Source organism: Bacteroidia bacterium (assembly GCA_037045145.1).
Lineage (GTDB): Bacteria > Bacteroidota > Bacteroidia > AKYH767-A > OLB10 > OLB10.
Genome location: JBAOIA010000011.1, coordinates 865073 through 1787818 on the forward strand (window position 1 = coordinate 865073; position 922746 = coordinate 1787818).

Below are 922746 nucleotides of genomic sequence, written 5' to 3' on the forward strand. Positions count from 1 at the left end.
TCAACCAATTGATTGATGTAGGTCTCATCTATTGCTGTGTATGAAATGGTATAACCTTGGGCTTCCACTTCTCTATAAAACTCATCAATTGAATCGTAACTTTGTGTATCCGAAAATTCAAAACCAAATAATTTCCATTCCGGATGTTTGTCAATTGAAGCTTTGAAAAAATCAATCATCTTTCTACAATCACTCAAGCTGAAATCCCTTTTCTCATAACCTTTTTGAGGCTCTCCACCTTTGGTATGTGTACCGTAATTTCTAATCGTTTCAATTTCTTCTGATGGATTATAAAAGCCGATATTTCTTGCACTAAAAAATACTTTAGGTAACATTTTACTTGCACCAGGAAGCAGTTTGTAATTGATTTTTGAATAAGTATTATCTGTATTTGCTTTGGGAGGATTTTTAAAAATTCTATTGTGATTTTTATCCATGATACCCAAGTAATACAAATTACCTTTTTTGAATAATACGGAAGTATTATCCGATTCTTTGTTTACATCCCAACCTGCCAACAAAGTGCTGTTCTCAAAATTCAACTTAATTTTTTCAGTATTATAAGCTTTTTGTGTAGCAAAATTTCTCACTTTATTGTAAAGCGGAATAAGATGTTGCAGTTCTTTATAATATGGTTCTAAAGTGTTATAAAAGTTTTGGTCTTTTTCTAATGTGCTGTCGTTAGGCAACATTAAGGGTTTTACAAAATGTAAAATCAGCATTAAGCTATCTAAAAACAATTTGATATTGTCAATATCTGTTTGCTCTTGGTTCAGTTTTTTATCTTCTGGATAGTTTTCTAAAATTCCTTTTACACAAAGGTATTTTGCATCAACATTTGACACTAAATCATATTCCTTATCATTTACTTTGGTTTTGAAATTATTTTTAAAATAATCTGAAATGGTATTGGATTTTAAATCTTTCAAAGCATCGTTTTCATCTTTGTATTGCTGCAAAGCATTTTCAATTTCAGCTATGGAAAAATAATTTTGCTTTAAGTACCTCTCCAAACTTTCTTCTTGTTTTTTACTCAATCCCTTCTTAGTAATTTCCAATCCTTTTAAAAAAGAAAACCTCATTGCCTCTTTTATAATGCTAAAATCTCCAAAAACTGCTTGTGAAATATCTGTTATGGAGCGGTCATTTCGGATATAGACTTGGGAAAGATTATAGGTAGTCAAGTCTGCCAAAAGCTCTTTTATTCGCTCTAGAACATTCTCGGTTTCGTCTTTTTCAGAGGATTGATAAGAAATTAAATTGGCGTGGTAATAATCGTTGATGGCTTTGAGAACTTCTTGACTATTATCAAATTTTTCTTGTAAAAAAGAGATACTTTCGCTATCGCTCAAAATCATTTTATAGAGCGGTTTTAATTTAGGTAGGCGGTATTTTTTATCCTTCTGCTTTTGGTTGTATAGGTTGATGTATTCGTTTAAACCTTGGATTTTTATTTCATTTTCTTGAGATGTTCTTCCTCCGATAATGAGGTTATAAACATCAATTTGTTTTTGAGTTAAAACCATATTGTAATAGTCTAGCTCAAAAACTTCATCAATGGAAATTATATTTAGATATTCCTCAATTTCTTTGTAAAGTTTCTTGCAATTTTCTTGAAGTTCAGGCACCTCTTTCAGTTTGTCAAACACCTTCATATTATCCAGAAACTTGGGTAAATTCTCATGTATCAAACGATAAGCAATGGCGGTACTTTGCTCTTTATCGGAATACATGTTTTTTCGGTTTTCATGAAACCCTGTGAAGTAGGTAGTAAAGGTTTTAAATTCTTCTACTTCGTCTTTTTTCACTTTTTCACTGAGCCAATTGGGTAATAGCTCGGTGATTAATTCCTTTTTATCTAAAGCAGAAAAAATTTCTTTGGCATTTCCGGTTTTAAATCCATTTACAATTTCTTTCCTAAGCTCGGTTTGTATTTTTTCTAATTCTTTTTTAAAACTTTCTTCTTTTTTCCGTTCAGCAGAGGCATTAAATAAAGCTTGATAATCTTCTAATTTGCTTAACCGAACTTTATCCATCGCCAATTCGATAAAATATTTGTGGTATTCATCAATGATTTTTTTGACGACTTTGTAGCTACTAGCTCTTTTTTCATCTTGCGTTAATAAGCCTTTTGTTTTGATGTGGTCTTTGGTTTTGCCAATGGGTTTGAGTTCAAAACGGAGTGTTTTACTTAAAGCGTATTTGTTGTTGAATTGTTGCATAGAGGTTTTATAAAATAGTGAAGGTTAAAAATAGAAATTTCGTACTGTATCATTGCAATGTGTTTCTTTCAAAGCAATCATAAAATGTGTATTGTATTGAGGTTGTTTAAATTAAGTTTAATTATAAGATTCTTTTTAATCGAATTAGAATAAGGGAAGAAATTTAGACCTCACTAATAATATTAGACAAATTGATTTTCCCTAATATGGCAAGAGCAATCAAGTAGGGACATGTGCCATTGCATTAACTAAAGTTGTAAGTTGTTTATTAAAATTATGTGGTTAAATTCGCTATGGAGTTACTTGTTGTAGTTTTATTATTGGTAAACATCTTTTGAAAGCCGTACTTTTTTTGCAGATCAATCTCATTTAAAATAGGCATAAAAAATCTTCTTCACTCATTTGTATAAGTTGAAATTTTGTATTTTCGCAGCCTCGTTTTTTGAATAGAATATACCCGGATGGCGGAATTGGTAGACGCGCTGGTCTCAAACACCAGTGAGCTAAACCTCATGCCGGTTCGATCCCGGCTCCGGGTACCAGTAAGCCCTCACAATGAGGGCTTTGCTTTTTAATCTTTTATAGCTATGGCAGCACCCGGTTTTGATGATATATACATGGATCTGGCAAAAACACTTGCCTTAAAATCGCATTGTGTTAAAATGCAAGTAGGTGCAGTATTAACAAAAGATACACGAATTATCTCTCTGGGATATAATGGTCCACCTTCCGGCACGCACAATTGCGATACAGAATGGCCTGATGAAGGGTGCCCGCGCGACAGCAAAGGCGGTTGCTCTTTAGCCATTCATGCAGAACAAAATGCTGTTCTCTATGCTGCAAAAAATAAAGTGTCGGTAGAGGGGGCAACGCTATATGTAACGCTTTCGCCTTGCCTGGCTTGTGCAAAGGTGGTGTTTACAGCAGGTATAAAAAAAGTGATTTTCTTAAATTCTTATGCCCGGTATAAAGGCATACAGTCGGATGAAGGAGTGGACTTTTTAAGAAAATTTAGTGTAGAAGTGCAACAATATCGTCCTGAGGCTGTTTTGCCTTCAAAGTAATTTCAATGGATTCAAAAAGCAACAAAAATTTTCAGCCTATTGTTTATGCTTTGCTCATTACAGTAGGCATCGTCTTAGGAATGTCGTTCAATAATTCATTTAAAGGAGGTCAGAATATTCTTTTTAGCCGTGGCTCTTCTGCCGGGTTCAATAAAATAAACGATGTAGTCAACTATATCCGTCAGGAATATGTGGACACTATTAATCAGCGGGAGTTAGTTAACAGCAGCATAACACAAATACTGCAAAACCTTGACCCACACTCCTCCTATATTCCTGCAGACGAACTGAAGTCAGTTAACGAACCCCTTGAAGGAAATTTTGAAGGTATAGGCATAGAGTTTCACATACAGTACGATACCATCATGGTGGTGTCAACCATTGCAGGTGGCCCATCAGAAACTATCGGGCTGCGTCCCGGTGACCGCATTGTCGAAGTAGATAAAAAGAAAATTGCCGGTATAGGCATAAAAAACGAAGACGTGTTTAAATACCTGCGCGGCCCCGAAGGAACCAAGGTTGCCTTGAAGGTTAAACGCAGTGGTATAGAAAAATTGCTCGACTTTACCATTATAAGAGGTAAAATTCCTATCCGCAGTCTGGAAACATCTTTTATGGCTGATGCAAAAACCGGTTACATAAAAATTTCGAGATTCTCTGCCACAACCTACGATGAATTTATGGAGGCTGTAGCAGCATTGAAAAAACAAGGCATGGAAAATCTTATTCTTGACTTAAGAGGAAATCCGGGAGGTTATTTAGATGCAGCTACCATGCTTGCAGATGAGTTTTTGCCCGATAAAAAATTAATCGTTTATACAGAAGGAAAAGCACGTCCGCGAAAAAATTATTATGCCACGGAGAAAGGTGATTTTGAAAAAGGAAAAGTTTTTGTTCTGATTGATGAAGGCTCTGCTTCGGCATCAGAGATACTGGCAGGTGCCTTGCAGGATTGGGACAGAGCAGAAATTATTGGTCGCAGATCATTCGGTAAAGGATTGGTTCAGGAGCAAACATTGTTTCCTGATGGCTCTGCTATGCGCCTGACCGTAGCACGTTATTATACGCCTACCGGACGTAGCATACAGAAGCCTTACAAGAATGGCTACATGGCCTACGAAGAAGAAGTGTTTGATAGGTTTAAGCATGGCGAAATGGTGAATGCAGACAGTACACACTTTAACGACTCATTAAAATATACAACACCCGGAGGTAAAGTAGTTTATGGCGGAGGCGGCATTATGCCTGATTTGTTTATTCCTATTGATACGACTGCCGACAATGAATTTGCCCGTTCTGTTTTTGGGTTGGGGTTGGTAAGCCGCTTTTCGTATGATTATACCGATAAGAACAGAAACAAACTTAATGCCTATAAAAGCATTGACGATTACATAAAAAATTTTGCTGCCGACCAGCGGCTGCTAAGCGATTTCTTTGTTTACGCCATTGACAATAAAGTGAAACCGGATGAAAAAAGTATTCATGCATCGAAGCAGCTAATTGCCAATCAGCTTAAAGCAAACATCGGAAGGTTGTTATTTGGCAATGATGCTTTTTATCGTGTTGTATTGTCTGATGACAAAGCGTTTAATGCAGCATTACAGCAATCGGAAAGCACAGAACAGGTTATGGTTAAAGAGGCAAAAGAGAAATAATTTTTACACCTTATTCTGAAAAGTATTAATTTTTTCCAGCACAATCTTTTTTATCTCCAGCACATCCTCTTTATAAAAACCCGTAGCTACAATAGCACCTTCGCCTGTTGTGTTGATGGTGATAGACGAAAAGCCAACTAAAGGCGTGTTGACTTCAACAGAAGATATTCGCGAAAAAGGAATAGTTTTTTCTTCTCCGCTGAATACACCCGGTATTCTGAAAGTTATTCCATCATTGTCTATTCTTATTTTGTTAGGCAATACTTTATTCCCTTTCGACATTCGTGATGCTTTATACTCTTTCATTGTTATTTGAATAAGGTCAAAGTTATGTAACATTCATAGATCTTTCACAAAAAATAAAATAGTGGCATCTGATTTGCGTTAATGTCATTACCGTAACACAGAAAATAAGGAGTTTTTCAGGTTAGTTTTAGGTTAGGTAAAAGGGCTGTCTGCATCAGACGGCCTTTTTATTTTTCCATCAACAATTCGTGAATTTTTAATACCTGCGGCAATAAAGGCGCTGTGCCATCATTTTTTATCAGATAGTTACAAAGCTTATTGCGATCTTCTTCATTAAGCTGTCTGGTAATAATTGCTTTTATTTTTTCTTCCGTGGTGTTATCGCGTTTAATGGCACGTTCAATTCTTAGTATTTCGGGTGCAGTGACACAGATTACAGCATCTAAATCTTTATTTGCTCCCGATTCAAACATAATAGCTGCTTCTTTTAGAATATAATCAGCATGTTGCTTAATGCACCATTCATTGAAGTGCTTGGCAACTTCAGGATGTACTAAGGCATTGACTGTTGCTAACTTTTTTTCATCGTTAAAAATAAACGAAGCTAAAACGGAGCGATTGAGTTCATCATGCTCGTTGTAAATACTGCTGCCAAAAAGTTGTTTGAGTTTACTGCGTAGTGGTTCATGATTCATTAATTGCTTTGCTGCTGTGTCTGCATCATAAACCGGTATGCCTAATGTTTTAAAGATATTAGCTACAAATGTTTTTCCTGAACCTATGCCCCCTGTTATGCCAATTTTTTTCATCAGCGCTCTATAAAATAATTGACTGTTGACGGAACAATAGATGTTACATTTATACCTTGTGGTTTACGGACTAATTCAACGGCCAGCTGACCTTCTTTTAAGTATCGTTTTGCAGAAACCATTACCTGAAATGAATCTGCATTTAGTTGCTCATAACGTTTTAACGGTACCTGAACAATAAGTTCTGCATTTTCAGGAATGAGTATTACCTTACCGCTTCCGGCAACAGAATAATTTAAGGTAACAGGAATTTTTTTCTCGATAAACTCTTCAACAGGTATAAAAATCTTTATTTCTTTCTGTGATAAATTAACTTTACCGGCAGGTGAAATTAATGAAAGGGTCGCTTTTAAATCACGGTCAAGGTTTTCGTAGGTTGCTTCAATAGTTTTTACTTCCTGAACACCGTCAAGCTGACTTTTCTCTCCCGAAATGGTAATGCTGTCAGGTATCATGCTGACTTTTCCTGACAACCCAAAGTTTTTCTTTATAGAATACGTGAATTGCATAACTACAGGAACCGTTTTCAGGTACTTGGATGAAAGATATAGCCATACAGAATCCGGTAAAGTGGATACAACATCCATTTCTTTAAGCCTGTTTTGATTCTGATTTCTGAATTCGCTTTGTAAACTAATGCCTAACTTTTCATTGTTTACTGCGTATTTTTTCAGATCAACAGTTAAGTCTCTTTCACGGTTTCTGATTAAAAACCAAAACAACTCAAATCCTCTTGAACGAAGTGTTACGTTTACCTGTTGGGGTATTTCGCTGATGACTTGCTTTCTGAAAGGCGTATTCTGAAGGGTAATGTTATAAGTTACGGGATAAACATAGTTCTTGTTTAATGAATATAAAATCCAGAAAACTAGTGACACGAAAACACAAATAAAAAATACGGGCAATGATGCATTGCCTCTTAACCTGATATTTTTAAAAATATTCAAGTGTAAGGCTTTTTATTTTTTATCTTCAGTTTTTTTATACTGCTTGGAAGCTTCTGCAGAAACTGCGCTTTTGTCAATTTTAACTCTTACGTTGTTGTCAATCTCTAGGATAAAAAATGTTTCGCCAACTTCAGTAATTTTTCCATGAACACCACCAATGGTAACCACTTTATCACCTTTGTTAATACTTTCTTTGAATTGTTTTTCAACTTTCATTTTTTTCATCTGTGGCCGCAGCATAAAAAAATACATGATTACAATAATTAATCCCAACATGAGAAATTGCTGCATGGCCATGTTGCCTTGCGATTGAAGTAGAATGGTTAAATACATTATTTGTCTTTTTTAGAAATGTCTGCACTAATGGTTAAAACTTTTGTGTTTGGAACTGTGTTGGCAAGTAATGTTACTGTCTTACTGGTCATGCCATGTTTGCCTTCACTGTTAAAAGTAACTTTGATAAATCCTTCCTGCCCCGGTGCAATAGGATCTTTTGAGTATTCGGGAACGGTACAACCACAGCTGGCACTTGCTTGAGTAATAATTAATGGTGCCTTGCCCGAATTTTTAAATTTAAAATTGTATGATACGATTTCGCCTTCGGTAATAGGGCCGAATTCGTGATTATCACTTTCAAAGTCGAATTTAGGTAAAAGAGAAGTGTCTGCATCTGCAGGCTCTGCACTTGCAGGGTTGTTTATCATTTCAGGTTCTATGGTTTTCTTTTGCTGGTCGGACGTGCATGATACAAATGCAAAGCCGATAATACATAAAACTAAAAAAAGGTGTTTCATACTGTAACTCAATTTTGCTGCGAAAGTAAGGCTAAGTTACTTAAGCAGCAAACTGTATTTTCGACAATTGCTATATTATCAGATTTTTTTCAGGCTGCTTAAAAAGTCTTCTTTCTTGCGTTGCGATACAGTAATTGTGCTTCCATCGCTCATCACCACATAACCACCACGGCCGCTTTGGTACTTTTTTATACAGTCAAGGTTCACTAAATGTGAGTGGTGAATTCTGAAAAAATTATATTCGGTAAGTAAGTCTTCAAACTCTTTAAGGTTTTTGCTTACCAACAGTTTCTTGCCGTCAGTAAGAAAAACAGAAGTGTATTTTCCGTCAGCTTCGCAACGTAAAATATTTTTTATTTCAATAAACTCAAGTCCTTCACCAGAAGTCAGTCCAATTTTCTGATGATTGCTGCTTTTCTGAACGTTTGCAATAAGCGTGTTTACTTTTTCTTTATTGTTCTTGCGGTTGCGGTTTTCTTCCGCACGTTTAATGGCTTTAATTAACTCTTCTTCGTCAACAGGTTTAAGAATATAATCCATTGCCGAAAATTTTATAGCTTTAATGGCATATTGGTCAAAAGCAGTAATAAAAATCACATCAAAATTTACCTCATCAAATTTAGAAAGCAAGTCGAAGCCTGTGCCACCGGGCATTTCAATATCCAACAGAACCAAATCGGGTTCACTCTGAAGAATCATTTGATAGGCTTCTTTAGTATTTGATGCTTCGCCAATTACTTTAACCTCGGGGCAGTTGGTGGCAAGAATCATTTTAAGCAGCTCTCGGCCACGTTTTTCATCATCTACTATTAATGTTTGTAACATCTTGTTTGGTTTTAAATCGGTATGGTAACAATTACACGTGTTCCTGCTGCATTATGCTGTTCATCTTCTTTGTCTATAATCTGAATGTCAATATGCTGTTCTCGTATGCTGTTTAATGTTTTAATTCTGTCGTCAATTAACTGTGTTCCTCTTGATATATGTTGTGATGTTGATTGGTTTTTTAATCGTGCGGCCTCTGCTCTTCCTATTCCGTCATCATCAATAATGCCAACAATACATCCGTTTTTTTGTTCAAAGATAAGTGTTAAATTGCCTTGTCGGCTTAAATTTACCAATCCGTGGTTTATGGCATTCTCAACAAAAGGTTGAAGCAGGGTAGCCGGAATCTCAGTGTTTTTAAAATCAATTTTATCATCAACCTGTAAATGGAAGTTAAACCCTTCATCAAAACGCATTTGTTCAAGTTCAATATAAAGTCTGAGCATGTTTATTTCTTCCTCAAGTGTGATGCTCTCGGAAGTTGAATGGTCGAGAAACATACGTAGCAGCTTCGAAAATTTTGTAAGGTATTTATTGGCAGCAGCATGATTGTTGGTTGTTATAAAAAATTTGATGGTGTTGAGGCAGTTGAACAAAAAATGCGGATTCATTTGTGCCTGAAGCGCTTTTAATTCAAACTCAGCAAATCGTTTGTTCAACGCAGTTTTCTTTTTTTCCTGATTGCGTATATGTTTAATTCTGAAATAGGCTACCAGGCCAAGCAGTGCAATGCCTGTCATATAAATAATTACCAAGAAAAGATTGCTCTTATAAAATGGTGCAGGCACATAGAAACGCAATGATTTTTCTGTACCAAAAATGCCGTACAACCGAACTTTAAATACATAATTCCCGGGATTCAGGTTAAAATAACGTGCTGTACGCCCTGTAGTTGCAGTGCTCCAGTCTGCATCAACACCCTCCAGCTTATATTGAAAAAAGACCTTTTGAGGGTTATTGAATTTTGGAGCAGTATAATTTATTTCAAGTGTTTTTATTTTTTGGAACAGATTTATATTACCTGCCGGTGTAAGTTCTTTATCATCAGCTTTAATGTTTTCAATAATTATTTGAGGTATGTACTCGTTCTTAAGAATTCTTCTGGTATTGAGAATTGCAACACCTTTTATTGTAGGGAACCAAAAATGTGTATGGTCTTCTTTCAGGAAATTAGGTTGAAATCCTGAATTAAATTCAGTTGTTTTTAGCCCATCTTTTCTGTCGTAATAATTAAAAGAAAGCGTGGCGGATTTCTGATCGGCAAAATTGTTGAGGTCGTACTTTTTTACATTGTAAATTCCTTTGTTTGCAGTAAACCAAAGGTTTTGTTGATTATCTTCTGCTATACAAAACACATCTAATGTTGATAGTTCGGGTATATTGTTGTAGCTTATAAATTTCCCTGCTTTCAACCTTGAAAAACCACCTCTTATGGTACCTATCCATAAAGTCTTTTCTTCATCGAAGTATAAAGAGCGTATAGCGTTGGATGGCAACCCATGGTAGGTAGTAAACAAATCAATTTTCTGTGCATTTATTTTATATAAACCATTGTTGCTTGCTGCCCAAATACTTCCTATTGAATCTTCAGTAAAATAAGTAACCTTGGTTTTTATAATATCTTTAGCAAAGTGACTTATGGTGTCATGCCGAATGGTGAATATACTTTTATCGGTACCAATCCAAATGGTTCCTTTACTGTCCTGATATAGGGCAAAAACAACATCATCAGTAAGTCCGTTTGTTTTATTGTAATGAAAAATTTCTTTGTCGTTTTTAAACTTAAATAGACCTCCGCCATAGGTTCCCACCCAAAGGTTTTCGTCTTTATCTTCAAGCATAGACCAAATGCATGTGTTTTCTTTAGGTTCAGCAATTTTAATGATTTTACCTTCAATAATTTTATTGATACCACCACAATTGTTGCCAACATAAACTGCACCATTGGCTGACTTTACAATAGGAGCAACGCCATCAGCAATTAATCCATCTTCTACAGAAAAAGTTTTAAAAATTTTGTAAGTAAGTTTGTTTACCCCGGCATTGTTTGTTCCAACCCAAATATTGTCTTCCAAATCCTGATAAACAGTTTTGACGTTGTTGGATGACAATCCAGACTCCTCAGTAATCTGTGTAAAGTCGTTTGTGCCTAAAAGGTAGATGCCCTCAAGACCATCAAAAATCCATTTCCTATTCTGTCTGTCCACAAAGATTCTAAAAAAACCTTCTGATTCATCAGGAAGACTAATTGTTTCAGTTTTTGCCGCACTTACTTTAAAAATTCCCTCTTTTGTGCCAACCCATAAAAAATTATCTCGGTCGTAACACAGGCTTAAAATTTCTGTTTTAGGAATGCTTTCAATCTGTTGAATATTGCCATTTTTCAACTCAAATAAACCACCTGTTGTAGCTATTAATAAACTGTTGTTTTTGCCTTCAGTAATTAATCGAATGTTGTACTGATTGATGCGCGTACTGAAATCCAATATGTTGCCGACAACGGTATAAATTTCATTATTTGTTGTAGAAACATAAAGCGTTCCATCTTCAGAAAAACAGAAATTAGAAATGTTTATGTTACCAAATGATTTTTCGAACCCGGTAAATGTTACTCCATCAAATTTCACCAAATGTCCTTCATCGTCAAGCAGCCAAAGATTTTTATTTTTGTCTTCCTTTATAGATAAGACGGTATTGGACAATAAGCCTTTTGTTTCATTGATTCCAAAGACTGTAAAAGTGATACCATCATATCTCACCAATCCACTGAAAGTAGAAAACCACAAGTAACCGTTTGATGTTTGAAGTATATCAATTATCGAGTTTTGCGGAAAACCGCTTTCGGTATTAAATACTTCAATAGAGAAATCATTTTCAATACCAAGGCTTTTCTCTGATAAATACGATTGTGACCTGACAGAAAAAGTTATGGTCAGGACAAAAAATAAGATTAGCAGATAAGCCCGTTTATGCATGTTGTTTATGCTGCCAAATTAAGCATTAAACGGTTTAATTTGATAAGGAAAGTAATAGGTGCAACAACAATAAATCCGCAAAGAGATTTGGAATTATTAGCAATAAAACAACTATCTCAATTTTCAACTTAATCTTATCATAAATATGCTCAATTGTTACTTTCCGGCTTTTGTTTATCGCAAACTAACATTACATTCGTAAAAGATTTCAGCAGTAGATTATGACTATCAAGAAAGGCGATAAAGTTTCATTTAACCTCCCGGGAACAGGGAATCGTCAGGTAGCAGAAGTTACTGATGTACTTGAGAAATGTGTTCAGGTAAAATATAATAACGAATCGTACAGCAATCTGCTGACATTAGATAAAGATAAAATTCTGGAAACATTACCAGAGGCTCCAAAGATGGAGTAAAGATGCGGTTTATTTTCTGTTTTTAGGTTAAGGGCTGGGAGAAATCCCGGCCTTTTGCATTTTTAACAGCAAGTTTTAAATCGCTTAAAACATTCAATTATCTGATTATCTTTGCAAAAAAATCAAATTCTTTATGATTAAAAAATTACTAGCAGTTTTATTGTTAATTTCAGGTGCTGCTCAGGCACAAATTTTTAGATTGACCTATAACACAACTGTTTGTCCAAGTCAGCTAAATGCTACTACCGGTGTATATCTTTATGCCGGAGCAAACATTACCTCTCCAGGTGCTGCACCGGGTTATTTTATGGGTAGTATTAACCCAACTGCTTATCCTTTATATCAGACACAAACCGGAGTATGGGAGATATGCTTCAATCCTTTTCAGACATTTCGTGATGGTGCAGGAAGCTTAATTCCGGCCGGATCAACTATATATAGTATTGATGTGAATTTTACCGATGCTGATACTATTTTTACCGGCAATTGTCAGCATAGTTTTATTCGAATAACAACACCTATGAGCAACTCTTCTTCCAACTTCCCTGCTATTGCATCAGGATTGGTTGTAGCTACTTGTAACGTAGGTTTGCAGGAAATGCCAAATGCACAAGCAGTAATCACACAATCTGCTAATCCATTAACATCTACTACAACCTTTCGTCTGTTACTTAAAGACCCTTCAAAAGTAAATCTCGACATCTATAATGTACTTGGTAAAAAGGTTTGTACAATTGTTGATGGCAAAAAACTCAACGGTTATTCAGAATTTAACTGGGACGGAACAGCAGAGAACGGTAGCTTACTGGCAAATGGCTGTTATTATTATTCACTTAAACTGAACGATAAAATTTATACAAGTAACAAACTGATTATAGCCCGCTAAAGAGTAGAAAACTCAGGAAGGAACGTATGTTTTGTGGGTTTTAACTTATTTCAAACATATTGTTTTATCTTTTCTGACGATTGTTTTTGATATGAAGGAAATTATTTTTTTCTTTGCCTCTGATAAGCCTAACTGAATATTATCACCATAAAAATTATTATGAAGAAGTTATCATTACTATTATTATCAATTGCCTGCATCTTTTCAGTAACCACTATGGATGCGGCAAAAGCCAAGAAAAGCAAAACTGCAAAGGCAGACAAGGCGTTTAATGCGGGTAAATATGCACCTGCAGCAGATCTTTACAAGAAGGCCTATGGTAAACAAAAATCTAAATTGGTAAAGGCAGAAATTGCCTACAAAGCTGCTGAATGTTACAGCAAAATGAGCAATAGCAAAGAAGCCTTGAACTGGTATGAAAAATCTGCTAAAGACAATGGTAAAAACCCTGATGCAGTATTGAAATATGCACAGGCTTTAAAAACCAATGGCCGTTATGATGAAGCTGTTGCACAATTTAATGCATTTAAAGCACTTGAACCCGGAGATAACCGTGGTCAGGATGGTGCAACATCGTCAGAAACTTCGCAGCAGTGGAAAGATAAACCAACTAAATATAAGGTTGAAAACGTTGCAGCATTAAATACAAAATATTTTGACTTTGCTGTTGCCACATCAAACTTAGAAAAAAACACACTTTATTTTACATCTTCAAGAGCAGAAGCTTCAGGAAATAAAAATGATGCATGGTATGGAGAGAAGTTTTACGATATTTTCAAATCTACACAAGATAATAACGGAAAATGGAGTATTCCAACACCAATCAGCGAAGCGATAAATACTGTTGCCTCTGAAGGTGCTATGACTTTTGATGCAAAAGGCAATGTAATGTATTTTACACGTTGCCAGAAGAGCGATGAAAAGGGTAAAGAAGGACAGTGCAAAATTTACAAGAGCGTTTATGATGGCGCAAAATGGGGAGCACCTGAATTATTACCTTTCAACAGCGATAATTATACTTGTGGGCAACCTTCACTTTCTGAAGATGGAACTACACTTTATTTTGCATCAGATATGCCGGGTGGTGCAGGTGGAAAAGACATCTGGATGACTAAAAATGAAAATAATGCATGGAGTACACCTGTTAATATTTCTTCAATAAACACAGCAGGAGATGAAATGTTCCCATATATTGCAGCAAACGGAAAATTATATTTCTCATCAAATGGCCACATGGGCATGGGTGGACTTGACATTTTCTCTGCAACATTAGAAAATGGAGCATGGGCAAATGTTACCAACTTAAAATATCCGGTTAACTCTTCATGGGATGATTTTGGATTTATGTTCAATTCAGCAACTACAGGATATTTAACTTCAAACCGCGATGGCGGACAAGGACAAGATGATATCTACTCTTTTGTAGTTCCTCCTGCAAATTTTGCAGTTTATGGTCGTGTGTATGACACAGACACCAAAGACGCAATTGCAGGTGCAACAGTTGAACTTTTTGGCAGTGATGGTACACAGCTTTCTGTTAAAACACAAGATGCAGGAACATACCGCTATGAGTTAAAACCTGATGTTGACTATAAGGTTTCAGCATCATTTACAGGCTATCTGACACAATTTAAAGAACTTACTACCAAAGGCCTTGATGAGTCAAAAGATTTTGAACAGAACTTCGACTTCCCATTGAAATCAACATCAAAACCTATTGCATTACCTGAAATTTTCTATGACCTGGACAAATATTCATTACGTCCTGAGTCAAAAGCTGCACTTGATGGCTTAATTAAAGTATTGGATGATAACCCAACCATTACCATTAAACTTACTGCACACACCGACTTCCGTGCTGATGACAATTACAACTTAGCACTTTCTAAAAAACGTGCCTTAGCTGCTTACAACTATCTTGTTTCTAAAAAAGTTGACAAAGATCGTTTGAGCTGGGAAGGTAGAGGAGAGAAAGATGCCAAAGAAGTTGAAAATGACGAGCAGTATCTGCCATTTAAACGTGGCGATAAACTTACAGAAGAGTTTATCAAAGGATTGTCTTCTGATGAACTGAAGGAAAAAGCACATCAGTACAATCGTAGAACTGAGTTTACCGTGCTGAGTACAGACTATACGCCCAAAAAGGCAAAATAATTTGATGTATAAGAATTGCACTAAAAAAGCAACCCGGTCATGGGTTGCTTTTTTAGTTTTGCAAAGGTTTACTGATAGCGGAAAATGAAACAGCAAAACAAATACAGCTTACGTGGTGTGTCGGCTGATAAAGAAGATGTACATGCTGCCATAAAAAATGTTGACAAAGGCATTTTTCCAAAAGCATTTTGTAAAATAGTACCCGATTATCTTACTAATAATGAGGAATATTGTTTGCTGATGCATGCTGATGGTGCAGGAACTAAATCATCATTAGCCTATGCCTATTGGAAAGAAACCGGAGATATTTCCGTATGGAAGGGCATAGCACAAGATGCTCTGATAATGAACATTGATGATTTGTTGTGTGCCGGAGCAACAGAAAATATTTTGTTAAGCTCTACCATTGGCCGTAACAAACAATTGATATCAGGAGAAGTGATTGCTGCTATTATCAACGGTACGGAACAATTGGTGAACGAATTAAAAACTCATGGCATCAGCATACAAACTACGGGTGGCGAAACGGCAGATGTAGGCGATTTGGTACGTACCATTATTGTTGACAGCACTGTTATGTGCCGTATGAAAAGGAGTGAAGTAATTGATAATGCAAATATTGTTGCCGGTGATGTTATTGTTGGTTTTGCATCTTTCGGCATGGCCACCTATGAAACTGAGTACAACAGCGGCATGGGCAGCAACGGACTCACATCGGCACGACACGATATGTTTAATAAAAGTGTAGCAGCCAGATTCCCGGAAACATTTGACAACACCTTACCAGAAGAGGTTGTTTATAATGGAAACTTTACCCTCACTGACACCATAACTCTTGACGATGGCTACGGACAAGTTTCCATGCACGCTGCAAAAGCAGTATTATCACCTACACGAACCTATGCACCATTGGTGAAAAGAATATTTGAGAAGCATAGAAAGAAAATTCATGGTATGATACATTGCAGCGGAGGCGGGCAGACTAAAATATTGCATTTTGTGGAAGGGCTCCATATTGTTAAAGACAACCTGTTTGAGACGCCAACATTATTCCGGTTAATACAACAAGCAGCCAAAACACCATGGCAGGAGATGTACAAAGTGTTTAACATGGGACATCGCTTAGAGATTTTTTGCCCCGAAGAAATAGCTGCACCCTTGATTGCTTTAGCAAATGAATTTAATATTGCAGCAAAGGTTGTGGGCAGGGTAGAAGCCAGTCCAACAAAAAAACTTACCATACAATCACCGTATGGAGAATTTGTTTACTGATCTTTTTGCTGATAACGGGCATGGCGTTTACTCAGTTCGTCTAAAATGCCATTGTAAACAGTGTTTAATAATTCAGGATTACTCAGGTAAAAATTCATGCTGCGGTTAAACATAGCAGTATCTAACTTGTGATTGTTAAAGATATATTTGTAGTAGGCAGGAAGATTGATGATGCCTGAAGAATCGCTGTATGGATGTAAGGTGGCCTCTGCTTCTGCCAGATGAATATCTGACAATACCTGTACCATAGAATCAGGAGAAAGTACATCTGCCGGTACTGTTACGGATGATTTTTGCTGATTGCACGACAATACAGTTAAGAGAAGCAGTATCGAAATTATTATATTTTTCACCTGACGAAATTAAGGAAGAGTAAACAATAACCGCTGCCCGCTGCCCTGATGTTGAAGTTGCCCATCCTGATATACAGCAACACCATTCACAAAAGTGTATTTTATCTTTGAATTAAAAGTTGTTTCTTCAAAGGGCGACCAGCCACATTTGTATAAAATGTTTGAACGGTTCACTGTCCATTTTGATTGCAGGTCGGCAAGTACAATGTCGGCTGCAAAACCTTCGCGGATGAAGCCACGGTTTTTTATTCTGAAACAGATGGCAGGAGAATGACACATTTTATTGACAATCTGTTCAAGAGAAATTTTTTTCTGATGATAAAATTCCAACATTGCTACTAAAGCATGTTGTACCAAAGGACCTCCAGAGGGAGCTTCTGAATAAGGCCGTTGTTTTTCTTCCAACGTATGTGGTGCATGGTCTGTGGCAATAACATCAATTTTATTATCCAGCAAAGCCTTTAAAATAGATTCTTTGTCGGCTTGTGTTTTAATTGCAGGATTCCATTTAATAAAATTCCCCTTTGCAGCATAGTCGTTATCATCAAACCACAGATGGTGAATACATGCCTCAGAGGTTATTCTTTTATCTTTAAGTGGAATATTGTTGTTGAATAATTCGGTCTCTCGAGCCGTAGAAATATGGAGAATATGTAAACGGGTATTGTGTGTTTTTGCAAGATTTACGGCAAAAGAGCTTGACAGGTAGCAAGCTTCTTCACTGCGGATAAGAGGATGATGCGATGCATTAAGTTTATCACCGTAGAGAGATTTATATTTCTCTGTATTTTGTCTGACAGTCTTTTCATCTTCGCAATGTGTGGCAATGAGCATTGGCGATTGCGAGAAAATATCTTCTAATGTAATAGGATTATCCACCAGCATATCACCGGTTGAAGAGCCCATAAAAATTTTTACGCCACAAACATTTTCAGGATTGGTTTTTAAAACTTCGTTCAGGTTATTGTTTCCTGCACCCATGTAGAAAGAATAATTAGCCCACGATTTTTTTTGTGCGAGCAAGTATTTTTCTTCAAGCAGTTGTTGTGTCAGCGTATTAGGTATAGTGTTTGGCATTTCCATGAAAGAAGTTATGCCGCCTGCAACTGCTGCTGCAGATTCTGATGCAATGTTACCTTTATGGGTAAGCCCGGGTTCTCGAAAATGAACCTGATCGTCAATGACACCGGGCATTAAAATTAAACCATCACCCTTTATTTCATCTACCTTGTGTTTTACATTTATTGAAGGGTCAATTCTTTCAATGATGCCATTGCGCAGAAGAATGTCTGAAACAAATTGTCTGCCTTCGTTAACAAGGGTTGCATTATGGATGATAGTTTGCATTAGTGTTATTATAACACAAAATTAAGAAACCTGATACTAATGAAAGTATAAAGGGAAATAAAAAACTACCGCTAATCAAGCAGGCGGCTACCACAGAATTTCCCCTCCTGCGGTGCTGTTTAGCGTTCCTGCGGTGCTGTTTAGCGTTCCTGCGGTGCTGTTTAGCGTTCCTTCGGTGCTGTTTAGCGTTCCTTCGGTGCTGTTTAGCGTTCCTTCGGTGCTGTTTAGCGTTCCTGCGGTGCTGTTTAGCGTTCCTGCGGTGCTGTTTAGCGTTCATTCGGTGCTGTTTAGCGTTCCTTCGGTGCTGTTTAGCGTTCCTTCGGTGCTGTTTAGCGTTCCTTCGGTGCTGTTTAGCGTTCCTTCGGTGCTGTTTAGCGTTCCTGCGGTGCTGTTTAGCGTTCCTTCGGTGCTGTTTAGCGTTCCTGCGGTGCCGATTAGCGTTCCTTCGGTGCTGTTTAGCGTTCCTTCGGTGCTGTTTAGCGTTCCTTCGGTGCTGTTTAGCGTTCCTGCGGTGCTGATTAGCGTTCCTGCGGTGCTGTTTAGCGTTCCTGCGGTGCTGTTTAGCGTTCCTGCGGTGCTGAGTACGAGTCCTTTGGTTTTTTTTGGTTTTTGTTGATGCCTGAGTGTTAAAATTTGGGCGCAGATACGGTAAAATTTTTACATTACCAAATATCAATTTTGTAAGGATTTTACTGAAAGGAGTAAGAAATTGCGTCCTGTTATTTTGTTTTACCTTTTAAATCTTCGCGAAAGCGAAATTAGTTACAGAGAAATTTAGTGTAAGTTTTTGGATGTTTTTCAAAAAACCAAAGCGGTTTTCATGCGATAAACATGTTACAAATAATTTAAATCTATATAAATATGTTATTATCTGAAATTAACAGAATGCGAATGATGAAGGCGGTTCTCGCATATCTTAAAAACACGCCTGGTTCTATCTTGTTGTTGCTTCCAATATTGACGAATTTGACTTCGGCAATGGAGGCACTTGTAAACGCTATGCTTGCCGCTGAGCAAACCCAAGGCACTGTTGCAAATGGTGCCGGGGCTACTAAAGCTGCAAGAAAGTTAGTGTTGTTTAATGCTGCTACGTCAGTTGGGCGAGCGTTGTTATCGTTTGCTAACAGTACAAACGATACTGACTTTGCCAAACTGATGACAGATATGTTGAGCGAACTTGTACGAAAAGCAGATGCTACTTTTATTATGCGCTGTAAGACGATTCAGGAAAAAGGTGTTGCACATGTTGGTTCGCTTGCACCTTATGGCATTAGTAATGCTGTGTTGACTGCTCTGGATTTGACCATTACAAATTACGAAGGGCAGGAACAAAGTGTTAGAAACCGTATTGTGCAAAGGACAAATGCAACATCTGCGATTGCAACTTTGCAAAGAGAAATTACAGCATTGTTGAAGCAACAAATTGACCCTGCTGTGGAATCTATTCCTACTACAACGGAGAGTTATGCCTATAAGTTTGAGTATAAGAAAAACCGGATGATAATAAATTTAGGTCATAAGTTTACTCAGTTTAAAGGTGTGAGTGTGAATAAAGAAACTGATATGCCATTGAGCGGTGTTGAGCTTGAGTTTAAAAATGTTGAGCGCAGTGTTAAGATTAAAACTGACAATGAAGGTAGGTACAGAGAGGTTTTGAATCCTGATATTTATGACATTATTGCAACGCATCCTGACTTTGAACCGTTTGTTATTGAAGGTGTGAAAATACAGGCAGGTGAAATTAAAGTTGAGAATTTTGTGATGGTGCCGAGAGCAAATTAATAATCATGTTGTTTTGTCCGTACCAACCGGATAAGTACAGGTGATTGATACGAAGTAAGAAAAGCCCTGACGATGTTGTCAGGGTTTTTTGTTTTGAAACCGCATCCAACCCGCCCCAAAAGGGAGTGCGGGTTTTATTTTTGTGCCAGACGGTAGTAGCGGTTCTTTGCCGCCTTTTAGCAGCAAGGAAAAGAATGCCCTAAAAATTATTTTTCAACAAATGTTCTTTTTGTGCTAAATTTTTATTTCTTTTGGTGAACAAATAAAAACAAGGACTATGGAAAACACCAGCTATTCCCGATGTTTCATGGCTGTATTCCATAAGCGGCTTGTTTCTTGTTTTAGTAGCTAAGCATTTTTACGAATTGCAAAAATGCTGGAGATAAAAAAATATTTATCAATGTTTAGAACCAAACTATCATGGAACCAACCAAATTAAAAAGCGGCACAGTATGCGGGAGCTTGCTTGCTGCGCTACTGTTGTTTTCAACAAGCAGCATAGCCCAACCATCTGATGCTTACGTAAGCATGAAGGCTACTGCTGTTGCAGGTACTGTACACGGAGTGTATTACATTGAACTGGCCGACACCAACAGTGTGAATCAAATTGAAATCAAACTCGGCACCGACTGGACATCTGCCGACATGGTAAATGCAGTGTTTACTTATGATACACCCGGCAGCCTGCCGCAGGGTTACCGTTACACTCGCAACGGAAACATCATTGCCATTGACATGGGCAATTTTCCCGAACAGTCTTCTTACTACGGAAACGTAAGAGTAAAAAATGGTGCAACATGGAGCAATAATTACACCTTTGTTTCAAACTGATTGTATTATAAAATCAAATTATGTTTAATGTTTAACATTTAAAAATCAAATACCATGAAAAGAATATATTCACTCCTCATCTATATTGTGTTTATAAATACATTTCCTGCACTGGCAACCACTTATACATGGACAGGAAACACAAGCACTGCATGGAACACTACGTCTAACTGGTCGCCATCAGGAACACCTACAACAGGCGATTTTGTACACATTTATAGTGCTACATACAATCCGCAACTTCCGGGAAATCTAACCTTAAACGGAATTTATATGCACAGCGGCACGCTTAATTTGAATGGCGACACCCTATTGCTTAACTCCGGTACAAGCACTTTTGGCGGTGGTACTGTTACCAATGGATTGCTGCAACTGCGCGGCACGGAAATGACTTTTAACAGCACCACTTTTAATGCTCCCATTGATGCAGTAGTTGACCGTATTAACCTGAACGGATGCACGTTTAACAATTACTGTTATTTTGAAACCGTAACCAATGTTCCAGGAACAGGAAGCGGTGGAGCAGTGTTTAACGACAGTGTTTACCTGTATCATAATTACACGGGGTCGGGAATTTGGGTAATGAACAACAACACCGGACACCGCTTTAACGGTAAAGTAACCATACATAACAAAGGAACAAAAGAAATCACCTTTGCAGGGGCGGGCATTAATGTGTTCAATGGCGATATAGTTTTAATAAACACCGGAGCGGGAGGAATTCTGCAGGTGCCGGTGCAGGCGTTTTCCTTGACGGTCTGGGTATGACCAATGGCGCGAAAGCTTTCATCGGGCTTTATGATCCCGGCATGGGTTGGACAAATAATTTGTTTAAAGAAAACTTATACGGAGTGCTTGCCACAGGCAATTCTAACTTAAACTTTACTTATACAGATTTTGAGTCAACCAATAATTACGGAACGGGAATTTGGTATGCAAGAGCTACAAATGCTACTTTAAATGTTACAGATGATGTATTTTATTCCGGACTTCCCAATACCTTTACGGGTTTAAAAACAGGAGTAATTGTGATAAACTGCAGGAACAGCAGCATCAACATTAAGAAAAATATATTTTCAAACTCCTCTGTTTCAAACACAGGTTACAGCGCCATCAGGCTGCGGAATGTTGCCATTCCTTTTCAGAACATGCCCAATGTTACCACAGTTTCAGGTAATCAAATTGATCTTGACTACGGCACAGGAATAGAGCTTACGCGCTATAACAATGCACTAATTGGCGGCACTGACCCGAATATAATTAATATAAACAGCACCCCTTCCGGTGCAGCTTCTTACGGTATTCGCATAGCCAACTCTGCCGCTAATGATTTGTGGGGCAACCATATTGAGGGTCCTAATACTTTGCCTTTGGCATCTGTTGACAAACTACTCTTTGGTGTGCTGGTGCAAACACCCTCTGCTGCTGCAAGCGGCAACTCTGCCAACATTATTACCGAAAATAATATTATAAAAACGGGCACAGGCATTGGCTTTTTGACTACCAACATTCCGCAAACGGTTAAATGCAATTTGCTGGATGCTAACTGGAGCGGGGTGCGCCTGATGGGCAGCAGCATTGGCGACCAATATGTTTCTATCAGCAATAACCATGTCGACCAGAACAATACCTGGTACCAGCAGGCATTTCCGGTCCGTCTGTTGCACGGGCTATTGTTAGCACTCCTATGATATCTCCGGCTCCTGTTTGGTATTATCAAACTGTTCCAGCTTTATTGATTGGTGAAATGACACCGCCTGCCTGTATGGATTTTCAACCGGCAACAGTTGGCTATGACTGCGACCCTTCGGCACTGCGCGCGCAGCAGCAGTTGCTTACCGATGTGGCTGCCCAAGTGGGATATTATGACAGCCTCGATGCCGACATGCAGTACTGGGCGCAGAGGCAGGTGTATGAGCTGCTGCTGAGCGATGACAGCCTTATGCTGCAAGGAACCGCTGCCGACACCCTGCTTGCGCTGTGGAAAGACAGCGTGGCTGCGGGCAACATTGGCACATTCAGAACCGTTGCCGATTCGGCTATAGCCAATGCCGCTTATGCTGCTGAGCTGAACTACAACATAACTCCTCTTAACCATGCCGAAGAAAACGAGCAGGCAGTGTATGCGCTGTATTTTGCATTAGCCGGTGAGCAGCCCGACTCGGCACAGTACGAAGCACTGAGCGCCATAGCTGCCGAAAATGCCATAAGCGGTGGGGGTGGAGTTTACATGGCGCGAGCTATGATTGATACTAATGCCGATGATGTTACCGGAATAGCAAGCCTGCGCATGATTGCGCCTAAGCAAGCTGTTATCAGCCATTCAGGAAAATTATATCCAAATCCCGCCACAAAGGTTGTTTACTTTGAAAACAATCTTTCTGAAAAAGAAAACGGAACATTGCAGCTTATGGATATAACAGGCAGAGAAATGATAAGCTATAAACTTAATAAAGGAAATTTGCTTACCATACCAACGCCTTATTCAAGAGGTGTATATTTGATTAAAATTAACATAACAGGCAAACCTGCTGAAACCATTAAATTGATATTGGAGTAATCATATTATCATTTAATTTTGCAAGGAGGCTGAACCATCAGCCTCCTTTTTAACATGAGAAAAATATTTATTGTCATATTTTTATTTCTTGTATCAAAAACAAATGCACAAAACTTAGTTTTAAATCCAAGTTTTGAAGATACCATAGCCTGCACAGGCACCTATGCCATGCAATGTAAATATTGGTATTGGGCAACTTATGGCAGCCCTGATTATTTTAGTGAGCAGCCTGATATATTCTGCGGAACATCACCGGTACCGTTAAGCAATGTTGGCTTTCAATATGCCCGAACAGGTATTGCTTATGTAGGGTTAGCTCCTTTTTTTACAACAATATTTCCTTCTTATGTTAATAGACGAGAATACATAGGGGGAATTTTGTCGGATACATTAAAGCAGGGACATGAGTATTGTATCAGTTTTTATGTATCAGTTGCTGATGGAATGAAATATGTTATTGATGGCATGGGGTTATACTTGTCGGTGGATAGTGCTGTTGATTATACCATCAACACCAACCTTTCGTTTATTCCTCAAATTTCAAACCCTTCAGGCAACATAATTTATGATACGCTTAACTGGGTGCAGATTTCGGGAACGTACATAGCTAATGGTGGTGAAAAATATTTGACCATTGGCAACTTTAAAGATGATGCTAATACCATGATTGATTCTACCTCATCAACGGCAAATAGTGCATACTATTTCATAGATGATGTAAGTGTAATAGACTGTACGGTTGGTATTAACGAAGTAAATGATAATAAAGATGTAGGCAGGCTTTATCCTAATCCTGCTAATACGGTTGTTTATTATGAAAATGAGTTAGCAGCAGACGAAAGCGGGAAAATAAAATTAATGGATATGTTAGGTAAAGAAATAAAAGAGTACAACCTTACAAAAGGCAGTAATTTAATTTCAATACCTGTATCTGATTTATCAAAAGGCATATACATGGTAAAGGTGGAAATTACAGGTCGTAATAATGAAATAGTTAAATTGATAGTTAATTAAATAATATCTTTGTGAGGAGGCTTTAGGCTTCCTCACATTTTTTAAATTATGAAAAAATTTATTATTTATTTATGCTTGTTTTCTGCTATTAAAGCAGATTCACAAAATCTTGTTTTGAACCCTTCGTTTGAAGACACAATTTTGTGCCCAACAACTATATTCCCAATGCAATGCAAATATTGGTATAGGGCTACAATGGGCAGTCCTGATTATTTCAGTGAACAGCCTAATATATTTTGCGGAACATCTTACGTTCCGCAAAGTGGAGTTGGATACCAATATGCACGAACAGGTATTGCTTATGTAGGATTGGCTACACTTATGCAGCCTTTAAATCCAAATTATCTAAACAGGCGAGAATATATTGGAGGAGAACTTTCAGACACATTAAAGCAGGGGCATGAGTATTGTGTCAGCTTTTATGTTTCGGTTGCCGAAGAATTAAAGTATGTTACAGACGGCATAGGTTTATACCTTTCTGTTGACAGTGCTGTTGATTATACCATCAATATCAACCTGTCGTTTATTCCTCAAATAGAAAACCCTTCAGGCAATATTATTTATGATACGCTTAACTGGGTGCAAATTTCGGGAACGTACATAGCTAATGGTGGTGAAAAATATTTGACTATTGGTAATTTTAAAGATAATGCTAATACCATGATTGATTCTATTAATAATTCAGTTCCTCAAAGCCAATATGAATCTTACTTATTTATTGATGATGTAAGTGTAATAGACTGCACGGTGGGTATTAGCGAAGTAAATGATAATTTAAGTATAGGAAAATTATATCCCAATCCTGCTAATACTGTGGTGTATTATGAAAATGTGTTAGGAGAGGATGAAAACGGGAAGATAAAATTAATGGATATGTTAGGAAAAGAAATAAAAGAATACAAACTAACAAAAGGCAGTAATTTAATTTCAATACCTGTATCTGAGTTGTCAAAAGGCATATACATGGTAAAGGTGGAAATTACGGAGCGTAACAGTGAAATAATTAAATTGGTAGTTAATTAAATAATTATTTTTGTGAGGAGGCTTTGTGCCTCCTCACAATTTTAAATTATGAAAAAATTTATTATTTATTTATGCTTGTTTTCTGCTATTAAAGCAGATTCACAAAATCTTGTTTTGAACCCTTCGTTTGAGGATACAATAGCATGCCCAACAACAACAGCAATTCCAATGCAATGCGAATATTGGTACACTGCTAATATAGGCAGTCCTGATTATTTTAGTGAGCAGCCTGATATATTTTGCGGAACATCACCGGTACCGTTAAGCAATGCTGGTTATCAATATGCCAGAACGGGAATTGCTTATGTAGGGTTAGGCACATTTGTTTCTTCAATTTTCCCAAATGGAATTAACAGACGAGAATATATTGGCGGAGAACTTTCTGACACATTAAAACAGGGGCATGAGTATTGTGTCAGCTTTTATATATCGGTTGCAGAGGAATTAAAATATGTTACAGACGGCATAGGATTATACTTATCTATTGACAGCGCGGTTGATTATACCATCAACACCAACCTTCCGTTTGTACCGCAAATTTCAAACCCTTCAGGCAACATAATTTATGATACGCTTAATTGGGTGCAAATTTCGGGGACGTACATTGCCAATGGAGGAGAAAAGTATTTTACCATTGGTAACTTTAAAGATGATGCTAATACCTTGATTGATTCTATAAATAACAATGTTCCTCAAAGCCGATATGTATCTTACTTATTTATTGATGATGTAAGTGTAATAGATTGTACGGTGGGTATTAGCGAAGTAAATAATAATAAAGATATAGGCAGGCTTTATCCAAATCCTGCACGTACAACAGTGTACTATGAAAGTGAGTTGAATGATAATGAAAATGGCTTACTGGAATTATATGATATGCTCGGCAATAAATTATCGGCATATACATTAAATCATGGTAAAAATAAAATTACCATAGGAACATCAGGTTATGCACGTGGAGTATATATGGTTAAAGTAAATATAACTGACAGGCAACCTGAATTTATAAAACTGATATTGCAGTAAATAACCTTAAATTTGCAGGGAGGTTTAAAGCCTCTCTGCAAATTTTTTTAAAATATGAAAAAGTTAACTATTTATTTATGCTTGTTTTTATCATTAAAGGTAAGTGCACAAAACTTGGTATTAAACCCAAGTTTTGAAGATACCATAGCCTGCACAGGCACCTATGCTATGCCATGCAATTATTGGTATTGGGCAACTTATGGTAGTCCAGATTATTTCAGCGAACAACCAGATATCAATTGTGTGGTACCTGCCCCACAAAGTACTGCAGGTTTTCAGTATGCAAGAACTGGAATTGCTTATGTAGGATTGGGCGTATTTACTGAACATACAATCTCTGCTTTTATTAATAAAAGGGAATATGTGGGTGGAATATTGTCGGACACATTAAAGCAGGGGCATGAGTATTGTGTCAGCTTTTATGTATCGGTTGCAGAGGAGTTTAAGTATGTTACAGATGGTATAGGTTTATACCTTTCTGTTGACAGCGCTGTTGATTATACCATAAACACCAACCTTTCGTTTGTTCCGCAAATTTCAAACCCTTCCGGAAATATAATTTATGATACGCTTAACTGGGTGCAGATTTCGGGAACGTACATAGCTAATGGTGGTGAAAAATATTTAACCATTGGCAACTTTAAAGATGATGCTAATACCATGATTGATTCTGCCTCATCAACAGCAAATAGTGCATACTATTTCATAGATGATGTAAGTGTAATAGATTGTACGGTGGGTATAAACGAAGTAAATGGTAATAAAGATATAGGCAGGCTTTATCCTAATCCTGCACGTACTGTAGTTTATTATGAAAATGAGTTAGCAGCGGACGAAAGCGGGAAGGTAAAATTAATGGATATGTTAGGTAAAGAAATAAAAGAATACAAACTAACAAAAGGCAGTAATTTAATTTCAATACCTGTATCTGAGTTATCAAAAGGCGTATATATGGTAAAGGTGGAAATTACGGAGCGTAACAGTGAAATGATTAAATTAGTAGTTAATTAAATAATTATTTTTGTGAGGAGGCACAAAGCCTTCTCACAATTTTAAATTATGAAAAAATTTATTGTTTGTTTATGCTTGTTTTTTTTGAGTAAAGCAGATGCTCAAAATCTTGTTTTGAACCCTTCTTTTGAAGATACAATAGCATGTCCAACAACAACAGCAATTCCAATGCAATGCGAATATTGGTACACTGCTAATATAGGCAGTCCTGATTATTTTAGTGAGCAGCCTGATATATTCTGCGGAACATCACCGGTACCGTTAAGCAATGTTGGCTTTCAATATGCCCGAACAGGTGTTGCTTATGTAGGGTTGGCACCATTTGTTTCGACTACATTTCCTTCTTTTGCTAACAGACGCGAATACATAGGAGGGATTTTGTCGGATACATTAAAGCAAGGGCATGAGTATTGCGTCAGCTTTTATGTTTCGGTTGCAGAGAAATTAAAATATGTTGTGGATGGCATAGGGTTGTTCCTGTCAACAGACAGTGCTGTTGATTATACTATCAACACCAACCTTTCATTTGTACCGCAAATTTCAAACCCCTCAGGCAATATAATTTATGATACGCTTAACTGGATGCAGATTTCAGGAACGTACATTGCCAATGGAGGAGAGAAATATTTTACCATTGGTAATTTTAACGATGACACAAATACATTAGTTGACTCCACGTCAGGAACAATAATGGGTGCATATTTTTTCATAGACGATGTAAGTGTAATTGACTGCACAGTTGGTATTAACGAAGTAAATGATAATTTAAGTTCAGGAAAATTATATCCCAATCCTGCACGTACAGCAGTGTACTATGAAAGTGAGTTGAATGACAATGAAAATGGTTTGCTGGAATTATATGATATGCTCGGAAATAAATTATCGGCATATACATTAAATCATGGTAAAAATAAAATTACCATAGAAACATCAGGTTATGCACGTGGAGTGTATATGGTTAAAGTAAATATAACCGACAGGCAACCTGAATTTATAAAACTGATATTGCAGTAAATAACCTTAAATATGAAAAAGTCAACTATTTGTTTATGCTTATTTTTATCATTAAAGGTAAGTGCACAAAACTTGGTATTAAACCCAAGTTTTGAAGATACGATAACCTGTCCAATTGGAACATGGGCTATGCAGTGTCGTTACTGGTATTCAGCATCAGTTGGCAGTCCTGATTATTTCAGCGAGCAGCCTGATATATTTTGTTCAACATCTTATGTTCCCCTAATGGAAGAGGTGTTTTATAAACTGATGCGGAGCGATACCTCATGGCTTCACCTGCACGTGCCTTCCGATTCGGTTTATATTGACCGATACAATGCAGGCAAATCAGGCAATGCTGGAAACTTTGCAACGGTTCAGGATTCCATAGCCTCACAAAATTATTCTTCGGCTTCCGGAATCCTTACCGGAATCACCTCTTCTTTAGAACAGGATCTTGACAAAAAGTTTGTGCTTGACTGCTATTTAAAATACATTGCCGACACGCTTACGCTTGATTCCGCTACGTTTGAAAACTTGAACAAAGTGGCGGTTCAGCATCCGCTTTATGGTGGTGAGAGCGTTTATTTTGCACGGGCAATGCTTAATTTAGATATAATAGACATACTGCCTGGCGAAGAAGAAAGACGTATGGCAAATACCGCATCACCGCCAGAGAATAAATTAATAGATCAGCAGGATGGAAAACTGTATCCAAGTCCCACCAAAGGCAGGGTTATTTTTGAAATGAGTTCCGCATTTGGAGCAAGTGCTAAACTGGATATTTATAACAGTTATGGCAGCCTTGCAACATCTTATCCGCTTAATCCCAATGACCGTTCTGCCGAATTTAATTTATCCGAATTAAAGCCGGGTATTTACTCGTGCAGGTTATACAACAGCACTAATCTTAAAATGATTAAAAAGTTAGTTATTATTCGTTAGTATTTTGATTATATTTGCAATATGAAAATCAAGTTCATTTTTTCGTTTTTAATTTTTATATTATTAGTAACGGATGCATTAAAAGCACAAAACAAAAATAGTATTTGGTGCTTTGGCGACAGCGCAGGAATTGATTTTAGTAACATAAATAACCCTGTTCCTTTTACCTCATCTGTTGAAGGCAGAGGCTCATGTGTTAGCATAGCAGACAACAATGGTAATCTTTTATTTTATAGTAATACATACACGTATTTAACTTTAGTTTGGAATGCCTTGAATGATACCATGACTAACTCATATCCCATGGGGGGGGGGGGGGATGGTATAATGAGTTACAAATAGTACCTTTTCCTGACGGGCAGAATAAATATTATTTATTTTATCAAAATATTGCTGGATTTATTGACGGTATTTATTATGCCATTATTGACATGAATACCGTATGGGGAACGCCCGGCTTAGGTGAGGTTATTATCAAAGGGCAGCAGATTACTAACCACCGTATAGCCGATTGCTTGCAGGCTGTTAAGCATGGCAATGGAAGGGACTGGTGGTTAATTACTAAATTTGCTGATACTAATCTTACTACGTTAAATCGCTTTATTGTTTTTTTAGTTACGCCTAATGGCATTTCTAATCCGGTGTTTTATGATTTTAATGATGCTACGGATATGGATTTCCAGAAAATAATTTTTAATACTGCTTACACAAAAATAATGTGCCTAAACATATTAGGCTATATGTGCGAATTTGATTTTGACCGTTGCAGCGGTGTCATCAGCAATCCTCATGTTATTTATCCCGAAATAACCACTTTTCCTTATAACAGAGTTTTTTGGGAGGGCGCGTATTCTCCTGATGACAGTGTTTTTTATGCTACTACAAGCAGAGCCTCCGGTAATAATTATGGTTATCTTCTGCAATATGACTTAACTGCTACAGATATTTCGGCAAGCTGCGATACGTTAGATTCGGCAACAGTACCCATAGGTACAGGAGCAGTGCGTTTAGCCCCTGATGGGAAAATTTATTACAGCCGTGCTTACGAAAGTCCAGGGGTAAACAGTTATCCTTATGCAGATAGCATGTATAATTACATAAACATGAACCTGGGTGTAATTAACGAGCCTGATAATATTGGCGCAGCATGTAATTATCAACCGTTCAGTTTCTACTTAGGCGGCAAACGTACATATTACGGCTTGCCCAATAATCCCAATTATGATTTGGGTGCGTTAACGGGAAGCATTTGCGATACATTAACGGGCATAGCACCTCTTGCAACATCAGCAAAGGGAGCGGAGTTGTTTGTTACCTACATAGCATCATGGCAAAAGCTGTTTGTAAATGCGCAGCATTTAAAAGGAAAAAGTATAACGCTAACCATATACGATGTTACAGGCAAGCTAATTTATAACACTGCGCGTGCGCTCTCCCCTTCAGGGGTTGGGGGTAGCGCAGGCGGTTATTTTACACAGGATATTAATTGCAGCGCACTTGCAAAAGGCATGTACATTGTTTCGTTGCAAACGGAAAAAGAAAGATTGGCAAATAAATTTGTTGTTGAATAACTTTTGTTTTAAATGAAATCACTCCGATACCCCCGTACCCTCTGGCGCAAGTCTTCAGACTTGTGCCTCCCTGTCATTAAAAATTGCACATTTGCAACCATGAGTAGAGATAAAGAATTTATTTTGATTTAATGCTGCTTGAATTATAGTATGGCACAAGTCTGAAGACTTGCGCCAGTAGGACATTTCCATGAAAGAAGTTATGCCGCCTGCAACTGCTGCTGCAGATTCTGATGCAATGTTACCTTTATGGGTAAGCCCGGGTTCTCGAAAATGAACCTGATCGTCAATGACACCGGGCATTAAAATTAAACCATCACCCTTTATTTCATCTACCTTGTGTTTTACATTTATTGAAGGGTCAATTCTTTCAATGATGCCATTGCGCAGAAAAATGTCTGAAACAAATTGTCTGCCTTCGTTAACAAGGGTTGCATTATGGATGATAGTTTGCATTAGTGTTATTATAACACAAAATTAAGAAACCTGAGACTAATGAAAGCATAAAGCGAAATAAAAAACTACCGCCAATCAAGCAGGCGGCTCCCACAGAGTTTCCCCACTGGCGCATGAGGCTATTAATAATTTGTCCACTTTTTTCTTGGAACTCCATTTAATCACCTCTCTGTTTTTTTATACTTTTGTCATCCCAATTATTTACACCGTTCGGGGTGTAGCGCAGCCCGGTAGCGTATCAGCATGGGGTGCTGGTGGTCGCTGGTTCGAATCCAGTCACCCCGACAACAGTAATTAAAAGCGTTCTGCCCGGAGCGCTTTTTTTATTTCACACATAATCGTGTGAATATTATTCAATCCGGCAAGGATTATTGCAGGCAACAGTCGTTTATTTTTCAGTCCGAAATTTAATACATGGCATTAAGCAGAATTTGGTCTTACATGATTTTGTTTGCTGTTGCAGTAGCTGGCTATCGCTATCTGCAAGGCGACAAGAATATTTTTAATGACATGGTGGTTGAAAAGAAACTAACTGCTGGAGAAACCTTCAGTAAAGTTTCTTATTACGTCATAGGTCAGGGCATTGACAGTGTTCTCAAAGACATTAAATTAAAAAATGCCAATTGGGTAAAGACAGATAAATTCTCAGAGGCTCAGGTTATCATTACCACCTCAGGTTTAAAAATTACGTTACGTGAGCAACTAAATAATCAGCTTGCAAAAATTAGTTTTACAAATATTAACGCTCAAAACAGATTTGCAGCTGACAAATTGATTTACACAGAAGAGTTTGCCGACAGCACATTAAAGACAACTGATAATTTGTTGCAGGCTAATGTGGTTCTTACCGCAGAAGTAAATACAGACTCGCTTCGTGCTGCCTGGATTGCCGCCAGCAACAGACAGAAAATTATTGGTAGCAATGAGGTGAATCTGTGGCTTCCTAAAAACATTGACGGTATTTTTGAAACAGGAAAATTTGCTGTGACTATTGCCATAGGGCTTATAGGTACGCTGGCATTGTTTATGGGCTTACTCAACATTGCTGAGCGTGCAGGTGGCATCAACATTATAAGCCGACTCATCAGTCCATTTTTGTCTAAACTTTTTCCTTCACTCCCAAAAGATCATCCATCCTTCGGACACATGGTGATGAATTTTTCTGCCAACATGCTGGGGCTTGACAATGCTGCTACACCTTTTGGACTTAAAGCCATGCAGAGTTTGCAGGAGATTAATACCAACAAAGACAGAGCAAGCGATGCGCAAATTATGTTTTTGGCATTACATGCATCAGGGTTAACACTGATTCCCGTTTCAATCATTGCAGTTCGTTCTGCAAATGGATCGCACAATCCCAATGAGATTTTTATTCCACTCATGCTGACAACTTTTGTATGTACACTCACTGCTATGGTTGTAACTTCATTGAAACAGAAAATTAATTTGTTTCAACGCAAATTGCTACTGCCTGTTGCCGGACTAAGTTTAACTTTAAGTTTGTTTGTTTGGTTCCTTAGCAGCCTGCAACCATTTGCATTAGATCAGTTTTCTGATGCATTCAGCAATGGCGCTATCTTACTGGTGTTTTTTGGAATTATTGCCGGAGGCTTGTATAAAAAAATTAATTTGTTTGATGCTTTTGTTGATGGCGCAAAAGGGGGCTTTGAAACAGCTGTTAGAATTATTCCTTACATGGTGGGCATGCTGGTGGCGGTGAGTATGCTCAGAACCAGTGGTGCTTTTGATTTAATTATAGATCCGGTAAAACATCTTATTGCAATTTCGGGCATGGATACCCGTTGGGCCGAAGGCTTACCTACTGCTTTGCTACGTCCATTCAGTGCCGGTGGTGCCAGAGGTTTTATGATTGATGCCATGCGCACTTTCGGGCCAGATTCTTTTATTGGTAAATTAGTCAGCGTTTTGCAAGGCTCGAGCGAGACAACCTTTTATGTGGTTGCATTGTATTTTGGTTCTGTATCGGTAAAAGATACACGCTATGCTATTCCCGTAATGCTTCTTGCTGATTTGGCAGGCGTTATATTCTCAATTGCAATTTGTTACTTATTGTGGGCTTAATCTAATAGATTAGTTGTTAGTGGATTACAGAAATAAAATGGAGGTTTTATTTAAGTTGATTTTAAGGCCGGAAATAGAGGTATAGTAATCAAGTTTTTTTATACTTTCGCAGCCTCAAAAATTTTAACCGTAGTATTTTATGAGTCAGATAGTTTATGTAGTTCCGGTGTTGGGTTTGTTGGCCCTTGTTTATATGTTTATAAAAGCCTCGTGGGTAGGCAAGCAGGATGCCGGTGAGCAGAATATGCAAGAACTTGCCAGTCACATTGCCAATGGTGCTATGGCATTTCTAAAGGCAGAATGGAAAATATTGTCCTATTTTGTTGTAATAGCAGGATTGCTTTTAGCATATTCAGGAACACTGCATGGCACTGAAGAATATCCTGTTCATTCAAGTCCTATTATAGCAGTTGCATTTGTGATAGGCGCAGTTTTTTCTGCAGTAGCAGGCTATATTGGAATGAACATAGCCACAAAAGCCAACGTTCGTACTGCACAGGCAGCGCGAAGCAGTCTTTCAAAAGCATTAAAGGTATCTTTTACCGGTGGTGCAGTGATGGGTCTTGGTGTAGCAGGATTGGCCGTGCTTGGATTGGGGTCTTTATTTATTGTTTTTTATCAGTTGTTTGTTCCTGCAGGTGCAGCTATCACCGGAGTAGAAATGAAAAAAGCTATTGAAGTATTAGCAGGATTTTCTTTAGGTGCAGAGAGTATTGCATTGTTTGCCCGCGTGGGTGGCGGTATTTACACCAAAGCTGCCGATGTAGGTGCTGACTTGGTTGGAAAAGTTGAAGCCGGTATTCCTGAGGATGATCCACGTAACCCGGCTACCATTGCAGATAATGTGGGTGACAACGTAGGTGATGTTGCAGGCATGGGTGCTGATTTATTTGGCTCTTATGTTGCAACTATTCTTGCTACCATGGTATTAGGCCAGGAGATTGATGCTTCTGCTGATAAATTTGGCGGGCTTTCACCAATTTTATTACCCATGCTCATTGCCGGAATGGGAATTGTTTTTTCAATTGTAGGAACTTGGTTTGTAAGAATTAAAAGCGAAAACGACAATGTACAGAATGCCTTAAACATGGGTAACTGGTCTTCAATTGTACTTACAGCCATTGCCAGTTATTTTGCTGTGACTTATTTGCTGCCTGAAAAATTAGTTATTCGTGGATTTGAGTTCACACCCATGAATGTTTATTTAGCCATATTAGTTGGACTGGTAGTGGGTGCATTAATGAGTATCATTACAGAGTATTATACAGCTATTGGAAAACGTCCGGTATTATCAATCGTTAAACAAAGCTCAACAGGTCATGCCACCAACATTATTGGCGGATTGGCAGTAGGCATGGAGTCAACTGCAGTGCCTATGATTGTTCTTGCAGGAGGTATTTTTCTTTCTTATTCTTTAGCCGGTTTATATGGTGTAGCCATAGCAGCAGCAGGTATGATGGCAACAACAGCTATGCAATTAGCCATTGATGCCTTTGGACCTATAGCCGACAACGCAGGCGGTATTGCCGAAATGAGTCAGCTTCCTAAAGAAGTTCGTCAGCGAACAGATAATCTTGACGCTGTTGGAAATACTACTGCGGCAACAGGCAAGGGGTTTGCAATTGCATCAGCAGCATTAACATCTTTAGCATTATTTGCAGCCTTTGTGGGCGTTGCCGGCATTTCGCATATTGACATTTATAAAGCAAACGTACTTGCAGGATTATTTGTAGGAGCCATGATACCTTTTATATTTTCTTCTTTAGCAATTGCAGCAGTAGGTCGTGCTGCAATGAGCATGGTTGAAGAAGTTCGGAGACAGTTTCGCGAAATACCGGGCATCATGGAGTACAAAGCCAAACCAGAATACGAAAAATGTGTTGCTATCTCTACTGAAGCTTCTATCAGAGAAATGATTGCTCCTGGTGCCTTAGCATTAATAGTACCTGTAGTTGTTGGATTTATTTTTGGTCCGGAAGTGCTTGGTGGTGTATTGGCAGGGGTAACAGTATCAGGTGTATTGATGGGAATGTTTCAGAGCAATGCCGGTGGTGCATGGGATAATGCAAAAAAATCTTTTGAAAAAGGGGTGGACATTAATGGCCAGACTTATTACAAAGGCTCAGAACCCCACAAAGCATCTGTCACCGGTGACACGGTTGGTGACCCATTTAAGGATACTTCAGGCCCTTCAATGAATATTTTAATTAAGCTGATGAGTATTGTTTCGTTGATTATTGCACCACATATTGCATCAATTGGTACAGAAGATTCATTTACTAACAAGAGCGAAGCTAAAGTTGTGGCTCCTGCAGCAACATCTAATGTAATTAATAGCACACCGGAAATTGATATTGCTGCAATGTCAGGAACAATAGGTCTTGATGTAAGCCATTCTTGGATGCAGTTTGGTATCTCTCATTTTCTGACTACTGCAAATGGAACTTTAGCTGTTGATACAGGTTATATTAACATCACCAATGACTTAACAACAAGTTCAATTTTTGTTCAGCTGAATGTAAAATCTATTGACACAAAAAATACAAAGCGAAACAATCATCTTTTAAGTTCAGACTTTTTTGATGCTGAAAAATTTCCTGTAATAGTTTTTAAATCAAACAAAATTGAAAAAGCTGCTGAAGGTTCGGCATTCCGTTATATTGCCAAAGGTGAGTTAACTATTAAAAGTATTACCAAACCAATTGAACTCAGATTTAACTACATGGGGGCATTGCCAAATGAGTATGCAGCAAAAGATGCACATACTTTTGTTGGTGAAGCAGATCTTGATAGAATTGATTTTGGTGTAGGAGAATCCGGGGCTACTGTAGGAAATAAAGTAAAAGCTACTTTCTCTGTGGAGGGTTATAAAATTTAATTAAAGAGTTAATGTGAATTCGCAAAGGCTGTCTCAAAAGGATAGCCTTTTTTTTGCACTAAAAAATTGCTTTTAAGTTACCATCCGCTTGCAAGCACATCGGCAATATGCATAAACTGCAATGATGAGCCTTCATTGTCTGCAATACTTTTTAAATGCATCAAACAGGTATAGTCAGTAGAGATAACCGTACTAGCCCCTGTTTGCAACAACTCCTGAATTTTTCTTTTACCAATATCAACAGAAATAGCTTCATACTTATCAGTAAAAGATGGAGAATATCCGCAGCAACTATCTGTGCTTTCAACCCATTCAAGTCCTTTTATTTTATTAAGCAGGGTACGAACAGAATCTTTTACTGTTGGTAGTTCGTTAATGGCTTTACAACTGTCGAGGATAACAGCTTTTCCGTTAAATCGTGCACCAACATCTGTTGCATTCAACACATTGACTAAAAAATCTGTAAACTCATAAATGTTTTTCTGCACACTTTTATATTCATTGTGTAATGCTGAGTTGTGAAACATCTGAGGATAAATATTTTTTATCATTCCCGAACAGTAAGCACCGGGACAAACAATGTATCGCTCATTCTGAAATTCTTTAATCAACTTCTCACCAACAACTTTACATTCTTTCTGGTAACCCTCTTCAAATGCTGTTCTGCCACAGCAAGTCTGCTCCACATTATAGTTAACACCACATCCAAGTTTCTCAATAATTTTTACAACATTATTGGCAGTTTCAGGAAAAACCTGATCCATATAGCAGGGAATAAGTAAATCAACTATCATTCTTTATTTGCAAATATCCGATAAAAAAATCAGGTGCTTTGTGTTTTAAAATTTCTGATGCTAAGTAATGAAAAAAGTCCCACTACAAAAAAAATCATCAAGACTAAAATTGAATTTCGCATTGAACCGGTAAGCTCTTCAATAAATCCGTAAGCAACTGTGCCCAATACCAAACCAATTTTATCGCAAATATCATAAAAGCTGAAATAAGATGCATTATCTTGTGTTACCGGTAGCATTTTACTATAAGTAGATCGCGATAATGACTGAATGCCACCCATAATCATACCAACAGCAAAGGCCAACGCAAAAAATTGCAGCGATGTAGTAACAAAATAAGCAGCCCAGCAAATGCCAACCCAAATGGTAACGCCAATAAGCAAAGCTTTAATATTTCCGACTTTTGATGAAAGAAATGAAAACAAGTATGCACCGGCAATAGCAACAAACTGAATAATAAGTACGGTAATGATTAATTCATCATCACGCATGTGAAGCTCCTTGGTGCCAAACAAACTGGCAACATACATAACCGTTTGCACCCCCATATTGTAGAAAAAAAATGAAATCAAAAATCGTTTTAGCATGGGCAATGACTGAAGTTGTTTCAGCACTTTAATTAATTCATTAAAACCTTTTGTGAGAAGTTGATTGTTGGATTTTTGTGTGCTTGTTTTTTCCGGCAGATATTTAAATGTAAAAAGTGCAAATCCAAACCACCATAATCCTGTCATTAAAAAAGATATTCGTGATGCCATGCCTGAATTGGTGATTCCAAACCAAGATGGGTATAGTATCATTGCCAAATTAAAAATCAGAAGGAGTGAGCTGCCAATATAACCTAATGCAAAACCTCTGGCACTCACTTTATCTTGCATGTCTGTTGTTGCAATTTCGGGTAGAAAAGCATTGTAAAATACAATACTTCCGGCCCATCCTATACTGGCAAGTATGAATGAAAAGATTCCCATGTCGAGTTGCGGCAGGTCTTTAAAGAAATAAAGAGAAGCACAAGCAGACGAGCCAAGAAAACAAAACAGGCGCATAAAAAACTTTTTATTCCCTTTATAATCTGCAATACCACTAAGCAACGGTGAAAGAAATGCTATAACTAAAAAAGAAAAAGACAGGGCATAAGAATAAAGTGCTGTGTTGGTAAAAGTCCGCCCGAGAAATGTCACCTGATCACTGCCGTTTGCAGTGGTAATACTGTTATAATATATTGGAAAAATAGCTGTAGTAATACTCAGTGAATATACAGAGTTAGCCCAGTCATAAAATGTCCAGGCACGCAAAACTTTAGGGTTATTTTTTTCCATTAAAATCAATGTTGATTTATTGCCATATAAAATTTAAAGTGCCATTGGTTTGGCCTCCACTAAACGATTGTTGAACAGCATATGGAAGCTGATTTGTCATAAGTGGAGTAAGGTTTTTTTCAATCACAACGGTTTCCATTAAATCATCAGTTTCGGGACTCAGGTTGTAGTTGAACACTTTAATAATAATTGACTTGTCGAACATGGTAATAGCAAAGGGTGAAATAAAATTGAAAAGGATTGCTGTACCTTGTGGTGCATTGTTGCTGACTGTTGTGCTGACATAATTATTTCCATTCCAAATCTGGCAGTAAATATCGGCTGCAGAGCCATCACTATCCCATGCTGTTCCATCTGATTTATAAACAGGCCAGCTATTTAAACTAAAGCTAATAACATTGGCTTTTGTATAGGGTGATGCGTTGATGCCTTTTATGGTTGTTGCAGATTTGCCCTCAGAAGTTTCCCCTTTTAACACTACATCAAAAAATCCGTAATCAAAAATATGCATCACACTATCACCTGAAATTTCCATGCTGCCATCGTTAAAATTCCATTTATAGTTACATGGAATAGTTGATTCAGCTTTAAAAATGAAAGTGTCGGGATGTGTTTTAAAGTCATTATAAACAGTGATGCCCAAAAAAGGATTTGGGCCATCGTCTGACTTTTTTTTACAACCTGTAATTAACACATTGATGGCAAACAAGGATAACAAAATTTGTGTAAGGGGGAAAAGCCGATTTTGTTTTTTGATTCCTGTACAGCACCTATGCCTTAGCTGAAACATTATTATTTTTTTAAGAAAAGTTTTTTCCATTCTTCAGGGATATTTTCACTTACAGCAAGACGATAATTATAACAAACCAGAACTGTAAGTCCATCGGCAAGAATAATTTTATTGTTATCAATAGTTTTAAAAACCTCAAAGCAAAGGTCAAAACTTTTTGTCCCTACGCGAGTACACCACGTTCTGACAAATAAATTATCATTCAATAGTGCAGGATGTCTATAATTAATTTGTGTCTGTGCAAGAATAAATCCTGTTTCGCGCCAGTTGATGTTTAATGGCAGATGGTCAGTAAAATCAATTCTTGCTTTTTCAATATAGTTCAGATATACGGCATTGTTAACATGTCCCATCCAGTCAATGTCTGAAAAGCGGATTTGAATTGGGGTAATTGTTTCCTGCATATTATTTTATAATGACACGTTTAGAAATTAACTGTCTGTCTGTAATAATATTGAGTAGATAAGTTCCTTTAGCAACACCTTCTGTATTTAAAACGATGTAGTCATGCTGCAGAGGTGTTGAAGGAATAATATTTCTTCCTTGAATATCAAACATGCTGCAAGAAAAAGTTTTTCCGGGAATGCTGATATTAATTTGCCCTCTTGCAGGGTTGGGATAAACATGAATGACAGGCTTATCAACAGTGTTGGTGCTTAATATATTTTCACAAAGAATATCACTTAAAAAGCGTGCAACAAGTGTATCAACCAGTACATCATCATGAATGCCATGGACATTTCCGTTATAGAGCAATGCCTGATAGTGCTGACTTGAAAAGCCGAGGTTATTTATTCTGTCGTTTATCACACAAGAACCAAAAAGATGAGGATAGTTTTGTGATACATTCATAGGTTGATTCCAAAGACCGGGCAGATAGCCGCAACCAACAGTTCCATCACCTGTCTGATGATATGAGAAAAGTGCAGGGTCTGTGTTAGATTCAATAAAAGATGTATCTAACAATGCCCCAAAGAGGTTTACTGTTGCAAGTACATTGCTGTTTTGCCCATTAAGATTCAACCTTCCAAATATAGAACCTAAATCTTTCCTTTGAACATTGCCAAAGAGTGTAGTTACATCACTTATGGCTCCACCATTTATCGGTGCCTCGCTTTGTTTGTCAACATAGGTAAAATGCATGGCTGTGATAGAGCCTGCACTTGCACCGCCAACAAATGCCTGATTTATATTACTTGAATCAATTGCTGCACGTGCTTTGAGAAATCGCATAGCACCATGTGCATCTTGTACAGCACGGTATGCAGCTCTGATAACTTCGCTTGAGTCGTATGTAAATGGCGCACCGAAAAATAGGTTCCCATAGAACCCTAGTCTGTATGACATGGTTGCAGAAACATATCCTCTTTCTGCATAAGCCTGAGCAATGGCATCCATATCATTTTTGTTTCCGGTAAAAAAACCTCCGCCATGAATCCATAAAATTATTGGGCGAGCGGTGTTGTTGTCGCCAATGGGTTTCCAGATATTCATTTGAAGATTAGCCACTGTATTATTATAAGCAGTATCGCTTCCGTAGCTTATGTCTTTTTCAACATAAGTTTGATAAATTCTCGGATAATAAGGGTCTAAACATTGAGCCAAACTTTGTCCGTTAGAAATTAGAACAAGAACAAAAAATAAAATTCTATTCAACATGATTTAAGCTTATTAAAATATGTTGACCAAAGTAATGCTAATTTATAAAATTTGCAAAGTAATTTTTAGGTGATAAAATCCTGTATAGGTTGAGCGAATTTGGTGCTGTGTTTTGTGATAAATAGAACATTTTTGTTCAACAAAAAAACCACCTTAAAAATTAGTTTTAAGGTGGCCTTCTGAACCAAAAATCAAATGTTTTACTTCTTTACTAACTGAATATCTGCGGCAATCTGAACTTCTTCGCTAACCAAAACACCTCCGGTTTCTAATGCTGTGTTCCAATTCAGTCCCCAGTCTTTGCGGTTAATTTTTCCTGATAATGTGAATCCTGCTTTTTCCTGTCCCCAAGGGTCTTTCATCATGCCACCAAACGCTGCAACCAATTTTACAGGTTTAGAAACACCTTTCATGGTAAGTTGCCCATTAAGTGCGTAAGTGTCATCACCGGTTTTTGAAAAAGTTTCTGACTTAAATGAAATAGAAGGATGTTTTTCTGCATCAAAAAAGTCGCCACTCTTTAAATGTGTGTCACGCTGTGCGTCACCGGTGGTGATGCTTGATGCATCCATACTGAAATTGATATTGGCATTATTAAAATTACTTTCGTCTGATTGAAGAGTGCCTTCAAATTTTGCAAAGTTTCCTTTTACATTCGATATCATCAAATGTTTTACCTTGAATGTAATTTCAGAGTGTGCCTGGTCTATTCCCCATGTTGTTTTTGTGAGTGTTGTCATAATATTATTTTTTATAAGTTTTGTTTAATTAAGTTGCATTGGAATGTCCATCAGTAATATTTCAGCGCCTTCGCTTTTAGCGATCAAATTTATTTCAGAGGTGTTCCACATACCAATAGCATCACGCTCATGCAACACATTGTTGTTGATTTCAAATTCGCCTTTAACTATCATGGCATAAATACCATTACCTTCTTTTTTTACTTTATATGTAGTGTTTTTATCTTTATCGAAGTTGCCCATGCTAAGCCATGCTTGTTGATGTATCCACAATCCGTTTTTTTCTGTTTCTGGCGATACAATAGTTTGCAATTTATTTTTTCTGTCACTAACTTTAAGTGAAAGTTGATCATATCGTGGCTTAACATTTTCTTTGTCGGGATAGAGCCATATCTGAAACAACTTTACTGCTTCTGTTTTACTGGCATTAAACTCGCTGTGAGTAACACCTGAGCCTGCGCTCATCACCTGTACATCGCCATATTTTATAATGCCGTGATTATTCATGTTGTCTTTGTGTTCCAATGCACCTTCTAACGGTATAGTAATAATTTCCATGTTGTCATGTGGGTGCGTACCGAAACCCATTCCGGGTTCAACATAATCGTCATTGAGTACGCGCAATACACCAAAATGCATTTGATTGGGATTGTAGTAGTTTGCAAAACTGAATGAATGTTTAGCTTTTAGCCAGCCATGGTCGGCATGACCTCTGTTTTCTGCTCTGTGAATTACTTTATTTTCCATATCTATAAAATTTATGGTACAAAAGTAGAATGACCTTAAGCAATCAACAATAACCTGAATTAATAAAGCAACTTAATGTAGATTAAGATAATTTGTAGTAATAGTTTTAATGTCAGTTTTTAGCCATGCGAGCACGCATCTTACTGAAAAATTCTGGAGTGACACCAATATATGAAGCAATATATTTCTGTGGCAAACAGGAAACCAATGCAGGATATTTAAAACAAAATTTTTCGAATCTATCTTCTGCACTCAATGAAAGTTTATCGAGAATCCTCTCCTGCTGACTTGCCATACTGTTCTCAATCAATATTCTGAAAAAACGTTCAAACTTGGGAATTTTATCAAACAATAAATTTCTGTTCTCTTTGGTGAGTATAACAATTTCACTTTCATCAATGGCATCAATAAATAAAATACCCGGCCTGCCTGTTATGCTGCTATAGAAATCACCAATCCACCAGCCTGGTGGTGCAAATTGTAAAATATGTTCTGTTCCGTTTTTATCAATATTGTATGCACGCAGGCAGCCTGAATTTACAAAGCATGATGCAGTATAAACTTCACCTGCCTGCATAATAAATTGCTTGCGTCTGATTAGCCGTGTGCTCAGCAGTGATGTAAATATTGTTTCTTCCTTTTCGGAAAGTGTGATTAACCTTGAAATGTTTTTTAGAATATGATTAAAAGGTTTGTTGCTATCTGTTTTTGCCATGCTGTTCAATATAATCAATCAGGGCATGAATAATTTTTATATGAATTTCCTGTGTTCTATCTGCATAGCCTGAATGTGGAACCCGGATTTCAACATCACAATGATTTTTTAATGCTCCACCATCTTTACCTGTCAATGCAATAACTATCATATTTTTTAATTGTGCCACTTTAGCTGCTTCCAAAACATTGGCAGAGTTGCCACTTGTGCTTATGGCTAAAAGAACATCGCCTTTATTGCCAACACCTTCAACAAATCTTGAGAAAACATAATTGAAACCATAGTCATTCCCAACACAACTCAAATAAGATGGATCAGAAATGCTGATTGCAGCAATAGGTTTTCTGTCATTACGATAACGTCCTGTCAGTTCTTCGGCAAAGTGCATAGCATCGCACATGCTGCCACCATTGCCACACGATATGATTTTGCCTCCGGCTGTTAGCGCAGTAGTCATCAGTTCACCGGCTTTAGTTACAGCTGCAATATTTTTTTCGTCCGACAAAAATGTCTCAAGTACTTTTTTTGCTTCTTCAAAATGCTGACGAATTATTTCTGACATAATTAAGTTTCTATAGCACAAAGATAAAAGATATTTTATGTTTATCTTTTTACTAGAATTTCTTATAAATGTATGAACTAATACAGACAATAACAGCCGATTGTGCTCATGTTGTTGATTGAAAATATGTTTGTGAAAGAAATTGTTTTTTATTTGCACTAATTCCATGGTTATGCAGGTAAAGAACAAAATATTTTTATCGTTACTAGCGGCAGTATTGCTTTCGCTAAGCTGGCCCGAGCGTGGACTAACACTGCTTATTTTTATTGCATGGGTGCCATTGTTTCTTTTGGAGGAGTATTGTCATCAGAATAAAGAACAGAAAAAGTTCCGACTGTTTGGCTGGACTTATTTTGCCATACTCGGGTGGAATGCATTAACCACATGGTGGGTTTGCAATGCCAGTTTTGGTGGAGGCTTGTTTGCTATTTTCTGCAATTCATTATTTATGACAGGTGTGTTTTATGCTTTTCATATAGTTAAAAAGAAAAAAGGACATGTATGGGGCTATGCAGCATTAATAATTTTTTGGGTTGCTTTTGAATACCTGCATCTGAACTGGGAGTTAAGCTGGCCATGGCTTACAATAGGAAATGTATTTGCCACAAAACCACAATGGATACAATGGTATGAATGGACAGGAGTGCTGGGAGGCTCGGTTTGGGTTTTATTGGTGAATATTTTAATTACAAGAATATTTTTTGCAACAGCAGAAAAATTAAAACGCAGTGTTATCTATGCGACAATTGCAATCATTTTTCCAGTTCTGATTTCCTTGCTGCGTTACAATACCTATAACGAAGAAGAGAATCCTGTTAATGTAATTGCTACACAACCAAACATTGACCCTTATGGCGAGAAATTTTCAGGGATGAGTAATGTGGATCAGTTAATTCAGGTATTACGTTTAGCCAACCTCGAACTCTACGATTCATCAGATGTTATTCTTGCTCCTGAAACTGCCATTGCCAATTCTATCTGGGAAGACGAGATAGAACTTTATCCGGAAATTAAACTCATCAGAAACTATTTGCAAGCAAATCCCGGAACAAGCATCATTATTGGTGCATCAACAAACCGTGCCTATCTGAATGGACAAAAGCCATCGTCAACAGCAAGAAAGTTTAAAGACCAGGATGGTTATTATGATTCATATAACACAGCTTTGCTTTTTGAAAATGGAAGACCTGCACAAATTTTTCATAAGTCGAAATTAGTTCCCGGGGTTGAAAAAATGCCTTATCCAAAAATTTTCGGGTTTCTTGAAAAACTTTCAATAGACATGGGTGGCACTGCAGGTAGTTTGGGTGTTCAGGATGAGCCAACAGTATTTACCACAAAAAACGGGATGGTTGTTGCTCCTGTAATTTGTTATGAATCTATTTATGGAGGCTATCTTGCAAAGTATGTCCGCAAAGGTGCACAGTGGATTTCAATCATTACCAATGATGGTTGGTGGGGCGACACTCCGGGCTACCGTCAGCATTTTAACTATGCGCGATTGCAGGCAGTTTCTCTGCGAAGAAGTATTGGCAGATCAGCAAATACCGGTATCAGCGGTTTTATCAATCAGCGTGGTGATACATTTCAACAAACGCCTTACTGGAAAGATGCAGTAGTGCGGCAGGCCATCAACAAGAACAATAAATTAACATTTTTTGCACAACATGGCGACTATCCGGGATTAATAGCTTCGTTTTTGGTATTACCCATTATTGTTATTACGTTTTTCGGAAAAAGAAAAAATCAGTAGGTTTTTTTCGGAATTTTGTGCAGTAAAATTTAATAGTGATGGAAAATTTTGATGTGGCAGTAATTGGCTCCGGCCCCGGTGGCTACGTAGCTGCAATTCGTTGTGCTCAACTAGGCTTTAAAACAGTGCTGATAGAAAAGTATAATACACTTGGTGGTACTTGTCTGAATGTTGGATGTATTCCTTCAAAAGCATTACTCGATTCGTCCGAGCATTATTTTAATGCTGTAAATAAATTCAGTGAGCATGGTATAAAAATCAAGGATATTAAAGCCGATTTTGAGCAGATGATTAAGCGCAAAGCGCAGGTTGTTAAACAAACTTGTGATGGCATTAGCTTTCTGATGAAAAAAAACAAAGTTACGGTTATGACCGGTCATGCCACTTTTGTTGATACAAAACAATTGAGTGTTGTTGATACTAATGGAAAGTCAAATGAAATTGGAGCAACTAATATTATAATTGCAACAGGTTCAAAACCATCATCACTACCGGGTATTGAAGTTGATAAGAAGCGTATCATCACCTCAACAGAAGCCTTGGAACTGAAAAATATTCCCAATCATTTAGTTGTGATAGGTGGTGGAGTTATTGGTCTGGAGCTGGGATCTGTTTATGCACGATTGGGCGCTAAGGTTACGGTTATAGAATATATGAATACTCTTATTCCGACAATGGATCGTGCCTTAGGAAAAGAATTGCAAAAAGTGTTGAGTAAGGAAGGGTTTACTTTCTTGCTTGGACATAAAGTGCAAACGGTAAAAACATCAGCAAAGCAAGTTGACGTTGTTGCAGAAAGTAGTGATGGTAAAACAGTTACCATCTCAGGAGATTATTGTTTGGTAGCTGTAGGCCGAAAGCCTTATACAGAGAATTTAGGTTTAGACAAAGCAGGGGTTGCAGTTGATGACAGAGGCAGAATTATTACAGATGAGAAGTTACAAACCAACGTACCTGGAATTTACGCCATTGGTGATGTGATAAAAGGAGCTATGTTAGCTCATAAAGCTGAAGAAGAAGGTGTGTTTGTTGCAGAACAGCTTGCCGGTCAGCAGCCGCACATCAATTACAGACTTATTCCAGGAGTTGTTTACACATGGCCGGAGGTTGCATCTGTTGGCTACACAGAAGAAGAACTTAAAGAATCAGGAATAAAATACAAGACAGGTAACTTTCCGTTCAAAGCCAGTGGCAGGGCAAGAGCCAGTATGGACACTGATGGTTTTGTGAAAGTATTGGCAGATATTACTACTGATGAAATACTGGGTGTACATATTATAGGCCCTCGTGCGGCAGATATGATTGCCGAGGCTGTTGTTGCAATGGAATATCGTGCATCGGCAGAAGATATTTCACGGATTTGTCATGCGCACCCAACTTTTACAGAGAGTTTTAAAGAAGCCTGTCTTGCAGCTACTGCAAACAGAGCTATACACATCTGATTAACGAAATACCCCTAACATAAAATTTATGAATATTCAGATAAGAGAAATTATTACCGTATCTATGATATTGTTTTCGGTAATAGACATCATTGGCTCCGTACCTGTAATAATAGGTATCAGAAAAAGTGTTGGCACCATTCACCCCGAGAAAACATCGTTGGTAGCATTGATGATTATGATAATTTTTCTCTTTGTAGGAGAAAATATTCTTTCATTAATTGGACTTGATGTTTCTTCTTTTGCCATTGCAGGCTCATTCATTCTTTTTTTTCTTGCCTTAGAAATGATTCTGGGTGTAAAACTTTATAAAGATGAAATGCCGGCATCGGCAAGTATTGTTCCAATTGCATTTCCACTCATTGCAGGTAGTGGCACAATGACTACTTTACTATCCTTACGCAGTCAATATGATATGTTTACAATTATTATTGGCGTACTGTTAAATATGATTTGGGTTTACCTCTGTCTGAAAAATCTTGGATTTATAGAAAGATTGCTTGGTCCAACAGGAATTGCTATTGTCAGAAAAGTTTTCGGATTTATTTTATTAGCTATTGCAGTAAAACTTTTCAGAAGTAATCTTGGAATATAAACTCATGGCTAAAAAAAAATTCTATGTTGTTTGGAAAGGCGTAATGCCTGGAGTTTATCGTTCATGGGATGATTGTAAAAGACAGATAGATGGTTTTGCCGGAGCTTTGTATAAGAGTTTTGAAACAGAAAATGCAGCGCTTGCCGCTTTCCAAAAAGGGTTGTCGGGTTTTCAGAAAAAGGGTGAATCACAACCGTTGCTTCAAGTAGAAAAAACATCATCAAAACCAATCAAAGAAAGCATTGCAGTTGACGGTGCATGGAATACGAAAACATTGGAAAGCGAATACAGAGGAGTGGATGTAAAGACAGGTAAACAACTTTTTCTTAAAGGCCCTTATGCTGATGGCACTAACAACATTATGGAGTTTTTAGCAATTGTTCATGCATTGGCTTACTGTAAACGACATCAGATAAATAGGCCCATTTATTCTGATAGTATGACAGCTTTGAAATGGGTAAGTACAAAGAAGGCAAATACTAAATTAGTTTCAACAGGTAGAAATGACGAATTATTTGAATTAATTGACCGTGCCGAAGAATGGCTTAAGTCAAATACTTATGTCAACAAACTGCTTAAGTGGGAAACACAAATCTGGGGTGAAAATCCTGCAGACTTCGGACGCAAGTAATAGAAAGTTGATGTTTTTATTATCAATTCTTTTAAATTTACATTACCAAAGCACATTTTTTTCTAAAACAAAAAAGCAAGAACGGCAATCCAGCGTATTCAAAAACAATAGGTTGTAAGTGAAAACTGATTTATATCATATCAATACTTAATTGCCGTCATATAATTACTATTTTAGTCGAAGTAGGTTTGTGACCGTTTTTTATGAGTGTACTTATTATACTTATTGGTGCTAGCCTGGTGGTGGCAGCAGGCTTCTTGGTTTCTTTTTTTTGGGCCGTTCGCAGCGGGCAGTATGATGATGATTACTCGCCTTCAGTGCGTATTCTTTTTGAAAATGAAACAACTTTAACATCAGATAAATCAAACACAAATAATACAGATAACTTGAACTTATGACACTAGAAAAGTTTCGCTACGACAACAAGATTGTTGCCATGTTTGCATGGGCTACTGTAATATGGGGTATTGTGGGCATGCTTGTCGGCCTGTTAGCCGCCTTCCAGCTCCCTTTTCCTGCATTAAATTTTGATGCACATACAACCTTTGGTCGCATCAGACCACTACATACCAATGCAATCATTTTTGCTTTTGTGGGTAATGGAATGTTTATGGGAATTTATTATTCGCTGCAACGATTGCTCAAAGCAAGAATGTATAGCGACATATTAAGTCATATCCACTTTTGGGGCTGGCAATTAATCATTGTTGGCGCAGCAATTACACTTCCTTTGGGAATTACTGCCAGTAAAGAATATGCAGAATTAGAATGGCCACTTGATATTGCCATCACCATAGTTTGGGTAATATTTGGTATCAACATGTTTGGTACGCTTATTCGCAGACGTGAAAGACATCTTTATGTTGCCATTTGGTTTTATATTGCAACTGTTGTAACTGTTGCTGTGCTACATATTGTAAACTCACTTGCAATTCCGGTTACTTTATTTAAAAGCTATTCTCTTTATGCAGGTGTACAGGATGCATTGGTGCAATGGTGGTATGGACATAATGCAGTTGCATTTTTTCTAACAACACCTTATCTGGGATTGATGTATTACTTTCTGCCAAAAGCGGCCAACCGCCCTGTCTATTCCTATCGTCTTTCAATCATTCACTTCTGGTCATTAATATTTCTATATATCTGGGCAGGACCACACCACTTGCTTTATACTGCATTGCCGGATTGGGCACAATCATTAGGTGTTGTGTTTTCAATAATGTTGCTTGCGCCATCATGGGGCGGTATGATAAATGGTTTGCTGACCTTGCGTGGTGCATGGGATAGAGTACGTGATAATGTTGAATTGAAGTTTTATGTGGTTGCCGTTACTGCTTATGGGATGGCAACATTCGAAGGCCCTATGCTTTCGCTAAAATCGGTTAATGCCATCAGTCACTTTACCGATTGGACAATTGCCCACGTACATATTGGCGCACTTGGATGGAATGGATTTTTAACTTTTGGAATTCTTTACTGGCTCATCCCAAAATTATTTAATACCAACTTATTTTCTAAAAAATTAGCAGGCATACATTTTTGGCTTGGAACACTTGGCATTGTATTCTATGCAATTCCACTTTACTGGGCAGGCATAACACAACATTTTATGTGGAAAGAATTTACTGAAGATGGTGTGTTGCGTTATCCCAATTTCCTTGAAACAGTAGTTCAGGTTGTCCCTATGTATAAATTGCGTGCATTAGGTGGATCGCTTTATTTACTTGGCTCATTGGTGATGGTTTACAACCTGATAAAAACTGCAAGGGCAGGCAAAATGATTGCTAATGAAGAGGCAGAAGCACCGGCATTAGAAAAAAATTATGTTGCTCATGACGACCATTGGCATCGTTGGATAGAACGCAAACCTGCTCAAATGCTTATTGGAAGTCTTATTGTAATTCTCATAGGAGGAATGGTTGAAATCATACCAACATTTATGGTGAAGTCAAACGTGCCAACTATAGCAAGCGTTAAACCATACACCCCTCTCGAATTGCAGGGTCGTGATATCTATGTACGAGAAGGTTGTTACACATGCCACTCACAAATGGTACGACCGTTCCGTTATGAAACTGAGCGCTATGGTGAATATTCCAAGCCTGGTGAATTTGTATATGATCATCCGTTTCAATGGGGTAGTAAGAGAACCGGTCCGGATTTGCATCGCGAAGGAGGAAAATATCCAAACTCATGGCACTATAATCACATGCTTGATCCGCAAACAATGTCGCCCGGAAGTATTATGCCTTCTTATGCATTTATGATTGATGATGATTTGGACACCAACACTACTGCTGCAAAAATTCGCGCCATGCAGAAATTAGGTGTGCCTTATCCTGACGGATATGATGCACAAGCCAACAAAGACCTGATGAAGCAGGCAAACAGTATTGCATCTAATCTTGAAAAAGATGGTATTAAGGTTATGGGTAATAAAGAGATTGTAGCTTTAATTGCATACTTGCAAAGACTAGGTGTTGATATTAAAGCTGAAAAGAGTACTGCATCTGTAAATTAAACGGGAGGGATATTATGTATAAAGAAGTAATGTCAACAATACAAGATATCAGCATTTATCCTGTAATATCATTTGTCATATTCTTTGTGTTTTTTACCCTTGTTGGAGTATGGGTTTTAAAATCAAAGAAAGAAGACTTTGAGTCAATAAGTAAATTACCTTTAGAAGAAACAAACGATTAAAATCTTAAGTAATGAAAAAGATAATTAATTTGATATGTTTGATAATGTTAATCTCATTATCTGCACTGGCCGGTGATAATACACAGGCATCAGAAACAGCAAAAGTTACAGCTGCTCAACCTCCGGATTGGGCAATGAATGGCAATACCTACCTCATTGCATTTGTAGTAATTGTTTTGCTTGCTACTATTTTTGCATTGTACAAAAGCAGTCTGAAGCTGATTAGAAAAATAACTTCGTTTTGTTTTGTTATGTTTATATCTGCTTCTGCATTTGCAGCAGATGCTACTGAATCAAAAGAAGCACCAAAGGTAACACCAATACAACCCCCTGATTGGGCATTACATCCCAATACTTATCTCATTGCATTTATAGTTCTTATTTTGCTTGCAACAATTGTGGTGTTGTATAAGACAAATATGAAACTCATCAAATTGATTGCGCCACATGCATTTGATGATATGAGGCAAACTACAGAAGAGGGTGCCGTTTCAGGTGTAAAAAATCGTGAAACATTTATGCGTAAAGTATATTTACGCCTAGTGGATAGCGTTCCTATTACCAAAGAACAGGATATTCTTTTAGATCATGACTATGACGGTATTCAGGAACTTGACAACAACCTGCCTCCGTGGTGGAAATGGGGATTTTATATTACAATTATTGCTGCTGTGATTTATATGCTGGCTTATCATGTTACAGGAACAGGAAAATTACAGGCCGAAGAATATGCTGATGAACTTGCTGTTGCAGCAAAACAAAAAGAAGAACGCATGAAAAATTCAGCAGAAAATATTACAGAAGAGAATGTGACAGCTTTGGTTGACGCAGCAGAAATAGCAAAAGGGAAAGATATTTATGATAAAAATTGTTCTGCTTGTCACATGGCTGATGGTGGTGGAATGGTTGGACCAAACCTTACCGACAATTACTGGCTGCATGGTGGCGGTGTAAAAAATATTTTTAAAACAATTACTTATGGTGTTCCTGCTAAAGGAATGATTAGTTGGCAGGCACAGCTTTCACCAAAACAAATTCAGGAAGTAACTTCATTTATTCTGACACTTCATGGAACAAAACCTGCTGCGCCTAAAGAGGCACAAGGTGATGAGTGGAAAGATGATGCTACTGCAGCTGCAAAAGATACCACTGCCGTAGCAACAGCAGAAGCAACAGTTAGGTAATTTAATCTCTTTTTTATGGTGGAGAATAAAATGGAGCATATTGATGAATCGTTCAGAGATAGTATTGCAACTGTTACTGAAGATGGTAAACGTGCATGGATATATCCAAAGAAACCCAAAGGCAGATATTACAATGCCCGAACTTGGGTAAGCGTGGTGTTTCTGATAATATTCTTTGCCTTGCCATTAATTAAGATTAACGGACATCCTTTTTTTCTGCTCAATGTTGTAGAACTAAAGTTTGTATTGTTTGGTATTGCATTTTTTCCGCAAGACTTTTATCTGTTTGTATTGGCCATGCTCACTTTTGTAGTTTTTATTGCATTGTTTACAGCGCTATTCGGAAGACTTTGGTGTGGCTGGACATGTCCGCAAACCGTTTTCATGGAAATGGTGTTTCGCAAAATCGAATACTTGATTGAAGGTGATTTTATGAAACAAAAAGCCCTCAATAAACGCGCATGGGATGCTGAAAAGATTAGAATCAAAACCACAAAGCATATTGTGTTTTTTTTCATAGCTTTTCTAATTTCCAATACTTTTCTGATGTATATAATAGGATTTGATGAATGGGAAAAGATTATTACCGATAATCCGGCAGATCATATAGGCGGGTTATTTGCTACTGTAATTTTTGCAGGAGTATTTTATGGTGTTTATGCACGTTTTCGCGAACAGGTTTGTATAGTGGTTTGTCCTTATGGCCGCTTACAGGGTGTCATGCTCGACCCTAATACTGTGGTTATTGCATATGACTATAAAAGAGGTGAACCAAGAGGAAAACTTAGTAAAGACAACAATGAACATGGCGATTGTATAGACTGCAATCAATGTGTTCAGGTTTGTCCTACAGGTATTGATATTCGAAATGGAACACAACTTGAATGTGTAAATTGCACAGCTTGTATGGATGCCTGTGATGACATTATGGATAAAATCCAGAAGCCACGTGGACTCATCAGATATACAAGTGAGAATGCCATTAAGAATAATGCTAAATTTAAAATTAATTCGCGCATTATTGGATATTGCATAGTCTTAACGATATTGTTTTCTACGTTCGTAGTTTTATTAGCAAGACGTAGTAATATTGAAACCACTATTTTGCGATCGTCCGGACTGTTATACCAGAAGCCTGATGAAGCACATATCAGCAACCTGTATAACATTGCTCTAGTAAACAAAACTTTTGGTGATATGCCAATTGAATTAAAAATTGTTGAACCAAAAGGGCAAATTAAGTGGGTAGGTAATGGCATTACGCATCTTAAAGAACAATCAGTAGCACAGAGTACTTTTTTTCTGATACTACCCAAAACGGAAATTAAAAAAACAAAAACAAAAGTGGTTTTTGAAATCTGGTCAGAAGGAGAAAAAATAGATCGTTATGAAACTTCTTTCTTAGGGCCCAATAATTAATTAGAAATGAAATTCAACTGGGGACATGGTATAGCATTGGTATTGATAATATTTGCTGCTTCAATATTAGTCTTTGTTTTTGTGGCATCCAAACAGAAGAACGAATTGGTGACAGAAAAATACTATGAGAAAGCAGTAGCTTATCAGCAAAGAATTGATGCAGAAAAAAATGCATTAAACCAAAACGCTGATGTTAAATACAATATTAGTTCAGGGCAGCTAATGCTGACGTTAGGCAAAAGTATGTCAAACGCAAATGGCACTTTTCAATTTTATAAACCGGATAATGCAGGTAAAGATTTTAATACCTTATTTCAAGTTAATGATACCGGATTTTATAGCGCTACAATTCCGCAATTAACTCATGGACAATGGAAGGTTAATGTAAGTTGGAATATTGACAGTTTAGAATATTTTTACGAGAAAAAAATTTTTATTCCATAATGAACGAATACGCATTCTATTATGCAGCTTTGCTACTGGGTTTCCTTGGTAGCTTTCACTGTGTAGGAATGTGCGGTCCTATTGCACTCATGCTTCCGGCAAATAAATTAGATAACCGCAGCGCGGCATTTTTTAGCAGACTGGCTTACAACATTGGTAGAATGATAACCTATATGTTCATTGGAATGTTATTTGGATTGCTGGGTGCCGCTTTTGTTCTGAATGGATTTCAGAAACAATTGAGTATTATTTCCGGAGTAATTTTGTTGTTAGTTGCAATATTTACTTTAATTCCTTCCACCAGAAAAAAAGTACTAGGTGTTTCATCAAAAATAAATATTCCGTTCAGAGGTATTTTAAAAAAACTATTTTCCGGAAAAACAACCTTGCATCATTTTGGTATAGGTGTCATTAATGGGTTTCTTCCATGTGGATTTGTGTATGTGGCAACAGCGGGAGCTATTAATTCAGGCAGTATTCTAAATAGTGTTCTGTATATGGCCTTTTTCGGATTAGGTACTTTTCCTGTTATGTTACTTGTTTCCTATGCAGCATCGTGGTGTAATTTTCCGTTTTCAAATTATGTAACAAAAGCAACGCCTTGGATATCTGCTGCATTAGCGATATTTCTTATTTACAGAGGGGCTTTTATGAATATTAACTCCGATTGTCATAAACATTCACATCCGCCTGTAATGATTGAATGTAGTAAGCCAGAGGCTCTTTAAAATTTGTTTTAAAGGATTTCGATTACCGCTGTTTGGTGGCTGAATGATATTTGTATATTCGCAACGCTACATTAAATCGGAAAAGGTAAATGAGTCATAAATTATTGGACGCCTTGATGCACCTTTTTGCCATTCTGGCAAATGCCGAAAAATTTTCTCTCGAAGGTAGAAGCATAGTTGAATCTTTTTTACGTCAGCAAATCAGCCGAGCTTATGTTTTGAAATACCTTGATTTGTTTGATGAGTATCTTGAAAGTATTAGAGGTAAGGCAACAGAAGGAAAATCAAAAAAGCGACTTTCTGTAAACTCCGTAAAAGTACTGCGTATCTGTACAGACATCAATGCAGAACTTGATACCCGGCAAAAGCATATTGTCTTAATGCGACTGATAGAATTCGTTTATACCTCTGAAAAAGTTATTGACAGTCAGGAGCGCGAATTTCTTTATACAGTTGCAGAGGTTTTTCATATTTCAACTGATGATGTACAGTTGTGTATTGAATTGGCTTGTAATAGTACAGAAGATAAATATTCTGATACCCCTAAATATTTGGTGTTGACTTCGCAAGATGATAGCAACGGTTTGACTACAAAGATCCAGAATATTTCAGGACTAAGTGGTGTTTTCCGTTTCTTATATCTTAGAAAAGCAGGATTGCTTTTTATACGATTTCATGGTTCTGAATCTTTTACATTGAATGGATTGCCACTCAATGACGATTTGTGTTATGTTTTTTCCGCAGGGTCAGTTATAAGAGGCTCAAAAGTAAACACGATATATTACACTGACATTATTAGATTGTTTTCGAATTTTAAGCAGCAAAGTTTATTGCATTTTGATGTGCAACATGTGTATTACGAGTTTTCAAATGGTAAACGTGGCCTGAATGATGTTACCTTTAGTGCAACATCAGGAAATCTTGTTGGTATTATGGGTGGTAGTGGTGCCGGAAAATCCACATTACTTAATATTTTAAATGGAAACAATAAGCCTACACAAGGTAAAGTTACGATTAATGGAATAGATCTGCATAGGGAGTCGCATCTGCTTGAAGGTATGATAGGATATGTGCCGCAAGACGATTTGCTGATAGAAGATTTGTCAGTCTATCAAAACTTGTTTTATAATGCAAAACTTTGTTTTGGTAATTTGTCTGATGGAGAAATTGATGAACGTGTAAAAATTCTATTACAAAATGTAGGCTTAATTGAAGCAAGTCATCTGCGTGTTGGAAACGCACTCAGTACATCTATCAGTGGAGGACAACGTAAACGACTCAACATTGCTTTGGAATTAATCAGGGCACCGGAAGTGCTTTTTGTAGATGAGCCAACTTCCGGATTGTCTTCTCTCGACTCGGAGAACGTTATGGATATGCTCAAACAGCTTGCCAATCAGGGTAAACTTGTTTTTGTTGTAATACATCAGCCATCGAGCGATATATTTAAAATGTTTGATAAACTTTTTGTACTCGATATTGGTGGCTATCCTGTATATTTTGGTAATCCCGTTGATTCAATATTATATTTTAAGCAACGTGCTTCTTTTGCTGATGCCGATTATAGTGAATGCGGCACCTGTGGCAATATAAACCCTGAACAGGTTTTTTCTATTCTTGAATCGAAAGTGATGGATGAGTTTGGATATCCAACACAGCAACGAAAGCTAACTCCCGCAGATTGGTATCAGTTGTTTAAGGAACATAACAACAGTTATAGTAAAGCAAATCAGAGAGAACCTATTCAGCGTAGTACAAATCAGAAACCCGGCTGGATACAACAGTTAAAAGTGTATATCACGCGTGATATTCTTGCCAAGCTTAAAAACAAACAGTATATGCTCATTACATTTCTTGAAGCACCTGTGCTGGCAGTTATTCTTGCTTGGTTTCTCAGATATTTTCATCCGGGAGGTAGTTATATTTTTAGTGAGAATAAAAATCTTGTCGCGTATCTTTTTATGGCAGTTATTGTTGCCATTTTTATGGGACTCACTGTAAGTGCTGAAGAAATAATCCGCGATAGAAAGATGCTTAAACGCGAACAGTTTCTCAACCTCAGCAGAGGCAGTTACCTATCATCAAAAATTCTGGTGCAGTTTTTAATATCGGCCATACAGACATTTTCGTTTGTTATTATTGGAAATTTTATTTTCGGAATTCAAAGCATGAATTTAGATTATTGGCTGATGCTTTTCTCTGTTTCCTGTTTTGCTAATATGCTTGGACTAAATGTTTCATCCATGTTCGACAGTGCCGTAACTATTTATATTCTTATTCCTTTTCTGATAATACCACAAATAATTTTAAGTGGTGTGATGGTAAAATTTGAAGATTTGAATCCGCATCTTACCTCACAAAGGCACGTGCCATTGATTGGAGAGATGATGGTTTCGCGCTGGGCATTTGAAGCACTTGCAGTGAATCAGTTTGGCGACAACCCTTATCAAAAGAATTTCTTTAATGTGGACAGGCAAATGAGTGAAGCTACATATAAGAAAGATTTCTGGCTGCAGAAATTGAATGATATTGCTGTTGGCGTTTCTAAAAATAAATCTAAAAACCCGAAAGAAGATGTTGAACTTATTACAAATGAATTGCACAAAGAGGCTTTAATTAATAAAAATTTCAAACATGCACTTGACGTGGAAAAGTTTGATGCCTCAAAGATTGCAGTTGAAATGAAATATCTGGCTGATACACTTCGTAATTACTACATCGAAATGTATAATAGTGCATCTGCTGCAAAGGATAGTTTTGTAAATAAAGAATTGAGGCATTCAACAGTAGCGGTATTAAATAAGCAAAAAGAGAAATACACCAACAATGCCTTGAATGACCTTGTCTTAAACAAGAATGATTTTACTTTTCTTGTGCAAGATGAAAATAGTATTGTGCAAAGATTTCAGCCTGTTTATATGCAGCCAAGTCCATCAGCGATTTTCAGAGCGCCTTTGTATGTTTATGAGAAAAATTTCTTTGGAATGAAAACGCAGACATGGTATGTGAACCTTTTTGTGATTTGGCTAATGAGCTTTATGATGATGGTTGCACTTTATTATAACATTTTCAGAAAGTTTATTGCTTGGATAGGGCAGAGTAGAAAGTGATAACAAGCATTTTAAAATTCTTCAATAAAAAACTGCTATTAAATCATTTTTTATTTGAATGATTTAATAGCAGTGAAGTTTTATTTTGCTATTTTATTAAAAAAGAACTGTTAGCCACATTTACTGTGTCCGCAACTTTTGCATTTAATACAACCCTCTTCAAAATACAATCCTTCCTTGTCGCCACATTCTGCACAAACTTTATCATTTACTTTTGTGCCGTCAGGAATAAATTGTTTCAAGGCACGCATGACACCGTTTTTCCAGGTGTTGATACTGTCAGAATAAAGATGTAGGTTTTCTACCAGATTAACAACCTGCGGTATAGGCATTCCATGTCGCAATACACCACTAATCAGTTTGGCGTAGTTCCAAAACTCCTTATCGAACGAACGCGATAGTCCTTCAATAGTTACTTTGAATCCTTCTTTATCATTAAACTGAAAATCGTATCTCGATTTTCCATGTCCGTTTTTACTCTTGATAATCCACCCGGAAGAAACCCATGCAGGAATACTGAATGCATCCTCTGCCTTACCGGTAAAAATTTCGTAAGGTTTATTATCTAATATGCCAATGTATGCAATCCATTTTTCATCTGCATTCATAAAACGGATAACTTTTGCAGCAAGTATTTCCGGGCGCTTGGGAGCACTCGATTCTGTTAATACAGGTTGTGCTTTTTTCTCTTCTTTTTTTACCAACACACCACTGCGTGAACCTTCTCTGTAAACGGTAATACCTTTTAGTCCGGCACTCCATGCCTGCATATAAATTTCTCCAACGGTTTCTGCCGAAACATTTTCCGGAAGATTAATAGTGGAACTGATAGAATGTGTAGTATATTTCTGTACTACTGCCTGCATTTTTATTCTTTTTTTCCAGTCAATTTCATTGGCGGTACTACCTGCATAAGGACTTTTGCTGTAGTCGGTATTATTGTTTGCAGTCATCCATTTTTTTAATCCATGATGATAAACTTCAAATTCCTGCCATGCATCGCCAGACTGATCAACAAAACTTGTTTTAGCCTTACTGTCTTCTGCATTAACTTTTCTTCTTCGTTTATAGCTGAGCATGAACACTGGCTCAATACCTGATGATGTTTGTGATAGTAAACTTAGGGTTCCTGTTGGAGCAACTGTACTTATGGAAATATTTCTTCTTCCATATTTCATCATTCTGTTGTAAATGTCAGGCAACTCAGCTTTCATCATATTGACAAACTCAGACTGGTCTTCAATTGCAGTATCGAAGCCTTCAAAAGTTCCACGTTCTATGGCCATATCAATACTTGAATCAAATTCTGCACGACATTTTTCTTTCATCATCATTTCTACCATGCTAAGTGCATTGTCAGAGTCAAATGCTATGTTCATAGCAGCAAGTGCATCGGCTAGTGCTGTAAATCCAAGCCCTGTGCGTCTTCCTTTCTTTCCTGCTTCATACAATGTTATCCATGTACGCATTTCTACTTCTTTAATATAATCCGGCTCGGGATCTGATTCTATTTTTTGCAGTATTCTTTCAATAGCTTCCAATTCCAAATCAACTAGTCCATCCATGAGTCGTTGCGATTCATAAGTAACTTCATAAAAACGTGTGAAGTTAAATTTAGCCTTTTGTGTAAATGGATGATCAACAAAACTTAATAGGTTGATGGCAATTAATCTGCAACTGTCGCCTCCCTGCATTGCAATTTCAGAGCAAGGGTTTGTTGACACATTTTTAAATCCGGGATAAACGGAAGATGTAGAATAATGATGTTGTCTGTCCCAGAAAATAATTCCAGGTTCTGCAGTACGATGTGCACAGGCAATGATGGTTGTCCATAATTCGCGTGCATTAACTTTTTTCTGTATATATGGCTCCGGTGAATCAACAGGGAATCTCAGATTAAAGTCAGTATTTTCATTAACGGCAACCATAAACTCATCTGATAGTTTCACGGAAATGTTAGCACCGGTAACTTTACTCAGGTCTTGTTTTATGGTGATAAATTTTTCTACGTCAGGATGAGCAATATCTAATGTAAGCATCAATGCACCTCTGCGTCCGAGTTGAGCAACTTCTCGTGTGGTATTCGAAAAACGCTCCATAAAAGATACAGCACCGGTAGTGCTACCTGCAGCATTAGAAACACGCATACCTTCAGGTCTGATAGTAGAAAGGTCTAAGCCCGCACCACATCTGCGCTTATATAATTGTGCAAGCTGCTGGTCTGCAAAAAATATTCCACCGTATGAGTCATGTAATTCAGGCAGTACAATACAATTAGATAATGATGCAATCATAAATGGATTGCCCAGTGCAGACATGACACTGCCTTGAGGAATAACATATCGGAAACGATTGAATAGTTCTGTGATTTTTTCTGTAGAAAGCTGTTCGCGTTTTTTTCCATAATCCGATAGATGCGAAGTTCTGCTGCCATCGTTCAACAAATTGTATTTTGCTTCAACTCTGGCAAATTCACGTGCCATACGTAAATGCATGTCCTGTGGTGTTCGCTCTACAAATTTTCCTTCTTTGTTTTTCATGGCGTATTTATTCATCCATGTAGTAGCTGCAAGTTCATCGCCTTCAAAATATTCGAGGCTTGCTTTCAATACGCTGTCATATTCGTAGGTTGTCATCTGATTCTCGATGGTAATGGTTTCTATCAACATATTTTATAATTCTTATTTGTTTTAGTCAAGCAATAATATAGACAAAAAAAATTCTTTCATAAGGTTTTGACTAATATTTATCAGACGTTTTTAACAACCCTTGTTCACTTTTTTATTATCAACAAAGTGTATTTGACAAAACGTTTGAATAATAGGCGATTGGTATATTTGCTAACACGGAATTAAAAACAAATGATTATTATCATTAGCAAAATATAATCAAATCATTAAGCAATAGAAAATCTATTTGCTTCTTCGTACCTTTTAAAATAAATATGAAATTCAAGACAATTATCGAGCCTTTCAGAATTAAAATGGTAGAACCTATTCACCTCAGTACAGAGGAGCAAAGGATAGGTTATCTGAAGCAGGCACATTACAATCCATTTCTTCTAAACAGCAATCAGGTACTTATTGATTTTCTGACCGATAGTGGTACTTCTGCAATGAGTTCCGATCAATGGTCGGCCATGATGAATGGTGATGAGTCGTATGCCGGTGCCAGCAGCTGGCTGCGTTTTGAAAAAGAAGTACAAAGCCTTACGGGAATGCCATTTGTGTTGCCCACACATCAGGGACGGGCGGCAGAAAGAATTCTTTATGGCAAACTCGGTGGCAAGGGTAAAACCTTTATCAGTAATACCCACTTTGACACTACAAGGGCAAATATTGAGTTTAGTGGTGCCGAGGCAATAGATATTCCGGTGAAGGAAGGACTTGATTTTATGTCTGATTTTCCTTTTAAAGGAAATATGGATATAGCTATGCTCGAAAAAACTATTGCTGAAAAAGGTGCAGCCAATATAGGAGCAGTAATACTAACCGTTACCAATAATAGTGGAGGTGGGCAACCTGTGAGCATGGAAAATGCCAAGGCTGTTGCTGATGTATGTCGCAAAAACAAAGTGTTGTTTGTTATTGACTGTTGTCGTGTTGCAGAGAACAGTTATTATATTCACCACAATGAAGCAGGGTATGGAAATAAAACGTATAGACAAATTGCAGAAGAAATGATGTGTTTGGGCGATGCTGCTGTTATGAGTGCTAAGAAAGATGCATTAGTCAATATGGGTGGATTTCTTGCCATAAAGGATGCAGATCTTGCAGAATCGTGTAAACAATTGCTGATTATAACTGAAGGTTTTGCCACTTACGGAGGGCTGTCCGGACGTGATATGGAAGCAATAGCAGTTGGCTTGCAGGAAGTGTTTGATCCGGGCTATTTGAATTATCGTATTGTAAGCACCAGATATTTGGGCGAGAATATAAAATCCAAAGGAGTGAATATTATTTATCCTGTAGGTGGACATGCTGTTTATGTTGATGCAAAGAGTTTGTATCCGCAAATACCCTCACATGAATATCCCGGACAGGCTCTGGTGTGTGAGTTGTACCGTATTGGGGGTTTACGCAGTGTTGAAATAGGATCTGTAATGTTTGGAAAGTATGATTCAAATGGTAAACTAATTCCTGCTCCTATGGAATTGGTACGACTTGCTGTTCCAAGAAGGGTTTATACACAGAGCCACATTGACTATGTGATTGAAATTTTTGATGAAATAGTACGTACAAAAGATAAAGTTAAAGGATTAAAGATTGTAAAAGAGCCACAGTTTCTGCGACATTTTACAGCGCATTTTGAGCCACTGTAGGTTTTATTGTGATTAACAATTGAACAATATTTAATGTAGATAAGCTTATGTAAAACCTGAAGTTGTTAGCAGCACTTACCAGCCACCGGTAGCCCCACCGCCTCCTGTGCTTCCACCACCGAAGCCTCCAAATCCGCCTCCGCTGCCACCACCCCAACTGCTGCCACCGCCTCCCCAAACACCACCACCTCCGGAGGAGTTACGTCTGTTGTTGGCTGCATTTAAAAGCGTCCATGCTGTCCAGAAACTTAAATTGTTGAGATGTGCATAGCGCCTTACTGAAAAAACTTTCAGAAGCATAATCACACCGAAAATAAAAAATACAAAAAGTATAGGTGCCCATGCTGGTGAATTGTTTTTTGCATTTTCACCATCAGATACGTATTCGCCTTTTGTTCGCTGCATAATTTCTGTTACTGCAGCATCTAGTCCGTTGTAATATTGTTGCGATTTGAATGCAGGCTTTAGTGTCAGCTCAATTATTCTTTTACAAATGGCATCAGGCAAGGCACCTTCAACACCATAACCCGTAATGATGGTCATGCGTCTGTCTTCCATAGCAGCTAAAATCAACACACCATTATCTTTATTCTTTTGACCAATACCCCAATCTCTGAAAAGTGTAATTGCATAATCGTCCACAGGATACTCTCCGGTGCTGCGAATCAGTACAATAGCAATTTGTGTAGAAGTGCTGTCATTGAATTTTACAAGCTTTTGTTCTAAAAGATTTTCATCAGCATCATTTAATACTCCGGCAAAGTCGTTGACTAGACGTGGTGGATTGTTTTGGGGAGGAATTTGTTGTGCATAACCTACTGTTGCAATCTGAAGCAACAATAGCATCCAGAATAAAAGTGGACGCACCTGTTTTTTAATCACCAAAAACCATTTCATTGGAAAGCTCGTCTGAATCATTCTTTGCAACAGGGAAATGTTTTTTTAGTTTCTGTCCTGTTTCTTCAATAGCATGTAAAAGGCCACCGGTATAATCTTTTCTCTTAAAGAATGGAATCATTTCTTCTTTTACCTTGTCCCAAAAAACCTGACTTACAAACTCATGAATTCCACTATCTCCAATAATGGCGAATTGTCTGTTTTCAATAGCTACATAAATCAAAACTCCATTGTGAAGTTTGGTTTCATGCATCTTGAGGTTTTCAAAAACTTCGGCTGCGCGGTCAATAATTTCACTCTTTATTTTGCTGTCAATAAAAATTCTGATTTCTCCGGAGGTATGTTTTTCTGCTCGCGCTATTGCATTCTTCAACAACAGTTGTTGTTCATCAGTAAAGTAATCGGCAGCATTGCCCATAATTAAAATTTAACCTCAGGAGCTTTATCAGCACCTTTATCAGATTGAAAATAACCTTTTGATGAAAACCCAAACATGCCGGCAAGTAATGTTTGAGGAAATTTGCGTATGTAGGTATTAAACTGTTGTGCAGCCTCGTTAAAATCTTTACGTGCCACCGCAATTCTTCTTTCTGTTCCTTCAAGCGTTGCTTGCAATTCAAGAAAATTCTGATTGGCTTTCAGTACCGGGTAGTTTTCAGTCACCATTAGCAAGCGGCCTAATGCAGTGCTTAATTGCCCTTGTGCTTCCTGAAACTTTTGAATATTTTCTGGCGTAAGTTTATCCGGATCAACTTTTACTTGTGTTGCCGATGCACGTGCTTCAACAACTGCTGTTAATGTGCCTTTTTCAAATTCTGCAGCACCTTTAACGGTATTTACTAAGTTTGGAATAAGGTCCATTCGTTGTTGGTATTGATTTTCAACTTGTGCCCATTTTCCTTTAACATTTTCATCGGCAGTTACCATGCTGTTGTAGGTACCTGCAAACAATCGGTATATTATAAATACTACAACAAGTACAATACCAATGATTACTACTGAACGTTTCATACTATATGATTTATGGTTTATAAGTTAACGTGCCAAAACTAAGTGCTTTCATAATTCCCATTTCTGTAAATAGGTAAAAGTTTAAAAATTATAGGTGAATAGTATTTTTTTTACGGATAAGGTAAATTTTTTCAGCTGTCAAATTTATTAACATTGCATTTCATAGTTTAATAACGGTATGTTAAAGACTGTAGCAATTGAAATTACCGGAAAAGTTCAGGGTGTGTTTTTTAGAAAATATACACTGCAAACCGGACGTAGGTTGAATCTTTGTGGCTTTGTACGAAACCTCACTGATGGTTCGGTTTATGTTGAGGCAACAGGAAGCGAGTTGCAGTTGAAAGAATTGGTTGCATGGTGCCACAAGGGCTCACCCCTGGCAGTAGTGAAGCAGGTTCTTGTCCGAGAAATTTCTGTCATTCACAAGGAGCCATTTCAAATTCTTTAGTAGGTGTAAGTAAAATATAAAACGGCTACTTTAGCCGACTCATGAGTGGAATAAAAAAGTTAGCCGGTCAAACAGTTCTTTATGGTCTGAGTAGCATTGTTGGGCGTATGCTAAATTACTTGCTCGTTCCTATATATACCCGCATTTTTTCTCCAACAGAATATGGTGTTGTTTCTGAACTTTATTCCTATTCAGCATTTCTTTTGATACTGTTTACTTACGGCATGGAAACAGCTTTTTTTAATTTCATGCAGAAAGAAGAAAATAAAAATAAAGTTTATGAAAACTGTATTTCACTAGTTTCTTACACAACAGCATTTCTGGTGTTGCTGATGATATTATTCTCATCACCATTGGCAGCAACCATTGAATATCCCGGAAAAGGAAACTACATCATCTGGTTGGCAATGATTATTGGTTTTGATGCTATCACGGCCATTCCATTTGCAAGACTGCGGCAACAAGGTAAAGCATTACAGTTTGCTTTATTAAAGATTGCAGGAATCGTAATTAATATAGGCTTGAATTTATTTTTTCTTATTGGCTGTCCAATATGGATTAAAGGAAATGATGGTTTGTTATCACAACTTGCAGTAACTTTTTATTCACCAACAGTTGGTGTAGGGTATGTGTTTATCTCAAACGTCATAGCCAGTGGATTTACCATGCTTTTACTCTACCGTCAATTCAGCAATCTAACATGGCACCTCGACACTACTTTAATAAAAAGAATGATTTATTATGCATTTCCATTACTTATTGCAGGATTTGCAGGTATGGTAAACGAAACTTTCGACCGTGCTGTTTATAAGTATTTAGCTCCCGATGCCAATCATGCCTTGCGCGATTTGGGAATTTACAGTGCCTGTTACAAACTTAGTATCATCATGACATTGTTTGTCCAGACATTTCGATATGCTGCCGAGCCATTTTTCTTTGCTCAGCACGATAAAGAAGATAAAAAAGAGACTTACTCTAAAATTATGACATGGTTTGTAATTACCTGTTCTTTTATTTTCTTAGGTGTCATGTTATTTATTGATGTCATTAAACTTTTTATTGGTGAACAATTCAGGTCGGGCATAGATGTAGTACCTGTGCTATTGCTTGCAAATCTTTGCCTTGGTGTGTTTTACAATTTAAGTATGTGGTATAAACTCACAGAAAAAACCCGCTTTGGAGCATATTTTTCAATTTTCGGAGCAGTGCTTACCATAATTCTGCTGTTTGTGCTTATCCCTTCATTTGGATATATGGGTGCTGCGTGGGCAACCTTTATAACTTATTTTGCTATGATGGTTGTGTCATTCGTCACAGGACAAAAACATTATCCTATTCCCTATAAAGTTAAGAATGATGTGTTTTATGTCTTATTATCACTAATGCTGTTTTCGCTCTCTGTCTATCTGCAACAACAACTTGATTTACCGAATTCTGTTAAATGGATTGTTAATATAATTTTACTCTTTATTTTTCCGTTTGTAGTTTTTAGAATGAATAGAGCAGTGTTTGTTAAGAAGCAAAATGTAGAATCGCGGAAGAATACAATAGGAAGAAGGGATTGAGTTTATATTTGATAAGATTCAATATTTTTGCAAATAGTGTAATATTAAGAAATGCATAACAAAACAGAAGTAAAGATTATAAATAAGTCAGCGCATCCGCTTCCTGCTTATGAAAGCAGCAGTGCTGCAGGGATGGATTTAAGAGCTGATGTAAAAGAAGCAGTAACGCTTAATCCTTTAGAACGTGCGCTTGTACCAACAGGAATTTATATTGAGTTGCCCCATGGATTTGAGGCACAAATCAGACCCAGAAGCGGACTTGCAGCCAAGCATGGAGTTACTGTACTTAACACTCCCGGAACAATTGATGCCGACTACCGTGGTGAGATAAAAGTTATTTTGGTGAATTTGTCATCTGTACCATTCACAATAAATAATGGCGAAAGAATAGCGCAAATGGTTGTGGCAGCACATCAACAAGTAGAGTGGAAAGAAGCAATAGAATTGTCAGAAACTAACCGTGGCGTAGGCGGGTTTGGCAGTACAGGTAAATAATTGATGAATAGTTTTATCAATTAACATTTTGTTATAATTACTCATTTCATAGAATAATAGTTTTGAACTCAAATAAAATTGTGTGGTTGAATCATTAGTTATCATACCAACTTACAACGAAAAGGAAAATATTCAGAAGATTATTAAAGCTGTTTTTAATCTGCTGAACACTTTTCATGTATTGGTTATTGATGACAATTCATCAGATGGTACTGCCGATTTGGTGAAACAACTTTTACCTCAGTTTCCGGAGTCATTACATTTGGTTCAGCGAAAGGGGAAAATGGGTTTAGGCACTGCTTATATACATGGATTCAAATGGGCACTGGAACGCAACTATCAGTATATTTTTGAAATGGATGCGGATTTCTCTCACAATCCTGCCGACTTACAGCGTTTGCTCGATGCTTGTAAAAATGGAGGTGCCGATGTAGCTATAGGGTCTAGATATATCAATGGTGTGAATGTTGTAAACTGGCCAATTGGAAGAGTCATTATGTCTTATTACGCCAGTGTATATGTACGTCTTATTACACGCATGCCCGTTCGTGATGCCACAGCAGGATTTAAATGTTACAGGCGTAAAGTACTTGAAACATTGGACTTGTCAAAGATTAAGTTTATGGGATATGCTTTTCAGATAGAAATGAAATTTGCTGCCTGGTGCAGTGGCTTTCGAATTATTGAAGTTCCTATAATTTTTACGGATCGTACCGAAGGTAAATCAAAAATGAGCAGCGGTATCTTCAAAGAAGCTTTCTTTGGAGTTATTCAAATGAAAATAAAAAGCTGGTTCAGCAAATACACACTATAATATCAATTGCCTTTTAATTGGCTACCTTGCTTTGATAAAATAATCATTAGTTATATTAATGCACTAGCAGCAAGTAAAATCAACTATACGAATTTTTCGCCTTTATCTGTTTTTACATCATTCACAAACTGACGAATTTGTTGTTCGTCCTGCTTTCTACAAACCAATAAAATGTTTTCCGCTTCAACAACTATATAATCGGTAAGGCCTTGCAAAACCACCAACTTATCATGAGGCATATTGACAATACAATTTTTAGTATCGTACAGCATAACATTTTTTCCAACCACTGCATTTTTGTTTGCATCGTGTGTTATGTGCTCATAAAGTGAACCGTATGTGCCTAAGTCACTCCAACCAAATTCAGCACTCATCACAAACACATTTTTTGCTTTTTCCATCACACCAAAGTCTATACTGATGTTTGTACATTGTGAGTAAGCAGTTTTGATAAATGCACTTTCATCTTTGCTGTTGTAAACAGAATTGCCTTCTTCAAAAAGATGATACATTTCAGGAAGATGTTCTTTCAATGCCTTTAAGATTGATTTCAGGTTCCATAAAAATATCCCTGCATTCCAGACAAACTCTCCGGATTGGAGAAAAAATCGAGCCATTTCAAGGTTCGGCTTTTCAGTAAAAGTTTTAACTTTAAAAATCTTATTTGTTTCATTGTGTTTTTCATCCACAAACTGAATATAACCATAGCCGGTATCAGGTCTGCTTGGTGTAATCCCTAAGGTTAGCAAACAGTCATTCTGTGCAGTGAAAGAGAGACCTTTGTTGATTGCTTCAACAAAAGCATTCTCTTTGGTGATGATATGGTCTGAAGGAGCAACAACAATGTTGGCATCAGGATTTTTTGCAGCAATTTTAAATGCTGCATACGAAACACATGGTGCGGTATTTCGTCTGAGTGGCTCACCCAGAATATTTTCTATCGGTAGTTGTGGTAGGTTTTTCTTAACCAAATCAACATACGATTCGTTGGTTACAATATAGATATTTTCTTTAGGACAAATTTTAGTGAAACGATTAAAGGTTTGTTGTAAAAGAGTTTGTCCTGTTCCTAAGATGTCAAGAAATTGTTTTGGAAAAGCATTTCTGCTCATTGGCCAGAAACGACTTCCTATACCTCCGGCCATGATTACGCAGTAATTGTTTTTGTTCATTATTTTAAAAAGATTGTCTTAAATTTTACTCGATAGATTCTAAACACAAAAAAAATGAAATTAAAGGCTGAAAGAATTATTTATTGTTTTTTTTATTAACGAATAGATTTGATAATTATTTGTATTTCATTTTTTCAGCGCAACTCAGAGTTAAATAAAAAACCGGCTGAAATTATCAACTGGTTTCGTGCCTTTAAAATTTATTTTTATCTGGAAATTACTTTTAAACGTTGTATTGAATTTTGTCCTTCAACTTTTATGAAATAAACTCCTTTGGCAAAATTACTGATGTCAACAGCATGACTTCTGTTATTTGTCGGGAAGATATCTTCTGTTATAACTTTTCCATTGATATCGTAAACAGTCAGTATATACGATTCATGAGAGGTCTGATTGCTGTAAAGAATAAATTTCCCATCAGATGGATTTGGAGAAATACTCAATGTTCCAGCACTGTTGTTCAATTGATTTAACCCTGTAGTAACATCAATATTTACATTGTCTATGTACAATGAGTTGCCAAAATCGTTGATGTTTACAAATTTTATAGAGACATCCTGACCAAGGTATGCATTCAATGAAACAGAATCATTTCGCCATTGATTTGCAGCATTTGGTGCAAAGTTGCTGGTTGTAGTTCCGGTTGTAGCAAGAGTTGCCCCACTTTTTAAGTAACCGGAGGCTACCCATGTATTTCCGCAGTCAGTCGAAATATCAACTCGCAGACCATCGGTGTATGTACTTGAATATTGTGCATAAGCTACATCAAAAGTCAGTAGTGCTGCAACTGCATTGGATAAACTCACTTCATAACTAATCAAATCGTCTTCTGCACCGGTGTTGTTATAGGAAAAATTGTTAAAGCGTGCAGCATAAGTAGAAGAACCTGATGACCCGGTTATTAGAGCTGATTTTTGCCAGGAATAATTAATATTTGATTGTTCAATAGACCAGTTGGCAGGAGGGAAAGCTGCTGCCTGAAAATCCTCCGTCATTGGTGGCAATGAAGGAGAAAGAATATTAATCATTGCAGTTTGTGTTGAACTTGATGTTCCAATTCCATTGGTAGCATCTAATGTTACATCGTAAGTGCCAGAGGCATTAAACTGCACTTGTGGATTTTGTGACGTTGCTGATGTTCCGTTTACGAATGTCACAGTATTTGGACTAAAAGTCCAGTTCCAGCTGAAAGGTGCATTAGAACTCTGATCTGTAAAGGTGAATGTTTTGCTGGTGCAACCAACATTGAAGTTGGCATTAAACTGAACTACTGGAGGGATATTTGGACAATTAAAAACACCGGGTAGTTTTTCAATAGCAATTGCCCTTCGTCCTTTATTGCCATTAGCCATCACAGCTCTCACACTAAACCAATAAGTGTTAGCAGTTAGAAGATTGGTAAATATATAACTGTTGTTTGTTGTTGTTGCAACAGAATCCATATACATTGTGCCTAACATACTCACTTCGTACCAAGCAGCATTGCTAACTGCAGTCCAACCAATTTTAGTAGAGTCGGGGCAGGAGTAAATAACATTTAAGTTTTGTGGAACCCCAATGATGGTAAATGTTGTGTCAGACATTCCGGAAACACTTCCTCTTGTAACACGAACGCGGGCATCACCTGTTGCAATACCAGTAGGCACATTCCATGTATATTGTAATGTATTCTGATTTACATTGGTAATATTATTCCATGTTGTGCCATTGTCTGTAGTATATTCTACATCAAATGAGCCAAGACCTTTCAGGGCATCCCAGCGAATAATTTCAGGGCGACCCGGAACAAAGCCTTCTCCTCCCATAGGGTAGGTTACAGTGATGTCATCATTTCGGAACTCATAAACCAAATAATAAGTCTGCGCTCCTTGTGGGATAGCAAATCCTTTGAGCGAAACAATGTAGTTGCCTGCTGCTGGATTGTCTAGTGTAACTTGCTCCATATTGTTTAAATGGTCAATACCTCTTGTTGCAGGTGCATTCAGATTGGTAGCATTCGGAGTCGGGTCAAGAATCCATGGATTCCATACAGTGCTGGAAGGATCTGTAACCTTCATATCAATATCGTTAACCAAATAAGTAGAAGATGCTGGAGATCCTCCTACATCATGCCAGTAAACCATGACACGCATTTGAGAAGTACCTGCAGGAACATTAATGGAATAAGTTAAAGAGTCGCCTTGATTAATACTGTCGGTAAAATAGCGGGCGTCTTCAATGGTAGTAACAGCACGAAGCGCATTTACTCTACCCCAACCATATTTGTAGTCAGGACCCGGGTTCCCGATATCTTCGGCTCCATTAAGTAAGCAAGCTTTAATTAAAGCTGTTGGTGCATCAGAAGCAGAATTAATTTCTTTATATGCCTGAATTAACTGAGTACATATACCAGCAATCCCAGGACAGGCAGCAGAAGTACCACCACCAACCTGATAGGTATTGTTTTCGTCTGTTGACATTTGGTCGCGACCATTGGCAGCAATATCAGGTTTTACTCTACCGTCAGAGGCAGGACCAATACTACTAGAAGGATCAATTACTTCCAATGCATCAAGATTGGCTACAGCAATTACATTTTTACCCTGCTTATAGCCTCCGGTAATATTTCCCCAGTTACTACCAGCGCCATAGCCACAGTTGGCACCATTGTTATTTCCTGCGGAAAACACAAATTCAAGTTGCCCATTGTCATGAATAGTTTGATCACCAAACTGTGTGTCTGTGGTGTATTCATTACATCCCTGCGAATAGCTGGTTGACGCAACCACTGTTCCAAGATTGTTATAGTTGGTAACAGCATCAATTATTTGAGGATAATTTCCAATATCGAAAACATGAAGCTGAACACCATTAGCCATTCCCGGATATGCAGGATTTAAATTGCCTGCACCGGCAAGAATTCCACCTGTCATATCACCATGGTCAGGGCCGGTAGTAGTAGAATAATTGGTGATTCTACCTGTAAAATCAATGTGTGGACCCACAAATCCGTCATCGGCAAGTGCAGCAGCCACACCACTTCCATTGTATTTTCGACCCATAAGCAAGTCGTTGTTTATGCTATTGCTGCGGTGCAGGCTACGTCCTTCCAAATCATCTTTAACAGATGGTGGAGAGGTTAGGTCAATAAAAAACAACCAGGGTTGTTGTGTTACGGTGGCAACTGCTTGCTGTTGCATGCGCACTTCAACCATATTATTTATATCCGTTGAACTTAAAACTTTACCATAAGAAGCAGCAATAAGCTGGGCATCCTGCATCAAAATATTTTTCTGAAACTGAAGTCGCACATCAATCATTCCTGCAGAAGGAACAGCAAAAGCAGGATAATCACCCAACATGCCAATAGAAAGTTTCTGTTCTGCAGATTGATGTGTTACACTCCTGACATTAAATCCGGAGAGTAATTGTTTGTTAAAACCAATTGGAATTGCAGCATTAAAAGCATACTTAGGCAAGTACTCTAACAGTTTAATTCCTGTTGCTTCTATTGCAGCTTTTTCTGCTGCAGTAGGTATATTATAAAATTGAATGATGCGATAATAATAACCATTGTAAATATCGTTTTCGGATATTTTTTCCCGGATAAAAGAGTTTAAGTTTTCTGCCGGCAAAACAGCCTTTCCTAAAAACATCAGGCGATAGTCTGTTTGCGCCATGGTCATAGTAGTTACACACAGTAACACAATAGAGAGAAGTCGCTTTAACATAGTTTAATTTGATTTTTATGAATTTTAAATAAAGGGTCTAAATTATAGAAAACATTCATTCCATGAAAAAATGTTTAATTATTGATTATCAGTTAAAAGGGTTTCAGAAAAACAAGGCATTATTTCAGCGATTTGGTTACTTTTGCACGCTTATGAAAAATCGGATATCGGTTTATTTCCTTTTAATAGCTATGCTGCTGACCTTTGGTTCATGCAGTAAGTTTAATCGCATTCGTAAAAGTGGCGATATGAATTTGAAGTATGACGCTGCCGTAAAATATTTCGAAAACAAAAAATATTATAATGCACTTCAGCTTTTTGAGGAGTTAATCGTTGTGCTTAAAGGTACTGACAAGGCTGAAAGCTCTTACTACTATTATTGTTTAAGTTATTTCTACACCGGTGATTATACTAGTGCAGCTTATCACTTTAATAATTTTGCTCAGACATTTCCAATGAGCGCCAAAGCCGAAGATGCTTTGTTTTATAATGCATATTGTTATTACCTAGACTCTCCACCTTCCAGCCTTGATCAGCAAAGCAGCCTCGATGCCATCAGGCAGTTTCAGTTATTTATTAATAAATATCCTACAAGTCAGCGTGTTGCAGAGTGCAACAAGTATATTGATGAATTAAGAGGTAAACTCGAAGTAAAAGCATGGGATAATGCAATGCTTTACTATAAAATGGAAGAGTATAAATCGGCTATTGTCGCCTTTGAGAATGTGGTAAAGGACTTTCCCACTACCAAATATCAGGAAGAATGTTTATTTTTGTCGCTAAAATCGGCTTATCTCTATGCTCAAAACAGCATAGAATCGAAAAAAGAGGAACGTTACAAGAGTACATTAGATCATTACAATAAGCTGATAGAAATATTTCCTGAAACGGAATATAAAAAAGAAGCTGGCCGGATAATGTCGGCAGCCGAAGAAAAATTAAAGGATTATCATACTGTAAATTGATTAAAACAATGAATAGCAGAAACGTAGCACAAACAACAGTAACCCGCGATGTGGTTGACTTCGAAAAAAAGACAGAGAATATCTATGAAAGTCTTGCCATTATTGCAAAACGTGCCAATCATATTGCTGCAGAAACCCGTGAAGAACTACACGATAAACTTAGCGAGTTTGCCTCTTCAACAGATACTTTGGATGAGGTTTTTGAAAACCGCGAGCAGATAGAGATTTCTAAATATTACGAGCGTCTGCCTAAACCAACTTTGGTTGCCATTCAGGACTTTTTAGATGATAAAATCTACTTCCGCAGTCCTGCAAAAGAAGAAAATAAAGACAGCGCAGAAAATTAAAGCCATGTTGCAGGGGAAAAAAATCCTGCTGGGTGTTACAGGAAGTATTGCAGCTTACAAAACACCTGAACTAGTGCGACAATTGGTGCAGCAAGGAGCAATTGTTAAAGTAATTGTTACTGCCGCTGCTAAAGATTTTGTTTCACCGCTTGTACTTTCTACTGTTTCAAAAAACGAAATACTTCAGACATTTACTTCAGAAGATAATGCTACCTGGAATAACCATGTTGAATTGGGATTGTGGTGCGACATTTTTCTGGTAGCTCCATTATCAGCCAACACACTGGCAAAGTTTGCCAACGGCATTTGCAACAATTTATTGACTGCGGTTTTTCTGTCATGTCGCAATACAGTTATGGTGGCACCTGCTATGGATGTAGATATGTTTAAACATGCATCTACCCAAAAAAATCTTGAGGTTATTGCCAAAAACAACATTAAAATTATTGGGCCTGAGAGTGGTGAATTAGCCAGTGGGCTTACCGGAAAGGGTCGCATGACAGAGCCTGAAGATATTGTGCAGGAAGTAATCAATTACTTTAATCCATCATTACCTTTACAGCATAAAGTTGCTGTTGTGACTACAGGCCCAACACAGGAAGCCTTGGATCCGGTTCGGTTTATTGGCAATCATTCTTCCGGAAAAATGGGGATTGCAATTGCAAATTGTTTAGCCACCAAAGGTGCATCAGTAACTCTTATTTCAGGCCCGTCAGTTAGTTTGGCAAATTTGAATAAGTCAATTAAAGTGATTCATGTAACCTCTGCAGCAGATATGCTCAAAGCATGTAAACAAACACAACCGGATGCCAGCATTATAGTTATGGCTGCCGCTGTTGCAGACTTTAAACCGGAAGGTGTTTCTGAACAAAAAATCAAAAAGAATAATAATGAAGTATTAAATGTTCAGTTGGTGCCTACAGATGACATTGCAGCAGAAATGGGTAAGCTTAAAAAAGAAGGTCAATTGTTAGTGGGGTTTGCCTTAGAAACAAATGATGAAATTCAGAGTGCCGAACGAAAACTTAAAAATAAAAACCTCGATTTTATCGTTCTCAATAAATTGGAGGCGTCAAATCAGGTTTTCGGTTCAGACTTTAACCGTATTACCATCATTGATAAAAACCTTGTGACAACACCATTTGAAAAAAAATCAAAAGATGCAGTTGCATCAGACATTGTTGAGAAAATAATTACTTTAGTGCAATGAAGAAATTTTTCGGTTTTATAATATTGATGATGAGCCTGAATACTGTTCAGGCACAAGAACTCAACTGCCAGATAAATGTAATGGCTCCACAAATTCAGAACGTAGATAAAAAGGTTTTTGAAACATTGCAGCAATCTATATTTGAATTTATGAATAACACCAAGTGGACTACAGATAAATATCTGAACCAGGAAAGAATAGAATGCTCTGTTACAATAACCATTAACGAACGAGTTTCAAATGATGAGTATAAAGGAAGCATTCAGGTAACTTCAAGACGACCTGTTTTTCAGACATCATACAACTCGCCAACTTTAAATTTTAATGACGATAATTTTCAGTTTAAATATATCGAATACCAACCTCTCGAATTCAGTGAGAATGGAAGCAACCCTAATCTGACTGCAGTTCTTGCTTATTATGCTTACATTATTCTTGGAGTAGATTACGACAGTTTTTCTTTGTATGGGGGAGCACCTTATTTTGCCAGAGCACAAACAATAGTAAACAATATGCAAAATGCACGTGAAGCCGGATGGCGTGCTTTTGAAAGTACCAAAAATCGTTATTGGCTCTCTGAAAATATGACCAATCCTGTTTTTAAGCCTTACCATGAAATGTTTTATCAGTATCATTTGAAAGGGCTTGACATGATGGCAAAAAAGAAAGATGATGGATTATCACAAATTTCTGAAAGCCTTGATTTGTTAATGTCTGTACATAAAGAAAAGCCGGGTTCATTGTTGTTACAATCTTTGTTTTATGCCAAAGCAGATGAAATTGTAAATATTTATTCTGGTGCCTACCCCGATCAAAAGGTAAAAGTCAGCAATCTGCTGAATGAAATTGATCCTGCAAACGGAACCAAGTATTCTAAGATAATGGGGAATTGATTTTTGTAAAATCAAAAAATCAAAAAAAATTATTCCGGATTACTGCTATCAATTACCTCGTCAGAAGGTAAATCAATAGAATTGTCTTTGTATTGTTTTACGTAGTAAAGATATTTCCCTACTGGGGTGCAGGCGTAGCCTGATATAGTGTCTCCGGGCAATAACTGTGTGCGTGTAAAAGTTCGCCAGTGTTTTGATTTTTCCTGAACGGCCAATTTAACGGCAAGTGTATCGCTGCATGTATTTACAAACCAAACTTTATAGGGCTTTGTTGATGCTGGACATGATAATGTTTCAGCGCCAAATTTTTTATTAACTTTTTGTAAACATTGTCCGAAATCTTTATTGTCCTGCTCTATTTTGAAAGCAGATAAAAGTACCGCTGTACCAATTAGTATTGTAAAAACAAACTCACGCATTCTGCTCATTTACAGTAATTGTTTTTAAGTATGATTTTAGCTTCTTCGTTTCCTAATTTTTTTGATTTGTTCCAATCCTCACAAGCGCCTTTAACATCGCCAAGCATTTTTTTGGCAAATCCTCTGTTGTTATATGCTTCAGCATCTTCAGGTTTTAGCTCTAATGCTTTATTAAAATCGGCAATGGCTTTATCGTATTTTTCGATTTTATTATAGGCACTGCCTCTTGAAACATAAGCCCATTCATGATTGGGTTCATAGAAAATAACATCAGTAAAGTTTCCAATAGCTTCAGAGTATTTTTTTAAAATAGTGTTACAAAATCCTTGTTGTAAAATGGCATTTACATTTGCTTCATCCATGTTTGCCGCGTAAGTATAGTCTAACAGTGCTTCCTGAAATTTACCATTGTTGAATTTTATTTTTCCCTGATTCATCAGTGAGTCAATACGCATTTTAAAGTCAGCAGAGTCAACCTGAGCATTTGCCTGAAAACAAATAACGGATAACAATACAATGAACAATGTTTTTACCTCATTCAAAAGGTTCTGAATTTTCATAATTTTTATCATTAATCAAACGTATTAAATGTTGAAATGCTTTTACCAACCCATCATTGGTTTTCTGTCCGTATGAAATGGGAAAACTTATACGACTGTAAAAAAGTCTTTTGCTTAAAAACTCACGTGTGACACATTTTTTTTGTGGGTTGGTGCAGTTAATGAGCAACATGCCTGCTTTTGAATTATAGTAAACCTTATTGGCATCGAGATCTTTTATTGGCGACTGGTCTTCCCTGTATTTGGTTTCTCCGTCAAAATAGCTTGCTATTAAGACACCATAGTTGATAGAAACCACATATTTGCCACCAAATTTCTGATTAATATAGTCGAGTGTTTGTTGTACTGTAATGTTTTCCTGAGCTCTGAGTGCTGGTGAAACAACAACAAACATCAGAAACATTAAAAAAAATATTCTTCTTTTGCTTAACTCTTTATTAATTCTATCGTAAACCAAACACATTCTTGATCAGAAATTAGGACTATCGTTTAAACTATTAACTAATTTTGTATCGGTATTAAAACTTTTTAACGGAATAAAATTACAAATGTTTGGCATTGGAAAAAGAATTCATTTAGTTCCGGTAGGGGTTTTTCTCACTATCTTCATGTTTATATGTGGGGTATCCACAGCTCAGACTAAGAAGACATTAACTATTAATGCTAAGTTTAAGATTGATGGAGGAGGTAGTCTTAGTGATGCCTACATGGTTTTGCAGCGTGACGGTCAGTCAATTGAAACCCTTCCCGGACAATCGGCATATACCTTAAATCTTGAAATTGGGGCTGACTATATTTTGTCTTTTAACAAGCCCGGATACATCACAAAAAAAATCAACATTAACACTACTGGTGCCGATGAAGAAAGGATAGATCAGGGCTTTGAATCCTACCCTTTTACAGTTGTGTTGATGAAGCAATATGATGGAGTAAATATTGTGATTTTTAATCAACCTGTTGCAAAAATCACCTATTCAAAAAAATATGATGAGTTTGATTACGATACGGATTACACCAAGTCAATTCAGTCGGCAATTCAAAAGGCCGAAGAAGATTTAAAAAAAGCAGAGAAAGAGTTTAAAAAGAATCCACCCAAACCTGCCGTTGACAGCACATTGGTTGCTAATAAAACAAAGACAGAAGAAAAGAAGGCACAGAAAGAAAAGCCCAAGACTGAATCCCAAGAAAAACCGGTTGCCGTAAAAGAAAAAAGCAAGGTCGAAGAAAAGAACAATGAGTCGAAAACTACCAACAAAAGTGCTACTGCCAACGGTGGACAAGACCAACCATTGAAGCCAACACAAGGAGGAGGAAGTGATGAGCCTGAAGGTAATCTCGATAGTGAAAAAGGAGCAGATAATAAGGCAGCTATTGAGCCAACAGCCGGAAATGATGCTATTAAAAATAAAATTGGTTTGACAAAAGGTGCTGATCAACCACCTGCAGAGGAGCCAACTAAATCGCAACCGGTGATTGTAAAAACTCCTGAAAAGCCAGTGCCGGAAAAACCAAAAGAAGTAGTAGTGCATACAGCACCTACACCTCCCGAAAATGTTTCAGTACGAAGAGAACAAATTGCAGAAGACAAAAAAACTGTTTACAATGTGTGGGTTACTAAAGGAAATAAAACTGTGCTCTATAGTAAGGTTGTTTATGCGTGGGGTGGCGTTTACTTTTTTCGCGACCTGAATACTTCTATTTCTGAAAACATGTACAGACAAGCCGATGCAGGATTAGTAAATTTTTAGAAGTTGTTTTCAGCCGGAAAATTGAAGTACTTTACCTGTAATTTTCAGACATTCACCCAACTTAGTAAATTTTCACACTCAGCGGTTTTTAAATTGCATGGAGAAAATAAACACAGCAATAAAATGTTGAATACATATTTCTGCATGAATCTGTTCAAACCGCAAAATGACAGTCAGGTTTCATTACTTGAAGATATTAAAACACTGCGTTCTATTAAAGGGAGCACATCACGGTTTACCATTCTTCGCTCTGTAGCCAAAACAAGAAAACACACACGTACAATCTATCCTGATGGATGGAGATTTGAATAGTCAGCAGTCGTAACTATTGTTTGACAAACAATCTGCTAATTTGAAAGTCTGTTGCTTTAATTTGTAGTGTATAAAGGCCTTTGGTTAAATGGCTGATATCAATTTTATGCTTAATGTTTTTGTTTATTGCCAATGATATTATGTTACGTCCATATATGTCAGAAATTTCAACTGTAGTATTGGTTAAAATATTGAGTTGTGTTAAGTCAACAACTATTTCATCGGTTGCCGGATTGGGATAAAGGTTCAAAGAATTTTGTAAATCGGCAAATCCAACCGTTCGGGTAATGGTGTCTGAAAAAGCCATACAACCATTGGTGTCTGTAAAACTTAAGAAGTAGAAGCCGTTGTTGGCAACAGGCATGTAGTTGAATGATGAAGGAATGTCGGAATAAGTTATTCCATCAACAGAGAAATGCCAGATGAAATTACTGCCATTTAAACTGGATAGAATAGTATCGTTTGATGCAGAAAAAGTAAGTTGTGCAATCTGTACAGGATAAACAGTTACAGATATAGGAGCGCTGCTTCTTGAACAACCTGACCAATTTGTAATTATAACAGAATAAATGCCACTGCTATCAATGGTAATACAATTAAGCGCAGACCCATTCGACCAGAGAAAAGTGCTTGTGAGAGAATTTCCATTGGAACATAGCTCAACACTGTCGCCATGGCAAAATGTTAAGCTTCCATTAATGTTGATAGTGGTATCAGGAAAGTCTGCAACAGCCAGGACAGTCCATATAATGGAGTTGGTAGATTCACAACCCAACTGATTAGTGATTATGCAATATGGGTAGTGATAATTCATTAATGCTTGAGCTCCATAGACACATTCGGTTGTGTCTCCGTTGTCCCATAGGTAACTTACAATTGTGCTGGTTGTTGAAGTATCTGTTGCACAAAAAATAATAGTATCGCCAGGACATGACCCCAATGCCTGCATACTTACACCAGCAAGAGGAATTTCATACGAGTCAACCAAAACACTATCAACAGCCACACATCCACTGCTGTCTGTTGCGGTTACAACATAATATCCATTGTTAGAAAGGTTTTTTGCAGAAATAAAGGAACCATTGCTTGCATTGTAGTTAAAATTTGGTGGGCAGTTGTTGTTTGGACATGTCCATAGATAGGTTGTAGTAAAATTATTGGGGTAGGCTTCCAGAATGACATCTTTTCCGGCACATCGCCCATGTGAACCTACAGAGTAGGTTACTGAAGCCTGTACTGTACATGTTGTTTGAGCTGTAGCGTTAAATAGCGCCATTAGCAGTAAAACTGCTATAGTTAGTTTTTTTTTCATTGCTTGATGTTTTATAATTAGCAATATTAATGCTAACAAGTCAGAACAACAAATTTTCAGCAATAAAAATTCGAAAACAAGAGTAAAGCAAACCTATTTTACTGCTGCCTTTACCGCAAACAATGCTTTAAGTTTATCCATACAGAAATCAACTTCAGCCTTTGTGTTATAGCGCGAAAAAGAAAAACGTACTGCCGGTCTTTCGGGGTCAGAATTGATTCCACGCAATACATGTGAACCAATCTCACTACCTGATGAACAGGCACTGCCGCCTGATGCTGCTATGCCGGAAATGTCTAAATTAAATAACAACATGTCTTTGCCATCAAAAGGTGGAAAAGAAACATTTAATACTGTAAACAAACTTCTTTCACTAACATCACCATTAAAACGCACTCCTGGAATTTCATCCAGTAGCTGTTGCTTCATATACTCTTTTAACCCTAAAATATGTTTACGGTCTTCGTCTAATTCTGCATAAGCCAACTCCAATGCTTTAGCCATACCAATAATACCATAAGCGTTTTCTGTTCCACCACGCATGTTACGTTCCTGTGCTCCACCGGTAATTAACGGATGTATTTTTAATTTGTGATTGATGTAAATAAATCCTACACCTTTTGGACCATGAAACTTATGTGCCGCACATGTAAAAAAGTCAATATTTTTTTGAGACATGTCATAAAGAAAATGCCCCATAGTTTGAACCGTATCGCAATGAAAAATAGCATTGTATTGTTTGCAGAGTGCACCTATACGGTCAATGTCGTTAACAGTGCCTAACTCGTTGTTTGCATGCATAAGCGAAACAAAAGAACGCGGATTGTTTTTAAGTAATTCTTCGAGATGGTCATAATCAACTTCACCTTTGTCATTCAGTTTTACCCAGCTAAGTTTAATGATACCCTCTTTTTCTAAATCTTCCAGTGTATGGGTTACAGCATGATGCTCTATGGGCGATGAAATGGCATGTGTAATTTTATGATCGTGTATGGTACAACGTATAGCCATATTGTTAGCCTCTGTTCCACCTGATGTAAAAAATATTTCTGACGGTGCTACTTTTAGCAAAGAAGCTACGGTTTTTCGTGCCTTTTCAATTGCCGATCGCATTTCCCTTCCGAAAGAATGGATGGATGATGGATTGCCATAAACTTTTTGCATAATAGGCAACATGGCTTCAATAACTTCCTGTCTTAGGGGTGTTGTTGCAGCGTTGTCAAAATAAACTTTCATTGTTTGTGTATTTGATTTAGTGTGATGTGGGTCAGACTTTTGCCGGGTGGCTTATTAACTCTTTGATATCTGAAATAATTTTTTCGGCAAGATTGTTAGCAGTTGTTATGCTGTCACTTTCTGCATAAATGCGGATGATGGGTTCGGTATTTGATTTACGCAGATGAACCCACTCTTTATCAAATTCTATTTTTACTCCGTCAATAGTGTTTATTTTATTTTTTTTATATTTCTCCTGAATTGACTCTAAAACACCATCAACATTTATTTCAGGAGTAAGTTCAATCTTGTTTTTAGAAATAAAGTAATCAGGATAGGACGAGCGAAGCATAGAAACAGTGTTTCCATATTTTGCAAGATGAGTAAGAAACAATGCTATACCGGCTAATGCATCTCGGCCATAGTGAATGTCAGGATAAATAACACCTCCATTTCCTTCACCGCCAATGACTGCATTTTTTGCTTTCATCATTTCCACCACATTAACTTCGCCAACGGCAGATGCAAAGTGATTTCCACCGGCTTTTTCAGTCACATCGCGCAGCGCACGTGTAGAAGATAGATTACTTACTGTATTACCTTTTTTGTTTTTCAGAACATAGTCGGCCACTGCTACCAAAGTATATTCTTCGCCAAACATTTCACCATCTTCGCAAACCAATGCAAGACGATCTACATCAGGGTCAACAGAAATTCCTAAATGTGCTTTAGATTTAATAACTGTTTTACTCAACTCAGTTAGATGCTCAGGTAATGGCTCCGGATTGTGTGGAAACTGTCCATCAGGTGTGCAGTAGAGTTCAATCACTTCTTCAACACCTAATGCTTTAAGTAATGGTGGTAATGCAATGCCGCCTGATGAATTAACACAGTCAATAACAACTTTAAATTTTTTAGCAGCAATAGCTTTTGTATCAACTAAAGGTAATGCAAGTATAGATTCAATGTGTTTGTCAATGGCATGTGCATCTGTTGTCACTGTTCCCAGCTGATTTACATTGGCAAACTCAAACGATTCCTTTTCTGCAATGTTCAGAAGTGTTTCGCCATCAGCAGCAGAAATAAATTCGCCTTTGTTGTTTAACAACTTCAAGGCATTCCACTGTTTTGGATTATGACTTGCAGTCAGAATAATTCCACCGTGTGCCTGATGAAATGTAACAGCCATCTCAACTGTGGGTGTGGTTGATAATCCTACATCTATCACATCAATGCCCATTGCAGTGAGTGTGCCACAAACTAAATTATGAATCATGGGTCCGCTGATGCGTGCATCACGACCTAAAACGACTTTGCATTTTGTTTTTACCGGAAACTGTGCTATCAGCCAAGTGGCATAGGCAGCCGAAAATTTTACTACATCAACAGGAGTGAGTGATTCTCCGGATTTGCCGCCAATTGTTCCTCTGATGCCTGAAATTGATTTTATTAATGTCACAATCTTTGCTTTTTTTATAGTGCAAATATATCAAATCAACAGGTAGTTTTATGAATTTAATAGATGGATTTTTTGAATATCAGTGTTTTATTCTTTTCCGCAACAGAAACTGTTTTCATGAAAACTGAGCAATCTTCTTAACCAATACTTCTGCAATTTTTTTATTCGATTCATGTGTCCACCCTGCAATGTGTGGTGTGAGAATGGTTTTATCAGAATTTATCAGATATTCAAAAGGCTCAGGAAGTGTTTCTAACTTTTCAAAAGAAGATGTTTCATACTCATGAACATCCAGACACGTACCTTTCACCTTTCCGGTTTTGAGATGTTTAACAAGGTCGGCAGTGTTCACACATTTTCCTCGTGCAGTATTGATGATGTAAATTTCTTTTTTACACAAATTGATAAATGTATCGTTAATCATGTATTTGGTTTCTGTTGTTAATGGTACATGCAGACTAATAATGTCTGCTTCCTTTTGCAGTTGTACAAGAGAAACTTGTTTTATATAGGGATATTCAACAGTATCAATGGTTTTGTATGGATCATAAGCAATAATGTTCACATCAAAACCTGAAAGTTTTTTTGCAAAAGCACTACCCATATTGCCAAAGCCAATGATGCCCACAGTTTTGCCCTGCAGTTCTATGCCACGGTTTTCTTCTCTAAGCCATATTCCTTTTCGCACTTCGGTGTCAGCTTTCATTAATTTATTCAGAAGTGTAAGTAACATCATTAAAGCATGTTCACCAACAGCATCACGATTGGCTTCGGGTGCATTCAAACATGTAATTTTTTTAGAAACAGCATAATCAACATCAATATTTTCCATGCCTGCACCACCGCGGGCAATGAATCTTAAATTAGTTGCATGTTGTAACAGGTCTTTGTTTATGGGTATGCGACTTCTAATGGCAATACCATAAAAGTTGCCAATGGTTTCCTGTATCTGCCGAAGATTCCATTCATATCCTTCCGTACAATGAAACTCCATCGCTGTAAGTTTTGGAATAAAAGATTCATGAAAAGTGTCTATTAATAAAATTTCTTTTGACATTGTTTTTAAAATTGACATGAAATAAAAATCCTCCGATTGTGTTGAAGGATGTTGTCTGATTTTTTAGGATGACTTTTTTTTAACTCTTAAAATAGTGTCCATTTTTGTGCTCTCCTTAAGACCTAATAGACAATTTGTCATCACTTTTTTTTCTCTCCTTTTCCCACTTTTTAATCTTGTTTGATGGACAAAGGTAATTTCTAAATTTTTTGATTCCAAATACAAGGCAGTTAAGTATTTTTTCATGTTTGGCAAAAAATTTCTGTTGACTTTGATGAAACAGTTTCTTAAATTGCGGCATCTGGAAAATTCTTTACCATTTTGCAATCAGAGCAGAGAACCGGGATTGCTGGTGGTAAGTCACAAATATTCTATCGGATATATTGCTAAAGTTAGAATAAGGTAAGATTTAAGGAAGATTCTTCAGGTTTTTGGGTAACTCTTATGCAAGTGTGTAAGTATAACCATCAACGATAAAGATATAAACCGTTATGCATGCATTAGACATATTACTTTTAGGAGGGGCGTTAGTCTGTTTTGTCTTGGCATATTTTATTGCCTCACGCCCAGCACGCGAGTCGCGCCAAAACAGTAAATCTAAGTCAAAGTGGAATCATGTAAAAATGGACTCGGCCTCAACCGTTCATTCACCCGAGATGATGAAATATGTTCACGATAAAACAGGCTAACTGACTTTGCTCCAGTTGGGTTGCTCTCGCAACTGATGTAATTGGCGATTCAATATTTTATTCTCTTCTGAATTCAACAACGGGTCATCTTTCAAAATATGGATGACTGCATTTCTTGCCAGTTCTAATATTGCACCATCTTTTGCCAGCTCAGCAATTTTCAGGTTCAATAATCCGCTTTGCTGAATACCTGTAATATCTCCCGGACCACGCAGCTTTAAATCCGTTTCTGCAATTTGAAAACCATCATTAGTCTGAACCATTGTTTTTAGCCTTTCGCGGCCATCGGCAGATAATTTATTGCCCGACATTAAAATGCAAAACGACTGCTCTGCACCGCGACCTACACGTCCTCTTAACTGATGCAACTGCGACAATCCAAATCGCTCTGCATTTTCAATAATCATAACGGTGGCATTAGGCACGTTAACACCAACTTCTATTACCGTAGTAGCAATCATGATGTGTGTTTTGCCGTTTGCAAAAAGTTCCATCTCCTGCTCTTTTTCTTTTGCTTTCATTTTGCCATGAACCATACTCACAAAATATTCGGGCAATGGAAAATCTTTGCGGATGTTATCATAGCCATCCATCAGGTTTTGAAGGTCTAATTTTTCTGATTCTTCAATTAAGGGAAACACAATATAAATCTGCCGTCCAAGTTTAATTTGCTCTTTCATAAATCCAATAACACGAAGGCGTGATGAATCAAAAAGATGCATTGTTTTTATGGGCTTTCTTCCGGCAGGAAGTTCATCAATAACAGAAACATCAAGGTCGCCATAAAGGGTCATAGCTAAAGTGCGTGGAATGGGTGTTGCAGTCATCACCAGTACATGAGGTGGTTGTTGCCGCATCCAGAGTTTGGCACGTTGCTCTACACCAAAGCGGTGTTGCTCATCAATAATAACCAAGCCAAGGTCTTTAAATTTTACCCTGTCTTCAATCAATGCATGAGTGCCAATGAGGAGATGTGTTTCGTTGGATGCAATTTTTTCTATAATGGCTTTCTTTTTGGATTCAGATAGAGAACCTGTAAGCAATTCAACATTAACAGGTAGTTTTCCGAGCAATGCTGTTATTGTTTGAAAATGCTGAGCAGCTAAAATCTCCGTTGGCGCCATCAGGCAAGCCTGCTGTTTGTTATCTAAAGCTAATAGCATGGCGAATAAAGCAATTACCGTCTTACCACTACCAACATCACCTTGCAACAAGCGGTTCATTTGTTTTCCGCTTACAGTATCTTTTCTGATTTCTTTGAGTACGCGCTTTTGTGCCAGTGTCAATTCAAAAGGAAGATGCTCGCTGAAGAATGTGTTGAACAGATAACCAACTTCAGTAAACATACGTCCACTTTGGGTAGCATTTCTGTTTTGTTTGTTAAACAGTAATTTTAATTGAATATAAAATAGCTCTTCAAATTTTAAACGGAAGCGGGCATTACGAAGTAGGTCCTCATTTTCCGGAAAGTGAATTTGAATCAATGCATCACGCAAAGGCATCAGATTAAAAGTCTTAATTAATTGAGGCGACAATGTTTCTTCAATCGAGGGTGGCAGGTCTTTAAGTGCCATACGCACAATCCGCATGATGCCCTTGCTGTCTAACCCTTTAACTTTAGATTTTTCTGTAGAGTAATAAAATGGTTGAAATCCTTTGAAAGGTTGTTCTTTAAATTTTTCCATCTCCTCAATTTCCGGATGGATGATACTCCATCTGCCATTAAATAAGACGGGTTTGCCGAACACAACATACGCTGTTCCGGCTTTCAGGGTGTCACGTATCCACGTTATTCCTTGAAACCAGACCAAATCCATTTGACCGCTTTCATCTTTAAAAACTGCCTGCAGACGGGTAGTGCGTTTTTGTCCAAAGGCAGTGAGCGAGGTAAGTACTCCTTTTAGCTGCACATAAGGCAAACTGTCGTTAAGCTGAGAGATAGTATAAAATTGCGACCTGTCAACGTAGCGAAAAGGAAAGTGATAAATAAGATCTGCAACGTTAAATATTTCCAGCTCTTTACGGAGAACAATAGCCCTTTGCGGACCCACTGTTTTAATAAACTCAATATCTTTTTGAAAGTATGACTGCACAGTTGCAAAGGTAGGTCAGAATGAAGCACAAAAAGATTAGAATCATTACCAGCATAAATGCAAAGAAAAATAAAGCATTAGATATCAAACCCCTGTGGACTAATATTTTCTTGCTATGCTATTTAAATTTGCAGGAACGAACTTACTGTGTTATAGGTATTACTTCAAAAGAATATAAAATCGGTTTTACTTTTAAACGTTAATCATTGTAAAGATAGTGATGAAATAAAGTGCAGGCTATTGTTGTGTAAATGTTTTACGAAAAAATATACATCAAAGTGTATCGTGTGGCTTGTGTATCAAGTTCAGATGGAACTCAAAATATGAACAGCTACAATACTGACACAATAACTTTAAGGGTAAACTAGCAGTTAAATTTTATTTCACCACTATTTTTCCTCTGTACGCTTTTCCTTCACCGTTAGGTGTAAGTTCGTAAATATATAATCCTGAGTTAAACTTATCTAACGAAATCAATACTTCACCATTGGCGGTTTTATTTTGGTGAATCATTTTACCGGCCAATGAATAAACTGTAAGGTTATATACAGTGCCTCTGAGGTTATTAAATTTCAGCAACACTTTTTCAGAGGCAGGATTTGGCATAACTATTATATCAGATTTGTCAGGAGTGAGTTCATTCAGTCCTACAGGTATGACATAAACCATTGTATTTAATGTGGTGTTGGTTATAACAGGTTCGTTTAGGTCAAAATATATATCAGCTGTATTGTTAATCATTGTTCCGGCAAAAAGTCCACTATCTGTCTCAATAGAATATATCACATAACCATGACTTGCAGGCTCATTTGTATTACTGTCGGGAAGTAAAATATTATTAAATGTAAATAGTAATGCGCCTGTTTTCATATTTAAAGTAGGAGTCATAGGGTGACTGTAATCTTCAACCCGGAAAGTTTGCCAATTTAATTCCGGGTCTAAAAGGTCTCTGATTTGAACCGTAAAAGCAGTGTCGTTTCCTGTATTCTGAAAACGAACAGTGTAGTACAATCGTTCGTTCATTAATGTAAAATTTTGACTTTGCACACCCGGTGGGCTCACTGCTTTGTCGTTAGGGTCAAATGAACAAATAACCATTTGTGAATTTGTGCGTGAATGATTGAATACAACATTACTTCCATTGGTAAGTCTGATAATTCCTGTAACTCCAATAGTGTTGCCTGCTCCCGGAATGTTGAGCATAAAATATTTACTAAACGTAGAAAATAAATTCAGATTGGTAATGTTCCAAAACAAAGTATCACCCACTGTAAAATCAGGAGTGGCACTGGCAACCGTGATGTTACCTGAACAAACTATTCCAAGCACTCCATTTACCACAGCATTGCTTTGGTTACGGAAAGTTACGTAATAAGATTGTTGTGTATTGCATCTTGGCATTCCGAAAATAGTCAGTAAACCATCGTAGTAAGGTGTTCCTGTCTGAAATCCGAAATCTTTATTACTTGCTATGGAGTTATTAACGCTGAAATTATATGTAGCTGGTGTTGATGTAAGTGTGTATGCAGCCGTTGGTACATAAGTTAATGTTTTATTACCGTTGCTGCATCCTATAGAATAGTCGCCATTGGCATCTGAGATGCCTGTAATACTATCAGGCATCAATGTTACATGATGATTTGGAATTGGAATGTCTCCCGCATCAAAAACGCCATTGCTATTAGAGTCAAAATAAATTTTTCCGTTTACAATAGACTGCGCAGGACTTATGGCATTAGAAAAGGGTAAAATATGTCTGCCACTAAAAGGGCTTCCGGTTTGAATGGATAAATCGTATAGTCCAGTTAAAGCATTGGTAGGAATATTAAGGGTGATTTTAGCGGTAACCTCATCCAATACCTGTACTTGTGTAAGCAGATTAGCACTATAATGACTGCCTGTTCCGTGTTTTACTATGGATGCCGATAAAATATTTCCATACACATTGGCACCCGTTTGAAACAGCGAGTCAGATACAATAGTAAGTATTACTGATTGACCTTGAACCAATACAGAAGGGGAAACAGAAATCAAGCCACTTCTTACACCGAAATCATTTCCTGAAGCATTGTTATTATTGATAGTTACACTGTGATTAGGCGAGGAAGTTGAAAAGAAAAATATGCTGTTAGGATTGTTTACCCATGAAACTGTGTAACTGCCATTGGTAACAGCAATTGAATAATTACCATTGGCATCAGTATTATATACATGGTTTTGGGGCATGATTTTAACGGATGATCCCGCTATTCCTGATTCTGATGCATCTTTTACACCATTATTATTGAGGTCTTCATAAACCTGTCCGGTTATGTAACCATCAGGCGAGCCTACTTTAACAGCAGAAGGTAATATGATGTCGTATGCAAATCCTTGCATAGGATCAAAATTCAAAACATACAAATCATAGAAACCTATTGGAATTCCTGTTGATGGAATTAGAAAAGCGCCTGTAAAATGTTCATCATCTATTACATTTATGTTGTACATAGGAATTGTCACACCGCCTAAGAATAAATGCCCTGTTGTAGAAGAATTTTGAAATAAGGTGTTTGCACCTGTAATGGTTGCACTGAGTGTTTGACCTAAAGCTACGGTGTCGGGAGTAATAGAAACTAATACCGGTTGTTGTGCTTGACTAAACGTAAAAGTGTTAATCAGGAGAAATAAAATGTAAAATCTTTTCATAGATTTAAATTTAAAATTGTAGATAAGCAAAACTATAGTAAAAATTTATGAAAAAGAATAGCTATAACTAATCTTTCTATAGGCATTATAATCAAGCGCATAGAGCATGTATTTTGTGTTATTGTTTTGCACAAACTAATGGTATGATGTCTCCAGAAAACCTAAGAGTATCGTAGGTGGCGGTATCGGTTTGTTTAATTTAAAAATGTGTTTTTTTCAACTGGTTGGTGGTGTTGAATGTTTATGGAACAGAACGTGTCCCGTGCAACGTTAGGTTGTTCGTGTCTTGATAAGTTAATGAAAGGCTAACGGCCTTTAGATCTTAAACCCCATAAAAATTAAAATCCCCGATTGCGTGAACAACCGGGGAATAACATTAAAAAATTACAAATAATCTATAGGATTATTACTGTTGCTTTTTAACATTTACGGCATTTAAGCCTTTTTTGCCTTGAACTACTTCATAGGTAACAAGGTCATTGTCCGCGATGCGGTCAATTAATCCTGTTTGATGAACAAATAGGTCACGACCACCTTCATCTTCAACGATAAATCCAAATCCTTTGGAGTTGTTGTAGAATTTTACTTTTCCGGTTTTCATTAAATAAAGAATTAAATTTGTGAATTAATGCTGCAAAAGTAAACTAAATTAGTTACCATCTCATAAAAATTTAAATTATTTATTTTCAAATCAGCCTATGGCTTCATTTAGCGGAAACATTATTGACATTTTTAACCGTAGGATTTATCCCGGGACAGTTCATTTTAACCATGGAAAAGTAACTGCAATTTCAGAGGAAGATGCTGTTTATAACCACTATCTGCTACCCGGGTTTACAGATGCGCATATCCACATTGAAAGCAGCATGCTGGTGCCTTATGAGTTTGCCCGCATTGCACTGTTGCATGGTACGGTTGCCACCGTTAGCGATCCGCATGAAATTGCCAATGTTTGTGGCATGAAGGGCGTGGAGTACATGATTGAGAATGCTAAAGATGCCAAATTGAAATTTAATTTTGGAGCACCTTCCTGTGTACCGGCTACGGCTTTTGAAACTGCCGGTGCCACCCTTAACTCCGAAGATGTGGCATTGCTGCTATCGAGACCTGATATTCGCTACCTGAGCGAAATGATGAACTACCCCGGTGTACTTTTTGGTGATAGCGAGGTGATGAAAAAAATTGAGGCTGCTCACAAACTACATAAAGTGGTTGATGGTCATGCTCCCGGATTAAGAGGTGACGATGCCAGAAAATATATAGCGGCAGGCATAACTACCGATCACGAATGTTTTTCTCTTGAAGAAGCGTTGGATAAGGTAAATGCAGGAATGAAAATTCTGATTCGAGAAGGCTCTGCTGCTCGAAATTTTGAAGCCTTGCATTCGCTCATCACCTCACATACGGCTATGACCATGCTGTGCAGCGATGACAAGCACCCTGATGAATTGCTTAATGGACACCTGAATCAATTAGTTGTGCGCGCACTCAAAAACGGACACAGCCTATTCGATGTATTGCAATGTGCCTGTGTTAATCCTGTGTTGCATTATGGTTTATCTGTAGGATTACTTCGGGTTGGCGATCCGGCTGATTTTATAGTCGTTAATAATACGGAACAATTCAAAGTGCTTCAGACATGGATTAATGGAGAATGTGTTGCTAAAGATGGACATACATCATTGACAAATCGTAGTCATGCTCCAATAAATAATTTTTATGCATGGCATGTTTCGGTTCAGGATGTTGAAGTGAAAAAAAATTCAGCTTCGGTTAAAGTAATAGAAGCATTGGATGGCCAGTTAATTACTAACTGTATTCGGGCAAAACCATTGGAAAAAGACGGACTGTGGGTGAGTAATCCGGAAAATGATATTCTTAAAATAGCAGTCGTTAACCGCTATAGTAAACAAAAACCTGTTGTAGGATTTGTTAAAAATTTTGGTTTAAAGTATGGCGCCATCGCTTCAACAGTTGCGCACGATTCGCATAATATAATTGTCACCGGTGTTAGTGATGCTGATATTGTTGAAGCTATAAATTTATTGATGCAATCGGGTGGAGGATTGAGTGCAGTTTCCGGAGGAGACAAAAAAGTTATTGCCCTGCCTGTTGCCGGGTTGATGAGTGACAGAAGTTGCGAAGAAATAGGTCACCATTATGCAAATATTGATAATATGGCTAAACAAATGGGTGCTACACTTAGAGCACCATTTATGACCCTCTCTTTTATGGCATTATTAGTTATTCCACATTTTAAAATTGGTGACAAAGGACTATTCGATGCCGAAAAGTTTGAGTTGACCACAATGGAGTGAAATTCTAAGTTATTTGCTGAATTGTTACTTTTACAAAAAAACGCAATGTGGCAAGAAGTAAATAATTCGTTGGAACGAAGTTTTATGTTTAATGATTTTAAACAGGCATTTGCATTTATGACACATGTAGCTTTTATAGCAGAAAAAATGAATCATCATCCGGATTGGAGTAATGTTTATAATAAAGTCGTTATTAGGTTAAACACACACGATGCAGGTAGTGTAGTTACTGAAAAAGATCATAAACTTGCAGCAGCAATTGATGTTGTTTTCAATCAAATAAATCAAAAAGTATGAGCCGATTAAAAAAGTTTTTTATCTGGGTTGTTGTTCTTGCCGTAATCGGAACAGTATTATATTTTCTTGCCGGAAGCTATACCTATTCCGAAGGAACACAAACGGGATATCTGGTAAAATTTTCACGTCAGGGATATGTTTTTAAAACTTATGAAGGTGAGCTGAACCTTGGCGGTATGAATGCTGAAAGCAATTCTGTTGTAAATAACCTCTGGCACTTTTCTGTAGATGCAGACGATCAGGCTGCCATTGACAGCTTAAGAGTAAGCGAAGGACGTGTCATTAAAGTTTATTACCGCGAAATTGTACGTAACTATGCCTGGCAGGGCGAAACACCTTATTTTGTTTATAAAGTAGAAAAAGTGAAGTAGCCTTCTAGCCTAAACGATGTGTGATAATTGAATTTATTTTTACCATCAGTTGCGAGGGTCGGTAAGTGCGCCAGTTAAGATTATCAAGTTCGCCACCAAATAGCAAGTAGTAATCAATATTGGCACGTTGCATTTCAGACAAAACATGATCTCTGAAATTGATAGCGGCAATCCATCCGGTTTCATTTACTTCTTCAAACCACTCCTGATAGTAACAATCGTCCGAACCGTGAAAATTGAGGATGTTTTCACCAATGAGAATAAAACGGCTTATTCCATGCTCCATCAAATTTTCAATTATATCTCTTTTTAAGGTCATGATATCATTGTTGATAGCATCATTCCATTCGCCCATCAATTCAATGATAGCAAAAGACTTTTCATAGTCGCAATAAATTATTTTAATATAAAGAGTTGGAGAGCCAAAGTCGTCCCACTGCGGATGAATAAAATAGTTGTATATGGTATTGCTATATTCAAATTCACTGTAAACCCTTCCATAAAATGGACTCAATTCATCTTCTGCCGATGAGTATAAATCTATCCAGTTATAAAAAGGCTGTATGTCCTGCATTGTATTATTTGAAAATGCAAAATTACAACAGACAATTTCAAACTACAACAGATTTTACTTTATGATTTTTTATTGCTGAGCGCACACTTCCATATTTTTTCAGCATAGAGGACGCTTTGTTTTCGGGTACGCCAAGTTCATCCATTATCATTCGGGTGCCGCGACTGACTAATTTATTGTTGGTAAGCTGCATGTCAACCATTTTATTGCCTTTAACACGACCTAGTTTTATCATCACTGCCGTACTAATCATGTTTAAGACTAACTTTTGTGCTGTACCGGCTTTCATTCGGGTACTGCCTGTTACAAATTCCGGCCCTGTAATTATTTCTATCGGAAAATCGGCATGCATTGCAACTGGCGAGCCGCTATTGCAAACAATACATCCTGTTATGATTTTTTTCTTGCGGCATTGTTCCAATGCACCTGTCACATAGGGTGTGGTTCCGGAAGCTGCAATACCTACCACAACATCCTTTTTGTTTATTTTATATTTCTTAAGATCATTCCAGCCGGCTGAATAGTCATCTTCGGCAAACTCAACAGCCTTACGAATAGCTGCATCACCACCGGCTATCAGTCCGATAACTTTTCCATGTTCAATGCCATAGGTTGGCGGACATTCCGAAGCATCTACAATCCCAAGCCTTCCACTGGTGCCGGCACCAAGATAAAATAAGCGCCCACCTTTTTTCATTCGTACAGTAATGGCCTTTGCCAACTTTGCAATGGCTGCAATATTTTTTTTAATCTGACGAGGTACTGTTTGGTCTTCCTTGTTAATGTTATTCATTAACGCTGTAAAACTCATCTTTTCGAGATGATTGTAATGCGAAGTTTTTTCTGTGGTTCGCAGGCTTTCTGTTTTCTTATGCATGGAAAATAGATTGTCGGTTATGTTTTAGCTCATAAACATGTTCCTTGATTTTTTCTGCGGTTTTTCCGTCATCATTTCCTGATAGGTTTTGTGGAAGAATAGGTTTTCCAAAAGTTATCGAAATTGTTCTGCCGCGTTGAAAGTACATTTCATCCATCAGATAAAGCATTTCAATGTTTGCTGCAATGCCTACACGTTTGCGAAAGTTTGCAAGATTGTAAAACCAGTTGGAGTTGCGGCCATCAATATAAACGGGCACAATAGGACTGTTGTATTTTTTTGCTTTTACTACAAAGCTTTTTTTCCATTGAAGGTCTTTTATTTCTTTTCCCTGCTTGCGCGATACCAATCCGGCAGGAAAAATTAGTGTTGCCATTTCCGAAGCATATAATGCATCAATATCTGTAATAGACTGTGCGCTGTTTTTTCCATGCTTGTTAACACCAATAAATAAATCTTTCAGATTGTTGAGCTGTAATAAAATGTCGTTTACAATAAATTTTATGTCGCGTCTGTGTTGTCCCAGCACCTGTAGTAATGCCATAGCATCAAGTCCGCCAATGGGATGATTGGATGCATAGACACAACGGCCGGTTTTTATAATGTTCTCCTGACCATAAACTTCAACTTTTACTCCGAAATTTTCAATTATGGCATCTACAAATTCAAACGATGTTTTGTGGCCATACTCATCAATAAAAGCATTAACTTCTGTTTCGTGCACTATTCGTTTGATGTAGCTGACAATAAACCCCGGCAGCAGACGATAGAGCTGTGGGTTCTTGCTTCGTATCACCTCACTTACATCAATAAACTTCTTTTTCTGCTCAGTCATAAATTTTTTCTCTGTTGCATGGCAACATTTATGGGTACAAAATTAAACAGTACTGAAAAAACTCTGTAGCCTATAAAATTCCAAATAAAGATGTTCAGGTGGGAGGAAAATAGCTGAAAAAAGAAAGTTTTCAACAAATTTGGTAAAAAGTGGGGATAGGTGGGGGAATTATTTTTACATTCGCACAAGAATTTTTTAGCACACCATTTAAAAATGATAAATCTGTTTGGAGTTTACGAAAGCACTGTTGATGCGAAAGGTCGTGTCATGTTGCCTTCTCCATACAGAAAAACATTGGAGAAAGTTTTAGAAGAAGGTTTTATCATCAAGCAGAATGTTTTCAGAAAATCACTGGAGTTTTTTCCGCTTCAGACATGGAATGAAATTTCACAGCATGTAGGTAAACTGAATACTTTTTTGAAAGCCAATCAGGAATTGATTACGCTGTTCTATTATGGTGTGCGGAGTGTTGAGTTGGATAGCAACGGAAGGTTTTTGATTGTAAAAGATCACCTGACTTATGCAGGAATTAAAAAAGACATTGTGCTGAGTGGGGCAAATGACAGAATTGAAATTTGGGATAAGCGTGCTTATCATAAATATATTAAAGATAACAGCGACAATTTAGAGCGGTTGATGGAAGAGCGGCTTGGCGGCAAATTGCCTGAAAATGGACAGTAAGGCATATCACATTCCGGTTTTGTTGCCTGAATGTATTGATGGGTTGAAGATTAAAGCAGATGGAATTTATGTTGATGTTACATACGGGGGCGGGGGGCATTCAAAGGCAATAGCCTCTTTATTAACAACAGGAAAAGTGATTGCATTCGATAGGGATGCTGATGCAATAAAAAATAGTAAAACCAACAATAATAATCTGATTGTGATTCACAGCAGTTTTTCAAATATAACTACCGAACTCAATGGTATAGGCATAACAGCAGTAGATGGTGTGCTTGCCGACCTTGGTGTGTCATCGCATCAGTTTGATGAGCCGCAGCGTGGTTTTGCTTTTCGTTTCGATAGTAAGCTTGATATGCGCATGGACGTTCGTCAGCATATAACAGCTGCAACAGTACTTAATACTTATTCTGCCAAAGAACTGCAACAAATATTTTCTCTCTATGGTGAAGTGCGTAATGCAGCTACTGTTGCACGCGAAATAGTTAACGCCCGTCAGCATGCCACCATAGCAACAACTGCTGATCTTAAAAAATGTGTTTCACACCTGGTGCCTAAGAATGATGAGAATGGTTTTTATGCAAGATTGTTTCAGGCATTACGAATTGAAGTTAATCAGGAACTGAAAGAGCTGGAAATGCTGCTACAACAATTGCCCGGATTGATAAAGGCAGATGGGCGGTTATGTGTGATGAGTTATCATTCTCTAGAAGACAGATTGGTTAAAAATTTTATTGCTTCAGGAAATGTACAAGGTGTGGTAAAACAAGATGTGTTTGGCAACATTACTTCAAAAACATTTTCGGCAATAAATAAAAAACCAATTGAAGCTAATGAAATAGAAAAAGCAAATAACCCACGCTCAAGAAGCGCAAGATTAAGAGTAGCCGAAAGGATAAAGTAGTATGAATACAATAAGAAATTCAGAGGAAAAAAAGGAAAAAGAAAACCGGGGAGGTAGCAAAATAAAAACTGCCCGTAAGTTCCTTTCTATGATTAATGTTATTGGGTTGATTGATAAAAACATGCTTCTGCGTATGCTGCCATTTGCATTTTTCTTAATGGGGCTGGCATTGGTTTATATTGCTAACAGTTATGTTGCAGAGAAAACAATTCGCGAAATTGACCGCACTTCACGTGATATTAAAGAGCTACGGTCAGAATATATTTCTGTAAAGTCGGAGTTGATGTTTAAAAGCCGTCAATCACAAGTGGCTAAAGAAGTGCTCCCTATGGGTATAAAACAACTCACGGTTCCGCCTAAGAAAATTGTACTTAAAACATCCAAAGAATAAGAGCTTATGATGGATATAAAGAAAGATATTTTACTTAGAGTATATTTTGTTTATGCCTTGATTTTTCTTTTTGCCATGGCTATTTTGGGTCGTGTTTTTCAGTTGCAATATGTCGAAGGAGATTATTGGAAACAACGCTCCGATAGTTTAACCCTGGCATATAAAACCATTGAACCATCAAGAGGAAATATTTTTAGTGCTGATGGAAGTTTGTTAGCCACATCAGTGCCTTTGTATGATTTGCGTATGGATATGAAGGCGGAAAGTATTACTGATAAAATATTTAATGCGGGTATTGATTCTCTTGCTTTGAATCTTGCAGCATTGTTTCAGGATAAATCAAAAGATCAGTACAAACGTCTCCTTCGTGAAGGAAGACGCGATGGTGAGCGCTATTTGCTTATTAAACGCAATGTGAGTTATGCAGAATTGAAAAAAGTAAAAACATTTCCGATTTTTAGCAGAGGTCGTTATAAAGGCGGACTCATTGTTGAACAAAAAAATATGCGTCAGAAACCATTCAAGGAACTAGCTTCCAGAACCATTGGTTTTAAGATTGGAAATGTTCAACCTGTTGGGCTTGAAGGAGCTTTCGACCAAAGTCTTAGAGGAGAAAGTGGTAAACGCCTGATGCAAAAAATATCCGGTAACGTATGGAAGCCACTCAATGCTGAGGATGAAGTTGAAGCAAAAGATGGCTGTGATATTTATACTTCAATTGATCTGAATATTCAGGATGTTGCACAACAATCTCTTTACAATCAGTTGGTGAAAAACAATGCTGATGCCGGATGTGCCATACTCATGGAAGTTGCCACCGGTGAGATTAAAGCAATCGTAAATCTGAAAAAGGCTGACTCCGGTTACTATCGTGAAGATTTTAATTATGCTATTGGCTATGCCACAGAACCCGGCTCCACTTTTAAATTGGTGAGCATGATGGCCGGAATAGAAGATGGCTATATTGACCTTGACGATACAGTAGATGCTACCAATGGAAGAACCAGTTATGCACCGGGTTTAATAATGCGTGACTCGCATGAAGGATTAAATAAGATAACTGCAAAACATGCATTTGAAGAATCATCAAATGTGGGTGTCTCTAAACTGATACAGAAGTATTATCGAAAAAATCAACAGGCATTTATTGACCGTGTACATAAAATGCATTTTGGAGATAAACTTAATATTCAGATTGCTGGAGAGGCTACACCGCTTATCAAATCAACTACGAATAAGGGATGGAGTAAAATTTCGTTGCCTTACATGTCTATTGGCTATGAAACAATGGTAACACCATTACACACACTTACATTCTACAATGCTGTTGCCAACAATGGTAGAATGGTAAAGCCTCTCTTTGTAAAAGAGACGCGTTATCGCGGACATACCGTTAAAGAATACAAAACACAGGTTATTGCCGATTCTATTTGCTCCAAGACCACGGTAGCTAAAGCAAGAGAACTCCTTGAAGGTGTAGTACAAAACGGTACAGGACGTAAGTTGAAAGACTGCGTATATGCCGTTGCCGGTAAAACAGGTACAGCTCAAATGGCAAGTAATAAAGAGGGTTATAAAAATGGAAGGATAAGATATCAGGCTTCGTTCTGTGGTTATTTTCCTGCTGACAAACCTGCATATTCATGTATTGTAGTGGTGTATAATCCTTCAACGGCAGGTTATTATGGCGGTGAAGTGGCATTGCCTGTATTTAAAGATATTGCAGATAAAGTTTATGCAACCAATCTTGATATGCACAAAGGACTTGATGTGCAAATGGCAGAATTACCTAAAGTAAAAGCAGGACTGACGAAAGCAACTATTGCTGCATGCAACAATGTTGGTGTTGATGTAAAAACTGTAGGAGTAGCGTCAAAATGGTCATCAGTACTTAACAGAGAAACTGTTGCAGCATTGAAGCCTGTTGCCATAAAAGACAATACAGTTCCGGACGTTTCAGGAATGGGTTTGCGCGATGCAATATATATGCTGGAATCAAATGGTTTGCAGGTTAAGGTAGTTGGCAAAGGTGCTGTGGTAAAACAATCGTTGCATGCAGGTACAAGAATCTATAAAGGTCAGGTAATAACAATAGAGTTAAGTTGATGCAGTTACTAAAAGAAGTTTTATATAAAGCGGGAACGGAGGAGGTTATTGGTAATACCAATGTGGCTGTTTATGGAATAAGCATTAACTCGCGCGAAGTTAAACCCGGAGAAATGTATGTTGCACTTCGCGGTACCAATGTTGATGGGCATACTTTTATTCTGGATGCAATAGAAAAAGGTGCAACTTCAATTTTGTGCGAAGTAATGCCCGACCTCATTCAGGCCGGTATCAATTATATAAAAGTAAAAAATACGTATTTGGCACTTTCCGAAGTATGTGCAAACTTTTATCATCATCCTTCTTCTTCTCTTAAGTTAGTTGGCATTACCGGAACCAATGGTAAAACAACTACAGCAACCCTACTCTATAAATTGTTCCGTCAGTTAAATATACGTTGCGGATTAATTTCTACGGTTGAAAACAGAGTTAACGATACGGTTATTCCTTCAACGCATACAACTCCCGATCCCATAAAACTTAATCAACTGTTAAGCATGATGGTACTCGAAGAGTGTGAGTATTGCTTTATGGAAGTAAGCTCACATGCTGTGGTGCAAAACAGAATCGGAGCATTGGAGTTTGCCGGTGGTGTATTTACAAATATTACGCATGATCACCTTGATTATCATAAAACATTTGATGAGTATCTGAAAGCAAAAAAGAAATTTTTTGATAACCTCCCCGAGAGTGCATTCGCATTAACCAATGCCGATGATAAAAACGGATCAGTAATGGTACAAAATACACATGCTGTCAGGAAAACTTATGGTCTGCATGGTGTTGCTGATTTCAGATGCAGAATAATTGAAAATAATTTTCACGGACTGCTACTTCAGATTGATAACACAGAAGTGTTGTGTAAACTTATTGGCTCATTCAATGCCTATAATCTTTTGGCAATTTATGCAACAGCAGTTTCATTGGGCTTAGACAAACAACGTGTACTCACGGCATTAAGTATGCTTGAATCTGTCAGTGGCAGATTTGATTATATTGTATCCGTTTCGGGTATTACAGGTATCGTTGATTATGCACATACACCCGATGCATTGAATAATGTGCTTTCTACCATCAACGAAATCAGAACAAGAAATGAGAAAGTAATTACAGTAGTAGGTTGTGGCGGAAATCGTGATACAACCAAACGCCCTGTTATGGCTCACATTGCTTGTGAAATGAGTGATAAAGTGATTCTTACTTCTGATAATCCACGAAACGAAGATCCACAAAAAATCATTGAACAGATGCGTGGCGGAGTACCTGCGCATTTATCAGCTAAAGTGATGGCAATAACCGATCGCAACGAAGCCATCCGTGTAGCGTGTAATCTGGCTGCTTCAGGAGATATTATCCTCATTGCAGGTAAAGGCCATGAAACCTATCAGGAAGTTAAAGGAGTAAAACACCCTTTTGACGATAAAAAAATATTGCAGGAAAACTTTAATAACCTACACGCCTGATGCTATACTATCTCTTTGAATATTTAGACCAACATACAGATTTGCCCGGAATGGGAGTGTTTAAGTACATCTCCTTCAGAGCAGCATTGGCAATCATGTTTTCACTATTGTTTTCTTTTATTCTCGGAAGAACGATAATTACTTATCTGCATAGAAAGCAAGTTGGAGAAACCATTCGTGATCTCGGCCTTGACGGACAAGTGCAAAAACAAGGCACACCAACAATGGGCGGTTTGATTATTCTTTCAGCGATACTTATTCCAACATTTTTATTAGCAAAGCTGCATAATGTTTACATCATTCTGATGTTGATTTCGACAGTATGGCTGGGCGCAATAGGTTTCCTTGACGACTATATTAAAGTATTTAAGAAAGATAAAAAAGGTCTTGCCGGAAAATTTAAAGTTCTCGGACAGATTGGACTTGGTCTCATCGTTGGCAGTGTTTTGTATTTTAATGACCATGTAGTTGTTCGCGAAAAAGCTACACGTTCTGCAGTTACCTGGCATCATGACAATACGTTGGTTGATGATCTTCAAAGTCAGGAAGGTGTCTTGTTTTCAACCACAAATATTAAATCAACAAAAACCACAATACCTTTTTTCAAGAACAATGAGTTTGACTATGCATCATTGTTGGGGTGGCTGGGTGATGGCTATAAAAATTTAGCATGGCTTATTTTTATTCCTGTGGTAATTATTATTGTTACTGCAGTTTCTAATGGCGCAAACATTACAGATGGTATTGACGGACTTGCCGCAGGAAGTTCAGGTATTATTGGTTTAGTATTAGCGGTTTTTGCTTACGTATCAGGTAATACCGTTTTCGCTAATTACCTCAACATAATGTATATTCCTAATACAGGCGAGTTGCTGATTTTTATGTCGGCATTCGTTGGTGCATGTGTTGGATTTTTATGGTTCAATGCCTATCCGGCACAGGTGTTTATGGGCGACACCGGAAGCCTTGCCTTGGGTGGCATTATCGCAGTATTTGCTATTGCCATCAGAAAAGAATTGATGATTCCTGTAATCTGCGGAATTTTTCTCATCGAAAATCTTTCTGTAATGATGCAGGTAAGTTATTTTAAATATACAAAGAAAAAATTTGGTGAGGGCAGACGCATTTTTAAAATGTCACCGTTGCATCACCACTACCAGAAACTTGGTTATCATGAGTCAAAAATTGTAACCCGTTTTTGGATTGTTGGAATTATGCTGGCTGTAATAAGTCTGGTAACATTAAAACTTCGATAGGTAAATGTCAAAAAACAAACGCATAGCTATACTGGGTGCTGCAGAAAGTGGCGTGGGCGCAGCCATTCTTGCACAGAAGCAGGGCTATGATGTTTTTGTGTCTGACCTTTCACGTATTTCCGATAAGTATAAAACACATCTTACAGAGAGAAATATTCAGTTTGAAGAAGGTCGCCACACCGACAACCTGATTCTTAATGCAGATGAGATAATTAAAAGCCCGGGTATTCCCGATAAGGCAGAAGTGATTAAGAAAATCAAGAGTGCAAACATCAATATCGTTTCAGAAATTGAATTTGCTTCAAGATTCACCAATGCCAAAATGATTGCAATCACAGGTACCAATGGCAAGTCAACTACAACTTTGCTTACTCATCATATCCTTGAAAACGCTGGAGTAAGTGTAGGTCTAGCCGGAAATATTGGAAAGAGTTTTGCCTGGCAGGTGGCAGAAGAAACTTTTGATCATTATGTGTTGGAGCTAAGCAGCTTTCAGCTTGATGATATGTACACTTTCAAAGCGGATATTGCTGTGTTGCTCAACATTACTCCCGATCATCTTGACCGCTATGAGTATTCAATACAAAATTATATTGACTCAAAATTCAGGATCATACAAAATCAAACGGCTGAAGATGCATTTATCTATTGCTTTGATGATGCTGTTGTAAAAACAGAAGTTCTGAAAAGAAATCCTTTAGCAACATGCTATCCTTTTTCAATCAAGCAGGATGAGGGCATGAGTGCTTATGTAAATGACAATAACTTATATCTGAACATACACAATAATCTATTTACTATGTCAATTTTCGAACTAGCCTTACAGGGCAAACACAACCTCTATAACAGTATGGCTGCCGGTGTTGCAGCACGCATACTCGACATTCGCAAAGAATCTATTCGCGAAAGTTTTGCCGATTTTCGCAATGCCGAACATCGGATGGAGTTCGTAAATACCGTACACGGTATTGATTTTATCAACGATTCAAAAGCAACCAATGTAAACAGTGCATGGTTTGCGTTGGAGAGTATGCAGAAACCTGTTGTTTGGATTCTGGGTGGTGTTGATAAAGGTAATGAATATGAAATGCTCAACGATCTTGTAAAAGAGAAAGTGAAAGCTATCGTTTGTCTTGGTAAAGACAATAAAAAAATACATGAAGCCTTCGGAGGTATTGTAAGCGATATTACCGATACCTTGTCTGCAAGTGAAGCCGTAAGTGTTGCTTATCAAAAAGGTAAAAAGGGTGATGTGGTTTTGTTGTCGCCATGCTGTGCAAGTTTCGATTTGTTTAAAAATTACGAAGACCGTGGCCGTCAGTTTAAAGCTGCTGTAAAAGCACTTTAAAATTTAATTCAAACAAAAATGAATTGGATAGAAACATATTTTAAAGGTGACCGCATCATTTGGATTGTTGTAATACTACTTTCCTTAATGTCGCTGATGGCTGTTTATAGTTCTACAGGAACTTTGGCATATAAGTATCAGGAAGGCAATACGGAGTATTATTTATTTAAACATGGTATTATAGTCTTTCTGGGTTTTGGTATCATGTATTTTACACATCTTGTAAAATATACTTTCTATGCAAAAATTTCACGAATAGCTATTTTTCTTGCCATCCCGCTTTTGTTACTTACACTGCTAACAGGTACTAATCTTAATGAAGCATCACGTTGGCTGACACTTCCTGTAATCAATCTTTCGTTTCAGACATCAGACTTAGCAAAGATTGCTTTGTTATTGTATGTTGCGCGATCGCTTTCTAAAAATCAGGATAACATCAAAGATTTTAAGTCTGCTTTTCTTCCTGTTATTTTACCTGTGTGTATTATCTGCGGATTAATTCTTCCGGCTAACTTTTCAACTGCGGCAGTATTGTTTACTACCTGTCTTGTGCTGATGTTTTTCGGTCGTATAAATTTCAAGTATATACTTTCTTTGATAGGCATTGGTTGTGTAGGATTGGGTTTGTTTTTACTGATTGCTTCATTTTCCGGATATGAAGGAAGAATTGGAACCTGGAAAAAACGTATTGAAAATTTCAGCAATGGAAATGATCAGGGAAATTATCAGACGCAACAGGCAAAAATTGCAATTGCATCGGGTGGTGTTTTTGGTAAAGGTCCCGGGCAGAGTACACAAAGAAACTTTCTTCCACACCCTTATTCCGATTTTATTTTTGCAATCATTATTGAAGAGTATGGCTTTGTGGGTGGTATGGCAATAGTGGTGCTTTATCTGTTGCTGTTTTATCGTGCAGTCGTCATTGTGCGAAAGAGCCCCTTTGCTTTTGCAACATTACTTGCCATAGGATGTGCATTCAGTCTGGTTTTTCAGGCTATGATAAATATGGCTGTTGCGGTAAATCTTTTTCCGGTAACGGGTCAGCCATTGCCGATGTTGAGTATGGGTGGAACTTCAATTTGGTTTACCAGTATTGCCGTTGGTATTATTCTTAGTGTCAGCCGGAATGTTGAACAGGAAGATTTAAAGACAGGAGTAGCACATGCAGCAGCCTGATATAAAAGTTATCATCAGTGGAGGAGGTACAGGAGGACATATTTTTCCTGCACTTGCTATTGCCAATGCAATTAAAAGTGCAAGACCTCAGGCTGAAATACTTTTTGTTGGTGCTAAAGGCCGCATGGAAATGGAAAAAGTTCCTGCTGCCGGTTATAAAATTGAAGGACTTTGGATAAGCGGAATAAAACGAGAGCTGACAATAGATAATCTGTCATTCCCGTTTAAGGTGTTGTCGAGCATCAGTAAGGCAATGCATATTATAAAGGAATTTAAACCAAATGCTGCTGTGGGTGTCGGTGGTTATGCCAGCGGACCTTTGCTTTATGCAGCATCATTAAAAAAAATTCCATGTCTCATTCAGGAGCAGAATTCATATCCCGGAATCACTAATAAAATCCTTGCCAAACGTGTTCAAAAAATTTGTGTTGCCTATGAAGGTATGGATAAATATTTTCCGGCATCAAAAATTATTCTCACTGGAAATCCTGTAAGAGAAAATGTGCTCATGCTGGAAGGAAAGTTTGATGAGGCAATGTCGTTTTTTAATTTTGATCCTTCTCAAAAAACTTTACTCATTGTCGGTGGCAGTCAGGGAGCACGATCTATTAATAGAAGTGTACTTGCCGGACTTGAAAAACTAAAAGCTGCAGGCGTTCAACTGATATGGCAAACAGGCAAACTGTTTTATGAAGAAGCGCAACAGGCTGTGACAAAAGCAGGCTTTGAAAAAGCACGTGTTTTTGACTTTATTGCAAGAATGGATTTTGCCTATGCTGCTGCAAATTTAGTTGTGTCGCGTGCAGGCGCAAGTACAGTTTCTGAACTCACCCTGACAGGTAAACCTTCTGTTATGGTTCCCTTACCAACAGCAGCAGAGGACCATCAGACAAAGAATATTGAAGCCATGGTAAAAAAAGATGCAGCAGTTTTGGTGAAAGATGCCGATGCACTGCAGCATTTAGTGGATACTGCTTTAAAAATTATTAATGATACGGATCGTTTAAAACAACTTTCAGTCAATACAGCAGCAATGGCTTTGCCTCATGCTGCACAAAAAATTGCAGATGAAGTTATTGCTATGGCTTCTCAACATGCTGTGCAAAACCTTAAACATGTAACTGCCGGAACATGAAATTCGATAACATAACACATGTTTATTTTGTCGGAATTGGCGGCATTGGAATGAGTGCGCTTGCGCGTTATTTTAAAGCTGTAGGAAAGAATGTTGCAGGCTATGACAGAACACAAACAGTTTTAACGGCTGAGTTAGTAGCCGAAAACATTGAGGTGCATTTTAGTGATGATGTGCAGGCAATTCCTGAAGCATTTAAAGATGTAAACAAACGAAGCAATATTCTCGTTGTTTACACACCTGCAATACCAAAAGACCATTCAGAACTTAATTTTTTCCGTCAGCAGGAGTTTGCTGTTGTAAAACGCTCTCAGGTTTTAGGGGTAATTACATCAATGCATAAAACACTTGCAGTGGCAGGCACACACGGTAAAACCACCACGTCAAGTATTTTAGCTCATATTCTGAAAACAGCTGACTTTAATGTTGCTGCTTTTCTGGGAGGAATAGCAAGAAATTATAACAGCAACATTATTCTTCCAACAAGTGAACATGATGTTATTAATGTGGTAGAAGCAGATGAGTTTGATCGCTCCTTTCTTACCTTGTTTCCTTTTGCTGCTGCCATTACAAGTATGGATGCCGACCATCTGGATATTTATGGAAGTGGCGAAGAGCTGATAAGAACCTATCAGCAATTTGCATCACAGGTTGAGGAGAAAGGGTTGCTTGCTTTGCGAAAAGGATTGAGAATGCAACCGGTTAAGGCATTAACGAAGTTCTATGCTGCCGGTACACAATCCGACTTCTATGCCGATAAGATTTCAATCCGCAATCATCGTTATTGGTTTAACTTTCATTCACAAGATGGAGTTATTGAAGATATTTCTCTGGGTCTTCCCGGTCGTCATAATGTTGAAAATGCCGTTGCAGCAATTGCACTTGCAATGCATGTTGGTGTTAAAGAAGATGCTATTCGTGCGGCACTGCAGGGTTATAAGGGTGTAAAACGCAGATTCGATATCAGATTCTCTGACACTCATTGTACTTTTATTGATGACTATGCCCATCATCCTCAGGAATTACGTGCAGCCATCATGTCGGTTCGTGAATTGTTTGAAGGGAAAAAAATTACTGGCATCTTTCAGCCTCATTTGTTTTCACGCACTCGTGATTTTGCAGAGGAGTTTGCCACAAGCCTGGCTTTGCTCGATGAAATAATTCTTCTTGATATTTATCCTGCCCGTGAGCTACCGCTGGAAGGTATCACTGCTTCGTGGCTGATGAATAAGATTAATCATGCCAATAAAATTTTATTGAACAAGGCCGATGTTTTGGATTATATCAATAAACATGAACCCGAAGTGCTCATTACCTTAGGGGCAGGTGATATTGACACCTTAGTAACACCCATTCAGCAGTTGCTCGAAAGAAAATATTCAGTACACGAGTTTAAAAACCATAAACAATGAAAATCAATTTTAAGATTAGCAACAAACTGCGTTCAGTTTTAACAATTACAGGCTATGTTTTGGTTGCTGCCACTGTGCTGACATTAATGAGTTTTGCAACTAAACGAAACCATGAACTCGTTTGTAAAGGTGTTGTTGTAAACATCGAAGATGAAAATGTAAAAGGGTTTATTGACCGCAGCGATATCATGGAAATTGTGCGCTCCAAGGGTAAAAAAATCATAGGAAATAAAGTGGCTGATATTAACACTTTTATGTTGGAAAAAATCATAGATGCAAATCCTCACGTTTTAAAAGCTGAGGTATATTCAACCATTGATGGATGGGTACATATTGACGTGCAACAGCGAACACCGATAGTACGGATAATCAATTCAAAAGGAGAAAATTTTTATATAGACAATCAAGGAAAATTTATGCCATTATCTGAAAAATATTCCGATCCTGTGATGGTTGCAAGCGGTCAGATTGCTGAAGGCTTGGTGCAACAGAGGCTTGGTTTGGACATAAATTCTTTGCCATTGCCTGATGATTCTGTAGGAAAACTCCCCATGCTGAGTCAGGTTTTTTTATTGGCTGAAAAGTTAAAACGTGATTCGTCATGGGACGCTATGTTTGAACAGATTTATGTTGATGAGAACGGAGAAATTGAATTGATTCCTCGACTGGGGAACAATTATATTTTACTTGGCAACATATCAAATCTTGATGAGAAGCTGAACCTTCTTCTCAATTTATACCGTCAGGGATTTCCGGCAACAGGCTGGGATCAGTATGAGTCCATCAATTTAAAATTTAATGGTCAGGTAGTGTGTAAAAAGAAAAATGTTAAACTATCATAAAACTAACAATAAGTGGCAGAGCAGGTAACAGGTAATGAAGTAATAGTAGGTCTTGATATAGGCACTACAAAAATTGCAGCCATTGTAGGTCGCAGAAACGAATTTGGAAAAATTGAAATTGTAGGTACAGGCAGGGCAGAATCTGTTGGCGTTACAAGAGGTGTTGTTGCCAATATCGAAAAGACTGTTGGCAGCATTAAGCAAGCTGTTGCCGAAGCCGAACATAAGTGTGGCGGCAATATAAAATCTGTACATGTTGGTATTGCAGGTCAGCATATCAAAAGCCTTCAGCACAGAGGCATGATAACACGTGGCAGCACCGATGATGAAATCAGCCAGCGTGATATTGATGCGCTGATTGATGATATGTATAAATTGGCCATGCCTCCTGGCGAAGAAATTATACACGTTATTCCACAAGAATTTATTGTTGACAATGAGCAAGGTATTAAAGATCCAATTGGTATGTCAGGTATCAGACTTGAAGCCAATTGTCATATCATTACAGGACTTGTAACAGCAGCAAACAATATTCATAAGTGTGTCATTAAAGCGGGACTCACACCTGCTGATTTAATTCTTGAACCTTTGGCCAGTGCAGAAGCAGTGTTAACCGAAGAAGAAAAAGAAGCAGGCATTGTGTTGGTAGATATTGGTGGTGGTACCACTGATGTTGCAATATTTCAGGACAATATTATTCGCCACACTGCAGTAATTCCATTTGGTGGTAATGTTATAACAGAAGATATAAAAGAAGGTTGCCACATTATCCGTAATCAGGCAGAATTATTGAAAATAAAATTCGGCTCTGCACTTGCAAGTCAGATGAAAGATAATGAAATTGTTTCAATACCGGGATTACGTGGTCGTGAGCCCAAAGAGATTTCTGTAAGAAATCTTGCAAGCATCATACAGGCTCGTGTTGAAGAAATTATAGAGCAGGTTTATTATGAAATCAAAACTTCGGGTTTTGAGAAAAAACTTATTGCAGGCATTGTAGTTACCGGTGGTGGTGCACAGTTGCGCCACATCACACAATTGATTGAATATATTACCGGCATGGATACCCGATTGGGCTATCCAAACGAACATCTGGCAAAGAGTGCAGAAGAAACCAAAAGTCCGATTTATGCAACCGGTGTAGGATTAGTGATTAAGGGTTTTCAGGACTTGGATAAACGCAAAGCTTCCGGAAAAACAACAGGTGCTGCTGAGAGCCATGTGCATCATAAAGGCTCCTGGTTTTCATCAATCCTTGGCTCAACAAAAAAAATATTTACTGACGATTCTGACGATAAAATAATTTAAAAAACATATTTCTTTAAACCAACAAAAATAAATTAACATGATGAACTTTGAATTTATGCCTAAAGAACTACCTTCCATTATCAAGGTGATAGGAGTAGGTGGGGGTGGAAGCAATGCAGTTAATCACATGTACAAACTCGGCATCAGAGGTGTTGATTTTGTAGTTTGTAACACCGATGCACAAGCTTTGGAGATGAGCCCTGTGCCACGCAAAATACAACTAGGACCAAGTCTCACAGAAGGTCGTGGTGCCGGATCTATTCCCGAAGTAGGCAAACAGTCGGCAATAGAAAATATAGATGAGCTAAAAGCAATTCTGAGTGATAATACCAAGATGGTTTTTATTACCGCAGGTATGGGTGGTGGAACCGGAACAGGTGCTGCTCCAATCATTGCAGGCGTTGCCCGCGAAATGGGTATTCTCACCGTTGGAATTGTTACTGTACCTTTCGCATTCGAAGGCCGAAAAAGAAAGCAACAGGCCGATGCCGGTATTGAAGAACTGAAAAACAGTGTTGATACATTGTTGATTATATGCAATGATAAATTGCGCGAAATTCATGGCAATTTAAAATTAAATACTGCCTTTGGTTATGCAGATAATGTGTTGGCTACCGCTGCAAAGAGTATTGCAGAGGTTATCAGTGTTACCCTACATATAAACGTTGACTTTGCCGATGTGCAGACTGTAATGCGCGACAGTGGCGTTGCCATTATGGGTGCTGCGCAATCTTCTGGCGAAGGTAGAGCCATTCGTGCTGCAGAGCTGGCACTCGACTCACCATTACTCAACGATAACAATATTGAAGGCGCACGTCATATTCTCCTGAACATCACTAGCGGTAAAGAAGAAATTACCATGGATGAAATGGGCGACATAACAGATTATATTCAGCAAAAAGCCGGACAGACAGCAGAGATAATTATGGGAGTTGGTGCCGATGATTCATTAGGCGATAAAATTTCTGTTACCATTATTGCCACAGGCTTTAATGCAGCTAAGGAAAAAAATAAGGAAGAAAAAATAAAACAACCGGAGAAAGTTATTTTAAATTTTTTTAGCGAAACACCATCAGCTGTTAGTACAGAAGCGAATGAAACTACTGTAGTGGAAGAGCCTGTGATTAATGAACCTGTTCTTATAACATTAGAGCAGGAGATTCCCGTTACATCAACAGAGTTTTTTGAAAAAGACAATACACCGGAGGAGATTGTTGCAGAAAACAATTCTCTTGAATTTGAGTTCACCGGATTTCCGAATGTAATTTCTTCGAATGAAGAGGTTAAAGAACCCGAAGCAACTTTAACTGATGATTCATCTGTTAACGAATTGCCTGAGCAATCGGAGATGTCGGTTCGCGAAGTACCATCACAGGAAAACCAAGCACCTGACAGCGATATCTACAAGCGCACTCGCGAAAGAATTGATGCTATGAAAAGCATGAATCACAGAATAACAAATCCACAGGTACTCAATGAAATTGAAAAAGAACCTGCTTATTTACGTAAGAACGTAAAATTGCAGAATGTTCTTTCTTCAGGCGATACAAACTATTCACGCTATTCACTCAATAATGATCAGGATAAAACACCTGGCCTTAGCAAAGGCAATAAATTCTTGCACGACAGACCTGATTAGTGTTTGATTACAACTTTTTTAAGCCGGAACAGGATTTTCCTGTTCCGGCTTTTTTTTGAAAAATATTTTAATACACGCTTCGAACATAACACCCAAAGCACTTTTAACCGCTCATCTCAATGTGAGTTTTTTAAGTACTACAACGTGCGCTTTTTACGCCAATGCTCACAAATTATGAGCTGATTGCCGCATTTCTAAATAGCCCCTTTCTTACTTTAAGCCCAATTTTTATACCCCACAACAAAAATTATTATGCAGATAATCAATATGATATAAAATATTTTAGTACTATGTGTTGCATGGTACTATTTAACATATATATCTTTGCATAATCATTTACTAAAAGAGTGAAGTCAAACAATAAAAAAACTAAAGAACGTGGGTAATCTCGAAAACACACAGTCGCAAATGCGCAAAGGAGTTTTGGAGTTCTGTATTTTATCCATCATATCAAAAGGAGAAGTTTATCCCAGCGATATTATCGAAAAAATGAAAGAAGCCAGACTCATTGTGGTGGAGGGAACACTATATCCATTGCTTACACGATTAAAAAATTCAGGCCTGTTATCTTATACCTGGATTGAAAGCAATGCAGGACCTCCCCGCAAATATTATAAACTAACACCTTTGGGAAAGGAACATTTAAAAGAATTAAAAAAAACATGGGATGAACTGGTTGACGCAGTTAGCCAGACCTATCAAAACTCAACTGAAGAATGAACAAGACAGTAACAGTAAACATCGGGGGCATAGTTTTCCATATAGAAGAAAACGCCTATGACATGCTTGGCAGTTATCTGCAGGCAATTCGCAACCATTTTATCATCAGCGATGGGCGCGATGAAATTATTCAGGACATAGAAAGCCGTATAGCTGAAATATTCCAACAAAACCTAGGCACGGCAAGGCAGGTGATTACTGCTGATGATGTGAATCAGGCAATCGGAATTATGGGACGTCCTGAAGATTTTGGTGCAACAGAAGAAGCATCAGCAAACAATGCATCAGCAAGTACTGAACAGAACAATCAGTCCGATCATTTTTTCAGACGCAGGTTGTATCGCGATACTGATGATAAAGTAATTGCAGGTGTCTGCTCCGGCATTGGTCACCGTTTGGGCATTGACGCAGTTTGGATGCGTTTGCTCTTTATCATTATTTTCTTTTTTGCAGGGAGCGGAATTTTAGTATATATCATTCTCGCCATTGTAATGCCTAAAGCCATTACACCAACTCAAAAGCTCGAAATGCGTGGCGACCCGGTAAATATTTCAAGCATCAGACGCGAAACAGAAGCACCGTCTTCTGTAAAACAACCTTCAGCAGTTTCAGGTGTATTTGATACACTTGGCGATTTGATTAAAGGAGTTTTCAAGTTTGTGGTATATGCCATCATGGCCATATTAGCTTTTGCAGGACTTATGATTTTGATTGGAATAGGCTTGTTTATTTTGGCAATGTTAGGCGTTAGCGGACTCACTATTCCAATTTATATTTCTGATCAGTTTCTGTCAAGCTCGCAACAGTGGTGGGTATCTTTATCCGTGTTGCTGCTCATCGGTGTTCCTGCCATCTGGTTAATGACCCTACTCATTAAATGGATTTTCAGAATCAAATATAACAGCCGTTTTTTAAATGTAACAGCAGGTATGTTGTTTATGCTTGGAATAGTCATTGCATTTTTCATCGGATTAAATATTGCACGCGATTTTGCTTTCGTTGGTAAGGTGCGCAATACCGTTGAATTGATAACACCTGCTTCATCAACAATGTATCTAAAGCTGATGGACGATCCTAAATATGATGAAGAAGATAACAGTAAAATTTTTCATCGCAGAGGCAGTAATTTTAGCATCACCACCGGAAGTAACTTTGAGTTTAATTCTGATGATGTATCGTTTACGGTTCAAAAATCGCCCTCAGATAAGTTTGAATTGATAAGAGTATATGCTGCCAATGGCGCAACAGAGAATCTTGCTGTTGAAAGTGCACGTGCTATCATTTACAACTTCGAGCAAAAAGATTCTTTACTCATGTTTAGCGACCGTTTTCCGATAGGTAAAGGAACCAAGTACCGCGCACAGCAGGTGAACCTCATTCTAAAAGTTCCTGTCGGAAGCAGCATCTTTCTGGATGAAAGTATGGAGGAAATTATTCATGATATTCCTAATGTAACCGACACCTGGGATGGCGACATGGGCGGACATAACTGGAAAATGACAGAAAACGGATTGGTATGTACAGATTTTGAGTTTCAGAAAGGTGACAGTACAGATATTCATAATCCTGAAAATGTGGACATCAGTATAGATAACAATGGTGTTCGCATAAAAGGCAAGGATGCAAAAAGCGGTGATAAAGATGTTAATATCAACATCGGAAAAGACGGTGTGCATATCAAGTCAACTGATAAATAAAATACACTATTACACTGTAACAATTCCGGTTAGTAATCGTCCTACTCATAAAGGTTAATCCCTTTATCAATCAATATCAATTAAATTTTAAATCAAATATTATGAAGCGAATTATGTTATTGGCAGGGCTATGCCTTGCACTTACTGCGACAATGCGCGCACAGGTGGTTCAGAAAAGAGAAACAAGCGATCAGGCACAACAGCAGTTGCTGCAACTTAATGATGATATGGCAGCGTCATTTCATCATACAGATTTACTAAAAGTGAGTGAATACTTTGATGACGATGCCACAATTTATATAGACGGAAATAAAGTGACAGGCCGAAAGGCATTGTCTGAATTCTGGAATAAAATTACAGCCAGAAAAAAAATGGAAATTAGTGTTGACGAAATGAATGGTAACGGCAAATTTATTTATGAAACAGGAACACTTACAATGCAAACAGAAAATAATACCGTAAACAAAAACTTTGTAATGGTTTGGAAACGCCTGCCCAACTTCGATTATAAAATTGTTGTAGCAGGGTTTAATTAAAAAAATTAGTTTGAGTAACTGATTATTTGTGTTTGTACAATCAGGGGTCTGCTTCTTATTAGCAGGCCTCTTGTTGTTTTAAGTCACTAATACCTGATTAAAATATTCTTTACATCTTTTTCCATAGTTCGATGAGTATTTAAACAGTTTAATAAGTACGTAAGGAGCAGACAAAAAAGCAGATGAGGTAACAAGATTATAAGCTTTGCGGAGTGTCCATTTATCATTAAAATGAAGATGTATAAATTTTCATAGCATCATCATGTTGGCAATTGAACATTTGACCCATCATTTCAAAACAAATAATAAAATGAAAAAAGTAATGATTGCCGCAGCTGCCCTTATAATTGGAGGCACTGCCTTTGCCAATGCGCAAACAAATGCAAAACCTGCAGCTACAACAACACATCAGGTTGCACCTGCCACAACACATGAAACTGCTGCTCAGAAAAAAGAGGTAAAAGAAGAGAAGATGGAGAAAAAAGAAGCTACTGCAACAAAGCATGAAGCCAAAAAACCGGCTGCTCATAAAAGCCATGCAAAAAAGACTGAGAAAAAAGAAGAGAGTAAAAAGTAAAAATTGATTTTGAAAGTACATTGCCCGGCAAACGAAAGTTTGCCGGGCATTTTTTTAGATATTTATGTGTAAAGTGCTCTTTTTGGCTTTTTCAAATAGTTAATCGCTTATTTTCATTGAATAAACAAAGTGTTTTAAAACAACTGCATGAATAGCCGGTGCAACTGCTTAAATAGAAGAAAATGTGCGTTTTGTTACCCATGCCAAAATATTTTTTTGAAAATTAACCCATAGATTATCAATGGTTTAATATTTACAACCAGCCTAAAATAATGAAGCGTGTTGCTTAATTGAATATTCATCTTATATTTGGAAACGAAATAAGCCTTGGTACTTATTCAGAAAAGTAAACGCAACAGAATAACCAAAACCGAATTGCATGAATCATCATGCTACATTAAGCAATCCCAATTATAACCGCAGGAAGTATTCCATTGGCGTAGTTTATAGGCTTTGCAATAACCTGCCTTTGCTTTTGGCAATTTTATTTTTGGTTAGCCGCATGGGCTTTTCTTTTTCACCCTCATTTATCAATAAGAAACGCCCCAACCGTTTTGCTTTACACAGCGAAGTGCAACTGCGCCTGAATAATGTATCTTTTATTGAAATGGTACAGCAGCAAACCATTGCAGAAACGCTTACGGCAGAAAAAGCCAATAAGTCTCAATACAAAACAATGGCCTCTGCGCGTGCACATGCCTTGCTCAATGTTTTTTACAAAGGCAGCTACATTGAGCCACCACAGTGGCTCACATAAAACCAAAACTATCTCATTAAATTAAAAAAAAACTATTAATCACTTAATTAAATACTTATGATAACTAAAAATCAAACAAAAAATCGAATGTCGCTGACAAGATTTTTTATCTGTCTGACGGCAATGGCGCTGTTGTTTATATCAGAAACACCGGCACAAGTAAGTTACTCAAACGATTTTAATGCCAATTCAACAGGATGGACGGGCAATATAACTCGTACAACATCTACTACAGCATGTGGAACTGCTTCTATGAGAAGAAACTTATATTCAAGTGCAACCACAGGCAATATGGTTACGCCTTCAATGGCTGGCAATAATGGTGGCACTGTTACTGTCACATATAAATATAAAGCGGCTAATTATAGTGCAAATACTGTTGGAACAAACCCATGGGGTTATTTCAATGTACAATATAGCACATCAAGTGCTACCGGTCCTTGGACAACATTTACTACCATTAACCAAGAGACACAGAATGGTAGTTGTATTTCAAAATCACATACATTTAACCCACCTGCAAGTACAAATCTATGGATAAAGTGGGATTGCTTTCGGACAGCCGGTGATTATTATATAAACTTTGATGATGTTGTTGTAAGTCAGGGAGCGCCTCCTGCATGTAGCAGTCCACTCAGTCCAATCGGTACAGCAACTACAGCAACTACAGCAAATATCAATTGGACAGCACCTAGTCCTGTACCATCAAACGGTTATGAATATGCAGTTACTACTAGTGCTACACCTCCGGGTTCTGGAACAGCTTTTGCCGGAACATCTACCAGTGTTAGTGGTTTAACAGCGAATACTACCTACTACTTGCATGTACGAAGCGATTGTGGAGGTAGTGGTTTTAGTACTTGGACAACTTCTAGTGCATTTACCACACCATGTAATGCTATTAACTCTTTTCCTTTTAATGAAGATTTTGAAGCTACCAGCCCTTCTTTAAGTTGCTGGTCAAATATTCAGGTTGCAGGTGCAGCTAACTGGACTTATGCAACCGGCTCAAGTGGTGGTACAGTTACTACAGCACATGGTGGCACTAGAAATGCAAGGTTTGTAAGTCAAAGTGGTACTGATAACCCTATTACAAAGCTTGTATCTCCAGTATTAGATTTATCGTCATTTTCCGGAGCAGATTTAAGCTTTTGGTATGCGCAGGAGACTTGGGCTGGAGATCAAAATACCATGACTGTTTACTATAGAATTAGTAGTTCCGATCCATGGGTTTCTTTAGCTACCTATACTACTAGTGTTGCTGCATGGACTCAGGTTACACTTTCATTACCCGGTCTTACATCAACCTACCAAATAGCTTTTGAAGGGCATAATAATTGGGGACGTGCCAATGTAGTTGATGATGTTACCATCAGCGGCTTAGCAAATTGTAGCGGCACACCTTCAGGTGGCACCTCATCTGCTTCTGCTAATCCTGTTTGCCAAAACAATCCAACTACGCTTTCTTTAACCGGTCACAGCACAGGCTTGGTCGGCTTAGGTTACCAATGGAAAACTTCTACCACTCCCGGTGGGCCTTATACAGACATATCCGGTGCCACAACAGAATCTTATGTTTATACACCATCAGCATCAGGCACAGAATATATTGTTTGTGAAGTTTCTTGTTCTATTAGTGGATTAAGTGCGCTTTCATCAGAAACAACATTGGTTGTAAATCCAGGCCCTACAGGCACTGCCACAGGTCCGGCTACCTTGTTAACCTATCAGAACGGAACATTTACTGTTACAGGCTATCCGTTAGGTACCACTTTTCAGTGGCAGGCATCATCAACCAATTGCAGCACAGGCTTCAGCGACATTCCTAGCGCAACTAGTGACAATGTGCTTTTAAATAGCAATGGTGGAGGTACCTACTACATCCGTTGTATGATGACCAATGCCGGCTGCAGCGCTCCCAGCAATTGCATTACTACAGTAATTACCGTTGCAGGCGATAACGTATGCTCTGCCAATACCCTTAATGTAGGTGTTAACGGTCCCTACACCAACGTGGGTGCTACTACCGAAGTAGGTGAGGTAGTTCCTCCGGGCACAGGTTTCACAACACAGACAGGCTGGGCAACAGGTCAAACCATAAGCAACTCTGTTTGGTTTACCTTCACACCTCCTGCCAGCGGACAATATTCTTTCCGCCTCGACCCATCGCGCGTTCTTTGGGATTGTCAGTTTGCTTTATGGAATGCTTCTGCCTGTTCTCCTTTTGCAGGCTTTACGCTGATAGCTGCCAATGATGATTCATCCAGTTTTCCGTACAACTCTTACATACAGCCTGTATGTTTAAATGCCGGTCAAACCTATTATTTTCAATTGGATGGTTATGGTACTACTACCAACAACAACTGGGGTATATTGGTTACACAGGTTAATACCGTTACAGCAGGCATCAGCGGTTCACAAACCGGATGCAGTGCAGTTAACCTAACAGCCACAGGCGGTGCTACCTATTTGTGGAGTGGTGGTTTAACACCTACAACAGCTGCCAACACTTTCACTGCATCAGGGCCTTATACCGTAACAGTAACATCAGCGCAGGGATGTACTTCGCAGGCAACAGCCAACGTAGTAATCAACGTTCCCTCAACAGACCCCGGCTCAGCTACCAGCAATGCACCATTTGATGCAATTTGCGCAGGTGGTAATGTGACACTAACAGTTGGTGGAGGTACATTAGGCACCGGTGCCGACTGGCAATGGTACAGTGGTTCTTGTGGAGGTACTCCTGTTGGTTCAGGTAGTAGCATAACAGTTTCTCCTGCAGCAACAACAAACTACCTTGTACGTGCAGAAGGCGTTTGCGGCAACACCATGTGTGTTTTTATTACCATTACAGTCTCTAATGGCATACCTCCTCAGTCGGTAGTAATGCCAATCACAGGATTGCCAAATTATGCATGTAACAGTACAGCAGCTACTGTTAGCATCCCTGCAGTGGCCAATGCAACGCAATATACATGGGATGGCCCTACAGGAACAACCTTTGACGGCCAGCCTTCACCTTATGTTACTTCAATGCCTTCTGTAAATATTGTTTTCGGCAATCCTAACGGATCGGGTTATCGTATAGGTGTTCAGGCAGGTAATGGCTGCGGTAGTTCTGCACGCAAAAGTGAGTGGGTACGTGGAATTGTGAGTACACCAGCTTCAGTGAGTGGTGCCACTACAACTTGTGCCAGCAGCAGTGGCAACTACAGCACAGGCGCTGTGGATGGAGCTACAGCTTACCTCTGGACAATTACAGGTGATGCTTCAGTGAGTGGTACAGGAACGAATGTAACTGTTAACTTCGGTCCAGCCTGGACAGGAGGTACACTTTGTGTACGTTCACAAACACCATGCTATACCTCACCTGCAAAATGTCTGGTAATAGGAACATCAGCATCACCATTGAATACCATTAGCGGACCATTGTCAGCATGTCCAAATGATGTGTTGACATTCAGTGTACCTGCATCGTCAGGAGCAGCCAGCTATGCATGGACAGTGCCTGCCAACAGCAGTATCACAGGTGGTCTAGGAACCAATTCTATACAAGTAACCTTTGCTCCAGGATACAATAACTTAGGCAACATTTGTGTAAACGTGACCAGTGTTTGTGGCGTTACTTCTGCCAATAAGTGTCGTACCGTAGCACCGGGAGTACCCTCAGTGCCTGCAAGCATAACAGGAGCTACCAACGGTTTGTGCGGACAGACAATCAGCTACAGCACACCATTTAAACCGGGCACCACCTATAACTGGACAGCACCCGGTAGTATTAGCGGTAATGGTACCAATGCAGTGAGCATTACTTATGGCTCATTCACCACCGGACAGGTATGCGTATCGGCCAGCACAGGTTGTGGCACAAGTGCAGCACGTTGCATCAGCATAAAAGGACAGCCAAACTCACCGGTTGCATTGACAGCAATGCCTGCAAGCTGGTGTGCAAATACTCAAGGTGTAGAATTTACAGCTGATGTTAGCAATACTGCAGGTTCATATACTTTATCATGGACATACCCATCGGCTCCGGTAGCAACATACACTGCAGGTGGCGGTAACACCAATTCATTAACATTGGATTGGGGTACCGGTAACGGAACTGTGATAGTTAGTGCCAGCAACAGTTGCGGAACAGGTTCTAAGTCTTATGTTGCAACCATCGGATGTAAAGAAGGTCAGTTGGCAACAGCTAACAAACTGAATGTATATCCAAACCCAACAGCAGGTGTGTTGAATGTAGAATACACAGCAGACAAAGGCAATGCACAGGTAACAGTGCTTGACCTGAGTGGCCGTGTAGTAATGACACAGTCACATACCAACGTAAGTGGTCAAAACACACTGCAACTTGACTTGAGCAAGGTAGCCAAAGGCGCGTACATGCTGAATGTGCAAACCAATGGTGATAACAATCAGGTGAGAGTGGTAGTGGAGTAAATTTTGTTTGATAGAGTTGTACTTTACAACTCTGTTTAAAAGCAGTGGGGTGGAGTTTACCTCCCCCCACTGCTTTTTTTATGCCATAATTTTTAAAATGATAATGGGTTGGATTTTATAAAAAAGACCGGCAGACGCTAAATGATTAGGCATTGAGGGAAAAATATTTTTTGTAAAAAATAAAAAATATTATCTAGCCTAAAAAATTTTTAATAGTTAATAATCAATAAGATAGGCGAAAGTGAATAATTAATTAAAAAATTTGGCATCAAAAAAAATTTGGATAATTAAAATAAGATGAATAATATTGAAACCGAAAACCTTATTTCCAAACAAAAATAAAGCGAAAATTATATATGCCTTTTAACCATTTACCTTCATTTTTTACGCTGATTTTACGCACATTTTTTTAACTGATTTAAGCGAAGGAAAAAAAGATATTTAACTCACTCAAATAATAAAAACCAAAAATCAAATTATCATGACAAAAACACAGTACAACAGTAAACCGAAATCGGCTTCTTTCTGGAGTTGGATTTTGTGTTTCATGTTCCTGGTAGGAATGTGGACAACGGGCGCACAGGCGCAAACTTATACTGTAGTACCTACAGGAGGTACGGCAGGCAACACCAATGGGACAGGCTCTGATCCTATAGATGATTTTTATAATTTTCTGCGTTATCAGGTTGTTTACACTGCTGCAGAGCTTTCGGCAGCCGGTCTAAGTAGTGGTATGACAATTACAGATATAGGCTGGAATGTGACAGAGGCACCGGGCACTTTATCTGCCTACACCATGCGCATGGGAACTACTACAGCATCTAATTCGGCTGCACATGATGCTTCGGCATTGACGACCGTTAAGAACGCATTTACCTATGTACCCACTGTTGGATGGAACATGATTACCTTGGATGTGCCATTTATTTGGGATGGTTCAAGCAACCTGTTGATTGATATTTGTACAGGCTCTAACCCATACAGCAGTCCTTATGGAGGCGTTCAGGCAAAAACTGGCGTAACCAGTGGCAGCCGTTTTAAACGTTGTGATGGTTGTGGCAGCCAGTGTTCGGTAGCAACCAATAGCACATTAACTACCAAACCCTATTTAGGTATTAATGCTACAGCAGGATCACCTTGCTCAGGCACTCCTGCACCGGGTAACACACTTTCCAGTGCAAGCCCTGTTTGTGCAACTACTTCTTTTAACTTATCACTTCAAAATATCGTTTCAGGTAGTGGTATCACCTATCAGTGGCAGTCATCACCTGATGGCAGCACATGGACTAACTTCGGTACCAGCGCTCCTTCTCAAAGTGTCACCCAATCCACAGCTACTTACTATCAATGTATAGTTACCTGTACCAACAGCGGACTAAGTGCTACTTCTGCACCTGTACAGGTATTACAAAATCTCCCTATTAATTGCTATTGTACACCTACTTCTACAAGCGCTACTTATGGTATTACCAATTTTACTACCACAGGTGGTGTAACTAATATTAATAATACGAGTACTGGTGGTCAGGGATATGTAAATAATACAGCTCAAGTGGTGTCGCAACTTCAAGGTAGTAGTGTGAATTTTAGTTATACAGTAGTACCTACAGAAGGTGTAGGAATCTGGATAGACTGGAATCAAAATGGAAGCTTCTTAGATGCAGGTGAGCAAGTATATAATGCTGGAAGCTATGTAAGTAGTGGTTCAGGAACTATCTCTGTGCTATTAAGCCAACCTGCGGGCAATTACAGAATGCGTATCGTGGGTAACTGGCTCTCAACTTCTCCTACGCCATGTGGTGACTTAGGTTCTGCGGGTTATGGTGAAGCAGAAGATTATACGTTTACGGTTATTCCTCTTAGCAACTGCTCAGGCACACCTGCACCCGGCAATACCTTGTCCAATCCAGCTACGGCTTGTATCGGACAAAATATTAATTTATCATTACAAAACAGTGTGGTAGGCGCAGGCATTACATTCGATTGGCAGTCATCACCGGATGGTGTAACCTGGACAAGTACAGGAGGTACATTACCTTCTTATACAACTACACAAAGTGCTGCTACATGGTATCAGTGCATTGTAACATGTACCTACAGTGGACAAAGTGCTACCTCAACACCGGTTCAGGTATTACAAAATTCATTCCTGACATGCTATTGTACATCAAGTGCCACCTCCACAGGTGATGAAGATATTCTTAATGTAACTTTTGGCGCATTAAATAACTCTTCTACCTGTGCTACAACAGGTGGAGGACCCGGCTCTACTTTAAACATGTATAGTAATTATACCAGTGGCCCCGGTGCCCCTGCAACACCTATTGTGGTGCAAGGCAATGCAGTGCCATTTTCTATTCAGGTGGGTACTTGCGGTAGCAACTACAATAACATGGTTAAAATTTTTATTGACTGGAATCAGAATGGTTTATTGACTGATGTTGGTGAAGAAGTATATGTTTCGCCAACTTATACCAGTGGCCCACATACAGAAACCGGAACAGTGATTGTTCCATTGACTGCCGCTACCGGTGTTACGCTTATGCGTGTGGTTAATGTTGAGACCACTTCAGCTTTAAGTATTAACCCTTGTGGTACCTATGGCTATGGTGAAACAGAAGATTATCTGATTAATGTAACTGTTGCGTCAGGTTGTACAGGTACTCCAGCAGCATCTGTAACAACATCTTCGTCAACAAATGTTTGTCCTAGTGGCAGCTTTACATTAAACACCAGTCCATATTATTCTGATGCAGGACTTACCTTCGACTGGCAAAGCTCTCCTGACGGAATTACTTATTCTTCTACAGGTATAATAACACAGAGCTATCCGGTATCAGGTTTTACTGCTACCACATGGTATCAGTGTGTGGTTACTTGTACCAATAGTGGGTTGTCAACTACCTCAACACCTGTGCAGGTTTCACTCAATCCATTTTACAATTGTTATTGTACAGCTAACTTACATACATTTAGTACACCATGTATTAATGAGATTGATTTAAATACCTTAAGTAACAATACAGCTGCTGCAGGTTGTGCATTACCCGCATATTCTTTCCAATCAGCAACAACAAATGTACTTAAAGGAAGTACTTATACGTTTACGAGAGTTGCATCAGGTACAGGAGCGTGGACAGGCTTGTGGATTGACTATGACCATAGCGGTACCTTTGATGCCAGTGAATATACTGAGGTGTCAAATACCTCAACAGGAGCCCTTACCAACAGTATTTCGCTTACCATTCCTATGTCTGCTTTAAGTGGTAACACGGGTATGCGTATCCGTCAACGTACTGTTGATATGACAGCTGCTGATGCATGTACACAAAACTTTGGCTCAGGAGAAACAGAAGATTATGTGATTAATCTTGTCAATCCAAACCCATGTAGTGGAACTCCAGCTCCTGGTGCAACAGTTTCTTCAGGTAATCCTGCATGTTTTATTGATGCGATTACACTAAGTACTCAAAATTTAATGACAGATTTGGGATTAACATTTAACTGGCTGACATCACCTGATGGAGTTACCTGGACATCAACCGGAGTAACAACTCCTACAATGACAGTGAATCAGTCTGCTGCCACTTACTATATGGTAGCTGTAACCTGTACAAATTCCGGTCTGTCAGGAAATTCTACTCCTCTTTTAGTGAATCAGACAGTGTGTTATTGCACCACACCTTATTATAGCTATAATTCAGGTTATGACATGTGTGTTTATTACAATTATATTGGCAATGTAACTTTTGCCGGTATTAATAATTCAACAGTCTGCGATAACACTCCTCCTTATTACAATTACTATTCATCACAAACTGCTACAGTGAACAGAACAGGCAGTTATCCGATTACCATTTCTGCTACAGCGGGTGGTGCTTCTTTCCAGTTGTATAAAGTTTATATAGACTTTAACGATAACGGAAGTTTTGATGATGCAGGTGAGATGGTTTATACTTCAGGTTTTATCAGTTCAGCTACCAACTATACTACCGGTACAATTGTTATTCCTAATACAGCACCTTTAGGTACCCACAGAATGAGAGTAAGATCAACAAATCCATTAAATACAAATATTGATGCGAATTCTTGTTCTGATGATGGTTATTTGGGAGAGGTTGAAGATTATAATATATTAATTAATCCTGCTCCACCATGCAGTGGAACACCAACCCCAGGTGCTACTTTATCTGATAAAGCACTTGTTTGTTCTTCAACAACAATCAACCTGAGTCTGCAAAACACTACTCCGGGATTAGGGGTAACTTATCAATGGCAATCATCAGCAGATGTTGCATTTACTACTCCGGTTAATTTGGGTACAGCTGCAACACAAACTGCAACGCAAACTACAACAACGTACTATCGTTGTCTGGTGACATGTAGTGGTAATACAGGAATTTCTACTCCTGTTTTGGTGAGTTCAACAACTGCCTGTTACTGCACCAACCCCACAACCGGTAGTAATGGATGCGCACTTGGATTGTACATTGACAATGTAACATTTGCAGGTATTAACAATACCAGTGGATGTTTCTCTCCAGTGCCTTATACGACACCATTCTATAGCTTCTTCCCATCACAGGTGGCTACTGCACAGCAAGGAAACACTTATGCGTTTTCTGCATCAGCACCTAATAATCCAGGATCATACTATCAATGGTATGGTGTGTGGATTGACTACAATGACAATGGCAGCTTTGATGATGCCGGTGAATTGGTGTTATCCAGTGTAGCAGGTGCAACAACATTAGCTAATGCACTGACCGGAAATATTACTATTCCTCTTACAGCAACAGTTGGACAACATCTGATGCGTGTTAGAACAGGTAATGTTCAAGTAGCAATTAATTCATGTTCTGACAACTCTGTTAGTGGTGAAGTAGAAGATTATCTGATTGATATCACTGCAGCACCCAATTGCAGCACTCCTGCTCCGGGCAACACCATTTCGTCTGTAACCAGCACTTGTCCAAGTGAAAACATAAACCTGAGTTTACAGAACAACTCTGTTGAAATTGGTTTAATTTATCAATGGCAGGTTTCTACAGCAGGTGCCGGTGGTCCCTGGACAAACGTAGGCACTAACGCAAATACCTTTACTGCAACACAAACTGTTGCTTCATGGTATCAGTGCGTAGTGACATGTACGTTTGGCGGAGCCACAGCAACTTCTACACCTGTACAGGTAACCATGAATCCAATAGCCAGTTGCTATTGTGTTGCAGGTGCAACTACTGCGGGTTGTTCAAGTGGCGATGAGTATATCGGTAATGTTACTCTCAACACTATCAATAATACAAGCACTTGCCAGCCTTCTGGCACGCAATACACTGATTTTACAGCGATTTCTACCAATTTGAAAATAGGTGATACGTATGTGGCATCAGTATTAACTCCAAATTATTTTAGCGGTGATCAGGCTGCAATATGGATTGACTTTAATCAGAATGGCACATTTGAAGTTCCTGCAGAGCAGTTTATCTTATCAGGTGGTGCCAGCGGTGTACCTTTCACAGGTAATATCACAATCCCCGGTAGTGCTTTAACAGGCAATACCCGCATGCGCGTGAGAATGGCGTATTCTGGAACTTTAGCACCATGCGGTATTGTTACTTATGGTGAAGTAGAAGATTATACAGTAAATATTTCTCCTCCTACATGTGTAATGGCACCTACCTATCCTGCCGATGCAGGCAGTGGTTGTGCCGATGCAGTTACAGGTAACATTACCCTTAGCTGGCCAGCCTTATTAGGCGCAACAGGTTACGATGTGTATTTCGGAACAGTCAATCCGCCAGTCACGATGGTTTCATTTAATCAGATAGGTCTGACCTATGATGCCAATGTAGTTAGTGGAAATACATATTACTGGATGATAGTACCTCAAATTTCAGGTGGCGGAAGCTCTTGTAACGTTTGGTCATTTAGCGTATCACCATCACCAGTTCCTGTAGCAGGCTCTGGAGGCGATGTTTGTTTGGGTAATGACATCTTCCTGTCAGCAGACAACGTAGATCCGGGTCAGTTAACTGGCAACACCTATTCCTGGACAGGACCAAATTCATTTACAAGTTCTCTTCAGTATCCATCAATCAGCAGTCCAAATGCTACATACAGCGGAACATATACAGTGATAGTAACGAATCAGTATGGTTGTACAGCAAGTGCAAGCACGAGCTTAAATGTAAATGACAATCCAACATTAACAATAGATTCTCTGGTGAATGTAAGTTGTGCAGGCGGTAGTGATGGAATATTATACACATCTGCTGCAGGAGGCTTGGCCCCATATGGCTATACCTCAGACTTTATAAACTTCAACTCAACAGGAGTGATGGGCAACCTGGCAACAGGAGCAACCACGGTTTATGTAAGTGACGGCAATGGCTGCCAGGCTCAAATAGTAGGCAACCTGACAGCAATAAGCACAGCACCTCCATCACAGTCGGTGGTAGTAACGCCAACGATAATAGGAATGCCAGCTTATGCATGTCCCGGAACAACAGCGAATCTGAGCATACCTGCAGTAGCAGGCGCAACGAAGTATATCTGGGATGGTCCATTCGGCACCTACTTTAATGGTAATCCAATGAACCAGTCGCCCTATACAACGACCACACCAAGTGTACAGATAACGTTCAGTTCATCAACCTCATCGTTTGTGAGTATAGGCGTTCAGGCAGCCAATGGTTGCGGAGCCTCACTTCGTAAAATCCAGAAGGTGAGATATCAGATAAGCACACCCAAGGAGATTACAGGAGCAACGACAATGTGTGCAAATACCAACGGCACCTATACGATAGCCCCGGTGACAGATGCCACAGGTTATCAGTGGATGATAACAGGTAATGCTACAGTAGTACCCAGTGGTACCTCAGTGGTAGTGTTCTTTGGACCTGGCTGGAATGGCGGTAACTTATGCGTAGCAGCAAAGACACCATGTTATACCACAGCGTATAAGTGTATGTACATAAGCAAGTCAGCATCAGCGTTGAATGCCATTACCGGGCCATTATCATCATGTCCAAACGAAGTACAGACCTTTAGTATAACACCATGTACAGGAGCAGCAAGCTACAACTGGACATTACCGGCAGGCGTTACCGGCAACTCAACAACGAACAGCATCACAGCCACTTTTGGGCCAACGTTTACGCATGGAGGCAACATCTGTGTAAGTGTGACAAGTATCTGCGGAGTAACCTCAGCGCCTAAGTGCAGAACGGTAGCTCAGGGTCTTCCTTCAGTACCGACAAGCATCAGTGGTATCACCAATGGATTGTGTAATCAGAGTGTTAACTACACGGTTCCATCAAGTCCGGGCGTTACCTATAACTGGACAGCGCCAGGCAGTATCAGTGGCAATGGCAACAGTTCGGTGAATGTTACCTATGGCGCATTGACCACAGGTCAGTTATGTGTAACAGCGAGCAACAGTTGTGGAACAAGTGCAGCACGTTGTATTCCATTGAAGGGCTCACCAAACTCACCAATAGGCTTGACGGCCATACCAGCGAGCTGGTGTGCCAATACGCAGGGTATAGAGTTTACAGCAGACATCGGTAACACCACAGGCTCGTACACATTGTCATGGGGCTATCCATCGTCACCAACAGCAACGTATGTAGCAGGTGGAGGAAATTCAAATGCACTGACCTTAGATTGGGGCACAGGCAATGGCTCAGTGGTAGTGAATGCAAGCAATGGCTGCGGAACAGGATCAAAAGCATTTGCGGTGACCATAGGATGTAAGGAAGGCGAGTTGGCATCAGCCAATAGGCTTAATGTATATCCAAACCCAACGGCAGGCGTGTTGAATGTAGAATACACAGCAGAGAAAGGCAATGCACAGGTAACAGTGCTTGATTTGAGTGGCCGTGTAGTAATGACACAGACACAAGCCAATGTAACAGGACAGAATACACTACAATTAGACCTGAGTAAGGTAGCTAAAGGCGCGTACATGCTGAATGTACAAACCAATGGCAGCAACAATCAGGTGAGAGTGGTAGTGGAGTAGTAGCAAGTTAATTTAAATTTAAAAAAGCGAGGTAGTCTTTATTCAAGACTACCTCGCTTTTTTTATTCGATTTTTTAAAAGCGTGTTTCGGGTTCTTAGATAATATTCTATAAGTATTTTATTATTTTTTAGATAATAATCTATTGATATTAAATATTCATTTAAAACACGAAAAAAACTGATTAAAAAACTTTTAAAATTAAATTTCTACAATTAAATTTGAAGTCGAATTACCAAAACCGAACAGAAATAAATGCATTTTAACGACTATTTTTTGCAGCTTTTTAGTGCTTATCTGCACACGGTTTTAGTATTTAATGTAGAGAATAAAAATCAATTAGTTTAACCAAAATCAAATATCATGTTAAAAACAAATTACAAAAACAGAGTACATTCTTTCTCTTGTTGGAGATGGATGATTTGTTTCATGTTCCTGGTGGGAATGTGGACAACGAGCGCACAGGCGCAAACAACTATTACTACTACGTTTGCTAACAACAACGGTTCATCAGTTGTGGTATTTAGTGTGCAGAACAACAATCCTTATGCTATCATAATGACTGATATCGGTAGTCATGCGGGAGTAACATCAACTTACACTTGCTATTTGTATGCCAAGGCGGCCACCTATAATGTAGCTCCAGGTGCAGCCGGAGCAATCACTGCTGCAAATGGTTGGAGTGTAGTAGCTTCGAACAGCAGTTTATCTCTTCCTGCAAATACTTCTGGAACCGGTAGTACGGCTTCGCCTTTTATAACAGGTATGAGTTATACGATTCCGGCAATGACACAAGTGCGACTTGCTTTACAATTAGCAACAGGAGCAGGGCTACCTCCATTTACAACTACTGCAGGAAGTCTTAGATACTCAACAGTGAGTGGTACTTGTTCATTTACCGGAGCAGGAGTTGATTTGAATTCTTGTGCAAGTTACGGTTATGGTGGAACATTATCTTCACCAACTAATACACCACGAGGCCTCGTAGGATATATTTCATTTATTCCAGCAGTACCATGTACTGGCACACCAACACCTGGAAATACAACGGCAAATGTTAATCCTGTATGTCCAAGTTCTTCTTTCACATTAGGGTTACAAAATCCATCAAATGGAAGTGGAGTAACCTATCAGTGGCAATCATCTCCTGATAATATTACTTATACAAATATTAGTGGTGCTACAAGCGCATCATATGCCTTAACTCAATCAGTGGACACCTGGTATCAATGTATAGTTACCTGTACCAACAGTGGACAGACTACTACATCTAACCCTTTACAGGTAACAACCAATCCGTTTTACAATTGCTATTGTACTTCCACTGCTACGAGTACAGCAGATGAAGATATATTAAACGTTACTTTCGGTTCGTTGAACAATACTTCTACCTGCTCTACTACTGGTACGGGTCCTGGCTCTGTGCTCAATATGTACAGCAACTATAGGAGTGGTGTAGGCGCACCTGCAGCACCTAGCGTAATGCAAGGCGATGTAGTACCGCTTTCTTTAGGTTTGGGTACTTGCGGAGGCAGCTACCCAAATACCGCTAAAGTATTTATAGACTGGAATCAGAACGGTTTGTTTACCGATGCCGGTGAAGAGGTTTATGTATCTACTTCTGGCTCGGGTGCACGCACCGTTACCGGCTCTGTTACTGTACCTTTGAGTGCCGTACCCGGCAATACCGCTATGCGTGTGGTTTTTGTTGAAACCAGTACACCATCTGTTGTTGTTCCTTGTGGTACTTATACATGGGGCGAAACCGAAGATTATTTAATCAATGTAGTAGCCACTTCAGCTTGTAGCGGTGCTCCGGTTGCCGGCACGGCATCTGGCCCTGCAAGTATATGTCCGAGTATTGCCTTTACGGTAAGCACTTCGGGTGCTACTGTAGGTACAGGCATCAGTGGTCAGTGGTATTCCTCTACTGATGGAGGAAGCACTTGGTCGCCTATCAGCGGTGCTACCAGCACAAGCTATAATGTAGCAGCCGGCATTTCGGTGCCTACTATGTATCAGTATGTGATTACTTGTAGTAATAGTGGCTTGAGTGCTACCAGTAACAATATAAGCATAGCTGTAAATCCTGTTAATGCGTGCTACTGTACACCTACTTCTACCAGCGCTACTTATGGTATTACTAATTTAACTACCACAAGTGGTATAGCTAATATCAATAATACGAGCCCTGGTGGTCAGGGATATGTAGATAATACAGCTCAAGTGGTGTCGCAACTTCAAGGTAGTAGTGTGAACTTTAGCTATACAGTAGTACCTACAGAAGGTGTAGGAATCTGGATAGACTGGAATCAAAATGGAAGCTTCTTAGATGCAGGTGAGCAAGTATATAGCTCAGGTGGATCTTATGTAAGTAGTGGTTCAGGAACTATCTCTGTGTCATTAAGCCAGCCTGCGGGCAATTACAGAATGCGTATCGTGGGTAACTGGCTCTCAACTTCTCCTACACCATGTGGTGACTTAGGTTCTGCAGGTTATGGTGAAGCAGAAGATTATACGTTTACGGTTATTCCTCTTAGCAACTGCTCAGGCACACCTGCACCCGGCAATACCTTGTCCAATCCAGCTACGGCTTGTATCGGACAAAATATTAATTTATCATTACAAAACAGTGTGGTAGGCGCAGGCATTACATTCGATTGGCAGTCATCACCGGATGGTGTAACTTGGACAAGTACCGGAGGTACATTACCTTCTTATACAACTACACAAAGTGCTGCTACATGGTATCAGTGCATTGTAACTTGTACCAACAGTGGACAAAGTGCTACCTCAACACCTGTTCAGGTTACTATGAGTCCATTCTACAATTGTTATTGTACAACAGGACTTGGTGGCAGTTGTGCAATCAACTCATTGAGTAGTGTTGCCATTGCAACTACTACCTTAAACAATGTTACAGGTGGATGTACAGGAACATATAATTCATTCCCTGCATCAGGAAGCACTACTGCAAGTTTGGTTCCGGGTGTACCCTATACTATGACTGCAGGATGTATTTCCGGCAGCAACACTCAGGTAGCTATTTGGATAGACTATAATCAAAACGGAATATTCGAAACAACAGAATATACCTTGATTAATGGAAATATTCCAAGCGGTGGCACAGGCAGTGGAACATTTACAATACCTATAACAGCCTTAAGTGGAAACACCGGAATGCGAGTAAGAAGCGACTGGCAGGGAACAACAGCCTGGACATCTGCCGATGCATGTACTAACCGTACCTGGGGCGAAACAGAAGATTATACCATTACTATATTGATTCCAAACTCTTGCTCCGGCACTCCTTCCTCGTCAGTTACCACAGCTTCAGTGGCCAGCGTTTGCCCCGGTGGTAACGTAAGTTTAGGTACCAACCCTTTCTATACAGACGGTGGTTTAACTTTCGACTGGCAGAGTTCGCCTGATGGAATAACTTATACTTCAACAGGTATTACAAGTCAGACCTATAACGTTACAGGTTTTTCAGCTACTACATGGTATCAATGTGTGGTTACTTGTACTAATGGTGGATTATCAACCACTTCAACACCAGTGCAGGTATTGTTAAACCCATTTTATAATTGCTACTGTACAACAAGTTTACATTCATCTAGTACACCTTGTATTAATGAGATTGATTTAAATACGCTTAAGTAACAATACAGCTGCTGCAGGTTGTGCATTACCCGCATATTCTTTCCAATCAGCAACAACAAATGTTCTTAAAGGAAGTACCTATACGTTTACAAGAGTAGCATCCGGTACCGGTGCATGGACAGGCTTGTGGATAGACTATGACCATAGCGGCACCTTTGATGTCAGTGAATATACTCAGATATCATCTACCACTACAGGAGTATTGACCAATAGCATATCATTACTTATTCCCGTTACTGCTTTAGATGGTAATACGGGAATGCGTATCCGCCAACGTACTGTTAATATGACAGCTGCTGATGCATGTACACAAAACTTTGGTTCGGGCGAAACAGAAGATTATACCATTAACATTCAATCACCGGCACCATGTAGCGGTACACCGGCAGCAGGTAATACAATATCTTCTGCACCATCAGCTTGTGTAGGTGTTCCGATTAACTTAACTATATCAACAACGTACGCTCTGTCAGGCATCACTTATCAGTGGCAGTCTTCTACAGATGGTGTTACTTATACCAACACCTCCGGAACCTTACCTACATACTCTGCAACACAGTCAGTCACTACCTGGTATCAATGTGTTGTAACATGTACCAATAGTGGGTTATCAATTACTACTACTCCAGTGCAGGTATTGCAAAATCTACCCAATAATTGCTATTGTACACCTACTTCTACAAGCGCGACTTATGGTATTACCAATTTTACTACCACAGGTGGTGTAACTAATATTAATAATACGAGTACAGGTGGCCAAGGATATGTAAATAATACAGCTCAAGTGGTGTCGCAACTTCAAGGTAGTAGTGTGAATTTTAGTTATACAGTAGTACCTACAGAAGGTGTAGGAATCTGGATAGACTGGAATCAAAATGGAAGCTTCTTAGATGCAGGTGAGCAAGTATATAATGCTGGAAGCTATGTAAGTAGTGGTTCAGGAACTATCTCTGTGCTATTAAGCCAACCTGCGGGCAATTACAGAATGCGTATCGTGGGTAACTGGCTCTCAACTTCTCCTACGCCATGTGGTGACTTAGGTTCTGCAGGTTATGGTGAAGCAGAGGATTATACAATAAACGTTATTCCTCTTACCAACTGTACAGGCACACCTTCCCCCGGAAATACCTTGTCCGATCAAGCTTCTGTTTGTTCAGGACAAAATTTTACACTTTCTCTACAAAACAATGTTGTAGCCACAGGCATTACATTCGATTGGCAATCATCACCCGATGGTGTAACCTGGACAAGTACCGGAGGAACATTACCTTCTTATACAACTACACAAAGTGCTACTACATGGTATCAGTGTATAGTAACCTGTACCCTTAGCGGACAAAGTGCTACCTCAACACCTGTACAGGTAACCATGAATCCAATAGCCAGTTGCTATTGTGTTGCAGGTGCAACTACTGCGGGTTGTTCAAGTGGCGATGAGTATATCGGTAATGTTACTCTCAACACTATCAATAATACAAGCACTTGCCAGCCTTCTGGAACGCAATACACTGACTTTACAGCGATTTCTACCAATTTGATTATAGGTGATACGTATGTGGCATCAGTATTAACTCCAAATTATTTTGGTGGTGATCAGGCTGCAATATGGATTGACTTTAATCAGAATGGCACATTTGAGGTTCCTGCTGAGCAGTTTATCTTATCAGGTGGTGCCAGTGGTGTACCTTTCACAGGTAATATCACAATCCCCGGTAGTGCTTTAACAGGCAATACCCGCATGCGCGTGAGAATGGCGTATACCGGAACTTTAGCACCATGCGGTATTGTTACTTATGGTGAAGTAGAAGATTATACAGTAAATATTTCTCCTTCTACATGTGTAATGGCACCTACCTATCCTGCCGATGCAGGCAGTGGTTGTGCCGATGCAGTTACAGGCAACATTACCCTTAGCTGGCCTGCATTATCCGGTGCAACAGGATATAATGTATTTTTTGGAACAACCAATCCTCCAACAACAATGGTTTCAACCAACCAGGTTGGATTAACATATAATGCAGACGTATCCGGTGGAGCACCTATTTATTATTGGATGGTAGTACCACAAATTTCAGGTGGCGGAAGCTCTTGTAATGTATGGTCATTTAGCGTATCACCATCACCAGTTCCTGTAGCAGGCTCTGGAGGCGATATTTGTTTGGGTAATGACATCTTCCTGTCAGCAGACAACGTAGATCCGGGTCAGTTAACTGGCAACACCTATTCCTGGACAGGACCAAATTCATTTACAAGTCCTCTTCAGTATCCATCAATCAGCAGTCCAAATGCTACATACAGCGGAACATATAATGTAATTGTCACCAATCAGTATGGTTGTACAGCAAGCGCAAGCACGAGCTTAAATGTAAATGACAATCCAACATTAACAATAGATTCTCTGGTGAATGTAAGTTGTGCAGGCGGTAGTGATGGAATATTATACACATCTGCTGCAGGAGGCTTGGCCCCCTATGGCTATACCTCAGACTTTATAAACTTCAATTCAACAGGAGTGATGGGTAACCTGGCAACAGGAGCAACCACGGTTTATGTAAGTGACGGCAATGGCTGCCAGGCTCAAATAGTAGGCAACCTGACAGCAATAAGCACAGCACCTCCATCACAGTCGGTGGTAGTAACGCCAACGATAATAGGAATGCCAGCTTATGCATGTCCCGGAACAACAGCGAATCTGAGCATACCTGCAGTAGCAGGCGCAACGAAGTATATCTGGGATGGTCCATTCGGCACCTTCTTTAATGGTAATCCAATGAACCAGTCGCCCTATACAACGACCACACCAAGTGTACAGATAACGTTCAGTTCATCAACCTCATCGTTTGTGAGTATAGGCGTTCAGGCAGCCAATGGTTGCGGAGCCTCACTTCGTAAAATCCAGAAGGTGAGATATCAGATAAGCACACCTAAGGAGATTACAGGAGCAACGACAATGTGTGCAAATACCAACGGCACCTATACGATAGCCCCGGTGACAGATGCCACAGGTTATCAGTGGATGATAACAGGCAATGCTACAGTAGTACCCAGTGGCACCTCAGTAGTAGTGTTCTTTGGACCGGGCTGGAATGGCGGTAACTTATGCGTAGCAGCAAAGACACCATGTTATACCACAGCGTATAAGTGTATGTACATAAGCAAGTCAGCATCAGCGTTGAATGCCATTACCGGGCCATTATCATCATGTCCAAACGAAGTACAGACCTTTAGTATAACACCATGTACAGGAGCAGCAAGCTACAACTGGACATTACCGGCAGGCGTTACCGGCAGCTCAACAACGAACAGCATCACAGCCACTTTTGGTCCAACGTTTACGCATGGAGGCAACATCTGTGTAAGTGTGACAAGTATCTGCGGAGTAACCTCAGCGCCTAAGTGCAGAACGGTAGCTCAGGGTCTTCCTTCAGTACCGACAAGCATCAGTGGTATCACCAATGGATTGTGTAATCAGAGTGTTAACTACACGGTTCCATCAAGTCCGGGCGTTACCTATAACTGGACAGCGCCAGGCAGTATCAGTGGCAATGGCAACAGTTCGGTGAATGTTACCTATGGCGCATTGACCACAGGTCAGTTATGTGTAACAGCGAGCAACAGTTGTGGAACAAGTGCAGCACGTTGTATTCCATTGAAGGGCTCACCAAACTCACCAATAGGCTTGACGGCCATACCAGCGAGCTGGTGTGCCAATACGCAGGGTATAGAGTTTACAGCAGACATCGGTAACACCACAGGCTCTTATACATTGTCATGGGGCTATCCATCGTCACCAACAGCAACGTATGTAGCAGGTGGAGGAAATTCAAATGCACTGACCTTAGATTGGGGCACAGGCAATGGCTCAGTGGTAGTGAATGCAAGCAATGGCTGCGGAACAGGATCAAAAGCATTTGCGGTGACCATAGGATGTAAGGAAGGCGAGTTGGCATCAGCCAATAGGCTTAATGTATATCCAAACCCAACGGCAGGCGTGTTGAATGTAGAATACACAGCAGAGAAAGGCAATGCACAGGTAACAGTGCTTGACCTGAGTGGTCGCGTAGTAATGACACAGACACATGCCAATGTAGCAGGACAGAATACACTACAATTAGACCTGAGTAAGGTAGCTAAAGGCGCGTACATGTTGAATGTACAAACCAATGGCAGCAACAATCAGGTGAGAGTGGTAGTGGAGTAAATTTTGGTTAAATAAATTAATAAGGGGCAGTGCGAAAGCACTGCCCCTTATTTTTGCCCTATAATTAAATGATGAATGATAGAATAAAAATAGTAGGGGCAACTATAGATGATTCAGCTGTACTGACTTTTATAGCTGCTACGACTTTTTATGATATTTATGGGATTTTTAATAAGCCGGAAACAATACAGCGAATATGGCTCAGTGATTCAGCACTTCGCAAATGCGCAAGGAGTTATTGAAAAAAATATGTTGTAATTGAATTGGTGTAATGTAAACATGGTTTATTTAAATAGACTGCTCCCATCAGACAGGAAGTGGTTTTTATATTTCCAACAATGCAAGTAAAATTTCTATTTCATCGGATTTCTCAGTCAGACCCGATTTGTTAAATGAGAAATTTAAGTTGTGTAAAATACGCCTTATGATATCTGTATTACTGCAGGGTGTTATAAACTTTTTATCAGGCTGAAGTTTCAGTTTTCGCAGATAAAGTTCAATTTCGTCCTTACCGAATACAGAACCTCTGCTGAAAGCATTGATAAAAAATAAAATATTTTCTTCCGGAAAAGCATATTCGGCAAATTTATCTTTATATAATGTTTGATAACATAATACAAAATGTTCAGGTAGATTTACACCATAAACAGGAACATCGAGATCCTGTGCAACGATTGAATAAATAGCACATAATAAAATTGGATTGCCTCTTTTGCTTTCAATAACTGTATTGATAAAAGAGTTTTGAGGTGAATGGAAATTGGCTGTATTGCCATTGAAACCAAATTCAACAAAAAGAACCTGATTCAGAATTCTGACTTGTTCTAAAGGGGTATCGGTAGGTTGAAGATTGTCCCAAACGCGTCTTCTTGCATCACTAAAAAATGTTCTGATAGAATCTTCGTCTAAGTCGGGATATTGATAACGCGCAACAGCTATTAAACCATCAAGTAAATTATTTTTATTGTGTGCTTTCCAGTTTGCTAGTTCTGATTTTACAGATTCAAACTGTATTTTATGTACAATGTTTTCAATTCGAGATTGTAACAAGGCATCGAGTGATTGACTCCACTTTTCTTCTAATAATGGAATGACAGGTTTGCCTATTTCCAAAAAATGACTCAGAAGTGATTCATAGATCGTTTCATCTTCATCATCAAGAAGACTAATCATGGCAAGCAACTCTTGATCGTTTGGTTTTTGATTTTCTGTCATCAGTGCAAAGTTAAGTCAGATCGAAGATAATATTACAACGCTGGAATGAAAATTTTAATATTGTAAACAGCATATTTTAGTATCATTTGTTAAACTTTTTCAATGATGATTATACTAAAACATACCTTTGTGGCAAATTAATTTTTCGATGAAGGGTCAGGAAACATTTTTTATCAGTTGTGCGCCACATGTTGTCCCATGGATAAAACAGGAATTGGATGACTTAGGGTACAAACCTTTTGATGAAAATTATACAGGTGTGTTTATTAAAGCAGCCTTCGAACGGTGCATGGAGCTAAACTTTCAACTCACTACAGCCAGCAGAGTACTTTGGTTAGTTGATAAATTTACTGCAACAGACCAGAAACAACTATATAATAAACTTAGCCGCATCCGGTGGTCTGATTTTTTTTCAGAAAAAAAGTACATTACCATTACCTCACAAACAAATCATCCATCTATTAACAACAGCATGTTTTTGAATCAGCTTTGTAAAGATGCTGTGGTTGATTTTTTTCAAAGTCATTATAATATACGACCCGATTCAGGCCCATTGCGTAGTGAAGTGGTAATTCATCTTCATTGGCAAGAGAATAAAGCATGGGTATATCTCGACACTTCCGGTGAACAGTTAAACAAGCATGGCTACCGTCAGAATCCTTTTAAGGCACCGGTACAGGAAAATCTGGCCGCAGCAATTATCAAAGCAACAGGATGGGATAAGAAAAGTACATTTATTAACCCTATGTGTGGTAGCGGCACCTTTGCAATTGAAGCAGCCTTGATGGCAGGAAATAGATTGCCTTTATTGGCAAGATCGAATTTTGGATACATGCACTTGTTCGATTTTAATAAGAAAAAATTTGAGTCACTTCGCAGTGAACTTATATTGAAAAGTAATTTTGACAACATGCCAGAAATCATAGCATCTGATAATAATGGTTATGCAATAAAGGCAACACGAGAAAATGCAGAACGTGCCGGTGTTGACGCTTTTATTGAAATGACAAAATGTGATTTTACTGAAACCAAAATTCCTGAAGGTAAAGGTGTTATTGTAATTAATCCGCCTTATGGCGAAAGGCTAGGGGAGAATATGGATCTTGCGGCATTGTATCAGTCAATTGGAGATTTTTTTAAACAGAAATGTAAGGGAAAAACAGGTTTTATCTTTACAGGTGATTTAACTCTGGCAAAGAAAGTAGGCCTACGAACTTCAGCGCGCATACCCTTCTACAATGGAACAATTGAGTGTCGCTTGCTGAAATATGATTTGTATTAAAATCAGGAGATAGCTTTTATCTTAACTTTAGCTTTCAGCAGATAATTTCCGGTTATTGCTTTTAAAAAATGGTCTGAAAAAGTTTTTTTTACTTTTACCAGTAACGTTAAAGTGTCTGCAGTAGATGTTTGATTGAATGTTGCTTTATGTTGTTTGACTATTTTCAGTACCTCTGCCATATCTTCAAAAGCCATTTGAAGCTCGAACTCTTCTTCAATTTCTTTTTCAATAATAGTGTTTTGTTCAATTGCTGCTTCTGCCGCACTTCTGTATGCTTGTATCAGGCCGGGAACACCAAGTAATGTACCGCCAAAATAACGCACCACAATAATCAGAATATTTGTTAAATCATTGGATTGAATAACTCCGTAAATAGGGCGACCTGCAGTGTTGGAAGGCTCTCTGTCGTCATTCCAGCGAAAAATGTTTTTATATGCGCCTAAACGATAAGCATAACAATGATGATTGGCTTTAGGATGTTCTTTTTTTGCTTGTTCTAGAATAGATTTACATTCATTTTCCTTCTCAACATAATAAGCAAAAGCCAAAAATCTGCTGCCTTTATCTCTGAAAATACCTTCGGAGTGACCAACAATAGTTTTATAACTTGTTTCAAACATTTAGTGCGACAAAATAATGATTGCTACTACTGCCAGTATAACACCAAACCAGCTTTGTTTATTTTTGTTTTCATGAAATAAAATAATGGAGAGTAAAAAGTTTAACAACACAACACCGGAGTTGATTAAAATAAATGCTTTACCACTGTCCGCATGAAACTCCTGAAGTGCTGCAATCATATAATAAAGAGAAATAAAATTAAAGATACCTAAAATAATTCCTGCAATGATATTGCTAAATTTGTTGCCTGCTGAAGATTTGTTTTTGCTGAATAAAAGAATGCAGCTTCCAATTACTGCTGCAGAGAAAAATACTAATGAGAAGTAGCTGCTTCTACCTTCATTGTCGGTAAAAACATTTTGTGTATATTTGATTGAAGCATCAACCAAGCCTGCACCTGCAAATACCAATAAAGGTAATGTCCATCCTGACACTGAAGATTTATTGTTGCTCCCTCTTGCTGACAGATAAACTGCAGCTAATGCCATTAACAGCCCTGTTGTTTTCTGTATAGAAAAAGTTTCATCATATAAGTAAACAGCCAGTAGTGTTGGAATTACTAATGACATTTTACTGGCTATGGTTGTTGATGCAACGCCATTTTTTTGTGAAGATAAAGCAGTGAGATAAAATACGCCAATAAATAAACTCCCACTCAGAAAAAAATATGGAAAATAACTTGCTGCAAATCCGGAAATTGAACTGAAGGTTTGTTTGGAATACACTGTATAACAAATACCTGCCGTAAAATAATTAAATGTTAGTCCATGAATGTTGCTGATTTTAAAGCGATCGAATAGTTTAAGTATGACAAAGAGTGATGAGGTAAACAGAACTGCCATGAAAACGGTAACTGTCATACGTTGTAAAATAGTTTTAAAGTATCGTCTTCAATAGTTGTGATTTTTGAATGTGAAATCGAAATTTCAGGTGCTTTAATTCCACGAATTAATGATTTGGCAGCACTAAACACTCTGGCTTCGTCCCATAAATTGCTTTGAATAAAATATTGTAGCGTTTGTGCTCCACCTTCAATTATTACGGATTGAATTTTAAATTGATATAATACTTTCAGAATTTGAGTTGCCGGATTTTCCTGAAAGTTGAGTTTTACATAATCAATGTTGTTTTCTATGGTTTCTTTTTTCTGATTTATTAAAATTGTTTTAACAGAACCATCAAGCAAATGATGTGATGTGGGAACATCTAAGTTTTTGTCAATGACAATTCTTATTGGATTCTTGCCTTTCCAAAGTCTGGCATTCAGTTGCGGATTATCAACGATAGCAGTTTTTGTCCCAACCAATATAGCTTGTTCTTCTGTCCGCCATTTATGAGATAGTGTTTTGCTAAATGTATTACTAATAGCGTATTGTTGTTGGGCATTTTCAGGTGCTATAAAGCCATCTGCACTTTGTGCCCATTTTAAAATGATATAAGGCCTATGTTTTTCGTGAAAGGTAAAGAAACGCCTGTTTAATGTACGACATGCATCATTTAACAATGGCGCAACAACTTCAACATTATTTTGTTGAAGAAAACTTATGCCTTTACCATTTACATCTGCATAGGTATCTATTGTGCCAACAACAACTTTCTTAATTCCTTCCTGAACAATTCGCTCACAACAAGGTGGTGTTTTGCCATAATGCGAACAGGGCTCTAATGAAACATAAAGTGTTGACAGTGGAATAAGATTTTTGTTTTCTACACTGTTTATAGCATTAATTTCTGCATGTGCTTCTCCTGCCTGTTGATGATAACCCTCGCCAATAATTTTATTTTCGAAAACAAGAACACAGCCCACCATTGGGTTGGGCGTAGTTTGCCCAAAAGCGTTGTTGGCTATTTCAAGACAACGATTCATTATTGTTTCGTGAAAGGTCATAATCATTTGTTGTTGCAAAATTATAATAAATGATACGTTTATTTAGTTTTGCAACAGTGTCACTAAAAGAAATCAGTAATGTTTTTCAGGCAGAGGTCGAACTAGTCTATGATAAAGGCGAAAGTTTGGCTATAACCAGATTGGTTATGGAACATGTTTTTGGTTTAGACTACAAAACACGCAAAAGTGAAAAAGTTAATGAGTCACAGAAAACCTTACTTCGTCAATGTCTGGAGCGGCTGCGTAATAACGAACCAATACAGTATATATTAGGCCAGGCATGGTTCTGTAATCACATTTATAAGGTTAACTCAAGTGTACTTATTCCACGTCCGGAAACAGAGGAGTTAGTTTTGCTTATCAAGCATCAGCTGAAATCAGCTTGTGTCGGTTCAATTATTGAAGTAGGTACAGGTTCCGGGTGTATAGCTATTGAGTTGTCATTATTATTTCCAAAAGCGCTGGTGAAAGCAACAGATATTTCGGCAGCGGCATTAAATGTTGCAAGGGAGAATGCTTCAGCGTTGGGGGCATCGGTTGTATTCATTAATGAATCGGTATTTGATTCGGGTACTGAGACATTGCAATCGAAAGTTGATTTAATTGTTTCTAATCCACCTTACATTACTCAGCAGGAAGCTGCTCAAATGCTTCCCCATGTTTTGAAGTGGGAGCCGCATACGGCTTTATTTGTAAATGAAAATCCACTTGAATTTTATATTGAAATAGCTTCACTGGCAAAGAAAATATTGAATAAGAATGGCTATATTTTTTTGGAGCTGAATCCAGCTTATGCCAGTCAGACAGCAAAGTGTTTTAAAGAAAAAGGTTTTACGAAAGTTGAAATTCTAAAAGATATTTCAGGTAAGGAGCGTTTTTTAAAAGTGCAGTGATTAGGTTAAAAGAAAAATCAGATTTCTGCACCAACTTTAAGATGCCATTCCATTTCTTTTTTCAGAAAAGTTCCTGTAATGCTGTTAGTATTTTTACTGATTTGAAGAGGTGTGCCTTCTGCAACAATATTTCCACCTTTCATGCCGCCTTCCGGACCAAGATCAATAATGTTATCGGCAGCTTTAATAATATCCATATTATGTTCTATTACCACAACCGTATTGCCTTTGTCAACTAACTGTTGCAAAACCAGAAGTAAAATTCTTACATCTTCAAAATGCAGGCCTGTTGTTGGTTCATCAAGAATATAAAAAGTGTTGCCTGTATCTTTTTTTGAAAGTTCCGATGCTAATTTCACCCTTTGTGCCTCACCACCGGACAGGGTAGTAGATGATTGTCCTAATGTTATGTAGCCCAATCCAACGTCCTGCAAGGTTTTGATTTTATGTAAAATGGCAGGAATGTTACTGAAAAAATCAACTGCTTCATGAATACTCAGGTTAAGTACATCACTGATAGATTTACCACGATAACGAACTTCAAGTATTTCGCGTTTGTAGCGTTTGCCATTACAAGTCTCGCAATGAACATGCACATCGGGCAAAAAGTTCATGTGAATAATTTTCAAGCCGGCTCCCAAACAAGTATCACATCGGCCACCACTAACATTGAAAGAAAAAACGCCCGGAGCATAGCCTCTGATTTTTGCTTCGGGTAATTGTGCAAATAAATTTCTTATATCAGTGAATACTCCTGTATAGGTAGCAGGATTGCTGCGTGGTGTCCTGCCAATTGGCGATTGGTCAATTTCTATAACTTTATCAATATAATTCAAACCATTTATCTTTTCATAAGGCAATGGTTTTTGTGTACTGTTATAAAAATGTTTGTTCAATGCAGGATAAATAGTTTCATTGACCAATGTTGATTTGCCACTTCCCGAAACACCTGTCACACAAATTAATGTTCCTAATGGAAAATGAGCAGTCACATTTTTAAGATTGTTTCCTTTAGCACCTGTGATAGTTAATTTTTTTCCGTTTCCTTTTCTGCTTTTTGAAGAAGGCATTTTAATGCCACCGCTCATATAATTCGCTGTAAGCGATTGCTGAAATTTTAATTCTTCGGGTTTGCCTACTGCGACAATTTCACCACCGTTAATACCCGCACCGGGACCAAGGTCAACCACATAATCTGCTGCTTCAATGGTTTCTCTGTCATGCTCAACAACAATGACTGTATTGCCTATGTCGCGAAGTTCTTTCAATGCTTTTATCAATCGTTCATTATCACGTTGATGCAGTCCTATAGAGGGCTCATCAAGAATATATAGCACACCCACCAACTGAGAACCAATTTGTGTTGCCAAACGAATACGTTGCGATTCTCCACCTGATAAACTTCTTGTGCTACGGTTTAAGGTAATGTAATCAAGTCCGACATCAAGCAGAAAACCTAAACGTTTAACAATTTCTTTAAGAACTTCTGTGGCAATGATATTTTGTTTTTCATTTAGTGAAGCAGGTAGTTGCTGAAACCATTGCTGCAATTCACCAAGGTCCATCAATGAAAGTTCGGCAATATTTTTATTGTTGAGTTTAAATGCAAGCGACTCTTTTTTAAGTCGTGCTCCTTCACATTCGGGGCATGTAATGGTTTGCATAAAATTCAACGCCCACTTTTTGATGGAATACGTTGCATTCTCTTCCATCTGATTGACGATAAAGTTTACAATGCCTTCAAACGTTATTCCATGACTGCTTCCCGGAGTTGCATTGAGAGAAACATCATCTGTACCGTATAAAATTATGTTCAGTGCTTCATGCGGAATTTCATGAATTGGTGTGTTCAGGTTGAAGCCAAACCTCCTGCCAATATATTCCAGTTCTCCGAATATCCAATTGTTTTTGTATTCACCCAAAGGTAAAATTCCTCCTTTGCGAATGGAAATTTTATTGTCGGGGATGATGGAGGACAAATCGGCTTCAGGTATTGTGCCAAGCCCATTACATCGCGGGCAGGCACCATAAGGAGAGTTAAAAGAAAATGTGTTTGGTGCAGGTTCATCGTATGAGATTCCTGATGTAGGACACATCAGATTACGACTGAAAAAACGAACTCTTTTTTGATCGTCAGCAATAATCATCAATGTGTTCTTGCCAAAACGCATGGCCGTTTTCACGGTGTCATAGATTCTTTTTGTTGCTGTTTCGTTAACTTCAATTTTATCCACTACAATTTCTATGTCATGAGTTTTGTAGCGGTCGGTTTGCATGCCTTTTTTTATTTCAGTTATCACACCATCAATTCGCACGCGAATAAAACCTGATACTCTGATTTGTTCAAACAGCTCGCGGTAATGACCTTTACGGGCTTTAACAACAGGAGCAAGCACAATAATATTTTTCTTATCAAAATCCCGAAGAATAATTTCTACAATCTGATCATCGCTAAGCCTTACCATTTTTTCACCTGTCATGTAGGAGAAGGCCTCACCGGCACGGGCAAAAAGCAAACGCATGAAATCATAAATTTCAGTAACTGTTCCTACTGTTGAGCGTGGATTTTGATTGGTGGTTTTTTGTTCAATGCTGATAACAGGAGAGAGGCCGTTTATTTTATCTACATCGGGTCGCTCCAGGCTGCCAAGGAATTGGCGTGCATAGGCACTGAAACTTTCCATATAGCGCCTTTGTCCTTCGGCATAAATGGTGTCGAATGCCAATGACGACTTACCACTGCCACTGAGTCCTGTAAAGACAATCAGCTTTTCACGTGGTAATACGAGGTCTATATTTTTGAGATTATGTTCCCGTGCTCCGTAAATTTCAATGCTCTCGTGCTCTGTTTGCATATAGTAATAACCTGCAAAGTTAACCTATTGCATGCTTTTATTTGGACTTGTTAATAAAAATGAAGGCGATGTTTTTTCTTGGTGCTAAATCGTCAGTATAAATTCATTGTCAGCAAATGCAACATTAAAAAAACTTGTTGAGTGATGAGCCTTGCTTAAAAAAATAAAATAACAGCAATGGCAGTCCTATATTCAGATTTATCAGATAAAGCAACTCGCTGTTATGTGTCAGCTTCCAGAACCTGGCAATGTATTGTGTCGGAAACCATTCTTCAACATGAAACACCGGGACATACCCTTCCTGCTGTGTAAAGCCAACCCGTTCTACATGACCAGACATAACAAAGTCGTATGAAAACATGAGTGCACTTTTTGATTTCTTAAATGGTGAACTGCCAACGATAAGAGCAACATCTTTTCGTAATTCAGGATACATTTTTTTTAAACTGTCAGGAATAATCAATTCCCCTCTTTTAATGATAATATCGGCACATTGTGGTTCGCAGAATTGCTGGGTAGCTAAAATTGTATTAGGCTCGCTGTCTTCGCGATAAGCTTTAGGTTTTTTTAATGGCAGCAACCAGTAGCCGGTAAATACTACCCATATTAAAACCAATAATTTCAAACCCCAAATCCTCATCATTGCAAAAATACTAAAACTGATACCTTACCTGTAACTTTATTTCACTTCTTTTATTATTATTTATTTCATCAAGCCCTGATCCAAATGTTTTTTGATTGGTATAAACAGTCTGTGCAAATCGGAACCATATATCCACACCTTTGGTTACTTTATAGCGAAGTGTTAAATAATAACGGAACCCGCGATTATAGAATGATGGAATAGAGTAAGAATAAAGAATGTCATTTTCAAAGGCATAAATTCTTGAATCATAGCTGTCGGTATCAAATAGTCCGTAACGTACAGAACCTGAAATAGGGGAGCTGAGTGGCTTAAATAAAATATCCTGATATATCATGAAGCCATTTTCATTGGTTTTTTCTTCATAATTAATCCTGACCCATTCAATACGATTTCTAATAGCAACAGATTTGGAAATTTTGTAGGTAAGGTTAAAGCGATAATTGTTCTGTTTTTTAAATACAAGATAATCTGCAATGGCTTCAGCACTGCTGTTTTCTTCTTTTTGTGTTTGTCTGTTTCGGAAATAAATTTCAAATTGCCTTGATGGATTCCATGATATTTGCCATAAATATTCATAACCTTTTGAAGGTGCATCGGCACCAAAACGCAGCCATGGAAATGTAAAACGATCTAAATATCCGTTAAAACTCCAATAACGATTTGGTTTGATTACAATACCTGCATACGTTCCTTTTTCATTTCTTGTTGTACTTGACTCACCAAATCCACTTGCATATAGATAATTAAAATCTCGAGGATAATTTCTGTTCACTACAGAAACACTAACAGTGGTCCCTAAGCTGATGATAGCACCATTGACATAAGCAATTGCACCATTATCACTTCTTGAAAATTCTCCAAAAAAATTGATGTTTCGAAACAGCCAGCTATAATCAATGCCCACTTTGGTAAATTGTTTTCCACCGAAGTCAAAACGGTTGTAAAGCTGAAGCGAACGTTGCAAGGGTCTGTCATAGCCTGCATGAACTGTGGTTATTCCTGCCGAAAAGTTGCGTGATGTGTATCCTGCATTAACACCATACAATTGTTCACGTATGGTATTTTTGTTTTCAAGTTCGCTTGTAGTACGATGATAACCCGACTCAATGAAGGAAGTAAAAATATCTTGTTGCTCAAATGTTGTATCTATGATAGAACTCAGGTTGGCATCTAATTTTCTGTTGCTGTAAAAAGCATCGGCATTCCAGTTTTGTTTCCCAACAGATACGGCAACTCCTCTTTTAAAACTGGATTCGTTTAGAGATGTATAAGGCCTAATACCTGTAGAAAATTTACGAACAGCAGCAACATCAGGCGATTTTCCGAACGACAGACCTGTACATAATGTCAATCCTTGGCCATAAAATAAATCATAGTCACCAATAACAGCACGCTTAATAATTCCGAAATCACGAATAGCTAAATGTGCAGAGTAAAAGTCAAAACCATTTTTTTGCGAGCCTTTAAAAAATTCTTCCCCCTGATCTTTTTCTGCTGTTAAGTTAAAACTAAATCTTTGCTTGTAGCGATACTGATATTGTGTATATAGTTTCCATGGGCTTCCGGGATAGGCAGGATGAACCTTGTCTGATGCAGTGCTGTCGCGAAATCCTTTTTGTTTTTCGAGATAACGTTGACCACGAACAATAAGCCTGCTGTTGCCATCAGTAAATATTTTTTTAAAAGTTGTTTTAATGTCCTCTGTGTTTCCAACCGTCACATAAGGTAAAATTTCTTCAATGTCTTCTAATGAAAGAAAGTCTATCGACTGAAGTTCGTATAAAGAAATAAATTTTCCTGAAATTTCACGGTGTTCAATGATAGCATCTGCCTGCACCTCGCTAAACAATCCTGTCTGTAACAAATCTTCACGAGTTGCTTTATTCAGATTTATTGGGTTGGCAGCTAATTGCTGAAGTTGCTCTGTCAGCTCAGTCAGGTCAGCAGACTCATCTGCTGTATTTGCAATATTCTCAACTTTCTCTTCAATCTTGCTGTCGTCTTGTGGCGGAACTACCTGAGCAACTGTAATGTTGAAGAATAATAGTGAAATAAAAAGCAGTTGAATTGTTTTCATGATTAAAAAGCATAACGCAAAGCCAATCCCGGACTGTAGCCTAATGGTTCAAAATAACCAGAGGTAAAGTCAGCATAAAATTGTGAAAACTTTAAACCGAAACCAAAGGTGAGCTGAACAGGTTCTGTGCTTACACCTCCACGAACATAAAGTGCTTTAACCGGATGATATTCGAGAGCAATTTTATAAGTTTCTTTTCTGTCAATAGATTTAAAAATTTCTACTGCTGCCAGAACTTTTTCAGAAAAAGAATAACTAATACCTGCCTTGATAATTACAGGAATTCGTTCATCATCATAATCGGTAAGTTTTACATGTAGCGGATTAAAAATGTGGATGCCTGCTTTTAGTTTGTTAAACTCAGCCAGCACACCACCCTCAATTGTAAATGACGATTTGTTTCCATAGCCTTCATCAATGTGTGTGTTCAGATAATCTGCCTGAATTCCGGCACTGAATACAGGACTAAGTCTTTTAGCATAAGCCAACCCAATTTTATTCTGATTAAAAAGTTTGTATCCATAACGGTTGACACTCAGCGCAAATACGCCTTTGTTTTCTGACAGAGGCAAGGCAAAAGCAGCAGAAAGTGTGTTGAGTTCTTTCATTCCAAAACGATTCTGAATAGCTAAACCAGTTTCAGGTTTTTCGAGCAGGGACAGGCAAGCCTGATTGTTGAACGCAGCAAAAACATCACTGATGGTAACAGCAGCATCGCTCATGGATGATGCCTTTGCACCTCCGGATGTAAGGTAGGATTGGGCAGGAGTGGTGTAGTAAAAAAATGTCAGTATTAGGAATGATAAAATTGACCTCATAAGCTTGAATTGACGAACTCAAACATAAGGCAAATAATGTAATTGTGCAACAAATTGTTTTTTATTCTGAAGAATCAATTTAATGATTCATTTTAAATATTTTAGATTTATAGTATGGAATAATATTTGTTTCTGAGGTTTAAATTGTACTTTTGAAAATAGAATTTGTAAACTATGAAAAAGGTTGTTTTGAACTTGATTTGTGCAATGCTTTTTTGCAACTTGAAGTCATTTTCACAGAATTGTGAACTGATATGTAATGGTGATTTTGAAAGCCCTTCGGTTATTTCGTCTCCTCATCTTGTAAGTAATTCTGCAATGAGTTGTTGGCAAACAACAGCGACAGATAGCATTTTGGAATTATGGTATTCAGGTTTTCAAGGTGTTGTGTCTTACAGCGGTAATCAGTTTTTGGAAATCAATGCTAATGAAATGGCTAGTGTTTATCAGGAGGTGTATTTTTCAGCAGGAGATTTTTTAACCATTAGTTTTGCACACAGAGCAAGAGTTGGTGTTGATACTATGAGCGTTTCTTTAGGAACTCAAAATAATCTTCCTGTAGTTTTAGGATATTTTGCCGATAGTACTTCCTCATGGGGGTATTATGTAATCAACTACACAGTGCCAGCATCAGGTTATTATAGGGTTAGTTTTAACTCGGTTTATTCAGGAGGAAATTTGGCAAGTTTGGGGAATTTTATTGATGATGTATCAGTTTGTGCCTCGGCTGTTGGGTTTAAAGAAGTTAATCAAGCCGGATTGTTATTTGTAAAACAAAATCATATAAAAGGAAGTGTAACTATCCATGTTAAAGCTAATCAAAATGGTTTTTTAATGCTTTATGATGCTTTGGGAAAGCAAGTGTATTCAATTCCCATAGACGAATCTAATATGATAATAGAGACAAATCCTTTACACTATGGAGTTTACATTGCTCAATTTGTTTCAAACAAGAATGTAATAACCAAGAAGTTTCTGGTTGATTAAACAGGTTTTTCTGCAACAATAATTACTGAGCCTGCAATTTCTTTTAACAGAGGTGTTTTCTCTACAATTTTTCCAATAGTATCAACAGTAGAAATCAGGAAGCCGGGCACAACAGGATGTAAAAAGTCATACGGAAAAATATTTATTTGGTTAAATCCTATGTGTGCAAGCAGTTTACTAAATTCCCAACGGTTGATAGCAGTTTCATCTGGAGAATCGCCAAGCCATTTTTTAATAAATGGAATATTCTTTTGAACAAAAATCTGAGGATTAATCATGTTAGGTTCAGCAAAAACCATACGCCCCCCTGGTTTTAAAACTCTGAGAATTTCATTAAGCGAGCGTTCGAATTCTAAATGATGTAAAACGGAACTTCCAAAAACAACATCAAATGTATTAGCATCAAATTGAAGTTTCATGGCATCTGCCAAAACAAACTCCACTTCGGGATATTTCTCTTTTGCAACGTTTAGTAATTCGGGCGAAAGGTCAGTTGCAATGACTTTTGCTCCTGTCCGTTGATAAAACTTACCAGAGAAAAGTCCTGTTCCACAACCAATTTCTAATACAGTGCTGCTTTTATCTGCATGTGCATATTTAGCTATTAAATCTGCGCGTTTGTCAGCTCTTACTTTTCCGGCTGGGCTGTCCCAATTCCATATTGCTTCTGCGCCACCTTCCAGAAGCTTTTTGCCATGCTCTAATTCGTTTGAAATTCTATCGCTCATCAATATTTTATTTCATAAAGGTAAGAAGGCTCACTTGTTCCAACTTGCTTCACTAATTTTAATTTATCAGGATATTTCTGACCTACAGGCCCCATCATTCTATGTAATGTGTTGATGACATAGCCATCATTCTTTTTCGGATTACGCCTTAAACTTGCAATCAACACATGTGTTACTTTATTCTCTTTTAACAATGCAAGTACAGAATCAGGGTCAGTGCTTGGTACAGTATAAATAGGGTAAAAAGATTTGCCGTTTGAATAAATAAATGACATTGGTGCTTTTCGTGAAACTACATAGGCCGTTTCGGGAAGACTGTCACCACAATAACGACTTAGTTTTAAAAAGTTTGTCCAATCTTCAGTATAACCGTAATATATATCACCACCCATATTCTTTTTTAAAATAGGTAAATTGGCTAAAGACTTATCAATTGTTTTTATCAGGCTGCTCATTATTATAATGATACTGACAATAAGAAAAACAAAGCTGCGCAGTGCAGGAGTGTTTTGAAAAGTATAGTAAAGTCCATAAAAAGTAATCATCAGTATAAATGGAACATAAACTAAGACCATACGCGGTTGATCCCATGAAGTTTGTAGAACAAAAAAAGTTAACCCTGCCATCAACATTACATACAAAAAGGTAAATTGCATGATTCTGTTTTTATTCTTGAAGATAAAATACAAACCAATTCCAACAAAAACAAATGTAATCAATACTAGACCTGCATTAGTTTTTGTATTGTCCGATGAAACAAATCCTAAAATCTGATAAAGTCTTTTGCCAATATAAATACTTGTATTCGAAAAAAGTCTGTCAACAAATCCCCCAAAATCATCTACTCCTTTTGATGCATTGTAAGGGTCTTTCTGAATTAGAATCTGATACTGATTACTGAACTGATTTTGTGAACCCCAGATAAAAGATTTTATTGTTTCGAATATTCCACGCACTACTACAAAAGAACCAAATGCATAAGCTAATTTTTTAAAATCGCGATTAAGAATAAAATATAGGGCTACTGCAGCAATTGCACCTACAGTGATATTTTTTGTTAAGGACAACAAGGTGAGAATTATCCCAAATATTAAATATTTAGCTAAAGGAATATTATCTTCTTTAGAGGCAATTAGAATGGGTCGTAGTGCGATAAATAACAAAGCTTGTAAAAAACAAAAGAATGCTTCTGAATAGGTTTGGCTTGCAAAGTATAAAAAGTAGCTGTTTATTCCGGTGAAAATTAATACAGCAAATAAGACAGAGTAAGGTATTAGTTTGCGAAATGCATAATATATTGCAGTTAAATTCAACAGACTAAATAAAATAGAAAGTGATTTAAGAATTGGCAGATTAATACCAAACAGACTAACCGGTAAGCTTAAAAATATCGGATAGAGTGGTGCTTTGGTACTGTAGTAACTTTTGAAGTCTTTGGTAAGTTTAAATGCACCTTCTATATAGTCAGAATCGTCATTGCCTTCACTCATCTTAATATCAAAGAGTAAAACTGAAAAAACCAATGATATAAGCAGTATTGAAAAAAATATTAAAGTCTCATTTTTTACAAAAAAATTCTCAGGTTTTATTAAGGTTGTTTCACCTGATGGTTTATTAAAAGTTTTGTTGTTGTTTTTTTTAGCAACAACTTCTTTGTTTTTTTTCATTTCATTGCATTGAAAATTTTACACAAACTTCTTAGCATCGGCCAGAAATTTTTCAAGCCCGATGTCTGTCAAAGGATGTTTTAATAAATCGGTAATGGCTGTCAACGGACAAGTAGCTACATCAGCACCCAACTTAGCACAGTTTATAATGTGCATGGCATGGCGGATGCTGGCCGCAAGAATTTGTGTGTGAAAACCATAGTTGTCATAAATCTGCCGGATTTCACTAATTAGTTGCAAGCCATCGGTACTCACATCATCCAGGCGGCCAATAAATGGCGAAACATAGGTGGCGCCTGCTTTGGCAGCAAGCAATGCCTGTCCTGCAGAAAAAACTAAAGTACAATTGGTCTTTATTCCTTTTGAAGTAAAATAGTGAATGGCTTTTATCCCATCTTTTATCATAGGCACTTTAACAACTATCTGCTCATGCAATTTGGCTAATTCTTCACCTTCTGCAACAATGCCGTCATAATTAGTGGCAATAACTTCAGCGCTGATGTCGCCTTTTACTATGTTACAGATGTCAACGTAATGTTTCATTACAGCTGCTTTTCCTTTTATTCCTTCTTTAGCCATCAATGATGGATTTGTTGTTACACCATCGAGTACGCCTAAATCATTTGCTTCTTTTATCTGTGCCAGATTGGCTGTGTCTATAAAAAATTTCATCTTTTTATTTGTTTGATATTCGAGTTATTTATCTATTGCTTTACACAAAAGATTAAAAATTTCATCAATACTTCCAATGCCATTAATACCGTAATATTTATTCTGCTTACGATAATAGTCTGCAACCGGAGCTGTTTTATTGTTGTATTCGTTAATACGCTTTTTAATAATTTCAGGATTTTGGTCATCCGGACGACCGGAATCTTTTCCACGTAACAATAAGCGCTTCGATAATTCAGTTTCTGTTACTTCTAATGCAAGCATCATTGAAATTGAAGTGTCTTTTTGCTCTAATAAATTATCGAGTGCCGATGCTTGCGCAGAAGTTCGTGGAAAACCATCGAAAATAAACCCTTTGGCTATCGGGTTGGCGTCAAGTTTTGATTCTATCATACCTATAACAACTTCATCAGGCACTAATATACCTTGGTCCATTAGCTTTTTAGCTTCAAGGCCTAATTTGGTTTGTGCTGCAATTTCATTTCGAAGCAAATCACCGGTTGATAAATGTATGAGGCCATATTGCTGAATAAGTTTTTCTGCCTGTGTTCCTTTGCCTGCACCCGGAGGACCAAATAATACAATGTTGAGCATGTTAATAATTTAAAGAGGTTTTGGTAATAAATTTCTCATTGTGTTTTATTCTTTTAGAACATATATGTCCTGAAGATTTCGTCCATAGCCATCATAGTCTAAGCCATAACCTACAACAAATGCAGGTGGAATTTCAAACCCTGCATAGTCAACTGCAACTTGCTTCTTTAATGCCTGTGGTTTAAAAAGTAGTGTTGCCAGTTTAACCGATGCAGGTTGATGTTTGGATATTTCCTGCATCAGATAGGAAACTGTCTCACCGGTATCAACAATATCTTCAACAATGATAACGTGTCTGTTGTTTATATTTCCCGAAAGACCAACTACATTTTTCATTTGCCCGGTAGATTCTGTTCCGCTGTAGGATGAAACACGGATAAAAGAAATTTCGCAGGGCGTCTCAATGTTGCGGAATAAATCTGCCATAAAAAGGAAAGCACCATTAAGCACACCAATAAACACCGGGTTTTTGTCTTTATATTCAGCATTCAAATCGCGTGCAATTTCCAGAATTCTGGTTTCTATCTGCTTTCGCGGAATCATGATTGTGAATGTTTTATCTAGTATGGTAACTTCGCTCATTGCCATTTTTTTGAGTGCCGCTAAAGTAAAAATAAATTCCCTATGGCAGATGGAGTTTCTATTCTTAACTTAATTTGTTTTCATTGCTATAGGTTCTTTATTTTTGTTAAATAAATAGCGTTAATTATGAATACGTTCAATCCCAATATTGTTATCGGTGTTTTAGGTGGTGGGCAACTTGGCAGAATGTTGTTGCAAAAAGCTGCCGATTACAATCTTTCTATTCATGTGCTTGACCCTGACGAGTCTGCACCTTGCCGCTATATGTGCAAAACATTTGAACATGGCGACTTTGGCGATTATCAGGCTGTCATGGCTTTTGGTAATGATTGTGATATTATTACCATTGAAATAGAACATGTAAACATTGAAGCTTTGTACGAACTGGAAAAACTGGGAAAAAAAGTATATCCTCAACCTCAAATCCTTGAAATGGTTCAGGATAAAGGCCTTCAGAAAGAGTTTTATCAGAAAAATAATTTACCTACAGCGCCATTTTATTTAGTAGAAAAACCTGAACAGATAAAGCATGAGTTTCCATTTGTTCAAAAACTTCGCAAGGGTGGTTATGATGGAAAAGGTGTGCTGGTTGTTAATGATGCAGCGGACATGAGTCGGATATTCGAGGCACCAAGTGTAATAGAAGATAAAGTAGCTATTGCCGCAGAAATAGCAGTAATTACAGCAAGAAATAATTCAGGAGAAATAAAATCATATCCTGTTGTAGAAATGCAGTTTAATACAGAAGCTAATTTAGTTGAATTACTTTTTTCTCCTGCAAAAACTTCAGCAAGTCTGCAGCAGAAGGCAATTTCAATAGCAGAAAATTTAATCAGTAAGCTGAATATGGTTGGGCTACTTGCTGTAGAGATGTTTGTTACAAAAGAAGGGCAAGTGCTGATTAATGAAATTGCACCACGACCACACAACAGCGGACATCATACCATTGAAGCCAATCATACTTCGCAATTCGAGCAACTTCTTAGGGCTATTCTCAATTTACCACTTGGAAACACAGCAACTGTTTTGCCTGCTGCAATGGTTAACCTTTTAGGAGATAAAGATTCTAATGGTAAGGCAATTTATTCCGGTGTGCAGGAGGTATTAAACATTGGTGATGTTCACATACATTTATATGGTAAGAAAATCACCAAGCCGTATCGTAAAATGGGGCATGTAACTGTAACGGCAGCTACTGTTGACGAGGCAATTTTAAAAGCCCAAAAAGTTCGTTCGCAGTTAAAAGTAATCAGTTAAAATAAAGTGTTCGGAAGCCAAGGTCGTTGCCTGTAATTTTTTTGTACTCTTTCAACAACTGCTTATGAATTGCAGAGTCTGCTTCTTGTCCTTCAATCAACAACATCTCGTTGCTGAGTTTGATTGCAGAAAGATTGTTTTTTATGAGGCCATTTTCTTTTAATGTCGAAAACATGTAATCAACAAATTTCTTGTTTGCTGCATTCTCTTTATTAATACCCATTGAGCTTTTTGCTGCCATGGCTTCGGCTACTTCATTTTGATATTTTGACCATTCAGACTTCTCTACCTCTTTACCATTAAGAACAATTCGTTCAACATCATCACTTATCGAGATTTTAAATGCTCCGGTTTCATTATTAATATTCACTGTTTGTGTTTCAACAATGTAATTATCATTTGCGCCTACAGCATGTGTCACTTTATTTTTTATCGGAGTAGGATTGGTGATTTCAGTTTTTGTTGAAGATGTTACTGCTTCAATGTTTTCGTCTTTTGACTGAGGTTGTTCAACGGTAGCAGCAGGTTGTGTTTCTGTTGCCTGCACGGCAGGTTGTTCTGTTTGCACTGTATTTTCCTGAGAGGGCTCTGCGTTTTGCTGACCTTGATTTTGAATTAAAAAATAAACTCCTCCTCCTACAACGGCAAGTGTTGCAACAGCAATAACAGGCTTTAGCCATTTCATGTAAATCGAAGTGGTTTCTTTCCCTTCAACTTCTTTGTTAAATTGTTCTATGCTTTCATCCAGCGAGACTACTGGTTCTGCATTTCTTGCTGCATCGAACAATTTATTCATTTTGTTATTTTCCATGGTAAAAAAAGTAATTTACAATTATACAATTTCTTCTTCTAATATTTTTTTAAGTGACTCACGTGCCCGGGCAATCCTGCTTTTCACAGCAGAAAGACTATCTCCCTGAATTTGTTGAATTTCTGATAATGATAGCCCGGAGATTTCAAACAACACTATGGCTTCTTTCTGTTTTAACGGCAATTGATCTAAGGCATTATACAATTCATTTAGCTGAACTTTACTGTCGGCACCGGTATGATCATCACTCACTTGCTCTGCTTGTTCCGGGTCAAAGGCTGTATAGATTTGCTTTTTTTTATCCTGAAGCTTATAAACCAACCTGCTTGAAACGGTAAACAAATAGCTCAATAATGCATCTTTATGGCGAATGGTTTCAAACTTTTCATAAGCTACCAACATTGTCTCTGCAACAATATCTTTTACATCCTCCCGGTTATATACCATAGACTGCACAAAGCGAACCAACTTATCATGTAATAGTTGATAGGCATCTGTGAAGGCTTTCTGCTTTCCCGAAATTTTCTCCTGACCGCTCATCCATTTAGTGTAATGTAAGTGCGTTTTTTCTTCAAAAAGTTGCACACTTGATAAAATAATTTTAATGGTCTAAAAATAAGAATAATTTTACGGCCACAAAATGTGCTGTATGCAGGCTTTATCATCAACAAACTTTAAATTTCAGGGACAAACGGCTTTTTATAAAGGCAAGGTCAGAGATGTCTATTCTATTGATAACAAATGGCTTGTAATGGTTGTTACAGATCGTGTTTCGGCATTTGATGTGGTTTTACCACGTGCTATTCCTTTTAAAGGGGCAGTTTTAAATCAGATAGCTGCTCATTTTATGCGGGCAACAGCCGATTTAGTACCCAATTGGATTGTTGATATCCCTGATGTTCAGGTATCTATAGGTATTCCTTGCAAACCTTTGAAAGTAGAGATGGTTATCAGAGGATATCTTTCAGGTCATGCCTGGCGTGAATACAAACAGGGAAAGAGAATTTTATGTGGTGTTAAATTACCCGATGGATTGAATGAAAGTGATGCCTTGCCTGAGCCAATAATAACTCCTACCACAAAAGCTGCTCATGGTCATGATCAGGACATCAGCAGAGAAGAAATAATTAAACAAGGTATTGTAGATGCTACGGTTTATGAGCAGGCAGAACTCTATACCAGAAAATTGTTTCAAAGAGGCTCGGAGATGGCTGCACAGCGTGGGTTGATTTTAGTAGATACAAAATATGAATTTGGAGTTCATCAGGACAAGGTTTATCTGATTGATGAAATCCATACACCCGATTCGTCACGATATTTTTATGCAGATGGTTATGCAGAAAGACAAAAACTCGGGCAACCTCAAAAACAATTGTCAAAAGAATTTTTGAGGCAATGGCTTATTGAAAATAATTTTCAGGGATTAGCAGGACAGACAGTTCCTGAAATGTCTGACGAAATTGTTCAGATGGTATCGGAGCGTTATATTGAGTTGTATGAAAATATTACAGGGGTGAAATTTATGAAGCCTTCACTGGAACAAATAGAAGATAGGATTTTTAATAACATCAATAAGGCATTGCATAAATTGGATTAGATTAGTTTTCTCTGAAGAAACAAGCGTTACTCTAAAAGTAATTACTAATAGTGAAAACATGGTTTAAAAAAAGTATTACTTTTACTATTGATTAAAAAAATGTATTTATGAAAAAGCAAATTGCATCATTATTATTTATTGCAGCTTTTACTGGAACTGCATCAGCACAAAAAATTAAAATCCTGGATGGCAGCTTGGCCGACCTGAAAGGACAGACTAAGTTGAATGTTGTTTATGACTATAGCAATATGGGTGTAGGCTCTTTTGCAAAAGAAGAAGAATATGTTGCTAAAAAAACCAAAGAGTATAATGCCAAAGAACCCGGACGTGGTGACAGCTGGGCAAAAAGTTGGGTGGCAGATCGTAAAAACAGATTTGAACCAAGTTTTGTGGAGTTGTTCAATAAAAAGTCACCAATGCTAATTGGCGATTTTACCGATGCCAAATATACCATGAAAGTAAGCACCACATTTACCGAGCCTGGTTTTAACGTTTATGTGACCAGAAAAAATGCATCTATCAATTTGGAGATTACGATTTATGAAACGGCCAATCCTGAAAAACCAATTTGTAAAATGCAGGGATTAAGATTTCCTGGTCGCACTTTTGGTGGCTATGATTATGATACAGGAACACGTGTTTCAGAAGCTTATGCCAAAGCCGGAAAGGATTTAGCTGCTTTTATGGGTAAAAACATGAAAAAATAAAAAGAGAAATTAGTCTTTTTAAGAGCGAGGCTGGTCAACATGACCAGCCTCGCTCTTTTTTTATTTAATTTATAATTACATTAAAGAAACTATTTCACTTCCTTCTCAATATAAACCGAAGTGCTTGGAAATGCAAAATCACTTTTATTATCAGCTACTATTTTCATTACCGCAAAATTGACTTCCTGCCTTGTGTTTTCAAAGTCGCTAAGCTCTTGTGTTTTTACAAAATAAATGACTTCAATCTCTAAAGCACTTGCCGCTAGGTTGGTAAAGTAAACATTTGGATTCTCATTAACTAAAGGATGTTCATTGAGCATATTCAATATTTGCTGAATGATATTCTGAATCTGATCAGCTGTTGTAGAATATACTAAGCCAATAACAAATCTATGCCGGTAAAATGTTCTTTCGGTTTGGTTTTCTAATTCTGCATCCATCATTTTTTTATTCGGAACAATTACTAAAGTTTTTTCGATGGTGCGAACTTTAGTTGAACGGAAACCGACTTCTTCAATATGGCCACGAAGACTGTCAGTCTTTACCAAATCACCTACCACAAAAGGTTTGTCCATAAAAATCAAGAATGACCCTAATAGATTTTCTAAGGTATCTTTTGATGCTAAAGCTATAGCTAATCCTCCAATACCTAAACCGGCAATAATACTTGCAACATTGAGCTTAAAAACAGCTCCCAAAATAAAAAGGATACTGATGATTACCGTTATTGCTTTAATTGAGGATGCAAAAAAAGGAACAAATAAATCATCCATTTTGGATGTGGTTTTATTCGCCCTTTCACGCATCACCAAACCAATATAGTCAATGATACGAATGATAGTCCAGGTAATAAAAAAAACAGTTACAACCTGAAAAAGTAATTTTATTGTCATTCTCAGACCAAACTCACTCTCTGAGGCAAGTTTCCATTCATCAGGAAAATGCACATAGCGACAGGCAATGTAAATGAATATCAGAAACAGCGTAGCAGAAAAAGGTTTTTGTGTCAGCTCTACAAATTTTTTTACACCAATAGTTTTAAAATATTTTTTCAAAACATTGAAAAGTAAAAAAGTCAGAATTCTGGAAATGAGATTCTTGAAAATAAGCCCTGCCAGAATAAGTCCTGCAAACCACAGATAATCCTCAACGGTGTTTCCTAATATCCTTTGTTGCAGAACATCTATCACCATTATAATAGTTTTTTAAGAGCTATTTCAAATGCAGCAGAAGCAATACCTTTTTTATCTTTATGTGTTGCAATTACGTCCTGTAATGCATTTTTAATGGTGTTTGCAGCATCATCAAAAATCAAACGGTCATCAATAACGGCATTCGCATTATGCAAATAAGCAAACACTCTTGCCATTCCACAATTAGCAATAAAATCCGGAATTACACTAATGTGCTTGTCGCAGTACATTCCAATGGGACCGAAGAAAATCTCTTTATCGGCAAAAGGTACGTTGGCACCACATGAAATGACTTCAAGTTTTTTGCTGATGAGCGATTGCATTTGTTCTTGCGTTACCAATCGCGAAGCGGCACCCGGAATAAAAATTTCTGCATCAAGATTCCATACTTTCTCAGCCATTTGTTGTGGCGATAGCATATTTTCTGCATGTAGTTTGTTCCCCTGACGATTGTTGAATAAAGTCTTTATCTCTTCAAAAGAATATCCTTTTTCGTTAATTAACCCGCCATCTCTGTCAATGATTCCTACAATTTTTACACCCATTTGTGCAAGATAAAATCCGGCAGCAGCAGCCACATTGCCCCATCCCTGAATGACGGCTCTTTTCTCAGAAATTTTTCCACCCCACAACTCATAGTAATATTTTACTGCATAAGCTACGCCATAGCCGGTAATCATATCAGCTACCCTGTATTTACTATTTAAATTAGGTGATAGTGAGGCATCTTTCAATTCGAGTGATACACCTTGCTGTAAATTACTGATGCGTTTTTTAATATTTTCTTCACCATCGTTAAAGTGACCAACAGCTGTGCCTTCCTGTGGATGTAATATTCCTAATTTATTGCAGATGGGTATGACATCATGAATTTCATCTATGTTCAAATCACCACCTGTTCCGTAATATGTTTTTAGCAATGGCTTTATAGCTTTAAACCATCGCTCCAGAACCTGATTTTTTCTTGGGTCAGCAGGGTCAAAATTAATTCCTGACTTAGCACCGCCAATTGGCGGGCCAGACACTGTAAACTTCACTTCCATGGTTTTGGCAAGCGATTCAACTTCTCTCTTATCACATCCTTTACGCATGCGTGTACCGCCACCGGCAGAGCCATTGCGAAGGCTGTTGATTACAAGCCACCCTTCAGCGCCTGTTTCAGCATCACTCCATTCAAATACTATTTCAGGGCGCTTTTCTTCAAATTTCTTTAGTAGATCCAGCATTATGTTTAAAAAATTTGCACGAAAATATTAAATTTTTCTGCTTAAAACCTTTGAAAAAACATCTGTTTCTGAAACCTCAACAACAGTTTTGCAGTAAAATAGTTTATTATTCTAATTATTATTTTCAATGACATGAGAAATCAAAGATTTGAGCAAAAAAAGTCCATTAAAGATCATTGGGAAACGGATGACCATCATGCAAAAAAGCATAAAATGACCAACCATCGTGAAGAAAAAAATTGGAAGAACAAAATCCTGAAAGAAGAGGATGACGATTTGGATGAAAACTTTTTCCAATTTGACGATGAGGAATAACCACAACAATTAATCTTCTTAATTAACATTTGTGACTTAGGCCATTAAATAAACGGCACCACCCACAGAATCGGATTTTGCTCCTGTGACAGAGGCAAGGGTGTTTTTATTGTTGTTTATTCTCAAAAAACCTAAAAGTGCAAATATCAATGCTTCTTTAAAATCAATTATTTTTTCGTCCGGAACAATAATTTGTACCGATGAACTTTCTTGAATTTTTTGCAATAGAAATTTATTTTTTGTTCCGCCACCGGTCACAAGTAAAGTAGCATTCAACTTATTGTCCGAAATGTTTAATGAATCAGCAATTTGTTTTGCAATATGATGTGTAATGGTGTTCATTTTATCATTTAATGCAGCATTAGATGAATCTAAAACAGGTTGAAAATATTCATGAAACCATTCAGCACCCAAAGAACGCGGATAGGGTTTACTGTAAAATTCTAATGCATTAAGTTTATCCAAGAGTGCTGTATTCAATTTTCCTGAAGCAGCAATTTTTCCATCAGAATCAAATTTGTGCCCGCAAGCAGTTGCTATATAATTTAAAGCCATATTAACTGGACAGATATCGAAAGCAATCCGCCTGTTGTTTTTCCTAAAGGAAATGTTTGCAATTCCGCCAAGGTTAAGACAAAAATCGTAAGCCCCAAAAAACAATTCATCACCTAAAGGTACCAATGGTGCACCCTGTCCTCCTAAGGCAACATCTAAACTTCTGAAATCACAAACGGTAGTTATTCCCGAAGTAGCAGCAATATCGGCACCGTGACCAATTTGTGTAGTAAAACCATTAGCAGGCTGATGAAAAACAGTGTGGCCATGCGAGGCAATCAAGTCGCATGTAAGCTGATGTTTTTTTAAAAAATTTAAAGCGCATTGCCCCAGTAAAACTCCAAATTTGTGATGTAACTCAAAAAGTTTTTCGCCCGAAAGTGTTTTGGCATTGGCTAATGCATCTCTTTGTTTTTGGTCATATTCAATGGTTTCTGCAGCAACAATTTTATACTTCAAGCCATCAATTGCATCTGTAATATTAACCAATGCAAGGTCTAATCCGTCTAAGGAAGTTCCCGACATTAAACCCAACACATTTTTACCTTCTGCCATGACGGCAAATGTAAGATTATGGCAAATTAGTATTGTGTATTTACAACAATTCAATCAACATTAAAAAAATCAATTTCAGGGTTAACCAAATACCTATTTTTGCGTATAAGAAACGATGCCTTCTATCGGAAATAAGCAGAATATAAACACAGTTAGCACTGAATCAGAAGTGCTGTATAACCGCATATTATTTGCGGTTATAGCAATATGTTATTTGATTTTCGGTATTTTCTTTAGTGAAAAAATTATTGATGTGCTACTGCCACTTACATGGATGGCACTTATACCTTTAGCATTGCTTGCTATCAGCTTTTTTGTTCCTGTTGCAAAAAAGTATTCGGGAGAACAGCTTTCAGGAATGTTTTTGTTGCTAACAATTCACCTGATGTTTTTTCTTTTTAAGAATAAATTTGCCGGTCATCCGGAGTTTTTATTAGTAACGGTTATTTTATTTTCCAATCTGCATATCCGCAATGTCATTTACCTTTTGCTGTACAATGTAATTGTTCTTGGCTCGTTGGAATATATTCTCATTTCGGGAACATCAGGAAGTTCCGATCCCGTAAAATTATTTTTTGTCATTGTTGTTGCAATGGTATTGAGTTTCCTCTACCAATGGTTTAGCCTTCGCAGGCAAGGCATGAATAGGGATGGCGAAAAATTGTTGGAAAACAATCTTGAAAAACTTCCATTTGCAGCAATGATTTTCAGTAGAGATAATTTGGCGTTATTGTATTGCAATCGCGAAGCACAGAATTTACTTGGAATAGATTCACACGCTGAAATGGATATTCGTACAGTTTTTAAGTTAGATGACTTTTCTGATACGGAACTTTTTGCAAAATCAAAAGCAGGAAACTTTAATAACATATTGGTAGAAACATTTCAGCAGCTGAAAGTTTTGTTAACCATCAGGCAAAATGAAAAGGAAGAGTTGTTGGCATTTGCTGAACTCGAAAAGAAAACAGAAAAAGAATCCGTTTCACTTCCAGGCCAATATTTTATAACTACAACTGATGGCAAAATTATTGACCTGAGTAAAGAAGCAGAAGATTTTATTACGGTGGACCTTGGTGTACTTCAACATTTGTTTCAGAATTTTATCATTGAAAACAAACCCTTGCACAATTTTTCGGTGCTGAAGATTAACGATCAGGATCCTTTTGCATTACAATTGCAGACTGGAACTTTGGACGATATTCAGGTGTACTATTGGACACCAATTAAAAACTTACAGCCTGTTGAATCTGCTAATGTTGAAGTTGTGTTGCCCGATGATGGATGGAGCCAATTGGTAATTGATTCTGGAAATGAGTTAATTTCTTTCAGTCCGTCATTTATCAATACAATTGGTTATGATGAGATGGAGCTTGGTCGCATTTCCGTTGTTCAGCTCATTCATCCTGCCGATACAATGCGTTGGCAACAGCTCATTTCAAATTGCCGTAAAGAGGAAAGAGCCAATGCCACAATAAGATTTATCCATAAAAATGGTAAAGTGCATTTTCTTAAATCGTTCTTCAGCAGTAGCGATAATAGCGAAGTGAGAATCTATGCAGAAGATGTTACAGATTCAATTCTGATGCAACAGGAACTAACTAATGCTCGCGCCAATGTTAATGCAGTTATTGAGAATACAAAAGACTTGATTCTGTCAACAGACATGAATCATCGTATTACCGTTATCAATCATTCATGCCAGTTGTTTTTAAATGCCGCAGTGGGAAAGATATTGAGTGTTGATGATGATTTTCGTGCTGCACTGAAAGAACAAGATCAAACGCTGTGGTCGCAGCGACATAGTGAGGTTATGAGGGGAAAAAGAGTTACCTATAATGACGAGGTAAGCAGAAACGGAACGGAAAACTATTTTGAATTTTCGTTACAACCTGTCGTTGACGAACATAATATTGTAACAGGAGTATCTTTATTTGGTCGTGATATAACACAAAGAGTTCATTTTGAAAATGAACTGGTAAAGGCAAAAGAAACTGCTGAAACAGCTACTGCTGCCAAATCTCAGTTTCTTGCCACAATGAGTCACGAAATCCGTACACCGCTTAATGGCATCGTTGGAATGCTTGAGTTACTTCGCATGACAACACTTAATGACAAACAAAGAGAGTATGTGAGTACATTGCAGTTGAGCAGTGAGAATATGCTTAGTATCATCAATGACGTTCTCGATTTTTCTAAGATTGAATCAGATAAGATGGAGCTCGAATATGAGCCATTTGAATTGAAAAAGGTTATTGAAGAAACATTTGATTTACTCTACTATCGTGCACTTGGTAAAAGACTTGAGCTGTTTTATAATATTGAAAGTACCATTCCAGCCTATGTGATGGGCGATAGCATGCGTCTGAAACAAGTCCTTGTAAACTTGGTAGGTAATGCCATAAAGTTTACAGAAAAAGGACATATTCTCATTACTGCACAGCTTGTTCCATCAGTGTCAGAAAAGCTTAACATCAAGTTTTCTGTGAAAGACACCGGTTCAGGCATTAGCGAAGAACAAAGACAAAGATTATTTCAGTCATTTCAGCAGGCAGATACTTCCACTTACAGAAAGTTTGGCGGCACCGGTCTTGGTCTCACCATCAGTGCCAAGCTTGTTACTTTAATGGGTGGCACCATTGAATTGATGAGTGAACCCGGAGCCGGTTCGGAATTTTATTTTACCGTAATAACACAACCCGCACCTATAGCTGCTGCAAGAAATGTCCGTTCAAATCTCAGAATTTTAAGAGGGAAAAGAATTTTAATTTTTTCAACCAACATTGATTTTGATTTGCATCTGAGCGATTTGTTTAATGACTGGCATATATTGCATCAATCAGTTACACAACTAGAGCAAGCAAAGAATGAACTTGCATCTGATGCAAATTACGATGCTCTGATTCTTGATGCTCAGATGCAGGATTATCTTCTTTTTGCAGAAGAATTAAAAGAACAGATACGTTCATCAAATATTCCTGTGTTTGCATTCAATGCAAGTTTTTCAGGTGGTGATATCATTTATGGTAATAAACTTTTTGAAGCCGTATTGCCGGCAGGTGTTGATGCAATAAAAATTTCGTCTGTATTAACAAAGTCATTTATTGACAGTGCTACATCTTTTGCCAGGGGTGATGATGCTGTGCCAGTGTTTGATAGTCAGGTGTCGTTGAAATACCCACTACAGATCCTGATAGCTGAAGATAATCCAATCAATCAAACGCTTGCAGTGACAGTGTTGGAAAAGTTAGGATACAAACCCGATGTGGTAGAGAATGGTAAATTGGCGATTGAAAAAGTTGTTGTAAAACAGTATGATCTAATTTTTATGGATGTTCAAATGCCTGAAATGGATGGGTTGGAAGCAACAGCAGCGCTACGCAAGTTAAACAACAACAGCATAATTATTGCCATGACAGCATTTGCATTGGAAGATGATAAAAAGCAGTGTCTTGATGCAGGAATGAATGACTATACGACCAAGCCAATCAGAATTGAAGTTGTGCAGTCATTACTCGAAAAATGGGGTGAGGTGATTTTAAAAAGCAAGGCTGCACAAAATGATGAACCTTTGATTGACAAGCAAACCATTGAAAGACTGAAGGCAATGGCTGTAGGAGATGATACATCTTTTGTAAAAAATATTTTTGAACTTTTTCTTAAACAGATGGATAACCTACATGCCGATATGAGTAATTTTTTCAATGAACATGATGCCAATGGTTTGTATAAAGCTTCACATAAATTAAAAGGAAGCGCTCTCAATATTGGTGCAAAGAGATTATCAGAAGTTTGCCGTATCATAGAAGAAAAAGGAAAACTTGGTGACCTTACCGGAATGAATGAATTGATTCAGCAATTGACAGAAGTTATTTCATTAACCAAGAATGAAGTCAGGAGCTTGAACTTAGCTTGATTATTGAACCTTATTGCTGATGTAACTTAGGATACAAAAGCCCTTATTTCATTTTCGTACCTTTGCGCACTATTAAATTAATTAAGGTATGACAAACGCAGTTTATAATATTCCTCCGGCCTATAATGAGCCGGTGTTGAATTATGCACATGGAAGTCCGGAGAAAGTAGCATTAAAAGCAGCACTTGCAGAAGCACGTTCCAGACAATTAGATATTCCCATGTATATTGATGGGCAAAAGGTACGGACAGGAAACACTTCAGCACTTCGTCCTCCACACGATCATCAGCATGTTTTGGGGATGTATCATAAAGGAGAAAAGAAACATGTGCTGTTAGCAATTGATGCTGCATTAAAAGCTAAGAAACAATGGGCAGAAATGCCTTGGGAACAACGGGCAGCCATTTTTCTGAAAGCGGCTGACTTACTTGCAGGTCCTTACCGCTATAAGATGAATGCTGCTACTATGCTTGGACAATCAAAAAATGCTTATCAGGCTGAAATTGATTCAGCATGCGAGATGATTGACTTCTTACGATTCAACGTACAATATATGCGTGAGATTTATACACAACAACCACCGGTTGTGGGTAAAGGTGTATGGAACCGCACCGAACAGCGTCCGCTTGAAGGATTTGTTTTTGCATTAACACCATTTAATTTTACCGCAATTTCCGGTAATTTGCCTACAGCACCTGCCATGATGGGCAACACTGTTGTTTGGAAACCCGCCAATACACAGATTTATGCAGCTAATGTGGTAATGCAATTGCTGATTGAAGCCGGGTTGCCTGCAGGAGTAATCAACCTTGTTTATGTTTCCGGCCCTGATGCAGGTGATGTTATTTTTAAACATGCTGACTTTGGTGGAATTCACTTTACAGGATCAACAGAAGTTTTTAAAGGTATCTGGAAAACTATCGGAGAAAATATGCCTATGTATAAATCGTATCCACGAATAGTGGGCGAAACAGGAGGAAAAGATTTTATTATCGCACACAAAAGTGCAGATATAGATGTGTTAGTGACTGCTTTGGCACGTGGAGCTTTTGAATATCAAGGTCAAAAATGCAGTGCTGCATCACGCTGTTATATTCCAAAATCTATTTCTGAAGAAGTGAAGAATAAACTGGTTAAAGAAGTGCAATCAATGAAGATAGGGCCTGTTGAAGATTTTCGCAACTTCGTAAATGCCGTTATAGACGAAAAGTCATTTGATAAAATCTCGGCTTACATTGAAAATGCAAAGAAGAGTAAAAATGTAACGATTATTGCTGGTGGAAATTTTGATAAGAGCAAAGGATATTTTATTGAGCCAACTATTATTCTCACAACAGATCCAAAATATACAACCATGTGTGAAGAAATTTTTGGACCGGTTTTGACCATGTATGTTTATGAGGATGATAAGTTTGAAGAGACCTTGCAATTAGTTGACAACACAAGCGAATATGCACTTACAGGTGCGGTTATCTCGCAGGACCGGTATGCAGTTGATATTGCAACTAAAGCATTGGTAAATTCTGCAGGTAACTTTTATATTAACGATAAATGTACCGGTGCTGTTGTTGGTCAGCAGCCTTTTGGCGGTGCCAGAGGATCAGGAACAAATGACAAAGCAGGTGCTATGGTAAATTTATTGCGTTGGGTATCTCCTCGAACAATAAAAGAAACATTTGTTCCGGCAAAAGATTACCGTTATCCTTTTATGGAATCTGAATAAGAATTTATTTAGAAACTGAAGTAGTAGATTCGTCAAGGGTAATTTTTCCTCCTTTGGCGAATCTTTTTTTATAGTAAGGTTGGTTAAGGTCACTTACAATTACACCACTTGATGTGCTCGAATGAACAAATTTGTCCTGGCCTAAATACATGCCTACATGTGAAATTCTTCGACCACGGGTTTTAAAAAACACCAAGTCACCCGGACTTAAATTTTTAAGTGAAACATGTGGAAGTTTGTTATACATGTCAGCGGAACTGCAGCCAAAAGAATTACCATAAACAGCCTTGATGATAACATTGACAAATCCGGAGCAATCAATTCCATTTTCGTTTTTGCCTGCATATTTATATGGCGTATTCAACCAGGTGTCTATAAGATCAAAAACTTTTGTGTTAAATACTTCTTTAACCTGATACCCTAAAATCTGACTGTAATAATTGCACAGGTTATCTTCAATAATATTTTCACATTGTTGCGCTTTGACATTTTGCCCAAAACACAATAAGGTAAAAATTATAAAGCTAAATATGCGAAATTTCATCGTGCAAAGATAACATTTTAATAAACGCATTCATTTGCCGGGTATTGTACAAAATGAAAAGAGCCGTCATCAATCTGATGACGGCTCTTAAAACTTATGATAATAAAAACAAACTATTCAAGAACAACTTTTTTCATTACAGTTTTTCCATCAAAAACTAATTGAATCATATAAACACCTCTTGCGTAATTGCTGACATCAATTTTACCGTTGTTAAGTCCTTCGTTAAATTGATAGTTTTCTTTTTTTAGTGTACGGCCTGACAAGTCTAAAAGTGTTAAAGATGCTGTGTTATTTTCAGATGCAGTTACATTAAACGTTACAAATGAAGTTGCAGGGTTTGGGAAGAAAGTAACACTTGCATCGTCTGATTCAAGACGAAGGGGTTGCTCTTCATTAAACTCTGATGGCATTTGCGTAGTTAATGGAGTAATATTTAAGCCTGCATTACTATTGCCTTCGCCCATTCTTGCCGAAGGAGTTGTAAAATAATTGTAAGCACTCCATGAAGAATATGTGCTGCCACACAATGCACGCACCGACCAACGATAAGGTGTAGAAGCTAATGCGCCAATGGTGATTGAGTTTACACCACTTGATAAAGCATTAGAATAATATACATATCCTGTATTCAGGTTTTCTATCTTAATGTAATAATTGTTGGCAGATACTAAATTCCAGTTTATCTCCACAGATGTTGGTCTGAGGTTCGTTACATGTAAATTTCCGGGAGTTGGGCAAGAAGAGCTGCAATTATTAACCACAACTGAAGTAGCTGATGATGATTTAGTACAGCCATTACTTCCGGTTACAGTCACTATATAGTTGCCTGCTGCAGATGCAGAAATTGATTGTGATGTAGCGCCATTACTCCAAAGATAATTAGCACCATTGCTTGATGTTAAAGTAACACTGGAGCCTTGACATATTGTGGTGCTTCCATTTGCTGTTATTGTTGCAGAAGGCGCAGGCATTACATTTACATTTACTGTTGAAGATGTTCCTACATATCCTGTTGTAAATTGTGTAACTGTTACAGCATAATTTCCAGATGTTGTTACTGTAATTTTTCTGGTTGTTGCACCTGTACTCCATTGATATGCTGATCCTTTTGTAGCAGTGAGAGTTACTTTGCCACCAGAGCAAAAACTCAAAGATCCACTAACTGTTATGTTAGGTTGAAAAGATGAATTTACAGTTACTGCTATTGGTGCAGATGTATTGCTGCATCCATTGCTGTTAGTTACCTTAACTGTATAATTTCCGGGAGCAGAAACAGTGATTGATTGTGTTGTTGCACCTGTACTCCATAAATAGCTGCCACCACTACCTGCACTTGAAGAAGTTAGCTGAACGCTGCCACCTTGCTGTAAGTTAGTTGAACCATTTGCTGTTATTGTCGCATTGGGCAATGAATATACAGTGACTGCTTTACTTGTTGTTGATTGACAACCATTGTTAGTTATAGTAACAGTGTATGTGCCGGGAGATGATGTTGTAATAGTGTTAGTAGTCGCACCTGTACTCCACAAGTAAGATGTTCCTGTACTTGCATTAAGTGTTACACTGCCTCCACTACAGAACGAAGTGCTTCCAGATGCTGTAATAGTTGCCTGAGTAGGTGTTGTTACAATAACATTTACTGCAGCAGCAGTTGCAGAACCACCTGCTGTTGTTGCAGTGCAAGTATAGCTGCCTGCTGTGGTAACGGTAATAGATTGTGTTGTTGCACCATTACTCCATAGATAGGAGTTGGCTGCACTACATGTCAATACTACGCTTCCACCTTGACAAAATGTTGTTGGGCCATTTGCAGTTATTTTTGGTGTTGGCGCTCCAGAGGTAACCGTAACAGATAGTGGTGCAGAAGTTGCTGAACATCCACTGTTATTTGTAACAGTTACAACATAATTTCCAGTTGTACTAACTGTAACCGCTTGTGTTGTCATTCCACCTGGTGACCATTTATAACTACCTCCGGTACCTGCCGAAGAAGAAGTTAGTGTAACACTGCCACCAGCAGCAAAAGTTGTTGGGCCACTAGGTGAAATAGTAGCTGAAGGAACCGGTTTAACAGTAACTGTAGTTGACGCTGACATTGCAGAACAACCATTTGAGTTTGTTACTATAACATTATAATTTCCACCTCCGATAGCTGTAATTGATTGTGTTGTTGCTCCACTGCTCCACAGATAAGTTGAGCCGCTGTTTGCAGTAAGAGTAACACTACCACCAACACAAAAAGAGGTTGAACCGCCTGCAGTGATTGTAGCATTTGGCGTAGGATAAACTGTAACTAAAACAGGTGCAGAAGCAGCAGAGCCTGCAGCAGTTGTAACAGTAACAACATAAGAACCAGCACTGGTTACATTAATGTAAGGATCTGTTGAACCATTGCTCCACAAATAGGAGAGACCCGTACTGGCAATAAGATTTACATTTCCTCCTGCACAAAATGCCGTAGGTCCACTTGCAGTAATTGTTGGCACTGCAACACCAGAACATGGAGCAGGGCTTGTATAAATAGCATTGCTGCTGGTTGATAAATGAATCTGATCAATCTCAAGATTGGTATTTGTTGGTGTAATTTTCAATACATGATCCTCCAATGATGCTACAGATGAGAATGAAATTACAGCACCAGAGTTTACATCATATTTATACCATTGCCAGTTAGCATCTGTAATACAACCTATTTGTTTGCTGTTGCTGCCATCTAAAGAGATAGTCATTCCTGTAGTTTGTGAGTTTTTAGAACGAGCTCTAACCCAAACATAATAGGTATAGTTTGTTGTTGATCGAGGCTGGAAGTTATAAGTTAAATCACTAACAGAATTAAAACCTACAGCAGTAGTGTAATCTGTAAAGTCGCCAGCCGTTGCTCCTGAAGGACGGGTGGTTTTCAGATACACATTATTGTTGCTGTTGTCATATAGCTCTGCTTCAAATTTAAAATCTTTTGACCAGTAATATGGATAGGTGTTTTCATGCCATCCATCTAACTGATAGAATATTGGAGCAGAAGTGTTGGTGTTGTCATAGATATATGTACTGCCTTGTCTTCTGATTTTAAACTTAATTCTACTGCCATCTAAATTGATTTGTGCAACAGCTTCATCAGGTGCAGCGCCTGCCATATTCGACATTGGTTGTGATGAACCTGTTATGGCATATTTATTCTGTGAATTGTGTTTACGTACAACAACTAATTTTCCAGGGTCACCTGTATTAAATGAGTACGCCATATAGGTTGGACTGGTAGTACTGTTAGGAACATCACCTGACATAAGATATCCATTCCTGAATAAGTCTTCATAACGGCTTGTGATTGCTTGTGCATAAGGTGGAATAACCAATTGCCAGATATAATTTTTTGGATTCTGATAAGGTTGCGATGTTACAAAATAGCCTGTAGTGAAAAATTCTGCACCTGTCATAGAAACAGCTTTGAGGAAACCTAACCATTGTGCAGGACGAACGTTTTGTGTTTCGTCATTGTCCCATCCCGGTGAAACCGCAGGTGAAAAATATTTGTCGCCAGCCAAAAGTTGTTCTCTTCTGGACTCAACTACCCATTGCCATCCTTTCCATGCGCCACTCCAATAACGCCAGTTTGAAGGCCAACGCATATAAATATCACCGGTTGCATAATTTGAGCCATTCATGGCACTGTTTACAGTACGAACTTCAGACCACTTTAAATTCCATGTTGGCTGACCATCTAACTGATAATACGCAAATTTTGTGTTTGATAAACCGCTTAATCCCATGAACTGATCACGGTAAGCTTTTATTTTAGTTGCAGCTCTGCGACCTTCATAGGTGAACCAATCAAGACCTGATGAATTTTTATCCGCCACCACACTCGGGTCAGATTGCATAACATTCGTATAATATAAGAAAGGTACAACTTCACCGTTGTCTAAAATATAATCAAGCGGTCTGCTCAATTTTTTTAGAAGTTGGTCGAAATAAAATTTCTGAGTAAGTCCATCTTTTACCAATGAATCAGGTGCACCGGCAGGGCTAAGGTATTTTGTTGAACCGGTACCTCCGTTTGGATTTAAATATTGCCCTGAACTGTTTTTAAGATAATACTTATCAGGTAAACATCCACATGTTGCATAAGCTGTATTGCTTTTATACCCGGCATCTGTAGGACGCAATTGTGGCCAATATGACAATGCAGAAGCTTTGTATTGTGGTAAGCTGTTTGCCAGATTAATCCATGCATAGGAAAAAGTCGAAGGATTGGTATAATCACTATAAGCACCGGTGTTTTCGGCAGCCATAATGGTATAGTTAAAGTTTTTTGCAAAATCAGTTTGTAATGTCACGCTGTTAGCCACCGCTTTTGAATAAACGGTTTCATAAGTCTGATATCCTGAAAGATAATAGTAACCTACAAAAGGATTATTTGGAAACAAGGTATGTCCTGGTTTGTATCGAGGGGTTGGGAAATTCTTTAGCTGTTCTATTGGTGTTAGAGATGGTGATGGATGTCCAGGTGCAAAATCATTGATATTGATTCCTGCTGTTACCGGACTTGGTGAAGGTGCAGTAACCGTTGGGTTTGCAAATGAATAATGCTTGCCTGCCATAAAATTTAAATAGTGTGCGTAGATGGAATTTCCTCCAAGGGAGTTATAGTAAACAGCAATTTCATCTATTGCACCCTGATATTTATAGTAGTCTGCCTGAGAGTTGAGCATATAGTCTCTATTACCACTTTGGGCGAAACTACCACTGGCTATAGTTTTTGAAAAACCTGCAGGCAATTGTCCGTCAACCCAAACTTCTTTAATACCGGCTTTTGCATTATATTTGAATACAATGTGATGCCAATTGTCATCCACATAGTAGCTATAAGATGCACGACCAATTCCATTAAGGTCTATTTCAAAATCATCATAAATAGGAGAGCCGTTAGCGGCTTTAACTTCTGTCATGAAGTTAATTGCCGGATAGGTCATGCGCAATTCAAGAGCGCCATCCATTCTTTTTGCAAATACGGTTGTGCCAAAGTTCATACCGGGTTTAAAAATAAATTCGAATGTTACGGCAGAGTCAATAGCCAACACACCACCTCTGATGATGGTACTGCTAGAGTCTAACTTCATGTACTTGCCAACACCACCGGAGGTGTTGGTTAGTATTTGATAGTTTGACTGGTAATAGTTTGGATCAAGATTAAAAGTTCCCATCGAATCTTTCATTGGCGATGAGCCTTCGAAAGTATAATACGATTTTGGCTGATAATTTTGAGCAACCAAACAAGTTGGAACTGCTAACAAGAACGCTGCAACAATGCTTCTTGTAATTGAGATTAAAGTTGATTTAATCATGTGAAATGGTAATTAGAAATTAAACATAATAAGCCCACTGCGATTAACCGAAGTTTTTTCGCATTAATAAATTTTGTCGTTAAACGGAATAGAATAATTGGTTAACGCGTCCAAAAATAAATTGAATTTTCACCCAAAAAAGGGGTGATTAGCAATTAGACTATAAGTTTATGATAGTCAACAACTAACGTTATTAACACCTGTTAATAACGTTACATTCACCATTAAAAAAATGACTTTCACCCAAAAAAATCAACCTTTCGCCCATTAAAATTTGGTAAAAATACCGGCTGAAAACTGAAAAACATCAACAGGTTGTGAGTATGCACCGGTGGACATTTTTTCTCCGGTTTCGGAATAAATTAAATACACATCATCATAGTTAAATTCTGTGCGGAAATAGTCGCCTGCAAACATTACTCCTATGTTTTTGTGAAAACAATATTTCACTTCAAAGCCCAGGTTGAGTGCTATATCTAAAACAGAAGAAGCATTTTCTGTAACTTGCAATGTTTTTACTCCATCAAAAGACTGATAAATCCGTTTTGAATATTTTCCATTTGCAAAACCAAGCATTCCTCTTAATGTGGCATCTGTTTGTTCGTTAAAATTTAAGGTTGTACCAAGTCCTAAAAGTAGGCTGTTTACTTTCCATGGATAAGTAGTGGTTTTGTAACGTGGTCCCGGAGGGTTTGTTTCAACAAGACTGTTTAGTAATTCAGTTGCATTAACCGGGTTATAGAACCACACATAATCGGCAGCAATATAGAGTTTGCTGTTTGGGTGGTAAGAAGCCCTCAGTCGAGAGGTAGCACCAAGTATGGCATAGCCGGATTTAAAGTTTTCGTCCAGTTTATCAGCAAAATCACTCAATGGAATGTTTATGCCTGCTGTTAAACCTATCTGCCAGCGCGATGTTTCTTCTTCAGTATCCTGTGCCGAGGCTGTTGACGATAAAAGAGGAATAAGATAAATAAGCCATAATAGTTTTGCGATGTGCTTCATGTAGCCAGAAAGTTTGCTCTAAAGTAGCAACTTTACAGGAATCACAAGCCAAGCATGGCAATTTTAGTTTTCAGCTTATGTATTTGCGAAACTACTATTCCCTTTTTATCGAAGTGCCTGATGAGATATTTTAGTAGTATGATTGACAATGTTCTTAGTTTTTAATGTGAAACATTATGATCTTCTTTTTCGCTTTTACATGATAAGGTTTACGGTACCTTTCTTGGTTAATATTCTGCCGTTGATAGCTTTTGCCTGTATTTTATATACATAACTTCCCTGTTGGGCTATCTGACCTTTATACATGCCATCCCAGCGTTTATTGATATCGCTTGATTCAAAAATCATTGCTCCCCAGCGGTCAAATACCTGCATGGTAAAGTCTTTAACTCCTTCGCTATAGGCGCCAAATGTTTCATTAATACCATCACCATTGGGTGTAAAGGAGTTGGGAACATATATGGCCATATTAGGTGTCACCGTAGTTTCGTTAGACATACTGGTGATTTCATTGGCTCCCTGCTTGTAAGCAATAACTCTGTACTTACGCTCTGTAATGTTGCTTTGTGCATTCACAAAGGTGGATTTACAAACCCCCAACACACACATAGACATTAAGGCAAATTCTGCAATTCTTTTCATATCATTTATATTTTGTACAGTGAATTGCAAATTGCTTTCCCGAATGGTGTCTATTAGTTAAAAAAGAAGCATTTAATCACAGTTGTAAGATTTGAGCATCCTGCAGCCACATTTTTTACGATGATTTTGTGATTTCTCCTCTGAGGAATTGAATCAGGTCTCTTTAAAAAGTTGTTTTCCGGCTGAAAGTTTTGAAACAATAGAAGGTGTTTTCAGAAAAAACCAAGTAGTCAGGCTGATGTAATTTCAGGTTTTTGACATTCTGATGTTTAGGGTCCGATGTGAATAACATGATAAAATGGTTCAAAATGGATAATAATGCCATAGTTTATGAACAAGTTATTTGCATATATAAATAAATGTATTACTTTTATGAAAAATTAAATCTGCTGTAGAATGAAGAGTTGTAGTTCCGGTAGTATTTTTTCAAAGAATAATGATCTCTTGCTTTTCAATCGAGGGGAATTATCTCAGTTCAAGAGTTTTATTCAAAAACCGCCATTGTATCGTTCACTCTAAATCTTAATAACATGCACACCATTGAACAACTTGAAGAGATGCTTGCCGAACACCATGAGTGGCAAGGTAAAATCAACTTCTATCGTGGAGAAATTGATCGCATGAAAGGCGACCTTGCTTCAGCTGTAATGGCTGATCAGAATCATTACAACATGCCTAATGTGGAGCACTATCAGAATCAGTTTATCCTGCAAAGAGATATTCTCGACATCATGCGACATGATTTTAAACAGCATGAAAATAAAATAGAAGCTCATTCAGCCAACCCGGTCACAAACCTTGCTGCCGTACATGCCGGTGAACGCGAAAAACTTCAATCATTCGAGCGTTACTTTAAAGAACTCCGAAACGAGTTTAAAGCATTTATTCATAAAGAAGCGTTTAGCTGATAGCTAACATACAGAACGAACTTTCTGCGTAAAGTATTGAATTTTTATTTAAGTACATACACAAATAAAAAGGAGGTTGTCAAATTATTTGAAACAACCTCCTTTTTGATGTTTTTTTCTAACGTTTAATATTTAGTTACTTGAAAGTATATTTAAATTTCGTTTAATTGATTTCAAGATTATGCAGTTCAAACATACTTTTTTACTAAGTAGGTTTTCAGTTGTTACAGAAATCTGATGCTTCAAAACAAATTTTATACAAACACCAGATAAACTAAGTACGCCAAAAACCCGAGTATTAAAACCTCTTCAGCAAAGAACAACAGCAAGGTGTTTTTCTTGCCAAACAAAGATTTTTTAAAATAGCGCGAGCGAAAGCTGCTTTCTTCCTGTGTGTGGTCGTAGGTGATAATGGGATCGTTGTTCATCATAGTCATAAGAATTTGCAGGCAATTTATATCTGCACTTTGCCGGAATGGGATAAAAAATGAATTTCTGTTTAAGATGTAAGAAATTCAGAAAAGTATTTAGTTTTAAATTGTCCTTTTTTTGTGCTGCGCTAATTTTTCAGAGGTAAAAACAATTTAACAAATAAAAAACCGTGCTTTAAATAGGTTGAAAGAATAAGTGCTACAATGGAGGTTTTGTGGTTCAGATTTTAAAATCTTCAACGGAAAGCCACTTATTGCACAAAAATAATTCGTCATCAATGTGGTTTGAACAGATAAAAATCAACCTGCCTTCTGAATGTGTTTTTAAAAATTGCTGATACCATGCAATGTTTTGCTTGTCGAGGTTGGTGCAGGGTTCATCTAATAATAAAAGTGGAGTGTCTGATGCAATGGCAAGCAGTAATTTGGTTCGCTGTTTCATGCCCGAAGAAAATTCACTCAGTAATTTATTTCTATGAGTTTCAAGACCAGATTCATTAATGATGGAGGATATATTAAATGAAGGCTTTAGGTTTTTAAACCGGAAATAATAACGTATCATTTCCTCTAAAGTAAAATCTTCAATGAGCATCAAGTAGGGTGAGGCTATTGAAAGATAGCGATAAACAGAATCTGCTTCTATTTTTTTATCATGCTCATTCCACTCAATTTTTCCCTCATTAGGTGAAACATAGCCTGAAATAACCTGAAGTAATGTTGATTTGCCTGAGCCGTTTTTGCCTGTTATACCAATAACGTCACCTGAAGAAAACGAAGCTGAGCATTTTCTGAAAATCCAGTGCTGTTTGAATTTTTTTCCGGCTTCAGTTAAGTTGACAGTAAACACGATGTGATTATTTATTGTTCAACTATTCATCATCGCTGTCTGATGGTGTAAAACCACGCATCAAACCTTTTGGCGAGTTATGAATGAATTCAACAATCTGACCTCGCAGTGTACTTTCAGGAATTTCTTTTTCAATTTCTGTAAGTGCTTTTTTAATATTGCTATTCTGAACAAAAAGTATGCGATAGATATCCTGAATTTGATTGATATCTTCGTTAGAGAAGCCTCTGCGTCTGAGTCCAATATTATTTATGCCGATATAAGAAAGTGGCTCGCGTGCTGCCTTGGTAAAGGGTGGAACATTTTTTCGCACTAATGATCCTCCTGCAATAAAACTATGTGAACCTATATGAACAAACTGCTGCACTGCAACCAAGCCTTCTAATATTGCCCAATCATCAATTAATACATGTCCTGCAAGGGTAACATTGTTTGCCATGATAATATTATTACCCAACTGACAATCGTGTGCAATATGTGCATAGGCCATCACCAAACAGTTGCTGCCTAAGGTGGTTTTCATTTTGTCTGTTGTTCCTTTATTCATGGTAACAAACTCACGAATGGTGGTGTTGTCACCAATTTCTGCTGTTGTCTGTTCGCCTTTATATTTTAAATCCTGCGGAATAGCAGAAATTACAGCACCCGGAAAAATGCGACAGTTGTTGCCGATTCTTGCTCCATCATAAATTGTTACATTAGATGCTATCCATGTGTTATCGCCAATAACAACATCATCATAAATCATTGTAAAAGGTTCAATGGTTACGTTGTTGCCGATTTTCGCTTTAGGACTGACTACTGCAAGTGGCGATATCATGATTTTTTTACAATTTGAGCCATCATTTCTGCTTCCATAACTACTTTGTCGCCAACAAATGCTTGTCCGCCCATGTGACAGAGACCACGTCTGATGGGTGAAATTAAATCGAGTTTAAAGACAACAGTATCGCCAGGTTTAACCATATTCTTAAAACGTGCCGATTCTATTTTTAAAAAGTAAGTCCAGTAATTTCCCGGATCAGGAACAGTATTGAGAACAAGAATACCCCCTGTTTGTGCCATAGCTTCAATAAGTAATACACCGGGCATTACAGGATTTCCAGGAAAGTGACCTTGAAAAAACCATTCATTGGCAGTAACATTCTTTACACCTACAACACCTGTTTCAGTCAGCTCAGTGATTTTATCAATCATCAAAAACGGGAAACGATGTGGCAGGAAAGATTCAATTCTGTTGATGTCGAATAGTGCCGGTTTATTTGGGTCAATGATTGGTGCTTTAAGGCGCGATTTGTCTTTGCGAATAATTTCTTTAAACTGCTTGGCAAAGGCTACGTTGGCTGCATGTCCGGGGCGTGCTGCCAGAATATGCCCTTTCAGATGAACACCCAGCAATGCAAAATCGCCAACAATATCTAACAGTTTGTGTCGGGCAGGCTCATTCTGAAAATGCAGTTCTATATTATTTAGAATTCCTTTGTGTTTAATCTCAACTTTTGGTTTCTTGAATAAGGTAGCTAGTTCGTCTAACTTGTCTTGTTTTATTTCGCGGTCAACAATTACGATGGCATTGTTAAGGTCGCCACCTTTTATTAAGTCATGCTTAAGCAGCATTTCAAGTTCATGTAAGAATACAAACGTTCTGCATTTTGAGATCTCATCTTTAAACTCGGTAATTTTATGCATTTGTGCATGTTGTGTTCCTAGCACCGGTGAATTGTAATCTACCATTACAGTAATCCGATAGTCGGGGCTTGGCACAGCAAGCATTTCAACATTGCGGGCAGGCTCTTCGTAGGTGAGGTTTTCTGTTATAACAAAATAGCTACGTGTAGCTTCTTGCTCACGTAATCCTGCTTTTTGAATAGCATCTACAAAAGGAAAGGCACTACCGTCAAGAATAGGTACTTCGGGACCGTCAATTTCAATAAGCACATTATCTATTTCCATGCCTACCAGTGCGGCTAAAACATGTTCAGTTGTGCTCACCTTTACACCGTTAGCACTCAGTGTTGTTCCGCGTGATGTATCCACAACATTGTCCACATCGGCATCAATAACAGGTTGTCCACTTACATCTGTACGTTTAAACTTATATCCATGATTTTCCGGTGCAGGTTTCAAGGTCAGCCTGGCATTTATACCGGTGTGCAACCCCGGCCCTTCTACAGTTATTTCTTCTTTTAAAGTAACTTGTTTTACACTCATGATTTGTTTTCAGCAGGGTTTAGACTACCTGTCTTTTTTTCTAACTCGTTAATTTTTCTTTCTATTTGAGGCAATTTTTTAAACACAACATAGGTTCGTTTATAGTCGCTGATGTTAAATGCCGGTGAACCTTGCACAATTTCGTTTGGCGAAGTGATGCTGGTTCCGATACCGGACTGTGCAGCAATTTTTACACCATCTGCAATAGTTAAATGTCCGATGATGCCTACCTGTCCGCCAATCATACAATTTTTTCCGATTTTGGTTGAGCCCGCTATTCCTGTTTGTGCAGCAATAACTGTGTTTTCACCAATTTCAACATTGTGTGCTATCTGTATCAGATTATCTAACTTAACACCTTTGTGTATGACAGTTGATCCTAAGGTAGCACGATCAATAGTTGTTCCTGCACCGATTTCTACATGGTCGTGAATAACTACATTACCTATCTGTGGAACTTTTTTATAGTTGTTGTTTTCGTTGGGTGCAAAACCAAAACCATCGGCACCAATAATTACACCTGAGTGGATATTGACATGCGAGCCTATCTGACAAAAAGAATAAACACTAACACCGGGAAATAAAGTTGTATTATCACCAATGATTACATGATCACCAATATAACAATGCGGATAAATTTTTACGTTTTTACCAATTACAGCATTCTTGCCAATATAGGCAAAAGCACCAATATAACCTTGTTCTCCAACAGTTGCCGAAGCGTCAATATAAGAAGGAGATTCAACACCTTGTTTATCGTTAACTATCTGATTGTAAATTTCAAGCAAAGACGCAAAACTTTTGTAGGCATCCTCAACTCTGATGAGGGTTGCACTAATTGCATTTTCAGCCACAAAGTCTTTATTTACAATAACAACAGATGCCTTGGTATCGTAAATATATGGTGCGTATTTTGGATTTGATAAAAAAGATAGCGTTCCAGGTTTGCCTTCTTCAATTTTAGACAAAGCATTAACTTCGGCATTGTGGTTCCCCTCTATAGTGCCTTTGAGGAGGTCTGCTATTTGTTTGGCGGTAAACTTCATTTGTTGCTCAATAAATTCCGGAATTGGTGCAATGTGTGCAAATGTACAAATGAGAAGGGGATATACAAACCCAACGTATAAATACTATTCAACTAAAAAACAATGCTAAAACAATGGTTGGCAGGAGTATGGCCAAGTTAAGGATTTGTAGGCGCTGAAATTTGATGCAGGTTAAGGATTTATTGCCTCTTGGCATTCTGGCTTTGTAAAACAGCGGTTAGTCCGGCAAACATCCAGGCATTGCTCCAGCGCATAAATGATGTCTTTTCTGTATGGTTTTTGTATTTTCTGAAATAAAAGTAGCCCTTTGGATGTTGCATGTTTTCAATCATATATTCTGCAACTTTAATAGAAAGGGTATGCTCATTAAATCGTGTTAATGTCAGAAGAGATTGCGCTGCTGCAGTACAATCAACCGGAAAAACATTGTTATTATAGAATTTTGGAATTCTACCTTCAAGAAAAAAGTTATTGGTGTAAAATTTTTTTCCGGCTTCAAGGTTTTTATCATAGGTTTTATCCTCACAGTGTAAAATATATTCATGTAAACAATCTAAAACATAGCCGGTGTGGTAATTGTCAATCCACGTTCCAGCATCACTTGTTGAATATATCCATGCACCATCTGCACGCTGATGTTTCATGACAAAAGCAACAGATTCTGCTGCTGCCATTTTTATTGTTTCATCTTTTGTTTCCGAATAAACCTGAGCCAACAAGCGAGTGCCTTTCATACTTGCATTAAATACTACCTGATTATCGAAAGGCGAATAAGAAAAACAAAAAAGACCATCTGCATCGGCTGTACGGTTTAAATCTTTCATCACAAAATCTGCTGCGCTTTTACAAAGTTGAAACGCTTTTTGATTTCCTGTTTGTTTATATGCGATAAAAAGTGCATTAGTAATTATTCCAGTTGCAACAACAGTTGGTTGATATGCAGGAATGTTAGCATATCGTGCTTCCCAGTCAAAATCATATCCCCAACATGCGCCATGAAATCCTTTCGGAATAAGTTTTTCAAGTTCGTCAATCAGTTTGGAAATATTTTGGTTGAGAATATTTTTTTCTTGTGGATTAATGTTGATTAGTTGCGCATAAGCCTGAATACAAAGACCAAGAGTTACAGGATTCAGCCCTTTTGGGACAAATAATATTGACCTCAGGTTAAAAGGCGATCGTTTAACAAGTTGTTGTGCTCCAAAACGCATTAGCTTGTTTTTGTTCAGCAATGGTAATTTAAACAGCGGAGATTTTAATGCATCGTAAGGGTCGTATCCTTTGTAGTGATGCGACTCAATATATTTTCGTAGCCGGGATGTTGCCGCTTCAATGGTTGTGGATGCATCCATTGAATTAAAGAATTATTCTTTCGCCATTGGAGGCAATGCTTTGTAATGCACGGAATGTTGCCAGCGTACTTAAAACCGTTTCTTCAAAAGGTATAGGTGCAGGTTTTCCCTGAAGAATACTTTCTACAAAAGCTTTCACTTCGTTCTGATGACCTTTGTCCTGATTGCCTGTATATTTTTTTTCTGACTTACCGGATACTGTCAGTGTTTTAAAGTCGTCAAGTACTGCGACAATGCCTGAACCGAATACTTCAAGATATTCTTTGTTTATACTCTTATTGCCATTGCTGAAATAACTTACAGAAGCGGTACTGCCATTTTCAAATTGAAGATTAAAGCAAACTGTATCGTTTAGTTTTTGTGCATCATTCAATGCAACAGCACTGATAGTTGTAAGTTTTGAACCGGCAAGAAACATACATAAATCAATAAAGTGACAGGCTTCACCAACAATACGCCCACCACCTACTTTTAAGTCGTGCACCCAATGATCAGCTGGGATTACACCTGCATTGATTCTGTAATTGATAGCAATTGGATTGGAGGAAGAGAAAGTTTTTTTAATAGTTTGAATCATTGGAGCAAACCTACGGTTAAAGCCAACCATTACCCTGCAGTTATGCTTGGTAAATTCATGTTGTATCTGCACCAATTCTTCCTCTGTTAAGCAAAGAGGTTTTTCAACAAACACATTTTTTCCTGATTGTAATGCCTGCATAACATATCCTGCATGCGTTTCGTGACGCGTAGCAATAAAAACAGTGTTAATGTCTTTGTTGCTGAAAATATCCTGAGCATTACCTGATGCAAAAGCAAATTGATTTTTATCGGCAATATTTCGTGCATTATTGGGACGGGCTGTAACAATGCCACTGAGTTTAGCAGGAGTATTTTTTAATGCCGGTAATAAAAAATTTTGTCCGAAAGAGCCAGCACCAATCATACCGGCAACCACATCACTCTGGGTATAAGAAGGATTGGAGAGATTTACTTTTTGTTGCAATGGTTTATTGATATCATACTTTAAAATCATTCCAACAAAAGGCTCAGTTTTGTTCATGATAAGGTCGTATGCTGCCGGGGCTTCTTTAAAATCAAATGTATGAGTAAGCAGATTGGTCAGATTGATTTTTCCTGTTGCAATTAAATCAACAAAAGCAGCCATATTCCGGTTCTCAGTCCAGCGAACATATCCGTAGGGATAATCTATACCCCCTTCTTCATATTCTGTATCATAACGTCCCGGACCATAGGAGCAACTCATGCGCAAGTCTAATTCTTTTTTAAAATAGTTAGGTCGTTTAAAACCTGTTGGCACTGCACCAACAATAACCACTTTTCCTTTTTTACGACATAAGGCTCCTGCCAGATCTACCGGATCAAGTGAATCTGTACCGGCAGTGATTATTACTGCGTCAGTGCCGTAGCCGTTAGTAATGTTATTAATAGAGCTTTCAAGGTCTTCACTGTTTCTGGTAAATGCTGCATCAATATCAGTATGCAAAGCAAGGTCAACCATGCGCTGGTCAATATCAATACCGATAGTTTTTATGCCACCGGCTTTCAGCATTTGAACCGTTAGTTGGCCTACCAAACCAAGTCCTATAACCACACAGTTTTCGCCCAAACGAAGATCAGCTTGTCTGATTCCCTGAAGTGCAATAGCCCCTAATGTTGTAAAGCATGCATGTTGAAGTGCAATTTTATCGTTTAGTTTAACACAAAGATTTACAGGCACGGCAATCACTTCTGCATGTACAGCACTATTGCCGCCACAAGCAACTAAATCACCAACTCTGAATTCAGTAACATCTGGTGCAACAGCAATAATTTCGCCTGCTGTACTGTAGCCTAATGATGATGGTGCATCTAATTTATTCATCACCATTTTATAGGTGTTTAATATGCCAAATGTTTTTGCCGCATCAATCACTTTTTTAACTTCTTCTTTTCTGGCTCTGGCTTTACCGATATAACTCAGACGAGCATCTTTTACGGTTTTGCCTTCTGTGCCAGCACTAATAAGTGAATAATGATTGCGTACCAAAACCTGTCCTGATGATAGTACAGGAAAAGGCACTTCAAGTAACTGCATTTTTCCATCTTTCAAATTTTGAGTTAACTGTTCCATTTTTTGCAGTTTAGATTGTTTATGAAGAATAATTTTGATCGAACCACTTTCTGAATGCTATCAATCCCTCTTCTAAAGTTGTAGCAGGACTGTAGTTGAGTAATTCTTTTGCTTTGGCAATATCGGCAAATGTATGAGGTACATCACCTGGTTGGTCAGGTAGTTTTTCGAGAATTGCTTTTTTGCCGGCTTCTTTCTCGATAGCTGTAATTAGCATATTCAGATTTATGGTTCTGTTATTACCAAGATTTATGATTTCATAATTGCTTTTATCGTAATGCATGGCTGCAATAATGCCATTCACAATGTCGCCTACAAAGGTGTAGTCGCGACTTGTTTCGCCATTCCCAAAGAATGGAATTGGTTTACTCTGACGAATCAACTTAAAAAATTTATGTATGGCTAAGTCAGGTCGTTGACGTGGGCCAAACACTGTGAAGAAACGGAGGGAGATAAACCTGATGCCGTATAAATGAGAGTAGGTATGCCCGGCAAGTTCACATGAAACTTTTGTTGATGCATAAGGAGAGATAGGTTTTAATACAAAATCGTTTTCACTCCATGGTGTGTTTGGGTTGATTCCATAAACACTACTGCTGCCGGCAAAAACAAATTGTTTGATATTTTTTTCTTTTGCCTTCTCTAAAAGGTTAACAGTTCCTTTGATATTTACATCCTCATAAAGCAAGGGGTTTTCAATACTTGGTCTCACTCCGGCTCGTGCTGCAAGATGCACTATAATATCAAATGGTTGTTGAAATATTTTATCAATAAAAGCAGTGTCACGAATATCACCTTCAAGTAAAAAAAAGTTTTTATTTTTTAAAGCTTCCGAAATATTGTTTCTTTTTATGGTAGGATCATAAAAATCGTCAAACACATCAAGGCAATGAACTTCGTAAAGGCCATTAGCCAATAGGGCATCGCATAAATTGCTGCCAATAAACCCTGCTCCTCCGGTTACTAATACTTTTTTCAATTTAATAAAATTTAATTCTCTATTACACTTCTGAATGCATGACCCATCCGTTCAACCATTTTTTCTTCTGTCAGATTTTCCAGGTAGATACGTCTGCTTTCTGCTCCCATTTTGTTTCTCAAATCTTTATCGTTTGCCAAAATAATTATTTTTTCGGCTAACTGATTAATATTTTTCTTTTCTACCAGATAACCATTCTTGCCGTCATGTACACTTTCGGAGATTGCTGCATGGTCTGTAGAAATTACAGGCAGTCCGGCAGCCATAGCTTCAACGGTAACCCATGGATGACCTTCGTTTCGATAGTATGTTGGAAAAACAAAAATATCAGCTTCGTTCAGAATGCTGAATTTCTTATCACCTTTCACAGGTCCATGATTTATAACAGGAAGTTCAGGATGCTGTTGTAAAAAATTTTCAAAATCGGTTTTTACATCTGCTTCACGCCATTCTCCGGCAAACACAAATTCTACATTTTTATTTTTTTCAAAAACTAATGGTGCTGCATACAATGCTTCTAAAACACCTTTGGTGCGCACATAGTTCCCTAAAAATAGTACTTTAACTTTACTGTTGTTTCGCTCATTGTAGTTAACCGGAAAATTACCACCATTGGGAATAACAAAAATTTTTTCATCCGGAACAATCCAGTTAAATAATTTACGAAGGTTATTGCCAAGCACAATCTGACCGTTTACTTTTTTGTGTACAAAACGAATAAAAGCTTTCATTGTTTTTCCACTTTCATTATACCAGTTCAGAAAATATCCACCACGAAGGTGTGTAAGCACTTTAATGCCAAAAAGCTTTGCGATGAGAATATAACCTGCATCGCGTGTGTAGCCTACGTTGGTTTGCCCTGCCGGAACATATACAAGATTTGGACGATAGCGAATACAATACCAGAACAATTGAAAATATTGTTTAAAGGCCAGATAAAAATTTGTAAAATCGAGTTTTGCTAATGTATTGATGTCGCGTTTATCTGAAAGGTCGAGATGAATTAAATTAAATTCATCTTTGAGTTTTGAGTTGAGAATAATTTCGCAGGCAACAGAAGGGCCAATGTAGGGTGGAGGTAGTTTTCCCAGAAAAACGACCGTATATTTTTTGTCGCTCATGATGATTTAAATTTAAGATAAAAGGATGGAAAAAAGCGTTGCATTAAGTAAGTGATGGTTATGCCACTACATAACATCAGGAAAAAATCAATAGGTATGCGTGCTCTGGTGAACCCAATAGCAATGGCATGTGCACCGGTGAAAGCAAGTAAGATAAGTAACAGCATAAATGCCTCAGGCGGATGTTTTTTAAATAATATTATCAATCCAAAGGGAAAGAGTAGTAACAATGGCAGGTATGAAATAAGATAAACGGATTTACGTCCTTCATTGCTTCCGAATTTCACACTTTTACTATCAGGGTTGCGATTCCAACTCCAAAGTTTTTCTGCTTTAAGCCAACCCATAGAAACAAATTCAGGGAAATTGTTTTTTATCCAATTTACAGCCTCTTGCTGATAGGCTGCAGCTGCTTTTACTGCCTCATCAGGTGTACGTGCGGCAAGTGGATACTGTGCATAAATGGGCACTGGCGGGCTTAATCTATAAATTTCGTCTAATGATTTATTTGCTTTAAGATATTCGAATGACAAAGGATTGTTGCCTTGCCACATGCCGAATGACCCATGAGTGCTGATTAATAATTTTCCTGTTAGTGCATAGTTTCTTACCAACCAAGGTGCCATTGCCAGAAGACTTCCTGCAACAATTAGTGAGCAACTGATAAATGCCGCTGTTATATTCTCGGATTTGAAGTAGCGATAGAATACATAGAGAAACAAACCTGGAAGAAAGGTAATGATAGTTGCTCTTGTTAAGAATGCCAGACCAATAATAATTCCGGCAAGTACAAGTTTTTTCGAAGAAAGTTTTTCTGTAAGCAATAAATCAATAATCAATACAAGAAGAAAAACAAAAAGTGTAGTGTCGTAAATAGAAAACGAATAGGTAAAGAGATAGGGATATAAAGCATGATAACATGCAGCAAAAAAACCTGCAATGGGATGAAAAAGCCTGGTGCCGATTTTAAATAACAAGAGAGAGGTAATGAGATGCAGAGTAGCCTGAAGAATGGTCAGACCTAGCCAATTATATCCTGTAACAGCATAGCTGATGCTCATTAAAGCCGGATACAATGGCTCATAGTCAACAGAAGGAATTCCCTGAACAAGACTATATTCACCATTAAGATACAAATTGCTTGCAAGCGCATTAAGATAGGTTTTTGAATTACCACGATTCAGAAAGGATTCTTTAAGGTGAAATCCAATGGCAATTTTTGCAACGAACCCCGCCAATAGAAAAATTATCAGCAGTTTTTTTAAATTTATTTTTGTGTTTGCAGTCAAGAATGTAGAGGAAATGGAAATATAAAATCTTACCCCTTTTGGGCGGCTGCAAAAGTACAACTTTACAAGGCACGATTAGTGCTGAAAAGCAGTAAGTTTAGTTGGTAAATCTATTGATAGAGTCTTTATCAAGAAAATGGAAAAAAGTATCACTTCTTAATCCTAAGCGCAGCGATTCAACCGCTATTACTTCGCTGGGTGCAATGTTGCCCAGGTTCACATTAGATCCAAATTGCTTAATAAAATAAACCTGCTGCGATTTTTGAGGCGTTTCCCATATAATTTTATCGGCAGGTACTCTGGAAATTATTTTATTAATAAGCATTACGTGTGCTTTTCCATTTGGACGGTAAATGCCTACTGTACCACTTTCGCGGGCTTCCGCAATTACTTTCCAAACACCGGCTTCTAATTCACGTTCCATCATTTGAATCCACACGTTTGGACGGATAATTATTCCTTCTTCTTTTGATCCTACTTCTGAAATTACTGTTACGTGTTTGGCAAGCTTTTTAATATAATCACATTTTATTTTATGTGGAATTACGATGGAGCCATCTGATATTTCGGCATATTCCATCTTGTATTTAGATAAAACTTTCAGGTACTTGTCAAACTCATCTCTTATAAGAAATGCTTCTAACAATGTTCCGCCAAAGTAGATCGGTATCCCGGCTTCTTTATATAGAGCGATTTTTTTATCCAGATTCGGGGTTATCAGACTACTTCCGAAACCTAATTTTACCAAATCGGTAAATTCGCCTGAGGAGGAAATAAAATCTTCTGTTTCACGAAGGCTGAGGCCTTTATCCATAACCATGGTTAAGCCATTCTCACGAGGTTTTATACTTCGTGAAGGCACTTGACTCAATTCAAAATTCATTGTCACTAATTGTTTTGTTCTAAAATTTTCTGAATGTTAGAGTCATTCAAAAGTTCAGGGTATATCTCTTCAATAATTTCCCTGATATTTTCTTCGTTGTTGATGGCAGCAGATAGCAAACTGTAGGCTGTTTTTATGTTACCATTTCTGTATTGTAAAATGATATATCGCAAATGTACTGCAATGTCATTTGGAAAATATTTTACTGCAAGATAAGCATATTGAAGTGCTTCATCTGTTCGGTTTTGTTCCATCAGAAATTCGGGATACTCATACCAGATATCTAAAAAATCCGGGTCCATTTCAATCACTTTTCTATAAGCTTCATCAGCCTCTTCAAAGTTACCTAATTCGCGTTCGCAGTCTCCAAGCAAAAACCAATAATCACTAATATCACTGTTCAGTTCAATTGCTTTTTTAAGATAGTGAATGGCTTCATACCACCGCTCTTCTTCCGACAAAGTCATTCCAATGCCATACCATGAGCTGTGAAATGAAGGATTACTTTTTACAGCCTTTTTAAAATAGCTCCGTGATTCTTCATGATTTCCCAATTCAAAATAGCACTGTGCTATATTATCATAAACAAATGCTTCAGGGGTGTTATATTCAAAACTTTGCTTAAATGCCTGAATAGCTTTTTCATAATTACCTGCCAACATGTGACACTGTCCGCTTTGTATATAGGCCTCGTCCATGTTTTCGTCAATCAGAATACAATAGTCGTATGCATTGATAGCTTTTTCATACTCTATGCAACACTGATACATTTGTCCTAAATGAAACCAGAACAATGCATTGTAAGGATCCTGATCAATTAATGCCTGAAAATAAGTGATGCCTTCTGATGCTCTTCCTGCACGGTCAAAGCATTCGCTCAACTCATCGGCAGCAACTTCGTTTTTTTTGTTTTCGAAGAGGCAGTTTTTAAAATAATGTATGGCTCCGTGATAGTCGAATGTTTGCAGATAGGTTTGTGCAATATGAAAGCAAACATCTTCTTTAAACTCTGTGAATGACAAAAGTTCTTTGAATGTTTTACGTCCTTCCGGAAACATTCCTAAAGAATTATAGATAAGACCTTTAATCAGATAAAGGTCTTCATTTTTTGGGTTTACGGTAAGAAGCTGATTTATCATTTCCAGAGCCTCTTCAGAGTTGCCCTGAAGGTGAGTGATGTAGGCTTCTTTTGCTTTAAAAGCAGTATTGTCCGGATGAAGATTCTGACCATATTTTATGACTTCCATAGCCTTATCATAGTCAAACTTCTCTAAATAAAAGTCGGTAATTTTTATCAGCGAATCGGCATCAAAAAAGTAGGTTTCATGATTGCGCAGCATTTCTTCAAAGCGCTGAACGTTGTTACCTAAATTTTCACCTTGATCATCAAGTCCATCATAGTCATCGTCATGCATCATAAGCTTATATTGGTTCTCTCAAATTGAGGTCAAAGGTAAAAAATATGAATAAACCTGCAGTGCCTGTCGGGCAGACAGTCAACAGCAGGTTGTTAAATACTTGACGGTAAGAAATTTAGTCCAATGAATGCAGTACGAGGCCACTACGAAGTTTTGGCTCAAACCAGGTTACCTTGGGTGGCATAATAAGATTATTGTCGGCAATATCAATAAGTTGCTGCATAGTTACTGCATAAAGTGCAAAAGCAACCTTCATTTCTCCGTTATCAACTCTTCTTTTTAATTCACCAAGACCACGAAGTCCGCCAACAAAATCAATTCTTTTGTCCTTGCGCAGGTCGGTGATGTTTAACAAAGGTGCCAGAACTTTATCTGATAAGATAGTGACATCAAGAACGCAAATAGGGTCTTTATCATTGAAAGTGCCCGGTTTGGCATTTAATTTATACCATTTGCCTTCCAGATACATGCTAAACTCGTGCAAAGCTGCAGGACGATATTCATCACTTCCTTTTTCTTCAACAACAAAATTTTCTTTCAGCTTGTCAATAAACTGTTTTGCATCCATTCCGTTCAGGTCTTTAATAACCCTGTTGTAATCCATTATTTTTAATTGATTGTCGGGGAAATGCACTGCCAGAAAAAAGTTGTACTCTTCTTTTCCTGTGTGTGAAGGATTTTTTTCGCGTCTTTCTTTGCCAACCAAAGCAGCAGCAGCTGTGCGGTGATGCCCATCTGCAACGTAGGTGTTTTTTAGTTTTGCAAACTCTTCTGTGATAATATTTATGTCAGAATCGTTGTTCACTATCCAGAACTGATGTCCAATGTGATCGTCAGTTACAAAATCATATTCGGGAGCAGCAGAGGTAATATGCTCAACCAACTCATCTAATTTTCTGACTTGTGGATAGGCAAAAAATACAGGCTCATAATTCAATCCGGAAACACGTACGTGGTTTTTACGGTCTTCTTCTTTATCCGGACGTGTAAGTTCATGTTTTTTGATAACATCATTCATGTAATCGTCAACAGCAGCACAGCCTACTATGCCATATTGTTTACGTCCGTCCATGCTTTGTGCATAAATATAGTAGCAGTCTTTGTTGTCTTGAAAAAACACTCCGTCTTTAAACATGGCTTCGAAATTTTCTTTGCCTTTTTTATAAATTTCAGGTGCATAGTGATCGAAATCGTCCGGAAAATCAATTTCAGGTTTTATAACATGATAGAATGATATTTTGTCGCCTTTAGTTTCTGCACGTGCTTCTTTTTCGTCAAGTACATCGTAAGGGCGACAAGCAATTCGCTTTACTAATTCTTTTTTGGGTCTTATTCCTTTGAATGGTTTTAATGTTGCCATACTTTTTGCTATATTTTAATTCTGATATTATTTTTTAGTAAAATATTCAACTACTTTTTCTGCAAGTTCAATCCCTATGCGCTCTTGTGCTTCTTTTGTTGAACCACCAATGTGTGGTGACAAGGTTACTTTAGGATGTGTGCAAAGTGTTTGGTTGATAATTGGTTCGCCTTCAAAAACATCAATGCCTGCAAATGATATTTTTCCTGAATTAAGTGCTTCAATCAAATCGGCTTCTGAAATTACTCCACCACGTGCTGTGTTAACAATGCCTGCACCATTTTTTATGAGGTCAAGTTCTTTCTTCCCGATAACCGGTGCGCTACCTTTTGGAAATGGCACATGTAGCGTAATAAAATCACTCTCAATAAGTAGTTTAGTGAAAGACACACATTTAAAAGTAATAGTGATTTTCTTCTGTCCTAATGCAGGGTGAAAATCCATATCTACTACAACATCTTCATTGTTGAGTCTATGAAATAAAACGTTCATTCCCAAACCAACTGCTATGGCAGCTACGCACTTACCAATTTGTCCGGCACCAATAATACCTATTGTTTTTCCCTTTAGTTCTATTCCTGCGGAGTATGATTTCTTCAGTTTTTCAAATGTTTCTTTGGAAGAGCAGGCTGGCATGTTGCGGTTGGCATCATACAGCATTCGCACTCCGGTGAACAAATGTGCAAACACCAATTCTGCAACTGATTGTGATGATGCAGCCGGAGTATTTATAACGGCAAGTCCTTTTTCGCGGGCATACTTTACATCAATATTATCCATACCTACACCGGCACGACCAATTACTTTAAGATTTGGACATGCATCAATAACATCAGTGCGTACAGTAGTAGCACTTCTTACTAATATAGCATCAAAATTCTTAAGTGCTTCAGCAAGTTTTTCCTGAGGTACTTTATCTGTAGAAACCGAAAATCCTGCTGCATCAAATATTTTTTTTCCAGCAGCATCAATGCCGTCATTGGCTAATATTTTAATCATAACTGAAATTTTTTTTAACCGTTTGTTTTTGCAAAATCTTTCATCACCTGTACCAATACTTTTACGCTTTCAACAGGAAGTGCATTGTACATGCTTGCACGAAAACCACCTACACTTCGATGACCTTTAATACCTACAATGCCGGCTTCTTTTGCTTTGCCTAAGAAGGCTTCGTCCATGGAGGCATCTTTTAAAAGGAAACAAGCATTCATGGGTGATCGGTCTTCGGGTGCTGCAGTTCCAGTAAATAATGGATTGGTGTCAACCTCATTATAAAACATATCAAACTTCTGTTGATTAATCTTTTGCATTGCTTCTACGCCACCAATTGATTTTAACCACTCTAATACATGCATACAAACAAGAATCGCAATTACAGGAGGTGTGTTGTATAGCGAATCGTTTTCAAGATGCGTTTTATAGTTGAGCATGGTTGGCATCACTCTTTCGGATTTACCAACAATGTCTTTTTTAATGATGACAAGTGTTACTCCTGAAGGGCCCATATTTTTTTGTGCACCTGCATATATCATGTCAAACTTTGAAACATCAACAGGACGTGAAAAAATATCGCTGCTCATATCGCATATTACAGGAATAGGGCTTGCCGGAAAATTTTTTACCTGAGTGCCGTGAATGGTTTCATTGCTACAGATATGCAGATAGTCGCAATCAGCAGGTATCGTATATCCTTTTGGTTGATAGGAATAGTTTTTGTCTTTACTTGATGCAATCACTTCAACTTCGCCAAAGAGTTTGGCTTCTTTAATAGCTTTGTTACTCCAAGCACCCTGATCAATGTATGCAGCTTTCTTTTTAAGAAAGTTCATTGGTACCATGGCAAACTGTGTGCTGGCACCACCTTGTAAGAAAAGTACTTCATGCGTATCAGGCACGTGAAGTAACTCCTTTACCAGCGACTTTGCTTTTTGAAGAACAGCATCAAAATCTTTGCTGCGATGCGAAATTTCCATCACGCCCATTCCGCTGTTGTTAAAATCTAAAAGAGATTCTTGTGTTTTCTTTATTGCAACTTCCGGTAATACACCAGGACCGGCACCAAAATTATGTTTACGCATAGTTAATATATTAAATTGTTTTTTAACTGATATTTCGGAAGGCAAAATTAGCTCTTTAAAGCCAATTAACTACTTCCGCAACTCAGAATCTTTTACAGGGGTAATTTTCTGGCCATCAGTGTTATGGCTATTTCTCATATCAATATCACTTTTGCCTTGCCATTTGCCTTTTTTCCAAATAAAAGCATCATAAGTAAAATCAGGTCCATAAGTTTCTTCAGCACCTTTTAAAGTAGCTTTTGGTGGACTTAAATGATCGAAAACAATTTTTTTTCCTTTTGAATAGTACTTTAAACTCATGACTGCCTGAGCATTGTATTGAAATATAACCCGGGTACATTTTTCAGCACTCATCACAGGTAGCATATTTGCAGGGGCTTTAAAAATCTTTTTACCAAAGACAGGTTTGTTTTTTTGAAAATGCAAAACATCAATTGTTTTGACAGTAGTCCTGTTGTCAACACCTCGCCAGCCAAGGAGCGTGTAGATGGTTTTTTTATTTTCTTTTACTGGGATGATGCTGTAATAAATAGCTGCAAAATAATTATCGGTATTTAAAATTTTGTCTGATGCAGTGTATTTATCCATAGCACCATCTGTTAACGTAAATATTTTTATTGCTTTAGATTTTTTGTCTTTTACCTGCATCATCCCATGAATGCTGTAAGTTTGAGTTTCCATATTCGGTTGTATCCACTGATAAAACCTGATTAGGTTATCGGCTGATGTAATCGTTGAAATAGAAGGTATTGTATCGAATGAAGTGTTGAATGATTGTTCGGTAGCAAGAAATTTTTGCATGGCATCAGTGAGTCGTAACTGATATTGCTGCCTTATTGAATCGCTACTGCCTTTAATGACACTGTCAGCAAACATTTGAAGTTGTGCAAATGTGTTGCCGGTAGTATAAAGTAAAATAATAAAAGTAAAAGCTATTCTGACCATGTTGTATTAAACGAAAAAATCTGCTACATATTTAAAAGCGTGCAGCAGATTTTAAACAATTTCAATCAATTATTATTGGTGCATGCGTGATTTCTTTTCAAGCAAAGCTTCTTTTGTTTCTCTAACGTTTTCATCGTCAACACAGCAATCAACCGGGCAAACCGAAGCGCACTGTGGTTCGTCATGAAAGCCAACACATTCTGTACATTTATCCGGAACTATATAGTAGTGGTCCAAATTAACAGGTGTTTGAGGGGTATCGGCATCAATGGCTGTACCATCCATTTTGTTAAACATGCCTTTTACAGTGGTACCATCAGAAAAACGCCATTCTGCACCACCTTCGTAAATAGCATTGTTGGGGCACTCGGGTTCGCAGGCTCCGCAGTTAATACATTCGTCAGTAATTATAATAGCCATAATTTTGTGTTTTTATTTGAAGTGTTGGTGCAAATATAAATTTATTTTACAAACAAGTTTTAATACCAAAAAGTTAGTACAAACCTGTTTTACTTTAATTTTAAAAAAAAGTTTTATGTCGCAGACAGAAAATATTGTAAATACCTTTATCCGTGTAGGGCAAAGAATTAAGGCATTTTGTGAGCAGTATCCAAATGGATCACTGGAGGGTATTGTTGATACCGCTAAGGTCAATAATCCCTGGTTTACCGCACATAACCAAATTAAGTCGTTGAAGGCTATAGCTTCTATGTTGCAACCTGAATCTTTACAACAGTGGATTAGCTGCTATAGTTTAACAGAGCAACTACCTAAAAGTATTGGTGTGGTGATGGCGGGAAATATTCCTGCTGTGGGCTTTCATGATTTGATGACAGTTTTAGTTTCAGGTAACAAAATTCAGATAAAACCCTCATCATCTGATAGAATATTAATGGAGTGGATAGCCGCTATCATAAAAAGTGAGAATGCAGAACTAGGTAATCGGATTTCTTTTGTGGACAAATTGCAAAGGCCCGATGCAGTTATTGCAACCGGCTCAGATAATACAGCACGATATTTCCATTATTATTTTAGTAAGGTGCCACATGTTATCAGGAAAAACAGAAACAGTGTAGCTGTCTTGAAGGGTAATGAAACAAGTGAAGAATTGTTTGCATTGGGAGATGATATATTCTCCTATTTTGGGTTAGGTTGCCGCAATGTATCAAAGCTAATGGTGCCGGTGGGTTATAATTTCGAGAACTTTTTTAAAGCAATTGAGCCTTATGGTAATGAATTGTTATTACATAATAAATATATCAACAACTACGATTATTACCGGGCAATATATTTAATGGAAAGCGTTCCTTTTCTTACCAATAATTTTGTGCATTTGTTAGAACAGCAAAGTATTGCCTCTCCGGTTTCAGTAATACACTATGAAACCTATGACAATCAAAGTTTACTGCAACAATTGCTAACCGATGAAGCTGATAAAATACAATGTATCATTTCGGCTGATAAGATTACAGGAAAAGAAATACCCTTTGGTAAAGGGCAAAAGCCATCGGCAAGTGATTATGCCGATGGTGTAGATACCCTGCATTTTTTAATTGAACAATTTTCTGAGCAAAATAACAGCAATGCTTAATTTCGGATAGGCAAGAAAGAAAATTCTTTTCCATACTCAAGCATTTGAGGAAGAAAATCATTGTTGTATTCAACTTTAACATCAGTGATACTATCGCCTTGCATTACCGGAACTAACCTGGGTTGAATAAATCCCATATAAGGTGCAATGTTTAATGCTTTATATCTTTCGTGAACTTCTTTTAATAAATCCTGATCTACTTTTACGCCAAAATTTTCTACTAAATTTTTCCCTGAAGTATAATCACCTTCGGATTTTATACGTTGAATCTCTTTTAGCAACTCTCCAAACAGTGTTCTTAGTTTGTCATAGTCGTTTATTTTGAAATAAGTTTTTCCATTTCTGGTAATGCGTTCAATTACATTATCCTGTTTGCCTTTTTCGTAAACCCATGATGCTACAAGCTGACGGTTGCGCATGTGCGACTCTTCAAGATTGTTACCGGGATTAATGCGGTTCAACTGTGTCATCAATCCATTAAGGATATAAGAATCAAACTCTGCTTTGCCTACTTCGATAGATGGCATCACACCAATGTCTATTAATTTTTTATCGGTTATGTAATATAGTGCTACCAGATCGGCACGTGCTTCTTCCAATGTGCTTGCATAGTTTTTTAAGGTTACATCTGTACCCGCAACACCTTCATTAATTTTTCCCGATGCATGACCAATTACTTCATGCATGTCGGTATGAAGATCACCGGCTAAGGCACCATATTTTTTAACCCGTTCAATCACCTGAGGATTTTCGCCAAACTCATCAATCATCGGGCTTTTGGCACGAGCATAATTATAAGAAGCAACTATGTTTCCTAATGAAACAGATTTAGAGCCCACTTTCTCGCGAATCCATTCCTGATTGGGTAGGTTAATACCGATAGGTGTTGATGGAGCAGCATCACCACACTCGTTAATTACTGTTATCACTTTTGCCGAAATTCCTTTTACATTTTTCTTTTTATGTTCAGGCAAAATAGGAGAGTGGTCTTCAAACCATTGTGCTTCTTTGCCGATTGCTGCAATACGTTTAGTAGCTTCCAGGTCTTTAAGACTAAGCACCGATTCGTAAGCCCCTTTTTTATGCATTGGGTCGAGATATACTTCAATAAATCCATTGGCAATATCAATGCGGCTTGCAGTATCTTTAACCCACAAAACACAGTAATCATCATAATCTTTTAAATTGCCGGTTTTATAAAACTTAACCAATGCTTCAAGGGTAGCTTTTTGGGCATCGTTTTCTGCAACGGTAACAGCCTTTTCGAGCCAATAAACAATTTTATCTATGGCAGCACCATACATGCCTCCCGATTTCCACACCTGTTCTTCAATTTTTCCATTTACCTTCATCACTTTGGAGTTTAATCCCCAAGATGGTTGCTCTTTTACACCGGGAAGAATTTTGTTTTTATAAAACTGCTCAACTTCTTTTTGTGTTACATTTTCGTAAAGATTACTTGACGAAGCCTTTACATTATCAACATCTGCTGCAAGCGAAACTCCTTTGGCATCAAGTTTCGGGTCAAATAATATTGGTTTTAAAAATGAAATAAACTCTTCAATTTTTTTCCCTTCATTAGGCATTTTGCTGTAATCGCTTTTTGAAATTAATGTGTCTAAAAAAGCCGGATCAAATTCAGGAATCATTTTATCAGTTGAGTAATGATGATGAATGCCATTACTGAAGAAAAAACGCTTGGCATAGACCATAAATTTTTTGTAGTTGTCTTCGTTTTTATCGCCCTGATATGTTTCAAGAATTGTTTCTAAAGTTTTTCTTATCTGAAGATTGTAACGGTTTTTCTGATCATAAAAAATATCACGCCCCGACATTCCTGCCATATAAAGATAGTAGGCTAATTGTTTTTGTGGGAGACTGAGTTCTTCAAAACCCGGAATAGTGTAACGGAGCATTTGAATATCGGCAAAGCGATCTGCTACAATTTCAATTTCAGGTGTTGTCTTGGCTGCAGTGTTTGCGTTTTCTTGTTTTGGTGCTTGTTTGCATGATGTTAGTGCTAATACACCTGATGTTGCTGTTAGGATTACAAGTAAAATTCTCATTTCTTATGGATTTAAAAATTAAAGCAGACAAAGTTGCCCAAAAAAGTTAACCATTATCAAAACAAAAAGTTAAGAAATGCTGAACAAAACAACAATGACTTTAATCTTCCTTAACAAAAAGTATATTAGAAAAAGGCAGAAAATAGTTTGGCAGACATTTAAAGTTTTCTCCGGTTTTTATGAGGTTAATTCCTTTAAAACTAACGTCTTCCAAAGATGGTTTGAGCCTTACTTCAAAGTAGGTATTGGCATTTAACTCATCTTTTATTGTGCTTGCTACATCAGGATATAACTCATGAACTAAAAATATTTTTTCGCAATTTTTTGTGTCAATGTTTATCACGCCATCTTCATTAGCTTCAAATTCTTTTGTCAGATTGCCGAAAGTAACAATTGCTTTTACCTTTTGTGTCAGATATTGGTTTTCGTCACGAACAACAACTTTATAAGTCTTACCACTGATACGCTGTTCTGTAATTTCAAAATCTGCACCTCCAATTTTATCACTGTTTAATTTAATGGTGTCGCCATCAAAGGTGTAAGTTCCTTTTGCTTTGCGGTCAACAGCGCCATAGGAATAAAAAAACTCGAATGTATTATCAGGAAGAAACTGAAAGGCAGCGGCCATATCCTGAATGTTATGTAGGCGGTAAATGCCGTTTAATGAACTTTGTGCATTCATGACACTGCTGTATGAAAGAAATAAAAATACAATAATGCGCTTATCCATGATTCAAAAGTAATGAAAAAGTGTGGAGCTTGTGACTTTTAAATTGAAATTTGACTCGCAAGCAATTCATAGTTCAAAATTTTAAAAAATCCCTGTAACTTTACCGGCATGAGTGCGTCTTATATTTAAACACGAAACTATTTGTGACGGCATTGGAGTACAATACCTGTGTAGATCAATACGCTGACGGCATATACCGTTTCATTCTGCATAATATAAAAGATGAGGATGATGCACGGGATGTGGTACAGGATACATTTGAAAAATGCTGGCGCAATCATGAAAATATTCAGTACGAAAAAGTGAAATCTTATTTGTTTACCACAGCACATCATACCATGATTGACAGAATCAGAAAGTCGAGCCGTCAGGAGTTGTTGAGTGAATATCATGAGGAGCCATCACATAATAAACACTATTCTGATTTGAAAAATGTATTGAAAATGGCTTTAGATAAACTACCTGCCATTCAAAAGTCAGTGATATTATTACGCGACTATGAGGGTTATGATTATAAAGAAATAGGAGAGATTACCGGCCTTAGTGAATCGCAGGTGAAGGTATATATTTATCGTGGCAGAATGGCGTTGAAAGAATTTATTGGCAGTTTGAGTAATGTAATTTAACAATGATTAACAGAAGCAACTACGAGGTTTGGTTTATTGATTATGCTGATGGCAAACTCAGTCATGAGCATATTGCAGAATTGTTGTTGTTTCTTGAGGAAAACCCTGACCTTAAGAATGAGTTTGGCTTTTTTGAACCTGTTGAGTTACCTGTTGATAAAGTGGAGTTTCCTTTTAAAGAGAATTTAAAAAAGACAAAACCTTCAAAGGCGGAATTTGATGACATAGCTGTGCGGTTTTTGGAGAACGATTTATCTGCGGAAGAAAAGATAAAGTATGAACTGTGGATAAAAGATTTTGCTGATCTTAAAATCTCACATAATCTGTTTGCACAGACAAAGCTTCATGCCGATAAGAATGTGATTTTTCAAAATAAGAGTAAGTTAAAGAAGAAAGCGGGCCGTGTGGTTTTTATGCCATGGATACCTTATGTAGCTGCTGCTGCATGTGTTGTTGCTTTTATGTTATTCTATGCTAACAGAAGTGAGCCTTTGAAACAGCAACAGGCAGAACATAAAACTAATAATGAGCCTGCACAACAGCATATTTCACCACCAATAAAGGTTGAAGAAACGAAGACGGATAATAAGAATACAATTGCTTTAACATCAAATAAAAATAATAGTAAATCGGCTGGGATTGTAAAACAGAGACAGCAGAAGTCAAATAGCAATGTAAGTCGGGAAAATACGTCAATAACAATTGCTCTGATAGAACCTAAGGTATCAATATTAGAAACAACTGTTAACCCTGAACCGCTACAAATTACCCATATAGAAAACTCCTATGCATTGGTGATGAAGAACACAGACAAACAACCCGACAACATACAAGGGGTTATTAAAGAAGTTGCCTTGAAAAAATTAAATGCCCTTGCTGACAATGTTGTGGGGATGCCGGTTGATAATAGTAAGCAAAAAACGCTTGCAATATTTGGAAAAATAGTTAACAGAATAACTTTTAAGAGAGTAAATATTCAAACAATTTATTCTGATGATGGCAGGCTTATGGCTTATGCTGTGAGTGCAGGTCATTTTAATTTCGAGCATGAAGTAGTTAAATAACTACTTTTAAGAAATGAACAGTTGTTGATTAGTTCGTTGCTGCTGATATTGATAACATTATGCCTTAAATTATCGCTATTATCTTTTCCTTAAAAAAATATTTGGCAAGTTCAGATAAAATAGTAGCTGCCTTTTCTTAGAGTAAAAATTAAAAAAGTTGATTCTGCAAATAAAATCAAACAAAAAAATTTTCAACGTGATTTTTGTTCAAAAGTGTGTTTGATTGTTTAAAAAATCAACCACAGTTCAATGATATTTTTAATTTGATTTGTAAACGGAATTGCAAGCGGTATCAGCACCCTTAGATTTCAGAAAAATAATTTATTTACTATACAAAACAAATAGCAGATTATAAGAGGATAATCTGAAGAGGAACTTTTTACCAATAAAAAATATAATGCAAGAAGAACTACTTTTAAGAGAAAACAAAGAACGCTTTGTACTGTTGCCAATCAACTACCCAAAGGTTTGGGAGATGTACAAAAAGCATGAACAAAGTTTTTGGACAGCAGAAGAGATTGACCTTCACCCTGATTTGGTTGACTGGGAAAATAAACTCAATGATGATGAGCGTCATTTTATAAAACATGTGCTGGCATTTTTTGCAGCAAGCGATGGAATTGTAAACGAAAACCTTGCAGTAAATTTTATGAGTGAGGTTCAGATTCCGGAAGCACGGTGCTTCTATGGATTTCAAATAATGATGGAGAATATTCACTCAGAAACCTATTCATTATTGATAGATGCCTATATAAAAGATCCTAAAGAGAAACATTATTTATTTAATGCCATAGAAACTGTGCCTTGCGTAAAGAAAAAAGCTGACTGGGCATTACGTTGGATTCAAAATGGAAGCTTTGCCGAAAGGTTAGTGGCATTTGCTGCTGTAGAAGGAATTTTCTTCTCTGGTAGTTTTTGTTCTATTTTCTGGTTGAAGAAAAGAGGATTAATGCCGGGGCTTACATTCTCCAATGAATTGATTTCGCGTGATGAAGGTCTGCATTGTGATTTTGCATGCTTATTATATAGTATGCTTCAAAACAAAATGACACAGGAGCAAGTGCACACTATAATTAAGGATGCGGTAAACTGCGAGCATGAGTTTGTTACTGATGCATTGCCTGTTTCACTTATTGGTATGAATGCCAAACTGATGTGTCAGTATATTGAATTTGTGGCTGACAGGCTGTTGGTGTCTTTAGGCTATTCAAAAATTTACAATGCTGCCAATCCTTTCGATTTTATGGAAATGATATCATTACAAGGTAAAACCAACTTTTTTGAGAAGCGTGTAGGCGAATATAAAAAGGCAGGAGTGGCTCAGTCACAGGAGTCTCAGAAAATCAGATTTGACGAAGACTTTTAACAACTAACTGTTGAAAGCCGGTAGAAAATATTTTTTTCTGCCGGCTTTTTTATCTGTTAATTTATACTGCCTGAAATAACATTAAACAACTAACATTTTAACGCAACCACCTAACAAGAAAAATCACATGTATGTAATTAAAAGAGATGGCAAGAAAGAGTCGGTAAAGTTCGACAAAATCACTGCACGAATTCAAAAACTTTGTTATGGACTTGATCCGCACCATGTAAGCTCACTCAACGTTGCACAACGTGTTATTGAAGGTGTTTATGATGGTGTTACAACTTCTGAACTTGACAATCTTGCTGCAGAGGTTGCTGCAACCATGACAGTGAAGCATCCGGACTACGCTTTGCTAGCATCGCGTATTGCTATTTCAAACCTGCATAAGAATACGAAGAAGTCTTTCAGCGAAACCATGAAAGATTTATACACCTACATTGATCCAAAAACAGGAAAACAAGCTCCATTACTTGCTGATGATGTTTGGGCTGTGATAGAAAAAAATGCAGAGTTACTAGATAGTACAATAATTTATGATCGTGACTTTGGATATGATTTTTTTGGTTTTAAAACATTGGAGAAATCTTATTTGCTGAAGCTCAATGGAAAAGTTGTTGAACGCCCCCAACACATGCTCATGCGTGTGAGTGTGGGTATTCATAAAGAAGACATTGAAAGTGCAATGGAAACCTACAACCTGATGAGTGAACGTTGGTTTACACATGCAACACCAACATTGTTTAATTCAGGTACACCAAAGCCACAACTTTCAAGCTGCTTTTTACTTACCATGAAAGGCGACAGTATAGATGGAATTTATGATACGCTAAAGCAAACTGCACTCATATCACAGAGTGCAGGAGGTATTGGTTTGAGCATACACAATGTGCGGGCAACAGGTTCTTACATCAGAGGTACAAACGGGACTTCAAATGGTATTGTTCCAATGCTGCGTGTTTTTAATGACACAGCACGTTATGTTGATCAGGGCGGTGGAAAAAGAAAAGGTTCTTTTGCAATTTACCTCGAGCCTTGGCATGCAGATATTTTTGAATTTCTTGATCTGAAAAAAAATCATGGTAAAGAAGAATTACGCGCACGTGATTTGTTCTACGCTATGTGGATACCTGATTTGTTTATGAAGCGTGTGGAGGCAGAAGGCGAGTGGAGTCTGTTTTGTCCAAATGAATGTCCCGGCCTTGCCGACACCTATGGAGCAGCATTTGAAATCCTTTATACAAAGTATGAAAATGAAGGCCGTCAGCGCAAGACAATAAAAGCGCGTGAGTTGTGGAGTGCTATTCTTGAATCGCAAGTAGAGACCGGTACACCATACATGTTGTATAAAGATGCCTGTAATGAAAAGAGCAATCAGAAGAATCTGGGGACAATAAAAAGTTCTAACCTATGTACAGAAATAATTGAATACACAGCACCGGATGAAGTGGCGGTTTGTAATCTGGCATCAATTGCTTTACCTCGTTTTGTAAACAACGGTACATTTGATCATCAGAAGTTATTTGACATAACATATGTTGCTACAAAAAATCTGAATAAGATTATTGACATAAATTATTATCCTGTTCCTGAAGCGCGCAACAGCAATCTTCGCCATAGACCTATAGGCCTGGGTGTGCAAGGTCTTGCTGATGCGTTTATTTTATTGGGTTACCCTTTTGAGAGTGAAGAAGCACGTTTGCTGAATCGCGAAATATTTGAGACAATATACTATGCAGCTTTAACTGCATCGAAAGATCTTGCAAAAATTAATGGACCTTACAGCAGCTATGAAGGCTCTCCAATTTCAAAAGGCGAGTTTCAGTTTGATATGTGGAATGTAAAACCAACAGACCGCTGGGAATGGGATGTGCTGCGCGAAGAAATCCTAAAACATGGTGTTTATAATAGTCTACTTTTAGCCCCAATGCCAACAGCAAGCACTTCGCAAATTCTTGGCAACAATGAATGTTTTGAACCCTACACCAGCAATATTTATACCCGTAGGGTGTTAAGTGGTGAGTTTATTGTTGTTAACAAACATTTGCTCCGCGATTTGGTAAAGTTGAATCTGTGGAATAGCGAAATAAAAAATAAAATTGTTGCAGCCAATGGCTCTGTTCAGGAAATTGCGGAAATACCGGAACAGATAAAAGAAGTTTACAAAACGGTTTGGGAAATAAAGCAGCGAGCAGTAATTGATATGGCTGCCGATCGTGGTGCATTTATTGATCAAAGTCAATCATTAAATCTTTTTATACAAGACCCAAACTTCGCCAAACTTAGCAGTATGCATTTTTATGCCTGGAAAAAAGGATTGAAAACAGGCATGTACTATCTGCGGACTAAAGCAGCTACTGATGCAATTAAATTTACAGTAGAAGGACACAGCAATCATAATATTGTGGCTACTACACAAATAAGTAAGGAAGAGGTTATGGCAGAAATAAGTTGCAGTATTGATAATAAGGATGACTGTTTGGCTTGCGGATCTTAAATAAACAGAACAATGAAAATTGAAAATACCTCTTTCATTTTTGAATGGGGTATTTTTTTATGTTAAAACTTAATTTTTTTTACCTCCACGCCATTTCCTGATGGGAATATTGTTCTAAATCTGTCAACATTAATTTTATTTTTTCTTCCCACATCATTTGCATATACATGTCGTTACCATGATTGGTTTGTCTGTCATAATCATCCTGCATACGTCTAAGTCTGTTGATGTATTTTTTATAAATGTTTTCCGGATTGTGACGAGCAAACTTTTTATTGTTCAATGTAAAGTACTGACGTAACAGGCGTGCATGAATTTCAGCAATATCGAAATGCATTTGTTCATGCGATAACACTTCATCACGCATGGAATGCGTATTGACCCACGATCTGGTTTTATCCATTTGTGCTTTTACAATAATGTTTATTCCATCATCATCCTCTAAATAGCTGAAGTAAATACCGCTCGATGTTATTGCACCTGTTCGACTATGTGGTAAATTTCTTTTTTCAAAATCATCCCAGGTTAATCGCTTCTCCTGCCAGTCAACTAATTCCTGAGCTGAAGTGGTAGTTGCAAAAGTTACCAATGCAATAAGACAAATAGTTTGCCTGTACATAAAAACACCGTTTTACAGAGAACGATGGATTATTTGACTTATTACATGTGTGAAATACCAGCCAATTGAACTTTAACCGTAATTCAGATTAATGGTATGGGTCAAATTCCGGCCAATGAAGATTAATAAGCTTGGCAGTAGTTTCTTTGTAATTTAAAAATGCTTTTTTACCGATAGCATTTTCATAATATGACTCCAATTGTGTCATTACGTCTTTTGTTTCATTTACCATTGCACGGCCTTTAGCAGTAAGTTTGAGTAAGGCGCTGCGGTTGTCATCAGGATGTTTTGTAACCTCAATAAGTTTCATGCCTTTTAGTTCATTTACAAATCTACTCATGGCTTGTTTGCTGACTTTGGCGGCAGCAGCAATTTCTTTGTTTGTCTTACCATTTTCATTAATATTCATTAACACAGCAAAATGTGATATCTTAAACAATGGATATCCACGTTCTGCAAGACCTGCAATAGCCCATTCGTCAAATGCACGTTTGTATATAGAAATTAAACGTCCTATGTTAAACCTAGCATTGTGGGTAATATTTTTTTTCTTTCCTGCCATGATGCAAAAATAAAAAAAAGTCAACATGTTTGACTAAATAGTCAACAATGTTTACTTTTGACGCCCAATTCAGGAAAATATGGAATCTCAGGAACAGGATAAAAAGAAAATCAGTCCTTTATTTATCATTGCTATTGTCGTTATAGCCGTTGCAGTTTTTTTAGGTATTAAAAATCTTATTCATAACCTCAGGTATGATATTACAGACAATGCACAGATAGAAGCTGCCGGTATTCCTGTCATCAGTCGTATCAGTGGCTACGTTGACAGCCTCAATGTTTCAGACTTCAGTCAGGTTAAAGTTGGTACACCATTATTAAGTATTGATTCAAGAGAATTTGTTTTGGCAGTTCAACAAGCTGAAGCAGACGTTCAAAGTGCTGAAGCAGAACTGTTGAATGCAGAAGCAGGCAAAAAAAATGCTGAGGCTGCTCTGAATGTGGCAGAAACCAACAAAGACTTACAAAAGATTAAAACAGATAAAGCCATGTCTGACTATAATCGTGATAGTGCATTGTTTAGTGATGGAAGCATTACACAAAAGCAAATAGATGACAGTAGGATTAATATGGAAGCAATGCAAAAGGCTTTAGATGTAACATCCGATCAGATTAAAGTGGCAATGGCCCAGCAAGCTACTGCACAGGCACTGGTAAAACGTGCCGATGCGCTTAAAGAAACAAGAAAAGCAATGTTGGATCAGGCGAAACTCAAACTTTCTTATTGTAGTATTTCAGCGCCCGCATCAGGTAAAATAGGTAAATGCAATATCAGTACAGGTCAGTTTTTACAAGCAGGTCAAACGTTGTTCACCATTGTTAACAATGAAAAATTTTGGGTGATTGCCAATTTTAAAGAAACACAGCTCAAAAGTTTAAAAGAAGGTGGTGAGGCCAATCTTATAGTTGATGGATTTCCTGATGAAAAAATTACCGGTCGGATAACATCATTAAGCGAAGCTACCGGAGCACGTTTTGCTTTGTTGCCACCGGATAATGCTACAGGAAATTTTGTGAAAGTAACACAACGTGTACCAGTAAAAATTGAAATAGAAAATTTTAATGAATACAAAAACCTGCTTCGTGCAGGAATGAGTGTTACTGTTGAAGTGAAAAAATGACAGCGCCTGCTTCATACCCGACTGGGTTTAAAAGAACAGTCATTGTGCTGACAACTATTTCAGCAGCCATAATGGAGCTGATTGACACATCTATTGTTAATGTAGGCTTAACAGATATAAGTGGAAGTTTAGGTGCGACTATTGAAGATACTTCTTGGTTAATAACTGCTTATGCGATTGCAAATGTTATTATTATTCCCTTGACTGGTTTTTTAGCAAAGTATTTCGGAAGAAAAAATTATTATTTAACCAGCATTGTAATTTTTACAGTTGCTTCTTATCTCTGTGGGGAGTCGAACTCACTTATTGAATTAATAGCATGGCGTTTTATTCAAGGCATTGGTGGTGGTGCCTTGTTGTCAACATCGCAGAGTATTTTATTTGATTCCTTTCAACCTGAAAAACGTGCAATGGCATCTGCTATGTTTGGAATGGGAATTGTGCTTGGTCCAACAATAGGTCCTACACTTGGTGGTTATATCATAGAGCACTCAAGCTGGCCATTGATATTTTTTATAAACATCCCCTTTGGTATTGTCGCAGTGCTGCTCACCTGGATGTATATTGATCGCAAACCTGATGAGATAAACATCAAAAGGAAAGAGATACATATAGATTATACAGGAATATTGTTGTTAGCTATTGGAGTTAGCTCTTTGCAGTATGTTCTTGAACGAGGTCAGACGGAAGACTGGTTTAATAGCAGCAACATTATTTATCTGAGCATACTTTCTGTATTTGGAATAGGATTTTTTATCTGGCATGAACTGAGACATCCTCATCCAGCAATAGATTTAAGAATAATTCAAAATCGGAATTTATTTGCCAGTAATGTTCTCACCTTCGTTTGTGGCTTCGGACTTTTTGGTTCAGTATTTATTTTTCCTGTTCTTGTTCAACGAGTGATGGGTTACACTGCCATGGAAGCCGGATTAGGCATTGTCCCAAGTGCTATTACAGCAATTTTTATGATGCCTTTTATAGGCAAGGGTATAAGTAGTGGTATAAGACCTATATATTTTGTCATGACAGGGTTTGTGATTTTTATATTGCATGGCTACTTTTCATCAATGGCCAATCTTGATTCCTCACGCCAATGGTTTATTGTTCCTCAAATACTGCGGGGCATAGGTACTTCATTCCTCATGGTGCCTTTAATCAATCAGGCTGTCATTGGTATTTCTCCACAAAAAATGCCTTATGCAATTTCATTAACCAACATGTTGCGGCAGTTAGGCGGTTCGTTTGGGATTGCAATTATGAACACCTATGTTGCACAACGTGCTGTTATACATCGCACTGATTTGGTAGCTAATTTAACCGCTAATGACCTGGAAACTACTGAAAGACTAAAGCAGGTTGCAGCTTTTACAATGAGTAAAGGTTACTCTCCGCAACAAGCAACACAGGCAGGTTATCAAATTATTGAAGGCATATTAACAAAGCAAAGTTATCTTAAAGCATACTTAGATGGTTTTTTGCTGATTAGTGTTTTCTTGATTTGTGCTGTACCATTCATATTTCTTTTAGATACAAAAAAACAATCGGCAGCAGCATTGGCAAAAGTTGCTGAAGAGGCTCATTAAAATTAATAAAATGTTGAATAGGAAAACAATTTTGATAGTTCTGGTTGGTTTAATGCCAACAATTGTGAGAGCTCAGCTAAGCATTAACAGCGATTTAAAAACATTGATTCAAAAATCAATTTCATATTTCCCTAAGTTGAAGGAAACAGAGTTGAGTTTTCAGTCAGGTAAAGAAAAATTAGAAATTGCCAAGTCGGCATATTACCCAAATGTTTTGCTCAATGCAGGGTATAATTACATTGATCCTGTAAGTAGTGTTTCTTTTCCAGTTGCTCCGGGTGTTACCGAAGCTATGCAGTTTCAGCCATACAATAATTATACAGCAACAGCAGGATTTACTTATCCGGTGATTGATTTTGGACGAGCCTGGTTTTATGTAAAAAAATCAAATGAGGAATTGGAGCAGAGTAAATTGAATATAGAACTTAGCAAGTCGCAACTTGCTGCACAGGTTTCTTCGGTTTATTACAGTATGACTTATCTTACAAAGGCGGTTGCAGTTGAAGATACTGTGTTGCTTGCTATGCAATCATATCAGAATGTTATTGCCAGTAGATTAAGAAATGGGGATGCCTTAATTCTCGACTCAATAACCACCGGTAGTGCCATTAGCGAAGAAAAAAACAGAAAGTTGTCACTTCAGAATTTGTTGGCAAAACAAATTGCGCTTTTGCAATACACAACTAATGAAACAACGATCATTTTGCCGGAGAAATTTGATTTTCCACAATGGTATAGTGATACAGATACTACCAGTCAAATTGAATCGAATTTTGAATACAAAATAATTGGCAGTAAACTTAAAGCACAACAGTTTGATATAAAAATGAACCGGTCAAACCTTTTTCCTGTTGTTAGTGTTAATGCAGCCATGGGTTATAGAAACGGTTATCAACCGGACATTGAAAAAATGATTTTTGGCACACAAGCAGGGCTAAGCATTACTGCACCAATATTTTATGGTAAGAAAGCCCGCAACAGCATAAGTCTCTCAAAACTATATTTAAAACAATTGGAACAGTCGCAGGAGAATGTAAAGAATACTTTTAAGAGAGATTTAAGCAATGCTTTGAGTGATATTTCAACACTTGATGCACAGATTGTAAATTCATCTCAGCAGGTTGTTCAATCGCGTGCAGCAGTTGAATTGGCTCAATCGCGATATAGGAATGGATTGTCAACCTACACAGATGTTTTGAATGCCTTAGCCAATAGACAGCGTGCAGAGCTATCTAAGTTGAATCTCGAATATCAACTTTGTTTGGCGCGAATAGAGTTAGCTAAAATTACAGGAGTTGTTTACTATGAGTAGCCCTATTGTTTGAAATATGCCGGCATACTTTTTTTCGAATAAAATTGTTAAAAAGTTAATTTTTTAAGAATAACTCTACTTTACTTTTTATTGGTAAATATGTATTTTTGACCATCTAATTTCAATAAGATTTTTTGGGGCGGGGGATAACTCAAATCAATAAATGGATAAACCAAAGGGAAAACTTATTGCCATTGGTGGCAATGAAGATAAAGGCACAGAGTCCGAACCTAACTTTGAACAGAAAAATAACTTAAACTTTTTTGCACTGCAAATTCTTAGTCGTATTTGCCACGAAATGGGTGGAAAAAATGCAAGAATAGAAGTCATTACCAGTGCCAGCAGTATTCCTGTAGAAGTTGGTGAAAATTATGTTGATGCATTCGGAAAATTAGGATGCACAAATGTTAATGTGATAGACATCCGCAACAGAGAAGATGCTACAAATCCCAAATACATTGAGCGTATAAAAAAATGCGATGGTGTAATGATGACTGGTGGAAATCAATTACGCCTCAGCACCATTTTCGGTGGAACAGAAATTCTTGAAATATTACACCATAGATATCAAAATGAAAATTTTGTAATTGCAGGTACCAGTGCCGGAGCAATGGCAATGAGTAATACTATGATTTATCAAGGAAGCAGTTCCGGGGCTCTAATAAAAGGCGAGGTGAAAATTACAACAGGGCTTGCATTGATGGGTGATGTTATCATAGATTCTCATTTTGACAAGCGTGGCCGTTTTGGTCGTTTGGCTCAGGCTGTTGCTAGCAATCCAAGTTGCATTGGCATAGGTCTTGGTGAAGATACAGGAGTGTTGCTCTCCGAAGGTCATTTACTTGAAATTATCGGTTCGGGATTGGTGATGCTTTTTGACGGTCATCAAATCCGTCATAACAACATTGCCGATTTACAAGATGGCGTTCCTATCAGTATTGAAAATCTGATTGTTCATGTACTCACAAAAGGTAATTGTTACGACTTAAAAAGCAGGAAGTTTTTTTCTGAATTGGTAAAAGAAGGTAAACCAGTATAGTTGAATTTCATTTCTTCTTACACTTTTCTTACGGCACAATATTATTGGCACGGCTATTGAAAAGCACTTGATATAACAATAAACTTTAATTGCTTATGGTCTAAAACAAAAGTGAACCACAAATAAAAGCAACCGGTATGTGCCAACATCGGTTGCTTTTTGCATTTTAGGCCTGCACATCTCTAAAAGTCACAGTGGTTATTGTTATCAACAAGTAAAGAATTTTTAAATTGTTTTGCTAATTTTACAAGCCACAATAACCAAACCGGTTATTGAATTTAAAATTCATACTTAGTTTTTTCATGCCTCGTTTCTCTCATTTACATAATCATACACAGTTTTCACTACTCGATGGAGCAGCAGAAATCAAATCACTTTATAAAAAGGCTGTAAAAGATAACATGCCTGCACTTGCCATCACCGATCATGGCAACATGTTTGGCGTTTTCAATTTTGTGGCCGAAGCAGCAAAATACAATACCAATGAAACTCCCAATGTAATAAAACCCATTGTTGGGTGTGAGTTCTATCTCGTTGAAAACCGTCACAAGAGAAGTTTTACTAAAGACGATAAAGATGTACGTTACCATCAATTGTTTCTTGCAAAAAATACTATCGGCTATAAAAATCTTGTGAAGTTGACTTCGTTGGGATATATGGAAGGTTTGTATGGTAAATATCCGCGAATTGATAAAGAACTTGTACTTAAATATCACGAAGGACTTATTGCCACAACATGTTGTCTGGGTGCCAGCGTGCCTAAAACAATTTTACGTAAAGGAGAAACCGAAGGAGAAAAAGAGTTTTTATGGTGGCTCGATTTATTTGGTGAAGATTATTATGTAGAACTGCAACGTCATGATATTCCGGAGCAGAATACAGTTAATGAAGTCCTCATAAAATTTGCTTTAAAACACAATGTAAAAATTATTGCATCAAACGATTCGCATTACGTAAATCGTGAAGACTATAATGCACACGATATTTTACTTTGTATCAACACCGGTGAGAAACAAAGTACAGAAAAGTTTAAAGATGGCGATGAAGATGCGTCAATGCGTGATAAGAGATTTGCTTTTTATAACGATGAATTTTATTTTAAAGAAACATCGGAAATGGAAACACTCTTCAGTGATGTTCCGCAAGCTATTGACAACACCAATGAAATTGTTGACAAGATTGAGCCATTGAAACTCAAACAGGATATCCTTCTGCCACACTATCAGATTCCACAAGGTTTCCAAAGTCAGGATGATTACCTGAAACATATTACATGGGAAGGCGCGCGAAAACGTTATAGCGAAATTACCCCTGATATTGAAGAACGCCTAAACTTTGAATTGTTTACAGTAAAAACAATGGGTTTTGCCGGCTACTTTTTAATTGTAGCAGATTTTATAAATCACGGAAAAAATATTGGTGTGTTGGTTGGACCCGGTAGAGGAAGTGCAGCAGGCTCTGCTGTTGCCTATTGTATTGGTATTACTAACATTGATCCTATTAAATACAACTTACTGTTTGAGCGTTTCCTCAATCCCGACCGTAAATCAATGCCTGATATTGATACCGATTTTGATGATGAAGGTCGTCAGAAAGTAATTGATTATGTAGTGGACAAGTATGGAAAAAATCAAGTAGCACAGATTATTACTTATGGCACCATGGCAGCGAAGATGAGTATTAAGGACGTGGCACGTGTGCTTGATTTACCTTTGCCTGATTCTAATGCATTGGCCAAACTTGTGCCTGAGCGTCCCGGCATTTCATTGGGTCGTTTGCTTACCGCACCAATTGATGGCGAAAAAAGTTTGAAGACAAAAGAAAATCTAAGTGCTGATGAAATAGAAAGAGTGAAATCGCTGCGTGCAATTCTTGAAGACGGAACGTTGCAATCATCTGTGTTGAAAGAAGCAATGGTACTTGAAGGCAGTGTGCGCAATACCGGAATACATGCAGCAGGAATTATCATTGCACCAACAGACCTTACAGAAATTATTCCTGTAGCTACCTCAAAAGAAACGGACTTGCTGATAACACAGTTCGAAGGAAAAATTATTGAAGATGCCGGTGTTATAAAAATGGATTTTCTTGGTCTTAAGACCTTGACAATTTTACGTGATGCAGTCAGGCTGATAGAAAAAAATCATGGAGTAAAAATTGATCTTGATGATATACCGCTGAATGACATTCGTACTCTTGAACTATATCAACGTGGAGAAACGAATGGCACTTTTCAGTTTGAAAGTGCAGGCATGCAGAAGTACCTGAAAGAACTCAAGCCCGATAAGTTTGAAGACCTCATTGCCATGAATGCACTTTATCGTCCGGGACCTATGGAATATATTCCTGATTTTATTTTACGTAAACAAGGTAAACAAGCCGTAAGTTATGATTTGCCGGACATGAAAGAACATCTGGAAGAAACCTATGGCATTACTGTTTATCAGGAACAGGTGATGTTGCTCTCACAAAAGTTAGCCAATTTTACCAAAGGCGATGCAGACACACTTCGTAAAGCCATGGGTAAAAAGCAAATTGAAGTGCTCAATAAAATGAAGAGTAAATTTATGGATGGAGCCAAAAGCAATGGTCATGATGAAAAAGTACTCGAAAAAATATGGGCAGACTGGGAATCTTTTGCCAGTTATGCATTTAATAAATCGCACTCTACTTGTTATGCATTTGTTGCCTTTCAGACAGCCTACCTCAAAGCAAATTATCCGAGTGAATACATGGCTGCTGTTCTCACTAACAACCTGAATAACCTTGATAAAATCACATTCTTTATGGACGAATCCAGGCGAATGAATATCCCTGTATTAGGTCCTGATGTGAATGAGAGTGAAATGCAGTTTAGTGTAAATAAAAATGGTGAAATACGATTTGGCTTAGCTGCAATAAAAGGTGTTGGCGAAGCCGCTGCGGATAGCTTATTGAGTGAACGGAAAAAAGGGGGTGCTTTTAAAGATATTTTTGATTTGGTAAGCAGAGTAAATTTGAGAGCAGCAAACAAAAAATGTTTTGAAAACTTAGCTATGGCAGGTGCATTGGATTTTGACAAATCATTTCATAGAGCACAGTATTTTGTTGTTGATCCAAAGGATAATCAAACACAATTGGAAAAAATTATACGTTTTGGAAATGGCAATCAGGAATCAAAAAATAGTACACAGCACACATTGTTTGGTGATTTAGGTGGTGTTGAAGCCTCCAGGCCTAAGATTATTCCGGCAGAACCTTTTAGTAACCTTGAACAGTTAAAAAAGGAAAAAGAAATAATCGGAATCTATCTTTCCGGTCATCCACTTGACGATTATAAAGAAGAAATAAAAACATTTTGTAATATCTCTGTCGAACAACTTGCCGATCTCAAGCTACTTAATAACAGGGAGGTAAATTTTGCCGGTATTATTACCAATGCAAATCATAGAGTCAGTAAATCAGGAAAGCCTTTTGGGAGTTTTATTATTGAAGATTACAATGCTTCTTTTGAGTTTGCTGTATTCTCGGAAGAGTATGCCAAGTTCAAACACCTGCTAAATAATGATGCTTTTGTTTTTATCAAAGCAAGGGTACAGTCAAAATACTATAATGAGAATGAATTTGAATTAAAAATAAATTCAGTTTATTTTCTTGATGAAGTGGCAAATAAAATGGCAAAAGGAATCATGATAGCGCTTCGTTCAGACTCAATCAACGAAATGAAAATAAAGAAGATAAAAGAAATTTCTAAAAACAGCAAAGGTAAACTGGCAGTTAAATTCAGAATTCGCGACAATGATCCGAATTTGAGTATTGATGTTGAGTCTAATCAGCTAAGATTGGAATACAATAAAGAGTTATTCAAGCAATTGAATTCAATTTCTGAGCGTGTAACACTCTTTAAATAGCATCTTTAGTGACAGGTGTAATCCATTGTTTGGTGAAAAAAGGGTTTGAGGCTAAAAAAATGAAAAAAAATCAATTTCTTTAAAAATCATAAAACTTTAAACCACTATTATTGTTCTGAAATATCACATAAAAAACATAGCATAATTATGGCAATAGAAATTACAGACAGCAACTTTGAAGAAGTTGTAATGAAATCAAGCAAGCCTGTATTGGTTGACTTTTGGGCTGAATGGTGCGGACCTTGCCGCATGGTTGGGCCAATTGTAGAAGAATTAGCAAAAGAGTACGAAGGAAAAGCAGTAATCGGTAAAATTGATGTGGATAGTAACCCCAATGTATCAATGCAATTTGGAGTTAGAAATATCCCCACACTATTGATTTTTAAGAATGGTCAGATTGTAGATAAGCAGGTTGGTGCTGCTCCTAAAAACATTCTTGCAAAAAAGCTGGATGCACAGTTAGTGTAAATTTTCAAATTAGGTATTTTGCCGGTTAATCATCAGGAAGTTCAATCCCTTTCTCATCTGGAATTGCTTGCCAAGCAGGTGGTAGAGGGATTTATTACCGGCTTGCATAAAAGTCCTTTTCATGGATTTAGCGTAGAGTTTGCCGAGCACAGACTTTATAATACAGGTGAGTCAACAAGACATATTGACTGGAAACTTTTTGGAAGAACAGATAAACTCTTTGTCAAACGTTTTGAAGAGGAAACCAATCTGCGCTGCCATATTGTGATAGATAACTCTGACTCCATGCACTATCCTGAAGTGAAAGGAGTAAAGGGACTGCAAAATAAAATCACCTTTTCTGTGTATTGCGCTGCTGCAATATTATACATGATGAAGCAACAACGCGATGCCATAGGCTTAACAACCTTTTCGGAGCAGGTTGATGTACAAACTCAGGTAAAATCAAGCACTATACACCATAAACTTGTTTTTGCGCATCTCGAAAAGTTATTAGAAAGTAAAGCTGACGTGAAACGAAAAACTGCAACTGCTGATGCATTACATCAATTAGCAGAGAGTATTCACAAACGCTCGCTGATCATTATTTTCAGTGATATGTTTGAAAACACGGATAGCAATGAAGCTTTGTTTAAATCGCTTCAACATTTAAAACACAACAAACATGAAGTGATTCTTTTTCATGTTACTGATAAAAAGCATGAACTTGATTTTCAGTTTGAAAACAGACCATACCGCTTTGTTGATGTTGAAACCGGAGAAGAGATAAAGGTGCACAGTAATCTGGTGAGAGAAAAGTATATAGAAGCTATGCAAGCATATAAATCCATGCTTGTACATAAATGTGCACAGTATAAAATTGATTTTGTTCAGGCCGATATCCATGATGGTTATCATCAGGTTTTGTTAGCTTATTTGCTTAAAAGAGAAAAGTTACATTAATACAGAGATTTTCAGAGTAGTTTTTACAGTGTTTTTTCGGAACATTTTCTAAATTTTAGCGTAGAAAACGGGATAAAACTACAGTTATGTTCCGAATTAGTTATTTAATCATGATGTTGCTTTTTATAAACATCAATGTTAATGCCGCAGTAACCGTTTCGCCAGCAACAAGTGGAAATTGCCTTAATGTCACGCCAGGGGCTTTTCTACCCATAGGTGATATTGTTATTACTGAAGGTGCCAATAGCGATTTTTCAATTCAATCCAATAAAACATTAATCCTTAGCGCACCTACCGGATTTATGTTTCAGCCCGGATCAGGAAATATTTCTTTTTTGGCGTCAAGAAATATTTCCGCAGCAACCATTTCAGTGACATTAACAACTATAACAGTAACTATTTCTGTCAGTGGAATCCCAAAAGCTGACGAGCTGATAATTTCAAATATTTATGCCCGTGCAACTGCAAGTAATGCCTCCGGAAATATACTGCGTAAATCCCCTGGGGGTGGCACTGCCACAATTTCAGGCGATGCAGCAGGTGCAGGTATTAATCATGGCACTTTGTCGAGTGCCGGCACAGGTCAGACTGTAACTTCTGCTGCAAATGGTTCGTGGAGCAATCCATCAACATGGCAAGGGGGCAAAATACCGTTATGTACTGATAATGTTATTATTTATCATCAGATCAATGTTGATGTTGTGACTCCTGCTTTAGCTTCGTTAATCATAAAATCCGGAGCAAAGCTTACTGCTAATTTACCGGTAACTGTTAATAGTAACCTCACCATTGAGGCAAATGCAAGGTATGTACACAACAATAATTCTAATGCAGCCCTGACCATTTTTAATGGAACAGAAATTATTGACGACAATGCTACCATTGAAGTAAATAACTGGAGTGCAGCAACCGAACCATTTATGAGCGGTGTCAGTTCAACAGTAGGAAACCTAATCTTAAACTACAATGCAGTATGGCAACAGGATGGTCTGTTTGCGCCATCAAAAATAAAGGGTGATTTGTCTGTTACGAACGGTCAGGTTGTGATGGATGATGGTACCGGTATGTCAACACTTTTAAATCTTAATCATGTAAGCATATATAAAACAGGTGCTGTGATTTTTGCACAAGGAGCGAATAGAAATTTGACATTAAATACATTGTCGTTTACTGATAGCAGTAAAAGTAATGCAATGACCGCCCTTATGTTTAGATCTTATGGTACTCTTGTGTGGAATAATACAGGTAATGTTTATCTCGGTCATGATTTTAGTGCAGTTGAAGGTACAACCGGCTATCACTCATTTGGTGCAACAGTAAATATTGGAGGAGATCTGAATGTTGTGAAAGGGAGAGTGGATTTTTTCAGATACGTTAATGGTAATGGCGTTATACAGGTTTCAGGAAATACATATTGTAATCTCACTTCCGGAAACTGGTTTAGACTGGCAGATTATAATGCAATAAATCTTGATTTTACTACCAACAATTTTTTTATCAGCGGAACAGAGAGTTGCTATTTACAAGGCTCTGATGGCTCGACAAATTTTAATATTAACGGTGATTTTACGTATACTGCAAGCAGTTTATTTGTTTTCAGTAATAATTTTACAAATACTGCGCTGCAACAAATAAATGTTTTGAAGGATTTTTCTGTTTCCAGTGGAAATGTCGGATTGGCATTCACAAGCGGAAAGCTAAATACTCATATTGCAGGAAATGTAAATGTTAGTGGGTCATCAACACAATTGGTTTCTCAATTTTATCCCTATGGAACAGACTCTGTGAAATTTGTAATTGAGGGTAATTGTAATTTAAACGGAGGCATGTTTAATGTCTCATGGAATAGAGGCCCGGTAAGTTTTATCTCAAACGGAATACTCAGTCAAACGAATGCAAATTTTGAAGTTGTGTTTCATCCATTTCCCGGCAATTATGCTGCATGTTCCGTTTTTATTGACAGCCTTAATTTTTCAGGTGGAACATTCAAGGTTTTTGATAGTTATATAACCGATGGGAAAGTGATTTCTGTAACTACAGGATCAGATGTAAATATTCATTTTCAAAATTCAAGTGATAAATTTATTTTAATTAGTAATACATCATGGTTGAATAATCCGGAACTAAATCTTACCGTAAATGGTAATCTTAAAATAAGCGGAAACAACAGTGCAATTTTTGCAAGTAATGTTGGCGGTGGAGACGAAAATATTGTAATTAACGGTGATTTTGAAATTCAGGGAGGTATTAATTCAATTGGTGGATCAACTTCGTTAGGGTCGAAGCCACACAATATTGCAGTATCAGTAAATGGAAATTTAACACAAACCGGTGGTCAGTTGTATTATTCGGTAAATCAAGGTAATGTTGATTTTAATATTCAAAACAACTTAATTCTAACAGGCGGCATACAGCATTTGACATATCTGGATGCGGCTGCAAAACTTCAAGTAAGTGGGAAGTATTTGCAATCAGGTGGCACTTTTAATTTTCATGGTAGCACCGGTAATACATCACTATCTGATAGTGTTTTTGTGCAAGGAAATTTTAGTCAGAGTAATGGAGTTTTGCGATTCGATAATGCACAGGGGTCTGCTAATATGAGTGAAAATGTATTAGACTTAAATTCTGATAGTGTATTGTTTTCAGGTAACGGAATTATTACTCATGCCAACCATCTGACAACAAATAATGTATTTGGAAAAATTTTATTTAATAAAACCGGAACTTCATCATTTCAACGTTCAACATCAACGCATGATATACAACAAGTAAAAATGATTGTAGGATATTCAACAACGTTTGATGTGAAATCATCTTTACAACCTTTGTTGATTGCTTCACATGCTTCTTCATCAGCAGCGGTGAACAATGTGCTTACAATAGATGGTGTGCTTGACATGGGATTACAAAGGGTAATGGCTCGTCAACAGGGTAATTACTATTCACAACTTTCAGTTGGTGCAACAGGTAAAATCAAAACAATGAACCCTATGGGCTTGTATTCAACATCAGCTGCATCAACAATCAATGCCTTTATTGCAGGTAATAACAGAATGAATTTTTGGCTCGATACTCAAAGTACTATTGAATATAATGGAACTCAAAATCAGAATATCACAGGCATTCCAAATGGTATAGCCAATGCCATTTCAAATAAATATGGTAAACTGCAAATTAACTTTAACGGAGTAAACAATATTAACTTCGTAAAGCCGGAAGCCGACAGTGTTGTTTTTGTTCGCTCAGCATTAATGCTTACCTCCGGTGAGTTGAATCTTAATACAGATCATATTGCCAATACAAATGGATTGTCAGTTGTATTGGAAAATGGCAGTCAAATTGTTCATGCTTCAGGCTACATCAGAAGTGAAACCATTGATGTTAGTGCCAGAGTGCATCTTTCACCACAACAGAGTGTAAATTATGAAATTCCTTTTGGTTATAACAGTGCAACTTATATCCCATTCAAATATCAATGTACCAGCGGATGTGATTGGGTTTCTTTGGCAACATACAGAAGTCTGCCTGATAATACACCATTTCCTCCGGGTGTAACACATGTTCGTTCCATTTCAGGTGCTGATAATAGTTTACAGACAATTGATCGCTATTGGTATGTCAGAGCTGTGGGAAATCCTATTGCCAATTTGAAATTCACTTATGCACCTGTTGAAAAAGGGTCAATAGCTACACCACGTGCTCAACGATGGATTGGTAACGATGCATGGGAGTCATTTATGGGTGTGCAATCTAACCCTGCACCTAACGAAACAGATGTTAACGGAATTTCAGGCATAAGTACTTGGTGGACACTTAGCAGCCTGTCAAGTCCATTACCCGTTGAAATATTAGGTTTTAGTGCCAATTGTCAGAATCAGAGTATAGTATTAAACTGGTCTGTTGCAACTCAGCTCAATAACGATATCTTTATTTTAGAGCGAAGCAGCGATGGAAAAAATTGGGAAAATCTTACATCCATTAAAGGAGCAGGAACAACCAATACACTGATGAATTATGAATTCAAAGATGCAGCACCTTATGCGGAGGTTACTTATTACAGATTGGCACAAATTGACTCTGATGGAAAAAGAAATGAGCTGAAGACCATTGCAGTAAAAGGCTGCGATTCGGAACCTATTAAAATGCTGTACTATACTTTCAGTGAACACAAAACGGTTATAAAAATTCAATCTTCTTACAGTGACAGAATAGAGATTTTTCTATTTAATGAAAATGGACAAACAGTGGCACGAAAAGTGCAAAACATAAGCAACAACATACAAGAAATTGAAATAGATTGTCCGCAACTTAATACAGGTATTTATATGTTAAGCATCAGGGGTTCCTTTAATAATATAATTAAAAAAATATTTAAAAATTAATTTTTAATTTTATGGCCGAAGAAATATTAAAAATGACCGCAACTACTTTTGAAAATCTCTCGCAACCTAATGCTGCAATGGATGTGTTTCCAATTAATTATTCGGAGAAGCATATTGCAGAACTCATTCATGAAATCAGACGAAGGGTATTTGTTATTGAACAACATATAGACCCAATGATTGAGTTCGATACGTTTGAGCATGAAAGCCAACATTATTTGGCTTATGTTAAAAACATTCCGGCAGGTACTGCCAGGTGGCGTCATACCAATGAAGGAATTAAGCTAGAAAGATTCAGTGTGCTAAAGGAGCATAGAAACTCAGGCTTAGGCCGAATGTTGGTAAACAGATTATTAAACGATGTGAAGCCAATTGGCAAAAAAGTTTATTTACATGCACAAACTACTACGGTTAGGTTTTATGAAAAGGCAGGATTTAAAGTTGTGAGTGAGCTATTTTATGAAGCCAATATTCCACATTACAAAATGGAGCTTGTAATTTCATGACATATATTTAGAGTTTTTTAGGCTGTTATGGATATGTAACAGCCTTTTTTATTTTCCCTTTTTCATACCATTCTGTTTTTTCTAACACACCTGTAGTTGAGTAGTAGTTCCAGGGTCCTTGCCAGTAAAAATGCAGTATGCTATCATTTTCATTGATAAGAAATGCTTTTCCGTTTGACTTGATTTTTTTGTTGTCATAATATGTTTTTATATCTATGACATCTCTCTTTTTACTATATTTTTCTTGTTTTATCAGATTACCGTTTGAATCGTAATATTTCCATTTTTTTACTTCTAAGCCATGCTTGTATTTCCCTTTACGTTGTACGTCACCCTCATCATTCCAATAATGCTCCCAACACCCATGCCGATTTTCATGATTGTCTAATTTGTTGATTTTAAAAATCTGACAACCGGAGAATATAATACTAATGATTACACCTAGTATGAACTTTTGTGGCTTCATTGTTTACCGGTGATTATTTGCGCAACCTTGATAATATCTGAAGTTGGAAGTAAGCACGAATGGTTTCTGCATACATAAATAAGGTCATCAGTTTCATTTTTATCGGCAGTAAATTCAATTTTATTTTTTAAAATTACAGGTGCAGTGACTTTCATTGGCAGATAATGCTCATTAAGTTTATTTTTATTCCTAATTGCATTACTTCCGCCAAAAGCAACTTCGTAGAATGGTTGATTTGTCCTTTGTAAAAGTAAGGCCCAATTTGCATAACCAAAACCATAATCAGGAATTTGTTCAATCACCTTTTCGAGCATTTTTTTTGAACGCAACAAATAGTCTTCATTGTTGAGGTATTTTGAAAGTAAGAATAGATTGTTCGCCATTACTGAATTTGCACAAGGAATAACATTATCCTGCAACTCTGTTTTTCTGAACTTTAGGACGGAGTCATTTGAAGTGTAGTCATAAAATAAAATATTATCATCATGACTAAAATATTGGATAGCATAAGTAGTTAACGATTGAGCTTTTTCAATCCATTGAAAGTCCCATGTACATTCAAATAACTTAATGCATGCTTGAATAAGAAGGGCATAATCTTCTAAGTGCAGGTTGCTGGTTTGTTTTGTTCCAGAGCTACGAAGCAGGTACCCTTTTTCCTGAAACAGATTTTGTTCCAAATAGCTGAATGTTGCTAATGCCTGCAACTCATATTCTTTATCATTAAGATATAAAGCTGCATCAGCTAATGCCGATATCATTAAGGCATTCCATGAAGTGATAAGTTTTTTGTCGCAAACAGGATGGATTCGTTTATCTCTTGCTATTTTCATTGCTGACTTTATCGCATCAATAAATTTTTGCAGCTGACTTGGCTCCAACATTCGAAGATTATAATCATTGAATATGTCTTTGTTGCATTGCAGAACGATCTCATCGTTTTCCATTTTTGATTCAGAAATTGAAAAATAACGACATGCAAAATCAAAAGCAGTATCTTTTGTTATATTTTCTAAATTCAGTTGATTTATTATTGCTCTGATTTCAGCCTTTGTCCAGAAATAGAATTTTCCTTCTTCACCATCACTGTCAGCATCTATTGCTGAATAATAATATCCACTGTTGTCATACATTTTTTCTTTAAGGAAGTTTATGGTTTCTTTAGCGGCATTTTTAAATGTAAGATCATTATATGCTTTGTATGCTTCGGCATAAACAATAATAAGTTGGGCATTGTCATACAGCATTTTTTCAAAGTGCGGAACTTCCCAACGATTATCAGTAGAATAGCGTGCAAATCCACCTTCAATCTGATCAAAAATACCTCCATTATACATTTTACTTAAAGTTAGTCTAACGTGTTTTTTAACTTCAGTATCATTAAAAACATGACCATATTGCATTAAGAAATTCAAGTTAACAGGCATTGCAAATTTTGGTGAACGTTGAAGGCCCCCATGTGTTTTGTCAAATAAAGCAGACCATTTAGCAATAGCATTTTTTAAAATGTCAAAATCCGGTTTGGGATTTATAGTTTCAAATTTTTCTAATTGCATCATGCCCTCCTGTAAGGAAGAAGCATATTCCAGAAATTTTGATTTATCTTTTTGATACATCATTGACAGTTGTTCCAACACCTGAAGCCATTGTTGCGGATTGAAGTAGGTGCCGCCATAAATTGCCCTGCCATCTGGCAAGGTAATACAATTTAACGGCCAGCCACCTTGTCCTTTCATCAGTTGCACGGCAGTCATGTACACTGCATCAATATCTGGTCTTTCTTCACGATCAACTTTAATACAGACAAAATTTTCATTCATCACTTCGGCAATTGTAGTGTTTTCAAAACTTTCTTTCTCCATCACATGGCACCAATGGCAACTTGAATAGCCAATACTGATTATGATTAACTTATTTTCAGTCTTCGCTTTTTCAAATGCTTCAACTGACCAGGGTAGCCAGTGAACAGGATTGTGAGCATGTTGTTGTAGATACAGACTGTCTTCATGGATAAGCTTGTTAGTTGGTCGAACAGTATCTTTCATGGTTTTTTATGTATAAAAAAGTTTAAATATTAGCGTGATATTGATAAGTTGTTTCACTTACATTTGTGCGGTTTTATGTTGCGAAGAGTATTAATATTTTTGTTAATTGTTTTTCTGATAGACCTTTATGTTTTTCAGGGTATAAAGGTATTGATTAAGGATTTGACTCCATCCATGTCAAGATTGGTTTCCGGTATTTACTGGTCGTTTACGTTGTTTACATTTTCAGTGTTTATTACAGGGCTGATTATTGATTGGCATACGTGGCCTAAGGCAGTAAGAGTTTATCTTTTTGCTGCTGTTATGATAATTGTAGTAACAAAACTCTTTATTGTTTTGTTTCTGTTGATTGATGATTTGACAAGATTAGTCAGATGGGGGTTCTCGGGTTTGTATCAACGATTTTATGATTCTCCTCAGGTTGTAAATACGGAAGAAAAGATTGTAGTAACAAGGTCACAGTTTTTGATGCGAATGGCATTTGTCATCTCATCAATTCCATTTATTTCATTGTTATATGGAATGGGCGATGGCAAGTATAATTATCAGGTAAAACGAAGGAAAATCAAGTTCCCAAAATTACCTTCAGCATTTGAAGGCTTTAAGATTATTCAGATTTCTGATATTCATACAGGTAGTTTTTTCGACACAAAGCATATTGAAAAAGCTGTTTCAATGATTAACTCATTGAAAGGTGATGTGATATTTTTTACCGGTGACTTGGTGAATGACCGCTCTGATGAAGCTGTACCATTTATAAATACATTGTCAAAGATTGAGGCAAAACATGGTGTTTTTTCTATTCTTGGAAACCACGATTATGGTGACTATGTGCAATGGCCAAGCCGGGAAGCTAAAGTTGAAAATTTAGAACAGTTAAAAAATATCCATAAGGAAATTGGGTGGAAACTGATGCTTGATGAACATACATTTATTTCGGAGGGTGATGCCAAGTTGGGTTTGATTGGAGTGCAGAACTGGAGTACACATATGCGTTTCCCAAAATATGGTAATCTGCCCAAAGCAGTTGAGGGAATGGATTTTGCTCCTGTTAATATTTTACTTACTCACGATCCTTCACATTGGCATGGGGAAGTGACCAAAAAATTTCCACAGATTGATTTGACATTAGCAGGGCATACACATGGTTTTCAGTTTGGCGTAGAGATACCTGCACTAAAAATAAAATGGAGTCCTGTTCAATATGTTTATAAAGAATGGGCAGACTTGTATGATGATGTAAATGGTCAGCATTTGTATGTAAATCGCGGACTTGGCTTTCTTGGTTATCCGGGCAGGGTAGGTATCCTCCCTGAAATTACAGTGATAGAATTGTCACAAGGATAACTATTCCTGAAAATATATTCGTTTTACGCGTTGTGAAATCACTGATAAAATTTCGTAAGGAATTGTATCTGTTTTTGCAGCAAGTTCGGCAACGGACAAACCGTTACCAAAAATAATCACTTCATCGCCTTCACGTGCCTGACAATTTGTGATGTCAAGCATACACATGTCCATGCAGATATTGCCAACAGTTGGCGCAAATTTCCCATTAACTAAAAAACTAACCTTCCCATTGCCCATTTTCCGGTTTATTCCATCGGCATAACCAATGCCTATTGTTGCTATCACTTTGTCACTTTCCAATATAGCCTTTCTGTTATAGCCAACACTTTCACCTTTTTTTACATTTCTTATCTGTGAAATGGTTGATTTCAATGAGGCAACATTTAATAATTGACGTTGCTCAGATGGTGTTCCTATGCCATGAAGACCTATGCCCAGGCGAACCATACTTAACTGCATTTCAGGAAAACGACTGATGCCTGATGAATTCAGAACGTGTTCCAACACATTGTGCTGAAGATGTTTTTTTATAGCATCAGACATGTTTTTGAATCGCTGAAACTGTTCCAGTGTAAAAGAGTCGAGTGCTGCTTCATCTGTTCCGGCAAGATGTGTAAAAATAGATTCTACCTTAAGATGTTTGCTGTTTTTTAAACGAACTACAAGTTCATTCAGATCGTCTGCTTCAAAACCAAGCCTGTGCATGCCTGTATCCATTTTTAGATGTATGGGGAATGGATTTTGATTGTAAACTCGGATTCGCTTTACAGATTCACTAAACTTACTCATAATTCTAAAACTATAAATCTCCGGTTCCAGATGATATTCAATCATTTTATCGAAAGACTGCTCCTGTGGATTCATCACCATAATAGGAACAGTTATTCCATTTTTTCTAAGTTCAATGCCCTCATCTGCATAGGCAACTGCCAGATAGTTCACTCTGTGAAATTGTAGTGTATTAGCAACTTCGTAACTGCCACTACCGTAAGCAAATGCTTTAACCATACACATGATTTTAGTCTCCGGTTTGAGCTTTGCTTTGTAGAAGTTGTAGTTATGAATCATTGAAGTCAGATTTATTTCCAAAACAGTTTCATGACCCTTTTGTTGTAACAATCTTGAAATCTGTTCAAATCCATAAACCCTGGCACCTTTTAATAATATGATTTCATTTACAAATAAACCGGGAGAATACTGTTCTATAAATTTCTCTGTTGAAGCAAAAAAAACTTTTTCTGTTTTAAATATTTCTGCATGTCGCGAAATTGCCGGTCCTATGCCAATAAGTCTGTCAACTTTTTTTGAGTGAATCATTTCTGCCACTTCTCCATACAGTTGATCTTCATTACGTCCGCTTTGAAGAATGTCTGAAAGTATAACAGTCTTACGTAAACCTGAATTAGTTAGTCCTGTATTATTATTCTGTTGAAAACGATTTAGAAAATCTAAGGCAATCTGCAGCGACCCTAAATCGGAATTATAACTGTCATTAATGATGGAGCAATTGTTGATCCCTTGTTTCATCTCTAATCGCATGGCAACAGGACTTAACAAAAGCATTCTTTCAGCAATTATTTCTTGCTCTATTTCCAAAAAAAGCAGCATAGCCCAGCAATGAATAGCGTTTTCAATAGAAGCATCATCAGTAAAAGGTATTTCTATCCTGATAAACTTCTGCTGAAAGATTCCCTGAATGGTACTGCTGTTGTTTTGTTTTTCTATTCTGCCAATCTGTAAATCGGATTTTATTCTTCGAGACCATGTAAAACATTGGAGCCCGTTTTCGAGATACCTCGATTGCATTACAGCATTATGTATTCCTGAATAGTCTTTACAATATATCAGGGTTTTACAATGTTTGAATAGCAGTAATTTTTCTTGTATTTTAACATCAAGTGTAGAAAAGTTTTCGCTGTGGGCCTCACCTACATTACTGAAAATTCCTATTTCAGGCTGAATAATTTTTTCTAGCCTCTGCATCTCGCCTGATGTTGAAATTCCGGCTTCAAAAATTCCCAGATTATGCTCATTATTAATTTGCCAAACAGATAAGGGAACTCCTGTTTGTGAATTAAAACTTTTCGGACTTCGAACAATGTTGAAATCAGATTGCAATAATTGACAAAGCCATTCTTTGATAATAGTTTTGCCATTGCTGCCTGTTATTCCTATTGTTTTCAGGTTAAATTTTTTCCGATGAAATGAAGCAAGTTTTTGTAACGCATCAAGCGTGTTTTCCACCACAATAAAGTTGGCTTCTTTATTTTGTGAAACAGGTGTATCGCTTACAACAAAGTTTTTTACGCCTTTTCTGATAAGGTCATTAATAAATAAATGACCATCATGACGGTCGCCTTTAATAGCAAAAAATAAAGATTCACCGGCTACACCACTTTGACGGCTGTCTGTTAGCAGATAGCGGAAAGTCTGACAATCGTTTACATTCAAAACCATCTTTCCATTTAAAATGGATGCAGCCTCTGTAATGGTGTACATAATTTAATATTGAATAGCTTACAAAATTAAGTTTTGAAAAGGCATCAGATTAGTAACAACTACCTTTTATGATAACAAGTTCTGCACAGCGGAATGTAACTTTCTTTTTCACCTAAAACAATGAGGGAATCATTAGAAATAGTACGGTATGAAAATAAGGCAAGGTCACCACAATCCATGCAGATGGCATGTACCTTTGTAACAAAGTCTGCTATTGCCATAAGTTTTGGAATAGGTCCAAAAGGTTCACCTTTAAAGTCCATATCCAAACCTGCAATAATTACCCTGATTCCCTGATGCGCCAGTTTAAGACAAACATTAGGCAGTTCCATATCAAAAAATTGGGCTTCGTCAATGCCAACAACATCAACATCGTTTGTGAGCAAAAGTATTTGAGAGGATGACTGAACAGGCGATGAAGGAATATAGTTGGAATCGTGTGAAACAATGTTGCTTTCATGATAGCGTTGATCAACAGAAGGTTTAAATATTTCAACCTTAAGTTTGGCAATACGTGCACGTTTCAGCCTGCGAATCAACTCCTCAGTTTTGCCACTAAACATACTGCCGCAAATGACTTCAATAGCTCCCTTTTTTCTCTCTGTAAATTCTGTTGGTCTATGGTTCATATCTTAATGGTTTCAAAAATAGGTAAAATCTGTTTGCTTTAATTTTTAATAGGTTAACATTTATCTGATAATTTTTTTTAAGAAATGCTTGAATTCAGAAGGCTTGCTGTAATTTTGCATTACTTTTTCTTATGGTTTCCATTTCTGTAGTCATCCCGACCTATAACAGGTTGAATTTTGTTGTAAAAACAATTGAATCATTTCTGAATCAACAGTCAGATGATTTTGAACTTCTGATTGTTGATGATGGCAGTACCGATAAAACAGAGGAATATTTTACTTCTTATAAGCATCCAAAAGTAACATATCATAGAATAGTTAATAGCGAGCGCGGGTTTGCACGCAATTATGGAGCATCAATTGCCAAAGGTAGGTATGTTAATTTTTTTGATTCAGATGATTTAGCCTATGATAATCATATTTCTACTGCGCTGCATTATATTAAAAAGTTGGACAACCCTGAAATTTTTCACCTGAACTACGTTTATCAAACAATTGATGGACAGGAGTTGGATGCTCTCAAAGCACATTCCGATAATATTGGTGAAATGCTAATCAAAAAAGGAAATGTTTTAAGTTGTAATTCTGTAATTATCAGAAAAGATATTGCAGCAAAATTCCCCTTTTGTGAGAGTCGCCTTCTTTCAGGTACTGAAGATTATGCTTTATGGCTTTCCTTGTCCTCGCGTTTCAAAATACATTATGTGCCTGAAATTACCAGTGTAGTAATTGACCATGAACAGCGTAGTATGGCTTCACACGACATTATAAAGATGATTAACAGAAACATGTTTCTGTTAGATCATCTGCAAGCTGACCAACATTTTATGCAGTATATAGGTAAACAATTTAATCAGATTCAGTGTGAATGTTTTTCTTTTATTGCATTACATCTCATGCTTGAAGGCAAAAACAAGGACGGTTTTTATTTTCTTTCAAAGGCGTTAATTGTTGATTGGCGTTTTCCTTTCCGCAGAATTCGTTTTATGGCTATTATGAAACACATGCTTAGGTCATTTTTCCGGACACAAAAGATTAAGGTTCAGGAAGCGGCCTGAAACCAAGTTTTAAATTTTTACATTAGCCTCCGTAAATTTTTTATTTATTGTTGTGATGCGTAAATTATTTTACTTGTTTCTGTTTGTTAATATTTCTGTTTCAACTGTTTTTTCTCAGGGTATTGTATCCGGTGTCGTAAAAGATAAAAATCACAAGCCTGTAGCTTATGCCAATGTATATGTGAAACCCGGTTTTGTAGGGACCACCAGCAGCAGTGATGGTATATTTGAAATGGAATTAACTCCTGGCAAATACACACTATATTGTCAGAATCTGGGCTATAAGCAATTCAGTAAGCAAATTGAAGTTGGTGCAGGTAAACAACAAATTGAGATTGAACTTACAGAGGAGCTTTACGCGCTAAAAGAGGTAGCCGTTACCAACAATAAAGAAGACCCTGCCTATGAATACATCAGAAAAGCTATTGCTAAAAGAAAAAGTTATCTGAATGAAGTTGATGCCTATACATGCAATGTATATATAAAAGGAGTGCAAAAATTAAATAAGTACCCTGAAAAATTTCTTGGTAAGGTTGTTGATTTCGGAGGTATGGTTGATTCAACAACAGGCATATTTTATTTAAGTGAATCGGTTTCAAAATACAGCTATGAAAAACCGGGAAGAATAAGAGAGGAAATGATTTCATCTCGTTTTAGTGGCAACAATAAAGCCTTTAGCTACAACAAAGCTTCCGATATGCAATTTAATTTTTATGAAAACCGAGTCATGTCAGAAGGTATCTCTTCCAAAGGATTTGTGTCACCAGTTGCCAATGATGCTTTCTTTTATTACCGCTATAAACTACTTGGCTCGGTTGTAGAGAACGACAGGCTTATTCATAAAATTGAGGTAATTCCAAGAAGACAAAACGACCCTGTGTTCAGGGGTGTTGTATATATAGTTGATGATTTATGGCGATTTCAGTTTGTTGATCTTTTTCTTACTCGCGATGCAGGCATTGAGTTTTTAGACACTCTCAGCATAAAGCAGTCGTTTGTTCCTGTTGAAAATAATGTTTGGCTGCCTGTGACTAATTTATTCGATTTTAGTTTCAGGATTCTTGGCTTTCAGGGAGGCGGTAATTATGTAGGTTACTTTTCTGACTTTAAAATAAATCCTGTTTTTCCAGCTAAAACATTTTCTGCTGAAATTCTGAAAATCAGTCCTGATGCCAACAAGAAAGATTCTGCATACTGGGATAGTATTAGGCCAATACCGCTTACGAAGGATGAAACATCAGACTATTTCAAGAAAGATAGTTTGGCTACAATACGAGAAAGTAAACAGTATAAAGACAGTATGGATAGAATTAATAATAGATTTTCGGTTTTTAATTTTTTGCTTGCCGGATATTCTTACCGACATAGTTACCGAGAAATGACTTATACCATTAAACCCATTGCAAATACATTTTCGTTTAATACTGTTGAAGGCTGGAATGTTGCATTAAACACAGAGTTTATTAAACGATTACCTAACCGAAAACGCCTGACAGTTTTTACCAATACACGATATGGATTTAGTAATACGCATTGGAATGCAAATGCAGGTTTTAAATATTTATTCAACCGCTTTAGCGATAATACAATTTCTGTTGAAGGTGGCACTGCTGTTAATGAACTAAACAACACAAATCCTGTTAAACCTTTAGTTAACATGCTTTATACACTATGGGCAGAACGTAATTATTTAAAAATTTATGAGAAACAATTTTTAAAAATTGCTTATGGAAGAGAATGGTTTAATGGGTTTAATGCTACTGGAGAAATTGAATATGGTCGGAGAAACGTTTTGTCAAACACTTCAAATTATACCTGGAAGAATTTTAAAAACAGAACCTATACTTCCAATAACCCATTAAGTCCGGACTACGATATAAAACTATTTACTCCTCACCATTATTTTAACACACAGCTCACATTAACCTACTCGCCATTTACGAAGTACATTACAAGGCCGGATGGAAAAGTAAGAGAAGAATCAGGGTGGCCTTTGTTTTTTGTGCAGGTCAATAAAGCATTCAGTAATGTAATGAGCAGTAAGACAGATTATCTTTCATTTGAAACAGGATTCAATCATCAGATAGATTTCGGTATGTTGGGTTATTTAGTTTACAATTGCAGGTTTTATCGTTTTGTCAATCAAAAGGCTATTGCTTTTCCCGACTTTTTTCATTTTGCAGGCAATAAAACAATCGTTTCTGATTTCAGAGCTGAAGATTTTGCGTATTTGGATTATTATAAATATTCGACCACAAGAAATGCTTTAGCTATTCATGCAGAATACAATCTAAATCGTTTTATCACCAACAAAATTCCGTTGATCCGAAAGTTGAAATTGAATGAAGTTGTAGGTTTTCACTTCCTGAAGGTTGCTGAATTAAAAAGCCATTATGAATTAACTGTTGGATTAGAAAAACTCGGGGCAATACGGGCAGATTTTGTTTGTAGTTATGATGGCAAGGCCAGTCCTTTTTATTCATTCCGGTTTGGACTTAAGCTTAGGCAATAAGAATGTAAAGGGTAATGTCAATTGATAAAAATTGAATACATTTGGCATTCGTTGCGGTGATGAAGAAGCAAGTTTTAATTTTTATTTTTTGTCTCGTTTGCGCTCTTGTTAAAGGTGATGCAAAACAATTTTATTCTGTATTTGACCGAAAAGATTTACCTGTTTTTTCAAGACCATTTTTTGTAACTGTAACTGCTGACCCGGTTGCATTAAAGTCTGCCGAAAAATTGTTAGACGATGCAATGATGAACAAACGACAATTGGAAATTTTCCAATTCGCCAATAATGCCGGATACTATAATCTGCTCAATGGTGATTTTATTCAGGCTTTGAAATTTTTGCAAATAGCAGTTAATCATAAGCCGCAGCATAAGGATGCAGCATCAGCTATGGCACAGTATGCATTTGCACTTGATGTTGCAGGCCGTCACGAGCAGGCATTCACTATTTATAATGAATTGCTTGAAAAAGATTTAACCAACTCAGCACAAATAAAGGCCTACGTACAGGCAATGGCAGGTTTGATTTTTCTTCAACATGCTGATACGGTTTCGGCAAAGACATTACTCGGTAGTGCATGGCATTATTTTTCAGACAAAAACTTTTTGCTTCAACAATATTATCTGTTTGAACGTATGGGAGACATTGATCTTGTTGCCAAACGATTTAGTAGTGCATCAGTTAATTATCTGCAACAATTAAAGTATGCCACCAAGTTAAATAATAAAACATTTCAGGCATTGGCTACTCGAAATTTGGGATTATGTTATCTCAAACATGATGATTATTTGAAGGCTGTAACTTATTTCAAACAAAGTTTGGAGTTTCGAGATAACGTTCTTTTACAAAAATTGTTAAAAGACACATATCTTAAAATTGTCACTATAAGCAGTTTTAATAATGATTTTACAAAAGCCGACCGTTATCATGAGTTATATAGGCAGCTAAAAGCCAGCGAAACAGTTGTGAAAGAAACAGCAGCATTGCAGGCAGAAAAAGAAAAAATTCTGTTTTTATTAAGTCAATCGGCCAGTAACGAAAACAATATAGTTTCGAGGCAGGAGTATGAGCTTAGTCAACAATTAACTACCCTTGACATTGAACGTCAGAATAAGGAGAAAGCTTTAGAAGAGTTAACTCTTGCCGAAGCGCAAAAAAAACTGAAGGAGCTGGAGTTGGATAAAATTGCAGGAGAAAAAATAAAACAAGAAGCCGAACTTGCAAAAAAAGAATTGCAAATCAGCAAACAAAAAGAGTTTAGAAATATACTTTTAGGTATTTCGGGATTGATTGTTTTGGGAATCATATTTTTGATAAACCGCTATAGACTTAAAAGAAAATCTTTAGAACAACTCAGGCAGGCACATCAGGAGTTGCGACAGGCGCATGAACAACTAAAGCAAACACAGGAGCAGTTGGTGCAATCCGAGAAGATGGCATCTTTAGGTCAGCTGACGGCAGGCATTGCCCACGAAATTCAAAACCCACTGAATTTTGTAAACAACTTTTCTACTTTAAGCATGGACATGATTGATGATTATATAAAAAACAAAGATGAAGCTTTACTTGATGAGTTGAAATCGAATCTCAAACGTATCAATCATCATGGTGGAAGAGTTTCCTCTATTGTTAAAGGTATGTTGTTGCACAGCCGAAGTAAAACAGCCGAAAAAGAGCTATCAGATATTAATATTCTTGTTGATGAATCTTTGGCATTGGCTTTTCATGGCAAGAAATCCACAGAGGCAGATTTTTATTGTCACATTGAAAAAGATTTTGATGTAACAGCCCCAGCAATTAAAGTTTTACCTCAGGAGTTGCGAAGGGTAATTATCAATCTTATTAATAATGCATTTTATGCAGTTCATGAGCGTACTGTAAAATCAAATGCCAATAAGCAGGAAATAAAATATAAACCTCAGGTAAGTGTTACAACTCATGTTGCCGGACAGTTTCTTGAAATTGCAATTACTGATAATGGCACAGGAATACCTGATGCCATCAAGGATAAAATTTATAATCCGTTTTTTACATCAAAACCAACAGGTAAAGGTACAGGGCTTGGTTTGTCAGTAAGTTTCGACATTATTGAAAAACAACATGGAGGAAAATTAAAATTTGAGTCAGAACAGGGTGTTGGAACAGTTTTTACAATTTCTTTGCCGCTGATTACACCACCTGATTTAAAACAAAGTAATGGAGATATTAAGAAATCTGTTATATAATATATTGTTCGTTTTAATGCCATTGGCTGTTTTTTCACAGTCAGACACATTAAATCGTGCAACCAATATTGTAGGCTGTCAAAGTGGAGACTGCGTAAATGGCACAGGCGTTTACCTGTATAAGAATGGTAATCGTTATGAAGGTGCTTTTAAAAATGGTAGCCCGGATGGTAAAGGTGTAATGAATTACAGAAACGGAAATCGTTATGAAGGAGATTTTACACAAGGTAGGTTGAATGGGAAAGGTAACTACAGTTACAGAAATGGAAACAGCTATACAGGTGATTTTGTAAATGATCAATTTCATGGTCGTGGCATTTATATTTACAACAGCGGCAACCAATATATTGGCGATTTTTTTGAAGGCAGCAAGCATGGAAGTGGAACTTTTACATTCAACGATGGAAGTACCTACACAGGACAGTTTGTAGATGACATGGTGCAGGGTAAAGGAACCTGGAGATATGCAAATGGCGATTGGTATGAAGGTGATTTTGTTAACTCAAAAAAAGCAGGAAAGGGCACTTATTATTATAATGACAGTAGTCGCTATAGTGGTGATTTTATTAATGACGTTTACAATGGTTCGGGTATTTTCATATTTGCCGATGGCAGTACTTATATAGGCCAGTTCAGAAATGATTTATTTAATGGACAAGGTACCTGTTATTATTCAAATGGCGATGTCTATACCGGTGAATTCAGAGATGGATTGTACAGTGGAAGTGGTGTGTATGCTTATGCCACAGGCGATCGTTACAAAGGAACTTTTTTAAATAATGTATTTAATGGCGAAGGAACATATATTGATGAGACGGGTGAAGAAACAGTTACCATGTACGAAAACGGAAGGGCAGTGGGAGAATCGAAAGTAATAGACAAGGAGAACGTAAAACCTGAGCCTGAAGAAAATAAGAATGTGACAAAGATTCCTGAGGAGAAAAAAGAAGAACCTAAAGTTTCTGAGCCAACCATTGCCAAAATCCCTTGTCCTATCTGTAAAGGTAAAGGAAAAATTCTACAGCCGGAGGTTAAACGTAACCGCTCTATTGTTAAAGATATCAGTAATGGTTTAGGGCCTAGAAATTTTGTTACCTACACAGTGTCAGAAGTAGTTAAGCCGGCAGCATGGGCAAATTGTAAAGTTTGTCATGGTACGGGAATTAAACAATAAATCCTATTTTTGAACCCATGCTTTCAAAAGCAATTCAAAAAGTCACCCACCTTTTTTGGCTGTTTTTCCTAATAGCCATCAATGCTTTTGCACAAAAAAGTGATGTGTTCAGGCATCTTAATACTGTAAACGGACTATCGCACAACAGAATTACCTGCATCATTCAGGATAAAATTGGCTTTATCTGGATTGGCACAGAAGATGGACTAAACCGCTATAACGGCTATAAAATTGATGTCTATAAGCACAATCCATCTGACGAAACTTCTGTCTCCAGCAATGGCATCCGTTGTTTGTTTGAAGACCATAATGGAAAGTTGTGGATAGGTACTGATGATGGACTTAGTTTTTTCGATATTGAAACCGAACATTTCGGTAGTTTTAGAACAAATACCAAAGGAAACGCCATAAGTAGCAATCAGATTACCTGCATGGAAGAAGATGCTTCAGGAGTTTTGTGGGTTGGCACAGCTGGTGGCGGCATCAACCTCTTAAATACTTCAACTGGTAAATGGCAAAATTTTACTGCTAATAAAGCAATTCCGAATTCTATTTGCAGTAATAATATTACGGCTATAGTAAAGGATAAGAATGGTGTAATGTATATTGGAACGGATAACGGACTTGCAATTGCCGATCGTAATCAAACCGGAAATTTTACAATCATAAACCATGACCCTGCAAATACAAACTCTCCTTTAGAAAACAGCATTACCTGTCTTTATGCCGATTTTCAGAATAAGATTTGGATAGGCACCCTCAATAGTGGTATGAGTGCTATGCGAACAGACAACCGCTCTTTTACTCATTACACCAATTTGGGCAAGTTTGAAAACAACTCTGTTTTTGGAATCAATAAAGACCTGGATGGAAGTATTATTGCCGGAACAATTGGAGGAGGTTTGATAATTTTTGACAGTAATGTATCTACATACTCGTCTTTTACACATAGCAAAACAGACCCTTTTTCTATCAGTAGCAATAGTATTTGGACAGTATATCGTGATAAAGCCGGCATAATTTGGATTGGAACAGACAATGGTCTTGATTACTACAAAGAAGACCTGATGCGTTTTAAAACAGAGTTGCCCTTGCCTGATGATCCATTGAGTAATGTAATTCCTAATAAGAATGTTTTTTGTTTTCTACCCCAAGAGGATAATGTGTGGATGGGTGTATTAGGCACAGGTGTAGTTGTTAAAGAACCAACGGGCGGCATTAAACAAGTCTATAGTACGGCAAACGGACTTGCAGACAACAGTGTGTTTTGCCTAATCAAAGACAGAAACGGAATTGTTTGGGCAGGAACTTATGGCGGGCTGACATCTATCAATCCACAATCGGGAGTTGTTCGAAGCTATAAAATTGCTGATGGTTTAACCAATAGTAATATCAGATCACTTGCCGAAGACGAAAACGGAAATATTTATATTGGTACCTACGGGGGTGGCCTTTGCGTACTTAACAGACAAACTGATAAAATTTCAAGTATTCGTAAAGAAGATAATAAAGGACTAAGCAACAATATCATTACAGCATTAAAGTATGACGGCAATGGCAACTTGTTTATAGGCACCTATGGAGGTGGATTGTGTTTGTTGAATATATCTGCAAATTCAATAACTGCATTTGAATCAAAACCGGGAAGCAATACTACAATTAGCAGCAATTATATCAACTCAATTTACAGTTTTTCAAATCAACAATTGCTGGTAGGCACTTATAGCGGTGGAATAAATATTTTCAATTACGCAACGAAAAGTTTTACGGCACTTACAGAAACCAACGGAATCCCCAATAATAATGTAACTAACATTATTTCTGATGTAGAGAAAAATATTTGGTTTACTACAGGAAATCAAATCTGCAAAATGAAACTTGCACCTTCAGACTCTATTCTCACCATGAGAATATATGACGAACAAGATGGTGTTTTTAATCGTTTCAATCCGGGGGCATTTACACAGACTGCAGATGGTAAAATTTACTTTGGTGGCATCAGTGGTATTAATCGATTTTTACCTTCAGCTATCCGCGATAATCCTTACATACCTCCGGTAGTTATCACTAAGTTTTATCTTTTTGAAAAGCCCTATTTTATGGACACGATAATTATGTCCAAAAATATTATTGAGTTAACTTACAATCAAAATTTCTTTTCATTTGAATATGCTGCTTTAAATTACATTCTACCCGAAAAAAATCAATATGCCTACATGCTTGAAGGTCTTGAAAAATCGTGGACATACTGTGGCAGTAAGCGTGACCGCCAATACACAGATCTTGACCCCGGTACTTACAAGTTCAGAGTGAAAGCATGTAACAACGATGGAATCTGGAATCAGGATGGAACGTATATCATCATCATCATCAAACCTCCGTTTTGGAAAACCTGGTGGTTCTATATTTTATCGGGTCTTACTTTCGTTGGATTAACCATAACCTACATTCGTTGGCGTACACGAACGCTCATGAAACAGTATGAGATTTTGGAACAAAAAGTACAGGAGCGAACAGCCGAATTGCGGGAAGAGAAAGAAAAGTCAGAGCAGAAATCATTAGAGATTGAACGCGCCCTGAAGGAGCTTAAAGACACACAGTCGCAACTGATTCATGCAGAGAAGATGGCTTCTTTGGGTCAGCTTACTGCTGGTATTGCGCATGAAATTCAAAACCCTCTTAACTTCGTCAATAATTTTTCTGAATTGTCGCAAGATCTTATTGATGAGTTGAATGCTACCGAAGATAAAGAAGAATGGAAGTCAATTTCTCATGATATAAAAACCAACCTGGAAAAAATAAATGAACATGGTAAACGTGCAGAACGTATTGTTAAGAGTATGCTTATGCATAGTCGTTCGCAAACAGCGGAGAAAGTATTAACAGACATCAATAAACTGGCAGAAGATGTTATGAACCTTGCCTACACAAGCCTTCGTGCAAACGATAGTAATTTCGGCTGTAAGAACATGATTGAGTTAGATGCTTCACTCCCAAAGCTCAGTGTTGTTCAACAAGATATAAGTCGCGTTCTGTTGAATATTTTCAATAATGCATTCTATGCAGTAAATCAATTACGAAAAAAGTCAGATAAGACATATCATCCTGAGGTTCGGCTTAGAACGTGGAAAGCCGCAAACAAAGTTTATATCAGCATTAGCGATAATGGCGGTGGAATACCTGATGATATTGTAGATAAAATATTCCAGCCATTCTTTACAACCAAACCTACCGGTGAAGGAACAGGATTGGGTTTGTCTTTAAGTTATGATATCATTACCAAAGGTCATTATGGTATGCTTAGTGTGAATGTTCATAAAGGTAGTGGATCTGAGTTTGTTATTGAATTGCCCCAACTATAAAAAAAATATCATGCAAACAAAAATTCTGATTGTAGATGATGAACGTGATGTTGAACTGTTATTCAGGTTGAAGTTCAGACGTGAATTAAAAGAGAAGCATATAGATCTTCACTTTGCATTTAGTGGCGAAGACGCTTTAGACTATCTACACAACATTAATCCCATGGATGTTTTGTTGATCTTGTCGGATATTAATATGCCCGGCATGAACGGACTTCAGTTGGTTGAAAAGGTTAAAGCCGAATTTCCGGCTATGCGGATAATTATGGTGTCTGCCTATGGTGATGATAAGAATTTTAATGAAGCCAAATCGAAAGGTGTTGATGATTTTGTGACTAAGCCGGTTGACTTTAATGACCTCAAAATGAAAATGGCAAGAGTGATAGCAATATAGTTATGGCAAAAAAAATACTGGTAGTTGATGATGAACCTGATCTTGAACTTTTAGTCAAGCAGCGGTTTCGTTCTCAGATAAGGAACAACGAATTGCAATTTGATTTTGCTCATAATGGCGAAGAGGCACTACAGAAGCTAAAAGAAGATGTTGATATAGATTTGGTTTTTACAGACATCAATATGCCTATAATGGATGGACTGACCTTGTTGAATCAGATTAAAGAAAATAACATTCAACCTAAAGCAGTAGTGATTTCTGCTTATGGTGATATGGATAATATCCGTAAAGCCATGAACAGTGGAGCTTTTGATTTTATTACCAAACCCATTGACATGACCGACCTCGACACCACTTTGCGAAAAGGGTTGAGTGAGGTTGAAATAATTAAACAAGGTTTAAAAGCGCAGGAAGCACTGCAGCAAACCATTATAGAGAAAGAAATTGCTGTCCTGGAAAAGGACAAGGCCGAAGAATCAAAAAGACTAAAACAGCAGTTTCTGGCTAATATGAGTCATGAAATAAGGACTCCAATGAATGCCATTATAGGTACGGTCAACCTGCTTCATAAATCTGAACTTGACGAAAAACAGTCAAAGTATATTGGAATTATAAAAACAAGTGCCGACAATCTGTTGGTCATCATCAATGATATTCTTGATATTTCAAAGATTGAATCCGGCAAGTTTACTATTGAAGAAATTCCTTTTAACCTGCACGAAAAAGTAAGCCATGTATATGAGTCATTAAGAGTTAAAGCTGAAGAAAAAGGTCTTGGATTTAATGTGGATTATAATCAAGCACTTTCTGAAAATTATATTGGCGACCCGGTAAGGATAACACAAGTGTTGATTAATCTTACTGGTAATGCCATTAAGTTTACTGAAAACGGCTCAGTAACAATTAAAGTGGCTCCGGTAGAAGATACATCAAACGGTATCAGCATTAGCGTAGTTGATACAGGCATTGGCATTGCGCAGGATAAAATTCAACACATTTTTGAAAGTTTTACTCAGGAAAGTGCAGATACTACAAGAAAATTTGGCGGAACAGGCCTTGGTCTTGCCATCAGCAAACAACTGATTGAATTAATGAATGGCCAATTAATTGTTGAAAGTGTACAAGGCAAAGGTTCTTCTTTTATCGTAAAATTGCCATTGTTAGCAACCAATGAAATGCCTGCTGATGGTAAAAACATTGTTCCGGTAAATTCTGAAATAAGAAAAGATCTGAAAATTTTGCTTGCAGAAGACAATCAGTTTAATCAAATGGTAGCTGAAGATACCCTGCGTATGATGATACCTGATCTTACATTGGATATTGTAGATAATGGTGTGCAGGCTATTGAAAAACTCAAATCAGGTGCTTACGATTTAGTGATTCTTGACATACACATGCCTGAAATGGATGGATATGAAACCACGCATTATATTCGTACGCAAATGCCGTCACCGTTAAATAGTGTACCTATTATGGCAATGACGGCTAATGTTATTGCAGAAGAAATTGACAAATGTTTTGCAGTAGGAATGAATGCCTATGTAAGCAAGCCCTTTACCCATGAAGATTTAATGGATAAAATAAAGGCACTCACAAGAAAATAGTTTTATAGGAGTCAATTTTAAGTTGACTCCTATAAAAGTGTTGATGTCTATTATTCAACGGCAATGCCAAATGGCATTCTAGCCTGAATTTTATCTTGTTCGGAAATTTGTCTGAGATACTTCATCAGCTTCACACTTTCTTTCATATAGTCAGGCATCATCATACTTTCCGATTCACCTTTCATGTCTTCAAGTATTTCCTGTATTGGATCTTTTTGTTCAGGAAGTTCTTTTATTCTGTAATTGTCCAATCCTGCTTTTTTTGCAGCAAGGGCAACTGCATCATTCAGTCCTCCATAAATGTCAACCAAACCAATTCTCTTTGCATCGGTAGCACTCCACACTCTGCCTTGGCCAATACTGTCAACCATTGCTGTTTCCATTTTTCTGCCTTCAGCAACCCGTCCAATAAAGGTACTGTAAACATCTTCAACACTGCGTTGAAGAATATTCCTTTCAGCAGGTTCAAGAGGTCTTGTTGGCATACCTAGGTCAGCATAAGGTCCGGTTTTGTAGGTGTCAAATGTCAATCCTAATTTGTTGTTTAGCAGTTTTTGTGCATTAAAGAGCAACCCAAAAACACCAATGGATCCTGTAATAGTAGTAGGTTGGGCTACAATAGTATCGGCTAAACAGCTGATGTAGTAACCTCCTGATGCTGCAAGGTTGCCCATGCTTACAATAAATGGCTTCTTCTCCTTGGCTAATTTTGTTTCGCGCCATATCACATCCGATGCCAGCGCGCTGCCTCCGGGAGAATTAACTCTTAAAACAATGGCCTTTACTTTATCATCCAAACGTGCTTTCTTTATTGCTTCGGCTATCTTATCAGAACCTACCTGATCGGCTTCGCCACTACCACTAACAATATCACCAACGGCATAAACTACGGCAATGCGGTCAGTGGTGAATTTTTTGTCTGACTTAACAACGGCTTCATTGTATTTGTTCAGACTGATATAGTTAACATCATTTTCCTGAACACCGGATTTTTCTGCCAGAATTTTTTCTAACTCATCTTTATAACATAATTGGTCAACTAATTTTAAACGAAGTGCGTCTTTTGCATTTTCTGCAGCTAAACTGTCAGAAATTTGCTCTAATTCTTCACGGCTTATTTTTCGTGACTCTGCAATTTCACCACGAATAGTTTCCCATATAGAATTGATAAAAGTAGCAACCTGTTCTTTGTTTTCAGGACTCATTTTATCCAAAATAAATGGTTCGATAGCACTTTTGAATTTTCCATGTCTGATAATTTCAGGCTCAATTTCAAGTTTATCCAATGCGCCTTTCATAAACATTAATTGTGCATAGAGTCCTTTAAAATCTACTGCACCTTCAGGGTGTAGATATATTTTGTCGGCAACACTTGCCAGATAATACGCTTTGGTTGAATAATATTCGGCATAAGCAAAAATAAACTTACCTGATTTTTTAAATTGTACTAATGCATTTCTGATTTCTGTTGCAGTTGCATAGCCGGCTTCAAAACTATTCAGGTTAAGTAAAATTCCTTTGATGTTTTCATCTTTAGATGCTTTCTCAATATTGGCAATTATGTCATTAAGACCGGGTTGTTTACTTGCTTTTAATGTAGTGAGATTCAGATTACGAAACGGATTGTTGTCGCTTCGTTCTGCAATAGGCATTTTAAGTTCTATCCTTAATACAGAATTGTTTTTAACAGTTACAACGTCTTTTTTAAATGCATTGCCAAGCAGTACTGCAAACAAAAAGAAGAATAAAAGACAAAAAAGTATCAAGCCTGTAAGCGTGGCTAAAACATATTTCAGAAATTGTTTCATTTTATGTTCTTGTATGTGTTTGAAAATTTAGTTTTGCAAAGCTATAAAATCAAAATGGCTTCACCTCAGAATATTGCAATTATACTTGCAGGTAGCAATTTAGGTAACAGACTGCACAATCTGACTGAGGCGGCAATGTTTCTTGAAAAACTATCTGAAAAAAATACTGATTCATCATCGGTATATGAAACCGCACCTTGGGGCAATCAACAACAACCACCTTTTCTGAATCAAGCATTTAGAATACATACCTCTATAACCGCAAAAGTGCTGCTTGCCGAACTGTTATCATTTGAAAAAAGTAGTGGGCGTGTTCGGGTACAGCAATGGGAGCCGCGCAGTATTGATCTCGATATTATTTTTTACAACCATGACATCATCAGTTCACCCGAGCTTACTATACCACATAAACACTTGCATGAAAGACGATTTGTGCTGGAGCCACTTGTAGAGCTTATTCCCGATTTTATACATCCGGTTTTTGGAAAAAGAATTGCGGAACTGCTTGATACGTGCAAAGATGAATTGAAAGTCACAAAATTTCCTGTATATGCACAGAAATAAATTTCTAACCATTGAAGGAAACATTGGTGCAGGTAAAACCTCTTTGGCTAAGATGGTTGCCGAGGAGTTTAACTTCCATTTAATATTGGAAGAGTTTGCAGAGAATACTTTTTTGCAGCAGTTTTATGACAGCCCTGAAAAATTTGCTTTTCCACTTGAAATGTCATTTATGGCAGCACGATATAAGCAACTGAAAACATTTTTCAACAAAAACACACTGCCATTTCCTATTGTATCTGACTATATGTTTCAGAAAACACTGCTGTTTGCCAAGTCAAATCTTAAGAAAAATGAATATGGTCTTTTTGAACAGTTTTTTCAGATGCTCAACGTAGGATTGCCCCTGCCACAATTAATTGTGTATTTGCAAAAGGAGATACCCACGTTGCAAAAAAATATCAAGAATCGCGGACGCGATTACGAGCAGAATATGAAAGACGAGTATCTGCTTAAAATCAATAATGCCTATGGTCGTTTTATGAAAAAGCCCAATGCGGCTTCCAATATCCTAATTATCAATACAGAAGGTCTTGATTTTGTGCGCAAAAAAAGCGATTTTCATAAAATTATTGAAACCATAGAAAAGGCAGGTTTTAGGTTCTAATCGTCAAATAGTGTCAATAAATCTGTTTATTTCCTTCATAATTAATTTTAATATTTAAAATCATTGTGTTATACTTGCACCACAAAATTTTGTAAAATATTAAACCACTCTATACGATGAAAGTAAAAACCTTACTCGTTTCAGCTTTTTTAATCTCTGCTACGCAATTTGCGTTCGCTCAGGAATCTGCCAGATATGGCCTTCCAAAGAACAAAGATTTTGACAAATGGTCAGCAGGTATAACTGTAGGATTGAACTGGTTCCAGGGCGACCTTAACGAAAAAACCGGAAACAACAACAGCATTCTTAAGAATATCCAAGACCCTGTTTTCGGTCTTAAAGTTGGCTATCAGATTAGCCACTCTGTACAGGTAAACGTTCGCGGTAATTATACCAATCTAAGCGGCAAGAAAAACAAAACAACTTTTAGAGTTCCTAATGCAGTTACCAGCCCTCAGATTACCAGAAACATCAAGTTTAAGTCGCCAATTTATCAAGGTAGCCTTAACCTGAATTACACCATTGGTAACATCAGCTTCTTACAACGTAACAAGCGTTTGCACTTCTATGGTGAAATTGGTTTGGGTATATTTAGCTATGCACCCAAGGTTACTGATCTCGACAACGGAACCGTTTATGTAAAAAAAGGTTCGGTTGCTGAAGGATTTTTACCTTTGAGTTTAGGGTTTAAATATCAGATCAAACGTTTTGATATCGGCTTACTTGCCACATTCAACAAGACGCTAAACGATAAAGTAGATCAGGTATATGACTCAAAAACTGAGAGCGACAACTGGTCGTTTTTCCAATTAGGATTAAACTACACATTCGGCAAAAAGCAAGCTATGATGGAGTGGGTTAACCCAATGGAAGTAGTATATAACGACTTGTCTGATATGAAAGACAGAATTGATGTAATGTCAGGCGATAAAGACAAAGATGGTGTTTCTGATTTGTTCGACAAAGACAACTCAACTCCTGAAGGTGTTAAAGTTTATGGTGATGGTACTGCTTTAGATAGCGATGGTGATGGTGTTCCTGATAATTTGGACTCTGATCCTTATTCTAATAAAGGAGCAAAAGTTGACGCCAATGGATTAGAGGTTGATACTGATGGCGATGGTGTTCCTGATAGCCGCGATATGGAGCCGAACACACCTAAAGGAAACTTAGTTAACTTCCAGGGTATGACAATTGCACCTGCCGGTTCTTATGGAAATGATGGTATCACTTCTAATAGTGCTACAGGTTGGTTGCCTTCAATCTTCTTTGATGTTGACCAATCAGCCATAAAATCAGCATACCACGACAGATTGAATACAGTTGCACGTGTGATGATAAAAAATCCAAAGTTGAAACTGAATGTTGTCGGAAATTGCGATGTAGATGCATCAGAACAATACAATGATAAATTAGGTTTGAAACGTGCAGAAGCTGCTATAAACCATCTTGTAAAAGTTTATGGTATTGATGCTTCAAGACTTGCTGCCACATCATTGGGTAAGAAAGAACAACTTGCTAAAGGCAACAAGCGTATGAACAGAAGAGTTGATTTTGAAGTAGCAAAATAATTGGAATGATATTTAAAGGAAGGCCGGACTTTAGTCCGGCTTTTTTTATGGCTTCATTTTCTGAAACAAATCATAAATTATTATGCCTGCACACACTGCAATGTTTAAGGAATGTTTAGTGCCATGTTGCGGCAATTCTATTGCCCCATCACACATTGCTAATGTATCATTGCTTACACCATCAACTTCATTCCCGAAAATTACGGCTAATAATTCAGAAGGAGCAGGCTTAAAATCAGGCATAGCTATACTTTGGCTTGTCTGCTCTGCAGCAAAAATCTTATAACCCTTTGCTTTAAGTTCAGTAAAACAGTCTTTAATATCAGAATAATATTGCCAGTTTACAGACTCCGTAGCGCCCAATGCAGTTTTTAAAATATCTTTGTGAGGTGGTTGTGCCGTGATGCCCGTTAGAATAATTTTTTCTACCGGAAAGGCATCGCAGGTTCTGAAAACAGAACCTGTATTTAGTGCACTTCTGATATTTTCAAGAATAATGACAACAGGAATTTTTTGTATTTGCTTAAACCCCTCTGTCGAAGCGCGACCCATTTCGCTGCCGGTTAACTTTTTCATTTTTTACAATTGAAGACAAAAGAAAAAAATAAAAGCGAAACTCCGCTCATGCAGCAATACAATGCCATAAAAGCAAAGTATCCTGATGCATTACTGCTCTTTCGTGTAGGCGATTTTTACGAAACTTTTAGTGAGGATGCCATAAAGACATCAAAAATTTTGGGCATAGTACTGACAAAACGCTCCAATGGCGCTGCATCAGAAATGGAGCTTGCAGGCTTCCCTTATCATGCACTCGACACCTATCTACCTAAATTGGTTCGTGCCGGACAGCGTGTTGCCATCTGCGATCAGTTAGAAGACCCAAAAACAACAAAGACCATTGTCAAAAGAGGGGTGACAGAACTGGTATCTCCCGGTGTTACCTACAATGATAAAATTCTTGAAAACACACACAACAATTTTCTTGCCGTAGTTCATCTTACAGAAAACATTTCAGGTGTGGCCTTTGCAGATGTTTCTACAGGTGCTTTTTTTACAGCACGTGGCAAAGATGCGTACATAGAAAAACTACTTCAGAATTTTAAGCCCAGCGAAGTGGTATTGCAGAAATCCATGCAAAAAGATTTTGTTGCACGCTTTGGCGATGGCTTCTACACCTACACACTCGATCAGTGGGCTTTTCAGAAAGACTATGCAGAAGAAGTTTTACTCAAACATTTTCAGACCAATTCACTCAAAGGTTTCGGCATTCAGGAAATGGATGAAATGATTGTGGCCTGTGGCGTTGCCTTGCATTATTTCGGACAGATGCAGCAGCAAACATTGTCGCACATTACAGGCATTGCACGTATTGACGAAGAACAATATGTTTGGCTCGATAAGTTTACCATACGCAATCTTGAACTGGTAGCCTCGCCACATGAAAATGCACGCACCTTAGTTGATGTAATTGACAGAACTGTCACACCCATGGGTTCGCGGTTGCTCAAGAGGTGGATACTGCTTCCTTTAAAAGATATTAAAACCATTCGAGAGAGGCATGATGCCGTAGCAGCATTTACCTTAGATGAAACATTAAGAGGAAAAACAGCAACAGCACTGCGGCATATAGGCGATATTGAAAGAATGCTTTCTAAAATTGCATTGCGCAGAATTTCCCCACGCGAATTGGTACAACTCAAACGTGCCTTATCTCAGATTCAACCTATTAAAGATAACCTTGCTGCTGCCGGCAACAGTACGTTTAATGTTTTGTCTGAACAGCTCAATCCCTGCAACCTGCTCATTCAAAAAATTCAGGAAGCCATTATTGATGATGCACCACCACTTGCATCAAAGGGAGGATTCATTGCTAAAGGCTTCAGTCAGCAACTTGACGATTTAAGACAAATAGCATTTTCAGGAAAAGATTATCTTCTTAAAGTACAACAGCGCGAAGTAGAACAAACCGGAATTTCCTCTCTTAAAATTGCCTTCAACAATGTGTTTGGTTACTACATTGAAGTCACCAATGCACATAAAAACAAAGTCCCCGAAAGTTGGATAAGAAAACAAACACTCGTAAATGCCGAGCGCTACATCACTCCGGAACTCAAAGAATACGAAGAGAAAATATTGGGTGCCGAAGAAAAAATTGCAACTATCGAGAATGAAATTTTTCAAGAGCTAATCAGTTTTACACAAAACTATATTCAACCCTTGCAAGTCAATGCATCTGTTTTGTCGCAACTCGATTGTTTGTTGTCGTTTGCCAATGTTGCATTAGAAAACAACTACACACGTCCTGTGGTAAACGACAGCCTTGTTCTTTCCATTACAGAAGGACGACATCCTGTACTCGAAAAACAAATGCCTCCTGGCGAGGCCTATATTCCAAACGCTATCTTTTTAGATCAGCAAACGCAGCAGATAATCATGATTACCGGCCCTAACATGTCGGGTAAGTCGGCTCTGCTCAGGCAAACGGCACTCATAGTACTCATGGCACAAACCGGAAGTTTTGTTCCTGCCAAGAGTGCAGAAATAGGCTGGGTTGATAAACTCTTTACCCGGGTAGGAGCAAGCGATAATATTTCTTCAGGCGAGTCAACCTTTATGGTAGAAATGAATGAAACGGCAAGCATTCTCAACAACATTACGCAGCGCAGCCTGGTGTTGTTAGATGAAATCGGTCGCGGCACAAGTACCTACGATGGCATTTCTATTGCATGGTCTATTGCCGACTATATCCATGAGTCTAAACATGCGCGTGCCAAAACACTGTTTGCCACACACTATCACGAGCTCAATGAAATGACCAACACCTACAGCAGAATAAAAAACTACAATGTAGCCATAAAAGAAGCGGGCAATAAAATACTTTTCCTGCGGAAATTAGTTCCCGGTGGCAGCGAACACAGCTTTGGTATTCACGTAGCGCGAATGGCCGGTATGCCGCCACAGGTCATCAATAAAGCCGAAAAAATGCTTGCTCTGCTTGAGAAAGCACATAGCAACACAGAGTTGCTGCGTAATGCCGGACATCAGGCCGACAAAGACGCCATGCAGCTAAGTTTTTTTCAACTGGACGACCCACTTTTAGAGCAAATAAGGGACGAAATACTTAAAACCGATGTCAATACCCTCACCCCTGTGGAGGCACTCTTTAAACTGAACGAGATAAAAACGCTGCTTTCAAAAAATAAAAAGTAAAAAATTTGTTCTTATTTTATTTTTTATAATTTTGCAATCCCTTCTAACGAAGTCGGGGATTTAAGTGTTGAAATATCAAGCAATTATGCGGAAGTAGCTCAGTTGGTAGAGCGCGACCTTGCCAAGGTCGAGGTCGCGGGTTCGAACCCCGTCTTCCGCTCTCAACAAAAGTTACCGACACACAAGTAGCTAACGGTTGGCCTGTGTTAAACCTTAGCTGTTATTTTTCGGTAACTTTTTTTTTGAAGTTCCTTTTTATCCGGATGGTGGAACTGGTAGACACGCAGGACTTAAAATCCTGTGGACCTTAAACGTCCGTGTGGGTTCGATTCCCACTCCGGGTACTTTTTTTCTCACTAATTTTATAATGTAAAAGCGTTTGTGTGTGTTCTCCGCCTGCGGTGGACCACTCCGGGTACTTTTTTTTTCACTAATTTTATAATATAAAAGCGTTTGTGTGGGTTCTCCGCCTGCGGTGGACCACTCCGGGTACTTTTTTTCTCACTAATTTTATAATGTAAAAGCGTCTGTGTGTGTTCTCCGCCTGCGGTGGACCACTCCGGGTACTTTTTTTCTCACTAATTTTATAATGTAAAAGCGTCTGTGTGGGTTCTCCGCCTGCGGTGGATCACTCCGGGTACTTTTTTTTCACTAATTTTATAATATAAAAGCGTTTGTGTGGGTTCTCCGCCTGCGGTGGACCACTCCGGGTACTTTTTTTCTGAATACTATTTTTTTAGACGCCTTATTAAATAACTTTTTGGAGCACAAGCTTCAGAAACTTCATCAGTGTTTCTGTCCTGCTGTCGCCCCGGTGCATGGCACCGCTCCCGCACAAAAATCATACAGGTCTCCATCAGGGCTATTCGCAGATGCATAGAACATTTTGATGCTGTATATTATTTGGGCTTCACACTTTTCACCTTATCACTTTTTACTTTTACATTGTACGTTAAGTATTTTATTTTCTGCATACCCTGTGCCATAACTATGTCCCCCACCTGCGTGAAATTGTCACCAACCTTTTGACCATTAAACCGAGATTATGCATTAGAAAAAGAATAAGGAGCGGTTATTTTAGGTATCGTATCAAAAAGAGCATCTAACCAACGTCTTTTTTCACCGGTCGCACTTATTTTTAATGTTGTTATTCTGGCATGTTTTGTAATCCATGCGCCTAATGCAAAGCATTTAAACCGTAAAGTACTTAAAGTGGCTTGAGACTTATGCTTGAGCACTAATTGACGGAACAAAGCCATTAGATTATATGCCATTAAAATGCTTCTAAATGCAGCTTCTGTTCCCCAAAAATTAGTAGCACAAAATGTTTCTAATCCGAAGTCATATTTTAACTCCTTAATTCTGTTTTCTGCATCGCCTCGTTGCTTATACATCTCCCATATTTGCTGAGCCGGTAAATCTAAATTTGTAACATAAAGACTATATCGGTAAGAGTAAATCTGCTCATCAAAAAGCAATAAGCGACCTGTTGCTTTTTTTAGTTTGGTAATATTCTTTCTTACAGCGACCATTCTGCGAGGAGCTTTCCATTCAGGTGATTGGTAATTAAATTCGCAAATTTCTATTCCGTCTTTAATGCTCACCCATTTTGTTAAGCTTCTCAGTTCTCTTTTTATCGTTGGATAAAATTTAACCGCTACCACATAGTTAAGATTTTTTGCTTCGAGTTCGCTCAAAAAATCTTGACTATAAAAACCACTATCGCAACGCACTAAACCTACTTTTTTGTTGCATAATATTTCTAAAGTTTCTGCCAAAAATGATTTCGCACTACTGGTTGCTCCTGTATTTCCTTGTCGCATCCAAGCATTAGCTATCATACGTACTTCCGGTATAAACGCCAGTAGTGGATGGTGAGAATTGCGGCCGGGTTTCTTTGCGTTATACCCTTTCTTGGCTCCCTCTTGCTCTCCATAGCGTGTTATAACTGTACTGTCTAAGTCTAAGGTTACATTATTGAATTGTATCTGATTAAAGAACCATTGAAATAAAGGAACAAAGGTTTCTGTATTCCTTTTCCAGTCAAACTTGTGAAAAAATCTACTGTAGGTACTCTGTGAAGGAGCTTGTTTCCATCCAAAAATTTGTTTCAGTACTTCGTCAAAGCGCAAATAGGCTGAATGACTAAATCTACCTGCTCCAATCCAAATACTTGTCCAAAAACACTCTATTATTTGTACCGGATCATAGCCCCGATTAGAGCCTTTATCAGGTAAAGGAAGCTTTGCTAATTCATCCTTTATTTTACTCCCGTCAACTAAGTCTTTCATCATCTTCATGCCGCCCCAAGCACTAACTTGATGGTCGCTAAATTCTATCTTATCTATAACACCCATATGGTGGAAAGTTTTAAACCCCTAAATATCTGGTATTATTACCGTTTATTCAAAATTAATTTACCCTAATGCATAATCTCGGTTAAACAGCTATTAAGCCATAAAAGTCACTTGAAAGCAGTTGGTCATTTTGATAATTCGCACAAAAATCATTAACTTTGTTTATTAGATAACCCCCACTCCTAAAGGCGCAAAGCCAACATACGGTTGTTGTATTGGCGGAGGGTATAAGCGAGTTATCTGCAACCCTATGGCGATAGTGCTAACATCAAATAGACGAGCAATTATGAAAGGAAAAAACAAATTCACGACAGCAGAGATTGATGAAATCAAACGACTCATCAATAAGAAAATTGTTGCAACTAAAGACGAACAGAAACGTATTCGTGACAGAATTCGTGACATCGGCTTTTACTTTTCGGACTACAGTTCAAAGAAAGGTTATACCGTTGCTGACTTGGAAGAACTCATTCGTGCTGGAGTAATTAAAGTTGTTGACGATAGTTATAATTCAGCTTCACCAACAGTTGTCAAGAAAAATATTCAAAGACTTACTACAGCCTCTTCGGTTCGGACAACTTCAACTTCTCATTCAAAGAAATCTCTTGCTCCTCTCGTTTGGGACAACACAGAGATTTTAATTTTAGGAACAATGCCAGGCGATCGTTCACTTGAACTTGGAGAATATTATGCACACCCACAAAACAGGTTTTGGAAAATTATTTCGACAATTACTAACAATACATTGCCATTAACCTATTTAGGCAAAAAGGAACTTTTAATAAAAACCAAAATTGGAGTTTGGGACGTTGCCCACAAAGCAAATAGAAAAGGTAGCCTTGACAGTGCAATTGAAGACGAAGAACCAAACGACTTGGTTGGCTTTATTGAATGTCATAAGAATTTAAAAATTATTGGTTTCAATGGGACAAAATCCGAAGCACTTTTCGACAAGTATTTTGACAGGAAAAATGATTTAAAATATATTTCTTTACCAAGCACAAGTCCTGCAAACACAGGTATTGAATTTGACAACATTTACAAATTATGGCGACAAATTTTAGCCAAGTAATTAACGAACAACTAAGAACCACTGGCTATAACAAATAAATTGGCAATATAGCTTGAAAAGTGCTGTAATTGAGATTATGTTCGAGAGTGAACGGTAAGAGCTCTTTTCAATCCTGTCATTCGGTATGCTAAAAGTCAACCATCGTTAATTGGCATGAAAAGAGTAGTAACTTTAACAGACCACATTGTAGCATTAGACAGATTTAGACTTTTAATGAAAAATGAAGAATTATTATTATATACTCGGAGTAACACAATCATCATCTTCAGACGAAATTAAAAAAGCTTATAGAAAGTTATCTGTCAAATTTCATCCTGACAAAAACGATGGAGATATCTTTTTTGAAGAAAGGTTTAAAGAAATACAAGAAGCTTTTGAAATTCTATCAAATGAACTTCAACGTAGGTACTACGACATTCAATATTTAACTTTTTTTACAAAACAAAATTCGAGTTTTAATTTTAAGAATTATGAAGAACAAATACGAAAGGAGTATGAAACATTAATTCAAAAGGAAAGAGAATTGTTAAAAAACAAGGAAAATGAATTAAAGAAAAAAGAGGAGCAATTAAAATCCAAACAAAAGGATTATGATTCAAAAACTTCAGACTATGCAAGTCAATCAAAGAGAATATGTGAAGACCAATATAAATCAAAGTTTGAAGAATTAAAAAGGGAAAAAGAAGAAATTGAAAAATTGAAATCAAAGCTAAATAGGAAAAATATTGAAAAAAAGCAAAGTTCACATAAAAGCACATTACTAGTACTCTCGATTACGTGTTTACTTCTTATTATATCAAGTATATTTTTATATAATAAATCACAATTTAAATTACCTGAAAATAGCAATCCTATAAATTTGGACTCTGAAAATGTCATTAATATTGACTCTCCTCCTAAATTAAGTAGAATTGAAACAATACGTGCAGCTTATGCAAAAATTAATGGCTGTAAAAACTGTACTGATAAAGAATATAAATCATCCTGTGGTTGGTTAAGTTTAAGATATGAAAAGGACATTCTAAATAAAATAACAATTTCGGAAGACGTTGTAGGTGACTTTACAATTGCTCGTGAATTTTATCTAAATAATATGGATTTGCTTTTTATTTATGAAATAATTGTTGATAGAGATGGAATTAAAACCGAAAATAGATATTATTTCGAAAACAATAAAATAATTAGACAAATAACACCCAATTCGAAAAGTCAATTTAGTTTTGTTTCTAATGAGACTGATTTGATTTATATTCTTAATGAAATAATCGAGAGAAACAATAATGGCAATGGATATGACGACATTCTTAGAGAATGTGGATAGTGTATAATTAATAAATTGTATGTTGTTTGAACAACTTTAGAATTTTGTTTAATAATTTTACATTAGGTATAATCCACTAATCGGTTTCGCTTATCCACCAAAATATGTTGAATAAGCGAAACAATGTAGCGGGTATAAACAAGTTATATGCCATTTTAGAACGACATCGAGCATACAAATAACAGCAACAAAATGAAAATTGAAAGAATAAAAATATCAAACTACAAAACGCTTGACAACATTGACATCAGTGTAAATACATTCTATACTGCAATTTGCGGAAAAAATAATGCTGGAAAATCTTCATTAATTCAAGCTGTTAGAAGTATTCTTGGTTTCGACCTTAGTCCATTTGAAGATGCTTCGGACTTTGAAGTAAATCATAAAGACGATTATACAATTTGGAAAACAGATAAAACTCAACCAATTGAATTTTGCATTCACGTTAGACTTTTCAACTTAACAGACAGCGGACTAATAAAATTCATTGAGACATTTGCCAAATCAGAAAATACTGACAGTATACCTAAACAAGACAACTATTGTTTAATAATTTCTGTTCGCTTTCATAAAGAGAAGAATGTACCCGAAATAGAAATCATTTTTGAAAATAAGAAATTAGAAGAATTTCCTGCAAGAGAAGTTCTATCAAAAATTAGAAACTCAAAAACACTTCTCTTTCACAACTCAACTGAAGTTACAAGAAACTATGGAAGGTTTCACGGTTATTTTGACGACTTCACACAGGCTGAAAGAACTTCAATTAAAGGCAAAAGAGAAGTTTTACAAAAAGAATTTAAGAAAATTTCAGAAAGACATAAAAAAGATTTGACGGACTTACTTGGTAGATTAAATGAAAAATATGATATCAATTTAACTGTTCCTGGTTTCAACTTTGACCGTGTCCCTTATGAAATTTCTCTTGGTGAGAAAGACTTTGATATCCCATTGGATAGCTGGGGAAGCGGAACTAAAAATCGAACTCTTATTCTTAAAAGTTTGTTCAATGCCAAGAAATTTTTAGAAACATCAGAGAACTCATCAAAAATTGCACCTATCGTTTTAATTGAAGAACCAGAAAGTTTTTTACACCCGTCTGCACAAGCTGAGTTTGGTAAAATCCTTCAAGACCTTGCGACCGAATTTCAAATTCAAATCATTACAACAACACACAGTCCATTTTTACTTTCAAGTCTTGATGACCCAACTTCAAATATTTTGCTTGAAAGAAAGGTTGATAAAAAGAAATTGAGAGAGACAGTTAAAGTTGATACTTCAGGTCCTGATTGGAAAAAACCTTTTGCATTAGCACTTGGAATTGAAGGTCCAGAATTTGACAATATTAGAAATGTGTTTTTTAGTCAATCAAGCACTTTGCTTTTGGTTGAAGGTGATACAGACAAGGAATATTTGGAACTTTTACGTAATGAAGAACACGGTAAAAACAAACTCGATTTTGACGGAGAAATTTTTCCATACAATGGTTTTGGGACACTCAATAACACCGTAATGATGAAGTTCCTTAAAGAAAAATACAATAAACTAATAATTACTTTTGACTTAGACGCCTTTAGTCAAGTAAAAAACAGCTTGACAAGTTTGAAATTTGAAAGTGAAAAAGATTATTTCAAAGTAGGACAAGACAAAGGTGGCAAAAGAGCAATTGAAGGTTTGCTTCCTGACAGTATTTGCAATGCAGTTTGGACAGCAAATACCGAATTAGTTCATCAGCTTCAATCAGACAATAAGGAAGAAGCAGCATCGGCTAAGAAACAACTAAAAAACTTATATCTAGGAGAATTTAAAAGTAAGGCAAAAGCTGGAAATGAGTTTTATGGAGAGTTCTATAAATTGACAGCAAAACTGAACAAGGCATTTCGTGACAAATAGAAAAACGGCATATAACAGCAGTTTGGCAAAATGGCGGGTTTAGTGCTAAATTCAATTTCAGTAATTCCATTGAACATTTGTGCAAAGTTGAACATTTGTGCTTCGATAAATAAACTCCGCCACTTCGCAAAGCTGCAAAACGTCAGGCTGTGAAAAAAGTCATTTTCTTTTAAAATACTGCTTTTAAAATTAATGTAGAAGTGCTCTTCTCTGTTTTAAGATGGCTTGATTTTATGCAGCGATATTTTCTTGGAAAAAATTAATGGGCGTATATTGGCTTATCAGCCGCGGCTGATGAAGTCTACTTTTAATTGAAAAATATCCTCCTGGATACTTTGGTGTCCAATTTTTCAGCACTTCCATCAGTCTATCAAAGCCTAAGATGTTCTTGGCGCGTTTTATATTGTAAACAGTCATGATGAGTGCCAGCTCTCCATTCACTTTTTTTAATCCTCTCAAATTGGTGTAATACAAATTCCACTGCCGTTTGATTGTGCCAAAGATATGTTCGTTTAGCTCCTGCCGTTTGCGGTATAACTCTGCGTTGGATTCATAGTTCGTTTTGTTTCTCTCTACCGCTTCGGCATATTCACTGCGTTCTATTTCCCTTCGACCATCCTGTCTGCCGGTGCAGAGGTGTTTTACAGGGCATGTATTGCAAGCTGTACTTCGGTACTTTTTAAATTGATAGGAGATGTCTTCACTGCGCTTTTTTGTATGCAATTTGCCTGTGGTATGCAGTGTTTCGCCTTGCGGACAGGTGTACGTATCGGTTTCCTGGTTGTACTTAAAGTGTTGAATGAGGTACTCAGGTTGTGTGCCACCTTCGTTGCTGTTCACTATCTCTTGCCTTGCTACTATTGTTTCTATTGCTGCTGCCTGACATGATTGCAATTCTTTTCCGGTGTGATATCCTTTGTCGGCTATAACCGTGAGGGCTTCTGCTTTTATATTCTCTTTGGCTTCGCTGCTTATATCGTACAAGGCATTTTTATCGTTGCGATTGATGGTGTGTGTGGCTACTACCAAGCTGTGCTGTGCATCTACGGCTGCTTGTACATTGTAGCCTACTTCTACCACTACACCTCGAACCAATAGGGCTCTTGCATCAGGGTCAGTAGTGCTTACCTGTGGCTCTTTATTCTCTTCTAGTTGCTTGGCTAATTGTTCGTACTTGATCTTATGTGTTTTCAGCTTGGCTAATTTATCTTCTACATCACTAATGGATAGACTCTGGACTTGGTTTTCTTCCCTATCGGCTTTATCTAACTGCTCTAAATATTGTTCTGTTTTTTCTTCGATATATGCCAGATGCCTTTCAATCTTTTTGGGGTTATAGTTATTCTTTTTACTGTTGCTCCCTCTTATTTTGGTGCCATCTACGGCAATCACATTACCACCAATCAAGCCCGCTTCTTTCAAAAACAACACAAACAACTTAAATAAGCTTTTTAGTGCCACAGCATTAATCTTTCGGAAGTCGGCAATAGAATGATAGTTCGGACAAAGTCCTTTGAGCAACCACTGCAACTCAATATTACGAACAGCTTCTTTCTCTAATTTACGACTGCTTCTTAATCCGTTTAAATAGGCATATAGATACAGTTTTAAAAAAAGTGCATCTTCAAAAGATGCTCTCCCGGCTTTTTTCTTTTCCCTCTGAATGAGCGATTGAATACCGAGTTGTTTTAAATCCAGCTTATCTACAAATGCATCTATAAATCGAATCTCATTGTCTTTTGCTATCTGACTTTCAAGGTTTGAAAAAGTGATTTGTTCTCGGTTGATACCTTGTATTTGAGGCATTTTTTTTATTTATTTCCCCTTAAAATTATTGAAATTATTTTACATTTGTAAATACTGAAAAAATATTTTTTTCACAGACTGACGTTACCAGTAATGCTATGGCGACCGTGCTAAACACAAACTTTCGTGCTGACAACGGACAACAAAATCCCAACGCTTCGCAAAATTAAAAGAGCTGCAAGCCGACACATAAACCCAAGCTTGCAAAAGAGCCAATTTTGCCATCGCACCGACAAATAATGATGTTTCATATCTTAATTGTCAGGTTTATCCTGACTGTTTAACTATGAATGATAACATTTTAACAAAACTAGACGACTATTTAAATTATCTTTCGTATCATTGTTGTCAGGTTTAACCTGACATTGTTACTATGAAGAATAAATATATTTCAACGCAGTCCAACGAGCTTTTGTCCTATTTCAACGGACAGAACAGGAATTGCTTTGACTATTCTTTGGCATACAAAGCCCTGCCCGACTCTAAAGCAAGTGCAGTCAGAGAACTACTAAGCGACATGACAAAAAGGGGGTTGTTGATGCGATTGAAAGAAGGCGTTTATTACATCATACCCTATGAGCAAAATGCGGAAACCTTTATGCCCGACTGGCATTTGGTTACAGAACATTTAGTGAATTATGCCAAACACTACATTGGTTATTACTCGGCTTTACAGATTCACAACCTGATTACACAGCCATCGTTGAAAGAACAAATCGTTGTATCAAAACAAATACGACCATCAGAAATAAAAATAAAAGAAGTTTCTTTTCAATTTATCTATCACAACGAGAAACACTTTTTCGGTTCAAAGAAAATTTGGATTGATAGTTTTAATAAAGTGCTCTGTTCTGATTTAGAAAAAACATTTATAGACTGCTTATTCAAACCCGATTATGCAGGTGGCATTGTGGAAGTAGCAAGAGCAATCTATACCTCAAAAGACAAAATCAAATACGACACACTACTCGAATACGCCAAGAAATTTGATTCGCAGGCGGTGATAAAGCGATTAGGTTTTATTTTGGAAATGCTTGACATCAACACAAAAATTATTGCTGACTTGCAAAATCTAAAAACGGCTTCGTATGTGTTGCTTGATACTGAATTACCCAAATCAGGCAAGCGAAACAGCCGTTGGAGCATTCAACAAAATTTGGAAACCGAAACCATTAAATCTGCTATTTACACATGATTAAACCCGGAGAAATACAGCAAAAAGCAAGAGCTGTTGGGGTTCGTGACCAGCAGATTGAAAAGGACTATATTCTTTCATGGATTCTGTTTGGTATTGCCAAACATGAGCAACTTTCAAAGGCAATTGTTTTCAAAGGCGGGACTGTTTTAAAGAAAGTATATTTTGAAGATTATCGTTTTTCGGAAGACCTTGATTTCACCTTAGTGAATAGCGAAACAACCAACGAGCTGATTTTTGATTGGTTCAAGGAAGTATTTGAATTCATAAAAGAGGAAGCCAATATTCCGCTTGAAATTATTGACAATAACGAGCATGAAGATGGCGGCATCAATTTTCACATCAGTTACATTGGTCCGCTTGGTGGACAAGGCAATAACAAACGGGTAAAAGTGGACATTTCTCGAAGTGAGCAATTGGTGTTTAAACCTGTAATGAAAGATGTATTTGTTGACTATACCGATTTGGAAGCATATCAATTACTATGCTACCAGCTAGAAGAAGTATTGGTTGAAAAAATGCGGTCGGTAATGCAACGAATGCAAGCCCGTGATTTTTACGACATCTGGTATTTGCTCGAAGAACATGGCATGGATGCAGATTTTTATCTCAACGAATTTGAAACCAAGTGCAAAAGCAAAGATTTATTGCACACTGATTTTTCGAAAAAATTAACCGAACGTTTGCCTCAATACAAAGGCAGATGGCAAAGCTCCATGAGTGAACAAATAAAAGACCTGCCCGACTTTGATCAGGTAGAACGTGAAGTAAAAAAACACATTAAGAAATTGAAATTATGACTCAAAAACAATTAGAAGATTACCTCTGGGGAGCCGCCAATATTCTGCGTGGCATGATTGACGCAGCCGACTTTAAGCAATATATTTTCCCTTTGCTGTTTTTCAAACGCATCAGCGATTTGTGGGATGAAGAATTTGAACTGGCAAAAGAAGAAAGCGGTGGCGATCTGGAATATGCCGAGTTTGCCGAAAACCACCGTTTTCAAATCCCTAAAGGCTGCCACTGGGAAGATGTAAGAAAGAAAACCGTTGATGTAGGTGCCGCCCTTGCAAAAAGCATTGAACGGTATTGAAAAAGCCAACTTTGAAATGCTGCACGATGTGTTTGGCGATGCTCAATGGACCAACAAACGCAGGATGAGCGATGAAAAAATGCTTGACCTGATTGAGCACTTTTCAAAAATGAATTTGAGTGTAGCCAATGTGCCCCATGACATTATGGGCGAAGGCTACGAATACCTGATTAAGAAATTTGCTGACGACAGCGGACATACCGCTGCCGAGTTTTACACCAACCGCACGGTGGTAAAACTGATGACCCAAATTACCGACCCCAAAAGCAGCGAAAGCATTTACGACCCTACCTGCGGCAGTGGCGGTATTTTGCTGAGTGCCGCATTGCACCTGAAAGAGCAAGGAAAAGAATACCGCACCCTGAAACTATACGGACAGGAACTCAACCTCATTACCTCTGCCATTGCCCGCATTAATATGTTTATGCACAATGTAGATGAGTTTTTGATTGTGCAGGGCGACACCTTAGACAGCCCGCAGATATTGGAGAATGACGAACTGAAAAAGTTTGATGTAATCATGGCCAACCCGCCCTACAGCGTAAAAAAATGGAGCCAAAGCAAATGGATGAACGACCCTTTTGGACGCAACATTTGGGGAACGCCACCGCAGGGTTGTGCCGACTATGCTTTTCAGCAGCACATAATGAAAAGCCTGAACCCCGAAACAGGCCGTTGCGTAGTGCTGTGGCCGCATGGTGTATTGTTTAGAGACAGCGAAGCCGAAATACGCAAACGCATGATTGAAGAAGATTATGTAGATGCCGTAATTGGCTTAGGCAAAAACCTGTTTTACAACAGCAGCATGGAAAGTTGCCTGCTGGTGTGCCGCATGAAAAAGTCGAAAGAAAGAAAAGGCAAAATTATTTTTATTGATGCCAAAGAGGAATTACGCATAGAACGCACCAATGCTTGGCTGGAGCCACAGCATATAAAAAAGATAAGCGATGCTTATTGGAAGTGTAAAGATGACGAAGGCTTTGCCAAAGTAATGAGCAACAAAGAAGTGTTGGAGAACAACGGCAATTTGAGTTTGCAATTGTATGTGAAGCAAAAAGCGAATGGCATTGAACACAATACCGAAGATCTGATTAGCCGATATTAAAGCAGGACAGAAACAAATCAACGCTTCCATAGGAAAACCTTATTTTCTCAACTTAAAAATATTGGTATTGACGCATGATTAAGTTGAAAAAAGATAATTGGAAACAGGTTAAAATCAAAGATTGTTGTGATATACTCGACAATCTTAGAAAACCAATAAGTGCAATTGAAAGAAGAGAAAAGAATTGAAACACAAAAGCCAAAGTGAATTATTTCCATATTATGGAGCAACTGGTATGGTTGGTTGGATTGAATGATTACTTAATTGATGATGAATATGTTTTAATTGGCGAAGATGGAGCACCATTCTTTGATAAGTCGAAAGATATTGCATATTTAATCAACGGAAAATCTTGGGTTAATAATCATGTTCATATTCTCAAAGCAAAGCCTAAAATTGCTTGCGACAAATTCATTTTGCATTATCTTAATTCCTTTAATGATTTTGGAGGTTTTGTAAATGGAACAACTCGTTTAAAGCTAAATAAAGGACAGCTTGAGAGAATTCCAATCCCCCTTCCCCCCCTTTCCGAGCAAAAACAAATAGCCGCCCTTTTTCAATCCATAGAAACGGCTATGGAGCAGGTGGATGGGCAGGAGAAGAATTTGCTGCAATTGAAAAATAAATTGCTCAGAGATTTATTCAGCGATAAGAAAGAGTTTGGAAATCATTTAACCGCCAAAGATTTTGAAACGGTAAGGTTTGATAGGATTGCTATCAATATTTCAGAACGTGTAGAGCCAAAGAAAACAGAGTTAAAAACCTATGTTGGTTTGGAGCATTTGGATGCAGACAATTTGGTAATTGAACGAACAGGAACACCTGATGATGTAATTGGCACCAAACTTAAAATATGCAAAAGGCGATATAATTTTCGGAAAACGCAGAGCCTATCTACGTAAAGTGGCGGTTTCACATTTTGATGGCATAGCTTCGGCACACAGTATGATATTAAGAGCCAATGAAAAAAATATCGAAAAAGATTTTCTTCCTTATTTTATGCAGAGTGATGCCTTTATGAACAGAGCCGTTCAAATTTCGGAAGGTTCGCTTTCGCCAACTATCAAAGTAAAAACATTGGCACAACAAGAATTCAATCTGCCCAAAAAAGAAAAACAAAAAGAATTGGTTACTGTTTTCAAGCAGTTTGATGGAACCATGCAACACCTCAAACAGCAAAAAGCAACCTTGAAATTGTTGAAGCAGAAATTATTAAATGAGATATTAGGATAATGAACGACAAACCAAAATACAATCCCGAAAAACACCACAGGCGTTCCATGCGTTTGCAGGGCTACGATTATTCGCAGGCGGGTTTGTATTTTATTACCATTTGTACCCATAACAGGGAATGTTTATTTGGCGACATTGCCAACGGTGAAATGATATGGAATGATATGGGAAAAATTGCCAATGAATATTGGTTGGAAATACCCAATCATTTTCCGAATGCGGTTTTACATGAACATATCGTTATGCCCAATCACACGCATGGGATTATTGAATTGACGGATTCGGTTGGGGCATCCCATGTAGGGACACGCCATGGCGTGTCCCTACCGGATAATACGGACAACACCGTAGGGACATCCCATGGGATGTCCCTACAACATGGCGTGTCCCCACAACATGGCGTGTCCCTACAACCACACCAACGGGAATTTGGTAAACCCATTCCCGGTTCGGTATCCACCATTATCAATCAATTCAAATCATCTGTAAAACGATGGTGCAACAAAAACGGATATGAACATTTCAAATGGCAATCACGGTTTCATGATCATATTATTCGTGATGAAAAATCATACCTGACCATTTCGGAATATATCATCAATAATCCTGTGCAATGGCAGGAAGATAAATTTTTCAAATAATGGCATTTAACGAACAAAATACAGTAGAGCATTTCATCATTCACCAACTTACCGGTGTGAACCTGAATAATATTGTCGGGACACGCCATGGCATGTCCGTACAAGAAGATGCCGTAGAATATGAAGGGGGCGTAAAATGGAAATACATTCAAGCTGATTTATTGCAGCGTGACATTACCGAAGTGTTCGTTGAGAAAGAATTGAAAGAAGCCCTTTGTCGCTTAAACCCTGCCATTGCCTTAAATCCCGATCGAGCGGAAGAAGTGATTCATAAACTCAGAGCGATTCTCATTACCGTAAACAATGTGGGTTTGGTAAGAGCAAACGAAGAATTTGCAAAATGGCTTCGCAATGAAGTTTCACTGCCTATTGGTAAAAACAACGAACATGTTGCCATTCGCTTAATTGATTTTGAAGAGCTGAACAACAACAGTTTTGTATTGTGTAATCAGTTTAAACTAAGAGCAAGAGAAACCAAAATTCCTGACATAGTGATGTTCGTGAACGGAATTCCTCTGGTGGTTGGCGAAGCCAAAACGCCTGTAAGGCCTGCTATAACATGGTTTGATGGTGCACATGACATCAATGTGGTTTATGAAAATTCCATTCCGCAATTGTTTGTTCCCAATGTATTTTCATTTGCTACAGAGGGCAAAGAAATTTTCATTGGTGGCGTAAGAACCCCTTTAGAGTTTTGGGCACCTTGGCGTTTAGAAAATGATAAAGATGAGTTAAGCCATTTTATCGGCTTACAAGATGTTGCCAAACAATTAATGCATTTGCTGAAACCTTCCACACTGCTCGACATTTTGCAGTATTACACGGTTTATGCTACCAACAGCAAAAAGAAAAAAATTAAAGTTGTTTGTCGCTATCAGCAATACGAAGGTGCAAACGCCATTGTAGAAAGGGTAAAAGAAGGTCGAATCAAAAAAGGTTTGATTTGGCATTTTCAAGGTTCAGGAAAATCGCTGCTGATGTTGTTTGCTGCTCAAAAATTGCGGAAGCAACAAGACCTTCATAACCCAACAGTAATGATTGTGGTGGACAGAGTAGATTTGGATACACAAATCACAGCCACATTTAATACAGCCGAAGTTCCCAACATGATTACCACCGATAGCATCAAAGAATTGCATACACTATTGGAACAAGACACACGGAAAATCATCATTACGATGGTGCACAAGTTTAAAGATGCTTATCCCGACATGAACACAAGGGAAAATATTATTGTGATGGTGGACGAAGCCCACCGAACGCAGGAAGGAGATTTGGGACGCAAAATGCGAAACGCTTTGCCCAATGCTTTTTTATTTGGATTAACTGGAACGCCCATCAATAAAGCCGATAAAAATACATTTTGGGCTTTCGGTGCCGAAGAAGATACCGAAGGTTACATGAGTCGTTATACTTTTCAAGACAGTATCAGAGACAATGCCACATTGCCTTTGCACTTTGAACCACGCCTTCCCGATTACCACATTGACAAAGAAGGCTTGGATGTAGCTTTTAAAGAAATGGCAAACGACCTGAGCGAAGAAGACCGAAACAAACTCAGTCAGAAAGCGGCTAACATGGCGGTATTTTTAAAATCGCCTGAACGGGTGAAAACCATAGTTGCAGATATAGTAGAACATTTCAAAGCACACGTGGAACCCGAAGGTTTGAAAGCCATGATTGTTACGCCAGACCGTTATGCCTGTGTGCAATACAAGGAGGAGTTAGACCTTTTGATAAATCCCGAAGCAAGCGAAGTGGTAATCAGTTCATCTGCCAATGATGATTTTGATTTCAAACAGAAGTATGCAATGGATAAGGACAAGCAAGAAAAAGTAGTTGAGAAATTCAACGATGCAGATAGTCCATTAAAATTTCTTATTGTAACAGCAAAATTGTTGACTGGTTTTGATGCACCGATTTTGCAAACCATGTATTTGGACAAGTCGCTGAAAGACCATACGCTGTTACAAGCCATTTGCAGAACCAACCGACTTTTTCCCAATAAAACATTCGGGAGAATTGTAGATTACTTTGGTGTATTTGATGATACAGCAAAAGCCCTTGCATTTGATGAAGAAAGTGTAAAACTGGTGATTACGAACTTGCAGGAACTGAAAGACAAACTGCCCGAGTGGATGGAAAAATGTTTGAATCATTTTGCAGGTGTTGACAGAACAATTTCAGGGTTTGAAGGACTTTCGGCAGCACAAGACTGTATAAACTCAAATGAAAAACGGGATGCTTTTGCGAAAGATTTCAGTAGCTTGACAAAGTTGTGGGAAGCACTTTCGCCTGACCCGGTTTTAAATCAATTTGAAAAAGATTACAAGTGGTTGTCGCAGGTTTATACTTCTGTGAAACCCTCATCAGACGACAACGGCAGATTGTTGTGGCATGCTTTGGGTGCTCAAACAACAGCATTGATACACGAACACATTCATGTTTCAGGTATCAATCACGACATGGACGAAATGATTTTGGATGCAGAAGTGATTGACGATTTGATGAACAAGAAAGACCCGAAGCAAGCAGAGAAAGTTTTGAAAATTCTTATCAGTCGCTTAAACAAACACGGCAACAATCCAACATTCAAACGACTAAGCGAAAGACTGGAAGCCATTCGGGACAAAGCAGAGAAAGGATTGATTAATTCCATTGAATTTATCAAAGAACTTTGCCAATTAGCCAAAGAAACGCTGCAAGCCGAGAAAGGCGTTGAACCTGAAAGCGAACAGAAAAACGCCAAAGCTGCTTTGACAGAATTATTCCTTGAATTAAAAACCGACACAACACCTGCAATAGTAGAACGTATTGTAAGCGATATAGACGAAATTGTTAGAGTAGTTCGCTTTGACGGTTGGCAAAACTCGACAGTTGGAGAGCGAGAAGTAAAAAGAGAATTGCGTAAAGTGCTTTGGACAAAGTATCAAATCAAAGACGAAGATTTATTTAACAGAGCTTATGACTACATTAAAGAATATTATTAGCCATAGGACAGGTGTAAGCACATTTACTCACAAGTTTTATGTTGTTTTAAAGGTGTTCGTGATTTAAAAATTGCAAACCCACACAAGCCCAACGCACAGACCAATTTTTGCGACAAGTGAGTGCAGAGCCAAACTTGTTTGAGCTGTGCCGAACGAAGCAAAAATCAGTGGAGCTAAAGCTTGCAAAAGAGCTTCCACCTTTCCAACACAGATAAAATTGAAACCGTTTACGGTTCACGAACACCAATAGAAAATAAATATAAAGTGAGTAATTAAAAAAAATCTCTCACCCTTCCGAAAACAAAAAATACGCAACCGAACAGCCGACACGACACAGACAGAGAAACGTAGTATTGACAATGGTTTGCAAGGACGGACGACAAGAACCACTACCGGTAACATTATGCCGAATATAAAAAAGCCCAATTACAAAAGAGCTCTGCTATGGTAGAACTTCAGGGCTTTTTGATATTTGGTGTGCAGTACGTCCACACTAAAGATTTTTATAATTTTTATTTTCGCATTGTACTAAAGACATTTGATTGTGTTAAATCTGATTTTTATAGAAAAGCATCTTTAAATCGAATTTCTTTGTCTCGGACTATTTGCCTTTCCAAGTCTGAAAGATGATTTAATGTCGGTTGACAACGCTTAGTGTGGACAAGGCTATGACCAATTTTTATTATCTAAACACACAACTTTATTCCTATATTTGAACATGTTTTTTGAATTTATTTTATTCTCAGACTACCGTTAGCGGTCTTTACAAGTGATAATTCAAAAAAAGAAGACTGACATTTTTATATAACGACACATAAATTATTAAGCAAAATGAATAAAATATATTTTCTTTTTTTACTTCTCATTTCATTGCCAGGTTTTTCTCAAACAGACACATCACTTGTTAAGTTTCGCAACCCGGCTTCGGTATCTACTCCAAAAGGGTATTCCCATTCAGTAGAAATAAATCTAGGTAATTGCAAAATGGTTATCATTTCAGGGCAAATTGCGCTTGATGACAAAGGTAATTTAGTCGGTAAGGACAATTTAGCAGCACAGACAGAGCAGGTTTTTGCCAACATTAAAAATATTGTTGTAGAAAGTGGTGGGACAATGGACGATGTAATTAAAATTGACATTTTTATGACCGACATATCGCAAGTGCAAACGATGAGAGATGTGCGTAATAAATTTCTTAGTCAACAAAAACCACCAACCAGTACACTGGTGCAAGTGAGTAAATTAGTCAGGGACGACTTGCTGATTGAAATTGAGGCGACTGTTATTATTCCTAAAAAGAATTAAAAGAATACAACGAACCACTAGCAAACAATATAGCCAATAAGGAGTTCAGAGGAATACGAAAGGTTGTAACTTGCTTCAACATTTCGTGTCCATTGATAGGAAATCTCCCGTAATCCCGCACTGGCCATATTGTTAAACATTAGGCAAAACAATCGCTCCAATGGGGCTATCAAGGTATGCTATGAACGTGGCTTAACTATGCATGTTTTGCCTAAGGGCCAGAGTTAACACATTTGAGAAACATGTGACTATTGTATCTATGTTTGCATTTTGGCGCCCCCCAAGGTTGCTGTTTGATGTGTTACGATTGTTTGTTGCTGATTGGAATGTCCTATCCACAAAATCCAATGCACATCAACCTCAATAGTGCCAAACTCACCTATAGCCTCAAACCGAAAATTAATATTAATCATTTGTTTAAAATAATTGTTCAATTCAACAATTTATTTCTACATTTGCCCCCGAAACGAATTTTAATGCAAAATGGCGAAAGGTAAAGAAGTAAAAACATTAGACACTACAACAGAAGAAAAAATAAAATCTGCTGCCCGAATTGTATTTCACAAGAAAGGATATTCTGCCACTCGGACAAGGGATATTGCAGAAGAAGCCGACATCAATCTTGCTTTGCTCAATTATTATTTCCGAAGTAAAGAAAAGTTGTTTGACATCATAATGCTTGAAACTGTTTTTGGATTTATGCAGACAATGGCAACGATACTGAACAACGAGAAAAGTACATTGAATAAGAAAGTTGAATTAGTCGCCTCTCATTACATAGACTTTATTATCAAAGAGCCGAATATTCCGATTTTTATGTTGAGTGAAATCCGCAACAACTCGGGCGGACTGTTAGAGAAATTGCCTATAAAACAAATTGTGATGAACTCTGCATTTGTCAAGCAACATAAGGAAGCCGTTATAAAAGGAAAAATTGTCGAACCAAACCCATTACATTTTTTAATGAATATATTGAGTTTAGTCATTTTTCCTTTTATCGCACAACCGCTTTTACAAGGCATTAGCGGGTTGAATGAAACACAGTTTAACAAGCTGATGCAAGAGCGTAGAAAGCTGATACCTGTTTGGATAAAAGCAACAATGAAAGCGAAATAATTTTTTTGCCACAATGTTAATCAAATGATTGAAACATAAACATAAATAGTAAAAACGCAAAGTTAAAAAGGATAAATTTTTAAATAGAAAGGTATAAATTTAACATTTGGATGATTTTCGGAAAAATATTAGTCCAAAGGCACTTCTATTCCATCCAAATAAATAACCGAATCCCATCCTACGGTTGCGGCCACTCCTGCAGTTGATGATGCCACGATTTCGCCATTTTGAACAAACCCTGATGATGCACTATTAATATGAAGGATTGTTATTTTATCAAGCATTCCAGAAGCTGCATGTATATCTCTAAATGGAGCAGAAACCCTTATTAATTTAGATGGTCTATAACCAACAGGAAGAATAGTGAATGGTAAAACAGTTGACAATAGCGTTTCTGGGACATTGACATAGCCTCTAAATTGAAGTGTCTTACGTTTAGTTCTTCGTACACTAATATGTGGTATTGCACCACTGTAAGCGGCAGATGATGATGCGCCATTAATTGGCGTTAAATCAACCCAATCCTCCTCATCATGCAGTCGCTGGCCGTCAAGCGCAAGCGATGTTCCCGGTGCGGCTGAAACTACCACCGCTTCGCGTATCAAATACTGATTAGTTGTACCGCCCGACTCCAGCGGCTCAGTGCCTGATGGGTCGGGTGTTTCCAACACCTGAAATTGATATATCTCGCCCGGATTAAGCGTGGGCAGCACTCCTGCCTGCACAGGCAATATCTCACCCGCAAGCACTACCGCGCCTGCCGAATAGTTAGCGCCTGTAACCTCGCAACCATATATGATGAGGCTGTCGGTATTGTTTATTCCAAAGCCTTTTAAAAACTCTTTAATTGCATCTTTTGTGGCGTTTTGCAGCCATTCAAAATCTTCCGCTTCAACTGCGTTTCCTCCAAAAGTCAGATAGTTTAACCTGTTCATGTATTAGTATATTTGAATTGAATATTTTTTACCTGCAAGGCGGTAGTAATTAACCACCGCTTTCATTTCGTTCGTGTCAAAAATTACATTTGACGGCACCCACACAATAAAATCATCCTGACTGTATATCTCAGCTTTGGTGATGATGACCACTCTACTTCTGCTATATTGCCAATCGGCATTACCAACGGCAGGTACGCTGTTGGTGTTCACATTAACTGCGCGATACACTCCTGTATCGTACTGTGCAAATTCACCAACTTGATAGGTGTGTGCCGCATTCCATTTCCGGTAGATGTAGTTCTTTGGTTTTATCTCAGGTTTGTTGTAAATATACAACCCGACAATGCTGTTCACGTTTTCAATATAAATAAGCCTTTGCGTAGGGTCAAATCTATCATTCAAAACATGCTCCATATAAATTATTTGTCCATCAAACGACATTTGATATAGCAGCCTGTTGACTGTCGCCACCGTCTGTGTATGCAGGACTTTAATGGGCGTAAGCAACGTGTCCATTAATCCTTTCCATTTATCCTTACGTTTAAACCATGGCAGGAATATCCTTGCGAACGATAGCCAGTTAATATTATACCCCATAAGCCTGATAAGTCAGTTGTGTATTAAGTGGGAAAAGCGGGTCAACTATCAAATAACCTGCATTCGGCAGATAACGCTCTACGATAGCATTGTAAGCAAGCAATCCATATTTCGCTTCCGCACTAATCTGAATCACATCTTCAACTCCGCTTGCAGCTTGTATGGCATCAACAAGCTCGCTCAGTTCAAAAACGCCATTGAATGGCAGATTTGAAATAAAATTATTAATGGCATCTTCCACAGGAAACACTGCCGGGTTTGAAAGCTGGCTGCCGTCAGCAGCAAGCACAAGCGGATTGTAATAGATCTTGTAAGCCAGTTTCAGTAAGTCAGGCAAGAAGCTGCTGCATATCGTATCCGTTCCTGCAAATTTTATATCATTGATATACGCATCAAATGCCGCAAGCTCTGCTGATGTCAGAGGAGTTAAAACACCTGAAACCAACTTCGCAACTTTTATCCTCACAAAGCCTCCACCTTCAACTACCGCGCAGCGTTTGATGATTTGTTTGGTTGCATCAATTACCGCATATTCGTATTTCAGCGTAGTTGGATTCCACACTAAACTATCGCCAAACTGAAACTTGAACGCCTCCTGCTGATACCACAGTGCCGTACCTGGGCGGCTGTATGCGGCAATATCTTCAAGCTGCTTTTTCATCAAATCCCAAAGTGTCTCATGTATCCACAACGCTACAGCCACAATGTAAAATATTAATCTCCACACCGCCACTTTGCTTGGTGTCGTAAGGTCAGAAAGCAGCGTTTGCTCATCATCTATTACTGGAGTCAATGAATTAATATGTGGCTGAGTGTTTTTCTCAGATACAAGTTGTTGATATATTTCCGATACTGTCCTGGCCATAGTTAATAATTTTGGTAATATTCTACCTGAAGCGATGGGCTTCCGATACCTATTGATTTCAATACAACAAAACCTCCGTCATTAATTACTAAATCAACTCCTCCGGGGCATTTTATAAGACCATGTACCAATGTTAAATTAATACCCACCACATTAATTCTTATTTTTCTATAAATAAACTCTGATTTCGGGCTAACAACCACCGCTCCTATTATATCATTAATTGTTAAATCTCCTGTAGAAGTGATTTCAAACATTCCACAAAAAGGAACATAAGAACTGCTATCAGATAGGTCAATGGTTGTCGATGCTACAGGTATATTTATTATATTTAAGCCTACCTTTCTGAAATTTGAATGTGTAGTTGTAATTCTAATGTTGTCCTGATGAAGTGTTTTGTCAAAAACCTGAAAAACAGAAACCCCATCTGTATAGGTAGTCAATGCTTCGCCTGATTCAAATCTGCAATTCACTAATCCCTTCAATGAATCTTTACAGGCCAATACATTGGTGTAATTGTTTGCAACAACATCTTCAATCGTTCCATCGTTCAAATCGCTGTTAATAATTGCCCTGCCTGAGACTTTACAACCCCTAATTATTCCAGCATTGTTGTAACAATGTAATACTCCGGAAGAGCATGTATTATTATAACACTTGTCATTACCCCAATCAAACACAGCAATTGCATTAGCATAATTATATTCAACCAAACTCGTAGAGCCAATAACATTACCTCTCTTATCTATACGTTTAAGCAATGTACCGCTTTGAACATCAAAATAACACTGATCTATCTCGGTTATATAGCTTGGCGACCCTAATGCCACCAATTGCCAATCAGTCGGATTAGTAGTCGGATTTCCAAAATTTCCGCCTACTAAATTCTTATAATGCATACCATTCCATATCACTACATCATTGTAATTAACAATGAGAGTACTACGCCATTTTCCTTTTTGAACAATTGACCAGTTCACCAAATCGGTATCAGGATTAGAACCTGCATCATCTGTCATGTTACGATAATATTTGCCATTGTATAATACAATCTCTGTGTCATTAATTGTCATACCTGCGGACCAAACGCCCCTATATATCCCAAAACCAATATAACTACCTACTTGTTGGTTGTCGGGATTTTGAGCAATATAATAACCTGATGGATCAACATAATTAGACGTAACACCCATCAAAAAAACACTTTTATCAGTGAGGTAATAAATCCTTCCGGGTGCAATTCTTAAACCGGCAATATGTGCTAACAATTGTGCATGTGTAAGCTGTTCAATGTTTGGAAATGGCATCCACACACCGGCACTAAGTTCGTTGTTAAAGTTAGTACTAAAGTATGTTGGCAGCATCATAACATACAACCATTGATTATATCGCACCACTGTACCGGCCTGATAATATGTGTTTACCTGATGAAATTCACCGAATGTGCCCTTACTTGCCGATACCTCTATCCAAAATGGTGATGGCGATGTAGGTGCATTGCCCTGAGTAATAGCAGTTGCTCTCCATAATTTATCCTGATAACGACATGTATCATTCACAGCGTAAGTGAATGCATTATCATACGGAGGAAAAGAATATTTTATTTGATTGCCGTCCGTTATCTTATCCCACTGTGCAGGCGTTACATCAGGCTGATGATTAATATTTCCATTGGTTGACGACTGATATACACTACCAAGATACACGCAGCATTCGCCTTGTTCAAACATACGTGTACTTTTCCACTCACGAAGGTTCAGCAAGTCCTTATCATCAATTCTGTGAATCATACTGTCCACAATCGGAGTAAGAATATCATTAGCCTGTTGTCCGGTAATTAAGTTATTACCGTTCGGAATTATGTATGTATTTATAAAATTATTTAGCCAAGTTCTTATCTGTACCGCCATATCTTAATTGTTAAAATAATCATCGTTAAAATCATCATTAAAATCGCCATGCATTCCGGCAACTGTATCATCAAAGCTAACAGGCTTCAGTTTCCTGTCTTTGTAGTACTTCAACATATCAGCATCACCTGCAGGCGACACCGCTTTCAGCATTGTTCCGGGCGCAATGTTTATATCTAATCCCGTCTTATCAGGATTATCTGCTATCAAATCAAACACACTTTCAATCGTGCCATACTCCTGTATTGCTAAGTCAAAAACGGTTTGCTTTACTTCACACCTGAATTTACTCCGCGCTTTCATACTGATAATACGCCTCCACTCGTAAACTTTCAATACTTTCTAATTTCAGAGACGTTATTCTCATTCCGTCCTTTTCAAACTGCTCATTAATTTCAGAAGATAAATCACCCAAATCAACCTCATCTTGCAAAAACTCATTAATACCAACTCCCACATCAGGAAACTGCTTGTATTGACCTTTATTCGCAAGCAATATACAAAGCTGATGCTGGTCTGTGCTTTCACCTATAACAAGGTCGCCATCCTTTATTACAAGGTCGTAATCCGCGTCTATAAGTATGTCCTTTACCTCAGCCATGTTTTACTTTGCTGTTTTCAACCTGCGATGCCTGTATTGTTTGCACAGGCGCGCCTGTTGGTATAAGTGTAGTGCTGCCACTCACTGAATGTGTGTGCGCATTAAATTGTTGTATAAACTGATTAATCAACTGCAGCAAATCATTTATTTTAATCATGCTGCCATATTGGTCGCCATTCAACAGCAAGTTGCCGTTATCATCAAACAGTATTGTAACACCGCTTGCATTCTTTATAAGCAGCGTTTTAATTTTCGTAAATTGGGAAATATAGAAATAATTACTCCTTGCAATCGGCTCAACTATTACATAACTGCCCGTTTCAGGAATCGGAATCATGCCGTAATCGCTGCTATCAACTGTTGGTTTCAGGCGCACATCATAATATATGCTGCCTCCGGAAATAGGCATTACGTCACAGGTGTAATCATTCGTATTAACACCCTCAACTTTGCCGACAAACGAACCTGTCGGCACAGATGCACGTGCAATCTTCTGAATCAAATAGGCTATTTGCTCACTCCTGTTGCTCATGCAGATGCTTTTTTACCAAGCTCATTTTCTCTCCTGTAACCACTGCTTCCGTAGGTTACTTTTACGCTATCAATAAAATATTTTCCGTCTCGCTCAGGTTGCCGTTTGTTGCGAAGTATTGCAATAGCCGTATGTTGCGACTGCGGAAACCCAAACGTTGTCAGCGTGCCTCTGTAACCGTCATATTTTAACTCCTGTATTGCCTGTTTTGCAAGGCGGTTAAGTTCCGCAGTGTCTTTTATGTTGTAAAAATGCTTTGTAACACAGTCGCCTCCATCATCGCCAACTTCTACTTCTATTTTAGTGTTATCGGGCATCATGCTCACCGCTTTTACTTTCACCTTCACATCCGTTGCAAGTTTATACACTAAGTTAAGCGCATCATTCTTTGGTACGTTTTCCTGAAAATCATATACCACATCTTCAATTCCTTTCTCATAATACGGAAATCCCGCAAACATTTTTTTACCTCTGAAATAAATCGTCAGCAGGTACTCGTCTTTCAGCTTTTGCAATGCCTGATACTTACTCACGCTGTTCAGGCGGAATGGCGCAAGTGTTATGGAAGGAATGTCGGTAAGCTCCACATCCGGCACTAAATATTTAAGCAAGTCTTTCAATTCAATACTCCGCCATGATTGAGTAACTTCTGTTTCTTTCAGCATGTATGATTCATCTTCACATTTTACTTCAATGGGCATCATAGGCGATACTTCGCTTACATAACCTTCAAACTCCGTTATCAATTCGTCATCGTAACCGAGTTCTATTTTCACAGGCTGCTTAACTTTTAGTTTGTAATCCGTTTTTTGAGGGTCTAACAGTTGCTCATAGCGCGGTAATTTTATCGTTGCCGTTTGCGTAAGGTTTTTCCATGCCGAATAAATCTCAACAGAATTGATTTGGTTTTCAAACACCATATCTCCAATCGTAACAACCGAACGCATCCTTTTCATTTCGTTTGTTTCAGTTTGATGTTAAACAATTGGTCACTTACGGCATTGATTTGATAAGCGATATAATTCTGTGCGCCTTCAATGCAATTCACTTCTGCCGATTCTACGGCTATGTACGTTACCCCGAAAATACGAGCAAGCGCATTGGTTATGCGCAGGTGTTTTTGTTTTTCAAGAATATTCCGCAAATCGCGCACTGCTTTTTCAGGATACTCATTCGCCTCATTATTAAACAGAAACCCTTTAATGTTGATTCCATAATCATCCTGACTGTACAGCTCTTTAAAACTTCCCTGCTTGCTGTCAATGGCTGTCTTCACAATGGTTTTATTCAACCTGAAAACTATCATCGGTTCGCCCTGAAGCTCCACCTCTAATGTGTCAAACTCATCTTCATATTTTAGTGTACAGGGCAAAAAAATAGGTGTGCCAAGCAGCGATGTTTTACCGTTTGCTTTGGCGTGAGCTTGCAGCGTGTCATAATTGCTGCCTTGTGCTGTTTTTGCAGGTGGCTGATTAAGCATATAAGGATAATGAGCCGTCCACCGCAGCGATTCACTTTGTAACGCACCCAAATTATATTCCTTCATCTATTGTCCGTTAGTTGCCATTGCTGATTCTGCCCCACTCAACACCCTCACCAAAGCCTCTTCCAGGATGCCTGCAATCTCATTAGCCCCTTCTCTCATAGAAGTTGAGTGAATTTCTATATTATCTGTAAATCGTTGAATAGTTACACTGATATTCCTGGTAACCTTGCCACCACCACTCACCTCTGCAAGTCCTTTACCAATGTCTTTAGTGTCCTCAATGTCTGAAGGCGCGTCTCCTCCTGTTGGGAAAAATTCAGAATACGGACTTGTTTCATCTTGCTTCTTTTTTTCCTCAGCATTTTTCAGAGCCTTTTCTACATAAAAATCATGCAAGCCGTCTTTATATGCATTGTTATACGCCTCTGATACACTCTTATAATTCCCCTCCTTTAGTCCATTGTAAACACCTACAGGTGTTGTAATATTCAAAAGCCCCTTGCCGAATGACTTGGCCGCATCGCCCCATCTGCCTTCACGCACAGCATTCACTCCGTCCAGTATAGGCCCAAAAACTGTTTTAAAAAACTCCCCAATGTTGCTGAAGATGGTTTTTATTGAAGCCCAAAATCCATAAAGAAATCCGCGAAAGTTTTCACTCGTGTCCCATGCATACATTACACCTGCTGTTATCAAACCAATAGCGGCTGCCACCAAACCAAGAGGATTATCTACCCATGCTTTATTCAGTGCTGTTGTCGCCAGCGTCCATCCTTCTGTAACCAATGTTACAACTCCTATTACTCCTTCAGTTATAAGTATATCGGCTCGTGCAAGATTAGAGGCTACCTTTAATGCTACAAAAGCTGCCGCAGCTCCAAGCACTCCGTAACCAATAGCTTTAAAAAAATTAGCTATGTCGCTCTTATGTTCTAACAACCATCCAAACACTGCTTGGATTCCACCAACTAAGGCATCCAATGCAGGTTTCATGGCACGAAGTCCATCAACTATCAGTTCTCCAAAGGCCTCCTTTGCTTCATCTACGTCATTAGCCATCTGCTTCATAAACCCTGTTCCACTTTGTGCTGCCGCCACTGCACTGCCTCCGAACTCCTTATTGAGCTCGGTAAGTATCATCATTTGCGCCTCTTGCGGCTTACCGGCAGCAACCAGTTTTTCTATACCGGCCTTCTGTTGTTCTGTAAACGATACACCAACTCTACTCAGAGCAGATATTCCTTTCATCGGGTCGTTTAACGCTTTACCAACCTGCAGAGTAGCCCCTTTTAAATCGCCTCCCATCTTGGTAGCCAAGTCCTGTATGGCCGGGATAGAATCTTTAAATATTTTACCTTTTATGTTTGTAAAGGTGAGCAAAACTGATTGCGCTCGCTCTGTTTCTTCATCTCCAAACATTGTTGTTTTCTGCAAAGCTTCCGCCTGTGCTTTCATTTCGTTAATTGAAACACCTACAGCACCGCCTGTACTTTTCCATGTGGCACGCAATTGTCCTAAAGCCTGATCCTGAGCATTAAATGATTCAACAGAAGCTGCGCCAAATTCAAATAACTTCGTAACAGCCATTGATATATCACCGGCTGTAACCCTAAATACACTACGCAGCGAACTCAGAAAACCGCCACCGCTTCCACCGGAGCTATCCCCGGTTTTTGCAATAGTGTTTTGCAAAACCTCCATCTTTCCGGATAACCTGTCCGCGCCTTCTGATACAACTTTCAGTTGCGCGCTTATGTCCTCCTGAAGTTTAAGCCGCCATTCACTTGCTGTCATTTTCTTTTTTTCTTATCCAGATTAACTCATTAAACCGCGATGCCCACTCGTCATCACTCAATAAATCAGGCTCGTTAATATGCATGTAGTAGCGAAGCTGTGCATTAACGAGCCTGATGAAGTTTGCTATGTTTTTTACGTCTTCTCTGACCTCAGTTTCGCTTATAACTTTTTTATGCTGCTCTCCGCAATTTTTACCAAGCCCGCGCATTTTGTTTCTGCCGCAAGGCGCAGGTAATCATCCGTGCGCAATTCCTCATCACCGGCAACAAATCCATTTGTAAATATCACCTCATTGAACCTAACCGGGTCATCCATGTATTTGCTTGCAACGCTCAGCGTGTTTCTATCTGGCGATTTAACAATGCAGTTGTATTCTCTTCCGTCTTTGCCCTTCACCGTAATCAGGTGAAGCTCCCGGTCTGCATGTTTGGCTTTAAGCTGCTTTATTTCAGCGGCTGTCACCTCAAATGGTTTTTTTTCTTTGTCTGACATTTTGTATTTTGATTTTATACGTTTAACTTTATTTGTGCGCAGATATATGGCATCTCAATCTCCTGATGCATGTCACCCGTTTTCATTCCCTTTTGCCACTCCGTAAACACGCAATAAACACATTGATCTGTTACAACAATATTATCATCACCTGCATAAGCAAAAGTCAAATTAAAGGGCTGTAGCTGTGTGGGCGATTCATTACCGGCAATAGCTCTCACCATCGCCTCAAATTCGCTTTGTAATATTTTGATCTTGCCACTGAATGAACGCTTGCCTTCGCCTAATGCAACAGGCAGGTTGCCTGCAGCATGAATAAACTCCTTATCCTGTTTTTCGCTATACGAAAACTCTGTTATCCCCTGCACGGGAATTGTTTTGCCCGGAAGGATTGCCTGAACCCTTGCCCAGCTATACTCTTTACCTATTACTACGTTTACTGCCATTTTCTATTATTTTTATACCGATGCTGCAAAGCCTATTACTACTTTAATTTTCCTTGAGGTTCCTGTTTTTACAATGTCAACCTCTATATTAATCGTGTCGGTTGTTAACACATCCTGATCCGGGTCAACGTATGCACTCACGGCCACTATTTCACCCCTGCTGGCCATTTCATCATTAATTGCCTTTTCTATAATCCCCTGATAGTGCTTGCATGTTGATGGCGCAAGCTTTCCTGTGGAAGCTTCCACCTGCACTTCATCCAAAATTTCATCTACATATACCTTTCGGGCAATACGAGCTGCTTTGTCAAGTACACGACCATGTGATATATACAGTGCATCCTGATTATATGGCGATGCCGTGTGGTCATCGTTAATGTAATATCCGGCTTTGCCTGTAAATGGTCGGAAAAAGATATAGCCGAAATCATCTAAGGTGTCAAGATTGGCATCAGTATATGTTGTCACCTTATTTCCGTTGCTGAAACCCGCATTAATTAACGGCAGCTTGCCGTCTTTTACTCGACCGGCATTTCGGTTAACAGGTATTGCAGCTTCACGGCCTAAAAACAAACCAAGTGATGCATACTTGGCAGCCCATGCATTAGCCGTTGAGTAATCATTGTCGTTACCTATAACGAGACTTACTCTGTTTGCATTAAATCCTGTCAATGGGTCGCGCATGTTGGTGCTTGTAGCCACAGAGCCTTGCCAGTTGTACCCTTCTATAAATATCTGAAGTGGACGAAACAAATTAAACTCGTCATCATACAATGCCTGTGCATTTGCCATTGCCAATGCAATATCAGTATCTAACTGCGCTGCGTATGTTGGCGTATATGCTCCATCAGGTGTGCGGCATACGCCAAGCAGCTTCACATTACCGTTAGCGGCAATGAGCATTTTCTTAGCATAATTAGCATTGGTTTTATCAACCAATGCTGACATGAGTACGGTTTTTGCCACCACCATCACATATAGTTTCAACCCTTTGTTTTCGCTCCAGGAGTAAAAATCACTAATATGTTTCCATGCATTGGTAGTGTTGGTTGTATCATACGCCTGTGTTATTCCAAGAGCCTCAAAGTCGGCAAGCGAATTGCCCTCTAAAATATCTCCAAGTACAAATGAGCCGCCTACTGCTACACCGGACAATATCAATCCGGATACCCCATCGCTTGATGGTGCTATGCGCCCCAAACGATCATTATCTATCGCTACGTTAACATTAGGTAATGTATGTGCCATTTTTTATTTTTTTAGTAAAAAGATTATATATATTAACATTAACAGCAGGCATAAACCTCCGAATATTGCCAGGTACTTCACCGACTCCGGGACCTTTAGCTTTACAAAAGTTTCTTTTTGCATCAAAGAGTCATAAACAGACCGATACATCTGCACTTCCTTTTCCTTCAACTTCAGCTGAAGCTCTGTTTCATCGCAATGTGCAGAAGCATATATAGTATCATGTTGCATGCGCACGCTAACCGTTGCTTTTCCACTACTTGTACTTATTGTTCTGCCCTGTGTGGCCGATGCCGGTATGCTTAAACGAACAGTGTCACCTTTAATAATGATTACAGTGTCTCTGTAATACTCTCTCTCCTTCACATATACACTGTCCATAGTGGTTCTTGTAGCGGAGTCAGACAGCTTCCTGCTGCATCCGCTCACAAGCGACCCTAAAACCAAAATCAAAATGGTAATCCTCATAATTATCATTGAATGTAACTTGCCACCATGTATATCTGTCTCGCCTGCCTTCGCTTTCTATACACACCATCGCCTTCGCGACTAAGCATGTCATTAGTATTTCCCTCCACTGTTATGATGCAATCTTTTTGTATTGACTCAATTAACCCTTGATGAGCTATGCGTTTCATCTCCGGAAAATATATCCCAAAAACATCACCGCATCTTATATTACTATTACTGAATGATGTACCCGAACCACGCTTATATACAACAGCATTGCCTCTAAACCACACAGGGCAATAGCCGCTTAGGGGTGTACTAATGTTGCATTGCCTAAAGCACCATGCCACAAATGCTGCACACCAGGGATTGCCTTTTTTTAAATTAACCGCTTCAAGATATAGCTCTATCTGCACACCATCGTTACGACCGGTAGCTTCACGCACTCCTATCTGCGATTGCGCTGTTTCTATAACAGCAGCGCGTTTGTCATCTATACCGCCAGCGTGAGCAGTACAAACGATAAAAAGTAAAGAGAAAATACAAATAATCCTACCCATACTTTATGAATGTTTGAAAGATTGTTAAAGTCTGTTTTAAATTGCGTTTGAAAGAACACAAATAACTCCTTCCAAACCATACGGATGCCGGCCCAGGCAAGTCCGTTAAAAACTAATGAAGCAATCACCGCAAAGAGTATCTTTTGTAAAATACCGGCATCATAAGTAGCACTGGTGGGGTCTATAAACCGCAGCACAGGAACACTCGAAATAAACACAACTATAGCCAAAGGTATTGTCCACAACTCCAGCAGCCATGTTTTAAACCACCTCAACAGGTTTCCTACACCTTTTTCTAAAAGATATGCAAGCAAAGTGCCTCTCATTTTTTATCGGATTTTTTCTTATTAACTTCAGCTTTCAATTCAGCTTCCGCCTCTGCCTTTGCTTTCAATTCAGCTTCTGCAGAATGTCCATCATCATTCAGACCAGGTTTTTCAAAGGTGTGCACCTCCTTATCCTTTAATGTGAATGAGTGGTTATTTGCATCATTACGACTTGTAAAACACGTGCCATCACTGGTAACGTACATTTCTTTTGCATCCTTGCTAAGCTTAAATGCTGCTGATGCTAATCTTTTTGCTTCTTGATTTTCCATTGTTTGCTTTGTTGTTGTGTTTGATTTTATCCGGATTAAGAAGTGCGCCTGAGCGCACTCCTTCCGGACTTTTCAACCCCTGAATAATTGCTTTTATGTTTTAGAGAAAACCGATGCCTGAAGTTTATTTCTTATTGGCAAATACAATCCGCGTTTTTGGAACCCGATAATATCACCACGTTGCTGGGGGTCTTTTTCGGTAACAAACATGTCCCATGTTCCATCAGCACGCATCACCTCACTTCCCACAAAAAAGAGCGAGCTTGCAACAGAGTCTGACCCTGCAGGAGCTGCACCAAAGGCAACCTTCGCACTGGTAGTGGTATTATAACGTGCAGTATGTGTATTCACATACATATCAAAGCCTGAATAACGCAAAGGCGAACCTTCCTTTTGGTCAACATATTGCTTGGTAAGCGTGGCATCTTCGTTTAGCAACTGGCGCAAGTGTGTGGGGTGCAACACCGCAACACGACCACCTTGCGGTGCATCCAACTTAGTAAACGCCTCAGCAACCATTGTAATATCTTTCAACGTCATTGCCTTGGTGCCACCGGCAGCAGCATCAGCCGCTCCTGAAGTTACATTCACAGGTGTATAGGCTGCATTGGCTTGTGGGGCATAATTATGAAGCGCATGTTGTGTTGTCTTTTTACTGATAGCACTTTGGTGCTGTCTGATTACGCTGGCTCTTTTATCGTATGCCGACTCCATCTCTTCAACATTTCTCACCACTGTATTTTCACTATCATAAGTTGCTAATGGCAATGCTAATGGTGCATCTGTACGTGGTGCTGTTGCTACGGGATAAGTAGTATTATTAATTAGAACGTTGGGGTCAACACCTGCTTCGGCTAAGTTTATCGTGTTAAACTCTACCCATGCACTCATATCAACAGCCCTCACCAAAAAGTCTGATGCCGGATAGAAGCCTTCCATAATATCTGAAATCCAAATCTCTTTGTTTACCCCTGCCCATGCAAGTCCTGAATCGGCAGTACGCGGAATAAAGCTGCACACAAAACCTGTTGCGCCTCCGGTAAGTGCTGCGTTGGCTAAATCAAAGCCTGCGCCCTGAGCGTTGGTAGTTGCCGCCAGTGCAAAAAAGATTGCCGCCATAAACAGCGTGTTGTAAGCAAGGGTTGCTGTTGCGTTAATTGCCTTAAAAAGGCTTTTTTGTTTTTTCATTGTTATTGTTGTTGTTGCTTTTTTGTTTGTATTTTTCAATTATATAAACCAATCTGTTTAGCCCTCTCTGCATCAGCCAACCTACTGTTCCGCCTATTGCCGCCAGTGTAATGGTGTGCATCAGGTCTTTATAGGTGATCCACTGTTCGCAAGTCCAAGCAATACCGTCAGTATGCTTATGCCAATGCTGAGGAAAGGCATATTGTAGCTATGCCCATCCACATTATATCGCGCCTTTGCTTTTAAGTTCTGCATTGAGCGAATCCAGCAATGCTTTATACTGTTCAGGATTTTCCTTTTTCATCAGACGAAGGCCGCGCGAATCCTTTTTCTCCCAATCGCGAAACGACCATCCTGCGCGGTCAACCGGAGCAGCATTGCCGATTTCGTTGTTTACGCGATTAGACAGTGGCATGCGCTCGGCAATACTGTCAAGCATCTTTTTGGTGCCATCAAAATCAACTTTCGCGAAACGTACATACGTATCTTTCGTGTCTTTGTCTTTGCCAATTTTTCCGGCAGCTGCCGCATCGTCCACAAGCTGAATGCACTTTTTATCAAATGCCGCAACTTCCGCATCTTCTTTTTCTTTGATAGAAAGTTTTAGTTTGCTTATTTCATCGGCTTTCGCTTTTTCACTTTCCATGAGAGCTTCAATTTTTGAAAGCACATCATCTTCCGTTGCCGTTAAAGCCAGTCCGAGCGACTTAGCCATCAGTTGAAGTTTGTTCATTATTGTTTGTTTTGAATTTCTGTTGAGTATGAGTTTAATTTCATCCTGTGAAATCTCTTTGCCTTCGCGTGTTAAGCGAAGAGCATTCTTGTTACCGGGGATTGGAGTTAGAGAAACTTCGCACAGTGTTGACTTAGTAATATGCACCATGTCATTGATGAGTTGCGTTTCGTTTACATCTAAGTGAACGCTTGCGGCTTTCAGGAAACCGCGTTCCCATTTGCCAGCCCATTTAGTTGCTTCTGCATCATCATCATCAAACACAGGCGTGCCGATTAGCTTGCCGTCTGTTACTGCAAATCTTCAATGCTGCCAAGCAATACATCGGGATTGTGATTGAGGAGCAAAACAGGATTACGTAAAAAATCAGTCGTATCAATGCCGCTTGTTACCACCACGCATCCGTAGGTGTTCATGCGCTCATCGCTGAGTATAATTCGTCCTTTTTCTTTTGACATTGCCTGGCAAAAGTGCAATGGCGTTTATCCTTTACCAAATCGTTTTAACACCATAAACCTACCACAAGCACACGGTTTGTTGATTTTCGACAAATGGTATAAACGAAATTTTTATACAGGCAGCTATTGATTCACCTTTGCAACATGAGCGGAAGACGGAGCAATGACTCCAAACGTATTTTAGCGGAAAAACTTTTCACCTCCGGCAATTACCTGCAGAAAGAGGTTGCCACATTAGTGGGTATTACCGATAAAACCATGGGCGAATGGGTAAAGAAGTATGGCTGGAAAGACCGAAGAGCCTCCTACACCAGCACCCGCGAAAATCAGATACACATGCTGCTGATGCAGATTAACAACATCCAGGAGCAGATTCTCGAACGCGACCAAAAAGAAAGATTTGCCACATCAAAAGAAAGTGATCAGTTGGCAAAGCTCTCTACTACCATGAAGAATATGGAAGTGGAACTTGGCATCAGCGACATGATAAGCTGCGGCATCAGATTCATTGACTATTGCAAAACTATTGACTTTGCAATGGGTAAAGAAGTTGGTTTAATGTTTGACGGATTCCTAAATACACTACTGCGTAAATGAGAACCACGTTTACCGATAAAGATGCCCTCAAACTTTGGGAAGAGTATCGCGAGCAGTTAATCAGCAGCACACCTGTTGACTTAACCGAGACGGCTTACGATAAAGAAAGGCGCGTGAAGGTTCTAAAAAAGGATTTTGTCAAATTTTGTCAATACTACTTTCCTCGATACGCATCCGCGCCATTTGGCGATTTTCATTTGAAAATATCCAAACACATTATAGACAATGACGTAACGTTTACATCCGTTAACGCAGCACGCGACCATGCCAAAAGCATCCTGTGCGATTTGCTGTTGCCTGTTTTCCTGATGGTAAACGGTGAGCTGGAAAATATGATTATGTGCAGCAGCACAGAAGGAAATGCTGTTCGCCTGATTACACCGTTGCGTATAAATCTTGAAAGCAACACGCGACTTATACACGACTTTGGAAAGTTTACCGGAAAATACACCTGGACAGAGAACGAGTTCACCACCAACGACCGTTGCAACTTCCTTTGCTTGGGTAAAGGTCAATCACCGCGTGTGGCGCGTAAAGATGCCGCACGTCCTGATTTTATTGTTTGCGATGATATTGATGATGACGAGGCCGTACTCAATGCCGAGCGATTAGATAAAGACTGGAACTGGCTAATCGGAAGTCTATACGGAACGTTCAGCTTAACCGGACGCAAACGGTTTATCATTGCCAACAACATTATTGCTCCCGACAGCCTTGCCGTTCGTGCACAGGCGCAGAGCGATAAAGTTTTTCTTGTCAACTTACTAACTAAAACCGACAAGGTAAACCACTCGGAAATTAAACGCCTGAAATCCGAACTGAAAAAGAGAGAAGGACGAAAAGAAACAGCGTGTACTTACTGATTCTATTCGCTATTACGAAAACGGCTACGAGGTTACATGGCATCAGAAAATATCCATGACCGATGCCGTTTACATGATTCATAAAATGGGCGTGCTTGCCGAGCGTGAATATTTCAACAATCCGCAAATCAAAGGCAAAATATTTTTGGAAGAGTGGCTGCAATTCGGAAAAATGCCAAAACTGTCGGACTTCCGTTACCTCATTCAATACCTTGACCCCGGCTTTATGAAATCAAAAACGAGCGACACCAAGTCGCTTGTGCTTGTGGGATTGCACAACGCCAAATATTACCTCATAAAAGTTTTTTGCGGACAGGCAACCATCAACGAAATGATTGGCTGGTGTTATGCGATGGACGATTATGTGAAACGCAATGGCGGCAGCGCACCGCTTAAAATGGAAGAGGTTTTTTTACAATCCTTGTTATATAAAGATTTTGCAGCCGTTGCCAAAGAGAAAGGATATGCAGTGCCTGTAAGTGGTGATAAAAGAAAAAAACCCGACAAAGATTCGCGCATAATTGCCACAGCCGGTTACTTTGAAAGAGGCGATGTATATGTAAACGAAGATGAGCGGCAAAACCATCACCTCAAGCAGTGGATTCAGCAATACACTTTTTTCCGTCCGGGTAATACCAAAGTAAAGAAAGACGGTTTAGATGCCTTTGAAGGCGCAATACACGAATTAAATCAGCTTGTAGTAAGCGCAGGAGGTTTTGCTTACGGCAGGCGAAACAAGTCAGCTAAATATTTTTAAGTATGAAAACACCTATTACCTATTACGGAGGCAAGCAGAAGTTAGTAAACGAAATTCTGCCCATGATACCCAAGCACGTTACCTACACCGAACCCTTCGTGGGTGGCGGTGCGGTTTTCTTTGCAAAGCCCAAATCGGAAGTGGAGGTGATTAACGACACCAACAAATCATTAATCACATTTTACCGCGTGGCGCAAACGGATTTTACTTCGCTTGAAAAGGAAGTGCGGATAACCTTGCACAGCCGCAGGGCGCATGAAGACGCTAAAATTATTTATCAGGCTCCGCATTTGTTTAACGAAGTCAAACAGGCATGGGCGGTGTGGACGCTAAGTACGCAAAGCTTTAGCTCCATGCTTGATGGTACATGGGGCTACGATATAAAAAGGCGCACCACCAGTAAAAAAATAATGAACAAGCGCGACAGCTTTACCGAAGAGTACGCCATTCGCTTACAGGATGTGCAGATTGAATGCACGGACGCACTCCGCATTATTGAAACACGCGACAGCGAAACCACCTTCCATTACATTGACCCGCCTTATGTGAACAGTCACTGCGGACACTATGACGGTTACTCATGGGAAGATTACGAAATGCTGTTAAAAAAGCTGACTGCCGTTAAAGGCAAATTCTTACTCAGCAGCTATCCGAGTGAAGTCTTAGACAAGTATGCTAAGAAAAACAAGTGGCAGCAAAAACAAATTCAAATGGAAGTAACCGTGGCCAACAATACAGGCAACCGTAAACAAAAAACAGAAGTTCTAACAGCTAATTATACCATTATATAAATCATGGCTTTTATAGACAAAACCGATTTACTCAATTATGTGCGCCAAAACAAATTAGACGACATCACCGACTTTGATGATACCAAATTAGATGCCGCCTGCGAAGACATGGAGGAGTACGTGAAGGGCTACCTGTCGGCACGGTACGATGTGGATGCCATATTTACCGCCACCGGCACGGCCCGCAATCCGGTAATCAAAATGTATATGTGCGACCTTGTGCTGTACCACCTGCACAAGCTGATTAACTGGCGCAAGATACCGGAGTTCCGAAAGGAACGCTATCAGGAAGCTAAGGAATGGTTGCAGGATGTGCAGGCAGGATTGATTAATCCGCCCACGCTGCTGCTGCCCACCGATGGCAGCCTTGATTACATCATATTTGGAGGAAACCCTAAACTTGGCAATAACTACTGACCACACCCCCTTAGAATGCCCTTAGAGCTCCTTAGAGTGAGGGGTAAAATCTTCGGGAGGTAGGTAGATGCCACAAAAACGAGATACGCGGTTTAACAGGCTTTAAAATAAGAATTTCAAAAATGGCGAAAAACGATAAAAAAAACATCAGCAAAAACACCCAACAGGTGGAAAGGCAGGCAGTATATCAGCTTACCGTAAACCCGGTGCGCATGGCGGTAAACGATATTGCCAAATGGAAGCTGGCCATTGATCAGGCACGTGACCCTAACTTTCCCAGAAGAAGGCTGCTGTACGAGCTGTACGACCAGATAATATTGGACGGACACCTGTCGTCAGTAATCGAAAAGCGCAAGTTGTCGCTGCTTAATAAGCGCGTTCATTACAGCGATAAGTCGGCAAGCGGAGAGGTGAAGCCCAACGAAGAGGTAACTGACGGCATCATCAACACCACATGGTTCAGAGACCTTATGGATTATAGCCTTGATGCCGACAACTACGGTCACTCGCTCTGTGAGTTCATTATGGAAGGCGGCATGATAACAAAGGTGGAATTGTTTAACCGGGCCAACGTAATTCCTGAAATAGGACTGCTATGCTGGAACTACTATACCATGCCTGCCATAAGCATCAACGGAAAAGCCTTCCGCGATAATATTCCCGTTGCTGTTAACGACAGTGTCGGCATTTTTTACCGCGACAATCAAAAACACAGCCCCTATCTGATTGAGTTTGGCAAAGCCAAAAGCTACGGACGGCTGATGGTAGCAGCACAATATGTCATATTAAAACGTAACGGAATTGGGCAGTGGGCACAGTTTACCGAAATATTCGGACAACCCTTCCGTGTTGGCGAATACGACCCCTACGATGGCTCGGCACGCAAGCTGCTGGAAGACGGCCTGGACAACATGGGCGCGGCCGGATCGGCGGTGATACCCAAAGGCACGATGCTTAATTTTCATGACCATAACGGCAGTGGAAAATCAGAAGTATTTAAGGACCTGATTGATGCTTGCAATGGCGAATTGAGTAAAATATTTCTCGGCAACACCATGACTACCGAAGACGGCAGCAGCCTGAGCCAAAGCCAAACACACAAAGAGTCGGAAGACGAGCTGAAGGTTTCTGATATGATTAAGGCCGAGCAAACGCTTAACTTTATTGTGAAACCGAAACTGCAGGAGCTTACAGGCATCAGGCTTGACAAGGGTAATTTCAGTTATCCGCAGTCGAGCGAAATCCCGCTTGAACAACGCATACTTATAGACTCCAAACTGACGGAATTAATTCCGATAAGCGAAGAGTATTTTTACGCAACATACGGAGTGGATAAACCTAAGCCGGGCGAGATTCCCGTAAGAGCCTCGTCCCGGTTTTCGCTCCCTCCGGATGATGAGGAAGAAGAAGAGAATAAGGACGAAAGTCAAAAGTCAAAAGAGAAGGGAGAAGAAAAAAAGTCGGAAGAGGAAAAACCAAACGAGGAGTTTAGCGATGATGCCGAAAAAAAAAAGACTAAGCTGACGCAGAAGCTGACCGCCCTGTACGGCACTTCCGTTAAGCACTATAATGGAAAAAAACTTGTGCTTTCTGCCAAAGATAAATCCAAGCTTGATGAGATATGGGAGCGCATTGCACAAGCCATGCACCAGGGCAAGCTGCGCAAAAATTATGTGGACCCTGAGTTAGTTGCCTTTATTCGCAGAAAGCTGATGCAGAGTGTGCAGACCGGTTACGGAGGCAATATAAGCAGCTATGGCGATGGCACGCCTGACAAGGTAATGCTTGAAAACCTGGCAGAAGATGTAAAGGTGTTTAGTGGCTTTAAAACGTTTCAGGAACTACGCGAAGCAACCGACCTGCTTACCGACAACGATGGTAAGCTGCGCGAGTTTGCCGACTTTAAAAAAGATGTGCTGAATGTGAATGCAAAATATAATGAGCATTGGCTGGAAACGGAATACAACTTCGCCATTGCATCATCACAATCGGCAAGCAACTGGGTGAACTATCAGGAAAGCAAACACATTATCCCCAACCTCACCTATCGCACCGCAGGTGATGACCGCGTGCGTGAAGAACATGCAGTGCTTGACGGTATCACGCGCCCCATTGACGATTCGTTTTGGAATACCTATTATCCACCAAACGATTGGGGTTGCCGGTGCGATGTTGACCAGACGGACGAGGAGGAAGTAACGGACATTGCCGATATGAGCCTGAAAGAGCCGCCTGAAATGTTCAGGGTTAACACTGCTAAGGAAGGCGTGGTGTTTCCGAAAAACCACCCCTACTATGAAACCAACCGCAGCGAACGCAAAGCAATACGTGAACAACTTGATGATATGGAGGACTGATGATGCAAAAACACATTACACGCGAAAAAAAGATTCTCGTCATTGGCGAGTATAAACCCTTCAACCTGTTTCATGCGCTGGGCTGGCGCAAGGGGCAGCTTGATTATATGTTTGACGTATGCCGGACAGAAAGGGAAGTGTGGGACAAAATTGATAAACTGAAACAGCTTTATCCTAATTTACAATTAATAGATGAGCGAAGGAAGAAATAATTTTCCGCATCCTTTTCGTAAGGTGCAGGAGCAATATCGCAAACTTGTGGAGGAGTTGCCTATGATAGTAAGCAGTGTGGCAGAGAATGAATTTAAAAGCAACTTCCGCAAGCAGGGCTACGAGGAAACCTCCGGAGTAGTGGCATGGGCCAAACGCAAGAATGACAGAGCGGAAGGTCGTGCCCTTTTAATTAAAACAGGCAGGCTGCGCAGAAGCTTTAAAAAACGCCCTACCACCGATACGGCAGTGGTAATAAACGACACACCCTATGCCAAGGCTCTGAACGAAGGCTCTAACAAAAGAGTAAATGTGAAGGCAACAGCCTACAAGCGCAAAAAGCCCAACAAAAAAAAGCAACGCAAATTAGTATATGTGAAGGCGCACAAGCGGCAGAACAACTTACCTGCACGACCCTTTATGAAAGACACTGCCGCGCTGCACAAAAAAATTGATAAGCGAATTTCAAGTGAACTTAAAAAACTATTATAAATGATTTTAAAAGGACTTTATCAGGTTATTATGGACAGGATACAACAGCAGTGTCCGGAAGTGAAATACATTGACCTGTTCAACGACCAGTTTAATTACGAAGATCAGGAAGATGCCTTCAACACACCTGCCGTGCTGGTGGAGTTTGCGCCATTTGAAACGCGCAGCCTAAGCGAGGGGCGACAGGATATGGAAGTCCCCTTCATACTGCACGTAGGCACTGAACAGTATGAGGAAGCAAGCAGCCGCGAAGAGCTGGCGCACCGAACACGCGCTTTGGAGCATCTCAACACCATTGACTCCGTATCCAAAGCATTGCACCGCTTTGGACAAGGTATAGGTGGCGATATTGTTCGGACAGGATTTGAAACTGATGTAAATCATTTTAACATGTACGTACACAAAATCAGTTTCAAACTAAGAATGGTTGATGACATTGCCTTGGCCAGATACATTCCCCTTGGCACAGGGCATCCAAATATGAACTTTAACGATGAAATTGTAAATCCATAACAAAATGAATGTAGGGGCGACAAAAACAATAAAACTCGAAACCACTGATACGGATTGGGACTTTGACACTGCCGTTGAAGCAGCATTAATTGTACATGTCAATAAAAAGAAGTACCTGACTTATAAGAAGTCTGACCATACACTTATTGTTGATACTGACCCCAAAAAAGCTTCGGCATTTATTACCAGGGGCGAATCGCTCAAACTGGTGCCTGGCATGCTGGGCATAGAGCTTTATGTTCAAAAAAACAACACCGAGCACGGCATTAGCTTGTATTTGGAAGTAGAAACAATTAAACCCTCTTTTACAACTAACCTATGAGCGATATAACTATTACTTTCTCATTAGCCGGTGACATTACGCTAAACGGTATGCCGACAACACCTGCAGCAACAGAGGTTGACCCCACAGTACCGGCACATGTTAAAGCCATTACTACGGCTGACATCTCTTCCTGGAACAACAAAGCAGATGCCGCTAATCTGACAGCCGAACAAAATGCAAGAATAGCCGGTGACAGCAATCAGCAGACTTATACAGACCTTGCCGTGAGCAACTTGCTGGATGGTGTGCCTTCTGCCGGTAATACACTGAATAAATTATTCAACCTATTTGTTGGAAGCGTTATTGAAGTGACCGTTGCTGACATTGCCACACGCGATGCTTTAGACATATTACTTGGCAGCCATGTATTTGTGTTGGACGATGGCGATAACAAATGGGCTTTGTACAAGGCTACCACTGCCGGTGTAGGAGCCAATTATGTGAAGCTATCAGACCCCGACCTGTTGAATGCCGTAATGACAGCCGCACAAATAAAAGCAGCCTACGAAAGCAACAGCGACACCAATGCTTTTACAAATGCATTGCTGGCAAAACTCAATGGCATTGCAGCCGGTGCAACCGCAAACGACACCAATGCCAACCTACGCAACCGAAGCACACACACAGGCACTCAGGATGTGAGTACTGTAACAAATGCCATGGACAAAACCACTTTTAAACGCAGCATCAAATCAACAGACCAGACCTTTGCATCCACAAGCATGGCCGCGGTTGACGACTTGGTGTTTAATGTAGATGCCAATTCGGAGTATCTTTTTAGCTTCAATGGCCGGATGGGTAGTAGTGGCACCAATGGCGGCCGCATAGGTGTTAACTGCCCGGCAGGGGCAACAATAGAATATCAGGTATGGGCTAATCTTGGCAGTGTCGGCACTTCGCTAATGGCAAAAGGCATTGACAGCGGTGGTGCAGAAAGCAACACCGTGGCTTCTGGCGGAACTGGTGTATCAAGCTTCGCGTTTTTTATTACCGGCAGCATTAAAACAGGAGCAACGGCAGGCACCGTACAACTCAATGCAAGAAGCATGGCAGGAGGTAACTCTTTCTATATATATGCAGGAGCTGCGGTAAAGGCGGAAAGGATTAATTGAAAATCAAATACACTATAAAAACCGCAACCAGCAGCAGTATAATCATCATAACTTTTCCTGCTGTGTTTTTTTCTTTTTCGGCAGTGCGTCCTGATTCATTTAAGGCTGATTCTTTCTGATAGCGATTAATAAAATTTGTGATTAATTTTTTATCTCCACCGATAAGTATTGTTTGTGGCGAGTGAGTTTTCACATCCCAATAGTTTATGATAAGATATGTTTTGTCTGTAATTTTTTCGGATTTATTTATGCCAGACAAACCGCCAACGATAGCTCCAACACCTCCGAATACAAGTCCACCAACAACTGCCCTGCCTATTACGGATTTATCGGCAGATACCAATTCGCCACGAGTTTTCACATTGAGTGAAATGATTTGTGCATTGTGTATTTCTACTCTATGAGTTAATGACGTGGACAGCGTAATGCCATGCGTGTGCAGCATTACATTTATTTTTCCCGAATCCAAATTGCCAATTACATTTTCATCTCTCAGATAATCGCCTTTAAAGTATGAGTCCTGCCCCCAATTAGTTATTTGCTTTCCAATATTCAAATCAGCAGGCAAGTCGGGAAAGGCGAGCGTTTGTTCGGCTGCGGTAGAGGTAACAACATGCTGCTGTTGTTTTACAAGCGGAAAGGCGCAAGAGGGGCAAACGGTAGCTTTATCGCTTACTTCTTTGCCGCATTCGGGACAGTTAATGAGTGCCATTGGGGGGGATGAAATTTAATTGTTAAACGGTAGGCTAAATTATACTTTTTTCTTAAGCAATTGCTCAATATAACTTTGTTTATAGTAGCATTTTTGTTCCAAATGTGCCACTATCCAGTTGTGGCTGTACTTTTGCACGCCATACTCCTGAATGGCAGAAAGCCTGTTATATTCGTCTATCAGCTTACGGTGGCGCATTTCGGCTAATTCTTTATTGGTGGGCATTATTATTTATTTGTGGTTCAACAAAATCAATGCAGTTGTTGTGCCGGTCATATTTAGGAACAAGGCCCAGCGAGCGCAAGTGCTCATAATATGCAGGCAGTTTTTTGGGATCCATTTTATCGGCAGCAGCCTTTGAGTAGTAGTCGGGAAACAGCTTAACAGTACCATATACTTCGTTGCGAAGTTCATTATAATATTTTACATAATTTGCCACAGAATATTTGTTTTTAAACAAAAAGTTGTCGGAAATGAAGTATTTAGACAGCAACAAATCATTGACTTCTACCTGCTTTATTTTGCCTATTTCGCTTTGGGTAATTTTATACTTCACCTTCAGGTGCCGGTAGTAGTAGTCGCAAAACATTTTAATCTTGATGTTGGTTTGCCCAACGGTAACCAATTGTTTTAGCCGGATGCAATCGTGGCATTTCATCAGGTCGGTTTCGGCAAAGTGCAGGTGGCGGCACAGGTATTCGGCCTGATGCTGGTTTAAAGGGTGTTTTAGGCTTATATCAATGCCCGTTAAATTGCCATTGAGGTAGTAAAATAATATTTCGCCTTCGAGCTTGTTACTTACCAAACGCCATGTATTGTGCATTACAGAAGTTCTTTGTGTATGGTTTGGTTTATATTGTTCAAAACATTGCGGGTATAGGTGTCAACACAGCTGTCAATGCCGAAGCAATTAAACAGTGTGGCAGCCTCTACCTGGTTGAGTGTAAAAGAGCGCATTTTGCTGCGCTTATGGTGTAAAAAAGTAAGCTGCTTGCGCTGCAGGCGCAGCCATATATTGTATAATACCTGTGCATACAGGCGGTATTGAAACAAGGTGGTAATATGCTGTGTGGCTTCTGCATTGGCATAATGAAAGCTTTGGTCAATAACAGCATCGGCAAGGGCTTTGCAGGCACAGGCATCTATATATATGTTTACCTTTTTAAAAATCATACGTGCTCAAACTGGCTGAGAAGCTTGGGCAACTCGGCATACTTATATTCATTTATAGATTTGTGTAAATAGCCATATTTGGAAAGCCATTTGTTTACACGCACGTAATCTATCTTGCCGCCAAGCATCCATCCTTTATCGCGCACTAATGCAAAAAACTTGCGCCTCATGGCAATGGCTCGCTGGTCGTGATAGCCTGCCTGCTCGTTGGCAAGGTTTTGGAGGTAGCGCAAAAGTTCGTCACACTCATGCACGGTGAGGTCGGCACTGGAGGTGGCACGACCGTTGGAGTAGCTGCACACCAGGTCCTCTTTATTTTCGGTACAAATGCCAAGCTTGCCTATGAGCAGGTGCAGGCGTTTGTTTTGTTCAACGGTTCTTGTCATGGTTTATACTCTTTATAATAAGCCAAAGGATGGCGGCAAAAATTGCAGCATCCATCAGCAGGTAAATCATCAGTAATATTTCTTTCATATATTAAGCCTTTTAATTTTGATTGTATTGATGCCCGAAGCCGTGATAACAGTAGTGTGGACACACACTACTACAGCCCCCGTAAAGTGGGTTTATGTTTTGAGAAAAAGCAGTGTGCCAGTGGCACACTGCTTGAAGCAAATCACAAATCATATCACTAATGATGATGGATATGATTGAACATCTGCCGATGGCGGAGCCTGTTGCGTTAATTCCTTTTCAAACTCCGTGCTATCGGCATCATTATGGCAGGCAATGCGTGTTATAAAGGCATGGCATGGTATGCCATTTTCGGTTTTACCTTCCCATACACGGGCAGGCAGGCCATTAATGGTTACAATTTTTGTGGTTGATGTGAGTGTTACTTTCATATTTATTTGATTTTGAATTGTTGATATTAAATGGTACTGGAAACTCGGTGTATTTATGAATGTGCTGTGTGCCGTACACACCTGTGTTTTTATTCCTGTAAAACTCTTTACGGCACTTCCAGTGAATGAATAATCCGGTGTCCTTGCACTGGAAGCCGTTATGCAGGTGTTTATTGATATTGCTTTGTATAAGCTCTTGGTTACAGATAGTGCAGGTCATTGGTTGTTCTTTTTATGTTTACCATTCTCATCACAGTCGCCTATGCAAGTGAGCCAACCACCTGTACCATTGCATATATCACAAGTCCTAAAGTCATCTATGTCGTACCACAGCGGGTCTTCCATCATTAACTATTCGCCATCTGTGCCGCCTTCACCACCGCAACTCCAACACTTTGTCCAACATGTGTCGCAACATTTGCAACGAGGGCAGATTTCATCTTCAAAGCACATCCCCAAGCCTCCTTTCAGCTATTTTGATATACTAGTAATTCAGTTCAATGCCCACATAATCGCGTCCGAGTTTTTTGGCAACCACTGCCGTTGTGCCTGCACCCATGAAGGGGTCAAGTACTACGCCCTGTTCAGGACTTCCGGCTTTTACCATGTCAACAATCAGCTTCTCCGGAAACGTTGCGAAATGAGCTCCTTTGAAACCTGCAACGGACACCGTCCACACACTGCGCTTGTTTGCACCAGTTGCCGGGCTTGCTTTATCTCCTATTTTATTGGTAGGCTTCCATCCGTTGTAATTAGTGCCATGCAGCAGCTTTTCAGGATGCCAGCCATATTGTGAGCGTGTAATTGAAGCCTGTTTAACTGCCGTTTTAATGGCTGTTGAATTGTAATAATACTTCGGTGATTTACTCAAGAGAAAGATATACTCATGCGCTTTGGTGCATCGGTCTGTTACGCCTTCAGGCATCGGGTTTGGCTTATGCCAAATAATATCCTGGCGTAAGTACCAACCTGATTCGCGGAGTGCGAAGGCAACCAGCCATGGTATGCCAATCAAATCTTTATTCTTATAGCCTTGCAGCTTGTATGGTTTGCTGAATATATCGCCAACGAATGAATGTTTGGGCTGAATGCCTTTCTTATTTACATCGCCTTTACCTCTGCCGCTTCCTGCGTAACTATCGCCAAGATTAAGCCACAGCGTGCCTTCAGGTTTGAGCACGCGGTTCACTTCGCGGAATACATTCACAAGCTCCACAACGTAAGCCTCCGGTGTTGGCTCTAATCCAAGCTGCCCCTGCACGCCATAATCGCGCAAGCCGTAGTAAGGAGGTGATGTTATGCAACAGTCAATGCTACCGTCAGGTAATGTGCGGAGAACATCAACTGAGTTTCCGTGATAAATAGTGTTTGTTTTCATTTTTCGTATTCAAATATTTGTGCTATTGTAAAAACTCACCGTAAATAATTCACCGCAGCCGATGCTTACGGTACTATCTGACGATCTCCAAAGGAGCATTTTAAAGCAGTGCATTTGGGATGCACTTAGTTTAGATGATTGATTTCACCTTTTATCATTTTAACGAATAGGTCCCTGTCATATATCAGCCTATTGCTGTGGTGTTTCAGTAATTTATATACAGCTTCTTGAAGTTTGTTTTTTGGCAAGTTTGCCGAGTGAAGTTTTGTGAAGTATTGAATTTTATTACCTGTCATACCGCCTCCATTATTAAAAAGACTCCAAGCCATACCATTGATGCCATGAATAAAATCAGACGACTGTTGTAGCTCAAATCAAATAAAGCCCTGCCATCAACGGATGACTTCCATCCATCAGGGTAAGTGCCTTTGTCAAGTCGGTTGTGAATTGAATATTGAAAACCATCGTGGATGTAAGGAAACGACAGCAGCATGAATAGCAGCATGAAAAAAGTTGGCCACGGACTTTTATCAACATTGTCATAAAAATGCAGGAGAAGTGGGGCTGCAAGCATAGCTCGCAGTGCGGTAAGGAAAGCGTGGTCGTAAATACGACCACGCTTGTCATAAGCCTGATTAAGATGATAGAAGTAGTACGCTTCGGCAAAGCCGAATAACGCAGCAGCTGCCAGCCAGTAGAGGGCTATTGCAGCAATAAACAAACAAGCTGTAATCATGGCTTTTTGGTTTGATGGTGAGAGAAGTCAGCCCGGCTGTGGAGTTCTGGAACTTTGTAATACTGGCTGTCGCCCGGAGTGTATGAGTTAAAACCTTCGTTGCATTTTGCAATGAGAAGTAACGCTGCAATTCCTGCTGCAAAGAACAGGATGAGTTTGTATGTGGATGTTTTTTTGCTGTTCATGATGATAGTGATTATTCTGTTATAACTGATTCTTTTTTCGGTTGTTTTGAGACGAAGAATGTTTCGTCCTGGTCAACGGTGATGCCAACCTTGGGGAACAGTGCTGATACTTCAGGCACTTCTCTGTCGGATAACAGACGGTCTTTTGCCGGCTCTTCGGACACGCGTATATATTCAGGAAGGAACTCTTTGAGTAGGTTGGTAACGCTGTTCCATGTAAACCCTTTGCGTGTTTTTAGTTTTGGCGTACCGGTTCGGAAACCAATAACGCCATGTGTGAGTTCCATGCTTTTTTTGCTGCCAAAGTCTTCGCGGTTGTTCTCGGCATAGGACTGTATTTTCTCAAACTGTTCTTGTTTTTCATCCTGCAGTTCGGTAATTTCATCCTGATACTTTTCGCGTATCTTGGTAATTTCCACGTCCATTTTAGCGGTTAGTTGCGCTTGACGTGCGTCTGCTTTTGCGTAAGCAGCGAATGCATCTTCTGCAGATGCTTTGTTGATTGTGCCTGTAAGCACTGTTTTTTTAGCTCTTGCCATTTGTTTGAAATTTGAATTGTTTGTATAAAATTGAATTAGATAATTAATTTAAGAGGAATGGCTTGCACTTCGACAGACGGAGGCTCATGCTCCTGAACTTCGCGTTCAAATTCGGAAGCGTCTTGGTCCTTATCCACAGCAATGCGTGTGATATAGCAATGTATTCTTACACCGTTGTGTGTGCGCCCTTCCCATATCCGGGCAGGCACGCCATTAATTGTTACAATCTTTGTTGTAGAGTGAATTAAAATACTGCATTTTTTAAAATAATTTGGTTTGAAGTGATTTATGAGGGATAACGATCATTGAGCCATCAGGATTGAAACGACCTTCGGCACGAGCCACACCATTTTCAATCTTGATTTTAACATCTGTTTCATGTACCCACTCCTGGCCACCCTTGAATTGGCCTGAGTTGGTGGACTGGAGAATGATATGCCAGCTCTTACGATTTCTGAATACCTCTAATTTTAGGCGCATAAAATCTTTAACAGATAGGCTGCATACCTGCGCACTGTCAATTATGATAAACCGCGCATGAATAGAACGAACCAATCGCTCAATGTCAGCAACGGTGCGTACACCTACAAATCGAATACGATCACTGTTAATTTCTACGTGGCTCCAGGCGCGATTGCAATGACTTTGAGATTAGCTCTTCGCTTGATACATATAAGACCTTGCCATAAGTAACTAATGCATTTGCCAACTTTAGACTGAAGGTAGATTTACCAGATTTGGCAGTTCCATAGATTATGCTGCAGAAGTTATGTGATGGAGTGCCTATTAACTTGGTGAAATGCTCTGGCAACTCTAATTCTTTAAAGCTGTGATCAATAATCTGCTTGGCAGACCATGTTCTTATTCTCTTTAACTTTTGGGGGTTGTGATTGTCATATTGCTACTTTTTGTTTACATTATGGATATGGTCGCTGAAGCCAAATGCAAAAAGGTTGGCCATACGCTTTTATATTATCAATCATCTTGCGTAGTCTTGTTGAGCCTTGCAGCTATTGGCGTTAATCTCTGATGTTATCTCAATAATTACCTCGGAAACAAATCGGTAATTAGAAGGAGTGAAATTTTCGATTCTCTCTGTTCAAAACGGCTTCGATTCTCGCAAGCTTAACGACAAGCTCTTTGATGTTCCATTTCTCAAGCTTCTGATAGGTGCTCATGATTGTTGTTCATTTATGATACGTTTATACAGTGCGTTGATCATATAGAATGGTACTCTCTTCTGATAGCTCTTAATGCCTGAAACTGTGTGGGCATATACAAAATGTTCGCGTATTGATTGCGCTACGTCCATGCCTAGATAATCGGCAACTTCAGTACTAAGATGTTGAACAAAGAGGGTGCAACGCTGCCTAAAGCTACGGTGATACCAATGCCAGTATTCGTTATCGGCTATAATCATGGCTCTGCCAATGGCATCGTGCGGAATTGTATCATTGAGTAGTGCAAAGCCGAATCAATAAAGATGTTGTTGTAATCATCTTCGGTGATATTTGTAATGCGCCTGATAAATTCAGAGGTGACTTCATATTCATCTAGCTGTTTGTTTTTGATTGCAGCAGTTTTGCATCTTCAACTAGTCGTTGCACTACTCGGATGTCGCCACTTGATTTGTTGACGATAGTCATAACTGATTCTTCGTCATCAATGCCGTTGGCATTGCAATGATGTCGCGTGTACGCTCTTCAGTAAGGTCATATAGGTGCAGGAACTCGCCACCAAATCGTGAGTATATTTCGCGATAGCCTTTTTTGTTGAGGCGCGAAAATTTATCAATATGCTTCTCAAAAAACTCAGAGCCGCTTAAAACAAAACCGCATGTGCCGCTCAACTCGTTGTAAAATGTAATGAAAAAAGTAAGTGTGTTGTCTTTGAGTTTATCCGCCTCGTCAATGATGAGCAGTGGCCGAGTCATTTTGCGAAGGGCGGATATGATTTCCTCCACCATTTCAGGAATGCCTTGCAAATGAATAGGCTTTAATCCCATTGCAGCTTTCACTTTGATGAGGAAAGTTTTTTTAGCCGAGATTATGCATTAGGGTAAATTAATTTTGAATAAACGGTAATAATACCAGATATTTAGGGGTTTAAAACTTTCCACCATATGGGTGTTATAGATAAGATAGAATTTAGCGACCATCAAGTTAGTGCTTGGGGCGGCATGAAGATGATGAAAGACTTAGTTGACGGGAGTAAAATAAAGGATGAATTAGCAAAGCTTCCTTTACCTGATAAAGGCTCTAATCGGGGCTATGATCCGGTACAAATAATAGAGTGTTTTTGGACAAGTATTTGGATTGGAGCAGGTAGATTTAGTCATTCAGCCTATTTGCGCTTTGACGAAGTACTGAAACAAATTTTTGGATGGAAACAAGCTCCTTCACAGAGTACCTACAGTAGATTTTTTCACAAGTTTGACTGGAAAAGGAATACAGAAACCTTTGTTCCTTTATTTCAATGGTTCTTTAATCAGATACAATTCAATAATGTAACCTTAGACTTAGACAGTACAGTTATAACACGCTATGGAGAGCAAGAGGGAGCCAAGAAAGGGTATAACGCAAAGAAACCCGGCCGCAATTCTCACCATCCACTACTGGCGTTTATACCGGAAGTACGTATGATAGCTAATGCTTGGATGCGACAAGGAAATACAGGAGCAACCAGTAGTGCGAAATCATTTTTGGCAGAAACTTTAGAAATATTATGCAACAAAAAAGTAGGTTTAGTGCGTTGCGATAGTGGTTTTTATAGTCAAGATTTTTTGAGCGAACTCGAAGCAAAAAATCTTAACTATGTGGTAGCGGTTAAATTTTATCCAACGATAAAAAGAGAACTGAGAAGCTTAACAAAATGGGTGAGCATTAAAGACGGAATAGAAATTTGCGAATTTAATTACCAATCACCTGAATGGAAAGCTCCTCGCAGAATGGTCGCTGTAAGAAAGAATATTACCAAACTAAAAAAAGCAACAGGTCGCTTATTGCTTTTTGATGAGCAGATTTACTCTTACCGATATAGTCTTTATGTTACAAATTTAGATTTACCGGCTCAGCAAATATGGGAGATGTATAAGCAACGAGGCGATGCAGAAAACAGAATTAAGGAGTTAAAATATGACTTCGGATTAGAAACATTTTGTGCTACTAATTTTTGGGGAACAGAAGCTGCATTTAGAAGCATTTTAATGGCATATAATCTAATGGCTTTGTTCCGTCAATTAGTGCTCAAGCATAAGTCTCAAGCCACTTTAAGTACTTTACGGTTTAAATGCTTTGCATTAGGCGCATGGATTACAAAACATGCCAGAATAACAACATTAAAAATAAGTGCGACCGGTGAAAAAAGACGTTGGTTAGATGCTCTTTTTGATACGATACCTAAAATAACCGCTCCTTATTCTTTTTCTAATGCATAATCTCGGTTTAGTCCAATAATCGCCACACTCTATGTAGAAGGCGTTCGGATTGTTGCGTGCGTAGTGTTTCAGCCCTTCGCTTTTTCCGGTGCCGGGCGCGGCACTGATGGCGCGTGCGTGTGATTTGCGCTGCGCCTGATGGCAGATGTTGTTTACGCGCTTGAAGTTGCGGTCGGTAGTTACCACTACCCACTCGTCAGCCAAGCCGAGCCAGTTTTTTACTTTGTTCCACATTTTTTCACTCACGAGCTTGTCGTTGAGTTCCCATTTGCGATTGGTAATGCAACTGATGGTAGCACCACTGATGCCGATTTGTGTGGCAGCCTGTTCGTTGCTGATTTTTCGGGCTGCAATGCGCTCCTTTAAGGAGGTTACGATTGTTTGTTTGATTGTGTTTTGCATATATTTGCGTTCCTTATTAGTTTAAATTGATGGCCATCGCAGCAATGCGATGGTTTTCTTTTTACATATCCCACACATCTCCTTCCTGCGCCTGTGGTGGTGTGTTGTTTTCGTTTTCATTGTCGTAATCAAATGCGTCTTTGCCTTCAATCATTTTCCTTCTATAAGCGTTGTCGGCAGCCTGATTGAGTTCTTTGTTTACATAACCGGCCTGCAACACACCGGCAGCATCAATGCCATGCTGGGCGAGGGTGTTTTGGCGTTCTGCTTTTGCATCAAGCACGTATTGGCTGATGCGTTTCTTTTCATCCAAGCGCACGTTAATGAGTGCGCGGTCGCCTGCGGTCATGTCGGCAATAGCCATTTTCATTGGCTCATACATCGGGCAAATAATTTGCACTCTGCCATCATCAGCCGTTGCAAGTATTTTGCTCATGTTGTATGGATCATAAATCACTTGCATTTTCTTACCTACGTTTCGCATGTAGTCAACCTCCGGAACGTCATAGATGTACTCAGTGCCGTTAACAGTGATTCTGATTCCGCCATTGGTGAGTTCGTTTTGCCATTTATGGCGTGTGCCATAGAGGTGCAGCCTGCGCGTGTCGTCAAGCGGCATCATGCGCTGTTTGTTTTCGTTGAAAGCTGCCAGCCACTGTTGTTGGAGTGATACGCCTTTATCGTTTACTTCGGTGCGAATGCGGTTTATTATATCATGCACCTGGTGGTGTCCATGTTCTTTGTGCGGAAGGTTTTTGTAATTGGCTCTGATAGCTTCGTAATTGGCTTTTGTTTTTGCGGTGATGTTATGACCTGCGTAATTCGGATATTGCTTTAATACTTTATGCCATTTTCCAAATGCAGCTTCAATGGGCTTGCTCCGGGCGTTACCAACTTTGGCAGGCGTGTAAACAGCCTGTGCTTTATACCACTCTTCAAGTGCGGATATGCCCCAATGGTCAGTTACTATTTGCTGCCATATAAAGTAATTGCCGGTTAATTCGCAGATGTGATTGATGGCATCGGCATAAGCTGCGTAAACAAGTTCTTTTGATTGAGCAACACCAATGGCATAACCAAGTGGATAACGCAAGTACATATCCATTACTACCATCAGTTTAAAGCGGAAGTGGTAATTAGTTCTGCGATGTCCGTCTTTATCAATAAAAGCCTCTTGGAAATATTCGTCAAGGTCTAAGTCGTCAGAGTTGATTATGAGGAGAGGAGCGGTAGGACCTGAACGATGAACGATTTTATCGTATTTATCTCTCCATGCGGCAGAGCCTTCGCGCCCGGAGGCAATGAGCATGTCGCGTTCGCGCCTGTAATAACCAACAGTGTCAGCTTTGATGGGCTTGTAGCCTTTCGCCTGCACCTGTTCGTTATATTTATCCGCCACAAAGGGGTCTTCAAACTGGTTGTAGTGCGATATGAGTTCCAGCAGCAGGCTTTCGCAGAAAGCATCAGCCACTTTCAGGTTGTTGCTCGCTTTGCCGCTTCCGGCATGAATAACCACTATCGCGCCTTGCTTTTTGTATGCCGCTACTTTGCGCAGCAGCTTGCTGTAATTATGAGGCAGGCGCACGTTATCGGTGCGGAGGAGTGTGATTACGGCTTTGTAGAAATCAGCAGCCGATGCGTAGCCGGTAGCTTTTATTTTGCGAATATTTATTTGCGAAAGGAAGTGCAACCACCGGCAGGCGGTTACATACTCTGCGAGAGTAGCAGTAGCAATGGCGTTGCCGTTTGGCAGGCGGTATTTGCTGAGGAAATTAATATCGGATGGGTTGTCATGCAGGAGTGGTTTGAGTATTTGGGCAGCGAGGTATTGGTAAGGGCAGCCGAAGTGGGATTTTACTTTTTCCTGATAGGTTGGCTTCATAGTGATGTAGTCCACCAGTACGCGCCTACGGTCATCAGGGTCATCAATGAAATTCCATGAGGCGGAATTGCGGTGAGACGCTAACTTTAAAGTGCTTTTACAAACACCCGATTTGATTAGCTCATCAAATTCAATATATGGTTTACCGCTAATGAGTTTCATTTATATTTGCCGAATGGAAGTTAAGCTCAATCTTGATGATGTTGTGGTTTACCTGTTAAGCCATAATGCCTTGTTAATCGCAAAAACAACCGTTTTAGAAACGACTCTTTATACTTTGATTCGGCAGCAGCATCCGGATGCTGACATTGAGGATTTGAAGCGTACGGCTTCAACTTTGATTGCAAGAGAAGCTCAACGTCTGATACTAACTGTTCCTGGTGTTGATGAAGCTCTTGCAAAGAAGATTCAAGATGAACTTCTGAAAGATTTATAGTTACTTTGTTATCCATTACTCTTCCGTATTTATGCGTTCAACTGTTTGGTAAGCTCCGGTTCGTGCTATTACAAGGTCTCGCAGCACTTTTGCGATATAGTCATTGCGCCTGCGCCCATGCGCAACCTTGCGAATGGTGGACTCTGAATAGTTTTTTATAATGCTTATGGCTGCTCTTATGTCAGTTTCGCTTACATTCTCAACAGGCTTATAATTATATATGTACCTCTTTGCAGCCTTTTTTATTTGCTTTTCGCCTTTATTTGACATTCCTTTGTGTTTAAATATGGCACAAAGATATGTGATTCAAAATGACAATGTCAAATAATTTCACATTAATTTTAGTAACATAGCAATGTTTATTTCAAAGAATATCGCTTTTTTAAGGAAAAGAAGAGAGTTGACTCAGCAGCAATTGGCTGATATTTTGAGTATTACCCGAACTGCGGTTACAAATTATGAATTAGGTAAATCAGTGCCTGAATTTGAAACATTCATAGCATTATGCAAATATTTTGATGTCACTTTGGATGACATGACTTTTAAGAGGTTAGACTCTAACCAAAACTTACGAAAAGCGGTTACTAATTCGGCAATTATAGAGTTAAACCCTTCTGCAAAAGCAAATTGTTTTATTTCCGACCAAAAGGCATCGGCAGGTTTCGGCAGATTAATTGAAAACCCTAAACTGATAGAGCAATTACCGGCTATTACATTGCCGAATGCTCCGCATGGATTAAATATCGCCTTTCAGATTACAGGCGACAGTATGCACCCTACGGTAAGGCATCTTGACTATGTTTCAGGTAATCAAATAAACGATGTTAAAGATATTCGCAATGGTTATACCTACGTTCTTGTGGATAAAGACGATGGTATAATTTACAAACGTATTTACAAAGAGAGGGCTGGCATTCGCATTGTTTCCGATAATCCCGATTATCCGCCTTACATGAGAGAAACCGACTCCATATTGGCTTATTTTAAGGCATTCTGCCGTTTGTCATTTGACTTCCGTCCGTATTATGATGACATTAGAAAGGACTTACATCAACTTCAAAAAGATGTGGATTGGTTGAAGGGAAAAGTGAAGTAAAATGTAAACCTAATTGTAAACCCAAATGTAAACCTAAATGCAAAGCTAATTGTATAGGTAAATGTAGAGGTAAACTGTAACTAATTGAATTTCTATGGGTATTTTGGTAGTATAACAGCGTTCAAATGGTAGTTAAATGGCAGTAAAATGGTAGTTTTTATCCCTTTCTATTTAATTGGAGTTGGCGTTCATTTTGCCATTTTCCCTCTTAAAAATGCCGTTTTTGCCGTTTTTGGTTTTTATCCCTTTTAACTTAGCCCCCTTAATAGTATGATTAAAATAGAAAATAAACAAAAAATATTATGGCTCTTTGGCTTAATGCTGATATGCAACCATTGTGCAATGGCACAGCAAAGCAGTTCATTGTCTCTTGACAACTGCCTTGAAATGGCAAAACAGAATTATCCTTTAATAAAGCAATACACGTTGATTGAAAAAACTAAGGAATATTCCATTGCCAACGCTCAAAAAGGGTATTTGCCACAGTTCAACATTGCAGGGCAGGCAACCTATCAGTCAGACGTAACAAAAGTGCCGATTTCATTGCCCAACGTAACCATTCCCACAATGAGCAAAGACCAGTATAGGCTTTATGGCGAAGTATCGCAGTCCATTACAAACCTGTTTACCGTGAAAGACCAAAAGGAATACATCAATGCCAATTCCGAAATAGAAACACAAAAAACAGAAGTGGAACTTTACAAATTAAGGGAACGCATTAACAACCTCTTTTTCGGAATACTGTTGATTGACGCACAGATTAAGCAAACCGAATTACTTAAAAAGGATATTCAAAGCGGTATTGAAAAAGCCAATGTAGCCATTACCAACGGAGTTTCTATAAAAAGCACAGCCGATAATCTGAAAGCGGAATTGCTGAAAGCCAACCAACGCACCATAGAACTAAAAGCCACACGAAAAGGCTATGCAGATATGTTGGCTTTGTTCATTGGCAATCCGATTGATGAAAATACCGTGTTTGAAAAACCACATCGGCAAATGTTTTCCAGCACAATCAATCGTCCCGAACTGAAACTTTTTGACATGCAAAAAAAAACGTTTGACATACAGTACAAACTAATTACCAATAAAAATATGCCCCGTGTCAGTGTGTTTTTTCAAGGCGGTTTGGGCAGACCTGCATTGAATATGCTGGATAATGATTTTAAGGGATACTACATCGGTGGGCTTCGTTTGAATTGGAACATTACAGGTTTCTATACCTATAAAAACGAAAAGAGAACGCTTGCACTCAATCAGAGTTTTATAGATATACAAAGGGAAACATTTTTGTTCAATACCAACCTTGCACTAAAACAGCAAAACACTGATATAACCAAAATGCAGGAATTGATTGAAGCCGATAAAAGTATTGTAACACTTCGGGAAAGCGTGAAAGCCACAACGCAAAATCAGCTTACTTATGGTACGGCAACTACAAACGATTATCTCATTGCCGTAAATGCCGAAGACCAAGCAAAGCAAAGTTTGATTTTACACGAAATACAGCTTTTAATGACAGAGTATAACGCTCAAACAACAGCAGGAAATTAGTAACAATAAAAAAGTAGAACAATGTATAAAATAAAAACAATCGGATTAGCAGCAGGCATCGCAATATTGCTTACAGCTTGCAACAACAATAAAGTTTCGTTTGATGCTTCGGGAAGTTTTGAAGCAGAAGAAACAATTATTTCATCGGAAGCCACAGGTACAATCAAGCAGTTTGATGTGGAAGAGGGGCAAATCTTACTGGCAGGGCAGGCAATTGGCTACATTGACAGCACACAGTTGTATTTGAAGAAAAAACAACTAATAGCACAGGTGGGTGCAATGCTTAGTAAAAAGCCCAACATATCAGCACAGTTGGCAGCTTTGCAATCGCAGCTTACTACGGCACAAAAAGAAAAAGTGCGTATTACTAATTTGGTAAATGGCAATGCCACACCACAAAAACAATTAGACGACATCAATGCACAAATTGACGTAATTATAAAGCAGATAGAAGCACAAAAATCTTCATTGGATATTTCCACAGAGGGCATCAGCAAAGAAACCGTACCCGTAGATGTGCAGATTGACCAACTGAATGACCAACTTGCAAAATGCAAAATTATCAATCCTACAAACGGAACGGTACTCTCTAAATATGCCGAAGTGAATGAAATGACGGCAGCAGGAAAACCGCTTTACAAAATTGCCGATTTGTCAAACATTATTCTTCGTGCCTACATCACAAGCAACCAACTCACACAAGTTAAACTAAATCAAAAAGTAAAAGTGTTGACCGATGATGGCAAAGGCGGTTACAAAGAAACAGAGGGAACAGTAACGTGGATAAATGACAAAGCAGAGTTTACGCCAAAAACCATTCAAACCAAAGACGAAAGGGCAAATTTGGTATATGCTATCAAGGTGAAAGTAAAAAATGACGGTTGGTACAAAATAGGTATGTATGGAGAGGTTTTGTTGAATGGAGAATGGAGAGTGGAGAATGGAGAGTGGAAAATTTAGAGTTGCAATAAAAAATTAAAATTATGATACAAGAAAAAAGTTTAGCATTTGCTATTAGGATTGTAAAGCTATACAAGTTGCTTGCAGAAAACAAAAAGGAATATGTACTTTCAAAACAACTATTGCGAAGCGGTACAGCTATTGGAGCTTTGACAAGAGAAGGCGAACACGCCCAATCAAAAGCCGATTTTCTAAACAAAATGAACATTGCTCTGAAAGAAGCAAATGAGACTTTGTATTGGTTAATTCTATTGAAGGAAACAGAATATTTGTCGCAGTTAGAATTTCAATCAATCTACATTGATGCCGAAGAACTATTGAAGATATTGGTAAGCATTGTAAAAACAACGAAAGCAAAACTTAATAAATAATGGAGAATTGATAGCGGATAAATGTTTGTATTCATTCTCAATTTTCAACTCTCAACTCTCAACTCTCAACTCTCAACTCTCAACTCTCAACTCTCAACTCTCAACTCTCAACTCTCAACTCTCAACTCTCAACTCTCAACTCTCAACTCTCAATTATATGGTTGTATTAAATAACATTATAAAAACCTATGACAAAGGCAAAGTAAAGGCGGTAAACAATGTTTCTTTTGAAGTAAACAAAGGCGAATTGTTTGGCTTGATTGGAGCAGACGGAGCAGGAAAAACAAGTATTTTCCGCATACTTACAACTTTGCTTTTGCCCGATAGCGGTACGGCTTCCGTAAATGGTTTTGATGTAGTGAAAGACTATAAAGCCATTCGCAAAAATGTAGGTTATATGCCGGGCAAATTTTCTTTGTATCAGGATTTATCAGTTAAAGAAAATCTGAACTTTTTTGCAACCGTATTCAATACCACTGTAGCGCAAAATTATGATTTGGTAAAGGAAATCTATGTACAGTTAGAGCCGTTTAAAAATCGCAGGGCTGGAAAATTGTCGGGCGGTATGAAACAGAAATTGGCTTTGTGTTGTGCTTTAATTCATCGTCCTACCGTATTGTTTTTAGATGAACCGACAACAGGCGTAGATGCAGTTTCAAGAAAAGAATTTTGGGAAATGCTTAAAGGCTTAAAACAACAGGGCATTACTATTTTGGTTTCCACGCCTTATATGGACGAAGCCACACTTTGCGAACGCATCGCATTGATACAAAACGGTAGTATAATGTCTATTGATACACCCGATGAAATTATAAAACAGTTCCCCGAAAAATTGTTTGCAGTAAGAGCAGACAATATGAGCAGGTTGCTGAATGTGTTGCGGAGCAACAACCAAATAAAAAGCTGTTTTTCATTTGGCGACTTTCATCACATAACAATGAATAATGGGAAATTGACAATGGACAATTTGGAAAAGCAGTTGATTGAAGGTGGGTTTCAAAATGTGATAATAAAAGAAATTACTCCAAGTGTTGAGGATTGCTTTATTCATTTAATGGACAAATCAATGGATAATGGAAAGTTGAAAATGGATAATTAAAATATTATGGAACAAGATAATAAACCAACAAACAAGTCATTGTCAACTGTCAATTCTCAATTGTCAATTGAAAAAGAAGTAGTAATAAAAACAGACAAGTTAACCAAGCGTTTTGGCGATTTCATCGCTACAAACGAAGTTACGTTTGAAGTATATGCAGGGGAAATTTTCGGCTTCTTAGGTGCGAACGGTGCAGGTAAAACAACCGCAATGAAAATGCTTTGCGGACTTTCCAAACCCTCATCGGGCAATGCCACCATTGCGGGGTTTGATATCTACAAACAAACTGAAGAAATAAAAAAGAACATCGGCTATATGAGCCAGAAATTTTCGCTATACGAAGATTTAACTGTAATAGAAAACATACATTTTTTTGGTGGCATTTATGGCTTATCCGATAAGCAACTAAAAGCAAAAAGCGATGAACTGATTGAAAAATTGGGATTGCAAAGCGAAGCAAAAAAATTAGTGGCTTCATTGCCGTTGGGTTGGAAACAGAAATTAGCATTTTCAGTTGCCGTAATACACGAACCTAAAATTGTTTTTTTAGACGAACCCACAGGAGGTGTTGACCCTGTTACCAGACGGCAATTTTGGGATTTGATTTATTCGGCAGCAGACAGAGGCATTACCATTTTCGTAACTACCCACTATATGGACGAAGCCGAATACTGCAACCGTGTTTCTATAATGGTGGACGGAGTAATAGAAGCATTGGACACACCCGATAATTTGAAAAAACAATTTTCCGCTTCATCAATGGACGAAGTGTTTTATGAGTTGGCAAGAGAAGCAAAACGAAAATCAGATTAAATATGAAACAGTTTTTATCATTTGTAAAAAAAGAGTTTTATCACGTTTTCCGTGATAGTAAAACTTTGTTGATACTATTCGGCATACCGATAGTGTTAATTGTTCTATTCGGCTTTGCCGTAACTAACGAAATCAAAGATGCAAAAATTGTTATTTGTGATTATGCTAAAGATATTGCAACACAAAATATCATTCAAAAATTGGAAGCAGGAAATCAATTTAAAATTTCAAATAATTTAATGAGCCACACGGATATTGAAAATGCCTTTAAAGCAGAAAATATAAAATTGGCAATTATTTTTCCTGCTCACTTTAATGAAGATTTATTGCACCTGAATAAAGCACAAGTACAAATTATAGCTGATGCTTCTGACCCAAATACAGCCAACACCTTAACAAATTACGTCACGGTAATAATTATGGATTATCAAAAAGAACTTATAAAGAACAAAAGTAATCCATATACTATTTCTCCCGAAATACGAATGTTGTATAATCCTGAACTGAAAGGAGCAACCAATTTTGTACCGGGTATTATGGCGTTAGTACTTTTATTAGTTTGTGTGCTTATGACGGCAGTATCCATTGTTCGAGAAAAAGAAACAGGTACAATGGAAGTATTATTGGTTTCTCCTATTAGTCCATTTTTGGTAATCATTTCCAAAGCCATTCCTTACCTGTTTTTATCACTTATCAATCTTGCAGTAATTCTTTTATTAAGTGTTTTTCTTTTGGAAATACCTGTAAATGGAAGTATTTGGTTATTAATTGCCGAAAGTGCATTGCTTATCATTTGTGCCCTGTCATTAGGATTACTGATTTCTAATATTACGCAATCACAGCAATCGGCAATGCTTATTTCACTAATGGGAATGTTAGTGCCTACATTGTTGTTTACAGGTTTTATGTTTCCAATAGAAAATATGCCTGTCCCCCTACAAATTATCTCCAATATTTTCCCTTCAAAATGGTATTACATAATAGTAAAATCAATTATGATAAAAGGCTTGGGAATTTCTGCAATATGGAAAGAAACATTTATCCTGTTTGGAACAACTTTCTTTTTGCTATTTGTCAGTTTAAAAACTTTTAATAACAGACTTAGTTAATGGACAATTGACAATGGAGAGTATACTAATCATTCTAATTTGTCAATTCTCAACTATCAATTAAATAAAATGAGAACTTTAAAACTTTTATTACGAAAAGAGTTTAAACAAATCTTTCGCAACAAAGCATTACTGCCCTTGATTTTTGTTGTGCCGATAGTACAGCTACTGATACTTCCATTGGCAGCTGATTATGAAGTAAAGAATATCAATATTTCAATCGTTGACCACGACCATTCAACTTGTTCGCAACAACTGATTTCAAAAATTACAGCTTCGGGATATTTTCAGTTGGCAGATTATGGTGCATCATTCAATCAAGCCTTTAAGCAGATAGAAAAAGACAAATCCGATTTAATTTTGGAAATACCTGAACATTTTGAAAATAATCTGTTGCGTGAAAATTCTGATAAGCTGTTTATTGCTGTTAATGCAATTAATGGAGTAAAAGCAGGTTTGGGCGGGGCTTATCTAAATCAAATTATTACTTCATTTAATAATGATATTCGGGTTAAATGGTCACAGCAACCAAGGTTCAGTCCAATACCACAAATTGAAGTAACATCTTCTAATTGGTTCAATAAATTTATGAATTATCGTTTTTTTATGGTACCCGGTATATTAGTAGTGTTGGTAACAATGGTTTGTGCCTATATGTGTGCATTGAATATTGTAAAAGAAAAGGAGGTAGGAACAATAGAACAAATCAACGTTACACCTATTAAAAAGTATCAATTTATTTTGGCAAAAATAATCCCATTTTGGTTGATTGGGATGTTTAATTTTAGTGTTGGTTTATTTATTGTGGCACGATTAATTTTCGGCATTATGCCGGTTGGAAGCATATTCTTACTTTATGCTTATTTGTCAATTTATCTTATCGCACTATTAGGCTTGGGATTACTAATTTCAACCTTTGCTGAAACACAACAACAAGCAATGTCTATAGCATTTTTCTTTATTATGATTTTTATGCTGATGAGTGGTTTATTTACGTCTATTGATAGTATGCCGACCTGGGCTTATTACATCGCAAAGTGTATCCCGGTAACCTATTTTATTGAAGTAGTACGTATGATAATTTTAAAGGGAAGCGGTTTTACTGACATAAAATATCATTTCTTGATTATGATTGGTTTTACAATTTTATTAAATGGATTAGCGATTTGGAATTATAAGAAAACGAGTTAAAACCAACACACAGGCACAAACATTTGCAAACCGTTACAAGCCAATGCACCAAACAAAGATTGCAAAAGAGTGAGCCTTTTGCCGACCTCTAAAACTTTATTTTTTTATTCCCCCTCTTTGAAAGAATAAAAATACACCAACGATACAAACGACACAGCAAACACGACATACAACCAACCAAACAGAAGGGTAGCCGATAACATTATGCCGAATTGAAAAAAGAACAATTTCAAAAATGCCATGAGGTGGTAGAACCTCTGGGCTTTTTACTTTTATGTGTACTGAGGCAAGCTCAGCATAAATTCAGGGACACCGGTATTTTTATGAAGGTGGTTTTATAACTTCTACTTTTTGCGGTTTAGTGTTTTTTGCGGTTGCTGTTTGTTGTGTTGCGATTGTTTGTTACTGATTGGAATAATGTAAACACACAACTTTATTCCTATATTTGGACATGTTTTTGAATTTATTTTATTCAAAACGGGTTCCAATTACTCGGGAAACTGACGTTAGTCAGAACCTTATAACAGTAACCAGAATTTTACAAACAATAACTTCAACAAAAATTGTAATCAACTAAAAGTTAAAAAAACAATGAACAGAATAATGGTTTTAATAACACTTTCTGATAATGGAATAACAACGATAAAATCTAATCCAGAACTTCCAAAAAAAGAAATGGAATATGTAAATCATTGGAAGGATGAAAATATATTGGAAAGTTTTTTCATTTCAGTAAGTAAGAAAGAGGCTGTATTAATCTTGCAAAATATTGATGAAAGTAAGACAAAGGAGCTTATTGAATCCTTACCCTATTATCCATATATGGAAAAAATTGCCTATTATAATTTGAATAAACAATTTTAGATTGTGAGTTTATTGAGCCTACAAATAGGGTAATGACCAATAACATTGATAACAAAGCAAACATATTTTACATCACCAGTGTAAGCGTCCTGACATTTGTTTTACCAACTTTTGGTTTTATTACTGAGCATTTTATAACTGACACCGCTCCTTCGTTTGACTTATTCAGCAAATGGTTCATTTTTTCTGCGGTTGGGCTACGCTTGTTTTTTGCAGGAGTCAAACAAGTTAAGAACCCTGAATTTACTGCAAAACAAATTTTTCATATTGACAGTCCCGACAGCTTTCCAATTCTTCGTGAATTAGGTTTTGCAAACATTTGCTTCGGGATGACGGCTATTGTTTCGTTGTTTAAACCAGAGTGGAGAATTGTGAGTGCATTTGCAAGTGGAATTTATTATGGCATTGCAGGTATTCAACACGGACTAAAAAAGATTTCAGGTATCAACGAAAAGTTTGCCTTATGGACCGACATGTTTATTTTTGTTATTCTTTTGATATACTTTATAACAAGTATTTAAGTCTATCCCGGCACGATAATCTCACTCTCTTATTACGTAGTTTCAGTTTTCCATTTCCCAAAAAGCGGTATTTTATAAATTTTATAAAAATTACTCTTGTAACCCCTCTGCATATTTCATGTAGCGTTTAATCCATTCAGTCCTTCGGACTACGCGAGCATTGGGCTTTGTTGGCGACCATTTTAAAGGTAGTGGTAGTATGGCTGCCAACGATGCTGCCTGATGTACACTTAACTTGCTTGCCGGTTTACTGAAATAATATTCCGAAGCAGCTTCTGCACCATAAATACCATTGCCCAGTTCAATGACATTTAAATACACTTCCATGATGCGCTCCTTACTCCAGAAAATTTCAATCAGGAAAGTAAAATAAACTTCAAATCCTTTGCGTATCCAAGTGCGCGATGGAAACAAGAAAACATTCTTGGCCGTTTGCTGTGAAATGGTACTTGCTCCTCGTTTTTTGTTTTTATGTTTCTCATTGTAGTTTGCAGCTTTCTGAATGGCTTCCATGTCCAGGCCAAAGTGTTCGTTAAATCGCTGGTCTTCGCTGGTGATAACAGCTTTTACCAATAGTGGCGAAATGTTTGAAATTGGCTCCCAGTCTTTTTTGAATTGTATGTCGCGCTCAGAATCAAACACCTGTTCTACAAAACGAATAATCATCAATGGAGTAAAGGGGATTGGCACAAAACGAAAAAGTATTACACCGGCAATACTTAAAATAAAAAACCATTTAATGATATTCCACAAAATTTTTCTGATTCTGATAAATAGGTTTTTCATCAATTATATATTTCAGGATTTATTATAAAGCGATAAGGCAGCATGGCATCAGGGCCTGCATAATCAACGCCAATTCTTGCTGTTGTGGTTATTTGTTTTGATAAGATTTGCAAGTCACTATTTTCTATCCATATTTTATTTCCAAGTAGTGATGTGCCTGTCATGCTGCAGTCAATGCCTAATGCCTGAGAAACCATACCCGGTCCTGAAGCAATTTGTTTCAGTGGCTTGTTTACCGGTCTTCTTTTTTTGATGAGTTCAATTCCTCTTTTTGGAGAGATACTTCTGACAAGTACAGCATGTGGAACATCTTGAATGTTGGTTACAACATTAAAGAGCGAATGAATACCATAACAAAGATAAATATAGGCAACACCCCCCTGACAATACATGATTTCAGTTCGTTGTGTGCGTCTGTTGTTCCATGCATGCGAAGCTTTATCGTCAACACCCATATAGGCTTCTGTCTCTGTAATAATTCCTGAAGTTAGTTTTCCATTTATATTAGTACAAAGTTCTTTGCCTAATAATTGTCTGGCAACTTCAACAGCACTTTCCTGTAAGTAGAATGGTTGTAACAACTTACTCATGCCACAAAAGTATATCGCTTTCAGAAATAATTATTTTGCCTGAGTCAATCAGCCATTGTATGGATTGAAGGTACTGCTCCTTTTTACTTGCGGGAAATTTTTCAAGCAACTCATCATATTTTAAAGTTTGTTGTTGAATGAATTCTTTTATTTCTGCATTTTGTTTTTCAAATGTCAGGTCATTGAGTTCCATTTTATTTCTTTTTCTGCAATAGTCACAGGTGCCGCAACGTGTGTTGGTTGTTTCGCCAAAATAATTTAACAGCATCATACTGCGGCAGGAGGTAAGGCTTTCTGCATAGTGAAGTATTGCATTTACTCTTTCGTTAAAACGATTCTTGCGAAACTCTAATAGTTTTAAGTCAGGGACAACAGTTTCCTGCTTCACTCTAGACAGGAGATAGGTCAACTGCGGTTTGTCGGTCTGTTGTATGTATTCTAACAACTCATTTTTCTGTAAAAAGAATAAATTCCTGATGAGTGCATCTTGTGTAATGTTTAACCTTTTTGCTAACTCTGCTTCGCTGATTCTGATAAAATTATCGAAACTGCCACCATAAGAACGAAGTATTGTTTTAATAACTTTATCCAACTCGGGATGTTGCACTTGAAAATTATAAAGTTCGGCTTGCCCAACTGTAAATTTTAAGCGTGATGGAATATATACTGCATCTGAGAGATGGATGTAACCTGCTTCTGCTAAAATTTTTAATGCATTAATTGTTACTAATGGATTGAAATTATAGGTTGATGCAAAGTCAGAGATATCAAAATTAAAACTTATGTTTTCGCCACTGCCTAATGCAACTTTCAGATAGTTACCCAAAGCATGATAGATGAGTCTGATGAGTTTTATATCGGGGAAAGCATTTTGAAAACGCAACGCTAAGTCTGCTTTGTCTGCACTGTTATAAATTAAAACAGCAAAAGCATTTTTTTCATCGCGACCGGCACGACCTGCTTCCTGATAATATGCTTCAGGGCTATCAGGCAAATCAGCATGAATAACAGTACGTACATCAGCTTTGTCAATACCCATGCCGAAGGCATTGGTTGCTACAATAGCTTGTATTTTATTCTGCATCCAGTCAATTTGTTTTTTGTTTCTGTCGGCAGCCGATAGTCCTGCATGATAAAAATCTGCTTTAATGCCCTGACTGTTAAGATACATTGTTATTTCCTTTGTTTTACCTCTGCTGTTGACATAAATAACAGCACTTCCTTTAACGGATTTTAGTATTTCAACAGTTCGTGTAAGTTTGTATTTATTGTATTCTACAATGTAGTTCAGGTTTTTTCTTTCAAAGCTTTTCTGGAAGAAATTTGGATTTTTGAAATTTAACTTTTCTACAATATCATCTCTAACCGATTTTGTTGCCGAGGCGGTGAGTGCAATAACAGGAACTTCAGGAAACTCTTCTCTTAGTTCGGCAATGCGCAAATAGGAGGGACGGAAATCGTAACCCCATTGTGAAATACAATGGGCTTCGTCAACAGCAATCAGATTGATTTTGATTTGACGCAATTTTGTTAATGCCAGACTGCTTGTTAAACGCTCGGGTGACAAGTACAAAAATTTTGATTTACCGTATATACAATTGTCAAATGCAATTTCTATTTCCGTTTTGCTCATTCCTGAAATAACAGCAGATGCTTTAACGCCTCGGGTACGCAGATTGTCCACCTGATCTTTCATTAGAGAAATTAAAGGTGAAATCACTACACATACGCCATCAAGATAAATTCCGGGTACCTGAAAGCAGATAGATTTGCCACCTCCCGTTGGCAGAAGCGCTAAGGTGTCGTGACCGTCTAATACAGATTCTATTATTTCCTGTTGCAGTGGTCTGAAACGACTATGCCCCCAGTATTTTATTAATATCTCATGCAGTTTGTTGCCAACACTCATTTTACAAATGTAAACTTAGAAATGTGTTTTACGCAGTCTGTGAAAAATTATTGTTGTAGCTAATGTTACTTAAGATATAAAAAACAAAATTTCAACTTTTGAAACGCTGTACAATTAAGGCACTGTTAGTGCCTCCAAACCCGAAGGAGTTTGAGAGAAAGCAGTTGATGCGATGTTCTTTAGCAGCTGTAATGATGTTAATGGCTTTTGTATCATCATCAGGCTCTTCAAAATTGATATTTGGTGCAACAAAATTATTTTGCATCATCAGCATAGAATACACTACTTCGCTGGCACCTGCCATCCAGCATTCATGCCCTGTCATTGATTTGGTAGAGCTTACAGGAACTTGGTTTCCTAACACATGCGAAATCACTTTTGCTTCAATGCCATCACCTGCCGGTGTTGATGTGGCATGGGCATTTACATAGTCAATATTTGATGCATTAATTCCTGCTAATTTCATAGCCATGTTTAATGAACGCTCCTGCCCGTTAAAATCAGGATTTGAAATATGATCACCATTGGAAGAAAATCCATATCCTATTACTTCTGCCAGTATGGTTGCGCCTCTTTTCACTGCCGATTCCAACGATTCTAAAATTACTGTTGCTGCACCTCCGGAAGGGATTAGACCGTCACGGCTTTTATCAAATGGTCGTGATGCTTTTTGGGGTTCGTTCTCACGGCTGCTGAATGTGCCAAGTCCGTCAAAGCTGGTCATTGCCGGAGGATTTATTTCTTGTGCACCACCACAAATAACACGCTCTTGTAATCCTTGTCTTATCAGTAAGTAGCCCATCCCTATGGCATGCGATCCGCTTGCACAGGCAGCACTTAGCGTAAAATTTATTCCCTTAAGTTTATAAATGGTGGCAAGATTCATATTCACCGTGCAGTTCATATTCTGAAAAATATCGCCACTACCGATTAGTGTGTTGTCTCTTTTTTTTCTTGCCTTGTCAATAGTTTCTACTACTGATCCTGCTGTGCTGTCATTGCCGAAGATTATCCCTGTTTCATTCTTGTCCATGTAATCGGCATCAAGCTTAGCCATAGCAAGAGCTTCGCGGGTTGACATGAATGCATACATAGCCGGCTGGTGCATACCTAAACGATCGCGTCTGTGAAGAAAATCTTTAAGGTCGGGTGTTTCTACAAAGCCTGTGAGTGCAGAACGGAATCCTAAATCTTTTCTTTCCTGATCAAAGATGATTCCACTCTTTCCCTGACTTAATGACGCTGTAACTTCTGCAAGATTCTTTCCTATGCATGAATAAATTCCAATACCTGTGATGACTACTCTTTGTTGCATAAGTCAGGAATAAATACCTCCGTTTATATTGATGATTTCGCCTGTAATATATGATGCTTTGTCTGATGCCAGAAAACTAACAACATGTGCAACTTCTTCAGGCGTACCAAAACGCTCCATCGGAACTAATTTACTCAATTCTTTTTCGTTAAGTCCTTCAGTCATATCACTCTTGATAAAACCGGGAGCAACAGCGTTGACAGTGATTTTTCTTTTAGCAACTTCAAATGCAAGCGATTTTGTTGCGGCAACAATAGCACCTTTAGCAGCTGCATAATTTGTTTGTCCTGCATTACCTTTCAATCCCGAAAGGGAAACAATATTGATAATACGGCCTGCGCGTTTGCGAAGCATTGGGTTCACAACATTTCTGGTAACGTTATAAAATCCTTTGAGTGAAATATTTAATACATCATCCCAGTCTTTTTCGGGCATCCACATTAAAAGTCCGTCACGGGTGATGCCTGCATTGTTTACTAACACACTGATAAATTTATCTTCGTTCACTTTATGCCAGTTGTCCAGCGCTGCATTTACCGTTTCGTTTTCCTGAACATTAAATGGCAGTAACTCACCACTGCCTCCGGCATTTTGAATTGCTGTTAACGTTTCTTCAGCAGCTTGTTTGTTAGATGCATAGTTAATGAGAATATGCAGCTTATGATCTGCTGCAAGCTGAAGTGCAATGGCTTTACCAAGTCCTCGCGATGCTCCTGTTACTAAAGCGCAGTTCATGTGTTAAATCTGATTTTCTTTTAAAATATCAATAACTATTCTGATGTTTTCAAACTGTGGAACATCTTCTTCAACAACTGCAACATGTTTGCGAATAAGCTCATGCAGTGACAAAGTGTTCTTGCAAAGTTTTTGAAACTCTTCTGCACTCAGCAGGTCTATTGCCTGGCACACTGCAAGTGTGAGTACAGCAACAACTTCATAGCTGTTATCAATTACTTTTCTGGTGATAAGGGCACTGTTTGTTCCCATGCTCACCACATCCTGATTGTCGTTGTTGTTTGAAATGCTGTGAACATAAACAGAATTGCTGAGCGACTGATTTTCTGCAGTAGTACTTGTTGCAAGAAACTGCATACCCTGCAATCCAAAATTAAATCCTAGTTTTTTCTTGTTCAGAAATGGAGGGAATTTTCTGTTAAGTTTTTTGTTTAGTAAAAAGTTTAACTGACGCTCTGCAAGTACTGAAAGTTTTGAAATGGCAAGTTTTAGTTTATCCATTTCAAGCGAAATATAGTCACCATGAAAATTGCCGCCATGAAACACGTTATCTGCTTCAGGCATAACTACAGGATTGTCGTTGGTAGAATTTAATTCGTTTTCAGTAACTGCTATAGCAGCCAAATAGGTGTCATAAATAGGGCCAATAATTTGTGGTACACAGCGAATAGAATAATACTCCTGAATTTTGTTTTTGAATTCTGTGCGGCTCAGTTCGGCATGATCAGAGAAGAGCTCTTTTCTGCTGCGAACCAATTTACTTCCTTTCAAAAAGTCGCGCATCTGTTTTGCTACTTCACGCTGGCCGTTGTGTAGTTTAACGTGGTTGAGTTCAGCAGAGAAAGAATCATCAAAAGATTCAATAATTTCATTAATCACTGCCGACAAAGTTATCATCCAACGAGTGAGTCGTTTTGCATAAACAAGGTTGATGGCAGCAATCCCTGTCATGCACGATGTGCCATTTATAATTCCTAAGCCATCGCGCAGTTGAAGTGTTAATGGTTTTATGTTCAGTTTCTTAAAAACATCTGCAGTTTTTTGGCGCATTCCCTCATAATAAACATAGCCTTCACCAATAAGGTTTAGTCCTAGGTGTGCAAGCTGCACCAAATCGCCACTGGCACCAACTCCGCCATGCTCATAAATTTCAGGAACAATATTTTCGTTAAGCATTTTGGTAAGTAATGAAATTACTTCAGGGCTCACGCCTGAATGTGCCTGAAGAAAATTATTAAGTCGTGCTGCAACAACTGCCCTTGCATATACTTCATTAAGTACTGCACCTGTGCCACTGCTGTGACTGCGGATAAGGTTATATTGCAACTGATTTAACTCGTGATTTTCAATCTTGTACTGCACCATAGGGCCAAAGCCGGTGTTGATGCCATAGATAATTTTCTCTTTTGAAAATCTAACTAAAAAATCAAATGATGTACCGATGGATGTAATGATTTCATCATTAACCTTTACGGGTTTTCTTTTAAATGCTATTGATTCAAGCTCTGCCAGTGTTAGCGGATTAGCCATACTTCATTTCCTCATTAAATAGGTTGGCAAAAGTAGCATTTTCAAAAATATAGAACGCCCGAATCAGGCATTGTTGTACTATTGTTTATTCGGTTTCTGTATTTTACTTTTACCCCAAACAAAACCAAGTTTATGAGGAGTTGCTTTACAGCTGTTTTACTTATTGTTTCCGTTTATATTTCTTCAGCACAAAACATTATTTCAGGAATTATTAAAGACGGTAGCTCCGGAGAAACTTTAATTGGTGCAACTATAGTCATTAAAGGTACTACTGAAGGTGCTGCGACTGATATTGACGGAAAATTTTCTTTCGAAACTTCAAAAAGCTTTCCATTAGTTTTAGAAGCATCTTTTGTAGGGTTTATCAATCAGGAAATAGCTGTTAATGATGCACGGCCATTAACCATAAAACTAAAGAAGAATGAAGTGCTGCTCAAGAATATTACAGTCACAGGCAGCCGCATATCAGAAAAGCAAAAAGAGTCACCTGTTACTGTTGAAGCTCTCGATTATATTGCTATTAAAGAAACACCTGCTGCCAGTTTTTACGAGGGCCTTGGTCAGTTAAAAGGAGTTGATCTGACCAGTGCAAGTTTGGGTTTTAAAATCATCAATACAAGAGGGTTTAACAGCAGTTCTCCAGTGCGCTCCTTACAATTGATTGATGGGGTAGATAATCAATCGCCCGGACTGAATTTTTCATTGGGGAATTTTCTTGGCAGCAGTGAGCTTGATGTACAAAAAGTAGATTTAATAGTAGGTGCAAGTTCGGCATACTATGGTCCGAATGCTTTTAACGGTGTTATTGCCATGACAACACGCAGCCCATTTGAATCACCGGGATTGCAGTTTATGGTAAAAATTGGTGATCGCAAACTCAATGAATTTGCTTTACGATTTGCACAGGTTTTTAAGAATAAAAAGGGAGAAGATAAGTTTGCCTATAAGCTCAACTTTTACCGTTTTACGGCTTTGGACTGGAAAGCAGATAATTATTCACCCACAGAGCAATCGCTAAATACAAGTTATAACCCCGGTGGCTACGATGCAGTGAATGTTTATGGCGATGAAGATATGAATGGAACGGATTATCGTAACTTCCCCGGTGCCTTTCCGGGACTGATGTCGTTTAACCGCAAAGGCTACAGAGAAGAAGATTTGGTTGACTACAATAGTAATAATACCAAAGCTGGCATAGCACTGCACTACATGATTACCCCTAAAATTGAAGCTATTGCTGCTACCAATTACGGTACTGGTACTACAATTTATCAGGGCGATAATCGCTACAGCCTGAAAAATATTAAATTTTTACAAAACAGAGTTGAAGTCAGAGTGAAAGATAAATGGTTTGTCAGAGCATACAACACTTCTGAAGATGCAGGTCAGTCGTACGATGCATACTTTACAGCGTTATTACTGCAGCGCAGTGCCAAAAGCGATGGACACTGGAAAAATGACTATGAGAATTTCTGGAATGGAAATTATAACATGAGTTTCATCAGGAAGCTTCCGGGCTTTCCACCACCTCCCGGTTTTGGTCCGGCTTATGTGCAGTGGCTGCAATCTGTGAATCCATTTTTATTGAACAATTATTATGATTCATTGGTGTATTATCATCAGCAGGCACAGGCATATGCTAGTGGGGCCGGTAATCCTCAAAATCAAAACGTGGCTTTCTACGAGCCGGGAACAGAGCGTTTCGATTCGGCTTTTAATGCAATAACTTCACGTAAATCATATTCAGAAGGGGGGTCGCGGTTTTATGATAAGTCAAAACTATATCACATACAAGGTGAGTATCGGTATCCAAACAAATGGGTTGATGGTGTAATTGGCGGTAATTATCGTTTGTATAAACCCAATTCCGATGGAACAATTTTTTCTGATACCAGCTATGTGCATTATAATATTTCAGCTAACAACGATACCTTATCAATAGACACATTACGCAACAAGCTTTCTGTTTATGAATTTGGAATTTATGCAGGCATTGAAAAGAAAATTCTTAAAGAAAAAATAAAACTCAATGCCACAGTGCGTTTTGATAAAAATCAGAACTTTAAATTGCTTGTTTCACCTGCAGGTTCTGTTGTTTACACTCCGGATGACAACCATGTTTTCAGAGTATCTTTTTCGTCTGCTATTAGAAATCCTACCCTCACCGATCAATATTTGTTTTATCAGGTTGGAAGGGCTACATTGCTTGGAAACATCAATGGCTACACTAACCTTTTAACTCCCGAATCGGTAACAGAGTTTTATGATAGCAGCAAGTCTTCTTTTAAATTCTTGAATTTTTTCGACATCGATCCGGTCAGACCTGAAAAAGTAAAAACTCTTGAAGCCGGTTATCGTGCAACATTGTTTAAACGGTTGTATGTAGATTTGAATGGGTATTACTCCTGGTATCGTGATTTTATAGGCTATCAGATTGGCGTTGATGCCGACACATTTTCCATCAACACATTTGGCGGTACTATTTACGATTTGGTTTTTAATCGTGTTGTGCGTGTTGCCTCTAATGCACAGAGTGAAGTTACTACGCAAGGCGTATCTGTTGGTTTGAATTATTACATCGGAAAATATTTTGCACTGACGGGAAATTACAGCTGGAATAAATTGAATAAAAAAGGCACTGATGACCCCTTGATTCCTGCATTTAACACACCTGAAAACAAATACAATATTGGATTCAATGGACGCGATATGTATGGTGTTGGATTTAATATCAACTATAAGTGGGTACAGGGATTTAAGTATGAAGGGTCACCACAGTTTACAGGTAAAATACCTTCTTATGACATGGTTGATGCACAAGTAAACTATAAGTTAAAAGAAGCCGGTACCACGTTTAAGCTGGGAGCAATGAACCTGCTCAACAATAAACATTACGAAATTTATGGCGGACCCAAAGTAGGCAGGATGGTTTATTTTAGTATTTTATTTGAGGTAGATAAATTGTAGGCTTACTTTTGATGTTAGTGATTTTTTATTCAAAGAGTTTAGTGTGTTTAATATTCATTCATAAAGTAAAATGAAAGCTGAAGGGAAAAGTGTTAAAAAAATATTGGCAAACCTGCCTGATGACAGAAAAGTGCCATTCAACAAATTGCATGAGACAATTTTAAAAAATTTACCCAAAGGTTTTGAAGCAGCCATCAGTTATGGTGGCTTAGGTTATGTTGTGCCGCATACTATTTATCCTGATGGCTATCACTGCAAGCCTGTTGAGCCATTACCTTTTGCAGGAATAGCTTCTCAGAAACAATCCATAAATTTTTATCACATGGGGATGTATGCCGATGCGATGTTATTAAAATGGTTTGTGAGCGAATTTCCAAAACACAGCAAACAAAAATTGGATATGGGCAAAAGTTGTGTTCGTTTTAAGAAGATGGATGATATTCCCTATAAACTAATTGGCGAGTTGATGAAAAAAATTACAGTTGAAGAGTGGATTCAAAAATATGAAACGGCATATAAACCTAAAACTAAAGTTGTAAAAGAGAAGAAGGTGAAGTAGTATATTGGTGAAATCAATTTTTATCAAAATCAAATATTGAATGAATACAGATGAGAAAATTTAAAATACATTTCATTAAAATGTGATTAATAAGAGTTGTTTGCCTGAATCTATGATTAAATTATTTTGTAAAAATAAATAGTGTATTCGTAAAGATTTTTCCAAAATAAATTTGGAATTTCAATTAAACAGATTTAATTTTGGTTTGCATTTGGATAGATGCATGACATAATTACAAACCAAAAAACCATGTTTATGAGAGCTATTACATTACCCCCCCCCCCGCAAACAATTTTCTGAAAAGCACCTTTAGCAGGTTAAGGAAAAATGTTTTGAAGACAAGAATTATTGCATTATTGCTGGTGTTGCTTCCGTGCTTTTTAAAGGCGCAATATGCTGTAGTAGGCAACACAGAAGACTGCATGAATAATATTTCAGTATATTCAGTCAGCGGAACACCATTACCTGCAACATACACATGGAATGTATCCGGTGGCTATATCGTAAGTACGGGCACAGGCACAGTGAGTATAGGTTGGAGTGCAGTGGGTTCAGGCTCTGTTGGTGTTACTTTGTATGATGTTTCCGGAACAGTAATAGGAACACCATCGCTTGCTGTAACAGTAAACCCATTACCACAGCCTGTATTAACCACAGATTTCACCAATAACTGTGTTATCTATAAAGAGCATGAAGGACAGGTAATACCCACAGTAGTAAACGACACCTGCTGGCATGTTTGTGAAAACGGAACTGTTCATTACTTCGCAAATCCCGTTAACGTTGGTTCGGTATTAAATTGGAGCGTAACAGGGGCACAAAGTTTTACAGTCATTTCAAACAATGAGATAGGAGTTTTGTGGGGAAGTGCCGGCAACGGAATGGTTTCTGTAACGGAGACCGATGGCAATGGTTGTGTAAATACGACTGAAAAATGCATTGAGATAATTGAATCGCCACTGGCAATAATAACTGCATATCCCGGAGATGTGGATTGTCGTTTAGGAGGCTCAATTGCTGTCTGTCTTGAACAGAATGCTTTGTTTTTTGGTAATGCTGATCTTGGAAATTCAGGCTCGCCAATTGTAAGTTGGTTGTGGGATTTTGGTGATGGTACTTTTTCGACACATAGAGATGAAGTACATTCATGGCTAACCCCCGGAACCTATCACGTAACGCTCACCGTAACCAATGCTTGCGGTTGTACAGGCATATGTTATGTAACGGTAGAAGTTGACCCGGTAAATGGTGTGAATATAGAATGCCCGACACCGATATGCCAAGGCGATACAGGTAAATATTATACCGATGCAGTGAATTGCAGTTCTTATAACTGGGTAGTTACCGGTGGAAACATACTTTCACCAACGCCTTATGGCAGTAGCATACAGGTAGAATGGACAGGAGGCAGCGGCAATGGAATTTTATGTTTAGATAATACTAACGGTGGGTGTGGCAATTATTGCCCGAGTGAAACTTGTGTTGAGATACCAATTATTTCTACAACAAGTAGTATTGACGGGCCAACATTAGTATGTAAAGGCTCTCAGACAAAATACAGTGTTCCTGCCATGACGGGTTGTGTTTATAACTGGCAGATAACAGGCAGCAATGGTACAATTATTTCAGGTCAAGGCACCAACGAAATACTGGTAGATTGGGCAAGTGCGGGCACATCAACCCTAAGTGTAAATTATAACAATGCCTTATTAGATTGCGGAGGCACTGCAAACATAACAGTTGAAACCAAGCAGCCTTTTAGCATTAGCGGCCCCACAAAAAGTTGTCCGGGAGCAGATGTAGTGCTAACTGCTGTTAATCCTGATAACGTGCTGTTGGATTGGACTCTGACAGATGCTTCTCAAAACACTATATATCTTGGTAGCGGCACCGGTATTCCTGATTTTACTATTACAGGGTGGACTTATCCGAGTGGCACCTATATTATTACAGCATTAGACAATACCAACAGTTATTGTAATTACATTGCAAGCATCACTATTGAAATAACAGACGCCCCACCGGCACCGGCACTGCCTGTTGGCGATAACCCAATATGTCCGGGCACAGTACATTTGTATAGCGGCACAACATTGAATGCCGGATATTATTTAGAATGGAGTACAACACAAGGATTGCCTGCAACAGGCACAGGCAATGAATTGTCAATAGGCTGGATTAATACAGCGCCTCCGCATAACTATTCCATCAGTTTGGTACAGGTAGAGTCTTCTACAGGATGCAAATCAATGCCAACGGTATTGCCTATACAGGAAAGATTATACATCAACCCTGTCATAACCGGTAATTTTACACCCTGCATAAATAAACAGGTAACCTATCAGATTTCCAATGCTGCTCCTCAGGGTAATTATATATTCGACCAATTGGAATGGGTAATCATTCCAGCTACAGCAGGCAGCATCATCAGCGGGCAAGGCACTACCAGTGTAACCGTGCAATGGAATAACCAGCCTTCTCCCTCCGGTGTTTACGATACGTATCTTCAGGTAAAGACATCACTTTGTGGTTCGCCCCCAATCTCTTACCCGAATACGGTGTTCGACCCACCCAACATTTCACTGGGCGGAGCACCTTCTTTGGCTATTACAGCATCACCCAATCCTGCTTGTGAAAATACGCCTATAACATTTACAGCCGTACCGGCACTACCGGGTAATTATACCTGGAGTTTTGGTGATGGCAATAGCGGCAACAGCCCATTAACAGCATCGCATTCTTATGTGCTGACTCAAGGTGCCAACCTCACAACCTTTGATGTTACCCTGACGGTTGATGATGGCGGCTGCCAGTCTTATGCCAGCACCAAAGTTGACGTTAATCCTGCTCCCTTACTTTCACTGACCCTTTCGCCTTTGTATTTCTGCCCACCAACTACGACCAATATAACAGCCACGTTAGTGCAACAATCAGGTAGCTTTAATTATTCGTGGAGTAATAATGCCTCCAATAATACCAACATTAATACACTTAATTACTTAGACACACAACCATTCGGTATAACTATTACCAATACAGTAACCGGTTGCGCATCATCACAAACCATTTCAATTTCAAATTGTTCGCCCAATCCTATACCGTGTAATCCCGATCCAATAAACATTAGTTTTACAGCCACGCCTGCATCAGATTGTCAAACGATAGATTTTACAGAGAGCTTCAATCCTACACCGGTAAGTTTCTTATTGGATTTTGGTGATGGCGTTACTAGTAGTCAGCCTAATCCAACACATACATACAGCACTGCAGGACAATATAGCGCCTGTTTGTATGCCTACGATAATACCGGGCAACAGTATTGCGACTATTATTGTGCACCAATACCTTTAGCCCTTATTCCTGATTTTATAACCTCGCTGCATTGCAGCAGCACACCGGGAAGCTATGATGTGGAGTTTATTGACCTATCAGCTTTTATCACTCCAATAACCACTTGGGAGTGGTATTCAGGCACCACACTGCTAAGCACAAGCAACCACCCAACCATTACTTTGGCAGCAGGCACCTATAACATTAAACTAAAAATAGGAAACGGCACCAAATATTGCGAACGCACACTAACAATAAATATACCTGCACCACCCGTAGCATCATTTACCGTTGCAGGAGGACCCTTTTGCGAGGCGCAAACGGTAGTGCAGCTAACGGCAAGCAACACCAACGTGCATCATGCCCTTTGGGATTTTGGCGATGCTTCCACTTTTATTCCGCAAAACCCGGCTTCCTCTATTAATGCGCTGAAAGTGTTTAAATTTCAAGGAACTAAAACCATAACTTTAGTAGTTACCGACAAATACGGCTGCACCTATACAAGCATACAGCAGGTAACGGTTAATGACTATAATTTGGGTGGATATATTTCTATTATTCCTAATACATTTTGTCCCGGAGCAAATGCCCTTTGTTCTTTTACAGCACAATCCGGTAGCCCCACCTCATGGTTATGGACAGGAGGTTTCACAACACCTACATTAACGGTAATTCAAACCGGTCAGTATTTTGTTACGGTTAGCGATAATAACGGCTGCAGCTATAGTCCTGCATTGCCGGGTCAGGCAGCAGTGGTTAATGTTCCAAAGCCTGCTATTTGGGGTGATTTGACACTGTGCGAAGGCGATGCCATAAATTTAGATGGTAATCAAGGTAGTGCCGTACAATATAACTGGACAGTGGTTGACCCCAATAATGTTACTACAACCTATAGTCAATCGTCCATTCATATTGCAGGTGCCGTTGCCGGAACCTATCATGTAACACTTGACATTACAGCAAACGGCTGCAGCCGCAGCACCTCTGTGGATGTAGATGTAAATCCGTTGCCCCCATTGCCCGATATTCAAAGCAGTGTAGCACAAGCCTGCGAAGGACATCCCATAGACCTGACAGTTATGAATGCCGGTACCTACTGGGTAAACTGGAGCAATGGCGCAAGCGGACCTGTTGTTACGGTTTACAATGCCGGTGGCTATCAGGCAACACTCACTGATGCCAATGGCTGTACTAATCATGCAACCTTTGAAGTGCATGAAAACCCCTATTCAGGATTTATGATGACAGGCTGTGTACAATATTGCGACACGTTGCCTGTAACCGTATTCGGTAGTGGAAATTTGTCATTTGAAAAATGGATATGGTATGTTGATGGTGTTGCTCAAACTTCGGGACAGCAAAGCCCGGTCCAAAATCTTAATATGGGATTGCTCAGCCCGGGTGTGTATGTAGTAAGACTACAGTTGGTAGTTGCATATCCTGATGGGACAAATTGCGAAATGATGTCTGATGCTCTTGAAATTACCATTATACCATGCCCTTGCAGGCTTTATCCCGAAGGTAAAATTTACTGCATGAACGAAGTAAATGGTGATGTACAATCATTGAATAATTATCACTTCGAGATAGTAACCAACTACAGTTGTTCTGCTAATCCCAATGTCATGGTGACTTCGCCAGATGGCGGAGTGTCAATGCTGCCGAATTCAAATCCACCGCAACTGCTCACCGGCATATTATCAACCTACAGTGCTTACCCGAACAATGTTTGTTTTGACATTAACATAACCGATCCTAACAAGCCGGAGTGCAGCTGCAACTACCTCTATTGTATGAAATTGCCCAAATGCGGAGTTCCTGTAGGCTGTGGCACAGAAGCTAAAATAGACAATGTTCAATGTATTGGTCATGATGCCAATGGCAACAGAATCTATAGTTTTACACTTACGCTGCTAAATTCGCCACAGCTATTCTCTATGTTCACGGCTCAGGGTGGTGTTTTAGGCACCATGCCGGCCACGGTTGGTCCCGGCACGACTATTATCAACAGCACAATAACCGTCAACAGTAATGCAAGTTTCTTTTGCATCACCTTGCATGGCTATAATTTTACTACCTACACAGCTTGTAAAACATCTGGTTGCTCTGGTAATTTGCCTCCTTGTGGTATTATCTCAAGAAACGGAGAGAAAAACACTACCGCACCACTGCTTCGGGTAAGCTATCAAAATGATGGTAACGATGCTGTTCAGATTTCGACACTAAGTCTGATGCCTAACCCCGCTAAAAACAGCGTTACCCTACGTTACAGTGCCCGTACAGGTGGTATTATTACCATCACTTCTGCTGTTGGACAAAAAATGTATAACGAAAAAGTGACAACAGAAGGTCTGTCCGAACTCTCTACACAGCAATGGCTGCCGGGAATTTATTTTGTTACCCTGCAAAGCAATGCAGGAGATTGTTTGGTTCAAAAATTAATCATCATCAAATAACACACACAATGAAAACAGGTGTAAAATTATTTCTCTTATTCATGATGCTGTTTGCAAATGCAACAGCACAAACACCGGGTTGGCAATGGCTGTCGCGTGTTGGCGGTTACAGCGGCAATGGCAATGGTGCCGGTGGGCCTGACGAATGGGTAAAAGATGTAAAGACCGATGCACAGGGTAATGTATATGTATGTGGCAGGGTATGTTATGGAGCTAACTTTAATGGCGACACCATGACTACCTATCAGGGCTATTTTACCTTGTTTCTGGCTAAGCTAAACTGCCAAGGAAACTTAGTGTGGGTAAGAACGGCTGGTACTGCTGCTTTTAATAGTATCGAGGCTTATGGTCTTGCATTGGATGATTATGGCAATATCTATCTTACGGGATACTTGGTTGCCTATCCATTTAACCCCACCCAGTTTTTTGACACGCTGATAACTGAAGACACAAATGATTTTTTCTTAGCCAAGTTTGATACGTCAGGCAATTATAAATGGGCAAAAATTGCAGGACCGGGATCTGGAATTTTAGGAACTAGAGGATTCAAAATTCAAATTACAGATGACGATATGATTAATGTTTCCGGTGTTGGAGGTTCTTCTGGAATTTTTTTCCCCGGCTATAATTTTAGTTCAAGTTGGTGCTTTGCAGCACGTTTTGATACTTCCGGAAATATTAACAGGCTTCAGAACTTGGGCAGTGTATATGGCCCAATTATGAATGATTACAAAATAAGCCCAACAGGCGATCAGTACATTACAGGATTTTTTTATTTAGACTCTATGGTAATTGGTGATACAGTACTTTACAAACCCTATAATGCAGCCTGCCCCACATGTTGTAATATATTCTTAGTTAAATTTGATTCGACAGGGCAGTTTCAGTGGGCTCGTAATTTTGGTGATACAGTTTATAGCTTTAACAAAGGCTATGGGTTATCTATGTTTGGGCCAGATATATTATTAACAGGAGGGCTTAATACTGCTGCAAATATTGATGGTTTCTCACCAATAAACAGTTTAAGTACTAATATTCATATGGATTTACCTTTTGTTGCAAAGTTTAACTCAAATGGTGTTTGTACGTGGTTTACAAACTCCCAACATAAATATGGTAGTTGGGCAACAGGAGGTATAACAACTTTGAGCAATGGAGTATCATACTACAGCGGTTTTTTTGGCGGACCGGCTAAGTTTGGTACTGATTCTTTTGCAAGCACAGGATTAACGGATATTTTTTTAGCAGAGGTATCACCATCAGGAGTCATTACATCCGGGACAAAAATCACAAGCATGGGTGATGGTGATGAGCCACAATGTATAACACACGATAGCAGCGGCAACGTATATGTTGGCGGTAGCAACAGAAGCAGTTTAACCCTAAATGGTGTAACCTACCCTTTTCAGGGAGGTGAATCCGATGGTTTTATAGCCAAGTGGGGCACTAACTGTACGGTGGGTATAGCAGAACAGGAGTCTCTGCCGGCAGAAGATTTGTTTTTATATCCTAACCCGGCAACAACAGAAATAAATATTCAGAATAAAGTGCAAGGTATTACCAACATAACAGTTTATGATGTTGTAGGCAAAAAAATATTGAGCAAAAAAATACTGAGTAAAGAACTGTTAGTTAAGATAGATGTATCGTCATTCTCACCGGGCATTTACATTGTAAAAGCCAATGGTAAAACAAATATGCTAACAGCAAAGTTTGTTAAGGAGTAGAAAAAGCATTGGTGAAATTGTGTTTTAACACCGCATTACAAAATAAAAAACCCCGCATTGCGGGGCTTTTTATTTTGTTTTGAAAATTTTATTTTGTTTCAGCGTCCAATGCAGCTTTAACCTTTGCATAGTTTACGGTATCATTAAGGGTGGCATAAAGTTGTTTCAATGAAACCATTGTGCTTTGATCTTTTGGATTCAACTCCCAGGCTTTTTCAAGATAAGGTTTTGCTTCTTTAAACTTTGCTTCAAATACTGTTTTTGCTTTTGCATATTGATTGTTGTCTTTGATGTTATTTGCTTCATTGGCTAAATGTGCACCTTCGTTAAAAAATAATGCACCTAAATTATAGTAGGCATCAAAATAATCCGCTTTAAGTTCAATAGCTTTTTTGTATGCAGTAATGGCAGCATCTTTATTTTTATCAGTCTTTTCTACTAATGTGCCTTTGGCAAAATAAAGGTTGGCATTGGTGGGGTCTTTTTCTATAGCTTTATTTATTGCGCCAAGTGCCTCCGCTGTTTTTCCTGAGCTGATATAGATGTTTGTTTGTGTAATAAGTATTGATTTTTCTTCTGGGAAGCGTGATAAACCACGTGATAATATTTCAATTGCTTTTGTTGTGTCTCCTTCGGTAAGATAAAGTTGCGCATAGCTATGATACATTTTTGCATCTTTATATTGCATCTCATCTAATTTGTTGTAGTATTGTTTTGCTTTAGCTGTATTCCCTGCGCGCTCTGCACACAAAGCTGCATTGAAATATGATGATGTATCATTGGGCATGATGGAAACTACACCTTCATAAGCTGTAAGTGCACTTGCAAAGTTTTTAAGATTATAATTTACATATCCCATATCGGCAAATTGCTGTGCCAATATTTTTTTCTTCTCTGCAATATCATCAGCGTATTCAAATTTCGGATTCAATTCCAAAGCTTTATTGTATGATTTCAAAGCCTCATTCAATGGATCGTTTGAAAGGTTGGCAAATTTTTCATTTTTATACAATGCCTGATAAATCAATCCGCGATAATACCATGCTTTATCATAATTCATGGTGTTTTCGTTGTTTACTGCAATGTCAATGCTTTCTTTTGCTTTGTCTAACTGTTCGTACTTAAGGTAACTGTAAGCAGATTGTACCTGCGCACGCTGTGCATAACTGCCAAGGGCTAAACTGATAAACACAACTGTAAGTATTCTTTTCATTTTATCTTGTTGTTTAAATGTTAATTATTCCGGTTGATTGTTGTTTTCTTCTGTTTGGTTGTTGTTTGGTTCATCCTTCTCAGTAGTGGAATTTTCTTCGTTATCAGTGCCATTCTCCTTATGATTGCCGTTGCCTGTAATTTCCATATCAATCTTTGCTACAGACGCAATTGAGTCATCATCATCTAAACGAATAAGTTTTACACCCTGTGTGTTTCGTCCCATAACGCGCAAATCTTTCACTTCCATACGAATGGTGATGCCGGATTTATTGATAATCATCAGATCGTCATCTTCCTTTACACTCTTTATAGCAATCAGATCTCCTGTTTTGTCGGTAATGTTCATTGTCTTAACACCTTTGCCGCCACGGTTTGTTACACGATAATCTTCCAGATCGCTGCGCTTGCCATAGCCTTTTTCACTCACTACCAATATGTTTTCTTCACTTGCATTTTTCACGCAAACCATGCCTATCACTTCATCGTTAGTTTGATCAAGTGTTATACCTCTCACGCCAATGGAATTTCTGCCAACTGTACGGACAGTATTCTCATTAAATCGAATAGCACGGCCAGACTTAACTGCAAGTAAAATTTCGTTATTGCCATTGGTCAGCTTGGCTTCAATTAATTCATCACCATCATTAATAACAATGGCATTGATACCATTCTGACGTACGCGTGAATAGGCTTCAAGAGGAGTTTTTTTAATCACTCCCTGCCGTGTACACATCACAATATAATTGTTGTTGATGTATTCTTCGTCTTCCAATGTCTTAACATTAATGAAAGCAAAGACTTTATCATCGGGTTCAATGCTGATTAAGTTTTGGATGGCACGTCCTTTAAATTGTTTGTTGCCTTCCGGAATTTCGTAAGTCTTCAACCAGAAACAACGTCCTTTCTGTGTAAACAGCAGTATGTAATTGTGATTGGTTGCCACAAATAAATGTTCAACAAAATCTTCATCGCGTGTGCTGCTGCCTATGGAGCCTCTTCCGCCACGGTTTTGAGTGCGATACTCTGTTAGTGGTGTGCGTTTAATATAGCCCATGTGTGAGATGGTTACTACAACAGCCTCATCTTCTATCATATCTTCCATGCTGATGTCGTCTGCTGCATACACAATCTCTGTCCTTCGTTCATCACCATATTTTTCTAAAACCTCTGCTACTTCCTTCTTCAATAAAAGCATACGCAGTTCTTCGCTGCCCAATACTTTTTGCAGGTAGTCAATAAGTTTCATCAACTCTGCATACTCTTCCTTAATCTTATCACGTTCAAGACCCGTCAAGCGTTGCAGACGCATATCCAGAATTGCTTTTGCCTGAATTTCTGATAAGGCAAATTTCTCAATCAGTCCATTGCGGGCTTCATCGGGTGTTTGTGAAGCACGTATCAGTGCAATAACTTCGTCCAGATGATCGAGTGCAATGAGTAAGCCTTCTAAAATGTGCGCACGTTTTTCGGCTTCGGCTAATTCGAATTTTGTTTTGCGCACCAATACATCATGACGGTGTTCAACAAAGTAGTGAATCAGGTCTTTTAAGTTCAACAACAAAGGTCGTCCGTTAACCAAGGCAATATTGTTAACACCAAATGATGTTTGCAGTGACGTATGCTTGTAGAGGTTGTTAAGCACCACACTTGCCATGGCATCTCTTTTTATTTCATAGACAATGCGCATGCCATCACGACCACTTTCATCTCTGATGTCGGTTATACCTTCAATTTTTTTGTCATTTACTAAGTCGGCTGTTTTCTTAATCATTTCAGCCTTGTTAATCATGTAGGGTATCTCGTTTACGATTATACGTTCGCGGCCATTCTCTAATGTTTCGATAATGGCTTTGGCACGCATCACTACACGACCTCTTCCTGTGAGTAAAGCTTCTTTTACACCGGAATAACCATAAATTATTCCTCCCGTAGGAAAATCGGGTGCTTTAACATATTGAAGCATTTCTTCAACAGTAATATCTCTGTTATCAATATAGGCAATAACTGCATTGCACACTTCTGTTAAATTGTGTGGGGGCATATTGGTGGCCATTCCTACGGCAATACCCGCAGCACCATTAACTAAAAGATTTGGAATTTTTGCCGGTAAAACGGTTGGCTCCTGTAAAGTATCATCAAAGTTGAGCTTAAAATCAACTGTGTCTTTGTCAATGTCAGCCAACATTTCTTCTGCAATTTTTTTCAGACGTGCTTCTGTGTAACGCATTGCTGCAGGGCTGTCGCCATCAATACTGCCGAAGTTACCTTGTCCGTCAACCAATGGGTAGCGTAAACTCCATTCCTGGGCCATACGTACCATAGTGTCATAAACAGATGCATCGCCATGAGGGTGGTATTTACCTAAAACCTCACCGACAATTCTGGCTGATTTTTTATATGGACGATTGGATAATACTCCTAAATCGAGCATGCCGTAAAGTACTCTGCGGTGAACAGGTTTAAAACCATCGCGCACATCGGGTAATGCACGTGACACAATTACCGACATTGAATAATCAATGTAGGCTGTTTTCATTTCTTCTTCAATGTTTATACGAACTATTTTTTCTCCTTCTGACATAGTGTGTTAATACAATATTTGTTTTGAAATTTATTTGAAATTATATGTGAAAAAGCTTAAATCGGCAATGGTAAACTTGTCATCTTAAAATGCCCCTTTTTGCTTGTTTTGTCATGTCTGCGAAGGTAGTGTTTTATTGGCATATTTTATGATAAAAACCGGGTAAAATGTTATGAAGATTTACTAACAATGCAAAAACGAAAATTATTGTTAAGTTTGTTGTTCACAATTAATAAAATTGCATCTGAAGTAAAAGAAAACTATTTCGGATTTTTACCGTTAAAATTGAATAAATACACAGAATATGGAAGCAAAATTTAGCCCCAGAGTAAAAGATGTGATAACCTATAGTAGAGAAGAAGCACTACGATTAAGTCATGATTATATTGGCACAGAGCATTTGTTGCTGGGCCTTATCCGTGAAGGCGAAGGCATGGCAATAAAGTTTTTAAAGTCGCTCAATGTAAATCTGGTAGAACTGCGAAAGTCGGTTGAGAACGCTGTTAAAGGAAGTGTTAATAATGTTAGCAACCTTAATAATATTCCACTTACAAAGCAGGCAGAAAAAGCTTTAAAAATAACTTATCTTGAAGCTAAGATTTTTAAAAGTGATATTATAGGCACGGAACATTTGTTGCTTTCAATTCTGAAAGACGAAGACAATATTGCAACACAAATACTAAATCAGTACGGCATAAACTATGAGATTATGCGTGAGGAGTTGGAAACCTTCAAATCTAATTTCAAATCAGAGGCACCACAGTCGCCATCTGACGATCCTTATAGCAAGGATGATGATGAAGGTCCGGGGTTGGGTAGTGGTTCAACAGCAAAAAAATCCGGTGATGCCAAATCAAAAACTCCGGTGCTCGACAACTTTGGTCGCGATTTGACCAAGGCTGCCGAAGAAGGAAAGTTAGATCCTATTGTTGGTCGCAGCAAAGAGATAGAAAGAGTTTCGCAAATTCTGTCACGCAGAAAGAAAAATAATCCAATCCTCATCGGTGAGCCTGGTGTAGGAAAATCTGCTATTGCCGAAGGCCTTGCTTTACGCATTATTCAACGCAAAGTTTCCAGAGTGCTTTTCAATAAAAGAATTGTTACACTTGATTTAGCTTCATTAGTTGCCGGAACAAAATATCGCGGACAGTTTGAAGAGCGTATGAAAGCAGTGATGAATGAACTGGAAAAATCACCAGATGTAATTTTGTTTATTGACGAAATTCATACCATCATTGGTGCAGGTGGTGCCAGTGGTTCGTTAGATGCTTCCAACATGTTTAAGCCTGCATTGGCCCGTGGCGAGATTCAATGTATCGGAGCTACCACATTAGACGAGTACAGACAGTACATCGAAAAAGATGGTGCCTTAGACAGACGTTTTCAGAAGGTAATTATTGACCCTACCTCTGTTGACGAAACAGTAGAAATTCTCAACAATATTAAAGACCGTTATGAGGAGCATCATCATGTGAATTATACTCCTGAGGCATTGAAAGCCTGTGTAACGCTTACCAACCGCTATATAACCGATCGCTTTTTGCCGGATAAAGCAATAGATGCTCTGGACGAAGCAGGTTCACGCGTGCACCTTTCAAACATTCATGTTCCTGCCAATATTATTGACCTTGAAGGAAAAATTTCAGAGATAAAATCAGAGAAAAACAGGGTTGTTCGCAGCCAGAAATATGAAGAGGCAGCACGCCTTCGCGATTCCGAAAAACAATTGATTGACCAGCTTGAAGCAGCTAAAAAACAATGGGAAGAAGAAACAAAAAATCAACGATATGCCGTAACGGATGAAGATGTTGCAGAAGTGGTTTCTATGATGAGTGGCATTCCATTGCAACGTGTGGCACAGGCAGAAACAGCACGATTGATTAATATGCCTGAAGAACTGAAAGGCAAAGTGATTGGTCAGGATGATGCCATTAAAAAAGTTGTTCGTGCTATTCAGCGTAACCGTGCAGGTCTGAAAGACCCTAACAAACCAATAGGCTCATTTATTTTCTTAGGTCCAACAGGTGTGGGCAAAACAGAACTGGCCAAAGTGCTTGCTACGTACTTGTTCGATACGGAAGATGCATTGATTCGTATAGATATGAGTGAATACATGGAAAAATTTGCTGTATCGCGACTCATTGGAGCACCTCCCGGCTATGTGGGGTACGAAGAAGGTGGACAGCTTACCGAGAAAGTAAGACGCAAACCATATTCCGTAGTGCTGCTGGACGAAATTGAGAAAGCACATCCAGATGTATTCAATTTGTTGTTGCAGACACTTGATGATGGTCAGCTGACAGACTCTTTAGGACGCAAAGTGGATTTTAAAAACACCATCATCATCATGACAAGTAACATTGGTTCACGTCAGTTGAAAGATTTTGGAACGGGAGTAGGCTTTGCTACAGGTGCTAAAAATGCACAGATGGACGAACATGCCAGAGGTGTTATAGAAAATGCATTAAAGAAAGCATTTGCCCCTGAATTCCTCAATCGTATTGATGATGTGGTAATATTTAATTCGCTCAGCAAGGAAGATATTATCAAGATTATTGATATTGAATTGGAAAAATTATATTCGCGCATTGCAGGCTTGGGTTATAAGCTTAAACTTAATGATGAGGCTAAAGATTTTATTGCAGATAAAGGTAATGATGTAAATTATGGAGCACGTCCGCTTAAGCGTGCTATTCAGAAATATGTTGAAGATATGCTTGCAGAAGAAATCATCAAAGCCGAGTTGCAGGAAGGTGATAATATAGAAGTGGTTTTTGATAAAGAAACACATCTGCTCAAAGCCAATATTACCAAGTCATCACCGCCACCACCAAAATCGAGGAAGAAGAAAGAAGAAAATAATTCTTAAAAACAAAGAGCCGCTGTTTTTTCAGCGGCTCTTTGTTTTTGTACTTGTACACACATCTATTTCTTGCATACACTATGATTAACTACCCAAGCCCTTGGTTTTGTAAATCCATTAATCTTGGTGTTTTAAGTAGTACATTGCCTGTCCACAGATGAGTGACGGTTTGAGGTACGCGCTAAAGTTTGTTCAAGGCAATTATTGTTAGCTACTTTTTTGTCATTACTTAATTTATAGCACGAAGCTCTTTTAATTTCCATCTTCCTTTTTCTTTTATCCATACATCCGCCCAAAACCAGAAGTAGGTTTGCGGCTTGCCAAACTCGTCTGTTTCTTTTACCACATTACCGTAAGTAAGCACACCCATGTTGTCGTAAAATTGAAGCACCACATTTTCATATTGCACATCGGTGATAGTCCATTTGCCATTAATGCGGTCGTGAATGTATTCCTGCCGGTTTAATAATGTTCCTTCACCCTGGTATAAAAATTCTATTGAGAGACAACTGTCAAATAAAGCAGCACTGTGCTGTTGCATTGCAAGAGGCAAAATAACTTTTGCATGAATCAATGCCAGTGCTTCGGCACTGTCTTTTAAAAAATTATTGGTGATAAGTGTAACCGAATCAATCCTTGTAGTGGGTGTGTTTAAATTTGTTTTGAGATTCACCTGCTTGTATTCGCTTTGTGCGAAAGAGGAAAGAATGCTTAATAAAAGAAATGCTGTCAATAGATCTTTCATTACTTGTTAAGTTTGATTACGCACAAAAGTAAAACTCGTTAGCATTCCGAAAGTTGGAATTTCGCACTGCCGCCATTATTTCGCATAACCGCTGTTATAGCCAGTGGTTCTTGCCCTCTGTCCTTGTAAACCATTGTCAGTATTGAGTTTCTGTGTCATTGAGTGTTGGGTTGTGCGGTTGGGTATTTTTTTGTTTTGAAACTGTCTTTACACCCAACTCCCCCCTAAAAGCCTTCTGGCTCAGACTGCCTTACATTGTCTGAATCAGAATTTACAGAATTTATGGATTAGCAGAATTTTGCTTTGAGGTTAATTCCCCTCTAAACGCTTTTTGGCTTAAACTGCCATACAAACTCTCTAACTCTTGCAAGCTTTGTTGGTATTGGGTTTTGAGGGCTTCTGTTTTTTCTACGATTTGGGCAAATTGGGTTTGGAGTGCGATGGGTGGAACAGGAATTTTTAAACTCCCAAGAATCTGCTGATTAATATTCTGAATGTTTGCTCCTCTACCATTTTGCAACATTGATTTTTTAAACACTGAAACTCTAAACAAGTGTGAGAGATAGATTGAAGTGATTTGTGTTTTTTCAATTCTGTATCTAATGCAGAAACCGCTATAAGTTACCTTATCTTTTTTAGGGAAAACTACAAGGCATCTTCCTACTAATTCTCTATTGCCATTTGAACCACAAAAACTAAATCGTCCGTCTTGTAAATAATATTCATCGCTTGGTGCTGATGATAAATTCAAAATTGGTAATGAATCAATGTACTGTGAGTTTTGATAAATCTTTAAAGCCCCACAAAACACCTAAACAACGAATATTCTAAGTAATCAAACCGATTCATTTCGTGATATACCTTTAGTCCATTTTTTAAAGAACCATAATTCTTAAAAGAATCAATTTCCCATCCCTTCTCATTCCTCACAGGGTCTCCAAACATCTCCAAAAACGTGCTTTTCAAAAATTCATCCAGCAGGCGGATGCTTTCTTTGCGTTGGGCTATCAGGTTTTCGGCTTTGGAAAGAATGGTGGCAATGTGGAGTTGGGCGTGGACACTGGGAATTACAGGAATTTCAAAATCATCTAAAGTCATTTAACTGCTTATGTGCGAATTGTTGCAGAACCGTATTGCTTATTCCTAAATATTGATCCACTGAGATTGCAAGAATATTCCAATAAACATAATGTTGAGTATAACTCAGGTTGAAATTTTGAACTACATAAGGCAATTGATAGGCTTCAAATTATCCCGATTGTCAAAGAAAACTTCGTTCCAGCATTCGCACCATCCCAAGCTATGAGAATATCATCTTCTTTTGCAAATACACCCGTTTTATCAGTTGGTGAATTTAAACGGGTTGGTATCTTACGCAAATCACAATTAGCAAAACTCGTATGAATTCCCACCAGGTTTCAACAAAGGTTCACATCATACTTTCCAGTTTTAACTTTAGCGATATTTTTGAGTTTTTCAAATTTCATTACATCAACTATTTTAATTTTTTTAATCCTTTTTATTAGTTTACTCTGTGTTCTTTGCGAATAACTCTGCGTTCTTTGCGGTAAAAAATCCAACCGCAGAGTTCGCAAAGATTCGCAAAAGTTCTCTGCATTCTTTGCGGTTAAACAGGCAAAACAATTAACCGCAGAGGTCGCAAAGAAAAGCCACAAAGTTTCGCAAAGAATGAAAAACCGCAAAGTATCGCTAAGTTTATATTCCATTTGCTACTCGTTTTATTCCTTGCTTCAGCAATGCCACATTGAAATTTATCAGCAGGCCAAGTTTATAGTTTCCCAGCTTGAGATAAGTTAGTGTTTGTGCCAGATGCACATCATTTAGAGCATCTACGCTTTTTATTTCAATCACTACTTTGTTCTCAACCAACAAATCTATTCTATAACCACAATCGAGTTTTACTTCTTCAAACACCAATGGCATTGGTTTTTCTTTTTCCACTTTCAAACCCACTTTAACCAGAATGTAAAACAAACATTCTTTATAGGCACTCTCCAGCAAGCCGGGACCCAAAGCCGTATGAACCTTAATTGCTGCTCCAATTATTTTATTTGAGATTTCGTTTTCTGTCATACTTAATTTTTAATACTTTGAGTTCTTTGCGAAAATCTTTGTGCTCTTTGCGGTTAGAATCCCACCGCAGAGGTCGCTAAAAATTGCGCAAAGTTTCCAAAGGCCCTTTGTGTTCTTTGCGGTTTACTCTGTGTACTTTGCGGTTAACCTTTTTAATTCCTTTAATCCATTTTGAATATCCGCTTCAATGCTTTCCAATTTCCCGAAAATCACATTCGGTTTTTCATAGCTTACTTCTTCATATACTTCTTCTTTATAGGTGCTCAGGTTCAGGTCGTAGTTGTTTTCTACAATTTCCTTTTTCGGCACCATAAAGTATTTCAACTTTCTGTCGCTGTCTTTTTTGGCATCTCTTGCTTTGTAGCGTTGCACAATGTCGGGCAAATCGCTTTCGGCAATTTTATTTCGCTTATCGTCTAAGGTATAGCCGTCTGCCTGCATATCGTAAAACCAAACATTATTGGTTTCGCCACCTTTGGTAAAAATTAAAATGGCAGTACTCACTCCGGCATAAGGTTTAAATGCTCCGCTGGGCACGGCAATCACGGCTTTCAGTTCTGCTTTTTCAATAATCATTTTCCGCAGGGCTTCAAAAGCTTTGCCACTGTTTTGTATCACACCGCTGGGCACAATCACGGCAGCCGTTCCGCCCATTTTCAGCATATTAAAAATGCGTTCTACAAAAAGCAGTTCGGTTTTGGTGGTGGGCAGTTTCAGCCCTTCGTTAATATCGCCTTTGTCAATATTTCCTGTAAAGGGCGGGTTCGCCATTATCACATCAAACTGGCTGTCTTCATTGTAACTTTTACTCAGCGTGTCTTTGTAGTCAATTTTGGGTTCGTCAATACCGTGCATCATCAGGTTCATCAAACCCAATCGCACCATAGTAGTGTCAATGTCGTAACCCACAAAGCTGTTATCTAAAATGCTTTTTACTTTTTGGGTAAGCACGGCACTAATGGCAGCACGTTCAAAACCATCTTCATCTTTTTGCAACTTGTCAGGGTCTTTCTTTCTCACCAAATCGGTAAGAATGTATTGATAAGCACCCAACAAAAAACCTCCTGTTCCACAAGCAGGGTCGGCAATCCGTTGTCCCAATTGCGGAGCAACCAATTCAGCCATCAGTTTAATAATGTGACGGGGAGTACGAAACTGTCCGTTTTTACCTGCCGTGGCAATTTCGCTCAATAGCATTTCATACACATCACCTTGTATATCCTGAAAAGATTGTCCGCCTTCGGTGGCATCTTTTTCTATTTCTTTAAAAATATCTTCTACAATGTTGATGGCCGAAACCAGCAAACTGGCTTTGGGCATAATAAACACAGCGTTTGCCATGTGGCGGGTAAAATTGTCTGAATCCCCCAGAATTTGCAGGATTAGAGGATTTACTGAATTCTTTAACGAATGGAAACACTTTCATTTGCACATGCATCAGCATTTCGTCTGCAGGCTTGTGTTTAAACACACTCCAACGCAATTCGCTTTTGTCAATGCTTTCATTGCTGCCCGGTATTTGAAATTTTCCTGCAAAGCGGGAAACGTATTTTTCGCCTGTCCATTCGGCATCCCGTTCCCGTTTGGCTTCCAAATCGTCCAACCGTTTCATAAAAATGAGGTAGGTAATCTGCTCAATGGCGGTTAAAGGGTTGGCAATACCACCTTCCCAAAAGTTTTGCCAGAGGCTGGCTATAAGCGATTTTAATTGTGCGTTGTTTTGTAACATTTACTTCTTTTTGTTTTTCAGTTTTTTCTTGTCATCCTCATTCAATTGCAAAGCTGTTTTGGCATTTAGAGAAGTTACTACATTTTTACCTGTTTTAGCTTCCAGTTCCTTGCGAGCAACCTTTGCTACATTACCACCTTGCTTTGCCACTTTTTTGCTTTCTTCAAAATCTTTCGGATTAGTTGCGGCAGAGATATCTTTGGTAGATGCTTCGGCAAGCATATTAAGGATGAGTTCTGTATTGGTCATGTTATCCCTTAGGTTTTCCTTTTTCAGTCCTTTCAGGATTTTATATTCTTTGGTGGTTTTATCACTCCATGCTTTGGTAATAATATCGGTAAGCGTAGCAAACTGAACGCCTTCTTTCAAGCCTCTCTTTTTCCATTCGTCTGTCAGCTCTTTTCTGATTTCAATACTTTTCAGTCTCTGATTAATCCAATTTTCGGAGTAGCCGAGATTCATGTATTGTTCCAATGCCCGGTCAATACTCAGTTCAGGGTCTTGCATTTCATCCAATCGTTCCGATGCTACCTGTGCCAACCAGAGTTTAAAAGGTTCTGCCTTGGGTGAGGGAATAGATTGAATTAGACGAAAAAGCTGTTCGGTATCAGCTACATCGGTAAGGTAGAATTTGCCATCAGCCGATTGCATTTTCAGTTGACTACAATTTGTAGTCAACTGACTTCCTTCCGCTTTTAACCTTGTTTTTAACACGCTCCAGTACTTTCTGGGATTGGGGCTGTCTGTTAAAACAGCAATTACATCAGCAATAGAGAAATACCATTTTTCATGTTCTCCGTCCCAAAGGGTTCTAACTTTCTTTTCCTCAAATACTCTTATTTCGTTCTGTTTCTCCATGTTTTTCTATTTCATTTTCAAGCCGTGACAATCGATCACGGTTTCAATTATATTTTCAGTTGTCCGCTTTTATAGGACAACTCATGCGGCCAACACTTTATTAGTCAGTTCAATTATTTCGTCAATCTCTTTATTACTAAACACACCCCGAATACCATCAGGATGAAGCATGGTAAAAGGAGATTCTATCAGGTTGCGTTTGCTTACATCACCTTTTTCCAATACAAAATTCTTGAGCAAATCAAGAAATTGAAATTGTCGGCTGGTGAGGTAACTGTGTTTGGAAACAAAATCATCAAATGCTTTGGTAACGGTTTCGGCAAAGGTTTCTAATTGTTCAATGCCCAAAATATGTTTGATGAATTGCACCAATGCCGCCTTGCGGTGGTTGTAAACCTTGCGGAGCAAATCAATGGTAATATGCGGATGCTCGTTGTGAAGTTCTTCCGCTAATTGTTCCGCTTCATCTGTGGAGATTTCCTGACCCTGTTTTAGTTTTTGTAAAATCGGACTGCTTGAAACCAATTCATTGATTTTCTTTTCAACCAGTTCACGGTATTTGGCCACACTCAATGCTTCGTGTTGCGGGCCAAACTCTATAAATTCCATTTCGGCAACAATGTCTTTCAGGTTGAATTTTGCAGGAGCCAACGGAATTACCGCTTCACGAAATTTCATCAAAGGCGAAAGTTTCTGAATCAGTTCTTCAAACTTATCTTCATTGATGGTTGACCAATAATGATTTGTTTGAGCCTGACGAATTAATTCCTGCTCTCTTGCTACAATATTGATGCTCAAGGGCAATTCTCCAATGGTTTCAATAACACTTGCTTTTAAAGTTTCATATTTTGAAAGAATCACGTCATCAATTGAAAATGGCTTTACATACGGAGAATCATCATTTTTTAAGTATGCTAAAGAAACCTCCACAATATCTTTTTCAAACCGCATGGCTTTGAAATCCACATCTGAAACGGTTCGAAACAATGGTTTTACAACGGCTTCCAAAAATTCCATTTTGTCGGCAGTCAGGTTACTCCAAAAGTTTTCATCTTCTAAGCGTTGCAGTTCATGTTTGGCTTCCATAATCACTACCGAATTTTTCGGAAGCGATTCAACCTGCTTTCTGATTTTTTGAACTTCTTTATTTACAATTTCAGAGTTGCTTTGTGTTTGGGCTTCCTCAATCTTTTCCAATCGCACCCCAAACAAGCGAACAGGCAAAGGAATTTGTCCTTTCAGTTCTTTGCCTCTCGGGTTGAGTTTGAAATATTCAAAGTTGTCCCAACAATCGAGAATCAGGAAATTGTCTTTTTGTGTGCACCAAGGTTTTATTTTTTCAGGTTCGAGTAAACGAGTTCCTCTGCCTATCATTTGCCAAAATTTGGTGTAGCTGTAAACAGGTTTTGCAAAAACCAGATTCACCAATTCCCGAACATCAATGCCTGTGTCGAGCATATCCACACTTATGGCAATGCGTGGCATGTCGTTACTAATAAACTGGTCGAGCAAACCACCTTTGCCATAAACTCGTGGGTCTTCGCTTACCAATACTTTGGCTAACTCTCCTTTGTACTCTGGGTAAAGCGAATCAAAAATTTCTTCTACTCGTCTTGCATGGGCTTTGCTGATGCAAAAGAAAATCGTTTTTCCCGGCAAAACTCCGTTGGCATCTTTGATGCTTTCTTCCATGAATTCACGGACAATCAAAGCATTTGTACCACGGTTGATTACTTTCTTTTCAATCTCTGTTCCTTCGTAATTGATTTCTTCAATTTCCTTTCCTTCCAACATCAATTTCTGCTGGTCTTCCAGAGAAATTGTTCGCTTGTTTATTCCTTCATCCTGAAATTTTGTTTTGATTTTCATTACCTGAAAATTGCTCAGGAATGGTGGAATGTGATTGACGGCTTCCTCGTAGGAATAAGCAAAAGTCGGAACGCCATCTTCACATTCAAACAACTGAAAAGTGTTGTGGTCAATTACATCCGTTGGTGTGGCTGTTAAGCCAAGCGTAATCGTATTGAAGTAATCAAGAATTTCCTGATAAGTGTTGTAAATACTTCGGTGGCTTTCGTCCACCACAATCAAATCAAAGAAATGCGGACTCAAACTTTTCTCCTCATTACGAATGATGTTCAACATGGTCGGATAGGTAGAAACATAAATTCGTCTGTCGGTGGCAATTTCCTTTTCGCCTTGTTTTGGCCAGCGTGGTTCGTTGGGCAAATGTTCTTTGAAGGCTTCTAAAGTTTGGTCACGCAATGCGATTCTGTCAACCAAAAACAAAACTCTCTCTGCCCAACCTGCTCTCATCAATGCGTCCACTAAGGCAATACAAGTTCTTGTCTTGCCTGTGCCTGTCGCCATTACCAACAAAAATTTGCGTTTCCGTTTTTCAACGGCTTCCATTACGGCACGGATGGAGGCAATTTGATAATTCCGTCCTGCAATTTTGATATTGATGAGTTCTCCTGCTAATTGCTTTCTTGCTTTGCGAATGTATGCGTATCGTTCAAGGTCGTCCCGTGTTGGAAAGCCATATACTTTCTTTGGTGGATAATTGTCTAAATCCCAAAAGTAAATGTCGTGTCCGTTAGTATAAAAGCAGAATGGTAAGTCAACGCCTTGTGTTTGTTTGATGTTGTAGCAATATTGTTTGGCTTGTTCCCGTCCAAGTGCAGCGTCCACCGAAGTCTTTTTGGCTTCTACAACTGCAAGCGGTTTACCGTCCTTGCCTAATAGAACGTAGTCGCTGTATTGGTGACCAGCATAAGGTGTTGTTGGTTCTTCAACAACGGTCAAGTGAATATCAAATTCCTCAATTACCTGAGTTCGGTCAGTCACATTCCAGCCCGCTTGTTTTAAGCGATTGTCAATGATTTCTTTCCTTGTCAGTTTCTCGTTTTTCACTTTTATATTCTATAATTTATAGTTGGTCAAAATACGCAAAAAATCTGTTTTGTTGTCCGAATGTTCTGTCGGTGCGTTGGCAAAAAATGGCTCTTTTGGTTTTGCGAAGGGTCGTTCACTCATAGTCCACTTGAAATATGGTCTGTGTCAATATGGTTTTTCCTTGTTAATGTTCAAAGTTTGCTGTGTCGTCATTCACTTGCAGGTAACATCTAAACATCAGCATGTTTTCATTTAAAGCATGCCGAACATTTCACAAAAATAGCGGTATCAAGCAATTGTTCAAATTTACCGGACATGTTTTAGTTAATCAGAATGGCTTTTCTTTCTTTACAAAAACACTCAGAAAATATGCTCAAATCTAATCCTGATTTAACAATTTTCTATGGTAAGATTTACTGCAAGTAAACCGTTAGTTTATAGTTTTAATTTTATGTAAACTTATTTATTATTTGTCTTGGTCTCAATTTTCACAGGCACTAAGTCAGCAACACTGCCACCATTAATAATGATGTCGCGTAATATGGTTGACGAAAGTGGTGCATTTTCTGGACTAGCTATAACAAACACCGTTTCTATGCCGCCAAGTTTTTGGTTCATCTGTGCTATGGCTTTTTCAAATTCAAAATCATTGCTGTTGCGCAATCCGCGAATCATGTATTCGGCCTGTTGTTGTTTGCAGAATTCTGCCGTCAGTCCATGATAACTTTTAATGCTGACTTTTTGTTCGCCTTTAAATACCTGTTCCAGCCAATTCAAACGCTGTTCCAGACTGAATAGATACTTTTTATCAGGATTGATGCCAATGGCAACAATTATTTTATCGAACAATGGCAACATGCGTTGCACAATCTCCAAATGCCCGTTGTGAATAGGGTCGAACGATCCGGGAAATACTGCAATTTTCATCGGTGTTATTATTTTTCAGCTACGAATATACTGAAAGAAACAGCACCATAGGTTCGTTTTTCAGGTATGTATTCTGGTATGGTAAACGACATGTCGCTGCTGTGTTCAATCACGAGTAATCCATTTTTACGGAGCAACTTTTTATTAAAAACAAGAGAGACCAAATCATTAACAGGGCTTTCTGCAAAAGGAGGGTCGGCAAATATCAAGTCAAAAGTTGATGTACATTGGTCTAAAAATTCAAGAGCATCAGAATGTATCACACTGGTGTTGATGGCATGAATGTCATCAAAAGTTTTTTGTATAAAAGCCACACATCTTTTATCCAAATCTACAGCAGTGATGTTGGCAACACCGCGCGAAATCATTTCGTAGGAGATGTTGCCTGTACCTGCAAATAAATCGAGTGCAGTAGTGTTTGGCCAGCTAATTCTATTGGATAAAATGTTGAATAGGCCTGTCTTGGCAAAGTCTGTGGTTGGGCGTACAGGCAGTGTTTGCGGTGCAATAATTTTTTTTCCCCGCAGCCGTCCGCTGATTATACGCACAAAAATTGATTATAAAGGCTGAAATGATAATGTGCTGCTACTTCATCAAAACCATAGCTGTAAAAAGAAAATGAAGGTTTTTGCACAAACTGCAGGTAGCGAATATATTTTGATGCCAATACTATCAATGCAGAATTTTTTTCTGTTGTTCCTGCAATATTCAACACCTGTGATTCCGGATTCATTTCAAGTTGTTCGTAAACGAAAACTATATAGTAAACAAAGTCTTCTGTTGATTGAAAGTTAAACTTGTTGTAGTAGAGTAAATTTCCACCCTGGTTGACAACCATCTCAAAATAGGTGTTTTGAATATTTACGGTTACCGTTTTTTCAGAGGTGTTTTTATGGAGAGTAAGCACACCTTCAATCAGTGGAGTGGCACCATGAAAAATGCTGAGGTTTGAATACCATGAATTAAAAAAGTCAAACAGCGATTTAGGAACAGAATAAATGTTTCTTGCCGAAATACGCCTGAGGTTATCGAACAGTAATTTATTTGTTTGCTCTGTAGATTCGCGCTGATGGTTGGCATAATATAACTCACCTAAACGGTCTGCATCAAAAAACACATCAGGAATAAGTGTGTTGTTAAATCCACAAAATGACAGCACAACACTATCGTAATGATTATCCAGAAGTGGCTTGTTCTGTTCAAAAATCTGAAGAATTTTTTCTGTCAGGTCGTCATTACTAAGTGGATATGGAAAACGATAGTCAAGCAGCGCAACAAACTTGTTGCGGTCTGTATCTATCAATGCTGCAGAAAAAAAGTTGTTGCTGCATTGGATAAAAAGATTCATAATGCGCGAAACATCGGCATTGATGGATTCGTCAACTATACTTATCCAAGCATCTGATTTTTTATCGGTAATCACTTTACAAAATTAAGTATTTATGAAATGCCACAGATTTCCGCATTTAGGTCAAAAAAAAACCCCTGCAAGCTTGCAGAGGATCTTTTTTTTGAAAATGTTTAAAATTATTTCTCAGCTGTTTTAGCTGCTTTTTTTGCAGTTGATTTAGCATAACGGTTACGGAATTTATCCACACGTCCTGCAGTGTCAATCAGTTTCATCTTACCTGTATAGTAAGGGTGTGACATGTTTGAAATCTCAAGTTTCACCAATGGGTATTCGTTTCCATCTTCCCACTTAATGGTGTCTTTTGTATCAACACATGAACGCGTAATAAACGCATAATCGCAACTGATATCTTTAAATACTACCATACGGTAGTTCTTTGGATGTATTTCGCTTTTCATTTTATAATAAAGTTTTTATCAAACGGGCTGCAAATATAGCACTTTTTCTTATCCAATTGCAAATCGGATGTAAAAATTATTTTAATATACTGCTTTAATTATCAGTGAATTAGTCGGGGTACGAGGTAAATGGGACAGTTTTGAAAATTATGGATAACAAAGGCTTCCAAAGTTTAAACTTGTTAAAATTTATGAATTATTGATATTCAAAGCATTTACTATGTTAAAACGCTAATAAAAGTACTACTTTTGCGTTCAATTTTAAATTTTGTAAAGCCTGAGGAATGTTTCTATTTGAGCGGACAGCACCACGTTGGGTAGTCTTAGTCATAGATTTGATATTATGCACCATGTCATTCTATCTGGCTTATGATTTGCGTTTTAATTTTACAATCCCTGATGTAGAAATTCAGCTTTTGCCCACAGCATTTGCAACAGTTTTAAGTGTCAGATTGGTAAGCTTCTTAATATCGAGAACACATACAGGAATCATCCGTTATACAAGCTATAAAGATTCGCAACGCATATTTTTAACCTTGCTTACAGGCACTGTTCTGCTAAGTATCTTTAATCTTATTTCATTCAGAATTTACGGACGTTATTTTACGCCTTATTCTATTTTAATGATTGACTTTTTCCTGAGCATGCTTGCATTGGCATCCATGCGGGTGATTGTAAAAAGTGCACATGTGGAGTGGACAAGAAAGAAGGGTAATAAAACCGATGTGCTTATTATGGGTGCCGGTGAAGAAGGTATGGTTGTAAAACATGCATTAGAGCAAGATGCAGGAATAAATTTTAAGGTTCTCGGATTTATTGATGACAAACCAAAACTTCGTAAAAGAAAACTTGAAGGCATACCTGTTTTTTATACAAAGACAGATTTAGAAGACTTGCTGCGTGCCAATAAAATATCGAGTCTGATAATTGCCGATAAGGATGTTGACACCAAACGCATCAATGAATTAATTGAAATTTGTGTAAAATACGATACTAAAGTGCAGCGTGCTCCACGTGCAGGAAACTGGATAAACGGCAAACTGAGTTTTTCTCAAATCAAAGAAGTAAACATTGAAGATTTGCTTGAGCGCGATCCTATCAATCTTGATGTAAAAGAAATACGTAATCAGCTAAAAGGAAAAACTATTCTCATCACCGGAGCTGCAGGATCCATTGGTTCTGAAATTGCACGACAGGTAATTTTATATAACCCTGCAAAGGTTGTGCTTCTTGACATTGCAGAATCACCACTCTATGAACTTGAACTTTCCATACAAGAAATTAAACATGCCGGCAATTGCGAAAGTGTAATTGCTGATATCCGCAACACTGACCGTATGCGTAGGGTGTTTGATTATTTCAAGCCTGAAATAGTTTTTCATGCCGCAGCCTATAAGCATGTGCCTGTCATGGAAGTGAATCCTTCAGAAGCAATTCTGACAAATGTAAAAGGCACAAAAATTCTTGCCGATTTGTCGGTTGAATTTGGTGTACAAAAGTTTGTCATGATTTCTACTGATAAGGCCGTAAACCCAACCAATGTCATGGGTGCATCAAAACGTGTCGCTGAAATTTATATTCAGTCACTCAACGAAATTTCCGAAACACAATTTATCACTACCCGTTTTGGCAATGTACTTGGCTCGGCAGGATCTGTGATTCCACGTTTTAAAAAGCAGATAGAAAACGGCATGCCTGTAACTGTTACCGATGAAAATATTACCCGTTTTTTTATGACCATTCCTGAGGCTTGTCAGCTGGTGCTAGAAGCATGCAAAATGGGACATGGTGGCGAAATTTTTATTTTCGATATGGGTAAGCCCGTAAAAATTGCTGAGCTGGCCAAGAAAATGATTCGTCTGAGTGGGTTAGAACCTGAGAAAGATATTAAAATTCAATATACAGGTTTAAGACCGGGAGAAAAGTTGTTTGAAGAATTGTTGAATAAACAGGAAAACACCATTGCCACACATCATCCTAAAATTTTAATTGCCAAAGTTCGAAAATATAAATTCGATCAAATTGCAAATGATATTGAAAACCTGACAAACCTGTTTAAGACCCAAAATAATATTGCGCTGGTTTCAAAGATGAAAGAAATTGTGCCTGAATATATCAGTAATAACAGCGAGTTCGAAAAGCTCGATCGCAGAGAAATCTGAACCAGTTGCTGAGGTGCTTTTTTGCAGAAGCATAATTATCTGAGTTTAAAATTTCCGGAAATTAAAGTATCAGAATTTTTGCAAGTAGCATTAAATAAAACATTTAGTATTGAATGTTTTGCATTTAAGAGTAATAATGAATAGATATTTAGATAGAATAGTAAAACGGTTTAATATTTTTGCAGCATGTTAGTTTTAAATAATATAAGTTTTGACTTTGGAGGACGATATCTCTACCATGATGCTTTTTGGCACATTAAACCCAATCAAAAAATCGGCCTCATTGGGGCAAATGGTACAGGTAAATCCACTTTACTACGTATCATTAATGGTGAGTACACTTTAACAGGAGGGGAGATTACAGGAAGAAAAGATCTTACGGTAGGTTTTCTTAATCAGGATTTACTTTCATACGAATCAGACAAAAGTATTCTTGATGTTGCACTTGAAGTTTTTGAAAGAGAGAATATTCTGCATCAAAAGATTGAAAAAATTTTAAAACAGCTTGAAACAGAACATGGCGAGGAGTTGCTGAATGAATTATTTTTTCTGCAAAGCGAATTTGAATCACTCGATGGTTACAACATCACGCACCGCGCAGAATCTATTTTAGAGGGTTTGGGATTTAGTACTACAGATTTACAACGCCCACTGAAAGAGTTTTCCGGAGGTTGGCGTATGCGTGTAATGCTTGCCCGTATGTTATTGAAGAAGCCAAGCCTGTTGATGCTTGATGAGCCAACCAATCACCTTGATTTACCATCGATACAATGGTTGGAGAAGTACCTGCAGGATTATGATGGTACGTTTATTCTTGTTTCGCACGACAGGTATTTTCTTGACCGCACTATTAATATGATTGCAGAAGTTGCCAATGAGAAGATAAATCTATATCCGGGTAACTTTACAAACTATCTCGAACAAAAAACACTACGTGATGAATTGCAGCAGCGTAAGTTCGAGAATCAGGAAAAATATATTAAAGAGCAACAGAAATTAATTGACCGCTTTAAAGCAAAGGCCAGCAAGGCAAAGATGGCCCAGTCGAGAATGAAAATGCTTGACCGTATGGAGAAAGTTGAAGCAGTTTCCGGTCCGGCATCAACCATGCGTTTGAGTTTACAAATAGAGACACAACCCGGCAAGGTAGTTTTTGAAGGACATCATCTGAATAAAAATTATGGTGAGCTGGAGATTTTTAAAAACAGTCATTTTACTATTGAAAGAGGTGATAAAATAGCACTCATTGGCGCAAACGGAAAAGGTAAGTCAACATTGTTGCGTATGATTGCCGGTACCGAAAAGGCAGATGGCGAAATAAAGGAAGGGTACAATGTAAAGACCTCATTCTATGCACAGCATCAGCTGGAAAGTTTGAATGTAGAGAATGATCTGATGCGTGAACTACAGATTTTTGCGCCTTTAGAAACCGATCAGCGCATCAGAAGCATTCTTGGTGCATTTCTGTTTAACCGTGACGATGTATTTAAGAAAATACGAGTACTTTCAGGAGGAGAAAAGGCACGTGTTGCATTAGCAAAGTTAATTCTCAGTAAAGCAAATTTTCTGTTACTTGACGAGCCTACCAACCACCTGGATATGCAGAGTGTAGAAATTCTTACTGATGTATTGTTGGATTATGAAGGCTCTTTTGTAGTCGTTTCTCACGACCGCTTTTTTGTTGAGCAAATTGCCAATAAGATTTGGTTTATTGAAAACAATCAACTTAAAGAATACCCGGGCACTTACGAGGAGTATGAGCATTGGGCAGAACGAAAAAAATCTGAAAAACGCACAGAAGAAAAACAAGTTACAGCAAAACCTGTTACACCAAAGGTGCAGGCAGAACCGGAACAAAAAAAGCAGTTGTTAAATTTAGAGAAGGAAGTTAAAAAATTGGAAGCCGAGTTGGCTGTTGCAAAAAAGCAACGAAATGATTTGATGGAGCAGTTAGGCAATGAAAGTAATTATAACGATTCAGCAAAAATTAAACAATTGCAGAAGGAATTTGATGAATCTGAAAAGCAGTTTAACAAGCTGCATGCAATGTGGGAAGACAGTTACATGCAGTGGATGGAAATGAGTGAATAATGCGCTTATGAGACAAATTATTTATTTTCTGACACTTTGCTTTTTGTGGTCATTCACCAATGTGTTTGGCCAGGAAAAACAAGAGTATTTTAAAGATAATTATTTCAGGTATGATAACTTTACCTATAGAAGTAATATTAAAACCATTCAACTGGAAAATGCACAATTTCCGATGAGTGAACCTGTCATCGAACTCAACAGTGGTGCACAACTGCTTCTTCAGTTTGACGATCTTGAGGGCGATTATAAAGATTACTGGTACACCATTATTCACTGTGATGCGCAATGGAAACCTTCAGACATTACACGATCAACTTATTTGTTTAGCTTTTACGAAGATCGTATTGCCGATTATGCTTTTTCATTCAACACCTTGCAGCCTTATACACATTATACGCTGAAATTTCCAAATGAACAGATTAAACCATTAATATCAGGAAATTATTTACTGAAAGTTTATCTGAATAACGATCCGGACAGTGTAGCATTTACAAGAAGGTTTTTAGTATTTGAAAACCTGATTGATGTTAACGCCACTGTTCATGCAGCAACATTGGCTGAGTACCGGCAGCAAAAGCAAGAAGTTGATTTCTCATTAATAACATCAAGATATACCGTTGCCAATCCTTTTGGTGATTTGAAAGTTAAAATACTTCAGAATTTCAGATGGGACAATGCTGTTGAGAATCTGAAACCTATTTTTATTAAAGACAATTTACTCGAATATAATTATGATGAGGAAAATACATTTAACGGCAGCAATGAATTCAGGCGATTTGACATCCGTTCATTAAAGTATGAAACAGAAAGTGTGGAGCGAATAGATCATTTTGACACCGGTACCAATGTTTTGCTTTTCCCCGACAAGGTTCGTTATTTCAGCCGCTATACTACTGACTATGATATTGACGGTAAGTATGAGATAAAAAACTATAGTGGCAGCCATCCAGAGCGTGATGCCGATTATGCAACAGTTCGATTTCGTCTCGATTATAAAGACGAAGTTAAGGATGGTAATATTTACATTTTCGGTGCACTCACCGACTGGGGTTTTTCTAATCAGAATATGCTTCGTTACGATGAAGACCTTAAAGCCTACACAACAACTTTGTTTTTAAAACAAGGTTATTACAATTATATGTACGTGTTTTTAAAAGACGGAACTTCTTTTGGTGACGAAAGCTGGCTTGAAGGCAATCATTACGAAACAGAAAACAACTATTGGATTTTGGTTTATCATCGTCCGCAAACCGAACGTTATGATAAATTGGTTGCCTGTAGAAAATTTGCTTCCAACCGATAGATTAAAATAAAAATGGGTAAGCTACTTATATCGCACCGCTACAACCTCTTATCCTTGCTGCATTCCTGCCCTGGGGAGGTTCGAGGGAGCTGGTCGTATAAGACTTACCCGGTGCAAAGATAGTAAATCAGAGCTTTCAATAACCAAATAAACACGACAGGTTTTATACCTTTGCAATCATAAATTATGTTTCGATACGGATTACATTATGGAGGAATATTAGGCGCATCAAGTTTTGCCATGTTTCTTATTATTTATCTTACAGGAAATAATCCTCTTGGAAATGAATCTTGGCTGGGCGCATGGATACCTGCCGTGGTCATTGCAATTGCAGTAAAAAGTTACCGGACCCATGAGGGTGAGGGCTTTATTTCTTATGGGGAAGGTTTCCGTACCGGATTACTTACAGCCCTTTTTGGTGGTATTCTTTCAGCATTATTGATTTATATTTTCTGCACCTTGTTCGACAGTACATTGGTAGAACGTTTTAGAACAGATTCTCTTGCACAACTTGAACTTATGGAAGGGCAGTTTAAATCTATACTCAGCGATAAGATGTATGATCAGGCTGTTGATGCCTACAATAATATTAACCTGCAGTCAATTGCCATGAATGACTTTTATAATAAACTACTCAGCGGAATCATTCTATCACTTATAATTGCTGCAGTGTATAAACGTAACAAGCCTCAAATTCCCGAATAAAATGCAGTCATCATACAGAACAGATATTTCAGTTGTTATTCCGTTATTTAATGAGGAGGAATCGCTGACCGAATTGGCAGAATGGATAGACCGTGTTATGAAGCAGCACAAGTTTAGCTATGAAGTGATTATGGTTGATGATGGCAGCACTGACAAATCATGGCAGGTAATAGAAAGTCTGAGCCAAAAGATTCCAGAAGTTAAAGGCATAAAATTTAAGAGAAACTACGGCAAGTCTGCAGCATTACATAAAGGTTTCGAAATGGCACAAAGTCATGTTGTGATTACTATGGATGCCGATTTACAGGATAGCCCCGATGAAATTCCTGAATTATATCAGATGATTACACAACAAGGCTTCGACCTTGTGAGTGGATGGAAGAAAAAACGGCACGACCCGATTTCAAAAACAATTCCCAGCAAGTTTTTTAATGGCATTACCCGAATGGTTTCCGGGATAGACAACCTTCATGATTTTAATTGCGGATTAAAAGCATATCATCATAATGTGATTAAAAATATTGAAATATATGGTGAAATGCATCGTTATATTCCTGTAATTGCAAAATGGGTAGGCTTTACAAAAATTGGCGAAAAAGTTGTTGAACACAGAGCCAGAAAATTTGGTAATACAAAATTTGGATTAGAAAGATTCGTTAACGGTTTTCTCGATTTGCTTTCTATCACATTTGTATCTCGTTTCGGCAAACGCCCCATGCATTTATTCGGAACCTTAGGTTCGCTTATGTTTATTATGGGATTTATAGGTGCATGTTATCTTGGGGTTTCAAAACTTTATTGTGTTTATAACGATATCCATGCAACACGATTAACACAACGCCCATCATTTTATTTATTATTGACAAGTATGATTTTGGGGACACAACTTTTTCTGGCAGGATTTCTGGCAGAAATGATTGCGCGCAATGATAAAGACCGCAACCGCTATATTGTCGAGAAGGAAACATCTAATACAAAATTGTAAACCGAAAATTCTGTTGTATTGAAGCTATCCGTTGTCATCGTCAACTACAATGTAAAGTACTTTCTTGAGCAATGCCTCATTTCAGTTGGTAAGGCTATTAATAATATTGATGCAGAGGTTTTTGTGGTTGATAATAATTCTGTTGACGGATCATGTCAGATGGTTCGTGAAAAATTTCCATTTGTCACCTTAATTGAGAACAAAGTAAACACCGGTTTTTCAAAAGCAAACAATCAAGCTATTTTACAAAGTAAAGGTGAATTTGTTTTGCTGCTTAATCCTGATACTGTAGTTGAGGAGGATACCTTCATAAAGGTTGTTAACTTTATGGACAGTCATCCACAGGCTGGTGGGCTTGGTGTGCATATGATTGACGGCAACGGAAAATTTTTGCCTGAATCCAAAAGAGGACTACCAACACCCGCTGTGGCATTCTATAAAATATTCGGTCTGTCAACAGTATTTCCTAAGTCACGATTGTTTGGTCAGTATCATTTAGGTTTTCTCGATAAAAACAAAACGCATGAAGTTGACGTGCTCAGTGGCGCATTTATGTTGTTAAGAAAATCCGTATTGGATAAAATCGGATTGCTTGACGAAACATTTTTCATGTATGGTGAAGATATTGACTTGTCATATAGAATAACAAAGGCAGGCTATAAGAATTATTATTTTCCGGAAACAAAAATTATTCACTATAAAGGCGAGAGTACCAAGAAGAGCAGTGTAAATTATGTGGTAGTATTTTATAAAGCCATGAGTATTTTTGCTCAAAAGCATTTTTCGCAGAGCAATGCTGCATTTTTTTCATTTCTGATAAATATTGCCATATACCTCAGGGCAGGTATAGCATTATTGAATCGTCTTTTCAGTATTTTTTTGCTGCCGATTATTGATGCAGTATTTATTTATGGCGGTTATTCCATTATTAAAACATATTGGGAGCTTTATGTCAAGCAACTGCATTATCCTGAACATTACATGCTTTTGGTTGTGCCGGGATATGTTTTAGTCTGGATTTTTTCTGCTTATCTTAATGGAGGTTATGATAAACCATTACGTATTTCCAGAGTTGTAAGAGGAATTTTGTCAGGAACAATTTTTATTTTAGTAGTGTATGCATTGTTGAACGAAACCTATCGTTTTTCAAGAGCTTTAATTTTGATGAATACTGCCTGGGCTTGTTTGATAACTGCGTTAATACGATATGGGTTAAATGCAGCCGGCTTCAAAGGATTTGCATTGGCTGCAGATGTTAAAAAGAAATTGATTGTTGTAGCAGATGCCATGGATGCAAAAAGAATTTTATCGCTGCTACAATTGTCAGGTTCAAATACAACTTTTGTAGGATATGTTGATTCAGGAGTAAGTCAGGAAGGAGAGTTGAAAAATTACAGACTTGGAACGTTGACACAGTTAAATGAAATAATAACAATTTATCAGGTTGATGAAGTAGTTTTCAGTTCACACTCATTGAGCGCACAACAGATTATTGAGAATATGGGTGCATTGCGCAACAGACAAGTTGAGTATAAAATTGCACCACCTGAAAGCCTGTTTATTATTGGCAGTAACTCCATAAATGACAATGGTGATCTCTATCTGGTTGATGTGAATACATTAAACAACCCTTCCAATAGAAGGAAAAAACGATTCTTTGATATTTTCAGTGCTTTTGGAATAATATTCTGCTATCCTTTACTTGGACTGTTTTTCAAAAAGGAACAAAATATTTTTGCGAATAGCATATCTGTACTGTTTGGCGTGAAAACATGGGTAGCTACAAATACAAAGAGTTTATCGGCACCGCAAAATAAAGTAGGTGTTTATACGCCATCAGATGGATTAAGTGTGCCTTCTGATAATGAGCATTTCCGTGACAGACTCAATGTACTATATGCCCGCGATTACAATATGATAAACGATTGGAATATAGTTCGGAGAAATATTTTTAAGTGAGAAAATATTATATTGCTTTAACCTGAAATTTTTTTTCACCAAACCATTTGCTGATATATTTATTTCTTTTACCCATGAAAAATTCTTCTACAATAATTGTAAAAACAAATGCAATAAGAAAGGTAAATACCAGAAAGGCAATATGTGCAAAAAAGCCGGTACCAATCTTTTTATTAAACCAGGTTACCCATAATGGATGCCATAAATACCAATTGTAACTGTAGTACGCAACAAATCTTAGAAATTTTAACTTAGACAAATCCCAATGATAAGTTGATGCAAGCATCATAAAAAAGCAAAGTGGAACAATAGAATGGAATATGCATTTTCTAAAAAACACCCATTCATAATTATGGAAAATAAAAATCATCAGACAGAATAATAATACTCCTGCAAAAAGCATTAAAATTTGTGAAGTTCGTTTAATAATGAGATTTGGAAAATAATTTAATATAATGCTTAGCAGAACACCCCATCCAAGTGCATCAATTCTGTTGTAAGTAGCACCATAAGTATCTTTGCCATTTGTGAAATTTAAAGCAAGCACTTTAAATACAAATCCGGCAACGATAACCATTAGTAATGCAGCCACTAAAACTTTTTTATCAGGGAAGTAACGTTGAATTACTAATAATAAGATTGGTAATAAAATATAAAAATGTTCTTCAACACATAGCGACCATAAATGTCCAAAACTCCAAACGTCATTGCTTGTAAAATTTGAATAGAAAAATATATAACGCAAGTATTTATCGGGCGGAATTATCATGTCAGGTGCCATTGTATGATATAATAGGACTGCAATAGCTGAGCCAATGAAAAGGTAGCTGAAATAAGATGGCCAAATTTTAAACCCACGCTGAATGATAAATTTGAAAAAATTTATTTTTTCACCTTTTTTTAAATAACCAATAAGAATATTTCCAATTAGTAATCCTGAAATTACAAAAAACAAGTCAACGCCAAGATAGCCATACGGAAGTTGTCTGTTGTAATGATAAATAACAACACTTAATATAGCAAACGACCTGAAAATATCAACACTTGAATTCCGACCTGGGGCATTAATTACCTCATGTGATTTTAGCTGTATCATTCAAATCAGGGTCTCAAATATAAATCAATGGCTTCCCCTTGATTGATGGTGTTGTTATCAGGTGCAGGATTTTGATCGTAGATTTTTGCATTGAGTGTATCTTTAATCACTCCGTCAAAAAACAAGGACCCAATGTTCAATGATGAACCTTTTAAAACAAATAATGCTTCATCATAAGTTAGGCCAATCAAAGATGGAACTGTAACAATTGTGTTTCCTAATCCATCACCAACAATCAAATCAATGGCAGAGCCTTTAGGCACATCTGTTCCGGCTTTTAATTCTCTTCCATTTATCATCATAGAAAGCACTGCGTTTTTCGCAAGATCGGGTTTGAAAATCTGCTCTCCCATTCTAAGCCCTGATGCAGCAAGAATAGCTTCAGCTTGTCGTAAGGAAACGTCTTTTAGTGCAGGGACTTTTACCATTGGTGCACTACTGCGTGTAATGGTAAGATAGATAGTACGGCCTTGTTTTACTTTTTCATCAGGTTGCGGATCTTGCTCAACAATAGTTCCTGGCTTTTGATCTAAAAGGTAAACAGATGAATCAGCAATTTTAAATGACAGGTTTTTAGTCCTTAAAAAATCATTAACCTTCTGTATGTTCATGCCTTTTAAGTCTGGAACTGAAACTGAATTTCCATGATCGGTATAGCTATCAAGCCATTTATAAACCAAACCTATTGACATGATAATTACTATGAAAATTACCGAAATATTAATCCAGAAAAAGCGTGACTTAAGAAATTGAATTAGTACTTTCATCATATTATTTGGTCAGCAACAATTGATTTCTTTTAAACCCGAATTCAAGTATTTTTTCAATAAATTCAAAAGGCTTATACTGGTTTAATGCAGCCTGATGGAAAATACAAGTTGCCGGTGTCATACCGGGCAATGAGTTTACTTCTATAAAAACAACTTCAACTTTATTGTCGTTTGTTATACGGACAAATGCATCAATACGTGCATAGCCTTCTATATTTAGCAGTTGTGCTGCACGCAAAAGCTCTTTTCGGATAATATCTGATATCAATCTGTTTTCCATGGTATGCTTACTGTAACGAGCAGGTGTGATATTCTGCCCTTCTCCGGCTAAGAATTTTTCTTCAAGAGAAAGTATATCACCTTCATGCAATGTTTCACTGGGTTCAAAAATTTCATAATGTATATTTCCTGTTTCATCATAGGTTGTGAGCATGCCTCCTGTAATTTCTAAAAAATGTTTACAGTTTTCACCACTGATGAGGCTTTCAATCAGGAAATATCTTTTTCGTGGAAACTCTTCCTTGTCTTTTATCTTCAATAGTCCAGCGGCAGCTGGGTTTAAGGTATCATCTTGACGAAAAATTAATTCAGCGTAGGCGTGAAGCTGATTTTCATTGCGGATAATTTTTACCGCACTACTGCAGCCATCGTCAACCGGTTTAGCTATGATAGGGAATCCAAATTCTTTTAGAATTTTTTCTTCTGTTGCAGATGGGTTATTACGCCACTCTTCTTCAGTGAGTTTGTAATGCTGTGCAACTTTAAATCCATTTTGTGCAAGTAGCTCATTGGTCTGAAATTTATCTATAGTGATTTTAGAAGATTCAGCCCTTGAGCCATTGAATGGTAAGCCGACTTTGTTAAGTTGCAATTGTAGTTCACCATCTTCGCCCGGACGACCATGTAAGGCGATAAAAACAATTTTTACTTGTTGTGCAAGTTCTTCAAACAATGTTTTTTCTGGAGGGTTAAGATTAAAAGTATTGGCAAATGTTTGTGTTACATTACCACATTGGTCAATTATTTTTTTGATGACAGGATGTTGATTGTAATTGAGAATTTTTTCTTTGATGTCGTCAGCATTATCTTTTAACATCAGGTTGATTGGAATCCTGTAAAGTGAATAAGCCTGCTCGTTGCCTGCAAGAAAATAGGGTACCGGCTCGTACTGTTCTGTTGATGATAATTTTTCATAAACATTACGTCCGCTTTCAACACTAATGTGTCTTTCACTGCTATAGCCACCCATTATTACACCAACTTTTATTTTTTCTGATTGCGACTTGGCTTTTTTGCTGAGTAGTCCATTCAGGTTTTGAATCAGTTGTGGTACTGTACGAAACGATTTCATTTCTAAAAGACGCGCCTGAAGCGAAGTGGATATAATATAACTGATAAACTGAGAAGGATTAAGACCAATTTCTGCAGCTTGATGAAAGAAAAAACTACTTGGCATCATTCCTGATGTTGTATTCGGGTCATTCAGAAATATTGAGCCATTCTCGGTTATAAAGCCATCAATGCGTGCATAAACACTAAAGTTTAATGATGTAAACAGACGCTCACATTCCCTTCTTATAGTTTCTATTTGTACTTCAGGCAGGTGAATAGGTGTTATTTTTCGTGATAAACCCGGTAAATATTTAGCACGATAGTCAAACAACTCATTGCCTTTGCGGATTTCTGTTGGTGGCAGAGCTACCGGCTTTCCATTTTCATTTGTGATTACAATACATGAAAACTCTTTTCCTGTAATGAATGATTCTATGATAACTTCAGTTTCAGCTTCCATGGCAGCAATGGAAACAATGTCTTCCATTTCACCAAAAAGTTGTATCAGTACACCTAATAATTCTTCCGGATGATATATTGTTCTATTGTTGATTTTTGCAGGTAATCCAATGCCCTCCCTAATATCTGATACTTTTTTAATCCATTCTGTTTTTGCATCAAAAGTCATGCTGTTCCATTCTGTTCTGGAAATTTCACAGATAAATAAAGATTTGTTTACAGCGTGTATAAATGCATCAACATCATTATTCTTCAACACAGATATTCCAATACTCGAACCCTGATTAGCAGCTTTAACAACACATGGAAATCCAACAGATTTTAAATTTTTAATAAAGGATTTTCGGTTTGATGAGGCTAACCACTCAGATCGGTTTATGACAGTAACTTCAGGAACATTAAAACCTGATTTTTTCATCAGTTCTTTCTGAATAACTTTGTTCATTCCTATTGCAGAAGAGAGTATGCCAGAGCCGGAGTAAGGAATTCGGTAATATTCCAGCATTCCTTGTATGCGTCCGTCTTCGCCATCAGAACCATGCAGACATAAAAATGCAAAATCTATGACATCAGGCAACTGCGCAAACTCTATGCGTGTACCTAATTTCATTGTAAGTCTGATTTGCTCCTGATGCGTAAGCGAGCCAAGATTTTCTGCATATATCTGAAAGCCTCGGGTGGATTCAGGTAGAAATTCTGATGGCGGATAAAAATCACGAATACTGCCTTTGTAAATAAATTGCCAATCAAGAATAAGTAAGTTGCCAAAACTATCAACAAAGAGTGGAATCGGTTCAAAAAGCGTTTTGTCGAGATTATCATATACGGTTCTGCCACCGGCAAAGGATACCTCGCGTTCGCGTGATGAGCCGCCAAAAAGGATTCCAATTTTTAGTTTGTTCATATTGATTTTAAGTCATGAAATGATTGAACAAAGTTAACGTAATAATGCAGCAGCTTACTTGCTTAAAGAGTAAGTATTCACGATTTTTTTAACATTTAAAGGTGAGGCATTTATTGTTAAAAACCCGAGAGAAAGTTTGTTTTACAGATTGGTTTTTATCAGGTAAAAACGCCTGAGAACGGCAGTTTATTTTAGCAACCCATTGACTCCAGCACCAAAAAGTGCAAAGTCATATTTTACAGGGTCTTTTTTATCAAATTCTTGGAGGCTTATAGTCAACTCTTCAACCGCTTTCCAATCATCTTGTTGTCTTCTCAAAAGCCCAAGAAGTCGTGCTGTACGCCCTGTGTGTACGTCTAAAGGACAGTAGAGTAGTGCTGATGAAATATCCCAAATTCCAAAGTCAACACCTGCTTGGTCTTTTCTTATCATCCAGCGCAGAAACATATTGAATCTTTTACAACCTGAATTTTTTAATGGGTCGCCTAAATGTTTTGTGGTGCGTGGTTGACAGGATTGGGAGAATAGTTTCTGCCTGAATAAACTCATAGCCACAGGTATGGGATTGTTGTTTACAAAAGTTGAAAAGCAGTTTCCTAACGATCCATATTCGTTGTATATATTTTTTATTGCTTTAAAAATATATACGCAATCTTCTCCATTAAAAGTACGATGAACAAACTTTCTGAAGTGGTTATAATCATTATTTGATGCATTTATGATAAATGATTTTGGAGTATGCTCCATCATTTTCATAAGAGATTGTGCATTTTTCAATATGGTTTTACGCTGCCCCCACGAGATGAGAGAGGTCAGAAAAGCGCTGATTTCAATGTCGCCACTGTCTGAAAACATGTGGGGAATAGAGATTGGGTCATCATCAATAAAATCTCTTCTGTTGTAGCGCAGAAATAAATCGTCTAAGTATAGTTTTAACTCATGATCATTCATGACATTTTGCTATCAAACTTCCTTGCCGCTGTCTTTACTTCTAAATGAGATTGCAACAGGAACTCCACTCAGATTAAAGTTTTCACGAAGTTTATTTTCAAGAAATCTTCTGTAAGAGGTTTGAATATATTGCGGATTGCTACTGAAAAATACAAAACGCGGATACGGCCCAGGGACCTGGGTAATATATTTTATGTTTATGAGTTTGCCTTTGACAGATGGTGGTGGATAGTTTTCTATGAAAGGCAGAATTTTTTTGTTTAGTTGCGATGTAGGAATGTGCTGTGTTCTGTTTTTGAAAACATCAATGGCAGTTTCAAGTGCTTTAAAAATACGTTGCTTGTTTAGTACTGATGTAAAGATTATAGGAACATCCGTTAAAGGAGCAATGGCTTCTTTTATTTCTTCTGTAAACTTTTTTGTTGAATTATTTTCTTTGTCAATTAAATCCCATTTATTCACCAAGAACACAACCCCTTTATGATTGGTTTGAATGAGGTGAAAAATATTGGCATCCTGTGCTGTAAATCCTTTCTCTGCATCAATCATAAAAAGGCATACGTCACTTTGTTCAATAGCTCTTATACTGCGCATTACAGAGTAAAATTCCAAATCTTCTTTCACTTTAGCTTTCTTTCTCAATCCGGCTGTGTCAACTAAAATAAAGTCGAAACCAAAATTTGAATAACGGATATTTATACTGTTTCTTGTTGTTCCTGCAATTGGAGTAACAATACTTCGTTCTACTCCAGTGAGCATATTCATCAATGACGATTTACCTACATTAGGTTGTCCGATAATAGTGATTTTAGGTAAATCCTCTTCAGCCTCATCATCAGGCTTAAAAACTTTTACAACTGCATCAAGTAGTTCGCCAGTGCCACTGCCGTTTGATGATGAAATACAATAATAGTCACCAAGACCGAGTGCGTAAAATTCAACTGCATCATTCAATTGCTTTGGAGAATCAACTTTGTTGACTACCAAAAATGTTTTCTTGTTACTGTTGCGAAGCAGTTGTGCAATATCCTCATCAAAATCATTAAGTCCTTCTCGGGCATCGGTAACAAAGAGTATAATGTCGGCTTCATCAATTGCCAGCTTAACTTGCTTTCTTATTTCAGATTCAAAAATATCTTCTGAACCGGAAACATATCCTCCTGTATCAATTACAGAAAACTTTTTTCCTGTCCATTCTCCTGTACCATAGTGTCTGTCTCGTGTTACTCCCGATTCGTCATGTACGATGGCGTCCATACTTTCTGTCAACCTGTTGAACAGTGTTGATTTCCCTACATTTGGTCTGCCTACAATAGCGATTATGTTGCTCATTTTTATTTGTTATTCTTTGTAGCCGAATTTATTCAGCTGTTGCTCGTTATTCCGCCAGTCTTCTCTTATCTTTACTGTCAGTTCAAGAAAAACCTTTTTGCCTGTCATCTCTTCGATTTTCTTTCTGCTGTCAGTACCTAACTTTTTTATTGCCAAACCATTTTTCCCCAATAAAATGGCTTTTTGTGATTCTCTTTCTACAAAAATATAACTCTTGATTTTAGTCAGCTTAGGAGTGTCTTTAAATTCTTCTATACTAACTTCAACACTATATGGTATTTCTTTATCATATTGTAGAAAAATTTTCTCACGAATTATTTCGGCAGCAAAAAATCTTTCATTTCTATCAGTCAATGTGTCTTTATCAAAATAGGGAGGTGCTTCAGGAATAAATTGTAATAGAGTTTTAATGAGAACATCACCACCAAATTTTTCTTTTGCAGAAATGGGTACTATGGCATCAGGATTTAGCTGTTGCTCAATTTTCTGAACTATATTTTCAAGTTCTTCCTGATTACTTAAATCAATTTTGTTCAATGCTACAACTAATTTTTTGTCACCTGGAAGCAGTGTTTTAAATTTCTCTGCATCCATATCATTTCCCAGAGCATCGTACACTAACAGAACGACATCAGCGTCAGCAAATGCACTTTGAACGAACGTCATCATTCGTTGATGCAGCTGATATCCTGGTGTGATAATGCCCGGTGTATCAGAAAACACCAATTGATAATCTGGTTGTGAAACAACACCTCTTATCCGATGCCGTGTAGTTTGAGCCTTATGCGTTACTATACTTAAGTCCTGCCCCAAAAGAGTATTTAAAAGGGTAGATTTTCCTGCATTTGGTTTGCCTACAATAGCTATAAATCCTGCTTTATGCACTTTGAAATTTTTCCTGCGAAGGTAGTCAAGAAAATGGGACAAAATTTACTTCGATAAAATTAGATGTCATCCTGCTGTATTATCCTTGTTTTTAAGCATGGCATTAGCAATTGCACCAGACATGGCATCGTCACGTTTTTGGAGATAGGTAACAATGTTTTCGTAATCTTTCTTATTTCGGTTTTGCGAAAGTTTATCTTTTGCATCAATATGTGAAACAACAATTTCAAATCCAATTATCCCACTTAAATTTTCACGAATAACTTTAGCGTCTATATTATCAAAAAATTTTGGTTTCTCTTCTTTCGATTCGTAATGATCTGTTAGTTGTATTAAGCTTTGAAGCAGCTCAATTTCCGATTGTATTTTTATTTTACCATGACAATGTACCGCCTGATAATTCCAGGTTGAAACATTTTCATGGCTATACCAAGAGGAAGAAATATAGCAATGCGGGCCTGAAAAAATCACTAAAGCATCGTTGCCATCAGATAAAGTGCTGCATTGTGGGTTTTCTTTTGAAATATGACCGTGTAATACAAGATTGTTGTCTATTACCAAAGGCGTCAGTGGAATATGAGTAGCAAACATTTTGGTTTCTGAATGCGTTATTAAAATTCCAAAACTGTTTTCCTTTATGAAGTCAACCTGTTGGTGAAAATTGGTATTGCGGAAATATTCAGAGATGTACATAAGAAGAGAAAATGATTTTAGTAGGCCATCACACTTTCAAGTTTTTCCTGATAGAGTTTTGAATATTCACTGATGTTACCGAATTTTTCTTCGTCAACAATGATGTCGCCATGTGTCACAACACCAAGATTGGTAAAATCAACTCCTGAATCAGCTACTAAGCTTATAAATTCATCCATTTGCTCTTCAGAAACACTAACTACAACACGACTTTGAGATTCGCCAAAAAGAAATGCATCTTTTCTTATATCCTCATCAGAATTGATTTCAAACCCTACACTATTAATGATGGCAGACTCAAGCAATGAAATAAAAAGACCACCATCAGAAACATCGTGTACAGACTGTACACATCCGGCTTTGATTAATTGTTTTATGAGTTGTTGAACATCATATTCTTCATCGAGATTAAATTCCGGTGCAGGACTGTGGTTGATGCCATGTGTGCTGACAAGATATTGTGATGATGCAATACAGTTTTTAGAAGAGCCAATCAAAAATATCTGATCACCTGAATTTGAAAAAGACAATGTTGCTGCTTTGTTTTTATCACTGATAATACCAATCATTCCAATAGTTGGAGTAGGGTAAACGGGCACATCTTCATTACCTATTTTCGACTGGTTGTAAAAGCTGACATTTCCACCTGTCACCGGAGTATGGAATTTTTCACAAGCTTTTGACATGCCTTTAATGCTATGAACAAACTGCCAGTAAACTTCAGGGTTATATGGATTGCCGAAGTTCAAGCAATTGGTAACAGCTGAAGGTTCTCCTCCTGTACAAACAATATTTCGTGCAGCTTCTGCTACTGCAATAGCACAGCCTTGTTCTGGATCTGCAAACACATATCTTGCATTACAATCAACAGATACAGCAAGCGCTTTTTTTGAGTTTTTAATATTTACAATGGCAGCATCAGATGGTTTGTTAATACTCATATTAATAGTGCCCACCATACTGTCATATTGCGTATAAACCCATCGTCTGCTACAAATATTCGGATGGGATGTCAATTGTTTGGCAACGGTAATAAGATCAGATGGAACTTCAACTTTATCTATGTTAAACAATTTGTTTTGTTTGAAGTATGCGGGTTCTTTATAATCTCTTTTATAAACCGGTGCACCACCACCTAATACTAATGATTCAGCGTTAACATCAGCAACCAACGTTTCATTCATATAGAATTTTAATTGCTGTCCATTAACAACTTCGCCAATGCATGTGCAGTTTAAATCCCATTTTTCAAAAACAGCATTAATTAAATGTTCTTTACCTTTTTCTGCCACAATGAGCATTCTCTCCTGCGACTCTGAAAGTAAAATTTCCCAAGGCTCCATATTTTTTTGTCTTGTAGGAACTTTATCAAGATGTATAATCATGCCGTGGTTTCCTTTGGCCGACATTTCAGAGGTAGAACAAATAATTCCTGCAGCACCCATGTCCTGCATGCCTACAACAGCACCTGTTGCAATAACTTCAAGTGTTGCCTCAAGTAAAAGCTTTTCCTGAAAAGGATCGCCCACCTGTACAGAGGGTAAATCTTCATGCGAATCTTCGTGCAAGTCGCCTGAAGCAAATGTGGCACCATGTATTCCGTCTTTTCCTGTTGCAGAGCCTACTATATAAACACTGTTACCGTCACCTTCAGAAATTGCTTTTACTGTTTTGCCATGTTCCACAATTCCTACACTCATGGCATTGACTAAAATGTTCGTATTGTAACAATCTTCAAAATAAACTTCACCACCAACTGTTGGCACACCAAAGGCATTGCCATAGTCGCCAATACCTTTAACAACGCCACGCATAAGCATTTTAGTTCGCTCATTATTCAGGTTGCCAAAACGCAAAGAGTTAAGTTGTGCAATAGGTCGTGCGCCCATTGTAAAAATATCACGGTTAATTCCACCAACGCCTGTAGCAGCTCCCTGATAGGGCTCTATGGCAGATGGGTGATTGTGCGATTCTATTTTAAAAGCACAGGCAAGGTTGTCGCCAATATCAACAAGTCCTGCATTTTCTTCTCCTGCTTTGGCAAGCATATGCGGTCCTTCGCGAGGTAAAGTTTTCAGCCAGGTAATAGAGTTTTTATAGGAGCAATGTTCACTCCACATCACAGAGTAAATGCTTAATTCATTAAAATTAGGTTTACGACCCAATAGTGTGCATATTTTATCAAACTCTTCAGGCAAAAGACCTAATTTTTTTGCTGTTTCAACTGTTGTTTCTTTCAAACTTTCCATTCTTTATTTTTGATGTATAAATTCGTTTCAGAATACTTTTATGTTACTTTGCGCAAAGGTAACCTATTGAGGTAATAAACAGGTTATTCTATGATATGAATATTTTCAAACAACCTTACATTGGAAGCGGCTCTTAGCATTGGGTATATAGCATTTTTTGTTTTTATCATTCATAAATTGCCATTTTTCAGGATTGAAGGAATTCCTGTCTGGTGGCTTAAAGCAGCTTTTATTGTTAAACTAATTTTTGCCGTCTTACTTGGGATAATTTATTCAAAATATTATACGGAAAGACTGACTGCCGACACTTTTAAATTTTTTGATGATAGTAAGGTTTTGTATAATCTTGCTTTTGAGCACCCGCTTTGGTTTTTTCAGGCAATTTCAGGAATTAATAGTGAGGCAAGTTATTTGCTTCCCTACTATGACATTATGCATAATTGGTATAATAAAGTAGTCTTATTTAATGATTATCGCTTTCAGATAAGGATTAATGCTCTGTTGCGATTTATAAGTTTGGGATATTATCATGTGCATGCAGTATTTTATTGTTTCTTGTCATTTGTTGGACTCACTGCACTACTCAAACTTTTTGTACAGACACTTCCAATGCTCAAAAAAGTTCTGTTTTTGGGGATATTTTTTATTCCCTCAGTATTGTTTTGGGGATCAGGATTGCTGAAAGATTCATTGATTTTGTTTGCAACAGGAATGGTGCTTTACTTTTTGAATAGGTTGAGTCAGGAGAGAAAGCCGGCAACGATTATTGGAGTTTTGTTTTTTTTACTTTTTCTGATGATGATAAAGTTCCACAATTTTATTTTGCTGTTGCCACTCTTTGCAGCATATCAGATTACTTCTGTTTACAGAAAAAATGTATTGTTGATTTTTGTTTCTATAGTTACAGTTTACTATCTGATATTGATTAATCTTAATTTTATAATTCCGGGTTTTGGGTTGATGGAATTGTTGTCAAACAAGCAGGCAGAATTTGTTGATCTTGCACATGATTATCATGCAAACAGCACCATACCTATAAACTATCTGGCGCCATCAGAGTGGAATGCATTTGCAAATACACCACAGGCGCTGTGGCATTCTTTTTTCAGGCCTTATCCTTTTGAGAGTAGTAATTTGCTTTATCAGCTTTCAGGTTTCGAAAATTTATTTTTTGGTTTATTAATGATTGTTGTTCTGCTAAACTTTAAAAATCCGAAATCGGCATCTCCATTGTTTTGGGTTGCAGTGTTTTATACTTTTTCTTTGTTTGAATTGATTGGCTTGGTAACACCAGTCATGGGAGCAATTGTTCGATATAAAATCCAAGCATTACCTTTTCTATTCTTTCTATTGATATATTTGACAGATTTTGATAAGCTAAAAAGAAGAATAATGATTTTTAGTTCAAAGAAAATCTGAGATGGAAATATTCTTTATCCCATTAGTCTATATATTACTTATTTGCCTTTTGATTGGCAATCACCGATTTTTTGATCTTAAAGGAGTATCACGTGCTTTTGTTTGTATCCTGTTTATCATTAAAGCTTTTGCCGGAATTATTATCACTTTCAATGCAGAAAAGATTTATGGTGGTGATGATGGATATTTTTTTTATGAAGCAGGTAAGTCTTTTCTAGACTATGGAGTAGAAAATCCTTATGGGTATTTGAAATTATTTTTTGGAATTTATGATAGTTCGAATAGTGTGGCATATCATCATTTTTTGAACTGGAAAAACCTTCCAATGTGGAATGATGGAGAAACTATGATTAAATTGTGTTCGCTCATTCACATTTTTGCCTTTTCAAATATCCTGGTTCATTCTATTGTTTTTAGTTTTTTATCTTTTTGCGGACTGACAGCAATTTATAAAGCAACCATTCATATTACACGTTCAAACGGATTTAGTTTGTTTCTTTTGCTGATGCTATTTCCGTCAGTAGTTTTTTTTAGTTCTGGAATTTTAAAAGAAACACTATTAATTGCAATATCAGGGTTGTTCTTTTTCAGCCTCACTCAATTTAAGGTATCCTTGCGGATGAAGATTTATTGTTTTATATTATTCTTTTTGCTTTGGTTAATTAAGCCACATTTTATATTCTTTTTTACTCCGGCAATTATAGCTTATATCAGTATGGCAAAGTTGAAATTGAGTTCAAAATGGATGTCACGATTAGTGATAGTTGGTGTCTTTGCTTTATATTTAATTCTTAGTGTGGTTGTATATGATAAAATATTAGATCGCAATGCAGCGGGTACAATAGCCTTGGTGCAGCAAAGTTCAATGAAGAACTCTATTTATGAAAATGCACAAAGCTACATTCAGCCGCCCATTATTGCTGCAAGCTACGCTAGCATTATTAAGAATACACCCAAAGCTTTTTATCAGGTTATCACAGTGCCATGGTTCTATACCAACTCAGGCTTACGATGGAAGGCTGCTGCAATTGAAAATCTCTTTGTGCTTATTATGGTGTTGATGAATATTTATGCTGCATTTGATAGAAAGAATACTTATTCACTCTACCATTTTGCTTTTCTGTTGTTTTTAATTTCTTTTTATTGCCTTGTAGGTTTTACCTGCGCACTCGAAGCATCTATTTTGCGGTTTAAAGCTCCAGTACTAATATTTCTTATTGCCGGCATGTATATGTTTTTACTACAGTATAAAGATAAAATTTTAAAAAATGAAACTTCAGACAATTGATACAGGTTTTTTTAAATTAGATGGCGGGGCTATGTTTGGAGTAGTTCCGAAATCTATATGGCAAAAATTAAATGCGTCAGATGACAATAATATGTGCACGTGGGCATTGCGTTGCCTGCTGATTGAAGATGGAAACAGACTTATTTTGATTGATGATGGTATTGGAGATAAGCAGAGTCAAAAGTTTTTTTCGCACTATTATCTTCATGGTGACAATACACTGGAAGAATCGTTATCTAAAGCCGGATTTCACTCCGATGATATTACTGATGTTTTTCTGACACACTTGCATTTTGACCATTGTGGTGGGAGTATAAAATGGAATTCATCAAGAGATGGATTTTTGCCGGCATTTAAAAATGCAAATTATTGGTGTCATGCCGATCATTGGAAATGGGCAACAGAGCCAAATGCTCGGGAGAAGGCCAGTTTTTTAAAGGAGAATATTCTTCCAATAAAGGAAAGCGGACAGTTAAAGTTTTTTGAAGGAACATCAGATATGTCAAGCGGATTTGAAATTCTTAAAAAGAACAATTTCCATCCCGATATTGACCTTGTTGTTGCCCGAGGCCATACCGATGGAATGACTTTGCCTTTGATTCCATATAAGAATGGAAAATTAATTTTTATGGCTGATTTATTGCCTTCTGCAGCGCATGTTCCGTTGCCTTATGTTATGGCATACGATACAAGACCACTCATAACATTAGAAGAGAAGAAAGCATTTTTGAAATATGCGGTGAATAATAATCTTAATTTATTTTTAGAACACGACCCGGCTAACGAGTGTTGTAATCTTATGGAAACAGAAAGAGGTGTGAGCGTAAACTCCTTATTTAAATTAAGTGAGATTTAAGCTGTTATTTCTGAGGTAAAATAATTTCCTTAGAAAATATTGTTGTGTTACCACAGGCATCAGTCAGATTCACTTTTAAATTGAACTTTCTCTCTGTGAATCGGTTTAATAATATATAAATTGTATTGTATTTTCTATCATATTCAGATAAGTACCAATTATTGTTAATTGTACAGGAGTATTTTTTGATTCCCGAAAAGTTGTCTGCTACCTTTACTTCAAGTACTGTGCAATTAAACACCGAATCGAATGAAGTGGAAATATTTTCAACTACTGGAGCAATGCTGTCAACCATGAGTGAGTAGGTGCCAAAGTCACTGATGCTTGCTGAGTACATGCCATCTTTAAAAATTCCTGATACCGGTGATGTGGTTCCATTTGAAGCAATTTTTACCATTATTGTTTTGCTATTGAGTGAGTCACCTTCTACGTCTGATTTAATTTTTAGCATAGCATTTTTTTTCAAGCCTTCAGAAGTGCTTCCAATAGTAATTTGTGGAGCAATAAACGATTTGTTTCCCTTACGAATGATGACATCACAATAATAATCCCGAAATAGTGCTCCGTCCGTTATCGAAAGCCTGTATCGGTCCGATTGAATTTTGTTTGCCTTATTATATTCCAACAATTCTCCTTTTTTTACAACGGTGTTTTTAGGTTTTGTACCGTTGTTGTTAACTATAGTAAAAACACAGCGCGAAATATTTCCTGCACCGTCACGTAACATGAGCCTGAAATTTACACTACTGTCATTTTTTAAAACAACAACACCGCTATTCTTAATAAATACATATTGACTGAATTTTACTCCCGGTAGTTTGTAGCATCGCTCGGTAATATTTCCTGTCCGCTGACCTTTTGAATAGTCAATTAGTCCGTTGGCATTTCTTGTTTCATCAAAAGAAAAGTTACTCATTTTTCTTGCAAAAACCAGTTTTTCATTTGCATATAATTCTACTTCGTCAATACCTAAAATTGCATTATCATTGTTAGCCTGATCGTAGCCTGAAAATCCAATTCCAATTTCACCGGATGCATTAATTAAATCGGTATATCTGTAATTCCCTGCCGATGTTTCAACAGGAGTGATTTCATGCCAGGGGAAAATGCTCAAAAAATCTTCTTTGATGGAGTAGATAGTAATTGATTTAATCAGTGGCGGAATGGTGTCTTTAATCTGCGGAAAGTAGCTGATAGGGTTTAAAGGTTTTTCACTTTTTGTGTTTCGGATTTCATAATGAAGATGTGGCCCTGACGAACCGCCTGAGTTTCCTGACCAGCCTATTGTATCACCTTGCCTGACCATAATTTTATTTCTTTCAGGAAACAACTCAACACTGTAAATTTTTTGTTTCTCCTGTTCAGCAAAGACAAATGACTCTATAGTTTTTCCATAACGATGTAAATGTGCATACACTGTTGTAAGCCCGTTAGGGTGATCTATATAGACTGCTTTTCCATAACCATTCTCAGAGGTTTTTATTCGCGAAACATAACCGTCAAAACTGGCTATGACCGGAAATCCGATTTTTGATTGTGTAGAAAAGTCAAGGCCTGAATGAAAATGATTACTTCTTACTTCACCATAGTTTCCTTTCTGGATTAGAGGAATTGTAAGTGGGCTTAAAGGTGATATAGGCTGTTGTGAATAAGCATTGCTGATTATTAAAGTAAAAATACAGTTTAAGAAATTTGCAACTTTCATATTTAAAAAAACATGCCGGACCAAACATTCGTTTAGCCCGGCAGTCTGGTGGTTGTTGTTTTTAGTTATTGAGTTTTATTCTCATGCCGGGTTCAAGTATTGTTCCTGGTTCCAATTGATTTTTCTTGTAAAGTTTATTTAACTTAATAGCATACAGCTGTGAAATATCACGCATGGTCTCACCTTTTTTTACAATGTGATAATCCTGCTTGGCCGAATTTCTTTTTGGTTTTATATAAACAATAGTTCCTTCTTTAAGTACATCATCTTTTGAGGCATCATTATATTTAAGCATCTGCCACAACATCATTTCATTTTGTTTGGCTAAACTCAGCCAGGTATCACCTTTTTTTGAAACAATATATTTTACATTATTAATTTCTGAGTAATAGGAAGGAGGGGTGATGTTTATGACAGTAGTTTTCTCAACTTCTTTTGCCGATGGCGAACCTTTTGGAAGATTTACATTACGTGCCAATGCTGGCTGTTCCGGAATTGGTTTGCCATTCATTCGTGCTATTGCTTCATTGTTGATGTCTTCAAGATTGAAGCGCTCTATCAAATCAATAAGTTTATGTGCATAGTTTGGATTTGTAGCATAACCTGCTTTTTTCAAACCATGTGCCCATCCTTTGTAATCCGTAGGTTGAAGTTCAAATAAAAATGCATATCGCGGTCTTGAACGAAGAAAGTCTGAATGGTCGTCAAAAGATTCTAAGGTATTGTTGTATTTTCTGAAACATTCATTTTCTGCATCATCATCCTGATGAAATTGCTTCCCTTGCCACTCTTTATGGCACTTGATGCCAAAGTGATTATTGGCTTCAATGGCAAGTTTGCTGTTGCCACTTTCGCTTTCAAGAATTCCTTGAGCTAATGTTATACAGGCAGGAACACCTGTTTTAATCATATCCTTAATAGCATCTTCTTTATAGCGACTGATATAATCTTCAGTCTTCATGCGTTGTGCCAGCATGTCGTGCGAAAATGCAAGAATGCTGATAAATACAACTGCAATGCTTTTGCTTAACATATTCATATTCAATAACCGGGTAAATTGTATTTTATTTTACAAGTTTAAACTAAAAACGGCCTGTTTTCATGAGTTGTTATTGGTTAGTGTTAACATACAACTGTTGAAAATCAGGATGGAATATATTGTTTGATGATTCAGGGTTTCTTTTACGATTTACTATAACTTTGCATAACACTATTTTTACACCATGCCCCAATACTATTCACAGGGAAAAATCCCTCACAAAAGACACACACAATTCCGTAAGCCTGATGGCGGCCTTTATGCAGAAGAACTATTTTCTACCCATGGCTTCAGCAATATGTATTCTCTCATTTATCATTGTCATCCGCCAACAATGATAAAAAGTGCCGGAGAGCCATTTTCTCGTGAACCCGAAATTGCTATGAAACGCTCGTTGTTGCATCAAAGTTTTCAGGGCTTTAATGTACAGCCGGAAGATGATTATATAAAGAGTAAGAAGCCGGTTTTAGTAAATAACGATTTGCAAATAGCATTAGCTGCTCCACGTAAGTCAACAAAAGATTATTTTTTAAAGAATGCCGATGCCGATGAATTGATTTTTGTTCATGAAGGCAGTGGAACATTTCACTCAATATATGGAAGCATAGACTTTGGTTATGGCGATTATATAGTTATACCAAGAGGAACAATTTTTCAATTGCATTTTAATACTGAGCAAAACAGGTTGTTGGTAGTTGACTCATTTAGTGCAATTCAAACACCACGCAGATATAGAAATGAGTATGGACAGTTTGAAGAACACAGTCCTTTTTGTGAACGCGACTTCCGCAGACCACAAAACCTGAAGACTTATGATGAAAAAGGTGAGTTTCTGGTTATGATAAAAAAAGAGAGTATTGTGTATCCTTTTGTTTATGCTACGCATCCATTTGATGCTATTGGATGGGACGGATACTGTTACCCTTATATTTTTTCGATTCATGACTTTGAGCCAATAACAGGCAGGATACATCTCCCACCGCCAATTCATCAAACATTTGAAGCACACAATTTTGTTGTTTGCTCATTTGTGCCACGTTTGTTTGACTATCATCCACTTTCAATTCCTGTTCCTTATAATCATTCTAATATCGACTCTGATGAAATGTTGTATTATGTTGATGGTGATTTTATGAGTCGAAAGAATGTTACCAAAGGGCAAATTACACTACATCCTGCAGGTATTCCTCACGGCCCACATCCGGGTACAGTTGAAAAATCACTTGGTGCTAAAGAAACAAAAGAGCTGGCTGTGATGATAGATACCTTTAAACCTCTTTGGCTTACAAAAGAAGCTATGAATATTATGATACCTGATTATTATAAATCGTGGGTAGAAAACGGATAACGATTAAAACAAACAAATAAATAAATAAATGAAACAACTTTACACAACAATGATTGCTTTAGCATCGGCATTTTGTGGCCATGCACAAATTACGCTCACACAAAGCGACTTTGCCGGAGCAGGCGATAATATTTTGGTCAGCAATGCTGATGCAACCATACCAATTGACTTTACTACAACAGGCGCAAATCAAACTTGGGACTTTAGTTCAATGATTGCTCAAAGTCAGGATACTTTAGAATTTCTTAGCGTAAGTTCAACCGGTGGAACTTATTCTGTATATTTTGCCAATATTGGTTTAAACAGCAACAGATCTAATATTGCAGTTCCTTATGGTACGTTACCAACTATTCCCGGATTACCAATTACATTAAGTGATCCCTACAGCTTTTATTACAAAAGCAATGGTGACTATAAACAACAGGGTTTAGGTATTACCATCAGTGGGTTTCAGACACCTATAGCGTTTAGCAGTAAAGATATCTTATATAATTTCCCGATTGCATTTAACAATGTTGACTCCTGCCAGGCAGCATGGAATTTTTCATTAAGCGGACTAGGATATTATGGCTTTGAACAAAAACGTGTTAATCAGGTTGATGGTTGGGGAACAATTACGACACCTTACGGTACTTTTAATGCACTGCGTATTAAAACAGAATTGTATGCACATGATACACTTTATGCCGATACATTAGGATTTGGTTATTCAATGGACAGACCTAAAGCTGTAGAATACAAATGGATTACAAACAATGAGAAAATTCCGGTTTTGCAGATAAATACTACCGATGTTTTAGGGACAGAAACGGTTGCATCAGTTGTTTATATTGATTCTTTAAGAAGTGTTGGACTTTCATCAACGGAGTTGTTGAGCAATTTTTCTGTTGCACCAAATCCTGCTGAGAAATATTTTGTAGTCAATTACACACTTACGCAACCGGGACAAGTTTCGATTAAACTCACCGACATGAAAGGCGTGGAAGTTATGAATGAAAAGCAAGGTGCCCAAAGCATAGGAGGCCATCAGAAAATAATAGGCTCACAATTACTTAGTGCAGGTGTATATTTTCTGACAATAACGACTGATAAATTTAGTCAGACTCAAAAAGTAATGATTCGAAAAGATTAGTGAGTTTTATGTATTGAAGAATAATCTTTTTTACTGAAATGCAGTATTACCAATTTTGTGAAATACTGCATTTTTTTATGATGATGTAGTAACTATTATTTTTTGATTGAGTTTACCAAAAGTAGTCTAGGTCTCCAAAAAAATAATTGAATTTAATCTGGCTGAGTTTTTTGGTTTCATCATCGCATTTACCTTTTACCAAAAAATTGAATTTGTTTTTTAGTTTAATATTACTTCCGTGGTTAATATTTTCATTTTGAAGTTCAAACATGAGAAAACCTACATAAAAATTCTTTGAAGCATAGGTGTGACAAGCTTTTATGATTTTCGAATAAAATTTTTCATTACTGCAGATAATATCGGCCAACATCAGGACTCTAAATCCCTTTTTAATTTGTGCAATTAAAAAAGCATAGCCAATAGTTTGATTATTATCAATAACTGAAATTACCTTAAGATTTTTTTTGTTGGTTTGGGAATAGCGCCATTGAAAATAATTCATATTTTTTTTTCTGGAGTTATTCAAATTGAAATGATTAATCTTTATGGAAGTTAAATCATCTACCGGTTTATAATTTACTTTGGAGAATAGGCTAAATGGTGAAAACAGTTTTATCAGAATAGGAGGGCAGAAGCCTCGTAAATAACCAAATTTACTCAGAAAAATTGGTGTACTCAAGGAGTTTGTTGATGTCAGGAAAAAATCAACATGATTGGTCTCTATATTTTCTTTTTCTGTTAAATAATACAATTTGCCAAAGAGTCCTTTACCCCTGCATTTTTCAGTTGTCAGAACATTTTGTGGAAGTGCAACGAGATAATTTTTATTATCAAGAGTATAAACAAAATTATTTGTTGTAGCATAACCTTCAATAGTATTATCAACTTCAACCTTTAAAATTGAATTTGATGCCGTAGGATTTTCTAAGTACCAATGATTAAAATTTGACTCATTAATTGTTTTGCTGCCTCCGTTTTCAAGTGCTATTTTTTGAATAACGGTAAGATCCTGTAGCGTTATTTTACTGAACTTGATTAATTCAGCCATGAGTCTTGTTATTTAAATCCAATGATAGTTGTGACATAGTAATACTTTTGAACCCGTAGTTATGATTCAAAAATTGATAGTGTTCAAGTATTTTTTCAAGGAATGAAAAATTCTCATTTTGATTTGTTCCAAAATTATGAGGATGCCACCACAGATGATAAGTTTGATTGTGTTTAGCCGCAAAAGTCATTCCTGATAGAATACGTCTTAATCTAAATCCTTCAAGAGTTTTAAGTGATTTGCTGTAAGGACGTAAAAATCTGCTTGACGGAATATCCATAGGAAATTTACTAATTAAAAAATCATCACTATAGCAATTGTGTCCGGAAATATTGAAATAAGCATCAATTAATCTTAATGCCCTTCGAAAAGAACTTTCTTGTTCACCTTTTTTAGCTTTATAGAGCCAGCAATTTTCATTTCCTCTATAGCTGATAAGACCAAGCTCTTTAATAATTTTTATATATTCTTCATTAAACTGATTTCGAGGAAAGACTATTGAAGTTATTGTAATGCCTTTTTTTTCTGCAATTTGTAATGCGGCTTCTAAATCTGCTTTAAAATCTTCCTGCGTTTGACCATTCTCCAGACAATAATAATGTGAAAATGTATGTGTGCTGATTTCCTGCTCCGGATGTTTTTTTATTTCATTGATTAATTGAGGTGCAAAATGATAAATATCTTCTTTGTAATTTTCACCTAACAAATTAAAATGTCCTTCATAGGGAGATAGTTCAACATTTGTATAAGCAGGAATTTTCTTAGGCGTATTTGCAAGCAACTCAGCTTTTGTTTCAAAGAATAAAAATCCTACTGTCGCAAAGGTTCCCTTTATTTTGTATTGATCGAAAAGATTTAATAGCCTGGGTATTGCCTGATGTACTCCTCTTAAATTTTCTCCATAGGATTGAATAGTTCTTTTATCTCTAACGCCCCAAATGAGTTCAAAGTCAAGCGATATAACAAACTTTCCGCATTTCATGATAGACAGATGATTCTTTTGTTTAAAATACGAATTTAGTATAAAAATAGGAGTAAAAGAAGTTTAGATAGTTGCATTCTAAGCTTATTCTTGACAACAATGGTTCAGTAAACAATTCTAAATAACTAAACAGAGACAGTAAACATGTTTACTTTAAAAAGTGTGATGTGTATTTAGAAAAAGTAAAATATTATAAAGAATTGAAGCTTAATATTGAACTTCTTCAACTAACATTGATTTAAGAATGTTTTCGCATTCCTGTAAATCTTTCTGAAAATTCTCAATGTTTGTTTTGGTAAAATTTGAAAGTTTGTTGCTTAGATTCCGGTAATATTCAATTCCTTTTGAAAGGTTTTCTTTGAATAATTGCAACTGTTTTTCTTTCTTGTCATTTATTTTAGCAGCACTTTTTTGAATATCCTTTTTGAGATAATCAATATAAAGGTTTAGTTCATTGATAAACATATGCGGGCGGTATAATGAATTTAGCGCATTGGCTCGTCCATAAATATGATTTATCATTTCTTGCAAGGTAAAGGTACCTGAAAAATATGCCAGATTAGGACCCGGACAAATGGTTACAGCATTCAGATTATGTGGAACAGGCACATTATTTACCAACATAACAGGGGAAGCTAATCCTTCGCACAAACAATCTTTAATAAGAAGATCATCAATTTGTTTTTGTGATGGCTCCACATTTCCTTGTTTTAGTTCCTGCAGTTTAAGATGTTGATATTTTCTTGAAGCTGTACAGATAGGTTCTCCACCATACTCTGTGTTGAATGCAAGAAATTTTTTGTAACATGCACTGCCTGGTCTGTTTTTGGCAATACGTTCTTTACGTTGTCTCTCGGCAGAAGATTTTCTGAAATTATTAAATGGCACACCAAGTGGAGAGGCCTCACTCAGATAATAATCATCCTTGCTGGCAGTAGCTAATAAACCTAATGTTTCCTGATCAACATTGGTAGCCTCCGGAACTAATAAAAACGGACTTCCCCAGCCTGTAAGATCAACCTCATAGTGATGATAAAGGAAATCGTTTTCCTGAGATGTACCAATGCCTCCCTGTACAGTAACTTTCATCTTAGGCTTCTCCTTATACTGTGGTTTATTTTTTTGAGCTAATGCCGCCTGGCAAGTGTTGAACAACTCATCATACAATGCATTTTTATTTAGTTTAAACTCTTCCAGAATAGGGCCTAACAATAAACCATCGGTAGCAAAAGCATGTCCACCACAATTAAGTCCTGATTCAACTCTGAATTCAGAAATCCAAATTCCTTTTTTCGCAAAGAAGCGACCTTGTACTTGTGCCGATCTGAAATCACTCACTTTCAGAGTAATTTTCTTTTTAACAAATCCTGTCTCGTCAGGGAAAAAATCATCAAACTTTTCGCAATAAGAGTATAAACGTGGGTTAAGTCCTGCGGAAAAAACAATAGAAGAGTTTAGATTACTGTGTGCAAAACCTCGTAATGAATTGTGTGCATCAGACATTTCTTGTGCTAATGGTTGTTCATTTTTATCGTAGTTGATTCTATCAACCTTGGTCATGATGTTTACATCAATTGCACCACTCTTTATGAGTGTGCGTAGCTGTTGTTGCATCTGTTCTTTCTCCACTTGAATTGTACATGCCTGCATTTTTCTGTAAAGTAGCTTTGCTTCTGAAGTGTCAGGTAACATTTCAAAATATTTATTGATTTCTTTACCTGTTTCAAACGACTCATTACGTAAATCAGTAATTTGTTTTAAAACAATATCATTTATAATGTTGAGGTATGCAGTTACTCTTTTAGCGCGATAATCTTCGTCCTTTTTGGTAATTGCAGTAAAGTCTTTTCCGTTTTGTTTGTAATAAAACTCGCGCATAACTTCAAGCATGTTATGCTCAATAATGGAAACAACTGATGATATCCCATAACGAGCTACCTTAACAGGTGTGTCAACCGTAAAGGCAAGTCCCATAACGGGAATATGAAAACGATGCAAATCAGAATGACTCATGGATATAAATTATTTAAAATATAATGTAGGGGTTGACGAATATAAATGATATAGATATTACAAATTACGTTAATTCAATTGATGTTACCATTGATATTTGTCATTTATTTTGAAATTATCTTGAATTGAAGTTTTAAAATGAATAATGAGTTGAGTTCATGAGCCTTAATAATGAAGTTTTCAAATAAAAATTTCATAATTCACTGTCATATGGTCGAATCAGAATAACAGTCATGCTTTTTAAAGGAGCATTAGGCTCAAGAGTATTTTGGGCTTGATTCAAAAAGTCTGGTGTTGCAACATGTAATTCAGAAGGCATATCGGTGTCATTTTGAGACCTGACATAAGTTAATGCTTCAGTTAAATCAGGGATAAGTTGCTGTGTATGTGCAATGACAACCAAATTTTGTGTAGCCCGAAGCAAGGCTTTATGGTGTATGTTTTCATCAGATAAAACAATAAGTCCATTTCGTACAACTAAACATTCGCAGGGAATAATCACCACCTGAATGTCGGTATCGTCTTCTTCGGAAAACACACTTTGATGTGGGAATTCAAACTCATCAAAAAAGGCTGAAAGGTTACGGTCAACACAAACAACCTCACTAAAATCATTGGCATCGCAAACACCAAGTATGGTTTCCATAAGTTCAACACGACCATTGCAAAGCACAAATTGTCCGCCTTGCTGTATGAAATTTTCAGCAAACTGTACTTCAGGTGAATAGGAGGTGGAATTAAATACAACCTTGTCCATATCCAGATTTGGATACGGATTGGGTGTTTTAGCAATTAATGCACTGCGTACCTTTTTTAGAACTTTTTCTCTGTTGGTACTTTCGTCCATAAATTAAACCTGAATTGATCCTTGAGGAATATTTGATGGAGGAGGAGTATCAACAGCAGGAGGAACAGTTTTCTCCGGTTCTGGCTCGCCATCTGTAATGAAAGAATTGAAGGTGGCTTTTTCTGACTCACCCCATGGACGATGACCGAAAATTTCTTCTAAATCTTCTTTGAAAATCACTTCTTTTTCAAGTAGTCTGTGCGCCAGTTTGTCTAATTTTTCCTTGTTATCAACCAACAGTTTTTTGGTACGCTGATAAGCTAAGTCAATTAGTTTTTTTACTTCCTCATCAATAATCTCTGCAGTTTTTTCACTGTAGGGTTTACTGAAAGAATAATCTTGCTGACCGGAGGAATCATAGTAGCTGATGTTTCCAATTCTATCATTTAGTCCAAAGATGCTTACACTTGCATAGGCTTGTTTGGTTATTTTTTCCAAATCAGAAAGTGCACCTGTGCTGATAGTTCCAAATATCACTTCTTCGGCAGCACGACCACCTAAAGCAGCGCATATTTCATCAAAAATCTGTTCTTTATTGGTGAGTTGTCTTTCTTCTGGCAGATACCAGGCAGCACCTAAGGAATTTCCTCTGGGGACAATGGTAACTTTTACCAAAGGATGTGCATGTTCCAACAACCAACTTACTGTTGCATGACCCGATTCATGATAGGCAATAACGCTCTTTTCATGTTTGGTGATGATTTTATTTTTCTTTTCAAGTCCACCAATAATTCTGTCAACTGCAGAAAGAAAATCATCTTTTCCAATGGCTGTTTTATTTTTACGTGCAGCTATAAGAGCAGCTTCATTACAAAGGTTTGCAATATCAGCACCAGAGAATCCGGGGGTCTGACGGGCAAGGAATTTAATATCAACAGTATGATCTATTTTAAGAATTTTTGTATGTACTTTAAAAATTTCTTCACGTCCTGTAAGGTCAGGAAGTTCAACATAAATCTGTCGGTCAAAACGACCCGGGCGCAACAATGCACGGTCAAGAATATCGGCACGGTTGGTTGCTGCAAGGATGATAACCCCTGTGTTGCTTCCAAAACCATCCATCTCTGTCAATAACTGATTGAGTGTACTCTCGCGTTCGTCATTAGCACTGAAAGATGGTGCTTTGCCACGCGCGCGGCCTATAGCATCAATCTCATCAATAAAAATAATACTAGGAGCTTTTTCCTTTGCCTGACGGAATAAATCACGTACACGTGATGCGCCAACACCTACAAACATTTCTACAAAATCTGATCCTGATAGCGAAAAGAAAGGCACTTGTGCTTCACCGGCAACAGCTTTAGCTAAAAGCGTTTTACCGGTTCCCGGAGGACCAACCAACAAGGCACCTCTTGGTATTTTACCTCCAAGTTGTGTGTATTTTTTTGGGTTTTTAAGGAAGTCAACAATCTCCATTACCTCCACCTTAGCTTCTTCAAGCCCGGCAACATCATTAAATGTCACTTTGACATTCAAGTCCTTATCAAATAACTGGGCCTTTGATTTTCCGATATTGAATATCTGACTGCCGGCACCACCGCCACCCATTCTACGCATGATAAAAATCCAGATTACAGCAATGATGATAAACGGCAATAAATTCCAAAACAACACTTCAAGAATAGAACGGTCGTTATTGTTGTATTCAGGTTGTATTCTTTCGTTTTCGGGGAAGTCCTTTTGAATAGCTTCTAACTTTGATTCAAAATTTCCAACATCACCAATGGGCATGTAATAATGTGGGCCGGGATTGTAGCCATTGCCAAAAGGTTTATGACTAACAGCTTTGTATTTTTCTTGGTTTAGCTTGTCTTTTTTAATGGTTATTTCAACACGTTCACGATTAACGATTTCAATTTTTTCTACATCATGTGTTGTTAGCATGGTTTTTTCAAACTCATTCATGTTGGTCAGTTTGGGCTTATCGCCAAGGCCTAATACCCAAATGACAAAAATCAGCAGGAATACGATGGCATAAATCCACGAAAAATTAAAACCCTTCCCTGGAGGTTTTGGCATTTTGCCAAATGGTGATTTCTTTTTGTCTCCGCTTTTATTCTCTTCTGACATCTTTTTTATTCAATCTTTAGTTTTTCTTGTAATCAACAATCATGCAAACGGCAAATTGGCAGTTTTGTTTATTATTGGGCTGCAAATTTAACCAATGAGGCATCTGCCCATAGTTTTTCCAGTGCATAAAAATCTCTTTTATCTGCCAAAAATACATGTACTATCACATTAAAGTAATCCAGTAGTATCCATTCAGCGTTTTGCTTACCTTCAATATGTGCTGCCGTTTCTTTTAACTTTTTCTCTACTTTTTCTTCTATATTTCTAACAATTGCTTCAACCTGTGTTTTATTTGATGCCTGACAGATGATAAAATAATCTGCCATAGCATTATTTAACTCCTTAAGATTTAAGACAACAATACGCTCTCCTTTTTTATCCTCTATACTGTCAACAATAACCGTGAGTAGTTTCTCTGTATTGTCTTTTAATTGACGCTTGGGTTGCCTTGCCTTGGTTTTTTTTAGCGTGGCAGCTTTCACAGGCGTAGTTTCATCTTTATCCTTTACAGGATTCATTCTTTTTGCCAAATTGTAAAAATTATTGATTCGAGTCAGATACAAAAATAGGAAAAATAAGGAAAGTAACTATGTTTGTGTCATGTTTAAAAATTCTATCTGGTTTAATCTCCATGAGACTGAGTCCACAAATAGTTTTTTACATGAACAGCTTATGTCAGAAAAGCTGCCTGAAGGCTCAGTAGTTACGGCTGATTATCAGACCAAAGGACGTGGGCAGCGGGGTAGCAGCTGGCAAAGTGAGGCAGGTAAAAATCTGCTGATGAGTATTGTAGTATATCCGGATTTTTTAAAAGCGTCCGAAGCTTTTGTATTAAGTAAATGTATAGCTCTTGCAACATGTGATTTGTTAGCTGATTATTCAAATCAGGTGCGTATAAAATGGCCTAATGACATCTTGATTGAAGGTAAAAAAGTTGCCGGAATACTTATTGAAAATATTTTGAGAGGAGCTGATATTTATGCAACGATTGCAGGTATTGGCATAAATTTCAATCAACAAGTTTTTGAGGTGGGCCTTAACTCAGCTACTTCTGTGTTTATAAATTCGGGGGTTAAAGCCGATACACAAATCAACGCTGTGAAGTTGCATGAAAATATTGAGGTATATTATCAGATGTTGCAGCAAAAAAAAATTGAAGAAATTGATCGGTTATATCTGACTCATCTTTATAAGCTGAATGAAACGGCATTATTTAAAGATGCTGACGGACCTTTTCAGGGAAAAATAAAAGGGCTGTCACCAATGGGGTTATTGATTGTTGAAAGAGAAAATGGAGAAAAGCATTTGTATGATGTTAAAGAAATCTCCTTAGTCCGTTAAGGAGAAGTTTGGAAGCTTAGTTTATTGCCAAAACCAAAGTGCCGGCAATAATCAGACTTGCACCAATAGCTGTTTTAATAGTTAGTGTCTCTCCTAAGAAAATTATTGCCAGAATTATGGTAAGCGCAAGGCTAAGTTTGTCAATCGGTGCAACTTGCGACACATTGCCTGTTTGCAAAGCCTTGAAATAAAATAGCCATGACAGCCCTGTGGCAATACCGGAAAGTATCAGAAAAATAATATTTTGTTTTGAAAGAGCGGTCATTCCTTTTGTTTCTCCTTTCAATAAAATTATTAACCAAATCATTACTAAAACAACAACTGTTCTTATACCTGTTGCAAGGTTTGAGTTGATATTTGCCACACCTGATTTTGCAAAAATTGCAGTAAGGGAAGCAAATATTGCCGAGAGTATTGCATAAAACCACCACATTATCTTTTAGTTTAAATGTTTATTTATAAATACTTTAAATTATAAAAAGCAAAGTAGTAACAAGTCACAAATTTTAACAATCAATCGCTGAAGTGTATTCTGAAAATTTTACCAAAATCAGAAGAAGCAATGGCAATGGTATCATTTAAAAATTTAACAGAATTTATTCTTGAATTATTCAGGCTATATCCCGAGTCATAGTTTTCACCCCCATCAGTACTTACGGCTGTAAATCCACCTAATCCGCTTGAAATAATTTTGTTTTTGCGGGCATCAATGCATAGAAAATGTTCACTTTTTCCAAAAGTTTGATTTTTTTTATCTGCTAAACTAAAAGTGTTTCCACCATTATCTGTATGGTATAAAGCACCGTTGTAACTGCAGGCAACTCCATCTGTTGTATTGCTGAAGGCAATTCCGGTATAAAAAGAGCGGTCACAATTTAATGTTTCAAATGCAGTGTTTTGTTTACTTAAAAGCATGGTGCCATAGCCACCGGAAAGGATGCCTGCAGCAGTAGGAGTGATGCATCGAAGTTCATGTTCAAAGCCCGACACATTCCAATGCTCACCTCCATCGGTTGTTGAATAAATAATGCCACGGTCAAAGTTTTTTCCTCCTGCAAAAAATCCTGTGTCTTTGTTTACAAAACAAACACTGCGCAGTGGAGAACTGTATTGAAAAGGTATTCCTTCCCAGTCAAAATGCATTTGCCAACTGATGCCACCATCATTTGTTTGATAAACATGTGTTGAGTCGCTTCCGCAAAATCCATGTTGATTGTCTAAAAAAAATAAACTGTGTATGTTATAGTCAAATTGATCATTCAATAATTGCCACGACTGACCACCATCTGACGAGCGGAGTATTACACCATTGCCCGTTTGCCCGCCACAGGCAAACACAACACTATCGTTTAAAATAAAAAGATTGTTGAGGTTGCAATTTGTAGGAGTGTTTATTTCTTCAAAGACTAAATTCAATTTTTCTTTTTTGCAGGAAAGAAATAAAGTAAGTAAAAGAACTAATGGTGCTGCATGACTTTTGCGAATCATTAAAATGAAAAAAGAAACATTAGAAAAATGGCAAGCCAACTGAAGTTTACAAAATGGCTGAACACTATAGCAGTGTTTAACTTCAGCAATTGCCCCTGATCACTGAAAAATAACAATGAGTCTATCACATCGTGAGATTGATGAAAGGCGTTGTAGGTAATAAAAATCATGTATGCAACAGTTGCCAATGCATGAACCATGTGTAATGCAATGATGCCGAAAAAATAATGTGAATTAAACGGCATGTGGGTATAGTATCCTGTTTTTTGCATAGCATGTAATCCGACAATCTGAGTCACAAGAAACAGTGTTGTGAGGATAGTTGTTAAAATGGTTGCTCTTAATAATTTTTCGAACGAATCTTTTCTGAAAGCACTAACGGCTTTGGAGATGGTAAAGCTGCCAAACAATAACAGAATTGTACTTAGTGTAAAAACTTTAGGTAATGTAGGCGGCATATTGTTGTTTTCGTTTTGTGTTATCAAAAACAAAAACGATAATGTAAGAAATAACAATGAACTAATTAGTATGCCGAAAAACAGTATTGTTTTGTATGGATGTATTCTTTCAATCCTTGAAACTCTGATTGATCTTTCTTTGGAATCGGTTTTATTCGTTGACATAAAAAAATCGCTTTAACTCTTCTCAAAGGTACAACAATCAAATATCAAATAAAAAATATTTTTTCAACGCCCGGGCTTAAAGGTTGGGAAAATTCTGCGCAGATATTGAATTTTTCCCTCACCTGCCTTTATTGGAAATATGCCTTGTTCCACAGAGCGCACATCTTCAATAGTAAAAAACGAGCTGCCATGATGTTCATTAACGGTTTCCAATATGGAAGCAATGTTTTTTCTTTTAGCTACAATGAGTAAAATTTTTACTGGTCCTTGTGAACCCAAAGCATCTATCTCAGTTACTCCCAAATTTTGCGCACGTAAGGCTTCCAGCAAAGCCAGACTTTGCCTGCTTGTAATAACTCTAATAATTTGGGTGCCCAAAGCCAACCGTTTTTCGATGCTGATTCCGACCAATATTCCCATTGAGTAGCCTCCGGCAAATGCAATGTAGCACATGATGTTATGCAGGTTTTTAATAATAGAGCTTACCGCCACCAGCCAGATGAGTACCTCTATAAATCCTATTATTGGAATAATTTTTCTCACCCCTCTTGAAAGGAATATGTTGCGCAATGTTGCCAATGTTACATCACACATCCTACAAAGGAAAATCAATACCGGAAGAACGACCCAGCTATACAGGTCGGTTTGCATAAACGCTTCGCTAAACATCTTTAATTAATTTGTTTACAAGTGCAGGCACACCCTTACCTGCTGTATTTTGAATAACTGTTAGATTGTAAATATGATTCAACTCCCGGGCTTTGGGGTCAACAATATATTTTTTGCAGGTTTGTGAAGTATAGTCAATGAGACTTGCTGCCGGATAAACTTCCAGTGATGTTCCTATCACTAAAAAAATATCTGCTTTCATGGTTTGAAATATGGCATCATCCATTTTGGGCACCATTTCACCAAACCAAACTATGTGTGGGCGAAGTCTGTGACCGTGCTCGTTAGTACGTTCATATTTTATCTCCCATTCATTAGCTCGATAAATCATTGTCGGGTCTTCCTCACTGCGCATTTTCAGGATTTCACCGTGCAAATGAATAATGTGTTTTGAACCTGCACGTTCATGCAGGTCGTCCACATTTTGAGTTATCACCACTACCGAATAATGCTTTTCCAATTCAACTAAAGCCAAATGTGCTTCATTTGGTTTTGCTTCCATCACTTGTTTGCGCCTCTGATTGTAGAATTCTGTTACCAACTTAGGGTTTCGTTGCCATGCCTGAGGTGTTGCCACATCTTCAATGCGATGTTCTTCCCACAGACCATTGCTGTCGCGAAAGGTTTTTATGCCACTTTCTGCACTAATGCCTGCACCTGTTAATACTACAATTTGTTTCATTTTCTGCCATGCAAATTTGGTGTTTCAGTCACCACAAAAATTAAGAGTAGGATTTATTTTTTAACAGTGTAATCGTTAATGGAAAAGCCTCTCATAAAATCCACTACGGTCATTCTTTTTTTACCTTCAAGCTGCAATTCTTTTATAGAGATTAAACCATCAGAAGCAGCTATATTTAAAAAACTCTTGTTGTCAGAAATTATTTTCCCTGCCTCCAAAAATTCTATGCTTTCTGAAATTGTTGCTACATATATTTTTAAAGTCAGTTCTTTTTCGTTCTTATTTTTTAGTATAGTAAATGCACCCGGATAGGGAGACAATCCCCTTATCTGATTAAAAATATGGGATGCTTTATCAGACCAATTTATCAGACAATCGTTTTTAAAAATTTTAGGTGCATGTTTAATTTCTGTTGTTATGCTGTTTTGTGGTGTGGTGCAAAGATTTCCTTTTTCTATTTGCTGAACGGTTTTCAGAATCAAGGCTGCACCAACGTGCTTGAGTCTGTCATGCAGTTCACCAGCGGTTTCAGAAGGCCCTATGTCAACTTTTTCAGCTAGTATAATGTCTCCTGTGTCAATTTCATGTTTCAGAAAAAAAGTAGTTACACCAGTTGTTCTTTCGCCATTCATGATGGCATGGTTTATTGGAGCAGCACCTCTGTATTGTGGCAGTAAGGAGGCATGAAGATTTAATGTACCTAAACGAGGCATACTCCACAGTTGTTCCGGCATCATTCGGAAGGCAACTACTATATGCAAGTCGGCATTTAAGGATGCAACCTGCAAAAGAAATGTTGTATCTTTTAATTTTTCAGGTTGAAGAATAAGCAAACCTTTTGACTGTGCATATTTTTTTACTGCCGACTGTTGCATTACCATACCACGACCTGCCGGTTTATCGGGCGCAGTTATAACACCACAAATATTATATCCGTTTTCTATTAAAATTTTCAGTGACTCAACGGCAAAGTCAGGCGTTCCGGAAAATAGTATTTTAAGATTATTCATTTACGCTAAGATAACTATTTTGCTTTTTTACAATAAATGAGTGTTATGGTTTGCCCTGCCATACATGTGGTCATCACCTGCGTTTTTTTATAACTGATTTCAAGTTTTAAATTATTCTTTTGAAAAGATGCGTCAAGATTATCGGGTATCAGCATTTTCTGATCCGCAGTCTTTAAAAGAAAACCACAGCCATCTAAGTTTCTCATGTCAGTCACTGTTACTGTTTCAAGATTTTGATTTCCAAATTCCTGCTTGGCAGATTTGCATGAAGCCACCAAATAAATTAATATTATCAGTAATGCGTTTTTCATTTTCGCCATTTATTGGTTCGTAAATATAGCCATGAACATAGTCCCATAATTATCCAATAGAGAATTTCTACATACCAAACAACATGCAATTCTGTTTTAAACACTACAGCAGCCATGTAAGCATACAAGATATAGATAAAAATATTGATGACTTCAATAATAAATGCCACATTGGTTTTTCCTGTCCCGCTGATGGCACTCAGTAAAACCATACTTATGCTGAAAAAAAACATGGCACACCAGGTGACTATATAGGAGGGAGTAGCATCATGTAATAACACAATGTCAGAAGAAATGATGCGAAGCAACAGTTTGAAGTCGAGTAAATTTATCAATAGAATGACTGTGGAAGAGGCAAGGCTTAGGGTGATAATTTTTTTAGTGAGCGGAATCACTTCATCTTGTTTGTTTTGCCCAATAAGATTACTTACCATACTGTTGGCAGCGGAAGCATAGCCCCAGATGGGTGTCATTAAAACCATGTAGGCGCTACGTACAACATTAGAAACAGCCAACTCATGCTCGCCAAGCCTTTCTATAAATACGAAGAATAAAAACCATGCGCCCATAGAAAGCAGGTTTTGGAAAAAAACAGGTATGGAAATAAAAATAATTTCTTTTATATGTGACAAGTTTATGTTGATAAAACGAAAAAGCCCAAAGCTGCTGTTCTCTTTATGATAAAATGTGATAAAGAAAAGATATATACATGCCAGCACTTCGGCAATTGCTGATGCACGTGCAGCACCGGCAATGCCCTGAGCCTCGAAGCCCAATTTCCCAAAAATGAGTACATAGTCGAGAATAAAGTTAGACACTGTTAGCACCAAGGCACTGTAAGTAATAAACCGGGTCGCACTAATGCTTGTGTAGTAGGCCCGGAAACAATTTACAAGAAGAATAAAAAATATTCCAAAGCTTCTGTTGTGAATGTACGTTATGGAGGCATCTGCAACAGCTTTTGAATGTAACACCAAATTAAAGAAAGCAGGGGCTGCAAAAAACATGATCAAGAACAAAAAGACGGCAAGCACTAGTAAAATCACAACGCTGTGATCAAAATAATTTCCGATAGCAAGCCTGTTGTTTTCACCTGCTTTGCGCGACATCAGAATCTGACTGCCTATAGACATTGCCATGCCAAGCATCACCAACACAAAATAAAACACACCGGCAATGGCAGAGGCACCCAACTCCACTTCGCCCACACGTGCCAGAAAAGCCGTGTCGGTGAGGCCGACAAGCATTTGTGCTACTGATGCCAGCATAATGGGATAGGCAATCTGCCAGATGTTGAGATATGTGGATTTTACCTGCATAGTTTGTTAATGCAAATATTGTTTTTCGTTGTAATGTAAATGTTGAAAGGCTTAATTCAAAAAGCCTACGAAGATAATAAAGTGACTGTTGCTGTTCTTATTGCAACATTTTTATTTCTGATTGAACAAACTGCGACAACTCATGAATGTAGCTGGCCGAAAAATCAAACTTCACCCCGGCAGCAGCATATATTTCGCCAATGGTGCGTGTGTAACCAAGCGACAGTGCCTGTTTGTATTTGATGATGGTTTCTTTAGGATTACTTTTATAATTCTTCCATAGTGCAATAGCACCTAATTGTGCCATTCCATATTCAATGTAATAGAATGGCGAATCAAAAATGTGGATTTGTTTCTGCCATAAATTTTCTTTTACTTTTTCATTGGCATGCCAGTTAACAACACTTCCGCTAAAGCGATTGTAAAGTTTTACAAACTCCTTTTCGCGTTCAACCACACTATGTTCAGGGTGCATATAAACCCATTGCTGAAAAGCATCTACGATTGCTATCCATGGGAGAATATCAATCAAGCTTGTCAGATGTTCAAGTTTGGCACGTTTTAATTCTTTTTCATCTGATATAAAATGATGCCAGTGTTCCATGGTCAACAATTCCATTGACATTGATGCAAGTTCTGCAACTTCAGAAGGGCAGCTTCGCATTTCATGAAATGGAAGATTGTGTGCCAGCACTGCATGCACTGCATGTCCGCTTTCATGTACCATCGTCACCAAATCGCGTAACTGTCCTGTGCTGTTCATAAAAATGAATGGAACACCAGTTTCGTATAAAGGATAGTTGTAACCACCCGGAGATTTACCTTTTCGTGAATCCAAATCAAAACGATTCATCTCATCGAGCAGCGATATGCAACTGGCAAATTCCGGGTCAATTTCTTGTAAACAGGATATGGTTTTCTGAACCATTTCCTGAGTATTGCTGAAAGGCTTTATTGGTGGTTTACCTGTTGGATCAACAGCCAAATCCCAGGGCATTAAAGCGTCAACACCAAGTTTTGTTTTTCTGTAATCTTCAATTTTATTGATAACAGGTTTAATTTCCGATTCAATACTTTCATGAAAACGGTAGCAATCTTCAACGCTGTAATCAAATCTTTCTAAAGCTGCAAAGGAGTAATCTCTGAAATTTTTGAAACCTGCATTTAATGAAACCTGATGTCGAAGCTGAATCAGACTGGTGTACAAATCATCTAACTGCTTTTTGTCTTCTAATCGTCTTGCAGTAATTTTTTTGTAAACAGCCTCACGAATACTTCTGTCTGTATTTTTTAGCCATACAGATGCTTGTTGTAAAGTAAGCTCCTGATTGTGGTATGTGATAGTTTGTGCTCCCGAAATCTGCCCGAATATTTGTTGCTTTTCTGCAAGTTCAGCAAGCAGCGGAATATTTTCTTTTCTGAACAAAGAAATCCGTTGCTTTACATTGCGCAGATAGTTTCTGTAATCTGTTTCAGAAAGTGAATCTGAAAAGGGGCAGGTCATCAATTTTTCATTCAGCTTATTATCTTCAGGAGAAATGTTAGGGTCTATTTCTCTGACATAAAAATTGTAATCCTGTTGCAGTTTTTCATTGGTATTATCGCAACTCATCCGGATATAACGCCAGGCCAGATTTTCTTGAAGTGCCGATTCTAATTCGCTTCTGTCCTGCAGCCATTCAATTAATTCTTCCTTAGAGTTAATCGTGCGCGAAATCAGGTTTTCATAGTAGGGCTTTAGATTGTCCCACGTGGTTACATTAAAATCACTTTTAAGAAAATGACGGTTTGCCTTTCCTATATTTTCAGTTGTCAGAGACATGAATTATTCTTTATCGTTTTCTGCTTTTTTAGTCTTGCGCTTTGCTTTTGGCTTTGTTTCTGTTGCTTCAACAGGTTCAGTTTTCTCTGCTTCAACAGGAGCAGCATTTTCTGTAGCTGCATTTTCTGCCGATTCTTCTTTTGCCGCTAAATCAATTTTGTCTTTAAGCAGGTTGTACCATTTGAACACTTTTTTTATGTCAGAGGCATAAACTCTGTCTTTGTCAAAGTCGGGTACAATTTTTTCAAAGGCAGCAAGAATTACAGAGCCATCTGCATTCAAATCAACCTTGGTTTGCTTATCTTCAAGCGTAGTCATGGTGCGGAAAACATCAGCCAGTTTAATATCTTCTGAAGTGGTAAAGATGCTGATATCGGAAAGCATACTTACTTGTTGGTTGTTGCTGACATGCAATCGTTTTTTATCGGCAAGAGATTCTGCAATAAAGCCGCTGCGACTTTGTGCAACTAATTGATACAAACCGGGCATTCCGGAGATAAACATGATTTTTTTCAAACTCATTTTTTTGAATATTCTTATTAATAAGGTGACAAAGTTAAAATATTATAACTGTTTGAAAGCCTGATTTTTTCCACATTTATAAAATCTACATTAATCCTTTGTGGGTTTATGATATTGAAACCTATTTAATTATATGTAGTATAAGGCTAGGTTAAGATGTTAATATTCTAATCATGTTTAAGCGAAAAAAATTATTAAGTCAAACTCCTTCTATGCGCACCAACCTGCGCATGGCCATGTATATTGGCTCTGCTTCCTTGTCGGGACTCGTGGTGCTATTGCTCATTGTTTTTAATATTTCAAAACGAGAAATTTCTAAAGCTGAGTATAGCGGCATGCAGGTTATTAATACAGAAGTTTTTCAGAATACAGATGTTGTTTATCGCGGTAGTGTTAACAATCCTATAATTGGAATTATGATTGACGTAAAAGGATATAAGACTGCTGTTAAACTTAATTCAATAACATTTTCATTGAAAGGAACCACACAACCTTATTTCAAGCAGGTTGAAAATGTTAAAGTTTGGTCATCAGGTCAAGCAAAAACATTTTCCGGTCTCAAACAACTTTATCAGTCCATAGCACCTTCTGAAGGCAATGTTCGAATTGATATTAACAGCATGCTTTCTCCGGGCATAAATTATTTGTGGATTAGTACAGACATTAAGACTTCGGCAATGCCTGCTGCTGTTATTGATGCAGAACTTACTTCACTCACGGTGAACGGTTCATCTTTATTGCCACTGCTTGCATCAGCACCGGGAAATAAGAAAATAAGAAATAATACAGCTCTTTTCTCTGTGCGTTCAGGTAATTTCAACGATTTGTCTTTATGGAATTCACAGCGTGATGGTAAAGGCACCACACCGGCAAATATTCCTCAAAACACCTGCTTTTTTATTCAAAGCGGACATGAGTTTACATTAAGTGAAAGCGACACCTCTTCAATTGCTGTGGTAGAGAATAATGGCAAATTGAATTGTGATAAACAATATGCATTAAAAGAGGTTTGTGTTGAACAAGGTGCCATTTTTCAACTTAATGAAAATGAAAATAAATCGGGCAATTTAGAGCTTTTGATTTTGAAGGATGGCTCAAATTATATTCATAATAGCACCGGGAGTTTTGCTTCTGAGCATGCACAATTATCAAATACATCACAAGTGGTGTTTATGAAGTATGGCAACCATTCGTTTGGAAAAGATGTTGCATGGGGCAATGTGATGTTTGATGCGGCACAAGGCGTTGATGCAAATATTGGTAAGGCATTCAGAAATATTTATGGAAACCTCGAACTGCGCAATACCGGTAAGGGTTCTTTGTTTACTGAAGGGGTAAATATCATGTCTGTTAAAGGAGATTTTATTGTTTCGGGAGGAAGTTTTGAGGGTGTCAGGAATGTAAACAGTAAATTGGTTTTAAATGTAGGCGGTAGCTTTAAGGTGCTTGCCGGAAACATAAGTGATGTTGTAAACAAAACCACACCCGGAGCGCGGACAACTTTTAATCTTTATGGCGATGTTATGTTGCTTGGCGGGAAAATAATGTTGAACAATGCAGATGACGATGGATCGTTTATAAATATAATGGGTCATGAAAATCCGCAGGTACGATGGATGCAGACCGATAAGGCACAGGTGGAGTTGTGTAATGTTGCCATTAAACCCGAAAAAGAATTATTTCTGAAAGGAGATAAGATTGGCGACATACCGGCAGGAAGGCTGTTTTCAGTAGAGCGAAATGCCAAACTGTGGTGTGCCGCACTGAGTGTGACCGGGCAGGGCAGGTTTAGTCTGGCCGATAATGCAACCCTTGGTATAGGCCACAGTAAAGGAATAAATTCAGAAAAAAGCGAAGGAAATATTTTAACAAAAGAAAGGCAGTTTAGCTCTGGTGCAAACTATATATATTATATGGCAGTATCACCCCAAACTATGGGCGAGTTTGTTACATTTCCTAAAGAAAAAACCATTCGTAATTTGGTGATTAAGAAAGACAGCCCTATGCAACAAGTAAATCTGGCATCAGATTTATTTGTGAGCGATCAGGTTAAAGTGAGCATGGGAGATTTCAACCGCGGAAGTTTTAAATTACAACTATCAGATGTCAGTGAGTCATTGCATCGGCTCAATTGATAATTGTTAAAAAAAATTGTGTAACCACCTTAGTGTAGCTAAGGTGGTTTTTAGTTTCTGATGGTTAATAAGTTCATCTTAAATTTTTCCTGTCTTCTTGGTAATTATTTAGTTTTGCTTTTAAATTAATAGAAATAAACATAAGAAAAATGAAAAAACTGATTTGTGCTGCCTTGATTGCAGCGGGAATTATTACAAATGCAACAACTACAAAAGCACAGGGTGGCGACCCTCCTTTTGTTAAAGGCTCCAATACTATTGGCTTATCAATTGGCTTTGGCGATTATTACGATTATGGCAGTGTTTACTATGGCAGCAGTTGGACTGTGCTACCTTCAATAAATTTTCATTTCGATCATGGAACAATTGCAGAAGTAGGACCCGGAACTATTGGCATAGGCGGTATTGTTGGTATTAAAAACCGTTATTATAAATACAGCAATGGCGATAAATATACCGACAACAGCATTATTGTAGGTGTTCGTGGTACTTATCACCTTACTTTATTGGCAGATAAAAACAATAAGTTCGATCCCTACGGAGGTGTATTACTCGGGGCGCGTATCAGAACAAGAAATGACCACTACTACGATGACAAACGCTCTAATGTTTATCCTACAACAGGATTGTTTGTTGGTGCCAAATATAATTTTGTAGAAAACTTTGGTGCATTTGCAGAACTTGGTTATGATATTTCATTCTTTAAGATAGGCTTGAATCTTAATTTCTAAAAAAAAAATTAGTATTGTCAAGGCGGCTGAAAGGCCGCCTTTTTTTGTTACTAATTTTTTGTCCATTATTTCAAAGTCCCCTGAAATGCGGGAGATTTTGGGAGTATGGAAGATTGAATATTGTGATAGTAAATACTGAACCAGTGAAATATGAAATACCAATTAGTAATTTACCAATTGGTGGCTATAAATGAAAATGCTAGCAGCATTACTGCCAATAGCGTTTTTTTTCAAAGGTGTTTATTTTTTAATAAATTTTCCTTTGGTGATTTTGTTTTGGTGATCTATCGTTTCATAAGAATAAATACCCGCATTGAGGTTGCTAACATTTATTTTTTGCTGGTTGGCTGTTTGTGTAAGTACCAGTCTTCCTGTTACATCATAAATATTTAAGATAAAGCTATGATTGGTTTTGTTGGCAACTGTAAAGTAGCTGCTAACAGGATTTGGATAAAGCAATATGGCAGCATTGTTTTGTGGAGTGTAAACGCCTGTAGTGTTAACCACACGGGTAATAACGGTTTGTGTAACCACAGGTAAGTTATTGTCAAAAATAATTCCGGCACCGTTTAGTATTTCATCTCCGGCTAATAAACTTGCTTTAGGTTTTATTCTGAACCGTGCAAACCCAGTGCTGTGTAATTCGTCCACAAACATGGAGGCAAGGTGTATGTTATTGAATTCAAAAGTTAACAGCCCTTGCCCTTTAAGTTGCATGGAGCATGGGTGACTGCTTGATACAAATTCCAATGTAGATAGATCAAGATTAGCATCCAAACCGTCTAATATTTTTACATACAACGCTTCGGCCGTGCCTGTATTTTGAAAATGTATTTCGTAATCAAGATACTCACCATTGGTTATAAATGATACAGGTACATCTCCTGCCGGCATTACGGTTTTATAATTGGGGTCAAAAGAATTTACTACCAAAGGATAGATGGCATCTTCATTGTCGGCCTGCGATTTATCAGGAAAATTGGGTGTTACTTCTGCTTCAAGCGTAAGCTGATCACCAACGTTTGCTAAAGCGTTTGTGGTGGTGTAAACTGTAAATGTAATTTGCGCCAGCGGATTAAGATTACTGAATGACCATGTAATCACGTTTCCGTTTACCATAGCACCGGCATAGGTGCTTGAATCATACGTTAACATAGTATCAAGCGTTAAGCTGATGGTGCCGTTATTAATTTGCGTTCCGTTATTGATTACGCTTATAACATATACAGCAGGCATACCCGGGCGCGGTGGAATATTTTGAGTAATGGAAATGGTAAGGTCAGTAAAAATCATATCAGGTGCCAAAGCGAAATCCTGACCTGTAAGTATAGATGGCGCTGTGGTAATATTTACAGGAATGAGTGATGGAGTAACTGTAAAATGTGTGGGAGCAGCAGTGGTTAAATCGAAACTGCCGGGAATAAGGTTCATGCTGTAATCGCCATTGGCATCAGTAAGCGAAACAATGCCTGTAGTGGTTTCGGTTACCACCTGCGTGGGTACACCGGGTTCACCTGCATCTTTTGTGTTATTGGCGTTAAAATCAATATATACATTTCCACTTACTATGGCAGGGTCTGGATTTTCGCCCACTATTACCAACTGGTCATCGCGTTTTATACTGCCTATTTTTACACCGTTGCGGTACTCATCTACTACAAATGATACAGCCCCTATTTGTATAAGCGCAGGTGTAAATGATAAAATACCTGTTGACTGGTTAAGTGTAAACGGAGTAAAAGAAGCTACTGGGTTTAAATATCCGTATGGAGGAAGATAATTGATGGGTGTAGAAGTTACAGGGCATGAAGAACCGTCACGTAGTGAATCAAGACGGAATACAAGTGAATCGCCATCAGCATCGGTACACTGATAGCTGATGTTGGTTAGTGTGCCTACACAATACAAACCAAATAAGGTAGAATTGAATTGTGGCGAACTGTTAACCGGATAAGTTAAATTATCCAATGTAGTTTCAATATAAGCGCCATAATTATTGGCAAGTGTAGTAATGGCCGTGTTGCGGCAACATTCTGTATATGAAAATACCCAATCGCTGGCGGCATAAGGTAATGTGACTATGCCTTCATAGTTGTACTCTTCAATACCGAAATAGCTACCACCCTGGCACCATGTTGTGCCTTGTGTGGCGCATGAGTTTAACGGCACCTGGTAAAAGCTGGGCGAAACAGTGTCGAGTACAACACTGCCCATACCTCCTGTTGAAGCAGAGGAGCAACAAACCATTGGAGCCATGGGGGCAGGAATACCGGAGCAGTCGCGGTACATTTTTAAATGAAGGAGATAAGTGTTAGGTCCTTGATAGGTGTAAGTTAAATACAGGCCTACAATGTGTGATGCAAAAGAGGTGTTGCCCACCATGCACAGCAGTGCAATAATTACTGTTTTTGAAACAGAAAGTGATAATTTTTTCATGTACATTGGTTATTTAATTTGTTTACAATAGCACTTTAATATAGTAAGAGGCATAAAAGTATAATAAAGTTGCGTGAAACGGAAGTTTTTTTTGTGGTGAAGGGAAAGGACTATGTAGCAGGAGCCGGAAATCAGGACTACAAGAGTCAGGCGGGGTAGAGTCCATTCAAAGTCTCGCGCGTTTCAGGGGCCTTTGAAAGTACGGATATTATATATAAGCGTGTTTTTTTTGCCTATCCTTTGCTCGTGAGCAGCCGTCCTTCGGTGCTGAGTGCTCGTCCTGCTGTCCTGATTACCATTCCTTCTATCATGAGTACTCGTCCTGCTGCTCTGATTAGCGTTCCATCTGTTCTGATTAGCCGTCCTTCTGTACTGAGTATAGTTCCTTTGGTCGTGAGTACGAGTTCTTCGGTACTGATTACTTGTCCTATTGCTCTGATTAGCGTTCCATCTGTTCTGATTAGCTGTCCTGTGGTTGTGAGTACCGTTCCTTTGGTGTTTTTCAGCTTTTATTGATGCAGGAGTGCTAAAATGGGGGCGCGGATACGGTAAATATTTTACATTATCAAATATCAAGCTTGTAAGGTTTTTGCCGAAAGGTGCAAGAAATTAAATTCTGTTATTCCATTTTACCTCTTAACTCTTCGCGAAAGCGAAATGAATTATTGAGAAATTTAGTGTAAGGTTTTGGAGACTATTTTACTAATTAAGGCGGTATTCATACGATTAACAGATAAGATAATTCAAATTTTATAACTATCATGCTACTATCAGAAATTAACAGAATGCGAATGATGAATGCGGTGCTCACATAGCTGCAAAGCACGCCTACTGCTATTTTGTTGTTGCTTCCTATATTGACGAATTTGACTTCGACAATGGAATCACTTGTTTATCCATTCAAAGTCTCCCGCATTTAAGGGGACTTTGAATGGACGGATGGCAGTTGCTAAATCCGAATTGCCTTACGATGAAAAATATTCTTCTAAAAAGGCTTGTTTTTAACCACAGTTCTTGTTATCGGCATACCCGACTGTCAGAGACGAATTATTATGTTTCATCATTATCACATACTTTCCTGTCTTGCCTCTTCCTCCATTCTAAAGTATGCCTTTCACCAATTGTTCTTGTTTATTACAGAGTTTTAATTTTCTTGGCTTTTTCTTGATGTAATATCATAAGATAATTTATTTTCTCTTTCTCATTTTTCTTGTGGCTGGATACTTTATGTTTCATGTATCTTACTCCAGTACTGTGAGACTCTCTCGCATTTCTATTTGTCTTGGCCTATTTTTTTCCTAATTGTCTCCCCATTTGCTTGCCTACCATGTCTCTTGTGCAGAAAAACCTCTGTTTAGTTATTTGGAGAAAAATGTGCAGTATCCAGAACTAAATACGCAAACATCTTGAAATAATTTATAGCTGTAAGTCTGTTTCTCTACGGCCCCAGCTCCCTAGCTTCTCCCTGTGTGTTTCCCGCCATTTATCTGGTTCACGGTTTCGGCTCCAGTGGGGTTCCAAAACGGTCCACTTGTCCGCGCATCGGAAGGAATGTTCTCAAATCTCTCACTAATTCTCATTGCCATTCTACAAGCAACAAAAAAATTATAACGTTTTTCATGTGTCGTTGAGTTAGCAGTGCGTTTCGGAGGTTAAAATTGCGCATAACGGCAGTCTGTGAAAAAAATATTTCCAAAACATGTTCAAATATAGGAATAATGCTGTATATTTAGATAATAAAATTTACAGTAGCCATGCCCACACTAACAAGAATAGATAGGGGCAGTCACCTTTTCTAACTTAGAGAGTCAGGTAGCTCCGACAGAGAAATACGTTTTATAGATGCTTTGTCCATTCAGAGTCTCCCTCATTTCAGGAGACTTTAAGTACGGAGAAAGGTAAAACGGAACTGCATTAGCTGCTGTTGGAATAAGCTCATTAAACAAGCGGTGGCAGTTGCTAAATCCGAATTGCCTTACGATGAAAAATATTCTTCTAAAAAGGCTTGTTTTTAACCACAGTTCTTGTTATACGCATACCCGACTGTGTGTTCAAGGCGATGTCGTCTGATGTTAGCACAACTATTTGTTCAAAGTGAATTACATTCATTGCTCTGTCGTTTCAAGTTTGCACTCTGCTGTGTTCGCACTGTAGCGTGTGTCGGTTTGCTTTCTCTATTAAAAGCTTTGGTTGCGTGTTGCATGTGGGGCTTTTAATTGTGAAAGCAAATGCATTGGAGTTCCTTGAAGTTCTATATTTACTGTATTTGATTATGTGCTAAAAATATAGAAGCAAGCAGAATCTACTTGCTTCTATATAGATTTTATCTTATTGAATATTTAAAACTTTTGTGTCTCTAACTTGACCATCACAAATTAGAATTAGATTGTAATTTCCGGCTGCATAATTTGATGTATTAATCACTTTTGTGTTTTGATTAAGATTCAAAATGAAATTATCGTTTGGTGTGCCGGAAGGGTGCGTAATTACAAGATAACCGGATGAAATATTCTCCGCTTTGTATTGAACTGTAATTTGTGTAGTTGCGGGATTGGGTGTGATGGATTGAATTTCGCAGTCTTTGATTTTTACAGTGACGGTATCATAACTTGCAAATCCATCACTCATTGCTATTACTTCGAGTTTGTATTTGGTTGTAATTTCAGGTGTGACAGTCAAGCTATTGCCAGAATAAATGAGATTACCTTCTTCATCATACCAGTTGTAGTATGCCGATTCACCAATGGTTGCAGCGTTAAGTGTTGTGCTTGAACCTTCTGAAATAGCATCATCGCTACCTCCATCGGCACCAAACAAATAACGTAATGGTTTAAGAATGCGATATAATTCTCCTCCGATTATTTTTTCGTCTCCTGAACGCCTTTGAATTACGTGATAATCGAATTGTGGAGTTTCATCAACCTTATCAGTTAGAAAATTGAAACTTACGTGCATGGTACTACGTTCATTTGGATTATAAGCCAAGTTATTCAGGTAAGCAGGATTTCCCGTTATGATTAATTGGTGGCAATCCTCCCGCCTGATTTCAATATTTTCAGCTTGTTGTCCTCCTTGAATCCATTTTTCCCAAGACAAATCATCAAGAGTTAGTTTTATTTCTGCTTGCTCAAAAATGGGAATGCCTCGGTTATTATCGTCAAGCATAAATTCAAGTTTGTAATTATCTACTATATCATCAAAAGGATTTCCTATTGCAATTGTACCGCCAACTACGCGGTCACTAAAACAATCACCGTTTGAGACAATACCGGGAAAACTATCAACAACAGTTAAATTTTTCCACGCGATGTTGTTATTGTTTTTGGCATTGTCATACACGCTGGCAGCTTCTGTAAATGTCATTGGGTCTTGGGGTGAATCAATTCTTGATAGTAAACAAAAATGCCAAGGTTCGGGGTTGCAAGCAGAATAAAGTGCAGGATTTGGAACATGCCAAGGAAATTCTAATATTATTTCACCTCCCGCAGGAATGTTTGGAATTTGCTGCGGGGATGACGGGACTTCATCACCCATTGGCGCACCGGGTGCGCATGGTGGTGCAGTTCCATCCCAATAGCTTGGCCATGATAATGCAGAAGCTGCCTTTGCCCAATGCAAATGGAGCAAATCAGAAGGTGTGCTTATAAAATCCGTACAACTTTTATTTCTAACTCGAACATATATATAATTGTCAGTGTTTGGATTAATCCAATACTCTGGATTTTGATGAGTCTGATTTACAAATCCATCGTTTTGTTTCCGAACCCAAATATCATCACTTATCCACATTGGACTATTATTGGGGTCGGGTTCAACACCGAAGTCGTGAGTAATGTCTTTCATGAACAGGTCTATAGTTGATGAATACATGCCTTGTGCTGCAAGAACAGCTTGGTAAGCATTGATACGACCTGCGCCTACCATACCGGGGTAATTTGCTGCATCAACGATTGGGTCTGCTGTTGATTTTATTATGTCTTGAATACTTGTAGAAGTTAAGCAACTGTTTACAGATAGCATTAATGCACCTACACCTGCTGCAATTGGTGTACTCTGAGAAGTACCTCCCCAACAACCATAATACGGCCAAGTTGGATTGGCTGAGACCTGTATTCCAGCAAGCAAACAATAGCCTGGTGAACAAATATCAACTTCAGGATAGTGGCTATTCGTGCCGCCTCCGGGATTTATATTTTGATGATGGTCATCTTTATCGCTACTTGTAACTACAATTGTTCGCGGGTCCTCTAAACCAGAGAAAGGATACAGTTTTCCTCCCCCACAATTCCCTGAGCCATTACCAGCAGCACGAAAAATAGTTGTTCCGTTGTCATTGATTTGTTGTTCTATGAGCAAGTCGTTAGCTGAACTTGAACAGCCATAATACCAACTAATGGAAATAATTTTTGCATTCAACGTTTGACTTGCATAGAGGCATGCAGCAGTTCCCCCGCCCCAACCCCCAAACATTATTTTTGTATTGTAGCCGATTGAAGCAAGTTGACCGTTTGGTGTTTGGCCTTGGTCAACGGTTTCAGCAGCTAATAAAGTTCCTGTTGAAGTACCATGAGAAGCAACTGTAAATGTTCCTCCTGTGTAAAAATCATTAGGGGGGTCAATCTTGCCAATTAAATCAGGGTGTGTCATATCAATCCCATCATCCACAAGAGCAACTTTTAGATTTGGGTCTCCCTTCGTAATGTCCCAAGCAAGATTACCTTGAATTTTCATTATATGCCAAAGCCAATCTGTCGGAGTTTGCGTAGTAAGCCACCACATATAATCAGCAGGGTCATAACAAGGGATTGGTTCATATCTTAATTCCATGTAGCTAAAAGCATTATTAAATTGAGATTGAATTTCAGAATAAAGCTGAGATTCGTTGAAGTTACATTTTAGTTCGTAAATATTTCTTAATCTCTCTGTTGGTGCCCAAGGCATAACTTGTTTATAATACTGCATGCTTTTAGATTGCAGGAAACCATTGAAACCTTGATTTGCAGTTATGCCGAGAGAATCGGGAATAAAACTTTGGTCAGAAATTGTCAACCATAAAATTCCTGCCCGAGGAGTTGATTCCTGCGCAAGTGCTAAGAATGAACTAAAATTCAATAAGAGAATAATAGTTAGATAGATTGATTTTTTTGACATGATTGTAAATAGTTTAATTGTTAATATAAATTAATTTAGCAGAAGAATAAGTATCATATGACTTAATTCTTAGGAAATAAATGCCGTAAGCATTTCCTGCAATTGCCGAAAAGGAAATTCTTAGATTTTGCTTTTGAAAATATTTTGAAAATATTTTACATCCAACATTATTAAATATCTCGACTTCTGAATTTTCAAATAAGTCAACGTGAAAAATATCATTTGTTGGATTTGGATAAAGGCTAATCGTAACATGATTTAACTCATTAAGTCCAGTAATTAAATTGCATCCGGTAAAATTAGAATTAGTGTTTAAATAATTTTGCAGAGTATTATGATAATTGCAGAGTAAAAAAGAATTCTGTCTAAGAGAATTAGATTGATAATCTAGATTAATATTAACACCGACACTTTCAATAAATTCAAATTTTTCATTCCAATAAGTAAATGTGTTAAATCGCAAATGCTTTTTACCTGAAAGTGTGTAGATAGAATCTACAAGATAATAACCCGGCATGATTGGCCAGGCACCATTAAAATAAAAACTGTCACCAACTGATAAATTTAAATTGTATATTTCCCTTTCAATCGAATCGAAAGTCGAATAAAAATAACCCAATGAATTTGATGAGTCCTCTCGCAAATAGCCGGCAACGTTTTGAAAATAAGAAGACCCTATTTTTTTATAAATTTTTAAATTAATTGTAGTATCTGTAAGAGTAAACATAGAATCAGTAAATGTGCCAGGTAAATTTAAGGCAGCAATTTTCCAACTGGTGTTTGTACTACCGAAGATTGATTGATACGGTTGAGCAGTCAAAGTTTCAGATAAAATAAAAATTGCAGCAATCATCAACAATGTTTTTCGAGATTTCATTTAATGAGCTTTTAATGTGATGTAAAAGTATTTCAATTTTTAACGAAAATGTAAAATTGGAGAAATGTTTTTTGTGCGGTTGAGTAAAATAAAAAGTGAGGCGACAGAAGGGTTGGGTTGCGCGCAAGGATTGCCTCTCTCTTCTTTTTACAGAAGGGATAGCCAAGAAGGCTTTGCCTAATTTGCACTGTCGTTTGCTTCTTTTACATTCGTTTGGTTGAGCAATGCAGCGCAACGGTTGCGTATAACGAAGTAGGGCTTAAAGAAGTTTACAAAATGGGGAGATTGAAAACGGAACGGTTGCTCAAAAAAATGCAACCGAAAAGATAAAGTCTTTTTCTGCCGACAAGTTGGTTGCATTTTTTTGTACATGCAGTAAAGGTAGAAAAGAATTACTTTGGTTTGATAACCTACAATGCCCCCATTTTGGAAATTTCTTTTAAGCTAATGTTATGTGCTGGGCTATCGGTGTAGAAGAGCTATTCAGGTTTGAGTTAAGCAGGTTGTAAAGAACGTTTTGAGTTTGCACTGCCGTATTATACCAGGCAAGGTGCGCGGTGGGGTGGGGTGCGGCTGGAAGGGTAAAGGTTTTTTTTATTTTTTTTGTGTGAGCAAACCTTTTTATGAGCCAGGGGCGAATTTGCGGGGTGGTTTGCTTTCTCTATTTAAAGTTTTGGTTGTGCGGCTGATTTTTGGCGCGACTTTAAATTGTGAAAGCAAATAGGATGGCAATTTGAACACGCTTTATATATAGCACGGATTTTTCCTTTGTCTCAACCTTTATGGATTTAATCGCAGTGGCGTTTTCTTAAATCGTAACGGCATTTTCTTTAATCATAGTTTCGTTTGACTTGATTGTAATGGCGTTTTCTTTAATCATAGTCTTAAATGATTTGATTGTAGTGGCGTTTTCTTTGATTGCAGCGGCATTTTCTTTAATCGCAGTGGCGTTTTCTTTAATCATAGCGACATTTTCTTTAATCACACTTTTAAATGATTTAACCTTCGCGGTATATGACTTAATCTTTTTGGGCTATGATTTAACCTGCGGGAGTTATGACTTAACCTTCGGCTGAAAGGCTTTAATTACTGCAAATGAAGTACTTGCAAAATAAATGTAAGATTGGTGTAAGAACGAAAGAAAAGTAATCACCTTTTTTGTGATCGCATAATAAAATTAGATGTTAATCAATTAATAAATTCTAAACTTTCCAAGACACTTATAATTTCTTTATAATTTTTTTCAGGTTGGGCTTCATTTGTATAGTAAAACGTTGACTGTAAAAAGAACAAGTCGGACTTGTGAAGGCAATAAGTTTCTATTAACTGAATATTAGGAGTGCCTAATGAATTATAGAATTTTTGCTTTATCAAGAAATAATTTTTTTTTTCTGACTGATAATTAGACTTAATACTGTTAATAATTTCTTTATCAAAACTTGATGCCAATTCCTCTAAGCTATCAACTTTTGCTAAATCTTTCATATATGAATTAAAGTTTACACTTAAACCAATATAATTGTATTCTTTTATAAAATCAGTAATTTTAATCTCTTCCCCTCTAAAAGAGGCAGAAAAAAGTTCATACTTATCACCAAGTATTTCTTTTTCGTACTTACTATCAATTAAGGAAAATGATTTGGGAATATAAATTGATAGCGTGTTTAAAGAGTCCTTAAAAAGAATGCCAATGGAATTTTGAGATTTAGAATCATTACCGCAATTTACAAAGAATAAAACCGAGATAAATAGAAACAGGTTATTGAACATTTTCGTAAATTTTTTTGTATGCATTTTCAATGTTATGCGTTCGTGCTACTGTGCCTACGAAGCCGTCAAGCCCTAAGTCCGCACAACTGTTTGTTAGAAATTCGTTTTGGATAGTTGCATTTTACTCAACATTTTATTTATCATAGTTTCATACCCAAAATATTACCTACATCACTCATAATGGCATTTGCTGCAAGCTCATTTAATCCGCATCCTAAGAAAACAGGCACACCATTAGTTTCCATAACTACCCAATAATTTACGGTAGCTGCATGCATTTTTTGGCTGTGCGCTGCATTTGCAACTCCTTCGTAGCCATGTTTTACATAAGGCATAGGGTTATTTTGTGGGTCCAGCATTGGATTGCGAACACTGATAAATTGTATGTCGTCTTTTTTATATTTTTTTCCGTCTATGGTTATCCCTTCGGCATTGGCTGTAAATTTCTTTGCTATCCTTGTCTCTTCTACTTTCTTTGGTGTTTTGCCCATTTTGCTAAAAATATAAAGCATTCCAACTCCTATTGCTCCACATATTATAATCCCAATTATGGAACCTGTTCCAAATCCCGCACCTATTATTATTATTGCACCAGGAATCAGCAGGCAGCCGACACCCCATTTAAATCCACCTCCTGATGGGTTAATATATGGTTCGGGTTGCACATCGAAAGTAACTTCATTGTTGTTTGTTGTTTTTTGATATGGCATAAAAACTATTTGTTTAATTATTGCTTACTCTATTCGGTTTTCAGCTTCCCCGTTTTTTTTGTCAAAGTTAATTTCTTGCAGTTAATTTCAAACTTGCAGGTCGCCCAAGCATGACGCATAACGAGCAGGGCTTTATGCAGGTTGGGAATTAGTATTCCGTCTGCCGATAACTGCTGCCGATTGAAAATATTTTGTTGAATTTATGTACAAAAGCTTATAGTTATTCGTTAAGCTGGAACTAAAGCTGGGATTTGTAATTGGCTGATGTTACATTGTCGAGCCCAACTTGCATAAAACCCAATGTTGTACGTAGTATTATTTGATTTTAATAGAGTGTAAAGTGTCAACCTTTGAATTACTATGCTCTACTAATATAGATGTCACTTTGCCATTGTTTATAATGCCATAAATAATGTCGTCACCATATTTCCTTAAGAGAACTGTTTTGTCGTCTGGTCTGGCTGCAAATGAAGTTTGCTTTTGTCCAGAATAATAACCCAAACAAAATAGCGATGCACATATTAGTGATGAGACTATAAGGATAGGTCCAAGAAGCGAACCAATCTTGCGTGATAAAATAATGTTTATAGAATATTTTGGACTAAGAATGTCATAGGTTTCATCAGATTTGTTCGAATTTAAAATCATAGCAACTCCAAAAAGACATACAAATCCAAGCGTTGCTATTTCTCCAAGCATAAGATATTTTAGAAGGTCTGCAAAGCAGAAAATAATGATACCGATAAAAATTAAAATAATAATAAGCCTAGCATAGCTTTTTTTGATTTTTGCAAAAAATACAAAATGCCCAATAAGAGAATCAATTACCATGGAAATAAAGAAAAGTGTCGCTAAGAAAGTGAACAAAAGACCGCTGTATTTATTCATTTCAATTGAAATGAATTCTGTCGGTATACCAAAGTGTCTACAATAACCGAGTTCATAGAAATAAATCCCGGCAATAGAGACTATTGTCAGCAGTAAAATTTGAATTGGGGTGTCGCTTATGATTTTATTGTCCAAGTAGGTTCTTTGAATATTACGTACAACGGTTTGGGTATTGCCGAAGGCGGGGATTTTCAGCACAAAAGTTCAATCGAAGAACGAATGTTGAACCTTGCACAAATGCCCAATCGAAGCCGTTCAGCCCCGCTTTTGGCAATACCTTGTTCAAGCGACACCTTCGGTGAGTTTTGTATTTTGCTATTGACATCATAAGCAAAGATACGGACATTACCTTTCATCAAAAAATATATTATGAAAGGAAACACCATTTCTTTAAAACCACTCAATGAAAGTGGCAAAAGATGGTTGCAAAAGACTCTGCAACTTTTACAAATACAAGAGTACGGCAAGGGCTCTGTGCGCAACTACCTGCAAGAGCTCACCTTGCTCTTTAAGCATTACAACAATTTGCAAGTGGAAGAATTACGGCAAGAACACATTGAGCGTTATGTGCTATTTATTAAAGAGAACCATAGGGTAGGCCGAGCCAAATGCAGGAGTGTGGCACAAGCCTGTAGTTTCTTTTTTAAGAAAGTTATGCCATCGGATTATATCGTTCCCAGCAAGCTTTACCCTAAAAAACAATTTGTGCTTCCTGATATTATGACAGAGCAGCAAGTAGCCCAACTGTTTAATGCATCGCTTTCTTTAAAAGAATACTGTGTTGTGGGGTTGCTTTATGGCTGCGGTATGCGCATTAGCGAAGTGTGTGATTTAAAGATTAGCCATATAGACAGCACCAACCAGCGTATTAAAGTAGTACAGGGTAAAGGCGGAAAAGATCGTTTCACCTTACTGCCACAAAGTTTATTGATTCAGCTTAGGCAGTACTATTTACAGGCCGGACGCCCCAAAGAATACCTGTTTACCAGCCAACAGACCAAGTGTGCTGTTCATGTACGCAGCATGCAGTTGGTGGTAAATAGTGCCATGCAAAAAGCAGGATTCGAATGCGGACGGTTTACGGCACATACCCTGCGACACTCCTTTGCTACGCACCTGCTCAATCAGGGCAATAATATTCATGTGATAAAAACACTGCTTGGCCATAGCAAGTTAGAAACCACCATGATTTATCTGCACCTGCAACACCACACCCAGCTTGGCATTGTATCTCCCTTAGAAAGATTGGGCGGTGGAACAAGCGGAAATTAAGCAAAGGCTTCAAACCAGAATCTTTGCCCACCACAGTGGACAGCAGTTTAATCCGTACAGTCAAAGTGTGTTGAAAAAGTTGTCCGATTGCCATACGTTAAGGTTAGGCATGCATGTTTATCGCTGCAATACTTGTTCTCACCAACATCACCAATATCATAGTTGCGGCAACCGGCATTGCCCCAATTGTGGTGGCTTAAAGCGCGAACAGTGGCTGCACGACAGAATGAGTGAGTTGTTGCCCACCACCTATTTCCATATCGTGTTTACCCTGCCGCAGCAATTAAGAAGTCTGGCCATGGGCAACCGCAAAGCAGTTCTTAATTTGTTGTTTGAAGCAAGCAATTATACGCTTAGAAAATTGGGTAGTGATGAAAAATATCTTGGAGGAACACCGGGCATCATCAGCATTTTGCACACCAACGGACAAGACTTAACTTTTCATCCGCACATACATTGCATCGTGAGTGGTGGTGGCATAGATAAAGAGGGCCGGTGGCAAAAAGAGAAACGCAGGACCGGTAACTTTCTTTTTCCCAGAAGAGCGATGGAAAAGATTTTCAAGGGCTATTTCTTAGAAAAACTGTTAGCATTAAAATTCAATCATCAGCTGAATATTGAAGATGAAAAAATGTTTGAGAAAACAATGGGAGAATTGCAGTTCATCAAGTGGAATGTATATGCCAAACGTCCTTTTGGCGGGACACAACAGGTGTTGGAATACTTAGGCAGATATACGCATAAGGTTGCTATTACTACGCATCGGATAATGGCAATAACCGACACAACCATCACATTCAAATACAAAGACTACCAAGATGACAACAAACAAAAGTTGATGACCTTGAGCCATGAAGAATTTTTGCGCAGGTTTGAGCAACACATACTGCCCAAAGGTTTTGTGAAGATACGGCACAGTGGGTTTTTATCCCATCAGAACAAAACAGAGCGTTTAAAATCTATTTGCAGGCAATTAAAAATAGCAGAGCCACCACTAAAAGTAAAACTACCCGTAACCACTTTAGCAGCGATGAAGTACGGTGTGGATATTACGCAGTGTAGTGTTTGTAAAACTGGAACCTTAGAATTACAGGCAACCTATATCAACATAGCACGGCAGGGTGTACAGTTAGTAAATGTAGCGCTGTTGCACAACAAAGGCTCTCCACAAAAGATACAAAAACCTGTTAAACAAATGCGATGACAACAACAAACATAATGACAGCATCTAAAATCCTAAGTATCTTGGGTAGGGGAAGTTGTGTGTTTAAGCAAACCCAATCATCCGCAAACATGCGAAATACTACAACCGGTAACTATAAAAAGCACTAAATCACAAAGAACCAAAGCTACAAAACCTCCTACACAAAAAATACCGGTGTCGCTGAACACCGAATAGCAAAAAGCCCTGAAGTGTTTTCTACTCTCAGGGCTTTTTTGCATTAGGGCTTTTTTCTATTCGGCATAATGTTGTGTGCTGTGGTTTTTCTCACACTAAATATTGAATATTTTACTTACAAATTTGTATGCTTGTTTTTCGCCTGTTTTAGGATTAACCCATTCGTCAATTTCCTTCGGTATTGAAGTTATTATATACGCATTGTCAAAAGTAACTTCGCCTTCACGAATCCTATCATAAAAGTCTGGGTCTGTCATTGAAACCCACTTAATTTTGAATTTTGCACCCGACCAATCAAAATCAATTTTTGCTCTATCATTATCGTTTTTATAAATCCGTACATTGGAAACTTTCATAATTGATTCTGACGGTGCAGTTACAGCAGCAAATTCGGCTTCATTCAAATATGATCTATAATTCCCCCAAAAACCTTTGTAGCCGTATTGTTGATATGCCCACTCTAAAACGTCTTCGGTTCTACTTTCAACTTTTCTGCAAGAATTATTATCAATTACCCAATTTTCCTGTTGTTTACCTTTAGGCATTGGTCTTCCATCAAACTCAATAATATCAAGAGGTTTGGCAAAGTCAATTTCGTGACCCTGTACAGCACTTGAGATACCATCATCTCTAACAATTCTAATCCATTGACTCGGATTGTCCAAATCAAGTCCTCCTGGACATAGACCACCGTTTCTACAACTGACTGCTAATAGTAATACTTTTTTTCTCATTTTAAATGTTTGCCAAATTTTATATCGTTGTTGAATTTATTAAGTAACATATCAATTACTAATCTGCGATGACACTTTTCTGTTGTATGTTCTGAACAAAGAAGTGCGACATTTTTATAGCCTTTGAATTGTTCAACAAAATTGTCAATTTTTGATTCTTTTTCTAAATACTTGTTGAACTCTATTTCAAATAATTTATAGTCTTTACTCATTGCAGAACCTTTGGTTCTTACTTCTTTCAGTAATTCGTTTTGTGGTGCCAAATCCACTCTATGAGCATATTTGCAACCATTTGCTAACTTGTCTAAGAAAAAAGGCAAATCTTTTTCAAAGGCAAATCTTGATAACTGACCATTTGGGTTTAACCTAACATCTATCAGGCAGTCAATATTGTTGTTCTTTAATAATCCAAAAAAATCCTCTGCTGATTTTTGGGTAAAACCTATGCTAAATAAATTAATCATACTCGTTAAAATTATTGTTGTTCTTATTTAATTTCCAACCGTGTAATAGATTCCAATATCTATCACAAAAATCATTTTTTTTATCTTGTAACGTGTTGCCAAAGTAATTCTCAATTTTAGCTGATTCAAACATACTTGAATTTAAAACATCTAATTTTTTAATTTCAGTTTTATTGAATATCACTTCCGATAACTCTGTATTTATGTTTTCATTAGATACAGTTTCAATTTCTCCATTTTTGTTTTTAGTTATATGAAGAACTTCAATCCAATCTCCAAACTTCTCTTCAATCTTTTGGCTTACAAAAAAGAATCTATGACAATCCACAGGTCTTTTTTCGCTACACATAAGTGCAACTGTATATTCATTTTCATATGCCTTTTCAATTCTTTTTATGCCTTCTGAGAAATACTCATCATTTCTGAATTTTTGAAAATCAACGATTTCTTCGTAATCAAAAAGTTCTGTTTTTTCAGGTCTATTACTTTTTGAAATTGGAAATATGTCTTCAAAAAATATATCAGAAGCTTTTGAAAAAACATCTTGCATTGGACTTGCCTTTGCTCCAAGTTCTGGCATATGACCATACGAAATTGAAAAATGTTTACTTGCTAATTTTAGGTTGTCTGCATTACATTGTGGAAATTGTTTTGAGTAAGGAACAGAACGGACATCTACTAAATGCGATACTTTGAAATCTTTCAAAGTATTGAGCATTTTTTCAATGTCTATCATATTTCCATTTTGAAATAATGTATAGCCTAAAGTATATAATTTCAGTTTCGACATTTTATAATTCTATTATGTTTGTATTATTGTCAAATTTATTTAAAATGTTTTTTGTAATAATTATTTCAATCATTTCCTTTTTGTTGTTGGTTATAAAAGCGTCTGAATATTTAAACATAAATTCTTTAACCTTTTGATTTTTTCCCGAATCTGCATAATTAATAAATAATTTATTTTTGTTGCTAATGTTATGGATGTAATTCAAAATAAATTCTTCTACTCCTATTTCAAAATATCTACAACTTATAGCCCAATTGAGAATTTGTAAAGCATCATTGGTAATGATGTATGTTAGTGCTGAACAAATTCCCAAATTTTCGCCATTCCCTCTAAGTATTTCAAAATAAACAGATTTTGCTTCTTCATCAAAATCATTGTCAATACCCGAAAATTTGAATTGGTTTGATTTGGAATATAATTTTATAGATTCAATATGGTTATTATCATTTATTATTTTAATTGATAATTTTGGTAAAGAATTTAGAGTGCGTTCCGTTTGAATTATTCTATATTCTTTTCTTCTATTTTGTGAACTTAAAGACAGTTCATTTCTTTCAAAAAAACACCCTGCAATTAATTGAGTAACTAATTCGTTATGATTATTCCATTCGGGTACAAACACTTCTGATAGTTTGTTTTTAACCTCATCTCTTACTAATTGGTTGTCGTCAATAAATGCAATAGAGCTTGGCAAAATAGATAGTTGATTAGCTATGATTTTGATGTTTTCACTTTTGTCATTGTCATTTGCGATTATAAAATCTATCTGATTTTTTAGAGGAAAAATCACTTCGCTTAATTCATTTATAGCCGATTCAACTACTTTAGGGTCATTTCTTGAACAGATTGCGATGAAAACGCCTAATTCATTCCCAAGCGATTTAACAAATTTCATAAAATCAATAAAAGAAACTCCCTTTTCAGTCTCCATATTCTTCCTGATTTCATCAACTCCAATTTCAGATAGTGTACCAAACCATAAAGTATCGTCTAAATCAAGTACAATAGCCTTGTAAAGCGGTTTTATTTTGCTAATTATTTGAGCAACAATTCTCATTATAATTATTCCAACGGCAGATATGTCTGTTTTACTTGAAAGTTCAAGAATAAAAGGTAGATTTTGAATTTGATATTGAAAGATGTATGACGAATTCTTTGTTATGTTTTTGCAAGTAATGTCTATTTCATTAATACTTTCTTGGTTGCCCTCATTTTCAATATTAAAATCGTTCTGTTTCAGTTCTTCAATCAAGGTAACTAAAAGCGAGTCGTTATTTGTAATAAACTTATTAAGACCTTTTATCGCAACAACAAATTCATCTGTATTGAATTCGCGAAATTTTTTGACAAAGTCATTTATATAAACTCGTAGATATGCGTTGTCAATTTGCATAGTTTTGTTTTTTATTTTATCTGACTTAATCATTCTTTAATGGCGTTTTTTTTAAAGCAAGTTTTTTCTGTTTTATCACTTTCGTTTCTTGTTGCATCGTTGTCTTTTTACCATTGCACACAACGAAGAAGGGATTAACGAAGTAAAAAAAAGAAGGGATTAGAAGCAGGCACTTTGATAACGCACTACTGTTTGTTAGAAGCACAACTGTTTGATTACCGAACAAAGTCCTTCTTTTTTTTATTTCGTTTAATCTTGATGTTATGCGCAGTTTTGCTGTACGTCACAAGTTCAAATGTATGAAGTGCTCCAATAGCATTTTACCTTACAATTATTTATGGTTTTCAAATTTTAAGGACCCATCCGAGTTATTTCGTATCAAATAAACTTCATCTGATTTACTCTGTAGTCTTTCGAAGTTTTCTTGCCAACTGCCAAGTATGGATCCATTTTCTTCTTTTGCAATGGTATATCTCCCGGTACTAAAATTGAAAAACATATAAGGAGGAGTGCTTTTTGAAGTGAGTTTAGTGCTTACGAAATAGAGTAATAGGGTAGAACCTTTGGGATTTAATTCGGTGAGATAAGTTTTGCCAGGTTTAATTCCGGAGGCGGAAAAATAAACTTTCTCTTCTGACATTTTAAAAACAATCAGCATTCTGGAATTATTATATTCCATTGTATTAAATAGCACGTCATTGTCAACTTTCCCGTTTTTTGATAGACCAATATCTCCTGTAGCGTCATTATATAAAAGAAATATAGAATTATTATTCTCTTCAAACTTCACCGGATGATTTGCTTGCTCTTTTATTCTATTATGTTCTTCATATTCTTTAACAAGTTGAGCTCTTTCTGCTTGATACTTTTTATCGTTTTCCTCAATAATTGCATTGCCAATATCTTGAATACTTTGATTTATTGCAGAGCCCGTTTCAGCATTTCTCTTGTTTTCAGCTTCACTTTTTCTTTTTAATTCCGCCTCCTGGTTTATCTTTTGTTGACGTAGTTCTTGCTCTCTTTTTATTTGTTCTTGTTCCTGTTTTTCTTTTTGTATCTGTTGTTGTGTTTTGGGAGTATCCTTTTTTTCGTAAGTAATATTACTAACACCATTAGAATGGCTAACACCTCCACCAAGTATGTCTTTACAATCACTGTTTTGCAACTTGACTAATCTCATATTGCTTACAATATTATTATCGCTATGAAACCACTTGCCTGCATTGTCATCAATGCCACCATTGCTCGCTAAAGTATAAGCCGACATTGGTACTGTATGTTGTTTTCCATCCAGTGAAACTTCAAATTCAACAGAAACAAGACAAAAAGTGCTTTGTGTATTGTTGCGAAATCTGATTCTACTTGAAGCACCGCTTTGAGTTGCAAATTTGAATGAAACTTGAACTCCGCTATTCTGAACATCTTCCCAACCCGTCCATTGCTGACAGTAAGAGTTATTAATTATACTCAATGAGAAGAAAATGATTAAAAGAATTTTTTTCATAATAGTTTATTTTAATTGTTCCGTTTATTTAAAATTTAAATTACTAATTTTTTGTTCCTGAAAACTCCAAATGGTCAATAGTTTGATAAGTGTACAAAGTACCTAAAGGGTTATAACCATATACATAAGGCAACTGAATTAGACATGCGCTCGTAGTCATATAAATTGTGTTAGGAGTTCCGCCAGAAAAAGAAAAATATTTTGTTGAAACATTATAAGTACCACCGTAAAAGGAAATAACATTTCCATTTTTTGTTATTGGGGTGTTTGTATAAAATATTGAAGGAAATGCACTACTTGAATATTGAAGGGTTATTGTATCGTCTGCAATTTTGTTTATATTCAAAGTTGTTGCTCCAATTTGTAAGTAACTTGAATAAGGAAATGTAGTACATGCAGAGTTTGTGCCTAAATTTATTTGACCAGGAAGATACTGACCGTTCCCTGAATAATTACCCTGCATCAAATCTGCATTTGATGTAGTTGTTGATGTAGTCGTGCCAAGGTCAACTTTTTTACACTCATTTATTCCAACGGTTATGCTGCCTGACCATGACTGTGAGCCTTGGGATGCGGTGTAAGGGTAGGTTCCTGCTTTAAGATTAAACGTTGCATTTCCAGTTTCTCCACATGCCGGTGAACCACTAAAATAGTATATGGAAATGTTTTTTGTTTCTCCATTACAAGTTACTGTAATACCAGAGGCAGGTATAAAGACCGAACTCCAAAATATAATATGTGTATCAGTATCTGCCACAGGTGTTGGAGTAGAATCGTTGTCAGATTTTTTGCATTGGCTTAGTGCGAATACAACTAAAATTAATAGAATGACTGTTGAAAGTTTTTTCATTTTGTTTATTTATTAAGTGTTTGAGATAATTTAAGAAGAATTGTAAATACTGTAGTCTGTTTGAAGTTAGTAGTGTCGTTTGTTCGGAGCGTTAAAATTGCGCATAACGTCAGTCTGTAAAAAAAATATTTTTTCAGCATTTACAAATGTAAATTAATTTCAATAATTTTAATAGGAAAATGAACAAAAAATGCCTCAAATACAAGGTGTCAATCGTGAATAAATCACTTTTTCAAACTTAGAGAGTCAGATAGCAAAAGACAATGAGATTCGAATTGTAGATGCTTTTGTTGAAGAGTTTATTTCACCTGTCAGGGGCGCAAAGGAGTGCGACTTGACAGGTGAAGTCATGTGCTACTGTTTGTTCGGAGTTCGTCTGTATGAGTTATGCGATGTCACTAAATAAAGTGTTTCCTATTTCCTCCAACATTAGTAACGCTTTTGCCATTCCTTCTAAAGAATAATCAATGTGTTTTTTATAATAGTCAGGTAGTGCTTCTCTTTCTGCTTGAATTTTTTCCATTGCTTCTCTGTCATTTGAACCTTTTTCTAAATGCTGATATTTAAAGTCCGTTTCAATTGTTGTGTAATGCACAACTTGTTTTCGCCTGTCATTTACTTCCTTATATTCAGTTCTTCTAAAGTTGTCAAGCCAAATATAATTTTCATTTGAATGAAATTGAGGCGGGATAATATCCAATGCTGTGGTAAAGAAAACTCGGGTTGAGTTAATTTTATCTGGGAAAAAAGCTGCTATCATGTCTCCAATTCTGTCCCAAAAATTATAAACGCATTGACTGGCTATATCTCCAAACATTCCGTAACGCTTTCCATAGTGGTTTTGATAATTAGGATAAACCATTCTACCGCTAAAATATGCAGCATCATCCAAAGGATTGTTGATATAAGGTTTATATACATAAAGCGATCCAGTAAAATAGAGTATCTCTTCTGAACAAAAGAGTATATCATCAAAGTTTTTTGAAAAGTAATAACGATTGGAATACTTTAAAGAACATTTACGAGTTGCCTCACTGTGCCACATTAAAAGGTTTCGTCCTTGTAACCTATACTCACGATTAAGCCCTGTCAAACTTGTCAATCCATGTTCGTCATACATTTTTTGATGGAGTTTGTGAAATTCCCAAATTATTTCATCCGGGCTAACTGTTGTTTGGTCTGTTATTTCCTGCATAAAGTTTCTACCAAAGTTATTGTTTTTCATTTCTTGTCCTCCTTAAACCCTGCAAAAATCCATAAGGCAATTCTTGCAAGTATCCAATAAATTGGAATTCCAAAAATCAATAAACCAAGGAAAGTTTTCTCATCACCGTTATCAAGTGACGCCCCAATCATAGCTACCAACAACGGCAGAATAAAACTTGCGGCAATATTCAATCTATAAACTCCCTTAGGAAGTGTTTTAAATGCGCCAAAAAAGTTTTTCATAACTATATTTTTAAGTTAGTTTCTTGCAGAATGTTTCTGGTTAGCACTGCCGCCAAGCATGACGCATAACATTCATATATAAGAAGTTTTTTTACTGTTGATTGCTGCATATTTACTCTATATTGAAATATTCGGAAGGTGGTAGTTTGTCTAAAGGGCTTTGTATTTTACTGATATGTTTTTTGCTTACATGTGTGTAAATCATTGTAGTACGAAGGCTGTTTTGTCTCAACAAGTCTTTAATGGCAAGTTGATGTATATCGTTATTTCTAACCACTTGCATGGTTTCTTTTGTTGCCGGTGTTGTTGTAGCTTGTTGTATCATAGCGGTCATAATTTTAAAACTTACAGTGGAACTAAAGTGTTTTTTAAACCTGCTAACATTTAGGGTAAAGATTAAATGATGCTGTAAACTTAAGAATTTATTTCTAAATATCAAATAAAAAGAAACATTTTCCGGTTTGTTGTCCCCAAAGTTGAACCGGGCATAAACAAAAAAAGCCGCCCTTTGGGGCAGCTTTTTACCAATGAGGAATAATTTTATTAAACAGACTCAGCCAAAACAACAACTTTGTTTTTAAGCATTTCCACAACACCACCTTTAACATTAAACTCAAGTGTTTCTTTAGCGGTTTTTACTTTTACCTTGCCTTTACCCAATGTAGAGATAATGGGTGCATGGTTGTTGAGCATCTGAAATTTACCATCAGCACCCGGAACGGATACAGACGTTACTTCGCCTTCAAACACTTTTTTATCGGGAGTTATAATTTCTAAAAACATTTTTAATTTAATAATTAGTTAATCCGAAAAATTTGAAAATGAAAACAAATTCATTATCAAATTATCATATTTTCAAATTGATTATTTATTTAGCTTCAGCTAAAAGTTTTTTACCTTTTTCGATAGCATCGTCAATAGTACCTACTAAGTTAAATGCTGCCTCAGGATACTCATCTACTTCACCATTCATAATCATGTTAAATCCTTTGATGGTTTCTTCAATAGGCACCAGCACCCCTTTTAGTCCGGTAAACTGCTCTGCTACGTGGAAAGGCTGCGACAAGAAACGTTGTACCCTTCTTGCACGGTGCACAGCCATTTTATCTTCGTCACTCAACTCGTCCATACCTAAGATGGCAATAATATCTTGCAATTCTTTATAACGTTGCAATAGTTGTTTTACTTTTTGTGCAGTTTCATAATGTTCTTTACCTACTACATCTTCAGAAAGAATTCTTGAGGTAGAGTCCAGAGGGTCAACAGCAGGGTAGATACCCAACTCTGCAATTTTACGGCTCAATACCGTTGTTGCATCAAGGTGGGCAAATGTTGTAGCCGGAGCAGGGTCGGTCAAGTCATCGGCAGGTACATATACAGCCTGTACAGAGGTGATAGATCCACGTTTTGTTGAGGTAATACGCTCTTGCATCAGACCCATTTCTGTGGCAAGTGTAGGCTGATAACCTACGGCAGAAGGCATACGACCCAAAAGTGCCGATACCTCAGAACCTGCCTGAGTGAAACGGAAAATGTTGTCAATAAAGAAAAGAATATCGCGGCCACTGCCTGTACCATCACCATCGCGGAAATGCTCTGCAACGGTTAGTCCTGATAGTGCAACACGGGCACGTGCTCCGGGAGGCTCATTCATCTGACCGAAAACCAAGGTTGCTTTTGAGTCGGTAAGTTTGTTATAATCTACCTTACTCAAATCCCATCCGCCTTGTTCCATGCTATGTTTAAAATCGTCACCGTAGTTAATAACGCCCGATTCAATGAACTCACGTAACAAATCATTCCCTTCGCGAGTACGTTCACCCACACCGGCAAAAACAGAAAGTCCGCTATAGGCTTTGGCAATGTTGTTTACCAATTCCATAATCAATACGGTTTTACCTACACCGGCACCACCGAACAGACCAATTTTTCCACCTTTACTGTAGGGTTCCAAAAGGTCAATAACTTTGATACCTGTAAACAAAACCTCAGAGGCAGTAGATAGGTCTTCAAACTTTGGTGCTTCGCGGTGAATAGGTAAGCCTTTATCTTTTGAAACGGCTTTCATACCGTCAACAGCATCGCCAACAACGTTAAACAAACGGCCTTTGATGGCATCGCCCGTAGGCATTTTAATGGCATCGCCTGTGGCAACCACGTCCATTCCTCTTACCAGACCATCGGTGGCATCCATAGAGATGGCACGTACAGTGTCTTCGCCAATATGTTGCTGGCACTCTAAAATTACACTTGTTCCGTCAGGGCGTTTAATTTCCAAAGCCTCCATAATGTTTGGAAGTTTAGTGTTTTCGCCTTCAAATGATACGTCAACAACGGGTCCGATGACCTGGGTTATTTTACCTTTATTCATGAATGATACTTTTATTCGTTCTGAAATCTTATTTTTTCAAGGCGCGAAATTAATATTAATTTTCATTGCTTCATCAAATTGAAGGGAATGTTGTTAACAGTTATGTAATCTGCTGATGTTTAATGAATAGCATAAAAAATGCGCAACCCTCAGCAAGAGTTGCGCATAAACTGAATAGTACTAATTTGGACTCTTTTAACTATTTCAGCACAGGTGTGCTTTCAGGATGTCAGCGGTCTTTTTGTTTTTAAGTTTTTTTATGGCTTTGTCTCTTACCTGACGCACCCTTTCACGTGTAATATCCAGTCTGTCTGCAATCTGTTCTACGGAATATTGATCATCATACTCAATGCCAAAATACATTTTAACAACCTGACGTTCGCGGGGTTTTAGTTGTTTTAAAGTTAACATTAAATCGTGCTTTACCGATTCATTACTCAGGTTAAAATCTACGGGTTGGTTAGAGGGGTCGCAGTATAATTCGTGTAAGGATGAAGAATCATCGTCATGGCTAACCGGTGAATCCAACGAAACGGGAAACATATTTACAGCCATGGCTTCCTTTACTGCCTGTGGTGATGTTTTCATTGCTTCGGCCAGTTCCTGCAAACTCATTTCACGGCCATTGCTTTGTTCAAATTCACACTGTAGTTTTTTTATTTTAGAGTATTGTGAAACCTGATTGAAAGGCAGCCGCACCAAACGCACTTTCTCTACTAAGGCAATCATAATGGTTTGGCGAATCCACCACACAGCATACGATATAAATTTAAATCCTTTGGTAGAGTCAAATCGTTGTGCTGCTTTAATCAGGCCTATGTTGCCTTCATTAATAAGGTCTTCTAATGTCAACCCTTGATTTTGATATTGTTTGGCAACGCTAACCACAAAACGAAGGTTGGATTTAATGAGTTTGTTCATTGCCGACTGATCACCGGTTTTTATACGTCTTGCAAGTTCATCCTCTTCGTTTGGGGTTAATAAATTTTCCTGTGCAATTTCGTTTAGATAGCGTTTCAGACATTCGTTATCACGAGTGGTAATGGAATTGGTGATTTTCAGCTGTCGCATGGCAATTGGTTTTTAATAGTTATACTTGATTGGGTGATTTTGTTGAAGGCAACAACCTTGCCAAAAAATTCATGCAATCCACATTTCTTTTTATTTTCAGGTAGTGATTCTATTCACAAATCATAACGTTAATCGGATAATGATTTTTTATTTTCTTAAAGATTTCTGAATGCAAGGGGGCATTTTAAAAGGGTGTTCAATTGTTTTTACTTTTTAAAAAAAAGAGGGGATTTTTTTATTTCAGAAAAGTTCAAAAAAAAATGTAGTTTTGCACGCGTTTTATAAACGGCATTATTGAAAAATAAAAGCTGTAGATGAAATTAGTTCCCAGCGCATGTGGCGTAATTGGTAGCCGCACCAGACTTAGGATCTGGCGGGGAAACCCGTGGGGGTTCGAGTCCCTCCATGCGCACTCAACTGTTAAAGCTGAAGCTGTACAGCTTCAGCTTATTTTATGTAATTAAAAAAGCAAAATGAATATCCAAAAAGAAGAGGTTGCCCCATTAAACGCACTCATCAGAATTAAGTTGACCCCCGAAGACTATAAGTCGGATGTGGACAGTGCCATCAAAAAATTCAGAAAATCAGCTTCTATGCCCGGCTTTCGCCCCGGACATGTTCCCGAAGGGATGATTAAAAAAATGTATGGTAAATCTTTTCTTGCAGACGAAATCAATAAGATTGTAAGCAAGTCGCTTTATCAGTTTTTTCGTGATAATAATATAGCTGTTTTAGGCGAGCCACTTCCAAAAGAAGTAGAAAACCAGAATAATTTTGAAGAGCCAAAAGATTTTGAATTTTTGTTTGAAATTGGTCAGGCCCCCGAGATTGATATCAATCTTTCTTCATTGGCAGCAGTTGATTTTTATCAGATAGCTGTAGATGAAAAACGTGTTGACACCTACGTTGAAGATCTGCAACGCAAGCACGGTAATTTTTCAAACCCCGAGGTGTCAGAAGAAAGCTCTATACTTTATGGAGAGTTTGTGGAATTAGACGAAAGTGGCCAGGAGAAAGAAGGCGGCATAAGAAGCACTACTACTCTTGCAGTAAATTTGGTGAAAGATGCTGCAGCCAAGGCAAAGTTAACAGGGATTAAAAAAGACGAAACCGTTACACTGAACCTGATGCAGGCCATGCAAGATGCTACGGAAGTAGCCTATATGCTCCGTATCGAAAAAAATGTGGCAGAGCAATTAACTTCAGAATTTAGCTACAAGATACTTTCTATTAATAAAGTAGATAAACTAGAGGTTGGACAAGAACTTTTCGATAAAGTGTTTGGAGAGGGTGTAGTTTCTTCGGAAGCGGACTTCCGCAGTAAGGTAAAAGAGGATATTGCAGCTATGTTTATGCGCGAAACCATTCATAAATTTAACCATGATATTGAAGATGCCATGCTCGACCATCTGAATATCACATTGCCTGATGATTTTTTGAAGCGATGGATCATGGAAGTGAATGAGAAGCCATTAACTGCAGAGCAGATAGAACAGGATTATCCTGCCTACTCTCGACAGATGAAATGGAAAATGATAGAGGGCAAAATAATAAATGAGCAAGAGATTAAAGCAGAAGAGCATGAGATGACAGAATATGCAGCAGCAGTTATAATGCAACAATTCGGACAATATCAGTTAGGTGCTGATATGATTGCGGATTTTGCAAAACGTTACCTTCAGACCGAAGAAAACAGAAATAAAGCTGAAGAAGCCGTTAAAAGCAAAAAAGTTTTTGACTATCTGAATCAAAATGTAAATAAAAACGTTAAAGAAGTCAGCTATGACGATTTTGTAACCATTGTCAGAGAACATAAACATTAAAATAAAAAAAATCAACCGGAAAATATATGAATTTTAAGAACGAATTTTTCAAATATGCCACCCAACATCATGGCATCAACAGTTTGGCTGTAGGTCATTACATTGAATCGGCAATACGTGCCGAAGGTTACATTTCGCCAACCATTATAGAAGAACGGCAGATGAACGTTGCCAGCATGGATGTTTTTTCAAGATTGATGATGGACAGAATTATTTTTTTGGGAGTACCGATTAATGATTACGTGGCCAACATTGTGCAAGCACAGTTGTTGTTTCTCGAGTCAACCGATGCAAAAAAAGATATTCAGATTTACATGAACAGCCCGGGAGGCTCTGTATATGCAGGATTGGGTATTTACGATACCATGCAATACATCAACCCTGATGTGGCCACCATCTGTACCGGTATGGCTGCATCTATGGCAGCAGTATTGTTGTGTGCCGGTACAAAAGGTAAACGTACTGCACTCAAACATGCCCGTGTGATGATTCACCAGCCTATGGGTGGTGCCGAAGGACAGGCCTCAGATATTGAAATTACAGCCCGTGAAATTCAGAAACTTAAAAAGGAGCTGTACGAAATTATTGCTTCGCACAGCGGTAAAGATTATGATACCGTGTGGAAAGATTCTGACCGCGACTACTGGATGACAGCCGGTGAAGCTAAAGATTATGGTATGATTGATGAGGTGTTGGTAAGAAATAAAGCAACACAATAATTATTAAAAACGAAGTGTGATAAAGTGAAAAAGCAAAACGAAGTAAAGTGTTCATTCTGTGGCAGAGATAAAAGTGCTACACAGGTTCTAATTGCAGGCCTCAATGGTCATATCTGCGACCAATGTGTGACACAGGCTGTGGAAATTATTTCGCAAGAGTCAACAGAACTGCAAAAGAACAAACACGGTGCAACATTTAATTTGCTGAAGCCGGCAGAAATAAAAAGCCATCTTGACGAGTATGTTATTGGTCAGGATTATGCCAAGAAGGTATTAAGTGTTGCCGTATATAATCACTTTAAAAGAATTTCGGGAGCCGGAAAAAAAGACAATGATGTAGAGATAGAAAAATCAAACATTATTATGGTTGGAGAAACCGGCACTGGAAAGACCTTACTGGCACGTACCATTGCCAAGGTGCTTAAAGTGCCATTCTGTATTGCCGATGCAACCGTATTAACCGAGGCAGGCTATGTAGGCGAAGATGTAGAGAGTGTATTGACGCGATTGCTGCAAGCTGCCGACTATAATGTGGCTGCTGCCGAACATGGCATTGTCTATATTGATGAGATAGATAAAATTTCGCGCAAAAGCGACAATCCTTCCATCACCCGTGATGTGAGTGGAGAAGGTGTACAACAAGCCTTGCTTAAAATGCTGGAGAATACCATCATCAATGTTCCGCCACAGGGAGGCCGCAAACATCCGGATCAGAAAATGATTCCTGTAAACACACAAAACATTTTGTTTATCTGCGGAGGCGCTTTTGATGGTATTGAAAAAATTATTGAACGCAGATTGCAATCACAGTCTATCGGATACAGTACAAACCGCAGTCAGGAAGTTTTTGATAAAGGCAACCTGTATCAGTATGTGGCACCGGCAGATTTTAAAAAATATGGATTGATACCGGAGTTGATAGGGCGTTTACCTGCAATATCATACCTGCAACCCTTGAGCAGAGAAGCACTTCGCAGTATATTAACAGAACCGAAAAATGCACTCATCAAACAATATCAAAAGCTGTTCGAGCCAGAAGGTATTCAATTGAAATTTGATGATAATACGTTGGATTTTATTGTGGACAAAGCCATAGAGTTTAAGCTGGGTGCACGCGGACTACGCTCCATCTGCGAAACCATCATGCTTGATCTGATGTATGAACTGCCACAGGTTAAGAATAAAAAAGAGCATACGGTTACATTGGAATATGCTCGCGAAAAAATAGAAAAATCAAATCTTGGGAATCTGAAAGTTGCCTGAGCAATATTTTAAAAAACAAGTTAGTCTTAATCCAGATTGAAAATCAGTTCGGATTTTTTATTGTGAATTGTAGGAGCTAATTTTTTTCAGGCCTCTGTCAGCTCAAACTCATAAAACTCCATGATGGGGTTAGCGAGGAGTTTCTTGCAGGCTTCGTCAACTTTTAATTGTGCTTCTTTTTTATCAGCAGCTTCTACTTCGCAGGTAATGTGCTTGCCTATGCGTACATTGGTAATCATGGGTAAATTGAGGTTATGCATGCTGGCAGAAACGGTTTTTCCCTGTGGGTCTAAAAGTGCTTTGTGCGGCATTACCTTGATGTGAGCTAAGAATTTCATTGCAAAAAGTTAAGTTGTTGTGCTGTTTTTTATCACCGACAAAAGTACATACAAAATAACAATCAGCGGCAGCGCACCAATTTTAAAAACCAACAATAAAATGGTAGCGGCAATTATGAGCAGGTAAGGAAAGAGGTTTTCTCTAAAACCAAAGTTTTTAAATTTTAAAGAAAATAAAGGTATTTCTGCAATGAGTAACCACGACATGATTAAAATATAAATAACATACGCTGTAGGATGCTGAAACATCAGGTAAACAGTTGCCTCCATCCAGTTGTTGCCTTGGGTAGTGCTGTTGACTAAGTAGTTTTGAATCAGATTAGGAAATGCTGCAATGGCAAGGGCATTAGCCGGTGTAGGCAATCCAATAAAACTGTTTGTCTGACGTGCATCATTATTGAACTTGGCCAAACGCAATGCAGAAAAAACAGCTAATAACAAAGGTAGCCAGGGCAAAATCAACTCCGGAAACGGCATTGCTGCATTGGTATGATGCAACGGGTTGACTACAATAAAAAGCTGCATCATGATCATGGCAGGTAAAACACCAAAAGTTACCATGTCAGCTAAAGAATCCAGGTCTTTGCCAATGGCAGAATATGCTTTGAGACCACGGGCAGCAAAACCGTCCATGAAATCGAAAGCCGCAGCTAACAATATCATCCACCCGGCACCGGCAATATGACCGGTAAAGCAAAATACAATACCCACACATCCACTTAGCAAGTTAAGACAAGTGATGAAGTTGGGAATGTGCTTTTTAACAGTCATGATTTTTATTGATGATGGAATGTTGGAAAATTACTCGTTAGTATGCTTTTATTTAATCGGATTACTGTAAATTTGGGTGTAAATATTAAAAGGATTTTTTAAAACAAGCATGTTTGGCAAAGAAAAAAATAAAATTTGTCATTTATCGTTTTGTATAGATATCCAAATCGTTAGTTTATGAAAATAGTAACCCTCACATGGTGTTGTTTGATTTTAAGCGTAGTCTCTATAGCGCAGACTGCTCCTAAATACAGTAATGAGTTTTTAAATCTTGGCGTTGGTGGCAGGGCTTTGGGTATGGGCGGTGCACAGGTTTCTCAGGTAAATGATGTAACAGCAGGCTATTGGAATCCCGCAGGCTTGGTGCATTCACGTGGTGACATTCAGGTGTCTTTTATGCACAATGAATATTTTGCCGGTATTGCCAAGTATGATTACTTAGCCCTGACAGCACCTATTGACACAATGAGGCGCATTGGATTCTCCGTTCTCCGATTCGGTATTGATGATATTGCCAACACTATTGAACTGAAAGATAACGATGGAAATATAGACTACAACCGTGTGACAGGTTTTTCTGCTGCTGACTATGCATTTTTGATTTCTTATGCCAGTAAGAGTGCAATCAGTGGATTAGATTATGGAGCTAATTTTAAAATTATACACCGCAAAGTTGGTGACTTTGCAAAGGCTTGGGGTTTTGGACTCGATGCCGGCATTCAATATCAGGCAGGCAACTGGCGAACCGGTGCAATGTTGAAAGATGTGACCTCTACCTTTAATGCGTGGAGCTATACACTGAACGATCGTACCAAAGAAGTTTTTATTCAAACTGGTAATGAGATTCCGGAGAATGGATTAGAACTTACCTTGCCACGATTAATTCTTGGTGTTTCACGACAAGTTAATATAAAGAAATTTACAATTACACCTGCATTAGATTTAGAGACAACTTTCGATGGCAAAAGAAATACCTTAGTTAAAACAAGTTTTGCCAGTATAGATCCAAGAATCGGTGTTGAAGGCGGATATAATAATCTTGTTTATGTGCGTGCAGGCGTGAGTAACTTTCAGCAGGTAACCAATATTGACGGCAAAAAGACAACCACCATTCAGCCGAACATAGGTGTTGGAATAAAATTGCGCAATCTGGCTATTGACTATGCACTAACAAATATTGGAAATACTAATTATCTTTATTCAAATGTGTTTTCATTGCGATTGACGGTCAACAAACAGAAAAAGACATGAGAAAACTTTACGCACCAATAGTTTTTCTTCTTCTTCCGGTTTTGAGCATCGCTCAGTTCTCGAACAGTTGGATTAATTTTAACGGAGCACAGCCTTATTCAGCACAACAATATTTTAAAATTAAAGTCTGGAAACAAGGTATTTATAGACTTGATTATAATTTATTGCAACAGGCAGGATTTCCTGTTGGAATAAATCCCAATCAGTTTCAGATTTTCAGCAATGGACATGAGCAGTATATTTATGTTGAAGGTGCTCAGGATAATTCATTCGACCCGTCAGATTTTATTGAGTTTTATGGCAAGCCAAATAATGGTGCTGCCGATAAAGAGTTGTATGATAATCCGGCCGACCAGTTGAATCCCGACTTTAGTTTGTTTTGCGACACGGCAGTTTACTTTCTTACGGCAGCTGTACTTCCCGGAACACCGGTGAAACGGATGATTTTGGAAACCGATGTAAACTTTTCACTTTACATGCCGGAAAATTATGTTACAAAAACACTCAAAAGAAACTATACATCAAAATATCTGAAAGGTGATTCACAAGGAGATGTTGACCCATCCTATAGCGGGCCTGAAGGTTTTTCCGGAAACACATTTTCTGCAGCCGCTCCGGCAGATAATTTTTCACTTCCCAATGTTTCGACTTTTACTACTGCGCCAACTCCTAATGCGGAGGTTAGAATGGTTAATGCTAATTATGACGGCCATTTTCATACATTTAATGTTGAATTCAACGGGAATGCTGTTTTTACGGACAACTCAATTTTTGGCTACGGGCGACATGACTATAATTTTAATCTTCCGGCATCATCATTGTCACTAACAAACAGTTTGGTGTTTAGTGGTGTAGCAAATTCAGGTGGAACAAACCTTATGTCTGTTACCTATTTTAAACTTCAGTACCCTCATGCTAATTCTTTTAATGGTGAGTTGGAACCTTTTCAGTTTTTCACTGTCAGCAATGGTGGAAACAAAGCAAGAGTAGATTTTACTGACTTTCTGAGCAGTGACAATTCTACACGATTCGTTTATATAATTTCAGGTGACACTGTTTCTAAAATAACAACTGTGAGAACAGGAAATTTGCTTCAGGCCTTGATTCCTGTAAATGGTGCTGAAAAGAATTGTTTGCTTGCACCGGTGTCAGCCCATTATTCTTCAACTGTTGATTTTTATTTATCACCGGAGAACAACGACCCCGATCCACAGAAGTTTGCACGTTTTATTAACTACAGCTACAATCAACCACAGTACGATTATTTAATTGTATCGCATAAGAAACTCTGGAGCGAAGCAGTAAATTATCGTGACTTCAGAACACAGACAGGCTACAACCCATTGCTTGTTGATATTGATGAGTTATATGATCAGTTTGCTTATGGCATTTACAAACATCCATTGGCAATAAAAGACTTCTGCCGGTTTTCTATAGCAGCATTTAATAATAAACCGGATTATTTGTTGTTGCTGGGTAAGGCCGTTTATCCGGAAGAGGTACGTGTGAGTAATGTAGCAGACACACTTTGTCTGGTGCCTACCTATGGCAATCCACCATCAGACTATATGTTCAGCAATAAAATTGTTGACACAACTTTTGTTCCACGTCTTGCAACAGGGCGTATAGCTGCACAGAATATAGCTGATGTTACAAACTATCTGGAGAAAGCACAGGCTCATGAAGCAGCAAGACAGAACTGTCCTGACGACTGGTTGAAACATGTCTTGCATTTTATTGGAGGGAATAATGGTTTTGAACAACAAAGCATCAAAGCTTTTATGGATCAGAATGAAGCAGCTATAAGAGATACATCAATGGGCTGTACGGTTACAAACTATTATAAAATTTCTACTGACCCAATAGAGTATATTCAGGCTGTGGAGTTGCAGGCACGTATTGACAGTGGTGTCAGCATCATGACATTTTTTGGTCATGCAGCAGGGTCAACTTTTGATATTGCAACAGACATTCCACAAAACTGGCACAATGCAGGACGCTATCCTGTTGTATTTGCACAGTCATGTAATGTGGGTGATATTTATTCACCTTCAAGATTATTGAACGAAGATTTTGTTTTACTTCCGCAAAAAGGATCAGTAGGATTCTTAGCAAAACCCCGACTTGGAAATATTCAGGAGCTGGGTGAATATTCTATACAATTATACCGCAACGTTGCATACAGAGATTATGATAAACCTATTGGCATGGCAATAAAACATGCGTTGGATTCCATGATGCAAACTTATTACAGCAATAATGGAATGGTTTATAAATCTACTGCATTGGGTATGCTGTGGCATGGTGATCCCGGATTGAGATTAGCACCATCATTGCAACCCGACTATGCAGTTTCACAGCCGGCAATAACATTTCAACCTACTGAGGTTACTTCCGAACTTGCCGATTTCAAAATGAATATTGCAATAAGTAATTTGGGTAAAGCAACCAAAGATTCTGTTACAGTTCATGTGGTGCGAAAATTTCCTGATAACAGCACAGCAGCTTTTGATACATTGATTCCTTATATACCTTATAAAGACACACTGCAACTCACTATGAATGTTGATGTGAATAAAGGAACAGGCTTGAATTATTTTGATGTTTTTGTTGACTATGCCGGTACCATTACTGAATGTAATGAATTTAACAACAGAGTACTTAATGTGCCGCTACAAATAATTTCTACTGATATCACACCGGTATATCCATTTAAATACGCCATTGTGCCTGATCCTTCAGTAATTTTAAAAGCTACAACAGATAATATTTATGCAGCACAAAAAACTTATCGCTTTGAATTAGATACAACCGATGCTTTTAATTCGCCATTTCTAAGATTTAAAACGATAACGCAAACCGGAGGCATCATTAAGTGGCCATTACCATTCACATGCGACAGTGGAAAGGTTTATTATTGGCGGGTAAGTCTTGATCCAACACTTTATCCTACTGCATTTAAATGGAAAGAGAGTTCTTTTATTTATATTCCGCAGAAGACAGGATGGAGTCAGGCACATTTTTTTCAATTTAAAAATGATAGTTATACCAACATCGTTTATAATAAGCCACAACGTAAGTGGGATTATGAAAACACACAGGCAGAGTTGCGGGTGTCAGCATGGGATGTGCCCGGGCAAGGCATTACTTCAGATAATGTTCAACTCAACAACCAACTGATTGCAACAGGGGGTTGTAACTATCGTGCCATTTACGCAGTGGTGCTGGATTCAATATCATTACAAAATTGGAGCACGCTTGATTTTGCAGGAAAATTTGGCAACATCAATCAGCCTCCTTTTTACGATTCTTGTCAGGCAACGGTAAATGGTAGCCAGGGATTTTTTGCATTTGCCACAGACTCTGTTTATAGTGTAGGCGGAAATACTGTTTATCGCAACCTCGACAGCCTTGCCAATTTTATCAATCGTATTCCAACAGGAAACTATGTGGTCTTGTATAGTGTGACAGAACATTTTATGAGTAAGTCGTGGTCAGGGCAGTTTCGTTTTGCATTGTCACAACAAGGCATCAATAATGTGGATACAATTCCTGATAGCAAACATTTTATTTTCTTTTTTAAAAAGGGATTTCCAGCAACAGCACAAACAGTTGTTGCATCTACGGATAGTACTAAGAATATTACATTCACAACAATGCTTGGCGGAAATTGGTATAAAGGCTACATGATGTCAGAGATTATTGGCCCAGCCATTCAGTGGAACAGTTTGCATTGGACAAATAATAGTGTAGAGCCTATCAATACAGATACACTTGCGCTTGACATAGTAGGTGTAGATACATTGAATTCTGAACATATTTTATATAGTGCTATTCAACCTTCGCAGATAGATTTTAACCTGAACATTAATCCATTTATTTATCCGAGAATTTATTTGCGTGCATATATGGAGGATTCTGTTTATCGAACACCACCGCAGCTCAATCGCTGGCAAATCTATTATCAGGAAGTACCGGAAGCAGTGTTGAATCCTGTGGGTTCTTCGTTTCAGTCGAGCAATGTTTCTCAGGGAGATACTATTCATTGGAAAATGCCGGTAGAGAATGTGAGTCTGTCGGATATGAGTGATTTGCTTGTGGATTATTACTTGTATGATAAAGATAATGTAAGACGCAACATTACTTCTACACGCTTTCATCCTTTATTACATGGCGACACATTGAATGCTTCTGTAAAGTTTACAACGGCTTCTTATCCGGGACTAAATTCATTGTGGATGGAGGTTAATCCACGTAATGATCAACCGGAACAATATCATTTTAATAATTATGCAAGAATAGATTTTAATGTAAATCGTGATGTGACCAACCCAATACTGGATGTCACATTTGACGGACAACACATCCTTAATGGAGATATTGTTTCAGCCAAGCCACAGATATTAATTAAACTCAAAGATGAAAACAGATATTTAGCTTTGAATGACACTTCAAAATTTAAGGTTTATGTAAAAAATCCTGATGGTGTAGAGAATCAGATTTTTTTTGAAACCGCAGCCAATTCTTCACTGTCAGAAAAGCTATTGCGCTGGACACCGGCACAACTTCCGGACAATACATTCAAGATTGAGTACAATCCAATTTTTAACGTGGACGGCATATACGAACTACGCGCTCAGGCAAGAGATGAAAGCGGTAACCTTAGTGGCAGCAACGATTTCCGCATTTCTTTTGAGGTAATTAATAAGAGCAGCATAACCAATGTGTTCAATTATCCGAATCCATTTACAACACGAACACAGTTTGTGTTTACACTCACAGGATCGGAAGTGCCTGCCTATTTTAAAATTCAGATTTATAATATCAGTGGTAAAGTAGTGAAAGAAATAACCCAACAGCAATTAAACAACATTCACATTGGAAGAAACATTACAGACTATGCCTGGGATGGAAAAGATGAGTTTGGCGATCAATTGGCAAAAGGTGTTTATCTTTACAGAGTAATAACACAACTTGATGGTGATGATATTGAACATCGAAATACCACTGCTGACAAATACTTTAGAAAGGGATGGGGAAAAATGTATCTCTTAAAGTGAGACAAGTCTTTAAATAACTATGAAAGCCCTTGTCGGTTATTTTTCATTATGGTTGAAGAAGAACAAATTTCTTCTGTGGACTTTAGCTGTGATTCATCTGATATTTTTTATTCTGGCTTTGCGAAGTGGCAATATTGCTTTCTCTGTTGACAGTACAGAATATTTAAATCAGGCAGAAAATATAAGTGAACATGGTTCATGGTATGCAGGCAATTGGTCTGCACCACATGATGATTTTTTGGAAAGCAGAAGACCGCCATTGTATGGCTTTTTTATTTTTTTGGTACATATAGTTTCGTCAAATAATTATTTTTTGTTGGCATTGCAGAATTTGTTGAGCATAGCAGTGCTTATTCTTACAGCTTTTATGTTTTGGCTGCTGACAGGAAAGCGTATTGCCAATCAATGGTTAGTGGTTTTGCCATTATTGCTGTTTCCTACACAATTTATTTATGCCAACATGATTATGGCTGATGTCTTGTTTCAGTTTTTAATTATCAGCGGATTTTTATTTTTTATTCAGTCGGTAAGAAAACCAAATTCCTTTTTGTACTTCTGTATTTTTATATCGTTGGCTATCTTAACCAAGCCTGTTTTCTATGCCTTCTGTTTGATTGTTCCTGTCATTGCATTGTTGTTTTATACAAAGGGCATTTATAGGTTGCGAAATGTCTGGATTTCACTAATCCCAATTTTAACCGTAGCCACTATATCAACTTTAAACTATCATAAGACAGGTTATTTTCATTACAGCAGCGTCAATGAAAAGTTTATTTCTGAATATGGTGCATATCTGGCAGTAGGGGATAAAGGAAATGTAATTGCACAGCAAAAAATTGATTCACTGCTTAGCGAAGCCAATAAGCAGTCGGATTTTAAAAGCTATTGTAAGTATATTAATAAAGAAAGTTTGTATCTGATTAAAGAGAATAAAGCACGTTTTGTGATGATGCAGTTAAAAGGGATGGCTAACTTTTTTGTTGATCACGGCCGGTTCGATTTAATGGCTTTTTTTGTGAACCCTGATTATAATCAGACAGAGGGGTGGAAACAGAAATATCAGGAACAAGGATGGCAAGGCGTGTTCGATTATTTGAAAACATTTAATCCTTTGTTGTTGTTGTTTCTGATATTAGTCAGCATCTTTAACTTGATAATGACAGTAATTTTAATCAGATTTTTATTTGCACATAAGATAGCTATATTGTTTCGATTGCTTTTATTGCTGTTTGTAATTTATATGGTAGTTTTCACAGGCGTTGTTGGATGTAGCCGCTATCGAATGGCCATTTTTCCGATAATCTGGATGGCATTTATGTGGTTTCTGGCCGAGAAGAAATCAATACATAATAAACCTGCAGTTTAAAACCTTGAAGATGGTTTTGTGACTTGATATTTGGTGCTACAATCAATCCGATGGAGTGTATGCTTTTAATTTCAGCGATTGTTTATTTTAGCCATCTGATTAGAAAATATTTTTGATGCAGAAAATTCAGTTAACAAGCAGCCATGAAGAATACAATTCGTTGGACGAATTGCCAGCAAAGTATAAAAGCCTGATGTTGGAAGCACATGATGCAGCAAAGACAGCATATGCACCCTACTCTGATTTTCATGTAGGAGCAGCTGTGTTATTGTCTAATGGAAAAATAGTTAAAGGTTCAAACCAGGAAAACGCTGCATATCCTTCAGGCTTATGTGCAGAGAGAGTGGCTGTTTTTGCATCAAGTGTTCAGTATCCCAACGTTAAAATTGAAGCAATTGCAGTTACGGCAATGCCGGGAAATAAGGAAGAGCCCGTTATGGCAAGTCCTTGTGGAGCATGCCGCCAGGTAATGGTAGAGTATGAACACCTTTACCATCAGGATATTAGGTTTATTATGTATGGTTCAATGAATAAAATTATTGTGCTTGACAGTATAAAAGTCTTATTACCTTTTTCTTTTAATTCAGATCAATTATCGGGCAAATAGTCAAACAGTATTTAACTATTTTTGTAGCATTATAGAGTATATGGCTAAACAGAAATTTATAAAAGAAACATATCTATTTTGGTATGAGCAGATGCTGCTCATGCGGAGGTTCGAAGAACGCTCAGGTCAGTTGTATGGTATGCAAAAGATAAAAGGATTTTGTCATTTATATATCGGACAGGAGGCTGTTGTTGCAGGTGCAATGTCTGTTATCAAACCTACCGACAACATGATTACAGCCTATCGCGATCATGCACATGCTTTGGGGAAAGGAACCTCTGCAAGGGCAGTCATGGCTGAGCTTTTTGCTAAAGCTACCGGATGCAGTAAAGGTAAAGGCGGAAGTATGCACTTGTTTGATGCTTCTCATCGTTTTTTTGGCGGACATGGTATTGTTGGCGGGCAGATTCCATTAGGAGCAGGTATTGCATTTGCAGAGAAATATAAAGGAACAGACAGTGTTACTTTATGTTATATGGGTGATGGTGCAGTGCGCCAAGGTGCTTTTCATGAGGCATTGAATATGGCAATGACATGGAAACTACCGGTGGTTTTTATTATAGAAAATAATAATTATGCCATGGGAACTTCCGTAGAACGAACAAGTAATGTTACAGACTTATATAAATTGGGTTGTGCATTTAATATGCCTAGCGAACCGGTTGATGGCATGATGGTAGAAACTGTACATGCGGCTATGGAAAAAGCCGTTAGTCATTGCAGAAATGGAAACGGTCCATATTTGTTAGAAATGAATACCTATCGCTATAAAGGACACTCTATGAGTGATCCTGCGAAATACAGAAGCAAGGAAGAGTTGGAAAAATATAAAGCTCAAGACCCCATTGAAGAAGTTCTGAAAGTAATCCAGAAAAATAAGCTTGCATCACAGCAAGAGATTGACGCGATTGATAAAAAAGTACATGAAATTGTTGAAGACAGTGTAACATTTGCAGAAGAATCTCCATATCCTGATGCAGATGAACTGTTTAAAGATGTCTATGAACAATCAGATTATCCTTACATTATTGAAGATTAATTAACAAGCATTACAAGTAAAATCAAACATGGCAGAAATAGTTAGAATGCCCAAAATGAGCGATACCATGACAGAAGGTGTTGTTGCTAAATGGCATAAAAAAATTGGTGACCCTATAAAGTCTGGTGAGTTGGTTGCAGAGATAGAAACCGATAAAGCCACTATGGAGTTTGAGAGTTATCAGAACGGCATACTACTTTATATTGGTGTTGAAGAGGGCAAGGCTGCACCTGTTGATAGTATATTGGCAATATTAGGTAAAGCGGGCGAAGATTATAAACCCTTGCTTGAAGCAGAGTCAAAAGCAAAGCCGGAAAAAGCTGCCACAACGGAAAAAGTAGAGTCAAAACCTGCAGCAAAGATGGTTGCAGAAACACCTGCAAAAGTTGTTGCTGCTCCAAAAGCAGAATCAAAACCTGTTGCAACAACTGTTGGAGTATCAGAAACTGACAGCAGAGTAAAAGCATCACCGTTGGCACGTTCACTTGCAGGGCAGAAAGGCCTTGATTTAACAATGATTAAAGGTAGCGGAGATAATGGAAGGATTGTGAAACGTGATGTGGAGTGGTTTAAGCAAGGAAATACTGTTGCAGGAAGTACTACTTCGGCAATACGCACACAGGAGTCGTTTGAAGAAACACCTGTTTCGCAAATGCGTAAAACTATTGCACGCAGACTAAGCGAAAGTAAATTTACGGCACCCCATTTTTATCTTACATTAGATGTTGAAATGACAGCATGTATGGATGCGCGCGAAGCAATAAATGCAGCCACAGGCAGTAAAGTTTCTTTCAATGATTTTGTAATAAAAGCTTGTGCTGCTGCATTGCAACAACATCCTAAAGTAAACTCATCCTGGTTGGGCGATACCATTAGGACAAATCATCACATCCATATTGGTGTTGCAGTAGCAGTTGATGAAGGCTTGCTGGTACCTGTAGTACGTTTTGCAGATTCAAAAACACTTTCTCAGATAAATGCTGAAGTGAAGACGTATGCGCAGAAAGCAAAAGATAAGAAACTACAACCTGCTGACTGGGAAGGGAACACTTTTACTATTTCCAATCTGGGTATGTTTGATATTGAAGAATTTACAGCAATCATTAATCCACCTGATGCCTGCATTCTTGCCGTTGGTGCAATAAAATCTGTTCCGGTTGTTAAAAGTGGAAATATTGTTGCTGGAAATGTGATGCGCATTACTCTTAGTTGTGACCATCGTGTTGTTGATGGCGTTACAGGAGCTAAATTCTTGCACACTGTAAAAGGTTTTCTCGAAAATCCTATATTGCTTTTAGGACAAGCATCTATCTGATTAACGTTACCTGACCATTGTAGGTGTGGTATATGCCATACTGATCTTTGATTTTAGCAGTATAAACATAAACGCCTTGCGGACAAATTTTGCCTGAAGTGTCAATGCCATTCCACCGGCCGGATACTGATGGTGTTTCAAAAACTTTATTTCCCCATCTGTTAAAAATCTGCATTTTAAGTTCGGTAATGCCGTAGCCGTTGGCAAAGAAATAATCATTACTACCGTCATTGTTTGGCGTAAATGCATTAGGAATATAAACCGTAAATGCACCTTCTACAATTACCTCTTTATTTGAAGTGTCGCGACAGCCAAATTCACTTTCAACAATTTGAATTACAGTAAACCTGCCGGTATCCTGATAGATGTGTGTAGGATTCTGAAAAGCAGAAGTCTTTCCATCACCAAAATCATAAAACCAGATAGCGCTGAGTAAACTGCTGTCAGAAATAGTTATTTCAGGATGTAAAATTGAAATGCTTTCGGGGCTGATGCTGAAAGAGGAAACCGGCAACGGATAAACCTCAATTGAATTTGACATGATAAAACTGCTTACACAGTTGTCAGGTGTTATTGCCTGAACACTTACTGTGTAAATTCCGTCTGTGTTGTAAATGTGAAGCGGTGAAATGGAGTCAGTTGTTTGGCCATCACCAAAAAGCCAGGTAAATATTGTTCCTTGAGGATAGCTTGAGTTGTTAAGGAATTGTACTTCTAAAGGCATACAACCTTGTTCAGTCATTGGTGAAATATCAATTGATGGCGTTTCGTTTACCACAACCGGTAACACTGCTGTTGCAGGAGTGAGTGTACAGTTGTCTGTAATGCTGACACTATATGTTGTTGTAACCGTTGGAAACACATTTACACTTGAACTATCACTTCCGTTTGACCAAAGATAACTATATGGCCCGCCATTTCCACCATTTGCAATTGATGACAGAACGGTAGATTGTCCTTCACAAATTGTGTCGGTGCCGGTAGCAGCAATTCCTAACGGTGGAAACACGTTAACTGAAATACTATCAGTTTTAGATGGGCAATTGTTACTGTCTGTAACAGAAACAAAGTAGCTTGTTGTTGCTGTTGGCGTAACCAAAATAGTTGATGAAGTAGCTTGATTGTTCCAAAGCCAGTTATATGTTCCTGTACCACCTGCTGCTATGGCATTGAGAGTTGCTTGCTGTCCAATGCAGATTGTGTCCACAAGATTTATTGAAAGTAAAATGGGTAGCGGTTCTGTTATGGTAAATGCTTTAACTCTAATACAGCCGTTAGCATCTGTAACGGTAACCACATAAATGCCTGCTGTTAGATTTGCATTAGTAGATTGTGTAGTGCCATTATTCCATAGATAACTATAGGGGGCGACACCGCCTTGAACGTTTAAGGCAACAATAGCATCGCTTAATCCATTACAAGAAACATTGGTAATAGTTGAATTGGGTTTTATCTGTTGTGGTGCAGAAATTTGCTCCGTAAATATATTATCACAACCGTTGGCATCTGTAATGGTCACTGTATAGCTGCCTGCAGGCAGGTTTTGAATGGTGTCATTTGTTTGTTGTTGGTAACTCCATAAATAACTATAAGGTGCTGTGCCGCCTGTGGTATTTGCTATAAGCGTTCCATTGCTTCCACCATAGCATGAGACATCATTCTTTGAAAATGTATTTGCAATTGGTACAGGTGTTACTATTTGAATTTGTTCAGTCAGTGTACAGCCATTTTTATCAGTAATATCAACCGTATATAAACCTGCGGGTAGGGCATTGGCGTAGTTGGTGTTGCCGGCAATTGGTGACCAGTTGTATTGATAGGGTGGTGTGCCACCTGCTACTGATACCCATGCTGAGCCATTCGCACTTCCGGAACATGTTCCATTTTGAGTTGTATGATTTGCTGCTAAAGCTGTAGGGCTTGATAAATAAATGCTGTCAGACTTGTTACAATTATTTGCATCAGAAACAGTAAATAAGTACTGCCCGGATGCAATACCGGAAAGATTGAAGTCCGTACTTCCTGACGACCACAAAATGTCATAAGGTGGTGTTCCGCCATTTGCTACTACATTTAGAGAACCATTATTATAACCGAAACAGGTAGGTTGTGCTGAAGTAATATTGTTTTGTACAGGAGTAGGCTGACTGATAGTAAAGGGATGATTGGTTTTACAATTGTTTGTATCACTTACATAGACAGTATAATTGCCAGGAAGCAATGAATTAAAGAAAGTATCTGTCTGTTGTGTAATAAAATTATTTGTTGAAAAACTTAAGGTGCCATTACCGCCTGCAGTTGTAATATGTACTGCGCCATCTTGCAAACCAAAGCATGAAACATTAGCAGTTGTCAGAGAAATAATTTGAGGGCCTGTTAGGTCTGCGACATTAACTTGATTCAGCGTACGGCAATTTTTAGAATCTTTCACTACCAGATAATAATTGTTGCTGACTAGTTGTGTAAATCCTGCTACATTATAAAATGTTTGACCACTGTCAGACGAAAATAAATATGGCGAAGTGCCACCTGTTGATGAAACAGTAATACTGCCATTGCCAGATGAGCACGTTTCAGGGGTAATGGTTAATAACAGTTGCAATGAGTCTGGCTGTAATAAAGTAATAACAGTGTCGCTTCTGCAATTGTTCTGATCAATTACAGATGCTGAATATGCACCTGCAGTTAAACTACTAAATGTGTTTGACATTTGTGTAGTTACACCATTGTCAATGCTGTATGTTAAAGCCCCTGTACCGCCACTTGCCAGAATTTTTATTTCACCATCATTGGCATTAAAGCATTTTACTTGCTTTAAAACAGAACCAATTAGCTTAGGTGCAAGAATATTACTTAATGGTATCGTGCGCTGCACCTCACAATTATTAGCATCTTTAATTTTAAGGGTATAGCTTCCGGCATAGAGATTCGAGTAATTTGTAAGGTTGCTATAAGAAGATCCGTTTAATGAGGTAAGTAATGTTCCGGTGCCTCCGGCTAACTGTACTGTAATCGAACCATTATTTTGTCCACAGGCAGGATTAGAAACTGTTGTATTAACCTGAATAGTTGAAGGTGTTGTTAATTGTACAAACCCGGACACTAAACATCCGGCACTATCAGTTACTGTTACATGATAGGTGCCGGCAGCCAGCTGATTAAAATTGGCATTGCTTATGAAAGGCTGATTGTTTATACTGTAACCCAGCACACCAGTACCACCTGATGCCAGGATAGAAATGGTGCCGCTGTTTATTCCAAAACAATTTAAATTTTGTGTTATTACACTATCTATTGTAGGACCACTGATGGTGTTTATCTGTGCAAAAATATTTTTACTGCACATCATAGCATCCCTCACTTGCAATTGATGTGTTCCTGCGGGTAATGATCCGAAATATGTCTGTTGACTTAACGGGCCACCATTAAGGCTGAATAATAATGTTCCATTTCCACCTTGTGCATTAATTGAAATACTTCCATTAGCTTGCTGACAGTTGGCATTGGTGATGTTAAATGTAGCAGCAATATCATCAGGTGATGTTAATTGTATGATGGTATCAGCAGTACAAAGATTCTGATCAGAAATTTTTATATGATAAAAACCGGTAGGAAGGTTCGTAAAGTTCGGCAATGCCTGATAGGTTACGCCATTGTCAATGCTATAACTCAATAATCCTGTGCCACCGCTAGCCGTTAATGAAATAAAACCTGTGCTGTCACCAAAACAAGTAACATCACCTTTGCTAAAATTGGTAAGAATAGGTGCAGCCAGATTAGGAACAGCAATTAATTTTGTTGCATAACATTGATTGGCATCAGTAACATGCAGTTGATAAATTCCTGCAATAAGATTATTGAAAATGGTGTTGGGGCTAAAGTTGAGGCTGTCTAATGAAAGTTGGAGTGTTCCTGTGCCACCATTTACAACAATTTGAAAAGAGCCATTTTGTTGATTGCATGTAGCTGCAGTAACTGCTTGTTGAATGATAATAGAATCAGGTTCATTTAATGTAATAGTTGATGAAGTAATACAACCAACACTGTCAGTAAGAATGATATTGTAATTTCCTGCAGAAAGCATGGTAAAGTGATTGTTCAAAACAGATGACAATCCATTGTCAATGCTGTATGATAGAGGACCTGTTCCTCCTGAAGCAGCGATTGTAATTTCTCCGGTTTGTTGACCATGACACTTTATATCAACAGTAGAAATATTATTAATTATTGCACCATTAATGGTATTAATTGATGCTACAAATGCAGTTTGACAGTTGTTTGCATCCTGAATTATTAAGTTTTGATTTCCGGATGACAAATTATTGAACACCGTTTGTGAGCTAAACAAACCTCCATTAAGAGAATAAGTTAAATTACCTGAACCACCGGAAGCAGTAACAGTTATGGAGCCATTGCTTAACGTACAATTTGACGAGGTTGTTTGTATGTTGGCTGTAATTGCATCCGGTTCTGTTAGTAATATAGTGGTGTCAGTAGTGCATCCATTCGTATCACGAACAGTAATTATATAACTCCCTGCTGTTAGTTGACTAAATATATTTGAGTTTTGAAAAATTATTCCATCAAGGCTATATTGTACAGGTCCATTTCCTGCGGCTGTAAGTTGTATTATGCCATCACCGGACTGATAACAACTAAGGTTGGTAGAAGCAGCCTGATTGATAGTTGGATTATTTAGGTTGTTTATCTGAAAAGCAGATTGTGTGGTACATCCATTAAAATCTGTTGTGATGATTGAATAGTTACCAGCACTTAACTGGGTAAAGAAGGTGTCAGTGGCTGTAGTATTGTTACTTAGTTCAAAATAATAAGTGGGAGTTCCACCACCTGCAATAATGGAAACCATACCATTCTGGCTACTGCAAGTTTCATTGCTTACTATGGTTTGTGCTGTTAGTAATGGTGGCTGCGTAAGTATGACAGTATCTTTTACCTGACAGTGATTAGAATCTTCAACCGTTAAATAATATGTTCCTGCATTGAGTTGACTGAATGTTGAATTTGTAAAAAAGCTAGCTCCATTATCTATACTATAGCTAATGATTCCGTTTCCACCTGATGCAACTATCTGAATAACTCCATCATTATTCCCAAAACATATTGGGTCTGTAGTAGCGTTATTATCAATCTGCGGTGAATGTAAAATAGGAATATTTAGTGTGAGGGTATCAATACAAAGGTTGGCATCTCGAACAATTAAGGTGCAATTACCACCATTAAGATTGTTAATATTGTTTGATGTGCTGTAAGTAAGTCCACTGTCAGCACTGTAAAATAGAGTGCCTGTTCCACTAATTGCATTGATTGCAACAGAGGCATTAGCGGTATTATCACAAATTTGTGGTGAAAAACTGTGTCCGGTAATTCTTGGTCCCGGTTCGTCAATTATATTGGCAGTACTGGCCTCTTCGCAATTGTTTGTATCACGTACAACAATTTTGTAGCTTCCCGGTGTAAGATTGGCATTGTAGGAATTAGCAGTAAATGTAGCTCCACCGTCAATACTGTAAGTATAAGGTGTGGTTCCGCCATTCCCTGTAATATCAATACTGCCATTTGGATAACTACAAACAGTATTGGTTATTGTAGAGGTAAATGATAATTGAGCAGGTTGTGATAATTGTACTGTAGTGTCTGCTCTGCATCCTTTATTATCTTTAATTGACAAATAATAGTTTCCTGAAATAAGATTTTGAAATTGATTAGTTGGTTGATAGGTTATCCCACTGTCAATACTATAAGTAATAGGAGGGATACCATTAATTGAATTCAATGTTATGCTTCCTGTATTGGTGTTGAAACATTTTAAGGATTGAACAGAAACATTATCAAAAGAAGGTGCGGTTGAAGCTGCAATCTGATAAGGTCGTGTTGATGTGCAACCATTTGCATCACGTACAGTAAAAGTGATGGTTCCTGGCGGAAGTTGTCCATAAAAATAATTTGTTGACCAGGTCAAACCTCCATCTGTTGAATATTCTAAAGGTAAAACACCGTTATCAGGATGCAGATTGGCAGAACCATTATTTAGACCACAACTTGTTGAAACAATATCACCTCTGATGATAATAGGTAATGGTTCTTTTACTGCTGCTAATTGATATACTCTGCAATTGTTGTTGTCTTTTATTACTATGGTATAAGTTTTTGCAGTAAGTGAATTGAATGCATTTGCTGCACTATATGACGATCCATTATTGATACTATATGTTAAGGTGCCAACACCACCTGAACCATAAATATTTAATGCACCGTCCTGCGAACGATAGCAGGTTAAAGATTGTGATTTTATACTATCAATATTAGGCGCATTTATCGTGTTTACAATGGCCGTGTCTTTTATCATGCAACCATTGCCATCTTCAATTAATACATTATAAACTCCGGGATTCAGGTTGGTGAATAAATTTGAAGTCTGATAGTTTGTTCCATTATCAATACTGTAAAGTAATGTTCCTGAATAACTGCTTGTAATAGTAAGTTCTATAGTCCCATCGTTGAGGTTGCATCCTGACGGTGTAATCACACTGACCAAATTTATCTGTGGTGGTTGTGTTAAAATAACTGTGGTGTCTGATTTACATCCGTTCACATCGGTTACTGTTAACTGATAATTTCCTGCAGGCACATTTTGAATAATATTTGAGCTTTGCGAAAGTGTAAGACCACTCTTTTTTATCTCATAAACATAAGGGCCAATACCACTCGAAGCCAACACGGTAATTTCTCCGTCAGCGCCATTGTAGCAGGTAATGTCTTGCCATGTAAAACTATTAATTACAGGGATGGTACTTGCATTAACCACTGCAGGTACAGATACAGTACAATTATGGGCATCTTTAATTGTAATTGTAAAATTACCGGAATTTAGATTGTTAAATTGTGGACTGCCTTGATAGGAAACACCATTGTTGATGCTATAGCTATAGGGTGCTGTCCCTCCTGACGCAGTTACATTTATCGAGCCGTTAACTAACCCGCATTTTGTAGCTGAAACAGTTAATGTTGCAGCCAGTGGCTGCGGCTGTATTACAGCAAAACTTACTGTGCTTTGACAACCATTAACATCTTCTGTTATGAGTTGATAAGTTCCGGGATTCAGATTGTTGATTATATCAATTCCGTTAACAGGGCCATTTTGTTGAAGAATTACACCTGAAGAATTTTTCCAGATATATGTCCACGGACCTGAACCTTGTGCAGTACCAATTGCAGAACCTTGTGTACCAAAACAAACAGGCTGCGTAATTGCCACCACCGGTGGAATACAACATGCAAGGGTTGCATATAAATCGTGAACAGGATCATTGGCGCATGCCGTTGATGTCCATGAGCCACTTTCACCATCGGTATAGGTTTCGATAAATACATTCAGGTTGGTGCCAAAATTGCACAATGATTGTGGCAATGTGTTTATCTTCCAGCAAAAATTGAGCGTACAATTCTGTCCAAGATTATCACCGAAATTGTTTCCCGGATTATTATCTTGAGTATTACTGCTGTTTCCTGCAGAAGTTTCATAAAAAAATCCCGGGCCAAAAGGTTGGTTGTTGGCTGATGAAATTATGGGGTTGGCATACCATGACCAAAAACCATTATTGGAACACGATGACGGAGGCAAGGCAATTAATGTTGATGTGTCCCATCCCGGACCAAACTTTGGTGCGATGCCATGAAGCCAGTTTGCAGAAGTAGGGTTGAAATCAGTAACATTTAAACAGAACGTTACCTGCTGCCCCGACAGATAAAATCCATTGGAAGGTGGAGGTGAAACCGTCAATGCACTTTGCATCACACAACCACTACAGTCAAAATTATTTTGAAGTGATAAAGAAAAATTACATTGATCATTCATATTACCACCACTTATCTGAAGATAATAGGTTCCTGCGGCAAGACCACCAAAAGTAGTATATAAATAACCGCCTCCACCGATAGCACAACCACGCGGAACTAAATTTCCACATCCTGTTCCTGAGTAAAGCCCAACCTGTGGTGTTATTAAACCATTGATGGTAATATCAAGTACAGGAGCGGTAAGACTGAATTTGTACCAAACATCAGTAGCAGGATTTGACATATTGCCTATTGGTTTACAACCCTGAAGTGATTGGTATGGAATTTCGGAAGTTGCACAAAGGTTTGAAGTATTTGTCAGACTCACTGCGCCAATGCCGTTGGGGCATGCAGCAGGTGCTGGCAGTACACCAAGATTCTGAGCGCCTGAACAAGCATCGTTTGGAGGAGGAGCACCACCGTTGCAAGTGGGGCAGCCATTAACCGGACAATTAATACAATTGATGTAGGCTTTCCATCCACCTCTGTTAACCGTATAATCAGAAGAAAATCGAATTGTTAAACAACCTGATGTTGCAGTTATTATTCCGGGCGAATTGGTTCCTGTAAATGTACCTAATAAAGGTGAGGAAGTCGAAGGGCCATTATAGATAAAAACAAAATCAAAATCTTTTTCAATTGCAAATGATTGAAAACTTAGCTGTATACATTTACCGGGCTGGTCACTGCAGATGGTGTAAACATAGTTTTCGTTATTAGCATAATTTGTTGAATCACCGCCACTGTCATAGAATGTTCCGCTGCAACCACTCACCACACCATTGGACATAAAAATATCCTGTGCCAGCGTAACGTTTGCAACAAAATACAATACGCAAAAAGCAATAATTCTCGACAATTTAGAAATACCTTTTTAAATGATGCGTAAAGTTAGCCATAAATTGTTAATAACTTACCGATGTGAGTACTTCAACAACCCTCAAGTAATAAGTGACAAAATAGAGTATTTACTACAATCTTTCAGGAAGTTTTTTGTTTACTTCTATAAAGGATGTAACATGCTGATACAGTGATGATAATGGATGCAAAAACCATCCAGTATTCACCTTCTCTGATGCCAAGTTTTTCCTCATCAATAGTGATTGCATTTTTTTGTTCATAATAACTGAGCAGCACAGCCGAACCATTGTTAATAAAATGTGCTAAAATAGGTGCCCAGATAGAACCTGTCCAAACTAAAAGATAGCCTAAAAATATACCCAGCATAAACCTGGGTAAGAAACCAAAAAACTGCATGTGAATGGCACTGAAAATAAATCCTGTAATTAGTACAGCCCAATGTTTATTTTTTGTGGCTTGTTGTATGAGCTTTTGTAACACACCACGAAATAGTAATTCTTCGCCTACAGCAGGAAGTAAAGCAATCATCAAAAGGTTTATGATTAAGTCAAAATTTGTATGCATTACCAAGAAGGATTCAGTCAGCTTTTCGGCTTCTGTTTCCATGCTGCGCATCATTTCTTCCATTGCAGCTAATGAAGCAGGCAATTGAAGGTGACTGTTCCAGTCGAGTAACAAATTAATTAATGGCGATAAGCATATTGTAACAACAACGATAACAGAAATTTGAATGAAATTAATTTTTTTAAATTGAAAAAACTGAACCACATTATCTGAAAAAAGCCAGCCACAGAGCCAGGCAGGAACAAGCATGAGTCCGAGTTGTGAAAATATCTGAATAAACTTCATGGCATTTATGTAGGTGGTGTCGCCACTGCTAAAGCCACTCATTACCTCCGGCAAACTTTTTCCGAAAAAAATATGAATCAACGGTATGTTAAGAACCGAAATAAGTCCAAAACATATCATCACAATACCACAAAAAAGTAACATTTTCAATAAAGGGTCACTATGTTGCCACTTGCCTTTTATCATCTTTATTAATTTTGCACGAAAGTAAGCATCCTTACAATTGTTGCAGATCAGATTATGGTGAATATTGGTTCAGTTCAATTAGGTGAGTTTCCATTGTTACTTGCTCCTATGGAGGACGTAAGTGACCCACCTTTTCGTTTTGTTTGCAAGCAACATGGTGCTGATTTAATGTACACAGAGTTTATCAGCTCCGAAGGACTTATACGTCATGCAGCCAAGAGTACACATAAACTCGATATTTTTGAATATGAAAGACCCATTGGTATTCAGATTTTTGGTTCTGATGTGGAGTCAATGAAACAGGCAGCAATAATAGCAGAACAAGCGCATCCTGATTTGATTGATATTAATTATGGTTGCCCTGTTAAACAGGTTGCGTGCAAAGGTGCAGGTGCAGCCTTGCTGCAGGATATTCCTAAAATGGTGAGTATGACAAAGGCAATAGTTGATGCCGTAAAACTTCCGGTGACAGTAAAAACGCGATTGGGATGGGATGATAAAACAAAAAACATTCTGGAAGTTGCGGAACGGCTTCAGGATATAGGTATAAAAGCACTAACGGTTCATGCGCGAACACGATCACAAATGTATAAAGGCAGTGCCGACTGGAGTCTGATAGGGGAGTTAAAAAATAATCCAAGACTGACAATACCTGTTTTTGGAAATGGTGATGTGGATTCACCACAAAAAGCACTTGATATGAAAAACAGATATGGCGTTGATGGTATAATGATAGGAAGAGCCAGTATTGGTTACCCTTGGATTTTTAATCAGATTAAAGATTACCTTGCTGGTAACTGCGCCATTGCCGTACCCGGTATATCCGAAAGGGTAGAAGTTTGCCGAACACACCTCATTAAGTCTGTTGAATGGAAAGGTCCCATTGTTGGTATTCTGGAGATGCGAAGACACTACACAAACTATTTTAAAGGGACGGATCACTTTCGTGATTTCAGAGTGAAATTGGTGACCTCTAACAGTTTGGATGAATTGCTCGATTTACTTGAACAGATTAAAATAAAATATAAGGAAGCAGCATGACAGTTAATCAGCCTATAGGTATTTTTGATTCCGGTATTGGCGGGCTTACTGTTGCGGCAGCAATCGGCAGAACATTACCTCATGAACAACTTATTTATTTTGGCGATACTGCCCATGTTCCTTATGGAGATAAATCTGTTGAGTTAATTAGAAGCTATGCAGAAAGAATTACAGAATTTTTGTTGCATGAACAAAAATGTAAAGCTATTGTTATTGCCTGCAACACAGCATCGGCTGCAGCATATTCATTACTACGCGATCGTTATAAAGGTAGTGTGCCTGTTATCAATGTCATTGACCCCATGATAGAAGCTGTTATTGCTGATGATGATATAAAAAGTGTAGGAATTATTGCAACCAAAACGACTATAACATCAGGTATCTATCAGGAAAAATTTTTGAGACGCAAACCTCAGCTGGTTTTTCATCCGCTTGCAACACCCTTATTAGCCTCTATGATTGAAGAAGGATTTTATAATGATAATATTTCATCTGCTGTTCTGGACGAGTATCTTTCATACGAGCCATTTAAAACAATAGATGGTTTAGTACTTGCGTGCACACATTACCCACTCATCAAAAAGGAGATAAATCATTTTTTTCGGTCTAAGGTTAAGTTGTTTGATTCAGCAGAAGTAGTTGCTGCAAAATTGAAAAAAATATTGGAGGCAGAGTCTTTAATCAGTAGGGAGCGAAGAAGCCCAAACAGATTTTATGTTTCAGATTTTACAAAGTCGTTTGAACATAGCACAAAAATATTTTTTGGTAAACAGGTAAATCTGGAATTGATGAACCTTTGGAAATAATATTTCAGCAAATGAAAAAATTTACAATAGCCATACACGGTGGCGCAGGCACTATTAGTCCTTCAACCATGACACCTGAGAAAGAGGCAGCATACAAACAAGCTTTGCAAACAGCATTAACAGCAGGATATAAGGTGCTTGAAGCAAAAGGAAGTGCTTTAGATGCAGTTACACAAGCTGTAATTGAATTGGAAAATACTCCTTTGTTTAATGCAGGCAGAGGTAGTGTTTTTACCTATGAAGGTAAACACGAAATGGATGCTTCTGTAATGAATGGTAAAGATGGAATGGCAGGTGCAGTGGCGGGAGTTCAAAAAATTAAAAATCCAATTCTACTCGCCAAAGCAGTGATGGAACATACTGACTTTGTTTTTTTACATGGTATCGGTGCAGAAGAACTTGCCAGGGCACATCATTTAGCATTTTGTGATGATCAATATTTCTTTGATGAATTTCGGTATCGGCAATGGCAGGAAGTGAAGGGTTCTGACACAACACAGCTTGATCACAGCAATGAAAAAAAATTCGGAACTGTTGGTGCTGTTGCAAAAGATGCTGATGGTAATCTTGCAGCAGCCACGTCAACCGGAGGCATGACTAACAAGCGTTACTCGCGCATTGGCGATACCCCTGTGATTGGCTCAGGTACTTATGCCAATAACAACACTTGTGCTGTAAGTTGCACCGGTCATGGTGAGTATTTTATCCGCTCTGTAGTGGCATACGACATTAGTTGTCTGATGGAGTACAAGGGACTTTCTTTAAAAGAAGCATGTGAGAAGGTGGTACTCGATAAGTTAATGAAGACCGAAGGCGAAGGAGGTGTAATTGCAATAGACCAAACAGGAATACCCCAATTAATTTTTAATTCAGAAGGAATGTATAGAGGATATCACTGCAGCAATTCGCAGCCCGTTGTTGAAATTTACCGTTAACATTTGATTGGATTGTAACTTAGATTGATGTTGCGGTCAGATTTTTCGATAGTACAATCAGTTGTATAAAAGATTGCAACTTTTTATTGTTTTGAAATGTAGAGCTATTTATCACAATTTCAATTAGCTTACAAATTCAATGTGAACTGTTTTTTAAAGTAAAAATAAGTTAAAAATTATTTGGTAGTTTCAAAAAGATTCTACACTTTTACTGCTTGTAACATAAATGTATTTTATATTGAATAAGATAGAATAAAGAAAATAAAAAATAAAAAGCGTTTCGCTTTAAAATTTCCTGTTACAGAAAAGTCGAAGATTTCAAGCACACAGGAAAGTAAAAGTAGAAACGCCTGCGTAAAACGTGGGCGTTCCTTTTGCTTCGTGTGCTGGGCTTCGACTCCCACTGTAACGAGCATAGGAATCAGCCCACGTTTTAATTTTTAAGCAATCGCTATGAAATCCAAAAAATCAATGTAATTTAGCTGTACCCTTTAAAAACCAAATAATATGAAAAACCAAATCCAAACAACTGCAATAGCCCTTTTGCTCTGCATGTTTACATTCTTTACAAAAGCGCAATCACAGACAGTAAATATTGCCTTAACACTGCCGCCCGACACCATAGGTGCCTGCGAGAGCAATGTTTACTCACTTTCATTTTCAGGAGCCACCGGTGCAAGGGTAGTCATTACTGCCTCGCTTAGCAATGCGCCTGCGGCAAATTGCAGCAATGCAAGCCCCATCTATCTTGATTATATTGCTGCATCTAACAATGTGAGCAATGTAGTTACCTACAACAACGGGCAAACCATGAGTTTTACCGTAACCAACAGCAACGCTGTAACACTATCGTATCATGCTTTTATTGACTGCTCTATTATTTCAGATACAACCCAAGGAAACAGCAATATTAATTTTGTCCAAACATTTACAGACTCTTCTGCACTAACTATACTTTAGCTGTCAACAATCAGGGCAATGTGCACACCTCGCTCAATGTGCAGATACCCAAGCTGGTGTCCTTATCCTCTAACCTCAACAAGGTGGCCTACTACAAAACAGATTCATTTCTTTATTTCTACTATCAGAACACCGGTACTACAAAACTCAATTTCAACTTTACTTTTACACCCGATGCTACAAACTATTGTCAACGGATTACAACAGGGCAACCGGAATATAATATTGGGTTAAACGGCAACTTTGTTCCAACAACACCCAACATTGCTGAGGTGCTGAACATTGGCGACACCCTTGTCATCAGGCAGGCTGTTCAGGCTAATGAATGTTTGGATAAAAGCCCTGCCTGCGGGTCTGTAGCTGCGCAGTTGCAATGGACATGCAACAACAACATTCCATCAAATATTTTCTGCACCAATTGCAAAAATGGTATCACCGTAAACTACTACATTAACAGTGGCGATGCTCCTGTTGTGAAAATAGAACGTCTGGCGCCAGCAGACTCTTTGTATGATTTCAGTTGCCTGAACGATACGGTGAACTTTGTTCACTGGCAATATCGTGTTACCAACAGTGGTATGGGAGCCATGGATTCTTTGTTCTTTAACATAAACCAATCCTTTCCAACACTCAATAATGCCCTGCCCAATTATAATGCACTGTCATTAATTCCATTTCAAAGTTTTAGCTGGCAACAAAATACAGGAAGCCTTTGCACTGTTGCTGTGGATACCCTGCACCGCAGCGACTGGCTGTGCAAAAATTTAGTTGCCGATGCCTTGTTTGAAGCAGCCTTCAAAATAAAGAACTTCGGCAATGCGGATACCGTTATTATCGCTTTTAATACCCTGCGTTGCTCCGAAGAAGATACCAACCTGTTTAACATTCAAAAAAATTATAACCATTGGGGTTTAATTCTGTTAAGGGAAGAAAAGTTTGTGGCGATGGTGTGTCTGCAGACTATAATATAGGCTTAGCCAACACTACGTCCATCAGCACCCATGCCAGCGGAGGGTCGGCAGATGTTTCTCAGAATTTAATTTTCAGCCCCACGGTGACAGACCTTTCCGTAGCACCGGGCGCCACCTTTGGCGACAGCGCTCTTTTGAAAGTGCGTTTAAAAGGACTCTTGCCATCGCCTTATGACTATCAGCTTTATGGTTGCAGTGTGCCTGTAAACAACTGCCTGATGAACGGATGGCTCAGAGCAGAGGTACATTGCGACACCAATTTGCGCATTGCCGGTCCTGCCACGCATGCACAGTTGGTTTACTATCGTATTACGCAAGGCGACACCCTTGTTTTAAAACCCGATTATGTTTTTGCTGCTGTTGACACCAACCTTTGTGAAGCCGGAAACTACAACTACTATTTTAACATGAACAGTGCAGGCTTTAAAGCATTTTTAGACAGTGCCCATTTTGAATTTACCGTGCAGGCCTGCTGCAGAATTGATAAAGGAGCAACACCCTATCAAATCAATTTCTATACCTTGCCCAATCCGTCAAACTGTCTTACCCTGACACAAACCACGCCCAATACCCTGCCCGTGATTTCTGATGTGCGTCAACAATGGCTGCCGCTAAGCTACACCGGTGACCAGATAAGTGTCCACTGCCCTGGATGCCTTGCCCCAGGTGCTATTGTTTCAAATTATAAAATAAATCGTGTTTCTTTTGGCTTACAGGACAGCAATAATGACAGCCGCACTGATAATGCAACAAAGATAATCAAAGGCGACAACTATTACAACACTTTTAAAAATTATTTGAACGAAAATTTTGCCCATTACAGCGATACGCTGGAAGATTATCTTTCCGCCTATTTTCAGGATGGCGACAACTCCGGCACCGGTGGCGGATACACCTATCAGCAATTAGTGACTGCCGGAGTGCCACTGCACTTTATGCAACTGAGCCGCATTATTCCCTTTGGGCTGGATTCTTTTAACCTTACCATTGACAGTGTAGTGCTTTATATTGACACCCTCATTCCCAACACCAATGCCTGCATAGATTGTGCAGACTTTGGGCTAACAGGCAATAGTGTTGTTACTCAAAGTGTGGTGGCTTTTAATCGGGCCGATGCTTACAGCCATTGTGTTTTGGCCGATGTGCCGCGCAATCAGTTGCTGTTTACTTTTTGCGACACCACCGGTGGCAATATCCAGGCCTTCGAAACTTTTACCAACAACTCTTTTCCCTTTGTGGCTTTTAAAACAGGGCAACGCTACAGGCTTAAAGTGCGCTACTCGGTTTGCGGCAACTACCGTCTGCCGTTTAATTCTATAAGCAATCTGGTATGCAATTCGCCCATCAGCAACAACCTGTGGTTTACAGGCAAACAGCAAGGTGCCGATGCCATTGCAACCCTGCCACAAATGCCCAACACCGTTGGTGCTATGGAAACAGACTTTCATTATTCCTTTAACGCAAGCAGTGGTTATCCGTTGCCCAATCAGAACTTTATTGACTCTGCACGTTTCTACTGCGAAACTTTTGGCGGCAGGTTTTACTTTGCACCTACCTCGTACTACAACAACAGCACTGTTACCAACAGTCAGGGTTGCGAAAAACGAATCACTGCCGTTTATATTGCCGACCTTGCAGGCTACAGAAACCGTATCTTTGATGTTTATCCATACGAATATAAAGTGCCGCCACTTTTTGCCGATACCATCAGTTTTCAGATACCTAACGGTTATTACATCTCCCTGATGAGAGTCCGTTCCGGTGTGTATTACGATAACAACGGACAACTGATGGCACCCTTTTCTGCTTACGACACGCTGACACCACCACAGCTTACAGGTCTGGTGCAGATACCCTTTGACGCACTGCCAGTGATGCATTGTTTGCAACAAAGCATGAGTCCCGCAGGCAATGACACGGCTGCCTTTGCTGGCGACCAGTTTACCCGATTGGAATTGCAGTGTTTTATCCGAAGGTTCGACTGCAGCAACACTATTGACACCCTGCCGCTGTCGTCCGTTTATAGCAGCACAGGATTGTTTGAGTCGGAATGCAATCCAACAGAAAACCTCTCTTGCACACCTTTAGCAACAGCAGCAGACTCCATTCCTTTTAATGCCAACATACAACCGCTATTGGTACAGCCCAACCTGAACCTTGTTTTGCCTGTGAGCAACGTTGCCAATGCACAGCAGCAACAGTTGTGCTGGACAGTTAAAGTGCTCAACCCAAAGGTTGTTGTACAGCCCGGAACGCCTGACATTTACAGCACCGGTGCCGACAATGTGTTTTTGGGAGTGCCTTTAAATGGGGCAATCCCTGCCCTTCAAAACTGGCAGTTTACCCCCACGGGTCAGAGTACCATCAATGCTGTTAACGGCATCATTCCGCTTACGGCACATCTGGCAGCCGGTGATTCTGTTACAGGGCAGCTATGCGCTACTTTTGTGAGCTGCGACAGCACCATAAACTCCTTCCCTTTATATTACGGATGGAACTGCAACGGCTTTCCTGTGGCCACTTCGCAAATACCCGATACGGTATGTGGTGCCGGCTCTGTGACGCTTGGAATAGAATATTTTGAGGCAGCCATCACTGGCGAAGGCAAAGGATATATCCCTAATAATTACACCCTTTGCGACACCCTTAAAAAATTTACCTGCATTTTTAACAGCAATCCGGGATATGCCTATCCCGACTTTGCAGGGCTGATTAATATACCACAGGGGCTGAACATACTCAGTGCCTATATACTGAACCCCAATGCTACGCCCGTTACGGTCTCCTACCTTACCGGCAGTGCCCCCTCGTGGCAGATAACACCTGCCAACATGCAGGCTTTGGGCTTTGCCAATGGCGGCATACACCTCACCGACAGGTTTTGTGTTTATTTTAATCTGATTCCTGAGTGCGCATTTGCCTCAGACACCATTTTGCCCAACATACTGGTAGCCGGCAAAAACTACTGTGGCGACTCGCTTTCCTATACAGCCTATTTTAACTACAACAACCAGAATCCGCTGTTTATGGACAGCACTGCCTGTACAGACTGCTGGAGCATTACCAAAACTGCCGGCACCGACACGGCAGCAGCCTTTACCGATACGGTGACCTATACCATTACCGTGTGCAACAACAGCGTAAATACGCAGACCGGTATTCTCAGCGACATTACCCCACCGGGCTTTGTGACCACAGGCACCACGCTGCCTGCAACAGTAACACTCACCTCCATGCAGTGCAGCACATTCACAGTAAGCGGTTACTTTACACAGCAGGGCAGTTGCTTCTACAACGTAGCAAGCGTTACTTCTCCTGCTAATACAGTTTGGAAAGATAGTGTGTGTGTTACTGTAACCTACCCCTGCACCAACAGCGCAACACTCATTATTCCGGACAGCACTTACAGCACAGCATTAAATTACCGTTACGATACGTTGGATATATACATTGCCGGAAGGCTTTATGTAAACGACACCCTAAAATTGATGCGCTGCAATGTATATATGAATGCAGGGGCGCATATTATAGTGCAGGCTGGCGGCTACTTGGATATTGACAGCAGCGTGGTGATGGGTTGCCTTACCATGTGGCGCGGCATAACAGTGCTTGACTATGGAGAGTTGTTAGTGCATGAAGGCAGCACCGTTACCGATGCCGACACTACTGTTTTGGCAAACAACAAAGCAAAAGCTACATTGCAAAACGCTTATATCAAAAACTTTGTGCTGGGTGTGTATATGCCGCCATCTGCAAATGCTTTCTACAATGGAACTACTTTAAAAATAGAACAAACAACTTTTGATTTCACGGCATTTAAACAAAACTATGCAGGACAAAATACACATGGCTCTAAGCCTGAATGTGGTGTTTTGCTCAATGATTGGATTGGAACCATAGGAACCTATCAGGATTCATTATGGCTAAACAAATTCTTAAATCTGAACAATGGTATTGTTGTAAAAAGCAGCACTGTAACAGTAAAAAATTGTTTCTTTGGCAATATACAGGCAGATGCTTTTTATGGCAAGCCATATAACGGCACATCCGTAGTATCTGTTGGCGATATTGCTGCGGGCAAAAGAGGCAACCTCACCATGCAGCCCGTGATGAACAACCACAAGACCATGACCTCTTGTTATGGCGGAGTGTGGACAAGTTACAGCACACTGAACTTAAACAATGTGCGCATGGACAGTATGTATATAGGCGCAACAGTGAACCGTTGTAAAGACTATCTGAGCGCTACCATTGCCTGGAATGAAATAAAAGCCACCCGTGCAGGTATTGTTTGCAACAACAATGCCGGTGCAGCCAAGTTGGATTTAAACAATAACACCATTCATGTTGATGGCACTGGATTAAATGTGGCTTCGGGTATTGTCATTAACGAAATCAATAAAAACGGACAGGGTAACTATAGTATTGATAACAATTCCCTGTACCTTTACAATGTGCGTTATGGCATACGGATGCAAAATGTTTACAAACCCTTGCTCGCACATAACTACATAGAACAAAACAACAGCAGCAGCAACTTTTACAGCGAAGGCATAACATCAAACAATTGCGACAGCACACAGATTCGTTGCAATGGTGTGCGCAACTTGAATGTTGCCAACACAGTAACAAAAGGAATTGTTTATAGCATTAGTAGTAATGCAAGCATCAGTTGCAACAGCATTGACAGCACAGCCACTGGAATATTTTTTGGTGGCAACTGCATGGGTGCACAACTAAAAGGCAACACCATGCGCAATAATTTATTGGGACTGTACATTAATAATGTTGGGTTAATTGGTGTGCAGCCCAACAATGGAAATAAATTTATTGATTACCGCGACACCGTTGGTGCTTATAATGCAAATACAAGCCAGCCTGGATTGTTTGGTTCTCAATTCAGAGTAAGAACCACCGATGTGCCGGGTAATATTTATTACCCTGTATTGTCTCAACAGAATAATGGTTGGTTTAATCCTATTTTAAATACAAGCCCTTTCCAATGTGGTGCAACTTGTTATGATATGCTTGAAGGCATAGATAATGAAATATTATTTCGCATCATTGCAGACGACAGTGTACTCACAGAAGAATTTATCCCCGAAAGCCAAAGTATGGCAAGACAGTATTTATTTCAGATATTGGCAACAAATGATAGCTTGCTAAATAGCGATACCTTGTTTCAGTATTTTTACAATGAAATGCTTGCAGAGGCAGAAGGACAACTCAATGTAGTAGAAAGAAGATTTGAAACTTATGGCAAAATGGATAGCACCTTTGCGCCCATGTTGCATAACATTGATTCACTATTAAAAGAATTTAGTAATTCTGTAGAAGATTTTGAAGCGATGCGAGATTCAATCGAGCAATCAGGCACCAATGCAGATTCTTTATTTGAGCAATGGACTATACAAATAGAAAATTTAGAAACAACAAGACAGAACATTCTATTGCAGCATAACGCTGTTATATCGGGCGAAATGTACGAAGGCGAGTTAACCAACAACATCATTAACGGTGATGAGCAGAATGAAACAAATAGTACGCAAATGAATGAACTGTTCATACTGTTGGAAGAAGCCAATTATACAAACCTTAATGAATTGTACTCGCAGTTATTAAGTATTGCCGAGCAATGCCCTTACTACGGAGGAGAAGCGGTTTACAGGGCAAGAGCAGTGTTAGAATTAGTGAATGATAGTTTGATTTATAATGATGATGTTAATTGTTTGCTTTATGGAATTTATCGGAAAGGACAAACAAGTAATGAAGTTTCATTAGAAAAAATTGAAGTAAAGCCTAACCCATCAAGCGATCACATTTCAATAAAAGTTAGTTGCATGGAGAATGAAATATTCAGTGCTGATATAACAAATGCGGTAGGACAAAGTGTACTGAATAAAAAATTGAAATGTAATCAAGAGAACATAATTAATATTAGAGAATTACAACAAGGCGCATATATGCTTGTTGTAAGAACAAAAAATAAAATTCAGAACTTCAAACTCATTATTGTAAGGTGATACGAAATAAATTTTATTTTATAGCTTTAATGATGTTTTACCCTGTGATTGCACAATCACAGGGTAAAACTCATAACTTTTTAATTGGACACAATTATCTAACCGACCAATACACCACAGCAGGAAAAGGACGCTTGTTGTTTGATAGTTCGTCTGTGGTTGTTATTGGTGAGGCTCGTAAAATATCTTTTGGAACTACGCAAGCCAATATTAGTGATGACAATGGCAATTTGCTAATGGTTAGTAACGGCTGTTGGATAGCTGATGCCACAGGCGACACCATGCTAAATGGTAATGGATTAAACCCTAATTCATTCACTAACGATTATTGCGATTCTTTTGGGGGATTACCATTACCGCATGGTAATATTATACTGCCTTATCCGAGCAATCCCGATAAATACATTTTATTTCATCAGACAGGAAATTATAACAACAATTTAATTTCAACCGAATTGTATTACTCGGAAATTGATTTGTCGCTGAATGGCGGCTTGGGTGCGGTAACTGCAAAAAATCAGATTATTTTGAATGATAATTTATCATGGGGATTAGCAGCCTGTAAGCACGCCAACGGAAGGGACTGGTGGATTGTTACCTTAAAAGATATGACTACTATCATTCATAAATTTTTATTGGATTCATCTGGCATTACCTACATGGGTACTCAAAATTTAGGATTCCCCCAACCATTTAATTACAATGCAACACAGTCTGTTTTCTCTCCAGATGGAACTAAGTTTGCATATACTTTCGGTCAAGGGGGAACAAACCCATTCCATGACGTAAGGCTTTTTAATTTTGACAGGTGCAGCGGTAATTTTACGGGATTGGAATATATCGCATTAAATGACAGTTCCAATGGTTTCAGTTTGGCATTTTCACCCAATTCAAAATATTTATACCATTCCTCTTTTCAGAGAGTTTATCAGTTTAATACTGACACTTCTGACATCGCAGCAAGCAAAGCCACAGTAGCAGTTAATGATGTTTTCTATTCGCCTGTACCGCCATTCTCAACAAATTTTTGGCTGATGTACCTTGCTGCCAACGGCAAGATTTATATTTCATCAGGCAACGGTGTAGTAGATTATCACTATATCAGCTATCCTGACAGTGCAGGCATGGCATGTGATGTTCATTTACATGATTTACATTTACCCTGTTATTCATTCAGAGGAAATGTTAATCACCCTAATTATTATTTGGGCTGCGATACCACACAAACAACCTGTCCATGCTTAGCAACAGGCATAAATGAAATTAAGCAACATGATTTTAAATTTTCTGTTTCGCCAAACCCATCAAACGGCAGCTTCAAAATAATTTATCTCTTACCCCAAAATCAAAAAGGTGTTTTTGATGTGTATGATATTACAGGCAAGAAAGTTTTTTCTTATTACTTACCTCAATGGAGTACATTACAAAATTTTGATTTGAGTTTTTTAGGTGGTGGGGTTTATCAGTGCTTAATCAAAAGTAATGGTTTTATTACAGCTAAAAAATTAGCCATTATAAAATGAGAAATATATTTATCCCCGAAAACCAAAGCATGGCAAGGCAGTATTTGTTTGAAGTATTATCAAACAACGACAGCTTGCTTGCAAGCGACACATTGTTTCAGGATTTTTACAATGAAATGCTTGCAGAGGCAGAAGGAAAACTCAATGCAGTAGAAAGAAGATTTGAAACCTACGGCAAAATGGATACTACGTTTACTCCAATGTTGAATAACATAGATACTTTATTGAAAATATTTAATAGTTATTTAGAACATTTTGAAACTATACGAGATTCCATTGAGCAATCAGGTACTAATGCAGACTCTTTATTAGAACAATGGATTATACAAATAGAAAATTTAGAAACAACAAGACAGAACATTGTATTGCAGCATAACGCTGTTATGTCGGGCGAAATGTATGAAGGTGAATTAACCAACAACATTATAAATGGCGATGAACAGAATGAAACAAACAGCACATTAATGAACGAGCTGTTTATGCAATTGGAGGAAGCAAACTATACAAACATTAATGAATTATATGCACAGTTAATGACGATAGCCGAGCAATGCCCCTACTATGGAGGCGAAGTGGTTTATAGAGCAAGAGCTGCATTGGAATTAGTGAATGATAGTTTAACTTACAACGATGATGTTAATTGCTTGCAATTCGGTATCTATCGCAATGCTGAAACAATAAATAATAATTTGAATATTATTGTTAAGCCTAACCCTGCTAATGATAATATTTTTGTATCTGTTTCATGTAAAGATGTTGAATTATTTAATGCAGAACTAAGAAACGCTATTGGGCAAGTAGTTTATACCGGTATGCTTAACTGTAATAAAGAAAACAGAATTAAAATTCAGCAATTAAAACAGGGCATTTATTCTTTAATCATTAAAACAAGAGAAGGAAGTAATTCTTATAAAATTGTAATTATAAGATGATGAAAAAATTATTGTTGATTTTAGCTGTGATGTTTACCCCTATGCTAATAAAAGCACAGGGAAAAGCACATAATTTTTTAATAGGCTATCAGAGTACAGGAGGATTATATACAACACATGGCAAAGGCGAAATATTATATGACAGCACATCGGTAACAGTCATTGGCGGTTATCGAAAAATGTCATTTGGAGCAACACAAGCAAATATAAGTGATGAAAATGGAAATTTATTAATGAGCAGCAACGGTTGTTGGATAGCCGATGCCACAGGCGACACCATGCTAAATGGTAGTGGATTAAACCCTAATTCATTTACCAATGATTATTGTGATTCTTCCTCAGGTTTACCGCTTTCACATGGCAATATCATTTTACCTTATCCAAATCATCCCGATAAATATATTTTGTTTCACCAGACAGGAAATTATAATGCGCCTTACTTAATTTCAACAGAATTATATTATTCAGAAATTGATTTATCGCTCAATGGCGGTTTAGGTGCGGTAACGGCAAAAAATCAGATTATATTAAATGATATTATAGCTGGTGGATTGGCAGCGTGTAAGCACGCCAACGGAAGGGATTGGTGGATTATTGCATTAAAAGATGCAACCACTATCATTCATAAATTTTTATTGGATTCATCAGGCATTACCTACATAGGTACTCAGAACTTAGGATTTCCGATTCCTTTTTCAGGTAATGCTACACAACCTACTTTCTCCCCTGACGGCACTAAATTTGTTTATGGTTCGGGTAGAGGCGGTGGAATATCAACGGCCTTTCATGATGTGCGGTTATTTAATTTTGACAGGTGCAGCGGTAATTTTACAGGATTAGAATATGTTGCGTTAAATGACAGTGCCACAGGCTTTGGTTTGGCTTTTTCACCTGATTCAAAATATTTATATAACGCTTCTTTTCAAAGAATTTATCAATTTAATACCGACACTTCTGATATTGCAGCAAGTAAAACAACGGTTGCCGTTAATGATGGGTATTATTCCCCAATACCTCCATTTCAAACAGATTTTTGGTGGATGTATCTTGCCGCCAACGGCAAAATTTATATTTCATCGGGTAGTAGTGTAGTAGATTTTCATTATATCAATTACCCCGATAGTGCAGGCTTAGGGTGTGATGTTCATTTGCATGATTTGCATTTACCTTGTTTTAATTTCAGAGGCAATGTTTATCATCCCAATTATTATTTGGGCTGTGATACTACACAAACAACTTGCCCTTGTTTGATTACAGGCATAAATGAAATTAAGCAACACGATTTTAAATTTTCAATATCCCCAAACCCTAATAACGGCAGCTTCAAAATAATTTATCTCTTACCCCAAAACAAAAGTGGTACACTTCAAATTTTTGACATAACCGGCAAAGAAGTTTTTAGGCAAAACCTGTCGCCTTGGAGTACAATGCAATATATATCCTTACCAAAACTTGCAAACGGAATTTATAATTGCACAATCACAAGCAATAATGAAAGAGTGCATAAAAAATTGGTTATCCTTAAAGAATGATAAAAAAATACTAAGTTCTAAACTCAAAACAATCATTCCATGTTTACAAAGTGTTCTTCTTGGCTCAAAGACCGACCTTCTGAAAAAACACGTTAAGCAAAAGCCAAGTTTATGAGCAAAAAGAAAACAAACTGTTTGAAGTTGTCTGCATTTCCGCCTGTGGCGGATTGCGGCAACAAGTTTTTGTTTTCGTGCATAGCCGGCTTTTGTAGTGTTTTTTCAGACAGTCTTGATTTTTTGGTTCTTTTGTATCAAGACAAAAGAACAAGAAAAGAACCACTTAGATTACTGCAATGGAATATCACCAAAACTGCCGGCACTGATACGGCAGCAGCCTTTACCGATACGGTGACCTACACCATCACCGTGTGCAACAACAGCGTAAATACGCAGACCGGTATTCTCAGCGACATTACCCCAACGGGCTTTGTGACCACAAGTACCACGCTGCCGCCAACGATAACGCTTAATTCTATGGAGTGTGATACGTTTACCGTATCAGGATATTTTACCTCTCCGGGAAGCTGTTTTTACAATGTAGCAAGCGTTACTTCGCCAATGGGCACTACTTGGAAGGATAGTGTTTGTGTTACAGTGATAAATGTATGCAACGTACCCAATGCCCAGCAAATTGCAGACAGCAGCTTCTCATTACCAATGAGTGCAAGCTATAGCAATGTGAGTTTTGTCTTACATGGAAGGTTTTATGTAAACGACACATTAATCCTCACCAACTGCTCTGTTTATGCCTATCCTGCTGCGCAGATAATCGTTCTCACAGGAGGCGCACTCATATTGCAGGGAACATCAATTACCGCATGTACACAGATGTGGAAGGGTATCATGCTGAACGACAAATCCAGATTGGTGATGACAGAGCAAAGCCTTGTTGCTGATGCCGACATAGGCATACAGGCAATGAATGGCTCATCATTCTTTCTGCTCGGCAGCCGTGTTACCGACTGCGTGCGCAGCATCTTTGTGCCGCAGCAAAGCAACGGACTGAACAACATACAGGGCTATGTAAACGATTGCAACTTTGGGCTGTATGCAACAGCCTTTAAGCCCGATTATACAGGGCAGCCGCCACACCATGCCATGCCTCGTGCCGGCATGGAGTTTAATGATGTGGTAATGACCATTGGCGACTACCAGTACAATGAGTTTCGCAACTGCAACTGGGGTATTTACGCAGTGCGCTCCATGCTGAAAGTTCAGAAAGGACGTTTTTACAATCTGAACAAAGGTGGCAGCCTTTACGGCAGTGCAGCGCATAAAGGCTCGGCAATTGTTGCCGAGAGTAAGACGGCTGGCAAGGCAGGCAAATTGCAGGTTGCCGACTGCCTGATAGATACCTGCGAGCATGGCATTTACACAGAGTGGACAACGGCAGACATCAACAACGTAAATGCCCTGCACGTTACCGGCAACGGTAGTTACCATCTCTACTGCAACAGTGCCAACATGAGCACCTATGTTGCTGCCTGCAATCTAGAGGCGGGCAAGGCAGGCATTGTATTTCAAAACAGCGAGCAGGCAAGCATGACAGCAAAGAACAACACGATAAAAGTAACCACAGGAGGCAGCTCTGTGGGTATAAAGATAATAGCTACCAGCAGCAATGCAGGTAACTATGTGTTAAAAGGTAATGTAATAGAAGCAGCCAACGGCAACGGTATAACGGTTAACTTTGCCAAAAACGCTACCATTGTTGACAACATGATAAAACTTAGCGGCAACACCACCAACGGCATATCGCTTACAGGCTGCGACAGTTCAACGGTGAGTTGTAATACAGTGAGCGGGCGCTATCCTGCGGTAAGTTATCAGAACAAAGGAATAAATGTATCACATAGTACAAATAATTATATGAATTGTAACAATACAGACTCTACCTATTTAGGAAATTATTTTGCAGGTGTTTGCACAGGTACAAAATTTAAAGGCGCAAAAATGAATAGGCATTTTGAAGGACTGCGGTTATACACCAATGCTGTAATAGACACACAGGCTCATGCAGGGAACCTTTGGTACGGACCCTTTAGCACAGGCGGCTATGGTGCGAATAACTTGAATAATGGTAATCCGGCTGCATTACAGCAATCTCTATTTCTAATTGATTATAGTTATGGTGGAGCATACCTGCCAACTATACCAGCAAATAATACAGGATGGATTATTAATGATGTTGGAACTGAATTTAATTGCTCAGGCTATATACTTTGTGAAGATATTTCTCATGATGAAAGGGCAGCTTCTCAACTGCAACTTACAATAGCAGAAGACAGTTTGAAAACATCTGAGTTCTCAGATGAAACAAAGATAATGGCAAAAAATTATTTGTATAAAGATTTAAAAGAAAACGATTCATTGGCTTATGGAAACTTTTTGCTTACTTCATTTTTAGCACTTAATGAAAGCACAGCAACAGGGCAGTTATATGTTGTAAACAAAGCAATGAAAGAGGCTGATGTTATCAGTGAAACAGAAAATCAAAGTTTGAATAGTTTAAGTAATTTAACGGATTCCGTTATTGGAAACATTTATTATTTAGACAGTTTGGCTAAGGCGGATTCAACATTAAATTTAATTAATCAAAGAGATAGTTTAGTGCAGCAAATAAATAATGCGTTTCAAAATAAAACTGATTTACTTAATCAATTAGGTCAAGTAAAGGAGCAATCATTGATAAACATACAATCAGTAAGTAATTCAATCATTACAAGTAATACACCTGATGAATACGAAAAGGAAATGAGCGATGTAGAAATAGCCTATCAAACAGGAGGAATAGCAGAGTTACAAAGCAGGTATAGTCAGGTATTGGCTGTAGCTGTGCAGTGTCCTCACGTAGGAGGTAAGGCTGTTTATAAAGCAAGAAGTTTTATGGCTCTATTGAATGAATCAATTGAGTATGATGATGTTTCTGTATGTACACAAGCAGGATATAGAAAAGCAGCTACTAATGAACCTGCAAAAGAAGTAATTAAAGGAAACATCTTCATAATTCCAAATCCTGCCAATGAGGTAATAACTGTTGCATTGAGCGATGATATGAGTGGAATTTGTAAAATACTGTTTTACGATGTAGTTGGTAAATTAATTCTATCAAAGGAATTGGATTGTAATAAAAAAGCACATTCACTGAGTGTTAAAAACCTAAGTGAAGGCATATACACTGTAAAAGCAAAACTATCCAATCAAAATTCAAAACAGTTTAAGTTGACAGTAGTACGATGAAACGATTTGGTATCCTAATCAGAGGTAGCATAATTTTGCTACAAATCATCTTGTTTGCAAACAGTTGTTTATCGCAAGGCTATAATCATACTTGGCTTTTAGGGTATCATCCTAATGTAAACAATCCTTTTGACACTATGGCACAAATTGATTTTAACATTTCAAGTTTCAGTATAGTAAATTATCAAAGAAAAATCCCTTTTAGGGGGTTTACACAGGCAAACATCAGTGATGCCAACGGAAATTTATTAATGAGTAGTAATGGTGCATGGATAGCCAACAGCACTGGCGATACTATGATGAATGGAAGTTTTTTGGGGTATGATTCATATATAAATGCAAATGCACAAGGGCTCTCACTTGTTTATGCAAACACTTTAATTCCTTATCCTGCTGATTCTTCCAAATATGTTTTATTTCATCATTCAACAGAATATGATGGCTTTTCTTATCCAGTTTATTCAATAAATTATAGTGTTATTGATATTACAAAAGATGGTGGTTTGGGTGCTGTTGATTCAGTACAAAAATATGTTACTGCTATTCAAGATACATTTAATTGCGGCATTGCCGCCTGCCGCCATGCCAATGGTAGGGATTGGTGGGTAGTGGCTCAGAAACATGATACAGATACCATTTATAAAATTCTTTTTACTACAAACGGCATTGCAAGCGTAACAACTCAAAAGTTAAATGTTCCTAAAGCATGGTATAATGTTTCTCAATTAACGTTTTCACCTGACGGTAAAAAATTTGTTTACCAAACCTATATTCCAAATCAACCCGATAGCAGCTATATTTTAACTTTTGATTTTGACCGATGTTCGGGATTGTTTACAACGCACAATCCTGTATTTGTAAATAGAGGATATATCTGGGGCTTGGCATTTTCTCCAAATTCACAGTTTGTTTATGCCTGCACCACTGATAAGTTATATCAGTTAGATTTGAATACAAACAACTTAGACACAATAGCTACCTATGATGGTTTTAATTCGCCTTATACATGGTGCTGTCCGACCACTTTCTTTAACTGCTACCTTGCTGCAAACGGCAAAATTTACATTACCTGCGGAAATGCAATTCAACATATACATGAGATAAATTATCCTGACAGTACAGGCACAGCCTGTGACTTTCAACAACACGCTATTCCTATTGATTGTTATCATAGAGGTTCTGTACCCAATCACCCTAATTATTATTTAGGCTGCGATACCACACAAACCACCTGCCCTTGTTTGATTACAGGCTTTAATGATGTTAAGCAACATGATTTTAAATTCTCCATTTCGCCAAATCCTAATAACGGAAATTTTAAAATAATGTATTTGCTTCCACAAAATAGTAAAGGTATTTTAGAGGTATTTGACATAACCGGCAAACAAGTTTACAAACAAAACTTGCCACCTTGGAGTACAATGCAGTATATATCCTTACCAAAACTTGCAAACGGAGTTTATAATTGCACAATCACAAGCAATAATGAAAGGGTGCATAAAAAGTTGGTTGTCCTTAAAGAATAACGTAGTATTTTTAAAACAGCTATGTATCGGTTTGTAATACTACAATCCCAGTGCGCTGACGATCCAACAAAGGTGCGAACCTTAAATTTTCCAGCTTATGTAGGGCAGGCTTTGCGTAAAAAGAAAATTTACGGTTGGCTTTGGTAATACTTACACTACCTTTGCCAAGGGTGACTTGCACGGCTGAATAAAAATATGATATACAATTGCAGTATGCAATAGAATGCTTTTTAGATACAATCGTTCTATTTCGAAAAATCGAACATGATTTTAACCCGTGTATCGCGTGATGTAATCAGAATGCAGGATTGAATCAAAAAATTACTTCTTCTGATTCAATCCGGCCATTACCTGCTGTGCTTGTTTATCGTCAGGAACCAACTCAAGAACTTTTTTCCAGTAAGATTTACTTTCATCAGTTTTTCTGTCAATAAGATAATAATAGCTGCCAAGATATTTATATGATTCTACCAACCCGTTTTTGTATTTATCTGCATTGGCAGAATCTGCAAGTGCTACTTCAATGTATTTCTCATAATAAGGTTTTGCCTTACCTTCTTTGGAGTCAGGGTCGAGCTGTGCATTGGTTTGTGCTCGCCATAAAACCCCATTGGGCCAAGTAGGTAATAGCTCAATAACTTTTGCAAACATAGTGTCTGCATGGGTATAGTCTTTGTTAAAATAGTATGCTCTTGCTAAGTTAAAATAGTCTGTTGACGTCAGCCCTTTGCCGTTGTTTACTCTCCGCTCGTAAGCATTGACAGCTTGTGGATATTTTTTCAATTTCATATACATACTTCCCATGTCTTGAAGAATTTCTGTCTTGGTAGTATCTATCAGATACGACTTTTCAAAATTTTCAGCTGCCAGAGAGTCGTTACCTTCCTTAAGTAATATCTTGCCATTGTATTCATAGTCCATTGCTGTGCGTTGGTTTTCTATGGTAGTGTTCATGATTTTTTCCATCAGCATTTTTGCTTTAGGAATATCATTCATCTCAAATGCATTGTAGGAAGACAGACGCAGCATGCCGATGTTTGATGAATCAATGGAAGACAGTTGATTAATTTCTGACTGTGCATCTGCAAAATCGCCACTCATAAACAGAAATGATGCATAGCGCATTCTTGCCATAGTGTTATTCTTACTCAACTCTAAATATTTTCTGTAAGATTGTTTGGCTTCATCCAACTTACGCATTTTGAAATAGGTTTCTGCCAATTCGCGATAGGATGGTGCAAATTCAGGATTCATTTTAATGGCAGATTGAAACTCTGCAGCAGCACCTTCAAAGTTTGTGGAGCGTTTATACAACACCCCTTTTTGAACAATAGCTTTTACCGCTTTTTTGTCGAGGTCGAGGGCACGGTTGTAATTTTCAGCAGCAAGTGTTCCATTGTTTTGTTCGGAATAGGCATCGCCTAATAAGATGTATAACTCTGGATTTTTTGAATCAACGGCTATGGCGTTGTTAAGTAGTTTGATGGCATAGCTAAGATCTTTGCTCCTTGTTCTGATAAAACTTTCAGCAACTTCACTTTGTACCAAAGATGTTTTGGAGCCAGACATTGTTAATGCTTTATCAAAATCGGCACGTGCTTCACTATTGAGACCTTTCTCTAATTTTATTTTACCTGTACCTACCAGGTTTATTGGATTTGCAGGCTCAGCTTGTAAACCTTTTGAGTAAGCAATAGCAGCAGAATCTAAGTTGTCACTTTTAAAATAATTTTCGCCATAATAAAACCAATTGGTTCCATTGGCAGGTTCTTTTTGTAATAATGATTTAAACAGGTCACCTGCAACTTCATACTGTTCATTGTCCGTCATGGCAATAGCCTCTTTCAGTGTTTGTGCATGTACTGCCTGTGTGTACATCAGGCTCAGAAAAAAAATCGTTCTTTTCATTCTATTAAAATTGGTAATTATAATTTAGTTTTATCAATTTCCTGTTCTTACTATTCTAACCGGCATGGTAGCTGGCAGCAGTCCTTTTAATCTTACAAGCCGCTGCCCCTGATCGCCTGCAACAAATGATGCAAAGCCGGTGCCAAGTCCGTTGCGCGATTGTCTGTTAATCAAAAATACATCTCGCGTTAACGGATATTGATGTAACGCAATATATGCTTGATATGGTTTGTAATAGTCAGTATATTCTTTTGCGGTGTCATTTTTCAATGCAACTACATTAATCTGATTTAAAAATGTCATTGAGGTGGTATCATCGCTGTCGCTAATCCATCCAACACCAATTATACCAACAGCATTATTTTTATTAATAACGTAATCCATCACCTCTTTGTTTGAATTGAGTGCATAACAGTTAGCGGGAAAGTTTACGGTTTTAAGGAATTTTTCTTTGAGATACCGCACATTGCTTGAGCCATTTTGATCAAATACCACTGCTATTTCACCTAGTTTATTTTTCGGTGATATCTGATTCCAGTTATTGATTTTTCCGTTAATCACAGCATCGAATTGTGCTAATGTCAGTAAAAAATCAGGATTATTTTTATTGATGATTAATGCCAGTGCATCAACAGCTATTCGGTTGGAGCGTGCCAGTACTTTATGGTCTTTAAAATATTGATGTTGTTCTGCAGAGAGGTCTCTTCCGGCAATAATTACTTTCACCGAGTCGTGCATTAAATAATTTACAGCATCTGTTTCTGTCTTATAACTAATTTCAATTTTCGCATTTTTATAGAGTGACATAAAAGTTTCAGCCTGACTGTTCATGAGAGGCTCGAAGCTTTCGTCAGAAACTATTTTTAAGTTTCCGGATGTTGGTGTATCGCTCAAGTCGGGTTTAAATGCATTGCCACCACAGGCAGCAAATTGCAGAGCAATTGCAGTTGATAGGAATGTGAGTATGATATTTTTAATTTTCATCTAGTGGTTCTTGTTCTTTTTTGGATGTACGGAAACTTCTATAACCTCGATATATAGCATAAGAAACTAAAATTCCGCCTAACCATTTTTGTTGTGGCTGGTCGAGTAAATCAAGTTTATCTGCAAATATCAAAAAAAAACCCATGACTGCATAACCGGCAATCATGAGTAAATTAAAGTATAGACCAACTTTGCGGATCACACCGACAAAGAATTATTGCAATTTGAAGTTTACCGGAAGGTTATATTGTACAGCTACACTGCGGCCATTTTGTTTACCGGGTTTCCAATCAGGCATGGAGCGAACCACACGCAATGCTTCATCGTCCAAACCTGCGCCTTTACCACGTAGAATTTTAGCGTCTTTTACCTTGCCATCTTTATCAACCACAAATGTAACATACACAATACCCTCAATACCATTCTCACGTGCCATGGCAGGATACTTAATATTGTTTTGCAGGTATTTTATCAGTGCTGCTTCGCCCCCACCAGGAAACTGAGGCATTTCTTCAACGATGGTGAAAATTTTACCTTCGTTAGGATCAGCCACTACGGGTTCCGGTGGTAGCTCTGTTGCATTAGGGTCACCTTCCTGGGTTACCACGCCAACATTTGTTTCAGAAAGTTTTTCTTGTGGTGGTGGTTGTTCTTCCTCCACCGGTTTGTCAACAACAACAGGTGGCGTAAACTTAATTGTTTGAACAACCGGAGGTGGTGGAGGCGGTGGAGGTGGTGGAGGTTCTGCAGGATCAACCGGTGGTGGCTCAGATAATGTAACTTCAACTTCCTGTTGTGTTACATTTTCTGTTGCTTTATTACCCATCAGTTCCAGAATTAATGGCAAACTGATAAATACAATTAGTCCTGCTGCTGCAATAATAAATGCTATGTTTATTCGCTTGCTATAAAGCTGACGTATTAAATATGCGCCATAGCTTTTGTTTCTTCCGTCAAATACCAACTCATTACGTTTGGCAAATGTTGGATCATCCCAATTATTAAAAAAACTTGTTGCCATGATCAGTTCATTTTTTGAATTAAATCATATTCATCTTTCATCATATCCACAACGGCATATTTTCCAACGCTGCTGATGCTTAGCTCGTCAAGTATGTCAATCACATTTCTGTATTTTGCTTTATCATCAGTCTTTATCAAGACCATTAATGCACTTTTTTGTGACTTAGCTTCAACTGCAAGACGTTTAAAGGTCGAGTCTGCAATTTGTCGCTTTGCTAATTCATCCTCCAGACGTTTAACTTCTGCATGTGCTGCTGAATTTTTATCTAACAACACTTTACGGATACCTTTGTCTGAAAAGTCTGTTTTGTTAAGTTGTGTTTCGCCCGGTTTAAATTCTCCAAAGTACCAAAACACTCTGTCTTTATCACTCAATAATACAGTAATTGCATTGTTCACTTTCGTTGGCTCACCATCTTTTAACGGCATATTTATTTCAACCGTTTTTGGTTTACTGAAAGTGGTAGTAAGCATGAAAAAGGTGAGTAGCAGAAACGCCAGATCCACCATCGGTGTCATGTCAATATGAGTGGAGGCTTTCTTGGCGCGAACCTTACTATGTTTCCCGCCTTTCTCTTTACCACCACCTTGGTCGGTATTTACTTCAGCCATTTCTTCTTATTCTTGTACTGGTGTTGCTTGTAAATTAGTTATCAAATTAAAACGGTTGATTTTGTTTTGCTGGAAAATTTCAATCACACGCTTTATGTAAGTGTAATCAACTCTGCCGTCACCTTTAATGGCAAACCGCAATTCATTGCCTGCTTGTTTACGAGCTTCGTAGGCTTCATCACTTATTGCTGCTGTCCAGCCATAAACTATCCAGTCGGCAAGTTGATTATTGAGAGTATCTATCGGAATACCGCCTGTGGCCTTATCCATCTTTTTGCGTTCCGAATCCGGTGCTTCAAGATAGGCTTTGATTTTATCGGCAGGCATTCCAAATGTTGACATCAACGAAAATTTCTTCAAATCCTGCTCCGTTAACTGGAATTTATATTTCTCACTGATTCTTGTCATCAGGTTTCTGCGCACATTTTGTCCTTCGATATTAAAAAACACACGGCCAGCTGAATCAATTGTTACCTGCAAAGTGTTTTCAGGTAAAATTTTTGTTGAGACAGATGCCGGAGTGTCAACAATGACCGGTTCATCGGGACGGAATTTGGTAGTTAACATAAAGAATGTAACCAGCAAAAACGCCAGATCCACCATGGGTGTCATGTCTAACGATGGACTCTTCTTGGGTATTTTAATTTTTGGCATTATCTAATGCTGATAATTAATTACGAGAATTTATTTAGTGTTTGCTGTAAACGATTGAACAATGCTATAGCTGGCTTCATCAATTCCGTAAGTTAACGAATCTATTTTATTGGTGAAATAGTTGTACATAATGATTGCTAAAGCCGATGTTCCTACTCCCAGTGCTGTATTAATCAAGGCTTCAGAAATACCGGTAGCAAGCGCTATGGCATCTGGCGCACCAGCTTGTGCAAGTGCAGCAAACGCCCTGATCATACCGATAACCGTTCCTAACAGTCCCATCAGTGTAGCTACCGATGCTACTGTAGAGATGATAACCAGATTTTTTGAAAGCATTGGTAACTCAAGTGTGGTAGCTTCATCCAACTCTTTTTGGATGGCAGCTGTTTTACGCTCTTTATCTAAAGAACTTTCACCTTGCATTTTGCGATAAGATTCAATACCCGCCTTTACGACATTGGCTATAGAACCTTTTTGTTTGTCACATTCTGTAATGGCTGTGTTTAAATCACCATTACTAAGCAAACTTCTGATTTTGCCTACGAAAGAATCTACTGATGATTTTCCTTTTGACGCGCCAATAGTTAACATCCGCTCAATAGAGATAGTGATTACAATTAATAATAAGCTGATAAGAATAGGCACAATTACACCTCCTTTATGAATAATTCCAAGATAATTGTTTGGATGATTATTCGGGTCGTTTTCCATAAAGTTGGCCGGATTGCCCAGTATAAACATGTAAATACCAATGGCAACTATAATTGCTGCCGGAATTACTATTGCTGCAAAGATGGATTTGAAACCACCGCCTGAATTGTTTGATGAACTCATGTTCGTTTTTAATTTAAGTTTTAAATTTTAAATTGATTATCTATGTTTATTTATTAGTCAATATGGAGGGCAAGTATAATGAAAACTTAACAATTTGCCGCTTTATTTTAGAATTCATGAATTTTGAAGTTGGGAATATTGTTTTTTTGGGAGGTCATAAAAACTACTTTTCGGGCATAATAATCGCAAGTATGATGTATAACAACACACCTGTTCCAAATCCAAAAACTGCAATAATAAAAAGTAGGCGAATCAATGTGGGGTCGGCTTCAAAATAATTGGCAATGCCACTGCACACACCAAATATTTTTTTCTCTCCTTTAACTAAGCGTTTTGATTCGTTCATGCTGTTGGTTCAGACAGATAATGGTCGTTGTTCTAGCGCTCAAAAATAAATAATTTGTTTAATTTGCAAGTTTATTTTATTTATCTTTATGATTAACACCATATTTTTTTACATTAATTTTATGTTTTGGCGTTTATTTTAATATTTCTTTATGAAAGCAATTACTTTTATTTTGGCTGTTGTAATGTTAGCCTCAAGTGGTTGTCTTAACCTCAAGGTGCCTCAGGTTACCGGTATAAGTAAATTTAGACTAAGTGATATAACTAAAGATACCCGAATACAATTTGATGTAGGCATCCGTAATCCCAATACTTTTGGAGTAACTTTAAAATCAATGAAAGCAGAATTGTTTCTTGCAGACAGTTCAATAGCAGGAATTGGTATTGACAGAAAAACCAGACTTGCTGCTAATCAGCACGTGGATCTTCCTTTTTCAGTTCAACCAAAACTTAATGCATTGCCTCAATTGGGTATATTAGGCATAACACAACTTTTTAAGAAAGACAATAAAAAAGTCAGCCTACGAGGAGAATTAAAGATCAGAAAGTTTATTTTTACCAAAAAGGTTAAGTTTTCCATTCCATAGTTTCAGCACGTCCTTGATATCGGTAATTCCAATTGATCAGTTTGTAATTAATCATGCACCACATGAGGTGTTGCTGGATACACGTAGCCCTGCAGAGTACGAACACGCACATTTTCCGGGAGCTGTTTCATTTCCATTAATGACCAACGAACAACGTGCTATTATTGGCACTATTTATAAACAAGAAGGTAAAGATGCTGCTGTCTTAAAAGGCTTTGAGTTGATTGGACCACACTTTGCTGAATTTGTTCGACAGGCAAACAATATAGCTCCGGACAAGGCGGTTGTATTATATTGCTGGCGCGGAGGACTACGTAGTTCAGTGATGGCATGGGTGTTATCCACAGCAGGGTTTAAAGTAACTATTCTTAAAGGCGGTTATAAAGCCTTCCGGCAATGGGTTCTTTCGCAGTTTCAAATTAAAAAACCAATGATTGTTGTTGGTGGCAAAACCGGTGCAGGAAAAACAGAAATGTTATATCATTTACAAAGTGAAGGGCAATTTATTATAGACCTTGAAGAGTTAGCTCATCATAAAGGATCGGCCTTTGGTTCGTTAGGAATGCCTGCGCAACGATCATCAGAGTATTTTGAAAATCAATTGGCATTGCAGTGGCATCAGGCACCTTTAAATAAGTTTACATGGATTGAAAATGAAAGTATCAAAATTGGGAAGTGTGCATTGCCAATAAATTTTTTTGATCAAATGCGAGAGGCAGTATGTTTTGAAATGGATGTAAGTTTAGATGTCAGAATTGAACGCACACTTGAAAGTTATGGTAAATTTGATGTTGATTTATTAGCAGGCAGTACAATGAAAATAAAAAAGAGGTTGGGAGGGTTAAGGCTTAAAACAGCATTAGAAGCACTTGAGCAAAAGGATTTGAAATTGTGGTGTAGTGTTGTTATGGAGTATTATGATAAAACCTATCAGCATAGTCATAATAAGCGCAAAAAAAATGAGATAATTAAAGTAGATGCAGAGGACTTGAATAAAGTAACCGTTGCTAAAGAAATGATTAAACTATCAAAACAATTGCGTTATGAATGAAACAGTAAAGCTTACACAGTTTAGCCGGCAAGGAGGTTGTGGATGTAAAATAGCGCCTGAAAAGTTGTATGAGATTATTCATGATAAAGAGTCGGTTGTTTTCAAACAACTGTTAGTTGGTAATGCCGAATCGGACGATGCAGCAGTGCTTGATTTAGGAAATGGCACTTCAGTTATCAGCACTGTTGATTTTTTTATGCCTATTGTTGATGACCCATTTCTTTTTGGTTCTATTGCCGCAGCCAACGCTATTAGTGATGTTTATGCTATGGGCGGAACTCCTGTTATGGCAGTTGCCATTCTTGGTTTTCCGATAAGCAAAATACAATTATCTGTTGCTAAAGAAATTAAAGCAGGTGCCGAAAAAATTTGTCATGACTCAGGAATTCCACTTGCAGGAGGACACAGTGTGGATAGCCTTGAGCCTATGTTTGGATTGGCTGTTACCGGCATTATCCCAACTGAAAATGTTAAAAGAAATTCAACAGCAAATGAAGGTGATTATTTACTTCTTACCAAACCCTTAGGTGCAGGAATAATAACAGCGGCCTTAAAGCGTGGTGTAATTAAGGAGAAGCATCTTGAACAAGCTATGAAACACATGACAACAGTAAATGCTGTAGGAAAAGAATTGGGTAAGTTAAAGTGCGTTAATGCCATGACAGACGTTACAGGATTTGGACTTGCAGGACATCTTAAAGAGATGTGCACACCAGGTAACTTATCGGTTGAAGTTTATTTTGAAAAATTGCCACTGATGGATGGTGTAAATGACTACATATCAAAATTTATTTATCCGGATATGACAACGAAAGTTTATTCGTCTATTGCCACAGTGTGTAATGAACTCAATTCGGAACAACTTTTTATTACCTGTGATCCTCAAACCAATGGAGGTTTACTTTTGGCTGTAACTCCCGATGGGCTTAATGAAGTTTTGTCAATATTTGATGCATACCATATTCCATACAATACTCCTATAGGGCGATTTACATCACGACAGGAAAAGATGATAAATGTAATATAGAGTGCCGAATATTGTTGATGAGTTTGTAAACGTATTACAATTTTTTTGTTTCGTTTTTAATGTGTTCAAACTTTGCACAGAACCTAAAACGCTAATTTATATTATATTCGTGGCTGTGATTTTTTAAAGTTTTATATTATGTATCCATATCAGATTACATCAGCCGAGCAATATGCCCTTGACTATCGCAACAGTATTGAAAATCCATCGCAGTTCTGGGCTGACATTGCACAGCACTTTTCATGGCAAAAAAAATGGGATAAAGTTTTAGAAGCTGATTTTGATAAAGCAGAAACCAAATGGTTTGCAGGAGCCAAACTCAACATTACGGAAAACTGTCTGGACAGGCATATTGAAAAATTAGCTTCGCAACCTGCCATTATCTGGGAACCCAATGACCCTACTGAGCATCATCGTGTATTAACTTACAAAGAGTTGCTTTTTAAGGTAAAGCAGTTTGCTAATGTTCTTAAAAATAATGGTGTAAAGAAAGGTGACCGTGTTTGTATTTACATGGGTATGATTCCTGAATTGGCTATTGCAGTTTTGGCATGTGCCCGCATTGGTGCAATTCATTCTGTGATTTTTGGGGGCTTTTCTGCCCGTTCTATTGCAGATCGTTTACAGGATGCCGATGCGCATTTTATTGTTACCTGCGATGGCGCTTTTCGTGGTGCAAAAGATATTCCGTTGAAAGCAATTATTGACGATGCACTTGAAAGTTGTCCGTTTGTACAACGTGTAATTGTGTGTACACGAACGCATACACCTGTCAGCATGATTAAAGGCAGAGATGTATGGTGGGAAGACGAAATAAAAATTGTTGAAACACAAGGCAACCCTGACTGCATTGCCGAAGTGATGGATGCTGAAGATGTGTTGTTTATTCTTTACACTTCCGGCTCAACAGGGAAACCTAAAGGGGTAGTACATACAGTAGCGGGATATATGGTGTGGACAAACTACACTTTTGTTAATGTATTTCAATACAAACCGCAACAAGTTTATTTCTGCACTGCTGACATAGGCTGGATTACAGGACATAGTTATCTGCTCTATGGTCCTTTAAGCGCAGGTGCAACAACCATGATGTTTGAAGGTATTCCAACATTTCCTGATGCTGGTCGTTTTTGGGATATTACGCAAAAACATAAAGTGGAAATTTTATATACGGCACCTACTGCAATCAGAAGTCTAATGGCTTATGGAACATCTTTTCTCGAAGGTAAAGATTTGAGTTCATTAAAAGTGTTAGGTACTGTAGGTGAACCAATCAATGAAGAAGCATGGTATTGGTACTTTGAGAATGTTGGCAAAAGTAAATGCCCTGTTGTTGATACTTGGTGGCAAACAGAAACAGGAGGTATCATGATTTCTAATCTCGCTGGAGTGACACCTCAAAAACCTACTTATGCCACATTGCCTATGCCGGGTGTTCTACCTTGCTTGGTTGATGAAAACGGTAGTGAACTTAAAGAAAATGGGGTCAGTGGTAATTTATGTATTAAGCAAGCATGGCCCGGAATGATTCGTACAACTTATGGTGATCATGAACGTTGCCGTCAGACATATTTTTCAACTTATAAGAATATGTACTTTACCGGTGATGGCTGCCTGCGCGATAAAGATGGTAACTATAGAATAACGGGACGTGTAGATGATGTGCTTAATGTCAGCGGTCACCGTATTGGCACTGCCGAAGTAGAGAATGCAATTAATATGCATCAGGGTGTTGTTGAAAGTGCCGTTGTAGGTTTTCCACATGACATAAAAGGACAGGGTATTTATGCCTTTGTTATTTTCAATGGAATGCATGTTGACGAAGAGCACACCCGGCAAGATGTAATTCAAACAGTTTCAAGAATTATTGGAGCCATTGCCAAACCAGATAAGATTCAATTTGTTTCAGGACTTCCTAAAACCAGAAGTGGAAAGATTATGCGAAGAATTTTGCGCAAAATTGCAGAAGGAGAAATTAATAATCTTGGCGATACCACAACACTGCTTGATCCGGGAATTGTTGAAGAGATTAAGTCCGGACGAATGTAAACAGTGCTGGTTGTCAATTAACATTATCTTGTAAATAACATTGCGCGCTGCTTAGGTTTCCCCGAGGGGTGATGCTATAGTTTTGACTCACAAGTTTTAGTTGTGAACAGAGTTGTCGTTTCTTCCATAATTTCTATTGTCATCATAGGTTTGATGGCTGTTGGATATTATTATTTTTCTGCCTATCGCGAAAAATTTTCTGCTACTGAAGATGCTTTACCAAATGATGCTGCAATCGTTATCAGAGGAAACATGGGCGATTTGTATGCTTCTTTAGAAAAAGTTGGGTTGTGGTACGAAAAAGACTCGCTTACTGTGATGTATCGTTTTAAAAAAGAGATGCACACATTACTTAGCAATACAACCAGTATGTTTGATGTTGCCGACTTGCTTGAATCATCACAGACAACTATTGCAGTATTAGCTACCGGTGCACGCAATGCCGAACTGCTTTATCTTGTTCCTTCGCGCAAAGAATTGAATATAGATGCTTTACAAAAAGCGCTTACCGGAAAGATGCGTGAAAATAAGTCAAGAACATTTGCCGGTGTCAGCATTTACGAACTGCAGTTCAATAATTTCAATACATCATTCACGTTTGCTTTTGCCAATGGTATTTTTATTGGAAGTTTTAATGCAGGATTGGTTGAAGATGCTATCAGGCAACAAGCAACAGGAAAACCATTTGGAGGTAATGTTTCAGCACAAAAGCTGTACAAAGAAATATCTGTTTCTTCAGGAACGATTCTTGGGATCAATTATCCGGCATTAAAAAAACTTTTCAGTGTTGCCATAAGTTCCGATTATGTTAATGAATTGAGTAATCTTGAAAAATGGGCTGAATGGTCTTTTCATAAACTGACATTTGATAGTAATAGTATAAATGCCATTGGCTCTGTATTTGTTTCAGATTTAACACAAAATGTTTCAAATTTTGGAAACATGCAGTCGTCAGCTGATTTGTTGTGGTCAATACTTCCTGATGATGTTTCAGCGCTACAGATAATTTCCTTTGACGAGGCTCAAATATTGAGTAATAAGAGCCAAATTAGAAATGAAAAGAATGCATTAATCAGCAACTTTATCAAACAAGTTGAAGTAATGGAAACAAGATCTGGGATATCAATAAGAAAGGAGTTTTCGGCAATAGTAAGCAGCATGGGTGCAGTTGCCATTAATGGAAATGCAACTTCATCGCTTGAAAATAATTCGTTAGCCCTATTTCAGTTAAAGGATCAGAAAAAATCATTGACTCAATTGCTTGCATTAAGCAAAAAACTTTCAAAAAATAAAGATGCCAATGCCGTAGAAAAGTTTCGTAATCATGAAATACGCTTTTTGAATTGTGATGGCATTTTGCCGGCAATGTTTGGTAATGCATTTACTGTTATCAGAAAAAATTATTTTACTACCCATAACGGTTATATAATATTTGCCAATAAGCCGAGTCAATTACGCGGATTTATTGATGATGTTGAAGATGGTGAAATGATAAATAAGAGTGAAACGTTTCAACAGAATAAATCAATTTTGTCGGAAAGTTTATCTTATACTTTATTCTTAAGACCGGCAAATCTTAATTCCTATTTTCAGTCTGTTGCAAACAGTGCCACACTTAAAGCATTAGCAACTACAGCTATGTTGAACAGATTCAGCAGTTTTTATTATTGTATTCAGCCCGGTGTTTCTGGTAAGGCAGCCTGTAATTTTAGAATTGTAATACAACCTCAACAGGAGCAAAAAATACCTGAACCCAAATGGTCGTTCTTTGCTGATTCTGCTATCCACTGTGGTCCATATATTTTTAGCAGCAACAATGATATATCAATCTTGTTTCAGGATTCAACAAAAAGTTTGATTTGCCTGGATGGCAGTGGTAATGTAAATTGGAAAACAACAATCAGTGGATTTATTAATGGAGGAATTTCTCAAACTATTAATGACCAATCGGGAGTTTTGCAATTTGTCTGCAATACAGATGACAGCATGTATATGTTTAATCAAAAGGGTGTTTTACCTGCGCGCTATCCATTCAAGTTACCCGTACAGTCACTAAATGGTGTCATAGCATCACCTAATGCAAATGTTCTTTTTGTAACAGGTAAAAATAATTTATTGTATGCATTTGATCCGGGTAGCAGACCCTCACCAAATTGGAATACTATTCAACTTGCAGGTAACTTAATTAACGCATCATTTGACGTGTCAGGCAGGTTTGTTTACATTATGGATAGCGAAAAATTAAGGCTTTATTCAACAGAAGGGAAATTGATTTTATCTAAGGCGTCAACAGAATTTAAACTAAACTCAGTGCAATGGCTTAATGATTCCGTACCTTCACTCAGTATGTTGAACAATGACGGAAAAATTGTTGTTTGGAATGTTGATGGCACCTATAAAATTGCATCAAGTGACAGTACTTTTGATATTGCAACAACATGTGGAGAAGGAGCAGAAAGAATGTGGTACGCTATAAAAGGTAAAATGCTGGAGAAAATGGATTACATATTTAAAACTATTGCCAAGACAGATCTAAGTAGTGTAGCGTTTAATGACATGCAGCTTTTTGATACGGGAAATGAAATTTTATGCATCCTTAAAGACGCAAATAATATTACAATTTACAGAGGTGATTTGAAAATATTACCACAAGAAATTTCTGCAGTGGGTTTTGGTGTTAAAGTTGTCCAAAGTAAAGTCTATTTAATTGCGCGCACAGCAAACGACAAACTTGTTTTTTATATACTTTAATTATTTTTTTTGGTAAACTTGTAATATTGATAGTCAATAAAATCATTTACTTTAACAGTGATATTATTTACTTTCCCATTAACAACTTCAAAGGGGAATGCGTGAATACCATACGTTGGGTCGTTAAAAGTACATAGTAATGATTTTTCAGAGAGCGGTTTTAGAAAGCCACGTAATTTAGGATGATGAGAGAAAAACATTGTAAGTCCCGATTCTTCATTTTTAATTTCCATTTCTCCATAAACCTCATTTGAATATTTTCCTATCAGTTCAGCAAAGGCAACATTAAGATGAACTTCTGCATTAGATTGTTTCTTTAACTTCTGTATTTCTTGCGACTCGGTAAGGTGGTTTTTTGAATAAGTGGCAAAGTAATTTTCACTAACATTTGTGTAGGATTGATTTGCAAAATAGTTTATCAGTTGTTGGCGTAATGCTCCGTAAAACCAATTGGCATCAGTATTGGTCAGAATCACAAAACCTGCATTCAGTTCAGGAATTAGGGTAGTGTTGGTCACAAAACCGTTGGCTCCACCGTCATGCGATACAATTTTATAGCCATACATATCTTCTGACTTCCAGCCAAGCCCGTAATTTTGAAAGTGATTCGAAAGAATTCGTGTAGAGCCTGACTCTCTCACTATCATATAGGAATTTTGAGTGGTATTGATGACAGCTGAAGGAATAACTTCTGTATTATCATATTTTCCATTATTTAATTGCATCAATATCCAATGAGAGATATCGTTAACACATGAGTTTATGGATGCACAGGCACCAATGTTATCAATATTTGCATAGTCTAACAAAATAAGTTTGTTGTCAACAAGAGTATATGGTTTTGCAGCATTGGTATCAGTAACAATTTTTTGATGATAAACACTGCTGCGATTCATCTGTAAAGGTTTAAAAAAATGAAAGTTGAAGAAATCTTGCCATGAAGTATCTGTAACCGCTTTAATGACTTCGCCTGCTGTTACGTATCCCATGTTACAATAGCCATACTTGGCTCGAAACTCATTTACAGGTTTAACATTTCTCATGTTTTTTATTAAAGCATCAGTTGTCATGTTGCAATCCCAATTCAAAAAATCACTTTGAAAAGTATAAAAACCAATTCGATGACAGAGAATATCTTTTATTGTAGTCATTTCGGTTGCACATGGGTCTTTCAGTTGAAACCAAGGGAGATATTTAGTTACTTTATCATCTAACGAAATCCGCTTTTGATAATCTAAGAGGGCTAAAGCAGTACCCGTAAAAGCTTTGGTATTGCTGGCTATCTGAAATAAGGTAAACTCATTTACCTTGTCAGCTTTTCCTTCTTCTCTGACACCATAACCCTTCATGACTATTGTTTTTCCATCTTTTATAATGGCAATGGCAACACCCGGTATTTGCCATCGTTGCATTTCGTGATTAATGTAATTGTCAAGACTGTCTTTTAAAAAATTGGTCTGTGCAAGTGTTTTAAAGGAGGTTAGTAATGTTAGCAGTGCAAGCCCTATGAGTTTTTTCATTTCGATAAATTTAATGAATCAAATGTATGGAATTTTGAATATGCAGGCACCTGTGTTGTAGTTTATCCGGAATGACGGCTTTACTTTCTGAGAGCAAGCTATGCCAATGGGTGTGGCTTGCTTATTTATTGTGAAAAGATTTTTTTAAACTATAAAGGAGTTTCAGATAAATTGCGAATTTTACCGTAGTTTATCGGACACAAATGTTTAATACTGAAAAATACAAAAAAATATGTGAAGAGTTGTTGCCCTATAAAGCCAACCTTATTGCAGTTACTAAGACAAAACCGGTTACAGATATTGAAACAGCCATTCAGAATGGGCAAATGCTTTTTGGTGAAAATTATGTTCAGGAATTGGTTGAGAAAGCATCTGACATTTCAAAAAATGTTCAATGGCATTTTATTGGAAATCTACAGCGTAATAAAGTAAAGCAGATTGCACCATTTATTCACACAGTTCAAACGGTTGACAGTAAAAAACTTTTACAAGAGCTAGATAAACATGCTGTGTTAAATCGCAGGGTGATTAAAGTGCTTTTACAGATACATATTGCCAAAGAAGAAACAAAGTTTGGGTTGTCGGTGCCCGAGGTGAAACAGTTGGTTGATGATGGTGTATTTCAACAATGCAACAATATTCGTTTTGTTGGATTGATGGGAATGGCAACCAACACAGATGATACTACACAAGTACGATCTGAGTTTAAGCAATTGTTTGGATTGTATAGATCACTTTCCGGTGCATTTGATAAGGATGAATCTCCGGTGTTGAGTATGGGAATGACATCCGATTATAAAATTGCTCTTGATGAAGGGAGTAATATGATTCGAATAGGTTCAGCACTGTTTGGTAGCAGATAGTTATATGGGATTGTTCTTTGCTCTTATCACAACACTTTCCTGGTCTATCGGCATTTTTCCATTTACAGAAGCCAGTCGTAAGTTGGGCATCAATGCTCTAAATCATTTCAGATTATTTCTTGCTGTAATTTTACTTTTCATTGCAGCATTATTGATAAATCATTCAGAGTTTATCAGCCTTTTCAGTGACCAATACATTCAGGCCTGGATTTGGTTTGGACTTTCAGGGGTCGTTGGATTAGCATTAGGGGATTATTTTTATTTTGGTCTATATGCAATAATGGGTGCCAGAATAGGAAGTATTTTTTCTACACTTTCACCGGCAGCAGCATTAGTGACCTCTTATTTTTTTGTTGATGAACGAATTAATTTTATAGGTGTAGTTGGAATTTTTCTTACTATGGCAGGAGTAATATTTATTTCTATTTCAAAAAGTGAAAGCTTGTCAGCAGATGAAGGACGGTATGGAAGTGATGTTAAAGGAGTTTTATTTGGTGTGCTTGCAGCTTTTTGTCAGGGTGTAGGGTTGGTGCTTGCAAAAAAAGGTTTTGTTGTGTTAGAGCAGGAAGGCAAGTTTATTCAACCTATTAGTGCAACATTTGTCAGAATGTTTGTTTCACTGACAACTTTAATTATAATAACAACAGTTTTTAGAAAGTGGGCTGATGTTTTGCGACCACTTAAATCGAATACAGCAGGGTTAAAATATGCAGCAGTTGGAACTTTCTTCGGACCTGTTTTTGGTGTTTGTATGTCGCTTTATACAATTACATTTCTTGAAGCTACGGTTGCACAAACAATTTTTTCATTGGTGCCAGTTGTGGCAGCATTAATTGCCCGTTATTTCTATAAAGAAAAATTTACTTTAGCGGCAGTAATTGCAACAATAATTGCTGTTGCAGGAGTGCTGTTGCTGATAAGACGCAATGAAGTACTTGAATGTTTGTTTAAATCAAATTGAGTAATGAGAAGAATAATTTTATTTCTTTTTAGTTTTGCTTGTATCATCAAAAGTACCTTTGGTGAAAACCCTTATTTCCAACAGCGTGTAGATTACAAAATCTCTGTTGCATTGGATGATAAATCAAATTTTCTTAATGGCTACGAAGAAATTATTTATCGAAATCACTCACCAGATAATTTACGTGAAATATTTTTTCACTTATGGCCAAATGCATATAAAGACAGAAACACAGCATTGTGTAAACAATTGGTAAGTCAGGGAAACATGAACCTTTATTTTGCAAAACCGGAGCAAAGAGGCTTTATTGATAGTCTGGATTTTAAAGTAAACAATAAAGGGGTAACAGTAATTTATGATTCAGTTAATATTGATATCTGTAAAATTGTTTTAAATAAGCCATTATTACCTAACGACACAGTTTTAATTTCAACACCATTCAGAGTAAAAATTCCTGATGCAAAGTTTTCAAGGCTTGGTCATGTTGGGCAATCATATATGATTTCTCAGTGGTATCCAAAGCCGGCTGTATATGACAGAGATGGTTGGCATGCTATGCCTTATTTGTCACAGGGAGAGTTTTATTCTGAATTCGGTTCATTTCAAGTGGATATAACTGTGCCCTCAAATTATATTGTTGCTGCGTCAGGGTATTTAAAAACACTTTCGGAAGTTGAGTTTATTAGTAATAAAATAAATGCAGAAAGCAATCAGATAGATTTTGATAAACGAAATGTATTTCCGGAGTCAGAGAATACAAGTAAGACCATCCGTTTTGAATTAGATAGTGTTCATGACTTTGCTTGGTTTGCTGACAAACGATTTTGTATTTCATCAAAAATTGTAAAGCTTGCTTCAGGACGAGAAGTGGAGTGTAGGGCATATTATACACCTGCCAATTATTATGTCTGGCATCGTGCGGTTGATTATGTTGCTGAAGCAGTTTTGTTTTACTCTAAGTATGTTGGAGAATATCCTTATGGCGTTTGTACTGCTGTTGATGGAACTATTGCTGCGGGAGGAGGAATGGAATATCCCACTATAACTGTAATTGGAAACACAGACAACAGTATGGTGCTTAATCAAAGTATTGCACATGAAGTGGGGCATAATTGGTTTTATGGGATACTAGCAAGCAATGAAAGAAAATTGCCTTGGATGGATGAAGGCATAAATTCGTTTTATGAACAACTTTACATGACACAGTTTTATGCAAAAGAAAATGCGGCTGCATTTCAAATGACTGGCATTCCATTAAAATTTGCAAAAACATTTGGTGCTGATAAATTATCTTTTGCAGAAATTAATAAATTATTTTATTTGTTTACAGCCCGAACAAATGATGACCAGAGTACTGGACTTAGTAGTGAGTATTTTTCTAATTTAAATTACGGTGCTGATATTTATTCAAAGATACCTTTATGTTTTTCTCAACTTAGAGATTTTTTGGGGCATGATAATTATGATTCCTGTATGCAAGCATATTTTAATACATGGAAGTTCAGACATCCGGATGAAACAGCAATAAAAAATGTATTTGAGACTATTTCCGGAAAATCGTTAGATTGGTTTTTTAATGGAATGATTAAAAGCAATGCTAAGGCAGATATTAAAATCTGTAAAGTAGAAATGGAAAAAGGAGAAACCGAGGTCTCATTAAAAAATAGCGGAAATCTTGCTATGCCCGTTAATGTATCTTTTTACAATAAGGAAAGGTTGATTGCCTCACAATGGACAGAAGTTTTTGATAGTAAATTTAAGTTGACAAGTTCTGTTTCAGATGCAGATAAAATTGTAATAGATGTTAATAATGAAAGTTTGGATTTAACGCCATTTAATAATTCAATTAAGACGCATGGAGTGTTTAAGAAATGGAAACCGTTGCAACTGCGATTTTTGGCTATGCTTGAAAATCCTGAGCGGGTTCAGTTGTTTTATTTGCCGGCAGTAGCTTATAATAATTATAATGGATGGATGGGTGGTATTGTTTTGCACAACTACTCTCTGCTAAATAAGAAATTTGAGTTTGGGGTGGTACCCATGTATGCATTCAAATCAAGATCAGTTGCAGGTGTTTCAAAAGCAAGCTATCAATTCAATATTTACAAAGGCTGGTTTGATAAAGTAATTGCACAAGTGTCGCCTTCACTCTTTGATGAAGGAATTTCTGAAAGTAGAAATGTTTTTAAAGGATATCTTTCTGTTCCTGCATCATTGAGTTTTAGAATCAGTAAATCACAGTTTAAACCATATTCAGAAAAATATTTAAATGTTGTTTATCATTATGTGCGACAAACCTTCAGTACACAAAGTAAACTGTCAGCAACTAACGAAATCAATATCACTCAAATTGAATTTGCCAGCTTTAATTATAGTAAGACTGAGCCGGGGTCTTTGTCATTTATTCTCGAGAAAGGACAGCATTATGCTAAATTATTCGGAACATGGAAGAAAGAAATTACATTAACAAAAAGAAAGAAGGATGTAGCAATCCGGTTTTTTGCTGGAACTTTTTTAGACAACTCTGATTATGGTGGTGAAGCTAACTTCCGACCCAGTGCATGGCGAGGTACTGATGATTATTCTTATTCAGGGCTGTGGTTTGGCAGAAATGAATATGATGGATTCTGGGCGCATCAGATGCAAGAATCTGATGGTGCCATGGCAGCATATTATCCGGTACGCACTGATCATTGGCTTGCGGCAGTAAATGTTTCATTTAAAACACCAGTGCCCGGCTTGAGATTATTTGCTGATGGAATTACATTTTATCAAGCAAACAAAGTAAGCCCGGGTGCAACAGCAGTTCGTTATGATGCGGGCATAATGTTAAGTATTGCACATGATGTTTGTGAGATTTATTGGCCACTGATTGTTTCTAAAGAAATTAGAGATTACTTTGACTTGAATGGCATAAAACAAACAGACAGGATTCGGTTTGTTTTTAATATAAACAAACTGAATCCTGTCTTATTACGCAAAATGCGCTGAGAGATTTATCTGTATTCCGAGATTTTTAGTCTATACGGTGTGTCATTGAAAAACAGTGTTACATTATAGACACCGGAAGGATGTCCATCTGCAATAGCGCTAAACGGAATACTGTAGCTGCCTTTTGTTTGCATTCCTGCATCTATATTTTTCAATATTCTACCGGTCATGTCAGTAATTAGAATTACAACAGTGCCATCAGTTGGAATTGAGTAATTAATTTTTGTACTACCTCTATATGGATTTGGTGCAGCATTCAAGATGACATTTTTCAGATCACCAATCATGGCAGTTTTTATAAAACTGTATTCAAACTTACCATCATAATCTACTTGCTTTAATCTGTAGTAGTAAAGTATACCTTCTTTAACATTTTTATCTTCGAAACTGTAGTTACTTACCTGATTAGTTGTTCCATGACCATCAACCCATGTGACATTGTCGAAGTTGCTGCCATCAATGCTCCTCTCTAAATAGAACCCGGCATTATTTTTCTCACTGGCTGTTGACCATGTCAGGAAAATACTTTGTTTTCCAGCTGTCGCTTCGAATGAAAGTAGTTCTACAGGTAAGGGAGATACTACGCCTTGTGCTGTACCCACTAATATACTTTGTCCGCTTGCAAAACTCAATCCTACACCATTTCTCAAAACTGCAGTTACAGGTGGAGTTACACATCCACCACTTATAACGGGTGGAATAATCCAACCTGTACCATTTGGATTGATACCTACACCATAATTGGTTTTTGCATTTGTATAGGAGCGATTGTAAAGTGTTATGTTAGCTTCACCGCTGGCTGTATTGGCAGGTGTTAGGGTCCAATAACCATTATTCAACATTGTATCATTGTAGTTCATTAAGCATGGTGCATCTAAGCCTAGTCCCCAAATGTCTGTTGAATAATTAGAGAATGAAGCTTGAATACTTCCTAGTGCAGGGGTTATTCCATTATACAGATCTAAAGTCAATCGCTGATATCCTTTACCTGCATTTCCAACAGGAAAATCATATACTCTTGGAGCACTCACTTGGGGCACATTGCGTCTGAGAAAGCCTTCAACATATGAAGCGCTTGAGCCCGCATTAACTGCCGATGATGCATCATTCATTACAAATACTTCGTGGCTGGCTGTTGTTTGAATTCTAGAGGAGAGTAAACTTAAGCTTCCTGTAGGTCCAATTTTCATATCAGCAATTAGTACCACAGTACTACCTGCTTTGTTTACAATAACATTTGTGAGGGTATCATTATTATTTATGTTTTGTGTTCCTAATCCATTCAACACAAGGTTTCCATTATTACCCATATTAAATTGCCCGGCAGAATTTGATAAACTTCCTTTCAAGATAACAGTTTTATTAATGGCATCAAATCTTGAGCTAGGGCCAATTAAGGCCAAACTACCCTGCATTTCTATATTTTGAAGCAAGTCAACTTTTCCTCCGGTTTTACTAATAGTGATATGGGAGAACCTGTTTGGCGAAATAAGATTACCGTTTAAGGTCTGATCAATACTTCCGTTGTTAAACAAGAAACCAGATCCTGTTGCAATATTCAATTCTCCATTATTCTGTACATTACCACAGATAGTTAGGAATTGGTTGTTATCCATGATTAACGTTCCACCCGGTTCGAGTTTAAGATCTTTACATGAAGCACCTGCTGTTCCAATATAGGGCTGATTAGCTCCTGAAAGCGGAATGATAGCATTTACTGTACAACTTGGAATATTACATCCACCCCAGTTAGCAGCTGTAAACCAGTCGTTGCTTTCTGCGCCTGTCCAATAGGCCGTGGTGCCACCTGCCGTATAATCTACCGGTGCCGAAGCGGGGAAGTTGAGTGTAAACCCTGAAATACTGTTGGAATAGTTACTTACTACCAATAAATAAACATCTCCTGCAGCTGCACTGATTCTTGAGTTGTATGCACCATTAAATCCCGGATAGGCTGCAGGTGCAGTACCGTTTGAATTGCTGTTAAGTCCTGTTAATCCTAATGCACTATAGTTACAACGTAATGGAGCTGCACCACCGGCAATTCCGGCACATGAAGTAGCCCCGGTGCCAGCAATTTTCCATATAGCAAAGTCATAGTCTGTACAGGCAGTACTCGGAGCACCTACCCAATCATTAGGAATAATATTGAATTCAAGATTTCCTGCACTGGCAATATTTATCTGATACCATGCTGAACCTCGTTCAGCAGTGGATAAGCAGTTTGATCCTGCCCCTGGAAAATCACAATTGTTACCAAAAAGTTGAAATCCCGGATCTCCAACCTGTGTGTTTTGATTACAAACAATAATCGGTGAGCCACAATCCTGTCCTTCAATCTCCGGTAAAGAAGTCCCGCCATTAACGGCTATAATACTAAATGTTCCTGTTAAATAACCTTCTCCATCAACGACAACATAATATGTGTTGCCCGGTGTGAGTCCTGTTAAACTTAGTTGTGACATGGTAGTTGGTGTTGGCCAGGTTCCACCACAACCCGGTGCATTTAAATTACAGGCTATAAAAGTCATTCCTGATCCACAAACCCCTGAGTAGGCTGCCATTTGTGTTCTTCTTAAAGTGCCCGGACTAGTTCTAACAGTGACATTACCTGATGCAGGAGCTATAAAACTATACCAGACAGAATTTACCGCATTCGGTGAAGTCCAGCATCCCGGTGCTGCCGGTTCTCCACTGCCATCAGCACAATTGCTATTGCCTGTATAATAAAGACCTAATTCCATACTTTGTGCATTGCAAGGTAAGTCATTATATACCGAGCTTACATTAGCTATGCTTATGGTATAGTCAACATTTTCAGGATTTGCCCAGGTGTCAACAATTATATAGTAAGTTCCTGCTGAAGGCAAGGTTACCGTGCCAGATAAAAACCCACTGGTGGCTTGTCCTAAAGAGGCAACGCACGATGTGCCTGGCGCATCCGGACATCCGTTATATACCTGATAGCCTATATAATTTGTGCTGGCAGAAGAAAGAGTTATAGAGATGCAACGGGCAGAAGCAGTGGTGTAACTGTAAACTTTATCCTCGCCCGATTCATAATTTGTGCCGCAGGAAGAAACACTTGAGCTGTTATAATCATCACCAAAGCAGGCTGTAGTTTCATTATAGCGTTTAAATGGCAATGAGGTAATTACTAATGGACTTGCACAAGTACGGCCAACAACGGAAGTTGATGGCGCGGAAATGGAAAGGTCAAAAGCAAAACAAGATGAACGTGAATCTATTAACAAGTAATAAGTCGTTCCTGCTGTAACTGTTGCACATAATGTTTTATCATCATTGCCTGTTTGTGCCCCAATACAGTTAGCTGTAGATGGTCCACATGGGCTTGCCACAGGGCAACCGTCATAAAGAAACATCCCATTTCTGGTAGCAGTTGTTTTCAATCTAATAGAAATATCACCTGATGTTGTTGGTGTAAATATATATACATTGTCCTCGTCACCTTTATAGTTTGTAGCTCCACAAGTGGGCGTATTACCATCGGTTAGGTTATTTCCATTTCCACAGGTTGATTGTTGTGTTGCCACATAAGGCAATGATGCAACATTAATTACACCTCCACCTAAATTGCAAGATGGTGTTGTTGGAGCGGTAATACTAAAGTTTGTGAATGCAAAACATCCGGTAGAGGATCTGCAATCCATAACTACGTAGTATGTTGTTCCTGCTGTTAGACAAACAGTAATACTTTTATTACCGTTACCTTGTTGGGTACTTACGCAGTTGGCCCCATTGCCTGTTAATGGACAAGCATCAAACACAGAAAGAATGGTGTTGTTAGCGCCTGAGTTATAAGAAACTGTTATTTGTCCAGATGTTGCAGGAGTAAATGACCATACTCTGTCTTCTCCATCATAGTAGTTTGCAGTTCCGCAAGCGGTAAGTCTAATACTGTTAACATCATTAACTTGACCACAGGTAGTTCCCGATGCCATATTATAAGGCAATGATGCAATAGCGGTATATCCTGTTCCTAAGCCAGCAGGACAGCTGTAGCTGAAATCATAGCGATAAGCTAATGTGCCAAGTCCGTTACGGTTGTTACAGGTTGCCCTTGTCGTTAAAACACGATAAGTTCCTGTTGTAACACAAGTCCATTCGAGATAGGAAGCTTGTCCACAAAAGTCATTATTATATGCACCCGGTATGGCTGCTCCTGCATTGGTGTTTATGGTAATCTCTGTATTGTAAGATGTGCTACCTCCATCTGCCGCACAAAAGGAGAAAATGTATTTGTATCCTGCAGTAGCCGGAAAGGTTAAAAACTCCCTACCGTCAACAGCAATAGTCTGCCAGTTGATGCTCGGAGTAATGGAACCGGCATTACTACCGCCACTACATTGTGATTTCACTTCTGAAACACCGAATGAAAACAGGACGAATAAAATCGTTATATGTTTTAGTGTAGTTTTCATATTTATTGATTTATGGATTTACTGTATAATATTTCTTCTTTTGCATTACATGCCTGCTCTGCCAACTGAAAAGATGCTTGTTTCTTTTCCATAATCATAAACTGCATTTTATCCATCAGGTCATAAAAAGAATCGGTTGCATTTTCAGGCATGCGCACCATCAATAAATGCTGGCTTTCGCAAAAACCATGAAATTCCAAGCCTTTTATTTGTTTTAAACTTTGTTTGAAATCAGGCAGTTGCTTAACTAAGTCTAATTGTGGCACTGCAAATACAAAGTCTTTGAGCTTCTGTGGTGAAACATTCTCCTGACAAAATGCACTCTTCGACAGCAGAAGAATCATGATAATGTAAACAAGTTTTTTCATATTAAATTGAATTTAACAGTGCTTATATACGCCCAAGTGCTCCAAAAGGTTATAGTTAGGTCAGCATGATTACTTTTGTAAGAAGTGTAATGTTTTAGGATTAAAGTGGACCGTTTTATAATCATTTAAGCAATTTGCCTTGTAGTTTGATATTTATTACAGAAATTAGCAGCAAATTATTTTTAAAACTTGAGCAACACAGGTAAAAAAATTTATTTTATAAGTGACTTTCACCTCGGAGCACCAACAAGTGAAGAGAGTTTAATCAGAGAGCGCAAAATCTGTCAATGGTTAGAAACAATTAAGGCTGATGTTTCAATACTTTTTATACTTGGAGATGTATTTGATTTTTGGTTTGAATACCGCCACGTTGTGCCAAAAGGATATGTAAGAATTTTAGGAAAATTAGCAGAAATAGCCGACAAAGGAATACCAATCTATCTGTTTACAGGTAATCACGATATGTGGATGTTTGATTATTTACCAAAAGAATTGGGCATTAAACTTTATCGTCAGCCGGAAGAATTTAATTTTGATAACAGAAAATTTTTAATAGGACATGGTGATGGTTTGGGCCCTGGTGATCATGGGTATAAATTCATTAAAAAAGTATTTGCTAATAAATTTTGTCAATGGTTGTTCGCCCGTCTCCACCCTAATTTTGGAATTTCATTAGCTAACTTCTGGAGTCGTAAGAGCAGACAACATACCGGTCATCATGATGCAAAATATTTAGGTGACGATAAAGAATATTTGGTTCAGTATATTATTGAAACTGAAAAAACAAAGCATTTTGATTATTACATTTTTGGCCATAGGCACCTGCCCATAGATAAACAGATTGAGAGTAGCCACTATATTAATTTAGGTGACTGGCTTTCTTATTTTACTTATGCAGAATGGGATGGAAGTAAACTTTCATTAAAGAAATTTGAAGCATAAGTGTTTTTTATGAAAAAGTTTAATGCTTTAAAATTTGGTGCATGGTTCTTTTTGGCTATTTCAATTCTTGCAATTAGTGTATCATTTCGTTATTTGAAGTATGTATCAACGGGAGGCGATTGGTTAACAATAGTGTATTTGGCTGCAACTTTACTTAGTCATTTTTCAGCCTTGTCATTTTTGATTTATGGTTTTCTGTTTGTTCCTGTAGCGTTACTTTTTAAGAATAAGCAAGTTTTAATTGGGTACGCTACCACTATTGGATCAATTTCCTTGTTAGTACTCATTTTAGACACTTTTGTCTATGACCTTTATCGTTTTCATATCAATGGGTTTGTTTTGGATATGGTTTTTGGAGGAGCTTTTTCCGAAATCTTTGTTTTTGATTTATTAATTTATTTGAAGGTTGCTTTTTTTGTGGTTCTATTAACCGGTATTATTTATCTTATTGCACGAATTATCTGGAACTTGTTTGAAGGCGATAAATTGAAAGGTGGAAAACAAATTGCCTGTTTATTATTAGCGCTGTTAATTGGCAGCCATCTACTTCATGCCTGGGCATATGCAACTTCTTATCGCTCAATTCAACAATCATCACTTTATTTCCCATTGTATTTTCCACTGCGTGCCAACAAACTTCTAAGCACACTTGGTGTTGCAGAGAACAATCAAAAACATGATTGGGAAAAATTGCAAGGTGGGCAAGATAAGGCAATTCAATATCCTTTAAAACCACTAACCTTCGATACGGTAACTAAGTATCCTAATATATTATTTGTTTTAATGGATGCCTGGCAGTTTGAAACTTTTAGTAAAGAAATAACTCCTAATATTTATCGTTTCTCACAAGGTAAAATCTTATTTAACCGACACTATAGTGGAAGTAATGGTACACGTGGCGGAATTTTTTCAATGTTTTATGGCATACCATCATTATATTGGGAAGATTTTCTGATTAACAGAATTAGCCCAGTGTTTTTGGATGAATTGCAGAAAAGAAATTATGAAATGAAGATTTTTGCCAGTGCAGCTTTGGTAAGTCCTGAATTTGATAAGACTGTTTTTTCTAAAATCAACAACTTGCGTACACACACAACTGGAAAAAATTTTACAGAACGTGATGAAAATATAACTAAAGAATTTATTCAGTGGATGAGTACATCTACTTCTCAAAAACCATTTTTCGGTTTTTTGTTTTATGACTCGCCACACAATTATAATCTGCCATACTGGTTGCCTCATCCTTTTAAACCCTATTGGGAAAATGTGGATCATACGGTATTGAACAATGATTTTAATCCGGTTCCATTTTACAATAGTTATAAAAACACTGTTTGGTTTTGTGATTCTTTGATACAACAAGTGTTATCTAAACTTGAAGAGAAGAAATTGTTGGAGAATACAATTGTGGTAATTACATCTGATCATGGTCAGGAGTTTAATGAAAATAAGAAAAACTATTGGGGTCATACCAGTAACTTTTCCAAATATCAACTTCAGGTTCCTTGTATAATTTCATGGCCCGGAAAAGCGGCTGAAGTGATTAACCGGTTCACATCTCATTATGATTTAGTGCCTACATTAATGCAAGATATATTGAAATGCAGAAATCCATTATCTGATTATTCTTTCGGCAAAAATCTATTTGACACAACAAGTCAACGAGTATTTGTTGCAGGAAGTAAGGAGCATTTTGCGTTTATTGACTTACAAAAAAATCTGATTAATACAGTGAATTTTAATGGTTCCATGACCGTTACGGATATGCATTTAGATGAATTGGACACTAAGCCTGATGCCAAGATGCTTAATGATTGTGTTTTGGACTTGCAGCGTTACTATAAACCACATTAACGCTGCCATGCTGGTTGAAAAAATATTTCTGCCAGCATACAACGTACACTGCCACCACCAATTTTTTCAATTGTGCCAATTTCAGTATGCAGAATGTCGGAATGTTTTTCAATGGTTTTTATTTGTTCGGCAGTAAAGGAATTAAAAGCAGTATTTGACATGGCAAGCAAAGGTCTGCTTGTTGTAGTTTGAAGTTGCAAAGCATTACCACAAAAAGAATGTACTTGTTTTGGTGAAATAAGTACAGGTTCTAATTTATTAGCTTCAAAATATTCAAATAGAGCTGTCCGCTCTGATTTTGACTTCAGATTGTTGATTGCTGCTATAGCAAAGCCATTTCCAATGCACATGCAAACATTAGTGTGGTAAACAGGCTTGTCGTTTTCATCAGCGTAATTCAGAAAGGTTGTTTTATAGCCTAACTTTTTGTTGATATTATTGGACAACTCAGATGTTGTTCTCTCTGAAATTGAAGCAAAACAAATTTTGTTTTTATGATCAAACACCAAGCTGCCTGTTCCCTCTAAAAATTTATTTTCGTTTTCGAAGGGAGACAAATCAATGATTTCTTTAATTTGAAATGTGTTCTTTATATAGTTAATTAATCTATCGCTTTTTTCTTTTCTTCTATTTGCAGCAAGCATTGGATATAGCACAATAATGTTATTGTTATGTGTACTAAACCAATTGTTTGGAAACACAGCATCTGGTGAGGCATTGTCGCAGTTCTCATAGGCGTAAATCACATTGACGTTGTTGTCAATTAACTTTTCCAATAATGAGCGACTTTCCTTTTCAGCTTCAAGTTGTATTTCCCGACTGCTTAAATGGATATTTTGTTGTTGAAAGGCATTGTCTCTGCTTGTTTCTATGTTAAAACCAAAGGAAGTTGGCCTTATCATAAGAACAGTTGATGCAAAGGGCATGTTGTTTATTTTTTGCCAACCAATGCTGTCAGTTCAGCAAGGCGTGTGCTGTATCCCATTTCATTATCATACCAGCCTACAACTTTAACCATTTTTCCAAGTACAGAAGTTAACATTGAATCAAAAATACATGAATGTGTATTGCCAATAATGTCAACAGAAACAATTGGGTCGGTGGTGTATTCAATAATGCCTTTCATACTTCCTTGCGAAGCTTCTAGGAATTTTTGATTTATGGCTTCAACAGTGGCATCTTTTTTAAGAATGCAAGTGATGTCTGTTATGGAACCATCAATAACAGGTACTCTGATACCTGCACCACCAATCATACCTTTAAGGTCAGGAAAAATCTCAGTCACAGCCTTAGCAGCACCGGTTGTTGTGGGAATAATAGATTGTGCTGCAGCGCGTGCCCTTCTTAAATCTTTATGTGGAGCATCGTGTATGTTTTGATCTCCTGTATAAGCATGTACTGTAGTAATGTAAGCACTTTCTACACCCCAGTTGTCCTGAAGTATTTTAATCATTGGCGCGGCATTGTTTGTAGTACAACTTGCATTGGAAATTATTTTCTCATTCCCGTCTAGAATATTTTCATTTACACCCAGCACAACAGATTTTAAATTTCCTGACCCGGGTGCTGATATTATTACCTTGCGTGCTCCTGCTTTAATATGTGCTTCTGCTAATTCTGCTTTGGTAAAACGACCTGTAGATTCAATTACAACATCAACCTGAAGTTCTTTCCAGGGTAACATGGCAGGATCTTTTTCTGCATAAACAGGGATTGTTTGATTGTTGATGATGATGGCTTTTTCTGCTGAAGAAACTGTTCCGTCAAACTTGCCATGAATACTATCGTATTTAAATAAATGAGCCAATGTTTTTGGATCTGTTAAATCATTGATACCAACAACAATTAAGTTTTTATTCAGAAGAAATTTTTTTAATACTGTTCGGCCAATTCTTCCAAAGCCATTAATTGCAACACGTGTCATAATTTATTTTAATTAAACATCAAAAGTCAAATGTTTTTCTGCATGATAGCTGGAACGTACCAACGGACCGCTTTCAACATATTTAAAACCCATATCAAGGCCAATTTGTTTGTATTCTTTGAAAACAGCAGGGTTAACAAACTCTGCTATTGGTAAATGTTCTTTGGTAGGTTGAAGATATTGACCTAAGGTTAAAATATGAACTCCATTTTGGTATAAGTCATTCATTGTTTCCAAAACCTCTTCACGTGTTTCACCTAAACCTAACATCACGCCAGATTTCGTTCTTAGTCCAAAAGCATTGATACGTTTCAAAGCCTCAAGGCTTCTGTCATATTTTGCCTGAACACGTACTTCTTTTGTAAGCCTTCTTACTGTCTCCAAATTGTGCGACATGATTTCAGGTTTTTCTTGCATTACACGCTCCAGGTTTTCCCATTTTCCTGCAAAATCCGGAACCAAGGTTTCCATTGTAGTACCTTGCGAAATTTCTCTGACCTTTCTAATGGTTTCGGCCCAAATCTCAGAGCCGCCATCTTTTAAATCATCACGATCAACGCTGGTAATGACACAATGTTTTACTTTCATTAGTTTAACTGACTCTGCAATTCGTTGCGGTTCCGTTTTATCAACAGCTAAAGGTTTTCCCGTTGCAACAGCACAAAATTTGCAAGAACGCGTACAGATGTTTCCAAGAATCATAAAGGTTGCTGTGCCTGCTCCCCAACATTCACCCATATTAGGACAATTTCCACTTTCACATATAGTGTGTAGTTTGTTGTTGTCAACAATGCCTCTAACTTTTCTGTACTCTTCGCCAATAGGTAGTTTTACTTTTAACCATTCCGGCTTCTTATATAAACGCTCTTTAGCTTGTTCTTCCATAATGCAAAACTAAACAAATCATTGGCTGCGATAGTTTGAACATGATTAACTTTAATGCGTAATTATCATTTGAGGAAATAAAAAATCCCGCTAAATGCGGGATTTTTTATTAGTGTGGAGAAGATGGGACTCGAACCCACGACCTCTTGCATGCCATGCAAGCGCTCTAGCCAACTGAGCTACATCCCCTGATAATTGATGTTGGTTGAATGGGCTGCAAAGAAATAAAAAAATAAAATTACCGTGTGTGATGATAGAAAAAAAAAGAGGCTGTCCTTTTGAGCCAGCCTCTTTTTTAAACTTTAAAGAGTTTATTTAGCAATAACCATCTTTTTAACCAATTGACGGTCGTTGTGCTTTAATACATAGAAATAAACACCACTTGCCAGATTTTCTGCGTTTACGGTAACATTGTAAGTGCCTGCAGAAAGATTAGAGTTAACAGGTGTCATTAGAACTTTACCTGTAACATCAACAATGTCAAGTTGTGTGCTTCCGTTGTCAGATAAGTTGAATGTTATTACAGAATAATCACTAAATGGATTTGGTGTATTCTGAATCATATCAAACGCATTGTTCAAATCTGTCAAACCGGTTGTACATAATGTAATCGGGCTTTTAACTTCCAAACAAACATCATCTATTGCCCAACCTTCATCACGAACGCTGAAGTCAGAGTTAAATCTCCATCTGAAGATAACTTGTTGAGGTCCTGCATTAGTTAAACAAATATCATGTCCTGCCTGACCCCAGCCACCGCTGTTGCCTGACCAGCCCGGATGTACAGGAGGAACAGGTCCTAATGCTGTGATGTTATAAGTATTCATCCAGTTTGGGTCATGATCATCACCTAACTGATTCCATGTAGCGCCCAGGTTTGTTGAATATTCAAATGTTCCACCATCTTCATTTCTTTCTGTCTTGAAACTGTGCCAGAAATTGATGTTATATGTTAATCCACCTGTTAAAGTAAATACAGGTGAATACAATGCAGAAGTGTCACGATTTGGATATTGACCTGCAAGACTTGTAAACCATGAATTTACAGGACTATGATTACCACCTAACTTAACAGAAGTTCCTAAATCCCAGCTGGAATTTGTTGAATAAGAGGTTGCATTTAATGTTACCCAACGGTAGCCACTTTCAAAATCATAACACTTTGAAGTTGCACCGGCACCAACAGTAGCAGAGTCAAACACCTGAACAGAATAGCAAATGGTATCACCAATTGGTTTTAAGTCGGCCGATTGATTTGGATAATAAGTAGAAACACACACATTGTGGAAACCTGGAGAGGCAATCCATCCGTTAACATAAGTATAATTTATGTTGGTGTTTGGATTTAATGGAGTTGCTAAGGTAACGGTATCGTTAGAGATAATATTTCCATCAACTCTTAATGTAGTTACAAAGTTGTTTACAGCAGAAGTACCATCATTGTAAATCTTTGATTTAAATGGCATACTCTGTCCAGGGAAGATAAATGGAGGGCCTGGATTTGCAGTTGAAACAGCAACAGGAGTAACTGTTAATGGAACAGGAACTGTTAAACAGAAATCGTCTATCGAATAACCATTTGTCTGAACAGAGCCATCTGAATTAAAGATATAACGGAACTGAACCATTGGCTGGTTGTTGAATATCGGATCAAGTTTACGCATACTGCGTATCCATCCTGTTGGTAAAGCACACAAAGCATTACCTTGTGTCCAAGCATATTGCTGACTTGAATTTAGTTGGTTGTCATTATACCAGTTGAACTGACCCATAGTAATTGTATCACATGGTGTACCTAAAATTGTCCAGGCACCATTACCAATGCGGTATTCCATACGGGCACCATCCCAATTGCTTTCTGATGCTACATTTTGCCAAAAGCTAAGGGTAGCATCAACTGCATTAGTTAAATCAAATATTGGAGTATAAAGTTGAGAGTTGGCATTTGCACCATAAACACTGTTGAGGTTAATATCCCAACAGTTTACACCACTGTAAGCAGAGTTAGTAGTACCAAAAGTAGGAGTTCCAAACTGCCAGTCAGAGCCCGGAGTGGTACTCAAATTTTGTGTTGACCAGCCAATGTTTCCATTTTCAAAATCATCACAATAGGAATTGTTAAAGTCAACAGCTATCACCGGTACACCAACGGCATTACCCACTAAGGTATCATTGGCTGAATTACAGTCACCGGACAGGTCTGTCCAGGCTGTTATTGTATATTGCCCACCCGGTGTGGTGTATGTAGTCGGTATAATAAATGTAGCATTGCCATTAGGAGCAAGATTGCCGTTCCATGTATAAGGAGGTAATACAGGTGTTCCGTTAATTGCATAGGTAACATTTAAGCTTGTCAATGCTGCTGTTCCATAGTTATGTATTGTAACCTGAACAGAATCTGGGGTGCCTTGCATCAAGGTGTTACCTAATGATGCATTATATGAAACCACAGCTGTTACACCTGCATCAGGCGAACATGGAATAGAAACACAGAAGTTGTCAAGAGATACGCCCACACCTCCTGTTCCAAAAGTAGTTGCATAGAAAACAAAACGGAATCGAATTGTTGTTGGAGCAGTTACAAGTAGATTATTCAGGAAGTAAGTTGATTTTTTCCAGCCGCTTGAACTGTTATTAAATGCAGGTTTCTGAGTAAAGTCAAGGTTTGCTGTAGTGTACCAGTTTGAGGCATTTGGATCTCCCATAGTACCTAAAATACTCCAGTTTGTACCATCAATTGTATATTCTACCCAAAAACCATCTGTATTTGCAGTACTGTAATTACTGAAGAAAGACATAGTCAGGTTACTGTTTGACAAACCTGTAATATCATAAATAGGTGTAAATAAAGTATCAATTTCATTTTGTACATATCCGGTATTAAGATTGATATCCCATGCATTTACTCCTGAATAGGCGCCTGTAGTTGCACCAAAAGCCGGTGTTCCTAATTGCCATTCATTGGAGCCACCTGTAGGTGTTGATAGCCAACCTACGTTACCACTCTCAAAGTCATCGCAAGAAGTTAATGTGAGAACAGGAATACCGGTGCTGCTCATACAAGTAGTATCGTTATATGGTAGTCCATCATTTGGTAAGGATGTATAAGCGCAAATGGTAAATGGCCCTGATGGAATAGGTAAACAAGGTGTAATGGTGAATACTGTTGAGCCACCAGGAGCAAGGTTGCCTGTCCATGTTGCTGTTTGTGTTACACCGGTACTTGTTGTGTAGGTAACCGGGGTTGAAGTAATTGGCTGACTGCCAAAGTTGGTAATAGTAACTTCTACAGGAATACACAGTCCGGCAGGTGCCTGAACAGGTGGTTGTGATATAATTTGCACACCTGCATCTTGTGGTGGTGGAACGAATATACACACATCATCAATTGCAAATCCGTCTAATTGCACTGATGCATCAGAATTAAATACAAATCGGAATATCACACTGGTCTGATTATCCAGAATACTCAATTTATGCATTGCTTTAAACCAGCCAGCAGTACCGGAAATAACCTGACTTGACCCTGTCCATGCATAAGTTTGACTTGAGTTTAATTGATTATCATTATACCAGTTAAGACAAGTAGGGAAAGAGCAGATATTAGTACCAAGTACTGACCATGTAATGCCATTGTCTGTTGTATATTCTAACCTGGCACCATCCCATGCATTTTCACAATTTGAATTAATCCAAAACTCAATTTGCGCATTAAATACACCTAAGAATGAGAATGTAGGTGAATATAAATAAGAAAGACAACTGCTAGTATATTGTTGGTCTAAACCAACCTCCCAAATATTTGGCGCAGAATGTGCAGAGCCCGGCCAAATTGTCGATTGTCCTCTTTGCCAAGGTGTTGAACCTGCTGTGCCAACCGAGTCTGTCCATAAGTTTTGCAAATCGAAATTGTCACAGAAGGGGAAGGTAATACCTTGAGAAGCTACAAAAGTTATACAGCCGGAGGTTGGAAATACAGCCGAATTGGCACATCCGGATGCATCAACGCCTGTTATAGAATAACAAATTGTGTCACCATCATTAACAGCCGGAATGACTCCTGAGTAATCATTATTACCCATGTCAGTCATTGGTACACTTACGGGAGTTCCATTATTTATTGTATATGTTAAAGTAGCGCTCAATATACCCGAAGCATCGGTTATGTGTGAGTTGATAGTATAAGGTCCAAGGTTATATACAGTTCCCTGTGGGTAGCCACTATTAAATGCTATAACAGGAGGATCCAACTCACAAACAGCAGCCTGAATACAGATATCATCAATAAACCATCCCGGATAACCACCGGCACCACCACCATTTACATCGGAAAGTCTAAAACGTAATCTGAAATCAGATACACCACCCCATTGAGAGAGGTTAAAACGCGCCAGGTGCCACATGCTGTTAGTAGGTACAGTTGCCGGCACTCCCGGATCCCAATCTAAAGTTGTTGCAGACGAGAAGTATCCTTGACCAACATAAGCAGGATAGTCAACCAATGTAGAGTCAAACTCTGCAGGTGTAAGAGTAGTCCAAGTTAGCCCACCGTCAATTGATACTTCTGGATTGGCCCAGTCAAAAAAGTCAATCCGGCAAATGTGCTGGAAGGTTACACTTACAAAGAAGAAACCGCTTAAGTCTATAGGACCGGTTTCAAGAATAGCATCGGTACCATTTAGTACCTGTGCAGAATCACAGGCTACACCCGACACACTAATGCGTGTGTTTTGAACCCATGCATTTGCGGGAGTTGATGTAACCGAGTCAATTGTTTCCATGTCTTCAGAGAAATAACAGTTCGATTGGGCAAAGCCTACCAAACTTGCTAATCCAAGACTTAGTGTTGTAAACAGTCTTTTCATTACTTTTTGATTTTAAGGAATTTTTGAGATTTTATACGATTCAAAAGTATAAAAATAGAATTACATGCAAATTGACTTTTTGTAATTTTTTCAAATTAGTGTAATATTTTGTAAAATCAATATTAATTTGTTTCTTTACGGTTTAATTAATTCCGGGATGAAGCGACCAGATGATAATTTTATTTGGAAAGACTTGAGCTATCTTCAGGAGTTAGGGTTATGCATAATCCTGATTGCTATTTTCATCTACTTTTTAGTCAGCAACTATAACGGCTGATTCCTCAAGTTTATTTTTTCTTTGACAACAAGACGTCATTTTGATGTTTAAGTTTATTTTTGTGAAAATTTTCATATGAACATTCACGAATATCAGGGTAAATCCATTTTAAAATCTTTTGGTGTAGCCATTCAGGAAGGAATTGTAGCTGAAACAGCCGAACAGGCAGTAGCTGCAGCTAAAGAACTTCAAAATCAAACAGGAACAAATTTTTGGGTAGTCAAAGCGCAAATACATGCAGGTGGCCGTGGCAAGGGTGGAGGCGTAAAGCTTGCCAAATCAATTGATGAGGTAAAAGAAAAAGCCAATTCAATTATTGGTATGCAGTTGGTAACGCCACAAACCGGTCCACAGGGTAAAAAAGTTCATAAGGTGTTGATTGCACAGGATGTTTATTATCCGGGCGAGTCAAAAACAGCTGAGTTTTATATGAGTGTTTTATTAAATCGTCAGGCCGGTAAAAACATCATCATGTATTCCACAGAAGGAGGTATGGATATTGAAGAGGTGGCAGCAAAAACTCCCGAAAAAATTTTTAAAGAAGAAATTGATCCTTCCATAGGGCTGCAACCTTTTCAAGTAAGAAAAATTGCATTCAACCTTGGCTTGAGTGGTAATGCCTATAAAGAAATGGTAAAGTTTGTGAGCGCTCTGTACAGAGCTTATGAAAGTTGCGATGCATCGCTGTTTGAAATTAATCCGGTTTTAAAAACCTCTGACAATAAAATTATTGCTGTTGACGCCAAAGTTAATCTTGATGAAAATGCTTTGTTCCGACATGCCGACTATGCTGCCATGCGCGATAAGTCAGAAGAAGACCCAACAGAAGTTGAGGCCAGCGAACATGATTTGAATTATGTGAAGTTAGAAGGTAACGTGGGGTGCATGGTCAATGGTGCAGGTCTTGCCATGGCAACTATGGATATCATAAAATTAGCAGGTGGCGAACCGGCCAACTTCCTGGATATTGGCGGAACGGCCAATGCAGCTCGTGTTGAACAGGCATTTCGCATAATTCTAAAAGACCCAAATGTAAAAGCTATATTGATAAATATTTTTGGTGGTATTGTCAGATGCGACAGAGTTGCTCAGGGAATTGTTGACGCTTATAATAATATAGGGCAGATTCCTGTTCCCATTATTGTTCGTTTGCAGGGTACTAATGCCGAAGAAGCAAAAAAGATAATAGATCAGTCAGGACTAAAAGTATTCTCTGCAATTTTATTAAAAGAAGCTGCACAGTTAGTAAAAGAAAAGCTTGGATAAGTAAATATGAAAGCCCTTTCAACCAAACATAATTTTTTGGGTATTGAAGATGAAAAGTATTACAACTACGCATCTTCAAAATATGTGATTCAGCAAGTGCCTTATGAATACACAAGCTCCTATCTGGCAGGCTCCAAAAATGGACCTTCTGCAATAGTAAAAGCTTCGCAGTATGTTGAATTATATGACGAAGAGTTAGATGCAGAAACTTATAAAACGTGTGGTATAGCAACACTAAAAGCACTTGATTTTAAAAATAAAACCAATAAAAAGGCCGTTGACTATATTGAGAAGGAAACGCTTGCCTTGCTTAACGACAATAAGTTTGTGGTTTCTCTCGGTGCCGAACACACTGTTACTTTAGGATTTGTGAAAGCACATATTCAAAAATTTAAAAACGTTTCAGTGCTTCAGATAGATGCTCATAGTGATTTGCGTGAATCTTATCACAACAACATTTATTCTCATGCCAGTGTCTTGAAAAGAATCTATGATTTGGGTTTAAACATTGTTCAGGCTGGTATCAGAGCGCAGTGTATTGAAGAAGCACAGTTGATAAAGAAGTCAAAGCGACTGCATACTTATTATGCACATCAAATCAGAAAAGATGTTAAATGGATTGATAAAGCTGTTAAAGATTTAAGCGAAAACGTTTATGTGACTATTGATGCAGATGGTTTTGATCCATCTGTAATACCTGCTGTTGGAACTGCAGAACCGAATGGTTTATTTTGGAATGAAACTTTAGAGTTACTTAAGAAAACAGCGTCAGAGAAAAACATTATAGGCTTTGATATTGTTGAATGTGCACCCATTAAGGGAAACATTTTGTCTGAATATACATTAGCAAAACTTGCTTACAGAATAATAGGCTATATAGAGGCTGCAAGGAGAGAGTAGATTATTAAAACTATAGTGTATGGAGAACAGGGAAATATCAAACAAAGGTTCTGCCACATTATTTCAGAACAGATTACTTGAAAGACTGACACGTACAACTTTTTATTTTCCGGTGGTTTTATATTTAGTCATTGGAATGGTAACCTCCGTCTATTGCTATTTCAGTCTGAGTATTCATATTTTAACAATAATAGGGTTATTTGTTACAGGCGTATTTATATTCACGTTGGTAGAATATCTGATTCACCGTTTTGTTTTTCATTTCAAAGCAAATACTCCAAGGCAACATGAGCTGAAATATAAAATTCATGGTGTGCATCATCACTATCCTAAAGATAAAGACCGCTTAGCTATGCCACCGTTAATGTCGCTTACACTGGCAGCGTTGTTTTTTTTGTTGTACAAATGGTTGTTTGGAAATTATGGTATCGCATTATTTTCAGGATTTGTCAGTGGATATTCAATCTATCTTATCATTCATTATGCAGTGCATCGTTACAGGCAGCCGCATAATTTCTTAAGCATACTATGGAAGCATCATAGCCTCCATCACTACCGTTCTGATAGCTCTGCTTTCAGTGTTTCAAACCCTATGTGGGATTATATTTTTGGAACAATGCCCGATAAAAAGAGTATTCAGAAAGGGGATAAAGAAAAACTTCCTGATTATTCCTCTTGACCGCAGTAAAGCAAATCAATAGTTGAAAGTTTTTAAATACAATTGCTAATAAAAAATTAATCTAATTTCAAGACGGCCATAAATGCACTTTGTGGTATCTCAACACTGCCTACCTGACGCATACGTTTTTTTCCTTCTTTCTGTTTTTCCAGAAGTTTTCGTTTACGCGAAATATCACCACCATAGCATTTGGCAGTTACATCTTTGCGAATGGCTTTCACCGTTTCGCGGGCAATTATTTTAGCACCTATACTTGCCTGAATAATAATTTCGAATTGCTGGCGTGTAATCAGCTCCTTTAATTTTTCGCAAATCTTTTTACCAAATGTATAAGAATGATCGCGGTGGATAAGAGCAGACAGTGCGTCAACAGGTTCTCCGTTAAGCCTGATGTCGAGTTTCACCAAGTCACTTGTTTTATATCCAATAGGATGGTAGTCGAACGAAGCATACCCTTTGGAAACAGATTTTAGTTTATCATAAAAATCAAAAACAATCTCTGCCAATGGCATTTCAAAAATTAGCTCCACACGATCGGTAGTCAGGTAATTTTGACCAATAATGACACCACGTTTATTAATGCAGAGTGTCATGATGGCGCCAATATATTCTGCTTTGGTAATAATCTGCGCTTTTATATATGGCTCTTCAATGTGATCCATTTTACTGGGATCGGGAAAATCACTCGGGTTGTGTATTTCATACACATCGCCATTGGTAAGATAAGATACGTACGAAACGTTTGGCACGGTTGTTATCACCGTCATATTAAACTCGCGTTCCAATCTTTCCTGAATGATTTCCATGTGTAGCATTCCTAAAAATCCACATCTGAAACCAAAGCCAAGTGCCGCTGACGATTCGGGCTCAAACACCAACGAAGCATCATTAAGTTGCAGTTTTTCCATTGAGGAGCGTAGCTCTTCATAGTCTTCTGTATCCACAGGATATATTCCGGCAAATACCATGGGCTTTACATCTTCAAATCCTGAAATGGCTTCTGTACATGGGTTTTCTAAAGTAGTAATGGTGTCACCCACTTTTACTTCTTTGGCATCTTTTATTCCTGTAATGATATAGCCAACATTGCCTGTTCCAATTGTTTTTGCCGGTATCTTATCAAGTTTCAGAATACCTATTTCTTCTGCAATATAATTACTGTTTGTAGCAACAAATTTTACTTTATCGCCCGATTTCATTTCGCCTTCAACAACTTTAAAGTAAGCAATAATGCCGCGAAACGAATTAAAAACAGAGTCAAAAATTAATGCTTTAAGAGGGGCTTTTGGATTACCTTTTGGTGCAGGAATACGATGAACAATCTCACTTAAAATATCATGAACGCCCATACCTGTTTTTCCACTGGCAGCCATTATCTCTTCGCGTCTGCAACCCAACAAATCTACTATCTGGTCTTTCACCAACTCGGGCTCTGCGCTTGGAAGGTCAATTTTATTTAAAACCGGAATAATAGTCAGGTCATGTTCAAGTGCCAGATAAAGATTGCTGATAGTTTGTGCCTGAATACCCTGTGCAGCATCAACAATTAACAATGCACCCTCGCAGGCGGCAATACTTCTTGATACTTCATACGAAAAGTCAACGTGGCCGGGTGTGTCTATCAGATTAAATACATATTTTTTTCCATCTAAAGTATAGTCCATTTGAATGGCATGACTCTTTATGGTAATGCCCCGTTCGCGTTCCAGATCCATATCATCAAGCACTTGTGCCTGCATCTGTTGCTTGCTTACAGTATTGGTATATTCAAGCAGACGGTCTGCAAGAGTGCTTTTGCCATGATCAATATGGGCAATGATGCAAAAATTTCTGATATTTTCCATTGGGCGGCAAAAATAGCTTTTTTAAGCCTTCATACAATGGTTTTTTTAAGTTGGAAAGACAGAATTTTACAATTGAAAGATGCTTCTATTTTCAGACTTTTGCCTGAATATTAAATATTGCTATTTCACATTTAAAATCAGAAAAATTATGGAAGAACTTCAATATCCGATTGGAAAATTTCAATTACCCGAAAATATTACAGATGCACAGTTTGAAAACTGGAAAAATGATATTGAAAGCTTACCTGCCAAGGTGCAACAACTGACGGATGGTTTTAAAGCAAATCAATGGTCGCAAACCTACAGACCCGATGGTTGGACAGCATTACAGGTGGTGCATCATTTAGCAGATAGCCACATGAATTGCTTTATCCGTTTTAAATGGGCATTGACTGAAGATAATCCTACTATAAAAGCTTATAATGAAAAGGCATGGGCAAACCTTCCTGATGTGATGCAGTCCGCCCCGATAATTTCTATTCAGATCCTTCATGCATTGCATCAAAGATGGTCGAGCCTTATCTGCAACATGACAGAAAAAGATTTTGCCAAAACATTTTATCATCCGGTGCAACAAAAAACACATAGCTTGAAAGGTGCAGTTGGGCTTTATGCATGGCATGGAAATCATCATCTGGCACACTTAAAAATTATTGCTGATAAATAATTTGATAATGGCTGATTACAGATGTTTTTTGTTTTTTATTTGACACTTCAATTTTTACCTGACGTATGATTTTTGATTTTGGTTTGTATTTATGATACAAAAACTTATTTCTTTTTTCATTCTTTTAATGATAGTAATATTGTTGAATTTTTGTACTACGCAACAAAAACAAATACTTCCATTACTTTCGTCTTATGCCGGTTTAAATGATACAGTGAAATATGTAGGAAAAGAAACCTGCAGATCGTGCCATGCCGATATTTATAATTCATTTATGCAAACAGGCATGGGTAAATCATTTGATGTTGCCTCCAGGCAAAAAACATCTGCAAAATTTAATCATGAAGTTATTTTCGATAAGCATAAAAATTTCTATTACCTTCCATACTGGCATAACGATTCACTGAACTTACTTGAATTCAGACTTGAAAATGGCGATACCATCTATAAACATAATGAAGTAATCAATTTTATTATTGGTTCGGGTCAACATACAAATTCACATATTGTCAGCACCAATGGTTATTTGAATCAGGCACCTGCAACTTTTTATACACAGAAGGGCGAGTGGCATTTGCCGCCAGGTTTTGAAGATGGCAATAACACACGGTTTTCGCGCATCATTGGTTTGGAGTGTATGAGTTGTCATAACAGCTATCCTGATTTTGTTTTGGGTTCAGAAAATAAATACAAGAAAATAGAAAACGGCATCAATTGCGAACGCTGTCATGGCCCGGGCGAATATCATGTGCTGCAAAAGCAGGCCGGTATTTTGGTTGATACCGCTAAAGCAATAGATTTTTCTATAGTGAATCCCGCTAAATTGTCTATTGACCTGCAGTTTGATGTTTGCATGCGTTGTCATTTGCAAGGCAATGCAGTGTTGAACAACAACAAGTCGTTTTTTGATTTTAAGCCGGGCATGAAACTAAGTGATGTGATGAATGTTTTTGTTCCGGTTTATGAGGGTAATGGTAATGCACATATCATGGCATCACATGCCGAAAGACTTAAACAAAGCAGATGCTATATAGAAACTGCAACCGGGAGTCATGCTAATCATCAGTCGGCAGAGTTAAGACCGGGAAAGAATGCATTAACATGTATAACCTGCCACAATCCGCATGTCAGTGTTCGACAAACAGATGACAACCATTTCAATGCAGTATGCAAAAACTGTCATCATACAGAGAATAGTTTATGTACAGAGAAATTGACCGTTAGAGCAAAATCAAAAGATAACTGCATTAGTTGCCACATGACATTTTCCGGCACATCAGATATTCCACACGTAAGCATTCACGACCATAAAATTAGTATCCCGTCAAAAGATATCAAGAAGAGTGAGTCTAAAGTGTTTAAAGGAATTTATTGTGTCAACAATCCTGCTGCCGACAAGCAGAGCAGGGGAAGAGCTTTTATAGCTTATTTTGAGCGGTATGGTTATGATTCCAGTGTGCTCGATTCTGCACTGAACTGTTTTTCTGATGCAGGAAATGTTTCTCTCAAGGAAAACTTTAATGAGTTGGTTCAGATATATTTTCTGAAAAATGATTTTTCAAAAGTTGTTTCACTTACTTCGGCAATGCCAGACGTGTTGAAATTACTGAACAATAAATCGTATTCAAATACACATGCATGGACTGCATATCGGATTGGAGCATCTTTTCAGGCAATGGGAGATATTAAAGCAGCATTGGCTTTTTATAATCGGGCGGCAGAGTTGGCACCATATCATCTGGATATTTTGAATAAATATGCTACTGCACTTTCTATTTCAGGTAATGTTAAAGAGGCACAAAAAATATATGAGTTTATTTTAAAAGAATATCCAAAACATGTTTCGGCTCTAACGAATCTTGGATTTATTTTTCTCTCCGAAAAGAATGATCCTCAACAGGCATTGACTTATTATAGCAGTGCATTGGCGCTCAATCCGGATTATGAGCCAGCTTTAATGAATATGGCAGGGTTAATGCATTTTTTGAATAGAAATGATGAGGCTATTAAATTTGTGCAGCGTATCTTAAAAATCAATCCCAAGAGTAAGGAGGCGATGCAATTATTAAACCGGTTGAAATCAACATAAATGAAAAAAATACTTTTTTTAATTTTAACTTTACTGCTACTGATAGGTGCTGTAACTGCATATATTTTATATCAGAAGATATTTTCTCCCAATGTAAAGCTTAAAGACAATAAGACTTATTTATATATCAGAACAGGAAGTAATTTTAATCAGGTGGTTTCTAGCCTGTCAGAACAACATATTTTAATCAATACAGAATCTTTCACGTGGCTTGCAAAAAAAATGAACTATACAGAACGCATAATACCCGGCCGCTATGAGATTACTGACAATATGAACAACAGGCAGTTGTTGCAGTTGCTGCGCTCAGGAAAACAGGTTCCCATAAAGCTCACTTTCAATAATATCAGAACCAAGGCAGATCTCGCAAGTCGTATTTGCAAACAAATTGAAGCAGACAGCGCACAAATTGCAGCTATGCTCAATGATAGCCTTCTGTTAAAAGAAGAAGCACTGAATAGTGAAAATGTTTTATGCCTGTTTATACCCAACACGTATGAAATGTATTGGAATACTTCAGCAATAGTTTTTTTTAATAGAATGAAAAAGGAGTATGATAATTTTTGGACAAATGCTCGCAGACAGAAAGCACATCAACAAGAGCTGACTCCTGTGCAGGTTAGCATATTGGCCTCTATTGTGCAGTCAGAGACAAAGCAAGATGCCGAGAAACCACGTGTGGCAGGAGTTTATCTGAACAGACTCAGGCAAAGCTGGAAGCTTGAAGCAGACCCTACGTTGGTTTATGCCATTGGTGATTTTTCGATTAAACGCGTGCTGAATGAATATAAAACCATTGATTCGCCTTACAACACTTATAAATATTTCGGACTGCCACCAGGGCCAATTTGCTTACCGGATATTTCAAGTATTGATGCAGTTCTCAATGCAGAGAATCATCAGTTTATGTATTTCTGTGCTCGCGAAGATATGAGTGGCTTTCATGCATTTGCAAAAGACTATAATACGCACTTGCTCAATGCCAAACGCTATCAGGCAGAACTAAACAGACGTAACATTAAAAAATAATTCACCATAAAACGGTATTTTTACGCCATTAAAATGAGAAAAGGGTTTTTGATTGTTGTTGCAGTACTTTTTATTACTGCTGATGTTTCTGCCGATCAGGTGGCTGCACTTCTTCGTGTAAAACGTAGTGAGCAGCCCGACAGTCTTGGATTTAATTTAGTTGAACAGCTTTCCAAAATAACTTATCAGCTCATTCAACAAAATAAAATCAAATTGTGGGATTCGCCATCTAAAGAAATTCAAATTACCGCAGCATCATTACAGGAGATAGAACAAGTATCATCAACTTCTTTTAAAGAGCAAGAGGTTATTTATATTTATGAAAGTTGGACTGAAGCTAAACGCGAAATTCAAACCAAAACAATTGGAATAAGTTTTTCAAATCGCGACAGCCGCAATCAGGAAGTGTCCTATGGCTATGTTGACTATGCCGATTTAGTCCGCTTTTTAAATGACAAGCCTGCAGAGGTAAATGCTAATGGAAACTTTGGGGAAACACCTGCATTTTATCTCACCACAAAAAAATTCAATTTCAGTTTAGTACAGTTTAATAACAAAGTAATTCAAAGCGCAGACGAGTCTCAAAAAACATTGAAAGGTTTTATGGGAAGATCACGCTTTGCTGTTCCGCAGTCGGGTTTTAGTGTTGAAGAGTCTAAGAATATAGTCTATGTGGTTGACAGAAAACCCGGTGGTGACACATTGCTATCAGGTAATAGCGACAGTTTTTATAGTGCAGTAGAAAATTACTTATTGTCAAATAAAGAAGAGTTTTTTAATCTTGGTGGTGATAAAGTACAGAATTTTGTTAGTGGAAAGCAAAGCCTGAGAGTCACTGCTATTGAGGTAAATGAAGTGTGGAAGAAAAACAAAGGACAGATTTCTTACGAGCCAAAGAGTATTCGTTTTTATGTAAACGATTCTGCATTAAACATTATTACACTTGCTGAAATGACTATGATGGAGTTAGAAATAAATGGTCAGAAATTAGTGCTCACCTTGCTCGATAAGAAATTCAATTTCACAATAACAAAAATAAATTCACAGGAAATTGCCTTGCGACAGGCCTTTATTTATCTAAAAGCACTTCGCGAGTATCACTGGAATCAACTCACGGAATTTGTAAAATATTATTGAACATTAAAAAATATATGGCAACAAAAATTAAATTCGGAACCGATGGATGGCGTGCAATCATTGCACAGGACTTTACAGTAGAAAATGTTACACGCGTAGCAGAGGCTACTGCACAATGGTTAAAATCAAAAGGCGGCAAACCTTCTGTAGTAGTAGGCAACGACTGTCGTTTTGCAGGCAACCTCTTTGCCGAAACCACAGCCAAGGTTTTATGTGCAAATGGTATTCATGTAAAACTGGCTCCGGGTTTTGTATCCACTCCTATGGTTTCTTTAGGAACATTACAACACAAAGCCGACCTGGGAATTATTCTAACGGCAAGTCATAACCCACCCTCGTACAACGGATTTAAACTCAAAGGCTCCTATGGCGGACCGCTGTTGCCGGCTCAGGTTTCTGAAATCGAAGATATCATCAAAGACCAATCTACAATAGACACCCATTCACTCTCCCTGGATGATTTTGCTGTCAAAGGACTGTTGCAATGGGTTGATCTGGAATCAATGTACATAGACCATGTAAAAGCAAATTTTGACCTGGATGCCATTAAAAAAAGTGGCAAAAAATGGGCTTATGATGCCATGTTTGGTGCCGGACAAAATGTGATGAAAAAACTTTTTCCCGAAATCACACTGCTGCACTGCGACCATAACCCCGGCTTCCACGGACAGGCACCGGAGCCTATTCATAAAAACCTGACAGAGTTTTCTAACCTTATTAAAAATGCCGGTGATATTGCCTGTGGATTAGTTACCGATGGCGATGCCGACCGCATTGGCTTGTATGACGATAAAGGAAATTTTGTGGACTCGCACCACATCATTCTGCTGCTCATCCACTACCTGCATAAATACAAAGGAATGAACGGAAAAGTGTGTACAGCATTTTCTACCACACCCAAGGTGCAAACACTTTGCAAACACTACGGCCTGCCCATTGACGTAGTAAAGATTGGTTTCAAATACATCTGCGAAATAATGATAAAAGAAGATGTGCTGTTAGGGGGCGAAGAGTCAGGCGGCATTGCCATAAAAGGACACATTCCCGAGCGTGACGGCATTTGGATGGGTTTGGTAATATGGGAGTTTATGGCAAAGTCGGGTAAGTCGCTCAATGAACTCATTCAGGAAGTATATCAAATAACAGGACCATTCTCTTTCGAGCGCAACGACCTTCACATCAAAGAAGAGGTAAAGCAAAAAATTCTGGCCAACTGCATCAGCAACAAATACACACAGTTTGGAAATTACAAAGTGCAGCGTGTTGATGACCTTGACGGATTCAAATACTACTTCGACAATACCAACACCGAATGGCTGATGATACGGGCCAGCGGCACAGAGCCTGTACTCAGAACCTATGCCGAATCATCTTCCAGAGAAAAAGCGTTTCAGATTTTAGATGCCTGCAAGCAGACCTTACTAGGGTAGGTTGAGTGTGCTTGAGAATAAAACTTATTATCTTTGTGCTTTATTCTATATATTACATAGATGTATTTTCAAAAAGCAAATAATAACATTCGTTTTAACCCTCAATCCTTCTTTAAGTCAGGCCAGTGAAAGACTGCTTGGGAAAAAATAAATTCATTAATGAAAGGAATTACCTTAACAATTTTACTGATAAAGTACAGTTGTTGTTTAGTTGCTCAAAAGACTCCTGATGAATCTACTCTTCTTTTAAATAAGAACATTACAGAATGCCTAATACTTGGATTGGATTATCTCGACACAACGCAACGAAAAGAAACGGTGTTGGGTGATTATTATTCCGGTGAATGGCAAAACTATATGTGTTTACAGAATTGGTTTTTATTACTCGGAAGTAAAAAACGAGTAGAGGATTCAAATTGCTTTTCAGTGGCATCTATCCATAATTCACTAGCGAAAATATATCTTAAATATCCTGAATATTCTAATATTCCTAACATGCTTGATTTGTCATTTGAGCGAATTATGGCATATAAAAGTGGAGATGAATTTAACTTTTGGAATTTGCTCCCGCCAATGAGAAAACTTAAAAAAAACGATATTGTCGGCAAACAACCTTTAGTAAGGCGTCCAACACATTATAAATTAAAAACTAAATATATTAACAATGCAGCAAATATTGCAAATGATAATGACGATACAGCATTGGGTTATATAGCTATAGCGTTAAGGAATAGAATTAAAGAAAAAGATTATATCATAGATAGCTCAAGTGCTAAGGTAAAGGCTATAGCACCAATATTCAATCGGTACAGAGATGTCAATAGGAAGAACCGGCATTGGTATAATTACCTTCATGGAAATGATAACAAAACTGGAGCTTATTTAACATGGCTTGCAGATGAATATCAGTTCAAAAAGTGGAATATTCTTAAAGTGGTGGGTCATAATGCAACTTTTTTTCTTCCTTTCAGTGAGTGCTATCCACATGCCTATAAACCTTATCTGCCTTATGGTAGTAATGATATTGATGGAGTTGTAAACGCTAATATATTGTCAGCTTTAGCACTTAATAATGAACTTGATTCCGCAAGTACAACCGCAGCAATAAGTTATATAGAGAAAAAATGTAAAAGTAAAAAGTTTGATCATGTAGGAATTTATTACCCTAACCGTTATCAATTTCCTTATGCAGTATCTGAAGCTTATGCATCAGGAGTTAAGCAGTTACAAAAAAGCACACAATATCTTGTGGAATTTTTGTTAGAAACGCAAAATGCTGATGGAAGTTGGAGCTCTAAACGAATTGTAAATAAGAACGACCGGCTGCAGTCAACAGCATATGCGTTAAATTCCTTGATAAATATTGGAGATTTTGGAAAGAATAAAACGATAAGTTCAATTAATAATGCCATTGACTTTATTCTGCAACATGCAATTAGGGATAGTTTGGGAGTGCATTGGGAAGGGGGTGTTTTTTTTTCAGGTGGAACAGTGGTAAGACATTTTCTTTTTTGGAAATCAGACGCTTATACTACTGTGATTATACTAAATGCTTTCGCTAATCTAAAAAAATATATCGAACAAAATTATAACATTGTTAACTACGGTAAAAACTTTTGAAACTGTTTATCCAAATATCTCTTTTATTGATTTTACGTTCATTTGTTTTTGGACAATCAATTCAAGTTGTCCAAGAAGGCAATAGCTCAGATAGTAGTTTTTATGCTCTTACAAGAATAAATAGTAATGAATTCTGGGCTGGTGGTGAATACGGGATATTAAAAAGGTTAGATTCCGTAGGAAATGTTACCGATATTGGATTCCTGAAAGAGAATGTAAATATTTTAAAAATTGTAACAACTAAAAAATATGCTTTTGTGGCTACTGATAATGGTATTATTTATCGTTACGATTTTGAGAAAAAGCAATTTCTAAGGAAAGAATTTTCTGAATTTAGAAATAAATGTTTTTATGATTTAATAATTTTGAAAAACGAACAAATAGTTGTTTGTGGTGGTGCAAAAGGTATTTCAAAAGGAGAAAAAATAATTCCAAATGGATTTGTAGCTGTTATAGATACTGATTTGGTAACAGCAAAAATTGTTTGGCGTTGTTACAGGAAATTCGTTTGGTCTCTTTTAGAACTTGAAAATAACACATTCCTATCCATTACATTCAACGGATTGAACACAAAAATTATTAAAACAAATAATCTGAAAAACTGGAGAAAATGGGCAATAGTTAAAGGGTTAGTACATAAAATAAATTTATTAGATAATAAAATATGGTATTGTGGCTCAAAGAATATTCAGTATAATAAGTGTGGTATTTCGGGAGAAGTAGCGAAAGGTGAAAAGCAAAAGCAATTTACAAACACAGGCTGCTTATGGTCAATGAATACTATGGCAGGGGACATAGTGTTTGTTACTCAAAGTGGTGAATTGTTGAAAACAAATAACGTAACTAAAGAGACCGAAAGGATCAAGCTTCCTGGTAATCTTACATTATACTGTATCGAAAAAATATCTGAATCAAAATTTTTAGTTGTGGGTCAAGGAAAAAGTATATTCATTGTTGATTTTAAAGCCACATTATAAACACTATATTTGCCTTCACCTTAAATGCCTTCACCTGTAAGGTATCCAATTCGCCCCCTGACAGGTGAAATTCAATGTAAGTAAAGAAAAACCGTTCAGGTTATAAATTGTTAAATATAGAATTATGATGTATCCATTTTTACCCATCGGCCTCATTGCAGTGTTTTTTGTTTACATAGCCTACTTGCTGTTTGTAAAAAAAGACATAAAAAAATTCAAAACAGTATTCTACCCCGGAATGTTTTTCATAGTACTATGGGCAATAATTTATTATTACTGGCTGCGGTGATGGCGTATTATAGCGGCAACGCCACAACATCCAAGCCCTGAAAGGGCTGTATATCTTAACATAGGGTATAGCCCTATGAAGTGGCAACGCCACGACATCCAAGCCCTGAAAGGGCGATATATCTAATCCCAGACATACTTCTCATCATATGCAACATTATACTTTTTAAGATAGGCACGATACTCATCCTGAAAGTTCTTCTTGTTGTGATGTTCGTGTTGATTGGCAATGTAGGCAATTACGTTATCTACTTCTGACGGGTTTACCGAAAATGCTCCGTAACCATCCTGCCAATAAAAGTTTTCATAACCTGCACCTTTTGTTTTTATCCATTTGGATGAATGTGATTTTAATTCTTCCATCAACTTCATAAGTGCTATCTTTTTGGATAGCATACAGAGTATGTGGATATGGTCGGTATAGCCCCCGACTATTATTACTGTGCAACCAAGATTATTACAAACACCACCGAGATAAGCGTGTAGTTCTGTTTCTACCGGTGGATGTATCAGCGGTTCACGGTGCTTGGTACTGAATACTAGGTGTATATAATTTTTTACAAGTGATTGTCCCATATCTTTATTCTTATGTCCTATCAGGACTGGTTATATCCGATGGGCTACACCCATTGGTAACATATTCCGCCCCTTCGGGGCTGTAAGTCCAAACCTTGAAAGGGCTGCATATCTTAACAAGGATGTAGCCCTTTGAAGTGACAAAATCACAAAAAGTGCCCGAGAGGAGACTCGAACTCCTACAGGTTTTACCCCACAGGCTTCTGAGACCTGCGTGTCTACCAATTTCACCACCCGGGCAATAATCAAATACCAACGAACTTTTATTAGTGCCCGGGACGAGATTCGAACTCGTACACCTATTGGCGCCACCCCCTCAAGATGGTGCGTCTACCAATTTCGCCACCCGGGCATTATGGGCTGCAAAAGTAGTAATTTTAACTACTGTAATTTTGTTTCCACGCAATAATCCACTCCTCTTTTGCACGCTATTGCCTTCGCCAGCACTTGAAATGTGTTCTTTATCTTTGCACCAATGTTTAATAAGTTTCACCATTCACTCAGCTCACTTGTTGACCCATTGTGGATTGCAGGTCCATGCAGTGCCGAAGACGAGCAGCAACTGACTGAACTGGCCATCAGGCTAAAAATTGGGGGTGCACATATTTTACGTGCCGGTGCATGGAAACCCCGCACCCGACCCGGTGCCTTCGAAGGCTTTGGCGCTTCTGCACTCAAATGGATCAAAGCTGCTGGAGATGTTTCCGGCCTGCCTGTTATTACAGAAGTGGCTAGTGCCAAACATGTGGAGCAGGCACTTATTGCCGGCATTGATATGTTTTGGATTGGTGCACGCACAACAGTAAGCCCATTCCTCATTCAGGAAATTGCTGATGCTTTAAAAGGAGTAGATATTCCCGTATTTGTAAAAAATCCCGTCAATCCCGATGTCAAATTATGGATGGGTGCCATCGAAAGGTTTATGCAAAGTGGAATTAGCAGAATAGCTTCCATTCATCGTGGTTTTTCGAGCTACGAAAACAGCACCTATAGAAATAAACCTAATTGGGAATTGGCTATCGAACTCAGACGCCTGTTGCCTCACGTACCCATCATTTGCGACCCTAGCCATATAAGCGGTGATGCTGCTATGGTGCCAACGCTCACACAAATTGCATCCGATTTGCAATATGATGGTGTAATGGTAGAAGTGCATTTGAATCCCGCAAAGGCATTGAGTGATGCAATGCAACAAATCACACCCGATGATTTTAGTTATTTAAAAAAACAAACTATTATAAGGCAACCAACAGCCAAGGACCCTGTTGAACTAAGTAAGTTGCACGATTTACGTGATCTGATAGATGAATTAGATAATGAAATTATTGAAAAAATTGCAGGCAGAATGGAAGTAGCACGAAAAATTGGGCAGTATAAGGATCAAAATAATATGGCTATTCTGCAATTAGATCGATTTAAAGAAATTCTCAAATCAAGAACTGAAACAGGGTTGCGCAACCAGCTAACGCCCGATTTTATTTTAAGATTATATAGCCTCATACATGAGGAGTCAATTGCACAACAAGATAAGCAGATGACCAAGCCTGAACTTAGAGCCTCTTCAAAAGCAAATAAACATTAATGGCGTGATTGATTTTGCCGATAGTAGTTACATCCTGACCGGTATTAGAAAACAGGAGTTAATAGATTTTTTGCAGAATTGTAATAATCAAATGCGAAAAATATTTGTGCTATGCGACACCAATACACAAAAGCATTGCTTGCCTTTGTTACTGAAAAAATTCCCGCAAACCAAATCTGCATCTGTATATTCTGTTAATCCCGGTGAAGCGTTTAAAACAATTGAAACGGCAACGGCATTCTGGAAGTTCCTTCTGCAGCAACAGGCAGATAAGCACACTGTAATTATTAATCTGGGTGGTGGTGTAATTACGGATTTGGGAGGGTTTGCAGCCTCACTGTTTAAAAGGGGAGTTGATTTTATTCATGTCCCTACAACCTTGCTGGCTATGGTTGATGCTGCTGTTGGAGGCAAGAATGGTGTAAATATAGATAGCTATAAAAATCAAAGTGGAACTATTGTTTTGCCTGAATATGTTTATATAGATACAGATTTTTTAGAAACACTGCAGCGTGATGAAAAAGTCAATGGCTATGCCGAAATGATAAAACATGCGCTCGTTGCCGGCAAGCCGTTTTATAAAGAACTTTCAGAGAAACGCAATTTTGAAGAATTACAAAGCATTGAAAAGGCAATTTCAATAAAACAAAGAATTGTTGCAGCCGACCCTTATGAAAAGAAAGAACGCAAACTGCTCAACTTCGGTCACACTATTGCTCATGCATTGGAGTCATTTTATCAGTCGCATCAGCAATGTATTTTTCATGGCAGGGCAGTTGCTGCAGGTATAATGGTGGAGTCTTATCTCTCCCGCAAAATGGGTTTTATTTCTGATGATGAATTAAATCATATCACCGAATTTATTCTGTCACTGTTTGCATTTGATGATAAGGTTTTGGATGTTGAAGAACTGTTGCCTTTTATGATGGCAGATAAGAAAAACAAACAAGGGCAAATACGTTTCACATTACTTGAATCTGTCGGCAAAGGAATTGTGGATGTTGCAGTTCCAATAGCAGATATTGAAGAGGCTTTAGTCTGGTTTTCAAAACAAAATGCAAGGTATGGCCTTTAGAATCACAAAACATGATAAATGTGTTGAAGGAGTAGTTGCTATTCCTGTTTCCAAAAGCGAAGCCGGACGTATTTCCCTCATCAACGCACTTCGGGGAGTTTCACAGAATAATGATTGCCGGGCAACAGATACAATTAAGCTGCAGGAATTGCTTTTTTCAAAAGAACAAATCCTTGATGCTGCAGATGGTGGAACTACAGCCCGGTTTCTAATGGCCTATTGTGTTGCTAAAAACAAAACTGCTGTAATCACCGGAAGTCCACGACTTCGGCAACGCCCAATGAGTGATGCTGTTGAACTTTTCAGACAAATAGGAGCAGAGATTTCTTATCTTGAAGAAGAGGGTTTTTTGCCTGTTAGCATTCATGCAACAGAAATTCTGTTTCCTGATGTAGTTCAAACCTCAGCAGAAAAAACATCTCAGCACATTAGCGCAATGATGATGATTGCTCCTTTAGCGGGTAAAGATTTCACAATTCAGCTAAGCGGTGTTTCAAGTTCAATGTCATATATTGAACTAACGGCTGATTTGATGCAGCAGGCAGGAATTAATGTGATGATTTCCGAAAAAAGTATTCGTATAAATGGAAGTTATAACAACAAAATTCTTACAGCCGGTGGCGACTGGAGTGCTGCCTCATATTTTTTTGAAACAGCTGCATTGGCAGATGCGGCAGATATAACTGTTAAAAATCTTAATATTCAGAGTAAGCAAGGCGATAAGATAATTTCCGGATTAATTAAACCATTTGGTGTGGATACAGTGGTTGAGGACAATTTTATTGTTCTGAAAAAGCATAAGAAAACGATTCCTGATTATTTTACAGAAAGCTTTCTACACTATCCGGATATTGCTTTAAGCATGGCAGCAGTTTGTGGTGGACTCAATTGCAAAGCCGACTTGCTGCATCTGCATAATTTAATTATAAAAGAATCAGATCGTGTTTCTGCCTTTCAGCGCGAAGCATATAAGTTAAATATCAAGACAGATTTTTGTGGAGGATCAAAATTAAAAATCCTTGAGGAATCAAACTTAAAGCCTTCCAAAAGTATTTTAAAAACATACAACGATCATCGTTTGATAATGGCATTTGCACCATTGGCATTAAGAACAGACGAACTGTTTCTTGACAATATTTCAAATGTCTCAAAATCGTTTCCTGATTATTTTGAGCAGATGAAATCTTTAGGATTTAATACAGAAGAAGTTTCGTGATTATTTCTTGTATGCAACAGAATAAGGATTTACACCCAATTCGCATTTATATCCCGGAACCATCTCAAGTGTGTTCATGTCTATCTGAGTCAGATTTCCGTTACGTCCTGCACATGCACCACTGTGATGTGGTGCTTCTCCATTAGCATCAACATTTCTGTTGGCTACATAAACAACATCTTTATCATCATTAACAGCAACACCATGTGGCTGCGTGCCTGTATGGATTTTCTTTATTAATATTAGCTGATTGTAGTCTATCACTGCCACCGACCCGCGTTTGCCATTAATAATATCTTCCGTGCATGTAACAAATAAATAAGGTTTCTTCAAGGATAAAGAAAATTCCTGAGGCAATGTTCCTACAGGAATATTTGCAAGCAACGCATGTGTGTTGGTGTCAAAAACGCGTACTTCATTAGTGGCATCGCACGAAATAAAATATTTTGAAAAATCAGGCGAAAAAATAATCTCATGCCCGTTTAAGCCTCCGCCATAAGAGTAAGTTTGAATATTATTGAGCCATTGCGGAAAATCTGCCGGGCTGCCGATGGTATCCACAACGTAATAGGTGCTTCCATTTTGATTGGTGATGTAAAGTTTATCGCCAGTGCTGTTAAAAGCCATACCATGCGGGTAGGCTAAATTTATGATAGGAAGAGAAGTGAACGATGTCATTGGAAAGTTTTCAAGATTTAATACTGCAATCCTGCCTGATGCACTCCAGTCAACACTATAGGCGCGTTTATTGTCCGGAGAAATAACTAACGTTCCCCACTGCCCCGGCATACCATTGCTGAAATCAACCTGATCTACAAAGCTGTCATCAGAAGTTCTGTAGCGTTGTATAATCCCTGAACTAAAAAAAGCAATCAGAAAGTATTTTTCATCCGGTGTAAGTCTAATCATGTGTGGTGCCTCTGTGAAGCCTGCTATATTTCCAACATCAAACCATTTCATCAACAATCCTGATGCTTCGTCAAGAACTGCAACCTGATCGCAGGCTTGATTGGATATGTAAACTTTTTTTCTGTTGTCGTCTTGCGGAAAAATATCCTGACCACAGGCATTCTTCGCACCATTGATAATCCAGTTTTTGATGGTAGAGACTTCACTGTGAGAGAGCGCAGTTTCATTGTATGGCATCTTCGGTTCGTTTCCTGTAAATCCTAAGTCAGCGTAAATATTGCAGAATGAAAACAATGTACTGTAATCGGCATTGCCCGGAATCACCACTGACCCTGCATCATTACCTTTAATCATAGAAGCCCAGTTGGTGAGATTAAGTCCGCTTGCCGCAGAGTTTGAAAGTGTATTATGGCATCCTGCTGTTGCACATTTGTTACTGATAATAGCAGTAATTTCCGGTGGATATTGTGAACAACTGTCTGTTGGCGGAGCCACTTCATCCATTTTATCCCATGTGCATGATGTAAAGGTCAACGTAAATGCCAGGAGCGTTGTAAATAAAAAGAATCTATTAATCATGACGAATGATTATTTTTTTTGTAATATTATTGAATGGTGTTGCAATGTTTATTAAATATATTCCATTAGCAAAAGCTTCTGTTGTCAATAACGTTCTGTTCGATGAAGTGTTTTGAGAATGAATAATTCTTCCTGATAAATCAGTCAGCGTAATTTGTTTTTTTAAGTCATCGTCATCAGTTTCAATGAATAGCTGTGAGTTGGCAGGGTTAGGATAAATATTAACCTGAAAATCTGATATGATATTATTAACGGCAAGTGGGCATCCCGGTAATGAATTAGAATAGAATGATAATCCACCGGCCTGATTGCCTACAATTATTTCCGGAGAGCCATCATTATTAAGGTCAGCCATTGCAGGGGCAGCACGTGGTGGTTCATGAATTAAGTATGCATGATTACTGATCAGGTGAAAACTGCTTCCTGTTGTTGTGCTTATGCTGTCATATAAAAACAAATCACCACTTTCTGAACCAACAAGAAGCTTTAGTGTGCCATTGTCAGAAAATAAATGAGGTACGCTGTAGCCATAAAATGTCTGTGCTGTGTTGGTAACATTGATATTGCCGAATGTAGTTGTCATGAGTATAAATAATGGCGCATTAACGGTTCCGGTATTCTGGAAGTATGATATTTTACCGAATAGCTCACCTGAAATTAAGTCCAATAACCCATCGTTGTTGATATCATAAAGTTGTGGGGTGCTATTGCTGCCTACATCTAAATTCTGAAAATTAAATCCACCGGTTGTTAACGTGTATTGAGGAATATTTCCTGCACCGGCAGTATTGGTGTAGTAATGAAAAGTGCCATCTTCATTACCGAGTAATAAGTCAGCATCGCCATCACCATCAAGGTCGCCAAAGGCAGGATAGATGTTTTTGTAATTGTATTGTTGAAAGGAGCCAAAGTTGCTTGATACCAATGTAAATTCAGGACATGGCCCTGTACTGGTATTCTTATACCAAGACAATGCAGCTTCATAATGTGCAGGCCCACTTTGTGTAATAAAATATCCTTTGTTGCCAATAACAATATCTGTTTTACCATCGGCATCAACATCAAAGAACACCGGCATTGAAGCGGAGCCAACATCAATCATTTCATCAGTAAGAAATTTATTTTTTACATATTGAAAATCGGGAGATGTATTACTTCCGGAATTATGATAATACCAGTTGTTATTCAGATTTTCGGCTTGTGACTCTGTGCAGGAAGAAACAATCATATCTGTTATGCCGTCATTATCTGTATCTAACAAATAAGCACTCGGAAATGTCACATAATTTACAGGACCACCATTGGCTGGAAATGAGGTGTCCTGCCAGTCAATACTATCTGAGCCATTATTACTTGCGCCATTATGCAGATATAGGATGTTGTCGCCTAATAAATCACCATTTAGCAAGTCAGCATCACCATCGCCATCATCATCAAATGCAATCATACACGTACCGGAATGGCGGTTGGATAAAACATCAGCATTGGTATTGGTCAGCGGAATCCTGGGTAAGCCAAGAACTGCACTGTTGGAATTGCTGCTCAATGACATGTGTCCCCACTTTGAATTAACTTCAGACAAGACAAGTGTATCCGTTCTGTTGAATAATTCTTTAGCCATGTTTTCGTGGTATTCAATAAAATTTGCAGAAATCTGAAATGTCAGCACATCAAGGTCGCCATCATTGTTGATATCAAATAATACAGGTTGATTGACTGGCGCTACATAAAGGCTGGTTGTAAAGCAATTTCCACCGGCATTCAGATAACAAGTTTGTAATCCTTGATATTGGAGTGAAAATGATAGTGTCCCGGAAGTAATAATATCATTTTGATAAACATTAAACCCTGAAACAGTACGATTGTAAGTAAAAATATCTTCACGACCATCACCATTATAATCAACAAGTAGACAAAAGTTTGTCATATCCTGAGGAAAAAGTTTTTCATAAAATGGATCATAACGGTAGTCAACATTTCCCGCACTTCCATAATTAATAAAAGTTCTTATTTTAAAAACTCCCGGATAGGTTGACTCCGATTGTTTCTCAAATGTAAATAAATCTTTTTTGCCATCATTGTTCATATCAATAGCCTGAAACATTGCCGAGTTAAAACCTCCGGCCCATGCATTGCGTAGCGGCTGGCCATTTTTGATTACAACAGGTGTGGTGTATTTATTAAATGTCTGTGATGTTGATGTTTGATGAACCATCAGCAATGAAAACAGAAAAACAAAAAAAAATCTCATATTAAAACTTAACAACCTTGTGTGAGCTGAAATGATTGCTTTCAGTAATTTGTAGAATATAAATACCATTATTCAGTCCCTGAAGACTAATAGTATTGATATAGTTTTGAAAGGGGCCTTCCATAATTACCTTGCCTGAAATATCAGACAGTTGAAATCTGCCGTTATGTGAATTGTTTTTATTGAGCTCAAAAACAATATAATCTTTGGCAGGATTTGGATAGACGGTAATATCTTTTTCGAAATGAATATTTTCTGCTAAACCTACAGGCAGATTTTTTGAATAAATGGAAAGCCCTCCTGCATAACATCCGGTAATAACTTCGTCCATGCCGTCACCGTTAAGGTCGGCAATATCGAATGACGCCTGATAGGGTTCGAAAACTGAAAACATGTTTGTAGAAACCTGATTAAATGTGCCACCAAGATTGCCATCAATGTTATCGTATTTCTGAATGTATCCGTTTTCATTTGAAACCAAAAGTTTCGATACACCATTTTCTTTGTAAAAGTGAGGATAACTGAATCCGTAAAAAGATTGTGCATTGCCAACAAAGACATTGCCTAATTTATTGGTAACATAGGTAAAAGCAGGAGTGGTTGCAGTACCTGTATTCTGATAGTAATAAATATAGCCATATCGTTCACCGATAATAAGGTCTAAGAGTCCATCATTATTGATGTCAGCTAAAAACGGAAAGCTATTTGTTCCAACATCAATGTTTTGAAAGTTAAAGCCATTAGGTGCTAGTGTGAATGTTGCAGGCGTTGTGCCGTTATTAAGGTAGTAATGTAAAATCCCATCTTTATCACCCAATATCATATCGGCAAATCCATCTCCGTTAAGGTCGCCAAATGTGGCATTCAACCCAACTCTGCCTAACGAACGCAGGTTGTTAAAGTCATCCGTCACAAACTCAAATTCAGGTAGAGAACCTGTTGTGATGTTATGATAATAAGACAAAGCAGATTCGTAATGTCCACTTGCAGAGTCCTGAGTAAAATAACCGAAGTTTCCTATTATCAGATCTTTTTTTCCGTCATTATCTACATCAAAAAAACGCACATAAGCACCGGAACCTACATCAATCATCTCATCTGTCAGGAAACGTTTTTTTACAAATTGAAACTGATTGCTGTTGTTTGAGCCAACATTTTTATAGAGCCATGAATTTTGAAAATCTTCGGTCAGATATTCTGTACAACTTGAAACAATCAAATCTTTCGCCCCATCATTATCGGCATCGAAATAAAAAGGCGCAGGAAATGTTTTGAATACTGCTGGCACATCATACGATGGAAATAAGGTATCTTGTAAGTGAATGGAATCGCTCACACCGGGCACACCACTGTTTTCCAGATACAGCAGGTTGTTGCCAAGAATATCGCCATTAATCAAATCAAGATCGCCATCGCCATCCTGATCATATCCTATCATACAGGAGCCATTGTGACGTGGTGTTTTTATCAGTGAATCGGGAAGTGGAGGCGGTGCCAGAAAAAAACAATTATTAAAATCGAGAATGGCAGTATTGGAAACGGCACTTAAACCAACTTGAGCATAACACTGTCGTACCTGACGATATACCAAAGTGTCGCAGCGGTTATAAAGTTCTTTCGCATAATTTTCATGATACTCAATAGTGCCGCCAAGTAAGGTAAACGTTAGTACATCCAAATCACCATCACCATTTACATCATGCAGCACAGGAAGGTTTACATTACTCACATACAAATTGGCATAAGCGCCTCCCAGAAATAAACTATGAATTAGTGGGTAAGTTAAGCTAAAGGACAGGTTGTTTCCGGGAGTGACATCATTATGATACACTTCCATGCCGCCCGAATAGGAGTAGGTAAAAATATCTTCATTGCCGTCACAATCATAATCAACCAATAGCACCCAGTCATGCAGGTTTTGTGGAAAAAAACGCTCATAAAAAGGTGCATATATATAATCAACTTGACCTGCCGTTCCCTGATTGATAAAAGTCCGGATTTTATAAGAGCCCGGATAGGCTGCGCCAAATTGTTTATCGAATAAAAACAAATCTTTTATACCATCATTGTTTAAATCAATTGTGCTGTAAAGAGGTGAGTTGATACCACCTGCCCATGGATTTTTTAAGGCCTGATTATTGACAAATACTTTTGGAGAAGTGTACTTGCTGTAGTTCTGTGCATAAACTGTATTAATGGTTGCAAATATTATCAGACATAGCAACAGATGTCTTAAAACAGGGCAGATGATGTTGATTTTCATTTTCTGATATTGAGTCATGACCTTGAAAGGGACTTTCAAAAGTAGAAAAAAAATAGCATCAGCATCGGTTTATTCGTGAATTATTACAACTTTTGCATGAACAAAAAATTTTATTATGCCATCATTTGATATTGTAAATGAAATAGACATTCAGAAATTAGACAATGCCATTAATGTGGCAAAGAAGGAAATTGTTAACCGATACGATTTTCATGGTTCAAAAACAGAAATTGATTTGGACAAGAAAGAAATGCAGTTAAAGATTGTTACCGAAGACCAGATGCGCATGGATGCCATTCGCGATATCATCATCAGCCGAAGTATGAAGCAGGGTGTTGACCCAAAATGTTTTGACTTCGGTAAGGAACAATATGCTTCCGGCAACATGGTTCGAAAAGATGTAAAGATTAAAAAGGGAATTGATAAGGAAACGGCAAAAACTATTGTCAAATATATTAAAGAAACAGGGATGAAAGTTCAGGCATCCATTATGGACGAGCAAGTGCGTGTAACCGGAAAAAAAATTGATGACTTGCAACAAGTTATTGCCGAGGTCAAGAATAAGCCTGTGGAATTACCCTTGCAATATGTCAATTTCCGGTCATGAGGTGGCTGGTGAAAATTAAATGTTGAAATATTTTATTCTGAAAATTAAATCAAAAGCAAATGAAAAAAGTAACAGGCATTGGAGGAATATTTTTTAAATGCAAAGACCCAAATAAAATGCGTGATTGGTATCAACAGAATCTTGGCTTAAAAACCAACCCTTACGGAGCAGTTTTCGAGTGGTATCAGGGAGCAGATAATTCTAAAAAAGGTTTTACTACCTGGAGTCCTTTTGATGACAAGACCAAATATTTTGAACCTTCGTCAAAAGAATTTATGATTAACTACCGTGTTGAAAATATTGAAGCACTTGTTGAAGAGCTGCGTAACTCGGGTGTAACGGTGGTTGATGCTATTGAAACATACGATTACGGTAAATTTGTTCACATACTCGATCCTGAAGGTAATAAAATTGAATTGTGGGAGCCGAATGATGCAGCGTATGAAGAGTTGGGTAAGCAACTGAAAAGTGAGACCACAAAGTGATGGTACAATTAAACACTATGTTGATTTTATAAATTTTAAAATTAGTGGTTTAGTTGTATTTATGTTATCTGCTGAAATAATTAAGATAGGAGCTATAAATCTTTGTGCTTTATGAGAAAAATCACCTGAAAAAGTTTCAGTGAAAGTGAATTGTTGACTAACTTTGAGAATATAATTATCCTGAATCAAATGAAAGTTTTAAGAGTTAAGTTACTGCTGCATTCTGGCATAATAATTTTACTTTCTCTCACAATGCAAAAAGCAGGGGCACAGCAAACGCAGTGGGCTGCACAACTTGGTGCTCAATCTGCAAATGCCATGTGTGGCGATTCTCACCAAAATATTTATGCAACTGGTTCATTTATTGGTAATGTTGATTTTGATCCCGGACCTGGGCATGTTTATTTGCCTTTTAACTCAGGTGGAAATAATACATTCATTTCTAAAATGGATAGTCTGGGTAATCTTATTTGGGCTAAAAGTATTGTAGGCAGTGATGTAACACCTTGGGGTGTGGCAACAGATAATGCGCAGAGTGTGTATATAGCGGGACTGTTTTATTCCTCAGCAGATTTTAATCCGGACACACTTATAAATTATACACTCACAGCAACAAATGCTTCTTCGGGTAACCCAGATATATTTGTTCTTAAGTTAGATTCTATAGGTAACTTTATATGGGCGTTCAAAATTGGAACAGGAGGGTTTGAGTCAGCAGGAAATCTTGTCGTTGATCAGTCAGGAAATATTTATATCACCGGACGTTATGATAATACATGTGATTTTGATCCTGGTTCGAGTGTGGCAAATCTTTCAACAAGCAGCCCGGAAAGTGTGTATATTGCAAAGTATAATAGTGCAGGACAGTATGTTTGGGTGCAGTCCGCTCAACTGAGTTATTATGGTGAGAATGAACGTTTGGCAACTGATTATGATCATAATGGTAATATCTATATTGCCAACTACGGTGAAATTGCAAAGGTGGACACAGCAGGAAATTTTCTTATTAAGAAATCATTCAATAATAATCCGGTAAGTACTCAGGTCTATTGTAATGTTACATCATTATCATGTGATTATTCAGGTAATGTGTTTGTATGTGGTTATTTCAATGACACAATAGATTTTGACACCGATAGTACAACGGCTTTTTATGTAAATGCAGTTGGTGCTTACAATACATTTGTCTGCCATTTGAATAGTAGCCTGGAATTGGTTTGGGTTAGACAATTTACTCAAAACGGCACTAATTTGTCGGTGGCAGCAAATCATGCTCATGCTATATTGGTAAAAGATACTTTGGTGTATGTTGCAGGAGTGTTTACTGATACAATGGATGTTAATGTACCAGCAGGAGGGAGCATGTTATATGAAGTGGCTGCTACTCCACAAGATGATTTTTATGATGCCTATGTTGTAGCGCTCACCAATACTGGAAATTACTCTTGGGGTGAAAGTTTTGGTGGAAACTTATTGGACAGGTCAACGACAATAGGTGCTTCAGGTGATGCTGTTTATATAGCAGGGCAATTTAATGATACAGCTGATTTTAATAATTCTCCGTTAGTTCAGACATTAATGTTTAACGGAGTTGGGAGTTTTAATGTGTTTGTTTTGAAGTTTAATGCTCCTGCTATTACAACTGTCAAAGAAGGTAAAAGTGAGGAGGTGCAATATTTTGTATATCCTGTACCTGTAAAAAATATGCTGTTTTTCAGTGAAAGTATTTTAAGAAACTTTTATGCCTTTAGCGTAAAAGATATTGCCGGACGTGAAATTATAAATAGCAAATTAATGTCCAGTAAATTAAATGTAGAAGCGCTTTCTAATGGGGTTTATATCATTGAGTTTTTTAAAAGTAATAATGAAAACTTCAAAGCGAAATTTATTAAAGAGTAAAATATTCTTTTATGCCTGCTGAATAGCAATTCATGTTAATGTAAAAATACTGATTTTATAATCAGGTATATTAAAACCTAAAGTATTTTGTTGTTAGATTATTAATCTGTTTTTATTCAAATCCGGAAGAACAACTTCGCAGGTACAAGATAACATCTCTCTCTTAAAACTACTCTTTACTTACATCCTGCACACCCAACAAGTCTTTGATTTTATTCATTTCATTTTGGATACGTGCAACGGTGTTCGATAGTTTTGGATTTTGCAATCCTGTGTCAGGCATTTCATTGCTGATGTAATTTACAAATCGCCACACTTCTTTTACCTCATTAATTTTTACCTCATAAGGCTTGTAGGCAGGGTTCAATGATTTAAGCAATAATTTTTTATTGCTGCTGATATGATTATACACCACTTTAAAAACAATGCCATCATCGTGTGTGAGTATAATGAAGGCATTACCATCTTTTATCTCCATCCAGTTTTCAACAAACTCTGCCGTCACAAAAGATTTGTCAGGTATAGGAAGCATGCTGTCGCCACTGATCTGAAAAGTGCGGTATTTTCTGTCATGCGAAAGGAAGGGCAGTTGAAAAGTAGGAAGATTGCGAATAAACTCCGGGTCGTTGTAGCCTGCTGTATATCCGGCTTTTGCTTTCACCGGAACCAACTCTATGTTTTCGCGGTTTCTGCTGTCAACTGTTGTGGCAAGAACCCTGAGTTTGGTGCCACGCACATAAGAGTCATAGCCCAACTCCAGTTCGCGCAGTTGCAAATCGCTGAGTTTGCTCATGTCAACACGCAGTAAGGTGTCTATGGAAATTTTAAAATAATTTGAAAAATTTAACAGTGCTTCAACCGTTGGATTGGCAATGGCGCCATTCTCATAGCTGTTTAATGTGGAGCGTGAAAATCCTAAGGCAAGTGCTGCTACTTCTTGCGTACGCTTTTTGCGTTTGCGAAGTAGTTTTATGTTGGTGCAGAAATACATGTTATGTGGTTTAATGAATTTACTACAAATTTAATATACAGGCTATATAATAACCAAACGAATGATTGTAATAATGCCAAAAAAATATCTAAGCCTATCATTTACAGAATGCTATTTTTACAAACTCATAATTGTGTGATGAACAAAAAACGAATAGCTCTATTGGCTTCAGGGTCGGGTACCAATGCCGAAAATATTGCTTCCTATTTTAAGAATAATGAATATGCCGAAGTGGTATTAATTCTTACCAATGTAACAACGGCAGGAGTGATAGCACGTGCACAAAGGCTGGATATTCCCTGTTTGGTCATGGACAAAATGACGGTCAGCGATGGCCGGATGATGCTTGAGTTGATACAGCAACATAACATTGATTTGGTTGTGCTGGCCGGATACCTCAAACTGATGCCTGCTGAGGTAGTTTCAAATTTTCAACATCGAATAATAAATATTCACCCTGCATTGCTGCCGCTTTTCGGAGGCAGAGGCATGTATGGCCACAATGTTCATGAGGCAGTGTTGCAAGCCGGTGTTGCCGAAACAGGCATAACCATTCACTACGTAAACAACCGCTTTGATGAGGGAGAAATTATTTTTCAGAAAAGCATGCCTGTGTTGCCTGACGACACCGCAGAAAGTATTGCATTGCGTATTCATCGTCTTGAATATGAGCATTACCCACCCGTAATTGAGCAGTTGGCAAAGGGTTTATTTTAAGGATAATTAACAAATCCGGATTCATTTATTTTTATTTCTTTGTCCGACTTTAAAAATAGTATGCAGTATTGGCTGGTAAAATCAGAGCCGTTTAAATATTCGTGGGAACAATTTGTTGCCGATGGAAAAACATTTTGGGACGGTGTGCGCAACAACGCTGCCCGTCTGCATTTATTAGCCATGAAAAAAGGCGATCAGGTTTTGTTTTATCACAGCAATGAAGGTCTAGCCGTTATGGGCATTGCCAAAGTTGAAAAAACAGCCTATCCCGACCCCACTGCTGACGATGTACGCTGGGTAGGTGTGGAGCTGACACCATTTAAAGCATTGAAGAAGCCTGTAACATTAACACAGGTAAAAGGTGATGTGCGACTGAAAGATATTGCATTGGTGCGTATAGGCCGCTTGTCTGTAATGCCACTAAAGAAAGAAGAGTATAATGTAATTTTAGAATTAAGTAAATAGTTTTTATGACGATAAAAAGATTTTTTTTAGCTGCTTTTTGTATGCTTGCTGTTTCTTTGGCAAATGCACAAACAGCCACAATCAAAGGGTTTGTTTATGCTGCCGAAAATGGTGAGCCTATTCCCTTTGCAAGCGTTTTCCTGAAGGGAACAACCTTTGCATCCTTTACAGACATTAACGGCTATTATTCCATGGTGAAAGTTCCTCCGGGAAAATACCGGGTAATGGCAACAACATTAGGCTACGACACTGCTTTTGCAGATGTTGAACTTATTGCCGATGAAATGGAAAACCGCAAATTAGTGATGAAGAAAAAAAATGTGGAGTTGAAGCAGGTTGAAGTATCGGCAGAAAGACAAACAAAAAAAACAGAAGTTAAAATAGCCGTAGAGTCCGTGACACCTCAGGAAATTAAATCTCTGCCAAGTCTTGGTGCCGAAGGTGATCTGGTGCAGTACATGCAGGTGGTGCCCGGTGTTGTAAGCAGTGGCGATCAGGGGGGGCAATTGTATATACGCGGAGGAACACCTGTACAAAACAAAGTGTTACTCGATGGCATGGTCATCTACAATCCGTTTCATAGCATTGGTTTGTTTAGCGTGTTCGATACCGACATTTTAAAAAATACCGATGTTTATACTGCAGGCTTTGGTGCGCAATACGGTGGACGCATTTCATCTGTTATGGACATCACCACACGCGATGGAAATAAAAAGCGCATTGGCGGAAAGGTTTCTACCGGCACCTTCCTTTCAAAAGTTTTGTTAGAAGGTCCTATAAAGAAAGCTAAAGACGAAAATGACGGAACAGCATCTTTCATTTTTTCAGTAAAAAATTCCTACCTCGACCAGACTTCAAAAAGTATTTACAAATATGCTTCTGATGACGGACTGCCATATTCTTTTAATGATATTTATGGAAAAGTGGTAATCAACAGTGCCAGTGGAAGTAAGGTTAGTTTTTTTGGATTTAATTTTCTTGATAAAGTAAATTACAGTAAGGTGGCAAAATACGACTGGAGTTCATCCGGTGGCGGAATGAACTTTGTGCTGGTGCCCGGTGCATCAAAAGTTTTGTTACGTGGTAACCTCGCTTTCTCAAGCTATAAAATTAAACTTACAGAGGCTGAAGAAAAACCCCGCTCCAGCTTAGTAAATGGATTTAACATGGGCTTCAACTGGCTTTACTTTTTAAATAATGACGAAATTAATTACGGTATCGAGGTGCAAGGCTTCAAAACCGATTTCGAATATTTTAACTATGCCAAAAGACAAATTAATCAAACAGAAAATACTACTGAAATCGGAATATTTTTTCGCTATAAAAAAATCATCAATAAACTTATCATTGATCCTTCCGTGCGCTTACAGTATTACGCTTCCATCTCTGAGTTTTCTCCTGAGCCACGACTTGGACTTAAGTACAACCTGAGCGACAACATCAGACTAAAAGCTGCAGGTGGACTGTATGCACAAAACCTGATAGCTGCCAACAGCGATCGCGATGTGGTAAACTTTTTCTATGGTTTCCTTTCAGCTCCTGACGATTTGCCTTCTGAGTTTGATGGAAAATCCATAAAGAAAAAACTACAGCTTGCACGTCATGCAGTTGTTGGAATTGAATATGACATCAACAAATATTTTGATATTAACATTGAAGGCTATATAAAGGATTTTAATCAGCTTACCAATATAAACCGCGACAAGGTTTATGATGACACGGCAAACAACTTCGACAAGCCCGACTCCGTTAAAAAAAGTTTCATCATTGAAAAAGGGTTTACTCAGGGTGTTGACGTTGTGTTGAAATATGAATACAGAAGAATGTATGCATGGCTTGTTTATTCCTTGGGATTCAGTACACGTAATACAGGCAACTACGAATATGCACCCCATTTCGACAGACGACATAATATCAATATTATCGGCTCCTATAAGCTGGGCAAAAAGCTCGACTGGGAAGTTGATGCACGGTGGAATTTCGGGTCAGGATTTCCGGTTACTTTAAATCAGGGCTTTTATCCGTATCTCAATTTTCAGGATGGACTTGCTACTGACTATACTCAAGACAATGGCGAAATGGGTGTTCTCTACGGACCATTAAATGAATCGCGATTACCAACCTATCATCGTCTTGATATTTCAATAAAGAAAATTTTCTATCTTGCACGTCACAGCGAGTTGGAAGTGGTGGCAAGTGTTGTCAATGTTTACAATCGTAAAAATGTGTTTTATGTGGATCGCATAAGACACAATGTGGTAAACCAATTACCAATTATGCCATCTTTAGGAGCATCGCTCACATTTTAATTTTAAAAAGTCATGCTGCGTATTTTGTTGACAGGAAGTAATGGGTTGTTGGGGCAGAAAATTGTTTACGCATCTTTGAAGCGAAACGACATTCAATTGCTTGCCACCTCTAAAGGCGAAAACCGATTACATTCTAAAGCAGGCTATCACTATGCTTCAATGGATATTACCAACGCTGATGAAGTAACCGCCATCATTGAGAATTTTAAGCCGCATTGTATCATCAACACTGCTGCAATGACCAATGTTGACGCCTGCGAAAAAGATCAGGAGAACTGTTGGAAGATGAATGTTGAAGCCGTAAGGACAATGACTGAATTATGCGAGCTTCACAATATTCATTTAATTCACCTGAGTACCGATTTTGTTTTTGATGGTGAAAAAGGGTACTACAGCGAAGAAGATGTTCCCAATCCGTTGAGTCACTATGCACGCAGTAAATATGAGTCAGAAAAAGTTGTGCAGCAGGCAAGAATTGATTCAGCCATTATCCGTACAATCATCATTTATGGAGTCGTAGATGACAAGCAAAGAAGCAATGTGGTCATTTGGACAATAAACTCACTACGTCAGCAAAAAGACATTAATGTTATTAGTGATCAGATGCGTTCGCCAACACTTGCCGAAGACCTTGCCGATGCCTGTGTGCAGGCTGCCTTAAAACGTGCCACAGGGATTTATCATGTGTCAGGAAGTGAAACTATGAGCATCCTCGAAATGGTAAACCGGACTGCAGATTTTTTTCAGTTGGATAAAAAGTATATTCATCCTATCACAACAGATCAGCTAAAACAACCGGCAAAACGTCCTTTGTTAACAGGCTTTAATATTGATAAAGCCAAACGCGAATTAAATTTTCAACCACATACCTTGCTGCAGGGGTTGGAGATTGTAAAAATGCAATTAGAAAAATAAATCAGACTAAAAAGGATAATCATCCGGCATGTCGTTCATTTTAGAACCACGTGTGTAACGATTCTCTGCTTCAACATTCGGATTAGGTATTCTAACCTTAGTGCTTTCATCAGTATATTCATAAGAAGTCATACCTTGTTGCGAATTTTTATTTTTCAGATCTGTAAACTTTGTGTACTCTGGAGTAAAGGTGAGCTTAACAGTGTTTAATGAGCCATTTCTGTTTTTGGCAATAATAATTTCTGCTGTATTTTTTGTTGAATCTCCTTCTTCATCTACATCCATTCCATAATATTCCGGACGGTAAATAAACATTACCATATCGGCATCCTGTTCAATAGCGCCCGATTCACGAAGGTCGCTCAATTGTGGACGCTTAGACGCAGTGCCGCGTTTTTCTACTTCACGACTCAACTGCGACAAACAAATAATCGGAACTTCTAATTCTTTAGCTATTGCTTTTAACGAACGGGAAATAGTACTGATTTCCTGCTCACGGTTACCATTACGATTGTCAGTTCCTGCCACCATCAATTGCATATAATCTATCATGATGAGTTGTACTTTCTTTTCTGCAACAAGTCTTCTGCACTTGGCACGGAGTTCAAAAACCGATAATGCGGGAGTATCATCAATAAAAATAGGCGCATCGGTAAGCGGAACAATTTTACTGTTTAGCTGCTGCCATTGATGATCTGCAAGATGCCCTTTTCTAATGGCCTCTGAAGTAATTTCTGCCTGTGAAGAAATCAATCGGTTTACCAACTGAATGCTTGACATCTCCAAAGAGAAAAATGCAACAGGTTTTTTGAATTGTATGGCAGCATTGGCTGCTAACGATAGGGTAAAGGCTGTTTTTCCCATACCCGGCCTGGCGGCAATAATAATCAAATCAGATTTTTGCCATCCTGCAGTTATACGATCTAATTCTGTGAAACCACTTTCTACTCCTGTAATACCTTGTGTCTGTTTTGATGCAATTTCTATTTCCTTAATGGCTTTGGAAATAAGAGCATTCATGCTTTCGTAGTTTCTTCTTATGTTTCCTTCTGCAATTGCAAACAAATTTTTCTCTGCATCGTCAAGCATTTTTAAAACATCAGATGTGTCTTCGTATGCACTTTTTATGGTTTCACTCGAAATACGTATCAATTCACGCTGAATAAATTTTTGAAGTATAATCCGTGCATGAAATTCAATGTTGGCAGCAGAAGCAATTCTGTTGGTTAACTGTGTAATATAAAATGCACCACCTACTAATTCTAAATCGCCTGCTTTTTTTAGCGCATGAGTTACTGTTAGAATATCTATGGGCTCAGCTTTATTAAAAAGATCACGTATAACTTTAAATATCTTCTGATGCGCTTCTTTATAAAATGAATCTGGATGTAAAATATCTATTACAGTAGTAAGTGCATTTTTCTCAAGCATTAATGCGCCTAATACTGCTTCTTCCATATCCACAGCCTGTGGTGGAATTTTTCCTAATCCTAATGCAATCTGTTGGTTGGTTAATGACTTTGGAGTTACTTTCTTCTTTGCACTCCTGCCTGCTTCCACATTTTCTTCCATGCAGCAAATTTAACCATTTACCATGCCTCCTGCTGCGAAAATATTTTTAAATAATTTTCAACACGTATTTAACAGAAAAATTTTGTATGCAAAAAAATTAATGCACTGATAATATGGTGATTTCTGTTCTTCTGTTTTTTGCCTTTCCTTCGTCTGTTGAATTTTCTGTCACCGGTTTTGTTTCTCCATATCCCTTGGAAACCAATCGCGAAGCTTCAATGCCTGAGGTAATAAGATAATCACATACTGATTTTGCACGTCTATCAGACAACAGCATATTTGCTTTGTCATCACCAACATCATCAGTATGCCCGCCAATTTCAAGTTTAACAATGGCATTAGATTTTATAAAACTCACTAACTTATTGAGCTCTGTTTTTGATTCGGGCTTTAGCTCTGCCGAGTTAGTGTCAAAGAAAATATTATTCAATGCCATGCAGCTTCCATCCTTTACAGGTTTAAGTCTTACAATCAATTGCTTTGCATTTTTAATGTCTGATGGTTTATCCATTTCAAAATGATCGGAGTAGAAAAGATACTTCCGCTTGGAAACATTCAGCATATAATTTTTACCATATGGCAAGGTCACCATAAACTCACCTGTGTTTTGGTCGGAATACGATTCTACTACTGTCTTGCCCGATTCTATATCAATGATTTCAAATTTTGCATCTGTAGGTTTTTTTGTTTCATCATCATACACAAACCCTATTGCATAACTCACAGGGTCGGGTTTGATTTTATCATACAAGTTGAAACTGTAAATATCCAAGCCACCAAATCCGCCTTCTCTGTTACTGCTGAAATAAGCTTTATCTCCAGAGGGGCTCACAATTAATCCTGCTTCATTGGCAAATGTGTTTATCGGATATCCTAAGTTCACTGCTTTGCCCCACTGACCATCAGGCTGACGTTTGCTCATAAAAATATCTGAGCCTCCCATACCCGGCCATCCGTCTGAAACAAAATATAAAGTTTGGTTATCAGGATGTATAAAAACAGCTTCTTCTTTTCCTGCTGTGTTAATGTTACTGTTTAGTTTCACTGGAGTACTCCATCCTTTTTCGCTTACCTCACTCATGTAAATATCCTGATCGTTGGTGCGGCTATTGCTGCCACGAACAAAATACAATGTCTTGCCATCGCTTGAAAACGAAGGCTGCGATTCCCAAGCTCCCGTGTTCACAGGCGAGCCAATATTGATTGGCTTCCCCCACACATCACCAAATTTTCTGGAGTAATAAATATCACATGAGCCTTTACTTTCTGGCCGGTCGCATGCCGTAAAAAATATCAGTTGACCATCGGCACTGTATGATGGTGCGCCTTCGTTTAACTCTGTATTTACCGGTGCACCTACATTTTTTGCTTTACCCCAGCTGCTGTCTTGCTGCAGCGTGCTGATATAAAAATCTTCTTGCCATTCATAAATATCACTTTTTATTTTTCGGGTAAAAAGCATTCTTTTATTATCAACGGTGATGGAAGGAAAGTATTCATCTGTCTCAGAATTAATACCTGCCCCTGCATTTTGTGGTGCAAAAGGAACAGGATGCTGTAATGCATCCTTTGCAAACTCACAGGATGCTATCAGGTTTTTTGCTTCTTCTTTTTTTTCAGGCTTGGCTGCTTCCATTTTCACAAACTCATTAAAATGTTGTAATGCATCGTCATACTTTCCCAACTCCAATTCATACCTTCCTAATGCATATAAGTTGTTTGGAAAAAACCGGGGATTTACAGCAACTGCTTTTTTGTAGGCTTCGATTGCAGCAGGCAGGTTGTTGTTGTCGGCATGAAGATCGCCAAGCAGCATATAAGCTTCAATAAAACCAGGGTCGGCTTTTATGGCATTCTCCGTCTCTGTAATTGCCTTTGTTGTCTGCCTCGAATCATAATACTTTAAAGCTTGTTCCAGGTTTTTTATCGCTCTTGAAGAAGTTGACGTATAGGTTTGTTTCTGTGCAAATGCCTGAGTCGTTGCAAATGCAAGCAGGATGATTAAAAGCTTTTTAAACATTCATCTGAAAATTTGATTACAAATATAAAAACAGTACGTTTCTTTTATGTGAAAGTAAAGTTAGGATTATTTCATCTCCAAATTTCTTTCAACATCGCATGGACTCATCTCTTTTAAAAGCACTCTTTCTGTTCAAACGGAAATAAAAAAAGCTGCTCTTTTGAAGCAGCTTTTTTTATCAATCTGTGTTTTTTAATTCACAGATATGCGTTGTTTTTTCAAACCGTTTACTGTCTGCACTTCAAGCATGTAAATACCTTTAGCAGGTGCATCAAGTTTTAAACGATAGGTTCCATTTCCGGTTGAGATCAATTCTTTGTGCATAACCACTGCACCTTTTACATCAAGCACACGTACCACAACATTTTCTTTCAGGTCGCTTTGTGGCACTACCAATGTAAACTCTCCGTGTGATGGATTTGGGAACACCATTAAGTTATTGCCGGGTGTCATCACTTCTCTTACTCCTGTAGAGGTGCATACAATTGGGAAAATAGCATGAGCTACATTTATCCCCCACGAACTAGTGGTATTTGAATAAGCATACCAAGTACCTGTATCAAATTGCTCGTATGCTGTACCAGGTACAGTGTTTCCGTTTCTGCTGGTAAGAATAGCTAATGTATCGCCTGTATTATAGGTGAAATTCATACCTACATAATAATTTCCGACAGCTATGCTTACATTAGGATTAAAATCTACTATTGTAGGTAAGCCACCGGTTGCATCAGCTGCAATCTGATCATAAGTAATATTTACACTACCTAATGCAGTGCCGGGCATGCCGCCTGTACCGCTTGCATTCCAAACTTTTGCACTTGCTGTCTGACCTGTGCCTGATGTTGTACCAATGCCAAAGAATATTAATGCTCCATCCACTGTGGTGTTGGGTGTAGCGTTCGAATATTTATCAGCTTTTGATTGATCTGAATATATATTGTGCCCTGAAACATATCCACTTCCTGGAGTAGTACTTGCTAAATATATCGTAGCTGTATCGTTTACTAATTCAAAGTTCGAAATAGTGTCGCATGTTGAAGTGCCACCGGTTGTAACAATAATATAGTTGTTCTTTGTTAATGTATTGCTTCCGTTTGAATTGGTTGCAGTTAAAGAAACATTATATGTTCCTGCATTAGAATAAACAATGTTAGAAGGATTTTGTGAAGTTGATGATGATGGAGTTCCACCCGGAAACGACCATGACCAAGATGTTGGTGAGTTGCTGCTTTGATCAGTAAAGTTTACGCTGCCACCGGGAGCAATAGTTGTAGTATTTGCAGTAAATTGTGCAGTTGGGCCGGCTGAAGGTGCATTGCAACCTAGTGAAGTTGCTAATGGTGCACGATAAGTTCCGTTAGCCATTGCAATTTGCATTCTTGACTTTTGACCGGTTGTAAACATGTTCAGACATTTGTCATAGCAATAGTCCATATAATTCATCCACATATCTCCATTTGGACCATTGCCGCAGGTAACCTGTGGAAAAGTAGGGCATGGATATGGAGGATTTTGTCCTCCGTAATTTGCAGTTTGTTGTGTTGGCGTGTCATTTACATAGTCAGTTCCACAATTGGCATCACCCCAAATATGACGTAACCCCAACCAGTGACCAATTTCATGTGTTGCTGTACGACCTTTATTATATAAAGCATCCAATGTGCCAACTCGGCCAAAACTTTTATACCAAATAACTACACCATCAGTAGTGGCAGTACCAAAATTTCCGCTTAAACCGCCAAGTGTACTGTTTAGCGGAAATGTGGCATGACCCAACAGCTGATTTCCTGAAGAAGTATAATCAGGAACAACCCAAATATTTAAATACTGTGTTGGATTCCAAATGGTAGCCGGTTTTATGGTGCCATCAATGTATGTCATTGTGTATGGTGGAGCTGACCAACCTTGTGTGTTTCTGTTAATACGATCAATGCCGTTTGTAGCATTGCCGTTTGGATCACGTTGTGCCAAACAGAAGTTGATTTCACAATCTGCAGCTACCGTACCAAATGCCGTTGGGGTAGAAGTGGTGTCAGGATTAAGTCTGCGATAGTCTTCATTCAAAACAGCAATCTGCGAAATAATTTGTGCATCGCTGATGTTTTGATTTACACCCACATTGGTTCCGTTATGAATTACGTGAACAACAACAGGGATGGTATAAACCACCTGCATTTTATTTGCATTAGGTTCTTTAAGTTTAGCAGCAAGCCATGTTTCATATTCCAATGGAAGTTCACCGGTTCCGCATTGTCGTTGTGTTATGGTCGGCAGTTCTTTGATGTTGATGCCGGCTTTTCTTTGTGCATTAGCCGAAATTATGGTTGTTGCGGCTAATAATGTTAGTAAAACTTTTTTCATTAATTTGATATTATAATTTTCATATAAAAATTCAGACGGTAAATGTAGCAAAAAAATATATCTGCGTATCAAGTGTTAAAACATAATTTGAGTTTAATTTCCTGTTATTCTTTCAGATCAGAGTATTATTTCTTTTAAAGATTGAACACATACTTTATCTCAAAATATTCCTGATCAATTCTTCATAATTACTGTTGTTTTTCTGAACTTTGTGCCGTGTTTAATCAAATAGGGTTAATAATTTACAAAGAATGGAAATTAGAGTGGCGCAACCGTGCTGCTATGGCCGGACTTATGGTTTTTATTCTTTCAGGGGTTTATATCAGTTATCTCAGCTTCAAGAAAATTGTTGATGTGTCTGCATGGAATGCCTTGTTCTGGTTGCTTATTTTATTTATGGCTGTAAATGCGCTTGCAAAAAGTTTTATGGCAGAGTCGCGTGGCCTTCAGCTTTTCTATTATTCTTTTCTGAATCCTTATGCCGTAATTTTAGGAAAGATAATTTATAATGGATTGATGCTGTTTCTTTTTGGCATCATCACATTTTTTATCTACGGCATTTTGTTGGGTAACCCTGTTCAGGACATTGGCATGTTTGTTTGTACCGTTTTATTGGGGTGCTTCGGAATTTCATCTGTGTTAACCATGATTTCCGCTATTGCTTCACGTGCCGGACATCAGTCAAGCCTCATGGCTATTTTAGGTTTTCCGGTTTTGTTGCCTTTACTGATTGTTTTAATTCATCTTTCAAAAAATGCAATTGATGGAATTGATTTTTCGGTGAACCTGAAATATCTCACTATGCTGGCTGCACTTAATTTACTAGTGCCATCCTTAGCCTACATTTTATTTCCCTACCTTTGGCGCGAATAATAAATTCAGACTGATGTTGGTTTTAAAGTCCGTTTTTCATCATGCATAATGCCTGGAAAATTGCTTGTGTAGCATTGCTGTATTTTACACTTTTTGCAGGATTCCTTATGCCTATTCCTGAATTGCCTATACTTAATGAGTCAATAAGAAATTTATACTTCCATGTAACCATGTGGTTTGCCATGATTATTCACATGGTAGTGACTATTGTTTACAGCATCCGCTATCTCTCAGGTGGAAAAATTCAATACGACCTAAAAGCCGAACAATATGCTATTACAGGAATGGTGTTTGGTATTGCAGGGTTAATTACCGGTATGATTTGGGCACGTTTTACCTGGGGTGCGTTTTGGGTTAATGATACCAAACTCAATGGTGCCGCTGCTGCCATGCTCATGTATGCAGCTTATTTTATCCTACGCCAATCAACAGAAGACGAGACCAAACGTGCCAAACTCAGTGCAGTATATTTGGTTTTTGCTTTCCCGCTGATGATGGCTTTTATTTACATTCTGCCACGCATGACAGACTCTCTTCATCCCGGAAATGGTGGTAATCCTGCTTTTGGACAATATGATCTGGACAATCAGATGCGCCTTGTTTTTTATCCTGCAATAATGGGTTGGACCTTGCTTGGTGTTTGGATAACATCTATTCGAATAAGAATTAAAAAATTATGGAATTCTCACGAAAACTAAAGATACTTTTTTCTGTTTTAATGTTGATAACAACAAATGTGTTAGCACAAACAGAAAGTGCATTGGACGAAACCTTCCGCAGCAATGGAAAAATTTATGTGGTGGTTGCAGTGCTTGCCGTAGTGTTAACCGTATTGTTTATCTACTTAATAAGTATTGACAGGAAACTTAAAAGAACAGAAGATAAATTGAAGAATAAAAATTAATAGCAATCATGAAAAAGTCTTATATCATAGCCATGGTACTTATTGCAGTTGCATTTGCAGCAATAATCAGTACAGTGAGCGACTCCGGTACCTATGCTAATTTTACCGAAGCAGCATCGCATGAAGGTAAAGTGTTTCATGTGGTTGGCAAACTCAACCGCGACAAACCGTATGAATACCATCCTGAAAAAAATGCCAACCTTTTTACATTTTATCTGTACGATAACAATGGCAACGAAAGAAAAGTATTGCTCAATAAAGCCAAGCCGCAGGACTTTGATAAATCCGAACAGATTGTAATTATCGGCAAAATGAAAGGCGAAGATTTTATTGCTTCAGATATTTTGTTGAAGTGCCCCAGCAAGTATGCTGACGAAGCACAGAAGAGCTAAACTTTTTTTTATCAAAACACAGCTGTTGTCCGACAGCAATCCTGTTTATTTTTTCCGCTTTTCGAAACGGCATAAACCTTCATCAAGATACTTGGTGTAGGTTTTAATATCAGGAGTATATCCGCGTGGTTCTGCAAGAATTTTGCCCTGATGATCTAATAAAACATAATAAGGCTGAGAGTTTGTTTTGTAAACATTTGTTTGCAAATCACTCCATTTGTTTCCTATTGTTCTTATTTTTTTACCTGTAGTTGCCGAAACATATTGTTGGTTTTCGGGAAGTTGTTCCTTATCGTCAACATACAGTGAAATGAGTACATATTTATCCGAAAGTCTTTTTAATACTTCCGGGTCGCTCCACACATTGTCTTCCATCTTGCGGCAGTTAACACAGCTCCATCCTGTAAAATCAACCATCACCGGCTTTCCCACAGTTTTTGCATAGGCCATACCTGCATCATAGTCGTGATAGCAGTTCAGGTTATGCGGGCAATGATTGCTTGATTTTTCTGTCACCCATTCTTTGTAAAACTCAGGTGGAGGAAATCCACTAATCATTTTTAAGGGCGCACCCCATATTCCGGGAATAAGATACAATGTAAATGTCAGCGAAATAATAGCAAACATCAGTCGGGGAACAGTGATATGTTTTACATCGCTGTCATGTGAAAACTTTAGTTTCCCCAGCAAATAGAAGCCCAGCATACCAAAGATAATTACCCAAATGGCAATAAATATTTCACGCTTCAAAAATCCCCAGTGGTAGGCAAGGTCCACATTGGATAAAAATTTGAAAGCCAGTGCAAGTTCAATAAAACCAAGTGTAACTTTTACGGTATTGAGCCACCCTCCGGATTTAGGCATAGAATTTAACCAGCCCGGAAAAGCAGAGAAGAGTCCAAAAGGCAATGCCAGTGCTAAGGCAAAACCGGTCATCCCTGTAATGGGTCCTAAATAGCTTCCATTGTGTGCCGCTTCAACCAAAAGGGTTCCTATGATGGGTCCAGTACATGAAAAGGAAACCAATGTCAAAGTAAAGGCCATAAAGAAAATTCCTATCAGTCCACCACGGTCAGAGGCACTGTCGGCTTTGTTAACCAGCCAGCTTGGCAATACAATTTCAAAGGCACCAAAAAATGAAAATGCAAAAATCAGGAATACAATAAAAAATGTCATATTAAAAAAGACACTGCTTGCCATATCATTGAGTGCATCACTGCCTAATGTTACAGTAACCAAAAAGCCCAGTCCAACATAAATTACTATGATGGAAATAGAGTAGATTAATGCATTCATCAATCCCTTCTGTCTTGAACCGCTGCGTTTTGTAAAGAAACTCACTGTCATAGGAATCATTGGAAAAACGCATGGGGTAAGCAATGCTAAAAAGCCACCTAAAAATCCTGCAATAAAAATACCGAGCATGCTTTTGTCGGTTGCAGTTGTGGTGTTATCGCTGCCGCAGCCCGGCTCCAGTTCCGATACTTGTGCTACTTCTGTAAATACACTGTCGTTTTGTGCCGATGCAGTTGCTGAATCTATATGTGCCGGTGGCATTGCTGCCTGTGCAGTGTCTGTAACTGCCGTTGTTGTATTGTTTACAGGAACTGCAAGTTCAGTTGTTGCACACGATTTTTTCTTGCCTTCATTCAAATCAAACTTAAAGTCAATATCTGTTGGTGGAAGGCATTTTTCATCATCACATGCCATAAAGGTTACAAAACCCGTTATGCTGAATTTTTTTCTGGTGTTGATTTTTATTTTTTGCTTAAACTCTGTTTCACCATGAAAAAATTTAAGTTTCATCTGAAACTGCTGATCATAGACTTCTTCTGCATGGCCTTCTTTTACCTTACCAATGGTAGTGTATTCGGGCGAATGATTAAAAGTAAAACTCGTTGGTATGGGGCCGTCAGCGCCATTGATGGTTTGAGAATAGATGTGAAATTTATCAACCGTTACTGCTTTTAATATCAATGTGGCTTCACAACTGTCGGTCTGTTCAACCCTGAAACTCCACTTTGCACCTTCAAAAATCTGTGCCTTGATGCCTGTATTGAAAAACAGGATGATGGCAGTGATAATAATTCTCAAACTTTGTTGCATATTCAGATTTAACTTCACCGGATTGAAGTCCGGTTTTAAATGTGGCACAAAATAACAAAATCAAACCGTTATGGAATGTGAGTTTTGTAACAAAGTCAGTTTATTTTGTCACCTCTCAGTAATCTGTAATGTCTTCGCGCTTCTGCAATGAATACACTCGAAGGGTATTTATCAATAAATTGCTCATAAGTGCTTTTTGCCTTTTCGATATCCTTCAGATTGTTTTCATAAATAGTGCCTATTCTGAACAGGGCATCATCGGCAAGTACACCATCTGCATAGTTTTTTACGATGTCACTATAGAGCATAATAGCGCTGTCAAAGTCTCCTTTTGTAATATAAATTCCTGCCTTTTTAAACCATACATTGGCTGTAATTTTTCTTCCCGGATAGAGCACAAGAATACTGTCTAATGTTTGCAGTGCAAGGTCGTTTTTATGTTGAAAGGCCAGTAGTTCTGCGCGTGAGTAAATCTGTAATGGCTCAGTAATGGAGTCATCGCCAATGTTGTCCGAAATAAGCAATGCAAGGTCCAGCGCATCGTTTGATATCAGTTGCGAAGTAGCTTGCTTCAAAACATTTAATTGTGCTTCTGCCCATTCAAATTCTCCTAAGTAATAGGATAGTCTTGCATTACGGAATTTTGCTTCGCGCCCAATGGCATCGTGTTTAAAATCTTTGTCAACCTGCGAGTAGGTGAGTGAGGCTTCCCACAGGTCGCCATCTAAAATCATAATGTCGCCCAACGCTAATTTTACTTCTGCAATATAGTTTGACGACAAGGCCGGCATGGCAATTACTTCTTCCAAAATTTTTCGTCCTTCTGCAACTTTGTCAAGATAAAAAGCTTCTAACTGTGCCTGTTGCACCATCAATGGCGCTGTAATAGAATTTTTGCCCAAAGCCTGCAATGCTTCTGTAAATTGTTTTTCTAAGGTCAGTAGTTCGGCTTGGGTGTAATGACTTTCTGTTGTTTTTTCAAAGGCTGCGCTTAGCATAGCAATTTTTGCTCTGATATAAAGCGGATGATTGCTTCCTTTAGCAACAATGTAGTCAAAACATTTTTCAGCCACTGTCCACGCCTGATTCGAAATACATATTTCGCCTAACGAATAAATTCTGTTGCCGGTGTCACCTGTTTTTTTGTCTAATGCTTTAGCCTGAATTAATGCCGATTCAAAATCTTTTTCCTGCATAAAAAGCCAGTACAAAAACTCGTTGTAAATGAGTTGTGATGGCTCACGCTGAATTTTGCGAAGCAATGACAGGCGCAACAGATTTGCCAGATTGGAATCGCTGTCCTGACTCAGTTTATATTGCAATACCGATTGTACATTAGCCTGAAAAAGGGTGTTTTCAGTCATAATGTCTAAGTACTCGTCAATCATTTTCTGTGTTTCGCCTTTGCGGCCATACAGTTCTGCAATATCAAAACCAAAGTTGTTGTCCGGCACCAAGCTTCTGCCTTTCAGAAAGGTTTCCAGAGCTAAGTCTGGCTTGCCATTCATAATAAAAGTGTTGGCAACTGCGTAAATGTCACCTGCGTCAGGATGTAGGTTTTTTATGGCTGTTTCAAACTGCTTTTTTGCTTTTTCGGTGTCGCCTTCCATTTCATACAGCAAGCCTAAGTCAACAGTGTATTTTCCTGCACCTGCACCACGTTTTGCCTGTTTTTTAATCAGCTTTTCGGCTTCTTTATAGTCTTTAATTTGTTTCAGACATTTCAGATAAGGCTCATAAGTTCCAAAGGGGTCAATGTTGTATTGCTTTTCGTAATACACGGCTGCTTTGTCAAACTCGCCTGTTGATTCATACTGACGGGCCAGATCAAGATTATTGAGCCCCTGTGCAGACACCAGAAAACACAGCAGCACTGCGGGTACTGTTAGGAATGCCACCTTTTTTAAATGCTGAAATAATCTTGTTGTAAACATCTTTTAATCTATGCGGTCAAATCCTGTGTAGTGCTGTATTGCTTTGGGTATTTGAATGTACTGTCCGTTGTAATTGTTTTCCAAAAGTGCAGCTACAATTCTTGGCAATGCCAGTGCACTTCCGTTTAAGGTATGTGCTAATTGTGTTTTTCCATCGTTGCCTTTGAAACGTAATTTTAAACGGTTGCTCTGAAAGCTTTCAAAATTAGAAACCGAACTCACCTCAAGCCATTTTTCCTGAGCAGCAGAAAACACTTCCATGTCATAAGTAAGTGCCGATGCAAAACTCATATCACCACCACAGAGTTTTAAAACGCGATAGGGCAATTCTAATTGTTCTAATAGCGAACAAACATAGTCTTTCATTTCTTCCAGCACCTGATATGAATTTTCAGGATGCTCTATGCGCACAATTTCTACCTTATCGAACTGATGCAATCTGTTGAGTCCGCGAACATCTTTACCATAAGAGCCCGCTTCGCGTCTGAAACAGGGAGTGTAGGCTGTTAGTTTTTGTGGAAAATCGCTCTCTTTTAAAATGGTATTTCTGTAAATGTTGGTAACAGGTACTTCGGCAGTGGGTATCAGATAAAGCTGGTCTTCAGAAACAAAATACATCTGCCCTTCTTTGTCGGGCAACTGACCCGTTCCGAAACCTGAATCGTGATTGACTAAGATAGGTGGCTGCACTTCAAGATAACCGGCTGCCACTGCTTTATCTAGAAAAAAATTGATTAATGCACGCTGTAGTCTGGCACCTTTGCCCCTATAAACCGGAAAGCCTGCACCTGTTAGTTTAACTCCGGTTTCAAAGTCTATCAGGTCGTATTTTGTGCAAAGCTCCCAATGTGGAGTTTTAACTGATAACTGCGGCAATGCCGTCACCGTAAATACAATATCGTTATCGGCAGATGATTTGCCTGCAGATACTTTTGCAGAGGGAATATTAGGCAATTTTACCAACTCATCCTCAAGAAGTTTCTCTGTTGTTTCTAATTCTGTTTGCAGTTTTTTGGAGGTTTCTTTCAATGCAGCATTTTTTTCTTTAAGCTGCTGTGCCTCTTCTTTTTTTCCGGCTTTCATCGCTGCGCCAATCTCCGCTGCCAGCTTGTTTTGTTGTGCAAGGCAGGTATCGTTTTCTTTTTGCAACTGTCGCCTTTGCTCATCATGCTTTAGAGCTAATTCTACAATTTCCAAAGCATTAAAGTTCTTTATGGCAAGCTTTTTGATTATTTCTAAATGATTTTCTCTTATTTTTGAAAGTTCTAACATAAACAGAATTAAGTCCGCAAAAGTACAGTATAACCAATTAACATTAAACCAAAATTATTGCCGTTGTTGTTGTGCAGGTAGAAAAGACAAAAAAACAAAATTGTGTATTGGCAGTCTTTATGTGGAAGCAGGAATGCGATTTGTAGAAACATATCTATTAAACTTTAGGCATGTTTCTATCGTAAAGAAAAATTTTAGTCTTTATGGTGAAATTTCTTCTGCAATCAATGGTTAATAATTTGTTGATGAGTATATTTGTATTCTTAAATATTTGTATAAAAACCAATCATTCAAATTAATATTCAAATCATGCAAAAGTTTTACTCATTTATAGTTTGTCTTGCACTTGCATTTTTATGCACTGTAAGCAATTCATCGGGTCAGCTAGTCATTAATGAGTCTTTTAATGGTACTACATTTCCTCCTTTGGGATGGAATACAAGCTACACAGGAACAAGTTCCGATTTAGAAAACTATTGCGAGCGTGTTACAGTGTCCTCAAACCCTGCCGGAACCCCTCCGGGAACTCACAGTGGTGCCGGTATGGCACGCTATCGTTGCGGATATATGACACAGGCTGGCGAGAAAGCCTATATTGCTTCGCGTGCATTGGATTTTACCAATATGCCCGTTGGTGGCACCACTGCAACTTTCTGGATGTATAGAGATGCCGTGAATACAGGCTTTCTGGATAGTGTTTCTGTTTTTTTAAACGACTCCAATTTAATTGTCTATGATACTCCGGGAAATATCTATGGTGCTGCTCTTCGTTTAGCCATTCAGCAGGTTGCTCCTTTTGGCTTTGGAAATGTTGTGCCACGGTGGTGGAATTCTAATCCGGTTAGTGGTGCTGCAGGTTGGTATCAGTATCAGGTTACTATCCCAAACAACGCATTTACGGTAGCATCACAGCGATATTTGATTTTTGTTTTTACCAACCAGCATACAACAGCCAACGGTGGAAATATTTATATTGACGACATTTCTATCAACACCTATCCAAAAGCACAGTCTTTTGTATCTACTAAAATGTCTTTTCAGGGTACTTCTGCCGTGCCACCGGGCTCAACCAATAATTTGATTTACGGTGTTGAAGTGGTAATTGATGGCGGTGATGATGTAACTGCTAATAATTATTATTCTATTGACTCTATCAACTTCAGCTACATTGGCTCTACCAATGCCTGTGGCGATGCACAAAATGCTAAATTGTGGTGGACAGGAGGAACAGATGTCTTTAACGGTATAGCCAATGCCATTCAGGTAGGAGCCACAATTCCTACATTATGTGCTACAAACTATTCGTTTTTTCCTATTGCAACATTCAGACTCAACAATGGTAAAAACTATTTTTGGGTAACCTACGATATTAAGGCGCCTGGCGTGGCTACTGCAGGAAATTGTGTTGACGGTGAATATAATTGGATTCGACTCAAAAAGGGAGCTGTTTCCACTCCATATACACCTTCAACGGGAACCTTGGGAGGTTGCCGGCCTATTGATGTAGCTTATTGTGGTGGAAATCCACCATCTTATTCCACAGGTACATCGTGGCTTGGAGGATCCTATACCAACAACGACTATGTGGCACAGGTTCAACTCGCTGGAGAGTCCGGTTATCCGGTAATCAATAATGCATTGAACTGCTGCGGCCCGAATATTGCCCCCTGGTGGGGTGGCCCTGCACCTTTTAGTGCCCACCCTCCCGATTATGAAAAATTTGCTGCTGTGCCCGGTAAAACTACCGTGTTGATGGCCAATGGCATGACTACATATACAATTTATTTAAAAGTAGGTACCTGGGCTGGTTCAAACTATATTGCAGCATTTATTGACTTTAATCACGATGGTGTGTTTGATAATTTCGCTCCTGAAAAAATTGCTCAGTCGCCTTCAATGGTTGCCAATGCCACCTACTCAGTGTCTTTCACGGTGCCCGTAAGTGCCTATATCGGTACTACAACCTTGCGTGTGCGCGAAGTATATGCAAGAGCAAATATAGACGCTTGCTCTTCCGCCACGTATGGCGAAACAGAAGATTATTCAGTTACCATAATTCCTTCATGTAATTCATGGCCGGGCCTGGGCTATGGTAAATTGTGGCTTGGCGGGTTTGATAATGACTGGAACAACCCCGTAAACTGGTGTCCTGCAAATCCACCAACCATATCTGATAATACCCTTATTCCCGGAAGTAGCCCTAACCGTCCGGTAATTAAGGAGGGCACCTTTGCAACAGCTAAAAAATTAAGAATTCAGGGCACTGATACAGTTACAGTGGATGTTTATAAATCAGGAAGATTAACGGTGGCAGACTCCTTAATCATCAACGACCCTGCCTCTGCTTTAAAAGTGAACTCGCAAATGACAGATACTGCACGCATTTCTGTAGGTAACCTGTTACCGACTATTCAGCCTTATACGCCTCTTAATGGTGCTGCACTAAAACAGCGATGCCAGTTGGTCTATACAGCCGCAGATTTGAGCGCCTATGGTATGATAACCGGTGATGAAATTGATTCTATATTTCTTTTAGTGTCAAATTTTGTTGCCCCTACCAATCCCTATACAAACTTCAGCATCCGGTGGTACTATACAAGTGCAGGATTTACTTATGGTGGAGGAGCTGCAAACAATGCATTGGCTGCATTTGCTGTTGGCACAACGCCCAACCTGGTTTATAGCAGTCCATCGCTTGGTATCCCTACAGCAGGACAGTATAAGTTCGGATTGTCAACGCCCATACCTGTAAACCTTGCTTATTCCTTGGTGATTGATATTTGTTATGATCACGCCATTGGTGGTGGTCAGCAAACCTGGTACACTACAACAACAGGATTCAGACGTTACCTGCAACTTTATGCAGATGCTCCTATTCCCAATGCTGCTTGCGATTTTACGCCTACCATGCGTGCCATGGGCACAGCTAATCCTGCAGGAACAACTACATTTAATCTGGGTCCATTTCTTCAGGGTTCATTGCCACACCTTTCGGTTGGGCTTGCTATAGAATCAATATCGCCTTTAGGTGTTTTTGCACCCGGCACAATAATTACCGGTATTGCAGGTTCTACCATAACCATTTCAACACCAACTATTGGTGCCATGACAGCGGCAACACAAATAAGAATTAAACTTAACGGGACATTAGCTGCTCATTCAACCGATGGTGTCTGTACTACAACACAGCGGCCCAACCTTACATTTAAATACAAACGTACTTACTCTACCTTCATGGCCTATATAGGTGGTCATTGGAACAACTCCGGTACTTTCACTGCAGGTAATAGCGATTTTACGTTTAATGGTATGAATCCTCAAAATATTGATGGAGCCAATAACACTACCTTTATGGCAATGACATTAAATAAACCTGCACCGGCAAACCCCGTTCGTCTTAATAGAGATGTTACTGTTACAGATACACTGCATCTAACACAAGGCAGACTGCAGCTTAATGGAAATCCGGTTGCCATGCGCACATTGAGTTTAATGAGTAATACAGGTTCAACCACTGCATTGACAAGAAATACAGGCGTACTGATTGCAGAAACCAATCCGCCAAACTATGGCAGATTCCGATGGAAAATTGGTACACCTGCAGCCTATCCAACAACTTTTACATTCCCATTTGCCAATTCTGCAGGAACTTATATTCCTGTAGATTATACGGTAAATAATGGCGATGCAGATGTTACGCTAACAACCTATACTACAATACCTGCAAATACACCAATACCAACAGGCGTTTCAGATATTTATATGAACACCTGGTTTGCACCACCATTTACGGATAACAGCCCCTACATGGTTGACCGTTTTTGGCAAATTAATGATGCAGGTACAGTCAGCAGCCGCGATTTGAAACTTAACTGGGTTCCGTCAGAAAATGCATCGGCAGGTTCATCTCCTTATCGTGCACAGGTGTATAGCTCAAGCACCAATTGGGGCTATCCTTTCATTATCGGTCAAACAAACCCCACAGCCACATCAGTTCAGATTCCCGCAGCATCATTTACAAATACATGGGCAGTTGTGCGAGAGTTGCAACCACTGCCTGTAGAGTTGCTTTCATTCGAAGCAAAACCCTATAAAGATCAGGAAGTAGTTTGTAACTGGACAACAGCCACAGAACTAAACAACGATTTCTTTACGGTTGAGCGCAGCAGCGATGGACGTAACTTCGAGAAGGTGGGTACTGTAAAGGGTGCAGGTAATTCAACACAACAGCACGATTATAAATTTATAGATACCAAGCCTTACAGAGGGGTTTCGTTCTACAGACTGAAACAAACCGACTTTAACGGTAAATCGGAGACGTTCGAGAAAGTAGCAGTAAACTTAAGTTTACCTGCCACGCCAATAAGTGTTTATCCTGTTCCTGCCAATGAATATGTAGTATTCAGTGTGGACAGAAATCAGAATCTCGAAAATGCAGTACTGTATATTTATGACTTTACAGGACGTGCATTGATGCAGAAAAAAGTAGCTGAACTAAAAGGCACAGGCACCAATATCTTTATCCTGCCTGTAAGCACTTTAATTAATGGTTTGTATCACTTCGATTTAAAAGTAGAAGGTGCTTCATTAGGAAACGGTAAATTTATTGTAGAGAAATAATTTTTTAAAAATCAAAGTGCCCGTAAGTATGATAAGAAAACAAACGCTGTCATTCTTACGGGCACTTGCCATTAACAACAACCGTGAATGGTTTGCTGCAAACCGTCACAAGTACGAAAGTGCAAAGGACGATTTTAATAACTGCCTGAAGCAAACGCTTACGGAATTGACGCAGTACGATACCGCACTCAAAAACCTTGAACCAAAGGACTGTGTTTTCAGAATTTACCGCGACATTCGTTTTTCGCCCGATAAGACCCCTTATAAAACAAATCTGGGAGCAGCTATCAATGCCGGAGGCAAAAAGATAGAAACAGCAGGAGCATATCTGCACATTCAACCCGGCAACAAGTCGTTTTTTGCCGGTGGACGATGGATGCCCGATAAAGAAACATTAAGAAAAATCAGACAGGAGATTGACTATAACAGCAAAGAGTTTAAAGCGATATTAAACGAAAAAGAATTTAAAAAATATTTTGGTGCATTGGAAAACATAGCACTTAAAAAAGCACCAAAAGACTATCCAAAAAACCATCCTGAAATTGCATTACTGAAATACACAAGTTATATTGCCTCTATGCCTTTGTCAGATTCATTAATCACCTCGGCAAAAGGGGTAAAAGAAATGGGTAAAGCTTACAAAGCCTTGTTGCCATTACTTAAATTTCTGAACCGGGCTTTAGATTAGTTGCATTAGTTAGCCACTTTCATTTTTTGAGAAACTTTTCTGATGATGTAGGTCATGATAAGCAATAGGCATGACAACAATATCCATAAGGTGTTATATCCATAGTTGGCAATGGTTTGTGTAGCAATAATTGGCAAGGCAGTTTGTGCCGAACTCCACGCCATAGAATACAAAGCTGCATATTGTCCGCGACTGGCAATATCGCTTTTCAGATTCATATAAGAATTCATGAATGGCATAGCCAGCATTTCAGAAAATGATACAAAAACAATAATCAATGTAAATGCGGCAAAACCGCCAATAAAAGGAAGGCACAGGTAGGTTGCGGCAAGCAGAAGTCCGCCTATCGAAATGGTACGATAAAGATTCCATCGTTTTTCGAGACGGTAAACCAGAATCATTTCCACAAGGGCAACAATAATACCGTTAAACATCATCAGTAATCCTATCTGTCTTTCACTCAGGTGATGAATGTCTTTATAAAACAAAGGCATGGTGATAAAAAACTGAAAGAAGCAAAGTGCATAGAGAAAAACAGCAACAATAAAATAAAGATAGGTTTTGTCTTTATAAGGTGAAACGATACTTTGTTTTTGACCATGTTTTTGTAGGTGATGTGCTTTCTTATTGTGCAGCATAAACAATGTAAATGTTGCCGCAGCAATACAAAAGAGGCCATTGGCATAAAACAGGTAATCATAACTTAAAGAGGCAAGCAAACCACCAAGAACAGGCCCAGCTGAGAAACCAAGATTTATAGCTAATCTGTTAATTGAAATAGAGCGTGTGTAATTTTCGGGTTTACTGTAAAAAGCAATAGCCGTCATATTAGCCGGACGATAGGATTCACTGAAGATGCTTAGAAAAAAGAATGAAATGCATAGATATAAATAGGAGTGAATAAAAGATATGAGCATAAACAGGCAGCCACCGGTAAATAAACTAATGAGCATTACGGGACGGTAGCCTATAATGTCGGTTAATTTACCTCCGGCAAAAGCACCTGTAAAACTTCCTGCGCCAAAGCAGGCCAACACCACACCGGTTTGTTGCACTGTAAGCCCTAATTTCTCGGTCAGATAAACCGATAGAAAAAATATTACCATAGTGCCGCTTCTGTTAATGAGCATCACAGCAGACAGCAACCACACATCGTGTGAAATGCCACCATAGGCACCTGCAAAAAGTGATTTTAAACGTTGCAACATGTGGCAAAATTGAAAGAACTTACCTTGCAAAGCAAGAAGATTAAAAATACTTATGCACTACCTTATTTAATGTAATTTTGTGGCATTCCAATTCAATCGGTTTACAATGAAGGTAGCAATTATTATGGGTAGCAAATCAGACCTTGAAGTCATGCAACAGGCAGCACAGGTACTTTCTGATTTTCAGATAGAACATCAAATACAGATTGTTTCGGCACATCGCACACCGGAGCTTATGGTGCAGTTTGCAAAAGAGGCCTACGAGAAAAATATCCGTGTCATCATAGCCGGAGCAGGTGGAGCAGCCCATCTTCCGGGCATGGTTGCCTCATTAACGTCTGTGCCTGTAATTGGTGTCCCCGTAAAGTCAAGCAATAGTATTGACGGGTGGGATTCCATACTTTCAATACTGCAAATGCCTAATGGTGTACCGGTGGCTACTGTTGCTTTAAATGCTGCACAAAATGCCGGATTGCTGGCCATTCAGATTTTAGCTACCTCAGATAAGGCTCTTTATAAAAAACTTGAAGTCTATAAGCAATCATTAAAAGAAAAGGTTATTGAGTCAAATAAAGGGTTATAATTTGTGGAAACATCCTTCAGTTTGACGCCATCATTGCCCCCGTCAGCCATTTAAAGAATGTCATAGAAGGCATGAGTGGATTTTTTAGTGGTGATAAATTTTTATATTATTGAAATGCAATTTTGACAACTAATGAATTATCAACATGTTACACTCTTTGATAGAACAGATTAAAGGGCAATTAAAAATATTTTCAATAACCATTTGCTAATAAAAAATCCTTTTCTATTTTTGCGTTCCCTTTTTTGAAGGGTAAAGTGTGTTCATTGACATCGTGGATTAATGGCGTAATAACTTCTGAAGCAGATTAGAAAAAACAATAATTTGTTTAGGAATCATTGATATTTAAGAGGCCGATGTAGCTCAGTTGGCCAGAGCTACTGATTTGTAATCAGTGGGTCGGGGGTTCGAATCCCTCCATCGGCTCTTTTTTATTTATAAATTTTCAGTTTGTCAATAATTTGGCTAAGGTAAAACTGAACAATATCGGGGAGTTACCAGAGTGGCCAAATGGGACAGACTGTAAATCTGTTGTCTTATGACTTCGGTGGTTCGAATCCACCACTCCCCACTAATGCAGCCGGTAAAAAAAGAAGCGGAAGTAGCTCATTTGCCCGCCCGTACCTTTGGTACATTCGGGCAGGGTAGAGCGATAGACAGTTTTGGGAAAAACTAAAGAGAAGTTGATTGAAAAGATAAAAGCGGAAGTAGCTCATTTGCCCGCCCGTACCTTCGGTACATTCGGGCAGGGTAGAGCGATAGACAGTTTTGGAAAAAACTAAAGAGAAGTTGATTGAAAAGATAAAAGCGGAAGTAGCTCATTTGCCCGCCCGTACCTTCGGTACATTCGGGCAGGGTAGAGCGATAGACAGTTTTGGAAAAAACTAAAGAGAAGTTGATAGAAAAGATAAAAGCGGAAGTAGCTCATTTGCCCGCCCGTACCTTCGGTACATTCGGGCAGGGTAGAGCGATAGACAGTTTTGGAAAAAACTAAAGAGAAGTTGATAGAAAAGATAAAAGCGGAAGTAGCTCATTTGCCCGCCCGTACCTTCGGTACATTCGGGCAGGGTAGAGCGATAGACAGTTTTGGAAAAAACTAAAGAGAAGTTGATAGAAAAGATAAAAGCGGAAGTAGCTCATTTGCCCGCCCGTACCTTCGGTACATTCGGGCAGGGTAGAGCGATAGACAGTTTTGGAAAAAACTAAAGAGAAGTTGTTAGAAAAGATAAAAGCGGAAGTAGCTCATTTGGTAGAGCGATAGCCTTCCAAGCTATAGGTGGCGGGTTCGAGCCCCGTCTTCCGCTCAAAAGGTTTGGGTTATTATTGAGACTTGAGACTTAAAGTTGTAATGGCTCACCGCATATTGGAAAAAAGGTACAAGGAATTAAGAAGCCGTTGTAGCTCAGTGGTAGAGCACTTCCTTGGTAAGGAAGAGGTCGTGAGTTCAATTCTCATCAACGGCTCAAAGAAGTTTGAGTGTTGAAAAGAGCATCTCGAAAATTCGGGAAGACTTTGAGAAAGTGGTGAGTTCAATCCCGATAACTATCGGGATCAACGGCACGAATGCAGAGAAAATGAGAGAGGTAGAGATTCCAGTCGCACATTAATCAACTTTGAAATGAATTTAGAGTTAACAATTATTAATTAAATATATCTCACAAATCAATTATTTAAGTAACCTGTTTATTAAATAAAAAAATGGCTAAAGAAAAATTTGATCGTTCCAAACCACACGTAAATATTGGAACCATTGGTCACGTTGACCACGGAAAGACCACCTTGACCGCTGCAATCACAACTGTGTTGGCAAATAAAGGTCTGGCAGAATTGCGTTCATTCGATTCTATCGACAACGCTCCTGAAGAAAAAGAACGCGGTATTACTATCAATACTTCGCACGTTGAGTACCAAACAGAAAACCGTCACTATGCACACGTTGACTGTCCTGGACACGCTGACTATGTAAAGAACATGGTAACAGGTGCAGCACAGATGGATGGTGCTATACTTGTAGTTGCTGCAACAGATGGTCCAATGCCTCAAACACGCGAGCACATCCTGCTTGCACGTCAGGTAGGTGTACCTAAGATTGTTGTTTTTATGAATAAAGTTGACATGGTTGACGATCCGGAATTGTTAGACCTAGTTGAAATGGAAATCCGCGAACTTTTATCGTTTTATGAATTTGATGGTAACAACACACCTATCATTCGTGGTTCTGCATTAGGTGGATTGAATGCTGATGCAAAATGGGTAGATAAAATTATGGAATTGATGGCAGCAGTAGATACCTACATTCCAATTCCTCCTCGTCAGGTTGATCTTCCTTTCCTTATGCCTGTTGAAGACGTTTTCTCAATCACAGGTCGTGGAACAGTTGCTACAGGTCGTATCGAAAGAGGCGTTATCAACTCAAACGATAACGTTGAAATTATCGGAATGCAAGATAAAAAGCTTACTTCAACAGTAACAGGTGTGGAAATGTTCCGCAAAATACTTGACAGAGGTGAAGCTGGTGATAACGTTGGTCTGTTGTTGCGCGGAATTGAAAAAACTGATATCCGCAGAGGTATGGTTGTTGCAAAGCCGGGTTCAATTACACCACACACTGAGTTTAAAGCAGAAATCTACGTTCTTAAAAAAGAAGAAGGTGGACGTCACACGCCATTCCATAACAAATACCGTCCACAGTTCTACCTGCGTACAACTGATGTTACCGGTGAAATCGTACTTCCTGAAGGACGTGAGATGGTTATGCCAGGCGATAACGTTACCATCACAGTAAAATTAATTGTTCCTGTGGCAATGGACAAAGGTCTTCGTTTCGCTATCCGCGAAGGTGGACGTACAGTAGGTGCCGGTCAGGTTACTGAGATAATTAAATAATTGTATTGGAAAAGTCGGCCCCGTGATGCGGGGCTGACGAAAACCAATACACGGAAGCAACGGCTTTCGCAGGAGATCAGTTTAATTATCTATCATAAATTACGAGTGTAGTTCAAGGGTAGAATAGCGGTCTCCAAAACCGTTGATGGGAGTTCGAATCTCTCCACTCGTGCAGAGGAAGAATAAAGGTAGAAAGAATAAAAGGAGAATAAAGCATGGGAGTTCGACCCCGATAGCGATCGGGACACCACTCGTGCAGAGGAAGATTGAAAGTTGAAAGAAAATGCAATTCATAACAATATGTGTTGCCATAAAAGTTGAACAGAAGCTGCTAAAGCAGTTTAAACAATAAAACTGATGAATAAAATCAGAGCTTACGTACGGGAATCTTATCTTGAGCTAACTACCAAGGTAGCCTGGCCAACATGGGCCGAGTTGCAAAATAGTGCCATTATCGTACTTGTTGCTTCTCTAATTATTGGACTGATTATATTTTTCATGGATTTCCTTTCACAAGGAATCATGAATATATTGTATAAAATGTTTTAATTGTGAATCTGATGACCGATACAGGAAAGAAGTGGTATGTGATTCGTGCTATCAGCGGCAAGGAAAAGAAAGTGAAGCAATATATAGAATCAGAAATAAGTCGTTTAGGCCTTTCTGATTATGTTGCTCAGGTGCTTATTCCTACGGAGAAAGTGTATCAGATTAAAGATGGTAAAAAAATAAGTAAAGAAAGAAGTTATCTTCCCGGCTATGTTCTTATTGAAGCAAATCTTGTAGGGGAAGTACCTCACATTATCGAAAATATTACTGGCGTAATCAGTTTCTTAGGATCAAAGGGCGAAGCACCTGCTCCGTTGCGTCAGTCTGAAGTTAACAGAATATTAGGTAAAGTAGATGAGTTGGTAGATTCAGAAGAAGTGTTGAATATTCCATTTGTGGTTGGAGAAACAGTGAAGGTGACAGATGGACCGTTTAACAGTTTCTCTGGTGTGATTGAAGAAGTTCATGAAGATAAGAAAAAACTTAAGGTAATGGTGAAAATTTTCGGAAGAAAAACACCACTTGAGTTAAGTTATATGCAAGTAGAAAAAGAATAAAAATCAAAAGGCCGCTGTGCGCAGTAAAAGAAAGGGTGATTTAGCTTCCTTATCACCAAACTCTAACAAAGCAATCAACGGTAATTAAAATCAAAAATACCATGGCAAAAGAAATAGGAGCCCTCATTAAATTGCAAGTAAAAGGTGGAGCAGCAAATCCTGCACCGCCAATTGGACCTGCATTAGGTGCTAAGGGTGTTAACATTATGGAGTTTTGCAAGCAGTTCAATGCTCGCACTCAGGATCAGGCCGGAAAAGTATTGCCTGTAATCATTACAGTTTATACCGATAAGTCATTTGAGTTTATCATCAAACGTCCACCGGTTTCTGTTCAGTTGTTAGAAGCAGCAAAAATTAAAGCCGGTTCTGCAGAATCGAACCGTAAAAAATCAGGATCCGTTAAGTGGGAACAAGTAAAAGCAATAGCAGAAGATAAAATGCCTGACTTAAATTGTTTTACCATTGAAAAAGCCATGAGCATGGTGGCAGGTACTGCACGTAGCTTAGGTATAACCATAGAAGGTCAAAAACCTTATTAATTGCAGAACAGAAGTTGTTCAGCAACATTAAAAAAGTAAATTAACAGAAGGAGTCACGTTGATTCGTGACGATTGCACTTCACAAATTATATAAAATGGCAAAACTGACAAAAAACCAAAAGTTGGTTACTGCGAAGTACGACAGTGAAAAATCTTATACACTGCAGGATGCTTCCAAGATTGTTAAAGACATCACGTTTACAAAGTTTGATGCATCAGTTGATTTGAGCATCAGATTGGGCGTTGATCCACGTAAAGCAAATCAGATGGTTCGTGGCATCGTGACCCTGCCACATGGTACGGGAAAGACTGTAAAAGTATTGGTGCTTTGCACACCCGATAAAGAAGCCGAAGCAAAAGCTGCCGGTGCCGACTATGTTGGATTGGATGAGTACATCACCAAAATTGAACAAGGTTGGGTTGACATGGATGTAGTAATTACCATGCCTGCTGTAATGGCAAAAGTTGGTAAGTTAGGACGTGTTTTAGGTCCTCGTAACCTTATGCCAAACCCAAAGACAGGAACTGTAACTACTGACGTAGGTAAAGCAGTGACTGAAGTTAAAGGTGGTAAAATTGATTTTAAAGTTGACAAGACAGGTATCATTCACGCATCAGTAGGTAAAGTTTCTTTTGAGCCTAATAAGATTTATGAAAACGCCAATGAGTTACTTCAAAGCATCATCAAATTAAAACCATCATCAGCAAAAGGTACTTATCTGCGTAGTGTTTCAATGAGCAGCACAATGAGTCCCGGTGTCAAGGTGGATACTAAATCAATTGCAGGTCAATAATCATATATAAATTATTCAACAAATGACAAGAGAAGAAAAAAATATAGAAATAGATAGCCTGGCACAACAGTTCAGCGAGTTCCCAAACTTCTACATTACCAATGTTGAGAGTCTGAACAGTGAAAAAACATCTAAGCTGCGCAGACTTTGTTACAGTAAAAATGTAAAACTACGTGTTGCAAAAAATAACCTTATCAAGAAGGCATTGCAGAAACTTGATCCTACTGCTTATGATACGTTGATTCCTGCATTAAAAGGAACTTCGGCAATTATGTTCAGTGAAGTATCTAATGTACCTGCAAAACTTATTAAGGAGTTCAGAGCGAAAGACAGCATTCCGGCAATTAAAGCTGCATGGATAGATTCATCAGTTTTCGTTGGTGATAATCAGTTAGAGATATTAGCTAATCTGAAATCTAAGAATGAACTTATTGCCGAGGTAATTGCCATTCTTCAGTCGCCAGCCAAGAATGTGGTATCGCAACTGTCGTCAAGTGGCAGCAAACTGGCCGGCATATTAAAAACATTAGAAGAGAAAGGTTCTTAAGCTTCCACCTTTGAATCTTAAACTATAGTACAATTCAAATAAACTTTTAAAACAATTAAAATTAAATAAAATGGCAGATTTAAATGCATTCGCAGAACAGTTGGTAAACCTGACAGTAAAAGAAGTTCAGGAGCTTTCAACCATTCTAAAAGACAAATACGGTATTGAGCCTGCTGCTGCAGCACCAGTAATGATGGCCGGTGGCGGTGGCGGTGGCGCAGCTGCTGCTGAAGAAAAAACATCTTTTGATGTTATTCTTAAATCAGGCGGAAATGCAAAACTGGCTGTAGTAAAGCTGGTAAAAGAATTGAGCGGACTTGGCTTGAAAGAAGCTAAAGACTTAGTTGATGGCGCTCCAAAACCGGTTAAAGAAGGTGTTTCTAAGGAAGAAGCAAATTCTATCAAGCAACAACTTGAAGAAGCCGGAGCTGAAGTTGAGATCAAGTAATACCTCGGTTTAAAAAATCATAGGCCTTTCCCAAATGGGGGAGGCCTATACCCCTTTTACAGCCTCTGCAATTGCAAAGGCTTTTAGTACAACTAGGATTGAAATCAATATAAAAACAAATTCACTTGGCTGCAATCACAACAACGCCAGATAAAGGCGGTTCAAAAAGAATAAACTTCTCTAAGAATAAAAACTTAATAGATTATCCTGACTTTCTCGACATTCAGTTGAAATCGTTTCAGGATTTTTTCCAGATTGAAACAACATCTGACAACCGTCAGAATGAAGGTCTCTATAAAGTATTCGCAGAAAACTTTCCGATAACGGATTCACGAAATAATTTCGTGCTTGAGTTTCTCGATTATTTTATTGACCCTCCAAGATATTCTATTCAGGAATGTCTTGAAAGAGGACTCACACACAGTGTGCCTCTCAAAGCAAAATTAAAACTTTATTGTACCGACCCTGAACATGAGGATTTCGAAACTATTGTTCAGGATGTTTACTTAGGTACAATTCCGTACATGACACCAAAGGGAACCTTTGTAATCAATGGAGCAGAACGTGTTATTGTATCACAGCTGCACCGTTCACCGGGAGTGTTTTTTGGTCAGAGCCGTCACGCTAACGGAACAAAACTTTATTCAGCACGTGTAATTCCTTTCAAAGGGTCGTGGATAGAATTTGCAACAGACATCAACAGTGTCATGTATGCGTATATTGACCGTAAAAAGAAATTTCCGGTTACCACATTGTTGCGTGCAATAGGTTTTGAAAGTGATAAACAGATTCTTGAAATTTTCGGACTTGCTGACGAAATTAAAGTTAGTAAATCAGGATTAAAATCGCATGTTGGCCGTAAGTTAGCAGCGCGTGTTCTTAAATCGTGGGTCGAAGATTTTGTGGATGAAGATACCGGTGAAGTAGTTTCTATTGAGCGTAATGAAATTATTCTTGAGCGTGAAACCTTCCTCGAAGATCATCACATTGACCTTATTATTGAAGCAGGAGTAAAATCTATTATCCTTCATAAAGAAGATGGTAACTCTGCTGACTATGCAATTATATACAACACACTGCAAAAAGATACCTCCAACTCCGAAAAAGAAGCTGTTGAGCATATCTATCGTCAGTTACGTAATGCTGAGCCACCTGATGAGGAAACGGCACGCGGTATCATCGAAAAACTTTTCTTCTCTGACAAGAGATATGACTTAGGTGAAGTAGGTCGTTACCGTATCAATAAAAAACTTAACCTCAATACACCTGAAGATGTGAAGGTGCTTACTAAAGAGGATATTATTTTAATCATAAAATATCTCATACAGTTAATTAACTCAAAGGCTGATGTTGATGATATTGACCACTTATCAAACAGACGTGTACGTACTGTTGGAGAGCAGTTGTATTCTCAGTTTGGTGTGGGTTTATCACGTATGGCACGTACCATTCGTGAACGTATGAATGTTCGCGACAACGAAGTATTTACGCCTGCTGATTTGATTAACGCAAAAACATTATCGTCAGTAATCAACTCATTCTTCGGAACCAACCAGCTGTCGCAGTTTATGGATCAAACCAATCCATTAGCTGAGATTACGCATAAAAGAAGGCTTTCTGCCCTTGGACCCGGAGGTCTTTCGCGCGAGCGTGCAGGTTTCGAGGTTCGTGACGTTCACTATACACACTACGGACGTTTATGTACCATTGAAACACCTGAGGGACCAAACATCGGTTTGATTTCTTCACTCTGTGTTTTCGCAAAAATCAACAATCTTGGATTTATAGAAACACCTTATCGAGTAATCGAAAACGGAAAAGTTGATTTAAATCGTCCTCCTGTATTTTTAACTGCAGAAGAAGAAGATAATAAAGTTATTGCACAGGCAAATGCACATATTGATGCATCAGGAAACTTCCTTGATTCGCGTGTAAAGGCACGTTATGAAGGCGACTTCCCTGAAGTAGATCCAGAACATCTGCACCTGATTGACGTAGCTCCTAATCAAATTGCATCTATTGCAGCCTCAATGATTCCTTTCCTTGAACATGATGATGCCAACCGTGCACTGATGGGGTCAAACATGCAACGTCAGGCTGTACCATTGATGCGCCCTGAAGCACCCGTTGTTGGAACAGGACTTGAAGGTCAGGTAGTGCGCGACTCACGCGTACTTATCAATGCACAACATGATGGAGTGGTTGAATATGTAGATGCTAATGAAATTCGAGTTCGCAGTATTCTTTCAGAAGATGAGAAACTGCTGAGCTTTAGTGATGAGATTGAAGTTTATAATCTGATAAAATTCCAGAAGACAAATCAAAGCACTTGTATTAACCTTAAACCTATTGTAAGAAAAGGGGAGAAGGTTAGAGCAGGACAGGTATTGTGCGAAGGTTATGCAACCAAAGATGGTGAATTAGCTTTAGGACGAAACCTTAAAGTTGCTTTCATGCCCTGGAAAGGAAATAACTTCGAAGATGCTATTGTGATTTCTGAGCGTGTTGTACGCGAAGATATTTTCACTTCTCTTCACGTTGATGAATATACGCTTGAAGTTCGCGATACTAAACGTGGTCTTGAAGAACTTACTGCCGATATTCCAAACGTAAGTGAAGAAGCTACCCGCGACCTTGATGATAACGGATTGATTCGTGTTGGTGCAGAAGTGAAAGAAGGCGATATCATTATCGGAAAAATAACACCAAAAGGAGAAACAGATCCTTCACCGGAAGAGAAACTGCTTCGTGCCATCTTTGGTGATAAAGCCGGTGATGTTAAAGATGCATCATTGAAACTTCCACCATCTGTAAAAGGTGTGGTAATTGACAAGAAGTTGTTTTCACGTGCAGTGAAAGATAAAAACTCAAAAACAGATGATAAAGTAGTGTTAACCAAACTTGATGAAGAGCAAGCAAGAGACCTGGCATCAATAAAAGCTAAATTGGTTGACAAACTGTTTATCCTGGTGAATGGAAAAACATCACAAGGTGTGATGGATATTTTCAAAGAGTTTGTTATTCCTAAAGGCAGCAAGTTTACACAAAAGATGTTGCAGGAGTTGGATTATAATAACATCAATCCATCCAAGTGGACAACTGATAAAGATCGTAATGATCAGATAAAAGAGTTGTTGCACAACTACAACATTAAAATAAATGATGTAATTGGTTCATATAAACGTAAGAAATTTGCGATTCAGGTTGGTGATGAACTGCCAGCAGGTATTATGCAGTTGGCAAAAGTTTATATTGCTAAAAAACGTAAACTAACAGTTGGTGATAAGATGGCAGGTCGTCATGGTAACAAAGGTATTGTTGCCAAGATTGTACGTGAAGAGGAGATGCCTTTCCTTGAGGACGGAACACCTGTTGACATTGTACTTAATCCGCTTGGTGTACCATCTCGTATGAACCTTGGTCAGATTTATGAAACAGTACTTGGTTGGGCCGGACAAAAGTTGGGTGTAAAGTTTGCTACGCCAATTTTTGATGGAGCTACATTAGATGAAATAGAACATTATGTAGATAAAGCCGGATTGTCTAAGTATGGAGCAACCTATCTGACAGATGGTGGCACAGGAGAGCGTTTCGATCAGCCTGCAACAGTAGGTATCATTTACATGCTTAAATTAGGTCACATGGTAGATGATAAAATGCACGCACGTTCTATCGGACCATACTCACTCATTACGCAACAGCCTTTAGGTGGTAAAGCACAGTTTGGTGGTCAGCGTTTTGGAGAGATGGAGGTGTGGGCACTTGAAGCATTCGGTGCATCAAACATTCTTCAGGAATTGTTGACTGTTAAGTCAGATGACGTTGTGGGAAGAGCAAAGGCTTATGAAGCAATTGTTAAAGGAGATAACATGCCAACACCGGGAGTGCCGGAGTCGTTCAATGTATTACTGCATGAATTGCGTGGATTAGGTTTAAAAATAACATTAGATTAAAAAATTACGGGCAAAGGCAGGTTGCCTTTGCCCGTAGTTTTCCATCATAAAATCATTCAATAAAAACAAAATGGCAGCAAAACGCGATAATAAAATAAAAAGTAATTTTTCACGCATCATCATCAGCTTAGCTTCACCGGAACATATTCTGGAGCAGTCAAGCGGTGAAGTGCTGAAGCCGGAAACAATTAACTACCGTACCTATAAACCTGAACGCGATGGTTTGTTTTGCGAACGCATTTTCGGTCCTGTAAAAGACTGGGAATGTCATTGCGGAAAGTACAAGCGTATCCGATATAAAGGTATTGTTTGTGACCGTTGTGGTGTAGAAGTAACAGAAAAGAAAGTTAGACGTGAGCGCATGGGACATATTCAGTTAGTTGTTCCTGTTGCACACATCTGGTATTTCCGTTCGTTACCAAATAAAATTGGTTACTTGTTGGGATTGCCAACAAAAAAATTAGATCTGATTATTTACTATGAACGTTATGTAGTTATTCAGGCAGGTGTTAAAGCACAGGATGGTGTAAACTACCTTGACTTCCTCACAGAAGAAGAGTACCTGAATATTCTTGATAACCTTCCAAAAGAAAATCAGCATCTAGACGATACAGATCCGAATAAATTTATTGCTAGAATGGGGGCAGATGCATTGTATGACCTGCTTTCACGTCTCGACCTTGATGAGTTATCATATAAACTTCGTCATCAGGCCAGCAATGAAACTTCGCAGCAGCGTAAAAATGAAGCATTAAAGAGACTCAACGTAGTTGAAGCTTTCCGCAATGCTAATCAGAATATTGAAAACCGTCCTGAGTGGATGATTGTAAAAGTTGTTCCTGTTATACCACCTGAACTTCGTCCATTGGTTCCATTGGATGGTGGACGTTTTGCAACATCCGATTTGAATGACCTTTACAGACGTGTAATTATTCGTAACAACCGATTGAAGCGATTGTTGGAAATTAAAGCTCCTGATGTGATTTTACGTAATGAAAAGCGTATGCTGCAGGAAGCAGTAGATTCCCTTTTCGATAATTCACGTAAAGTGAATGCCGTTAAAACTGAATCGAACCGTGCATTGAAATCACTTTCAGATTCATTGAAAGGAAAACAAGGACGTTTCCGTCAGAACTTACTTGGTAAACGTGTTGACTATTCTGCACGTTCGGTAATTGTTGTTGGACCTGAGATGAAATTGCATGAGTGCGGATTACCAAAAGATATGGCAGCAGAATTATTTAAGCCATTTATCATACGTAAACTTATTGAAAGAGGAATAGTAAAGACAGTTAAGTCTGCAAAGAAAATTGTAGATCGTAAAGATGCTATTGTTTGGGATATTCTTGAAAATGTATTGAAAGGACATCCTGTACTACTCAACCGTGCTCCTACACTTCACCGTCTCGGTATTCAGGCATTCCAGCCAAAGCTTATCGAAGGAAAAGCAATTCAGTTGCATCCATTGGTGTGTACGGCTTTCAACGCTGACTTTGACGGTGACCAGATGGCTGTTCACGTTCCACTTGGAAATGCTGCAATTCTTGAAGCGCAAATGCTGATGCTTGCATCGCACAACATTCTTAACCCTGCCAATGGTGCACCAATAACCGTACCTTCTCAGGACATGGTTCTTGGATTGTACTACATGACTAAGGGTAAGAAATCAACAGATAAAGAAAAAGTAAAAGGAGAAGGTTCTGTTTTCTATTCTCCTGAAGAGGTTACCATTGCCTTCAATGAAGGACGTGTTGACCTGCATGCTTACATAAAAGTAAAAACACATGTTAAAGAGAACGGTGAGATAGTGAAACGTGTGATAGAGACCACCGTGGGTCGTGTGTTGTTTAATGAAGTGGTTCCACGTCAAGCCGGTTATATCAATGAGGTGTTAACTAAAAAAGCACTACGTGATATCATCAGCCAGGTATTGAAGAACTGCGGCATTGCGCAGACAGCACGTTTCCTTGATGATATTAAAGATCTTGGATTTAAGATGGCCTTTAAAGGAGGGCTTTCTTTTAACCTTAATGATGTATTGATTCCTGGTGCTAAAGCAGAGTTGGTGACTAAAGCGCAAGCTGAAGTTGAAGAGGTTCGAAACAGCTACAACATGGGTTTCATCACCAACAACGAGCGTTACAATCAGATTATTGATATCTGGACACGTACTAACACACGTATTACCGAAACGTTGATGAAGCAATTGATTGCTGATAAACAAGGTTTCAATGCTGTGTATATGATGCTTGACTCCGGTGCCCGTGGTTCTAAAGAGCAGATTCGTCAGTTAGGTGGTATGAGAGGTCTGATGGCTAAGCCACAAAAATCAGGTGCATCAGGTGGTGAGATTATCGAGAATCCAATTCTTTCAAACTTTAAAGAAGGATTATCAATTCTTGAATACTTTATCTCTACTCACGGTGCGCGTAAAGGTCTTGCCGATACAGCCTTAAAAACAGCCGATGCCGGTTACTTAACCAGAAGGCTTGTTGACGTGGCGCAAGATGTTATCATCACAGAACCTGATTGCGGAACATTACGTGGTCTGTCTGAAACTGCATTGAAAAATCAGGAGGAAGTTGTAGAAACTTTATACGACAGAATTCTTGGACGTGTGTCTTGCCACGATATCTATCATCCATTAACCGGTGAATTAGTTGTTCATGCAGGCGAAGAGATAAAAGAAGATGTTGCAGCACAAATAGAAGATTCGCCATTAGAATCTGTTGAAATCAGATCGGTATTGACTTGCGAATCGAAACAAGGTGTTTGTGCCAAATGCTATGGCAGAAACTTAGCTACAGGACGTATGGTTCAGAAAGGTGAGGCTGTTGGAGTTATTGCTGCACAGTCAATCGGTGAGCCGGGTACACAGCTTACACTTCGTACATTCCACGTGGGTGGTGTTGCCTCTAAAGGTGCATCAGAATCACGTCATGAGGCGAAGTTTGGCGGTGTTATCGAACTTGAAGAAATGCGTACGCTCCCTTACAAAGAAGGGGATAAAAAATATGAAGTTGTGGTTGGTCGTTCCGGTGAATTCCGAATTGTTGACCCAACAACTAAGGCTGTTTTAGCAACTAATAACATTCCTTATGGTTCACATTTGTTTGTTAAAAATGGCGACACATTGAAAAAAGGTGATGTGATTTGCGAATGGGATCCATACAACGCAGTAATCATTTGCGAAGCCGATGGTAAAATTGGATATGAACATCTTGAAGAAGGTGTGACCTTCCGCGAAGAGTCTGATGAGCAAACAGGCTACAAAGAGAAAGTTGTTATTGACAGTCGTGATAAAACAAAGAACCCTGTTATTAAAATTCTGAATGACAAGAAAGAAGTAGTGAAAGCATACAACATTCCTGTTGGTGCTCACATTGTGGTAAATGAAGGTCAGAAAATTAAGTCAGGAAATGTGTTGGTTAAAATTGTTCGTGCAAGTGGTAAAACGGGTGATATCACAGGAGGTCTGCCACGTGTAACAGAATTGTTTGAAGCACGTAATCCTTCGAATCCAGCTGTAGTAAGCGAGATTGATGGAGTAGTAGCTTATGGTGGAATTAAACGAGGAAATCGTGAGATTGTCATCACCTCAAAAGAAGGAGATGTAAAAAAATATCTTGTTCCATTGTCAAAACACATACTTGTACAGGATAACGACTTTATTCGTGCCGGTGCTCCATTGTCAGACGGTGCCATCAGCCCATCCGACATTCTTGCTATTAAAGGACCATCACAAGTACAGGAATACTTAGTAAACGAAGTACAAGAAGTATATCGCTTGCAGGGTGTGAAGATTAACGATAAACACTTTGAGGTAATTGTGCGTCAGATGATGCGTAAAGTTGTAATTGAAGATGCAGGAGATACGCGCTTCCTTGAGAGAGAATCTGTAAACAAGATTGAGTTCATGGAAGAAAATGACTGGATTATGGATAAGATGGTAGTTACAGAACCCGGTGATTCAGAATACCGACCAGGGCAGATTATTACACTACGTAAACTGCGTGATGACAACTCTATGTTGAAACGCAAGGATCAGAAAGAAATAGAAGCTCGTAATGCTATTCCTGCCACATCATCACCTTTGTTACAAGGAATTACACAGGCATCATTACATACTAAGAGCTGGATTTCTGCAGCATCATTCCAGGAAACAACTAAAGTACTTAACGAAGCTGCTATCAATGGTAAGGTTGATTACCTGAACGGATTGAAAGAAAATGTTATCGTTGGACACTTGATTCCGGCAGGAACAGGATTGCGCGAGTATGAGCGATTGATTGTTGGTTCACAAGAAGAGTATGATTTGCTTATGGCTTCAAAAGAATCAAATAATGAGGCAGTAGAGCAATAAGTTTATTAATATTTTAAAACAAAAAACCTTTGGTGCATAGCCAAAGGTTTTTTGTTTTTAGAGAAGTTGCACCAAATATTTTATTATTCATTTCTGTGTGACACGATCAATGTAATGTTTGTCATGATAGTTATTATCAACACAGATCATGCTTTTTGAATCATTGATCAGTGTGCTTTAAGTGAAATTTATACACTTTGCAATGCGAATATTAGTTGATGACAAGCTGTTGTATAATTCACAGCAGCAAATTAATCTTTAACAAATCGTGAACGCATTATTGTTTTTTGTGTAATAACCTCCAATAGATAATTGCCTTTTGAGAGACCTTGCACCGAAACAGTATTGTCATCAATGATATTTTGTTGACAAACCAACTGGCCTGTTAAATTGAAAATACGAATAGCAGGGGATGCTAATGCCTCATCTGATTGAATTTTTAAATAATCATTGGCAGGATTAGGATAAATGCTGATAGTTGTATGAGGGTCATGACTTAGTCCTGTGGTATTTGGATATTGTGCTACAAAGTAGTTCTGGCTACTGTTTGTAAATCGCCCACCGGCATAACAAACTCCATTTGATGTCACAGAAACGCCATAGATGGTATTATTTGCCTGTAATGAATTGACACCACCAACTTCACTCCATGATACTCCATCCCATTTGGCAACATATCTATTGCCATTACTGTTGTAAAAATCACCAACAGCATAAATGTTATTGTTTGCATCACAGTAAATATTGAAAATGTAAGCGTTAGCATTTAATGCACCGGAGCCTCCTAATTCACTCCAATTTGTTCCGTCAAATTTTGCTACATTGTAAAGTCCATTGGCATTATTAAATCTGCCGGCAGCATATAAATTACCCAAACCATCCATACATAAGGTATAAATCACTGCATTTGCAGAAAGTCCGTTTAAGCCGCCAACTTCGCTCCACGAGGTGCCATTCCATTTCGCAACATAACGGTTCTGACTTGCATTACGGAAATCTCCGGCTGTATAAATATTTCCGGTTGCATCAGCAATAACTGCACTGATAAACCCTGTTGCACCCAAACTATTTGGTCCACCTAACTCATTCCATGATGTGCCATTAAATTTGGCAATATACGATTGGTTGTTACTGTTTTTGAATTTTCCGCCAGTGTAAACATTGCCTGATGCATCAGTACAAACAGCATAAATAATATCATTGGCCTGTAGCGAGTTGATTCCACCTAATTCACTCCATGATGTGCCATCAAACTTAGCTACATATTTATTTCCATTATTATTGGTTGCATTTCCGGCTGTATAAATGTTGCCATTTGCATCACCTGTCACAAGCCATAATACCTGATTTGCAGAAAGAGAGTTGACGCCCCCAAGCTCACTCCATGTTGTACCATCCCATTTAGCTATATAATATTTTGAAGTGTTATTGTAAAAGTATCCGGCTGCATAAATTTTTCCTGAAAAATCATGATAAATACCATGAATTAAACCATTTGCAGCAAGACTGTTTTGTCCGCCTGTTTCCACCCATTGTGACTTTGCGTCTGATATCATAAACAAGGCAACAGCTAGTGTAAGGCCTGTTATTTTTATTTGTGAGATTAGTTGTGGCATAGTGCTATTATTTTAATACAAAACTATGTCACAGGGGTTTTAAAAGAAATACTGAATTTGTAGTAAAATGGTATGGCTTCCCCTCAGAACGTTTCTGTTAACTAAATTTAGTTTCATTAATTGATGTGGTGATGACATTGTTGCTGGTAAACTGTTGAATGATTTTATGCTGCAGTTAGTTTTTATCTTGAATAAAATAAGTTAGATTGACTAAAAGTTATGGCAATAAGGTCAATTAAACTAAATTAGTAAACAACATGATAGCAATGTCTAATTTATTAAATTTGTAGTATGGAACTAAGAAAGATTTTTGAAAACAATCAGAAGTGGATTGAAAAAAAGTTGGAATCTGATGCAAAGTATTTTGAAAAACTGTCTGAAGGACAAAGTCCGGAGGTTTTATTTATAGGCTGCTCCGACAGCAGGGTAACTGCAGAAGAGTTAATGGGCTCCCAACCGGGCGAAGTGTTTGTTCATAGAAATGTATCCAACATGGTTATCAGTATTGATCTGAACATGAATGCTGTTGTGGATTATGCTATTAATTTTCTGAAAGTAAAACACGTAGTTATTTGTGGTCATTATTTTTGTGGTGGGGTGAAGGCAGCCATGGAGGCTCAAGACTTAGGTATATTAAATCCATGGTTGCGAAACATCAGAGATGTATTTAGAATACATAAGCAAGAGCTCATCAGTATAGCTGACGAAAACGAGCGGTATAAACGCCTTGTAGAATTGAATGTGCAGGAACAGTGCATTAACCTCATCAAAATTGCTTCGGTACAAAAGGCATATAAACATAGAAACTTACAGGTTCATGGATGGGTTTTTGACATTCATTCAGGGAAGCTAATTGACTTGAAAATTGACCTGCCCCATGAGTTGAAAGAGATAATGGAAATTTATGATTTGGGGTAGATAGTACATTAAAACTCTCAAACACTCATATAAAACTTTCTTTGCATTTTAACTAACCTACTTACATTCTTAAAGAATGTAAACAAAAGCCATAAGAGTAAAAAATAAAAGCGAACCATTGCTGATTCGCTCTTTATTAAGTGGTCCCGGAGGGATTCAAATGGCGAGGTTTTCTCGCCATTGAGAGTGACAGAGTCACCTCTCAACCCAGCCTATTTAATTGCTTTATTCGTTATTGCAGATAAGAAATTCAATAGAAAATATTAATAAACAGAAAAGCGAACCATTGCTGATTCGCTCTTTATTAAGTGGTCCCGGAGGGATTCAAATGGCGAGGTTTTCTCGCCATTGAGAGTGACAGAGTCACCTCTCAACCCAGCCTATTTAATTGCTTTATTCGTTATTGCAGATAAGAAATTCAATAGAAAATATTAATAAACAGAAAAGCGAACCATTGCTGATTCGCTCTTTATTAAGTGGTCCCGGAGGGATTCAAATGGCGAGGTTTTCTCGCCATTGAGAGTGACAGAGTCACCTCTCAACCCAGCCTATTTAATTGCTTTATTCGTTATTGCAGATAAGAAATTCAATAGAAAATATTAATAAACAGAAAAGCGAACCATTGCTGATTCGCTCTTTATTAAGTGGTCCCGGAGGGATTCAAACCCCCAACCTTCTGATCCGTAGTCAGATGCTCTATTCAGTTAAGCTACGGAACCATTTTTTAAGTGGCGCAAAGATAACCAAATTCACTTATTCCAAAACAGAAATTATGAATTTCCTTTTGGAGGCTTACCGATAGACTCACGCATAGATGTGTCAGCCTGTATGTTCTCCATTTTATAGTAGTCCATAATGCCTAACTTACCACTACGAAAAGCCTCTGCCATTGCCATAGGAATCTGTGTCTCGGCTTCGATAACTTTCGCTCTGGCTTCTTGTGCTTTGGCAATCATTTCCTGCTCTAAGGCCACAGCTGCAGCCCTGCGTTCTTCGGCCATAGCCTGTGCCACCTTAAGGTCGGCAGTAGCCTGTTCCATCTGAAGTTTAGCACCAATATTTTCGCCTACATCTATATCGGCAATGTCTATTGATAATATTTCAAATGCTGTACCTGCGTCAAGACCTTTGTTTAAAACAGTTTTTGAAATCTGATCAGGATTTTCCAAAACGCTTTTATGGTCATGTGCCGAACCAATAGTTGTTACAATTCCTTCACCAACACGAGCAAGAATAGTCTCTTCACCTGCACCACCCACTAACTGATTGATGTTGGTACGAACAGTTACACGCGCACGCACCACCAACTGTATTCCATTTTTGCCCACAGCAGAAACAGGAGGTGTATCAATTACTCTTGGGTTTACAGAAAGTTGAACAGCATCTGCAACATCGCGACCAGCCAAATCTATGGCAGCAGCCATTTTGAATGATAATGGAATGTTGGCTTTGTCTGCTGATATTAATGCTTTAATTACATTGTTCACATTTCCACCTGCCAGATAATGTGTTTCCAAATCAGGAATCGTAACACTAAGCCCCGCTTTAGTGGCAGTAATCATAGCATTTACAATTACACTTGGCGGCACTTTTCTTAAGCGCATTAAAATTAAATTCAGTATGCTGACTTTTACTCCTGAGAAAGTTGCTGTTATCCAGAGATTAACAGGAACAAAATAAAGAAATAGAAAAAACAGAATAATACCTGCAACAACCAGAATGAGTAGTGGAATACTTGCCATTTTTTTAGATTTTAAAGTTTATATTTTTTTTACAATAAGTTTATTTGCCATTACTTCAATAACTTCAACTGTAGAATTTGCTTCAATCATTTCGCCAAGCGATTGCACCTCTACTTTTTTATTATGAAATACTGCTGTTCCCATTGGTCTTAATGCCGACAGTGCTTTGCCTTGTTCACCCGTTTTTATATCCATTTCATCAACCCGTTCAATTTTAGAATCGCTTGATTGTTGAAGACTGAATCTGCGCCACACATTGTATCGAAAAGCCAGGTAAATGGTAGCTGAAGTAACAGTAATAGTAATAAGTGCAATAATAGAACCTACAGTATTTCCCAGTTCTTGAAAGGCATACCAAATGCCACCTAAAATCATTAATGCACCAATAATGCCGGCAATTAACCCTGGCAGAATCAGTATCTCCAGAATCAACATAATTATGCCCACTAGTATCAGTAAAATGATAATAAATATGGTTCCCATTTTCGGTAGCAAACATAGTAAAAAGGCCATTGCTAAAAAGCAACAGCCTTTATTAAAAAACACGAATTTATTTATTCTTTTTTTCTTGAAACAGAAATTATTTGATGGTAAATGTTACCGGTAATGTATAGGCAACAGCCACAGGTTTACCGCCCTGTAATCCAGGCTTCCATAGTGGAGATTTCTCAAGTACTCTGATGGCTTCAAGTGATAATTCAGGCGCATTATCAATACCTTTTAGAATTTTGATATTGCTGACATGGCCACTTTTATCCACTATAAATCCTACATAAACAGTTCCACTGATTTCATTCTTGATTAAATCAGATGGGAAAATAATGTTTTTTTGAACAAAACGAATCAAGGCTTCTTCTCCTCCCGGAAATTCAGGAAGAACTTCAGGTATTAATGTAAAATCTGACGCTCCTGTAGTTGAAGATCCTGTACCTATAGTTCCATTCCCTGATGTAACAGGAACAATAGAAGTGCCGCCACCTGTTGAATTAAGAGTTGGTAAAACAGTAAGTGGTGACGTTATTAAAGGTTCAATGATCTGTAATTTTCTATCAGTCACTACGGGAATGCCGTTACCGTTGGAATGGGTTGCTGGTGTTGTAGTGTTCGTTATTGGTATTGGAGGAGGTTCTACTTTATTGAAGTTATAAATAATTTCAGGTAACTTTGTTTTATCTGTATATTGCTGAATAAGTTCAATAGATGGGCCTCCTGAAAGTGCAATTCCTATTAGCATTGCAGCAATTATAGTTGAGGCAATTATCCAGGAATGTAAAAGGCGATTTGATTCATTTTGTCTTAAATGGTATGCGCCATAATCTTTGTTGCGGTTTTCGAATATCAGTTCGCACCACCGCTGTGAATAAATAAATTCCATAATGTTGCTTTTATCTTATAGATGTATGACGCAACAACATTCCATATTATTATTTCCGAAAACTATTTTACCATTCGATGACGGTAAAACTTGATTGGCTTTGTCCATTCAAAGTCTCCCGCATTTCAGGGGACTTTGAATGCAGTAATTGCCTCCCACTGGCGCAAGTCTTTCTGACTTGTGCCGTCCTGTCATTAAAAAATGCACATTTCTCCCACTGGCGCAAGTCTTTCTGACTTGTGCCGTCCTGTCATTAAAAAATGCCCCTCTGGCGCATCCCGATAACTACCCCTCTGGCGCATCCCGATAACTATCGGAATCAGACTTGTGCCTCCCTATCATTAAAAAATGCACATTTGCAACCATGAGTTCCAAGTATAAGTTTCACAATCCTGATGCGATATATTTTGTTACCTTTTCAGTTATAAACTGGATTGATGTTTTTACAAGAAACCTCTATAAAGATATTTTAATTGACAGCATAAAACATTGCCAAAAAGAAAAAGGCTTGGTAGTTCATGGTTGGGTTATTATGACCAATCATGTACACATGATTATTTCTAAAAACGGAACTTGGGTATTGCCTGAAAGGACTTATTGACTTGGTGCTGCTTGAATGATAGTATGGCACAAGTCCGAAGACTTGCGCCAGTGGGGAGTTCATTAAAATAAAAGGCAACGAGGCACAGCCTCGCGCTTACGAAGCAGCATCATTCCTTAATAAACTTTTTAACTGCAATTCCTTTATCACTAAAAACCTTTACAAAATAAACTCCGCTTTTTAACAAGCCCACATCAGTTTCTATTTTGTTTTGTAATTGAAAATTATTAGTTGATAAAACCATTTCACCTAAAACATTTACAATTTCTAATTTTCTAATTTCTGAATTAGACTTTGTTAACTGAATAAGCAGTTTATTTTTTACAGGATTAGGAGAAACAAAAAACTGCAATTGGTAGTTTTCTATTTCATTTATACCAACCGTACAGTCAATTACACTTACATCGTCAATAAATAAGTACGACTCATATTGGCTTTGAGGAACTGAATTATTAATAGAATCAATCATGGTATTAGCATTATCTTTAAAGTTGCCAATAGTCAAATATTTTTCACCACCGGTGGCAATATACGTTCCTGAAATCTGCACCCAGTTAAGCGTATCATAAATAATATTGCCCGCAGGGTTTGAAATTTGAGGAACAAACGAAAGATTGGTGTTGATGGTATAATCAACAGCACTGTCAACAGAAAGATATAATCCTATACCATCTGTAACATACTTTAATTCCTCTGCAACTGAAACATAAAAGCTGACGCAATACTCATGCCCCTGCTTTAATGTGTCGGATAGTTCTCCTCCAATATATTCTCGCCTATTTAGATAATTTGGATTTGAAGGCTGCATAAGTGTGGCCAATCCTACATAAGCAATACCTGTTCTTGCATATTGGTATCCAACTCCACTTTGTGGAACGGAAGATGTTCCGCAAAATATATCAGGCTGTTCGCTGAAATAATCAGGACTGCCATAAGTTGCCCAATACCAATATTTACATTGCATGGCATAGGTGCCTGTGCAGGCAATAGTATCCTCAAATGAAGGATTTAATACTAAATTTTGCGCATTTGCTTTTAATGATAAAAACAAAAATAAACTTATCAGAACCTTATTCATAATTAAACAGTTATTTTACTGCCAGCTTTATCATTTTATCGCTGCGCCCTGCTATTTTTATCTTTACAAGGTATATTCCTTTTGCCAAATCAGATACCGGTATTGAAACAAAATTACTGCCTTTTGTAAGGTTGTACTCTTTTATTTCTTTACCTAACATATCCATTAATTTTATTTTCCCGCTTTCGTCCGCTGCTAACTCATTTTCATAATAAACAACAGTATTAGCAGGATTGGGATATAATTTCCCTGAACTTAAATTACCATTTACTTCGTTAATACCAACTGTGCAGTCAATTACACTTACATCGTCAATGAAAAAATAACTTTCAATTAGACTTGCACTTGTAGAATCAATTGCGGTGTTAGCATCATCTTTAAAATTGCCAATGGTCAAATATTTTTCACCACCATTGGCAATGTACGTTCCCGAAATCTGCACCCAGTTAAGCGTATCATAAATAATATTACCCGCAGGGTTTGAGATTTGAGGAACAAACGAAAGATTGGTGTTGATGGTATAATCAACAGCACTGTCAACCGAAAGGTATAATCCTATACCGTCAACAACATATTTTAATTCTTCGGCAACCGAAACATAAAAGCTGACACAATACTCATGCCCCTGCTTTAATGTATCGGATAATTCTCCTCCTACATATTCTCTTCTATTTATATGATTTGGGGAAACATGTTTTGTGTAAACACCCAATCCCACATAAGCAACACCTGTTCGTGCATATTGATAACCCGCTGTGCTTTGCGGAACAGGTAAGGCGTAACAGAAAGGGTCATACGTTTCGCTGAAATAATCAGGACTGCCACCTGATGCTGAATACCAATTGGTGCACTGCATTTGCCATGTGCCAAGATTAATAAATATCCAGCATGGTATTGTATTTTCAAATGAAGGATTTAATACTAAATTTTGCGCATTTGCTTTTAATGACAAAAACAAAAATAAACTTATCAGAACCTTATTCATAATTAAACAGTTATTTTACTGCCAGCTTTATCATTTTATCGCTGCGCCCTGCTATTTTTATCTTTACAAGGTATATTCCTTTTGCCAAATCAGATACCGGTATTGAAACAAAATTACTGCCTTTTGTAAGGTTGTACTCTTTTATTTCTTTACCTAACATATCCATTAATTTTATTTTCCCGCTTTCGTCCGCTGCTAACTCATTTTCATAATAAACAACAGTATTAGCAGGATTGGGATATAATTTCCCTGAACTTAAATTACCATTTACTTCGTTAATACCAACTGTGCAGTCAATTACACTTACATCGTCAATGAAAAAATAACTTTCAATTAGACTTGCACTTGTAGAATCAATTGCGGTGTTAGCATCATCTTTAAAATTGCCAATGGTCAAATATTTTTCACCACCATTGGCAATGTACGTTCCCGAAATCTGCACCCAGTTAAGCGTATCATAAATAATATTACCCGCAGGGTTTGAGATTTGAGGAACAAACGAAAGATTGGTGTTGATGGTATAATCAACAGCACTGTCAACCGAAAGGTATAATCCTATACCGTCAACAACATATTTTAATTCTTCGGCAACCGAAACATAAAAGCTGACACAATACTCATGCCCCTGCTTTAATGTATCGGATAATTCTCCTCCTACATATTCTCTTCTATTTATATGATTTGGGGAAACATGTTTTGTGTAAACACCCAATCCTACATAAGCAATTCCTGTTCTTGCATATTGGTATCCAGCTCCACTTTGCGGAACATAAGATGTTCCGCAAAATATATCAGGCTGTTCACTGAAATAATCAGGACTGCCTATATTAGCCGTGTACCAATATTTGCATTGCATGGCATAGGTACCTGTGCAGGCTATGGTATCTTCAAAACTTGGGTTTAACACCAGATTTTGTGCATTTGCTTTTAATGACAAAAGCAAATAAAAATAAACAGCTAACTTTTTCAATATTTAAGATTATTTACTGCAATACCAGCTTTATAAATTCAGGTTGTCTGTCGCTTATATTTACTTTAACCATATATACCCCACGAGCATAATTTAAAGTTCCTATGGTAATTTTATTTTTACCATGATTTAGTTTATATGCCGATAATTTATTGCCGAGCATATCATATAATTCCAGCAAGCCATTTTCATTATCATTCAACTCACTTTCATAGTACACTGCTGTTCGTGCAGGGTTGGGGTATAGCTTACCTATATCTTTATTATCATTTACTTCGTTAATGCCCACTGTGCAGTCTATTACACTTACATCGTCAATAAAAAAATATGCTTCATGCGCACCAAGTGGAACACTGAGGTTAACAGAATCAATCATGGTATTAGCATCATCTTTAAAGTTACCAATGGTCAGGTATTTTTCTCCGCCATTGGCAATATACGTTCCTGAAATTTGCACCCAGTTAAGCGTATCATAAATAATATTGCCTGAAGGATTTTCTATTTGAGGAACAAACGACAGGTTGGTATTGATGGTATAATCAACAGCGCTGTCAACAGAAAGGTATAAACCTATGCCGTCCACAACGTATTTGAATTCTTCTGCAACCGAAACGTAAAAACTTACGCAATACTCATGCCCCTGCTTTAACGTGTCGGATAATTCTCCTCCTACATATTCTCTTCTATTTATATGATTTGGGGAAACATGTTTTGTGTAAACACCCAATCCTACATAAGCAATTCCTGTTCTTGCATATTGGTATCCACCTCCACTTTGCGGAACGTAAGATGTTCCGCAAAATATATCAGGCTGTTCACTGAAATAATCAGGACTGCCATAAGTTGCCCAATACCAATATTTACATTGCATAGCATAGGTGCCTGTGCAGGCTATGGTATCTTCAAATGAAGGATTTAATACCAAATTTTGTGCACTTACCTTTAATGATAAAAACAAGCATAAATAATAAATAGCTAACTTTTTCATGATTGAAAAAATTGTAAGGAGGTGTAAATGCCTCCTTACAAAAATACAATTTAGTTTAACCCCTACTGGCGCAAGTCTTCAGACTTGTGCCATCCTGTCATTAAAAATTGCACATTTGCAACCATGAGTTCCAAGTATAAGTTTCACACTCCTGATGCCATATATTTTGTTACTTTTTCGGTTATAAACTGGATTGATGTTTTTACAAGAAACGGTTATAAAGATATTTTAATTGACAGTATAAAACATTGCCAAAAAGAAAAAGGCTTAGTGGTTCATGCTTGGGTTATTATGACCAATCATGTACACATGATTATTTCTAAAAACGGAACATGTGTGCTGCCTGATATAATGCGCGACCTTAAAAAATTTACAGCCTATAAAATTACAGGGGCAATTATGGAAAATTCTCAGGAAAGCAGGCGCGAATGGATGTTTAATCTTTTTAAACGGGCTGGTGAAAGAAATTCCAACAATACAAACTGGCAGTTTTGGCAACAGGATAATCATCCTGTTGAATTAACTGATGCAAGAATGCAAGAACAAAAATTAAATTACATACATGAAAATCCTGTGCGGGCAGGATTTGTTTATAACCCTGAAGACTATGTGTACAGTAGCGCAACGGATTATTGCGGCAGCAAAGGGCTTATTGACTTAGTGCTGCTTGAATGATAGTAGGGCACAAGTCTGAAGACTTGCGCCAGTGGGGGGGTAAAAGATTTCATATCACGCATTAAATCATTTAAAGTTCCTTCTTCTCTTGATGCAATTATGTGAACATGGCTTGGCATGATGCAGTAGCAATATAGTTGCAGCCCTTTGTTTTTTTGGCAGTAAATAATACTGTCTGTAAGTATATCCTGATACAATCGCCTTGTGAAAATATCAATCCAGCCAATGGTTGTAAATGTTACAAAATATAAACCACCCGGAAAAGTTTTATAAACTTCAGACATTTGTTGTTTGCATATATGCAAAAATGATAATTTTTAGATTATTATATGATTGAAGTAAAACTTCCAAACACAAAACCCACGAAGCACAGCTTCGCGGGTACAAGAGGCATTTCCCAGGAAAAATTTCATTTTTCTTTGATAGGATACCGTATCGGCATAACCATTTGTAAATTCCATGTTATAATAATAAACAGAACCGATTCCATAACTATACGCCAATGGCCAACAATTATCATTCTTTTGGCCAAGCAATAAATTAACCATAAGGGTAAATAATAAGGAAAACGACTTTCTCATAAAACAAATATACAAAAAAGCCACGCTATAAGCGTGGCTTTTTTTAGCTTTTATTTAACAAGTATGACCTTGCCGTTTTTTAAAAAGAGATTAGCCAACAGTAAACAGTTACTCCTTCACGAACCTTGCATACCCTGCATTAATACCATTATTTATTTTAACTACATACACACCTGCTGAAAGCGAACTTAAATTAATACGCTGCATGGTGCTCCACTGAGGCAATGTTTTAAAATAAACTTCTTTACCCATAACATCCATTATCTGCAAAGTGCCTGATGTGTTTTGAGGCAAATCATAGCTTATTATAAAATTACCTGTATTGGGATTAGGCATTACCGTTACTCCCCCTTTAGGGGGTTGGGGGGTATAGGTGAGGTTTGTAAGTGTATCACATGCACTGCCAACCAACCTTCCTAAACGGTAATTAGGAAAGTTAGGTAATGTCATATTACCTCCATAATTTTGAGGTAATATAAAACTGTGCTGATTAAAATTACAGGCTGCTCCTGCACTATCAGGATTTTCTATGACATGCAGTATTCTCGGAAAATTTCTTGCACTTATGTAAATTCTGCCGTCAGGAGCTAACTGGTTAAGAAAAAACCATGCAGGATTTGGCGCAGAATAGCCATCAAATGTAGCCACATCAACTGCACTTGCTGCAAAATTGGAAGAGTAGGTATCATACTGATACGCTTTTGTATAATTATTCGCATACATATACCTGCTGTTGGGGGAAAAACTACAGGCAATACCTGCACTCACGGTATCAGGTAATATAGTAGTTATGTAATTGCTGAATAACCCGGTGCACCACTGGCGCAAGTCTTCAGACTTGTGCCATACTATAATTCAAGCAGCATTAAATCAAAATAAATTCTTTATCTCTACTCATAATTGCAAATGTGCATTTTTTAATGATAGGGAGGCACAAGTCTGAAGACTTGCGCCAGAGGGGGGGGCAAAACAAAAAACCCTGACAACATCGTCAGGGCTTTTCTTACTTCGTATCAATCACCTGTACTTATCCGGTTGGTACGGACAAAACAACATGATTATTAATTTGTTCTCGGCACCATCACAAAATTCTCAACTTTAATTTCACCAGCCTGTATTTTCACACCTTCAATAACAAATGGTTCAAAGTCAGGATGCGTTGCAATAATGTCATAAATATCAGGATTCAAAACCTCTCTGTACCTACCTTCATTGTCAGTTTTAATCTTAACACTGCGCTCAACATTTTTAAACTCAAGCTCAACACCGCTCAAAGGCATTTCAGTTTCTTTATTCACACTCACACCTTTAAACTGAGTAAACTTATGGCCTAAATTTATTATCATCCGGTTTTTCTTATACTCAAACTTATAAGAATAAGTCTCCGATGTAGTAGGAATAGATTCCACAGCAGGGTCAATTTGTTTCTTCAACAATGCTGTAATTTCTCTTTGCAAAGTTGCAATCGCAGAAGTTGCATTTGCTCTTTGCACAATACGGTTTCTAACACTCTGTTCCTGCCCTTCATAATTTGTAATGGTCAAATCCAGAGCAGTAAGTACAGCATTACTAATTCCATAAGGTGCAAGCGAACCAACATGTGCAACACCTTTTTCCTGAATCGTTTTACAGCGCATAATAAAAGTAGCATCTGCTTTTCGGTCAAGTTCTTTCAACATATCTGTCATCAGTTTGGCAAAGTCAGTATCGTTTGTACTGTTAGCAAACGATAACAACGCTCTCCCTACTGAAGCAGCAGCATTAAACAACACTAACTTTCTTGCAGCTTTAGTAGCCCCGGCACCGTTTGCAACAGTGCCTTGGGTTTGCTCAGCGGCAAGCATAGCGTTTACAAGTGCCTCCATTGCCGAAGTCAAACTCGTCAATATTGGAAGCAACAACAAGATAGCAGCAGGCGTGTTTTTAAGGTATGCGAGAACCGCCTTCATCATTCGCATTCTGTTAATTTCTGATAATAACATATTTATATGGATTAAAATTATTTATAACATGTTAATCGAATGAAAACCGCTTTAGTTTTTAGAAAAACATCAAAAACCTTACACTAAATTTCTCAGTAACTAATTTCGCTTTCGCGAAGATTTAAAAGGTAAAACAGAATAACAAGACCCAATTTCTTACTCCTTTCAGTAATATCCTTACAACATTGATATTTGGTAATATTAAATATATTCCGTATATGCGCCCCCATTTTAGCACTCCGGCATCAACAAAAGCTGAAAAACACCAATGGAACGGTACTCAGCACCGCAGGACTCGTACTCACGACCACAGGAACGCTAATCAGCACCGCAGGACTCGTACTCACAACCACAGGAACGCTACTCAGCACCGCAGGACTCGTACTCACAACCAAAGCAACGCTACTCAGCACCGCAGGACTCGTACTCACGACCACAGGAACGCTACTCAGCACCGCAGGACTCGTACTCACGACCACAGGAACGCTAATCAGCACCGCAGGACTCGTACTCAGCACCGCAGGAACGCTAATCAGCACCGCAGGACTCGTACTCACGACCACAGGAACGCTAATCAGCACCGCAGGCCGCATATTCACAACAGAAGGACAGTGTAGGTTGTCAAAACAGAATAAATTCTAATTATTTTCGTGCATGTTCAAAAAATTGCAACCAACTTGTCAGCAAAAAATCTTTATCTCTTTAGTTGCAATTTTTTGATAAAACAGTTTAGCTATATCGCCTTCTTTTTTTACTTCTTCAATCCCTTCTTCGAAGCATGACGCAACAATATTCCATATTATTATTTCCTGAAATTATTTTACGCTTCAATCACGGTAAAACTTGATTGGCTCCTAAAGATAAAATTGTTTTTATTCTTAAAGCTTTTTCACCATTCAGAAAAAATCAATTAAATATCTTTTTGAAAAAACTCTTTTTTTTGGTTTCAGAAATATTTGGTGCTACTTCCTGTAAGATTGTTCTCATTTGATTGCAATCTGTAAATCTGTCTTGCTGTCCTTCAAAAACTGTTTGTCTGATTTCGTCCATAGTTAACTTTGATGGAGGTAGTCGAAGTTGTTTTTTAAATGTGGCTTTACGTATAAAAGCTAAAAGCAGCGGATGTATTTTTGGATGTTCAGCAACAACTGTATTTAATTGCATGTGCATTATCATCTCCGGATTCTCCTGAAAAAATGGAGGATATTTAGCCACAGATTCATATAATGTGAGCCCCAGGCTAAACAAATCTGTAGAAGCATTTATGAGTTCCGGCAAGTTTAATAATTGTTCAGGTGGAGAATAAAGCAGCGAGAAAGGAAGTCTTTGTGTTGCTAACGGCTCTGCCATGTTGACGGAAAGTCCGAAATCAATGATTCGGATACTTGGGTTTAATAAATCGGGATTGCCTCTTTTATTTACAAGAATTAAAATATTGTCAGGGCGTATATCTGCATGTACAATTCCACTACTATGAATTTTTTCGAGAATTTCGAGCGTGGCAACAATGCACTTGATACTGAATTGTGCTCTGTTTTTTATATCATGTTGCAAAAGTTGACGCATAGAAAGACCATCAATAAATTCTTTAATAATGTAATAGCCGCTGTCATCTTTCCATGCATCAAGTGTATGCTGTACACCATCAAAATTAAAACCCATCAATGCTTCACGTTGAAACCTTAATTGTGTTTGCATTTCATCAGGGTTGTGTAGTTTTTTAATCACCACCGGTAATTTATCATCAACGCGATAGCCTAAATACACAGAGCTCCACTTGCCTTTGCGCTTCAACACAAGACTATCATTAGTTGGGTCAAGAAGGTAGGCTGCCTGATTGGTTTTCAGAATGAATGACATGATTCAGAGAATATTTATCGTGGGCTAAGTTAATAAACAAGCTTTATGTAATTTTGTTGCATGAAACATGCACTTACATTAGCATTTTCGCCCTGCCCAAATGACACCTTTATGTTTCACGCATGGGTAGAAGGGTTAATTAATATGCAAGGCCATCAGTTTAATATTACAATGGCAGATGTTGAAGAATTAAATCAGTCGGCATTGAAAGAAGAGGCAGATATAACTAAACTTAGTTTTGCTGCCTTTGCACATCTTGCCGACAAATATGAGCTGCTAACTTCAGGAGCTGCTCTTGGTCATCAATGCGGACCGCTTTTAGTAAGCAAGCATAATTTTAAATGGGAAGATTTACCTCAGTTAAAGGTTGTTATTCCCGGAAAATACACAACTGCAAATTTGTTGCTGACAATGTTTGCTCCGGATGTAAAAAATAAAAAAGAGCTGCTCTTTTCAGATATTGAAAATGAAGTGTTGACAGAGAAAGCAGATGCAGGATTAGTTATACATGAGAGCCGTTTTACTTATCATCTGCGGGGACTAAAAAAAATTGCCGATCTCGGAGAGCTTTGGGAAACTAAATATAAATGCCCTTTACCATTGGGTTGCATTGCAGTGAAGAAGAGTCTGCCTCCGGAAGTAAAGATGCAATTAAATAAATTAATGCATGATAGTGTTGTTTATGCTATGAAAAACCCTAAGGCTTCTGCTCATTTTATCGGACAGCATGCTCAGGAGATGGATATAAGTGTACAACAACAACACATTTCATTGTACGTTAATCAATGGTCAAAAGAACTTGGTGAAACAGGAAAAATGGCAATCAGAAAGTTGTTGGCAGAAGGAGAAATTGCCGGTTTACTGCCTAAGGCAGAAGCAGTATTTGTAGATGAGTTAAAGAATTTAGTAAATTAAAAAATGATAGTAGTAACTGGAGCCGCAGGATTTGTTGGCAGTTGTTTGGTGAAGAAACTCAACGAAGAGAATTTTAATGATTTGATTCTTGTAGATGACTTCAGCAATGAACAAAAAAATAAAAATCTTGAAGGAAAAAGATTTACAGGCAAAGTAGATCGAAAACTATTTTTTAAATGGTTAGACGAAAATCATCAACTTACTCAGTTTATATTTCATATAGGAGCAAGAACAGATACAACAGAATTTAACAAAAAGATTTTTGATGAGCTGAATGTTGAATACAGTAAAATGATTTGGCAGAAGTGTGTTGAATATGGTCTGCCACTTGTTTATGCATCATCGGCTGCAACCTATGGTGGAGGAGAAGCAGGGTATGATGATGATGAAAGTAAAATAAGCCGGCTTAAACCTTTAAATCCGTATGGCGATTCAAAAAACGAATTTGACAAGTGGGCACTTGCTCAAAATGAAAAACCATATTTCTGGTGCGGATTAAAATTTTTTAATGTCTATGGGCCAAATGAATTTCATAAAGGCAGAATGGCATCGGTTATTTTTCATGGATTTAATCAGATTCAAAATGATGGGGTAGTTAAATTATTTAAGTCACATCGCCCTGAATATAAGGATGGCTGGCAATTGCGTGATTTTATTTATGTGAAAGATGTTACATCGGTTTGTTATTTTTTGATGCACCACCGTAAAAATTCAGGTATCTATAACCTTGGTACCGGAAAAGCCAGGAGTTTTTATGATTTAGCATCAAGCACTTTTAAGGCAATGGGCATTGAGAACAATATACAGTTCATTGATATGCCTGCCGATATCAGAGATAAATACCAGTATTTTACGGAGGCAAAAATGGCAAAACTCAATGCTATCGGATACAAAGAGCCATTTTATACACTTGAGGAAGGTGTAACGGATTATGTAAGTAATTATCTGTTGCCTTCAAAATATTATTAACTCATAGTTTTTCAACAATGATTGACGGCAAATCAGGAAAACCTATTTTAGCGCCCTGATGATAAAATTCACTATGCGTGTTCTGAACCTTAAAGTGGTTCGGTATTTTTTTTCGGCTGCATCTGCAACAATAGTTGATGTAGGAATTTATTTTTTAGCTTTTAATTATTTGTTCGAAAAGAGGGATATTGTATTTTCTTTTTATACATTTTCTGCACCAACAGTTTCTTTGATGTTATCTTATTCATGCGGATTGTTAACAAATTTTTTTCTCACAAAATCTTTGGTTTTTAAAGAATCAGATTTAAAGGGGCATCATCAGTTTTTACGTTTTGTATTGGTTGCTATAGGTGTTTTGTTTTTGAATTATGTGTTGATGAAATTCCTTATTCGCCAAATGCATTGGTTCCCGACTATTGCGCGTGCATTTTCGGCAGTGAGCATAGGACTGATAAGTTTTGTTGTTCACAAAAGTTTCTCTTTCAGAGTAAGTGCAACGGAAGAAGTAGAGGATTAATCTGCTACTGACCGTATATAGAGAGTCGTTTAACTACCATCATGTTTTTACTGAAATGTATCTTGAAAAGATATAGTCCATCAACAGGCATTGGATGGAGACTTACCAGGCACTTTCCTTTTTCCATATAACATTCAGATTTGAAAATTAATTTTCCTGTTAAGTCTGTTATAAAAATTTCCGTGTTGCCGGAATAATTGCCGGCTTTTACAATAATATCTTCCCCACTTAAAGGATTTGGATAAATAGAAACTTCGTTATACCAGGAAATATTATTTATTGCATTTATGGTATCACAATCCCAAAGCCCGGTGTTACCGCCAACACAAATTCCACAAGTGTCAAGATATGCAGTTCCACCCCAATCACCATGACAATCTTGAATGCAAGGTTGTAATCCTGTATTACCACCAACGCATGTATTGCAAGAATCTAAGAAAGCAGTACCACCCCAGTCACCATGACAATCTTGAATGCAAGGTTGCAGTCCGGTGTTACCACCAACACAGGTGTTACACGAATCTAAGAATGCAGTACCACCCCAGTCACCATGACAATCTTGAATGCAAGGTTGTAATCCTGTATTACCACCAACACAGGTGTTACACGAATCTAAGAAAGCAGTGCCACCCCAATCACCATGACAATCTTGTATGCAAGGTAGAAGTCCTGTGAGTCCACCAACGCATGTACTACAAGAATCTAAAAATGCAGCGCCACCCCAGTCACCATGACAATCTTGAATGCAAGGTTGCAGTCCGGTGTTTCCACCAACACAGGTGTTACACGAATCTAAGAATGCAGTTCCGCCCCAGTCACCATGACAATCTTGTGTACATGGTTGCAGTCCGGTATTGCCACCAACACAGGTGTTGCAGGAATCTAAAAATGCAGTGCCACCCCAGTCACCATGACAATCTTGAATGCAAGGTAGAAGTCCTGTGAGTCCACCAACGCAAATTCCACATGAATCAATATATGCAGTACCACCCCAGTCACCATGACAATCTTGTGTGCATGGTTGCAGTCCTGTGTTACCACCAACACAAGTATTACAAGAATCTAAGAATGCAGTACCACCCCAGTCACCATGACAATCTTGTGTGCATGGTTGCAGTCCTGTGTTACCACCAACACAAGTATTACAAGAATCTAAGAATGCAGTACCACCCCAGTCACCATGACAATCTTGTATGCATGGTTGAAGTCCCGTGTTACCACCAACGCATGTATTACAAGAATCTAAGAAAGCAGTACCACCCCAGTCACCATGACAATCTTGAATGCATGGTTGCAGTCCTGTATTACCACCAACGCATGTATTACAAGAATCTAAGAAAGCAGTGCCACCCCAGTCACCATGACAATCTTGAATGCAAGGTTGAAGTCCTGTGTTACCACCAACACATGTATTACAAGAATCTAAGAATGCAGTACCACCCCAGTCACCATGACAATCTTGTATGCAAGGTTGAAGTCCGGTGTTACCGCCAACACAGGTGTTACACGAATCTAAGAAAGCAGTGCCATTAAAAACACCATTGCAATCAGTTGTGCAATTTGGATAAACACTTTTTTCACTGTATCCACTGAGCCCTCCGTCATCAGTGACTGTTAATCTAATACGGTAGTAATAAATTTCACCGTCACAACCGGCTGGTAAAATAGTTGCTGTGGTTATTTTGTTAGTATCAGTAGGCTCAGGATGTTCGTGCTGGTTGTGATGAAAATAAACATTCCATTTATAATGTAGTTGGCCCGGTGTATGCTCTGCATCTGTAACAGATGCCTGAAGTGGCAGTGTTGAAATCTGAAGCATAGAATACAAATCGCCATCATTAAAGCTTGTGATGTTTACAACAGGAGGTGTATTATTTATTGAAATAAAAACAGAATCTTTTGCAGTATTACCTGCTGTGTCAGTAACCGTTAATACAGCCCAATAACTTTGAATAACACCACCCGGACTATTATAAGTATGTTGAGGGCTTATCTGAGTTGAAGTAAAGCCATCGCCAAAACTCCAGAAGAAAGAAAGCGAATCATTCTCCGGATCGTGTGATTGACTGCCATCAAAATGAACAAGTAACGGTGATGCACCATACGAAGTATCAGATAATGCAACTGCTGTTGGTATGTTATTTACATTTCCAACGTAACAAATTTTTCTGATTTGATCCGGGTATTTTACATAATGGAGACAACCATCTCTTAAGTTTTCAGTTAAAAAAACTACAGGCCCCATGTTTGAAGCAAAATCTCTGACATAAGTGGCTGTATCGTTTGCATTAAATTTAAATTGCTTTATCCATTCTCCTCCATAATCGGCATGGAAATAACTTCCTTGTAAATCCAAAGGAAATTTATCACCTTGATATAGTGGACCTGCAACAGAAGCAAAACCACCAAAGCGTACACCATCAACAGGTGATTGTGGGTCATCAATATCTATAGTAGAAGCATTGTTGCCGGTAAAAATTCCTGTTCGAGAGCGATTACCATGATAATAATCAATCACAGGGCGTGCATGAATAAAGGTATGTACTGTTGCCGGAATTGGTTGACCCGCGTTACAAGAATTGTTAAAACTTACAATGCCGTTGGCAGTAGGGTTTTTTACCAATTCATGAAATGTAAAATATGGTTGAGTACAACCACCGGAACCATAAAGTGGATTTGGTGCAAAGTAGTTAAATTGTTTTGCGGCAAAATAATTTGGATCTAAATCATAGCCTTGATATACAGGCCACCCAAAATTCATTCCGGGACTATTACAAATATTAATATCTTCCCAAAATTGCCAACCTACATCACCAACAAAAAATGTTCCTGGATTACCTGCCGTAGGATCAGATTCTCCGGTTCCGGGTTTAAGTGAAATACGAAAAGGATTTCTTAGACCTAATGCCCAAACTCTTGATTGGGGTGAACGAGCATCAGTGCTGTCATAAAAAGGATTTGAAGGAATTCCATCACCTGTTGACGGATCTAAACGTAAAATTTTTCCGTTCAAAGATTGAATTAGTTGTGCCCGATATGCACCAACATTTTGTTGTGGTGTGATAATACTATCAGCTAATGCCTGAGCCCAATAACTGAGTATAGATGCAATTTGTCCACTATCTGCTGTTGCTGGTGAAGCTCCATCACCAGTTGTAACGATTAATGTTCCATCTGTTGCAAACAACAGTGTTCCTGCACTATGTGTATCGTACAAAACCGGAATGCCCGTTTTTTTTGTTTCACCAAGTAAAATAAGTCTGCTTCCGGGAACAGTTGTTGTAAAATTTGTAGCCGCATTTGCAGTATATCTTGTTATACGGCAAATAGTAGCAGCATCATATTCATTTGTGGTTGGACTATAGCTGCCTGTACCATAATGAAGGAGATAATGTCTGTCAACAACGTAGTATAAATAAAAGTATCCGTTGGTTCTGAAGTTTGGGTCAATGGCAAAACCATTCATGCCATGATCGCGCCAGTTACCAACTTCTTCACTGATGTCAATTAATGGTTGTGGTAATTTTACACCATTGGTATCAACAACCCAAACCAATCCTGCTTTTTCCCAAACATATTTTTGTCCTGTTGAATCATCAGTGTAACCTTCAACAAAGTCCCAACCTGTACTGACAAGTTGATCCGTAAATTGTGGAGGAAGTACCTGTGCATTTGATAATTGATTTGTTAAAAGAAAAACAATTAGTATAAAAGTATAGTAGTAATATTTCATGATGTCGGTTTATTACAGAATAATAAGTGCAAAGATAAACGCTCCTGAAAATATTTTTCTTAGGAAGTTTTGAAGTTTTACACCTATGAATACAAACCTGTTTTGAGAGATAATAAAAACAAAGGTGAATGACTTTTATTGATAAATGATTTAATTAAATAGCACAAGGTCAGAGAGAATCTTGATTGCCGGCTTTGAAATCATATTTCAGTTTGTTAAGTAATATTTTCTTTATGAAGAAAAACACAATTAAAATAAATCATATTGCTGTTAGTAACTTTCAAGTACAACAAAGATGAATTTATATTTATGTAAACGATAATTGCTCAGAGTTTACAACAGGAATAATTGGTGTAATTTTTATTAAAGAACTTTTAATAATTCAATTTCAAAAATAATTGGTGTATAAGGAGGAATCGGTCCATAACCTTTTTCGCCATAAGCGCTGTTAGAAGGAAGAACAACAACCACTTTGCCGCCTTCTTTCATTCTTTGCAAAGCTTCATTCCAACCATCAACTAGTCCATTGCTTCCAACTTTACAGCGAAATGGATTCTGAATATCTGTCCGCTTGTCAAAAACAGTTCCATCAAGAAAGCTGCCTGTGTACAGAACATCAGCCAGGTTTTCAGCATTGGCACTGCGGCCTTTTCCTTCCTTGATAACAGTAATAAAAGTTCCTGTTGGAAGAAATTCTCCTTTCAGATTATGGTCAATTACATAGTTACTTACCAAAGTAGTCTCCTCATCTCTCTTTTTCTTTTTTGCTAATGAAAGTTCCTTTTCGTATTCCTTTAGATGAGTAATTTTTATCAATCGTACTTCAAAAATTATTTTACTTCCCGGTTTAATATAGTGCGGAAGAGATTGTTTGAGTGATTCATTATAAAATTTTTCAGCATCAATTTTAAATTGTACACTGTCGCCAGGTTGCATCAATGCAAGTCCTTCGTTTATATCACCGGAATATTGTGGTTTTTTCAGGATAAGTCTGAATGAATCTGAAATTGCTTTCGAATTAAACAGCACAGTGTCACTCTCTGTTTTGTAAAGCATGTTTAAATTAAGAATATCACCCGGTTTGGCTTTGCTTGCATTTGTTTTTGAATCAATTATACAGTATTCAAGACCAGATTCAAGTTTCTTGAATTTTTTGCCACACGATGAAATTAAAAGTAAGGTAGCCAAAAGAAAAGCGATTTGTTTACACATTTATTTTTTTATTTTTAACAATTCAACATCATAATATAAAACCGCATTAGGTGGAATGTTAGCCCCATCACCGGTGAAACCATAACCTAGTTTTGAAGGTGTTATTAATACAGCCTTTTCTCCTATTGACAATAGTTGAACGCCTTCTTGTAAACCAACCGGAAGATCTGTTTTACCGATTTGAAAAACTAAATTGCCTGTGCTGTCAGACGAGTAACATAAAGTGCCATCAAGTAAATGGACTCTGTAAGCAATTTGGACAATGCTGTGAGCATTTGGCTTGATGCCTTTATTGGTCTTGTAAATATAATATCTTAGCCCTGTTGCTGTTGTTTCAACCGGATATTTGTATCGCTTCAAAAAATCTTCAATCTGATCATCTTCAGAATAAACCTGCGCTTTGTTGACCTTAACTAACTGCTCTTTTAATTTTTCGGAATTTATTTGTTGCTCCTGCTTTGGTTTTTGTTCGTCCGGATTATTTTTACAAGAAGATGTCAAAATCAAAAATGCAGCTATTGAAATAGGAATTAAAACCAACTTTTTCATATTTGCAAAGTTAGCTATTGTAACATCTTGTTGCAATATTGCGTGCTGCTATCATGGCTGTTGACCATGCTGCCTGAAAGTTAAATCCACCGGTAATGCCATCAACATTTATCACTTCTCCTGCAAAAAACAAATTGGTTATTATTTTGCTTTCCATAGTTTTCATATTTATTTCAGTTAAGTGAACTCCGCCACATGTCACAAACTCTTCTTTGAAAGTTGTTTTGCCGTTCATTTTAACTCTAAAGTCAACTAAAAGATTTATTAATGTGTTGATTTGCTTTTTAGAAAGTTGCGCATACTGTGTTTGTTTGTCAATGTTTCCATAATCAATTAAACGTTCCCATAACCGGTTCGGTATATTAGTAAAAAATTTGTTGGTTGCTACATTTGTCCTTGCATACAGATTTTTGTTTTCGGCAAATTTTTCTAAAGCTTTTGTATGATTGAAACCTGGCAAAAAATTTATCGAGACTTCGGTAAGATAATTCTGTTGATTTAACCATGCTGCCGCCCATGCTGACATGCGCAAAACTACCGGGCCACTCAATCCCCAGTGTGTGATGAGTAGCGGACCTTGTTCAGTTCTGTTGTAAGCCGGTAAATTTAAAGTAACTTCTGTGGCAACTCCTTCAAGACCTTTGAATGGAGAATTTGGGATATTGAAAGTGAAAAGTGAAGGAGTAGGATTAATTATAGTATGATTTGATGAAGTACAAATCCACGAATACGATGATGCTGCTGGATGTCCACCTGAAGCAATGAGCAGAAATGTGGCGTGCATGGTAGTTTTGTCAGATAGGTTCAAAATAAATCTTCCATCTTCTGTTTGAGAGTAATTTGTTAATGCCACACCGGTTTTAATGGTTACACCTAATTTGTCCGCTTCATTCAAAAAGCAATGGATTATGGTTTCTGATGAATCTGTGTCAGGAAACATCCTTCCATCTGGTTCTGCTTTTAATTTTATTTTACGCTGACTGAACCACTCAATAGTGTCAGAGGCATTAAACTGATGAAAACAACTTAGTAATTCTTTATTTCCTCGGGGATAATTTGCAGCTAAGAGTTTATTATCAAAGCACTGATGTGTAACGTTACAACGACCACCACCGGAAATACGAACCTTTGACAATAACTTATGTGTTTTTTCTAAGATAATTACTTCCAGATCTGACGCCATTTGTGCAGCATTGATAGCAGAAAAAAAACCTGCAGCACCACCACCGATTATAACAAGTCGTTTCTTTTCGCTCATGCGCGTGGATGATGTTGCATAATTTCCTGACGAAGATAATCTCTATCCAAGTGAGTGTAAATTTCTGTTGTAGTGATACTTTCATGACCGAGCATTTCCTGCACAGCACGTAAATCGGCACCACCTTCAATAAGGTGTGTAGCAAAACTATGTCTGAAAGTATGTGGGCTTATTTTTTTCTTGAGTTGAATTTTAATTGCTAATTGTTTGATGATGGTAAACACCATGACACGTGTTAGCTGAGCACCTCTTCTATTAAGAAAAAGGATATCATCATTTCCGGTTTTAATTTTTATTTGTCTTCTGAAAGACTCTTCGTAAATATGGATATGTTTAATAGCCGATGAGCCTATGGGAACTAATCTTTCTTTATTGCCTTTACCTGTAATTTTTAAGAAACCTATGTCAAAAAAGGAATTCGATTTTTTTAAGGAAATGAGTTCACTTACACGTAACCCTGAACTATAAAGTGTTTCGAGCATGGCTCTGTTGCGCTGACCTTCGGCTGTACTTAAATCAATAGCATTTAGCAAGGTGTCAATTTCTTGAATAGTTAAAAATTCAGGAAGTTTTCTTCCCAGTTTAGGCGTTTCTAATAATGTTGTAGGGTCATCAGAGATAATATTTTCGAGTAAGAGAAATTTATAAAATGCTTTAATGCCTGAAATAATTCTGGCTTGCGATCGGGCGCTAAGATTCCGTTCATTTATCCACTGAATAAATTGCTGCAAATGGTCTAGTGAAAGTGTTTCAACGCTCTTTTCTATGTGTTTTTCCTGAAGAAACTCGTAAAGCAATTCCACATCATGTTTATAGGCCTCATTGGAATTGGCAGATAACGATTTTTCCAATTTAATATATGCTGAAAAGCCATTAATATATGCCACCTTACTCATAGTGCTAAAGTAGCTAACCTAAACTTATGTCATACGGGATGTTTGGTTGAAATAAAGACAAAAAATCAACGATGGAATGTTTATTGAACTGAATAAAAAATTAAGGCTAATAAATCGTATTTTTGCATCAGCAAGCCGCTCTATCGCTCTTGACTCGTTTAAGAGAGGAAAGTCCGGGCAACAGAGAGCATCCTGCCTCCTGTTAAAGGAGGGTGTAGTTTTAGTGATGAAGCTATAACAGAAAGTGCCACAGAGATAACAATTCCACCAGCAATGAATTGCATGGTGGTAAAGGTGAAAACGTGAGGTAAGAGCTTACGGGCATCTTCAGTAATGAAAATGCAAGGTAAACCTCAGGAGTTGAAAGGCAAAATATATCACGAACAGGCAATGGCTCGTTGCCGTTTGTTCAGCAATGAACATCTTCGTGAAGGGTATGCCGCAAACAGACAAATGATAGGGGGTTTGAATGCTGCAAAGTATTCAGATTACAGAATCCGGCTTACAGGCTTGCTTTTATTTTTTTTCTGCTGAATTGCTTTTTAATAATTTAGCAGCCAATGAAAAAGAAACTCCTTTACATTAGCAATCAACATGAGATAGTTCTTAAATTTATTATCTTTTGTTTTACAGCCTTTCTGATTATTAAAATGTTGCCACATCAGGTAAGGTATAAATTTGATTATTCAATATCTAAACCCTGGACTGAAAAAGACCTGGTAGCTCCATTTGATTTTGCTGTTCTGAAAAATAAGGATTCGCTCAATGCTGAGAAAAGAATTTTACTTCTCAATGCAACGCTTTTTTTTGAACGCGATACAGCCGTTAAAGAGCAAGTTTTACAACGAGCAATAGCACGAATTGATCCGGTCGATAAACATAATGCAGAATTGTTAAGGCAGGAAATTTCCATTCTTGCCAGCGAACTCTATAAGAATGGCGTGGCAGACGAAAGTGCACGCACCATTTCTTTTGGTCAGGCCAGAATAATCAAAGGTGTTGATTTGATACCTGCCAACAATTTTATTTTTGAAGATGATGCCGTTAACGAGCTGGCTCGAATTGCGAAAGAAAAGCATATTGACGCTCCGGATATGGCAATTTCATTACTTGCTCCTTTGGTAAGCAATGATTTAACCATTGACAAAGTAATGACAGACCGTTTTAAAGATGAGTTGCTAAGGTCGGTCTCTGAAACTCGTGGAATGGTTGAAAAAGGCGATTTGATTATTGCAAAAGGCGAAGTTGTAACACGTGAAAAATATCAGGAGCTGGAATCTCTGAAGTCAATTACAGAAGAGTATGCCCGTCCCAATAAACATGTACTTGTAGGCCAGGTAATATTGGTTGTTTTGTGCCTTTCTTTATTGATGATATTCCTGGCACAACGCAGAAAAGATATTTTTCAGTCAAACAGAAGACTAAGTATTATTTTATTGATGGTAGTTTTCGATGTATTTATATACACATGGTCACTTAAAGTAGAAGCTGTGAGTTTGTATATTGTTCCATTATGTATTCTGCCTATTGTACTACGTACATTTTTTGATACACGGCTTGCTTTGTTTGGCTATATTATCACAATATTAATTTTAGGATCAATTGCATCCAATGGTTTTGATTTTGTGTTTACACAAATCTGTGCGGGTATGATAACTATATTCAGTATAAAAGATATGCGCAATCGCTCACATGTTTCTTGGGCAGTATTGTTTGTCTATATCGGCTATTTTGTTTGTTATACCAGCCTCGAAATTATTCATGCAGGAAATATGGTTAAAGTCAATTGGGAAAATTCTTTCTGGTTACTTGCAAACGTGCTGCTGACACTTTTTGCATATCCATTGATTTATTTTCTAGAGCGTATTTTCAAAGTCACTTCTGATATTTCATTGATAGAACTTGCTGATAGTAACAATCCATTATTGCATGATCTGAGTATAAAAGCGCCCGGAACATTTCAGCATTCATTGCAGGTTGCAAACCTGGCCGAATCGGCAATGTTTAAGATCGGAGGTAATGCATTGTTGGTTAGAGTCGGAGCATTATATCATGACATTGGTAAAATGGATATGCCACTTTATTTTATCGAAAATCAGGTTACTCAGGTAAACCCGCATGATGAGTTGTCTTTTGATGAAAGTGCAGGTATTATCATCAGCCACGTAATTAAGGGAATAGAAATAGCCAGAAAGCACAACCTGCCCGATCTGGTAATTGATTTCATCAGAACACATCATGGAACATCGCGTGTACAATATTTTTACGAGTCGTATCTGAAAAATTATCCAGACAAAATTATTGATGAAAATGCATTTCACTATCCCGGTCCAAAACCATTCAGCAGAGAGACTGCTGTATTGATGATGGCCGATTCTGTTGAAGCTGCATCGCGAAGCCTCAAGAAGCACGATTCAGAGAACATCAATAAATTGGTTGATGATATAATAGATAACCAAATTGCACACGGTCAATTTTCAAACTGTAATATTACTTTCAGAGATATTACCGAATTAAAAAAATTGTTTAAGAAAATGCTTGGAAGTATCTATCATGTACGGGTTGAATACACGGTAGCTTGATAATAAATTAAGACTTGGTTTTCTCGCTTAAAACCGTCAAACTCAGAATTGTTAAGAAGATACATAAACCAGGAAAAAGTATCAACCACCAGCTATCAATATTTTCTTTTGCCTGTGCCATAAGACCACCTAAGGTAACGGTTCCGGGATTTACGCCTAACCCAATAAAAGAAAGTCCAGACTCACTAAGTATTACGGCTGCCATTCCATATAAGAACACAGGTTTTAGAATAGGAATAAGATTTGGTATTAAATGCCTGAATACAATTTGCCTGAATGATAAACCGGTAACAATTGCAGCATCAACAAAGCCTTCACTGCGAAGGCGCTGTACCTCTGTTCTGATCATTCTTGATGGTTCAACCCATAAAACTAATCCGAAAACCAATATTAGTGTGATGCCGGAAGGTTGAAACAATGATGATAATGCAATAATGATAATGAGTTGTGGTACAGCTACCATTACTTGTGTCAGCAACGAAATCCAAAAATCAGGATTGAGATGGATTTGCTTTATCTCTGTGGCGGCTCTTTTGTTGATAGCATGCCAAAAAGTAAATAAAGCAATCGTTAAAAACAGAAATAATATAAAGCAAGGTAATAAGTCTTTTAAATTGATGACGTTAAATTGTTGAAACAGGTTGTGCCATTCCATTGCAAAGGTGTTAAAACAATAAAACCAAACCAGAAACAGGAACATGATTAATGAAATGAATTTTATTCGGTTAAGATAGATGCCGGAGTCAGCAAAGTATCCTGAATAAACACCTAAAATCAATGAAATTGCAATACTCAAAATCATTGAGAATATGGCAATGAGTAAACTATGCCGTAAACCAAATACTATTCCTGCAGCTACGTCAGCACCAATTGCATCAGTACCCAACCAATGATGAAACCGGAGTGGGATTTCAACTTGTTGTCCTTTCTGATTTGTATAAAAGTTTTTTTGAAATGGACTTAATAGTGCTACATCATTTTGTTTTGGCTGACCGGGCGAGTAGGGTATAAGGTGCAGAATCTGCGGGTTGCTATTATTCCCTAATTCATCAGATGAATTGTCGTTAGAAGTTAAAGTGTCATTTCCAAAAAGCGGTTTTTCATTAGCAATAAATGGTGCAAATATTGCCAGAAGGACCACTGATAAAAGCCATAGTTTTGCAAAACGAACTTTCACCTTTCTACTCATGTATAAACAGATTTAGTTCGTGGGTCAATGTAGTGATGTATCCATTCATTCATCAGATAAAGTAGCATTGTAACTAGCCCGGTAATTAAAATAACAGCAGAAATAAAAGGATAGTTTCTTGTTGTAGTTGCATGGATCAACTCAAGCCCCATTCCCGGAATTGAAAATAATGATTCAATAATTACAGAACCACCAATAACGGCAGGAAACATGTTTGCGAGCAAGGCTACAAATGGCGCTATAATATTTGGAAAGATGTGTCTGATTACAACTTCTTTTTTTGTTAACCCTTTTGCTAGCGCCATTAATGCATAAGGTTTTTTTAACTCAGCCGCTATTAAACTGGCAGATGTGCGTTGCACAAATGCCCACAATGAATAGGTGTAGCAAATTAGCGGAAGAATAAGATAAGGTAATGTGTGTATAAATTTTTCAGAAAGACTTGTGTCTGAAGAAAAGCCCCCAATTGGACTAATTCCTGAGGAAGGAAATATTTGCAAAAAATCAGGATTAGAAAAAAAATATAGCAAAGCTGTTCCTGCAAAATATACCGGTAAAGAATAAAAAAGCACTGTTGTTGTGTTGATTATGCGACCGGCAAATTTATTATTTGCATACGCTAACCATAAGGAAATAAATAAGCCGAAAAAAAATGCAATAAAAATTGCAAGCACAGTCAATAACAATGACCAGAATATTTTTTCTTTCAGCAATGAGCCAATGCTTCTTCCGGTATAAAGTGATTGGCCTAAGTTTAAATGGATGATGCCGCTATACTTATCTGTGCCAAAAAACCAGTCATGAAAGCGATTTTGTGAATTCAATTGAATTACAGGTGTCCATTTTTTCCATGATGATTTTTGAGTTTGCATATTATTATATGACTGCAAAATAGAGTTTGCCAATGAATTTAGCTTTAATGTAGCAGCGTAAGTGTTGAATGAATTTATAATGCTGTCATTCTTATTCAGGTTTACTTGTGTTTCTATCTGATATAAGCAGTTTGCTGCTTTAGCAGCAGTTTGTCTGTAGGAAGTATCAGTTACCGATGCTAATGAGGCTGTTATTGCTGTTCGGGCAGCATTTATCATCAAATAAAAAGTAAATACTTCACTGCCGCAGCCATAATTGCGCAACAAGTGATTATAACTTTTTTGTTGTTGCTCTGAAGGAAGATAATGCTGCCATCCTAATTCGGCCAGAGATGTTACAGAAAAATAAAATAAAGGTTTGTTATAACCCAACCGTTGAGCAAGTAATGTTTTTTGATGCTCATAATTTGAGGAAGATATACTTGTTTTTTCTTCCCTGATGAGGATGTAGTCCAATGCATCACCCGGCATATAAACCGATAGCATAAACGATGACAGCAACAGTGCAGATAAAATAAAAAAATATTTGAAAATGATATGCCGCATCTTCCTGTTTCTGATTTTATTTATCCTGTTGCAGATGTTTTGTTAACCGGTGAAAGTAATCTAAAAGTATTGAGTAGCAATCCGGGTTTTTCAAAATAGAGATTTACATTTCCGAAACGTTTGTGTACTGCAATTCTGCGTTGCGAGTTAAAAAGAAAAACATAAGCCACATCATCAACCACCATTTTTTGAAAACGCTTGTCCATTGCAGTTCGCAGAGAATCATCAATTGTAAATTTTATTGAATCAATCAATGCGTCAGACGTACTGTTGCCAAATCCGGAATAATTATCGCCATTCTCACTCCAACTTGACGAATGCCAGAGTTGTGTAAAGTCATCTGGCGAAACATTGGTTGTCCACACACTCATGAGCATATCGAAATCATGTGTTCGTGCTTTTTCTAAAAACACAGGCACTTCAAGTGGAACAATATTCATCACAATACCTGCTTTTTTTAATTCGGCAGCAAGCAGTAATGAAAGATCGTTCCAGTCAGGAATGCCGGAGTAGATATTCATATCAAATTTAAAATCTTCCTTTATGCCATCAATCATTTTATCGAGTACACCATCATGATCACTGTCTTTCCAGCCGGCATTGGCAATTAGTTTTATGGCTTCATTGTAATTTTGCAAAATTGGTGTAAGCGATTCATTGAAATTATATTTATGACTACAAACAGGTCCGGCCTGTCTTTTGTATTCTCCTTTGTACAAAGCTCTGTTTATTTGTTCATAGGGAAATAGCATGGAAATTGCTTTTCTTACATTTAAATTATCAAATATCTTATTATGTTTCTTCCCATCAGGCTTCATATTAAAAGCAGCAAATGAATAATTGAATGTGCTTGTAAACTGAGCATTGTAATTATGATTGAATAAAGAATCCTCACGTAATTTTAATAGTGATTTTGTTGCAAGTGTTGTGCTGGCATCAAATTGTTGCTTCTTAAATTCAAGGACATTTACATTGGGATCGCTGTTGATTTTGAAAATTATTTTTGCAACAGTGGAATGTTCTGATGAATCCTTGGAGTGATCTGTCCAATGATTGCTTTTCTTTTCTAATGTTAAGAATTGACCATGCTCCCATGCAGTGACTTTATAAGGTCCCAGTCCATTTAGTTTTTTTAAATCAAATCCTGTTGCTTCAGAATTAAATTCTTCAAACCAATTTTTAATTTCTTGAGGAGCATTGGAACGAAAATCTTCCGCTGCAATGGTTGCCAACAAATATTTTCCAAGAATATTTTTCGGATCATGAAACGATTGTTGCATAATAATTATATCACCCCAGATGGCAACATCCTGCAGATAGGGTTTAGCAATTTTAATACTAAAAGCAAAAGAATCATTTGAATCTGGAATAAATTCAATCATGTTGTCAAGGTAGGGCTTGAAAAAATCATTTTGTGTCAGCACACATTTGTAAACTTTCAATGTGAAAAGAATATCATTTGCAGTCAGGTGTTCACCATTGTCCCATAGAGCATCATTTCTCAAATGGAATTTGTACGAACTATTTGCTGCATCATATAAGGGTAGTTTGCTGAGAAGATTTGGTTTTAATGTGTTGGTCATAAAATTTGTTCCAATCAAAACACTTTGTGTATAAAGCATAACTTCACTACGCATCAAAGTTTTTCCGTTTGTTGGGTGCAGGTTGTCGGGCTCCTGAAGAACCTGATACACGACTTTATTTTCTGTACTCCATGCCGGATCCCAGATTTTTGCATCTGGAATTGCAATAAATCCGGAATTGCTGTTTGTCTCAGCCACAGTATAATTCTGGGGCTTGTGGTCTGTGCAAGAGACCATTAAAATCGAAAACACGAATAAAATATTGATACCGGCAACTCTCATAATGGCAATATTAGCATATAAGAGCATAAAAAAAATAAAATTAAATCATATAGTTTTGTTTACATATACTTTTTTTTACCTTTGCCGCCCATCTGAAAAGGTGAGGTGCCTGAGAGGCCGAAAGGAACAGTTTGCTAAACTGTCGTACGGGGCAACCTGTACCGTGGGTTCGAATCCCACCCTCACCGCAAAAGTTTTGCGAAAATCAGGTGTATGGCGAAACAGATGTTTTTTCGCATAAAAGTTGTTCTTTGAGTCGTAACAGAATTTAAAAATTTTCGGGGTGTAGCGTAGCCCGGTTCATCGCGCCTGCTTTGGGAGCAGGAGGTCGCAGGTTCGAATCCTGCCACCCCGACAAGTAAAAAGAGTCTAAAGTGGTTACCGCTTTAGACTTTTATGTTTACGGCTGTTTGGTCCCGTAGCTCAGCTGGATAGAGCAACTGCCTTCTAAGCAGTAGGTCATTGGTTCGAATCCAATCGGGATCACATCTTTTCTAAGTCTTTCCGAATCCTGTTTTACTGAAAACAAAAACCTCCGGGGATAATACCTGCCTTAAACTGGTCAATCAAATTTCCCGCAGCACTATAACGATAAATACTTCCTCGCTGCAAATAATCAATTGCATCCGATACATAAATTTCATTTCTGTTTGGGTCAACAGCCAAAGAATAAAATAATTTTCCATTACCATTGATGAATGGTGTTGAAGGCAATGAGGTGTCGCTGATGCTCATTTGCCATACATGGCGATCAAGAAAATATAATGTGTCATTCTGTTGACTCATGTTCATACGCCAGGGTGCATGTTTGCCATTAAAATAAAAACTTTTTAGCACCTGATTATTTATTGGATTTATCTGCATTAAAGCTGATGGCTTTTGTTGCAATGAATCGCCACTACACATCACCCACAACAAACCGTTTTTATCTTCACAGATAGAGTTGGGCGAATATGCCAAGGCAATGCTGTCAGTCAGCATATCTGTCATTGCATTAATGACATAAATTTTATCGGTGAAGAGTGATGAAACAAAGACTTTTCCGTAAACCATTTTCAATTGTTCTGTACCTGCAACGGCTGGTATATAGCCTGAGATACTGTTTGTTGAAAGATTTACAATTGCCAATCTGTTGTCGTATAGATCCGATACATATGCCTTGCTATTGCTAACAGGAAGAATATAGCGTGGTGAATTAAAACCTGAAATAGTTGCTTCAATTTTAAATGTAGCAGCATTAACTACCACAACTTTAGAAGAATTGTTGACTACAATATAAAACTTATTGTTAAAGTAACACATGCTCTGACAAACATCACCTAAAGGAACTTGATTTACCTGCTTGTAATAATCTTCTGTAATATTTTTGGATACTTTATCATACAGACTGATTGCGGCATTTCCAAACTGAAAATTTCCTTCATTGCTAATATACATCAAGCCACTGTTGCCAGAGGTAATTATAGTAGATGTTACTGCTTCAGGCTTGTCTTTTTTACAGGAAAAAACAAGAATACAAGTAAGAAATAAATAAACAGATTGTTTAATCATTAACAATAAGTTTAAAGGTTTCTGTATGCTCATTTGATGATAATTTTAAAAAATAAATACCATTGCCAATCAAAGAATTTCCAAGATTGAAGTAATGTTCACCGGAAGTGATTTTGCCGTCTGAAATTTGTTTTATCAACTTACCAGAAAGGTCAAATAATGTGATGCTCAGGTCTTCAGTTTTTGTGAGGGTCAATTTAAACACATTGTTTTTACTGAAAGGATTGGGGTAGGAGAGTGTGAAATAGTTTTCATCAATATCAATTTGTGATGTTGTATTCTGATGAATGACACCTACTGCGTCAAGGTCGAATCCGGAGCTGGGAAATGGTGTTGGCCATGGGTCATTTATCTTATGCAACTGAGAATCGTATGTAGCATAAAGCTCGTTAATACTTCCTACAACATCAATAATTCTGACATGTGTGATGTGATTCACGTCAAGTCCGGTAATTCCTGTCATGATGTTTAAGTCAAATGGTGTACCATAAGTTGCACTGTATTTACCTGCCAGATTATCAATTTGTGTTGCATCAATGCTTCCAAAACTTGCTACCTGTATTGTATCTTGCGTTAATGATACTGAAGGAAAGCGGAAAAAGTTTATTCCATCACTACTCACTTCAACAAGTGCAAGCTCAAGAAATGTTTCGCTAAAGCTGTTTTCAAACACTGCAAAATCCCAGCCGCTTCCATTCATAATTGGATTTGCAAATGTTAATGTGGCCATGCCTCCATCGCCTAGACTTACTACATCAAGACCATCGGCCATGCCCAAGGCAGAGGTACTGTCTCCAATAGTACAAACACCTAATCCCTGATTGGAAATGTCTTGCCATCCTCTGACAATACTGCATTGTGTTGCCCACGAAACAATAATACTGCTGTCTTTATGAATTGCTGTTGTGCCCGGTTGACTTGCAGGTGGTGCAAATTGAGCCATGCTTTCAGTTAATGAAAAAATACAAGTCAATGCAATCAATACTTTTTTTAATAATGCGAGCATTTTATAAATTTTAATTTAATAGATGTGTTGTTGTGTTGTCCATTGATAAAATACAATCCTTCTTTGAGTGCTGATACAGATATTTTATCGCCTGCATTTGATTGGTGTGATTCTAAAACTACGCGACCTTCAATATCAGTGATAATAAAATTATCCATATTTTTAGATAGTGTGATAAATGTTGATGCAGGATTAGGATATACTTGTAAAACATCGTTTTTATTTTCTGATATTCCTACAGGTGAGTCGGCCGTGGTGAGGTTGTCAATACAATAAAATAAAGGTGTGTTGATACCAAATGTGCCAATATCACTTGAATAAAGTGTAAAAATCAAACTGTCAGTGTTGCCAAGAACTGATAAATCTACCCACTGCCAATTGTTGACAATATAATCCTGCGCATTGTTTGCAGAACGAAAGTCAGCAAGATAGAAATTCACACTATCGTTACTTAAATTACCATTGTACCAATTGTGTATGGTTAGAATAAAATAATCAGGATCATTGCCTGATGGTCCTCCGAATTTTTTTGCAAATGCATCACCATCACGCATACTGATGTAGGGGAAAGTAGCATTGGTTACATAAAAACCATTAACAACTTTTCCTGCAGCATTTCCTGTCAGTGCTATAGTTGCCCCTTGCTGACCAATAGCGTAAATGCCGGAGCCGTTATAACCTGTAAGTGATGCACAGGCATATATGTTTCCGAAGCCTGAGGTGCTGCTGTCTTCAACATTGCTGTAGGCCCACCCCGAAAGCCAGTATTGAAATGATGGGTCGAAAAAATTAGGAAAAATGGCATTTCCTGATATGAAACTTGTTCCTCCTTGCTGTGACGATCCGTTGAAGAAACTATCTGCCGGTAGTGTCAGATTTTCGAAATTGCTGACCGTTTGTGCATTAAGTTTTACAGCCATCAATTGAAATAGTGACATTGTTGCAATGATAAGTTGAAGTTTTTTCATATTTATTTTGATTTTGAATTTATCTGAATTATAATTCCTGCTTTGTATGAGCGCAAAGGCATTGGGCGATTACGCATTATCTCATAATTCTCGTCAAACAAGTTGTTGATTTTTAAGTAAAGCTGGAATTTTGTTTTTTGTGCAGAAAGACTACATGCAGCATAGAAGCTATGAAGCCAAAAAGGTTCTAAGTAATCTAGATTATCTGTTGTTGTATAGCGATAGCCGGAATACTGAACAGAATATTTTACAATCAGTTTTCCATACCCTATTGCTAAACTTCCATTACTGGAGTATAGGGGCACATAAATTAATTGCTTGCCAACAGAGGCATCATTTTCAAAGCGGGCTTTTTCGTTTGTGGCTTCAACATAATTTGTTGCAACCGTTAAGGCCATAAACCATTTTTTGTTATTATAGCGTAAGTTGGTTTTTGTTTCTATGCCTTTACTTTCTGTCACGTCAAGATTTTGTGCAGACCAATAACCATTTTCGGGCAACCAAATAATCTGATTTTTCATCATCCTGTTAAAGAGCGTGATTTCAGCCTTTGCAGTGATGTTTTTTGCAATACTAATTTCGTTTAGACAAAGGCCAATATCACCTGTTTTTCCGGTTTCTGGTTTTAGATTTTTATTTCCGCCTGGTTGCCAGTACAAATCATTGATAGTTGGATTCCGATAGACACTTGCAGCATTTAATTTTAAAGAAATGTTTTTGTACAATACAATTTCTCCTCCTGCATACCATGTAAATGGAACCTCCCTTTTGTCATTAAATTCTTTTCGCAGCGATACAAAGGGTTTAATTTTATTGTTAAAGAAATGTGCCGATTCACCCATAAAAAGTGCAAAATAGTTTAGCTGTGCTTCCTTTTTATACTCATCTGCAGATGCCGTTGTGTAATTGTTGCTTATGCCCACAAGTATTTCTCTGTGTTTACCCGCATGAAATTTATATTCTGCTTCTGCCAGCAATGATTTTGCTTTACTTGCTGCATTCATGTTCTTTAAACTGTCTGAAAAATGAATGCCCTGATTGAACCATGCAGCACGAACTGCTAACTGCCCCTTACGCAACTGCTGACGCCATTGCGAAGTGATTCTTAAATTGTCATCTTTCTGTGTGGCAACAGAAGTTTGATTGAGTAGCGGTGGAATTTGTTTGTTGTAATTATCAATCCAGGCAGCTATACTTAGAGTGCTATTTTTATTCAAGCGGTAAACAATTTCGCTTAACATACCTTTACCCTGTGTACGTGCATGTTTTTGTAATTGCTTTTCAAGTGTGACAGAATTTTGAAAACGAAAAGTGTTTGATGAATAGTCGTTAAATGCTTTAAGATTAAAAATCCATCTGTTGTTACTATAATTTGTTTTAAGCGATTGACGTACCCAGCCAGTACTACCGGCACCTATATTTATTTCTGCATCGAAGTCTTTATTAAAGATAGTTGAGGAATTCAATAAAACAGCACCACCAACAGAACCACTTCCCCATTGTGCACTACCACCACCATATTGCATGCTTATTTTGTCAGCAAAAAATTCAGGAATGACGGAAAAATCTGTCTGCCCCAACATGGGATTGTTGATGTTAAAGCCATTCCATATTACAGCAGTTTGAGAAGCATTACCACCTCTGATGGAAGAAGAAGTTAGCGAACCCGGTCCGTAATTTTTAATAATAACGCCACTTTCAGCTGAAAGAAGTTCACTTAACGATTCCGTATTGAATTGTTTCAGACTAATGCTGTCAATTTTTTCAAATCTTAATCCCGGTGTAGCATCTTGTTGTCGCAATGCTTCAATGTTAACTGCCTTAATGTAAAAAGTATCTGTTTGCGCCTTAATGCCGGAGCCTAGGATTGAAAAAATAAACAACAGATAATATCTATACATGTGTTTGCCTGGTTTTTTGTCAAGCATTTCTACATGCAGTGCAGTAAATAAAAAAGTGAGGAGTAATACAACTCGGGTTTTTAAGTTGTATCATTACAGACTTCTGCTTTTAATGCGAAAGCATGGTCAACGGCTGCAAAACAGCCTCAGTAAAGACAGATATCCTGGCTTGTAACTTTTATCTCTTTTCCTTCCTACAAAATTTTGCAGTGGATTCAATAGAGACAAGTTGATACGTTACACACAGTTGCGCTACAGCTCACGATTTTAACGTGATTCCCTTTTAAATCTTCCGTTTTTAACAGAAGAAATCTTTACCGGTTGAAATGAATGAAAGAACTTCCGGAGGCAAATATAAATAAAAAAATAAAAGGGCTTATTTGCTGAACAAACCACTGAGTTCGGCCTGAACGCGTTCAATAATCATTCCGAGATGTTCCTTATTTTCAGCAAAGTTGATTTCGTCAATATCAATAATCAGCAACTTGCCAAGTTCATAAGTTGAAATCCATGCCTCATAACGCTCATTAAGACGTTTAAGATAATCAATACGAATATTGTTTTCGTAGGGTCTTCCGCGTTTTTCAATCTGTTTTACCAAAGCCGGAACGGTACCACGCAAATAAATCATCAAATCAGGTGGTGATACAAAACTGTTCATCAACTCGAACAACTGCTGATAGTTTTGAAAATCGCGTGTTGTCATTAACCCCATAGCATGAAGGTTAGGAGCAAAAATATATGCGTCTTCGTAAATTGTTCTGTCCTGAATTATGGTTTTTGGATGCTTCTTTATTTTTAAAATTTGTTGAAAGCGGCTGTTCAAAAAATAAATCTGAAGATTGAACGACCAGCGTTGCATGTCATCATAAAAATCGTTCAGATAGGGATTGTCATTTACATCTTCGTAATGTGGTTCCCATTTAAACTGTTTTGACAATAAACTGGTGAGTGTGGTTTTTCCGGATCCAATATTTCCCGCTATTGCAATATGCATACAATTAAATCAATCTGGTTTTAAATATTATAGTTCTCAAAAAGTAGTGCGCTAAAGTAAAAAAAAATTCATTGACAAACGAAGCTACTTTAGTAATAGCCTGTATAATTGACGGTTTTAATCTTTTTTATAGTCCAGCTGAAATATTTTATTGTCAGAAAGCAGGTAAAAGCGGTTGTGATACCATTTTATACTGCTAATGTTATTTAACCCGGTTTTCAGTCTTGATGTTTCTAAATTCAGCTTAAAGTCAAAAAAAACAAGTTGATTATTTTCAGCATAAACCAACATGTTTTCGAGCAGCATAATACTCGATGCATGTTTTGCCTCAATACTTCTGACATAGCTTCCCAGTCGGTCAAAAATTAAAATCCCTGAGTTATTATTCAAACATGCCAGCCATTTATCGTTGGCACACATACTCGTTATAGTCAGCGCATTGTTTATTAATAATGCCAAAGGTTGTGTTTCTGCAATTTTCTGGAGTGTAAAATCGTATTTAAATAATTGTTGCTGCGAATGGTCGTAGCACCAAAACCCATCTGTTGAATTACAAACAGCTCTTATGTCATAGAAATTTTGTTCTCTTAAATTAATTACCGACTGTAAGGCTAATTTATTATCCAGGAAACTGATAATGGAAAATTCGTCAGCAAAAAGCATGATTCGCAATGGGTCAATTGCATCAACATAAGTAAAGCGATCCTGATTGTTGTTGCTGTAAGTAAGTAATATTTTCCCTATGGTGTCTGCCTTAAACACTATACTTTCTTTGATAATATAGAGGTTGCCAAGATTATCCATACTGAAGGCATCTGCACCATTCCAGATTTCATTGGTTTTATTGTTTTGCGCAAAAGTGCTGCAGCTAATAATTAGCATGAGTAATGTTACAATAGATTTCACGAAAGACTGTTTTGAACGTTTAATATTTCATCAACAAATTTACGATGATTGGCTAGGCGCGGCACTTTATGTTGTCCCCCAAGTTTGTTATTTTTTTCCATCCATATATAGAACGTGTTTTTAGGCATTTTATGTACAATGGGTTTGTTGAGTGTGATGTCTTTAAATCGTTTTGCCTCGTAATCTGAATTAACTTTTTTAAGCTCTTCGTCAAGGGCCATTGTAAACGCATCTAAGTTTTCAGGCTCTTGCGAAAATTCAATCAGCCACTCATGAGCTCCATTTTTATTGTTACTGAAATACACCGGTGCAGCAGTAAATTCACGCACAGTAGCACCTGTTCTTTTACCCGCTTCTGTTATGGCTTTCTCTGCATTGTCAATCACAAGCTCTTCTCCAAAAGCATTGATGAAATGTGCGGTGCGTCCACTGATTTTTATTCTGTAAGGATTGATGGATGTAAACTGTATCGTATCTCCGATTTTATAACGCCATAAACCTGCATTGGTGGTGATAACTAAAGCATATTGCTCTCCTGTTTGAACTTCAGAGAGTGTCAAAGTTTTCGGATTTTCCTCATGCCAGTGTTTTTGAGGAATAAACTCATAGTATATTCCATAGTCGAGCATCAGCAGCATTTCATCTGAATCATTTCTATCCTGAATGCCAAAAAAACCTTCGGAGGCATTGTAGGTTTCTAAATACTGAATACGTTTTCCGATAATTTGGTTGAACTGCTCTCTGTATGGTGTAAAATTTACTGCACCATGAACAAAAAGCTCTAAATCCGGCCACACTTCAGCAATTGTTTTCTTTCCTGTAATTTCAAGAATTCGTTTTAACAATACCAACGACCAGCTGGGTACTCCTGAAATGTTGGTCACATTCACTTTAATGGTTTCCTGTGCCATGCGCTCAATTTTTTCATCCCACTTATCCATCAGCGCAATATTCATTTCAGGTGTTCTCATTATCTGTACCCAGAATGGAAGATTCTGAATTAATATGGCAGAAAGATCACCGTAATACGATTCGTTATGAAATGAGTTTATGTTGTGACTGCCACCAAGAGAAAGCAGCTTGCCATTGAATAGGAGGGCATCAGGGTTGTTGTTAAAATAAATAGAAAGCAGGTCTTTTCCGCCTTTAAAATGACATTCTTCCAACGACTCCATACTAACGGGAATAAACTTACTTCTGTTTGAAGTTGTTCCTGATGATTTGGCAAACCATTTTATTTCTGATGGCCACAGAATATTTTGTTCGCCTTTCATAATTCTTTCTACCTGCGGTTGTAACTGATCGTAGGTAACTATTGGCACACGCTCGCTAAAAGTCTTAAAATTGTCAATTGATTGATAGTCGAAATGCTCGCCCCACTGCGTATGCTCCGCTGTTGAAATAAGTTTTCGAAGCAACTCTTCCTGAACCTCACATGGATATTTCATGAAAAGCTCAATCTGATGCAGGCGCTTTTTAATTATCCATCCCAATATTGAATTCAGTATTGCCATATACAGTGCTTTGCGAACAGGAAGATAAGAAAAATCCTGAAACTTCCGTTCTGCAAATTTAATTCTTAGGTTTAATCAAATCTAATCATTTATTAATTTCTTTCAGAAATGTTTGATGTATTTTCGTTCCATGCAAAAAGCAACAATAGACTTTAAATTAATAAAGTTGGAGCACAATGGTTATCATCCTGTATGTATAGTCAATATAAATCACAAAGAAGCATTAATGGTTATTGATACAGGTGCTTCGCATACAGTGCTTGACATAAAGCAGGCATTACGGTTTCTTCCTGAAAAAAAAATAAAGCATTCTGAAGTTAAATCGTCAGGACTTGGCACCAACGAGATGATGAGTGCATTTGCCACATTAGATTATTTTATAATGGGCGATTTGGTTTTGCGCAGACGGAAAACCATCATTCTCGATCTGACACACATCAACCATGCCTATGCAGCAATGCATTTGCCATTGATTGATGGAGTAATAGGTTGTGACATTCTGAAAAAGTATAAGGCAACCATCAGTTTTTCTACTAAAAAACTTGTAATTACCATCTGACTTCTTTATATTAAAAGCCTTAAAAACAACGTTAATAACTTACGCTGCTTTGTTAAAAAAAACGTGCATTTCCACACTGTTTTTATGAGAAAGCAGCCTTTATTTTTTGTAAATTTGAAAAATAATAAAAAACGACAGTTTACGAAAAGTTATGAGTGATCAAACAGTAGAAAATTTAGCTGAAATGGAAGTTAAAAATACTTATTCGGCCGACAGCATTCAGGTATTGGAAGGGCTGGAGGCAGTAAGGAAACGCCCTGCCATGTACATTGGCGATGTTGGTGTAAAAGGATTGCACCATCTGGTTTATGAAGTGGTTGACAATTCAATTGACGAAGCCCTTGCCGGACATTGCAAAAACATCAGTGTTACTATTGGAGAAGATAATTCAATTACTGTTAAAGATGATGGTAGAGGTATTCCTACCGAAATGCACAGCAAAGAAAAGAAGTCAGCACTTGAAGTTGCTATGACAGTGCTTCATGCTGGAGGTAAGTTTGATAAAGATTCCTATAAAGTTTCCGGTGGTTTGCATGGTGTGGGTGTTTCGTGCGTAAATGCATTGAGCACACACATGCGCACAGAAGTACACCGCAACGGAAAAATATATGTGCAGGAATACAGTATCGGAAAGCCGCTTTATTCTGTAAAAGAAATTGGGACTACAGACTACAGAGGCACCATTCAAACCTTCAAGCCTGATGAAACAATTTTCATCACCACAATTTACAACTACGACACGCTTGCTTCCCGCCTGCGCGAATTATCTTATCTCAACAAAGGCATCAGTATCACTTTGACCGACATGCGTGAAAAAGATGAGCAGGGTAATGTCCGATCAGACGAATTTTTAAGTGAGTTGGGCTTGCGCGAATTTGTTGAGTACATTGATGCCAACCGAGAAAAGCTCATTCCGGAATGTATGTTTTTTGAAAGCGATAAGTTTGGAATTCCAATTGAAGTGGCCATGCAGTACAACACTTCATTTTCAGAAAATATCCACTCCTATGTGAACAATATCAACACACATGAGGGCGGCACACACCTTTCCGGCTTCAGACGTGCACTAACACGCACACTAAAGGCCTATGCCGAGAAAGAAGGCATGCTTGCTAAATTAAAGTTTGATATTGACGGTGACGATTTCAGAGAAGGATTGACAGCCGTTGTATCTGTAAAAGTTGCAGAGCCACAGTTTGAAGGACAGACTAAAACCAAGTTAGGCAACAATGAGGTTATGGGTTACGTAGATCAGGCTGTTGGCGATATGCTTGTGCACTACCTTGAAATGCATCCACGCGAAGCAAAGGCCATTGTCAATAAAGTAATACTTGCAGCCACTGCACGCCATGCAGCACGCAAGGCACGTGAGTTGGTGCAACGCAAAAACGTACTCACAGGAACAGGACTTCCCGGCAAACTGGCAGACTGTTCTGAGCGCGACCCCGGCCGCTGCGAACTGTTCCTAGTAGAGGGAGATTCTGCCGGTGGAACAGCCAAACAAGGTCGCGACAGAAATTTCCAAGCCATACTACCACTACGAGGAAAAATCCTCAACGTAGAAAAAGCTATGGAATATAAAATATACGAAAACGAAGAGATAAGAAATATTTTTACTGCTCTTGGCATCTATCGTGACGACAAACAAGAAGGCCGCCCACTCATTCTCGACAAGCTGCGTTATCATAAAATCGTAATCATGACCGATGCCGATGTTGACGGTAGTCACATCACCACACTCATCCTCACTTTCTTCTTCCGCCACATGAAAGAACTTATAGAGCAGGGATATATATACATTGCAACACCACCGCTCTATCTTGTGAAAAAAGGTAAGGAAGAGCGTTACTGCTGGACAGACGAAGAGCGCATTGCCATTGTTAAAGAACTGGCTGGCGAAAAAGAAAGTAGCGTAAACATACAGCGCTACAAAGGTCTTGGTGAAATGAATGCCGAACAATTGTGGTCAACCACCATGGATCCATCAAGCCGCACCTTGCGACAGGTTACCATAGAAAGTGCTGCAGAAGCCGACCACGTTTTCAGTATGCTTATGGGCGATGAAGTGCCACCACGCAGAGAGTTCATTGAACGCAATGCTAAATATGCGAAAGTAGATGTATAACAAATTTTAAGCATTATTAAAAGCTGCCTCACAAAGGCAGCTTTTTTTGTATGTGGTAATTTATTAATTAGCCTTTGTATGTTATCAATTCAATGAATCTGTAAACTTTTATGGGACGAGACACCGGCTTTAATTCTACGACTTCCTCAGCAACATTCACTCGTTTTCAGTTATAGCGTAGGACGGTAAACGTATAAACTTATTGTGGCATTGGTCACAAAACAAATGATGTCTAATTATAGATTCATCTTTAATGCTCACTTAACATATTTTGCCACATCCTTAAATAAATACTGACCATCAAAAATTTTTATCAGCTTATGGTAATTGTCATAAAATACAATTTGAGGAAGGATTTTATTGGTGTATATAGCAGCAATTAATTCGCCCTTGTTGGTGCCGATTGTACCAAAAACAGGATCGTCTTTTGCTTTAGTACGAGCTACAAATGATGCCATTTGATCTTTATGCCTCTCTTCTGCCACCAATACCACCTGTGTAGTTTTAAAGTCGTTTCTGATTGTTTTCAGAGAGTCTAAAAAAAGCTCGCAGTGCTCACATTCCGGACTAAAAATCATAATCATAACAGGTTTGCCTTTTGTCAGTTGCTCATTAGTTAATGTGCCTCCGGTAGTTTTTGTAATGATAAAGTTCGGTATCGGGGCACCTGCATTGGTGTAAGACATCCTTTTTGCGGCACCTGCCTGCTGCGCCATTCCGCTAATTGAAAAAAGTGTAGCTGTTAATAGTAACAAATAATTTTTCATCATATTGTTTATTTAAATGCAAGTTTAAAATTTAAAAAGCTTGAAAGCGGTTTTAAAATTACAGTTTTTTCAAATACAGAATAAATTTTTGACTTGAAATTCAGGTGGCATTGACGAAGCATCAAATTTTAACCTTGCCTTACTGCAATTAAAAATGCATTTGCTGTTAACAGTTTTTATAACCTGAGTTTGTTTAATAAAAAAGCTGCCTTTTAGAGGCAGCTCACAAGGCAATTGTTTCTTGCCTTTATTATTTAATCAACTTTTAAGTTTAGTAGCTTCTCACAACCTGATGTGCCTGGCCATTTGCACTTGTCCAGTTGAGTTTGTATCCGTAAGGACAACCACTTGTCTGTGTATTACCTTGCTGATCTACACCAAAGGTTACAGTAAGTTCACGAACCACACCATGATGAACTCTAACACCACTCATTGCATTGTAGTTGCAGTCGGAACTCAGCACTATTGGTGAGTCAACAGAAACAAAGAATGTATTGCCGGCACGGTTTACTCCCCAAACAGATACATTTGAAAATCCGCCCTGAGATGCATTGCCTGTAATACTGATGGTGGTGACATTGTTGGTTCTTTCAATAAGCCTGTTGCGGTCAAAATTCCATGATCTTGTTGTGCCATTATCAAACGTTACCATTGTAGTGCCGGTTGCATGATGTAGTATTGGAGTAGCAAATGTTGGAGTGTTATCAATCAATCCGCCATTTACATTTGTGATGGTACGTGTTGAGTTTATGGTTATTGATTTTCCACTGCTGACATTTGTAATTTCAACATTATTCATCGTTAATGATAATTGACATCCGGCAGTACTCCATGGTGTAACGGTGTTGGTATTTGCATCATAAGGCAGTTGGATTATCATTGTTCCTGTGCGGTTGCGTGTGCCATTACAATTTAGCCCGTTAAATGTAACGGTAACTTTTCCCTGACTGATTAAAGAAGTATCAATAGTAGTATTACATGGTACAACAAGTCCATTATAAATTCCCATAAAATTTATTCCTCTTAAACGCGGATGCATTGCAATAATACGGTTGGCATCATCAAGTTCTTCATTGTCTGATGCAGCAATACGTGCTTCATCATCGGCAGTCACTTGTTGTGTTGTTTGTTCGTCCAATAAATCTTCTGATTTATCTTTTTTGCAGGCTGCCATTAAATTGATTCCGGCAGCAAGGCTTAGCATTAAAATACTCTTTTTCATTTTTCTATTTTTTATTGATTTGTAATTATGACAACAGAAAATGAATTGGGTTTAATCAGGCCGATATATTTTTTTAAGGAGACTGTTTATCTGACTATTTATTATGGAAAAATTTTTCAATCAGGTATTTTTAATGAATATACGGAAAGAAGGGTGTCGTTTTCTAAATTGTCGTATTCATATTTTAACCCCAAGGTAGTAAGTAGCTTTATAGATTTAATATTGTCAGGCTTTGTAACGCCAAGAATTTTAGGATAAACTTTGGCTTCAATGAGTATATCAAGATAACACCTGCTTGCTTCAAATGCATAGCCCTGATCATTATTTTGTGGTAAAAAGGCAAATCCAAAATCAGGAAATTCCTGTTTTTCCCGGTTCAATAATGTTATAGTACCAATAGGTTTTCTAGCCGACTTAAGTTCTACAATGTGATAGAAGTAGCCCGGATGTTTCAAAATATTTTCAATATATTTTAAAGCATCGTTATGATTATGGATATTTCTTTCACCGATAAATTCTTTCCATCCATCTGTGTTTAGCAGCTCAATTATAAATGAAGTATCATTGGTATTGAGCGGACGTAAATGTAGTCTTTCTGTTTCTTTATCTATGAACATGAAAATAAAATTGCCTGAAATTGTTTAATACAAATGCCATTCGCAGACACAAAATTATAAAACAATTTGAGGCAACTTAATAATATGGAATTACGAAATGTTAAGAAAATTATTCTGTAACTTTTCTAACCCTTACTTTCCATTCTTCAGGACCTTTTATAATATATTCCCATTTAAAAGGTGTTTCACTTTCTGCTTCCATTTGATAGTAGAGTGGAAGTGGGTCATGATCGTTAATAAATTCAAATGCTTCACCGGGATTTATAGCTGCGAAGGCATCATAAAACATTTCATGTCTTGTTGCCGGAGGAAATGGCCTCAGGTCAAATTCTTCAACAACGGAAAATCCATCATCACCTAAGCCACTGCTTGTAGTCTTTGTTATGTGCACAACCACCTCACCAGCTACTTGCTTTTTATAAATCCAACGATGTTTCCCTTCAAACTTTTGAATAAAAATGCCATGTATTTCTTTCGGATCTTCGGCAGCAATAATCTCCATTGTATTGCCTGGCTCCATCATGCCATAACGATGAAATACGATTTGTTTCCAATCAGCAATTGCAACTTTTCTTAAATCCAATAATGTGGAGATGTCAGTAAATTCTCTGCCTTGCGAAGCTTCTGTTCGGGTGACTTTAACTTTCCATTCTCTTCCACCCTTGTTTATATATTCCCAACCTACTACGTCACCATATATAGATCGAAACTCATAATAGAGCGGTATGGGGTCATGATCGTTAATAAATGTAAAGCTTTCGCCTACGGGAAGTTCTTTAAAAAGCTGAATCAGTTTTTTATGCCTTTCAATCGGAACAAGCACTCGCATGTCCATTTCTTCTGTTGTTTTGTCGTTTATCATAATAAAAGTATTTAAATACTTGCAAAAGTAGGATTTGATTCACTTGTTGAATGTAAAAGTCCTGTCACAAATAGATTTTTTTGATTTTCTGAAAGAACATCGCTGAGCAACAGGCAGAAAAGTTTTAAAATATGATTCGGGTCATATTACAACAGGTTTTATGGGTTTAGCTTTGCGACTTTTGAAAGAGAGATTATAATAATGGTTATTTCGCAGCTTATTCAGCCCAAAAGCATTGCAGTGATTGGTGCTTCGGATAATACCACCAAACCCGGTGGTATGGTATTAAAAAATCTTATTAATGGAAAATTTGAAGGAAAAATATTTGCAGTAAATCCTAAACCTGTAAATTCTGAAGGAGTAACCTATGTTGCCGAATTAGGCAATTTAGAAACTGTTGATCTGGCAATTATTGCTATCCCGGCAAGTCAATGTTTAGATATGGTTAGAACATTGCTGAAAAATGGTACAAAAGCATTTATTGTTTTTTCTGCTGGTTTTTCGGAGGCAGGCGAGCAAGGAATACAACTTGAAAAAGAGCTTGTGGATATGGTGAATAAAGCAGGTGGTACTTTAATAGGACCTAATTGTGTTGGCATCATTAGCAAAGCATACAAAGGTGTGTTTACAACACCTGTGCCAGAGTACGATTCGCAAGGATGTGAGTTGATTTCTAGTTCCGGTGCAACAGCCGTTTTTATTATGGAGTCTGCTTTGCTTACCGGATTAAGATTTTCTAATGTTTATTCGATAGGAAATGCAGCACAGACTGGCGTTGAAGAAATTCTCGAATATCTTGATGTGAATTTTGATGAACATAAAAGTCCAAAAGTTCAACTGCTGTATCTTGAACAGGTAAAGAAACCTTTTAAGTTTTTAAAACATACAACATCACTCATTCAAAAAGGTTGTCGCATTGCGGCAATCAAATCAGGCTATTCAGAAGCCGGTGGTAGAGCGGCATCATCACATACCGGTGCATTAGCCACATCAGATAATGTTATTCGTGCCTTGTTTCGTAAGGCGGGCGTGGTGTATTGCAGCAGCAGAGATGAGTTAATAGCCGTAGGAAGTGTTTTTCAGTCTAAAGAACTAAGAGGTGAAAATATTGCAATAATCACTCATGCAGGAGGCTCTGCTGTTATGCTTACCGATGCACTTACTTCAAATGGATTAAGTGTTCCGCAATTTGATCCGGATAAGACAGCACCATTGTTGTCAAAACTTAATCCCGGATCGTCTGTAAATAATCCAATAGATTTTTTAGCAACAGGAACCGCAAAACATCTTGGAGAGATAATTGATTTTTGTGATGGTTATGATGTTGTTGATGCCATGGTTGTAGTTTTTGGCAGCCCCGGTTTGTTTAATGTAAAAGATGTTTATGAGTTACTTGATAAAAAAATGAGCACTTGCACTAAACCAATTTATCCGGTATTGCCATCGCTGATTAATGCAGAGAAAGAAATTAAGCAGTTTTTATCAGGAAATAGAGTTAACTTTCCTGATGAAGTAAACCTTGGAAAAGCATTAGCTCATGTATTTACTTCAACAAAATATCGTTTCGAGAAAACTACTTTGCCTGAGATGGATATTGTGTCTATTCGATCTATCATCAATACAGCTCAGAATGGATATCTTGATGCACAGACAAATCAGGAGTTGCTTGCTGCAGCCGGTATTTTGCTTGCCGAACAGTTAATTATTTCAGACAAGAGTCAGCTCGGAAATATTAAAAGCAAAATAAAATTTCCTGTTGCAATGAAAGTAATAGGGCCTGTACATAAAACAGAAGTCAATGGGGTAATGTTGAACATTAATGATATTGAACAGACTGTAAAAGCATTCGAAAAGCTCATTACAATTCCTGATGCATCTGCAGTTTTAGTTCAGGAAATGGTTAAAGGAGAAGAGTTATATTGTGGTGCTGTAAGACAAGGAGATTTTGGACATGTTGTATTATGCGGCCTTGGTGGTGTATTTTTGGAATTACTTCAGGACACAGCTTCTGCATTGGCACCAATGTCTTATGGCGAAGTAAAATCAATGGTTGAATCGCTAAAAGCTTATCCGCTTATCAAAGGCTATAGAAATAAAAAAGGTTTGCATGAGGGAAAATTTATTGAAATTATAATGCGTATTGGAGCACTAGTTCATATTGCACCAGAAATAAGTGAACTGGATTTGAATCCGATTAAGGCCGATGAAAACAACATGATAGTTGTTGATGCAAGAATTTGTATTGATAAAAACGGTAAGTAATTTATCCCGAATTTCTGAAAGCACTTAAATATTTATTGATGTAGTTTAATTTTTCTTTCAGTTTATATTGTTGTATAAATCTTGGATGATCCAGAACAATCATTTTTTTAAACAGATGGGCCTCATTGTTTATTTCCCTGATGAACAGAGCGTTTTTCTTGCCTAGAATAAAAACTTCAGAAGTAATCAACCCCAGACTGATATGTTTTTTTAATGTTTCAATTATGTAGTCTTTAAGTTTAAGAAACAATACAGCATCATCATAGTAGTTTGCATTAAGCCATGTGTTGTCTTTCTTGCGAACAATAGCTAAGGGAAATGGGGAGTTGATATAGAAATCATTATAAAACAATTTAACACCACCATAAGCTTCAATCATGTCGTACATAAAGACAGAAGAAACTTCATGCGTATGTGAGGATTGCATTTTTATTTTACATACACTTTCCAAACGTTTCGTGTCGGTGAAAGGGACACCGGTAATCCCTGCGCCATGCCTGCTCGGATTTATACCTATAATGAATTTCCTTTTTTTATTGTCGTTATAATATTTTTTATAAAACTGTTGCATGACAATTGTAGTTTCAGGATTATCTTTAAAAGGATTAAGTACATCAAAACCATCAGGTAAGTTGCCTGTGTAAACTAAATTTTTATTGAATGCTATTACGCTGTCTGCAAAAGTGGTTTTCACTAGTTGTAATCTTTAAAATGACATGTTATGGAAACTTATAAACGCAGATTGTCATTGTTATCCATATCCCAAAAGGGATTGAATGCAACTTCAAAAAGATAGCCATCCAAATCTTTAAAATAGCCACTGTAGCCACCCCAATAGACTTTTTGTGCGGGTTTTACTATTGTGCCGCCAATTGAAGCAACTTTTTTAAGAATGTCATCAACTTCTTTTTCAGAATGAGTATTGTGTGATATTGTTAGCCCATAAAATCCTGATGATTGATATTGAAGTGTTGCATCATCAGCAAGGTCTTTCAATGGATGTAGTGCCAACACAATACCACCCAGTTGAAACAAGGCAAGTTCATCCATGCTTTTGTTTGATTTTTTCCAGCCAAGACCTTTCTCGTAAAAGTCAAGAGATTTATTAAAATCTTTAACTCCTAAAGTTATCAAGTTTAATTTCTGCCGCATTACTATTAACTTTTTTATTTAAGGCTCACTTATGGGTCAAACTTAGTGATACTTTTAAAGAAATCTGAAAATTTGGTTGTGAAATTGAAAAGTTTTTTACATTTGGGTAACTTTTTGTTCGTTATAGACGTCATATATTTAACTTAAAAGTTGTAATCATGAGAAAGTTCCGCATTCTTTATTCTATTCTGCCCCTTATCTTTTTTTATAGTTTGTCATTTGCCGGTGGTCAGGCCGAAATCAAACAACATTCCTCACAGGGGCATTTAAAGTCTGAAAATTATAAGCCTGATGAATTGTGCGATGTTCATCATGTTAAAGTTTTTTTCAGCGTTGCTAAAGATGGTTTGGTAAAAGTTTCAAGTATAGGTACTCGTAATGCCCATTTGCGGCAATACATTTTGAAAAAACTTGCCAGGTTGAACTTTAAAGGAATGCATGTTGAAGGCAATTACAGTGTCACACTTAGTTTTGATTTGGGAGATAAGTGTACCTAATCAGTTTTATTGTTTTAATGATACTTTTATAGCATAGCTGATATTTGTATCTGAGAAAGGCAAAATATTTTCTTTCTTTGACCTGTAGATGGATGCTATATATTTAGATTATAATGCTACCACGCCTGTAGAAGAACGGGTATTGGAAAAAATGCTTCCTTATTTTTCTCAAAAATTCGGAAATGCAGCAAGCAACACACATGCTTTTGGCTGGATGGCTAAAGAAGCAGTGGAAATAGCTCGTGAAAAAGCAAGCGCGCTTATTGGATGTGAACCTGGTGAGTTGTATTTTACCTCAGGAGCCACAGAAGGAATAAACCTTATTATAAAAGGGGTGTATGAAAGTTATTCAAATAAAGGAAGACACATTATAACCTATGCTACGGAGCATAAAGCTGTGCTTGATACCTGTAAGTATTTACAGACTGTTGGTGCAGATATAGAAATTTTACCGGTTGAAAGAGATGGATTGCCAGACCTTGATTTACTTAAAAAATCTTTGCGTACAGATACCATTTTAGTAGTGGCCATGTTTGCAAATAATGAAACAGGTGTTTTATTTCCCATAGCTGAAATAGGCGAGATGTGCAGAAGCCATGATGTAAAATTTTTTTCTGATACAACTCAAGCAGCAGGCAAAGTTTTATTTGATGTCAAAGAAAGCAGTATTGATTGTTGTGTGATGTCTGCACATAAAATGTACGGCCCCAAAGGTGTTGGAGTTGTTTATATCAGCCGTAGAAATCCAAGGGTTTCTGTCCAAGCGCAAATGCATGGTGGTGGTCATGAAGGTGGTTTACGCTCCGGAACATTGAATGTTCCGGGAATTGTAGGTCTTGGTGAAGCATGTCATATTGCAGAGAAAGAAATGTGGGATAATGGGATTTTAATGTCATCACTTCGTACAAAGCTTGAACAGCAATTGGAGGCAGATAAAAGTGTGATTATAAACGGTAATATAAAGAATCGTTTGAATAATACAACAAATCTCACTTTCAAAACAATTAAGAGCGAAGATCTTATTAAAGAAATCAGGCCTATAGCAGTTGCAGCCGGCTCCGCATGTACTGCGGCATTGCCACAGCCGTCACATGTATTGTTAGCTATGGGGCTGTCAGAAAAAGAAGCTTATAACTCTGTGCGGTTTAGCCTCGGAAAATATACTAATGCACAGGATATTGATATAACAGTTGAAAAAATCAGTAATATAATATCTTCAAAAAGATGAATGAAGACAAACGCCTTTTCTTGCTCGATGCATATGCATTAATTTATCGTGCATATTTTGCATTCAGTAAGACCCCTCTCGTTAACAGCAAAGGACAGAATGTGTCTGCCGTTAGTGGATTTACTTCAACGCTTTTTGACTTGATGAAAAGAGAAAAGCCTACACATATTGCCGTAGTGTTTGATGCAGCTGCAGAAACTACACGTGCCGCTGAACATAGTTTTTACAAGGCAAACCGACAAGAAATGCCGGAGGACATACAGACAGCAGTTCCGTATATCAAAGAAATCATCAAAGCTTTTCATATTCCTATTTTGGAATATGATGGCTATGAGGCCGATGATATTATTGGTACCATGGCTAAACAAAAGGAAGTGGAGGGTTATACTGTTTACATGGTAACACCGGATAAGGACTATGCGCAGTTGGTGTCACCCAATGTTTTTATATATAAGCCCGGACGTTTAGGTAACGATATTGAAATATTGGGAGTGAAAGAAATTCAGGAAAAGTGGGAAGTAGAGAGCCCCCTGCAAGTAATTGATATTTTGGGTATGTGGGGTGATGCTGTTGATAATATACCAGGTATTCCTGGTGTAGGAGAGAAAACGGCTAAAAAGTTAATTAAAGAATATGGCAGCATGGAGAATGTGATTGCCAATGCAGAAAATATTAAAGGTAAACTGGGCGAGAACATCCGTAACAATGTGGAGCAAGCCAGAATCTCAAAACAATTGGCAACAATTATTCTTGATGTTCCGGTTGAAGTTAATGATGATGATTTATTGATGTCCATACCTGACAAAGAAAAATTGTCACAGCTTTTTACGGAACTTGAATTCAGGTCATTAGGGAAAAGAATTCTAGGAGAGGATTTTTCTGTCAACAGAGAAATAAAAACTACAACAACTGCGTCAATACAGACAAGTTTGTTTGATGATGAGAATGTAAGTAGCGAGAGTGAAGTTGTCAGAGGAAAGAATATTCAAAATACACCTCATTCCTATACCCTGATAGAAAGTGATGAGGCTATTGATGATTTGGTTGCAGCGTTACTTAAGCAGACTGAGATTTGTTTTGATACAGAAACATCATCGTTGGATTACTTTTCATTAAGTATTGTAGGCTTGTCTTTTTCGTTCAACAGCGGAACAGGTTATTATATTCCATGCCCCGAAGACTATGATAAAGCAAGAGCCATTTGTCATAAATTTAAGCCTGTGCTTGAACATGATTCAATATTGAAAATAGGACAAAACTTAAAGTTTGACATGCTTGTGTTGAAGCGGTACGGTGTTGAGGTGAAGGCTCCTTTGTATGATACAATGATTGCGCACTATCTGGTTGAGCCTGATATGAAACACGGTATGGATTATCTGAGTGAAACCTATCTTGGTTACACGCCTGTTCATATTGAAGAACTAATTGGAAAGAAAGGAAAGAATCAGGGAAGCATGCGTGATGTGCCGATTAATAAAATTGCTGAGTATGCAGCAGAAGATGCAGACATAACATTTCAGTTAAAACAAGTGCTGGCTCCTATGGTAGAGAAGCATGAGGTTACCGGTGTTTTGAAAGATATTGAGCTTCCATTGATTCCTGTTTTGGCAGATATGGAATATGAAGGTGTAAAGATAGATGTAGATTATCTGAATGCATATTCTAAAGAATTAGAACAGGATATGTTGATGTATCGTTCGGCTATTTTTGAAATTGCCGGATTGGAATTTAATCTTGATTCACCCCGGCAGATGGGTGATGTACTATTTGGACATCTGAAACTTCCCGTAGATAAAAAAACGGCAACAGGGCAACATTCTACCAATGAAGAAGTGTTGAGCAAATTGGCGCAGGATTATCCAATTGCTGAGAAGATTCTAGAATATCGTGAACTGACAAAATTAAAATCAACTTATGTAGATGCATTACCGCAAATGGTTAATGTTAAAACAGGTCGTGTACACACCACATTCAATCAAACTATTGCTTCAACAGGAAGGTTAAGTTCTATCGGACCCAATCTTCAAAACATACCTATTCGGACAGAGCGTGGACAGCGTGTTCGTAAAGCATTTATTGCTCGTGATAGCGAGCACATTTTATTGTCAGCAGATTATTCACAGATAGAATTACGACTTGCAGCAGAAATAAGTGGAGATGAAAATATGCTTGAAGCATTCAGGCAGCGACTTGACATCCATCAGGCTACGGCAGCACGCGTTTATAATGTAGCTCTTGCTGATGTAACCAAAGAAATGCGAAGCAAAGCGAAGATGGTTAACTTCGGAATTATTTATGCTATTTCAGCATTTGGTTTATCTCAGCGACTGGGCATTCCGAGAAAGGAGGCGGCTGAATTGATTGAAAATTATTTTGTTCAGTATCCAAAACTTCGTAATTATATGAGCGATACATTAGAGTTTGCCCGACATCATGGTTATGTTAAAACACTAATGGGAAGAAGGCGATATCTGAAGGATATTAATTCAAGAAATTTTACGGTTCGTGGTTTTGCGGAACGCGAAGCAATTAACTCGCCTTTACAGGGAAGTGCTGCCGATTTGGTGAAGCTGGCTATGATTCATATTCATGAGGAATTTAAGAGGCAAAATCTTAAATCTAAAATGACACTTCAGGTGCATGACGAATTAGTTTTCGATACTCATAAAGATGAGGTAGATTTGGTTAAACCCATCATTAGAGAAAAGATGATTCAGGCAATTAAAACTAATGTACCACTTGAAGTAGAAATTGGAATTGGCTACAATTGGCTGCATGCGCATTAAATACTTGCAGAATTAAATAGTTATTCGTACTTTTGGTTTACCAAAAAGCCAAATAATGAAAATTTTAAACTATCTGTGTACTGTATTTGCCTTGCTCCTATGGATAAATACAGAAGCACAATTGACTGTAACATCGGGTAATCCGGCTACAGCCATCGTAGATACTCTTGTTGGTACAGGTGTATCTGTAAGTAATGTTACCTATACCGGTAATGCAAGTTCCAAAGGTACTTTCCGCTGTACTGGTGGATGTAATCTAGGGATTTCCAGAGGGGTTTTTCTTTCAACAGGTAATGCAGGACAGACACCAACTTCGCCACCTTCCGACTTCCATAGCAGTGATATGAGTGCATCGGGTGATGCACAATTAAATTTAATTGTATCACCAAACCTGACACAAGATGCTGCTGTGCTTGAGTTTGATTTTACCCCGGCAGCAGACAGTATTGGATTTAAGTTTGTCTTCGCCTCTGAAGAGTATAATGACTATGTGAACACTGCCTTTAATGATGTTTTTGCTTTTTATATTTCAGGCCCCGGCATACCGGGAAGTCCTAAGAATTTAGCACTCATTCCTGGAACTTCAATTCCTGTTTCCATCAATAATGTAAATAACGGATATAGTGCAGGTGCAGCAACTGGACCTTGTAATCATTGTACTTATTTTGTAGATAATGTGCCTAATGGCGGTACTGCCAACTTTTTTGATGGTTTTACAACTGTAATTTCTGCAGGAATAAAAGTAATGCCATGTCAGACCTATCATATGAAATTTGCAATTGCAGACGTGAATGATGGTGTTTTTGATTCAGGTGTTTTTTTAGAAGCAAAAAGTTTTTCCAGTATTGGTAATGTAGGCATAGTAGCAAATGGTGTTCAAATTGTACAAAATCTTGATACAGTTTATGCATGTGATGGCGATTCTGTTGTATTGACCGCATCGCCTGCAGGTAGTTATAATTGGAATAATGGTCAAACTACACAGACTATTGTTGTTACACAGGCTAACATTACTCCATCAGGAGTTTATCAATATGCAGTTTTAAATAGTTCACCTGCATGTTTTGCATCAAGCAAACAAGTCAAAGTGATTTTTGTGATACCAACGGCAACGATAACACCATTGGGCTCAACTGCATTATGTCCGGGAGGCTCTGTTGTTTTACAGGCTAACCCGGGAAGCAGTTACTTATGGAGTAATGGAGCAACTTCAGATTCTATAGTAGTTTCTGCTGCTGGAACATATACCGTCACTGTTACGCAGTTTGGTAATTGTTCTGCTGTTTCAACTCCCGTAATAGTAACGCAGTCTGCTCCTGCTGCAGCCATTAATGGGGTGTTAACTATTTGCTCAGGAAACAATACAACACTTACAGCAACAGCTGGCACATCTTATCAATGGTCAACGGGTGCAAGTACGCAATCAATTTCTGTTGGTACAAGTAACGTTTATACCGTTACCGTTACATATTCAGGTGGATGTACAGCAACGGCCTCAGTGAATGTTACTGCCAACACTAATCCTGTTCCATCAATAACAGGCAACAACAGTATTTGCCAGGGGCAAAGCAGTACAATCAATGCAGGCAGCTATTCCGGATATTCATGGTCAACAGGAGCAACCACGGCAACTATCAATGTAAATACTGCAGGAAATTATACTGTGACCGTTACCGATGCCAATGGCTGCACAGGTACAGCATCATTTAATCTTGCAGTGAATGCCAATCCAACACCAACAATCACCGGAGTGACTTCATTTTGTGCAGGCGGAAATTCAACACTCAATGCAGGTGGCGGCTATACAAATTATTTGTGGAGTGGAGGTGCAACTACACAAACTATCAATGTCACCGCAGCCGGCAATTACGCAGTAACGGTTACCAATGCAGCAGGATGTACTGCATCAACAAATAAAGTGATTACAGTAAATGCATTGCCGGTGCCATCTGTGACAGGTGCTTTGGCATTCTGTGCAGGTAAAAACACTTCGCTGACAGTGCCGGGAAGCTACACTTCATATCAGTGGTCAACAGGTGCAACAACATCAAACATTACAGTCAGCACTGCTTCAACTTTTACAGTTACTGTTACAGATGCAAATGGTTGTACGGGCAGTAAATCTGCAACAACAACTATTAATGCAAACCCTGTTCCATCAATAACAGGCAACAACAGTATTTGTCAGGGGCAAAGCAGTACAATCAATGCAGGCAGCTATTCCGGATATTCATGGTCAACAGGAGCAACCACGGCAACTATAAATGTAAATACTACAGGAAATTATTCTGTTACCGTTACTGATGCCAATGGTTGCACAGGTACAGCATCATTTAATCTTGCAGTGAATGCCATTCCGGCACCAACAATCACCGGAGTGACTTCATTTTGTGCAGGCGGAAACTCAACACTCAATGCAGGTGGCGGCTATACAAATTATTTGTGGAGTGGAGGTGCAACAACACAAACTATCAATGTCACCGTAGCCGGCAATTACGCAGTAACGGTTACCAATGCAGCAGGATGTACTGCAACAACAAATAAAGTGATTACAGTAAATGCATTGCCGGTGCCATCTGTGACAGGTGCTCTGGCATTCTGTGCAGGTAAAAACACTTCGCTGACAGTGCCGGGAAGCTACACTTCATATCAGTGGTCAACAGGTGCAACAACATCAAACATTACAGTCAGCACTGCTTCAACTTTTACGGTTACTGTTACAGATGCAAATGGTTGTACGGGCAGTAAATCTGCAACAACAACCATCAACACTAATCCTGTTCCATCAATAACAGGCAACAACAGTATTTGTCAGGGGCAAAGCAGTACAATCAATGCAGGCAGCTATGCCGGATATTCATGGTCAACAGGAGCAACCACGGCAACTATCAATGTAAATACTTCAGGAAATTATTCTGTGACCGTTACTGATGCCAATGGTTGCACAGGTACAACATCATTTAATCTTGCAGTGAATGCCATTCCGGCACCAACAATCACCGGAGTGACTTCATTTTGTGCAGGCGGAAACTCAACACTCAATGCAGGTGGCGGCTATACAAATTATTTGTGGAGTGGAGGTGCAACAACACAAACTATCAATGTCACCGCAGCCGGCAATTACGCAGTAACCGTTACCAATGCAGCAGGATGTACTGCAACAACAAATAAGGTGATTACAGTAAATGCATTGCCGGTGCCGGTCATTAGTGGATTGGCAGGTATATGTCCCGGTGCCAGTGCAAACCTTGCGACTGGAAGTTTTGCTTCCTACCTTTGGTCGAATGGAAATACAACTTCTTCAATTACTACCAGCGTTTCTGGTAACTACACTGTAACAGTAACCGATATCAACGGATGTATAGGGTCATCAAATTACAACTTACTTGCTTTCCAGAACCCTGTTCCTGTTATCAGCGGTACTGCAGCAATCTGTCAGAATCAAAGTTCAGTATTAGATGCAGGAAGTTTTGCCTCATGGCAATGGTCAACAGGTGCTGTATCACAAACAATATCAGTAAATCAGTCAGGAACATATTCTGTTACAGTAACCAACGTTGATGGTTGTGTTGCTTCAACTTCGTTTAATGTAGTTGTGAATCCAATTCCTGTTCCGGTAATTTCCGGTACATCAGCATTTTGTTCGGGCAACTCTTCAGTGTTTAATACCGGTGGTGGCAGCTTTGCTTCTTATCAATGGAATACTTCTGCAACTACCAGTGCAATTACAGTAACAGCAGCAGGAAATTATGTAGTAACCGTTACCGATGCTAATGGATGTACGGCTTCAACCAGTCAGGCAGCTACAGTGTGGAATCTTCCAACTCCCGTAATTACCGGCAACAGTGCAATTTGCAGTGGCACACAAACTACTTTATCAGCAGGGAATTATTCAACCTTTCAATGGTCAACAGGCGCAACTACAGATTCTATCTCTGTATCAAATAGTGCAAACTATATTGTAACAGTAACTGATGTTAACGGATGCACCGGAATTTCAGCTCCATTTGCATTGACGATAAATCAATTACCTTCTGCAATAATTTCAGGAACAGCAGCTATATGTATTGGACAATCAACAGCACTGCAATTTCAGTTTACCGGAACAGCACCTTATAGTTATCGTTATAGTGATGGTACAAGTGTATCACCTATTATGAATAGCAACAATACAACAGCACAAATTTTAGTGAGCCCCGGAATAACTACAGATTACACACTAACACAAATAAGTGATGTAAATTGTACAGGTAGTGTTTCAGGAGTAGCAAGAGTAGTAGTTAATCCATTGCCACAACCAATTATTTCAGGTTCTGCCGGAGAGTGTGAGGGCATAACAGCCACACTTACTACAGGAAACTTTGCAGCATATTTATGGTCAACCGGAGCAACTTCGCAATCTATATCTATTAATACTTCCGGAAGCTATGTGTGCACAGTAACTTCCACAGCAGGATGTAAAGCTTCTACCAGTCATAATTTTGAGTCATATCCACTGCCTATAGTTTCTTTTACCAACGACATTAGTCTGACTTGTGAGTTGCCAATTATTAATTTCACCAACACTTCGCAATATCAGTTAGGGTCAGTTTTTGAATGGAATATTGATAATGTCATTTACACTATGCAAAATGCTACACATCAGTTTTCCGGTTCAGGAAATTATCCCGTTTCTTTAACTATTACTACGCTTAACAATTGTGTGGCAGAAGCCATAAGAAATGTAAATATTACGGTATTTCCATTGCCGCAAGCATTATATTCAGTAAATCCTGAAAATGCACCATTGTTTAACTCCGAAGTGACATTTGCTGATGGTTCTGCAAATGCCGTAAGCTGGTTATGGGATTTTGGTGATGGTGATACATCTAGCTTACAGAATGTAAGTCACTTTTATGCCGACCCCGGAAAGTACAATGCAAAACTTTATGTTACTAATGTTGCAGGCTGTATAGATTCATCAGCCCGTGAAATTTTTATCACGCCATTTTACATTCCTAATGCGTTTACACCTAATGGTGATGGTCGGAATGAAACATTTTTTGATCCCGGATATGCAACTAATGTTCAGGATTTATCAATGAATATCTATAACCGCTGGGGACAATTAGTTTACACTAGCGATAACCTCAGTACAACATGGGATGGCACTGATTCGAAAGGTAACCTTGCGCCACAAGGAGTATATATTTATGCACTGAAAGTAACAACTTACAGCGGTAAACATTATGATTATACGGGAAGTGTTACACTTCTTCGATAGATGGCTTAGCCGAATACACTTTTAAGTATATCATTGATTCGTGCTGCTGGATCTTTTCTGATTTTCAGTTCTTCTGCAGCAATAAGTTTAAAAAGACCTTCTATTGCTTTGTCAGTTACATATTGATTCAGGTCAGGATTGACTTTTTTTACCAATGGAATTTTATTATAAGTTGACATCAGCGGATTCCAGTATTGAGTTATTTTAACTTTATTGAGCGAACTTTGTACAATTGGCTTGAACGCTGCAATGAGTGCGGCATTTGATGTAGCTTTTAGAAATTGTGTTGCGGCATCGTTTCCTCCTCTTAAAATGGTTAGTCCATCATTGATGGTAATGTGTTGAATGGAATTAAGAAAAATTGGTGCTGCCGATTTTGCTGCATCTTCTGCTGCACGATTTAATGTTTTAACGAATTTGTCAACTTCTTTATCCATACCCATACCTCTTAACGTACTTTCAACATCACGCACCTCTCGTGGAAAAGGAATTTTAATAAGCGGATTTTTATAGAAGCCATCAAGCTTGGATGCAGAAGCTGTGGAATTGTTGGTGCCAACTTTTAGTGCTTCTCTTAGACCACTAATAATGTCATTATTTGCCAAACCTTCACCTTGATTTGATGGTGTAGTATTCGTTGCTTTAAAAATCTTTTTCTGTGCATAAGTTTGCTGCCATAGAAACACTAACGCAATTAAAAGAAACCTTTTCATAATCTATTTTTTTAGAATTTTGTTTTTTAATTCAAACATATTGCCAAATCGGTATTGTTTTGATTTATGTTTGAATATTTAATCTAAAATTAATCCGGCAAAATTAACCATATTATTTTAAGATTGTAGAAAAATGATTTATACTGAACTAATCAACATAGGTGATGAATTGCTCATTGGGCAGATTCAAAATACTAATGCAACCTGGATTGGACAACAACTCAGTCTTTCCGGTTATTGGCTGCGACAAATTACAACCATTGGAGATGATGAACAGGAAATTATAGATGCATTAGATGCTGCAAAAAGTCGTGCACAAATTATTCTCATTACAGGTGGATTGGGGCCTACAAAAGATGATTTAACAAAAGATGTGTTGTGCAAATACTTTAAAACATATCTTGTGTTTGACAAACAGGCATATAGTGATATTGAAAATATTTTTCATGCAAGAGGCAAGGTAGTTACAGAAACGAACAAACGCCAGGCTGAATTGCCGGCAAGTTGTGTGCCTGTTTACAATAAGAATGGAACTGCTCCCGGAATGTGGTTCAATGATGGCAAACAAGTTTTTGTGAGTATGCCGGGTGTGCCATTTGAAATGCAGGCAATGATGCAGAATGATGTCATGCCTAAATTAAAGCAGCAATTTGAGGCAATGCCTTTAATACATAAGACTATTCAAACGCAAGGTATTGGTGAGAGTAATTTATCGGATTTGATTGCATCGTGGGAGAATGACTTGCCTGCATATTTAAAATTAGCCTATCTGCCTGCCGCAGGAATGGTTCGTTTACGACTTACGGGTAAAGGTGTTAAAGATTTGGAGCAGGAAATGAATGTGCGTATAGATAAACTCAAAGAGCTAATAGCACCCTACTTATTCGGTTATGATGATGATACAATTCAACTTGTTGTAGGAAAACTTTTAACTGAAAAGAAAAAAACACTTGCAGTTGCAGAGAGTTGTACAGGAGGTTTTCTATCGCACCTTATTACCTCTATACCCGGAAGTTCAACTTACTTTATGGGAGGCACTGTGTGTTATAGCAATGCTTCAAAAATGAGTCAGTTGCAAGTAAGCGCGCAAACGTTGAAAGAATATGGTGCAGTCAGTGAGGCTGTTGCAGTTGAAATGGCAATAGGAGCCAGGAAGGCGTATAACACAGATTTTGCTTTGAGTACAACGGGAATTGCAGGACCCGATGGAGGAAGTGCAGAAAAACCGATTGGCCTTGTGTGGATTGGTGTAGCTACAGAAAATACTTGTTTTGCGAAAAAGTTTTTATTGGGTACAAACCGTCAGCGAATTATTCAGGTAGCTGCAGATACAGCGCTAAATATGCTCAGAAAGAAAATAAATGAGCATAATTGAGGAATATATTTGCAGATAAGGACAAAGTGATTACTTTTGCACCCTCAAAATAACAATGCGGGGTGGAGCAGGGGTAGCTCGTTGGGCTCATAACCCAAAGGTCGTTGGTTCGAATCCAGCCCCCGCTACAAAGAGAAAGGCCGGATCGGAAGATTCGGTTCTTTTGTTTTGAGGAACTACAAAATTTTTAATCATTCTTTCTTTTACTATCGGTTGGGCTCATATCCGCCACAGGCGGACGTTGGTTCGAATCCAGCCCCCGCTACAAAGAGAAAGGCCGTATCGAAAGATTCGGTTCTTTTGTTTTGAGGAACTACAAAATTTTTAATCATTCTTTCTTTTATTATCGGTTGGGCTCTTATCCGCCATAGGCGGACGTTGGTTCGAATCCAGCCCCCGCTACAAAGAGAAAGGCCGGATCGGAAGATTCGGTTCTTTTGTTTTGAGGAACTACAAAATTTTTAATCATTCTTTCTTTTACTATCGGTTGGGCTCATATCCACCACAGGCGGACGTTGGTTCGAATCCAGCCCCCGCTACAAAGAGAAAGGCCGGATCGGAAGATTCGGTTTTTTTATTTCAGTTAAGTTATGTTCACAGTTTACGTTTTATACTCCTCAAAATTCAATAAACACTACACTGGGTTTAGTTCTGATTTTGAAAAGCGTTTAAACAGCCATAACGAACTCGGAAAAAAAGATTGGACTACGCGTTATAGACCCTGGGCAATCATTCTGAAAGAAGAGTACAAAACTAAACCGGAAGCTATGGCTAGGGAGAAATGGCTTAAATCAGGCGTTGGGAGAATTTTTATTAATTCACTCCATCACTGATTCGTTGGGCTCTTATCCGCCACAGGCGGACGTTGGTTCGAATCCAGCCCCCGCTTTTTGTTTTTAGATGTATGTTTTAACAGGATATTATTATCAGTTACCTGATGTCACATGAGCTTTTTTAGTAATAAGGTGTATTCCGGAAAGAAGAATTAATTCCTGAAAGTCTTTATATTTGTAAACATCTAAAAGTAAGTGCTGATGTTGCATCTGATAAATATTAAACATCGTATTGTCATTAAAGAATATACTTTGCTGTTTTTCAGAGTGGGTATTTCAGTTTTAATGATTTATGGGCATGGATATGGCAAATTACTGAAATTGTTTAGTGGAGAAGATATTCAATTTGCTGATCCGATTGGGCTAGGCGTTAAAGCGTCATTTTATCTCGTAGTTTTTGCAGAAGTGCTTTGCTCTGTTTTAATAATGTTTGGCCTGAAAACACGGTTGGCTGCAATGGTTTTGGTTGTCAATATGTTTGTTGCTGCGGTTGAAATGTTTACAAAGAATAATTTTCCGGAATTAGCATTAATGTATTTGCTGAGCTATTTGTTGATTCTGATTTTTGGTGCCGGAAAATTCAGTGTTGATTATACTTTGAATAAGAAAACTAAACGTAAGCATTAATTTACGCTTTAAAAACAAACCTATACTTTGCCAATCAGTGCAAGGTAGGTGAATACAAATGGAATTGAAATAAAAAGCCCATCAAAGCGATCGAGCATGCCACCATGTCCGGGAAGAATATTTCCTGAGTCTTTGATGTTGAGACTTCGTTTGAGCATACTCTCAATTAAGTCTCCAAAAGTTCCGGTAATTACAATAAGTAAACTAACAATCAACCATTCTGACAAAACAAGCTGAGTAAAAAACAATGAATTAATATAACCCAAAAGCAATGCAGCAAGGCAACCTCCAATACTTCCTTCCCAGGTTTTTTTAGGAGAATGTCTTTCGAAAAGTTTATGCTTGCCAAAGGTCATTCCGGCCAGATAAGCACCAGTGTCGCTTGCCCAAAGAATAAGAAAATAGCCAATAATAATTCCGCTATGATAGCCTGTGTTTTCACCCGGTAGAAATGCCATAGAGTTAAACAATGCAAGCGGTAAGGTGAGATAAGCTACACCCAAAATAGTGTATGCTATGCTTTCAAAAGGTTTTTCAGATTTTAGATAAAGCTCAAAAATGAAAATAAGAAAGAGCATAGGAATGTTTATGAACAATAACTGCGCAGATGCCGTCCCCGAAGCTACCAATGCGCTGGTAGCATATAATATTACACTTAAAACGATACCGGAAAAAATTCGTGGCGTCAGGTCGTTTCGAATAAATAGCTTATAAAATTCAATGATGCTTAACAGGTTGATGACCATGAAAAGTATCATGAATGTGTAAGGACTGAATTCAATGGCAGCAATCATTACTGCTACAAATACAGCACCTGTAAATGCTCTTGTCCAAAAGTTGCTCAAAGTTCGTTGTCTTTTATGATAAACCTTGCAAGTACTTCCAGTTTATCGAGTACATAAATTTCAATATTGCCAATTAATCCCGGATAACTTGAATCATTTTTGTTGATTACCATACTTTCAATATCATGCTCTTCTAATACAGCACGCACAATTTCAACTTTGTGTGGTTGTGTGGTGGTATATACCTTGACCCATTCTGCCGGTTTGTCCATATTCAGTTAGCGCATCATATTAAGCTGTTGTTCTAATGATTTAATTTTTTGTTCGGCATCCGATTTCTTTTTCTCTTCACTGGCAATTACCTCAGGCTTGGCTTTACTTACAAAGTTGACGTTACCTAATTTTTTCATTACTGTGTCAAGAAAACCTTTGTTGTAAGCAATTTCTTTTTCTATCCGGATTCGTTCTGCTGCAGTATCAATATTCTGATCAAATGGAATGGCATATTCATGTGTGCCTGCCATAAAAGAAAACGCTTTATTAAAATTATTGGTTTTTTCAATGCTGCTGACATTGGCTAATTTAAGTATGATGTCATCAAAAGTGGATTGATGCTTTTCAGTTGTCAGCAATTGCAATGCAGTTTTGGGAGAAATTCCTTTTTCGTTTCTAAAAGTTCTTAAAGTAGAGATAATATTTTGAACATGTGACATGCCTTGTAATAAAACATTGTCAGGTGAGGTTTGCTTTGGCCATGTACTTACAATAATGCAATCTCTGCCACCTCTGTTTTTAAGTTCATGCCATAATTCTTCTGTAATAAAAGGCATAAATGGATGAAGTATCCGTAGCAGGTTTTCAAAAACAGCTATGGTGCTATTATAAGTTTCTGTATCTATTGCCACACTACCATAAGCTGGTTTAATCATTTCTAAATACCATGCACAGAAATCATCCCAAAACAACTTGTATTTAATCATGAGTACTTCACTGATTCGCATTTTGTCATAACTGTCGTTGATGAGTGCTAATTGTTCATTGAGTTTTGATTTTATCCAGGCTGTTGCTATCTTACCTGTTTCAGATTGATGAATTGATGCATCAGGCTGCCAATTTTTTATCAGACGGAATGCATTCCACATTTTGTTGGCAAAATTACGTCCTTGTTCACAGTATGATTCATCAAATAATAAATCGTTTCCGGCAGGTGATGAAAGTAACATGCCTACACGAACTCCATCAGCGCCATATTTTTCTATTAACTCAAGGGGGTCAGGAGAATTACCTAAGGACTTACTCATCTTTCTGCCTAATTTATCCCGCACAATACCGGTAAGATAAACACGCTCAAATGGAATGTCATTACGATATTCTAATCCAGCAATAATCATACGTGCCACCCAAAAGAAAAGTATTTCGGGTGCTGTCACTAAATCATTGGTAGGGTAGTAGTAGTTGATGTCTTTGTTTGTTGGGTCTTTAAATCCGTCAAAAACACTGATAGGCCACAACCATGATGAAAACCAAGTGTCCAGAACATCATCATCCTGATGTATATCTTGTAGTGAAAATGTTTTCCCTGCTTCTTTAAACTTCGCCAATGCCTCCTGAGAAGTTTTGGCAACAACAAAATTTCCTTCATTATCATACCATGCTGGTATGCGTTGTCCCCACCAAAGTTGTCTTGATATACACCAGTCTTTAACATTCTCCATCCAATAGCGATAGGTGCTGATAAATTTATCAGGAATAAGTTTGATGTTTCCATCTACAACGGCATTTAATGCAGGCTTACTGATTTCCGGCATATTCACAAACCACTGTAAACTCAAGCGAGGTTCTATAACGGCATCAGTACGTTCGCTGTAGCCAACTTTGTTTTTATAATCTTCCGTTTTAATTAGATGACCGCTAGCTTCAAGGTCTTTTGCAATTTTCTTTCTTACCACAAATCTGTCTTCGCCAACATAATGTCCTGCTGCTTCACTCATCTTGCCATCAGGGGTTAATGTGTCAATGACTTCAAGCTTATGTTTTAATCCAAGGTTATAGTCGTTGATATCGTGTGCAGGTGTTACCTTAAGTGCGCCTGTTCCAAATTCCTTGTCAATATAGTCGTCAAAAATAATAGGCACTCTTCGGTTAACTATAGGAATGATACAGAATTTTCCCTTTAAATGAGCATAACGTTCATCATCAGGATGCACACAAACAGCAGTGTCGCCTAAAATTGTTTCCGGACGTACAGTTGCAATAGTAATCCATTCATCAGCAGTGCCATCAATTTTATATCTTACATAATAAAGTTTAGAGTTTACATCTTTATGTATTACCTCTTCGTCACTTACGGCAGTCAATCCTGCAGGGTCCCAGTTTACCATGCGTAGTCCACGATAAATATAACCTTTGTTATAGAGGTCTATGAATACATCAATTACAGCTTCACTTAAATCATCCTCCATTGTAAATCGTGTGCGATCCCAATCGCAACTACAACCTAATTTTTTTAATTGCTCAAGAATTATTCCACCGTATTTTTCTTTCCACTCCCAAGCATATTTTAAAAACTCTTCACGTGTAAGGTCAGATTTTTTAATACCTCTTTCGCGCAACATTTGCACTACCTTAGCTTCTGTGGCGATTGAAGCATGATCTGTGCCCGGAACCCAACAGGCATTTTTGCCTAACATTCTTGCCCTGCGAATAAGTACATCCTGAATAGTGTTATTGAGCATGTGCCCCATGTGCAATACTCCGGTTACATTCGGTGGAGGAATTACAATTGTATAAGGTTCTCTTTCATCCGGTGTGGAACTGAAAAAATTTTCATTCATCCAATGCGCATACCATTTAGATTCGGTTTCCTGTGGGTTATATATTTTTGATAATTCTGACATGTGTTTTAAAAAGTATGAATGCAAAAATAAGAAATTAGCTATGTGCCAAACGAACAAAGCCTGCTATAAAGGCAGGCTTTGAAAAATAAACGATTTTTCTTTCTATAATCAGCTATCAATGTTATTCACCACCGCCAATTCTTTTTTGTTCCTGCTCACTGCCACTACTGCGCTGTTTGGTGTTTTTCATTTGATTATTGCCAAAACGCCATGTAAACGACACCCTGAGTTGTTGGCTTTCCCAATTTCCCCATGCACGGCTCACAATGCCTGCATAGGTGTTGTAGCTGTCCCATGGAGCTGTATGCAATAGGTCAGTATATGAAATTTTTAATGTTGCCTGATCTTTTAATAATTTCTTCTGTAGGCCGACATCTAACGATCCTTGCGCCTTGGTCTTGTACGACCCACCCCAAACGCCTCCTGAGTTATACCATCCGGATAGTTCAAAAGTAAATTTATAGGGGAGTTTAAAGGTATGCTGTCCATATAAATTAAATGAGGTAAATTGTGCATTAATGGTTTTGTTGCCACCATAATCTGCTTTGTATTTTTGATTATCTACACTTGCATTAAAATAAATACTATACCACTTTAATGGCTGTAATGATGCACTTATACTGACACTCAGAACGTCTTCTGTTGCCAGATTTCGAGGCATTAAGAAGCTTTTTCCATCGGAAAGTGTGTCAGTAATCTGTGCAAAAAAATCTTTTGTATGGCTGTACCCGGCAGATGTGGTAATCATGTATTTATAAGTATGTGTAAGCTCTATTTTATTCGAATATTGCGGGTCCAAAAAAGGGTTTCCTTTTCTAAAGCTTAATTCATCAAGTTTGTATTCAAATGGGTTTAGTTCCTGATAATTTGGTCTGTCAATTCGTGAACTATAAATTAATCCGGCTGAATTGTTCTTGTTGATATTATAGGTGATGCCTGCACTTGGAAAAAAGTCTGTATAACTTCGTTTCACATCCTTATCATTAGCAATGGCAGATGTTCTTAATTTACCATTACTGTTTGTGTTCTCCATTCTGATTCCTACTTGCACATCAATTTTATTGAATGTACGTTGCCAGTTTAAATATAAGGCATTCACGTTTTCGGTGTAATCAAATTTGTTGCTTCGTGAAGAATCTAGTGAAGCAATACCACCTTCAATATTGTAAAAGTTAAACGTGTTTACCGTGTTTACCAAGGCAACTTTATATCCCGCGCCTATTTTGCCTTTGAAAAGTGATTGCGTATAATCTGATTTTAAAGTAAAAATATTAATAGTTGTTGGTGTGTTTGACTTGTAATATGTCGCAGACAGTGGTGTTGTTCCATCGGGCAATGTGTATTCATTGGGCTGATAGGTGTTTCTGGTTCCGTTGTAATAGCCATAGTCAAAATCTGTTGTCAACTCTTTTCCTATTGTATCTTTGTAGTGATGATTAACGTTGCCATAAAAGTTATTATTTATGGAGTTGTATCGCTGATTGGAATTAAGAATACTGTCGGTTACGCCTGAATAATAATTACTGATGTAGTTTTTGTTTTTCTGATTTCCGGTAATATCACTATAGTTACCATTAATCATAATTCCAAAACTGTTTTTTGAATTCATTTGATAATCAACACCGGCTTTATAATTATGACTCAAACCTCCACGTTTTGATTTTGATGATTGATTGAAAGTATAAGGGTTTTGTTCACGATATAGATAAAATTCGTTTTTTCTGTCACCCCAGTTATTACTATAAGTCGAATAAATATTAAACTTTTTTGTTCTGTTGTTGACAGAAAGTGAGGTATTGTATTTAGAATATGTTCCAACGGCATAGCCAGCAGTTATACTTCCATTAGTGCCATAGTTTTTGTTTTTCTTAAGCTTAATATTGATGATACCTGCTGTGCCTTGTGCATCATATTTTGATGATGGGTTTGTAATAATTTCAATACTTTCCACATCAGTACTTTGTATAGAACGAAGATAGTCTGCAAGTTCGCTTTCAGTCATTCTTATCTCACGACCATCAATCTGAACCATCACACCACCACGACCTTTTAAAATAATGTTATCGTTATTGTCCACAACAACACCTGGTGCTTTTTGAAGTAATTCAAGTGCAGTGCTGCCGGTTGAGTTAATACTGTTTTCTACATTAAATACAGTTTTATCGGCTTTAACTTCAATTAAAGGTTTAAATGCAGTGATGGTTGCCTGTTTAAGATTTGTTGACGATGACGATAGTTTTATTGTATGAAAATCTTTGTTTTCTCCTTCTGTAAATTCAAATTCCGGACTTAAATAATTGTTAAAGCCGAGAAACGAGGTTTTCAAAAAATAGATACCCGGTTTTATCTGATCAAAAATTACTTTCCCCGAAACATCTGCTACGGCAACCTTACTAAGCGTTGAATCTTTTATTAGCCTTAGTTCTGCAATGGCTCCTGTTAGCGGCTCGTTTTTATTGTCTGTGATTTTAGCCTGAATAGTTTGACTTATTGCAGATTGTGTCAGCAGGGTTAATCCTGCCAAAATACTTAAAATATATTTCATTGTTTGTGTGTTATGGTTGCGGCAAAAATATATTGTTACTAATAACTGTTGTTTAGTTTTCTAATGAAGTTGAATTTTTTCTTAATTGTAAATAATCGAGATAATAAAGCACTTTAATTGAAAAAGTTTGAACATGTGGATTTTTAAAAACATAGTCAAGATTTTTAGTGAAAGATGCAGTTTCTAATTTGCCATCAGTGCCATTGTCAAAAATATTTTTGTATGAAAAAGTTAATGTACTTCCGGGAGCAAATCGCCAGGAAAAAAGCAAATCAGCATTAAAAAAATTATAACTGCCATCAAATTCATTGTTATAGACATCAGCAGTAGTGGATAGTCCGCCATCATCCTGGAGTAAAAAATATTTCCTGTAAGCGTAATTAAACCAATAGTGTCTGGCGACAATAGAAAGCGACAGATCATTTTTAAATATATATCGTGCTGCAAGACTGTTTATATAGATATGGGTTCTTCTTAATCCAAAAAGATAAATATTTGGATCAGTTTCACTTGTAAATCCAAAATTGTAAGGATCAAAATTATATTCGGATGAAGCATTTAACGTTAGTTTGTCATTGATGCGATAGCGCAAGGTTGCATCAATATTTCCACCTTCTGAAAGATAGGTTTTGATAAAGTTACTGATATTTATTTCCATATCTAATGCTAATGCCCTTCGGTAATCTGTACTTATTCCTATATAAGCAAACCAGTATTTTAAAGCATTAACATATCTTCCATTCAAGCGCGGATCATATTCGCGCCCGACTAAAGGTGAAGATCCACCGCCACCATAAATTGCATTGTATGATTTAAAAAGAATGAAAAGATTTGTTTGTAAAGACATTTCTTTCAAATAACCGGTTTTGTAATGCTGATAATAATTTAAATCAAAGCGCCAATTACCTTCCTGTACAGAACCATAAGGTTTAAATCGGAAAAAAGTAAGATTAGCATTTGAATTAATTCTGTTTGGTGTCACATAGTAACCAAAGTCTGTTGGATCATAGGTGGAATTAACTCCAACTTGCGAGAGCCCCCATCGGATAGTGCCACTTGTTTTTTTTATAGATAGATAGTGTCTTAACCCATCAACTCTTTTATCTGAATTTATACCTTCCGGATCGGTAATAAATTTAAGACTGTAATCAAGCCCACCACTTAAACTATAGGTGTTTTTTTTATTTACTAATTTAAATCCACCTCCTGTAACATTCGAATCATTGAACTTTTTTGTTCTTGTTACATTGGTGTTGATGAGATAAACCGAAGAGTTGCTTTTCCATTGTTTGTCTGCAACCAGTACATTATAATTTGCAAGTGGTTCGGTAAGAATTTTTTCCGTGAGTCCGGTATTTTTATCTTTAATTGTTGCATAGGTATTGTTAGTTATGGCATTAAAAAATCCAATACCAATTCCCTCATTGGTTCGTCCGGAAAGTTTGGTTGCATTAATCAGTTTCGATTCTGTTGGATTTGACTTAATATCACTCTCATCATATTTATCTATCACGTCATAATATCTGGATGGTGTTTGACCTATTCTTCTGCTGTAAAAAAGATTGTCTCTCGAAAAAATATCAGTACCTTCTTTAAAGAAGGGACGGTTTTCATCATAGTTTATTTCTTCATAACTAAGTGTTTTCCTTTTGTTGTCCGACTGTACTTGTCCAAAATCCGGAAGTAGGGTCATGTCCAAAGTAAAACGCTCATCTAGTCCATACTTTATATCTGCACCACCACGGTAGCTGTAAGTTTGATTTGCTTTAGAACCTGAAACCGGTTCGTGTTCGTATGCTACACTAATATATGGTGTTAACGAAAGTCTGAGTGGAGGTTTAATGTTTTCAATACCATCGAGCACACCCCAATAATTTTGAGCATTGGAGGCTGTTGATGGTGTAAGGCTCCATTGTTGAAATTCTCTATTTCGTCTAATGTTTCTGGTTATCTGAAAAGCCCATTCCTGAACAGGTTTTGAAGGAAAACGTATTGCTGAATAGGGAATTTTAATTTCAACACACCAGCCTTTATCAGAAATTTTTACGGCACTTTCCCAAACAGCATCAAACAAAAAGTCACTGTAGCGACTGTCGGCCTGAATGCCTGAAGCATATACCCCAAAATCATAAGCATCTTGCCGTGTATTGTAGGGGTCAAAAACAAATCGGAAATAATCTGCATTGATGTCGGTAAAACCATTGTTGCTGGAAGGATCCGCTCCATCCCGAAGTCCTAATTCTTTTAAAATACTGTCGGGTGCTGTGTCAAAAAGCATAGCGCCTACATAAATTGCAGTGTTGTCATATACAATACGAACTTCTGTTTTTTGTGTCGGAACACTGCCTTCAATCGGACGGTTCATAACAAAATCGCTGAATGAAATGGTGTTTGTCCAGGCCGATTCTGTTAGCTGACCATCAATTTTTATAGGTTCAAAAATGCGCGTTGCTTTATAATGTTTAAGGCTATCTGAGGCGTTGGTAACACCTGAAAAAAATACAATTAGAATAAAAATATTAATAACCTTGTGCAACATTAGGGAGTAATTAGCGGCAAAACTATAACTACACACAAAGGTTCGAGTTAATTAAAAGTTAATCAGCGTTAAAGATGTTAATATTAATTTGTACTACAAAAACTGCAGCCTTGTTTTTTCAATTCAGAACAGTAGATTTGCCTCATAAGTTTTGAATGTGAAAGTTAGTCTTACAGCTCGTATATTTATCGGCATGTTACTGGCAATTTTGCTGGGACATTGGTATAATATCACACACACAGCTGCCGAACTTGAAGTTTTTGCTTCCAGGATAAGCATTTTGAGTGATATTTTTCTTCGCTTGATAAAGATGATAATTGCGCCACTGGTTTTTGCAACATTGGTGGTTGGAGTTGCTAAAGTGGGCGATTTTAAGAGCGTTGGCCGAATTGGCCTGAAGACAATATTGTATTTTCAGTTTGCAACAATACTTGCACTTCTACTCGGATTACTCTTAGTTAACTTTTTTGAACCAGGTAAAATCATGAGTCTGCAAATACCTGCACAGTCAGCAGCTACGGGTGTTTCTGCAAAAGGTCTCAATGCGAAGGATTTTATTACCCATGTTATTCCGAAAAGTATTGTGGAGGCAATGGCAAATAATGATATTTTGCCAATTGTAGTATTTGCTTTGTTTTTTGGGCTAGCTGCCGCATCTGTTGGTGAGAAAGCTAAAATGGTTATCAATGCAATGGATGCGGTTTCGCATATCATGTTTAAAGTAACAAATTTTGTAATGAAGTTTGCTCCTTATGGTGTCTTCGGAGCAGTGGCTGCAGTAGTGGCCCAACAGGGACTCAGTGTAATTTCCGGCTATCTATATTTAATAGCTACTTTTTATGGAGGACTACTTTTCTTTGGATTGGTTATTTTAGGATTGATTTGTTATTTTTTAAAAATCCCGTTTTTAAAACTTTTACAACATATTCGTGAGCCAATCATGCTGGCCTTTTCAACAGCAAGTTCTGAATCGGCATTTCCTAAAACTATTGAGGCATTGGAAAAATATGGTTGTAGTAATCGTATCATAAGTTTTGTATTACCCTTAGGCTATTCTTTCAATCTTGATGGTAGTATCATGTATATGGCTTTTGCTACTCAGTTTATTGCGCAGGCCTACGGAATGGATTTGAATATTCAACAACAAATAATGATGTTGCTGATGCTACTTGTAACCAGTAAAGGAATGGCTGGTGTGCCCAGAGCAAGCATGGTTGTTATTGCCGGAATGCTCGAGTCATTTAATATTCCTGAAGCGGGATTATTATTGATTTTGGGAGTTGATCAGATATTAGATATGGGTAGGTCAGCAACCAATGTAGTGGGCAATGCAGTGGCTACGGCAGTTGTGTCTAAGTGGGAGAAAGAGTTGTAACGTTCATACTTTTTTCACAGCGTAAGTCTAACTTTGGCGCATTGTTTGTCGTTAAAGAGTAAAATAATTTAATTTTACACCTCAAATAAATTAAATCAAAATATGAAGAAGTTATTTTTAGCAGCTATGGTTTTGTGTGCAGCCACTCTGGTTAATGCACAAGACGATTCAAAAGCAGCACCTAAACCAACAGCAACACCGGCAGTCAGCCCCAATGCAGCCGACATTAGTTTCGAAAATGAAACACATGACTTTGGTACTATCCCTTACAATGGTAATGGAACCTTTGAATTTAAATTCACTAACACCGGAAAAGAACCCTTAGTTATATCTAATGCTAAAGGCAGCTGTGGCTGTACAGTTCCCTCTTGGCCAAAAGAACCAATTTTGAAAGGCCATTCCGGAGTAATCAACGTTCATTATGATACTAAGCGCCCTGGCCCATTTACAAAAACTGTAACCGTATCGTCTAATGGTAAAACTGGCGAAAAAGTTCTGACTATTAAAGGTAATGTAGAAACAAAAGAGCAAACAGAAAGTGGCACTCCGGTAAAGAAAGATAATACAATGGCTCCTAAAGAGACCACCACAAGCCCATTTGGTAATTAATCACATAAATAAATTTTAAATACACAAATCAATAATCAAATTTCAAAAAATGAAAAAAACAATTCTTCTTTCAGCATTAGCTATTGGTATGGCAACTGCTACATTTGCACAAGAGAAAGCAGTAGCTGTTCAGGCTGCTCCAGCTGAAAATAAAAATCAGGCTGACTTTAAATTTGAAACTTTAGAGTACAACTACGGTACTATTAAACAAGGTGATAAGGTGAATTACACATTTAACTTTGTTAACACCGGCAAAGAGCCCTTAATCATTACCAATGCACAAGGGTCATGTGGCTGTACTGTTCCTGAGTGGCCAAAAGAGCCAATTAAAAAGGGCGAAGCAGGCAAAATTCATGTTACTTTCAATTCAGCAGGTAAAATGGGTCTTCAGGATAAAACCATCACTATCACTTCTAATGCAAAAACCAGTCCTGTGGTTTTACATATAAAAGGAAATATTGAGGCTGCTCCTACTCAGGAAGCACCAAAGAATTAATTAAGGTTAAAAGATTAATTATAATTTTGCAGGGACGATTAGATTTAATCGTCCCTTATTTTTTTTGTATGTAATTAATATAAAAAACAGCATGCCATCTATTTCAGAAAAAGGCAAACACATGCCGCCTTCGCCAATCAGAAAATTGGTGCCTTATGCCGATCAAGCCAAAGCAGAAGGTAAAAAAATTTATCACCTCAATATTGGTCAGCCTGATATAGAATCCCCAAAGGTGATGCTTGATGCAATAAGAAATATTGACCTGAAGGTTATTGAGTACAGCCATTCTGCCGGTATAGAATCGTACAGAAGAAAGTTGATTTCTTATTATAAGAAGTATAATATCAATATCAATTTTGAGGACATTATAATTACTACAGGTGGTTCAGAAGCCATAGAAATTGCTATGATGACTTGCCTTAACGAAGGTGATGAGATTATTATTCCTGAGCCGTTTTATGCCAATTATAACGGTTTTTCTACCCAGGCTGGAGTTACAGTTGTTCCTGTTTTTTCATCTATAAGAAACGGATTTGCACTTCCTCCACATGATGAGTTCGAAAAGGTCATTACACCACGTACAAAGGCCATTATGATTTGCAACCCAAGTAATCCAACAGGTCACTTGTATTCAAAAGAAGAGCTGGAAAGTTTACGTGACCTTGCTTTGAAACATGATTTGTATCTTTTTGCAGACGAAGTTTATAGGGAATTTTGTTATGATAACAACAGTTATTTCTCAATCATGCATCTTGAAGGGCTAAATGAGAATATAATTTTGTTAGATTCCATAAGTAAACGTTATAGTGCCTGCGGTGCACGAATTGGTGCCATGATTTCAAAGAATAAAAAAGTCATGAGTACTGCAATGAAGTTTGCGCAAGCCAGATTAAGCCCGCCTACGTTTGGGCAAATAGCAGCAGAAGCAGCAATAGATACGCCTCAGGAATATTTTGATAATGTAAAGGCAGAGTATGTGGCAAGAAGAAATTTTGTTGTGGAGCAATTGAATAGTATGCCGGGTGTGTATTGTGCCAAACCAAGTGGCGCGTTTTATTGTATGGCTGAATTGCCGATTGATGATTCAGATACTTTTTGCCAGTGGTTGCTCGAAAAGTTTTCATATCAGGGGCAGACCGTAATGTTGGCACCTGCTACTGGTTTTTACAGCCATGCCGAGCTGGGAAAAAAAGAAGTTAGAATAGCCTATGTACTTAATCTGGACGATTTGAAAAATGCTATGATATGTTTAAAAGAGGCGTTAAAAATTTATCCAGGCAGAGTAGAAAATATTTTAAATAATACAATAATTAGTCAGGGCTGACACATGTGATATTGTTCTGATGTAATCAAATGCAAAAACACTGTATTAAAACGGAAGAGTTTTAGCGGAAGTCATAATTGACTTAATAAGTGTCTTATAGATTCATACGAGAATTTCATAGCGGCATTTACTTCTTCTTTTGTCATCCATTTAACTTCAGTGATGTTTTCCTCTGTTTGTGGCAAGAGCGTTGTTGCAGATGATGCTATCATTTTAAACCAATAAGTTCTCTTTAAAATATACTCTCCATCGTGTTGATAAATATGATAGGTGTCTGGTAGCGGCTTAATAATTTCAAGATTACAAACACCAGTCTCCTCACATACTTCACGCGTAGCTGTAGATTCAGGCAATTCTCCATCTTCCATTTTTCCTTTAGGTAAATCCCATTTGCCTAACCTATGGATAAGAAGCATCTTTTTTTCATGATTATAAACTACTCCGCCTGCAGCAAAAATGTTTGTAAACATTTTTGAAAATTCCCTCACGCCTGTTTCGATATTGTCGCACAACAGAGCAATTTCTTTACTCTTCAAATCTGAAAGAATTTCACTAAGGGTATCTTTGTTGATACTGTTTTCGAATTTTATAACATCACCTGAAAAATTATGGGCATTGTTGACGAATTGAAAAATTTTATTGCCTGCAAATATTTTAATCACGTTCGATTTTTTATTTTAAAAAATAACCATTAGGTTTGTGCTGAATGAAAGATGACACAGCTTCAAATATAGCGGAATTTTTATTGCAGATAAAAGCAATAAAGCTTCAGCCTGACGAGCCTTTTACATGGGCATCGGGGTGGAAGTCGCCAATATATTGCGATAACAGAGTTGCTTTGTCAAATCCAAGAATCAGAACGTATATTCGTCAGGAACTGGTTAAAGCAATTGAGCGAAATTATGGACGCCCTGATGCTATAGCAGCAGTTGCTACCGGTGCAATTGCACAAGGTGCTTTGGTTTCAGAAAGCATGGGGCTGCCATTTATATATGTCAGACCTGAGCCTAAGCAGCATGGTGCCAAAAATCAAATTGAGGGCGATATATCCCAGATTCATTCTGTAGTAGTTGTTGAAGACCTTATTTCAACAGGCAAGAGTAGTCTCAATGCAGTTTTGGCACTGCGTAACAGTGGAATTATTGTAAAAGGAATGGTTTCCATTTTTAATTATGGTTTTGATGTTGCGAAAGAGAGTTTTAAAAACGCACAATGCCCTTTGTATTCTTTAAGCAATTATGATGTGATGATTACAAAAGCATTACAGTCAAATTATATCAACGACAGCCAGTTAGAATCATTAAAGGATTGGAGAGAGCATCCTGATAATTGGAATAAATAATAAATGCATGACAAGAATTGAAAGTGATGAGTGGGTAATTGACAAACCGGAAAATGAAGTGTTTGAGTTTTTAAGTAATTGTAACAACCTGCAACAATTAATGCCGGAACAAGTAACAAACTGGCAAAGTACTGCTGATGAATGTAGTTTTACAATTGCAGGTATGGCAAGTCTGGGAATGGAAATCAAAGAAAGAAATCCGGGTCAGAATATTCGTGTTGAACGAAAAGGAAAAGCGCCTTTCGATTTTGTGATGGACTATCAGATGCAATCTGTTGACGCTGGAAAAACAAAACTAAAAATTTCTTTTGATGCAGATTTGAACCCTATGTTGAAGATGATGGCAGAAAAACCATTGCGTAATTTTCTTAATACGCTTGCAGGGAATTATAAAAATTTGAATCAGTAATTTTCTAAAAAAACTTAATTTGTGATACGCAATATTGTGCCATCATAAAAAGTAGCATACTGAACCAATGCATGTGTTGCAGGACCTTGTGAAATGCTTCCATCATAAATCATAAACTTTGAACCACAACAACTGTCATGTAATGTAAAGTTATCGCTCATTACAGTTACACCCTCACAACTGCTTTCTGCATCATAGGTGCAGGCACGTTCGTAGGCAACAAACTCGTTAATGCTTCGCCTGTAAATAATAATTCCCTTGTACCCTGCAGGATAATAAATGTAATTGCCTACTGCATTCAATTGGACTAATTGTGGGTCGTTTGCATAAAAAACCACATTTACATAGGCATAGGGAACTATGCCGTTTTCCTTTTTGCGGCAACCGGAAAACAAAAAAATCAGTGTTGAAATTAGAATTATATTCTTTAAACGCATTACTTTTGAAGTTAAACATCCAAAATTACAACATAATTGTTTTACTATCGTTAAAACTGAAGTTTAGATAAAATGAAAAAGTTTCTGAAAAGATTTCTGATGTTACTAATGCTTTTGATAAGTACGTCTGTTGTATTTGCACAAAGCAAAGCATCTAAAGCACAACGAAAGGCTGAAAAGAAAAAGGAATTGGAAAAGAAAAAAGTTGCAAGGGCAGAAGAGAAGGCGCGCAAACGCCATATGAGTATTCAAACTAAAGAGGTTCGCAAGCGTATGAAGAAAAATAAAAAGAAATCAGCACGCGAAACTTTCAGACGTGAATAATTTTCTTGTCAACTTACTCTGCTAAGGTTTCATCATACTCGCGTAAATCAACAGGGACAACTGCAGTAACACCAGGCTCATTCATGGTTATTCCATAAATAATATCGGTTGCAGCCATCGTTTTTTTGTTATGCGTGATGATGATGAACTGTGAATCTTTAGAAAATTTCTTGATGATATTATTGAATTTATCAATGTTATTGTCATCGAGTGGTGCATCAACCTCATCGAAGATACAGAACGGTGCAGGTTTTACTAGATACAAACCAAAAAGTAAAGCTGTTGCTGTAAGTGTTCTTTCTCCTCCGGAAAGCTGTTGAATTGAAAGTGGCTTTTTACCCTTAGGCTGTGCAATAATTTCAATATCTGATTCTAAAGGATTGTTGGTGTCTGCCAATATCATGTCACAATTGTCATCTGCAGTAAACAGCGATCTGAAAACATTGATAAAGTTATTGCGAACCTGGTTAAACACTTCACTGAATTTCTCTTTAGCAGAATTGTCAATTTCAGCAATGGTTTGAAGTAATGCATCTTTTGCTTTTTTCAAATCATCCTGCTCTTTTATTATGAAGTCATAACGTTCTTTAATTTCTTTAAACGAATCGAGAGCCATGGGGTTTATCGGTCCGAAGTTTTTCAACTGTCCACTTAGTTTCTCGTTTCTTGATTTTAAGTCTTCTTCATTCCACTCGGGGTTTGCTTCCTGCGAAACAATATCTTCTACTTCAAGCGAAAATTCCACACTCAACCTTTCTTTCAATGAAGTCATTTTCAGATTTACATCGCTCACTTCATTATGTAAAGCATGCATCAGTTCATCTGCTATTTCACGCTTACGTCTGGTCTCACCTATTTGTTTGTCAAACAAATCTATCTTTCCCTTAGCATCAAAATAATTTTTCTCGCTTTCTCCTAAACGACTTTCAAGCAGCACTTTTTCTTCAACTTGTGTTTTTAAGTCAGATTCGGAAGAATTACCTGCCTGTGCTGTATCATTTATTTGTTCGTGGAGTTGTTCAATTTCAGTTTTTATTTTTTCTACAGAAGACTTTAAACTAACTACCTGATTGTTTTTGTAGCCAATTTCACGAACGATATTTTGTACTTTGTTTTGTTGTTGAAGAAAGGTAATATTTTTTTGATTGAATGCATTGGAGGCATCCTGTGAAATTTTTTGTAGCTGACCCGATTGGTTTTGCTTTTCCCTTTGCTGGTCCGTAAGTTTTTGCAGATTTATTTTCATCTCATCAAGCGACATATTGCCAAACTCGGGGGCATTATTTTTCTGTTCTTGTGTCAGCAGAAGTTCTTCTTGTAATTTCTGCAGATTCTTTTCATTGCTCTCGCAATTTGAAGTGATGAAATCTTTTTTACTCAGCAGTGTATTGATGTTCAATACAGCCTTGCTTAATTCGCCTTCTGTAATGGATATTATTTTGTGATTTTCTGAAGCTTGTGTTTTTCCGGCCGATAGCAGTTCTTCCGTTTGTTGCAATTCAATCTTAAATACTTCAGTCTGTTGTTGATGCTGTTGTATTTCTGTAGCTAACTTCTCAAGATGTTTTAGTCTTCCAGTTCGTTTGCCATCATAGCTTCCTACTGAGCCGCCACTAATAGAATAACGCTGTCTGTAAAATTTTCCGTCAGGCGAAAGAATTATTTTTCCTTCAATTTCATTTTGATTTGCCTGTGCAGCAACATCGCTGTTTTGTGCAATATAAACATTTGCCAAAAGATAATTCATCAGCGACTGATAGCGCCCATCATTTTCAATTACGGATGTTGCTACAATGCAACCATCAATTGGATGCGTTGATGCCTGATGATAATTTGTAAAAGCATCTAAAATAAAGAAGTGCGCACGACCTTTGCCTTCAGAATTTAGTTTGTTAAGTCCGTCCCAGGCTTGTTCGTTTGAATAAACAATAAAATGATTCAGGAATGGCTCTAAATAATTTTCTATTGCAATTTTATATTGCTCATCGCAATTAATAATGTCACTTAACAAAGGAATGTCTTTAAAGGAATCACTGTTTTTCTTTAAAAACTTAATTGATTCAGGAAAGCCTTCCATCTTTTCGGATAGATTTCTTGTCAATTGATATTCATTGTTTTTTACTTCATAGTTTCTGCGTTCGTCAGCAAGTTTTTCGCGAAGTTCTTTAACAGAGTTTTCATATTGGGCAATTTCAGAATCCAGTTGCAGATTTAATTGTTTCTTATCATGTGATTCTTTTTCTGCCTGATCTTTCTTTATGGCAAGCAAGGACAATTCACTTTCAAGAGTTTGAAGTGATGTTTTGTCTTTTTCAATCTGTTCACCCAATCGCTTTATTTGATCGTTTAGACTATTGATGCGCGTTTGTCTTACAGCAACAAATGTTTCATGATCATTAACAGATTGCCGAACCTGCAAAATATGAAGATTTAATTGTCGCAGTTCATCAACAGACTGGTCATAGTTTTTGCGCGATGCCTCTAATTCGCTTTTGAGCGATTGTATATTAATTTCTAATTCCTTGGTTTTGGTTTCTTCGTTTGTTCTGTCATTTTCAGATTGTTCAATTTGTTTCTCGATTTCTAAAGCCTGCGTATGCTCGCTGGAACTTTGTTTTTCTAATTGCAGCTTCTTTTCATTCAGGTAATTTAATTTTTCAATACGCCCTTTATGCTCATTCTCATATTTATTAATCAGAAAAAGTTTCTCGTTCAGCAATTTTTGAACATCTCCTAAAACTTGTTGGCGTTCTTCGCTTACAATCTTTATCTCACTTAGTTGTAGCTCTAAATTTTCTAATTGCTGGCCTAAGTTGTTTTTTTCTACAGATTGCTTTTGTTCTTTTTCTTTAAGTTCTTTAATAGTTGAAGTAAATTCACGCATTAAAAACCAGGCTAAAGCGGTCGAAACAACTTTGTATTCTTCCTTTAAACGATAATATTTTTCAGTCTTTTTTGCCTGATATTCCAATTGTTTCAGGCTCTTTTCTATTTCAAAAAGTAAATCGTTGACCCGATTCAGGTCAGCATCTGTTTCTTCTAATTTCTGTAGGGTTTGTTTTTTGCGAATTTTGTATTTGGAGATTCCAGCGGCTTCTTCCAATAACATTTTAATCGTGTTATGACGATCGTTTATTATATCGTCAACCATTTTTAATTCAATAATTGAGTAGGTGTCGCTACCGATGCCTGTATTCAGAAATAAATCGGTAATATCTTTAAGTCGGCATGTAACACCATTCAATAAATATTCACTGTCGCCCGAACGGTAGAGTCTTCTGGTTACACAAACGGTTGTAAATTCAACAGGTAATATTCCTTTGTCATTTACGAAGGTAAGGCTAACTTCTGCAAGGTTTGCAGGCTTACGTGTTTTTGTGCCGTTGAAAATTATGTTTTCCATTTTTTCAGAGCGCAGCATTCTCATTTTTTGTTCGCCCAGCACCCATCGCATGGCATCTACAACATTAGATTTACCAGACCCGTTTGGTCCTACAACAGAGGTAACTCCTTTGTCGAAGTGAATGATTACTCTGTCTCCAAAGCTTTTAAAGCCTTTTATTTCCAGACTGGAAAGACGCATAAAGTGTAAATGATTTTAATTGGTTCTCAAATAAGCCTGCGAAGTTAAAAAAAAGCAAACGTTGACCTATTAAAACTTATTAACGGGCTGTTGGAAATTCTTTTTATACATAATTCAAAATTTAAAAATATATTTGACCTCATGGAATTTAAGATTATCATCTATATCATCATTGGCATTGCCTGGTACGTTATTAATAACTACAAAAAAATTGCTGAAGAAAACAGGAAAAGGGTTTTTAACAAACCTGTTGTTTATCCTACTGCCGACCAAACACAACCTGCACCTGTAAAAGAGAACGTCATCATTAAATCAACTAAAGAAAAACCTGTAATTAAGAAACGAAGTCTTAAACAAAATGTATTACCCCATAAAACCAGAAAACCTATTGCAATTCCGGATATTTCTTCATTGCAAAGTACCACTTTGTCTGCAAATTCAATACAAATTTCCGGAAATGAAGATTTGGAGAAAAAGTATTTCAATGATGTTATTCAAAACCGCGAATTGTTAAAAAAAGCGATTGTTTTTGGCGATTTAATTAACAAACCTTTATGGGCAAAGTATTGAAAATAAAATCGCTGCGCCATAATCCTGTCAATTTTTGAAATTCAATTTGGAAGTTAAATTTTTTTATTCATACTTTTACGCACTATTATTTTTAACAAAATCTTCACATTTATAATACAATAATCAGAAATTTAAATAGGTCAACCTATGCTTAGAAACGTTTACTTAACATGCTTACTAACCTTGATTTTCGGTAGTGCTGCATGGGCGCAATCAGGATCCATTAAAGGACGTGTATTAGACAAAACCACAAACGAACCATTACCATTTGCCAGTGTAATAGCTGTAATGAATGGGCAGCAGATGGGTGGTGCGCAAACTGACTTTGACGGAAATTTTACCATTAAACCTTTGGGTGCAGGAACATATTCTGTAAAAGCCACATTTGTTGGATATACTACTACAGAGGTAACCGGAGTTTTAGTGTCGGTAGATAAAATCACTTTCGCTGATGTTAAAATGGGCAAAGGTGCAGTAGATATCACTGCAGTGGAAGTTACAGCCTATAAAGTTCCATTAATTGATAAAGGTAATCCAGCAGTACAAACAACCATCACTCAGGAAGAAATAAAAGCCATCCCAACCCGTGATGTGCGTTCTGTTGCAGCAACCGCTGCCGGAGTTTTTCAACGCGATGAAGGTGATGATTTAAACGTTAGAGGTTCACGTGATGATGCAACAGATTATTATATTGATGGGGTTAAAGTTCGTGGAAGCTCACAATTACCACAATCTGCTATTGAGCAGGTTACCGTAATTACCGGTGGTGTACCTGCACAGTATGGTGATGCAACCGGAGGTATCATCAGTATCACAACACGTGGTCCATCAAAGAAATTTACAGGTGGAATTGAGTTAGCTACATCAGAATTGACTGATAAATTCGGATATAATTTAGCAAGTGGTAATATTTCCGGACCGATATATATGAAAAAAGATAAGGATGGGAATAAGACCCCTGTTGTAGGTTTTTTCCTAGGTGTTGAAGGAGAGTGGATTAAAGATCCTGACCCATCAGCTATTGGAAGCAAACGTGTTAAAGGAAGTGTATTGTCTGATTTGGAAAGTAATCCTTTAATGCCTAATCTGGTTAACGGTACTATAAATGGAACCCGTGCACGTTCTGAATTTATACATAGTTCTGATATTGAAACCTTGAAATATAAACCTAATACGCGTTCAGGAGAATACAAAGTGAGTGGTAATATTGATTTTCAACCGGCCAATAATATCAATATTAAAGTTGGGGGCTCTTATGATTACCACGATTACAGGGAATATACTTACGCCTATTCTTTATTCAATTATAAAAATTATAGCAGACATATAACTAACGACTATCGTGGTTATTTACGTTTTACACAACGTTTTAACACTGAAGGAAAAGAAGGCTCAAAGTCAATTCTGAAAAATGTATATTATAGTTTACAGTTTGACTACAGTAAAGCTTTTGAATTAGTACAATCTGAGCAGCATAAAGACCGCTTATTTGATTATGGCTATTGGGGGCGTTTCAATACCTTACGCAGACCTGTATTTGCAGGTAATGAATTGTTAGGGTATTTGCCTTATCTGACCGTATTTACACCATCAGGCAACAACCCAAATACAGAGGCCTATACCAATCAATATCTTTCGTTTTTTGATGAAAATTATGCAGCACATGCCAATGAATATTATGAAACAGGTAACACAAGTCAATTTACCAATACAGCATATTACAGTAATCCCTTTGTAATTAGAGCTGGCGGTGGTTTAATTAACGGACAGCGTGCTGGTACTGTTTATAGTATGTGGTATAATACAGGTCGTACCATAGATGGTTATAATTATATTGACAGAGATCAATACAGGGCTTCAGCAATGTTCTCGGCAGACATCAAGAATCACGCAATTTCATTAGGCTTTGAATACGAACAGCGTGTTGACCGTCAGTTTAATATTGCACCTAGTGGGCTATGGACTTTCATGAACAACTATGCCAATTTCTATTTGAACGAAGCAAACCCTGAAGCAGGAAGTTATACAATTAATGATACAATCTATCATCCAAACACCTATACCAACACTTCAGGACAAATAGGTTTTTATGAAAATGTTCGTAAGGAATTGGGCTTGTCAAATACAGAATATGTAGATGTGTTTAACTATGACCCTTCTAATTTTAGTTTATCTATGTTTTCTCCTGATGAATTAGGAACCAGTGGATTGACACTTTACTATGGTTATGATTACAAAGGAAATCGTCAGAAAACGCTTAGCCCATCGGCAACATTCGATAACTTCTTTAAGAAGGATGCGAATGGAGTTTATCAGCGTAATATTGCTGCTTTCCAGCCGATTTATCTGGCAGGTTATATTCAGGACAACTTCTCTATTAATGATCTTATCTTCAATGTTGGATTGCGTGTAGATCGTTTTGACGCCAATCAACGCGTTATGAAAGATCCTTATTTATTATATCAGGCTTATACAGCTGGCGAATTAAATTTTCAGCGTCCAGACAACATCGGCTCTGATTATGTAGTCTATGTATCAGATTTTAATGTAGATAAAAATACTTTGACAGCAAACGATATATTAGGTTACAGAAGTGGTGATCAGTGGTATGATAAGAATGGTGTTGCATTAACTGATCCAAGGATTCTTGAAAGGCAGAGTTCCTCTGCCCGCGTATTACCTTTGCTGGTGAATAAAGATGATGATATTAAGAGTGGTAACTATGAGGCAAGTAAGACTTTCAAAGACTATGAGCCTCAATTAACCTTTATGCCACGTGTTGCTTTTCAGTTTGATATTAACGATCAGGCGCAGTTTTTTGCTAACTACTCTATTTTAACACAACGTCCTGCCGGTCGTTTAAGAAATGACCCTTGGGCTTATTATAATTTTGAGCAAGGAAGTACCATTAGCAATCCAAATCTGAAACCTGAAAAAAGTATAAACTATGAATTGGGCTTCCGTCAGATATTGAGCCGTAGTTCTGTAATTACAATTTCTGCATTCTATCGTGAACTAAAGCAAATGCTTCAATTGAGAAATATTTTCTTTTCTTATCCCGGTTCCGGATACACAACTTTCGATAATATTGATTTTGGTACTGTTAAAGGTTTAACTTTAGGCTACGACCTTAGAAGAACAGGTAATGTTCGTCTTGGTGCAAGCTATACACTTCAGTTTGCTGACGGTACAGGCTCTAATGATATTTCAGGAGCTGATTTGTTAAGTACCGGACAAGCAGGTTTGAGAGTAATTCTACCACTTGATTTTGATCAGAGACATAACATCACAGTATCTTTTGACTATCGTTATCAGGAAGGCAAAAATTATAACGGTCCTGTGTTGTTTGGTAAACAAATTTTTGCCAATACCGGAGCACGTCTCGAATTTAAAGCAGGCTCAGGAACGCCTTACAGCCGACAATACACCCCAACGTTTGAAGGAAATAATATTGGTGTTCAAACACAGGGCAACTCTAAAATTAAGGGTGATATCAACTCGGCACGTCTTCCATGGAACAGTCGTTTTGACCTGAAAGTGGATAAAGATTTTGCTTTGAATTTCGATAAAGATAAAAAGACAAAATATTACTTAAATGTATATGTTCAGGTGCAAAACCTGTTAAATCAGAAAAACATAATCAGTGTGTATCGTTATACCGGAAATGCTGACGATGATGGTTATTTGGGTTCCAATTTAGGTCAAGATTATCTTGAAAGTCTCCAAGCTTCCGGTGGCGACCCTCAGGCATTCTCTGATTTATATGCAGTAAAAATTAACAATCCTGATAATTATGCACGTCCGAGAACTGTTCGTGTAGGTTTATCATTTAACTTTTAATCTCAGACTTAATTAAAATATTTAAAAACAAATTACAAATGATTAATAAGAGTTGTATTTCCGTTTTTCTGGCAGCAGTATTTACTGTTGGCTCCTCATCAGCCAAGGAGAATATAGGCCAGAAGCCGGTACATAAAGGCAATGTTGTAAAAAATTCGTCATTGAGAATTACAGCCCCCTGTAATGAGCCTACAGCACAAACAGATTTGCAGATAAACAACGTGCGGGCACGAATATTTTCTGCCGGAGATATGTGGTGGAACTTGGTAGATGGATCCAACTCAAAGGCAGAATATGAAATACCCAAGGGCACAGGCAAGACATCACTTTTTGCAGGTTCTGTTTGGATAGGCGGCTACGATGCCACAGGAAACCTAAAGGTAGCAGGACAGACCTACAGACAGAGTGATGCGAATGACTTTTTTACCGGTCCAATAGGTGTTCAGGGCGGAAATATGAGCACAGATGTTTCCATCTGTAATCAGTACGACAGAATATGGTCGGTAACCAAACAACAGGTACGAGATTTTGTGGCAACAGGCGTGGCTACACGCGACATCAGAGAATGGCCGGGTAATGGCGACCAATCAAGAGGAGAATTGCAGCTGCTTGCACCGTTTGAAGATGTAAACGGAGATGGATTGTATATACCGGACAGTGGAGATTATCCACGTTATTTGCTCAGTGGCGAATATCCAGCCCCCAGCGACCCTAATAAGTTGCCATGTGATGATTATATTTTCGGAGATCAGACCTTGTGGTGGGTATTTAATGATATAGGAAACATTAAAAAAGAAACCAATAGTGCGGCCATCGGCCTTGAGTTCAGAGCGCAGGCATTTGCCTTCAGCACGGATGATGAGATCAACAACATGACATTTTATAAGTATCAAATCATCAATCGTAGCAATCAGTCATTCGATAGTACATACTTTGGCTGGTGGGTTGACCCTGATTTGGGCGATGCTTATGATGATTATGTAGGTTGTGATGTGAATCTGGGATTGGGTTTTTGTTATAATGGCGACCCGGATGATGGAAGCGGAACTATAGATGGTTATGGAATAAATCCACCGGCCGTAGGAGCCGACTTTTTTCAGGGCCCATTAGCCGACCCTAATGACGGTATTGACAACGACAGAGATGGAGTAGTAGATGAGCCGGGCGAACAAATCATCATGTCGCAGTTTGGTTATTATGAAAATGATTATAGTGTTTATGGAAACCCACAGGTTTTTGATGATTACTATCAGTATCTTACCGGTTCCTGGAAGAATGCTATCCGATGGACTCGCGATGGTGCTAATGGTCGTACACCCCCTTCACCTTCAACCCCCATCACTGAGTATATGTTCCCCGGCACAACCGACCCTGCATTTCCTGGCAGCAACTGGACAGAGGCAACAGCTAATAATACGCCATTTGACAGAAGGTTTATACAATCAGCCGGAACATTTACCCTTCAGCCCGGAGCAGTAAACTATATTACAACAGGTATGGTATGGGCACGTGCCAACAACGGAGGTCCGCTTGCCTCAGTAGATTTATTAAAACTGAGCGACAACAAAGCACAGGGCTTGTTTGATGTATGTTTCAAAACATTGGATGGTCCTGATGCACCGGATGTGCAGATAACAGAGTTAAACAATAAAGTTATTTTGTCGCTAAAGAACTTCAATAATGATAGGATAGAAAAATACTCACAGTTGGATCCATCGATTCCAACATTGGTGCAGCCCGATGAAGAGCAACGTAAGTTTAAGTTTCAGGGATATCTGGTGTTTCAGTTGAAAAATGCGAGCATCAACACCTCAGATATATTTGATCCATCAAAAACAACATCAACCAGCATACTGAGTGGAGACAATTTCAAATTGTTATATCAGGTAGATATAAAAGATACAGTAAGTAATCTGATAAACTATTTTTGGGCACCTGAATTACCGGGCTACCGCCCATTGACAGTGGCATTTAATCCCGATCAGTTAACAGGAACAAACAGTGGATTAAAGCATAGCTTTGTCATAGACAAGGATGCCTTTACCAACAAACCATTAGTAAATCATAAGGCATATTATTATGTAGTTGTTAGTTATGCCTACAACAACTTTAAGCCATTTGAGTACATAGTACCCAACTCATCAAACTTCACACAGCAGAAACCCTTCAAGGTAGGCAGAAACAACATTAAAGTAATGTCGGCCATACCTCATGCGCAAGAAGTAGAGCATAACGGATTGGTGTTTAACTCAGAAGTGGGAGATGGATTAAAGATAACCCGATTGGAAGGCTCAGGCAATGGAGGATTACTCATAGACATGACAGATGCTTCGGCATCAGAAGCGTTGAATGCACCCTATGTTGTATCCAATCCTGTATATGAATTGGGCAAAGGGCCGTTGAATGTAACGGTATATGATCCATTATATACAACAACGGGATATTTTGACATGAAGTTTACCGGAGTTAGCGGAAGCGATAAATGGAGCATTTATGAAACAGTAACCCAATCGGTAGATACGGCAACATTTGAATTGCAGCAACCCAATAGCCAGATTATTCAAACGGTAGATCCTAATGATGTAAGCAAGGTTTACGAATGGGGATTAACGGCAGACATCAGCAATGCAGTAATAGAAGCAGGTAATACAGATGCAATCAATAATGGCTTGTTGGATCAGAGTTTAACGTATGCCAACCCAGATGCATCATGGTTAGGTGGTGTAGCCGACAGAGATTCGAAGTGTGGCCGATGCCAGAGACTGGATACGCAGTGGCACAGCCCCTAATGATATAGGCGGAGCAGACAACAATCAGGTATATGAAGGCTTGATAGGCGGCACCTGGGCGCCCTATAAATTGGCAAACAAAGTAGATGCACAATATGGACCCCGTTCATCGGCACATCAGGACAATCAGTTGAGCATGAGTGGAGCCAATGGAATCACCAGTGTTGACGTAGTGTTTACGAGTGATAAGTCAAAATGGACCAGAGCGGTAGTATTGGAGATGGGACAGCCAACGAGTGCAACCATAGGCAATGCCCCCCGCTTCCAGAAACGCAGATCGGCATCAATAAATAAAGATGGGGGTAACAATCCCGGAGGCGCAGTATCAACAGATCCTAATGATCCGAACTATATAGACAATGAAGGCATGGGCTGGTTTCCGGGTTATGCAATCAATATAGAAACAGGCGAGCGCTTGAACATAGCCTATGGCGAGAACTCGGTGTTTACGACAGAAAACAGTCAGGATATGCAGTGGAATCCAACATCAACAATGTTGGATGGCAATGGCAATCCGGTATTTGGTGGCATGCACTACATCTGGGTATTTGGCTCAAGAGTAACACAGGGGGCAAGAGATATAGGCAAGTACGATGCATGCGATAAATTCAATAGTTTAATCAAGAGCACATCGGCATCAGAGAGAAGAGATGCTTTGGCTAACATTATGTATGTGAGCATACCATTATTGAATCCGGGCAGAAGTTTATTAGAGACAGATGCCAAAGTAAGAATTCGTGTAGCTCGTCAGTACAGAACGTTTAATACCAATTTCAATGCAGCATCTTATATCAATCAAACCGGCACAGGCTCGCCATTGACACGCGGCCAAACCTATGCAGTAGTAAGTGGTACAGTTACGGCAGCATTTAACAACAACAGCATCACATATTCACCGGGACAGACGATAACCATACCGACCGATGCCAATACCTTCCCCGATGCCTCGATAACTTCAGCAGCGGGAGTAGTTCTTGCACCAACGTTAAATGGCACCAATCCTTATTACAGATTGGATGAAGAAGGCATGTCACCTACATTTGATAATGCAGAAGTAGCAAAGGGTGCACTGAAGTTGGTGAATGTAGTTCCCAATCCATATTATGCATATTCATCTTATGATAAGTCAACGAATATGATGTGGGTAAAGATTACAAACTTGCCGGCAAAATGTACAGTATCAATCTACACGATGAATGGAACATTGGTAAAACGATTCAATCGCAATTCAGGTCCAACGATAGATGGAGCAGCGATAGGTTTGAGTCAGGGCACAGAGGCAGGCAGTGGAAATTCAGATACATCCATTGACTGGGATCTTACCAATGCGAGCAATGTTCCTATCAGCAGTGGTGTATATCTGATACATGTAAAAGCACCGGGCTTGGGTGAGCGAACGCTTAAATGGTTTGGTGTTATGCGTCCGATAAGTTTAGATAGTTATTAATAAACCTCCTAACCAAAATATATTGAAATATGACATATAAATTCAAAATAGCAGCTTTAGCAATTACATCGTTAATGCTATCTGCATCAGTTTTTGCAGGCAATGAAGATCGTGTTGGACAATCCGGTGCCAATGAGTTAATTATTAACCCTTGGGTGAGAAGTGCAGGTTGGATGAATTGTAACACTTCTTCAGTTCGCGGATTGGAAGCTCAGTACCTGAACGTGGCCGGAACTGCTTTTGCAAAAAAGACAGAAATTGGTTTTACACATACCAATTGGCTAAAAGGAACAGGTATCAGCATTAATTCATTTGGTATTACACAACATGTGGGAGAATCCGGAGCATTAACTTTAGGTATCATGTCTATGGATTTCGGTAATATTGAAATCACCACTCCAGAATCACCAGAAGGTGGAATTGGAACTTATAAACCTCAATTTCTTAATGTAGGATTATCTTATGCAAAAGCATTTTCGAATAGTATTTATGGTGGTTTAACTATAAAAATTATTTCAGAAAGTGTTGCTGATGTACGTGCTTCAGGAATTGCTTTTGATGCAGGAATCCAATATGTAACAGGGTTTAACAAAGAAAAGGATAACCTTCGCTTTGGTATTGCTTTGAAAAATGTTGGAGCACCATTAAACTTTAAAGGTGATGGATTAGCATCAAAAGGATTCACTTCTGACCAGACATCGTTAACCATTTCACAACGTGCAGAGCGGTTTGAACTTCCTTCATTAGTAAATATCGGTGCCGCTTATGACTTTAAGTTTTTAGAAATGCATCGTATAACGCTGTCATCAACATTTACATCTAATTCTTTCACACGCGATCAGACAGCAGTTGGTTTGGAGTATGGATTTAAAAAACTGTTTGCTATTCGTGCTGCTTATTCATTCGAAAGAAAAGGAACAAGTGAAGATGAATCATTGAATGTTTATAGTGGATTTGGTGCAGGTATAACAGTTGAAGCCCCAATAGGTAAAAGTGGAAAATCACTTGGATTGGATTATTCTTATCGCCCAACTTATACATTTGATGGTACGCATGCCTTTGGTGTGATTTTCAAATTGTAATAACTATTTAATTTTTAAATTATTTTAAAGGAGGTCTTAACAGACCTTCTTTCATTTTTTTAATACCCACAAGAAGATGTCTATTACGTATTTAACAGAAGAAGGATTAAAGAAGCTTCAGGATGAACTTACACACTTGAAGACAGTTCAGCGACCCCTTATTTCAAAACAAATAGCTGAGGCAAGAGATAAAGGTGATTTATCAGAAAATGCAGAGTACGATGCGGCTAAAGACGCGCAAGGATTACTGGAATTGAAAATCAGTAAAATGGAAGAGCTGTTGAGCAGTGCACGTATTGTTGACGAGTCAAAAATAGATACTTCAAAAGTGTCTATTTTATCGAAAGTTAAAATTAAAAATTTAGCCAATAAGCAGGAAGTAGCATACACTTTGGTGGCAGAAAATGAGGCGGATTTAAAAGCTGGAAAAATTTCGGTAACTTCGCCAATTGGCAAGGGATTACTTGGAAAGAAGAAGGGAGAAGTAGCGGAGATTATAGTGCCATCAGGTAAAATGAACTTTGAAATTATTTCAATTGACAGATAATTGTGTGGATGATTTTTGCTGAAATCGTTAAATAAAGCACAAGTGATAAATAAGAGTTGTATTTCCGTTTTTCTGGCAGCAGTATTTACTGTTGGCTCCTCATCAGCAAAGGAGAATATAGGCCAGAAGCCGGTACATAAAGGCAATGTTGTAAAAAATTCGTCATTGAGAATTACAGCCCCCTGTAATGAGCCTATAGCACAGACCGATTTGCAGATAAACAACGTTCGAGCACGAATATTTTCTGCCGGAGATATGTGGTGGAATCTTGTAGATGGAGCCAACTCAAAGGCAGAATACGAAATACCTAAGGGCACAGGTAAGACATCACTTTTTGCAGGATCTGTTTGGATAGGCGGCTACGATGCCACAGGCAACCTGAAGGTTGCCTGCCAAACATACAGACAAAATGAAGCAAACGACTTTTTTACCGGCCCGATAGGAGTTCAGGGCGGAAATATGAGCACAGATGTTTCCATCTGTAATCAGTACGACAGAATATGGTCTATAACCAAACAGCAGGTACGAGATTTTGTAGCAACGGGAGTAGCCACACAAGATATCAGAGAGTGGCCGGGTAATGGAGACCCCACCAGAGGAGAGTTACCGTTGCTTGCACCGTTTGAAGATGTAAACGGAGATGGATTGTATATACCTGACAGTGGCGACTATCCGCGTTACTTATTAAGTGGCGAGTACCCAGCCCCCAGCGACCCTAATAAGTTGCCATGTGATGATTATATTTTCGGAGATCAGACCTTGTGGTGGGTATTTAATGATATAGGAAACATAAAGAAAGAAACCAACAGTGCGGCCATCGGTCTTGAATTCAGAGCACAGGCATTTGCCTTCAGCACGGATGATGAGATTAACAACATGACATTTTATAAGTATCAAATCATCAACCGCAGTAATCAGGCTTTCGATAGTACATACTTTGGTTGGTGGGTTGACCCTGATTTGGGTGATGCATTTGATGATTATGTAGGGTGTGATGTGAATCTGGGATTGGGTTTTTGTTATAATGGCGACCCTGATGATGGAAGCGGAACCATAGATGGTTATGGAATAAATCCACCGGCCGTAGGAGCCGACTTTTTTCAGGGCCCTTTAGCCGACCCTAATGACGGTATTGACAACGACAGAGATGGAGTAGTGGATGAGCCGGGCGAACAGATCATCATGTCACAGTTTTTCTCTTATGGAAGTGATTTTAGTGTTTATGGAAACCCTCAAACTGCTGATGATTACTATCAATATCTTACTGGAACCTGGTTAAATGGAGTCAGATGGACTCGCGATGGTATGAATGGCCAAACACCCCCTTCTCCTTCAACCCCCCCTACCAACTATTTGTTCCCCGGCACAACCGACCCTGCATTTCCTGGCAGCAACTGGACAGAGGCAACAGCCAATAATACACCATTTGACAGAAGGTTTATACAATCAGCAGGAGCATTTACCCTTCAGCCCGGAGCAGTAAATTATATCACCACCGGTGTGGTATGGGCACGTGCCAACAACGGAGGTCCACTGGCATCAGTAGATTTATTAAAGCTGAGCGACAACAAAGCGCAGGGCTTGTTTGATGTATGTTTCAAAACATTGGATGGTCCTGATGCACCGGATGTGCAGATAACAGAGTTAAACAACAAAGTTATTTTGTCGCTAAAGAACTTCAATAATGATAGGATAGAAAAATACTCACAGTTGGATCCATCCATTCCAACATTAGTGCAGCCCGATGAAGAGCAACGTAAATTTAAGTTTCAGGGATATTTGGTGTTTCAGTTGAAAAATGCGAGCATCAATACCTCAGATATATTTGATCCATCAAAAACAACATCAACCAGCGTACTGAGTGGAGACAACTACAAATTGTTATATCAGGTAGATATAAAAGATACGGTAAGTAATCTGGTAAACTACTTTTGGGCACCTGAATTACCGGGCTACCGCCCATTGACAGTGGCATTTAATCCCGATCAGTTAACAGGAACAAACAGTGGATTAAAGCATAGCTTTGTCATAGACAAGGATGCCTTTACCAACAAACCATTAGTAAATCATAAGGCATATTATTATGTAGTTGTAAGTTATGCCTACAACAACTTTAAGCCATTTGAGTACATAGTACCCAACTCATCAAACTTCACGCAGCAGAAACCCTTCAAGGTAGGCAGAAACAACATTAAAGTAATGTCGGCCATACCTCATGCGCAAGAAGTAGAGCATAACGGATTGGTGTTTAACTCAGAAGTGGGAGATGGATTAAAGATAACCCGATTGGAAGGCTCAGGCAATGGAGGATTGCTCATAGACATGACAGATGCCTCAGCAGCAGAAGCGTTGAATGCACCCTATGTTGTATCCAATCCTGTATATGAATTGGGCAAAGGACCGTTGAATGTAACGGTATATGATCCATTATATACAACAACGGGATATTTTGACATGAAGTTTACCGGAGTTAGCGGAAGCGATAAATGGAGCATTTATGAAACAGTAACCCAATCGGTAGATACGGCAACATTTGAATTGCAGCAACCCAATAGCCAGATTATACAAACGGTAGATCCTAATGACATAAGCAAGGTTTATGAATGGGGATTAACAGCAGACATCAGCAATGCAGTAATAGAAGCTGGTAATACAGATGCTATCAATAATGGCTTGTTGGATCAGAGTTTATCGTTTGCCAACCCTGATGCAGCCTGGTTAGGCGGAGTAGCGGACAGAGACTCGGCAGTTGCCGATGCCCGCGACTGGATACGCAGTGGCACAGCCCCTAATGATATAGGCGGAGCAGACAACAATCAGGTATATGAAGGCTTGATAGGCGGCACCTGGGCGCCCTATAAATTGGCCAACAAAGTAGATGCACAATATGGACCCCGTTCATCGGCACATCAGGACAATCAGTTGAGCATGAGTGGAGCCAATGGAATCACCAGTGTTGACGTAGTGTTTACGAGTGATAAGTCAAAATGGACCAGAGCGGTAGTATTGGAGATGGGACAGCCAACGAGTGCAACCATAGGCAATGCACCCCGCTTCCAGAAACGCAGATCGGCATCCATAAACAAAGACGGGGGTAACAATCCGGGAGGTGCAGTATCAACAGATCCTAATGATCCGAACTATATAGACAATGAAGGCATGGGCTGGTTTCCGGGCTATGCAATTAATATAGAAACAGGTGAGCGCTTGAATATAGCCTATGGCGAGAACTCGGTGTTTACCACAGAAAACAGTCAGGATATGCAGTGGAATCCGACCTCAACAATGTTGGATGGCAATGGCAATCCGGTATTTGGAGGTATGCATTATATCTGGGTATTTGGCTCAAGAGTAACACAGGGGGCAAGAGATATAGGCAAGTATGATGGTTGCGAAAAGTTCAATAGTTTAATCAAGAGCACATCGGCCTCAGAGAGAAGAGATGCCTTGGCTAACATTATGTATGTGAGCATACCATTATTGAATCAGGGCAGAAGTTTATTAGAGACAGATGCCAAGGTAAGAATTCGTGTAGCTCGTCAGTACAGAACGTTTAATACCAATTTCAATGCATCAACCTATATCAATCAAACCGGCACAGGCTCGCCATTAACACGAGGTCAAACCTATGCAGTGGTAAGCGGCACAGTAACGGCAGCGTTTAACAACAACAGCATCACGTATTCACCGGGACAGACGATAACCATACCAACAGATGCCAATACCTTTCCAGATGCCTCGATAACTTCAGCAGGAGGAGTAGTTCTGGCACCAACATTAAATGGCACCAACCCCTATTACCGCTTGGATGAAGAAGGCATGTCACCTACATTTGATAATGCAGATGTAGCAAAGGGCGCACTGAAGCTGGTGAATGTAGTTCCCAATCCATATTATGCATATTCATCGTATGATAAGTCAACGAATATGATGTGGGTAAAGATTACAAACTTGCCGGCAAAATGTACAGTATCAATCTACACGATGAATGGCACATTGGTAAAACGATTCAATCGTAATGCAGGTTCATCGGTAGAAGGAACAGCGATAGGTTTGAGTCAGGGCACAGAGGCAGGCAGTGGTAATTCGGATACATCAATTGACTGGGATCTTACCAATGCAAGTAATGTACCTATCAGCAGTGGCGTATATCTGATACATGTAAAAGCACCGGGCTTGGGAGAGCGAACGCTTAAATGGTTTGGTGTTATGCGTCCGATTAGTTTAGATAGTTATTAATAAACCTCCTAACCAAAATATATTGAAATATGACATATAAATTCAAAATATCAGTTCTGGCAATCACTGAATTAACAAAGAAGAATGTAGTAAAAAGGATTATGTTGTCATCCGATAAATTTAGTTTAAAAATTATATAAGAAGAGTAGTAATTATGGGAACAATTTTCACGAAAATTATTAATGGCGAGATTCCTGCTTATAAAATAGAAGAAGATAATAATTATTTAGCCTTTTTGGATATTAACCCCTTGGCACCCGGACATGTTCTGGTAGTGCCCAAAAGGGAAGAAGACTATATTTTCGATCTGGAAGATGAAGAATTATCAGGATTGATTGTTTTTGCCAAAAAAGTGGCTGCAGCATTAAAGCAGGCTGTTCCATGTAAGAGAATAGGTGTAACTGTCATTGGGCTTGAGGTCCCACACACACACATACACTTGATTCCCATCAATAACATTGATGATATGAACTTTAGCAAACCTAAAATGAAGCTTTCTGACGAGCAATTGGAGTTGGTTCGTTTGAAAATCAAATCATTTTTAAAATAAATTTTCATGTTTAATTTAAATTACGTTATTTCGTATCTGAATTTTAACTTGTATATTTTTAAATTATGAATAGAATAAAAAGATTTTCATTGTTATCAGTAATTGCCTTGGCAGCACTTTCAGGATGTAAGAAAGATGATCTTACATCAGATTTTAAAACTTCTGATCCAATTCAGAATGGTACGGCAAAAATTCGTTTCATTCACGTAGCCCCTGAATTAGGTGGCGTTTCTGTAAAGTATAAAGACAACAGTGTGTTTGGCGACTCATTACGTTATTCGCAAAACTCTGGTTATACTGAAGTTGCCATAGGCTCAGTTGATAACGGATTTAATTTGGATATGATTCCTGTAGAAGATTCTGCCGGAATTTTCACGCCTAATGAGACAGGTGTAGTTGCTACACTGGCACAAAGTAATTATATATTAATCAAAGATCAACGATACACTTGTTTCATTATTGATACAGTTAAAGACAAACCTGTTCTAAATGATCTTTCTTATGATGGTTTTACAAAAATCTTAACCGAAAATTATCCTGCAACCGGAACTGATTCAGTTTGGGTACGTTTGTTTAATGCATCATATTCTTCTGCAATAGTTGATATTGAATTTACAAATAACACCACCGGTGCAGTCACAACCATTTCAAATGTTAGCTTTATGCAAATGCCTGTTTATGCAGGATCCGGTAGCGGTGACTATAATGTTGTAGTGAAGAAGTTTGGTGTTAATCTAGCTACAGTTAATAATGTAAACTTGCAGTCAGGCAAAGCATATACATTTTATTTCCGTGGTGTGATTGGCGCTTCAGGTGATTCTGAACCACGTCTTGATTATGTAACTAACGGAGAGTAATTTTATTCATAATACTTCAAAGGCTGCTATGTTTTCATAGTAGCTTTTTTTTGTCCTCTACCATGATTAGTTCAGTTGCAACGTTGAATCAACACCTCAGATATTTTGGAGCGGTAGTATGGGAAATGAAACAACCAGCCAACGTAAGGATAGGGAATGCATCACGCTTCCAGAAAAGCAAATTGGCAACGTTAAGCAAACATTGCCCGTATTTTTTAAATTAAAACATGACCTGTTCTGTTGCAATTAGTAAGAAGTGTTTCTATAAGTATTAATACCGTGCCCTTAGATTTTTAAGAAAGGAGTTTAATTTATTTGCAATTTTACTTTTTCTTCCATAATTTTCATACCGCATTTTAAACAATAGTTATATGAGAACTTATGACGAAAAACACATTAAGAATATTGCTCTTGTTGGATCAGCAAAAAGTGGTAAGACAACGCTTGCAGAAACAATGCTTTTTGAAGCAGGTATTATAACCAAAAGAGGTTCTATAGAAGAAAAAAATACTGTTTCAGATTATCATGAAATTGAACATGAACGCCAGAGCTCTGTTTATGAAACTACCATGCACACAGAGTGGCGTGATTATAAAATCAATATTATTGATACACCGGGAATTGATGATTTTATTGGTGAAGTAATATCTGCAGTGAGAGTATGTGATACGGCTGTTATGTTGTTAAATGCACAACATGGTGTTGAAGCAAGCAGTGAAGTAATATGGGATTATGTGGACAAATACCGGAAGCCAACAATATTTGCTGTCAACCAACTTGACCTTGAACATGCCAATTTTAATGCAACGGTAGAAAAGGCAAAACAGAAGTTCGGCAATGCCATTACCGTTATGCAGTATCCGTTAAATCAGGGAACAGGTTTTAATGCGATTATTGATTTATTGAAAATGACGATGTATCGTTTTCCTGCAACTGGTGGCAAGCCTGAAAAACTTGAAATTCCACCGGAGGAAATGGAAAATGCCAAAAAGTTGCATAATGAATTGGTAGAAAAAGCTGCCGAGAATGATGAAAAACTGATGGAATTATATTTTGAGCGCGGATCACTTGACGAAGATGAAATGAAGCAAGGATTGAAAGCAGGAATGATGGCACATCAGATTTTCCCTGTGTTTTGTTTATCTGCAAAGAAAGATATGGGTAGCGGGCGACTAATGGGTTTTATTGATAATGTGGCACCTTCGGCAATTGATATGCCGGCAGAAATTGCTGAAGATAAAACTTTAGTTCCTTGCATTCCGACAGGACCAACAGTTTTGTTCTTTTATAAAACTATCATTGAGCCGCACTTGGGTAAGCTGGCGTTTTTTAAAGTTCTTTCCGGTGAGGTCAGTGCAGGAACTGACTTAATGAATCACAAAACGAATACAAGCGAAAGAATAACGCAATTGTTTATCATGGATGGCAAAAGCCGCAATACTGTTGATAAACTTAAAGCAGGTGATTTGGGTTGCACTCTTAAGTTGAAGAATACGCTAACAAATCATACGCTTTGTGGTAAAGGCATTGCCATCAATATAGAGCCAATACAATTTCCCGAACCAAAAACCAGAGTAGCATTGATTGCAAAAAATAAAAGTGATGAAGAAAAATTAGGCGAGGTACTTAGTGAATTACATCTCGAAGATCCTACACTTGGTAGTAGAATATTCGAAAGAACTCAAGCAGGTTATATTACATGCGCAAGGCGATTTGCATCTTGCCGTTACAAAATGGCGGATTGAAAATGTGTATAAAATGCAGGTAGAATTTATAAAACCACGCATATCATTCCGTGAAACTATTCAAAAACCTGCAGTTGCAACCTACAGGCATAAAAAGCAATCAGGTGGAGCGGGACAATTTGGCGAAGTGCATATTAAAATTGAACCATACTATGATGGCATGCCTGATATGAAAGAATTTCCTCTTCGTGATAAAGAAGAGCATGCGCTGCCTTGGGGTGGAAAATTAGTTTTTAATAATTGTATCACCGGAGGTGCTATTGATACACGGTTTTTACCTTCAGTTCTTAAAGGGGTAATGGAGAAAATGCAGGAAGGTCCGTTGACAGGGTCGTTTGTGCGTGATATCAGAGTTAGTGTTTTTGATGGCAAAATGCATCCTGTTGACTCAAATGATATATCATTTAAGATAGCTGGCATGATGGCGTTTCGGGAAGCTTTCCACAATGCGCAGCCACAACTTTTGGAGCCGATTTATGATGTTGAAGTAGAAATGCCCGATGACATGATGGGTGATGTTATGAGTGACCTTCAGTCAAGAAGAAGTATTATTACAGGAATGGACGCGCGAAATGGCAAGCAGGTGATTCGGGCAAAAACTCCATTGCTTGAACTTGATGGTTACAGTACAGCATTAAAATCCATCACACAAGGAAAGGCGAAGTTAAAAACATCGTTTGCTGAATTTGCTCCTGTGCCCGGAGACTTGCAAAAGAAATTGCATGATGAGTATGTGAAGGTTGAAGCACTAAGCAGTTGAAATTAATTAACAAAATTGAAAGTTGTTTTTGTGTTGTCATTAAATGACGGCTCAAAATTTCTTTCATCAGGGTTGCAGTTTGTTGTTTTAGGGATTCAACATCATTTTCTGTCATGCCTGTTGTGTCAATAGGTTTACTCCACTCTGCTATCAGTTTGACCGGGCGCTAAGTGCTATTGGTGATTCAGGCGATAACAATACATCTGTATTAATCACTGTAAGAACTGCCAATGGTGTTTGTGTTGCAATGGCCAATCGAAATGCGCCATCTTTAAATGGCAGCAATATCTGATCTGTAAAATTACGAGTACCTTCAGGACAAATAAATATTGAAATGTCCGATTCAAGTGTTTTACGCATGGCTTCAATACTTTTTTGTCTGTCCTTTTTATCACCACGTTTTACTGTGACATACAGATTTTTGATAACGTAGCCAAGCAAAGGAATTTTAGTTAGTTCTGCTTTTGATAAAAATCTGAAAGTATTGCTGCATGCACGCGCATAGAGGGGAATGTCCAACATAGAGCGGTGGTTGGCAACAAATACATAGGTTTCCTTTTTCGAAATAAAATTACTGTTGACAATTGTGTAGCGAATAAAAAAACTTCTGAATAAAATCAATGCCCAAAACCTTGAAATGTTATGTGCAATGACAGGAGATTTCTTTTCGCTGAATAATAAAAACACTAAAAAAAATAGAGGAAAAACACAAAGCAATGTGATAAGAAATACTATTGCTGCATATATTCCAAATGCAATTTTAAGCACTTTCATATAGCGCTATTAGTGTTATAGAAACGGAAGAAAATTATTTCGCTAAATTAAATAAATTTACATCACATTACGTTAACTTTGCAGCCGTTTTATAAAGTATAAAAGTTTATGGGAAATATTGCTGAAATCAGAGCAAGACAAATACTCGACTCAAGAGGAAATCCTACTGTTGAAGTAGATGTATATACTGACAACGGAGTGGTGGGAAGGGCTGCCGTGCCATCAGGTGCATCAACCGGAGCACACGAGGCCGTTGAGTTACGTGATAACGATAAGAAGATTTACCTTGGCAAGAGTGTGATGAGAGCGGTAAATAATGTAAATGCCATATTGAATAAAGAACTTCATGGTTATCCTGTTTTTGATCAGCGCAGTATTGATGCAGCAATGATTCATATTGATGGTTCTCCTAATAAAGCTACAATAGGTGCCAATGCAATATTAGGTGTTTCATTGGCATGTGCCAGAGCAGCTGCAAGCGAATCGGGCTACCCGCTTTACCGTTATATCGGTGGTGTGAATGCTCGCATATTGCCTGTACCTATGATGAATATCCTTAATGGAGGATCTCATGCAGATAATAGTATAGACTTTCAGGAATTTATGATAATGCCGGTTGGTGCAGAAAGTTTTTCTGAGTCACTAAGAATGGGTGTTGAAATATTTCACAATCTGAAGAGTGTTTTAAAAAGCAAGAAGTATTCTACAAACGTTGGTGATGAAGGTGGTTTTGCACCGGACATCAAATCTAACGAAGAAGCTATATTGACAGTGATAGAAGCAATAGAAAAAGCAGGTTACAAACCAGGTGATGATGTCATGATTGCAATGGATGCTGCTGCTTCTGAATTTTATGATGCAGAGAATAAGGTATATCATTTTAAAAAATCAAGTGGAGAAAAACTGACATCATCAGAAATGGTTAGCTATTGGAAGCAGTGGTGTGAGAAGTATCCGATTGTTAGTATTGAAGATGGACTTGCAGAAGACGATTGGGCAGGATGGAAAGAATTGACCAATGTGTTAGGAGGTAAAGTGCAGTTAGTTGGTGATGATTTGTTTGTGACAAATACAGAAAGGCTTGCAAGAGGAATTAAAGAAAGTATTGCCAACTCAATTTTGGTAAAAGTAAATCAGATTGGAACTTTGACGGAAACTATCAATGCTGTTGAAATGGCTAAGAACAACAGCTACACATCAGTGATGAGTCATCGTTCAGGTGAAACGGAAGACACAACTATTGCTGATTTGGCAGTGGCACTAAATACAGGGCAGATAAAAACCGGTTCGGCATCTCGTTCTGACAGGATTGCCAAATACAACCAGCTTCTGAGAATAGAAGAGATGCTGGGCGGAGCTGCTGAATTTCCCGGGAAAAATTTCCGGAATTTGATATAATGCAAAAGGGTCTGTATCTTTAGAATCTGAATTAACAACTTGAAAATGGAATTAGAAGAGTCAGATGGAGAAGTAAAGAAGGAGAGAATCAGGGTAAGGAAACGTATAAGAATAAAGAAGAAGCCTGATCCGAAGAAGAAGATTAAAAAGTATTTGCGCATTTTTGCATGGATAGTAGTTGTTGCCATTTTTATTACAACATTAATAGTGTTGTTTTCAGAGTCCGACCTTCGTTATGAAAATACCAAGAAGCCTAAGTCAAGAGTAGAGATAATTCCTTCAACAAAGGAATTCTCTATAAACTTTAATTTGTAACAAACGTTTAAAGAACAGTTATACAACAAGTATGGACAACATAAAAGAAAAATTCAAAGAGAAAGCCTTGCCAATGGCAGGGACAATTAAAGACATTGTAAAAACCCACGGCAACTTTGTTTTGGGTGAATATACAGTAGAGCAGGTTTATCAGGGCATGAAGGGAATGATAGGCATGGTAACTGAAACCAGTAAACTTGATGCCAATGAAGGAATTCGTTTCAGAGGATATTCTATTCCTGAACTTCGTGAAAAACTCCCGGTTTCTAAAGAAGGTCCGGAGCCATTGCCTGAAGGAATTTTTTACCTCTTGCTCACAGGTGAAATGCCATTATTGAAAGATGTTATTGAAGTAAATAATGAGTGGATGAAAAGGGCAACTGTTCCTAAACATGTTTTTGACATGTTGGATATGCTGCCTGATAAGACCCATCCAATGACACAATTTTCAATGGCCATTATGGCATTGCAGACAGAGTCTGTTTTTGCACGTAAGTACCGCGAAGGCATGAATAAGAAGGATTATTGGGATCCTATGTACGAAGATGTAATGAACCTCATTGCACGTTTGCCTCGTATAGCTGCATACATTTATCGCTCTACTTATAAAGAAGGCAAGCACATTGAGCCGGATCCAAAACTTGACTGGGCAGGAAATTTTGCTCACATGCTAGGATTTGAAGAGCTTGATTTTAGAAAGTTGATGCGTTTGTATCTTACCATACATGCTGATCATGAGGGTGGAAATGTTTCAGCACATGCCACGCATCTTGTTGGGTCAGCATTGAGTGATCCTTATCTTTCATTGGCGGCAGGTATGAACGGACTTGCAGGCCCGCTACATGGATTAGCGGCACAGGAAGTAGCCCGATGGATAATTGAGTTGCGCGATAAATATAATGGCGTTCCATCCCGCGAACAATTAGGTGAGTTTATTAAAACAACATTAACAGAAGGAAAAGTTGTTCCCGGATATGGACATGCTGTACTGCGTAAAACCGATCCCCGTTATACAGCACAACAGGATTTTGCTAAGAAATATATGGCAGATGATGAACTGTTTAAAATAGTTCAATTACTGTATGATGTTACACCGGAAATCTTAAAAGCTACAGGTAAGATTAAAAACCCATGGCCAAACGTTGATGCTCACTCAGGAATTTTACTGATGCACTATGGCTTGGTTGAATATGATTTTTATACTGTTTTGTTTGGTGTTTCAAGAGCAATTGGTGTGTTGACTTCACTTTTATGGGATCGTGCTTTAGGCATGCCTATTGAACGACCAAGTTCTGTAACAACACAATGGATTCAGGAAAAAATTAAATCCGGTGAAGCAGTAAAGGCAGAATAATTACTGTCAATTACAGTGTAAGCATTACTCAGTTATTTTTGCTGGCAATAAAATTGTTTATTGCCAATATATCAATTTCTGTTTCAAGAAAACATTTACATGCATCTTCGGGGCTGCAAACTATAGGTTGTCCTCTTAGATTGAAACTGGTATTAATGAGTATTCCTTTACCGGTTAACTTTTTAAACTCTGTAAGAAGTTTAAAAAATAAAGCATCATCAGTTTCTCTCACCACCTGAATTCTTGAACTGTAATCAACATGTGTTACACCCTGAATTTCGCTTCTGGTTTTTTCAAACTGTTCTACTAATTCTGTTTCTTCGGAAGCTAATTTATTGCCAATCTGTTTATTTTTTTTAAGAATATCAGTCATGGACATAAAACTGTTTTCATTACCACCCTCAAAAAATTCAGAATAATCTTCAAAAAGCATTGCCGGTGCAAATGGTCTGAAGGTTTCACGTTTTTTAATTTTTTGATTTAATATTTGTTGAATTTGTGGTGATGAAGGGTTTGCAAGAATACTCCTTGATCCAAGTGCACGCGGCCCAAATTCAGCTCGCCCTTGAAACCACCCTACAATTTTACCATTGGAAATATGTGTGGCAATGTATTTTAATAGCTCTTCTTCTTTATATTGTATAAAGTGTAAGTTGTATTTTGTTAAAGTTTGTGCAATGGTTTGATTGTCATAATCAGGACCCAGGCGGCATCCTTGCATACTATCTTTTTGAGGAACTATGATGCGTTTGTTACATAAAAATATATGCTCTATTGCAAGTGCTGCACCAATAGCACCGCCAGCATCACCGGAAGCCGGCTGAACATAAATGTTTTTAAAAATATTTTGTTTGTTGAGTTTGCCAACTGCAACACAATTTAATGCTACACCTCCAGCCAAACATAAATTATCAGCGTTTGTAATTCGTTTAGCTTCATTTGCTAAATTTAAAATCACCTCTTCAGTAATAGTTTGAATTACCAAAGCTAAATTACAGTGATTTGAATTTATTTCTGATTCGGCTATACGAGGTTTTATTTCAAAAAGCTCTGTCCAAAGGTTTTCGTTTATCATATTTAACCCTGTCAGATAATTAAAGTACCTCATGTTCAGAAGTACAGATCCGTCTGGCTTCAGCTCAATTAATTCGCTTATTTTACTCTTATAAAATTTAAATTGAGAGCTATTCTTATTGCCATAAGGTGCCAAGCCCATTACTTTGTATTCGCCTGAATTGACTTTAAACCCAAGGAACTGCGTAAATGCACTATATAATAATCCTATCGAGTGTGGAAAATTGAGTTCTTTTATTGTGGTAATGGAATTTTGGGTGCCGGACATGATAGCAGTAGTACACCATTCGCCAACACCATCAGCAGTTATTATAGCTGATTCCGAAAAAGGTGAAGTAAAAAACGCACTTGCAGCATGAGACAGGTGATGCTCACAGAAAAGAATTTCTTTTGCTGAAAAATTCTCGTCAATAAATTTTAAGCTTTCTCTGATTTTATTTTTTATCAAAACTTTTTCTTTTACCCATATAGGGGCGGCTACAACAAATTGCTGAAAACCTTTAGGTGCTGTTTCAAGAAATGTTTCCAATAACCGTTCTAACTTCAGAAATGGTTTTTCATAATAAACAATATGATCAATTTGATTTAACTTTAAACCGGAGTATTGCAAACAAAATTTTATGGCGTTTACAGGAAAGTTTGCATCATTTTTTATTCTTGAAAAACGTTCTTCCTGTACTGCAGCTACTATTTTTCCGTCAATAACAACAGTTGCTGCTGCGTCATGGTAAAATGCGGAAATGCCTAGTACGTTGGCCATCTTTAAAGAAAAATGTATTCTGATTATTAAGCCTTACTTCTGGTAAGGGCTGTATTTGATTTCAGTTCTAATATTAATCTGATGGTCTTCTTCAAGACATAACACTCCTCTTACACAATTGTTAAGTAAGCGTTGTGATCCATACCCAACAGAAATAATTCTATCTTTTGAAATACCTTTGCCTATTAAATAGGCAGTAGCTTTATCTGCTCTTGCCTGTGATATTATCAGATTATCACGTTCTGCACCCCGAGAGTCGGTATGGCAGCTTAATTCTATTTTTATATTTTTATTCTCAAGTAAAATGTTGAACAGTTTATTTAATTCTGTTTTAGTTGCCGGTGTTAAATCTGATTTTCCTTTTTCAAATGCAATTCCTCTCCATATAACAGGTTTATTGAAAATTACTTTTTCTAGCGTTAAATCATTATTCAATGTGGCTGATTTTCTGAAGCCAAATGTAGAAATCATCCCAGAAGCTGTAAAATAATTTTTATCCTCTGCACGAAGTGTGTATTCTTTATTGGTTTTTAGTTGTGCTGAAAAATTACCTTCGTTATCTGCTATTAAAGTAGTATCAAATCCTGAAGTAGTCAGCTTTAGATTATAATTTTTTAAAGGTTTGCTTGTTGTCTTGTCAATCAATTTACCTTTTAATGTTAAAATTGGTGGATTTCTTTTAAATGAAAAAATATTGTCCTTTCCGAGCTGACGATTACTGCTGAAGTAACCACTTAACTCATCCATGTCGCAAATAAATCCAAAATCATCTCTGGGACTATTAATAGGAAAACCTAAGTTTTCAGGTACTGTCCATCCGTTAGAAGTTAATTCGGTTCGATAAATGTCCAAACCTCCAACACCAATCATGCCATTGCTTGAAAAGTAGAGTATTGAATCAGTAAGTAAGAAAGGGAACATTTCATTGCCACTTGTATTAATTACTTTTCCAAGACTAACAGGCTTACTCCACGTATTGTTAATCCATTCTACCCGATAAATATCCGTACCACCATAGCCCCATGGCATATCAGAAACAAAAACCATTGAGTTACCACTCGGTGATATAGAAGGATGTCCTACACTGTAATTGTTGTTGTTGAAATTAACCGGCCCTGAAATATTCCATTCACCATCTTTGGTGGTAGCTTCAAAAATTTCAAGTACATTTTCACTTTGTTGATTGGTCACAATTTTTTTACCTTCATTAGCATTGCGTGTCACGAAGGCTTTTGTGAATTTGTTGTTGAAAGAGCATGGGCCTTCATTAAAAATAGAATTAATTGTGCCTCGTAATGGAACCGGGTCCATCCAATGCCCTAATTCAGTTTGTTGTGCATAAAATAAGTTGTAATTATCAATAACAGGATTCGTTTTATAATTTTTTGGATCAGTGTTTCTGTTGCTAACATAAACAATTCCGGAATGGAATAATTCAGGGGAGAAATTACTCTCATCAATTCCGTTAAATGGTAGTCGTCTGACATCAAAGAGTAAAGAGTCTTTATAAAGCATTTCTATTGAATCGCAAGATGCTAATAGGTTTAATGCCCTGCTATCGGCACGATTTAGAACTAGAAATTTGTTTAACCATTTTCTTGCCTCAACATATTTGCCATTTTGCATTAGTGCTTCAGCGTAATAAAACTGATAAATCGGGTCGGTATTAGATGTTACTATCTTAGAATAAATCTGTTCAGATAGTGCATAGTTCTTTACATTACGATAACAATCTGCAAGTTTAATAAGGATATCTAAATTAAATTTTTTGTTAGTAACTTCCTGATAATACGGAATAGCTTTGTCATATAAGTTCTGCTCATAATAGGTGTCAGCTGTTCTTTGTTTGACAGATAAACAGGATGTGAAAAATAAAATAACAAACAATAAAAAAATGTTGCGTTTTCTATTCATAATTAAAAATAACGCGGAGTTTTTATTTTAGGTACATTATAACCAAAATCGTATCCAAGCATAAATTCATGCGATCCTGCTGAATGGTTTCTGAGTAGGGTAAGCGAATAGTCAAATGAATAACCAATTCGCAATTTTTTAGATAGCTGATATTCACCAATGACTGCAAGTGCGTCATTGGAACGGTATGAAGCCCCGATCCAAATGATATTATTCAAAAGCAGATTTGCATTAATGTCAAATTGCAATGGTGCACCATCAACATATTTAACTAAAAGAAGAAGGTTTTAATTTTACCTGCTCACTTAATGAAAAAACATATCCTGTTGTCAGAAAATAATGCCTTCTGATATGATGAACATCGGTCATCTCAACTGACAATGTTTTAAGTGGATCATAACTTAAAAGTAGCGGTGCTGAAATACCTGCATAAAATAAATCAGTATGATAATATAAACCAGCTCCAAAATTAGGAAGTACGTTGTTTATGGTGTTCTTTTCGTAAACCGGGTCATTGTTGTCGTTATAAACCAGATCTGATAGCGTAGATTTCAAATAACTTAAACCTGCCTGAAGACCGAATGCAAGTTTTGACTCTCCATATTCAATAGTATAAGAATAACTTCCGAAGAGTTCTGTGCGATTTATAATACCTGCATGATCATTACTTATGTATAATCCTAAGCCAACATTTTTATCTTCCAACGCACCATGGATACTGGCAGTTTCTGTTGTAGGTGATCCTTTAAATCCAGCCCATTGTTTTCTCACCATCATTGTTGCACTTGTGAATGGTTTACTTCCTGCATAAGCCGGATTTATCAATAATGTATTAAACATGTATTGTGTTGTCATTGGTGCTTGCTGTGCAAATAAACCTTTAGACAAAATGAACAGAATTAAAATAAAAAATAATTTTTTCATAGGCTTATCTTCTTAAATCAATATATGTTTTTAAGACTAAGTTTCTGGCAGGTATTCGTAAGATGGCATAATAAGTGCCATCCGGTAAAATTTGTTTATTGTTAGTTTTGCCATCCCAGTTGTTGTTGTAGTTCTTCTTTTCATAAACTAAGTTTCCCCATCTGTTAAAAATGGTCAACGTGTTGTCAATATTGTCTAATCCTCTGATAACATAATAATCGTTATATCCATCTTCATTGGGTGTGAAACCTGTAGGCATTACAACATCGGTATAACATTCTTCAGGAGACAGTATAGCTATCTTAACTGTATCGGATGCAGTACATGAACCATTTGTTATTGTCCAAACAAAAATATTTTTACCGGGACTTAAATTTTCAACCTTGGTTGCTGGAGATGATGGGTTCTCAATTGTGCTATTTCCGGTTATACTTTGCCATACCCCAGCGCCTGAAGGTGGTGGTACTGCTGCCAGAAAAACAAAATTGTCACAAACATTTTGATCAATGCCGCCATCAGCAACAATTTTTTCTTTTTTGTTAATGACATATAAGGCAGTGTCTGAACAGAAATTATCATAGACTACCCAGCCAAAAACATTTACGCCATTTGCAATTGCTGTTATCTGAGTAGTGATAGAATCCGGATTAACAATTAGCCCGCTTCCGCTACGAATTGTCCATTTTCCAAAACCATAGGATGGAATATTTCCTGTAAGTACAATAGTGTCAGTACCACAAATTGATTGCGTAAAATCAGTACCTGCATTTAAAGCAGGGGGCTCAGTCAAGAGAAATGATTTTGTTGCAGAGCATCCCAAAGAGTCTGTTACCGTAACAGTATAAGGTCCGGCAGTAAGGCTTGTTACAGTTGCTCCTGAAGCGCCACTGATTGACCACTGATAGTTGTAAGTAGCTATTGAATTAAATGGAACACCACCATTAGCAATTACCTGAATTTCTCCATCAGCAAGTGTGTTGCAGGTAATATTGTAAATACCATTTTTGTTTGGAATTATTTCACTGATTGTAATTGCTGTAGGTTCAGTAATTATAAAGTTTCTTACCGATATACAATTGTTTGAATCCTGAGCAGTAAATGTATAGTTGCCGGGCCCAAGATTATTTCTTGTTAAAGATGTAGGGCCGTCAGACCATGAATAGGTTATAGGCTGTGCTGCACCGGTTACATTTAAAATTATAAAACCATCATTGCTTCCAAAACAACTTACATTAGCAGAATCTATTACTGATATGACAGGGCCTTGTATGTTACTTATGGTTGCAATAACAAAAACTTCACAGCCATTACTGTCTTTTACAAAAATGGAATCTGATCCTGCTGCAAGATTTATAAATGTGTTTGTTGCAGAATAAGTTCCACTATTAAGTTTGTACTGATAAGTGCCACTACCACCCGTAGCATTAACAACAATCTGTGCGTTGTTATTTCCACAGCTGGCATTTGTTATTGTAAGTGTTGGTGTTATCAAAGAATTCAGGTGAGTGATATTTGCAATGCTTTGTGCTGAACAACCATTTACATCTGTTACAATACATGTATATGTTCCGGCTTTTAAATTAATTGCAGTTGCATTTGTTTGAACGGGGAATGTGCCAATCCATTGAATATTTATTGGAAGTGCTCCTCCTGAAAAGTTGACTGTTGCACTACCACTGCTGTCACCAAAACAAATAATGTCAGTAGTTTGTATTCCTGAAATCTGTGGGCCGTTGGTAGATAGCATACTGAATGTAGTATCTCTACTGCATCCGGCATTGTCAGTAATTGTTAAGGTCATTATAGTGCCTGCCGCAGCTTGAGTAGATGTTGAAGTGCTGCCATCTGACCATAAAAGATTTAATGGAGATACTCCTCCTGAAGGTGATGTAATGGCAATGGCCGGAGTTCCTCCATTACATGGACCTGCAATTAATGATAGTCCGAATTGGATTTGCGGATTTTCTGTTAGCGTTTGTGTGATTATTGTACTGCACTGCGCAGAGTCCGTTACCGTTAGAGTGTAAATTCCTGCAGAAAGATTACTGATATTTGCAGTGGTTGATCCATTATTCCAAAGGTAATTGTAAGGTTGATTTCCTCCTGTTACACTTGTATTAATAAATCCATTTGCACCTCCAAAGCAATTGATGTTTTGAACACTTGAAATATTAACAACAGGAGCAGATAATGCATTGATTATTCCGGAGTTTGTTGCTGTACATCCATTATTATCTGTAATGGTTACTGTAATAATTTGACTCGACAGACCATTGATAGTTTGAGATGTAGCGTTATTTGACCATAAATAGGTGTAAGGTTGAACTCCCCCGGTTTGAGTTGCCGTTGCACTACCCGTAGGGGAAGTACATCCAGCTGGTGATGTTGTAACTTGTGCTATCAAGGTATCCGGTTGGAAAACCTGAATATCAGGCATGGTATAGCTACATCCGCTTCCATCAGTAACTGTAACATCATAGGAACCTGCCGGAATGTTATTCAGGTTCTGAGTTTGTGTATTATTGTATGACCATTGGTAAGTATAATTTCCATCACCTCCTGATGGAGTAATAATAATGCTTCCATTACTTAATCCAAAGCAAGTGACATTATTTAATGTTGTAAGTTGTACAAATGTGGCAGGTGTACGTTGTATAGTAAATGTATCTGTCTTGATACAACCTAAAGCATCTGTTATCGTAACTGTATAAAAGTTGTTGGCTAAAGTGTCAACGTGCGTTATACCTGTAACACCATTACTCCAGTTGTAAATGTATGGGGTAGCACCTCCTGTAACACTAATCTGTGCCATGCCGTTATTTAAATTGCAGGAGGCATTGCTGAGTGTATGCGTAATTGTTATTAACGGTGTGTTTTGAAGACTGTCCGTTCCATTTACAGTACAACCATTAACATCTGTCACAGTTACTGAATAAACTCCTGCAGGTATATTCTGTAGTGTTGCGTTGTTAACTCCAGGGAATCCACTCCACTGATAGTTATAAAATGGAGTACCCCCTGTAACATTAACAGTAAGAGAGCCACTGCTATCATTATGGCATTTGATTAAAGTGCGACTAAAGTTTGTTATTGTTGGACCATTTGTATGTCCGATAAAAACTGAATCTCTTTTTGTACATTGATTGCTGTCAGTAACGGTAATAGTGTAATATCCTGTTGTTAAATTAGTGATGTTGTTGGTAGTATTACCATTATTCCATACGTAGGAGTAAGGTGAAGTTCCACCACCCACTGCGGCAATGGCTGAGCCGTTTGCCATATTGCATTTTTCAGTAACTGATGTAAATGAAATATTTAATCCTGTGGGTTGATTAACAACAAAACTTTTTGATGAAGAGCAGCTGTTGGTGTCTGTTACGGTGACAGTATAAGTGCCTGCTGTCAGACTTGTTATGTTTTGTGTTATTTGACCACCAGGAGACCATAAATAATTAACAGGTCCATTAGCGCCATGAACGGTTATGTAGATTGCTCCTGTGTTTTCTCCAAAACATTTTACATGAATTATTGAGTCTGTAATTGCCGGCCCGCCTAGTGAATCTACCAATATGTTTTTATTGATGCTACAGTTGTTTGCATCCTTAATTGTGACAGAATATGTGCCTTTTGTTAAATTAGAAATCGTGTCATTGGTTGAACTGTTATTCCACAAGAAAGTATATCCTGGTGTTCCTCCGGAAACTGTCACCCAGGCCTTACCATTATTAATGCCACAGGTTTCAGGTAATGAGCTTATTGTTGAATTAATTGCTGTCGGGCTATTAATTGTTACATTTATTGAGTCCCTGCAATTTGCACTATCTCTAACAACTAACTTATAGGTTCCGGCTGCGAGATTAAAAATAGAATCAGTGCCAATTTGTGTTGGTGTCCATGTGTAAGTTAATGGTCCGGAGCCACCTGTTACATTAACTTTAATCACACCCGTGTTTTGACCTGCACATTTTAAATGTATAATCGTGTCTATAGAAATAACTATAGAAGGTGTGTTGTTAACAACAAGTGTGCGATTTGCAGAACAAAGTTTGCTGTCTGTTACCGTAACTGTGTAAGTACCTCCGTTTAATCCTGATATTAAGGAAGTACTTTGTCCTGTATTCCAGAGATATGTATAGGGTGATGTGCCTCCTGTTACATTTACTCCGGCACTTCCATTTGGATTACCACATCGTGCCGGTGTTATTGTGTCATTTAGTGCTAATGCTAAAGGTTGTGTAATTATTTGTGTTTTATTTCCAACACAACCTGTTGAATCGGTAACAGTAACGGTATAAGTTCCGGCAGCAATGTTGACAATGTCTTGAGTGATGGCAGCATTACTCCACAAATAAGTAACAGGTCCGTTGTTACCGGTTACAGAAATATAAACAGCACCATTAGCCTGACCAAAGCAACGTGCATTTTTAACAGAATCAACAGTCACCACAGGTCCGCTGATGGTAGTGATATTTTGTGATGCAGTTTTGGTACATAGCGCAGCATCGGTAACTGTAACAGTATAGTTGCCCGGCAACAGTCCTGATATTGACGAAGTAGAGGCACCATTGCTCCACAGATAGGTGTAAGGAGAAGTGCCGCCCGATACGGAAGAACTAATCCAGCCATTGCTTTGCGCACAGGTTGCATGGTGTGGTGTTAAAGAAAGAACAATGTCTGTTGGTTGAGAAATTATTTGTGTTTTATTTCCAACACAACCTGTCGAATCGGTAACAGTAACGGTATAATTTCCGGCAGCAATGTTGACAATGTCTTGAGTGATGGCAGCATTGCTCCACAAATAAGTGACAGGTCCATTGTTACCGGTTACAGAAATATAAACAGCGCCATTAGCCTGACCAAAGCAACGTGCATTTTTAACAGAATCAACAGTCACCACAGGTCCGCTGATAGTAGTAATATTTTGTGATGTGGTTTTGGTGCACAGTGCTGCATCGGTAACGGTAACAGTATAGTTGCCCGGCAACAGCCCTGTTATTGACGAAGTAGAGGCACCATTGCTCCACAGATAGGTGTAAGGAGAAGTGCCACCTGATACGGAAGAACTAATCCAACCATTGCTTTGCGCACAGGTTGCATGGTGTGGTGTTAAAGAAAGAACAATGTCTGTTGGTTGAGAAATAGCTTGTGTTTTATGTTCCAGCGCAACCTGTCGAATCGGTAACAGTAACGGTATAAGTTCCGGCAGCAATGTTGACAATGTCTTGAGTGATGGCAGCATTGCTCCACAAATATGTAACAGGTCCGTTGTTACCGGTTACAGAAATATAAACAGCACCATTAGCCTGACCAAAGCAACGTGCATTTTTAACAGAATCAACAGTCACCACAGGTCCGCTGATGGTAGTGATATTTTGTGATGCAGTTTTGGTACACAGCGCTGCATCAGTAACAGTAACAGTATAGTTGCCCGGCAACAGTCCTGATATTGACGAAGTAGAGGCGCCATTGCTCCACAGATAGGTGTAAGGAGAAGTGCCACCCGATACGGAAGAACTAATCCAACCATTGCTTTGCGCACAGGTTGCATTGTGCGGTGTTAAAGAAAGAACAATGTCTGTTGGTTGAGAAATAGCTTGTGTTTTTGTAGCTGTGCAACCGGAAGAATCTGTAACAGTAACGGTATAATTTCCGGCAGCAATGTTGACAATGTCTTGAGTGATGGCAGCATTGCTCCACAAATAAGTTACAGGTCCATTGTTACCGGTTACAGAAATATAAACAGCGCCATTAGCCTGACCAAAGCAACGTGCATTTTTAACAGAATCAACAGTCACCACAGGTCCGTTGATGGTAGTAATATTTTGTGATGCAGTTTTTGTGCACAGTGCTGCATCGGTAACAGTAACAGTATAGTTGCCCGGCAACAGTCCTGTTATTGACGAAGTAGAGGCACCATTGCTCCACAGATAGGTGTAAGGAGAAGTGCCACCCGATACGGAAGAACTAATCCAGCCATTGCTTTGCGCACATGTTGCATGGTGTGGTGTCAAAGAAGGAACAATGTCTGTTGGTTGAGAAATAGCCTGTGTTTTTGTAGCTGTGCAACCGGAAGAATCCGTAACAGTAACGGTATAATTTCCGGCAGCAATGTTGACAATGTCTTGAGTGATGGCAGCATTGCTCCACAAATAAGTTACAGGTCCATTGTTACCGGTTACAGAAATATAAACAGCGCCATTAGCCTGACCAAAGCAACGTGCATTTTTAACAGAATCAACAGTCACCACAGGTCCGTTGATGGTAGTAATATTTTGTGATGCAGTTTTTGTGCAAAGAGCTGCATCGGTAACGGTAACAGTATAGTTGCCCGGCAACAGCCCTGTTATTGACGAAGTAGAGGCACCATTGCTCCACAGATAGTTGTAAGGAGAAGTGCCACCTGATACGGAAGAACTAATCCAACCATTGCTTTGCGCACAGGTTGCATGGTGTGGTGTTAAAGAAAGAACAATGTCTGTTGGTTGAGAAATAGCCTGTGTTTTTGTAGCTGTACAACCGGAAGAATCCGTAACAGTAACGGTATAGGTTCCCGCAGCAATGTTGACAATGTCTTGAGTGATGGCAGCATTGCTCCACAAGTAAGTAACAGGTCCATTGTTACCGGTTACAGAAATATAAACAGCGCCATTAGCCTGACCAAAGCAACGTGCATTTTTAACAGAATCAACAGTCACCACAGGTCCGCTGATAGTAGTAATATTCTGCGATGCAGTTTTTGTGCACAGTGCTGCATCGGTAACGGTAACAGTATAGTTGCCCGGCAACAGTCCTGTTATTGACGAAGTAGAGGCACCATTGCTCCACAGATAGGTGTAAGGAGTAGTTCCACCTGATACGGAAGAACTAATCCATCCATTGCTTTGCGCACAGGTTGCATGGTGTGGTGTTAAAGAAAGAACAATGTCTGTTGGTTCGTTGATTGTATGTGAAAGGGAACTTTGACAGCCTGTTGAATCCGTAATTGTAACTGTATATGTCCCTATTGTAATATTTGTAATATTCTGAGTAGTTGCGCCATTGCTCCATAAATATGTTACCGGTCCATTAGCATCATTTACATGAATATAAACTCTTCCTGTGCTTTGTCCAAAACATGTTACATTGAAAGCAGAGTCGAGTACTACTACCGGTTGTGTACTTGCACCAACAGTAAAACTATCGACCTTTGTACATAAATTCTGATCAGTAACTGTCAGGGTATAAACACCTGATGAAAGAATGTTGAGATCTTCTGTTGAGTTTGAATTTGACCATAAATATCCATAAGGTGAAACTCCTCCAATAATGGTGGCATCAATCATTCCGTTAATCAATCCACAATTAGTATTTGTAACAGTGGCTGTAATTTTTATTTCATCCGGCTCATGTACGGTATCATTAGCACAAACTACTGTACAATTATTCAAATCTGTAATTGTCAAAGTATATACACCGGCAATCAAACTTGATACATCTTCAGTCAGGCTGCCATTTGACCATTGAAAACTATAGTTGGGAACACCTCCTGCAACTGAAATATTAATACTTCCATCACTTAATCCAAAACATGTTACGTCTTGAATTGAAACAGAACTTCTGGTAATCACATCAGGTTCAGTAAGTGAGTAAGTTTCAATTGTTGTATCGTTTGCAACATCAACAACAGTTACAGTATAAGACCCTGCTGTAATCCCGATAATATCTTCAGTTGTAGCACCATTACTCCAAAGAATATTAAAAGGACCGTTACCATTAATGGTCAAATCAATTTGACCGTCACTTAAACCATTACAGCTGATGTTGAAACCATTATAGTTGGAAAGAGAAGCAGAAAGTACCGGCTGTGCAAAACCCTCTGTTGTGCCTAATGCCAATAGCAGCGTGAATAAACTTAAATAATAAAATCTGAATATACTGGTTTTCAGGTATTTGCAAAAAAATCTCTGGCTTATTTTCATAAACAAGTAAAAGCGGTGCATGAATTTTAAAGTTCTCGACCCAAAAATAGAAAAATCTGCTTATATGATTATGAATTTGGTGAAAAAAAGTACAATGTAATAACTGTCGTTTTTTTTTGATTTTAGTTTTTAAATGAATATAACTTTAATGCATAATTTCCGTACAAAAGGAACAACATCATACACAATGAAATTTTTAAAATCCATCAATACCATAAGTATCTTAGCAATACTGCTGATATTAATATCGGCTGATGGTCAATCACAACCAAGTAACAATTCAAATACAAAACCCCGTCAGGTTGATGTGGTGATTTGTATGGACCTTAGTGGAAGCACTAATGGACTAATTGATAATTTCAGGGATAAAATGTGGGATATTATTAATCAGTGGCAAATGTTCACTCCCAAACCTGTAATTAGAATAGGGTTGATTGGCTTCTCCAGATATTCCTTTCATGATGGCAGCGGATACATAAAAATCATTTCTGATTTAACTGATGATTATGATGCGTTATCACAAAAAATGTTCGACATACAACCTTATGTAGAGAATGGAATTCAGTTTGTAGGTGCAGCCATAGGTTCAGGGGTTAATGATATGTCATGGAGTCAGAAACCTGATGCAGTTAAAATGATGTTTGTAATGGGTAATGGTTATGTTAACCTTGGAAGGTTCGATTTCAGAGCTCAATGTGAGTCTGCAGTAAAAAGTAATATTGAAATTCATACAGTTTATTGTATTAAAAATGACAAACAGATGCGTCAGCGCGAGTTGCCGGGATGGGAAGAGATAGCTAAGATGACTGGAGGACAATCTTTTCAGGTTTTAGTCAATAAAAGAGCACCTTTAATCAAGGAAAAAGTGAATGTGATGGCATTGGCTTCACTCAATGATTCATTGAATAAAACATTTATACCTTATGGTAAAGCAGGAGTTGACCGACTCAAACTTATGTTAAAGGCTGATGACCATGCTGTGCGATCTTATGAAGCTTATTTTTATTCAAGATTGAAATACAAACTCAGCGACCATTATACTTCACAAATGCTAATGTGGGATGTTACCCAATACAAAGAAGAATATCCTCAGTCACGCCTTTCAGCTGTCAGGCAGTCTGTCAAGTCGAATAATGAATCGTCTGTTGATTTGGAGTTGCTCGCCAAAGAATTTGTAGAAAAAAGAAATAGTCTGCGCGCATCAATCAATGCTTTGTTTCCCGTGGGAGAAGAGCTAAGAATACATAACGAAGCTATTGCCGAAGAGTATGAATTGGAAAACAGGCTTGACAAAACAATGGTACGTGCCTATTCGCAAACGCTTCTTAAATCAGGATTTAAAGAATAAGAATTAAATTTATTCTTGTTGAATACCGTTTTTAATGAATAGCAGGTTGTGTTTCTTGTAGCAGATTCAAAAAGACTACATTCCAAAGAAATTGTTTTTAAAAGTACGAACCACTTAACTTATTTTTTCTTAGTTTGAGAACATTAAGTTTAAAAATGTAATTCATTTTTTTTGAAGTCGTCATAGAAAATCATCCCAAATTCTTAAATTTGAAAACTCATCGAAAAGAATTTTGGGTAATCTGAAAATATATCAATCATCAGCAGGGTCGGGAAAGACCTATACACTTGTTAAAGAATATTTGTTGTTGGTATTAAAATCACCCACTGCTTTAAAAGGAACGCTTGCTGTTACTTTTACCAACGCAGCAACCGGTGAAATGAAGGAAAGGCTAATCCTAGCTTTATGGCAATTAGCAACCGGTAGAAATGAAAAACTTAAATCTGATTTGTCCTCTTCTCTTGGGGCGTCATTTAATATTGAACGAGCAGCAGCAAAGGTGTTAAATTATGCTATTCATCATTATGCTGATATTTCTATTAAAACAATAGATAGTTTTTTTCTGAATATTGCCCGGTCTATTGCTTATGAATCACGGTTGCCTGGTAGATATGAAGTTGATTTAAATATAGAACCTGCCATAGATTTTATGGTTCAGCATACATTACTCGCTGCCGGTACAGATGCTGATATTACCAAGTGGCTTATTGATTTTGCGCTGCATAGAGTGGAGAATATGAAGAGTTGGAACATGCAGGGTGATCTAAGGAACATTGCAAAAGAAATTTTTAAAGATCATCTTAAGGTTAATTTTGAAACAGATGTTCTTGCCGATACTGAAGGAGTTAATGAAGTGAAGAGTTTGAATGCTGCAATCTGGAACCAATTGTCAGGAATGGCAAATAAGTTTTTGCAGATAGCAGATTCAGTAGGAGCAGAGCCAAGAGATTTTTACTACGGTAACGGTGGTTTTTATTCTTTAATAGTAAAGATTTCAAAAAAGACTCATCCAAAAGATTGTGAAATTGGCATGCGTACTTGGCAGATTCTTGAACGTGGAAATGTGTTTGCAGATAGAGCAAGTGATTTTCTTATACAGGATGAAAGCCTGAATACTGAATTGTTGTCTTTAGTACAACAAATAGTTGACTTTTATACAACAAATATTGAAAAATTATTATCTACTGAAATTGTTGCTGCAAACATTTATCAGGCGGTAATTCTCAAATATCTGTTCCGTCAATTGAAGGTATATCGCAAGGATCATCAGATTCTGCTCATGAGTGATGTGGGTAAAATTTTAAACACCATTATCGGAAGCAATGACACCCCGTTCATTTATGAAAAGGTGGGAAATAAATACAGAAATTATTTGATTGATGAATTTCAGGATACATCACAAGTGCATTGGAGAAATTTAGTGCCTTTGCTTATCAACAGTTTGTCTGAGCAAAATCAGATACTTACTGTTGGTGATGGAAAACAATCAATTTATCGTTGGCGGGGAGGAGATATGAATCTACTTCTAAATGAGGTTGAAGGCACGTTAAAGAAACATGCAAATAGTACAGATGTGTTCAGGCTGGATTCCAACTACCGTTCTTCTGTTTCGGTAGTTGAATTTAATAATGCCTTTTTTAGTGCAATAAGTGAAATTATTTCTGCAGATTCGCAACAATCACAATTGCTGAAGACTGCATATATGTCAGATGCAGTACATCAGATTACAAAGCGAAGTGATGAAAATGGTTTTGTCTCAATTAAACTTTACTCTGATAGCGAAGAGTATCCTGAGCTAAATTATCCTGAATATTTTAAACCAACTGATAAAGTGATTGCTTCTCATACACTAAGCTACATACAAAGTCAGATTAAAAAAGGATATAGTCCCGGAGATATTGCATTGCTCGTCAGAACTAATGATAAAGGAAATAGGTTGGCAGACTTTTTAGTTTTAAATGGTTTTAAGAATATCAACTCACGTGACTCACTACTGATTTGTCATGCGCCTCAAATCAGATTCCTGATAAATTGCCTAAGACTCAATGTTGACAACAGCAATCAGGTAGCAGAAAAGCATATTTTGTATTTTGTGTCGAAACATCTGCAAATGGAAACAGATGTTATTGAAGCTACTATCGAAAAGCACGTTAAGCATGTTAAACTTTACTCGCTTACAGAATTTTGTGCACAGGTAATAAATAAATTTGTGTTGAATAAACAACCGGATGCATACCTCCAACGTTTTGAAGATTTGATTTTTGAAAAATCAAGTAAAGGAATAAATACTGCTTCTGAATTTCTTGATTGGTGGGATGTTGAATCCAATCAAAGTAAAATTTCAGTACAAACACCTGCAGATGAAAACGCTATTACCATTATCACCATTCATAAATCTAAAGGACTGCAGTTTCCGATAGTAATCATTCCCTATGCTGATTGGGAAATGGATAGCAATAAAGGTTTGATTTGGATCAGAAGTGAAATTCCACCATTCGATAAGTTAGGAGCATTTCCTGTCAAGCCTTCAAAAAGTTTATTGAAAACATACTTCTGTCAAAATTATATTCAAGAGAATCGTGAGAAAGTGCTGGAAGAAGTGAATACACTATATGTGGCATGTACCAGGGCAGAAGATAAGTTGTTTATTTTAATTTCTGAAAGTGGAAATGAGAGCCAACAAGGTTTTAATAAAGTTAATAAAGTAATAAAGTCTGTAATCGCTAATTCGGAAGTTGTAAGTTCAGCTTTAACAAAAGCAAGTGATTCTGTTTATACCTTGGGAGTTGACTCTGAGTACAAGCGTAAGCAAAAAAAATTAACGGACACGCCAGATAGTTTCATTAATATGGAACTGGCAAACTATCATGTGAATGTAAACAGGATAAGTACAGGATTTAAAATTAAAAAATTTGCTGAGCAAAGTAAAAGCCGGTTAATTGGAATTAAAGTTCATGAGCTGTTGGCTGATTTTCATAGCGAAGAAGATTTGGAAGTAATAGAAAATCATTTAAATAATCTTCAATTACCGAATGACGAAAAGAGCAAGTTGTTGAGTGGCGTAACGGATACGTGTAAGTTTTTCTCAGAGAAAAAATGGGTTAGTCCTCATTTTAAAATTTATAATGAGCATGAAATGGCAGATTCGGAGGGAAATATTTTAAGGCCTGACAGACTTATGATTGAAGGTGATAGGGCAGTGGTGGTAGATTATAAAACGGGAGCAATTGAAGCTATTCATATTCAACAGTTAGCTAATTATAAAGAAGTTTTACAAGACGCAGGTTTTAGTGATGTTAAGACCTTTTTATATTATTTGGAAAAGAAGGAGTTGGTGGAGGCTTAAGTACTACCTATTTGCCATGCCAGCGCTTAACAAATTCAGGTACTATTGGCGTGGTTTTAATTTGAGGGTGGTAAGTCGGTTTATTCAACCTTTCTTTAAAATGAACATAATTGTCTGAAATCATCCAAGATATGGTTGTCTCACTCATTTCTTCATGCTTTATAAAAACAAAGTCGCAAATACTTTTAAAGTCCGCAAAGGAGAATGCTATACATGGAACAAAAAATGGCTTATTACTTCTTTTAAGATTTCTGATTTCGGGTTCATAACAATTCAATAGCGGGAACTGCTTCATGATGTTTTTTCCTATTAAATTACTTGCCAGAAAAATGGTGTCACAACTTTTTAGAATATTGCCATAGATATCAAAAATTATTATCTGACTTTTGCTGTGAACATTTTTCATGTCAATAGATTTTGATTTTATGAAGGAAAGGTTCGTTTAATAAATCTGCTGCTATTGTTTGGAACATTTCATTAATCATGAAATTGTTTTTTGCTGATGTAAAAAAAGTTCTGTAACAATCGAACTGAGTAAAGAAATCACTACAGTCAAGATTGATATTTGCTTCAATCTTATTACAAGTTAAATAAACAGGTGTGCCCGGAAGGAATTTTTGATAATGACTAATCCATGCATCAAGATCTGAAAATGTAGATGGGTTGTTTACGTCAATTACATGGATTAATGCATCTGATCCAAGATAGTATGACTTGAATGATTTTATGGTAGAAACACTTCCCGGAGCTGTCCAGATTACAAGATTGACTTTTTTCTTGTTTATAGCCAATTCCTTTCTGGCAATACTTAACTGACTGTCTTCTGAATAGGAATGATGAAATCTGTTTTTCACCAATCGGTTCACAATAGAACTTTTGCCGCACTGACTATATCCTGTGATGAGTATTTTTTTATTCTGCATGCCGATTGTTTATATAGTTTATATGCAGAAAAGTGAAAAAGGTTGCAGTATTTTATTTTAACTCCTGAAAATTATTCTTCCTCCATGTGATGGGTTTTGCCATCAACAGATTTTATTGTCTTCCAATTCCCATTTTCATCCTGTTTTTGTATTTCATAGCGCTCAACACCTTCTTTCCAGCCATTGTATGGAGTCCATTCAAGTCTGCTGTTGTTCATATCGTCTAATTTGCCTTGCAAAAGAATGTTGCCTGATAAATCTGTCAGACCTGTGCGTTGCTGACAAATGTTTTCCACTTCAATTTTGTATTGATAGGTATTTGTATTGACATCAACATCTCTGTCAAGATAGTATTTTGTACTGCTGTTTACAGAGTCAATTAAAATAAAATTTCCGAGGTCTTTGTCTGATGATTTGTAGATTAAATAGTAGGAGACCAACTCCGAAAAAGGACTGCCCTCATGCCATTCTGTTAAAATGCTGCTGTTGTCAACCACCGTTGAACGAATGATAGAAGTGGTTATTTGATTTACAAGACTCGTTGGTGCTGATGCATCATTGTTACTTTCGGAGGTGTATATACTGGCAGCCAATTGCGCTTCTATTTTATAACTATATTCCTGTTGGCAATATGCTGTAGAATCAATATAGGAACTTTCTGTTCCGGCTACTTCTGCAATCAGGTCATAATTCAATCCATCAATACTGCGGTAAATCGAGTAGATAGTAACATCCTTACCGGAGTACGGTAGCCATGATAGCATATTTGCCATGGTATCAGGCTCTGTTGTCAATAAAATTGTAGCATGGGCTCTTGAGCTGTCCAGAGGAAATGAATTATTGCAGTTGTTGATAGTCAAAAGTTTGTAGTAATAGCGATTTTGATTTGTTGTCACGTTATTATCAATAAATGCTAATTGAAGATTGAATGTACTGTTGTTTATGTTGGTATCAGTATAAATCAAATTGTAATTTTTATCATCATTCGATCTGTATAATTCATATCGGTTCAGATTTGTGGCTGATGAAGGTTGCCATGATATTCTGATTGCATTACTGTCGAGCACTGTGATGTAGTTGATTTCTGAAGGTGATATGGGTTGGTTATTTTGAGCGGCAATGAAGTTGTGTTTTGTAATGCTATCACTGCAAAGCCCGTTATTAGTTACTTTTAATGTCACCGAATAATGTCCTGCACTTTGATAGTAAAACTGTGGATTGAACGCTGATGATGTAAGTCCGTTGCCTCCATCCCACATAAAGACCGGATTTTGTAGTGATGTACTTATGTTAACCATGTTTGAAGAAAGTGGCACACAGCCAATTAATGGTGAACCTCCAAAATCGGCTACCGGAAAAGGTATAACGGTAACGGCATTGATGCTGTTAACAGTGTCTGAACAGTATCCATTAGAAGCAACTAATGTTATGCTATATTGTCCCGGAGACTGATATTGATGGATAACATTGGAGTGTTGTGAAGTGCTACCATCACCCAGAAGCCATTTGTAGCTATTTGATGATTGTGATAGATTGACAAAAGAAGTTGAAGTGCCAGCACAAATTGAAGAATCACTTATTGAAAAAGCTGCAACCGGTTTGTTATAAACTTTAATTGTGTCAGGATGTGTAAAAGCCGATTGACATCCGTTTGCATCTTTTACGATCAATGTTACCAGATATGAGCCTGCCGTATTGAAAGTATGTACGGGTGAAGCTGCCAAAGAAGTATCCCCATCTCCAAAACTCCAAAAGTGCGTTAGTACATTTTGTGAGGAATCGTTGAGACTGATAGTTAGCGGTTGGCATCCATGATTGTTGGATAATGAAAAAGAAGCTGATGGCCCGGGTATGTGTAAAGCATTTGCCAAAGTTTTTGTGGTACTGCAACCTGCTGCATCTGTTACTGTAAGAGTAACCTGATAGTTTCCGCCTGTTGTGTATATATGGTTTGGATTAAGGAGTGTTGATGTGGTGCCATCACCAAAATCCCATAAGTAGTTTGAAGCACCTGAAGATATATTTTGAAATTGAACAAGCACAGGAACACAGCCTGAAGATTTTGTGTAAGCGAAATCAGCTTGTGGTTTTGAAATAGAAATGACTTTTCCTCCAACAGTGTCTTTGCAACCAAATGAATCTGTAATTATTAACGATGGCGTAAAATTGCCGATGTTATTATAGGTTATACTGGGATTTTGATTTGTGGAAGTTAATCCATTGCCAAATTTCCAAAACCATTGTTGTGCATTTTTGCTTGAATCTGTAAAGTGAATCATTTTTGGATTACATCCTATGGTATCTGACTGCGTAAATGCTGCTAGTGGAAGTTGAATATTGTCAAGCTCATAATTTTTCTCACATCCGTTAACATCTTTAGCAAAGAGTTTTATTTTATCTGCTGGTAATGTAGTAAATGTGTGTTGCGAAGTTTGAGAAAATGTGGTGTCGCCATCACCCCAAGACCACTTCCACGATACTGCATTGAGACTTGAATCTGTTACATTAATTGTTATAGGTAAGCATCCCTGACTTCTTGTATAACTGAATTTAACTTCAAAGTCAGGTATAATTACAGCCTGTGAAATAGTTTTAGTACTTGCACACCCATTATTGTATGCAGTTAGTTTAATATCATAAGTGTAAGGTGGGTTAGGTCCGTAATAGTAATATTTGTTTACATCTGTCAGTGATGACATGGTTCCATCTCCCAAATCCCAGGTGTAAGAATTGCTACCGGTAGAAGTATTGGTTAATTGTACGTTCACCATGGTGCATGATGAAGAAAGCATATTGATGTTAAAGTCAGCCAATGGCTTTACAATAGTAACTTGTTGTGATGCATTTACAGTCTGTGTACAACCATTAATATCCGTTATGACAACCTGAATAGAATAGGCGCCAGAATCAGCGTAAGTATGTGAGATAGGGTTTCCTGTTGCTGAAGTGCCATCGCCAAAGTCCCATATATAACTTACGTAGTTTGTGTTTTGTACTGAAAAGATAATGGTATCTGATGCACATGCTCTGTTCTTGTTCGAGACAATAGCATTGGCATCAGCATTTGCATATAAACTCTTGGAATAAATAACGGTGCATCCGCTTGTGTCTTGCGCCTGTAAAGAAATAATGTAATTGCTGGTATTGGCATAGCTATGTACCGGTGATGCCTGTGTGCTGGTCTGATTATCACCAAAATCCCAATTATAACTTTGCAGATTCAGGTTCGATGGTATTGCCTGAATATTTGAGCCATTGCAGGTGTTAACGGTATTAACTGTAAATGTTATTGGTGTTCCTGCCACTTTTACAGCTTGTGAATGATATATAGTGTCAACACTGGCATTGGAAAGATTTGCTATGAGCATGACATCGTAAATTCCGGGTACGTTATAGGTATGCACAGGATTTTGTTGAGATGAAGTATTGCCATCACCAAAGTCCCAATATGAACCTACAACATTTAGAAACGGGTTGTTGAAACTTATTGTTAATGGTGCACAGCCATCATAGTGCATTGTGTATTGTGTAGTATCATGGTTTTCATCATAAAATGTTCCACCACTTCCAAAGTTTGTAGGTGGGAAACTGTATGTATAGCTGCAACTGTCATTGGCAATTGTCAGGCTGATGGTAAAAGGGCCTGTTGATTGATAGGTGTGCATTGGATTCTCAAGAGTTGAAGAATCACCATCGCCAAAAGTCCATAGCCATGATGTTGCACCAATTGAGTTTGCCGAGAACTGAACATCAAGAGGAGGAATGGTATCCAATGTGTGAGCAGCAGGTGCAGCACCTAGGTTTAAAAAGTTCATTGCATATTGTTCAACCTTTGTTGAAGAGCATCCATTGGCAGAAGTGATGGTTAAGGAAACATTATAACTTCCTGTATGATTATAAGTGTGAACAGGATTTTGTTGCGTTGAAGTTTGTCCATCACCAAAATTCCATAGCCATGAAACAGCATTTAAGGAACTGTCTGTAAATGTTCCTATAAAGGGTGGACAAAGAGTTTGGTTATAAGTAAAATCAGCAATACCACCACCAACAATATATGTGGCGAAATTTGTAATGGTTTGAGAACATGTTGAGCCATTGCTTTGTGTCTGTAAACTTACAGTGTACGTGCCGGGAGTGGTATATGTGTGAGTGACATTTTGTGAATTGGCAGTACTTCCATCACCAAAATTCCAAAGCCATGAATTTGCCCCTGATGAATCGCTTAATGAAACTGTTAGTGGTGCACATCCATAAACGGGTTGCGGATTGCTGAAGTTATTTACACTCGGTCCCGGCTTGATGTAACCTTGTTTACGTAAGGTGTCTTTACAGCCATTGCCATCAGAGGCAATCAATGTTACATTGTAACTGCCTTGGTTCTGATAAAGATAGGTAGGACTATTAGCTGTTGAAGTGTCACCGGTTCCAAATTGCCAAAGCCATGATGTAGAGCCTGTGCTAAGATTGGCAAAGTTTACAGACAATGGATTACATCCGGTAATTTTATCTGCTAAAAAATCAGCCTCAGGTCCGTTAACAGTAATTCCATAAGGAAGGTTTGATGTAGTTGTGCAACCATTGGCTGCAATTACTGTTAGTGTTGGATAGAATGTTCCTGACTGAATGTAATTATTAGTGCCATTTATTTGTGATGCACTATTACCATCACCATAATTCCATTGGTAGCTGCATCCTGAACATGCATTAGCCTGAAATGAAATATTCAGCGGCTTGCAGCCAGAGGCATTTGATGTTGTGAATGACGATACAGGAGATTGCAATGCATGAATTGTTAATGGTGCAGACTGGCTTGAGCATCCATTAGGATAGGTTGCTATTACATAAGGATTATAATTTCCAACATTATTGTATAATACGCCTACTGTAGATAATGTAGATGTCTGACCGTTGTCTAAGTTCCATTGAATGGATGATGATCCTGTAACATTGGTGGAAAGTACAACAGTAAGAGGATTACAGCCCGATGTGATATTTGAAGTAATTACAGGAGTAGGATTGTTGAGTACTGTTACCGGTGATGATAAATTCACAGCAGAATAGCAACCCGAAGCAGTTGCAGTGACAACTACCTGAAAATTTCCGGGTTGTGTATATTGATGTTGCACATTTGTGCCTGTTGCTGTCCCGCCATCACCAAAATTCCATTGGTAACTTGAAGGTGTATTTGCAGTTGCATGAAAAAGAAATATCTTGTTGATGTTACATGTACTAAAGGTGTCCACAGTAGCAGTTACAACGGGGACGGGCTTTATAACAATTATATTGTTTTTTGTAAGAGTTTGAGTGCAAGTTGAATTGAGTCTGAACAAAACCAGAGTAACTTGAAATGTTCCGGCTGATGTATAAATATGTGTGGGATTCGTTTGATTACTTGTTACACCATCACCAAAATCCCATTGACAGCTGTCAAAGACTGTGCTTTGATTGGTAAAGGTTATAGTATCACCTTGACATGCAATAGATTTATTGAGTGTAAACTGAACAACAGGTTTATTTTCTATATGTATTGGTTGTGTAGAAATTATAGAATCACTGCCCGATGCATTTGTTGCAATGAGTTTAACAAAGAAATTACCAGGAGTAGTGAAAGTAATTACCGGACTATGTATAACAGAAACTACACCATTACCAAAATCCCAATGATAGCTGGTTGCATTGGTACTTGTATTGTTGAAATAGACTGTTAATGGAGCACAGCCTGACAACTGGCTGATGCTAAATGAAGCAGCAGGTAATTGTGCAAAACCTTGATGCAACGAAATAGCAATAACCAGAATGGTAAGCCACAGTTTTGTTAATTTATTTAAAGCACTTCTTCCTTCCACTAAAAAGTTGATTTTTTGTAAGTCTTACGGAAAAGTGTATGAAAAGTTATAATTCTTACACTTTAATATTATCTGTTTGCTTTTCAATAGATTTAATTTCAGATATTTTGGAAATAATGAAACCTTGAGGCTGTTATTAATGTTTAATATTTTTATTTTTATTGCGTAAAAAACCACTTTTATTATGTCAACAATTCAGGAAAAAAACCAATCGGTTAAAGGAGGAGAATTTATTATTAAAGAATCAAGGGCTGAAAACACTTTTATCCCTGAAGAGTTTAGCGAAGAGCATGTAATGATTGAGCAAACCGCTAACGATTTTTTAAAGCAGGAAGTACATACCGTACTTGACCGAATTGATGCAATGGAAGCGGGACTCATGCCATCACTATTAGATAAGGCAGGTGAACTTGGACTACTTGGCATATCGGTTCCAGAACAATATGGTGGATTTGGAAAGGATTTTATTACTGGCACATTACTGACAGAAACATTAGGCGCTGGTCATTCATTTTCAGTTGCAATGGCAGCACATACAGGAATTGGAACATTGCCAATCTTGTATTTTGGTAATGCAATGCAAAAAGAGAAATATCTGCCGTTGTTAGCATCAGGTCAATGGAAAGCATCCTACTGTTTAACTGAACCCGGTTCCGGTTCAGATGCACTTGCAGCAAAAACTAAGGCTGTTCTTTCTGCTGATGGAAAACATTATATTCTTAACGGACAAAAAATGTGGATTACCAATGCAGGCTTTGCAGATTTGTTTGTGGTTTTTGCACAGGTTGATGGAGATAAGTTCACCGGATTTATTGTAGAGAAGACTTACGCTGGACTCTCACTTGGCGAAGAAGAACATAAGATGGGAATTAAAGGATCAAGTACAAGGCAGGTTTTTTTTAGTGATTGTAAAGTTCCTGTAGAAAATGTTTTGGGTGAAATAGGTAAAGGACATCTAATAGCTTTCAATATTTTAAATATCGGCCGATTAAAATTATGTGCGGCTGCATTAGGTGGAGCAAAGCATGTGAGTACACATTCCATTTCATATGCAAACACACGTGAACAGTTTAAATTGCCAATAGCAAAATTTGGTGCCATCAGATATAAACTTGCACAGCAGGCCATCAGAATTTATGCTTGTGAAAGTGCTTTGTATCGCACATCATTTATGATTGACGAACTCGAAAAGCAAAAACTTGCTGAAGGTATTGAGTATTCTCAGGCATTACTTCAGGCGGCAGAAGAGTACGCTGTTGAATGTGCTATTCTTAAAGTTGATGGCTCAGAGGCACTTGATTATGTTGCTGATGAAGGCGTGCAGATTTATGGAGGTTATGGTTATAGTGCAGATTTTCCAATGGACAGATCTTACAGAGATTCACGAATCAACAGAATATTTGAAGGTACAAATGAGATTAACAGACTCCTTACTGTTGATATGATTCTTAAGCGTGCCATGAAAGGTAAGATTGATTTAATGACACCTGCTATGAATATTCAAAAAGAGCTTATGGCTATACCTGATTTTAGTGAACCTGATACGTCATTGTTTGCGCAGGAGAAAAAGTTTTTAGCTAATTATAAAAAAGCATTGTTGGCAGTTGCAGGTTCTGCTGTACAAAAATTGATGATGACACTTTCAAAAGAACAGGAAATCCTGATGAATATTGCAGATATGGCTATTGCAATTTATATTTCAGAGTCAATTTTATTGCGGACAGAAAAACTTGTTAAATTGAGAGGTGAAGAAAACTGCAGTATTCAACTTGATATGATGAGGGTTTATGTAAATGATGCGGCAGATAGAATTGCATTGGCAGGAAAAGAAGCAATTAATTCCTTTGCGGAAGGCGATGAACAGCGAATGTTGCTCATGGGATTAAAACGATTTACCAAAGTTCCACCATTCAATGTTAAAGATGCAAGAAGAAGAATTGCAGCCCGCTTAATCGAAAAGAACGAATACTGCTTCTGATTGGTTAAACAATTTCAGGTAGATGATCAGGAAGGTTTTTATTCCAACACTCATTTTAATTTTTTTATTTATTGGATTTTATTACCGGCAATGGCTGGTTTATGGAATTAGTCAGCTCAAAGGTCAGTTAAATATTATTTATAACGCACAGCCAATTGGCGAAGTAATTGAGAATCCTTTAACACCCGATTCTATAAAAACAAAACTTTTGCTAATTCGTGAGATAAAGAAATTTGCTGTTGATTCCTTAGGATTATCTGAAACCAACAACTACGAAACCTACTATGATCAAAAGGGGGAGCCTGCTTTGTGGGTACTCACTGCTGCTCCCGAATTTAAAATGGAGCCATATAAATGGCACTATCCGTTTCTTGGATCACTGTCATATAAAGGATTTTTCCAAAAACAAAAAGGGGTTTACGAATTGCAATTGTTGAAGAAAAAGGGTTTTGATGCTGATTTGTCAACGGTTTCTGCCTGGAGTACACTTGGGTGGTTTGGCGATCCTGTAATGTCATCAATGATGCGTAAGAATGTTGGTTCACTCGCTGAGTTGATTATTCATGAGATGACTCATACAACACTTTATGTTAAAGGTAATGTTACATTCAATGAGAATCTTGCTACTTTTATTGGTGAAATTGGTGCTGAAAAATTTCTATCAGATAAATTTAAGGGCGACAGTGTTATTCTGACTAATTACGTTAATCATCGCAATGATAACAGAATATTTTCTGAGTTTGTTGTTTCATCATCAGCAACATTAGATACATTGTATAATGATGTTTCGTTCAAAATGGTGCCCTATTCAGATAAACTACGTTTGAAATATCAAAAAATAGTGTCAATTGTATTACGCATATCTAAACTACCGCTGAATAATCTACAAAAGTTTGAGTGGAATTTGAAAAGTAAAAAGTTACCTGATAATACATGGTTTCTTTCCTATTCCGATTATCATGCTTTGCAGCCTGAAATTAGTCGGGTGTATAATGATTCCTGTAATAGCTCAATTCGGAAATTGATTAAGTATTATAAGAAGTAGGTTAATTACAATGCCGAAAGCGCATTTAGAATATCGTTTTCCGAAACATCCTGAAGGTTAAATATTATTTGCTGATTGGCAGCAATTGTAAAATTCTGCTGGTCTAAAACATATTGATTGTTTTGTTTTTTACCGAACACTATTAGTGTTACATTTTCGCCCACAGGAAAGTTTGTGCCACTCAGATTTTGTATTTGCATAACACCTTTAAACCCTTTGAAAGAAACATATACCTGCAAGTTTTGTGTATTTGTTCCGGTGACACTGCATGTAATAGAGGTTGTAGATGCAGACTGATACAATAAGGCTGGAGAAAACCAACCTGTTGTGGCAGGCGTAGTTACATAGCTGTTAGAAGTGGGTGAAATATTTGATAGTGTATCAACAAAGCCCGGAATAAAATTAGCGATAGTATTGGTCCAGTTGTTAGCACTATTTCCGCTGCTATAACCATAAAATGACTGCATAGCTGAATTTATAGATGGTAATGCAGCCGTTTCAAGAAAATATTTTTTACCGGGTTTGAGAAAAATTTCATTCCCATTTTTAAATGCTCTTACCCTTATTTCTGCACTTGTTTCAAGAGGATTTCCGGATGCAACAGAAGGAATTCTTCTTAATATCATATCTTTTATAGAATACAGTTCAATAACTTTTAACTGAAATGGATAAGTAACCTGGCCACCACCATTTAGCTCAAACATTTCTGCATTGACACAAATCTTAGTTCCTTTTTTGCAAACTAATGGGCAAGTTCCGTTGGTATCAATGGTATATTCCTGCTCTTCTTCTTCGTGATCGCTATAGAAAGAGTCCATGTTTTGATAATCATCCTGTGGCACGCGGTCTTTTCTGCATGCAGTTACGGCAATAATTATTATTGCAGTAAGATAAATGAATAACTTGTTCGATTTCATATTATAAAGTTTGATTATATTCCTTTAACGGTTGGACATTTCTCTCTTCTTGTGTTTTTTCTGCACTGTCCAGGATAATAATAAATGCCTATTCGCAAATTATCTTCTTTCCATTTAAAGTCATAACGATTCTCAATAAATGGTCGCCAGCATCCTCTGTTTCGAACCAAGCCGCCACCGGCTTCAGGAGCAAAGTTGTGTTTCTTTTTTCCTTCAGGAGCAAAGTCATCTGCATTTATCCAGAAATTGTAATAGGCAGCACCAAGCAAGTAAAGATTATAGCTCCTGATTCTCAAAACATCATATTGCAAAGCCCCACCGGCATATAACTCATGATAGCGATTAAATGGGGGGTAATATGAAATTTCGGGAACGACATAAAGATTATTTATCGGTGTTGGAATCCTGACACGCAAATCTGCTCCAATACCTTCGGCTTGAAAATTGTAAATTGCACTGGCACCGTAGCCTATAGGTTTACGTACTTTACGTTGTGCCGAAACATTCAAAGCAAAGAACATTGCAAACAGAATAATGGATAGGAGCCTGATATTAAACATGGAAATATTTTGGGATTAAAGATGTTAACTTTATCTTTCCTTAAAACGGCAATACGAAAAAATTATTATTCGATTATAAACAGAATTACAATTTGTATTTGTAGCTGATAAAACCTTCTGCGCGTTCTACATTCACCATTAAACCATAATTTGAAGTGATGTTGTCATGATATTTTCTCCAAGTACTGCCAATACGTTTCATCTCTGACTCATAGCATTCTAATGCAGCCATCTTTTTAGAATACGTGTCGCTGATATCAACAAAAAAGTTAGGATTAAAAGGTGTACGAAAGACATACCAGTTGCACATGCCCATGAGTATACGTGGCACACGTCTGCTTGCACTTACAGCTATACGTGCAGTTATTTCATGATCGTGATGCAAATCGTCAATCCAAGGACAAATTATCGTATCAGCATTTATTTTGTCAATACGATTTAGAACCTGAACCACTAACTCATCTCTGAAATTTACATCAAGGCAAGGTTCATCCAAATGTTCAATGGTGTACCCTAATACAGAGGCAGCTTTCGATGCTTCCCTGATTGCAATATCTTTATCACGATAGAAATTGCCCGAAGCGTCTTTCCAGGTGCCATTAGTTAAAGTTAATAAATGAACCTTGCCACCTTCTGAAATAATTTTGGCAACAGTTCCACCGGCCATCCATTCCAAATCGTCAGGATGTGCGCCTACCACTAATACATTTTTCATGTTGTCATTGATTTAAGATTCAAAAATAACCTATCAGTAAACATCAGAATCACACATTGTCAAATACCATTTTGTTGGTATTCGTAACTCATCTAATTTATTGTCGGGGTTGAATGGTTTGTAGCCTAAGTATGTTATATGTTCTTTAGGCAGGTAGCCTGATTTTTCAGCTTGATTATACAGTGGCGTATTATATGGAATCCACATGTTTGCTGTTTTGGCATCTAACGCTGTTGCTAATTGTGCAATAGCATTAAAGAATGCACTTGTATCAAAATCATGCATAAAAAGAAAATCAACAACATCTATTTCTTTTGTTGATGTGTTGTTGTATTCCTTTATTACAAAATAACCTTCTATATTGCTGTTATTTTCAAATGCAAACAACCGATATTTTTTATCAGGACGTTTAAAAAAACGCCAGTTAATAAATGTACTGTTTCTGACATTGGCATAAAAACGATCTGTATGCTGTGTGTGTTGTTCCCATAACTTGTCAAAACGTTGGTCAGCATTAAAAATCTCTGTAAAGTTTTTGTCTCCCTGCACAGCGGTTGAAAAAGTCTTTTTCATTGTTGGAATCATGTACACATCATTCCATGCCAGTTTTCTTACAAAACTGTAATGCGAGTTGGTGTTTGGAAACCCATAAACCAATTGAATATTTTCTTCCATAAAAGAGCGCTCATAAAGCTTGGCAGCAAGTTTTGGAAACAGTCCTAATGATTTATATTCAGGATGTGTCATGGTGATGAGCGAAAGTTCACTGTGTGTTGTTTTACCATTATAAAAAGATATAACAGGACACACAGCATAATGACTTATTATTTTACCATTGTCATTCTTAAATAAATCAACCAAATTTTTATTTACAGGGGTGTCTAAAACTCGCCATTTGTAATAGTCTGATGAAAGTTTTAGTCCGTTAAATGAAAGAGAAAACAGGTCAAGTATTTCATCAAGATCTGATGGGGTGTAGTGATGATAATGATAATTTTCTGCCATAGCATATACAATTAGTTAATAGATCTGCGTAACAGTAAAATGTCGTCAAGTGTCTTCTTTAATCTTTTTATTGCTTTAATACGTGTAGTTCTGATTTCTTCAATCGGCATAGATAAGCCAATCTCGGTTACTTTTAAATTTTTATCACGTGAAGCCCTTATGCAAAATTCGCTTGGCCAAACGGCATGTCGCGTCACACAACCATTGGTAATATGTGCTAATTTACTTTTCTTAAAGCTTTTCAGTCCATGAGTCTCGGTTAACTTATAGCTAAATGCAACATGAAGTCCTGTATTATAGAGCCATGTAAAAAGTTTTCTTTTAAATGGTCTTCTGTCGAGATCGCCCGAAAGTTTTTTTGAGCCAATAACCAGATCGTATGAATTTAGTAATTCATTAGATTTTTGTAAAAAAACCATATCTAAATAATCAAGTTCAAATATGGTGATATATTCAAAACGAGCACGATTTATACCATTAATCAAAGCCTGACCATAGTCTGCTTTTTCATCATCAATTTCTGCAACAACCATATCATACTTTTCGGCAAGTTTTCTTATAATGACTTTGGTGTTATCAACGCTTCCGTTTTCGGTTAGTACGATTTCAAAATTTTTAAAATGCTTTTTTAAATCTTCAACAAGAAGGTGAATTCTTTTTTCAAGAATTTCTTCTTCATTAAAAACCGGTATTACTATTGAACAATTTTCTGTCATAATGATTTTAATTTTTCCGACATCACTTTGCCGTCCATAATTGCATCCTGCATGCCTGCATATTCCCATTTACCATAGCGGCCTGATTGATAAATTCCTGCTGCTTCCAGTTCACCCATCAGTTGGTTGATAATGGCCGGACGCTTTGGCTCATAGATACAATAGGCTACAGGGATTTTAATAGAGTGAACAAATACCAGTTCATCAATTTTAAAAATAGGCATCTGTTTTATTTCTTCAACAACTTTACGTTCTATTTCCTCAATGCTCAGGTTATGATTGCGGCTGCCAACTTCAACAGCAATGATTTGTTCGTCAGCAGGAGTTGATTTTTTAAAATAGTTTTTTGGGAAGCTTATTCTGTAAAACGAAAGATCTTTATCAGGGAAATACATCCAATGTGTGTCGGGCAATGTTCCTCTGATAACCAAATTTACTGTATAAACAGAGGTAAAAACCAATTCTTTTGCCAGTGCTTTCAGGTCATCTCTGTCGCTGTTAAGTATAATAGTTTGTAAAGGAACAGTAGAAACGGCTTTGTTATATTTTACAATACTTCCATCAGAAAATTCAATTGTTTTGTTTCGGGTATTAAAAAACACCGCAGACGTATTGAATTTAATATTGGTGAGTTGTTTGGCAAAAATGTCAGCTAAATCCTGAATGCCTTTATGAATGGGGTAATAGAATTCTACATTATAGCCAAAACTATCTGTGTTGTCTTCGAATGCATTTTTTCTGATTTGCTCTTTGTCTGCAGTAATAATATGTGACATAAACTCGCATGTCATTTCAGAAGGTTCTGTATCCCAAATTTTCCTGTTGTAGGGAAGTAAGTAATGATTGGCAATACCCTTTCCGAAACATTTCAATGCATAATCTCTATAGGAGCCTTTTCTGATTTCAATTTCTTCTTCTTTGCTATATGATTTTACTTCGTCAAGACCTTCAAGACAATCTTTTTTAGTTTGCTCGCTCAGATTTAAAAGATTAAGTTCAAAAGGGTAGGGGATGATGGTTTTGTCGTAGTAGATATGTGCTTTTCTACGATGATTTTCGACTTCAAGTCCCAGTTTCTCAAATACAAGTTCTCTGACGTAAGGATTGCGTAAGTGTAAAAGATGAGGGGCTAAATCAAATTTGCAGTTTTTATATTCTATTGTCCGCACCAGGCCGCCTACGGTGTCAAGCGATTCATATACAGGAATATCTTTATCAAAATGATATGCAAAACTTAATCCTGCCAAGCCGGCACCAACTGCTATTGTGTCGTGATGAATCATGTAGAAAAGTAAGGAGATTTAAAAGGTTGCAAAAGTAAGGATATTAATCCTTCGTTCAAAGCCCAATTGTTACCTTTTAAGAGGTTACTTTATCTGAGGTCAACTACCTCTACACCAGGATATCTTTTTGCGTCAAAACTAAAATCAGTGTCCTTTACAGCAGGGTTTGGTGTGAATTTTACAATAGTGTAAGATATGGTAGAACCATTGTTGTTATGAACGGTTGCTCCTGCAATTGTTTTTTCAGCTTTATTAATTTTTAACTGAATTTTAAAATAAGGTTTTCCTTTATCAAGAGGTTTTAAATCAATAAACTGATAGGTTTTACCGCCTTCGGATTTTTCTTCTGTAAACCGTGAATCGAATCCTTTTTCATAAATAGAGAAAATGTTGGTAGGGGAAATGCCGTCAGCTTTGTTTTGTGCATCGTTAACCTGTACTTCATTGGCATCTTTTAAGTAGGTCCATGATGTTTTGCCGTCAGAGATTATCTGTTGTCCGGTAATACTCAGGTTGTATTTGTCACCATTAATCAAAATCGAACCATTTTGGGTCTGATTGGTTTTAGCTTTTTTATCGTCTATTTGAAGCCTGAATGTGGCTGACACCGATTTATAAGTTTTATATTTAGCAGACACTGACTTAAGAATTTCCTGAGAGTGACTGTCTTTTTGAGCAAAAGAAACTTGGGTCAACAGCACCAGAGCGATCATTAATTTTTTTGTCATTTCTTAAATTTTAAATGTGATTAATAAAAACAATGCCACAAGGCAAAACGAGGTGAAATGCAAATGAACAATTGCAAATATAATAATGAGAAGAGAATTAAAAACAGAATTATTTCAGATTTGAAAGCAATGTTTCAAGTTCCAAAGGGTCTTTAAACTTTACTTCTCTGGCTTTGCTGCCTTCAAAAGGACCAATAATTCCTGCTGCCTCTAGTTGATCAATAAGTCTGCCTGCACGATTATAGCCAAGTTTGAGTCTTCTTTGCAATAAAGATGCAGAGCCTTGCTGATGTTGTACTACCATTCGTGCGGCATCTTCAAACAGTGGGTCGCGGTCGGCTAAATCAACCTCGCCTGTATTGTTTTCGCTGTCACCCACAAATTCAGGTAGCAGAAATGCATCAGGATATCCTCTTTGCGAACCGATAAAATCTGTAATCTTTTCAACTTCAAAAGTTTCAACATAGGCGCATTGCAAACGAATCACATCAGCACCAAGTGACAATAACATGTCTCCCTTGCCAATAAGTTGATCTGCACCACCACAATCTAAAATTGTGCGGCTATCAATTTTTGATGAAACCCTGAATGCAAGACGCGCAGGGAAGTTGGCTTTAATTGTTCCGGTGATGATATTTACTGAAGGTCGTTGAGTTGCTATAATGAGGTGAATACCAATGGCGCGTGCTAACTGAGCTAATCGTGCAATGGGTGTTTCAACCTCTTTTCCGGCTGTCATAATCAGGTCGGCAAACTCATCAATAACCAAAACAATAAATGGCAGAAAGCGATGACCTTTATTGGGGTTGAGTTTTCTTGCTACAAATTTTGTGTTATATTCTCTGATGTTACGAACCTGAGCCTCTTTAAGTAACTCATACCGCTGATCCATTTCAACACATAAGGAGTTAAGCGTATTCACCACTTTACGTGTATCGGTTATGATGGCTTCTTCTTCACCGGGAAGTTTGGCTAAAAAATGTCGTTCAATTGTTTTAAACAAAGTAAGTTCAACTTTTTTAGGATCAACCAATACAAATTTAATTTGAGATGGATGCTTTTTGTAAAGCAATGAAACTAAAATTGCATTTAAGCCAACTGATTTACCCTGACCTGTGGCACCTGCCATGAGTAAGTGGGGCATCTTAGCTAAATCGGTAACAAAAACTTCGTTTGAAATTGTTTTCCCAAGTCCGATAGGTAGATCCATATCGGCATTGATAAATTTTTCAGACCCTAAAACAGCTTTCATCGGTACCACTTCGGGCGACTGGTTAGGGACTTCAATTCCAATAGTTCCTTTGCCTGGAATAGGTGCAATGATCCGAATACCCAAGGCCGAAAGACTTAGTGCAATATCATCTTCCAGATTTTTAATTTTTGAAATACGAACACCTGCTTGTGGTACTATTTCAAACAATGTTACTGTTGGTCCAACCGTTGCTTTGATTTTTTCAATGCCTATATTATAATGACCAAGAGTTTCAACAATTTTATTTTTATTGGTTTCCAACTCAGCTTTTAACTCTTCATGAGTAAGTTTGGATTTGCTCTGATAGTTTTCAAGTAAATCTAATACAGGATACTGATAAGAGGATAAGTCAAGTGTAGGATCATACTCGCCAACAGTAACCTGATCGGGAAGGTTGTTGTTATCGTTTTCTTCTGTTGTATCTTCAGTGCCATTTAGGTTTTCTATTGCTAGTGGAATATCACTTTCTTTTACTTTGGATTCAACATCTTCCGAAGGAGGTGTCTCAATGTTTAATTCTAATTCCAGTTTATTTGGATCAGGTATTTGTTTCTGTGCCTCATCAGGTTTCATCAAATCCGAAATGGCTTTATCCATATCAGGTTCTAACTCAAAACTTACTGGAGCCGTGTTTTTGATTTCTTCTGCTTCATTAGAAGTTTCATCTGAAATGGTGTTTATACTATTTTCTGATGGCACCTCAGATATTAATGAATCTAACTCCTCTTGTTGAATATTTTTTTCATTTATTGAAGGTAGTTTTAATTTAAACTTAAATGTAATTATTGAAAAGGCAAGAAGTGTAAATCCAAGTAAAAGACCGGATCCTGCATTGCCTATCGTTGACTGAAGCCATTCGGAAGTTTCAAACCCGAATGTGCCACCGGTAAATAAAAATAAACTGGTGTTTTTAAAAATATATCCACAGGCAATTGAAATAAAAAGCAATGTAAATAGTGCAATTCTAATAGTACGTCCAAAAGGTAATAATGCATGTCGAAAAACCAATTTAAAACCTGACAAGAACAACATAAAGACAAACAAGAAGCTACTTATGCCAAATGCGTTGTAAAAAAAAGAATGTGCCGCTAATGCACCTGTTTTACCAAGCCAGTTTTCAACTTTCAAATCGCGGTCTGTTAATAATGCTAACCAGCCATTTTTTACTTTATCAAAATCAACTTTCCACGTAAAAAGATAAGAGATGAAAGCGATGGTCAAAAAAATGCTTATCAGGATACAAAACAACCCAACTATTTGATGCGTTTGTTCGTCTGCCAGCCATTTGAATTTAAACTTGTCTGCCTTAGGTTTTACGGTTTTTCGTTTAACTTCCGGTATGCTATCAGACGGTTCAATGGTGTTTGCTTCAGCCTGTAAGTTTTTGCGTTTGGCCATTTTGTTTTTTATGTGAAAGAAATGATTTGAATGAGCTAAATTAAGCTTAATGCGAATCAGCAATTACATAAACGAAACCATGTAATAAACATTTTATTGTGGATAAAAGGGTTGCTATGTTAATTATTTTCATAAAATGAACTTATTTTGTAATGCATTTTTGTAGTACCAAAGCATTAGGAGAATTGCATGTAAAATGCATCACTAAAACTTTAACCAATTTATTGCGTAAACAAATCATATCAAATAGCCGCATATATTATGAAAAATGCACAATCAACACTAATCAAAATGAGTAAAGTCTTATTGACTTTAGTAACTGTTGCTGTAATGAATATTCATTCTTCGTCAGCACAGTGTCCACCACTAGGATCGTTTTCAGGAATGACTGGCGATCTTCGGGCATGCCCAGGCATGTCCTTGACCTACACACTTGCGCCTGTTACAAATGCTGTTAGTTACACCTGGAATTTGCCTCCCGGTGCAACCATTAGTGGTCAGAACCCTTATACCACAACAGCAACTGTTGTAACCGTAGATTACGGGCCTTTGTTTTCTGCTCCAGGTAACCTTTGTGTAACCGCTTATAACGGTTGTGTTAATTCTGCTCCCTATTGCAAAGCATTAACACCAGCAGGAGCACCCTCAGGAGCTTCACTTATTTCAGGAGCAAATTTTGCTTGTCCCGGAAGTATCGAGTCTTATACAGTAACCAATCAGGTAAACAGAGTTTTTGACTGGACCGTACCCAATAACGCAACACTTCTGACAGGACAAGGAACAAATAGTATTACTGTTCAGTATAATGCAGGGTTTAATGGCGGAAGTATTTGTGTTCGTGTTGGAAATGGTTGTGCATGGAGCGGATTTCGATGCATGACAATTTTTGCTGGAGTACCAGGCACACCAACGGCAATTTCTGGTCCAACAGAAATTTGTACAGGAACAGCAACTTATATTACAAGCCCTTCAAATGGAGTACCTGTCACTTCCTATACATGGACTGTGGCTCCGGGCGTAACACTAGTTGGACAAGGAAATGATACAGTGCAGATTACTTTTCCAGTAAACTACAACTACACAGATATTTATGTAAAAGCAAATAACGGATGTGGTTCCAGTTCTAACAGAAGTGTACGTGTTAGAGCAACCCCAGAAACACCACAGCCTATTAGTGGACTTGCATCTGGAATTTGCAATGGAACAACCAGCTATACTGTTACTTCAAGCCCAACTGCAATTTCATACAATTGGACTTTAACCGGTCCGGGAACAATCTCGAACGGACAAGGAACCAATAATATTGATATAAACTACCCAAACACATTTATCTCAGGTAAAATTTGTGTTACCATCACAAATGCTTGCGCAACCGGCAGTCCACGTTGTTTGCTTACTTCAAAGGATATTGCTATCAGCAGTCAGCCGCAGGATTTCGAAACTTGTAACAGTACACAGGCTACATTTTCTGTTGGTGCATTAGGAATGAATCTGCAATATCAATGGCGTAGAAATGGTACACCTTTAAGTAACGGTGGTAAAATTTCCGGAGCAAATAGCGATACATTACATATTACCGGTGCTGATAGTACAGATGCGGATCAGTATGATGTTATTGTATCAAACAATTGCGGATCATCAATCACATCAAATTCAGCTACCCTTGATATAAAACAAGTACCTGCTAAACCAGGTGCAATTAGTGGTGTTCAAGCAACTACCTGTCCAGGAACTTCTGGCATTATCTATTCAGTGCCTTTACAAATGGATGCAACAAGTTATTTATGGACATATTCTGATGGCGTTCAAATATTAAATGGTCAGGGTAGTGATGCCGTTACATTAGCTTTTAATGCTACAAATAATTCAGGGTATTCTGTTTATGTATATGCAGTCAATGAGTGTGGGCCTAGTTTAGACTCTGCCAGATCATGGACTCGTTATAAATTATCTACTCCTACAATTACAGGCCCTGCAAGAGTTTGTGAGAATATGCTAGGTGTAAACTATATGGCCACTTCAGTGACTGGAGCTTCTTCTTATAATTGGTCTGTTCCTACCGGAGCTACGTTGGTTAGCGGACAAACTACCAATGCAATAATGGTTGATTACGGACCTACTTACACCGGTGGAGATATTACAGTTACGGCTTCAAATGCTTGTTTTACAACCCCGGTTAAAACACTCACAACAGTTATTGATATGCCGTCAATTCCAACATCTTTAAGTGGGCAAGTTTATGGTACTTGTAAAACACAGTTAGTTTATACAGCAGGAAATTCTAACCATGCAACAAGTTATATATGGACATTACCACCAAATGCATCAATAGTTCTTGGAAATTTCACTAATAATGTAACGGTTGACTTCCAAAATGCCGGAACCGGCACTTATAGTCTTTGTGTTGCAGGAAAAAACTCCTGTAGAACCGGCACAGCACGTTGTATTCAGGTGCGAGCTATTCCTGAAAGACCAGCTGTTATTGTTGCAAATCCTTCAGTTTTTTGTGCTAATCAAACAGGTGTTGCTTTTTCAACTGCCGGAGGTGTTGGTGCTGATTCTTACACATGGGCACTACCAAGTAGTTCAACAATTACGTCAGGTCAAAATACGAATAGTATTTTAGCTGATATTGGAACTAATAATGGAACTATAACTGTAAAGGGCGTAAATCAATGTGGAAACAGCAGCACAAGAGGATATACCATGACACTTAATTGTCGCGAAGGATTTGATGAATCAGAAATGCTGTCATCAGTACAACTTGTTCCAAATCCTGCTAATGATTGGGTTAAGTTGTCATTTTATTCTGAAACAGCCGAGCCATACTCTGTGTTAGTTTATGATATACTTGGAAAGAAAGTGCTTAGCGAAGGGGGAATTTCATCAAAAGGATTGAATGAGCATTCAATTTTGTTGAATAAGTTAGTGAAAGGTATTTATATTGTTTCATTACAAAGTAACTCTGTCTCGAGCAGACAAAAGCTTGAGATTAGATAATCTGATTGTTGGAGGTAGTTGCAATGTCGCCTAATAAAGGCGACATTGCAATTTAAATAAACGCTTATGATCATTAATGCTGTGAAGTCTGTTGCAAGTTTAATTGGTTTGATGGTAACTAAAATACCTAAAAGCGATTACAAAGATGCACTTTATGAAAGTTTATATAGCCATGATAGTCTTCTGCATAAGCGATTTTATAATATAGGTGCGGGACCGTTTAATCATAAATACTGGACAAATGTTGATTATGTGAATGATTGGTATGCCGGTAATACAAACAATACATTAAAAGGGATAAACTATGATTTGTTCTCATTAGAACCTTTACCCATCGAGACAGATTCAGCGGAGATGGTTTATACAAGTCATACCATTGAACATGTAAATAATACAGCTGTTCAGAATGTGTTTAATGAAGCTTTTAGAGTATTGAAACCCGGAGGAAGATTTAGAGTCGTAACACAGGATATTAAGCTCTCATATAGGGCATATAAAGAAGACGATAGGAATTTTTTCTTTTGGATAGATTGGTTCAGTAAGCCTGAAAATTATAAAAGAGTGAATCTTAGACAGCCTTTAAATCAGGAAAGTATAGCTCAAATTTTTCTGGAAGATTTTGCAGCACAAGCATCGGAAATTCCTCTACATGGAGCTGCATATCGAATCTCCGATAGTCAATTAGAAAAATTGTTTAATGAGAAGTCCTTTGAAGATGCTCTCGACTATTGTACTTCATTATGTGATATTGAAGTGCAAAAGAAATACACAGGCAATCACATTAACTGGTTTACGGAGGAAAAGCTTATAAAAATGCTAAAGGCAGCCGGATTTAAAAACGTATATCGATCAGGGTATGGACAAAGTTACTCACCTGTTATGCGTGATCTGAATTTCTTTGACGAAACATTGCCGGGCATTTCACTCTATGTAGAAGCACAGAAGTGAAGCTATTGTTCTTGTTGGGAAATTAATTTTTCAGAGAGAAACTTTCCTGTAAAAGATTCATGGCAATTGCTCAAAGCTTCCGGAGTTCCTGCAAAAACTATTTTACCACCTTCATTTCCACCACCCGGCCCCATATCAATAACCCAATCAGCACATTTAATGACATCCATATTGTGTTCTATAACCAAAATAGAATTTCCATTGCGTATTAATGCGGTAAATGCATCAAGTAGCTTTCTGATGTCGTGAAAATGCAAGCCTGTTGTAGGTTCATCGAAAATGAAAAGTGTTTTTGTTGTTGCATGACCAATACCAAGATAGGATGCTAATTTAATTCTTTGTGCTTCGCCACCACTGAGAGTACTTGAAGATTGTCCTAAAGAAATATAACCTAAGCCAACATCTGAAAGCGGTTGTAGTTTGGCAATAATTTTATTTGTGAAAAGAATGTACCGTTCATCAGTTTCTTTGGAAAAAAAGCTAATGGCATCATCAACAGTCATAGTAAGAATATCAAAGATGTTTTTTTCCCGGTAGGTAATTGCCAAAATTTCATTCTTAAATCGCTTGCCCTGACAGGTCTCACATTTAAGTTGAATGTCTGCCATAAACTGCATCTCAATGGTTACAACACCTTCTCCCTGGCACATTTCGCATCTTCCTCCATCAACATTAAATGAAAACAAGGATGGTTTCATCATTTTTTGTCTTGCAAAAGGAGTGTCTGCCATCAATGCCCTTATCTCATCATAAGCCTTAACATAGGTTACTGGATTGCTCCTAGACGATTTTCCAATTGGATCCTGATCAATAATCTCAACGCCATTCAGTGTTACAAAATCACCAGTTAATTTTTCAAACTGACCCGACTCATCATCATAACCGCCTAAAACTTTTTTAAGTGCAGGATAAAGGACTTTTTTTACCAAGGTAGATTTTCCCGACCCACTAACACCGGTAACAGCAGTCAGAATGCCTAGTGGAAATTTGGCGTCAATGTGTGCTAAATTGTTTTCACTTGCGCCAGTTATTTCAATACTGTTAGTCCAGTTTCGTCTTTTACTTGGCACATGAATAATCTCTTTGCCGGTCAGGTATTTAGCGGTTATACTTTCTGTGCTGTGTTCTAAAAGTTCAAAGTTGCCCTGAAAAACAATTTTACCTCCATGAGTTCCTGCAAAAGGCCCGATGTCAATAAGCTCGTCAGCATTGCGCATAATTTCTTCATCATGTTCAACAACAATTAAAGTGTTACCTGCTTTTTGAAGTGATTTTAATACATAAATTAGGCGTTGTGTATCTCGTGGATGTAATCCAATGCTCGGCTCATCCAATATATACATGCTACCCACCAAACTGCTGCCTAATGATGTTGCCAGATTTATGCGTTGTGATTCACCTCCCGAAAGTGTTTTTGAAAGTCTGTTCAATGTCAGATAACCTAATCCAACATCATTTAAATATTGCAACCTGTTTTTTATTTCAACTAATAATCGTCCGGCAACTTTTTGTTCATAGTTGTCTAAAATAATGTTGTTAAAAAAATCGACACTAACATTTACCGGCATTAAAACAATATCGGTAATTGATTTATTATTCACCTTTACATAGTTTGCATCAGCACGTAAACGGGTTCCTTTACATTCGGGGCAAGTTGTTTTTCCGCGATAGCGACTTAACAAAACTCTGTATTGTATTTTGAAAGATTGTGATTCTACATGTTTAAAAAAATCGTTTATTCCTTTAATAGTTTTATTACCTTCCCATAACAATTTGATGTCAGTTTCATTTAATTCGAAATAAGGACGATGTACAGGAAAATTAAATTTATATGCCTTTAAGATGAATTCCTGTTGCCATTCATTCATTTTTTCACCACGCCAGCAAGCTACAGCACCATCAAAAACAGAAAGTGTTTTGTTTGGGATAACCAAGTTTTCATCAATGCCGATTACACTACCAAAGCCTTCGCAATTTTTACATGCTCCATAGGGGTTATTAAAACTGAAAAGGTGAGTAGAAGGTTCTTCAAAACGGATATTATCTTCTTCAAAGTAATTACTAAAGTTAACAAAGTGTAAAGTTTCGTCTGTTACATCAATTAAAGAGCATCGTCCGTTACCTTCATTAAATGCAGTCTGCACAGAATCTGCAGTAGAAGATTCAAATTCTTCATTGATATTTTCGGGAATTATTATCCTTGATACAACGATGAAGATATTTGAGTTGAGTGTTGGTTCAATGGGTTTAACTTTCTTTTTTCTTCCTTTAGTTTTAACAGCAGGCTGTGCATCTGGCTTTTCTATTTGTTCGGCATATTCATCTATGCGCAGCATTTTGTCGTCAACAACAATTCTACTAAAGCCTTTCTGCATTAACGCATTTAATTCTTCATGTAAAAATCTTCCCTGATGAAATTGCAACTGCGCTGCAATTATAAAACGCTTGTTTGGATTTTGTGTTTTTAAGAAATCTACAACATCAGCAACAGTATTTTTCTTAACCAACTTGCCACTTACAGGCGAGTATGTTTTCCCGATTCTTGCAAACAAGAGTTTAAGATAATCGTAAATTTCTGTTGAAGTGCCAACTGTTGATCTTGGATTTCTGGTATTTACTTTTTGCTCAATTGCAATTGCTGGAGCAATGCCTTTAATGTATTCTACTTCGGGTTTATCCAGGCGTCCCATAAATTGCCGTGCATAGCTTGATAAACTTTCAACATACCTCCTTTGCCCTTCTGCATACAATGTGTCGAAAGCTAAAGATGATTTGCCAGAACCGGATAATCCGGTAATTACTGTAAAACTGTTTCTGCTTATGGCTACATCCACTTTTTTCAGGTTGTGAACAGACGCACCTTTAATTATTATATATTTTTTGGGACTTAAATTTTCAATTTCCTGCATAACGATGCTGCAAAATTAATGGCAATTGTCACATAGAATGACAATGTAATGTTATTGTTGAAAACTCCTTTAACGCAGTAAGGTTACAGAGCCTCGTTTGTAAAACTTGGTGTTGTCAGGATAACCTGTGTAAGTAATAACATAAAAATAAATACCAAGAGATGCTGGCTGACCCTGATAGCTGCCATCCCATTGGCGGTTAAATTCATTGGATTCAAAAATTAAATTACCCCAGCGATTGAAAATTCTAAGATTATAATTTTTTATGAATGATGATACCGGTGACCATGTTTCGTTCAAGCCATCGCCATTAGGAGTAAATGAGTTGGGTGTAAAAACTGATGGTTCCTGAATTAATGTTACTTCATTGCTGGTAGAAAAAACGTTTAAAGTGTCGTGAACGGCTTTAATGTAATAAATAAAGACGCCATTTTCCTGTGGAATTTGTGTGTCTGTAAAAGTCAGGATATTGGATGCTAATTGTGCAATTTCTGTGAATGTACTTGAATTTATCGGTCTGCGAAAAATTGCATAGTAACTTACACCACCTGGCCATTCTGTATAGGGTGTCCAGTTTAAAATATGTTGTAATGGTAAACTTTGCCCTGTGAGTAAAATGGAACATGATTCATTGCTTACGGGACTTTCTATTTCGCATTGATTTTTCTTTGTAATACGGTAGCAGTATGATTTTTCTGTAACATTTTGAAGCGAGTCTGTCCATTGTGGTATTGCAAATCCTTGCTGCTGAAAGTAGTCTGCATATAAGGCTGAAAATGTGTTCTCGCGTTTTTCAATTTTAAACAGAGTAAATAAATTATCAGGTGAGTTGTTGAAGGTCAGCGAAATGCTATTGTTGTTTTGAACCTGAGAACTTAAAATGAATGGGGTGTCAATGTTTTTTTGATTATCAGAACAAATGGTGTCAGAATTTGTACCTGTTTCATTGCAGGTATTTACAGCAGCAATGTAATAACAGTAGTTGTTCAGATCAAGATTTGAAGCAGTAGAGTCATTGTAAAAATGATTGGCGGGATTGTTAACACTGCCAATATGAATAAACGGACCACCGTTGGTACTTCTGAAAACGACATAACGATCAATAAATCTAGGCATTGCAAAAGTGTCTGTGAAAGTCAGTTTAATAATGCCTTCAGTGGCAGTGTTCATACAAATTATTAATGGTGCGGTAATTTGTGGAACAGGAAGCACATAAATCTTTAATGAGTCTATAGATGAAAATGGTTGTGGACACCCATTATCTGTAGCTTTGAATGTTACATTATAAGGTTGTGTCCGACCCTGATCACATGATGTGTACCAACAAAATGCGCTTGTGGCAACTCCATTGCCGGTAGCTGAAGATGTAACAGCATAAGGTGGGGTAATGCTTCCGCCTGCAAAAATATCACCACTGTAGGAAAGCTTTATTGAATCAGAATCAGTGACACGAACGGTAAAGCACAAAGTGTCTTTCTCATAAATTGTAAAAGTCAACCCACTTTGTGGCGTAGTTGAGTTCTGATAACTGATTTGTGGTGCCGTATTGGCAGCACAGTTTATTACAGTAAACTCTATTTCACGTCTTATTTGACCAATTTGTACTCCATTTCGGAATTCTTTTACAACAACAGCCATTGCATAAAAACCTACTTTGTTTGCTTTTACTTTCATAAGTCCAGTGCTGCCGTTTAAAGACAATGCAGGAAAACTTCCGGTAATATTTGTTACAGAATATCCGGGAAGCCATTGTGCAGCCTGATAAGGTCCAGGTGTTGGGTTTGACCAAACAGGTGAAATGGTTGAGTTTAATGGATAGCCTAACTCACCGGCTAAAGGTGTTTCAAGACTATAAGTCAGTAAATCGCCATCAACATCATAGGCACTATAGTCGAAGTCAAAATCCTGGCCTAGGCACATAAATGGGAATGGGTCGTTATTAAAATTTGGCGAGTTGTCAATAATTGCCGGATCAGGAATTTCCATGTAATATGCTATGCCGGTATCACCGGGCCGAGTAAGGTTTACGATAGCATTGTTTCGGCAACAACGTTCCCATGATATATAATATCCGCTTGGGTTATTGGGAAGTGTAATAGTATCTATATAGGTGCATTTATCCATACAAACACCAGTTGGTGGTGTAAGGCATGATGTCCCTGTTAGCGTTAATGTTCCTGAATCTGCAAGTGCAACGGTATATGAATTGATAAGAGAATTGGTTCCTTTATTAAATACACCAATTAAAATTGAATTGTCAAATGGAACAAAATCGGAGCAGTCACGGAAAATTTTAAGAGTAATTTCAAAGTTGTTGCCACTAAGTCGTCTGTATGTAAAATCACCACCGGCAATATGTTTTGCATGAACATCGTTAGCAAAACCAAACGTGAGCAGCAAGCATAACAGTAAACGATGTTTTAATGTCATCAAACAGAGTTTCTTATTTATAGCAAAAATAATAAAAATGTGTCATTGTCAGGATGTTAATTTGGGTGAAATGACAAAAAATACATGCTGAAAAGTAGCTCTATTAATAATATTTTTGCACCAATGACAAAAAGAATTGAAAATCTTGAAATTACGGATATAGCCGATGAAGGTCGTGGACTTGGTCGCATGGATGGAAGAGTAATCTTTGTAAATCATGTTGTGCCCGGAGATATTATTAATGCTGATATAAAACGTAAAAAGAATAAATTTATTGAAGCAACAGTTGCGGAGTACTTAATATATTCGGCTCACCGTACCAACCCGTTATGCAAACATTTTGGAGTTTGTGGTGGCTGTAAACGACAAAATATGCAGTATGAACAGCAGCTGTTTTATAAAGCAAAGCAAGTTAGAGATGCATTGGTGCGGATTGCAGGAATTGAGAATCCCGTGATAGAAGAAATATTGCCTTCAGCAGAAATTTATCATTACAGAAACAGACTTGATTTTGCTTTTTCCGAAAAAGAATGGCTGACAGTTGATAAACTTCAGAATAAGGAATATCAGATTCAACCTGCATTAGGGTTTCATATAACCGGACGCTTCGATAAAGTTTTAAATATTGACGAATGTTTGTTGATGGACGAGCCTGTAAATCGCATCCGGAATTTTGTAAAGAGTTTTGCTTTGAAAGAAAACATTACTTTTTTTAACCGAATCAGTCAACAGGGCGATTTGCGAAATATGTTAGTAAGAAACACTACATCCGGGCAGTGGATGGTAGTAATAATATTTGCTGATGCAAATGAAGAAAAGCGTAGCAAATTGCTAAATGCTATTAATAAAGAGTTTCCTGAAATTTCATCACTGTTTTATTTTATTAACCAAAAGAAGAACGATACTTTTTTTGATCTGCAACCTATTTTGTGGAGTGGTACAGAAACAATAACTGAGAATATGGGTGCTTTAATGTTTACTGTAGGTCCAAAAACATTTTTTCAAACTAACCCTGTTCAGGCAGTTGAGTTGTATAAAACCGCATTATCATTTGCCGCATTGCAACCACATGAGGTGGTTTATGATTTGTACACCGGAACAGGTACCATTGCAAATTTTATGTCTAAGCAATGTAAAAAAGTAATTGGTATTGAAAGTGTTGAGGAATCTGTTATACAGGCAAAGTTAAATTCAGAAAGCAATTCAATTTGCAATACAGAATTTTTTACAGGGGATATGCGAGAAACCTTAAACGCAACTTTTTTTGAAACTTATGGTTTTCCGGATGTGATCATCACCGACCCTCCTCGGGCAGGAATGCATCCTGATGTGGTAAGTAGAATTTGTAATAGCGGTGCAGGAAGAGTTGTGTACGTTAGTTGCAATCCTTCAACAATGGCTCGTGATATTGCTCTGATGAAAGACACATACACATTAGTGAAAGCAAAACCCGTTGATATGTTTCCGCAGACAGACCATATTGAATGTGTGGCATTACTTGAAAAAAAGTAGTTGATTAGTCTTCACTCCTTCATGTGGAGAACTTTGAGTGACATTAATGCAGTAAATCAGATGATTTGTAGCTTGCTGAATTCTAATTTGAAGTTTCATGCAAAAGTACCTCTTTAGGAGAATTGAAGTTGATTTTTTTCCTGATCTGTTGTTCAAGTCATTTTCAATTTGTTTGAATTGATAATGGGTTGTATCTATTTTTTCATATTTGAAATAGATATATACTGGCCGATATATTTTCACATATTACTCCTTCTTCTGTAAGTATAAATAGAACTATAACAGTAATTACTTATAGAAAAGCCATAAATCTTTCCCCATTTCAAAATTTATTCCTATCCTTGTAACACAATTTAATTCAAAAAAATGACATAAAAAACAACATACATAAAATATTGCGTTAGCAAATTCTTGGTTCAAAATCGGCTAAATTTTAATATTCAACTCAAGAATAAGTTAAACGCTGCGTTCTGCGCGGTGTTGACTTATTTGAGTTGTGGGTTCTTAGCCGAACCTTGAGCCAGATAATCAATTTCCGCGCAATTTTTTTTTGCTCAACCCCTACAAATCCAAAAAATCACTGTAATTTAGTCACACCCCGAAAACCAAATATTATGAAAAACCTAATTTTTACCACTATAACAGCCATTGTGCTCTGCATGACTGCTTTGTTTACTCAGGCACAAACTACTTTATTCTTATCCTCACCCGACACCCTCAGGGCATGTGATGTAAACAGGTTTAGCGTTTCAATTGTAAATCCTGTTACCGATACGGTAATCATCACACCTCAATTGAATTTTCCAAACGGAACTTCTGCAAGCTGTACAACAAGTGGCAGTGGTGTAAATTACATCTTTGAGAGTGTTTCCGGAGGTAGTGCCACTACATTGCAAACAGGCAATGTTTTGCGCTTTGTATTAAACGGAACCGGCACAGTTACTTACACCTATCGTGCAGAGATAGATTGCCATGTAATTATGATTGATTCTTCGGCAGGATTGGTTAAACTGCAACAGGATTTTACGGGAAGCAATTCCTATATCATAAACCCCGGCAGCAGCAACAGTATAGAGCAAGCCGTTAACTACACCAAAATAACCGAATTAAATGCAGGCAACAATTTTTATGTTAACTACCAACAAGATACAACATGGCTTTTCTACTATAAAAATACGCTTTCGCACAGAGCAAACATTGGCTTTACTTTCAATGTCTATACAGGCACAGCCTGTAATGATTTGGTGTTTGGTGCAGTGGAATACAGCATTGGACTCCAAGGCCAAACGGTGGCTTACAGCGGCTCCCCTTCTCAAGATACAGTGATGCTAAATGCATCCGACACATTGGTGATACGGATAAAGGTAAAAGCTACCAATTGTGTGTCGTGCAGCAGCATGAATGCAGCCTTCAGCTACCGGTGCAACCAAAGCCTGAGCGGTTGCAGCACTTGCGAACACAGCTTTGTTCATGCCTACACAGCCAACATGAACGACAAGCCTAAAATAGATGTGTTGCGAGTGAGTCCTCAGCAAGTTACCTATGACAACAGTTGCATTAACGATACTACACAAACAACCCTGTGGAGCTACACGCTTGTAAACACAGGCAATTGTGCTATTGACAGTGTTCAGTTTGATCTGACACAACTTGGCGATGCAGCATGGGATGTACGCAGGCTGATGCTCATGCCCCGTAAAAGTTTGGTGATTGAAAAAACTTCGTTGTCGCATTGTACTATTGATACCGTGCTTGAACTGAAAAGCCAGCATCTGTGTGCCGATTTGGTGGACACTGCCGTGTATAGTTGCTATACCATGATTACTGATTTTTATCCCGGAGATACGGTGCATCTGCAGTTTGCGCTGTTGCGATGCAGCCAGGACACCTCTGTGCTGATGAATGCTTATAAATACTACAATGCATGGATGTTTAAAGGATTAAAGACAAGAAGTATTTGTGGTGTGGAACAGACCATACCCACAGCCAGTGGCTTTGCCGCAGGCACCCTGTTGGCAGGTCAGACAGGTGGTGGCGGATACGATGTGCATCTGCAACATCAGTTCTACCCTTCGGTGTCCGACATGAGTGTTTCCAATTCCGGCACTGGAGAGAAAGCTACCTTCAATGTCAATCTGCAAAGCATCCTCAACAATGGCAAGCCTTATGTGTATCAACTCTTGGGCTGCAATCAGCCGCAGCAACAATGCACCACTTTAAACGGATGGCTGCGTGCTACTGTGGTGTGCAACACCAACCTCACCATTCCCAATGCTTATAGTGATGCTTTTATGATAACACTGTCTGCCACTGGCGACACTACTTTTTATAAACCCTACTACTACGACATCACGCAGGACAGCCTGAGTTGTGAGGCTAAAAGATACCACTATTACTTTAACCTTGCCGACAGTGGCATGCGCACTGTGATAGACAGCGGCAGGTTTGTTTATACCCTGCAGGCTTGTTGCGAAAGCGACATCGACCCCACACCCTACAAGGCAGAATTTCATTTGCTTGCCGATGCAGGCAATTGCTTTACTATTAATTTACCTACAGCAAGTGTTTTTCATTATCAGGAGCCTACTTTTAGCGCAACCGATGGCATAGCGCAATGGCTGCCGCTGAGCCATGCCGGTAATTCTATAAGCATACATTGTCCAGGCTGTGTAATTCCAGGTATTATTGTTGACCATTACCGCATGGAGCGCAACACCTACGGCCTTCAGGACAGCGACAACGACCACCGTGCAGACAGTGCCACTGCTATTATAGATACAGGCAGTGTGTGGTTTGCACAAAATAAAAACAACCTGAGCAGCACCACCCTTGCCTTTGGCGACCGCTGCACAGACTACCTGCGTGCGCACGTGCAGCCGGGCGACCCCGGCAATGACGGCTACACCTATGCCATGATGAAAGCACTGGGGCTGCGACTGAATGCCCTGCAACTGAGCCGCATCATGCCATTGGCATTAGACACCATGATGGTAGTGCCCGACACACTTACATTTTATATTGACGACCCTACTGACAGCATTGGCGGTTGTTTTGAATGTGAGCCTTTTGGTGCAGGCAACGATGACTACATTACCCTGCTCAAAATTAGGGTAACGGGGACGGATATTGCGCAGTTCTTTCTAAACACCAACACTAATCTTAACGAATACCTGTACAGCTTTACCAGTTTTTTTGACAGCACGGCAGTGAGCGATACAGGCAACCTGCACATCACCACATTGAACGTGCCCATAGGCAGCAGCCGCAGCTTTCATGGGTTCGAAGAAGGGCAAAGCATCAGACTTAAAGTAAGCTATCATGTTTGCGGCAACTTCAACCCTGCCGGTGACCTTACAGCAGAAAACACCTTCAGGCAAAGCCACATACAAAACACCATGTGGCTGAGTGGAAAAAAACAACCCCACTCGCAGGTGCCGCAGATGGAACAAAGCCTCACCCTGCTGCAAAACAGTATGAACATTACCATTTACGATACATTAGCGCCACCTTACAATCTGATGGACACAGGCTATGTCAACAACCGGTTGTTTTTTTGCGAAACAAGAGGTAGCTTTGCTTACTTTGCTGCTACCACTTTCAGAAACAAAACTATCATCACCAACAAAAATATTTTTCAATGCCGCAAACGTATGGAGATAAACATGTCATCGGGCTATTGCAACAATGCACAGGTGTATGATGCCTATCCGTTTGAATTCCGCAGTCCGTTAATTGCAGGGCAGTCTGTGAATGTTAATGTGCCACCGGGCTATGAAATTATTCAGGCAACAAGCAAACATAAAGTACCCATAGGAAACAACTTCTTTCAGACAATGCCTGTTGACATAACAACACAACTGCCAAACACTACAGGCAACTTTTCTTTGAATACCACACCCTTTATTGCAACACATTGCCTTACCAACGACACCACAGCACAAAACCTTACCACAGGCACCACAGCCTACATGGGCGATCAGTTTTATGAGCATACCATAACCTTAGACATGATGCCTATTGCCTGCACCGATGATACGGCACACAACAACAGCAGCAACACAGTGGTAACTTTTGGCAATCAGGCAGTGCCCTGCCAGAGTTTTTATGGCTGCCAAAACACCGCTGTAACGGCAACCAACTCGAGCAATGCCATTGAAGATTTTACCTTAGCACCGCAACTCACCTCTTTGGGAATAGGCAACAGTCTGGCCACAGGCATCAGCGACACGGTGTGCTGGAACAATCTGGTTTTAATGAATACCACAAAAGATAATGCAGACAATGTTTTTCTCTCTGTAGCCAATGCACCTGTCTATCTGAGCCAGTGGCATTACATAAGCCACCCTTCTAACAATATTATTCAGGCAAATGGCGATGTGATTGGGCTGGCACCAACCTTAGCACAAAACGTTTTACTGAGCGGCAATGTTTGTGCCGTGATGGACTCCTGTCCTCCGCTGCAGGATACGCTGCAATTTTATCTCTACTACGGTTGGAACTGTAAAAACTTTCCTGCTACACCTTTTGCTATTGACAGTGTTTGTTTTACTGATAGTGTGCCGCTGAAGTTTACCCGGGCAGCTTATGAGTTGGTCACGGCATCGTGGAGCCAGACAAGCAGTTTTAGTTTATGCGATACCCTTTTTGCAGAAGCCAAATTTCAAAATGGCAAGGCAGGATTTGTTTATCCCTTTATGGTAACACTACCAGGCTACGACCCGCGCCTGCAGATTATTGCAGCTATGGCATGTAACAATACAGATACTGTGGGGCTTACACCTACAGCAGCACCTGATGTGTGGACGGTGACAACAGACAGCCTGATTGCCTTGTTTGGCAACAACGGTATTCACAACAGCCAGTATGTTACCATACGTTTTTTGATGGTGGCATCTTGTGGTTTTGGAATGAATGTGGCAGACATTTTGCCCGACCTGCAACTTAGTGCAACAACATTGTGCAGCGACACCCTCACAGCCACATCGCGGCAATTGGGTTTTGCCATGCCTGCATTTGCATGGGACTCTATCAGCCATTGCCCCGACTGCTGGAGCATTGCCAAAACTGCCGACACCGACACAACCAACGTAGGCGACACGCTTACCTACACCATCACCGTATGCAACAACAGCGTAAATACGCAGACCGGTACCCTTGCAGATAATTCCCCTGCAAATTTTGTAATTACCAACAGCACACTGCCTGCAACAGTAACGCTAAACTCTATGCAATGCGACACTTTTACCGTATCAGGATATTTTACCTCTCCGGGAAGTTGCCTGTATAACGTTGCAAGCGTTACTTCTCCGGCAAATACTACGTGGAAGGATAGTGTTTGTGTTACGGTGATAAATGTTTGTGCAAATACCGACACGACCTTTGCAGACAGTACTTTCTCCGGCAATGCAACCATCAACAACCAATCAATATTTGTAGCCAACCGCTTTTATGTAAACGGAAATTTAACACTGAACAACTGCACTGTTTACACCGCTGCCGGAGCGCAGATAATTGTACAAAACGGAGGTGTCTTTACGATTAATAACACAACCATTCAGGCTTGTGATACCATGTGGAGAGGGATAGAAGTGTTGGCTAATGGTATTGTAACCTTAAACACAAGCACCATTCGCGATGCAGAAAACGGCATCTTGCTGCGCAACAAAGGCATTGTAAAATCTGTAAACAGTAATTTTTACGACAATATCATCGGCATTAATGCCCAGCCCGAACTGGCACAGAGCGATGTTTATGGCTTTGCACAACTAACCGTTGTGGGTACAACATTTACTAAGGCAAATGGATTTAAACCAAGTTATGTGGGGCAACCCACTCATGGCACTGTACCATTGAGTGGCATCTGGCTCAACAATATGTTTTGCACCATTGGTGACAACCTTTTTAATGAAAATTATTTCAGTAAAATGGAGTTTGGCATTTACAGTGTTAACAGTCATTTAACTTTAACTAACAGCAAGTTTGAGTTTATCAGTAACAGTGGCAGTTGGCCAACCAAACCCAGCGGAACGGCTGTTGTCAGTTGGGGCAACAGCCAAAACACCATGGGTGTTTTAGTTATGCAGCCACTATCATCCAGTGGCACTACAGTGCAGCAATGCGACAGAGGTATTTACGCTATTTACAGCGAATTAAAAGCACACAATCTAATTTTCAGACAAGTGCTTACGGGCATCTATGCTGCACGTTGCAAACTACGCACAGCAGACATCACCTACAACGATATTCAGGCAAAGAGTTATGGCATCTATTTATCGCGCAACGAAGGTGCAAAATCAGTGACAATTGAAGGCAACAACATAACCATGCAAGGAAGTAGCAAAGGCGTAGGTATAACACTTGATGAATTAACCAACACCTCCAGTGCTAACTACAATATTTACAACAACATGATTGCATTACATGCAGCTGCAACAGGTATAAAAAGCAGCTTTGCTTTAAAACCACAGATAAATTACAACAGGATTAATCAATATACCGTAGGCACGCAAAAACCATTAACCACAGGCATTCAGCTATTAGGCAGCGACACGGCAACGGTGACATGCAACTACATAATTTCCGACTATCCAGCCGACACACTTTTAATATCTAAAGGTATGGAGGTAGCGCAGAGCAAAGGCTTTAACATTAATTGTAACCACATACGTTTTCAAAACTGCGGAGTGTATATGGGAGGTGATTGCACCAAAAACAATGTATATCGTACCAACGATGTGGACAGTTGCGATATGGGTTTGTACTTAAACAGCGCTGCCATCATTGGTGATCAAATGCAGAAAGGCAACCGGTGGCTGCATGTATTAAACAAAGTGAATGCAACCAATTTGGGTAATCCAGCTTTATCGCAAATTTTTGTCCATACAAATGTAAACACTATATGGCATCCACTGAATTATTCACCAAACGGGCCTTGGTTTATTCAAAATCCCGGCACACCTGACCAATGCGGCAATGACTGTTATGCAGCCTTTACCACATTGGAAGATACAATGTTGCTTTACAATATTGCCAGAGGCGATACTTTGTCAACAGAATTTATTGAAGAAACTAAAAGCATTGCCCAACAAAATCTTTATGAATTGCTTGTTGCCAACGACACCCTTCGTGGCAGCGACTCGGTGCTTGCTGCTTTTTATATAAACAATCAAAACACTGTTATCGGCAAACTGAGTGAAACAAAGGATTTTCAGAAAACAGCCTTTGTTATCAATGGCTATTTTAATAGTTTGTTAGCTGCATCCGATAGTTTGATACAACAGGTTACTGACAGTTTGAATATTGTTGATAGTTTATTGAAACAAAACCCCAATACACTTTACGAAACCATGTTGAACAATCTGATACAGCAATTAAACACACAGCAGACTATACGTAAAAACTTAATGCAACAGATTGAAAATATCCAATCAGGCAACTGGGTTAACAGCACCAATGCCAATGCTGCCGTGCAACCATTAACGTTGCCGCAGATAAATCAAAAAACCATGAATGAGCTACTTCGAAAAGCAGAACAGCTAGGCGAAGACAGTTTGCAGACTGATATGAATACACTGTTAAACATTGCCGTACAATGCCCCTACAGTGGAGGGGTTTCTGTTTATCAGGCAAGAAACATGCTGGCATTGTTTAACGACAGTTTGGAGTATGACGACCTGTATGCCTGCTTGCAGGAAGGTATTTACAGAATGGCTCAAACGGCAAACGGACTTACAAACTATACAGCCATAGATTTTGATTTGTTGCCCAACCCTGCCGATGGCAAAACTGAGGTAAGAATACTGTCACCGGTTGATGGATTAACGAAGTTGACCCTGCGCACCATGCTGGGGTATATGATGGGCGAATGGCAGTTGAATGGTGAAAAACAATTTACTATTTATACACATAAATACTTACAGGGAATGTACATAGTGGAAATAAAAGACAGCAACGGTTATAACAGGGTTAAAAAATTAATTATTGCACGATGAAGAAGCTAATAACAATCAGTATTATTTTATTGCATGGCTTTAGTTGTTTGGGGCAGGGTTATAATCACAATTATTTGTTGGGGTATCAAACAGGACTTGATTCTTTTACTACAACATTTAGAGCCAAGGCAGAAATAGATGCAGTTAATTTTAATATATTTTCACAGGTAAGAAAAATGAGATTTAGAAGTGCACAGGCCAATATTTCCGATAGTGCCGGTAATTTATTGTTTTATACCAATGGTTGTTGGATTGCCAATGCTTTAGGTGATACGATGGCGAATGGAGGGGGGTTAAACCCAGGTTCTTTTGCAAATGGATATTGTGCATTTGGTTTTCCAATACCAATTACACAAGTAATTTTGCCTTATCCTGATAGTTCGGGTAAATATTTGTTGCTTCATCAAACAGGCGATGTAAGTGTATATCCGCGTAATCTGTATTACTCCATCATTGACATGGCGTTGGATAGTGGTCGTGGTGCAGTAACCCAAAAAAATCAAATTGCATTTAGCGACACATTGGTTTTTGGAGTTACTGCATGTAAACATGCCAATGGCAGAGATTGGTGGGTGGCAGTACTTAAAGACAGCAGCGATGTAGTGTTTACAGTATTGTTAACCCCCAATGGAATCAGCAACATTCAGCAGCAACATTTGAATGTGCCCATGCACACAAGTTTTAGCTCTATTCAGGTTTTTTCGCCTGACGGAACAAAGTATGCTTATATAACTATGAATCCTACTGGAATAATGGGTAAACCTTTAAAAAGGGATATTCGGCTTTTTGATTTTGACAGATGTTCCGGTTTATTTTCAAATTCAAAATACACATTATTACCTGATTCAATCTATGGATTAGGATTAGGATTTTCACCTAATTCTAAATTACTGTATCAGTTTTCGCAAATCAATATTTACCAGTATGACTTGCAGGCTGCTCAAATTTGGCAAACACAGCAATTGGTTGCCCAGTACGATACATTTTCTTATGGTGGTTGGACAGATTTTTGTTATATGTACCTTGCGGCCAACGGTAAATTTTATATTTCATCGTGTAGCGGAGCACCCTATTTTGGTGTTATTGACCAACCGGATAGTGCAGGTTTAGCTTGTAATGTATTGCAACATGCTGTCCAAACACCATGCTATTTAGGTTTTTCACATGTTAATCACCCCAACTACTACTTAGGCTGCGATACTACACAAACAACTTGCCCATGTTTGATAACGGGTATTAATGATGTCAAGCAACATGATTTCAAATTTTCAATTTCCCCCAACCCAAGCAATGGTAATTTTAAAATAGTTTATCTCTTGCCACAGAACAAATCCGGCACACTTCAATTATTTGATATAACCGGCAAACAAATTTACAAACAAAACCTGCCGCCTTGGAGCACTATGCAATACATCTCATTGTCCAAAATCGCTAACGGAGTTTACCAATGTGTGATTAGCAGCGGCAATGAAAGGGTGCATAAAAAGTTGGTTGTCTTTAAGGAGTAATAAAAGTTTAAAAGGATTTTTTATTAGTAAAAAAATGCAGTATCAGACCGAGCATGAAAAAACTAATGTTATGTTTGCTTGCTATTATGACTGCCTGCAAATCGGGTAAACAGTCTTTAGAAACACATAATGTTCAAACAAATTTTATGACAACACAATCAGGAGTTAAAATTGAAATTAAAGAAAAAGGAAACGGAATTAAACCATCAGCGGGTGATAGAATTACCGTTCATTATACTGGAAAATTGCAGAATGGTACTAAGTTCGATAGCTCTGTTGACAGAGGAGATCCCTTTGTATTTAACGTTGGAACAGGTCAGGTTATAAGAGGATGGGATGAAGCATTCAGTATGCTTCAACAAGGTGATAAGGCAATATTGACCATACCACCGGATGCAGGTTATGGCAGTCGTGCTGTTGGAACTATTCCTGCTAACTCGACCTTGATTTTTGAGGTGGAATTACTCAAGGTGACACCTAAAATTGTTCCTGCACCATACAATGTTTCAGGTAAAGATACTGTTAAGTTGCCTTCCGGACTTCAGTATATTATGATTAAGGAAGGAGCAGGAAAAGTAGCGGCTTCCGGTGCAACTGTTTCTGTGCACTACAGCGGATATCTTGAAGATGGAAGCATGTTTGATTCATCTGTTGAAAGAGGTGAGCCAATTAGTTTTCGTTTAGGCGAAGGAAGAGTAATTCAGGGATGGGAGCAGGGTATTGCATTATTAAAAACCGGGTCGCAATGCAGATTGATTATTCCCTATCAACTGGGTTATGGAGAACAGGGTTATCCACCGGTTATTCCGGCAAAGTCAACACTCATTTTTGATGTTGAATTACTTGAAGTCAATTGATGGTTTTTGTGAAAAACTGTAGTGAAGAAAGTTCTGCTTATAACCTATTATTTTGATCCAGGAAATGCAGTAGCCACACCTCGAATAATGAGTTGGGCAAATGAATTCCATCAGCATGGTATTGAACTTACTGTGGTAACCAGGCATTTTAATGGAGATGAATGGCACTGGCTCGATTTTATTAAGGAGACATCAGAGCCTGTTAAAGTTGTAATGAATGAGCGTTATAATGTTCATTATTTGCCTTATCTAACAGGAAAGCCTGCACTTGTAAATAAGAATAAACTATACAGTAAATTTTATCATTTAAAAGCATTTCTTAAGGGGCATTTTAATACAGAGATTAATGCTTATGCAGCATTTGGAAACTATTGCAGAAAGATTTTAAGAGAAAATCCACAGGATTTAATTTTAGTTTCTGCTCCACCACACAATCTTGTGCGACTGGCAAGTGAATTGGGCAAGGAATTTGATTTGCCTTTTGTGGTTGATTTCAGAGATATCTGGAATAACTTACTTACAGGAAAGGTTCAAATGAATATGCGTAGTCGTATCTCAAATTATATTGAAGAAAAATATATCGGAAAGTGGTTGAAAGAAGCCAGCTTAGTTACAACAGTAAGTCAGGCACTTGTTGAACAAATAAAAAGAATCTTTGATGGTAATTGCATGGAGCTGACCAATGGTTATGAAATGAAATTATTTAATCAGGTAAGTAAAATAAATCCTCCGTCAGACCGCTTTGTTTTTGCCAGTATAGGAACCATTTATCCTGTTCAGAATATTTCAATAATGATTGAAGGTCTAAAGTTGTTTTACAACCAACTTCAAGACAAAAAGAATTTTGAAGTAAAGTTTATTGGATTGGGTGCAGTTGAGAGTGTTGCACATCAAGTAGCGTCAGAGCTTGAGTCTTTAAAGCCACTTGTTACACAAAAGTTAAGCAGGAAGCAAGTACTTAGGCATTATCAGGACAGTCATGTACTTTTTATTCCTGCATGGTCAAATCATAAAGGTATATACTCAACAAAAATATTTGAGTATATAGGTTCAGGAAGAAGAATCTTGGTAGCACCCGGGGATAATGATGTTATAGATAATCTGGTTCGTAAATCCGGAAGGGGTTATATTGCAAATGATGCAAGGGAGTTTGCATCTTCATTAAGAGAAGTATATGAACTGTGGCAGAATGGAAATTATAAAGTTGAGCAACCGGCAGAATGGGAGCAATTCTATTCCAGAGAGAAGCAAGCAGAACTTTTAGCAATGGAAATACTAAAAATTGCTTAATGAAAGAGAAGGTGTGTTATATTTTATCTTTTCATGATCGAGCAGTGCAATATGAATGGATTATAGAACGTGCAATTAAACAAGGTCTGAATTTGCATTTTATTTTCCTTAACCCGGAGAAATGGCATATTGAAAAGTTTGCAAGGATGAAAAAAATTCCTTGTTTGTTTATAAAATATAGGTCTAAAAAGGATATCCCGCGTGCTGTAGCATTGATATATCAATACCTGCTAAAAGAAAAAATCACAGTTGTTCATACTCATCTTTTTGATGCTAATCTTGCAGGACTTACAGCAGCATGGTTAGCTAAAGTGAAAAAGAGAATTTATACACGACACCATTCCGATTTTCATCATCGGTTTTATCCAAAGAGTGTACGGTTTGATCGTTATTGCAACAGAATGGCCACAGATATTGTAGCTATCAGTCGGAATGTTTATGACTTATTAATAGAAAAAGAAAAAGTTAACCCCGAAAAGATACATTTAGTACATCATGGATTTGAAATGGAACTGTTTTCAAAAGTGCCAATTTCACAAGTAGAAGAGTTACAGGAGAAATATAAAACCAAAGGTAAATTTCCTGTTGTTGGCATGATAAGTCGCTACGAAGAAAGTAAAGGAATACAGCATGTCATTCCTGCATTTAAAAAGTTATTAAAGAAATATCCTGATGCACTTCTTGTGTTGGCAAACAGTCATGGTTCTTATTCAAAGCAGATAAAAAAAACGCTGGAACAAATTCCGGCTGAAAGTTATTGTGAGATAAGATTTGAATATAATTTATTTGCATTATATCAGTTGTTTGATGTTTTTGTTCATGTGCCCGAATACAAGGAGTATGAGGCATTTGGGCAGGTATATGTTGAAGCACTTGCAGCCGGTATTCCCTCTGTATTTACTATTTCAGGAATTGCCCCTGAGTTTATAAAAAACAATGAAAATGCACTTGTTTGTGATTACAAAAATTCAGACGAAATTTATCAAGCAATTTTGCAAATACTTTCAGATGATAATTTGAGAAGAAGATTGGTTGAAAACGGATTGAAAGCGGTAGATACGAAATTCAGTATGGATAAGTATTTTAGTCATCTTAAAAAACTTTATGGGTATGATTGAGATGAAAGCAGATGAACATACTTTTCATGTTTTCATGTTTTATGAATATGGTACAGATCATTTTATGAAACAGATTTCATTCGTTCAAATGCAATATGAAAAAAATGTTGTATTGCATATAGCATATTTAGAAAGAGATTTTAATTTGCTTAAGGAGACGCTGAATCAAGTCAGCCAGCACGAGAAATTTGTTTTGCATGAAGTTCAACAATCTCCTTTTACTAAAGTTTTTGAATTGGTTTGTTTGTTAAGAGGGGTTGATAATGGGTGGATATGCCTTCTGAAGCCTGGTGATGAATGGCTGCCATATCATTTGTCTGCTTTTCGCGATGCTTTAATTCATTTTAAGGGATTTAAAACTTATTACGCTTTGAATTACCAAAGCGGATATAAGGCTATTCGATCAACAAACCCACTGAAAAATATTGTTGATGTGGAACAAATTGATTTGAGAAGTAAGTTGAGTCTGTCGCAATTAATGATTAATAGTAGTCTTTTTAAGAGCAATGTTTTTCCTGATTTTAAAGTAGATTCTCATTTTGATTCACTGTTTGAACTAATATTAATATGCAGTTCTAGTATGGTAAGAATTAACAGATTTACAAATATTTGCAACATCAGGAAACAGGTGCATAACAGGTCATATTTTGATCAACAAACACTGATAGTTTGTTACCTGATTAGAAATATTGTTAAAGACCATAAACAAAGATTTCAACTACTAATTACCAATTGGCGAATTGGTTTCATTGGATTGTTAAAAACGTTACGATTATTTAGTGCCGGAATATTTTTTAAAGAAATGCTTTGTTATTATGTTGGAATGAAAAGAGGTATCAAGAAAGGACAAATTTATGTTGACTGACAAGAAGCCTTTTTTTTCTGTAATTATGCCTGTGTATAATCGTGCAGACCTTGTTAAAGATTCCATAGCTTCTGTATTGAGCCAAAGATTTGATGATTTTGAACTGATATGTATTGATGATGGCTCAACTGATAATACATTATTAGTTTTAAAAGAAATTGTCAAAAAAGATAAGAGGATTAAGTTGATTTCTCATCAAAATAGGGGTCGTTGTGCTGCCAGAAATGAAGGGATAAATGCAGCTTGTGGTGAATGGATTGCATTTCTTGATTCAGATGATTTTTATCTTGAAAATCATCTTTCAATAATGTATCAGTTAATTCAAAAATTTCCGTCATTTTCAGGCCTGGCAACAGAATTGGTAGTAGAGAGTAAAATTAGAGATTATGCGAATTGCAACTATTTTAAAGATCAAAAAGTTTTTGATTTAAATGATTTTGCAGAAGCCAATCCAATTTCTTTAAATCAGTTTTGCTACAAAAAGTCAAATTATCCCGAATTGCTTTTTCCTGATATAAATATTCTAACTGCAGAAGATTTGCTTTTTTTTCGTATGTTTAGTTATAAATTTAAGATTTTGAAATCAGGAATCATAACAAATTTTGTAAACTCGCATGTTAACAGATCTATGAATCTTATATCTACAGAACAGTTTGTCTATTGGAATAAATTTGCAACTGACTATTTTATTGAGAATTATACCTTACCCGATAAAATTACTTCTAAGATGCGGCAAAATTTGCAACTCTTTATAAGTAATGTTTACTTGTCATCAAATAATATTAAAAAGGGACTTGGTGAGTTAATTAAAGTTATGAAATATCCACCGACCTATACTGATATCCATTTTTATAAAGCAATTGCAAAAATATTTATTAACTGATGTGCGGAATAGTAGGTAGTTTTTCGGTAAGTAATTATTTTTCTATTGATGATATTAGAAAAGCATCTGCTGCAATCAAACATCGTGGTCCTGATGGAGAAGGATTTTATAGCGATAATTTTGTTCGATTGGCACATAGGAGATTGTCTATAATTGACCTCGATAACAGAGCCTCACAACCTATGTATTCATCATGTAGTCGTTATGTGATGGTGTATAATGGAGAAATCTATAATTATGTTGAATTACGTAAAGAGTTAGAAATAAAGTATAAGGATAGCCCATTGTCTGAATTTAAGACTACAAGTGATACAGAAGTAATTTTAAGATTATTTGAGATTAAAGGTGCTGATTTTGTAAATGACTTGAATGGTATGTTTGCAATTGCAATTTATGATACTCAAGCCAATAAATTGTTTTTGTTCAGAGATAGATTTGGGATAAAACCTTTGTATTATTTTCTGGATTCAGTTGGTAATATTTGTTTTGCTTCTGAGCTTAAGGCATTACTTGCAATTGATGGAATTGAAAAGAAAGTTAATAATCAGGCGGTAACAAGTTTTCTGCACACAGGATTTATTCCTGCACCACTAACAATATATCAGAAAATATATAAACTTGAAAGTGGAAGTAGCTTAATTATTGATAGAAATGGTTTGGAACGTAAATCGTTTGTGATAGAAAAAAAGTGTTCTCAACGTGAGCTTATACGCGATGAAAAAAAAGTGATACAAGATGTAGAAAAGCTTTTGATGCAATCCGTAAAGATTCAATTACGCAGCGATGTTCCTTATGGCGTTTTTTTAAGTGGAGGTGTTGATTCAAGTTTGCTAACAGCAATAGCAGCCAGAAATGTTAATGAAAGGCTGAATACATTTTCTATTGGTTTTACAGAGCAAAGTCATAATGAATCTGAACATGCGAAAGTCATTGCACAACATATTGGAACCAATCATCATGAGTTTGTTGTTTCTGTTAAAGATGCGATTGACTTAGTTGAAACATTTTTTGAAGTTTATGACGAGCCTTATACAGATACTTCTGGAATTCCTACTATGATTGTTTCAAAGCTTGCTTCAAAGCATGTTAAAGTAGTATTGTCAGGCGAAGGTGGTGATGAATTGTTTTTTGGATACGGCACACATAATTGGGCTAAGCGACTAAATACTTTTCCTTTTAATGTTTTAAGGAGCTCTGTTAGAACGGCTCTCTCACTTGGTAACTCACGCAGTAAACGCGTTGCACATTTACTGGATTTTGATATATATTCCGAATTTTTACCGGAGCATATTTATTCGCAAGAACAATATTTGTTCAGCAATAAGGAAATTGTGGACTTAGTTACTGAAGAATTGAAGGAGGAAGCTATAAGAAATATAACGCATCGAAATGAAATGTTGAATCTGATGTTTGATAAAAGTGATGACTGCATGCCTGAAGAAAGACAAGCTAATTATGAACTTAAGTTTCCTTTCCAGGATGATTTATTAACTAAGGTTGACAGGGCTACTATGTTTAATTCTATTGAAGCACGCGTACCTTATTTAGACAATAATCTAGCTGAATATGTTTTCTCAGTTGCAAGTGATATTAAAATAAAGGATGGAGTTAATAAATACCCATTAAAAAAAATTCTTGCCAGCTACATACCTGAAGAATTATTTATGCGACCTAAAAAAGGATTTTCAATTCCTCTTGCAAAATGGCTAAAAACTGATTGCAAATATTTGCTTGATCGCTATCTTGATAAGGGGATAATTCAACAGGCGGGTTTTGTTAAATTTAGTGTGGTGGAGAAATTAATTCAAAGATTTCTCTCCGGAGAAGATTATTTATATAATCGTATCTGGAGTCTAATCGTGCTTCATCGTTGGTATGAATGTCAGCAATGATGATTAAATTGTTTGCAGATCTTTAGATTTAATCCAGCCTATATTTCCATTAGGGATTCTTATTTTTTTCCAATAGCCCAGCTCATCAACAATATTAATTTTAGTCCCTTCATGTAATTGAAACAGGTTGGTGCCTTTATCATCAGGAGCACTTTTAATATAAGCACTTTGACTAATGATTAATGCCTCTACTGATGAATCATTTATTCTTTGGCGTGTTTGGGTTGTGACAAAGAAAAATAATGTGCAGCAAGCCAGAGTTATGCTTAAGATAAAGCATAATTTTTTCAATGGAATATTTTTAATAAGAATCATGGTAGCTATTGTTGCAATACATAGCCAAAGAAAAACCAGCATTATGACAGCCGATGAGTCGGCTGTTGAAGAGGCTAGGTAGTTATCCCACCACTGATCATAAAATACTTTTGGTGTAGGCTCAATTTTGTCAATAGTTTTTTGATTTACAATAGCTAAATTTAGATTTACATCAGCATCGTCAGGTTTTATTTTTTTTGCTCTTTCGTAATTTAATATTGCTTTAGTGTAATTATTTGTTTTGTAATAAGCGTTTCCAAGATTATAATAAACTTCAAATGAGATTATGTTGTCTGCAATAATTTGTTCATATTTTTCAATAGCCTCGTAATAGTTTTGTTTTAAATAAAGATTATTAGCTTCATTAAATGCCAAATCATGTTTTGGGTCGGCAAAAACATTCTTTGAAAGCAATAGGTAAAGTAAGAGAAATAAATGTTTTGCTTTCATAGTTTATTTGTTTAAAAGATTTTCAAGCTCTGTAATGATAGCTGCAGCTTCAGCGTAAATTTTTTGTGTGTCATTATTCTGTGTCAGTGGGGCATATCGGGCAAGTTCACACAAGTCAATTGTTGAAATAATTCTTTCAGTTATTGTATCAGGTATATTCCTGCTGATTAATTTCTGCTTGAGATTTTCTTTTGTCATCTCTGAGAAATTGATGTTTAGTTTGTCAGAAGCATAACCATATAAGGCTTTGGAAATCTCTTCGTAAAAGGAATCATCTTTCTTGGCATCAATCATCTTTTTAGCAATGGATAATCTTTTATGTGCCATTTTTGTAGCTCTGCTGCTTCGCATATATTCTGCATCACCGGCAAGTTTGTTTCTTCTTCTAATAAAAAATATCAGTATTATTAATGCCGCAAATGGAATTACAAATAGTAAATAATACAAAGCACTCAGGTAAAATGTTGATACAGCTTTTGTAGTTAATTTTCCGGTTTTAATAAATGAAATATCTTTGCCGAGCAGCTTAATATCTGTTTTGTTTTGAGATGTCGCTACAGATTGTGCAGCACCTGCATCGCCAGAAATACCTTTAACTGTAATTTTAAACTCTGATGAATGTAACTGTACATATTGTTTTTTGTCAAGGTCGAAGTAGGTGAATTTTATTGGATCAATAGTATATTCACCTTCATGGCGTGGTATCAATAAGTATTCAAAAGTTTTACTGCCTGAGACACCACTTTCTGAAATATTTGTGTTGTCGCTGACCTTAGGATCATATTTTTCAAAATCAGTCGGTACCTCAACTTCTGGTGCATCAATAAGTTTTAAATTTCCTTTACCTGATATTTTTATTTTAAGGTTAATAGCATCATTGGCTTTTACTTTATCATTATCAGTTGTTGCCTGCATACTAAATGTTCCAACTGCACCTTTAAATGCATTGTCACTTTCCTGAGGTAAATCTTTGACTGTAATTTTTACTGGTAAGCTTTTTACGTTAACTTTTACATCTTGTGCCGATCCGAAAAACGGGTCGTTAAAAAACGGGTCGTTAAAAATATCAAATGGATTATTGGAGCGTTTGCGTTGGTTTTGAATACGGGCAATGCAGCTTCCTTCCATAGGTTCAATAGTTAATGTGCCAGATTGCTGTGGAAACAGAAGGACCTTTTTAACTATACCAACTCTATACATTTCACCATTGTAATTTTCTGTGGTGAGTTCTAATTGTTGCGGCATTTTTAATTCCTGTGACCAGAATCCATTTAGTGCCGGCAATTTATCAATGCTATAGTTTACTAAATTTACTTTAGTATATAGTTTATATGTTGCCAAAATACCTTCTCCACGATAAACATTTGTTTTGTTTAAACTCACTCTTAAAAACACACTATTGTTGTTGACACCTGCCTCAGCAGCATCAGCTTTTTGCTGTTGTGCGCCAGATTGTGCTTTTTGTCCTTTAACGACATTAATCGTTAGGCTGTTGGATTTTACTTTTCCTCCATTAACATTTATTGTAGCGGGGTCAATTCGAAAAGTTCCTTCGCTGTTTGCAGTAAGATAATAAGTAAACGATACAGACTGCGACATGTTGCCGTTTATAAATTGCATACTTGTGCTTTGATTAGGGCCGCTTAATACATTGAAATCCCTAAAAGTTGGAGCCTGAAAATTACTACCTTGTGTGTTTAAAGTATATGTAATACTAAATTGCTCATTGGTGCCAACGGGGTTTTTGTTTATGGATGCAATAAAAGTTATTTCTGCGGCAAAAATATTTGAAGTAGTTAGAAGCAACAAATGAAGCATCAGGCCTAAAAATACAGGCTTGTACTTTAATTTAATAGCTGTTATTACCATTGCTTTTCAATATTAACTCTTGTACCTTCTTTCTTAGCTAATTTCTTCTGCAAATTCATTTCATCGTTTTTAAGTGCCTCAAGCATGCGTTCTGCATCTTCTTTGGAAATTTTTGGCTGCTGTGCTTGTTCTTTTTTCTGATCTTGCTTTTGTTGATCCTGTTCTTTTTGTTGTTCTTTTTGTTGTTCTTTTTGTTGCTTTTGTTGGTCTTGCTTTTGCTGCTGTTTATCCTGCTGTTGTTTTTGTTGGTTCTTTTGATCTTTTTTGTTTTCCTGATTTTGTTTTTCTTGTTGCTGTTGTTGTTTTAGTTTTGCTAAAGCATAAGAATAATTATATAAAGCATCTTTATCATTTGGGCTAAGCTTTAAAGCTTCTTTATAAGCATTTGCTCCTTCCTTATATTTTTCTGATTTCATCATAGCATTGCCAAGATTATACAGAGACTTAGCTTTAACATCTGAAGAAAGTTTTTCATTGTTCAGGTTTTGATAAACTCCGGCAGCTTCATCAAATTTATTTTGTTTGTAAAGTGCATTACCTAAATTGTATCGTCCTGCCACACTACTGCCATTTTTTTCAATTGCTTTTCGATAGCTGGATTCTGCCTGATCAAACTTTCCGTTTTTATATTCTTTATTGCCCTCACGAACCAATGGTTTATCATTTTGTGAATGAGCTACAAAATACATTGACATGAAAAACAATATAAGAATATTACTTTTTTTCATCACCATCGCCAAATAAATTTAATTCTTCCATCCATCTGCTTCTTTTTTCTGAAATCAGAAACTCTAAGATAATAAGAAATAATGCTACACCTAAAAGATATTGAAATTGGTCTGCATAATCTGTAAACATTTTACTGCCAAATTCGTTTTTTTGCATAGCATTGATTTCCTTCATAATAATACTAAGTCCATCATCGCTATTTGTTGCCCTTATAAATTTACCGTTTCCGGCTTGTGCAATTTCTGCTAAGGTTTGCTCATCAATTTTAGTAATTACAGTCTGACCGTTATTGTCCTGCATAAATCCAGTGCGCTGGTTATTTGTATAAACCGGAATAGGAGCTCCATTAACTGTACCCATACCTATGGTATGAACTGTAATATTATTTTTATAGGCTTCTTTAGCTGCCGCTATCGCATCATCTTCATGATTTTCTCCATCAGTAATAACAATAATAGCTTTGTTTTTTTTCGAAGAGTCTTCAGTGCCGAAAGATGATGTTGCCAGATCAATAGCTTTCCCTATGGCTGTTCCCTGCGTTGGAACAATGTTAGTATTGACAGTTGAAAGAAATAATTTCGCAGCTCCATAGTCTGTGGTGATAGGCAGTTGTGTATAGGCTTCTCCGGCAAAGACTATCAAACCGATTCTGTCACCTTGCATTTGATCAATTAATCGTGAAATAGATTGTTTTGCCCGCTCCAAACGACTTGGTTTAATATCCTCGGCATTCATGCTGTTGCTTACATCGAGTGCAATGATGACATCAACACCTTTGCGTTTAACAGTTTCTAATTTGGTTCCTACCTGTGGCCCGGCAATTCCAATTATCAGGAATAGAAAAGCCGTCATCAAGAGAATAAATTTGAGCAATGGTTTGGTATATGCTTTACCCGGTGTGAGGTATTTTACCAGATTTATATCACCAAATATTTTTAGTGATTTTTTTCTCCAGCTAACCAGGCTCACATATAAAATGATAAATAGCGGTATCAGAGCAAGACCATATAAAATTAAACTATGTGAGAAACGAAACATTTTTATGCTTTAATAATATTAAGTAAGTTTTCTTAACCAAGTATATTTTAACAATAATTCTATTGCAAAAAATATTCCTGCCGCCAATGCATAATTAAAATATTCTTCGCTGTGACGTCTAAACTCAGTTACTTCAACTTTTGTTTTTTCGAGTTTGTCAATTTCTGAGTATATTTCTTTTAAAGTTTTATTGTTTGTTGCACGGAAATATTTTCCATCTGTAGCATCAGATATTTGTTTACAGATTTCTTCATCAATCTGCACAGGAACATTCTGGTACTGAATTCCAAATATTGTCTTAAACGGATATGGGGCCATACCAACGGTTCCAACACCAATTGTATAAACTCTTATCCCAAAAGTTTTAGCTATTTCACCTGCTGTTAATGGTGCAATTGCTCCGGCATTATTCACACCATCAGTTAACAAAATAATAACCTTACTTTTTGTCTTAGCATCTTTCAAACGATTTACTGCTGTTGCCAATCCTTCACCAATAGCAGTGCCGTCTGTCAACATGCCACTTTCAATTTTCGACATTAGATTTTTTAATACAGCATGGTCTGAAGTTAATGGGCACTGCGTAAAGCTCTCCCCACTGAAAATTACCAAACCAATTAAATCATTGGGGCGATGATCAATAAAATCAATAGCCACTTTTTTTGCAGCTTCAATTCTATTGGGTTTAAAATCTTCTGCAAGCATACTGCCAGAAATGTCCATTGCTAAAACAATTGAAATACCTTCTGTTGAAACTTGTTGTGCCTGTGATGATGACTGTGGGCGTGCAAGTGCAATGATGATGCAGATTACACAAAGGATTCGAAATAAGAACGGCATGAATACCAAACGCTGTCTGAAACTTGGTTGGTAATTTTGAAAACCATCATCAGTAGAAAATTTAAGTCTGACCTTTTTTGCCGAAGTAACTTTCCATTGCCATAACAGCATAGCCGGAATTAGCAACAGCAACCAGAAAAACTGAGGATAAGCAAATTGTATGTTATCAAATAAACTCATATTTTATAACTTAACCTGTTCTTGTGGTTTTGCAGTTGGAATAACCTTGGTTTCATTTACAAATATGAAAGCATCTGTCATTGCCTGCTCATTTTCACTACTCAAAGGTGTAAATTTTGCAAATTTTGCCAAGTCACTTAAAGTTAATGTGTTTTTCAGTCTGCTAAAATTGTCGGCACTTAATTGTAATGCGGTATTGCTATGCATTATCTCATCAGTTGTACTTTCCATAGCATCAAAACTCCAGCGATTGCTTATGTATGCTCTCATTATGTCTGAAAGCTGTGTGTAGTACATTTTGAAATCACCTTGCTGCCATAATTTTTCTTGCTGAAGATGCTCTAGTTGTTCAATAGCAATTTCATGCGCAGGTCGTTTTGGTGCTTCAGGAATAGTTATTGCCACCTGTGGTTTTTTCTTCCTAAGGCGATAGACAACATACCAGATTATTGCAATTAACAACAATATTATTGACGCATACATTACAATTTCTTGCCAGGTTAGTCCAACGTCAATGGTTCCTTTAATATCATGTATAGCTTTGCTGGTGTCAACGGGCATCAGGTTTGAAGTCAGTAATTGTGCTTGTGTTTCTACGGTATAATTTGTGGTATCTCCAGGTTTGGTATAATTAAATACAAATGGAGTGATTACAAAAAAGCCAGAGTCAAAAGCAGTAAGTGTAAATTTTTGCTCACGTGTAATTAAGTTTTTGTTGGCAGAAGGTAAAGTGTCAATTGTCGAGCGCGAAATAACATCAATACCACCAAATGTATCAGGAATGGTTACCCATTTTGTTTGATAGTCTGAAGGTGCAGTAAAACGAAGTTTTGCTGTTATTTGTTGCCCTGCAACAATTCGGTTAGTGTCAAGTTGAAGAACAGCAGTTGCATTCTGTGCAAATACACAAGGTGTAGTAAGTAATACTAATATAAGCAGAGCAGCAAGGCGGTTACTGAATTCTTTCATTTTTTAACTCTGTTCTTAAAAAGTTTCATCAATGGTTGAATATAGTTCTGTCCTGTAAATAATTCTACTTTGTCAATTCCACTTTTGCTTAATAGACCATTAATTTGGTGATTGCGTATTTGTCGTTGATGCTGATAATTCTTTCTGACAATAGCACTTGAGGTATCAACAAGTTGCTCGCGACCGGTTTCTGCATCATAAATATTAATCAATCCAATGTCAGGCAATTCTGATTCACGTAAGTCATTTATCTTTAAGACTACTAGGTCATGTTTGCGATTGGCTATTTTCAATGAATCTTCAAGCATGCTTTTGGGTTTGCCAACAGCAGGGTCGTAGAAGTCAGAAATTAAAAATGCAATACTCTTTTTCTTTATGGCATTACTTAAAAATTGAAGTCCTGCAACTATTGATGTGCCTTTACTTTCAGCTTCAAAATTTATTAATTCACGAATGATGCGTAAAATGTGAGAGCGGCCTTTGTTTGGAGGAATAAACTTCTCAATCTTATCACTAAATAAAATTATTCCTATTTTATCATTGTTTTGTATTGCAGAGAAAGAAAGTACAGCACAGATTTCTGCTATCAACTCTCGTTTAAATTGTTTTTGTGTACCAAAATTACCGGATGCGCTAACATCTACTATCAGCATAACATTTAATTCACGTTCTTCTTCAAAAACTTTTACATAGGGATGATTTAAACGTGCAGTAACATTCCAGTCAATTGAGCGGATATCATCACCCGGTATATATTCTCTCACCTCGCTAAAAGCCATGCCCCGGCCTTTGAAAGCCGAATGGTATTCACCTGAAAAAATCTGGTTTGAAAGACCTTTTGTTTTGATCTCAATCTTCCGGACTTTTTTTATCAGTTCTGTTGCATCCACAGCGTTGGCAATTGTTTATTGATTCTGTTGAAAGAAATTTGTTAAATGGTTTAAAGTATTAAGGTACTTCAACAACGTTAAGTACTTCGTTAATCACCATATCTGTTGTATAGTTTTCTGCCTCTGCTTCATAAGTCAAGCCAATACGATGACGCATTACATCATGACAAATAGCACGTACATCTTCAGGAATAACATAACCTCTGCGTTTTATAAAAGCATAAGTTTTTGCTGCAAGAGCAAGATTAATACTTGCACGTGGCGATCCTCCATAGTTGATGAGTTGTGCAATTTTTCCTAGTTTGTTGTCATTAGGAAAACGTGTGGCAAAAACAATATCAATAATATATTTTTCTATTTTTTCGTCCATGTAAACTTCGCGAACCAATTGCCTTGCTTTAAGGATATCTGAAGTGCGGATAACTGGCGTGATATTATTTTTTTCCTGTGATAAATTCTGACGAATAATTAATTTCTCATCTTCACGCGTTGGATATCCGATAACCACCTTGAGCATAAAACGATCTAATTGTGCTTCAGGCAATGGATAAGTTCCTTCCTGCTCAATAGGATTCTGGGTGGCAAGTACCAGAAAAGGCTCATCAAGTTTAAAAGTCTCATCTCCAATAGTAACTTGTTTTTCCTGCATTGCTTCAAGCAAAGCACTTTGTACTTTTGCAGGGGCGCGGTTTATTTCATCAGCTAAAATAAAGTTGGCGAAAATGGGCCCTTTGCGAACTGCAAATTCTTCTTTTTTCTGATTATACATTAATGTTCCTACTAAATCTGCAGGTAATAAATCAGGAGTAAACTGAATACGGCTAAAGCGTGCATCAATTGCAGATGCAAGTGATTTAATGGCTAATGTTTTAGCAAGACCAGGAACACCTTCTAGCAATAAGTGACCATTGGAGAGTAAGCCAATGAGTAGTCTTTCTACCATGTATTTCTGTCCAACAATTACCTTGCTCAATTCTAATTGCAAAAGGTCAATGAATTCACTTTCGCGCTGGATTTTTTCGTTTATTTCTCTGATATCAAACATAAATAGTGATGTTTATTTGCGATGCAAGTTTAAAAGTTTAGCTGTGAAAAGAATGTGAAATAGATTGTTAATTTGTGTTAAGTAATAGATTTGGCAAATATACTATTCAAAGCATAAATCAGATAGTTTATTTTTGTACACTATGCAACGATATTTTCTTGAATTATTTTTTAAGGGGACCCGTTACAGTGGCTGGCAGATACAGAAGAATGCAGTTGCTGTGCAGCAGAAAGTTAATGAAGCTTTGGGCATGCTCATCAATGGTTCTGCAGTGAAACCAATTGAAACTACGGGCTGTGGCCGTACTGATACGGGCGTTCATGCCATACAGTTTTTTGCACATTTTGATGCTCCCATAATAAAAGACCATAAAAATTTTCTTTATCAGTTAAACGGAATTTTACCCAATGATATTACAATTTTAGATTTACATGTTGTTGATAACGATTGCCATGCCCGATATGATGCTGTAAGTCGAACATATCAGTATTACATCCACACCTATAAGAATGGTTTTTTAGAGGAGTTCTCAGGTTGTTATTACCGGAAATTTGATGTTTCACTCATGCAGAAAGCTGCTGATATACTTTTAAAGCATGACGACTTCAATAGTTTTTGTAAAACGCGTGCTCAGAGTAAGACAAGTCTGTGTAAAGTTACTCATGCAAAATGGTCAGAAAATAATGGAGGATTAATGTTTGAAATCACAGCCGACAGATTTTTAAGAGGAATGGTGCGGGCATTGATAGGAACAATGACTGATGTGGGAATTGGGAAAATTAATCTCAACGACTTTGAAAATATTATTGCTGCACGCAACAGACGAAAAGCAGGACATGCAGCACCGGCATGCGGATTGTATCTTACAAAAATTGTCTACCCATTTCTTAATATTAAAAGCAAAAATCTATTGCCACATCAATTGTAGAATTCTTCTGTAATAACAGAGGTGGGATGCGTTGTCCGTAGCCAATCTGTTATTAACAAGCCTTTGTGTAATAAAGCAATGATTTAAGTTTTCAACCTGTGATGCCGGCCATATATTTGTCATAGACCAAACATATTTTAGCATGGCAAAAAAACAAGATCGCAAAGTATTCGTACTCGATACCTCTTGCATCCTTTTCGACCACAACGCAATAACTAACTTTAAAGAACACAATGTGGCCATCCCTATTACGGTACTTGAAGAAATAGATCGGTTTAAAAAGGGAAATGACGTAATTAATTTCGAAGCAAGGGAGTTTATCAGAGCACTCGATAAGTTAAGTTCGGGAGCATCACTGGGTGACTGGATTCCGCTTAATGGTTCTACTAAAGGAAAGTTTAAAGTGTTGATGGATGAGAGTGGTAATGGTGTTGATGCCAATAAAGTTTTTGGGGAGAAAAAAGCTGACCATAATATCATCAATGCAGCACTTGCATTGAAGCACGAAACCAATGAACGCAATATTGTTCTCGTAAGTAAAGATATCAATTTGCGACTGAAAGCTAAGTCACTCGGCCTTCAGGCAGAAGATTATATGACCGGAAAAATAAAAGATATTGAAGGACTTTATACCGGTAAATCAGAACTTAACAATGTCCCTAAGAAATTTATTGATGCATTGTATCAGGATGGTTTTTGCAAGTGGAAAGATTTAGTAAAATCACGCCCTGTTGCCAATCATTATTTTATTCTTAAAAGTAAAGCTGAAGGCTCCTCTGCATTGGCATATTATAATCCTGCTACTGATAGGATAGAACGCATTCATAAAGATCATGCCTATGGCATAAAACCCCGTAACGCTGAGCAGGCATTTGCTATGCATGCTGTAATGAATCCGAATGTTTTATTGGTAACTGTTCAGGGTGTTGCAGGAACAGGTAAAACATTAATTGCATTGGCATCGGCTATGCAGCAAAAAATGAATTACCGGCAGATTTATCTGGCACGACCAATTGTTCCACTTAGCAATAAAGATATCGGCTACCTTCCAGGTGACATAAAATCAAAAATCAATCCATACATGGAGCCCTTGTGGGATAACTTAAAATACATACAAAGCCAATATCGTGAAACCGATAAAGAGTATCAGAAAATTGCTGATATGGTAGAGAATGAGAAATTACATATCACACCACTTGCATATATCCGTGGACGAAGCTTGAGTAATATTTGTTTTATCATTGATGAAGCTCAGAATCTGACACCGCATGAAGTAAAAACTATCATTACCCGTGCGGGTGAAGGAACTAAAATAATTTTTACGGGAGATGTGTTTCAGATTGATACACCATATCTTGATGCACATAGTAATGGACTGAGTAATGTAATTGATAAGATGAAAAATTCACATCTCTATTCTCATATCACTTTAGAAAAAGGAGAACGCAGTGAGCTTGCAAACCTTGCCGGAGAATTACTTTAAGAGATTAACCGGATTGTTTTTAAATACAATTATTATTCAACGCAGGTAGAATTGCAGCAACTATCTTTGCGTCATGGTTAAACGATGTTTTGATGTAGTAGTATCATTAACAGCAATTGTTATACTCTTGCCATTGTTATTACTCATTGCATTGTGGATTAAAGCCGATAGCAGAGGAAATGTTTTATACAAACAAATCAGAGTAGGTAAAGGAGGAAAAGATTTTGGTATCCTTAAATTCCGGACCATGCGTCCGGATTCTGACAGCAAAGGATTACTGACTGTTGGTGGACATGACCCGCGTATTACCAAAGCCGGATATGTTTTACGTAAGTATAAACTTGATGAACTGCCACAGTTGTTTAATGTGCTTGCCGGACAGATGAGTCTTGTTGGGCCAAGACCGGAAGTGCGAAAATACGTATCATGTTATTCTGCTGAACAACTAAAGGTGTTAAATGTAAAACCCGGAATAACAGATTATGCAAGCATTTATTACAGCAATGAGAATGAGATTTTGGCACAATCTGCCCACCCTGAACAAACCTATGTGCAGGAAATTATGCCACATAAATTAGCACTCAATCTAAAGTATATTCAAGAAGCAGGAATAATTACAGATCTGAAGATTATTGCAGGTACAGTTGCTAAAATTGTTAGGTGAAAATCAAGTTTCATTTATGTACTCTTAATTCTAATGTTAATGGTTGTTAATTTTTCTTTTATTTTTAAGAGATAGTTAATGATTTTAGAATGAGTTTTAATGCGGTGAAATAAGTTTTAAATCCTGCTCAAACTTTAAAGAGCAAAAAAGTGTTATTGTTGCAATTGTGTTTTGTTAATTAGAATTAGGGTTTATTATAAATACTTTTGCAGCCGCCATTGAATTAAATTAGGAAAAAGAGATGCTTAAATTTTTGAATTATTGCAGACTCACGTTATTTGTTAGCTTGAGTCTATTTGAAATAAGTACGGTACATGCACAAATGCAGCAGATGATGCAAAAAGGAATGAATGCAGGCCGGCTGTACGGTAAGGTTGTGGATGCAAAAACCGGTAAACCTGTTGAATTTGCTGCAGTGCAAATTTCTGTTTTTAAAAAAGACAGTACCGGTACATTAAAAGAAAATATACTGAATGGACAACTAACGCAGGGCAATGGCGATTTTAACTTAGATCAGTTGCCTGTGATGGGTGAGCTGACATTTAAGATTGCTGCAATGGGCTACAAGCCTTATGAGCAAAAAGTTAAATTTGAAATAAAAATGCCTCAAGGTGGTGTTCAGGGAAGTAATTGGCAGCAGGCACTTAATGCAATAGATAAAGATTTAGGTAACATAAAACTTGAATCCAGTGTGGTTGCACTGCAAGAAGTTCAGATTGATGGCACTGCACCGATTTTAGAACTGCGGCCTGACAAGAAAGTTTTTAATGTTGAGAAAAATCCAATTGCAGCAGGAGGCACAGCTGAAGATGTACTTAAACAGGTTCCCAGTGTGAATGTTGATATTGATGGGAATGTAACTTTACGTAATGCAGCGCCACAAATATTTGTTGATGGTCGCCCAACAACTTTAACTATAGATCAGATTCCTGCTGATGCAATTCAGGAAGTTGAAATTATTACTAACCCATCAGCAAAATATGATGCCAGCGGTGGGATGGCAGGTATTTTGAATATAGTATTGAAAAAGAACAGACGCATTGGCTATAATGGTATGGTTCGTGCCGGTGCAGACTCAAGAGGAAGAATAAATTTAGGAGGAGATTTTAATGTGCGCGAAGGAAAAGTGAATGTGTTTTTAAGTGGAAACCTCAACCAGCGTAAATCAAAGGGAACAGGACTAACCGAAAGACAAACACTTGGCGCTACTCCCGATAATTTTATCAGCCAGAGTAATAGTAATTCCAGTAATGGCTACTTTGGATTTATTCGCTCAGGAGTTGATATTTTTTTAGATAACAGAAACACCCTGACTGTTTCTGGCAGTTATATGAATGGCTTTTTTAAACCACTGGAGTTTTTACAAACAAAAACAGATACTTTGTTTCCAGGCTACACAGCTACTTCTTTATCAGACAGAAATTCCTCAAGCAAACGTGAGTTTAAAAATACCGGTGGTACCGTTGCTTACAAACACCTGTTTCCTAAAGATGGAAAAGAATTGACCGCTGATATTAACTTTAACAGTGTAAAAAGTGATATGGGTGGAAACTACAACACTCAAAACTTTTTAGGCAATGGTGAAGTTTCCGGTAATCCAATTATACAGAAGCAAAGTATTGAAGGTGAAAATACATTTGTTACAGCACAGACCGATATGGATTTTCCACTGGATAAAAAATCAAAAATTGAAACAGGATTGCGTGGAGCATTGCGTGATTACAGCAGTGTAAATCAAAATTTTATTTTTGACGACTCGCAGCAGCAGTATATTTTAATTCCTGATAAAACAGCAAACTATCAGTATGTAGATCAGGTTTATGCCGCCTATGCAACATACAGTAAGTCATTTGAAAAATTATCGCTACAGGCAGGACTAAGAGCAGAAAGCTCTTTCTATGAAGGTGAACTGACACAAACTGGGCAGAAGTTTAGCACCAATTATCCGGTTAGTTTGTTCCCTAGCGCATCAGCAAGCTATAAACTGACCGGTAAGACAGATTTGCAGATAAGCTATTCGCGAAGAATAAACAGACCTAACTTTTTTCAGATAATTCCTTACACTGATTATTCCGATTCTTTAAATATCAGCAAGGGAAATCCTGCTTTAGAACCGGAGTTTACTCATTCAGTAGAATTATCGGCCATGAAAACAATAAGTCGTAAAAACACACTCATGGCAACAATTTATTATAAACAAACTGATGGTGTAATTACACGTTATTTAAGTTATGAAGTAGATACTATTTTAGGTCGTAACGTATTAGTCAGCACCTTTAGAAATGCAAACACAAGCTATGCTTATGGTGTTGAATTAACTGCACAAAATAATATTAAAAACTGGCTCGACATTACTTCAAATGTTAATGCATATCAGAGTATGATTAACGGAAAAAACATTGAGTCAAATTTAAAAGTAGAACAATTTAGCTGGTTTGCCAAACTCAATCTCAGTTTTAAGCTACCCAAGAATTTTTCTGTTAGCCTATCAGGAGATTATCACTCCAAAACGGCATTGCAATTAAACAGCGGAGGTGGACGCGGACCAATGGGTGGTGGTACACAAAGCACTGCACAAGGTTATGTAAGACCCAATTACGGTGTTGATGCAGGTTTGCGTTATGATTTTCTTAAAGATAAAGCTGCCTCGCTTACCCTTAATGTTTCAGATATTTTCAAGACACGAATTAATGATGTGCATTCTGAATCTGATTTTTACATTCAGGATAGCTGGCGGAAGCGTGATTCACAGATTTTCAGACTTAACTTTAGTTATCGCTTCGGAAAATTCGACACCTCCTTATTCAAGAGGAAAAATCAAAAGATAAATACGGAAGGCATGCAGGATATGAGCATGTAGTGTTTATTCTTTCGCTCGTCATTGCATCTGAATTCGGTTCAAATGCAATATTTTTGGACGCTTTATGAATGTACTTTATATTTCTTATGATGGAATGACAGATAACCTTGGGCAGTCACAGGTAATTCCCTACCTGAAAGGGCTTGTCGGTTATGGTCATCATTTTGATATTATCAGCTGCGAAAAGCCAGATAAGTTTAGCACTAAAGAAACTGAAATTAGGAATCTGCTTGATTCTTTAAACATTGGATGGTATCCATTGCCATACACAAAAAGGCCACCTGTTCTATCATCAGTTTTAGATGTTTTCCGTATGTACAGAAAAGCATATAGCTTGAACAGAGTAAATAAGTATGATGCAGTGCACTGTCGCAGCTATCTCTCTGCTATGATAGGGCAGGATATGAAGAAGAAGTTTGATGCCAAATTTATTTTTGATATGCGTGGTTTCTGGCCCGATGAACGCATTGATGGCGATTTGTGGAATATTAAAAATCCTGTTTACAGAATCATTTATAATTATTTCAAGAAGAAAGAATTGCAGTTTTTTAATGAGGCAGACTTGAATATCAGCCTGACCCATGCCGGGTTGAATGAGATTAAAAAAATGAATGTGAGAAAAGAACAAATAGATAAGTTTTCTATCATTCCATGTTGCTCTGATTATGAATTGTTCAAGCCATTACCACGTGATATGGTATTGGTAAAACAACTTGGCTTTGAAGAGTCAAATAAAATTTTATGTTATCTTGGCTCAATAGGAACATGGTACATGTTTGATGAAATGATGGCTATGTTTAAACAATTGCATTTTCAAGATAATTCATTTCGCTTGTTGATTATGACACCTGAACCACCATCAATGGTTTATGATTCAGCCCAAAAATTAGACATAAATGCTGATTTAATCAAAGTGTTGAGTGCAACACGGCAACAGGTACCACAGTTTCTTTCAATTGCGCATCTGGGAATATCATTTATTAAACCTTGTTTTTCAAAACTTAGCAGTTCGCCTACAAAGATGGGGGAGATGCTTGCCGCAGGCGTTCCATTGATTTGCAACAGTGGTGTTGGCGATGTGGAACGTATTATTAATGATACAAAGACGGGTGTAATTATTCATGGATTTTCAGAAGAAGAAATGCAATCTGTCGCAAAAAAAGCAATTGAAATGATTCAAATTCCAAGAGAAAATATCAGGGAACAATCCCGTCCCGTTTTTGCACTTGAAAGTGGTGTTAAACTATATGCACAGGCGTATGATAAAATGCAAAATCAATAATTACAAAATCATCTTTATTTTCGCAGACAATTTGCTGACCTTTTTTTCTGCCGGCAACCAATAATTATGAGCCATAATAAAAAGAAAATTCTGTTGATTTGCCCTTATCCCGAGGATACTGCACCGGGACAGCGTTTGCGTTATGAGCAATACCTCAACTTGTTCAGAAAAGAGGGGTATGATATTCAGGTGTCATCGTTCATGACCTATCGCTTTAACAGTATAGTATATAAACCTGGAAATATTCCCGAAAAAATATTCTGGACTCTATTTGGCTATACAAAACGCTTGTTGCAGTTGTTTACACTCTGGCGCTATGATGCTGTTTATGTTTTTTTATGGGTAACACCCTTTGGATTGCCACTGTTTGAAAAACTTTTTGTTTTAATCAATCCAAACATGATTTACGATATTGATGACATGGTTTTTCTCGGGCATTCTTCCAAAGCCAATAAGTTTATAAAAATTTTAAAAGGCACAAGGAAAATCACATACCTGATGCAGAAGGCCAGACACATTGTTGTTTCAACACCATCTAATGAAGAGTTTGCCAGAAAGTATAACAATGCAATAACAGATATTTCAGTTGCTATCAATACAGATGTTTATCTTCCTGCAAATAAATACAGCAACGATGATGTTATTACAATTGGATGGAGTGGCAGCCATAGCACAAGTCGTTATTTGGTGCTGTTGGAAGAAGTGTTGCGAAAATTTGCCGGACGAAGCAATATCAGAATCCTTGTAATTGGAGATACAACTTTTAGATTTAATGGTTTTGATTGTGAAACTATACCCTGGCAGTCGGCAACTGAAGTTAAAGACCTTCAGAAAATTGATATTGGCCTTTATCCATTACCTGATGAACAATGGGTTTATGGTAAAAGTGGAGGTAAGGCTTTGCAATATATGGCTTTAGGGATACCCACCATTGCAACAGGAATAGGAACAAACTTCAGAATAATTGATGATGGCGAGTCTGGATTTTTGGTAAGAACAGATGAGGAATGGATTAATAAAATTGAATTCCTGTTAAATCATCCGGAAGAGAGAAAACGAATTGGAATGAATGGAAGATTGAAGGTTGAAAAAGAATATTCACTTCACGTCAATAAAAAATATTATCTCGATATATTTGCAAAGGTCGTAGGTTGAATTTTTGTGGTTAGTCAATTTTTTTCGGTATCTTAGCACTGCAATGAAAAAGAAATTTTTTATATTGCTCTTAGCTTGTTGTCATTTAGTAGCTAAAGCTCAGTTTGCTCCTGTAGGTGCACAGTGGCACTACACACAATGTACCGTTGCCTTTCCTTATAGCTGCGGCCCAGTTGAAGTAAATGCCATAGGGACAACCGTAATTAATGGCATTACGTGTACTAATCTTCAGATTGCACCTTTCACTTGTGTTGGATTTAATTATTTACCGGTTTATCAGAGCAACGATACGGTGTATCGTTTTCTCTACAATCTCAACACATTTACCATGCTCTATGATTTTAATGCACAGCCTGGTGATATATGGAAAATTGTATCAAACACCATTAATCAACCGCCACCGGCACCACTAACAGACACCGTTCTCATTCGTGTTGATTCAGTAAACATGGTAAACATCAATAATCATCCACGAAAAATATTTTATATTTCTTATGCCGATTCATCGCACATTCCATTTGTATTTGAAGGTCCTATTATTGAGGGCATTGGCAGTTTGAATTTTTTATTGACACAATTCAATTATTGCGACCCTCAGATAACTGCATTCAGATGCTACAACGATTCAACTTTGGGATTGTATCAGCCAAATACCTTGGTTGACTGTGACTCTGTTGTTGTTGTTGGAGAAAGTGAAGTTATAAAAAAGGACTATGTGAGTTTATATCCAAATCCATTCACAGATCAGATTTGCATTCACTCCGAAGATTTTTTATATAGAAAATACGATATTAAGTTAGTGAATATTGTTGGGAAAATTGTCTATCAGAGTAAGCATAGACAGTCTCTTAATCAAATTACTATTTATCCAAAAAATCTTGCACCGGGCACTTATTATCTCCTGCTTGAATCAGACAAAAAAGTGTTGCAAAAGCGGTTGGTAAAACTTTAATGTATTTACAGGGTTATTTAATTCTAAAGATTTAGAATTCCGATATTTGCAGCTAAAATATTTATTTTAAAAATGGATAGTGTGCCGACAGCTCAAAATATTTTTCAACTTTATTGTAATAGCCTTACATCTTACCAAAGATTAAAAACACTTGAAGTAAAGATTGGTGATGTTGCCATGGGAGCCAATAATCCCATTCGTGTTCAAAGTATGACTACGACAGATACCCTTGATACCAAGGCAACGGTTGAACAAAGCATCAGAATGATTGAAGCCGGCTGTGAGTATGTGCGAATTACTGCGCCAAGTATCAATGAGGCACGAAATCTTCAGAATATTAAAGATGAACTTAGAAGGAGAGGTTATAAAACACCTCTGATTGCCGATATACATTTTACACCTAATGCTGCTGAAACAGCAGCTCGTATTGTTGAGAAAGTAAGAGTAAATCCCGGCAACTATGCAGATAAAAAGAAGTTTGATACTATAGAATATACTGATGTAACTTATGCTGAAGAATTAGAGCGTATTCGCGAACGTTTTATTCCATTAGTGAAGATTTGTAAAGACTATGGTACTGCTATGCGTATTGGTACCAATCATGGCTCTTTGAGCGACCGTATTATGAGTCGTTATGGTGATACCCCGTTGGGAATGGTGGAGTCTGCACTTGAATTTTTGCGAATTTGTATGGATGAGGGCTACTATAACATTGTGCTTTCTATGAAGGCAAGTAATCCTCAGGTGATGGTTCAGGCATATAGACTTTTGATTGCAAAAATGCGTGCAGAGTTTATGGATTTGAATAGCGAGAATAACTCTTTGCCTGCACTATTTCCCTTGCATCTTGGCGTAACGGAAGCTGGCGAAGCAGAAGATGGACGAATTAAATCAGCATCAGGTATCGGCACATTACTCGAAGATGGCATTGGTGATACCATTAGAGTTTCGCTAACCGAAGATCCGGAACGCGAAATTCCGGTTGCACAAAAATTAGTGTCACGTTATAATAATCGTGCAGCCCACAAAGAAATAAGACCAATTAACCATCAGCAACTGTTGTACTCGCCATTCGGTTACAGCAGACGGCAGACAAAATCCGTTTTGAACGTTGGAGGAAATCATGTTCCTGTTGTGATTGCCGATTTTTCCGGCAAGCAAAATATTACTCCTACTTCACTATTTCCGGTTGGATATAATTATTCTCAGACACTCGATAAATGGCATATCAGCGATCAGGCATGTGATTTTATTTATGCAGGCGACCAGCAGATTTCTTTTGCATTACCCGGAACACTAGGTGTGGTTTACAATTTTAAAATGTGGCATCAGCATTCCGGTGACGAAAGAACGTATCCATTGTTTAATGAGAATGAGTTGGATGAAGCAGTCAAGTGTACTGCTGCCATAAAGTTTGTTGAATTAAGTACTTTGGATTTTTTTAAACAACAACTAAATATTGAAAAACTTTCTGATACTGTTCTTGTACTAAAGACAGCAAACGAGCATGCCATGCCTGATTTGCGCAGTGTGTTTATTGGTATGATGCAGCAGAAAAACACTATGCCTGTCATCATAAAGCGAGATTATGCTGATGTAGATTTGGAAACATTTCGTTTAAATAGCTCAACAGATGCCGGTGCTTTGCTTTTAGATGGTATGGGTGATGGTGTTTGGCTTTGTTCAGAAAAAGTTAGTCCGGCAGATATTAATCAAACAGCATTTGGGATTTTACAAGCTGCCAGAACCCGTATTTCAAAAACAGAATATATCAGTTGCCCATCATGTGGACGTACTTTATTCGACTTGCAGGAAACCACAGCTAAAATTCGAGCAAGAACGCATCATCTCAAAGGAATAAAGATTGGCATTATGGGATGTATTGTAAATGGCCCTGGCGAAATGGCTGATGCAGATTATGGCTATGTAGGTTCAGGTGCAGGAAAGATTACGCTCTATAAAGGCAAAGAAGTTGTCCGCAGAAATATTGATGCAGCACTTGCTGTTGATGCACTCATTGAACTGATTCGTGATAATGGCGACTGGATTGAGCCTGCAGTTATTACACAGTTTGCATAAAAGCCTCAGAAAGATATTCTGTTACATCACTTGCAGTTAAAGCATAAGGGTGAATTTTTTTAACGGCACAATCTGCTGCTAAGCCATGAATAAAAACTGCTGCAATTGCAGCATCTGCTGCAGTTAATCCTTGTGCAAGCATTGCAGCAACAATACCAGTTAACGTGTCACCACTGCCTCCTTTTGCCAGCCCTGCATTGCCTGTTGTGTTAAAAAAACACCTTCCGTCAGGAGTAGAAATGGAAGTGTAAACACCTTTTAAGACAATAACAATTTTGTGTTTTACTGAAGCTGCAATTTGAAAATCGTTTCTCTGAAAATCATTTTCAAATACTCCGAACAACCTTTCAAATTCTTTTTTATGCGGAGTTATGATAGTGTTTTCAGGAATAAGATTCAGAAGTTTTTTGTTTTCTGAGATGATATTCAGCGCATCGGCATCAAGAACCAAAGGGCTGTTTGCTTTTACAAGCAAATGACCAATCATGTTTGTGGTTTCTTCGTAAATGCCCAAACCGGGGCCTGATGCAATGGCACTGTATGGCTTTAAATCAGGCAGGTCACTCACCTTGTCGCCTTCACAGGTACTCAACATAACTTCCGGTATAGAAGATTGCAATGCTAAGCCCGTTGTTTTTATAGTATGAACTGTTGTTAACCCAGCACCACTTTTAACGCAGGCTTTTGCTGATAGCGCTATTGCTCCGGCTTTCCCATAACTTCCGCCAATCAGCAAAGCATGACCAAAGTTGCCTTTATGTGAAAATCGTTTTCGAGGCTTAAGAAGTTTCTTTATCATACATCGGTCAACCAGTTCATGAGCAGAATTTAATGACTCAATGTAACGTTCATCAAGTCCAATGTCAAGAACTTTTACTTCGCCATTCCTGTGCGCGTTTTCTGCATAAAGCATACAGCGTTTAGGCCGTTGGAAAGTTAATGTTGTTGATGCATGAATTACGGCATCGTCAGATGGGGTATGCTTGTCGGCAAATAATCCTGTGGGTAAATCAATTGAAAAAACAGGTGCTCCGGTAGCGTTTACTTTATGAATTAAATCTGCAATGTTTTTTTCTACAGCTTTATTTAATCCTGATCCAAAAATTGCATCAACCCAAACTGTTGTGTTCGCCAAGGGCAGGTCAGCATCAGTCAGGTATAAAATTTTTGCAGACGTTTTCTGCAATTTTTGAAAATTTGTTTCTGCATCCGGGCTTAGCTTGTCGCTATTGCCGGTTAATATAACAGTGACTTTTTTTCCTGAATCGGCCAAAATTCTGGCAATGGCAAGTCCATCACCACCATTATTTCCAGGACCGCAGAGAATGCAAAGCTCATCTTTTTCATCTACATTCTTTGTTAATTCCTGACAACAACTTTTGGCTGCCCTTTCCATCAAATCAACAGAACTTATGGGTTCATTTTTTATCGTATTGACATCGGCCATACGGAATTGCTCTGCAGTTAATAGTTTCATCTTTCTGTCAACCGTTGGTGGAAATTGGTGTAAAGATAAAAACCAGTTATTGAAATAACATGAATCAGTTTGAACAAGTCTTAAAACTTGTAGATTTGCCGCAGATTTTAAACAATAGTATGGAAGAAAATACCACCTTAAAACAAACAGCTTTAACGGCCATTCATCAAAAGGCAGGTGCTAAAATGGTGCCCTTTGCAGGGTATCTGATGCCTGTTCAATATACAGGAATTAATGACGAGCATGAAACAGTTCGTAATTCCGTTGGAATGTTTGATGTCTCTCACATGGGAGAATTTATTTTAAAAGGTGATGATGCACTTGATCTTCTTCAACGTGTGACAAGCAATGATGCATCCAAATTGACATCAGGGAAAGCACAGTACAGTTATTTCCCGAATGAAACAGGTGGAATTATTGACGATTTAATTGTTTATTGTATTGATGATAAAACATTCATGCTCGTTGTTAATGCATCCAATATTGAGAAAGACTGGAAATGGCTTCAAAAATTTAACCATAAAAAAGTTGAAATGCATGACATTTCTGATAAAACTTCTTTACTTGCCATTCAGGGGCCAAGGGCAATGGAAACATTACAGAAACTTACTTCAATAGTCTTGGCAGACATACCATATTACAACTTTGCAAAAGGAGAGTTTGCCGGATGTCAAAATGTGCTTATCTCCAATACAGGTTATACCGGTGCAGGTGGGTTTGAATTGTATTTTGAAAATCAGTATGCAGAAAAAATCTGGAATGACGTTATGCAGGCAGGGCAACCATTCGGCATAAAGCCTGCAGGCCTTGGTTCTCGTGACACCTTACGGCTTGAAATGGGATTCTGTTTGTACGGGAATGATATTGATGACACCACCTCACCCTTGGAAGCAGGATTAGGATGGATTACCAAATTTACGAAGACTTTTACCAACTCAGATGCATTAAAACAACAGAAAGAGCAGGGGGTAGCCAGCAAATTGGTAGGCTTTGAAATGATTGATCGCGGTATTCCAAGACACGATTACGAAATATGTAATGTATCAGGACAAAAAATTGGTCGCGTTACATCCGGAACACAATCACCAACCTTAAACAAAGCTATTGGTTTGGGCTATGTGTCGAAAGATCAGTCTGCAGAAGGGACTGAGATTTATATTAAAATCAGAGAGAAACTGATAAAAGCCGCAGTTGTAAAGATTCCGTTTATTAAAAAGTAAACCATGGCTGAAGCAGCAGGCAAACCTGTAGTTGAAGTTTGTTTAACACCGGCACTTTTCCATCAGCACCATACTGCCGAATCTATTGTTGTTGCCATTGATATTTTGCGTGCTACAAGTAGCATTTGTGTAGCTTTACAATATGGTGCGCGCTCCATTGTGCCTGTCATGACGGTGGAAGAAAGTTATCAGTATAAAGAAAAAGGTTATCTGATAGGAGCAGAGCGACAGGGCTCTATGGTAGAAGGCTTTGATCTTGGCAATTCACCTTTCAGTTATATGGAAGACAAGATAATTGGTCGTGATATTGCACTAACAACCACCAATGGCACCAAGGCCATAAACATCGCCAAAGGCTCTGCAGGAATTGTTGCAGGTTCATTTCTGAATCTTGATGTCCTGGCTGCATGGCTTATTCAGCAAAACAAAAATGTGCTTTGTCTTTGTGCCGGATGGAAAAATACTTTTAATCTTGAAGATACTCTTTTTGCAGGGGCGCTGACGCAAAAACTGCTTCCGCATTTTCAACTTTCCGAACATCGCGATTCAGCTCATGCAGCCATGAAACTGTATAATCTGGCAAAGCATGATATGTACGATTTTTTGAAGGACTCTTCACATCGTACACGATTGGAAAGACTTAAAATTGATGAAGATGTATTGTATTGTTTAACACCTAATCAAACCCTTGTGGTGCCGGTGTTGATGAATGGCGTATTAAAGAAACACTCAGACTGGTAGGCAGAACAGCACTTTTGCAGATGGTTATTTAATGAAAAAACCACAAAAGTGACTTTGGTCAGTTGTATTATAGGGTTGAAAATACTATTTTAGCAGAAAATTATAAAGAAAAATGAAAAAAGTACTTTCAATTTTAAGCGTACTCGGACTGTTCCTGATTGTTAACGCTTATGCTAACAACAACAAAGCAAATACAGTTGCTGACCTTCAGATTACTGAAAGCAGTGCAACAAGTGTAAACATGCCATGTGACGGTAAAGCAGAAAAAGACAAAGATTGCTGCAAAAAGAAAGGCAAAAAGAAAAAATGTTGTGCCGATAAGGCAGAGGCTTCTGCTGCTTCATGTGCCGACAAACAAGCAAAAGCAGGTTGTTGCGCACATAAAAAAGCTGATGCAGGAACATCTGATGTAAAATCTGATGTAAAATCAGAAGAGTCTGCAAAATAATTTTTATTGATGAAATTAATCACATTGAGTCCATAAAGCAGATGTGAAATAATTTTAAGGTTTGAACATTAAGGACCGCTCTTGTTTAACGGGGCGGTCTTTAATTATTTATAATACACTGTATGTTACTTGAAATCTAAAGTGGCAGAAGAGAATTTCTTTAAGAGTCGTGCATTTAGAATAAACCTGTTCTTGTCCAGACGAGTAACAGAAGACAGGTCAGGCAAAAGTTTTTTTGCCGAAGCAAGTTCAATTTCTTTGGTGTAAATTTTTCTGAGTAGCGAATTAAAAATTGTCTGTGTCAGCTGATAATCTTCCTGATTTCTTCCATTTAAAAAATAAAGATAATAATCGTCTTTGTTTGGAATACCTTTAACATTACAGGCGTACTCGAAATTTTCAGTTGCACTAATTTTTCTTTGAATAACGGTTTGTAGATTTTTATTTTGCATGTCAGTGCAAACCAAAAGCAGTGCATTGGCTGAAGTTTCCCTTCCAATTAACGTATTTGTTTTACCATTCACTTCAGCGGGTTTGGTATAGGAGGCAAACTGCTTTTCAATTAACAGCATAATATTACCATTGTTCATCACATCAATTTGCTGAATTTTTAAAAAGTCAACACCTTTAATATTCTTTAACAATAAATTGTCAACCATTTCAAGTAATGTTTCGTCTGTGAATTTAATGACATTTGTTTTTATGAGTTGAAGGTTGTTGTTAAATTCTGAAATACGTACACCATTACTTTTAAACTTGTTTGCATTGGCAATGTCGTTATAAATAGGGTTAAAGGAGTTGTCGGTGAAGCCATACAATGAAGCAACAATTATTCTGTTACCGGCTTGGGTAACTTTTAACCCTGATAATTCATCCTTTTCAACAGAAATTGTTTGAGTGATAATTTTACCGTCAACAGCAGATGCAACAAAAAATTCTTTCCCACTGTTGAATACACCTGAAAATGTACCGCTATCATTTATTACACCATCAACAAAAAAAGTGTTTGGCAAAGCAGTTTTCCAGATACTGATCAATTGAGTGTTGAAGCAATAAATACTGTCATTAGTGGTAATGGTAAAAAAACGATTGTTAACAGAAGTGTTATAGTTGAAAAAATTCTTCTGCTTAAATTTTGCAACATTTTTTCCGGCTATTAAAACATGAGTCTGTTTAAAATAACCTCTCAGGTCAAAAACATCAACACAAAAATCAAGATTGTCAATTCCTTTGGAGTAGAATATTTTTATGGTTGAATCGCTCAAAACCACATCATTTACCCGTATTGGAAACTGCAAAAATCGTATTGCCACAGTATCTTTCAGAAAGAATTTATCATCGTAACGCAACAAGGTTAATTTGAGTTTTTTCCAGGCCGTTGCTACAAAAATGCTGTCTCCGGCATCCTGAATCAGCTTAATGTTGCTACCTGCCGCATAATAAGATTCATTGTAAGTGCCAAGAAATTTTTGATATGGACGGTCGTTTAATTTAACAGTAGGGTTCCACAACAGGTTTTGTCCAAAAACAGATGTGCTATAACAAAGAAATAGAAGAAGGATTTTACTTTTTGTTCTCATAAACTTTAACTCCATTTGAATAGGTTGCTTGTACGTGTAGTTTATATAAAATGCTGTCCGGTGCAGTCATTAAATCATCATTCAAAATCACAAAATCCGCTACTTTGCCTTTTTCTAATGAGCCTTTTTCTTTTTCATCAAACATAGAATAGGCTGCCCAAATGGTCATACCGCGCAATGCCTCTATGCGGCTAATTTTATTCTCGGACTCAAAACCTGCCGGTGGAAATCCTTTCTGATCTTTTCGAACCACGGCAGCATAGAATCCAAATAGCGGGTTTATGTCTTCCACAGGAAAGTCACTTCCTAAAGCTAACATGCCGGTTTCTTTAAGCAAAGCTTTATTGGAATAGGCATCATGAATTCTTTCACTGCCAAGTCTTTTTTCTGCCCAATACATATCACTTGTGGCATGTGTAGGCTGAACACTTGGGATTATGGAATAGTCAGAGAAATACTTTAAGTCATCATGATTTACAACCTGGCAATGCTCAATGCGCCATCTCAAATCATTTTTTGTTTTAAGGTTTGCGGCATAAACTTGCAGCATAAAACGATTGGCAGAATCGCCAATACAGTGGGTGTTTAGCTGAAATCCACTGTCATATATCTCTTTGGCTAACAATTGAATGGAATCCTCGTCTTTAAGCATAAATCCAAAATGGCCCGGCATATCAGAATAGGGTAAAAGCAAACATGCACCTCTTGAACCAAGAGCACCATCGGCATATAATTTAAAGCTTTTAACCTGCAAATAATCGGTTTTGTATTTGCCTCTTTTAAACCAATAATTTTTACTCGCATTAGATAGTTCGGCCATGGCATAAATTTTCATTTTGATGGTTCCTGCCTTTTGAAGCGAATCGAGCAATAGAATATCTTCTACTCTAAGTCCGGCATCAACTAATGATGTAAGGCCAACTGCAAAACAATTCTGTTCACCTTTAATGAGTCCTTCCTTTTTTATCTGAGCAGTAAATTCAGGGATATGTGCTTTAACAATGTCAACAGCATTATCAATCAACAGTCCCGTTAAGTGCTTGTTTTTAGTAATTATCTCACCGCCCTGAACCTTTGTTGACGTTGTTATGCCAGCAATATCCAATGCTTTTTGGTTGACTAAAACTGCATGTCCGTCTATTCGCATCAGATAAACAGGGGTGTTAGGAAACAAACTATCCAATAGGGTCTTGTCAGGATAGGTGCTATCCTGCCAGTCGTTCTGATCCCAGCCACGACCTAGTATCCAACTGAACTTGTTGTTAGCAGCATATTCTTTTACCCTTTGTACGACCTCATCAAACGACTTTGTGTCAAAGAGTGCACATTTTGGAAGGTCGGTGCTATAGCCATAAAAATGACAATGAGCATCAATAAAGCCCGGGTAAACACTTTTGCCCATAAGGTCTATTTTCTGACGGAACTGATACTTGTCTGCAAGTGCGTTGGCCCCGGTTTCTACTATTCTCCCATTGGTAACAACCATTGCTTGTACTGTAGAAAAGGAGCTGTCAACGGTATAAATTTTACCGTTAAAAAGAATCAGGTCTGCTGTTGGCTTTTGGTTGCACCCCATGCTAACTAACAGCAGAAGCAGCATTGGTTTAAATAACTTAATCAATGTTTTAGTATTAAAATTCAGGTATCAAATATCCATAAAATATATAAAAGCAAAGCCTGACTTAGAAACAGGAGGGTATTGAAAAATATTTTTTGATTTACACTTGTATCAATTAAAACCTGCTGTATATTTACGCAAAAATAGAACACATACTCACCATCAATCTTGTTTACCTATGGCAAAAGCATCAAAATCAAAAAAATCTGTTGCTAAGAAAAAAGCAAAACCTGCTCGCAAGGCAAGTGGTAAAAAGGCAACTAAAAAGAAAGTAGCTCCAAAGAAAAAAGCAGCTACTAAAAAGAAAGCTGCTCCAAAGAAAAAAGCAACTACTAAAAAGAAAGTAGCTACTAAGAAGAAGGCTGCTACCAAGAAGAAAGCAACACCAAAGAAGAAAGCAGCACCAAAGAAGAAGGCTGCTACCAAAAAGAAGGCTGCTCCAAAGAAGAAGGCTGCTCCAAAGAAGAAGGCTGCTCCAAAGAAGAAAGCAGCTCCAAAGAAAAAGGTTGCGATAAAAAAGAAGGCAACTCCTAAAGTTGCGGTAAAAAAAGTGGCACCTAAACCTTTAGTAAAAAAACCTACGCCTATGCCAAAGGAAAAACCGGAGGATATAAAGCCGATAGTTACTTACGAAACAGAAATTATTGAAATTGTTAGGCCGATTGAAATGGACACTGATGATAGTGATGTAAAGATGGACGAAAAAGATATGATGGATGATGATATGTCATTCAATGATGATTTGTTCAGCAGCAACTCTTCTGATGATGATGACGATATGTAATCATTGCGTTTGCTAAAATAAAAAAGCCCTGTTTTGCAGGGCTTTTTTTTGTTTGTAGTTTATACTTTTTGGTGTAAACCTGTTATAGGACAAGACATGTACTTACACCTGTGCGTTGGCTTGTTCTCATAATGACATTTTTACTCCATTCCTTTTTAACCATTCTTCATGTTCACGGTAATTGGGCATTTTCTTGTCCAATTCATTCCAAAATTCAGGTGAATGATTGGGGTGTTTCAAATGAACCATTTCATGGGTAATGATATAGTCAAGAACCGAAACAGGTGCCATGATACATTTCCAGTGAAAATTCAGACCGTTTTTAGGTGTCCATGATGCCCAACGGTTTTGAAGTTCCAAAACCTTTATTGCTGTTGGTTTCGTTTGAAATTTTTCAGCTATCAGTTTAAGGCGCTCCTCAATTTTTTGCAGTCCTTTTGTACGATAGAAATCCTTAAAAACCTTTTCCGCTTTTGGTAAATATTTTTTGTCAAGATGAAAGAAACCACCTGATATTTTCAATGGCATATCTTGATGTTCGGTAATTTTTAAACGGTAGTTTCTGCCCAAATAGAGAAATGATTGCCCATTAACGTATTCACGTTTTACTTTACCCTGATTGAGTTCTTTCCATTTAGCCAGTTTCTGAAAAATTTGATACTCTTTTGCTTTTACAGCGGCTTCAATTTTATCATCACTTGAGGTAATAGGGGCAAGCACTTTTACTGAACCATTTCGTTCAATGAAAATGCTTACCGTCTTCCTTCTTTCGGTTTTTTCAATGTCAATATGGATGCTGTCTAACTTCATCTGTCGGGATCAGGATTTTCAGGATTAAAGGATTTTCAGAATTTTTTATTATAATTCATTTATTCGGTTTTTAGCCAACTTCAAAAGCTCTGTTGTTAATTCTCCTGCTTTGCTTGCCAATAACCAGTAATTATTGAGTAATAAATTTCGTCTTCTATTTTCCCTGAAATCAAACGTCTTAGCTCTGCCGGTTTGTCCCAGAAATTATTGATCTGTGCGGTTTCTTTTAGGATTGAGTATAAGCGTATGCGACAATTCCTTTGTTTTCTCAATCTCTTTTTCATCTTCTATTGGCAATGCAGATTTCAGAATTTCATAAAATGGTGCTTCAACAACGGAAACGCCTTCGGTTTCAACTTTTCTTCCTTCTGCCATTTCCTCTCTCAATCCTTCAAACTGTTTTACTATTTCTTCCCAATTCTCTTTGTATGAATTCAATATTGTTTCAAGCCGGTCTTTGAAACGGTTGTAAAGCGTTGGGTCTTTTTCCAGATTTACTTTGATATGCCAACGGATTGCATGTTCCATTTCCGAAGCTTTCGATTTAGGAGTTTGTGAATAAGGTGAACTGGATTTCCTCCAAAATCAGGTGAAAGAATTGAAACCTGTGGAACTTTGGTATCAATGCCTAAGGAATACAAATGTTTGTCAATTAGCTGGCGGACTTTCTGCGAAGCCCATTTCAAATCCATGGTTTCGTCTTTGTAACGGTCTTTGATTCTCCATAGCAAGTAACCTAATCGTTTCGCAATTACCCAATATTCGCCACCTGCCTGCGTATTGAAAAGCAAATCCAAACTGTCGAAGAAGCTTTTGGAATAGGTGAGTAACTCTGCTCTGAACTTGATATTCTTTGCCTGCTCAATACAACTTTCGGCAAACTCAAATTCTGCTGCCGGATCTGTAAACTTTTGATTCAGGAAGTTTTCAATTTCATTGAGGTTGTTGTCCGTAAACAAATTCAAAACCCTTTTATAGCGTGCTTCTAATACAGGAATTTCTTTGTTGATGTCTCGGAATACATTCAGAAAGTGCTGCGCTTTTTCCTTGTCCTTGTCTGTGTAAATACCTAAGGCTTGTTGTAAATGTTTGGTAATGCCGATATAGTCCACTATAAGCCCAAATGTTTTACCTTTTTTAGTTCTGTTTACTCTTGTAATGGCTTGGAACAAATCATGCTCTCTCATGATTTTGTCTAAATACATCACTTGCTCAATGGGAGCATCAAAGCCAGTCAACAAGCGGTCGCAAACACACAAAATTCCTATGCCTGATTCGGGTTTTTTGTATTGTCCGCCTTCTTCCTGCGAATAGTCAAAGTCTTTTTTGAAACTGTTCACGGCATCCCAATCTTTTGCTTCATTTCTTGCCTTGCTGATGTAACCGGGTTCATTGTTACCCATACCCGAAACTACGGCAGCAACTTTTAAAAATTCTAATTGCTTAATTCGCTCATCATCTCTTTCACCATCAGGCAATGCTTTCAATTGAGCAATTTTCTCTTTGATTGCAGTTTCCAGTTCGTACTTGTAGCGAACAGCTGCCACAATACTTGAAGACACTACTTGTGCTTTAAAGCCATTCACCAAAATATCGGTGTAATAATGTTCAACAATGTCTTTAGCTATTTCGGCAATACGGTCTTTGCTTTCGAGATAGGCAATGAATGAACCGTAACGCCTTTGAATTTCTTCTCTTTCTTCCTGAGTTCTTTTCTGAAAAAGGTCTTCAAATTCTGCATCAAATAGTTCTTTATCGTCTATTTTATCGTTGGAAACTTTTCCAATATACTTGATTTCAACAGTGGCTCTGTCAGCCACAGCTTTGTCAAATTTGTAGCTGTCAATCCACGGTTCTCCGTTTTCATCCAATATGCCACCAAAACGTTCATGTGTTTTGGTTTCGTGGCGTTCGGTTATTAAAGGAGTTCCGGTAAAACCAATTCTTGTAGCCTGCGGAAAAGCGTTGAACAAATTATCGCCCATATCTCCGCCTTGTGTTCGGTGAGCCTCATCTACCATTAGTAAAATGCGGTCGCTGTTGTTGATGGTTTCAAATTTTTCAAACTTGGGAACTACACCGGCATCAATCAGCGATTGTGCTGATACATTGTTGTTTGCCAAAAACTTGTGAATCATCACTAAGTTAAGGTTTCCTGTATTATCATTCAAAAGATTCAAATCGGCTTTGCTGTCAATGATGGACAAGGACTCATTGGCATATTTCAAGGTATCTGCCAACTGCTTTTCTAAATCTACACGGTCAACAATGGAGATAATTTTCAGGTCTTTTAAATCATCACTGCTGCGGAGTTTGCGAATAAGAAATACCATGGTCAAGCTTTTTCCGCTGCCCTGTGTATGCCAAACCACACCGCCTTTCTCTTTTGGGTTTTTCCCTTCTCTTAAATTGCGGATGATTTTTCCAACGGCTCTGTATTGATTGTAACGAGCCACAATTTTCACTTCCACACCTTCCTTGATTTCCATAAAAAGCGTGTAGTGTTTCAGAATGTCCACTAAGATTTCTTTGTTGAGCATTCCGCAAATCATTACTTCCTGCCGTTCTTCATCAGGTGGAAAAGCAACCGTTTTATATTCTTCGGGAAAAATGTCCACCCAATTGTTGTAAAAATCAAAATCGGCACTGATGGTTCCCACACGGGCTTCATGACCGTGGGTGATGATGCTAAACAAATTGTAGTGAAAAAGCCGTTCTTCGCCTTCCTTTACTCCGTAATCATCTTCTCTGGTATTGGCATATCGGGTAACCTGTAAAAAGGCTTCGCTTAATGGTTCTGCCACATCAAAATCTTTGGCTTCTACCACTACCACAGGCAAACCATTCAGAAATAAAACAATATCGGGAATAATGCCCTGGCGACTTGCTCCCGGAGTGAGCAAACGAAACTGATTGATGGCAATAAAACTGTTCTTTTCGTAATTTCTGAAATCCACCAAACGAACCGTAGGGTTAACGTCACCTGTCAATTCGTTTTTATTTACCGTTGTACCTTTTATCAGTAAGCGGTGAATTTCTTTATTGGCTTCATGCAAGGTTTTGCCCGAAAAGCTTTGAATCTCTGAAAGCAATTCTTCCAATTGCCTGTCGGTGAGCCATTCTCTGCCGTCTGCAGTTTTGTTGATGGACTTCACCGTGTCTTTAAAGACTTGCGGCAATACCACTTGCTTAAAGTGCTCTCTCAAACTTTTAGCCGGGTCTTGCGGAACGCCTATGCCTTGGTCTATTACCTGCCAGCCTAACTGGCGAAGCTTATCTAAAAACGGTTTTTCTACATGGATATATTCTGCCATTACTATTGTGTATTCACTAAGTTGATAATGAGTTTTATCATCAATTCTTTTTCTTCGGGCTTGCTTTGAGCAATGAGCAATGCTAATGCGGTTAATCCGTTGTCATTGATTTTTGCTTCGCCCGTTTTCTTCATCCTGTGTTTATTTTTCTCTAAGAACCATACAAACAAAAACGCCCCAATGCGCTTGTTGCCATCGCTGAAAGAATGGTTTTTTATCACAAAATAAAGCAGGTGTGCCGCTTGTTCTTCAATGCTTGGGTAAAGATATTGTCCGCCAAAAGTTTGCACGATACTTTGCAGCGAACTCTTAAATCCCTCATCTTTTTCGTTGCCGAACAAGTCTGTGGCTTCATTTTTTCCTTCCAATTGCTTTTTTAATTCGTCAATAGCAGATTTAGCTTCAGGGTATTGAATTTCATAAGTAAGCTGTTCATTTAATTTTTCTGTGCGAATATTATTGCTGTCGTATTGATTGAGCAGCACAAAACTTTGTGTATAGTTTTGAATAATGTCCAGCAATCCTTTGGCTTCGGTCAATTGCAGGGCTTCTGTCTTACCGCCCTGGCTGATGAGCTGAATGGTTTGCTGCAACTGCTCCAACCTTTTTTGGTTAGCGGCATAACCCATCACCAAATAATCTTTCAGGCGTTGGGTAGCCCATTGGCGGAATTGGGTGCCGCGTTTGGATTTTACCCGGTAGCCAACAGAAATGATGACATCAAGGTTGTAGTAATTGGTTCGGTATTTCTTAGCATCTGCGGCAGTTGTCAAGGATTCCTTGACAACTGAATGCTTCACCAGTTCCTTTTCTTTAAAACAATTATTGATATGTAAGCTGATGTTTTGCTTGGTTTGCATAAACAATTCAGCAATTTGCAATTGTGTTAGCCATACGGTATCGCCATCAAATTGCACCGCTATTTCAGTATTGTTGTCTTCAGTTTTGTATATCACTATTTCATTCATCTTATGCAGCAATTACATATTTTACGAAATAACCTTTGAGACGTTGGGTAGCCCACTGGCGGAATTGAATACCTCTTATTGTATTTACCCTATATCCGACAGAGATAATCACATCAAGATTGTAGTGCTCAATATCCCTCGTAACCTTTCTGTTCCCCTCATTTCGAACTGTTCGGAATTTCCGAACCGTTGCCTTGCTTTCTAATTCCCCTGATTTGAATATGCTTTTCAGATGTTCGCTGATATTAGCTTTGCTTGATTTGAACAAATCAACCAACTGTGCCTGCGAGAGCCAAACGGTTTCATCTTCAAACTGCACTTCAACTTGCGTCTGGCTATCAGGAGTTTGGTATATGATTATTTCACTCATTTCAGGCTGCAATTTTAATTTTCACAAGATAATCTCTATGACGCTGTGTTACCCATTGGCTCAATTTTGTGCCCCGCTTGGAGTTTACCCGATAGCCCACAGATAGAATGGCATCCAGGTTATAAGTCAATTGCTTGCGGCTTACCTGTCTTTTTCCCTCGGTTTGAACTTGTAAATATTCCTTACAAGTTACTTTTTCATCAATTTCACCCTCCTTGTAAATTCTCTTCAAATGAATGGTGATATTTTGCGGAGTAGTATTAAAAAGCTCCGCCATTTGCTTTTGGGTAACCCATACCGTTTCTTTATCAATAACTACGGAAACTTCAACTCCATCTGCCGATTTATATATTTCAATTTGTTTTTCCATTTCTCATTCTGCCATTTGTCTGAATCTTGATTTACTTGTTTTTAGGATTAACAGGATGCTTCACAGGGTGAAATACTTTTTTGTATTGCAAACTTGTTGCTCCAAAATTTATTAAAAGCCCTACTTCAAAATCATAAGCTACGACATAACTCTTTGCTTGTGCCAAATGCACATCTTCTAAATTGATGACTGCTTTTAATTCTACTATCACTTTATCTTCCACAATGAAATCAGCCCTTCGTGTTCCAACCTCTATACTTTCGTAAAAAATTGTTTGGTCAACTTCTCTGCCAAAACTCAATTCAGCTCTCTCTAATTCAATCGCCAGGCAACGTTGGTAAATCACTTCCTGAAAACCGTTGCCAAGGGTGTTGTGCACCTTCATGGCTGCACCAATTATTTTATAGGTTATTTCATCTAATGCCATTGTCTTAATCTTGATTTACTCGATTTTAGGATTAACAGGATAATTGTCTGCATCTTGATTTACCAGATTGACAGATTGAAGGATGGTTTTCGAATCCTGGTTAATCTGTTCATCCTGAAAATCAAGATTCAGACATTTTTTCCCACTCAACAAATCTTCCATTAATCCCTTTTTAAGACTTTGCATTTTCTGTAAATAGGTTTGCTCGGTTTGGAGTTTCCGCTGAATAGCTAGTAGTCTTTCTGAAATAAAAATTTGTTCATTCAAATCAGGTTTAGGAATAAGAAAACTACCATACTCATTTCCGTTTATACCGGGCTGAGCACTTCTTTGACTCATCAAACCAACCCAATTTAGATAATAAGCTGTTTCGGTTAGAAATTTTAAATAGTTTGAATCAAGAACTTTCGCATTTGGTGAGACCTTAATTAAGAACCCTGCAAACACCAGAAGCCCATCAATTTCATTGTATAGATATGTTTTACCGACTGAAGCCCCAGTTCTTGCAAATACCAAATCTCCCTTCTTCAAAATATAGTTTTCTGAAAAAGGTGAATCAACACACTTTCTGCCTGTCTTTGAAAAATTACCAACTTCATCGATGTCTGTAATTCTTAAATAAGTAGGAAGTTGATAAGTGAAATCAACGGCTGCGGCATTTATTCCATAAGTTGGTTTCTCAGAACATAAGTTCACCAACCTTTCCACTTCCCACTCCCTCGGTATCATCCCCAACTTACTTTCTTTATACAACTCCGGTGCATCTTGGTAGCGGGGGCGGAGTTTGTTGGTGTTTAGGTCTATGCCACGGGTAAACAAATCCTGCAACATGCCTTGCTTTATGGCTTTGTATTTGGCAATGGCGGCTTGGGTTTTTTCTATTACTGCATCGCAGGTGGATAGGATTTTGGCGATGCATTGTTGTTCGGGTATTTCAGGAATTGAAACAATATATTTCTCTAACTCTCCTCTTTTTATGTGCTTCATGGTTAGCCCATGAGAAGATTCTCCAAGCTTTTCCATATTCGCATCAAGTAAGTAGTAAAGAAAATACTTGTCTGCAATATCCTTTGGAACGACTTTAAATAAATGCTGATTCAGAACACCATATCCATGTTTCCAAATCGCAACTTTAAGGGTAGCACTCCACGAAAAAATTAAGTCTTCATTATTTATTCCATTGTTTTCTGATACTTCACCTTGGTAGTAATCGTAATGGCCTGTTGGATTGTTAAGCTGCTCAATGCGAATAATTTTTATTCCTTCTTCTTTCCAGTCATCCGGCTTAAATGCCATACCGTTGTAATAGTAGGCAAGCTGTTCGAGATTATATGGCTTCCAATTATTCATATCCCAACTCAACTAAAAATTGGTTCAACAATTCAGTTTCCCTTTCTCTTTCCTCCAAAATATTGTGCAATGGTGTTGTGTATTTATCCCAAACATTTTCCACCGCCTGCAACAATTGTCGTTGGTGGGCTTGCAAATAGTCGTTTACGGTTTGTTGCAGTGTTCGTAGCCAGCGCTGCATGATGAGTTCTTTGGCTTCTTCAGGCGTAATGAGCAAGCGTGCCTGGTCCACCAATGCTTGTTTGCGGTCTTTTATTTCTTTAATTTTTCGTTTGCACACTTTTAGTTCTTCTTCCAATTCGCTGTGCTTGGCTATTCGGTTTTCTTCCTGCGCAATCTGTTCATCCAAACGGATTACTTCTGCCTTCAGGTTTTCACTTTTCACTTTTAACTGTTCACTGTCTTCCGCTCCTGCTTTAATGCGTTTCAACAGCAACTTAAATTCCTTGTCGGCTTCCTTGCGTTCGCCTTTCAGTTCTTTAATGCTGTCTTTGTGTTCTTTCAGTTCCTTGCTGCGCCATACTTCGTAATCTTCTTCGTTCCACGTATCATCTTCCAGTTCGTTTACTTCATCAAACTTAGCTTGCAATTCGTCACGCCTTACTTCGTTATCTTTCAGTTCTTTAAGCACTTCGGGAAACTGGCTTTGCAAAATTTCATCATCGGGTATCAGTTCGGCATTCCATCCGCTGGCAATTACACTTTTGATGTCGTTGGTAATGCTGTTCCAATAGGCAGCAAACGAGCCACGGCTTTTAAAGTCGTCAAGGATGTCTGAACTGTGATTTGTTTGATTTTTTTGATTGCCATGATTTTGGTTGAAACGGAGTTTTTCAGTGAGTGATTGAGAAAATTGATGGTATAAATCAAATATATTCAATTTGCCTTCGGGCAATTGTTCAAAAGTGGCTTGTTGCTCGTTCCACCAATCATTGATTGCGTTTTCATATTGGGCAAAAGCGGTTTTTATTTCGGAGCTTTCGTCAAAGAGTTTTTTAATGTCCTCCTTGTGTGCAATGCTGTCCGAAAATTTTAGGTAATTGGGTTTTAACGGCTCAAACAGTTTGGCTTCCAAGCCTGCATAGCAGTTGAAATAATCGGCTAATGCTTTTACTTCATTTTTGGGAATACCGCCCTGCAAATGGGCATGCACATCTTGCGGTTCGGGTGGGGGCGCATTGTCCACAAACCTGCGTATGTTGAAATTGAAATCTTCGTTCTCCAAATTGTTGTGCTCGTCAATAGCTTTGTTCTTTGCCACCAACTTACTGTATTTGGGTGTTTCCTTTTTGTGTCGGTAGGTGTAGGCAATTTTTTCCAAATCTTCGGGACGTAGTTTGTTTTGGTTTTTGCCCTCTTTGTATTCACGGTCGGCATTGATAAACAGCACATGGTCTCTTTCGTGTGCTCTGGCTTTGTTTATCACCAATACACAAGCACCAATGCCCGTTCCATAAAACAGGGCAGAAGGCATTCCAATTACCGCTTCCAGATAGCCACGACCAATGAGCCATTCCCGGAATTTTTTTTCCTCACCACCCCGATACAACACTCCGTGCGGCATTACCACAGCCATACGTCCGGCATTGTTTAGCGAAGCCACCATGTGTTGCACAAACATGAAATCGGCTTTGTCTTTGTTGGGCATCCAAAAACTAAAGCGTTCTTTAAATTTCATATTGGTGGTGCTGTAATCCTGCGAAAAAGGCGGATTGGCAATCACAATATCAAAGGTTTTCAGTTCGCCATGCTCCTGATGTAAAGGATTAAGCAAAGTATCGCCATTCAAGATTTTGCTGTCGTAAATGTTATGGAACAGCATATTCATTTTACACAAGCCCCAAACTGTTCCGCTTTTTTCCTGTCCGTATAGCGTGATGTTTCGTGCCGAACCGTATCGGCTTTCCACATAGTTTTTGCATTCAATGAGCATACCGCCACTTCCCACGGTTGGGTCGTAGATTTCGGCATTTTCTCCCGGCTCTAAAATGTTCACTAATAGTTTTACAATTTCATTGGGGGTATAGAATTCTCCGGCTTTTTTACCTGCACTGTCTGCAAAATGTTTGATGAGATATTCATAGGCAGCACCCATCAGGTCGGGGAACTCCAAATTGTCATCCCTCAAATTCATTCGGTTAAAATGCTGAATGAGTTTGCGCAAATCTTCATCACTTATTTGCTTATTGTTTTTGCCAAATGTTTTGTTGAAGTTGATGTTGTCCTGATTGAATACACCGTCCAATTTGTCAAGGTTGGCTTCCTGCAAAGCAGCTAAAGCCTTGTTTAGATGGTCGCCAATTTCTTCGGTGAGGTCTTTGATAAAATTGTTTCGGTGTGCATTGCCCTCACTGTCTGTATAAGTTTCAGGATCGCCATCAAGTATTTTCCACCTTGCTGCCAGTGGAACAAAGAAATCATATTCCGGTGCGTTTTGTTTTTCCAATTCTCCATAAAGAATTTCGGGGTCACTCACACCACGAACATCAGTCAATGTTTTCATTCTTCTGTCGCGGTTCACTTCAAACTGGTCGTTCACCCTCTTCAGAAACAACATCGAAATGATGTATTCCTTGTATTCAGATGCATCCATATTGCCTCTCAGGATGTCACACGCATCAAAAAGGAAAGTTTCTAATCGGGAAAGTGAAATTTTATTTGCCATTTATTTATTGTAAAATTTAGTTTGTGAATATCGTTATTTATGTCGGTGCGTGGGCAAAAAACGGCTCTTTTGGTTTTGCGAAACTATGTTCGTCCCAAAATTTTTTTACAATTTACAACTTTAATGTTTCATGGCGACAATGTTGATTTGCTCCATTGATTATTATTTAAAGTATAGGCAACCCTGTCATGCAGGCGGCTGGGGCGACCTTGCCAGAATTCAAAATAAGCAGGCTTTAAAATAAATCCTCCCCAATAGGGCGGACGGCTTACATTGTCGCCCATACTTTTCTTGAGTGCTTCAAATTTGTTTTCCAAAATGCTGCGCGAATCTATCACCGTACTTTGGTCAGAGGTCCAGGCACCTAAACGGCTTTCTAACGGTCGTGATGAGAAGTAATCGTCAGAGACAGCATCAGAAACTTTCTCTACTGTGCCTTCCACACGAATTTGTTTTGCCAACTGCGGCCAAAAAAAGTTGAGTGCTGCAAAAGGGTTTTCAATCAACTGACAGCCTTTCTTGCTGTTGTAGTTGGTGAAAAAGGTAAAGCCATCAGCTGTGGCATCACGCAAAAGCACAATTCTTGATGAAGGCTTGCCTGATTTATCGGCAGTTGCAAGATTCATGGCATTTACATCAGGTAAATTTGATTGAGAAGCCAATGTAAACCATTTCTCAAATTGTACTATTGGATTTTTATCTGATAATTGTGCATTGAATGCTTCTGCATCATAGTCGGTGCGTACATTTTTTAAAACATTATGTATGTTATCCATGATTAATGTCATTTGAATTGCAAATTTATAAATGTAAGATAAATGTATTATTCATCTTTTCTTTAACATAAGTTGCCTTGTTATCAGCCTGTTGAGAGGACAGTGGCATGTTTTTAGCAAACTGATTTATTAAAAGAGATTGTTAACAACAAGTAACTTTTTCAGACAGATACGTAAAATATAACAAATTAATTTGTGTTCTATGGAAGATTTCAATCAACATGCAGCTACAGGGTCACTGTTAATTTCAGAACCTTTACAGTCCGATTCATTTTTTAAACGCTCAGTTATTTTATTGAGCGAACATGATACTGAAGGAACATTAGGATTTATATTAAACAAACTGACAGACGTAAAAATTAACGATGCAGTAGAAGATTTTCCTCTCTTTGATGCACCTTTGTTTTTTGGCGGTCCTGTTGAAACAGACACACTCTTTTATCTGCATACATTCGGGCATCTTCTTAAAGATTCAAAAGAAATTGTAAAAGGTGTTTTCCTTGGTGGCGATTATGATGAGCTTAAATTTTTAATCAATACAAAACAAATAAACCCCAGTCAGATAAGGTTTTATGCCGGCTACTCCGGTTGGAAACCCAATCAGTTGGAGGACGAGTTGTTTCATCATGCATGGATGCTTGGCAAGGGTAATGCAGAATTTACATTTTATCCCGAGCCTGAAGTGTTGTGGAGTCAGGTGCTGCGCAGCATGAAAAATAAATATTCATTACTGGCAAATTTCCCTGACGACCCGACTTTAAATTAAGGTTAAGTTGTTTTAGCAAGTCAGCATAAGTTATTTAAGCTTATTACAAAACTTAGCTGGCAAGCATACCATCACGAATGGTAATAGTCCTGTCGGCCATTTCTGCAAGCTGATTGTTATGCGTCACAATGACAATGGTTTTTTTAAAATCGTTTCGCAGTTTCAAAAACAGTTTATGTAAATCTTCTGCATTGCCGGAGTCTAAATTTCCCGAAGGTTCATCGGCAAGAATAAAATCAGGATTGTTGATTAATGCCCTTGCCACGGCAACACGCTGTTGTTCGCCACCTGATAGTTGTGATGGCTTATGATCCATGCGTTGTTCAAGCCCCAACTGATTCAACAAATCACGACTGCGCTTTAGCGCCCCCGACTCACTTTCACCGCTTATCATTGCAGGAATCATAACATTTTCTGCGGCAGTAAACTCAGGCAACAGGTGATGAAACTGAAAAACAAAACCAATATGTTTATTCCTGAAGGCTGCTAATTTTTTTGAAGAAAGTGCTAAGGCATCCGTACTGTTAAGCAGTACTTTTCCGGTGTCGGGCTTGTCAATTGTACCAATAATATGTAGCAGAGTGGACTTTCCTGCACCGGAAGGACCTATGATAGCTACCAGCTCGTTAGTACTTATTTCAAGCGAAATACCTTTAAGAACTTTAAGTCCGTTATAAGCTTTATGTATATTTTCAATGAATATGCTCACGCAGCTAAAATAAGTATCATTCCAATACTATTATATTTGCCCCTCATCGTTTTGCTTTGGAAGTAATACTTGCAACACCATATTGGTATATTTTGCTTTGTCTGCTGGCAGGCCTGGGCTGTGCATGGTGGCTCTATGGGGGCAATTCGTCCTTTAATGAATCACCCTGGCTGAGGCGTATATTATTCTTTCTTAGATTTTTATCCGTTTCAGTCATTGCATTTCTGTTATTGTCGCCTTTTATAAAATCTGCTCTACGCGAAGTTGAAAAACCTGCCATAGCCATTGCATTTGATAACACTTCTTCCATATTACTTGATTCAACACATCTGTCAGCAGATGCAATAAATCAACTGGCAGAAAAGCTTACTTCAACATTTAAAAACGATTATGATGCCAATCGTTATTCTTTTGGCAGCACGGTTGAAAACGAAGTTACCAAAAATGATTTCTCTGAAAAGAGTACAAACATTTCAGCGATGTTTGATTATTTAAAATCGCTTTATGCAGGACGAAATCTTGGTGCTGTAATTGTATTGTCCGATGGAATTTATAATAAAGGCAGCAATCCTGTTTATGCTGCAGAAAAACTTAAAGTACCTGTTTATACAATTGCTGTTGGCGATACAGCCATCAATCGTGATTTGTTAATTTCAGATGTGGTGTACAATAAAACGGCTTTTCTTGGAAATAATTTCCCTGTTGAAATAGGCGTTACCATGAGGCAGGCTGCGGGAGCATCTGTTACACTAACCGTTAAAGAAGATTCATTAACACTTTTCAGCAGAATGATTACTGTATCAGGCAATAATTATTTTACAAAAATTCCTGTCATCCTTTCTGCTAATAAAAAAGGTATTCATAAATATAAAATACGACTATCTGCTATTGACGGTGAAAAGAATTTGCTTAATAATGAAGCAGAAATTTATGTTGATGTTTCCGAACGCAAAATGAAAATATTGCTTCTGGCACAATCACCGCATCCTGATATTGCGGCAATAAAATCTGTACTTGATAAAAGTAATTTGTATGAAACCAAAGTGCTTTTTCAGGAGCCAACTGATGAAAACTTTGGCAACTACAATCTTGTAGTCCTGCAACAGATTCCATCGGCAAAGTCTGCTACACTTTTACAAAAAATTAAGACAGCAGAAGTGCCTTATTTTATCATTGCCGGTGCGCAAATGAATATTGCAACATTCAACAATACCGGCACAGGTGTAACCATCAATCAGCCTGTTGCCAAGATGAATGAAGTATATGCTAAAGTAAGCGATCAGTTTGTGTTGTTCAGCTTGTCTGACAATGTGCAAACGGTGCTGTCTCAACTACCGCCATTATATGCACCTTTTGGAAATTATAAAATGGAGAAAGAGACCAATACATTGCTGACACAAAAAATCGGTAACATACAATCGTCAATGCCACTTTGGTATTTCTCTTCAACAGGAACTATGCGTGTTGGTGTTTTGCTTGGCGAAGGATTGTGGCGCTGGCAGTTGAATGAATATGCACTCTCAGGAAATCATGATGTTACAGATGAATTAATTTTAAAGTCGGTTCAGTATCTGACTTCGAAAGAAAAAAAGGAGCCTTTCATGATACAATATAAGCGCTCCTATACTGAAGGTGAGAATGTTGAGTTTAACGCCACAATGTACAATGCAGCCGGTGAATTAATTAATGAACCGGAGGTTCGACTGAATATTTATAACGATGAGAAAAAGGAGTTTAGATATACTTTCAACAGAAGCAACAACACCTATCAGTTGAATGCTGGAATGTTGTCACCGGGACATTTTACTTTTAGTGCTGAAACAAAAACGGGCAATAAGGTTTATAAAGAAACTGGAGAGTTTTCTGTGGTACCATTGTTGCTGGAGAATTTTGAATCTACTGCCAATCATCAACTGCTCAATACCATTTCATCAAACACAGGAGGTATAATGGTTTCTGCCGATAAAATTAATTTATTAATTGATGCCATTCAGAAAAACGAAACAGTTAAACCTGTATCGTATTATCATAAGAAATTGATTGAGTTGATAAGCTTGAAAAGTTTACTTATAATCTGTTTGTTGTTGATTGCCACAGAGTGGTTTTTAAGAAAACGTTTCGGTTCTTATTAAAGACTTTTCTCCTCAATTTTCTTCTTCATTGCTTCTTGTGTAATCCAAATGGCATCATCATACTGCCTGAACCATGTTAATTGTCTTTTCGCATAGTTGCGTGTATGTTGTTTTATTTTTTCAATTGCCTGATCAAGTGTACTGTTTCTGTCGAAATACTCAAACAACTCTTTGTAGCCTACTGTATGCAATGCGGTAAGATGGCGGTAGGGTAGTAGTTGCCTGGCTTCGTCAACCAGTCCTTTTTCTATCATCAAATCCACACGATTGTTGATGTTTTCATAAAGTAATTGTCTGTCGGGGTTTAAAACATAAAGTGTGAAGCTGTATGCTGGTGTTTTGATTGTTTCATCAATAAAAGACGAGCGTGTTTTTCCGGAGCTGTAAATAATTTCTAAGGCACGGATCACCCTGCGTGGATTGTGAATGTCTATTTCATGATAACTTTTTTTGTCGAGGGTTTTTAGCTGATGAGCCAGATACTCCAATCCTTTTTCTGCGCATTCTTTTTCCAGACTTGCTCTAAGTTGATAGTCGGTGTTTGAAGTAGCATCAAGACCAAAGAGAAAAGCATGCATATACATGCCTGTTCCGCCTGTGACAACAACAGTATTGTTTTTTTCTAAAAGTTGATTGATGGTGTGGGTTGCCTCATTGGCATAGCGACTTGCATTCATGTCTTCTGCAATAGAGTGCGAATGAATGAAGTGATGTTTAATTGCCTTGAGTTGTTGGGTATCGGGCACGGCAGTGCCAATAGTCATTTCACGAAAAATTTGCCTCGAATCAAAAGAAACGATTTCTGTTTTCAGCAGTTGGGCAACTTCAATGGCAATTTGTGTTTTGCCTGATGCTGTAGGCCCGGCAATGATGATTAACTTTTTATCCTTTGGCAATTTTTTATCCTTTGCTTAAGGCAAAGTTAAAAGGTAAGCGTGATAGTGCCTTTAGTATCTAACGGACACTTGGGGCAGTTGTTAAACATAACACTTTCTGCGGCCTGCTTTGCTTTAGTCAGTAAATAGCTGCTTGTAGTGGTGGTTCCTTCTGCACCCGGGCTGGCTTTGGTTACATGGCCATACTTGTCAATAGAAATCTCCACTACAACAACACCTTTCTCCATGGTAAGATTTTCAATCTTTGGCGGTTTGGTGATAGTGCGTCCGGGCATTTCATATTTTACACCACGCATGTCGGCACTCATCTCAGTGTTATCTGCTTTTGTTTCTGTTGCTGCATCAAAATATATTGCAGAGGCTTCGCTAACTTTAAAAGTCATAGGGTTGCCTTTAAATAAAAAGCTGATATTTCCATCTTTAATCTGCTGTACAGTGCCAGTCATTTTTTCTCCGCTTTTTAAAACAAGGGTATGTTGTGCAAATAAGAAAGTAGCACTGCATAACAAAAGTGACTGGGTTGCAATAATTTTCCTGATCATAATTTAAACTTTTTTCAAAAATAAATTTTTGTTGCTGTTGTAAGAATGAATTTGAATTGAAATATGAGAACAGTTTTCAACAATAGAAACGATATTAGGCATCTTCAATACAGAATGATAATTTTGGCACCATAAAGTATTAGAATTATGAAATTAGTAACCTATCAGAGTCAGGGTAAAACAGCATTGGGAATCTTGCTAAATGATACTGTCTATAATCTTAACGAATTGTCGCAACGCAAAGGAAAGACCGTATTACCCGATAATATGCGTGATTTTTTAACCGGTGAACAACCTATGATGGATGCTGCTATGGAATTGAATCACTGGCTTGCCGGTGGCAATGCAGATGTTAGTGGAGTTAAAGTGGCCAATGTAAATTTTCTGGCACCGGTACCAAATCCAACGTCCTGCCGCGATGGTTATGCATTCAGACAACATGTTGAAGCAGCAAGACGCAACAGGCGTGTAGAGATGATTCCTGAATTTGATCAGTATCCAATATTTTATTTTACAAACCATAATGCCATTCAAGGGCCCGGAGATATTTTTTGCATGCCCGATCATTTTGAGCAACTCGATTTTGAACTTGAGGCTGCAATTGTCATTGGTCGCAAAGGCATTAACATAAAAGCAAAAGATGCTGATAACTACATTGCAGGTTATATGATCATGAACGACATGAGTGCACGTAAATTGCAGATGGAAGAGATGAAACTTAACTTAGGCCCGGCAAAGGGTAAAGATTTCTCTACCGTTATTGGACCTTATTTGGTAACACCTGATGAACTTGAATCATATAAAACCAATGCTAAAAATGGACATACAGGAAATAATTACAATCTGAAAATGACATGTAAGGTCAATGGCATTCAGGTGTCGGAAGGTAATGTAGGAAGTATGGATTGGACATTTGCTGAAATCATTGAACGTTGTGCCTATGGTGTAAACATTCTTCCCGGTGATGTTATTGGTAGCGGAACTGTTGGTACGGGATGTTTCTTAGAGTTGAACGGAACAGGGTTGTATAATAACCCTGACTATAAACCACAGTGGCTTAAAGAAGGCGATAAAGTAGAAATGGAAATTACAGGACTTGGCGTATTGTCAAATACCATCAGAAAAATGAATTCTGATTTTTCAATTTTTGCATTGAAGAAGATGTAAGGTGTTTTATATCTAATTGAAAAATGGGAGTGTAAAATTTTTAAAATATCACATATTGCGCCTATACTGCCCTCCAACTTCAAACAGTGCATTGGTGATTTGTCCTAAAGAACAATACTTACTTACTTCCATCAACTTTTCAAACATATTTTGATTGTGTATGGCAGTGAGTTGTAAGTCGTGCAACAATTCAGGAGCTGTTGATACATAACGTGCATGCAAGTTTTTTAATGTAGCAATCTGTTGTTGCTTTTCTTCCTCTGTTGCACGAATTACTTCTTTAGGTAAAATGGTAGGTGAGCCTTTGCTTGATAAAAATGTGTTTACTCCAATAATAGGATAAGCACCAGTGTGTTTTAACGATTCGTAATAAAGACTTTCTTCTTGAATTTTTCCACGCTGATACATGGTTTCCATGGCACCCAAAACGCCACCACGCTCCGTAATACGATCGAATTCTGATAGCACTGCTTGCTCAACCAAATCGGTAAGCTCTTCGATGATAAACGAGCCTTGCAATGGATTTTCGTTTTTGGCAAGACCTAACTCCCGGTTAATGATAAGTTGTATAGCCATTGCCCTGCGCACACTTTCTTCTGTTGGTGTGGTAATAGCTTCATCATAAGCATTGGTGTGAAGTGAATTGCAGTTGTCATAGATTGCGTACAAAGCTTGCAGTGTTGTTCTGATGTCGTTGAAGTCAATTTCCTGGGCATGCAAACTTCTGCCTGAAGTTTGTATATGATATTTGAGCATCTGCGAGCGTTCATTGGCTTTGTATTTTAATTTCATTGCTTTAGCCCAGATACGCCTTGCTACACGTCCGATAACAGAATATTCAGCGTCAATGCCGTTGGAGAAAAAGAAAGAAAGATTAGGCGCAAAAGAATTGATGTCCATGCCACGACTTAAATAATATTCCACATAAGTAAAGCCATTACTCAATGTAAATGCAAGCTGTGAAATAGGATTGGCACCGGCTTCGGCAATATGATAGCCACTGATGGAGACGGAATAAAAATTACGAATGGCCTTATCAATAAAGTATTGTTGCATATCACCCATCAGCCTTAGCGAAAATTCTGTAGAGAAAATGCAAGTGTTTTGTGCTTGATCCTCTTTTAGAATATCGGCCTGAACGGTGCCGCGAACTTGTTTCAGTGTATCGGTTTTTATTTTATCATAAACATCTTTTGGCAGCACTTTGTCACCGGTAATACCCAGCAGCATGAGACCAAGTGAGTTGTTTCCTTCAGGAATTTCGTAATTGTATTGAGGTCGGATTGATTTACTTTTTGAAAATTCATCGGCAATTTTTTTCTCAACTTCTTTTTCTAATCCATTTTGCCTGATATATATTTCGCATTGCTGATCTATAGCTGCATTCATAAAATAGGCAGCTATGATAGATGCCGGACCATTAATGGTCATTGATACAGAAGTAGCCGGGTCGCAAAGGTTAAAACCGCTGTAAAGTTTTTTTGCATCGTCAAGACAACATACGCTGACACCACTATTTCCGATTTTTCCATAAATATCCGGACGGTGATCAGGGTCGTTGCCATAGAGTGTCACACTGTCGAATGCCGTACTAAGTCGTTTGGCCGGCATGCCTAATGAAACATAATGGAAACGTTTGTTCGTGCGCTCGGGGCATCCTTCACCTGCAAACATTCGTGTTGGGTCTTCGCCTTCGCGCTTAAAACGAAATACACCTGCCGTAAAAGGAAACTCACCTGGAACATTTTCCTGCAATATCCATTTCAGCAAATCGCCCCATGCTTTGAACTTCGGAAAGGCTACCTTAGGAATTTTGTTGTGCGAAAGCGACTCATCAAATGTTTTTATTTTTAAAACTTTATCACGCACTTTAAATTCGTAATAATCTTTACTGTACTCTTCTTTTTTGGCAGGAAAATCATCGAGAAGTTTTTTGTTGTTACCATCGAAGCTGCGCTCAAGCATATCATATTGCTTTTTCAGCTCTTCCGCAGCAGCACCTTTAATTATTTGCATGCTTTCGTAGAGTGAATAAAGCTTCTGCGCCAAATCACTTTGCTCTTCTACCCATTGATTGTAGTGACGGTTGTTTTCTGAAATTTCTGAAAGATAGCGTGTGCGATGCGGAGGAATGATAAATACTTTTTCGCTCATCTCTTCCGTAGTGTGATAGTCGCTCTTTAAATCAGCTCCGGTTTTTGCTGCAATGGTGTTCATCACCGACTTATAAAGTTGATTCATGCCCGGGTCGTTAAATTGTGATGCAATGGTTCCAAAGACAGGAACTTTATCATCATCAATATCAAACAACTTATGATTTCTCTTGTATTGTTTTTTTACATCACGCAGTGCATCCATTGCTCCGCGTTTATCAAACTTGTTTAACGCAATGAGGTCGGCAAAATCTAGCATGTCAATTTTTTCCAGCTGTGTTGCTGCACCGTATTCAGGTGTCATCACATACAAACTCGCATCGCTATGTTCTGTAATTTCTGTATCGCTTTGGCCAATACCGGATGTTTCTAAAATAATCAGATCGAACTGTGCAGCTTTGACAATATCCAATGCTTCTTTTACATGACGACTGAGCGCAAGATTGCTCTGACGTGTTGCAAGTGAGCGCATATATACTCTTGTATTTCGAATGCTGTTCATTCTGATACGGTCGCCAAGCAATGCGCCTCCGGTTTTGCGTTTACTGGGGTCAATAGAAATGATGGCAATACTTTTGTCTTTAAACTCCAACAAAAATCTTCTTACCAGTTCATCAACAATAGATGATTTGCCTGCACCACCGGTTCCTGTAATGCCTAATACCGGACTTTGTTTGGCTTTGTTTGAGATAGAAGAAGTAATTTCAGGATAAAGTTTTTCAAATTCCGAATGGTTATTTTCTGCGCATGAAATAAGTCGAGCAATGGACTTGGAATTTTTTTTAGTCAGTTCTTTTATTTCTCCATTAAGGTTTACTCCTGTGGCAAAGTCGCATTTTTGGAGCATGTCGTTAATCATGCCCTGTAAACCCATAGCACGTCCATCATCAGGATGATAGATGCGTGCAATGCCATAGTCCTGAAGCTCGTTGATTTCTTCCGGTAAAATAGTGCCACCACCGCCACCAAATATTTTTATATGGCCACAGTCTCTTTCTTTCAGCAAATCATACATGTATTTAAAATATTCCATGTGTCCACCCTGATAGCTTGTCATAGCAATGGCATTAGCATCTTCCTGAATGGCACATTCCACAACCTCTTGTGCACTTCTGTCGTGACCAAGATGGATAACCTCTGCACCACTTGACTGAATGATTCTGCGCATAATGTTTATGGCAGCATCGTGACCGTCAAAAAGCGATGCGGCAGTTACAATACGGATTTTATGTTTTGGGGAATAAATTTTTGACTCCTGCATATCAGAATAACCTTTATGCTGCAAATTTAACATTTACAGCGTAAGCAGAAAAGGGGAGATGCAGTTAGCTGATTAGAATGAAAAACACGCTATCAATAGATTTTGAAACACAAGAAATTGTTGTTTGATAACAACAAATGCCATCTTTACAAATGTATTACCTCATTGTAGGCGGCAGCGGCAGCTTCCATGATTGCTTCGCTCATGGTAGGGTGTGGGTGAACAGCTTTGATTATTTCATGACCTGTTGTTTCTAATTTACGGGCCAGAACCAATTCTGCAATCATTTCAGTAACATTAGCGCCTATCAGATGGGCACCAAGCAACTCGCCATATTTTTCATCAAAAATCAGTTTAACAAACCCATCACTTTGCCCTCCGGCTTTTGCTTTTCCTGAAGCACTGAATGGAAATTTACCAACCTTTATTCCTATGCCTGCCTCTTTTGCAGCTTTTTCTGTCATGCCAACAGAGGCAATTTCTGGCGTGCAATAGGTGCATCCGGGAATATTATTGTAATCGAGAGGCTGTGGGTGATGTCCTGCAATTTTTTCAACACAGATAATTCCTTCTGCAGAGGCCACATGTGCAAGTGCCTGACCTTTCACAATATCACCTATTGCGTAAATGCCTGGTATGTTGGTCTGATAAAAATCATTCACAACCACCTTACCTTTATCGGTAATGATGCCGCACTCTTCAAGACCAATGTTTTCAATATTGGTGGTAATACCAACTGCAGAAAGTACTTTTTCGCAGGTAATTACAGATTCGCCTTTGGCAGATTTTACTTTTACACTGCATGTTGAGCCACTCACCGTAACCGATTCCACTGAGCTGCTTGTCATTATTTCAATGCCGACTTTTTTCAATGAACGCTCTAATTGCTTACTCACTTCTTCGTCCTCTACAGGAACAATATTCGGCATAAATTCTACCACAGTAACTTTTGTGCCCATAGCATTGTAGAAGTAGGCAAACTCAACACCAATAGCACCTGAGCCAACAACTACCATTGATTTGGGTTGCTCGGGCAGGCTCATTGCTTCGCGGTAACCAATTATGTTTTTACCGTCTTGCTTTAGGTTTGGCAACTCGCGTGATCGTGCTCCTGTTGCAAGAATAATGTGTGATGTCGTATATGTTTTTTTGCTGCCATCGGCTGCTGTAACTTCTACACTTTTTCCCGGTTTTACTTTCCCATAGCCATTGATGACTTCAATTTTATTTTTTTTCATCAGAAACTGAACGCCTTTGCTCATGCCGTCAGCTACACCACGACTTCTTTTTATAACAGCATTGAAATCGGCCTTGCCACCTTCAACAGTAATTCCATAATCGGAGGCATGGCTCAGGTATTCAAAAACACTGGCACTTTTAAGTAATGCCTTGGTAGGAATACATCCCCAGTTCAGACAAATGCCACCCAGGTTTTCTTTTTCTATAATTGCGGTTTTAAGACCTAATTGTGATGCTCTGATTGCAGCTACATACCCTCCGGGGCCACTTCCTATAATGATTAAATCAAAATTCATAATTGATGCTTTAATTTGCTGCTAAAATATAGCTTTTTGATGAATCTGATACCGGTCATTAACTTTGTTTCTGTTTATGTGTTTTTACCTATTGAAAGAGTGGAGGTATCAAATAAAGTTTAGTAATGAAAATCAAAGTATTTAATATTGTCTTAGTTGTCTTGATGGTTATGTGGCAACTGAGCACAGCACAAAACAGTAAAAAAATGGAATATAATAAATTGACTCCTCAGGAAGAGAAAGTTTTGTTGTTTAAAGCAACCGACAGGCCTTTTACCGGTGATTATTATCTTAAAAAAGATATAGGAACTTATGTATGTCGCAGATGTAATGCAGCACTTTATAGAAGTGCAGATAAATTTGAGGCGCATTGTGGCTGGCCTAGCTTTGATGATGAAATTAAAGGCTCGGTAAAACGTATTCCTGATGCTGATGGCATGCGTACAGAAATTGTTTGCAGTAATTGTGGGGGACATTTAGGTCATGTTTTTTTAGGCGAAGGATTTACAGCTAAAAATACCAGACATTGTGTAAATACCAGCTCTCTGAAATTTATACCTGCAGGAACACCACTGCCTGAGGTAATAAAAAGGTAGAAAATTTATTTTATTACCGGTATTTTTATGTTGAGCGAAGCCTTACCATAAGTAATGTTGCTTAAATAAATTCCTGCGTTAAGGCTAATAGGTAAGTTAAATGTGTTGCCTCCTGATTTTAAACTCAGTTTCCACGTTGCAATTAAAACACCTTTTAGATCATAGAGATTAAGGTTTGCCTGATTCTTGCTTTTAGAAGTTAAAGCCAATTGAAGAGACTGTTCTTTTTGATTGAAAGACACTGATGCATGACTTAGTTCATTCGCATATTCAGAAATTGAAGTGGTAGTGTCTGTAATCTGATATACCTTCTGATTCATCAAATCTGCAATAAATAATTCGCCATTATCATTTTCACCAAAGGTGCTGAATGCACGCCCGGGAAAAGTTCCGGCAACGGTAACGGCATTGCCGTTGTTTGGATCTAATGCATAAATTGTTCCATTACAGAAATCGGCAAAGAAATAATATCCATATAGCGCAGGGTAGGCAGTGCCACGATATACAAATCCGCCTGTAACAGAACATCCACCTGTTGAAGCATGACTATAGGCGTGGACAGGTGAAACATAATTCCCGGTACATCCTACACTTGTATTGTATGCTACAAAACCTTCATAGCAACGCCATCCGTAATTTTCGCCACCGGAAGAACTGACAGTTTGGAAATCTATTTCCTCCCATACATCCTGACCTACATCACCAATCCACATGTCATGTGTAAGTCTGTCGAAACTGAATTTCCAGGGGTTACGAAACCCGCTTGACCATATTTCATTCTTAACATTCATAACTCCAAAGAAAGGATTGGTTGATGGAATGGTATATGCACCAGGTTGTGAAACATCTATCCTTAATATTTTACCGAAAAACATATTCATGTTTTGTGCTCTGTTACCCGGATCACCAACATCGCCACCATCACCAAGCGCGAAATATAAATAACCATCATTACCAAATTTCAAACAGCCACCATTGTGGTTGGTATAAGGCTGTGCTAATGCAAATATTATTTCTGCACTTGCAGTATCTGCAACGTTAGGGTTAGCGCTTCTTTTGTAACGGGCAAGAACACTATTGCCATGACCGGTTTTGTTTGTATAGCAAATGTAAAAGCTACTGTCGGTAGCATAATTAGGACTAAAGGCAAGACCTAATAAGCCTTGTTCGCCAGTATTACTTAGTGATGTTGGGGTTACTTTATGGTTAATGTCTAAAAATGGAACAGTGTCAACAGCCCCTCCGGGACTAATAATATAAATATATCCTAGTTGTGTTGCTGCATACATTCTGCCATCGCCATTGGTGGCAAGTTCAGATGTTTTGCCATAGATGCCATTGGCAAATTCAACAATATTTACCTGTGGCTGCGCCAAAGTTTGACTAAACATAACTATGCTTAGAAGTAAAATAGAAATGCTTGCGGAAAATCTCATTATTAGTGTTTTAAAGGAAGAGCAAATATAGCTTATCAGCCATGACTGTTTTGTCGTGAATTGGTAAGTTTGGTGAAAATTCAATTACAGTTTTTCTTAAAATAAAAAAGTGCAGACTCTGATCTGCACTTTTTTATTTTGGGTAATAATTATTTTAGCTAAAACACATAATTATTTGATGACATTGAGTGCACCGTGATATTTTTTAGAAGTTCCGTTATGCAATTGGATTTCTATTTCATAATAATAGACACCTGCGTGGTTATCTTTGGCATCCCAACCGTTTTTCCAGTCAGAATAGGATGTCACCTTTTTACCCCAGCGGTTAAAGATTGTTGTTTCTGCACTTTTTATTGCAGTGCTGTTGTAAATAAATACATCATTCTTTCCATCATTATTTGGAGTTATAACATTTGGAATTATTAATGAGTCGTCAACAACTTCAATAATAGCAGATGCTGTGTCTGTACAACCTGCATTGTCCGTTACAGTTAACACTACGTTGAATGTGCCGCCATAATTAAAAATGTTAGATGCATTGTTGTTTGTAGAAGAGTTTCCATCGCCAAACGCCCATGATCCTGAAGTAAAATTTAAACTGTTGTTGGTGAAATCTACTGTCAGAGGAGCTTGTCCGTTATAAACACTTGCTGTAAAATTTGCATCAATTGTTGTTGAAGTAATCGTAAAATTTGCAGTATCGCTGCCACAAGTGTTTGTTGCGGTAACTACGTAAATTCCCGGAGCGTTGATTGTTGTTGATGCTGCTGTTGTGCCATTGCTCCATTGGTAACTGTCACCGCCTGTTGCTGTTAATGTTAATGTACCGTTGTTGCAAAGAATAGTGGATGGTGCTGTTATTAGTGCAACAGGAACTGCGCCTTGTGCCAAATTAACGTTAGCACTTGCAGTGCCACAGGTTGAAGTGCCGGTAACAGTATATACACCTGCTGTGCTGACAGTAATTGAGTTTCCTGTCTGTCCACCAGACCACGAATAGGATGAAGCACCTGAGGCAGTCAGCGTAACACTTTGTCCGGGGCAGATTACAGTTGCAGTAGATGTTACAGAAACAGAAGGTGTGTTTGTTACAGTAACATTCACAACAACAGTATCAGAGCCACATGTGTTTGATGATGTAACGGTATAGTTTCCGGCTGTACTTACATTTATAGAAGCCGTATTTGCACCTGTTGACCAAAGATAGGTTGTAGCTCCTGATGCAGTTAAAGTTGCAGACTGCCCGCTACAAATATTTACTGATGTACCCGGTGAAACTGAAATTGAAGGAACACTGCCTGCAGTAATTGTGATTGTATTGGATGCAGTACCACATGAACTGGTTCCGGTTACTGTGTAAGTGCCGGCAGCACTGATTGTGATTGATTGTGTTGTTTGACCTCCTGACCAAATATAGGTGCTTGCACCTGATGCAGTGAGCGTGAGACTTTGTCCCGGACAAATTTCTGTTCCACTATTTGAAGTTATGTTTACAATAGGTGTTGTAGTTTGTGTAACATTGATAGTTACTGACGATGTACCGCAAGCATTTGATGAACTAACAGTATAGGTCCCAGCTGTGTTTACAGAAATTGATGATGTTGTATCCCCGGTTGACCACAGATAGCTTGTTGCCCCTGAAGCAGCTAAGGTTACTGACTGTCCTGCACAAATGCTAACATTCGTTCCAGGTGTAACGGTAATGTTAGGAGCAGTGCCCCCTGAAATGGTGGCAGTTGCTGTAGGTGTTCCACAGGTTCCGGTCACCGTAACTGTATAAGATCCGGGATTTAATACGGTAATGGACTGCGTTGTTGCACCGTTGCTCCATTGGTATGCTGTTCCTGAAGATGCAGTCAATGTTATGCTGTCGCCTGTACAAACAGTTGAAGGTCCGGTTATGGATGCAGGCTGACCATTCTGTACAATTAAGTATATGTTACTTGTGATAGTGTCATTACATTGACCAAGCATGGAAAATTGAATGGTGTCTGTTCCTGTAAAGGTTGCATTGGTTTGATAGGTTGTGACAAGATTATTAGGTGTAGCTAAAGTGCCATTGCCGCCACTCCAGAAATACCCCGAATAATTTCCGGTAAGGTTACTTGCCGTTAGTGTAACTGTATTGCCGGAGCAAACTGTTATGGCACTACTTTGTAATGTTGCCGTTAAAGAAATAATCGGTGCCTGACAACCATTATTGTAATATGTTGCATTTCCTAGAGAGTCATATCCTACACTTGAACCATCCTGTGCTGCAGTATCTAATTGTCCAAATTGATTTATCAGTAAATTAGGGTAATAGGAAACAGATTGGGTGCATACCGCTCCAAAATTCATAGTTAAAATGCGTGGTGTCGTAACTGTTGAAGAAAAGTTTCTGAAATGCCCTTGTGTGTTTCCGACACATTGAAAAATAACATACATGGTATCTGTCAGATTAGCAAAAGAATTAAATGCAGTGTTAAAATTCTCACTGGTAATTAATATAACCTTACTGTTTTCAGGTAAAATATCATTTGATGGTTCGAGCAGATAGCCACATGATTGAATAGTAGCATTCAAATCAGCTACTTTTTGTGTTGTAGTAGCATTTTGACAGATACCCAAAAAATTAAGACTTGTATTCGGCCATGTAACATTTAATGAGCTTACTTGTAAAGGTGAAGCCCCAACAGTAAAGCGAACCATTTCATTTTCGCCTTCGGGTGACCCACAGGCATCTACAAGAATGCTGTTAATTGTAAAGCAGCTTTGGCTAAAACCTGCTGAAATGGTTATGGTACTGATAAAAAGTAGTAGAAAAATCTTTTTCATTAATATATAATTTGTGATATAATTTTAAAATTAAGAAGTGCAAAAGTGCAGAATTTAACTCATTTCTTATGAAAAATAAGATAAAAAAATATTCAGTTTAATAAGGCATTATTTTTCTTTTTAAAGAATATTTTACAGTGTCTTTCTGCCCCATAAGCATTGCATCCCATGTATTCTGCTCTGACAGTGAAAAAGTTATCCGGTCATAGGGTTTAATTTTTGCATTATAAAAAGTCATGGAGGTGGGATTGTGCCCTTCGGCTTCCCATTGAAGAAGTTTGAGGCTGTCGCTATCATTGATGTAATAAAGATGGTTGTTTCTTAATACTATTTTGGAAGTTCCGCCAAAAACCTGTTTTTCACCCTCGTAATGATAGTTGTTGTTGATAAATACAGTGTCTGATTGTTTTTTCCATTCTTCATAGAACATATTACCGTTTCTTGCAGTACCTTCCCATTTTCCAATTAGCCAGTCTATATCGTTAAGCTTGTTTTTCTCCTTACATGAAGAGATAACAATAAAAATGCATAGAATAAGAAAATAAAATTTCTTCATGTTGCAAAAATGCAGAAATAATCCAAATTTAGACCCATTACTTATTAATTTTTAACGTTGATTAAGAAATGCAATAATTAATTTTGCAGCAATTCAGAAAGTGAAACCGGATATTATGTTGCAAACTTTTTTCAGGATTAAAGTGCTGAACAGGCAATTTTATTTAGCTTGTTTAATATTATTTTTCAGCAGTTTTAATCTAACCCTAGCTCAGGAAATGAATGGTATAGCACACAGTAATTTTGCAGGAAATATGGGAATTGAAATGAACCCGGCCTCCATAGCAACAATGCCATATCGCTTTGAATTTAACATACTCTCAGGAGATGTTTTTTTTCAGAATGATTATATTTACTTTCCGGCATCAGATATTCCAACAGGCAGGTTTGCAAGATTTGCTCCATTACGTCACGAAGACTATAGTGACCATTATAATAAAACACCAAAGAATGCTTTTGGTAATTTATTACTTAAAGGACCTTCTGCTGTTTGGCGAAATGACGAAGCTGCCTTCGGAATACATTTTTCTCTACGAAGTCAGCTTAGCGCTATTCATGTACCCTATCATTTAGCTAAATTTCTTTGGGAAGGAAGTGACTATAGTCCACAGCATAAGACCCCGTGGAATTCTACTGCCTTCAGTGCAGGCGCACTGGTGTATGCCGAAGCCGGTTTTACTTTTGCAAAGACAATATTAACCAACAGACAAAATGTTACAACTGCAGGTGGCACAGTAAATTTTTTATTAGGGATGAGTGGTACCTATATCAATTCAACCGTACTTGATTATAATTTTACAGATGCATCATTATTAAATATAAAAAATATTGAAGTTGACTACGGGCATTCTATTCCAAATGATGATAAAAACAATTACCTGCATCCAAGAGGTGCAGGGGCTTCACTGAACTTTGGCGTTCAACATTTTTTCAACTACATAGGGCAGGCCTATAAACCCGGAATGTCAGGAGTTAAATTGAAGAAATACGATTTGAAACTTGGACTTTCGCTCATTGACCTTGGCTTTATCAGGTTTAATGGCAATGCAAGAACTTTTAGTTTGAAAAATGTATCTGCTGTTTGGCCGGGGTTTGATACTACCAAGATTACAGGTTATGAACATGCAGATTCAGTATTTAGCTCAAAGCTTTATGGCGATGCTTACTTGTCGCGTAGTGGTAATGGATTTAATATGATTCTTCCTGCTGCTGCTTCATTTCAGGCTGACTGGAGTATAACACCAAAGTATTATCTCAATCTGGCAGTCGTTCAGAATATTCAGATTTTCGACAGGAGTGTAACACGTGCTTCACAAGTTTCTCTTACACCACGTTTTGAGACAAGAAGAATTGAGGTGAGTTTGCCAATGTCAATGTATCAGTACAACTTTTTCAGAGCAGGAATTGCTGTTAGATATAAATGGTTTGTTTTGGGTAGTGATAATCTTGGTTGGTGGCCCGGCTTGTATGAAATGAATGGTCTTGATTTTTATTTCGGATTCAAATACACAAGTGACATTTACGATAACATCCGATTTAAAAAAGGTAAAGGCGGTCATTGTCCGGCTTATAAGTAGGAGGGTACTTTGGTAAATCAGGATTTTTTGTACAAGTCATTGATAACCTATTGTTGAGAATAAAAAAATAAAAGGAGACAGCAGAACGTTTTCTGCTGAACTCCTTTAAGGGTGGGAATAAAATCCCCGTTTTTTATAAGGTGCGCTGACCATCAACGGTGACGGTATTTCCGCTGTTATCGGTAAAGGTACCATCAATCTCATCGCCCGTAAGTGTTCCGACTTTTATATTGTTGTCATCATATAGTTCGCCAGAAGATGTTATTGTTCCGGAAACATCATTGGTTGATGTCTGACCATTTTCACGCAATATTCCGCCCCACTGGCTTAAAGGTCTTGAAAGCAGAATGTTGAAAGTTCCTGTCTCCGGTTCTGTAGTAGAATAGGTGCCTTCAAAACCTTCAACCAATGCATTAGAAGTTTCTTTAATGAGGGTAAACACTGCATTTGGGTGACCCGGAATGTTTGATGAAATAATTTGTGGTGTACTACCATTGCTTTGAACAGAGAAAGTTATGCTCACAGCTTGTCCATTTAATGTACCTGTAAAAGGCGCTATGTATGGTTGACCACTGACCCAACTAACTGTAGAAGTTAGTATTGCTGAAACGCCATCAACAACCATTGTTGCAGTAATATCATTGGTGCCATTCTGTATGGAGAATTTTATGGTACCTGACGAGCCAATGATTATGCCTTTATAAACACCTTTGCTGCTTCCATCGTTTGCAGCTAATGCTTCTGCCTGTGTTACACAACTGCTACATGTATAATGAGGATTGTCTTTGTCCTTTTTTTTGCAAGATGCGAATGCTAATGTAGCAATGCATAAAATGGGAATAATTATCTTTTTCATTTTTTCTATATTTTAAATTGCTGTGTATTATTAACGGAATGAGTATTTACCTAACCAAATGTTTTTGTAGTTTTCATCATGTCCGATGTAGAAGCGGTTGTTGTCTTTGTCCGTCAGACTGGTGATGCTATGATAGACTAAATATTTCCCTTTTTCACCTAGCTCGGTAAAATTACTTATAGTATGATTTGACAGGGTGATATTGGCAATACGTGGAAAGTAGTGTGATGAGAGGGAATAGTTGCCACTATATGCAGCTGCTACTGAAGCATAGTATTTAGCTGCCTGTACTTCTAAAATTTCCCAATAGACTGATTTGCCATCAGCAGATAGAATAAAATTTTGATTTGCTGAAAAAACTTCATTCTTGCTATCATCTAACAGTTTGTTAACCGCATATTGTGCAGTTAATTTTCCCTGATTATCAAATTGCATACACACATAGTCATAATACCGGAACTCATAGGAGTTTCCGCCATTCACCACTTTTTTGTTAGACAACTGGCCTGCAACAAGCACATCGCCTGAAGGTGCTACAAAGAGATTCTCGATAACTATTTTCTTTCCTGTATAGGGTTGACCTTTTTTCTGTGAAGGAGGCGTAACAACTTTTGTTTTGAAATCTTTTACCGGCTCTGCTGAAGCAAAAGCAAGTTTGCCATCTGTGAATCGAAGCAAGTGCAAATTGGCAAATTCGGTTCCCATAACACGTTTTTCGTATTTGTCCATTTGCCTGTTGTTGGAAGTAGAGTATCCGGGATTGTCAATAGGGGCATAACTGGTAAAAACTTTATTATAAGCCTCAGTGCTTTTATCGGATCCGGCAATGAAATATAGATCGCCATTAGCTTCGCTATAATCCATTATCAACATGTTGGGCGATGGCGAAGTGAACTCACTGCTTTTTGCAACCTTACTGTCAGCACTACATTCAATATAATAGTATTTTTTAGTGTCGCTCATGCCTTCATTAGGAGCAAATACGGCAAAAATATTTCCTGATTTCAATGTGCCGCAATATACCATAGAGTATTTCCCCTGCAACGGTAGTTTAGTTTCACTCATATTTAAACTTTTGTCAACGTGAAGGCAAACAAATTGATCGTCATCACCGCTGTCATAACTGGCAAGTATCAGAACACTGCCATCATCGTCATTGCCATAAGCAGCAAAGCCTCTGTACTTGCTGTCGTTATTTTTTGGTTTTACTACTTCTTTAGAAATGCGGCTACCCCATTGATATTTTTGTTTGTCGTAGTTCCAGTTTCTTTCCCAAACTTCCTGTTGCAGGTTTAGCGACATACTCATAACATTAAAAGAGTTTGTGCCTCCAACAAATGCTTTTATTAATGTTACTTTTTGATCGGGCTGTGTTTGTTTGTCTTCTTTGGTTTTTTCAACACCAATAAATTTCAGGTTTTTATCGAAAACATAATCTTCGTAATTAACCTGATCACTTTTTTTGTCAACCTTCATTTTATACGTCATTCTGATATTGCCATCTGGGCTTAGCTCGGCATTTGCCAGAATACCTTTTTGAGCAGGCTTTGACAACTCATGTGTCGTTTCATTGCTTTGCGCAATGAGTAAGGTTGGGGAGAGGATGACCGATGCAAGCCATACTGCGGTGATTTTTGAGAATGTTTGTTTCATTTTTTTATTTTTTTTTAATGAAACAAAATTAGACCCCTTACAAAGGGTGGTCAATCACTATTTAGTAGTAATTATTTTTTGAATACTTTGTTAAGTGCTTCAGTCCTGGAATTGACCTGAAGTTTGTGATAGATGTTCCTGATGTGAGTGCGAACAGTTTCTGTACTTAAAAAAAGTTGATCGGCAATTTCCTTATATCGCATGCCTTTGGAAAGTAAATCAACAATGAGTCGTTCGCGCTCAGACAATTTCTCATATTCCGGACTTACTTGTGTTTCCATAAAACTGGTAACCACTTTACGTGCAATATGGCTGTTCATCGGTGAACCACCTCTGTAAACATCAACAATGGCATCTAATAATTTTGAAGGCTGAGTTGTTTTGGTAAGGTAGCCCATTGCACCGGCTTTGAGGGCTTTAAAAACATGCTCCGAGTCATCAAATGAAGTACAAATCAGAAAATTGGTTGAAGAACATTTATCTTTTAATTCAAGAATACAATCAATGCCTGTTTTACCTCCTAACTGAATGTCTGTAAGTACCACATCAAGTTGTAATGTAGGTATGATGTTAATGGCATCTTCGGCATTGGAAAATAAATGTTTACATGAGAAGCCTTCACTGCCATCAATTAAGATTTGCAGATTCTCTCTGATGTGCTTTTCGTCTTCAATGATACCAACCTGTATTGTCATGTAACAAATATAAATCTTTCAATAGTGATTGCAATACTACTAAAGTAGTATATTCATGTTTTTTTCTAAAGAAAGCATAGAGCCTTCGCCAGATGTCGAAGTCATTTTAAGTGTTGCTCCAATATCTTTACTTCTTTCAATCATGTTTCTAAGTCCGTTGCCTGTTGTCTTTTCATTCAGGTTAAAGCCTATTCCATTTTCGGTAATTACGAGTTTAAAAACAGGTTGAATCTCTATTCTGACAGATATCTTTGTGGCATTGGCATGTTTAACGATGTTTTGTAACGATTCTTTAACGATCATCAGAATATTCCTGCTGATTTTAATATTTATTTTTTCTGAAGGTATATTTTCAGGGAAGTCATAGGTCACTTCTATCGGAAAGTCGTATAGATACTCTGTTGAAAATTCACGTACACGTGCAACCAGATTGTCTAATGTTGAATTCATCGGGTTCATATTCCAGATCATGTCACGCATGTTGTCAATCAATTGATGCGAAGTACCTGTAATTGATTGTAATGTTTCTTTTATTTGCTGATTGTCTTTGATTTTCAGTTCTAAAATTTCCGAGAGGAATTTAATTTTTGTTAAGCCAGAACCTAATTCATCATGGATATCTTTTGCAATTCGCATTCGTTCATTCTCTTCTGTTTGTCTGATAGTGTTTTGTTGGTTTAACAACTCAGCTTGTTTGCGCCATCTTAAATAAAAATATATGGCAATAATTATTGTTGCAATGAGAATAAGCAGAAAAATAACTAAAGTATTTTGTTTTTTAATATTTTCTTTTTGCTCTTTTATACGGAGTTGATTAATTAATGATTGTTGGTTGAGTAATTTGATGGTTGACTCTTTCTTTTCAAGATTGTAACGCGCTTCCATCTCTGCCAGCCTGTTATTAAATGAAATAGGTTGAATGCTATCCTTGATTCTATATGCCTGTAGAATGTTTTCCATTGCAGGCTCATATTGTTTTATTGATGCATAAAGTTCAGATAGAGATTTGTAGCAATCGCGTTCAATAATTTTATGATTATTGTTTTTTGCCAGTATTAATGCTTTCTGAATATTTTCGATTGCTTTTTTTGTTTGTCCTAGTTGACCATAGATGTCGCCAAGTTGCTGATAGGTGCCTGCCTCAATCTCCGGATAGTTACCCGGTTTTATCATTTCAAGAGCGTGCAATGCGGTTTCAAGTGCTTGTTTTGTTTTGTTGTGTTCGAGATAAATACGGCTCAGGTTAGAATAGCAAATGGATTTATTACGTTCATCACCTAAAATATTTGCATAAGTAAGTGCCTGTTGGTAGCAACTTGCTGCACTGTCATCAAGCATCATTTTGTAGTAGGAGTTTCCATTCTGAATCAGTGAAGATATTTGTCCGGTCAGACTATTCAGCTTTTCATATTGACTAATACTTGTATTTATTGTACTGATTGATTGTTCGTAAAGATTTTGTCTGTAATATATTTTGCCTAAAACTTTATTCAACCAGGCTTCTCCTTCTTTACTCGTATTTTGCTGATAGATTTTATAGGCTTTTCCATAAAAGTCAAGTGCCTTAGAAGGAATACCTTCTTTAATAAAGACTTCAGAAAGCTGAAGACAGGCTTCAAAAAAAGGCCTTGTGGTGTCATGATCTGAATAAGAACCGATACACTCATTTAGAAAGTATTGTGCAGAGTCAAGTTTGCCTATATAAAAATAACAACTACCTAATGTTGACAGTAGTTGTTGTTTAAGTTTAATGTTGTTTGTGTTTGATGTAAACAACAATTTATTTAAGGCTTCAATGGCAGTATTACTTCTGTTTGTCTGTGATTCAATTAAGCTTAGCAGGCAGGAACTTGCGACAATACCTTGCAGATAATTGATGTTAACAGCTCTGTTTTTTGCGTCATCAGCAATTGTATAGGCTTGTTTAAAGTTGCTTTTGTAAATTATTTCAGCTTCTGATATGCTTGTGTCAACCTGTTTTTGTTGAGATGTAGAGGTAGAACCTGATGTATTAAATGTACAGCAGGAAAATATTAAACTAATACAAAATATTATTCTTGACAGAAATGCCGACATTAAATTAGAAATCGCATGCTAAGGTAATAAAACAGTAATAATGTAAGAGAGTAATCTTGTCAACAAAATTCTTTGCACTCTTTAAAAATCTAACAGCTACCTGTTTGACTGATTCGGAATGTCATCAGGATGCATTTCAAATTTATCTTCATTCTCTTTATACTTCATTATTTGATCAAGTGCATCAGGAATTACATCGCTACAGATAACAATGAATGCACCTTTTTTACCATTCTTTATAGCATAGTCAATAGCTTCTTTTTCTAAAGGAATAACTTTGACAGGTTTTGAAGGGTCAACTGCTTTTATTCCTTCAAGCATAAAGTCAATTATTTCCTGTTCTGTTCTGCCGCGAAGATTTCTGTCTTGTCTGATAATTATTTCATCAAACATTTTTGCCGCAAGTGTTCCTAAGGCAATGATGTCTTCATCACGTCTGTCGCCAACACCGGCTATGACACCTACCTTTGGTTTTGCATCAACTTTTTCGAGGAAACGTGCAATGGCCTGAAATCCTGCCGGGTTGTGTGCATAGTCAACCATGACATTAAATTTCTTGAATTGAAACATATTCATTCTGCCAGGAGTTTGAACGGGTGATGGAATAAAGGTTTCCAATGCAAGTCTAATGTCTTCAATCTTAAAATTGCGGATGAAGGCAGAAAGAATTGCAGGTAAAATATTTTGAATCATAAACACTGCTTTACCGGAAAAGGTGAGAGGAATGTTGATGACTTTATGTACACGCAGCTTCCATGTACCTTTACAGATTGTTACAAATCCATTTTCAAGAATTGCGGCAAGACCACCATTCTCACAATGACTTTTTATTAAAGGATTATTTTCATCGAGACTGAAGTAAGCTACTTTACAGTCTAGATTACGTCCCATATTTGAAACCAAATCATCATCGGCATTTAAAATAGCATAACCATTGGGTTGTACGCTTTCAGGAACTACGGCCTTTACTTTAGCCATTTCTTCAAGTGTGTTAATGCCTTTAAGTCCAAGGTGATCGGCTGCAACATTAGTTACTACGGCAATGTCACAACGGTGAAACCCTAGTCCTGCCCGCAAAATTCCACCTCTTGCAGTTTCTAAAACAGCAAAATCAACCGTAGGATCTTTCAATACAAACTCTGCACTTTGTGGTCCGGTGCAATCGCCACGCTGCAACATCTGATTTTGAATATAAATTCCATCGGTAGTGGTGAATCCTACTTTATATCCACATGTTTTTGCAATGTGAGCAATTAAACGTGTAGTTGTTGTTTTGCCATTTGTACCGGTGACAGCAATAATAGGAATGCGATAATTACTTCCGGGAGGATAAAGCATATCCACAACAGGCTCTGCAACATTACGTGGCAAGCCATCAGTAGGAGCAATGTGCATTCTGAATCCGGGTGCAGCATTTACTTCCAGTACGGCACCACCGGTTTCTGTTAAAGGCTCGCTGATATCAGGAGTCATAATATCAATACCACAAATGTCGAGGCCTACAATTCTTGCAATACGTTCGCACATAAAAACATTGTATGGATGAACAATATCTGTAACATCTGTTGCAGTCCCACCGGTACTCAGGTTTGCAGTACGTTTCAGAAACAACTCTTCTCCTTTTTTAAGAATGCTTTGGAGTGTCAATCCTTTTTCCTCTAAAATGTTCTGTGTCATCTCATCAATTTTTATTGATGTCAGCACATTTTCATGTCCATATCCTCTTCGCGGATCTGCATTAACGGCATCAACCAGTTGTTGGATGTTGCTTTTCCCATCACCAACAACAGCAGCAGGTTTGCGTTGTGCGGCACAAATAAATTTGTAGTTGATGACTAAAATACGATGATCGTAGCCTGTAATATATTTTTCTACAATTACCGAGCGTGAAATTTTTTTGGCTATTTCTAATGCCTCTACTGCCTGATTCCAATTGACAATATTAATTGTTGCACCACGGCCGTGATTGCCATTGAGTGGTTTTATAACTAAAGGATATCCTAGGTCATCAATAGCTTCTTTTAAATCATCTTCATCACGGATAATTTTTCCCTTTGGTATTGGAATAGATTGTGCTTCGAGCAGGTTTTTAGTGTCTTCTTTATCGCAGGCAATTTCAACTGCAATGCTGCTGGTAGTGCTGGCAACAGTGGCTTGTATTCTTCGCTGATTAATTCCATAACCTAACTGAACAAGCGAATGTCTGTTAAGTCGAATCCATGGAATGCCTCTGGCAGCAGCTTCTTCAACAATGGAGCCTGTGCTTGGGCCAAGACGTTCGTCTTCGCGAATTTCGCGCAGTTGTTGAATGTCGGTTTGTAAATCATAGTTGGTGTTGTCAATTAAAGCCTGAGCAATACGCACAGAAGCACGTGCTGCATACACGCCTGCTTTTTCTTCAATGTAAGAAAATACTACATGATAAACGCCATGTTCTCCGGTGCCACGTGTACGACCAAAGCCTGTATCCATGCCGGCAAGTGTTTGCAGTTCGAGGGCAATGTGTTCAATAACGTGTCCCATCCAGGTTCCTTCTTCAACGCGTTTAAAAAATCCACCTTCATGGTCTTCGCTGCAACGGTGCGATTGCATACTTGGAAACATGATTTTTAGTCTTTCTAAAAAGCCATCAATTTTGTCGGTTGGTCGTTCTTCCATTTCCTGAAGGTCGAGTTTCATGACAATGAGTTTATGTCTGCGTATGCTCCAAAAGTTGGGTCCCCTCATGGGGCGGATCTCTAAAATTCTCATAAAAAAACCGTTTGGTTGTGGCACGAATATAGTAAGATGAATCGGATATTAAAAAAAACAACATCCTTGAAAAATAAAAAGGCCTATTCTTTTTATAGAACAGGCCTCTTGTAAACGAGGGTTAACTTAAGGGCAATCAACTTCAATTTGCCAAGCCGTACCGCTATTACAACCGCTGACATAAATTTCTACTATTTTGCTTTTGCCCGGGTCGTAATTAAAGGTTATTGTATTCGACCCTGAAACAAAGCCGTTGGGAGAAATGGCACAATTTGGATATCCTGTTGGGGTGAGGGGTGTGCCTGTGGATGCAACCCATTGTCCATTGTAGCGAATGTCGAGCCTGTCAGGAATACTGTACATGTCATAAGAGATGGAAGCAGTACCTGCGTTGCCACCTAGATTAGCTACTAATGCTGTTATACCAACGTTGCCTGAGAAAGAAGCTCCACATCCTAAAGGATCTGTAACTGAAACAGCTGTATTGGTCAAACTACTTATGTTACCTGCGCAGTCGCCTACAGCAAATACTAATTTATAGTCGCCATTTCTAACAAAGTTTGGAATCAAAATTCTTACATACGGACGTTGCGCCAACGTGTCAAATTCAACCGGTGCTGCCCAATAAGAATCGGAACTGTCTATTTGTACATAAAAGGTACAAAGACTGTCATTATTATTAGTATTATAATTGAAGTATAGCAGAACACCGGCACTAACCTGAACTGCCAGAGGCCTGTCAGTGATTGCTATTGTGCCACCATTGGCTGCTGGCATGGGGCCATCATAAAGTTTACCTCCGGAGCCCACAACCATTGCTTTGTTAAGCATATTTTTCTGATACTCGTTGATGCCGTAGTCGGTGTCTTTAGAGTCTTTTTCGCAAGATGAGACAACTGCTAAAAGAGCTATCAGGATAGAGTAGATTTGAAGTGTTTTATTAGTCATTGATTTTGGTTTTAAAAATGTTAAACATAATTTCTATTTGGGCATTGTAGCTTGAAAAATTGTTTCCTTTTTCAAAGGCTTTGGAGAAAAGATGATTGGTGAGCCGTACAGAAAAACGGTCGTTAACAGTGGTGCCCAATCCAAGTATAAATCCAACAGGATGCTCTTTGAAAATACCTTTGTCTAACTTTTGTTTGTCCTCTTCTGTTGTAGAAAAGCCACCATCAAAAGCATCGCTGCCACTGGTTTTTCTGGTAAGTTTTTGTTTCCGGGATGCTGATATAAAATGATCTATTGATGGGCCGGCTTCAACAAACCATTTTTTGCCATATCGGATAAGTATTGGTACGGAAATATGATTCAGCACATATCTTTCAGAATAATCCATTTTGTTGGTAATATCAAGTGTTGCATTGTCTGAGGAGTAGGAGTAAACATGGTTGAATCCGCTTTTGGAATAAAACATTCCAATAGATACACTCAGCTGAGATAACAAACCTTCCTGTCCGGCAATCATACGTCCTTGTACACCGGCATCAAAAAATATTATCGGTTTCACTTTACCTGAAATATCAGCATCAGCATAATTTATTTCATGAAACTCTTTATGATCTTTAATAAATTTCCCGCTGCTTAAGGAGACTGTCCCGCCTAAGAACACTTCGGCTCTTATTTCCGGATCAAACGTTCCTAATGATGTTTGTGCAGTGGAGTGTTTGAGAACAAACAATGACATTGCTCCACAAAGAATAAGTTTTTGTTTCATCTTCTGTTTAATTAATTGGTTTTGATTTATTTTATTGTGATTAATTTTTCTAATCGTAGTGAAATTTCTTTAGATTTTTTAATTTGAGTTTTTGTTAGATGCGATTCTTGTTTCAATATGGTGGCGTTTGAATCTAATTGTATTATTTCCTGTTGTATAGTAATGTAGTCATTAAAATTCAGATTCCCACTTTGTTTTTTTTTCTCCCATTTCGATAACAGATTTTCCATCTGAACAATTTTATTATCAGTATTATTATTTATGCAAGATACAATACTAAATATCAGAAAATATATTTTTGGTTGAAACCAATGTTTCATCACAATGTGGTATCGTAGATTATTTTAAACCGGAACTGTATGTGGTGCCAAGGGCATCAATATCCTGTATCGAACCATTTATCTTGTATTTTTTGTCTAGTTGATAGCTATGATTTTTCCAGGTATAAATAGGGAAGTTAAAACCAGGACCACCGATTTGTATGGGTGGCATGGATGAAGCTTTGTCATCAATTATTTGGGGTATGCCCGGTAATGACAATACATTGCTGTATTGCCCACTCTCGTTTTTCATCAACAGGCTAAAGCCCTGTCCGGTATTTCCATACAGATATGTACTATAAGTCAAAACGAAGATATCCTCGCTTTGATCATGATTGATATCAACCGGTACTATTTGTACTTCAACTTCTTCTCCTTCGGAATCAAACCTCTTTTTAGCAGAATCGAAGTGAAGTCCTGTCAACTCGGCAATTTTGTTTTTTTCTGCTGATGACAAATTTGATTTGATGTTTAAGAACAACTGTTCTGCCGCATTTGAAGTCTTTACTTCGTCATCTACAGATTCAATTTTAATACTTGCTTGCCCACATCCAGAAAGTATCAGACCTGCAACAAGAAGCGTTTTTAGGGTAGAAATATGGAATACCGATTTGTTCATGGCATTTAATTATTTTGTAACGGTGATATTATTGCGAAGTGAAAAATCATAAAGCTTTAACGATTTTTTCTGGTCGCTGCTTTTGTTATAGTAGAATGCATATTCACCGGCAGGCACATCATTTTCAAAATAAACCTTATATAATCTGTCCGATACTTTTACTGTTTTGTATTCGACTACCCCTTTTGAAAAACCTTCCTCCTGAGAGAAAGATGACCTGCGTGCAATTTGTATTTGACGGCCACTTTTAGAAGTGGTTGCTTTTACTAATACAAATTCTTTTGGGCTTGCCACGCCTTCATAGGTGCTTTCTTTTACCTCATTAATATCTTTTCCATCCATTGAAAGATAGAAATAAAATACTGGTCGTTGGTCAGTAATGGTAGTACTGGAATGTTCTCCTGCCAAACCTACTTTAGTACTGATGCCGGAAATTCCTCCTGAGTAATGATTGCCTATTGATTCGCCAAAACCACCCTTTTTTGTTTGATTTGTCGTTGTAGGTTCAATCATAATATAGTCTGTTTTTGGGGTAAACTGCTCGTAATAAATACCGGGCATAGATAGTTTTGTGGGAGGTGGTAAATCTTGTGGATGCTCTTTTATGTTTGCAGTTGTAACATTGGAGGCTGTATTTGCTGGAGGGTTCATCATAACCTTTACAATTTTATCCGAAACACCTGCATTTTTCAGTGCAATCAGCGCATCTGTGCTGGTGTTGAAGTTGGTTTTTGAAAGATTAATTTTTTTTAGAATGAGATCGGTGCTGACTTTGCCACCATTCATTTTAATTACATCGTCATTGGTGATAGTGGGCATGTTTCGGCAAGCCAACATCATTTCGTTAATTACATTTTCAGGCACTTTTGTGGTTTTCAAATCTATTAACCCATTAGTCGAAAGATCAAAAGTGTTGTTTGAACTTTTTATTTTGTTGATAATAATATTGTTATTCATTTTGGCATTGACCAACGAAACAATACTCTGGTTGTTGAGCGTTTCCTGAGCTTTGCTTTGTACTATACCTGCAACAAGCAGCACTACCGTTAGTAGTTGTGAGGTTAACTTTTTCATTTGACTTTGATTATTTAGGCCAAATGTAGTATAGTGTTAACCGGCAGGCAAGCAACTTCTATTACATGCTGCTTTTCATTTATTCAATGCATCTTTTGGCTGATTATCTGCATTTCTTATATTTGAAGCCCATTCTATTTTTAATGAAGATACTGTACCCTATTGTTGTATTTCTTCTATTGAATATTTTCAATGCCCGGTCAGAGGCACTGGATTCATTATTGAATAAAGCAGCTACCTATCGCAGTCAAGATACCGTCAGAGCAACAGTGCTGAATAATTTGGCAATTGAGCTTTCTTCTTCTGATTTTGAGTTAGGATTGAAGTTTGCTGACAGTTCCATAATATTAAGCAAAGAAATTGGTTCTGATAAAAAGCTGGCAACGGCTTTTTTTGCTAAGGCGCGGAATCTGTCAAACGGAGGACAAGACTCTCTTGCCATTGTAAATTATCAGAAAGCATACTTGTTGTATCTCAAAGAAGGAAACTTTACCGCTTGCGGCACAGCGCTGCAAAACATGGGAATATCTTATTATAACTTATCCGACTACATTCATGCTGCCGAAATGCACAATGCAGCCCTCAATATCTTTAAAAAGGTAAAAAATAGCAGAGGAACTGCAGCAGCATTGAACAGTTTGGGAATTATTGCTATGGAGGTGGGCGACTACACCCAAGCTATGGAGCATTATCGGGAAAGCTTGAATTTGGGTAAGAGCATCAACGATTCAACGCAGATTGCAAATGCCTACATAAATATTGGTATTGTTTTTAAAGATTTGGGTGATTTAAACAAAGCACTTATTTATCAAAACAAAGCCCTTCAACTCAATTTGATAAGGCACATGGATAATGAAGTAGCAAAATGTTATAATAACATTGCAATCATCTATAGTGTAATGCTGCAGTCAGGCAATGCCATTGAAAACTACAATAAGGCTCTTGAGATAAATAAAAAGCTGCAAAACAAATTCGGCATAGCAAGTAATTACATCAATATTGGAATAGAACTGCTTTCGATGAAAAGATTGTTGGATGCTTATGAAGCAATGCAAAAAGCTGAGGTGATTTTTAAAAATATTGGCAACCGTAACTCCGAGGCATTGGCTGTTAAAGTACAATCTTCTTTGTTAATGGATGCACCTGATAGTATATTACATCAATTGAAGATTCCTGTTGCAAAAAGAAATTCTTTGTGTATTTCAATGTTAGAGAAAGTGCTTGGTGTTTTTATAGAAACAGAAGATATTTCAAATGTGGCCGATGTAGCAAACGAATTGAGTGTTTTATATGAAAGAATGTCGGATACCAAAAACTCCCTTCGGTATTATAGACTGTTTGTGTCAAATAAAGACAGCCTGGCAATTGCTGATAAGAAGAATGAAATTGAGAGAGCAGAGTTGAAGTATGAATTCGATTCGAAAGAACAGGAACTGAAACTGGAAAATGCCAATAGAACAGCAGAACTTAAGGAGGCAGAACTTAAACGTAAATATTACTTGGCAGGAAGTGTATGTTTGTTATTATTTTCAGGTGGCGCATTTGTTATGTACAAACAACGAAAAGATGCTTTGTACAAAAGAAGAGAGTTGGAATTAAATGCTACCATACTTGAGTCAGAGTATAAAGCACTGCGTTTACAAATGAACCCTCATTTTATGTTCAACTCATTAAATTCAATTGCTGATTTTATTGATAAAAACAAGGCGCAAACAGCCTCGGATTTTGCAGTAAAATTTGCCAAACTTATGCGAATGATACTTGAATATTCTGAGCGGCATGAAATTACTTTGACAGAGGAAGTGAATCTGCTCAATCTTTATCTGAAACTAGAGTCGTTGCGGCTCAGTCCAAAATTAAATTATGAGATTAATGTTGACAAGCAGATTGAAGCTGACAATGTTTTAATTCCACCCATGTTGGTGCAACCATTTGTTGAAAATAGTATTATTCATGGAGTATTGCCCCTAAATCGAACAGGGAATGTTAAAATTAACATTCATATAACACAAAACGATTTAGAGATAGTTGTTGATGATGATGGTGTAGGAATGGGTGAAACAAGTGTAAATAGCGAAAAAAAATCAATGGCAATGAAGATTACCAGTCAAAGAATTGCATTGTTTAATGAGAAATATCATGCAAATGCATCAATTCAGTTAGCTGTGCTTAATCCCGGAACCCGTGTTAAGTTAGTGCTGCCTGTAAAACACTGTTTTTAATTAAATGTAATAGGAATGATTAAAGCGATAATTGTTGACGATGAGCAGCATTGTATAAACAGGATTTCTACTTTGTTAAAAGGGTATGAAAGTGAAGTGTATTTAGCTGCAACAGCACACACTGTTCAGGATGGTTTGCTTGCTATAAGAAAGTTTAATCCGGATTTGGTTTTCTTAGATGTTGAAATTGCAGATAAAACAGGCTTCGATTTGTTGCGGGAAATAGATTCACCATCATTTGAAGTGATTTTTACAACTGCACATGATAAATATGCTGTCATGGCTTTTAAATTTTGTGCAATAGACTTTTTACTTAAACCTGTTGATGAAAGTGATTTTCAGGCAGCTATTTCAAAAGTAATTTCAAAGGACCATAATTCAGGCATGAGTAATCAAATAGCAGAATTGTTGAAAGGCGTTGGTAAGAATAAACCCAGAAAAATTGGTGTGCCTACATTAAACGGAATTGTTTTTATCTTAATTTCAGACATCAGATACTGTCATGCAGACGGAAATTATACTGAAATTTTCTTAATTAACAATCAAAAGATTGTTGTTTCAAAAACATTAAAAGAGTTTGATGAGTTGCTGTCCGATTACCAATTTTTCAGAGTCCATAATTCTAATCTGGTGAACTTAGACTATGTAAAAAGTTATAATAAAGGGAAAGGCGGTTTTCTGATTCTTGATGATGACACAAATATAGAGGTGTCATCACGCAGAAAAGATGAACTGCTTAAAAAGCTTAGCCTGATATAAAACTATTACAAATAAAAGGTCGCTTACAGAAAATTAATTCTGTTCATAAACACTTCCTTATAGCTCTTGCCAATCGGAATTGTTTTGTCATTGATAACTACTGCACCTTCATCCATATGACTTATTTTATCTAAAGCAATAATGAAAGAGCGGTGTACGCGCATAAATTTTTCAGGCGGAAGTTTGGTTTCAATATCCTTCATTGTAGCATGAATCACAAACTGATCTTCTTTAGTTTGAATAATTACATAATTGTCCATTGCCTGCAACCAGTAAATGTTTTCGAGAAATACTTTTACAAGCATTGCACCTCTTTTCACAAAGAATGAATTTTGGATAACCTGATTTTCGAGAGGGCTTGAAGGTGCTTCGACAAGCTTTTCTTCCGTTGGTTTTACTATAGGCTGTGCTACAGTTTTCTCAGATTTAGATGAGCCAATGACAAGAGCATAGCCAAGAAGTTGGTTTTTTTCATCACGAATAGGGGAGCATGTAAAGTCACCTTTTATATTGCTGTAATCTCTGACAATAGTAATAGTACTCTGCTTTATACTCAATACCTCATCTTGTTTCATGAGCTTTCCTAAGCTGTCGGCATTGACAATTTCATATTCATCACCTTCAATTTTTATAAGTTTAAACAAGCTCATGCCTTGTGCACTTTCATTTCCGAATCCTGTTATGCTTTCAGCTTTGGGGTTTAAAAACGTAATCCGGAATTCTGTATCTGCAACTAAAATGGCTTCTTCTACATTAGCAAGTGCATTGGCAAACCGTCTTTCGTTTTCACGAACCTGAAGGTCTTTCTTGAATTTATAAAGTGCCATTTCAACAGTTGTCTGCAAGTCCGATTCGTTGAATGGTTTTACCAAGTAGCCATAAGGCTCAGTAATCTTAGCTCTGTCAAGTGTGTTTTTGTCAACAAACGAAGTAAGAAATATTACCGGAATATCGTATTTCTGTTTTATGTGTTCTGCAATGTGAATACCATCCAGGTCTCCTTTTAACTTGATGTCAAGAAACACCAAATCGGGATCCAGTTCTTCTAGTCTTGCATAGGCGTTTTGTGCAGATGATGCCGTGGCCGGAACATCATATCCCAGACGAATTAATGTTTGCTGTATATCTTTTGCAACAATACTTTCGTCTTCAACAACTAATATTCTTATTTTATCCATATTTGAAAAATTTAATACGATGGTTTAAATTTAATTATCACTTTTAATCCGTTAATGTTTTCTACCGTCACTTTCCCGTCTATCTGATCGCTCAATACATTCACTAATTGAATACCTAATGTGTCAGCAGTATCAAAATCTTTCCCGTCAGGTAATCCTTTTCCATTGTCGGCAATGCTTAACAGATAATGGTCATCTTCTTTTTTAAATGTCACCCAAATTATTCCTTCATTATCTCCAAAGGCATGTTTAATAGCATTACTTACAAGTTCATTAATTATCAGCCCACATGGTACTGCCGTATCAATGTCCAAAGATATTTTTTCTGCTTCAATCTGCAAACGTATTTTTTGAGGATTGGCATTTTGAGATTGCATAATGGTTTCACAAAGACGTTTGATGTAATCATCAAAATCAATGCGTGATGTTCCATCACTTTGATAGAAACGGTCATGTATCAAAGCCATTGAGCGTATTCTGTCCTGTCCTTCTTTTAATATTTTATGAGAGGCCTTGTCTTGTAAATAAGCACTTTGCAGGTTGAACAAGCTTACAATAATCTGCAAATTGTTTTTTACCCTATGATGGATTTCTTTTAAAAGAATATTTTTTTCGTCTAACGATTCGCGAATTTGCTGCTCCATCTTTTTGTGCAAAGTAATGTCTGTGTCTATAACAACAATATTACTCAATTCATTTTTATCATTAAATACCGGTGTCAGTGTACTGGAAGTCCACAGTGGTTGTCCATTGGGTTGTGTGATTTTAGTCTCGTAAATAACAGACTTATGTTCTTCCAGGCAGTCTTTAATGATTGTTTTTATATTTTCATTATGCGACAGTTGTGTCAACTTACTGCCTTGCTTACGTATTATTTCCTCCATAGTATAGCCATGCATGCGGGTATAGCCTTCATTGACAAAGTCAAGATTCAGGTTATGGTCAAAAATCATAACAGCATTATCTGTTTCGCTGGCCACAATTGAAAGTTTTTCAAGCTGCATATTATTTTCTCTTAGCTGATGTGTGCGCTCATTGATTTTCTGCCTCAGTTGAAGTTGAGCATTGCGTAAACTTCGTGTTCTTAATTTTAGTATAATTAAGATGATTAATATCAATGCAACTAAGTAAATGAAATAAAAAAAGTTTGTTCGCCAAACAGGTGATTTTACCTTAAAATCGTAAGTCAATGCCGGACTCCAATCATGACCATTGGCTGTTGCCTGCACCTGAAATGTGTAATTCCCAGGGGGGAGGTTAGAATAGTTTGCAATGTTCAAGTTGGTTGCAGGTACCCAAAAGTCATCAAAGCCATTCAGCTTCCATCGAAATTGTAAAGCATCGGGTGATGCAAAATAAATTCCGGTAAAATGAAAATTAAGATTGTTATAGCCATAAGGAAAAACAGGATTCACAGGTAAACCTGTAATGCTGTCAATAGAAAATCCTTGTTCAGACCAGTTTACCTCGCGCATGTAGGCTTTAATAGATTGTAATAAAACTACAGGGGTTGTACTTTTACTGTAGCCGGAGTTTGGATTGTAACGAACAGCACCGTTAACTGTAGCAAACCAAAGAAAGCCGTCTTTATCATAAGTGGCAGCATTGGTTTCAACACCATAAAATCCATTACTCTTGTCGAAGTGGATGATATTTATAAAATCTCTTTTCAGATAAGTATTCCAGTCAATTCTATCAATGCCAAGTGGTGTGCCCATCCACAGATAATTGTTGTCGCTTGCAACAGTTAAAATTCTATTGTTGAACAACCCATTGCCAATTTCAAGATGCCTGATAGCAGTTGTCCCCGGCTTTTTTGAAAAAATATAAACGCCAAAATCAAAAGTTGAAAAGATAATATTTCCTTCTATATCCTGTGCAATTGAAGTAATAGGGGTCTTATTGAGATTCAATTTGTCATTAAGGGATACTGCTGTTTCGTTATGCATAAAATATAGGCCTTGCAAAGTGCCAACCCAAATTAAACCTTGCCGGTCCTGAAATAAGTAACGAATGTTATCATTCTGCAAACCGTTGAGTTTATTTAAAACTCTCAGGCTGTTGTTGCTATAAATATATATGCCGCGATCGGTACCAAACCATATACTTCCGTTACGGTGTGCCATTACAGCATAAATAATTTTATTGTTAAGTAAATCGAATGGAAAAGAAATTTTAGATAAGTCAGCTGAAACGAATGCGGGACCATTAGAAGTTCCAAACCAAAAATTTTGTGAAACATCCTGAGCTATACTCCAAATTGTGGCACGATTGAGTGTGCTTTCGAAAGGAGGTGTATAAACGGTGTTACCATGGATGTAATTCAATCCGCCATTGACAATCCCAAACCAAATTCTGTTTAAATGATCGGTATATGCTGTAAGCAGTCGGTTGTCATTAAATCCGTTTTCTGTTGTATAAGTAATAAAGCGTCCACCTGAATAACGGCATAGTCCGCGTGGTGTACCAACCCAAATGTTCCCCTCATTGTCTTCTTTCATGCACAAAATATTGTTGTCGGTAAGACCTTCATCTTTGGTCAACGCGAAAAAACGTCCATGATCTATCAGGCACATACCATTGCCATAGGTGCTGAACCATTTATTCTTTTTATAATCTTCAAGAATGGCAGTAACTTTTTTAACAGAAACGCCTTTGCTAATATCAAAAGCACTGAACTTTCCATTTTGATAAACGCTGATTCCTTCATTGGTTCCTGCCCAAATACTACCATCATTCATTTCAGAAATTTGATAAATAATATTTCCTGTCAGCCCTTCGTTGAAGGTAAAGTTGGTAAACTGATTACCATCGTACTTCGACAATCCGTTGGTCGTTCCTATCCATATATTGCCTTTGCTGTCAGCCAGCAAACAAGTAACTTCATTACTCACCAAGCCTTTCAAGATGGTGTAACTTGAAAAACGTGCTCCATCAAAACTATTCAGCCCTTCTGAAGTGCCAATCCAATAACGCCCTGTTTTATCCTGAGTGATAGCAGTAGCATTATTGCTGAGCAACCCATTATCAATAGTGTAGAATTTTTTTCTGATACCATTGAAGACTCCGATGCCACCACGTGTTATTGCCATCCAAAGATTTCCTTTATTGTCTTCGTAAAATGCTTTTATAGGATTGAACGATGCAGGGTTGTCTTGTTCAAAGCGATAAAAATTGGAGCCATCAAACCAACAGGCACCATTCATGGTTCCTATCCAAAGTTTACCTGTTTTATCCTGATGAACGGCATTAACCTGATTGCTGGGCATGCCATTGGCAATAGTGTAGGTGGTGAAGTTGTAATGCTGACCTTGCACTGCAGAACTGACAAGCATCGCCAGTGCAATAAAAAACAATGGCATTTTCATGATGCTTTTGTTTTTTAAATTCAGACTTATATTATCCTTCACTTGCATTTATTTTTTTTAACTTTCAGATTGGAATTAATCTCTTTAATTAAATTAGATAATCTTCAGACTTCAACCAATCAAATCCGTTTTCGGCAATATGTTTCATTCTGTTAAAGTAATTTAACTGTGCATGGTTGAGTTTGGTTACATCCCATGCTTTAAATAGATAGGCATAGACAAAAATTCCTCGTAAGTGCAGTAAGTCAGGCATGAATTTTAACTGTTCGGGGTTAAAACGATTGTGTTTTTGATACCCTTTCATAAAACTATCCAAAAAATAGCGCACCCAGCCTCTGCGGTTAAAATCATTTACGCCATTGTAGTTAACAGCAAAAAATAACGGACATGAAATATCGTTTACAAACCATGTATAACATGCATCTTCACAGTCGAACAGTGTAAGACGGCCATTTTCTACCATAAAATTTCCTCTGTGAATGTCGTTATGCACAACACCAAATGAATCTGAGGTGGAAGGCAATTGTTTAACTGTATTGAGTAATTGCGTCCAATATTTCCATGATTTAATCTCTGATTTTGGCAAATAGATTTCTGCCATCTGATTTGATTTTTCGGGCCAGATGGTTCTTTTTTTAATTGTGTCAGGAGGCGAATATGTTTTTGAACATTGATGAATCATTCCTGTAATTTTCCCCATTTGGGCAATGGTATTACTGTTCCAGTTTTTTTCACCCAATTCAACGCCTGGTGCTGCATTAAATTTCACAACACTGAAATAAGAATCGCCTGTTGTAACTTTTTCACATAGATTGTTGTTGACAGAAGCTAATGGGTTTGATACCGGAATTTTATTGTCATGCAGAAAGTTTATCCAGTATATTTCGGAGTTCACTGTATCAAAACATTGATGTGAGGAATGTGTCAGTCGGAGAATAAAATTTTTATCGCCCTCATGGAAACGATAAACTATGTTCACATTATCGCGAAGTAAGGTCAGATCAGAAAACTTAATGTTATAAAGTTTTGCAGCCTCAGAAACAGCCTCATTGGAAAGTGCTGCACGTACAAGTTCGTTCATTTTTTTTAATGGTTGACAATGGTGTTGTAAAGTTTTTGAAGTTGTAGTGCGCAGGGTTTAATATCAAAATTTTCTATTACATGTTGTCTTGCCGCAGTTGCATATTGCTGATAAGTGTTGTTGTTCATATTGTAAAAAGTACGGATAGAACCGGCTAAGGCATCTGCATCTTTTTCGGGAGTAAGAAGGCCTGTTTTGCCATGAATAACCTCCTCGGGAATGTCGCAATGTGTGGTTGAGATTACAGGCATTCCTGTACACTGTGCATCGAGTAATACAATAGGTGCACCACCTTCGCAGTCACGAGTGTCGGAGTAGCAACTTGGGTGAATAAAAACATGGTATTGCCCGAAGAATTCATAAAGCTTTGTAAATTCAATAAAGCCAATAAAGCGAACTTTATGTTCAATATTATGTTGTTTTACCAACGCTTCCAATTTACTTTTAATATTCTCCAACTCACTGCCTACAAAAGTCAGTGTCATATTCGGGCAGTCGTTTAGTGCCTTAATAAAAGCCTGAAGGGTATAAATATGTCCTTTTTTCTGACTGTAATTTGACAGTTGCAGCAAATGAAGTTCGCCTTCGTTCTTAGTTCTTGCAATGGCAGGGATTTTAGAGGTCTCCACACCAAGATGCACAACATGAACCTTTGCAGGGTCGCAACCCTGATTGACCAGGATAGAAGCGCCAAAAGCGCCCTCACAAACAAAGCCATCAGCCTTTTCATAAAGTGATTGATAGCGCTTTTTCCATTCCTGAAAACGAAAAGGCAGACTTTCATAATCAAAACCATAAAAGGAAACAAAATAGTGGAGCCCTGTAATTTTTTTAAGTTCTATATATTGCCATCCCATATTGGCAAAGTGTGTGTGAATTAGTTCCACACCATTTTCCTTTGCCCATTTGCCGATATATTCAAAATAGTGTTTGTTTTTTCGTAGAATGGCTATGCGATTTATGATTTTTGAAAAAATATTTTTGGCGTTATCACGTCCTTCCAGCAAATCCGGACTAATATAATTCGGCATGGGCAATAAGTTTATTTTTGGTGTAACAAATTGCTCATTGTAATAACGATAGGCTGCAACATTTACTTCTATATCAGGAAGATTGTTGAGCATCCTGAACACCCAATTCTGGGCATTAGGTAAATAACTTTCAAAAAGTTGCAGTGTTTTTACTGCCATAAAATACCATGTTTTTATTTCATGCTAAATACGACATTTCCATCTGTAATTTGCATGGTTTTCATAAATCTTTATTAAAAACTTACTGTTGAAACCCGAATAGAAATGTATTTGATTAAATTTGCTAAGAATTTAGAACCATTATGAGTAATTTTGTTGTTTCAGCACGCAAATACAGGCCTTCATCATTTGACACTGTAGTAGGGCAAGGGCATATAACTACAACCCTGAAGAATGCAATAAAGAGCAATCATCTGGCACAGGCCTTTTTGTTTTGTGGACCAAGAGGTGTAGGTAAAACTACCTGCGCGCGTATTCTTGCTAAAACCATTAATTGCACTAACATTACAGCAAATACAGAAGCATGTAATGAATGCGATTCATGTATTTCGTTCAACAACGGGCAATCGCTCAATATTTTTGAACTCGATGCAGCAAGTAACAACTCTGTAGATGATATCCGTAATTTGGTTGATCAGGTTCGTTTTGCGCCTGCAAGTGGTCAGTATAAAATATATATTATTGATGAGGTTCACATGCTTTCGTCCGGAGCTTTCAATGCCTTTCTGAAAACATTGGAAGAGCCACCACCTTATGCTATTTTTATTTTAGCTACAACAGAGAAGCATAAAATTATTCCCACTATTTTATCACGGTGTCAGATTTTTGATTTCAACCGAATACAGGTAGAAGATATTTCTAAACACTTACAGCAAATTGCCGTGAAAGAAAATATTGAGGCAGACCCCGAAGCGTTGCACATAATTGCACAGAAGGCCGAAGGGGCATTGCGTGATGCATTATCCATTTTCGATCAGATGGTTACTTTTTCTGGCAATAAGGTTACCTACAAAGATGTCATCAACAACCTAAACGTACTCGACTATGAATATTATTTCCGCATTACAGACCAGATTTTGTCTGGAAATATCTCTTCAGTGTTGTTGACTTTTAATGAGTTGTTGAATGAAGGTTTTGACGGTCATCATTTTATTGCCGGACTTTCAGGGCATTTTCGTGATTTAATGGTTGCCAAGGATGAAATTACATTGCAGTTGTTAGAAGTAACAGAGACAGTACGCGAAAAGTATAAAACGCAAAGCAAGGCTGTTGAGTTACCTGTTATATTAAGGTTGATAGATATTTGCAATGCATGTGATTTGTCATACAAGAGTGTACGCAACCAAAGGCTGCATGTGGAAATTGCTTTGATGAAAATGTGTGCATTGTCAGGCAAGCTTACGGTAAATGAAAATGCAATGGCAGCAAAGCCCATAGTAGTTGAAAAAATTGCAGTTGAGAAAACAACTGTTGCAGCATCAATAGCTCAAGCCCCCAAAAATGAACCTGATGTAACTCCGGTTAAGCAGGAGACAGTCAAGCCCGAAACAAAAAAGCCGGAGCCTGCAAAATCCGAAGTTGCAAAAGCTCCAGCTTCACCACCGGCAGGGCAGTCTATAGCCACAATTTCATTGTCAGGACTTAATGCAAAGAATGTGACACCTGATAAAACAGAGCCTACAGAAGTAAAGTCTGAAAAAAAAAATGACAAACCTGTTTTAATTGAGGAACTAAACCGGGTATGGGGTTTGTTTGCCGTGCTGCAAGACAATAATGGCAATACCAATCTCTCTAAAGCAATGCTTAGAAAAGTGCCTGAGTTGATTAATGATACAGAAATTCATGTCGCATTTGACAATCAGGTGCTCCGTGAAAATTTAATGGCAGTGAAAAGTGAATTTCTTGAATATTTCAAAAGAGAATTACAGAACGATTTTCTGACTTTGGAAGCTCGAGTTGAAGTATCAGAGAAAGTTCTTGATGTACCATATACTGCAAGAGACAAGTTTAAAAAAATGGTTGAAAAAAATCCGGAACTTGAAAACTTCAGAAAGCAGTTTGACCTCAACTTAGATTAGTCAATTATAAAATCCCGACATTTTTTTTAAAAGAAGTAACTAATGATAATAGATCCCACACAAATAAAAACAGGTGAGTTTCATGCAATGATGCTTGGTGCTGTTGCACCACGCCCCATTGCCTTTGCCAGTACGGTTGATAAAGATGGTAACCCCAACTTGAGTCCTTTTAGTTTTTATAATGCCTTTGGCAGTAAACCACCAATACTTGTTTTCAGCCCGGCACGCAGAGTGCGCGACAACACCATTAAACACACGTTGCAAAATGTGCAAGAAACAAGAGAGGTAGTGATTGGTTCTGTAAATTACAATATAGTACATCAGGCATCATTAGCAAGTTGCGAATATCCTGAAGATGTAAATGAATTTGAAAAAGCAGGATTCACTGCAGTAAAGGCAGAGAAAATAAAGCCTTTTCTGATAAAAGAATCACCGGTAAATTTTGAATGTAAAGTTTTAGATGTTATTGAAACAGGCAAGTTAGGTGGTGCAGCTAATTTAATCATTTGCGAAATATTACTGATGCATGTACATGATGATATATTGAATGAGAGTGGAAGAATTGAACCTGATAAGATTGACCTGGTAGCGCGTATGGGAGGTGATTTTTATTGCAGAGCATCCGGCAGTGCAGTGTTCACAGTGCCTAAACCCAATCATAAGTTGGGTATTGGTTTCGATAAGATTCCGGAAACAATACGGTTGAGTGAAGTACTAACGGGTAACGACTTGGCGCAGTTAGCTAATGAAGAAACATTTCCTACAGCAGATGAAGTGCATCAATTCAATACGGCTGAAGAGATGACAAAGTTCAACGAGGCGCTAGCTGCTGATCCAACAAATGCAAAACTTGCCAGGCATCTGGCCGCAAGAAAGTTGATTCATGTAGGAAAAATTAAAGAAGCCTGGATGTTGCTATTGGCATGATAAAACACGACAAGTAAGTTGTTAAATCCGGTATTATTGTGTATTAATGTAAGATAGTGTTCAATAAAAAAAGATCCCAAAACATTTGTTTTTAAAATTTAAACACTTACTTTTACACTACTAAATAACCATGCCATGATAGAAAATAAACTTTGTTTGCCTTTATCGGGGAGTTGGCTGCGCTTTTTTTAGTTCGCAGCCACAACAGAAATCTTTTTTACATTTCTTGCTTTTACAAATTATTAATTAAATAATCCATAAATCTTTAATTGGGTAAAATGCAAGGTGATGCACCTGTTTTGGATTTAAGGATAAAAAGAAACTCAAAATGAAAAAATTTATACTATTAATTACCATTTACTGCTTTTTAATACAAACATCGGAAGCACAAATTAATTTAGTTAGAAACTATTCATTTGAAGATACAATAAGTTGTATAACAGGTGGCGGCCAAGTTTCAAAAGCAAGGTATTGGCAAATTGTATCTTTTACCCCAGATTATTTTCATACTTGTAGTCCTTTTTGGCAAGTAGGAATACCATTTAATAATTTTGGATTCCAATGGCCTAATACAGGAGAGGCTTATATGGGCGCAATTTCCTATTCCGCAAGCACACCTTTATATAGAGAATGTATTGGGCAGCAACTTTTCTCAGCTTTAAGCATAGGTGTTAAATACTATGTTACCTTGAAAGTTTGTTTAGCTTTTAGTCCAAGTACAGGTTGGAATGCTGCATGTAATAAAATAGGGGTTTTATTATCTACAACAAATTATTTAAATGATTCGAATATAATAAACAACTGGTGTCAAGTATCTTCTGATTCTATAATAAAAGATTCCATAAATTGGGTTACGGTAAGAGGGTCTTTTATTGCGGACTCCGCCTATTCTTTTATTACAATTGGTAATTTATTTAGCAATGCCAATACTGATACAATTAACTTGTCACCATCAAATACACATCAAGTATATTATTACCTTGATGATGTTTGCCTTTCTACAGATTCACTTTTTTGTGAATCATTAACTGTATTGCCTGAAGTAATTCACAATACAAAATTAGGTATTTATCCAAGCCCTGCCAAAGACAAGATACATATAGAAAACCTGCCTTCAAGCACAGTTTCGATTGAAATTATTAATGTGAACGGTATTATAATAAAAAAGATTTATCCTATAGGAAGGAAAAATTTAGTTGAAGATATTTCTATATATCAAGAAGGAATTTATATTTTAAAATTTAATTATGAATATTCAGAAAATACAGTGAAATTTATTAAATCTAACTATTAAATAAGTTTATTATGAGAACAAAATTATTTTGTACAGTAGTTGCGTTTACTTTAATTAGTGTTACATTGAACGCACAGCAGTGGAATGTTTTTGGAGGTAATTACCTCGCTGGTGCTGAATATATAGGAGCAAATGGAACAAGTATATTCCCATTAGAATTAAAGACAATTCCACCTTTGTCCATCAATTTTTATACTAATAATTTACCACGCGCCACAATACTTGGCAACGGCAGAGTAGGAATAGGAATCAATAATCCGTTGTGGCAATTAGATGTAGCCGATGAGATTAACATATCTCAGCCACGTAACTATTTTATGATAGGAGGCGAAACAGTGCTTCACAATGCCGGAACAGAAAATATTTTTACCGGTGTAAATTGTGGAAAAGATATTTTGGCAGGAAATGTTTCGGGAAACATGAATACTTTCAATGGATTTTCTGCCGGTGAGTTTGCTTCTGGAAATGATAATGTTTTTATTGGGCATAGCGCAGGACGATATAGTAACGGACAATCCAATATATTTATTGGTACTTCTGCCGGCATCAACAATCTTGGTGATTACAATTCAATAGTTGGTTTTACAGCTGGAATGTATTTAACCACAGGAAATGAAAATACCTTTATGGGATTACGCGCAGGCGAATGTAATACAACAGGAAGCTAAAACACCTTTTATGGGTCACGCGCAGGTATTGGTCAAAATCCAGCAACACCAATTGTTGGCCTCAACAATTCTTTTTTTGGTTATGCCAGTGGTCAAGCAATTAAAGATGGTAATGAAAATATTTTTGCCGGAAGTCATTCCGGAAATAGCAATAGCTCCGGTTCATATAATACTTTCATTGGCAGCAATGCAGGATACTATAATGATAAAGGTACTTATAATACTTATATTGGAAATAATGCAGGGTCGCCTGTTAATTTTAATCTTCATTATGCATCAGCTATAGGCGCCAATGCCACAGTGCTAAACGACAATAAAATGATATTAGGCGATAATAATGTAAATGTAGGCATCGGATTATCGAATGTTGCAGGAGGGCCACTCACCAAACTGCAAATAGTAAGCGGAGTTAATCAGCCTCAATTTCGAATATCATACAATTATGTCAATAATATACATGCTGATTTTCAAACCACTTCAACGGGTATGTTGAAGGTAAACCCCACAGGTCATTTTACAGGGTTTGATTTAGCAGGAGCACCTTCCAATGTAGTGGATATTAATTCCTCATCTACCAGCGTGAGCGGCCTTCGTTTACGAAATTTAAGTGTGCTAACCACACCGGGTTCAGGAAAGGTTTTAAGTATTAATAATAATGGCGATGTGATACTAGTGAATGACATTGGTGGCGTCAGTGTTAACAGTACCTGCACCACACCCCAAACCACCTTTGAAGTAAACGGCACCATAACCACCAAACAACTCATCATAGCAAACGAAAACCAAAAGCAAGATGTAACGGCCATGCTCAACGAACTAAAAAATGAAATAGCCCAACTAAAAGAACAGTTAAATCAAATAACAAAAAATTAAAGTTGATGAAAAAACTTATACTACTTATTTTAACTTTTGCTTGCATGTTTTGCAATGCTCAAATTAATTTAGTGCCTAACCCGAGTTTTGAGGATACGGTAAGTTGCCCATTAGTGCCTAATCAAGTTGAGAAAGCACTCTACTGGAGCTCTTACCGTCCTACACCGGATTATTATAATTATTGCAGTAGTATGCAAATGGGAATGACAGGTGTTCCATATAATTTTTTGGGATTCCAATATCCACATTCTGGAGATGCTTTTATGGGAATGATACCTTATGAATTAACAGGACCAACTTACCGAGAGTATATAGGAGTTCAATTATTGCAACCAACAATAATTGGCCAGAAATATTTTGTTACCTTTTATGTTAATTTTAATGGAACAATAGGTTTTACTATTGCAATAAATAAGCTCGGTGTCGCTTTATCAACAGTGTCTTATTCTGATCTAAACCCATATCCGATTACAAATAATCCTATTGCCTATTCCGACTCAATTTATACAGACTCGCTAAATTGGTCAAAGGTTCAATTGTCTTTTGTAGCTGACTCTGCTTATAACTATCTGATTCTAGGTAATTTTTTTGATGATGTAAATACAGACACACTGAATCTTGGTATTTTTAATACTCATTCATACTATTATATAGATGATGTTTGTTTATCCACTGATTCTGTTTATTGTTCTGGCGTTGCAAATTTCAACGAAGTAATTAATCAGGATTTTTCATCTCTCGTAAAAGAAATAAAAATAAACGAAAACAATATAACTATTGATTTTAATAAGTTGTATCATCACAAATCTGTTGTAATTTATTCTTATGATGGGAAATTAATTTACAATATAAAAACTCAATTAAATGAAATTAATATACCAACGCCCTCATCAAACTCTATTTATTTGATTTATTGTACATCAGGGAATATAGTTTATTCAAAAAAAATTCAAATATTAAACAAATAAATTTATGAAAACAACAACAAACATTCTAATTCTTTTGTCAATCTCTAATTTGGCATTTTCACAAGTAGATGGACTAACCCATACGGCTGGAGGTGCTAACTGGTATGTGGGGTGGGATAACACAATTCCTTCCAGTACAGTTCCGTTAGTCATCCAGCACCAAGGTCAGCAGCCAATACAATTTTGGCATAATGATTTGAATCTGGGAAATACTGTAATAAGAAGAGCAGAATTTACTGTAGGTCAATCTATGCTTGAGAATAATGGAACAGTTGCACGAACTGATGGCTTAAGGATTTGGAATCCAGGATATGCTAACTCTGTTGCTTATGGTGCTGAACAAGCATTGGATATTTGGACAGGCGTTGGCAACAGTACTCATATACGTTTTGATGGGAGTGGATTGCTTCAATCTACCAATAATCAATTTGAAATTTTTGGCAGATTAAATGGATTTTGGTTTAATGCTGCACCATTACAATGGCAGCAAAATAACTTTAGGTCAAACTATGTTTGGAATATAGACAGCATAGAGGTGGGAAGGTATTCAAACAGCAATAATGCTCAAAGAGGTTTTATGCGATGGGGCTTGCAGCCAAATCCTGTTGCCCCTGTTGATGCTGCAAGAAGAGTAGAAATTTATGATAGAGATAATGTGCCACAGTTTAGAATTACTCAAACAAATGCTTCTATTTTTACTGATTTTCAAACTACATTAAATGGTGATTTGTACATCAATCCCGTTAGAAACGGAACCTATCGTTTTGTAGGAATAAACACAGCAAGCCCACAAAATACACTTGAAATAAATTCTAATGCAAACTATGCTGCCGGTCAACCGGGAGCAAGCGGCTTGCGGTTTACGGATTTGCGCTTAGGCTCACAAGAAGGTACTTCTAATGGTAAAGTACTTAGTGTTGACAATAATGGCGATGTTATTTTGGTGAGGGATATTGGTGGCGGTAGTGTCAACAGCACCTGCACCACACAGGATATTATAGCCCGGTTTGACAATACGGGAAATGTTATTCAATGCAGCGATATTTACAACAATGCAGCTTCTACTTCTAATAACAGAATAGGTTTTTTTACTACCAATCCACGTTATAAATTTCAATGTGAGGGGACATCTTTTTTTACAACAAACCAAGTTACACCACTTACTCCAAACTATGGCCTACAACACCCAAATTCACCTGTTATAATTGACTCAAAAAGTAATGAAGGCCTTTCTATTTTACACACAGCTAATGGATATAATAAAGATTTAATGCGAATTTATGGTGATAACAATATGCAATATCATATTCGAATGGTAGGCACACCCACAGGAATGAATGTAGCCAACAGCTTAACAATAGAACATGAGGATAACGGTGGAAACATTGAAAGTTGGTTAGCTTTTGATCCCGGTACAAACACTTGTGTAATGCAAGGAAATTATAGTGGTTCTATACCCGGCAATCATTCAAAATTATATGTGGAGGCGCAGAACCCAATCCCGACCTCCTCAGGAAACAACATGTTTGATGCAATAAGAGCGGTTAACACAAATACTGTCACTGTTTCAACAACAAGGTTAACAGGAGTAAATGCCGAATGTGTTGGAACACGCTTGACTGCAGGTCAACCTATTTATAATATTGGTGGGGCGTTCAAGGGTTCGGGAGCAAATTCATCCTCTTCATCTAATGCGTTTAATTATGGTGTTTCAGGAGAAGCTTTTGGAAACAATTCAATGGTTAATAACTATGGCGGATTTTTTCGAAGTTTAGGAACAGGTTATAGCAACTGTGGTGTTTATAGTATAGCACAAAATGTAAGTCAGCTTAGCTATGGTATTTATACTGCAGCAAGAGGTGGTACTTCAGTTAATTATGGCATTTACGCACTTTCACTTAGCAATAATTGTATTAATGGAAATTGCTCAAGTGCAGCAGGATTTTTTAATGGAAGAGTTTACGCCACCAATAATTATTACCATACCAGTGATTCTACATTAAAACAGAACATTGTTCCTGCACCACAAAGCGATACTTTGCTCAACAATTTATCAATTTATAAATTTAATTACGACACACTCAATAATTATGGTCTTTCATTAGAAGGCGGTACTCATTATGGTGTAATTGCACAGGAAGTACAACAAGTATTGCCACAATTAGTAAAGAATTTCTTGCAGCCTGCCGAGTATGATTCATCAGGTGCAATAATCAGTCAACAGAAAGATATTCTTGCAGTAAACTACACGGAGTTTATACCGCTGCTGATAGCAGGATATAAAAGTCAGGCTAAGGAGATAGACACCTTAACCAGCCAATTAACTACATTGCAAAGCAGGCTCGATTCGTTGGTTATGGCGGTAGCCTCATGCTGCAATGCGCCCTTGTTAAATCAAAACAATAGCAGCAATCAACAAACCATAGAGCTGGATAACACACCGGCAATCATATTGGGCAATGACCCCAATCCATTTGCAGAAAACACCACCATCAGTTGGAACATTCCACAACAGGATACAAAAACAATAAATGCCATGCTTGTTTTTTACAATCAGAACGGCAGCATATTAAAGTCGGTTAAAATACATCAGGCAGGAGCAGGCTCGCTGTTGGTTTATGGCAGCAATCTTTCATCGGGTCAATACAGCTATTCGTTGGTGGTCAATAATAAAACCATTAAAACCAAACAAATGGTAAAGGTAAAATAGTGCGTTTTAAAAACAAACGAGGGCGGCTGCATTCGCAGCCGCCCTCGTTTGTTTTATTGCTGTTTCAACTTATTTTACATTCAGCACTTTAAACTCAGTACGTCTATTTTGCTGATGTTCTTCTTCTGTGCAAGGCACAACTCGTGTCCCCTCACATTCACAATGATTAATCAGTTTTGATTCACCATAGCCTTTGTAAGTCATCCTTGAGGCCTCAACACCTTTTTTAACGATGTATTGTACGGCAGACTTAGCACGTTTTTCGGAAAGATCCATGTTGTATTTGTAACTTGCACGACAGTCGGTATGTGAGCCTAATTCTATCTGCATCTTAGGATACTTTTTCATGATGTCAACTAACTTATCCAATTCTTTTGCAGCATCAGGTCTGATGTTCCATTTGGCTAAATCGTAATAAATATTGTCAACACGAATTACATCACCCTGACAGAAGAATCCAAAGTCTGCTTTTAAAACGGTTGACTTCGTCAATCCAATAGTAGAACGGTCAGCAAAGTTATCAGCGCAATTTTCTCTAAAGGTCATAACTTTGTAGTTAGTCTCCGGTTCTAAGTCAAAATGGTAATTTCCATTTGCGTCAGTAAGCGTTTCGGTTTCTTTATTTGTTTTTAAATTCATCAGTTTAACCGGATGGTTAGTTAATGATGATTTGTCTTCTTCCAAATAAACATGACCTTCAAGAGTAAATGCAGGGATTTTTGATAATGGAATTTTTATTGTCTGTGGCTCATCATTCACACCATTGATAGACACTTTATTTTCTTTGTATTCATTTTTCGATGCAATGAAATCGTAATTCTGTCCTATAGATAAACATGATTTGAATTTACCTTTGTCATCAGTTTGTACTTCGGCAAAGTTATTCCCTCCTTCGTTGATTACAACTTTGGCATTGGCAAGCGGCAGATTGGTTTCTTTGTCATAAACCAAACCATCCAACGGCACACAGTTCTTTTTAAACATGTACAAGTCGTCATTCTCATTTTTTGTGTCACGGTTTGATGTCAGATAACCACACATGTTTTTCTTATCGTAAACATAAGCAAAGTCATCAAAAGTTGAATTGAGCGGGCCTCCAATATTTTCTGCAGTTTTGAATTTTCCGTTTTCAAAAACACATTTAAAAATGTCTAATCCTCCCATGCCACTCCGACCATTTGAAGAGAAGTACAAACTGCCCTCATGATCGATATATGGAAATACTTCATTCTCTGTGGTGTTTACCTCTGCGCCAAGATTAACTGGCTTTTCCCAATCGCCATTTACTCTGTTGCAAACCCAAATATCCATGCCTCCTTTTCCACCCGGCATATCGCTGGCGAAATAAAGTTTATTGCCGTCTTTTGAAATAAATGGATGCGCACAGGAGTAAGCCTTATTATTATATTTAAATTCTTTAAAAGAATCAAATTTTCCGTTAACCTTTGTAGCACTGAATATTTTTAGCCTGACTATTCTATTCTGATCGCGTACAATTTTTCCATTCTCCTCATAATTGCGTGTAATGTACATTTCGTTTCCATCAGAAGAAAATGAAACAGGGCCGTCATTGTATTTTGATTTATCAGCAAGTTCGAGTAAAACAGGAGTGCTGAAATTATTTTCTTTACCCTTGCTGAACCATAATGAAAGATATGGTTTGGATGTCCAGTCCTGTGTTTTGCTTTTGCCTTCTTCGCGCGAAGAGGCGAATACAATTCCATCTTCATAAGGTACAGCACACATATCACTATTTACTGAGTTTATCAATAAACGTTTAACTAGCCATGAGTCTTGAGCCTTGCTGTAAGCGTTGTTTTTTAGCGCCATTAATTGTTCGGCAACTAATTTGTCATCCGGTTTTTTTGCCAAATATTTCTCAAGATGCATTTCGGCTTTGTCTTTTTTGTCAAGACTTATCAGCACTTTGGCATATTGAAGATGTTCGTTATTGGTTGCATTGGTGTCTGCTGTTATTTTCTCATACCATTTTTCGGCATCTTTATATTGATTGTTCTTTCTGTAACAGTCGGCAAGTTTTGAGGCCGTGCCATGATGATATTCTTTGGAGAGAACTTTCTCATAGAGCGGTATTGCTTTTCCATAACTGTACTTGGAATAAAGCTGGTCGGCAAGAACCAAATCATCTTGCTGTGCAAAACTTGCTGTTGTAATTAAAAGTGCTACAACTGCAAAAAATATTTTCTTTATCTGTGGTGCTATCATTGTTCAGTATATTAATTTGGTTAGAAGAAACGAGGGCTAAGCACACCTGTGCGTTTAAGCGGTATGTCATATCCAAGTGTTATCTCATGTGTGCCGGAATTATATTTGTTCAGCTGATTAGTGGTGTAATCATAAGAGTAGCCAAGGCGAAGTTGTTTGGTAAGATTAACTTGTGCAAAAACTGAAGCGGCAGCACCTGTTCTGTAGGTGGCACCAATCCAGAAAATTTCATTGAAGTATGCAGCTAATGTAACATCTGCCTGAATGGTAGCTCCATCTGATGCTTTTATCATAGTCATTGGTTTTAATTTTATTTCAGGACTGATATCAAACACATATCCACCGGTCAGAAAGTAATGAAAGTTCTGATGTGTAAATTTATTTTTAATATCTCCGCCATTCACTGAGTCAATATAGTTTTCTATCAGTCGTGGTATTGAAAATCCTGCATAAAAACGTTTGGTGTTGTAATAGATTCCAAATCCTGCATTGGGAACTAATTTCGATACATTCTGACTGAACTGAATGTCGTTAGGATCATGGGTCACTACATCAAGATAGTTTTCTCGCATGTGGATAAGACCTGCCTGAAGTCCGAAAGCCAATCTGCCATATTCGCTTGTTTGCAAACGATAGGCGTAGTTGGTGAAAAATCCTACTTTCTTTTCTACACCTATTGATTCATTCATGAAAGACAAACCTAATCCCACTTTTTTATTTTTTACAGGACCATGTATGGAAACAGTTTGTGTTTTTGGTGCACCTTCCATTCCCACCCATTGATTTCTGTACAATGCAGTTGCCGATATCTGATCGCGCGAACCTGCATAAGCCGGGTTGATAAACATTTCGTTAAACATGTATTGTGTAAACAATGGGTCGTACTGTGCACTGGCTTTAATGCTGCATATAGAGGTCAGTAATACTGACATAACCCATATTTTTTTTATTGTTGAATACATTGCTATACTGTTTTTATTGTTGTGAATTCTGTTTATTGCTTCTTTCATATTCTTATCGTTTTAGTGTCAGATATCCCTGCATTGGCTTTTTGCCGTCATTCAGGTCGAGTATGAAATAGTATGTTCCATTTGGTAATTGCTGTCCAAGATAAACACCTGCAACATTTGAAGATCCGTCCCATGAATTGTCATAGTCACGTTTTTTGTAAACTAAGTTACCCCATCTGTTATAGATATAAAGCAGATTGCCGGGATATTTACTAAGACCGTCAATCACGTAAGTGTCGTTTACTGCATTACCATCCGGTGAGAAGCCTGTAGGGACAAACAGTGTGTCACAAATAACACTTACCATTACTTCGCTCACAACTTCGCAACCTTCGTTCGAACGAATGGTTACAGTATAGGTTGTTGAAGCTTTTGGTGTTGCAATCGGATTGGCAATTGTAGAGTCATTTAATCCTGCTCCGGGATGCCAGCTATACCATGAACCACCTGTTGCAAAAAGTTGTGCTATCTCTCCGTTGTTAGGACAAATCATCATACCCGGACTCACAGTATATCCACTTACTGAATTTACTTTCACTTCTACCGGTGTAGAGTTAAAGCTGCCACATGAGTTGGTTAGCGATACTGTGTAAACACCTGCTGCAGGTGTGGTGAGTGATGGTGATGTTGCACCAGGCAATATCTGTCCGTTAACATACCATTGATAAGAACCATTCTGAACTACTGTAGCATTTAAAGTTACTTTTCCGCCAACGCAGAACTCAGTAGGTCCATCAGCATTCATGTTGAATACAGAGATGTCAGTTACAACCTGTGTTTGTTGTACAGTACAACCATTAGCATCTGTAATGCTTACAGAGTAAGTTCCTGCACCAACATTGGTAAGACTTTGGTAAGTTAAACCATTGCTCCAGATATAAGCGTAAGGCTGTGTGCCACCTGCAACAGTAAGATCAATGTTTGCTCCATTACCTGTAAGACAGTTGGCCTCATTAGCTGTTGAAGATGCAGTGAGTGCAAATGCAGGTTGGGTTATTGTTACAGTCTGCTGATCAATACATCCTTTCTGATCGGTTACGGTTAATGAATATGTTCCGGGAGTAAGGTTGCTCAATTGTGAACTGCTTGAACCGTTGTTCCACTGATAGGTGTAAGCAGGAGTACCTCCAAGCGTTGTTACACTAATGCTTCCATTGTTCAGTCCATAACATGGTATCTGTGTTGCAGAAATTATATTACTTAGAATAGAATCAGGTTGTGTGATTACAAATACAGTATCTGTTGAGCAGTTGTAACTGTCTGTAACAATTACTTTATAATTACCTGCACTAAGATTGCTGATTGATGGCGTAGTCATTCCATTTGTCCAGATGTAGGAGTAAGGAGGAATACCACCCGATGCGGTTACTGAAGCAGAACCGGTGTTATTACCATGACAATTTATATTGTTTTGTTGTCCCGATAATGCTAAAGCTTGTGTAGGACCATTTATAGTAAAGTTTTGTGAGTATGTACATCCTGCACTGTCTGTAATGGTAACAGTGTATTGTCCTGCACCAATATTAACCAGATTTTCTGTAGTGTCACCATTGCTCCAGCTATAAGAATAAGGTACTGTTCCACCTGTCGGATTCAGAATTATTGAACCTGATGTCAGAGATGAACAGTTAAGATTTGTCACAACAGGGAAGGCATACAGTGCACCTTCCGGAGAAGGAACATATGTTGAAGTCTGAGCAATACAGCTGTTAGAGTCAACAATATATACAGAGTATGAACCGCCTGTTAAGTTAGTCAGGTTAGCAGTAGTATCACCATTGCTCCAATAGTACTGATAGGGTGGTGTTCCACCGGTTACAGTTAAGTTGATTGCGCCTGTACTATCAGCAAAACATCCTACCGGAGTCATTACAATACTTGGAGAAAGTGGGCCATTTGGTTGTGTTACTGTTGTTACAAGACTGAAAGTACAGCCATTTGCATCAGTAATTGAAACGGTATAGTTTCCTGCGGTCAAATTTGATAAGTCTTCTGTAACATCGCCTGTATTCCAAGCATAACTATATGGCATAGTACCACCAGTAACTGTAACGTCAATAGCACCATTATTTCCACCGAAACAACTTACAGAAGATGTCATCTGATAGGTTGCGGCTACGGCAGCAGCAGGTTGTTGTATTTCCATAGAGTCGGTAGCACTACATCCGTTTGCATCTGTAACAGTAACCGAATACCATCCTGAAGCAAGGTTGCTAATATTTTGTGTGTTGTTTCCATTACTCCAGAAGTAGGTGTAAGGACTTGTTCCGCCAACAGGATTAGTATTAATAGCTCCATTATTACCTCCAAAACAGTTTACATTTTGTTGTAGTGAAAGATTGTTGCTTAATGCTAAAGCCGGTTGTGAAAGATTTGCTGAAATTGACCAGGTACAACCATTCTGATCCGTAACGGTTACTTCATATAAACCGGAAGTAATATTATTGAGATCTTGTGTTGTCTGACCTGTGTTCCACAAATATGTATATGGAGTTGTTCCACCGTTAACCGTAAGATCAATGTTGCCACTCGAATTACCAAAGCAGCCAATGTTGCCAATGGAAGATATTCCACCGGATATACTGTCTTGTGGCTGATTAATAGTTGCAGATTGATTAGATGTACAACCATTGGCATCAGTAATAGTTACATTATAATTGCCTGCAGATAATGAAAGTTGGTTTTGTGCTGTTGAGCCATTACTCCACATAATTGTATAAGGAGTTGTTCCGCCTTGTATGTCAAGGTTTGCACTTCCTGTGTTACCACCAAAACAAAGTACTGGCGAAGTAGAAGTAATATTTGACGTGAGCGCTGCAGCAGGTTGCGTTAATGTTATGTTCTGTTGAACTGTACAGTTGTTTGCATCTGTAACAGTAACATTGTATGTTCCGGCTGCAATGTTTGATAAATCTTCTGTGTTTGCTCCATTGCTCCAGTTAAAAATGTAAGGAGTTGTTCCACCTGTTATTGTAAGATCAATATTTCCGGTGTTGTTACCAAAACAAAGTATATTTTGCATGCCGGTTATACTTGAAGACAAGGCTCCTGCCGGTTGCGAAATGGTTACTGTTTGATTGTTGTAACATCCGTTTGCATCTGTTACTGTCACTGTATAAACTCCGGAAGCAAGTCCTGCAATATCTTCAGTTGTTGCTCCGTTACTCCAAACAAATGTATATGGTGTTGTTCCGCCTGATGCATTCAAATCAATTGCACCTGTTGCATTGCTGTAGCAATCTACATTCTGTGATGATTGAATGGATGTTGAAAGGTTTGACGCAGGCTGACCAACATTTTCTGTCAGCGAATATGTACAGCCATTAGCATCAGTAATAGTTACACTATAAGCACCTGTTGCAAGATTTGAAATGTCTTCACTTGTTGAACCATTACTCCAGTTGAACGTGTATGGCATTGTACCGCCATTTACTGTTATGTCAATAGATCCATTACCACCACCTGTACATGATACATTCTGATTTGAGGTAACTGTTGCTCCTAATCCAGCAGCCGGCTGACTGATTGCAATGCCTGCAATTGAGGTAGTACAACCATTAGCATCCGTAATATTTACTGTATAGTTTCCAGCTCCAACACCTGTCAGGTTTTGATTTGCACTTCCATCACTCCACAAATAGGAGTATGGGGTAGTTCCGCCATTAACATTAATTAGTATCGCTGCAGTACTCTGACCATAACAACCAACATTTGTTAAGTTGTTGATGCTTGACGTTAGTGTTGCAGATGGCTGTGTTAAAATTGCAGATTGTGATGATGTACAACCATTGGCATCTGTGATGGTTACCGTGTAAGTTCCTGCAGCTATTGCATTCAGATCTTCTGATGTAGCACCATTGCTCCAGTTGTAATTATATGGTGTAGTTCCTCCGTTTGCCGACAAGTCAATACTTCCTGTTGCATTACCATAGCAGTTAATATTCTGTGATGAAGTGATAGCTGATGATAATGAAGTAGAAGGCTGTGTGATTATTTCAGAAAGTGAGAAAGTACATCCGTTAGCATCAGTAATCGTTACTGCATAGCTCCCTGAAGTAAGTCCTGATATGTTTTGTGATGTAGCACCATTGCTCCAGTTATAACTGAATGGCGATGTTCCACCACTAACATTAAGGCTTATTGATCCGTTATTTCCACCTGTGCAATTCACATTCACAGCGCTGTTTACACTTCCAAATAGTACTGCAGCAGGTTCGCTGATGATGATATTGTTTATTGATGATGTACAGCCATTGGCATCAGTAACAGAAACAGAATATGTACCTGCAGAAAGGCTGCTAAGATTTTGAGTGATTGCTCCATTGCTCCAATTATAAGAGTAAGGAGCGGTTCCACCATTAACATTGAGTGTAATATTTCCGGTGCTTTGTCCATAGCAGTTAACATTTTGAGTTCCTGTTATTGCTGTAGTCAATGCCCCTTCTGGTTGTGTTAATGAAATTCCTGAAAGTAAATTACTGCAACCATTGGCATCTGTGATGGTTACCGAATAGGTACCGGCACCAATGTTAGTGATGTTTTGTGTTGTTGCACCATTGCTCCAATTGTATGAATAAGGTGCAGTGCCGCCATTAACATTTAAGTTGATTGCTCCGGTATTGTTGCCGAAACAGTTGATGTTTTGTGAAGAAGCGACTGATGCGTTCAATGCACCTGCCGGTTGACTCACTGTTATGCTTGCTGAGGTATTGGTACATCCGTTGCCATCAGTAATTGTCACTACATAGGTTCCTGAAGAAACACCTGTAATGTCTTCTGTTGTTGCACCGTTGCTCCAGGTAAAAGTATAGGGTGCAGTTCCACCACTAACGGTAAGATCAACACCTCCAGTATTGTTTCCAAAACATCCTGCATCACTTGTAGTGAAAGTATATGCCAGTGCAGCAGCAGGCTGCGTAATAGTTACACTTCCCGTTGAAGAAGTACATCCATTGGCATCAGTAATTGTTAGTGTGTATGTTCCTGCAGCTAGATTGCTAAGGTTTTGCGATGATGCACCATTACTCCAGTTGTAAGTGTAGGGAGATGTTCCACCGGAAACGGTCACATTGATGGCACCTGTGTTTACATTGTAACAATTGATGTTTTGTGCAGCAAAAGTGTTGCTTAATGCTGCAGAAGGTTGTGTTATCTGAATAGCGTTTGAAGCAGATGTACAGCCATTAGCATCTGTTACAGTCACACTGTAGGTTCCGGCTGCAAGACTGGTTATGTTTTGTGTTGTTGCACCATTACTCCAATTATAGGCATAAGGAGATGTGCCACCGGTAACATTTATATTTATAGACCCTGTATTGTCTGAATAACAATTTACTTGTGTAGGTTGTGTTGTTAATGCTAATAATGCAGTTGGTTGAGTTAATACGATACCACTCATTTGTGTGGTACAGCCGTTAGCATCTGTAATGCTGACACTATAAGTGCCTGCTGTAATATTTGTAATATCCTGTGAAGTTGCGCCATTGCTCCAGTTGTAGGTGAAAGGTGCTGTGCCTCCCGTTACACTCACATCAATACTTCCTGTACTTTGATTGTAGCATAAAATATTTTGTGAAGAAGTTACGCTTGCAGTTAAAGCACCAGATGGTTGTGAAATAACCACTGAAGACTGACTGATACAATTGTTTGCATCAGTAACTGTAACTGCATAATTGCCTGCTGTGAGGTTTGATAAGTTTTGAGTTGTTGCACCATTGCTCCAGCTATAAGTGTAAGGGGCTGTTCCACCAACCACTGATAATGTTACGGAGCCATTGCTGCCACCATAACAAAGAATATCTTGCGATGATGCCACTGATGAAGATAAAGCTCCGGAAGGTTGATTCACTACACCGGTAGCAGCAGCAGTACAGCCGTTAGCATCTGTAATTGATACATTATAAGTTCCTGCATAGAGGCCGGAAATATTTTGTGTTGTTGCGCCATTACTCCAGTTATATGTGTATGGCAAAGTACCACCGGCAACATTAAGTGTTATAGAACCATTTCCACCACCGTTGCAAGCAACGTTTTGTGATGAAGCTACACTTGTAGTTAATGGGTTGTCAGGTTGATTAACCAACACACCGGTAATGGCCTTGCTGCAGTTATTTGCATCAGTAATTGTAACTGAATATGTTCCTGCAGTAATACTTGTAATATTTTGAGTTGTTGCTCCATTGCTCCATAAGTATGAGTAAGGTGCAGTTCCACCACTTACAGCAAGTGTCAGACTTCCGTTGTTGCCACCAAAACAAAGTACAGAAACGTTAGTAGCAACATTGGCATCTAATATTGCAACAGGCTGATTGACTTGTATTGCCGCCTGGCTTGTCGTACAGCCTTGTGCATCTGTTACTGTTACACTGTATGTTCCTGAATTGATATTTGATAAACCTGAAGTTGTTGCACCAGTATTCCAAACGTATGTATATGGAGCAGTGCCACCAGATACTGTTGTTGAGATTGCTCCTGTTGATAAGCCGAAACATAATACATCGGTTGTGTTTATTGCTGTAGCTAAGGCTGCTGCAGGTTGAGAAATTGTTATTGCATTTACTTGAGTAGTACATCCATTGGCATCTGTAACTGTTACAGAATAGCTTCCTGCTGTCAGATCATTAATATTTTGAGTTGTTGCACCATTACTCCATGAGTATGTGTAAGGCGATGTGCCGCCACTAACTGTTAAGTTGATGTTTCCATTGTTTTGTCCATAACAAGAGGCATTTTGGCTATTTGCTACACTGGCTGCTAATGCTTGTGATGGCTGCGTGATAGTTTTAGTTAAAGTTGCCGTACAATTGTTGGCATCAGTAACAGTCACTGTATAGGTGCCTGATGTTATGCCTAAAAGATTTTGTGTAGTAGCCCCATTACTCCAGTTGTAGGAATAAGGAGTAGTGCCACCCGAAATGCTTAATTGAATAGCAGCATTGTTGCCACCAAAGCAATTTACATTTTGCGATGAGGAAACAGATGCATTTAAAGCTTGCACCGGCTGCGAAACTGTTGCTGTTTCAGTTGTTGTACATCCATTGTTGTCAGTTACAGTTACAGTATAGGCACCCGAACTTAAACCTGTAATATTTTGTGTTGTTGCACCGTTGCTCCATGCATAAGTATAAGGTGTTGTACCACCGTTTGCATTAATTGAAACGGCTCCATTAGATAATCCAAAGCAAGATACATTTGTTGATGAAGTTATTGATGCATCCAATTGAGCGGATGGTTGCGTAATAGTTTTGTTTGCAGTAGTGGTACATCCGTTGGCATCTGTTATAGTTACAGTGTAACTGCCAGCAGCAAGGCCTGTAATTGATGAAGTTGCTGCACCGTTGTTCCAAAGGTAAGTGTAGGTAGTTGTTCCACCGGTTGCCGTTACACTCATGCTGCCATTCGGAACATTGTAGCAAGAAATATTTTGTGATGCTGTTACCGATGCACTTAATGCCTGTGCCGGCTGAGTAATTGTTTGTATTGCACTTGTTGTACACCCATTGATGTCTGTAATTGTTACAGAATATGATCCCGCTGTAAGCCCACTGATGTTTTGTGATGTGGCACCATTGCTCCAATTGTATGAATATGGAGTTGTGCCACCGCCAACTGTGATAGAAATTGATGCATTGTTACCCCCAAAACAGTTAACATTCTGTGTTGCCGCTATACTTGCATTCAATGCTTGTGCCGGCTGCCCGATTGCTTTTGTTAAAGTGGCTGTACAATTGTTGGCATCGGTCACAGTAACTGTATAAGTACCTGATGTCAGGTTTAGAATATTTTGTGTTGTAGCACCATTGCTCCAGCTATATGAGTAAGGTGAAGTGCCTCCGGCTACATTAATATTAATAATTCCATTAGCTCCGCCATTACAGCTTACTTCTTCTGATGATTCAAGAGATGCAACTAATGTAGCTGAAGGTTGTGAAACTGTTTTGTTTAATGATGTAATACAGCCATTAGCATCGGTTACTGTAACCGTATAATTTCCTGCAATTAATCCGGAAACATTTTGTGTAGAGGCACCTGTACTCCATATAAAAGTGTAAGGTGAGGTACCACCATTGACAGCTACATTAATGCTGCCGTTACTTAAACCAAAACATGAAACTTCTGTTGAAGCCGAAACAGATGCAGCCAACGCTCCTGAAGGCTGTGAAATATTTTTGTTGATGGTGTAGATACAGCCATTATCATCTGAAACAGTTACTGTATAGTTACCTGCTGTAATGTTGCTGATGTTTTGTGTTGTTGCACCATTACTCCAGATAAATGAATAAGGTGAAGTTCCTCCAGATACTGATAAGTTGATATGTGCATTATTTCCTCCAAAACACAGTACATTTTGAGAAGAAGAAATTGATGCCGAAAGTGCATTGGCAGGCTGAGAAACGGTTCCTGTAGCTTGTAGTTCACAACCTTTAGAGTCAGTGATGGTTACATTATATATACCGGAACTCAATCCATTAATATTCTGTGTTGTTGCACCATTGCTCCATAAATAGGTGTAAGGGGAAGTTCCACCTGTAACAGTAAGATTTAGTGCGCCATTGCCACCACCGTTACAAGAAACATTCTGCATGGATTGAATGTTTGCGCTGATGGCTGCTGAAGGTTGAGACAGCGTTATATTATTGGTCGAACTTGTACATCCTTTGGCATCAGTTATTGTTACTGAATAGGTGCCGGAAGTTAAATTGGTTAGATTTTGTGTAGTGGCACCATTGCTCCAGTTAAATGAATATGGTGTAGTACCACCTGATACAGCAATATTGATGGAGCCTGTTCCGCTTCCAAAACAGTTGATGTTTTGTGTGGCTGCAACAGAACTGTTTAATGCTGCTGAAGGTTGTGTGATACCGATAGCATTTTGTGATGATGTACATCCATTAGCATCTGTAACGGTTACAGTATAATTTCCTGCAACAATGTTTGAAATATTTTGTGTAGTAGCACCATTACTCCATGTATAAGAATATGGCCCTGTACCACCATTAACTGTAAGCGAAACAGCGCCAGTTGCATTGCCAAAGCAGTTTACATTGGTGCCAGTGGCAGATGTGGTTAATGATGCAGAAGGTTGAGCTACATTGATTGAGTTTTGCGATGAAGTACATCCGTTTGCATCTGTAACAGTGACACTATAAACACCGGCAACTATGTTGCTTAAGTTTTGTGATGTTGCACCTGTATTCCAAGAATAGCTGTAAGGTGATGTTCCGCCATTAACAGTTACATTTATTGAACCTGTTGCGTTATCGAAACAATCAACTGCAACCGGATTTGCGGAAGAAGTTAATGCAGCTGAAGGTTGTGTAACAGCAATAGAAGCTTGTGTTGATGTACATCCTTTAGAGTCTGTTACGGTAACCGTATAGTTTCCTGCTGCAATGTTGCTGATGTTCTGTGATGTTGCGCCATTGCTCCATGAGTAGGAGTAAGGTGCTGTGCCACCCGAAACATTAAGGTTGATTTCACCTGAAGCATTTCCAAAACAATTAACATTCACTGCCGTTGGTGTTGCAGTTAAAGCTGCAGCCGGTTGACTGATGTTTATTGAGGTTTGAGAGGTTGTACATGCGTTGGCATCTGTAACAGTCACAGTATAGTTTCCTGCTGTTAATCCGGTAACCGATGCACTGGTTGCGCCTGTGTTCCATAAATAGGTATATGGTGATGTGCCACCGGATGCTGTTACCGAAATTGATCCGTTGTTTCCACCATAACAATTTACATTAACCTTAGAATTGCTTAATGATAATGCTGCTGATGGTTGTGTAATTCCAATTGAACTTTGCGTACTTGTACAGCCTTTTGAATCTGTAACTGTAACAGTATAGTTGCCTGCTGTCAGTCCGGTGATGTTTTGTGTTGAGGCGCCATTACTCCATGTGTAATTATACGGAGCTGTTCCACCATTAACAGTAAGATTAATTGAGCCTGTAGCACCACCAAAGCAGCCAACACCTGTCGCACTTGCTGATGCTGATAAAGCTGCTGCAGGTTGTGTTAATGTTGCTGTTGCTGTTGCACTGCAATTTTGTGAACTTGTAACGGTAACTGTATAAGTGCCGGCACCAACATTATTTAAGTTCTGCGAAGAGGCACCATTGCTCCATGAGTAAGTATAAGGTGCTGAACTGTTGGAAACACTTGTAGTAATTCCACCGGTCTGCTGACCATAGCAATTAATGTTTGTTCCGGTTAAACTTACTTGTGGTGATTTGCGAAGATTTACAATTATAGTGTCTTTTACATTTGTACAAACATTTTTTGGCCCCATAACTAGTGTTACAGAACCTGCATTAATGTCTGCTGCAGATGGAATGTAGTATCCGTTTTTAACTGTATCACTTGGGCTAAACTGACCCGTTCCTGAGGTTGTCCATTTTACTGCACCGGTAAAGCTTGATTGTGAGTATGCAATGGTTCCATTAAATGATATTGAATCTTGTCCACCTCCTTTGGTGCAGACATTTTTATCTGTTCCTGCACTGTTAACTAAATAGTCTGGCAGGTTGATAATTGTTTTTGAACTTAGTTTATGTGCAAACCACCAGGTATTAATGGTGTTGCTTTCACCAATAGTATTTTGGTCAGAGTTGGCAGGGCTTGATGTCCACGTATGGCAAGGTGATGGGCAACCACCAAGGTTTGTTAAACCACCAATCAAAACGTCATCATAGAATAATGAATCCACAAACTGAGCACTACCCGGACGAATTACCGACATAGAGAATCCTGTTTCATGATTTTCTACATCATACATTGGCAGGTTTACCAATCCTGATTCAATACTTAATATAACTGATACGGGATTTCCAACAGGAATTAAATTTCCTAAGCCATCTTTTCCATCCCAATACAGACAGCTGGAGCCTGAAGGGACTTGTGGAAAGAATAATTTTCGATCTGCTGTACCGGCATCATATTTATTATTGTTATTTCTATCAATTACAACTGTAACGTCAGATGTTTTTATTAAGCCAACATTGATGCAAATAGAATCTCTGACGCAGCGCTCCAATGTTGGAGGCCCTGTTAAGAACGACATTGAGCCATTAGGATATGCTATAATGTCCGGATCGGTAAGAAATAGACGATATTCAACCGGAACAGAAAATCCGGTTTTAGACCTTCTGTCATTTGTTGCATTTCCTGTATTGGTTGTACCAAAGCGGTTGCAGGAAACACGAAATTTAAATGGTTTGATACCATTCAGGTCAACTTTGGTAACCGAGCTATCTTGTCCATAAATAAAGAATGATCCGAAAAACGGATTTGAATAAGATTCGGTATTGAAACCCCAGTTTTTTGAAAATAAACGACCGGTTATTTTAGTGTTAGTAGAAGTATTAACAACTGTTACATCAAATATACCCAAGCTTAATTCAGTGTTATTGCTTGTAGTGGTTCCATTATCTTTATTGAACTCTATATAATATGCGCCTGATAGGCCAACGGTAGGATTACAAACAAATCCATTATATCCTGCAGCATTAATTACATTTGGCCCGGCAATTGCCTGTGAGTGATATCTGATGAACCCTTGTGCATTACTGGTCGGTAATAGCTGAGGTCCAAAAATGATATTTCCGTTGGGGTCTTTAATACGCACATACCAATTTGTGTTTGTTGAGCGCTGTCCAATACCAAAATAGATTTTTTCTTGTGCGGGATTATTTATCCGCACATAGAGCCTGTTTTCATCATTGGCCGAATAGCCTGCAAATGTACCATAGGTAGTTTGTGTATTTAGAATCATAAGATTCGTTGCCTTTGTTGTATCTGGCTTAAACTGTGGCGATCCGTCAGCATATACTTTATCATGGCTGACCATTAAAAACAAAGCAAATAACAGCGATGCTGTCATCAACTTTAATTGAAATTTCTGAATCATTTTGTTTATAAAAGTTAACATCTTTCCCATAAGTTGGTGCGATTTTAAAACACTGATATGGGCATTCAACGTGAATGTGCAATGTAAGGTTACAGGGTATTTAGTTTTGTAATGCTATTTGAAAAATATTATTGAATTTGATGTAACCTTGTTTGAAAAGTGCCGTATTAACCGGAAAAACATTATCAAGTTTAAATATTCCAGAAATGAAAAAGATTATATTCAGTTTGTTTTTTGTCATTGCTGCATTTGCAGTAAAAGCACAAACCATTATCGGTAAAGTTGATGTAGATGGTATTCCCCAATTTACAGCAGCAATATCTGATTGCAAAAGCGAACTACAAAAAATATCAAGTAATAAAGGATCGTTTGCTTCCATAAAATTGCAGGATATCACGTTTTCTCAAATGTCAAAAGGTCAATATTGTTTAACAGCTTATGAGAAAGATGCAACAGGAAAAGTAGCACGTGGAATCAGAGTTGAATGCAAACAGGATGATGAGAATAATTTAATCATCACTCCGGCTTCAAATGTTGAAACTACAACAGGTAAAGCATTTGCAAAAATTAACACTTCGATACAATAATATTGTAATTTGGAATAATAAAAAAGGGAGCCCGTAAGCTCCCTTTTTTAATTTTAATCTATTTTATTTTTGAAGTTTTTTCTTCAGATTGGTATCAATGACGGAAAGAAAATCTTCAGTATGCAGATAATGTTCCGGCTTTGTTTCATTACCATAAATACATACTGCAAGGTCTTTAGTCATCTTGCCGTTTTCTACGGTTTCCACACAAACTTCTTCTAATGCTCTGGCAAAATTTATTAGTGCAGCATTGTTATCTAATTTACCTCTGAAATCAAGTCCTCTAGTCCAGGCAAATATTGAAGCTATGGGATTTGTAGATGTAGGTTTTCCTTTCTGATGTTCGCGGAAGTGGCGTGTTACAGTTCCATGTGCGGCTTCTGCCTCCATGGTTTTTCCATCTGGTGTAATCAATGTTGATGTCATCAGGCCAAGTGAGCCAAATCCTTGTGCCACTGTATCGCTCTGCACATCTCCATCATAATTTTTACATGCCCAAACAAAATTGCCATTCCATTTTAAAGCACTGGCAACCATATCGTCAATCAAACGATGTTCATAGGTGATAGTTTTTGCTTCAAACTTAGGTTTAAATTCCTTCTCATATACTTCTTGAAATATATCTTTAAATCTTCCATCATATTTTTTAAGAATGGTATTTTTTGTTGAAAGATATAATGGCCATCCTTTTTGTAGTGCCACATTAAAACACGATTGTGCAAAACCTCTAATGGATTCATCTGTATTATACATTGCAAGTGCAACGCCATTGCCTTTGAAGTTAAATACTTCATGTTCGATAGTGCCATCTTCACCTTCAAACTTGATGGTGAGTTTGCCTTTGCCTTTTGTCAGAAAATCTGTTGCGCGGTACTGATCACCAAATGCATGACGACCAATGCAGATTGGCGCTGTCCAGTTTGGCACCAAGCGTGGAATATTTTTACAAACTATTGGCTCACGAAAAACAGTCCCGTCAAGAATGTTTCTGATAGTGCCATTAGGCGATTTCCACATTTGTTTCAGACTAAATTCTTTAACACGTGCTTCATCGGGTGTAATAGTGGCACATTTTATTCCTACATTATATTTTTTAATTGCCTCAGCAGCTTCTACTGTTACTTTATCATCAGTAGCATCGCGATGTTCCATGCCAAGGTCGTAATATTTAATGTCAATGTCTAGGTAGGGTAGTATGAGTTTATCTTTAATAAACTTCCAGATTACTCTTGTCATCTCATCGCCATCCAATTCAACTACAGGATTTAATACTTTAATTTTCTCCATTCGATTAACTATTTTAAAAATGAGCGACAAAAATAATGTTTTATATTTCTATTTTTTTGCCTGTAACCTATTTTATCAGCCTGATTTTATGTATACCAATGATTTGAGATTTGCTGTCAGGTGTAATAGTTTATTGCTCCATAAGCTACCAAAGAAATGAAAAATCGCTATCATTGTAAGTGACACATTTTCAATGATAACGGTATAGTTTAATACTAAATAAATGAAAAAAATTAAGACCCTGTTACATTCCTGCTTATTACAACTTTTGATATAGCTTATTTATTTAGATTTGCCACCCTAATTATAAAATATGAAGCTATTTTCTACAGTCAGTTTTTTCCTGACTTTATTGATTCTTCCTTTTCTTTCCTCTGCCCAGTCAGGAGTTTTAAAGGGGGTTATTTTAAATGAGAACAGTGTCCCGATGGCAGGCGAGGTGGTTGTGCTCAACGGCACTAACTTTCAATCAATCACAGACAAAGACGGAGCATTTACTATAAGTGGTGTTACTTATGGCACCTACTCTCTTTCTGTGCAGGATGTTGCATACAGCGGTTTTAAACAAGAAGTAGTTGTGAACGCTGAGACTGTTGATGTAGGCACTGTGAAATTGGTTTACAGTCCCGGAACAGCTACAACAGAGGCCGACATTCCTGTTGTAACGCTTGACGATGATGAATTACAATCTAACTCTGCACAGTCAAGTGTTTCCAGTGTTTTAGGAGCATCTCGTGATGCCTTTACATCGGCTGCTAATTTTAATTTCAGTGTTGCACGATTCAAAACCCGTGGTTATGACACAGAAAACTTCCCTACATTAATGAACGGCATTGCTGAAGAAGACTTAACCAATGGCCGTACTGCATTTTCAAGTTGGTCGGGTTTGAATGATGTTCTCAGGTCAAGAGAATCAACTTCAGGATTAAATCCTTCAACTTATTCTTTTGGAGGTATTGGAGGTTCATATAGTATTGACTCTCGTGCCGGAAGACAACGTAAGCAGATACAGGCTACATATTCATTAAGCAACAGAACCTATGACAATCGTTTTATGTTGACCTATGGAAGTGGATTTAACAAAAAAGGATGGGCTTATTCAGCTTCTATTTCTAAAAGATGGGCTAAAGAAGGTTTTATCAAAGGAACCTATTATGACGGTTTTGCTTATTATTTAGGTGTTTCAAAAGTTGTCAATAAACATGAGTTTGATTTTACAATCTTAGGCAGTCAATATGAAAGTGCACGCTCATCATCTAATACTAAAGAAGTTTATGATATAGCAGGTGATCATTATTATAATTCAAACTGGGGGTATCAGAATGGCGAAATACGGAATGCTAATATTGGACGCAGTCATCAGCCTGTGTTTACGTTAAATCATGAGTATAAAATTAGTAATAATACAACCTGGTTTTCTGCCTTATCATATACAACGGGCAAACGTGAATCTACTGCATTGAATTGGTTTGCTGCTGACCCTCGTCCAACATACTACAGAAATTTGCCATCATGGCAAACAGATTCTGCAGCAGCAGCACAGGTTTATAATACACTGAAAGCAAATCCTGATTTATTACAAATCAACTGGGATAATATGTTACTTGCCAACGATCAAAATTTTCAAACAGTAAATAATGCCGATGGTGTTGCAGGTTCAGCAGTTAGTGGTAAGCAAGCATTATATTTAATCGAGAATCGTGTAATTCAAACAAGCCGATTGAATTTTAATACTACATTTAATACTATTTTAAATGATAACATTACTACAAGTACAGGGTTATCTTTCCAGAAACAAACTTCGCGCTTTTATAAAGAAGCAGAAGATTTATTAGGTGCAGAGTTTTTTGTTGATATTGATAAATTCGCTAATCAGGATTTTCAGGATGAGCAATTAAGTCAGAGCGATTTAAATCACCCAAACAGAATAGTTCGTGAAGGTGACCGCTTTGGTTATGACTACGAGGCACACATTACTCATGCACAGGCATGGACACAAGCTGTTGCCAAATACAATAAAATAGATATATTCGGTGCTATTCAGGCTGCTTATACTTCTATTTATAGGGAAGGTAACTATAAGAATGGATTGTTCCCGGACGACTCTTATGGTAAATCAAAAACTTACGTGTTTCCTGATATTGGTGTGAAAGCAGGTGCTACTTATAAAGTAAATGGCCGCAATTATGTTTTTGCAAATGCAGGTTATCTGACAAGAGCACCTTTCTTCAATAACATGTACTTGTCACCACGCTCAAGAAATACATCGGTAGCAGATATCACAAGTGAAAAGATTACATCTGTAGAAGGTGGTTATTTGCATATTGCCCCAAAGATTAAAGGTAAACTTAAATTATACTATACCAATTTCAGAGATGGTATTGAAAACCGCTCCTATTATCTGCAAGGATTTGGTACTAACAGTTATGTGAACTACACATTAACTGGAATTGAAAAAGTACATACAGGAACAGAAATTTCTGTTGATGCTAATCTGGGAATGGGTCTTTCTGCAATGGCAGTAGCTTCAATTGGGCAGTATTATTATAGCTCACGACCTACGGCAACTATAACAGTAGATAATACCAACACTGTTCAATCATCAGGCGAAGTGGTGTATATGAAAAACCTTCATGTTGACAACACACCTCAAAATGCATTTACAGTAGGATTGAACTACCGTTCAAAAAAATTCTGGTATGTTGGTGTTAATGCCAATTGTTTCTCTAATTCTTATGTAGAAGCAAGCCCGGCAAGACGCACCGGTGACATCATTGATGGTGTAGATGAAAACAGTCAGGCATGGGAAAAAATATTGGGACAGGAGCGTTACGATTCACAAATGACTCTCGATTTGAGTGCAGGATGGTCAATTAAAATGAACAACCATATCAAAGCTTTAAAGAGAAATACCTTCTTCCTAATTAACCTTAACATCAATAACCTGCTCGATAATAAAGACATTATCACAAATGGATATGAACAAGGCAGACTGGATAAATCTGCTGTTCTTTCAGGAAGACCTGATGTATTTGCTTCAAAATACAGTTATGCTTTTGGCAGAACGTATATGATCAGCTTTATTTTAAGAATGAATTAATAACTAAATTAGAAATATAATAAAACAATGATAAAGAATATAAAAATCACAACAGCATTTGCAATTCTTGCAATTACTTTAAGTACTGTTTCCTGCGTTAAAAAGGATGATTTTGACAATGCACCTACTACTAATGTTGATCCGGATATTATTACCAATGCAACAGTATCAAGTGTTGTAACCTTAGCTAATGCAACCGGGCCGGTTCAGATAACTTCTGATTTAACTTTCTCTGCTGTTATAGTGGCAGATGATAAATCTGGTAATTATTATAAGGAGATGATTATGCAGGATTCGACAGCAGGTATCAGTATATTACTTGATCAACCGTCATATTTTACATCTCTGTTTATTGGAAGAAGAGTTTTTGTTAAAGCAAAAGGCTTGTATATCCAATCCGTAAATGGTACTCCTAAAATGGGTATCTTAAATGCCGGTGCAGTGGATGCAATTCCTGCTGCTGAAATCGGGAACTATCTTGTAGGCGGTAAATGGGGATTAACTGTTGTTCCGGCAAAAAGAAAGCTAAATGCATTAACAGATGCCGACTTAAATACACTTGTTCAGTTTGATAGCGTTGCATTTGCATCAGCAGAAGTTGGTTTGCCATTTGGCGATGCTGCAAATAAGTCAACTGTTAACCGAAATATTCAGGACTGTTTTGGAAATTCATTAATTGTGAGAACAAGTGGCTATGCCAATTTTGCAACTACTCTTATTCCATGCAAAGGTGGTTCAATAACTGCAATTTATCAGAAGTATAATGCAACTCCTCAGGTATTTCTTCGTGATATGAATGATGTGCCTGCAAATATTGAGCGCTGCGATGGTGTTGTTTGCACCCCGGTTTATGTTTCGATTGACAGCATAAGAACATTGTTTGCATCCGGTACAACAACAGTTCCCGGAGGTTTTCATATTAAGGCAACAGTGATTTCTGATTATACTACTTCTGCTCTTGATACAAGAAATGTTATTGTACAAGATGCAACAGGTGGAATCTGCCTGCGTTATAGCACTGCACCAAACTTTTCAATGAACTCTCAGTATGATTTTAATGTTGGCGGACTTACATTAGCTGAGTTTAACGGATGGCTGCAGATAAATAATATGGCCGGAGGTCTTTCGATAACAGGGTTAGCACCAATCACACCAACTGTTATTGATTTGGCAACTGCAACTGCAGATTTTGAGCAGTATGAATCAATGCTTATAAAAGTAAATAGTGTTACCATCAATAATGGAACATCAACTAATTATGGCGCCAATGGAGGCAGCCTTACTATTTCTGATGGCAGCACACCAAATACAGTAGTGCTCTATTGTCGCAGTGCTGCAACCTTTGCATCATCTCCAACACCAACAACACCGGTTAGTATTACAGGAATCCTGACTCAATTTAGTACTACCAAACAATTTCAGATTAGAAATTTAGGTGATATTCAATAAGCAATAAATATTTTTGACGCAGTGTAGGATTCTTCTGCACTGCGTTTTTCTTTTAATAAGAACACAAATGAAGCCTCTAATTAGTATTGTTTTTTTTGTTCTACTGTTGCAGAATGGTTTTGCACAGTTAGTTTCCATTGCTACAGCTCGAACTTCGCCCACAGGCACTCAAGTAACGGTTACGGGTGTTTGTGTCAATGGGCAGGAGTTAGGAAATATTCGGTACATCAATGATGGAACAGGAAGTGTTGCTGTGTTCAGTACACAGCTAAATACAACTGTTCGTGGCGATGCCATTATGGTTACAGGAGTACTTTCAGATTATTTTGGATTACTTGAAATTACTAATCTAACATCTTTTCAGAATATGGGTGGTGGCAATAACTTGCCTGCACCAATTGTGACAACGCCATTGCTGCTCGATGAAAGTACAGAAAGTCATTTAGTGCGAATTGATGGTGTTGTGTTTAACAATGGCGGTGGAACTTTTGTTGGTAATGCTAACTATGCTTTTACTTCCAATGGCGAAAGTGGTCAGGTTCGTGTTGCAGCCAATACCAATCTTGTAGGTCAGCCTATTCCTTCCGGTGCTGTTAGCCTCATTGCAGTCTGCAGTCAGTATCAAGCGGTGTATCAACTACTGCCCCGCGATCAAAACGATATTTTTATTTCATCAACTTTTTACATGACCTCACCGCCTGTTCAGCAAAATATCAACACAGCAGGTTTTGATGTCAACTGGACTACCAATCTGCCTGCTTCTTCTTTTATTGAATATGGACTTACACCTGCTCTTGAATTGGGAATTCTTAACGGCACATCAGGTAGTGCAAATCATACGGTAACACTTTCAGGTGCATCACCTTCTCAGGTGTATTATGTAAAGGCATTTTCTGTAAATGGAAATGATACCGCAACAGCTACTGTTAAAATTTACATCACGGCCTCACTTTCAAGCGGTGATATGAAAGTTTATTTTAATAAGGCAGTCAACAATAGCTATGCATGGACACCTGCAAACAATGCTATACAATTGCCGGGAGCTTTTCAGGATACCATTGCAGCATATATCAACCGATCACAAATGAGTGTAGATATTGCAATTTATAATTTTGAAAACAGTGGAACATCACAGATTGTACAGGCTATTAATGATGCAGACAACAGAGGTGTTGCAGTAAGAATTATCTATGATGGCGGAAATGCCAACAGTGGGTTGGCATTGTTGAACCCGACAATAAATATGCTTCCATCGCCAACTACACCTCCGGGTTATTATTCCATCATGCATAATAAGTTTGTTGTAATTGACGCCAAATCAAGTGATGCAAACAACCCTATTGTGATTTCCGGATCAACCAATTTCACAAATGCTCAACTCAATAATGATGCAAATAATTTATTGATTGTACAGGATAAGTCACTTGCAATTGGTTATACAATGGAATTTGAAGAAATGTGGGGTAGCAATGTACTTCAGCCCAATTCTGCCAATTCCAAATTTGGACCGGATAAGAAAGACAACACGCCTCATGAATATAATATTGGCGGCAATCGAGTAGAGTCTTATTTCAGTCCATCTGATAATGTAAACAATCAAATAATGACAACTGTTGAATCTGCAGATCAGCAAATGCAGTTTGCTTTATTGGTGTTTACCCGATTTGATGTTGCTTATGTTGCCGAAGACCGTATTTTAAATCATGGTGTAGATGCCTATGGCATAGTTGATGACACTGGCAGTGGTGGTGGACAGGCATACAGTATTCTGAATGCTGTTATGGGTTCAAAATTGATGCTTTACAATCATTCAACACAAACCGGATTGTTGCACCACAAATACCTGATTGTTGATCAGAATAATCCTTCAAGTGACCCATTGGTGCTGACAGGGTCGCATAACTGGAGTACAACTGCCAATCAGAAAAACGATGAAAATACTTTAATCATACATAACAGAAACATTGCCAATCAGTACTATCAGGAATTTGTAAGACGATTTACTGATAATGGCGGTGTGCTTGGTTTGAATGAATCAGAACAGGGCATGACAGTAACCTTGTATCCCAATCCTGCATCTGAAAATTTATTTATTAGTCTTAGTCATACACATGAGAATAATTACCAATTCGAGCTTTTTGACGTTGCCGGTAAAAAGGTAATGCAAATGAAACTGCAAGAAGGCAATTCCGGGATGATTTCTTTAGGAAGATTGAACAAAGGCATCTATTTCTATAAGGTTAGAGGCGAAAAAGTGATGAATTCAGGCAAACTGATTATCAATTAGGCGGACTTTATCTTCCACTTAGCTCATTTTAGTATGAGCAATTTATACTTTTTTACTTTTATTATCGTTTGCCTTATCAACAAAACTGTGTTTAAAATAGCAGTGAAACTTGATTATTTAATAAGGGCATGGGCGTACTTTTACTGTTCTAAAATTTCGAATTCAACATGAGCATTTTATTGCAAATTACTCAAGCTGTTACAGATAGCGCCACTGCATTACAGCCTGCGGTGAAGGCCGAGCAATCCATTTCGTTTCTTGATTTGGTTATAAAGGGTGGACCTATAATGATTCCGTTAGGATTGTTGTCGGTTGCTGCTGTTTATATTTTTTTCGAACGATATTTTACGATTAGAAAATCGTCAAACATTGATAAAAATTTTATCAATCAGATAAAAGACTTTGTTCATACCGGTAATGTTGATGCAGCAAAAGCCTTGTGCAGAAACACAAATCATCCTGTGGCAAGAATGATTGAAAAAGGTTTGTTGCGTCTGGGTAAACCTATCCGTGATATAGAATCATCAATTGAAAATGTGGGCAAGCTCGAAATTTATAAACTTGAAAAGAACCTGAGTTTCTTAGGAACAATTGCAGGTATTGCACCAATGTTTGGTTTCCTTGGAACAATCTTCGGTGTAATCAAGATTTTTTATCAGATATCGTTAGAGAATAGTTTGCAGATAGACACCATTTCAGGAGGCTTGTATGTGAAAATGATTACCAGTGCAGCAGGTTTGTTAATTGGTGTTGCCGCTTATGCAGGTTATCATTATCTGATATCGTTAGTTGACCGCGCTGTTAATAAAATGGAGATAAACGCTGTTGAGTTTATTGACCTGCTCGAAGAGCCTGTAAAAAAATAATTGTGAAATCCTGTTAATCCAAGCATCATTATGGCATTGAATCTGAGAAGGCGAAATAAAATGACCGGGGAAGTCTTTGTTGGCTCCCTCAATGATATTATGTTTTTCCTTTTATTATTTTTCCTGATTACGTCAACAATGGCAACACCAAACGTTTTGAAACTGTTGTTGCCGAATGCAAAAACCAGCAAGCCTGCGGTAAAGCATCCGGTGACAATTTCAGTTACTGCCGATATGCAATATGCAGTGAACAATCAGGTCGTTGCGTTTGATCAGCTGGAAAGCTCTATTCTTACTCAATTGCAAGGTCAGGAAGATCCAACAGCAATTTTGAAAGTTGATAAAAGTGTTCAGGTACAAGGGTTAGTTGACTTGCTTGACATTGGTGCCCGCAATAAAATAAAAATGGTGCTTGCTACCAACACAGTGAAGTAATATGGAAGTTCCCGCTATAAAAAGAAACTCTTTAATTTTAACTCTGGTGCTACACGGCATCTTGTTGTTTCTTTTATGGTGGTTCACAATGCACACAAAAATTCCACCATTCGGTGGGGGTGGCGGAGCAGAATCTTCTAACCTTGGTTTTGTTGAGTTGTCAACAGGAAACATTCAGCCCGAATCTGAAAATGTTTCTGAAAATCCACAACCTTTAACAGCAACACCTTCTGCTGTCGTTGAAGAACAAAATTATACTACGCAGCAAACAGAAGAGAGTGCTGTTGTTGAAGCTAAAAAAGAAAAGATTCCGGAGAAAAAAGTTATTAAAACAATTGAGGCACCTGTAAAAACTGAAGTTAAAAAAGTAGAGCCTGTAGTGCCTAAAGTAAATGCAGAGGCATTATATCCGGGCAAGAAAAATAATTCTGTTTCGCAGGGAACATCAAACTCCGGCAGCGGTGATCAGGGAACACGTGATGGTGATCCCAATGCATTATATCAAGGTAAAGGTACAGGCCAAGGTGGAAGCGGTAGTGGTGGAGGAGAGGGTGATGGTTCCGGTCCCGGAAAAGGTAGTGGCTCCGGTCCGGGTTTTTCTTATGATTTAGCAGGAAGGTCTGTACGTGCCAAGCCAACAATTTATGACAACAGTCAGGAGACGGGAAAGGTAGTTGTATCAATTAAAGTTGATAAGTACGGTAATGTTATTGATGCAGTTCCCGGTGCAAGAGGTTCAACTACCACAAGCGCTAATCTTTTCAGAAAAGCAAAAGACGCTGCATTTAAAGCAAAATTTAATCAAAGTCCACAGGGAGTTGAAGAACAAAGAGGAACCATTACCTTTGTTTTTCTTGTTCAGTAAAATGAACTATACCGAAACACTGAATTATCTGTTTTCAAAATTGCCAATGTTTCATCGCATTGGTGCAGCAGCTTATAAAAATAATTTAGATAATAGTATTGCATTAGATAAAATACTCCATCAGCCACATAAAACTTTTAAATCTATTCACATAGCCGGAACAAATGGTAAAGGCTCCACTTCAAATATGCTGGCTGCTGTATTGCAAAAGCAAGGTTATAAGACAGGTTTGTTTACCTCACCTCATCTGAAAGATTTCAGAGAACGGATAAGGGTGAATGGAAAAATGATTTCTAAAAAGTATGTAAGCGACTTTGTGCAACAATATTTGAAGGAGTTTGATATTATGCAGCCTTCATTTTTTGAATGGACTGTTGCATTGGCATTCGATTATTTCCGTCATTGTAATGTTGAAGTTGTAGTGATTGAAACCGGTTTGGGTGGACGATTGGATTCAACAAATATTATTCGGCCAGAACTTTCTGTAATAACAAACATCGGTTGGGACCATGTGAATCTTTTAGGTGATACCCTTGAAAAAATTGCAGCTGAAAAAGCAGGAATTATAAAAGAAAATATTCCTGTTCTGATAGGTGAAACAACAGTTCAAACAAAAAAAGTTTTCCTGAAAAAGGCAGAGGAAAATGCTTCACCGATTTATTTTGTAAGCAACAATTGTAAAGTCCAACTTAAGAAGAAGTTTCTCGAATATTTAGTGTTTGATGCAGAATTAAAGAGTGGCGAAGTTTATAGAAACTTAAAATTAAGCCTGGCAGGTGACTATCAATTAAAAAATATAGCAACTGTTTTATCAGCGATAGAAATATTAAAAGATTCAGGTTTTTCAATTGAAAAGAAAAATGTAATAAAAGCACTTCTAAATGTTCGGCAATTGACCGGATTCACAGGTAGATGGCAGGTGTTAGGAACTAAACCACTCATTATAGCTGATACTGGTCACAACGTTGACGGTATTAAAACAGTAATTCGCCAAATTTGTAAGATAAGTTTTAAAAAGCTTCATTTGGTTATTGGTATGGTTAATGATAAGGACGTTATGCCTGTCCTGAAGCTATTGCCAAAGCATGCAATCTGCTATTTTTGCAATGCTAAAATCCCTCGTGCAATGCCTGCTAAAGAATTGAGAAGCAAGGCTATAGAAGTGGGATTGCAAGGCGAATATTATACATCGGTTAAACGGGCATTGCTAAGCGCAAAAAAAGCAGCCACAGCACAAGATTTGATTTTTGTCGGAGGTAGTACATTTACAGTAGCAGAAGTACTCTGATTGTGTGTAACTATTCACCCAAAAACACACACTTTTTCAGTGTAGTTAGGGTAATTTTGTGACGCTTAAAAATTTTATGATTACGATGAAACTTAGATTGACAATTTTGTTCATGGCAATGGTATGTTTAGCCAATGCCGATCAAACAATTTTTCCTCTTAATTCTGTTTGGAAATATTTAGACAATGGAACGAATCAGGGTACAGCCTGGCGCGACTCAGCATTTAATGATGCAGCATGGAGCAGTGGTGCCGCAAAATTCGGATATGGCGAAGGCGATGAAAATACTGTAGTGTCTTATGGCCCAAATGCTGCCAACAAATACATTACAACTTACTTCAGGAAATCAATCAATATTACAAATGTTTCAACCTTCACATCATTTGAACTGGGTGTAAGACGTGATGATGGAATAGTGATTTATGTTAATGGCGTTGAAGCTTGGCGTGATAACATAGGCGGAGTGGTGACATATACAACACTGGCCTCCAGTGATGCCTCTGATGATGGAAGTTCTATTATTACAGCTACCATTCCAACATCATACTTCGTAAATGGCAACAACGTTATTGCCGTTGAAATACACCAGTTTGTTGTTAATAGCTCAGACTTAAGTTTTGATATGCGACTTACCGGTCTCGAATCACCACCTCCATTGAATGTAACTATCTTTCCTTTAAACTCAGTATGGAAATATTTAGATAATGGAACCGATCAGGGTTCCACATGGCGTGATGTTTCATTTAGTGATGCTACATGGGCATCAGGCCCGGGAGAGTTTGGATATGGCGATGGTGATGAAACTACAATTGTTTCATACGGACCTAATCCTTCAAGTAAGTATATCACAACCTATTTCAGAAAATCAGTTTCTATTGCTGATGTAAATGCATTCACTTCGTTTCAAATTGGTGTTAAGCGGGATGATGGTATTGTACTCTACGTAAATGGCTCGGAAGTATGGCGAGATAATATTGCAGGAGCAGTAACCTTTAATACTTTAGCAACAGCCGATGCTGCTGATGATGGCAGTTCTGTCTTGACTGCTAATATCCCAACATCATACTTCGTAAATGGCACCAACGTTATTGCAGCAGAGGTACATCAGTTTGTCGCAAATAGTTCTGATTTGAGCTTTGATATGTCATTGACTGGCATGGGAAACACACCACCAACAATACCATCAATTGTAATTGGTTCTTATTTGAATGTTGCTACACCAACGAGCATAATTGTTAGATACAGAACAGATATTTCCGCTATGTCTAAAGTAGTTTATGGAACAACTGCAGGTGTTTTTACAGATAGTGCATACAGTGCTTCACCCATAACAGAACATATTGTTCAGCTTAGTGGATTACAACCAAACACAAAATATTATTATGCCGTAAAATCAGGTAATAATTTTATTCAGAATAATCCGGCAGAAAATTTCTTTGTAACTCCACCTGTTGTTGGAACGGTAAAGCCTACAAGAATTTGGGTATTAGGTGACATGGGTTTTGGAAGTGTTGAGCAGAATCAGGTTAGAGATGCTTACTATAACTATACCGGTAATACCTACACAGATCTTTGGTTATGGTTAGGTGACAATGCATACAATTCAGGAACCGATGCAGAGTATCAGAATAATGTATTTAATAACAGATATGAAAAAATGCTTCGTCAGACTGTTGTTTGGCCAGCAGCCGGCAATCATGAAATGTATGCTTCAAATGCAGTTACAGAAACCGGACCGTATTATGAGTTGTTTAACTTTCCTACTAACGGAGAAGCAGGTGGTGTACCTTCAGGCAAGAAAGCATACTATTCATACAACTATGCAAATATTCACTTCGTAGTGCTTGAATCAACAACGGCATCTTTCAGAACTATTGGTGGCGCTATGATGAATTGGCTTCAGGCAGACCTGGCTGCCAATACACAAAAGTGGACTGTCGTTTACTTTCATCATCCACCATATTCTATGGGTAGCCACAACTCTGATACAGAAACTGAGTTGATTGAGATGCGGCAGAACTTTGTTCCTATTCTCGAGCAATATAAAGTTGATCTGGTGCTTTGTGGTCACAGTCACAATTACGAGCGCTCATTTTTGATTAAAAACCATTATGGGTCAGAGAACACTTTTAACAATTCTAACTTAGTTAATGGTGGCAGTGGTGCAGGTGTTACCCCATATATTAAATCGGCATCAGCAAATTTTCAGGGTACGGTCTATGCAGTTGCCGGTACTGGAGGAATATTAGAAGGCACATCTCCCGGATGGCCACATAATGCAATGTATTCCTATTCTTCTTCAACCTATGGCTCAATGGTGTTAGACGTAAATGGTGATACATTATACGCTAAATTTTTAGATAACACTTTACCTAATCCCACTATATATGATCAGTTTACGATTATCAAACAATGCGATCAGCAAGTTACTCTCGCGCCTTTCAGTAATGTATGTTCCGGACAAAGTGCTTTTGCACTAACAGGAGGAAGTCCTGCCGGTGGAGTTTATTCTGGTACAGGTGTAAGCAATGGCATGTTTGATCCTGCAATTGCCGGTATAGGCACGCATACTATTACTTATACTTATACAAATGGATTTTGCAGCGATTTTACCACACAAACTATTACAGTCACAACAGGTGGACAGATAGCAACAATCAGCCCATCTGGAAATATAACCATCTGTCAGAACGATTCGGTTTTATTATCTGCCAACACAGGTAACGGATTAACTTACCAATGGCAATTGAATGGTTCTGCTATTTCAGGCGCAACTGCACAGTCTTATTCTGCCAACGGTGCAGGCAGCTACACAGTAGCTGTCACCTCATCATGTGGAACAGTAGTTTCATCACCCACAGTTGTTGGAGCAGCAGTTACTGTCAGTATTACGCCTTCAGGCTCTCTGAATCTTTGTATAGGTCCGGTAACACTTTCTGCCAACACAGGTGCCGGTTATACTTTTCAATGGAAAAAAAATGGTGTTGATATTAGCGGAGCTACAAATAGTAGCTTAGAAATTTTAAGTGCAGGAAATTATTCTTTGTTAGCTACTGACTCAACCGGATGTGCCTCATTATCTAATGTTGTAACAACTACTGGAAGTGCACATGTTATTTCCGCACTGGGATCAACAGATATTTGTGCAGGTAGTAAAGTTACACTTTCTGCACAGACAGGAGCAGGTTTTTCATTTCAATGGTATAGAAATAATGGTGTGATTTCAGGAGCTACCGGCTCTTCCTATAGTGCATCTAGTCATGGTAATTACTATTGTAGAATTACTGCACCCGGTTGTACAGGCAATTCGAATACAATAGTAGTTGCAGTTATTAATAATCCAACACCAACTATTTCTGCAAATGGTTCATTAAATATTTGTAGTGGAAGTGCAGTTTTACTTTCAACCAATAATTTTCCTGGAGTAACCTATCAGTGGGAGAGAAATGGATCTGCAGTAAATGGCGCAACAGCACAGTTGTATTCAACGTCACTTGCCGGAACCTATCGTGTCACGCAAACAGCTAATGGCTGCTCAAAGAAATCGCCTGCTATTTCAATTAAAATTGTTGCAGGACCTTCGGCTGCAATTACTGCTAACGGAAGTGTTAATTTGTGTAATGGACAAACTGTTATATTAAATGCCAACACCGTATCTGGGGCAACCTATCAATGGCTTGCAGATGGAGTGAATATTGCGGGTGAAACTAACCAAAGTTTGATTGTAAGTACGTCTGGAAATTATCAATGCAGAATAACAACTACATGTGCAGCACTTTCTAATGTAATTACCGTTACCGCAAGTTCAATGCAGATTTCTATTTCACCTTCAAACACTCAAACAGTGTGTCAGGGAAGTAGTGTGTTGTTTTCAACTTCTAATGAACCGGGTAATAACTATCAATGGAATGTTGATGGCAATGCAATACCCGGAGCTGTTTCAGATTCATATTCAGCTAACGTATCTGGCGTTTACTCAGTTACTATAACAAATGGCTGTGGTTCACAAACTTCACAATCTGTTACTGTTAATGTAGTCCCTGGTGCAGCAGTAATTTCACCAGATGCCACTCAAGTAATTTGTTCAGGTGGAAGTGTGAATTTTTCAGCTAATTCAGGTTTTGGAAACAATTATCAATGGAACCTAAATGGTACTCCGGTAAATGGAGCAACAGGCCAGACATTTAGTGCCAATGTTGCAGGTAATTATTCCGTTACCGTGTCAAATAGCTGTGGCGTATTTACATCTACTTCGGTACAGGTCTCTGTGGGATCAATCTCTGCAACGATTAGTCCTGATACTGCTCAAACGATTTGCTCAGGCGATAGTGTTCTGCTAACCGCAAATCCTGCTAGTGGTACTTCTTATCAATGGTATTTGGATGGTAATGCAATTGCTGGCGCAGTCGCATCAACCATTTTTGCAAAATCTCAGGGAAATTATACGGTTAATATTGTGAGTTCGTGCGGCAGTTCTTCCTCACCTGCAGTTACTCTTGCAGTAATTTCACTTTCAAGTAGTATTTCACCGTCAACACCGCAAACTATTTGTCCAGGCTCTTTTGTTTTACTTTCTGCAAACACCGGCAACGGATTAGCATATCAATGGAGAAAGAATGGAATAACAATTGCCGGAGCTACTCAGTCAACATTCTTAGCTGAAGAAACAGGAATATATACTGTTGATGTAACAAGTAGCTGCGGGACACTAGAATCAAATCAGGTAACGGTAAATACTGCTGTAGTTAATGCTGCTGTAACTCCTTCAGGAACTTCTACTGTTTGTTCAGGTACACCACAAACTTTTTCAGTATTACCAACAACAGGAGCAACCTATCAATGGTATAGAAATAATGTTGCTATCAATAGCGCAATCAATATTTCATTAAATGCAACCAGTTCAGGTCAGTATTATGTGAAAGTTCATTTGCCCGGATGTAATATTGTAACATCAAATACAGTAATACTTTCTGTTCAAACAAATACTACACCTGTAGTTTCTGTAACACCGGGAACAACTTTGTGTAACGGACAGCAGGCAACATTAAGCAGTAATATCTATTCCGGTGTTGCAATTCAATGGCAACATGAAAAAGTGAATATTCCCGGAGCTACATCACAAACATATCAGGCAAGTTTAGCCGGACAATACAGAGTAGTTCACACATTTAATGGTTGTATTAGAAATTCTGCTGAGAAATTAATTAAATTCGTAAGCTGTCGTTCCGAAGGTTATGAAACTGATATAGCAACGCAGGTGTCGGCAGAGGTATTTCCTAATCCATTTAAAGAAGTAACCAATATTAAATTAAGTGGTTTTGATATCTCTTCTACTACCATTACAGTAACCAATATACTTGGCGAAATGGTGCATAGATTTAATCCTGAAGGTGAAAATATTGAGTGGAAACGAAATGGAAATTCACCGGGGATTTATCTGATGCAAATTACTGATGGATTTAATCATCGCATCACTCAAAAAATCGTGATTGAATAATTGTGCATAACTTAAAAGGAAAACCGACTTATTATAAGTCGGTTTTTTGTTTCTTAGTAGGAATTGAAAGTTAAATATTTATCGCAATTTTTTGACATGACTGCAAAACGATTTTTACTAATACTCTTTTTTTACTTGCCGCTTTTTACAAATGCAGATACTACCTTGGTTAGTTTTAATGATTCCTGGAGATTTTTTGATTTGGGCTATCTACCAAATGCAAACTGGAGTCAGATTGGATATAATGATTCAACATGGGTTATTGGGAATGGAGAGTTTGGATATGGTGATGGAGATGAAACAACCATTATTAATTATGGGAGTGATCCTAATAATAAATATATAACAACCTATTTCAGAAAGATAATTAGTTTAAATAATCCGTACGATTTTGCTTCCTATCACCTTGATTTAAAGCGTGACGATGGGGCCATTGTTTATATCAACGGTACAGAAGTTTTCAGATCAAACATGCCGGCAGGAAATGTAGGTTACAATACACCTGCTTATACTGACTGTGTTGATGATGGAAATGCATTACAGTCAATCGTTTTAGTACCTGCAGATTTTCTTACAGGGGTAAATGTAATTGCTGTAGAAGTGCATCAGATAAATGAGTTTAGTTCTGACTTGTCATTTGATCTTCAGTTAAAAGCTTTCAACAATTTTGTGCCTCAATTGCTGCGTCAGCCTTATCTTCAGATGGTAGCCGATTCAGCAATTACAATTCGTTGGAGAACGAATATTTTATGTTCAACAGCAGTTCTCTACGGTAGTGCCCCGGATTCTTTAAACTATACGTTAATGGACTCTGCAAATGTGATTGATCATGAGATGAGATTGACAGGACTTAATCCTGATACACGATATTATTATGCAGTAAGTGATGGAATAAATATCCTTCAGGGAGATTCAAATAATTATTTTAATACGGCACCTGTAAAAGGAATGCCCAAGCATGTCAGAATTTGGTCAATGGGCGATACAGGAATAAACACTATTGACCAGAATAATGTGCGTGATGCATTTCTGAATTTCAATGACTCTTTACCAATTGATTTGTTGTATATGCTTGGTGATAATGCCTATTATTCAGGTACAGATCAGGAGTATCAGGATGCATTTTTTCAGAATCATTACGAGGATATTTTAAAGAATATTCCTGTATTTAGTGTTGCCGGCAATCATGAAAATTATACTGCCAATGCAATAGCACAAACCGGACCTTATTATGATATTTTCACATTTCCTAAAAATGGGGAATGTGGTGGTGTACCATCAGGGTCTGAGGCATACTACTCATTTGATTACAGCAATATTCATTTCATAGCATTAGAAACAAATACACTATCACTGTTGCAGCCTGGAAGTGATATGCTCAATTGGTTACAAAATGACATAGCTGCAACACAACAGAAATGGAAAATTGTAGTGTTTCATAATTCGCCTTACACCAAGGGCGGTCATAACTCTGATACTGAAACTGACCTGATTTTAATCAGACAGAATATTATGCCTGTTCTGGATCAAAACAAAGTAGATTTGGTATTATGTGGGCATAACCATGTGTATGAACGCTCATATTTCATGAATGGTCACTACGGTTTATCATCAACATTTGATTCAACCATGGTTGTTGACTCATCATTTGGCGAATTACCACAACCATACCTAAAAAAGTCTTCAAAAAATTATAAAGGATTAGTTGTAGTGCAAGCCGGATGTTCAGGAGTATTAGACCCAATTGGCCCGGAATGGCCGCACCCGGCAATGAAAAGGTATTATGATCAGGAACTCGGTTCATTACTTATCGAAATAGAAGACGATACACTAACTGTAACATTTGTTGATAATACCGTAAATGCACCACAGGTTCTGGATGAATTCAGTATAGTAAAAGACTGTGATGTTGTTGCACAGTTGTCTGTTCCTGTAACAAAACTTTGTGTTACCGATGACCCTATTACTTTAAGTGGAGCCCCCTTAGGTGGGTTTTATTCAGGTGCAGGGGTAATAGATTCTGTTTTTAATCCAACAACAGCCGGTGCAGGAGTACATAATGTTATATATACCTTTAATGATAATCAGGGATGCAATGTTTCTGAAGTAAAGTCAATTGAAGTAGTTGGAGGCATTCCTGCACAGCCTTCACCAATTGCAGGAACATCATTTGTTTGTCCGCCATCTAATAATCAAGAGCTATCTATACAATCATCTTCTGATGCGGATTCTTATAACTGGACTGCCTCAGCAGGAATAGATTTTACGTCCACTGCGACAGACACTTTGGTAAGATTTGATATTCACACTGTTTATCCCTTATATAATATTTCTGTAAGTGCAATCAATGTTTGTGGTAGCAGCAATGCCTCCGTTATTAATCTTAACACTGTAAAATCTTTTCCTGCCCAAATTTCAGGGAGTCTGGTGGCGTGCCCCGGAGATTCATTAGTCTATACAGTTAACGTTTTAAACAATCTTTCATCTTTTTGGTGGCAGGCATCTGAAAATATTTTATTGAATGGCCAAGCAGGAATTGTAAATACCACTAACACTTTACAGATGACAGCATTTTTTGATAGTACATTTTCTGATGGGAAAATTTGTATTGCCAGTAGAGAAGCTTGTTTGAAAAGTAATACCGTGAGTTGTGTTCAATTAAATACAAAGCCACCTTTACCTGGAACTATTTCGGGTCCTGCAGCTGTGGTTGCAGGTACTTCAGGTGTAGCATACAGTGTTTTACCTGTAATGGGTGCTTCTGATTATTTATGGACTGTGCCTCTAAATGCTATTATTACTTCCGGACAGTTCGGCAATTCCATTACCGTTGATTTCCTTCCTTCTTTTACAGGTGGATACGTTGGTGTTAAAAGCCGTAGTAGTTGCAATGAAAGTGCAGAAGTTTCTAAACGTATTAAAACTTATGTTATTCAAGTTTCACAGAACACTGTTTCTCAGACAAGAATGACAAGTGAATACAATCAGGATAAACTTATTTCTGTTTATCCAAATCCCATTGGTAATGAAATGCACATTAAAATGGTGTTAAAGGAATCTTCTTCAAGTGTTTCTTTTGTTATTAAAGATGTTGCCGGTAAAGAAGTCGGAAAATGGATAAAAAAAGTTTTTTCTGATGAGGATGAAATTGCCTTGAATGTTTCCGGATTGAGTAATGGGGTTTATTATCTATGCGTTACTACTGACAATATGCAGTGGAATGGAGTAGTGGTTAAACAAAATAATCATTGATAAGTTAAAGGAAGACTGATTGTAACTTTTGTTCCTTCACCTGTTTTACTTTCTACGATAATTTTTCCTTCAAGAATCTGAACAAGTTCGGAAATTATAATATAGCCAAGTCCAAATCCTTCTTTGTTGTCTATCTGTTCATCTTCTTCCATTAATGGTTGCTTATTTATCAGTCTGTTTATTCGTGCCAGCTGTTTGTTAGACATACCATTGCCATTATCTTCGACAATAATCTGGTAGTGACTATTTTGTTTGGAATAAATTCTAATAAAACCGTTTTCAGTAAATTTTGTAGCATTGGATATTAAATTACGTAAAATTATTGAAAGTAAATTTGCATCGGATTGAATAATGTCATCATGAGAAATTTGACTGACAAGCCTGGTGTCTTTGTTATAAGTAATATGCATAAATTGCTCTTTAACATCTTCTGCTAAAGCACCTATAGCAACACTTGTAATTTGTCTTGTTATACGTTTATTCTGTTGTTTAATCCAGTTTAGAATATTTTCAGCATTTGCCTGAAGTTTTTCTGTTGTATCTTCTATTTCGCCTAATAATACTTTATGTATGCCTGTATCCATTTCAACATCTTTGCCTACTGCTTTTTTTGCAACAAAAGTGATAAATCTTAATGGTGTTATTAAATCATGTGATATAATTGAAATTAGTTTGTCTTTGATTTTAATAGATTCAGATAATTCATTATTTGCTAATTGCAGCTCTGATGTCCGTAATGCAACTTTTTCTTCAAGCAAAATATTTTTTCTCCTGATGTTTATAGAGTAAATCCTCACAATTATAATGATGATTAATAGAGCCATTCCAATCATGGCTAACCAAAACAATATTGTTTCGTAATATTTTTTTTCTATATGAAATTCAAGAGTAGATTCTTTATAGTCTTTAGAAAGTCCAGTTTTTTTTCGAATATTAAGCTTGTAGTCACCTGATTTGAGGTTGGAAAATTCAAGTGCAGATTGATTTGGGTTTATTTGTATCCATTGTTTATTGTATCCTTCCAGTTTATACTCACAATACAAATTTTCGATTTGCCCCCAATAGGGATTTGAAAACTCTATTCTTATATTCTGAACCGAATTGGGTACGGTAATTGAATTTAATGAAAAGTAAATAGAATCATCTGCAATGAATTGATCAATACTTATAAGATAATCTGAGCGTGGGTCTTCAATTTTCTCTGGATAAAACCAAACTAATCCTTCTACATTAGGAAGAGAAACGTATCCATTGTTGAGTCGGATATAAGGAGGGTCGCAACCTCCGTTAAATTCCGGATTGACAATACCATCTTCTTCAGCGTAATGAAAATATGGCACTTGATAAGTTGTATCGTTAAAGTAGTGGACAAGCTCATCAAATTTTGTTTTTATAACTCCATTGTTGGTGGCCATCCATAGAAATCCCAATGAATCAGGTATAAAATTATGTACTTGCCTTAGGGCATCAAATCTTCCAATGGGCATTTTTACAGTCTTGCCGTTTTTATACATGTAAAAGCCACGACCATATGTGCCAATAAGGAGATAATCTTTAATAACTTTAAAATGATAGGTGTATTTCAAGGTAAGTTCCTGCAAGGTATCTAATTTGTCATTTTTAGTATCATATTTGTAAATACCAGTATAGTTACATATCCAAAGTTTATCTTCAAATCGTAATAACTGAAAAATATTAGAGTTTGATTCATTATTATCTAATATTTTAAGATACTTTAAAGTGTCATTTACAACGCAACCAAAACTTTTAATGAGTCCAACCCACATAGAATCACCTTCTTCAAAATAGGATAATGCCAATTCATCACCGGAGTAGCTGATGTATTTTCTTGAATTGGTTTTTGTAAAATGATGCACTAATGTGTTTTTTTCGGCATACCAATAATCACCATGTTTGTCAACAAAAATGTTTTCAGAATAATTTCTGTTTAAATTAAGCTTACTTTTTTTACCTCCGTTAATTGTGAATTCTCTGTTCCAATCAGTATAAATAGTGCTGTCATTTAATGCAATTTGACAAAAATAGGTATTGTTTGTACCGGGTTCGGGATTGGCGAACTCAAGTGATTTAAAGTAACGTTTTTTGTAAACAAATAAACCACGGGTATCTGTACCTGTCATGATCAGATTCTGACCGGCAATATAAATAATTGAATTAATGAGGCAGTTATTGGGAAGTTGGTCTGTTAATAATTCAGTGTTAATAATATTAATATTGATTGAATCAGGAACGAAAGAATATAGATTGAAATCAATTTGAACACAGGGGTCGCTATTGTTAAAGTTCCAGTATGTGTTGATGATTTTATGCGAATAATTTTTGTGAGAATTTAAGTCACCTTTTAATTTACACCTAACCAATGACCATGATGCTATATCAACTCTGTATATTTCGGAATTGTTTGCGAAGACATAAATATTTCCGTTTGCAGAAATGAACTTACGGTTTTGCAGGTGCTCTAAATTTAGTTCCCTTAGTTTTTCTTTACCTTTAATTTGTGCGATTCCTTTTTTTGTTCTGACCATGTATGTGTTGTTGGATAATGGAAACATAATCAACGGGGTTAAAATCCAGCTTTTGTCAACGGTTTTGTTTACATGGGGTGTGGATAATTCCAAATAAGTTTTAATGTCAGGAAGCGTACCTTTTATATTTATATAATTCAAAGAGTTTATTTTTCCTTTCCTTAAAGTGTCAATTGATAAATCTTTAACCTGAAAAATATTTCCGCTTGGCTCCAGCATAAATTTATCACCATTAACAGATTGATTTAAAAATAAATTAAGATAAGGAGCATCAGATGTAAAATATTTTTTGAAGTTTATACCGTCAAAACGTGCTAAGCCGCTTCCATATACTATCCAAACATATCCGTTTTTCTCATAAAACAATCCAAGTACATTGTTGTCAGGAAGCCCTTTTTTAATGGTGTAATTTTGGATACTGTAGCCGTTCTGTGCCGATAGTTTGAAGGAAGAAAATAATAAGATAATAAAAAGTACTCGCAATTTTTGCATACAACTCAGACTATTGGAATGTTATAGGCTCGTGCAGCGTTTTGTAAATCCATAAGATTTTTAACACCGATTTTATCGAAGATTCTTGCTTTAAAAGTTGCAACAGTGTTGGATTTTAAATCAAAATGTGAGGCAATTTCTTTAACACTTCTACCTTTAAGTAACAGCAAAAGCACTTCTGTTTCTCTTTCAGATAAATTCGAAAATGGATTTTCGCTTTTGCCTTTCGGAATGTTATGTTGCATATCAAAGTATTTTTGACTGACATATTTTCTGCCTGTAAAGAAAAGTTCCATGGCTTTAACCACTTCTTCTTCGCTACTTTGTTTATTCAGATATCCGGATGCGCCAAGGTTATTTAAACGCTTTGCAAAAATTTCTTCAGGACTCATGGAGTAAATGAGGATAGGTAACTGAGGGAACTGTTGTTTTATTTCCTGAAATATTTCCAATACATTTCCATCAGTCAATTGCATATCTAAAATCAAATGAGTGAAACGATGTTTCATTAAAGCAGACAGGATACCTTTTGAACTATCTGTTTCTTCTATGTTAAACTTTCCGAAATGGGTTTCCAGTAAAAATTTTAACCCGCGTCTGATAATAACATGATCGTCAGCTATGAGGATTGATAAGTCGGCAAATGCATTCATTTTACAAGTAGGATTTTAGCACGTTAAAAATACATAAATAATTTTATTGTGTAGAGTGATTGCCACAAGTTCTGAATTTTAAATAAAAAAATCAAAATAATGCTATTAATTATGAGTAGTTTAAAAGAAAATCTCAACTTGTAGTTTTATCCCTACATGTAAAGTGTTTTTTTTTAAATTATTTTGTTTTACGAAAATAGTGCAGTCTATGACTGCCTAATTGTATAATGATTAAAACCGAAATAATAAATAATTTACAAATGAAATTTGTACATGCTAAAGTGAAGCATGGTGTTTTATGTATTGAATATAACTTCTTATTTACTGTAGATTTTATATTTGATTGTTACAGATTGAATTCAATTTTTAAGAAAATAAATTTATATAACTAAAAATCCAAACTAATGATTACTTCAAATTACCAAAACAAACATCCCTTAGGAAATTTTATAAGGGTAGCAATGAGTTTTCTTATTGCATTACTGTTTGCATTTAATGTACAAGCGCAAACGACCGTTACTATCGGTGCCGGTTCTCAAAGTGGTACTCAATCTAATAGTGCTTCTGGCGATTGCGGACCAATGTATCGCTCTACAAACTCAAGTAATTTTGTCTATTCAAGGCATCATTATTTATTTACCCAATCTGAGATTGCCGTAGCAGGTATTCCAAGCGGAAATCAAATTACCAAACTTGCCTGGTTTAACCAAAATGGAGCAGGCACCAATTCGCCATGTGTGTTTCAAGTATGGATGAAAAACTCATCTCTGACAGATGTTGGTGCAGGCGGACAATTATGGTCCAATCTTACATCCGGTTCAACACTAGTTTATAATAACAGTGCCCATACTGTACCGGCTACTGTTGGTTGGCATGATGTTGTTTTAAGTACTCCTTTTACATATACAGGTGGTGCTATAGAGATTTCAGTAAATTTTGATATTTCAAGTGGCTCAAGCCCATATACCACAGCAGGATTTTCATGGAATAAAGATCCAATTAGTGGTAGAACCTTGTCTTATGTAGGAAGTTCAGCTCCCGGCACTACATTACCCAACTTGCGCACCGTACGAGCACAAATTCAGATGACTTATCAATCAGGAGTGCCTTGTACAGTGCCTCCAACACCGGGTGTGGCTGCAGCAGCACCCTCGTCAGGTCTGTGTTTAGGAAACAATGTGGTTCTTTCATTAACTGGAAATAGTCTAGGCACAGGACAAACTTATCAATGGCAGGAGTCAACAACTATTGGTGGTCCCTATACAAATATTGGAGCCTCGTCTAATTCTTCTGTTCTCAATATTTTAGCTTCTAGTACCAAATACTATCAGTGTGAAGTGACATGCAGTGGTAACAGCCAGATTAGTACTCCGGTTTTGGTAACAGTTAATCCTAGTTTTCCCGGTGGTAATTATACTATCAATTCAGCCCTACCTACTGGAGGTTCAAATTTTCAGACTTTCAACGATTTTAAAAATGCACTCAATTGCGGAATAGCCGGTGCTATAGTAGTGAATGTTGTTGCCGGCAGTGGCCCCTATAATGAACAAGTTGAGTTTGGTGAAATTACAGGTGTTTCATCTGTAAATACAATAACTATAAATGGTAATGGCAATGTTTTAACTTATGGTGCAACTGTAAGCACAGCACCCGGTACACTAGTGCTCAATGGTACGGATTATATGACAGTAAATAATCTGACTGTAGAAGGCACCGGAGCAACCTATGCCTTGGTATGTCACCTTTGGAATGATGCAGACAATAATACCTTTAGTAATTGTACTTTTAATGCACCTGCTAACGGAACAAGTACTACAATGGTTCCATTCTCCATCAGTGGTTCTGCTACTTCTGGTACAACTTCTGGTAATAGTGGTATCAACAATATTATTACTGGATGTACTATGTTTAGTGGCTATTATAATACTACAATTGTAGGAAACAGCAGCACACCGGCCACAGGCAATCAGGTTATAAATTGTAATATTCTGGATCAATATTTCTATGGAATCTATTGTCTTTATCAGGATGGTGTTGTAATTAGAGGTAATACACTTTCACGACCCACAAGAACTTCGTTAAGCACCTATTATGGAATTTATATATCAACAGGTAACTCTAATGTTTTGGTAGAAAAGAATAAAATCAGAAATACATTTGCAACAAACCCGGCAAGTACCAGTATTCAATATTCAATTTATTGTACGGTTGATGCTTCCATTGGAAATGAAAACAAGTTTTATAATAACTTGATTTCTGATATTAATTCTAATGGGACAGTTTACGGATTTTATATGAGTGGCAGTGACTACTGGCAAGCATACCATAATACAATTTCACTGGACGATGCATCTTCAACAGCTACCGGTACAACTTACGGATTCTACTGTACGGGGTCATTAGCTTATGATGTTAGAAATAATATTGTGAGCATTAGCCGAGGTGGAACCGGAACAAAGTATGATGTTTACTATTCCAATCCTTCAGCAGCTACAAGCGATTATAATGACTTGTATATGAATGCTTCAGCAGGTACTAATAATATTGGGTATAATGGTACGGCATATACAACATTGGCAGCATGGCAGTCGGGCAGTGGCAAAGACGCTAATAGTGTAAGTGTAGATCCACTCTATGTTGCCCCCGGCACTTACGATTATACGCCAAGCAATGGATTGGTAAACGATGCCTGGAACTCCTGTGGGTGTTACTGATGATATCAATGGTGCGCCACGTTCTCTCACTTCACCTGATCTGGGTGCTTATGAATTTTCATTGGGTGGATTGGATGCAGGAATAACCTGGTTTACTCCAACAAGTCCATCAAGTCCCGGATTAAAAACCATAACTGTAAATATTGATAATACGCAGGCTCAAACCATCAATAGCATTCAACTTTCTTATAGTGATGGCGGTGCTCCGGTAGTGCAAACATTTACCGGATTAGGACTTACCTCAGGCAATAACACCAACCTGTCGTTTACAACACAATACAATTTAGTCAGCAGTGTAACCATGACGGTAAATATATTGGCCGTAAATGGTGGAGCTGATGCTACATCCGGAAATAACACTGACACATATTATTTATGTCTGGCACCATCTGGAACTTATACCATTAATAGTGCCTTGCCAACAAGTGGAAGTAACTATCAGACGTTTGATGATGCTATACAGGCTTTGAGTTGTGGAATTACAGGTCCTGTTGTATTTAATGTTGTTGCCGGTTCAGGTCCATACAACGAACAGGTAGTTATTCCGGAAATCAGTGGTGCTTCATCAGTAAACACCATTACGTTTAATGGAAACGGTAATACCTTATCTTTTAACGGTGATGTGGGTAATCCAAATACGTTGGCATTAAATGGTGCAGATTATTTTATCTTCGATAGTTTGAATATTGAAGCCACCAATGGTACTTATGGCATAGCATGTCACCTTTATGGAGGAGCTGATAGCAACACATTTACTAAATGTACATTCACTACGTCTATTACCGGAACTACTACTGTTCTTGCAGCATTGGTTGTAAATGGCAGTGCGACTGCCAGTACCACCACCGGATTATCCGGTAGTGGTAACATGTTTAGTGATTGTGAAATGATTGGGGGATATTATGGCACAGTGATTACCGGTTTAACCACATCACCCTATAATTTAGATAATCAAATTGTAAACAGCACCATTCGCGATTTTTATTTTTATGGTATCTATCATGCCTATTGTAGAAATACCATTGTCAGAAACAATATTATAGAACGCCCTAACAGGGCCAGCACCAGCACAACTTATGGTATTTATATGAGCACAAGCTCCTATAATATTTTAGTAGAAAAGAACAGAATCAGAAAACTGTTTGATGCTATACCTTCCAGTACTTCAACTGCATATTGCATGTATAATACAGCCAGTGGTGCTGCCGGTTTTGAGAATAAATGGATAAACAATCTGGTTTACGATATAGAATCAAGTGGTTCTTTATACGGACTGTATTGCCCATCCTATAATTTTGTACATATCTATCATAATACTATTTCATTTGACGATGCTACTGCAACAGGTACTACCTCGACTTATGGTATTTATGCTTATGGAACATCTACTGAAGTGAAAAACAATATTATTTCTATCACCCGTGGTGGTACCGGAGCCAAGTACTGTCTCTATTTTTCTACCAATACAGCTGTAGTGAGCAATAACAATGATTTGTATATAGATGCACCTTCCGGTTCTAATAACATTGGATATGCTTCAGGTGCACATGCAACATTGGCTAACTGGCAAGCTGCTAATGGAGGTGCTTGGGATCAGAACAGTCAAAGCGTAAATCCAAATTTTGCCAATATTGCATTAGAGAATTACAAACCTACCAATGTGGCATTGGATAATATTGGTGCTGCATTAGGAGTTACAGACGATATTACCGGAGCCGCAAGAAGTTTAACTACGCCCGACCCTGGTGCTTATGAGTTTGCAGCAGCAAATAAAGACATTGGCGTTTCTGCTTTCATAGGACCTAATCCAGATGGATGTTTTACCAGTGCTGAAACCATTGTGGTAGAAATCAAAAATTTTGGCGTTCAGAGTTTAGATTTCTCTATAGACCCTGTTACTGTAAATTGTGTTATTACCGGTCCGGTAAATACCACAGTGAGTGCAACATTGTCTTCAGGAACATTAGCTTCCGGTGCAACCATGAACGTTTCATTATCACCAACGGTAGATGGAACAGCAAATGGTACCTATACGTTAAATGCATCAACTTCAATGGGTAGTGATGGTGATAATACCAATGACGCTTTACCTGCCATCAGCATAACAGTAGGTCCAATAGCAGGAACCGCTAGTATTTCGGTTTCAAGTCTATGTGTTAGTGGTGATCCTGTTTTATCACTTTCCGGACATTATGGTGGCGATATTCAATGGCAACAGTCAACTGTCAGCGCTACCGGTCCCTGGACAAACGTAGGAACAAATGATTCTACTTACACTCCAGGCACTGTAACTCAAAGTACATGGTATCAGGCATTGACGGTTTGTAATAGTAACACAGCGACTTCTAATGTGGTTGCTGTAACCGTAAATAATCCACAGATTAATAGTTTAGTTCCCGGAACACGTTGTGGTTATGGACCTGTTACTTTAGGTATTAATGCTAATATGGGTACAACAGGAAACTGGTACACCAGTTCGTCCGGAGGTACACCTGTTGCAACAGGAACAACATATACTACTCCAAATCTTAATACGACTACAACTTACTATGTTGCACCAAGTTCCGGTGGAGCAAATGGATTAACTATACCGGGTGACGGTGACTGGGATCATTTTACGCCCACAGGTAGTTTTCAGACTACATTAATTACCGGTGCTTATATGATTCTTACTGTTACTCAACCATTCACTTTAGAATCTTTTGACATTTATCCTTCTGCCGCTTTAGGAACAGCATTCGGTATAGAGGCAAGAACAACTAGTGCTTCAGGCCCTATGTTTGAAAGTTATTCGGGAAATACCACCGTAGTAAGCTCCGGTACGCCCACAGTGGCACAAACGGTTAATGTAAATTGGGTATTACCAATAGGTACCTATTATATAGGTTTTGTTGGAACAAACCCTAATACATGGCGCTCAGGCCTTGCTACACATTCTTTCCCTTGGGTATTACCGGGTTATGCTTCACTTGATTATTATCTAACACCAAGTTATCAGTATTATTTCTATAACTTGAAATTATCTACCGGTTGCGAAGGCCTCAGAGTGCCAATCGAAGCAACCGTAACAGCCCCACCGGCACTTAGTGTTACTACTCCAGACCCTGCATTGTGTCCCGGTGGAACAACTACAGTTAATGTAAGTAGTATTAATGATCCAAATTATACCTATTCATGGACAAGCAACCCTTCAGGGTTTACTGCTTCAGGTGCCGGCCCACACAGTGTAAGTCCTATAGTAACTACACAATATATTGTAACTGCTACTGATAATACAGTAGGGCCTAATGCCGGTTGTGTTGCAGTTGATAGTGTTGAGATAGTTACCGGTGCTACTTTAACAGCAGGCACAGTCACTTCATCAGATACTGCATTTTGTGTAGATGGTATTCCAACATTATCTGTTACCGGTGCCGATGGTGGCACCATTCAGTGGCAGCAATCAACAGTAAGTGCATCCGGTCCATGGACCAATGTAGGTACCGATGATGTGGTTTATGCTCCAGGTTCAGTTACGCAAACCACCTGGTATCAGGTAATGGTACATTGCCAGTCATCACAAGTTTATTCCAACGTAGTTCAGGTTACAGTAAACAATCCTCAAATTTCAAACAGCAATGGTGATACCCGTTGCGGTCCTGGTACTGTAAATCTTTCAGCTACAGCATTAATTGGAACGGTAAAATGGTTCACTCAGTTGACTGGTGGAACAGCTATTGCAACAGGTAACACATATTCACCGAATATTTCCAGTACAACTACTTATTATGCCTCAGCATCTACCGGAGGTGGTACTGAAGCGGCTGCCCGACCAACTTATTCAGCAACGCCAAATACTTATGGTAATAACTGGGGATTGGTATTTGATGTAGTTAATAACCCTATTGTACTGCAATCTGTGACAATATTTTCTGTTGGTGCAGGGGGTACAATTTCTGTTGACCTTACAGATAATACAGGTACTGTAATATCTACAGCTGGTCCATTTACTTATCCTGCAGGTAGTGTAGCTTCACCTGTTCCGGTAGTTTTACCCGTAAACTTTACTGTTCCTGTTGGTACAGCATACCGAATTTTATCAGCCAGTATGTCTGGTGGTGGCGTTATCAGAGAAACAGGTATGACAGGTACATGGCCTTATACTTCGGCTAGTGGAAATGTTGTTGTAACCAGTGGCTATATCAGTGGGGTATCTTTATCTACGTATTATTGGTTCTACGACTGGCAGGTATCTGCCGGTTGTGAAGGGACACGTGTGCCTGTTGTGGCAACAGTAAATCCTGCACCGGTTGTGAATATTGAAGTTCAATATCCAACAATTTGTACAGGCCAGAGTGCAACTTTAACAGCCTCCAGCAGTAATCCTGATTATACTTATACGTGGACACCTGGTGGAAGTGGAGCTAGCATTGTTGTTGCACCCGGTACAACAACTACCTATACATTAAATGCAATTGATAATACTGCCGGACCATACAGCCAGTGTACTGCTATAGTCACTCAACTTGTTTCTGTTGTAAATGCCAATGCACCAATACCGGTAGCAGGTTCGGGAGGCGATGTTTGTTTAGGAAATGATATATTCTTATCAGCTGAAAACGTTGAGCCAAGTCAGTTAACAGGAAATAGTTTTGAATGGACAGGACCAAATTCATTTACAAGTTCTCTTCAGTATCCATCAATCAGCAGTCCAAATGCTTCATATAGTGGAATATATAATGTAATCATCACTAACCAATATGGATGTACTGAAGCAGCAAGCACAAGTTTAAATGTAAATTCAAACCCAACATTAAATATAGATTCTGTTAAGAATATAAGTTGTGCAGGCGGCAGCGATGGAATATTATATGTATCGGCTTCAGGAGGCTTGGCCCCATATGGCTATACCTCAGACTTTATAAACTTCAATTCAACAGGAGTGATGGGCAACCTGGCAACAGGAGCAACTACGGTTTATGTAAGTGACGGCAATGGCTGCCAGGCTCAAATAGTAGGCAACCTGACAGCAATAAGCACAGCACCTCCATCACAGTCGGTGGTAGTAACGCCAACGATAATAGGAATGCCAGCTTATGCATGTGCTGGAACAACAGCGAATCTGAGCATACCTGCAGTAGCAGGAGCAACTATGTATATCTGGGACGGTCCATTCGGCACATTCTTTAATGGTAATCCAATGAACCAGTCGCCCTATACAACGACCACACCAAGTGTACAGATAACGTTCAGTTCATCAACCTCATCGTTTGTGAGTGTAGGCGTTCAGGCAGCCAATGGTTGCGGAGCCTCACTTCGTAAAATCCAGAAGGTGAGATATCAGATAAGCACACCTAAGGAGATTACAGGAGCAACAACAATGTGTGCAAATACCAACGGCACCTATACGACAGCCCCTGTGACAGATGCCACAAGTTATCAGTGGATGATAACAGGCAATGCCACAGTAGTACCCAGTGGCACCTCAGTTGTAGTGTTCTTTGGACCTGGCTGGAATGGCGGTAACTTATGCGTAGCAGCAAAGACACCATGTTATACCACAGCGTATAAGTGTATGTACATAAGCAAGTCAGCATCGGCATTAAATGCAATCAGTGGAACCTTTAATGCCTGTCCAAACGAAGTACAGAGCTATAGTGTACCTCCAAGTACAGGAGCAGCAAGCTACAACTGGACATTACCGGCAGGTGCTACCGGCAGTTCATCTACCAACAGCATCACAGCCACTTTTGGGCCAACGTTTACGCATGGAGGCAACATCTGTGTAAGTGTGACAAGTATCTGTGGAGTAACCTCAGCACCTAAGTGTAAGACGATAGCAACAGGCTTGCCATCGACTCCAACAAGCGTTAGCGGAATCACCAATGGATTGTGTAATCAGAGTGTTAACTATGCAGTGCCATCAAGTCCTGGCATCACTTATAACTGGACAGCGCCAGGCACTATCAGTGGCAATGGCAACAGTTCGGTGAATGTTACCTATGGATCATTGACCACAGGTCAGTTATGTGTAACAGCGAGCAACAATTGCGGTAGCAGTGCAGCACGTTGTATTCCATTGAAGGGCTCACCAAACTCACCAATAGGCTTGACGGCCATACCAGCGAGCTGGTGTGCCAATACGCAGGGTATAGAGTTTACAGCAGACATCGGTAACACCACAGGCTCGTACACATTGTCATGGGGCTATCCATCGTCACCAACAGCAACGTATGTAGCAGGTGGAGGAAATTCAAATGCACTGACCTTAGATTGGGGCACAGGTAATGGCTCAGTGGTAGTGAATGCAAGCAATGGCTGCGGAACAGGATCAAAAGCATTTGCCGTGACCATAGGATGTAAGGAAGGCGAGTTGGCATCAGCCAATAGGCTTAATGTATATCCAAACCCAACGGCAGGCGTGTTGAATGTAGAATACACAGCAGAGAAAGGCAATACACAGGTAACAGTGCTTGACCTGAGTGGCCGTGTAGTAATGACACAGACACATACCAATGTAACAGGACAGAATACACTACAACTAGACCTGAGCAAGGTAGCTAAAGGCGCGTACATGCTGAATGTACAAACCAATGGCAGCAACAATCAGATGAGAGTGGTAGTAGAGTAAATTTTAGTTAAACAATTAGTAAAAAAAGGGCGATACATTTGTATCGCTCTTTTTGTTATTATTAATGAATCATTACAATGCCGATTTACTCATCAAGTTATTTGTAGAACCATTGAGTTAACTCATCAAACTGTGTCCAATGCAGTTCCTCAGCTCTCTTGCTGCTGAAAGGTAATTCACCTTTCTCCGGCATAGTGGAAGAAATATGTTTTAATGCGTTTTTTAAAGTTTTACGTCTTTGATTAAATGCAGCTTTAACTATTTTTCTGAAATCAGATTCATTACAGGTTAGTTTTTTTGTAGGATTTAATTTAAGCCTGATGACACCTGATTTAACTTTAGGAGGAGGGTTGAAAACATTAGGCTCAACAGTAAATAAATATTCGCAATCATAACACGATTGAAGTAATACACTTTGTATTCCGTAAGCTTTTTTGCCTGGTGCAGAACAAATACGTTCTGCAACTTCCTTTTGAAACATTCCCACAACTTCAGGAATTAAGTTTTTATTTTCATATACTTTAAAAAGTATTTGTGTTGAAATGTTATAAGGAAAGTTGCCGATAATGGCAGTAGGTACAGCGATAATATTGTTTAAGTCAACATGCAAAAAATCTTCTTGTAACAGATTGAATTTAGAGCTGTCAAATTGTTGAGTGAGATATTCCACAGCGTCTTTGTCTATTTCAATCAAGGTTAACTTTCCGGCAAAACGGTGAATCAATTCTTCTGTCAAAACACCCATTCCCGGACCAATTTCAATAACATGATTGTATTGGTTTAAAGAGAGTGAATCTACAATAGTGTTTGCAATGTTCTTGTCAATTAAAAAATGCTGGCCAAGATGTTTTTTAGGTCTAACCATATTAAGTTTTTAAGATTTGCAAAAATGCAAATTTGATTTCTTTTGACACTTGAAATTGATAAAAGTTGTTGAGGTGAAAATTGTAGTTAATTTTGCTGATTGCCAAATTTTTATTTTTGTATTAAAATCTCTATATTTATTGTGAAGCTAACAACACTTATTATTGAAGATGATGCCATGCAGGCAGCAAGTCTGAAAAAGATGGTGGAGGCAGCATGTCCTGAAATTGCTGTTTTAGATGTCTGTTACACAATACCACAGGCTGAAGAAGCAATTAGAAAAATGAAACCGCAATTTATTTTTCTTGACATAATGATGGAACCATTTACAGGATTTGATTTATTAAACCGATTTGTTGAAATTGATTTTGAGGTTATTTTTACAACTACCTATCAGGATTTTGCATATAAGGCAATTAAAGTTTCTGCAGTGGATTTTCTCCTTAAGCCATTTGGCGATGATGAGCTTAAACTTGCTGTTAACAAGTTAAAAGAAAGAATTGCATCTACGCAAACTCTGGGATACCTGAATTTGCTCAAGCTTAATATTCAGAAAAAACCTGAAGCGATGCAATTGGCTATTCCTGCTCTTACTGGTTACAGATTTGTTGAAGTCAGACAGATATTATGTGTTGAGAGCAGTGGGAAGTTTAATCAGGTCTTTTTGATAAATGGAGATGATTTTATCAGTACAATAACGCTGACAGAAATAGAAAAATTAGTTCCGGACATAATGTTTTTCAGATCTGCAAAGAATTTTATTGTCAACTTATCTTATGTCGTTGAGTATTTAAAAACGAAGGAAAAGTTAATTTTAAAAAACGGTAAGTCAGCTCCACTTTCACGGTTACGAAAAAATTCATTTATGGCAGCAATCAATCGCTTTCAGAATTTTTAAAAGCCACTTAATTTGTTGTTGTTAATTACGCCAACAACTTTACCACTGAATTCTGTACCTTGAAATGGCGTGTTTCTCGATTTTGAAAACATTTCCTTCTCTGAAAAAATCCAGGCTTTGTCCGGATGATAAACTGTCATGTTTGCCGCTTCACCTTCATTGATGAAAGGGGTATCCAAATTAAGAATTTTACGTGGATTGCCTGAAAAAATATTGAATAAAATTTCAGCATCAAGTTGACCTTTAAATGCTGTGCTTAATGTTGCAAATGTTGTTTCAATGGATGAAATACCGTGTGCTGCATAAGCATATTCGCAGTTTTTTACTTCAATATCTTGTGGGGAGTGATCACTGCTTATACAATCTATTACTCCATCTGCAATTCCTTTTTTTAGTGCCTGTATGTCTGCTTTGCTTCTCAATACAGGTTTTACTTTGAATTTGCTGTTAAACGATTCAACTAAAGTTTCATCAAGCATTAAATGGTGTGCATATACCTCTGTTGTAATTTTTATTCCTTTTGACTTTGCATTTCGAATTTGCACCACGCTTCCTGCTGTACTTATTCCACTGATATGAACCGGTATTCCTGTATATTCAGCAATCCTGATAATGCGGTTTAACCCGATTTCTTCTGCCACCGCAGGGCAGCCTTTCATTCCTGTTTTTACACTGCTGAGGCTTTCATTTATCAAATAATTGTTGCTTAAGGTTGGTTCGTCAGCATACGAAATAATTCTTGCACCAAATGTGTTGCAATATTGTAATGCTCTTACAAGCAATCCCGGGTCGTTAGTTTTTTTGTCATCAGTAAAGGCAATGGCTCCCGAAACATACATTTCATAAAGTTCTGCCATGTCAATACCTTTTCTGTCAACTGTGAGGCATCCTGCAACATGAACATTAACCAAACTGTTTCGGCATTTGTTCAGTATAAACTCTGTGTCACTTTTAGATTGAATAGGATAGTAAGTTGATGGCATTAATAACACTTCTGTAAACCCACCTGCTGCAGCGGCTTTTGTGCCACTAAAAAGATCTTCCTTATGCTCTTCGCCAGGCTCTCGGAAATTTACTCGCATATCAAACCAGCCGGGCATTACAAAACAACCTTTCAGGTCAAGTTCTTTTATTCCATCGTCATTACTCGCGTTTGTTGTTATACTTTTTATTTTCCCGTTAACAATAACAATATCACGCGTCTTTTGATGATGAGCGGTTCCCGGGTTGATAATCCGTACTGATTTTAAGATTATATCCATGGTTTTAAGATTAGTGTGTTACCATTTTTCTGTCATTACGAAGTAATAATGTTTCAGCTACTAAAAAAAACAATGTAGCCAATATGCAATATTTCCAGAGTGAAATACCTGAAGCATATTGCCTGATAAATTTTGTGAGACCGCTGCTTGTGGGGTTAACCACTTCTATTGATTTGAATTTGCCATTGTCATACAAGCTTTTTAATTCGTCATCATTGAAAGCTTTCGGGTCAGATTCTTTTCTGTTATAATTTAGTGCAATTATTGAAAGTGTGCTGTCGTTTAAGTTTTTCAGCTGATAAAAACCCGCCTGTTCAATACCTGTCAAATTGATTAATGTTCCATCATTTGTGGTTTTAAATTCAGGAATAATATCCGTTTTTGTATCACTGTTAATTAAATGTAACACATCATTTGTTTGTAATGACGATGAGATTTTAACATCACTATTGTTACCGATAAATAAAGTAGGCTGAGATGAAGGCGCACTTAACAATAAGGTTTTGAAAAGTACGGGGGCAAACAATGCATGTGTAACAAAAGTGCCTGCAGCAGGTTGTGCAGCTGATGTAAACTGGTAAACATTGCCAAATTTTCTATGATAATAATTTAAAAAAGAATGTCCACCCTGCATTTGCATTAATACAGTTTTCCCTGATTTTAATGATGAAATTGTTTCATAACTCAAATTCACTTCAGGTAAACTCATTCTGTCATCTGTCTTTTCAAACATATCCTGAAACAACGGGTTGTCAAAGTCAAGTTTGACAACACTATTATTGTTTATGTTTATACTACTATAATTTTCTATATTCAGTTTTCCAAAAAGATTTTCATAGCCATTAGGTGTAATATTAGAATCAGGGAAAATAATTAATGTGCCGCCTGATTCAACAAAATGTGCAAGTTCATCACTCATCCCTGTAGAGATGTCTTTAATGTCTGTAAGGATTACCGCATTGCACCTTTTCAGCATGGCATAATCAACAGCATTTTGTGTGCTGAATTTATATTCTATTAAACTGTTATTTGCTAAGAGCTTATCAATGAAAATATTTTTAGCGCCTCCAATATGGTAAACAGGAATTTTGTCAGCAATACGAAAAGAAAGATAATAGGTGTCGTCAAAAGTAATCGGGTTATCGTCAATTTCTGCTTTTGCCAATTGCCATCCGGGCTGTGTTATGGTAAAATTCATTTTAATGGTAGCATCCATACCTGCATTTACTTTTACTGATGCTACTGTTTTTTGTGAGTTGTTTATATAAAATCTAACCGGTACTTCGGCATCTGCGTCACCGTAGTTTCTGACTTTGACATTCAGCTCTGATGGAACATTAAGCTGAATTACGGGAGCGCTAAGCCAGCAACTGTCAATTGTAATGTTTTTTACTTCTTCAGCTTCGGTTTTAAGTAAATTCAATTTTAAGGTGCTATCATTAATTCCTGGTTGAATATCAAAGAAATTCTTCTGAAAGTCTGATATAATAAATGATGACCGATTGTATGAGTTTGATTTTTTTAATGCATCTGTTTGACGGATTAATATTTCATTGATGTTACGGCTTTGCGGATTTATTTTAATACGGTCTGTTAGCTCAAGTAATTCATCACGGTCAATGAGTCGTTGCTGTTCGCCTTTAAACTCATTTGTCAATAACTGAAATTTTGTTGATGATGGCAGTGAAGTTGCAATGGTTCTGCATTTATCTTTTGCCACATCAAGTAATGTACCTTCCTTGCCTGAAAGATTCATGCTGAAAGAATTGTCAATATAAATACTGACGATTTGTTGTCCTGATGATTCTGTTGGCTTGGTAGGAATAAACGGTTGTGCAAAAGCAAGAATCAAAAAAGCCAGCGCCATAAGACGCATTAACAATACCAACAAGTGTTTTAACCTAGAGTGTGATTGTGTTTGCTCTTTTATTTCTTTCAGAAATCGCACATTGGTGAATTCGATTTTTTTGAATCGCCTGAAATTAAACAGATGTATGATAATAGGAATAGAAAGAGCTGCCAGAAACCAAAGAAAAAAAGGATAAACGAATTGTATTGGCATTTTTAATTGAGGAACGGTACAAATATAATTAAATATGCTCCAATAAAGTTAAAGTTGTGTGAGTAATTAAAATAATGCATTTATTTTTGCCCTGATATGCTTAAAGCTTATTTTTCTGAAGATGTTGAAGCCGGCATTGATGAAGCCGGCAGAGGTTGTTTGGCAGGTCCTGTTTTTGCTGCTGCTGTAATTCTCCCTCGTGATTTCAGGAATCCTCTGTTGAATGATTCAAAAAAACTTTCTTCTTCGCAAAGAGATAAATTACGCAAAGTTGTTGAGGAAGAGGCATTGGCCTGGGCAGTGGCTTTCAGCACACATACCGAGATTGACAAAATTAATATTTTGCAGGCAACCTATCGTGCCATGCACAAGGCAATAGCAGCGTTGGAAGTATTACCCGAAAGGTTGCTTATAGATGGAAACAGGTTTAAAAAGTATAAAACACTGCCTCATAATTGTATTGTTAAAGGAGATGGTTTGTTTTCATCTATTGCTGCTGCCTCTGTTCTTGCAAAAACACATCGTGATGAGTATATGCTGAAATTGCACTATAAATACCCTGTTTATAGTTGGGATAAAAATAAAGCTTATGCCACAGCAATTCATGTTGAAGCAATTAAGAAATACGGGCTATCACCTTATCATAGAAAATCGTTTCATCTGAAATCATTACAGCCCAAGTTTATTTTTCCTGAAAATTGAATTGGAATTTCTTACAAGCAACCGAAGTCAACACATAAATAATGTTTTACCACTGGCTTACTTAGTGCAGAAATACTTAAGTTGTCCGAAGCATCAGCAATATCTATAATGGTGTTGTCTTTGAAAAGTATATGTATATTTTCCTGACTTGTTGTGTATGCACTGTTTTCAATTTTCCCTGTAAAAACAAGACTTGCAGCTTCTTCCTCTGTGATATTGTAAACTTTTTCAGCCTTCTTTAAATAAGTATCTGTTTCTATTTGTGTAAAGGGCTTATCCTGCAATCTTATTTTAAACAAATTTCTGTCAATTAATCCTTTACATAAATGTGATAAAAGAAAATCATCATGGTGCATCCATTCTTTAATACTTGTAAAAATGTCAAAGTCATCAAGCTGACAAAATTCATCAATCAGATGCGGTTGTTTTTTAAATTCTTCAGCTGTAAAATTATTTTTAAGAAATGTTTTAAATGATTTTGTTCCGAATAAATCATCCCCTTTGGAGGTCAGAAAACGTGCTCTTTTTAAAGTGTTGATGAGTTGATTTTCTGCTGCAAGAACAGTTTTATGTAAATAAACCTGCCAGTACATTAATCTTCTTGCAACAATAAATTTTTCGACTGAGTAAATTCCTTTAGCATCAATAACCAACTTGTCGTCAAATACATTGAGCATTTTTAATATTCTTTCGCTGCTGATAATTCCTTCAGAAACACCTGTAAAAAAACTATCGCGTGCCAGATAATCCAATCTATCCATATCCAACTGACTGCTGACTAACTGATGCAGAAACTTTTTAGGATAAACATTTTTAAAAATTGCTATTGCCATGTTCAATGCACCGCCCAAATTCTCATTGATTTTCTCCATAATCATCATTGAAATCTCTTCGTGCATCAGATGTGCAACAAGTGTGTGCTCTAAAGCATGCGAAAAAGGGCCATGCCCGATGTCATGTAATAAAATAGCCGCACTCACTGCTTCCTCTTCAGCAGTCGTGATTTCATGACCTTTGTTTCTTAAAGTCTCAATGGCGATTTGAGTAATATGCATTGCGCCAATAGCATGATGAAATCGTGTGTGCATTGCACCCGGATAAACATATTGTGCAAGCCCCAATTGCCGAATGCGTCTCAGTCTTTGAAAGTATGGATGTTCTATCAGGTCGAAGATAAATTCAGAAGGAATGGTTATAAAACCATATACCGGATCATTAATGATTTTTTTCTTATTCACTGTTTATTGGGTAAACAACAAAAGTAGATAATAGTATGGTTGGTTTTTTAAAGTGAAATTACAATGCACCGTTAAACAAGGCATCAATAGCACTTAGGTTTGAAACAAACCCCGTTTTCCCTGAAAATACCTGAGGGTAGGAAGGGAGTATTATTTTAGAAATTTGATTTTGTGATTTTTCATCGGAGATATAACGAAAGTCATTTTCGTAACTCGACTGAAATGATGTAGTAAAATTTATTGCCATAGTTTTCTTTTGGGCTTTCAACAGGAATGATAGAATTCTTGTATTTAGTTCAATCAATAATTGATGTTTGTCAAATATAATGGACTCTAATTCGTCTTTATAAAATTCAAACAATGCACTTCTGTTATATGCAGTAGTTAAACTGCGCCAATGTTGTTGCTTCCATTTGCCATCAATAATTTCAATATTGCCTGTAGGTGTTTTTACATGGTTTTGTTTTATGGGAACAGTAAGCCTTTGCATGCCATTAGGACCAAGAATATGACAACGATTTCTGTTAGTCTGATGTGGAAAATACTCATTGACTTCGATAATTATCTCATCGAATAGAAGAAGATGTTTGATGTATTCTAACGAAGGAAAATATGTTGTTGAAAATACTGCAACAGACATTAATGAATAAAGTTAAATAAGCGACCCCATCTTACTTTATCGAAGAAAGTGCCATTGCTATTCCAACTCATCCAGATAAAGACAGCCTTGCCTACAATATGGTCTTCTGGAACAAATCCCCAGAAACGGGAATCAGCACTGTTATGCCTGTTATCACCCATCATCCAATAGTAATCTTGTTTGAATGTGTAGGTGGTAGTTGGTATCCCATTAATAATAAATTGATTCCCTTTTATGACTAAGGTATTATCTTCAAACTCAACAATACAACGTTGATAAAATGGAAGATTTGCTTCGGTTAATGTTATGGTTTTTCCAGCTTTAGGAATCCATATCGGCCCGTAGTTGTCAATATTCCAGTCATATCTTGTATCAAATGGAAATAATTTTTGAAACTGACTTGGTGCGCCTGGAAGCTGATTATACAACTCAACACTTTTTATAAAAGGTAGTTTTTTTAATTCATCTGCAATTTCCTGAGTCAGTGTAAACTGATAAATTCCATTTCCAAGATTTGCACCTTCATAAATATTATATTTCTCTAAGGTTTTCGGATTGATAGTGTTGCCATCTGTTATTACAGTGTATGTCATTTGTCCATGTTCTGGTAGTGGCACAGGTTTGTTATTTACAAACAAAAGACCATCAATAATTTTTAAACTATCTCCTGGAATACCTACACATCTTTTAATGTAATGGGTTTTTTTGTCAATTGGTCTTTTCAAATCATCGTCTGGATAAAATATATTTCCCGGATAATTAAAAACAACAACATCGTTGTTTTTAATATTTCCAAATCCCGGAAGGCGATGGTAACCCCACTTCACTGCATCACTGTACGATTTTCCACCAATTAGCGGCAATTCCTGATGTACAAAGGGAAAAGATAAAGGGGTCATTGGCGTTCTTGCACCATAACTCACTTTGCTGACAAATAGAAAATCGCCAACGAGCAACGACTTTTCCATTGATGGTGTTGGTATCGTAAATGCTTCAATTAAAAAGGTTCTAATAATTGTTGCAGCTACAACAGCAAAAACTAATGCATCAATCCACTCACGCGTTTTACTTTTGCGTCCATTGCTTTTCCAAAATTTCCAGTTCATTTGTAACAGGTTGTATTTATTCCGGGACGAAAATAAGATTCCTTTAATAATAAATCCGCTATTTATCACAGCATTTTCAACCGGGTTTTTAAGACTTCATGACATAGTCACAAAAAGTGCATAAAGCAAGCATTTTCACACTAAAGAAGGCTCGTTATGATAATAGTGTTAATTCTGTTTGTTGAAAAGTACATTAGGTACATTGGAAACCTACATGCTTAATCATGTTTCTTTGCTTGAAAAAGTTAAAATATGATTTATCTTACCTATGCCGATCAGCCTTCTGGTGTTTATTCCAGTCAAGTAATCGATGTATGTAATTTTTTAAATGAGAGTCACAATGCACAAATCAGGTTGGTGTCATTCATTTCCCTGCACAGTTTCAGTAAAAACAGGCAAAAAATTATACAAGAAATGCCCTCAGCAATTGTCTTGCCGATGTTACCTCGGATGACAAGTTTTGGATTTAATACCTTGATGTTGTTTTTTGTTTTACTCATGCTTAACCAACGAAGTGTTATTGCCCGAAATGTCCTTGCAACAAGATTAGCATTGCGTCTAAAGTCGTTTTTGAAACTAAAAGTGTGTTTTGATGGTCGTGGTGCAATAGCTGCAGAATGGAATGAATATCAGGTAGTGCCACTTCAGGAATGGAAAACTAATATTCATACATGGGAAAAATCTGTTGTGTTGAATGCTGATTTTCGAATAGCCGTTTCAGAAGAATTGGTAAAGTATTGGAATGTGCGATATGGTTACAATGAAAACAATCATGTTGTAATTCCATGTACATTAAACACAGGTTTTCGCCCTGAAATGTTGAAGCAAGAGGAAATTGAAAAAGAAAGACAAAAAATGAACTTTAAGCCTGATGATATTGTATTGGTATATTCCGGTTCAACGGCAGGATGGCAGTCATTTGATTTGTTGCAGGGTTTTCTGCAGAAGAATCTTAGTGAGAACAAAAACGTTAAAGTGCTCTTTCTCTCTGAAAAGGATAAAAATGTAGATCAGTTGAAGATAGTTTTCCCGGATAAAATTTTTCAGACTTTTGTAAAACACAGTGAAGTTTCAGGGATTTTGAAATCATGCGATATTGGAATTTTAATTAGAGAGAAAAGTGTAACCAATCAGGTAGCATCGCCTACAAAGTTTGCTGAATATCTATCTGCAGGTCTGCCTGTAATTATTTCCGAAGGTATTGGAGATTATACGTCATTTGTACAGCAAAATGATTGTGGATGGGTGTTGGATAAAACTTCGTTGCAGTTGAATCGTTTGGAAATCTCAGCACGAAACAGGTTACTTCAATTAGTCATTGACAACTTTACTAAAAAATCACACAATGCAAGTTATACCAATTTAATACACTTTATGACTTAAACTTTTTTATAAAACATTCGTACAACAAGCCTTTAAAAAGAAACATAGAAATTTATAACCACCATTTTTTATGAAACGGATATTAGTAACAGGCGGTGCAGGATTTATTGGCTCGGCCGTAATTGCACACCTTCAGAAGCAAAAACATGAAATTTTTGTAATCGACAATCTTTCATTTGGCAACAGGCAGTTTATCAATATTGATGACAGTCATTTTTTTAATGCCGATATTCTTGATGAACAACGAATTGATGAGATTATTGGTAAAATCATGCCCCAATATATTATTCATTTGGCAGCAGTGCATTTTATTCCCTATTGCAATCAACATCCCTATGAGAGTAGCAACATCAACATAAGAGGAACAATGCACCTTTTAAAGGCAGCAAAAAAATATACTCCTGAGAAAGTGTTTTTTGCATCTACAGCTGCGGTTTATCCTATTTATGACTTAGCTGTGAGTGAGAGTTTTGCCACCGGCCCTATGGATATTTATGGATTATCAAAACTAACAGGCGAGCATTTATGCAATGAGTTTTTTTTAGAGACGGATATCCCTGTTGTTGTTTGCAGGTTTTTTAATGCCTTTGGTCCTAATGAAACCAATCCGCACCTGATACCTGAAATTCAGCAACAAGTTCTTGAAGGAAAACGGGTAATTAAATTAGGCAACCTTACTCCCAAACGTGATTTTATTCACACCTACGATATGGCAGCTGCCGTTGAAACTTTGTTAACGCATGTAGAAGGAGGTATTCATACCTACAATCTCGGTCGCGGCATTGAGTATTCTGTTACAGAAATTGTTGATGCTTTTTCAAAAGCTATAAACGAAAAAATAGAAATAGAAGTGGATCAGACAAGAGTTCGTAAAGTAGAAAGACAACATTTACTTGCTGATGTTTCTAAACTGAAGTCGCTTGGATGGACACCAAAAATAGGAATAGAAGATGGCATTAAAACATTGGTGCAATGAGTCAACCTATTCAGGTAGTTTTTTGTACAGATGGTGTTTATCCTCAACTTGTTGGTGGAATTCAAAAACATACACGTTTATTAGTTGAAGAACTGGCAAAAACTAAGAAAATAAATATTGCAGTTATTCATCAGCATCATGAGCAGAATGTATTTGATGCATCATTGAATATTACTGAAATTGGAATCAAACGTAACAAACACAGCAACAATTATCTGTTAAATGAGTATTACTATTCTAAACAGGTTTATGAGGCATTGAAACAGTTTCCTGATGCAATTATTTATGCGCAAGGAATGTCCGTTTGGCACAATATTGATAAAATTGGAAATCGTGTTATACTCAACCCTCATGGATTGGAATTTTATCAGGCACTTTCTTTTACCGATAAATTAAAAGCCATGCCATTTAAGTTTGTTTTTGGTTATCTTTTTTCAAAGGCAGCAAAAGTAGTTTCACTGGGTGGTCGTTTAACACAGCTATTAAGAAGTAATATTAAAAATCACAATAGTAAAATTGTTGTGTTGCCAAATGCAATAAATCTGCCTTCTCAAAAATTTGAGCGGACTGCTTTTGGTCAGAGGCCGTTAAAACTTTTGTTTGTAGGAAGATTTGCCGCTAATAAAGGAATTCATGTATTGATGGATGCAGCAACACAACTGAATAATGGTGGGTATAAAAATGAGATAGAATTTCATTTAGTGGGTAAAGGTCCGTTGTTTGAACATTTCAGTACAACTGTAAAAGAACCAAATGTAATTTTTCATGGTTTTGCCGATGATGAAAAACTAAACAGCCTTTATAAAGAATGTGACGTTTTTGTCTTGCCAACATTGTTTGAGGGAATGCCAACAGTAGTATTGGAAGCTATGAGTTATTCCTTGCCTGTTATTGTAACAGATACTGGTGCAACTACTGTTATGGTTGATTCTTTAAATGGATACATCATTGAGAAATCTGATGTAAAATCTCTGAAAGATGCCATATCTATGTACTTTGTTTTGAATGAGCAGGCGAAAAAGCGAATGGCCGAACAGTCATACATAAGAGTCAAAGAGAAGTTTACCTGGCCTGTGATTGCACAACAACATCTCGAACTATTTCAACAAATGAAGGAACAGAAAACATAATTGTTAATTTTGCAATTCTAAACCACCAAATGCTTCAGTTTATCCGCAATAATTCACAGTTTGTTATCATGTGTTTAGCATGGGTGTTGTGCGGTATCATCAATCAAAATCTTGGCGTAGCCGCAGTAACTCTGAGTGTTGTGATGCTCAAAATGAAAGGCATGTATAAAGAACTGATTTTAGGGTTGCTGTTTTTGCTCATCATGAGTGATAGCCGGCAGACAGAAGCACTTTATGCCGCTACCGCTAAAAATATTTATATTGTTTTGCTATCGGTGTTTTATTTTTTCGATAGAAAAAATTTCAGCGGCAGCAATGATTACTTCAAACCTTTTATTCCATTTTTTATCTGGGGTGGACTCATGCTTTTGCAAGCACCTTCGGTAAATTTCACCAACAGTGCCATGAAAACATTAAGTTATGTGCTTCTTTTTACTGTTGTTCCGGCCTATTTCCTCAAACAATTTCGTGAAGAGGGCGAATCGTTTTTAAGAGACGTAATAATGTTATTTTGTTTGATCCTCTTAGTAGGAGTTATCATGATTCCATTGTTCCCTAACACAGTTTTTTTGGTAGGACGATTTTGTGGCGTGTATGGAAACCCGAACGGTATTGGTATTGCTTGTACCTTGCTTTTCATACTCGTTTATGTTTCTCTGAAAAAGTTCCCCGGACTACTCGACCAAAATGAAATACGGATAGTTTATGGGCTCATTATTTTAAGCACACTCTTAGCTGTTTCCCGAAATACCATGATGTCTATTTTGATATTTCTATTGTTTGCAAGATTCTATGAGATGGGATATTTTGCCGGATTTGCAGTGTTAATAGTGACTATCGTACTGTATGAAGTAATCAATCAGAATATTGTGGCCATCGTAGAAGCTATGGGACTTGGGCATTATCTTAGAGCAGAAGCCATTGAAGATGGTTCCGGAAGATTGATTGCTTGGCGTGCAGCATGGAAACAAATTCAGTCGCAGTTTTTTATGGGTAGAGGCTTTGCCTATGATGAATGGTATTTTTATGTCAACAGACATTGGCTAAGTGCCCTCGGACATCAGGGAGGTGTTCACAACTCATGGCTTGCATTGTGGATGAACACCGGATTGATAGGTCTGATTCTTTTTGCAGTTGGATTTATTAAAACGTATTTCAAAGCAATGTTGCATACTAAAATTGCATTCGCAGTGTTGTTTGCCGTTATTTTTTCAGCATCTTTTGAAGCATGGATTATGGGATCGCTAAATCCGTTTCACATCATTCTGATTTTAATTTTAAATATATTAATTCACGAAGAACAGTTTAATGCAGACAAGCAAGAAGAAAGCCTTATTCCTGTATCTTGAACCTGCCGGATATGTGGAAGCCTGTTTTAAAAAAACAGTGCAAAACTATCCTGTCGAGCTACATATAGTAAAGTATCCGTTGGACCCCAACGCCCCGTTTCGGTTTGATGCTGTTGAGGGCATTACCTATTATGACAGAAAACAGTATGATGGGCAAAAACTCAATGAACTGGCTGATGCAATCCAACCTGATTTTATTTTTTGTAATGGATGGATGGATAAGGGATATGTAAAAGTTGCCAAACAATATTCTGGAAAAATACCTACAGTGCTTGCATTCGATAATTTGTGGGAAGGAAAACTTAAACAATACATAGCTTCAGTAACAGCACCATTTGTTTTACCTCGCATTTTTTCACATTGTTGGGTTCCCGGGCAACCACAAGTAGTATATGCCAAAAAATTAGGATTTAAAGAGAGTAGAATAGAAACAGGCATGTATTCAGCCAATTACGAATTGTTCAATCAGGCATATCAAAAGATAATGCCAATTAAGGAAAAGAAGTTTCCAAAACGCTTTATTTTTGTTGGTCGTTATATTGAAATTAAAGGTATTCGTGAACTGTGGCAGGCATTTATACAATTGCAGAATGAAATGCCAAATGAATGGGAGTTGTGGTGTTTGGGAAAAGGCCCGCTTGAAAAAGAGTTTCCACAGCATCCAAAAATCAGAAATGTAGGGTTTGTTCAACCTTCGGCAATGGAGGAATATTTACTTCAGACAGGTGTTTTTCTTTTACCAACTTACGATGAACATTGGGGTGTAGTCGTACATGAATATGCTATTGCAGGTTATCCGTTGTTGTTAAGTACAAAGGCACCTGCAGGATCGACATTTTTAAAACAAGGTGAGAACGGATATTACCATGAGCCGAGTAATGTTGAGTCATTGAAGAAAGCTTTAAAAAAAATAATGCTTTTATCTGATAGCACTTTAATCGAAATGGGTAAAAAAAGTCATGAATTGTCAAAGTCTATAACACCCGATATATGGGCTTCTGTAGTCTGGAAAATTTTAAACAGTAATTAAACTATGTGTGGAATAACCGGCATTTATGGAATGGGTAGTGTACAGTCGTCATCTACTATCAGGCAGATGAATAATGCTATTTCACATCGCGGCCCTGATGATGAAGGGTACTATATTGACGAGCAAGTTGCTCTTGGTCACCGTAGGTTAGCTATTATAGATCTCTCTCCTGCAGGACATCAGCCTATGCAAAGTAATGATGGCAATCTTGAAATTGCATTCAATGGTGAAATTTATAATTTTCAGGAAGTAAAAAAGCATCTTTCCGGATATGAATTTAAGTCAAACAGTGATACAGAAGTGATTCTTGCCGCCTTTATGAAATGGGGTAAAGATTGTTTGAGACATTTTAACGGTATGTTTGCTTTTGCCATTTGGGATAAAGCCAAACAGGAACTTTTTATTGCGCGCGACAGGTTAGGAATAAAACCTGTTTACTATTTCAGACAAGATAGAACTGTTTTGTTCAGCTCAGAAATCAGGTCGTTGCTGCAATCAGGAATTGTGCCTCGAAAGATTAACCGTAAAGTTGTTCATGAGTATTTTACTTATCAGACCATTCATGCCCCTGAGACGTTTATTAATAATGTGTTTATGCTCATGCCCGGTCATTGTATGACGATTAATGCTTCCGGAATAAATATTGAACGGTATTGGCATATTGTTGAGAACACTGATTTTTCTTCGGAGGGCAAGAGCTATGAAAATGTTTGTGCCGATATTAACAAACTGTTTTATGATGCTGTAAGCAGAAGATTAATCAGCGATGTGCCCTTTGGAGCATTTCTTTCCGGTGGCATTGACTCAAGTGCTGTGGTAGGAGCTATGAGCCGTATTCACTCACAACCTGTTAAAACATTTACCATTGCATTTGATGAATCGGAATTTAGTGAAGCAAAATTTGCAAAACTGATTGCTGATAAGTACCAAACAGATCATCATGAGTTTTTACTTAAACCGGAAGATTTTTTAAATTTATTGCCTGAAGCTATGAATGCTCTTGATCACCCTAGTGGTGATGGTCCTAACTCATATATTGTTTCAAAAATTACAAGACAAGCCGGTGTTACAATGGCTCTCTCAGGTCTTGGTGGTGATGAATTGTTTGCCGGTTATCCGGTATTTAAACGTACAGAATTGTTGCATCAAAAAAGCTGGCTTTGGAAATTGCCATTGCCTCTTCGCCACTTGTTGGGTAAATTAATTACAACATTAAAAAAAGATACTGCAAGCATTAAAATGCAACAGTTATTGCTGTCGCCAAACGCTTCTTTGCAATATTCTTTTCCTGTTTCAAGGCAAATAAGCAATACACAACAGTTGGCTGCATTTATCGAAGAAAAGTTTAATGGCATTGATGCTGTGAAATCAATAATAGAAGAATTGAATAAAAGCACTGTCAGACTTCCGCTCTTCAGCCAGGTGAGTGCAGCAGAAATATCAAGCTATATGCAAAACGTATTGCTGCGCGATACCGATCAGATGAGTATGGCTGTGGCTCTTGAAGTAAGAGTGCCGTTTCTTGACTATAAGTTGGTTGAATATGTGATGGGTGTTAAGGATGAATATAAAAACCCTGTTTATCCTAAGAAACTCTTGGTAGATAGTTTAGGTGATTTATTACCGGATGAAGTTGTGCACCGTAAAAAAATGGGTTTTGTTTTTCCATGGGAGAGATGGCTGAAAAAAGAGTTGAGTACTTTCTGCGGTGACCGCATTTACGCACTTGCTAATCGTGGCTTTATGAATAAAGAAGCACTTACTAACAGATGGCAAAGTTTTAATGAAGGAAAGCCGGGTGTACGTTGGCTCGATATGTGGCTTTGTGTAGTGCTTGAACATTGGCTTGAAAAAAATAATATTGAATACTGATGTCCTCAAGAAAAAAAATTCTGGTTGCAATTGACTGGTACCTTCCCGGATACAAAGCAGGCGGGCCAATACGTTCTTGTGCCAGTATAATAAACTGCCTGAAAGATGATTTTGACTTTGCCGTAATTACTTCCGATACCGATTTTAGCGATGACAAACCTTATACAGGAGTTGAGTCTGATGCATGGAATATTTTACCGGATGGTACACGTGTTTATTATTTTTCTCAAAGCAATTTCAGTCAGAAATCATTACGTGCGGTGATGCAAAGTGAACAGCCCGACATATTGTATATGAACAGCTTTTTCTCTCAAAACTTTACCTTAAAGCCATTGAAGATTGCACGAAAATATCTGCCAAAATGTAAGTGTATTATTGCACCAAGAGGTATGTTAGGTGCAGGTGCATTAGCTATTAAGCCATTGAAAAAACTTGCATTTATTTCTCTCTCTAAAATGCTTGCCACATTTGATAAAGTACGTTGGCATGCCAGCACAGAGCAAGAAGCAAAAGAGATAAAGGCAATGTTTGGCAATAGGGCAGAAGTCAGGGTAGCTTTAAATTTATCATCTGTAAAGCCTGCTGTGTCAGAAACAAAAATTAAAAATTCCGGTCAATTGAATTTGGTGTTTTTCAGTCGCGTCTCTAAAAAGAAAAATCTGCATCTTGTGTTGGAATGGCTTAAAGCAATTCCACAGCATCTTAAAGTTACATTTCAAATTTATGGTACACTTGAAGATGATGCTTACTGGAGTCAGTGCAAAGATTTGATTAAGTTGTTACCTCAAAATATTTCTGTTGAATACAAAGGCGTTATTGATGCCAGACAATCTGAATCAGTATTTGAAAACAATCATTTTTCAATATTGCTGACAATGCACGAAAACTATGGACATGCTATAGTTGAAAGTTTGGCATTTGGTGTTCCGGTAATTATCAGCAACAACACGCCATGGCATGGACTTGAAGCAAAATATGCCGGATTTGACTTTCCATTAGATAATCAACAGCATTTTATTGAAAGTCTGTTAAAAGCAGTTTCCATGGATCAGAAAACGTATAGCTTGTGGCAAAATGGAGCTATTGAACTTGCTAAAGAAGTATTAAACAATTCAGATACAGTAAATCAAAATAGAAAATTGTTTGCAGAATGATTTTGCAACCTATTTTTGTATAATGGGTAAAAGACCTAAGGAACATAATGAATATGAAGATTTCGATTGTAACAATAACTTATAATAGTGCTGCAACTATTGAAGACACCATTAAATCTGTTGTTGCACAGGACTATTCCGATATGGAATATTTGCTTATAGACGGTAAGTCAAAAGATAATACACTTCAGATAGTTGAAAAGTATAAGGATAAAATCACCAAAATAGTTTCCGAAAAAGATGGAGGACTTTACTATGGACTCAATAAAGGTTTAAAAATGGCATCAGGTGATGTAATCGGAGCCATACATTCTGACGATTTATATGCTCATGCACAGGTTATTTCCAATGTCATGAAATTGTTTAATGCTGACCCCGAACTGGAAGGTGTTTATGCAGATTTGATTTTTGTTAACCGTGAAGATACCAATAAAGTAATGCGTGTTTGGAAGGCAGGAGAATGTAAACCCGATTCATTCGAGAAAGGATGGATGCCACCACACCCTACTTTCTTTGTCCGTAAGTCGGTTTATGAAAAGTATGGCTACATTAATACCGATTTAAAACTTTCTGCCGACTATGAATTAATGCTTAGGCTTATTCACAAGCATAAAATAAAGATTGCCTATCTCCCCGAAACAATTGTCAAAATGAGAATGGGAGGCGTTAGTAATGTCAGTTTTTTTGTAAAACTTAAAGCCAATATTGAAGATAAGCTTGCCTGGAAAATGAACAATCTGAAGCCCGGATTCTTCACAACATTACGTAAGCCACTTCGAAAAATCAGTCAGTATTTTAAAAAGGCATACAATACCTTCTTCTACTAAGCTATCCGCTTGATTGTCTGAAATTTGCCATATTGTTTAACTTTAACATTATTTAAGTTAAACATTAATACATAATTCATGTTTGCTTCGTAAGTTTGTTGAGCTTTAATTTAAAAAGGTTAAACAAATGAAAAACTCAGATATCATATTTAAAGATTCAGTAAAAGACCATTATCGGTCATTAAAAGGTTTTGCATTAAAACTCACTCAAAATACTGAAGATGCCAATGACCTTATTCAGGAAACAATGTTGAAGGCATTAAACAATGAAGATAAATTTGAAAAGGGAACCAATCTTAGCGGATGGCTTTATACCATAATGCGAAATATTTTCATAAACAACTATCGCAGAATGGTGAAAAGCCAAACATTCTTGGACAGCACCGAAAATCAATTTTTCCTTAATAACATTAATAATGCAACCAGAAACAGAGGTGAGGCTAACTTGGTGATGAAGGAAATCAACAATGCAATCAATGATTTGTCCGATAATCTTAAAGTGCCTTTTATGATGAGTTTCCGGGGCTATAAATACGAAGAGATAGCTTCACAATTATCTATTCCATTAGGAACCGTAAAAATCAGAATACATACTGCAAGACAAAAACTGAAAGAAAAACTTTCTGTTTACAATTCATTGTCGTTCTGAGGTAACAATATTCCTAATAAATCAAAAAGGGATTTAAAACTATCTTTTAATTTTCTTTTATGAAATTTGTTGTAAAAACAATTTCAATGCTTGTTCTTTTTGCTCATTTAACCTGAAGTCAATGTTTTCAGTTAAATAGGATTCTACATCAAAACGATAGTCAGGTTGAAGTTGTTTACTTAACTCAGGAATCATTTCTATTCCCTGACTGAGTGCATGAGAAAAAGCAGCAATAAATTTTTCCGGTAAGGACTTGTTGCTTACCCAACAGGCAAAGACAAAAGGTAGTCCCGTATGTTTTTTCCATTCAGTAGCAAGGTCATATACATATTTGAAGTTTGACTTCAATGCCAATGCCCTGTCACCAATAACAATGCCTGCAGTTTTACCTTCTATTTTATTTTCAAAACCTTTTTCAGACGGAAGCCAACTAACATCAATTTTCCAGAAATCTTTTGCAAGTAACTGTGCCAGCATTACCGAAGTTCTGCTATGATAATCAAGCCAGATTTGATTTATTTCATTTAACGCAACCTGACTTAACAACAGTACAGAGTTAACATTTCCGTTTGAGGCAATACAAAACGGAGTTATGATTTGCGCATTTTTTACTAATGGAAGAACAGCTACAGGTATCAATCCTATATCAACTTTTCCATTGATTAGTTTTTCTGCACAAACAGAAGGGATGTCCAATGACAAATCTATTTCGGTTTTAATACTATTTTGTGTCAACCCGGCAACAAATGGTTTGGAGTTGAGATAAGAAACTACTGATACACGAATCACAATTAATGAATAATTTTAAAAACCATTTCCCTGAGCAAATCTCCTGTTGGCACCTGATCCGTACTGCCTACACCTTTAGATTTTAGATCATACTCGCGCAACCATCCTATAATCTTTTCTAATTTTTTTACTGGATAGTTTCTGGCTGCTTGCTCATAATCTTTAACAAAAAATGGACTTATGCCTAATGCAGATGCTAATGATGCAGCAGATTTGTCAACGGTGAAATGATAAATGAGAATTTTATTAAAGTAAGCAAACAAGCTGCCAATAATCAATTGAATAGGATTGTTTTTTGGATTGGCTTCAAAATAATTAACAATTCTGTTTGCTTTTAAAACATTGCGTTCAGCCAATGCATTCTGCAATTCAAAAACATTGTAGTCTTTACTCACGCCAATATGCTCACGTATATCATTAGGCGTAATAACCGATTTATCTTTAAGGTTAATCAGCATTTTCCCAACTTCATTATTGATTTTAGACAAATCATTCCCTAAGTATTCGGCAAGCATTTCTACAGCATGGTCATCAGCTTTTATTTTTCTGTCTTTCAGATAGTTTTTTATCCAGGCAGGTAATTGATTATCATACAATTTTTTTGTTTCAAGAAACTGTGCTTTATCTTTTATTAGTTTTCCTTTTTTTGTTCGGCTGTCAATGGTTTTGTATTTATAACAAAACAACAGTATGGTTGTTGGTGTAGGATTCTGAAGATATAGCATCAACGGATCTTCTTTCTCCTTGCTTTTATCTTTTGCTTTATCCTCTTCTTTATCCTTATTGCCAAACCATTTTACATCTTGTGCTTCTTTAATAATTACAACCTGATAGTTAGATATCATTGGAAACCTTCGTGCAGCACTCACAATTCCCATAGCATCCGCTTCACGACCATAGAGAACGGTTTGATTAAACTCTTTCTCCATGTCATTCAGCACATTTTTTTCAACATAATCGCTGATGGCATCTATGTAATAAGGCTCTTCGCCCTGTAGAAAATACAGAGGGTGATAAACCTTGTTTTTAAGATCTTTTAATATCTCTTCAAATTTGCGTTCTGGCATGGTTAGTTAAAAACGCAGATGCTTTACCGTAAGACCGTTATTTTTTAATTGATTCAAAGAGTCAATTCCAATATTGATATGATCTTTAACAAATTGTCTTGTAACACTCAAATCACTTTTTTCTGTTTTCACTCCATCAGGTATCATTGGTTGATCGCTTACTAATAACAAAGCTCCGGAAGGAATCTGATTTACAAATCCGGTTGTAAAAATTGTAGCTGTTTCCATATCAATTGCCATACAACGCATTTTCCGCAGGTATTGTTTAAACTCCTCGTCATGCTCCCATACTCTTCGGTTTGTAGTGTAAACGGTACCTGTCCAATAGTCCTTGTCATAATCTCTAATGGTTGTTGACACGGCTTTTTGCAAACTAAAGGCAGGCAAAGCAGGAACTTCAGCCGGCAAATAGTCATTGGAAGTTCCTTCACCACGAATAGCAGCAATGGGCAGTATTAAATCTCCCAATTGATTTTTACGTTTTAAGCCACCACATTTCCCAAGAAATAAACAAGCTTCCGGTTCAATAGCTGTAAGCAAATCCATAATAGTTGCAGCATTGGCACTGCCCATTCCGAAATTAATTAATGTAATACCATTGGCTGTAGCATTAGGCATCGAACGGTGTGTGCCCATGATTTCTACCTGATGTTGTTCTGCAAAAATTTCAACATAATTATTGAAGTTGGTGAGTAAAATGTATTTACCAAAATCTTCAATAGCGGTGCCTGTGTATCGTGGGAGCCAGTTTTTTACAATTTCTTCTTTCGAATGCATATAAAGTTTTATTTCTTGAAATCTAATTCATCTGTTTTGGTATTAATTTCTAAGAGTTTTTTAATTTCGTTCAATGATTGAATTGAATTTACCTCATTTTGATTTTAAAATTAAAACAGAGGGACAAAGTAAACAAATTTTTGACCAGCTCCGAAACAAGTATGTTGCTTTGACACCTGAAGAGTGGGTGCGTCAACATTTTATGATGTTCTTGATTTATGAAAAAAAATATCCTAAAGGATTGTTTGCCATTGAAAAAGAACATGTTTTTAATAATATGAAAATGCGTGCTGACCTTATTGTTTATAAGCATGATTTATCACCTTGGCTGATATGTGAGTTTAAAGCTCCTGAAGTAGCTATTACACAAGAAGTCTTTTATCAGGTTGCACGATATAATCTGACTTTTGACGTTCCTTATCTTGTAGTAAGTAATGGTTTAGAACATTTTTGTTGTAGAAGGGTAGAAGACCGTTTTGAATTTCAAGACGACATACCTGATTTTGAGACAGTGGATAAGTGAAGTTTCCGGATAAGTAAAATATTAAAGTTCAACATTCCCCTTTGTTAACGGAATAAATGAACAAAAGCGATAACCTTGACCATAAACAGTTTTAATATAATTAAAAGACGAATGCTGTCCTATTTTTCTTTTCAGATTTTTCAGATGACTGTATAAAAATGCATAGTCTTCACCAATTTCAGAAGGCAACAAGTTTAATGCTTGTTTTGCTATTACCTCATGTGGTACAATTTTATCGGGATTAAAAATTAAAAAATTAAGAATTTCAAATTCTGTTTTAGTCAATGTCAATCTATTTTTGTTTACCCACACTTTATATTCTGTAGGATTAATTTCTATCTCTCCAAAATAATAATTTTGAGAGACGTTGCCAAATCTTAAACGATAAAGGCTTTTCAATCGTGCAAGTATCAGGTTGGTGTTAAAGGGTGCCGTAAAAACATCATCAGAGCCGTAGGTTATGGAATTCACAATTTCTTCGTCAGTTGCATTCTTGGCTACAATCAACACATTGCCCTTAAAGCGTTGCAGATTAAGTTGTTTTATAAAAATCAGTGCGCTATATTCAGGTAGTTGATTTTCCAGAAGAATAAAATCATAAGTTTCATTTTTCAGTTCCTCAAGAGCTTCAGATGCCGAGCAGGTGCATGTGTATCGAATATTCTCGCTTTCAAAACATTTGGTTATTGGCAGAAATAAGTCCTGATTGTGTTTTACCAATAAAACTTTAATGTTAATTTCCTGTACCATAATTGGTTGTTATGTTTGTTGTTGAATCCCAATGTTTTTTAATCAATAGTTGCCAATGACATTTAATAAAGGAGAGAATGCAAGATGTTTACTCACTTATGCAACAAAGCTAACTACTCACCCATAAAAAATGACTGTTCGCCAAATAATTTATTAACATTTAAAAAAAATGTTATGAATTCAAGAAAAGGGTGGGGGATAAAATAAATTCGTAACTTCACTAAAACATTAGCAAAAATCAAGCCATAAACTACTGGTTAAAGCTATGTGTTTGAACGATAAATTTTAAATTGAAAAAATAGACATTCTACTCTTTGAGATGATTTTTTAAAATAGTTCAATAGCATTATTTCAATGGTTGGTAAACCCCAAAAGATGTGTTTTTAAAATATTTCTATTTGATGTACAGTCAATTATAACTTTTTTTCGCCATTCGCTTCTGCTTGATATATATTTGCGCCCTCAAAAAATAATCCTGTAAGATTACAGATATGAAATTATCACAATTTAAATTCGGCCTAAACGAAAACCTTCTTGCTCCACATCCTGCTGCCAACCGTGACGAAAGTCGGTTGATGGTAATTGACCGCAAAACCGGTAAGATTGAGCATAAAATCTTTAAAGACATCATTAATTACTTTGATGAAGGGGATGTGATGGTGATGAATAATACCAAGGTTTTCCCGGCACGCCTTTATGGAAACAAAGAAAAGACAGGTGCTAAAATTGAAGTCTTTTTATTACGTGAGTTAAATCCGGAGAGTAAACTGTGGGATGTACTTGTTGATCCTGCACGAAAAATACGAATTGGTAACAAATTGTATTTCGGTGATGACGATATGCTTGTTGCAGAGGTAATTGATAACACAACATCACGTGGTCGTACATTGCGTTTCTTATTTGATGGCACAAGTGCCGATTTCAGAGAGGTAATTGAGAAGTTAGGAAATACTCCGCTTCCGAAATATATTAAACGTAAAGCTGAGCCCGAAGATAAAGAACGTTATCAGACTGTTTATGCTAAGAATGAAGGCGCTGTTGCAGCTCCTACTGCCGGACTACACTTTAGCAAGCAATTATTAAAGCGACTTGAAATTAAAGGTATCAGCCTTGCTGAATTAACATTGCATGTTGGCTTAGGGACATTCAGACCTGTGGAGGTAGAAGACCTTACAAAACATAAGATGGATTCGGAATGGTTTAGCATTACACAACCATGTGTTGACATTGTCAATAAAGCAAAGGCCGGTAAGCATCGTATTTGTGCAGTAGGAACTACCTCAATGCGTGCTATGGAATCATCTGTTTCTACCTTAGGCGAGCTTAAACCTTTTGAAGGCTGGACAAATAAATTTATTTTTCCTCCTTATGATTTCAGCTTGGCTAATTGTATGGTGACAAACTTTCACATGCCTGAATCAACTTTGTTAATGATGGTTTCTGCTTTTGCAGGTTACGATTTAACAATGCATGCCTATAAATTAGCAATGAAAGAAAAGTATCGTTTCTATAGCTATGGCGATGCCATGCTGATTCTCTGAAAATTTATTTACCATGAGCCTAAAGCGATTTGCAATAATAGTTGCCGGAGGCAGTGGAACACGAATGCAAGCCGGTGTTCCAAAACAGTTCTTACTACTTGAAGGACGACCAATACTTATGTATTCTATGGAATGCCTTTATCGCACAGGTTCGGAAATTACTGTGGTATTACCTAATGGTGAGCATAATCATTGGCAATCGTTGATTAAAGAGTATAATTTTAAGGTGCCGCATAAAATCGCATCAGGTGGCACAACCAGAAACCGTTCAGTGTTTAACGGTTTGCAAACTATTGATGATAACGAAGCTTTGGTTGCTGTGCATGATGCAGCGCGGCCACTTTTAAAACCTGAATTGGTTGAAAAACTCTTTGAGCTTGCGTTGCATAGAGGCAATGCCATACCCGTTATTCCAGTCAGAGAATCACTAAGACGTATTAATTCTACGGAGAATAAGGCCGTTAACAGGGCAGAAATTTTCGCTGTACAAACACCACAGGTTTTTAAAGTTAATTTACTTAAGGAAGCTTTTGCAGGAAATAGTGATACCACTTTTACAGATGAAGCTTCGTTAATTGAGTCAGTAGGGTTTACAGTATTTTCTGTTCAAGGAGACAGAGATAATATTAAAATCACTTTCCCGGAGGATATTCATGTTGCATCCATACTGCTCAAGAAGCAATTGTCCATTTGAATCAGGCACTTATTTTCTCTTGTAAGAATTCATTAAAATTTGTGTAATTTTATTGCGCAAATCGTTACTTTGATTAAAATTTTTGTTGATGAATAGAAACGATAGCAATATTTTTTACGTTTAAGTACTATCAACATTTGGTTGTGTAAATCACTTGTTCAAGTAATATAAAATTCAAAGCATTAAATGATAAACTTGCAAAACACTTTTCCATTGTTTTCAAAAAAACTCATAAATGCTATGTTTATAATGCCATTGGTATTTCTGATGTTGTTTGTGTCCAATGTTTGGGCTGGGGGCAACGATACTCTTTCTGCTAATATTGATGAAAATGTCCATGTTGCAGAGAAGTCTAAAGATTTTGAAATAGCACTACAACCTGCTTTGCTCAGTGAAAACAGCACTTCGCAAATTCGTGCAGGGCTGATTTATGATTGTACAACCAATACAATTGTATGGGAAAAAGATTTAAAATATGCCTATCCCATAGCATCACTTACCAAAATGATGGTAGCGCTTATCGCAATTGAAGAAATTAAATGTGGTACTGTTGATTGGCAAGATCAGATTTCTGTTACAAAATCATATAGAAAAAGTAAAAGAAGTAAACGTACTTATACAGTTAATGAGACCTATATTCTTGAGTCTTTACTGAAGATGGCTATGATTCCATCAAATAATGAAGCTTGCGGACTTATCGGAAAACATATCAGTGGCTCAGTAGAAGCATTTGTAGCACGAATGAATCAGAAAGCAGCAGCATTAGGGATGACTCAAACCTTCTATTCAAATCCGTCAGGATTACCTGCAGGCTATGGAAGTCTTGACAATAGTTCCTCGCCATACGATTTGTTAAAACTGTCAACAGAATTGGTTAAATATCCAGAACTACTTTCTATTACTAATATTGCTTTTGCAGAAGTGGAAAATGGGCATGGCTCCAATGTTTACAGAAACCATAACCATTTGGTTATGGACTACCCCGGAGAAGTGGATGGACTAAAAACAGGATATACAAAAAATGCAAAATTTTGCTTAGTTGCTACTGCTAAGAAGAATGATCATCGTTTAATTGCTATTGCATTAGGTGCAGCAAACCCGTGGCTACGTAATCAGATTGTTGGCGAAATGCTCAATAATTATTACACACAGTTAGGTATTGGGCCAATGGGTAACCAAAAAGTTGATCCATTGTTTGTTAAAGCGGATAGAAAAACGGTAAATGATATTGCAAATAGCAATGTGCCGGTAATGAATCAGCAAATTGTTTATAAAACAGTAACTTCAATTCAGAAAAGAGCGCATATTGTAAAATCAGGACAAACCTTATCTGAAATAGCCGGTAAATATAATTGCTCCGTTAATGAACTGAAAAAATGGAATGGCTTAAAGTCAAGTCGAATTCTTAAAAATCAAAGGCTTTATGTGCGGGTACATGTAAAGAAGCAAATTCCTGTCAGCACAAATGTTATTGAGAATTATGATGATTGTGAAGATGATGCTGAAGATTGCGCACCACAAAATGTTGCAGGTAAGCAAGAAACTCCAATTAAAGAACAACTCCCAACTTCTCAAAATAAACCTGCACTGAAGGTTATTTATCACCAAGTACAGCCCGGTGATACATTATGGAAAATTGCACAACAATATCCAGGTACCTCTGTTGAGCAACTAAAAAAAATCAATAAAATTTCAAATTCAAAGGACCTCAAAGCAGGTAGTAAAATAAAAGTGTCAGTGAATAGCTGATATATGAATCAAACCAAATCAGAATGAAAATCAAACTTATCATTACAAGTTTAATTACGGTATTTAGTGTTGTTCAGCTAAACGCACAGGCTGTCAGCTATCCGGTTGACAGTGATTCAAAACTAATTTGCTACACCAAGGTAAAAGAGTTAACAGGAGTTTCTAAAAACGATATATTCGACAGAGCATTAGGGTGGATTAATTCCTATTACAAAAATCCTGCTGATGTGTTGCGTGAAAATGATAAAGCCAATGGGAAGCTACTGTGCAAAGCTCGATTTAAATTAATGAGCGAGCCTGATAAAAATGGTTTTCAGAAAGATCAGGGCAATGTTCAGTATTCATTGATAATTGAAGTAAAAGAAGGTAAGTACCGATTTAAACTAACGGAAATAAACTGGAAACAACCTTCTTATTTTCCTGTTGAACGTTGGATGGATACTAAAAATCAATACTACACCAAAGAATGGGATTGGAATTTGAAATATACTGATGAGCAATCACATAAAGTCATTGCTGAATTAGAAAAGTATATGTCAAATCCGCCTAAGGCTAAGAAAGATGAGTGGTAAACTAAATCACTCTTTTAGACTGACTTTTTTCTGTGATTTTCTGATTTTGCAAATCAACATTTTCAATTAAGACTAAACCGGGCTTTTTACCTTTTTCTAAAGTGCCAAGTTTGTTTTCCATTTTAAGTGCCTGTGCTCCATTAAATGTTGACCAGGTCAAAAGTTGTTGAAGTGTTATAGCAGGAAATTTATTGGTGATTTTTTTTATTTCTGATAAAACACTCAATTGTTCGTTTGAGGCAAGACTGTCAGTGCCAATCAAAATATTCTCTGTTGCCTTTGATATTCGCTCAATATCAGGCAGTGTATTTTCTATATATATGTTCGCATTTGGACAAAAACACCACCATGCTTTATTAACATTTTTTATAGTAAAGCGGATGTCTTCATCACTACTGAAAGTATTATGAACAAAAATTATCTCATTGCAAAAATTTAACCACGGCACATAGTTTTGTATTGAATTTCTTCCATTGGCTTTAATGTGAGACAAATTGTTTCCGTTTAATTCAAAGAAATTTTTTAAATCACCTGTACCTGTTTGGAATAAGGTGTTTTCTGATTCAGTTTCCTGATTGTGTATGGTTATTAAAGAAGCTTTGACTTTATTAATTTTTTGAAACAAAAGAGGTGTAACAGTATATGGTGCATGTGGGCTGATGCTGCATTTTAAATTTCTGTGGTTAGACTGAAGCGTTTTTTCAAGCTCCTTTGCTTTGCTCCATGTTTTTTCTGTATTGAGTTCTGACAGGTCAAATACTTCAATAAAAGTATGGTAAAATAAATCAGATTCATTCTTTATTGGAAATGTTATGGAAGTATTGCTGATGTCTCCAACCGCAACAATACCCTCTGTTAACATGCTTTTTTCAGCTGATTTTATTGCATCCAAAATTTCTTCTGATTGAGATTGGCTTCTGACAGCAATCAATTCTTTGATGAAACCTGTTAGTTTGTTATGTTTATTTATCTTTCCTTTAAGATGTGAAAGTTCAAGATGACAGTGTGAATTAATGAATCCAGGAATTAAGATTCCGTGGAATTTTTGTATAACCGATGGCTCTATTTGAATTTGTAACGTATTATTCAACGCTGTAACATTTTCAAAAACATCTATGATTATTCCAGCATTATCCAATACAACTATACCGTCTTTTAGTGGAGCACTGCAAATAGGGAAAATAAAATCTGCTGAATAAAAATTCATGATTACAAAACTAATGGATTTGTGGATGGGCTGCTATTTTCATCGTACCTTTGTGATGTGAAATCAATGCCTAACATCAGGGAACTTACATTCGACCAACTGTCTGAAACAATTGCCGGACTTGGCGAAAAGTCATTCAGAGCTAAACAAATATACGATTGGCTATGGAATAAAAGTGCACGTTCATTTGACCAAATGAACAATGTGCCGTTGGTGCTTCGAAACAAACTGGCAGAAACGTTTGCATTTACGCCTATTGTTGTAGCACATGAGCAACGCAGTAGTGACAGAACCATCAAGTATGGATTTAAGTTGCATGATGATTATTTAATTGAGGGTGTTTTAATACCCACAGCTTCTCGAATGACTGCTTGTGTATCCTCTCAGGTGGGATGCAGTTTGTCATGCAAATTTTGTGCAACAGGCAAATTGGATCGGGTACGCAATCTAAATGCTGATGAAATTTACGATCAGGTGGCAATTATCAGAGAACAGAGCATGGAAGTTTATAATATACCATTAAGCAATATTGTTTATATGGGGATGGGCGAGCCTCTTTTAAATTATGCCAATGTAATATCATCAATAGAAAGAATTACTTCTGCAAACGGACTTGGAATGTCACCTCAGCGAATTACAGTATCCACTGCAGGAATAGCAAAGATGATTAACAAACTTGGCGATGACGAGGTGAAATTTAATCTGGCACTTTCACTGCATGCAGCTAACGACAGTAAGCGCGATAAAATTATGCCCATCAATGAGCATAACAACCTTGATGTTTTGCGTGACGCACTGAAATATTTTTATGACAAGACAGGTACTAGGGTAACCTATGAGTTTATTGTTTTTAATAACTTTAACGACTCACTTAAAGATGCACAAGAATTGGCTGAATTTGCCAAACATGTTCCATGTAAGATTAATTTGATAGAATACAATGCAATAGGAGATGGTTTTTTTGAAAAAGCCCGATTGGATAGGTTAGAGATATTTAAGAATTATCTGGAAAGTAAAAATTTAGTAGTCAACATAAGGCGTAGCAGAGGAAAAGATATTGATGCTGCTTGTGGTCAGCTAGCTAATAAGAATCAGTAAACTGCTAAAGGCTGCTGCTACTTAAAAACATACCTTTGCAGCCGGTTATTATGGCGCTCAGTTTAGATCAAATTAAGAAGCCCATTTCCTTTGAAATGGACAACTTTGAAAACAAGTTTCGCGATGCAATGCGAAGCAAAGTTTCTTTGGTTGACAAAATCATGCACTACATCGTCAAGCGCAAAGGCAAGCAAATGCGACCCATGTTTGTTTTTCTTTCGGCTGGAGTGTGTGGAAAAATAAATGAGTCAACATATATTGCGGCTTCTCTTATTGAATTATTGCACACAGCAACATTGGTGCATGACGATGTTGTTGATGATGCATTACAACGTAGAGGATTTTTTTCTATTAATGCAGTCTGGAAAAATAAAATTGCAGTACTGGTGGGAGATTATCTATTGTCACGCGGGTTACTCATTGCAGTGCAGAACAAGGAATTTAAGTTGCTGGAAATTGTAAGTAATGCAGTGCGTGATATGAGTGAAGGTGAACTGCTGCAAATGGAAAAAGCAAGAAGACTCGATATTGATGAGGATGTTTATTATAAAATTATCCGTCAGAAGACAGCATCACTAATTGCATCTTGTTGTAGTTGCGGTGCAGCATCTGTACAGGCAGATGACGGCAGGGTTGAACTGATGCGAGAATTTGGAGAAACAATAGGATTGGCGTTTCAGATAAAGGACGACTTGTTTGATTTCGAAAAAAGTATTTCTACGGGTAAACCTTCTGGCATTGATATTCGTGAAAGAAAGCTTACACTGCCCATTATTTATGCCTTGTCTCAAGCTACATCGTCAGAAAAAAGGACCATCATCAACCTGATTAAAAATGAATATGAAAATGAAAGCAGGGTTGCTGAAGTTTTAGCATTCGTCAATAAACAAAAAGGTATTGATTATGCCAAAGAAAAAATGTTTGAACTCAAGAATCATGCATTTGAAATTATTAGCAGTTTTCCTGATAGTGATTACCGAAAATCATTATATGATCTGATTACATTTACGACAGATCGCAATTACTAAGGATGTTAAGAAAGGTAATTATTTTAAGTTTAATTTGTATCGGCAGTTTACTTTTACTCCTGTATTTTACATCATTATTCAGTATAAGTGAATTGATTTATCCAAATAGGATAACTGTTAAATCTTTAACCTCCAACCTTCATAATCTGAAAAAAGATGAATTGGTTATTGATAAAGATGTTACGATTTCTCCTTTACAACTAAATCTTGATTATAGGAATTTTGAAGTGGTAATACATGACCATTTTAAGATGCAGGGTTGGTATATTGTAGGTGATCAGCCCGCAACCACAACTGTACTTTTGTTGCATGATTGGAATAAAAGTAAATTGAGCATGATAGAAACTGCTGAGGCATTATCTCAACTTGGATTTAATGTATGTGTAATTGATTTGCCGGCACATGGCGAAAGCGATGGCGAAAAATTTGTTATTGATCAATCAATGAACCACTGTTTGGAAGTGGTTGCTGATAGTTTATTTTGCTTGTTTGAAACAGATAACCTTGCAGTTGTTGCCTACGGACTTTCAGGCATTGTAGCAAGTTCCTGGAATAAAGTAGATAGCCGGATCCATTGCCTTATTCTTGTTGACCCTGTGCCGAGCATGACAGTTAAAATCAACGAGTTGGTTGAAGCCAAATGGAATGGCCTTTCTACGTTTATTAGTCATTTGGCAAAAATAAAGTACCATCAAAAGACAGGTGTAGATGCCGATTCTTTAAATTTGCAACAGTTTTTAGAAAAATTAAGAACTCCGCTTTTAGTGGCCATTTCTAACAGTGCTTCAGATTTAGAAATTATAGAATCCGTTCGTATTTTTGAGTATGCAAAATCATCAAACAAGAAAATTTGGACTAATCAAACCAGAAGTTTTATAAGAATAGATGCTGATACAGAAAAGAATATGTACAGAGCAATGGCAGCATTTATAAACTCAAATATTTCTTCAGATAAGCCAAAAGTAAAAGTGAGAAAAAGAATTGCCAAATTATGATTTCAAAGGAAACGGTTGAATTAATAATTACAACTTCCAGAATAGAGGAGGTCGTTGGCGATTATGTATCATTAAAAAAGCGTGGCGCCAACTTACTTGGGTTATGTCCTTTTCATAATGAAAAAACACCATCATTCACAGTGTCGCCTGCAAAAGGCATATACAAATGTTTTGGTTGTGGAAAAGCAGGTGATTCAGTACGCTTTATGATGGAGCATGAAGCTTTTTCTTACCCCGAAGCTTTGCGATATCTAGCAGAAAAATATAGAATTACTGTCGAAGAAACAATCCCTACTGCTGAAGAAATTCAAAAACAGGACGAAAGAGAAAGTTTGTATGTTTTGTACTCCTTTGCACAGAAATTTTTTTCAGAAAAACTTTTTACAACAGAAGAGGGTAGAGCCATCGGACTTTCATATTTTAATGAACGTGGTTTTAATGAAGCAGTAATTGAAAGATTCCAATTGGGTTATGCCCCCGATCAATGGGATGCTTTGTCACAAGCTGTTATAGAGAATAAGTTTAACCAACATTTGTATGAGAAAAGTGGATTGGCAGTTGTCAAAGATCAGGAACAAGGTAATCAGAAAGTTTACGATCGTTTTCGGGGACGGGTCATTTTTCCTATTCACAATCTTTCAGGACGTGTTATTGCATTTGGAGCAAGACAGTTAGTAAATGACCCTAAGAGCCCTAAATACATTAACTCTCCTGAGACAGATATTTATCATAAGAGTAAATCACTTTACGGAATTTCATTTGCACGCAAAGCTATTATTCAACAGGATGAGTGTTTTCTTGTAGAAGGATATACAGATGTTGTTTCCATGTTTCAGGCCGGAGTTGAAAATGTTGTTGCTTCTTCAGGTACTTCGTTAACGCCTGAACAAATACGGCTTCTAGCCCGGTTTACAGGTAACATTACAATCTTGTATGATGGCGACCCAGCTGGTATTAAAGCTTCATTGCGTGGTATTGATCTCATTCTTGAAGAAGGGCTCAATGTAAAAGTTGTTTTGTTTCCTGATGGTGATGATCCGGATTCATTTGCGCGTAAAAACAGCGCCACTCAATTGATGGATTACATCAAAAAAAATGCAGTAGATTTTATTGGATTTAAAACAGGTCTGCTATTAAAAGAAGTTGCTAATGACCCTGTGCGTAAAGCAGAACTCATCCGTGATATTGTTGAGAGTATCTCTCGAATTCCTGATGGTATTAAAAGAAGTCTTTATACCAGTCAGTGTGCAACACAAATGGATGTTCCGGAGCAGGTTTTAATTATTGAGTTAAATAAAATCAGAAGAAACTTATACAGGAAGGATAATGAACATCAGCAGGCAGAATTAGTTGAGAAATTGATTGAAATGGAATATCTGCCACAGCAAACCATTTCTACTGAAGCAAATGCATGGTATCAGGAACAGGAAATTATTCGTTTGCTTTTGAATTATGGTGATAAGATTGTTCTTATAAAAGGTGCAGAAGAACCAACAACAGTTAGAGAGTTTATACTGGGACAGATTTTACCTGATGGCTTTGGTTTGGATGATGAAATTTTTGCAGGTATTTTCAGCTATCTGATATCATTGAGTACAACAGAATTTTTGACCATGCTTAAAACTGAAAATAGCAGTGACTTCGAAAAACTTCGTTCAAAAGCGCACGAATTACTGATAAATAAATATGAATTAAGTGATTGGGAATCGAAAGGAATTTATGTGCAGACAGAGGAGAATAATTTGCAGGAGGCCATTTTAAATCCGATAAATCATATCAAATTAAAGCGAGTGCAAATCTTAAAAAGGAAAAATAGTTTACTCCTGAAAGACGAATCATCGCTGAGCGATGAAAGACTGGATGAGATTTTATCACAACAGACAGTTTACGAAAAATATATCCATGCACTTTCTAAATTGCTCGGAATCGTTACTCTTGAATAATTTATCAGAATGATAACTCTAATTGCCGGAACTAACAATAAGAACAGTCACACAGAGAGACTAGCGCGTATTTATCATCAGGCTTTATTGGATGTTAATGTCGAAGTTAATTACCTATCACTTGCTGTGCTCAATCAATATATCATCAATGAAGATATGTATGATAAGAACGACAATAAAATTAATCTGATTGGGGATAACTATTTTCTGAATTCAGCAAAATTGCTTTTTGTTGTTCCTGAATATAATGGAAGTTTTCCGGGTATTCTCAAGCTATTAATTGATGCTATGGATGTCAAAAAATATTTATACTTCAAGAAAGCTGCAATAGTAGGAGTAGCTACAGGTCGTGCCGGTAACTTAAGGGGGATTGATCATCTAACGTCAATTTTGCAACATACCAAAATCACTGTAATGCCTCATATTTTACCTGTTTCATCTGTACACCTAGAAATAGATGAAACACATGAATTCAAGAACGAAAGAACAAAGATGGCACTGCAACTGCATCTGAAGCAGTTTTTGGCATTTTAGAATATATGAGCATGGATGTTCTTGCAATATTGCATTTTATCCTTAAAAAATAGCCAAATTTGATTCCTTTTCAGCATTTCATCCCAAAAACTTTGTAGATTTTTTTATCGTATTTATTATTGTAGTAACCTTTTGAAGGCTTGAAGTGAATAAATTACCAGATAAGATTATCCCTGCTTTTAACAGTAGGGTTGCTAAAACGGAGTTATGAAGAGTCAACCTAAAAATAAGTCTAAATAGAAGAGCCGTTAGCCCCGGGTATTCCGGGGCAATGGTAATTGTAAATATTAAAAGCTTATGGTAGTTATTAGTTGTAGCCCTTGGTTTTATTGCGTTTAAAATTGTTCCCCATGAGATATATTTTTTCTTTAGTTAGAGCACTTGCCTTTCTTATGATAATAGTGTTTATGCTTGTTTTGGCTGTTTTTAAAAAGTTGTTTAGTGTCTTTCCAATATCTGATAATTTGCTGTTACAGAATAAAAGAATTGATGGCAACCTGAATGTACTTATGCGCTATAAAAATCGCAATTCTTGGTTGGTAAATTAAAATCTTTTTATTTTTTTAGTGAGCATTTCAACTTGTGACTTGTAAAACTGAATTAATAAAAGATAGAACACAAACCTGATTTGTATATGTGTAAAAAATGCTTTCTAATTATGATATTTTATTTACGCATAATCCAGGCATCTTTGTAGCCTGAATCTTGTGCTTGATGCAAAGCTTCCTCTGCTTCGGTTTTAGTTGCAACAGATGCTATTGCAACAATCTCTAAACCATTTTTATTCTTACCTATTAATGCAGATGAAAATCCTTTTGATTTAAGTTCTGCATTTAAATTCAATGCATTATCATAAACCGAAAAGCATCCGCCAACAACATAGTATTGTCTTGTGTAATTTGAAACAGTAGGTTCCGGTTCCGGCAATTTCTTAGATTCAATTACCGGTTGAGGAAGGGGTTCTTCTTCAACAGAAGTATTTTCTTTTTCTGGTTTAGAATCATTTATTTGACTTGCACTTGTATCGGCTGTTGGTTTTTCGGTTTCGTATATGTTTTTCTCCCTAACAGGTGTTTCAGAAAGTATCAAATCCTCTTTGGATTTTTGCTCTTGCTTACTGTTGTTTAAACCATGGTTTAAATGAGTATCAGTTTCAGCGGTAACAGGGAAAATGGTAGCAAGACCTTTTGTTATTTTTGAGTTGATAGCAGGATTGAAATATGCAAAAGCAATTAGCGCAGCCACTCCGGTGTATGCAGCTATTTTTAAAATCAACTTTGAATGATTTGTGCGTTTTGGTGCAGGTTGAACAGCAGCATCTTTGTTGTTGAAAATTTCAAATGGTCTGTCACGTTGAATGGCAGGTGATTGAACTGTACTTAATCCGAACGAATCTGTCAAAAAGTTTTCATCGTCTGCCGGGATAAACTGTAAATTCTTTTCCGGATCAAAAAACAATACCCCAATTTTTTCAATTTGAAGTCGTTGGTTGGTTTCAAGTTGAGCTTTGCATAAAGTCACAAAATCATTAATCAGTTTGCAGGAATCGGTGTATGAAAGCAATAATTTCTGACTGATATAATTTGCTAAAAGTCCATCATTTGTTGTCAATTCACTGTTAAATGCAACAATTTTTGATGGAGGAGAAAATAAATGTTGAACAGGATGGATGGTTGCATTTTTATAACGAGCAACAAAGCCTCCGAATTGTGGAACTATCACACAATCATGCTGATGCAGAAGTTCAAAAATATACTTGCCTATTTTCATTTATCAGGCAAATATATAAAAAACTTTATGCCTTAAATCATTTTTCTGAAATCGGACTCTAAAATATACTTGTCTGATGCAAACTTTAAAAACTTATCAAACATTTTGATATTGTGCTGAGTAAGCATTTTAGGATGCGAGATAAAATGCATATACCCGTTATTGTGCAAATACTTTTTATATTCACCTTGCTTGACAGATGACATCAACTCAATAGCAATACGCTCCCAAGCTGAATCTAAAATGTCATGCCCCTGTTGCTGCGGCACGGCAAAATTTTTGTCAATTTTTACTGCTATCTGGCCTTCACCGCGAGAAAAACTATTATCGCCCGTAATCTTGTAATATAATTTGAGGAAAAACTTTTCAAGCAATTTTATATGCTGCGGAATATAGATTGATGAAATATTAAATTCGGTAAAACGACCATTGTCTTTTTCTACTGTAATATTATTATCGAATTGATAAATAGTTTTTTGAGGTGCTTTTGAAAAGTCGAAATATTGTGCATTGCTAAACAGGTAAAAACCTCCTAATACACTAAAGTCAAACTTGATATTATGCTTGATAAAATAGGGTAGAAAAACATCGAATGGTTGAATGCACCATCCACCCGCACGATAACTATCAACAATATAAGAGGGGTTAACCTTTGTTATATATTGCTGAAGAAGCTCAATTGACTGATCAAAAATTTCTGAACGCTCAGTTTCACTTATATGATAAAAACGATATTTGTCAGTGTTTAACAGTTGCCATTCATTGGTTTCGGGCAGATATCTTGCATCTAACCAGTGGGGGTGCAGATGAGGAAATATTTCATGACCACGGCTTGCAATTTCCTTTATGTGATTCATTACAATTTCAAAATCCTTCTTACAGGCAGCAATTTGAAAATTTTTCTTTAGAGTCAGAAGATAAGTTGTGTCAACAAAAAAAATGGCTTTGCATCCATGATGTTCAATAACATCCAATACTTGGTTGGTTGGATTAATGAGACAATCTACAACCGACCCGCTTCTGTTACCTAAAAACAACTCATAATCAAAAGTAATTAATACCTGCTTTGTGGTTTTCATATTTTTCAGAGAAGAATTACTTTACTTATGTTTATTAATGGCTTTCAAATAAAGGGCTTCTATTTCAGCCTCAATCTTTTTTTCTGCAAATCTATTTCGGCATTCTTCAGAAATTGCATTTTGATCGAAAGTGTTGTATTCTTCCATCATTTTAATCATTGCATTTGCAAAACTATCTTTCGCTGCTGCTGTTGCTGTTATTCCATTTTTATTATGTATAAAATCCCTTGGACCACCCGAGTCTGTTATTACTACAGGTCTGCCACAAGCTAAACTTTCTATAAGTACCACACCAAAAGTTTCATAAGTGCTGGTAAGTACAAATGAGTGACAATTGTCTAATTCTTTTTTGACCTCAGGTCGTGATAATGCACCTAAAAATTCAACTTTGTCTGTTAATGCAAGCTCATTTACATAATCTTTCAATTCATTAGACAGAGGGCCATCACCACCTATGCGTAGTCGAATATTATTGATTCCTTTTAATGTCATATATTTAAAGGAATCGAGTAATAATTTGTGGTTTTTTCTGGGTAGAAGGAATGAATTGGTAAAGAAAATAAACTCTTCCTGTTGATTGTATTTTTTTTGAATAAGGTCTTTAAAAAACAAATCGGCTACCATATTATGTACAACGGTAAAGGTCGTGTTTGGAAGACTTAATACTTTTTCAATATCATGTTTGAAGTTTTCACTTACAATAATTGATGCATCTGCATTTTCAAAAATATGCTTTGCCGTTTCTATATCTTCCTGATGGGTGATGCCACCTGTAATATAAGCAGTAAGATGTTCTGTTATAATAAATGGAAGTATATTCGCCTTAGCAATGTAGTGTCCAGCCATACCACCATGGAAAATACTGTGTGCATGTATTAAATCAGGTTTGCCATATTTTTTAGCATAACTATGATAGGTTTTCTCAACATTTTCACTAAACATTTTATATGCTAGTTTCCTCATCTTAGGTATTAACGTCTGATGGATTAATGAGTATGTTGGAATTCCATTATCGTCATAAAAATCAATAATTTCATCCTTCTTATTAAACAAGGAACGTACTGATGAAAATTGAGGATAAATAATCCCAACCTTATGTCCGGCAGACATGAGTGCACGGGCCTGTTCTTCGAAAAATGTCCCTAATACAGGCTCTGTGATAGATTTATACCAAGAAGGTATAATTAAAATGTGCATAAAAAATTAATTTGTAACCTGATCGATAATGTCTTTAAACTTGTTATTTGGATGTTTAATTTTAATAAGCAAATCATACATTTTTGCTTTCAGCGGATGAATGTCTGTCTTCCATAAAAAACCTTTCTTCAGTTCACCGCCAAAACCTCTTTTAAAACGGAAAACCCCTTCAAGTGTTGGGTCATTATTCCCGATTCGCACACCTACAAGGTCATATTTATTTACTCCCGATTCTTTCATTCGTTCAATCATCTTACTATGTAAATACTTCATTGAGCCATAGAGTTTGGAATCACCCCTGCTTCCTGCATGTGTGCACAATGCTGCATAATTAGAATGAACCATAAAAATGCCACCTATAGGATTGTCATTATCATATACAACACCTGCTGTAACATTATCGCTGCCAAGATAATTATAATAAGATTTAAAAAACTGTAGCTCTTCTGAAGACATCCCAATTCTTTTCATCGTATCAGAATAGCATAAATAAAAATCATCAAGTACTTCTATTCCGAATCTTACTACTGCACCATTTTTTTCTGAATGATGAATAGCTTTTTGATATTTTGGATGAAACTTCTGAAAGATTTCTTCTATTGTTTGTGCCTGCAGGTCTATGATATAGGTGCCAAATTCACAAAAGCGCGAATTGGCAGGCACGGAGCCAAGAATTCCATATGGATGTGGTTGAACCAATCGTTCGCAAGAATTGTTTTGAGTCAAGTATGATATTAACTCATTAAAAAACTCAATCTGTTCTTCCGGATTAAGTTCAATGTTATTCTTTATTGGGGCATGTAATATTTGGGCAAGCTTGAAAAATCGTGAAGAGAAAAACCGCAATGGCATATATGCTTTAAAATTTTCTGAGTATGTAATATAAATATTTTCTTTCATATACTCATGATACAATTGAGTAAACCCTGGAAGAAACTGAAACGGTGCGTCATTATTTAATGCGGATAATAATGACTGATCTTTTTTCTGTAGGTGGTTAAGTAGTAGCATAACTTATTTCAATAGGGTAGAGACATGACTTTCGCTTGAAAGGAATTTCATACAAGCTTCTAATATCCGTTTGGTGGATTGTCCATCCCACAATGGAGGAATAATTCCTTTTTTATATTTGTTTTGGACAATAGCATCAATACGATCTGAAATTTTTTCTTGACTGAATGGTACTAATTCATTAGTCCCGATATCAACCGTACATGGTCGTTCTGTATTTGCTCTTAGTGTAAGACACGGTATTTGCCTAAATGTACTTTCTTCCTGAATACCTCCACTGTCTGTCACAATATAAGCGCAGTCTGAAATTAGTTTCTGAAAAGCAAGATAATCTAATGGCTCTGTTAATATTAATTTCCTGTTTTCTGCAATCAGTGATTTCATTCCAAATTCTTCGATTCTGTGTAATGTGCGTGGGTGAATCGGAAATACAAGTTGATGATTTTTTGTAATGAGTTCAATAATTGAAAACAACTGCTTCAGGCCATCTTTATGATCAACCGTGGCCGGACGATGCATCGTCATCAGGACAAACTCTTTACTTTTAATTTTTAATGTTTCAAGGATGTTACTTTGTTGAATTTTTTTATCAAAGGCCACAAGTGTATCTATCATTGTGTTTCCCACAAAGAACATCTGTTTTTCTTGTTTACCTTCTTTAAGAAGGTTTTTATAACCACTGTCTTCGGTTATAAAAAAATAATCAGTGATCTCATCTGTTAACAAACGATTGATTTCTTCAGGCATTGTTCTGTCAAAGCTTCTCAGACCACTTTCAACATGGGCTATTTTTAAATCCATTTTATTTGCAGTTAATGCTGCAGCAAAAGTTGAATTTACATCACCCACTACCATAAGTAAATCAGGTTTGTTTTCCTGAATAACTTTCTCTAATCGAAGCATTATTTCTGCCATTTGAGAATTAGGGCTGCCGGATGGAATATTAAGCCAGAAATCTGGTGTTAAATCAAATTGTTCAAAGAAAATGTCGGCCATCTTGCTATCATAGTGCTGTCCGGTATGAACTATTTTTATATCGAAAGGCATACCTAAGTCGGCATTCACCTTTTTAAATTGTGTTACTTTAATAAAATTTGGTCTCGTCCCAACTACAATTAAAATCTTTTTCATCATCAAAATATATGGCTTATTTATACGTGAAGGTAGCTAATAAGTTTAAAATATCTATTGTTTCTTGGATTTATGTTTCATCTGAAGTAGTATTGCATCTGCAAAAAATTTTGCTGCCCAATTTGGGATATCATACGCAGCATAACCACCATTTACAGGCCATGATCCTGAAATGCCGCCATTTACCATTGGCGAATGTGAAATTAATTGCTTGCTCTTTACGTATTCAAGCAAACTATTCGCTGTATCTAAGTATTGTGTTTTACCTGTTTGTTCAAATAATACAAATCCGATTACACTTAACTGACAGTTGCCGGTAAGACAGCAAAACGCATTATCACTTGTCCACTCTTCGTCTAATTCGCCAGCCAGAAAACCGTTTTGTTTAGTAAGTGTAATAATATGTTGAAATGAATGTTCAACAGTTTCAATCCATTCTTTCTTTTCAAGATCAATAGCTGCACCTAATACACCTCGCAAGGCATAACCGATAGAATGTGTAGTTGGGATTTCATTCTCATCAAAACCATTATCACAAAAGTAATCTTGCGCATTAATTTGTTTTAAGGCAAAATTGATATTACTAATTCCGGCAGAAATATATTTCGACTCATTGAGACATTGACCAAGTTTGATTAATGCCCATGCTGTTCTGGTGTTGGAGCTAAGTTGATGAAGCGTAAATTCACGCCATGCACCATCCGAGTCCTGTACTTTTAAAAGCCAATCAGCACTTTGTATAGCAGCCTGAATAACTTCTTTTTTCTGACTTTGCTGATAATAGTCTGTTAATGCCATTATTATTTGACCATTATTAAAAACTCTTGGAGGTTGATTTTTAAAATCTCCATACGAACCGGGAAATGTGCCGTCTTTACGTTGGGTAAATAATAACCATTGAACTAACTCTTCAATAACTGGTCTTTCATGAAATACTTCTTGTAGTAATTCTGGTTTGTTATTTTTTAGATAGATGAGTGTGTTTATCCAAAAAGCAGTCGTTTCCGGATAAGCAGGCAGCCATTTGTTAAACATCATTGAGTACTTGGCAGCACTTCCTCCATTAGGTAAAAGTGTTTGCTTGAACCACTCAAGTGTCATTAGCAATCTATGCTCATCAGAAAAATTTTCGGCTGAAGCTTCTGACAATAAATTCAGATATCGCATTCTTATTTGTGAAATCAGCCGTTTAATCATTGCTAAAAGATTAAATTACTTTTTCAATTAATTCGCTATAGGAATAGACTCCGGCAATTTCACCATTTTTTAGCTCATAAATGCGGTCGCAGTTTTTAAGTGTAGTCACCCTGTGTGCAATAATAAAAATTGTTTTATTCGTGTCAGAAAGGGAATCAATTGCTTCACTCACTTCACGTTCTGTTTGTGTGTCTAAGGCACTCGTTGCCTCATCAAACACTAGAATTTGTGCATTTCTATACAGTGAGCGTGCAATACCTATCCGTTGTTTTTGCCCACCTGAAAGTCTTGAACCTCTTTCTCCAACTTCTGATTCTACTCCTTTTGGCAGGTTCCCTACAAAATCGTTTAAAGATGCTTGTTTGATGGCAGCATTAAGTAAATCGTTGTTAATTGTTTCTTCTCCAAATGCAACATTTTCTTTTATGTTTGAATCAATCATAAAAATATCTTGCTTTACATATCCGATTAGCCCTCGCCAGTAATCAAGGTTTTCTTCTTTTAATGGTTTGCCATCAATTAGAATCTGCCCGGAGTTTTCATCAAAAAAACGTAACAAAATATTCATGAGTGTTGTTTTGCCCGAGCCAGAACTACCTACAAAACCTATTTTTTCGCCCTTCTTTACTTTAAAGGAAATGGATTTCAATACAGGCTCTTGCGATTTTGGAAATGTAAAACTGATATTCTGAAATTCAATAGTGTTTTCAAATGAAATAGGGACATTCCTATCCATTTCTTTTTGCTTTACATAAAGCTCATTATATTCATTTAAGTTTTCAATGGCCACCTGATTTTTCGTGACTTGCATGACAGCATTCATTATCCTGTTTAAAGATGGCATTAAACGATATGCTGCAGCAGCAAATGCACCTACCATCATGATTACATCCTGTTGCCCGCCTTCAATAAAAATTGCATAAATAAATATGACAACTATTCCAAGAATTGCAACTAACTCATAACCTCTGAATGGTATCATGTTTATCACAATTGAATTCATGGATAAATCGTGATAAGCTTTTTGGTATTTCAGAAAACGATTCCTGTAATATTCAATTTTATTTGCAAGTTTAATATCCACAAAGCCCATAATTGAGTTATTGATTGCCGCAAGTGCCTGCGGAAACATCTTGTCTAAACCTCTACCTATCTGTTCATTTTTAGTGTTAACCGACTTGTAAAGTATGTAGGAGGCCGGTCCGATTATCATCAATATAAAAAGAAAGAGTTTAAGATTGTAAACAGCAATAAGTGTAACTATACAGAGTAATATTATGGACTCTGAAAAAAGCATCAGAATTGGTAACATCACCCATGCAGTATAAGATGCAGGGTTTTGCTGTACGTGATTTATAATACGTGATGATTTTACACTGTTAAAATTAAAATAACTTAAAGAGAAATATTTCGAAAATTGATTTTTAGATATGTTATTAGCCACATCTGCCATAAAACGGCCTTCAATATAGTTTACGAATATGCCAAAGCCTGTTTTGAAAAATTGAAATAGCAGGATTATGATAATGCAAAATACCATGAAAGATTTATCTGTTTCAAAATTCAGATAGCTGTATGCTGTACTCAAATATGAATTGGTATGTATAATTTGAGGTTCAGTAGCCATTTTTACCAACGGAAGAACAGATGCTAAACCAAATACATCTAAAATAGCAGATAAAAATATCAGAAATGCAATCCATTTAATCCGCTTTTTTTGAAGTGGAGATAAATGGTCTTTAAGACTTTTATAAGTTTGTCTGAACGCTTGTGCAGTAGAGTAATTGTTTTTACTTGGGGACATTTATTTTGCGCTTGTTATTTATAATATGCTCCGCCATAACCAACAGGCATGTTTTTAGGATTTACTCCGTTTAATATGAAGCTAAGGCTTTTTATTTGATTCTTCTCCATTAACTGATGTGCAACTTCAACAAAGTCTTTCTTACTGTAGCCTGCTTTCATTACATACAGATTCAAGTCAGAATGTTTCATCATTACTAAAGCATCCGACAGTAATCCAACCGGTGGCATATCTAAAATGATGTAATCGAAATGTTCTTTCAATTCATTAATTAATTGCTCCATCATTGAATCTAAAATTAACTCAGATGCATTAGGTGATTTTGGTCCGCTTAAGATGAGCTTAAGATTCTCAACAGGAGTTTCTTTTAATACTTCTTTTAAAGTTGCTTTTCCAACTATATATGATGTAACACCAACATCGTTAGTCATATTCCATGCAACTGCTTGTTTGGGTTTATGCAAATCCAGATCAACTATGACTACTTTCTTTTTAGCCCTGGCTAACATGGTGGCAGTATTTACGGCACAAAATGTTTTCCCTTCTCCGGAAATGGTAGAAGTGAAAAGAATAACTTTTGAAGATGTTTTCGGTGCAAAATAGGATAAGTTGGTTCGAATAACCCTGAATGCTTCTGCTGCAAGTGATTGCGGATGAGCATGTACAACAAGATAATCCTTCTTAGCCTCTGCACTTTTGCCAATAACACCAATGATAGGTTGATGGGTAATATCAGCAAGCTCCTCCTTAGTATATATATAATTAAGGAAAATATTTTTAAGAAAAACTAAAATAAAAGCAAGAGCCAAACCTACACCTGCTCCTAAAAATATCATTTTGTTTCGAATGGGACGCAATAACCCGGTGCTTGATGCGGGTTCAAGAATGGATTTGTCCGGTACAATGGCAGCTGATGCAATTACATTTTGTGCCCTGCTTTCCAATAAGAACAAATACATCTTTTCATTGATTTCTTTTTTTCTTGTAATATCACTAAGTCCTTTTATTGTTGAAGGCATTCTGTTTAATGATGCTGCAAAATTACCTTCACGTTCTGTCAATAGATTTATTTGCATTACAATATCCTTACGGATATTCATTATTATGCCGATAACTTTTTCTTTAGCTTTATTAATTTGCGCATCAACTTCTTTTATCTGCGGACTATTTGGTGTCATGCTGAAAGACAAATTTACTTTGCTTTGCATTAAAGCACTCAACTCATTAAAAGCATTAGAAAGTCCCGGATTAGCTTGTTCAGTCATTAAAGCTGGCGAGAGTGTAGTGAAATCACTGCTGCCGCTTGTTAACTGGTTATAAACATAATCTACTGAGTTGAGTCTTGCGGTAAGTTTAGCCTTCTCTCCCTGCACATCAATTTTTTCCTTTAAAAAAGTGCTTTGCTGATTGGCCACATCTATAGCTCCACTCTGTTGTTGGTATTCAACCAAACTTGTTTCAACACCATTCAACTGATCTTCGTAATCTTTTAATTGTGCTTCAATAAATTTTAATGAATTCTCATTAATTCCTCTTGCAACAGATATCGAATAATTGATATAAAGATTTGTTAGCGTATCAAGAAAGTCAACAGCTTTCTCTTCAACCTCATCTGCAATATTGATATTTATTACTGATGCATCTTCGTCTTTCTCCAAGTCGAGTGCATTTTTGTATTTCTTAACTAAATATCCGTGATTATTAATTACAAATACATACTGAAACTCGCTGAATTTTGAATTTTTAAGTATGGACTCCTGTTTGCCATTTATAATAATTGAAAATTTATCGGTTACAACAGGGTCTCCAAATTTGAGTACTTTATTATAGGAATAGTCGTTAGTTTTTATTTCAAGGCTGTAGGAGTCTTTATCAATAATGCGAAGATTAAATGGAATACCATAAAAATTCTCATCTAATATTTTACCATCAACACTAAAAGGCGTACCTTTATATACTTCACCTGTTTTTAAACGGCCTTTGATGTAATACGAAATATCAAGGTTAAGCTTTTTAATTGCCTCTGAAACTAATTTGGTTGAGGATAATATCTGTATTTCATTAGAAACCTCTTCTTTATTTGGGCCTAAGGGAAGGCTGGTTGAAAGTGCATCTTTGAAGGCGTTTTTAGTTGGGGTAATCAGAACCTTAGCCTCTGCGCCATAAATTCGAGTAGTCTTGTAATACAAGAAAATACCCCCGGCAACGCCCATAGTTAAAAACAAAATAAACCAGTACCAGTTTTTTACAAAAATAGTTAATACGTTTTTGACGTCTTTAGCATCAATAATGGATTGGTTTTTAATAACTTTTTGATTATTCATAAAATCAATAATTTACTGAACACACTTATACTTAAAAGTAGCATAAATGGTTAGCTATTTGGTGGTTTAAAATTGTTTAATTTGCACAAAATTAAAAAATTAAAGTGGGTTATAATTCAGGTTTTTTAATTTTATTAACTAATTGAAGTAACTAAGTAGAACCACATTACGTTTACCATATTTTAATTTAATCATCAATGAAAAGAGCATTAATTACCGGTGTTACCGGGCAGGATGGCGCTTATCTAAGCGAGCTGTTGCTGCAAAAAGGCTATGAGGTACATGGCATTAAACGCAGAAGTTCACTTTTTAATACGGAAAGGATTGACCATCTGTATGAAGATGTGCATCAAAAAAATGTAAAATTCAAGCTTCATTATGGCGATTTGACAGATTCTGCAAATATCATCAGAATTATTCAGGAAGTGCAGCCCGATGAAATTTATAACCTAGGTGCTATGAGTCATGTACGCGTAAGTTTCGACATGCCTGAATATACTGCTAATGCCGATGGTATCGGAACACTTCGTATTCTGGAAGCTGTGCGAATGTTGAATATGACTGATAAATGTAAAATCTATCAGGCATCTACCAGCGAATTGTATGGTTTGGTGCAGGAAGTTCCGCAGCGTGAATCTACACCGTTTTATCCACGTTCTCCCTATGCTGTAGCCAAACTTTATGCCTATTGGATAGTCGTTAATTACCGCGAGGCCTATAATATGTTTGCCAGTAATGGTATTTTATTTAACCACGAATCGCCACTTCGGGGCGAAACTTTTGTTACCCGCAAAATCACCCGTGCTGTATCCCGTATAGCTTTAGGGCTTCAGGATACTGTTTATATGGGAAATATTGATGCAAAGCGCGATTGGGGTCATGCAAAAGATTATGTAGAAGGTATGTGGCTGATGATGCAACAAGATAAGGCCGATGACTTTGTGTTGGCAACAGGTGTAACAACAACAGTTCGTGATTTTATTGTTCTTGCTTTTAATGAAGTAGGCATTGAAATAGAATTCAGTGGTAATGCTGAAAATGAAATTGCAGTAGCTAAGAAGTGCAGCAATCCTGCGTATCAGGTTCCTGTAGGGAATGTAGTTATGAAAATTGACCCGAAATATTACAGACCTTCTGAAGTAGAACTACTTATTGGCGACCCTGCAAAAGCAAAAAAAATTTTAGGATGGGAACCCAAACACAATCTGGCATCAATAGTAAAAGAAATGATGAATTGTGACCTTGAACTATTCAAGCGCGATCAATATTTAAAACAAGGTGGTCATAAAATCATCAATTATCACGAAGCTTAATATAATGCAGAAAAACAGTAAAATTTTTGTTGCTGGTCACCGTGGAATGGTTGGCTCTGCAATTGTTCGTAAACTTCAGTCCGAAGGATTTAATAATATTCTGACTAGAACATCTAAGGAACTTGACCTACGCAATCAACGTAACGTTGCTGATTTTTTTAATCATGAAAGGCCGGAGTTTGTATTTCTTGCTGCAGCAAAAGTTGGAGGTATAGTAGCCAATAACACATATAGAGCGGATTTTATTTACGAAAATCTGATTATTGAATGTAATGTTATAAAAAGCGCATTTGATTCAGGAGTAAAAAAGCTGTTATTCCTAGGCTCATCTTGTATTTATCCTAAAATGGCACCACAGCCATTAAAAGAAGAATACTTACTCACAGGCCCTTTGGAGCCTACAAATGAACCTTATGCATTGGCCAAAATAGCAGGCCTTAAAATGTGTGAAGCATTTCGCGATCAATATGGAGTAGATTATATATCGGCAATGCCTACAAATCTTTATGGCCCCAATGATAATTATGACTTAAAAAACTCACATGTTTTGCCAGCATTGGTTCGTAAATTTTATGATGCTCTGGAAAATAATCTGCCTTCTGTAGAAATTTGGGGAACCGGATCTCCAAGACGCGAATTTTTGCATGTTGATGACTTAGCAGATGCATGTTTTTTTCTGATGCAGAATTATAGTGATCGTTCTACTGTAAATATCGGTACAGGAGAAGATATCAGTATTAAAGAATTGGCATTGCTTATTAAAGAAACTTTCGGGTTTAATGGCCAACTGAATTTTGATACAACTAAACCTGATGGTACACCACGAAAACTATTGTCTGTAGCCAAATTGCATCAATTAGGATGGAAACACAGCATTACATTGGAAAATGGTGTGGCTAATGTATGCAATGAAGTTAAAAGCATGAAGTCTTTCTTAGAGCGATAAAAATGCTCTTTGCAAAAGAAGGTATTGAATAGAAAACTATCAATACGCTTTCAAAATTTTATAAATAAATTTTAGAACATTAATAATTAGCTGTATATTCGTAAAATATAAAAATGTTTTTTGATGAAAAAAATCTACTTAAAAGTTGTTTTGTTTCTGTCTGTTTCCTTATGCTCGTTGAGTATTCTAAATGCGCAGACACAAACTGTTGTTGTTGGTACATCAAGTCTTGTATCTGCCTTTAGTCCGATAGTCAAATCTTATGAGTGTGTAGGCTATGAAGCTATTTATCTTTCATCTGAAATAGGTTATTCCGGTGCAATTTCTTCTTTTGGGTTTAACCGTGTTGATGGGACAGATACACTGCCCTTTGATAGTGTGAGTATATTCATGAAACAAACCGCACTTGTTTCCATGACTTCAGGTACTATTGATACTGCAGGATATACGAGAGTTTATGATGGTGTTTTTCCGAACAATGGCGGTGCTGGATGGCGCGAAGTGACACTTAATACCCCTTTTGTCTATAGCAATACTTCCAACTTTAGTGTGCTGGTTTTTAAGCATACACAAACTGCAATTGCAGGCACACCGGTTTCGCCTCGTTGGTATTATACATCTGTTACTCCAAATAGAGCAAGAAGATATTATGGAACAAGTCCAATGGCATGGGGCCCAAACCTGAGTGCAACAAATGTTTTAAGCGATATAAGAATGACCATTGGCACAGTTGGTATTGTTGATATTTCAGCAGGTTTGTGTTCTGTTTATCCAAACCCATCAGATGGGCAGGTAAATATTGTTGTTCATAATGAAAGGGTAGCAGCAATGGTAGTATCTGATATGTATGGAAAAATTGTTACTGATGTTTCAGAGGTTAAAGAATTAACTTTGGATTTAAGAAACTTCAGCAATGGAATTTATACCATTCAGTTTTTTGATAATACCAGACAATTGATGACTACGAGGAAGATAGTACTTAAAAAATAGTTTAAGTAATCAATAAAATAATGTGTGTCAAAAAATTATTTTACCAAAATTTTTTGAATATTAATTGAGTTCTTGGTTTCTGATTTTAAGAAATATATTCCCGGCATAAATTTACTGACATCAAAAAATGCGAAGTTTTGACCATTTGATTTTGCAGTATTTTGTGATTCATAAACCAACTTTCCATTAACATCGCAGATTTTAATAGAAAGTATTGTTCCGATGCGACCAGAATAGGGGAGGCATGTAATTGCCGATGCAGGATTTGGAAAAATATTACTAATTGTGATTGGATTGTCTATAGCATCAATATTTGTTGTTTGTAATACATCAAAATAAAAATATCCCTGAGGTGCAGGCATTGGTCGTATCTGATGTTTGCATGTGCTGGAGTATGCTTCAATATAATAATAAACTCTACTTCCACCAGACTGAGCTGGTATGTAGGTTTCAAAGTAATCATTCATCCCTGCTATAGCAGTCATAGAAACAGAATTATAAGGCTGCAACGTGTCTGTTCTGTAATATAAAGTTGCAGATTGTATTCCACTACGATGTTTTATTAGTGCAACTACAGAATAAGGATTAATAGTGTCATAGGTGTTGGCTAATTGCTGATGCGAAATCAGAAGTGGATCGTTGGTGCCTAAATCTTTAGTGATACAATGCAATGCTCCTAATGCTCCAATACTTTGAAGTGAGTTTATGCCAATAACATTATAACCTGGTAATGCATCTTTGTAAATACGTAATGCAGCACTGTCTTGCGAAATATTGTAGGTAGGAACAATAATGGTGTTATTGATGAATGATGAATTCGTGTATGTATAATAATCTCCTGTTGTATTGGGATAAGCGCCATTATCAGCAGGCATCGGAATGCGAATTACTTTATATGGTGTACCAAATATTGAATTGAAATTATTAACAACATATAATAGGTTAGCTTCAATCTGTGGACCATCAGCAACACCTTGAGGATATTGCCCCATTAAAATAGTTTCTTCATTTAAAAGTTTCATGTGCATGTCAATATGATGGATACCATCGTAGGGTAACGTAGGCATTTTAATGTATCTTGAAATTCCCATAAATTGTTTCATGATGGTATCAATCTGGCTTTCTGTTAATGATGGATTCTCATTTAATATCAAATTACTCGAAAACCCTGTTCCGAATCCATCACACATAAAGTTTCCACCGGTGTGAACCAAACTGTATGGCGGCATAGTAGTTTCATATAAGGGAGTGTTTAAAATTCCTGCAATTGCTACAGGAACATTATCATCATCAGGGCGAGGGCGATTGTAAATCCAGTCTATAGTTACTAATGTATCAACATCATTAGTATAAGCACTCCATGGACCGTAATCACGGGACCATACCGAATTAAAAGGCGTATTCACAAAGCTCACATTTACGGTATCTACATTGCCGCTGTTTAAATAGTTGATTACACTTTGTTGATTATTGGTTACAATATAAACACGACATTCTGCTTTAGCGGCACGAACAATTTCACGCAAAATAGAAGGGTAACTTGTCCAACCAATTAATATACCTTGTAATTCTTCCCATTCAGCCATAGTGCGAACTGGTGATGATGGTGGAACTGCAGCCTGATTGTTTTTTAATTGATTAGAAAAATGTTGAAGATATGACGGCATCTGCAACACTTCTTTTTTAGTCATATAGTTTGGAAGATTTTCCTGAGCAGAAACTGTGCTGAATAGAAAAATAAATGCTATAATTAATTTACAATTATTTTGCATGA

697 protein-coding genes, 18 tRNA genes, 2 other RNA genes, 7 pseudogenes and 1 riboswitch (1 of these 725 running past the window's edge) are annotated in these 922746 nt (G+C 37.7%); of the genes and pseudogenes, 362 read left to right on the forward strand and 362 right to left on the reverse strand.

All coding sequences use genetic code 11. From position 1 onward, the window contains the following. Positions 1–2222, reverse strand: partial view of a type V CRISPR-associated protein Cas12a/Cpf1 gene (cas12a, locus tag V9G42_04855; GenBank protein ID MEI2758751.1) — the 5' portion only. 1591 nt of this gene lie to the left of the window's left edge; only the first 2222 of its 3813 coding nucleotides appear in the window; its start codon is at positions 2220–2222; its stop codon lies beyond the left edge, outside the window. A 455-nt stretch (positions 2223–2677) separates the two neighbouring features. Between cas12a and V9G42_04860 the strand changes: the two genes are divergently transcribed. The 3 genes from V9G42_04860 to V9G42_04870 all read left to right on the forward strand — a co-directional run bounded on the left by V9G42_04860 (position 2678) and on the right by V9G42_04870 (position 4941). Beyond that, positions 2678–2764 (forward strand) — tRNA-Leu (locus tag V9G42_04860). Between the two features lie 45 nt (positions 2765–2809). Beyond that, the gene (locus V9G42_04865; protein MEI2758752.1) at positions 2810–3286 is read left to right on the forward strand and encodes a dCMP deaminase family protein; all 477 of its coding nucleotides are present in this window, start codon (positions 2810–2812) and stop codon (positions 3284–3286) included. A gap of 5 nt (positions 3287–3291) precedes the next feature. Next, positions 3292–4941, forward strand: a complete 1650-nt coding sequence (locus V9G42_04870) for a S41 family peptidase (protein ID MEI2758753.1) — start codon at positions 3292–3294, stop codon at positions 4939–4941. Between the two features lie 3 nt (positions 4942–4944). Here the strand turns inward: V9G42_04870 and V9G42_04875 are convergent, their stop codons facing one another. The 7 genes from V9G42_04875 to V9G42_04905 form a co-directional block, all read right to left on the reverse strand. After that, positions 4945–5280, reverse strand: a complete 336-nt coding sequence (locus tag V9G42_04875; protein MEI2758754.1) for a PH domain-containing protein — start codon at positions 5278–5280, stop codon at positions 4945–4947. 134 nt (positions 5281–5414) lie between these two features. Then, positions 5415–5996: a dephospho-CoA kinase gene (coaE, locus tag V9G42_04880; GenBank protein MEI2758755.1), complete on the reverse strand. Its 582-nt coding sequence runs from the start codon at positions 5994–5996 to the stop codon at positions 5415–5417. Continuing rightward, entirely contained in the window at positions 5996–6943 is a 948-nt protein-coding gene (locus tag V9G42_04885; GenBank protein ID MEI2758756.1) for a CdaR family protein, read from the reverse strand. The genes coaE and V9G42_04885 overlap by 1 nt, the downstream gene beginning before the upstream one ends. Before the next feature lie 12 nt (positions 6944–6955). Next, a complete protein-coding gene (gene yajC / locus V9G42_04890; GenBank protein MEI2758757.1) occupies positions 6956–7276 on the reverse strand; it encodes a preprotein translocase subunit YajC in 321 nt (106 codons plus the stop codon). Continuing rightward, the gene (locus tag V9G42_04895) at positions 7276–7737 is read right to left on the reverse strand and encodes a DUF1573 domain-containing protein (protein ID MEI2758758.1); all 462 of its coding nucleotides are present in this window, start codon (positions 7735–7737) and stop codon (positions 7276–7278) included. Before V9G42_04895 ends, yajC begins: the two co-directional genes overlap by 1 nt. A gap of 78 nt (positions 7738–7815) precedes the next feature. Continuing rightward, positions 7816–8562: a LytTR family DNA-binding domain-containing protein gene (locus V9G42_04900; protein ID MEI2758759.1), complete on the reverse strand. Its 747-nt coding sequence runs from the start codon at positions 8560–8562 to the stop codon at positions 7816–7818. 11 nt (positions 8563–8573) lie between these two features. Further along, positions 8574–11537 (reverse strand): two-component regulator propeller domain-containing protein, encoded by a 2964-nt coding sequence (locus V9G42_04905; protein ID MEI2758760.1) that lies wholly within the window; start codon positions 11535–11537, stop codon positions 8574–8576. A 221-nt stretch (positions 11538–11758) separates the two neighbouring features. Between V9G42_04905 and V9G42_04910 the strand changes: the two genes are divergently transcribed. The 4 genes from V9G42_04910 (at position 11759) to V9G42_04925 (ending at position 16262) form a co-directional block, all read left to right on the forward strand. After that, a complete protein-coding gene (locus tag V9G42_04910) occupies positions 11759–11950 on the forward strand; it encodes a hypothetical protein (protein ID MEI2758761.1) in 192 nt (63 codons plus the stop codon). A 133-nt stretch (positions 11951–12083) separates the two neighbouring features. After that, on the forward strand, positions 12084–12836 hold the full coding sequence (locus V9G42_04915) for a FlgD immunoglobulin-like domain containing protein (protein ID MEI2758762.1): 753 nt from the start codon (positions 12084–12086) through the stop codon (positions 12834–12836). 159 nt (positions 12837–12995) lie between these two features. Beyond that, a complete protein-coding gene (locus V9G42_04920) occupies positions 12996–14990 on the forward strand; it encodes an OmpA family protein (GenBank protein ID MEI2758763.1) in 1995 nt (664 codons plus the stop codon). A gap of 84 nt (positions 14991–15074) precedes the next feature. Then, entirely contained in the window at positions 15075–16262 is a 1188-nt protein-coding gene (locus V9G42_04925) for an AIR synthase related protein (GenBank protein MEI2758764.1), read from the forward strand. On the opposite strand, the gene V9G42_04930 is transcribed toward V9G42_04925, so the two are convergent. After that, complete coding sequence (locus V9G42_04930) at positions 16256–16615, reverse strand: DUF4296 domain-containing protein (GenBank protein ID MEI2758765.1); 360 nt, start codon at positions 16613–16615, stop codon at positions 16256–16258. The genes V9G42_04925 and V9G42_04930 overlap by 7 nt on opposite strands. A gap of 9 nt (positions 16616–16624) precedes the next feature. Then, positions 16625–17962, reverse strand: a complete 1338-nt coding sequence (locus tag V9G42_04935; GenBank protein MEI2758766.1) for a dihydroorotase — start codon at positions 17960–17962, stop codon at positions 16625–16627. Positions 17963–18074: 112 nt separating this feature from the next. On the opposite strand from V9G42_04935, the gene V9G42_04940 reads away from it, so the two are divergent. The 14 genes from V9G42_04940 to V9G42_05005 all read left to right on the forward strand — a co-directional run bounded on the left by V9G42_04940 (position 18075) and on the right by V9G42_05005 (position 30718). Then, on the forward strand, positions 18075–18578 hold the full coding sequence (locus V9G42_04940; protein ID MEI2758767.1) for a hypothetical protein: 504 nt from the start codon (positions 18075–18077) through the stop codon (positions 18576–18578). A 275-nt stretch (positions 18579–18853) separates the two neighbouring features. Beyond that, entirely contained in the window at positions 18854–19744 is an 891-nt protein-coding gene (locus V9G42_04945; protein MEI2758768.1) for a carboxypeptidase-like regulatory domain-containing protein, read from the forward strand. Positions 19745–20164: 420 nt separating this feature from the next. Then, positions 20165–20575: a hypothetical protein gene (locus V9G42_04950; protein MEI2758769.1), complete on the forward strand. Its 411-nt coding sequence runs from the start codon at positions 20165–20167 to the stop codon at positions 20573–20575. 54 nt (positions 20576–20629) lie between these two features. Continuing rightward, positions 20630–21343: a hypothetical protein gene (locus V9G42_04955; protein MEI2758770.1), complete on the forward strand. Its 714-nt coding sequence runs from the start codon at positions 20630–20632 to the stop codon at positions 21341–21343. Then, the gene (locus V9G42_04960; protein MEI2758771.1) at positions 21340–22266 is read left to right on the forward strand and encodes a hypothetical protein; all 927 of its coding nucleotides are present in this window, start codon (positions 21340–21342) and stop codon (positions 22264–22266) included. Before V9G42_04955 ends, V9G42_04960 begins: the two co-directional genes overlap by 4 nt. Beyond that, positions 22263–23135 carry a T9SS type A sorting domain-containing protein gene (locus V9G42_04965; GenBank protein ID MEI2758772.1) on the forward strand — a complete coding sequence of 291 codons (873 nt, stop codon included), beginning with the start codon at positions 22263–22265 and terminating at the stop codon, positions 23133–23135. Before V9G42_04960 ends, V9G42_04965 begins: the two co-directional genes overlap by 4 nt. A 54-nt stretch (positions 23136–23189) precedes the next feature. Next, positions 23190–24149 carry a T9SS type A sorting domain-containing protein gene (locus tag V9G42_04970; protein MEI2758773.1) on the forward strand — a complete coding sequence of 320 codons (960 nt, stop codon included), beginning with the start codon at positions 23190–23192 and terminating at the stop codon, positions 24147–24149. 48 nt (positions 24150–24197) lie between these two features. Then, the gene (locus tag V9G42_04975) at positions 24198–25172 is read left to right on the forward strand and encodes a T9SS type A sorting domain-containing protein (protein MEI2758774.1); all 975 of its coding nucleotides are present in this window, start codon (positions 24198–24200) and stop codon (positions 25170–25172) included. A gap of 48 nt (positions 25173–25220) precedes the next feature. Next, positions 25221–26198: a T9SS type A sorting domain-containing protein gene (locus V9G42_04980; GenBank protein ID MEI2758775.1), complete on the forward strand. Its 978-nt coding sequence runs from the start codon at positions 25221–25223 to the stop codon at positions 26196–26198. A gap of 54 nt (positions 26199–26252) precedes the next feature. Continuing rightward, the gene (locus tag V9G42_04985) at positions 26253–27209 is read left to right on the forward strand and encodes a T9SS type A sorting domain-containing protein (GenBank protein ID MEI2758776.1); all 957 of its coding nucleotides are present in this window, start codon (positions 26253–26255) and stop codon (positions 27207–27209) included. A gap of 48 nt (positions 27210–27257) precedes the next feature. Continuing rightward, on the forward strand, positions 27258–28223 hold the full coding sequence (locus V9G42_04990; protein ID MEI2758777.1) for a T9SS type A sorting domain-containing protein: 966 nt from the start codon (positions 27258–27260) through the stop codon (positions 28221–28223). A 12-nt stretch (positions 28224–28235) separates the two neighbouring features. Next, positions 28236–29147 carry a T9SS type A sorting domain-containing protein gene (locus V9G42_04995; GenBank protein ID MEI2758778.1) on the forward strand — a complete coding sequence of 304 codons (912 nt, stop codon included), beginning with the start codon at positions 28236–28238 and terminating at the stop codon, positions 29145–29147. Positions 29148–29168: 21 nt separating this feature from the next. Next, positions 29169–29489 carry a hypothetical protein gene (locus V9G42_05000; protein MEI2758779.1) on the forward strand — a complete coding sequence of 107 codons (321 nt, stop codon included), beginning with the start codon at positions 29169–29171 and terminating at the stop codon, positions 29487–29489. A gap of 89 nt (positions 29490–29578) precedes the next feature. Next, on the forward strand, positions 29579–30718 hold the full coding sequence (locus tag V9G42_05005) for a T9SS type A sorting domain-containing protein (protein ID MEI2758780.1): 1140 nt from the start codon (positions 29579–29581) through the stop codon (positions 30716–30718). A 183-nt stretch (positions 30719–30901) separates the two neighbouring features. Here the strand turns inward: V9G42_05005 and V9G42_05010 are convergent. After that, positions 30902–31174: pseudogene (locus V9G42_05010) on the reverse strand (dihydroorotase). A gap of 211 nt (positions 31175–31385) precedes the next feature. Between V9G42_05010 and V9G42_05015 the strand changes: the two are divergent. The 4 genes and pseudogenes from V9G42_05015 to V9G42_05030 all read left to right on the forward strand — a co-directional run bounded on the left by V9G42_05015 (position 31386) and on the right by V9G42_05030 (position 36134). Beyond that, positions 31386–31459: transfer RNA gene (locus tag V9G42_05015), tRNA-Pro, on the forward strand. A 129-nt stretch (positions 31460–31588) separates the two neighbouring features. Continuing rightward, positions 31589–33256, forward strand: coding sequence for a nucleoside recognition domain-containing protein (locus V9G42_05020; GenBank protein ID MEI2758781.1), 1668 nt, complete (start codon positions 31589–31591; stop codon positions 33254–33256). Between the two features lie 139 nt (positions 33257–33395). Beyond that, positions 33396–35585, forward strand: a pseudogene (locus V9G42_05025) (sodium-translocating pyrophosphatase). A 33-nt stretch (positions 35586–35618) separates the two neighbouring features. After that, entirely contained in the window at positions 35619–36134 is a 516-nt protein-coding gene (locus V9G42_05030; GenBank protein MEI2758782.1) for a YceI family protein, read from the forward strand. Positions 36135–36211: 77 nt separating this feature from the next. Here V9G42_05030 and V9G42_05035 read toward each other — a convergent pair whose 3' ends face one another. The 9 genes from V9G42_05035 to lpcA all read right to left on the reverse strand — a co-directional run bounded on the left by V9G42_05035 (position 36212) and on the right by lpcA (position 43460). After that, the gene (locus tag V9G42_05035; protein MEI2758783.1) at positions 36212–36928 is read right to left on the reverse strand and encodes a (Fe-S)-binding protein; all 717 of its coding nucleotides are present in this window, start codon (positions 36926–36928) and stop codon (positions 36212–36214) included. A gap of 29 nt (positions 36929–36957) precedes the next feature. After that, positions 36958–38247: an MFS transporter gene (locus V9G42_05040; GenBank protein MEI2758784.1), complete on the reverse strand. Its 1290-nt coding sequence runs from the start codon at positions 38245–38247 to the stop codon at positions 36958–36960. Positions 38248–38263: 16 nt separating this feature from the next. Further along, positions 38264–38965: a hypothetical protein gene (locus tag V9G42_05045; GenBank protein ID MEI2758785.1), complete on the reverse strand. Its 702-nt coding sequence runs from the start codon at positions 38963–38965 to the stop codon at positions 38264–38266. Positions 38966–39039: 74 nt separating this feature from the next. Next, positions 39040–39441 (reverse strand): thioesterase family protein, encoded by a 402-nt coding sequence (locus tag V9G42_05050; GenBank protein MEI2758786.1) that lies wholly within the window; start codon positions 39439–39441, stop codon positions 39040–39042. Between the two features lies 1 nt (position 39442). Continuing rightward, on the reverse strand, positions 39443–40696 hold the full coding sequence (locus V9G42_05055) for a T9SS type A sorting domain-containing protein (protein ID MEI2758787.1): 1254 nt from the start codon (positions 40694–40696) through the stop codon (positions 39443–39445). Between the two features lie 200 nt (positions 40697–40896). Next, entirely contained in the window at positions 40897–41436 is a 540-nt protein-coding gene (locus V9G42_05060) for a YceI family protein (protein ID MEI2758788.1), read from the reverse strand. A 24-nt stretch (positions 41437–41460) separates the two neighbouring features. Next, a complete protein-coding gene (locus V9G42_05065; protein ID MEI2758789.1) occupies positions 41461–42183 on the reverse strand; it encodes a pirin family protein in 723 nt (240 codons plus the stop codon). 112 nt (positions 42184–42295) lie between these two features. Next, positions 42296–42898, reverse strand: a complete 603-nt coding sequence (locus V9G42_05070; protein ID MEI2758790.1) for a Crp/Fnr family transcriptional regulator — start codon at positions 42896–42898, stop codon at positions 42296–42298. Further along, positions 42882–43460: a D-sedoheptulose 7-phosphate isomerase gene (gene lpcA / locus V9G42_05075; GenBank protein MEI2758791.1), complete on the reverse strand. Its 579-nt coding sequence runs from the start codon at positions 43458–43460 to the stop codon at positions 42882–42884. Before lpcA ends, V9G42_05070 begins: the two co-directional genes overlap by 17 nt. 172 nt (positions 43461–43632) lie before the next feature. Between lpcA and lnt the strand changes: the two genes are divergently transcribed. The 12 genes from lnt (at position 43633) to V9G42_05135 (ending at position 57469) form a co-directional block, all read left to right on the forward strand. Then, on the forward strand, positions 43633–45213 hold the full coding sequence (gene lnt, locus V9G42_05080) for an apolipoprotein N-acyltransferase (GenBank protein MEI2758792.1): 1581 nt from the start codon (positions 43633–43635) through the stop codon (positions 45211–45213). A 38-nt stretch (positions 45214–45251) separates the two neighbouring features. Beyond that, positions 45252–46655 (forward strand): dihydrolipoyl dehydrogenase, encoded by a 1404-nt coding sequence (gene lpdA, locus V9G42_05085; GenBank protein MEI2758793.1) that lies wholly within the window; start codon positions 45252–45254, stop codon positions 46653–46655. Between the two features lie 28 nt (positions 46656–46683). Next, positions 46684–47250 (forward strand): MarC family protein, encoded by a 567-nt coding sequence (locus V9G42_05090; protein ID MEI2758794.1) that lies wholly within the window; start codon positions 46684–46686, stop codon positions 47248–47250. Between the two features lie 4 nt (positions 47251–47254). Further along, positions 47255–47881 (forward strand): ribonuclease H family protein, encoded by a 627-nt coding sequence (locus tag V9G42_05095; protein MEI2758795.1) that lies wholly within the window; start codon positions 47255–47257, stop codon positions 47879–47881. Positions 47882–48084: 203 nt separating this feature from the next. Next, complete coding sequence (ccoS, locus tag V9G42_05100) at positions 48085–48279, forward strand: cbb3-type cytochrome oxidase assembly protein CcoS (GenBank protein MEI2758796.1); 195 nt, start codon at positions 48085–48087, stop codon at positions 48277–48279. Next, positions 48276–50402, forward strand: a complete 2127-nt coding sequence (ccoN, locus tag V9G42_05105) for a cytochrome-c oxidase, cbb3-type subunit I (protein ID MEI2758797.1) — start codon at positions 48276–48278, stop codon at positions 50400–50402. The genes ccoS and ccoN overlap by 4 nt, the downstream gene beginning before the upstream one ends. A 29-nt stretch (positions 50403–50431) precedes the next feature. Continuing rightward, complete coding sequence (locus tag V9G42_05110) at positions 50432–50584, forward strand: CcoQ/FixQ family Cbb3-type cytochrome c oxidase assembly chaperone (protein MEI2758798.1); 153 nt, start codon at positions 50432–50434, stop codon at positions 50582–50584. Between the two features lie 11 nt (positions 50585–50595). Further along, positions 50596–51768, forward strand: a complete 1173-nt coding sequence (locus tag V9G42_05115) for a cbb3-type cytochrome c oxidase N-terminal domain-containing protein (GenBank protein MEI2758799.1) — start codon at positions 50596–50598, stop codon at positions 51766–51768. 15 nt (positions 51769–51783) lie between these two features. Next, the gene (gene ccoG, locus V9G42_05120) at positions 51784–53187 is read left to right on the forward strand and encodes a cytochrome c oxidase accessory protein CcoG (protein ID MEI2758800.1); all 1404 of its coding nucleotides are present in this window, start codon (positions 51784–51786) and stop codon (positions 53185–53187) included. Between the two features lie 6 nt (positions 53188–53193). Then, positions 53194–53631, forward strand: coding sequence for a FixH family protein (locus V9G42_05125; protein MEI2758801.1), 438 nt, complete (start codon positions 53194–53196; stop codon positions 53629–53631). After that, positions 53631–54359: a sulfite exporter TauE/SafE family protein gene (locus tag V9G42_05130; GenBank protein MEI2758802.1), complete on the forward strand. Its 729-nt coding sequence runs from the start codon at positions 53631–53633 to the stop codon at positions 54357–54359. The genes V9G42_05125 and V9G42_05130 overlap by 1 nt, the downstream gene beginning before the upstream one ends. 89 nt (positions 54360–54448) lie before the next feature. Beyond that, positions 54449–57469, forward strand: a complete 3021-nt coding sequence (locus V9G42_05135; GenBank protein MEI2758803.1) for an ATP-binding cassette domain-containing protein — start codon at positions 54449–54451, stop codon at positions 57467–57469. A 110-nt stretch (positions 57470–57579) separates the two neighbouring features. Here V9G42_05135 and V9G42_05140 read toward each other — a convergent pair whose 3' ends face one another. Next, positions 57580–60138: an adenosylcobalamin-dependent ribonucleoside-diphosphate reductase gene (locus V9G42_05140; protein ID MEI2758804.1), complete on the reverse strand. Its 2559-nt coding sequence runs from the start codon at positions 60136–60138 to the stop codon at positions 57580–57582. A gap of 275 nt (positions 60139–60413) precedes the next feature. On the opposite strand from V9G42_05140, the gene V9G42_05145 reads away from it, so the two are divergent. After that, on the forward strand, positions 60414–61790 hold the full coding sequence (locus tag V9G42_05145; protein ID MEI2758805.1) for a tryptophanase: 1377 nt from the start codon (positions 60414–60416) through the stop codon (positions 61788–61790). Positions 61791–61865: 75 nt separating this feature from the next. Here V9G42_05145 and V9G42_05150 read toward each other — a convergent pair whose 3' ends face one another. Genes V9G42_05150 through V9G42_05160 form a run of 3 tightly spaced genes read right to left on the reverse strand, consistent with a single transcriptional unit; the run spans position 61866 to position 63698 of the window. Beyond that, positions 61866–62687 carry a TPM domain-containing protein gene (locus tag V9G42_05150; GenBank protein MEI2758806.1) on the reverse strand — a complete coding sequence of 274 codons (822 nt, stop codon included), beginning with the start codon at positions 62685–62687 and terminating at the stop codon, positions 61866–61868. Then, on the reverse strand, positions 62665–63105 hold the full coding sequence (locus V9G42_05155) for a TPM domain-containing protein (protein ID MEI2758807.1): 441 nt from the start codon (positions 63103–63105) through the stop codon (positions 62665–62667). Before V9G42_05155 ends, V9G42_05150 begins: the two co-directional genes overlap by 23 nt. 2 nt (positions 63106–63107) lie before the next feature. Then, a complete protein-coding gene (locus tag V9G42_05160; protein ID MEI2758808.1) occupies positions 63108–63698 on the reverse strand; it encodes a LemA family protein in 591 nt (196 codons plus the stop codon). 178 nt (positions 63699–63876) lie between these two features. On the opposite strand from V9G42_05160, the gene V9G42_05165 reads away from it, so the two are divergent. The 4 genes from V9G42_05165 (at position 63877) to V9G42_05180 (ending at position 67020) form a co-directional block, all read left to right on the forward strand. Further along, a complete protein-coding gene (locus V9G42_05165) occupies positions 63877–64146 on the forward strand; it encodes an acylphosphatase (GenBank protein MEI2758809.1) in 270 nt (89 codons plus the stop codon). Positions 64147–64187: 41 nt separating this feature from the next. Next, the gene (locus tag V9G42_05170; GenBank protein ID MEI2758810.1) at positions 64188–65711 is read left to right on the forward strand and encodes a polysaccharide biosynthesis C-terminal domain-containing protein; all 1524 of its coding nucleotides are present in this window, start codon (positions 64188–64190) and stop codon (positions 65709–65711) included. A 51-nt stretch (positions 65712–65762) separates the two neighbouring features. Continuing rightward, positions 65763–66206, forward strand: a complete 444-nt coding sequence (gene dut, locus V9G42_05175; GenBank protein ID MEI2758811.1) for a dUTP diphosphatase — start codon at positions 65763–65765, stop codon at positions 66204–66206. An 82-nt stretch (positions 66207–66288) separates the two neighbouring features. Then, a complete protein-coding gene (locus V9G42_05180; protein ID MEI2758812.1) occupies positions 66289–67020 on the forward strand; it encodes a polyprenol monophosphomannose synthase in 732 nt (243 codons plus the stop codon). 83 nt (positions 67021–67103) lie between these two features. Here V9G42_05180 and V9G42_05185 read toward each other — a convergent pair whose 3' ends face one another. Both V9G42_05185 and V9G42_05190 read right to left on the reverse strand, forming a co-directional pair. Continuing rightward, positions 67104–68192 carry a mannose-1-phosphate guanylyltransferase gene (locus V9G42_05185; protein ID MEI2758813.1) on the reverse strand — a complete coding sequence of 363 codons (1089 nt, stop codon included), beginning with the start codon at positions 68190–68192 and terminating at the stop codon, positions 67104–67106. A gap of 206 nt (positions 68193–68398) precedes the next feature. Continuing rightward, positions 68399–71902 carry a S8 family serine peptidase gene (locus V9G42_05190; GenBank protein MEI2758814.1) on the reverse strand — a complete coding sequence of 1168 codons (3504 nt, stop codon included), beginning with the start codon at positions 71900–71902 and terminating at the stop codon, positions 68399–68401. Between the two features lie 152 nt (positions 71903–72054). On the opposite strand from V9G42_05190, the gene bamD reads away from it, so the two are divergent. Genes bamD through V9G42_05210 form a run of 4 tightly spaced genes read left to right on the forward strand, consistent with a single transcriptional unit; the run spans position 72055 to position 75317 of the window. Continuing rightward, on the forward strand, positions 72055–72867 hold the full coding sequence (bamD, locus tag V9G42_05195; GenBank protein MEI2758815.1) for an outer membrane protein assembly factor BamD: 813 nt from the start codon (positions 72055–72057) through the stop codon (positions 72865–72867). 8 nt (positions 72868–72875) lie between these two features. After that, positions 72876–73214, forward strand: coding sequence for a DNA-directed RNA polymerase subunit omega (locus V9G42_05200; GenBank protein MEI2758816.1), 339 nt, complete (start codon positions 72876–72878; stop codon positions 73212–73214). A 4-nt stretch (positions 73215–73218) separates the two neighbouring features. After that, positions 73219–74424 carry a bifunctional phosphopantothenoylcysteine decarboxylase/phosphopantothenate--cysteine ligase CoaBC gene (gene coaBC / locus V9G42_05205; protein MEI2758817.1) on the forward strand — a complete coding sequence of 402 codons (1206 nt, stop codon included), beginning with the start codon at positions 73219–73221 and terminating at the stop codon, positions 74422–74424. Continuing rightward, positions 74421–75317, forward strand: a complete 897-nt coding sequence (locus V9G42_05210; GenBank protein MEI2758818.1) for a DUF4835 family protein — start codon at positions 74421–74423, stop codon at positions 75315–75317. The genes coaBC and V9G42_05210 overlap by 4 nt, the downstream gene beginning before the upstream one ends. Positions 75318–75346: 29 nt before the next feature. Here V9G42_05210 and V9G42_05215 read toward each other — a convergent pair whose 3' ends face one another. Genes V9G42_05215 through V9G42_05225 form a run of 3 tightly spaced genes read right to left on the reverse strand, consistent with a single transcriptional unit; the run spans position 75347 to position 76690 of the window. Next, a complete protein-coding gene (locus V9G42_05215; protein ID MEI2758819.1) occupies positions 75347–75745 on the reverse strand; it encodes a hypothetical protein in 399 nt (132 codons plus the stop codon). Beyond that, a complete protein-coding gene (locus V9G42_05220; GenBank protein ID MEI2758820.1) occupies positions 75742–76296 on the reverse strand; it encodes a tetratricopeptide repeat protein in 555 nt (184 codons plus the stop codon). Before V9G42_05220 ends, V9G42_05215 begins: the two co-directional genes overlap by 4 nt. After that, complete coding sequence (locus V9G42_05225) at positions 76271–76690, reverse strand: hypothetical protein (GenBank protein ID MEI2758821.1); 420 nt, start codon at positions 76688–76690, stop codon at positions 76271–76273. The genes V9G42_05220 and V9G42_05225 overlap by 26 nt, the downstream gene beginning before the upstream one ends. Positions 76691–76844: 154 nt before the next feature. Between V9G42_05225 and V9G42_05230 the strand changes: the two genes are divergently transcribed. Further along, entirely contained in the window at positions 76845–78044 is a 1200-nt protein-coding gene (locus V9G42_05230) for a hypothetical protein (protein ID MEI2758822.1), read from the forward strand. 144 nt (positions 78045–78188) lie between these two features. Further along, positions 78189–78356 (forward strand): hypothetical protein, encoded by a 168-nt coding sequence (locus tag V9G42_05235; protein ID MEI2758823.1) that lies wholly within the window; start codon positions 78189–78191, stop codon positions 78354–78356. A 13-nt stretch (positions 78357–78369) separates the two neighbouring features. Here V9G42_05235 and V9G42_05240 read toward each other — a convergent pair whose 3' ends face one another. The 4 genes from V9G42_05240 to V9G42_05255 all read right to left on the reverse strand — a co-directional run bounded on the left by V9G42_05240 (position 78370) and on the right by V9G42_05255 (position 83399). Continuing rightward, positions 78370–79668 carry a T9SS type A sorting domain-containing protein gene (locus V9G42_05240; protein MEI2758824.1) on the reverse strand — a complete coding sequence of 433 codons (1299 nt, stop codon included), beginning with the start codon at positions 79666–79668 and terminating at the stop codon, positions 78370–78372. A gap of 93 nt (positions 79669–79761) precedes the next feature. Then, entirely contained in the window at positions 79762–80904 is a 1143-nt protein-coding gene (locus V9G42_05245) for a cysteine desulfurase family protein (protein ID MEI2758825.1), read from the reverse strand. Positions 80905–80935: 31 nt separating this feature from the next. Next, positions 80936–82342 (reverse strand): phosphoglucosamine mutase, encoded by a 1407-nt coding sequence (gene glmM, locus V9G42_05250; GenBank protein ID MEI2758826.1) that lies wholly within the window; start codon positions 82340–82342, stop codon positions 80936–80938. Positions 82343–82457: 115 nt separating this feature from the next. Next, positions 82458–83399 (reverse strand): NAD(P)-dependent oxidoreductase, encoded by a 942-nt coding sequence (locus V9G42_05255; protein ID MEI2758827.1) that lies wholly within the window; start codon positions 83397–83399, stop codon positions 82458–82460. 491 nt (positions 83400–83890) lie between these two features. Between V9G42_05255 and V9G42_05260 the strand changes: the two genes are divergently transcribed. Further along, the gene (locus tag V9G42_05260) at positions 83891–84088 is read left to right on the forward strand and encodes a hypothetical protein (GenBank protein MEI2758828.1); all 198 of its coding nucleotides are present in this window, start codon (positions 83891–83893) and stop codon (positions 84086–84088) included. Here the strand turns inward: V9G42_05260 and recG are convergent. From recG to V9G42_05275, 3 genes are all read right to left on the reverse strand, one after another. Next, positions 84085–86181, reverse strand: coding sequence for an ATP-dependent DNA helicase RecG (gene recG / locus V9G42_05265; GenBank protein MEI2758829.1), 2097 nt, complete (start codon positions 86179–86181; stop codon positions 84085–84087). The genes V9G42_05260 and recG overlap by 4 nt on opposite strands. A 378-nt stretch (positions 86182–86559) precedes the next feature. Then, entirely contained in the window at positions 86560–88869 is a 2310-nt protein-coding gene (locus tag V9G42_05270) for an SdrD B-like domain-containing protein (protein MEI2758830.1), read from the reverse strand. Positions 88870–89275: 406 nt separating this feature from the next. Continuing rightward, positions 89276–89470, reverse strand: coding sequence for a cold shock domain-containing protein (locus V9G42_05275; protein MEI2758831.1), 195 nt, complete (start codon positions 89468–89470; stop codon positions 89276–89278). A 97-nt stretch (positions 89471–89567) separates the two neighbouring features. Between V9G42_05275 and ade the strand changes: the two genes are divergently transcribed. The 3 genes from ade to V9G42_05290 are packed head-to-tail and all read left to right on the forward strand — an operon-like array spanning position 89568 to position 91855. Then, positions 89568–91187 (forward strand): adenine deaminase, encoded by a 1620-nt coding sequence (gene ade / locus V9G42_05280; GenBank protein MEI2758832.1) that lies wholly within the window; start codon positions 89568–89570, stop codon positions 91185–91187. Positions 91188–91208: 21 nt separating this feature from the next. Next, positions 91209–91484, forward strand: coding sequence for a 4a-hydroxytetrahydrobiopterin dehydratase (locus V9G42_05285; protein ID MEI2758833.1), 276 nt, complete (start codon positions 91209–91211; stop codon positions 91482–91484). Next, the gene (locus V9G42_05290; GenBank protein MEI2758834.1) at positions 91481–91855 is read left to right on the forward strand and encodes a 6-phosphogluconate dehydrogenase; all 375 of its coding nucleotides are present in this window, start codon (positions 91481–91483) and stop codon (positions 91853–91855) included. The genes V9G42_05285 and V9G42_05290 overlap by 4 nt, the downstream gene beginning before the upstream one ends. Before the next feature lie 4 nt (positions 91856–91859). Here the strand turns inward: V9G42_05290 and V9G42_05295 are convergent, their stop codons facing one another. The 3 genes from V9G42_05295 to V9G42_05305 are packed head-to-tail and all read right to left on the reverse strand — an operon-like array spanning position 91860 to position 94141. Beyond that, positions 91860–92429, reverse strand: a complete 570-nt coding sequence (locus V9G42_05295; protein MEI2758835.1) for a hypothetical protein — start codon at positions 92427–92429, stop codon at positions 91860–91862. Positions 92430–92466: 37 nt separating this feature from the next. Next, a complete protein-coding gene (gene murQ, locus V9G42_05300) occupies positions 92467–93306 on the reverse strand; it encodes an N-acetylmuramic acid 6-phosphate etherase (protein ID MEI2758836.1) in 840 nt (279 codons plus the stop codon). Further along, entirely contained in the window at positions 93299–94141 is an 843-nt protein-coding gene (locus V9G42_05305) for a 1-acyl-sn-glycerol-3-phosphate acyltransferase (protein ID MEI2758837.1), read from the reverse strand. Before V9G42_05305 ends, murQ begins: the two co-directional genes overlap by 8 nt. 213 nt (positions 94142–94354) lie before the next feature. Here V9G42_05305 and mraZ point away from each other — a divergent pair, with 213 nt between their 5' ends. From mraZ to V9G42_05415, 22 genes are all read left to right on the forward strand, one after another. Next, a complete protein-coding gene (mraZ, locus tag V9G42_05310; protein ID MEI2758838.1) occupies positions 94355–94822 on the forward strand; it encodes a division/cell wall cluster transcriptional repressor MraZ in 468 nt (155 codons plus the stop codon). Next, entirely contained in the window at positions 94812–95726 is a 915-nt protein-coding gene (rsmH, locus tag V9G42_05315) for a 16S rRNA (cytosine(1402)-N(4))-methyltransferase RsmH (GenBank protein MEI2758839.1), read from the forward strand. The genes mraZ and rsmH overlap by 11 nt, the downstream gene beginning before the upstream one ends. A 1-nt stretch (position 95727) precedes the next feature. Next, positions 95728–96117, forward strand: a complete 390-nt coding sequence (locus tag V9G42_05320) for an FtsL-like putative cell division protein (GenBank protein ID MEI2758840.1) — start codon at positions 95728–95730, stop codon at positions 96115–96117. 6 nt (positions 96118–96123) lie between these two features. Beyond that, positions 96124–98223, forward strand: a complete 2100-nt coding sequence (locus V9G42_05325) for a penicillin-binding transpeptidase domain-containing protein (protein MEI2758841.1) — start codon at positions 96124–96126, stop codon at positions 98221–98223. Further along, positions 98223–99686 carry a UDP-N-acetylmuramoyl-L-alanyl-D-glutamate--2,6-diaminopimelate ligase gene (locus V9G42_05330; protein MEI2758842.1) on the forward strand — a complete coding sequence of 488 codons (1464 nt, stop codon included), beginning with the start codon at positions 98223–98225 and terminating at the stop codon, positions 99684–99686. The genes V9G42_05325 and V9G42_05330 overlap by 1 nt, the downstream gene beginning before the upstream one ends. Next, complete coding sequence (gene mraY, locus V9G42_05335) at positions 99686–100942, forward strand: phospho-N-acetylmuramoyl-pentapeptide-transferase (GenBank protein MEI2758843.1); 1257 nt, start codon at positions 99686–99688, stop codon at positions 100940–100942. Before V9G42_05330 ends, mraY begins: the two co-directional genes overlap by 1 nt. A 4-nt stretch (positions 100943–100946) precedes the next feature. Further along, positions 100947–102290 carry a UDP-N-acetylmuramoyl-L-alanine--D-glutamate ligase gene (gene murD / locus V9G42_05340; protein MEI2758844.1) on the forward strand — a complete coding sequence of 448 codons (1344 nt, stop codon included), beginning with the start codon at positions 100947–100949 and terminating at the stop codon, positions 102288–102290. A gap of 18 nt (positions 102291–102308) precedes the next feature. Further along, on the forward strand, positions 102309–103466 hold the full coding sequence (locus V9G42_05345; GenBank protein MEI2758845.1) for an FtsW/RodA/SpoVE family cell cycle protein: 1158 nt from the start codon (positions 102309–102311) through the stop codon (positions 103464–103466). Then, positions 103453–104601, forward strand: a complete 1149-nt coding sequence (murG, locus tag V9G42_05350) for an undecaprenyldiphospho-muramoylpentapeptide beta-N-acetylglucosaminyltransferase (GenBank protein ID MEI2758846.1) — start codon at positions 103453–103455, stop codon at positions 104599–104601. The genes V9G42_05345 and murG overlap by 14 nt, the downstream gene beginning before the upstream one ends. Beyond that, entirely contained in the window at positions 104598–106013 is a 1416-nt protein-coding gene (gene murC, locus V9G42_05355) for a UDP-N-acetylmuramate--L-alanine ligase (GenBank protein ID MEI2758847.1), read from the forward strand. The genes murG and murC overlap by 4 nt, the downstream gene beginning before the upstream one ends. Then, positions 106010–106855, forward strand: a complete 846-nt coding sequence (locus V9G42_05360; protein ID MEI2758848.1) for a hypothetical protein — start codon at positions 106010–106012, stop codon at positions 106853–106855. Before murC ends, V9G42_05360 begins: the two co-directional genes overlap by 4 nt. A 12-nt stretch (positions 106856–106867) precedes the next feature. Next, a complete protein-coding gene (gene ftsA, locus V9G42_05365) occupies positions 106868–108163 on the forward strand; it encodes a cell division protein FtsA (GenBank protein MEI2758849.1) in 1296 nt (431 codons plus the stop codon). Between the two features lie 55 nt (positions 108164–108218). Then, positions 108219–109802 (forward strand): cell division protein FtsZ, encoded by a 1584-nt coding sequence (ftsZ, locus tag V9G42_05370; protein ID MEI2758850.1) that lies wholly within the window; start codon positions 108219–108221, stop codon positions 109800–109802. Between the two features lie 408 nt (positions 109803–110210). Beyond that, positions 110211–110522 carry a PadR family transcriptional regulator gene (locus V9G42_05375; GenBank protein ID MEI2758851.1) on the forward strand — a complete coding sequence of 104 codons (312 nt, stop codon included), beginning with the start codon at positions 110211–110213 and terminating at the stop codon, positions 110520–110522. Further along, the gene (locus V9G42_05380; protein ID MEI2758852.1) at positions 110519–112219 is read left to right on the forward strand and encodes a PspC domain-containing protein; all 1701 of its coding nucleotides are present in this window, start codon (positions 110519–110521) and stop codon (positions 112217–112219) included. Before V9G42_05375 ends, V9G42_05380 begins: the two co-directional genes overlap by 4 nt. A 101-nt stretch (positions 112220–112320) precedes the next feature. Continuing rightward, positions 112321–112755, forward strand: coding sequence for a hypothetical protein (locus tag V9G42_05385; GenBank protein ID MEI2758853.1), 435 nt, complete (start codon positions 112321–112323; stop codon positions 112753–112755). Between the two features lie 310 nt (positions 112756–113065). Continuing rightward, the gene (locus tag V9G42_05390) at positions 113066–113332 is read left to right on the forward strand and encodes a hypothetical protein (GenBank protein MEI2758854.1); all 267 of its coding nucleotides are present in this window, start codon (positions 113066–113068) and stop codon (positions 113330–113332) included. 379 nt (positions 113333–113711) lie between these two features. Then, on the forward strand, positions 113712–114089 hold the full coding sequence (locus V9G42_05395) for a hypothetical protein (GenBank protein ID MEI2758855.1): 378 nt from the start codon (positions 113712–113714) through the stop codon (positions 114087–114089). A gap of 87 nt (positions 114090–114176) precedes the next feature. Beyond that, positions 114177–118532 (forward strand): T9SS type A sorting domain-containing protein, encoded by a 4356-nt coding sequence (locus V9G42_05400; protein MEI2758856.1) that lies wholly within the window; start codon positions 114177–114179, stop codon positions 118530–118532. A 481-nt stretch (positions 118533–119013) separates the two neighbouring features. Further along, positions 119014–126555, forward strand: a complete 7542-nt coding sequence (locus tag V9G42_05405) for a GEVED domain-containing protein (protein MEI2758857.1) — start codon at positions 119014–119016, stop codon at positions 126553–126555. 442 nt (positions 126556–126997) lie between these two features. After that, on the forward strand, positions 126998–130216 hold the full coding sequence (locus tag V9G42_05410; GenBank protein ID MEI2758858.1) for a GEVED domain-containing protein: 3219 nt from the start codon (positions 126998–127000) through the stop codon (positions 130214–130216). A gap of 124 nt (positions 130217–130340) precedes the next feature. Further along, positions 130341–134417, forward strand: coding sequence for a GEVED domain-containing protein (locus V9G42_05415; protein MEI2758859.1), 4077 nt, complete (start codon positions 130341–130343; stop codon positions 134415–134417). Between the two features lie 324 nt (positions 134418–134741). On the opposite strand, the gene V9G42_05420 is transcribed toward V9G42_05415, so the two are convergent. After that, on the reverse strand, positions 134742–135632 hold the full coding sequence (locus V9G42_05420) for a transglutaminase-like domain-containing protein (protein MEI2758860.1): 891 nt from the start codon (positions 135630–135632) through the stop codon (positions 134742–134744). A gap of 148 nt (positions 135633–135780) precedes the next feature. Between V9G42_05420 and V9G42_05425 the strand changes: the two genes are divergently transcribed. Then, the gene (locus tag V9G42_05425) at positions 135781–136914 is read left to right on the forward strand and encodes a class I SAM-dependent RNA methyltransferase (GenBank protein MEI2758861.1); all 1134 of its coding nucleotides are present in this window, start codon (positions 135781–135783) and stop codon (positions 136912–136914) included. Between the two features lie 2 nt (positions 136915–136916). Here the strand turns inward: V9G42_05425 and V9G42_05430 are convergent, their stop codons facing one another. From V9G42_05430 to ribD, 3 genes are read right to left on the reverse strand one after another with little or no spacing between them, the layout of a single operon-like run. Continuing rightward, positions 136917–137534: a YigZ family protein gene (locus tag V9G42_05430; protein ID MEI2758862.1), complete on the reverse strand. Its 618-nt coding sequence runs from the start codon at positions 137532–137534 to the stop codon at positions 136917–136919. Beyond that, positions 137535–138395, reverse strand: coding sequence for a hypothetical protein (locus tag V9G42_05435; GenBank protein ID MEI2758863.1), 861 nt, complete (start codon positions 138393–138395; stop codon positions 137535–137537). It abuts the gene before it with no gap. After that, positions 138392–139423 carry a bifunctional diaminohydroxyphosphoribosylaminopyrimidine deaminase/5-amino-6-(5-phosphoribosylamino)uracil reductase RibD gene (gene ribD / locus V9G42_05440; GenBank protein ID MEI2758864.1) on the reverse strand — a complete coding sequence of 344 codons (1032 nt, stop codon included), beginning with the start codon at positions 139421–139423 and terminating at the stop codon, positions 138392–138394. The genes V9G42_05435 and ribD overlap by 4 nt, the downstream gene beginning before the upstream one ends. Before the next feature lie 29 nt (positions 139424–139452). Here ribD and prmC point away from each other — a divergent pair, with 29 nt between their 5' ends. Further along, positions 139453–140316, forward strand: a complete 864-nt coding sequence (gene prmC / locus V9G42_05445; protein MEI2758865.1) for a peptide chain release factor N(5)-glutamine methyltransferase — start codon at positions 139453–139455, stop codon at positions 140314–140316. 17 nt (positions 140317–140333) lie between these two features. Here the strand turns inward: prmC and uvrA (V9G42_05450) are convergent, their stop codons facing one another. The 4 genes from uvrA (V9G42_05450) to V9G42_05465 form a co-directional block, all read right to left on the reverse strand. After that, positions 140334–143171 (reverse strand): excinuclease ABC subunit UvrA, encoded by a 2838-nt coding sequence (gene uvrA / locus V9G42_05450; GenBank protein MEI2758866.1) that lies wholly within the window; start codon positions 143169–143171, stop codon positions 140334–140336. Between the two features lie 124 nt (positions 143172–143295). Continuing rightward, a complete protein-coding gene (locus tag V9G42_05455; protein ID MEI2758867.1) occupies positions 143296–143814 on the reverse strand; it encodes a hypothetical protein in 519 nt (172 codons plus the stop codon). A 10-nt stretch (positions 143815–143824) separates the two neighbouring features. Then, positions 143825–145894, reverse strand: a complete 2070-nt coding sequence (locus V9G42_05460) for a helix-hairpin-helix domain-containing protein (protein MEI2758868.1) — start codon at positions 145892–145894, stop codon at positions 143825–143827. Between the two features lie 2 nt (positions 145895–145896). Beyond that, a complete protein-coding gene (locus tag V9G42_05465) occupies positions 145897–146712 on the reverse strand; it encodes a hypothetical protein (GenBank protein ID MEI2758869.1) in 816 nt (271 codons plus the stop codon). A gap of 222 nt (positions 146713–146934) precedes the next feature. Here V9G42_05465 and V9G42_05470 point away from each other — a divergent pair, with 222 nt between their 5' ends. After that, positions 146935–147699: a T9SS type A sorting domain-containing protein gene (locus V9G42_05470; GenBank protein MEI2758870.1), complete on the forward strand. Its 765-nt coding sequence runs from the start codon at positions 146935–146937 to the stop codon at positions 147697–147699. Here the strand turns inward: V9G42_05470 and V9G42_05475 are convergent. From V9G42_05475 to hpt, 5 genes are read right to left on the reverse strand one after another with little or no spacing between them, the layout of a single operon-like run. Beyond that, positions 147696–148427, reverse strand: coding sequence for a methyltransferase domain-containing protein (locus V9G42_05475; protein MEI2758871.1), 732 nt, complete (start codon positions 148425–148427; stop codon positions 147696–147698). The two genes, V9G42_05470 and V9G42_05475, sit on opposite strands and share 4 nt — an antisense overlap. Further along, on the reverse strand, positions 148427–150094 hold the full coding sequence (locus V9G42_05480) for a hypothetical protein (protein ID MEI2758872.1): 1668 nt from the start codon (positions 150092–150094) through the stop codon (positions 148427–148429). Before V9G42_05480 ends, V9G42_05475 begins: the two co-directional genes overlap by 1 nt. A gap of 18 nt (positions 150095–150112) precedes the next feature. Next, positions 150113–150766 (reverse strand): fructose-6-phosphate aldolase, encoded by a 654-nt coding sequence (gene fsa / locus V9G42_05485; GenBank protein ID MEI2758873.1) that lies wholly within the window; start codon positions 150764–150766, stop codon positions 150113–150115. Between the two features lie 24 nt (positions 150767–150790). Beyond that, positions 150791–151360 carry an adenylate kinase gene (locus V9G42_05490; GenBank protein MEI2758874.1) on the reverse strand — a complete coding sequence of 190 codons (570 nt, stop codon included), beginning with the start codon at positions 151358–151360 and terminating at the stop codon, positions 150791–150793. 45 nt (positions 151361–151405) lie between these two features. After that, a complete protein-coding gene (gene hpt / locus V9G42_05495; protein MEI2758875.1) occupies positions 151406–151942 on the reverse strand; it encodes a hypoxanthine phosphoribosyltransferase in 537 nt (178 codons plus the stop codon). Positions 151943–152068: 126 nt separating this feature from the next. Between hpt and V9G42_05500 the strand changes: the two genes are divergently transcribed. Next, complete coding sequence (locus tag V9G42_05500) at positions 152069–153199, forward strand: 5-(carboxyamino)imidazole ribonucleotide synthase (GenBank protein ID MEI2758876.1); 1131 nt, start codon at positions 152069–152071, stop codon at positions 153197–153199. Here V9G42_05500 and V9G42_05505 read toward each other — a convergent pair. Together V9G42_05505 and V9G42_05510 are read right to left on the reverse strand one after the other, a co-directional pair. Further along, positions 153192–153995, reverse strand: coding sequence for a hypothetical protein (locus tag V9G42_05505; GenBank protein ID MEI2758877.1), 804 nt, complete (start codon positions 153993–153995; stop codon positions 153192–153194). The genes V9G42_05500 and V9G42_05505 overlap by 8 nt on opposite strands. Positions 153996–154031: 36 nt before the next feature. Then, complete coding sequence (locus V9G42_05510; GenBank protein MEI2758878.1) at positions 154032–154595, reverse strand: RNA polymerase sigma factor; 564 nt, start codon at positions 154593–154595, stop codon at positions 154032–154034. A 64-nt stretch (positions 154596–154659) separates the two neighbouring features. Between V9G42_05510 and V9G42_05515 the strand changes: the two genes are divergently transcribed. Continuing rightward, entirely contained in the window at positions 154660–155607 is a 948-nt protein-coding gene (locus tag V9G42_05515) for a phosphoribosylaminoimidazolesuccinocarboxamide synthase (protein ID MEI2758879.1), read from the forward strand. Positions 155608–155714: 107 nt separating this feature from the next. Then, the gene (locus V9G42_05520) at positions 155715–156314 is read left to right on the forward strand and encodes a hypothetical protein (protein ID MEI2758880.1); all 600 of its coding nucleotides are present in this window, start codon (positions 155715–155717) and stop codon (positions 156312–156314) included. An 89-nt stretch (positions 156315–156403) separates the two neighbouring features. Here V9G42_05520 and V9G42_05525 read toward each other — a convergent pair whose 3' ends face one another. Both V9G42_05525 and V9G42_05530 read right to left on the reverse strand, forming a co-directional pair. Next, positions 156404–157507, reverse strand: a complete 1104-nt coding sequence (locus tag V9G42_05525; protein MEI2758881.1) for a mechanosensitive ion channel family protein — start codon at positions 157505–157507, stop codon at positions 156404–156406. Further along, complete coding sequence (locus V9G42_05530; GenBank protein MEI2758882.1) at positions 157507–158733, reverse strand: Glu/Leu/Phe/Val dehydrogenase dimerization domain-containing protein; 1227 nt, start codon at positions 158731–158733, stop codon at positions 157507–157509. The genes V9G42_05525 and V9G42_05530 overlap by 1 nt, the downstream gene beginning before the upstream one ends. Positions 158734–158865: 132 nt before the next feature. Between V9G42_05530 and V9G42_05535 the strand changes: the two genes are divergently transcribed. After that, positions 158866–159048: a hypothetical protein gene (locus tag V9G42_05535; GenBank protein ID MEI2758883.1), complete on the forward strand. Its 183-nt coding sequence runs from the start codon at positions 158866–158868 to the stop codon at positions 159046–159048. Positions 159049–159084: 36 nt separating this feature from the next. On the opposite strand, the gene V9G42_05540 is transcribed toward V9G42_05535, so the two are convergent. Continuing rightward, on the reverse strand, positions 159085–160158 hold the full coding sequence (locus V9G42_05540; protein ID MEI2758884.1) for an anhydro-N-acetylmuramic acid kinase: 1074 nt from the start codon (positions 160156–160158) through the stop codon (positions 159085–159087). Positions 160159–160273: 115 nt separating this feature from the next. Here V9G42_05540 and V9G42_05545 point away from each other — a divergent pair, with 115 nt between their 5' ends. Both V9G42_05545 and pruA read left to right on the forward strand, forming a co-directional pair. After that, entirely contained in the window at positions 160274–164071 is a 3798-nt protein-coding gene (locus V9G42_05545) for a response regulator (protein ID MEI2758885.1), read from the forward strand. An 88-nt stretch (positions 164072–164159) separates the two neighbouring features. Then, positions 164160–165794 carry an L-glutamate gamma-semialdehyde dehydrogenase gene (pruA, locus tag V9G42_05550; GenBank protein ID MEI2758886.1) on the forward strand — a complete coding sequence of 545 codons (1635 nt, stop codon included), beginning with the start codon at positions 164160–164162 and terminating at the stop codon, positions 165792–165794. Between the two features lie 4 nt (positions 165795–165798). Here the strand turns inward: pruA and V9G42_05555 are convergent, their stop codons facing one another. The 4 genes from V9G42_05555 to V9G42_05570 form a co-directional block, all read right to left on the reverse strand. Continuing rightward, the gene (locus tag V9G42_05555; protein ID MEI2758887.1) at positions 165799–166338 is read right to left on the reverse strand and encodes a C40 family peptidase; all 540 of its coding nucleotides are present in this window, start codon (positions 166336–166338) and stop codon (positions 165799–165801) included. 113 nt (positions 166339–166451) lie between these two features. Continuing rightward, a complete protein-coding gene (locus tag V9G42_05560) occupies positions 166452–171683 on the reverse strand; it encodes a T9SS type A sorting domain-containing protein (GenBank protein MEI2758888.1) in 5232 nt (1743 codons plus the stop codon). A gap of 267 nt (positions 171684–171950) precedes the next feature. After that, the gene (locus tag V9G42_05565) at positions 171951–172688 is read right to left on the reverse strand and encodes a hypothetical protein (GenBank protein MEI2758889.1); all 738 of its coding nucleotides are present in this window, start codon (positions 172686–172688) and stop codon (positions 171951–171953) included. 195 nt (positions 172689–172883) lie between these two features. Continuing rightward, positions 172884–173330, reverse strand: a complete 447-nt coding sequence (locus tag V9G42_05570) for a gliding motility-associated C-terminal domain-containing protein (GenBank protein ID MEI2758890.1) — start codon at positions 173328–173330, stop codon at positions 172884–172886. A 530-nt stretch (positions 173331–173860) separates the two neighbouring features. Here V9G42_05570 and V9G42_05575 point away from each other — a divergent pair. Continuing rightward, positions 173861–174238 carry a hypothetical protein gene (locus V9G42_05575; GenBank protein MEI2758891.1) on the forward strand — a complete coding sequence of 126 codons (378 nt, stop codon included), beginning with the start codon at positions 173861–173863 and terminating at the stop codon, positions 174236–174238. Between the two features lie 254 nt (positions 174239–174492). Here the strand turns inward: V9G42_05575 and V9G42_05580 are convergent, their stop codons facing one another. From V9G42_05580 to V9G42_05660, 17 genes are all read right to left on the reverse strand, one after another. Further along, on the reverse strand, positions 174493–174669 hold the full coding sequence (locus V9G42_05580; GenBank protein MEI2758892.1) for a hypothetical protein: 177 nt from the start codon (positions 174667–174669) through the stop codon (positions 174493–174495). Positions 174670–174889: 220 nt separating this feature from the next. Further along, the gene (locus tag V9G42_05585) at positions 174890–175516 is read right to left on the reverse strand and encodes an ABC transporter ATP-binding protein (GenBank protein MEI2758893.1); all 627 of its coding nucleotides are present in this window, start codon (positions 175514–175516) and stop codon (positions 174890–174892) included. A 22-nt stretch (positions 175517–175538) separates the two neighbouring features. After that, positions 175539–176336, reverse strand: a complete 798-nt coding sequence (lpxA, locus tag V9G42_05590; GenBank protein MEI2758894.1) for an acyl-ACP--UDP-N-acetylglucosamine O-acyltransferase — start codon at positions 176334–176336, stop codon at positions 175539–175541. Beyond that, entirely contained in the window at positions 176333–177727 is a 1395-nt protein-coding gene (locus V9G42_05595) for a bifunctional UDP-3-O-[3-hydroxymyristoyl] N-acetylglucosamine deacetylase/3-hydroxyacyl-ACP dehydratase (protein ID MEI2758895.1), read from the reverse strand. The genes lpxA and V9G42_05595 overlap by 4 nt, the downstream gene beginning before the upstream one ends. Continuing rightward, a complete protein-coding gene (lpxD, locus tag V9G42_05600) occupies positions 177724–178773 on the reverse strand; it encodes a UDP-3-O-(3-hydroxymyristoyl)glucosamine N-acyltransferase (protein ID MEI2758896.1) in 1050 nt (349 codons plus the stop codon). Before lpxD ends, V9G42_05595 begins: the two co-directional genes overlap by 4 nt. Before the next feature lie 179 nt (positions 178774–178952). After that, on the reverse strand, positions 178953–180125 hold the full coding sequence (locus V9G42_05605; GenBank protein ID MEI2758897.1) for a delta-aminolevulinic acid dehydratase: 1173 nt from the start codon (positions 180123–180125) through the stop codon (positions 178953–178955). 4 nt (positions 180126–180129) lie between these two features. Next, entirely contained in the window at positions 180130–182256 is a 2127-nt protein-coding gene (locus V9G42_05610; GenBank protein ID MEI2758898.1) for a bi-domain-containing oxidoreductase, read from the reverse strand. A 19-nt stretch (positions 182257–182275) separates the two neighbouring features. Then, entirely contained in the window at positions 182276–183235 is a 960-nt protein-coding gene (locus V9G42_05615) for a GDP-mannose 4,6-dehydratase (GenBank protein ID MEI2758899.1), read from the reverse strand. An 11-nt stretch (positions 183236–183246) separates the two neighbouring features. Continuing rightward, positions 183247–184356 (reverse strand): glycosyltransferase family 4 protein, encoded by a 1110-nt coding sequence (locus tag V9G42_05620; GenBank protein MEI2758900.1) that lies wholly within the window; start codon positions 184354–184356, stop codon positions 183247–183249. Beyond that, positions 184353–185594: a glycosyltransferase family 39 protein gene (locus V9G42_05625; GenBank protein MEI2758901.1), complete on the reverse strand. Its 1242-nt coding sequence runs from the start codon at positions 185592–185594 to the stop codon at positions 184353–184355. The genes V9G42_05620 and V9G42_05625 overlap by 4 nt, the downstream gene beginning before the upstream one ends. Before the next feature lie 148 nt (positions 185595–185742). Next, positions 185743–186528: a phosphosulfolactate synthase gene (locus V9G42_05630; GenBank protein ID MEI2758902.1), complete on the reverse strand. Its 786-nt coding sequence runs from the start codon at positions 186526–186528 to the stop codon at positions 185743–185745. Between the two features lie 5 nt (positions 186529–186533). Continuing rightward, positions 186534–187946 carry a tetratricopeptide repeat protein gene (locus tag V9G42_05635; GenBank protein MEI2758903.1) on the reverse strand — a complete coding sequence of 471 codons (1413 nt, stop codon included), beginning with the start codon at positions 187944–187946 and terminating at the stop codon, positions 186534–186536. A 115-nt stretch (positions 187947–188061) separates the two neighbouring features. Then, a complete protein-coding gene (locus V9G42_05640) occupies positions 188062–189306 on the reverse strand; it encodes a DUF1015 family protein (protein ID MEI2758904.1) in 1245 nt (414 codons plus the stop codon). A 27-nt stretch (positions 189307–189333) separates the two neighbouring features. After that, positions 189334–190305 (reverse strand): NAD(P)-dependent oxidoreductase, encoded by a 972-nt coding sequence (locus V9G42_05645; protein ID MEI2758905.1) that lies wholly within the window; start codon positions 190303–190305, stop codon positions 189334–189336. A gap of 14 nt (positions 190306–190319) precedes the next feature. Beyond that, positions 190320–191384, reverse strand: a complete 1065-nt coding sequence (gene serC / locus V9G42_05650; protein ID MEI2758906.1) for a 3-phosphoserine/phosphohydroxythreonine transaminase — start codon at positions 191382–191384, stop codon at positions 190320–190322. Positions 191385–191453: 69 nt separating this feature from the next. Then, the gene (locus tag V9G42_05655; protein MEI2758907.1) at positions 191454–192329 is read right to left on the reverse strand and encodes a hypothetical protein; all 876 of its coding nucleotides are present in this window, start codon (positions 192327–192329) and stop codon (positions 191454–191456) included. A 72-nt stretch (positions 192330–192401) separates the two neighbouring features. Then, entirely contained in the window at positions 192402–192749 is a 348-nt protein-coding gene (locus V9G42_05660) for a 4Fe-4S dicluster domain-containing protein (protein MEI2758908.1), read from the reverse strand. A gap of 115 nt (positions 192750–192864) precedes the next feature. Between V9G42_05660 and V9G42_05665 the strand changes: the two genes are divergently transcribed. After that, positions 192865–193920, forward strand: coding sequence for an acyl-CoA reductase (locus V9G42_05665; protein ID MEI2758909.1), 1056 nt, complete (start codon positions 192865–192867; stop codon positions 193918–193920). Here the strand turns inward: V9G42_05665 and V9G42_05670 are convergent. Both V9G42_05670 and V9G42_05675 read right to left on the reverse strand, forming a co-directional pair. Further along, positions 193917–195986: a dihydrofolate reductase gene (locus tag V9G42_05670; protein ID MEI2758910.1), complete on the reverse strand. Its 2070-nt coding sequence runs from the start codon at positions 195984–195986 to the stop codon at positions 193917–193919. The genes V9G42_05665 and V9G42_05670 overlap by 4 nt on opposite strands. A 100-nt stretch (positions 195987–196086) precedes the next feature. Beyond that, positions 196087–196716 carry a hypothetical protein gene (locus V9G42_05675; protein MEI2758911.1) on the reverse strand — a complete coding sequence of 210 codons (630 nt, stop codon included), beginning with the start codon at positions 196714–196716 and terminating at the stop codon, positions 196087–196089. 143 nt (positions 196717–196859) lie between these two features. Between V9G42_05675 and V9G42_05680 the strand changes: the two genes are divergently transcribed. The 4 genes from V9G42_05680 to V9G42_05695 all read left to right on the forward strand — a co-directional run bounded on the left by V9G42_05680 (position 196860) and on the right by V9G42_05695 (position 202269). Then, on the forward strand, positions 196860–197342 hold the full coding sequence (locus tag V9G42_05680; protein MEI2758912.1) for an RNA polymerase sigma factor: 483 nt from the start codon (positions 196860–196862) through the stop codon (positions 197340–197342). Between the two features lie 2 nt (positions 197343–197344). Further along, a complete protein-coding gene (locus V9G42_05685; GenBank protein ID MEI2758913.1) occupies positions 197345–198406 on the forward strand; it encodes a hypothetical protein in 1062 nt (353 codons plus the stop codon). Positions 198407–198803: 397 nt separating this feature from the next. Beyond that, positions 198804–199772, forward strand: coding sequence for a ribonucleoside-diphosphate reductase small subunit (locus tag V9G42_05690; protein MEI2758914.1), 969 nt, complete (start codon positions 198804–198806; stop codon positions 199770–199772). 127 nt (positions 199773–199899) lie between these two features. Further along, a complete protein-coding gene (locus V9G42_05695) occupies positions 199900–202269 on the forward strand; it encodes a ribonucleoside-diphosphate reductase subunit alpha (GenBank protein ID MEI2758915.1) in 2370 nt (789 codons plus the stop codon). 79 nt (positions 202270–202348) lie between these two features. On the opposite strand, the gene V9G42_05700 is transcribed toward V9G42_05695, so the two are convergent. Together V9G42_05700 and V9G42_05705 are read right to left on the reverse strand one after the other, a co-directional pair. Further along, on the reverse strand, positions 202349–202888 hold the full coding sequence (locus tag V9G42_05700) for a DUF922 domain-containing protein (protein ID MEI2758916.1): 540 nt from the start codon (positions 202886–202888) through the stop codon (positions 202349–202351). An 88-nt stretch (positions 202889–202976) separates the two neighbouring features. Further along, positions 202977–203450 (reverse strand): MarR family transcriptional regulator, encoded by a 474-nt coding sequence (locus tag V9G42_05705; protein MEI2758917.1) that lies wholly within the window; start codon positions 203448–203450, stop codon positions 202977–202979. A 79-nt stretch (positions 203451–203529) separates the two neighbouring features. Here V9G42_05705 and V9G42_05710 point away from each other — a divergent pair, with 79 nt between their 5' ends. The 9 genes from V9G42_05710 (at position 203530) to V9G42_05750 (ending at position 218698) form a co-directional block, all read left to right on the forward strand. Further along, the gene (locus V9G42_05710; protein ID MEI2758918.1) at positions 203530–204570 is read left to right on the forward strand and encodes an HlyD family secretion protein; all 1041 of its coding nucleotides are present in this window, start codon (positions 203530–203532) and stop codon (positions 204568–204570) included. Further along, positions 204567–206156 carry a DHA2 family efflux MFS transporter permease subunit gene (locus V9G42_05715; GenBank protein MEI2758919.1) on the forward strand — a complete coding sequence of 530 codons (1590 nt, stop codon included), beginning with the start codon at positions 204567–204569 and terminating at the stop codon, positions 206154–206156. Before V9G42_05710 ends, V9G42_05715 begins: the two co-directional genes overlap by 4 nt. Positions 206157–206166: 10 nt before the next feature. Beyond that, positions 206167–207468: a TolC family protein gene (locus V9G42_05720; protein ID MEI2758920.1), complete on the forward strand. Its 1302-nt coding sequence runs from the start codon at positions 206167–206169 to the stop codon at positions 207466–207468. A 163-nt stretch (positions 207469–207631) separates the two neighbouring features. Further along, the gene (locus tag V9G42_05725) at positions 207632–208507 is read left to right on the forward strand and encodes a cyanophycinase (protein ID MEI2758921.1); all 876 of its coding nucleotides are present in this window, start codon (positions 207632–207634) and stop codon (positions 208505–208507) included. Positions 208508–208809: 302 nt separating this feature from the next. Then, the gene (dnaE, locus tag V9G42_05730) at positions 208810–212397 is read left to right on the forward strand and encodes a DNA polymerase III subunit alpha (GenBank protein ID MEI2758922.1); all 3588 of its coding nucleotides are present in this window, start codon (positions 208810–208812) and stop codon (positions 212395–212397) included. Between the two features lie 147 nt (positions 212398–212544). Further along, entirely contained in the window at positions 212545–212865 is a 321-nt protein-coding gene (gene trxA / locus V9G42_05735) for a thioredoxin (GenBank protein MEI2758923.1), read from the forward strand. Between the two features lie 18 nt (positions 212866–212883). Further along, positions 212884–213807 (forward strand): DUF58 domain-containing protein, encoded by a 924-nt coding sequence (locus V9G42_05740; GenBank protein ID MEI2758924.1) that lies wholly within the window; start codon positions 212884–212886, stop codon positions 213805–213807. A 110-nt stretch (positions 213808–213917) separates the two neighbouring features. Continuing rightward, entirely contained in the window at positions 213918–218192 is a 4275-nt protein-coding gene (locus tag V9G42_05745; GenBank protein ID MEI2758925.1) for a T9SS type A sorting domain-containing protein, read from the forward strand. 11 nt (positions 218193–218203) lie between these two features. Then, complete coding sequence (locus V9G42_05750) at positions 218204–218698, forward strand: GNAT family N-acetyltransferase (GenBank protein MEI2758926.1); 495 nt, start codon at positions 218204–218206, stop codon at positions 218696–218698. 25 nt (positions 218699–218723) lie between these two features. Here the strand turns inward: V9G42_05750 and V9G42_05755 are convergent, their stop codons facing one another. Continuing rightward, positions 218724–219164: a hypothetical protein gene (locus V9G42_05755; protein MEI2758927.1), complete on the reverse strand. Its 441-nt coding sequence runs from the start codon at positions 219162–219164 to the stop codon at positions 218724–218726. After that, a complete protein-coding gene (locus tag V9G42_05760) occupies positions 219161–221209 on the reverse strand; it encodes a thioredoxin domain-containing protein (protein ID MEI2758928.1) in 2049 nt (682 codons plus the stop codon). Before V9G42_05760 ends, V9G42_05755 begins: the two co-directional genes overlap by 4 nt. A gap of 75 nt (positions 221210–221284) precedes the next feature. Between V9G42_05760 and V9G42_05765 the strand changes: the two genes are divergently transcribed. Beyond that, positions 221285–222556 (forward strand): metallophosphoesterase, encoded by a 1272-nt coding sequence (locus tag V9G42_05765; protein MEI2758929.1) that lies wholly within the window; start codon positions 221285–221287, stop codon positions 222554–222556. Here the strand turns inward: V9G42_05765 and V9G42_05770 are convergent, their stop codons facing one another. Next, a complete protein-coding gene (locus V9G42_05770) occupies positions 222557–225058 on the reverse strand; it encodes a bifunctional UDP-N-acetylmuramoyl-tripeptide:D-alanyl-D-alanine ligase/alanine racemase (protein ID MEI2758930.1) in 2502 nt (833 codons plus the stop codon). It lies immediately after the preceding gene. Positions 225059–225117: 59 nt separating this feature from the next. Next, complete coding sequence (locus V9G42_05775; GenBank protein ID MEI2758931.1) at positions 225118–225687, reverse strand: thymidine kinase; 570 nt, start codon at positions 225685–225687, stop codon at positions 225118–225120. Positions 225688–225818: 131 nt separating this feature from the next. On the opposite strand from V9G42_05775, the gene V9G42_05780 reads away from it, so the two are divergent. Genes V9G42_05780 through V9G42_05810 form a run of 7 tightly spaced genes read left to right on the forward strand, consistent with a single transcriptional unit; the run spans position 225819 to position 238016 of the window. Next, positions 225819–226745, forward strand: a complete 927-nt coding sequence (locus tag V9G42_05780) for a glycosyltransferase family A protein (GenBank protein MEI2758932.1) — start codon at positions 225819–225821, stop codon at positions 226743–226745. 55 nt (positions 226746–226800) lie between these two features. After that, positions 226801–229257, forward strand: a complete 2457-nt coding sequence (locus V9G42_05785) for a DUF5686 and carboxypeptidase regulatory-like domain-containing protein (protein MEI2758933.1) — start codon at positions 226801–226803, stop codon at positions 229255–229257. Positions 229258–229316: 59 nt separating this feature from the next. Beyond that, on the forward strand, positions 229317–231482 hold the full coding sequence (locus V9G42_05790) for an ATP-binding protein (protein ID MEI2758934.1): 2166 nt from the start codon (positions 229317–229319) through the stop codon (positions 231480–231482). Continuing rightward, positions 231454–232656: a hypothetical protein gene (locus V9G42_05795; GenBank protein MEI2758935.1), complete on the forward strand. Its 1203-nt coding sequence runs from the start codon at positions 231454–231456 to the stop codon at positions 232654–232656. Before V9G42_05790 ends, V9G42_05795 begins: the two co-directional genes overlap by 29 nt. A 17-nt stretch (positions 232657–232673) precedes the next feature. Continuing rightward, on the forward strand, positions 232674–236018 hold the full coding sequence (locus V9G42_05800; protein MEI2758936.1) for a two-component regulator propeller domain-containing protein: 3345 nt from the start codon (positions 232674–232676) through the stop codon (positions 236016–236018). Positions 236019–236028: 10 nt separating this feature from the next. After that, positions 236029–236412, forward strand: a complete 384-nt coding sequence (locus V9G42_05805; GenBank protein MEI2758937.1) for a response regulator — start codon at positions 236029–236031, stop codon at positions 236410–236412. A 2-nt stretch (positions 236413–236414) separates the two neighbouring features. Then, entirely contained in the window at positions 236415–238016 is a 1602-nt protein-coding gene (locus V9G42_05810; GenBank protein MEI2758938.1) for a response regulator, read from the forward strand. Between the two features lie 50 nt (positions 238017–238066). Here V9G42_05810 and sppA read toward each other — a convergent pair whose 3' ends face one another. Further along, positions 238067–239824 (reverse strand): signal peptide peptidase SppA, encoded by a 1758-nt coding sequence (sppA, locus tag V9G42_05815; protein MEI2758939.1) that lies wholly within the window; start codon positions 239822–239824, stop codon positions 238067–238069. A 54-nt stretch (positions 239825–239878) separates the two neighbouring features. On the opposite strand from sppA, the gene folK reads away from it, so the two are divergent. The 3 genes from folK to V9G42_05830 all read left to right on the forward strand — a co-directional run bounded on the left by folK (position 239879) and on the right by V9G42_05830 (position 242563). Beyond that, entirely contained in the window at positions 239879–240388 is a 510-nt protein-coding gene (gene folK / locus V9G42_05820; protein MEI2758940.1) for a 2-amino-4-hydroxy-6-hydroxymethyldihydropteridine diphosphokinase, read from the forward strand. Continuing rightward, entirely contained in the window at positions 240375–240992 is a 618-nt protein-coding gene (locus V9G42_05825; protein ID MEI2758941.1) for a deoxynucleoside kinase, read from the forward strand. Before folK ends, V9G42_05825 begins: the two co-directional genes overlap by 14 nt. Before the next feature lie 116 nt (positions 240993–241108). Beyond that, a complete protein-coding gene (locus V9G42_05830) occupies positions 241109–242563 on the forward strand; it encodes an OmpA family protein (GenBank protein MEI2758942.1) in 1455 nt (484 codons plus the stop codon). Positions 242564–242608: 45 nt separating this feature from the next. On the opposite strand, the gene V9G42_05835 is transcribed toward V9G42_05830, so the two are convergent. Continuing rightward, positions 242609–243139: an RNA methyltransferase gene (locus tag V9G42_05835; protein MEI2758943.1), complete on the reverse strand. Its 531-nt coding sequence runs from the start codon at positions 243137–243139 to the stop codon at positions 242609–242611. 48 nt (positions 243140–243187) lie between these two features. Between V9G42_05835 and mutS the strand changes: the two genes are divergently transcribed. The 3 genes from mutS (at position 243188) to V9G42_05850 (ending at position 246117) form a co-directional block, all read left to right on the forward strand. Beyond that, complete coding sequence (gene mutS, locus V9G42_05840) at positions 243188–245773, forward strand: DNA mismatch repair protein MutS (protein ID MEI2758944.1); 2586 nt, start codon at positions 243188–243190, stop codon at positions 245771–245773. An 87-nt stretch (positions 245774–245860) separates the two neighbouring features. Next, positions 245861–245933 (forward strand) — tRNA-Gly (locus V9G42_05845). A gap of 97 nt (positions 245934–246030) precedes the next feature. Next, positions 246031–246117: transfer RNA gene (locus V9G42_05850), tRNA-Leu, on the forward strand. Positions 246118–246816: 699 nt separating this feature from the next. Here V9G42_05850 and V9G42_05855 read toward each other — a convergent pair. Beyond that, complete coding sequence (locus V9G42_05855; protein ID MEI2758945.1) at positions 246817–248130, reverse strand: IS1380 family transposase; 1314 nt, start codon at positions 248128–248130, stop codon at positions 246817–246819. Between the two features lie 286 nt (positions 248131–248416). On the opposite strand from V9G42_05855, the gene V9G42_05860 reads away from it, so the two are divergent. From V9G42_05860 to V9G42_05870, 3 genes are all read left to right on the forward strand, one after another. Next, a complete protein-coding gene (locus V9G42_05860; protein MEI2758946.1) occupies positions 248417–249202 on the forward strand; it encodes a DNA-deoxyinosine glycosylase in 786 nt (261 codons plus the stop codon). A gap of 220 nt (positions 249203–249422) precedes the next feature. Then, positions 249423–250523 (forward strand): DnaJ domain-containing protein, encoded by a 1101-nt coding sequence (locus tag V9G42_05865; GenBank protein MEI2758947.1) that lies wholly within the window; start codon positions 249423–249425, stop codon positions 250521–250523. 192 nt (positions 250524–250715) lie between these two features. After that, positions 250716–252413, forward strand: coding sequence for an AAA family ATPase (locus tag V9G42_05870; protein ID MEI2758948.1), 1698 nt, complete (start codon positions 250716–250718; stop codon positions 252411–252413). Between the two features lie 231 nt (positions 252414–252644). On the opposite strand, the gene V9G42_05875 is transcribed toward V9G42_05870, so the two are convergent. After that, the gene (locus tag V9G42_05875; GenBank protein MEI2758949.1) at positions 252645–254219 is read right to left on the reverse strand and encodes an IS1182 family transposase; all 1575 of its coding nucleotides are present in this window, start codon (positions 254217–254219) and stop codon (positions 252645–252647) included. Positions 254220–254592: 373 nt separating this feature from the next. On the opposite strand from V9G42_05875, the gene V9G42_05880 reads away from it, so the two are divergent. From V9G42_05880 to V9G42_05915, 8 genes and pseudogenes are all read left to right on the forward strand, one after another. Beyond that, positions 254593–255414, forward strand: coding sequence for a transcriptional regulator (locus V9G42_05880; GenBank protein ID MEI2758950.1), 822 nt, complete (start codon positions 254593–254595; stop codon positions 255412–255414). Then, positions 255411–256214, forward strand: a complete 804-nt coding sequence (locus tag V9G42_05885; protein MEI2758951.1) for a nucleotidyl transferase AbiEii/AbiGii toxin family protein — start codon at positions 255411–255413, stop codon at positions 256212–256214. The genes V9G42_05880 and V9G42_05885 overlap by 4 nt, the downstream gene beginning before the upstream one ends. Continuing rightward, a pseudogene (locus tag V9G42_05890) lies at positions 256211–257567 on the forward strand (class I SAM-dependent DNA methyltransferase). Before V9G42_05885 ends, V9G42_05890 begins: the two are co-directional and overlap by 4 nt. Positions 257568–257833: 266 nt before the next feature. Next, entirely contained in the window at positions 257834–258514 is a 681-nt protein-coding gene (locus V9G42_05895) for a restriction endonuclease subunit S (GenBank protein MEI2758952.1), read from the forward strand. A 1-nt stretch (position 258515) separates the two neighbouring features. Further along, positions 258516–258845, forward strand: a complete 330-nt coding sequence (locus V9G42_05900) for a restriction endonuclease subunit S (GenBank protein MEI2758953.1) — start codon at positions 258516–258518, stop codon at positions 258843–258845. Beyond that, on the forward strand, positions 258845–259486 hold the full coding sequence (locus V9G42_05905) for a hypothetical protein (protein ID MEI2758954.1): 642 nt from the start codon (positions 258845–258847) through the stop codon (positions 259484–259486). Before V9G42_05900 ends, V9G42_05905 begins: the two co-directional genes overlap by 1 nt. Further along, positions 259486–262476, forward strand: a complete 2991-nt coding sequence (locus tag V9G42_05910; protein ID MEI2758955.1) for an HsdR family type I site-specific deoxyribonuclease — start codon at positions 259486–259488, stop codon at positions 262474–262476. The genes V9G42_05905 and V9G42_05910 overlap by 1 nt, the downstream gene beginning before the upstream one ends. Positions 262477–263307: 831 nt before the next feature. After that, positions 263308–263781: a RidA family protein gene (locus V9G42_05915; protein MEI2758956.1), complete on the forward strand. Its 474-nt coding sequence runs from the start codon at positions 263308–263310 to the stop codon at positions 263779–263781. A gap of 257 nt (positions 263782–264038) precedes the next feature. Here V9G42_05915 and V9G42_05920 read toward each other — a convergent pair whose 3' ends face one another. Next, positions 264039–264194, reverse strand: coding sequence for a hypothetical protein (locus V9G42_05920; GenBank protein MEI2758957.1), 156 nt, complete (start codon positions 264192–264194; stop codon positions 264039–264041). A gap of 70 nt (positions 264195–264264) precedes the next feature. Here V9G42_05920 and V9G42_05925 point away from each other — a divergent pair, with 70 nt between their 5' ends. After that, a complete protein-coding gene (locus tag V9G42_05925) occupies positions 264265–264897 on the forward strand; it encodes a TetR/AcrR family transcriptional regulator (protein MEI2758958.1) in 633 nt (210 codons plus the stop codon). Between the two features lie 128 nt (positions 264898–265025). Here the strand turns inward: V9G42_05925 and V9G42_05930 are convergent, their stop codons facing one another. The 21 genes from V9G42_05930 to V9G42_06030 all read right to left on the reverse strand — a co-directional run bounded on the left by V9G42_05930 (position 265026) and on the right by V9G42_06030 (position 279796). Then, a complete protein-coding gene (locus V9G42_05930) occupies positions 265026–265832 on the reverse strand; it encodes a hypothetical protein (protein ID MEI2758959.1) in 807 nt (268 codons plus the stop codon). 3 nt (positions 265833–265835) lie between these two features. Next, positions 265836–266432, reverse strand: a complete 597-nt coding sequence (locus V9G42_05935) for a hypothetical protein (protein MEI2758960.1) — start codon at positions 266430–266432, stop codon at positions 265836–265838. Then, complete coding sequence (locus V9G42_05940; GenBank protein ID MEI2758961.1) at positions 266422–267297, reverse strand: hypothetical protein; 876 nt, start codon at positions 267295–267297, stop codon at positions 266422–266424. The genes V9G42_05935 and V9G42_05940 overlap by 11 nt, the downstream gene beginning before the upstream one ends. Positions 267298–267299: 2 nt before the next feature. After that, positions 267300–269207, reverse strand: a complete 1908-nt coding sequence (locus V9G42_05945; GenBank protein ID MEI2758962.1) for a hypothetical protein — start codon at positions 269205–269207, stop codon at positions 267300–267302. Between the two features lie 3 nt (positions 269208–269210). Continuing rightward, positions 269211–269510 carry a hypothetical protein gene (locus tag V9G42_05950; protein ID MEI2758963.1) on the reverse strand — a complete coding sequence of 100 codons (300 nt, stop codon included), beginning with the start codon at positions 269508–269510 and terminating at the stop codon, positions 269211–269213. Next, positions 269494–269808 carry an oxidase gene (locus V9G42_05955; protein MEI2758964.1) on the reverse strand — a complete coding sequence of 105 codons (315 nt, stop codon included), beginning with the start codon at positions 269806–269808 and terminating at the stop codon, positions 269494–269496. The genes V9G42_05950 and V9G42_05955 overlap by 17 nt, the downstream gene beginning before the upstream one ends. Continuing rightward, positions 269801–270340 (reverse strand): hypothetical protein, encoded by a 540-nt coding sequence (locus V9G42_05960; protein ID MEI2758965.1) that lies wholly within the window; start codon positions 270338–270340, stop codon positions 269801–269803. Before V9G42_05960 ends, V9G42_05955 begins: the two co-directional genes overlap by 8 nt. Beyond that, positions 270337–271296: a hypothetical protein gene (locus V9G42_05965; protein MEI2758966.1), complete on the reverse strand. Its 960-nt coding sequence runs from the start codon at positions 271294–271296 to the stop codon at positions 270337–270339. Before V9G42_05965 ends, V9G42_05960 begins: the two co-directional genes overlap by 4 nt. Next, on the reverse strand, positions 271293–271886 hold the full coding sequence (locus tag V9G42_05970; GenBank protein MEI2758967.1) for a DUF6046 domain-containing protein: 594 nt from the start codon (positions 271884–271886) through the stop codon (positions 271293–271295). Before V9G42_05970 ends, V9G42_05965 begins: the two co-directional genes overlap by 4 nt. Beyond that, a complete protein-coding gene (locus tag V9G42_05975) occupies positions 271887–273620 on the reverse strand; it encodes a hypothetical protein (protein ID MEI2758968.1) in 1734 nt (577 codons plus the stop codon). 162 nt (positions 273621–273782) lie between these two features. Further along, complete coding sequence (locus tag V9G42_05980) at positions 273783–274115, reverse strand: hypothetical protein (GenBank protein MEI2758969.1); 333 nt, start codon at positions 274113–274115, stop codon at positions 273783–273785. 14 nt (positions 274116–274129) lie between these two features. Further along, positions 274130–274561 (reverse strand): hypothetical protein, encoded by a 432-nt coding sequence (locus tag V9G42_05985; protein MEI2758970.1) that lies wholly within the window; start codon positions 274559–274561, stop codon positions 274130–274132. Between the two features lie 12 nt (positions 274562–274573). Continuing rightward, complete coding sequence (locus tag V9G42_05990) at positions 274574–275809, reverse strand: DUF2586 family protein (protein ID MEI2758971.1); 1236 nt, start codon at positions 275807–275809, stop codon at positions 274574–274576. Between the two features lie 3 nt (positions 275810–275812). After that, positions 275813–276277, reverse strand: coding sequence for a hypothetical protein (locus tag V9G42_05995; GenBank protein ID MEI2758972.1), 465 nt, complete (start codon positions 276275–276277; stop codon positions 275813–275815). 5 nt (positions 276278–276282) lie between these two features. Further along, positions 276283–276819: a peptidoglycan-binding protein gene (locus V9G42_06000; protein MEI2758973.1), complete on the reverse strand. Its 537-nt coding sequence runs from the start codon at positions 276817–276819 to the stop codon at positions 276283–276285. Further along, entirely contained in the window at positions 276753–277145 is a 393-nt protein-coding gene (locus V9G42_06005; GenBank protein ID MEI2758974.1) for a hypothetical protein, read from the reverse strand. The genes V9G42_06000 and V9G42_06005 overlap by 67 nt, the downstream gene beginning before the upstream one ends. Continuing rightward, complete coding sequence (locus V9G42_06010) at positions 277142–277417, reverse strand: hypothetical protein (GenBank protein MEI2758975.1); 276 nt, start codon at positions 277415–277417, stop codon at positions 277142–277144. The genes V9G42_06005 and V9G42_06010 overlap by 4 nt, the downstream gene beginning before the upstream one ends. Before the next feature lie 93 nt (positions 277418–277510). Next, positions 277511–278605 carry a hypothetical protein gene (locus V9G42_06015; protein MEI2758976.1) on the reverse strand — a complete coding sequence of 365 codons (1095 nt, stop codon included), beginning with the start codon at positions 278603–278605 and terminating at the stop codon, positions 277511–277513. Beyond that, positions 278580–278726, reverse strand: a complete 147-nt coding sequence (locus tag V9G42_06020; GenBank protein ID MEI2758977.1) for a hypothetical protein — start codon at positions 278724–278726, stop codon at positions 278580–278582. Before V9G42_06020 ends, V9G42_06015 begins: the two co-directional genes overlap by 26 nt. 102 nt (positions 278727–278828) lie before the next feature. Further along, the gene (locus V9G42_06025; protein ID MEI2758978.1) at positions 278829–279602 is read right to left on the reverse strand and encodes a hypothetical protein; all 774 of its coding nucleotides are present in this window, start codon (positions 279600–279602) and stop codon (positions 278829–278831) included. Positions 279603–279628: 26 nt separating this feature from the next. Next, a complete protein-coding gene (locus tag V9G42_06030; protein ID MEI2758979.1) occupies positions 279629–279796 on the reverse strand; it encodes a hypothetical protein in 168 nt (55 codons plus the stop codon). Between the two features lie 144 nt (positions 279797–279940). Here V9G42_06030 and V9G42_06035 point away from each other — a divergent pair, with 144 nt between their 5' ends. The 11 genes from V9G42_06035 to V9G42_06085 all read left to right on the forward strand — a co-directional run bounded on the left by V9G42_06035 (position 279941) and on the right by V9G42_06085 (position 288230). Further along, on the forward strand, positions 279941–280393 hold the full coding sequence (locus V9G42_06035) for a DDE transposase family protein (GenBank protein MEI2758980.1): 453 nt from the start codon (positions 279941–279943) through the stop codon (positions 280391–280393). Then, positions 280390–281256 carry a hypothetical protein gene (locus tag V9G42_06040; protein MEI2758981.1) on the forward strand — a complete coding sequence of 289 codons (867 nt, stop codon included), beginning with the start codon at positions 280390–280392 and terminating at the stop codon, positions 281254–281256. The genes V9G42_06035 and V9G42_06040 overlap by 4 nt, the downstream gene beginning before the upstream one ends. 55 nt (positions 281257–281311) lie before the next feature. Beyond that, a complete protein-coding gene (locus V9G42_06045; protein MEI2758982.1) occupies positions 281312–282013 on the forward strand; it encodes a hypothetical protein in 702 nt (233 codons plus the stop codon). Between the two features lie 2 nt (positions 282014–282015). Beyond that, positions 282016–282804 (forward strand): DNA adenine methylase, encoded by a 789-nt coding sequence (locus V9G42_06050; protein ID MEI2758983.1) that lies wholly within the window; start codon positions 282016–282018, stop codon positions 282802–282804. Between the two features lie 3 nt (positions 282805–282807). Further along, entirely contained in the window at positions 282808–283221 is a 414-nt protein-coding gene (locus V9G42_06055) for a phage protein Gp36 family protein (GenBank protein MEI2758984.1), read from the forward strand. A gap of 122 nt (positions 283222–283343) precedes the next feature. Beyond that, positions 283344–285578 carry a DUF935 family protein gene (locus V9G42_06060; protein MEI2758985.1) on the forward strand — a complete coding sequence of 745 codons (2235 nt, stop codon included), beginning with the start codon at positions 283344–283346 and terminating at the stop codon, positions 285576–285578. Continuing rightward, positions 285578–285790 carry a hypothetical protein gene (locus V9G42_06065; protein MEI2758986.1) on the forward strand — a complete coding sequence of 71 codons (213 nt, stop codon included), beginning with the start codon at positions 285578–285580 and terminating at the stop codon, positions 285788–285790. Before V9G42_06060 ends, V9G42_06065 begins: the two co-directional genes overlap by 1 nt. Then, positions 285771–286280 carry a hypothetical protein gene (locus tag V9G42_06070; protein ID MEI2758987.1) on the forward strand — a complete coding sequence of 170 codons (510 nt, stop codon included), beginning with the start codon at positions 285771–285773 and terminating at the stop codon, positions 286278–286280. The genes V9G42_06065 and V9G42_06070 overlap by 20 nt, the downstream gene beginning before the upstream one ends. After that, the gene (locus tag V9G42_06075; GenBank protein MEI2758988.1) at positions 286281–286793 is read left to right on the forward strand and encodes a hypothetical protein; all 513 of its coding nucleotides are present in this window, start codon (positions 286281–286283) and stop codon (positions 286791–286793) included. A gap of 4 nt (positions 286794–286797) precedes the next feature. Further along, the gene (locus V9G42_06080) at positions 286798–287115 is read left to right on the forward strand and encodes a hypothetical protein (protein MEI2758989.1); all 318 of its coding nucleotides are present in this window, start codon (positions 286798–286800) and stop codon (positions 287113–287115) included. Then, positions 287112–288230, forward strand: coding sequence for a hypothetical protein (locus V9G42_06085; GenBank protein MEI2758990.1), 1119 nt, complete (start codon positions 287112–287114; stop codon positions 288228–288230). Before V9G42_06080 ends, V9G42_06085 begins: the two co-directional genes overlap by 4 nt. On the opposite strand, the gene V9G42_06090 is transcribed toward V9G42_06085, so the two are convergent. The 13 genes from V9G42_06090 to V9G42_06150 all read right to left on the reverse strand — a co-directional run bounded on the left by V9G42_06090 (position 288223) and on the right by V9G42_06150 (position 295848). Further along, positions 288223–288942 carry a zinc ribbon domain-containing protein gene (locus tag V9G42_06090; GenBank protein MEI2758991.1) on the reverse strand — a complete coding sequence of 240 codons (720 nt, stop codon included), beginning with the start codon at positions 288940–288942 and terminating at the stop codon, positions 288223–288225. The genes V9G42_06085 and V9G42_06090 overlap by 8 nt on opposite strands. A 39-nt stretch (positions 288943–288981) precedes the next feature. After that, entirely contained in the window at positions 288982–289167 is a 186-nt protein-coding gene (locus V9G42_06095) for a hypothetical protein (GenBank protein MEI2758992.1), read from the reverse strand. Further along, positions 289154–289765, reverse strand: a complete 612-nt coding sequence (locus tag V9G42_06100; GenBank protein ID MEI2758993.1) for a hypothetical protein — start codon at positions 289763–289765, stop codon at positions 289154–289156. The genes V9G42_06095 and V9G42_06100 overlap by 14 nt, the downstream gene beginning before the upstream one ends. Continuing rightward, positions 289765–290115 (reverse strand): hypothetical protein, encoded by a 351-nt coding sequence (locus V9G42_06105; protein ID MEI2758994.1) that lies wholly within the window; start codon positions 290113–290115, stop codon positions 289765–289767. Before V9G42_06105 ends, V9G42_06100 begins: the two co-directional genes overlap by 1 nt. Continuing rightward, on the reverse strand, positions 290112–290417 hold the full coding sequence (locus V9G42_06110; GenBank protein ID MEI2758995.1) for a hypothetical protein: 306 nt from the start codon (positions 290415–290417) through the stop codon (positions 290112–290114). The genes V9G42_06105 and V9G42_06110 overlap by 4 nt, the downstream gene beginning before the upstream one ends. A gap of 321 nt (positions 290418–290738) precedes the next feature. Continuing rightward, positions 290739–290960 (reverse strand): hypothetical protein, encoded by a 222-nt coding sequence (locus V9G42_06115; GenBank protein ID MEI2758996.1) that lies wholly within the window; start codon positions 290958–290960, stop codon positions 290739–290741. 484 nt (positions 290961–291444) lie between these two features. After that, entirely contained in the window at positions 291445–292338 is an 894-nt protein-coding gene (locus V9G42_06120; GenBank protein ID MEI2758997.1) for a site-specific DNA-methyltransferase, read from the reverse strand. A 292-nt stretch (positions 292339–292630) separates the two neighbouring features. Beyond that, on the reverse strand, positions 292631–293074 hold the full coding sequence (locus tag V9G42_06125; GenBank protein ID MEI2758998.1) for a hypothetical protein: 444 nt from the start codon (positions 293072–293074) through the stop codon (positions 292631–292633). A 196-nt stretch (positions 293075–293270) separates the two neighbouring features. Next, complete coding sequence (locus tag V9G42_06130; GenBank protein ID MEI2758999.1) at positions 293271–293798, reverse strand: host-nuclease inhibitor Gam family protein; 528 nt, start codon at positions 293796–293798, stop codon at positions 293271–293273. Positions 293799–293833: 35 nt separating this feature from the next. After that, a complete protein-coding gene (locus V9G42_06135; protein ID MEI2759000.1) occupies positions 293834–294007 on the reverse strand; it encodes a hypothetical protein in 174 nt (57 codons plus the stop codon). A gap of 52 nt (positions 294008–294059) precedes the next feature. Beyond that, positions 294060–294353, reverse strand: a complete 294-nt coding sequence (locus tag V9G42_06140) for a hypothetical protein (GenBank protein MEI2759001.1) — start codon at positions 294351–294353, stop codon at positions 294060–294062. A 52-nt stretch (positions 294354–294405) separates the two neighbouring features. Continuing rightward, entirely contained in the window at positions 294406–294609 is a 204-nt protein-coding gene (locus V9G42_06145) for a hypothetical protein (GenBank protein MEI2759002.1), read from the reverse strand. A gap of 831 nt (positions 294610–295440) precedes the next feature. After that, positions 295441–295848, reverse strand: coding sequence for an ATP-binding protein (locus tag V9G42_06150; protein MEI2759003.1), 408 nt, complete (start codon positions 295846–295848; stop codon positions 295441–295443). Positions 295849–295920: 72 nt separating this feature from the next. On the opposite strand from V9G42_06150, the gene V9G42_06155 reads away from it, so the two are divergent. Further along, positions 295921–297234 carry an IS1380 family transposase gene (locus V9G42_06155; GenBank protein ID MEI2759004.1) on the forward strand — a complete coding sequence of 438 codons (1314 nt, stop codon included), beginning with the start codon at positions 295921–295923 and terminating at the stop codon, positions 297232–297234. Here the strand turns inward: V9G42_06155 and V9G42_06160 are convergent. Next, complete coding sequence (locus tag V9G42_06160) at positions 297172–297636, reverse strand: hypothetical protein (GenBank protein ID MEI2759005.1); 465 nt, start codon at positions 297634–297636, stop codon at positions 297172–297174. The genes V9G42_06155 and V9G42_06160 overlap by 63 nt on opposite strands. Before the next feature lie 61 nt (positions 297637–297697). Next, positions 297698–299152, reverse strand: coding sequence for a hypothetical protein (locus tag V9G42_06165; GenBank protein ID MEI2759006.1), 1455 nt, complete (start codon positions 299150–299152; stop codon positions 297698–297700). On the opposite strand from V9G42_06165, the gene V9G42_06170 reads away from it, so the two are divergent. Next, positions 299141–299578, forward strand: a complete 438-nt coding sequence (locus V9G42_06170) for a hypothetical protein (GenBank protein ID MEI2759007.1) — start codon at positions 299141–299143, stop codon at positions 299576–299578. The two genes, V9G42_06165 and V9G42_06170, sit on opposite strands and share 12 nt — an antisense overlap. A 115-nt stretch (positions 299579–299693) precedes the next feature. Continuing rightward, on the forward strand, positions 299694–299954 hold the full coding sequence (locus V9G42_06175; GenBank protein MEI2759008.1) for a hypothetical protein: 261 nt from the start codon (positions 299694–299696) through the stop codon (positions 299952–299954). Positions 299955–299969: 15 nt separating this feature from the next. Here V9G42_06175 and V9G42_06180 read toward each other — a convergent pair whose 3' ends face one another. Then, positions 299970–300224, reverse strand: coding sequence for a hypothetical protein (locus tag V9G42_06180; GenBank protein ID MEI2759009.1), 255 nt, complete (start codon positions 300222–300224; stop codon positions 299970–299972). An 85-nt stretch (positions 300225–300309) separates the two neighbouring features. Between V9G42_06180 and V9G42_06185 the strand changes: the two genes are divergently transcribed. The 10 genes from V9G42_06185 to V9G42_06230 all read left to right on the forward strand — a co-directional run bounded on the left by V9G42_06185 (position 300310) and on the right by V9G42_06230 (position 309532). Then, a complete protein-coding gene (locus V9G42_06185) occupies positions 300310–301050 on the forward strand; it encodes an XRE family transcriptional regulator (protein ID MEI2759010.1) in 741 nt (246 codons plus the stop codon). A 270-nt stretch (positions 301051–301320) separates the two neighbouring features. After that, entirely contained in the window at positions 301321–302604 is a 1284-nt protein-coding gene (locus V9G42_06190; protein MEI2759011.1) for a TolC family protein, read from the forward strand. Positions 302605–302625: 21 nt separating this feature from the next. Beyond that, positions 302626–303564: an HlyD family efflux transporter periplasmic adaptor subunit gene (locus V9G42_06195; protein MEI2759012.1), complete on the forward strand. Its 939-nt coding sequence runs from the start codon at positions 302626–302628 to the stop codon at positions 303562–303564. 23 nt (positions 303565–303587) lie between these two features. Then, complete coding sequence (locus tag V9G42_06200) at positions 303588–303935, forward strand: four helix bundle protein (GenBank protein MEI2759013.1); 348 nt, start codon at positions 303588–303590, stop codon at positions 303933–303935. Positions 303936–304092: 157 nt separating this feature from the next. Beyond that, on the forward strand, positions 304093–305034 hold the full coding sequence (locus V9G42_06205; protein ID MEI2759014.1) for an ABC transporter ATP-binding protein: 942 nt from the start codon (positions 304093–304095) through the stop codon (positions 305032–305034). Between the two features lie 66 nt (positions 305035–305100). Continuing rightward, entirely contained in the window at positions 305101–305847 is a 747-nt protein-coding gene (locus V9G42_06210) for an ABC transporter ATP-binding protein (GenBank protein MEI2759015.1), read from the forward strand. 2 nt (positions 305848–305849) lie between these two features. Next, positions 305850–306956 carry an ABC transporter permease gene (locus tag V9G42_06215; protein ID MEI2759016.1) on the forward strand — a complete coding sequence of 369 codons (1107 nt, stop codon included), beginning with the start codon at positions 305850–305852 and terminating at the stop codon, positions 306954–306956. A gap of 69 nt (positions 306957–307025) precedes the next feature. Further along, the gene (locus V9G42_06220; protein MEI2759017.1) at positions 307026–308147 is read left to right on the forward strand and encodes an ABC transporter permease; all 1122 of its coding nucleotides are present in this window, start codon (positions 307026–307028) and stop codon (positions 308145–308147) included. 591 nt (positions 308148–308738) lie between these two features. Further along, positions 308739–309011 (forward strand): hypothetical protein, encoded by a 273-nt coding sequence (locus tag V9G42_06225; protein ID MEI2759018.1) that lies wholly within the window; start codon positions 308739–308741, stop codon positions 309009–309011. Positions 309012–309043: 32 nt separating this feature from the next. Continuing rightward, positions 309044–309532: a DUF6790 family protein gene (locus tag V9G42_06230; protein MEI2759019.1), complete on the forward strand. Its 489-nt coding sequence runs from the start codon at positions 309044–309046 to the stop codon at positions 309530–309532. 90 nt (positions 309533–309622) lie between these two features. On the opposite strand, the gene mtgA is transcribed toward V9G42_06230, so the two are convergent. The 6 genes from mtgA to V9G42_06260 all read right to left on the reverse strand — a co-directional run bounded on the left by mtgA (position 309623) and on the right by V9G42_06260 (position 316397). Continuing rightward, positions 309623–310318: a monofunctional biosynthetic peptidoglycan transglycosylase gene (gene mtgA / locus V9G42_06235; GenBank protein ID MEI2759020.1), complete on the reverse strand. Its 696-nt coding sequence runs from the start codon at positions 310316–310318 to the stop codon at positions 309623–309625. Then, positions 310318–310908, reverse strand: coding sequence for a DNA-3-methyladenine glycosylase (locus tag V9G42_06240; protein ID MEI2759021.1), 591 nt, complete (start codon positions 310906–310908; stop codon positions 310318–310320). Before V9G42_06240 ends, mtgA begins: the two co-directional genes overlap by 1 nt. After that, positions 310901–312817, reverse strand: a complete 1917-nt coding sequence (locus tag V9G42_06245) for an ATP-dependent DNA helicase RecQ (protein MEI2759022.1) — start codon at positions 312815–312817, stop codon at positions 310901–310903. The genes V9G42_06240 and V9G42_06245 overlap by 8 nt, the downstream gene beginning before the upstream one ends. A gap of 91 nt (positions 312818–312908) precedes the next feature. Then, entirely contained in the window at positions 312909–314132 is a 1224-nt protein-coding gene (locus V9G42_06250; protein MEI2759023.1) for a beta-ketoacyl-[acyl-carrier-protein] synthase family protein, read from the reverse strand. Between the two features lie 3 nt (positions 314133–314135). Next, on the reverse strand, positions 314136–314867 hold the full coding sequence (gene fabG / locus V9G42_06255) for a 3-oxoacyl-ACP reductase FabG (GenBank protein ID MEI2759024.1): 732 nt from the start codon (positions 314865–314867) through the stop codon (positions 314136–314138). A gap of 3 nt (positions 314868–314870) precedes the next feature. Then, a complete protein-coding gene (locus V9G42_06260; protein ID MEI2759025.1) occupies positions 314871–316397 on the reverse strand; it encodes an aromatic amino acid ammonia-lyase in 1527 nt (508 codons plus the stop codon). A gap of 132 nt (positions 316398–316529) precedes the next feature. Here V9G42_06260 and V9G42_06265 point away from each other — a divergent pair, with 132 nt between their 5' ends. From V9G42_06265 to V9G42_06280, 4 genes are all read left to right on the forward strand, one after another. Next, positions 316530–319364, forward strand: coding sequence for a TonB-dependent receptor (locus V9G42_06265; protein ID MEI2759026.1), 2835 nt, complete (start codon positions 316530–316532; stop codon positions 319362–319364). A gap of 70 nt (positions 319365–319434) precedes the next feature. After that, the gene (locus V9G42_06270; protein ID MEI2759027.1) at positions 319435–319923 is read left to right on the forward strand and encodes a DUF1801 domain-containing protein; all 489 of its coding nucleotides are present in this window, start codon (positions 319435–319437) and stop codon (positions 319921–319923) included. Positions 319924–320255: 332 nt separating this feature from the next. After that, positions 320256–325709 carry a PKD domain-containing protein gene (locus V9G42_06275; protein MEI2759028.1) on the forward strand — a complete coding sequence of 1818 codons (5454 nt, stop codon included), beginning with the start codon at positions 320256–320258 and terminating at the stop codon, positions 325707–325709. Between the two features lie 41 nt (positions 325710–325750). Then, complete coding sequence (locus V9G42_06280; protein MEI2759029.1) at positions 325751–327436, forward strand: T9SS type A sorting domain-containing protein; 1686 nt, start codon at positions 325751–325753, stop codon at positions 327434–327436. Between the two features lie 88 nt (positions 327437–327524). Here the strand turns inward: V9G42_06280 and V9G42_06285 are convergent, their stop codons facing one another. Both V9G42_06285 and gyrA read right to left on the reverse strand, forming a co-directional pair. Beyond that, entirely contained in the window at positions 327525–328649 is a 1125-nt protein-coding gene (locus V9G42_06285) for a tetratricopeptide repeat protein (GenBank protein MEI2759030.1), read from the reverse strand. A gap of 24 nt (positions 328650–328673) precedes the next feature. After that, positions 328674–331232, reverse strand: a complete 2559-nt coding sequence (gene gyrA / locus V9G42_06290; GenBank protein ID MEI2759031.1) for a DNA gyrase subunit A — start codon at positions 331230–331232, stop codon at positions 328674–328676. Positions 331233–331536: 304 nt separating this feature from the next. Here gyrA and V9G42_06295 point away from each other — a divergent pair, with 304 nt between their 5' ends. Next, the gene (locus V9G42_06295; protein ID MEI2759032.1) at positions 331537–334101 is read left to right on the forward strand and encodes an ATP-dependent Clp protease ATP-binding subunit; all 2565 of its coding nucleotides are present in this window, start codon (positions 331537–331539) and stop codon (positions 334099–334101) included. Positions 334102–334324: 223 nt separating this feature from the next. Here V9G42_06295 and V9G42_06300 read toward each other — a convergent pair whose 3' ends face one another. From V9G42_06300 to V9G42_06355, 12 genes and pseudogenes are all read right to left on the reverse strand, one after another. Continuing rightward, positions 334325–334840 carry a nuclear transport factor 2 family protein gene (locus V9G42_06300; GenBank protein MEI2759033.1) on the reverse strand — a complete coding sequence of 172 codons (516 nt, stop codon included), beginning with the start codon at positions 334838–334840 and terminating at the stop codon, positions 334325–334327. Positions 334841–335120: 280 nt separating this feature from the next. Further along, the gene (locus tag V9G42_06305) at positions 335121–335591 is read right to left on the reverse strand and encodes a restriction endonuclease subunit S (GenBank protein MEI2759034.1); all 471 of its coding nucleotides are present in this window, start codon (positions 335589–335591) and stop codon (positions 335121–335123) included. A 152-nt stretch (positions 335592–335743) separates the two neighbouring features. Continuing rightward, positions 335744–335938, reverse strand: a pseudogene (locus V9G42_06310) (restriction endonuclease subunit S). 320 nt (positions 335939–336258) lie between these two features. Then, entirely contained in the window at positions 336259–336567 is a 309-nt protein-coding gene (locus V9G42_06315; GenBank protein MEI2759035.1) for a hypothetical protein, read from the reverse strand. Beyond that, a complete protein-coding gene (locus V9G42_06320; protein MEI2759036.1) occupies positions 336557–336934 on the reverse strand; it encodes a GxxExxY protein in 378 nt (125 codons plus the stop codon). Before V9G42_06320 ends, V9G42_06315 begins: the two co-directional genes overlap by 11 nt. A gap of 123 nt (positions 336935–337057) precedes the next feature. After that, positions 337058–338663, reverse strand: a pseudogene (locus V9G42_06325) (N-6 DNA methylase). Continuing rightward, positions 338664–339521 (reverse strand): Bro-N domain-containing protein, encoded by an 858-nt coding sequence (locus V9G42_06330; GenBank protein ID MEI2759037.1) that lies wholly within the window; start codon positions 339519–339521, stop codon positions 338664–338666. It abuts the pseudogene before it with no gap. Positions 339522–339602: 81 nt separating this feature from the next. Then, positions 339603–342434 carry a DEAD/DEAH box helicase family protein gene (locus tag V9G42_06335; GenBank protein ID MEI2759038.1) on the reverse strand — a complete coding sequence of 944 codons (2832 nt, stop codon included), beginning with the start codon at positions 342432–342434 and terminating at the stop codon, positions 339603–339605. A 441-nt stretch (positions 342435–342875) separates the two neighbouring features. Next, a complete protein-coding gene (gene coaD / locus V9G42_06340) occupies positions 342876–343343 on the reverse strand; it encodes a pantetheine-phosphate adenylyltransferase (protein ID MEI2759039.1) in 468 nt (155 codons plus the stop codon). 8 nt (positions 343344–343351) lie between these two features. After that, positions 343352–343891, reverse strand: coding sequence for an RsmD family RNA methyltransferase (locus V9G42_06345; protein MEI2759040.1), 540 nt, complete (start codon positions 343889–343891; stop codon positions 343352–343354). Beyond that, positions 343882–344766: a DUF3822 family protein gene (locus tag V9G42_06350; protein MEI2759041.1), complete on the reverse strand. Its 885-nt coding sequence runs from the start codon at positions 344764–344766 to the stop codon at positions 343882–343884. Before V9G42_06350 ends, V9G42_06345 begins: the two co-directional genes overlap by 10 nt. 104 nt (positions 344767–344870) lie before the next feature. Next, on the reverse strand, positions 344871–345152 hold the full coding sequence (locus V9G42_06355) for a type B 50S ribosomal protein L31 (protein MEI2759042.1): 282 nt from the start codon (positions 345150–345152) through the stop codon (positions 344871–344873). A 284-nt stretch (positions 345153–345436) separates the two neighbouring features. Here V9G42_06355 and V9G42_06360 point away from each other — a divergent pair, with 284 nt between their 5' ends. From V9G42_06360 to V9G42_06370, 3 genes are all read left to right on the forward strand, one after another. After that, positions 345437–347314, forward strand: a complete 1878-nt coding sequence (locus V9G42_06360; GenBank protein ID MEI2759043.1) for a nucleoside-diphosphate sugar epimerase/dehydratase — start codon at positions 345437–345439, stop codon at positions 347312–347314. A 186-nt stretch (positions 347315–347500) separates the two neighbouring features. Then, positions 347501–349405 carry an ABC-F family ATP-binding cassette domain-containing protein gene (locus tag V9G42_06365; GenBank protein MEI2759044.1) on the forward strand — a complete coding sequence of 635 codons (1905 nt, stop codon included), beginning with the start codon at positions 347501–347503 and terminating at the stop codon, positions 349403–349405. 7 nt (positions 349406–349412) lie between these two features. Further along, positions 349413–350708: a DUF5103 domain-containing protein gene (locus V9G42_06370; GenBank protein MEI2759045.1), complete on the forward strand. Its 1296-nt coding sequence runs from the start codon at positions 349413–349415 to the stop codon at positions 350706–350708. 11 nt (positions 350709–350719) lie between these two features. Here the strand turns inward: V9G42_06370 and ffs are convergent. After that, positions 350720–350818: signal recognition particle sRNA small type (gene ffs, locus V9G42_06375), an RNA gene on the reverse strand. A 76-nt stretch (positions 350819–350894) separates the two neighbouring features. Here ffs and V9G42_06380 point away from each other — a divergent pair. Genes V9G42_06380 through V9G42_06390 form a run of 3 tightly spaced genes read left to right on the forward strand, consistent with a single transcriptional unit; the run spans position 350895 to position 354357 of the window. Continuing rightward, positions 350895–351413 carry a DUF4199 domain-containing protein gene (locus V9G42_06380; GenBank protein ID MEI2759046.1) on the forward strand — a complete coding sequence of 173 codons (519 nt, stop codon included), beginning with the start codon at positions 350895–350897 and terminating at the stop codon, positions 351411–351413. Between the two features lies 1 nt (position 351414). Then, positions 351415–352398: a glycosyltransferase gene (locus V9G42_06385; protein ID MEI2759047.1), complete on the forward strand. Its 984-nt coding sequence runs from the start codon at positions 351415–351417 to the stop codon at positions 352396–352398. 18 nt (positions 352399–352416) lie between these two features. Then, entirely contained in the window at positions 352417–354357 is a 1941-nt protein-coding gene (locus V9G42_06390) for a glycosyltransferase (protein MEI2759048.1), read from the forward strand. 7 nt (positions 354358–354364) lie between these two features. On the opposite strand, the gene V9G42_06395 is transcribed toward V9G42_06390, so the two are convergent. The 8 genes from V9G42_06395 to purL form a co-directional block, all read right to left on the reverse strand. Further along, complete coding sequence (locus V9G42_06395; protein ID MEI2759049.1) at positions 354365–355453, reverse strand: acyltransferase; 1089 nt, start codon at positions 355451–355453, stop codon at positions 354365–354367. 5 nt (positions 355454–355458) lie between these two features. Further along, entirely contained in the window at positions 355459–356223 is a 765-nt protein-coding gene (locus V9G42_06400; protein MEI2759050.1) for a PASTA domain-containing protein, read from the reverse strand. Position 356224: 1 nt separating this feature from the next. Continuing rightward, positions 356225–358918 (reverse strand): D-alanine--D-alanine ligase, encoded by a 2694-nt coding sequence (locus tag V9G42_06405; protein ID MEI2759051.1) that lies wholly within the window; start codon positions 358916–358918, stop codon positions 356225–356227. Between the two features lie 186 nt (positions 358919–359104). Continuing rightward, the gene (locus V9G42_06410; protein ID MEI2759052.1) at positions 359105–359869 is read right to left on the reverse strand and encodes a TIGR02757 family protein; all 765 of its coding nucleotides are present in this window, start codon (positions 359867–359869) and stop codon (positions 359105–359107) included. A gap of 12 nt (positions 359870–359881) precedes the next feature. Next, positions 359882–361201 carry a ribosome biogenesis GTPase Der gene (der, locus tag V9G42_06415; protein MEI2759053.1) on the reverse strand — a complete coding sequence of 440 codons (1320 nt, stop codon included), beginning with the start codon at positions 361199–361201 and terminating at the stop codon, positions 359882–359884. Positions 361202–361210: 9 nt separating this feature from the next. Next, entirely contained in the window at positions 361211–362086 is an 876-nt protein-coding gene (gene era, locus V9G42_06420; GenBank protein ID MEI2759054.1) for a GTPase Era, read from the reverse strand. Between the two features lie 66 nt (positions 362087–362152). Continuing rightward, on the reverse strand, positions 362153–362779 hold the full coding sequence (locus tag V9G42_06425) for an FMN-binding negative transcriptional regulator (protein MEI2759055.1): 627 nt from the start codon (positions 362777–362779) through the stop codon (positions 362153–362155). Positions 362780–362796: 17 nt separating this feature from the next. Beyond that, complete coding sequence (gene purL, locus V9G42_06430; protein MEI2759056.1) at positions 362797–365028, reverse strand: phosphoribosylformylglycinamidine synthase subunit PurL; 2232 nt, start codon at positions 365026–365028, stop codon at positions 362797–362799. Positions 365029–365148: 120 nt separating this feature from the next. On the opposite strand from purL, the gene V9G42_06435 reads away from it, so the two are divergent. From V9G42_06435 to V9G42_06445, 3 genes are read left to right on the forward strand one after another with little or no spacing between them, the layout of a single operon-like run. Next, positions 365149–366447 (forward strand): hypothetical protein, encoded by a 1299-nt coding sequence (locus V9G42_06435; GenBank protein MEI2759057.1) that lies wholly within the window; start codon positions 365149–365151, stop codon positions 366445–366447. Position 366448: 1 nt separating this feature from the next. Further along, positions 366449–367735: a hypothetical protein gene (locus tag V9G42_06440; protein ID MEI2759058.1), complete on the forward strand. Its 1287-nt coding sequence runs from the start codon at positions 366449–366451 to the stop codon at positions 367733–367735. Continuing rightward, positions 367716–368591, forward strand: coding sequence for an MBL fold metallo-hydrolase (locus V9G42_06445; GenBank protein MEI2759059.1), 876 nt, complete (start codon positions 367716–367718; stop codon positions 368589–368591). Before V9G42_06440 ends, V9G42_06445 begins: the two co-directional genes overlap by 20 nt. Before the next feature lie 4 nt (positions 368592–368595). On the opposite strand, the gene V9G42_06450 is transcribed toward V9G42_06445, so the two are convergent. Both V9G42_06450 and V9G42_06455 read right to left on the reverse strand, forming a co-directional pair. After that, on the reverse strand, positions 368596–370296 hold the full coding sequence (locus V9G42_06450) for a M23 family metallopeptidase (GenBank protein MEI2759060.1): 1701 nt from the start codon (positions 370294–370296) through the stop codon (positions 368596–368598). 61 nt (positions 370297–370357) lie between these two features. Then, positions 370358–371335, reverse strand: a complete 978-nt coding sequence (locus tag V9G42_06455; GenBank protein ID MEI2759061.1) for a glucosaminidase domain-containing protein — start codon at positions 371333–371335, stop codon at positions 370358–370360. A 184-nt stretch (positions 371336–371519) separates the two neighbouring features. Here V9G42_06455 and V9G42_06460 point away from each other — a divergent pair, with 184 nt between their 5' ends. Beyond that, complete coding sequence (locus tag V9G42_06460; protein ID MEI2759062.1) at positions 371520–372683, forward strand: homogentisate 1,2-dioxygenase; 1164 nt, start codon at positions 371520–371522, stop codon at positions 372681–372683. Positions 372684–372711: 28 nt separating this feature from the next. Continuing rightward, the gene (locus tag V9G42_06465; protein MEI2759063.1) at positions 372712–373815 is read left to right on the forward strand and encodes a T9SS type A sorting domain-containing protein; all 1104 of its coding nucleotides are present in this window, start codon (positions 372712–372714) and stop codon (positions 373813–373815) included. Positions 373816–373927: 112 nt separating this feature from the next. On the opposite strand, the gene V9G42_06470 is transcribed toward V9G42_06465, so the two are convergent. The 6 genes from V9G42_06470 to rsfS all read right to left on the reverse strand — a co-directional run bounded on the left by V9G42_06470 (position 373928) and on the right by rsfS (position 381293). Beyond that, a complete protein-coding gene (locus tag V9G42_06470) occupies positions 373928–374863 on the reverse strand; it encodes a hypothetical protein (GenBank protein ID MEI2759064.1) in 936 nt (311 codons plus the stop codon). Beyond that, entirely contained in the window at positions 374856–375845 is a 990-nt protein-coding gene (locus tag V9G42_06475; GenBank protein MEI2759065.1) for a polysaccharide deacetylase family protein, read from the reverse strand. The genes V9G42_06470 and V9G42_06475 overlap by 8 nt, the downstream gene beginning before the upstream one ends. A gap of 207 nt (positions 375846–376052) precedes the next feature. Next, on the reverse strand, positions 376053–377858 hold the full coding sequence (locus V9G42_06480) for a hypothetical protein (protein ID MEI2759066.1): 1806 nt from the start codon (positions 377856–377858) through the stop codon (positions 376053–376055). Positions 377859–378051: 193 nt separating this feature from the next. After that, complete coding sequence (locus V9G42_06485; protein ID MEI2759067.1) at positions 378052–378705, reverse strand: LUD domain-containing protein; 654 nt, start codon at positions 378703–378705, stop codon at positions 378052–378054. 3 nt (positions 378706–378708) lie between these two features. Continuing rightward, complete coding sequence (gene ftsH, locus V9G42_06490) at positions 378709–380724, reverse strand: ATP-dependent zinc metalloprotease FtsH (protein ID MEI2759068.1); 2016 nt, start codon at positions 380722–380724, stop codon at positions 378709–378711. Between the two features lie 122 nt (positions 380725–380846). Next, complete coding sequence (gene rsfS / locus V9G42_06495) at positions 380847–381293, reverse strand: ribosome silencing factor (GenBank protein ID MEI2759069.1); 447 nt, start codon at positions 381291–381293, stop codon at positions 380847–380849. Between the two features lie 82 nt (positions 381294–381375). On the opposite strand from rsfS, the gene V9G42_06500 reads away from it, so the two are divergent. Continuing rightward, positions 381376–382116 (forward strand): biotin--[acetyl-CoA-carboxylase] ligase, encoded by a 741-nt coding sequence (locus tag V9G42_06500; GenBank protein ID MEI2759070.1) that lies wholly within the window; start codon positions 381376–381378, stop codon positions 382114–382116. Between the two features lie 16 nt (positions 382117–382132). Here V9G42_06500 and V9G42_06505 read toward each other — a convergent pair whose 3' ends face one another. From V9G42_06505 to V9G42_06550, 10 genes are all read right to left on the reverse strand, one after another. Further along, positions 382133–382549: an EamA family transporter gene (locus tag V9G42_06505; GenBank protein ID MEI2759071.1), complete on the reverse strand. Its 417-nt coding sequence runs from the start codon at positions 382547–382549 to the stop codon at positions 382133–382135. An 80-nt stretch (positions 382550–382629) separates the two neighbouring features. Further along, positions 382630–383604, reverse strand: a complete 975-nt coding sequence (locus V9G42_06510) for a hypothetical protein (GenBank protein ID MEI2759072.1) — start codon at positions 383602–383604, stop codon at positions 382630–382632. Next, positions 383604–384227 carry a hypothetical protein gene (locus V9G42_06515; GenBank protein MEI2759073.1) on the reverse strand — a complete coding sequence of 208 codons (624 nt, stop codon included), beginning with the start codon at positions 384225–384227 and terminating at the stop codon, positions 383604–383606. The genes V9G42_06510 and V9G42_06515 overlap by 1 nt, the downstream gene beginning before the upstream one ends. A 63-nt stretch (positions 384228–384290) precedes the next feature. Beyond that, a complete protein-coding gene (locus V9G42_06520) occupies positions 384291–384896 on the reverse strand; it encodes a DUF5698 domain-containing protein (protein ID MEI2759074.1) in 606 nt (201 codons plus the stop codon). After that, complete coding sequence (locus tag V9G42_06525) at positions 384889–385578, reverse strand: NAD-dependent deacylase (GenBank protein MEI2759075.1); 690 nt, start codon at positions 385576–385578, stop codon at positions 384889–384891. Before V9G42_06525 ends, V9G42_06520 begins: the two co-directional genes overlap by 8 nt. Before the next feature lie 53 nt (positions 385579–385631). Next, on the reverse strand, positions 385632–386588 hold the full coding sequence (fmt, locus tag V9G42_06530; GenBank protein MEI2759076.1) for a methionyl-tRNA formyltransferase: 957 nt from the start codon (positions 386586–386588) through the stop codon (positions 385632–385634). A 14-nt stretch (positions 386589–386602) separates the two neighbouring features. Continuing rightward, positions 386603–386899, reverse strand: coding sequence for a hypothetical protein (locus tag V9G42_06535; GenBank protein MEI2759077.1), 297 nt, complete (start codon positions 386897–386899; stop codon positions 386603–386605). Beyond that, the gene (locus tag V9G42_06540; protein MEI2759078.1) at positions 386896–388218 is read right to left on the reverse strand and encodes an MATE family efflux transporter; all 1323 of its coding nucleotides are present in this window, start codon (positions 388216–388218) and stop codon (positions 386896–386898) included. Before V9G42_06540 ends, V9G42_06535 begins: the two co-directional genes overlap by 4 nt. A gap of 97 nt (positions 388219–388315) precedes the next feature. Beyond that, complete coding sequence (locus tag V9G42_06545) at positions 388316–390040, reverse strand: M3 family oligoendopeptidase (protein MEI2759079.1); 1725 nt, start codon at positions 390038–390040, stop codon at positions 388316–388318. A gap of 3 nt (positions 390041–390043) precedes the next feature. After that, complete coding sequence (locus V9G42_06550; GenBank protein ID MEI2759080.1) at positions 390044–390562, reverse strand: DUF5606 domain-containing protein; 519 nt, start codon at positions 390560–390562, stop codon at positions 390044–390046. 173 nt (positions 390563–390735) lie between these two features. On the opposite strand from V9G42_06550, the gene V9G42_06555 reads away from it, so the two are divergent. Together V9G42_06555 and V9G42_06560 are read left to right on the forward strand one after the other, a co-directional pair. Further along, a complete protein-coding gene (locus tag V9G42_06555; protein ID MEI2759081.1) occupies positions 390736–392697 on the forward strand; it encodes a BNR-repeat neuraminidase N-terminal domain-containing protein in 1962 nt (653 codons plus the stop codon). A 149-nt stretch (positions 392698–392846) separates the two neighbouring features. Then, positions 392847–393428 (forward strand): hypothetical protein, encoded by a 582-nt coding sequence (locus V9G42_06560; GenBank protein ID MEI2759082.1) that lies wholly within the window; start codon positions 392847–392849, stop codon positions 393426–393428. 240 nt (positions 393429–393668) lie between these two features. Here V9G42_06560 and V9G42_06565 read toward each other — a convergent pair whose 3' ends face one another. After that, positions 393669–395864, reverse strand: a complete 2196-nt coding sequence (locus tag V9G42_06565; protein MEI2759083.1) for a T9SS type A sorting domain-containing protein — start codon at positions 395862–395864, stop codon at positions 393669–393671. A 246-nt stretch (positions 395865–396110) separates the two neighbouring features. Between V9G42_06565 and V9G42_06570 the strand changes: the two genes are divergently transcribed. Next, positions 396111–396380 carry a hypothetical protein gene (locus tag V9G42_06570; GenBank protein MEI2759084.1) on the forward strand — a complete coding sequence of 90 codons (270 nt, stop codon included), beginning with the start codon at positions 396111–396113 and terminating at the stop codon, positions 396378–396380. Positions 396381–398192: 1812 nt separating this feature from the next. On the opposite strand, the gene V9G42_06575 is transcribed toward V9G42_06570, so the two are convergent. From V9G42_06575 to V9G42_06600, 6 genes are all read right to left on the reverse strand, one after another. Then, positions 398193–401015 carry a S8 family serine peptidase gene (locus V9G42_06575; GenBank protein MEI2759085.1) on the reverse strand — a complete coding sequence of 941 codons (2823 nt, stop codon included), beginning with the start codon at positions 401013–401015 and terminating at the stop codon, positions 398193–398195. Between the two features lie 13 nt (positions 401016–401028). Next, complete coding sequence (locus tag V9G42_06580) at positions 401029–401892, reverse strand: T9SS type A sorting domain-containing protein (GenBank protein ID MEI2759086.1); 864 nt, start codon at positions 401890–401892, stop codon at positions 401029–401031. An 808-nt stretch (positions 401893–402700) separates the two neighbouring features. After that, positions 402701–402877, reverse strand: a complete 177-nt coding sequence (locus tag V9G42_06585; protein MEI2759087.1) for a hypothetical protein — start codon at positions 402875–402877, stop codon at positions 402701–402703. A gap of 203 nt (positions 402878–403080) precedes the next feature. Continuing rightward, complete coding sequence (locus V9G42_06590; GenBank protein ID MEI2759088.1) at positions 403081–403686, reverse strand: hypothetical protein; 606 nt, start codon at positions 403684–403686, stop codon at positions 403081–403083. A gap of 116 nt (positions 403687–403802) precedes the next feature. Beyond that, positions 403803–404372 carry a hypothetical protein gene (locus V9G42_06595; GenBank protein ID MEI2759089.1) on the reverse strand — a complete coding sequence of 190 codons (570 nt, stop codon included), beginning with the start codon at positions 404370–404372 and terminating at the stop codon, positions 403803–403805. Between the two features lie 315 nt (positions 404373–404687). After that, positions 404688–405395, reverse strand: a complete 708-nt coding sequence (locus tag V9G42_06600) for a hypothetical protein (GenBank protein ID MEI2759090.1) — start codon at positions 405393–405395, stop codon at positions 404688–404690. Positions 405396–405629: 234 nt separating this feature from the next. On the opposite strand from V9G42_06600, the gene V9G42_06605 reads away from it, so the two are divergent. Together V9G42_06605 and V9G42_06610 are read left to right on the forward strand one after the other, a co-directional pair. Further along, the gene (locus V9G42_06605; protein MEI2759091.1) at positions 405630–406532 is read left to right on the forward strand and encodes a tyrosine-type recombinase/integrase; all 903 of its coding nucleotides are present in this window, start codon (positions 405630–405632) and stop codon (positions 406530–406532) included. Next, on the forward strand, positions 406513–407736 hold the full coding sequence (locus tag V9G42_06610) for an IS91 family transposase (GenBank protein ID MEI2759092.1): 1224 nt from the start codon (positions 406513–406515) through the stop codon (positions 407734–407736). The genes V9G42_06605 and V9G42_06610 overlap by 20 nt, the downstream gene beginning before the upstream one ends. 290 nt (positions 407737–408026) lie before the next feature. Here V9G42_06610 and V9G42_06615 read toward each other — a convergent pair whose 3' ends face one another. The 12 genes from V9G42_06615 to V9G42_06670 all read right to left on the reverse strand — a co-directional run bounded on the left by V9G42_06615 (position 408027) and on the right by V9G42_06670 (position 418557). Next, complete coding sequence (locus tag V9G42_06615) at positions 408027–408665, reverse strand: hypothetical protein (protein MEI2759093.1); 639 nt, start codon at positions 408663–408665, stop codon at positions 408027–408029. Further along, entirely contained in the window at positions 408662–409129 is a 468-nt protein-coding gene (locus tag V9G42_06620; protein MEI2759094.1) for a DUF488 domain-containing protein, read from the reverse strand. The genes V9G42_06615 and V9G42_06620 overlap by 4 nt, the downstream gene beginning before the upstream one ends. Beyond that, positions 409122–409919 (reverse strand): DUF488 domain-containing protein, encoded by a 798-nt coding sequence (locus V9G42_06625; protein MEI2759095.1) that lies wholly within the window; start codon positions 409917–409919, stop codon positions 409122–409124. Before V9G42_06625 ends, V9G42_06620 begins: the two co-directional genes overlap by 8 nt. A gap of 1 nt (position 409920) precedes the next feature. Beyond that, positions 409921–411345 carry an HAD-IIIC family phosphatase gene (locus V9G42_06630; GenBank protein ID MEI2759096.1) on the reverse strand — a complete coding sequence of 475 codons (1425 nt, stop codon included), beginning with the start codon at positions 411343–411345 and terminating at the stop codon, positions 409921–409923. 298 nt (positions 411346–411643) lie between these two features. Beyond that, entirely contained in the window at positions 411644–412816 is a 1173-nt protein-coding gene (locus V9G42_06635) for a hypothetical protein (protein MEI2759097.1), read from the reverse strand. Between the two features lie 43 nt (positions 412817–412859). Then, positions 412860–413666, reverse strand: a complete 807-nt coding sequence (locus V9G42_06640) for a hypothetical protein (GenBank protein MEI2759098.1) — start codon at positions 413664–413666, stop codon at positions 412860–412862. Between the two features lie 385 nt (positions 413667–414051). Beyond that, positions 414052–414891 (reverse strand): Cthe_2314 family HEPN domain-containing protein, encoded by an 840-nt coding sequence (locus V9G42_06645; protein ID MEI2759099.1) that lies wholly within the window; start codon positions 414889–414891, stop codon positions 414052–414054. After that, positions 414888–415115, reverse strand: a complete 228-nt coding sequence (locus V9G42_06650; protein ID MEI2759100.1) for a hypothetical protein — start codon at positions 415113–415115, stop codon at positions 414888–414890. Before V9G42_06650 ends, V9G42_06645 begins: the two co-directional genes overlap by 4 nt. A 112-nt stretch (positions 415116–415227) precedes the next feature. Then, positions 415228–415440 (reverse strand): hypothetical protein, encoded by a 213-nt coding sequence (locus tag V9G42_06655; protein MEI2759101.1) that lies wholly within the window; start codon positions 415438–415440, stop codon positions 415228–415230. A 218-nt stretch (positions 415441–415658) separates the two neighbouring features. Beyond that, positions 415659–415898, reverse strand: a complete 240-nt coding sequence (gene atpC, locus V9G42_06660; protein ID MEI2759102.1) for an ATP synthase F1 subunit epsilon — start codon at positions 415896–415898, stop codon at positions 415659–415661. Between the two features lie 85 nt (positions 415899–415983). Beyond that, positions 415984–417486 (reverse strand): F0F1 ATP synthase subunit beta, encoded by a 1503-nt coding sequence (gene atpD / locus V9G42_06665; GenBank protein ID MEI2759103.1) that lies wholly within the window; start codon positions 417484–417486, stop codon positions 415984–415986. Positions 417487–417690: 204 nt separating this feature from the next. After that, the gene (locus V9G42_06670) at positions 417691–418557 is read right to left on the reverse strand and encodes an RNA polymerase sigma factor RpoD/SigA (protein ID MEI2759104.1); all 867 of its coding nucleotides are present in this window, start codon (positions 418555–418557) and stop codon (positions 417691–417693) included. 330 nt (positions 418558–418887) lie between these two features. On the opposite strand from V9G42_06670, the gene V9G42_06675 reads away from it, so the two are divergent. From V9G42_06675 to clpX, 4 genes are all read left to right on the forward strand, one after another. After that, positions 418888–418969 (forward strand) — tRNA-Leu (locus tag V9G42_06675). A 61-nt stretch (positions 418970–419030) separates the two neighbouring features. Continuing rightward, complete coding sequence (gene tig, locus V9G42_06680; protein MEI2759105.1) at positions 419031–420380, forward strand: trigger factor; 1350 nt, start codon at positions 419031–419033, stop codon at positions 420378–420380. Between the two features lie 26 nt (positions 420381–420406). Continuing rightward, positions 420407–421099 (forward strand): ATP-dependent Clp endopeptidase proteolytic subunit ClpP, encoded by a 693-nt coding sequence (clpP, locus tag V9G42_06685; GenBank protein MEI2759106.1) that lies wholly within the window; start codon positions 420407–420409, stop codon positions 421097–421099. A 24-nt stretch (positions 421100–421123) separates the two neighbouring features. Next, positions 421124–422362: an ATP-dependent Clp protease ATP-binding subunit ClpX gene (gene clpX, locus V9G42_06690; protein ID MEI2759107.1), complete on the forward strand. Its 1239-nt coding sequence runs from the start codon at positions 421124–421126 to the stop codon at positions 422360–422362. An 86-nt stretch (positions 422363–422448) separates the two neighbouring features. On the opposite strand, the gene purS is transcribed toward clpX, so the two are convergent. After that, on the reverse strand, positions 422449–422700 hold the full coding sequence (gene purS, locus V9G42_06695; GenBank protein MEI2759108.1) for a phosphoribosylformylglycinamidine synthase subunit PurS: 252 nt from the start codon (positions 422698–422700) through the stop codon (positions 422449–422451). A 9-nt stretch (positions 422701–422709) separates the two neighbouring features. Further along, entirely contained in the window at positions 422710–423471 is a 762-nt protein-coding gene (locus V9G42_06700; protein MEI2759109.1) for a CDP-alcohol phosphatidyltransferase family protein, read from the reverse strand. A gap of 177 nt (positions 423472–423648) precedes the next feature. Between V9G42_06700 and V9G42_06705 the strand changes: the two genes are divergently transcribed. The 6 genes from V9G42_06705 (at position 423649) to V9G42_06730 (ending at position 434109) form a co-directional block, all read left to right on the forward strand. Then, the gene (locus V9G42_06705; GenBank protein MEI2759110.1) at positions 423649–424722 is read left to right on the forward strand and encodes a PorV/PorQ family protein; all 1074 of its coding nucleotides are present in this window, start codon (positions 423649–423651) and stop codon (positions 424720–424722) included. Continuing rightward, on the forward strand, positions 424719–429782 hold the full coding sequence (locus V9G42_06710; protein ID MEI2759111.1) for a C25 family cysteine peptidase: 5064 nt from the start codon (positions 424719–424721) through the stop codon (positions 429780–429782). The genes V9G42_06705 and V9G42_06710 overlap by 4 nt, the downstream gene beginning before the upstream one ends. Positions 429783–429801: 19 nt before the next feature. Continuing rightward, positions 429802–431148 carry a hypothetical protein gene (locus V9G42_06715; protein ID MEI2759112.1) on the forward strand — a complete coding sequence of 449 codons (1347 nt, stop codon included), beginning with the start codon at positions 429802–429804 and terminating at the stop codon, positions 431146–431148. Between the two features lie 115 nt (positions 431149–431263). Further along, on the forward strand, positions 431264–431755 hold the full coding sequence (cdd, locus tag V9G42_06720; protein MEI2759113.1) for a cytidine deaminase: 492 nt from the start codon (positions 431264–431266) through the stop codon (positions 431753–431755). 40 nt (positions 431756–431795) lie between these two features. After that, positions 431796–432794, forward strand: a complete 999-nt coding sequence (gene pdhA, locus V9G42_06725) for a pyruvate dehydrogenase (acetyl-transferring) E1 component subunit alpha (protein MEI2759114.1) — start codon at positions 431796–431798, stop codon at positions 432792–432794. A gap of 28 nt (positions 432795–432822) precedes the next feature. Further along, positions 432823–434109, forward strand: a complete 1287-nt coding sequence (locus V9G42_06730) for a pyruvate dehydrogenase complex dihydrolipoamide acetyltransferase (protein MEI2759115.1) — start codon at positions 432823–432825, stop codon at positions 434107–434109. Here the strand turns inward: V9G42_06730 and V9G42_06735 are convergent. Both V9G42_06735 and V9G42_06740 read right to left on the reverse strand, forming a co-directional pair. Then, complete coding sequence (locus V9G42_06735; protein MEI2759116.1) at positions 434102–442825, reverse strand: gliding motility-associated C-terminal domain-containing protein; 8724 nt, start codon at positions 442823–442825, stop codon at positions 434102–434104. The two genes, V9G42_06730 and V9G42_06735, sit on opposite strands and share 8 nt — an antisense overlap. A gap of 122 nt (positions 442826–442947) precedes the next feature. Continuing rightward, a complete protein-coding gene (locus tag V9G42_06740) occupies positions 442948–443862 on the reverse strand; it encodes a CPBP family intramembrane glutamic endopeptidase (protein MEI2759117.1) in 915 nt (304 codons plus the stop codon). Positions 443863–443916: 54 nt separating this feature from the next. Between V9G42_06740 and dusB the strand changes: the two genes are divergently transcribed. From dusB to V9G42_06795, 11 genes are all read left to right on the forward strand, one after another. Beyond that, entirely contained in the window at positions 443917–444903 is a 987-nt protein-coding gene (gene dusB / locus V9G42_06745) for a tRNA dihydrouridine synthase DusB (protein MEI2759118.1), read from the forward strand. Further along, a complete protein-coding gene (gene murI, locus V9G42_06750; GenBank protein MEI2759119.1) occupies positions 444900–445709 on the forward strand; it encodes a glutamate racemase in 810 nt (269 codons plus the stop codon). The genes dusB and murI overlap by 4 nt, the downstream gene beginning before the upstream one ends. A gap of 11 nt (positions 445710–445720) precedes the next feature. Further along, entirely contained in the window at positions 445721–446644 is a 924-nt protein-coding gene (locus V9G42_06755; protein ID MEI2759120.1) for an isoaspartyl peptidase/L-asparaginase, read from the forward strand. A gap of 507 nt (positions 446645–447151) precedes the next feature. Further along, positions 447152–447604 (forward strand): hypothetical protein, encoded by a 453-nt coding sequence (locus tag V9G42_06760; protein MEI2759121.1) that lies wholly within the window; start codon positions 447152–447154, stop codon positions 447602–447604. Between the two features lie 20 nt (positions 447605–447624). Continuing rightward, entirely contained in the window at positions 447625–448575 is a 951-nt protein-coding gene (locus V9G42_06765) for a hypothetical protein (protein MEI2759122.1), read from the forward strand. Then, the gene (locus tag V9G42_06770) at positions 448509–454598 is read left to right on the forward strand and encodes a T9SS type A sorting domain-containing protein (protein ID MEI2759123.1); all 6090 of its coding nucleotides are present in this window, start codon (positions 448509–448511) and stop codon (positions 454596–454598) included. The genes V9G42_06765 and V9G42_06770 overlap by 67 nt, the downstream gene beginning before the upstream one ends. Further along, positions 454595–456121, forward strand: a complete 1527-nt coding sequence (locus V9G42_06775) for a T9SS type A sorting domain-containing protein (protein MEI2759124.1) — start codon at positions 454595–454597, stop codon at positions 456119–456121. The genes V9G42_06770 and V9G42_06775 overlap by 4 nt, the downstream gene beginning before the upstream one ends. After that, positions 456118–457053: a T9SS type A sorting domain-containing protein gene (locus V9G42_06780; GenBank protein ID MEI2759125.1), complete on the forward strand. Its 936-nt coding sequence runs from the start codon at positions 456118–456120 to the stop codon at positions 457051–457053. The genes V9G42_06775 and V9G42_06780 overlap by 4 nt, the downstream gene beginning before the upstream one ends. Beyond that, positions 457050–458585: a T9SS type A sorting domain-containing protein gene (locus V9G42_06785; GenBank protein MEI2759126.1), complete on the forward strand. Its 1536-nt coding sequence runs from the start codon at positions 457050–457052 to the stop codon at positions 458583–458585. Before V9G42_06780 ends, V9G42_06785 begins: the two co-directional genes overlap by 4 nt. Before the next feature lie 111 nt (positions 458586–458696). Then, a complete protein-coding gene (locus V9G42_06790; GenBank protein MEI2759127.1) occupies positions 458697–461825 on the forward strand; it encodes a T9SS type A sorting domain-containing protein in 3129 nt (1042 codons plus the stop codon). Then, complete coding sequence (locus tag V9G42_06795) at positions 461822–463351, forward strand: T9SS type A sorting domain-containing protein (GenBank protein MEI2759128.1); 1530 nt, start codon at positions 461822–461824, stop codon at positions 463349–463351. The genes V9G42_06790 and V9G42_06795 overlap by 4 nt, the downstream gene beginning before the upstream one ends. A gap of 321 nt (positions 463352–463672) precedes the next feature. On the opposite strand, the gene V9G42_06800 is transcribed toward V9G42_06795, so the two are convergent. The 8 genes from V9G42_06800 to V9G42_06835 all read right to left on the reverse strand — a co-directional run bounded on the left by V9G42_06800 (position 463673) and on the right by V9G42_06835 (position 469712). Further along, entirely contained in the window at positions 463673–465259 is a 1587-nt protein-coding gene (locus V9G42_06800; protein MEI2759129.1) for a tetratricopeptide repeat protein, read from the reverse strand. Between the two features lie 33 nt (positions 465260–465292). Further along, on the reverse strand, positions 465293–466243 hold the full coding sequence (locus tag V9G42_06805; protein MEI2759130.1) for a substrate-binding domain-containing protein: 951 nt from the start codon (positions 466241–466243) through the stop codon (positions 465293–465295). Then, entirely contained in the window at positions 466233–466409 is a 177-nt protein-coding gene (locus tag V9G42_06810) for a hypothetical protein (protein ID MEI2759131.1), read from the reverse strand. Before V9G42_06810 ends, V9G42_06805 begins: the two co-directional genes overlap by 11 nt. A 48-nt stretch (positions 466410–466457) precedes the next feature. After that, complete coding sequence (locus V9G42_06815) at positions 466458–467264, reverse strand: energy transducer TonB (GenBank protein ID MEI2759132.1); 807 nt, start codon at positions 467262–467264, stop codon at positions 466458–466460. Positions 467265–467266: 2 nt separating this feature from the next. Beyond that, a complete protein-coding gene (locus V9G42_06820) occupies positions 467267–467878 on the reverse strand; it encodes a biopolymer transporter ExbD (protein ID MEI2759133.1) in 612 nt (203 codons plus the stop codon). 6 nt (positions 467879–467884) lie between these two features. Then, positions 467885–468532 carry a biopolymer transporter ExbD gene (locus tag V9G42_06825; GenBank protein MEI2759134.1) on the reverse strand — a complete coding sequence of 216 codons (648 nt, stop codon included), beginning with the start codon at positions 468530–468532 and terminating at the stop codon, positions 467885–467887. Between the two features lie 30 nt (positions 468533–468562). Further along, positions 468563–469366: a MotA/TolQ/ExbB proton channel family protein gene (locus tag V9G42_06830; protein MEI2759135.1), complete on the reverse strand. Its 804-nt coding sequence runs from the start codon at positions 469364–469366 to the stop codon at positions 468563–468565. 163 nt (positions 469367–469529) lie between these two features. After that, a complete protein-coding gene (locus V9G42_06835) occupies positions 469530–469712 on the reverse strand; it encodes a PspC domain-containing protein (GenBank protein MEI2759136.1) in 183 nt (60 codons plus the stop codon). Between the two features lie 151 nt (positions 469713–469863). Here V9G42_06835 and V9G42_06840 point away from each other — a divergent pair, with 151 nt between their 5' ends. The 5 genes from V9G42_06840 (at position 469864) to V9G42_06860 (ending at position 477176) form a co-directional block, all read left to right on the forward strand. Continuing rightward, positions 469864–470298, forward strand: coding sequence for an LEA type 2 family protein (locus tag V9G42_06840; protein ID MEI2759137.1), 435 nt, complete (start codon positions 469864–469866; stop codon positions 470296–470298). A 13-nt stretch (positions 470299–470311) separates the two neighbouring features. Beyond that, positions 470312–471349: a tRNA 2-selenouridine(34) synthase MnmH gene (gene mnmH, locus V9G42_06845; GenBank protein MEI2759138.1), complete on the forward strand. Its 1038-nt coding sequence runs from the start codon at positions 470312–470314 to the stop codon at positions 471347–471349. Continuing rightward, complete coding sequence (gene selD, locus V9G42_06850) at positions 471342–472376, forward strand: selenide, water dikinase SelD (protein ID MEI2759139.1); 1035 nt, start codon at positions 471342–471344, stop codon at positions 472374–472376. The genes mnmH and selD overlap by 8 nt, the downstream gene beginning before the upstream one ends. Positions 472377–472514: 138 nt before the next feature. Then, positions 472515–474425, forward strand: a complete 1911-nt coding sequence (gene acs / locus V9G42_06855) for an acetate--CoA ligase (protein ID MEI2759140.1) — start codon at positions 472515–472517, stop codon at positions 474423–474425. Between the two features lie 102 nt (positions 474426–474527). Further along, positions 474528–477176, forward strand: a complete 2649-nt coding sequence (locus tag V9G42_06860; protein MEI2759141.1) for a hypothetical protein — start codon at positions 474528–474530, stop codon at positions 477174–477176. On the opposite strand, the gene V9G42_06865 is transcribed toward V9G42_06860, so the two are convergent. Then, positions 477173–478696: a serine hydrolase gene (locus V9G42_06865; GenBank protein ID MEI2759142.1), complete on the reverse strand. Its 1524-nt coding sequence runs from the start codon at positions 478694–478696 to the stop codon at positions 477173–477175. The genes V9G42_06860 and V9G42_06865 overlap by 4 nt on opposite strands. A gap of 203 nt (positions 478697–478899) precedes the next feature. Here V9G42_06865 and V9G42_06870 point away from each other — a divergent pair, with 203 nt between their 5' ends. Genes V9G42_06870 through V9G42_06880 form a run of 3 tightly spaced genes read left to right on the forward strand, consistent with a single transcriptional unit; the run spans position 478900 to position 483511 of the window. Then, positions 478900–479559, forward strand: a complete 660-nt coding sequence (locus tag V9G42_06870) for a YggS family pyridoxal phosphate-dependent enzyme (protein MEI2759143.1) — start codon at positions 478900–478902, stop codon at positions 479557–479559. Positions 479560–479563: 4 nt separating this feature from the next. Then, complete coding sequence (locus V9G42_06875; GenBank protein ID MEI2759144.1) at positions 479564–480520, forward strand: DMT family transporter; 957 nt, start codon at positions 479564–479566, stop codon at positions 480518–480520. 3 nt (positions 480521–480523) lie between these two features. Then, positions 480524–483511 (forward strand): M1 family metallopeptidase, encoded by a 2988-nt coding sequence (locus tag V9G42_06880; protein ID MEI2759145.1) that lies wholly within the window; start codon positions 480524–480526, stop codon positions 483509–483511. A gap of 5 nt (positions 483512–483516) precedes the next feature. Here V9G42_06880 and V9G42_06885 read toward each other — a convergent pair whose 3' ends face one another. Both V9G42_06885 and V9G42_06890 read right to left on the reverse strand, forming a co-directional pair. After that, positions 483517–487953, reverse strand: a complete 4437-nt coding sequence (locus V9G42_06885; GenBank protein ID MEI2759146.1) for a hypothetical protein — start codon at positions 487951–487953, stop codon at positions 483517–483519. Between the two features lie 2 nt (positions 487954–487955). Then, a complete protein-coding gene (locus V9G42_06890; protein ID MEI2759147.1) occupies positions 487956–488321 on the reverse strand; it encodes a hypothetical protein in 366 nt (121 codons plus the stop codon). 189 nt (positions 488322–488510) lie between these two features. On the opposite strand from V9G42_06890, the gene V9G42_06895 reads away from it, so the two are divergent. Further along, on the forward strand, positions 488511–489263 hold the full coding sequence (locus tag V9G42_06895) for a UDP-2,3-diacylglucosamine diphosphatase (GenBank protein ID MEI2759148.1): 753 nt from the start codon (positions 488511–488513) through the stop codon (positions 489261–489263). A gap of 9 nt (positions 489264–489272) precedes the next feature. Next, the gene (locus tag V9G42_06900) at positions 489273–491117 is read left to right on the forward strand and encodes a DUF3413 domain-containing protein (protein MEI2759149.1); all 1845 of its coding nucleotides are present in this window, start codon (positions 489273–489275) and stop codon (positions 491115–491117) included. Here V9G42_06900 and V9G42_06905 read toward each other — a convergent pair. The 5 genes from V9G42_06905 to V9G42_06925 form a co-directional block, all read right to left on the reverse strand. Continuing rightward, entirely contained in the window at positions 491114–492019 is a 906-nt protein-coding gene (locus tag V9G42_06905; protein ID MEI2759150.1) for an arginine deiminase-related protein, read from the reverse strand. The two genes, V9G42_06900 and V9G42_06905, sit on opposite strands and share 4 nt — an antisense overlap. A gap of 29 nt (positions 492020–492048) precedes the next feature. Continuing rightward, complete coding sequence (gene gap, locus V9G42_06910) at positions 492049–493041, reverse strand: type I glyceraldehyde-3-phosphate dehydrogenase (protein ID MEI2759151.1); 993 nt, start codon at positions 493039–493041, stop codon at positions 492049–492051. A 12-nt stretch (positions 493042–493053) separates the two neighbouring features. Then, positions 493054–493926, reverse strand: a complete 873-nt coding sequence (lipA, locus tag V9G42_06915; GenBank protein ID MEI2759152.1) for a lipoyl synthase — start codon at positions 493924–493926, stop codon at positions 493054–493056. 115 nt (positions 493927–494041) lie between these two features. Beyond that, positions 494042–494115, reverse strand: a tRNA-Ala gene (locus tag V9G42_06920). A gap of 122 nt (positions 494116–494237) precedes the next feature. Beyond that, positions 494238–498791, reverse strand: coding sequence for a T9SS type A sorting domain-containing protein (locus V9G42_06925; protein ID MEI2759153.1), 4554 nt, complete (start codon positions 498789–498791; stop codon positions 494238–494240). A 352-nt stretch (positions 498792–499143) separates the two neighbouring features. Between V9G42_06925 and sucC the strand changes: the two genes are divergently transcribed. From sucC to V9G42_06940, 3 genes are read left to right on the forward strand one after another with little or no spacing between them, the layout of a single operon-like run. Next, the gene (sucC, locus tag V9G42_06930; protein ID MEI2759154.1) at positions 499144–500334 is read left to right on the forward strand and encodes an ADP-forming succinate--CoA ligase subunit beta; all 1191 of its coding nucleotides are present in this window, start codon (positions 499144–499146) and stop codon (positions 500332–500334) included. Between the two features lie 6 nt (positions 500335–500340). Further along, a complete protein-coding gene (gene speB, locus V9G42_06935; protein MEI2759155.1) occupies positions 500341–501234 on the forward strand; it encodes an agmatinase in 894 nt (297 codons plus the stop codon). A gap of 19 nt (positions 501235–501253) precedes the next feature. After that, entirely contained in the window at positions 501254–501913 is a 660-nt protein-coding gene (locus V9G42_06940; protein MEI2759156.1) for a sterol desaturase family protein, read from the forward strand. 56 nt (positions 501914–501969) lie between these two features. Here V9G42_06940 and lepA read toward each other — a convergent pair whose 3' ends face one another. Continuing rightward, entirely contained in the window at positions 501970–503757 is a 1788-nt protein-coding gene (gene lepA, locus V9G42_06945) for a translation elongation factor 4 (protein ID MEI2759157.1), read from the reverse strand. A 148-nt stretch (positions 503758–503905) separates the two neighbouring features. Here lepA and V9G42_06950 point away from each other — a divergent pair, with 148 nt between their 5' ends. The 7 genes from V9G42_06950 (at position 503906) to V9G42_06980 (ending at position 512706) form a co-directional block, all read left to right on the forward strand. Then, complete coding sequence (locus V9G42_06950; protein MEI2759158.1) at positions 503906–504424, forward strand: putative metal-dependent hydrolase; 519 nt, start codon at positions 503906–503908, stop codon at positions 504422–504424. A gap of 127 nt (positions 504425–504551) precedes the next feature. Further along, positions 504552–506513 (forward strand): tetratricopeptide repeat protein, encoded by a 1962-nt coding sequence (locus V9G42_06955; GenBank protein ID MEI2759159.1) that lies wholly within the window; start codon positions 504552–504554, stop codon positions 506511–506513. Further along, the gene (gene mltG, locus V9G42_06960) at positions 506514–507542 is read left to right on the forward strand and encodes an endolytic transglycosylase MltG (GenBank protein ID MEI2759160.1); all 1029 of its coding nucleotides are present in this window, start codon (positions 506514–506516) and stop codon (positions 507540–507542) included. A gap of 33 nt (positions 507543–507575) precedes the next feature. Continuing rightward, a complete protein-coding gene (locus tag V9G42_06965; protein ID MEI2759161.1) occupies positions 507576–508679 on the forward strand; it encodes a hypothetical protein in 1104 nt (367 codons plus the stop codon). Between the two features lie 14 nt (positions 508680–508693). Then, entirely contained in the window at positions 508694–510109 is a 1416-nt protein-coding gene (locus tag V9G42_06970; protein MEI2759162.1) for a phosphoglucomutase/phosphomannomutase family protein, read from the forward strand. A 159-nt stretch (positions 510110–510268) separates the two neighbouring features. Continuing rightward, positions 510269–511729, forward strand: a complete 1461-nt coding sequence (locus tag V9G42_06975) for a hypothetical protein (GenBank protein MEI2759163.1) — start codon at positions 510269–510271, stop codon at positions 511727–511729. Further along, complete coding sequence (locus V9G42_06980; protein ID MEI2759164.1) at positions 511726–512706, forward strand: hypothetical protein; 981 nt, start codon at positions 511726–511728, stop codon at positions 512704–512706. Before V9G42_06975 ends, V9G42_06980 begins: the two co-directional genes overlap by 4 nt. A 411-nt stretch (positions 512707–513117) precedes the next feature. Here V9G42_06980 and tnpA read toward each other — a convergent pair whose 3' ends face one another. The 3 genes from tnpA to V9G42_06995 all read right to left on the reverse strand — a co-directional run bounded on the left by tnpA (position 513118) and on the right by V9G42_06995 (position 513922). Next, positions 513118–513570 (reverse strand): IS200/IS605 family transposase, encoded by a 453-nt coding sequence (tnpA, locus tag V9G42_06985; protein MEI2759165.1) that lies wholly within the window; start codon positions 513568–513570, stop codon positions 513118–513120. A 156-nt stretch (positions 513571–513726) separates the two neighbouring features. Beyond that, positions 513727–513810, reverse strand: a tRNA-Leu gene (locus V9G42_06990). A 30-nt stretch (positions 513811–513840) separates the two neighbouring features. Beyond that, a tRNA-Leu gene (locus V9G42_06995) sits at positions 513841–513922 on the reverse strand. 123 nt (positions 513923–514045) lie between these two features. Between V9G42_06995 and V9G42_07000 the strand changes: the two genes are divergently transcribed. From V9G42_07000 to V9G42_07010, 3 genes are read left to right on the forward strand one after another with little or no spacing between them, the layout of a single operon-like run. After that, positions 514046–515152, forward strand: coding sequence for a bifunctional 3-deoxy-7-phosphoheptulonate synthase/chorismate mutase type II (locus tag V9G42_07000; GenBank protein ID MEI2759166.1), 1107 nt, complete (start codon positions 514046–514048; stop codon positions 515150–515152). A 4-nt stretch (positions 515153–515156) separates the two neighbouring features. Continuing rightward, a complete protein-coding gene (aroB, locus tag V9G42_07005) occupies positions 515157–516227 on the forward strand; it encodes a 3-dehydroquinate synthase (GenBank protein ID MEI2759167.1) in 1071 nt (356 codons plus the stop codon). Next, a complete protein-coding gene (locus V9G42_07010; protein ID MEI2759168.1) occupies positions 516217–517443 on the forward strand; it encodes a hypothetical protein in 1227 nt (408 codons plus the stop codon). The genes aroB and V9G42_07010 overlap by 11 nt, the downstream gene beginning before the upstream one ends. Here the strand turns inward: V9G42_07010 and V9G42_07015 are convergent, their stop codons facing one another. Genes V9G42_07015 through V9G42_07025 form a run of 3 tightly spaced genes read right to left on the reverse strand, consistent with a single transcriptional unit; the run spans position 517444 to position 523445 of the window. Continuing rightward, positions 517444–518931: a hypothetical protein gene (locus V9G42_07015; protein ID MEI2759169.1), complete on the reverse strand. Its 1488-nt coding sequence runs from the start codon at positions 518929–518931 to the stop codon at positions 517444–517446. Next, the gene (locus V9G42_07020) at positions 518924–521182 is read right to left on the reverse strand and encodes a T9SS type A sorting domain-containing protein (GenBank protein MEI2759170.1); all 2259 of its coding nucleotides are present in this window, start codon (positions 521180–521182) and stop codon (positions 518924–518926) included. The genes V9G42_07015 and V9G42_07020 overlap by 8 nt, the downstream gene beginning before the upstream one ends. A gap of 1 nt (position 521183) precedes the next feature. Then, positions 521184–523445 (reverse strand): T9SS type A sorting domain-containing protein, encoded by a 2262-nt coding sequence (locus V9G42_07025; GenBank protein ID MEI2759171.1) that lies wholly within the window; start codon positions 523443–523445, stop codon positions 521184–521186. A 115-nt stretch (positions 523446–523560) separates the two neighbouring features. On the opposite strand from V9G42_07025, the gene V9G42_07030 reads away from it, so the two are divergent. The 3 genes from V9G42_07030 to V9G42_07040 all read left to right on the forward strand — a co-directional run bounded on the left by V9G42_07030 (position 523561) and on the right by V9G42_07040 (position 526436). Further along, complete coding sequence (locus V9G42_07030; GenBank protein MEI2759172.1) at positions 523561–524052, forward strand: YajQ family cyclic di-GMP-binding protein; 492 nt, start codon at positions 523561–523563, stop codon at positions 524050–524052. A gap of 59 nt (positions 524053–524111) precedes the next feature. After that, on the forward strand, positions 524112–524537 hold the full coding sequence (locus tag V9G42_07035; protein MEI2759173.1) for a VOC family protein: 426 nt from the start codon (positions 524112–524114) through the stop codon (positions 524535–524537). Between the two features lie 252 nt (positions 524538–524789). Then, the gene (locus V9G42_07040; GenBank protein MEI2759174.1) at positions 524790–526436 is read left to right on the forward strand and encodes a T9SS type A sorting domain-containing protein; all 1647 of its coding nucleotides are present in this window, start codon (positions 524790–524792) and stop codon (positions 526434–526436) included. A 169-nt stretch (positions 526437–526605) separates the two neighbouring features. Here the strand turns inward: V9G42_07040 and V9G42_07045 are convergent, their stop codons facing one another. After that, positions 526606–527427: a LexA family transcriptional regulator gene (locus V9G42_07045; GenBank protein MEI2759175.1), complete on the reverse strand. Its 822-nt coding sequence runs from the start codon at positions 527425–527427 to the stop codon at positions 526606–526608. 108 nt (positions 527428–527535) lie between these two features. Here V9G42_07045 and purN point away from each other — a divergent pair, with 108 nt between their 5' ends. The 4 genes from purN to V9G42_07065 are packed head-to-tail and all read left to right on the forward strand — an operon-like array spanning position 527536 to position 531833. Further along, entirely contained in the window at positions 527536–528144 is a 609-nt protein-coding gene (purN, locus tag V9G42_07050; protein MEI2759176.1) for a phosphoribosylglycinamide formyltransferase, read from the forward strand. Positions 528145–528204: 60 nt separating this feature from the next. Further along, on the forward strand, positions 528205–528609 hold the full coding sequence (locus V9G42_07055) for an EVE domain-containing protein (GenBank protein MEI2759177.1): 405 nt from the start codon (positions 528205–528207) through the stop codon (positions 528607–528609). 5 nt (positions 528610–528614) lie between these two features. Continuing rightward, the gene (locus V9G42_07060; GenBank protein ID MEI2759178.1) at positions 528615–530918 is read left to right on the forward strand and encodes a TonB-dependent receptor; all 2304 of its coding nucleotides are present in this window, start codon (positions 528615–528617) and stop codon (positions 530916–530918) included. A 12-nt stretch (positions 530919–530930) separates the two neighbouring features. Beyond that, positions 530931–531833: an SDR family oxidoreductase gene (locus tag V9G42_07065; GenBank protein ID MEI2759179.1), complete on the forward strand. Its 903-nt coding sequence runs from the start codon at positions 530931–530933 to the stop codon at positions 531831–531833. Between the two features lie 6 nt (positions 531834–531839). Here the strand turns inward: V9G42_07065 and dnaB are convergent, their stop codons facing one another. From dnaB to V9G42_07080, 3 genes are all read right to left on the reverse strand, one after another. Further along, positions 531840–533405 carry a replicative DNA helicase gene (gene dnaB, locus V9G42_07070; protein MEI2759180.1) on the reverse strand — a complete coding sequence of 522 codons (1566 nt, stop codon included), beginning with the start codon at positions 533403–533405 and terminating at the stop codon, positions 531840–531842. A gap of 97 nt (positions 533406–533502) precedes the next feature. Further along, complete coding sequence (locus V9G42_07075; GenBank protein MEI2759181.1) at positions 533503–535425, reverse strand: OmpA family protein; 1923 nt, start codon at positions 535423–535425, stop codon at positions 533503–533505. A 192-nt stretch (positions 535426–535617) separates the two neighbouring features. Next, a complete protein-coding gene (locus V9G42_07080) occupies positions 535618–537786 on the reverse strand; it encodes a PKD domain-containing protein (GenBank protein ID MEI2759182.1) in 2169 nt (722 codons plus the stop codon). Between the two features lie 216 nt (positions 537787–538002). Here V9G42_07080 and V9G42_07085 point away from each other — a divergent pair, with 216 nt between their 5' ends. The 4 genes from V9G42_07085 to V9G42_07100 are packed head-to-tail and all read left to right on the forward strand — an operon-like array spanning position 538003 to position 539955. Further along, positions 538003–538659 carry a heme exporter protein CcmB gene (locus V9G42_07085; protein MEI2759183.1) on the forward strand — a complete coding sequence of 219 codons (657 nt, stop codon included), beginning with the start codon at positions 538003–538005 and terminating at the stop codon, positions 538657–538659. 41 nt (positions 538660–538700) lie between these two features. Next, a complete protein-coding gene (gene ccsA / locus V9G42_07090) occupies positions 538701–539357 on the forward strand; it encodes a cytochrome c biogenesis protein CcsA (GenBank protein MEI2759184.1) in 657 nt (218 codons plus the stop codon). Continuing rightward, on the forward strand, positions 539336–539563 hold the full coding sequence (locus V9G42_07095) for a CcmD family protein (protein MEI2759185.1): 228 nt from the start codon (positions 539336–539338) through the stop codon (positions 539561–539563). The genes ccsA and V9G42_07095 overlap by 22 nt, the downstream gene beginning before the upstream one ends. An 8-nt stretch (positions 539564–539571) precedes the next feature. Further along, on the forward strand, positions 539572–539955 hold the full coding sequence (locus V9G42_07100) for a cytochrome c maturation protein CcmE (GenBank protein ID MEI2759186.1): 384 nt from the start codon (positions 539572–539574) through the stop codon (positions 539953–539955). A gap of 45 nt (positions 539956–540000) precedes the next feature. On the opposite strand, the gene V9G42_07105 is transcribed toward V9G42_07100, so the two are convergent. Genes V9G42_07105 through serS form a run of 3 tightly spaced genes read right to left on the reverse strand, consistent with a single transcriptional unit; the run spans position 540001 to position 545267 of the window. After that, complete coding sequence (locus V9G42_07105; protein MEI2759187.1) at positions 540001–542109, reverse strand: cytochrome c biogenesis protein CcdA; 2109 nt, start codon at positions 542107–542109, stop codon at positions 540001–540003. Between the two features lie 47 nt (positions 542110–542156). Further along, entirely contained in the window at positions 542157–543995 is a 1839-nt protein-coding gene (locus V9G42_07110; protein MEI2759188.1) for a tetratricopeptide repeat protein, read from the reverse strand. Between the two features lie 3 nt (positions 543996–543998). Continuing rightward, positions 543999–545267 (reverse strand): serine--tRNA ligase, encoded by a 1269-nt coding sequence (gene serS, locus V9G42_07115; GenBank protein ID MEI2759189.1) that lies wholly within the window; start codon positions 545265–545267, stop codon positions 543999–544001. A gap of 309 nt (positions 545268–545576) precedes the next feature. Here serS and V9G42_07120 point away from each other — a divergent pair, with 309 nt between their 5' ends. Beyond that, entirely contained in the window at positions 545577–549887 is a 4311-nt protein-coding gene (locus V9G42_07120) for a GEVED domain-containing protein (protein ID MEI2759190.1), read from the forward strand. A gap of 28 nt (positions 549888–549915) precedes the next feature. Beyond that, entirely contained in the window at positions 549916–550575 is a 660-nt protein-coding gene (locus V9G42_07125) for a DUF2461 domain-containing protein (protein MEI2759191.1), read from the forward strand. A gap of 5 nt (positions 550576–550580) precedes the next feature. Here the strand turns inward: V9G42_07125 and V9G42_07130 are convergent, their stop codons facing one another. After that, a complete protein-coding gene (locus tag V9G42_07130) occupies positions 550581–551783 on the reverse strand; it encodes an MFS transporter (GenBank protein ID MEI2759192.1) in 1203 nt (400 codons plus the stop codon). Between the two features lie 106 nt (positions 551784–551889). On the opposite strand from V9G42_07130, the gene purE reads away from it, so the two are divergent. The 15 genes from purE to rpoC all read left to right on the forward strand — a co-directional run bounded on the left by purE (position 551890) and on the right by rpoC (position 567002). Beyond that, on the forward strand, positions 551890–552366 hold the full coding sequence (purE, locus tag V9G42_07135; protein MEI2759193.1) for a 5-(carboxyamino)imidazole ribonucleotide mutase: 477 nt from the start codon (positions 551890–551892) through the stop codon (positions 552364–552366). A 352-nt stretch (positions 552367–552718) separates the two neighbouring features. Beyond that, positions 552719–552792 (forward strand) — tRNA-Thr (locus V9G42_07140). Positions 552793–552854: 62 nt separating this feature from the next. Beyond that, positions 552855–552937 (forward strand) — tRNA-Tyr (locus V9G42_07145). Positions 552938–553597: 660 nt separating this feature from the next. Further along, positions 553598–553670, forward strand: a tRNA-Gly gene (locus V9G42_07150). An 87-nt stretch (positions 553671–553757) separates the two neighbouring features. After that, positions 553758–553829: transfer RNA gene (locus V9G42_07155), tRNA-Thr, on the forward strand. A 235-nt stretch (positions 553830–554064) separates the two neighbouring features. Next, positions 554065–555252: an elongation factor Tu gene (gene tuf / locus V9G42_07160; GenBank protein ID MEI2759194.1), complete on the forward strand. Its 1188-nt coding sequence runs from the start codon at positions 554065–554067 to the stop codon at positions 555250–555252. 101 nt (positions 555253–555353) lie between these two features. Further along, a tRNA-Trp gene (locus V9G42_07165) sits at positions 555354–555424 on the forward strand. Positions 555425–555609: 185 nt separating this feature from the next. Beyond that, complete coding sequence (secE, locus tag V9G42_07170; GenBank protein MEI2759195.1) at positions 555610–555801, forward strand: preprotein translocase subunit SecE; 192 nt, start codon at positions 555610–555612, stop codon at positions 555799–555801. 11 nt (positions 555802–555812) lie between these two features. Next, positions 555813–556358: a transcription termination/antitermination protein NusG gene (gene nusG / locus V9G42_07175; protein ID MEI2759196.1), complete on the forward strand. Its 546-nt coding sequence runs from the start codon at positions 555813–555815 to the stop codon at positions 556356–556358. 101 nt (positions 556359–556459) lie between these two features. Then, positions 556460–556897: a 50S ribosomal protein L11 gene (rplK, locus tag V9G42_07180; GenBank protein ID MEI2759197.1), complete on the forward strand. Its 438-nt coding sequence runs from the start codon at positions 556460–556462 to the stop codon at positions 556895–556897. A gap of 95 nt (positions 556898–556992) precedes the next feature. After that, a complete protein-coding gene (gene rplA / locus V9G42_07185; GenBank protein ID MEI2759198.1) occupies positions 556993–557691 on the forward strand; it encodes a 50S ribosomal protein L1 in 699 nt (232 codons plus the stop codon). A gap of 22 nt (positions 557692–557713) precedes the next feature. Beyond that, a complete protein-coding gene (gene rplJ, locus V9G42_07190) occupies positions 557714–558238 on the forward strand; it encodes a 50S ribosomal protein L10 (GenBank protein ID MEI2759199.1) in 525 nt (174 codons plus the stop codon). 70 nt (positions 558239–558308) lie between these two features. Continuing rightward, positions 558309–558686, forward strand: coding sequence for a 50S ribosomal protein L7/L12 (rplL, locus tag V9G42_07195; GenBank protein MEI2759200.1), 378 nt, complete (start codon positions 558309–558311; stop codon positions 558684–558686). Positions 558687–558811: 125 nt separating this feature from the next. Then, a complete protein-coding gene (gene rpoB / locus V9G42_07200; GenBank protein MEI2759201.1) occupies positions 558812–562639 on the forward strand; it encodes a DNA-directed RNA polymerase subunit beta in 3828 nt (1275 codons plus the stop codon). Between the two features lie 70 nt (positions 562640–562709). Next, positions 562710–567002 carry a DNA-directed RNA polymerase subunit beta' gene (rpoC, locus tag V9G42_07205; GenBank protein ID MEI2759202.1) on the forward strand — a complete coding sequence of 1431 codons (4293 nt, stop codon included), beginning with the start codon at positions 562710–562712 and terminating at the stop codon, positions 567000–567002. A gap of 251 nt (positions 567003–567253) precedes the next feature. Here rpoC and V9G42_07210 read toward each other — a convergent pair whose 3' ends face one another. Continuing rightward, positions 567254–568618 carry a T9SS type A sorting domain-containing protein gene (locus V9G42_07210; GenBank protein MEI2759203.1) on the reverse strand — a complete coding sequence of 455 codons (1365 nt, stop codon included), beginning with the start codon at positions 568616–568618 and terminating at the stop codon, positions 567254–567256. Between the two features lie 291 nt (positions 568619–568909). On the opposite strand from V9G42_07210, the gene V9G42_07215 reads away from it, so the two are divergent. After that, positions 568910–569536: a carbonic anhydrase gene (locus V9G42_07215; protein MEI2759204.1), complete on the forward strand. Its 627-nt coding sequence runs from the start codon at positions 568910–568912 to the stop codon at positions 569534–569536. Between the two features lie 645 nt (positions 569537–570181). Here the strand turns inward: V9G42_07215 and V9G42_07220 are convergent. The 4 genes from V9G42_07220 to V9G42_07235 form a co-directional block, all read right to left on the reverse strand. Next, a tRNA-Arg gene (locus tag V9G42_07220) sits at positions 570182–570255 on the reverse strand. Between the two features lie 51 nt (positions 570256–570306). Continuing rightward, the gene (gene floA, locus V9G42_07225) at positions 570307–571278 is read right to left on the reverse strand and encodes a flotillin-like protein FloA (protein ID MEI2759205.1); all 972 of its coding nucleotides are present in this window, start codon (positions 571276–571278) and stop codon (positions 570307–570309) included. Between the two features lie 18 nt (positions 571279–571296). Beyond that, positions 571297–571761 carry an NfeD family protein gene (locus V9G42_07230; protein ID MEI2759206.1) on the reverse strand — a complete coding sequence of 155 codons (465 nt, stop codon included), beginning with the start codon at positions 571759–571761 and terminating at the stop codon, positions 571297–571299. A gap of 97 nt (positions 571762–571858) precedes the next feature. Then, positions 571859–572653 (reverse strand): energy transducer TonB, encoded by a 795-nt coding sequence (locus V9G42_07235; protein MEI2759207.1) that lies wholly within the window; start codon positions 572651–572653, stop codon positions 571859–571861. Between the two features lie 364 nt (positions 572654–573017). Between V9G42_07235 and V9G42_07240 the strand changes: the two genes are divergently transcribed. Continuing rightward, entirely contained in the window at positions 573018–573254 is a 237-nt protein-coding gene (locus tag V9G42_07240) for a transposase (GenBank protein ID MEI2759208.1), read from the forward strand. 109 nt (positions 573255–573363) lie between these two features. Here the strand turns inward: V9G42_07240 and V9G42_07245 are convergent, their stop codons facing one another. The 4 genes from V9G42_07245 to V9G42_07260 are packed head-to-tail and all read right to left on the reverse strand — an operon-like array spanning position 573364 to position 577275. Further along, the gene (locus tag V9G42_07245; GenBank protein MEI2759209.1) at positions 573364–574332 is read right to left on the reverse strand and encodes a T9SS type A sorting domain-containing protein; all 969 of its coding nucleotides are present in this window, start codon (positions 574330–574332) and stop codon (positions 573364–573366) included. Positions 574333–574342: 10 nt separating this feature from the next. Beyond that, positions 574343–575317: a T9SS type A sorting domain-containing protein gene (locus V9G42_07250; GenBank protein ID MEI2759210.1), complete on the reverse strand. Its 975-nt coding sequence runs from the start codon at positions 575315–575317 to the stop codon at positions 574343–574345. A gap of 10 nt (positions 575318–575327) precedes the next feature. Next, on the reverse strand, positions 575328–576287 hold the full coding sequence (locus tag V9G42_07255; protein MEI2759211.1) for a T9SS type A sorting domain-containing protein: 960 nt from the start codon (positions 576285–576287) through the stop codon (positions 575328–575330). Positions 576288–576300: 13 nt separating this feature from the next. After that, on the reverse strand, positions 576301–577275 hold the full coding sequence (locus V9G42_07260) for a T9SS type A sorting domain-containing protein (GenBank protein MEI2759212.1): 975 nt from the start codon (positions 577273–577275) through the stop codon (positions 576301–576303). A 123-nt stretch (positions 577276–577398) separates the two neighbouring features. Here V9G42_07260 and V9G42_07265 point away from each other — a divergent pair, with 123 nt between their 5' ends. Then, the gene (locus tag V9G42_07265; protein MEI2759213.1) at positions 577399–577950 is read left to right on the forward strand and encodes a transposase; all 552 of its coding nucleotides are present in this window, start codon (positions 577399–577401) and stop codon (positions 577948–577950) included. Here V9G42_07265 and V9G42_07270 read toward each other — a convergent pair. The 6 genes from V9G42_07270 to V9G42_07295 all read right to left on the reverse strand — a co-directional run bounded on the left by V9G42_07270 (position 577905) and on the right by V9G42_07295 (position 582373). Next, positions 577905–578234, reverse strand: coding sequence for a hypothetical protein (locus V9G42_07270; protein ID MEI2759214.1), 330 nt, complete (start codon positions 578232–578234; stop codon positions 577905–577907). The genes V9G42_07265 and V9G42_07270 overlap by 46 nt on opposite strands. Positions 578235–578267: 33 nt before the next feature. Continuing rightward, on the reverse strand, positions 578268–578531 hold the full coding sequence (locus V9G42_07275) for a hypothetical protein (protein MEI2759215.1): 264 nt from the start codon (positions 578529–578531) through the stop codon (positions 578268–578270). A 108-nt stretch (positions 578532–578639) separates the two neighbouring features. Further along, the gene (locus V9G42_07280; protein MEI2759216.1) at positions 578640–579359 is read right to left on the reverse strand and encodes a T9SS type A sorting domain-containing protein; all 720 of its coding nucleotides are present in this window, start codon (positions 579357–579359) and stop codon (positions 578640–578642) included. A 233-nt stretch (positions 579360–579592) separates the two neighbouring features. Continuing rightward, a complete protein-coding gene (locus V9G42_07285; protein ID MEI2759217.1) occupies positions 579593–580483 on the reverse strand; it encodes a carboxypeptidase-like regulatory domain-containing protein in 891 nt (296 codons plus the stop codon). Between the two features lie 275 nt (positions 580484–580758). After that, the gene (locus tag V9G42_07290; GenBank protein ID MEI2759218.1) at positions 580759–581106 is read right to left on the reverse strand and encodes a hypothetical protein; all 348 of its coding nucleotides are present in this window, start codon (positions 581104–581106) and stop codon (positions 580759–580761) included. A gap of 313 nt (positions 581107–581419) precedes the next feature. Next, positions 581420–582373: a protein kinase gene (locus V9G42_07295; GenBank protein MEI2759219.1), complete on the reverse strand. Its 954-nt coding sequence runs from the start codon at positions 582371–582373 to the stop codon at positions 581420–581422. Between the two features lie 60 nt (positions 582374–582433). Between V9G42_07295 and V9G42_07300 the strand changes: the two genes are divergently transcribed. From V9G42_07300 to V9G42_07310, 3 genes are read left to right on the forward strand one after another with little or no spacing between them, the layout of a single operon-like run. Continuing rightward, the gene (locus V9G42_07300) at positions 582434–583288 is read left to right on the forward strand and encodes a 1,4-dihydroxy-6-naphthoate synthase (protein MEI2759220.1); all 855 of its coding nucleotides are present in this window, start codon (positions 582434–582436) and stop codon (positions 583286–583288) included. Positions 583289–583291: 3 nt separating this feature from the next. Continuing rightward, complete coding sequence (gene rfaD / locus V9G42_07305; protein ID MEI2759221.1) at positions 583292–584257, forward strand: ADP-glyceromanno-heptose 6-epimerase; 966 nt, start codon at positions 583292–583294, stop codon at positions 584255–584257. A 58-nt stretch (positions 584258–584315) separates the two neighbouring features. Continuing rightward, entirely contained in the window at positions 584316–584774 is a 459-nt protein-coding gene (locus tag V9G42_07310; protein MEI2759222.1) for a GtrA family protein, read from the forward strand. 4 nt (positions 584775–584778) lie between these two features. On the opposite strand, the gene V9G42_07315 is transcribed toward V9G42_07310, so the two are convergent. From V9G42_07315 to xerD, 5 genes are all read right to left on the reverse strand, one after another. After that, positions 584779–588507, reverse strand: a complete 3729-nt coding sequence (locus V9G42_07315; GenBank protein ID MEI2759223.1) for a PQQ-dependent sugar dehydrogenase — start codon at positions 588505–588507, stop codon at positions 584779–584781. A gap of 363 nt (positions 588508–588870) precedes the next feature. Next, entirely contained in the window at positions 588871–589719 is an 849-nt protein-coding gene (locus V9G42_07320) for an FKBP-type peptidyl-prolyl cis-trans isomerase (GenBank protein ID MEI2759224.1), read from the reverse strand. Further along, a complete protein-coding gene (locus V9G42_07325) occupies positions 589720–590268 on the reverse strand; it encodes an FKBP-type peptidyl-prolyl cis-trans isomerase (GenBank protein ID MEI2759225.1) in 549 nt (182 codons plus the stop codon). It abuts the gene before it with no gap. Positions 590269–590278: 10 nt separating this feature from the next. After that, positions 590279–591526: an NAD(P)/FAD-dependent oxidoreductase gene (locus V9G42_07330; GenBank protein ID MEI2759226.1), complete on the reverse strand. Its 1248-nt coding sequence runs from the start codon at positions 591524–591526 to the stop codon at positions 590279–590281. Next, a complete protein-coding gene (gene xerD, locus V9G42_07335) occupies positions 591523–592422 on the reverse strand; it encodes a site-specific tyrosine recombinase XerD (GenBank protein MEI2759227.1) in 900 nt (299 codons plus the stop codon). The genes V9G42_07330 and xerD overlap by 4 nt, the downstream gene beginning before the upstream one ends. Positions 592423–592549: 127 nt before the next feature. Here xerD and rnpB point away from each other — a divergent pair. Both rnpB and V9G42_07345 read left to right on the forward strand, forming a co-directional pair. Further along, an RNA gene (rnpB, locus tag V9G42_07340) (RNase P RNA component class A) lies at positions 592550–592943 on the forward strand. A 39-nt stretch (positions 592944–592982) separates the two neighbouring features. Beyond that, entirely contained in the window at positions 592983–595004 is a 2022-nt protein-coding gene (locus V9G42_07345; protein ID MEI2759228.1) for an HDIG domain-containing metalloprotein, read from the forward strand. A gap of 7 nt (positions 595005–595011) precedes the next feature. Here V9G42_07345 and V9G42_07350 read toward each other — a convergent pair whose 3' ends face one another. Genes V9G42_07350 through V9G42_07360 form a run of 3 tightly spaced genes read right to left on the reverse strand, consistent with a single transcriptional unit; the run spans position 595012 to position 599392 of the window. Beyond that, a complete protein-coding gene (locus V9G42_07350) occupies positions 595012–596193 on the reverse strand; it encodes an ABC transporter permease (protein ID MEI2759229.1) in 1182 nt (393 codons plus the stop codon). Beyond that, the gene (locus tag V9G42_07355; protein MEI2759230.1) at positions 596190–597611 is read right to left on the reverse strand and encodes an ABC transporter permease; all 1422 of its coding nucleotides are present in this window, start codon (positions 597609–597611) and stop codon (positions 596190–596192) included. Before V9G42_07355 ends, V9G42_07350 begins: the two co-directional genes overlap by 4 nt. 20 nt (positions 597612–597631) lie before the next feature. Then, positions 597632–599392 (reverse strand): ABC transporter substrate-binding protein, encoded by a 1761-nt coding sequence (locus V9G42_07360; GenBank protein MEI2759231.1) that lies wholly within the window; start codon positions 599390–599392, stop codon positions 597632–597634. Positions 599393–599575: 183 nt separating this feature from the next. Between V9G42_07360 and V9G42_07365 the strand changes: the two genes are divergently transcribed. From V9G42_07365 to V9G42_07375, 3 genes are all read left to right on the forward strand, one after another. Then, positions 599576–599664, forward strand: a tRNA-Ser gene (locus V9G42_07365). A 91-nt stretch (positions 599665–599755) separates the two neighbouring features. Further along, a tRNA-Pro gene (locus V9G42_07370) sits at positions 599756–599831 on the forward strand. Positions 599832–599888: 57 nt separating this feature from the next. Next, positions 599889–599962: transfer RNA gene (locus V9G42_07375), tRNA-Arg, on the forward strand. A 30-nt stretch (positions 599963–599992) separates the two neighbouring features. On the opposite strand, the gene V9G42_07380 is transcribed toward V9G42_07375, so the two are convergent. The 7 genes from V9G42_07380 to V9G42_07410 form a co-directional block, all read right to left on the reverse strand. Beyond that, complete coding sequence (locus V9G42_07380) at positions 599993–601060, reverse strand: DUF5074 domain-containing protein (protein MEI2759232.1); 1068 nt, start codon at positions 601058–601060, stop codon at positions 599993–599995. Further along, positions 601020–602033: a T9SS type A sorting domain-containing protein gene (locus V9G42_07385; GenBank protein MEI2759233.1), complete on the reverse strand. Its 1014-nt coding sequence runs from the start codon at positions 602031–602033 to the stop codon at positions 601020–601022. Before V9G42_07385 ends, V9G42_07380 begins: the two co-directional genes overlap by 41 nt. Beyond that, positions 602018–603001 carry a DUF4465 domain-containing protein gene (locus tag V9G42_07390; protein ID MEI2759234.1) on the reverse strand — a complete coding sequence of 328 codons (984 nt, stop codon included), beginning with the start codon at positions 602999–603001 and terminating at the stop codon, positions 602018–602020. The genes V9G42_07385 and V9G42_07390 overlap by 16 nt, the downstream gene beginning before the upstream one ends. A 2-nt stretch (positions 603002–603003) precedes the next feature. Then, a complete protein-coding gene (locus V9G42_07395; protein ID MEI2759235.1) occupies positions 603004–604929 on the reverse strand; it encodes a TonB-dependent receptor in 1926 nt (641 codons plus the stop codon). Positions 604930–605038: 109 nt separating this feature from the next. Further along, positions 605039–605233, reverse strand: a riboswitch (cobalamin riboswitch). A gap of 45 nt (positions 605234–605278) precedes the next feature. Then, entirely contained in the window at positions 605279–605899 is a 621-nt protein-coding gene (locus V9G42_07400; protein MEI2759236.1) for a deoxynucleoside kinase, read from the reverse strand. A 117-nt stretch (positions 605900–606016) separates the two neighbouring features. After that, complete coding sequence (locus V9G42_07405) at positions 606017–606805, reverse strand: hypothetical protein (GenBank protein MEI2759237.1); 789 nt, start codon at positions 606803–606805, stop codon at positions 606017–606019. Next, a complete protein-coding gene (locus V9G42_07410) occupies positions 606802–608319 on the reverse strand; it encodes a GH3 auxin-responsive promoter family protein (protein ID MEI2759238.1) in 1518 nt (505 codons plus the stop codon). The genes V9G42_07405 and V9G42_07410 overlap by 4 nt, the downstream gene beginning before the upstream one ends. 130 nt (positions 608320–608449) lie before the next feature. On the opposite strand from V9G42_07410, the gene V9G42_07415 reads away from it, so the two are divergent. Together V9G42_07415 and gyrB are read left to right on the forward strand one after the other, a co-directional pair. Continuing rightward, the gene (locus V9G42_07415; GenBank protein MEI2759239.1) at positions 608450–608878 is read left to right on the forward strand and encodes an aspartyl protease family protein; all 429 of its coding nucleotides are present in this window, start codon (positions 608450–608452) and stop codon (positions 608876–608878) included. Positions 608879–609029: 151 nt separating this feature from the next. Then, positions 609030–611003: a DNA topoisomerase (ATP-hydrolyzing) subunit B gene (gyrB, locus tag V9G42_07420; GenBank protein ID MEI2759240.1), complete on the forward strand. Its 1974-nt coding sequence runs from the start codon at positions 609030–609032 to the stop codon at positions 611001–611003. A gap of 257 nt (positions 611004–611260) precedes the next feature. On the opposite strand, the gene V9G42_07425 is transcribed toward gyrB, so the two are convergent. From V9G42_07425 to V9G42_07440, 4 genes are all read right to left on the reverse strand, one after another. Further along, complete coding sequence (locus tag V9G42_07425; protein MEI2759241.1) at positions 611261–611773, reverse strand: redoxin domain-containing protein; 513 nt, start codon at positions 611771–611773, stop codon at positions 611261–611263. 268 nt (positions 611774–612041) lie between these two features. Further along, the gene (locus tag V9G42_07430) at positions 612042–612992 is read right to left on the reverse strand and encodes a hypothetical protein (GenBank protein ID MEI2759242.1); all 951 of its coding nucleotides are present in this window, start codon (positions 612990–612992) and stop codon (positions 612042–612044) included. A 116-nt stretch (positions 612993–613108) separates the two neighbouring features. Continuing rightward, complete coding sequence (locus V9G42_07435; GenBank protein MEI2759243.1) at positions 613109–613609, reverse strand: GNAT family N-acetyltransferase; 501 nt, start codon at positions 613607–613609, stop codon at positions 613109–613111. Between the two features lie 109 nt (positions 613610–613718). Beyond that, positions 613719–614471 (reverse strand): DUF2249 domain-containing protein, encoded by a 753-nt coding sequence (locus tag V9G42_07440; protein MEI2759244.1) that lies wholly within the window; start codon positions 614469–614471, stop codon positions 613719–613721. A 201-nt stretch (positions 614472–614672) separates the two neighbouring features. Between V9G42_07440 and V9G42_07445 the strand changes: the two genes are divergently transcribed. Then, positions 614673–616733 carry an acetate--CoA ligase family protein gene (locus V9G42_07445; GenBank protein MEI2759245.1) on the forward strand — a complete coding sequence of 687 codons (2061 nt, stop codon included), beginning with the start codon at positions 614673–614675 and terminating at the stop codon, positions 616731–616733. Position 616734: 1 nt separating this feature from the next. On the opposite strand, the gene V9G42_07450 is transcribed toward V9G42_07445, so the two are convergent. Then, the gene (locus tag V9G42_07450) at positions 616735–617427 is read right to left on the reverse strand and encodes an SMUG2 DNA glycosylase family protein (GenBank protein MEI2759246.1); all 693 of its coding nucleotides are present in this window, start codon (positions 617425–617427) and stop codon (positions 616735–616737) included. A gap of 35 nt (positions 617428–617462) precedes the next feature. Next, a complete protein-coding gene (locus V9G42_07455; GenBank protein ID MEI2759247.1) occupies positions 617463–617885 on the reverse strand; it encodes a VOC family protein in 423 nt (140 codons plus the stop codon). A gap of 158 nt (positions 617886–618043) precedes the next feature. Between V9G42_07455 and V9G42_07460 the strand changes: the two genes are divergently transcribed. The 4 genes from V9G42_07460 to V9G42_07475 all read left to right on the forward strand — a co-directional run bounded on the left by V9G42_07460 (position 618044) and on the right by V9G42_07475 (position 627659). Continuing rightward, the gene (locus V9G42_07460) at positions 618044–618382 is read left to right on the forward strand and encodes a hypothetical protein (GenBank protein ID MEI2759248.1); all 339 of its coding nucleotides are present in this window, start codon (positions 618044–618046) and stop codon (positions 618380–618382) included. A gap of 88 nt (positions 618383–618470) precedes the next feature. Beyond that, complete coding sequence (locus tag V9G42_07465; GenBank protein MEI2759249.1) at positions 618471–619610, forward strand: cysteine desulfurase family protein; 1140 nt, start codon at positions 618471–618473, stop codon at positions 619608–619610. Further along, positions 619607–622396 (forward strand): DNA polymerase I, encoded by a 2790-nt coding sequence (gene polA / locus V9G42_07470; GenBank protein ID MEI2759250.1) that lies wholly within the window; start codon positions 619607–619609, stop codon positions 622394–622396. The genes V9G42_07465 and polA overlap by 4 nt, the downstream gene beginning before the upstream one ends. Positions 622397–622451: 55 nt before the next feature. Next, complete coding sequence (locus V9G42_07475) at positions 622452–627659, forward strand: choice-of-anchor L domain-containing protein (protein MEI2759251.1); 5208 nt, start codon at positions 622452–622454, stop codon at positions 627657–627659. Positions 627660–627664: 5 nt separating this feature from the next. Here the strand turns inward: V9G42_07475 and V9G42_07480 are convergent, their stop codons facing one another. Beyond that, a complete protein-coding gene (locus tag V9G42_07480; GenBank protein MEI2759252.1) occupies positions 627665–628372 on the reverse strand; it encodes a DUF4197 domain-containing protein in 708 nt (235 codons plus the stop codon). A gap of 133 nt (positions 628373–628505) precedes the next feature. On the opposite strand from V9G42_07480, the gene V9G42_07485 reads away from it, so the two are divergent. The 4 genes from V9G42_07485 (at position 628506) to V9G42_07500 (ending at position 631207) form a co-directional block, all read left to right on the forward strand. Continuing rightward, complete coding sequence (locus V9G42_07485) at positions 628506–629747, forward strand: competence/damage-inducible protein A (GenBank protein MEI2759253.1); 1242 nt, start codon at positions 628506–628508, stop codon at positions 629745–629747. A gap of 56 nt (positions 629748–629803) precedes the next feature. Further along, positions 629804–629875: transfer RNA gene (locus tag V9G42_07490), tRNA-Met, on the forward strand. A 462-nt stretch (positions 629876–630337) separates the two neighbouring features. After that, on the forward strand, positions 630338–630580 hold the full coding sequence (locus tag V9G42_07495) for a GIY-YIG nuclease family protein (GenBank protein MEI2759254.1): 243 nt from the start codon (positions 630338–630340) through the stop codon (positions 630578–630580). A gap of 201 nt (positions 630581–630781) precedes the next feature. Further along, entirely contained in the window at positions 630782–631207 is a 426-nt protein-coding gene (locus tag V9G42_07500) for a DoxX family protein (protein ID MEI2759255.1), read from the forward strand. 20 nt (positions 631208–631227) lie between these two features. Here V9G42_07500 and V9G42_07505 read toward each other — a convergent pair whose 3' ends face one another. From V9G42_07505 to V9G42_07525, 5 genes are all read right to left on the reverse strand, one after another. Then, the gene (locus V9G42_07505; protein MEI2759256.1) at positions 631228–632052 is read right to left on the reverse strand and encodes a phosphatidate cytidylyltransferase; all 825 of its coding nucleotides are present in this window, start codon (positions 632050–632052) and stop codon (positions 631228–631230) included. Next, complete coding sequence (locus V9G42_07510; GenBank protein ID MEI2759257.1) at positions 632049–632264, reverse strand: DUF2007 domain-containing protein; 216 nt, start codon at positions 632262–632264, stop codon at positions 632049–632051. The genes V9G42_07505 and V9G42_07510 overlap by 4 nt, the downstream gene beginning before the upstream one ends. 6 nt (positions 632265–632270) lie before the next feature. Further along, positions 632271–634889, reverse strand: a complete 2619-nt coding sequence (locus V9G42_07515; protein MEI2759258.1) for a valine--tRNA ligase — start codon at positions 634887–634889, stop codon at positions 632271–632273. A 121-nt stretch (positions 634890–635010) separates the two neighbouring features. Continuing rightward, positions 635011–637434, reverse strand: coding sequence for an outer membrane beta-barrel family protein (locus V9G42_07520; GenBank protein ID MEI2759259.1), 2424 nt, complete (start codon positions 637432–637434; stop codon positions 635011–635013). 52 nt (positions 637435–637486) lie between these two features. Beyond that, on the reverse strand, positions 637487–639973 hold the full coding sequence (locus V9G42_07525) for a DUF5916 domain-containing protein (protein ID MEI2759260.1): 2487 nt from the start codon (positions 639971–639973) through the stop codon (positions 637487–637489). Positions 639974–640130: 157 nt separating this feature from the next. Here V9G42_07525 and V9G42_07530 point away from each other — a divergent pair, with 157 nt between their 5' ends. From V9G42_07530 to V9G42_07545, 4 genes are all read left to right on the forward strand, one after another. Then, on the forward strand, positions 640131–641348 hold the full coding sequence (locus tag V9G42_07530; GenBank protein ID MEI2759261.1) for a dicarboxylate/amino acid:cation symporter: 1218 nt from the start codon (positions 640131–640133) through the stop codon (positions 641346–641348). 102 nt (positions 641349–641450) lie between these two features. Further along, positions 641451–641957, forward strand: a complete 507-nt coding sequence (locus V9G42_07535; protein MEI2759262.1) for a DUF1573 domain-containing protein — start codon at positions 641451–641453, stop codon at positions 641955–641957. A gap of 49 nt (positions 641958–642006) precedes the next feature. Continuing rightward, positions 642007–642453: a DUF1573 domain-containing protein gene (locus V9G42_07540; protein ID MEI2759263.1), complete on the forward strand. Its 447-nt coding sequence runs from the start codon at positions 642007–642009 to the stop codon at positions 642451–642453. 91 nt (positions 642454–642544) lie between these two features. Further along, on the forward strand, positions 642545–643777 hold the full coding sequence (locus V9G42_07545) for a pyridoxal phosphate-dependent aminotransferase (protein MEI2759264.1): 1233 nt from the start codon (positions 642545–642547) through the stop codon (positions 643775–643777). A gap of 71 nt (positions 643778–643848) precedes the next feature. Here V9G42_07545 and V9G42_07550 read toward each other — a convergent pair whose 3' ends face one another. After that, positions 643849–644439, reverse strand: a complete 591-nt coding sequence (locus V9G42_07550) for an NUDIX hydrolase (GenBank protein ID MEI2759265.1) — start codon at positions 644437–644439, stop codon at positions 643849–643851. A 44-nt stretch (positions 644440–644483) separates the two neighbouring features. On the opposite strand from V9G42_07550, the gene pyrE reads away from it, so the two are divergent. Beyond that, positions 644484–645119: an orotate phosphoribosyltransferase gene (gene pyrE / locus V9G42_07555; protein MEI2759266.1), complete on the forward strand. Its 636-nt coding sequence runs from the start codon at positions 644484–644486 to the stop codon at positions 645117–645119. Positions 645120–645126: 7 nt separating this feature from the next. Next, the gene (locus tag V9G42_07560) at positions 645127–645528 is read left to right on the forward strand and encodes an SRPBCC family protein (protein ID MEI2759267.1); all 402 of its coding nucleotides are present in this window, start codon (positions 645127–645129) and stop codon (positions 645526–645528) included. Positions 645529–645542: 14 nt separating this feature from the next. Here the strand turns inward: V9G42_07560 and V9G42_07565 are convergent, their stop codons facing one another. Continuing rightward, complete coding sequence (locus tag V9G42_07565; protein ID MEI2759268.1) at positions 645543–645965, reverse strand: hypothetical protein; 423 nt, start codon at positions 645963–645965, stop codon at positions 645543–645545. Positions 645966–646037: 72 nt separating this feature from the next. On the opposite strand from V9G42_07565, the gene V9G42_07570 reads away from it, so the two are divergent. After that, positions 646038–646289 carry a hypothetical protein gene (locus V9G42_07570; protein ID MEI2759269.1) on the forward strand — a complete coding sequence of 84 codons (252 nt, stop codon included), beginning with the start codon at positions 646038–646040 and terminating at the stop codon, positions 646287–646289. A 13-nt stretch (positions 646290–646302) separates the two neighbouring features. Here the strand turns inward: V9G42_07570 and smc are convergent, their stop codons facing one another. Then, complete coding sequence (smc, locus tag V9G42_07575; GenBank protein MEI2759270.1) at positions 646303–649872, reverse strand: chromosome segregation protein SMC; 3570 nt, start codon at positions 649870–649872, stop codon at positions 646303–646305. A gap of 141 nt (positions 649873–650013) precedes the next feature. Between smc and V9G42_07580 the strand changes: the two genes are divergently transcribed. The 10 genes and pseudogenes from V9G42_07580 (at position 650014) to V9G42_07625 (ending at position 668298) form a co-directional block, all read left to right on the forward strand. Continuing rightward, on the forward strand, positions 650014–650442 hold the full coding sequence (locus V9G42_07580) for a hypothetical protein (protein ID MEI2759271.1): 429 nt from the start codon (positions 650014–650016) through the stop codon (positions 650440–650442). 147 nt (positions 650443–650589) lie between these two features. Next, entirely contained in the window at positions 650590–654282 is a 3693-nt protein-coding gene (locus tag V9G42_07585) for a TonB-dependent receptor (GenBank protein ID MEI2759272.1), read from the forward strand. Positions 654283–654320: 38 nt separating this feature from the next. After that, on the forward strand, positions 654321–657071 hold the full coding sequence (locus tag V9G42_07590; GenBank protein ID MEI2759273.1) for a hypothetical protein: 2751 nt from the start codon (positions 654321–654323) through the stop codon (positions 657069–657071). After that, a complete protein-coding gene (locus V9G42_07595) occupies positions 657028–658518 on the forward strand; it encodes a hypothetical protein (protein MEI2759274.1) in 1491 nt (496 codons plus the stop codon). The genes V9G42_07590 and V9G42_07595 overlap by 44 nt, the downstream gene beginning before the upstream one ends. A gap of 29 nt (positions 658519–658547) precedes the next feature. Further along, positions 658548–659600 (forward strand): PorV/PorQ family protein, encoded by a 1053-nt coding sequence (locus V9G42_07600; GenBank protein MEI2759275.1) that lies wholly within the window; start codon positions 658548–658550, stop codon positions 659598–659600. 76 nt (positions 659601–659676) lie between these two features. Further along, entirely contained in the window at positions 659677–660147 is a 471-nt protein-coding gene (greA, locus tag V9G42_07605; GenBank protein ID MEI2759276.1) for a transcription elongation factor GreA, read from the forward strand. Positions 660148–660189: 42 nt separating this feature from the next. Then, a complete protein-coding gene (locus tag V9G42_07610) occupies positions 660190–664386 on the forward strand; it encodes a hypothetical protein (protein ID MEI2759277.1) in 4197 nt (1398 codons plus the stop codon). A 154-nt stretch (positions 664387–664540) separates the two neighbouring features. Beyond that, the gene (locus tag V9G42_07615) at positions 664541–664936 is read left to right on the forward strand and encodes an HIT family protein (protein MEI2759278.1); all 396 of its coding nucleotides are present in this window, start codon (positions 664541–664543) and stop codon (positions 664934–664936) included. A 65-nt stretch (positions 664937–665001) separates the two neighbouring features. After that, the gene (locus tag V9G42_07620) at positions 665002–665793 is read left to right on the forward strand and encodes a hypothetical protein (GenBank protein ID MEI2759279.1); all 792 of its coding nucleotides are present in this window, start codon (positions 665002–665004) and stop codon (positions 665791–665793) included. A 371-nt stretch (positions 665794–666164) separates the two neighbouring features. Further along, a pseudogene (locus tag V9G42_07625) lies at positions 666165–668298 on the forward strand (elongation factor G). A gap of 150 nt (positions 668299–668448) precedes the next feature. On the opposite strand, the gene V9G42_07630 reads toward V9G42_07625, so the two are convergent. Then, complete coding sequence (locus tag V9G42_07630; GenBank protein ID MEI2759280.1) at positions 668449–669072, reverse strand: lysophospholipid acyltransferase family protein; 624 nt, start codon at positions 669070–669072, stop codon at positions 668449–668451. A gap of 108 nt (positions 669073–669180) precedes the next feature. Here V9G42_07630 and eno point away from each other — a divergent pair, with 108 nt between their 5' ends. The 3 genes from eno to V9G42_07645 are packed head-to-tail and all read left to right on the forward strand — an operon-like array spanning position 669181 to position 672139. Continuing rightward, the gene (gene eno, locus V9G42_07635) at positions 669181–670470 is read left to right on the forward strand and encodes a phosphopyruvate hydratase (protein ID MEI2759281.1); all 1290 of its coding nucleotides are present in this window, start codon (positions 669181–669183) and stop codon (positions 670468–670470) included. A gap of 45 nt (positions 670471–670515) precedes the next feature. Next, positions 670516–670785 carry a hypothetical protein gene (locus V9G42_07640; protein MEI2759282.1) on the forward strand — a complete coding sequence of 90 codons (270 nt, stop codon included), beginning with the start codon at positions 670516–670518 and terminating at the stop codon, positions 670783–670785. A gap of 31 nt (positions 670786–670816) precedes the next feature. Further along, positions 670817–672139: a citrate (Si)-synthase, eukaryotic gene (locus V9G42_07645; GenBank protein ID MEI2759283.1), complete on the forward strand. Its 1323-nt coding sequence runs from the start codon at positions 670817–670819 to the stop codon at positions 672137–672139. A 28-nt stretch (positions 672140–672167) separates the two neighbouring features. On the opposite strand, the gene V9G42_07650 is transcribed toward V9G42_07645, so the two are convergent. Genes V9G42_07650 through V9G42_07675 form a run of 6 tightly spaced genes read right to left on the reverse strand, consistent with a single transcriptional unit; the run spans position 672168 to position 684769 of the window. Continuing rightward, positions 672168–673973 (reverse strand): carbamoyltransferase N-terminal domain-containing protein, encoded by a 1806-nt coding sequence (locus tag V9G42_07650; GenBank protein MEI2759284.1) that lies wholly within the window; start codon positions 673971–673973, stop codon positions 672168–672170. A 33-nt stretch (positions 673974–674006) separates the two neighbouring features. Beyond that, on the reverse strand, positions 674007–675887 hold the full coding sequence (locus tag V9G42_07655) for an OmpA family protein (GenBank protein ID MEI2759285.1): 1881 nt from the start codon (positions 675885–675887) through the stop codon (positions 674007–674009). Between the two features lie 2 nt (positions 675888–675889). After that, on the reverse strand, positions 675890–676105 hold the full coding sequence (locus V9G42_07660; GenBank protein ID MEI2759286.1) for a type IX secretion system membrane protein PorP/SprF: 216 nt from the start codon (positions 676103–676105) through the stop codon (positions 675890–675892). A gap of 49 nt (positions 676106–676154) precedes the next feature. Then, the gene (locus V9G42_07665; GenBank protein ID MEI2759287.1) at positions 676155–676811 is read right to left on the reverse strand and encodes a type IX secretion system membrane protein PorP/SprF; all 657 of its coding nucleotides are present in this window, start codon (positions 676809–676811) and stop codon (positions 676155–676157) included. A 4-nt stretch (positions 676812–676815) separates the two neighbouring features. Next, positions 676816–682050 (reverse strand): gliding motility-associated C-terminal domain-containing protein, encoded by a 5235-nt coding sequence (locus V9G42_07670; protein MEI2759288.1) that lies wholly within the window; start codon positions 682048–682050, stop codon positions 676816–676818. Then, positions 681962–684769, reverse strand: a complete 2808-nt coding sequence (locus V9G42_07675) for a hypothetical protein (GenBank protein MEI2759289.1) — start codon at positions 684767–684769, stop codon at positions 681962–681964. The genes V9G42_07670 and V9G42_07675 overlap by 89 nt, the downstream gene beginning before the upstream one ends. A gap of 148 nt (positions 684770–684917) precedes the next feature. On the opposite strand from V9G42_07675, the gene V9G42_07680 reads away from it, so the two are divergent. Together V9G42_07680 and V9G42_07685 are read left to right on the forward strand one after the other, a co-directional pair. Then, the gene (locus tag V9G42_07680) at positions 684918–686117 is read left to right on the forward strand and encodes a vWA domain-containing protein (protein ID MEI2759290.1); all 1200 of its coding nucleotides are present in this window, start codon (positions 684918–684920) and stop codon (positions 686115–686117) included. 232 nt (positions 686118–686349) lie between these two features. Next, a complete protein-coding gene (locus tag V9G42_07685) occupies positions 686350–689463 on the forward strand; it encodes a UvrD-helicase domain-containing protein (GenBank protein MEI2759291.1) in 3114 nt (1037 codons plus the stop codon). Positions 689464–689470: 7 nt separating this feature from the next. On the opposite strand, the gene V9G42_07690 is transcribed toward V9G42_07685, so the two are convergent. From V9G42_07690 to V9G42_07700, 3 genes are all read right to left on the reverse strand, one after another. Further along, complete coding sequence (locus tag V9G42_07690) at positions 689471–689869, reverse strand: hypothetical protein (GenBank protein MEI2759292.1); 399 nt, start codon at positions 689867–689869, stop codon at positions 689471–689473. A gap of 1 nt (position 689870) precedes the next feature. Continuing rightward, positions 689871–690386, reverse strand: a complete 516-nt coding sequence (locus tag V9G42_07695; GenBank protein ID MEI2759293.1) for a GTP-binding protein — start codon at positions 690384–690386, stop codon at positions 689871–689873. Positions 690387–690457: 71 nt separating this feature from the next. Further along, a complete protein-coding gene (locus V9G42_07700; GenBank protein ID MEI2759294.1) occupies positions 690458–696232 on the reverse strand; it encodes a PKD domain-containing protein in 5775 nt (1924 codons plus the stop codon). A gap of 184 nt (positions 696233–696416) precedes the next feature. Here V9G42_07700 and V9G42_07705 point away from each other — a divergent pair, with 184 nt between their 5' ends. Together V9G42_07705 and V9G42_07710 are read left to right on the forward strand one after the other, a co-directional pair. Continuing rightward, positions 696417–698210, forward strand: a complete 1794-nt coding sequence (locus V9G42_07705) for an acyl-CoA dehydrogenase family protein (protein ID MEI2759295.1) — start codon at positions 696417–696419, stop codon at positions 698208–698210. Between the two features lie 22 nt (positions 698211–698232). Next, the gene (locus tag V9G42_07710) at positions 698233–699255 is read left to right on the forward strand and encodes an aminopeptidase (GenBank protein MEI2759296.1); all 1023 of its coding nucleotides are present in this window, start codon (positions 698233–698235) and stop codon (positions 699253–699255) included. Positions 699256–699260: 5 nt separating this feature from the next. On the opposite strand, the gene V9G42_07715 is transcribed toward V9G42_07710, so the two are convergent. The 8 genes from V9G42_07715 to V9G42_07750 all read right to left on the reverse strand — a co-directional run bounded on the left by V9G42_07715 (position 699261) and on the right by V9G42_07750 (position 707829). Continuing rightward, positions 699261–700172, reverse strand: a complete 912-nt coding sequence (locus V9G42_07715; GenBank protein ID MEI2759297.1) for a hypothetical protein — start codon at positions 700170–700172, stop codon at positions 699261–699263. A 14-nt stretch (positions 700173–700186) separates the two neighbouring features. Next, complete coding sequence (locus tag V9G42_07720; GenBank protein ID MEI2759298.1) at positions 700187–700732, reverse strand: hypothetical protein; 546 nt, start codon at positions 700730–700732, stop codon at positions 700187–700189. 85 nt (positions 700733–700817) lie between these two features. Next, the gene (locus V9G42_07725; GenBank protein ID MEI2759299.1) at positions 700818–701447 is read right to left on the reverse strand and encodes a PIG-L family deacetylase; all 630 of its coding nucleotides are present in this window, start codon (positions 701445–701447) and stop codon (positions 700818–700820) included. A 33-nt stretch (positions 701448–701480) separates the two neighbouring features. Next, on the reverse strand, positions 701481–702452 hold the full coding sequence (locus V9G42_07730; GenBank protein ID MEI2759300.1) for a GNAT family N-acetyltransferase: 972 nt from the start codon (positions 702450–702452) through the stop codon (positions 701481–701483). 11 nt (positions 702453–702463) lie between these two features. Beyond that, positions 702464–703168 (reverse strand): glycosyltransferase family 2 protein, encoded by a 705-nt coding sequence (locus V9G42_07735; GenBank protein ID MEI2759301.1) that lies wholly within the window; start codon positions 703166–703168, stop codon positions 702464–702466. Beyond that, positions 703165–704451, reverse strand: a complete 1287-nt coding sequence (locus V9G42_07740; protein ID MEI2759302.1) for an FAD-dependent oxidoreductase — start codon at positions 704449–704451, stop codon at positions 703165–703167. The genes V9G42_07735 and V9G42_07740 overlap by 4 nt, the downstream gene beginning before the upstream one ends. Positions 704452–704540: 89 nt before the next feature. Continuing rightward, a complete protein-coding gene (locus tag V9G42_07745) occupies positions 704541–705179 on the reverse strand; it encodes an outer membrane lipoprotein carrier protein LolA (GenBank protein MEI2759303.1) in 639 nt (212 codons plus the stop codon). 109 nt (positions 705180–705288) lie between these two features. After that, positions 705289–707829 (reverse strand): DNA translocase FtsK, encoded by a 2541-nt coding sequence (locus V9G42_07750; protein MEI2759304.1) that lies wholly within the window; start codon positions 707827–707829, stop codon positions 705289–705291. A gap of 291 nt (positions 707830–708120) precedes the next feature. Here V9G42_07750 and V9G42_07755 point away from each other — a divergent pair, with 291 nt between their 5' ends. Together V9G42_07755 and V9G42_07760 are read left to right on the forward strand one after the other, a co-directional pair. After that, the gene (locus tag V9G42_07755; GenBank protein MEI2759305.1) at positions 708121–710829 is read left to right on the forward strand and encodes a T9SS type A sorting domain-containing protein; all 2709 of its coding nucleotides are present in this window, start codon (positions 708121–708123) and stop codon (positions 710827–710829) included. Positions 710830–710895: 66 nt separating this feature from the next. Further along, complete coding sequence (locus V9G42_07760) at positions 710896–711777, forward strand: methyltransferase domain-containing protein (GenBank protein MEI2759306.1); 882 nt, start codon at positions 710896–710898, stop codon at positions 711775–711777. A gap of 2 nt (positions 711778–711779) precedes the next feature. Here V9G42_07760 and uvrA (V9G42_07765) read toward each other — a convergent pair whose 3' ends face one another. Both uvrA (V9G42_07765) and V9G42_07770 read right to left on the reverse strand, forming a co-directional pair. Then, positions 711780–714686, reverse strand: a complete 2907-nt coding sequence (uvrA, locus tag V9G42_07765) for an excinuclease ABC subunit UvrA (GenBank protein ID MEI2759307.1) — start codon at positions 714684–714686, stop codon at positions 711780–711782. Between the two features lie 69 nt (positions 714687–714755). Next, positions 714756–717116, reverse strand: coding sequence for a gliding motility-associated C-terminal domain-containing protein (locus tag V9G42_07770; GenBank protein ID MEI2759308.1), 2361 nt, complete (start codon positions 717114–717116; stop codon positions 714756–714758). A 123-nt stretch (positions 717117–717239) separates the two neighbouring features. Between V9G42_07770 and rlmD the strand changes: the two genes are divergently transcribed. From rlmD to asnB (V9G42_07815), 9 genes are all read left to right on the forward strand, one after another. Beyond that, a complete protein-coding gene (gene rlmD / locus V9G42_07775) occupies positions 717240–718628 on the forward strand; it encodes a 23S rRNA (uracil(1939)-C(5))-methyltransferase RlmD (protein ID MEI2759309.1) in 1389 nt (462 codons plus the stop codon). 614 nt (positions 718629–719242) lie between these two features. Next, the gene (locus V9G42_07780) at positions 719243–726619 is read left to right on the forward strand and encodes a T9SS type A sorting domain-containing protein (GenBank protein ID MEI2759310.1); all 7377 of its coding nucleotides are present in this window, start codon (positions 719243–719245) and stop codon (positions 726617–726619) included. Then, a complete protein-coding gene (locus tag V9G42_07785; GenBank protein MEI2759311.1) occupies positions 726616–728127 on the forward strand; it encodes a T9SS type A sorting domain-containing protein in 1512 nt (503 codons plus the stop codon). The genes V9G42_07780 and V9G42_07785 overlap by 4 nt, the downstream gene beginning before the upstream one ends. Positions 728128–728180: 53 nt before the next feature. Next, positions 728181–728984, forward strand: coding sequence for an FKBP-type peptidyl-prolyl cis-trans isomerase (locus V9G42_07790; GenBank protein ID MEI2759312.1), 804 nt, complete (start codon positions 728181–728183; stop codon positions 728982–728984). Between the two features lie 21 nt (positions 728985–729005). Further along, the gene (locus tag V9G42_07795; GenBank protein MEI2759313.1) at positions 729006–730274 is read left to right on the forward strand and encodes a hypothetical protein; all 1269 of its coding nucleotides are present in this window, start codon (positions 729006–729008) and stop codon (positions 730272–730274) included. Continuing rightward, a complete protein-coding gene (locus V9G42_07800) occupies positions 730274–731392 on the forward strand; it encodes a glycosyltransferase family 4 protein (GenBank protein MEI2759314.1) in 1119 nt (372 codons plus the stop codon). Before V9G42_07795 ends, V9G42_07800 begins: the two co-directional genes overlap by 1 nt. Beyond that, positions 731385–732257, forward strand: coding sequence for a hypothetical protein (locus tag V9G42_07805; GenBank protein MEI2759315.1), 873 nt, complete (start codon positions 731385–731387; stop codon positions 732255–732257). Before V9G42_07800 ends, V9G42_07805 begins: the two co-directional genes overlap by 8 nt. Then, on the forward strand, positions 732247–733140 hold the full coding sequence (locus tag V9G42_07810) for a glycosyltransferase family 2 protein (protein ID MEI2759316.1): 894 nt from the start codon (positions 732247–732249) through the stop codon (positions 733138–733140). Before V9G42_07805 ends, V9G42_07810 begins: the two co-directional genes overlap by 11 nt. After that, the gene (gene asnB, locus V9G42_07815; GenBank protein ID MEI2759317.1) at positions 733140–735032 is read left to right on the forward strand and encodes an asparagine synthase (glutamine-hydrolyzing); all 1893 of its coding nucleotides are present in this window, start codon (positions 733140–733142) and stop codon (positions 735030–735032) included. Before V9G42_07810 ends, asnB (V9G42_07815) begins: the two co-directional genes overlap by 1 nt. Positions 735033–735035: 3 nt before the next feature. Here asnB (V9G42_07815) and V9G42_07820 read toward each other — a convergent pair whose 3' ends face one another. From V9G42_07820 to V9G42_07855, 8 genes are read right to left on the reverse strand one after another with little or no spacing between them, the layout of a single operon-like run. Further along, entirely contained in the window at positions 735036–735797 is a 762-nt protein-coding gene (locus V9G42_07820; GenBank protein MEI2759318.1) for a tetratricopeptide repeat protein, read from the reverse strand. Positions 735798–735800: 3 nt separating this feature from the next. Next, positions 735801–737666: a BatD family protein gene (locus V9G42_07825; protein ID MEI2759319.1), complete on the reverse strand. Its 1866-nt coding sequence runs from the start codon at positions 737664–737666 to the stop codon at positions 735801–735803. Beyond that, a complete protein-coding gene (locus V9G42_07830) occupies positions 737660–738355 on the reverse strand; it encodes a tetratricopeptide repeat protein (GenBank protein MEI2759320.1) in 696 nt (231 codons plus the stop codon). Before V9G42_07830 ends, V9G42_07825 begins: the two co-directional genes overlap by 7 nt. A 25-nt stretch (positions 738356–738380) precedes the next feature. Beyond that, positions 738381–739433, reverse strand: coding sequence for a VWA domain-containing protein (locus tag V9G42_07835; GenBank protein ID MEI2759321.1), 1053 nt, complete (start codon positions 739431–739433; stop codon positions 738381–738383). Between the two features lie 18 nt (positions 739434–739451). Further along, positions 739452–740435: a VWA domain-containing protein gene (locus V9G42_07840; protein ID MEI2759322.1), complete on the reverse strand. Its 984-nt coding sequence runs from the start codon at positions 740433–740435 to the stop codon at positions 739452–739454. Positions 740436–740456: 21 nt separating this feature from the next. After that, positions 740457–741422, reverse strand: coding sequence for a hypothetical protein (locus V9G42_07845; protein ID MEI2759323.1), 966 nt, complete (start codon positions 741420–741422; stop codon positions 740457–740459). Next, complete coding sequence (locus tag V9G42_07850) at positions 741419–742312, reverse strand: DUF58 domain-containing protein (protein MEI2759324.1); 894 nt, start codon at positions 742310–742312, stop codon at positions 741419–741421. Before V9G42_07850 ends, V9G42_07845 begins: the two co-directional genes overlap by 4 nt. Before the next feature lie 58 nt (positions 742313–742370). After that, positions 742371–743357 (reverse strand): AAA family ATPase, encoded by a 987-nt coding sequence (locus V9G42_07855; GenBank protein ID MEI2759325.1) that lies wholly within the window; start codon positions 743355–743357, stop codon positions 742371–742373. 142 nt (positions 743358–743499) lie between these two features. Between V9G42_07855 and truA the strand changes: the two genes are divergently transcribed. The 8 genes from truA to ispG all read left to right on the forward strand — a co-directional run bounded on the left by truA (position 743500) and on the right by ispG (position 754760). After that, positions 743500–744285 carry a tRNA pseudouridine(38-40) synthase TruA gene (truA, locus tag V9G42_07860; GenBank protein MEI2759326.1) on the forward strand — a complete coding sequence of 262 codons (786 nt, stop codon included), beginning with the start codon at positions 743500–743502 and terminating at the stop codon, positions 744283–744285. A gap of 142 nt (positions 744286–744427) precedes the next feature. Then, positions 744428–745768, forward strand: coding sequence for a PhoH family protein (locus tag V9G42_07865; protein ID MEI2759327.1), 1341 nt, complete (start codon positions 744428–744430; stop codon positions 745766–745768). Positions 745769–745841: 73 nt separating this feature from the next. Beyond that, entirely contained in the window at positions 745842–746432 is a 591-nt protein-coding gene (locus V9G42_07870; protein ID MEI2759328.1) for a sugar transferase, read from the forward strand. 286 nt (positions 746433–746718) lie between these two features. Then, a complete protein-coding gene (locus V9G42_07875; protein ID MEI2759329.1) occupies positions 746719–749292 on the forward strand; it encodes a TonB-dependent receptor family protein in 2574 nt (857 codons plus the stop codon). Between the two features lie 64 nt (positions 749293–749356). Further along, positions 749357–750574, forward strand: coding sequence for a glycosyltransferase (locus V9G42_07880; protein MEI2759330.1), 1218 nt, complete (start codon positions 749357–749359; stop codon positions 750572–750574). A gap of 66 nt (positions 750575–750640) precedes the next feature. Next, positions 750641–751729, forward strand: a complete 1089-nt coding sequence (locus tag V9G42_07885; GenBank protein ID MEI2759331.1) for a glycosyltransferase — start codon at positions 750641–750643, stop codon at positions 751727–751729. Between the two features lie 43 nt (positions 751730–751772). After that, positions 751773–752681 (forward strand): T9SS type A sorting domain-containing protein, encoded by a 909-nt coding sequence (locus tag V9G42_07890; protein MEI2759332.1) that lies wholly within the window; start codon positions 751773–751775, stop codon positions 752679–752681. Between the two features lie 72 nt (positions 752682–752753). Beyond that, a complete protein-coding gene (ispG, locus tag V9G42_07895; protein ID MEI2759333.1) occupies positions 752754–754760 on the forward strand; it encodes a (E)-4-hydroxy-3-methylbut-2-enyl-diphosphate synthase in 2007 nt (668 codons plus the stop codon). Here ispG and V9G42_07900 read toward each other — a convergent pair. Then, positions 754744–756237, reverse strand: a complete 1494-nt coding sequence (locus V9G42_07900; protein ID MEI2759334.1) for an NAD(P)H-hydrate dehydratase — start codon at positions 756235–756237, stop codon at positions 754744–754746. The genes ispG and V9G42_07900 overlap by 17 nt on opposite strands. Before the next feature lie 119 nt (positions 756238–756356). Between V9G42_07900 and gcvT the strand changes: the two genes are divergently transcribed. From gcvT to V9G42_07915, 3 genes are all read left to right on the forward strand, one after another. Then, positions 756357–757457 (forward strand): glycine cleavage system aminomethyltransferase GcvT, encoded by a 1101-nt coding sequence (gcvT, locus tag V9G42_07905; GenBank protein MEI2759335.1) that lies wholly within the window; start codon positions 756357–756359, stop codon positions 757455–757457. Between the two features lie 3 nt (positions 757458–757460). Then, a complete protein-coding gene (locus tag V9G42_07910) occupies positions 757461–758198 on the forward strand; it encodes a 2-phosphosulfolactate phosphatase (protein MEI2759336.1) in 738 nt (245 codons plus the stop codon). 112 nt (positions 758199–758310) lie between these two features. Beyond that, positions 758311–758646, forward strand: coding sequence for a hypothetical protein (locus V9G42_07915; GenBank protein ID MEI2759337.1), 336 nt, complete (start codon positions 758311–758313; stop codon positions 758644–758646). Between the two features lie 125 nt (positions 758647–758771). Here the strand turns inward: V9G42_07915 and V9G42_07920 are convergent, their stop codons facing one another. Next, positions 758772–760226 carry a hypothetical protein gene (locus V9G42_07920; protein ID MEI2759338.1) on the reverse strand — a complete coding sequence of 485 codons (1455 nt, stop codon included), beginning with the start codon at positions 760224–760226 and terminating at the stop codon, positions 758772–758774. Then, positions 760210–761826, reverse strand: a complete 1617-nt coding sequence (locus tag V9G42_07925) for an amidohydrolase (protein MEI2759339.1) — start codon at positions 761824–761826, stop codon at positions 760210–760212. The genes V9G42_07920 and V9G42_07925 overlap by 17 nt, the downstream gene beginning before the upstream one ends. 196 nt (positions 761827–762022) lie before the next feature. Between V9G42_07925 and V9G42_07930 the strand changes: the two genes are divergently transcribed. Beyond that, positions 762023–762628, forward strand: a complete 606-nt coding sequence (locus V9G42_07930; protein ID MEI2759340.1) for a hypothetical protein — start codon at positions 762023–762025, stop codon at positions 762626–762628. Positions 762629–762754: 126 nt separating this feature from the next. Here the strand turns inward: V9G42_07930 and V9G42_07935 are convergent, their stop codons facing one another. The 10 genes and pseudogenes from V9G42_07935 to pdxH all read right to left on the reverse strand — a co-directional run bounded on the left by V9G42_07935 (position 762755) and on the right by pdxH (position 773678). After that, a complete protein-coding gene (locus tag V9G42_07935) occupies positions 762755–763438 on the reverse strand; it encodes a SprT family zinc-dependent metalloprotease (protein MEI2759341.1) in 684 nt (227 codons plus the stop codon). Positions 763439–763642: 204 nt separating this feature from the next. Further along, positions 763643–763966, reverse strand: coding sequence for a hypothetical protein (locus V9G42_07940; protein ID MEI2759342.1), 324 nt, complete (start codon positions 763964–763966; stop codon positions 763643–763645). Beyond that, positions 763933–766752, reverse strand: coding sequence for an HsdR family type I site-specific deoxyribonuclease (locus V9G42_07945; protein MEI2759343.1), 2820 nt, complete (start codon positions 766750–766752; stop codon positions 763933–763935). Before V9G42_07945 ends, V9G42_07940 begins: the two co-directional genes overlap by 34 nt. 2 nt (positions 766753–766754) lie before the next feature. After that, entirely contained in the window at positions 766755–767720 is a 966-nt protein-coding gene (locus tag V9G42_07950; protein ID MEI2759344.1) for a virulence protein RhuM/Fic/DOC family protein, read from the reverse strand. 46 nt (positions 767721–767766) lie between these two features. Beyond that, positions 767767–768090 (reverse strand): annotated as a pseudogene (gene rhuM, locus V9G42_07955) (RhuM family protein). Position 768091: 1 nt separating this feature from the next. Further along, a complete protein-coding gene (rhuM, locus tag V9G42_07960) occupies positions 768092–768460 on the reverse strand; it encodes a RhuM family protein (protein MEI2759345.1) in 369 nt (122 codons plus the stop codon). Positions 768461–768491: 31 nt separating this feature from the next. Next, positions 768492–768887, reverse strand: a complete 396-nt coding sequence (locus V9G42_07965; protein ID MEI2759346.1) for a GxxExxY protein — start codon at positions 768885–768887, stop codon at positions 768492–768494. A 15-nt stretch (positions 768888–768902) separates the two neighbouring features. Next, a complete protein-coding gene (locus tag V9G42_07970; protein MEI2759347.1) occupies positions 768903–770237 on the reverse strand; it encodes a restriction endonuclease subunit S in 1335 nt (444 codons plus the stop codon). Then, positions 770230–772902, reverse strand: a complete 2673-nt coding sequence (locus tag V9G42_07975) for a type I restriction-modification system subunit M (protein MEI2759348.1) — start codon at positions 772900–772902, stop codon at positions 770230–770232. Before V9G42_07975 ends, V9G42_07970 begins: the two co-directional genes overlap by 8 nt. Before the next feature lie 128 nt (positions 772903–773030). Beyond that, the gene (gene pdxH, locus V9G42_07980) at positions 773031–773678 is read right to left on the reverse strand and encodes a pyridoxamine 5'-phosphate oxidase (GenBank protein ID MEI2759349.1); all 648 of its coding nucleotides are present in this window, start codon (positions 773676–773678) and stop codon (positions 773031–773033) included. 202 nt (positions 773679–773880) lie between these two features. On the opposite strand from pdxH, the gene V9G42_07985 reads away from it, so the two are divergent. Continuing rightward, entirely contained in the window at positions 773881–774444 is a 564-nt protein-coding gene (locus tag V9G42_07985; protein ID MEI2759350.1) for a YqgE/AlgH family protein, read from the forward strand. A 52-nt stretch (positions 774445–774496) separates the two neighbouring features. On the opposite strand, the gene V9G42_07990 is transcribed toward V9G42_07985, so the two are convergent. Continuing rightward, complete coding sequence (locus V9G42_07990) at positions 774497–775153, reverse strand: ABC transporter ATP-binding protein (GenBank protein MEI2759351.1); 657 nt, start codon at positions 775151–775153, stop codon at positions 774497–774499. Positions 775154–775209: 56 nt separating this feature from the next. Here V9G42_07990 and V9G42_07995 point away from each other — a divergent pair, with 56 nt between their 5' ends. Further along, complete coding sequence (locus V9G42_07995; GenBank protein ID MEI2759352.1) at positions 775210–777285, forward strand: vWA domain-containing protein; 2076 nt, start codon at positions 775210–775212, stop codon at positions 777283–777285. Here V9G42_07995 and miaA read toward each other — a convergent pair. After that, positions 777282–778181 (reverse strand): tRNA (adenosine(37)-N6)-dimethylallyltransferase MiaA, encoded by a 900-nt coding sequence (gene miaA, locus V9G42_08000; GenBank protein MEI2759353.1) that lies wholly within the window; start codon positions 778179–778181, stop codon positions 777282–777284. The two genes, V9G42_07995 and miaA, sit on opposite strands and share 4 nt — an antisense overlap. A gap of 26 nt (positions 778182–778207) precedes the next feature. Further along, on the reverse strand, positions 778208–778723 hold the full coding sequence (locus V9G42_08005) for a hypothetical protein (GenBank protein MEI2759354.1): 516 nt from the start codon (positions 778721–778723) through the stop codon (positions 778208–778210). A 147-nt stretch (positions 778724–778870) separates the two neighbouring features. Here V9G42_08005 and V9G42_08010 point away from each other — a divergent pair, with 147 nt between their 5' ends. After that, positions 778871–779890 (forward strand): fumarylacetoacetate hydrolase family protein, encoded by a 1020-nt coding sequence (locus V9G42_08010; GenBank protein MEI2759355.1) that lies wholly within the window; start codon positions 778871–778873, stop codon positions 779888–779890. 48 nt (positions 779891–779938) lie between these two features. Here V9G42_08010 and V9G42_08015 read toward each other — a convergent pair whose 3' ends face one another. Together V9G42_08015 and lpdA (V9G42_08020) are read right to left on the reverse strand one after the other, a co-directional pair. Beyond that, positions 779939–783304, reverse strand: a complete 3366-nt coding sequence (locus tag V9G42_08015) for a methylmalonyl-CoA mutase family protein (GenBank protein MEI2759356.1) — start codon at positions 783302–783304, stop codon at positions 779939–779941. Between the two features lie 146 nt (positions 783305–783450). After that, on the reverse strand, positions 783451–784839 hold the full coding sequence (gene lpdA / locus V9G42_08020) for a dihydrolipoyl dehydrogenase (GenBank protein ID MEI2759357.1): 1389 nt from the start codon (positions 784837–784839) through the stop codon (positions 783451–783453). A gap of 125 nt (positions 784840–784964) precedes the next feature. Here lpdA (V9G42_08020) and V9G42_08025 point away from each other — a divergent pair, with 125 nt between their 5' ends. Continuing rightward, the gene (locus V9G42_08025; protein ID MEI2759358.1) at positions 784965–785435 is read left to right on the forward strand and encodes a methionine-R-sulfoxide reductase; all 471 of its coding nucleotides are present in this window, start codon (positions 784965–784967) and stop codon (positions 785433–785435) included. A gap of 5 nt (positions 785436–785440) precedes the next feature. On the opposite strand, the gene V9G42_08030 is transcribed toward V9G42_08025, so the two are convergent. From V9G42_08030 to V9G42_08040, 3 genes are all read right to left on the reverse strand, one after another. Further along, positions 785441–786871, reverse strand: a complete 1431-nt coding sequence (locus tag V9G42_08030) for a PQQ-dependent sugar dehydrogenase (protein ID MEI2759359.1) — start codon at positions 786869–786871, stop codon at positions 785441–785443. A 171-nt stretch (positions 786872–787042) separates the two neighbouring features. Further along, positions 787043–789688: a gliding motility-associated C-terminal domain-containing protein gene (locus tag V9G42_08035; GenBank protein MEI2759360.1), complete on the reverse strand. Its 2646-nt coding sequence runs from the start codon at positions 789686–789688 to the stop codon at positions 787043–787045. A gap of 97 nt (positions 789689–789785) precedes the next feature. Next, positions 789786–790244, reverse strand: coding sequence for a hypothetical protein (locus V9G42_08040; GenBank protein MEI2759361.1), 459 nt, complete (start codon positions 790242–790244; stop codon positions 789786–789788). Between the two features lie 100 nt (positions 790245–790344). Between V9G42_08040 and V9G42_08045 the strand changes: the two genes are divergently transcribed. Beyond that, a complete protein-coding gene (locus V9G42_08045) occupies positions 790345–791820 on the forward strand; it encodes a DUF5723 family protein (protein MEI2759362.1) in 1476 nt (491 codons plus the stop codon). Between the two features lie 133 nt (positions 791821–791953). On the opposite strand, the gene V9G42_08050 is transcribed toward V9G42_08045, so the two are convergent. From V9G42_08050 to V9G42_08090, 9 genes are all read right to left on the reverse strand, one after another. Then, positions 791954–792676: a hypothetical protein gene (locus tag V9G42_08050; protein ID MEI2759363.1), complete on the reverse strand. Its 723-nt coding sequence runs from the start codon at positions 792674–792676 to the stop codon at positions 791954–791956. A gap of 30 nt (positions 792677–792706) precedes the next feature. Beyond that, on the reverse strand, positions 792707–794329 hold the full coding sequence (locus V9G42_08055) for a hypothetical protein (GenBank protein ID MEI2759364.1): 1623 nt from the start codon (positions 794327–794329) through the stop codon (positions 792707–792709). A gap of 71 nt (positions 794330–794400) precedes the next feature. Next, positions 794401–795024 carry a response regulator transcription factor gene (locus V9G42_08060; GenBank protein MEI2759365.1) on the reverse strand — a complete coding sequence of 208 codons (624 nt, stop codon included), beginning with the start codon at positions 795022–795024 and terminating at the stop codon, positions 794401–794403. A 39-nt stretch (positions 795025–795063) separates the two neighbouring features. Then, entirely contained in the window at positions 795064–797100 is a 2037-nt protein-coding gene (locus V9G42_08065) for a tetratricopeptide repeat protein (protein MEI2759366.1), read from the reverse strand. A gap of 96 nt (positions 797101–797196) precedes the next feature. Beyond that, entirely contained in the window at positions 797197–799851 is a 2655-nt protein-coding gene (cphA, locus tag V9G42_08070) for a cyanophycin synthetase (GenBank protein ID MEI2759367.1), read from the reverse strand. A gap of 126 nt (positions 799852–799977) precedes the next feature. Then, positions 799978–800799, reverse strand: coding sequence for a hypothetical protein (locus V9G42_08075; protein MEI2759368.1), 822 nt, complete (start codon positions 800797–800799; stop codon positions 799978–799980). Continuing rightward, a complete protein-coding gene (locus V9G42_08080; protein ID MEI2759369.1) occupies positions 800792–801565 on the reverse strand; it encodes a hypothetical protein in 774 nt (257 codons plus the stop codon). Before V9G42_08080 ends, V9G42_08075 begins: the two co-directional genes overlap by 8 nt. 339 nt (positions 801566–801904) lie before the next feature. Then, on the reverse strand, positions 801905–802504 hold the full coding sequence (locus tag V9G42_08085; GenBank protein ID MEI2759370.1) for a hypothetical protein: 600 nt from the start codon (positions 802502–802504) through the stop codon (positions 801905–801907). A 9-nt stretch (positions 802505–802513) separates the two neighbouring features. Further along, the gene (locus V9G42_08090; protein ID MEI2759371.1) at positions 802514–803578 is read right to left on the reverse strand and encodes a hypothetical protein; all 1065 of its coding nucleotides are present in this window, start codon (positions 803576–803578) and stop codon (positions 802514–802516) included. Between the two features lie 143 nt (positions 803579–803721). Between V9G42_08090 and V9G42_08095 the strand changes: the two genes are divergently transcribed. Continuing rightward, complete coding sequence (locus V9G42_08095) at positions 803722–805800, forward strand: tetratricopeptide repeat protein (protein ID MEI2759372.1); 2079 nt, start codon at positions 803722–803724, stop codon at positions 805798–805800. Between the two features lie 15 nt (positions 805801–805815). After that, on the forward strand, positions 805816–806559 hold the full coding sequence (locus tag V9G42_08100) for a LytTR family DNA-binding domain-containing protein (protein MEI2759373.1): 744 nt from the start codon (positions 805816–805818) through the stop codon (positions 806557–806559). A gap of 23 nt (positions 806560–806582) precedes the next feature. On the opposite strand, the gene V9G42_08105 is transcribed toward V9G42_08100, so the two are convergent. From V9G42_08105 to V9G42_08120, 4 genes are read right to left on the reverse strand one after another with little or no spacing between them, the layout of a single operon-like run. Continuing rightward, positions 806583–807737 (reverse strand): response regulator, encoded by a 1155-nt coding sequence (locus V9G42_08105; protein ID MEI2759374.1) that lies wholly within the window; start codon positions 807735–807737, stop codon positions 806583–806585. A gap of 11 nt (positions 807738–807748) precedes the next feature. Continuing rightward, complete coding sequence (locus tag V9G42_08110) at positions 807749–811147, reverse strand: two-component regulator propeller domain-containing protein (GenBank protein MEI2759375.1); 3399 nt, start codon at positions 811145–811147, stop codon at positions 807749–807751. A 46-nt stretch (positions 811148–811193) separates the two neighbouring features. Then, a complete protein-coding gene (locus tag V9G42_08115; GenBank protein MEI2759376.1) occupies positions 811194–812186 on the reverse strand; it encodes a phosphotransferase in 993 nt (330 codons plus the stop codon). A gap of 5 nt (positions 812187–812191) precedes the next feature. Next, the gene (locus V9G42_08120) at positions 812192–813376 is read right to left on the reverse strand and encodes a glycosyltransferase family 4 protein (protein ID MEI2759377.1); all 1185 of its coding nucleotides are present in this window, start codon (positions 813374–813376) and stop codon (positions 812192–812194) included. Positions 813377–813519: 143 nt separating this feature from the next. Here V9G42_08120 and V9G42_08125 point away from each other — a divergent pair, with 143 nt between their 5' ends. The 7 genes from V9G42_08125 to V9G42_08155 all read left to right on the forward strand — a co-directional run bounded on the left by V9G42_08125 (position 813520) and on the right by V9G42_08155 (position 822735). Beyond that, on the forward strand, positions 813520–815295 hold the full coding sequence (locus V9G42_08125; GenBank protein ID MEI2759378.1) for a DNA polymerase III subunit gamma/tau: 1776 nt from the start codon (positions 813520–813522) through the stop codon (positions 815293–815295). A 42-nt stretch (positions 815296–815337) separates the two neighbouring features. Beyond that, positions 815338–816222 (forward strand): flavin reductase family protein, encoded by an 885-nt coding sequence (locus V9G42_08130; protein ID MEI2759379.1) that lies wholly within the window; start codon positions 815338–815340, stop codon positions 816220–816222. Positions 816223–816550: 328 nt separating this feature from the next. Then, positions 816551–817516 (forward strand): T9SS type A sorting domain-containing protein, encoded by a 966-nt coding sequence (locus V9G42_08135; protein MEI2759380.1) that lies wholly within the window; start codon positions 816551–816553, stop codon positions 817514–817516. Positions 817517–817527: 11 nt separating this feature from the next. Then, positions 817528–818184, forward strand: coding sequence for a hypothetical protein (locus tag V9G42_08140; GenBank protein ID MEI2759381.1), 657 nt, complete (start codon positions 817528–817530; stop codon positions 818182–818184). A 318-nt stretch (positions 818185–818502) separates the two neighbouring features. After that, positions 818503–819057, forward strand: coding sequence for a hypothetical protein (locus V9G42_08145; protein ID MEI2759382.1), 555 nt, complete (start codon positions 818503–818505; stop codon positions 819055–819057). Positions 819058–819062: 5 nt separating this feature from the next. After that, positions 819063–820025: a hypothetical protein gene (locus V9G42_08150; GenBank protein MEI2759383.1), complete on the forward strand. Its 963-nt coding sequence runs from the start codon at positions 819063–819065 to the stop codon at positions 820023–820025. A gap of 4 nt (positions 820026–820029) precedes the next feature. After that, complete coding sequence (locus V9G42_08155; protein ID MEI2759384.1) at positions 820030–822735, forward strand: tail fiber domain-containing protein; 2706 nt, start codon at positions 820030–820032, stop codon at positions 822733–822735. A gap of 69 nt (positions 822736–822804) precedes the next feature. On the opposite strand, the gene V9G42_08160 is transcribed toward V9G42_08155, so the two are convergent. The 3 genes from V9G42_08160 to V9G42_08170 are packed head-to-tail and all read right to left on the reverse strand — an operon-like array spanning position 822805 to position 837873. Then, the gene (locus V9G42_08160) at positions 822805–824961 is read right to left on the reverse strand and encodes an OmpA family protein (protein ID MEI2759385.1); all 2157 of its coding nucleotides are present in this window, start codon (positions 824959–824961) and stop codon (positions 822805–822807) included. Positions 824962–824981: 20 nt separating this feature from the next. Then, positions 824982–825971, reverse strand: a complete 990-nt coding sequence (locus V9G42_08165) for a type IX secretion system membrane protein PorP/SprF (protein MEI2759386.1) — start codon at positions 825969–825971, stop codon at positions 824982–824984. A 4-nt stretch (positions 825972–825975) separates the two neighbouring features. Continuing rightward, positions 825976–837873, reverse strand: coding sequence for a gliding motility-associated C-terminal domain-containing protein (locus tag V9G42_08170; protein ID MEI2759387.1), 11898 nt, complete (start codon positions 837871–837873; stop codon positions 825976–825978). 206 nt (positions 837874–838079) lie between these two features. On the opposite strand from V9G42_08170, the gene V9G42_08175 reads away from it, so the two are divergent. Continuing rightward, a complete protein-coding gene (locus V9G42_08175) occupies positions 838080–838460 on the forward strand; it encodes a hypothetical protein (protein ID MEI2759388.1) in 381 nt (126 codons plus the stop codon). Between the two features lie 63 nt (positions 838461–838523). On the opposite strand, the gene V9G42_08180 is transcribed toward V9G42_08175, so the two are convergent. Further along, positions 838524–839747 (reverse strand): NADP-dependent isocitrate dehydrogenase, encoded by a 1224-nt coding sequence (locus V9G42_08180; protein MEI2759389.1) that lies wholly within the window; start codon positions 839745–839747, stop codon positions 838524–838526. A gap of 313 nt (positions 839748–840060) precedes the next feature. Between V9G42_08180 and V9G42_08185 the strand changes: the two genes are divergently transcribed. The 9 genes from V9G42_08185 to V9G42_08225 all read left to right on the forward strand — a co-directional run bounded on the left by V9G42_08185 (position 840061) and on the right by V9G42_08225 (position 858786). After that, complete coding sequence (locus V9G42_08185) at positions 840061–842847, forward strand: carboxypeptidase regulatory-like domain-containing protein (GenBank protein MEI2759390.1); 2787 nt, start codon at positions 840061–840063, stop codon at positions 842845–842847. 27 nt (positions 842848–842874) lie between these two features. Beyond that, entirely contained in the window at positions 842875–844296 is a 1422-nt protein-coding gene (locus tag V9G42_08190) for a DUF5689 domain-containing protein (protein MEI2759391.1), read from the forward strand. A gap of 67 nt (positions 844297–844363) precedes the next feature. Then, complete coding sequence (locus tag V9G42_08195) at positions 844364–846583, forward strand: phospholipase D-like domain-containing protein (protein MEI2759392.1); 2220 nt, start codon at positions 844364–844366, stop codon at positions 846581–846583. A 167-nt stretch (positions 846584–846750) separates the two neighbouring features. Next, positions 846751–847449 (forward strand): MotA/TolQ/ExbB proton channel family protein, encoded by a 699-nt coding sequence (locus tag V9G42_08200; protein ID MEI2759393.1) that lies wholly within the window; start codon positions 846751–846753, stop codon positions 847447–847449. 60 nt (positions 847450–847509) lie between these two features. Then, positions 847510–847884, forward strand: a complete 375-nt coding sequence (locus V9G42_08205) for a biopolymer transporter ExbD (protein ID MEI2759394.1) — start codon at positions 847510–847512, stop codon at positions 847882–847884. A gap of 88 nt (positions 847885–847972) precedes the next feature. Then, positions 847973–848749 carry a hypothetical protein gene (locus V9G42_08210; GenBank protein ID MEI2759395.1) on the forward strand — a complete coding sequence of 259 codons (777 nt, stop codon included), beginning with the start codon at positions 847973–847975 and terminating at the stop codon, positions 848747–848749. A gap of 1 nt (position 848750) precedes the next feature. After that, positions 848751–850037, forward strand: a complete 1287-nt coding sequence (locus V9G42_08215) for a folylpolyglutamate synthase/dihydrofolate synthase family protein (GenBank protein ID MEI2759396.1) — start codon at positions 848751–848753, stop codon at positions 850035–850037. An 85-nt stretch (positions 850038–850122) separates the two neighbouring features. Beyond that, positions 850123–855534 carry a metallophosphoesterase gene (locus V9G42_08220; protein ID MEI2759397.1) on the forward strand — a complete coding sequence of 1804 codons (5412 nt, stop codon included), beginning with the start codon at positions 850123–850125 and terminating at the stop codon, positions 855532–855534. A gap of 96 nt (positions 855535–855630) precedes the next feature. Continuing rightward, the gene (locus V9G42_08225) at positions 855631–858786 is read left to right on the forward strand and encodes a metallophosphoesterase (protein MEI2759398.1); all 3156 of its coding nucleotides are present in this window, start codon (positions 855631–855633) and stop codon (positions 858784–858786) included. Here V9G42_08225 and V9G42_08230 read toward each other — a convergent pair. Continuing rightward, complete coding sequence (locus V9G42_08230) at positions 858780–861824, reverse strand: ATP-binding protein (protein ID MEI2759399.1); 3045 nt, start codon at positions 861822–861824, stop codon at positions 858780–858782. The genes V9G42_08225 and V9G42_08230 overlap by 7 nt on opposite strands. 5 nt (positions 861825–861829) lie before the next feature. Continuing rightward, positions 861830–862477: a response regulator transcription factor gene (locus V9G42_08235; GenBank protein MEI2759400.1), complete on the reverse strand. Its 648-nt coding sequence runs from the start codon at positions 862475–862477 to the stop codon at positions 861830–861832. 461 nt (positions 862478–862938) lie between these two features. On the opposite strand from V9G42_08235, the gene V9G42_08240 reads away from it, so the two are divergent. Together V9G42_08240 and V9G42_08245 are read left to right on the forward strand one after the other, a co-directional pair. Beyond that, complete coding sequence (locus V9G42_08240; GenBank protein MEI2759401.1) at positions 862939–865191, forward strand: right-handed parallel beta-helix repeat-containing protein; 2253 nt, start codon at positions 862939–862941, stop codon at positions 865189–865191. Continuing rightward, positions 865163–871801: a T9SS type A sorting domain-containing protein gene (locus tag V9G42_08245; GenBank protein MEI2759402.1), complete on the forward strand. Its 6639-nt coding sequence runs from the start codon at positions 865163–865165 to the stop codon at positions 871799–871801. Before V9G42_08240 ends, V9G42_08245 begins: the two co-directional genes overlap by 29 nt. Before the next feature lie 97 nt (positions 871802–871898). Here the strand turns inward: V9G42_08245 and rsmA are convergent, their stop codons facing one another. Next, positions 871899–872666, reverse strand: a complete 768-nt coding sequence (gene rsmA, locus V9G42_08250) for a 16S rRNA (adenine(1518)-N(6)/adenine(1519)-N(6))-dimethyltransferase RsmA (protein ID MEI2759403.1) — start codon at positions 872664–872666, stop codon at positions 871899–871901. 141 nt (positions 872667–872807) lie between these two features. Between rsmA and V9G42_08255 the strand changes: the two genes are divergently transcribed. Continuing rightward, positions 872808–873563, forward strand: a complete 756-nt coding sequence (locus V9G42_08255; GenBank protein ID MEI2759404.1) for a LytTR family DNA-binding domain-containing protein — start codon at positions 872808–872810, stop codon at positions 873561–873563. On the opposite strand, the gene V9G42_08260 is transcribed toward V9G42_08255, so the two are convergent. Both V9G42_08260 and V9G42_08265 read right to left on the reverse strand, forming a co-directional pair. Then, a complete protein-coding gene (locus V9G42_08260; GenBank protein MEI2759405.1) occupies positions 873560–874825 on the reverse strand; it encodes a dihydroorotase in 1266 nt (421 codons plus the stop codon). The genes V9G42_08255 and V9G42_08260 overlap by 4 nt on opposite strands. Positions 874826–874835: 10 nt before the next feature. Continuing rightward, on the reverse strand, positions 874836–876887 hold the full coding sequence (locus V9G42_08265; GenBank protein ID MEI2759406.1) for a BatA domain-containing protein: 2052 nt from the start codon (positions 876885–876887) through the stop codon (positions 874836–874838). Between the two features lie 96 nt (positions 876888–876983). Between V9G42_08265 and V9G42_08270 the strand changes: the two genes are divergently transcribed. After that, positions 876984–877589, forward strand: a complete 606-nt coding sequence (locus V9G42_08270; GenBank protein ID MEI2759407.1) for a ribonuclease HII — start codon at positions 876984–876986, stop codon at positions 877587–877589. Between the two features lie 11 nt (positions 877590–877600). Here V9G42_08270 and V9G42_08275 read toward each other — a convergent pair whose 3' ends face one another. From V9G42_08275 to lepB, 3 genes are read right to left on the reverse strand one after another with little or no spacing between them, the layout of a single operon-like run. Further along, on the reverse strand, positions 877601–878827 hold the full coding sequence (locus V9G42_08275) for an HD domain-containing protein (protein MEI2759408.1): 1227 nt from the start codon (positions 878825–878827) through the stop codon (positions 877601–877603). Positions 878828–878885: 58 nt separating this feature from the next. Beyond that, positions 878886–879467 carry a WbqC family protein gene (locus V9G42_08280; protein MEI2759409.1) on the reverse strand — a complete coding sequence of 194 codons (582 nt, stop codon included), beginning with the start codon at positions 879465–879467 and terminating at the stop codon, positions 878886–878888. Continuing rightward, entirely contained in the window at positions 879467–880573 is a 1107-nt protein-coding gene (gene lepB / locus V9G42_08285; protein ID MEI2759410.1) for a signal peptidase I, read from the reverse strand. Before lepB ends, V9G42_08280 begins: the two co-directional genes overlap by 1 nt. Positions 880574–880825: 252 nt before the next feature. Here lepB and V9G42_08290 point away from each other — a divergent pair, with 252 nt between their 5' ends. The 9 genes from V9G42_08290 (at position 880826) to V9G42_08330 (ending at position 890943) form a co-directional block, all read left to right on the forward strand. Beyond that, positions 880826–881956, forward strand: a complete 1131-nt coding sequence (locus tag V9G42_08290; GenBank protein MEI2759411.1) for a hypothetical protein — start codon at positions 880826–880828, stop codon at positions 881954–881956. A 70-nt stretch (positions 881957–882026) separates the two neighbouring features. Next, a complete protein-coding gene (locus V9G42_08295) occupies positions 882027–882932 on the forward strand; it encodes an NAD(P)-dependent oxidoreductase (GenBank protein ID MEI2759412.1) in 906 nt (301 codons plus the stop codon). Continuing rightward, entirely contained in the window at positions 882929–884062 is a 1134-nt protein-coding gene (locus V9G42_08300) for a glycosyltransferase family 4 protein (GenBank protein MEI2759413.1), read from the forward strand. The genes V9G42_08295 and V9G42_08300 overlap by 4 nt, the downstream gene beginning before the upstream one ends. Before the next feature lie 29 nt (positions 884063–884091). Further along, positions 884092–885411, forward strand: coding sequence for an O-antigen ligase family protein (locus V9G42_08305; GenBank protein ID MEI2759414.1), 1320 nt, complete (start codon positions 884092–884094; stop codon positions 885409–885411). Next, a complete protein-coding gene (locus tag V9G42_08310) occupies positions 885371–886441 on the forward strand; it encodes a glycosyltransferase family 4 protein (GenBank protein MEI2759415.1) in 1071 nt (356 codons plus the stop codon). The genes V9G42_08305 and V9G42_08310 overlap by 41 nt, the downstream gene beginning before the upstream one ends. 3 nt (positions 886442–886444) lie before the next feature. Continuing rightward, positions 886445–888313 (forward strand): asparagine synthase (glutamine-hydrolyzing), encoded by a 1869-nt coding sequence (gene asnB / locus V9G42_08315; protein ID MEI2759416.1) that lies wholly within the window; start codon positions 886445–886447, stop codon positions 888311–888313. After that, positions 888313–889467, forward strand: a complete 1155-nt coding sequence (locus tag V9G42_08320) for a glycosyltransferase (protein MEI2759417.1) — start codon at positions 888313–888315, stop codon at positions 889465–889467. The genes asnB (V9G42_08315) and V9G42_08320 overlap by 1 nt, the downstream gene beginning before the upstream one ends. A 53-nt stretch (positions 889468–889520) precedes the next feature. Further along, a complete protein-coding gene (locus tag V9G42_08325) occupies positions 889521–890294 on the forward strand; it encodes a glycosyltransferase family 2 protein (protein MEI2759418.1) in 774 nt (257 codons plus the stop codon). A gap of 127 nt (positions 890295–890421) precedes the next feature. Further along, positions 890422–890943: an RNA polymerase sigma factor gene (locus V9G42_08330; protein MEI2759419.1), complete on the forward strand. Its 522-nt coding sequence runs from the start codon at positions 890422–890424 to the stop codon at positions 890941–890943. A gap of 57 nt (positions 890944–891000) precedes the next feature. Here the strand turns inward: V9G42_08330 and V9G42_08335 are convergent, their stop codons facing one another. The 3 genes from V9G42_08335 to V9G42_08345 are packed head-to-tail and all read right to left on the reverse strand — an operon-like array spanning position 891001 to position 893576. After that, the gene (locus tag V9G42_08335; GenBank protein MEI2759420.1) at positions 891001–891732 is read right to left on the reverse strand and encodes a menaquinone biosynthesis protein; all 732 of its coding nucleotides are present in this window, start codon (positions 891730–891732) and stop codon (positions 891001–891003) included. A 2-nt stretch (positions 891733–891734) separates the two neighbouring features. Continuing rightward, complete coding sequence (holA, locus tag V9G42_08340; protein ID MEI2759421.1) at positions 891735–892799, reverse strand: DNA polymerase III subunit delta; 1065 nt, start codon at positions 892797–892799, stop codon at positions 891735–891737. A 6-nt stretch (positions 892800–892805) separates the two neighbouring features. After that, a complete protein-coding gene (locus V9G42_08345) occupies positions 892806–893576 on the reverse strand; it encodes an AMP nucleosidase (GenBank protein MEI2759422.1) in 771 nt (256 codons plus the stop codon). Between the two features lie 73 nt (positions 893577–893649). Between V9G42_08345 and V9G42_08350 the strand changes: the two genes are divergently transcribed. After that, positions 893650–894099 (forward strand): type I restriction enzyme HsdR N-terminal domain-containing protein, encoded by a 450-nt coding sequence (locus tag V9G42_08350; protein MEI2759423.1) that lies wholly within the window; start codon positions 893650–893652, stop codon positions 894097–894099. A 21-nt stretch (positions 894100–894120) separates the two neighbouring features. Here V9G42_08350 and V9G42_08355 read toward each other — a convergent pair whose 3' ends face one another. Next, positions 894121–894849 carry a response regulator transcription factor gene (locus tag V9G42_08355; GenBank protein ID MEI2759424.1) on the reverse strand — a complete coding sequence of 243 codons (729 nt, stop codon included), beginning with the start codon at positions 894847–894849 and terminating at the stop codon, positions 894121–894123. Positions 894850–895340: 491 nt separating this feature from the next. Here V9G42_08355 and queA point away from each other — a divergent pair, with 491 nt between their 5' ends. The 4 genes from queA to V9G42_08375 all read left to right on the forward strand — a co-directional run bounded on the left by queA (position 895341) and on the right by V9G42_08375 (position 899405). Further along, on the forward strand, positions 895341–896390 hold the full coding sequence (gene queA / locus V9G42_08360) for a tRNA preQ1(34) S-adenosylmethionine ribosyltransferase-isomerase QueA (GenBank protein MEI2759425.1): 1050 nt from the start codon (positions 895341–895343) through the stop codon (positions 896388–896390). Positions 896391–896403: 13 nt separating this feature from the next. Further along, positions 896404–897084, forward strand: coding sequence for a 2-C-methyl-D-erythritol 4-phosphate cytidylyltransferase (locus tag V9G42_08365; protein ID MEI2759426.1), 681 nt, complete (start codon positions 896404–896406; stop codon positions 897082–897084). 186 nt (positions 897085–897270) lie between these two features. Further along, positions 897271–898833: a LysM peptidoglycan-binding domain-containing protein gene (locus V9G42_08370; GenBank protein ID MEI2759427.1), complete on the forward strand. Its 1563-nt coding sequence runs from the start codon at positions 897271–897273 to the stop codon at positions 898831–898833. 23 nt (positions 898834–898856) lie between these two features. Further along, on the forward strand, positions 898857–899405 hold the full coding sequence (locus tag V9G42_08375) for a DUF4468 domain-containing protein (protein ID MEI2759428.1): 549 nt from the start codon (positions 898857–898859) through the stop codon (positions 899403–899405). 1 nt (position 899406) lies between these two features. Here V9G42_08375 and V9G42_08380 read toward each other — a convergent pair whose 3' ends face one another. After that, entirely contained in the window at positions 899407–900612 is a 1206-nt protein-coding gene (locus V9G42_08380) for an amidohydrolase family protein (GenBank protein ID MEI2759429.1), read from the reverse strand. A gap of 66 nt (positions 900613–900678) precedes the next feature. Here V9G42_08380 and rlmN point away from each other — a divergent pair, with 66 nt between their 5' ends. The 6 genes from rlmN (at position 900679) to V9G42_08410 (ending at position 906758) form a co-directional block, all read left to right on the forward strand. Beyond that, positions 900679–901710, forward strand: coding sequence for a 23S rRNA (adenine(2503)-C(2))-methyltransferase RlmN (gene rlmN / locus V9G42_08385; GenBank protein ID MEI2759430.1), 1032 nt, complete (start codon positions 900679–900681; stop codon positions 901708–901710). 50 nt (positions 901711–901760) lie between these two features. Further along, a complete protein-coding gene (locus tag V9G42_08390; GenBank protein MEI2759431.1) occupies positions 901761–902738 on the forward strand; it encodes a polyprenyl synthetase family protein in 978 nt (325 codons plus the stop codon). Positions 902739–902740: 2 nt separating this feature from the next. Next, the gene (locus V9G42_08395; protein ID MEI2759432.1) at positions 902741–903733 is read left to right on the forward strand and encodes a hypothetical protein; all 993 of its coding nucleotides are present in this window, start codon (positions 902741–902743) and stop codon (positions 903731–903733) included. After that, the gene (gene dnaG / locus V9G42_08400) at positions 903730–905676 is read left to right on the forward strand and encodes a DNA primase (GenBank protein MEI2759433.1); all 1947 of its coding nucleotides are present in this window, start codon (positions 903730–903732) and stop codon (positions 905674–905676) included. The genes V9G42_08395 and dnaG overlap by 4 nt, the downstream gene beginning before the upstream one ends. Before the next feature lie 9 nt (positions 905677–905685). Continuing rightward, positions 905686–906210 carry an NAD(P)H-dependent oxidoreductase gene (locus V9G42_08405; GenBank protein ID MEI2759434.1) on the forward strand — a complete coding sequence of 175 codons (525 nt, stop codon included), beginning with the start codon at positions 905686–905688 and terminating at the stop codon, positions 906208–906210. 350 nt (positions 906211–906560) lie between these two features. After that, a complete protein-coding gene (locus V9G42_08410) occupies positions 906561–906758 on the forward strand; it encodes a hypothetical protein (protein MEI2759435.1) in 198 nt (65 codons plus the stop codon). Between the two features lie 118 nt (positions 906759–906876). Here V9G42_08410 and V9G42_08415 read toward each other — a convergent pair whose 3' ends face one another. The 8 genes from V9G42_08415 to V9G42_08450 are packed head-to-tail and all read right to left on the reverse strand — an operon-like array spanning position 906877 to position 917723. Further along, positions 906877–907980, reverse strand: a complete 1104-nt coding sequence (locus V9G42_08415) for an SPOR domain-containing protein (protein MEI2759436.1) — start codon at positions 907978–907980, stop codon at positions 906877–906879. A gap of 32 nt (positions 907981–908012) precedes the next feature. Beyond that, the gene (locus V9G42_08420; protein MEI2759437.1) at positions 908013–909059 is read right to left on the reverse strand and encodes a hypothetical protein; all 1047 of its coding nucleotides are present in this window, start codon (positions 909057–909059) and stop codon (positions 908013–908015) included. A 21-nt stretch (positions 909060–909080) separates the two neighbouring features. After that, positions 909081–910256 (reverse strand): glycosyltransferase family 4 protein, encoded by a 1176-nt coding sequence (locus V9G42_08425; protein ID MEI2759438.1) that lies wholly within the window; start codon positions 910254–910256, stop codon positions 909081–909083. 6 nt (positions 910257–910262) lie between these two features. Next, positions 910263–911267, reverse strand: a complete 1005-nt coding sequence (locus V9G42_08430; GenBank protein ID MEI2759439.1) for a peptidoglycan bridge formation glycyltransferase FemA/FemB family protein — start codon at positions 911265–911267, stop codon at positions 910263–910265. Positions 911268–911270: 3 nt separating this feature from the next. Further along, positions 911271–912401: a UDP-N-acetylglucosamine 2-epimerase (non-hydrolyzing) gene (gene wecB, locus V9G42_08435; protein MEI2759440.1), complete on the reverse strand. Its 1131-nt coding sequence runs from the start codon at positions 912399–912401 to the stop codon at positions 911271–911273. Positions 912402–912452: 51 nt separating this feature from the next. Beyond that, the gene (locus tag V9G42_08440; GenBank protein MEI2759441.1) at positions 912453–913595 is read right to left on the reverse strand and encodes a prenyltransferase/squalene oxidase repeat-containing protein; all 1143 of its coding nucleotides are present in this window, start codon (positions 913593–913595) and stop codon (positions 912453–912455) included. 10 nt (positions 913596–913605) lie between these two features. Further along, on the reverse strand, positions 913606–915399 hold the full coding sequence (locus V9G42_08445) for an ABC transporter ATP-binding protein (GenBank protein ID MEI2759442.1): 1794 nt from the start codon (positions 915397–915399) through the stop codon (positions 913606–913608). Positions 915400–915413: 14 nt separating this feature from the next. Further along, positions 915414–917723, reverse strand: coding sequence for a polysaccharide biosynthesis tyrosine autokinase (locus V9G42_08450; GenBank protein ID MEI2759443.1), 2310 nt, complete (start codon positions 917721–917723; stop codon positions 915414–915416). Between the two features lie 197 nt (positions 917724–917920). Here V9G42_08450 and gmd point away from each other — a divergent pair, with 197 nt between their 5' ends. The 3 genes from gmd (at position 917921) to V9G42_08465 (ending at position 920972) form a co-directional block, all read left to right on the forward strand. After that, positions 917921–919036, forward strand: a complete 1116-nt coding sequence (gmd, locus tag V9G42_08455; GenBank protein MEI2759444.1) for a GDP-mannose 4,6-dehydratase — start codon at positions 917921–917923, stop codon at positions 919034–919036. Positions 919037–919040: 4 nt separating this feature from the next. Further along, the gene (locus V9G42_08460) at positions 919041–919982 is read left to right on the forward strand and encodes a GDP-L-fucose synthase (protein ID MEI2759445.1); all 942 of its coding nucleotides are present in this window, start codon (positions 919041–919043) and stop codon (positions 919980–919982) included. Between the two features lie 123 nt (positions 919983–920105). Next, a complete protein-coding gene (locus tag V9G42_08465) occupies positions 920106–920972 on the forward strand; it encodes a T9SS type A sorting domain-containing protein (GenBank protein ID MEI2759446.1) in 867 nt (288 codons plus the stop codon). A 35-nt stretch (positions 920973–921007) separates the two neighbouring features. On the opposite strand, the gene V9G42_08470 is transcribed toward V9G42_08465, so the two are convergent. Further along, on the reverse strand, positions 921008–922744 hold the full coding sequence (locus tag V9G42_08470) for an agmatine deiminase family protein (protein MEI2759447.1): 1737 nt from the start codon (positions 922742–922744) through the stop codon (positions 921008–921010). Between the last annotated feature and the right edge of the window lie 2 nt (positions 922745–922746).

Coding starts and splice junctions, on each gene's coding strand:
- V9G42_04865 (MEI2758752.1), top strand. CDS start 2,810: ATGGCAGCACCCGGTTTTGATGATATATACATGGATCTGGCAAAAACA.
- V9G42_04870 (MEI2758753.1), top strand. CDS start 3,292: ATGGATTCAAAAAGCAACAAAAATTTTCAGCCTATTGTTTATGCTTTG.
- V9G42_04875 (MEI2758754.1), bottom strand. CDS start 5,280: ATGTTACATAACTTTGACCTTATTCAAATAACAATGAAAGAGTATAAA.
- coaE (MEI2758755.1), bottom strand. CDS start 5,996: ATGAAAAAAATTGGCATAACAGGGGGCATAGGTTCAGGAAAAACATTT.
- yajC (MEI2758757.1), bottom strand. CDS start 7,276: ATGTATTTAACCATTCTACTTCAATCGCAAGGCAACATGGCCATGCAG.
- V9G42_04895 (MEI2758758.1), bottom strand. CDS start 7,737: ATGAAACACCTTTTTTTAGTTTTATGTATTATCGGCTTTGCATTTGTA.
- V9G42_04900 (MEI2758759.1), bottom strand. CDS start 8,562: ATGTTACAAACATTAATAGTAGATGATGAAAAACGTGGCCGAGAGCTG.
- V9G42_04905 (MEI2758760.1), bottom strand. CDS start 11,537: ATGCATAAACGGGCTTATCTGCTAATCTTATTTTTTGTCCTGACCATA.
- V9G42_04910 (MEI2758761.1), top strand. CDS start 11,759: ATGACTATCAAGAAAGGCGATAAAGTTTCATTTAACCTCCCGGGAACA.
- V9G42_04915 (MEI2758762.1), top strand. CDS start 12,084: ATGATTAAAAAATTACTAGCAGTTTTATTGTTAATTTCAGGTGCTGCT.
- V9G42_04920 (MEI2758763.1), top strand. CDS start 12,996: ATGAAGAAGTTATCATTACTATTATTATCAATTGCCTGCATCTTTTCA.
- V9G42_04925 (MEI2758764.1), top strand. CDS start 15,075: ATGAAACAGCAAAACAAATACAGCTTACGTGGTGTGTCGGCTGATAAA.
- V9G42_04935 (MEI2758766.1), bottom strand. CDS start 17,962: ATGCAAACTATCATCCATAATGCAACCCTTGTTAACGAAGGCAGACAA.
- V9G42_04945 (MEI2758768.1), top strand. CDS start 18,854: ATGATGAAGGCGGTTCTCGCATATCTTAAAAACACGCCTGGTTCTATC.
- V9G42_04950 (MEI2758769.1), top strand. CDS start 20,165: ATGGAACCAACCAAATTAAAAAGCGGCACAGTATGCGGGAGCTTGCTT.
- V9G42_04955 (MEI2758770.1), top strand. CDS start 20,630: ATGAAAAGAATATATTCACTCCTCATCTATATTGTGTTTATAAATACA.
- V9G42_04960 (MEI2758771.1), top strand. CDS start 21,340: ATGACCAATGGCGCGAAAGCTTTCATCGGGCTTTATGATCCCGGCATG.
- V9G42_04965 (MEI2758772.1), top strand. CDS start 22,263: ATGATATCTCCGGCTCCTGTTTGGTATTATCAAACTGTTCCAGCTTTA.
- V9G42_04970 (MEI2758773.1), top strand. CDS start 23,190: ATGAGAAAAATATTTATTGTCATATTTTTATTTCTTGTATCAAAAACA.
- V9G42_04975 (MEI2758774.1), top strand. CDS start 24,198: ATGAAAAAATTTATTATTTATTTATGCTTGTTTTCTGCTATTAAAGCA.
- V9G42_04980 (MEI2758775.1), top strand. CDS start 25,221: ATGAAAAAATTTATTATTTATTTATGCTTGTTTTCTGCTATTAAAGCA.
- V9G42_04985 (MEI2758776.1), top strand. CDS start 26,253: ATGAAAAAGTTAACTATTTATTTATGCTTGTTTTTATCATTAAAGGTA.
- V9G42_04990 (MEI2758777.1), top strand. CDS start 27,258: ATGAAAAAATTTATTGTTTGTTTATGCTTGTTTTTTTTGAGTAAAGCA.
- V9G42_04995 (MEI2758778.1), top strand. CDS start 28,236: ATGAAAAAGTCAACTATTTGTTTATGCTTATTTTTATCATTAAAGGTA.
- V9G42_05000 (MEI2758779.1), top strand. CDS start 29,169: ATGAAAATCAAGTTCATTTTTTCGTTTTTAATTTTTATATTATTAGTA.
- V9G42_05005 (MEI2758780.1), top strand. CDS start 29,579: ATGAATACCGTATGGGGAACGCCCGGCTTAGGTGAGGTTATTATCAAA.
- V9G42_05020 (MEI2758781.1), top strand. CDS start 31,589: ATGGCATTAAGCAGAATTTGGTCTTACATGATTTTGTTTGCTGTTGCA.
- V9G42_05030 (MEI2758782.1), top strand. CDS start 35,619: ATGTCAGGAACAATAGGTCTTGATGTAAGCCATTCTTGGATGCAGTTT.
- V9G42_05035 (MEI2758783.1), bottom strand. CDS start 36,928: ATGATAGTTGATTTACTTATTCCCTGCTATATGGATCAGGTTTTTCCT.
- V9G42_05040 (MEI2758784.1), bottom strand. CDS start 38,247: ATGGAAAAAAATAACCCTAAAGTTTTGCGTGCCTGGACATTTTATGAC.
- V9G42_05050 (MEI2758786.1), bottom strand. CDS start 39,441: ATGCAGGAAACAATTACCCCAATTCAAATCCGCTTTTCAGACATTGAC.
- V9G42_05055 (MEI2758787.1), bottom strand. CDS start 40,696: ATGTTGAATAGAATTTTATTTTTTGTTCTTGTTCTAATTTCTAACGGA.
- V9G42_05060 (MEI2758788.1), bottom strand. CDS start 41,436: ATGACAACACTCACAAAAACAACATGGGGAATAGACCAGGCACACTCT.
- V9G42_05065 (MEI2758789.1), bottom strand. CDS start 42,183: ATGGAAAATAAAGTAATTCACAGAGCAGAAAACAGAGGTCATGCCGAC.
- V9G42_05070 (MEI2758790.1), bottom strand. CDS start 42,898: ATGGCAAAAACAGATAGCAACAAACCTTTTAATCATATTCTAAAAAAC.
- lpcA (MEI2758791.1), bottom strand. CDS start 43,460: ATGTCAGAAATAATTCGTCAGCATTTTGAAGAAGCAAAAAAAGTACTT.
- lnt (MEI2758792.1), top strand. CDS start 43,633: ATGCAGGTAAAGAACAAAATATTTTTATCGTTACTAGCGGCAGTATTG.
- lpdA (MEI2758793.1), top strand. CDS start 45,252: ATGGAAAATTTTGATGTGGCAGTAATTGGCTCCGGCCCCGGTGGCTAC.
- V9G42_05090 (MEI2758794.1), top strand. CDS start 46,684: ATGAATATTCAGATAAGAGAAATTATTACCGTATCTATGATATTGTTT.
- V9G42_05095 (MEI2758795.1), top strand. CDS start 47,255: ATGGCTAAAAAAAAATTCTATGTTGTTTGGAAAGGCGTAATGCCTGGA.
- ccoS (MEI2758796.1), top strand. CDS start 48,085: ATGAGTGTACTTATTATACTTATTGGTGCTAGCCTGGTGGTGGCAGCA.
- ccoN (MEI2758797.1), top strand. CDS start 48,276: ATGACACTAGAAAAGTTTCGCTACGACAACAAGATTGTTGCCATGTTT.
- V9G42_05110 (MEI2758798.1), top strand. CDS start 50,432: ATGTCAACAATACAAGATATCAGCATTTATCCTGTAATATCATTTGTC.
- V9G42_05115 (MEI2758799.1), top strand. CDS start 50,596: ATGAAAAAGATAATTAATTTGATATGTTTGATAATGTTAATCTCATTA.
- ccoG (MEI2758800.1), top strand. CDS start 51,784: ATGGTGGAGAATAAAATGGAGCATATTGATGAATCGTTCAGAGATAGT.
- V9G42_05125 (MEI2758801.1), top strand. CDS start 53,194: ATGAAATTCAACTGGGGACATGGTATAGCATTGGTATTGATAATATTT.
- V9G42_05130 (MEI2758802.1), top strand. CDS start 53,631: ATGAACGAATACGCATTCTATTATGCAGCTTTGCTACTGGGTTTCCTT.
- V9G42_05135 (MEI2758803.1), top strand. CDS start 54,449: ATGAGTCATAAATTATTGGACGCCTTGATGCACCTTTTTGCCATTCTG.
- V9G42_05140 (MEI2758804.1), bottom strand. CDS start 60,138: ATGTTGATAGAAACCATTACCATCGAGAATCAGATGACAACCTACGAA.
- V9G42_05145 (MEI2758805.1), top strand. CDS start 60,414: ATGAAATTCAAGACAATTATCGAGCCTTTCAGAATTAAAATGGTAGAA.
- V9G42_05150 (MEI2758806.1), bottom strand. CDS start 62,687: ATGAAATGGTTTTTGGTGATTAAAAAACAGGTGCGTCCACTTTTATTC.
- V9G42_05155 (MEI2758807.1), bottom strand. CDS start 63,105: ATGGGCAATGCTGCCGATTACTTTACTGATGAACAACAACTGTTGTTG.
- V9G42_05160 (MEI2758808.1), bottom strand. CDS start 63,698: ATGAAACGTTCAGTAGTAATCATTGGTATTGTACTTGTTGTAGTATTT.
- V9G42_05165 (MEI2758809.1), top strand. CDS start 63,877: ATGTTAAAGACTGTAGCAATTGAAATTACCGGAAAAGTTCAGGGTGTG.
- V9G42_05170 (MEI2758810.1), top strand. CDS start 64,188: ATGAGTGGAATAAAAAAGTTAGCCGGTCAAACAGTTCTTTATGGTCTG.
- dut (MEI2758811.1), top strand. CDS start 65,763: ATGCATAACAAAACAGAAGTAAAGATTATAAATAAGTCAGCGCATCCG.
- V9G42_05185 (MEI2758813.1), bottom strand. CDS start 68,192: ATGAACAAAAACAATTACTGCGTAATCATGGCCGGAGGTATAGGAAGT.
- V9G42_05190 (MEI2758814.1), bottom strand. CDS start 71,902: ATGTTAAAGCGACTTCTCTCTATTGTGTTACTGTGTGTAACTACTATG.
- bamD (MEI2758815.1), top strand. CDS start 72,055: ATGAAAAATCGGATATCGGTTTATTTCCTTTTAATAGCTATGCTGCTG.
- V9G42_05200 (MEI2758816.1), top strand. CDS start 72,876: ATGAATAGCAGAAACGTAGCACAAACAACAGTAACCCGCGATGTGGTT.
- coaBC (MEI2758817.1), top strand. CDS start 73,219: ATGTTGCAGGGGAAAAAAATCCTGCTGGGTGTTACAGGAAGTATTGCA.
- V9G42_05210 (MEI2758818.1), top strand. CDS start 74,421: ATGAAGAAATTTTTCGGTTTTATAATATTGATGATGAGCCTGAATACT.
- V9G42_05215 (MEI2758819.1), bottom strand. CDS start 75,745: ATGAGCAGAATGCGTGAGTTTGTTTTTACAATACTAATTGGTACAGCG.
- V9G42_05220 (MEI2758820.1), bottom strand. CDS start 76,296: ATGAAAATTCAGAACCTTTTGAATGAGGTAAAAACATTGTTCATTGTA.
- V9G42_05225 (MEI2758821.1), bottom strand. CDS start 76,690: ATGTTTGTTGTTGTTTCACCAGCACTCAGAGCTCAGGAAAACATTACA.
- V9G42_05230 (MEI2758822.1), top strand. CDS start 76,845: ATGTTTGGCATTGGAAAAAGAATTCATTTAGTTCCGGTAGGGGTTTTT.
- V9G42_05235 (MEI2758823.1), top strand. CDS start 78,189: ATGAATCTGTTCAAACCGCAAAATGACAGTCAGGTTTCATTACTTGAA.
- V9G42_05240 (MEI2758824.1), bottom strand. CDS start 79,668: ATGAAAAAAAAACTAACTATAGCAGTTTTACTGCTAATGGCGCTATTT.
- V9G42_05245 (MEI2758825.1), bottom strand. CDS start 80,904: ATGAAAGTTTATTTTGACAACGCTGCAACAACACCCCTAAGACAGGAA.
- V9G42_05255 (MEI2758827.1), bottom strand. CDS start 83,399: ATGTCAAAAGAAATTTTATTAATAGACACTTTTCATGAATCTTTTATT.
- V9G42_05260 (MEI2758828.1), top strand. CDS start 83,891: ATGCATGCATTAGACATATTACTTTTAGGAGGGGCGTTAGTCTGTTTT.
- V9G42_05270 (MEI2758830.1), bottom strand. CDS start 88,869: ATGAAAAGATTTTACATTTTATTTCTCCTGATTAACACTTTTACGTTT.
- V9G42_05275 (MEI2758831.1), bottom strand. CDS start 89,470: ATGAAAACCGGAAAAGTAAAATTCTACAACAACTCCAAAGGATTTGGA.
- ade (MEI2758832.1), top strand. CDS start 89,568: ATGGCTTCATTTAGCGGAAACATTATTGACATTTTTAACCGTAGGATT.
- V9G42_05290 (MEI2758834.1), top strand. CDS start 91,481: ATGAGCCGATTAAAAAAGTTTTTTATCTGGGTTGTTGTTCTTGCCGTA.
- V9G42_05295 (MEI2758835.1), bottom strand. CDS start 92,429: ATGCAGGACATACAGCCTTTTTATAACTGGATAGATTTATACTCATCG.
- murQ (MEI2758836.1), bottom strand. CDS start 93,306: ATGCATAAGAAAACAGAAAGCCTGCGAACCACAGAAAAAACTTCGCAT.
- V9G42_05305 (MEI2758837.1), bottom strand. CDS start 94,141: ATGACTGAGCAGAAAAAGAAGTTTATTGATGTAAGTGAGGTGATACGA.
- mraZ (MEI2758838.1), top strand. CDS start 94,355: ATGATAAATCTGTTTGGAGTTTACGAAAGCACTGTTGATGCGAAAGGT.
- rsmH (MEI2758839.1), top strand. CDS start 94,812: ATGGACAGTAAGGCATATCACATTCCGGTTTTGTTGCCTGAATGTATT.
- V9G42_05320 (MEI2758840.1), top strand. CDS start 95,728: ATGAATACAATAAGAAATTCAGAGGAAAAAAAGGAAAAAGAAAACCGG.
- V9G42_05325 (MEI2758841.1), top strand. CDS start 96,124: ATGATGGATATAAAGAAAGATATTTTACTTAGAGTATATTTTGTTTAT.
- V9G42_05330 (MEI2758842.1), top strand. CDS start 98,223: ATGCAGTTACTAAAAGAAGTTTTATATAAAGCGGGAACGGAGGAGGTT.
- mraY (MEI2758843.1), top strand. CDS start 99,686: ATGCTATACTATCTCTTTGAATATTTAGACCAACATACAGATTTGCCC.
- murD (MEI2758844.1), top strand. CDS start 100,947: ATGTCAAAAAACAAACGCATAGCTATACTGGGTGCTGCAGAAAGTGGC.
- V9G42_05345 (MEI2758845.1), top strand. CDS start 102,309: ATGAATTGGATAGAAACATATTTTAAAGGTGACCGCATCATTTGGATT.
- murG (MEI2758846.1), top strand. CDS start 103,453: ATGCAGCAGCCTGATATAAAAGTTATCATCAGTGGAGGAGGTACAGGA.
- murC (MEI2758847.1), top strand. CDS start 104,598: ATGAAATTCGATAACATAACACATGTTTATTTTGTCGGAATTGGCGGC.
- V9G42_05360 (MEI2758848.1), top strand. CDS start 106,010: ATGAAAATCAATTTTAAGATTAGCAACAAACTGCGTTCAGTTTTAACA.
- ftsZ (MEI2758850.1), top strand. CDS start 108,219: ATGCCTAAAGAACTACCTTCCATTATCAAGGTGATAGGAGTAGGTGGG.
- V9G42_05375 (MEI2758851.1), top strand. CDS start 110,211: ATGCGCAAAGGAGTTTTGGAGTTCTGTATTTTATCCATCATATCAAAA.
- V9G42_05380 (MEI2758852.1), top strand. CDS start 110,519: ATGAACAAGACAGTAACAGTAAACATCGGGGGCATAGTTTTCCATATA.
- V9G42_05385 (MEI2758853.1), top strand. CDS start 112,321: ATGAAGCGAATTATGTTATTGGCAGGGCTATGCCTTGCACTTACTGCG.
- V9G42_05390 (MEI2758854.1), top strand. CDS start 113,066: ATGAAAAAAGTAATGATTGCCGCAGCTGCCCTTATAATTGGAGGCACT.
- V9G42_05395 (MEI2758855.1), top strand. CDS start 113,712: ATGAATCATCATGCTACATTAAGCAATCCCAATTATAACCGCAGGAAG.
- V9G42_05400 (MEI2758856.1), top strand. CDS start 114,177: ATGTCGCTGACAAGATTTTTTATCTGTCTGACGGCAATGGCGCTGTTG.
- V9G42_05405 (MEI2758857.1), top strand. CDS start 119,014: ATGACAAAAACACAGTACAACAGTAAACCGAAATCGGCTTCTTTCTGG.
- V9G42_05410 (MEI2758858.1), top strand. CDS start 126,998: ATGTGGACAACGAGCGCACAGGCGCAAACAACTATTACTACTACGTTT.
- V9G42_05420 (MEI2758860.1), bottom strand. CDS start 135,632: ATGACAGAAAATCAAAAACCAAACGATCAAGAGTTGCTTGCCATGATT.
- V9G42_05425 (MEI2758861.1), top strand. CDS start 135,781: ATGAAGGGTCAGGAAACATTTTTTATCAGTTGTGCGCCACATGTTGTC.
- V9G42_05430 (MEI2758862.1), bottom strand. CDS start 137,534: ATGTTTGAAACAAGTTATAAAACTATTGTTGGTCACTCCGAAGGTATT.
- V9G42_05435 (MEI2758863.1), bottom strand. CDS start 138,395: ATGACAGTTACCGTTTTCATGGCAGTTCTGTTTACCTCATCACTCTTT.
- ribD (MEI2758864.1), bottom strand. CDS start 139,423: ATGACCTTTCACGAAACAATAATGAATCGTTGTCTTGAAATAGCCAAC.
- prmC (MEI2758865.1), top strand. CDS start 139,453: ATGATACGTTTATTTAGTTTTGCAACAGTGTCACTAAAAGAAATCAGT.
- uvrA (MEI2758866.1), bottom strand. CDS start 143,171: ATGCAAACAGAGCACGAGAGCATTGAAATTTACGGAGCACGGGAACAT.
- V9G42_05455 (MEI2758867.1), bottom strand. CDS start 143,814: ATGATGAGGATTTGGGGTTTGAAATTATTGGTTTTAATATGGGTAGTA.
- V9G42_05460 (MEI2758868.1), bottom strand. CDS start 145,894: ATGAAAACAATTCAACTGCTTTTTATTTCACTATTATTCTTCAACATT.
- V9G42_05465 (MEI2758869.1), bottom strand. CDS start 146,712: ATGAGGTCAATTTTATCATTCCTAATACTGACATTTTTTTACTACACC.
- V9G42_05475 (MEI2758871.1), bottom strand. CDS start 148,427: ATGAGCGATAGAATTTCAAACGAATTAGAGCATGGCAAAAAGCTTCTG.
- V9G42_05480 (MEI2758872.1), bottom strand. CDS start 150,094: ATGAAAAAAAACAAAGAAGTTGTTGCTAAAAAAAACAACAACAAAACT.
- fsa (MEI2758873.1), bottom strand. CDS start 150,766: ATGAAATTTTTTATAGACACAGCCAATCTGGCACAGATAAAAGAAGCA.
- V9G42_05490 (MEI2758874.1), bottom strand. CDS start 151,360: ATGCTCAACATTGTATTATTTGGTCCTCCGGGTGCAGGCAAAGGAACA.
- hpt (MEI2758875.1), bottom strand. CDS start 151,942: ATGAGCGAAGTTACCATACTAGATAAAACATTCACAATCATGATTCCG.
- V9G42_05500 (MEI2758876.1), top strand. CDS start 152,069: ATGAATACGTTCAATCCCAATATTGTTATCGGTGTTTTAGGTGGTGGG.
- V9G42_05505 (MEI2758877.1), bottom strand. CDS start 153,995: ATGAATAAATTGTTCGATGCAGCAAGAAATGCAGAACCAGTAGTCTCG.
- V9G42_05515 (MEI2758879.1), top strand. CDS start 154,660: ATGCAGGCTTTATCATCAACAAACTTTAAATTTCAGGGACAAACGGCT.
- V9G42_05520 (MEI2758880.1), top strand. CDS start 155,715: ATGAAAAAGCAAATTGCATCATTATTATTTATTGCAGCTTTTACTGGA.
- V9G42_05525 (MEI2758881.1), bottom strand. CDS start 157,507: ATGGTGATAGATGTTCTGCAACAAAGGATATTAGGAAACACCGTTGAG.
- V9G42_05530 (MEI2758882.1), bottom strand. CDS start 158,733: ATGCTGGATCTACTAAAGAAATTTGAAGAAAAGCGCCCTGAAATAGTA.
- V9G42_05535 (MEI2758883.1), top strand. CDS start 158,866: ATGAGAAATCAAAGATTTGAGCAAAAAAAGTCCATTAAAGATCATTGG.
- V9G42_05540 (MEI2758884.1), bottom strand. CDS start 160,158: ATGGCAGAAGGTAAAAATGTGTTGGGTTTAATGTCGGGAACTTCCTTA.
- V9G42_05545 (MEI2758885.1), top strand. CDS start 160,274: ATGCCTTCTATCGGAAATAAGCAGAATATAAACACAGTTAGCACTGAA.
- pruA (MEI2758886.1), top strand. CDS start 164,160: ATGACAAACGCAGTTTATAATATTCCTCCGGCCTATAATGAGCCGGTG.
- V9G42_05555 (MEI2758887.1), bottom strand. CDS start 166,338: ATGAAATTTCGCATATTTAGCTTTATAATTTTTACCTTATTGTGTTTT.
- V9G42_05560 (MEI2758888.1), bottom strand. CDS start 171,683: ATGATTAAATCAACTTTAATCTCAATTACAAGAAGCATTGTTGCAGCG.
- V9G42_05565 (MEI2758889.1), bottom strand. CDS start 172,688: ATGAAGCACATCGCAAAACTATTATGGCTTATTTATCTTATTCCTCTT.
- V9G42_05570 (MEI2758890.1), bottom strand. CDS start 173,330: ATGAAAAGAATTGCAGAATTTGCCTTAATGTCTATGTGTGTGTTGGGG.
- V9G42_05575 (MEI2758891.1), top strand. CDS start 173,861: ATGCACACCATTGAACAACTTGAAGAGATGCTTGCCGAACACCATGAG.
- V9G42_05580 (MEI2758892.1), bottom strand. CDS start 174,669: ATGATGAACAACGATCCCATTATCACCTACGACCACACACAGGAAGAA.
- lpxA (MEI2758894.1), bottom strand. CDS start 176,336: ATGATATCGCCACTTGCAGTAGTCAGTCCTAAAGCGAAAATCGGCAAC.
- V9G42_05595 (MEI2758895.1), bottom strand. CDS start 177,727: ATGAGTGTAAAACAAGTTACTTTAAAAGAAGAAATAACTGTAGAAGGG.
- lpxD (MEI2758896.1), bottom strand. CDS start 178,773: ATGAAGTTTACCGCCAAACAAATAGCAGACCTCCTCAAAGGCACTATA.
- V9G42_05605 (MEI2758897.1), bottom strand. CDS start 180,125: ATGGATGCATCCACAACCATTGAAGCGGCAACATCCCGGCTACGAAAA.
- V9G42_05610 (MEI2758898.1), bottom strand. CDS start 182,256: ATGGAACAGTTAACTCAAAATTTGAAAGATGGAAAAATGCAGTTACTT.
- V9G42_05620 (MEI2758900.1), bottom strand. CDS start 184,356: ATGAGCGACAAAAAATATACGGTCGTTTTTCTGGGAAAACTACCTCCA.
- V9G42_05630 (MEI2758902.1), bottom strand. CDS start 186,528: ATGAATTTTGAATTGAGTCAAGTGCCTTCACGAAGTATAAAACCTCGT.
- V9G42_05635 (MEI2758903.1), bottom strand. CDS start 187,946: ATGATGCATGACGATGACTATGATGGACTTGATGATCAAGGTGAAAAT.
- V9G42_05640 (MEI2758904.1), bottom strand. CDS start 189,306: ATGGCAACATTAAAACCATTCAAAGGAATAAGACCCAAAAAAGAATTA.
- V9G42_05645 (MEI2758905.1), bottom strand. CDS start 190,305: ATGATTAAAATATTAGCCAATGACGGCATTGATGCTGCTGGAAAAAAA.
- serC (MEI2758906.1), bottom strand. CDS start 191,384: ATGCGTAAACATAATTTTGGTGCCGGTCCTGGTGTATTACCGGAAGTT.
- V9G42_05655 (MEI2758907.1), bottom strand. CDS start 192,329: ATGGTCAGAATAGCTTTTACTTTTATTATTTTACTTTATACTACCGGC.
- V9G42_05660 (MEI2758908.1), bottom strand. CDS start 192,749: ATGGCTATTATAATTACTGACGAATGTATTAACTGCGGAGCCTGCGAA.
- V9G42_05665 (MEI2758909.1), top strand. CDS start 192,865: ATGTCGCAGACAGAAAATATTGTAAATACCTTTATCCGTGTAGGGCAA.
- V9G42_05670 (MEI2758910.1), bottom strand. CDS start 195,986: ATGAGAATTTTACTTGTAATCCTAACAGCAACATCAGGTGTATTAGCA.
- V9G42_05675 (MEI2758911.1), bottom strand. CDS start 196,716: ATGGATAAGCGCATTATTGTATTTTTATTTCTTTCATACAGCAGTGTC.
- V9G42_05685 (MEI2758913.1), top strand. CDS start 197,345: ATGATTAACAGAAGCAACTACGAGGTTTGGTTTATTGATTATGCTGAT.
- V9G42_05690 (MEI2758914.1), top strand. CDS start 198,804: ATGCAAGAAGAACTACTTTTAAGAGAAAACAAAGAACGCTTTGTACTG.
- V9G42_05695 (MEI2758915.1), top strand. CDS start 199,900: ATGTATGTAATTAAAAGAGATGGCAAGAAAGAGTCGGTAAAGTTCGAC.
- V9G42_05700 (MEI2758916.1), bottom strand. CDS start 202,888: ATGTACAGGCAAACTATTTGTCTTATTGCATTGGTAACTTTTGCAACT.
- V9G42_05705 (MEI2758917.1), bottom strand. CDS start 203,450: ATGGCAGGAAAGAAAAAAAATATTACCCACAATGCTAGGTTTAACATA.
- V9G42_05710 (MEI2758918.1), top strand. CDS start 203,530: ATGGAATCTCAGGAACAGGATAAAAAGAAAATCAGTCCTTTATTTATC.
- V9G42_05715 (MEI2758919.1), top strand. CDS start 204,567: ATGACAGCGCCTGCTTCATACCCGACTGGGTTTAAAAGAACAGTCATT.
- V9G42_05720 (MEI2758920.1), top strand. CDS start 206,167: ATGTTGAATAGGAAAACAATTTTGATAGTTCTGGTTGGTTTAATGCCA.
- V9G42_05725 (MEI2758921.1), top strand. CDS start 207,632: ATGGATAAACCAAAGGGAAAACTTATTGCCATTGGTGGCAATGAAGAT.
- dnaE (MEI2758922.1), top strand. CDS start 208,810: ATGCCTCGTTTCTCTCATTTACATAATCATACACAGTTTTCACTACTC.
- trxA (MEI2758923.1), top strand. CDS start 212,545: ATGGCAATAGAAATTACAGACAGCAACTTTGAAGAAGTTGTAATGAAA.
- V9G42_05745 (MEI2758925.1), top strand. CDS start 213,918: ATGATGTTGCTTTTTATAAACATCAATGTTAATGCCGCAGTAACCGTT.
- V9G42_05750 (MEI2758926.1), top strand. CDS start 218,204: ATGGCCGAAGAAATATTAAAAATGACCGCAACTACTTTTGAAAATCTC.
- V9G42_05755 (MEI2758927.1), bottom strand. CDS start 219,164: ATGAAGCCACAAAAGTTCATACTAGGTGTAATCATTAGTATTATATTC.
- V9G42_05760 (MEI2758928.1), bottom strand. CDS start 221,209: ATGAAAGATACTGTTCGACCAACTAACAAGCTTATCCATGAAGACAGT.
- V9G42_05765 (MEI2758929.1), top strand. CDS start 221,285: ATGTTGCGAAGAGTATTAATATTTTTGTTAATTGTTTTTCTGATAGAC.
- V9G42_05770 (MEI2758930.1), bottom strand. CDS start 225,058: ATGTACACCATTACAGAGGCTGCATCCATTTTAAATGGAAAGATGGTT.
- V9G42_05775 (MEI2758931.1), bottom strand. CDS start 225,687: ATGAACCATAGACCAACAGAATTTACAGAGAGAAAAAAGGGAGCTATT.
- V9G42_05780 (MEI2758932.1), top strand. CDS start 225,819: ATGGTTTCCATTTCTGTAGTCATCCCGACCTATAACAGGTTGAATTTT.
- V9G42_05785 (MEI2758933.1), top strand. CDS start 226,801: ATGCGTAAATTATTTTACTTGTTTCTGTTTGTTAATATTTCTGTTTCA.
- V9G42_05790 (MEI2758934.1), top strand. CDS start 229,317: ATGAAGAAGCAAGTTTTAATTTTTATTTTTTGTCTCGTTTGCGCTCTT.
- V9G42_05795 (MEI2758935.1), top strand. CDS start 231,454: ATGGAGATATTAAGAAATCTGTTATATAATATATTGTTCGTTTTAATG.
- V9G42_05800 (MEI2758936.1), top strand. CDS start 232,674: ATGCTTTCAAAAGCAATTCAAAAAGTCACCCACCTTTTTTGGCTGTTT.
- V9G42_05805 (MEI2758937.1), top strand. CDS start 236,029: ATGCAAACAAAAATTCTGATTGTAGATGATGAACGTGATGTTGAACTG.
- V9G42_05810 (MEI2758938.1), top strand. CDS start 236,415: ATGGCAAAAAAAATACTGGTAGTTGATGATGAACCTGATCTTGAACTT.
- sppA (MEI2758939.1), bottom strand. CDS start 239,824: ATGAAACAATTTCTGAAATATGTTTTAGCCACGCTTACAGGCTTGATA.
- folK (MEI2758940.1), top strand. CDS start 239,879: ATGGCTTCACCTCAGAATATTGCAATTATACTTGCAGGTAGCAATTTA.
- V9G42_05825 (MEI2758941.1), top strand. CDS start 240,375: ATGCACAGAAATAAATTTCTAACCATTGAAGGAAACATTGGTGCAGGT.
- V9G42_05830 (MEI2758942.1), top strand. CDS start 241,109: ATGAAAGTAAAAACCTTACTCGTTTCAGCTTTTTTAATCTCTGCTACG.
- V9G42_05835 (MEI2758943.1), bottom strand. CDS start 243,139: ATGAAAAAGTTAACCGGCAGCGAAATGGGTCGCGCTTCGACAGAGGGG.
- mutS (MEI2758944.1), top strand. CDS start 243,188: ATGCAGCAATACAATGCCATAAAAGCAAAGTATCCTGATGCATTACTG.
- V9G42_05855 (MEI2758945.1), bottom strand. CDS start 248,130: ATGGGTGTTATAGATAAGATAGAATTTAGCGACCATCAAGTTAGTGCT.
- V9G42_05860 (MEI2758946.1), top strand. CDS start 248,417: ATGAAAGGAAAAAACAAATTCACGACAGCAGAGATTGATGAAATCAAA.
- V9G42_05865 (MEI2758947.1), top strand. CDS start 249,423: ATGAAGAATTATTATTATATACTCGGAGTAACACAATCATCATCTTCA.
- V9G42_05870 (MEI2758948.1), top strand. CDS start 250,716: ATGAAAATTGAAAGAATAAAAATATCAAACTACAAAACGCTTGACAAC.
- V9G42_05875 (MEI2758949.1), bottom strand. CDS start 254,219: ATGCCTCAAATACAAGGTATCAACCGAGAACAAATCACTTTTTCAAAC.
- V9G42_05880 (MEI2758950.1), top strand. CDS start 254,593: ATGAAGAATAAATATATTTCAACGCAGTCCAACGAGCTTTTGTCCTAT.
- V9G42_05885 (MEI2758951.1), top strand. CDS start 255,411: ATGATTAAACCCGGAGAAATACAGCAAAAAGCAAGAGCTGTTGGGGTT.
- V9G42_05895 (MEI2758952.1), top strand. CDS start 257,834: ATGGAGCAACTGGTATGGTTGGTTGGATTGAATGATTACTTAATTGAT.
- V9G42_05905 (MEI2758954.1), top strand. CDS start 258,845: ATGAACGACAAACCAAAATACAATCCCGAAAAACACCACAGGCGTTCC.
- V9G42_05910 (MEI2758955.1), top strand. CDS start 259,486: ATGGCATTTAACGAACAAAATACAGTAGAGCATTTCATCATTCACCAA.
- V9G42_05915 (MEI2758956.1), top strand. CDS start 263,308: ATGAATAAAATATATTTTCTTTTTTTACTTCTCATTTCATTGCCAGGT.
- V9G42_05920 (MEI2758957.1), bottom strand. CDS start 264,194: ATGATTAATATTAATTTTCGGTTTGAGGCTATAGGTGAGTTTGGCACT.
- V9G42_05925 (MEI2758958.1), top strand. CDS start 264,265: ATGGCGAAAGGTAAAGAAGTAAAAACATTAGACACTACAACAGAAGAA.
- V9G42_05930 (MEI2758959.1), bottom strand. CDS start 265,832: ATGAACAGGTTAAACTATCTGACTTTTGGAGGAAACGCAGTTGAAGCG.
- V9G42_05935 (MEI2758960.1), bottom strand. CDS start 266,432: ATGGGGTATAATATTAACTGGCTATCGTTCGCAAGGATATTCCTGCCA.
- V9G42_05940 (MEI2758961.1), bottom strand. CDS start 267,297: ATGGCCAGGACAGTATCGGAAATATATCAACAACTTGTATCTGAGAAA.
- V9G42_05945 (MEI2758962.1), bottom strand. CDS start 269,207: ATGGCGGTACAGATAAGAACTTGGCTAAATAATTTTATAAATACATAC.
- V9G42_05950 (MEI2758963.1), bottom strand. CDS start 269,510: ATGAAAGCGCGGAGTAAATTCAGGTGTGAAGTAAAGCAAACCGTTTTT.
- V9G42_05955 (MEI2758964.1), bottom strand. CDS start 269,808: ATGGCTGAGGTAAAGGACATACTTATAGACGCGGATTACGACCTTGTA.
- V9G42_05960 (MEI2758965.1), bottom strand. CDS start 270,340: ATGAGCAACAGGAGTGAGCAAATAGCCTATTTGATTCAGAAGATTGCA.
- V9G42_05965 (MEI2758966.1), bottom strand. CDS start 271,296: ATGAAAAGGATGCGTTCGGTTGTTACGATTGGAGATATGGTGTTTGAA.
- V9G42_05970 (MEI2758967.1), bottom strand. CDS start 271,886: ATGAAGGAATATAATTTGGGTGCGTTACAAAGTGAATCGCTGCGGTGG.
- V9G42_05975 (MEI2758968.1), bottom strand. CDS start 273,620: ATGACAGCAAGTGAATGGCGGCTTAAACTTCAGGAGGACATAAGCGCG.
- V9G42_05980 (MEI2758969.1), bottom strand. CDS start 274,115: ATGTCAGACAAAGAAAAAAAACCATTTGAGGTGACAGCCGCTGAAATA.
- V9G42_05985 (MEI2758970.1), bottom strand. CDS start 274,561: ATGGCAGTAAACGTAGTAATAGGTAAAGAGTATAGCTGGGCAAGGGTT.
- V9G42_05990 (MEI2758971.1), bottom strand. CDS start 275,809: ATGGCACATACATTACCTAATGTTAACGTAGCGATAGATAATGATCGT.
- V9G42_05995 (MEI2758972.1), bottom strand. CDS start 276,277: ATGAGGATTACCATTTTGATTTTGGTTTTAGGGTCGCTTGTGAGCGGA.
- V9G42_06000 (MEI2758973.1), bottom strand. CDS start 276,819: ATGGGTAGGATTATTTGTATTTTCTCTTTACTTTTTATCGTTTGTACT.
- V9G42_06005 (MEI2758974.1), bottom strand. CDS start 277,145: ATGAGAGGCACTTTGCTTGCATATCTTTTAGAAAAAGGTGTAGGAAAC.
- V9G42_06010 (MEI2758975.1), bottom strand. CDS start 277,417: ATGGAAAATCAAGAAGCAAAAAGATTAGCATCAGCAGCATTTAAGCTT.
- V9G42_06015 (MEI2758976.1), bottom strand. CDS start 278,605: ATGAAAAAACAAAAAAGCCTTTTTAAGGCAATTAACGCAACAGCAACC.
- V9G42_06020 (MEI2758977.1), bottom strand. CDS start 278,726: ATGCACACCATTACACTGGCGGCAATAGGCGGAACAGTAGGTTGGCTG.
- V9G42_06030 (MEI2758979.1), bottom strand. CDS start 279,796: ATGTCAAAAGAAAAAGGACGAATTATACTCAGCGATGAGCGCATGAAC.
- V9G42_06035 (MEI2758980.1), top strand. CDS start 279,941: ATGAGCGGAAGACGGAGCAATGACTCCAAACGTATTTTAGCGGAAAAA.
- V9G42_06040 (MEI2758981.1), top strand. CDS start 280,390: ATGAGAACCACGTTTACCGATAAAGATGCCCTCAAACTTTGGGAAGAG.
- V9G42_06045 (MEI2758982.1), top strand. CDS start 281,312: ATGACCGATGCCGTTTACATGATTCATAAAATGGGCGTGCTTGCCGAG.
- V9G42_06050 (MEI2758983.1), top strand. CDS start 282,016: ATGAAAACACCTATTACCTATTACGGAGGCAAGCAGAAGTTAGTAAAC.
- V9G42_06055 (MEI2758984.1), top strand. CDS start 282,808: ATGGCTTTTATAGACAAAACCGATTTACTCAATTATGTGCGCCAAAAC.
- V9G42_06060 (MEI2758985.1), top strand. CDS start 283,344: ATGGCGAAAAACGATAAAAAAAACATCAGCAAAAACACCCAACAGGTG.
- V9G42_06065 (MEI2758986.1), top strand. CDS start 285,578: ATGATGCAAAAACACATTACACGCGAAAAAAAGATTCTCGTCATTGGC.
- V9G42_06070 (MEI2758987.1), top strand. CDS start 285,771: ATGAGCGAAGGAAGAAATAATTTTCCGCATCCTTTTCGTAAGGTGCAG.
- V9G42_06075 (MEI2758988.1), top strand. CDS start 286,281: ATGATTTTAAAAGGACTTTATCAGGTTATTATGGACAGGATACAACAG.
- V9G42_06080 (MEI2758989.1), top strand. CDS start 286,798: ATGAATGTAGGGGCGACAAAAACAATAAAACTCGAAACCACTGATACG.
- V9G42_06085 (MEI2758990.1), top strand. CDS start 287,112: ATGAGCGATATAACTATTACTTTCTCATTAGCCGGTGACATTACGCTA.
- V9G42_06090 (MEI2758991.1), bottom strand. CDS start 288,942: ATGGCACTCATTAACTGTCCCGAATGCGGCAAAGAAGTAAGCGATAAA.
- V9G42_06095 (MEI2758992.1), bottom strand. CDS start 289,167: ATGCCCACCAATAAAGAATTAGCCGAAATGCGCCACCGTAAGCTGATA.
- V9G42_06100 (MEI2758993.1), bottom strand. CDS start 289,765: ATGCACAATACATGGCGTTTGGTAAGTAACAAGCTCGAAGGCGAAATA.
- V9G42_06105 (MEI2758994.1), bottom strand. CDS start 290,115: ATGATTTTTAAAAAGGTAAACATATATATAGATGCCTGTGCCTGCAAA.
- V9G42_06115 (MEI2758996.1), bottom strand. CDS start 290,960: ATGAAAGTAACACTCACATCAACCACAAAAATTGTAACCATTAATGGC.
- V9G42_06120 (MEI2758997.1), bottom strand. CDS start 292,338: ATGAAAACAAACACTATTTATCACGGAAACTCAGTTGATGTTCTCCGC.
- V9G42_06125 (MEI2758998.1), bottom strand. CDS start 293,074: ATGATTACAGCTTGTTTGTTTATTGCTGCAATAGCCCTCTACTGGCTG.
- V9G42_06130 (MEI2758999.1), bottom strand. CDS start 293,798: ATGGCAAGAGCTAAAAAAACAGTGCTTACAGGCACAATCAACAAAGCA.
- V9G42_06155 (MEI2759004.1), top strand. CDS start 295,921: ATGGGTGTTATAGATAAGATAGAATTTAGCGACCATCAAGTTAGTGCT.
- V9G42_06160 (MEI2759005.1), bottom strand. CDS start 297,636: ATGCAAAACACAATCAAACAAACAATCGTAACCTCCTTAAAGGAGCGC.
- V9G42_06170 (MEI2759007.1), top strand. CDS start 299,141: ATGAATAACCACTATCGCGCCTTGCTTTTTGTATGCCGCTACTTTGCG.
- V9G42_06175 (MEI2759008.1), top strand. CDS start 299,694: ATGGAAGTTAAGCTCAATCTTGATGATGTTGTGGTTTACCTGTTAAGC.
- V9G42_06180 (MEI2759009.1), bottom strand. CDS start 300,224: ATGTCAAATAAAGGCGAAAAGCAAATAAAAAAGGCTGCAAAGAGGTAC.
- V9G42_06185 (MEI2759010.1), top strand. CDS start 300,310: ATGTTTATTTCAAAGAATATCGCTTTTTTAAGGAAAAGAAGAGAGTTG.
- V9G42_06190 (MEI2759011.1), top strand. CDS start 301,321: ATGATTAAAATAGAAAATAAACAAAAAATATTATGGCTCTTTGGCTTA.
- V9G42_06195 (MEI2759012.1), top strand. CDS start 302,626: ATGTATAAAATAAAAACAATCGGATTAGCAGCAGGCATCGCAATATTG.
- V9G42_06200 (MEI2759013.1), top strand. CDS start 303,588: ATGATACAAGAAAAAAGTTTAGCATTTGCTATTAGGATTGTAAAGCTA.
- V9G42_06205 (MEI2759014.1), top strand. CDS start 304,093: ATGGTTGTATTAAATAACATTATAAAAACCTATGACAAAGGCAAAGTA.
- V9G42_06215 (MEI2759016.1), top strand. CDS start 305,850: ATGAAACAGTTTTTATCATTTGTAAAAAAAGAGTTTTATCACGTTTTC.
- V9G42_06220 (MEI2759017.1), top strand. CDS start 307,026: ATGAGAACTTTAAAACTTTTATTACGAAAAGAGTTTAAACAAATCTTT.
- V9G42_06225 (MEI2759018.1), top strand. CDS start 308,739: ATGAACAGAATAATGGTTTTAATAACACTTTCTGATAATGGAATAACA.
- V9G42_06230 (MEI2759019.1), top strand. CDS start 309,044: ATGACCAATAACATTGATAACAAAGCAAACATATTTTACATCACCAGT.
- mtgA (MEI2759020.1), bottom strand. CDS start 310,318: ATGAAAAACCTATTTATCAGAATCAGAAAAATTTTGTGGAATATCATT.
- V9G42_06240 (MEI2759021.1), bottom strand. CDS start 310,908: ATGAGTAAGTTGTTACAACCATTCTACTTACAGGAAAGTGCTGTTGAA.
- V9G42_06245 (MEI2759022.1), bottom strand. CDS start 312,817: ATGAGTGTTGGCAACAAACTGCATGAGATATTAATAAAATACTGGGGG.
- V9G42_06250 (MEI2759023.1), bottom strand. CDS start 314,132: ATGCAACAAAGAGTAGTCATCACAGGTATTGGAATTTATTCATGCATA.
- fabG (MEI2759024.1), bottom strand. CDS start 314,867: ATGAACTGCGCTTTAGTAACAGGAGCATCGCGAGGACTTGGTAAAGCC.
- V9G42_06260 (MEI2759025.1), bottom strand. CDS start 316,397: ATGGCTAATCCGCTAACACTGGCAGAGCTTGAATCAATAGCATTTAAA.
- V9G42_06265 (MEI2759026.1), top strand. CDS start 316,530: ATGAGGAGTTGCTTTACAGCTGTTTTACTTATTGTTTCCGTTTATATT.
- V9G42_06270 (MEI2759027.1), top strand. CDS start 319,435: ATGAAAGCTGAAGGGAAAAGTGTTAAAAAAATATTGGCAAACCTGCCT.
- V9G42_06280 (MEI2759029.1), top strand. CDS start 325,751: ATGATGCTGTTTGCAAATGCAACAGCACAAACACCGGGTTGGCAATGG.
- V9G42_06285 (MEI2759030.1), bottom strand. CDS start 328,649: ATGAAAAGAATACTTACAGTTGTGTTTATCAGTTTAGCCCTTGGCAGT.
- gyrA (MEI2759031.1), bottom strand. CDS start 331,232: ATGTCAGAAGGAGAAAAAATAGTTCGTATAAACATTGAAGAAGAAATG.
- V9G42_06295 (MEI2759032.1), top strand. CDS start 331,537: ATGGAAGCAAAATTTAGCCCCAGAGTAAAAGATGTGATAACCTATAGT.
- V9G42_06300 (MEI2759033.1), bottom strand. CDS start 334,840: ATGAAAGATCTATTGACAGCATTTCTTTTATTAAGCATTCTTTCCTCT.
- V9G42_06315 (MEI2759035.1), bottom strand. CDS start 336,567: ATGGAATATAAACTTAGCGATACTTTGCGGTTTTTCATTCTTTGCGAA.
- V9G42_06320 (MEI2759036.1), bottom strand. CDS start 336,934: ATGACAGAAAACGAAATCTCAAATAAAATAATTGGAGCAGCAATTAAG.
- V9G42_06330 (MEI2759037.1), bottom strand. CDS start 339,521: ATGGAGAAACAGAACGAAATAAGAGTATTTGAGGAAAAGAAAGTTAGA.
- coaD (MEI2759039.1), bottom strand. CDS start 343,343: ATGAAAATTGCAGTATTTCCCGGATCGTTCGACCCTATTCACAACGGG.
- V9G42_06355 (MEI2759042.1), bottom strand. CDS start 345,152: ATGAAAAGCGAAATACATCCAAAGAACTACCGTATGGTAGTATTTAAA.
- V9G42_06360 (MEI2759043.1), top strand. CDS start 345,437: ATGTTTCTATTTGAGCGGACAGCACCACGTTGGGTAGTCTTAGTCATA.
- V9G42_06365 (MEI2759044.1), top strand. CDS start 347,501: ATGTTAGTTTTAAATAATATAAGTTTTGACTTTGGAGGACGATATCTC.
- V9G42_06370 (MEI2759045.1), top strand. CDS start 349,413: ATGAGACAAATTATTTATTTTCTGACACTTTGCTTTTTGTGGTCATTC.
- V9G42_06380 (MEI2759046.1), top strand. CDS start 350,895: ATGTTTCGATACGGATTACATTATGGAGGAATATTAGGCGCATCAAGT.
- V9G42_06385 (MEI2759047.1), top strand. CDS start 351,415: ATGCAGTCATCATACAGAACAGATATTTCAGTTGTTATTCCGTTATTT.
- V9G42_06395 (MEI2759049.1), bottom strand. CDS start 355,453: ATGATACAGCTAAAATCACATGAGGTAATTAATGCCCCAGGTCGGAAT.
- V9G42_06400 (MEI2759050.1), bottom strand. CDS start 356,223: ATGATGAAAGTACTAATTCAATTTCTTAAGTCACGCTTTTTCTGGATT.
- V9G42_06405 (MEI2759051.1), bottom strand. CDS start 358,918: ATGAACAAACTAAAAATTGGAATCCTTTTTGGCGGCTCATCACGCGAA.
- V9G42_06410 (MEI2759052.1), bottom strand. CDS start 359,869: ATGAATGATCATGAGTTAAAACTATACTTAGACGATTTATTTCTGCGC.
- der (MEI2759053.1), bottom strand. CDS start 361,201: ATGAGCAACATAATCGCTATTGTAGGCAGACCAAATGTAGGGAAATCA.
- V9G42_06425 (MEI2759055.1), bottom strand. CDS start 362,779: ATGTACATCTCTGAATATTTCCGCAATACCAATTTTCACCAACAGGTT.
- purL (MEI2759056.1), bottom strand. CDS start 365,028: ATGGAAAGTTTGAAAGAAACAACAGTTGAAACAGCAAAAAAATTAGGT.
- V9G42_06440 (MEI2759058.1), top strand. CDS start 366,449: ATGGAAATATTCTTTATCCCATTAGTCTATATATTACTTATTTGCCTT.
- V9G42_06445 (MEI2759059.1), top strand. CDS start 367,716: ATGAAACTTCAGACAATTGATACAGGTTTTTTTAAATTAGATGGCGGG.
- V9G42_06450 (MEI2759060.1), bottom strand. CDS start 370,296: ATGAAAGTTGCAAATTTCTTAAACTGTATTTTTACTTTAATAATCAGC.
- V9G42_06455 (MEI2759061.1), bottom strand. CDS start 371,335: ATGAATATGTTAAGCAAAAGCATTGCAGTTGTATTTATCAGCATTCTT.
- V9G42_06460 (MEI2759062.1), top strand. CDS start 371,520: ATGCCCCAATACTATTCACAGGGAAAAATCCCTCACAAAAGACACACA.
- V9G42_06465 (MEI2759063.1), top strand. CDS start 372,712: ATGAAACAACTTTACACAACAATGATTGCTTTAGCATCGGCATTTTGT.
- V9G42_06470 (MEI2759064.1), bottom strand. CDS start 374,863: ATGGCTGAATTAATCAAGTTCAGTAAAATAACGCTACAGGATCTTACC.
- V9G42_06475 (MEI2759065.1), bottom strand. CDS start 375,845: ATGAAATGCGGAAAGTTTGTTATATCGCTTGACTTTGAACTCATTTGG.
- V9G42_06480 (MEI2759066.1), bottom strand. CDS start 377,858: ATGAGTCATTCTGATTTGCATCGTTTTCATATTCCCGTTATGGGACTT.
- V9G42_06485 (MEI2759067.1), bottom strand. CDS start 378,705: ATGGACGAAAGTACCAACAGAGAAAAAGTTCTAAAAAAGGTACGCAGT.
- ftsH (MEI2759068.1), bottom strand. CDS start 380,724: ATGCCAAAACCTCCAGGGAAGGGTTTTAATTTTTCGTGGATTTATGCC.
- rsfS (MEI2759069.1), bottom strand. CDS start 381,293: ATGAATCCTGTAAAGGATAAAGATGAAACTACGCCTGTGAAAGCTGCC.
- V9G42_06500 (MEI2759070.1), top strand. CDS start 381,376: ATGTTTAAAAATTCTATCTGGTTTAATCTCCATGAGACTGAGTCCACA.
- V9G42_06505 (MEI2759071.1), bottom strand. CDS start 382,549: ATGTGGTGGTTTTATGCAATACTCTCGGCAATATTTGCTTCCCTTACT.
- V9G42_06510 (MEI2759072.1), bottom strand. CDS start 383,604: ATGATTCGCAAAAGTCATGCAGCACCATTAGTTCTTTTACTTACTTTA.
- V9G42_06515 (MEI2759073.1), bottom strand. CDS start 384,227: ATGTCAACGAATAAAACCGATTCCAAAGAAAGATCAATCAGAGTTTCA.
- V9G42_06520 (MEI2759074.1), bottom strand. CDS start 384,896: ATGTTTAGCGAAGCGTTTATGCAAACCGACCTGTATAGCTGGGTCGTT.
- V9G42_06525 (MEI2759075.1), bottom strand. CDS start 385,578: ATGAAACAAATTGTAGTATTAACAGGTGCAGGCATTAGTGCAGAAAGT.
- fmt (MEI2759076.1), bottom strand. CDS start 386,588: ATGAATAATCTTAAAATACTATTTTCCGGAACGCCTGACTTTGCCGTT.
- V9G42_06535 (MEI2759077.1), bottom strand. CDS start 386,899: ATGAAAAACGCATTACTGATAATATTAATTTATTTGGTGGCTTCATGC.
- V9G42_06540 (MEI2759078.1), bottom strand. CDS start 388,218: ATGCAGGTAAAATCCACATATCTCAACATCTGGCAGATTGCCTATCCC.
- V9G42_06545 (MEI2759079.1), bottom strand. CDS start 390,040: ATGTCTCTGACAACTGAAAATATAGGAAAGGCAAACCGTCATTTTCTT.
- V9G42_06550 (MEI2759080.1), bottom strand. CDS start 390,562: ATGAGTTTGAAAAAAATCATGTTTATCTCCGGAATGCCCGGTTTGTAT.
- V9G42_06555 (MEI2759081.1), top strand. CDS start 390,736: ATGTTTAAGCGAAAAAAATTATTAAGTCAAACTCCTTCTATGCGCACC.
- V9G42_06560 (MEI2759082.1), top strand. CDS start 392,847: ATGAAAAAACTGATTTGTGCTGCCTTGATTGCAGCGGGAATTATTACA.
- V9G42_06565 (MEI2759083.1), bottom strand. CDS start 395,864: ATGAAAAAATTATCACTTTCTGTTTCAAAAACAGTAATTATTGCACTG.
- V9G42_06575 (MEI2759085.1), bottom strand. CDS start 401,015: ATGTCAAAAAAATCAATCTATCTAACTATTATTCTCTTATTGAATTTT.
- V9G42_06580 (MEI2759086.1), bottom strand. CDS start 401,892: ATGAAATCTCGAAAAACATTGTTGATGATTGCTGCAATTTTTATTTTA.
- V9G42_06590 (MEI2759088.1), bottom strand. CDS start 403,686: ATGCATACAAAAAAATTTACGAAAATGTTCAATAACCTGTTTCTATTT.
- V9G42_06595 (MEI2759089.1), bottom strand. CDS start 404,372: ATGCCATATCAAAAAACAACAAACAACAATGAAGTTACTTTCGATGTG.
- V9G42_06605 (MEI2759091.1), top strand. CDS start 405,630: ATGAAAGGAAACACCATTTCTTTAAAACCACTCAATGAAAGTGGCAAA.
- V9G42_06615 (MEI2759093.1), bottom strand. CDS start 408,665: ATGAGAAAAAAAGTATTACTATTAGCAGTCAGTTGTAGAAACGGTGGT.
- V9G42_06620 (MEI2759094.1), bottom strand. CDS start 409,129: ATGATTAATTTATTTAGCATAGGTTTTACCCAAAAATCAGCAGAGGAT.
- V9G42_06625 (MEI2759095.1), bottom strand. CDS start 409,919: ATGTCGAAACTGAAATTATATACTTTAGGCTATACATTATTTCAAAAT.
- V9G42_06630 (MEI2759096.1), bottom strand. CDS start 411,345: ATGATTAAGTCAGATAAAATAAAAAACAAAACTATGCAAATTGACAAC.
- V9G42_06635 (MEI2759097.1), bottom strand. CDS start 412,816: ATGAAAAAAATTCTTTTAATCATTTTCTTCTCATTGAGTATAATTAAT.
- V9G42_06640 (MEI2759098.1), bottom strand. CDS start 413,666: ATGAAAAAACTTTCAACAGTCATTCTATTAATTTTAGTTGTATTCGCA.
- V9G42_06645 (MEI2759099.1), bottom strand. CDS start 414,891: ATGAAAAACAATAACTTTGGTAGAAACTTTATGCAGGAAATAACAGAC.
- V9G42_06650 (MEI2759100.1), bottom strand. CDS start 415,115: ATGAAAAACTTTTTTGGCGCATTTAAAACACTTCCTAAGGGAGTTTAT.
- V9G42_06655 (MEI2759101.1), bottom strand. CDS start 415,440: ATGATACAACAAGCTACAACAACACCGGCAACAAAAGAAACCATGCAA.
- atpC (MEI2759102.1), bottom strand. CDS start 415,898: ATGTTTTTAGAAATTATAACTCCCGATAAAAAAGTGTTTGAAGGCGAA.
- atpD (MEI2759103.1), bottom strand. CDS start 417,486: ATGAATAAAGGTAAAATAACCCAGGTCATCGGACCCGTTGTTGACGTA.
- V9G42_06670 (MEI2759104.1), bottom strand. CDS start 418,557: ATGCGACAGCTGAAAATCACCAATTCCATTACCACTCGTGATAACGAA.
- tig (MEI2759105.1), top strand. CDS start 419,031: ATGAATATCCAAAAAGAAGAGGTTGCCCCATTAAACGCACTCATCAGA.
- clpP (MEI2759106.1), top strand. CDS start 420,407: ATGAATTTTAAGAACGAATTTTTCAAATATGCCACCCAACATCATGGC.
- purS (MEI2759108.1), bottom strand. CDS start 422,700: ATGAAATTCTTAGCTCACATCAAGGTAATGCCGCACAAAGCACTTTTA.
- V9G42_06700 (MEI2759109.1), bottom strand. CDS start 423,471: ATGACTGTTAAAAAGCACATTCCCAACTTCATCACTTGTCTTAACTTG.
- V9G42_06705 (MEI2759110.1), top strand. CDS start 423,649: ATGAAAATAGTAACCCTCACATGGTGTTGTTTGATTTTAAGCGTAGTC.
- V9G42_06710 (MEI2759111.1), top strand. CDS start 424,719: ATGAGAAAACTTTACGCACCAATAGTTTTTCTTCTTCTTCCGGTTTTG.
- V9G42_06715 (MEI2759112.1), top strand. CDS start 429,802: ATGAAAGCCCTTGTCGGTTATTTTTCATTATGGTTGAAGAAGAACAAA.
- cdd (MEI2759113.1), top strand. CDS start 431,264: ATGCAGAAAATTCAGTTAACAAGCAGCCATGAAGAATACAATTCGTTG.
- pdhA (MEI2759114.1), top strand. CDS start 431,796: ATGGCTAAACAGAAATTTATAAAAGAAACATATCTATTTTGGTATGAG.
- V9G42_06730 (MEI2759115.1), top strand. CDS start 432,823: ATGGCAGAAATAGTTAGAATGCCCAAAATGAGCGATACCATGACAGAA.
- V9G42_06740 (MEI2759117.1), bottom strand. CDS start 443,862: ATGATAAAAGGCAAGTGGCAACATAGTGACCCTTTATTGAAAATGTTA.
- dusB (MEI2759118.1), top strand. CDS start 443,917: ATGGTGAATATTGGTTCAGTTCAATTAGGTGAGTTTCCATTGTTACTT.
- murI (MEI2759119.1), top strand. CDS start 444,900: ATGACAGTTAATCAGCCTATAGGTATTTTTGATTCCGGTATTGGCGGG.
- V9G42_06755 (MEI2759120.1), top strand. CDS start 445,721: ATGAAAAAATTTACAATAGCCATACACGGTGGCGCAGGCACTATTAGT.
- V9G42_06760 (MEI2759121.1), top strand. CDS start 447,152: ATGAAAAACCAAATCCAAACAACTGCAATAGCCCTTTTGCTCTGCATG.
- V9G42_06780 (MEI2759125.1), top strand. CDS start 456,118: ATGAGAAATATATTTATCCCCGAAAACCAAAGCATGGCAAGGCAGTAT.
- V9G42_06785 (MEI2759126.1), top strand. CDS start 457,050: ATGATGAAAAAATTATTGTTGATTTTAGCTGTGATGTTTACCCCTATG.
- V9G42_06790 (MEI2759127.1), top strand. CDS start 458,697: ATGAGCAAAAAGAAAACAAACTGTTTGAAGTTGTCTGCATTTCCGCCT.
- V9G42_06795 (MEI2759128.1), top strand. CDS start 461,822: ATGAAACGATTTGGTATCCTAATCAGAGGTAGCATAATTTTGCTACAA.
- V9G42_06800 (MEI2759129.1), bottom strand. CDS start 465,259: ATGAAAAGAACGATTTTTTTTCTGAGCCTGATGTACACACAGGCAGTA.
- V9G42_06805 (MEI2759130.1), bottom strand. CDS start 466,243: ATGAAAATTAAAAATATCATACTCACATTCCTATCAACTGCAATTGCT.
- V9G42_06810 (MEI2759131.1), bottom strand. CDS start 466,409: ATGATTGCCGGTTATGCAGTCATGGGTTTTTTTTTGATATTTGCAGAT.
- V9G42_06815 (MEI2759132.1), bottom strand. CDS start 467,264: ATGGCAACAAGTTTTTTTAATAATTGGGATGATCCAACATTTGCCAAA.
- V9G42_06820 (MEI2759133.1), bottom strand. CDS start 467,878: ATGGCTGAAGTAAATACCGACCAAGGTGGTGGTAAAGAGAAAGGCGGG.
- V9G42_06825 (MEI2759134.1), bottom strand. CDS start 468,532: ATGCCAAAAATTAAAATACCCAAGAAGAGTCCATCGTTAGACATGACA.
- V9G42_06830 (MEI2759135.1), bottom strand. CDS start 469,366: ATGAGTTCATCAAACAATTCAGGCGGTGGTTTCAAATCCATCTTTGCA.
- V9G42_06835 (MEI2759136.1), bottom strand. CDS start 469,712: ATGAACGAATCAAAACGCTTAGTTAAAGGAGAGAAAAAAATATTTGGT.
- V9G42_06840 (MEI2759137.1), top strand. CDS start 469,864: ATGAAAGCAATTACTTTTATTTTGGCTGTTGTAATGTTAGCCTCAAGT.
- selD (MEI2759139.1), top strand. CDS start 471,342: ATGAATGAAACAGTAAAGCTTACACAGTTTAGCCGGCAAGGAGGTTGT.
- acs (MEI2759140.1), top strand. CDS start 472,515: ATGTATCCATATCAGATTACATCAGCCGAGCAATATGCCCTTGACTAT.
- V9G42_06865 (MEI2759142.1), bottom strand. CDS start 478,696: ATGAAAAAACTCATAGGGCTTGCACTGCTAACATTACTAACCTCCTTT.
- V9G42_06870 (MEI2759143.1), top strand. CDS start 478,900: ATGTTTAATACTGAAAAATACAAAAAAATATGTGAAGAGTTGTTGCCC.
- V9G42_06875 (MEI2759144.1), top strand. CDS start 479,564: ATGGGATTGTTCTTTGCTCTTATCACAACACTTTCCTGGTCTATCGGC.
- V9G42_06880 (MEI2759145.1), top strand. CDS start 480,524: ATGAGAAGAATAATTTTATTTCTTTTTAGTTTTGCTTGTATCATCAAA.
- V9G42_06885 (MEI2759146.1), bottom strand. CDS start 487,953: ATGAAAACTACACTAAAACATATAACGATTTTATTCGTCCTGTTTTCA.
- V9G42_06890 (MEI2759147.1), bottom strand. CDS start 488,321: ATGAAAAAACTTGTTTACATTATCATGATTCTTCTGCTGTCGAAGAGT.
- V9G42_06900 (MEI2759149.1), top strand. CDS start 489,273: ATGAAAAAGTTTAATGCTTTAAAATTTGGTGCATGGTTCTTTTTGGCT.
- V9G42_06905 (MEI2759150.1), bottom strand. CDS start 492,019: ATGATAAGGCCAACTTCCTTTGGTTTTAACATAGAAACAAGCAGAGAC.
- gap (MEI2759151.1), bottom strand. CDS start 493,041: ATGACACGTGTTGCAATTAATGGCTTTGGAAGAATTGGCCGAACAGTA.
- lipA (MEI2759152.1), bottom strand. CDS start 493,926: ATGGAAGAACAAGCTAAAGAGCGTTTATATAAGAAGCCGGAATGGTTA.
- V9G42_06925 (MEI2759153.1), bottom strand. CDS start 498,791: ATGAAAAGACTGTTTACAACACTAAGTCTTGGATTAGCAAGTTTGGTA.
- sucC (MEI2759154.1), top strand. CDS start 499,144: ATGAACATTCACGAATATCAGGGTAAATCCATTTTAAAATCTTTTGGT.
- speB (MEI2759155.1), top strand. CDS start 500,341: ATGAAAGCCCTTTCAACCAAACATAATTTTTTGGGTATTGAAGATGAA.
- V9G42_06940 (MEI2759156.1), top strand. CDS start 501,254: ATGGAGAACAGGGAAATATCAAACAAAGGTTCTGCCACATTATTTCAG.
- lepA (MEI2759157.1), bottom strand. CDS start 503,757: ATGGAAAATATCAGAAATTTTTGCATCATTGCCCATATTGATCATGGC.
- V9G42_06950 (MEI2759158.1), top strand. CDS start 503,906: ATGGAAGAACTTCAATATCCGATTGGAAAATTTCAATTACCCGAAAAT.
- V9G42_06955 (MEI2759159.1), top strand. CDS start 504,552: ATGATAGTAATATTGTTGAATTTTTGTACTACGCAACAAAAACAAATA.
- mltG (MEI2759160.1), top strand. CDS start 506,514: ATGAAAAAAATACTTTTTTTAATTTTAACTTTACTGCTACTGATAGGT.
- V9G42_06965 (MEI2759161.1), top strand. CDS start 507,576: ATGAGAAAAGGGTTTTTGATTGTTGTTGCAGTACTTTTTATTACTGCT.
- V9G42_06970 (MEI2759162.1), top strand. CDS start 508,694: ATGGCAACAAAAATTAAATTCGGAACCGATGGATGGCGTGCAATCATT.
- V9G42_06975 (MEI2759163.1), top strand. CDS start 510,269: ATGAAAGGAATTACCTTAACAATTTTACTGATAAAGTACAGTTGTTGT.
- tnpA (MEI2759165.1), bottom strand. CDS start 513,570: ATGGGACAATCACTTGTAAAAAATTATATACACCTAGTATTCAGTACC.
- V9G42_07000 (MEI2759166.1), top strand. CDS start 514,046: ATGTTTAATAAGTTTCACCATTCACTCAGCTCACTTGTTGACCCATTG.
- V9G42_07010 (MEI2759168.1), top strand. CDS start 516,217: ATGGCCTTTAGAATCACAAAACATGATAAATGTGTTGAAGGAGTAGTT.
- V9G42_07015 (MEI2759169.1), bottom strand. CDS start 518,931: ATGATTAATAGATTCTTTTTATTTACAACGCTCCTGGCATTTACGTTG.
- V9G42_07020 (MEI2759170.1), bottom strand. CDS start 521,182: ATGAGATTTTTTTTTGTTTTTCTGTTTTCATTGCTGATGGTTCATCAA.
- V9G42_07025 (MEI2759171.1), bottom strand. CDS start 523,445: ATGAAAATCAACATCATCTGCCCTGTTTTAAGACATCTGTTGCTATGT.
- V9G42_07030 (MEI2759172.1), top strand. CDS start 523,561: ATGCCATCATTTGATATTGTAAATGAAATAGACATTCAGAAATTAGAC.
- V9G42_07035 (MEI2759173.1), top strand. CDS start 524,112: ATGAAAAAAGTAACAGGCATTGGAGGAATATTTTTTAAATGCAAAGAC.
- V9G42_07040 (MEI2759174.1), top strand. CDS start 524,790: ATGCAAAAAGCAGGGGCACAGCAAACGCAGTGGGCTGCACAACTTGGT.
- V9G42_07045 (MEI2759175.1), bottom strand. CDS start 527,427: ATGTATTTCTGCACCAACATAAAACTACTTCGCAAACGCAAAAAGCGT.
- purN (MEI2759176.1), top strand. CDS start 527,536: ATGCTATTTTTACAAACTCATAATTGTGTGATGAACAAAAAACGAATA.
- V9G42_07055 (MEI2759177.1), top strand. CDS start 528,205: ATGCAGTATTGGCTGGTAAAATCAGAGCCGTTTAAATATTCGTGGGAA.
- V9G42_07060 (MEI2759178.1), top strand. CDS start 528,615: ATGACGATAAAAAGATTTTTTTTAGCTGCTTTTTGTATGCTTGCTGTT.
- V9G42_07065 (MEI2759179.1), top strand. CDS start 530,931: ATGCTGCGTATTTTGTTGACAGGAAGTAATGGGTTGTTGGGGCAGAAA.
- dnaB (MEI2759180.1), bottom strand. CDS start 533,405: ATGGAAGAAAATGTGGAAGCAGGCAGGAGTGCAAAGAAGAAAGTAACT.
- V9G42_07075 (MEI2759181.1), bottom strand. CDS start 535,425: ATGTTTAAAAAGCTTTTAATCATCCTGCTTGCATTTGCAACGACTCAG.
- V9G42_07080 (MEI2759182.1), bottom strand. CDS start 537,786: ATGAAAAAAGTTTTACTAACATTATTAGCCGCAACAACCATAATTTCG.
- ccsA (MEI2759184.1), top strand. CDS start 538,701: ATGCATAATGCCTGGAAAATTGCTTGTGTAGCATTGCTGTATTTTACA.
- V9G42_07095 (MEI2759185.1), top strand. CDS start 539,336: ATGGAATTCTCACGAAAACTAAAGATACTTTTTTCTGTTTTAATGTTG.
- V9G42_07100 (MEI2759186.1), top strand. CDS start 539,572: ATGAAAAAGTCTTATATCATAGCCATGGTACTTATTGCAGTTGCATTT.
- V9G42_07110 (MEI2759188.1), bottom strand. CDS start 543,995: ATGTTTACAACAAGATTATTTCAGCATTTAAAAAAGGTGGCATTCCTA.
- serS (MEI2759189.1), bottom strand. CDS start 545,267: ATGTTAGAACTTTCAAAAATAAGAGAAAATCATTTAGAAATAATCAAA.
- V9G42_07120 (MEI2759190.1), top strand. CDS start 545,577: ATGCAAAAGTTTTACTCATTTATAGTTTGTCTTGCACTTGCATTTTTA.
- V9G42_07125 (MEI2759191.1), top strand. CDS start 549,916: ATGATAAGAAAACAAACGCTGTCATTCTTACGGGCACTTGCCATTAAC.
- V9G42_07130 (MEI2759192.1), bottom strand. CDS start 551,783: ATGTTGCAACGTTTAAAATCACTTTTTGCAGGTGCCTATGGTGGCATT.
- purE (MEI2759193.1), top strand. CDS start 551,890: ATGAAGGTAGCAATTATTATGGGTAGCAAATCAGACCTTGAAGTCATG.
- tuf (MEI2759194.1), top strand. CDS start 554,065: ATGGCTAAAGAAAAATTTGATCGTTCCAAACCACACGTAAATATTGGA.
- secE (MEI2759195.1), top strand. CDS start 555,610: ATGAATAAAATCAGAGCTTACGTACGGGAATCTTATCTTGAGCTAACT.
- nusG (MEI2759196.1), top strand. CDS start 555,813: ATGACCGATACAGGAAAGAAGTGGTATGTGATTCGTGCTATCAGCGGC.
- rplK (MEI2759197.1), top strand. CDS start 556,460: ATGGCAAAAGAAATAGGAGCCCTCATTAAATTGCAAGTAAAAGGTGGA.
- rplA (MEI2759198.1), top strand. CDS start 556,993: ATGGCAAAACTGACAAAAAACCAAAAGTTGGTTACTGCGAAGTACGAC.
- rplJ (MEI2759199.1), top strand. CDS start 557,714: ATGACAAGAGAAGAAAAAAATATAGAAATAGATAGCCTGGCACAACAG.
- rplL (MEI2759200.1), top strand. CDS start 558,309: ATGGCAGATTTAAATGCATTCGCAGAACAGTTGGTAAACCTGACAGTA.
- rpoC (MEI2759202.1), top strand. CDS start 562,710: ATGGCAGCAAAACGCGATAATAAAATAAAAAGTAATTTTTCACGCATC.
- V9G42_07210 (MEI2759203.1), bottom strand. CDS start 568,618: ATGCCACAACTAATCTCACAAATAAAAATAACAGGCCTTACACTAGCT.
- V9G42_07215 (MEI2759204.1), top strand. CDS start 568,910: ATGGAACTAAGAAAGATTTTTGAAAACAATCAGAAGTGGATTGAAAAA.
- floA (MEI2759205.1), bottom strand. CDS start 571,278: ATGGCAAGTATTCCACTACTCATTCTGGTTGTTGCAGGTATTATTCTG.
- V9G42_07230 (MEI2759206.1), bottom strand. CDS start 571,761: ATGGGAACCATATTTATTATCATTTTACTGATACTAGTGGGCATAATT.
- V9G42_07235 (MEI2759207.1), bottom strand. CDS start 572,653: ATGGAATTTATTTATTCACAGCGGTGGTGCGAACTGATATTCGAAAAC.
- V9G42_07240 (MEI2759208.1), top strand. CDS start 573,018: ATGAGTTCCAAGTATAAGTTTCACAATCCTGATGCGATATATTTTGTT.
- V9G42_07245 (MEI2759209.1), bottom strand. CDS start 574,332: ATGAATAAGGTTCTGATAAGTTTATTTTTGTTTTTATCATTAAAAGCA.
- V9G42_07250 (MEI2759210.1), bottom strand. CDS start 575,317: ATGAATAAGGTTCTGATAAGTTTATTTTTGTTTTTGTCATTAAAAGCA.
- V9G42_07260 (MEI2759212.1), bottom strand. CDS start 577,275: ATGAAAAAGTTAGCTATTTATTATTTATGCTTGTTTTTATCATTAAAG.
- V9G42_07265 (MEI2759213.1), top strand. CDS start 577,399: ATGAGTTCCAAGTATAAGTTTCACACTCCTGATGCCATATATTTTGTT.
- V9G42_07270 (MEI2759214.1), bottom strand. CDS start 578,234: ATGTCTGAAGTTTATAAAACTTTTCCGGGTGGTTTATATTTTGTAACA.
- V9G42_07275 (MEI2759215.1), bottom strand. CDS start 578,531: ATGAGAAAGTCGTTTTCCTTATTATTTACCCTTATGGTTAATTTATTG.
- V9G42_07285 (MEI2759217.1), bottom strand. CDS start 580,483: ATGATGAAGGCGGTTCTCGCATACCTTAAAAACACGCCTGCTGCTATC.
- V9G42_07290 (MEI2759218.1), bottom strand. CDS start 581,106: ATGCGGCCTGCGGTGCTGATTAGCGTTCCTGTGGTCGTGAGTACGAGT.
- V9G42_07295 (MEI2759219.1), bottom strand. CDS start 582,373: ATGTCATTCATTCTGAAAACCAATCAGGCAGCCTACCTTCTTGACCCA.
- V9G42_07300 (MEI2759220.1), top strand. CDS start 582,434: ATGAAACATGCACTTACATTAGCATTTTCGCCCTGCCCAAATGACACC.
- rfaD (MEI2759221.1), top strand. CDS start 583,292: ATGATAGTAGTAACTGGAGCCGCAGGATTTGTTGGCAGTTGTTTGGTG.
- V9G42_07310 (MEI2759222.1), top strand. CDS start 584,316: ATGATAAAATTCACTATGCGTGTTCTGAACCTTAAAGTGGTTCGGTAT.
- V9G42_07315 (MEI2759223.1), bottom strand. CDS start 588,507: ATGAAATATTACTACTATACTTTTATACTAATTGTTTTTCTTTTAACA.
- V9G42_07320 (MEI2759224.1), bottom strand. CDS start 589,719: ATGTGTAAACAAATCGCTTTTCTTTTGGCTACCTTACTTTTAATTTCA.
- V9G42_07325 (MEI2759225.1), bottom strand. CDS start 590,268: ATGAAAAAGTTGGTTTTAATTCCTATTTCAATAGCTGCATTTTTGATT.
- V9G42_07330 (MEI2759226.1), bottom strand. CDS start 591,526: ATGAGCGAAAAGAAACGACTTGTTATAATCGGTGGTGGTGCTGCAGGT.
- xerD (MEI2759227.1), bottom strand. CDS start 592,422: ATGAGTAAGGTGGCATATATTAATGGCTTTTCAGCATATATTAAATTG.
- V9G42_07345 (MEI2759228.1), top strand. CDS start 592,983: ATGAAAAAGAAACTCCTTTACATTAGCAATCAACATGAGATAGTTCTT.
- V9G42_07350 (MEI2759229.1), bottom strand. CDS start 596,193: ATGAGTAGAAAGGTGAAAGTTCGTTTTGCAAAACTATGGCTTTTATCA.
- V9G42_07355 (MEI2759230.1), bottom strand. CDS start 597,611: ATGCGGCATATCATTTTCAAATATTTTTTTATTTTATCTGCACTGTTG.
- V9G42_07380 (MEI2759232.1), bottom strand. CDS start 601,060: ATGAGCATACAGAAACCTTTAAACTTATTGTTAATGATTAAACAATCT.
- V9G42_07385 (MEI2759233.1), bottom strand. CDS start 602,033: ATGCTCGCATTATTAAAAAAAGTATTGATTGCATTGACTTGTATTTTT.
- V9G42_07390 (MEI2759234.1), bottom strand. CDS start 603,001: ATGAAAAAACTTCAACTTATCATTGCAACAATGTCACTATTTCAATTG.
- V9G42_07395 (MEI2759235.1), bottom strand. CDS start 604,929: ATGCTTGACAAAAAACCAGGCAAACACATGTATAGATATTATCTGTTG.
- V9G42_07400 (MEI2759236.1), bottom strand. CDS start 605,899: ATGCATATTGCAATAGCGGGAAATATTGGATCCGGAAAAACCACACTC.
- V9G42_07410 (MEI2759238.1), bottom strand. CDS start 608,319: ATGGCAATACTGAATTCAATATTGGGATGGATAATTAAAAAGCGCCTG.
- V9G42_07415 (MEI2759239.1), top strand. CDS start 608,450: ATGCAAAAAGCAACAATAGACTTTAAATTAATAAAGTTGGAGCACAAT.
- gyrB (MEI2759240.1), top strand. CDS start 609,030: ATGAGTGATCAAACAGTAGAAAATTTAGCTGAAATGGAAGTTAAAAAT.
- V9G42_07425 (MEI2759241.1), bottom strand. CDS start 611,773: ATGATGAAAAATTATTTGTTACTATTAACAGCTACACTTTTTTCAATT.
- V9G42_07430 (MEI2759242.1), bottom strand. CDS start 612,992: ATGAAAAAGAGTATTTTAATGCTAAGCCTTGCTGCCGGAATCAATTTA.
- V9G42_07435 (MEI2759243.1), bottom strand. CDS start 613,609: ATGTTCATAGATAAAGAAACAGAAAGACTACATTTACGTCCGCTCAAT.
- V9G42_07440 (MEI2759244.1), bottom strand. CDS start 614,471: ATGATAAACGACAAAACAACAGAAGAAATGGACATGCGAGTGCTTGTT.
- V9G42_07445 (MEI2759245.1), top strand. CDS start 614,673: ATGGTTATTTCGCAGCTTATTCAGCCCAAAAGCATTGCAGTGATTGGT.
- V9G42_07455 (MEI2759247.1), bottom strand. CDS start 617,885: ATGCGGCAGAAATTAAACTTGATAACTTTAGGAGTTAAAGATTTTAAT.
- V9G42_07460 (MEI2759248.1), top strand. CDS start 618,044: ATGAGAAAGTTCCGCATTCTTTATTCTATTCTGCCCCTTATCTTTTTT.
- V9G42_07465 (MEI2759249.1), top strand. CDS start 618,471: ATGGATGCTATATATTTAGATTATAATGCTACCACGCCTGTAGAAGAA.
- polA (MEI2759250.1), top strand. CDS start 619,607: ATGAATGAAGACAAACGCCTTTTCTTGCTCGATGCATATGCATTAATT.
- V9G42_07475 (MEI2759251.1), top strand. CDS start 622,452: ATGAAAATTTTAAACTATCTGTGTACTGTATTTGCCTTGCTCCTATGG.
- V9G42_07480 (MEI2759252.1), bottom strand. CDS start 628,372: ATGAAAAGGTTTCTTTTAATTGCGTTAGTGTTTCTATGGCAGCAAACT.
- V9G42_07485 (MEI2759253.1), top strand. CDS start 628,506: ATGATTTATACTGAACTAATCAACATAGGTGATGAATTGCTCATTGGG.
- V9G42_07495 (MEI2759254.1), top strand. CDS start 630,338: ATGTTCACAGTTTACGTTTTATACTCCTCAAAATTCAATAAACACTAC.
- V9G42_07500 (MEI2759255.1), top strand. CDS start 630,782: ATGTTGCATCTGATAAATATTAAACATCGTATTGTCATTAAAGAATAT.
- V9G42_07510 (MEI2759257.1), bottom strand. CDS start 632,264: ATGGACAAACCGGCAGAATGGGTCAAGGTATATACCACCACACAACCA.
- V9G42_07515 (MEI2759258.1), bottom strand. CDS start 634,889: ATGTCAGAATTATCAAAAATATATAACCCACAGGAAACCGAATCTAAA.
- V9G42_07520 (MEI2759259.1), bottom strand. CDS start 637,434: ATGAAATATATTTTAAGTATTTTGGCAGGATTAACCCTGCTGACACAA.
- V9G42_07525 (MEI2759260.1), bottom strand. CDS start 639,973: ATGTTGCACAAGGTTATTAATATTTTTATTCTAATTGTATTTTTTTCA.
- V9G42_07535 (MEI2759262.1), top strand. CDS start 641,451: ATGAAGAAGTTATTTTTAGCAGCTATGGTTTTGTGTGCAGCCACTCTG.
- V9G42_07540 (MEI2759263.1), top strand. CDS start 642,007: ATGAAAAAAACAATTCTTCTTTCAGCATTAGCTATTGGTATGGCAACT.
- V9G42_07545 (MEI2759264.1), top strand. CDS start 642,545: ATGCCATCTATTTCAGAAAAAGGCAAACACATGCCGCCTTCGCCAATC.
- pyrE (MEI2759266.1), top strand. CDS start 644,484: ATGAAAGATGACACAGCTTCAAATATAGCGGAATTTTTATTGCAGATA.
- V9G42_07560 (MEI2759267.1), top strand. CDS start 645,127: ATGACAAGAATTGAAAGTGATGAGTGGGTAATTGACAAACCGGAAAAT.
- V9G42_07565 (MEI2759268.1), bottom strand. CDS start 645,965: ATGCGTTTAAAGAATATAATTCTAATTTCAACACTGATTTTTTTGTTT.
- V9G42_07570 (MEI2759269.1), top strand. CDS start 646,038: ATGAAAAAGTTTCTGAAAAGATTTCTGATGTTACTAATGCTTTTGATA.
- smc (MEI2759270.1), bottom strand. CDS start 649,872: ATGCGTCTTTCCAGTCTGGAAATAAAAGGCTTTAAAAGCTTTGGAGAC.
- V9G42_07580 (MEI2759271.1), top strand. CDS start 650,014: ATGGAATTTAAGATTATCATCTATATCATCATTGGCATTGCCTGGTAC.
- V9G42_07585 (MEI2759272.1), top strand. CDS start 650,590: ATGCTTAGAAACGTTTACTTAACATGCTTACTAACCTTGATTTTCGGT.
- V9G42_07590 (MEI2759273.1), top strand. CDS start 654,321: ATGATTAATAAGAGTTGTATTTCCGTTTTTCTGGCAGCAGTATTTACT.
- V9G42_07600 (MEI2759275.1), top strand. CDS start 658,548: ATGACATATAAATTCAAAATAGCAGCTTTAGCAATTACATCGTTAATG.
- greA (MEI2759276.1), top strand. CDS start 659,677: ATGTCTATTACGTATTTAACAGAAGAAGGATTAAAGAAGCTTCAGGAT.
- V9G42_07615 (MEI2759278.1), top strand. CDS start 664,541: ATGGGAACAATTTTCACGAAAATTATTAATGGCGAGATTCCTGCTTAT.
- V9G42_07620 (MEI2759279.1), top strand. CDS start 665,002: ATGAATAGAATAAAAAGATTTTCATTGTTATCAGTAATTGCCTTGGCA.
- V9G42_07630 (MEI2759280.1), bottom strand. CDS start 669,072: ATGAAAGTGCTTAAAATTGCATTTGGAATATATGCAGCAATAGTATTT.
- eno (MEI2759281.1), top strand. CDS start 669,181: ATGGGAAATATTGCTGAAATCAGAGCAAGACAAATACTCGACTCAAGA.
- V9G42_07640 (MEI2759282.1), top strand. CDS start 670,516: ATGGAATTAGAAGAGTCAGATGGAGAAGTAAAGAAGGAGAGAATCAGG.
- V9G42_07645 (MEI2759283.1), top strand. CDS start 670,817: ATGGACAACATAAAAGAAAAATTCAAAGAGAAAGCCTTGCCAATGGCA.
- V9G42_07650 (MEI2759284.1), bottom strand. CDS start 673,973: ATGGCCAACGTACTAGGCATTTCCGCATTTTACCATGACGCAGCAGCA.
- V9G42_07655 (MEI2759285.1), bottom strand. CDS start 675,887: ATGAATAGAAAACGCAACATTTTTTTATTGTTTGTTATTTTATTTTTC.
- V9G42_07665 (MEI2759287.1), bottom strand. CDS start 676,811: ATGAAAAAATTATTTTTTATTTTAATTCTGTTCATTTTGTCTAAAGGT.
- V9G42_07670 (MEI2759288.1), bottom strand. CDS start 682,050: ATGCTGCCATCACTCAAGACATTGTCAACATTGCTGCCGGAACTTATA.
- V9G42_07675 (MEI2759289.1), bottom strand. CDS start 684,769: ATGAAAATAAGCCAGAGATTTTTTTGCAAATACCTGAAAACCAGTATA.
- V9G42_07680 (MEI2759290.1), top strand. CDS start 684,918: ATGCATAATTTCCGTACAAAAGGAACAACATCATACACAATGAAATTT.
- V9G42_07690 (MEI2759292.1), bottom strand. CDS start 689,869: ATGAAAAATGTTCACAGCAAAAGTCAGATAATAATTTTTGATATCTAT.
- V9G42_07695 (MEI2759293.1), bottom strand. CDS start 690,386: ATGCAGAATAAAAAAATACTCATCACAGGATATAGTCAGTGCGGCAAA.
- V9G42_07705 (MEI2759295.1), top strand. CDS start 696,417: ATGTCAACAATTCAGGAAAAAAACCAATCGGTTAAAGGAGGAGAATTT.
- V9G42_07710 (MEI2759296.1), top strand. CDS start 698,233: ATGATCAGGAAGGTTTTTATTCCAACACTCATTTTAATTTTTTTATTT.
- V9G42_07715 (MEI2759297.1), bottom strand. CDS start 700,172: ATGAAATCGAACAAGTTATTCATTTATCTTACTGCAATAATAATTATT.
- V9G42_07720 (MEI2759298.1), bottom strand. CDS start 700,732: ATGTTTAATATCAGGCTCCTATCCATTATTCTGTTTGCAATGTTCTTT.
- V9G42_07725 (MEI2759299.1), bottom strand. CDS start 701,447: ATGAAAAATGTATTAGTGGTAGGCGCACATCCTGACGATTTGGAATGG.
- V9G42_07730 (MEI2759300.1), bottom strand. CDS start 702,452: ATGGCAGAAAATTATCATTATCATCACTACACCCCATCAGATCTTGAT.
- V9G42_07735 (MEI2759301.1), bottom strand. CDS start 703,168: ATGACAGAAAATTGTTCAATAGTAATACCGGTTTTTAATGAAGAAGAA.
- V9G42_07740 (MEI2759302.1), bottom strand. CDS start 704,451: ATGATTCATCACGACACAATAGCAGTTGGTGCCGGCTTGGCAGGATTA.
- V9G42_07745 (MEI2759303.1), bottom strand. CDS start 705,179: ATGACAAAAAAATTAATGATCGCTCTGGTGCTGTTGACCCAAGTTTCT.
- V9G42_07750 (MEI2759304.1), bottom strand. CDS start 707,829: ATGGCCAAACGCAAAAACTTACAGGCTGAAGCAAACACCATTGAACCG.
- V9G42_07755 (MEI2759305.1), top strand. CDS start 708,121: ATGAGTAAAGTCTTATTGACTTTAGTAACTGTTGCTGTAATGAATATT.
- V9G42_07760 (MEI2759306.1), top strand. CDS start 710,896: ATGATCATTAATGCTGTGAAGTCTGTTGCAAGTTTAATTGGTTTGATG.
- uvrA (MEI2759307.1), bottom strand. CDS start 714,686: ATGCAGGAAATTGAAAATTTAAGTCCCAAAAAATATATAATAATTAAA.
- V9G42_07770 (MEI2759308.1), bottom strand. CDS start 717,116: ATGACATTAAAACATCGTTTACTGTTATGCTTGCTGCTCACGTTTGGT.
- rlmD (MEI2759309.1), top strand. CDS start 717,240: ATGACAAAAAGAATTGAAAATCTTGAAATTACGGATATAGCCGATGAA.
- V9G42_07780 (MEI2759310.1), top strand. CDS start 719,243: ATGAAAAACCTAATTTTTACCACTATAACAGCCATTGTGCTCTGCATG.
- V9G42_07785 (MEI2759311.1), top strand. CDS start 726,616: ATGAAGAAGCTAATAACAATCAGTATTATTTTATTGCATGGCTTTAGT.
- V9G42_07790 (MEI2759312.1), top strand. CDS start 728,181: ATGAAAAAACTAATGTTATGTTTGCTTGCTATTATGACTGCCTGCAAA.
- V9G42_07800 (MEI2759314.1), top strand. CDS start 730,274: ATGAAAGAGAAGGTGTGTTATATTTTATCTTTTCATGATCGAGCAGTG.
- V9G42_07805 (MEI2759315.1), top strand. CDS start 731,385: ATGATTGAGATGAAAGCAGATGAACATACTTTTCATGTTTTCATGTTT.
- V9G42_07810 (MEI2759316.1), top strand. CDS start 732,247: ATGTTGACTGACAAGAAGCCTTTTTTTTCTGTAATTATGCCTGTGTAT.
- asnB (MEI2759317.1), top strand. CDS start 733,140: ATGTGCGGAATAGTAGGTAGTTTTTCGGTAAGTAATTATTTTTCTATT.
- V9G42_07820 (MEI2759318.1), bottom strand. CDS start 735,797: ATGAAAGCAAAACATTTATTTCTCTTACTTTACCTATTGCTTTCAAAG.
- V9G42_07825 (MEI2759319.1), bottom strand. CDS start 737,666: ATGGTAATAACAGCTATTAAATTAAAGTACAAGCCTGTATTTTTAGGC.
- V9G42_07830 (MEI2759320.1), bottom strand. CDS start 738,355: ATGTATTTTGTAGCTCATTCACAAAATGATAAACCATTGGTTCGTGAG.
- V9G42_07835 (MEI2759321.1), bottom strand. CDS start 739,433: ATGTTTCGTTTCTCACATAGTTTAATTTTATATGGTCTTGCTCTGATA.
- V9G42_07845 (MEI2759323.1), bottom strand. CDS start 741,422: ATGAAAGAATTCAGTAACCGCCTTGCTGCTCTGCTTATATTAGTATTA.
- V9G42_07855 (MEI2759325.1), bottom strand. CDS start 743,357: ATGTTTGATATCAGAGAAATAAACGAAAAAATCCAGCGCGAAAGTGAA.
- truA (MEI2759326.1), top strand. CDS start 743,500: ATGCAACGATATTTTCTTGAATTATTTTTTAAGGGGACCCGTTACAGT.
- V9G42_07865 (MEI2759327.1), top strand. CDS start 744,428: ATGGCAAAAAAACAAGATCGCAAAGTATTCGTACTCGATACCTCTTGC.
- V9G42_07870 (MEI2759328.1), top strand. CDS start 745,842: ATGGTTAAACGATGTTTTGATGTAGTAGTATCATTAACAGCAATTGTT.
- V9G42_07880 (MEI2759330.1), top strand. CDS start 749,357: ATGAATGTACTTTATATTTCTTATGATGGAATGACAGATAACCTTGGG.
- V9G42_07885 (MEI2759331.1), top strand. CDS start 750,641: ATGAGCCATAATAAAAAGAAAATTCTGTTGATTTGCCCTTATCCCGAG.
- V9G42_07890 (MEI2759332.1), top strand. CDS start 751,773: ATGAAAAAGAAATTTTTTATATTGCTCTTAGCTTGTTGTCATTTAGTA.
- ispG (MEI2759333.1), top strand. CDS start 752,754: ATGGATAGTGTGCCGACAGCTCAAAATATTTTTCAACTTTATTGTAAT.
- V9G42_07900 (MEI2759334.1), bottom strand. CDS start 756,237: ATGAAACTATTAACTGCAGAGCAATTCCGTATGGCCGATGTCAATACG.
- gcvT (MEI2759335.1), top strand. CDS start 756,357: ATGGAAGAAAATACCACCTTAAAACAAACAGCTTTAACGGCCATTCAT.
- V9G42_07910 (MEI2759336.1), top strand. CDS start 757,461: ATGGCTGAAGCAGCAGGCAAACCTGTAGTTGAAGTTTGTTTAACACCG.
- V9G42_07915 (MEI2759337.1), top strand. CDS start 758,311: ATGAAAAAAGTACTTTCAATTTTAAGCGTACTCGGACTGTTCCTGATT.
- V9G42_07920 (MEI2759338.1), bottom strand. CDS start 760,226: ATGAGAACAAAAAGTAAAATCCTTCTTCTATTTCTTTGTTATAGCACA.
- V9G42_07925 (MEI2759339.1), bottom strand. CDS start 761,826: ATGCTGCTTCTGCTGTTAGTTAGCATGGGGTGCAACCAAAAGCCAACA.
- V9G42_07930 (MEI2759340.1), top strand. CDS start 762,023: ATGGCAAAAGCATCAAAATCAAAAAAATCTGTTGCTAAGAAAAAAGCA.
- V9G42_07935 (MEI2759341.1), bottom strand. CDS start 763,438: ATGAAGTTAGACAGCATCCATATTGACATTGAAAAAACCGAAAGAAGG.
- V9G42_07940 (MEI2759342.1), bottom strand. CDS start 763,966: ATGGAACATGCAATCCGTTGGCATATCAAAGTAAATCTGGAAAAAGAC.
- V9G42_07945 (MEI2759343.1), bottom strand. CDS start 766,752: ATGGCAGAATATATCCATGTAGAAAAACCGTTTTTAGATAAGCTTCGC.
- V9G42_07950 (MEI2759344.1), bottom strand. CDS start 767,720: ATGAATGAAATAGTGATATACAAAACTGAAGACAACAATACTGAAATA.
- rhuM (MEI2759345.1), bottom strand. CDS start 768,460: ATGGAAAAACAAATTGAAATATATAAATCGGCAGATGGAGTTGAAGTT.
- V9G42_07965 (MEI2759346.1), bottom strand. CDS start 768,887: ATGGCATTAGATGAAATAACCTATAAAATAATTGGTGCAGCCATGAAG.
- V9G42_07970 (MEI2759347.1), bottom strand. CDS start 770,237: ATGAATAATTGGAAGCCATATAATCTCGAACAGCTTGCCTACTATTAC.
- V9G42_07975 (MEI2759348.1), bottom strand. CDS start 772,902: ATGGCAAATAAAATTTCACTTTCCCGATTAGAAACTTTCCTTTTTGAT.
- pdxH (MEI2759349.1), bottom strand. CDS start 773,678: ATGGATAACATACATAATGTTTTAAAAAATGTACGCACCGACTATGAT.
- V9G42_07985 (MEI2759350.1), top strand. CDS start 773,881: ATGGAAGATTTCAATCAACATGCAGCTACAGGGTCACTGTTAATTTCA.
- V9G42_08005 (MEI2759354.1), bottom strand. CDS start 778,723: ATGATCAGGAAAATTATTGCAACCCAGTCACTTTTGTTATGCAGTGCT.
- V9G42_08010 (MEI2759355.1), top strand. CDS start 778,871: ATGAAATTAGTAACCTATCAGAGTCAGGGTAAAACAGCATTGGGAATC.
- V9G42_08015 (MEI2759356.1), bottom strand. CDS start 783,304: ATGCAGGAGTCAAAAATTTATTCCCCAAAACATAAAATCCGTATTGTA.
- lpdA (MEI2759357.1), bottom strand. CDS start 784,839: ATGAATTTTGATTTAATCATTATAGGAAGTGGCCCCGGAGGGTATGTA.
- V9G42_08025 (MEI2759358.1), top strand. CDS start 784,965: ATGAAAATCAAAGTATTTAATATTGTCTTAGTTGTCTTGATGGTTATG.
- V9G42_08030 (MEI2759359.1), bottom strand. CDS start 786,871: ATGAGATTTTCCGCAAGCATTTCTATTTTACTTCTAAGCATAGTTATG.
- V9G42_08035 (MEI2759360.1), bottom strand. CDS start 789,688: ATGAAAAAGATTTTTCTACTACTTTTTATCAGTACCATAACCATTTCA.
- V9G42_08040 (MEI2759361.1), bottom strand. CDS start 790,244: ATGAAGAAATTTTATTTTCTTATTCTATGCATTTTTATTGTTATCTCT.
- V9G42_08050 (MEI2759363.1), bottom strand. CDS start 792,676: ATGAAAAAGATAATTATTCCCATTTTATGCATTGCTACATTAGCATTC.
- V9G42_08055 (MEI2759364.1), bottom strand. CDS start 794,329: ATGAAACAAACATTCTCAAAAATCACCGCAGTATGGCTTGCATCGGTC.
- V9G42_08060 (MEI2759365.1), bottom strand. CDS start 795,024: ATGACAATACAGGTTGGTATCATTGAAGACGAAAAGCACATCAGAGAG.
- V9G42_08065 (MEI2759366.1), bottom strand. CDS start 797,100: ATGTCGGCATTTCTGTCAAGAATAATATTTTGTATTAGTTTAATATTT.
- cphA (MEI2759367.1), bottom strand. CDS start 799,851: ATGAGAATTTTAGAGATCCGCCCCATGAGGGGACCCAACTTTTGGAGC.
- V9G42_08075 (MEI2759368.1), bottom strand. CDS start 800,799: ATGACTAATAAAACACTTCAAATCTACTCTATCCTGATAGCTCTTTTA.
- V9G42_08080 (MEI2759369.1), bottom strand. CDS start 801,565: ATGAAACAAAAACTTATTCTTTGTGGAGCAATGTCATTGTTTGTTCTC.
- V9G42_08085 (MEI2759370.1), bottom strand. CDS start 802,504: ATGAACAAATCGGTATTCCATATTTCTACCCTAAAAACGCTTCTTGTT.
- V9G42_08090 (MEI2759371.1), bottom strand. CDS start 803,578: ATGAAAAAGTTAACCTCACAACTACTAACGGTAGTGCTGCTTGTTGCA.
- V9G42_08095 (MEI2759372.1), top strand. CDS start 803,722: ATGAAGATACTGTACCCTATTGTTGTATTTCTTCTATTGAATATTTTC.
- V9G42_08100 (MEI2759373.1), top strand. CDS start 805,816: ATGATTAAAGCGATAATTGTTGACGATGAGCAGCATTGTATAAACAGG.
- V9G42_08105 (MEI2759374.1), bottom strand. CDS start 807,737: ATGGATAAAATAAGAATATTAGTTGTTGAAGACGAAAGTATTGTTGCA.
- V9G42_08115 (MEI2759376.1), bottom strand. CDS start 812,186: ATGAACGAACTTGTACGTGCAGCACTTTCCAATGAGGCTGTTTCTGAG.
- V9G42_08120 (MEI2759377.1), bottom strand. CDS start 813,376: ATGGCAGTAAAAACACTGCAACTTTTTGAAAGTTATTTACCTAATGCC.
- V9G42_08125 (MEI2759378.1), top strand. CDS start 813,520: ATGAGTAATTTTGTTGTTTCAGCACGCAAATACAGGCCTTCATCATTT.
- V9G42_08130 (MEI2759379.1), top strand. CDS start 815,338: ATGATAATAGATCCCACACAAATAAAAACAGGTGAGTTTCATGCAATG.
- V9G42_08135 (MEI2759380.1), top strand. CDS start 816,551: ATGAAAAAATTTATACTATTAATTACCATTTACTGCTTTTTAATACAA.
- V9G42_08140 (MEI2759381.1), top strand. CDS start 817,528: ATGAGAACAAAATTATTTTGTACAGTAGTTGCGTTTACTTTAATTAGT.
- V9G42_08145 (MEI2759382.1), top strand. CDS start 818,503: ATGATATTAGGCGATAATAATGTAAATGTAGGCATCGGATTATCGAAT.
- V9G42_08150 (MEI2759383.1), top strand. CDS start 819,063: ATGAAAAAACTTATACTACTTATTTTAACTTTTGCTTGCATGTTTTGC.
- V9G42_08155 (MEI2759384.1), top strand. CDS start 820,030: ATGAAAACAACAACAAACATTCTAATTCTTTTGTCAATCTCTAATTTG.
- V9G42_08160 (MEI2759385.1), bottom strand. CDS start 824,961: ATGATAGCACCACAGATAAAGAAAATATTTTTTGCAGTTGTAGCACTT.
- V9G42_08165 (MEI2759386.1), bottom strand. CDS start 825,971: ATGAAAGAAGCAATAAACAGAATTCACAACAATAAAAACAGTATAGCA.
- V9G42_08170 (MEI2759387.1), bottom strand. CDS start 837,873: ATGATTCAGAAATTTCAATTAAAGTTGATGACAGCATCGCTGTTATTT.
- V9G42_08175 (MEI2759388.1), top strand. CDS start 838,080: ATGAAAAAGATTATATTCAGTTTGTTTTTTGTCATTGCTGCATTTGCA.
- V9G42_08180 (MEI2759389.1), bottom strand. CDS start 839,747: ATGGAGAAAATTAAAGTATTAAATCCTGTAGTTGAATTGGATGGCGAT.
- V9G42_08185 (MEI2759390.1), top strand. CDS start 840,061: ATGAAGCTATTTTCTACAGTCAGTTTTTTCCTGACTTTATTGATTCTT.
- V9G42_08190 (MEI2759391.1), top strand. CDS start 842,875: ATGATAAAGAATATAAAAATCACAACAGCATTTGCAATTCTTGCAATT.
- V9G42_08195 (MEI2759392.1), top strand. CDS start 844,364: ATGAAGCCTCTAATTAGTATTGTTTTTTTTGTTCTACTGTTGCAGAAT.
- V9G42_08200 (MEI2759393.1), top strand. CDS start 846,751: ATGAGCATTTTATTGCAAATTACTCAAGCTGTTACAGATAGCGCCACT.
- V9G42_08205 (MEI2759394.1), top strand. CDS start 847,510: ATGACCGGGGAAGTCTTTGTTGGCTCCCTCAATGATATTATGTTTTTC.
- V9G42_08210 (MEI2759395.1), top strand. CDS start 847,973: ATGCACACAAAAATTCCACCATTCGGTGGGGGTGGCGGAGCAGAATCT.
- V9G42_08215 (MEI2759396.1), top strand. CDS start 848,751: ATGAACTATACCGAAACACTGAATTATCTGTTTTCAAAATTGCCAATG.
- V9G42_08220 (MEI2759397.1), top strand. CDS start 850,123: ATGAAACTTAGATTGACAATTTTGTTCATGGCAATGGTATGTTTAGCC.
- V9G42_08225 (MEI2759398.1), top strand. CDS start 855,631: ATGACTGCAAAACGATTTTTACTAATACTCTTTTTTTACTTGCCGCTT.
- V9G42_08230 (MEI2759399.1), bottom strand. CDS start 861,824: ATGCAAAAATTGCGAGTACTTTTTATTATCTTATTATTTTCTTCCTTC.
- V9G42_08235 (MEI2759400.1), bottom strand. CDS start 862,477: ATGAATGCATTTGCCGACTTATCAATCCTCATAGCTGACGATCATGTT.
- V9G42_08240 (MEI2759401.1), top strand. CDS start 862,939: ATGAGTTTTCTTATTGCATTACTGTTTGCATTTAATGTACAAGCGCAA.
- V9G42_08245 (MEI2759402.1), top strand. CDS start 865,163: ATGCCTGGAACTCCTGTGGGTGTTACTGATGATATCAATGGTGCGCCA.
- rsmA (MEI2759403.1), bottom strand. CDS start 872,666: ATGGTTAGACCTAAAAAACATCTTGGCCAGCATTTTTTAATTGACAAG.
- V9G42_08260 (MEI2759405.1), bottom strand. CDS start 874,825: ATGGATATAATCTTAAAATCAGTACGGATTATCAACCCGGGAACCGCT.
- V9G42_08265 (MEI2759406.1), bottom strand. CDS start 876,887: ATGCCAATACAATTCGTTTATCCTTTTTTTCTTTGGTTTCTGGCAGCT.
- V9G42_08270 (MEI2759407.1), top strand. CDS start 876,984: ATGCTTAAAGCTTATTTTTCTGAAGATGTTGAAGCCGGCATTGATGAA.
- V9G42_08280 (MEI2759409.1), bottom strand. CDS start 879,467: ATGTCTGTTGCAGTATTTTCAACAACATATTTTCCTTCGTTAGAATAC.
- lepB (MEI2759410.1), bottom strand. CDS start 880,573: ATGAACTGGAAATTTTGGAAAAGCAATGGACGCAAAAGTAAAACGCGT.
- V9G42_08290 (MEI2759411.1), top strand. CDS start 880,826: ATGATTTATCTTACCTATGCCGATCAGCCTTCTGGTGTTTATTCCAGT.
- V9G42_08295 (MEI2759412.1), top strand. CDS start 882,027: ATGAAACGGATATTAGTAACAGGCGGTGCAGGATTTATTGGCTCGGCC.
- V9G42_08300 (MEI2759413.1), top strand. CDS start 882,929: ATGAGTCAACCTATTCAGGTAGTTTTTTGTACAGATGGTGTTTATCCT.
- V9G42_08305 (MEI2759414.1), top strand. CDS start 884,092: ATGCTTCAGTTTATCCGCAATAATTCACAGTTTGTTATCATGTGTTTA.
- V9G42_08310 (MEI2759415.1), top strand. CDS start 885,371: ATGCAGACAAGCAAGAAGAAAGCCTTATTCCTGTATCTTGAACCTGCC.
- asnB (MEI2759416.1), top strand. CDS start 886,445: ATGTGTGGAATAACCGGCATTTATGGAATGGGTAGTGTACAGTCGTCA.
- V9G42_08320 (MEI2759417.1), top strand. CDS start 888,313: ATGTCCTCAAGAAAAAAAATTCTGGTTGCAATTGACTGGTACCTTCCC.
- V9G42_08325 (MEI2759418.1), top strand. CDS start 889,521: ATGAAGATTTCGATTGTAACAATAACTTATAATAGTGCTGCAACTATT.
- V9G42_08330 (MEI2759419.1), top strand. CDS start 890,422: ATGAAAAACTCAGATATCATATTTAAAGATTCAGTAAAAGACCATTAT.
- holA (MEI2759421.1), bottom strand. CDS start 892,799: ATGCCAGAACGCAAATTTGAAGAGATATTAAAAGATCTTAAAAACAAG.
- V9G42_08345 (MEI2759422.1), bottom strand. CDS start 893,576: ATGCATTCGAAAGAAGAAATTGTAAAAAACTGGCTCCCACGATACACA.
- V9G42_08350 (MEI2759423.1), top strand. CDS start 893,650: ATGATTGAATTGAATTTACCTCATTTTGATTTTAAAATTAAAACAGAG.
- V9G42_08355 (MEI2759424.1), bottom strand. CDS start 894,849: ATGGTACAGGAAATTAACATTAAAGTTTTATTGGTAAAACACAATCAG.
- queA (MEI2759425.1), top strand. CDS start 895,341: ATGAAATTATCACAATTTAAATTCGGCCTAAACGAAAACCTTCTTGCT.
- V9G42_08365 (MEI2759426.1), top strand. CDS start 896,404: ATGAGCCTAAAGCGATTTGCAATAATAGTTGCCGGAGGCAGTGGAACA.
- V9G42_08370 (MEI2759427.1), top strand. CDS start 897,271: ATGATAAACTTGCAAAACACTTTTCCATTGTTTTCAAAAAAACTCATA.
- V9G42_08375 (MEI2759428.1), top strand. CDS start 898,857: ATGAAAATCAAACTTATCATTACAAGTTTAATTACGGTATTTAGTGTT.
- V9G42_08380 (MEI2759429.1), bottom strand. CDS start 900,612: ATGAATTTTTATTCAGCAGATTTTATTTTCCCTATTTGCAGTGCTCCA.
- rlmN (MEI2759430.1), top strand. CDS start 900,679: ATGCCTAACATCAGGGAACTTACATTCGACCAACTGTCTGAAACAATT.
- V9G42_08390 (MEI2759431.1), top strand. CDS start 901,761: ATGGCGCTCAGTTTAGATCAAATTAAGAAGCCCATTTCCTTTGAAATG.
- V9G42_08395 (MEI2759432.1), top strand. CDS start 902,741: ATGTTAAGAAAGGTAATTATTTTAAGTTTAATTTGTATCGGCAGTTTA.
- dnaG (MEI2759433.1), top strand. CDS start 903,730: ATGATTTCAAAGGAAACGGTTGAATTAATAATTACAACTTCCAGAATA.
- V9G42_08405 (MEI2759434.1), top strand. CDS start 905,686: ATGATAACTCTAATTGCCGGAACTAACAATAAGAACAGTCACACAGAG.
- V9G42_08410 (MEI2759435.1), top strand. CDS start 906,561: ATGAGATATATTTTTTCTTTAGTTAGAGCACTTGCCTTTCTTATGATA.
- V9G42_08415 (MEI2759436.1), bottom strand. CDS start 907,980: ATGAAAATAGGCAAGTATATTTTTGAACTTCTGCATCAGCATGATTGT.
- V9G42_08420 (MEI2759437.1), bottom strand. CDS start 909,059: ATGAAAACCACAAAGCAGGTATTAATTACTTTTGATTATGAGTTGTTT.
- V9G42_08425 (MEI2759438.1), bottom strand. CDS start 910,256: ATGCACATTTTAATTATACCTTCTTGGTATAAATCTATCACAGAGCCT.
- V9G42_08430 (MEI2759439.1), bottom strand. CDS start 911,267: ATGCTACTACTTAACCACCTACAGAAAAAAGATCAGTCATTATTATCC.
- wecB (MEI2759440.1), bottom strand. CDS start 912,401: ATGATGAAAAAGATTTTAATTGTAGTTGGGACGAGACCAAATTTTATT.
- V9G42_08440 (MEI2759441.1), bottom strand. CDS start 913,595: ATGATTAAACGGCTGATTTCACAAATAAGAATGCGATATCTGAATTTA.
- V9G42_08445 (MEI2759442.1), bottom strand. CDS start 915,399: ATGTCCCCAAGTAAAAACAATTACTCTACTGCACAAGCGTTCAGACAA.
- V9G42_08450 (MEI2759443.1), bottom strand. CDS start 917,723: ATGAATAATCAAAAAGTTATTAAAAACCAATCCATTATTGATGCTAAA.
- gmd (MEI2759444.1), top strand. CDS start 917,921: ATGAAAAGAGCATTAATTACCGGTGTTACCGGGCAGGATGGCGCTTAT.
- V9G42_08460 (MEI2759445.1), top strand. CDS start 919,041: ATGCAGAAAAACAGTAAAATTTTTGTTGCTGGTCACCGTGGAATGGTT.
- V9G42_08465 (MEI2759446.1), top strand. CDS start 920,106: ATGAAAAAAATCTACTTAAAAGTTGTTTTGTTTCTGTCTGTTTCCTTA.
- V9G42_08470 (MEI2759447.1), bottom strand. CDS start 922,744: ATGCAAAATAATTGTAAATTAATTATAGCATTTATTTTTCTATTCAGC.